Raw genomic sequence first — 922746 nt, forward strand, 5'->3', positions numbered from 1 at the left:
CGAAATCGAGTTCAAATTGTTTATCGGTCAGCGGACTGGTGACATCCATACCAGTGTCAGAATTAGAGTAAAAACCACCTACTGCTATCTTGAAACGGCTATCATCGGCAACAACTACAGGTGATAAAGCAAGGGTCCCGACAACCAACAAGGGCATCCATGTCTGATTGAATTTCGTGTTGAGCGCCATATCCTCACCTCTCAATTTTCCTTAAAAATGTCCAATTTCTGCTTTCAAGAAAAAAAGAAGCAAAAACCATGTAGAGACCAACCATCATCAGCTGCAAGATCCGCATATAGAAGTTTTCAGCCACGCCCTTGTCAGTCGAAGACGCCGTAGAGCCTACAACGACAATCAAGGCAGAGAAAATACCGGCATACAAGGGCGCCTTTGTCGGATCTTCATATATCTTTTTCGCAAATAGTATCGCCGCTAAGCTGGCTAAAATGACATAAAAAGACAGCTCAGGAACCGTCACTAATAAATTATAGAAAACAATAGCCAGTAATCCACCTATACCATTGGTTAATAATAAAAACAGACTGACTTTAACGCTCTTCTCCCCTGCAGCTTGCAAGGATAAGATAGCGATAAAAATCATGGTAAGAAGCGCACCGGATATCTCAAGCAGATAGAAGAAACAGATAACAGGAAAGGCTAAGAGCAACGCCCGAAACGACTCATAGGCCCTATCTTCAGAAGATTGAGCCGGCATAGGATGTTGTTCTCTTTTCTCAGAAAGGTCTGGATACAGGGCGTGCATCAAGGCGAAGATGGCCACAGAGACCACACCTGAAAAACTCAGACCAACCCCGACCATAAGGGCGGCTCCCGGCTGTTGCAGCCCCAAATATGGCAACAACAAAATAGCGATAATGAGGACAGTGGCAAAGAAATTCCATTTAGGATCGCTAAATAGGTAATAGGCCCACATCATCACCATAGCAATTAAAGGTAACAGTACCAATGGATATTGAGTTGGCCCGAAACTCACCACCCAAGCGATAAATATGGTACAGATCATAGCAAGAAGTAATTCATACACTGTCTGTTTCGTTGGCTCCTGCCTATCGACAAAAAACTTGGCCACAAATACTGGTACAATAAACGCCAGTGGCCATGCAAAAGCCGCCGAGATAGCAATAGACAGGGCTATCCCTAAGGTAAAACGTAGCACCTTTCTGGTATAGACTTGCTCTTGGGTTGCGATAGCTTGACTATCGGACATAAGAGAACCAGCTAACTAAACGGATCCACGTCTTGCCAAACAAATTAAACAGGCCAGCGTCGGAAGTGTACACTAACACATCGGCTTGGCCGCCCACCCGTCTAAGGCCTTTAGTTTCTTCACCTGACATAATGATGGTGACCGGAAAACGCTGAGATTGGCGCAGCCAGCCACTCTGTCCCGAGACCTGAGCAAGTTTACCCGTCTGCTCACTCTGCCCCCAATCGACACCATAATCTATGTTACCCACTTTACCTTTAAATACCTTGCCAGGGGCATAGTCCAAAGCAAATTCGACCTCATCACCAGGCTTAATATTGCCAAGGCTGTTCTCTCTAAAGTAGGCTTCAATCCACACATCTTCCGATGAAATAAAAGTCATCAAGGGTTGACCAGCACTGGCGAATACGCCTTCCTTAAGACGAAAATTGGATGCACCACCATCGGTTGGTGCGCGGATTTCAGTTCTCTGTAAATTCAATTCAGCTTGTTGCAAAGCCAGTAATGCAGATTTCACATTGGTATTATTGTCACCTTCAGCACCTAGGCGTTCTTCTGCTTTAGCGAGATCGGCTTTTGCAGCGGCAACCCCAGTCTCAGCACTCGTTAGCTCAGCACGGGCATTATCGGCATCAGCCTGAGACATCACAGCCTTTTCGACCATAGCAAAGATTCGTTTTGACTGAACCTGAGCATTCTTGTAGTTAGCGATGGCGTTAGTCACCTTGGCTTGAGCCGCTGCAACATTGGCAGTTTGCGCCCCCATATTTTGCCCTGCTTGCTTAAGCTTTTGCTGTGCGGTTTCCAGGGCAATCTCATAATCAAGAGGATCAATCTTGGCAAGCAGAGCCCCTGCTTTCACTAAAGTATTGGGGGTGACCACAATATCAATAATCTCGCCAGAGACTTGAGGGCTAATCGGCACAACAAAGGCCCTGACACGGCCGAGATCTGTTGAAGGAATAAAGCGGTCGGCAATCAAGTGAAAAACAAACATCACCGTCGCCACTCCCAAAATGATGTTAGTCGCCTTGCGGATCTTATTCGTCTTAGCTCGACTGGCATCGACATTAGTATCTATTGAAGTCTGTGTGGGCTCTACTAGTTCTGGTGCAATATCAGTATCATTGCCTTCACGTTTCTCACTCATTTGTCTTACCTACCCATTCATCGACACATGTAAACAACTAGCCAAAAACTTAGCTTTAAATTTGTTTTTAATACTAAAAAACCAAAAATAACTCTAACAACCTTTTAACCTTAAAGACACAAAATTAATGTCGATGAGCAGTCTAACCTGCTCTATAACCGCCACTAAAACAGGATATGATTATCGATAGCAATTAGTTACCAGTTGATGCCAATTTATACCCATAGATATAAAGGTATGAGATAGATTTTTAACCAAAATCATCAATAAAAAAGCATTACGTTGAAATCAATTGAATGGTACTGATCAGTAAGAAGGGAATGAGAAAAGAAAAGCGGAAGCTATCAGCCTGGGAACTGCTTGGCTGATAACTTCCTAAAATTTCGGCCTTGGTGAGAGAACCGAAACAGACATAAGGCATGTCTGTCACAAACAAAAACTCTTGGGTAAGCATTAATATGCATTACCCATATACCTTTAACTAATTAATTTTATTTAACAAATCCTTGTTCATTTTAATGATTAGTGACTTAAATTAGTTATTATTTATGTCATCAGCCATAGATTTAGGCAGTATTGGTAACGCCTTAAGTGGCCGTATTGGCTCTTTGACCAGCTCATCTTTAAGGTAAGAAATAGCCTTCTCAAGTTGAGCATCATGCCCGGTAAAGGTGACATAGGGTAAGTTATCCACTTCGATATCCGGGCTCACTCCACGCCCTTCCAGTACCCAACGACCGTCCATGGCATATTGAGGATACTCGGCGACGCGCGCCATGCCCTTGTCCGTCAGAGAATTACGTCCCGACAGCCAAACACCGGCTCCCGCGGTCTGCTTACCGATAAGTGGCGCTATACCTAAGGCCTTAATACCTGCAGAGAAGGTTTCACCGTCTGAATAGGTCAGCTCATCGGTCAGTACCACTAAATGACCACGGAACGTCTGTTGCATATTCGCATTTGGGGTGCCACGTGTAGGCTGCCAAAATGCCCAGGTACGACGCAGTAGTTTTTCGATGATCCAGCTATCAATATTACCGCCGCGATTACGACGCACATCGATGATCAAACCTTCTTTCTCATAGTTGGCGTAAAACTCACGAGCGAAGCTGGCAATATCACCACTGCCCATGGCATACAGGTGTAAGTAACCAATCTTTCCTTCACTACTGTCACTCACCTTAGTGCCGTTATGGTTGACCCAGTCCAAATACCTGAGCTTGGTATCACTGCGAGTCGTCACGGGTTTCACTATGGTTTTATGTTGTTTATTGCCTCGTTTGAGCTGGAGCAACACCTGCTTCTTCGCCTGATTTCTTAAAAAACGAGTCACATCGGCAACATTGGTTACTCTCTTGCCGTTTATGGAAATGATGATATCTCCTACCTCAGCATCGACACTCACCTTAGCCAATGGCGCCGCCTGAGTAGGCAATTCAGGATCATTTTGATAGATGTGAGCAATCTTAACCCCAGCTTTGGTCTGCTCCAGACGCGCACCTAAACTGGCCGCTTTAGCCATCTGCTTATCTTTATCCAGATCGCCACCGCGAACCTGAGAATGAAGGGAATCGAGCTCTCCCATCATCTGCTTAAACAGATCGTTGAGTTCATGCCTGTCTGTGAGCCTGTCTACCAGAGGTTGGTATTTAGCCTTAGTCGCCTGCCAATCCAGGCCGCGCATCTTCTTATCATAGAAAGAATCCCTGTGCATCAACCAGGCATCTTCAAACATTTGTTGCCACTCAAGCTTTGGCTCAATGGCGAGCTGCCATTGCTGTATCTGCACCTTGGCATTGGTCAGTTCTTTAGGCAATTTATCACCGGCATCGACAATAAGCATATCTTTGCCGCCATGATTAGACTTGCGAATAAACAACTTCTCACCGTCCGCCGATAGGCTGTAACTGGCGACACCTTTAGCGAAGGTCTCCACGTTAGGGCTTAGAGGATCAAACTTCACCAGCTTAAGGCTCGGTTTACTGCCACGAGCGGCAGCGCGATCGAGGAAATAGAGCCCCTCCTTGTTCGCCGTCAATGCAGAATAGTTACCGGAAGCCACCGGAACCTGCCATAGCCTCTGGTTTAAACCATCCCAATCGACACTGACTTTGTCTGATTGTTTCTTGTCTTTCTCGTCGGGTTCGGGCTTAAGCAACTCATTGGGTTTTTGAAAGGCAAACCTGGCATCTTTGTTTAATGCTAAGGCAAAAATTTGGGTGCGCTTATCAAACATGGGCCCTAAGTTTCGATCACCCCAGGGCGAGGTTGGCGTCGAATTAAACTGCCTGTCGGAGAGGAAATAGAGCCAGTTACCATCCGTGCTAAATACCGGGGAGTATGATTCATACTTGTCTGTGGTCAATGTTTCTGCACGCTGCTTACTCAGAGAATAGAGCACGATTTGCGGTCTGGGCTTGCCAATTTCTGACTTAGTGACGGCGATAAACTGACTGTCACCCGACCAGGCGATATCGGCATAGGGGCCAAGCCCTTCTCCCTGAGTAATAATCTTCTTGTGCCTATTCTTCTTAAGGTCCAGCAGCCACAAGTTACCTTCATAATCATCACTGGCAATGTATCTTCCATCCGGTGACACACTGAGCGACATACGCAGGGTCTGACCATTATCGGTTAACTGTTTAGCGCCATTGCCACCATCGGCGGGGAAGCGCCAGATCTCTTGCTCACCGGACGCATCGCTGATGCCATAGACCCACTTCCCATCAGGGCTCATCACAGCATTGCGAATGCGGCTATTGCCAGGAAGTGCTATTTCAACTAGACGGGAACCATCTGTGGCCGCAACGGCCACATGACTTCTTGCCGTTATCACCACCTTGCTTGCAGAAGGTGAAAGACGAGTCGATGTCGCGTACTTCATCGGATCGTTAACCCAATGCTCACGGCGCTGCGGAAAATCTGACACTAAATTAATATCTAATACACGGGTGCTATTGGCAGCAATATCATAGAGCTTGATATCGGCCCCCTGCTGGAACACGATGCGGCCATTATCGATGCGTGCACCGCGTACCTGCCAATCGGTAAACTGAGTATGTTGCTTAAAGTCTTTTCCATCGGGTGTCATCGACCAGATGTTGTCATTGCCATCACTGTCGCTAATAAAGTAAAGGCGGTTATCCCACAGCATAGGTTGACGCACTGAACCAATGTGGTCAGATGTTAACTGCTCGGCTTCAATCTTTGAGCCCAATTTGAAGCGCCACAGCTCACCTTTAGCGCCGCCGCGATAAACCTTGGCATTGTCACCGGTAGTCTGTAGGCCAAAGCGTGTGAAATACAGATACTCGCCTTGCTCATCGATCGTCCCTTCTATGGCATCGGCCAAAGGCAAGTCTTGGGTCTCTAAGGTCTCAGGATTAACGCTCCTTAGCACCCAATAATTGGCCGGACCAAATGCATTATCAGTGGCATACAAAACCTGGCCATCGGCTGTCCAGCCCTGTACTCGCACACGGCTATTTTCGAAACTAATCCGCTTCGCCTGGCCACCTTTAATGGGGATAACATACACTTCGCTGCTACCTTCGTAGTTAGCCACATAGGCTACCCACTTTCCATCATTCGATATTGTTGCCCCTAACTCCTCTGCCGGCAAACTGGTCAGTCTCTGTGCCAGGCTCTGATCTAGACTCTTGGCCCAGAGATCGCCCTCGGCGGTAAACACTAAGGTATTGTCACTCAGTGCTGGGGCGCGAAAATAACCAGGATGAATAGCATCTGCTGAAAAAGCTGACGAAGAACTTAGGCTGCCAAGCGCTAGCAAGGTACAGGCAACAGAAAGACGAAGTTTCATGATGAGCTCGTTATTTATTATTGATATAATTTTTTCAAGGCCAACAAGGTAGCAAACTTTCATTAAACCAACAGTAAAATTTAATACATAAATCATTAGCAAATGTGTACAAAGTAAAAAGCAGCTATCATATCGATAACTGCTTTTATTCTTTTAAATAACAGGGAAATGGAATATGGCCAGCAGAAATTAGTCAGCTAGTGCGCTGTTATTTCTGCCTGCAATTCGTTCCACCTTTTATATTGCGGATGCTCCGACTCTTTGAGATTTGGATACTGCTTAGCTATCTTCTTAGCGAGCTTATCAGCCTCACCCCATTGCTTCGAATTTATCAAGTTTTGCAAATGGTTCAATGCCTGCTTGGCACTCACCACAGCCTCACGTTGCGGCATACTCTTGGTCGGTAAATCATGACTTGATAGCGCATCTTTCGATGATGCCTGACTCGGCAGCGTCTGGTTACTCGGTGCCTCAGCCCCCAGTTTTGCCCTGTCATCAGAGCCATAGGCTTCACCCATCTGTTTCATTTTCGGCTCTGCAGCCCCGCCAAACTGCTGCTCCGATGCAGATATGGCGCTCGGCGCCCTCGGTGCTTGCCTGAGCTCACTCTTAATATTGGCACTGTTAGTTTTGGGATTGTTAGCTTCAAAGTTAGCAGCTTCTGTAACATCTGCTTGTAACGACTCACGCCGCACACCGGTACTTTTTGCTTCGAAACTAGCCCCTTTAACAACATCCGCGTGCATTGATTCGAGCTGCTCATCTTGCGGCTCGCTCATCTGCATCATCATGGGCATGGCATCATCGGATAGGATATCTTGAGGGCTCTGAGGATTTAACATGATCACAGTAACCACCAGCATCACGGAAGCGGCCGACGATAATGCCCATCGATTCTGTCGCCAAAAACTGTTCTCGACCCGCACCACATTATCTGTGCGCTTATCGCTATCCAAAGTAGCCTTATGCTGACTGCTATCATCAGCCGATACGCCGTTATTCAAAGCGCTCGCCTCTGTGGCCATTTTTATGATGGCATCATCGAGTTCATCGCTTGGGTTTTCTTGCGCCTGCAGCTTATACCAGGTTTGCAGGTCGCTATCGAATTCCTCAGCTTGCTCAGTAGCAGGCTTATTGCTTTTATCATCTTTCATTTTGAACCTCCTGCCACTTATTCATCACACAAGCTTTCAGACCTTGGTTGGCATATCGAATCCGACTCTTGGTGGCTTCGAGTGTTACACCGACGATATCTGCGATAGCCCCGGCGGTAAAGCCCGCCTCCATATTGAGTAACAAGGCTTCTTTCTGCACCGTTGGCAATAATGCGATGCAACGTTTAAGCAGGCTAGCCTTGAAACTATCTTCCATCGCCCTGTCCGGTGACATAACATCACTGGGCAAAAATGCTTCGCCGTCTTGCTCTTCGGTAAAGGCCTCACTAAACAGGTCTACAGGTTTTACCGCCCTGACATGGTCGATAAGCAAGTTATGGGCAATTTTATAAAGCCAAGTAGTAAATTTGGCATCGGCCTGATAACTGGATGCTGATTTGATGATCCGCCCCCACGTCTCCTGGTAAAGGTCTTCCGCCAGCTGTTTATCCCCGAGTTGGCGGACAAAATAGCGATACAGGCCACCCTTATGTTTTTGATAGAGAGTTTCAAATGCCGAGGTGTCTCCACTGGCATAGTTCAGCATTAAGCGCTGATCTATCTCCGCCTCTGTCGATTTATCTTGCCCTAACGCTTGTGCCACACACCTCTCCTGATGAAACGCCTCTCCTTGCGACCAAAAAGCTATCGAAGGAGAGACTATAGATAGACTAGTCATGGAAAGTTTGCACGCCCTGAACACCTTTGTCTATCTCAAGCTGGTATTCTGGCGATTTTATATGGGGCGCTATGTACTTAGGTTTAGGCATAGGTTTTATGGGGGGAATGATACTCGACACATTGCCTCCCTCAACCACAGCCTCTTGATCAGCCAATAGACGCGCTGTCTTCGCTAGCTGCACAAACTCATGACGATAGCCAAATGCATCTTGACCCATTGCAGATTGAGCCAGGTCGATCACCTTGGCATAACTCAAATCATGGGTATAGAGGCTATGATTAATCAATTGCCCGAGCCCTGCAACCGCGGCGGAGAATCGATAATCATCACTGGCCTGGGCTAAGCTCTTGACCCCTGAGTCCCTACGAATCGCATATGAGATCAATCGGCTGGTATCTTCTCCAATAGGTTTATATCTCAACTTGAGGAAGGCTATCTCATCCCGGCTATATTTCTCCACGCCTGTGGCATCATCATAACCATATCTCAGCTTGTCATTGGCCTGATTGGGGCTATCGACATAACTTACCTCATAGAGCGCAGTGACTCGATGACCCGCCCCGATCTCGCCGGCATCGACTTTGTCATTATTAAAATCTTCACGATTGAGGGCGCGGTTTTCATAACCTATCAAGCGATACTCTGAGACGATTGCCGGATTGAACTCCACTTGAATCTTCACATCTTTGGCTATGGTCAGCAGGGTCGAACTCAACTCATCTACCAGCACCTTACGCGCCTCATTAAGGGTATCTATGTAGGCGTAATGGCCGTTGCCCTTATCGGCAAGTTGTTCCATCAGGTGATCATTATAATTTCCCTGACCAAAACCTAAGGTCGTTAATGCTATGCCCTTATCACGTTTGGCTTCTATCAGATCCATCAAGGCCTGATGATCTGTGGTGCCCACATTGAAATCACCATCGGTAGCCAAGATGACCCGATTAACACCCCCTTGAATGAAATGTTTCTGCGCCAGTCCGTAGGCCTGCTGGATCCCGGCGCCTCCATTGGTCGAACCACCGGCCTTAAGGTTATTCAATGCCTGAATGATAGCCTGAGTATCATTGCCTTTTACCCCGTCGAGCACCACGCCCGAAGCCCCGGCATAGACAACAATGGAGACTTGATCTTGCTCACTCAATTGCTGAGATAACATCTTCAACGATGTCTTTAGCAGCGGCAGTTTATCTTGGGAGTTCATGGAGCCGGAGACATCGAGCAAAAAGACTAAGTTGCTCGCCCCAAGCTGGGACTTATCTAACTCGTAGCCCTTAAGGCCGATGCTGAGCAACATTTTATTGTCATTAAAAGGAGACGGCGCCAGCTCGGTATTGACACTGAATGCCTGCTCCAGTGCTGAGGGAGTGGCATACTGATAATTAAAATAATTAATCATCTCCTCGACTCGAACAGTGCCCTTTTGTGGCAGGCGTCCCTGATTTATCCAGCGTCTCAGTGTCGAATAACTGCCGGTATCGGTATCGATCGAGAAGGTAGATACCGGAATCTCTCCCGCCACCATGATGCCATTGGCAGTGTGCCTCGAAAAATTATCTCTATTGATCGATTCTCTAAACGCTGGCACGCCGGGGGCACTCATCTGCCCCATAATATGAGTACGGCTTAGGGATTTCATCTTCACCATACGCTCGCTGGCCTGTTTGCCTGCGGCATAAACATCGGCTGACTTTTCCTCAGATAACTCAACTTGTGATACTAAGGGATGATCTAGCCCATCGTTTTGAGCTTGTACCTTATTAGCTGCGGCGACTTGATGATCTTGGTCTGGCTTTTTAACCTGTTCAACTTGCTGGCTTTGATTTAGATTTTTCTCAGCTTTTTCTGATTTATCTTCTGCTTGCTCACCGCTACATGCCGACAAAGCCATAAATAATGACACTGAGATAAGTGATAATCGATAGCCTTTATTCACTCTACCCGTAGAATGAATGCTATCAATAGAATGGTTATTGAACTGACCCATGAACTTCCCCTTTCACCTGTTGTTTCTCTTATTAACGAGAACTCATGCTAAAAGGGTTATTTTTTTACTAGGAACACAGCGGTCAATTAGCGAACAATGACTCTAACTTGGGTTTTAAGATTTCAGCCTCAACTTGACCAAAATGATTAAGATGCATCTCTATATATTGCTGGCTGAAGCCAGATGTGGCGTAACTTGAATCTATCACGTCAATTATAGCTAGCCCCTTAGTGGTTTTAGAGCAAGCCATATAGCCAATCATCAACGCAGCATTGTTCTCGATGGGTAAGGCGATAATCTTGTCATCTAGTCCTTCATCTTGTAGATAATCTTCAACTGAAAGCGTGTACTCAAGAATGCCATCGACCCTACCCACCAGCAACATATCGACCAATTTATCCGATGAATCTACGCCACCACGAGTAAAAACTTGGGCCGCATGCTTAACGATTTGGTTATCGAGCTCCACGCCATAGGTTCGGGATTTAACAACGCCCAGCTTTAGATCAGGGTTATTTTCGAGTTGTTGAAATGAAAATGGTGATGTGAACCGACTTTTGTTACTGGCAAGAGTGATCAATCTAACTGGAGGAAACACAGAAAGGGGGTAATGGCTATACTCGGCGATCGCTAACCTGTCTGCAGTGATCAGCTTATTCATCACACACGCATTATCGAGACGAATCAGCTCAGACCAAGAACGGCTCATGCTCACCTGTTGATAGTCTATGATCAACTGAGTTTGGCTTTTGGCTTTTGGCTTTTGGCTTTTGGCTTTTGGCTTTTGGCTTTTGGCAAGGATCATATTCCAAACACTCACAATTATATTATCTTCACCATCATTAGCGCCGCTGTAAGTGTCATTTTCGCCTAATATGACCATCTCTAACGTCTTGTCTTTTGCTGAGGTTGCAAATGGAATAATTAAGCCGAAAATCAAGACTAAGATAATCCTCAATACTCTCATTGGCAGTCCTCAATATAGACAAAATGGGTTTAAAAAATGTCACTCTTCCTTTCCTTACGGTTGCAGCGCCTTACTCAGCTAAGTATGGCTCATAAACAAAAACGCCACCTAACCCTAAGGTCAAGTGGCGCTTTATCAATAAACAGATTTTTCAGTTATGCGTTCGCTAGCTTAGCTTGCAGCTTAGCATCTTTAGCTTCAACAGCAGCGGCAGATCTTGCACGCTCCTCTTTTACCGCAACAGCCAAAGCATCATCACCAACAGCTAACATTTGCGCGGCTAAGTAACCCGCGTTTTTAGCTCCAGCACTACCAATTGCTACCGTAGCAACAGGGACGCCGCCAGGCATCATCACAGTAGAAAGCAAAGCATCATGGCCTTGTAATGGACCACAGTCCACGGGGACGCCAATCACAGGACGAGTCGTGATACCTGCAACTGCGCCCGCTAAGTGAGCAGCCAGACCGGCCGCACAGATGAAGACCTTACAACCACGCGCTTCTGCATCATGCACATAAGCATGAGTCGCAGCAGGCGTACGGTGAGCCGAAGTCACCTTAGCTTCAAATCGAATATCGAACGTCTTAAGCACATCTAGGGTAGCTTGCATAGTTGGTAAATCAGAATCAGATCCCATCAACACTGCAACGAATGGTTTGCTCATTTTTAATCCTTATTGTAGGGTATTGCTTAGAATTACTTATAATTTGTGGCGCATTCTATTAAAAACACAGCCTTGAGTAAACGGCTCCCCCAAGCCAGAGCCCAATTATCGCCTAGCTAGATTCACACTGCAAATAACTAATGCCTACAGACTAATAACAAAAACACCTTTTCCCATAGCAAACGATACTTGTCGGATAACAAGTTGCAAGTATCTTTTTTTGGGTTGGGTTCATTGGGCTGGTTTGGCGTTTGGCTAACTTCATGAATGCCATAAGTTCACTCTAATCTATAGCCTGCGGCTTGCTTAGCATGTAAACACTTCCCTGTGGGCTCTGCCACGGATAGTGGAAATGCCGAAAAATGTAGGGAACATTTTCGGCCATGCTTCGGAAGCTCGCAGCCACGTTCACACCTGATTATTTATCTCTTCGAACTAGAGTTATTTGGTTATAACTCACTTTTGGACAAAACATGCTGACTTGTCGGATCACAAGTTACTCAAGTATCTTTTGAGCTGGGTTCATTGGCCTGGTTTGATACTTGGATTAGCCTGCTGAGTACCAAAGCTTCATTGTTATCTATTGCCTGCGGCAAGCTCACATGTAGATACCTCTGTGGAACGCAGCAAGTACAGTCCCTGTAAGCTCTACCAAAACATCCATGTTTTGGAAGCCCACAGCCGTATCTACATCGGATTATTCATCTCTTCGATTGGAGCTTAAAGGTACTATCTAAACACGTTTTTGGACAAAACCTACTTAGATCTATGCTCTAATTCTGGTTTGTTACATGAAGTAAAGTAACTGAAACCATCAAGTACCATCTCACATCTACCGACATTGTTACGTTCACAAACGAGAAACACCAAGTACTGTGTGCATATACAGCAATTATAGTTTTTAGTATGATAGTTACATAAGGGTATTGAACTAATGCTCTATTTGACTATTTGGAGTCGTAAAGTGAGTCAGCACTATTTAGATAATGGTATCAGTCAACTTGTAAGTTCCTTCATTGAAGCAGGCTGCCCCTCTGTTAAAGTACAAACTATAGAAGAACGTCGTCAAGGTTATCGAAATAGCGTTCAACTTGCCGGAGGAAAAGAATCTGTTAATCAAATCGTTGATAAAGAGATCAATGGAGCAACATTAAGAATTTTTAAATCATCTGATGATAGCAACTTACCTGTTGTGATTTATTTTCATGGTGGTTGTTTTATCAGTGGTGATTTTGAAACTCATGACCAGCAATTAAGAAAGTTAGCTAATCTATCTGGTTCAATAATTGTTGCTGTAAAATACCGACTAGCCCCTGAGCATACATTTCCAGCAGCACACGACGATGCATTTCATGCATCTCAAGTGATTTACGAGCACTGTAAAGAGTGGGGGGGGAACCCTGAGAATATCATTCTCGTTGGTGATAGTGCAGGTGGTCACATATGCTTAATCACATCTTTACGATTAAGGGAAAAAGCAGCTTGGCTACCTACCAAGCAAGTACTTATTTATCCAATGTTAGATGCCACGGCAGCAAGTCAGAGCTATGTCAATAATGGTGAGGAATACATAATTACTCGTGATACCTTGCTTACTGGTTTTGATATGTATTTAGGTGACTTACCGCGTAAACATCCTGAAGCCAGCCCTCTTTTTCGAAGTGACCTATCAGGTCTTCCTGAAACTCATATATTAACAGCCGAATTTGACCCATTAGTAGATGAAGGTGAACAGCTTTATCGGAACTTAATTAGTGCAGGTGTTAAGACACAATGTCGAAGATATTTAGGTGTTATACATGGCTTTCTCCAGCTTTCAGGCGTAAGCCAAACAGCTCGAGAATCAATTAAACATGTAGCAGATATTATCGCTTCTAAATGATTATAGGGATAGACCAATTTTTTATCTGAGGTGATCCTGTTCCATAATATGGGCGATACTCAACGATAACCTCAAGTATGGCAAAATATCATGAACAGGATGTGAATGAGCAACTGCTCTAAATCATAACGGGGCAAAAGTGAGTTACTAAATACTAGCCATAAGCCACAATCGAAGAGATAAATCCCCCTGTGTAGATGCAGCTGCGAGCTTCCAAATCAGGGATGATTTGGCAGAGCTTCCATGGATGGACTTGCAGCGTCTGCACATCCCCCCGCTGGGAAGCGATAGATTACCATGAAGGTTCGACCTTCAAACCCACTTCCAAATATAAAACTAGCCAAATGAAGCAAGATAAAATGTAATCAGCCTTCATTCGAAGGCTAGCAAGTTTTGGGGCATATCCGTGTTAGCGAACTAACAAATATCCTAAAATCGAAGAGAAAAATAACCCTGTGTAGATACGGATGCGAACTTCGATTTCAGGGTGAGGTATCGCGAAGTGATACTCTTCGAACGAGAGGAGGGGATGTCGGACAGGCAGTTCAACATGGAAGTTATTGGAAATCCCAGAGCGTGCCATTAACCATGCCTGTCCTTATTTATTACTCAGCTATTCTTTGGTTGAAAATAATTCAAAGCATGCTCTCACCCTGCCCTGATATATAGCCAATTCATAATTAGCATAAATAAAATTTAATTAAAGTATAAATTAATTCAAATATTTATAATGTTGATACAAGTATACTATTTATGCCTTTGATACAGTAAGTAAAAGGCTAAAAATGAAAGGGAAACATATATCATGCGCAGTTAATAACGTGGATGCACTATCTCACTTACCAGTACACTCTCAAAAAGTGGCATTAGTGACTGAAGGGGGAGGGCAACGTGGTATTTTTACTGCGGGGGTTCTAGATGCGTTCTTGGAGGCAAAGTTTTGCCCCTTTTCGCTAATGATAGGAACATCAGCAGGTTCACTCAATTTGGCGTCATATCTGAGCGGTCAAAGTAAGCATGCTTATGATGTAATCACTAAAGCGACCACTACTAATCATTTTTTTGATTTAACTAGATTTTTATCAGGTAAAGAAGGTTTAGATCTAGACTGGTTATTAAAAGAGATGCAAACAAAAATACCTCTGAATTGGCTGCAGGCTCGTGAAAGAATGCGCTCATGTACAGTGCTTGCTTGCGCTAGCCATGTAGATACTCATAGGCCATTTTATTTTGATCTATACGATGATAATTGGCAAACATCTTTACAAGCATCATGTTCAATTCCAGCATTACGAAGACAGCCAGTTCTAAACCAAAAACAGTATTGGATAGATGGTGGCTTAGGGGCACCTATTCCAGTTCAAGAGGCCTATAAGCGCGGATATAAGCATATTGTGGTGATCCGTACTGTTCCGATCACAACAAAGTTCAATCATTGCTGGATGTCAATTTTAACCAAATCTCTCGGTAGAAGTAAGCTTTCAAATTTAATTAGTTTGCTACTTGAACATGAAGAGAATTATCGGCGAACTCAATCCTTTCTAAACTCTCCACCAAGTGATGTAACTATTTATGAGATCTACCCCAAAAATGACCTACGATCTAAATTAATTGGCAGTAGTAAGCATTCACTGGAAAGTGATTATGAACTCGGCTATCGTTCAGGCCGCTACTTTAAGGAAACTCTAGGTAAAAACTTTTCAAGCTAAAGTACCAATAAACAACCAATAAACAACCAGCAAACAACAAACAACCAATAAATAACAAGATATACATAAAATAATAAATAGCGTTATAACTTGCTAATCATCACCCTAAACTTAGTACAGCATAATGGTTGAACTTAAGGAAATAAATATAAGAAAGTAGCTTGAAAAGATTACATTTCACATAAAGTCAATTTATAAGAATGCTGCGACATTCCATCTTAACCAACCAAACAAAAGTCAGTTATAACAAACGCATAGATTAAACCTATGGGTTAGAAATAATCTTCAGGGTAGATTTAATGTAACGGTAACACTTTCAATAATTAAGGCGTAGCGATGAAGATAGAAACAGAACTGTTAGATAGAGCTGAAGAACTTATAAAAAAATACGGCGCGTTAAATCTTAGCATGACAGAGGTACATCATGGTGTGTGTTCATCAAGCCACATGTTCAGATTTTTTAAAAGCAAGAATTCATTACTTGCAAGACTTTGTGTAAGAGAGATGATGAGCAATGTCGAAAAATTAAAGTCTGACACTCCTGACTATATGAGTAGACATTTCAAGATTGTAACAGACCCTTTTATTTACGATTACTTATCCACACAAGACAAATATATGGTTAAGTATTATTTAGACATTTTCCTATCTAAACTAAGAAAAAGCAACTTAGCTGGAATAATAGGTTTCAAGCAAGCTTATGACGTCAAATAGTTTTATATAGCGTTGTTCATACGCACTCCATAATAGTTATATAAAATATCCCCTTAGATTTATAAAAAAATAACTTCAGTGGATACAATCTAAATTAAATTTAGTGATACCTATTCATAAATTCGCACACCCTATTAAACATATCTAATTGAGGTTTATTCATGTCAATAATTACCAGTTTAATGGCTGCTAGAGTCTATTCTGATTGCAGAATTCACGCCCTTAGTGAACAACAAGCATCATTAGTTGCTAGCATAATAATAGCTCAAAGACACAACAATGGTATAAAAGATGTACCGAATTCTCTATCAAATTTAAATGAAGATGAACTTTTTTTAGTTCAATTACAAGTTTGTAAATTCTTCAAATCTAATTGCCATGTTGAAGCTTATGATAATATTAAAGACCCAAGTCATATTGAAATTGCAGCCGAACTACTAGTTGAGTCAATTTCAATGTCCATTTTATACACATAAAACTCCAAACGAAGAAGTAAATAATCCAGTGTAGTTGAATCCGCTCAGACTGTTCTGAAACCTGCACTTTGAAGTAGAATGGGTATCGTTCATTTGTTAGAATCCCCCTAATTTTTATGGCAACAATCCTGACACAGGGGCTTGCTGCCATACTCTGCTTGATACTGACGGTTTCGTCACCGTTCATTTTCACACAGAGTATTCAGATTTTACGATTTAAAGGCAGGTTATGACCGTTCTTCTAATGACTCCACCTATGACCCAGCTGAATACGCCCTACCCGGCAACAGCGTATTTAACTGGTTTTTTACGCTCTCGAGGCTATGAGGCGGTTCAACGAGATCCTGCTATTGAGCTTTTCCTAGAAATGATGACAGCGCCTGCGCTAGAGATTATTCGTCAGCATGTGGAAGAAAACTTCGAGCACTTTGAAGACAATGAGCTGCCTGATGTGATCTTTAATTTTCTGGCTGAATTTGATCGTTACCAGCAGACAGTTGAGAGCGCAATTCGCTTTTTACAGGGCAAAGATCCAAGCCTTGCACTGCGCATTAACTCCCGTCGTTTTTTACCAGAAGGCCCAGCGTTTGACACTATTGCTCAGATGGAAGCGGTCTCCGGCGATGTGTTGCAGGCAGCCTTTGGCAATCTAGGCGTACAAGATAAAGCCAAATATCTAGCAACCCTGTTTATTAATGATCTATCGAACGTCATCACTCAGGGGGTTGACCCCTACTTTGAAGTCAGCCGTTATGGCGAGAAGTTAGCTGCGGCCAACCCAAGCTTTGACAATCTCTACGATACCTTGATGGACGAACCTAGCTTCAGCTCAGAAATTTTGGAACAATTAGTCGAGCAGTACCTGGAAGAAACTCAGCCTAGCGTAGTCGCGTTAACCGTGCCTTTCCCGGGCAATATGCTAGGCGCCCTACGTATTGCGCAAACCTGTAAAGCGATCAATCCTGATATTCCCATCGTAATGGGCGGTGGCTTTATCAATACCGAGCTGCGCGCGCTCAAAGACCCTAGAGTATTTGAGTTTGTCGACTTTATCTGTCTAGACGACGGCGAGCGTCCTTTTATCACGCTACTAGAGTTCTTTGAGGGAAAGCGTGAAATAGACTCCCTGATGCGAACTTACTTCCTCGCTGAAGATGAAACAGGCCAACCCTACGTACACTTCAATGAAAATGCAGAGCTCCACGATATCCCACAGACCGATGTCGGTGCACCGATATACGATGGCCTGCCATTGGGGGAATACCTATCTTTGTGTGAAATGCTCAATCCTATGCACCGTATTTGGAGCGATGGACGCTGGAATAAACTGACCATAGCTCATGGATGTTACTGGCGTAAGTGCAGCTTTTGCGATGTCAGTCTGGACTATATCGACCGTTTTGATGCCGCTGGAGCCGATGTTTTAGTGGATAGGATCGAGGAACTCATCGAAGAAACCGGACAGACAGGTTTCCACTTCGTCGATGAAGCCCTACCGCCAAAGCTTTTGTTTCAGCTTGCAAAACGCCTCATTGAACGCAATGTGGTGATCAGTTGGTGGGGCAATATCCGTTTTGAGAGGACGTTTAGCCAAGCCCGTTGCCAGTTGCTGGCAGATTCCGGTTGTATCGCTGTCAGCGGCGGCCTTGAGGTGGCGTCAGATCGTCTCTTGAAACTGATGAAAAAAGGCGTGAGTGTTGAGCGGGTCGCTCAGGTAACCAAGGCCTTCAGTGATGCGGGTATATTGGTTCACGCCTATTTGATGTATGGCTTTCCAACACAAACCGAGCAGGAAACCATAGATTCGCTCGAGATGGTACGTCAGATGATGGAGCAAGCTTGTTTCCAGTCCGCCTACTGGCACCGATTTGTAGCCACGATCCACAGTCCTATTGGCATCAACCCTGAGAAATTTGGTGTCACGCTTGCTGAGCGCCCTGAGATCTTATTCGCTGAAAACGATGTGGACTTCACCGATCCAACCGGCGTGGATCATGACATGCTTGGGGTCGGGCTTCGTAAGGCTATCTACAATTATATGCACGGTATTGGCTTTGAACAGCCAATAAGCTTCTGGTTTGAACAGACCGTTGTACGTACTGAAATGAAAAAAGACCTGATATCAAAAGCGATTAACAATCTAATCACCAGCGGTTAGGAACCTTCAGCTGCAAAGAGCCATTAGCAGTAAAGAGTCCAGAGTTGGCGAAATCATGAGCCAACTCACTTTGGTGCATTTCTTTGATCAATATTTAGGGAAATGAGGTTAATAAAATGACTTTTGCAACCAAATTGCAAAAGCCATTTTTATGTCAGACTGTATTTTCCAAGCTGTATTTTCCATAGATAGGCATCATTATGCCTATCTATGGGTTCAGCAACTGTGTTATCCAAAAAATAGACGCCATAACCAGGAAGAGTCGAGATCTTCCTTACAGGTCTTATATTGCGCGGCGTAGCGCTTAGATCTGGCATCGACCCTAGCAGCAACCTTGATCAACCAAGCTTTCTGGTTGTAAGTTTTGCGCTTATACCCGCCCCACCCTTCGTGGTAGTTCAAATACTGATTTCTCGCATCCCACTTAGAGACACCGTTAATCTTATGGGTCTTATAAATAAACCAGCCCATGAAATCCATGGCATCATCAAAATTACTGCGGCTGGACCAGGAGTTGCCCGTCTCCTTAACATAATCATCCCAGGTCATGGTCTTAGCCTGAGCATAACCATAGGCATCACTGGCACGTCCAATGGGAATAAAGCCGAGAAAGTATTCCATAGGTGGCGCAGCATTATGCTTAAAGGAGCTTTCCTGATACATCATGGCTAGGGGGACATGAACTGGCACGCCCCATTTCTCTTGAGTTTTCTGCGCGGCACTATACCAGTCGCGGTTTTCCTGATAGATGGAGCATAGGTTTTCAGGATTCTCCGGCGGAGCCGTGGCACAACCTGAGAGTAATAATGCCAAAAAAGCTGCTGTTAAAACCGAAAAGCCTTTCATATGTGCGGATACCATGTGTAATGCTAAATAAGTCATGAAACGAATCAAAACTTTAGTGTCACACCCTTAGGTAAAAGAAGCAATTAACCTTGCTTAAAAGTATCGAGTATTAACTTTATGTCACATCTTATTTCACGGGTAATTCACACTCATGCTCTTCTTCAAGCCAGATCACTGGCTGCCAAAAACCTGAGTCATTGCCTCTGTATCGTTTATCGGTATTAAATTTAGCCGCAAAATGATATCTGCGGTTGGCTTCGACGCTGATCACTAAGTCTTTAGGCACTCTGGCGGCTAACTTCACCTTCAGCGATGGCGCACTGATCAATTCGGCAAAGGTAAAGGTATATTCTCCGGGTGAGAGACGATAATTGGGTTTAGAGATAACAGGTTTGCCATCTAAGTGAGTAACAATGGCTCTATAGAGATCTTGACTCAAATCGGGGTTGAGGTAGCCTGAGACGACACCACATCTATGACTATCATCTGGCTGTGAAGCACAGCCAGAAAGAAACATCAGCACGGAAAATAGAACGAGTAATGGTTTCAAATCTTCTCTCTCAACGAAAAGTTGTATCTAATCCATTTTTACAATATGGACGGACAAGCTCAAACCACAGGCTAATCGCTTAGCCTGTGGTTTGAGTTCTATGAAGAGATAGCGGCCTTTGGTATAGGCTTACTTGATGCTTCATCTCGAAAGTAATCTTCCAGAAATGCCTCAAAACTTTGGCTAGAGTCGGCTTCCATCTTAGCTTGCTTAGACAATGAATCTAATGCCGCTTGTCGATATCGAGCGACAACTTGATCAGGCAACTGATATTCACTCAAATCTTTATGGTACTGCTTAGCTAAACTCTTAACCCAGTAACCATGATCAATCTGGCTTTGCAACAGGTGTGACATGACTTTGCCTGAAAGGGTTAAATCTGGGTCATTGACCGCTGCTAACCAAGTATCTAGCGTCTGACGGTAATGATTTTCTCCTTCACTGTCTAATAGCTCGGCAATCGAGCTCAAAGATGAAAACATCTGCTTCATCCAATCGGTGAGAGTAACAGACGTGCCATTATTGCTTAGCTCCAGACCCGGCTTACGCCCTTCTAGAATTACTCGATTCAGGTTACTGGCTATTTCGGCTTCCTGATCTTCATCCGATAACGGTGAATCACTTAATAAACAATAGAGAAGGAACATATCTAAGAAACGCACTTGAGACGCTTCTATGCCTATCGCGCTGTACGGGTTGACGTCCAGAGCCCGAACTTCGATATATTCAACTCCAGCTCGCGCCAATGCCTGGGATGGTTTTTCACCATCGAGAGCCACTCGCTTAGCTCGAATTGGCGAATAAAATTCATTCTCGATCTGCAGCACATTGGCATTAAGTTGCCTAAATTCACCATCGACTTTAACACCAATCTTCTCAAAATTAGACGAAGGCATGTTGATGGCATTCTGCATGCCTTCTAGAAACTTATCCAGAGAGTCATAGCTGATACTTAATCTGTCTTGCTCTTTATTTGTGTAACCAAGATCACTCATTCTCAATGAAGTCGCATAGGGAAGGTAAAGCGTTCCCTTGCCCATCTTCTCAAATTCAATATCTGTCTGCTGATCTTTAATGAACGAACTACACAGGGCCGGCGAGGCGCCAAAAAGATAAGGCAATACCCAAACCATGCGTCGATAATTACGAATCAGTCCTAGATAAGACTCTGAAATAAAGTCAGTCTTAGAGCCTTGTTGATCGCTTAAGAGGTACAACTTGTCCCAAAGCGGCTGAGATACAGAGAAGTTAAAATGAACGCCGGAGATTATCTGCATCTGAGCGCCGTACCGGTAAGTTAACCCCTTACGATATAAGCGCTTCATCTGCCCTGAATTTGAACTACCGTATTGTGCAATCGGGATATCGTTCACATCACCGACATAACAGGGCATGCTCACTGGCCATAATCCCTGTTGTTCCAGGTTTTGCACCGTGAATGCGTGGGTATAGGTCAGATCTTCAAGCAAGGCATCGATATCACTGAAAACAGGAGTGATGAATTCGAGCAGAGATTCACTATAATCTGTGGTGATCCTGGAATGAGTGAGCGCGGCACCAAGTTCTCTAGGATGAGCATCTGTGGCCAGCTGGCCTGAGTCACTGATTCTTAATGCTTCGCGTTCGATACCGCGTTGCATTCCCTGTAGTGCAGCACGCCCCTCTGAGTCAGAGAGTTGTTCGATCAATGTATTGAAAGAGTTCAATATTTTATTCTCTAATTTTTGTCATCATTTAGGCTTGTCAGGATCAGACCCGTTAACTGTGCATTTTCTTTCATTCGCACAATCGACGGTATATAGCTCCCTCAGGCAAGTCATCTTTACTGAGCCATGAAGCGCAGCATCCGCTCTAACAAGATGCCGCAACTTACTACCATTAGATATATGGCCTAATTCAGCGATTACAACTCTAAATTTTCCACCGGGTAACCGAGTGCTTTAATATCCGCCTCGATTGACGCCTTATCACCCACAATCAATACCACCATGCTCTTAAGGTCTAACTGTTGACTTGCCAGTTTGTTCAACTCATCTTTGCTGATTGAATTGGTGATCTTAGTCTGTTGCTCGGTGAAGTCTGTATCGAGTTGATAACGCTGTATCCGGCGCATAAAACCCGCTTTTTGATAGGGGGTTTCATAATCCAGTGCATTTCCCTGAGAAATTGAGGCTCGCATAAATGCCAACTCTTCATCAGTCATTCCCGACGTCTTGTACTTGTTTATCTCATTAAAAAACTCCACTAGGGCCAGAGATGTCACATCGGTTCGCACACTTGCCTGAGCTTCATAAACCCCCAGCTCAATGCCACCGGCAAAGTAACTACTAGCTCCATAGGTATAACCTTTATCTTCACGTAAGTTAAGGTTTATACGACTATTGAATGCACCGCCTAAGGGATAATTCATCAGGTAAGATTTAAAATACTCTCCCGTTGCATCATAGGGGAGTGCACGCTTGCCAATTTTAATCACAGATTGAGCGGCGCCAGGTTTATCTAAAATGTAGATTTTACCCCCTTGGAGTTTAGGTAAACCAGCCAATGTTGGCAGTGGAGTCGCCTCACCTTGCCACTGGCTAAAACCTGCTAACTTGCCAAGAATTTGGGATTCACTCAAATTACTCACTGTAATAATTTGCGCATTACCGGCACGATACTGCTTTTGATAGAAGGCTTTAACATCATCTAAGGTCAATGAAGAGACAGACTCTAAAGTGCCGCTACTGCTCACACCCAAGGGACTATCGCTACCATACATCAAACCATCGAAGGCAGTATTAGCCAAGAAATTAGGATCAGACATCATGTGCTGCAAGCTCTGCAACTGCTGCTGCTTCAGTCGATCGAAATCTTCGGCCTTAAACGCCGGTTCAAATAATCGCTCCTGGACGATGGCCAGTGTCTCATCGAGTCTTGAGGTTAAACTCGAGACCTTAATATAGCTCTGATAGGCACTTGAACCGAAAGTAACACCACTGCCTAGCATCTCTAATGCTTGAGCAAGCTCTTCTGAGCTGCGTTTCATACTCGATTCATTGAGCATAGCCGCGGTTAAGCCTGCAAGACCCGCCTCCTCCACTGGCACTAATCTATGGCCGCCATTCAGATAGATGATAAGTTCGACCGTGGGTGTCTCTTCACTCTCGGTGCCCATTACCTGGATATTATTAGCCAGCTTACCTGTCCACAGTTGGGGAACTTGAAGCACAGGTGCTGGTCCCGCCGCCGGCATTATGGTGCGATCGAAAGCTGATACAATTTGTTTATGATCTGCCACCGCTTCTACCGCTTCGCTGGACACTGTTAGCACTGGAGGCGTAAAAGTATCTTCATGAGCGATAAGTTGCTCTTGTCCCTCGGGAACCACGCTCATAACCACCATAGGTTTATTCTTAATATACTTCTCAAATACCCTCATCACATCGGCCTTAGTCACATTGGCATAACGCTTAAGATCAGATGAGATCATGTCGGGGTTACCAGAAAACGTCTGGTTAAAAGCTAAGGTAGAGACCTTGCCCGATACACTCTGTAAGCCGAAAATAGTCCCGGCTTCAAACTGTACTTTGACCTTTTCCAAGTCGTCATCGGTAACACCGCGCTGCTCAAACTCGGCAATTGACTCATTCATTCGCTTCTCTATGTCGGCTAAATTGCCTCCTTTGGCAGGGTTAGCCAAGGCGTACATAGAGAACTGACAAGCCAGCTCCTGACAAGGGTGACTCACGCCAGCTTGAACCGCATAGCCATCTTTGACGAGATTCTTATAAAAGATTGAAGTCTTGCCGCCACCTAAGATATTAGATAACAGGTCTAAGGCTGCCTCGTCTTGATGACGGGCGTAGACCGTTGGAAAAGCGATACGCAGCAAGGGAAGATGAACCTTATCTTCCATTGAGATATAGCGGGTCTTATCTAATGTGACTAAAGTCTTCTCGTCAGCCGAAACTTTCGGTCCTGCTGGTATTTCACCAAAATATTTATTCACCCAAGCTAATGTCTGAAACTCATCGAAATCGCCACCTATTGTAAGGGTGGCATTGTTGGGGCCATACCAGCGCTGGAAGAAGTGTTTCACATCATCGAGATTAGCTCGTTCCAGATCATCCGGCCAACCTATAACGGGCCAGGAATATTGATGACCTTGAGAATAGAAAGCTTGATTAAACTTCTCACCCATACGGCCGTATGGCTGATTATCGATGCGCTGTGCTCTCTCGTTCTTAACGGTTTCACGCTGAACTTCAAACTTCTCTTCAGTCAAAGCTGGTAAGAAAAATCCCATGCGATCGGACTCGAGCCACAGCATCTTTTCTAGCTGGTTACTCGGCACAGTCTCGAAATAGTTTGTTCTGTCGGTATTGGTTGTACCATTAAGCGTACCACCTGCCTCAGTGACCGTTTTAAAATGTTGCTCGTCACCAACATGCTGTGAGCCCTGAAACATCATGTGCTCAAAAAGGTGAGCAAAACCTGAACGGCCTTCAACTTCCCTGGCGGAGCCCACATGATAAGTCACATCCACATGAACTAAAGGATCTGAGCTGTCCTGATGGAGAATGACGGTTAGCCCATTAGCAAGCTGATACTTCTTGTAAGGGATCCCTATCCCTGACTCGGCAACCTTAACCGTTTCTAATAGCGTCACTCCCACAGGAAGATTGACTGGTGACTCCTGACTAGCACACCCCGCTAATGCAGCGGAGATGGCTGCAGCTAATATCCATTTTTTCACTTTCAAATCCTTAATATCAAATTACCTGAAGTAACATTAACCCAATCTTGGGCAATCGCCGCGACTAATAATAGGAGAAACACTTTGACTGGTTCATAGCCAATAGGAGTGTTAATCCGGCGACGAATAAAAATTAACCCACTCTGATTACTGGGTTACAATAAATGCAGTACGACCCCTGCAACTAGTAAAAAAATTAACGCGCATTTCTAATGGGTTACAACCAGTGCAGTGCAAATCCTGCGACTAAAAAATAACGCACACTTTTGCCTATTAATATCATCAGACTCGATCTGAGCAAGGGAAGTTTCATCCACCCCGCTAATAAACACAATACATCGCCAATGACTGGTGTCCAAGCTAACAACAAGGCCCAATAGCCATATTTCTCGATGAGAGCGATAGAACGCTTGTATTTTCCTTTAGCCATCTCCTCCGGGCTTCGAGCGAAACGACCTAAAGTGCCTAGATAATAACTTGTTATCGATCCTAAAGTATTACCTACGCTGGCAAGAATAACTAAGGCCAGCCAGTTCGAAGTGTCATCATTTAACAAGGCGACAAGTAAAACTTCTGATCCACCCGGCAACAAGGTTGCAGCAAGGAACGCCGCACTAAACATCAACCATAACTCTGTCATAAATGCTTACCTAATGAAAAAACGTAATTTTTTGTTATAAAAAAAGCAGAAATAGACATGTTATCCAATAGTTAAATATTAAAGTTATTAAAACAAACTCTATTATCACAATAAGTTATAACGAAATCGGTTTGTTTTGCAAGTCACTCTATCTATACAATGAAAAAATCGGATAATAACCTTATCTACTCGGGTGCTTGAACAGTCTCACAATACCGCTCAACGCTTTTTTAAATATTAATAATAAAAAATCATTTGGAAACAGAAAACATGTGGCAAACCATTAAACAGATCCCCTTTTGGCAAAAAGTCCTCGCGGGCTTTTTTTTCGGGGCAATGATAGGTGTGATCTTTGGCGAATCCGCCACTGTACTTAAACCTTTAGGCGACCTCTTTATTGGTGCCATCAAGATGCTCGTCGCACCTTTGGTATTTTGTGCCATCGTTGTCAGCATCACAGCGCTCGGCTCACAGGTGAGCTTAAAGCGCTTAAGTTTTAAAACATTAGCCATGTTTATGTTTACCGGTACCATAGCTTCCTTGATAGGCTTGACCGTAGGTTCGCTTATCGACATGGGCGGCAGTATGGATCTGGTCGCCACCGAAGTCAGAGAACGCCACGTTCCGGGCTTTGCTCAAGTGCTACTCGATATGATCCCGGTCAACCCATTTGCTTCTTTAGCCGAAGGGAAAGTCCTGCAGATTATCGTATTTGCAGCGCTCATAGGCATTGCAATCAACAAGGTTGGTGAGAAAGCCGAGCCATTGAAACGCACCTTCGAAGCAGGTGCTGAAGTGATGTTTCAACTGACTCGCATGGTCCTACAGTTGACTCCTATCGGTGTCTTTGGTTTGATGGCCTGGGTCGTAGGTGAATATGGCCTATCTACCTTACTCCCCTTAGGTAAATTTATCGCAGCCATCTATATAGCGGCCACGATTCATATCATCTTCGTCTATGGTGGCTTGATTAAGTTTGTCGCTAAACTTAGTCCACTCCAGTTTTTCCGTAAAGCCATGCCAGCACAAATTGTTGCATTTACCACAGCTTCCAGCTTCGGTACTCTACCCGCCAGCACACGCTGCACTGAATCTATGGGCGTCTCGAAACAATACGGCTCCTTCGTATTACCCCTTGGCGCGACCATGAATATGGATGGTTGTGGCGGTATTTATCCTGCAATTGCAGCCATATTTATCGCACAAATCTACGGTATTCCATTAGACATGACTGACTACATGCTGATTGCCGTAACTGCAACAGTCGCCTCTGTTGGCACAGCAGGCGTACCAGGTAGTGCCATGGTGATGTTATCTGTGACTCTTGGCGTCGTCGGCTTGCCATTAGAAGGCATCGCCTTTATCGCTGCCATCGATCGTATTATCGATATGATTAGAACCAGTACTAACGTGACTGGTGATATGATGACCGCTGTGGTGATAGGTAAATCTGAAGGTCAATTAGATGAAGAGCAGTTCTACGCCACAGAAGATGAGCCCCTAAAGCAAGAAGCTAACACCTGCTAACCCTCTGTGTTAAAACAAGCCGCTATCGCGGCTTGTTTTCGAATAGCCTGTTCAAAATCAGTGGTATAGTATTATACTTACCCCAACCTGATACTTAGATTATCTTGATAACCTGACTTCAACACCGAAGGATACACAATGGCAAAAGTCTTTCTGCTCCCTATTTTCCTTTGTCTTTTATGGACACTGTTTTTGCATTTCAACGGCGTCCCCATTAAGCAAGGAAAAAAAGGTTTCATCTATATCATAGCCATTAGCGCAACGGTGATCCTCTCCTTGGGGCTGTTACTCTGGGTTACTGCCGAGCAAAATATTCGCAATTAACTCTCAGCTCCACACACATAGCCATGTCCCATAAGTGCAGCCTTTGCCGCCTCTAAACTTCCAATAATCGCTATAGCATAGGGATTCATTGGAAATGTTGCTGCATTTATAGTATAAGCTCCCACAAATCTGCTTTATCGTTAACTCTGGAACAAATCATGTCAGATAAGTTTTTCTTCAAGGGGCGTAAAACGCCAAAACCTAAACACGAAAGCTACGGCTTTAACACTAAGCGCAGCCAGAAATCTGGCACCGATCAACACCCACTGAACTTATCCGTGGTTTCAGATGAGCGTAAGGCAGAGATAGAGGCCATTCTTGAGCAGCATGAGCTAGTAGCAAACATAGAAGTCAATGCCGATACTCTTGAAAATATCATCGAACTAGATGGCATCTTGAACAAGCCTATCACGACTCGATTCGAGAAGACTCCTAACAGGAATGACCCTTGCTCCTGTGGTAGCGGTAAGAAATACAAGAAGTGTTGTGGTTAGATTATTCCATATTAACCATCACGTAATAAAATAAAGCCACTGAACTCTCTGAGACAGTGGCTTTATTTTTATCCAATTTTTCTTTTAGTCATTGCACAAGTTTTCTGAGATATTATTTAAGTGCATCTCTAGCTCACCTTCCGTTGTAGGCATAGCGTCTAATTCAAATGATAACGGACTGCTACCATTAAACATGAATACTGACATTTCTCCATGATCATAGTGAAACCACTTACCGTTAATACACAAATCTGTATAGCAATGGGGTAATAATGCTGATGGGTTTAAATTCATGGATGCGCCTCTTTTGTTTTACGACATCTGATGCCGTCAGGTTATCATTCTTAGTCACTTAATTTCAGTTACCGTGACTTGGATCACCTTTATAAAACCTTATATCGCTAAGAGGCGTATTGATCTGAATCAAGCTAGCTTGACTCAAGGAGCCATGCTTATGCTTCGATACAGGTCGGCATTACTGCTGCGGTGAAGGTTAAACAGGAATTTCTTAATCAAGTCCTGTCCATGCCCTAAACATGTAAACTTTGCCGCAAAGATATGACTATCTACTCTCACAGGCTCTAATTCCAGCTCCACTCGGGTCTTATTCGGCAGACGCAAATTTAGCACTTTGCCAAATAGCTTCTCTCTGGAATAACTGACATCTTGCATGCTCACAGTTAAACCCGTCGAAGAAAGAGATAGGATATCCCCGAGTAAATTATCAGCTTAATCCCACAGAGACACATCTAGGGGTGTTTTTACCCGCCAGCTTCTATCACAGCCATTAATATCAATCACCTCCGGCGTACCTAAGTTAGGTTTAAACTCGCCAAATTCATCTAATTCAAGGTGTAATGGGATCCATAGCTTATACCCCACCCCTTCCGCTAACAGGGTTAAACTTGATTGATTGAGAATCGCAGCTAAACCAGCTGGAATTTGGGTTTTCACAGTGATCGTATGCCGCTTTACCGGCTCCGGTTCCGATGGTCTTTCAGAAAATAGTTTCTTGAAAAAATCCACTTCATCTGTTGAGAAATCCATATCTTCTTCGATGTAAAAAATGGTATTTTGATTATAAAGCCATCAATATTTTGCTTCAATCTCACCATAGCTTTAGCAGAGCTAATTTTATCTGAGTTAATATTTATGTGACCAATATCACCTAATAGCAGGAACGTTCTCATGCTTTAGTTTACGTCAGACAGAATATAAAACTGATAGAAAATACCTAGCCAAAGATATTTCCACATAAAAAATAATATCAATGCATCAATCTAAAACAGATTTTTTTAATCAGTTGATCGAAATCGAAGGGTTTAAGCATCACCTCATCCATGCCTGCTAACTTACACGTCTGAGTGACCTCCTCAGAGACACTCGCCGTAACTGCAAAGATAGGAACCCGATTGCCATTAACTTCCATTTTGCGTATTGCTTTTGTCGCATCGAAGCCATCCATGACAGGCATAAGACAGTCCATCAGAATCAAATCAATGTCGTGCTTTTTGAAAAGTTCTACCGCTTGAACCCCATTTTCTGCTAGATATAATTGCGTATCTAACTCTTCGAGCGGCATTCTGATTATTTCTCTATTTAGCGCAATATCATCCACTATCAGAATACGCTTCCCCTTAATGATAGAAACATCATGGCTGCATTTTTTTTCTAGACTGTGCCCCTCGCTAACAATAATGTCATGACTTATATCCAAAGATAAATTGATCATAAACTGACTGCCTACATTAGGCTGACTTGTTACATTAATCGTTCCCCCCATCTTATCTACCAACTGTTTACAAATCGATAAACCAAGGCCTGTTCCACCGTACTCTCGGGTTGTAGAAAATGAGTGCTGAATAAATGGATCAAAAATATATTCAATTCTCTCCTCGGAGATACCGATACCTGTATCAACCACTTTAAATGTCAGCTCACAAGACTTACTTGTCGTTGATCTTAATTCCAAGATAAGAGAAACCTGTCCCCGATGCGTAAATTTAAGGGCGTTGTTAACTAAGTTGATTAAGATTTGTTTTAACCTTATATCATCCACCATAACCAAAGGGATATCAGGACTAATTTGGGTATGGATCTCAACATTATTATCAGATAAAAGCTGATCACTACAAATTTTCGACACTTGAGTCATGATAGATGCCAGATCAGTGACAACCGAATGTAAAACTAACTCAGACGATTCTATTTTTGAATAATCCAGCACCTGATTTATCACTGCCAATAATTGCTGTCCTGAACAGTTTATAGTCTCCAAATAATGACCTTGAGAATTTGTTAAGCATGATTTTCCGAGTTGCTGCACCATACCTAATATGCCGTTCAACGGGGTTCTTAATTCATGGCTCATTGCAGCAAGAAACAGATCTTTAGCACGACTTGCCGCTTCAGCCTTTAACTTTTGCTCTAAGAGTAACTGGTTGTTTTTCTCTAATAAAATGGCATGATTTTTAACTAATGCCTTTAGGTACTTATCAGAGTTATTGACTGAGGCCTGGATAAGCAAGAACTCTTGGTTATCAGAAAGCAAAATGGTGCTGCAAATAAATTCTATTGTGTCCTCACGAGAATGAATTAAATACGTTTGGCAAAAACGGTATTTACGTTTTTTTTCAATCGAACGCTTAATGCGAACCAAGTCCTCAGCATTAATGAGATCACTTAAATAGTTTTCGTCCGGCCCTAAGCCCAACCAAGCAATCAGAGCTGAATTAGCCTCCAAGACCTCAAGAGTGTCCACAGAACACAAGCCGACGCCGTTATCCATAAGGTCAAATAGCTCAAGCGTTAATGGCCGCATATACTCATCCTAAGTTCAGTGCGATTATCTATGTTTGCATTACAATTTGATCTTGTAAGCTGCCTACTAACTGAATAATAGCCTCGACATCCACATCTTCAACGCCAGCCTCTTCAAGTGACTCTTCGAGCAACTCTGCAACCTCCAGAAAATCAGGCAAGCTAATATCAAGGTTAATATGGGCTTGGCGAAGATCGCGTCCTTCATAAGCATCGGGGCCACCTAAGGCTTTTGCAATGAAATTAGTTTGGTGAGCCATCAAATTATCCATATTAACGTTTCTAAAATAATGCTCCAGCTCATCACTATCTAGCACTTTTTGATAAAAACTACTCACGACGAGGGTAAACGTGTCGAATCCCCCATATTTGTCGAACAGAGATTCAGCCATAGTAAAGTCCTTTTAATTGAAATAGTTTTGAAGCCGCCATCTACTGAGAATAGAAGATATACAAACAGAGTCAAACTGATATACCTAAAGGTAAAATGATAAGAATCAAACGAAAAGCGGGCAGAAAATAAAAAGCCCATCGGATGATGGGCTCTATGTCATAGGGCGCTAAGGGTTAACCCAACACTGCAATCAACACCCCAGCGGCTACGGCCGAGCCGAGTACACCAGCTACATTAGGCCCCATGGCGTGCATCAACAGATAGTTATGCTGATTCGATTCTAGTCCCACCTTGTTAACCACTCTAGCGGCCATAGGCACAGCAGAGACCCCTGCGGCACCAATCAGCGGGTTAATCTTACCACCAGAGAGCTTACTCATTAACTTAGCCATCAAGACGCCAGTAGCCGTACCGATGGCGAACGCTATCGCGCCCAACACTAAGATCCCTAAGGTCTCAAGTTGAAGGAATTTATCGGCAGATAATTTAGAACCGACAGCTAAGCCAAGGAAGATAGTCACTATATTAATAAGCTCATTCTGAGCTGTGTTGGACAATCTATCTACCACACCGGATTCCCGCATCAGGTTGCCCAGACAGAACATACCTACCAGAGGCGTAGCTGCTGGTAGGAACAAGATGGTTAGTCCCAGCACCATCAAAGGAAAGATGATCTTCTCTTTTTTGCTCACTTCACGCAACTGCTCCATCTTTATCTGACGCTCAGACTCAGTAGTTAACAGCCTCATTATAGGAGGCTGGATCAGAGGAACCAGAGCCATATAAGAATATGCTGCTACTGCAATGGCCCCCAAGAGTTCCGGAGCGAGTTTAGAGGCTAAAAAGATGGCTGTAGGGCCATCGGCACCACCTATGATAGCGATGGCTCCAGCATCTTTCATGGTGAACTCGAAACCAGGTACCCAGTTAAGCGCTATTGCTCCGATTAAGGTTGCGAAAATACCGAACTGAGCCGCTGCGCCTAACAATAACATCTTAGGGTTGGCGATTAAGGCACCAAAATCGGTTAATGCCCCTACTCCCATGAAAATTAATAGGGGAAACACCCCGGTTTCTATGCCCACATGATAGGCAAGAAAGAGCAAACCACCTTCATCGGTGAAGCCACCATTAGGTATATTGGCCAAGATAGCCCCGAACCCTATAGGTAACAGTAACAGGGGCTCAAACCCTTTCACTATCGCCAGAAAAAGTAGCAAAGCACCCACAGCCATCATAAGTAGCTGGCCGCCTGTAAAATTTGCTATGCCTGACTCAGACCAAAATGCAATTAATCCGTCCATTGTGACTCCTAAGCTATGCCGAGTAATTGATGACCAACGGCAACAGAATCACCCTCTTTGACCCAGACCTTACTGATCACCCCATCGGTTTCGGCGCGCACTTCTGTTTCCATCTTCATCGCCTCCAAGATGATCACCACATCTCCCTCTCGAACCGTATCACCTAAAGCAACATTCACTTTAAAAATATTGCCTGACAGAGGAGCATTCATCTCAAGCTTTATTTCTGCTGCAGCTTGAGGAACTGCTTGAGTTAGATTTGGAGCCACAAAAGGAACCACATTCTCACTGGAGACTATTTGGTTGATGTCACCGCCCGGTGAGACCTCTACCACATAAGTCTGTCCCTGAACATTCACAGTATAAGTCTCTGAACTTCGCTCCGATACTGGTTTTGCCGGCTTAGCGGGAGTGGCTACCCCCTCTCCAGGCTTAGGTTCGAATGCGTCTGGATTATTGCGATTTTTGATAAACTTAAGGCCAATTTGCGGAAATAACGCATAGGTCAGGACATCATCAACCGACTCATCGGCGAGCTCAAGCCCTTCTGCATCAGCTTTCTGGAATAATTCGGCGGTGAGTCTATCCAACTCAGGTACCAATAAATCTGCTGGACGACAGGTTACAGCTTCCCCTCCCTTCAGCACGCGTGCTTGTAGCTCGGCATTAACCGGGGCTGGTGTAGCACCGTACTCCCCTTTTAAGACACCTTCGGTCTCTTTGGTCATCGATTTATAACGTTCACCAGTCAATATGTTAATCACGGATTGTGTACCGACAATTTGCGATGTCGGTGTCACTAAAGGTAAGAAACCGAGATCTTCACGCACCCTTGGAATTTCCTCGAGTACAAGATCTAACTTGTCTGCAGCGCCCTGCTCTTTGAGTTGACTCTCCATGTTCGTTAGCATGCCACCAGGCACTTGAGCCCTGAGGATCCGAGAGTCGATGCCTTTAAGCTCACCTTCAAATTGCGCATACTTCTTACGTATAACTCTGAAATAGGCGGCAATCTCTTCAAGCAAGGCCATATCGTACCCAGTTGCCCTGTCAGTACCTTCTAGCATGGCAACTAAAGTTTCGGTCGCACTATGACCATAGGTCTGACTCATGGATGACACTGCGGTGTCGAGAACATCGATACCGGCTTCAATGGCTTTAAGATAAGTTGCTGTACTGAGTCCGGTTGTAGCATGACACTGCATCGAGACCAGCAAACCAGTCTCAGATTTTATTTGGCTAATTAAATCGAAGGCATCATAAGGTTTTAACAGACCAGCCATGTCTTTAATACACAGAGAATGACAACCCATGTCTTCCAGACGTTTTGCCATATCGACCCAAGTATCTAAGGTATGCACGGGGCTGGTAGTATAAGAAATGGTTCCCTGAGCGTGCCCACCGACTTCGACTACAGCCTTGACTGATGTTTCCAGGTTACGTACGTCATTCATAGCATCGAAAATTCGAAACACATCGACGCCATTTGTATGTGCTCTTTCAACAAACTTATATACCAAATCATCGGCATAATGGCGGTAACCTAATAGATTTTGCCCCCTTAACAACATCTGCTGAGCTGTATTTGGCATCGCCTTCTTTAGCTCACGCAATCGTTCCCATGGGTCTTCCCCAAGATATCGGATACAGGAGTCAAACGTCGCTCCACCCCATGACTCCAATGACCAGAAACCAACTTTATCGAGTTTGGATGCGATGGGGAGCATATCCTCGAGACGAAGACGTGTTGCGAGGATTGATTGATGTGCATCTCTTAAAACCACATCAGTTAATGCAAGTGGATTGCTCATAGAAACTCCCTATTAATATTATTATGCTTTAGCGCGATATTGATGGATGGCCGAAGTTATCACGGCGACAATTTTAGGATCCACTCCTCCTGGCTGAGTACTTTTATTCTCTGTAATCCTTGTTTCTTTCTCTTGGGGCAAAGGGGCAAATTTCATCGCCACCAATTTAATGCACAAAATAAGTATTGTCAGAAATACAAAGACCAGACCCATGCCTAAAAACATGATGCCCACGGCTTGCACAATTTGCTCAGATATCGAGTTCATATCATCCTCAGTATTAACAGAAGCTAGTTAGCGTCGCTTGAACTCTCTGCACAAGTACCCAAAATTGAATACAAACAGAACAATTCCAGCTATTTATTCACTTATGACCTATTTATCATGCCTAAAAAATTAAAAAATGCTCGCCTAAAGAAGCATTAAGTGGCTATCACTAGAAAAACAATAACCAATCTATAACAAAATAGCGAGGTGTTTGTAAATTGGTCATACCAAGATTAATGAAATCAAACGCGCACTAATGAGATTTCAATAATAAATTATAGGATTCATCAAGAATTCATCAATTAATAGACAGTGAAATGGAAAGAATGATTAAAGATCAGAATAATGACCGGAAAGTGAATTCAGCTGAACGAACAGAAATAGCTATAAATGAAAATTTATGCAGTTTTGAGATGAAATTGAAGTTGAAGTTGAGATAAAGATAAGTAAAAGGAGAAGTATCACTGAGACTAGAGTAATAAAACTAAGCCAGACTTTAATACGTTAATTTATATTGAACGGTACGGATGGGAGGATTGGAAGCTCTAAACATCGGATTCGTAGCCAGCGACGACATTCAGCTGAACCAGACATATTTTTATACGTTAATTTATATTGAATGGTGCGGATGGGGGGATTGGAAGCTCTAAACATCGGATTCGTAGCCAGCGACGACATTCAGCTGAACCAGACATATTTTTATATACGTTAATTTATATTGAATGGTGCGGATGGGAGGATTGGAAGCTCTAAACATCGGATTCGTAGCCAGCGACGACATTCAGCTGAACCAGACATATTTTTATATACGTTAATTTATATTGAATGGTGCGGATGGGAGGAGTCGAACCTCCGACCGCCTGGTTCGTAGCCAGGTACTCTATCCAGCTGAGCTACATCCGCAACGCTGTTCAATACTATAACTTAACTTTATACAAAATGGTGCGCGTGGGAGGAGTCGAACCTCCGACCGCCTGGTTCGTAGCCAGGTACTCTATCCAGCTGAGCTACACGCGCAAATCTCGTCTTTTTATTATCTAGATCAGATAACAATTATTCCCAGTAAACTTCATACGTGAAAATAAAATATGGTGCGGATGGGAGGAGTCGAACCTCCGACCGCCTGGTTCGTAGCCAGGTACTCTATCCAGCTGAGCTACATCCGCAAATTTCATACCCATGTTATCTATAGTAGATAACAATACCCCTACTTAGCTAGTATCGAGTCGATATTAGCTAAGGGACAAAAAAACCCGTAGACATATAGTCAACGGGTTTATTTGTAATGGCGGAGAGGGAGGGATTCGAACCCTCGATGGGATTTAAAGCCCATACTCCCTTAGCAGGGGAGCGCCTTCGGCCACTCGGCCACCTCTCCAAACTTACTCACAAACAGCAAATGGTGCGCGTGGGAGGAGTCGAACCTCCGACCGCCTGGTTCGTAGCCAGGTACTCTATCCAGCTGAGCTACACGCGCAAATCTCGTCATTTCATTATCTTTATCTTTATAAGATAACGATATTTCTAGTTAACTTTATATTAACTAGAAATGGAATATGGTGCGGATGGGAGGAGTCGAACCTCCGACCGCCTGGTTCGTAGCCAGGTACTCTATCCAGCTGAGCTACATCCGCACAAATAAAACATTACTCTTTTACTACACTTATTGAATGGTGCGGATGGGAGGATTCGAACCTCCGACCGCCTGGTTCGTAGCCAGGTACTCTATCCAGCTGAGCTACATCCGCAACGCGTTCAATAATTCCCGTCAACTTACAAAAATGGTGCGGATGGGAGGAGTCGAACCTCCGACCGCCTGGTTCGTAGCCAGGTACTCTATCCAGCTGAGCTACATCCGCAACGTATTTGCAAGTAAGAAATGGCGGAGAGGGAGGGATTCGAACCCTCGATGGGATTTAAAGCCCATACTCCCTTAGCAGGGGAGCGCCTTCGGCCACTCGGCCACCTCTCCGTTTCTTGGCGCACATATTACTGTTTGACGAAAATAAGTCAAACCATTTCTTAGAAAGGATTTCTGTTTGGCCTGTTTTTAAACAGATTAGTCAGATATCAATCAAACTCGGCATAAAAAACCGTATTTATGTAATACCAAGCCTATTTAATATGTGATCTTTCAGCGGGGAGTTCAACGCGCTGTAGGCAAGAGTTATAAGTTGTTCCAGCAATAGCTATGACTGAGAAGAAAAACTAAAAGCCAGAAAACAAAAAAGCCAGTTAAAAACTGACTCTTCTATTTCAAGAGATAACTCTTAAGACATTTAAGACTAGAAATTTCCGCCTTCAGATGCATTACCTGCTTTTTCAGACTGAATACGCTGGTAAATCTCTTCACGATGCACAGATACTTCTTTAGGTGCGTTAACACCAATGCGTACTTGATTACCCTTAACGCCCAAAACAGTGACAGTCACTTCATCACCAATCATCAGTGTTTCACCAACACGACGAGTCAATATCAGCATTCGTTTGCTCCTTTAATTCCAAATTTAGCTTTATACGATACTATTCCGTTATATGCTCATTATAAGGTTAGCTTAGTACAAATTAATAGTACCCTAGTGGAAAACCACCATTAAAATACACCTTATTTAAGTCAAAAGCGTGATCTAGTCCTCGAACAGTACTCTCATAATGCCAGTTCCTCGAGCCCGCCGGATAACTATTATCAAACCCAGGGATTAAACTAGCATTAAAACCTAGTCCCACCAAGGGTAAAAGCGGCATTCAAGCACAACACGTTAAACACTGATCATTTAAATTAACAATATCAACATAATCAACCCAGTAGAACTCACAACCAGCCAGAATCTGTCACCTCACCTTGCTTACAGCCAGTGATTACTCAATGGACCTTTTTACACATCCCTCTCAAGAATACATATCTTTCATCACCTCGGTATAGAGAATACACCAGCTAGATGGGTGGATTAGTACTTATACTGCCAATAAAAAAGGCACTATATAAACATAGTGCCTTCTTAATTACATTTGATAAAAGCTTGTAAATACTATCTAGTCACATGCAGATTATTAACTTCGGCGTAGACCTTTACTTAACCCAAGCGCTCTTTTAACCAGGATGACACTTGAGTAAGAGCGGCATCTAAGTTCTCAGGCTGACTTCCGCCAGCCTGAGCCATATCAGGACGACCGCCACCTTTACCACCCACCTGAGATGCGATATTAGCAACCAATTCACCAGCCTTCACTTTAGAGGTCAGATCTTTGGTTACACCCACAATCAAGTTAACCTTAGCGTCACCAGCGATACCCAGTACTACTATACCTGAGCCTAGCTTTTGCTTTAACTCGTCTTGCAAGCCTCTTAACGCGCCTGGCTCGACGCCTTCAAGCTTCTTAATCAAGACTTTAACGCCATTTATCTCTTGAGCTTCACCGGCTAAGTCAGCACTTGTCGCAGCAGCAAGCTTATCCTTTAGCTGAGATAGCTCTTTCTCAAGTTGTTTAGTACGATCTAGCTGTGCTTTAAGTTTAGTCACAACAGAGTGACTATCGGCCTTAAGCAACTTTGCCGCTTGATCTAACTCAGCCTTTTGGCCTGTCACATAAGCCATTGCTGCGGCGCCAGTTACAGCTTCGATGCGACGTATCCCAGCGGCAATACCACCTTCTGAGGTTATCTTAAACAAGCCTATATCACCGGTACGTCCCACATGGGTTCCACCACAGAGCTCAATGGAGAAGTCTCCCATGGTAACGACACGTACTTCATCAGCATATTTCTCGCCGAACAGCGCCATAGCGCCCTTCTCCTTTGCCGCATCGATAGACATGACTTGAGCCGTCAATTCATGATTACAGCGAATTTGTGTGTTCACTAAATCTTCAACGGCTTGTAACTCTTCTGGCTTAACCCCTTCAAAGTGGGAGAAATCGAAACGCAAACGCTCAGGATCTACCAATGAACCTTTCTGACTCACATGTGTGCCGAGTAACTGACGTAGCGCCGCATGGAGCAAGTGAGTGACAGAGTGATTAAGCTCGGTGCGGTGACGAAGCGTCTTATCAACACTAGCCACTAAGGATTGTCCAACGGCTAGGCTTCCCGCCTTCAAGTTACCAATATGACCAACGGCTTGACCGTACTTCTGTGTATCCTTAACGATAAACTCGATACCATCTGTACTTAGCGTACCGCTATCTCCACATTGACCACCAGATTCACCGTAAAAAGGTGTGGTATCTAAAATAATGACAGCATCTTCACCTGCCCCCATTTCATTGACAGACTCGCCCGCCTTGTAGATAGCAGTGATTTTACCGTTAGCAAGCAGATCGATATAACCAGAGAACTCAGTTTCTTCATCTATCTTCAATGATTCATTATAATCAGTCTCAAACTGGCCTGCCGCTTGAGCACGTTTCCTTTGTTCAGCCATGGCTGACTCGAAACCGGCCTCATCTACCGTAATATCACGTTCACGACAAACATCAGCAGTCAGATCGACCGGGAAACCATAGGTATCGTACAACTTAAAAGCTGTCTCACCATCTAAAACGTTACCGCTAAGTCCATTGAGTGCGCCATCTAAGATCCCTAAACCACGCTCAAGAGTACGAGCAAACTGCTCCTCTTCGGCCTTTAACGACTTAACCACTATGTCCTGAGTGGCGACTAAGCCTTTAGCCGCATCCCCCATCACATCGATAAGTGTTGGTACTAACTTGTAGAAGAAAGAATCTGTCGCGCCTAACTTATTACCATGACGCACCGCACGACGTATAATACGACGTAGTACATAACCACGCCCTTCATTGGATGGCATAACACCATCGGCAATTAAGAATGCACATGAACGGATGTGATCAGAAATAACTCTTAATGATTTATTTTCAAAATCATTAACGCCCAATATCTCGGCAGTCTTCTTGATCAACGCCTGAAAGATATCAATTTCGTAGTTAGAGTGAACCCCCTGCATGATGGCTGCAATGCGTTCAATCCCCATACCGGTATCAACAGAAGGCTTAGGAAGCGCGAGCATTTCACCATTTGACTGACGGTTGTACTGCATGAAGACGATGTTCCAGATCTCGATGAATCTGTCTCCATCCTCTTCTGGAGTACCGGGTCGTCCACCCCAGATGTGATCGCCATGATCATAAAAAATCTCAGAACATGGACCACAAGGACCCGTGTCACCCATCTGCCAGAAATTGTCAGACGCGTAAGGGGCACCTTTATTATCACCGATACGGATCAAGTTTTCGGCGGGAACACCTATCTCTTTAGTCCAAATATCATAGGCTTCATCATCTGTCTCATAGATGGTGACACACAGACGCTCTTTAGGAATTTTTAACTCTTGAGTCAGGAAGTTCCATGCAAATGCAATCGCTTCACGCTTAAAATAATCACCGAAGCTAAAGTTACCTAACATCTCGAAGAAAGTGTGATGACGTGCGGTATAGCCTACATTGTCTAAATCATTATGCTTACCGCCGGCACGGACACAACGCTGAGACGAAGTTGCACGGGTGTAATTACGTTTGTCTTCACCCAGAAATACGTCTTTAAACTGGTTCATACCCGCATTGGTAAAGAGTAAAGTAGGATCGTTAACAGGGACCAGTGAACTGCTGTCCACAACCTGATGACCATTTTTGCGGAAATACTCCAAGAAAGCAGTTCTTAGCGCTGCAGTGGTTTGATACATGAAATCACCCTGAATTAAGATTACTTAAATTATTGGCACAGTGTTGGCGATTAATCTATCAAGTCGACCATCGCTATTCAAAACACACTTGCGCTATTTTGAGCCGTATTATAAGCAGTCTAAAGAATAACAACCAGAGTTTTAGGGAGGGTATTGAGCGAAATGAAGCTAGAGTGTGAAAAATACGGCTTAATATAAGAGGAACTGAGGGCTAATCGTCAAAACGTTCCTATTCCATACACAGTCAATTTGGTCACAAGTGACACTTTGACCTAACAGATAGCAAATCCGTTTTGCCTTATCTTTATGCTTTTCGATTGGGAAGTTGACAGGTTTTCAAACACTTCTTGCTTAAATTCGGTTTGTGAAGAATCGCGGCTCACACGTTGCTAAACCGCGACATTAGTGGGCCGGATGGCCCACCGAGTGACTCATGTGCTATTGCTTAAAATAAGCATATTTTTAGAATACTTCACCAGTTTCAAGATCAACATTCTCATCGCCAGACGCCGACTCAGCCGCATCAGGGGACTGCAGTAGCATACCACGTAGTGCAGTTTCAATTTCAGCTGCAATTTCTGGGTTTTCAGTTAGGTACTTACCCGCATTTGCACGACCCTGACCAATTTTACTGCCTTTATAGCTATACCAAGCACCCGCTTTCTCGACTAATTTATGTACCACACCTAGGTCGACTAATTCACCCGTACGGTTGATGCCTTGTCCATAAAGAATTTGGAATTCAGCCTGTCTAAATGGCGCTGCAATCTTGTTTTTAACGACTTTTACACGGGTCTCGTTACCGATAACTTCATCACGATCTTTGATTGCACCTGTACGGCGAATATCCAGACGAACAGAGGCGTAAAACTTAAGCGCATTACCACCAGTAGTAGTTTCTGGGTTACCGAACATGACACCAATCTTCATACGGATCTGGTTAATGAAGATAAGCATGGTATTGGTCTGCTTCAGGTTACCGGCAAGCTTACGCATTGCCTGACTCATCATACGGGCTGCGAGTCCCATATGTGAATCACCAATTTCACCTTCGATCTCTGCTTTCGGCGTTAAGGCCGCAACCGAATCGACTACGATGACATCGACGGCACCAGAGCGGGTCAATGCATCACAGATCTCCAATGCTTGTTCGCCTGTATCAGGTTGAGAACAAAGCAGGTTGTCGATATCGACACCTAATTTCTGTGCATAGATAGGATCTAAGGCATGCTCAGCATCGATAAAGGCACATACTCTACCTTCACGTTGTGCGGCGGCAATAACTTCGAGTGTCAGTGTTGTTTTACCTGAAGATTCTGGTCCGTAAATCTCAACGATACGTCCTAATGGAAGTCCACCGGCACCGAGTGCGACATCTAAAGAGAGAGATCCCGTAGAGATTGTCTCAACATCCATTGAGCGGTTCTCGCCCAGTTTCATGATAGAGCCCTTACCGAACTGCTTCTCTATCTGGCCTAAAACGGCATTCAGTGCTTTCTCTTTGTTCGCATCAATCTTCATTCCGATATCCTCTTCGCGCTTAATCTAAATCACGGCAACAATGCCGATATAAACTGGTGACGACGCCGATATTTGAGCTAAAGCAAGTTTATCTAGCTCAAATAGGGGTCTCAATATGCAAACTAGTATACTGTACAATCATACAGTATCAAGTACTGATCATGATTATTTTTTCCTATCCCTGCTTGCTCAATTAGAAGCCCCTGTTGTGGAAGAAAAATTCAATCTCACTATTTATTCTTTAAGGACGCAACGGACTCAAAAAATTGCTAATATTGGCATCATATTTTTAAGGCTGCTCCAAAGGAGCATGCTGCCTGTTCAATATTTTCATAGAAGAAACGAGCTGTAGATGAATGCATTCGATACCCAAAACTTAGAAAAACACACCCCTATGATGCGTCAATACCTGACGCTCAAGGCCGAAAACCCTGAAATGTTGCTATTTTATCGTATGGGTGACTTCTACGAGCTCTTCTACGACGATGCCAAGAGAGCATCCGAACTTTTAGGCATTTCACTCACCGCACGTGGTAAGAGTGGTGGTGATCCTATCCCAATGGCGGGTCTGCCCTATCACGCCGTCGAAGGTTATCTTGCTAAACTCGTCCAACTTAGGGTCTCAGTCGCCATTTGTGAGCAGGTCGGCGATCCAGCCACTTCTAAGGGACCGGTTGAGCGAAAAGTCGTTCGCCTTGTCACACCCGGTACCTTAACCGATGAGGCTTTACTCCAAGAAAGACAAGATAACCTACTTGCTGCCGTATATCATGGCAAAGCCGGATTCGGTTATGCCACCTTAGACTTAAGCTCCGGCCGTTTCGTGGTCAGTGAACTCGAAACAAGGGAAGGGTTAGAAGCAGAGTTACAGCGAACCAATCCAGCTGAGCTGCTCTATAGCGAAGATTTCAGTGAGATGTCCCTCATCACCGGATTCAATGGCAAGCGTAGACGCCCGGAATGGGAGTTTGACTTCGACACCTCCCGCAAGCTTCTCTTGGACCAATTTAAGACTAAAGATCTTCGGGGGTTCGGTCTGGATAACGCACGTTTATCACTACAAGCAGCCGGTTGCCTGATGCAGTATGTCAAGGATACCCAGAGAACCGCACTGCCCCACATCAATTCTATTGTGCTTTTTAATCAAGATGACAGTATCGTGTTAGATGCTGCCACAAGAAGAAATTTAGAACTGACAATCAATCTACAAGGTGGGCGTGAAAATACCTTATCAGCGATATTAGACAACACAACTACCCCTATGGGCAGTCGCATGTTACAGCGTTGGATCCACGAACCTCTTAGAAACCGCCAACAGATAGAGTCTCGCCTAGGAGCCCTAACTGAATTACTCGACAGCGGCCTATTTGACACTCTAATCCCACATTTAAAAGCCTTGGGCGACATAGAAAGAATTACGGCCAGACTCGCACTTAGGAGTGCCAGACCCAGAGATTTTTCTCGCCTGAAGCAGGCTTTATCGGTCTTGCCAGAGATCCAGCAGCTACTCGCCGATAGCCAGTCACCACACCTCAAACGTTTAGCCACTATTATCAGTGAATTCCCTGATGAACTCGCGCTACTCGACAGGGCGATCATAGACAATCCACCTATGCTGATCCGCGATGGTGGGGTCCTGAGAGATGGCTACAACGAAGAGCTAGATCAATGGCGTGCCTTAAGCCAAGGGGCAACGGATTACCTCACTGAATTGGAAACGCGCGAGAAAGAGTCGACCGGTATCTCTACTCTTAAAGTCGGCTACAACCGAGTTCATGGCTACTATATCGAAGTCAGCCGTAGAGAGTCCGATCTTGTCCCTCTCAGCTACCAGCGTAGACAAACTCTGAAAAATACCGAACGTTACATCATTGCAGAATTAAAAGAGCACGAAGAGAAGGTGCTATCCAGTCAAGGCAAAGCACTAGCACTCGAGAAGCAACTCTGGGAGCAATTATTCGATCTTATCTTGCCTAAACTCCATGAATTACAACAATTCGCTCAGGGTGCGGCAGAGCTTGATGTCATTAGTAATTTTGCCGAACGTGCCGAGACACTAAACTATCGATGCCCAACACTCACCGAAACTCCAGGGATACATATAGAGTCGGGCAGACATCCAGTGGTCGAGCAGGTCAGTCAAAGTCCTTTCATCGCAAATCCTGTAACCCTGAATTCGACGCGTAAGATGTTGATAGTCACGGGGCCAAATATGGGGGGTAAGTCAACCTATATGAGACAAGTCGCATTGATCACACTCATGGCACATATAGGCTCCTATGTTCCGGCACAAGATGCAATCATAGGTCCGGTGGATCGTATTTTTACTCGCATAGGAGCATCGGATGATCTTGCTTCTGGTCGCTCAACCTTCATGGTAGAAATGACGGAAACAGCAAATATACTTCATAATGCGACGACCCAGAGTCTGGTATTAATGGATGAAATAGGTCGTGGAACATCGACCTACGATGGACTATCTCTAGCCTGGTCCGCTGCCGAATATCTGGCAGAGAAAATAGAAGCCATGACACTATTTGCAACTCACTATTTCGAGTTAACCCAGCTGCCTGATCTCATTGAGAATGTTGAAAACGTCCATCTCGATGCCATAGAACATGGAGACACCATAGTCTTCATGCATGCGGTACAAGAAGGGGCAGCGAGTAAAAGTTATGGCCTGCAGGTTGCTGCTTTAGCAGGTGTGCCCACCAGAGTCATCTCAGCAGCTAAACATAAACTTCACCATTTAGAGAGCCGCGATAGCAAGCATGCCAATCAGGAGCCATCACAACAGGCTATGGTCTTTCCAGAGCCACAAAAGTCACCAGTTGAAGATGCTTTACAAAATATTAATCCCGATGAACTCAGCCCTAAACAGGCCTTAGAGGTTCTTTATAGGTTAAAGCAGCTAGCTTAGAAAATGCCAGCCTCCAGGAAGAAGTTTTGCAGAGCTTGTGCTGTACAGAGTGACATAACTTTTTACAACAGATGCTAGACACAAGGTCTATTTCTTGTCGTCCCTGACAAATAGACATAAGTGTTCCAGACACAAAAAGCGCACTAAAAAGTGCGCTTTTTTTGTAGTGATACTGATGTGTGATACCTACAACTGTCTGTTAAGGCGGTCGGCTAACCCTATTTACTAAGCCTGCTAAGTCCATTTACTAATGCTATTTACTTAGTCTAGTTTCAGAGCCTTAACTTTAAAAAATCTAATCACGAATGCATCAATAATAACTGTCATCTTAAAAGATAAGCAGGCTTCCTCAAAAGAAAAGTACTCTAATAATACGTGAGGTTAACCTTTAACTTGACTCTAGGAGCCTCAACTCAAAATCAAGCTAAACAAACAACAGTTTACAATTAAATCTTAAAAATGGCCTCTACCGATAAGCCCTGGGCACCGAGTAAGTCTTTAAGACGTTTCAGAGCTTCGACTTGAATTTGGCGTACGCGCTCTCGTGTTAGACCTATCTCTTTACCAACATTCTCCAGTGTAGATGGTTCATACCCCAACAAGCCAAAACGGCGCGCTAACACCTCTCTTTGTTTTGTGTTGAGTTCATCGAGCCATTTAACCACAGACTTTGACATATCTTCGTCTTGTACCTTGTAATCTGGACCTACATTATCATCAGCGGCAAGCACATCGAGTAGGGCTTTATCATTGTCTCCACCCAAAGGCGTATCGACCGAAGTGATCCTTTCATTAAGCTTCAACATACGGCTGACATCAGAACTAGGAAGATCCAGTTTAGCTGCGATTTCTTCGGCGGTGGGTTCATGATCTAACTTGTGTGCTAACTCTCTTGCTGTACGAAGATATACATTGAGTTCTTTAACCACATGGATAGGTAGGCGAATCGTTCTGGTCTGATTCATAATGGCGCGTTCGATGGTCTGTCTGATCCACCAAGTCGCATAGGTAGAAAATCTAAACCCTCTTTCAGGGTCAAATTTTTCAACCGCTCGGATCAGGCCTAAATTACCCTCTTCGATAAGATCTAATAACGCGAGTCCACGGTTGTTATAACGACGGGCTATCTTAACGACAAGTCTAAGGTTACTTTCAATCATGCGATTACGTGACTTACCACAACCTTTTAACGCTTTACGAGAGAAATACACTTCCTCTTCCGCGCTCAGTAAAGGGGAAAAACCAATCTCGCCCAAATACAATTGAGTTGCATCCAGATTTTTCTGCAGATCATCTTGAACCTGTTGTTCAAGTTCTGTCTCTTGTGACTTCTTTCCTTTTTTTGTTTCTACTTCAGACTCGTTTTTTGACAAGTCCACCAACGGCTCCGCTACTGCGGTACTAATTCTACGACCCATAAAATGATCTCCCAAATTTTCAATTTAAACTACTGCACTTTACTATCCTCCAATGCCAAACTGGCTCCTAAACCACTATTGTTTAGGTAAATATTTAAGTGGGTCAACAGACTTCCCGTGGTATCGAATCTCAAAATGTAACATGACCCGATCGGTACCCGTATTACCCATTTTTGCAAGTGTTTGTCCCACTGAGACAAACTGTTTTTCTTTAACTAAGATCTTATCGGCATGCGCATAAGCACTTAAGTAATCGTCACTGTGTTTAATAATGACTAAATTTCCATACCCTCTAAGGGCACTGCCTGCATAAACCACACGGCCATCGGCTGCAGACTTGATAATGTCGCCCCGGTTACCAGCAATCTTAATCCCTTTATTCCCTTGCTCACTCGCAGAGAATTTACCAATCAACTTACCTCTCACAGGCCAGAACCACTTACTTACTTTAGTTGGAAGCTGAGTCGTCTGCCTGTGGATAGACTTGTTAATATCTTGTTGACCAGTCGTTACAGAATACGCAGACTCTTTGACCGGATCAAGTGGTTTATTTTTAGGCGGTTTTTGGTTGTTCCTGACCACAACAACAGGTGTATCCGTTTGTTTTTTAGTCGCTTTAGTCTTGGTTGATACTACTTTAGGGGGATTATTTGGCACCGTTTTAGCCTTTTGGCTATTTGTAACAGTAGATGTCAAATTAAGGTTTAGCTTCTGTCCAGGGTAGATAGTATATGGCTTTTTAAGCTTATTTTTCCTAGCTAAATCAATGAAATCATTGTTAGATACCCAGGCAATGGAATAGAGAGTGTCACCTTTCTTAACGAGATAAGAATCAGATTTTAATGAGCCTTTATTATAAGTAGCCATCACTGGAGTCGTGACATTTACCACAGGAGCGGGTCTATCTGACCGAAAACTACAACCTACTAAGCCGATAAATACCGCTAATAGAAGTAGGTTATTACAATTCACCTTTAACCCTGTAATCAAGAATGCCCCCAACAATGAACAGCCAAGCTGCTGTAAACCAAATAAACATCTAAAAAACATCCGAAACTTAACAACAAGCCTAGGCTACTTAAGCCAGCTCCCCGTTAATCAGAGGAACAAAGCGGACCATTTCAATCACTTCTGAAGAAAAGGTCTCTCCAACACGTACAACTTTCAGCAGCTGCTGTGACTCCTCTCCCACAGGAATAACCAGTACCCCTCCATCGACTAACTGAGTCAATAAGGCTTCTGGAACGCTACTAGCCGCAGCCGTGACCATAATGGCATCGAATGGCCCTTTATTGGGCCAACCTTTCCAACCATCTCCATATTTGAATGATATATTGTGGAGATCGATTTTTTTTAACCTCTGACGAGCCTGGATCTGTAGACTCTTAATCCGCTCGACAGTGCATAGCTCAGGTACAAGTTGAGCCAATATGGCAGCCTGATACCCAGAGCCAGTACCGATTTCTAACACCTTAGATGGACTATGTTCCAAAAGAAGTTCGGTCATTCTTGCAACGATATATGGCTGTGAAATTGTTTGCCCCTGACCAATAGGCAAAGCCGTATTTTCATAGGCTTTATGTCCCAAAGCAGCATCAAGGAAGAGTTCTCTGGGTGTATTAGCTAACGCCTGCAACACCCTCTCACTCTCTATACCCGACGCATGTAAACTTCTGGCTAAATTTAATGCAGAGGTCGTCGCAACACCGTTCATATATTATCTATCCATTCTTGCAGTGGTGTGATCCTTTCGAAAGCGGTCAAGTCTACAGTTAAAGGCGTCACTGATACATAACCATTATTCACGGCATAAAAGTCAGTCCCTTCGCTGGCATCCTGCTCATCTCCAGGAGGGCCCAACCAATAGATGTCTCTTCCGCCGGGATCTTGAGCTTTAATCATCCCTTCGGCTCTGTGCCTTGCTCCCAAACGAGTAACCTTGATCCCTTTAATTTTATCGATAGGTAGATCGGGAACATTGATATTTAAAATCTGATCCTGAGCAATAGGCCTCTTAAGCAAACCTGCAATGATTCGACATGCGAAATGTGCTGCCGTGTCAAAATGCGCCAATTTAGAACCCACGAGTGAAACGGCAACCGCAGGCAAACCAAGGAAGCGTCCCTCCATTGCTGCCGCTACGGTACCAGAATACAAGGTATCATCGCCTAAATTGGCACCGGCATTGATCCCCGCCACCACCATATCGGGCTCTTCTGAATACAACTCACGTATAGCAAGATGAACACTATCGGTCGGTGTACCACTGACAGAGACAAAACCATTGCTTAACGTATTAATTCGTAAAGGGTTAGTCAAAGTTAATGAATTACTCGCCCCCGAGCAGTTACGATCTGGCCCCACAGTCATGACCTGATAGGACACTGATAATGCATCGGATAATGCCTTAATTCCCGGCGCGGTAACGCCGTCATCGTTACTGACTAAGATCTTTATCATTATTGACCCGCTCTTTAATGATTAATATTAACTGATTCGAATACACGCTAAACGATTGAATTAGCCTGTTCTTGCTCACGCCGCTCTAATTGACGTTGGCGAAATTCCCGTTCTCTGACATCTTCATAATCAAATAGTTCTCGCAGCACGGAAGTTGCGAAACTTCCCGAAGGCAGTGCAAATTTAATGATAATCACATCGTCTCCTTCAACCTCATAGGATAAATGTTGAGGTTCTAACAACAGCGGGCGGCGCTCTTGCTCTAATCCCGCATGTTCTAATCCATCACGGTCCGCATCAAACTCAGCCAACGCCTTAGCCTCAAAATCTGCCGCCTCACCTTGGGGCAATGCCGCTCCTCTGCCCCACATAGGTGCCGACAGTTGGATATCTTTTTCATTAAGACGCTTAAGTAACGCATCATCCCATAGCTCGGCAACAAAATAGCTTCGACTGCCCGCTAACATGACACTGTCACCGTTGAGCTTTTCAAGGCCATATTCGGCCAATCTAGAGGAAGTGACGAAATTGAACAGATAAGATCGAACAGCAGATAGATACATGCTGCGCTTCTTCCTGTCTTTCACCTTACGACCAGTAAACATCTGTCGACCGAAGACTAGGTTCTTGCCATCATGACCAAACCTTTGCTCACCGAAATAATTAGGCACCCCAGTCTCTTTTACTAGCGCTAATCTAGCAAGCACATCTTGCATATCGGTAATATTACGCAAAGTTAAACAGAAGCGGTTACCCGCTAAGGCACCTATTCTCAGCTTTTTACTGTGACGATGACTAGACAAGATAGTCAACTCATCACAATTTAAGCTGGCCCATTCCGGGGTCTCTTTACCGGGAATACGTACGCCAAACCACTGCTCAGTGATCGCATTCTTATCCTTCTGACCCGCATAGGTCACCTCTTTAGGATGAACATGGGCAAAACCAGATAATATCTTAGCCACATCGGCGGTATTGAGCCCCTCTTTACGGATATGAAGAAGGTGATGTTCTCCCTCCCCCGTCGGACCGAAAGGCAAAATTTCCTGAACAATGAAATCGCTATTTTGTGTACGAAGGTCGGCCTTCGATGCTGGTTTCCCGTGCAAATAATGCAGTTCTATCATGGTCACACTTATTCTCTATTTAGGTCAATCGAGTCTGTTTAACGAGCTTATGCCGTTATCTTAGTTACCAGAACGACGGCTTCAACGGCAATGCCTTCTTTACGACCGGTAAAACCTAGCTTCTCGGTTGTAGTCGCCTTAACATTGATATTATCTATACACGTTTCTAGATCTTGGCTTAGCACTTCACGAATGGCTTCTATATGGGGCGCCATTTTTGGGGCCTGAGCGATAATGGTGACATCCAAGTTACCAAGTTCAAAGCCTTTTGCCCTCGCCAACTTGTAGCAATGACGCAGAAGATGGCGACTGTCGGCTCCCTTAAACTCTTCATCAGTATCGGGAAAATGTTTTCCGATATCCCCTAGTGCAACAGAACCTAAGATAGCATCAGATATTGCATGTAACACAACATCGCCGTCTGAGTGCGCAATCAAACCAAATTCATAGGGGACATGCACACCGCCTAACAGTAAGGGAGCATTACCACCAAATTTATGTACATCAAAACCATGGCCTATGCGTATATTCATTGTTTATTCCATTTAGAGTCGGTTAATTTCGATGGTGCCCACTTAGCAATCTTAGCTATTCGGTTCGCCATGGCTTAGAAACAGTTCAGCCAAACGAAGATCGTCCGGATGAGTGATCTTAATATTATCGGCTCTACCTGTCACGAGTCCCGGCGCGACTCCGGCCCACTCCATGGCAGACGCTTCGTCGGTGATGTTTACCTTTAACATTAAGGCTTTCGCTAAATTATCTCTCAAGGACGTAACTGGAAACAACTGTGGAGTAAGGGCATGCCATAACTGTTCACGACATACAGTCTGCTCAATTCTTCCCTGTTTATCCCCTCTCTTCATGGTATCTCGAACCGGGGAGGCTAATATCGCTCCTTGGGGAAACAAGGCTAAAGAATCGATGAGCTTATCTATATCGTTATGAGTTAAACAGGGACGAGCCGCATCATGGACCATGGCCCAATAGTCGTCATCGACTCGATTCAGACATGCCAGAACAGAATCAGCTCGTTCATCACCACCGATAACGCTCTCTAATTTAGGGTGACTAGCCTCAGCGAGAGAGGAGAAATAACTATCTTGGGGGTGAAGTGCCACAATCACACGTTCGACTCTAGGGTGAGTCAACAAGAGGTGTAAGGTTAAAGATAAAATGGGTTTATCCGCTATTTTCAGATACTGCTTAGGAAGCTCGGCTCCCATACGACTACCTATGCCGGCAGCAGGGACGATGGCGACGATTTTTTTTCGGGAATCATTCATGGATCAAATTTCTGCTTTTTAAGATTAGGAGCACTATCAGTTCGCAGGGTTTAGGCTGCCACCTACTACACGAAAAAATGTTTCACCTTTTTTTACCATACCCAGTTCATTTCGAGCACGCTCTTCTAATGCTTCGGTGCCACTGCGAAGATCGATTATCTCTTCTCGCAATACTTGATTGCGTGCGACCAACTTGGCATTCCCCTCTCGCTGAAGCGCTATCTGCTCGCGAAGTTTAACAGATCCAGGCAGACTGTTTACCCCGAACCATAACTGGTACTGGAGTACGCCTAGCAAGCCTATCAATACAAATAGAAAACGTTTCATTGCAATACCAATTATTCGACACTTCAGCCGAGATAATACAACAAAAAAGGCCACCCAGTGGTGACCTTTTCATTAATAGCGACAATTTAGCCTTGCTTACCGACTCATTTTATCGAGAGCATATCTCTAATCAAGAATAAATCAGCGAGCCGACTATTATTGACCCTTAATTTCGCTACGACCAAGGTAAGGCGCTTTCTCACCTAGCTGCTCTTCGATACGAAGAAGCTGGTTGTACTTGGCGATACGATCTGAACGGCTCAGAGAACCCGTCTTAATCTGACCGGCACAAGTCGCGACAGCAAGATCTGCGATAGTCGAATCTTCGGTCTCACCACTACGGTGCGAGATAACCACTGTATAACCGGCTTCTTTCGCCATACGGATAGCCGCAAGGGTCTCAGTAAGCGTCCCGATCTGGTTGAACTTGATCAAGATAGAGTTACCTATCTTGTTATCGATACCACGCTTGAGGATCTTAGTGTTAGTCACAAACAGATCGTCGCCCACTAACTGGATCTTATCACCTAAAATCTGAGTCTGATATGCCCAACCATCCCAATCTGACTCGTCTAAGCCATCTTCGATAGACAAGATAGGGTATTGTTCAGTTAACTCCTTTAGGAAGTCAGAAAAACCATTGGCGCTGAAGACTTTACCTTCACCAGCAAGATCATATTGACCGTCTTTATAGAATTCTGAGGCTGCACAATCTAGCGCAAGTGTCACATCTTCACCTAGCTTGTAGCCAGCTTTCTCGACAGCAACCTTGATCACAGCCAGAGCATCAGCATTTGAAGCTAAATCAGGAGCGAAACCACCTTCATCACCTACTGCTGTGTTTAGACCCTTTTCCTGAAGTACTTTCTTCAAGTTATGAAAAATTTCAGCACCCATACGTAAGGCTTCACGGAAGTTCTTAGCACCGACAGGCTGAACCATGAACTCCTGAATGTCGACGTTATTATCGGCATGCTCACCACCATTGATGATATTCATCATAGGTACAGGCATAGTGTATTGGCCCGGAGTACCATTTAAGTCGGCAATGTGTGCGTATAAAGGTACACCTTTAAATGCAGCGGCGGCTTTGGCCGCAGCTAAAGATACAGCCAAGATAGCGTTAGCACCTAGCTTATCTTTGTTTTCGGTACCGTCGACATCGATCATGATCTGATCAAGATCTGCCTGGGCCGTGGCGTCTTTACCTAGTAGTGCATCGCGAATAGGGCCGTTAATGTTGGCAACGGCTTTCAGTACGCCCTTACCCATGTAGCGACTCTTGTCAGCATCACGTAGCTCTAACGCTTCGCGACTACCTGTAGATGCCCCAGACGGTGCAGCCGCCATACCATGAAAGCCACCTTCTAAGTGAACTTCGGCTTCTACAGTTGGGTTACCGCGAGAATCCATGATTTCGCGACCAATGACATTAATAATTTTAGCCATAATTTCCTCGGTTTAAGTTTAAAAATAAAATCAAAAATAAAGTAAAACTAAAATTTGTTCATCCAAATTTACATCATCAGAAAACAAAAAAGCCGCTTCCAAACTTTGGAAGCGGCTTAACGTTTCTGATTTAGCCTAAGTCGCGTTTCTGGTACGCATAGGCTGCAGCAATAAAGCCTTTAAATAATGGCTGACCGTCACGAGGGGTCGATGTAAATTCAGGGTGGAATTGACCGGCGACAAACCAAGGGTGATTTGGAAGCTCAATCATTTCAACAAGCTGGCGATCAGAGGAAAGACCACTGAATATTAGGCCTGCTTGCTCTAAACGTTCTTTATAGTTGTTGTTCACTTCGAAACGATGGCGATGGCGCTCGACACAAGAATTGCCTTCGTAAGCTTCGGCAGCCTTACTTCCCTCAGAGAGATGACAAAGCTGCGCCCCAAGACGCATGGTTCCGCCAAGATCTGATGATTCGTGACGTTCTTCGACTGCACCGTCTTCATTGAGCCACTCGGTGATCAAACCAACGACAGGATGCGGCGACTCTTTGTTAAATTCGGTAGAGTGAGCATCTTCTAAGCCAGCTACGTTTCGCGCAAACTCAATTAACGCGACCTGCATACCCAGGCAAATACCGAAATATGGCACATTATTTTCACGGGCATATCTAGCAGCCATGATCTTACCTTCAACGCCACGTTCTCCGAAACCACCAGGAACGAGTATACCGTCAAGGTCTTCTAGATCTTCAATACCCTTAGCTTCAAGAGTCTGAGAGTCAACATACTTGATATTCACCGATACTCGGTTAAACAGACCCGCATGCTTCAAGGCTTCGTTGACAGACTTATAGGCATCTGGCAGTTCAATATATTTACCTACCATTCCAATAGTGATTTCACCGGTAGGATTGGCTTCTTGATAGATCACTTGCTCCCACTCATGCAGGTCGGCTTCTTTACATTCTATGCCGAAGCGCTTGACCACGATCTCATCTAGGCTTTGAGCCTTAAGTAGAGCCGGGATCTTGTAGATGCTATCTACATCTTTGAGTGAGATGACAGCACGTTCTTCAACATTACAGAAGAGTGAAATTTTCGCTCTCTCATTGGCAGGAACCACACGATCACCACGACAGATAAGAATATCCGGAGCGATACCGATAGAGCGCAACTCTTTCACCGAGTGTTGTGTTGGCTTAGTCTTAACCTCACCTGCGGCGCCTAAGAAAGGCACCAGAGTCAGATGCATAAACAGGGTGCGATCACGACCGAGTTCAACACCTAACTGGCGAATAGATTCTAAAAATGGCAATGACTCGATATCACCGACCGTGCCGCCAATCTCGACGATAGCAACATCATGACCTTCACCACCTGCAAGCACTCTGTCTTTGATGGCGTTAGTGATATGAGGAATGACCTGAATGGTCGCACCTAAATAGTCACCACGACGCTCTTTACGAAGTACTTCTTCATAGATACGACCTGTGGTGAAGTTATTGCGACGGTTCATCTTGGTACGAATGAAACGCTCATAATGACCTAGATCAAGATCTGTCTCTGCTCCGTCCTCGGTAACAAAAACCTCTCCGTGCTGAGTCGGGCTCATGGTGCCTGGATCCACGTTAATATATGGATCTAGCTTCATAATGGTTACGTTTAGGCCTCTAGCCTCCAAAATTGCCGCTAACGATGCTGCTGCAATGCCTTTACCTAGTGATGAAACCACGCCACCAGTAACGAAGATATACCTTGTTGTCATTATGAACCTGAGAAAATGAGTTGGAAATATGTGCTTGTAAGAAAGCACTAGGACGGGGCGCAATTGTAGCAAAACTCCAGCGATACGACAAACAAGTTCAGCGATAATTTTTATCTATTTGTGCACTTCATTACGCTTTACTTTGTCCCAGTAGCCATCTAGCTCGATTAAGCTGTGCTCCTCTATCGGCTTACCGCTCTCGTCTGCTAAGGCTTCGACGCCTCTGAAACGTCGTTCAAATTTTGTATTTGCCTGACGCAGGGCCTGCTCAGGTTCAATGCCTAAATGACGCGCCAGATTGGTCACGGCAAACAGCAGATCACCCATCTCATCCTGTATCTTGTCTTTTATCGGTAGCTCTTGCTTTACTTCATGCAAGACTTCGTCAATCTCCTCATGGATTTTATCCACCACTGGGCCTAGTTCATCCCAGTCGAACCCCACCCGGGCGACACGCTGCTGAATTTTGACCGAACGTGACAGTGCCGGTAAGGCGAGTGGAATATTATCCAATACCGAATGAAGAGATTTATCTTTGCGCTCCTTGGCCTTTATGGTTTCCCAGGTTTGCTTCACTTGCTCGGCGCTCGCCTCTTTGAGGGAGCCAAATACATGGGGGTGCCTCGAAGTAAGCTTATTACATATTTTATCTACCACATCCCCAAAATCGAACAGACCTTGCTCTTTACCCAACTGACAGTAGAACACCACCTGAAACAGTAGGTCCCCAAGCTCATCGGGAAGCTCGTCTAAAGCCATACGCTCTATAGTATCGGCAACTTCATAGGCCTCTTCTAAGGTAAAGGGCACTATGGTGTTAAATGATTGGGCGAGATCCCAAGGACAACCCGATTGAGGGTCTCTGAGCCTTACCATCACATCCAGTAGAGGTTGAATTTCACTATGTTTCATCTTAATCCCGTATAAAACTAAATGCATTAAGGCGGCAAAAGCCACCTTAATGAGTCATGAATCCAAAATTAAACTTCCTCAGGATTATAAACGTCTGGCTTCACTCACACCTTCAACCTGATTAATTTTCGCCAGCACTTTAGAAAGGCCGTCAAGATTATACAATTCCAGCTCGAGTTCGATAGCAGCAGTCTGTGTCTTTACATCTGATGATGTGCTCATCGCCATTACATGGGTTTTCTCGGCGGCGAGTACAGAGGTCAAATCTCGCAGTAACCCCGAACGATCATTGGCTATAATACGCAATCTAATTTTATAGCCGCCGGAGTAGTTCTCCCCCCACACCACATCCACGGTACGCTCAGGATGGGCACGTATTAGCTCTTTGACCTGATCACAATCGGCTCTGTGTACCGAAATTCCACGTCCCTTTGTGATGAAACCGAAAATTTCATCGCCGGGTACAGGCTGGCAACAACGAGCGATATGACTCATCAAATTACCCACACCACTAACTTCAACCTGGCCCTTACCTTTCCTTCCCACCTTACTCTGGCTCTTCTTAACCAGATCTTCGACCGCTTCCTCATCGGATAACTCATGCTTACGCATTTGGCTCTGCACATGATTCACGACCTGGTTGAGCCTCACATCTCCGCCACCGATCGCGGCTAGCAGGTCATCCATGCTCACCATGTTAAATCGCTCGACCGCACTTTGAGCATCTTTGAGTTTGAGTCCCACACGTGAGAGCTCAGTTTCAAGCATCTCACGGCCAGCGACGCTATTCTTGTCTCTGTCTTGCTGTTTAAACCAGTGCTGAATCTTAGAACGTGCTCGGGATGAACGAATATAACCTAAATGTGGATTAAGCCAGTCACGCTTAGGGTTAGGCTGCTTAGAGGTGATGATCTCGATGCGTTGACCCGTTTCCACCTGATAAGTAAAAGGCACTATTCGGCCATCGACTTTTGCCCCTATGCACTTATGTCCAACATGGGAATGGATATAATAGGCGAAATCTAGCACAGTCGATCCAAGCGGCAAGTCAACCACTTCACCGCTAGGGGTAAACACATAGACTCTGTCTTCGAAGACTTGACTGCGTACCTCTTCGACTAAGTTTCCACTCTCGGCCACATCTTCTTGCCACTGCAAGATCTTACGCAGCCAGTTAATCTTCTCTTCATAGCCACTCTGCTTAGTGCCACTTGTGCCCTCTTTATATTTCCAGTGAGCGGCAACCCCGAGCTCGGCATCTTCATGCATCTGCTCGGTGCGGATTTGAATCTCGACGGTTTTCCCCTCGGGACCCACAACTATGGTATGTATGGACTGATAACCGTTAGGCTTTGGGTTCGCCACATAATCGTCGAACTCCCGGGGAATATGATGCCAAAGCGTGTGTACCACACCTAAAGCCCCATAACAGTCCTGAAGTCTATCAGTGACAATCCGCACGGCGCGGACATCAAACAGCTCATCAAATTTAAGATCTTTACCTTTCATCTTCTTCCAGATGCTATAGATATGCTTAGGGCGGCCATAAACCTTGGCCCTAATGTGATCTTTATCTAACCTAGCTTGCAGTTTACCGACAAAATTATCGATGAATGTCTCACGATCCAGTCGCTTACCATCTAGCTGTTTGGCAATCTCTTTATACGTTTCAGGATGAAGATAACGAAATGAAATATCTTCCAGCTCCCACTTTAATTGACCTATTCCTAGTCTGTTGGCCAAGGGCGCATAGATATCTGCAATTTCACGGGCCAAGAGGACTCGCGTCTCTTCATCGGCATTCTTCACCTCTCTAAGTAGGCAAATACGCTCGGCTAGCTTGATCACGACGGCGCGAACATCTTCCACCATAGCCAGCAACATACGGCGAATGTTGTCTATCTGAGGCTCTGCAGCGCGGGACTGGTCATTGATTTTCAATGCGCCGATGGCATTCATGGTTTCAACGCTTCGGACTAAGGTGGCGAGCCCTTTACCGAAGGACTCTTCGAGAGACTCTTTAGATAAAATACCAGCATCATAAACCACAAAGAGCACGGACGCCTGTAGCGTTTCTATGTCCATGTTAAGAGGCGCGAGAATTTCTATCAACTCTCTGGCACGCTGGATCAGATTAATATCATTACCATGCTGCGACACCATGGTCTCAATCTGACGCAGCAGTTCGAGTAAAGATAGGGCCTCATCGGTGTCACTGATGTAACGATTGACCCACTCTTCTAACTGAAAATCCGGATCACTAAAATGTGCTTCTCGAACAGATACCATCTCAATAACATCCTTAACTTTAAATCTTAAAGTACGCTCAGGAACTTAATCCCTTCTCGCCGAATGCCTATCTTGAGCATTCCGCTTCCAATGTCAATTAACAAACCTTGACTCAAGCGTTAATTAGTTACTAATTATACAATTAACTCAATTCAAACAATGCCATGGCTTCGATGTGATGAGTTTGAGGAAACATATCGATCAAACCCAATTTAGTTAACTTGTAACCATGTTTTAACAGATACTCACTGTCTCGTGCCAGACTCGCCGGATCACATGAAACATAAACAATGGATTTAGGTTTCATTTTCTTCAGCCATTGCAGACTCTCGAAAGCCCCGGCTCTGGCCGGATCTAGAAGCAATTTATCCACCTTACCGAGCCAGGAAGCCTTTGAGAGATCGGCGCTGAGATCGGTATGGAAAAAAGACACATTATTAACCCCATTCAGCTTGGCATTGATGCTGGCTTGTTGCACCATTTCAGGCACACCTTCAACGCCTATCACCTCGGCGCCTTTCTTGGCCAATGGCAGGCTAAAATTCCCAACGCCGCAGAAGAGGTCTAGCACCCGCTCATTGGTTTCAACGGATAACCAGTCCACGGCTTGGTTCACCATGGCATTATTGATTTCGGCATTGACCTGAACAAAATTACCCGGAGTAAAACTTAACTTTATTTCATTATCCAGTTCATAATAGGGCAGCTCACTTGAGCCAATGGCCAAGGTGTGTGGATCATCACAGATCAAGGTTAAGTCAGATTCATTACCTTGTACTATCAAGTTCACTTTGTGACTGTCGGAAAATTCTCGTAACTTTTCGGTGTCTTTTTCCGACATGGATTTTGTCGTCCTGATAACGACAAAATGACCATTACTGGCTTCGATTAGTTCCACGTGACCCAAGGCCTTCTTACTCGAGAGTCGATTTAACACACGAGATAAAGGCAAGATTAAATCTGACAGGGGGGCCGCAAGCACAGGACAATGCTCGATGTTAATGACTTGCTTACTCGCCTGAGCCCTGAAACCTAAAGTGGTGTGTTTAGTATTTCTATCATAAAAAGTAGCGAGTCTGGCCCGGCGTCGATAATCCCATTCCTTACCAAACAGTACTGGTGCTATCGTCTCTGCTTCAGCCTGACCTAGCTTAGCCATAAGACTGACCAAACTATCTTGTTTATGGCTACGCTGTTTATCGATAGCTAGATGTTGTAAATCACAACCACCACACTGGTAATAATGGGCACATTTGGGCGTGACTCGATCTTGGGATGCTCTGACAATCTCTTGCAATTTAGCACGAGCGTGACGCTTCTTCTGCTCGGTCAATTGCCCTCTTACACTTTCTCCCGGTAAAGCCCCCGGTACAAAGACAATTTTGCCATCATGATGAGCAATTCCCGCACCTAAATGATCGAGCTGGGTGATCTCTAAGCTCATTCTGGCTGATACTTGCTTAGATCTATTTGGTTTTGCTTTAAAAAACTGTGCCATTGAGGCCTCTAAATCGATAATAATACTGGCCAAGACAGGCCATTCTCTGGCAGTCTAGTGAAACGTTTGTCAACAAACTGGTAGATTAGCCAACTTAATGAATAACGCCGATAACATGACGAAATACAGCCTCCGCTCTTGGGTGCTTGTACTTGCGTTAGCGCCAACTATTCTTGTCGGTGTTCTACTAGGCAGCTATTTTACCATAAATCGTTTCTATGAACTCGAACAAACTCTCATAGAACAGGGCAGCAATATTATCGAGCCACTGGCGATTGCTGCGGCCATCGGCCTAGAGAGAAATGACTTCGAAAGTACCAAAAAACTGATCACTGCAATCCAGTTAAACAAAGCCTCTTTAGTACAGTTCATCGCTATTTTTGATACCAATAATCGTGTCATAGTCACTTCACATCATTATAAAAATCATGAAATGATGCGTTACGATCAACCTTTTAACAGCCTGCTCAATACTCAACTCGAACAAGTTGGCGACAGCATCATACTGCGCACGCCTATTTTCTCAACCGACAATGAACTTAACCTTAATACCGATGAAAACAATGATACTGAACGCCTAATCGCGACTAAGCTCGGCTACATAGCAGTATTAGTGAATAAAGAAAATGCGTTACTGGAGCAACATAGAGCTGCCGTTGCCGCCTTTATTATCGTCTTGATCGGTGTTCAGCTAAATTTACTTTTCACCTTCAGACTGGTGAAAAACGTCACTCAACCCATCACCGAAATGGTGCGAGTTGTGGCTAAGATCCGTGAAGGAAAGCTTGATACCCGAGTCGATGGCAACTTGATTGGCGAGCTGGATCTGCTCAAACGTGGTATTAATGCCATGGCAGGCTCTCTGTCGGAATATCACGATGAGATGCAGCAAAATATCGATCAGGCAACATCGGATTTAAGGGAAACCTTAGAGCAGATCGAGATCCAGAACGTTGAGCTTGATCTCGCTAAGAAACGTGCACTAGAGGCCAGTCGGATAAAATCAGAATTTCTGGCCAACATGTCCCATGAATTAAGGACTCCGCTCAACGGCGTCATAGGCTTTGCGAAACAACTCCTCAAGACGCCACTACATTCGAGTCAACAGGACTATGTTAAAACCATAGAAAAAAGCGCGACTAACCTGCTAGGGATCATTAACGATATCTTAGATTTCTCAAAACTCGAAGCGGGGAAAATGGTATTGGAAAACATGCCATTCGCACTAAGAGAGACCTTAGACGATACTATTACCTTGTTATCTAATAGCGCCCGTGAAAAAGATATTGAGTTAGTGGTAGATATCGACCAGTCGATACCTGAAGACCTCTCCGGTGATGCCATGCGCTTTAGCCAAATCATCACCAACTTGGTGGGAAATGCCATCAAATTTACCGATATCGGTAGCGTGCATTTAAAACTACAGCTAACAGAATCGACCAACGACAAGATCAATTTAAGATTTGAAGTAATAGATACCGGAATTGGTATCGATGAGGAGCAACAAGAACTGCTTTTTCAGGCTTTTGGCCAGGCAGATTCATCCATTTCCCGTCGCTTTGGCGGAACGGGTCTTGGGCTTATCATCACAAAGCGACTGATCAACCGTATGGGCGGGCAGGTTGGCTGTCACTCCAAACCGAATACGGGATCAACCTTCTGGTTCACTCTTCCTCTAAGCACCAGCTTATATCCAATAGGCCAAATCCAGTCAGTGGATAAGCTCCTCAATAAATCTATTTTATTGCTTGAACCCAGAGAGCTGTCGAACAACACCTTAGATCGCCAAGTAAGGCATTGGGGAATGCGGCTCACCAATATTCGCTCCGGTGAGCAGCTAGCTCATTACTTTAGTCAGCATGATGTTTATTATGATTATGCCCTGATCAGCAATAAGGGCATGGACAAAGACATTGATATCTCCTTACAACTTGAAAAAATTAAAGCTAGATGTCGCTACCTCATCTTCATCGGCGGAGATCAGGAATATGAACTCCACAGCATCTTACCCTTTGCCGACAAGGTCATGTCGGCGCCAATTGGCGAAAAAGTACTAGCACAAACCTTAATCGATCCTCAGCCTAACTCTGAGAATCTACAGCTACTCAAAGAATTTACGCCTCCAGAGACTATTTCAAGGGAGCCTATGAGTGTACTGGCTGTGGATGATAATCCGGCAAACCTAAAGTTAATCGATACCTTACTCAAAGAGATAGTCAGCCAAGTCTCGGTTGTTAGCAGTGGCGATGGCGCCATCAAACAGGCTAAGGAGCGTAGTTTTGATCTTATATTTATGGATATCCAGATGCCTGGTACAGATGGCATCAGCGCCACAAAACAGATACGGCAACACTCCCTCAATCGTAATACTCCTATCATAGCAGTGACGGCCCATACCATCGCCGAAGAGAGAGAGCGAATCGAGCAGAGTGGTATGGATGGCTACTTACCTAAACCCATAGATGAAGCCTCACTAAAAAGCGTGATCAGTCGCTGGAAGACCCGGCCCAGATTCACCCATTTCGATCAGTTCACCCTTAATTGGGATCTGTGTTTAACCCAGGCAAATAATAAGACAGACTTAGCTCTGGATATGCTGAAAATGTTGGTAGATTCATTACCTGAGACCACAGACCAGCTACAAGACTCCTTAGATAACCTCGATGAGAAACAGATGCTCAGCACAGTGCATAAGCTACATGGCGCGAGTTGCTACTGCGGCGTACCGACGACACAGAAACTTTGCCATGAGATAGAGTCTAGATTAAAACTAGGAATAGGTATCACCGAGGTGGAACCTGAAATACTTGAGTTACTTGATGAACTAACTAAGGTAGAATCGGCTGCAAATCAAGTGTTATCACAGTTATCAACGGATGTATTAGATGACAAACAAGCTCGGCTTCTTTAAACGCGTAAAAGCGTTAGACTTACAACAGAAAAAAGTATTCGCCATCGCATTGTGCCAACGTATGCTGCCTAATTATCAACTTTTTTCAGAGGTGTGTGAGTTTGGTGATCCACAAGTGCTCGATACTGCACTTAGCCTACTATGGCAATCTATCTATGATAAAAAGTTAAAGCTAAACATAGATATCTACCTGGAAAGGTTAGAGCTAAACACGCCAGAACCAGCCGACTTCGATGTCTATGGTGTCTATCCAGCCATGGATGCAAGCACTGCAATCATAGCCTTATTGAGTGCCATTCAGAGTAAAGTCGAAGAAGATATTGTCAATATCAGTAAGCTCTCTTCGAGCACTGTAGCCAATTACATAGAAGCGATTTCCGATGTCGAGCTTGACGAAGACGCATTCGACGACTACATCTTTAATCATGAGGTCATGGTTGAAGAGAAAGAGCTGCAAAGCACACTACTTCAACTGATTGAAGACAATCCTAAATTAAATGCAGACTTTGTGAAGTCACTGCGAAAAGAGATCATTCAATCCGGCGTATCTAACATAGGTATCGGACTGCCTGAGAGCTAAAGTTATAGCTATCAATGAGAAAATTGATTTACGAAGGCTATATCCTGACTAATTCAGAGGGCCTAACAGACACTTGGAAACTCATCATAGGTGAGCAGACTAGAGTGGGCTCTCTGTTTGAATTAAGAAGACAAATCAACTTTTTCCAGGAGCTCGGCGTTCTTCCGCCAATAAAAGGCCCCCTTCCAACCCAAGAGCCAAAAACAAAGCTCTCTAATAAACGCCTCCACAAAGCAAAACCGAAACTTCCCCTAAGACCTTAGCTTAATAGCATCCCAACGAAAAACTGTGTTACTTTGATAAAAAAAATATAATAAAAACACGACTCAAATTAGGGATGGTATTGATGTCACCTATCTTAACCCCATTGTTTGCCGTACTTGGGATCATGTTGCTGGGCTCGCTTATCCAGAGAAGCAGAATCCTGTCACCCGATACAGACCAGGTATTAAACCAATATGTTTACTACATAGCTTTCCCGGCTATCATGCTGATTGCCTTGGCTGAAACCCCTATCGAAGGTATTTTGCAATGGGGATTTATTGCCGGTTATAGCTTAGCTATGGTATTGACCTACATATTGGTGATGCTGGTGTCCTGCGTAACCAATAAAGGCCGCACTGATATAGCCGCACTCAGGGCGCTAAACACCACATTCGGTAACTGTGCTTTTATCGGCATGCCCTTACTCACCATGCTGTTTCCCGACAATGGCAACGCATTAACCGCAGCCGCCATTACGACACTTTTATCCGTCATCATTTTTGCCTTGGTCTTAGTTACCGTCGAGTTGTACCAAGGGCAGAAGCAAGTATCCCCTCTTGTCGTTATTTTTCAGTCTCTGATACAGAATCCAATTGTCATTGGCAGCACTATAGGCATGGTTATTTCGGCTCTTAATATTCACGTCAACGAATCAATATCAATCATGCTACGCCAGATAGGCATGACCTCTAGCCCTTGTGCACTTTTTGCAATCGGCATGGTACTCGCCAAGGCTACTGGCGGCCAGGAACTCCCTCTATCCTCAGCTATACCCCATGACACTCGTCAATTAACGGTTAGAGAAAAGACTTTCCATCATTTCGCCGAATTGACCTGGATTAATGTGTGCAAATTATTCATACAACCCGCGCTGGCTTATATACTCTTAATAGCCTTTGGCGTCGAGGGAGATTTGCTGATCATGGGGGTGCTGCTAGCTTCCTTACCCACGGCTGCCAGTGTGTTCTTGTTAGCACAAAGATATCGGATAAAGTCAGCAATCAGCGCTCAAACGATCATGTTAGGTACAGTGCTGAGTATCCTGACCTTGCCAAGCATAGATTATTTACTTCGTAGCTAGCATGCTCAGCAACTAGTGACTAAGTTCGATGAAGTTTCGTATTGAGTCAGAATAATATTGAACACTATTCACTCAAAGCTTTACTGTATATAAAATCAGTATATACTGTTTAAAAACACAGTACATTAAAGGGATGTCATTATGCTTTGCCAACTCAGCATCAATAATTTCGCCATAGTTCGCTTCCTTGAGCTGGACTTCAGGCCCGGAATGACCAGCATTACCGGTGAAACCGGGGCGGGTAAATCGATTGCAATTGACGCCTTAGGCCTGTGTTTAGGTAACAGAGCCGATGCCAGTACGGTAAGGCCTGGCGCGGATAAAGCTGAAGTGAGTGCCAGATTCTCCTTGAGTGATATCCCTGTTGCCAAACGTTGGCTCGAAGATAACGATCTTGACCATGATAATGACTGCATACTCAGGCGCACAGTTAATAGTGATGGACGCTCCAGGGCATACATCAATGGTAATCCTGTCCCCTTATCACAAGCCAAAAATCTAGGCCAACTGCTTATTGGTATCCACGGTCAACATGCGCACCATGCCATGCTAAAGAGTGAACATCAGCTTACCTTATTAGACAGTTACGCCAATCATAAAATGCTACTCGACTCTGTCACTGCTGGTTATCAACGCTGTAAATTGATAGAGAAAGAACTTAAAGCCTTAACGCTATCACAACATGAACGTATCTCTCGAAAACAGCTACTCCAATATCAAGTCGAAGAACTCGATGAATTCAACCTATCTCCAGGAGAATTTGAAGAGATAGAGGCAGAGCATAAGAAACTTGCCAATGGCACTGCTCTGGTCGAAGCCTGTAAAAATGAGCTGTTCATCTTACAGGAGAATGATCAGGGCAACGTCGAGTCCATGATCAATGCAGGCATCACTCAAGCCCAAGAACTGGAGTCATATGACCCTCTACTAACGAGTGTGGTCAGTATGCTAAACGAAGCCCTCATTCAAGTTCAGGAAAGCAGTAGCGAACTTGAGGCTTACCTAGCAGGGTTAGAGCTTGATCCTGAACATTTCGCACATTTAGAGCAGAGATTATCCAAGACCATGCAGCTGGCTCGTAAGCACCACGTCAGCCCGAGCGGACTAGCCGCTCACCACCTCATGCTAAAAGCTGAGCTTATCTCCCTCGACTCTGACGAAGAAGCTTTGGACGATCTCAGGCTACAGGTAGCCGCCAGTCGAGAAAGCTATCTGGTACATGCCAAGAAACTCAACCAGAGCCGCTGTCGTTATGCCAAAGAGCTAGACAAGCAGGTCACTCAATCTATCCATGAATTGAGTATGCCTAAAGGGAAATTTTCAATCTCAATCGCATTCAATGAAGAACTCAGCTCCCCTAATGGCTGCGACACCATAGAGTTTCTCGTCACTACTAATCCTGGCCAGCCTCTTCAGCCACTATCTAAAGTAGCATCGGGTGGCGAGCTGTCCAGAATAGGCCTGGGGATCCAAGTCATTACAGCCAAAAAAGTATCGACCCCGACGCTCATTTTTGATGAGGTCGATGTGGGGATTTCAGGACCAACGGCAGCAGTTGTTGGACGAATGCTGAGAAAGTTAGGTGATTCTACTCAAGTCTTGTGTGTGACCCACCTGCCTCAAGTTGCCGGTAACGGACACCAACACATGTTTGTCGACAAGAAGAGCAAAGCAGGAAAGACTGAAACATCCATGACACCATTGGACAAGAATCAGCGCATCGAAGAGCTCGCCCGTTTACTGGGTGGCGACGAAATAACCAACAACACATTAGCAAACGCGAAGGAACTATTACGAGTGTAGATTCTTTATACCACCTCACTAAATATTGGATATAGCGCTTCCCTTGGTCTATATTTTCCTTAAAGTCATTAGTCAAATGACTTTAAGGAATGAGCTAATCGGTAATAAGGCAAGGGATATGAATTATTTACTGGACACATGGAAAAGTGCAACCCAAGACTCTCTCATCATCGTCACTAAGGCGCTTCATTTACTCCCTTATCTACTCCTTCTTTTCACTCTTCCTAGCCTGGCTGATGGCAGCTATTATGGCCATGCGAGCGTCACCACAGATCATAGAGCCTATGGAGTCTCTTTGACTCAGACAGACCCTGCCGTTCAGGTACTCGCCGGATACGATGTCGGTAATGGATTTTATCTGGGTACTTTCGTATCGACATTCAATTTCATCGATGATGCTAGCCCCTATGAAGCAGGTGAAAATCTGGAAACCGATGTGTATGTCGGCTATCGTCACCTGTTCAACGAAGAAGTGTACTTATCTGTCACCCTGTATCAATACCTTATTCAGGGCTCAAACTCAGCAGACATCAGCCTGGACTTTACCGAACTCATGTTTGACCTGTACACCCCCTACGGACAATTCTCTTTTAGCCATACCTTAAATGATATCTTAGGAGACTTAAGTGTCGATAAAGCTTATCGAGTGGAATACAACAAGTCGCAATCACTGTGGGAGTCAGGCCTTAGTCTTGATATGCAACTAGGCTGGTGGAATACGAAAGATGCCCTAGGTGACGACTACGTATATTACAACTTAGGTTTGAGCTACCCCATTGGTCCGGTAACAGCTTGCTTTACCTACAATGGTACGGATAACGCAGGGCAAGACCTGTTTGGGCATATCGCCGATCCCACCTTTTTCGCCAAAGCCACCTGGACGTTTTAGTCCTAACACCTAGTCCCTCAAGTTATAAGCTTACAGAGCCAAATAGCCACCATCGACATTGTAATAAGCCCCGTTGATAAAAGTCGCTCTGTCGCTCGCCAGAAATACCACGAGTTCACTTATCTCACTTGGCAGACCAATACGTCCGATAGGATGCGCCGCTAAAATCGCTTCGACTTTATCTTCATCGACCTCAGACACCATAGGTGTAGCAATCACGCCGGGGGCAACCATATTGATACGGATCCCCGCCGATGCGTAATCGATGGCATAGGCCTTAGTTAGTCCAACAACAGCATGTTTCGAAGTGATGTAAGGTGCCGAGTTAGCCATAGCAATCTTACCCGCTACCGATGCAGTGTTGATAATTGCCGGACTCTTGTGGCCCGATGATTGAAAGAACTTAATCTGAGCATTCATAGCAAGGGCTACACCACGAACATTAACATTCATCACTTTATCGAATGATTCCATGGTTTGTTCGGCACCAGGAGTTTCTGTATCACCTATGATTCCTGCATTATTGAAACAGATATCAAGACCACCAAAAGATGAAACAGCCAACTCAATCAACTTATTATGGTCATCTTTAACCGTGACATCGACCAAGTGAAACACTAAGCGCTCATCTTTTTCTACTAACTCAGATAGTGCCATAGAACTCATAATGTCGCCTGCAACAACGTTCGCGCCTTCTTCGAGAAATAGTTTAACGGTTTCAAGACCAATACCAGATGCAGCACCAGTAATAATGGCAATTTTATTTTTCAAGAGCATGGCTTATTCCTTTCAATTGAGACTGTAAGTAATACCAATCAGTATAAAGATGTGATCGCTCAGCGAGAGTTTACCGCTTCAGAGGCAAGGCAACGAGTGAAGAGCATAGTTATTCTACGTTCTAGCTCGTTAACACAGTATATAAAGCGCTAAAACTCGCCTTTCAGGAGTGCTTTTGACCGCCTACTTCTTCGTTGAATAGCTTCACAAGGGAATAACCATTCCATCAGCTATACGCCTTGAATTAATTGCCAAAAATCACTCTGAGTAGATCACTTTCTTATACTGATTGGTATAACACCTTATGCTGTCATCATCCCTCCTGTTTATCGAGGCCAAAAATTGAAACCTCAGGTTGCCAAAAGTGAGCTTGATAAAAGTTATCAATCGATATAAGCACAAGAAGTTGAGAGAAAGTATTGAGAGAAAGGAAGATTAGAAAGAAATAAAATGAAAGCAATGAGGCAGGATTAATCCATACCTCAAATAACCAGACGGAACTTGCTAAGCGAAATAGTAAGCTAATACTTGCAGACAAATCAGCGAGAAAATTCCCGCAAGCACATCGTCTATCATGATACCGAAGCCGCCTTCGACTTTGGCATCGAGCCAACGGATGGGCCAAGGTTTCAATATATCGAAGAAGCGAAACAAGGCGAAGCCTATGACTAACCAGAGCCAACCCGCAGGCGCGGCTATCATGGTGATGAGTAATCCGGCAATTTCATCCCACACAATTGCCCCATGATCGTGAACCCCCATGTCTTTCGCGGCCTTATCACAGATATAAAAACCGGCAAGTACACTCAACAAGGTAAGTCCCAGATACCAAGGCAGGCTCAGAGGGGCCATCAAGAGAAATAGCGGAATAGCGGCTAAGGTGCCAAAGGTTCCCGGCGCTTTTGCAGCTAAGCCTGAGCCAAACCCAAGGGCTAAAAAGTGAATGGGATTCTTCAGAGAGAGATGAGTTAACGCTTTATCTTTAGATAATATGTTCATTAAGAGAAATGCTCGAAACTTATGTTAGTAAGATTAAATGGCTCTCCATTGCGTATTAATCTCAATTGTTTATCAGATGTCACCTGCCCCACCTGGGTAAATTCGACACAGGCATGGGCTAGTGCCGTCTCTAAGGCACCTTTTTGCGCCTCTGGAACGGTAAACAGTAGCTCATAGTCCTCACCACCAGATAAGGCGTAGCTTAACGCTTCTTGCTCGGGGACTGAGTCTTTTACGGCCTGGGATAGCGGCAATAGCTCCACATCGATAACCGCACCGACTTCTGAACGCTTCAGGACATGTAAAATATCCGATGCCAGACCGTCAGATAAATCGATGGCACTCGAGGCCAGGTTTCGCAACGATTGCCCCGCCAATACTCTTGGTGTCGGGTAATAATGCCGATTAATCAGATACTCATTATATTCAGTATCGACTTGCCTGTTACCTCGTATCACATCCAGGCCCAATGCCGAGTCACCTAAAGTGCCGGTGACATAGATCCAATCACCATTCTTGGCACCACCTCGAGTTAATGCCGTTCCCGCCGGCACTAATCCGTTGATGGTAATGCTGATCGAACGCGGGCCACGCGTCGTATCTCCACCTATGAGCGACACACCATAATACTCGGCAGCATCGAACAAACCGGCACTAAACTGCTCTAACCAGGTCTCATCCACATCCGGCAAGGTTAATGCCAGTGTCATCCATGCAGGTTCGGCCCCCATGGAAGCGAGGTCGGATAGGTTAACGGCTAAGGATTTATAGCCCAAGGCCTGAGGCGGAATATCGGGATAAAAATGGACATTTTCGACTAAGGTGTCACAGGAGATGGCGATGGATTTATTCGGGGCGACTTGTACCAGAGCACAATCGTCACCTATACCTAACTCGACATCGCGGCGTGTTTGAGCACGGCGATTAAAGAAGTGTTCGATTAATTGAAATTCTTTCAAGGATTAGTCTGCCCGTATCTGAGTAAGATAAGTACATCTGTTTTTATGATAAGCACTAGCTTCGCGAGGCAAAAAAAATGGCATCCTAAGATGCCGTTTTTTCGTATTACTTACGACCCACTATCTTGTCGAGAATACCGTTGACAAACTTATGGCCATCTTCTGCACCAAAAGTCTTTGCCAGCTCGATAGCTTCGTTAATCGCAACCTTATAGGGTACATCCTTGCGGAATGTAAGCTCATAGGTCGCCATTCTCAGTACCGCTTTTTCGATAGGCGAAACTTCGTCAAATGGACGCTCAACATGAGGAATAATTAGTTCATCTATTTGAGCGAGTTTCGTTGCCGTTCCCGTGAGTAACTCACGGAAGTATGCGACATCGATACCATCGATTTTTTGCTCTGTAAGAAACTCATGCTCCACATCGGCAATATTATTTCCGCTTAACTGCCAAGAATAAATGGCTTGTACGGCTAAACGGCGGGCCTTGCGGCGCTCAGAAGGTTTCATCTTTATTCCTAATCTTGCAACTGCTGTTCTAGTTCTTGCAGCACGTTAATCATTTCAATCAGGCTAAGTGCAGCTTCGCCACCCTTATTACCCGCTTTAATACCTGAGCGCTCAATCGCTTGCTCTGTGGTATCGGTAGTCAACACACCGAATGCAACAGGAACATCGTACTCAAGTGCAACTTGACCTAATCCCTTATTACATACATCTGCAACTAAATCAAAGTGTGGCGTACCGCCACGGATAATTGCACCGAGGGCAATAATGCCGTCAAACTTACCACTAGCGGCAACACGACGTGCAGCTAAAGGCAGCTCTACGGCTCCGGGGACTCGTACAACAGTGATGTTATCATCAGCGACTTGACCGAAACGCTTCAGTGTATCGACCGCGCCGTCGAGTAAGCTCTCAACAAGAAAACTGTTGAAGCGTGATACTACGATAGCAACCTTGGCGTTTTTCGACTCGATATTACCTTGAACTATGTTCATTTATCTTACCTAAATTAGCTGATTTAACCGGCTCGGGCACGGAAGAGGCGGTATGATATCACAGCCCCCTACGTTGTTCTCCATGCAAATCACAAGAATTTATTTAATTTGAATAGATTTTATTTATTCACTTATATACTCAGTCACTTCTAAGCCAAAGCCTGAAAGTGAATGATATCGTTTAGGTGAGCTAAGTAGACGCATCTTAGTCACACCGACATTGGCTAAAATTTGAGAACCGACACCCACTTGACGAGACGTGCCTTGCCACTTGGCCGGAGTAGACACCTGACCACTGTCTTCGAGCTCAAATGCTTTAACTTTTGCAAGAATATCACTGCTGTGTTCCTGGTTACCCAAGAGAACCAGTACTCCACCTTCATCGGCAATACGTTGCATCGCCTTTTCTAGCGGCCAGCTACGCTTCTGATCACGCTCCGAGTGCAGCAGGTCATTGAAGGTGTTTTGCAGATGTACACGCACTAGCACTTCTTCTTTAACTTCACCCTTAATCAACACATAGTGCAGCTGATTATCGATAGTGTCTCTAAAAGTCAGCATATCGAACTCGCCGAAACGTGTGGGCAATTTACACTTAGCCTCACGCACTACATTGCTCTCTTTGGTATTGCGATATTCGATAAGGTCGGCGATGGTGCCCATCTTAAGACCGTGTTTTTCGGCAAATACTTCAAGATCCGGACGGCGTGCCATAGTGCCATCATCATTTAATATTTCGACAATGACCGATGATGCTTCAAAACCTGCCAGCCTGGCTAAATCACAACCCGCTTCGGTATGACCCGCACGAATAAGTACCCCACCTTCTTTCGCCATCAAAGGAAAGATATGACCTGGCTGAACGATATCACTGGGCTTCGCTTCTTTTGCGACTGCGGCTTTCACCGTTACCGCTCTGTCTTGAGCCGAAATGCCGGTCGTCACGCCTTCTGCGGCCTCGATAGACATAGTGAAATTAGTCGAGAACTGAGCATTGTTATTGGTCACCATCAGCGGCAAGTTCAGCTGCTGACAACGCGCTTTCGTCAATGTCTGACAGATTAAACCACGGCCAAAGGTCGCCATAAAATTAACTGCTTCCGCTGTGACCATGTCTGCTGCCATGATCAAATCACCTTCATTCTCACGATCTTCATCGTCCATCAAGATAACCATTTTACCGAGACGAATATCTTCGATGATCTCTTCTATACTGTGTAACGACATTGTAAGGCCTTAAATTTTTATAGTTTCGAGTATCTGGTTTAGGCAAAACAGCCAGTGAACCGATATTTTTTATCAATTTAATCTTCTATTCACAGATTTTGCTAGTCTCTAGCGCAAAAAACCTGAGCGAGCTAACAGATCCATGGTCACATTTGACTCAGGCTGCGAAGCCTCTTTATTGGTGTATGTCATTAAACGTTCTAAATGACGAGCAATCAAATCGACTTCTATATTCACTTTGTCACCCGCCTTGAGGCTCTCAAGGGTCGTCTCTCCGGCGGTATGAGGCACAATCGTCAATCTAAATCGATTGTCTTGCACTTCATTAACGGTCAGGCTGACCCCATCTATGGTGATCGAACCTTTGTGGGCGATATAACGGGCCAGCTCAACAGGTGCACTCAACCAAAACTCGATGGCCTTGCCTCGGTATTGCCTGTCATCAACTGTCGCAACGCCATCTACATGGCCGCTCACCATATGACCACCTAATCGAGTGGTTGGGGTCACGGCTTTTTCAAGGTTAACTTTAGTACCGACCTGGTATTTGGCAAACCCGGTCAAACTCACGGTTTCGGCAGAAATGTCAGCAACATAGCCGTCGCCGAGACACTCGACTACCGTCAAACAGACACCATTGGTAGCTATGCTATCCCCTAGGCGTACATCAGACAGGTCGAGTTTATTACTCGCCACACTGAGGCGAATATCATCACCTCGTCGCTCTATCTTTCTTAAGGTACCCACTGACTCTATGATCCCGGTAAACATGAATTATGACCTTATTTTTAACGTCAAACGGGTATCATCACCCAATTTACGTTCATCGATTAATTTAACGGTTGGAATATCTGCCATAGCGATATAGTCAGGCAGAGAGATTAAATTTCGTCCATTGGAGCCAAGTAGCTTCATCGCCTGATAGAGGATGAGTTCATCGCCATGATTCTGGCTCATAACACTGCCGGCTAATGTTGCCCCCGCCTCGATTAACACTGAATTACAGGTTTTACCTAAGTGCGCAAACAGCGCCGCCAACTCGACTCTGCCTTCATGATCAGCTGCCAATATGAGTCCAGAGACATGCTCAGGCCAAGTGTCTTTTTCAATCTGAGGATAATCGACGCAAGAGACCAACAAGATGGGGCTGGTAATAGCAAACAGCTTAGCCGTCGATGTGAGTCTGGCGCGGCTGTCGAGTATGACCCTAAGTGGTTGGTGCAATGAGTCTGCATCGAGTTGCTGAGATAACAAGCCAAGCTCACCGTGACGCACATTGAGAGATGGATCATCGACTAACACGGTTTCTATGCCAGTCATCAAGGCGCAATGGCGTGCTCTTAGGCGTTGCACATCGCGGCGAGATTCGAGGCCGGTGATCCATTTAGACTCACCATTACTTAGGGCTGTTTTACCATCTAAACTAGCGGCAAGTTTTACCGTCACCCAAGGAAGGGAACTCTCCATGCGTTTCATAAAACCAGGATTGATTTGAGCGGCCTCATCGCTGAGCAGACCAACATCGACCTCAATACCGGCATCCCTGAGCATCTTAATGCCCCGGCCAGACACTTGGGGATTGGGGTCTTCTACGGCGACGACCACACGGGATATGCCGTGTTTAATCAGAGCCTCTGCGCAGGGAGGCGTGCGACCATAATGGCTACAAGGTTCCAGAGTCACATAGGCTGTCGCGCCCTTCAGATCGATTTGGCCACCGACGCGCTCTTTTGCCATGGCTAAAGCATGGACCTCTGCATGGGGGCCGCCGGCTCGAATATGAAAACCTTCGCCGATGATCTTATCGTCTAAACTGATGACACAACCAACGCAGGGGTTTGGACGAGTGGTATATAAACCTCGACGCGCAAGTTTAATTGCACGGCTCATAAATTCAGTATCTTCTATTGACCACATAAGTTCACAGACCAGACAAGTTTAATAAATCCCACATGGATGGGGTTGATAATGGTTTGGTTTACTTCTGCAGCTTGGCGATAGCATCACCAAACTCGGAAACATCTTCAAATGCTCGATAGACCGACGCGAAGCGGATATAAGCGACTTTATCCAGTCCCACCAGCTGATCCATCATTAAGTTTCCAATAAGCTCAGACTTGACCTCACGCTCACCAGTTCCCCTCAAGGTCGACTTAATCTTAGTCAGAGCCTGTTCAATTTGATCCATAGACACAGGGCGTTTCTCTACCGCACGAAGCATGCCGCCCCTAAGTTTGTCTTCATCGAAGGGTTGACGGCTTCCGTCTTGCTTGATTATTCGTGGCATCACCAGTTCGGCGCCTTCGAAGGTGGTGTATCTCTCATGGCATTGGACGCACTCACGGCGGCGTCTGACTTGATGGCCGTCGGCCACTAAACGGGAATCGATTACCTTGGTATCGGTTGCGCTACAAAAAGGACAATGCATCGAGCCTCCTGAATAAGTGAGAAAATAGCCTAATGACGTTTTTACTCTAACGAAATCACCAACAAAAATGGCCGCTAAATAGCGGCCATCGAAGTTTACCTGAATTAACCGTAAAGGTTAACCGTAAACAGGGAACTTAGCACACAGATCCAGAACCTGATTTTTAACACGTTCGATAGTGCCTTCATTAGTGATGTCATCCAGCACATCACACATCCAGTTAGTTAGCTCAACCGATTGCGCTTCTTTGAAGCCACGGCGAGTGATGGCCGGAGAACCTATACGCAGACCTGAAGTCACAAATGGTGAGCGTGGGTCATTCGGTACCGAGTTCTTGTTCACTGTGATGTTAGCAAGACCCAGTGCAGCGTCGGCATCTTTACCTGTCATATCTTTGCTGATCAAGTCCAGCAAGAATAGATGGTTATCAGTACCACCAGAAACCACATCATAGCCACGCTCGATGAAAGTTTTAGCCATAGCCTTTGCGTTAACAACAACTTGCTTCTGATAAACTGTGAATTCAGGCTCTAGTGCTTCTTTAAATGCAACCGCTTTAGCAGCGATAACGTGCATCAAAGGACCACCTTGACCACCTGGGAATACCGCAGAGTTTAGCTTCTTATAGATAGCTTCATCATCGATAGCCGAAAGAATCAAACCACCACGTGGGCCAGCTAGAGTCTTATGGGTCGTTGTAGTTACAACGTGGGCATGTGGAAGTGGATTCGGGTAGATGCCCGCAGCGATAAGACCGGCAACGTGTGCCATATCGACGAACAGGTAAGCACCGACTTTATCGGCAATCTCACGGAACTTGCTCCAATCGATGATGCCTGAATAAGCACTGAAACCTGCGATGATCATCTTAGGCTTGTGCTCAATGGCAAGGCGCTCAACTTCGGCGTAATCTATCTTACCCGTAGTCTCATCGATTCCGTACTGAACCGCATTATAAAGCTTACCGGAGAAGCTAACGTGTGAACCGTGAGTCAGATGACCACCGTGAGCCAGGCTCATGCCCAGCACTGTGTCGCCGCCTTGAAGCAGAGCCATAAATACTGCAGCATTTGCCTGTGAACCAGAATGTGGCTGCACGTTGGCATAAGTCGCACCAAACAGTTCTTTAGCACGAGAGATAGCCAAGTCTTCTGCGATATCTACATACTCACAACCACCATAGTAACGCTTACCAGGGTAACCTTCGGCGTACTTGTTGGTTAGCTGAGAACCTTGTGCTTCAAGAACACGAGGACTGGTGTAGTTTTCTGAAGCGATAAGTTCGATATGCTCTTCCTGGCGGCGAGTCTCATCTTCAATCGCTTTAAACAGTTGTGGATCGAAGTCCGCGATATTCATATCTTTTTTCAGCATTAGTCACTCCAGCTGTCATTTCTTATAAGTAGGGTTGCGCGGTATTCTACTCTGCTATCGATCACAATCCCAGCATTTACAACATGAAATTCCTTGGCTTTACTCATTAGTTATACTCATTACGCCCGCACCAGGCAGCGATGTTAGTATGATGTTTATGCCATCTAGCAGGCTTGAAATAGTCACTTTTAACAACACGAACCTAGCTCCCGATACAATAAGACCCGACCATTGACTGCTTTACAACTTGAGGCTAGAAACTGATCTTATAAACTAGGTCTAAAAACCCTAGCTGAAACCTAGCATGCCTCTAACTCCGTAGTATTCCACCTGTAACTGGCTGGCGAGCCTTGTTTGTACATGGGGTTAGCGGCTCATAGGTTAAATTATTCACCTCCACTAACATGAGCCTAAAAACCGTAACTGAAACCTAGCATGCCTCTAACTCCATAATATTCCACCTGTAACGGCCTGGCTGGCGAACCTTGTTTGTACATAGGGTTAGCGGCTCATAGGTTAAATTATTCATCTCCACTAACATGAGCCTAAAAACATGAGTCTAAAAACCGTAGCTGAAACCTAGCATGCCTCTAACTCCGTAGTATTCCACCTGTAACGCCCTGGCTGGCGAACCTTGATAATAAGTTAGCGGCTCATCGGTTAAATTATTCATCTCCAAATAGACCGAAGCACGCTTGCTCAGGCTATAGGAGGCCGACATATCCAGACTTCGATAGGCACCATAATAACGGTCCGAGTCCGCTGTTCTCCCGTGAGACTCGATATATTCTCCCTTATAATTCATCGCAACCCGCATTGAAAAGGTGTCGTCGTCATAATAGACGGTCAAGTTATATAACCTATCAGCCTGACGGGGGATCTTGGTTTGCTCTTCCCGGCCCGGTACCGTCATCTCTGAATCCATCAGGGTATAATTGGCCAAGATGCCGACACTTTCCAATGAGTCAGAGATAAAATCTAGGCTCTGGCTGAGGGATAACTCCGCGCCATACAAGCGAGCATCATCACCGTTTTCCGGACGGTTAATAAGCACGCCTGATTTTCCCTTATATTCACCTATACTGGTATGTTCGAAAATGGGATCTTGAATATCTTTGTAGAACAGCCCCGCCGAGAGCATACCCACATTATCGAAATAATATTCCGCCATTAGATCCAGGTTATTGGAATAGGTAGGTTCGAGTTCCGGATTGCCGGTATTAAGCTCATTGTCAGCCTCAAAATAGGTCGACCCAGGAGATAAGGCGCCAAAATCGGGACGACTAAAGCCTCGGGTCAAGGCGAGACGATAATTGGTCATCTCATCCGGCGAATATTTCACATGCAAAGAGGGCAACACAGACAAATAATCTTTCCCTCCTTTAGAAGGCATCAGGGCATCCTCATCGGCAATATAGGTGTAACCCTTCACCTCTGTTTCGGTCTGAGTCAGACGTAAGCCCCCCATCACGAACCAGAGTTCACTGAGTTCATAATCAGCCATAGCGTAGGCAGACATATGAGTCTCATCCACATCAAAATGTCGTCCCAGTGCGCCGCCATTGGAGACCAGCAGAGACTCACTCTCATCTAAGATAAAATTATCCCGGTTCTGAGTCCAAAAATTAGCCAGATCCGACAATGAGGCCACCGGAGAGAATTGCTCATGATAATCACCATTAAGCGCCCCTAGATAATCGGAGCCACCGGGCTGTTGTGACAAGGTAAAGTCACTCAGTGTCGGTACGGGACCGGCACTGGGATCCCAGGAGTAAAACTCATCGGAGAATCGTGCATTACGCTCCATGTTGCGATACTTAGCCCCCAGTTTCAGGTTCAGCTCATAGCTGATGTCCTGATTGAAATTTACCTGAGCGACTATCTTGTCCTTCTCTTTGACATTGACCTTATATAGCTCGACCCAGGACAGCATGGCCTTAGTGGGGTCCATGATAAAATTATCTGGCAAATGGGTATCTGGCATATTGGCGCTATCTTGGCCCCCATCAATCTGGTTGTAGGCATTATAACCCTCGCCGCGATCTTCCAGTCCGGTGTAGCCTACGTCTTGTTGATCGAAGCGCATCACGAAGTAACTAGCATCATCGCCATTTGGTGTATCACCATAACGAAACTCGTTGGTATAGCTGGCTAATTGCCAATCTATACTCGATGCCTCACCGATAAAATGTTCACCACCAAGCTCGAACCCCGTCATTTCAGTGATCAATTCATTGCTGATATGCTGCACTTCTACCCTGTCTTTATCGAAACGGTATCTGTGCTTGTAATGCAATTCATCATCTATCAAGGAGCCATAAATCATGCTGGCATAGAGTCGACCATCATCGAGCAGATACTCCAGCGCCCCATTGAGACCATAGGTCTCCCGAGTGCCCGTGTAATCTCTCAGCTCGAGTCGATAAATCCCACCATCCTGATCTCGTCTGGGCTCATAATTATCCGTGGCCCAGTCTCTCGACCAAACATTGGCATTGATGATAAAGCCAAATTTATCGTCTGCACTGCGATCGCCGTAGAGCAGATTGGCAGTGTAATCTAGGCCGTCATCGGCCTGAGCATGTTGCCCAACTCCGGCTGAGAGGTTAAAGGTCTGCTCCTTGGCTGCCTTACGGGTGATAAAGTTGACGCTGCCACCTATGGCATCTCCCTCTATGTCGGGAGTCAGAGCCTTAGTCACCTCTATGTATTCGATCATTTCCGCTGGAAAGAAATCAAATGCTGTCGAGCGCCCCGTGGTTTCCTCTTCGGCGGTGGGGATACGATTGCCATTGATGGTGGCACTATTCCACTGAGATGGCAGCCCGCGTACGGCAACGAAACGCCCCTCTCCTTGATCTCGCTCTATGGATACACCTGGGATGCGCTGCACCGCTTCGGCTGCATTTCTATCGGGTAACTTACTGATCTCACTGGCCGAAATAACATTGATGATGGTATTGGAGTTTTTCTGGGTGTTGAGTGCCAGCATCTCACCGCGCTGAATCGCTCCCCGCACCTGAATGACCTCTAAGGTGTTACTGTCCAGATTAAGTACTAACTCGCCTAACTCCAGACGTTCATCCCCGTCTATCTTCAGTACCTGTTGGTATTTTTGATAACCCAGATAGGAGATCTCCAACTGATACTCTCCTTCATCCAGCTGATTAAGGCTAAATTCACCGTTATAATCTGTCACGACTCTGATCCCGGTGCCGAGCACCACCACAGTCGCTCCTGCTAGAGCCGACTGATTGTCCTTTACAGTTCCCGTCACCAGATGAGTTTGCGCCACTACCTGAGGTGAATGGGACAAGATGATGGCCACGACTAATGCTTTGAGCTTCATTGTTATTACTTCCTTTAACCATTACTGGTCTAGTCCAACCGGATTAGATAAATCTTAAGCAACATTTCTTACAAGGAGATGAAACAAATGTTAAGCCTTGTGACAAATAGGATGTGACCAAGTTAAATTTCGTGCTCAAAGGCAGGTTTAACAGAAATGAAATATTGTGGACTAGACCAGATGCTATATTAAGCATAACTATTAGTCTGTCAGGTCTTAACAATGCAACAAAATGAAGCATATCTATTACTCACACCGGGTCCGCTGACCACCTCTAATCGAGTCAAAGCCACCATGCTAAAAGATTGGTGTACCTGGGATGATGAATATAACGCCGGGGTCGTGCAGGATATTCGTCAGCGTCTGGTTGCCATCGCCACCAAAGAAAAACACCAACATCACTATACCTGCGTACTCATGCAGGGCAGCGGAACGGCCAGTGTTGAATCTGTGATAGGTACAGTGCTGGGCAACGAGGAGAAACTACTGGTCATCAATAACGGTGCCTATGGCGCCAGAATGACTGAGATAGCCGACTATCTGGCCATAGATAACACTAGCCTAAATTATATAGAGACTCAGATGCCGACGACGGTCGAACTGGAGCAAGTCTTATCATCGGATCCAGACATCACCCATGTGGCTCTAGTACATTGTGAAACCACAACCGGCATGCTAAATCCAGTCGAAGCATTAGCTAAAGTTATAAAAAAACACAATAAAGTCCTTATCCTAGATGCCATGAGCAGCTTCGGTGGCCTAGCACTGGATGTCGCCGAGCTGGGTGTCGACTTTTTAATAAGCTCGGCAAACAAGTGCATTCAGGGGGTGCCGGGATTTGGATTTATCATAGCCAAGACCCATCAACTTGCAGCCTGTGAAGGCCGTGCCCGTTCGCTGAGTCTGGATCTCTATGCTCAGTGGCGCTGTATGGAAGACAATAACGGCAAATGGCGTTTCACTTCGCCAACGCACACGGTGAGAGCCTTTCAACAGGCCTTAAATGAACTGGATGAGGAAGGTGGCGTCCCTGCCCGAGCCAAACGTTACCGTGAAAACCAATCACTTCTGATCTCGGGCATGGAGAGATTGGGCTTTAAGCCACTACTGCCCACCGGACAACAATCTCCCATCATCAGCTCGTTTCACTCCCCCACACATCCGGGATATTGTTTCAGTGATTTCTATGAGCGCTTAAAGCATCAGGGCTTCGTCATCTATCCAGGCAAGGTGTCCAATGCTGATTGTTTTCGCATCGGCAATATAGGGCATATTTTCATTGAAGATATCGAGCGTCTACTGGAAGCGATTAAAGTCAGTATGCCGGAACAGGCGAATGCCTAAATAGGTAAAGGTATAAATAGGCGAACTCAGCTCATAACTTAGCGCAGGAGTCATAGTTTGCCTATGGTTGCTGCGCTAAGGTCTGATAGCAGATTAATGGCTAGTCACCACCATCTCTATGGCACCGTGTAACCAATACTCGACATTAAGATCGATCAGGACGCCCTGTGCATCATAGCGGCGGCGAATAATTTTCAAGCAAGCGGCGCCATTGCCAGTTTCTAGGCTATCGGCAAAGGCATCCGGCAGAGCCGTCACCGAAACCAAGCTGGTTTCAGATCTCACATGGATGTGATAGTCACTGGCCATGATCTCTGTGATGGAAGCGTCTAACGCTTTTTTCTCTATGGCGGGAAACATCTCAGTAGCAAAATGGATCTCCTCCAACATCACAGGCCTGCCATCTAAAAACCGGCTGCGTACCAGCTTAGTCAGAGACTGTTCACCAAACTCCTGTCTATCTATACTCGAATCGGCATCATCAGTAAACGGCCCGATAAACAGCACCTGAGTTTTGGGTTCGAAGCCCTGCTCCCGCGCCAGCCCATAAAAATTGACCTTAGTCACAGGGTTCCACTTCAAACGCTTGGGAGACACGAACCAGCCCTTACGTTGCCTACGATAAATAAGTCCCTCGGACTCCAACCTCAAGAGCGCATCACGTACTGTGATCCGCGATGAGGAAAAGACCTCCACCAGCTCCCGCTCTGAGGGGAGCTTGCCGCCGTCACCGAAACTGCCGGCTTGAATCAAGTCCTGAATATATTTGGCTATCTTTTGATACAAGAGCATGGCGAGTCACCTCCTTAGGTCATGGCCCCACGTTGCAAACATGTAGGCATATAGATACAGACGAAGCGCCATAAGCGCTTCGTTAAAAACCAGTAGATTATGCAAGTCTGTGGAGACAAATTCAATTCTGCATATCTAGCCGACTCAAGCCTAGGCAATGCGGTACCGATTCAATGATCGGCCTTACCTGCCGAAGCGGCCAGACTAGCCACTGCGGTGACCAAACCTGACACAGATAAATCTTGATCCTGACGGCGCTCCTGATATCGAATCGCGTTACGAACCAAATTGGCTCCCAGATAACGAAACGGCTCAACGGGGAATAACCCCCTTGGTCCAGTCACTAAGCCGGATCGCGTCCATGGATTATCCAACCCCAGTACCAGAGAAGATAAGATATCGCCCCCAAGATAACTCTGCACCACGCCATTGCCCGAATAGCCTAGGCCATAGAAGACATTATTATGGCCAGTCAAATGACCAAAGAAAGGCATGCCTGTCACAGAGCGATCCGATGCGCCGGTCCAGCTGCGCGCCAGCGGCAGACGAATACCGGGGAACATCCAGGCCAGTTTATCGGACAATTGTGACGAATATACACTCGGTTCATCAAAAAAGTTTCTGACCCTATTCCCGAATGAGAAGGTGTTGCCTCCCTTACCTAACATCAGTCGACCATCGGGAGTGCTGCGATAATAGTGCACAAAAGTGCGCGAATCTATCACTGCGGCTCCGTGGTTCAGACCAATTGAGGCCAATGACTCGGGCACAGGTTCGGTGATCACCATATCCGAGGAGACTAAGATGATACTGCGGCGAAGCTCAGGAACCAGCTCAGGCATCCAGGCATTAGTGGCCAAGACTAATGACTTGCAGATAAGCTCCCCCTCGTCGAAATTGAGTCTATTACTCGTGCCATAATCAATGCTATTAACCGAGCTTAGTTCATGGATCTCGATTCCAAGTTTGAGTGCGATCCGTCGCAAACCCCTTACCAATTTTCCCGGATGTAAACTACCGGCTGCGCCAGAGAAGTGTCCCTCCAGATGAACCTCAGAACCCGTTTTCTGCTTGAGTTCCTCCGGCGAACACCTATGCCATGAATTAAGCTCATGCCGGCTCAATGCCTGTAACATTGAGCTCATGCCGCCTAGCTGAGACGGATTAGTGGCGGTATAGAATGCACCATCGACCCTAATATCTGCCTCGAGACCGTGAGAGAGACAAAAATCCCTGATCTCACCAACGCCAGCTTCCGATGCCTTAACTAAACGAATAGCCTCTTCCAGACCATAGAGACGACATAAGCTGGGAAACTTACTTGACCAGGTCAACATGGCGCCGCCATTACGACCCGAGGCGCCACTGCCACACAAGTTTTTCTCCACTATGGTCACCCGTAAATCAGGCCGGGCTAACTTCAGCTTAATCCCCGTCCATAACCCCGTGAACCCGCCACCGACGATAGCCACATCCGAACAGTTCTTCCCCTTCAGCGCTGTGGCGGAAGCCTTATCGTCCGTCATGGCATCATCAAACCAGAATGCTTGATGACTCATCTAAGGTCGCTCTCCCCTCGCCAATCTGGAGTTAATCAATTGCATGACAGGCACTATGTCGGCTAAGGCATCGACTACATAATGAGCGCCAGCCTCATACAAGGCGTCATAGGCTGCTTCAGTCAACAGCTTACGCTGCTGATCATCGCAGGCCTGCCACTCGGATTCTGTCATGCCTACGCCATTCCCCGTGACAGCGATACCGACAGACCACATACCTGCGTTCAGCCCCTCTTCTATGCCGGGCACTGAGTCATCGACCTTAACGCAAGCCGCCACGGATTTAATTCCTAAGCGATTGACATTTTCCAGCGCCATCCAGGGGCCCGGACGCGATCCGGCCGCGAGTTCATCGCTGGCCACCACACAATCCGGCGCATAACCTAAATCGGCGGCAACGGGAACTAACACATCCATAACGGCCTTGGGGTAACCTGAGCAGCTGCCAATCTTAATATCCTTGCTTTTCATCCAGGCAATGGCTGTCAATGCGCCTTTTATGGGCGCGGCATGTTCGACAACTTTAGCCTGTTGCAGGGGCATAAATGTCCGGTAGATGAGATCCACGTTCTCATTGCTCATAGGCTGACCGAATTGCTCCACCCAGCGAGTATTAACGCTATCCAGTTTTCCCAAGGCGCGAATGTGATCCCACTTCCCCATCCCCATGGGCACTCTGGCCTCGGCCAGAGTGATAGGGAAATCGAAGGCTTGAGAGAAGGCCTCGACGAAAATAGTCGTGGGAGCAACAGAGCCATAATCGACGACTGTTCCAGCCCAATCCAAAATAACTGCATCTATTTTATTCATATAAAATCCTATGTTGAGAGTAGTAAAGTTTAATTTAAGAGACTGATTGCTAGACAAATGTGCTAGCCAGTCTTAATCGGCTCTGGCACAGTACATTGTCCCCGTAACAAGCCAGAGAAATAAGCCAATGAGCCCAGTACCAGCGTCCCGGCCACGATGGCGACCAGATAAGTGGTATCGATAAAAAATGTCAGCCAGCTCAATTCAGGTGATCCGAAGGTCCGGTAGAGTAATATTCCCACGCTGCCCAGGTAACCAGCCGAGTCTGATATATAGATAAGAAATCCGGCGTTGGCACTCACTCCGAGCGCGGAGATCATGCGATCGAACAAGAAGCAGTTATAGGGAATATAGGCAATATAGACACCAGCGCCTAAGGCCACCATCCAGGTCTTACCTTGGATCATGCCCGCTTCAAACATCAGGGTAGACAGGCCGAACAAGCAGATCCCCAGCAGAATAACCAGATGGTTGGCGTAGAAAGCCTTCACATTATTCTTAATCAGCACCATGGCTCCGAGCGCCAACAAGACGATGAAGGCGATACGAATTCCCGTATAGGCAAATATGTTCGCCTCCTGGCCGTAGCCCAATGCTGTCCAGATCTCGGCTTCGAAATTATCTCTGAAATCCCTCAAGCCGGTTAGCATCATAAAACTCAGTACCAGAAACGTGATCCCAGGGGCGAAACTGCAGAAGAAACGCCACCTTTCCTTACCATTCATAGGCAATCTTTTCTGCCTCTGGGCAATATCAGCCGCCGAAGGAGGGGGAAGCTGACTCAGGGCCACCACAGATACCAACAAGGGCAAGATAAAGATGCCTCCGGTAAATGCTGGCATCCAGAGTTCGGGCACTCCCATATCGACAATAAGCCACTTGCCTATGGTACGAACCCAACCTGAGGCCACGATAAAGGTCACACTCAGCGCCGCGCCTAAGATCTCCGAGACCCGTCGCCCTTCTAAATAACTAAATACTAAACCCCAGATCATTCCTAGAGGTAAGCCGTTGAGGAAGAGCAAGATAAGGTTATAGGGGGCGGGCACTAAGGGGAAAATGATCAGGGCAAGCTGAGCAAACATCACCAAGGCAAAGATGCAATAAGCCCGCTGGGACGCCTTCATCTCGGACACCACCTTGATGCCGATAATTTTAGATAACAGATAGCCAAAGACCTGAGCCAATACTAGGGCGACTTTAAAGTCTATCTGAAAATCCCAGCCCGTGACCGTCTCATAAGTAGCTGCGGTGAAAGGTTTACGAAAAGCGTACATACAAAAATAGGTCATAAAGGCGGCTGAGGAGGCATACACGATCAGCCAAAATTGAGATTGATGTAATTTTTCTGTTAGCTTAAACACAACTCACTCCAAGTAGTCGACAACTGGTCTAGTCCAATGCTTAGAGATTAAATGAAGTGTGTGACGCTAATATGTCAGAAGTAAGACAATACGATTGATGAAATAATTCTCCATGAACCTCAGTGCATCTGGCGAGTGTTGAGCCAATTTAGTACACTGCCTGCAATTTCCGCTTCGCAGAGAACCATTATGGCTCAGTTCGTATATAGCATGCTTAGGGTCGGCAAGATTGTGCCGCCGAAAAAGCAAATTCTTAAAGATATTTCTCTTAGCTTCTTTCCCGGTGCCAAAATTGGTGTTTTAGGCCTCAACGGCTCGGGTAAGTCCACCCTACTTCGCATCATGGCCGGTATCGACACTGAGATTGAGGGCGAAGCACGCCCAATGCAGGACTTGAAAATTGGTTATTTGCCTCAGGAGCCTAAGCTCGATGAGTCACAAACCGTACGTGAAGCGGTTGAAGAAGCCGTATCAGAAGCAAAAAATGCATTAACGCGCTTAGATGAAGTCTACGCCTTATACGCTGAGCCTGATGCTGACTTTGATGCGCTGGCAAAAGAGCAAGGTCAACTTGAAGCCATTATCGCCTCACAAGATGCCCATAATCTGGATAACATCTTAGAGCGTGCGGCCAATGCACTACGTCTTCCTGATTGGGATGAGAAAATTGAAGTGCTATCCGGTGGTGAACGTCGCCGTGTTGCTATCTGTCGTCTGCTTCTTGAAAAACCAGACATGCTACTTCTCGATGAGCCAACTAACCACCTGGACGCCGAATCTGTCGCCTGGCTGGAACGTTTCCTTCAAGACTACACAGGTACCGTTGTAGCCATCACCCACGATAGATATTTCCTCGATAATGCTGCCGGCTGGATCTTAGAGCTTGACCGTGGTGAAGGTATTCCATGGGAAGGTAACTACTCCTCTTGGCTCGAGCAAAAAGATGCCCGCCTACAGCAAGAATCAGCGACACAAAGTGCACGCCAAAAGACTATCGCAAAAGAACTCGAATGGGTGCGCCAAGGTGCCAAAGGACGTCAGTCTAAAGGTAAGGCGCGTATGGCCCGCTTTGAGGAGCTTAATACCAACGATTACCAGAAGCGTAACGAGACCAATGAGCTGTTCATTCCGCCTGGACCTCGCCTAGGTGACAAGGTCATCGAAGTGAAGAACCTGACCAAGTCCTATGGCGATCGCGTACTTATCGACAACCTGAGTTTCTCGGTACCTAAGGGCGCAATCGTCGGTATTATCGGCGCCAACGGTGCGGGTAAATCAACCTTGTTTAAGATGATATCAGGCGCAGAGCAGCCAGACAGTGGCACAGTGGAAATTGGCGAGAGTGTGCAACTTGCCTCGGTAGATCAGTTCCGTGACTCCATGGATGATAAGAACACGGTATGGCAGGAGATTTCTGGCGGCCATGACATCATGCGCATCAACAACACTGAGATCCCAAGCCGCGCCTATGTGGGCCGCTTCAACTTCCGTGGTGGCGATCAGCAGAAGATCATCGGCACCCTATCTGGTGGTGAACGTAACCGTGTGCATTTGGCGAAACTTATCCAGTCAGGCGGCAACGTCTTGTTACTCGATGAGCCCACCAACGATCTCGATGTAGAGACCCTACGAGCCTTGGAAGAAGCGATACTCGAGTTCCCGGGTTGTGCCATGGTCATATCTCACGATCGCTGGTTCCTCGATCGCGTCGCCACCCATATCTTAGATTACCGCGACGAAGGTCAGGTTAACTTCTACGAAGGTAACTACACCGAGTATTCTACTTGGTTGAAAGAGACTATGGGTACTGACGTGGTTGAGCCTCATCGCCTCAAGTACAAGCGTATGAGTTAAAGTAGCTCGTAGCTCGTAGCTCGTAGCTCGTAGCTCAGCATAATAACTAGCCACCCTTTTGGGTGGCTTTTTGTTTTTACCAATCGAGTTGTTTACTTGTCGGATAACAAGTTACTTAAATATCTATTTGTGATTGGGTTCATTGGGCGGGTTTGATATTTGGTTAGGTTATTTGGCACCAAAGCTTCATTGGTGTTTATTGCCTGCAGCAAGCTTAAATGCAAACACTTCTGCGACTCGCTGTGAATATGTCCCTATACGCTCTGCGGTTTCATCCTTGAAACCGAAGGTCACAGCCGCGTTCACACCTGAGTGTTTATCTCTTCGATTGTGACGTTACTATAGCCAAGATACTATAGCCAAGACATCCAGAATTATTCTCTGTTAGATATCCTGTACCGACTAGAGCCTGATTGCCAGATAAGTTCATTGCTGTATCAATCCATCCTCCTGCTACCCCAAACCTATACTCAAATATTCTGTTATGAGTGAAATTTCGACTATCTCTTTGAAAATAAGACATCAGAAGAACCAAACAGCCATTTGGTAATGCTTGAATACAATAATTTGAAATGGGCATATCTGGTTCTTGATTAAGCGCTATCTAGCCATCGATGACAGTTGGCTGCACCTTGCCGGCGCTTGCGCTCAAGATGTTCACAATAGGCCGTTAACTCTTGAGTGTTACCCACGGGCCCTTTGAAAATCTTGGTAAACTCTGTGGCCAGTTTTATCCAGTTTTCTTGCGGGATATTAAGTCTATTTAAAATAGTAGCCGACTCTTGACTCATATACCCTCGCTTGTCAGCTCTGACTATTCGTCCAGTATCATCAACAAGTTGCAGATAATCTTTAGCGCTGAACATGACTCCTTTAGCTATGCCTTTGCTCTCATTACCAACAAAGGGCAGCAGTGATGTTGGCTGCTCACCTTTCATGGCAGCTTGGATGCGTTTTTGAATACTAGTGAAGTCTGAGGTTTCCGGTGTAGCGGCCATCTTGACACGGATAGGATTCAAATCTACATAGGCCATACAGGCAAGTACTGCTGCTTCATCAAGCAGAGCCTGGGACTTAAACCTTCCCTCCCAGAAACGGCCTTTACACTTGTCCTCTGCATTAGCTCTACGAGCGATAGGTTCGTTGAGTGCCCGCATAAACCAAGAGATGTCCATCAGCCTTAAGCGGTACTCTTTTACTCGTTTATTGATAATGTTTTGTTGATAGGATTCAAGTGGTTCACCTTTAACAAAATCATGATTTAGGCTATCCCCTTTAAACAGCTTTTGCCATTGGGTGACCACCTCTACATCTGACCAATGCTTAGCTAACTCCACATCAATACGTAACACGAGATGTAAATGATTACTCATGACTACATAAGCACAAATATCAATGGCAAACACAGATGAAAGTTCCAGTAGGCGACTTTCAACCCAATCCCGTCTATGCTCATAGGATTGACCTGTATAATTATCGACTCCACACAAAAAAGCCTTTCTAACACAACGAGATATGCAGTGGTAGAATAATGTATCCTCCAAACTTACTAATGATTTTCTTGATGTCGGCATAACAAATCCCCTCAACAGCTCTCACGTAAGCTTAGTCAAGGGATCTTCATCAGACAATCTTGGGTGTCTTGGTTATTGTTATTATTGTTATTGGTTGGGAGATAAATTAACCCACCGATGTGATCGCCATGGTTATGGCTTAAAATGACATCTTCTACATCGGACAGATCAACATCCAAATCTTTGGCATTTTGCAGCACAGTCTCAGGACGGTTACCGGTATCAAGCAAGATCTTCTTACCATCAACTTCAATCAGCGCAGCATATCCCCACTCACCTATGCCACGACTAGCAAGCATTGTTGATAACGTCGTGACTTTAAGCGAACTGACTTGAGTAAAATCCTTAGCTTGAACCTCCAATGGCTGGAATATATAACTAACGATTATCAGCAAAAAATATGCACATTTATTCATGTATCTTCCTTAATTATTTCTATCGATTAGTAAATAGCCACTTTACATTCATCCCTAAAACACTTTAAGTTGAATTAAGAGTTAAGGAAAGACTCATCATCTAAGTGAATTTACCCTATCACTTCGAAATAAGAATAAACGGACAGTTGGATAAATAATCAGAGTAACGCATACGACATGGCTGTTGGCCTTTGGCTACATTTCGTGATGAAAACAAAAACAACATCAGGAATGCATTATGAAAAACCACATATCACCCCTGGGCGCTTTTCGCCTAAAACCCCTTCTATATCGCAGTATAATCGCATCGAGCTTGTTACTTCCCGGCATCAGCCAGGCAGTAGATTGTAATAGCTTAGTCCTTTGGAGTGGCGATCAGGCCTATAATGGCGACGCTCAAGTTCAACATCTGGATATCGCCTATGCGGCAAATTGGTGGACCAAGGGCAACGACCCTGAAACACGTTCCGGCCCCTATCAAGAATGGAGCAGTTTAGGTACTTGTGATGGCGGCCCTACAAACACTCCGCCTCAGGTAGCACTTACCTCCCCCTTAAATAACGCTTCTTTCAGCGAGAATGACAACGCTGTCATTAACGTTAATGCCAATGACAGCGACGGCACAATTGTCAGTGTCGAGTATTTGGTAGATGGCGTCTCCATTGGCACGAGTAACCAGACTCCCTATAGCCAAAATTGGGCTGCGACCATTGGCAATCATGAGATTAAAACCATAGCCACAGACAATCTTGGTGCCAGTGCGTCCGCCATCGTCAATATCAGTGTCGCCTCAGTGGGCGGCAATATTCCGCCAAGTGCCACACAAACCAGTCCCACAGCCGATTCGCAAATAACCGCCGGTGATATTACTCTATTAACCGCAGATGCCTCAGACAGTGACGGCGCGATCACACAGGTCGATTTTTATCTGGACGATGCCCTACTTGCAACTATTGCCAGCGCACCATTTGAACATAGTTGGACCGCAACTGAAGGACTCCACAGCTTCAAGATCAAGGCCACTGACAATGACGGCGCAGTAACATTCAGCCCAGCTGTTCAACTCAATATAAGTAGCGGTCAAGTGGGTGGTGGCTGTGCTGGCGTGCCTGCATTTGTCGCGGGCACTAGCTATCAGAGCGGTAATGAAGTCGAAAACATCAATCATAAGTATCGTTGTGATGTGGCTGGTTGGTGTTCATCTAATGCCGCTTGGGCCTATGAGCCAGGTGTCGGTAATCACTGGAGTGATGCCTGGAGCGATCTCGGTGTCTGTGCCATTGTCCCTGAAGTGACTATCACTTCACCTGCGGGCAATACAGTGGTACTGGCCAATACCAGTGTCGATTTCAAGGTCGATGCCAGCGATAGTGATGGCAATGTGACACAGGTAGAGTTCTTTGCTGCTGGAGTGAGTCTAGGTATCGATTCAACCGCTCCCTACTCGACCAGCTGGACAGCAACAAACACAGGTGACATTCAACTCAAGGCAGTTGCCACAGACAACGAAGCGAATACGGCCGAAGACACCTTGTTAGTCACAGTAAGTAACCAGCCCATTGTCGCCAGTATCAGCGCAACGAACACTAATGGTACAGTTACCTTAGGCAAGACAGTTAACTTGAGTGCTACCGCCTCTTCAGTGGTGGGGGAGATCACAGGTATCGAATTTATGGTTAACGGCGCAGCACTTTCCAGTGATAGCAGCGAGCCTTACACTGCAAGCTGGACGCCGGGCTCAATTGGCAATTACACCATTACTGCCAAGGCCACAGACTCTCAAGGTAACAATGTCACCAGCCCGGCACTCAGCATCAATGTCGTCAGTGCCCCTGTGGGTCAGACTCATAAGTTGATCGGCTACTGGCACGATTTTGTTAACCCGGCAGGCTGCCCTATGCCACTCAAAGAGATCTCATCGAAATGGGATGTTATCGATATCGCCTTTGCCGATAACGATAGAAACTCCAACGGCACAGTGCACTTTAATCTGTACAGCGGCGATATTCACTCTAGTTGTCCTGCGCTTGATGCCAGTGAATTTAAGCAGGATATGGCGGCGCTTCAGGCGCAAGGTAAGATAATCGTGCTCTCTTTAGGTGGCGCTGAAGGGAATATTACCCTCAATACCGATTCTGATGAAGCTAACTTTGTGTCCAGTCTGACTGCGATTATTGCCGAATGGGGATTCGATGGTTTAGATATCGATCTCGAGAGTGGTTCTAACCTGCTCCACGGCACCCAGATCCAGGCCAGATTACCAAGGGCGCTGAAGCAGATTGAAACCAATATGGGCGGTGATATGTATCTCACTATGGCACCCGAGCATCCCTATGTTCAGGGTGGTATGGTTGCCTACTCAGGAATTTGGGGCGCTTATATCCCACTCATTAATGAGTTAAGAGATACCTTAGACCTGCTCCATGTTCAGCTCTATAACAATGGTGGACTCTCTAACCCGTACACCAACGGCGCAGCACCTGAAGGCTCAGTAGACATGATGGTGGCTTCGGTCAAGATGTTAGTTGAAGGGTTCGAGCTTGCTGATGGTTCTCAATTCTTGCCATTAAGGGACGATCAGGTTGCCATAGGTTTACCGTCCGGCCCAGCTTCGGCTAACTCAGGACAAGCGCCGACACAAAACATCATAGATGCACTGGACTGTATCACCAAGGGCGTCGCTTGTAGCAGCGTAGTACCGAGTCAACACTTTCCCAATTTTGGCGGTGTAATGACCTGGTCAATCAACTGGGATAAGTTTGATGGCTATAATTTCTCAGGTCCCATAGGCGATAAAATAGATGCCATGAACGCGGAGAATTAATAATTCAGCGATAAAATAGATTCTGGGACGTAAAACGGTCAGTCTGTAACGGGGAAAGTTGCAGACTGGCTATTTAATCAGGCCTATCCACGCACAAAAAACAATCCTGATTATTAATATATGACAAACCAAAAATCAGTAATCTCATTTCTATCTCATTTCTATCTCTATTCTATATCTATTCTCTATCCCTTCTATATCTCTTCTCTATGTTTGGCCTCTTCATGCCTAGATGCCCTGTTAAAGATAATGCTAGTATCTTGCTTGGCTGTAAATAGACACTAAACATCAAATAAGAAAAATAAGAGTGAGAGTCCATTGAATAAAATCTTAACTTTAGCCGCATTAACCTTGCTGCTTTCTAGTCAGATAAGCTTTGCTGATACAAGTGAAAAAAAAGATAAACCATCACAAATGCAAGGTGCCATCTTCGATGGCCCTTACCTGTTCGATCAGAGTAAAAATGAAAAAGCACACATGGCATATTGGATCTGTGCCAATAAGTTATTAACGACCCCCGTTACTAACAGCCAACTGAGTCGCCCGAACAGCTGTGGTCAGTTACCCGAGCCAACACTCAACCCAAAAGCTAAAGAGATTGCAGCCAACGCATATACCGGTGTCAGCAAGATTGTCGCTCTAAGTGATATCCATGGCCAGTTTGATGTGCTTATTACCCTGCTTAAAAACCAGAACATTGTCGATAAAAACAATGACTGGGCCTTCGGCAACGGTCATATGGTCATGACCGGCGATATGTTCGACCGAGGCCATCAAGTCAACGAAGTGCTCTGGTTTATGTATAAATTAGATAAACAGGCCCAAGATGCTGGCGGCAAGCTACATCTGCTGATGGGTAACCATGAGCAGATGGTAATGCGTGGTGACTTACGCTATGTAAACGAGCGCTATAAAGTTGCTGAGAAACTACTGCAACGTAACTACGATGAGCTCTATGACGATAGCAGCGAAATCGGCCAGTGGCTGCGTAGTAAGCACACCATAGTAAAAATCAACGACAGCTTGTTTCTTCATGGCGGGATCAGCGGTGAATGGGTCGACAGAAAACTCACCTTAGATAAAGCTAACCAAGTGTATCGCGACAATATAGATAAGAGTAAGCCAGAGTTAAAAAGTGATGACCTACTGAACTTTTTGTTTTTAGGCAACGGTCCAACCTGGTTCAGAGGCTACTTTGAAGATGATTATAACGAGGATGAGATCGACCGAGTGCTTGCCTATTTCGATGTGAAACATATCGTCGTCGGCCACACATCACAAACTCAGGTTTTAGGTCTGTTTAACAACAAGGTCTTAGCGGTCGATTCGAGCATCAAGAATGGCGAGTCAGGTGAGCTGTTGTTAATCACACCAAATGAAGGCCAAGACACTTTAACCCGTGGTCTATACGATGGTAGTCGTGTGACTCTATAAGGAGCCTACATAATAAGGGGCCTACATACCATGAGCTCGCAAGATGCAGGCTCATACTCCCCAACCCAGAGTTAAAAATGAAGTAATATTGAAGTCTGCATCTTCTTAGTCATCTTAGCCACCACCAGCTGAAATGAGTTATCGATCATCCGCTCGAGCTCCCCTCGGGGGATTGAGCCATCGAGAATAATGGTATTCCACAGCGCCTTGTTCATGTGATAGCCAGGTATAACCGAAGGGAATATATCCCGCAAAATAGCCGCTTCATCGGGGTCACACTTGAGGTTCATCCACCAATGCTTATTGCCTGGCTCATTACTAGAGTCATTATTAGAGCCATCACCTTTACCCATCTTGCCTATGGCCAAAGTAGCGAACATTTTTCCTTTGACCTTGAACACATAGACATCGGCACCGAAGGGGAAGTCCAATACAGTTTCAGGTTTGTTTAACAGGTATTTTTTTGCAGTTTCAAAATCCATTTAGGCCCATCCCATGGTACAAAAATCACTTTCAGCTTACGTTCATCTTCGCCTCTTTATAATCGATACACAATCAAAAATAAGTGTTTGGAGACGATATGAAGATGCACACTCGACAGAATCGAACTGGGGGGATCATGGCCCTGTGTATGATCCTCACTCTTACACTATTTGTCCCCCTTTCAAAAGCACAAGCTGAGACCCGTTTTAGTGAAGCCGAGCTGGCGCAGATGCTCGCGCCTATCGCCCTGTATCCGGATAGCCTGTTGACTCATATCCTTATCGCATCGACCTACCCACTGGAAATCGTTCAGGCTAAGCGCTTACAGGGGAAAAACAAACTCCTCCCCACAGAGCAGCTAATGGAGAAGGCCGAAGATGAAGAGTGGGATCCCAGTGTTACCGCCCTGCTTGCCTTCCCTACCGTGCTCGACAAGCTCAGTGAAGACTTAAAGTGGACACAAGACTTGGGCGATGCTTTTTTGCAAGACGAAGAGAGGATGCTCGCTAGCATTCAGATACTAAGACATCAGGCCGATAAAGCCGATAGCTTAGCCGAAATGGAAAATATGGCAGTCAGCCGGGTCGAAAATCAGATTATCATAGAGCCGGTTCAAAAAGAGATAGTCTATGTCCCTTATTATGATCCGAGAGTCGTCTACGGTCATTGGGCTTGGTATAACTACCCGCCGATATATTGGGCACCCTACCCTTATTATGTACGCCCACCTTATGGACATTTTTACTGGCACCGTGGCGTTCATATCTCTTTTAATTACTACTTCAGCGCCTTTCATTGGAACAAGCGTCATGTGGTTGTCGTTCACCATAACAATGCCCGTCACTATCGTCACCATGGCCGTATAGTAACCAGCCATGGTGCACAGAGATGGCATCATAAACCTGTGCATCGTCGCGGCGTCGCCTATCGCAGCCCTGCTGTGAAACATAGATACAAGAGCCATCGCCCGAGTTCCTTACATACTAAGCAAGTTCGCAAAGCTCAGTACAGTACCGTTTCACGTGCCAACACTCATAACAAGGTTCATACCAATACACAGGCCAAACTCAATAGAAAACCTAGCCACACGAGTAATTTAAGTCATTACAATAAACAAGTGGCTAAACAAAGGGAGCAGAAATTTTCCAACCAGATGCACCACAAGAGAAATGTGCAGGTCGGTGACCGCTCAGTGAATAAGCACAAGGTAAATAACCAGAAGCGCCATATTCAAACCCAGCAAAAGTTTAAGCAGTCATCAACTAAACCATCACAATACAGACAGGCGCAGCAAAGCAAGGCATCGAATGTGAAAAGCCAGCAAGTCAGGACGCAGGCAACAAGGCAACCGAGTCACTCGGCTCAAATGAGAAGCCCAGGTCATATAAAGACCAGTGGCCAGACACATTCTAAGGCGCAGCATCAAAGAAGTAGTAATCAAAAGAATCATAATCAAAAAGGTAATAGCCGCTCTAAACTGAGAGATTAGCAGTTAAAGGCACTGATCTCATCAGCTGTCAGATATCGCCACTCACTGAGCTCTACGTCTAGGCTCAGTTCACCCACTTGCTGTCTATGTAAACCGACCACACGATTTCCCACAGTAAAGAACATACGTTTTACCTGGTGATAGCGTCCCTCGCTGAGAGTTAACAACACCTGATGGGGAGTAATAACCTCGAGCTTAGCCGGTAGCGTTAAGGACTTTTCTCCCTGTAGCTGTAACCCCAGTTCAAAACGAGACACCAATTCATCTATGTCCCCCTTGTCTATCGGATCCCGCAGCGTCACCCGATAGGTTTTCTCACAGTGGAATTTAGGGTTGATGATGTTAAACGACCAACGGCCATCATCAGTGAGCAACAAGAGGCCGGTAGTATCGGCATCTAGCCTGCCAGTGATATGCAGATCCTCGGCTCTGTCCACATTGATGTAATTCATTACCGAAGGATAGTCGCCATCGACGTTGGAACACAGAGTATCGAGTGGCTTATGCAACATGATATAACGCGAAGGCCTGGCAACCAGACGATGCCCGGCTAACATGATGCTGTTGTTCTCATGCACTTGTGTCTGAGGCGTGACAATAACGAGTCCGTTAACCCGCACCTGCCCAGACTCAATTAAGCCTATTGATTCGGCACGGGTATTATCTGTACTCTTGCAGAGGAATTTGTCGAGGCGCATTTTCGGTAACGTTTTTAAGCTGACACAAGGTGCATCATTATCGCTATTCATCGACCAGGATCAAGCTTGTGCATTAATTATCCACAACTTGAGCATTTACCAAGCATATAGAAGAGCTAACAGTATATTTATACTTTTAGGGGGTAGTCATGACATTAACTGAACAGTATAGCTAGAACATATGCCAATTAAGTATGCGCTAATATCCAATCTACGGTATCTTCTCCACACCTTGATTCGCTATTATCTTCTTTCAGTCGCAACTTACTGTGACAATTCTCTTTTCATGGGTTTTCGGAGACACAATGATCAGATTTATATGCTGTTTAATACTCTTAAGTAGCTCCACACTCGTCTCTGCGAAAAACTGGCTGCTACACGCAGATATCAGACATAGACCCCCTGAGATGATAATTGAAGATAATCGGGCAACGGGACCATTGAAAGATGTGTTGGATGAGGCTGCCAACATGATTGGCTACAAGATAGAATGGCGTATCGCCCCTTTCGCCCGTAGTTTAAAGGGACTAGAAAATGGCAAGGTCGATCTGGTCCCGAGAGTAATAAAAACCAAAGAACGAGAGGCATTTATCGATTTTCTCGGCCCTATTGGACACAGGCAAAAAGATATCGTCTTTCTCGTCAGAAAAGGCAAAGAGAAGCTGATTAATGACTACGATGACTTGTATAACTTTGAAATAGGCATTAAACGCGATACCGCTTATTTTTCCAGGTTCGATGATGACCAAAAACTAGATAAAAAATTACTGCTCGATGACAGAAACATGTCCAGCATGTTTGCGGCCCATCGCTTCGACGTCATGATTGTACTCGACAAGGACTCCATCGAATCAGCCTTCAAGCAGATACACTTTACTGATTACGCCTACGCCGATTATAAATTTAAGCAAAATATCGGTATTTTTTACGGCCTATCTAAGCAATCAGCTAACACTAAGGTCAGCTCTGAATTAAGTCGGGTACTGCTTGATATGTTTCAATCGGGTAGGGTTGCTCAGATTTATCAAAATTATAAGCTAGAGCCCCCTCTCAGACTGTTTTAATCCGCCAGCTATATCTCTTACTCTTTGGCACGCTGGAGGTATGCCTCCATTTCATCATCAGGCACCATACCGCCACCCGTGGCCCACACCAAATGAGTCGCATCTTCCAGCTTGTCTTCGAGTCCAATTCGGCTCAGGTAGTCACGATTGCGCATCACCTGTACCATCCCCGGCATGCCCGCTAGCGCCGATGGCTCAAGCTTAATCGATTGAGAATCGTAAAGCAGGCCTAATAGCCCATACATCTCATCATCTGTGATCGTGATATAGCCATCGATCATCCGCGCCATAGCCTTTCCCACAAAACCTGACGCTCGCCCAACCGCCAGACCATCGGCGGCGGTGATATTGTCTATCCCCAGCTCTTGCACCGATATCTCATCATGAAGCCCGGTATGTACGCCCATAAGCATACAGGGAGAGTGCGTTGGCTCGGCAAAGATACAATGCACATGATCGCCAAACGCCAGTTTGAGGCCAAAGGCAACGCCCCCCGGACCGCCACCCACACCACAAGGCAGATAAACAAACAGAGGGTGAGCCTCATCGACTAAAACCCCTTGTTCATCAAACTGTTTCTTGAGGCGATCGGCTGCCACGGCATAACCCAGAAACAATGAGGTAGAGTTTTCATCATCGACAAAGTGGCAGTAAGGATCTTTTAGTGCTTCTTCCCTACCTCGTTCGACCGCCACACTGTAGTCAGACGCATACTCAACCACTTTGACCCCATGGCTGCGCAAACGATCTTTCTTCCACTGACGAGCATCGGCAGACATATGTACGCTCACTTTTAATCCTAAGGTCGCACTCATGATACCTATAGACAGACCCAGGTTTCCGGTGGAGCCCACCGCTATCTTATATTGGCCGAAGAAGTCTCTGAATTCATCTGAGTCCAGCTTGGCGTAGTCATCATCTAGCTTGAGTATTCCAGCCTCGAGGGCCAAGCTTTCCGCATGGTGCAACACCTCATGAATGCCGCCCCTTGCCTTAATCGATCCGGAGATAGGTAGTTGAGAGTCGAGTTTCACCATCAAGTCACCAGGCAGTTGAGTCTGATAACGAACGCTCAAGGCGGCCTTCATCTCAGGTATTGCCTGAAGTGGTGACTCTATGATGCCGGCGCTGATTTGGGTCTCAGGAAAGACACGCTCGATAAAAGACGCAAATCGCAGCAAGCGCTCACTGGCCAGCTTCACATCGGCCGCCGTTAACCCCACATAGGGCAAAGCCTCTTCGAAACTAGTGATTTCAGGATTAAACCAGCTCAAAGGTTTAAGACTGATCAAATCAGCCAGTAGAGGAAATTGATTGACCAGAAGTTCAACTTGTAACTTATTCATAATCGACTCTATATAAACAATAAACGCTATTTCTGAGAATTATAAATAACAGGCTTATCTAAGCGCGGCAAGTTAACTTAATATCATGATGAGTGTTCATTCAACTCGCCGTCACTCGAGTTGAAACAACCACTGATGATACAGCCTAGAACGGTAAGCGAGAGATGAAACACTTGTGACACATTTCACAACTCAATCAATAACCTTCAAACAAGTTGCATCTTTACACTGCAGGACTTGATAGTGAGACTGATTAGCATTAACATCCGCAAAATCAATCTTACAATCACATAAACATCTCATTACTGCGCGTAAAACTTGATACGGCCATCACATATTAATCCCAAATGCTTAAGGAAAAGCACCGCACACTTTGAGTCATTTAGGTTTACTCTATGAAGACCCAAGTTAAACTAATCTCTGCCGTTATCGCTGTTATTCTTCACTCGAGTGCATTTGCAGCTTCTCAAACCAATGATATTTCTCTCCAGAGCGCCACTCAAGATATTGAAGTGATCACAGTTGTTGGTCGCCAGTTGCATTACAAAACAGATCAGGCTCATGCCGCCATGCGCTCAGATGTGTCTCTGCTTGACACCCCTCAATCGGTGACGGTGATCCCAACAGAGGTCATGGATGACCAGATGATCTTGACCCTAGGCGATGCACTAAGGAATGACGCCAGTGTATCCATCGGCCGAGTCACTACCGACAGAGAGAGGTTTAGCCTACGAGGTTTTAGCTTAGATGAGAGCACTAACCTGCTTAAAGATGGCCACCAGCATTTCTCTAAGTACCGTTTACCTATGGCGCTAGTAGATAATATCGAAATTCTCAAAGGCCCCTCTAGTCTACTTTACGGTCAGTCTACGCCCGGCGGCTTAGTCAATCTGGTCACCAAGAAACCCACCTATGATTCATTTTTAGAAGTTGGCGTTAAAGGTGATGACAATGGTTCCTTGCGAGGCATGCTCGATGCCGGCGGCAGCTTAAATGAAGCAGAAACGATACGCTACCGCGCTATTGTCGAGAAACAAGACAATAAGAACAGGCGCGAATACCAAGATGGCAGCGTACAGGAGAGTGATTTCTTTGTGGGCAGCCTGATGACAGACTTCGATATCGGCGATGACCTCACGGTGTCACTACACTATGACACATCAAATGAAGTGGCAGGCCAGGACAGCGGTTCTCTTGTCGATGACCAAGGCAATGTCATCGGCGGTAATGACACCATTTGGGACATGCCCTGGACCCAAATAGATGCACAAAGCGAGAATTATGGCGCCGATATCAGTTACCAGTTAACTAACGACTGGAATATAGATGCGGGCTATAACAAGCAACATAACGAGCGTGAGCGCTGGGAAAGCAAGCCCCAAACAGGCAGTTATGACCCTGATACCGGAAGCTACAAGAACAAACCCTATAACAAGCTGGAAGATTGGAAGCAGCAATCCTTCTATTTTGACTTAGTCGGCACAGTTGAAGTTGGCGGCCTGCAACACGACCTGTTGTTCGGTGGTAACTATCTCAAGCACGAGTACAGCTCACTGAAAGTCAAAGGTAAGATGGACTCTGGCAATATCGATACTGGCATCATAGTGCCTCAGCCCGATCTGGACTACGCCAACGGCAAGTCAGAAACAGAGCATTACAAGTACTATGGCATATTCGCCCAAGACCTTATCACTTTCAACGAGCAATGGCAGCTACTCCTAGGTGTGCGTTACGACAAGCAGGAAAAAACCGATGCAGATAGTCAGTCTGTGCTACCAAAACTTGGGGTCATCTACCACCCTACAGATTATGCTTCTGTCTACGCTAATTACAGTGAGAGTTTCGAGCCACAGGGCCGAGTGCTGGATGATGAAGATGGTAACTTCGGCACCGAACTCGACCCAATCAAGGGCGAGATGTATGAGCTTGGTACTAAGTGGGAGCTGCTCTCGGGTAGGCTGCGTCTTAACGCCGCGCTATTTGACATCAAGCGCAGCAACATCATAGTCAACCAAGGTACACCCGACGACCCTATCACCACTCAAGGCGGCGTGCAGCGTCACAAGGGCTTCGAATTAGGCGCTATCGGCCAGATCAACGATGACTTATCATTGATCACCTCACTCATGTATCTTGATGCAGAATATGAGACCCAAAATGAGTTTCAGGGCAACCGCCCCGAAGATGTCCCCGAGTGGACGGCCTCTATCTGGGCCAAATACTCGATAACAGATCGCGCCGCCTTCAACTTAGGTGCCTTCTACGAAGGAGCCCGTTTCGGCGATGCCGATAACACCTTCGAAAAATCCGCCTACACCCGTATCGACACAGGCATCAGCTACATATTGCCAGTAGCCGGCAATGACCTGCAGCTAAGACTCAAGGTCGAGAATCTGTTCGATACCGATTACTTAGGTGGCGGCGAAAACGGTGAAGTGAATGTCGGCAAACCAAGAAGCCTGAAGTTTGGGGTTAGTTATAAGATCTAACCAAATGACAAGTCATCACATAGCTTAAAATTAAACAGCAATGGTCTGCTCTTGCGGGCCATATGTTGATTGAAACGTCACACATCATGACTCTCAACCAGACTTAAAAAATTATCCATAAACAATACCTGTTTACAGTTATCTATCATCATAATCTTCTCTATTGTGTAAATAGTATCTTTTTACCCACTTTATATACACTATGCGGACTTTTGTCCTAATAGTCTTTTCCTCACAGTCTTACTATCGATAAAACAAAGCTCTTGTGACTCTTTTAATCTAAAGATGCTTTCACTTTCAAACTGAGCGACTCCACTAAGTTGCAATAAGAGAGATTAGTATGACTGCACATATCAGCGGTAACAAAGGCGATTTTGCCGAGACCATTATCATGCCCGGCGATCCCCTTCGAGCAAAATATATTGCCGAGACCTTCCTCGATGATGCCGTAGAAGTCACCAATATTCGTAATATGCTGGGCTACACAGGCTTTTATAAGGGCCAACGAATCTCAGTCATGGGTCACGGCATGGGGATTCCCTCCATGGTACTTTACGCCCATGAGCTAATTAATGATTTTGACGTCAAGCGTATCATACGTGTAGGTAGCCTTGGCGCGACCCAGAAAGATGTGAAACTGCACGATGTGATTCTGGCTCAAGCGGCGGGCACCGACTCTCCCACCAATGCTAAACGTAGCAGTGGCTATCAGATGGCCACTTCGGCCACCTTCGACTTGCTTCATAAAGCCTATATGGCGGCAGTGGATAAAAACATCAGCGTCAAGGTCGGCAATATCTTCAGTGGCGATATGTACTATGACCCGGATGAAGATATGATCCCGGCCTTAGAGCGCTTCGGCGTCCTTGGTGTCGATATGGAAGTGGCAGGTCTTTACGGGCTAGCTCATCAACAAGGTATCGAGTCTTTAGCCATTTTAACGGTTTCAGACCACTGCTTAACCGGCGAGGAAACAACGGCAGAGGAGCGTCAACTATCATTTAATCAGATGATTGAATTGGCGCTAGAGACAGCTTGTAGCTAGTAAGCACATACAAACAGTGCACTCTTTCTCAGCTTATGCTCGCAGTAAACCGATATCATGACTGGCAGTTTTATTTTTAAGCTAGCCAATAAAAAAACAAATAATGAATCCACTGCGAGTCTTTAAAACGATAACTAGGTATAGATGATGAAAAACAAAGTTTCCTTAACGATTTTAAGCTTCCTCGCTAACTTTATTATGGCTGGTTTCGCCACTCAGTTTGGCATGCTGATTGAACCCATTGCCAGCAAGTTTGCAGCAAACGTCAACGAAGTGGCTTCAATTTTTTCTTTATTAAACGGAGGGGCGCTAGCCGGAACCATAGCCGCCTTCTTCTTGATTGAGAAGATAGGCGTCAAGCGCATGACCTTACTCAGTTATCTGAGTATTGCCCTAAGTGCTGCCGCACTCCACTTCACCTCATCGCTCAATGTGGTGATGATTGCCATGACCATTATCGGTCTCTGTGGCGGTGTTGGTTTATGTATTGCTGGTACTATCGTGGTGTCGGTGTGGAAAGACAAAATACAGAGCACCATGTTAGTGGTACAAGATGCGACGTTCAATGTGGCTGGCGTGGTCTTTCCGCTCATTACCACTTATGCACTTAGCCATGCATTGTCATGGAGTTACAGTTACCTCGCAGTCGGATTAGTTGCCCTAGGTACGGCTATGATGGCCATGATGACTAATTTTGACTTATGCGAAAGTAACAACTCCAATGAAACAGATTCAAGCAGTGAAAAATCAGAATGGAACTTCTCTATCATCAGTGCAGGTATTGGTTTATTCCTGGGTATGTTAGCACTTTATACTTTCCTGACTTGGGCACCTATGTTCGTCAAAGAGAAGTTTAGTATTCCCTTCGAAGAAGCTGGCAACATCATCACTCAATACTGGTCTGCAGCCCTTGTCGGTGCGCTCATTTCTACGCTTATTGTGTCTCGAGTGAAGATCCAGCACTTCCTCATGGGCATGATGACCTTAGCCTTAATCATCACTAGCCTGATTGTGACAACAGATAAACTGGAATGGATGGGCTACCTGACTTATGGTTATGGTTTTGCCTGCGCCGCCCTTTACAACGCCTTTATCGCTTATGGTGTGTCATTTGTGAAGCAAGCCAGCAGTAAAAATGTGTCTTATATTTTAATCAGCGGTAGTGCAGGTGCTATGTTCAGTCCAGCCATCAGCTCGATGTTTGAATCTATCATCGGCTTGCAAACTGTGATGTACGCCATACCCGTCATTTATGCCATCATTTTAGGCATGCTAGTTATTTCTCGTCGCCAAGCTGCAGAAAACAGTTTAGCTACGGCTTAATATCGACATAAAAAAAGCGTATAATTAGGGCAACTTTAATTCCGACATTGACAGATAAGCTAACTGCCATGCGTAAACCAAGAACGATTAGAGTTAAGACCAGAGTACGAAAAATCAGGATGAGACGAGCGAAAAGACTCAGTTTGTTGATGATGAAAGCTAGTCAGCAAGATGAAAAACAGCGTAGTCTCAACCTGCAAAAAAGGTAATTAATTTACCCCTCAAAATTACATAAAGCCCTGGTAGTTTGACTACCGGGGCTTTATTTTTTCTTTTATAAGTCAAAGAATCGCTTACTCAATATAAGCTTTTAAGCCTTCAAGATCGCAGATCACTATCCCCTCTTCCTTATCCTTTTGAATTAAGCCCAACTCCTCGAGCTTCTTGACCGCTCTACGATACACACGGTCTGTGGTCGCAAAGCGTTCTGCTTCCAAATAACATTTAGTGAAGCCATCGATAGGCAAATCATTCAGGTATTGGTGATACAGGTCGTAAGCTATGTTATAGGCAATGGGATAAAGCATTCTGCGAGTTAAGATATCGACAGTATCTTGGTAATCGACGGCGATGGCACTGGCGAAAAACAGCGCGAACATAGGTTTTTTGGTCAGTGCTTGTTGTAGCTTATCACCACAGATCACTTCTACCTCAACTGAATCTTCAGCAATAATATCCAGCTGACACCGATAATCACTGAAAAACTCCATCTCACCAAAAAGCTGCGAGTCACACATCATGGTGCCTAACTGAAAACAGCGACCATTGCGGGCCGTATACCCCATAGAGACTCGTCCTTGTTTGACTAAAATGAGCTCATCAACTTTTTGCCCCTGCTGCATCAGTTTTTTCTGGGCTGGTACCAGTTTAGTTTCACTGATGCACTCGAGCATAATCTGCTCAATTTCATCATGTTCCTGCTCCCAAAGAGATTGAAAGCGGCCTTTAGATAAGGGTTTTAGTTGCATCAAGTAAGCTCAATATCGACGTTCTAAGAACAATTATAATACCATTCCATATAAAGGAGTTTCGCTTCACCCCGATCAATCTTTAATAAACCGGCTCGGCGTCTCCCCCATATGTTGCCTAAAAAAGCTAATAAAGGCGCTATCGCTGGAAAAATCCAGAGAAAAAGCCACTTCCGAGATACTTCCGCCCTCGGCGAGTCGCACTATTGCCCCGTGTAGGCGCCACTGCTGACGCCAGGCCTGGTAAGGCATCCCAGTTTGCCTGATGAAGATACGTGAAATAGTTTTCTCGCTAGCCCCTATCATTTTGGCCATTTGATTCAGTGGCTGAGGCAAAGTATCTCCAGACATAACTAGTGCTAACCAAGGTTTCAAACGGGGATCATCAGGAATAGGCAGTGGTAACATCTCTTCCGGCGCTACCAGTAACTCCTCGATAAACAGAGCTAATACGTGCTTTTGTTGCTCGGCTGGCATATCCCATTCCCACAGAGACATACGCTCAATAAGCTGCTTAAACAGATCGTTAACACCAATAATTTTTATCTTGTCAGGCAAGCCGGTAAAGGAGTTTGTATCGAAGTACAGGGAGCGACATGTCACCACATCACGCATCTGCATTTTGGCACAATGCACTATCCCCTCTGGGATCCAGGCGGCTTTGGTCGGTGGCAAGACATATTGCATCTGCTCTAACCTGATCGTGATACAACCCGACGGGGCATACAGCAGCTGTGATTTCTTATGGCTGTGAACACCTGAATCATAAGACCCTATCCCGGAAGCGATACCGACCACCTGAGCATCAAAGTCATCTAAGCTCGCTAACATCTCTTCTGCACAATCTGAGTTTATAATCGCCATAAGTCTTAATTTTGATATTAAATGCCTCTATCATTGTAATCAGACATCTCGTTGATTGCTATAGTTTCCGACAGCAGATTTATTATCTGCTGCCACAGAGTAAGCTCCCACAAGAATAAGAGCCTATTGCTATTGCAGATAAATCTGCAACTAAGTGAAAGTAAGAAGACTTAAATAAGAAACAGCGAAGAAGAAGGAGAAAACTCACGACTCAGAGATTATCGACATCAGAAGTAACTTGCTTCCCGGCAATCCCGATCCCATTGCGGATCGGGCTTACTTCTAGCCACAATAACACCTACAGCCTTAACTTTGCCCAACGCTCCAGAGTCTCTCGACACCTTAGACTAGAGAACACCAACTCTCCTTGTTACGTGATAATCCGCAGTTAGATCTCTGGTGGGCAAGCAGAAATCCTGAGTCTTACTCGCATTGCTCAACTATGTCCTTAAGTTACCATTTAATGTCCAAATCCTAATATTGGATCACCAATGTACGCTTTATACTGTTCATTGTTTATTGCCCTTGTTTATTTATGAGGTACCGCGAGTTCAAGTTTTACACCAATATTTATGTTTCCAAATAGACCTCAAATAGTAGTTATTACTGTTCGAACCTCTCTATTTGGTTTTGTTTCTATGATAGGAGTTCTTATGTGGCAAATAGTGAAAATTGCCTCTTTTATTAGCATGGCGTTATGGATAGCAGCCTGTGGGAAAAATAATAATGCAGAGAAGAGCCATGATCCTGAAAATACGGAAGTCAGTGTTATTAAAGTTAAGAGTCAAGTTCTGGATATTCAAGTCGAATTGCCAGGCCGTAGTAAGGCTTTCCTTGAGGCTGAAGTCAAACCTCAAGCCTCGGGTATTATCATTCAGCGTAGCTTCATCGAAGGCAGTAATGTTAAGAAGGGTCAGTCTCTATATCAAATAGATTCGGCCACATATAAAGCTAGATTACTCAGCGTTGAAGCAGAACTGGCCAGTGCCAAAGCGAATCTGATTTTAGCGAAAGCGACTGTGACTCGTTATAAGGTGCTGATTAAAACTAATGTCGAGAGTCTAGAAAAGTTAGATGAGAAAATTGCGGCTTATAAAGTAGCGCTGGCAAAAGTTGTAGTGGCTAAAGCAGCTGTTAATACAGCCAAAATTAATTTGGTCTATTCAGAAGTGAAGGCACCTATCTCAGGTAGGATCGGTAAATCGAATGTCACAGTGGGGGCGTTGGTCTCAGCTGATAATCCAAAAAACCTAGCAAGGATTCAACAGTTAGACCCCATCAATGTGGATATAGCACAATCCAGTGCGCAGTTATTGCGTCTAAAAGCCAAGCTTAAACAAGGTCAATTACAGGCAACCAATAATGCCAATGTGCAGCTGATTCTTGAAGATGGTACAGCCTATGGTTATTCAGGTGTATTGCAATTTTCCGAGGTGAGTGTCGATGAGAATACCGGCTCAGTTACCTTAAGAGCCAAATTCCCCAACCCCAATGGTTTATTATTGCCGGGTATGTACGTGCGTGCAGTTCTCAATGCCGGTACCGATCTACAAGCGATTCTGATCCCCCAGGAAGCCCTCACTCGCAACACCAAGGGCCAGGCCGTCGTTATGTTAGTCGATAGTGAAAGCAGGGTCGAATCTCGAGTTGTGACCACAGCTGAGGTGATCGATCATCAATGGCGTATCACACATGGTCTTAACGTCGGGGACACCCTTATCGTCGAAGGATTGCAAATGATTCATCCCGGCGATCCAGTTAAGCCTATAGCAGCCTCTTCTGATCAATCCGCAAATATACTCGCCAGTCAATCGGCTAACCAGTAATAACAATTAAAGGTAGAGTTATGTCACGTTTCTTTATTGATCGCCCTATTTTTGCATGGGTGATCGCCATTATAGTAATGCTGGCTGGGGTCTTGTCGATATTCAAGCTCCCGGTATCTCAGTATCCAAGCATTGCACCGCCAACCGTAGTGATCTGGGCTATGTACCCAGGTGCTTCTGCTAAGACCATGGAAGATTCGGTTACTCAAGTCATCGAACAACGCATGACAGGTATCGACAACCTACGCTACATATCTTCTACCAGTGATAGCTTCGGCAATGCAGAAATCACCTTAACCTTCAATGCCGAGGCCGATCCAGATATTGCTCAGGTACAGGTGCAAAATAAGCTTCAATTGGCAATGCCACAGCTACCATTAGAAGTTCAGCAACAAGGTGTTAAGGTCACTAAGTCTAGCGAAGGTTTTTTGATGATTGTCGGCTTCGTATCTGAAGATGACTCACTGGATAAGAATGATATCTCTGACTATGTGGCATCTAATATCCAAGATCCCTTGAGCCGTGTACCTGGTGTAGGAAATATCGAGTTATTTGGTGCTCAATATGCGATGCGTATCTGGCTAGATCCTCTAAAGCTGACCGAATATAATCTGACCAGTATCGATATTATAAAGTCGATTCGTGAGCAAAATGCACAGATTTCTGCGGGTCAATTGGGTGCATCACCAGCCCTTCCAGGACAAGTGCTGAGCGCTACAGTATCGGCTCAAAGTCGTTTACAAACCCCAGAGCAATTTAAGAAAATCATTATTAAAGCTGATTCTTCAGGTGCGAAAGTGTTATTGAAGGATGTGGCTCGTGTTGAATTAGGCGGTGAAAGCTATACGGTAAACTCCTTCTACAACGGTAAGCCTACCGTCGGTATAGCTATACATTTAGCAACGGGTGCTAATGCGATAGCCACTGCTAACGCTGTTCGGCAAGCCATTGATGAGATGGAGCCATTCTTCCCTAAAGGTGTAAAGGTAGTTTCCCCCTATGACACAACACCATTCGTTGAGAGGTCCATTGAAGGCGTAGTGCACACCTTGCTCGAGGCGGTGGTCTTAGTATTCCTCATCATGTATCTGTTCCTGCAGAACTTACGTGCGACACTTATTCCGACCATCGCTGTACCAGTGGTGTTATTGGGGACTTTCGCCATTTTATCAGCCGCTGGCTTCTCGATTAATACCTTGACCATGTTTGCTATGGTTCTGGCGATTGGCCTACTGGTTGATGATGCTATCGTGGTGGTGGAAAATGTCGAACGTGTGATGCACGAAGAGGGACTTAGTCCCGTAGAAGCCACCAAGAAGTCCATGGGACAGATCACCGGAGCCCTAGTGGGTATCGGTCTGACTTTGGCTGCGGTATTCGTTCCCATGGCATTTATGTCCGGCTCCACTGGGGTTATTTACCGTCAGTTTTCAGTCACAATAATCTCAGCCATGGGACTCTCGGTGATGGTAGCCTTAATTCTGACTCCCGCTCTGTGTGCCACAATGCTTAAACCGATCAAGAAAGATAAGAGTCATATCCAGACAGGTTTCTTCGGCTGGTTTAACCGTAGCTTCGATAAGCTGACATCTGGTTATACAAATAGTGTTACCGTCATGCTCAAGCGTACAGGTCGTGTCATGTTGATCTATCTGGGGCTGGTTATTGCTATGGCTTGGATCTTCATCCATATGCCAACGGCCTTCTTACCCGATGAAGATCAAGGGATCATGTTTAATCAAGCTGTCTTGCCGGTAAACTCGAGTCTTGAAAGTACCGAGAAGGTGATGAGAAAAGTCACTGACTACTATCTCAATGATGAAAGTGAAAATGTTAACTCGGTATTCAGTGTCTCAGGCTTCAGCTTTGCGGGACGCGGCCAGAATATGGGGGTCAACTTCGTCAGCATGAAAGATTGGAGTGAACGAGGAGGTGCCGGACAAGGTATTAAGTCAGTTGCAGAACGTGCTATGGCTAAGTTTAAGCAGATAAAAGATGCTTCTGTCGTTGCATTCGTGCCTCCAGCGGTGATCGAGTTAGGGACGGCAAATGGTTTTGATTTTTATCTGCAAGACAGGAATGGCCAAGGTCACGAAAAACTTGTGGAAGCGAGAAACATGCTGCTGAACATGGCAAAGAAAAATCCCAATCTGATAAATGTACGTCCGAACGGTCCGGAAGATGCCCCTATCTATCAGATCAATATAGATCAGGCTAAGATCAGAGCACTAGATATCGATATTGACTCGGTAAACCGTGTACTGGGTACCGCCTGGGGGGGAGCATACGTGAATGATTTCATCGATCGCGGCCGAATTAAGAAGGTATTCGTACAAGGTGATGCGAACTACCGCATGAAGCCTGGAGATCTCGATAGCTGGTACGTGAAAAATAATAAGGGGGAGATGGTACCTTTCTCAGAATTTGCAACAGGTGGCTGGGAAAAGTCTTCGCCTCTTCTAGCACGTTTTAATAGCTTACCAGCAATGAATATTTTGGGTGAAACAATACCTGGTTATAGCTCCGGTGCCGCCATGTTGGATCTCGAAGAGATGGTGAAAAAATTACCACCTGGATTTGGTATCGAGTGGAATGGTCTATCCTATGAGGAACGTCTCTCGGGTGATCAGGCTCCTGCTCTGTATGCCCTATCTATTATAGTGGTATTTCTGGTTCTGGCTGCCCTCTATGAAAGTTGGTCTGTGCCCTTCTCGGTTATATTAGTGGTGCCATTAGGGGTTATTGGTGCACTTATTACCATGAATGCTCGCGGATTACCTAATGATGTCTTCTTTCAGGTCGCCCTGTTAACCACAGTAGGACTGGCGACTAAGAACGCTATTCTGATCGTGGAATTTGCCAAGGAATACTACGAGAAAGGGACCCCCCTTGTCGATGCGACGCTACATGCGGTACGTGTGCGTCTGCGTCCAATCTTGATGACCTCGTTGGCCTTCGGCTTGGGCGTATTACCCCTAGCTATCAGTAGTGGTGTAGGCTCAGGGAGTCAGAACGCCATAGGTACTGGCGTACTGGGTGGCATGATGAGCTCGACCTTCATGGGGATATTTTTCATCCCAATATTCTTCGTGGTGGTTGAGCGTATCTTCAACAAAAGAAAACAGCAGAAGATGCTCAATTCCGAGGAAAGAGCACCTCAATAAGAGGCCATAATGTCGATTTCATTGTATCGTTATAAACGATACTAGCAGGCATTTTCCCATTTTATTCAGTGGCTGGCCAAGGTCTCTACAGACATAACTTGTGCCAGCCGAGGCTCACCAACATCTCTTCTACACAGAAGAGTTTATAAAACCCACATGTCCCTATTTTGACATAATCTGCCCTTATTGTTGTGATTGGACGAGTGGTTGATCGCTATAATTCTCGGCATCAGATTTATTAGTTAATGCCACGGAGTAACATCCCATGAAAACAATGCCAAATCTCTGGCTTATATTGGCTTTAGTGATGTTTCCACAAGTTGTCGAAACCATCTATAGTCCAGCCTTACCCCACATATCACACGCGTTCGGGGTGACAGCCCAAACAGCCTCACAGACTATATCTGTGTATTTTATCGCTTTCGCCTTCGGAGTCCTTGCCTGGGGAAGGTTGAGTGACACCATAGGGCGTAGAAATGCCATGGTCCTTGGATTAGTCACCTATGGCGTTGGTGCCACAATGGCTATTTTAGCAAGCAACTTTGAGATGCTTATGCTGGCAAGGATCATATCGGCTTTCGGTGCAGCCACAGGCTCAGTCGTGACCCAAGCTATGCTAAGAGATTGCTACCAAGGATCCGAATTGACCAAGGTATTCTCGGTGATCACCATGGGTGTTTCCATCAGCCCGGTTATTGGATTATTGAGTGGCGGCATCATAGTGACTCATTTCGGCTATAGCGGAATATTCTGCAGCTTACTGATGCTAGCCATCGCACTCTGGTTACTGGCTATTATCACTCTGCCTGAAACCAACCCCGAAATGACGACTAATGCCGAGTCAGTAAAAGGCCCCGAAATTGGCATTCTGCAGCTAGCCAAACAGATGAGTCGAGACGTTAATTTATGGTGCAACGCAGGCCTGATAGCAAGCTTTAACATCATGCTATATAGCTATTACTCACTGGGCCCCTTTATCTTTCATAATTTAGGCATGACATCCACTGATTTTGGCTATAGCGGCATCTTGTTACCCATAGGTACAATAATGGGCAGTCTGCTCAGTAAACGGTTAGTATCGAAAGGCTGGCAGTCACATCAATTGATCTCTGCCGCCTCAGTTCTGGCCTTAATTTGTGCCTTTGGTGTCTGGTTACTCAGATCTGATCTGCTGTTCCTAATACCCATGATAGGCATGTTACTTTGTAGTGGCATGGCCTTACCCAATATCATGAGTAAGGCGTTAGAAAATTATCGACACGCTGTTGGCACAGCTGGCGCCCTGTTTGGCTTAACTTACTACTTGTTATTCGGAGCTGGTCTAGTACTCACCGGAATATTACAAGATCTGGGAATAGCACTTATCTTGAGTGCAGGCATATCTTGTTTACTCAGCGTAAAACTAAAACTTGGTACTCTCGCCAATAAACTGTGCCAAGATAGTTAACCCAGCTCGAACGTAGTGATGCCAAATATCTTTTCATTATCGATATTTGGCATCCCTCTTTGATACATACGCGCTGTTGCAAATACCACTTGCATATCTTCACCTTCAGCCAAGGCAACCGCTGCGGGATTACTCTCAGGCACATCCAAGATAATGGTTACGCCCTCGATACCTGACTGAGCTTGATTGAACAACAAGCTGGTAATGTCGATGTTATCCGCAAACAAGGGTCCCACCTTATAGCCTTCTACACAGCGACGTCTGACGAGATACCCAAGCACTTTACCTTCTTGACGATACACTAGAGTCAATCCATCATTCTGAGTCATCCAAGCCTGTAGAAAGGCCTCGCGGCTGGCAGGGAAGCATTGGCGGTCATAGAGGTTTATGGCATCTAACTCGGCAGTGCTAACCTTGCTATCTATATCGGTAATAGCTGCAATTGACTGAGAGCGATATGCTGCTGATTTTTGATATCTACGATTCTGATAATAAGCTCGGTAACCGATGCGCTGATAAATATCGACATTTTCGAGCACACCATCGATACCTACATTACGGTCACCACAATAGGCTAACCTATGCTCAGTGAGTGCCAAACCATAGCCTTTTCCTCTATGTTCAGGCGCGACAATATAGAGACCACAAAAAGCAAAATGGTCACCATAGGTCACCGCGCTGCCGACCGCGACAATCTCCCCCGCTAACTCACCAACAAAGAAACCATTAGGATCCGCCAGATAAAACAGCGCCGCATCATTAATCCCTGGATTCCAGCCCTCAATTTGGGCCCAGTTCACCGCTAAAAGTAACTCATCGGTAGTCATGTTCCGTATCACAAGCTTTGCTTCTGTCATCTTGTCTCTCCCTTTACATTTAATGACGTCCTATGTGTTGACTAGATTAACGGTGGCAAACCAATCCAAGTTATCCCGTCTACTCATGCTTCCAACAGAGTGTTTCATACTAAGTACTAGAGCTATGTCCTAGAGCTAAGCCAGAGAGCTAAGCCAGAAAACCAAGCTCTCAAACTCGTATAAGCTTATGTATAAAGTACCGTTTACAAGGCTACTTTACTATCACTAAAACCCGCCAGCTCTATTACGGTAACCCGGTTTATCCCATCTCTGTTATCGACCATATCAGAGATAAGCGTCGAGCCATCGGCTTGCTTATCTATGGTATATTCCGATGAGTTGCCGCTAAAGAATACGATATTAGTTGCCGTATTTCCCGTGATGCTGTTATCGAAACCATTAACGATGACATTAGTATTTTTATCACCGGTTAAGGTCACATCTTTAAGATACTGAGCATGATGTGTATAACCTAAACTCGAATTAAACTTGAGGCTAAAATCTCCCTCGAAACTCGCATCGATACGAGCATCGTAGGTCAGATAAGGATGGAAGAATTTGTTATCCATCAGCTTAGCGCCCAATGGGTCTTCATTTAAGATTTCAGATCTTGTTTTCGCCACATAGCCTCCCCACATACCATGGGTTGCACTCTCTGACCAGGCGCCCCATAGACCATAATAACTATCAACAACTGAGGCTAAATACTCCTGAGTTAAACTGTTCTCCGGTGTAAGCTCGGCAATCCAATCAGGCATGCCAATGCCCCATAACTTATCATTAAGCGCGGTTATCTGAGCGCTGCGAATTTCAGCCTGATAATCGGCCAATGCACCAATAAATTCAGGGTTTTGGTCGACGCCAATACCGTAGTCATGGAGCAAGTGTAGGATCTCTTCGAAGCTGGCGTCACGATGACCGCCATAGGTTTGATTGATATACCAGCTGCCTCCCTCGACCTGAATTTCATTCTGATACAGCGGCTGTCCACCTAGATTTGTCGCCGGATTGGTACCATCATCCTGACCATTGAGCAGTAACAAAATGGCCCCATTATCCGCCATTTTATTCGCCACTGCCGACTTGTCGCTGCCATATTCAGAACCAGGATAATTGGTAAGATAGTGAATTAAGATAGAACGTGCTCGGACAATTTGATTATCAGACAATTTATCCTGGGCAATAAGATGTATCGGCTTACCATTGGGCGCCAGCACTAAGGTATAACGGTTGAATTTAAGCGCTGAGCTGTATGTTGCCGACAAAGACTCAGGCACATTGCTAATGTTCAAGGCTAAGGTGTCAGCAGAAAGGTCACTTCCTGAACCACAGCCTGTCGAACCTGTGCCAGCTCCTGTCGTCTCAGGTACTGTTTTAGTACTTGAAGAATCTGAGTTACACGCCGCAACAGTTACTAAACTTGTTACTAGCAGGCTTGCCAATAGTACTTTATTCATAATATTTCCCCGAAATCATCTGTATCAACAAAATTATCATGGGTAAGGAGAATAAAAAGTAAGCCGCTGTAAGCTAGGCTATGACCAATGTAAGCAGGTGTAAGCGCGCTATCATTAACGGTGAGAGTCTGTAAAAATAAGCGCTTCTAGCTGATAACCTCAACATAAAATTAGGCATTAGGAGTTCCTGTGGTAAAAGCGCGCATACTCATCATAGAAGATGATTTAGAGATCTCACGCTTGACCGCCATGTATCTGGAAGCGGAAGATTATGAGACTAAGATTATCAATGATGGCCTGCTAGGTATTGATGCCATTAGTGTCTATAAACCAGACCTGATCATTCTCGACCTGATGTTACCCGGTTTAGATGGTATTGAGATCTGCAAACAGTCCCGTCATTTCTATTTTGGCCCGATACTGGTACTAACCGCCTGCGCCGATGATATGAGCGAAGTCAGCCTGTTAAAACTGGGAGCAGATGATTATCTGACAAAACCCATACGCCCTCATGTGATGGTGGCGCGCATTGACGCCCTCCTTAGACGCGCCAGTAACCAGCCACCGAAGACGGAAGTGATAGCGATAGGACAGCTAAGGCTTGATACCGCCACCAGAGAGGTCAATTTAGGCGAGATCAAACCTGTGCTCACCGAAGCGGAATATGACATCTTACTTTTGTTGGCCTCAAACCCTGGCATTATCGTCTCCAGAGATGACTGCTGCCGCTCTTTGCGCGGTATAGAACATGACGCCAATGACAGATCTGTGGATATGCGAATTTCGGGTTTAAGAAAGAAACTTGGCGATATCACCGCACCTTATCACCTTATTTTAACCGTACGTAACAAGGGGTATATGTTAGTCAATGGCTAAACTTATTCCGCCACTATTTACCCGTCTCTACTTGGGGATCATACTGGCCTTGTTCGGCAGCATTATGATGACGCTATATTTCAGCGAAGAATCTATCACTAAGAGTGCCATGGTGGATTTTCATGCCGATACCCGTTACATCTTCGATGAGATCTCGTCCTCTATAAAACACAATGGCGCGGAGCCAGAAGCTTACATTCAATCCCTGCCCAAAAAACTACTGGTTTTCGATATCCGGTGGCTGAAAATATGGAACGGATCTCTAAAATGTGAAAACTGTAAATACTTATATACCTTAGATAACAACCTTATCTATGAACGTGATGATGAAAACCTGTTAGCGGTTTTCCCTCTGGCCAATAGCCGAGGTGCGATACTTATTGGTGACTTAAGTCACCACTCAGATTGGCCTGATAATCAGACCATTGATGAATTCAATATGGATAATTTGGCCAATATATGGCAAGAAACTCCAGAAGACTTACTGCCCTTGTTAATGCTATTGGTAGCCATCTTGGCCATAAGTGCTCCCCTCTATTTTCCTATTCGCCAGTTACAAAAGCAGATAAACCAACTTATCGACACTAACGAGCGATTTGGTCACGGCGAGCTTACGGTGCGCGCCTCTCACAATTTATCAGAGCCGGTGAGCTCCCTGGCAACGAGCTTTAACCAGATGGCCAACTCAATTACTGAAACCGTGACAGAAAACCAGATATTCGCCCAGGCCGTCCCCCATGAGATGCGCACTCCTCTAAGCCGTATACAACTTGCCACAGGTCTATTACGAAAGAGCTGTACAGAGCCACAACAAGTTGCCTTGCTAGATAATATCGATACCTACATAGATGATATTGATGAGCTCACCAAGCAAGTACTGACTTTTTCTAAACTCAATGCCATCACCAGTGAAGGTAATGCCGCCAGCAAGAAGCTCATTGAACTCGAGCCATATTTAGATGAGCGCATAATTCAACTGAATCAAGAACAAACCAAGCAAGTGATCCTCTATTGTCATCAACAGCAATTGGAGTGCGATCCAGTTTGTCTGCGCTTAATGTTTGATAACTTAGTTAAGAATGCCATCAGATACGCCAAATCCACCGTCATCATCTCTGTTGAAATGAAGCAAGACTTAGATGCCAGTCACGCCTCGAAAAAGAAAAGTTCAAGGTCAAAAATGAGCAGAAGAGCGAATCAAGCCAATGCGCAGCTAATCATCACTGTTGCAGATGATGGACCGGGAATAGCGAAGGAAGATTTCGACACCATATTTATCCCCTTCTCCCGTTTAGACAAGAGCCGTAATCAACAAACAGGTGGTTTAGGGCTGGGACTCGCCATCGCTAAATCTGCAACTAAACGCATGTCTGGTGAGTTAAGCGTGAGCCGAAACCCCGAAGGCGGTGCCAGGTTTTGCTGCCGTTTACCAAGTGGTCATTAACTCGAAGGCATTAGCAGAGGCCATTTAGCTCGTCTTCGTCTGAGGACTGGACTTCTTCACCAGTTCGGCGAGTTGAATCGTTAATTGGGCTACTTGTAGCTTGAGGTCCTTGCTCTTTTCTTTACCTGAATCACTCCTGTCACTAACAGATCTCTTCAACAATTCCTTGGTCACCTTCAATTTTTTCTGCAAACGTTCCAGCTGTTGTCCGCTTGACGACTTGGAGCGACTCGATTCAGCCACACCTGTGTTGCTCTTACCTTTTGCAGTTTGACCATGAAGTTGACTTCCCAGCGCCTTTGACAATGCGGTCTGACCCTCCTTAGATATCGAAACATGATCACTCGCAGAGTCCTTATTAACCGCTGAAGAAGTAACAGCAGTGATACTCTCCTCTACTTGCTGGCCATTGCTTGCACTATCAACATGACTCGCTCTAGCCTTAACCGATACATTTGATAAACTTACTTCAACCTCAGATCTATGATTCCCCATTTTGGCAACATTCATACCATTCCCTTTGTTTAAAAAGTGGCTATTTACGATAAAAATCCAACCAGCTCTGACCTGCACTTGCGAAGACAGCTTGATTACTTGGATCCCAACTCGATCTATGACTAGCTTCTCAATTCTGAGATAAGTATTCAGTAAGCGTATGTAAGCAAGGAAATAACCAGGTTATAATTTCAAAGTAAATTCAAACTCTGCACTGTTTTCCATAGCAAGTTATGGCATAAAAGCAATGATCTGATCAGAATGCTTTATAACAGATGAATTAAATACAACTAGATAAGGGAGTCGTGGCCTCTTTTAAAGTCACTCAGCACAAAGGTAAACAACAAAAAGCACTCCCAAAAAGTGTATTTTACCTATTTTAAAACTCCGCTATTGATTGCCATCGACACGCCTAGACACAGATGTAACTATTCCGTTGATATGCTAGAATATTGTAAATAATAGCGGCTTCATTGTGAATGATGTGCTTTATGTTATTGAGTGTACTTCAGAGTTGAAATTACCAACGTAATCGTTTGATTTAGATTACTTTTAAAATAAAAACCAGCAATAAAACGTACACCTATTCATTGGTTGTAAAAACATTATCTTGCCCCTCTTAAACTTGGGCGCTAACAGCTAAGGCTATTGGAAGAAGATGGGGTACTCAACAATCACAATTAGAAGAACGAAAAGAGCAATAATGTGAAAAAAATGAGCATGGGTATTATTCGGACCATTCTGTTGTCCTTGATGATGACTCCTGGAATTGCAGCAGCATCCGACATTGCCAGCAGTGTCGGCAGTGGCGTAGAAAATCGCCTCGCCGATGGCGGCTACTTTGAACTCGGTGCCAGTGTTTATGGCGTTAATAAGATTGATGTACGCCAAACCAATCACGAATCAGTGCAACCTTCGCTATTGATCAGTGGTATGTACCAATACAAAGGATTATTTGTGGAGATGATCCACCAATCTCAGGATGGAGTTAATCTGGGATATAACTTCTGGAACTCGGAAAACTGGTCCTTAGATCTACTGCTAGCCAATCTGCAAACCTCCTGGAGCCGCCCCGAAGATATAGATCCCAGCATGCTTGATGAAGCCGGCCGCAACGCCTACCTGATGTCGGAGGAATCCCTCTACATAGGAGCAGGTTTTCGCGCCACCCGCTATTGGGGTGACCGCTATGTTTTCCAATACAGATTAGTGAGTGATTACTACGATGGTCAGGGGATCATGAGTACCGCCCGGCTGGGTGCATCCTGGCAGGTTCGTAACTGGAATTTCCACGCCTTGGGCAGCATAGAATACTCATCAGCCACATTGAACCGTTACCTTTTTGGCGTCAGCAACGAGGAAGCGACTGAGCAGTTCCCCGAATATCAGCCAGGCAGCTCCTTTAATTACGGCGTGGAGTTGGGAGTAGCGTACCCTCTGAGTGAGAGTTTCGTATTCCGTGCCATGTATCGCCTCAACGTGCTGTCTGATGAAGTGACTGACAGCCCCTTTAACCAGACTGATTATGTGTCGTTTTTTAACGCCTCCATCAGTTATGTGTTTTAGGCGGGCGAGATGAATAAATTCAATCAATGGTTGGCTTTGGCGTTGCTGGGAGTCCCCATAACAGCCTGGAGTCAGGACAATACAATTGCCTTTACCGCCACTCCCAAGCGATGCATCGCCTTGCACAAAGGCCAGACTTGCTATCAGGATGTGCTGTTCCGTTGGCAGACACCACAGAGTGGTCAATATTGTCTGGTACAGAGCAAAGATCAACGCAAGCTTACATGTTGGAATGGCAAAGCTATTCAGCAGTATCAGTACAGTTTTGAAGGGGATAAGACCACCACATTCAGTCTGATCCACATTGATGAAACACGACCGCTGGCACAATTAAAAGTGGTAGTGACCTGGGTTTATAAGGCCCCTAAACAGAGTGGATCCGGTTGGAGATTATTTTAAGCATGCCAGTTGCAAAGCAGATATTGGTGGTAGAAGACGATGCCTCACTCGCGGAGTGGATTTGTGACTATTTACTGGATCATGGCTACGGAGTAACACTGGCGAGCCAAGGTGATTATGCGCTGGAGATGATCGCCGAAGAGCAACCTGATTTGGTGTTGCTGGACGTAATGATACCGGTTAAAAACGGCTTCGATGTGTGCAAGGAAGCGAGGGAATTTTATTCCAAACCTATCCTGTTTATGACAGCCTGCAGCGAAGACGGGGACGAGATTCAGGGACTGGATGTTGGGGCCGATGATTACCTCACTAAGCCAATCCGTCCGAAGGTACTGCTGGCACGTATCAAGGCATTATTACGCCGTACCAGCGATGAGGAGGTTAAACAGCAATTGGTGTTTGGTTCCTTGGTGCTGAACGCGACAGCCAAATCGGTCACCATTGAGCAGCAGCCAGTGGGCCTAAACGCCAATGAATTCGATGTACTGTGGCAATTGGCATTGAAGGCCGGCACCATAGTCAGTCGCATCGAACTGGTGTCCCATCTGAGGGGAATTGAATACGACGGTCTGGATCGCTCAATAGACATCCGCATTTCCCGCTTGCGTAAGAAACTGCAAGAAGCCCAGCAGCAACCCTATAAAGTCAAAACTGTTCGCGGCAAGGGGTACCTTTTCTGTCGCGATGACAGTGAGCCAACGTCATGAAAAAATTGATAGCCTCTCTGGTGTTAGTGGTGCTGACCACCATCGCCAGCCTAGGCTGGTCAATCAGCGAATTTGCAGCCCTTCAGAACCCTGATACCGATAATCCCAGTGTCACTAACCGTCTTACTGCACTGAAACTCATGGGCAGCACGCTGGCACAGAGCCTAGATAACGACACCGCCCACATAGATCTATTTATTGATAACTGGAATCAGCACAATTCCGAGCAGTTATCCTTGGTAACCGAAGCGGAGTTCGGCTTGCCGGCCCCCTTGAAGGCACAATTCGATAAAGAGGCAGCCCTGCTACTCGAATCTGACGAAGGGATTTCACTGCATTACCGAATGCCCAACACAGGTCAAATACTGAACATCAATACCGAGCTGATGACACCAATAGATGCCAATTGGGGCCTGAATAAACTGTATACCATGCTGTTCTATATTGGCGTGGTGGTGATTCTGCTGGTATGGGTATCCCCACTTATCCGGCGACTGGTGAACCTAAGTAAGGCGACACAGGCATTTGGCATGGGTGAATTACAGCAACGAATTACGGTGAGCAAAACATCTTATATTGGCTCCATTGAAACCGAATTTAACCGCATGGCGGATCGTATTCAGCAATTGCTGGATGACAACAAACTGCTCAGCCGAGCGGTATCCCACGACCTGAAAACCCCCATTGCCCGCCTAAGATTTGGCATCGAAGCGCTGGAAGAAACTCAAAATGAACAGCTACGAGTCAAGTACTTCCAACGGCTAAACCGGAATCTTGACACCATGGAAGAGTTGGTAATGACACTACTCAGTTATGCCCGCCTGGATCAAGGCAACATTCAGCCGGACTGGCAGCCCATTGAACTCAATACCTGGTTGCAGGAAAAACTGACTGGCCAGACCGTCCAAGAACACCCAGTCGACTTCGTGCCCTATGGGAAACCACTGACTGTCAGCACAGATCCTAAATACCTATCGATGCAGGTGAATAACCTCCTCAGCAATGCTCAACGTTTTGGGCATTCACAGATTAGGCTAACAGTGGCTATTGAAGAGGACGTACTATGGGTACATATCGACGACGATGGCCAAGGCATCGATGCTCAGGAAGCAGACCAAGTGATAAAACCCTTTGTGCGAGGCCAGCAAAGCCGAGAGAATGCCGGTCACGGTATGGGCCTGGCCATAGTCGATCGTATCGGCTCTTGGATGGGGTCAACACTGTGTATTGGTAGAGCACCCGAATTGGGTGGAGCCCGCATGTCGTTACGGTTTGAGTCATTCTCGTAAGCGGCTAACTTAAATAAAAATAGTCTAAAATTTAAGATAGCCCCACAAATATCCAGATAAATTCTAGTCAGGCAAGATAATTCCTACAGTGAACAAATCACTGTTTGGTTATGTTCCAATGTCTTCCATTGGTATCTTGAAATTTATCAAGAGAGGTAAATATCCCTCGTTTAACCTCTCTGTAATTAATCAAAAAGAGCTATTTACCAGTCAACTTTTAAACCCTATACCGTTAAAGGTTAAGCCGTTTGGATTATGTCGCAAACGGATACCTAACCTTAAATATGAGACAGCCTACTCCCGCGATCTATTTTTAACCTATTATTTTTAACCTATATAGCCTTAGAGATCCCCTCATTTTTCAATTTTAAATAATCCCGAAAATTGAACGGTAAATAGGCTGGTTTTTAAGGTAACGATAAAAATTATCCATTAGAGGTTCTGCCCACTCTTCTCGCATCGTGGGTAACAGTTCATAGTAAATACAACCTTGGCGAAACAGAGAGTATGAGCGAGTTTTACTGGTATTTGCCTTTATTGTCTTTTCCAAGTCAGCATCCTCGCCCGCTTTTCCTAGTAGCGTCAGCAAGCCTATCGCCAAGGCGCTTAGCAAAAACAACCGGTCTCTACGTACCGGGGAACGCGTGTAGGTGGCACTCATCCCCATGCCAAAACGATAGTCTTTAATGTCACGAAAAGTCGTCTCTATCCCCCAACGTTTCCCATATAAAGTCAACATCTTGCTACTCACTAGGTCACGTCGACTTGATGCTAAATACCAAGCTTCTTTCATGCCTTTTTTCTTGGTGCAAATGACCCGAGCGACTGCTTGCTTATTACCCGTTATTTGAACGTCCTTAAGGGTTCTTGTTATGCCGCTGGGTAATAGCCAGTCCTTTACTGGAAACAGCTCTCCTACCGCATCGGTGACTTTGATATTAGCCTTAATTCTAATGATGAAGTCAAAACCCAGCTCATGTTCAATGAAGTTAAATAGTGCCGTATCACTAAAGCCTCTATCAGCAACAATTGTCACTTTAACATCCTCTGCAACGATCGACCTTAACTTAACCAACAACTCATCTTCATGGTTGTTTCTATTACCTTTTAAAGCATGTTTACGATGGGTTTTCCATAGCAGTGGCGTGTTACGTCCATGGGTTGTTTGCATACTCAGTACGATGGTTGAATGGTCGTCTGAATCAAATTCAGTCCAATCGAGAGAGACCACTATCTCTTTGCGTGCACCGATAATATAAGGCCCCCAGGAGTCCAGTAATTGCCAGACGTTTAACTTTGTATTACTGAGTAATCGGTCTACTTGTTTAATAGCAGACTTACGCTTAAGTTTATTGGCTTGGGCTAAGCCAGCGCCAATGGCATGAATAGCGAGTGACCCCTTTTCAATCACTCCGTGAGCGGCATTAGCAAGTGAGGTGACCCTTTTAGCATGCATGTCATGGCCAAAGAGTTCATCGATGTGATTATGAATAAGGGCTTTATTTATCATGTTATAAATTTTAGAACATAGAGTGATTTGGCTTATTATACTCTGGAAGCCTTGCTGCCTCTGGTTATTATGAGGGGATGCTTAAGCTATATAGCACAAATTTTTTAATTTACTTCCGCGAAACCAAATTGTCTAAATTCCTCACAGGTCATCCAATGCTCCCCCTCAGCCGGAGCAGCGTTTAGTGTAAATAAATAAAATGGAATACCTTTCTTACCTAACATTTTATTGAAGTAAGACCCTTGTTTATGATGACTTTCATTGGAAAATGGAATCTCTAACGCAACTTTTCCGTCACCGGCCCAACTATGAACTCCAACCTGTTTATGCAAACTAATTTCAATATCACTATTTTTACTGTTAACGACTCTCTCAACGCCTGCAGAGAATAAATCGGTCCCTCCTGAAAATACAGAACCATTAACACTAACTATAGTGTTCATTCGTCGTTCCCTAATCAGCAGGCCTGTATACATGTTAATATCATCATCACTGGAACCATCAATGATACTGTCAAAGACGAGTGTCATTTTTAAAGCTGGATCTAAACTATTAACCAAGTGTTCTAATTTAAGATAGCTTGAAAATCCGAGATCAGAACTCTCGTCAAACTTAGGGAAAACATTAACAGTTTTTAAAGTAACGCTACTATCAGTCGACTCTAGAACCTCAAAAGAAGTAGAGCCCATCACATTTACATATTCTGAAAACTCTAATCTCACATCATTCCCATTTAGAGTTGATTGAATCAATATTAAATCTTCATTTTCACTTCGCTTATCGGCCGAGCAGCTAAATAACTTACTTTCCGTTTGGAAAAACAATACACAAGACTGAGCTTTCTTCGTATTCTCTAAGGAGGGGATAAACATATCTATTTTATCTCCTGCATCGTTCTTTATTTTAAGTAAATCAAAAACATTAACTTTTCCTGTTTCATCCTTAAAACGAATTGTTTTTCCATATAATAAAGAAAAAGAATCGTCACCTACCGATAATTTAAATGAACTTAAAATATTCTGACGTTCTGAAATTATGTTATCTTTATCTGTTGTGAAGTCATAATCGATTTTAGGCTCTTTTAAAGGTGCTGACCCTGAGTCTCCGCAAGCCGATAACAATATAATACTTAAGCTAAAAGTCGCTATTTTTTTGATCATTTCTATTGCCTTATAACAAGTACCCATCAAATAGCAGACGTGAGTGTCGACTCTACTTATTCTCAAGATTTCCATCCTAAACATTGATGCACCTTTCCTTTCTATTCACGTAGGTTTCATCCTTTTACTATGAGCCTGAAACTCTACGCTTTCCCTCTGAATCTGGAATCGAGTAGCGGTGCATACTGATAACTCAAAGGTTCAAGCTGAGTAGTCAATATGGATATTACGCTCAGTAAATATCTCGGTAGCACGAGCAAGGATAGAGTAGAGAGCGCCTGTCAACAGTGGCAGGCGCGGATTGATGCAGTAAGTTACCCTTCGACACTCACATGACTAAGGATGTAATTAGTGTCGTATACACGTGAAGTGGCATTGTCAGGTTTGCTATTCAGCCCGGTCACTTCGACCACTACCGAGGTCTCTTTGTTCGTTGTCGAGCTGCCCCACAGCAGACTACTGCTGCTGTCCGCCACGCCGAACTGGCCCACTGAGTCGCGATCGGTTTGCTCACGAGTGAAAGTAAAGTAAGAGTAGCCTGCCTGTTGGCACAGCTCCGCCGATTTACGCATGATGTACTTGCGCGCTAATGCCCGATCTGTGTTGGTGTTACCCACAAAGCTTATCTGCCAACCGTCAGGTGCAATCTGTACGGTTTCAAATCCTTTGCCGAAAGACCAAAAGTCCTTTTCGGTATCATAGGGAGTCGCACAAGCTGACAGCAATAGCGCCAGTCCAGCACACAGCCATAAGTGTTTAAATGATTTCATATTTTGACCCTATTAGAAGCTGTAGCTCACGCCTAGCGTTGTTACCCACTGGTTACTGCTGTCCACCAAAGGGGAATCTGCCATATTGGATGCCAGATGCGAGTATCCAGTAGATTGGGTGATGTCTAAGTGTTTCGTGACCGGGATGACCATGGCATAACCCACATTGTAGGCTAAGCTACCGCTGCTCTGATAAGCCGTACGCTGCGGGGTAACTTCCGAGCGAGACACGCCTGTGTAATAGTTTACGTAGTCTTTGCTGAAGTAATGCACACCAGCGTAAGGTACGATATTGGCGAAGCCCAGATCCATTGGGTGGTAATAGGTCATATCAGCCTGATAGCCTTTATAAACACCGGTGACATCGTGCTGAAATTTAGTCGATAAGGTGCCTTTTCCCAGATGGATATCGGCGTTTAAACCCAGATCACCGCTAATCTTGCGATCCTTCATTCCTATTAAAATATCGGCATCGTCGGAGTCGAAACCAGGATTGGCAACCAAAAAGGCGCTGAAATTGACTAAACTGTCGTTGTCGCCGAAAAAACGATAGTTAATACCGGTCAGATCGATGTTGAAGTCTTCACCGTGGTAACCTCCGTTCAGGTAGGCACCAGTCTTGTGGTCCTGATCTTTATAGAACTCGCTACCAGTAGCAACGCCAGCACCAGCGAAAAACTGCCCCTGATGGCTGTAAATGTTACCGTTGCGTATGTAGGTATTGCTTTCAGCCATGGCGTGGCTAGACATCAAAGTGACTGAGATAATTAAGCATAACTTTTTCATTTTTTGATCCTGTTTACATCTGTCGAATGACTGTGGGGGCACTATATTCCACTTGCAGACAGCACTCTGTATCCAAATGTAACCTGAGATCGTTTGAGGTCAGTAGCCACCACTCATAATGTTATATCTGCCAGCTCTCTATAAATAACTGTACTTCTAGCCACTTAGTTATCCTGTTTCACCTTGATGCTCCCCACGTGAAACTCAAAACCCACTCGATTTTCACAACCCTACAACTCAAATTATTTCAATATGTTAACAGTATATTGAATGTCAATCCCATGGAGCCTAAAGCAAAAGTGATAATTTACCCCTTGTCTTTCTTATACGAGTTTTGCTATAACAATAGGGACGAATCAATTCCCTCGAGGAAAGGTAATGAAACGATTAATTGCAGTTGAGATAACCACCACCACATCAACCTAGAGTTGTTGTGTTGGCATTGTAATTACCGATTTATTACGCAAAAAATGGCTAACATGATTTCATGTTAGCCATTTTAGTTTTACCGCGCTTATTTTGATTTCATGTTGGTCTCCACTTAAGTAACGGAGATAAACAAGATGAAAAACGAACACAGAAAAATAGGCAGTGAACTTGAGCTATTTAGCCTCTCGGACTATGCGTCCGGCATGGTGTTTTGGTACCCCAAAGGTTATGCAATCTACCGTAAAGTAGAGGCCTACCTCAGAGATATTCAAGAACAATATCATTACCGTGAGATCCGCAGCCCCATCTTGGCCAACAGCCAATTATGGGATAAATCTGGCCACCTTGATAAGTTCAGAGACGACATGTTTCTGCTGCAAAGTGACGGGCAAGAACAGGCACTTAAGCCGATGAATTGCCCCTTTCACATAGAGATGTTCAATCAACTGTGTCAGTCTTATCGCCAGCTACCTCTCAGGCTTTCGGAATTTGGTCTGTGTCATCGCAATGAGGCATCTGGGGCGCTAAATGGCCTGTTAAGACTGAGAAGTTTTAATCAAGATGACGGTCATGTATTTTGCCGTGAACAGCAGATCCAATCTGAACTGATGTCCTTTGTCGAGATGCTCTATCGAGTCTATGACAAATTCGGTTTCGATGCCGATAGCATAGAAGTCAGCATCTCACTACGCGCTAGCAATAAGGCTGGCAGCGAAGATGCCTGGGATCGCGCCGAACAATACCTGCAAGATGGCCTCGAGCAGCTCAATATCCCCTTCCAACTCCAGCCCAATGAAGGTGCCTTCTACGCCCCTAAGGTCGAATTCGCCCTGAAGGACTCTCTGGGACGAAAATGGCAGTGCGGCACTTTCCAGTTAGACTTTGTATTGGCCGAAAGGATGGATGCTACATTTATCAACGAAGAAGGACAAGCTGAATACCCGGTCATACTCCACCGAGCGGTGTTGGGATCATTGGAGCGATTTATCGCCATCTTGCTGGAACATTATCAGGGCAAGCTGCCTCTGTGGTTAAATCCTAATGCCATTTCGGTATTACCTATCTCCGATAGCCATATTGCTCAAGCAGATATTGTCTATGACAGGCTTAAAAGCTTAGGTTACCAAGTCTGCATTGATAAGAGCCAAGACTCGGTAGGCTATAAATTAAGGCAACATTTCAAGCAAAAAGGCCTCTACTGTCTCATCATAGGCGATGAAGAGATAGAACAAGGTAAGGTCACAGTCAGGCAGAAGAAATCTAATGCCAAGATGAGTCTGCAAGACTTCATCGATAGTTTGGAGGCCGCCTAATACCACCACAAGTCAGCGACTCAGTTATCTGAGTCCAGTTCAAGGAGCTGGGTATACTGAGAGTTTAACCCTTAGCAAAAAATTAACGGCAGCGGCGTCATATCCACCCGCTGCCTTCTTACAAAGCTCTCCCCCATAATGCTTCCTCTCAAATCAGCACTCTAAGCCCAACATTCTAAACCCAACGAATTCAAAACAATCGGTATAACGTCATAAATCCTTAGTCATAATTTGATATTCTCCTCCTAAGTTGACTGAAAATAGAAGGGAGCGACATATCAGCTCCTTCCCCATGGATTGCCTCTAAAAATAACGGATGTACGTATGAAAAAATATGACTTCAGGCCCTATGCGCTGCTACTGACGCTCGCAACAAGCTTGTTACTGACGGCCTGTAATAACGACAAGGATAATGACGACCCTCAAGCAAAGGTTGCAGCACAGGTCGGGCCCAGACCTCTGTTTCTTGTGCGTCAGATGCAAGACAGTGAGCTCAAGACACAACTGGAACAATGCACCAGTGACAATTTCTACCGCAGTGACTTCTCCATAGGTCACCGCGGCGCGCCGATGCAGTTCCCCGAGCACACCAGAGAATCCTACCAGGCGGCCATCGACTCGGGCGCGGGCATAGTAGAATGCGATGTCACCTTCACCTCCGATAAGGCCTTAGTGTGCCGTCACTCCCAGTGCGATCTGGCGACGACCACCAATATATTGGCCATCCCAGAGCTTGCCAGTCAGTGCACTAGCTCTTTTACCCCCGCCGATCCTATCAATGGCGTAACAGCGAGTGCACAGTGCTGCACCAGTGATATCACCTTGGCCGAATTTAAGACGCTAAGAGGCAAGATGGATGGTGCGAATCCCAATGCCACCAGCGTCGAGGAATATATGGCAGGCACAGCTAACTGGCGAACGGATCTCTATTCCGGCAACGGTACCCTGATGACTCACCTCGAGAGTATCGAGATGTTCGACAAAGCCGGCATTAAGATGACCCCGGAGCTGAAAGAGGCCATGGTGCAGATGCCCTTCGATGGTTTTAGCCAGCAAGACTACGCCCAGAAGATGCTCGACGAATACACAGCCGCTGGGATAGATCCCGCTCGTGTCTACCCTCAATCTTTTCATCTCGAAGACATACAATATTGGATAGCCAGCGCACCAGAATTTGCTAGCCAAGCCGTGTTTCTCGATGACAGATACGATGATGCAGGTTTCGATCCCCAAAGCGAGACCAGTTGGGCCCCCTCCATGCCTGACTTGAAGGCTCAAGGCGTGGAAATAATCGCTCCGCCCCTATGGGTATTGGTCACGCTAGATAACGAAGGCAAACTCATTCCTTCTGAGTATGCCAATGCCGCCAACGACGCCGGACTGAAGATTATCGCTTGGTCACTGGAACGCTCCGGCTTGCTGGCCGACGGCGGTGGCTGGTACTACCAAAGCATCTCGGATGCCATAGACAATGAAGGCGATGTGTTCGAGTTACTGGACGTATTGGCTAAAGATATTGGTGTGATGGGGGTCTTCTCCGATTGGCCGTCGACCGTCACTTACTACGCCAACTGCACAAGTAAATAAACCAACAAAACGGGGCACTGGTTACTTCTGTGCCCCGCTCTCTTATCCCCAGCCACTGCTAGGCTCTAAGCTCCCACAGGTTTAATGCTAAGATTTATCACCCAATCCAAGCTATCTGTGGCCAGATACAGACGAGTGCTCGAGAGAAAATGTGTCATCTTTGAATACCTTTGAACCAATACCATCTGCCTCATATTGATCTTGATGAAAGCCAAATGGTGTTAAGAGAAATAAGGATAATTTAGGGTAATCAAACTGAGGCGGAGAAACTGTGGTATCGACGGGGAATTGATGATTAACTATTGATATTTACTCGTTTTGTCGATGGGCGCACATTATTAAAATGCTATGACTCTCGGTAACGGCATCCGGCAAGGATTAATCTACACAGGCATTAATATTTAACCGTTAATAAACAATCCATAATAATCCCCATATATATCATTATAAATAACCAGTCACTTTATTAAAGATTCATTTAAAAACTTATTTAAACGCGGAAGTTATAAAATAAGTAATTAGACTTAGCACTTTGGTTTCACTTACTCTATCGACAACCCATGTTTAGCCTGCAAATAAAGAGTAACAAGTTGATATCATGTGTATGCCCATATAGAAAAATAGTAGCATATCGAACATAAGCACTTAAATATCAAAGATAAAATCAACAACAAAAAGTAAAATGAACGAGTAATGAACAAGCCTAATTCATGACAAGCACAACCAACTAAATATACTAGCTCTCTTCTAATACCAAAATTATTACTCAATCTAGACCGTAAAACTAAAAACAAATAAAACAGAGACTTACCAATTATATATAAATAAATCTGGAATGTGACTTTTAAGTAACCACAAACTTAACAACTTGACAGATTTTATTCTAGATACTTAACTTCTCAAGCTGTTTAAATCCAGTAAACAAAATACATTTAACTTTTAAACTCATGAATAAGGATATTTATATGTTAGCTCCAATTACAGTCAAGGTCGGCGAACCAATAGTTATCACACTCGAGGATAACCCTTCTACGGGTTTTAATGTGTGTCTCACTGAATTACCTAGCTGCATCGCGCTAATAAGCGATGACTACATTCATGGTTCCAACCCCTTAGGCATGGTGGGAGTACCCGGCTCTCGCCGATTCACTTTCATTGCCACTAAGGCGGGTGAAGGTGCACTCAAGTTTAATAAAATTAAATTTACCCATCCAGAACTGACTATCTTAGATGCCGACCCCATGGAAAATCGCTTCGTGAGTGTCGAAGGCTAGCCATGTCATTGAGAATGCCGTTCACCTCTGTTGAACGGCATTCTTTATCAAATTGTTATACCTATGGGTATTGGTAACCTCTCTGGGTTATTGGCGACCAGTTTTTTTCAACTTCCTCTTTAAGAAACGCCTGCTTCTCTTTCGTCAGAGCTTCAACTGAGATCCCAATGGCTTGATGTGCCTTCTCCTTGGTGCTGATGTCGGGATAGTAAACATCCTTCACCTTCAGCACACGCAATATCTCTTTCAGCTTTTCACGGGAAAAGGTTGCCTGCTCAGTGGCCTTAGCCAGCAGTACCTTGCCCTCTTGTGGGTTATGAGCATAGAGACCATGAGAAGCCATGGCAAAATCCCAGCGCCACTGAGCATGACGAATGGCCATGATAGCATCGTTCATAGTTGGCCAACTTGCGCCAGCTACCCAGGCGGCTTTGGCTTCATAGTGCGCCTTTACCAGTAAGCTCTCTACATGTCGTGCGGCCTTATCTATGGCTTTCTTGTCTCTGTCTAACACCTTCTCAATCTTACTTTGACTGCCATGACAGCTGCTACAGGCTTTATCGAATTGCGCTAGTGCACTCCCCACCTTGTGGTTAGTATATTCCGTGCCATTTTTATCGGTCGCTGCCGGCATATGACAGGTAATACAGGTGACACCACGCTTAGCATGTTTACTGCGACTCCAATGTTCAAATTCCGGGTGGCGAGCCTTGAGGATGGGGGTCTTAGAGATAGGATGGATCCACTCATAGAAACGACGAGTGTCGTAATATTTTTCAATCGAATCGGCGTCATTACCAAATATCCAGGGGATGTTGACCTTGTTACTGCTCTCTGGCTGAAAGTAATAGCTCACATGGCATTGACCACAGACCTGAGCGCCTTGCATGCTAGTGTCTTGTTTATCGAACGGCAGATGAATCTTGGTCATGGCATCTTGTGCATGAGGCCTTGGCAGGGCTAACTCTTCAGACCCTTTAACGTGACAGTCGGTGCAGTAGACTACACTCTTTATCTCATGACCGAGATCGGTAAAGTTTTTCCCCGAAAAGCCCTGCACCCCAAGCTCATTCATTAACCTGGGCGCATCGGGGGTTTTACAGGTCCAGCAGCTGGCCGACAGGCCTTTAGTGCCTGATTCAGGTGTCACACCAGTTCTTAAAGTATGGGTTACATCGGCTACCGCAAATTGATGGCCTCTTGGGCTGTGATATTCCTTGGCAAATGAAGAGCCTGCCCACAAAATGATATTGGCCGGATAGTTGGCGAGCAAATCTTCGCGCTCGGCTTGCTCCTCTGTGGCTGCCCAGCTGTTGTACTGAGCAGGAAACTGAGCCTTATCCGCTGACTGCAGCAAATCGATTTCAGTATCAGCCAAAGATTGACCTGAGAACATCACACTCACCAAGAGAGTCACGTTTAATGCAGTCCGAGAAAGCCGTCTTATCATAAGATTGAATTACCTTAATTTTATCTACTGAAAATAGTCTAGATGAAAGGAAGAAAAGAAGATTCGAGCACAGGTTAAAAATGATAACCGGCGCTACTTTTTATCTAAAAAGAAGTATGTAAAGGCTATATCACCCAGGCCTTCCGTCGACGCGAGGGCGAGATAACACAGGTGTGTAATGCCAGACAAACAGGCCAAAGGCGATAAACCAAAGACCACCGGAGATCCACAGCCAAGTCTGATAATAAGCTGGCATTAAAGTTGGCATCAATGCTCTAAATATTGCCGCAAGCGCGATACTGGCAAAGGCTAGCGACATCTTTGGACCTGCATAAGTATTACGTCCGGTGTGACCCAGAGAAACCCGGGAGATCATCGACAGACAGATACCCGCCAAGGTACCGATAGCAAACAGATGCAGCAGATTACGATAGGCCAACAAATTATCTATGTTCCAGGCAGGCGCTATCAAGGTCACTGGCAGTAATAGATAACCTATATGTAGCGACCAAAGCATGGGCTCTTTCAGTGTCTTGTGTGGATTCCAGCGAGCCCACCTTATTAGATGAAGTACGCCAGCCACCACTAATAACCACAGCTCTACAGTCTTAGGAAAAAACTGGCCTATGGCTTGGATCACTAGCAGTAACATCACAGAGATTAGGAGATTCTCTAACAAAGGAATAGACGTGGGCTTCTCCTGCTTAATTCTAATCGCGGTAAAGAAAGGTATGACCCGCCCACCTACGATAGTGATGAGCAGTGCCATCCACCAGATCATCGCCTGCCAGATATGATTTGAAAGAATAAAGTCTCTCTCATTCAGAGCGTAGTAACTCAGTAAGTTAATGCATAAGGCCAGAAACAACATGATAGGAAAGCCTATATTGTGCCACTGTTTAACTTTATAGATGCTTGTCCAGAGTTTGAATGCGGTTAAGCCTAAGAAGAGTGAATCAAATAGAGCGGGGACTAATAGAGGAATATCGAAAGGAAGTAATAGCAAAACACGGGCGGTAAGCCAGCAAAAGAAAGTCACCCCTAAGCCAATTCCCGTCAAGCCGGGTTGATTGGTCCAGTTCTTCACCGCAGTTAGCAAGAAACCGGCGACTATCGCCATGGCGAAACCAAACAGCATCTCATGGGGGTGCCACCACAGTGGCACTACCTGGCTCCAGAACTCAGTCTGGAACAAGCTGTATTGCGGCATAAACCAGGTGACTAACCAGAGTGGGATATACAAGGCAGCTAAAATAGCGCCTCCTAAGAAGAAAGGCCTGAAAGCCAATCGCCAAATAGCCGGCGTCTTTTCTGTCACGGTAGGATCATCAATATTGAGCATCTGGGTCACCCCGCATTATAACAATCATTATTTTTACATCTTTATATTTTGACCCATTTTATGCCCGTGCTATGCACATGACAATCGATATAGGCCTGAATAACCCCCTTGATTGTTAAATCTGTGACATGTCCTCTTAATGGTTTAAATCTCAGGTTCTAATCTTAGTACGCGCCCCACTGACTTCATGCAATCTAATCTATGTCGACATTTTTTTCACTAAAAAGCCAATAGACTCCCATCTAGATAACCAAGCTCTCAGAACATAACGAGCCTTATCAAACTTAGATTGATGTATAAGAGCGAGCATAGCAATGATCCCAGCGACGACTAACCCCAAACATTTCTCTATCAGCAAGCACCTTACTTATCCCTTAATAACGTTTTTGTTAGTCGCTAGCTTGTTCGAATACTTTCAATTCGATCTATCAATAGCTCAGTTCATCTTCAATATTCAGGGAGGAGTCGATTATTGGCCATTAAGAGATCATTGGCTGACTGAAAATCTGCTCCATGAAGGCGGACGAAACTTTGTGATTCTGTTAGGTGTGCTATTGCTTTGCATGATAGGTACCAGTTTTAGACGCTCAACCTGGAGTAAATATAGACGTAGCCTGATCTGCCTGTTTATCAGCGCGCTAACCAGTATTTTACTGGTTAAATTTATCAAAGACTTCACCCATGTCAGCTGCCCTTGGGATGTCATTCAGTTTGGCGGAAGCGTCCCATACGTGCCCATCTTCAACGCCTTGCCCGAAGGAGAAAAATTGGGTCAATGTTTCCCCGGAGGTCATTCCAGCGGCGGTTATGCCTGGGTAGCCCTGTACTATTTCTTCCTCCAGGAAAAACCTCAATATCGTAAGCTAGGTTTAGCTATTGGACTCGGATTAGGCGGACTTTTTAGCCTGACTCAGCAATTTAGAGGAGCACATTTCTTCTCCCATGGGATCTGGAGCCTAGCCATATCCTGGTTTGTTGCTACAGCCTATTATTACCTATTATTTGTTCGCAATAAGGTTGAGAGTCAGCCAGTAAGAGAGCAGCAACTTGCTTAAAACCAATCAATATAAGATCAAAAAGGCGCAACCATGTGGCTGCGCCTTTTACGATTATCTCAATATTGATAACTTTATCTTCAACAGTCCATGCATTAACAAAGACGAGTTATAGACTAGAAATCAAGATTAGAAACGGCCAACCACACCTAAACCTAGGCCAACACCATCGGCATCTGAATCTAATACCTTAGAAATAGCGAAGTTAGCCGAGAAGCTATCTGAGAGGCGTAACCAATAAGCGGTACGAATGTCGAACGCATCGTCATCATCAGTATTGGTATAACCAGCACCTACAGACCAAGAGTTATTCACGTACCAATCGGCACCAAGATTGAACATGTCGTCTGAATCGCTGTGTGTCCAATTAGCCTGAAGATCGACACCCGCTGTAGATTGAAGCGCGATATAGCTACGTAATTTTAATCCGTAGCTCTCTTCGACATTGCTATCACCATCTTGGTAGAAAGCAGAAACGGCAGAAGAATCATTGAAGTAATAACCGACTTCAGCACCATAGGTATCGAAGTCGAAGTTACCAATTTCAAATCTTTGGTAATTAGCCGATACAAACCAGTTTGAATCGAAGACAAACGTGCCATCGACTCCCATAGTATCCGTATCCAGAACATCAACATTACTGTAATTAGCGCCAACATTAGACTCTTGAGCCAGGAAGCCATTTAACGCATATGGGCTCTTGCTCTGATCAACACCTTCGAAATAATAACGGTAATAGGCATTCCAGATGCCATCACTGACTTCTTCAGAATTAGTACCGTAATTAAGGCCTGCTTCGCAGGGTCAGATCGTGAACGTTATTTGAGCCGTTTCAGCAAAATATTGACCTGATCAAGTGCTTGTGATCTTATACTCCTTTTTAAGGAGTCTCATTATGTATATTGAATCATTCAAAGAGCATTTTGGCGCGATTGACGACCACCGCCAAAGTGCAAAAATCACCTATCCATTGTTCGATATATTGTTCGGTTCTCTTTGCGCTGTTATTGCAGGTTCGAATGGTTGGTTCGATATCCGAGAATACATTCTTGGTCACCACCATTGGTTCAAAACGCAAAAAATGTTTACAGGCGGGATCCCTACTGACGATACAATTGCTAGAACAATTTCTGTGATTAATCCTGATAGTTTTAACGAGTGTTTTCTAGCATGGATGCAATCGGTTCACCAGCTAACTAATGGGGAAGTCATTGCGATTGATGGAAAAACGCTACGCGGCTCATATAATCGTGATGACCGAAACAGCACTATTCATATGATAAGTGCTTATGCTTCAGCAAATAAGCTGGTACTTGGTCAATTAAAATCAGACCAAAAAAGTAATGAAATTACGGCAATCCCAGAGCTTTTAAAAATGCTAGATCTACGCGGAGCGCTAGTGACAATCGATGCTATGGGCTGTCAAACGGCTATTGCTAAAGCGATCATCGACAAAGGTGGTGATTACCTACTGGCTGTAAAAAGCAATCAAGGCCACTTAGCTAAAGCGGTAAATCAAGCTTTTAGTCAGCATCGTTCAGCAGGCTTAAGTAATGATGATTTCAATATAGAAACAGGCCATGGTCGTATTGAAAATCGAACGTGCTATGTTTTAAATTCGGCTGAACTCGAAGGTGATTTCTCACGCTGGGAAGCACTCAAATGCATTGTTATGGTTGAAAGTTTTAGGGCGGTTAAAGGTAAGGCGATAAGCCTTGAATATCGTTACTATATTAGTTCGAAAGAGTTATCAGCAGAGCAAGCCTTAAGTGCTACTCGTGAACATTGGGGTATCGAGTCAATGCACTGGGTCTTGGATGTCAACATGAACGAAGATACATGCCAGATATACAAAAATAACGGCGCTGAAAATCTAGCTTACTTGAGGCATATGGCTCTCAACATGCTTAGAAAAGAACCGACCAAACTCAGCATCGTTGGTAAACAAAAGCGCTGCTTAATGAATCCTCAACATCTAGAGAAAGTTTTACTCGCTGGATTATGTAGCTCGACTAAAAAATAAACACTCATGCGGTCGCCCTGTCCTGCTTCGTGTTGAAAATCTTTATCTTGTGCAGCAACGGCACTCATACTAGAAAGGCTAAGTAGGATGGCTAGCGCCGTAGTCGTGTGTTTCATCAATTTATTCCCTTATATTGTAGTGCTAGGAGAAAAAATAGATGTATAGAGATAATATATGATTAAAAAGATAGGTTTTATCAATCCTTGATATTATCCAGTGCCTAATTTAGTTACATCAGACCCAGTGCTCTCCTAGCGGCGAACACAATAATCTAAACCATAAAAAAGTCAAAACGAAAAAACCACCAAAAGCGAAATATCTTAACTAAACAAGCAACTTTTACACAAAAGACCAAAACGAAAAACAATAAACAAACAAATAAAAAACCAAAGGGAAACAAGTGACGCATTATTTAAACCTGAATATTTAGTCTCAGATTCAAATAACCAATATAAATGAATACAACTCGCTAAGTGCGCTCGACGGAAAATAGGACTAGTATCGAAAGGTGACCCATTTTCGTCTGATATAAACTCATTGAGTAACATGACTTAACATAAACTCGATAGAGAATTAATCAATTCCCACAGGAGTGACTATGCATTTGATAATGAAGAGCCAGTTCGATGACTTAAGACTAAACGATGATCACGAATACAGCGCCGATGATAAAGGCGGCAAGAAGGTGGTAAAAATCTTCAAGGACGGCCAGCTGATCGCTAAGAAGATAGTGGTTAAACGTTCGGTACAGTACTTCGGTGTCACGGGCGTCGAAGAACTTTTTACTCACTAAAAAACAGCCAGAGCTGTTTTTTAGTGTTTATCTGATGCTTATACCAATTGGTATTACCGTTAACGCTTCTTATCCGTTCGACGGCTAGCATAGCTCGACTTAGCGCCATCGGCGTTGCTCTTAGGTTTGCCCTTATGTTTATTGGCAGGCTTTCCTTTACGTCGTTCAAATTTCTTCTTGGTCGTAGTCAGATCTTGGTTCTCACGATATCGAGCCGGCAAAGGCGCGCCAAGTTCGTACCCAGGCAGAACGATGCGTGGCAACTTAAGCTCAATCAAACTCTCAATCTCATCGAGCATCTCCTCATCGGATGGACAGACAAAGGAGATAGCCCGCCCGGTTAAGCCTGCGCGACCAGTACGACCTACCCGGTGAATATAATCCTCGGCTCCATAAGGTAGTTCGAGATTGATCACCAGAGGCAAGGCTTGGATATCTATGCCTCGCGCCGCCACATCAGTAGCCACCATGACCCGCAGCTTACCCGACTTAAATTCCTCTAGAGTACGATTTCTCGCCCCTTGAGTTCTGTCACCATGAAACACGCCGCACTTGATACCGTCTAGGGTCAACTCATTCTTAAGATGCTCGGCGCTCTCCTTGGTTGTCGCAAAGACTAATACCTGCTGCCAGTTGTTACGGCCTATTAATTCAGAGAGTAGCTCGGCTTTACGACGCTTATCGACCAGGTAGATCTCCTGCTCAACGCTAGCGGCAGAGCGTGTCTGAGCGACATTAATCCATTGGGGAGCGGTCAGCATCTTCTCGGCTAACAGCTTGACTTCGTCACTATAAGTCGCCGAGAAAAAATGAGTTAAATGCTCTGGTGCTACCAGAGACTTGACTCTCTCGATATCGCGGACAAAACCCATGTCCAACATTCTATCAGCTTCATCTATGATAAGGCTGGTAACATCAGATAAATCGAGTCCGTGCTGCCCAACAAAATCGAACAATCGACCCGGTGTTGCCACTAGAATATCGACCCCTGCATTCAATGCCTTACGCTGAGGATTCATATTAGCCCCACCATAAACGGCTAATGTCTTTAGACTGGTAAACTGACCATAGCGAGTGATATTCTCGGCCACTTGAATAGCCAACTCTCGGGTAGGTGTCAGGATCAGCCCACGTAGACGAGGAGACTCATTTTCTTCTTTGAGTAGACGTTCTAACAGAGGCAAGGCAAATGAAGCCGTCTTACCTGTTCCGGTTTCGGCACACGCCATAAGATCGGCGCCAGATAAGGCAACCGGTATAACCTCAGACTGAACCTGTGTGAGTTGCTGATAACCACATTTATCGATGGCATCTATCAATAAGGGGTTCAAGTCGAGGGCGTCAAATTTCATGGAAAGCTCACATGGGGTAATAAATGAGCGCGGAGTCTATCAAAAACCGACTTCACTGGCTACGACGATACCTTCTCATGTCCCATCTCTGCGATTGCCCGGATATATTTATCTTCAAAATCGGCTGCAGGAATAGGTCTGGAAAAAAGGTAACCTTGACCATAGTCACATCCGGCCTTAGATAAGATATCTCTCTGATACTCAGTTTCGACCCCTTCGGCTATGACCATCATTCCTAGCTTATGCGCCATGACAATAATAGCCTCACATAGGGTCACATCATCGGTATCCGATTCTAGATTACGGGTGAAAGACTGATCAATTTTGAGATAATCTATATCAAATTTTTTCAAGTAGGCCAGTGAAGAATACCCAGTGCCAAAATCATCCAATGAAACTTGTATTCCAGCATCGCGATAGGCTAATAACTTCTCCGATACCCCCATGCTCGCGTCAAGTAATAGGCCTTCGGTGATCTCGACGCAGATACTGTTACTAGCAAGGTTTAACTCCTTTAGCTGCATAATCCAATCTTCAAAACTGTCTCCCTCGTCTCTAAACTGTATCGGGGACTTGTTGATACTGATCTGGATCTCGACGCCGTACTTTTCACGCCATAGTGCACTCTGTTTTGCCGCTTGTGCAAACACCCAGTTACCGATCTCTATGATAAGCCCAGTGTCTTCGGCGACAGGGATAAACTCGCTAGGAGATACCATGCCTCTTTCAGGATGATGCCAACGAATAAGCGCTTCCGCTTTATGTACCTCCCTGGTAGTGAGGTCGATAATAGGCTGATAAAAGATCTCAAACTCTTTCTTATTCACAGCCTCACGTAAATCACGGATCAATATCATCCGATAACGAGCGTCAGCCTGCATCGAAGCAGTAAAATAGTGGAAACGATTTCTCCCCATATCTTTAGCCGCGTACATAGCCTGATCGGCATGTTTAAGCAGACTATCTATGGTTGACGCATCATCGGGATAGAGGGTAATACCGATACTCCCACTAATATAGGCTGTGTCATTCCCCAGATTAAAGGGTTCAGATAGACGGGATAGAATATTATCAGCAACCCTATCGACACCTTTATTATCTTCGATGGCCGAAAGCACTAAAGTAAACTCATCTCCTCCCAATCTGGCGACGACATCGGATTCACGGATACAGCTTTTCAGCCTCTTAGCAGTTTCAACTAATAGCTGATCACCCACATCATGGCCTAAGGTATCGTTAACCTCTTTAAAGTAATCTAAATCTAAAAACATCAAGGCAAAGTGTTGCTTGTTACGGTCAGATTTTAATAACTCGGTACCCAAATATTCCAGCAACATGCGACGATTAGGCAGTCCCGTCAGAGGGTCATAGTTAGCCTGTTTCCAGATGATCTGTTCAGCCTGCTTTTTTTCAGTAATATCGGAGAAGAGCGCGACACGTCGATAGACTTCGCCTCGGCTATCATAGATGGTATTGATGGTTAACCAGACGATATATTCCGTTGCATTCTTATGCTTTAGCCAGAGTTCACCTTGCCACTTCCCAGTGTCCATAATTTGAAAAATCATCTGCTCAAACTGAGATTTATTGGTTCTTTCGCATCGCAAGATTTCAATATGTTGGTCAATAACCTCATCTTCCCGATAACCTGTTATTTCAGAAAATGCCGAGTTGATGGTAATAATCTTTCCCTCACTGTCTTGCACACTCATGGCTTCGCTGGAGTTATTGTAAACAGAAGCCGCTAGTTTTAATGATTCCTCAACCCTTTTTCTATCGGTAATGTCTGTGTGTGTGCCACACATACGCAGGGGAACACCTTTGCCATCTCTACTGACGACCTTACCACTGTCTAAAATCCAACGAGTTTCCCCCGAGAGCGACACGAGTCGGTACTCCATACTATGCTGGACACTTTCCCCTTTTAGATGGGCATCGATAGAACGCAGCACCGCCACTCTATCCTGGGGATGTATGCCGTTTATCCACAGCCTCTCATTGCGTTTAAGCTCATCGACACTGCAACCTAGTAGCTCAGAACATCGCTCATTCCGATCGACTCTATTGGTTTTTATATCCCAATCCCATATGCCAAGTTCACTACTAGTGAGTACAAGGGCGAGCTGCTCTTGACTCGAACGCATAGCCGATTCGGCTTGCTTCTGGGAGGTGATATCCAGCAAGCCTGAAATAACCAACTGCACCTTATCGTTTACTCTTTGGCAAGCGACAGTCAGATGGGTATAAACGATGTTTCCATCCTTAGCAACAAAACGTTTGTCCATCTCGTACTCGTCGATCTCACCTCTGAGCATGCGTTCAAACTGAAGCATATCTGTTTGAAGATCTTCAAAATAAGTCATCTCAACCCAGGTTTTAGTTAATAACTCGGCCTCGGTATATTTCAGCATCTGACATACCCTAGGGTTCACCTTTACCCAATGCTGATCCACGGTAGAGATGCCTATACCAATATTGCCTATATTAAATTGCGAACGAAACATGAAGTCATCTTGTAGCTGTATCTTGGCATCACGCTCAATCTCCAGTCTTCTGGACAGGAGTAAACCCAGTAAAGTGGTGGCCACGGGAAAAATCAGTAATACAGAAAAGCTCAACTGCATCAGAATATTGATAGCCATATCAAAGGGCAGCACAAACATCCAACTTAAGCTAAGTAGATGAAGAATAAAACCAAACAGATAGAGCTCTTTATAATTAAGATCAGCGATCACCGACTTACGCTTATAACGCCATAGACTGCCAAACAGACCCGAAGAAATAATCACTCCAACCCCGGCCCAAACGGCAGTGCCTCCCTCCATGATGCGATAGGTAGCAGCAATACAAACGGCAATAAAAGTAGGAAGCCCACCAAAGAAGAGACCAGAAATACCTAAGATCACAGAACGAGTATCAAAGAAAATACCGCTTTGATACTCCCACGGCGTCATCATAGTCGTGATGGTGATCCCACCTATGATGGCGCCAAGGGATATTCGCCATATGATAAAATATTCACTCTGCTGCTTTCTAGGCACGGCATCATAGACAAACACCATAGCTAACAGTAACGCGGCATTCTGAACTAGGGAAAAAATTACTTCTGAATCCATGAGTCGCAGTTTTCTCTCAGCATAATTGGAAGTTTAGAGCTTTGAGTGTAGCAGAAGCATACCATTAATGAGACGGTCAAATTAAGCTCAAAATAGATGACAAACATAAACTTGGAGTATGTAATTTTCGTCACAGGTTTCTAATATAGAGTAAAAAAACATAAACAAAAAAACGTATAAATAAAAGTCATCTTTAATCAAAAATGGATTAAGATGGCACTGCAATTTACATGGATATTCAGGGTAAACGGACTAATGCCAGGACCACACATCGCCTTTTTGAAGGCTTTTATATTGACTAGCTCAACCTTGCTTGGCCTATGTGGCTATGCCCATGGGGATGATACTAGCCAACAACCCACACAAGTCATCAAGCTTGCCGCTGAAGATAACTGGGCGCCATTTGCCAATGCCTCCGGTACTGGCATCTCCCATACCATTATCAATTCGGCTTTCTCTCGGGTGGGCGTTGAAGTCGAGAGTATAGTGGTGCCCTATTCTCGGGCTGTCGTCATGGCGAAGAAGGGACTCGTCGAAGGAGTCTTCAATCTAGTGAAGGAAAAAAGCACCGAAGATCATTTTGTCTTCGGCGAGCAGGCGCTATTCTCTGCAACGGCCTCTTTCTATCAGAATGCTAAAATGCCAATCCAAGCCGTGGATAAATGGAAGCTACCGCCAAATACCAAGGTGGGGATTATCGAAGGCTATGAATATGGTGATGAGCTTAATTTGCTGCCAAATGTTCAAATATTTGAGCTTTCCAATCATAACCAGTTGATCAACTTGTTGCTTCTGGACAGAATTGATCTTGCAATTATGTATGATCTAGTCGCCGATCAATATATTCAACGCATGGGTGTCACAGCTGATATCAAGCAGACCTTCACCAATCACACAGGCCAAGTCTACCTGGCTTTTTCTAAGGACAATCCACAGGCTGAAAACCTGGCAAAACTACTGGATACAGGCCTTAGTTCACTCAAAAAAGATGGCAGTTACCAAAAAATAATGGCATCGATCGAATCGACTAATTAATGAGGTAAAACCTCTTATTTTTGTCTCTGTGCTAGACTAGCGCCAATTCTCAGAGGTATTGGCGCAATACAATTATTATGCATAAGACAGTTCAAAGCGGTAAAGAGATGAATTTCAGCTCTACATTCCATTTTCCGGTTCAGATCTATTATGAAGATACAGATTTTTCCGGCGTAGTTTACCACCCTAATTTTCTAAAATACTTTGAACGTGCCAGAGAACATGTCATCGGGGCTAATATTTTAGCCACACTTTGGGATGAGCAAGGCTTAGGTTTTGCTGTCTATCGCAGTGATATGTTATGTCATGACGGCGTTGAATTCGCCGACATCATAGACATCAGGACTCGTTTCTATTTCGAGAGTAAATACAGGACAGTCTGGCATCAGGAAATTTGGCGACCCAATGCGAAAAAACCCGCCGTCACCGCCAATATCGAAATGGTGTGCATGAATAAGGCAAGGCAACTGACCCCCATGTCGGCAGATTTATTGGCACATTTAAGTCAGTCATTTACCGAAAACAACAAGAGTGTGTCGGCTCTGTGAGCACTGAATGACTCCGAATAGATAACTATCTAATAATACCGACAAGTATTAGCCTGGCCGTATCTGCTGTGCTTCGATCTCTTTAGCTGTCATGGGTTTAGCAAAGAGATCGCCCTGAATTTTGTCGATCCCCATCTCAATCAAAGCCAAACTAACCACTTGGGTTTCAACCCCTTCCACTGTGGTACTAAAGCCCAGACCTCTCGCAAGGTCTATACTCATTCGCATTATGTGTGCGGCACGTTTATCTGTCAAAAGGTCATCGAGAAAAGCCTTATCAATTTTAACTTCATCGACGGGAAAATTTTTAAGGTAAGCCAATGAAGAATGACCGGTACCAAAATCATCTATGGCGACACCTACACCTATCTCTTTTAGTTTCTCTATGGTGGTGATAGCCAACTCCATATCATCCATAAGCTGACTCTCGGTGATCTCGATAGAAAGGGAACCTGCAGACACACTATAGCCGCCCAGCTTAGTCTGAATATCATCACACAGGGTCGTGCTGATTATATCTTGGGTCGAAAGATTCACCGCGACCTGAAGATGAATACCCATGGCTTGCCACTTTGCCTGTTGACAGATCACTTGCTCCAGAGCCCACTGACTGAGTAACTCAATCATGCCACCATACTCCGCCAAGGGAATAAATTCTGCGGGGGAAATATAGCCTAATTCACTGTGCTTCCATCTCATTAAGGCTTCTACTTGGGCATATGTTCCTGTGGCCACATCTAACTTGGGCTGATAAACCAGATAAAGCTGACCTTGTTGGAGTGCTTTAGGAAGGTCATGAATAATGCTCAGTTCACGCTGATGACTCAAATCATCTCCCTGGGCATAACAGGCGAAAAAAGGTTTACCTGATTTGGCTTTGATTAGGGCTAGATCGAGACGCCTCAACAGGGCGCTAACATGGGTATGATGCTGATGGAGATCGACAACCCCCATCTGAATTTGTACCGAAATAGTACTTCCCTCTATCTCATAGAGGGCTTGAAGCTGTTCTCGCAATGCCAACAAGATGGTTTCACTCTGTTGCGCCTCAAAGTAAAGCAGAAACTCATCTTCATTCATTCTCGCCACATATGCAGCCTGAAGAGCAGGCCCTAAAAGCCGTTTCGACACTTGCCGGAGCAATTCATCTCCAACGGAGAAACCTAACAAGTCGTTAACAAACCTAAATCGATAGATATCGATTAAAACTAAACTACCTTTCTCCATGGTGCTCAATCCCGTTAAATAAGATTTCACCCCCAGACGATTAGGCAGACCGGTCAGCTTATCTTTATCGCTTGGGCCGGGCAGCTCAAAGATGAATTTTTGCAGCTCATGATATAACCGGGCATATTTTTTAGGAATGTTATCAGATGAAATGACAGGCCCTTGGCTGTCATTCAAAGGCTTGTTGCTGCGTTGGTCGAGGAAGTTTATCAGCTGTTGAAGAAAAACAGTTTCATGCTTTTTATACCGGTACCAAATGATGATACCAGCGATACACATTAACAATAACACCCAATAGGGCCAGCCACTTTCCACGCGAGTAATTTAACTCCTCAGAGAAGATTTACTTAATGATTGAACTCGTTGGCCAAATGTTCTGACTGAATACATGACTCGTAACTAATACTAACAGTTACTCATAGCTCAGCTTAATCGAATGATACTTATCGAGGAAATCATCGCTGGCTAATTCATCTGGAGTCACAGGTAAACCACGCTGCACAAATACATCTAACCTCTCTTCTAATTCGGCTCCAGATCTGAGCTCTCCGGTGTAGAAAGCTGCGGCACGAACAAAATCCATATAAGAGACATTGTCAGGCAGATAAGAAAGATCTGACCACCGCTCGACAACTTCCATCACTTCAGGAGCAAAGTCCCAGCTCTTCAACACGGCGCGGCCTATAGGCCCCTGCATCTTTCGCACTAACGCCCTTAACTGCTCGATACTAGTAAAGAGTTCAGGCTGAGCCTCGGCTTCCGTTAACACAGGCAGAGCGCCGATATTATGCACCAGTCCCGCCAGAGTCAGAGTATCGAAACTCAGCCCACTGCCTTTATGAGACTGATTATAGATCTGTAACATGGCGCAAGCCGCAGAAGTGACCTCGATAGAGGCACACCATACTTCATCCATCACCTCCCATACCATCTCGTTTGTCGAGATAAACAACTGCTCCATAGCTACTGAGGTAGCAATGGCTTTTATCTGAGTCAAGCCGATACGGGTAACTGCACTATTGACGTTTTCGGCTTTAACCCCGCGGCTATACAAGGCACTGTTAGCCACTTTAATCATCCTTGCAGAGATAGCAACATCTTGGCCTATAATCTCGGCGACCTGTTTAGGACTCGAATCGGGCCTAGCTACTACCTCCTGAACTTTCATTGCAACTTCCGGCAATGTTGGCAAAACTAAGGCGTCAGCCTTCAACTTCTTTAAAAGCCTGACCAATAGTTCATGTTCAGTAGACATTTTTGCTCCCATAATCTTTTTAGCAACTAGACTCAAGTCGATGAGTTTATAGAGTATATCAGCGCTCCCGTTAACTCGAGGTTTAAAAAGTATCCATACAGTTAACATCTTGTTTAGATTCTAGCTAATTTTAAGATTATTAGGGAGTAAATTTCTGTTAAAGCTAGAACTAAAGTGCTCACTCGATCCCGATACTTGATTTAGATCAAGTTAATGTGAGCTCTATTTGATTAACAATACAGGCTGCGAGTAAAATGCCCGCCCGCTTGTTGCGCCTTTAACTGTTAATAGAGAATCATTATGTTTAAACCTGAACTACTGTCTCCCGCTGGGACACTGAAAAACATGCGTTATGCATTTGCCTATGGCGCAGATGCAGTCTACGCAGGCCAGCCAAGATACAGCCTCAGGGTGAGAAATAATGACTTCAAGATGGAAAACTTGGCCACAGGTATCCAAGAAGCCCATAGCCTAGGCAAGAAACTCTATGTGGTGAGTAATATCGCCCCACACAATACTAAGCTAAAAACTTATATCAGGGATATGGAGCCAGTGGTCGCCATGAAGCCCAATGCCTTGATCATGTCTGATCCAGGTTTGATTATGATGGTCAGAGAAGCCTTCCCAGAACAGGTAGTCCACCTATCGGTTCAAGCTAATGCCATTAACTGGGCCTCGGTAAAATTTTGGCAGCAACAGGGCATTAAACGAGTCATTTTATCCCGTGAACTGTCACTGGATGAAATTGAAGAGATACGTCAACGTTGCCCGGATATCGAACTGGAAGTCTTCGTTCATGGTGCTCTGTGTATGGCATACTCGGGGCGCTGCTTACTGTCTGGCTATATAAACAAGCGCGATCCTAACCAGGGCACCTGCACCAACTCATGTCGCTGGAAGTACGATGTCCATGAAGCTAAACAGACAGAGACCGGTGACATAGTTGCCGTAAACCCTCAAGGCCTTGTGGATCAAAATGGTGTTCAAATTGAAAAGCCAACCTTAGGCGAAGGACAGCCCACCGACCAAGTCGTATTACTGCAGGAAGCTGGCAGACCCGGCGAGTATATGCCAGCATTTGAAGATGAACATGGCACTTACATCATGAACTCCAAAGATCTGCGCGCCATTCAACACGTCGATCGCCTGACTAAAATGGGCATAGATTCATTGAAAATCGAAGGGCGGACTAAGTCTTTCTACTATGTTGCACGTACAGCTCAGCTATATCGTCAGGCAATCGAAGATGCGGCATCGGGCAAAGACTTCGATCGCGCCTTAATGCATAACCTAGAAGGCTTGGCACACCGTGGCTATACCGAAGGCTTCCTACGTCGCCATGTCCATGACGAATACCAGAACTATGATTATGGTTACTCGATCAGCGACACCCAGCAATTCGTCGGCGAGTTCACAGGCAAGCGTAACGACGCTGGTATGGCTGAGATTGACGTTAAGAATAAGTTCTCCGTCGGTGACAGTGTCGAGGTGATGACCCCTCAGGGAAATCTTACCCTAAAGATTGAGCAGCTGATTAACCGCAAAAGCGAAAACGTCGAGGCAGCATTAGGATCGGGACATTTCGTCTTCCTGGCACTGCCCGATGGCGTAGACATAGATAAGGCGGTGCTACTGCGTAACTTGCCTCAAGGTCAAGATACCCGTAATCCACACGCCTAAGAACACTAGGTTTTAGGCAAAGATAAAACAGGTAAAACAGGTAAAACAGGTAAAACAGGTAAAACAGGTAAAACAGGTAAAACAGGTAAAACAGGTAAAACAGGTAAAATTGAAGCATGGCTTTATTAATCGACGCCACAGATATATCAGGTATCAACTGCGGCAGTTGATACCTAAGACTAAACATTTATGTATGTACAACAGGTAAAATTGAAGCATGGCTTTATTAATCGACGACAGCTGTATCAACTGCGATATGTGTGAGCCCGAATGTCCAAATCAGGCAATCACTATGGGCGAAGAGATCTATGAAATAGATGCAGATCTTTGTACTGAATGCGTCGGTCACTACGACAAGCCGACCTGTATTTCGGTATGTCCTATCGACTGTATCGATCCGGACCCTGACAATAAAGAAACTGACGATGAACTGCTGGTTAAATATCACCTAATCACTGGCAAACCAGTCAGCTAGCTGATTCGATATTAAAAAGGGCTTCAATTAAGCCCTTTCGCTTATCCCTTCTCTCTTTAATACTCGCCAACACAATCAATTCAACATTTTGTAGTGAATTAGATAAATTATTTCCAGATTAAATTTATTATTTTCCCAAACCGAGCACAGATACACATGCTGCAAGTTAGTGATACGCAGACGCCAGAATTCATCTAAACATGTTAACGGCCAAGTCACACAATTGACTTAAGTATCAGTAAAAGCACTCGCGCCCCAAGATTGGAAGTTTAATCAGAGTGAAAGTCGGTCTATATAGGTGCACCTAGCACTTTCCTCCCTAACTGCGCACACATATTCATCACAACAATCAGCCTACACTTGAATCAAACGCTGCAACGGCCAACTCGGTAAAGCGCTTACAAAATAGGATTGACAGCAATATAAATGACATAAAAGTGACACTTATTCTGGGTAGTCTCCCTGCCGAATTTATAAAAATTAAATCATCGGGAGCGCTTCAAATGAATCCATATAAACTGTCCGCAGTTTCACTGCTAATAGTCGCCGCAATATCGGGCTGTAACTCAAGCTCAAATGACGACAATGTAACCCCGGAACCTGAGGCTAATATCCGTATCGCCTTTATGCCTGATATTCATTTTCATGATGTCTATGGTGAGTTTTCCGATGGCGCCTTTGCAGGTTTGCCAAATAGCCATAGTGACCAAGGCGCAACCATCAGAACCATGCAATCTCAGATGGAGTCCACCAGACTATTTAATGAGAACTATTTTGCCATGATAGCGGCTCTTGATGATGTCGTAGCCAAAGGTATTAAATATGTTGCCCTTCCTGGCGATTTTAGCGATGACGGACAACCCCTTCACATGCGTGGATTAGTGAAAATATTTGACCGCTACAGTGAAGAGCATGGCTTAGAGTTCTTTGCCGCACCGGGAAACCACGATCCTAACCGTCCCTTTACCCAAGCAGCAGGTAAAAGTGATTATTTAGGAGTTGAAGGTAAGCAGCAGCGCATTTTCAGTAAAGGCAAGAATGAATGTGTCGATTATGAAGGTGACACAGCAATCATAGATGCGGGTCACGAACTTCTCACCATCTGTAGTGAAGAAGTTATCGAATGGGGCTATAAAGAGATCATGGCAATTTTAGGACCCCATGGTTTCGAGCCACAAAAACAGCACTTTTATTTTGAAACCCCTTATAGCAGCGATGATGCCCGTACAAATTACACCTATGAGAAAGCGACATCAGAGGCTCAATATGAAAACCGCCAATTCGAGATCTGCTACGAAGGCACCGGAGGAAAATATAAACAAGCAGATTACACCCAATGCTCAGTCGTACCAGACTCAAGCTATGTGGTAGAACCTGTAGAAGGGCTGTGGTTATTGGCAATCGATGCCAATGTCTATCGCCCTGATAAGCTCATTACAGATAAATATGATGGCTCGTCAAGCGCCGGGTACAACATGATGTTGACCCATAAACAGCAAGTCATTGACTGGATAAGTGATGTGGTCAAATCGGCAAAAGAGCAAGATAAAACCTTAATCTCCTTTAGCCATTTTCCCATGACTGATTTCTACAATGGTGCCTCGGAAGAGATTGAAGATATTTTTGGAGAAGGTAATTTCCAGCTGGCTCGAGAGCCAGAAGATGACACCAGTAAGGCGCTTGCAGCAACCGGCTTGAGTGTCCATGTCGGTGGCCATATGCATTTTAATGATACCGGCATGAAGAGCTACAATATCGACGGTGAGCAATATACCTTGTTCAACATACAAGCTCCCTCTCTTGCTGGTTATATTCCCGCTTATAAAGTGCTAAATGTTCTGCCTCACAGCCAAATTGAGGTAGAAACAGTGATACTCGAAGAGGTGCCTAGATTTAACGAATTATTTGAACACTATGCTCTGGAGCATGAACACCTTACAGAGAAAGGCTATGAAGGGATATGGAACAAGGCAATCTTAAATTCTGACAGCTACTATCAACTCACTGAGTGGCATATCACTGAGTTGACTCGCCTACGCTTCTTACCCAATGAGTGGCCGGAAGATATCAAGACCATGCTGTTCAATATGGATGGTAAACAGATGATGACCCTGTCTCAAATTGAAACAGATATCACAGTTTGCCAACTTAAAGCAGCTTTGGAGTTAGATTTAGCTGGCTGCCCTGAACCTAAAAATGACACTGTGCTGCTGCAGTTCTTGAAAGATTGGAAGTCAGCCATGGACAAAGCCGAAGCACTCACAATAGATAATGGCCTTGAACTGCGTGACTTTGCTCAATGGAATGGCACCGAATTAGCTCTGGACTTTTATCGCTTAAGAAACGCCGATGAACTGGCCTTCCGTGATATCGATGAAACGCGTCTGCCTCAATACAAGTTGCTGAGTGAGGAGCTATCCCAATTCGATCAAGAGATCACTTCACTAACACTGGATCAGGCTGAGGATGCCAGCGTCGGCGATTTATTTAAATCTCGCTTCGGCACACTGTTTTATATTCTGGAGAGGTTCGCTACAGGAGAGGCAAGTGATCATTTTTTAATTGATACAGAAAATGGCAGTTTAACCGACCTTAAAACAGTCACCGACAGAGCAGCCCTGCTATAGGAGCTGTTATAGGTGTTAGTAGTTAAAGCTAGTAGAGACGCTTAATGAACAACGAGCATACCAAGTCTTAACTAACCAATTGTAGAAAACCAGAGCCAAAGGCTTTGGTTTTCTACAAAATATATTGACTTGTAGCCGAGTCCTGAGACTAAGATTAAATTAGTGGTGATCAGTGTACTCTAGGGGATGTCGGCAATGATGCAATCTAGCTTCTTCAAACAGGTACTAATCTCGATATTCTTCGGGCTGCTAAGTGCTATTGCTATTGCCCCTGCACAAGCCAGTACAGAAGACGCCAGCATAGATAGGCTTAAGATACAGGTAAAAGGCATTGTCTGTTCATTCTGCGCTTATGGCGTCGAAAAAAATCTCGCCAAACTCCCCTTCTTAGACAAAACACAATTTGGTCAAAACGGGGTATTGATAGACATCAATACCCAAGAAATCACCTTAGCCTTGCTAGCCAATAGGCCCGTAGCTTATGCCAATATAGCCACTGCCATCACTAAGGGAGGTTATGACCCAGTCTCATATCGTGGCGCTATCGAAGGTACTATCCAAAACAATCACGGCAGATTGTATCTTGTCGACCAAGATAAGGAGCAAGTCTACAACTTACCTCAAACAACCGAGTTAACCAATATCATCGGAAAACGAGTATTACTCGACATCAGCCTCACCGCAGCTCAGGCTCAGGCCAGCAATGCCGAAGAAGTTCTAGTCTCTGCATTTCGAGTATCCCATGTCTATGAGTCCAGTGAACCAACTGCGCCGCATCGAGAGGCTAAGTTCAGGCCGGGCCATGATTTATAAAAATCCGATTTATAAATATTCGATTTATAACATTCGATTTATAAGTATCCGATTCAAGTATATTCGACTGCCATGCCTACTATTTCTCACTTTCACTCTCGCCCTGATTGTTACTTCCATGCCAGCACTCCCCCATCAGCCCGTGATGGATATGGCACCCCGTTGGCAAGGCGGCTGGGGCTTTCAGCTACGCCGACAAAGTATTAGCTCAGACACCTTGCTCGACGATACAACACAAATAACCAATGAATCCGGGCTCAGTAGGCGTGTAGACACACTCTGGCTCGAAGGCATTTATACCTTTAAACGTGAAATCAGGCTCAGCTTCAAACTTCCCTACATTGTGCAGAGCCGCACTGTGATGAAAGATACAGAGCCTGTAAATGAAACGGGATCGGGCATAGGCGATTTGATCATAGGTCTGCCACTGAAACGATATTGGAATGAGACTGATTCGACAGGAAATATTGCCATCACTCCCAGTATTCGCCTGCCTACCGGCGGTACTGGTGCAAGCTTTCCGGTGGGAGATGGCAGTACTGACTTGGGCTTAAGTCTCTCTGTCAGCTTCGAGGGAGCTAAATTGTATCAGTACTACGACCTCTTCTACTGGGTAAATAACAAGGGCGATATGGGAATAAATAAAGGTGATGAGTTCGGCCTGGACATTAATATCGGCTGGCACCTTTATCACGATAACCTCAGTAACACTGGTATATTCCTGATGTTGGATATCAGCGCCGCACTGGAGCAAGAAGGCCGAGACTCGGCAGGAATTACTGGGGGAAAGCGGTTATATTCCGGTCCTGTATTCGTCTGGTATCGCGCCGGAGTTATGTTTCGCGCCGAATATAAGTTCCCCCTTTATGAAGATGTGGAAGGCATTCAAATATCACATGGCGATGAGTTTACTCTTGGTATTGGGTTTGTATTTTAATTAGATCGTTAAATATTAATTTTAAAGGGAGCAAGAGATTGTAGAACGTTAATTTATAGAGAAAAACAGGACTAATTTTATATGCTTAATCGAGACAAGCTCACCACTAATGCCTCCTTACTTGGGGGCTTAGGTCTAGCCCTGATTGGCACTACCTGCTGTGCTCTGCCGATATTATTAGTGGCTCTGGGCATGGGTAGTGCCGTCGCAGCTATGGTCTCGGCCATGCCCTGGTTAGTAATGGTTTCTCAATATAAACACATCACCTTCACCCTCACGGCTATCATACTGGCTTACAGTTTCTGGAGGCTCACCAGAATGACGGCATGTGAGCCAGGTTCACAAAACACATTGAAATGGCAACGACGAGCACTATGGTTCAGTAGTGTGATTTTGATCCTTTCTATGTTTACCGCCTATCTGTTGCTTCCCTTAAGCCTATGGCTGGATGCTTAATTAATAGTGAATAGTTAAGGGTTAGTAGTTAATTCCAAAGGAAAAGTTAAACGCCGCAACAAGCCCCCTTGCCTTTCTGAGCTGGTGCCAACTGGATCGGTGGACAGGGCACTGAGCCGTAGGAGCAATAAACGCAGCAGTCTCCTGCCTTAGGTTTTAACAGGCTATGGCATTGCTCGCATTCATAGAACCATTGGCAGGCATTGGTAGGCATGGTCTCCATCTTACTATTACCACACTCAGGACAAGTTAATACCGACTCTAAGATCACCTTATCAGTCATCATTCATTCCCTTTATTACTGTTTTTCAGCTTATTAGGTTCAACGCCTTCAGAGGGGTAACCAGCTTCTTTGGTCGCCTGCATCAGGCGCTCCACACTCACCTTGTCATCATCGAAGATAACCTTGGCAGTCTTATCATTAAAATCAACCTTAGCCTGCTCCACACCATCGAGATTCTCCAATGCCTTACGCACAGTAATGAGACACATGCCGCAATCCATCGTTGGCACCATTAAGTTAACGCTGCGACTCTCGGCCGACGCCACTGTAGGCATGATGCCGAGAACAGGGGCTAGCAGGACGAGGGATATGGCAGTCGTAATAGTGCTCTTTTTGCTCACCAATATTCGTACTTTCATCTCTAGCTCCAGATAATTAGTAATACTATGCCATCATCCAGACCAACCAATAGGGGCTAGTGGCCAACATGGCGGCAATAAGGCTCGTCAGCCAGAACAGAATTCTAAAACGGCGGCGATTATCAGCTACCGCACAGATCCTGTCAGCACTACACTGGCCTAGCGGACGGTACACTTTCCAGCCCGCCCATAAGAACAAGCCGACGACAAGGACAATAAAGTAGGGTCTTAATGGATAAAATGCCCCTAAGGTGCTGATCCATGAGCCGCTGATCCCTAACATTAGCAACACGAATGGACCTGCGCAGCAAAGGCTAGCACCGATAGCAGCCAACACTCCACCTACCATAGACCAGGCGGGTGAGTCTGTTTTCAAGGTTTTATCATCAGGAACAGTATTCATAGCCTCTAGTCATCAAGTCTATCCATAAAGGATATGTAATTATGACTAGATCTTAACGCCCGTACCTAGATACGGAGTCAATAGACGAGACTTATATTAAGAGATGCTATAGCGAGTTTTAGAAGTGCTACAGCTAATGTTAAGCGTGCTCGGGAACTAAAGAGGTGATGATGGGACAGCAGGCTTCATCAGGATTATGGCGACATTGATCCACCAGATGAGTCAGACTGTGTTCCAGTCGTTGCAGATCGTCTATCTTAATCCGTACCGTTAATAGCTTCTTCTCGGCCAGTAGCTGAATATCACTGCAGTGTCCCACACTCAAAGAGATAAGCGAGGCTATTTCATGGAGAGTAAAACCCAGTCCTTGGGCACGGCGGATAAACATGAGCCTGAGCAAGGTATCTTGAGGGTATCGTCGATATCCCTGAACAGGCTTAGGTGGCTGCTTGATTAAGCCTTGCCTCTCATAATAGCGCACCGTTTCAACATTGACCTCGACGGCTTTAGCGAGTTGTCCGATAGTAAACATATTGCCTCAAGGGAACGTCAGTGGTTATCTCTATAATACTCAGCTCCCTAGATCTCAGCAATACGCTTCAAATCTATTCCATCTATGCCATCTCAGGCTCGGCTTTAAGTTGCAGCTGACGGATAACCAGTGCTAGCTTCTCTATACTGTGCCTGATAGGCGATGGCATGGTATCGAACTCGACGCTGAGTAACAGATTTTTCACCTCTAATCCCAGCTCGGTGTCACCTTCGATGGACAATTTACGCTGGAAAAAAAGCGTGTCGGGATCTTCTTTTCCCGCCGCGACCAGAAGCAGCTCCTTTGAGTGTCCCGAGAACACCACTTGTGCATCGCTTCTTGGGCGTACTAGCCAACACGAGTTATAACTGACTTCAAACTCTAGCCCCATGTCCTCGACATTAATGGCCACCCAACGTCCAGACAGGAAATCTAGCTCTTCATCCTCGGCCTGCTGCTTGAGCATTAACCCTAACAGACGGACTAACACATCGGCCTTCAACCTGAATGGCACCAGAGCCAGTGGTTGACGAATAAGCTTAGGACCGAAGGTGAGGAGTTGCTTGGCGATATTGCCAGAAAGTGGTAACTGCATATTAATCTCGTATCCAATAGCCTATATAACTCTCTGCCTACAGCAGGAGAGTCGAAAAGAAAACGATTTTACCCATATTTTATGATCACAAACCTGTTTTACATCAAGTATTGGATAGCCAATCCCTTTTACACTCACTTTTCGATTTTTGGGAGCATCTTGGAGTAAAATATGGAACTGCTGTGTCCGGCAGGTAATTTGGCGTCACTGAAAACTGCACTCAACGCAGGAGCCGATGCCGTCTACCTAGGCTTAAAGAACGACACCAATGCCAGATCATTCGCGGGCCTCAACTTTACCCCGAAAAAACTTCAGCAGGCAGCCGAATACACTAAGAAGCAAGGGAAAAAGATCTTCCTAACCATCAATACTTTTCCTAAGCCCGGAGAGGAGAAGCGTTGGTACGAAGCCGTTGATATTGCTGCCAATACTGGTATCGACGCCTTGATCATGGCCGATCTTTCATTGCTGGACTATGCCCACAGCCACTACCCTCACCTGCCACTGCATCTGTCGGTGCAGGCCAGTGCCACCAATTTAGGAGCGCTAAAACTCTATAAAGAGGAGTTTAATATCGAACGCGCCGTATTGCCTCGGGTGTTATCCATGAAGCAGGTGAGAGATCTCTCTAAGGTCACTCCGGTGGATCTGGAAGTCTTTGCATTTGGCAGCCTCTGCATCATGGCCGAAGGCCGCTGCCACCTCTCCTCTTATGTGACCGGCCAGTCACCCAATACCGGTGGCTCCTGCTCGCCTGCTAAACACGTTCGCTGGCAGGAAAAAGAGGGAACCCGATTGACGCGCCTCAACGAGGTTCTTATCGATAAGTCCTCCATAAACGAACAAATGGGCTATCCCGTCGTCTGTAAGGGCCGATACACCACCCAAGATAACAGCGAGCCGACACACCTGCTCGAATCCCCCACAAGCTTAAATACCTTAAGCCTGCTCCCTGAACTTGCCAAAGCAAAAGTGGTGTCTTTAAAAATTGAGGGCCGACAACGTAGCCCAGCTTATGTAGAGCAAGTGACCTCAGTGTGGCGACGCGCCATCGATACCTATCTCAATAACCCAACGCAGTATCGAACCCGAGATGAATGGAACAGGGCATTATCGAAAGTCTCAGAGGGGCAAACCACCACATTGGGCGCCTATGAACGAATCTGGCAGTAACTTTAGTTATTAGCTCCGCGCTGAGCATTTAAGCATTCAATAAAAGAACATGCGATGAAACTGCAGGCTCCATGGCCAGACCATGAGCACTGGAGGCTATAAGACTGAATATCAGGCAGCCCGTCAGGTGTTATACCCCATAGGAAAAACATAGGAAAACAGATGAAAGTATCACTCGGGCCACTATTATATTGCTGGCCGAAAGAGAAGGTTATCGAATTTTATCAAGCCGTTGCCAATAGTCAGCTCCCGCTGGTGTATCTGGGAGAGACCATATGCAGTCGCCGCCGCGAACTTAAGTTTACTGACTATATGGACTTGGCTCATATGCTCAGGGCCTCGGGCAAAGAGGTGGTAATCTCGACTCTGGCATTACTGGAAGCCCCATCAGAATATACCGAGCTAAAGAAACAAGTCGACAATGGTGAATTTACCATCGAAGCCAACGACATCGGCGCTGTACAGGCAGCTAAAGAGCTGGGCCTGCCCTTTATTTGCGGCCCCACAGTCAATAATTACAACTTAGCCAGCTTGAAGAAGCTACACAGCTGGGGTATGCAACGTTTCGTCATGCCAGTTGAGCTTTCTAAACATTGGCTCGACAAGGTCATATCAACCGAAACGCCCGCGTTCGAAGTCGAAGTCTTTGGTCATGGATTTATGCCCTTAGCCCTCTCGGCACGCTGCTTTACCGCCAGACACAAGGGACTGACCAAAGACAAGTGCCAGACCATCTGCATCTCAAATTCTAAGGGATTGTTAGCCCAGACTCAGGAATCAGAGCCCCTACTACGGCTTAATGGCATACAGACTCAGTCGGCAGCCAGCATCGACCTCTCGTCGGAGAAAGCCGATATGGAGAGAATGGGCGTAGATTATTTCAGGGTATCTCCCTCTAGCCTGAGGAGCGTCGAGCTTGCGGATACATTATTTGATGGCGAGCATCAGCGGCAAGTAAAACAAGAAAAGCGCGAATCTGAGCTCAGTTGCAATGGCTACTGGCATCAGCAAGCGGGCTTCAGTACGCTTTAAAACTAGTTCAGGATGACTAAAAATGATAAATACGCTCAATTCCCCCTCAACGGGCTTGCTATCGTGAGTACTTGAATCATCCTCTGGACTTTAAACTACTGACTAAGCCTAAAGTCCAGAGCATAAATAGCCCCATACAGATCCACTCCAACGTCGCAGGCCACCAGATATCCGGTCTGGGCAAGCTCATCACCATCTCCTGATAGAAGGGTCTTCCTGCGCTAGTTAACCCCAAAGACTGATGGGAAAACAAGAGAAAGCTTAAGAAACTGATGAAGGTCAACATGCCTGTGAATGTATTCCAGCGAGAATAGAACAACCTACCTCTCATCAAAATGTAGATAAGGTAGAGGAATGAGCTAACTCCCCCGCCATAGAAAAAGTATTTCAATGCCGCAGTGTGCAGGTGATAAACATTAACAGGAAATAACCCCGCTGCCGCCAATGATATAAAGGTACAAACGAGTGCGATTAATAACGGGTAGAGGGCTCTGTTATCCATCAGCTGAATTGAAAACAGGCAAAACATAATAAAACTTAAGCTACCAAAAAATAGCCCGCCATTGATCACCACGGCAAACTTAGAATGACCATAATGGCCCAGCTCACTGAGGGTATGATTAAGAAAATTAAAGCCGTGTCCCTCGAAATCTTGAAAGCCAATCACAGATAACACAGTGCCGATAATTAAACCGACACTCCCGAGTACACCAAACTTAAACGCTAAGCTGGATAGCTTTCTGCTCTTTTCTACCATTTTTCCTTAATTCACTCATCGCACACTCCCTTAACATACATGGAAGCAGAATTGATTAAAGAGGTCTAGCACCTATTTTTTACATTTCTAATCGAGAACGGTCGCTTTACTTACAAGATAAAGTTATAACTCCTTAAATATCATAGTCTAAATTAAATCAACCGTCCGACAGATCATCTTTATTACACTATGGTTTTAGGCGATCATTTCGTTTTGGCCACACAGTTCAGACTTATCGCCCAAATACATACACTGGCGATACACAGTTAAAGTACAAATAAAACAGCTACATAAGTGATACAATCAGTCTAAATAACAAATAACTGACACAGAATCTGATAGGGATGTCGCAGTTTTGAACGGGAAGTAGCATGACAAGTCAGCACAACACATCCACTGGCCGGGAGATAAAACTCACAGCCGGTGAAGAACTGATCTCAAATACGGACAAACGTGGGGTCATTACCTACGTAAACCAAACCTTTATCGATATTTCCGGATTCAGTGGATCTGATCTCATTGGACATAACCATAGTCTAGTCAGACACCCGGACATGCCAGCTGCCGCATTTAAAGAACTCTGGAATAAGCTCAAGTCGGGCCAGTCTTGGCGTGGAGTGGTCAAGAACCGCTGTAAAGATGGTTCCTATTACTGGGTCGATGCTTTCGTCTCTCCTCTGTTTGAGAAAGGTGAGATAATAGGTTATCAATCGGTTCGCATCAAAGCCTCCGACAAGCTGATCACCAGAGCCAAACAGATCTACAAGCGACTCAATCAGGGAAAAAACGTCTCAGATCCCTTGAGCTTAAATCAGAAACGCGTCTTATCGGCCATTTGTGCCACCTCAGGACTGGTATTGGCTGGTTTCATCTGGGGTTGGGGCATCATTCTAGCTGGTGCGCTGCTTATGGGGATAAACTTGACCATCTTCTATGACGAAGCCTTCAGAATTCCAGCTAAATTAATGAACATGAAGCAAGATTATGACTCGGTAAGTCGATTCATTTATTGTGGCCGCGATACCTCCTCCCTACTCGACTTCCAAATGCTGATGCAAAAGGCCAAGCTCCAGGGGGTATTGGGACGTTCTCAGGATAATGCCAAGCATATCGACGAAATAGCCGATGAACTCATCGTTGCCGCTAATCAGACCCATGCAGGTTTAGAACATGAAAGTCTGCAAGTGGAACAGATAGCCAGTGCCATGGAGGAGATGGCCTCAACCATAGGCGAAGTAGCCGTTAATATCCAATCGACCTCAAGCAATATCGACGAAACCTACCAGCTATGCCATGACAGCCGCATCAGAATGCAATCGAGCACCAGTAACATCGCCTCACTCACCCAAGCGGTAACAGAAGCGGCTGCCAACGCACACCAGCTCAACAAGGAAGCCGAGCAAGTCGCCTCTGCCATGTCTGAGATTGATGCTATTGCCGAGCAGACAAACTTGCTAGCACTCAATGCCGCCATCGAAGCCGCCCGCGCAGGCGAACAAGGACGAGGCTTTGCCGTGGTAGCCGATGAGGTCAGAGCCTTGTCTAAGCGCACACAAGAATCCACTAATAGCATCTCTCAAAGCGTCGATAAGATGTTCGCCATGATAACCAGCTGGGCTGGACAGATGGATTTAAGCCGAGTTCAAGCCGAAGTGTGTGCTACCGATACCCATGCATCGGCGGAAAAGATAGACACCATCTTTCAGGCCATCAGCACCATACACTCACTGGCTCAGCAAAACTCAGTTGCCGCAGATCAGCAAAAGCAGGTGGTCGATGAGATCAATCAAAATATTGCCGCAATCAGCCTGGCTAGCAATGATAACTTACGCGCCGTGCAAACCGTCGAAGCGTCGGTACTTGAGCTTAAGATAAATGCCGATAAAGCCAAAAGCATGAGAGATACCTTTGGTTAGTGTGTTTATGTAATGTATAGGGGGCGAGAAAAACCTTTTATAGTTCGCCCTTTTTATGAGCTTATTATGATCAGCTCACTTGGTTAACTACCTGATTAAATTTATGATTAATTGCCTGATTTATAGCTTAGGTGAGGGTGATAGGATTCGATGATCCTATTAAGGCTACCGTCCTGTTTCATTGAGTTCATAGCCTCATCGAACCTGTCACGAATGTCGGTAAGTTGATTTTGTTTGGAAAATGCCAAATAAGCCAGTCTTGCATCTATAGCTGGGGTTAACGCGATTATTTTTTTACAGCGTTTCAACTGTGAGTAGGTTTCCTTGATTAGCTGGTTAAACATATACTCACTATTACGCCTCTCCCCAACCATAATATCGGTGACTCCTGTACATAGCTTCACCAGTAGCTGTGGTATATCTACATCTTCGATGAGTTTAGTCAGCTTCTTCTGGGCGACTAAGTCATCAAAGTAAGGTCCGTAGCTAAAGTCTTTTTTTACCCCGAAGCGAAAATCACTGAGCTTAGTCAGATCTTCATCATATTCAATATCTGAGCCCTCAGTAACAAAAAGGTGTATCTGTGCCTTCGACAATGGAACCTTACTGTAGTCAATATACTCCTGTCGCTCAGGGCGAATAAATACCCCAACCATGCCATCAACCTTCCCTAACCTCAGCCAGTTCAATGCACGACTCCAGGGAATAGCATTGAACTCAATAGGGGTATCGATTCGCCTAAAGGCCTCCTCTATGATGCGAATCGATATCCCTTCAACATTATTACCAGAGGTAAAATGATAAGGGGGATACTCAACAAAGGCGATGGATAAAGCTTGCTCAGCACTATACAGATATGAAGGAGTAAGTAAGGTTATAAGCGCTAGAATCCTAAGCTTGAGTTTCATCTGATCCTCTCCCAATGCAAAAATGTACAGGTGATGGCTAAAACTTTCTATCTATAAAGCTTAGCCATCACAGGCAATAATGCCTTACAGCTAACGGCATCAAATCAAGTCCCCTTCCTTCGCCAGCCCCCAATCTATCCTCTTTCGAGTTATCTACGACTTCAAACTTCATCGGTTAACCTTGCCATCCACATTCAGCGAGTCTTGCACTTCTACTTTGAACAAGGGCGCTTTCCAATCAAGCTTAAAGGCTGGATACACTGAGAGCACACAGTGATTTTTATTTTGCTTATGATTTGAGCGATCTCATTTATAAATACTAATCAGGACAAGATGACTATGACCCCTTCAACGGCCTCCCCATTATTTGCCATCACAGATGAAGCAGGTGAGATAGGTGAAGAACAAAAAGCAGATGAAAGACGCCAAGCATCTGAGGCTAACACTAAAACCTGGACGAGGGTCATGACGAGGACTGTGAAAAAGACAAAGACAAAGACAAAAGCCAGCGAAAATATCAAGGAACAGCTGGAGCGCATAGAGCGCAGAGAGCTTTTGAAAGACCTAGGATTGACTGAAGAGGATGTTTACACCTTATAAAAGCAGAAAAGATAAGAATATATGCGCCAATCTCTCCCCTATTTCCAGCGGTGTTTATAGTGCCATTAAATGAGTGGTTCACTTCTACTTTAAACAAGGGAAAGGGAGCTGACTCATACAATTATGGGTGTCTTAGTTATTTTGTTAGTTATTTTGTCTGGCTTATAAACTCAGTTATCATGACCTTGAAGAGATGTTCGCTAAGCGAAATATCCAGTTTTATCACTCAACCCTAATTGTTATATTTTATATATAAGGTTTTAATGATGAATATCAATAACTTTCTTAGTTTTACTGTGTTAATTGCAACCATCACAGCATGTTCTCCCCAGACTCCTGAATGGGTGCTATATGGCAACATTAATGGTTTAAATCGTCAAGAGTGGTCAGGTGCAACAAATGAACAACAATTAGGTACTGCTGCATATTGGTTATTGTCGTTTGAGCGTAAAGGTTGGCTTGATGACCCTAGATTAATAAAAAATGATAACTTCAAGCCTACAGCTGCAACATTGAGAAACTGTATAAATGATTATCTTTCCTTTAGTGATGAAGAAACAAACGCTATAGTCGATAAATGTGTTCAAATAAACAGATGGTCACACTTGAGCAAGTAATGTTTAGAGGGTCGGTGTTTTATGCATCAAAGCTCAATCTCCGGGCCCTTCCATCTGCTTATCAAATTAACCCAAGCAATTAACCCAAGCCACCCATTTTAATTTCTCCAACTCGAAGCGCCACGTTCAACCTAAAGTTCCAGCCCCTACCTCACTAATTCAACATGATTTACGCTTCATGAGCTCCTAGCGGGTAGTTAATAGCTCTGGATGTCTAAATATCGGCTCAAAAACCGAGAAACAAGCAGCAAGAATAACGAACTTAAGTTCGGCTAGCCATTTTATTAAAATGGGTGCGTAATTAGGCGCTATCTAGCCATCAATGACAGTTAGCCGCCCCTTGCCTGCGTTTTCTATCTAAGTGTTCACAATAGGCATCTAACTCTTGAAGTGTTCCCACAGGGCCTTTAAATAATCGACTAAACTCAGTAGTCAGTTTCAGCCAGTTTTCTTGAGGAATGTTGAGTCTGTCGAGTAGCTGTTGGGATGTTTGACTAATGGCACTACGCTTGTCATCTCTAATAATACGCCCTGTATCATCAACTAGTTGTAAGTAATCTTTAGCACTGAACATCAGTCCTTTTGGCATATCCTTACGCTCTTTGCCCACAAATGGCAGCAGTGACTTAGGTTTCTCTCCGTTACAAGCCGCTGTAATACGTCGTTGAATACTAGTGAAGTCTGAGGTTTCCGGTGTAGCGGCCATCTTGGCGAAAATAACAACCATGGGTGTACCTGCCCATCAACAAACTCAACAACTAATCCTAAACAGCAACATACAAGAGTGTATTATCGCCACCGATTAATACTTCTTCACAGTCAATGTTTTAATGGCAAACCCCATCAAATACAAACCAAAAGCAACAAGTTCAACCATTTGTTTTTACTTTAATTTAACCAAGATGCATGGCATGAGCATCATGTTTAATAAGCTAGAAAATAAATACTCAAAAAGGTGTAATAACTATGCTTTATCTGTGATTAATCTCATCAAGCCAGAGAATCGTTTTACATACTGGATTTAAGGGGGTAATCTTGCCCCCCTCGATTTGAATGGATATTCAAAATTAATTTCAAATTGGACGAAATGTTAACTTATTGCAATTGTGCCAAAACGGTAATTTAGGGTAAAAAAAGTGGCTGAAAAACAAACCCATAACATAAAAACGATACTGACGTTTATCATTCCGTCATTGATAGGTCTGCTGCTGTTTATGACGCCTATCAGCTATAACGATGCTATCACTATCCCGATCGCTATTGTCTCTAAGGGGCTACAGAGCCTACTTGGTGACACTATCACTGCTATTGTTACCGCGATCATCGTGATAACGACCGCGGCGAGTTTGATAACTAAGTTGTTTAAGCCTGCAATGATCATCAATCATGCATTCTTCAACGCACTGCTCAATGTCACGCCAGCTTGGCTGGTTGTTCGCATACTTGGCGCCATCTTCGTGGTGATGACTTTCTTCGGTGTTGGCCCTGAAGCGATTACCTCTGGTGATACTGGTGCGTTGATCTTAAATGACCTCTTACCATCGCTATTTAGTGTCTTCATCTTCGCCGGCATGTTACTGCCGTTACTGATGAACTTTGGCTTACTCGAGTTTATCGGTACGCTGTTAACTAAAATCATGCGTCCGGTTTTTAACTTGCCAGGACGTAGCGCAGTAGACTGTATGGCTTCTTGGTTAGGTGATGGTAGTGTCGCCATCTTGATGACCAGCAAGCAATATGAGAAGCGTTTATATACCCAAAGAGAAGCGGCTGTTATCGGTACCACTTTTTCTGCCGTATCTATTACCTTCTCTCTGGTGGTTATCTCTCAGGTCAAACTCGAGCATATGTTTGTGCCTTTCTATTTAACCGTGTGTTTAGCGGGTATATTGGCTGCTGTTATCGTACCTAAACTCCCTCCACTGCGTTGGAAGAAAGATAACTATATCGATAGCACTCCAAGACATCCTGACGATGAAGTAATCCCACAGGGACACGGAGTATTTTCTTGGGGCCTAGATCAGGCACTGGCTAAAGCAGGACAAGCTAACGGTATCAAGCAGACATTTAACGACGGCATAAAGAATGTCATCGACATGGTATTTGGCGTTATTCCAGTTGTCATGGGGATTGGTACTATTGCCTTGATTATCGCTGAATATACACCGGTATTTGAATATTTAGGCATGCCGTTTATTCCGCTTTTAGAGCTATTACAGGTGCCTGAAGCGGCTGAAGCATCCAGAACCATAGTGGTCGGTTTTGCCGATATGTTTATTCCTTCGATTCTTGCCAGCTCAATCGAATCGGATATGACACGTTTCATCATTGCCGCCTTATCTGTAACTCAGCTTATCTACATGAGTGAAGTCGGCGCGCTATTGATGGGAAGCAAGATCCCGGTCAATATCTTCGAGCTTTTCGTGATTTTTATCCTTCGTACTCTAGTTACTTTGCCTATCATTGCTGGTGCGGCACATCTGATTTTCTAAGTTAATCTCCTCGAAAAAAAGAGTGGCTTTGCCACTCTTTTTTTTGTCTATAAATTCTTATACTTGATATGTGCACTTTTATTGTTAGCTTCTAAACTTAAAGACTAAATCACTTACTAGAACCTTAGACTCATTGTAATGAGAAGTCTTGCCTTTATATTGCTCTTACTCGTGACGGATTCTGTCTGGGCCAGCCCAGTCAAATTCGACTTTTTTGATGCCAAGCATGGCTTGTCCATGAATACCGTCACAGATATCGTCACAGATGATGCTGGATACCTGTGGGTGGCGACTCAAGACGGGTTGAATCGGTTTGATGGAGAACACTTTAAAATATATCGGGTGACCGGCGATAATCGCAGTCCAACTGAGCAACATATCAAAAAACTCTTCTACGGAAGAAAAAAGCAGCTTTGGTTGCTCACCAGAAGTGACGGATTAAACCTTTATCAATCGTCAACTGACACCTTTAAATCTTACAACAGCTCAAATACCCCACTTCCCAAAGCAATATATACCGACATAGGTCAAGACGGCCAAGGAAACTTATGGCTAGCAACAAACTCGATGGGTTTAATTCGATATTCTCCAACAAACAATGAAATCATCAAACATTATCGCCAGGCAAGCGGTCAGCTCAACAGTAATCACGTGGACCAAGTCTTCGTCGATAAGTTTGACCGGCTATGGATAATCACAGATAAGGGCCTATCCCAGATAAATAGCAAGCGTGAAGTGATTCACTACCCCAATATTCAAACTGCCATCATGGGTAACATTACCAGTCTCGAAGTAGGGCACAGCAATACCCTTTGGATTGGAACGAAAAACAAAGGATTGTTCTTATTCGATATCTATAAAGGCTCACTAAAAGAGATCACAGCCGCAACTAGCCTCAAAGGAAGAAAAATTACTAATATACAACAAGGCAGATTCGGTAAACTTTGGCTTGGAGTGGAATCCGTCGGATTAGCCAGATACTCCCCTCAGAATGAAACAATTCAATTTTTTATCAGCGACCCAGATGATGCTTATAGTTTGAGTAGCCCTATCGTGACAGCGTTAAACTTAGATAGTGAAAACCAGCTCTGGATTGGTACTCAAGGAGGGGGGCTCAATAAGATCTATCTCGAAGCCGCAACCTTCGGCCATATCCATCCCTTCAGCTTTACCAAACATAATATTAACAACGGTAATATCAGGAGTATCTATAGGGACTGGCATCAACAACTCTGGGTAGGCACTTCAATGGGGCTCTATCGTGCAAAGGAAAATGAGCACAAGCAGATCACGAGCTTCGAACTATTCGAAGTGCCGGGTTCTAAGCTCTCCCAGAGTTTTATCAGTTTTATTAAGGAAGATAAACAAAGAAGGTTTTGGGTCGGTACCCGAGGAGAGGGCTTGTTCATCTTCACCCCAGATAAGCAAAGTTATGTTCATTATAAACATGAGCCTAACAATCCTAATGGCCTGCCTAGCGATCTGGTGTTGAGTATTTACTTCGATCATCAAGACAATGCTTGGCTCACAACCAGGAATGCGGGAGTCGCTAAGTATATCGATGAAGACCGTGGGTTTATCCAGTATAAACATAATAGGAATGACGCAAACTCCTTAGCCAGTGACGAAGTTAATGCGGTTTTACAAGATAAAGAGAATAATTATTGGTTTGCTTCATATACTGCAGGTTTGAGTAAACTATCCCCGGAAGGTATATTCACTCATTTTAGCACTGACACTGAGATCCCCATCCCAAGCAGGCACTTACTAACTCTGTTTGAAAGCGATATGGGTCTACTTTGGGTTGGCTCTACCGAAGGGGTTTTCTCTTTCGATCCTATTACCCATAAGAGCCAAGTGTTCAATACTGATAATGGTCTCATAGGCAATACCGCCTACCTCACCATCTTAGATAAACAACAACGACTCTGGATTGGTACTTCATCAGGATTGAGCCAATTAAACACCCACAATTTCAGTATAAAAAACTACACCATGATTGATGGTCTGCAAGATAATGAATTTAATTATGGAGCTGGTTTTATCGACGATGACAACCGTGTTTATTTAGGTGGGATCAATGGATTCAACTATTTCTTTGCCTCTCAACTGCCTAAATTATCGGCGCCAAGAAAACCTGTGATTAGTCGTCTCTCAGTAAAAAACTCAGCAGATCCGGCTAGCATACAACATAAACCTTTAGCCCAAAAAACTAAGTTAACGTTAACCCATAAAGATGACCTATTCTCATTTCACTTTCATAGTCCAGAGCTTCACCGAGCACCCAGGTTAAGCTATGAATATAGGATGATAGGCCTACATGACAAATGGTTAGCCACCAATAAAGATCAATCGGTTCATTTCACAGATTTAGCCGCTGGCGCCTATATCTTCCTCTTGAAAGCTAAAGACATTAACGGCCAATTTAGTCCTGTCAGACGAGTAAACGTAAAAATAAAGCCCTCCCCTTGGCGATCTTGGTGGGCCTATGCGCTATATTCGCTGGCACTGATCGTAATATTTTCAATTACCTTTTACTCGAGAGTGAATAAATTCAATCAGCAGGCTCGTTTACTGCGAGATAAAGAAGAGAGTGAACAGAGGCTACAACTCTCATTATGGGGCAGCGGAGACGAATTTTGGGATTGGGATGTGAAAAATAGCAAGGTAGTACGCACCAATACTTTTCTCAATTATCCAAGCAATGAAACTCGTCTGCAAGAAACGATGCAAACCTGCATTCATCCTGATGATTTAGCCGATATAAAACCAAGAATTGATTCATGCATACATCAAGGTATAGATAAGTTCGAAATGATCTACCGTGGAAAAATGATGGATGGTAATTGGCTATGGGTTCAAAATCGTGGTCAAGTCATCGACAGGGATAATCAGGGCGCACCGACCAGGTTAGCCGGAACCATTAAAAATATTCAATCGCAGAAGGAGACAGAAGCTGAATTAATCTCATTAAATCAAGGTCTAGAAAAAAGAGTTCTGGATAGGACGATTCAATTTCAGCAGAGCAATGATGAGCTTAAACAAGCCTTAGATAAGCTAGAGTTTACTCAGAGTGAACTCATTAACAAAGAGAAGATGGCCACATTAGGCGGGCTCGTAGCCAGTATCACCCATGAGATAAATACACCTATAGGCATCAGTGTCACTGCAGCATCTCATCTACAGGAAAGCGTAAAAATATTTAATAAGAAGTATGGAGAAGGCGATGTATCCCATGAAGACTTCGAACAATATCAAAACGAAGTCTATGAAGCCTCGACACTATTACTGTCCAATTTAGACCGCGCAGCTAAGCTAATTAAGAGTTTTAAACAGGTCTCAGTAGATCAATCCCATGAAGATATCCAGGAATTCAACTTAAAAGTCTATCTGGATGAGATCTTCCTCGCGCTCAACCCTTTGTTGTCGAGAACCGGCCATGAGTACTCCTATCAATGTCCCGATGACCTCATGATTCAAAGTCGTCCAGGTGTTTTCTATCAAATTATCAGTAACCTATTTAATAACTCGGTCGTGCATGGCTTTCCTGACGGCCAGTCCGGAAAGTTAACCCTCAACATCATCAAAGTCGAGAATGGCATCGAGATGATCTACCAAGATAATGGCTGTGGCATGCCTGCATCTATTCAAGATCAGATATTTGATCCCTTCTTTACAACCAAACGCGGTAAGGGTGGCAGTGGTTTAGGCATGAATATCGTTTTTAACTTAGTGACTCAGGAGCTCAAGGGGGAAATACGGCTTCACTCGGAACAAGGTGCCGGCAGTACATTTAATATCTCACTTCCTATCAGTGCATTGGCAGACTAATACCAATCGGTATAAGAAAGTGGTCCACTCAGAGTTATTTTTGGCTGCATAATTCAAGGCGGATGAGTGAGGGAATGGTGATCCATTTTGAACTAATTCAACACAGAAGTAGGCTGCCAAAAACACTCCTGACAGGCGAGTTTTAGCACTTCCGATACGGCGTTAACGAGCTTAAACGTAGAATAACTATGTTCCTCACTCGTTGCCTTGCCTCACAAGCGCTAAACTCTCGCTGAGTGACCACACCTTTATATCGATTGGTATAATTCAATCGAATATTCACTTCACTCTCACTTAGGTTGCTGTTATAAATATGTAAACGCTCTGATTTTGTGAAGGGAGGCTTATATGGATTTAAAGCTTGATATAAAAGCATCGGAGATAATGAGTACCCGAATCGTCACCATAGAGATGGACGATAGACTCACGGTGGCCAAAGAGATATTTGATAATGCTCCCTTCCATCATCTGCTCGTTATCGAACACGATGAACTGCAGGGAGTACTGTCGGAACGTGACTTTCTACGAGCCCTGAGTCCTAATATAGGCAATATCAACGAAACTGAGCGTGACACAGAAACCCTACAAAGAAGAGCTCACCAGGTGATGACAAGAAACCCTGTCACTATTAGCCCAAATCACACCATCAAGCAGGCCAGTGAGCTACTGCTCGAGCATGGTATTGGTTCATTACCCGTTTTAGATAGAAAAAAGCTTGTTGGCATCATCACCTGGAAAGATCTGTTAAAAGCTTTTTCGAGCTAAAAAATAGATCCTAGGAACTTGCTCCTAGGATCTATATTCCATTATATCGCCCAACCACCCATGTAGAAGATAACCAGACCTAAGGTGATGGCTATTACACCAGGTTTTAGCGCGCGCCATTCACCACTACAAATTCGACCAATCACCAGAGTGACAAACCCCAGCATAATACCTGTGACAATATTAGAGCTTAGGATAATGAAGATGGCACAGGTCAGTCCTGCCATTGCATCGACCTTGTCATTAAAGTCTAACTTAGTGACATTGCTCAGCATCAACAGACCCACATACATAAGCGCCGGCGCCGTTGCGTAAGCAGGCACCAGATAACTCAGCGGCGCGAGAAACATCATCAACAAAAATAGTAAGCCGACTATAGTGGCTGTCAGTCCTGTCTTACCACCCGCTGCGGTACCTGCCGCTGACTCTATATACACGGCAGCAGGGGCTCCGCCGACAGCACCAGCAACAATACTACTGACAGAGTCAGAAGTTAGTGCCCTGCCTCCACCAATTATTTTATCATCTTTATCCAGCAACTCGGCTTGACCAGCAACGGCGCGGATCGTGCCTGTTGCATCGAATATTGCCGTCATTACCAAGGCTAATACGATTGGTAGAACCACAGGATTCAAGGCGCCCATGATATCCAGCTGACCAATTAAAGACTGATCAGACATGAGATCTGGCCAGGCAAACAGACCTTGATATTTAACTGCAGGATCAAATATCAGACCAAAAACTGACAAGGCAACGATCACGATAAGGATGCCGCCGGGTATACCGCGACGCTCGAAACCTATGGTGGCTGCCAGGCCAACAATAGCGGCTATCACAGGCAAGCTAGTTATATCACCGAGTTTGACTGGCAGCCCAGCATCGCTGCCGACGATGAGCAGTACGCTGTTAGTGGCAATCAATAGCAGGAACAGTCCGATACCTATACCTGTTCCATGGGCTATACCCTTTGGCAGGTTAGTTAGTATCCACTGACGTAGTCCGGTAACACTCACAAATGTGAATATCACTCCCATCAAGAAGATCGCCCCTAAAGTCACGGGAATTGAGATCCCCTGACCCAAGACCATACTAAAAGCAGTAAAAGCCGTTAACGAGATGGCGCAACCTATAGCCATGGGTAAGTTAGCCCACAAGCCCATCAATAAAGAGCCGAATGCGGCAATCAGACAGGTAGAGATAAACACAGCACCGGGATCGAAGCCCGCAGCCCCTAACATGTTTGGCACCACGATCACCGAGTAGACCATAGCCAGGAATGTCGTTAACCCCGCGATGAGTTCACGTTTTAGGGTACTGCCACGTTGAGTAATACTGAAGTAGCGATCCAGGAAAGAACCAGAATCAACCTGTGTATGTATTGATGTTTCTTGTGTAGAGCTCGTCTGTTCAGACTGCATAATTTTATACCTTTGATCTCTTAAATTTATAAGGCTGTGGCAGGTAAGAGCCCCGTTAATCAACGGGTGAGAGATCCACTAATACTTGATTGTATTTTATTGTGACCTGCGAATAATCAACTTTGTAGTTAGCTATCATCAGCGTTAAACACGCTAAAGCACAACCTTTGTCGACGCATGAGTTTACAGTACCTAGTACTTTAGAACTAGAAAATGAACGGCTAAATTTACAATTGTTCTAAAAATAGAACGAGTGCGATAATTCTGTTATGGATTTTCTTGAACCTAAGCTTACATCTCTTCATCATATATATCAGATAATGAACTTCCTTGAACTCGGCATCTCAAACAAGGTTGAAGTATCCCATCTAGCAGGCTCCAGCCTGAAAGAATAACCAACAAACCTTTGTTTATTATATTGATTACAGATTTAAAGGATGAGTAGATGTCATTTTTCATCTCCCATAAAAAAGAAACAAAATGCAGGTCGATTCGAAGAGAGCTAGTTCATAAAACAGTAACTACTCCAGTATTTTCTGCCCTAGGCACTCTGTTATTGACCTTTTCGCCGAGTCCCGAGGCAAGTATGCTCGATGAATTGTTCGATCCTAAAGATGGCCAGTTAGATGCAAGCAGCTATATTCTCAACAATGCACATGGATTTATGCCGGTTCCGTTTCTGATCACCGAACCTGCCGTAGGCACTGGCGGCGGCGTGGCCTTACTCTTCTTCCATGAGACCCATGAACAAAAGACATTACGACTTGACAACCCTGACAAAGTCTCAGGTATTCCTCCAAGTGTCACAGGCGTAGTAGGTGGCTCAACAAGTAATGGCAGTAAGCTTGCGGGGGTATTTCACTCCGGCAATTGGAAGCAGGACAAGATCCGTTATTTGGGTGGTTTATTCGGTGGATCCTTTAACTTAAAATACTATGCTGACACGGCTAATATCGCTAACAACTTTACTATCGAAGGCCTGTATTTCTTGCAAGATATTGACTTTCGTTTGGGGGAGTCAAATTTTTTCTTAGGTGCCAACTATGTCAATATGGGCTCAAATTCCAGTTTCAATTTTTCAGATTCAATGCCAGATATCGACCCCATCGAACTCGACAGTAAGGATGCTTCAGTCGCCCTAAAAATCACCTATGACAGTCGAGACAATCATTTCTCCCCCCGTAGCGGAGTAAAAGCCGGGATCAAAGCCAGTTTTCACGATGAAAGGCTGGGCGGAGATTTTGATTATCATGAATATTCTGCTTTCGTGCAGAGTTACTCCCGAATAGCCCCTAAATGGGGACTCGGGATCAGGGGGGATATCAAATCTGTTTCAGACCAGGTCCCTTTTTACGCCAAACCATTTCTCGATATGCGTGGCATCCCCGCCATGCGTTATCAAGGCGATAGCACAGTCTTAGCCGAAGTGGAGCTTAGCTATGATATCGATGATCGCTGGGCTGTTTTAGGCTTTGCCGGCACAGGTAAAGCTGTCGATGATGACATAAGCTTCTCAGATACTGACTGGCAAACCTCAAAAGGGGCAGGATTCAGGTACCTCATCGCCAGGCAGCTGGGACTCAGAACAGGTATCGATATCGCTAAAGGGCCTGAAGAGTGGACTATGTATCTTCAATTTGGAGGATCGTGGAAATAAGTCTCAAAAAATAACTGGGAAATACCCCTCAGAGCGGAGGTAGTAAACCTAGAATTTAGGTTCTAGGGAGTCACATCAACATCAGGGACTAATTCACTCGTCCCGAGAGCAAGTACTTTACTTGCTCCTCTGTCAGGCCTGTGATCATCATTTTTGCGCCTAATTTCGACTGAACAGTCGCAACGTTTACTGCTTTTCCATCGAGTAACACCGCCATCTGCTTACCAAGGTTATTTGCCGTCGCACTAGATAACTTATCGGCGCCCTCCTGAGTTAACTCTATATTCACAGCGTTAGCTGAATGAGCTCCAAGGGTTAATATGTCTTGCTCCCCGATAATTTCACTTCCAAGAAAACCATAATGCTCGCCACGATACGCTATAACGCTTTTAAGGTCATTTTCCCCTTCCTCATAGCTCACTGCATCTTTTGCTATCAGGGCCACCCAAATGAAACTCAGCTTTGCCCCACTGACTTGCTCTGAGTTTTTATCATTATCACTTAAGCTTGCATCGTGACTTGAAGCCCCAAAAGAGAATACACACAGCAGCAAAATGGCTCTATAAGAAGAAAAAAGTTTCATCGGTAAAAACACCTAATTAAAAGCGGCTAAAAGAGTACTGAATACTATCCCAGCCTCACTAATTTCGGTAGTTATTTCAGTGTCCTGAATAAGGTATTGTCAGCGGGAGTTAAGGTGTTTCTACTTTTGTTCATATATTTTCACATTCTGTCAAAACTCATTCATTCCATGTATTACTTCTGTTCATATTCCTGCTCTATATTAGTGTCATCACAGATAAGATCACTAAAGAGAGTTCCCTATGACACAGCAAGCGTCATCAGAATCAGCCAAACAAGTTAAAACTAAGGAGCTTAAAGCCCTAGGTTTTATTATCTTCCTCTTGTTTCCCATCGTCACCATCACAGGCATCAGTGCCTATGGCTTCATTATCTGGATGATCCAGGCATTTGGCGGAGTTGTCGGCCACTAAATAGTGACTTAACAATACGTAAACACACAGAAACGACGAAACAAATTAAAAGATTTAAAGGATGCTGTTATGAAGTGGTTTATTAACATTTGGCGCACACTGACCAAGCCTGCCAAGTACCTAACCTTAGGTACCGTCAGTCTCTCGGCCTTTCTCATGGGTGTCATCTTCTGGGGCGGCTTTAACACGGCTCTTGAGATGACCAATACCGAAGAGTTCTGTATCAGCTGCCACAGTATGGAAAGCATGCCGTACAAAGAGCTCCAGGAAACCGTCCACTGGTCTAATCATTCTGGCGTGCGAGCCACTTGCCCCGACTGCCACGTGCCCCATAACTGGAGCCGTAAGATAGCCCGTAAAATTGAAGCCTCTCACGACATGTGGGGCTGGATGCTTCAGACGGTAAATACACCGGAGAAGTTTGAAGATAAACGTCTTGAGATGGCTAGTCGTGAGTGGAAACGATTCGACCGTGATAATTCACTGGCCTGTAAAAACTGTCATAACTACGACTCGATGAAGTGGGAAGACATGTCAAAGCTGGCCTAGAAGCAGATGAAGCGCGCCGCCGAGCTTGACCAAAGCTGTATCGATTGCCATAAGGGGATCGCACACAAGCTACCGGATATGGGGACCTCTCGTGCACCCGAGCTTATTGCCCAAGTCGGCTCAGGTGAAAGCTCACTACTGGACGAGCAAACCTATTTCACCGCCTTAACTAAGCCATTATTTTACAACGAGAAGACTGACGTTGAAGCGGGTACCCTGAACATAGCGACCAAAGTCAAAGTACTGGAAACCAAAGGTAATCGCGTCAAGGTAGGTATTGATGGATGGCGTAAGAAGATAGGTGCGGGTCGCGTTATCTATTATGATTTCGGTCTCAACATTCTATCGGCACAGCTAACCAAAGATGCGGCGCTCGAAGAAGGCGTGATGCAGGTCTTCGAAGAGAAGGAAGACCCTATGACAGGTTTAATGTGGCAACGCGTCGAGGCTAAGATCTGGACAGAAAAAGACTACCTGGTCTCAGATCTACAACCCTTGTGGGACTATGCTCGCTCTACATATTCCACCAGCTGTAGTGTGTGTCATACGCAACCCGACGAGAATCACTTCGATGCCAATAGCTGGCCGGGTATGTTCCAGGGCATGATCGCCTTCGTCAACATGGATCAAGATACTCAAGCCTTAGTACAAAAGTACCTGCAAGAGCATTCATCAACATTCGACAAGTCGGCACATTAATAATAGGGACTGTGTTATGAATATAAAAATACAAGTAAACAGTCTGAATGCAGCGTATTCATCCCCAAATTTCGACAAGTCGGCACATTAATAATAGGGACTGGGTTATGAATATCAAATTACAAGTAAACAGTCTGAATGCAGCGCATTCATACCCAAATTTCGACAAGTCGGCACATTAATAATAGGGACTGGATTATGAATATCAAAATACAAGTAAACAGTCTGAATGCAGCGTATTCACACCCCAATTTCGACAAGTCAGCGTATTAATTTAGGACAAAAGACATGAACAGAAGACACTTTTTAAAAGGACTTGTATCGACATCTTATGTGGTCCTAAGCGGCGCATCGGTACTGGCACCTCTTAATGCCTTAGCCGCTTCGGGTGCTAAATCGAAAGATGGTTGGTTAACCACGGGCACTCACTTTGGCGCGTTTAAGATAAAACGTAAGAACGGCGTTATCGATCAGGTTAAGCCATTCGACTTAGACAAGTACCCTACAGATATGATTAACGGTATCAAGGGACTGGTCTATAACCCATCACGAGTGCGCTACCCTATGGTGCGTCTCGACTTCCTGCTCAAAGGACATAAGAGTGACACCACACAACGCGGCGATTTTCGCTTTGTCCGTGTCACCTGGGACAAGGCGCTTAACCTGCTTAAAGACTCACTAGATGAAGTCCAAACCAAGTATGGTCCATCAGGACTGCATGCTGGCCAGACCGGTTGGCGTGCCACAGGTCAACTGCATTCGAGCACCAGTCATATGCAACGCGCCATCGGAATGCACGGCAACTTCGTTAAGAAGATTGGCGACTACTCCACCGGTGCCGGCCAGACCATCATGCCTTACATCTTAGGCTCCACTGAAGTCTATGCTCAGGGCACTTCCTGGCCGTTGATCCTTGAAGAATCTAAGACCATCATCTTGTGGTCCAACGATCCTTACAAGAACCTACAGGTAGGCTGGAACGCCGAAACCCACGAGTCCTTCGCTTACCTTGCTCAGCTCAAAGAGAAAGTTAAGCAAGGCAAGATCCGCGTGATCAGCATCGATCCTGTAGTCACTAAGACCCAGAAATACTTAGGCTGTGAACAGCTCTACGTCAATCCACAGACTGATGTGGCACTCATGCTAGGTATCGCCCATGAGATGGTGACTAAGGGCTTGCACGATAAGAAGTTTATCAACGGTTACAGCCTAGGTTTCGACAGATTCACGCCATACCTACTCGGTGAGAGCGATGGCGTAGCCAAGACACCAGAATGGGCGAGTTATATCTCAGGGGTAAGCCCAGAGATCATTCGTGACCTTGCCAAGGTCATGACAAAAGATCGTACTCAGTTGATGATGGGCTGGTGTATTCAGCGCCAGCAACACGGTGAGCAGCCTTACTGGATGGCGGCAGTTCTGGCCACCATGATAGGCCAGATAGGCCTGCCTGGCGGCGGTATTAGCTATGGACACCATTACTCGAGTATCGGTGTGCCATCATCGGGCGCTGCAGCACCCGGGGCATTCCCGCGTAATCTGGATGAAGATCAGAAACCGCTATTCGATAGCAATGATTTTAAGGGCGCCAGCAGCACCATTCCGGTTGCCCGCTGGATCGACGCGATTATGGAGCCAGGTAAGATTATCGATGCCAACGGCTCTAAGGTCACCTTCCCTGATATCAAGATGATGGTGTTCTCGGGCAACAATCCCTGGAACCATCATCAAGACAGAAACAAGATGAAGCAAGCGTTCCATAAGCTTGAATGTGTGGTCACTATCGACATGAACTGGACGGCTACCTGCCGCTTCTCAGACATAGTCCTGCCGGCCTGTACCACTCTTGAACGTAACGATATCGATGTGTACGGCAGCTACGCCAACCGTGGCATACTTGCGATGCAGAAGATGGTCGAACCTCTGTTCGAGAGTCTGTCTGACTTCGAGATATTCACTCGTTTCGCCGCAGTTATGGGCAAGGAGAAAGAATACACTCGAGACATGAGCGAACAGGACTGGCTGAAGAAGCTTTACAACGATTGTAAAGGGGCTAATGACGGAAAATTTGATATGCCGGACTTCGATACCTTCTGGAAAGACGGTTATGTTCACTTCGGTGAAGGCAAGCCCTGGACCCGTCATGCTGATTTCAGAGAAGATCCTGAGATCAACCCGCTTGGCACTCCATCGGGTCTAATCGAGATTTTCAGCCGCAAGATAGCTCAATTTGGCTATGATGACTGCCCAGGTCATCCAACTTGGATGGAAAAGACTGAACGAAGCCATGGCGGCCCTGGTTCAAACAAGTTCCCGGTTTGGATGCAATCGTGTCATCCGGATAAGCGTCTTCACTCGCAGATGTGTGAGTCGAAAGAGTACCGTGAAACCTATACGGTTCAAGGTCGTGAACCAGTTTATTTGAGCCCCGAAGATGCCAAGACTCGTGGTATCAAGGATGGTGACATCGTCCGCGTATTTAATGATCGTGGTCAGTTACTTGCAGGTGCAGTAGTATCAGACAGCTTCCCGAAAGGCATCATACGAATCCATGAAGGCGCTTGGTATGGCCCGGTTGGTGAAGATGGCAGCAAGGAAGGCGGAGCCGAGATTGGCGCCTTGTGTAGCTATGGTGATCCAAACACACTCACCCAAGATATCGGCACTTCTAAGCTAGCTCAAGCCTGCGCCGCTTATACCTGCCTGGTTCAGTTTGAGAAGTTCCGTGGCAAGGTCCCTCAGGTCAGCTCATTCGATGGCCCGGTTGAAACCTTGATTTAATGGAATTGGTATAACTAGCAAAGGATAGCGATAATATGGAAAACAGCATGAGTAACCCGGCAATATCAGAGGATGAGATGAATAATACAGACATGAACAAAGCACGCGCCATGATCTATCGACTGCTGTCCTCTTTGTTTGCTAAAGAGATCGATCATCAACTACTCCATGAACTGACCAGTGAACAAGCTAAGGCATTCTGGACTCAACTCGCCAGTGAGCCAAGCTTTAAGCGGGATGTAGATGCCATGGTTACCGTGCTAGAAAGTTTATCATCAGATAAGGCCTTACTGGAACTCGCTGCCGATTATTGTGGCTTGTTCCTGGTAGGCACCAAACACAGCGCCTCACCTTATGCCAGCCTCTACCTCCAGGATGAAAGCAAGAGTGCTCCAGATACTGAGGGCACTAAGAGTGGCGATCAGCCCTTGTTGTTTGGTGAGCAGCATCAAATGATGGTGCAGTTTCTAAAACAGAGCCAACTGCAGGTACAAACCAGCTTCCCAGAGCCTGCTGATCACTTAGCGGTGATCTTGGCCTATGTTGAGCACTTGTGCTTATCGGCCGGTAATGAGGAACAGCTTAGCTTTATCGAGTCATACCTCAACAGCTGGCTAGGTCAGTTTGCCGCTAAAGTGACTCTGTGTGACAGTGGCGATTTTTACTGCGCATTAGCCCGCTTAACGCAATCTTGGGTCAACTCAGACTTAACAGGATTAAGAGAAGAAAGTTAAATATGATTCCTAGAACTTAGATCCTAGGCTCTAGGTTCTAAGTTCTAAGTACATTAAATCATTTTCAACTTGCCCTTGACGGCCGCTATGCTTGAATACTGCTTAGCCGCCATTATGCAGCCCAGCTCCTTAGCAATCCTATCGAAACACTCAACCCCTTCCTTCTCGAAACAAGTCGCAACTTGCACAGCTGAGGCGCCAGCCAGCAGATACTCGAAGGCATCGGTACCTGTTTTGATTCCGCCGACTCCTATGATGTCTATGCTCGAAGGCAGGAGCTGGCTAAATGCCCTGACATTAGCCAGACCTATGGGCTTAATGTAATCACCGCACAAGCCGCCAAATCCACCTTTGGGTTTGATGATGGCACTCTCAGTTTCTGGGTCAATAACTAAGGTATTACCCACAGAGTTGATACAGGTGATAAAACTCACTGGAAACTTCTTGATGATATTTGCCATGGTGATGAAATGAGAAAAATCAAAATATGGAGGCAGTTTTAAACCAATAGGCTTACTGCCTAACTGACATATCGCTTCGAGTGCACGCTCTGTCTGTTCAAAATCGTATCCCACCTGAGGTTTGCCCTCGATATTAGGACAAGAGAAATTCACTTCGATAAGATCGGCGCTGCTCGCTTGAAACGCCTGAACCATAGTCACATTATCGCTAATTGAAAAACCTGACACACTCACTACTATCGGCTTGCCCCTACGGGAAGAGCGGGCTTGCTTTAACCTAGGCAGCATCTCAAGATAGGCTTCATAACCGAGATTGGGTAATCCCATAGACTGTATTGAACCCAGGGGTAAAGCCTGAAATCTCGGCTCGGCATTGCCCTCTCGCGGCAGCATAGTACAAGACTTAGTCATGATGGCTGCCGAGGCTGAGCCCGCTAATCTGTTTAACTCCTCCTCAGTAGTGCAACGTGGGCCGGAGGCATTAAAAAGATAGCTATCGAGTGGTAACTTAGCGATATGGGTCTTTAAGCTGGGCAGAGCTGAAATTGATGGCGAAAAATTATCAGTATGAGTAGGGCTAGGCATTGATCTTGGCTCCGAATGCGGCGCTATATATTGCGCTAATTAAGTGGTCACAAACGGGAAAATAGATTAGCAGTTATCCTGAAATAAAAATTTGATCTTAAGCGAATTTCAAACAAGTTTAATCAAAAGATTGTGATACAGGATTTGAAACCTGAGGTTCCATTTTTCGCTGTTAATCACCCAAGGAGTTTTGGTTATCATTTCGGAGTAACAGAAATAATGCACCAAAGACAAAGATGAAAAGCGTCGTCGCAACACTATAACTCCTATCCACTCCCATTTTGGCTGAAGAAAATACTGATATTGAGGCCTCAGCCTCCTCCCATTCAACAATGCCTGAGCCCAGAGAGCCAGTTATCGATATGAGCGACCCTACGGCGGTATATTCGTCAATTGGCGTCAAGGCTGACAGTTCAGGAACGCTAGATGCCAGCACAGGCTTTGCCTGGGGAAGTAACCAACTTTTAGTTGAGAGTAAAGGTGGTGCAGAATCACTGAGTCTCACCTATGCCAATATGAGTCAGGGATCAGGCTTTTATGGCGAGGCAAGTGGAAATTCAGCTCAGCGTTCAGCCTCAATAGGCTATGTCACCACGTTAATGCTATCCGAGAAGCTCAAGATCTATCCGGTAATTATGGCTGGCTATATCAATGACGAAATAATGGACCGTGTTACCGGTATAGCCACTGCAGGTTTCTATACCCGATATAACCTAGGTTCAGGTTTTCATCTCGGACTGGATCCTTGCTTCACCTTCGGTCAAGATGGTTATCAAGTCAATACATTTGATGCCTTTGTCGGCTATCAGCATAAAACCCATAGGCTGAGATTAGGTGTCAACGAAGATAGAGAGAGCAGCCTACAATACAATATGGCCTTTATCTAGCCAGCTTGTCGTCCCCGTCTTTAAAAGCAGCGATTACCTTCTAGACTTTCCGCTTGAATAAACGCGTTTCTTGGCTCGCTGCTTATGGGCATTTCGCCCCCCTTTTCTTGGGCTATCTACACTCTTAGTCAGATCAGGCTCAAAGCCTGCTAACCATTGCTGAGGAAGTCGCTTATCGAGCACGACTTCAACCTCTTCTAGCAGATGCTCATCTTCACGACAAAGTAAGGTGATTGCTACCCCCTTATTACCGGCACGGCCCGTGCGGCCGATACGATGAACATAGTCTTCGGCTTTATAAGGCAGTTCATAGTTGACCACATAGTTAAGGTCGATAATATCGATCCCCCTTGCAGCAACATCGGTTGCCACCAACACGCGAACCTCACCATCCTTAAAGCCTTGCAGCACTTTTTCCCGTGCACCTTGAGAGAGATCGCCATGAAAAGCCTGAGCAGAAATTCCCGCCTTGCATAAGTTAGCGGCCAGCTTGTCGGCGGCCACCTTCTTGCGGCTAAAAATAAGTACCTGTTGTAACTCACCAGACTCGATAAGATGAGTAACTAAGGCGAGTTTTCTGTCACTGTCGACGGCATAAACACGCTGCTCAATCTCGACAGCCGCGGCATTTCGCTCGCCCACCTCAATAAGTTTAGGGTCACGTAACAATGATTGGCTTAAACCATAGAGTGATTCATCGAATGTGGCTGAAAACAACAAGGTTTGCCGTGTCTTAGGTAGCTGTTTAACTATGGCGTCTATCTCATCTTTAAAGCCCATATCCAACATACGGTCGGCTTCATCGAATACCAAAAACTCAAGTAAACTAAGGCTCATAGAACCACGCCTTAAGTGATCCAGCAAACGCCCAGGTGTTGCCACTAATATATCGACCCCGGACGCTAAGATCTGCGCCTGAGCATCTATACTGACACCGCCATACACCAGAGCTGATTTGAGCTGAGTCTGCTTAGCGTATTTTACAAAGCTGCCATGGACCTGAAGGGCAAGTTCACGGGTTGGCGTTAACACTAAAGCGCGAATAGCAGATTTGTCTGCAGAACTTTGCGTCTCAAGCTTCTGATCACTTTGCTCCTGTAAACAGAGCTTATGCAGAATTAGCTTATGTAAAATGGGCAGCGCAAAAGCGGCAGTTTTTCCCGAGCCTGTTTGGGCACCTGCCATGATATCTTCACCGGCTAAAATTGCTGGGATCGCTTGGATCTGAATAGGTGTCGGCTGGCTATAGCCTAAATCAATCAAAACCTGCAGCAATTCAGATCTTAAGGATAAGGCTGAAAATCCTTGATTAGCAGCAGAGTTGGCGCGCTCAGACATAGGGGAAATACCTAGATTAAAACAGGAAAGAAACTCGCGCGAATTGTACCACTGTTTTATCTAGAATAAAGATTCAAACTACACCGACTCTAAACAGAGTTATTTTTCAGTAAGTATTTTTTTCTTTTCCGTTTCAAATTCTTGCTGTGTTAACACACCTTTATCTAAAAGATATTTAATTTTAGTAAGGCGATCATATTTATCCGTAGAAGCTATACTTGTTTGAGCATTTTTTCTATCAACACAAACAAATATGATTTCTATACGAGGAAAGTTCCCTAAAATATATGGTGGTGAAGCAGTATGTTCTGAAACCGTTAGCATCATTTTATTAAGATCGATTTTTTGACAAAAACTATTAGCTCTTTGTGTCGCACTTCTTCTTATTCCTGATGTGCCACTAAAGCCTGTTGACGCTTGATGAAATACTCGATACCTCTCCCCTAATATTTCAGCTTCTGAAATATAAAAATCCTTTCCTTCAAATACAGCATCTTTAAAATGTGACTCACTTTCACTTTCTTTTTCTATCGGCGACATACTTGAACAAGCTGTTAGCAATAAGAATAGAGGAACCAAAAACTTAAACGTTGTCATAAATACCTTATTAGATAGAGCGGAGCCATTAAACAATTTATTACCAAGTATTCTATCTTATTTTCAACATCCGCAAAGATCAAACCACAATAAAACCAAATAAATAAAAGACTTAACTACATATTCATTCACCTTCAAGTATTAACTCGTTGTCTCCAAAGTCACCACTCAGCAAACGACTTATTTTGCTTTCAGGTAAGCTCGAAGCGCTTCCACTGAATGTGTTAAAGTGCTGACCATTTGTTCATGTTGATTGGCTTGATATGGGGTTTTCTCCAGTGACTTACAAAGTTGAGACAGGGCTAACAGCCCCATGCTTGCGCTACTGCCCTTAAGGGCATGGAGCAACCTCGGGGTGTCTGCTGTGAGGGTTTGCAGTTCAGAGACTTGAGCCTGACTCGAGTCAATAAACAGAGCTAGCATCTCAATCACAGCCTCTTGTCCCAGATATTCGATATCTTGATCGATCTGAGTCAGATCCAGCAGCTGAGATGTCTCAGCTATTGTTTCTACTTTATCTTCATCTTTGATTTCAGTGAACGTCTCTTCGACACTGTCTTCGTCTTGGTCTTGGTCTTCGTCTTGGTCTTGGTCTTCAATAGCAGCCTCGCTCGCTAGGCCTATCCAAGCTGCTAAAGATTGCATATTGAGAGGCTTGCCTAACACGATATCAAAGCCTGCCTGCTGATAATGGGAGATATCATCGGCTTGAAGCTGTGCGGTAAATGCGGCAATAGGCACTCGATAATCGGCCCTGAGATTCGCTTTATACTTAACCGCTCTTAAATCACTGACGAGCTCGAAACCCGAGCCATCCCCCAATTGAATATCCAACATAATGGCATCAAATTCGCCAGCACTATCAACATTGTAAATTCGGCGTGCCTGTTCGCAGCTGCTCGCCAAAACAGACTCGTGACCTAAGTGGGCAAGAAATCCTTGAGCAACCATGGCATTGACCTTATTATCCTCAACAACTAAGACCCGTTTCTTCGCCACATTTTCCAGATCCTGAGCCCCACTATCACTGACTCTCTGACACTCTATCAATGGCAAACTAAAGCCAAAACGGCTGCCACGGCCCGGCTGACTCTTAACCCAGAGAGAATCCATTTGGGCTTGAACAGCCCTCTCTTGTGGACTCTTTTGTGACTTATCTTGTAACGCATCATTTGAAACTTCATATGAAGTAGACGTTTGTTTCATCAAGTCCACCAGCTCTTTACTGATAGCCAGCCCCAAACCGGTTCCTCTGGAACGCCCTTTATTGAGCTGAGCGCTATAGGCCTTAAACAAGTGCGGCATGGCATCAGCGCCGATGCCTAACCCCGTATCAATCACCTCGAAATGCAGCTCGGCTTCATCGAATGAGACTTTCAGTCTCACCTCTCCCTCAGGGGTAAACTTGATGCCATTACCAATAAGATTAAACAGCACTTGGCGAAGTTTGGGGCCATCTAAGCTGACCCATGCGGGTAAGTGCGGGCTCTCAAGTACTAGCTGCAAACCAGCGATACCAGCACCTGCGAGCATGATAGCGACCACCTCATCGACAAGTTCATTGATAGCCACAGGTCTGGTTTCGTTGGTGAGTTTACCTTGCTCTAATCTGGAAAAATCTAAGATATCGTTAAGTACGGTTTGCAACAGGGTGCCACTGTACTGGGACAAAGCCAACATCTGCTTCTGGGCAAGGGGCAGATTTGAGTGGCCGAGTAAGGTCAAGGTGCCCAGCAAGCCATTGAGGGGCGTGCGGATTTCATGGCTCATGGTGGCTAAAAACAGTGACTTGGCCTGACTCGCCTGCTCTGCCATCTCTCTGGCTTGAGCGTGGCCTCTAGCCTCTGCATCCAATTGCCTATTGGCGATGGCCAGCTCCTTAGTTCTCGCCTCGACGGTATTTTCCAACTCGGCCTTGTGCTGAGTGAGCTCGGCTGCAGTATCGAGCAACTGCACCTGCAGCTTTTGGTTGTGAGCCGTCTTCTGCTTAAATGCTTGAATCGCATTGGCCATGGCAGCTAACTCATCATCACCATGAGAATTGAGACTCACATCTGTATCTCCCAAACTCAATCTGGATAGAGCATGAGTTGCCTCATTCAGCCGGACGGCGATACCTTTATAGATGACCCGATACATGACAAATAGAATCACCAATAACATCAAGACTCCCGTAGTCCAAAGACCGGTTTTTGCCCAGAAGAGCTGCTGTAGGTAATCTCCCCGAGCCAATTCGGCTTTGGTCTGTTGGCTGGCCATGGCAGCGTCTAAGGTTCGGTTCAAACCGCTTAATTTATCCGAGAGTAACCTCAGTTGCTTATCCTGAGCTCGTAGTAAGTGAACGTACTGTCTCTGAGCCGCCAAACCTTCCGCTACCCGGCGTAGTACCACTAGCTCCGCGTTTAGCTCATCTTCCCTAACGGGATCTCTTATCAAGCCCTTGAGTAACTCAAGCGCCATCAGATCTATTTGGGATCCACTCTTATTCAGATCCGGCAAGTTAACATGACCAGGAGGGTGACTCATTACCTGATAAGTTGACGGCAAGCTGATGGAGGGTTGTTGTGACATAGAGCTGAGTAGAGTAGCCAAGGCTGTCTCATACTCAGGCGATTGCAGCAACTGCCCCACCAGAGCAATATTATGTATCACCTTGAGAGCACGATTGAGGCGCTCTTGAATATCTAAATCTTGCTCAATCACGGCGTCCAGCAGATGGGCACTTTTTACTTGGCCAGCAATTTGTGGATAGGCCAGACTCAACTTGGCCAAAATAGCCGAATTGACAACGGCCAGCTCGGCTTCAAGTAGTTCAGTGCTGTGACTAGCTGACTCAACCAAGGCCGTACCCACTCTGGATAAGTGCCCCGCCACTTCTAAACGCTTACCTACATGCTTACCTAAGCGGGAAAGTTCATGAATTATCTCTGATGCTGATAGCTCTAACCTGTGATCTTTCTGCACCCCGAGAGATTTAAGACTGGCAATGGAACCGAGTAAATGACTGCTATTAATCGACAGCATCCGACCAATAAACTGTCTTTGCGCCTCCTCCTCGACATTGCCTAGCGCCAATGCATTTTCAGCTAGTGCATTAGAAGATTGCACTAAGTTACGTGCAGCCTGTGATGCGGGAAGCGCTTCATCGTAGAGAAATTTATCCGCCAACTACACCCAGTAGAGACTCAAGCTGCCCACAGATACGAGTAACATAAGCAAGAAGGCTAGCAAGCAGAAGGACAACATAAGACGTCCAACTAAACTCTTTCCCGATAGCGTGAAAGGCATCTTTTTCCTTAACCTGATACAATAAATTTAGACATTTTACTTTCGATGATGGCCTGGCAATAATGCTGCAACACGGCACGACTCTTATAGAGACTCAACTCACAATGACCAGACTTCCAGCAACCAAAGCCAGAGTTGCCAGCCTCATAGCAACTAGAATATCAAACAAAAGAAGCAACAGATGTGTGGCCACTCTAACAGGACTCATATTCTCCATTATGCTCTTCAGTTTGAGCGGCAATTTAGCCCACGCCAGCACAAAGTTTACACCATGGTCATTAGAGCAGCGTAGCCCCTTCAATGTCAAAGTCCAACAGGCTAAAACACAAATATACCATCCTCTCAAGCACGCCAAACAAGCCTGGAAAATATGTACTCTGGTACCCCATCTCAAAGACGCCTACTGGATAGGCATAGATTATGGTCTGGTGCAGCATGCCAGAGCACTGAATATAACATTAGAACTCTTTGAGGCTGGCAGTTATTACGAAAAAGATAAGCAGCTCAGCCAGCTTTCCTACTGCATGAATGGCGATTATGATGCCATATTGCTCGGCACTGTTGATCCTAAACTTCTCGCCTCTTTTCACCAGCCCCTCACTAAGCCCGTTATCGCTCTGGTTAACAGAATAGACAACCACAAGGTGACGACCCGCATCGGTGTCAACTGGTACCAGATGGGCTGGTTTGCTGGCAATTTTATCAAGCAAGATGTTAATCAGGCTAAAGCTCAACAGGTAAGCGTTGCTTTGTTGACCGGGCCGGAAAAGCAAGGAGGTAGCGACTGGGTCGAGGAAGGGATCATGGCGGCTCTGCAACCAGCATCTGTACCTAACTCGAAAAACAACAAGATCACCATATCCTCCATCCGTCATGCTGATAACAACCGTAACCTCTATCGAGATCAGCTTTACCACCTGCTAAAAGACCAGACACCGGATTATATCTTAGGGAGTGCAGTCGCTATCGAGGCGGCCGTTGGAGAGTTAGCCATCAAGCAGGCGCGCCATGACTCGAAGCTCTCTTCGCACTCAAAGCAAGAGCCTCTGCCAGCTTCTAAAATTAAACTAGTAAGCAGTTATCTGTCCCCCGCCGTACTCAGGGGCCTATTCAGAGGTCGAGTCGCGTTTAGCTCAGATGACTCAGTAGTGCTACAGGGTAAACTCGCAATAGATGTCGTCGTTCGAGAGCTTGAAGGCGCTAAGCCCTTTGGCGATATAGGTCCGGCGATTCAAGGCTTAGAGGGTAATGTGCTAAAGAAGCATAAGCTCGAAAATAGCCTAGCACCAGCAGAGTTTTATCCGAGATATAGGGTAGCGAGTGAAAAGAAGCTATAAGCCTTAAGATCAAGATAGAGCAAAGAAATCCACGAAATGCGAGCCCAAGATTAAGAGCATAAGACCTCAAGCTACTGTTTAGCTTTCGACTTAAAACCTATCACTTTCCACTGTTCTTAGATTAAACATTTTAATCTTCTACTTTCGCCGAGAACAAATAACCTTCGCCATGGATAGTGGTAAACAATTCAGGATTGAGTTTATTTCTCAATCTTCTGATGATCACATCTATGGTTCTGTCGTTGACATCTTGGTTTCTGTGACTGGTATTCTGCATCAGACGTTCACGTGACAATACTTGCTGAGGATGTAATGCAAACGCGGCTAACAGTTCAAATTCTGCCTTGGTGAGTTTGATTATCTCGTCACCATGCTTAAGCTTGCGGCTGTTGAGTTCAAGAATATATCCATCGAAGGCAATCACATCATCGTTCTCATCAAGCTGCTCTATGACTGCTTGTTCAGCCTTCTTAACCAGGGATATCCGCCAGAGTAGATTCTTGACCCTGACTAACAACTCACGCAGTTCAAATGGCTTAGTCACGTAATCATCGGCGCCCATCTCTAAGCCAATTATCTTATCTATGGCCTCATCACGACCCGTCACTAATATAATACCAACATCTGAGCGACTACGTAGCTCTCTCGCCAGACTTAGCCCATCGACACCGGGAAGGTTGATATCTAACATCACCAGATCTACGTGTTGGCGACCAAACTGGTACCACATCTGCTCACCATCTTCGGCTTCGAGTACACGGTAGCCCTCTTTCTCGAAGTATCCTTTAAGACGGGCTCTGATAACGGCTTCGTCATCGACAACTAATACGGTATGAGGTGTAGAGTGTGCAATTGAATTAGCCATTATATCTAGAGCCGAAGGCTCACTCCTGATAAAAAAGTGGGTCTTGAAAGCAAATTAACATTACTCACCTTACATTATTCACATTTTTTCATAATTGCATATAAGCAAAAGTGAAAATAGAGACTTGAGTATTAGTTTCTTTGGTTCACTTGCTAATAAGCTCCTTATTTCTAATAACCCCCCGAGAACTTGTACACTCAATGTAAGTTGGCATATGCTTATACTAATGCCATGCTATAGCTGAACTAGAGCTAAAGTATTTATGCTTAAAGGTTAAAAAAGGAAGCGTTATGGATGAGAAACGTAAATTTTCAAGGATCTTATTTGCCACAGGTGCTCAGCTGACTCAGGCAGATAAGGCCTGGACGACCAAGATTCTCGATCTTAGTCTCAATGGTGCACTCGTTGATGAACCCGACTCCTTTACTGTAGATAGTTCGCCCATCATTCTCAGCTTCACGCTTCAGGGATCGGATATCGAGGTACAGATGGAAACCCGCCTTATCCATCAAAAGTCTGGCCATCTCGGCCTCAGGTGTGAGCATATTGATGTGGATAGCATCAGTCACCTTCGCCGCATGATAGAACTCAATACCGGTGATTCATCTATGCTAAATCGTGAACTTGAGCTATTTATTGCAGAACATGAAAGCTCCTAACTGCTAGTTGTAGCCATGTTATGTTAAGGGTTCACCTGATAAACAATATGGCTGCCGGACGAAGTCGGCAGCACATTTAAATATCTGATGTTAGCCTTTAATTGCCGTCTCTAACGCCAAGGTCAGCATCTGATTAATGCTGGTTTGTCGCTCTAAAGTACTCATTTCACTGCCCTTAACCACCAGCCCCTGCCAATTTAATATTCAAGCCTGTGAACTCGTCGAAGCCAAAGTCCTCCCTATCAAGGTGATGACAGCAATACTGCAGCTAGACGCTAAAGTCGGCATATGGATGAGCCAATCCCTCTCTAGCCGTTACCAGACTTGCATGACAATGAACCACTTCCTGCCCCCACTTATCTACAACATAGTCTGTGATTGCAGCAACGCTGTATCGGTGCAAAACCCGCTGTTAGCTTCTCCCAGGTCTACAAAGAAGCCGAACGCTTCGGCTGTTCGGAGCGAGTCTACAGCCGAGTAGTGAATCAACTTATGGACATGGATCTTATCGAGAAACGAGATAACCAACTTCACGTGAAAGATATGGAAAAACTAGCCCAATTTCTTGAAATAAATTAGACCTTAAGCTCCTGCTCAATTGAAGATTGAACACCATCTTCTTTCTATTTGATAATACAAGTTGCAGAGGCACTTGCTCAACCCCGCCCTCAGTGAATAAGCTTCAGCTATACTTGTAGCAAGGTTTCTTGCTATCAGGTTTGTACTGTCTAAGATGAGCCCAGTGCGCTGTATAATTTACTGTATATTCTATTGCTTACTGTTAAGTCTGTCTTTTACAGCTATAGCTGAAAATCTTAGATTTGCTTTGATCCCCAAGGAAATCAATAATCCATTTTTTGTAGCCACAGGCGAAGGCTGCAGAGTGGCAGCGGCCAAACTCGGTAATGTCGAATGCATATTTCGTGGTAGCAGCAACATAGATGTCAGAGCTCAGGATAAAATCATTTCAGATCTGATTGAGGAGGGAGTTGATGGCATTGCAGTTTCTGTATCTCAGTCTGAGTTTCTAGCCAGTCATAGTATCCAAAAAGCGATAAAACGAGGCATCCCCATTATTACCTATGATGCTGACTTTGATCGTGAAACCTTAAACAAATATCAAAATCTACGACTTGCCTACGTGGGTTCAAACGATTTTGAACTCGGTAAAGCCCTGGGCAAGCAGTTAATGCTGCACCGCCCTGATGGCGGCTCGGTAATAATACAAAGTGGACGACCAGACTCACCAAACCTCAAGCTCCGTGTAATGGGAGTACGCTCGGCGCTTTCAGGGAAATCATATATCCTCCCACCCGGTGAACGTTTAACAGGTGAAAATGGTTGGACAGAATTTAGCGAGCCGCTGTATAACCTAGGTCAATTCGATAACGCCTTAAGAGATCTAAAAACGGTCCTAGGCTCATACAAAAGTAGGCAAATAGACGCATTTATCGCCGTTGGCGGCTGGCCTCAGTTTATCGATGGCTACAGGGAGTTGGTGGAGCCATACAAGATGAGTCTCGAAAAAAAGGAGATAATTCTTCTCATAGCCGATACTGCCAAGATACAACTTGAATATCTACGAGAAAACCTTGCCCATGGAAACATAGGACAAAATCCGTTCGAGATGGGTAAACAAGCCATTTTTACCTTGCACAAAATAGTCACCAAGCAGGAGTACAAAAAGGAAATAAACATTCCACTCACCTACTGCACACCAGAAAACTACTCAACCTGTGTTAAGGAGTAGCTTCAGGTGAAGATTAGCTACGAGCCCTTTATTACCTATTAGCTACAATCCTGTTATTAAATTGGGCTCTGTATTGAATAATGCCAACCCGAGAAGTTATCAGCCATAAATCTAAATAATGAAAGGTATTGAAAGTGCATAAACTGTCACCTTTAATTTACGACAGCAGCGATAAACTCTACAGCTTACATCTCATCTGTCACTATACAAAAGCCAGTAACAGCCTCTTCGCCATAAACTTGTACTGTAGCAACCAACTTGTGGTCAGCTAAAGGATATTGATTGTATGAAAGATAGGTAGGCGTTGCGCTAATGTCTTGACCATCAACTCCATCAATTCGATAAATATTACTCAGTATCGGTGACTTGTACCCACCATCAATCTTAACTATCGACTCATTCGAACGCAGAATATTAATATTAGTCATAGTGATATCATCACCTTTTCCCTTACACGTTAGGTCACTTGCCTGCGCCCCCCCTGTCACAGCAGCGATACTTAAGGTTGAGGCTAGGAGTGCTTTATTAAATATATTCATTGAGTGTCATCTCATTATATATGAATGGTTAGTGTGTGCTTGCACTGGTTAACTCGTTTCTACCATGGATTTAAAGTCATGAAAAAATACCAGCTATGACCCTGCAGATGTTAAACAGTGATCTCTAAGAATGCACTTAATATGGCATAAAACTCTCGCGCTATATGTTAGGTAGATCAACATTCTCTGCAAATTCATGCCTTACTTGGCTTAAATCAAGTTACTCGTACCCAGTCTAATCTCCTCTAAAAAAATCAGCCTCGCCATACGCGAACTCATACACAACCCCATACACAAAAGCCCACAGAACTGAAAGTAAACTTAAGTAAATCAGTAGCTACAGTAAAGATACAAACTGCTATAGCATCGAAAATCCCAATAGCGCAGAATAAGTGAACAGGTAAGTGTGTGGCGAAGATAAATTCCAGCAAGCGGTTTATGCCTTGAAAGCCAGACAATGCAATAAGTGTTAGATGTTAGGAGGATGGAGTATGGTTGGGGTATATAAAAGTAAGGACAAGCTTGTCATAAGAAAAATATCCATTCGGTTCTACTTATTGATTTTTATATTGTTTGTTATTGGAATCATAGGCTCGAGTTTACTGGTAAACCTTAGTTATCATATCGATGATTACGTTATTATTGACAAGGCGACAACCGCTTTAGATAAGGCAAGGTTAAATGAACTGGTTTACGCCAGAGATGGAAGCTTACTCTCTTCTGATGAAATTAAGTTCAACATGGATGTGTTGGTTAAGAGTATTTCTGGAAAAGAATTGTTTGAATATTTTAATGATTACCCAAATAAAGAAAAAAAATTCACCAGGGCGCTAGAAAGCTATAAAGAACAATTTAACATTTTCATAGAACACCAACGAATGTTCAACGAAGATAAGAAATCAATTATATTATCCGCTAAAAACTTAACATCCAGCTTACTCACATTAACTCAATACAAGAAAGATGAAACAAGAAAAAACCTTATAAAAATAGATGCCTTATCATCGAATGCAGACACTGCACACAATGTGGTAAGAACCACTGCAGACGTTAGAATTAAAACACAAGGGATAATGAATATATTAAGAACTTATGCAGGTAGTGACCTTGATAAAAAAACCATGATTTCTCAAACAAGTTCAATAATTAAAATATTATCTAAAACAAACCAAGAACCATTTTTAATCACAATCGACAAGGCTAACAATTTATTATCCTTGTTATTGGATAAATCAACTAAAACAGAGTTGCAAGTTGCAGGTGTACAACTTATAGATGCCGTAAATATACTAGATAACTTACAACACGAAATGTTAAATGCCGCTGAGCATCGAGTTTTTAATGCAGAAAAATTGATGTTAAATGAAGTCAGTTCGCTAAAGGAGATAAATCTTCTCACTTTAGATATTACCGAATTAAGATTGCATGAAGATGAGTTCTACGCATCTATGAGTGAAAATACTTATTTTAACAAGGACATACTACTAAAGCATCTCAAACATACGCAAGAACAAGCAAGTTTAGTTGCTAACAAAGATCTTGGCGATAAAGAAACTGAATTACTAATCGTAATAACCCGCTCATTGAATCAATATAGGAAAAACTTTGAATCATCTATTAATAAATCAATTGAAATAGCAGGAATAAAAGCTAACATGCGTGCTTCAGCTATCACTGCCGACAGTTACCTGGTTGATATGCAAAATAAAGAATCCCAAGGTATTAAGCAAGCAAATCAGATCACCCAAAATATCTGGTGGCTTGCAGGCCTGTTTTTTATGTCTCTTACTGCGTTATTAATGTCGGTTCGCCGCTCTCATAATGAAGTTGTTGATCTCACCCAAAATTTAAATCAAGCCATCACCGACGCAGAGCGGGCAAAAGAAGCAAAATCATTTTTTCTGGCGAATATGAGCCATGAGATCCGTACCCCCATGAATGCCATTATTGGCATGACAGCCCTAGCACTTCAAAATGATATTGACTCTGAAACAAGTTCTTATATTCATGATGCTAATCACTCCGCCAAACTATTATTAGGGATCATTGATGACATTCTGGACTTTTCTAAAATTGAAGCCGAGAAGTTAACCCTAGAAGAAGTCGATTTTGATTTCAGAAAGGTCATCAATGATTTTGAGACTATTATCCGTAACAGAGCCCAGGAATCAAGTGTGGCCTTAAGAGTTAACATAGATGATAAGGTCCCACAGATTTTAAGGGGAGATCCATTACGTTTGTATCAAGTACTACTCAACCTTGGCAGTAATGCGGTGAAATTTACCCATCAAGGCTGCGTTTGCTTATCAGTAAGTAATTTGAGTGATACAAGCCACCCTACTCGTTTAGGGCTACTTATCGAAGTCCAAGATACAGGTATTGGCATGACCCAAGAGGAAACAGAGCATTTATTCCAGTCTTTCACTCAGGCAGACTCATCCACCTCACGTCACTTTGGTGGAACGGGGCTAGGTTTAGCGATCACCAAACAGTTAGTCGAGTCCATGGAAGGCAATATTCGCATCGAGAGTGAAAAAGGCGTGGGCACTAAATTTCTGATTAGCGTCTATTTTAAACAGCCTATTTCTACACTTCTTGCCGATGGCCTTGCTGATACAACGAAAGAGGCTATGCCTGACAATATCGCCGCTATTCGCGGCAAAAACATCTTACTCGCCGAAGATAATGAAACAAACCAGAGATTGATATACGCATTATTTCAGAAGAAAGGGCTCAATATTACCATTGTAAATAATGGACTTGAGGCAGTTCAAATTTTAGAGAAAAAGCCGTTTGATTTAGTCTTAATGGATTGTCAAATGCCTGTGTTAGATGGTTATCATGCAACCCAAAGGATAAGGAGTGAACTCAACTTACATGAACTACCTATCATCGCCCTCACAGCCAACATCATGTACGAAGACAAACAGAGAGCATTTGCGTCTGGTATGAATGATGTCATAGGAAAACCCATCAATTTCGGAATACTGCTCTCCTCAATGGCTAAGTATTTTACTAAGGATGATATTTCTTTGGTTCAGAGCCATGATGCTGTTCTGCCGATGAGTATCGAAATAGAAGATGTCAGCAGCAAAGATAAACTTATCTTAGATTTGGATGCAGGATTAAAGATAACAGATAACGATGAAGAGCTATATGCAGAACTGCTGGCCTATTTTATTGAAAGCTATTCTGACTTAGATATAGCCTCTAATTATAACACTAACAGTGAAATTAATAGCTTACTACATGAACTAAAAGGTGTTGCATCCAACATAGGAGCAACGGCATTAGCTGACCTTAGTTCAAAATATGAGATTGAATCTAAATCAGTAGCCTTGAATAACCAGCAAATTTTGTCTCTCAGCAGTTTGCTGAACCAAACCAATAGAGAGATTAGCGAGTATTTATCTCCTAGCCAAGCATAATAGATTCAGCTTTCAACTTGGTTGTATCCATCAGCAACAAGTCGTGAAAAACATGTAGGGCGGATAGCCCTATCAGTTTAGAAACCGATTCACAGTCCATTCAAACGAATCTAGCTTTAAATGCTGATGGACTTAACCCTATAATCTTTATAAACACTTTACGAAAACTATTTACGTCATCATAACCAATATTCAGGGCTATTCTCTCAAAGCTCTGAGGAGTAGTTTCTAGTAATTCACAGGCTTTTTGAACCCTAACCTTTTGAATATACTGTATGGGCTTCAAGCTTGTAGCATTGGTAAATTGACGTAAAAATGTTCGCTCACTCATACAGGCTAATGTTGCTAACACGGAAACATTCAGTGTTTTACTGTAATTTGCTTGGATGTAGTGCTGAGCTTGCAATATTTGTTTATTGCCGTGATTAAATTTTGGCGTAAAACTGCCATAGTAACGTTGCTCTCTTTTACCAGTATCAACGATAAGAAATTTTCCAAGTGTACGCATAATGTGTGGCTTGGCGAAAAGAGCAACTAATTCTAGCCCTAAATCAATCCATGACATTAGGCCTCCGGCACTAATTATATCTCCATCATTGACAAGCAAACAGTCAATTTCAAGCGATACTTTGGGAAATAGTTCATTAAAGTCATCAGCTAATTGCCAGTGTGTTGTAGCCACTCGGTTGTCTAATAAGCCCGTTTTGGCAAGTATAAATGCCCCCGCGCAGGCAGAGCATAATATTGCCCCCTTTTGATGTGCATCATTGAGGTATTGCAATAAACCTGGTTGAGGACTGAGGTAATAATGACCATCTAAGTTCGGCGGGAGAATAACAATATCATGCCGACTCATTCCATCTAAGTCTTTGTCAGGTTGAATGAGCTTGACGGTAAACTGAATTTCAAGCTGATTGTCTTTAATGACCTTATTGGCTAATAAAAACAGCTCTCTGAAACCCTGTACTGCACTTTGCAGGGCATTAGGGTAGTCGATAATTACGATATGAATAAACTTTGTCATTTTTAGACTGATTTATGGCGATTTCGCCATCGGTACAATTGATTGGTATTTTGCATAATAGCCTCAACAAACAACCTGAACAACACAAGAGAGATTATTATGTCTAATACCGCTTTGTTACTTATTGATTTTCAAAATGACTATTACCCATCATATGCAGGGGCTAAATGGGCTTTATCAGGCACAGAAGCAGCTGCATCAAATGCAGCAAGGCTATTAACAGCGTTTCGTAAGCAAGGCTTACCTGTAATACATGTTCGTCATGAGTTTCCTTCGTCTGACGCGCCGTTTTTTTTGCCTGAATCTGAAGGTGCACAAATTCACAACAGCGTAGCCCCCCTTGAGGGTGAACCCGTTATCTTGAAACATCAGATTAATAGCTTTCGAGATACAGGGTTACAAAATATCCTTGATGAATTAAATGTAGATAAATTAGTTATCCTTGGTGCAATGAGTCATATGTGTATTGACGCTGTTACTCGTGCAGCAATTGATTTTGGCTATGAATGCAACGTAGCTCACGATGCATGCGCAACATTGGATCTCGAGTTTAATGGCGTCACAGTACCAGCCAGTCATGTGCATCATGCTTTTATGGCGGCATTAAGTTTTGGTTATTGCAATGTAGACAGTACCGATAAATTATTAGCCTTAGTTAGTTAGCAACCCTAACCACTGACAGTATTCAGAGTACAAGGAAAGCTATACTTCCTTGTCTTAATACCGATTGGTATAAGTTAATTAAATTAATATTGATAGTTAAGAGAATAAACAATGCAAAAAATGACAACATTTGAATTTCAGGCAAAAGAAGGACAATCAGAAGCGTTACTGTCTTTCTTTAAAAAAATACTACCTGCAACAAGGAGTTTTCCAGGCAATAAAGGAGTTGAAACTTCACGTTTATCTGAAAATGAATTCATTATCATTGCTTATTGGGAGCTTGAAGGTCACTTAGGAAAATATCTTGATTGGAGAGAGAAAAGCGGTGATTTTTCAATTCTACTTAGTTTCCTTGTCCAAGCGCCTAAAATAATAACTTATGACGTACTTGAAGGGGTTTAGCTTAGCTAAAAACCACATTGAATAACCTTGTTATGATCTGTTTTTATTTGAGAGTCATATGATGTCTACCGAAAAGAAGATAATAAGATATTAGGAGCGGCCATCTATCGGGTTATGCTATTGACTCTCAATACTGTTTCCCAAGCGATTTCACCTCTTTCGGCGTTGGGAGGGGGAAATCACCAGGGTGTGTTTTAGGTAACGAACACGGCTAATGTCAAAATGCTTCAATGGTTACGGCAGTAGCACGACCCGATTCTGGACGGGGCTGACTTATAACCAGCCTCTTTCAGAAAAGAAGGCTTTAAAACTTTAATCGAAGAGATGAATAATGAGGTGTAAAGCGGCTGTGTTCTTCTACAGTGGGAAACTACCATAGAGGCTGACAGCGTTCCGCAGCAGTATCTACATGTGAGGTAACTCATTCACATCTGACCCATAAGGATATGGGAAATGTCTTGAGATGCAGGGAACATCTCTGACCTTGTGATCGCGACACTCGTAAATCCATTTACAGCACCTGCGGCAAGCAACAGACAACAATGAAGTGATGGTATCCAGTAAACTAACCAAATACCACCCAGCCCAATGAGTCCAATAACAAAATTTGTAGCGTTAATTTATTAACTCAAGAAAATCATGAATAGTCTTCACCGGATTGATCTTAGCCCCTAGCCCTTCCATCGACTTATGATAGTTACGATAGGGAATAAAAATCTCAGTAAAACCATGCTGAACCGCTTCTTTCACTCTAGGTACACCGCTATCTATGGGACGCACATCTCCATTTAAGCTAAGTTCTCCCATGATGCAGGTCGTTCTGGGCACCACAAAATCATTCAAGCTGCTCAGTAATGCAGTGACTAATGCTAAGTCGATACAGGTTTCTGATTCGTCGATCTTCAGGCCACCGACTAAGTTGAAATAGGTATCATGAAAAATCTTAGTCCGCGTATGTTTACGCAATATGCCAGTCAGCATCTTAATGCGGTTCATATTAAGGCCAACACAGACTCGCTGCGGAAACTCACCTTCTGTTTCCGTGGTTAAGCACTGGATCTCGAGCAATAAATTACGGTTACCTTTACGGATGCAGGTGATCGCCGCTCCAGGAGATTCTGTCGTCGATCCCGATAGGAAGATTTCGCTGGGGTTATCAACACTGAGCATGCCCCGTTCGGTCATCTTGAAGATACCTACGGTATCTACATCACCGAAACGGTTCTTATTGGCTCTAAGGGTACGAATTTGACCATCGTTACATTCGAGATGCGTGAGACAATCTACGATATGGATCAGTGTCTGGGGCCCGGCAGTTTCATTATTTTTATTTACGTGGGCCACGAGGAACATGGTGACGTTATTTTGCTTACAGTATTGTGTCAGGGCCTGAGCACTACTCTTTACCTGAGAGGGGGAGCCGGGACTACCGTTGGCTAAATCTGTGACAACCGCTTGAATCGAGTCGATGACAGCAAACTTAATCTGCTTAGCATCGAGCTCAGCAATGATGGCTTCAACGCTGGTTTCCGCCATCAGGTACAGATTGTCTTCATGACAGCTTAACTTGAGACGATTCACACGATTCTTAAACTGTGACAACGACTCTTCGGCGGTACAGTATAGCGACGGCATCAGCTGAGACATACGGGACACCAAGTCTGATAACAAGGTTGTCTTGCCCGCTCCGGGATCGCCAGAAATAATATTCACAGAGCCTGTGGTTAAACCACCACACAGAACGCGGTCTAGCTCTCCAATGCCTGTAAGCATCTTCTCGGCTTCGACTTCTCTTATTTCTTTGAGCTTCTTTGAGCCGCCGCCAACAGAACCCGCATAGCCAGATACGGAAGACCCCGCCGACTTACTTGCCCCTAAGCGAACTTCTGTAATGGTATTCCACTCATTACAGGCGCTACACTGTCCCTGCCAACGTGGAAAGTCTTGACCACACTCATTACATACAAATGCTGTTTTATTTTTAGCCATAGCTCTTTAATTACATAAATTGAAAAATAGAGTTAATCTAACAATGAATCCATAGGTTCAAAAAGAATAACGTACAACGAAAGCCAATAATGGCTTAAGATAATTTAAGTGAACCCATGTCCCTTGAAATTTAAGTGGACGAAACTCGTTATTGGATATCACAGATAATGAGTGTTCATCAGTAATAATAATGACTTAAATATGATAACTAGCCTTATTAAGTATCAAGTAATTTCAGATTTTGCCGACATGATACTATTAACCGCCTTAGTTTTCAGCCCACAAGACGATCTGATACGATTACATAAGCCCTCTTAGAAGAAGCGAGTAGATGAGTTTAGACGAACATAGTGCCCTGATTGAACAGCTCAAGCCCCTGCTAATGGAACCCGATTTCCACGAGCTATTTGAAAGGCTGACAACAGAAGAATCGAATTCCACGCGTTTCTTGCTCAAGATGGAGCTCAATCGCATCTCATCCCCCTGTACTCGTATCATAGATTTAAGAGATAAATCTGAATTACCCTGTGCAGAGCTTATCCATGGCAAGCAGCAACACTTCTTAGATGACCCAGCTAAAGAGAGCTTCCTCGAGACGGTGGCGCTCTACCGTAATCATTATACCTTAGGTGTTTATGAGAAGGTCATCGAAGCCCATAAACTCAGGAAGCAAAAACTAAGAGACGGAGGACATTCCCAAGATGAGCTTCCATTCGCTCCATACTTAGCACAAGGAGTTGTCCTAGGCAGTTATTTCAACCGTAGTGAAGAGAGAATGAACTACAGCATACGTATCTCGGTACTTCAGCCTAATCGAACCGAGATACAGGGCATTACGGTAGACTTGTCTGTCGGCGGAGCCAGAATTCGACTTCCCCTTAAGCATAATTTCGAGCTGGATAAACCCATTAGAGTTAAGCTACTCGAATTAGGTGAAGAATATTATTATGAAGATCTGCAACAAGGGGTCGACTATGAAGTAGTCGACACACAGGTCAACAATGAATATTGTTGGATGCGACTCAAGCGTGTTGGCGGCTCCGATGCCTTATCGGAAATGCTATCTAACCTGATCAGGGGCTATAAATTCAGATACAAGGTCGATATCAACGATGTTTTAGTGGCCGCTACCGGTTTGGGTTTCGAGAGACACTATCTGCCTCACTTGCCTCATCTTCCTCTGTATCTTGAATCCATTGAAGGCAAGTATCAGATCACCCATAAACTGCTCAGTCGAGATAACCAACAGCTGCAATATTATTTTCAAGACGAACATGATGTCAGCCAGCTAACAGGAATGCTATCCGATAGACGTTTGAAAAACCTGATTAATGAGCCGGAAAATAAAGACCACCAACTATTTTTCTGCTTTACCTTCCATACTCAAGGTCACATCTACTTCTATTCGGCAACATTGGCCGAGCTTAAACAAAAAGATTTACTGGCACTCTTCTTTAGTTTCGGTGCCAGTAAGCCTTCCTGGAAAGTGTTTAAACTTGCCCATCATAAAATAGATCATGGCAAGTCATACAAGGCCTCCATGCTTCCCGGTGACGAAACCAATTACAACGCCCTAACTGAATCCCAGTTGAAATGCTTTACCCATGTGCTTCAGCTTATGGACCTCACGACTGATGAATCCCAACAAGATTACCTATCTTGGGGCGACAGATGTACAAGCAAAGCCAATGAATTAAAAGTTTTCGGACAACAAAAAGTCAAAAGTAATCCTATAAAACTACTTTCGCTCCAATTCAGTGAACGCCGAAATGAGGCGCGATACTCTTTCAAGACTCAAGTGAAGTTAAGCCAAGGTAAGCTGTCAATCACCGCCTCGACCCACGATATATCGAGCAAGGGACTGCAGTTAACCTTGGATGAAGCCACCCAATTTGATAAAACGGCTCCGATACATCTTGGGTTTCCTAAGCTGCAGCAGATATCAGGCAAGGTTCAACTCAGCAATCTTTCATATCGACTAGTCAAAACCCGAAAAAAAGGCGGCATTGTTCATCTGGCTGCAGTCATGGGACATAGCCCCCATGTCGGCGTCGAGTTTATCAATAAGCTCATCATTCATAACAGAGACAAGTTAGAGAAAATCACCGAGGCCAACAGTGAGAAAAAAGAGCTGGCCGATGGCTTAAAAAACTTATTGATGCGTCACCTGGACTCAGTTCCCTATTTTGTAGAAAAAACACCAAAATCAGCAAAACTATCCATACTTGGCGTCGGTACTCATAAAAATGTCATCACGGATATTTTTGCCGCCTCGGCGAGCCAATCATTGGAATACAACTTAGAGTCATTGCTGAAAGACGGTCGCTTGAAGACAGACTTTATCGAGCCAATCCGAGCACTTAAGCCCCAAGATGGTCTGGAACATTTTGAGATTTACCTCCAGGTTTCCAGACAATCTCAAGGACAAGTCAGAGTCAAGTGTATTCCACCCAATGAGATAGGCGATCTCAATGCCAGACAGCACTTCATCCATCAAAGTAATAATTTAGGCCGTTTTATGGCCCTCAGGATCTACCGAGGTGCAACTGGAAAGCCCGATCTCAACTATATTCGACGTGAAATGGAATATATCGGCATTCACGCTCATCACAAGTCCAAGAAACTAGAAGAGCTAATGTGGCAGATAATAGGTGTCGGGGAATTGTTGGATATCACAGAAGAAGTATTACTAAGATATCCTCAGCTTCATGAGACAGAATCGATAGTTAAGGCTGATGCGAGTTAAGTTCTTAGTTCCTAGAATCTAGGAACTTGTTCCCCCTTCAATCTGTTCATACCACACCTTTACCTGAGCAAAATGATCACCCGCAGCATCTCTGTGAGTCAGCATATCGGCATGACCGTAGTCATGACGATAACCTTCAGCCTTAGATAACAAGGTATAGCGAACATCGGAAAACTGGCATTCCTGAATCATTCTTAGCACATCTTCAGGGTGTCCCAAGACCTCATCCCCAAGCCCGGCGATAAACCAGGCTTTGGGCCACTTGCCTTGATTAGCCGTGTTAATGGCAGCTTTAGCATAATCGAAGCCATCATCATGATCTATCCATTCACCGCGAACCCAATCGATACTCTGAGCCAGAGAGGAACGGCTCTCATTATCCATGCCCATGCGCCACCGATCTGCAGCAAGATAACCGTGAGACCATGCTATTAACGGTGCCAGCTTGTTCCAGCCGATATCGACCATCATCCATTTTTTCAGGGATTTTATCTTGATACTACGCTTAGTACCGAAGGTGACTAGGGAGGCTATGCTCTCTTGAAACAGCGGATACCTGGATATCGCACTGGCCATCAAGACGCCACCCCATGAATGGCCACACCAGTGAATTTGTGGATTATTCCGATGCAGGGAAACAATATAGTGATGTATTAAGGGTAACTGGTCTCGAATGATCTGACCTTGACCGGGTTTAGACCCCCGATGTAACTTAGGCGTACTCAGCCCACGCCCATATGTATCGAGCACATATACCACGAAGCCCGATTCAGCTAGAAAGCAGGCCAGCCCCTTACCTGAGTCACTGTAAAATACTCGCCCGTTAGACATTGCACCATGGAGCATAAATATTGGTGGTTTACTCATGTCCGCATCCATAGGTTTTATCTGCCTGAGGTGCAGTTTTCCATCCAGATAGGGAATAAATAACGAGTGCTGTTCAATGACCACGGCATACAACTTATTTTAAATAATGATTAATTTAGCTAATAAATTACTGAGTCAACAGACAAAAAACAAGAGTAATGACCTTGTCAACTTCAAGTCAAACAAGCGACTAAGCTAAACCTATGTGGTCAAAGGTGATCAAAGGCTGTTTTAAACGAAAATAAAACGCAAAACTTTCACGTAAGCTAAATACATAAGCTAAAATATGAGGCAGAAATAAAGTCATCCTTCCTGCCTAGCAACAGCTGACAAATGTGACTAGCTAACTTAGCAGTAACAGGTACGGTAGTGCCTTTAGGTTAAGCTTACTGATGGCGACATCCGCCGCCTTCTCGAGTTTGGGCTTAGCATGATAAGCAATACCATAATCAGCAGTCTTTATCATGGGAATATCATTAGCACCATCGCCGATGGCCAATCTTTGACCCTCGGGGATTTGCCACAACTCGGCGCAGCGAAGCACAGTATCGGCCTTAAATTGCGCATCAACAACTTGGCCGATAACGGTTCCAGCAAGTTTACCTTGTTCAATTACCAGCTCGTTTGCGTATGCGGCATCTAAACCTAGAAGCTGTTTCAAGTGCCCAACGAAAGGGGTGAAACCACCAGAAGCCACCACGAGTTTCCAGCCATAAGACTGCAACTCTTTAACTGATTCCACTAGCCCAGGCATCAGGGGCAGTTCATCGCACAAGTCTTGAATGATCTTCTCATCGGCACCTTCGAGTTGAGCCACACGTGCACGCAAACTCTCTTCGAAATCCAACTCACCTTGCATGGCACGCTCTGTGATTTTGGCTACTGCTTCACCGACCCCAGCCATCACGGCCAGCTCATCGATACACTCAATCTCAATCGCCGTCGAGTCCATGTCCATCACTAGCAAGCCAGGCTGATTTAGCTTCGCTTGCTCATCTGAAATAGGAAAGCTTTCAACCCCTTGGATAGAGGAGATCACTTGCATCTGTGTCAGGTTTAGTGGCTCATAGACACAAATTTCGATACAAAGGAGTCCAGTAGTTCGCTCGATAATCGCTAAACTCAAATCTTGCTGCAGCTGACCTATAGCCGCTGCGAGTGCAGGTTCATCTAAGCTATTCTCATAAACACAACGAATTCTCATCTCGCAAAGCGGAGCATTGGCCTCCATATGCTTGGCCAAAGTCTGACTCTGATATTGAAAACGGTTATTTTCTCCACTCGATAACCAAGAAAACAGCAAGGTATGACTCAGACTTTCCATTAGTAATGCTTCTCCAACTACCGGGCAAGGCCATAATCTATTATGATTAGCTAAACCCTTCAAAAATACAGGTATATAGTGTTTTTTCTTAAAGGTCTGAAAAAGAGCCATAGAATTAGCAGGCTAATACAGATGGCAATTGCCATCACCTTAGCCGTGGGTCTTATCCAGTTATGGGAAACTAGCCTACTACAAGGACAACAGCTTCTAAAGTCCCAAACACAAAAGATGGCCAGATTACTGGTCCAACAAACGGCTTATGGTGCCGCTCCAGCGTTGCAACTGCAAAACGATGAACAGCTTCAATGGTTAGCCAGTGCACTGGTTTTAGACCCTAAGGTGATGTCTGCCAGTATTTTCAGTGAGGATGGACAGAGGCTATCATTTGCCCAGAGCGTTACCGATGAAGAGTTAGAGCCAGACTCGGAGGAATTAAGCCAGCTACTGGAACGTTATCCACCCTATGTCGAAGCCGTCACTCAAGATGGTAATAATTTAGGCTTTATCGAAGTAAGACTAGAGCCTAGACTCTTCTTCAATGAGATTAAAGAAGCCCATCAGATCCATATGGAACAGCAACAGATGATGCTGATAATAGCTGGCCTGATAGGTATGCTATTGTCACGGTCCCTATCATTTAAACGTGCCGATTTCGATAGACGTAAGACTCGTGCGAAATTAAGAAAGAAGCCGAAAAAATTAAAGAAGAACAAAGTTAAAAAGGAAGAAGTTAAAAAGGAAGAAGTTAACAAGGAAGAAGGGACGAGTTCCTAGGAACCTAGTACCTAGAATCTCGGGACACAAAAAAGGGCTCTAACGGGCCCTTTTTTTATATGGACCTCTCTAAAATAAGAGTATCCCCGCTTGCAATTTATCTGACATTGCAGGCTTCTTCAGTACTTTCAACATCCCTCCCACTAATAAAAGTGGAGGGGATGATGAACAACTTAAAGCAAAATTACAGAGTAATAGCCGCTTCTAGTGTCATTTCAATCATTTCGTTAAAGGTAGTCTGACGCTCATCAGCAGAAGTCTTCTCACCAGTACGGATATGGTCAGATACAGTCACTACACATAAAGCTTTAGCACCGAACTCTTTCGCTACGCCATAAAGACCAGCAGCTTCCATTTCGACACCTAAAACGTCCATCTTTTCCATCACATCAAACATCTCTGGATCTGGTGTGTAGAAAAGATCTGCTGAGAACAAGTTACCTACGCGGTACTTAGTCTCTTTAGCATCGGCAGCTTTAACCACTGCACTAAGTAGACCATAATCTGCGATAGCAGCGAAATCTTGGCCCTTGAAACGTAAACGGTTAGCTTGTGAATCAGTACATGCACCCATACCGATCAATACGTCACGAACTTTTACGTCTGTGCTAACAGCGCCACAAGTTCCAACACGGATAAGGTTCTTAACGCCATAATCTCTGATAAGTTCTGTTGCGTAGATAGAAGCAGAAGGAATGCCCATGCCTGAACCCATAACAGAGATACGAACGCCTTTGTATGTACCAGTAAAACCAAACATGTTACGCACATCGGTAACTTGCTCAACATTCTCTAGGAACGTCTCCGCTATGTACTTAGCACGAAGTGGATCGCCTGGAAATAGCACTGTATCTGCGAATGCACCGTCAACAGCATTAATATGTGGTGTAGCCATCTATATAACCCCTTATATATTTACAACTTAAATCAGTAGCTAAATTATCATATAATATTAGTTACTTAAGCCTTATTTATGGCGGCCATCATCTAAACCGCCAAACTAAAAAAATGGTCTAAGCTAATCGATATCAGCTTAGTACTAAAATGTATTACTTAACGAAAGACTCGCCATATTCCATCGGCTCTAGCGTAAAGTAGCTAGCGATAGATTGACCTATGTCGGCAAAGCTCTTACGACGTCCCAAAGATCCTGCTTCGAGCCCAGCACCTAATGCCAATACAGGTACACGTTCACGAGTATGATCAGTGCCTTTCCAGCTTGGATCACAGCCGTGATCGGCGGTTAATATCAACAAATCATCTTCATTGAGCAGTTCGAGCATCTCAGGCATACGGGAATCGAAATATTCCAATGCCTTGGCATAACCAGCTATATCGCGGCGATGACCATAGTGAGAGTCGAAATCGACAAAGTTAGTAAAAACTATGGTTCTGTCGCCCGCTTGTTTAACTTGCTCAAGCGTTGCATCAAACAGGGCTTCGAGCCCCGTCGCCTTCACCTTTTTAGTGATGCCACAATGAGCGTAAATATCGGCAATCTTACCGACACTGACCACTTCACCGCCGGCGGCAGCCAGTTTGTCTAGCACAGTTTTCGCAGGCGGCTCTACTGCATAATCACGACGATTACCGGTACGCTCGAAATTACTGGCATCAGTCCCTACAAAGGCACGGGCGATCACGCGGCCAATATTATAAGGCTCAAGCTCTTCACGAGCAATTTGGCATAGAGTGTAAAGATTATCTAAACCAAATGACTCTTCATGACAGGCGATCTGGAAAACCGAATCAGCCGAAGTATAGAAGATAGGCTGACCGCTGCGCATATGCTCTTCACCCAGCTCCTCTAAAATCGCCGTACCCGACGCATGGCAGTTACCCAGGTAACTATCTAGGCCGGCACGAGCCAGAATCTTATCAGTCAGCTCCTTCGGAAAAGAGTTTGTCAGATCTGAAAAGTATCCCCACTCATATAAGACTGGCACGCCAGCCATTTCCCAATGCCCACTCGGCGTGTCTTTACCAGTGCTGAGTTCATCTGCATGACCATAAGCACCAATCACTTCAACATTGTCACTAAAACCTGCGGCAAACTCACCAGTACTCTCTTTACCCGCCATGGCTAAACCAAGACGAGAAAGGTGAGGTAATTTAAGTGGTCCTTGACGGCCTATATCGGCTTTACCTTCTGCACATGCTTTGGCTATGCTGCCGAAAGTGTCAGAGCCTACATCGCCGAAAGACTCTGCATCAGTTGCTGCACCTACACCAAATGAGTCCATCATCATGATGATTGTTCTTTTCATAAAAACCTCTTACGCAATCTATTTACAGATCTTCTGCGCGAATATAACGATAAATTTCAGGTGTCTTCTCTACTCGAGTTTCAGCAATCTCAATTGCGCCTCTTACGGCCGCCGCCGCTTCTTCAAATTCTGTCTCGGTCTGAGCGTGGATCATGGCAATCGGCTTGTCCTTGGTGATCTCATCGCCTAAGGCACAAACCTGAGTCAGGCCAACACTGTAGTCCAGTGAATCACCAGGCTTACGACGTCCACCACCTAAAGTCACCACAGCTAGACCTAGCTCTCGAGTATCCATAGCAGAGGCGAAACCTGTTTGCTCAGCATAAACCGGCCGCACAATTTTAGACTCAGGCAAATACAAACCTGGATTTTCAATAAAATCTGCCGGACCACCAAGTCCCGAGATCATCCGGCCAAATATTTCAGCAGCCTTGCCGTTATCTAATACGGTATTTAGCTTGTCTCGCGCTTCAGCTTCATTCGCGGCTAAGCCTCCGAGTTGCAGCATTTCGGCACATAAACCCATGGTGACTTCGTACAAACGTGGGTTACGATATTTGCCCGTAAGAAAATCTACAGCCTCTTTCACTTCCACCGCGTTACCGGCACATGATGCCAAGACCTGATTCATGTCGGTAAGTAGTGCTGTTGTCTTAGTCCCTGCACCATTGGCCACGGCGGTAATACTGCGAGCAAGCTCTTCAGAAGCTTCATAGGTAGGCATAAATGCGCCGCTACCTACCTTGACGTCCATAGCCAGAGCGTCGAGCCCTGCTGCCAGTTTCTTGGACAAAATTGAAGCAGTAATTAACGAGATTGATTCGACGGTGGCGGTATTGTCACGGATGGAATAGAAACGTTTATCAGCAGGAACTAAATCGCCGGTTTGACCTATAATGGCCACGCCCGCCTCTTTAACGACTTTTCTGAACAAGGCACTATCTGGCTCGGTTTGATAACCAGGGATGGCATCAAATTTGTCTAAGGTGCCACCGGTATGACCTAAGCCACGGCCCGATATCATAGGCACATAACCACCACAAGCGGCGGCCATAGGGCCAAGCATCAAGCTGATAACGTCGCCGACGCCACCTGTGCTGTGTTTATCGATAATAGGACCGTTAAGATCCAGACTCTGCCAGTCGAGTACTGTGCCAGAATCACGCATGCATGTGGTTAGCGCGATGCGCTCATCCATGTTCATATCGTTGAAGTAAACTGCCATACCAAAGGCCGCAATTTGGCCTTCTGAAACGGTATTGTCGGTGATGCCTTTAACAAAGAACTGGATCTCTTCTTTAGACAAGCCTTCTGCGTTGCGTTTTTTACGAATTATCTCTTGTGCTAGAAACATGGTACTGCCTCCAAGTCTGTAACTAAAATTCAGTTTTAAGCCACAAACTCTTTTATAAAACACTAAAACTGTAACTTTGCTACATTCGATATTAGCCGAGTTTCAGTGTCTTCAATTAGATTTAGATCACACTTAACTAAAAAGATTAGCCTTACACTTCACATTAAAAGAATAAGGCTCTTATGACTTAGTGCTTGTAAATTAGTAGCCCTGTTTGCCTTTAGCAGCTTCACCAAGCTCTAAAGTATGCAACAGGTTAACTAACAGGCTAGAAGCACCAAAACGGAAGGTACGTGGAGTTGCCCAGTCATCGCCAAGAAGACGAGCTGCGACACCTAAAAATTCTTGTGCTGCGGCAGCATCACGAACGCCACCTGCAGGCTTGAAACCCACTTTAGTGTTCTTCTCACTGATCACAGTCATCATGACCTCAGCCGCTTCTAGCGTGGCATTAACGGCAACTTTACCGGTAGATGTCTTGATAAAGTCGGCACCAGCATCGATACAAAGCTCAGAGGCTTTACGGATAAGTGCAGGATCTTGAAGCACACCTGATTCGATGATGACTTTTAGCAGAACATCTTCACCACAGGCTTCTTTACAGGCTTTAACTAGCTCGAAACCAACGGTCTCGTTACCAGCCATCAATGCGCGGTATGGAAAAACCACATCGACTTCGTCAGCGCCATAAGCAACGGCCGCACGAGTCTCTAATACTGCGATAGCTATGTCGTCATTGCCGTGTGGGAAGTTAGTCACTGTCGCGATACGTACGTTTTCAGCGCCCATTTCATTCAGTGTCTTACGGGCAATAGGAATAAAGCGTGGATAGATACAGATAGCGGCAGTGTTACCTGCCGGAGTCTGAGCCTTATGACATAGCTCGATCACTTTCTGATCGGTATCGTCGTCATTAAGGGTAGTCAGATCCATTAGCTCAATGGCTTTTTGTGCAGCTTGTTTTAAATCGCTCATAATAGTTCTCCGAAACAAATTCAAATGTATAAAAGTTCAAATAGTAAAATTGAAATCTACTTATGACAGTGCCATTAGGGGGCATTTTGATTATTGTTATGGCCGGGCCTTCGGGCAATGCCTAAGATATCGAAATTCGATATCTGTTAATTCAGGTATTCAGCGCTGCTAGCGACTTATAGTAATAATCGATAACAACAATCCTGACACTAGGTCACGACTTGAATCCTTGAAGACCGGGAAGGGGAACTGAGTCATTACAACTATAGAGCAAGGTTCCTGCCTTTCCGCGAAAAATCCATTTTAGCGCGTAAAACGTGTTTAACATTTACATAAATATGCCATTAAACCTTGCATGCTTAAGTAAATATTAACACTCAATACCAAATTCGATTCCGGTTATTGAGTGTTAAAAAGAGCCACCAACTAGTGGCTCTTACTGCTTACTAATCTCTAAGAAAGAGACTAAGAATAATCTTTAAGATTAAGTCTTAGAACTTGTAAGTAGCTGAGAAGTAATGTGCGAAACCTGTAGACTTAAAGCCATCAGTATCTTTAATTAAGTAAACATCACTAAATGCCTTTAAACCATAACCAAGTGCAAACTGGTCAGAATGCCAATAGATACCATTAAACATCACACCACCAGAAGAAGCTTGAGTAGTAGAATAGTCATCGTCACTTGCAAACTGATAATCTAAGTAACCTTGGTAAGAGATAAAGCTACCGTTATCGAAGTTAATGAAAGGTTTGAACCAGTTCATAGAGAACTGATAACCGTTCCAAGATTTAGCTTGAATTTCATAGTACTTATATAGGTTCATGCTTACTTTGCCGAACCAAGGCACCATAACATCAGCACCAATACCGATTGAAGCATTGTTTACATCACCAGCACCAGGTCCATAAAGGTCTGCGTCTCCGCCACCCCAGTTAAATAATGTTGTTAGATAAACTTCTTGAATTGGACCAACAGATAAGTCCATACCTGTGATCGCATCGATAGAGAAGCGCGGTGCGAACTTCAGGAACATTTTTGGAGAACCAGACTTATCACTATCTGGACGCTCACTTGGGTTAAAAATATCTAAATAACCATATAAATCTACAACACCTGAACGGCCACCGAATTCCAACTCAAGATAGTCATGGCTGCTTCCACCAGGAAGTTCATTAACGGCATACATGTAGTTCATCTGCATCCAGTTGTAATCACCCGCGTGGATATCATCGCCGCGTTCCGCTGCGAATGTTGGTGCAGACATTGCTGCTGTTGCAGCTAGTGCTGTAGCGAGTGCTATAGTTTTAACGTTTTTCATCATCAACCCCATTTATTTTATGGTATGCCGCTCTTTTCGAGTCAGCGTTCTTTTCTTATGGCGCCGCATTTTACCCAAATTATCGTAAAGCACAATATAATTTGTGTGAAAATGCGAACACAAAATTCTAACAAATGAACAAACTTCTGATTCTTCATGCTATTTAGTCATAGCTATTGCGAAAAACCCGAATTTAAACAGTGTTTGTCCGAAACAGCACTCTCTGGTATTTGTAGAGAACTGCTGATTTTATGCTTATATTACTGTGAAAAATGGTTGAGCTAACTTGGACCCTACCCCCATGAACAGAGCCCAATTGTGGGGTTCCCCACAGGATTTACCTTAGACATAAACAAGGCAGCTCAATATGAGCTGCCTAAGGATTATAATGCTAAGAATAGACCCGCTAGTGTCGCACTCATTAGGTTCGCTAGCGATGCTGCGATAACGGCACGTACACCTAGCTTAGCAAGGTCATGACGTCGGCTTGGAGCCATGGCGCCTAGACCACCAAGTAGAATTGCGATTGAAGATAGGTTAGCAAATCCACATAATGCGAATGAGATGATAGCTTTAGTTCTATCTGTCATAGCAAGACCAGTTTCAGCAACAACCATACCGCCATCGGCAATATCTTTAAGGTAAGGAGCGAAGTTCAGGTAAGCAACGAATTCGTTTACGATGATCTTCTGACCGATGAATGAACCAGCAACCATTGCTTCGTTCCAAGGTACACCGATAAGGAATGCAAGAGGCATGAAGATGTAACCTAGGATAAGTTCCAGAGTTAGGTTCTCGATACCAACAAGACCACCTAGACCACCGATCATGCCGTTAAGCATGGCGATAAGACCTACGAAGGCTAGTAGCATAGCACCAACGTTAAGTGCTAAGTGCATACCAGATGCGGCGCCAGAAGCAGCAGCATCGATAACGTTAGCTGGCTTGTCTGCATCTTCAGGCAAGTCGCCCATCTCGTTGTTAGTTTCTTCGGTCTCTGGGTGCATAAGCTTGGCCATCATAAGACCACCAGGAGCCGCCATAAATGAAGCTGCAACCAGATACTCAATCTTAACGCCCATACCTGCGTAACCAGCAAGTACCGCACCAGCTATAGAAGCCAGACCACCAACCATAATGGCGAACAACTCTGAGTTAGTCATAGTCGCGATAAACGGACGTACAACTAGTGGAGCTTCAGTCTGACCGACGAAGATGTTTGCCGTAGCAGACATTGACTCAGTACGGCTAGTACCTAGTGCTTTTTGCAATCCACCACCGATGAACTTGATGACCATCTGCATGATGCCAAGGTAGTAAAGTACAGCGATTAAAGAAGAGAAGAAGATAATGACAGGAAGAACGCGGATTGCGAAGACGAAGCCAACACCGTTTGCGAACATAGCGTCAGTACCAAGACCACCAAATAGGAAGTCGATACCCGCTTGAGAGTAACCGATAACACTGGCTACACCCATTGAAACACCACCAAGAACCTCTTGGCCTACTGGAACATAAAGAACGAAACCACCAAAGGCAGCTTGAATTGCTAACGCACCACCAACGGTACGGTAGTTTATTGACTTCTTACCATTTGAAAGTAAAAAAGCAATTGTAAGTAAGGTGACCACCCCTACTAGACTCATTAAAATATCCATTAACCATCACCCTATTGTTAATACTTTTTAATTATGTTGTTAACCAACCTTTTTCGTGGACGATTATACCCGAGCAATAGCTTAAAAGCGTCGTTTCGATCAAGTTTTTGAAGTTTAATTTCAGTATCTTAGTCACAACTTATGGTGCGATACACATCTGTTTAAATTAAAATTAATTTAAGGTCAAAGAGTTGCACCGAATTTCGAAACGCGTGTTCTGAAATAAGAACACTGGATTTTTTCTGTAAATTGGCTATTTCTGTGATGATTGACTGCAAAATAAGGGGAGTATTACGTGGATCTGCTGCATTTTGAGGTGTCATAGCAGGAGAATCTGTCTCAATTAAGAAACTATCCAGGGGAAGTTTAGCGACACAGGTTTTCAATTTTCTAGCATTAGTCTTTAAAATTAAGCCACCGATCCCCAGCTTAAAACCCAGTTTAATGTACTCGCTGGCTATTTCTGAGCTGCCGTAAAAGCCATGGATCACTCCGCCCCTGGGGAGAGAGTAGCGTTTTAAAATACTGAGCATGTCGTTGTGTGCCTTAACGACATGCAAGATGACTGGCAAATTTAGCTGCTGGGCCATAGTAAGCTGGGCCTCGAGAGCTATGATTTGTCCATCCCAATTATCCTTACGTATCTTATCCAGACCACACTCACCGATAGCGACCAAGTATGGATCTTCTATAGCGCTATTGAGTTTATCTGTTAATTGCACCAAGGCTCTTTCAGGATTGTCTTCACAAAACCAAGGGTGAATGCCTAGCCCATAGGGACACGCATACTGTTTAGCCACATCGAGTTGCTTGGTCCAATGCTCGGGGCTAACTCCAGGAATGATAGCCGTCTCTATACCTGATTGGGCCATAGACTCGAAAAGTTCGTCACGGTCAATATCGAACAAAGCATCGTCTAGGTGTGCATGGCTGTCGAGTATTCGCATTATCCGCTCATTTATTTAATTTAACAAATATCAAATCGGCTTTATTTTTGGGACTGTTAACAAGATGTCCCAACACACTTTCACAACAAAACTGATACATATATAGATGATGATAAACGATTCAATAAAAAAGCCCCAACCTTTCGAATGGGGCTTAGCTTGAATGCTTATTGGCTCACTTATAGAACTAGGACTAAACGTTAGTACTAAATGTGAACCCTAGACTTTGGACAAAATATTAGTTCTCACGAGTCTTGGCAAAATGAACGTCCGGATAACGCTCCATAGACAGGTTGAGGTTAACCATAGTCGGGGCGATATAGGTCAGGTTATTGCCACCATCCAGCGCTAAGTTAGGACTGCACTTACGTCTGAACTCATCCAGCTTCCTCTCATCGTCACAATAAACCCAACGGGCAGTTGCGACATTAATGGCTTCATAGATGGCTTCGACTTTATATTCACTCTTTAAGCGGCCAACAACCACTTCAAACTGAAGTACACCAACAGCGCCAACGATAAGATCGTTCGAATCTATGGGTCTAAATACCTGTACGGCACCCTCTTCGGCTAACTGGACTAAGCCCTTAAGTAGTTGCTTCTGTTTCAATGGATCTCTTAAACGGATACGACGGAACATCTCAGGCGCAAAGTTAGGTATACCGGTGAAACGCAGCTTCTCACCTTGAGTAAAGGTGTCGCCGATACGCATGGTGCCATGATTATGCAGACCGATAATATCGCCTGGGTATGCCACCGCAGCGCGATTACGATCCCCAGCCATAAAGGTCAAGGCATCACTGACATTGACATCTTTACCTAACCGAACATGATGCATCTTCATACCTTGCTCGTACTTACCCGAACAGATCCGCATAAACGCGACTCTATCTCTGTGTCTTGGATCCATATTTGCTTGGATCTTAAATACGAAGCCAGAGAACTTATCCTCTTCCGGCTGAACATCTCTCACCTCAGTTTCACGAGGTTGTGGGGTAGGAGCCCATTCGACCATGCCGTCGAGAATATGATCGACACCAAAGTTACCTAATGCGGTACCGAAAAATACTGGCGTTAGCTCACCTTTGAGGAACAGCTCGAGATCAAACTCAGTCGATGCGCCAAGAACCAACTCTAACTCTTCGCGTACGTCATCGGCATAAGCGCCTATGGCTTCATCAAGCTCTGGGTTATCTAGCCCCTTGATGATGCGAGAGTTCTGGATGGTATGACCTTGACCACTCTGGTATAAGATCACCTCATCACGTAACAGGTGATATACACCCTTAAACTCTTTACCTGAAGAAATAGGCCAAGTAATAGGTGCGCAGACAATGTTTAAGACATTCTCGACCTCATCCATCAGTTCTAATGGATCACGAATATCACGATCGAGCTTGTTCATGAAAGTCACGATAGGCGTATCACGCAGGCGCGTAACTTCCATTAACTTAATCGTTCTCTGCTCAACACCTTTTGCCGAGTCGATCACCATTAGACAGGAATCGACGGCGGTCAGGGTACGATAAGTATCCTCCGAGAAGTCTTCGTGACCCGGGGTATCGAGAAGATTGACTAGGGCATCGTTATAGGGAAACTGCATCACAGATGTGGTGATCGAGATACCACGCTCTTTCTCCATCTCCATCCAATCAGACTTAGCATGTTGGCCTGACTTCTTACCTTTGACGGTTCCGGCCTTCTGTAAGGCGTTTCCGAACAATAGAACTTTTTCGGTAATGGTGGTTTTACCCGCATCCGGGTGAGAGATGATGGCGAAAGTACGACGCTTGTCGACCTCAACTTTATTGCCTGACATGGTTACCTGCAGAATCGTGATGTACTAAAAGCCGGCAATTATAGCGCCTAGCGTGCAAATTAGCTAGATGACTAAAGGCGCTAATCACAGAGCCTCAACTGCACAAATAAATTTAAAGTGTATAGGCATAAAAAATGCCACCCTCTCAGGATGGCATTAAGCTGTTAATAACAAGATTGTTGAGCTGAATTATTGACTCTGTTGCTCTTGATACATCAGCATATTTAGCTTGGCCAACTCGATTCGCGCATATCTATGCTCGACAAAATCATAGATGTTCGTTGCCAGTGCTAGCCTGAAATAATTTGCCGCATCACTGTACTGACCTTGCTCTTGGGCTATTTTAGCTATGTAGAAATAAGCTTCACATAAACGTTCTGCATATTCATTGGGGTGAGAAAGCCCTAATTTAGCTGCGGAAAATACCGCTTCTCTGGAATTCTTACCAAGGTAGTAATCCACCAGTACACTCGACCAGGCGTTGGGTGCAAGCTGTGCCCGATTTATTTCCAAATTAGCCTTTGCTTGCTCGGTGCCTTGGGCACTTTCCGTCAAATATAACCATAGGGCACGGTAGCCATCTTTAGGATCCAATGAATAGAATGACTGCATATCGGCGATGGCTAATTCGTAACGCTCGCCATAATAGAGAGCGATGCCACGGTTTAAGTATGCGTAATCATATTCAGGTGAAAGCTCAAGCACTGCGTCGAATGCTTCATATGAACTCTCGAATTCACCTTCCTGAGTGTAGTAAATCCCAATGAAGTTATAGGCATCGGCAAGGTTAGGTTGGAGTTTCAACGCCTGATGGAAATCGATTCTGCTCAAAATCCGTAAACCTACGCTGTCATAAATGACGCCGCGGTCATAATGAAAACGTGCTCTTTGCTCTTGAGTTAAATCGGCTGAGGATAAAATTTCATTCAACTTAGCCAGGGTTATTTCCAGCTTATAATCGGGCATGACAGGCTCAACCATTAGCTTGCCTTGCTCACTGCTACCTGACTGAGTCGATACACATCCGGTCAGAAAAATACTCATACCAGCCAAAACAGCAATTGCGGTAGTCCGCATTTTTTGATTCATCCATTTAACCCTTTGAGTTCAACTATGAAGCTAATCATAGCAATCCCCTATCACTACTGCTATCAGGGATTTAATTTTTTCTCAATTCATTCAGCTTATTGCTAGAAAACCGCAAAGCTTTACATTTATCACAGTAAAAAATCGAGAAAAGTCAGTAATAATACCAATAGGTATAAGAAAATAGTCAACTCAGAGTTATTTTTGGCAGAATAAATCAAGGTGGATGAGTGAGGGAATGGTGATCCCTTTTGAACTCACTCAACTCAGAAGTAGGCAGCCAAAAACACTCCTGAAAAGCGAGTTTTAGCACTTCCAATACGGCGTTAACGAGCTTAAACGTAGAATAACTATGTTTTTCACCCGTTGTCTTGTCTCACAAGCGCTAAACTCTCGCTGAGTAACCACACCTTTATACCGATTGGTACTCCTCACTGAATTGGACTAATAATTAATCACCAGACACAAAAAAGGAGACCCTTAGGTCTCCTTTTTAATTTACTAGCTAGTGATTACTCAGCAGCAGGTGCCGACTCAGCTTTAGGTTGTGCTTCTTTCATAGAAAGACGTACACGACCCTGACGATCGACTTCCATCACCTTAACTTTGACTTCTTGACCAGTCTCTAGGTAATCAGAAACATTAGCAACACGCTCTTCAGCAATCTGAGAGATATGAACTAAGCCATCTTTACCTGGAAGAATTGTCACGAATGCACCGAAATCTACGATTCGTACAACTTTACCGTTGTAGATAGTACCCACTTCGACTTCAGCAGTGATTTCTTCGATACGACGGATAGCTTCTTTAGTCGCTTCACCGTTAGACGATGCGATCTTAACTGTACCGTCATCATCTAGCTCGATAGTCGTACCAGTTTCTTCAGTCAGTGCACGAATTGTAGCGCCACCTTTACCAATCACATCACGGATCTTCTCAGGGTTGATCTTGATAGTGGTAATACGTGGAGCGTGATCTGAGATATCGTCACGATGAGAACCAATAGCCTGATCCATCACATTAAGGATATGAACTCGAGCGCCATAAGCTTGCTGAAGTGCGATCTGCATAATCTCTTGCGTGATACCTTCGATCTTGATATCCATTTGCAATGCAGTGATACCATCACGCGTACCGGCAACTTTGAAGTCCATATCACCTAAGTGATCTTCATCACCTAGAATGTCAGAAAGAACGACGAAATCATCACCCTCTTTAACTAGGCCCATAGCGATACCGGCAACAGAAGTCTTGATTGGTACACCCGCATCCATAAGAGCAAGAGAAGTACCACACACAGAAGCCATAGAGCTTGAACCGTTTGATTCAGTGATCTCTGAAACTACACGGACGCTGTATGGGAATTCTTCAGCAGAAGGCATAACTGCGTTAATACCACGCCAAGCTAGTTTACCGTGACCAATTTCACGACGCTTAGGTGAACCAACAAAACCTGTCTCGCCCACACAGTAAGGAGGGAAGTTATAATGAAGCATAAAGCGGTTAGTGTACTCGCCCATGATGCTGTCAACTTTCTGTGCATCGCGCTCGGTACCAAGAGTACAAGTCACTAGTGCTTGAGTCTCTCCACGAGTAAATATTGCGCTACCGTGAGTACGTGGAAGTACACCGGCCATCACATTAAGACCACGAACCATATCTGGCTCACGACCATCGATACGTGGGTTTCCAGCGATAATACGGCTACGTACTACTTGCTTCTCAACACTACCCAAAATCTTACCGACTTCACGTAGATCTACATCTGCATTGTTAGCAACTAGCTGGGCGATGGCGTCAGCTTTAAGTGCAGTAACGGCATCACGACGTTCAGTCTTATCAGCAATTTGATAAGCTGCAGAGAATTTTTCTTCTGCAATCGCTTTTACGCTAGTAACAAGATCAGCATCAGATACAGGTGCAGTCCAATCCCAAGCAGGCTTACCCGCCTCAGCTTTAAGTTCACTAATAGCTGCAATAACAACTTGCTGCTGCTCATGACCATAAGCAACACTGCCTAGCATTACTTCTTCTGGCAATGAGGCGGCTTCAGACTCAACCATCAATACAGCGCCTTCAGTACCAGCGACGATTAGGTCTAGGTCACTCTCGGCTAACTGACTAACTTCAGGGTTAAGTATATATTCGCCGTTGATGTAACCAACGCGTGCCACACCTAGTGGACCGTTGAATGGCAGACCAGAGATAGCTAGGGCTGCAGAAGTACCTATCATAGAGATGACATCAGGGTTGATTTCAGGATCCACAGAAACCACTGTGATAATTACCTGAACTTCATTTTTGAAGCCATTAGGGAATAATGGACGAATAGGACGATCAATAAGACGTGCAATCAGCGTTTCACTCTCAGATGGACGACCTTCACGCTTGAAGAAACCACCTGGGATCTTACCCGCTGCGTAAGTTCTTTCCTGATAATTCACGGTAAGAGGGAAAAAGTCGCGGCCCGGCTCTTCATCTTTCTTTCCTACAACAGTAACCAATACTGTTGTATCGCCCATGCTTGCTAAAACGGCAGCGTCTGCTTGACGTGCAATAACCCCAGTCTCTAATGTGACTGTGTGCTGACCATATTCAAAACTCTTTACGATTGGATTCACGTGAACCATTCCTTAAATTTAATTATCTTAATTACGCGCGTAAGTATACTTCATCTCTATTCAAGAGATAAAGGGCACAGATTGATGACAAAGCCGAAACTTTTCTCTAAAGTGAATAATATCAGGATTATTTTGTTATGGAATGCCTAAATAGTTCCGTATTCTAAATATCAGTTCACTGATTTAATGGATGAGTTAATGACTGCTAGTTTTAAATCACTTACATGGAAGCAAACCAGCCTTGTCGTTTTTTCGGCACTCTTCTTCGCGATTGCCATTTTTATCGTCGAAATTGCCTTAGTCGGTGTAACAACCAGAGATGAACTTAAAGCATCTCAGAAAGAGTTATTAGACTCGGTAGAGCAACCCGCTTCGAATGCAGTCTGGGCATTGGACGATAACTTAGCCAAACAAACCATAGAGGGTGTGTTAAAAGTCGCCCATGTTGGTTCGGCTGTTATTGAACTCGATGACGGCTCCATGTTTGTCTCAGTCGCCTCACCTATCTCCCCGCCTAATCTATTCGATCAATTAAGCAAAAAACTCTTTGGTGATCTCAGAGAGATCTCGCGTACCCTTTATCGGCCTTTTGATTTTAAAGACAGTGAGAAAAATCAACTCATTGGTACTTTGACTATCTTTTATGACACCCAAGAACTCACAGATTCACTTTTTTCACAGCTTAGATTCAGCTTGGTCGCAACTTTGATCCGAGCGCTGCTTATTACTCTGTTACTTTCGATTGTTTTTCATCGTTTCTTAACCAAGCCCATAGCAGAGATCAGTGAGGCAATTGACAAGATAGATCCTGAATCACCCGATGAGAACTTACTGCCAGTGTCCAAGGCTCACATGGACGATGAACTTGGTCTGGTTACATCAAAATTTAACCAGATCCTTATTCAGTTCGGCCAGACTCAAAGTAAACTGAGGAAAATGGCGACGAGAGACCCGCTGACAGGCTTACCGAACCGCACACTATTGTTAGAAACCATAGCGGTTACTATTCAAAGAGCCCGTGTACATAAACACCAATTTTGCATGTTATTTATCGATCTAGACCGATTTAAGAACGTCAACGACTCCTTAGGTCATGCAATAGGCGATCAATTCCTTGCCCGAATAGCTCAAGTTCTCGAACGTGTCGTTGCAGATAAAGGGACTGTGGCTCGCTTAGGTGGAGATGAATTCGTGATATTAGCCGATGAAATTCGTAGCCCAGATCAGGCTGCTGACTTTGTCGAGCATCTGCTGTTTCAATTGAACACACCGATGCAACTCAATGAGCACACGATTCATCCGGCTGCATCAGTCGGGATCTCTATCTATCCAGATGACGGTATGAGCGCAGAAGATCTAATCCGCCATTCAGATATCGCCATGTATAGCGCAAAGGCTGCGGGTTCCAATCAATGGGCCTTCTTCAAGCAACAAATGACAGAGCGTGCGGCTGTTAGGTTACGTACAGAAGCCTCCTTACACGATGCACTTAAAAACAATGAGTTTGTCCTACATTTTCAGCCCAAACTCGATATCAAGTCTGGAAAAGTCGTCGCTTGTGAGGCACTGATTAGGTGGCAGAAAGATGGACGCTTGATTAGTCCCATGTCCTTTATCCCAGTAGCCGAAGAAACCGGAATCATTATCCCCATAGGTCGCTGGGTCATAGAGCAGACATGTAAGACTATCAAAGAGTGGCAAAAGAAATATAATTTTGCGCTACCTATTGCAGTTAATGTGGCTTCACAGCAATTTGAAGATCCGAGCTTGGTTCCAGATATAAAACAACTCTCCCTGAGATACCAAATACGACCTGAGCTGTTAGAGATAGAGATCACAGAAACTTCCTTGATGAATGACGTAGAAAAAGCCATTACCAAGTTAGAGCAACTAAAATCGGCAGGATTCGGTATTGCCGTGGACGATTTCGGTACTGGCTACTCTTCCTTATCCTATCTACGCCACCTCCCCATAACAACCATGAAAATCGATCGCTGTTTTGTTACCGATCTCCCCCAAGAGAGCGCTATAGCCTCGACAATCTTAATGTTAGGCAAGCAACTTGAGCTCAATATAGTAGCGGAAGGCATAGAAACTCAGGCGCAATTGGATTGGCTTAACGACAATGATTGTCAGATGGGGCAAGGCTTTTTCTTCAGCAAACCTCTGTCTCAGCATGATTTTGAAGAAAAATACATCAAACCTCATACGGCGACTATCAGTCAGATTTAATCACAAGTTCCTAGACTCTAAGTTTAGTTTTCTCGGCGCGGCTTGTTCTAGCGGTAAGCGGTAAGTGACTTTAGAACGAGATGGGCTAACAGTAAATCAAAATTATCACGTTAAACATTAAATCACAGAGTTCTCAATCCACCTTTCAAATCGAAGCTATTTTTGCTTAATCTTAAGGCTTACAACTTTCTCAGCCTTTTCTTATACCTTAATACTTTGTTTTACAGGCAATAAAAAAGGAGGCCTAAGCCTCCTTTTCCAGGTTTAATCGTTAAAATTAACGACGTAGACCTAGCTTCTTGATTAGTTCCTGGTAACGAACATTTTCAGTACGCTTTAGGTATGCAAGAAGTTTACGACGTGTGCTAACCATACGTAGTAGACCACGACGAGAGTGATGATCGTGGATGTGCTGCTTGAAATGGCCCTGTAGATGGTTAATCTGAGCAGTTAAAAGAGCAACCTGAACTTCAGAAGAACCAGTATCGTTTTCACAACGACCGAATTCAGCCAGGATTTTTGCAGTTTGTTCAGCATTTAGTGACATTTTGTCTCTCCAAATAATGCGTTAAAAGTCTTTAGCCAATCACTAACTCAGCTAAAGGAGCGCGGCATCTTACCTATTCCAGGTGATATACGCAACAGGAAAAGTAAAATAACCGCTAAGATATGGGCTCTAAGCGGTTTCTAAGGGTTCTCTAAGAACGATGAGTCGCTTAGGTGCCAGCAGACCGTCATCATTGATTGCACCTATACCAACAAACTTGTGTTCTTCGCCAATAGTGATCCGTACCAGCTCTCCATCAGCTAGCTCACAGCTACCTGGGTTTTGAACTGGATTACCGTTCATTAGATAAGGTGCAACTGTGTCAGCTAAGTTAATTTCTTGAAACTTACTGACAGCTGTATCCATAGGCAGCAATAGCTCATCTAGAATAGCTTTCGCATCTAGATCTTGGGCTTCAGCTTTTTCAACCATCTCATTTAACTGAGTTAAACTTACAATGCGATCATAAGGGTAGTCAGCGACTTGAGTGCGTCTGAGCATGATCACATGAGCACCACACCCCAACATTTCACCGAGATCATCTGTAATGGTACGAATGTAGGTTCCCTTAGAACAATGTATGTCTAAGGTCAGCTCATCCCCTTCTAAAGAGATAAAATTCAGTTCGAATACCGTGATAGGTCTAGCTTCTCTGGGTACTTCGATGCCTTCTCGGGCATATTTGTACAGGGGCTGTCCCTTATGCTTTAGCGCCGAATACATCGAAGGCACCTGCATGGTATCGCCACGAAAATACTCCAAAGACTCCATCAGTAAGTCTTGGGTAAAATCCAGAGGGCGGGTCTGTACCACTTCACCATCAGAATCACTTGTATCGGTGCGCACACCAAGTTTAGCCGTGACCAAATAGCGCTTATCAGCATCGAGAAGATGCTGAGAAAACTTGGTAGCTTCACCTAGGCATATGGGTAACATACCTGTGGCTAAAGGATCTAAGGCGCCAGTATGGCCCGCTTTATTGGCATCGAAAAGTCGCTTAACCCTTTGCAGAGCAAAGTTCGAACTCATCCCAGTCTCTTTGTCCAAGAGCAGGATCCCATCGATGAAGCGACCGCGCTGACGACGTCCCATTAATCCTCACCTTGCTGATTTTTATTTTCATCTTCTTCACTACGATTAGCATCTTTCTGCTTAGCTTCATCATCATGAATAATGCGCGTCACAAGGTTTGACATGCGCATGCCTTCAACCAAAGATGCATCATAGATAAATCTAAGTTCAGGCATAACACGCAGCTTCATACGTCCCGCAACAAGTGAACGTATGTAACCCGCAGCACTACTAAGCGCTTCAAGTTTCTCTTCTACGATTTTCTCATCTTCTTCGAAGAAGGTGACGAATACCTTAGCGTAACTGAGGTCTCGAGACACTTCCACATCATTGACCGTTACCATGCCTACGCGAGGGTCTTTGATATCACGTTGCAGTACTTGGGCTAACTCTTGTTGTAATTGTTGACCGATGCGGCGTGTACGACTAAATTCTTTTGCCATAATAATTGGCCTTAATATTTTATTCTGCAGTTCGCAGCTATAAACAAAAAGGGCGGCTTGCGCCGCCCTATTAACTTTACGCTTCTAAGGAGCGAGCAATCTCTATGGTTTCGAAGACCTCTATTTGATCGCCAACTCTGACGTCATTATAGTTCTTCACACCGATACCACATTCCATGCCGTTACGGACATCGCTTACATCGTCTTTGAAACGACGCAGTGATTCTAGCTCACCTTCGTAAATAACGATGTTCTCACGTAGTACGCGGATTGGAGCACTCTTCTTGATAGTACCTTCAGTAACCATACAACCGGCAATCGCGCCTATCTTAGGAGACTTAAATACATCACGAACTTCAGCAAGACCGATTATCACTTGCTTGAACTCTGGAGCCAGTAGGCCGCTCATCGCGTCTCTAACTTCATCGATCAAGTTGTAGATAACGCTGTAGTAGCGTAGGTCGACGCTTTCGCTCTCGATAACCTTACGCGCCTGAGCATCTGCACGAATATTGAAACCAATCATGATAGCGTTAGAAGCTGCGGCTAATGTCGCATCCGTTTCGGTTAATCCACCGACACCGCGTGCAATGATGTTAACCTTAACTTCATCGGTAGACAGCTTGTTCAGTGAGTCAGCAATCGCTTCTAAAGAACCTTGTACATCGGCCTTAAGCACGATATTCAATTCCTGAACTTCACCTTCTGTCATGTTCGCAAACATGTTCTCAAGCTTAGCCTTCTGTTGACGTGCTAGCTTAACATCGCGGAACTTACCCTGACGATACAAAGCAACTTCACGAGCCTTACGCTCATCACGTACGACAGTAGCTTCATCACCTGCAGAGGGAACACCAGAGAGACCTAGAATCTCTACAGGGAACGATGGACCCGCTTCCTTGATGGTTCTACCATTTTCATCGCGCATGGCACGGATTTTACCGTACTCAAGACCACAAAGAACGATATCGCCTTGCTTGAGTGTACCTTCCTGTACTAGGACGGTAGCAACCGGGCCGCGGCCCTTGTCTAGCTTAGATTCGATGACAACACCAGCAGCCATACCTTCTTTGATAGCTTTAAGCTCTAAGACTTCGGCTTCAAGCAGAATGCCTTCCAGCAGTTCGTCGATACCTAGACCTGTCTTAGCCGAAACGTTAACAAACATGTTGTTCCCGCCCCAGTCTTCAGACATGATTCCATGCTGAGATAGCTCGCTCTTAACACGCTCAGGATCAGCTTCTGGCTTATCCATCTTGTTAACGGCAACAATCAGAGGCACATTACCAGCCTTAGCATGCTGAATCGCTTCGATAGTCTGCGGCATAACACCATCATCGGCAGCAACGACTAAGATAACGATATCGGTCGCCTTAGCACCACGAGCACGCATAGACGTAAACGCCGCGTGACCAGGAGTATCTAAGAAGGTGATCATGCCATTGTCAGTTTCAACGTGGTAAGCACCGATATGCTGAGTAATACCACCGGCTTCGCCAGAGGCGACTTTAGCGGTACGAATATAATCGAGCAGTGATGTCTTACCATGATCGACGTGACCCATGATAGTCACAACTGGCGCACGAGATTCGGCTTCGATGTTACCATCACGATCCGCAAGAACCTGATGCTCTAGCTCGTTTTCACGAGTCAGTATGACCTTGTGACCCATCTCTTCAGCAACCAACTGAGCAGTTTCCTGATCAAGTACCTGGTTGATAGTAACCATAGAGCCCATCTTCATCATAGCTTTGATGATTTCAGTCGACTTGATCGCCATCTTCTGAGCTAACTCAGATACAGAAACCGTCTCACCGATGCTGACATCGGCTTTAACTACGACTGCAGGCTTAGTGAATGCGTGGTCCATAGACTCAGGCGCTACACTACGAGCATTACGCGAGTTACGACCGCCACGAGCGTTGCGTGAGTTACGGTTGTCTCTACCACCGCGACGCTTGCCTTTGCCTGTTGTAGCAGGAACTGGAGTCGGAGCTTTACGAGGACGACGATCGCGTTTTTCAGCGTTAGCATCTGCTGTATCTTCCGCAGCACGAGCCTCGGTAGAAGTGGTGATATGGTGATCGCCCGTCTTCTCAGCCTCTTTACGAGACTTCTCTTCTTCTGCCCAACGCGCCGAGTTTTCTTCAGCGAGCTTACGCGCAGTTTCAGCTGCCGCATTCGCTTCTTCATCGGCCTTAGATTTAGCCACTTGCTCTTGAGCTGCTTGCAGCTTATCGGCTTCGATTCTTGCGGCTTTTTCTTCTGCCGTCTCGACTACAGGCTTAGCTTTTTCTGCCGCTGCAGTTTTCGCTTTTTCTTTCGCTTCTTCGGCCACTTTTGATTTCTCTTGGGCTAGTGTATCGGCTGCCGACTTAGCATCTGCATCGGCTTTAGCCTTAGCTTCCGCATCTGCAGCAGCTTGCGCTTCTTGTTCTGCATTCGCCGCTGCTTCTGCTGCTGGATCGCGCTTCACAAAAGTACGCTTCTTACGTACTTCAACTTTAACGTCTTTAGTGTCACGGCCAGAGCCGACACTTAATGTCGAAACAGATTTACGCTGCAGCGTCATCTTAGTTGGAGCTGCATCGCCGCCATGTTGTTTCTTTAAAAAGTCCAGCAACTGCTGCTTCTCAGACTCAGAAACTGTGTCTAATTTACTTTTTTTAATTCCAGCATCAGAAAGCTGCTCAACTAATCTATCTGCAGTCTTTCCTATTTCGCCGGCCAGTTTTTCTACTGTTGTATCTGCCATATGTTCAATCCCCTCTGTTGAGCGAGTTATTCTTCGTCGCCAAACCAACAGATATTGCGGGCTGCCATGATGAGCTCACCAGCCTTTTCTTCTGTCAATTCTTCAATATCGATCAAGTCATCAATGCCTTGTTCGGCTAAATCTTCAAGTGTGATAACACCTTTGCTTGCAAAAACGAAAGCCAGATGTTTTTCCAGCCCTTCCAGTGCAAGAAGATCTTCACTTGGTTCTGCACCGTCCAGTGCTTCTTCTGTTGCCAATGCGCGAGTCGAGATTGCCGCTTTGGCACGTTCTCTCAATGCTTCGACGGTATCTTCATCGAAACCATCGATTTCCATCAGTTCGGCAGCCGGTACATAGGCAACCTCTTCCAATGAAGTGAATCCTTCATCTGCAAGTATCTGAGCAAAATCTTCATCTACATCTAATGATGCGACGAATAGGCTCACAACTTTAGCACTTTCAGCCTGATGTTTTACCTGTAGATCTTCCACAGTCATAACATTCAACTCCCAACCAGAAAGTTGAGTAGCTAAACGCACGTTCTGGCCATTACGACCAATGGCCTGAGCTAAGTTGTCAGCTTCTACTGCGATATCCATGGAATTGGAATCTTCGTCAACGACAATTGAAGCCACTTCCGCTGGCGCCATTGCGTTGATCACAAACTGTGCAGGATTGTCATCCCAAAGCACGATATCTACACGTTCACCATTAAGCTCGTTTGATACCGCTTGAACTCGAGCACCACGCATACCTACACAGGCACCGATTGGATCGATTCTACGGTCATTTGACTTAACAGCAATCTTAGCTCGAGAGCCTGGATCACGAGCAGCACCCATGATTTCAATCATCTCATCGGCAATTTCCGGTACTTCGACACGAAAAAGTTCGATAAGCATATCCGGCTTAGTGCGAGTCAAGAACAATTGCGCGCCGCGAGCTTCTGGGCGAACCGAGAAGAGTAAGGCACGAATACGGTCACCTGGACGGAAGTTTTCACGTGAAATAAGATCTTCTTTGAACAGTACTGCGTCGGCATTACCACCAAGATCGACAACCACACTCTCGCGGTTACTCTTCTTCACGACACCAGTGATCAACTCACCTTCACGGTCTTGAAACTGTTCAACGACTTGAGCACGCTCAGCTTCACGTACTTTCTGCACGATAACCTGCTTAGCGGTCTGCGTCGTGATACGATCGAACGTGACAGACTCGATATCATCTTCGACAAAATCACCAAGTTGGATTTCAGGGTCCTCAAACTGAGCCGCTTCTAGTGTTATTTCACTATAAGGGTTCTCCAGTGGCTCACCTGTATCTTCGACAACTTGCCAACGGCGGAAAGTTTCATAACCACCTGTCTTACGATCGATTTCAACACGAACTTCGATCTCACCTTCGTGCTTCTTTTTTGTTGCTGTGGCTAAAGCTATTTCCAACGCTTCGAAGATCTTCTCGCGAGGAACACCTTTCTCATTTGAAACCGCCTCAGCGACTAGCAGAATCTCTTTATTCATCCTCTTGCCTCGTTGATTTTTGAATCCATCAAAACTTAGCGATTAGGTTGCCTCTACGGATATTATCCAAGGCAATAATCAGTTCGTTACCATCTACAGAAAGCGTGAGCGTCTGCCCCTCAACCCCAATAACGGTACCCTTTAAATTACGACTACCCGCAACAGGCATAGTCAGTTGAATTTTTACAGTCTCATCGATGTAGCTTGCATACTGCTCAGCACTGAACAGGGGTCTATCTACACCGGGAGAAGAAACTTCTAATGTATATTCGGTTGAAATAGGATCCTCAACATCGAGCACAGCACTTATCTGGCGACTGGTTTCGGCGCAATCTTCGATAAAAATACCCTTATCATTATCGATATACACTCTAAGTGTTGAATGCTTGCCCGCTTGGATATACTCCAAGCCCCAAAGTCTATGCCCCAATGCTTCAACTGGAGATTTGAGCATCTCTTCCAGTTTTTTTTCTATAGTAGCCAAGGTTACCCCCCGAAAAACAAAAAAGGGCTAAATAGCCCCGGTACAACACTGCAAAAGCAGCATTTTATAAGTTACAGATAACAAAAAACCCCGTAATAACGAGGTCGTTGAGTTTAAAACCTGTAACCAATATTAGACTAGTTTAGCCTGATATTGGGAAGCTGGTTGCGGGGACCGGATTTGAACCGATGACCTTCGGGTTATGAGCCCGACGAGCTACCAAACTGCTCCACCCCGCGTCAACTGCTGCAAGTATATTGAGTTATCTCACTACTTGCAATAATAAAGCGAATAAGCTCTCGCTTTATTACTCTCGACTTCAAAAAGAAATCAAAAGTTGGTGCGGATGGGGGGACTTGAACCCCCACGAGCTTGCGCTCACCAGCCCCTCAAGCTGGCGTGTCTACCAATTCCACCACATCCGCATGTGACTAACCGTTTTACATCTAGGTTTAGATGTTCATCACAAACTGGCGTGTCTAACTATTATCAAGACACCACCACATCCGCATGTGACTAACCTATATTTTATATCCTAGTCAGGATAACGAATCTCAAATCCGTAAGTAACTCTTGCATCGACAATCTACATTTATTTGACTAGTTGAGATTAGTCAAAGATTGTCTTAATCAGGAATTTTATCTTCCGTCACTTCAGTCTTTTGAACTTCTTCAGTAACTTGGTCAACTACTTGTGCTGCACCATTACTTAAGTCATTCCATGCATCTTCTGACTTAGTATGATTGGCACTTAAATTACCAATAATCAAACTAAGAGCGAAGAAACCAATCGCTAAGACAGCTGTAGAACGAGTTAAAAAGTTACCCGCACCAGACGACCCAAATAGAGTAGCTGAAGCACCGGCGCCAAAAGAGGCTCCCATGTCAGCACCTTTACCCTGCTGAATCAAAATCAGTCCAACTAGACCAATCGCAACCAACAAGTAAACAACCATTAGAACTTCATACATATTATGCGCTCATCGCTATGGAACATAAACTTAAAAACTCGGTTGAATTTAAGCTCACGCCGCCAATCAATCCACCATCTACATCAGGTTGAGCAAAAAGATCTGCTGCATTACTCGGTGTTACGCTACCACCGTACAAAATCCTGATATTTTCTCCAATAAATGGAGACACTTCAGACAGACGCTTGCGTATAAACGCATGAACTTCTTGCGCCTGTTCTGGCGTAGCACTCTTACCTGTCCCTACGGCCCATAATGGTTCGTAAGCGATAATTGCATTATCAAAAGCCATGGTGCCATTTTTTTCAATGACTATATCAAGCTCTTCGGCGATAACTTCAAAAGTTCTTCTCGCTTCTCTAGCTGGACCAGACTCACCGACACATAATATCGGAGTCAAACCATGCTTTTGAGCCGCAGCAAATTTCTCTGCCACTATATCACTCGTCTCTCCGTACATACGGCGACGCTCGGAATGGCCGATAATGACATATCGACATCCTGAATCTTTCAACATCTGCCCAGACACTTCACCAGTATAAGCACCGAAGTCATGTTGACTCAGGTTTTGTGCGCCCATTCTGACTAAACAACCGTTTAAGGCTTCTTTGTTCATGTCTAGCTGTTGTCGTACGCTTTCGAGATAAATGCTCGGTGGACACAAAACCACTTCAGCTGAATCATCTTGAAGCTTGGTAGCAAATTTAGTGAAAAGCTCTTGTGCAAGTTGAGCACTGCCATTCATTTTCCAGTTACCAGCAACCATCGGACGTCTTAATGCCATTACCATCTCCTCTGAAAGCGGCGTGAATAATAGCGAACCACTTCTTAACTTACAATAGCTAAATCGCTAATTTTTTAGATTAATGGTCAGAGCGTTGCTTTTTCCGCCGCCCCAAGCTAATTATTCATCGTTGTGAGTATAAATAGCACTACATAGGGGTGACCATCATGGATGTCACCTCTACTATTTAGCAGTAACCTAAACTAAATTTCTGACTTTATCGGCTATAAAGTTTGCATGCATGAGCACATCGGCTTCAATATCACCTTCTACCATGACTCGAATTAAGGGTTCGGTGCCCGATTTCCTCAATAAAACTCTGCCGCGCTCACCCAATTTAGTCTCAACCTCTAATTTAGCCTCGAGCACTTCGTCTGACTCTAACGGGTTATGATCGCCTTCAAAACGAACATTAACTAAGACTTGAGGTAGCATCTTGATATTCTCTGTTAGCTCTTCAAGGGTTGCATTACGTCTTCTCATCGCCGCAAGAACCAATATCCCCGCGACAATACCATCGCCTGTGGTGCCATGATCTAAGTTCAAGATATGGCCTGAATTCTCACCACCAATGCGCCAATCATTCTCTTTCAGGAGCTCCATTACGTAACGATCACCCACTTTAGAGCGGAGGAAGGGTATATCCAGTTCACTTAACGCCAGTTCGAGCCCAAGATTAGACATCAAGGTACCGACCACCCCGCCGTGAAGCACGCCTCTGAATTTAGCATCGCATGCCAAGATATAGAGTATTTCATCACCATCTATGACTCGTCCATGGCTATTAACCATCATGATACGGTCGCCGTCACCATCTAAGGCAATACCAAGATCGGCCCCTTCGGATATCACAGTTTCACGAATTTTTGCCATAGAAGTAGCGCCGACTTCATGGTTAATGTTCAAGCCATCAGGTTTATCACCTATGGCTATAACATCGGCACCTAATTCACGAAAGACATTAGGCGCAATATGATAGGTAGCGCCATTGGCACAATCCACCACAATTTTTAAACCATGAAGTGTCTGATCGGCAGGAAAATTACCTTTACAATATTCGATATAGCGACCAGGAGCATCATCAATACGGGAGACTTTTCCTAACAGATGAGACTCGACGCAGACCAAAGGTTTCTCTAGTTCACGTTCAATCTCTAGCTCTATCTCATCACCGAGTTTACTGCCATCTGTGGAGAAAAACTTGATGCCATTATCATAGTAAGGGTTATGGGATGCGCTAATAACCACCCCAGCTTCGGCTCTAAAAGTCCGAGTTAAATAAGCAACCGCAGGCGTTGGCATCGGCCCCATCAACATCACATTCAATCCTGCCGCCGATAAACCGGCCTCCATTGCAGATTCGAACAAATATCCTGAGATACGTGTATCTTTACCTATAATGACTTTATTAGTACCACTTCTAGACAGCACTCGACCTGCAGCCCACCCGAGTTTCAATGCCAATTCAGGTGTCATTTTTCCAGCGCCGACCTTGCCACGAATTCCATCTGTTCCAAAAAACTTTTTCACTTTACTACCCCGTTTGTCATCCCTTTTCCAGGATGAAATTTGTTCTAGTTTACAGTCCATTTGCTGACTCAGGCTGAATGATGATGAAAAGAGAGAGCTCTAATCAGATTAACCAAAGTCGCTTAGAGTCAAATCAAGCCTTGGTAATGATTAGTGGCTTGTAACACTTGTAGGCAATCTAATGTCTCCGCCACATCATGTACTCTTAAAATATTGGCGCCTCTCTGAGCCGCTATCAAGCCGCCAGCCAGACTGCCAGCTAATCGCTCTTTAGGCTCGCGATTAAGCAGATTACCCAGCATCGATTTTCTTGACAAGCCGATCAGCAATGGTAACTCTAGCGCCTTAAACGCATCTAACCGATTAAGTAACTCATAGTTATGGGATAAGGTTTTACCAAACCCAAAACCGGGATCCAATAATATTTGGTGGCGTTCAATTCCCGCCTTAATGCATGCATCGATTCTTTGCTCAAAGAAGTCGATGACATCTTCAACGATATCTCGATAATCGGGAGCATCTTGCATGGTGTCTGGTTGTCCCTGCATATGCATTAAACAAACGGGGACATTAAGCTCGGCCACGGCCTCTAGGGCGCCTGGTGCCTGTAGGGCTCGAACATCATTTATTAAGTGTGCACCAGCTTTAACCGCTTGCTCCATGACCTCTGGTTTACTGGTATCTATGGAGATCCAAACGTCATGATTCTTAGCGACATACTCGACTAAGGGCAGTACCCTGTTTAGCTCTTCATCCAAACCGACCTCAGCAGCCCCTGGACGAGTAGATTCACCGCCTATATCAATGATCTTGGCGCCCTGTGAAACCATGGCATCCGCTTGGCGACAGGCTAATTCAAAAGAGGAAAAGTCACCGCCATCAGAAAATGAATCAGGCGTGACATTTAAAATCCCCATGACCAAGGTTTTATCTAAGGCTAATGCGTGTTCGCCGCTTTCAATTTGAAACACATAAACTCCATTAAACACATATGACTTGTGTGTTATAAGACTCAAGAAAAACTACAAACACCAAAAACAAGAAAACCCCATTACGGGGTTCTCTTTAATCAATAGTGATAGCTACTTAACTGTAGACTCATCAGCATCTTTGATATCCGGTGTTGCTTCAGATTCGGCTTTCACTTCACTCTCAGAGGACTTAGCCTCCTCAGCTTTTTCTGAATTCCCACCCATGTCATCGTTGCTAGAACCATTATCATCCATATTCCACTCTGCTGGAGCACGAACTTCACGACGTTCCATCAAGTCTTCGATCATGTTTGCATCTATGGTTTCATATTTCATCAATGCATCTTTCATCGCATGAAGAATATCCATATTGTCATCTAGATATGTCTTGGCACGATTAAAGTTATTATCGATAAGCGTTTTCACTTCGGCATCGATCAGACTAGCAGTTTCATCGGACATGTGCTGAGTCTTGCCCATGCTACGTCCTAAGAAAACTTCATTTTCATCTTCAGCATAAAGCACAGGACCAAGCTTCTCTGAGAAGCCCCACTGAGTCACCATGTTTCGGGCAATCGATGTGGCATACTTAATGTCCTGAGAAGCACCAGTCGACACTCGCTCACTACCGTAAATAATCTCTTCTGCAAGACGTCCACCATAAGCAACTGAGATTTGACTCTCTAGCTTACGTCGACTCTGACTGATTGCATCAGCTTCAGGCAAGAAGAAAGTCACACCTAAGGCACGGCCACGAGGAATAATTGTTACCTTATGCACAGGATCATGCTCAGGCACAAGACAGCCAACAATGGCATGTCCAGCTTCATGATAAGCCGTCATCTCTTTATCTTCTTCCGACATCACCATGGTACGGCGTTCAGCACCCATCATGATCTTATCTTTTGCACTCTCAAACTCTTCCATTCCAACGATGCGGCGACTACCGCGAGCGGCAAATAAGGCTGCCTCATTGACCAAGTTAGCGAGATCTGCACCAGAGAAACCTGGAGTACCACGAGCGATAACACTCGCCTTAACATCGTCGGCCAGAGGTACTTTACGCATATGCACTTTAAGTATCTGCTCACGACCACGGACATCTGGAAGACCAACCACGACCTGACGGTCGAAACGACCAGGACGTAGCAATGCAGCATCGAGTACATCGGGACGGTTAGTCGCGGCAATAACGATAACGCCTTCATTACCTTCAAAGCCATCCATCTCCACTAGCATCTGGTTCAATGTCTGCTCACGCTCATCGTGACCACCACCAACACCTGCGCCGCGTTGACGGCCTACGGCATCAATCTCATCAATGAAAATGATACAAGGAGCAGACTTCTTGGCTTGCTCGAACATGTCACGTACTCGGGAAGCACCGACACCGACAAACATCTCGACAAAATCTGAACCTGAGATGGTAAAGAAAGGCACTTTTGCTTCACCGGCGATAGCCTTAGCCAGCAAGGTTTTACCCGTACCTGGAGGACCGACGAGAAGTATACCTGTGGGTATACGCCCACCTAACTTCTGGAACTTAGTAGGTTCTTTGAGGTAATCAACCAGCTCTTTGACGTCTTCTTTTGCTTCGTCACAACCAGCAACATCACCAAAAGTTGTCTTTATCTGATCTTCACTCATCAATTTGGCTTTACTCTTACCAAACGACATGGCGCCTTTTCCACCCCCGCCCTGCATCTGACGCATGAAGAATATCCATACACCAATAAGCAATAGCATTGGGAACCAGGAAATGAAGATCTGAGTCAGGAACCCTGATTCTTCGGCTTCTTGCCCTTTCATGCTCACGCCTTTACGATCGAGATCGTTAATCAAGTCCTGATCATACATAGGCATGATAGTAGTGAACTTTTCTCCAGTACGTTTAGTTCCTTCTATCGTACGTTGATCGCTCTTGATTTCGACCGTGTTTATCTGACCACTACGAACATCATCTAAAAAAGCGGAATAATCCATCTTCGACGCGGTGGTAGAAGAGGGGGAATAGCCCTGAAATACAGACATCAGCACAACAGCGATGACTACCCAGAGAATTAAATTTTTTGCCATATCACTCAAAATTACTAGACCTCATACAGTCTTGCGATAACTGACGCTAGGGTACTACAACTTGTACCCTGTCGCCACAAGATAGACTTCTCGCGAGCGTGCTCGCGAAGAATCTGGCTTACGTGTTTTAACCGTTTTAAATGCGGCTCTCACCGACTTCATGTACTCTTCAAAGCCCTCCCCCTGAAAGACTTTGACTGCGAAACAGCCATTTGGGGCCATAACTTGATGACACATATCTAAAGCTAATTCCACCAGATACATGGCCCTAGGCTGATCGACACCACCAGAACCACTCATGTTCGGTGCCATGTCAGACAAGACCACATCCACTTTCCCATCTCCGACTCGGGTAAGCAAGGCATCGAGTACCTTTTCTTCCCTAAAATCTCCCTGAAGAAAATCAACACCAACGATGGGATCCATCGATAAAATATCGCAAGCAATAACCTTACCACTGTCTCCTGCCAGTTTCACAGCGACTTGAGACCAACCACCAGGAGCAGCCCCTAAATCCACCACTGTCATACCAGGACGAATCAATTTATCTTTCTCCTGGATCTCCTCTAATTTAAACGCGGCGCGTGAGCGCAATCCCCTTTTTTGAGCTAATTTGACATAGTGATCATCAAAATGTTCCTGCATCCAACGGGAGGAACTCGCAGTTCTTTTTTTACCTGACATTCAACATCCGCAACAAATGAGAGTTACATAAAGTGTATATAAGGGTAGAATAGCGGTTTTTCAACAGTAACTCAGCATAAAGTTGGTATAAATGAACTTAACAACCAAACAAAAACAGCACTTGAAAGGTTTAGCGCATGATTTGAAGCCTGTAGTGATGCTTGGTTCCAATGGTCTGACTGAAGGTGTACTGGCGGAAATTGATAATGCACTCACTCACCACGAACTGATCAAGGTGAAAGTTGCCTCGGGCGACAGAGAGTTAAAAAATGCAATTGTTGACGCCATCGTTCGTGAGACTCAAGCCGTTAAAGTACAGCTTATCGGTCACGTACTAGTACTTTTCCGTCAGTCTGAAGAGATGAAAATAGCCGTTCCTAAGGCAAAGTAAGCACCCTCCTATCAAAAAACGGAGTCAAGCTGATACTTGACTCCGTTTTTTTTATGCCTATTTTACAACCAACTGATATTTATGGCGTGTCGGAAATGGGCACGAGACGATAGTGCTCCGAGTTCAGTTTGAACAACTCAGGTAAGCAGGTTCCCACAGATATCGACGACCAGGTTCCGGTCAAAATACCAATGAACATAGCGATAGAAAAACTTTCCAACGGCCCACCTCCCATCACCCATAGCGCGATGACGGTCAGCAAGGTGGTACCACTAGTCACCATAGTGCGGGAAAACGTCGCCCTCACAGCCCTGTCATTAATTTCCGCTATGGGCAAGCCAGATTCCGTTCGCAATCCCTCTCTGATCCTGTCTGCTATGATAATCGAATCATTGAGTGAATAGCCTAATATGGCTAGTACCGCTGCCAGTACGGTCAGGTTAAACTCCGTCTGAGTAAGGGAAAAGAAAGCCAGCACGAAAATCACATCATGAAACAAAGCGAGCAAGGAACCACTGGCCAGACGCCACTCGAATCGGTAGCTCAGATAAGCCATGATACATAACATGGCAACTAATAAGGCCAAGCCACCTTGCTCTGCCAACTCCTGGCCAATCTGCGGTCCGACTATGCTGCTGTTGAGTACCTCTATGTCACTATTGAGGGGCTTTAACAGTTGATCGATATCTATTGCCTGGTGACTGACATCATTCTGAGCCGATGGCAGACTATATCTTAGTACCCAACGTCCAGGCTCTCCTGCAGAGATAACACTCACCTCCTGCTCCGACGCTAAGCTCAATAAACCAGATATATCTTTACTGGTCACCTTGCTATCAAGTTTCACCTCGGTAACGACTCCGCCAGTGAAATCCAACCCCCAATTGAATCCCTTAACCGCAATCACAGACAGGGACAATACCATTAAGCTAAGTGATATCAGACTACTGACATAACGTAATTTAGTTAACGTTTTCATTTCGGTAAACTTGGTGTTAACCAACTTAAAATTAAATAAACTCATCATTACACCCTCACATCACGGTTAAAGTTACGTCCATATGCCCAGTTTATAAGGGCACGAGAGGCAAAAATGCCGGTAAACATACTCGTTAATAGTCCCAGACCCAGTGTCAAGGCAAAGCCCTGGATCGGACCATTTCCGATCGAATAGAGCACAACTGCGGTGATCATGGTGGTGAAATTAGCATCTAAAATGGTGCCAAAAGCGCTATCAAAGCCCCTATCTATGGCGTGGGCGAAATCTCTTCCCAGCTTCAGATTATCTTTTATTCTCTCGAAAATAAGCACATTGGTATCCACTGCCATGCCAACAGTCAGCACTAGGCCAGCGATACCAGGCAAGGTCAATACAGCTCCAGGGATCAGGGCCAGCAGCCCAAATAGAATCACCATGTTAGCAATAAGCGCCACATTGGCCACCCAGCCCAAACGACGATACCAGAAGCCCATAAACAGCAAGGTCATCGCCATGCCTAAGGCTAACGCTGCAAAACCATTGACGATATTCTCGGCGCCAAGACTTGGACCTATGGTTCTCTCTTCGACTATTGTGACTGGGGCCGTCATCGATCCCGCACGTAATAGCAATGCCAGCTGCTGAGCTTCTTGGTAATCTCCGGCCCCAGTAATACTGAAACGATTGCCTAATTGGCTCTGTATAGTGGCAACACTGATCACTCGCGTCTGCTGGGTAACCTCACCTTGAGTATTCCGGCTGTATTCACTATAAGACGTGGCCATGGGCTGACCTATGTTGTCTCTGGAGAAATTAGACATCAGTTTACCGCCGGCGCTATCTAAGCTGATATTCACTTCTGCGCCCCCCATCTCACCGATACCAGCTCTGGCATCGACAATATGCTCACCTCCCAACACAGGTTTGCGAGATACATACACTGGGGTCTGGGAGTCATCCCGCAAGATTTTCGCGTTAACAGAACCTGGTTTTTTTACTTCATAAAAAGCCAGGCTGGCAGTTGCACCTATGACATTTTTAGCTGCGGCGGGGTCTTGAACGCCAGGTAGTTCAATACGAATTCGATGCTCTCCCTGGCGCTGTACTAAGGCCTCGGTTATCCCAAGTTGAGATATGCGACTGCGCATGATCTGTAAATTTTGTTTAACGGTGAGATCCCGCAGCAGGGCTTTTTCAGTTTCCTTTAAACTGACCGTCAAGACGCCATCCCCCTTCTGTTTTATTTGCCAGCTAGGATGTTGGCTACGGATAAATTGTTGATATTGACTAGCGTTTTCCGAGTTAGCCAAGACTAAGATGATACTAGTATCATCCTCCTGTCTTACATTAGTGCCCATCAACTTATGTTCACGGGAAAACAGTCTGATTGAATCGACCAAGCTTTCACCATGAACCCTGTACACAGGCTTCATATCCACATCCAACAAAAACTGCACGCCGCCTCTCAGATCTAAACCCAATTTTATGGGTTCAGCTCCAAGACTGAGCAACCAGGACGGCGCCGCCGGAGCGAGTGCCAGAGTGAGATGTTCCGGTTTAGCCACCAATTTAGCCAGCAGTTGCTTTGCTTGGGTTTGTTGAGCTTGCTCAGCGAGTACTATGAGTGTTTGGCCACCGGCCTGTTCGATACGTTTAGTATCAATTCCGGCCTGCTCAAATTGCTTATGCAGATCTATCAAGGAAACTGATAAACCAGCCTTATCACTCACCTCAATAGCCGCATCTTCACCGAACAGAGACGGCAGCGCACTCAATAGCATGACGATAATAGTGACGATTAACACCCCATATTTCCATGGAGAGTTGTGATTGAGTATTTTTTTGCTAGTTTGTTTTTTCATAGCGTAATTTGCCCAGAAGGCACCCTGCTTTCTAACGAGTATTCCGCTCTCTATCAAGATTCACCAGTCATACCGATAGGTATAATTCACCCTAGGACGCACAGCCCAAAATGATGGTAAATAGTAGGTGTTTCTTGAGAAAGAGATGTAGCCAGCAATCGTTTGATGCCAGCGGATATCTGGTTAGCTAACGGATTTTTGCTGAGAAAAGCGGTAAAGCAGATTTGATTCCTTCCAGCCCGAAAGCTTGGAAGGCTTTTCATTAGCATGAAGTGACCAATCAAGCGTCTGGGTAAAGTCTATTCGATACCCGATGGAGAAAGAGGGACTTGGAGGTGAAACAAACTCATAGGCCAACAGATAGCTTGGCCTTACCTGATGTAGATCGTGTTGAGAAAAACTTAACAGGCGCATCGAAATAAGAGGAACAAACTCTTGCTCACTTGGGTCATGATGTTCAAGCCCTGTGTGAGTGCTTGGTGTATCTTGATGCCCAACGTGAGGGTTCATCGACACCCAAGAGATCGTTTTAAGTGCATCCACAGCACTTGAATCCAGACACACGCTTTGAATCGACTGAATATGGTTATCCTTTTTCATATACTCAGAAGCATACGCATTCGTACCAGAGAGAAATATTCCCCCCAGCAAGATAAGCATTAGCCCTACACGAAAAAGTCCCGACACATTTAGCCCCATAATATTCAATTTTTTGATTCTAACCAAAAAAACTGAAAAAACAAATTAACAATTAAACATCTACTGGCTTAAAGGAGAATAAACAAATCAGATATCTAATGAATTTGGTATTAAACGACAACAAAATTAGCCAATAAAAAAGCCGCTATTAGCGGCTTTTTACATCTAGCAGTATTACACAAGGGTATTCCATCATTAACAATGAATGGCTAGGTATAAGATCTGCTTAGATATACTCTACTGCGATTATTTCATACTCGGTGATACCACCGGGAGTTTGAATATTCACTTCATCATCAAGATTCTTACCAATCAAACCACGTGCGATAGGTGAAGTCACAGAGATTAAATTCTCTTTGATATTCGCCTCATCTTCACCCACGATCCGGTAAGTCGCTTCTTCTTCGGTATCGATATTTAGAACAGTAACAGTAGTACCGAAAATAATACGCCCGGTATTTTCCATCTTTGTCACATCGATGATCTGCACATTAGACAGTTTACCTTCGATATCACGAATTCGAGCTTCACAAATACCTTGCTCTTCGCGCGCAGCATGATACTCAGCATTCTCTTTAAGATCGCCAAGCTCTCTGGCAGTACCGATCGCCTGAGTAATACTGGGGCGCTGCTCAAATTTCAGATGTGTTAACTCGTCTCGCAGCTGCTCGGCGCCGACAACCGTCATAGGAACCTTATTCATAATCCTCTTTCGTCTCCTTAAAACAAAAGCAGTCTCTATCGGCACATGCTTGGCCAATAAAGTAAAGTATCTCGGGAATAAGCTTATTCTATACGTTCATCCGCTCAGATGCTATCCCACTTTCTCACTTAAACATTTGGTACAGCCAAAGTCCCAAGCTTGCAAAGATCTGCATGATTGCAATATATGGCAGATGAGTGCCTAAGCTTCTTAAAATAAAAGGATTAATTTCACTGAAAGATGTCTCACCATCTTGGTGCAATTATAATACTCGTTAATTAGCAATAAGTTAAAACTGCACTACACTTCAATTGATCTACCCAGCTTGTACTTAGCTTTCAAAGATAATCAACTCACTTTTTCACCCCAGCTCAACTGATGAAGTAGGGTTAAGCTTATTAACAACAATAAGCAATAATGACAAATAGGGAATGAATATGAAACATTACATTGGATATGCAGTCGCATTGTGCTGCACACTCACATTAGCCCCCCCGACATTAGCCACAGAAGGCTTGTCGGCCAATATAAGCGTCACTAATAATTACATATGGCGAGGTGTTACTCAGACCGATGATAAACCTGCCGTATCTGGCGGAATAGATTACGCGATGGAATCAGGTATCTATATCGGCACCTGGGCATCTAACGTCGATTTTGGTGAAGATGATGATGCCACCACTGAGGTAGATCTCTATCTAGGCTTTGGTAATGAATTTGGTGAGTTCAACTATGATTTTGGCTATGTCTATTACGGCTATCCCGATGGCGATGACCTTAACTTCGGTGAGGTTTATGGCTCAATCGGCTGGAGCGTACTCTCAATAGGTATTTCTACCACCGCCCATTCTGACTGGTCATCGGACTTTGGTGACGATATTTATTTCGAAGCCAACGTAGCATTTGAGATCCTTGGCGACGCCGAACTCGGGCTACACTTCGGTAGTTATGACTTCGATGATGGTCTAGATTATCAAGACTACAACGTCAGCATAAGCAAGAGTGGCTTTAGCTTCTTAGTTAGTCAGGTCAGCGAAGATGAGATAGATGACGATTATAAGGTTATTGTTTCTTATACCTATGACATAGACCTATGACCGATATTGGTAAGCAAAAAAGAGGCCTGAACAGGCCTCTTTTTTAGTTCATCACTTGTCTCAACTAAAGCTTAAACTCACTCATTTTCTCTTCTAAGTCAGTCACTAACCCACTCAGTTTTTCCACATCATCCTTACTCAGTTCTGCCTTGGTCGATATTCTCTGGGAAGTATCGGCAATCTCTGTAATATTCTGATTGATATCACCAACTACAGCACTCTGCTGTTCGGAGGCCGTTGCAATCTGCATATTCATATCACTGAGCTGAGAGACAAGCACCACGACTTCGGACAATATTTTCCTGTTTTCTTCACAGGTACCGATACTCGCATTGGCCATCTCGTTAGACGAGGTCACCATTTTGACGGTTATTTCAGTTTCATGTTGCAGTGAGTTAATCTTTTCTCGAATATCTTCGGTAGATTGCTGAGTTCGAGATGCTAATGTCCTCACTTCATCGGCAACAACCGCAAACCCCCTTCCCTGCTCACCGGCCCTGGCCGCTTCGATAGCCGCATTGAGTGCTAATAAATTAGTCTGTTCAGCGATGGCTTGAATCACATCGAGTACCGAGCCAATAGATTCACTTTCCTGAGCCAATTTCTCGATGGATTGTGACGCCGAAGCCATTTGTGCATTTAACTCCTCCATATCATGCTCCAGACGCTCAGCTCCTTGGGTACTTTCCAAACATTTATCATTAGTTTCACGCACAGAGTCGGCGGCGCCAGCAGCATTACGTGCCACCTCCTGGATTGTCGCTAACAACTGATTCGTCGCCACTGCCACACTGTCAGCACTGTTGGATTGCTGCATGGTTTGGTCAGTAGTTTCCTGAATGTCAGACATCATCTTGCTCGTGGATTGCAGTAGAGTCGCCGCCAACTCCTCGACACTATTAAGAATACTCTGTAACTCCTGAAGCAGCTGATTGAATGAGCTAGCCAAAGAAAACAGCTCGTCTTTACCTTGGTAATCTATCCTGGTGGTGAGGTCTTTATTCTGAGTGACTCGATTGACCTGAGCAATGAAATCATTGATTGGATTAGATATTCCTCGACCAACCATAAAGCCTGCAATAAGAGTAATAGGAATTAAGATCAACATGATGACACTGATAGTCAACCAAATAGCCGAGAGCATATCCTTTTTGTCCTGCATCGCCTCGGTGACATCTATCTCACTCAATATGGCCCATTTAACCCCAGGAATTTCCAATGGCGCGAATGCTGACAACACCTCTACATTACGATAATCCATGATGGTTTTAATTCCAGACTGACCAGATAATGCCAGTCGAGCCCCCTCACTATCGACCGTTTGATAACCGATAGCCGAGCCACTGGCCTCAATCTTGTCCACCACACTAGCGTTCATACCCGAAGCTCTGAGCGCCTTAATATAGCCTTCCTTATCATCATGTAAGAATCGATTCTGACTACGAAGCAAGTGATCATCCCCCACCAGATAAGTTTCTCCCGAAGTCCCCAGCCCAACCTTGCCCCACTCCTGCTCATAGGTCATTAAACTATTAATCTCATCGATTGGCATCTGAAACACTAACACGCCCAACTTTTCCCCGTCATCTGAGAATACAGGGGAAGAAATAAATGCTGCTGCGGCTTCATAGGATGGAAAGTAGGGCTTGAAATCAACCAAGAATGTTGCATTCCTATCTGTGGTTTGATTGGCCATCCTAAATGCTTCGGCAAGCCCAGTATCTTTATAAGGGCCATCTAATAGCGATGTCCCATAATCTAGCTCTTTAAATACCGAATAAACCACGAAACCAGATTCAGGCTCGACGAGGAAAATATCATAAAATCCAAATGCTTCGAGATATTGATTAAAATGTGGATGATACTTTTTATGAGTCTTACTATAGGAAGTCCCATCATTAGCAAACTCTAATGCATTTTTACTGCCTAAAGGATGAGAGTTACCACTTATATAAGCATGTTGAATGGCTTTAGTATTTCGATTTAGCATCGAGAGTTTACTGGTTGCGCTGCCCATGGCCGATGGATTCTGATTACGGTATTCCTCATCGAATTCATTGGTGTAATAACGCTTCAAGGCTGAGTCGTCTCTCATGCTACTCTGCTGAGCATAATCAAAAAACTCTTGAGGCAGATGAAGCATCACATCGCTAACCATCTCACCGTTAGACAGGGTGATCATCTCTTTCTCAATCGTTGAGAAATATCTTTCGACTTGAGACTTTTGAATTTCTCGAATAGCAACAAGTTGCTCAAACGCCCGCTTCTCTAATGCAACCGATGCAATAGAAGAAGACTTCCAGCCAACCAGCGATCCTGCTGTAAAAATACCAATCCCTGATAACAACACCGAAGCCAACACGATTTTGCTGGAGATTTTCATGAGCCGTTTTCCACCTAAACTAGATTAGTCTTTAAAGTTTAGTAGAAATGAAAAAACTCGCTGAAAAGTGCGGGTTTACGATTTTTAATCAATAAAAAAGGCCGCGAATGCGGCCTTTCATCTTAAACATCGAATCTTACTTGATGCGTTTATGCAACTCTTGTATCGAAGTCACAGTACTTCTGTCATCGGCAGCATGTGCCATACATGTCGCAAAAGCAGCATTCAGAGTCGTGGTGTAATCCACCTTGTATCGCAATGCACCACGTCTAAGCTGGCGAGAATCTTCAATCGCTTGACGCCCTTCGGTAGTGTTAACGATATAGGTATATTCACCATTCTTGATACGGTCAAGAATATGCGGACGCCCTTCATGTACCTTGTTGACCAGACGTGGATTAATCCCCGCCTCGCCTAAGATAATTGCTGTACCATGGGTAGCATCGATTTCATATCCCAGAGCAATAAGGTTCGAAGCCAGATCTGCAACTCTTTGCTTATCGCTGTTACGAACCGATAGCAAGGCACGACCGGATTTAGGCACGGCAGCCGTGGCACCAAGTTGCGCTTTGGCGTACGCTTCGGCGAAAGTATCACCTATGCCCATCACTTCACCGGTAGAACGCATCTCAGGGCCAAGCAAAGGATCGACACCCGGGAACTTGTTAAACGGCAACACGACCTCTTTCACCGAGAAGAAAGGTGGAATCACTTCCTCGGTAAAATTTTGCGACTTGAGGCTTTGACCCGCCATAACACGGGCGGCTATCTTAGCTAAAGGTACACCGGTCGCCTTAGACACAAATGGCACTGTACGTGCGGCGCGAGGGTTAACTTCGATCATATAGATCTCATCATCCTTCACGGCAAACTGTACATTCATCAAGCCAATAACCCCAAGCTCCATGGCCAACTTGCCAACCTGTTCACGCATGCGGTTCTGCACATCTTCACTAAGACTATAGGGAGGCAATGAACAACCTGAGTCACCTGAGTGTACGCCGGCTTGCTCGATATGCTCCATGATAGAGCCGATAACCACAGTCTCACCATCACAGATAGCATCGATATCGATCTCAATGGCATTATCTAAGAAACGGTCAAGCAAGACAGGAGATGAGTTTGACACGCTCACAGCTTCATTAAAATAGCGACGCAGGTCTTGCTCATCATAGACGATTTCCATCGCACGACCACCGAGTACATAAGACGGACGTACAACTAACGGATAACCGATACGCTCAGCCGAGATAATGGCACTTTCCACTGTAGTCACGGTATCATTTTCAGGCTGCTTCATCTCCAGACGCTGAATCGCCTGCTGGAAACGCTCTCTGTCTTCGGCGCGGTCAATCGCATCAGGGCTTGTACCTATAATAGGTACACCGGCTGCTTCGAGCTCACGAGCTAACTTAAGCGGTGTTTGACCACCATATTGCACGATAACGCCCTTAGGCTTCTCGATGCGAACAATCTCCAGCACATCTTCCAGAGTTACAGATTCGAAATAGAGTCTGTCGGACGTATCGTAATCAGTTGATACAGTCTCAGGGTTACAGTTGACCATGATGGTCTCATAACCGTCTTCACGTAATGCGAGAGCCGCATGAACACAACAATAATCGAACTCGATCCCCTGGCCAATTCTGTTAGGTCCGCCGCCTAAGATCATGATCTTGTCACGATCTGATGGGTTCGCCTCACACTCTTCCTCATAGGTAGAGTACATGTAAGCGGTGTCCGTTGAGAACTCGGCGGCGCAAGTATCGACGCGCTTATAGACAGGATAAATCCCATGCTTATGACGCAGTTTGCGAAGTTCTGACTCACTGACACCAAGCAAATCTGACAGACGTAAATCGGAGAAGCCTTTACGCTTAAGTTGGCGCAAGAAGACCTCATTCAGGCCCGACATGCCAGTGTCTTTAACCTGAGTCTCAAAATTAATCAGATCTTGTATCTGTACCAGGAACCAAGGATCAACATTAGTCAGCTCGAAGATATCATCGAGAGAGAGGCCGGCACGGAAGGCATCGGCAATATACCAAATTCTGTCTGCGCCAGGTTCTTTGAGTTCATGGCGAATTCGCTGCATCGCATCGGCGTCTTCGATATCGATAATGGGATCTAGACCATTCTTACCAACTTCCAGACCACGTAAGGCCTTTTGCAGTGATTCCTGGAACGTACGGCCAATGGACATCACTTCACCAACCGACTTCATCTGAGTCGTTAGACGGTCATTTGCACCGGCAAACTTTTCGAAGTTGAAGCGCGGCATCTTGGTAACCACATAATCGATAGCTGGCTCGAACGAAGCGGGTGTATTACCACCAGTAATATCGTTTTTAAGCTCATCGAGAGTGAAACCTACAGCAAGTTTTGCTGCAATTTTCGCAATAGGGAAACCTGTTGCCTTAGACGCTAATGCCGAAGATCGAGAAACACGTGGGTTCATCTCGATAATAACCATACGTCCATCTTTTGGATTGATACCGAACTGTACGTTAGAACCACCAGTCTCGACACCAATCTCACGCAGAACCGCCAGTGATGCATTACGCATCAACTGATACTCTTTATCTGTCAGAGTCTGCGCAGGAGCCACAGTGATCGAGTCACCGGTATGAACACCCATGGCGTCGAAGTTTTCGATAGCGCAGACTATGATGCAGTTATCGTTGCGATCACGTACCACTTCCATCTCATACTCTTTCCAACCGATAAGAGACTCATCGATTAGCAACTCACTGGTCGGAGAAAGGTCTAGACCCAATGTACAGATCTCGACGAACTCCTCCCTGTTATAAGCGATACCACCGCCACTACCGCCCATGGTAAACGATGGGCGAATAATACAAGGAAAACCAACTTCAGCTTGAACCGCATGAGCTTCTTCCATCGTGTGAGCGATGCCCGCACGTGGACACTCAAGACCAATGGCCTTCATCGCCTTATCAAAACGGCTACGGTCTTCGGCTTTATCGATAGCATCGGCAGTAGCACCGATCATATCGACATTAAATTCTTTCAATACGCCTTTGCTTTCCAGCTCCAGAGCACAGTTAAGCGCCGTCTGGCCACCCATAGTAGGTAGAATCGCATCGGGGCGTTCTTTAGCGATAATGTTACGAACAACTTCCCAATGAATAGGCTCGATATATGTTGCATCGGCCATCTCGGGATCTGTCATGATCGTGGCAGGGTTAGAGTTAACAAGAATAACTCGATAACCTTCTTCACGTAGCGCCTTACACGCCTGGGCACCGGAGTAATCAAACTCACATGCCTGACCGATAACGATCGGACCCGCACCCAGAATAAGAATACTTTTTATATCTGTACGTTTTGGCATTGCTTAAACCTTCTCCTGACTACTTGGCGTTTTGACGATATAGCTCGATAAGTTCAATGAAGTGATTGAACAAAGGCGCTGCATCATGTGGACCTGGACTCGCTTCAGGATGTCCCTGAAAGCTAAATGCAGGTTTGTCTGTCAAATGTATACCTTGCAATGAGCCATCAAACAGTGACTTATGAGTCACCTTGATGTTGGCTGGTAAGCTTGCTTCATCAGCAGCAAAACCGTGGTTTTGGCTGGTGATCATCACATTACCTTGCTCAAGGTTGCTCACTGGGTGATTGGCACCATGATGACCAAACTTCATTTTAAGGGTTTTAGCACCGGAGGCGAGAGCCAACAGCTGATGACCGAGACAGATACCAAAAACAGGGATCTCTGTCTTGAGGATCTCTTGAATTGCTGCAATGGCATAATCACATGGCTCTGGATCACCTGGGCCATTAGACAAAAATACGCCATCGGGCTTCATCGCCAGCACTTCAGCTGCTGGTGTCTGAGCAGGCACTACGGTGACATCACAACCACGGTCAACCAGCATACGTAATATATTACGCTTCACCCCATAGTCGTAGGCAACGACCTTGTATTTGAGTTCTGATTCTGGCTTATCTTCGGGTAGACCACCGACTAAACGCCAGCTACCGTTACGCCATTGATACGCTTTATCAGTGGTCACTTCTTTGGCTAAATCCATGCCTTTTAAACCAGGGAACGCTTTCGCTTCGGCTAGTGCCTTAGCAATATCATCCTCACCGACTAATATACAGCCCGCTTGCGCACCTTTTTCTCGTAAAATACGAGTCAATTTTCGAGTATCAATATCTGCGATACCAACAATATTGTTAGCTTGTAGATATTCACTCAGAGCTTGCTGGTTACGAAAGTTACTGGCGAGAAGAGGAAGATCTCTGATGATCAGACCACGAGCATGGACTGCATCAGATTCAGTATCTTCATCATTGGTACCTGTGTTACCAATATGAGGATAAGTAAGAGTTACGATCTGGCGAGAATAAGAAGGATCTGTAAGGATCTCTTGGTAGCCAGTCATTGAAGTGTTAAAAACCACTTCACCAACAGCATGTCCATCGGCACCAATTGCTGTGCCAGAGAATACAGTTCCATCTTCGAGTACAAGTAAGGCAGACTTTGTCAACGCGACCTCCATAAAAGAGCCAAGCCACTGAAATATAATGTTTTGTTTGTTTTTAAAATACCAACTTTCGCAAGAATACGAAATTTTGACAAATTCGGACAACTATATACGTGTTTATTAAGCTTGTCTACATATTAAAAATTTAAATTATCAACACATTTTGATAATACATAACTCCCCTTCTGACACCAGCTTGGTATCCGGGGATAACTCTTACAAAAACAATTCCATGTATAAACCCCCTCATACACCATGACCTACAAGGATGTAGGGATTGCCTAGAAATGTCAGGAACATTTCAGGTACCATGGTGTTCGGGGATAAATACTTCCGTGTATAAACCCCCTCATACACCATCCATGGTGTTCGGGGATAAATACTTCCGTGTATAAAAAAACCGCCTAATTGGCGGTTTTAAAAAATAGTAATTATTTGAGACCTAATACCTGCTGCATATCATAGAGTCCGGCATCTTGATTGACTAACCATACCGATGCTCTCATAGCACCATTAGCAAAGGTCATACGACTCGATGCCTTATGGGTGATCTCCAGTCTCTCACCGATATCGGCAAACATAGCAGTATGCTCACCAACAAGATCCCCAGCACGTATGGTAGAAAAGCCTATGGTTTCGCGATCTCGCTCACCGGTTATACCCTCACGACCATACACTGCACATTTTTTAAGATCACGACCCAGAGTCTCGGCAATCACTTCGCCCATCTTGAGTGCCGTACCTGAAGGAGCATCTTTCTTATATCTGTGATGACCTTCAATAATCTCTATATCAGTGTAATCACCCATGACTTCGGCCGCTAACTCGAGCAATTTCCACATCAAGTTCACTCCGACAGCCATATTAGGCGCCATAACGACTGGAGTCTTAGCTGCTGAAGCAGAGATCAACTCTTTTTGAGCATCATTAAAACCTGTTGTGCCAATCACTATGGCTTTACCATGTCTGGCACACCAATCAGCATGAGCAACACTCGCTTCAGGGGAGGTAAAATCAATCAACACATCGAAATCATCGACGGCCTTATCCAGTGAATCTGTGATGGGTACGTTCATCGAGCCCACGCCAGCAAGCTCACCGGCATCGACGCCTATCAAGGTAGAGCCAGCTCTTTCGATCGCAGCACCTAAATAGATAGCAGGCTGAATTCGCGCAGCTTCAATAAGAGTACGCCCCATACGACCACTGCCGCCTGTAATAGCCACTCTTACTTGTTCACTCATCGTCTACTTCCTTTAATGCTATCTAGATAAATTATATAACGTGCAGCCTGCCTCTTTATAGTCATAAAAGAGGAACTGACAATTCTTATTCTAAAAAAATGCCTAAGGGTTAACTTAGGCATTTGATTGATACTGAATTAAAGAATGTCGAGTAATTCGACTTCAAATACCAATGCGGAGTATGGCGGGATAGAAGCGCCTGCGCCGCGCTCACCGTATGCCAGGTGATGAGGAACATAAAGCTTCCACTTTGAACCGACGGGCATAAGTTGTAGTGCTTCAGTCCAACCAGCAATAACGCCAGAGACTGGGAATTCAGCAGGCTGATCACGTACGACTGAACTATCGAAAACATCACCAGAGATGAAAGTACCGTGATAATGAGTACGAACCGTCGAATCTTGACTAGGCGTTTCGCCTTGACCTTCGTTAAGAATCTCATATTGAAGGCCAGACTCAAGAGTCACGATACCGTCACGCTTAGCGTTCTCCCCTAGGAAAGTTTCGCCTTCAGCAGATGCAGCTTCTGCAGCCGCTTCTTGAACTTTCTGAATACGCTGACTGATCTCTGTAAATGCAACTTGAAGATCTTGCATAGCGACTTGGCTCTCTTTACCTTCGAAAGCATCAGATAGACCTAGCTGAACAGCTGAGATATCGATACCTTCAAATGAATTAGCAGCCAACTGCTCGCCAAGCTGACGACCTACGCCATAACTTGCTTGGGCTTCAATACTAGTGAACTTGTCAGACATAATGATTTTACTCTCAGTAATTCAATTTAATTTCGCGCGATAGTTTACCATAGTTAAAAACTGTGATCTTAATTACATTAAATTTATTTCGTAATTTGACATCGATTTTGGTCTTTATCTTTGTTTGCCAGATAAAGTGGCATTACTTGAGCTTGCATTTGAGCTAAATCATCGATTCTATGGCTATGAGATGGGTGAGTAGATAGCAACTCAGGTCCTGACTCCCCTCCCACTTTGGCCATGTTCAGCCAAAGGGCCATACTTTGGCTCGGATCGAACCCAGCTCGTGCCATCAACTCCACTCCCATGATATCGGCCTCACTCTCCTGTTCACGGCCATAGGGTAATATAAAGCCAACTTGAGTACCTAAGCCAAGCGCTGCCATATACAGGTCTTTATTACTCACACCGCCTACACCGAGTGCCGCATCGGCCATTTGCATGCCGATTCCAGTCATTTGCCCGCGGGATACCTGCTCATTGCTGTGATTAGCCAACACATGTGCCACCTCATGTCCGATAACCGTCGCCAGCTGGTCTTCATTTTCGGCCACATTTAATAAGCCGGTATAAACCCCGATATGACCACCAGGCAGGGCAAACGCGTTTACTTGCTTAGACTCGAATACCACCACATCCCATTTCATTGATTTATTGGGTAAAACTCGAGTCACTCGATTAGCAACGCAATCAACATAATTCACCAGCTTGCTATCCTTACTTACTTTCTCCTGCTTCTTAATCTGCTCAAATGATTGATCTCCCATCTGGTTTATTTCTTGAGATGAAAACAGCAAGGTCTGCCCACGCCCGGTAGGTGATTGATGGGTGGCACAGCCTGATAAAATCATGGCTGAAAGAAATAATACAGGTATGGATTTCATCTGTGGTGAGTCCTTTGTTTTTAGAAGTAACTAGGTAAAGAGGTTCTAGTGGCTAGGATGTAGAGTCTATCAAATTTCAGCAACATTATTATCATGAATAAGTCACTACATTGTTACCCTCGTGTTCATTTTAATCCAGAAGGTAGAAGGATGGAGCAAATGCCGAAAAATGCCTGGAACATTTTTGGCCTCGTGAAAACCCCCTCCATCGCAGCCCCTGCGATCGGGGATAACTCTTGTTAAAGGGAGGTTCATATACAAATCCCCTCTTGCACCATCCATGGCGCCCGGGGATAACTATATCCATATACAAAAAAGCCCCGCTTGCTTATTCGCAATGCGGGGCTTTATTCACTAATTAAATTTCAGCGATAGCGCTATGAAATTAAATTAGGTGTTCAAGTCTTGAAAGAACTTCTTCACACCGTCGAAGAAACCTTCGGCTTTCGGGCTATGCTTCTTGGAAGCATCCGAAAGAGTCTCATCGAATTCGCGCAACAACTCTTTTTGACGTTCGTTAAGTTTGACTGGAGTTTCCATGACAACCTTACACAACAAGTCACCCACAGCATGACTGCGTACAGACTTAACGCCTTTACCACGCATGCGGAACATACGACCAGTTTGCGTCTCTGAAGGTATCTTAAGGTTCACCTTACCATCGAGAGTAGGCACTTCAATCTCACCACCTAATGCGGCTTTACCGAATGAAATCGGTACTTCACAATAGAGGTTATTACCGTCACGAACGAATATTGAGTGCTCACGAACGCTCACCTGTACGTAAAGGTCGCCAGGAGGTGCACCATATTCACCGGCTTCACCTTCGCCAGATAAACGAATACGATCGCCGTTGTCGACTCCCGCAGGAATCTTAACTGACAAGGTCTTGCTCTTCTCAACACGACCTTCGCCATGACACTTATTACAAGGATCTTTAATGATCTTACCGCGTCCATGACAGGTAGGACAGGCTTGCTGCACCGCGAAAAAACCTTGGCGCATCTGTACTTGGCCTTGACCATGACAGGTACCACAGGTTGTTGGCGAAGTGCCCTTCTTAGCACCACTACCATCACAGCTATCACAGGTAGTCAGCTTGGGAATACGTAACTCTTTAGTCAGACCTTTAACCGCTTCTTCCAAAGACAGCTCTAGGTTATAACGTAGATCACTACCACGAGCAGCCTGACGTTGACCACCACGACGGCCACCACCGAAGATATCACCAAATACATCACCGAAAACATCACCAAAATCGGCATTGCCACCGAAACCACCACCGCCACGATTAGGATCGACACCTGCATGACCAAACTGGTCATAAGCCGCCTTTTTATCGCTATCGGTAAGGATTTCGTAAGCTTCCTTTACCTCTTTGAAGCTGGCTTCGGCAGTTTTATCGTCTGGATTGCGATCCGGATGAAACTTCATGGCCAAACGTTTATAAGCCTTTTTAATTTCACGCTCGCTGGCATCGCGGCCGACGCTTAATACTTCGTAATAATCTCGCTTTGACATATTCTCACGCTTTCTTTGCTGATGTGGTAGCTGTAGTCGCTAATCTTGTAGCTCAAATCACAACTACGGGCGTTAGAGTTTCCCCTAACGCCCGTATTCAATAACTCAGGGGTTAGCCTATATTATTTCTTGTCATCTTTCACTTCTTCAAACTCTGCATCAACAACATCTTCGTCTGGCTTAGCAGCTTGTGCTTCGCCTTCTGGAGCCTGCTGACCTTGCTCAGCTTGAGCCTTAGCTTGAGCAATTTCCATCAACTTCGAAGATGCTTCCATCAGCTCTTGAGTTGCTTTGTCAATTGCTTCCTTGTCTTTACCCTGAACCGCAGTTTCGACAGCAGTAATGGCAGTTTCAATCTTTTCTTTTTCGTCGCTTGGCAAGGCTTCACCAGCTTCTTCAATCTGCTTCTTAGTTGCGTGAACCATGCCATCAGCCTGGTTACGAGCCGTTACCAACTCTTCGAACTTAGCATCTTCATCAGCATGGGCTTCAGCATCACGTACCATAGCTTCTACTTCTTCATCACTTAGACCTGAAGAGGCTTTAATAGTGATTTTCTGTTCTTTACCTGTCTTCTTATCCGTTGCTGATACATGCAAGATACCATCGGCATCGATATCAAAAGCAACTTCAATTTGTGGCATACCACGTGGAGCAGCCTCAATACCTTCCAGGTTGAATTGACCCAAAGACTTGTTACCGCTCGATTGCTTACGCTCACCCTGAAGTACGTGAATAGTCACAGCACTCTGGTTATCATCAGCAGTAGAGAATGTTTGGCCAGCCTTAGTCGGGATAGTTGTGTTCTTCTCGATAAGCTTAGTCATCACGCTACCCATGGTCTCAATACCTAGAGACAGAGGTGTAACGTCAAGTAGCAATACATCTTTCACTTCACCAGAAAGTACACCAGCCTGAACAGCTGCACCTATGGCAACGGCTTCATCTGGGTTAACGTCTTGACGAAGTTCTTTACCGAAAAACTCAGAAACCTCGGCGCGAACCTTAGGCATACGAGTCTGGCCACCAACAAGAATCACTTCGTTAATATCAGAAACGCTAAGGTCTGCATCTGCAAGAGCAACTTTCAACGGCTCTAGAGTACGAGTGATCAGGTCGTCAACCAGAGACTCAAGTTTAGCACGAGTGATCTTAACCACTAAGTGCTTAGGACCTGTCGCATCGGCAGTGATGTAAGGCAGGTTAACTTCTGTCTGTGATGCACTAGAAAGCTCAATTTTTGCTTTCTCTGCAGCTTCTTTAAGACGCTGCATAGCCAATGGATCGTTACGTAGATCGAGACTTTGCTCTTTCTGGAACTCATCGGCAAGATACTTAATCAAACGGTTATCGAAATCTTCGCCACCTAAGTGAGTATCACCGTTAGTCGCAAGTACTTCGAATGTCTGCTCACCATCGACACTATCAATTTCGATGATAGAGATATCGAAAGTACCGCCACCTAAGTCGTATACAGCAACGATGTTATCGCCTTGCTTCTTATCGATACCGTAAGCCAGTGCAGCAGCAGTTGGCTCGTTGATAATACGCTTAACTTCAAGACCCGCGATACGGCCGGCATCTTTAGTTGCTTGACGCTGTGAATCGTTGAAGTATGCAGGAACGGTAATAACCGCTTCTGTTACTTCTTCACCTAAGAAATCTTCGGCAGTCTTCTTCATCTTCTTCAAAGTTTCTGCAGAAACCTGAGGTGGAGCCATCTTCTTATCGTGAGCTTCAACCCATGCATCACCATTATCTGCAGCGATGATCTTGAACGGCATAATGTCGACATCACGCTGAACTTCGTCATCTTTAAAACGACGACCGATAAGACGCTTAATGGCGTAAAAAGTATTAGTTGGGTTTGTCACAGCCTGGCGCTTTGCAGGTTGACCAACCAAAATCTCATCGCCTGTGTAAGCGATGATTGAAGGGGTAGTACGATCGCCTTCGGCATTCTCCAATACGCGTGGTGTGTCGCCGTCTAATACAGCTACGCAAGAGTTTGTTGTGCCTAAATCGATACCAATAATTTTACCCATGGGGTGCTCCTGAAATCTTTTCTTTAATAATGCTAAATTTGTTATCTGATGGAGATATGGGGTTAACTAAAAACAATTTCAAGCCTGAAATAAAGTTAGTAAGAAATAGTTCTTAAGAATTTTGTTTCAACGAACGACTCGTTATATCAAGTTTTACTTTGGCCTAAACCGACCCCATAATCTTGCCTTAACCTCTATATTGGGTCGTTTACATTGATTACAAGTGTAAAGAGATAAAAATTGCACACTTGAGCATTTTTTTGATCTTAGACTCAAAATCACCATAAAAAATACCGTATAATGCATGCAATCCAAGAGTGCGTTATATTCGGCTTAATGAAATAGCTGGTAAATCGTGTCGTAGTCTCTGCTGTAGTTAAGAGTAAAATCATTGAAACAATCAAATCAGGCCTATCTGTATGGCATTGGCGCCATCTGTCTTTGGTCAACGGTCGCCACCGCCTTTAAACTAGCACTCGCACATTTCAGCCCACTGCAGTTGGTATTTGTCGCTACCGTCACATCTATTTTTGCCCTGAGCTTTATTTTACTGATCCAAAAAAAGCTACACCTGATAAAAGCACAATTTAAGTCGAAGCCACTATTTTACCTGCAGGCAGGCTTACTTAACCCTTTCCTTTATTACCTAGTGCTTTTCAAAGCTTATGATCTGCTACCGGCTCAACAGGCGTTGTCCCTAAACTATACTTGGGCCATCTTGCTGCCTCTATTGTCTGTACCACTCCTTTCCCAAAAACTGAGAAAGAGTGATATGACAGCTGCTATCGTCGCCTACTTTGGTGTTTTTGTTATCGCGACTCAAGGCAACCTCACGAATTTCTCCTTCGAGAGTGGTACAGGTGTCATCCTTGCGCTAACAAGTACATTACTTTGGTCTCTTTACTGGATAATCAACACCAAAGACAAGGGAGATCCAGTCGTGAGTCTACTGCTCAGCTTTTTGGTAGGTTTCCCTTTCATTTTAGTCACCTTGTTATGGACTCAAGAACTACCCAGTTGGAATACACAAGCGTTCGCAGCTGGGATCTATGTAGGCTTATTTGAGATGGGAGTCACCTTCGTACTCTGGTTGGTGGCACTGAAAAAAGCGGAAAGAACGGCGAGTATCAGCACCTTAGTCTTCATGTCCCCAGTCATGTCTATCGGTTTTATCGCCTGGATTTTGCAAGAACAGATAGCCAGCTCGACTTATATAGGTCTAGCGTTAATTTTAACCGCACTGGCTCTGCAACAACTACTGCCTCACCTAAATAAACTAAAAAGAAGCGACCCCAGAGAGTCGGCTTAAAACAGAGACTAAGATCCATTTAAAAGCCCACCTTTAGATAAAAGCGGTGGGCTTTTTGTTCTGTTATTAATATTGCTACTAGCGACTACTTAATATAGGTACGGCTGTAGCACTAGTCTAATTTCTGAAAAAGCTGATTCTTTAACTCAAAGCTTATGATGTACATCTATTTGACCGACTCCCACATTCACATTCAATCGACCAAAGCCTGTTTCATCTTCTCTTTCATACGTCTGCATAACAAAGTTTCTATCCACGTCAACCTGCTGCCCTTGTAGATTAACTGATACTTCACCAACACCCGACTCTAACGAAACCGAGCTAAACAAAATCTCATGATTCACTTCCGCATGACCGACACCTAAGTCGATATCTATGCTGTTTTCCATGTTATTGACCTCAACTTGACCAATTCCCATGTTAAGATTTATCGCGGCATGACGAGGTAGGTAGACAATCCACTCCTGCTTAACATCATCTTGCTCGGTTAACTTAAGTTCAATTTCTTTAGACGCCTCTACAACATCGAGTTCAACGTCACTGATATCTAAGCTACTCCAAAGGGAAAACCAATTGCTCTCGCTAGGAGTGACCAAGACCTCAACATGAATATCTTGCTCATCGGTAGCAATAAACTTAACTGAACCAATATCCATATCCAGCAATACTTTCTGACCATCATAAGCATAAGTCTGACTCAGTGACTTAGCGCTATCAGCCGACGCAGAGGTCACAGCTAAAGAAGAAAATGCGGCAGAAACAACCATGACACTGCTCAAAGTTGCTGTAAGAAGTTTTTCCATTAGCTTGTTCATGTTCGCCATCCTGATATTGAAATCCCTAGGGGTATACATAGACAAGGCAAAATTTAAGCCAAACTTATTTTTTAATTGTATTTCAAACAATTAACTAAGTTGAGTCTAATTGAGTCGGCGGGGTTATTGTCGTTTATTAGTGGGTTGGGCTAATGGTTGGTGATTTTTACTATAGATTTGAGAACTTGTCGGATAACAAGTTTTAAGTCTCTTTTTAGATTCGGTTCATTTGGCTGGTTTTGTATTTGGGTGTCATCTGGTAAGCATGGCTTCGTTGGTACCTATCACCTGACGTGGGTTTAAGTGCAAACACTTCTGCGACATGGCGCCCCATCTATTAAAGGAATGGGTTCCTATAGTCTCCTTAATGTCGAAGGTCACAGACGCATTCACACCATGTTATTAATCTCTTCGATTTGGCTTTTCTCGACATGACAAACAAGCTTTTGGACAAAATCAGGTTAGAGCATGAGGTCTAGTTAATCTGACATTGATTAGACAAAGTACATTGATTTATCCGAAAGCCCTAATTCGCTCAGCCCCTTTATCTTTTTTATTTAAAATAAATTGATCAAAATAATAAAAATTTACACCCATATCTGATATCCCATTACACCTTCACATCTTAAAATCCTCTAAACGTCAAATAGTAATACCAATCAGTCAATTTAAGGTAAAAAATAGAAAATAATGGATATCTACCAAGAGAGTATCAGTTTTTTAGGTGACAGCGTCGACTTTGATGAAAACGATCTATTTCAATGCGAATTAGTATCAGAAACAAACGAACATGATGATGCCCTTTTCCTCACTATTTTTAAGAACGAAACAACCATTAATCTGCATATTTCGGTAACAAGCCCTGTTGAATTACCAACGCCGCTACCTGATGCATTAGCTGTCGCAATCGGTGAACATGCGCTAGAACCGTTTAGAGGCGGTTTTGGCGTCGGTTTGATGCCAGATAGCCGTCGACTATCGATTTATAAGGTAATTTCCCTATCGAACAAACCTCAAGGTTACGTTCAAAACACCTTTCAGCAACTGTTAGAAAAAGTTGAGCAGTGGCACCTTTTTATCGAACAAATGGATAACGCAGAAACGGTATCTGAAAAACCGCCTGTCGGTATTTTCATTTAATTCATCCCGTTATTGAGCATATTAAGAAGTGAGGTTAGTTCATGTCAACAATTCAAATTAATAGCCAGCACCGAGGTAACTTAGACCTCGCGAATATTCAAAACATTAAAGCCAACGCGAAAGAAGGTGACACCCTTAAGTTTGGTTCTGTGTTTGGTAAAGAATACAGCGTCACTAAAAATAGCGATGGTGAGATTAGCCTAAAACAGAAAGAAAACCGAAGCTTTTTCAACCGCTTTTTTAGCAAAACAGATTCAGCAAAAAATAGTGATTTAAAACTGAATGTGATGAACCAGCAGCTGCACAAAAAAGAGAGCAGCAGCAACGTAAAGGTCTTAACGTTAACCTACAACCAGGCTAACCAAAAGATGCCCGAAGAGACAAAGAGCTATTTCCAAAATCTCATCCAAAAGGGTGACTATGATGTGGTCTTGTTTGCCGAGCAAGAATCCAAACTGCTCGCCAGTGATCTAGAGCTAGATAGCATGAACATGCTTAGCCAAAACAAAATGAAGGTAATGACGAAAGGTCTTGGTGAAGGCGTCAGTTATACATCGATGTCAGTTTTTGCCAAAGATGGCGTCGATATTAACGTGAAAAAAGAATCTGAGTATCGTCACGGTATTGGTGGACGAAACATGGAGTTCTTCATGGGTATCACGGGTAACAAAGGCGGCGTGAAAACCGCTCTAGAGATCAATGGCCAAGATTTAACCGCCATTTCTGCACACTTAGATTCCAACAAAGAGGCGAAGCGTGAATTGGAAGGAAACAAGTTGATGGAAGGAATCAAACCGAATGAAGAGGTTCTGATCACCGGAGACCTAAACGAGCGTGAGAAGCGAGTTGCCGAAGGTTCTGACGTAATGTACGACCCTGTTGCACACGATGATACGCACCTAGCCAAGCATGGCTTCAAGTTCAAACCACTCGATAGCCATACCTACATGCAGCTTGATTCAAGCGGTAAAATTAAGCAGAAAGAAGGTCGAGATCGCCCAGATTTTGGTGAGTTAGACAACACGGGGCTGACCAACAAAACCGGTAACTTTCAGAACCTAGAAACTACGGTACTTGCTGATGGCTTTGACAATGCCAGTGACCACAAGCCGGTACAGTCTACATTTGAAGTGAAAAGCCAGTCTTAATTACAGCCTCTTCCTTTTGGGTATTTTTCTTAACAGCGTTATCTACGCCTTCAGGTCTCCTGAAGGCGTTTGGGATTAACTAGTATCGAATAATCCACCCAAACTCGAAGTATAAGATCACAAAAACGGGGTTGTTGCAAAAACTGAATCAAGTAACTTCCCCTTGATTATTTAACACCGGATTAAGCACCAACCGCCTCAATATCGAATAACAGATTCATGAAGGCAGATCTCTCCCTCACGCGCAACTTTTCATCGTAACCGCGTAACCAAAAATAAAATTGTCCCTTGTTGAGCATCCGTAATGTCTCAAGCCCGCTTTCGTATCTTGAAACCACCCGTGGCGACAATCAGCTTCTTAATCGGAGCGTGATCCTACTCAATCCCGTTATTTAGATACTTTACTTATCGATGCTCGACATACTTCCGAGGCGGCCTTCTTGTTTAAGCGTGCAATCGCATTGTCGTAAGAAGAGTGCTTGTCCGTGTTCAGTACTTTAGGGGAGGGGAATTCCATTAAGCTACCCGAGAATCTTCGTAGGTCGAAAATAATAATGGGGCAAAGGCGAGTTATAGAACACTAGTAATAAACCACAATCGAAGAAGTAAATAACCAAGTGTAGATGCGGCTGCGAGCTTCGGCAGCATGGCAGTTCTCTGACATCCATGTCACCACTGCATTTGTAAATCTGACCTATAGGGATATAGGAAATGTCTTATGTATGTCTGGAACATACAAGACCATTCACATCAGACGCAGCTACAGAGACTACAGGGGCGGACTCTTATGAAATCAAGAACCAGCGTCTCGCTGAAGTATCTACATATAATCCCGCTGCAACTGGTAGATTGCAATCAAGGTACAACCTTCAACAAATTACCCAATATATAATCAGCCAGAAGCTAAAACAGAAAATGTCAGCTAGCTTCATTTGAAGCTAGCGATAACTCAAGTAGAATAAAATTATTGATAATTTTTTATCATAAAATGTCTAGCTGGACTGCCAGGAAAAGCAGGCACCGTTCCTACAATTTCAAAACCCAACTTTTGGTAGAAGTCAGGGGCTTGATAAGACAATGTATCAAGCTGGGCAACGAGGCAGCCTCGTTTCTTTGCCTCAGCTTCTGCTAGCTCCATTAATCTGCGCCCAAGCCCTGTGTCTCTGGTTTTCTTGTCTACCCACATCACGTCAATTAAAAAATTCCTATAAATAGTCTGTCCAGAGACACCACCAATGACTTTACCATCTTCATCACGAGCAACCACTGAAAGAGGCAGAGTCTCTTCCGGTCCCATATTTTCATATTTATGCTGTCGAACACCTGCAACCAGCTCATCAAAGACTGCACGATCTTTTTCATTAATCACTTCAATTTTTACTTCAACTTCCACTGCAAGGCCTCCAAGCCAAAATCCACAACAAACAGAAGCCTATTAACTTGTTAGCACAATGTAAAGAGCACTAACCTATCAAGTCTAAATAATAAAAAGAGGTTTATTGCGAATAACGAGTGTGGACACGGCTGTGACCTTCCGTGACAGGGAGCTCACGTCAGAGCTCACAGGGATGTGCTTGCAGCGTGTCACTGAAGTGTTTACACATGCGCCTGCTGCAAGCAATAGATAACCATGAAGGTACAATCTAAAATCCGCTACCAAATACCAATATAACTTCGCCCCTACAACAAAATGAAACCTAATTTCATTTCAAGCTAGCAAACTCCTTGGTGATCGCCATCGTATGATCAATTATCGCTGAACCTTCGACTCCATCTCCATGGCCAGGAAATACCAGTTTCGCATCAGCATACTTGGCTTTCACATTACTCGCAGAGTGGTACCAGTTTGCTAAGTCAGCATCTCCAGTCCAACCTAAACTGTTTGAGCTATTAGACTTTAAAAAGCAACCGCCAATCAATATCTGCTCTCCCGGTAGCCAGACAACCAGATTATCCATGCTATGACCTGCACCAGGAAAAAACGCCTCTATACTGCCTTTAACAAATTCGAATTTCCCACTTAAAAAAGTATGATTCGCGATAGGCTTATCTTCCTTTTTTAATAATGCATTGGTCATGTCTGATGCATAAGTATCAAAGCCAGCTTTATCTAGATAACCTAACCCAGCAGCGCTATCGGCGTGATAATGTGTAACTAACGCCCCTTTTAGTGATAAGCCTTTAATTTGCAGCCAGCTCATAAGATCGGGCATATCGGAGACGTTCCATGGCGTGTCGATAAGATAAGCATCCTGGTTATCTATATAGATAAAAGAGTTGGCATCCATCTTAACAGCCGGCTTGTCAGCAGAAAGCTGCACCTCTTGATGGGACCGAACCAAATAAAGTGTCGGTAACACCATCTCTATCTCAATAACTTCTGAAGACCAATCAGCTTGATTAGATATCTTATCCAGAGCAGCCTGACTTGAACTTATACTCATTATAAATAGCAGAATAGACGTAGGAATAATGAATGTACCTAAAGAGGAAAGTACGAAATGGTACATTGAAACTAGCAAGCCTAGACATTTTGACATAACAAAACCTTATCGGTAAATATGCCCTTAATATATCGATCAATTGTGGCGAAATTATAGCGCGATAATGGCAATCTGCTGTTTTGAGTACTCAGCCGCCATATAGCCCTAAAATGTTTCATATTGAAGACATTCAATAACCTTACTTCATTCTTACAAGTTCAACCTACAACCTCAGCTGTAAAAGCTAAACTCCGACTATAATTATGATCCCGATCCAAGCAACAAACAGATCCTTAATGGAGGATTCAAGATGTTATTTCTTATCTATTGGGAGTTAAACGAAGAAACGGATGCTCTGGCCAGATTGCAGGCGGCAGAGAAGCTAACCGCAGCTGAGCTATTTCCACCTCAAAACGTAGAAGTGATCCGATTTGATGCCTCACCAGATCTATGGGGAGTAACCATAGTAGAGGCCAACGATGTTGAAAGTATTGCTAATGTCATCAACTCATGGCGCATCGCCTGTCCGGGAATATTTAAATCCACAAAAATATCCCCCGCACGCCCAGTACAAGAAGCCATGGCCTCTGCTGCAGAAATGATTAAGAAATTAAGCTGATGCCGTAGAAGAGGTAAAAGTCCACTGGATCCCCGCTCAAAATCATTGCGGGAATGACGAGCTATAAAAACCAGTGATTAAACTCTCTTGCCTGAAGCTGAAAAAATATGCTCGAAGAGGCACCCTGATTTTGAATAGTTCAGTGTCGGTACTGCTGCGAGCTTCCATTACCAGAAAATCGAGGATGGAAGGTTTGAGTTTAAACAAACCTTCCAATACAACTAATGGCAAATGAACCGAAATAAAATGTACGCCCGCTTGATTCGAAGCGACTTCTCACTAGGAAATTAGCTCCGAGATGTATATTCACCGACTCCGATCCACTTATAGGTGGTCAAGGCTTCCAGCCCCATGGGACCACGAGCGTGAAGTTTCTGGGTACTCACTGCTACCTCGGCGCCTAGACCAAACTGGCCACCATCGGTAAAGCGGGTACTGGCATTGATGTAAACAGCCGCCGAATCCACTTGATTGATAAACGCTGCCGATGCATGAATATTGTCGGTTAAAATCCCTTCCGAGTGTCCACTGGAATAGGTTCTGATATGACTTATTGCCCCATCCATATCATCGACAATCTTGATGCCTAATGTTAGTGATAACCACTCTTGAGCATAGGTTTCTTCGGTTGCAGTCTCAATTGCCAACCCTTGCTTTTCTGCAATAGCGATTGACTTGCCGCAACCATAAAAACTCACACCTAATGCAGTAAGTGCCTGGTATAGCTTAGGTAACATAACATCAGCGATATCTCGATGGATTAATGCCGTATCCAGCGCATTACACACTGTCGGACGCTGCACCTTAGCGTTGGCGATGACTTGGATAGATTTCTCTATATCAGCATCTTTATCGGCGTAGAGATGACAAATACCTACACCGCCCAAAATAACTGGTATCGTCGCCTGCTCGGCGCATAAACGCTGAAGGTTAGGACCACCGCGAGGCACTATCATGTCGACATATTGATCGAGTTTAAGCAGAGCCGATACAAGGCTACGGTCCGGACTTTGAATAAGCTGCACCGCATCGGCGGGTAACCCCTGCTCTACTACAGCCTCACGGATCGCTTCGCTCAAGGCTAAATTAGACTGCAAGGTTTCCTTGCCACCACGCAATATCACGGCATTACCAGTCTTGAGCGCTAAGACGGCGATATCCACTGTCACATTAGGGCGCGCTTCATAGATAACGCCGATGACTCCAAGGGGAACCCGACGACGGGACAGACGCAGACCATTATCTAATAGCTGGCTCTCAAGCTCAGTGCCGACAGGATCACTCAGGTTTATCACGTTATCGATATCTGCAATCACAGCCATGAGGCGTGACTCATCCAGTAACAGACGATCGACCATAGCATCATTGAGGCCGTTCTCTTTCGCAGACGCCACATCTTTTGCATTAGCAGCGACAATGACATCACTCTTTTCATTTAACTTAGTCGCAATGGCTTCAAGCAAAGCCTTTTTTTGCAAGCCATTTAGACCCGCAAGGGCATAACTTGCCTGTTTAGCTTGCTGACCGAGTGCCTGTATATATACTGCGTTATTCTCTATCACGTCTCTTCATCCTAAATTTTTAGAAGGATCCGCAACCTAAGATCCATTCATCTTCGTTTTAAAGAACGACCATATCGTTGCGATGAACGATGGCATCACCATAGTCATACCCGAGCAGAGACTCAATATTATCTGAATGCTCCCCCGCTATCTTAATCAGGTCTTTGGCGCTATAACGGCTCATGCCTCTCGCATATTCTTTACCGTCACTGTCAATAAGTTGCAGCGTCGCCCCACGGTCGAACTCTCCCAACACCTGAATGATACCTTTAGAGAGTAAGCTTCGTCCTTTCTGAGTCACTGCCAATACAGCACCTTGGTCGAGCACGAGTTTACCTTTGGTCGCCTGGCCCGCTAAGATCCATTGCTTACGGCTCTCCAGAGGATTTTCCAGCGCGGTGAAATGAGTGCCTACAGGCTCCTTACAGACAGATTTCTGTATCACCTGTGGATGATGACCCGAAGCGATAACCACCTCGACACCTGCTCGTCGGGCAATATCAGCCGCTTCGAGTTTTGTTGCCATTCCGCCAGTTCCCAGACCGGAGACGGCACCACCAGCAAGTAATCTCAAGCTATCGTCTATATTGACCACTTGTTTGATCAGTTTGGCATCGGGGTTTGAACGAGGATCGGCATCGAATAAGCCCTGCTGATCCGTTAACAAGATAAGCAGATCAGCATCACAAAGCAGCGCCGCTCGGGCGGAAAGATTGTCGTTATCACCCACTTTTATCTCATTGGTCGCTACCGCATCATTCTCATTGATGATGGGAATGATGCCCTGAGCAAGCAGAGCATTGAGTGAATCTCTGGCGTTAAGGTAACGCTCCCTATCATGAAGGTCGGCGCGCGTAAGTAAAAGTTGGCCAACATGGAGGCCATAGATACTGAAAAGTTGTGACCAGGCTAAAATAAGCTGACTCTGACCAACGGCGGCTAGAAGTTGTTTATTGGCTACCGTATCGGGGAGTTTGGGGTAGCCTAAATGCTCGCGACCTGCCGCGATCGCCCCCGAAGTACACAAGACGACTTCCACACCCGCTTTCATCAGCGCCGCCATCTGCCTTGCCAACTCAACCATGTGTGCCTTATCCAGCTGTTTACTGCCGGAAGTCAGCACACTAGTTCCCAATTTCACCACTATGCGGCGATAACCAATCTCACTTAAATTCATTGTCATTATAAAAAAAGAGCCGAACTTAGCGTTATACCCAATCCTGAGGCTAAATGGTAGTCAACTGGCTAAAAGAAGCATTAAATCCATTAAGTTGTGAATAAAAACCATAAAATAAGGCCATACACTGTATGACCTTATATTTTATGTAGTAATCCCACGTTAATAGTATGCAATATTCACTTTATCACTTAACTCATTAACCGTAGATAAACTTAGCAATAAAGAGTACGGCCAACACCACCACACCGACACTCAGATCTTTATAACGGCCGCTCATCAACTTGATCACCGCATAAGATATAAAGCCCATGGCGATCCCGGTAGCAATTGAAAATGTCAGTGGCATCAAGATACACACAACAACTACTGGTGCCGCTTCAGTCAAGTCTTCCCACTCAACATGAACCAGACCTGACATCATCAAAATTGCCACATAGAACAGCGTACCTGCTGTAGCGTAGGCAGGTACCATGCTGGCAAGTGGCGAAATGAATAACGAGAGTAAGAAAAGGAGTCCAACCACCACAGCAGTTAACCCAGTTCGGCCACCTGCACTGACCCCGGCAGTAGACTCAATATAACTTGTGGTCGTCGAGGTGCCCAACATAGCGCCAGCAATAGTCGCTGTACTATCGGCAGTTAATGCGCGTTTCAGCCTGGGCAGGCGCCCCTTATCATCCAGAAATCCGCCACGCTGAGCCACGGCGACTAAGGTGCCAGAGGTGTCAAATAAGTCGACAAATAAGAAGGCGAATACGACCGATATCATGCTGATCTCCAACACACTGGCCAGATCCATCTTCATAAAAGTCGGCATGATAGAAGGAGGCATAGAAACTACCCCAGTATATTGTACATCACCAAACACCAAGCCAAGCAGGGTAATAGAAAGAATGCTCACCACCACTGCCGATTTCATGCCCCGTTGCACCATGGCAATTATCAAGAAAAATCCCACTGCCGCCATAACGGCAGGAAATGCGGTGATATCTCCCATAGTCACCAGAGTCACAGGACTCGCTACCACTATCCCTGCGCTCTTCAAGCCAATCAGCGCGAGGAATAAGCCAATACCCGCGGCGATCCCAAGCCTCAAGGACATGGGAATGCTGTTAACGATCCACTCTCTTATTCTCACCAAAGAAAGAACCAGAAAACAAATTCCTGATAAGAATACAGCCCCAAGCGCCGTCTCCCAGGTGTAACCCATCTCGCCAACCACGGTATAAGTGAAAAAAGCATTGAGGCCCATGCCTGGTGCTAAGGCAATTGGATAATTAGCCACAATTCCCATGACCAAACAGCCAATAGCCGCAGCCAGACAGGTTGCCACAAACACGGCGCCATGATCCATGCCTGCATCAGCAAGCATCATAGGGTTAACGAAAATGATGTATGCCATAGTTAGAAATGTGGTTAACCCAGCCACCGCCTCCTGCTTCAACGATGTATGGTTCTCTTTGAGTTTAAATAGTTTTTCTAACATGACGCTCAATCCCTGAATATGATTATGTTGGAACATGTGATCCGAATGGGCCTATAGTCAGTGAAATCTAGCTAAATAACAAACACTGAAAGGCAAACACTGGAAGGCTATAGATGTAAAAACTGGATTAGACTCGCGATCTTGCACAATACATATCTCAAACTTCGAAATAAAGGCAAAAAAAAGCCTGCTCAATGAGCAGGCCAAGACTAATTCAAGTGTTCCAAATGGAAAGAGTTTCTGCGCTAACAGTTACACTGGTATATCGACTCGCTCAAAACGATCATCAATATACAACTCGAGTCATAATATCCCAAAAGGGAAAAGGGTTGATAGATGGTAACTAGCTTGCTATCACAAGGGGTTAACTTAGATGATAGAAGGGACAGTCAGCCCTTTTGTTCTCTACAGATCTACTTCTAAGGAAGGTTAGTCCTTGAAGGTCAACGGGTATAATCCGCCACGTAAAGTATCGGTACAAAACCAAGTGCTATGCCAATAAACGTACTGCATTCCGGTATAAGACATAATCAATACTCCTAAACAAAGTTGTAAAACTTACTCTAGTCAAACTTGGTACTGCGTTAATCTAAACGCGATACCTCAGAGTCAACTTGTCGCTCGATTCCTTGGAGAATTATCCATCCTGGATAGACTTAGAGGTGGAAGGCATCATTGCCTAACCAACGAGAGAGATTATATTCATTTCGTAATTAAATTACAAGATTTAATTCTAATTAACGTAAACAAAGCAAAAAACAGTCACATTTAGTAATTAAAGCACAAAGAGAGTTATTAGAGGCTGGCATAAAAGACTGGTATAGAGGGAGCATTGAGCATTGAATAATACACAAAAGGAGCTCACTTAAAATAATCGAAAAAAAGCCTGCTCAATGAGCAGGCAACGACTAATTTCAAGCGTTCCGAAAGGAAAGAGTTTCCGCGCTAACAGTTACACTGGCTTATCATTCAGATATCCAACATTAAATTGAATAACTTAACAACAAACCTCTTGAGTCTAAAGATCCCAAAAGGGATTAAGGTTGATGGATGGTAACTAGATGGTTATCACTCAATATTCAAAATAGTGAAGTAAATAACAGGGTAGTCAACCCTTGAAACTAAAACCACAAGAAGGGTTAGTCCTTGAAGTTCATTGGGTACAAGCCGCCACGCAAAGCCTCAGTACAGAACCAAGAATTTTGCCAATAAACGTACTGCATTCCAGTATAAGACATAGTCAATACTCCTAACAAAGTTGTAATTAAATTACCCTTGTCATTCATGCTTATTGTCAGCGGGTTAAGCCTTAAAAAGCAGAAAAAACACGATAGAGTCAACTTGTCGCTCGATTCCTTGGAGAATTATCCTTCCTAGATAGACTTTATTGAAAGAGGCTGCTTGCCTAATCAATGGAGCCATTATAAATAAATGTAGTTTTATTACAAGCTTTATTTGATCTAGATTAATAAAACTTAATTATTACCCAGATATGACGCAACAATGCGTAATTTTACAACAGGAAAAACGTTTTTAGGTTATACACCTACTTATTCAAACAAAATGAAATTTTATAACAAGAATGGAGCCTATAGACACTCAGACCTGATGCTGCAGATAAAAAGGCCCATAGAGACAGATCTCCATGGGCACTCAAGCCCGATGCTTCTAACAGATACGCTGCCGGATACTGATGACCTCGAGCCGTTACCGATAGTAGATACCCATTAACTCTTAATCACTTACTTATAAGAGTCATGTACTTATATAAGCCGACCAGTGGGGTGGCCGTCGGGCTGCCGTAAAGCGGATGGCCTTCGGTGGCACTGCCAGCGATATCCACATGAGTGAACGCCATAGGCTTATTAGAATGAAGGCCATGGGCACTCAAGCCGGATGCTTCTAACAGAAACGCTGCCGGATACTGATGACCTCGAGCCGTTACCGATGATGGTCCATTATTGGATGAGAGAATATCCGCCGCGCCTGATGGGTCAACTATCTTGGCAAAATCTTCGCGGCGCAGCACTGACTGCTCGATAGGCTCACCCCAAACCTGACCTAAATGAGCCATATTGGCAGCCACACCCGCCTGCTTCGCCACAGCATTTTCCACGGTAGCGGTATATCCGCCGAAACAACGCACCACATGGCCGGTTAATGTCGCCACCGAAAATAGCTCAGGCTTAACAGATTTTTCAGCTTTAATTCGCAAATGAGAAAGCAAGTCCGCCAGCACGAGTCGGCCTTCCGCATCGGTATTGCCAATTCTGACTCGAACGCCGGCATGGCTGGTGATGATTTCATCAGTAACGAAGGCTTCACTGCCTATGCTGTTACGCACTAAGCCAAGCTCGGCAACGACACGAATCCCCTTAGGCTTAAGCATAGATAGTGTCTTCATCAGGCCAGCAACTGCCGCCGCCCCACCTTTGTCTCGGCTCATACCTGCCATGCCACCAGCTACCTTGATATCGGCGCCGCCGGTATCATAGATAACGCCTTTTCCCGCATAGAAGTAAGTATGCTCTATCTCACCTTCGCCGACATACTCAAGCTTTACTACACGGGGCTGATGCCTTGAAACCGCAAATGAAGAACGGCCTACCGCACTGAGCAGAGGATAATCCCGCTCCAATACATCTCTGTCTTCTACCACACACATCGTCAAGCCGGAATCTTGATAGGCGGCAACACAGTAATCGGCAAAAGCTGGCGCCGACATACGCTCAGGCTCTGTGCCACACAGATCTCTGGCTAGATTTCTACCGGCTTCTATGGCGTTCAGGCTCTGACTAGCTTGAGTAGAATTAAACAGACCAATAGCCTCGAATGCTGGCGTATCGCCACTGGCTTCACGTCGCTCAAGTGCTCGCCATAGCTCCTGTCCACATGCTAATGCGGCAACTTGAGTCGAAAATTGATAACGCTCCTCACGGTTTATTGCCACAACTAACAAAGGACGAATAGCACCGGCATCTTTGGCCAATTTAATTCCAGACCTGGCCGCATCGGCAAAGATACGCACATCTTCAAAATCATCTTGGCTGTTTTTCACCGGTGAGATAATCAAGCGGCCACCAGCGAGTCCTGGGGCAAACAACAGGGTCGGCGATAGACCTACGCGCTTGTCGACCTTAGCACCGTGCTCCGCCAGCAAGGTCACCTCATCGAAACCAGATTTACTGATATCGGTAGTCACCACAACTAAAGCATCCCAACCACTGCCTTCGAAGATTGCATTATCATCGAGTACATCAACAAAATTAACCTGAGCCATGAACCATCCTTCTGCTTGTGAGATCGTGTCATTGAATTCTATAAATCACAGATAAAACCTTGTTTTAAATGCGTCATTACAGAACACATATTCTTATAGCTATTAGCAACTAGCGTGCATTTATTGCTTGGTATTATTAACCTAAGTGGTGCCCATGCCAAGTGCTTATAAAATATTGCTGGAAACTTTGTATGACAGCCTTTACATAGACAAAATACGGGCCTGATAAACTTGGGGGGGAGCTGTGATAGAATGCGGTTAAATTTAGCCTCAAAGTCGTATTTTCTAGGGGAGTTATCCGTGACAGCAATAAGCCAACTACAACCTCAAGCACTCTGGCAGTGGTTCGAACAGATCTGTGCGATCCCGCATCCTTCCAAGCATGAGCAAGCGCTCAGCGAACATATTCAAGCTTGGGCTAGAGATAAACAACTTGAAATTGTTGAAGATAAAGTCGGTAACCTCATCATCAAGAAACCAGCCACTCCTGGCATGGAAAACCGTAAGACTGTTGCCCTGCAGGCCCATATCGATATGGTTCCCCAGAAGAACTCAGATAAGGTTCATGATTTTGAGAAAGACCCTATCATTCCTTACGTGGATGGTGACTGGGTTAAGGCTCAGGGCACGACTTTAGGTTCGGACAATGGCATAGGCATGGCATCGGCATTAGCCGTTTTAGGCTCAGATGATATCGCCCATGGCCCATTAGAAGTTCTGTTAACTATCGATGAAGAGGCGGGCATGACAGGCGCGTTTGGCCTCGAAGCGGGTTATCTGGATGCCGAGATCCTGATCAACACAGATTCTGAGCAAGAAGGCGAGATCTACATGGGTTGTGCCGGTGGTGTCGACGCCCAGATCAGTGTGCCTATGGTGTGGCAAGCTCCAGAGTCGAGTAACTCGACATACACCTTGACCCTATCGGGTTTAAAAGGTGGCCATTCTGGTGTGAACATACATCTTGGACGCGGTAATGCCAACAAGTTGCTGGCACGTTTCCTGTTTAATCATGCCGATGACTTGGCGCTGGAATTAACTGACTTTACCGGTGGTTCTCTGCGTAACGCCATCCCCCGCGAAGCCAGTGCAAGCTTTATGTTACCTACTGAAAACATTGCTGAACTTGAGACTCAGGCAACAAAATTTCAAGCCCTGATAAGGGAAGAGCTAGCCATTGCCGATCCCGATATGTTACTCGAACTAACCCAAGTATCGGCCGCCAAGCAAGTCATGAGCGAAGATACTCAGAACATGCTTATTGACCTACTCAATGCCTGTCCAAATGGCGTGATCCGTATGAGTGATGAGGTTGAAGGCGTTACTGAGACTTCATTAAACGTCGGCGTCATCAGCACCGAAACAGAGAGCGTTGAAATTCTCTGCTTAATTCGTTCTCTGATCGATTCAGGTCGAGATGAAATTGAAAGTGTATTAACGTCGCTGACAAACTTAGCCGGTGTCGGGATAGAGTTTAGCGGTGCTTACTCAGGATGGAAGCCCGACAACAGCTCACCCGTGATGGCCTTAGTGCGTGAAACCTATGACAGTATCTACAACAAAGAGCCTGTGATCATGGTTATTCATGCGGGTCTTGAATGCGGACTGTTTAAGAAGCCTTACCCTGAGATGGACATGGTATCGATTGGCCCGACTATCCGCTATCCACATAGCCCCGATGAGAAGGTACTCATTGAGACCGTAGGCCAGTACTACAAGCTGCTGTTAGCCGTTCTGGAACGTATTCCAGAGAAAGGATAAACAAGGTTTCTAGAACCTAAGATCTCGTTCCTAGGTTCTAGTTATTTCTTTAAATCCTACTTCTTAAAATCCTAAGTCCATCTGTGACTCTCTCACTTCATTCTCAGCCTCTTTGGTATTTACCGACGACTGACTCGCTAAGCCGACCGATACACCTAATAAGCGAATGCCTCTCCCTTGCTGACGCTCCAGCGCTTGTGTGAGCAGATCATAAAATAGTTTCACCGACATCTCATCGGCTCTATGCTCTATGGTAGTCTGTTTAAAATCACTGAATTTAAGCTTAACCACCTGCTTATTGATGATGCGATCTTTTGCGCTACGCGTCACCCGTACAGCCAACTCCTGAATCAGCTGAGGCATCACACCATGACATTGGTCTAAGGTATAGATATCCTTTGCTAACGTCGTCTCCACCCCCACAGATTTACGCTCTCTATGTGGAGAGATACTGCGCTCATCTATACCTTGAGCCCGCTCAATCAAGACTGCGCCAAATTTTCCGAATCGCTCAATCAAGGCACTTTGCGGATAGTCTTGAAGATCGCCGCAGGTTTTGAGGCCAATATCTTCAAGTTTCTTGCCTGTCACCTTCCCAACACCAGGGATTTTAGTCAAAGGTAAGGTTTTCACGAAGGGTGAGATCATATCCGGGGTTATCACATATTGTCCGTTAGGCTTATTCAGATCTGAAGCGACCTTAGCAAGAAATTTCACCGGCGCGATGCCAGCCGAAGCCGTGAGGCCAGTGATCTCAAAGATCTCCAGCCTGATGGCTTCTGCAATCAAGGTAGCCGAGCCCTGACATAAAGTGCAGTCGGTGACATCCAGATAAGCTTCATCAAGAGAGAGGGGCTCAATTAAGTCGGTATAGCGAGCAAAAACTTCGCGGATCTGCACCGAAACCTCTTTGTACACCGACATGCGACCAGGTACGAGTACGAGATCGGGACACAGTTTTAATGCATAGCCCGAGGCCATGGCCGAACGAACGCCGAAGGCCCGTGCCTCATAGTTACAAGTGCTTATCACCCCACGGCGATCACTGCGACCACCAACAGCTATGGGCTTGCCCCTCAATTCGGGAAAGTCGCGCATCTCGACTGCGGCAAAATAGCAGTCCATATCGATATGAATAATTTTCTGAAAATTAGTTTTCAAAGCAATTTCACAGCACTCTTCTAAACACTTCTCTGAACAAGAAGCCTCTCACACCACTATACTGTATATAAATACAGTAACCAATAAAAATGAGACTAAAGGGGAATATTTGAACGAGGAATGAACAATTGATGGGCTAGGGACAAACAAAAATGCCATTGAGTCGTTAACCCAATGGCATTATCGAAGCAAAAATCGCTTAGCTTCAGCTGACACTAAGATGCGAGCCATGGAATCTCAGATGCTGCTCTATGAAGCTGGCAATGAAAAAGTAACTATGGTCGTAACCTTCATGACTTTCCAGGGCTAAAGGATAACCACTGTTTTTGGCCGCGGCTTCTAATACCTCAGGTTTCAACTGCTCAGCTAAGAAGTCATCCGCTTCTCCTTGACTGACCAGAGCTGGAACAAATGATTTACCATTTTCCGCAGAGGCATTACGCATTAAGGTACTTGCATCATAGTCAGACCAAGTCGTCATGTCCCGGCCTAAGTAAGCCGTAAAGGCTTTCTTACCCCATGGGCAATTTATCGGATTACTGATAGGGCTAAAAGCCGAAACTGACTGATAGGCATCACTGTTTCTTAAGGCAATAACTAAGGCGCCATGCCCACCCATTGAGTGGCCAGCAATGGAACGCTTGTCAGTCACTGGAAACATGGACTCAACTAGAGCCGGCAACTCATCGACGATGTAATCATACATCTGGTAATGCTTGTTCCAAGGGGCTTGAGTAGCGTTGACATAGAAGCCTGCACCTTGGCCTAAGTCATAGCCCTCATCGTCGGCAACATCGCTGCCACGGGGACTGGTATCCGGCGCAACAATGGCGATACCAAGCTCAGAAGCAATACGATGAGCGCCCGCTTTATGCATGAAGTTTTCATCGCTACAGGTCAAGCCTGATAACCAATAAAGAACTGGCACTTTCTGACCATTCGAAGCTTGAGGTGGCAGATAAATAGCGAAGCGCATCGCACAATTTAAGGTCTTAGACTGGTGGCTATATTGCTTGTTCCAGCCTCCAAAGGTTTTATTACTACTGAGATTTTCTACTGTCATTATTCCGCTATCCTCACTACTACCTAGACATCACTCAAGCACCAATAAAGTGCTAACTAAACAGAACTGACGACATGAACCATCAGTTCTGCATACTTCTATTAAGAGCCATCACATGAATATGGCGACGCTCTATCTGCTATCAGCTTACTTATTTGTCGAAATGAATCACGGTACGAATGCTCTTACCTTCATGCATAAGATCGAATGCCTCATTAACTTGCTCAAGACCCATGGTATGAGTGATAAAGTCACTTAACTTAAACTCACCAGCCATGTAGCGCTCAACATAGTCAGGCAGCTCAGAGCGACCTTTAACACCACCAAATGCAGAGCCTTTCCACACTCGGCCAGTTACCAGCTGGAATGGACGCGTTGAGATCTCTTGTCCGGCACCGGCGACACCGATAACCACAGATTCACCCCAACCTTTATGACAACACTCAAGTGCCGAGCGCATCACATTGACGTTACCGATACATTCGAAAGAATAATCGACGCCACCATCTGTGAGTTCTACGATGACATCCTGAATAGGCTTGTCATAATTTTTTGGGTTGATGAAATCGGTTGCACCCAGTTTACGGGCCAGATCAAACTTACTCTCGTTAATATCGATAACGATAATACGAGCGGCTTTTGCCATAGCCGCACCTATGACTGCAGATAAACCAATACCGCCCATACCGAAGATAGCAACTGTAGCCCCCTCTTCCACTTTAGCTGTATTCATTACCGCGCCCATACCGGTTGTGACACCGCAACCTAATAAGCACACTTCTTCTAACCGCGCTTCAGGGTTGACCTTAGCTAATGAGATTTCAGGCAATACCGTGTACTCGGAAAACGTTGAGCAGCCCATGTAATGAAAGATATCTTTACCATCTTTAGAGAAACGAGTGGTACCGTCTGGCATCAAGCCTTTACCTTGTGTCTCACGAATTTTTTGACACAGGTTAGTCTTACCGGATTTACAGAACTTACACTCACCACACTCAGGGGTGTAAAGCGGAATAACATGATCGCCAACCCGAACGCTAGTCACGCCTTCACCGATAGACTCGACAATTCCGCCACCTTCGTGACCAAGAATACATGGGAATATACCTTCAGGATCATCACCAGAAAGTGTGAAAGCGTCGGTATGACATACGCCGGTAGCGATAATCTTGATGCGCACTTCACCTTTTTGCGGTGGCATTACATCGACGATTTCCATAGACAGAGGTTGACCAACGGCCCAAGCTACGGCGGCTTTTGATTTGATTGTTTGTGCTGTCATTTTAGCTCCAAAATATAATGGTTGAATCATGGGAGCGCTCCCAGAAAAAGATACTAGACCCAATTTCTGAAATCGTGCCGCTTTAAATATGGGATAAGTATATCCCTCAAAATTAAAATGATAATCCTATTTATAAGTAAATTACCTTTACCATATGGTAATAATAGACTTGTGGAATCACCTTAGCTGACTGTCTTTACTACCACGCCGGTTATAACCAGCCTGTTTACGTTGTAGATTATCTTGTTCTGTCTGGCAACTGACGCATAAACGGACCCCAGATAGTGCATCTCGACGTGCCATGGGGATTTCGATGCCACACTCTTCACAATGAGTCAGACCCGAGCCAGCATTTAATTTGTCTCTGGCCTGTGCAACCGCATCATTCACACTACTGTCTATTTGCTCTTGTACCGCGCCATCTCTTGACCAACCTCCAGCCATGGGCTCCTCCTATTTATTTCTAAGAATCTGTCAAAACTTCTTTCTGTTTAAACGCGATTAACCAATAAGTCACACCGAGGGCGAGGATCACGGCGGCAGAAGCCAGACATATTCAGCATCAACCTCTTTAAAATCCAGTACTATGATCTTGCGTGATATGGCCATCAATGCTGTCGCTATGACTATCTGCACATCTATCACACTCCATAAGATGACCAGTGTCATTAGCACTGCCAGTCCTCTTACAGCATAGTGCACCGCTTGACCCAGTTTATTGATAATAGGTTCGTTATCTATTTTTTCAATTTAAACTCCTAAAAGGTAAAAACACAGAGCAGCAACATCAGTACTATCAGCCTCTAAACATAAGAATGTACTTTCCGGCTCACGTAAAATTAACAGCGATGCCGGCGAATTGGGTGTATTATATTCCCAACTTAAATAATGATAATCCACCAAATTATAAAATCACTTTTACTAGGAGGTAACAATGTTTAACTGGGAAGGTGTCAGTGAATTCGTCTCCGTAGCAGAAACCGAAAGCTTTACTCAGGCAGCAAAACGTCTGGGTATATCCACGGCACAGGTCAGCAGGCAAGTCAGCGCTTTAGAGACCAGATTAGCCACAAAGCTCTTCCACCGCACCACACGTAAGGTCTCGGTAACTGAAGCAGGACAAATCTACTTTCAGCATTGCAGGCAAGTACTCGATGGGCTCGATGAAGCCGAAAGGGCAATCACCAACCTGCAAAGCACACCAAGAGGACGGCTTAAAATCACCGCTCCGGTGACCTATGGCGAGAGAACGCTAGCTCCTTTGATTAATGACTTTATCGCCAAGTACCCTGAACTCGACGTTAAGCTCAACTTGACTAACCTCAAGGTGGATATGATAGATGAAGGCTATGATCTGGCTATTCGCCTGGGTCAACTGGAAGATTCGAGCATGATGGCTAAGAAGCTGGGAAAACGAACCCATTATGTCTGCGCCGCACCGGATTACCTTTCAACCTATGGTATTCCTCACTCTTTATCTGAGCTGGATCAACATAACTGCCTGTTAGGTACATTAGATTACTGGCGCTTTCAAGAAGGCGGAAAGACGAGAAGTATCAGAGTTAGCGGGAGTCTGAGCTGTAACAGTGGCAGAGCTCTGGTCGATGCTGCGGTGAAAGCCATAGGGATCACTCAGTTGCCTGACTATTATGTCTTACCTTATCTTGAGAACGGTAAACTCGTATCAATCCTCGAGCAACATAGACCCTCTGATGATGGGATCTGGGCAATTTATCCACAAAACAGGCACCTCTCGCCTAAGGTGCGTATGCTGATCGATCACCTGACAGAAGAATTAAAATAAAAATACCAGTCAATATATGACTGGCATTAGGATTATTGGCACCCAGCTAAGTCCTGCCGCTAGATCTTAAACTGCTGTATATTCTTCGACAAATCTTCGGTCACATGCTGAAACTCGGCCAGACTCGCCGATAAGGCTTCGCTCGATGCCAATGAATCATCGGACAGGCCTCGGACATTCTCCACATTACAAGCCACTTCTTCGGTAACCACTGCCTGCTGACCTATAGCTGAGGTGATCTCAATAGTCTGCTGCTGAATAGCCGAAATAGCACTGGTGATGCCAGTTAGCGCCTCTTCGACTTTTATAGTCAGATCCTGACCCACATTAGCCTGCTCGACTCCTTCTTCCATCACTTGTTCCGCCTGCAGCGCATTTTGTTGCAGAGTCTGAATGATCTCTTGAATATTGGCGGTCGAGTCTTGTGTTCTTGAAGCTAAGGTTCTCACCTCATCCGCCACCACGGCGAAGCCCCTCCCCTGTTCACCGGCGCGTGCAGCCTCAATGGCGGCGTTAAGTGCTAATAAGTTAGTTTGCTCAGCAATACCACGAATGACGCTCAGTACCTCGCCAATCTGCTCTGAGCTGGTTCTCAGGTGTCGGACCACCTTAGCAGCCTCGATGACCTGAGAGGAAAGTGACTGCATGCCTTGAGTGGCCTTAGCAACAATCTTCATACCATCACGGGACTCCTGTTGAGCTTTCTCGGCAAACTCACTGGCTCGCTGAGCACTATTTGCCATCTCCTGAGAGGTATGGGCCATTTCAGTTGCAGCAGTAGCCACACTGGATATCTCCTGCTTCTGCTGAGAAACCGAATGCAATGCCTCATTACATATAGCAACTGCACCACTGACCCCAGAATCGACCCTCTGTGTCAGTTCACGGGTCTGCTCCAGCATCCCTTGTACCTTAGCCGCAAAACGGTTAAATGCATCACCGAGTTTGCCTAGTTCATCTTCTCTGTCCATATTGATGCGCTTAGAAAGGTCGCTATCACCTTGGGCAATATCTTCCATCGCCTCGAGTAAGCGATTTATCTGACGTCTAAATGGTAACAGCATCATCCAGACTGTAGCGCCTACCAAGAGCATGATGACCACAGCAAGCAAGCTTGCGTTAACTATAGCCTCATTAACTGGTGCCTCAATCACATCTTTAGGCAGCATAAAGGCAAGATGCCACTTCTGTTGAGGAAAACTGCCACCTACGCTGACATAGCTGACCCTTTGTTCTACGCCCTTGAAAGTCACCTTGGCAACGCCCTGCTCCTTTGAATTCATCAAGCGGGTCAGTTGTCCAAAACCTTGGGTCTCATTAAAATAGCTATCGACCTTACTGGCTTGAGAGCCTGGCTGGAACTCCTGAGTAAATCCAGGGAAATACACCAGCTGCCCGCTTTGAGTCATCAAAAATGCCTGACCCTGACCATGATATTTCATCCTGGCTAGCAACTCAGTACCTATGGTATCAATCAAGATATCCATGCCACCTATGCCGATGAACTCACCATTAGCATTCTTAATTACGGACTTAACCGTAGCCGAAATAGAACCATCGTTAGCATCTACCGCAGGATCGGTTACATACATGCCATTTTTATTGATACCTTCCTGCCACCAGGGACGCTTATTAGTGTAGTAGTCCGCATCATCGTATCTGCCATTGAGATCGAAATACTCGAAAGTATTCGCCGATCCAAAGAATACAGACTTGATATCACTGTCTGTGTCTGAGAAATGTTTGAAGTATTGAATGACATTTTGATACTCAGCATCGCGATCTAAGTTACTGAGTCGCTTATTGTACTGAGTGAACCAGTCCAATAATTGAGGCGAGGCAAACACAGAATCGATCACTTTTGCCTTCTCAACGAAGTAGCCAGTCACCTCATTAGATTTAAACTGTACCAAGGCGGAGAGATCGGCATCGATCTGTTTGCGTGTTCTGTCACTTTCGCCGTTAACGAGGAAGGCTGAAACGATGACGAGTAAAATAGCTAATGCGCCGACAATGGCAAAGACAAGTTGGAGACTGAGGGAGCTTTTTAGCTGCTTCATGCTAGTACCTTTTACTTATTTTTATTATTAGCCCATCAATCTAGCAGAACTACGCCGAGAGTGAAGGCTTAACAAGGATAAAATAGTGAAAAGTGTTTTTTACATGTTACAAATCAAGAACTGAAGTGGCAAAGCATGTTAACGACTAAGAAAGCGGTAGGACTAGAGAAATTTAAATTATTGGGATTATCTGAACCGAGCGGACATTTATGAGACTGATATTAGAACAGCTCATTGAGCATCTTTCGCTCTTCATCGCTGAGTAAAGAGACAGTGCCTAATTGAGGAAGCTCTGATTTGGCCTGTGAGAGTTGCTGCTCCAGACTGGCAATCTTGAGTAATAGTGAGTTAACGACCACAGGAAACAATTCCCTTAACTGGCTATTATCTGGATCTACCGCAAAATTGATATCTCTATGCATGGTCATTTTATCCCCTCCGAATCATTCTCATCAGGATAACTAACTTTACTGAATACAAGCTGTACGAAAGGATAGAAGATAAAAACTAAAAAGACACTCAAGTTTCGCAACCTGAGTGCCTAATACTAGTGATAATCCGAGACTCTTCACTTCAAAGCAGTCAACTGCAATGCAGTGGACTTTAGAGTGAAACCCAGATTACATCATAGATTGAAGATAGTTTTGCAAACCGACCCGACCGATAAGGCCAAGCTGTTTCTCTATCCAATGCATATGATCCGATTCAGTCTCCTCTAACAGAACCGCTAAGATTTCACGAGTCTGATAGTCTTGCTTCTGTTCACATAAAGCTATCGCCTTACGCAAATTATCGGCAACTTGATATTCATAATTGAGATCATTTTGTAGCATCTCCTGAGTGTTCTTACCAATATTGAGTGCTTCGCGACTGGCAACATCGGGAGTCCCCTCTAGAAATAAAATACGCTGCACTAACTTAGCGGCGTGGCCTCTCTCATCATCGGACTCATGGGATATTCGCGTATGAAGCTCATTCAGTCCCCAATCTTCATACATCAAACCATGAACAAAATACTGATCCATTGCCGATAGCTCACCAGTCAGCAGCTGGTTGAGTGTATCGATAACCTCTTGGTTGCCTTTCATCTGATAGCCTCTTATTTATTGATTTTTGATTGAAGAAAATTCTGCATGCCGGTTAATGAGATCAGCTCTTGCTGGGATTCAATCCAGTCGAGGTGCTCCTCTTCATCTTCGAGCAGATCAGCCAGTAGATCACGACTGACATAATCTCTTAGCGACTCACAAACCTCGATGGCAGCTCTCAATTCTAAGATTTGCTTCTCGACCATGGTCTTATCACAAGTGAGCATCTCTTCGCAATGCTCACCGATCCTCAGTTTTTGCAGTTGTTGCAGATTAGGCAAGCCTTCGAGAAACAGTACACGCTCAATGAGCTTGTCCGCATGTTTCATATCCTGAATGGATTTTTTATAAGACTTATGATTCAGCTCTTCGAAGCCCCAGTTCTTATACATACGGGCATGGAGAAAATACTGATTGATGGCAGTCAGTTCGAAAGTGAGAATATTATTGAGCTGACCGAGTACCTGAGGTTGACCTTTCATCTCTGCGTCCCTTAATTGTGAAACTTGATTCAAATCAAGTCACAGAGACTATTACAGAAAAGATTAAAATGCAATTACCGTTACATTTCAACAACTTAGAAATGAAAAGCATTCTTATTTGCATTCTTTTTAACGACAGTTTTTAGGAACTATTAGCGTGTTAGGGAAAGTTCATGAGAAACAGTTTTTGAATTCAGTGTCAGGATGTAAAATATGATGGCTAGATGCAAGTTAGTCTGATTTGCACTCAGTTAAAAAATCTCGATATCATCATCAAACTTCTTCTCGCTAAGGGCGCCACGCGAGACCAAATCTTCATAAACCTCGATACGATTCCGCCCCGTCTCCTTGATGTAATACAGGGCTTGATCGGCCTGAATCAACAAAGTATTGGCCTGCTTGTCAGAGCAAATCTGGGTTATCCCCATAGATACAGTGAGCCGAACCTTTTCACCGTGAAAACGATAGAGGCTATCACTAAATTTTTGACACTTGGTCAACATCTGATGTTTAGTAGACGGGGCAATTAACAATACAAACTCATCACCACCAAATCTGAACATGGCATCCTCTTCATCAAATACCGAGCGCATGACCCTAACAAGATCTAACAAAATCTCATCACCATAAAGGTGACCGAAGCTATCATTAATCAATTTAAATTTATCGATATCGAATATACACAGCCAGTGATGCTTTAGCTGCTTGATTTTGGCCTGTTCGATGGACACAAGATTAGTATTGGCCGCTCTCAGCCTGGAGCCGAATGCCTTACGGTTGAGTAAGCCTGTGAGCTCATCAGTTTCACATTCGATGACGATGGCAAGAAAGTTCTCAAACACTTTAGCCAGCCCCTTCAACAGGCCTAAGTTGTGCTCAGTTATGCACTCAAGTTTAACCCAAAGTACTTTCACCACGCATGAATTTAGCTTGATTGGAATCGCTATCAGAGCCGGTATAAGATCATTGCTATAGCAGGTCGATTGACTGCTTACACACTTGGTAAAACAAGCGGCAGCTTCCTCGCATACACTGTCATCGTTGCTGTTACCATAGGGGTTGTGACTAAGAGAAAAATATTCAGGTAACGCCACCTCCTCCAGCTCACTCGATGAGATATGAATATCAAAAATCTGTACATCTAACGGGGTGACAAACTGCTGTACGGTTGATACTAAACTCTTAGTCAGTGAATCTAGCTGACGCTGCTCCGTCAGCCTAACCAGTGAATCTAAGATAACTTTGAGGTCCGTTCTCATCAATTGCCCATATTGATTAAAAGCAAGATATGGGAAGTATAGTCAAAATGTAAACGAAGAGATGACAGGCATAAAAAAAGGTATCTTGGGATCAAGATACCTTTCAATGGTACAACTGCTACTAAATGATACGATTCTTGGCGAGCTTTTCACGCCTCTCATCTTCTTCGGCAGCCATTTTTTCTTTACGATTGTCACAAGGGTCATCGCAATCGCATGCTTTATCTATGCCTAATGCCCCTAGACCACCACAACTACCCGCTACTGCGGTTCGCTTAACGATATAGCCAATAGACATCAAAAGAAAAAACAGCAATAAAACAACAAATGCCGCGATAAATGTACTCATCAAATACTCCAAGTGTAGCGAGAGGCGATTATATCATCAGATCCCTTGTCAAACCTAAGGGTATAACGCGAGATCTGATCTAACACCTACAATAGTCTTTAAACCTAAACCAGAAGATGTAACAGCTCACTGATTTGAATAAGGTTTAAAAGCATCACTATAAAAAACTTTAAAGCCGCTATCTTGCTTCTCAATCAACATGATGGCTAAATTTTCCTGCTTAGCAAGCGCTAATGACTTCTCGGTTCCCAGTACCATCATGGCAGTGGCATAACCATCGGCAACCATAGACTGCTTATGAAGTACAGTCACAGAAGCTAATCTATGATCGATTGGGTAGCCATCTCGTGGATCGATAAGATGAGAAAACTGTCGGCCATCTTCTTCATAGTAATTACGATAATCACCGGAAGTAGCAACCGCCATGTCACCAGGAGCAATCACTTGTTGAATTTCTCGGTCGTCAACATCAGGCTGCTCAATAGCAACGCGCCAAGGTGAGCCATCGACCTTATTGCCAAATACACTGAGCTCACCACCAATCTCAACTAAATAACCAGAGACATGATATTTATCCAGTATGGCCGCAACGATATCGACACCAAACCCCTTGGCGATCGATGAAAGATCCACGTATAAATCAGGGTTAGTCTTAGTCAACTTAGTGCCATCTAACTGGAGGTATTGCATGCCAGTTTTTGCCTTGGCTGCAGCGATAACATCTTCAGATGGTATGCTCGTTGGTCGCTTATCGGGTCCAAATCCCCATAAGTTCACTAGAGGCCCTAAGGTAATATCCAGTGCGCCATCGGTGACATCATAAAGATGTATCCCCTCGGCGATAACAAAAGCCGTGTCCTTCGAAACTGTAATTGTCTCTTCATGACTCATGGAGTTAAAGCGTGACAGTTCAGAGGTGGGCCGATAGGTAGACATCTGATCATTGACCTTCTCTAGTGCGAGATCAATTTCAGCTTGAAGTAGGTTTGCTTCCGGAAGCTGCTCACTCGGTACCACTTTAATGTGATATGTCGTGCCCATGGTGTTGCCGGAAAGTGAAATTATTTGTGCAGGTTTACTACACCCAGAAACAAAAAAGGCCAGCCATACAAGGGCTAACCAGTTTACTAAGGTCTTTTTCATTTTGACCTAAATCCTTATCACTATAAAAACTGATGATCTATTCGAAACTTGATTAAAGACAGTGAGGCGATTTTCCTCACTGTCTGTTTCAAACTCGAATGACAACTATCTCAAGATTCAAGCGTTTAATACCAATCGGTATTAGTGTGATTAGCCGCCGAAATCATCCAGAAGGATGTTTTCATCTTCGACACCAAGATCTTTCAGCATACCGATAACAGCCGCATTCATCATTGGAGGACCACACATGTAGAATTCACAATCTTCCGGCGCATCATGGTCACGCAAGTAGCTTTCATAAAGTACATTATGAATGAAACCAGTCTTGCCTTCCCAGTTATCCTCAGGCTGAGGATCTGATAGCGCAACATGCCAATCAAAGTTTTCGTTATCTGACGATAAACCATCGAAATCTTCGACATAGAACATTTCACGCTTAGAGCGCGCGCCATACCAGAAGCTTATCTTACGATCTGTCTTAAGACGCTTAAGCTGATCGAAGATATGAGAACGCATAGGCGCCATACCTGCACCACCACCGACAAAGATCATCTCATTGTCAGTTTCTTTAGCAAAGAACTCACCAAACGGACCAGAGATTGTGACCTTATCACCCTCTTTCAAGCTGAAGATGTACGAAGACATCTTACCGCAAGGCAGAGTTAGGTTACGTGGCGGAGGTGTTGCAATACGCACGTTCAACATGATGATACCAGCCTCTTCAGGATAGTTCGCCATAGAGTATGCACGGATGGTTTCATCTTCTACTTGAGACTCTAGCTTGAAGAAGCCAAAGTGCTCCCAGTCACCACGGTATTCAGCAGGAATATCAAAATCTGCATATTTAACATGGTGTACAGGCGCTTCAATTTGAATATAACCACCGGCGCGGAACGGAACTGAATCGCCACCTGGAATTTGAAGCTTAAGCTCTTTAATGAAAGTGGCCTTGTTATCGTTAGAGATAACGGTACATTCCCACTTCTTAACACCGAAGATCTCATCTTCGAGCTCAATTTCCATATCGGTTTTAACGCTTACCTGGCAAGATAAACGACAGCCCTCACGAGCCTCACCTTTACTGATATGATCCAGCTCAGTTGGCAAAATATCACCGCCACCCGATTTAATATGTACTTTACACTGACCACAAGTACCACCACCACCACATGCACTAGAGACGAAAATACCGCTCTCAGCCAATGCACCTAGTAGCTTGCCACCTGCAGGCAGTTTGATGCCTTTCTCAGGATCATCATTGATACCAATTGTAATGTCACCACTGTTGACCAACTTTGACTTGGCAAACAAGATGATTAGTACCAAACCTAAGACGATAGCAGTAAACATACTCACACCGAGGTAAACCTCGAGTGGAGTAGATTTAAGAATATCCATTAACTTATCCTTAAAAGTCCGAAACAGGAACCCGATGGGTCCCGATTATAGGGACACACCAGAAAACGACATGAATCCAAGCGCCATTAGACCTGCGGTCACGAAGGTAATACCTAAGCCACGCAGTCCATCAGGCACATCAGCATATTTCAGCTTTTCACGGATACCTGCTAACAAGACGATAGCTAAGGCGAAGCCCACTCCTGAACCCACACCAAACACCATACTTTCAACTAGGTTGTAGTCACGCTCAACCATGAAAGAGACTGCACCAAAGATGGCACAGTTTACGGTGATGAGTGGCAGGAAGATCCCCAGAGCGTTATATAGCGGTGGGAAGAACTTATCCAACACCATCTCAAGGATCTGTACTAACGCTGCGATAACACCGATGAAGGTGATGAACTTCAGGAAGCTCAAATCAGCATCCGGTGCTCCAGCCCAAGCCAAAGCACCTGGAGCTAACAGCCCTTGATAGATGATTTGGTTAACAGGGACTGAAATAGCCAGTACCACAACAACCGCAATACCTAGTCCCATCGCTGTGGTCACTTTCTTCGATACCGCCAGGAATGTACACATCCCCAGGAAGAAAGACAGTGCCATGTTCTCGATAAAAATAGAGCGAATTAGCAAACTAATATAATGTTCCATCGCGCTTACCCTTTTGCTTCTACTTGCTCTGGCTTAACCGTACGGATGATCCAGATCAAAGTACCGATTAAGAAGAACGCACTTGGTGGTAGCAACAACAGACCGTTTGGCTGATACCAGCCACCGTCTGAAACCTTGCTTAAAATCTCAACACCAAATAACGAACCATTACCAAAGAGTTCACGGACAAAACCAACTGATAGCAAGATAGCACCATAGCCTAAGCCATTACCGATACCATCCATAAAACTCATCATTGGCGGTGTTTTCATCGCATAAGCTTCGGCACGGCCCATCACAATACAGTTGGTAATAATCAAGCCAACAAATACCGAAAGCTGCTTAGCGACATCGTAGGCATATGCCTGTAATACCTGATCAACCACGATGACCAAAGATGCAATGATAGTCATCTGAACGATGATACGTACACTACTTGGAATATGGTTACGCAACATAGAGATGAACAAGTTTGAACACGCTGTTACAGCGGTCAAAGCAATGGTCATTACCAGTGCAGTTTCCATTTTACTGGTTACTGCCAGTGCACTACATACACCTAGTACTTGCAGAGCAATCGGGTTATTACTAACAATCGGTCCCGATAGAACCTGCTTAAGTTCTTTAGCGTTAGCCATTAGCTCAGTCCTCCATTACGAACTTTTTCGATGAAGTGAGCAAAGCCTTCCTCACCTAACCAAAATTCTAGTGAGTTTTGAACACCGTTACCCGTCAAGGTAGCACCTGATAACGCATCGACACCGTGCTCGCTTGCGGCAACAGCTGGATTCTTAGTGACGCTAATCGCTAAGTTACCTTGTGCATCATAGAGCTTCTTACCATGCCACTTCGCCATCCAGATAGGATTTTGAACTTCACCACCAAGACCAGGAGTTTCACCCGAACCGGTAAATGCATAGTAAACCAGACTCTGAATGGTATTCATGTCAGGCTCAACGGCTAAGAATGCATACATAGTTGACCAAAGACCGTAACCTTTAATAGGTAAAATAACCGTCTGTGGTTGACCCTGATCATCATTCACAATATAGACAACTGCAGTGTTAGCTACACGCTTTACTGAAGCGATATCATTCTTAGGCTTAAATGAATTAGCCACATCACGAGAAGCCTTATCCGCATCGAATGAATCTGCATCACCTTCAACCCAATCACCCGTCTTAAGGTCAATTAGCTTAGCCACAACATACTTGTTGTATGTGGTAAGCACATCGGCTTTAGTCAGAGGTGCATCAGTATCTTTAGTGAGACCAGCAGCTTCAAGAATGTACTTTTGCTTATCGAGCAGTTTATTCTCAATCTGGATTGGTCTTAACATCACAGCTGCAGTCGATACGAAGATCGAACAGATGAAACATAAACCAACAACCACAAAGAGGGTTCTGCCAAAGGAATCTTTGTTACTAGCCACGTGCAATCCTCCGCTTGATATTTGCCTGAACGACAAAATGGTCAAATAGTGGAGCAAACAAGTTGGCGAATAAAATGGCCAACATCATGCCTTCAGGGAACGCTGGGTTAATGACACGAATAAACACCGCCATAGCACCGATCAAGATCCCGTAACCCCATTTTGCTGAGTTAGTGAACGAAGCCGATACAGGGTCAGTCGCCATGAACATCATACCGAAGGCAAAACCACCTAAAACAAGGTGCCAGTACCAAGGCATAGCGAACATTGGATTAGTATCACTACCGATGAAGTTCAACAGGTATGAAACAGCAATCATGCCCACCATTACACCGGCAACGATGCGCCATGATGCAATACGAGCGTACACGATAACCGCGCCACCAATTAAGATAGCTAAAGTAGACACTTCACCCACAGAACCAGGAATGAAACCTAGGAAGGCATCCCACCAGTCTTGGCTAAATCCGTATTCAAGTGTGCCTTGGGCCGCTTGACTCAGTGCAGTAGCACCAGAGTAACCATCAGCTGCAACCCAAGAGGTGTCACCTGACATGCTTAGCGGGTAAGCGAAGAATAGGAAAGCACGACCAGCTAGTGCAGGGTTAAGGAAGTTACGCCCCGTACCACCGAAGATCTCTTTGGCTACAACCACACCGAAAGTGATACCCAATGCAACCATCCATAAAGGAATGGTAGCTGGTAGAGTCAATGCAAATAGCACCGAAGTGACGAAGAAGCCTTCGTTAACTTCATGTCCGCGGACCGATGCAAACAAGACTTCCCAGATACCACCGACGGCGAATGTCACCGCATAGATAGGCACAAAGAAACAGGCGCCGTACCACAAAAGGGCAGCAATACCTGAATTGGCAGTCAGCTCAGTACCAAACATGCCGAACAGGCTAACCTGCCAAACATCTGGTGTAGCAAAACCGGCAACAAGCGCATCTTGAGCTTGCAAACCAACGTTATACATACCGACGAACATGGCAGGGAACGTACATGCCCACACCAAGATCATCATACGCTTCAGGTCTAAATTATCACGAACATGGGTTGCGCCCTTGTTCACATGACCTGGGGTGTAAAAAACCGTATATGCAGCTTCGAAAATGGCGTAAAACTTTTCGTATTTACCGCCCTTCTCAAACTGAGGCTCTACACTCTTAAATAACTCTTTCAAGCCCATTAGCCTTCCCTCACGATCGTATCTAGACAGTCACGTAGGTAAGTAGCATAGTCATACTTACCCGGACATACGACAGTACACAATGCCAAATCTTCTTCATCTAATTCCAAGGCACCTAAGGTAACAGCACCATCGGTATCGCCTGACACTAGGTCACGCAATAACATAGTAGGAAGAATATCCAGAGGCATCACACGCTCATAGTTACCGATAGGTACCATAGCTCGATCTGAACCACCTGTACTCGTCGTCATATTAAACAGACGCGAAGGTGATAGATGACCTAAGAAAGCGCGAGTGATAGAAAACTTATCACTGCCAGGCATAGCCCAACCGATAAACTCCTGCTCTCGACCTTCTTCAAGCAGTGTGAACTGCTGATGGAAACGACCAAGGTAAGCATGAGGTCCAGTGGCGGTACGTCCGCTCAAGACCGAGCCAGAAACGACACGAACTTCACCGTCTAAGCTTTCATTTGCAGTCAATTCTACAGACGAAGCACCTAGCTGAGTGCGAACAAGTCTTGGCTTACTCGCCTTAGGACCCGCTATAGCTACCACGCGTTGAGTGTTTAACTCACCGGTTGTAAATAGCTGACCAATGGCAATGACATCTTGGTAACCCACATGCCAAACCGTTCTCTTAACCGATGCAGACAATAGGAAGTGTATATGTGTACCGACCAGACCTGCAGGGTGTTTACCTGCAAACTCTTCGACTTGAGCATTGGCAGCTGGAATATCGGCTCCAGGTGCTTTACACAAGAATACTTTACCTTGAGTCAATCTTGATAGAACCTTAAGTCCATTCTCAAAATCAGCTTTTTTCGTGCCGATAACCACTTCAGGGTCGGCAGCAAGAGGTTGAGTATCTATCGCGGTAACGAAGATGCCGGCAGCGGTAGAGTCTACTGCTGGGGCTTTACTGAAAGGACGAGTTCGCAATGCCGTCCACAACCCTGATTCAATAAGGTTGTCTCGAACTAGCTGCGAATCCAACGACTCTAATTCTGCTGCACCATATTTAGCAAAGGAAACACTCTCTTCCCCTTCGATATCTATGACGACTGACTGCAGAACACGTTGTGCGCCCCGGTTGACTTCTGAAATTGTGCCACTAGCTAAAGCCGTATATTTAACACCAAGGTTCTTTTTATCTTCAAAGATAACCTGACCTTTTTTAACTTTATCACCCACTTTGATTTTCATCGTGGGGCGTAAGCCAATATACTCTTCACCCAAAGTAGCTACACGTTTAATGGCTGGGCCATCATGGACTACTTGCTCTGGCCCGCCTGCTATAGGCAGGTCCAATCCTTTCTTTATTGTAATCATATCCACAAGCACTACGTTATGAAGGAAAGATAATGCGCCGCGTTCCTGCTTAATACGACAGGTTTAAAACAAAGCTCACCTCAATGAGCTAGCGCAGATTTATCACGGAAATGCGATCGCAATCACGCTGTTCGCGCGCATTTTACAGTAAATATCACTGTATCGCCATGAAAAAAGTGGGTGTTTTAAAATGATTGTGAATTTTTCAAAGTCGGCTGTAGCTCACATTTTAGCGGATTATTTTGAATCAGCGCTTACTAATTCAAATAAGACCTTTACCTAGCAAGGATACCGTCTTTATCAAATAGTCAAATGAAGCCTAATTAATATTTATTTGACCAAGTCTTAGCCCAATTCAACCGCTGTTTATTTGAACGAAAGCTTTAAAGTTAACGAGTTAACATCAGTCAATAAAAATAATAGCAGGCATAAAAAAAGCGGCTTAGCCGCTTTTTTATGCCTGCATCTGAATCACAAACCTTTCAAAATGTCATCGCTGAGCTTTAGCTCGTCATTCTTATTAACGCTTATCCCAGAAGCAATTATCGACCGTGCAATCCCCTTAGCTTGCTCCAAAGAATGCATGTCATAAGTGCCACATTGGTATTCATTGAGCTCGGGGATCTCAGATTGCTCGGCGACTTTCAGTACATCATTCATTGCCGCTAACCAAGCCTCGGCCACTTCCGCCTCGCTAGGCGTACCTATCAGGCTCATATAGAAGCCAGTACGACAGCCCATGGGAGAGATATCGATGATTTCAACAGACTCGCCATTGAGGTGGTCACGCATAAAGCCAGCGTAAAGGTGCTCTAAGGTATGTATGCCCCGCTCACTTAAGATATCTTGATTCGGCACACAGAAACGCAGATCAAATACTGTGATTGAATCACCGTTAGGCGTCTTCATGGTTTTCGCCACACGAACCGCAGGGGCCTGCATGCGAGTATGATCGACGGTAAAGCTATCTAATAATGGCATATCTACTCTCCAAATTTGTAGGGCATAGGTAAGGCTTAACAGCTTAAAAGCATTCGCCTTATTTTGTTTTTTGGCATTCTAGCATAAGGCTATGACACTATGAGCAGTCTCGATAGTACGAAAAAACATATATGAGTCTGAACAAGACTAGTGTGTTGATAATTCTCTTCTCCTAAATTAGAACTACTGCCTTAATCTACTATAAGCATCTTCCGAGATCAGGTGATATTTTCTTACCCCGGCTTGATACTCCATATAAGCATCATAAACTTTTTTCATGGTGTCATCTTGCTGGGACTGCTCTTTTATTACCACCTTAGATACCTTAGCTAACGCTTTCATCACTTCATCTGGAAATTGTTTAATGATGACATCATGTTCATTGATGAGTGACTCCAGTGCTATCACATGCTTGCTGGTATATTCATCGAGCATATCTTGGTTAATCGCCCGAGAGGCAACCCTGACGATAGCCTGTAGATCCCCAGACAAGTTGGCGAATGCCTGCTTATTGATAATAAACTCAAGGGTGGTGCCAGGTTCGTGCCATCCAGGATAATAGTAGAACTTAGCGGCCTTATGTAAGCCGAAGGCAAGATCGTTAAATGGCCCCACCCATTCGGTTGCATCAATGGCCCCAGTTTGTAATGCGGTATATAGCTCACGACCTGGTAATGTGACGGGCACACCACCAACTCGCTTAAGTACTTCTCCCCCAAGTCCTGGCAGGCGCATCTTAAGTCCTTTGAGATCTGCCATAGAGTTAATCTCTTTATTAAACCAGCCCCCCATCTGTACCCCGGTATTGCCACCAGCTAAGGGTAAGATCCCAAAAGGCTCATAAACTTCCTCCCAAAGCTCCATGCCACCGCCGTAATGCAGCCAGCCATTCATCTCCTGAGCATTTAACCCAAAGGGGATCGAAGTGAAAAACTGCGCCGCAGGCGTCTTGCCCTTCCAATAATAAGCCGCACTATGCCCCATCTGCACTGTACCTTGACTGACGGCGTCGAACACCTCGAAAGCAGGCATAAGCTCACCGGCACCATAAACCTTAATCTTGAGCCTGCCATTGGACATTTCATCCACCAGCAGTGCAAATCGCTCTGGCCCCATGCCAAGCCCCGGAAAGTTCTTAGGCCAGGAAGTCACCAATTTCCATTCGATAGCTTCAGCCTTAGCAGTATCGGTAACACTTACCAGCTTGCTCTCCCCGCCACAAGCATTGAGAAGCAAGCCCGTCATTACAATCAAGACTAACCTTAATTTGCTCATATTTTATTCCTTTTATCTGACAATCCATAAACACTCATCGATATATGACACTAGGTAGCCAAGTAACTACCCCTGGCCACACACTCAAAATCAGCATTAACAGCAGCTGTATAATCACGAAGGGGATTACTCCCCGATAGATTTGACCACTGGTTACCAAGTCTTTTGTCACGCCTCTTAAATAAAACAAGGCGAAACCGAAAGGAGGTGTTAAAAAAGAGGTCTGTAAATTCACTGCGATCATGATCCCAAGCCAAATAGGGTCTAATCCCATACTCAGTAAAATAGGGGCTACCAGAGGCACGACAACGAAGGTGATCTCGATGAAATCCAGAATAAATCCAAGCAAGAAAATCACCAACATAACCAAGATAGTGGCACCGATAACGCCTCCGGGCATACTGCTAAACACTTGGTGTATGAGCTCCTCTCCCCCCAGTCCACGAAAGACCAGAGAAAAGATAGATGCGCCGATTAAAATCAAGAACACCATAGAAGTAACTTTAGTGGTGCTTAACATCACCTCTTTAAGTATCGAAACAGACATCTGCCGTTTCATTAATGCGATAATCAGAGCACCGAATGCGCCGACAGAGGCGGCCTCTGTCGGTGTAGCGATTCCAAACAAAATCGAACCCAATACCATAAAGATGAGTAATAAAGGTGGGACCAGCGCTCCGAAGGTTTGCAATATAAAGGCAAGATCTACTCGCTTGGGCTCTATTGGCTCGGGAAACTGTTCAGGCTTAAAACGGATCAGCAATAAGGTATAGAGACAATACAGGGCGAGTAATAGTAGCCCCGGCAGTAAAGCCCCGGCAAAGAGATCGCCAACCGACACAGATTTCGGGCTAAAAATCCCCATCTGCAATTGTGCCTGTTGATAGGCATTAGAGAGCACATCACCGAGTAAGACTAACGCGATAGAAGGCGGAATTATCTGACCTAATGTGCCAGTGGCACAAATAGCACCGGCGCTAAAGGCGGGATCGTAGCCACGCTTTAATAAGCTGGGCAGCGACATCAGCCCCATGGTAACCACTGTCGCGCCGACAATTCCGGTGCTGGCAGCCAACAACATGCCGACAAAGAAGACACTAAAAATAAGTCCGCCACGAAACCGGCCAAATAACTCGGCCATGCTAGTCAGAAGCTGTTCGGCAACTTTTGATTTTTCAAGCACTACGCCCATAAACACAAATAGAGGTACTGCCATCAAGATGGGATTATTTATCACGCCATACAGCCTATTAGGCAAAATGCCTAATAGGCTAGTGTCGAAGATGCCAAACAGGGAACTTACCCCAGCGAAGAGTAATGCGACCCCGGCTAAGGTCAGTGCCACCGGGTAGCCAAGCATCAAGACCAAGCAAACGACAATAAAGAGTACAATGGCCACTATTGCTCTCCCCCGCGCTTGCCGTCTTTCCCATTAGCTAAATCACTGTCACCCCCCTTAAACAGCGCTAAACCATGGCGAACCAGCTCAACAGTCCCCTGAAGTAATAAACTAACGACCAATAACAGCAACAGACTCTTCTGCAGATACACATAGGCTAAGCCACCCGCTTCCACTGAGCTTTCCCCGACTCTCCAGGATGCTAAGACATAATCGAAACTTGAGTAAAGGATGAAGAGACATACAGGCAGCAACAGAAATAACGTCCCGAGAAAGTCCACCCAATGACGGGTGCGAACGCTAAAATTACGGTAAAAGATATCAACCCTGACATGGCCATCATGTTTCAATGTATAGCCAGCGGCTAAGGTAAACACGGCCCCATGCAGGTACAAGGCCGACTCTTGCAACGCCGTAGCGCCTGTATTGAAGGCATAGCGCAATATCACTACCGCGAGTGTCATCAATACAATAAATAAGGTACACCAGCTCACCCCTCGGCCAATCAGCTCGGTTATCTTCTCTAGTTGATTCATCCCTTCTCAACACTAAAAATACATCTAACACATTGATAACAGAATTGTTGCGATAGATAAACAAAAGCTTGTGATGAGATAAAGGGATACGGGAGGAGGCAAGGGTCTAGGCAGGTAAGTGGTAAGTGGTAAGTGGTAAGTGGTAAGAATGATATGATCGCAATAAGTGGACAGGGGTTAATTTATTATTTCAAAGCTTATGGGACTCATTTATAAATCAGAGTCCCAAATTTAGCTGCCAGGCTTCGTCATCTGGAGCTTTGCTTTTAGCCTCTGCACTTTGGAGAGTCGGGGACATTTGACTCTGCAAGCCACTCTTCGGGCGTAAACGTGTGCATAGATAAGGCATGTAAGCCATTAGCGAACTCATCGGCTAGTGCTTCATTAACAGCTCTGTGTCGGCCAAGTAGGCGTTTACCCTCGAAGGCCGCGCTCGTAATTATTACCTTAAAATGCGTCTCTGAATTTGGAGGAACATGGTGATTGTTACTCTCGTTGATCACTTCCAGGTGACTCGGCGATAAAGCCTGAGTGAGTTTTTCGGTAATGAGTTGCTCTACTGACATAGGGATATTCTCAAACATGCAAAATGCGATGGCGGCAGGTTAATACCTTAGCCACGAAAGATCAATGTTTGCCACACATTTCAACCCTTTCTTAATAACCGCCTAACCCTCTATAACCTCCAATAAAGCTCTAAGCCGAATAAGCGTTAGTCAAAATAACCAGATATCACTCGCCTGAAGGTATAATTAATCCTAGACTCAGTGACTTTCATGCGCTTGGGTAAGGCATGATCCCACCTGTCTTGCATCGGCCAATGCATCAACAAGAGATCACCCGATTGCAGTGCAAAGGTGTGCTTATTAAGAGTGACCTTATCTCTGATGATAAAGTCTCGGGTCGCACCCAATGTAATAGAAGCGATATCACTACCAGCTGAAAATTCCGGTTCATTATCACAATGCCAGCCCATGGACTCCTTGCCATCGACGTAGCGGTTAACCAAGACGCCGTTGGACTCTAGATTAAAGTCACGCTTGAGTTTCAATCTTAACCTGTCCGCATACTTAGGCCAGGGAAGCGCCTTAACCATTAAGCCAGAATACTTGGTATCGCAGCCCATATCTCCGAACCAGGCTTGAGATCTGGGTATCCGATGCCGTTTACCATATACCTCGATTTCCGGTGATTCGAACGGATAGCCCTGCGCCTCTTTGAGTAAAGCATTTTGCTGTTCAAGATTAAGATAGCCCTTGATTAGCGTCACAGGAGCTGCAAGCCTATGAGCATCAGGCAGTTTATTATCTACCTCAGTATTTATTTCAGCAGGCTTATCTGCATTGCTAAAGCTCTGTTGTTTCATCGTCTATTTTCCAGACTTGGAAACGGCTGACATCTAAGTCTAGACTCCTTGAACGTTAAATCTGCAATAGCTTGGCGCCGACACTCATTGATCATATATACCTCAAACGTTAAATCTGCGATAATGCGCGCCCTCATTTTATTGGTACAGTTTGACTTATGACAACTCAATTTTCAGTAGCGGATATCGAACTTGAATTACATCGTTATCCAAGTGAACAGGAATCTAACCTACAGGCATGGGATGCTGCGGATGAACACCTGATCAAGCATCTGACGGAAATTGAGCAGACAGCTGTAACCACGGCTATCATCAATGATAACTTTGGTGCACTAACGGCTAGCCTTCGCGCTATCGACAGCCAGTGGCCACTGTTATTAGAAACTGACGCCAAAACCAGTCAATTAGGTACCCAGCAAAATTTAGCCAAGAATAAGCTCAGTAGTGAGAATATTCAGTGGATGAATAGTCGCGAAGCACTACCAAGTTCAGTTGAACTGGTATTAATGAAGTTACCTAAAAACCTGACCTATTTCGCGCACCAGCTTAACCGATTATCTCAGGTTTTACCTCAGGGAACACAGATACTCATTGGCGCAAAAGCAAAATCTATCAACAAGTCACTACTTGAAGTATTTGCCAAAAACTTAGGCACGGCAACAGCTAGCCTTACCTGGAAAAAAACCCGAGTAATAACCTGTATCAGCGATGGCAAGATTCGCTCCCTTCCACACGGCGTCAATTGGTTGATTCCTGAGTTGAAACTAGAGCTCAGTAACCTAAGCAATGTCTTCGCCGCCAACAAGCTGGATATCGGCGCTCGCATCATGTTGGATAACATGCCTAAGGGGGACTTCACCTCTATCATAGATTTAGGTTGTGGCAATGGTGTACTGGGTCTGCATGCTAAACAAATCTTCCCTAAAGCTTATATTCATTTTATAGATGACTCAGAGATGGCTGTCGAGTCGGCAAGACAGAACTGGGTCCTCAACAACTTAGATACTGAAGGTCTAGCGGGAGAACAAGCCACCTTCGGCTGGGATGACTGTTTAACCCACCTAAACGAAGGCGTGCGCCCGGACTTAATTCTGTGCAACCCACCTTTCCATCAAGGCGAAGCCATTACCGACCACATCGCCTGGCAGATGTTTCTTCAATCTTGGCGCGCACTGAAAAATGGCGGCATATTGCATGTCGTTGGCAACCGTCATCTGGCTTATCACGTCAAACTGCAACGTATCTTTAAGAACTGCACCACTGTTGAGTCCAACGGTAAGTTTGTTATCTTGCAGGCGCAGAAGATCAGCAAGAAAGCCGAGACTTTTGAGACAGAAGGATCTGAAACTAGAAGTGAGTCCAGTGACTCTCAACCGAGCGAACCACACCCACAGAGTGGGCTTTATGGTGAAAAGAAGTAACTTGTCCAATAACAAGTTTTAAGTATCTTTTGGTTTCATTAAGCTGAGTTGGTATTTGGTTTTATGCTGAATACCATAGCTGCATTTTTATCTATAGCCTGCCGTGGGTGCTGTACAGGATGTACCAATGTCATGATCACATGGATGTGAATGAACGACCTTAAGGGCAAACACTTCTGCGACACGCCGCTCTCTCTATCAACGGAAAGGTCCCTGACAGCATCCATGCTGTCGAAGGTCACAGCCGCGTTTACACCTGAGTATTTATCTTCGATTTGAGTTTATTTTTCTAAGAGAAGCCTGTGGGAATCTAACTCGTTTGTGTCGGATAGGCGGCACTTGTTACCAAGAACCGGACGTGCAACTTTCACTGCATACGGCTCAAGCCTCCACTAAGGCGTATTCTGTTACCCAGCACCTTACATAGCAGCCAAAACAGGATCAAACCAAGAGTTTCTGCCTTCCTTTGCCCGTTTCCGCTTACTTAAGTAAGCTTCGTATTCGGGGTCGTAAGGTATGGCTGCGCTCCTGATTTTCACATGTCTCTTTATCGGCGTTTGAGCTATCTGAACCAGATTAAAATGGCAGTCCATGTTGGCAATCTTCTGCCAGCCGTGGAATTGCCACCCACCTATGCGATTCATGTAGTATTTTCGACGTACCCAGTCTTTGCTTTTCGTTGGGTGACGCCTTACCGCCCATCGCCATAACAGCCAGAAAAGTTGATGCCCTACATAACCGAAAACTTGCTTTGCAACACAGTGGCGATAATAGTTCGCCCATCCTCTCAGTTTCGGATTCAATATTTTGATTAAATCGTTAACGGGGATTGTTGGATGTTTTCTGATGAATTCACGTAGATTACTCAAAAATGATAGAACGTTGCTCTTGCTCGGTTTAATGAGCAGTTTGCCTTTGTACTTTCTAAGATTGAATCCCAGAAAGTCAAAACCATCATCGATATGAGTTATGTGCGTTTTCTCATCAGAGAGTGTTAAGCCTCTTTCCTGTAGAAAACCAATTAGCTGCGGCTTGATTTCATTAACGAGCACTTCCTTCGAAGAACCTGTGATAACAAAATCGTCTGCATATCCGACAAAGTTGACTCTATTCCCTGCTTTACAGGCAATAGACTTAACCAACCGCTCTAATCCAGCCAGCGTGAGCAACATCAGCGTTGGCGAGATTATCCCGCCTTGCGGTGTTCCTTCTGCTGTTTTGTAGAACAATCCTTTATCAACATAACCACATCCAAGCCATTGTTTCAGCATTCGTTTATCTAATTGAATGTTATCGATGAGCCATTGATGACCTATCTTATCGAAACAAGCTTTGATGTCACCCTCAAGAACCCATTGGCTAGAGCGCTTCATACATAAACATTTGAAGCACTGTGCAATTGCATCTGCTGCGCTTCGGTTAGGTCGAAAGCCATAGCTATTGAGGTCGGCTACCGTTTCAGAAATAGGCTCCAAGGCGAGAAGATGAAGCGCTTGTTGCGCTCTGTCTATCATGCAGGGAATGCCTAAAGGTCTGAGCTGGCCGTTTTTCTTGGGGGTGTAGATACGCCTGAGCGGTTTGGCATGATAGCCTTTTCGGCTCAGTTGATTGACCGCACCTAAACAACGAGCATCACTGTTCCAAATGATCCCGTCAACGCCTGGTGTTTTGCTGCCTTTATTTTGAGAAACTCTTTTAACAGCAAGCAATTTTGCTGATTTAGAGTGGGGAAGTATCCACTGCAAGGATTTCGCTCTGCCGCGTTTACCTTCTCGGGTGGCTTTTGCAATGCGCATTTGAAGCTTTAATACATGTTGCTTAACCACTTTCCAGTTAATGGATTGCCATTGAGCATTGTCAGGGGATGCACTAACTTCGATTGAAGCCATCATTTGCGTTTCTCCTTGAATAAAGTTCTTCAAATCATCTTGCAACGGGAGACCAGCTCGAAGTGGGCCCACTTTCGTGCCAGACATAAGTCTGTATCCGTATCATTACAATGCGGCATTCGCTTTTTCTAGCCTCCTTTACCTGCATTACTATCGGCAGCCTTCGCAGGCCACTTTCCCTAAAGGGAGCAATACAGGCTTACCCTGTTCCGTATGTCGCGCAATGTCAGGGTAGATGCCCACTATAGTGCGGAGAGTTATTTGATCACGAAAGAGCACTGTCCAATCTCTTTCCAACTCTCGTGCCTTTTGGCCACAGCGTATTAACCACTTCCGCTGTTTCTCATATAACGCACCTTAAATGGATTCACTTACGTTCATCATACTGACACCCTAGCACTTACCCGATTGTGATTATCAGGAAGAACGTCCTCTCACGATTCAGTTCCCATTCGGCATAAGCCAAATATCGTTACATTGTCAGACTCGCTTATGTAGACTCCCCACTGTCAACAACAAAATGTGTTATCGATGAATTAATGCGTGCTTATGTACGAGCTCTAATAGGGTAGCGAACCCAGGCTCTATGATATTTACGCGGACCAGTAAACAAATCTACTTTACGAGCTTAATGCTCTTTGCGAGTCACTGTTTTTACTGGTTGATTTTCATCTTCGATTAAGCATTTTATTGTTTGAACGCGTTAAGAGGTCAATATAATATTGGCTTTGTATTCAGTGCCTTGAGTTAACATTGCAAAAGCGGTTCTTACGGTTTTATTAGCCAAGGTCACGGCGGCGCACTTTATGCCACGCCTATCGACTAAGTCTTGTATCCATTTTTCTTTACAAGTTTAGCTTCCCGTTTATTAACGTGCCTAACACTCGCTGCCGCGCCAGTGATTAGCTGACTTCGTATCACAGTGTTTTTAACATGTTTACCTATCGAGCCTAACTTGCTTTTACCTCCGCTAGAATGTTGCAGAGGGGTTAACCCTATACAAGCGGAAACATCTTTTCCTCTAGTAAAACAACCTAATTCTGCACAGCCCAAAGCAATATACAAATTGATAGCATTTATTGGCCCAACACCTTCTAGTTTCAGTAACTTTTTGCATTCAGGATGGGTTTCAATTGATGCTTCTAGGCATTCATCATAGGTTACAAGTGTTTCTGCGACCGTTAAATACAGTTTCCAGGCCTCATCTAGTGCTTTTCTAAATTCATGTGAGAAACCATTGCCAGCATCTTCAAGGGTCGATTCTATCGCGCCCCGTAAACCACCGTTACGATTGCTTGAGTTGATATTAAACTCGGCTAATAATGCAATAAGTTGGTTGCTGAGCGCTGTTTTTGCTTACTGCAAAGCTCTCTTAAACGCATCGTCGACTGAAGTTGTTGCTGCTCGATTGATTTCCCTGAAATGAAATTAACATCGGGCAGCAAAGCAGTTTGAACAATCGCTAAAGCATCATTCTTGTCCGTTTTTTGGGATTGCCTCACTGAGGCGACGAGTTTGGCAGAAATAAGCTTGGCGTCGTGCCCGTAAAGTAAGGCTTGCTGTTTCCAATAACTTGATGTTTCGCAAGCTTCAAATACCACCGTCATAGGCTTTGAGTTAGCAAGGAATAAGATAAATTCATCAGGTGTCATTTCTTCATTAGAACGCACTGTACGGTTTGTAGTTTTACAAACTTGAATTACTTTCTTCGCTAAATCGACACCAACAATCGTATTTTTCATAATGGACTCCAACATGTGATGATACAAATGTAAGGTACACCACAGGGTTAAGTGTGGGGAGTCTAATTATCTACTTTATTCAGAGCCATAGGGTCATCTGGTGATACAGATGGTTCACTCTTATTCGCGGTGAACTGCGCTTCATACGACCTCAGGTCGCACGGACAAAAGTAAGTTAGTGTATTCGGTCTAATTAAGCTGACATTGATTAGAAAAAGTAATTTAGTTTATTCGAAAGCCCTAATTCACTCCAAACTGTTTACCCTTTCCGGTTAAATTTCACTCTGGCTCGATTTATTTGTTATGTGATTACGCAAGCGAACCTCAAACAACAATACAGCTTATCCGACATATTGATTGGTTATGTTATTTTCACAATAAACTTTTATTCTGTTGTAAGCTCGTATTCTTTACCGAATAGAAATATGAATGAAAGATAACAACAAAGATGACAGCATGGCACTTTCAGATGAGCAAGAACATCACCTCAGCCGCCGCAGTTTCCTCACTGGCGTGGCCGCAATAGGTGCTGGTGCATCACTGAGTGCATATGGCATGAATGTTGGTGATAACGTCAAACTTAATAAACGTCAGTTATCACCATCTGAACTAGATAAAGCCTTGGAAAAACACGTTAAAAACATTGTAGTCATCTATGCGGAGAACCGAAGTTTTAATAATCTTTTTAGTGATTTTCCTGGTCTTGAAAACCCCTTGTCATCATTTAAACCTGAGAATTCACGGCAACGAGATCGAAACGGAAGTCTACTTAACAAGTTACCACCTGTTTGGGGAGGAGTTTTGCAGATGGGGCCACAAACCCTTGACGGGGTCACTTACCCTAATGCAACCCAGTTTCAAACTGATTTAGCCAATGCACCTTTCGCTCTAAAAGGCCCCTGTGGAGAGGATTTGCCTTTTGGTTTAGTGACAAGAGATTTATGCCATGTGTTTTATCAAAATCAGATGCAAATCAATGATGGAAAAAATGACCACTTTGTCGCATGGGCAGATTCTGGAGCGTTAACTATGGGTCATTATAGTCAAAGTCGCTATTCACTACGCTTATGGGATGTCGCTAAAGAATATGTATTGTGTGATAATTTTTTTCAGGGGGCATTTGGCGGATCTTTTCTTAACCACCAATACCTAGTCAGTGCAGCAGTGCCCTTTTACCCAGATGTTCATAACTCTGTTGCAAAAACACAAATAGCAACACTGCAAAGTGATGACCCCCTCGATACTCGCCTTAAACCGTTACTCAAATCACCCGCTAGCGCAATGGATGGAGCACCTCAGTTTGGTCCCAGCGCTTTAACTCCTGATGGCTATGCGGTCAATACCATGGCCCCCCCTTATTGGCCAACTTGGATGCGTGATCCGAAACTTCCTGATTATGCTAAACCTGATAATCCTAATACACTGGTTGCACAGTCCCATGAACACATAGGTGATAAGCTATCAAAAGAAAATATAGAATGGGCTTGGTATGCTGGAGCTTGGCAGGCAACACTCGATCAATTTAAAGGCTCTAAAGGCATTCCTAAAATCCCAAACTTTCAATATCATCATCAGCCATTTAATTACTTTAAAGCACAAGGTCCCGCACATCCTATTGAGCGAAAAAAGCGCTTACGCGATGCTGGTTTGGGCAATGACTCTAGTAGTAACAAATTTTTCAAAGACGCAGAAGCTGGTGAATTACCAACGGTTACTTTTTATAAACCCCAGGGGAACTTGAATATGCATGCCGGCTACACTGATGTAGCTTCTGGTGATCGACATATTGACCGTGCACTAAAAGTATTACAAGAGAGTCCCCAATGGGAAAATATGATAGTGATAGTCACGACCGATGAAAATGGTGGTTGGTGGGATCATGTTGCACCGCCAAAAGGTGACCGTTGGGGACCAGGCACTCGCATTCCGGCCTTGGTTGTGTCGCCTTTTTCTCGTAAGGGAACGGTGGACCATACACTTTACGATACCGGATCTATTCTTCGCTTGATTACTCGAGTGTTCAAATTGGAGACACTTGATGGTATCAAACAACGTGACGATAAAATGATTGCTCGTGGTCAGGAACCATTCGGGGACTTAACCAACGCGCTGCACTTTCCGATTTGATTCATACAGTGTTTTCGAGTAAGTGTTCAATATAAGACGGACCTTGCCGGTCGCGATAAAACCTGCATCAAGTTCAGCCCTACAGAACAGATGAGTAGTGATCCATAGGTATCACTACTCATCGTACGCTCTAAGTGACTGGTGTCGATAAGCACAGCTGAATGAGGAGCAAAGAAGTCGTAGCTAATTAGGTAGTCCTCATGTTTTAAATTGTTTACTGGGAAGGTTAAATAACCTTTTTTTGAAGAACTCAGTGTAGATAAGGCTGTGAGCTTCCAAAACAGGGCCAATTTTGTTCCATACAAAATTTGGCACTTCCTCCGCTGACCCATAAGGATATGGGAAATGTCTTAAAAGCGTCTGGAACACTTAAGACCATGGAGGTCAGAAGTACTCTTATAGAATCAAGAGCCGACGTTTCGCAGAAACTTCTCAAAATAAAATGCACATAAGTGCGCCACAGGCGATAGATAACAAGAAAGGTATGACTTTCATCACACCTCCCCAATGTCAACTCATCCAGAAGCTAAACCACAACAATGTCACCTAGCTTCATTCGAAGGTTAAATTAGAATTGATAACTCATGCCGATACTGAAATTTTGTACGATGAGCTCTTGGATTGGCACATACTGGTATTCCAGGTTAAGGCCCAGTCCAGATTGAAAACGTATTCCCCAGCCTACTGCACCATAGAAATCGGTTCCGTCTGTTTCAATACTCTTTGTGGTGCCACTCCCGAAAATACCTGTAACATCATAATTAAGCTGGTTGGCACTGGCACCTAACTTGGCATAGAGGCTATTACTTTCAGACAGCGGGACTTGACCATAAATGGCCGCGCGCACACCTTTATAACTGATATTATTGACCGTAGTGAGTATGTCCGTAAATGCGCTTGCTATACCACCACTACCACTGAATACACTCCCCTCTATACCAAAGTTATCATTGAGCATATATCTGTAATAAACATCGATGCCAACACTGTCTCCGCCGCCGTACTTTTCACCACTGTCGGCCTCAAAGTCTTGGCTACCATAGCCAATATTCCCGCCAATAATATGGTTAGACTCACCAGCCACCGCACCAAAACTCAAAATAGATACAATCACTATAGATAACAATTTCATACAAATCCTTTTCCCTAAAAATGGTCATAAACGCCACAAAAGTGGCAAAAACCAAACAAAAACAAACCAACAACACTGGTTTAACAGCCGATATACTAGGCGTCTAAACTGTACCTAAGCTGAACAAAGGGATAATAACTCATACATCTGTTAAAGATTGGTATAAAAAGCTAACTTTACCTTTTGTATTCGTTAAATAAACATCTTGTGTAAATTTGGCGTTGGACTTATATCGGTTGGTATTAGCTGTATATTTAGAAGCTGTGTATTAGAGGCTGTGTTGTTGCGGCAGTTTTGAGGAAAGCCATTGAGTGGAGGTCAATGGCTTGTAACAACTAATGATTAAGGCTCATCATTGCCCTGTGGCGGCAGTAACAGATGACCCAAGCGCGCCTTCAATGACAGTCCAGGCGAGAACGCTTCAGTGAACATAGACTTCCATTCACTGAAAGTGACCACTAGCGGGTTAAAGCTATTAATGGGCTTAGTGATGCCATACTCTACCGTCTCTTCCTCTTTGGCATAAGTGCCAAACATGCGATCCCAGATGATCAGCACGCCAGCATAGTTCTTATCTATATATTGAGGATTACGACCATGGTGCACTCTATGATGCGACGGTGTATTGAATATCCACTCGAATGGGCCTAAGGTTTTGACCGCTTGGGTATGGACGAAAAACTGTAAGCCCAAATTGAGCAAGACCACAAACACCACCCAATTAGGATCGAAGCCCACCACCACTAACGGCAGCCAGAATACCCACATTCCGGCTAGTGGATACATCAGAGATTGTCTGAATGCGGTGCTGAAATTCATATTTTCCGAGCTATGGTGGGCAACATGGGCAGCCCACATCCAACGAACCCTGTGACTGGCACGATGGAACCAGTAGTAACAGAAATCCTGGGCTATCATGAGTAGCACAAAATTGATGGCATTCATCTCGATATCAAACAAGCGCCAGCCAAAAAATATCAGATAGAGTTTAGCTATCAATAATCCCGTTAAAATATCCGCCCCTTGATGCATCCCGGCCAGACCGAAGTTACACAATACTTCAGGGAGATGATAGCGGGCAGTATGGGGGAGCTTCCTTCGCCTATCACCCAGATACCATTCCAGTAAGATGCAGATAAAAAAGATAGGTGCCAGCACGATAAGCAACATCTCAGGGTGGGCGATAAGTGTACTAAATTCCATCAGAATTCCTTTCTGTTATTTTTATTCTTATTTTCTTTAAAACGGATTAAATCAAAGCTCCGGCATCCAAATACCAGGGCAATCAGTGATGTTACCTAAACACCGTACTACCAACGGGCAAAATGGTCTTCAGTAAGACCCAATACATTGTGCAAGGTATGCTTGTTACCTAAGTTATCTATTATGTGGCCTGAATAATGGCCAACATACTGCCTGAAATTACTTTTTAGCAGCCAGAGGTTGAGTTTCTCTGAGCGGCAATTTTGGGGCTGAAAACTCAGCGCTATTTGACCATTATCGGAATAGATACGCCAACTCGCTGCTGGCTTAGATTCAGCACTGCCCCCATCTCGTGTAAATTTGAAATGTACCGCACCTAGCAGGTGTCGTTCGCCATTGACCCAAAATACATTTTCGCAGGCGCCGGTCTCATTCACACCGGCGGCCAGATTCAAGCCAATGATCCCATCTTGTGTATGGGCATTGATGCTCGCCCAGCGCCAGCTCGTCTCTCGGCGCATATATCCGGCGGAAAAATCGTATCCCGCTAATGCTTGATTCAGTGGCTGAGGCTCATCGTGAACCGTCAGTTTTCCCTTTGCTTTTAAACCGTTATGTTTCTGGGTATAGGTCCAACCGCTGTATCCTGTTGGAGTACAGAGTGAGATGGGCAGACTCAAGGGAGGTGATTCGAGTTCGAGTTCGGCCTCGATAGATTTCGTTGAGATAGCCAGATGCCACACCCCCTTGCGTAAGCTAAACTCGATATTTCCCTTTGCGCTGCTTATCTTGGCATCCCCTGACATAGGAGAAGGCTCCATCTGATAGCCCATTCCCGGAGGTTTGAGCCAAGATGTTTCCGTTATTTGATTCTTACTAATGTCATAGAGATAGCAAAAAGCGCTGCCAATATAGCGAATGTCGGCGATGGCAACACCTATGAGGTACCTCGGCGTGACTAGGCTGACAAATTGAAACTGTTTAAAATGAAAGTGTTTTTTCAAGGATGAAACAGGCTTATCCATCTCATTGAAATAAGCGAACTTATCTAATGCTAAGTCTGATACTGGTCCGTCAAAATAACCGATAATGGGCTTACCTTGGCCATCCATGAGCTCCTTAGGTGCCGCCACTGTCAATATTGTATTAGCTTGCCGATTGGAGCTAGTCTGCCCTAAACCCATTAAGTACTTCCTGTATAGAATTTGAACTTTTACTCTAACCTGATGGGGTTCATGATTAAAGTCAAATCTTCAATTGATTTAAACATGATTTATAGACTGAGTTTTTAGACCAGATTTATGAATTGAGTTTATGAGCGGGCAATCTCATCGGTAATATTTGCAAAAAGTGGCTAGAGTATTGAACCAGTACAGATTATTTTGAAAATGAACAGCTTATTCGCTGTTCTTTGGGAGTAACTACAAATTCACAGATAACAAACTGTCATAGAAAGCCGAGTTTGAACAAGTGGTTAATAACGATTGGTATCATTAAAAAGCGTAATTAGCTCCGACATTATAGCTTCTTAGGGTCAAATTACTCATAGGCACATGTTGATATTCGGCATTTAATCCAAGTCCGTTACGGAACCTAAACTCCCAGCCTATGGCACCATAAAAACCATTGTCTGTTTCACTCACACTCACCCTATCTTTGTCCTGAGTAATATTATAATCAATCCATTGATAGGCGGCTCCAGCTTTTGCATAGAAGCTATTACTGACACTAAGAGGGAGTTTACCGTAAAAACTGGTCCTCAAGCCCCGATAACTTAGACTTTTGACGTCATTCCAAATATCAGAAAAAACACTAAAGGCGCCGCCAGAACCAGACATTCCGCCGACTTCGATACCGAAGTTTTCATTAATCATATATCGGTAATAAATATCCGCGGTAATACTGTCACTGAAGCTCGCCGTGCCATAGTCTTTAGTTTCAAAATCATGGAAACCATAACCTAATGTCCCGCCAATATAGTGCTTAGATTCATCGGCATTCACACCTTGGCTCAAAATTAAAAATGGAGCAGCAAGTGTTAACGATATACACAGTGGCTTTATCATCTAAGGGGTCCTAAGGCATGAGTTTCTGGCGCATTATGATGCATATTCTAACAAGGCTTGCTGTATTCAATCTTAATCAAAGCTTGGACTGACTAGCTGTGGAAACCAAAATGAATTCTGGTATGCTGATGCCACCTAGTTTTTGATATTACTAAATAAGAAAATCAGAAAATGAAACGTCTCATTCTATTGCTCACCACATCAGTTTTGCTCTCAGCCTGTGCCAATCAAACTCCGAGTCATATAGCCTTAAACCCACAAGTGCCTGAGGTACAAAAACAAACTAGCTCACATCAGACACTTGCCATCGATACAATAGACACTCGTTCGGCCAATTTCATCGTGAGATTTAACAATGACGATAATGCAGCCAAATTAGTCAGTCCCTCTGAGGCTCCCAGAAAACAGATAGATTCGCTCTTTCGTGAAGGCTTCACCAATGCGGGTTATCAAATAGGCTCAAGCTCAGCCAAACATATGCAGATACAGTTAGAGCAGCTGCTCACCGATGTGACTGAATCCACGTTTGGTTTCGAGGCTAAGAGCAATATCATCATTAATGTCATAGCAAAAAATAGTAGCCAAGAATTAACTAAACGTTACTCGGCTAGAGGCACACTATCGGGCCCTTTTAGTGCAGACTTCGCCACTTTAGAGCTTGAGATGAATAAATTACTCGGCCAACTCAGTGGCGACATACTCAACGACCCTGAGCTCAATCAATTTATTCAACAATAATCGCTGACAAGCCCACTCCAGAACAATATTGAATTAACAGGGAAGCCCAATGTTTCGTAGAATGTGCACCTTTTCGATGCTCTGCTTGAGCATGAGTTTAAGCACTATGGCCTGGGCCATAGATATTCAATCCAATACTCTATACCCCAGAGTCGAGCTCGACACTAGCATGGGAAAGATTGTGGTGGAGCTAGACAGAACCCGAGCCCCTATTACAGTTGATAACTTTCTCACCTATGTGGTTAAAGGTCATTACGACAACACCCTCTTCCATCGTGTCATCGCCGACTTTGTGGTTCAAGGCGGTGGACTCGACCTTAAACAGGAAGAAAAACCTTATGATGCCCCTATCGTTAACGAGTCTGGTAATGGGCTGTCGAACAGTTTCGGCACTATCGCCATGGCAAGGGATAATGACCCTCATTCGGCCACCAGCCAATTTTATTTCAATGTTGCAGATAATGAGCGCTTAGACCCGTCATCGAGACGCTGGGGATATGCCGTGTTCGGTGAAGTCACCCAAGGTGAAGAGGTACTTGCCGCTATGGTTGCCGTGGCCACAGAACATAACCGTAAGCTCGACTGGCCTGACTTTCCAGTCGAGGACATCATTTTAAAGAAAGCCACACTTTTACCCAGAAAATAGACATAAGCTGGAAAATATTTAAGTCTGCGGTGTTAAAACTAAGTGGCTAAAAAACATGTAAAAAGAGTGTTTCGATTCAAATTTGTTCAATATTATTCACAATTTTTAATCGCATGTTTATATTTAGTCCTATACTGATTAGGTTGTAATAAGGAGGCGGCTTGATGACCCCAAATGAGTTCATCGATACTAAAGCGCCCCAACTGGCCCAATATGGAAAAGCGTTTCTGAGAGATCAGCTCGATTTTAATGAGGTCCAGTTATACCTATGGGACACCCTAGAAGAATGGCAACAGTTCAATCATCAGGGTGACGCGCAGTCAGATATGGAGAGAGTGTTCTGGCATCTACTACATGCCTTTGACAAGTGGCCCGACTGGATGATCCGTGGCAATCAATACTTGCGTACGCAAGTTGACGAATGTTGTGATTATCTCAATCTTGGTGGCCAAGTGCCAAATAACTGCATTGGTATCAGACCGAACTCCTAAGCTCTTTATCTTTAATTTAAGAGCAATGTAAACGTAAACCCAAAGCCCAAACCATTGTGTTTGGGCTTTTTTCGTGCAGCTATGGTGCAGCTTAAGCTAGTCATTTGAACTAATAGGTATTAAGCTAGGTCGATTAATATCTCTTAAGTCTCCTTATGTTATCAGCAGCCTCTTCCAAGCTTGACCAAGTCAAAGACGCCTTCTCTATTTATTGCCACAAACGTGTTTTAGTCCTGCTGCTACTCGGCTTTTCCGCCGGTCTACCGCTGATGTTGGTGTTCTCGACACTTTCATTCTGGTTAAGGGAATCAGGCATAGACAGGACGGCCATCGGATATTTCAGCTGGATTGCCCTCGCCTATGGGTTCAAGTGGGCCTGGTCCCCTTTGGTCGACAGGCTCTCTCTGCCCATCTTCACTAGGCTACTGGGACGTAGACGAGGCTGGATGCTATTTGCTCAAATACTTCTGGTGGGAGCCATTTTAGGCATGTCTTTCAGCGATCCCGTCAAAGATCTTGAAAGACTGGCACTGTTTGCACTTATGGTCGCCTTTGCTTCCGCTACCCAAGATATCGTTATTGATGCTTTTAGAATTGAGTCAGCTCCGGAGAAGATGCAGGCCGCTCTCGCGGCGGCATATCAAGTGGGCTATCGCAGTGCAATGATCATTGCCACCGCAGGTGCATTAACCATTGCAGCCTGGGTCACCCCTGGCAACGATGAATATAACCTATTGTCCTGGCAGATGGCTTATATGGTCATGGCTGGTCTCATGTCCATAGGTATTTTGACCACGCTATTTTGTAAAGAGCCAGATGTAGAGATTAAGCAAGCCGACGAGCAAGAACAGCTCATTGTGCAAGAGTTGAAGCAACGCTACCCTAAGGTCATTGCCAATACTTTATCTTGGCTATACACGGCCAGCGTGTTGCCATTTATGGACTTCTTCAAACGCTACGGACGCAACGCCATACTGATCTTATTGCTGATATCCTGTTATCGCATCTCAGATATCGTCATGGGGATCATGGCAAATGTATTTTATGTCGATATGGGCTTCACTAAAACAGAGATAGCGACAATCAGTAAAATTTATGGCCTGATCATGACACTTGTCGGCGCAGGTTTTGGCGGGTTATTGATAGCAAGATATGGCACCATGAAGATACTCTTCATCGGCGCGTTATTAGTTGCCGTGACCAACCTACTCTTCGCTTGGCAAGCAGTAATAGGCTACAACGTGCCATTTTTAACCTTGGCAATTTCCATCGATAATTTCAGTGCAGGCATAGCCACTGCCGCATTTATCGCTTACTTATCCAGCTTAACGAGCGCAGGATATAGCGCGACCCAATACGCTCTACTCTCATCCATCATGTTACTTTTCCCTAAGTTTATCGCCGGATTCTCCGGAGCTTATGTGGATAGCTTCGGTTATGTGAACTTCTTCATCGCCGCCAGCGCCATAGGTTTGCCTGTGCTATGGCTAGTGATGCTTGTGGATAAACGTACCCGCCATGAACATAAAGATGAACAAACAGACTCGACCTGCGAGGCTTCAAAAACAGAAATTTAATACTTTCAGTTTTCTTTTAAGATGAAAAAAGGCGCTTAAAGAGTTTTCTTTAAGCGCCTTTTTAAACTTTCTCTCATAGAGAAAGTTAATCTCTGAAGTTATTGAACTGGAAAGGCTGGCCTAAATCGGCTTCGCGAGCAAGCGCCATAACGGCCTGCAGATCGTCACGCTTCTTGCCAGTAACACGAACCGAATCGCCTTGAATTGAAGATTGAACCTTAAGCTTGCTGTCCTTTATCTTCTTGACTAATTTCTTAGCAATTAAGGTTTCAATTCCCTCTTTGAATCTCACTTTCAAAGAGAAGGTTTTTCCACTATGAACCGCTTTCTCATCGACATCCATGGATGCAGGGTCAACTTTACGCTTGCTCATTTGCATGCGCAGAATATCGATCAATTGTTGGCACTGAAAGTCATCTTCTGCGGATAGCGTCACCACATGATCTTTATATTCGATGCCCGCTTCTTTTCCACGAAAATCGAAGCGACTCTTAAGTTCACGTACCGAGTTATCGACCGCATTACGTAGTTCAACTTCGTCGACTTCAGAAACTATATCCATTGACGGCATTTCAAGTGTCCTATTAGCATATTTTAGTGGCACTAGTTTAACGTATTTAAATTATATAAGTTATTTAAACAGGCAGACTTCTTCCGTCAGCATATTAATTGTGCTTAATAACACGTTAGAAACGAGAGTTTAATCGTGACAATCGCTCGCCATTTTTTTATGATAAAAAAAACAACGAGACACATATAAAATTTTGATATCTAAACGACATATTTTTAAGCTTGCCCTGGTCATAGCTGTAATAGTCATCAGCTACTTGGTATTTTCCAGGCCACATTATCCTCAACTTTTTTCTAATATGGATAAAGTAGGTCATCTTGGTAGCTTCTTCTGTTTGTCTCTATTGACCTATTTAGCATTCAGGCCTAAGTGGTACCTGCTGACCGCAATCCTGTCGATTTATGCCATCTTCATAGAACTCGTTCAGGCCAGACTGCCCTATCGCAGCGCCTCTTTGGCCGACTTTGTCGCCGACATGGCCGGTATTTTGCTTTTCTATTTTTGTCTTTGGAGTTATCAGCGCTACTTTCGTGCGGCTAAGCTCACCGAATCACCTTAACTTAGAAAAGCTGTTAACCTAAAATAATAGCTAGCCTTTAATAAGAGCAAATCATGGCCCTAAACTTGGCAAGAACACCTATTGATAGCCCATTGATTGCCATCCTTGGCGCTGGCGCCATCGGACAACTGCTTTATCATCAACTGGTAGAGGCCAAGGTAACCCCCTACTTTATTACACGGGGAAAGGCCCAAGACCAACAAATGCTCACCTTGACCCATCTAGATGGTCATAAGACACAATCAAAGGCCCATACTCTCGGCATTAAATCCTCGGAGATACACGAAAGTGAGTGCCCACTATTAAGCAAGACTCAGTTACTCATCGTCTGTGTAAAATCCTATCAGGTCACAGAGGCATTAATGCCCGTCTTATCTAAGCTAGCTAAAAACTGCCACATACTTCTTCTTCACAACGGCTTAGGCCCTCACCTTGAAATAGAGCCCTTGCTCCAAGGCAGAGGTTTGAGTCTAGGAACAACCTCTCAGGGCGCCTTCAGGCAAGGCACTTGGCAGCTCAAACAAACCGGCACAGGAGTAACCCAAATAGGTCATCTTTGTGGCCCATCTATGACATCGGGTTTGAAGCAGGTATTGCTAACCGAGCTCCCAAACTGTGAGTGGTGCGATCCTATTTTGCCATTTCTCTGGCAGAAACTTGCTATCAATGCGGCAATTAATCCACTTACAACAATAGAAAACTGTGCGAATGGTACCCTCTCATCACCTAAATACGAACAAGAGATCTACGACATAGTCACTGAGCTTGTGGATGTCGCTATGGCCACAGGCATAACACTGGACAAGTTAGCACTCACCAACCGAGTTTACAGTGTTATCGAGCTTACCAGCGCTAACTTCTCCTCTATGCATCAAGACGTAGCAAACAAGCGACGAACTGAGATCCACAGCATCAATGGCTACATAGTCGAAAGAGCCAAGGAGCATGGATTAACAGCTAAGGTCAATCTTGCACTCTTTAACCGCATAAAAGCAATCGAAGCTGACTACCTCGCTTAATGGCATATTTCGGAAAATGACTTTTCCTTCTGAGCCAGTGAAAAACTAAAAACAGATTAAATCTTTCAAAAGGCAGCAATTCATTTTTAAGTCTACTATTAGGTCATCGAGCTGTAGACTGAAAACAATGGATTAGTTTATGCAAAGAGAGCAGTGGAATACGCGAATTGGATTTATTCTCGCCGCTGTGGGCTCCGCCATCGGCCTTGGAAATATATGGCGATTTCCCTATATGGCCTATGAGAATGGCGGTGGCGCGTTCTTCATCCCCTACCTGTTCGCTATGATCTCCGCTGGTATCCCCTTTATGATCATGGAGTTTAGCCTTGGGCATAAGCTTAGAGGAGCTGCCCCTAAGGTGTTTGCTAAGCTTGGGCAGAATTATGGGTTAAGACTAGAATGGCTAGGCTGGTTTCAGGTTTTTATTGCCGCCATTATCGCCGTTTATTATGTCGCGATTATCGGCTGGGCGATCTCATTTCTGAGTTTCTCCTTCACTCAGAGTTGGGGAACCGACACCAATGCCTTCTTCTTCAAAGAATATTTACAGCTAGGAGACAACACCCCCAGCAAACTAGGTCAGTTTCAGCTGCATATCGCCATCCCTATGGCCATTGCTTGGTCTATTACCTCACTCGCCATTTTCACTGGGGTCAGGAGGGGCATTGAACGAGCTAGTAAAATCATGATGCCGCTACTTTTCATCATGGTTCTGGCACTCATAGGACGAATCATCTTTCTCCCTGGTGCTCTGGAAGGCCTGAACTACTTGTTTGAACCTGATTTCAGTAAAATTTTCGATGCTAAGGTTTGGTCTGCCGCCTACGGGCAGATATTTTTCACTCTCAGCGTCGGTTTTGCCATCATGCTCGCTTACTCTAGCTACCTGCCTAAAAAGTCAGACATTAGCAACAATGCCTTCATGACAGTTTTAATTAATTGTGGCTTCTCCATCATGGCTGGGATCATGATTTTTGGTGTCTTGGGTTATATGGCACAGGAGCAAGGCAAGGCGCTGACCGAAGTCGTCTCCTCTGGTGTGGGGCTAGCCTTTGTCACCATTCCTGCTGCCATCAATCTACTGCCCGCCCCCTACATACTGGGGCCACTTTTTTTCCTTGCCTTGGTGGTTGCCGGCTTTAGCTCTCACATATCTATCATCGAAGCCGTCACATCAGCAGTGATGGACAAGTTAAATTTTCCCCGCAAAAAAGCAGCATTCTTGGTCTGTGGTACTGGTTTCCTTGCCTCTATGGCTTTTGCTACCAATGGCGGTTTACTGCTTCTCGACCTTATTGATTACTTCATTAATAATGTCGCCCTGCTCTTGAGCTGCTTTATCGAACTCATCATATTGGCTTGGCTATTTAAGATCTCTGACATCAGAGATTATGCCAATCGTATATCAGAATTTACTGTGGGTCGTTGGTTCGATTTGTGCCTGCGATTTATCAGCCCCGCCATGCTCGCAATCATCTTGGTGAAAAACCTCATCAATACAATCACCGAGGGTTATGGCGATTACCCAATCCAAGATCAGATCATCTTAGGTTGGGGGCTCATCGCTGTCATGTTGCTACTCTCACTAATCATCAACTTGGTCACATCTGACAAGGAGGACTCTTTATGACAACAGGCGCCATTATCATGATGACTCTTGCTCTCTGTCTCACTTGGGGTGGGGCCGCCTTGTGCATTGCCATCGCGATGAAAAAGAAGAAAAAGTCTTGAACATGACGAGAACTTAGCCGCCTATGGCTAACCTTGTGGCAGCATCTCTTGCAGCAAGCCTTCAATCTTAGCAATAGCCTCTAGCGAGACTGAATCTTTGCGATAATTAATGAATATAGGTCGCAACCATAACTCGGCACCTTCAACTCTATAAAGCTGTGTTGATGCTAATAATGGCGACACCATAGATACGGGTAAATATGCCGCCCCTGTTTTATCTAAGATAAAATCTAAGGCGATTCTTCCTGTCGATGTTCTTAAGTAAGGAGGCGGTATCTGCTGATGACGCAAGGCATGCTCGGATGCGAACCGTGTTCCCCAATCAATATATACATACTGATTCGATAGCGCAGAGGTCACATCACACCTTTGTGTGGACACCAGTGCCAGTGTCATTCTAGCGATCTCTTTACTCATCAACTCATCTGACTTTAGCGGATCGAATGAAAACGCGATATCTAAGGTGCGTTCGAGTAAGTTTCGATTTAGTTGAGCCCGACTCACGGCTTCAGCCTGAAAGCCATAGCCAGAAAAAGCACTGGTGATCTGGCTCAAACTCGTCTGCAAGTAAGCATCCCAGATATTTGGAGTTCCAGCCAAACTCAACTGCAGGGTCTTATTATCCCCTAATGCCAGTTCATTCTTAGCTTGCTCTAGTGTACTCACCATCACTTCGGCATAGGCAATCAAACGCTCTCCAGCACTGGTCAACTTAATATTATTGCGATCCCGAATAAACAGTCTGGTATCGAAATAAGACTCAAGCTGCTTGATCCTTGCACTAGTGGCGGCTTGAGTAATATATAAATTCTCGGCTGCTCGACCAAAATGGCGAGTTTGTGCCACCTCTAAAAAGGTCTTGAATACTTTAACATCCATCTTCTGCTCTCTTATCTTCGGCTGGAGAATAGCAAGGATTGATTATGGTGACGACAAAAAACATTTGTTTCTCTTTTAGTCCAAAAACGCCTAATTTCACAGCTAACTAGTCTCTCCCACGTTCAATCAAATAGGTCTATAGAGGTTGTTATGTCTGAAGAATATTTTCGCTTTGGTCAAAAGTCATTTATTGATGATGTAAATTTTCCTAGAGGTTTTAGAAAGTCCGGTGATTTCACCCTGTTAGAAGCTGAAACCTTGAGTCTTTACGGTGATACTATGGGGGCACTGGAGTCAGGAGTATTAGAACCATTGACCCTAGAAGAAAACAACTTTGTGAAGATGCTTAAGCATCCACACAAAGCAAAAACTAAGTTAGAGTTGGTATGGATGAAATACATTAAGCTGAGCCGAGAACCCCGGCGTTTTCACAGCCTCAATAGTAGTAGCCATAAACGCCCTATTGAAGATTTCCCCCCAGTCATATCTATACCTACAGAAACTCCTCAGCTAGCCCCAGCTTAATCAGCGCGGTTCTGAGTACCAGCCCCAGAGAGAGGTCATCTCTCTGGGTAAACATCTATTGGTATTTGCTGTATAAAAGAGTAAATTAGCAATCAATCACTTAATTAACTCCCAACTTTAACTAACAAAATGAAAAACATATCACATTCACAACCGAATCACTTAATCCGTTCGGCGATCGCCTATGGCTTTATGCTGGCTTTAATTATTATCAGTGTTAACTTCTGGGATCGGCCCATTGCTGACGCCATGCATGCCCATGGCTATTCGGGCACATTTCTTAAGCTACTGAGCCAAATTCCGGCTCTACTCGAGGTAATCGCAGCAGTTTTTGTTGCAGGAATCTTCTTTAAGCGTAGCCGTGAACGTTTTAGCTTACTCACCATAAATCTCATTGCCACTTTCGCTTTAGCCGTGATAGTGAGAATATTCGCCAAGATGGCTTTCGGCCGAACCTGGCCTAAGACTTGGGTCGATGGCAATCCTTCATGGATCAATGATGGCATTGAAGCATTTCATCCCTTTGCACAAGGGATTGCCTATAACTCATTCCCATCGGGCCACGCCCTATTCACCTTCTCTTTAGCAACAGTATTTTGGTATCATTTCCCACGCCTTCGACTATTTTGGTTAGCCTGTATGCTAGGTGTATTTATAGGACAGCTTGGTCAAAATTATCACTTTCTTGGGGATTTACTTGCCGGTGCCACACTCGGTACGCTCATCGCCCATATCGTTATCCTAGCAAGTAACAAAGCGAGACAAGGCTTTCATAGCCAAAAGCATAAACAAACCCAATAGAAAGTAATTATTTAGACGCCGTCTTAGCCCCACATCACTAAGACGGCAGCCAGTGCAATAAGTACCAATGCCAGCATATCCTTTATTTTTACTTTCTGTTTGAGCCAGAACATAGCAATGAACAAGGTAAAGAAGACTTCAATCTGGCCCAAGGTCTTTACATAAGGTACGGCTTGAAGTGACATGGCACTGAACCAACCAATAGAACCTAAGCAACTCGTGGTGCTGGTGAGCAAGGTAAGCCTAGGACGCTCAATCACAGCCGCTAATGTCTGCTTATCAGTAATAAGCAGATAGGCGAGCAAGACCAGTGTTTGAATCGTGATGACGAAGAGTAAAACCCAGGCTGCGCTATGAGGAAAAGGTAGATCCAATATTAAACTTGCCTGGCGAACCCAAAGCGAGGTCAATGCAAATCCAGTACCGCAGGCTAGACCTATCGATGCAGTCTTAAATGAAAGTTCTCTGAGTCCCTTAGCACTACTCATCATAAAGACCGCTACCCCACCAATAAGCACCCCAACCCAGCCCAAACCGGTAAGCTGAGTACCAAAAAACAGCACGCCTAATATGGCTGCAACAAGCGCCTCACTCTTGGCAAGCCCTGCTCCTACTGCGAAATTTTTAAGTTTAAACAAGTTAACCAATAATACCGTTGCCAATATCTGTGTAGCAGAGGCCCCAAGCACATACAGGCCGAACTCAAACGATATATCCGGCAAACCTACCGGACGCCAAATGTACAGACAGCCGAGATATAAGGCTGCTATCGGTCCTGCCCACAGGAAACGGGCTAAGGTCACACCAGCGACCTTAACCTCTTTGCTAAGTTGGCTCTGAAATGCGTTACGCCAAGCCTGCATAAAGGCGGCAAGAAAGGTAAAGAAAATCCACATAGGCTACGACTACTTCTTAAAAACAATCGAAAAGGGACTAAGCATATCCCATAGATGAACCACAGGCGATATCAGTGGGCTAAAGGTTAAATATATTCATTATGAATACAATGAACACAATGAATAACCTGCATAAAAAAGCCCCGAAAAGTTCGAGGCTTAATGTGATCACTAGCTTATCAGAGAATGCACAGCTTAATAGGTATAGCTGGCTCCTAGGCCTAGCGGCATGCCAATTGACCAGTAAATCAATAACCAGCTACTCCACAGCGCCAGTAAACATAGGCTAAAAGGCAACATCATAGATATTAAGGTACCTATTCCTATGTTTTTCACATAACGCTGACAATAAACGACCACCAACGGGAAATAAGGCATTAATGGAGTAATAATATTTGAGCTGGAATCCCCAACACGGTAAGCCGCTTGGGAGAGATCTGGGCTAATATTTAGCTGCATCAACATAGGCACTAAGACCGGACCGATCAAGGCCCATTTAGCCGATGAAGACCCTACAAACAAGTTCACAAACGCCACTAACATGATCATGCCTACGACGGTCACCTCAGCAGGCAAGTTCATCGCTTGTAGTCCACTTGCCCCTTCTACCGCAATCAAGGCTCCAAGATTGGATGCAGAAAACGCCGCAACAAACTGAGCACAGAAAAATGCCATCACTATGTAGTGAGCCATACCGCTCATGGATTTGGACATAGCTTGAACCACATCATTGGAGTTTTTAAAGGTACCAGTCATATAACCATATACCACACCAGGAATAACAAAGAAGATGAAAATCAATGGCACGATTGACTGCATCAAGGGGGCACTGAAACTGGTTAACGAGCCATTGGCATCTCTCAGTGTTGAAGTTTCAGAAATGGTAAGAGAGAAAAAACCAATCATCGCTGCTAACATGACTAAACTTGCTACACGAAACGCTTTCTCCTCTTTAGGCGTACTTTCTTCCATAGAAGGCACATCGACCTCTTCAGTATTCACCTTGTGTGTGCGGTTCAGCCTTGGCTCTAACACCTTATCGGTTAAGTACCAGATCACTAAGACAATAGGAATACATGAGGAAGCCGCGAAGAACCAGTTATTCAACGGATTAATTTGAATATCAGGATCGACTATTTGCGCAGCCGATTGCGTAAAACTTTGTAGCAGTGGGTCGATACCTGACGGAATAAAGTTTGCGCAAAAACCGCCTGAAACACCGGCGAACGCCGCCGCAATACCCGCTAGTGGATGACGACCAACGGTAAAGAAAATCACCCCAGCCAGTGGGATCACCACCACATAACCTGCATCGGTTGCGGTATGAGAAATAATTCCTACCAAAACCACAGCAGGAGTTAGGAACTTAAGCGGTGTAACTTTAAGCATCTTTTTAAGCGCAGTATTGATAAAACCTGAATTCTCAGCGACTCCCACACCTAACATAGCAACCAGCACAACCCCCAAGGGTGCAAAGGCGGTAAATGTGGTTACCATGCTAGTTAAAAAATGAGTTAACGCATCTGCACTAAGTAGGTTTTTGACTTCTATCGGTGAGCTGGTTCTAGGATCTATTGCCTCGAAACTCACTCCTGACAGAAGCGCAGATAATCCCCATACCGTAAAAAGTAAAATAAGAAATAACATGGCCGGATCTGGTAGTTTATTACCGACCCTTTCGATACCATCTAAAATCCGCCCAAGCTTACCCGAGGCAACCTGTTCATTTGCCATAGTTCATCATCCTCTGCTTTGTTATTGGCGCGCTCTGGCTCTTTGCAATAAAAGGCAGACGCGACATTTTTAATATAGCAGTAGGATACAGACACTATCTGTAATCAAGCTTAATCCCGAGTAAAAACTGTGTCCCGTCCTGAAATAGGTTGACGGTTTTATTAGACCAGTAGCACATGCTTCTGGTCTTTTTTATGCACTTGATTTGGGGTTTTCATTCCCAAGCTTAAGTGCGGCCTCATTTCATTGTATATATAAACTGACTCTTCAACGAGCCGTTTTAGCTCATCAATGTTACTGCATGGGTATAATAAAAATTCCTGCTTCAATATACCGTTAATTCTCTCTGCCAGTGCATTTTGATAGCAGTCATATCCATCTGTCATTGACGGTCTGATATCACTTGCTTTTAACGCTGATTGATAGACTCCAGAGCAATACTGTAACCCTCTATCTGAGTGGTGAATTGCTTGACTCGGATATTGACGATTGTTGACTGTCATATCGAGCGCTTTAACCACATCTGTTGCTTTCATCTCATCACTAAGCTCATAGCCCATGATTTTTCGGCTATATGCATCAGTCACCAGCGATAAGTAGTGAACACCTTCTTCTGTTTGAACATAGCTTATGTCACTAACAAACACCTCCTCTGGTGCCGCAGGTTTAAACTCCTTAAGTAAGTTGGGATGCTTCTTCATCCAATGCTTGCTGTTCGTTGTTTTTGTATAGCTACGTTTAGCTTTAACCAGCAAGCCCTCTGATTTCAAATGAGCAAAGAAGTTATCTCTTCCAAGCTTAATCCCTTGCTCGATAAGTTTTGGTTTGAGTAAAAAGTACAGCTTTCTACCGCCTATTCGCGGCATAAATCGGCGTAAATCTAAAACCATTGCCTTTACCGGAGCGAGTTCAACAGCACGATAGTTCGCCCTAGATTCTTTTTGATAGATACCTTGCCTTGATATGCCAAGTAGCTCGCAAGCACGACTTAAGCTTGCTACTTTCTGTTTTTGAAGGCTTCTCGCTCCTTGGCTAAGTACTTTTTTCTCAGGCCTGCTCCGTACTCTGCATCTATGATATCAACAGCCTCATTGAGTAGTAGGTTACGTAAGTGCTCATCTTCCTACTGCTTTTCAAGACGTTTAATTGTCTGGGCAGGTGTTTCTTTGGCTTTTAGAGTTTTAGGCATGGTCATCCTCGGTGGTTGAGTCCAATTCATCTTACCGTGTTTTCTGAGCCAGGTAAGTACAGTTGAACGGCCTTGGATACCATAGATGCTTTGGGCTTGCTTATAGGTCATGTCGCCTTTTTCAACAGCGGCAACAACCTGCAATTTAAAGCCTAACGAATAATCTCGCTGTGTACGCTTACGATGTGTAGATACTGGAGTTGTCATAATTAAGTCCTAAATGTGTAAACACATTTCAGGACAAGACACTGCTTACAAAAAAGCCCCGGAATAACCGAGGCTTTACGCTAACCCGTTAGCCAGTGCTATTTACTGGTATCAATCGCATCGAAAGACTTAACGAGGTCATCCACAGCCTTCATCTGAGTCAGGTAGTTTTCTAGTTGATTCAGCGGTAATGCACATGGTCCATCACATTTAGCATTATCAGGATCCGGGTGTGCTTCAATAAACAAACCAGCTAAACCTAATGCCATACCACTACGTGCAAGCTCGGTTGCTTGAGCACGGCGTCCACCAGCCGAATCAGTGCGGCCACCGGGACGTTGAAGCGCATGGGTGGCATCGAAAATAACAGGGTAACCCGTTTGCTTCATCTCATCCATGCCAAGCATATCGACAACTAGGTTGTTATAACCGAAACTTGAGCCACGTTCACACAAGATAAGTTCATCGTTACCGGCTTCATTGAATTTAGTGATGATATGACGCATCTCATGAGGAGCTAAAAACTGAGGCTTCTTCACATTGATGATGGCGCCCGTTTTTGCCATGGCGACCACAAGATCAGTTTGACGAGCCAAAAATGCGGGGAGCTGAATGATATCGACCACTTCAGCCACTGGTGCACACTGGTGTATCTCATGCACATCTGTGATCAGAGGTAGATTAAAGGTTTGCTTAATTTCCTGGAAGATCTTAAGCCCCTCTTCCATACCCGGACCACGATATGAATTCACCGACGAGCGATTAGCCTTATCAAATGAAGCTTTAAAAACATAAGGAATACCTAACTTCTGCGTCACTTCGGCATATTTTTCAGCAATTTTCATCGCCAAATCACGAGACTCGAGCACATTCATGCCACCAAATAACACAAAAGGTTTATCGTTGGCGATCTCGATATCACCTAGACCTATGACTTTATTACTCATCAATACTTCTCTCTAAAAGGCCAAGGCAATTGCCTAAGCGTTAACCAAAATAAGTTCAGCAGCTATCCACACATCTAGGCTATATAACCCTTCACCCAGTTCACAGCCCTACTCTTAACCTACAGGCCTTGAGATGCAATTATCTGTAATAGCTGTCCACACATCCATGCCATATATGTTCCAACAGCATAGCCCAATACCGCGAGTAGCACACCCACAGGTGCCAATGCGGGATGGAATGCTGCGGCGACTACTGGCGCAGAGGCCGCGCCCCCCACATTAGCCTGACTTCCCACCGCCATATAAAACAGTGGTGCTTTAATCAGCTTCGCCACAATAAGCATAAAGCTGGCATGCACTAACATCCAGATGATGCCAATGGCGAAATACCATAAATTATCAGGATCTGCCAACTTGGAAACATCCATATGCAAGCCGATAGTTGCAACCAGAATATACAGGAAGACCGAAGCAACTTTTGAAGCCCCAGCCGCCTCTAAATGGCGTACAGGACTGAATGACATGGCCAAACCAATCGTCGTAACAGTGACTATTAACCAGAAGAACTTAGAGGTCAGACTATAATCTCGAGTCCATGGATAGTTAGCCTCGAAGAATGGCCCTAGGAAATCGGCAAACACGTGAGCAAGGCCTGTGACACCAAAACCAACAGCAACAATCAACATCAGGTCATTCAGGCTAGGAATACGTGAGTTTTCAGCATGGTACTTTTCTACCTTGTCTTTCAAATCTTCGATAGCCCTGGTATCAGCCCCAGTCCAGGCATCAATTTTCTTAGCCTTAGAAGCCATAAACAACAATACGGCCATCCAGATATTGGCGACAATCACATCAACAGTCACCATGATAGAGAAGATATCACCGCCAGCCTCATAGATCTCTTTCATCGCGGCCTGATTCGCGCCGCCACCGATCCAGCTTCCGGCTAAGGTCGTCATGCCACGCCAAACCGCTTCGGGCCCGGTTACACCTAGAATCTCCGGATGTATGGCTGAAATAATAAGCAGGGCGATAGGTCCACCGATCACTATTCCCACGGTACCAGTCAGGAACATGATAATGGCCTTAGGACCTAGGGAAAAGATAGCTTTTAGATCGACGCTTAAGATCAGTAGGACTAAACAAGCTGGGAGTAGGTATCTCGATGCCACGAAGTAAAGCTGCGAGGTGTGGCCATCGATAATATTGAAGGTGTTAAGTAATGAGGGAAGAAAGTAGCACATCAGCAGTGCTGGAATAAAGGTGTAAAACTTGGTCCAGAAAGGATGTTTACTGTTACTGGTATAAAAAACGAACCCTAAAACCACCGCCAACAGACCCAAGGCTGTGGCATCATTTGTCACTATGGCTGTGCTACTCATGCTGTGTTATCTCCCCTACGATAGCAATATTCTTATTATGTTTTTGTTGTTTAGCTTTGGTATTTCTTACATCTTGATTAGTTTAACGGCACGATACAGGCGAATATCGCAAAAAACACGAGTGACAGAGGTTTCGTCTGCCACTCTGTGGTTAATGATAAACTTCTTGTTTACCCTTGAGTTCTTTAAGCTGCATCTTAACCAGTTCAATCACTGGATCGTGTGGGCTGTTATCGACAAAGTGTTTAAGATCTGCAGCGGCAACACTGATACAGCCTAACTGTTGCGCGATAAAGGCCCGTTCACGATTGAGATTCAGATCATCCGAGTGCCATTGAAGCAGCAAATTACAACACTCCATAGCTGGCTCAAACTGGTGCGAGACGATACTGCCAGCCTTAAGCTCGTGGATCATTCTCGAAAGCAGACGCTTCATACTTACAGGCTTAAGGTAGCTAGATTTAAACCCAACGCCATTCCCCAGCTCTCCCCGCACTAACACGTGAAGTTCATGACGTGTTAAGTCATCACCGGTTAGCGGGTCTATATAGCGGATCTTGTCATCGATTCGACTACACAGCACAGTTGTTCCCGGCAGTAACAGAGGTTCTAATTTTAAATCTAGTTGCTTTGCAAGCAACATCAACACTGTGGCTAATGTCGTACTATTACCTTGGCGAGTGGTGATACAAGAAGCAAGATCGGCAGCCTCTACGCTAAAATAGGACTCCCGAGCACAAAAACCTAAGTCTTGATAAAACCAATGTAAAAGACCATCTAACCTCTTATGACGGTCCACTACATAGTGACTCAAGACTGAGCCCGCAATCTCTAACCAAGCCCACTTGGCAGGTTCGAGTTTTGAGAAGCCCAGATGCTGTGAAATTTCAAATGCCATATCCGGCAATTGAATACTGTCTTTCAGAGTCAGAGTTGTCATTAGCCCATTAGCACCGCTTGTTTAAAGATGGCTATCTTAGCGGCATATACAACCCAAGCAATCGCGCCGAAAGCTGCAAACACCTTGAATAGTTTGCCTTTATTAGCCTTTAAAGAGATAGTAGCCAAGAGGATATATGCCACAACAGCGCCTAATTTCTCGGTGATCCAAGGGTCTACGAAAGGATACTGCTGAATGATGAAACACAAGGTCAAACCAGATAATAAGAGTAATGTATCGATGACATGGGGAGCGATTTTAACCAGCTTCTTATCCATGATGGGAGATTGGCGCATATGAAGCACAAAACGGACTAAGAAAAACAATACACTCGCGGCTACGAAGGTCAAATGAACGTGCTTAATAGCAGGATAAAGACTGTTTAGGGTTTCCATTTAAAACTCTTATTAGGCTGACAAAGGCGGTAGTGTACCCGATCCCCTTCACCATCACCAATGCCACTCGCTATTACAGGCCGTATTTTAAACATAAATTTTGAACTTTCTCTGCTGTAGTTTTTCATGCTGTAAATTTCGCCAGTTCTAGCTGGCAGACATTAGCAAGGTTAACTTGGATTAGCATATATAAGTGCATGGTTTAAGCTGATACTTTGGCATAGCAATCTTCCTCGATAACTTTATTTAAGTTCAATGAGGTAAGTTGTTTATCACAATACTAATGTATTAGCTATTCACTCAGCTTTAACACGAAAAGAGATTAAAGATAGTGTCAGCGTGGAACCACTGACACCTTGATAGACATAACCAAGTTATGTTCTGTTTATTCACCTTTAGAAAAACTGAGCCTTACATTTGCTTAATAATCAGGAAATATGATTGCACGCTGCTCAGGGTCTAATGAATGACTCATAGCAGGTACATCAGAACGACTTTGGATGTCTTTAACTGTGTCTACAATCCATTTGATAATTCCTGGGCGCGTGAAACCAGCATAATATGTAGCTACGTTATGTATTTGGCTATAACTATCTGTTCCAGAGCTGGCAACACCGTAGATCTTGCCCTCGAAAATCAGCGGACCACCACTGTCTCCTCTGAAAGTAGAGTACTTCGTTTCTACAGTACCAAGCTCATTCATTGACCATCTCGTATCTGACGGGTCCAGAGGAGGGTTTTCTATGGTTATAGAGTGTTGATTGGGTATATAAGTACCAGACTCTACAAATTTTTCATGGGATGTCTCTCGCCAACTACAATTTGACACGCTAGAGAACGGATACTCTTGTGTAAAATACTCACGAGAGAAATATATAGAATCTGGACAAAAACGCATAAATGCTTCTCTTTCATAGTCCGGAGAATGCGCCTTTGCAGCAACTCGTGCAGGTATAGGCATACGCTTTAAATTTGATGTTGAATATCCGATGGGATAAACCTCTGCTTCTAGTGGAATTGGGTTCGCAGCAACGGGTAACCAAGTTACGCCTTCTGGCATATTTTCCAGCTCTAAAATCGCAATGTCATCAAATTTACTCCTGTCAAACTCTCCATTAATGCGATAAATATGGGTAGCCGTATAATCCTTAACCACCTTCACTCGAACGCCATTATGTGAAAAATCCACACCTCTTGAATGCAATAAATACACGTAACTCCCTACCGTTACCTGAGATACACAGTGTGACGCTGTTAACACCGTCTTGGGTGCGATAATCGTTCCACTACAGTGAGCATCTTTCAAATAAACCATAAAAGGTGCATCATTGGCCGCTACGTCGTTACCTTCAACCGCGAGAGACTGAGACGAATAAATTCCGCTCAATGCTGAAAATAAAGCAAGCGAGGGTAAGCCAATATTTGTTTTTCTCATAACATTTCCTTTTAAAATAACAACCATGCGCACAGTGTAAATACATACGATTAAATACAATTCGAAATTCGATGATGTTTATACAATCATGTGAAGAACTTTAGATTGGAATTACTCATTTTCCATTGTATAGTTCAAATCATAAACAACACCCGTTGGTAGAGCTAGCTCTAGCGTTAGACCATCAGGTAGAAGATCCCCATCATTATTTTGATATGAGTATTTATAGTAGGTAACTTGATCTTCTACCGTTTGTGTTAATGTTTTTATTGGATAGAAAGAAAGTCCGAAAAAGTCCATGTCAACTTTCCATTCTTTGACTGGGTCAGCATAGTACACACCATAGATAAGTGAACCATCATCGATATATTCCATCTCAATGGTTTTGGTTCCTTTCCCGAAGATAGTCTGTGTGGCTTTTTTTATTTCACCATTATTATGGTATTGAAATAACAATGTGCTTATCTCTCTTGGTCTTATTTTTTTGATTTCTTTTATTTTTCTTAATTTACCATCATCGTGATACGTATAATGAAACTCAAGATTCCCGAAACCCTCACCACTTCTAAGGATTTGAGTTCTTTTAATTAATATCCCATGTTCATCGTAGATGTATTTTATTCGATAAGTTGAGATAGGGACACCAACCAAATTAGACGAGAACTTATTGAAAACCTTCTTATTTTCTCGAATTACCATTCCTTGATCATTATAAATATACTCAGAAATAAAGTTTATTTCTGTATGGCGAACATAACTATTTATTACACCATGCTTCATTAAAGCACTAGCGGTTATTAATAAACCATCCGAGTTATAGACATAATCGAACCGACTATCTGCATAATCTCTAAGGATAACCCTTCCATTTTGATCATAACGGTAATCACCAGCTACCGATATGTTACCAGCAACATTTTTTCTTACTTTTGTCAAACGCTCTACGTTAGAAGAAACCGTATTTATGTCAATATTATCTTGGAACACAGCATATTTTTCATAAGCAGTAGCGTTGAAAGTAGTTAATAGCACTAGAGCTGTAAAACTCATTTTAAAATTCATTACCTATTAATCCGTTCATTATTAACATCAAAAATAGTACCCCCTACCTTATGATGAGTTAAACTTTATAAATCTAACTATAAAAACCTTACAGCATTAATATTCAGGGGCAACATAAAGCTATCAATCATGTTATTACCAACAACTTTAAAATCACTTTTACAATATACCCATGGTGAACTTCAAGATACTTTACAAATCTTACTAAAAATAAAACAACATTAAATTACCACCCATACATTATATTGGTAATATCGCACAACAATATAACCAAGGCTTAACCTACCATTATTTTACATATTAAATAAACATTCCACTTAATTTACTTATAATAATTAATTGTGGCAGCACAGATAGGCAATTGTTTAGTATTTATACGCTGCACTTTTTTCATTGAAAAAATGGCTTGTTGAACTCAGCCCACCAGACAATAATTTTTATATTGTCGTTCTACAAACAAAAATCCCATCAGTATATAAATACCAATGGCATTAAAATTCAGCTTATCCAGAACTCGCTCAAGGCTACAAACTCAGCCTACTAGAAGAAACAGATGCTCAGCGGTATTCTGTATTTAAAGGTAAACAAAGGGGTCGGAACGAATAAGGTTAAATGTTCTTGTAAATCATCAAGTGTAGATGCAGCTATGACCGTCCGTGACATGACCGTTCTATGACATCCGTCACCACGCATTTGTGAATCCATTCACGTCAGATGTCACGGACGAGGCTATAGGGGTATATTCACGCCGTGTCATAGAACATTCTCAAAGTAAAGAGCGCACATCCCCCGCAGGGAAGCGTTAGGTAACCATGAAGATAAAAATTAAAACACACTACCCAATACCAACCTAGCTAGAAGCTAAACCAGAATGTACTCAGGCTTCACTCGAAGATTGGCAAGTTTTGTTAAACAAACAAAAATGCCATCAGTATATTGATACCAATGGCATTAAAATTCAGCTTATTCAGAACACTCTCAAGGCTGCAAACTCAGCCTACGAGAAAAACAGATGTTCAGTATTTAAAGAGGCTAACGAGGGAAGCGGCCCAAGGTACATCTGTCATTACTACCAAAATCTCTAACCGTAGCGACATTCTCATAGCCTAGCTCAATCATCTTTTTCCTGAGCGGAATAGCTTGCTGGTAGCCATGTTCAAGTAGAAGATAGCCGCCAGGGGCTAGATAGTCTCGAGCACTCGAGGCAATATGATAGAGATCGGCAAAGCCCGCTTCTCCTGCAGTCAGTGCACTCTGAGGCTCAAACCTGACATCACCTTGATCCAGATGCGCATCAGTCTCATCGATATAAGGCGGATTAGAGACGATGAGATTAAAGTCATAGCAGGTTACCGAGTCAAACCAGTCACTCTGGATAATCTCAACCTGCTGTAGCTTGAGATGTTCCCGGTTGGCTTTTGCCAGTGCCACAGCCTCAATGATTTTATCTACAGCGGTTATCTGCCATAGGCTCTTCTCATAGGCCAGAGAGAGGGCGATAGCCCCTGTTCCTGTACCTAAATCCAACACAGTAGCATTTTCTGCCAGTGGAAGGTTTAACGCAGTTTCGACTAATATCTCAGTGTCTGGACGCGGGATTAGCGTCGTAGGATTAACCATGAAAGGCAGAGACCAAAACTCTCTTTCGCCAACGATATGTGCAATAGGTGTACCCAGCACACGACGATGGACCATCTTTGTGTACTCGACAACCTGCTCCGATGTTAAACGTTCATCGGGCCAAGTATACAAGTAACCACGCTGTTTATGAATGATGTGTAGTAACATCACCTCGGCATCAAGCTTAGGTGTATCTGAGACATCGACCAATTGGGGTGAAGCCCAATCTAGGGCTCCAGCTAAAGTCTGCTGCAAGGGATTTCCTTAGTTTGATGCTTAATTCAAGCGCATTAGGTGGAAGGAGATCTCAATGATCACCCTTCAGACAAGGCCGCTAACATATCGGCTTGGTTTTCTTGCATCAAGGGAACAATCAACGCATCCAATTCACCTTCCATCACCTCATTGAGACGATAGAGAGTCAGGTTGATTCGATGATCACTGACGCGTCCCTGTGGGAAGTTATAGGTACGAATACGCTCGGAGCGGTCGCCACTACCCACTAAGTTACGGCGGGTTGTCTCTTCGGCACTACGACGCTTCTCATCTTCAACCGCTTGAATACGGGCAGAGAGCACGCTCATGGCCTGAGCACGGTTCTTATGTTGTGAGCGTTGATCTTGGCATTCAACCACAATACCCGAAGGTATGTGAGTAATACGGATTGCAGAGTCTGTTTTGTTGACGTGCTGGCCACCAGCGCCCGATGCGCGGAACGTATCGACCTTTAAGTCAGCCGGGTTTATCTTAATCGCTTCTGCTTCTGGCACTTCGGCAAGAACTGCAACAGTACAAGCAGAAGTATGAACTCGGCCTTGAGATTCAGTCTCAGGAACACGCTGAACTCTATGTCCACCGGATTCAAACTTGAGTCTACCGAAAACACCTTCACCAGAAACTTTAATGATGATCTCTTTAAAGCCACCATGTTCACCTTCGTTAGCGTTCATGATCTCAGTCTGCCAACGATTAGATTCGAAATATCTGCTGTACATGCGATATAGATCACCAGCAAAAATAGCGGCTTCATCGCCACCAGCGCCAGCTCGAATTTCAACGAAAGCATTATTGTCATCGTTAGGGTCTTTTGGAAGAAGTAAGATCTGCAGCTCATCTTCAAGCTTCTCAATGATCGATTTAGCTTCCTTCATCTCCTCCTGAGCCATCTCTTTGATCTCAGGATCATTCTCGTTAAGCATCTCTTTCGCGGCATTTAGATCTTCAGTCGCTTGCTGAAAAGCTTTGAATGCGGAAATGACATCTTCAAGCTGCGAATACTCTTTCGAGAGTGCACGAAAACGCTCCTGATCTGAAATAACCCCAGGGTCGCTCAACAGAGCCAATACTTCTTCATTACGCTCAAGCAAGCCTTCAAGCTTGCGGATAACACTGTCCTTCATTAAAACATTAACCTTAGTTCTTATCTAATCCGAGCGCACTTCTGAGTTGGCCAATGCTATTTAGATCACCTTGGCGGCTAGCAGCAGTCAAGGCTTGAGTTGGTGCATGGATCAATTTATTGGTTAGCTTATTGGCAAGTTCGAGTAGCAGTTGTTCGCTATCGCCACCTTGGGCTAACTTATTGATCGCTCGCTCAACTAACTCATCTTTTATCGCCATACTTTGGCTGCGATACTCACGAATACTGTCTACCGACTCTAGTGAGCGGATCCACTCCATGAAAAGATGTGACTCTTCTTCTGCAATTATCTCAGCTTGCTCGGCAGCCTCTCTTCTTGAGGCCATATTCTGTTCTATGATGCTTTGCAGGTCATCCACTGTGTAGAGGAAAGCATCGTCTAGCTCGGCCACCTCGGCTTCAATATCACGAGGAACTGCTATATCAACCAATAACATAGGTTGGTGACGACGCTGCTTCAGCGCTTTTTCTACCATGCCTTTACCGAGTATCGGTAATGGGCTCGCGGTAGATGATATCACGATATCGGCCTGAGAGAGAAAATCTGGGATCTGCTCGAGTGTAATTGCTGTCGCACCGAACTCCTCACACATGCCTTCGGCACGTGAAAGTGTACGGTTAGCAACAACCATAGAGTCGACACCATTATCTTTTAAGTGCCTGGCAACAAGTTCAATTGTCTCCCCAGCACCGATTAGCAAGACTTTAGTTGCACTCAATGCGGAGAAGATATGCTTAGCCATGCTAACTGCTGCAAATGCAACAGACACCGCGGCGGCACCAATCTCAGTTTCAGTTCTGACTCTCTTGGCTACCGAGAACGTATTTTGAAACATGCGATCCATGGTGATGGCCACGGTTCCGGCTTCTCTTGCCTTAACAAAAGACTGTTTTACCTGACCTAAGATTTGCGGCTCACCAAGGATTAGTGAATCTAACCCAGATGAAACACGCATCAAGTGCTGCACCACGGCTTGACCTTGATATTTATACAGGCAAGACTCAACCTCATCATGGGATAATTGATGATACTCTTCCAGCCAACGTACGACTTCCGCTTCATCGGCGGTATTGGTATACAACTCAGTACGATTGCAGGTTGAAATGATCACAGCTTCGCCGGTTTGGGTATGGCTCGCCAGACTCTTCATGGCATCATGAATTTTATCTGGTGAAAACGCGACCTTTTCACGCAGGTCAACCGTGGCTGTTTTATGATTAATACCGATTGCTACAAGGCTCATCTGACTCGTTCTGGTCTCTTGGCATCTCATTTATTGTCGGACATTCTACTTAATTGAATGAACTAAAAACAGAATATGCTTAACAAAACCGAATAATAATCTCAGTTCTTATCCATTTATCCAATTTAAGATCACTGTTTTTCCCTGCAATGAATAATTGTTAGCTTAGCTTAATACCTAAGTGCGACTAGACATGCAGCGAATTTCGCATTTAGGGCTGGTATTCTTAACGAGCCTTCGTATCATAGGGAACCTCACTATCAGCTATAGATGAATAATTTGAGCCATATCACAAAAATACCTCTCTTATTAATGCTCCTGAGCCTAAGTTTGCTATCGGCATGTACCACGACTCCAACAAACTTGGTCCCTATACAAGTCAAAAAAGTATCTCAAGCCAACGCTTGGGAGATGCGAGGCAAGCTTGCAGTCAAAACCCCCGAGGATAATTTCAGCACTAATTTATACTGGCTACACACCCAAGCAAAAAATGAACTAAAACTCACCACTATGCTTGGCACGACCCTTCTCTCTTTAACCACCGAGCATGGCATGGCACGCCTTGAGGTTGATGGAAAAACATATGAGCACCATGATGCTCAGCAGCTATTAACCAATGTCACAGGTTGGTCAATCCCGGTCAACGCCTTACCTTTATGGATAACGGGGCAAGTATCGCCAGATGATGAAGTCAGTTCATTTGATGAAAAGAATAGGCCAGTAAGCTTGTTTACGCCATCAGAGACCCCTCCATGGCAGGTAGACTTCCTTAAGTGGCAACATCAAAGTGGTGCTCAAATACCTAGGTTACTGCAATTAAAGAGAGTTGACCTACGACTAAAAATACAGGTAAATGAATGGCAAGCACTCGCTAATAGTGAATTATCCCCCTCAAAAAATCAGATTAAAAACAATACACAAATGAATGCGAGCACACGCTAGATGAAAGACACGAATTTATCACTAGGTTGGCCAGCACCTGCAAAACTCAACCTATTTTTACACATAAATAATCAGCGTGATGATGGCTATCATGAATTACAAACTTTGTTTCAATTTGTGGATTATTGTGACTATTTAGACTTTAGAGTCACCCAATCATCTGAGCTAAAGTTACACTCAAATATGAATAACGCTGTCGCAGATTGCGATAACTTAATTCTCCTAGCCGCAAAATCATTACAGGAATTTTGTAACTACGAAAAAGGTGCAGAGATTTGGCTGGATAAACGCTTGCCTATGGGAGGCGGGATCGGTGGAGGCTCGTCCGATGCCGCCACCACTTTAGTGGCATTGAATGCACTGTGGGATACCCAGTTATCTAAGGAGCAACTGATGATTATAGGCTTAAAGCTTGGTGCCGATGTCCCTGTTTTTATTAATGGTTTATCTGCATTCGCCGAAGGTGTCGGTGAAAAACTAATTCCTGTTTCGCCGAAAGAATATTGGTATCTGATTCTAGTACCCGATGTACATGTTTCCACCGCAGTAGTATTCCAAGATCCACAACTCACCCGCGACACCCCTAAGTTAGACATTGACTCCTTGATGAGTGCTCCATGGAAAAATGATTGCCAAGATTTCGTCGTTAAACGCTACCCTCAAGTTGCCAACACCTTGGACTGGCTGATAGAATATGCGCCGTCTAGAATGACTGGAACCGGAGCTTGTATTTTCGGTCAGTTCGAACTGCAGCATCAAGCCTTAGAGATCCTGGCTAAGTTACCGAAGGACATGCAAGGCTTTGTCGCTAAAGGGACAAATATATCTCCCCTAGAGTCGCATTTAACTCGACTATAGAGGTTAAACTCTGGAGTAAGCCTAATCTTACTTCAGCCACTAAAAATGAAGCATACGCCTGAGGTTCATACAGTGCCTGACATTAAACTTTTTGCTGGTAACGCAACACCTGCTCTCGCTAAGAAGATAGCCGATCGTCTATTCTGCAAACTCGGAGACGCAGCAGTAGGCGTGTTCAGCGACGGGGAAATCAGTGTCCAGATAAACGAAAATGTACGTGGTGCGGATGTCTTTATCATTCAATCTACATGTGCTCCAACCAACGATAACTTGATGGAACTTATCGTAATGGTTGATGCATTACGTCGTGCATCGGCCGGACGTATTACCGCAGTGATCCCTTACTTCGGTTACGCTCGTCAAGATAGACGCGTACGTAGCGCTCGAGTACCTATCACAGCCAAAGTGGTCGCAGACTTCCTATCAAGTGTAGGTGTTGACCGTGTCTTGACTTGTGACCTGCATGCTGAACAGATCCAGGGCTTCTTCGATGTTCCTGTCGATAACGTATTTGGTAGCCCTGTGTTACTAGAAGATATGCTATCGAAGAATCTTGATAACCCAGTAGTTGTTTCTCCGGATATCGGTGGTGTCGTTCGTGCCCGCGCAGTTGCTAAATTACTAGATGATTCTGATCTTGCTATTATCGATAAACGCCGTCCACAGGCTAACGTAGCTCAGGTAATGCACATTATTGGTGACGTTCAAGGTCGTGACTGTATCATTGTTGATGACATGATCGACACTGGCGGAACTCTGTGTAAGGCAGCCGAAGCCCTAAAAGAGCATGGCGCTAACCGTGTATTTGCTTACGCCACTCACCCTGTATTTTCGGGTAATGCGGCTAAGAATATCGCCGAGTCTGTCATCGATGAAGTTATCGTTACCGATACAATTCCCTTAAACAAGGATATTAAGGCACTGGATAAAGTTACTCAATTATCTATGTCTACGGTTATGGCCGAGGCTATCCGTCGTGTTAGTAATGAAGAGTCAATCTCTGCGATGTTTAAGCACTAGTTCGTATTTGGCTGTAAATAATTAAAGGCACTCAATGAGTGCCTTTTTTGTACCTAACAGTTGAAAGTATTAGAGCGAGATCTGCTTCAGGGCATCTTCTCTGAGTACTTTAGTCACAGCAAGTGCTATATGCCTGCGCATACCGACTAACCAGCCGTCGACTTTATCCTGATCTATACTGCACTTTCTTTTACACTCTGGACGAACTACCGAAAGCGGAACAATGGATACCCCACCTTTTTCAACAAGCAGCTCAACTTCGATGCGATAGGACTTATAATCTAAATAAGCATAGCGTCTGCCTTCCTCGACACGATACGTCCAATGATTATGACTTACAGCAGACTCAAGTAATCCATCGATATCTTCAACATATGGGGAAAATGGCACAGGGTTAGCGTAAAATTTAAGCTCATATGCTTGAGAAGAGATACTGAACAATAAAATGAGAATGATCGATATTTTAACCTTCATCGCTTACCCCTTAGCCAGTTCACGCTTAATGCTATTTCGTAGATTTTTTATATAGTTATAATAACCACGGCTGTTCTTATAACAGATATCGTCTAGGTTATTCTCACAAATATAATCCCCCAATGCAGCATGATATTTAAGCTGAACAAACTTGTCATCGTATTCGATACGCATCACATTGGTGTCGCCTCTATAATCGAACCTAGCTAAAATATAGCCATCCCCATCCCCCTCGAAGACCCAGGCAATGCCTTTTGTGTTTAGCATGCCTTCAATTATCGCAAAGCGGGTGAGTTTGATGTTTTTAGATGCTGGAATTTCTTTATGAACCGCTCGAATATAGCGCTCATATGATTTAGGTTTTACCTTCGAGTCGATAACTAACTCGCTTGGTGCTGCATATGAATAAGCAGACGTTCCCATTAAACAGAGAAAAACAATAAATATCCCTTTCAAAATAACCTCCTATTTAGTTTCAATGAGATTGTGCCATAAAAGATATACTCTTACATCTTATTAACCTTCTGTATGTATCGATAGAAGTATGAGGCGGGCAGATCCAATAGACTCTAGGATTATCGATTTATATCGGCATTGTAGGGCTCACAATCCCTGTTTGTGACCTTTTTATACAGTAACAGTGCAGAAGCTAAGTCTGACGTACTTACCGCCTCTATAAGACAATCACCTTTAAACCTAAGCATTTTTAAGTGAGAGCATCTTTAAACCAGAGCACATCTTAAGCTAATGTCTGTAAACCTAGAGGCGCTATATCAGCAGTCTCCCCAACTATATCTTGATATCGATATCAAGCAGCAAGTGATGCGATAAGGTTATCAGTAAATTTCAGACACAAAAAAGCCTGTCGTAAAGACAGGCTTTTTCATTTTAATAAATGGTACGGGAAGAGAGACTTGAACTCTCACACCTTACGGCACCAGAACCTAAATCTGGCGTGTCTACCAATTCCACCACTCCCGCACTGCATCAGTTTTGCATCCTGATTAAGATGATATGCCAAGAATTAAATCTGGCGTGTCTAATATCAACACCACCACTCCCGCACTGCTTCAAGTTTACATCTAGAAGAGATGATTCTAGTTTTACATCTTATTAGGATGAAAACAGAGAACATATCTGTTTTAAAATGGTACGGGAAGAGAGACTTGAACTCTCACACCTTACGGCACCAGAACCTAAATCTGGCGTGTCTACCAATTCCACCACTCCCGCACTGCATCAGTAAAACAAATGATTATAATTAAATATAACACTTGCTTAGTACTGCCTCTAGTTTTTCATCTTGAGCAGATGTAAAAAGTGGCTGGGGTACCAGGATTCGAACCTGGGGATGCCGAGATCAAAACCCGGTGCCTTACCGCTTGGCGATACCCCAACAAATTTCTTGCTAAGTTACCGACTCAGTCAAACTAAGCCTGTATCTTTATAAATGGTACGGGAAGAGAGACTTGAACTCTCACACCTTACGGCACCAGAACCTAAATCTGGCGTGTCTACCAATTCCACCACTCCCGCACTGCCTCAAGTTTTACATCTAGAGAAAGATGGTAGTGAATAATGAGACTTGAACCTAAGCTCCTAGAATCTACAATTCACAACCTCAAATTTTACATCTAGAGAAAGATGGTAGCAATAGCGGGACTTGAACCTGCGACCCCAGCATTATGAATGCTGTGCTCTAACCAGCTGAGCTATATTGCCACATAAACCAATCAATACGTTATCAACGTAATAAAAATGGCTGGGGTACCAGGATTCGAACCTGGGGATGCCGAGATCAAAACCCGGTGCCTTACCGCTTGGCGATACCCCAATAATCTTTTAGATTATTGAAACGAGAAAAAATGGCTGGGGTACCAGGATTCGAACCTGGGAATGCCGAGATCAAAACCCGGTGCCTTACCGCTTGGCGATACCCCAATCAAAACTCGTTTCGAATAACAGGAAACCCTATTATTCAATATAAATGGTACGGGAAGAGAGACTTGAACTCTCACACCTTACGGCACCAGAACCTAAATCTGGCGTGTCTACCAATTCCACCACTCCCGCACTGCATCTAGATTTACATCCTGATTAAGGATGATGTAGAAAGTAAAGATGCGCGCCTAATATCAACAGCACTCCACCACTCTCGCACATGCTCCAATTTTACATCCTGAAAAGATGGTAGCAATAGCGGGACTTGAACCTGCGACCCCAGCATTATGAATGCTGTGCTCTAACCAGCTGAGCTATATTGCCACTGTATACCTGCTCCTCTTGGTGAGGAACGGGGCGTATTATGCTTATTCAGCGTATTGAGGTCAACCGCTTTTTTCGCTAATTTAAACTAATTCTACTGTTCGGCTATTACTTCACCAAACTGAGCGCCAGATGCACAAATATAACCTCTTAAACGCAATCGGGATAGCGAACAGCCCCTAAATTCTGCTTCTTTCAAAGTGCAAAAAGGCTCAATTCATACCATTGAGCCTTTATTACATCACCAACTAGACCATGAAATTAAGTTTCATCCCCCAAATATGGCAATGAACATTTGCTTCAAACGCTTATACGTTAAAGAGGAAATGCATTACATCGCCATCTTTCACTATGTATGATTTTCCTTCAACCTTTAGCTTACCCGCTTCTTTAGCACCGGCCTCACCTTTATAGGTGATGAAGTCGTCATAGGCCATGACTTGAGCCCTAATGAAACCACGTTCAAAATCGGTATGAATCACACCTGCTGCTTGTGGTGCCGTCGCACCTATGGCTACAGTCCAGGCACGAACCTCTTTAACACCTGCGGTAAAATAAGTTTGTAGCGTTAGTAAATCGTAACCGGCACGAATAACGCGGTCTAATCCAGGCTCTTCCAGACCAAGATCTGCCATGAACTCTGCGCGATCTTCAGCTTCCATCTCTCCCAGCTCTGATTCAATCGCGGCACATACAGCAACGACAACAGCATTCTCTTTCGATGCTATTTCACGCACGGTATCCAGATGCGGATTGTTTTCAAAACCATCATCGGCCACGTTCGCAATATACATGGTAGGCTTTAACGTCAAGAAATTCAGGTAAGCAACAGCGGCTTTCTCTTCGACCGATAAATCTAAAGAACGTAGCATTAACCCTTCGTTTAAAGGGGCAAGCATCTTCTCTAGCACAGAGACTTCAAACTTAGCCTCTTGATCACCACCTTTAGCACGCTTCGCCTGACGGTGAATTGCACGCTCACATGAATCAAGATCCGCCAAAGCAAGTTCAGTGTTGATCACTTCGATATCTTCAGCTGGTGAGATTTTATTAGCCACATGCACTATATTCTCATCTTCGAAACAACGCACAACGTGACCAATGGCATCTGTTTCACGAATATTAGCCAGGAATTTATTTCCCAACCCTTCACCTTTAGATGCACCAGCAACCAGACCTGCAATATCTACAAACTCCATCGTTGTCGGTATTACACGCTCAGGATTAACGATCTCGGCCAAGGCATCGAGACGAGCATCGGGTACAGGCACAACACCTGTATTGGGTTCAATCGTACAAAACGGAAAGTTGGACGCTTCGATGCCCGCTTTAGTTAACGCATTAAATAACGTTGATTTACCTACGTTTGGCAGGCCTACGATGCCACATTTAAAACCCATATCTTTACCTTTAATATCAATAGTAAACTAACAGTCATACTGCCAGTTAAGTTCTTAAGAAGTCACCAAGCGTCACTTCATCAAATTTTTTGCTATAAACCAATGCGGTTTAAGACTTAAACAAATACACCTTCTATGCTTTAAAGGTGTGTAACCTATTCATGGCTTTAGCCATGTCTTCAGTAAACAATAACTCGGTGGAACGTACAGCCTCATCGATCACGGTTTCAATCTGAGTCTGCTCAACTGCCGGAGCCTTGCCCAATACATAATTACTGACTTGGTTTCTATCACCTGGATGACCTATGCCTATTCGTAATCGATAGAAACCTTTATCATTCCCAAGACTGGCGATGATGTCTTTTAAACCGTTATGGCCACCATGTCCGCCACCCAGTTTAAACTTGGCAACTCCAGGCTGCATATCGAGTTCATCATGAGCTACTAAGATCTCATCGGCTTGGATACGAAAGAAATTCGCCATTGCACCGACAGACTTACCACTGAGATTCATAAACGTACTCGGGATCAATAAACGAACATCTTTACCATGCAGGTTAACTCTTGCAGTTAAACCATAATACTTGCTATCGGCGTTCAGAGTCGCACCGCATATTCTAGCGAGTTCTTGTACGTACCAAGCCCCAGTATTATGTCGGGTCTGTGCATACTTTTCACCAGGATTAGCGAGCCCTACAATTAGTTTTATGTTACTCATTTAGCCCATTCTTTAATACGAGGCGCACATCCGCCGTACAATAGATGCCAGCCAAACGTCACGCGTAAATAAAAACGCGGCATTTTAACACTCAATCCACGGCGCAACAAATTATAAGCAAAATTGATTTAGTTGAGAAACTTGCAGATGTGCCAAACGGGCGCTAAGGCCCGAGGATAAATAGAGTCAAGTCTTAAAACTTAGTTACAACCCCATGGCATATTTGAGCACTTGCTTCTTAATTGGCGAGTCTATGTCCGCAAGCTTAAGCGCAGCATTTCGCAGTACTTTTAGTGGTAGTAACTCATTGCTGAATCCAGCATAAAACAGATCCATCGCCGACATCATCAGTTGATTATCTCGGTAACGGCGAGATTGGTACTCACTCAATGCAGTAGTCCCCCACCAAGACTCTTGTCGACTCAGCTTATCCGAAATCACCGAGATCAATGCATCGACATCTTTGAAGCCAATATTGACCCCTTGTCCTGCCAGGGGGTTTATGGTGTGAGCGGCATCACCTAATATAACCAAATTATCAGCAAAATAAGATTGGGCATGGCGTCGGGTCAACTTAAAACTGCCTTTATTCAATACTTTAAACTGCCTGTCCAACCGCTCAGGAAAATGCATCTTAATCTGCTGAGCTAACGCTGTATTACTCAATTGTGATAGCTGAGCTATTCGACTCGCATCATCATACCAGACTAAAGAAGCATTATTGCCCGGCAGTGGTAACAGAGATCTGGGCCCTTGGGGCGTAAACTGTTGCCAAGTAACATCTTGCTGTGCCGTCGCCGTCTCGATATTAATCAACATAGCCGACTGAGCATAATCCCAGCCTGTTAAGCCGATCCCGGCCCAAGTTCGAACCTGTGAGTTGGCTCCATCAGCGCCAACTAAAAGCTTAGTTTCCAGCCGCAGACCATCGTCTAAAGTCACACAAACACCATGCTTAGATCGACTAAAGCTATCGACACTTCTTGGGCAAACTAGCTCAAGGTTATCGAAGGACTCGAACTGTTCCCACAAGGCCAGCTGTATCAAACGGTTCTCGACAATATGCCCTAGATGAGAAGCACCGACGCAATCGGCATGAAAACGTGTGATACATCCCTCTATCTCCCAGGTTTCTAGGCCTAAATATGGCGCTCTTCGCATCTGAGCCAAACTTTCCAGTGCACCAAGACGATCCAGCAAGGTCTCAGTTGCGACACTGACGGCGGAGACTCTCAAATCTATTGCCTGCTCACTGCTATAGGTCTCAGGTCGGAACGCTTCAATCACGGTCACACTCAAGCCTAGCTGAGCTAAACCTATGGCCGTTGCAGCACCGATCATGCCTCCACCTAGGATAACGACATCCATTGTTGTAATTTCAGTTTGAGATTGACTCACCAAGACTCCTACACATCAAATAACGACGTTCTATTAATTCATTCTAATTTACTGCCAACAGATAACCCATAATCATTTCAAAATTCTCAGATGAGTATGCAAATGTTGCTATAGGCGAACTACTCACACCTGCTTACAAACCGTACGCTTATCACACGAACTCCTGTCTTACACTCAGTCTTGAAAACTAAGCCAATGGATTGAGTGAGAATATTATGAAATTTATCACAGCCTTTATAACTGCTTCTATATTTGTCAGTACTAGCCTGTTACCAAACATGGCGATAGCTGCGCCGTCGACCCCAGCTATAAATAACGGCACAATAGAAGTCATCACTGTAACCTATCGTGCACCTATGGATTATGCCCTATATCAATATACGACGGAACTGCTGGCATATTTCAGAGTGCAGATCCAGGCCGACATTTACACTCAGGCTCGGGCAGGTTCACTGCAGATGGCTCAGTCAATACAAAGACAAATGCAGGCAGATAGCTCCGCTTGGAAAGCAACAAATACACACAATACCTGGCAAGATAAAACTTACAGTCCACAGTATTTTTGAATAAACATGACCAAAAGCTAGCCAGTGACGTGCTCAAGAGGTAAAATGTCGCGCTGTTTTTCCCGTGGTTCCAAGAGTGACATAAACTGATGAGCAAGAAACTCCATATAAAAACCTGGGGCTGTCAGATGAATGAGTATGACTCATCCAAGATGGCCGACCTAATGGACGAATATAAGGGTTACACCCTGACAGACGACGCTGAAGAAGCCGATGTACTGTTACTAAATACCTGTTCGATCCGTGAAAAGGCTCAGGAAAAAGTGTTCCATCAACTTGGGCGCTGGAAAAAATTAAAAGATAAAAACCCGGATCTCATCATAGGCGTCGGCGGTTGCGTTGCCTCCCAGGAGGGCAAGGTGATTAAGGAACGTGCTCAATGCGTCGATATCATCTTTGGCCCACAGACCCTGCATCGTTTGCCTGAGATGGTCGATCAGGTCAAACAAGGTGGCAAGGCAGTTATCGATATCAGTTTCCCAGAAATCGAAAAATTCGATCGACTACCAGAGCCTAGAGCCGATGGTCCGACGGCTTTCGTTTCGATAATGGAAGGCTGTAGTAAGTATTGCTCTTTCTGCGTGGTGCCGTACACACGTGGTGAAGAGGTGAGCCGTCCCGTCGATGACGTCATCTTAGAAGTCGCTCAGCTTGCCGAACAAGGTGTTCGTGAAGTCAATTTACTGGGCCAAAACGTTAATGCTTTTCGTGGTGCAACCCATGATGATGACATCTGTACCTTTGCCGAACTCCTGCGTTATATCGCCGCTATCGATGGTATCGACAGGCTGAGATTTACCACTAGCCACCCTATTGAATTCTCTCAAGACATCATAGATGTTTATGAAGATACACCGGAACTGGTTAGCTTCCTGCACCTGCCGGTTCAATCGGGTTCAGATCATATTCTAACCCAGATGAAACGTGGTCACATGGCTATAGAATATAAGTCGATTATTCGTCGTCTGCGTAAGGCGCGCCCGGATATACAGATCAGCTCAGACTTTATCATAGGTTTCCCGGGTGAATCTAAGCAAGATTTTTCCGACACAATGAAGTTGATTGAAGATGTCGCCTTCGATCATAGCTTTAGCTTTATCTATAGTGCCCGTCCAGGCACACCCGCTGCAGATTTACCAGACGATGTGACTCTGGCAGAGAAGAAAGAACGCTTGGCTATCTTGCAGGAGCGTATCACTCAGCAGGCAATGCGTTATAGTCGTCAGATGCTAGGCACAGTTCAGCGCATCTTGGTCGAAGGCCCTTCGGTCAAAAATCCAATGGAGCTCAGAGGGCGCACCGAAACCAGTCGGGTGGTTAACTTCGAGGCCGACCCCAAGCATATAGGCAGCTTCGTCGATGTCGAAATTGTCGATGTCTACACAAACTCACTGCGTGGTACCTTTATTCGCGGTGAAGACGAGATGGATCTGCGCCGTTCATTAAGGCCTTCCGATATCCTTTTAAAACATAAGAAAGACGATGCCTTAGGTGTGACACAGTACATACCTTAAAATAACAAGTTAAACCACTAAGGCGGCTTCATTGCCGCCTTTTTTATTTGCTTAAATACCATTAGCATTTCTTGTTCTGTACTCGTAAAATGAAAGAATAGTGACACCCAAACCATTGCCAATTGGAGCCATTCTTGTCTAACAAGTTAACGACGCTTAACCTCTATCTCGAGCCATCTGATACTCGCCGATTGGCATCATTATGTGGACCCTTCGATGACAACATCAAACAACTCGAACGTCGAGTCGGCGTTGAGATAAGTTATAGAAACAACCACTTTCAGATTATGGGTCAAGCGAGAAACTGTCTGACTATTAACAATCTTCTGAAAACTCTCTATGTTGAGACTCAGCCCATAAGAGGCAGCACGCCGGATCTGGAGCCTGATACGGTACATCTGGCAATACAGGAAGCTGTAGCTCTGGAGGCTGAGGCTCCCAGAGATGATGCTGAGTTCTATATCAAGACTAAGCGTGGTGTGGTCAAGCCCCGCAACCCGAATCAGAGTGACTATGTCGCCAACATAATGCGTCACGATATCACCTTCGGCGTCGGTCCTGCCGGTACAGGTAAAACCTATCTGGCTGTGGCAGCTGCTGTGGATGCCTTAGAACGACAAGAAGTTCGGCGTATTCTACTTACCCGTCCCGCCGTAGAGGCTGGCGAAAAGTTAGGTTTCCTACCAGGAGATCTGAGCCAGAAGGTGGATCCTTACTTGCGTCCTCTCTACGATGCCCTATTCGAGATGATGGGATTCGAGAAAGTCGAACGCCTGATAGAAAAAAATATTATCGAGGTCGCCCCACTCGCCTACATGCGTGGTCGCACTCTGAATGATGCCTTCATCATCTTAGATGAGAGTCAAAATACCACCTTAGAGCAGATGAAAATGTTCTTGACCCGTATCGGATTCAACTCACGAGCGGTTATCACAGGCGACATCACTCAGATTGATCTACCTAAGAGCCAAAAATCAGGTTTGCGCCATGCTATCGAGGTCCTCAGTAAGGTTGAGGAGGTTAGTTTCAACTTCTTTCAGGCTAAGGATGTGGTTCGCCACCCTGTTGTGGCTCGAATAGTCGAAGCTTACGAAGATCATGAGCAGCAAGTTCAACAAGCTAAAGCAAAACACGATAATCAATATAAGCTTCAGGAAACCACGGTCAATGAGTCTTAATCATAAAAAACTCGAGTTAGATCTCGATCTGCAAATCGCCATAGATAATGAATCATTACCATCTCAAGAAGATTTTGAACTTTGGGTTCGCTATGCACTCAGAGAGATCATGACTCAAGCCGAGTTAACCATTAGAATAGTCGACGAAGCAGAGAGTCAGGAGCTCAATAGCACTTACAGAGGAAAAAATAAGCCTACTAATGTGCTCTCTTTTCCTTTTGAGGCACCGCCCGAGATAGACATACCTCTACTAGGCGATCTCATTATCTGTGCCCCTGTGGTAGAACTCGAGGCGAAGCAGCAAAACAAAAGCTTACAAGCCCACTGGGCTCACATGGTTGTACATGGTTGTCTGCATCTGCTAGGGTATGATCATATTCATGATGCCGAAGCTGAAGAAATGGAGTCATTAGAGACTCAACTAGTTGAAAAATTAGGTTTTAATAATCCATACAAGGAGCAATAATTGGTCTATTTACCCATCGTGTTTGATAGGGTATCTGGCTAGGAAAATACTATGAGTGACGATATCCCCCCGAGTACCAACGCCCAAAAGAAGGGCTGGTTAGAGAAAGTAAGTCAGTTATTCCAGGGCGAGCCCCAGAGTCGCGATGATCTTGTTGATGTAATTCACGATGCTGAGCAACGTGAGGTTATCTCTGAAGACACACGCGAAATGATCAAAGGTGTATTAGAAGTCTCAGATCTAAGGGTTCGGGATATCATGATGCCCAGAGCTCAAATAGTCGCACTGCAGATCGATAATACAGTAGAAGAGCTACTTTCTACGGTTATTAGTTCCGCACATTCACGCTTCCCCGTCGTAAATGAAGATAAAGATCATATTGAAGGCATCTTGCTAGCAAAAGATCTACTCAAATACGGCTTTAAAAACAATGATGAGCCTTTCACTCTAAGCCAGGTTATTCGCCCTGCTGTCGTTGTTCCCGAAAGCAAACGTGTCGATGTACTCCTCAAAGAATTCCGCTCCCAACGTTATCATATGGCCATAGTGGTCGATGAATATGGTGGAGTATCGGGTCTGGTCACCATCGAAGATATTCTCGAAGAGATAGTCGGTGAAATCGAAGATGAATTCGACCACGACTCTGCCGAAGATACAGAAATCCGTAAGGTGGGCAAACAGGTCTATATGATCAAGGCGCTGACCCCGATTGAAGACTTCAATGATGAGTTTAAGACTCAATTCAGTGATGAAGAGTTTGATACCGTTGGTGGTCTGGTCTCACATGCGTTTGGTCACCTGCCTGAACGTAATGAGAAGGTCATCATAGATGGCATAGAGTTTAAGGTTATCAGCGCCGATACGCGCCGATTACTTCAGCTAAGAGTCAAACTTCCCGATCCCAATGCCGAAGAGCAGATAGCTTAGAACAAGGGCTATCACCTCAAAACACGGTCGTTTTATATGATGAGGCTTAAATGCTGAATAAACTTCGGGCATTTGCCCATCATTCAAAAATACGTCTGGTACTGGCATATCTTGCCGGTGCCAGTACCGCACTCGCCTTTGCTCCCTATGGCTTATGGCCGATCTACCTTATCGCTACAGTGTTCGCACTACATCAAAGCAGCGGCTTATCTGCCCGAGCTGGATTAACATACTGGTTAAGCTTCGGCTTTGGCTGTTTCTCCGTCGGCATTAGTTGGGTACATGTCAGCATGTCCACTTATGGCGGTATACCACTTATCGCTTCCATGGCCTTAATGGCAATACTCGCCTTGTATCTTGCACTCTACCCGGCACTAACAGGTTATCTGCTACAGAAATTATCACCCAATACTTCCATAATGAGAAACCTCATCTTGTTTCCTGCATTATGGACTATAACGGAATGGCTAAGAGGCTGGGTGTTGACCGGCTTCCCTTGGCTCTGGGCTGGCTATTCTCAAACCGAGGGACCGATTAAAGCACTAGCCAGCGTCATAGGCGCTCTCGGCTTAAGCTTTGTATTGGCATTAATTGCCGGTGTATTAGCTCTGTGTTTGCAAAAACGTTGGCGACCAGCTGCTATTATTTTACCCTTGCTGGGATTAACTACTTACTTCTCGCCCATGCTTTCTAACGTCGAGCCCGATGGCAAAACGGTCAAGGTGGCCCTGATACAGGGAAATATTCCCCAAAGCATGAAATGGGAACCCGAGGCACTCTGGCCGACCATGAGCAAGTACATGGATCTTTCTCGTCCATTATTAGATGCGGATATCATCATCTGGCCCGAAGCCGCAATCCCAGCCCCTGAGTATATGGTGTCTGAATTTCTCGATAATGCCAATAAAGTCGCTAATCTCAATAATAGCGCCATCATCACAGGCATTATCAGCCACCAGCAAGATAACTTCTACAATTCACTGATCGTGCTCGGCAACCACAACAGTGAGCACCAGAGCCAGGCAGATTACATAGGAGACGGCAGCAACGAATTTAAGAAACATCACCTATTGCCAATTGGTGAGTTCGTTCCTATGGAGTCTCTGTTAAGACCCCTAGCACCTCTTTTTAACTTGCCTATGTCTTCGTTTAATCGAGGAGCGTATCAGCAGCCAAACCTCAACGCACTTGGTCATCAAATAGCGCCTGCCATCTGCTACGAGATAGCCTTTCCTGAACAGTTAAGAGCCAACGTAAATGAAGGAACAGAGCTTCTACTAACTGTGTCTAACGATGCCTGGTTCGGCAGTTCTAACGGGCCATTGCAGCATATGGAAATTGCTCAGATGCGCTCAATCGAACTTGGCCGCCCGCTAGTAAGAGCAACCAACAATGGTGTCACCGCCGTTGTCGATGAGTTGGGTAATATTACTCACCAATTACCTCAATTTGAAACAGGGGTGCTGGTCGCCGATATCCCCCTGGTCAAGGGTCAAACCTGGTTCTCTAAATGGGGGCAATTGCCGATCATCATATTCTCAGCCCTGTTAGTAGGACTGGTGATTATTCGTCAACGCTGGCCTTCAACCAACTAAGTCTAGGTTAAGAGCACACATAAAAATACCCGCTAAAAGCGGGTATTTTTATGTGTGCTAGCTTGAATCAAGTTAAAGGATATCTAGACGATAAATTGATTCAACAACTGTTCCTGCCTCTTAACTTGCTCCAACTGGTTGCTCATAGCCCCATTAGCTTGCTCCGAGTTATTAGCGACCTGCGTCGACAGATCTCGAATATTAGAAGTATTACGATTCATCTCTTCGGCAACTTGACTCTGCTCTTCAGCGGCACTGGCTATTTGCAAATTCATGTCGGTGATCTCTTCGATACTATTGCGGATCTTATTCAAAGTTTCATTCGCCACCTGTGCTTTCTCAACAGTTATTACCGTTGTCTCTCGACTGTCTTCCATCACACTTACCACTGTAGCCACACCGACTTGTAGTTTCTCTATTTTCTCTTTAATTTCTGATGTTGATTCCTGAGTCCGCGCAGCCAGAGTACGCACTTCATCAGCGACAACGGCGAAACCTCTGCCCGACTCCCCCGCCCTAGCAGCTTCTATTGCAGCGTTGAGCGCTAAAAGATTCGTTTGACCCGCTATTGCATTAATCACACCTAAGATAGACTCAATACTCACGGTATCGGCTTCAAGCTCTTTAACTGCATTAGCCGCATCATCTATCTGACCAGATAGATGCTCGATAGACTCTGTGGTTTGCACAACGGCAGTCACTCCTTCACTTACCGCATTATCGGCTTGCTGGACTGCATAGGCCGCGCTTTGCGCGTTATTGGCGACATCTGAAGCCGTAACCGACATCTCATGCATTGCCGTAGCAAGTTGCTCAACCTCTTGTGTCTGCTGCCCCATGGCTTCCAAGGCTTCACTGGCTCCTCTGGCGGTCGCTTGAGTACCTTGACTAACTTCACTGCCAATGGACTTCACCTGCTGAATCAAATCTTGCAATTTGATCACAAAATTATTGAAGTTACCGGCCAAAGTCGCGAACTCAACATCTGAATCGGTAGTCAACCTACGAGTCAAATCCCCTTCACCCGTAGACACATCTCGCATGGCTTCATTCAATATATCCAAAGGCTTCATTAATTGGCGAATGATGCCACTCATAAGAAGAATCGCCGCAATTAATGCCAGCAGTGAATACAAGATTGCATCACGGCGAAGATCATCGGCAGCTGCAAATATCACCCCTTCATCCAGTACTATTCCCAGGCTCCAATCCAGTCCAGATAGAGGTCTGAAAATAACCAAGTTCATTTTGTCATCGATCTCCAGTTGTGAACTCGCCACAGTCGTATCCAACTGACTCCCGAAAACCTGGCTCATTGGACGTCCATTTTTACTCGAGTCCGGATACGCAATAAACTCACCTTTCTTGCCAACGATAAATGCATATCCAGCGCCGAAGAGATTAGCTCTGTTACTGATGTCCGCCAAACTCTTGAGACTGACATCCGTGAATAAGGCCCCCTTAAACACACCATTTTCAGATAAGGGCATAGCCGCTGAGACTAATATCTCACCACTTGCAGCATCGGCATAGGGCGCCGTAAACAAGAACTTACCTTGCTTTTTTGCCTCCTGGTACCACATGCGTTGCCTTGGGTCATAGCTCGAACCAGGATTCCAGGTCGGATCATTGCCGACGAAATGCCCGCTTTCCAGCCCCATACCCGATAAGGGAAAGTGCTGTTTGATAATTGGCTGATCCAGAACTTCAAGAAAGTGCTCATCAGATAAGTCTGTTTCCAGAAGAGACGCTGCATATTGAGTAATACTCTTTTTTTCAGCCATAACAGCTTCTATATTATTACTCATGGAGCTAGCCAGCTCATCAACACTGCCCGATACCTGTTGGTAAATTTGCTGCTTCACCTGAAAATATTGATAACTGGACAAACATGCCAGTGACAACATCAAAATGAGACTCGCAGCCATAACAATTTTATGCACAAACTTCATATACATCCTCACAGATACCGCTAGTGATTTTAAAAGCTGTTTTCTAGTTTCAGCACAAGAAAAACTTTCCTGACTTCCATTGTCACAGCTTCCTTTAAATTAACCACTACCTTTGTAGAACAATATGTAAAAAATTAATACATATTTCACATAGGAATTGATAGAAACATGTGAATAACTGTAGCAGACAGCTTGTTTAATTGCCTACCTTGAACAGGTTCATCTATGTAGCGAAGTTACCAAGGTTTTAGCTGTAAGACATTGACGTACAATCTGCGCACTTAATTAAGCACTGAGATAGAAGGTAATAATTGATTATAATCAAATACCAGCAAGGTTCTCTTGAACGACAAACCTTGCTGTAATAGATGAAAATCATGAAGAAAAGAGTAGAACAGTCATCTGCTTGTTAGCAACGAGCTAGAATAAGTCTAATATCGATCGATATATAATCAGCCTGACTTTAAGGTGCTAATGACTCCCGGGTAAAGTCGCTCTTATCACATTGAGGACAATCAGGAATAACCCCTGGGAATTCGATTCTCATCTCGTGACCACAATGAGTACACACCATATTACCTTGATTGACGATTTCACCGCTTTGATAATGGCCTTGATGTTTGAAATCTTGCAAGACTTCATGCCACTCGATCTGGCTTCTGTCTGTGATATTGCTCAACCAATGCCAAAGTGTATTCTCTACTGTGATCATAGTGGGACTATGACTCAGATCTAAATCATTTTTCTCATGCAAGAAATTCGCTATATCACGTTTTAAAAATTGTTCGACTAATGCCAGCTCATTATCCTTAGCCCTGTCTTTGATAGACAAGAACTCTTTACTATCAGTAACGATGCTAAATAACTCTTTTATAGTTATAGAGTTATCTTCAGAATAATCAGATTTAACTTGCGCTAATAGCGCCTCATAAAGCGATAGCAACTCAGTACTTCTCTTACTCATCTTAAATACTCCTCATCCGAACCTTTTTAATGACTCACTTCTAGTTTATTCTATGCAGATCTAACTCGCGTATAAAGTGCGCGAGATCAAATAATGGGCCCCATGGCCGGGAAATATTGATGCAAGAGCAATATCAACCTTCAGAAATTGAAGCTAAGGTGCAGCAGCACTGGAAGGACAAGAAAACATTCGAAGTCACAGAAGATGAGAACAAAGAGAAATTTTATTGTCTCGCTATGTTCCCTTACCCTTCTGGCCGGCTGCACATGGGTCATGTACGTAACTACACAATAGGCGACGTAATAGCCCGTTACCAGCGATTACAGGGAAAAAATGTATTACAGCCTATCGGTTGGGACTCATTTGGCCTCCCAGCTGAAAATGCGGCTATCAAAAATAAGACTGCTCCGGCCCCTTGGACTTACGAAAATATCGATTACATGAAGAACCAGCTGAAGATGCTGGGATTCGGTTACGACTGGAGCCGTGAAATTGCGACTTGTACACCCGAGTACTACCGTTGGGAGCAGTGGTTCTTTACCAAGTTATTTGAAAAAGGCCTGGTCTATAAGAAAACCGCTTCGGTCAACTGGTGTCCTAACGATGAAACCGTTCTAGCTAACGAGCAAGTTATCGATGGCTGTTGCTGGCGCTGTGACACAGTTGTTGAGCAAAAAGAGATCCCTCAATGGTTTATCAAGATCACCGAATATGCCGATGAACTACTAACCGATCTTGACCAACTCGATGAGTGGCCTGAGCAGGTTAAGACCATGCAACGCAATTGGATCGGTCGCAGTGAAGGCATAGAGATGACCTTCAAGGTTGTCGATAGCGAAGAGAGCTTCGATATTTATACCACCCGCCCCGATACTGTTATGGGTGTAACTTATGTTGCGATCGCGGCAGGCCACCCTCTGGCAGAGAAAGCTGCAGCCAATAATCCTGAACTTGCCGCATTCATTGAAGAGTGTAAAAACGCAGACACAACGGAAGCCGCCATGGCGGCCATGGAAAAGAAAGGTGTCGCGACAGGGCTTTACGCCACTCACCCTCTTACAGGTAAGCAAGTACCAATCTGGGCAGCCAATTTCGTGCTGATGAATTACGGCACTGGTGCCGTCATGTCGGTACCGGCTCATGACCAACGTGATTATGAGTTTGCCATTAAATACGGATTAGCCATAGAAGGCGTGATTAAGCCAAGTGATAGCGAACTCGATATCAGTGAAGTTGCCTACACAGAAAAAGGTGTGCTGTTTAATTCTGGAGACTCATTTCCTGAACTAGACGGACTGGATTTCCAAGGCGCGTTCGATGCCATCGATGCCAGATTAACAGCTGAAGGCAAAGGTAAGCGTCAGGTTAACTTCCGTCTACGTGACTGGGGTGTATCCCGTCAACGCTATTGGGGTGCTCCTATCCCTATGGTGACACTTGCCGATGGCACTGTGGTACCTACACCGGAAGATCAACTCCCGGTCATCTTACCGGAAGATGTGGTCATGGATGGGATTCAAAGCCCAATCAAAGCCGACAAAGAGTGGGCCAAGACGACATACAATGGTGAAGAAGCCTTCAAAGAGACTGATACCTTCGACACCTTCATGGAGTCATCTTGGTACTATGCTCGCTACTGTAGCCCACATGCAGATCAGATGTTAGATCCAGCTAAGGCTAACTACTGGCTACCCGTTGATCAGTATATCGGCGGTATTGAGCATGCGTGTATGCATTTGCTCTACTTCCGTTTCTTCCACAAGTTACTAAGAGATATCGGCTTAGTCGATTCTGATGAACCCGCAAAACGTCTACTCACTCAAGGTATGGTGTTGGCTGATGCCTTCTACTATAACAATGAGAAAGGCGCACGCGTCTGGGTTGCACCATCTGATGTTACCGTTCAGGAAACTGACGATAAAGGCCGTATCCTTAAAGCTATAGACAGCGATGGCAACGAGCTTGTCTATACCGGCATGAGCAAAATGTCTAAGTCTAAGAATAACGGTATCGATCCTCAAGAGATGGTCGATAAATTTGGTGCAGATACCGTTCGTTTATTCATGATGTTTGCTGCGCCACCTGAGTTGACTCTCGAATGGCAAGAGTCTAGTGTCGAAGGCGCGCATCGTTTCATCAAGCGTCTTTGGAAACTGGCTCACGACCATATCGCTAATGGGCCTACAGTCGCTCTTGATGTCAAGTCTCTCGATACTAAGCAGAAAGAGCTCCGTCGAGAATTGCACAAGACAATAGTCAAGGTTACCGACGATATTGAGCGTCGTCAGATGTTCAACACAGCCATTGCCTCTATCATGGAGCTAATGAACCGTTTACTGAAGGCACCTCAGGAGTCAGAGCAAGATCGTGCTTTGTTAAATGAAGCACTCTCGGCCGTGGTTCGCCTGTTATACCCAATCATTCCTCACACCAGCTTCAGCTTATGGAATGAGTTAGGTAATACAGAAGCAATCGAAGATGTCTTGTGGCCAAAAGCCGATGAGTCAGCACTTGTCGAAGACAGCAAGCTGATCATAGTACAGGTCAACGGTAAGCTTCGTGCAAAAATAACGGTTCCAGCCGATGCAACGAAGGAAGCGGTTGAAGAGCAAGGTCTTGCAGAAGAAGGAGTGCTAAAACACACCGAAGGTAAAACCATCCGCAAAGTCATCTATGTACCGGGCAAATTGCTCAACATAGTGGCTAACTAAGCCATCTACCACAAGGAAATACTGCCTAGCTTATGCTTATTAAACGCATATGTTTCGCAATAGCAGCACTGAGCATCATGCTCAGTGCTGGTTGCGGCTTTAAACTCCAGGGCAACTACTCGATACCTGAGCAGTTACAGACCCTACACCTCACGAGTCAAGATGAGTACAGTGAGCTGACTCGGCTGGTTCGCGAGCGTCTACGTCTGCACAGCATTTCTTTAGTTGATGCTAGCGATGACACGCCCACCTTACATATTTTACATGACTCATTAGACAGAACGACACTCTCCCTTTATCCAACTGGTAATGTGGCTGAGTATGAGCTGACTTATCATGTGACCTTTGCCGTGCGTCTACCTCAAAGTGAAGCACAAGAGTTTGACGTGGATATTCATCGGGATTATCTCGACGATCCCAGAACCGCATTAGCCAAGAGCCGTGAAATGGAACTCTTGCTAAAAGAGATGCGTAATCAGGCTGCGGATCAGATGATTCAGACCCTTGCTTCCCTCGAGGTAAAATGATGCTGACTTCAGCATCATTGCTGTACCCAAGTTTAATCTATCACTTGACTAATCTTGAGGTGTTTTGATGCGGGTCTATCCAGATCAACTTCTGCGTAACCTCTCCCCTCTGAAACAATGTTATCTCATCTTCGGTGATGATCCTTGGCTATGCGAAACCAGTCGTAGCCAGATCTATCATCAAGCCAAGAACCAAGGCTTCGAGGAGAAGATCCAACTTACTCAGGAAAGCGGCTTTAACTGGAATGAGTTAATAGAACAATGGCAAGCCATGAGTCTATTTTCCAGCCGCAGAGTGATCGAATTAACTTTGCCCCAGGCCAAGCCAGGAGCCGAGGGCGGCGCGATATTTCAAAGCTTGATGCAGATGGCTAACCCCGATGTGCTATTAATTATCACCGGACCTAAACTCGCAGCGGAACAAACTAAGAGTAAATGGTTTAAAACCTTAGATAGCCAAGGTATATATGTTCCCTGCATGACCCCCGAAGGTGCACAATTTCAGCGTTGGCTAGATAGTCGAATCCAACACTTTGCTCTAAGTCTAACTCGTGATGCCAAAGAGATGCTATTTAGTCTCTACGAGGGAAATTTGCTCGCAGCCGACCAATCCTTGCAGCTGCTGCAGTTATTGAGCCCAAATGATAAAATAGATAGCCCAGAGTTAACCCGTTACTTTGAAGACCAATCTCGATTTACTGTATTTCAGCTCACTGATGCTATGCTCAATAATCATCAAGACAAGGCTCAACATATTCTCTCTCAGCTCAAGGCTGAAGGCGTGGCCATGCCGATTATTCTCTGGGGTATTTTCAAGGACTTAACCATTCTATTACAGTTGAAGTCAGCACAAGAGCTACAACAACCTTTGCAACCTCTCTGGGGTAAGCTACGCATATGGGATAAACGAAAATCTTTATATCTCACAGCCCTGAGTAGACTCTCACTCTTGCAGATCGAAGCCTTACTCGCCAGCGCTTCAGATATCGAGTTAAAACTTAAGCAACAAGGTATAGAAGATTGGACAGGTGTGAGCCATCTGAGCTTATTGTTCGACCCTAAAGCCCATGCGGCTTTGTCTCATATTCAACTAAACGATTGGGGCTAAGCTGACGATGCGGATCGGGATATTGGGTGGCACATTTGATCCTATTCATTTTGGGCATATTCGTCCCGCACTCGAGATCAAGTCACTGCTTGGTCTCGATAGCATCTGGCTCATGCCTAATCATATTCCTCCCCATAAAGCTTCGCCTCTGGTAAACACTAAGCAGCGACTCGCCATGGTCGAATTGGTCTGCCAAGAGTATAAAGAATTTAAGTTATGTGATATTGAAGCCCGCCGTAGTGGCCCCTCTTACCTTTTCACAACACTAGAAGAGCTTAATAAGATATATCCGGAGCACGAGTTTTTTTTCTTGATAGGCACTGATTCTTTAGTTTCATTGCCCTCTTGGTATCATTGGCAGTCCCTATTTAACTTATGCCACTTTGTTGTATCAACCCGAAAAGGCTGGCGACTCACTTCAGACATGCCAATCTTTAAGGAATATGAACAAAGATTAACAACCCTTGGCCAATTTAAATCACAGAAATCCGGCCTGATATTCCAGGTAGATATTACCCCGCAAGCATACTCTTCGACCCAAATAAGACAGCAAGTGTCACAAGGGTTAAGCCCGTCTGATGCAGTCCCCAGACAAGTACTTAAATTTATCGCTGAAAAAAACCTGTATCAAACACCAGCTTAATCCCCTACCTCGACTCTGGCCTCAGGATAATTGCCCCAGTGCATCCTCAATCCTCAGATAACCTGTTATACTACTGCGCTGTCAAAATTTATTAAGGAATTACGCGTGGAAAGCGCCGAGCTAAAGCAATTTGTGATCGACAAGATCGAAGATTTGAAAGCCAAAGATATAGTCACCCTAGCAGTAGCTGAGCAGTCAAACATGACTGATTACATGGTGGTTTGTTCTGGTACGTCTAAGACTCACGTTAAGGCAATTGCCGAAAATGTTGTAGTTGAATGTAAGCGAGCAGGCTTAAGCATAATCGGTGTCGAAGGCCGTGAAGGCAGTGAGTGGGTACTTGTAGATCTTGGTGATGTGATACTTCACGTCATGCAAGATAAGACTCGCGACTTCTATGAGCTTGAAAAACTCTGGTCAGCTAAACCAGCTTAATGAAATTACAGTTAATCGCCGTTGGTACGCGAATGCCAGCTTGGGTCACATCTGGCTTTCAGGAATACCAACGTAGATTTCCCAGAGACATGGCACTCGAACTGGTAGAAATCCCGGCTGGGAAAAGAGGTAAGAATGCCGATATAGCTCGTATTCTCCATAAAGAAGGCGAGCAGATGTTGGCTGTTATCCCCAAGAGTAACCACATAGTCAGCTTAGATCTACCGGGGAAGACCTGGACAACACCGGATCTAGCCTCGCAGCTTAGTCGCTGGCAGCTCGATGGAAGAGATGTGAGCTTACTCATTGGCGGACCCGAAGGTCTAGCTCCAGCTTGTAAGCAAGCAGCGTCACAAAGCTGGTGCTTATCCGCTTTGACTCTGCCACATCCGTTAGTGCGAATTGTGGTCGCCGAGAGTCTGTATCGAGCTTGGAGCGTAAATAATAATCACCCTTATCACAGGGAATAATTAAAGTTCGGTAAACCGGGCTTTTTTTCGCTAAGGACTAGGCTATATGCCAATTGTTAAGCCGGAGACAGTGTAAGTGGCGCCAAGAAAGCGAATTACGATGCATGACCACGCAGCTGAAGCATCGCTTTTTAAACGAAGAGCCTTGTTTACTTTTGTTTGTGTAGTCATCTTATTAAGCATACTGGTGGCAAACTTATATCACCTACAAATCCTCTCATATAAAGATTACGCAACTCGCTCGAACGATAACCGTATCAGGGTAGTCCCAGTAGCCCCGAGTCGTGGTTTGATTTATGACCGTCATGGCAAGCTATTAGCAGAAAACCAACCATTTTACTCTTTAGAGCTCATCCCTGAAAAAATAAAAGATGTCCCTGAGGTACTCAGAGAATTAAGCCTAGTTATCCCTATCTCAGCCGATGAGCAGGAAGATTTCCTTGTGTCTTTGAAGCACCACAGACGCTTTAAGCCGCTCACGTTAAAGAACCGTTTAACCGAAGAACAAGTCGCACTTTTTAGTGTTAACCAACATAAATTCCCGGGTATTTCTGTGGTTGCTGGTCTCAAGCGACATTACCCATATAATTCCTTGATGACCCATGCACTAGGCTATGTTGGCCGCATCAACGATCGTGATCAAGCGGCATTGCGCCGAAGTGAACAATGGAAAAACTACGCCGCAACCAAAGATATAGGTAAGCTAGGCATAGAGAAATTCTATGAGAGCCTACTTCATGGTAAACCAGGTCATTTAGAGGAAGAAGTCAATAACCGTGGGCGTACCATACGCACGCTTAAATCTGTGGCTCCACAACCAGGCCAGGACATCTACCTCACATTAGATTTAAAGTTACAGCAAAAAGCCATGGAGCTACTCGATGGTCGCAGGGGCTCTGTGGTGGCCATAGACCCGCGAGATGGCGGTATACTGGCTTTGTTATCTAGCCCCAGCTACGATCCAAACTTGTTCGTTCACGGGATCAGCAGTAAGGCCTACAACAAACTGCTTAGCTCAAAATCCAAACCTCTGATTAACCGAGCAACCCAAGGGCAATACGCACCTGCATCGACAGTTAAACCTCACTTAGCCTTATTGGGGCTAGAGGCCAAAACTGTCACACCTAAGACTCGCATCTGGGATCCGGGTTTTTGGCAGATCCCTGGTGTAGATAGAAAATATCGTGACTGGAAGCGATGGGGCCATGGCTGGGTTGATGTTACCAGCGCTTTGATTCACTCCTGCGATACCTACTTCTATGATCTGGCCTATAAAACAGGTGTAGATAAGATAGCCGAATTTATGGGTCCCTTCGGCTTCGGCGAGCGCACTGGGGTAGATATCTTCGAGGAGTCGGCAGGTATCATGCCGTCTAAAGAGTGGAAGCGTCTTCGCTACAACCAGCCTTGGTATATTGGCGACACCATTTCGGTGGGCATAGGACAAGGTTACTGGACTACGACCCCACTTCAACTCGCCAATGCAGCTGCAATTATGGCCAATAAGGGACGCCGATTCACACCACACTTGCTTAAATCGATTAAAGACAACACTTCTAAAATCGATACTCCAATCGACGAGTTAGCACCAATTGTGCTAAAAAACCCTGAGAACTGGGATATCGTCAATAAGGCAATGCAAGACACAGCGCAAAAGAAGCGCTTTAAAAATGCTGGTTACACCGCAGCCATGAAAACTGGTACGGCTCAGGTCATTAGTGTTGCCGAAGATGCCAAATATGATGCAGATGCTATAGCAGAGCATTTTCGGGATAACGCACTCGTTATAGCCTACGCTCCTTATGAAAATCCCACTATAGTCCTCGCCGTGGTATTAGAAAATGCCGGTTGGGGTGGCGCCAATGCAGGCCCAGTAGCAAAAGCCTTGCTCGATGAATATATGTTAAGAGATACCTTGGAGCCCCTTCAATGAGTTCGCAAAACCATAACCCCAATATTTGGCAACGCTTACACATAGACTTGCCATTATTACTCGGTATTTTGAGCTTGATGCTGTTCGGCTTATTCGTCATCTATTCTGCCGGTGGTGAAGATTTAGCCCTGATGGAAAGACAACTAGTCAGAATGGGGTTATCCCTGGCAATAATGTTTATCGTGGCACAGATAAATCCCGAAGTATTCAGGCGTTGGGCCTTCCCAATCTATCTTGCAGGAATAGCCTTATTACTTGGGGTCCACTTCTTCGGTGAAATAAATAAGGGGGCACAGCGTTGGCTCAACCTAGGTTTCATGGAGTTCCAGCCCTCAGAGCTGATGAAACTAGCCTTCCCCATCACCATGGCTTGGTATATCAGTAAATATCCGCTACCACCAAAGAAAAGATACTTAGTCGGAGCCGGAGTTATCTTACTGGTTCCTACCTTGTTAATCGCAAAACAGCCTGATCTGGGTACTTCAATTCTTGTGGCCGCATCTGGCATTTTTGTGCTATTTCTATCTGGCATGAGCTGGGCAATTGTCGGGACTTTTGTCGGCGGGATATTAGCCATGCTGCCTGTGCTCTGGTTTTTCCTGATGCATGACTATCAGAGAACTCGCGTGCTTACCTTACTCGATCCTGAGAAAGATCCTCTAGGCGCTGGTTATCACATCATTCAATCTAAAATTGCCATAGGCTCAGGTGGCCCCTGGGGCAAAGGCTGGTTAGATGGCACCCAATCACAATTGGAATTTTTACCCGAACGTCACACCGACTTTATCTTTGCCGTCATAGGGGAAGAGTTTGGCCTGATAGGCAGCGTGCTCTTACTGATAATGTACCTCTATGTCATTGGTAGAGGACTCGTGATTGCATCCCGGGCACAAACCAGTTTCGCCCGCCTCTTGGCTGGCAGTATCACTTTAACCTTCTTCGTCTACATTTTTGTTAATATTGGCATGGTATCAGGCCTCTTACCCGTAGTTGGTGTTCCTCTTCCGCTAATTAGCTATGGTGGCACCTCTATGCTCACACTGATGACAGGTTTTGGCATTCTGATGAGTATTCATACCCACAGACGATTCATCGATAGGTAAATCGACACAGCTAAACCATTACAACAATACGTAATGACTAGTAAGGCAGCTTATAGGCTTTCTCTCTACAAACATGTAGGCTGCAACTTTCTTAATAAATTAAGACAGAATTAAAGAAACTAACGTATGTTACTCGCTCGTCTATGCGACATTACCCAAAGCATTATCCAGATACAGGGAACAGTTTCAGTGAATATAAAACAAAAGTTACTTGCTACTTTACTTTTAACATCATTCTCCATCTCAGCAACGGCAAGTACGTCTACAGTCCCTGACGATTCCAGTGTTGCACCATTAAAAACTGAATTTATGCAGACCCAAAAAGACTTGGGCTTCACAGAGAAAGAAGTTCAGCAGTTTCTCGCGACGGCTAAATACGATCAAGGGGTCATAGACGCAATGACTAAGCCATGGGAAGCTAAGCCTTGGCATAAGTATTACCCCATATTTCTCACTGAAAAACGACTAGATGCAGGCATCACCTTTTGGAAGAAACATAAAGAAACGGTGAGTCGAGCAGCTAAAGAGTTTGATGTAGATCCAGAAATCATCATCGCCATCATAGGCATTGAAACATTCTACGGCGGCTACATGGGCAACTATCCTGTCGTTGACGCCCTCTATACCTTAGGCTTCTATTACCCACCAAGAGCCACGTTTTTCAGAAAAGAGTTAAGTAATCTGCAAACCCTGATCAAAGATGAAAAGCTCGATATTAATAACCTCAAGGGGTCTTACGCTGGCGCTATGGGTTTCGGACAATTTATACCTTCTAGCTATCGCCATTATGCTGTCGATTTTGACAATGATGGACGTAGGGACCTGCTAAATAATCCAGTTGATGCCATCGGCAGTGTAGCTAACTATTTTCATCAACACGGCTGGCAGTCAGGTTCACCCGTTGTACTGCCTTTATCTGTCGACAATAAGCTGCCTTCCAAGCTTAAAGTCTGGGCTGGTGAGAAGATGACCTATACCGCTGCCGACATTTTATCACCCAGCGTAGCCCTAGCAAAAGCTATCGATATCGATGTATCCCAACCAGCTTTGATCGTCAAACTGGAACAAGAACAAGATAATGAATATTGGATGGGTTTAAAAAACTTTTATGTGATCACACGTTATAATCGCAGCCCTTTATACGCTATGGCGGTCTATAAATTTAGCCAAGAACTGAAACAAGCCGCCTCTCTATAAGGAAAGCGATTAGTTTATGACTTCTTTACTAACACAAATAGCCATGACCACTAATGACTTCGGTAGGAAGCTGAAACTTTTATGACATTTAAAATAAAAATCACACAAATACTGGCTCTTTTAGCCATATTAGCGCTATCAGCCTGCTCTAGTTCAGAGACCACCAACAGTGGACGATATGAACTGGCCAATGATAAGGCTCCGAGCAGCACTCCTGATGTCTCTAAAGTAGAAGACGCTCATCCAAAATATGAAGCTTATAGTCGAGGTGGTAACAAGAGCAACTACACTGTACTCGGAAAAACTTACCAAGTTTTAGACTCGGGCAAAGGCTTTCAACAAACTGGTTTAGCATCTTGGTACGGTTCAAAATTTCATGGTCACCTGACATCCAACGGTGAAACTTATGATATGTATTCCATGTCGGCAGCCCACAAGTCATTACCTCTGCCAAGCTATGTCAGAGTCATCAACACTAAGAATAATAAACAGGTCATTGTTAGGGTTAATGACAGAGGTCCTTTCCACGAGAATCGAATCATAGATCTATCCTACGCTGCAGCGCATAGGCTAGATATGCTTAAAACAGGTACAGCCAGCGTAAAAATTGAAGTGATATACATTGCAAGCCCTGAGTCGATTGCCTTAGCCGAACTAAAAGAAACTAAGCTTCACTATATTCAGGTTTTGGCATCCTCAGACAAGGCTAAGCTAAATACGATTTCAAGAGAGTTAGAAAGCAAGTACCAACTCAAGACCAGAATATTGCCTGCCAATAAATTATATAAGTTGCAATTAGGCCCCATAGGGCAACGGAAAATAGCGACTAAGTTAAACCAAGAGTTGAAGAGCGACGGCTACCCTCAAAGCTACCTAGTAACAGAATAGAATGTGGCGAACAAACTCTACTAATAGCATGAGTGGATGATTAATCCTATTTACAAAAGATTAATGAACCTTCACTGAATTATAGAGTCGACTAGTGGTATACTGCGACCAATTTCGCTTTCCGATTTTAACCAAATAAGACGTGCCTTGTTGATATGAAATTTTTAAATAGCCCTTTAAAAACGCTTATTCTTGCGACCTCGTTCGCGTGCTCATACACCTATGCAGCACCAGTAGTTACTCCTAATGCACCAACTGTTGCGGCGAAAGCCTATGTCTTAATGGACTACAATACAGGACAAATCATTGCGGAAGAAAATGCTTACGAGAGCTTAAACCCAGCAAGTCTGACTAAGATGATGACCAGTTATGTTATTGGCCATGAAATCAAGGTCGGTAATATCTCACCTGAAGACGAAGTCACCATCAGCAAAAAGGCTTGGTCAAAGAACTTTCCTGACTCTTCGAAGATGTTCATTGAAGTTGGTAAGAAAGTCACGGTCGATGACTTAAATCACGGTATCATCATTCAGTCCGGTAACGATGCTTGTGTTGCTATGGCTGAGTACATTGCCGGCACAGAGGATGGCTTTGTCGATCTGATGAATTCCTGGGCAACACAGCTGGGAATGAAAGATAGTTATTTTGAGAATTCACATGGCCTAGACGCTGAAAACCATAAGTCGACGGCCTATGATATGGCACTCTTAGGCGCAGCGCTTATCCGTGATGTGCCAGATGAATATGCTGTCTACAAACAAAAGTCATTTACCTATAACGGTATTAAGCAGTATAACCGTAACGGTCTCCTATGGGACAAGAGCATGAGTGTCGACGGTATAAAAACAGGACACACGTCAGGCGCTGGGTATAACTTAGTTACATCAGCAACAAAAGATGGCATGCGTTTAGTTTCAGTCGTTATGGGCACCAGAAGTGAAAGTGCACGTAAGGCCGAAAGTAAAAAGCTGCTCAACTATGGTTTCCGTTTCTTCGAAACAATTACTCCATACAAGGCGGGTGATAGCTTTGTCTCACAGCAGATTTGGTTTGGCGACAAAGAGTCCGTTGATCTAGGCGTTATAACCGACACACCTATCACTATCAGCCGTGGCCAAGCTAAAAACTTGCAGGCCAACTTCGAGTTAACCAAAGAGCTAACGGCGCCTTTAGCAAAGGGCGAGACTGTGGGTCGTATCTACTTCCAACTTAATGGCAAAGATATCGCTCAATTCCCACTGGTCACCCTGCAAGAAATCAACGAAGGTAGCTGGTTCAGCAAACTTATGGATTACTTTAAGCAGATGTTTGCAGGCTGGTTTAGCTAGAGTTTCTTTTACAAGCATAATTTGAAGCCACCTTAGGGTGGCTTCTTTGTTTCAAGTCTCCCTTGAAAAACGTATAATGAGCTCCATATAGAGCCTATTACATCGGCAAGAGATTATAGATATGTTAGATACAAAATTTGATGAAGTGATGGAATTCCCAGCCTCATTTCCATTTAAAGTCGTTGGAGAAGCCAGCGACACCTTGGCCGACAGAGTCGTTGCAGTTGTTCAACAACACGTTCCAGGTGATTATGTTCCAAGCACAAAGGTGTCCAGTAAAGGCACTTATAATTCGATCACCATTCGTGTTACGGTTCAAAGTAAAGCACAGGTAGAGACACTCTACATAGAGCTTGCGGCTATTGAAGGTGTGAAGCGCGTCTTATAATAGCTATAAACTTAGTCGCTATGAACTGTGATTTTCAAATTATGCTTAGCTAATGACACTTAAATATCAGCCACCTGCCAATTGCTTCAATAATCCTCATCACCGATAAATGTGATCTAGCTTACAATTATCGGTTAGAGGAGTATAATGCTGCCATTATTGTTTAAGGGGAGAGGTAGCCCTTGTCTCAGAGCACGTTACACGTTAGATATCTTGGTCAGCAAGATTACGAATCGGTATGGCACGCGATGCAAGACTATACCGACAACCGGAATGAATCTAGCCCAGATCAACTTTGGATTGTAGAGCACCCGCCTGTGTTTACCCAAGGTCAAGCAGGTAAGAGTGAACATATACTCAATCCGGGTGATATACCTGTTATACAAGTTGATCGAGGTGGTCAAGTGACATATCACGGACCAGGTCAGCTTGTGGCTTATCCTCTTATCAATATAAAAAGGCACAAGATCGGTGTACGTCAGCTCGTCACCGATATTGAAAATAGCATAGTGCAGATGCTTGAGAGCTATCAAGTTAAAGCCTATGCAAAAGCCGATGCTCCAGGCGTTTATGTCGATGAACGTAAAATTGCATCGCTAGGATTAAGGATCCGTAGGGGCTGTTCTTTTCATGGTTTAGCCCTTAATGTCGATATGGATATGAGCCCATTTCAACGAATTAACCCATGTGGATATGCCGGTTTAGAAATGGCGCAATGCAAGTCGTTAGGCGGACCTCAGACTGTCGAAGAGGCAGGAGAGCAACTCGTTAAAACATTTAGCCAGAACTTAGGCTATCAGAATCTAGTTCATCATCAAGGATTGTCAGAGTCATGAGTAGGCCAGAAAGATTACAACCTGGAGTTAAACTAAGAGATGAAGCTAAGCTCTCTCGAATTCCTATAAAAATCGTTCCTTCCGAGCGTGCAACTATGCTACGTAAACCCGATTGGTTGCGGGTAAAACTGCCGGCATCGAACCAACGGATCACTGAAATAAAGCAAGCTTTACGCAAGAATGGCCTTCACTCTGTATGTGAAGAGGCATCTTGCCCCAACCTTGCTGAATGTTTTAACCATGGTACAGCCACCTTTATGATTTTGGGTGCCATCTGTACCCGTCGTTGCCCATTCTGTGATGTTGCCCACGGCCGTCCACTAAAGCCTGATGCCGAAGAGCCCAAAAAACTAGCTCAAACCATCAAGGATATGAAACTTAAGTATGTGGTCATCACCTCTGTTGATCGTGACGATCTCCGTGATGGTGGTGCTCAACATTTTGCAGATTGTATCCGTGAAATACGCTTACTCAACCCAGAGATAAAGATAGAAACCTTAGTCCCAGACTTCCGTGGACGTATCGACGCAGCTTTGGAAATTTTGGCAACCGAACCACCAGATGTGTTCAATCACAATCTTGAGACTGCACCGATGCACTACCGTAAGGCTAGGCCAGGTGCTAACTATCAATGGTCTCTGGATCTGTTGAAAAAGTTTAAAGAGCGTCATCCACACATCCCGACTAAGTCAGGACTGATGATGGGCTTAGGTGAAACCAACGAAGAGATTGCTCAGGTATTACGCGATCTGCGTACTCATAATGTTGAGATGCTGACTCTAGGCCAATACTTGCAGCCATCTAAATTCCACTTGCCGGTGGAACGTTACGTGCCCCCTGCAGAATTTGATGAACTAAGGATCTTTGCCGAAGAGATAGGCTTTACTCATGCAGCTTGTGGACCTATGGTTCGCTCTAGCTATCATGCAGATTTACAAGCTCAAGGTAAGGAAGTCAAATAGCTCTTGGAATGAACATTTAGAAAAAAATAGCGTCGCTAATTAGCCGACGCTATTTTTTAACTTAACTTGAAGTTAGGCCTTAATATCGAGTTCCATCAAAATAGCGTCCTCATTGCCATTCTCAGTCTTATAATAACCCTTACGTATACCTGACTCTTTGAAACCATGTTTCAAGTATAAATGCCTAGCCGCCATGCTTGATGCCCTCACTTCCAGGAACAATGTCTCAGCTTTTGATTGAACGGCATTAGCTATCACTGCCTGCAATAGATTTTGACCATATCCTTTTCCCTGCTCAGAAGGATCGACACAAATATCTATCAAAGTCGCATCTTCAAATATTTGATGAAGAATGGCGCAACCAACTAACCGTCTTTCAACCAGTATCCCGAGTGACGAGTACAAGCTGCCAAAACAGGTCTCTATGGTGCCAAGGCTCATTGGATGCGAATGTGCAAGTGCAACAAGTCTGAACATCTCTGCTGCATCTGTGGGGCTTAACCAGTGTACTTGGTGTGACGAACCCATAGTTATCCTACCTCTGACTCTTTGTTATGAGCAACAATGAGATTCCACAGGTCACGTTTAGCCCCAGCCTTTATTATAAGCTCAGCTAGTGGTTCGGAACTCAGTACTGAATTAGACTTGGGCATTTTGAGACGTCGCATATCCCAAATAACATCGGCTCCTTTACTCACCTGTTCAGAAAACGAACAGCTAGTTATTGGACACTCTATGAGTGACAAGACAGAATTAATCACAGGATGATGCTCAATGCCTGATTCAACTTTATCTACTAAGATGAAATAAGTCTTAGCAGCATTGCTGCTCTGTACCCATCTCTTGATCCCCATCGCATCTAAATATGCCGCTTTTTCCACTGTGATTAATGCCCTTCATTCTTTGGTAATTGATAGGATACCAGCTTATAAAGCAAGGCTGAACAAAATCACAAAACCGATTAGAACAATCACTTCTTACCACTTTATAAGAACTAACAAGGGGAGATAAAATACATCTACAAACTCAGGAGAAAATTCATGATAAATATCGGCATTAAAGAGCAAGATAGGAAAGAGATAACAGCAGGCCTAAATCAAGTCTTAGCTGACACTTATAGTTTATACCTCAAGACTCACAGCTTTCATTGGAATGTCACTGGACCTATGTTCACCAGCCTTCACCAATTGTTTGAAGAGCAATACACTGAATTAGCCACAGCCGTTGATCTGATTGCTGAAAGAGTTAGAGCATTGGGAGCACGAGCATTGGGCTCATACAGCGCCTATGCGGCGTTAACCGGCATCAAAGAAGATCACGGCATTACTGATGCCAATGAGATGCTAAGGGAGCTGTTGAAAGGTCAGGAAGTGATAATACGTAATATCAGATCGCTCTACCCTTTGATAAACCATGCAAATGATGAGGCAACCGCAGACCTACTTACACAAAGAATCCAGACCCATGAAAAAACGGCATGGATGTTAAGGAGTCTATTAGCAGTTTAGCGAATAGCCTGCAAAGACCATTAAACGCACTGGAGCAAACGACTGAATAGTATTAGGCGAATCCCAGATGCAAAAAAGCCGAGCTATTGCTCGGCTTTTTCTAAATGTGGCAGGGGTAGCAAGACTCGAACTCGCAACCATCGGTTTTGGAGACCGCTGTTCTACCAATTGGAACTATACCCCTGTTGACGAGACGCATTATGCTTAAACTCCCCTAAAAGGTAAAGTACTTTTTATTATAAAACCGCTTAACTGCGGCATTTTCAAGCAAGAACGATAATAAGAACAATTTTATCCATTATCGACATAGGATGTAGATTAGATATCAGACAATCCAATCTACAAGAAACATATCCTAGAATATTTACAAGGGCTCAAACTTAGAACTATAAGCCACAAGGCGAAGTCAAAGCTGGTGATAATACAGGAACGCTATCTAAATTATTAACCTTCCTCTCTCTGAATTTAGTGACATAAGACTTCACTTCGGCAGTTTAGAATAATGCCCCCTTGACATGAAATACCCAATCTATGTCTTGTTAATACTCACGTACCTCATCGGAATCTACCGGACAGATAGAACCATCGGCTCCTTTTGGCATAAACCACAAATTGAAATTGATCGACATAGCTTGCTCTGGTGCAACATTGTCGCTGTAAGTACAGATCAGTTGACCATCGACATAGTAATTCACTTGGTCGGCTTCGGCTGTCATAAGCAAGGTTTTCCGGACGCGTCCCTTTTCGCGCCCACAGCGTGTTGTACTATTTTGTGGGCCAGAAAAAGCACGCGTCCAAGAGCTGTGCGTCAGCAGCAATTTGAATATGTCCATTTCTTTGGTGCTGTTTGCCCACAAACAGGAGAGACTGAAGCGATAATTACGCCATACCTAAGTAATACCAATCAGTAATGAGTTGTGATCTAATATAGGTATCGCAAATAACCCGTATCTCCGTTTGAAAAACTATACCGCTGAAGAGATTTTAATCTTATCTAGAGCAGAAAAAGAGCCGCGTAAACGGATCCGATTACTGGCAGTAGCCTTATTCCTAGAGGGGCATAGCCGAACAGATGTCGCCGAGAGACTAAAAGTAGCCCGTGGCAGTGTTAACGCCTGGGTAGCAAAATATCTTGCGAGCGGCCCCAAAGGATTAGATGCCAAAAAGAATAAGGGCCGTGATAGCTACCTCACCTCAAGCCAAAAGCAGCAACTAAGTGCATATATAGAAGAACAAAGCATAAGTTCCTCTGGAGGCAGACTGACAGGTGACGCTATCCTAAAATATATTCAGCTACGCTTTAATGTCGACTACCACCCGAATGCGATTTACAAACTACTGGAACAGTTAAGTTTTAGCTGGATAACTAGTCGTTCTAAGCATCCAAAGCAATCACCTGAAGCCCAAATGGCTTTTAAAAAAGTTCCAACTGGAAACGATCCTTAACATCCCTGGTAGTGTGGCGCTTGAACGGGTAGATATTTGGTTTCAGGATGAGGCTCGATTTGGTCAACAAAATAGTACGACACGCTTGTGGGCGAGAAAAGGGACGCGTCCAAGAGCTGTGCGTCAGCAGCAATTTGAATATGTCCATTTCTTTGGTGCTGTTTGCCCACAAACAGGAGAGACTGAAGCGATAATTACGCCATACCTAAGTAAGGACATTATGCGTCAACATCTATCACTGATATCCCAAAGAACAAAGGCTGGTCGACATGCTGTTGTTGTGATGGATGGTGCAGGTTGGCATACCGATGATATAGCGGATGAATTTAATAATCTAAGTATCATCAAGTTACCTCCGTACTCACCAGAGCTAAACCCAATAGAACAAGTATGGAGTTGGTTACGACAACATCACCTTGCTAATCGCAGTTTCAAAGGTTACGAGGATATAGTGGATGCCTGTTCGATTGCTTGGAACTGTTTCATTAGTGATACAAAAAGAGTGGTGTCACTATGCCGAAGGGACTGGGCAATAATGACTTAATGTTAAGATGGAATGGTATAAATCATCAAACAAAAGATGCAAGGCCCATTTAATCCCTTCTTCCCGGCTAAAGCCGGCCCTACACAATAGAACAATGCTCATCCCCAACGTAGGAGCGTGCTTTAGCCGCGAAGTTTGCATCATCCTTGGCAACTTTAGATCAAGGCAGTTGGTAGTCCTAAACATCAGATGTATGGAGCACGTAATGAAGTAGTCATGAAACTGGGGGCCAAGCTACATGTATGTGGTGAATGTCAGAAATGCATGGATGCAATTAACCGCCATACTGCGTTAGCAGCTTTGGGCTGCATGTGAAGTAGATATTTTCGCGGAGCGTGTATACGAAAAAAGCCCGTTGCGTTAGCAACGGGCTCTATCGACTCTCTTTACGAGAAATTAGGCACCTGGAAATGACCTACTCGATCCACGAAGTGGGCACATGGGGGTGAAATTACGACGCTTTGAATACGCAGTATTCAGCCCTAATTGAACGCGGAGAAACTTCGTTTCGTAGCGGGAGAGCCCGCTCAGCGACGCGGCGACATCGGGAGTCGCCATTGCACGTACGTGCTTAAGTGGATAAGCCACCTGTTATCAGCACAGGTAAATTCGAGGCGTAAAGTTAATAATTTAACAAAGCCCCAGACGCAAAAAAGCCACCTTATTCAGGTGGCTTCTCTACTTAATTAGGCGCCTGGAAATGACCTACTCTCACATGGGGAGACCCCACACTACCATCGGCGCAATTGTGTTTCACTTCTGAGTTCGAGATGGGGTCAGGTGGGGCCACAATGCTATGGTTTCCAGACTAATTTGGCGATTACTTTCAGCTTTTAAAAAAAGCTAAAGGTAAAAGAATTTAGAAAGCTGGCTATTCAGAAATCATCTAAATAGCGTTAAATAATTGGGTCTAGTACACGGATGTACTCTATGTCATAAATACAGAAGCATTTTATGACCAACTTAAATCAAGTTCGTATTCTTTTGTGCTTGTAAAGTAATCAACATTAACGCTACAAACCCATCTGGGTTGTATGGTTAAGCCTCACGAGTCATTAGTACAGGTTAGCTCAACGCCTCACAACGCTTACACACCCTGCCTATCAACGTCCTAGTCTCGAACGGCTCTTTAGAGGAATTAAATTCCTAGGGATGACTCATCTTAGGACTCGCTTCCCGCTTAGATGCTTTCAGCGGTTATCGATTCCGAACGTAGCTACCGGGCAATGCTATTGGCATAACAACCCGAACACCAGCGGTTCGTCCACTCCGGTCCTCTCGTACTAGGAGCAGCTTCCTTCAATCATCCAACGCCCACGGCAGATAGGGACCGAACTGTCTCACGACGTTCTGAACCCAGCTCGCGTACCACTTTAAATGGCGAACAGCCATACCCTTGGGACCGACTTCAGCCCCAGGATGTGATGAGCCGACATCGAGGTGCCAAACACCGCCGTCGATATGAACTCTTGGGCGGTATCAGCCTGTTATCCCCGGCGTACCTTTTATCCGTTGAGCGATGGCCCTTCCATACAGAACCACCGGATCACTATGACCTACTTTCGTACCTGCTCGACGTGTATGTCTCGCAGTTAAGCTGGCTTATGCCATTGCACTAACCGTACGATGTCCGACCGTACTTAGCCAACCTTCGTGCTCCTCCGTTACTCTTTGGGAGGAGACCGCCCCAGTCAAACTACCCACCAGGCACTGTCCTCAACCCCGATTCAGGGGCCAGAGTTAGAACATCAAAACTACAAGGGTGGTATTTCAAGGTTGACTCCATCAGAACTAGCGTCCCAACTTCAAAGTCTCCCACCTATCCTACACATGTAGGTTCAATGTTCAGTGCCAAGCTATAGTAAAGGTGCACGGGGTCTTTCCGTCTAGCCGCGGGTATACGGCATCTTCACCGCAATTTCAACTTCACTGAGTCTCGGCTGGAGACAGCGTGGCCATCATTACGCCATTCGTGCAGGTCGGAACTTACCCGACAAGGAATTTCGCTACCTTAGGACCGTTATAGTTACGGCCGCCGTTTACCGGGGCTTCGATCATGAGCTTCTCCGAAGATAACCCAATCAATTAACCTTCCGGCACCGGGCAGGCGTCATACCGTATACTTCCTCTTGCGAGTTTGCACAGTACTGTGTTTTTGATAAACAGTTGCAGCCACCTGGTATCTGCGACTGCCAGCAGCTTAAGGAGCAAGTCCCATCACCGCCGGCAGCGTACCTTCTCCCGAAGTTACGGTACCATTTTGCCTAGTTCCTTCAGCCGAGTTCTCTCAAGCGCCTTGGTATTCTCTACCCAACCACCTGTGTCGGTTTGGGGTACGATTCCTACTAACCTGAAGCTTAGAAGATTTTCCTGGAAGCATGGCATCAACTACTTCAACCCCTTAGGGTCTCGTCATCAGTCCTCAGTCTTGCAATTTAATGCGTATTCCCGGATTTGCCTAAGAATACAACCTACAACCTTAAACGCGGACAACCAACGCCGCGCTAGCCTAGCCTTCTCCGTCTCTCCATCGCAGTTAGCAGAAGTACAGGAATATTAACCTGTTTCCCATCGATTACGCCTTTCGGCCTCACCTTAGGGGTCGACTTACCCTGCCCTGATTAACATTGGACAGGAAACCTTGGTCTTTCGGCGAGGGAGTTTTTCACTCCCTTTATCGTTACTCATGTCAGCATTCGCACTTCTGATACCTCCAGCGTGGGTTACCCCTTCGCCTTCAACGGCTTACAGAACGCTCCTCTACCGCACTAGTGCAAGCACTAGTACCCATAGCTTCGGTGTATTGCTTAGCCCCGTTAAATCTTCCGCGCAGGCCGACTCGACTAGTGAGCTATTACGCTTTCTTTAAAAGATGGCTGCTTCTAAGCCAACTTCCTAGCTGTCTAAGCCTTCCCACATCGTTTCCCACTTAGCAATAACTTTGGGACCTTAGCTGATGGTCTGGGTTGTTTCCCTTTTCACGACGGACGTTAGCACCCGCCGTGTGTCTCCCGAGTAGTACTCATTGGTATTCGGAGTTTGCAAAGGGTTGGTAAGTCGGGATGACCCCCTAGCCTTAACAGTGCTCTACCCCCAATGGTATTCGCTCGAGGCGCTACCTAAATAGCTTTCGAGGAGAACCAGATATCTCCCGGTTTGATTGGCCTTTCACCCCCATCCACAAGTCATCCGCTCATTTTTCAACATAAGTCGGTTCGGTCCTCCAGTTGATGTTACTCAACCTTCAACCTGCCCATGGATAGATCACCGGGTTTCGGGTCTACACCTTGCAACTAAACGCGCAGTTAACACTCGGTTTCCCTACGGCTCCGCTATTCGCTTAACCTCGCTACAAAATGTAAGTCGCTGACCCATTATACAAAAGGTACGCAGTCACGGTCTCAAGAACCGCTCCCACTGCTTGTACGTATACGGTTTCAGGTTCTATTTCACTCCCCTCACAGGGGTTCTTTTCGCCTTTCCCTCACGGTACTGGTTCACTATCGGTCAGTCAGGAGTATTTAGCCTTGGAGGATGGTCCCCCCATGTTCAGACAAGATGTCACGTGTCCCGTCCTACTCGTTTTCATCTATAGTTAGTTTTCATGTACGGGGCTATCACCCTGTGCCGCTGAGCTTTCCAACTCATTCCACTAACACCCTATAGACTTAAGGGCTAATCCCCGTTCGCTCGCCGCTACTAGGGGAATCTCGGTTGATTTCTTTTCCTCCGGGTACTTAGATGTTTCAGTTCCCCGGGTTTGCCTCACATACCTATGTATTCAGTATGTGATACTCACTTATGTGAGTGGGTTTCCCCATTCGGACATCGTTAGCTCAAATGCTTGTTACTAGCTCGCCAACGCTTTTCGCAAGTTACTACGTCCTTCATCGCCTCTGACTGCCAAGGCATCCACCGTATACGCTTAGTCACTTAACCATACAACCCACATAGGACTGTATCGCAACTAATGGTGTTTACTTTCGCCAAAAGAATACTCATGACTCAATCGTTAAAGAAATAAATCTATAATGAATGAGTCGGACACTTGATTTAAGTGTTTGAGAACTCAATTATTTATTTTTCGCGCTAATGCTATTAACCACTGCTATCACTTCATCTTACGACGTCGCTTTCACAATAGTCCCTTTCGCATTAACACTATCAGCTTTCCAAATTTTTAAAGAACAAACTACACCGTAAAGGTGTGTTTCTCGCTCTAACAAGAACAAGTTATCTGTGTGAACACTCAACAAATATTAAGTTAGTCGTATAGGTAAGGAGGTGATCCAGCCCCAGGTTCCCCTAGGGCTACCTTGTTACGACTTCACCCCAGTCATGAACCACACCGTGGTAAACGCCCTCCCCGAAAGGTTAAGCTATCTACTTCTGGTGCAGCCCACTCCCATGGTGTGACGGGCGGTGTGTACAAGGCCCGGGAACGTATTCACCGTAGCATTCTGATCTACGATTACTAGCGATTCCGACTTCACGGAGTCGAGTTGCAGACTCCGATCCGGACTACGACCGGCTTTGTGGGATTAGCTTGACCTCGCGGCTTTGCGACCCTCTGTACCGACCATTGTAGCACGTGTGTAGCCCTACTCGTAAGGGCCATGATGACTTGACGTCGTCCCCACCTTCCTCCGGTTTATCACCGGCAGTCTCCCTAAAGTTCCCACCATTACGTGCTGGCAAATAAGGATAAGGGTTGCGCTCGTTGCGGGACTTAACCCAACATTTCACAACACGAGCTGACGACAGCCATGCAGCACCTGTCTCACAGTTCCCGAAGGCACCAATCCATCTCTGGAAAGTTCTGTGGATGTCAAGAGTAGGTAAGGTTCTTCGCGTTGCATCGAATTAAACCACATGCTCCACCGCTTGTGCGGGCCCCCGTCAATTCATTTGAGTTTTAACCTTGCGGCCGTACTCCCCAGGCGGTCTACTTAATGCGTTAGCTTGAGAACCCAGTGTTCAAGACACCAAATTCCGAGTAGACATCGTTTACGGCGTGGACTACCAGGGTATCTAATCCTGTTTGCTCCCCACGCTTTCGTACCTGAGCGTCAGTCTTTGTCCAGGGGGCCGCCTTCGCCACCGGTATTCCTTCAGATCTCTACGCATTTCACCGCTACACCTGAAATTCTACCCCCCTCTACAAGACTCTAGTTTGCCAGTTCAAAATGCAATTCCCAGGTTGAGCCCGGGGCTTTCACATCTTGCTTAACAAACCGCCTGCGTACGCTTTACGCCCAGTAATTCCGATTAACGCTTGCACCCCTCGTATTACCGCGGCTGCTGGCACGAAGTTAGCCGGTGCTTCTTCTGCGAGTAACGTCACAGCTATAGTTTATTAAACTACAACCTTTCCTCCTCGCTGAAAGTGCTTTACAACCCGAAGGCCTTCTTCACACACGCGGCATGGCTGCATCAGGCTTTCGCCCATTGTGCAATATTCCCCACTGCTGCCTCCCGTAGGAGTCTGGACCGTGTCTCAGTTCCAGTGTGGCTGATCATCCTCTCAGACCAGCTAGGGATCGTTGCCTTGGTAAGCCATTACCTTACCAACTAGCTAATCCCACCTAGGTACATCCAATCGCGAAAGGCCCGAAGGTCCCCTCCTTTCCCCCGTAGGGCGTATGCGGTATTAGCAGTCGTTTCCAACTGTTATCCCCCTCGACTGGGCAGTTCCCTAGGCATTACTCACCCGTCCGCCGCTCGACAGCAAAGGTGCAAGCACCTTCCTGTTTCCGCTCGACTTGCATGTGTTAGGCCTGCCGCCAGCGTTCAATCTGAGCCATGATCAAACTCTTCAATTAAAGTTTTTTGATGCACTTCCTTTCGAAAATGACATCGGCTCAACGAATTATACTGTTTTTCATTAACCACTCTCTATAAAGAGAATGTCAATGAAGCTTACATATTTTGCTTCTTTGAATTTACTTTGCTTGCTCGTGAGAGTAAGAAAGTAGAAATCAAAGTTGCTATGGTCACTCAGTGGTTCATTGAGAAAATTTGTTGCCACTTACAAAGTAAGATGGCTTCGAATAACTCAACACCTGTGAGTGCCCACACAGATTTCTTGTTTTGAATTGTTAAAGAACGTGGTGCTAAGTAGCACCGCCGTTGACGCTAGGTCGAAGGCTTTTACTTACTGGCCAAGGCTATTCGTCTTGGCTAGGGAGGCGTATTCTACACTCCCCGTGGTTGGCGTCAAGGGCTTTTAAAAATTAAATTCTTAAGCGCTTACTTGTTGCCCTGACTCGCTCTTGTCTTAGTTAGCTTACTGCTTAATAAGACTGGGTTGCCGTGTCAGTGGATGCGCATTATAGGGATATCAGCCTAAAGCACAAGGGCTTATTTCAAAAAAGCAAACAAGCGTGCACTTATCAACCAAAGAGTCCACATAACACTTACCTAGAAGGGCACTATTTATCTAAACATCCTCACAGGGAGATTAAGTCTGGCACACTTTTAGGAGTCTGCATGAAATTTTTAACTTTTATAAATGTTCCTATAGATATCTTTTATAGATAAACTCAACTCCCCTCCGGCATTGATACTTGGTGCTTTAAAAGCGGAAAGTTCTTAGCTTCTGCTTATATTTGTCTAAAATATCTGCCGCTAGTTCTTTGGCTTGTCCTCATTAACCTGCTTTTTGTTCTGACTATCCCCTTCATTCGCTGAAGCTTCTTTTTGTATAGCCGAATTTGGCGATATTTTTAGCTTTCGAATGCCATAGATAGTCATCACAGGGCCTGATAAGGCATAAAGGTAAAAAATAAAGCAGAGTATTAGTGCAGGCTCTAGAGACACAAAAACAAATATACCCACGAGTAATAAGATAACGAGGAAGTTAACTCGACTCCGCCAGTCGATATCTTTAAAGGATAGATATCGAAAATTACTCACCATTAGTAAACCTAGTGTAATTGTAATAAGTGCAACGACCCAACTTACATTGTGACCATTGAGTGCGTTCTGGCTTCCCAGCCAAATGCTAGCAGCGATCACAGCTGCCGCTGCTGGGCTAGCCAGCCCTTGAAAATACCTTTTATCGGCAACCCCTACTTGAGTATTAAAGCGAGCTAAACGCAGTGCTGCACCGGCACAATAGATAAAAGCTGCAAGCCAACCTAATTTCCCAAGTTCAGACAAGCCCCAGTTATAGGCGATCAAAGCGGGAGCAACACCAAATGAAACCATGTCAGCCATGCTATCGTATTCGGCTCCAAATTGACTCTGGGTATTGGTCATTCTTGCTACGCGGCCATCGAGGCCATCAAATATCATAGCGACAAACACAGCAATAGCAGCAGACTCATATAAGCCATTCATAGATGCTATAACCGCATAGAAGCCAGAGAACAGCCCTGCCGTTGTAAACAAGTTTGGGAGTAGATAGATACCTTTACGTTTTACCGAATCTTTATCAAAGTTTTTCATATCATTCAAAGATGAGTATCTTGTATGAAAAATATACCATACTTTAACTGTTCTACACTTTAATCCTTTATCAGTTATCGACTTAAGCTCATGATACCCTTTGAGCAAGTTCATCTTAATCATGATTGGAAGCCATTATGTACCTCAAATTATTAGCTCTCACCCTACCTTTACTATTTATGACATCTGTTTCTGCCACAGTCATATATAAGTGGGTAGATGAAAATGGAGTCACTCACTACAGTCAGCAGATCCCTGAGAGTACAGATGAACAATCAAAATCCAAGAAACTATATAGTGAGGATATTGAACCTAAAGCCATAGGAACAGTTGCTCCAACGGCTCGCAAAGAAGAGTCAAAAGAGTTAAGCCAAGCCCAAGAGGATGCTGCTGCTATCAATGAACACGATAAAGAACAAGCAATAGAAATCTGTAAGAACGCTAAATACAACCTTGATATCCTGATGACCCACACCAAGCTAAACAGTAAAAACCAACAAACTGGTGAAGTAGTCGCAGTAACTGAAGAGCAACGTCAGGATAAGATTAAAACGCAGAAAGAGAGAGTAACGCTATTTTGTAAATAGCCATAAACATAAGTAGCAGAACAAGATCTGCACGTACCCTAGGCAATTATTAGCTAGAAATAACTTAACTAATCCCCAATAAAAATAGACTCGATTGAGTCTATTTTTATTGGGGATTACTACCATTTTTGCTTTAAGGTTTGGTGACCGTATACATGGAACGACTCATTCCATCTTGACATGCCTGAGTACCAGCATTCCAGCCTTCATCAAATGAATCTAACCCATCTAATGTAGTATCTTTAAACGCGGCTAATTCACCACCATCAACTTTAACTGTTATTGCACTCTTGCAGCCTTGATCATAACCAAAATGATATTGGCTATCATACTCGACATTACCTACGCCAATATACGCTTCAACATCTTGAGTTGGTTTAGGCTCTAGAGTCATCGAACTACAACCTAAGACCGATAATGACACCAATCCGATAAGTGCTAATTTTGATTTCATGATTCATACTCCTTGTTAGGCTAAAAGTAGCAAACATATGGCAAATAGCACACCAGAATAGTCCCCAGCTCTATGTCTAAGTCAATTCCATATTGTTATATCTAAACAACTGACTATAAGTGATAAAAGTCAATCTATACTAGTTGAGCCTAAAATTAAAGCATAAGGCAAGCTAACAGGCTGGTATACTACCAGCCTTAGGCCTCAGACGTTCTTCTATTGCAAGAAAGCTAACTCATTTCCTGAACACTCAAGTTTAATAGGCTTACCAGGCACTAAGCTGCCGCTTAAGATCCGTTGAGCGAGTGGATTTTCAACTTCCTGCTGCAGTGCCCTCTTCAAAGGTCTGGCTCCATAGATAGGATCGAAGCCAGCCTTGGCAATCAAGGCTAATGCATCTTCACTAATGATTAGCTCATAATCTTTTTCTGCAAGCCTTTGCTGCAAGGCCTGCATTTGAATGTTGGCTATATATTCAATATGTTTTTCATCCAGAGGATGAAATACAACGGTCTCATCGATTCTATTTAAGAATTCAGGCCTAAAACTATGAACCACAACATTCATCACCTCGGCCTTCATCTCACTGTATGTCAGGGTTTGACATCTATCTTGGATAATATCAGACCCTAGATTTGACGTCATGATGATAACTGTGTTCCTAAAGTCGACAGTACGGCCTTGACCATCGGTCAATCTGCCATCGTCTAGCACCTGCAACAAAATGTTAAACACGTCAGGATGGGCTTTTTCAACTTCATCGAGAAGAATAACCGAATAGGGCTTTCTTCTTATCGCTTCCGTTAAGTAGCCACCTTCTTCATAGCCCACATAACCGGGAGGGGCACCGAGTAAGCGTGCAACAGAATGCTTCTCCATAAACTCAGACATATCGATGCGCACCATGGCCGCTTCGGTATCAAATAAAAATTTAGCCAGTGACTTACACAGCTCAGTTTTACCTACACCTGTAGGCCCCAAAAACAGAAATGAACCGATGGGACGCTCGGGGTCGGCAAGACCAGCTCGGCTACGCCGTATCGCGTTTGAAACTGCATCTACCGCTTCATTCTGTCCAATTACCCTTTCATGTAGCGCCTTTTCCATATGCAACAGTTTCTCTTTCTCCCCTTCCAACATCTTAGCGACGGGGATCCCTGTTGCCCTCGATAGCACCTCTGCAATCTCAACGTCTGTTACCTTATGTCTCAATAAGGTCATGTCTTGCATCTCAGCTTGCGCCGCAAGATCCAGCTGTTTTTCTAGCGCTGGGATACGGCCATATTGCAACTCAGACATACGAGTCAAATCACTGGCACGCCTTGCAACATCAAGATCTAGCCTCGCCTGCTCTAAATCCGCCTTTATATGTTGAGTTCCTGCGAGGGCCGCTTTTTCTGTGTGCCAGATTTCATTAAGTTCACCCGCTTTAGCATCGACATCTTTCAACTCTTTTCGTAATGAATATAAGCGGCGGATGCTTGCTTCATCGGTTTCTTTAGCTAATGCCTGCTCCTCAATCTTAAGCTGGATACTTCTACGTTCTAACTTGTCTAGCACTTCAGGTTTAGAATCGATTTGAATTCTGATACTCGATGCTGCTTCATCGATAAGATCGATGGCTTTATCGGGTAACTTACGATCTGAGACATATCGATTTGACATACTTGCCGCCGCTACAATTGCAGGATCGGTGATCTCAACATGATGATGTAATTCGTAGCGTTCCTTGAGTCCACGTAAGATGGCAATCGTGTCTTCTACATTAGGCTCTTCTACCAACACCTTCTGAAAACGGCGCTCTAAAGCGGCATCTTTTTCTATGTATTTTCGATACTCATCTAAAGTCGTCGCCCCGACACAATGAAGATCTCCCCTTGCGAGAGCAGGTTTAAGCATATTGCCCGCATCCATGGCACCATCACCTTTACCAGCACCAACCATGGTATGCAATTCATCGATGAAGAGGATGACTTGCCCCTCCTCTTGATAGAGTTCATTGAGAACGGCTTTTAAACGTTCTTCGAATTCACCACGATACTTAGCTCCAGCCACTAATGACCCCATATCTAATGAGAGCACGCGTTTATTCTTGATACCTTCAGGCACTTCACCGTTAACGATTCTTTGAGCCAAGCCTTCAACAATCGCGGTTTTACCCACGCCAGGCTCTCCGATCAAAACAGGGTTGTTTTTACTGCGCCGCTGCAATACCTGAATCGTACGACGGATCTCATCATCTCGACCAATAACTGGGTCGAGTTTGCCTTGCTCTGCACGCTCAGTCAGATCGACGGTAAACTTTTTTAGCGCTTGACGTTGATCTTCCGCATTCGGATCGTCGACAGTTTTCCCCGCTCTGATCTGTTTGATGGTCTGCTCCATCAAATCTTTCGTCGCACCAGCCTTCTTCAGACTCTGGGCGAGAGGATCATTACCTTCCAATGCTGCCAGAATGAATAATTCACTGGAGATAAACTTGTCTTTTCGCTTCTGGGAGAGCTTGTCGCAGAAATTGAGCAGACGTATCAAAGCCTGTGATAGCTGAATATCACCGCCAGTTCCCTCAACCTGAGGCAAACGCTCTAGCTCTTGGCTTAACATTGAACGAAGTGAGCTAACCTGAATACCAGCCTGAGTAAGCAAAGGATGAATTGAACCATTATCTTGATTCAGAAGCGCCATCATCAAATGAATAGGTTCAATAAACTGATGATCGCGTCCTAATGCCAGTGATTGTGCATCAGAAATCGCGGTTTGGAATTTATTGGTCATACGATCGAGTCGCATACAGCCTCCAAAATAAAAACTAAAACTTACTTATATAGTTAAAATATGGGGGTTTTTTGAGTTTTTTCAAGGTTTAAACTTCAAGACTGAGCTGTATATCGTAAATTAGCTAATTTAAGTTAACCAGATAAATGACGCCATGCGTCCAGTGATACCGTCACGGCGATAAGAGAAGTAATCCGCTTCATTTTTATAGGTACAGACATTGCTCTGATATACCTGGTTCACTCCAGCCAGCTGGAGGCGATATTTCGCCAAACCCTGCAGATCGGCTAAGAACTTACCATCAGACTCTGTTGAATTAAAAAAGGCCGAAGTATCAGGATGCAATAACATAAACATCTCCCTAACTTCCTCCCCTACCTCAAATGCCTCAGGGCCAATGGCAGGCCCCAAATAAGCAATCAAATCTGAACGTTTTGCAGCGAATTTATTCAGTGTTGTCTCTATAATCCCGTCGCACAGCCCACGCCAGCCAGCATGAATCGCAGCAACTTGCTCGCCTTTTTTATCACAAACAAGCACAGGCAGGCAATCAGCAGTCATCACAACACAAACTTGTTGCTTTTGTCTGGTGTAACTTGCATCAGCACAAGCTAAGCTTTGATTATCAGCCTCAACGACTTTAATACTGTGGATCTGATCTAACCAAGCTGGGAGAGAGGGTAAATTCAAGCGCTCACTGATGAGCGCTCTATTTTCCAGCACATCTGCCCGTACGTCACCCACGTGTAGTCCTAAATTAAGACTTTTATAGGGGGCTTTACTCACACCTGTTTGACGGGTTGAAAAAGCAATTTTGACACCTTTAGGGATATGCCAGTGTGTAGTCATCTACTAAACCCGTCTATTTATAAAATTGATGACGGGTTGTCTTCGGTATCTTTTCTTAACGCCTTAGTTAAGGTAACCATATCCTCAGGAACCGGAGCCTGCCAGCTCATGATTTCACAGGTATATGGGTGAGCAAGTTCAAGCCTGATCGCATGTAGCGCCTGACGCTTGAAACTCATATAAATGTCAAAAAAATCAGGGGCCACAGCTTTTGGCGGTCTTGGACGTCCACCGTAAACGGGGTCACCGACTAATGTATGGCCAAGATGAGCCATATGCACTCGGATTTGGTGAGTTCTTCCAGATTCCAGGCGCAATCTTAAACGCGTATGAGCTCTGAACTTTTCTGCGACACGAAAGTGAGTCATCGCAGGTTTTCCCCCATGAACCACAGCCATATGGGTACGTTTCGTCGGATGACGATCGATAGGTTCATCGATTGTGCCACCAGAAATAAGCGACCCCATGACTATGGCTTCATATTCACGAGTGATCTCACGGGCCTGCAACGCAGAAACTAGGTGTGTTTGTGCTTCGACAGTCTTAGCTACAACCATGAGGCCAGTAGTGTCTTTATCCAGACGATGCACGATACCGGCACGGGGCACGAGCTCAATTCCCGGACAATGGTGAAGCAAGGCATTCATAAGCGTGCCATCTTGATTGCCTGCACCAGGGTGCACCACAAGACCAGCTTGCTTATTAATGACTAAGATATGATCGTCTTCGTAAACAATATCTAAGTCGATTTCTTGAGCTTTAGCCGTTGTTTCTTCAACTAAAGTTGCGCCAACTTCAATTTCCTGACCTTCGAGTACTTTCTCTCTCGGCTTATTTGAAACATTGCCATCAATAGTCACTGAACCATCTAAGATCCATTCTTTGATGCGTGTACGTGAGTAATCAGGGAACAACTCGGCCAAAGTTTGATCTAATCTTTGTCCAGTTTGTATTGCTGTTATCTCGCTTTTTAGATTAATATCTTGTGTCATAGGAACCGTACCCGATTTTCGGGGTCAAAAAAATGTGAGCGATCTGTTACAATCGAATTGTTTCTATTTTATATCGAAATGGAAAAAATCTTAACTACAACTTTAAAAGAATCGAAATTAAGTATGCATAAATTTGCTAAAGGTGCTGTATTAGCCCTATTTTCAATAGCCATTACGGCTTGTAGTAGTAGCCCGGATGAAGAACTTAAGGCCAACAAGACATCACCTGATGTACTGTACTCCCAAGCGAGAACCTCTATGGAGCTTGGTAATTACAGTAAAGCAGTTCGTTCTCTTGAAGCATTAGACTCGCGCTACCCATTCGGGCCGCACAAGACCCAAGTGCAATTAGATCTCATTTACGCCTATTATAAACTAGATGACCCCGCTTCGGGAATCGCAAACATAGATCGTTTTATCAGACTCAACCCCACCCATAAAGATATAGATTATGTCTATTATATGCGCGGACTGGTTAATATGCAGTCTGATAGCTATATGTTCCATGATATGCTCAATATTGATAGAACGGATCGAGATCCAAAAGTTGCTCAAGATGCATTTAAAGATTTCGATCGTCTGATCAAATCTTACCCAAACAGTAAATATGCTCCCGATGCCGCTCAGCGCATGCAATCTCTTAAAAACAGACTGGCTAAATACTCAATTAATGTTGCCGAGTATTACATGAAGATGAACGCCTGGAGTGCTGCGGCTATCAGAGCTCAATCTGTGATGGAAACCTATCCTGGCACCCCATCTACAGAGCGTGCTTTAGAGATAATGGCCGATGCTTACAGTGAGCTAGGACAAGAAAAGCTGAAAGATAATGTGCTTACTGTGATGAAGGCTAACTATCCAGATAATAAGAAACTGACCAACTGATCACTTCAAAGACCTGTCACTTAAAATATAAAGGCTCCCGCTTAATCTAAGTCGGGAGCTTTTTTGTATCTAGCACACTGCGACTTCAAAGAAGATGAAGCGATAAACCCAATAGGGGCTCCCCCTCGTTAATCTCTAGCTAAAAGGCTAATATCGCCGTATATAGCACAAAAGATCCCCAAACAATCCATTAAAACCAAGAAAATAGCGAAAGTTGTTGACTCAAATCCTCAAAAGCTTTCTAATGACGCCCGTTGCCCGAATAGCTCAGTCGGTAGAGCAGAGGATTGAAAATCCTCGTGTCCCTGGTTCGATTCCGGGTTCGGGCACCATATTTCATTTAGGCGCTCTTTGCGACTAAAACAAAAAACCTCGCCAAGCGAGGTTTTTTTGTATCTGAAGCATATGTTTTTAAAGCTAGAGTTCTGAGCTCTATATTCCAGAGAATAAAGGCCTCACTTCCCAATCCTTCTTAATCAAAGCAGAGCAATAGTCCTAAGCTATCACTCTTCGATGCTATATCTATATCTATATCTATATCTATATCTTAAACAAACTCACAGCTTGTTGTAGTGATTCCGCCCGCGACTTAACTTCATCAGAAGCACGGGCATTCTCGTCGGCTGCTGTCGCCGAATCCTGGGCAATATCTCTGATAATTACCACATTCTTATTCACTTCAGAAGCAACCATACTCTGCTCTTCAATTGCGGCGGCAATCTGAGTACTCATATCCATGATATTAGTGACATCTAAGTTTATCTGTTGCAAAAGAGTTCCTGCAGAGGCAGCCTGTTCGGCACTCTCTCCGCCTTGCTTTTGCGTCGCTTCCATCAACTGCACAATTGAGCGAGTTCTAGCTTGCAGCGTCTGAATTATTCCGGCAATCTCTTCAGTCGACTCTTGTGTTCTCATGGCTAGACTTCTGACCTCGTCCGCTACCACGGCAAATCCTCGACCCTGTTCCCCGGCTCTAGCAGCCTCGATGGCAGCATTTAGTGCCAACAAGTTAGTCTGCTCGGCAATACCTCTAATGACATCTAATACGCTACCTATGGTCTCACTGTCTTTCTCCAAATCTGAAACCACCTGAGCCGAACCATTTAACTGCTCGGCTAATGATTGAATTTTCTCGATGGTTTGCTCTACACCCAATTGTCCCTTCTGAGCATTATCATGGGTGTTACTGGCTCTATCAGCTGCAAGTTCAGTATTTTTAGCTATCTCATCGATAGTCGCCCCCATCTCAGTGATAGCTGTCGCCACCATATCTGTCTCATTAAGTTGCTGGCCAACGCCTTCAGATGCCTTTGCCGCATTCATGGATAGCTCTCCACATGAATGATTCATGATCTGCACAGACTCATTCACCTCTTCAATCAAACACTGGAAACTCTCAACCATACTATTGAAGTGTTTAGCAATCTGACCTAACTCATCTTCAGCTGTAGCATCACAGCGTATAGTCAAATCCTTATCTTTCTCTATATTCGAAATGGCCTTAGTGATCCGATCGACCGGATCCATGATGCTGCGAATAATAAAGAAGGTGAAACCACATAAGATGATGGCAATCAGAATAAATATTGTGATGCCCAGAACAAATGCTGACTCTTCGGCATCACGGATGGCAGCTAACGCCTGCTTTTTCAGGCTAGTTGAATCAGCTTCAGCTGTGTTTATAGCATCTCGTAGCGCTGCCATTTGTCCATCATCTTTGGTTAATCCCAAGGACTGCTCTTTACTGACTAAAGTTGCGAAATCTTTCTGATAACTAGACATAAGAGAGGAAATCTGACTTTTTGAACTCGCGTCTAGTGGTGACGATAATAAAAGCTGTTGGAACTTATTAATATTACCGTCAAACTTTTCGATATAGCTCATTTTACGCCGTAGCATAAAATCCTTTTCATTACGTCTGAGCTGTAACATCACCACCATCAAGTTAGGTTGATCATGCTGTTTAACTAAGGTCTCAACATCCCGAACTGCCTGGCGTAAAGTACCATATAGACCGGTTTTAGGTGTCAAACCTATCTCTTGTTGTAGTTGCACTACAGTTTCGAAAGACTGCTTATAATACTGTATACTTTTATTGAAGCTATCCAGAGAATCAGTAGGAATGTCATACATGACAAACTCCTTCCTGAGAGTGTTCATCACAGCGTTCATATCATTCGAATTCGCCTTATGCTTCTCTAAATATTCCATGTCTAACCGAGCGAAAAAATCCTTTTCATCTTTCCTCAAGCTGAGTACTTCATTTTCTAATTCGATAACACTTTGAGCAGCTATCGATAAATCAGCCTGAACTGAGCTGGAATAGCGCTGTAAACCAAACATCGCGATTAATGAAAGGATTGAAACGGCAGCACTTAATAGCAATTTATGACGAATGAGCATATTGGGGTCCCTTAAAACAAGCACTCTTTTAAAAATAGTCGTAAATCTATATAAAAGGTAAATAAAAATCAGTCTGTAACAAAATCATCACAACATATTTAACTACTATTATCCACACTGCTGGACATATCAACTAATTTTTATAGACAAAAACTAAATAAACCATCGACATGCCGCACTCGGAGATAAAAAACCAAACAGAAATTAAAACTGGTACTTTATATTACCACGACCAAGATATACAATATCCCAAAATATAAAGGAGGTAGTATGCAGGTAATCGATGCTGACACAGTTAATCAAACATTAAACTTTCCAAAACTTATCTCAGAGCTTAGAGACACATTTTCCAAACCTGCTGGCATGCCCCAGCGTCAGGTATTCAGCCTTGATGAAGCTTCCTCCCATAGCGATGCATTCGCGGTTCTCCCCTCATGGAATGAAAAAACCATAGCAGTTAAAGCATTTACCTACTTTCCTGACAATCCAGCTAAGAGTAGTGAACTAGAAAGCCTCTATTCCAAGATCATGATATTCGATCGTAAGACCGGAGTCCCCCAGGCGCTAGTAGACGGAACCAGTGTTACCTACTGGAGAACAGCCGCCATTTCGGCTTTAGGTACGGACTTCTTAGCAAAGAAAGATGCCAGTAAGCTGCTGATTATGGGCACAGGACGCCTCGCCTCATTTATGGCCCTCGCCCATGCTAGTATCCGCCCTATCAGTGAAATATACGTCTGGGGCAGAAATCCTAATAAGGCGCAAAGCATCGTCAAAGCAGTTAGCCAGGCCAGACCGGATATTAAAGTATCTGTTTGTGATGATATCGAACAGTCTGTCAGAGCGGCAGATATTATCAGCTGTGCAACAGGCTCATCCACACCACTATTTAACGGTGACTGGGTACAAGCCGGCACTCATACAGATTTTGTGGGTAATCATAATCATGATAGACGCGAGTGCGATACAGGGCTCATCTTGAAGTCATCAGTTTATGTAGATTCAAAAATTAACGTGTTTGCGGAAGCGGGTGAGCTACTTATCCCGGTCAAAGAAGGTGTTTATAGCCTTGATTCAGTCGTGGGTGAACTTGCTCAACTCTGTAAAGGCCAAGTGTCTGGCAGGACAAATGACCAAGAGATAACACTATTTAAGACCGTTGGCACGGCTCTGGCCGATCTCGTCGGTGCCCAGCTCGTCTATTCTCAGTTACATTCTGAAATATAGCGATATTCTTCCATAGAATTATCTGTCATTTTTTAGAGGGAAGCTTCTCTTCCCTCTCCTTTTCATTTTGACTCCAGTCTACTCTTCTCAAGCCTGCTCTGGCTTATCTTCACTTCCGCATTCTCGAGTCACATCTAGAGTGTCACTTCACTAAAATAACTAAGTGTTATACATTTGTATAAATTATTTACGCCCATCCAAACCTTTTACTCACTTGCCTGTGTCTAATTAGGTATCAATAAATTTTCGTTATTGTATAGCACAGGGAATATTCAGTGAGTGTACAGATACAATTCATCGAAGAGAGAGAGCCTTCAGAAATTGAGCTGATTGAAAAAGCTAAACAAGGTGATAAATCGGCATTCAAGCAGATTTATCAATTGCATCATAAACGCGTCTATGGACTCTGTTTTAGGCTATCGGGTCAAATAGATCTCGCAGAAGAAGCAACCCAAGATACCTTTGTGCGTTTATGGCAAAAGCTGCCCCAATTCAAAGGAGACAGTCAGTTTAGCACTTGGCTACATAGGCTTACGGTAAACCAGGCATTAACTAGCATAAAGAAGCATAAGAGCTTTTGGGCCAGGTTCCTGCCGATATCGGATGCTATAGAGCAGGGTCAAGAAACCCTCGAATATGAATTATTAGATAAGCTGCTACTTAAACTGCCAGAGCGATCTAGGCTCGTATTTGTCTTATTTGAAGTCGAAGGTTACAAACATGACGAGATTGCCAACCTATTAGGGATAGCCACCGGAACCAGTAAGGCCCAGCTTCATCGAGCCAAAAAACTACTGCAGGAGATGTTGTGATGAAACCCAGTGAAAAACAACTAAGTAATATGGTTTCTACCCTCCCTCAGGAGCTTTCTCCACAAGAGGAGCTCTGGGGAAAGATTGAAGGACGTTTAAACGCCCCCCTTACAGAAACCAAGCATAAATGGCAGCACAAGCATTGGTCACTCCTAGCCATCGCAAGTGTCATGGTGTTCGCAGTGTTAATAGGGACTCGACTCTCCGCACTATCGGTGACAGAAGTAAACATCTCCCTGCTAGACACTTTAACTAAGATTCACCTCGATCATGAAAAACAACTCGCTCACCTCGAGCAAGTAAATCGACTTGTTAACTGGCAAAGCAGCCCGTATAGCTCACCGGTAGAAACTGGGATCGAGCAGTTAAGGCAAGCTGCAAAACAGATTTATCAGACCCTGAGGCAAAACCCAAGGGATAAACAATTGTGGCAACTTTGGCTTTGGACACAACACAGAGAAATTGAACTATTAAAGCAGGGGCAAAAACTCCCTGTCTCACAAAATTCATCAGGAGAGATCATATGATAAAGGCAAAACTCACTCACTATTTACTCATTCCCTTATTGCTTATGAGTAATTTAGTGCAGGCCGCGCAGACTATCGACAAACAAATCAAGGTAACCGATGACCTTAGACTCAATATCAAAGTGTTGAGAGGCGATGTCAAAATTAAAAGTTGGGATAAACAAGAAATCAATGTCCGAGGTACCCTAGATGAGCTCAGCCAAGGATTCATCTTAGAGCAGCAAGGTAACTCAGTCACACTAGAAGATAAAATGCCACGACAATTTAGTGGCAAAAATAACAGTGGCTCATCATTAATTATCACAGTCCCCAAAAAACTAAACTTATACGCCGAAGGCATTTCATCTAGCTATAATTTATCCAACCTTGTGGGCGATATCAGCATTAACACAGTCAGTGGTGATATCAAGGCTACCCAGCTCTCCAGTGAGGTACTGATCCACACCATTTCCGGCGATATCGTTTCCGATGGCTTAAAGGGAAATATCAAACTAGATACCGTATCTGGCACTATTAAAGATAAAAACAGTGGTGGTGAGATCAGTTATAAATCTGTCAGTGGAAAGCTAAACGCCAATTCTCTGGCTACTAAGGTGTCAATCGAGCAAGTGTCAGGTGACGGCAAGGTTATGCTACAGAAAGTCGACAAGCTCCAGGTTCGAAGTGTCAGTGGTGATATTGTGCTCTCTTTCTTGGCTCTCGAATCTACCGCTAGCTTAGAGACTGTTAGCGGAGATATTCAACTCGAATTGCCTCAGTTCATCAATGCCAGATTCAACCTAAATGGTGGCCCAGGAGGTAAGATCTACAATCGTTATAGCGATGATAAACCGACCAAAGAAAAGTACTCACCCACTTCATATCTAAAATTTAAAAGCGGTGAACCTACTGCAGATATAAAGATCAATACAATTAGCGGAGACGTTGAGCTGAGTAAAAGGATGTAGCCAACAGACTCCCATAAAGACTTGAGCCAAAGGGCCTTATTTTCAGGGCCCTTCTCACTTCTCTCAAAGCTATGAATAAACTAGACCGAGGCTACCTCTTCATCGGTCAGGAAACGCCACTCGCCAGGTGCTAAGTCATCGTCTAGCACTATTTTACCGACGCTTTCTCTATGTAGACCGACGACTTTATTGCCTACGGCGGCAAACATACGCTTCACCTGATGGTATTTACCTTCGGTGATGGTCAAACGCGCTGTATGAGTATCGATAATCTCAAGCACTGCGGGTTTAGTTAGACCATCTTCATTTCTCAGCTCTACGCCTTGAGCGAACGTCTCGATTAATGAGACTTGGAGTTCATCGACCAATGTGACCAAATAACACTTACCGCAATCTTTCTTTGGCGAGGTGATCTTATGTGACCATTGCCCATCGGTAGTGATCAACACGAGTCCTGTGGTATCAATATCTAATCTACCGGCAATATGCAGAGTATTTGCTTTCTCAATATCGAGCAGGTCAATAACTGTTGGGTGCACCTCATCAAACGTGGCACAGATAGTATCGACGGGCTTATTAAGCATCAAAAACCTTGGACCAACCACAGAAATAACCTCGCCATCTAAACAGATAGTCTGCCCAACTTCTACTTTAAAACCTGAATTTTTAACCACTTCGCCATTGCAAGTCACATCACCACGATGTAATGCTTTCTTAGCTAATGAGCGAGTGAGCTCAGTCGATTCACAGATAAATTTGTCTAAACGCACTTAAATTTCTCAAGTTTCAAATAAAAAGTGGCGCCATTATGAAGGGCTATCCCCTAAAGGGCAAAACTTTAACAAGCTAGGCATGCTGCCACCTCAGTCAATTGAGTTTCAGCAGCGATGAATTTTCTGACCAAATTCATCGCTAACGTGAAAGGAAACCTTTACTTACACATGTTGCCTCTACATCTAGTTCGCTCTAGACTTTACACCTTGTTTATATTCCCCAATTCGACTTAACATGTGTGCCAGTATGTCGTTTAATATCACATATTTGAGCATTGGGTATTTAGCCGTCAAGTAGTAACATTTCACTCGGTTATCAAAGTAAACAAGCGCTCAGCAAAGCGACACACGAATTATACCTATTAGTATTAAGTGACATAAATATAAATGACCCAATAAATGGGCAATAAAGGATACAGCATGAAGAAAGTACTCGTTGGAGGCTTATGTGCCTCACTGATTGTAGGCCTGGCGGCATGCAACAATAAGGAAGCTGAAGTTAAAGCCCCTGAAACAAGCAAAACAGAAACGGCTGCAGCGGTTGAAATGGCGTTAACGTCAGGAATCGACTTCGCTAACTTCGATAAGTCTATTCGTCCTCAAGATGACTTCTACGGCTACGTTAACGGTACTTGGCTCAAGAATACCGAGATTCCCAGTGACAGAACCAGCACTGGTGCTTTTTATGATCTCCGTGAAAAGTCACGTGACGATGTTAAAGCCATCATAGAAGAAGTCGCCGCAACGCCTAATCTTATTGCCGGAAGCGATGAACAGAAAGTAGCCGATCTTTATCGTTCATTTATGGACACAGACACACTCAACCAACTCGGCACTGCACCAATTCAAGCCGAACTGGATAAAATTGCCGCCCTTAAGACCAAAGCCGATCTAGTTAGCTATTTCGCCCATAGTCAAATCATAGGCAGCGGTACCCCATTTGCCTTCTATATCGATGTAGATGCTAAAGACTCAAGCCGCTACGCCACACACATATGGCAATATGGTCTCAGCCTGCCTGAGAAGGATTACTATTTCAACGAAGGCGAACGTTTCGTTAATATTCGTAAAGCCTTCGTCGAGCATATAGAAAAAATGTTTACCATAGCAGGTTTTAAAGATCCTAAGGCCAGCGCAGAGCAGGTGTTAGCACTGGAAACTGCCATAGCTAGCAGACATTGGGATGTAGTAGAAACCCGTGATAGTACTAAGACCTATAACCTTTATCAGGTTAAGGATCTCGCTAAACTTGCACCAGATATCGACTGGACTGGATACCTGACGACCTTAGGCGTCCAAGATCAAAAAGATATCATCATCAACCAGCCTAGCTTTATCGAAGGATTCAATGAAGTCCTTAAAGCCAATGAGTTGTCGACCTGGCAGACCTACATGAAGTGGCAATTACTGACTCATTTCGCTGGTGAAATGACGGGTAAGTTAGATCATGAAAACTTCGAGTTCTTCTCTAAAACATTGAATGGCCAAGCCGAGCAGCAACCTCGCTGGAAGCGTGGTGTGAGCACGGTCAACAACCTACTAGGTGAAGTCGTTGGTAAAGTTTACGTTAAGCGTCACTTTGCTCCAGCCGCGAAAGAGCGCATGCAAGTGCTAGTTGAAAACTTACGTGGCGCTTACGGCACCAGTATCGACAACCTAGAATGGATGAGTGCCGGCACTAAAGTCGCCGCCAAAGACAAGTTAGCAAAGTTTGATCCTAAGATAGGTTACCCAGACAGATGGGAAGACTATTCTAAGCTGACTATCAAGGCAGACGATCTCATCGGTAACAACATTCGCGCCAATGAGCTTGGACACGAGAAAGAGCTTGAAAAACTGGCAGGCCCAATCCGTAAATGGGAATGGCATATGACGCCTCAAACGGTCAATGCTTACTATAATCCAACCATGAACGAAATTGTATTCCCTGCGGCCATCCTTCAGCCACCTTTCTTCAACATGCAAGCCGATGATGCGGTTAACTATGGTGGTATCGGCGCGGTGATCGGCCACGAGATGGGTCACGGCTTCGATGACCAAGGCGCTAAATTTGATGGTGAAGGCAACATGCGTGACTGGTGGACTGAGCAAGATCTCTCAGAGTTCGCCATTCGCGGCAAAGCACTCGTCGCACAATATAATGGCTACGCTGTATTTGACGATCTCAACGTAAACGGTGAGCTAACCCTTGGTGAGAACATAGGTGACTTATCCGGTGTGACTATCGCTTATAAGGCATACAAGAAATCACTTAACGGTAAAGAAGCACCAGTTATCGATGGACTGACCGGAGATGAGCGTTTCTTCATCGGTTTCACTCAGATCTGGCGCGCTAAGATCAAAGAAGAGTCTATGCGTAACCGTGTAGCAACCGATCCACATTCACCGGCTAAGTTCCGCTCACTGGGCGCACTATCCAACATGCCCCAGTTCTACACCACCTTTGACGTGAAAGAAGGCGATGCTATGTACATAGCTCCCGAAAATCGTGTAAAGATTTGGTAATTGATAAATAACTATTTATATTTAAAAAGAGTGCCTTAGGCGCTCTTTTTTTATGCCTCAAACATTATGAATAGATAATGAACAAAAGTTAATTTGCCGTTCAGCATAGATTAAGCACTTGAGGCATAGATTAGATGCATCGTTTAGTTTTACTTCGTTTTTCTTTCAGGTAATGAGGCTAATTTGATGTTGATAAATAGTATGAATCGCTTGTTCCGCACCTTCTTTATTTTCCTTCTCCTTCTGTCCACCCGGCCAGGATTCGCTGCCACAAACGAATTTCAATCTAATATAAAAGAGAAAAGTGATAGCTATGCCGTCAGGCAAGCAATCAGTAAAGATCTCTCTGGACTCACATCGATATCAAGCCTTGAATACCATCCACCTAGGCAGACCAGCACAGATCTAGACTCCCTCTACTCCCAAGCGCAAACAGCCCAAGATGAATTGACACAAATTTTAAAACAGATTTCCACAGCGAATCAGATTGAAACACAAGTTCCCGCAATTAAAAGTTATTCCAGAGCCAGCGAGAAGGTCAGTAGTAAACATGCTGGTGATGCGAGCCTACTCACCGACCTTGCCAGAGCCAGCATAGTAACCAACAATATCCACGACTTGGTGACCGCCTATGAGGCCTTAACCAGTCAAACTCAGATCATCAAGGTAAAAAACCGTTTCGCTTCACCTAAAGACTCGGGATACCGGGATCTTAATGTGCTCATCAGGCTACCTAAGTCTCAGATGATTGCCGAAGTGCAACTGCACTTGAGTGAGATAGCTAACATCAAAAATGGTGCCGAGCACCAAGTTTATGAAGATGTGCAAACCATCGAAACTCTAGCCGTGAATCAAGGCCGAGCATTGAACGACATTGAGCAGGCCCAAATAACACGTCTTCGCCAAGTGTCTCATAAGCAATATCACAAAGCTTGGCTACAATATAAACGCATCGATGCTGCAAGCTTGATCACGGCATCAGCAGCCTAAGCGCTAACAAAAACCATTCAGACCATATATAATGCGTCTATAAATAAATAATCAGCGAAGAGACAATGCACGAGATCATAGAGCAACTTCAGGAACTGAGTGAAACCGTTCCTATCCCTTTAGAACTCCCTACATTTGAACAAATTGTAGTGGTCGAAGAGGAAATTTTAATGCCTCTTCCTGCCGAGCTAAAGGAATATCTACTCTATGCCAGTAATGTCATTTACGGGACACTAGAGCCGGTAACCGCCAGCGACCCCTATTCCCACACTTACCTTGCCGAAGTCACAGCCTATGCTTGGTCAATCGGCATGTCACGTGAGTACGTAGCCATATGTCAGCAGGGGAATAGTTTTTATTGTATCGATCAGGAAGGTCAGGTCATGCTCTGGAGCGAAGATGAACTCGAAAGCGAAACTTGGGAATCTTTCTGGCAATGGGCCGAAGAAGTCTGGTTACAGAGTTAAATATCAATAACTAGATTCTAAGTTCTAAGTTCTAAGTTCTAACGCAGCGTATTTATCTATCCGAACACGGCTTGCACTTGCACTATATAGTGTGAATAAGGCCTCGGATAGACACTCAAATTTATGGAAAAAACATGTCAAAGAATGCCGGTCTAAATGCCATCGAAATTACGTTCCTGCGTCTATCTCTGGGTCTGACACAGGCTCAAGTAGCCGAGCTAAGTAAAGCCAGCGAAAACGATGTCATCGCCTGGGAAGCAGGTGAAAAGCCCGTATCAGGACTTGCAGAAAAGAAGCTATTAGAGATCGATGAGATCATCGAAATGCAGGTGCTCAACACCTGTGATGGCATCGAAGAGTTATTCAAGCAAGAGCCTAAGCGTCGCCTAAGCTTTGTCGTCTATCCGACTCAAGCTGTCTACGCCCAATATAACCCTGAATTCTTAGGCTCATTGCCACTGACCGAACTTTATAGCACATCAGCTTGGCGCATCAAGAAAGAGTGTAAGCTGGTGCTTGAAGTGGAAGTAACGCTAGTAGCACTCGATGTAGAAGCTTATAAAGCTTACCGCGAGAAGGAAGGTTTGAAAGAAAGCCGTGAGATCAGAGCTAAGTGGGCTGCGACACAGATATAGCTGCCAGGTTCGAGGTTCGAAAGCATAAATGAAAAAAAGCATCTGAATAGATGCTTTTTTTACGCCTACTCTTTCAAAAGGCCGCTCAAAAGACCGTTTTATACCATTCCATCTTAACATTAAGTCATTATTGCCCAGTCCCTTCGGCATAGTGACACCACTCTTTTTGTATCACTAATGAAACAGTTCCAAGCAATCGAACAGGCATCCACTATATCCTCGTAACCTTTGAAACTGCGATTAGCAAGGTGATGTTGTCGTAACCAACTCCATACTTGTTCTATTGGGTTTAGCTCTGGTGAGTACGGAGGTAACTTGATGATACTTAGATTATTAAATTCATCCGCTATATCATCGGTATGCCAACCTGCACCATCCATCACAACAACAGCATGTCGACCAGCCTTTGTTCTTTGGGATATCAGTGATAGATGTTGACGCATAATGTCCTTACTTAGGTATGGCGTAATTATCGCTTCAGTCTCTCCTGTTTGTGGGCAAACAGCACCAAAGAAATGGACATATTCAAATTGCTGCTGACGCACAGCTCTTGGACGCGTCCCTTTTCTCGCCCACAAGCGTGTCGTACTATTTTGTTGACCAAATCGAGCCTCATCCTGAAACCAAATATCTACCCGTTCAAGCGCCACACTACCAGGGATGTTAAGGATCGTTTCCAGTTGGAACTTTTTTAAAAGCCATTTGGGCTTCAGGTGATTGCTTTGGATGCTTAGAACGACTAGTTATCCAGCTAAAACTTAACTGTTCCAGTAGTTTGTAAATCGCATTCGGGTGGTAGTCGACATTAAAGCGTAGCTGAATATATTTTAGGATAGCGTCACCTGTCAGTCTGCCTCCAGAGGAACTTATGCTTTGTTCTTCTATATATGCACTTAGTTGCTGCTTTTGGCTTGAGGTGAGGTAGCTATCACGGCCCTTATTCTTTTTGGCATCTAATCCTTTGGGGCCGCTCGCAAGATATTTTGCTACCCAGGCGTTAACACTGCCACGGGCTACTTTTAGTCTCTCGGCGACATCTGTTCGGCTATGCCCCTCTAGGAATAAGGCTACTGCCAGTAATCGGATCCGTTTACGCGGCTCTTTTTCTGCTCTAGATAAGATTAAAATCTCTTCAGCGGTATAGTTTTTCAAACGGAGATACGGGTTATTTGCGATACCTATATTAGATCACAACTCATTACTGATTGGTATTAAAATATCATACCAATCGGTATAAGCTATTCGGCACCCGCCATCTCTTTCTCTAGCGCTTTCGCCATGGCTGGTCTCGCCGCGATTCTATCACGATATGCAGCAAGCTTAGGCGGAATAGTTTGCTCGAATCGAGTCGCCCAAACTAAGGTGTGCGCCAGTAAAATATCCGCGACACTCAACTCATCGCCTAACAGAAAATCAGATTCTGGCAGCCAATTTTCGGCAATGCCAGCCGCCTTATCAAACTCCCACTTAGCCACAGCAAACATACTCTCTTGGCGTATTTCTTCAGGCAAAGCAAACTTATGCTTTCCTATCGTCCATAACGGCTGCTCAAGTTCAGTGGTGATAAAACTTATCCACTTATGATGCAAAGCTGAGGCATCGCTGCCAAGCTGGGGTAACAGCTTTCTGTCGCCATATTTCTCGGCTAAGAAGAGAACAATAGCAGCGGACTCGGTCACAACTAACTCATCATCGACTAATGCGGGCACTTTACCGCAAGGGTTCACAGCAAGAAAATCTGGGCTGCGACTATCGCCTTTAGCAAAGTTAATATAGTGATACTGCCAATCTAGCCCCAACTCTTCTAACGTCCATGACACACGTAGTGAACGACTTCGGGGTACTCCATATAACTTGATCATTCTCACTCCCATTAATGACGTACTAATAAAAAGGCTACACCTAATAGCAATAACTATAAGTTGTAGCCTGTAACAATATACTCAAGTTCACTTAATTTGAAAGGTTAAAAATTCATCGTCAGCTTAGTATAAACATATCGACCCAAGGGGTTATGAACCGCCATCGCATAACCATAGAGATCGGCATCGCCATCACCTATGGCGAAAGGTGGCTCTTCGTCGAACACGTTATTCACGCCGACACTTAATTTAAACATCTCGCTGAAGCGATATGAGCCCGACATATCCACCAATAACTGAGACTCGACGGTACGCGTCTTATTGAAATCATCAAACTCACCTATGTAACTCAGGTTAACATTGGCGGCAAAATCATCCACCATCCAGTTTGTCGTCGCCAACCAACGGTTCTCGGGATACTCATAACCACCGGTATAATCGACGGACTCTCCGCCGATCTCTTTCTCGAAGTTATGCATATAACTCCACTCTAAGCCAAACTTAATGTCCCCATAGCTATCCAGCCCCAGTCTATAATGGGCTGAAACATCCATGCCCTGCACTTCTTGGGAACCTAAGTTAACGAAACTTGAGTGAATAACATCGATTGGCCCTAAACTCTGACCAGGCTGAGCGGCTGAACGTTCACACACACTGCTATTTTGATCGTTACAATTAGCGTCATAAATATCGCTCAGCTGTAACTTGTCTATCTTGTTATCCTGGACAATGCTGAAAATATCGAAGCCCAGATCAAATTGCTGACTAGGTGCCCAGATCATGCCGACGTTCCAGGTTTCAGACTCTTCAGCTTCCAGATCAGGGTTACCAGCAAATTCCGTGTTGTAGTCCAAAAGTTCACAATCCACACCATCGGCTGCACAGCGATATTTATCGATAAAGAAGTTACTTTCCTCAGACGGGCCTAAACCTATCTGAGCTAAAGAAGGTGCCCTAAAACCTGTAGACCAAGAAGCACGAGCGGTAAGATCTTCCGTCATTCCCCATTGGAACGCGACCTTAGGATTAGTGGTCGAGCCAAAATCACTGTAATGATCGTAACGACCTGCTAGTTGTAATTCGAAGTTATCGGTTAAGGGAATCGAAAATTCCACATAGGCCGCATATTGATCTCGAGCAGCCTGGGCAGAAACCGCTTCAGTACCGAAAATCAGACCTCTTCGAAACTGCTCATCGGGTATATCACTGACATCTTCCTCACGATATTCCGCGCCCGCTGCCATCATGATGTCACGCCCCCCTAAGGTGAATGCCTGACCAGTAATGCTGGCATCATATGAGGTGATATTAGATTCACCTTGGCGTACTAAGCTAGTGGTGATGCGATCTATGACTTCTTGAGAGTTATACGTGCCACCGAAGGGGTTATAGTTGCCCGCATCGATCTCTGCTTGCAGATAATCGGTTCTGACCCAGCCCTGAGACCTATCCCCCGTCTGAGTCGATTCGCTGCGGCCTCTTTGAGCAGATACTTCCCAGTCCCAGTCATCGATCATGCCGCGAAGTCCTACCACTAAACGCATAGAGTCAGACTCGATATCCCAGCGACGGGCACCGGCATCGACGGTACGATAGCGACCTATTTCAATGCCCTGTCCCCAAGGGTTATCCGGATGAGTGCTAGGAACGGTAAGCCCTGCATCTTCATCGAGAGGGGTTGGAGCCCCCCCTGCTTCAGAGGTGTTGTGCTGTACCGCAAATTCAAGAAACGCTGTTAATTCATCATTAAAATCATAATCAAATTGCCCGATAGCACCTACACGCTCAGATTTGGGAATAGTGAGGTTGTATGGGCCATAATCAAACAAACAACTGCCGCTTGCAGTTGCTGAATCAGCAGGACAATCAGGGTCGATAGTCTTGACGCCGTTGACATAAAAATAGCCGGGGAAACCACGAGAAGAGCGATAATCTTCGCCACCATAAGGACTCTGATTCGCCGTACCGAAACGGCCCATCTCACTGGCAGCCAGTGTATCGTTCTTGAAATAATCCAAAATTATCGACGCACTGCCCTGTTCAGACTTTATCCCCCACACTAAACTAGCAGTCTGCTCACCATAATCAGTACCAGTGGCATCGCCTAAGCCCAGATTGATTTCTATCCCCTCGATATCTTTCCTTAACACGATATTGACCACACCAGCGATAGCGTCAGAACCATAGATAGCGGACGCGCCATCTTTAAGAATATCGATACGCTCGATAGCAGATACAGGTATGTTGTTAATATCGACGAACGAATTGGTAATCCCCTCGGCAAAGGCCGAAGCAGCTACGCGGCGTCCGTTAATCAAGACGAGTGTTGCATCAGGGCCCAATCCTCGCAGACTGATAGACGCTCCGCCGTTCGCTGTAGAATCCTGACTGTTACCACGAGTTGAAAATGCACCTGCACCGTTGGCAGGCATACGTTCAAGTAATTGCTGCAGGTTATCGAACCCCATATTAGCAATATCTTCCTTACTGATGGATTGAATAGGCGACGGACCTTCGATATCGGTACGTTTGATACGCGATCCGGTCACTTCGATTCGTTCGACGGTTTCAGCTGCCGCATATAGATCATTAGCAAACAGTGAGGTGATAGCCAGGGCGCACAGGCTTGGTGTTATTACTTGCTTCATTGTTATCATCCTTTGATATTATTATTTTTCAATCACTTGACTACAACAAAATTCAGTCAGACGTCTGATTACTCGTGCAAGTATTAACCTATCGCCTAAATTAGAAAAGTCAAATAAAGCAGACTCTTAGAAATAAAGAGTTACAAACTCTATTTATAGGGTCTATAAAAGCAGAGATGACTATGATGCAGATAAAGGCGCGCGCCTCACTTGAAGCGCAAAGATGATAACCCAATGAAATAACTCTATAAGAATGAAGGTACTTAAAGGAAACTACTCAAATGAAGATATAACGACGTTCTGGACGACCCACGGTGCCATATTCGATATCGGCTTTCACCCTTTCTACGGATAATAGATATTCCAGATAACGCCTGGCAGTCGTTCGACTGATCCCAATACGGTCAGCCATGACTTCCGCCGTATATGCGGTGGCAGGCTCGCGCTTAAATGCACTAATAATCTTCTCTAGGGTCAGGCTATCGACTCCCTTCGGCAGAGGCGCATGTTCGCTTTTTTCTAAACCCGTTCCAGGTTCTTCATCATGTTGAAGACCAAAGAAAAGATCCACATCTTCCTGCTCGAATGCCTGCCTGGTCTCGAGTTTCTCTGAATAATCCGCGAAGCGTTGCAGGGTCTGATTCAAGCGTGAAAAAGAGATAGGCTTAAGAATATAATCGAATACACCTGAGGCCACAGATTTTTGGATAACCTCCACATCTTTGGCGGCCGTTAACATCACTACTGTCGGCGCATTCTCCTGTATCTCCTGACGAATATATTTAATCACATCCAAGCCGCTACTCGAATCTAGGCTGATGTCCAAGAATACGAGATCCGGTGCGAAGCAATCTATGACATCTATCGCCTCTGTCACGTTCGAGGCAACACCTATGACCTCATACTCTTCTCGTTTGTCGATGGTTTTAGCTAAGATAGCGGCAATCCTGGCATCATCCTCAACTATCAGTACGTTTTTCATCTTCATCAGAATACCTTGCTCTTGTTCTATTCATTATTGGTTCTGCTTGCTTATGATCTTTTTGCCAGCTGCTTGGGGATATACACAGTCATGATGGTACCGCCAGCCCTAGCATTAGATATCGATATCGACCCGCCTAACTGAGCGAGGGCATTTTTTACTAGGTACATACCGATCCCATGCCCCATCTCTGCCTTAGTGGTTTCACCTAGTGCAAAAATATTCTCTTTCAAGTCGCTACCTATACCGCCGCCTGAGTCTACAACCTCAAATATCAGGTCATTACCTATATCTGTCATATGCAAATTAACCATATGAATTTTATCTCTGTTTTTAAGACTGGCATCGAAGGCATTATCTATAATATTTCCCAGAATAGTGACCAGTTTTTCTCGCGGTATATTCACAGGAATATCATTGAGACTACTATCGGGCTCTATGATAAACTCGATATTACGCTCTCGGGCTTGATTGTATTTACCCAGAAAGAATCCCGCCATCACAGGATCTTTTATGGTCGCAATCAAGAACTCTATCATCTCCTGATATCCCGAGCTTTCACTGGTGATCAACTCCAGCGCCTCATCGACGGAGCCAATCTGGATAAGGCCTCCTATGGTGTTAAGCTTGTTTGAGTACTCATGGGTCTGCACCTGTAACATGGTAGAGAATTGCTGCACCTGAGACAGTTTTCTACTCAGTACCACTATGTCATCCTTAAGCCTGAAACTGAGCACAGCTCCCTTGTTCTCGCCGTTAATCAACAATGGGGTCTTAGTTAAGATCATCAACTGATCGTTAATATCCACTTCAATATCCCGCCAGGATAATCCGGCATTGTCGGCGCTAAGTATAGGAGAGAGTGATAGCAGGCCATCGATAGCCTTACCTACAACCTTGTCTCTGTCCGCTTTGCCGATAAGCTTCAAAGCAACCGGGTTGACACTGGTTATGATCCCCGCTTCGTTAATCACTATGATGGCTTCAAGAATGGAGGCCAGCACGGCCTTACGCTCAGTATAGGTTCGGGCGATCTCTTCGGGTTCCAGCCCGAAAATGTCATCACGATAACGTTTAGAGATATAGATGGTTATCCCCACTCCCGCCAAGAGTATTAAGCCAAAAAAGAAGTGAAAATTACGCTTAAACTTACCGACGACTTTATCGATATCTTCTTCGAGAAAGCCCACCGATACCAGACCAATAATCTCACCATCGGGAGAAAAAACAGGACTCTTACCGCGAACTGATATGCCTAAAGATCCCATTGCCTTTGAAATATAGGACTCACCGGAAATTAAGGCCTGACTGTTATCTCCACCCACCATTTTCTTACCTAGCTTACTCGTATTTGGGTGGGAATAACGCACCCCGTCAACATCACCGACGACAATGAACCTGGCTTCAGTGTTATGGCGAATAATCTCCGCGAAGGCTTGTACCGAGGCGCTGTCTTTATTGATAAGCCCTTGAATAATTATGGGATGATGAACTAATGATTTGGACAGGGCTAAAGCACGTTTTCCAATCTGCTCTTCTAGATTGGTTTGTAGACTATAAGTTGCAACGACCCCTAAACCGAATGTTTGTATTATGATCAGACTCAAGGAGAAGAAGGCCAGACGATTGTGTAAACCTAAATTTTTAAACGTTGAGACGATAGAGATCATAATTTTATCCTGATCGAAAACTCCTTTCTCGAATTGGTGTTGTGGATACAAAATACGATAATAAGTTTTCTGTTAACGGTTTGTCAAAAAAGTAACGTAAGAATAAAGGAGTGTAAGCCGCACCCTACTGCACTTCTTACGTTACAAAACTTGATTGGAACTCTTTAGTTAATTCACTTCTGCAGGCTTGTTTCTCCCCCTGCGTACAAACTCAGATAGCTTAGGCAGCAACAAGATCAAGGCCGCAACGATAAGAATCGTCAATGTGATGGGCCTGTCCCAAAGGAATGAGATAGAACCGTCGTAAAGCGTCAAAGAACGACGCAGGTTCTGCTCTAACATGCCACCTAAAATGAAACCCAGAATCAAGGGGGACATGCCAAAGTTGAGTAACCTGAGGCCGATAGCAATCACAGAAAACCCCGCCATCATAAAGATATCGAAGGCGTTGAACGACACCAGATACACACCTATTAAAGAGAAGAATAAGATCAACACAGTAAGCAGTTGCTTAGGCAAGGTTAGTGCCTTGGCTATGTAAGGGATCAGCGGCAGGTTGATAAATAGCAGCACAATATTGCCCAGATACATAGACACGATAACCGACCAAAACACTTCAGGATTATCGAGAAACAACCTAGGGCCAGGCTGGATGCCATAGGCCATCAAGGCACCCAACATAACAGCAGTCGTCCCCGAACCTGGAATACCTAAGGTTAACAGTGGCACGAAGGAGCCACTGCAGGCAGCATTATTGGCCGTCTCGGGAGCCGCCAATCCACGTAGACTTCCCTTGCCGAACTTTAACTTCTCTTTAGCCGATGCCAAATTACGCTCCAGTCCATAGGCCAGAAATGATGCAATGGTCGCCCCAGCTCCCGGTAGCACACCGACGAAGAACCCCAGTACGGATGAGCGCGCCACAGTAGGGGCTACCTCTTTAATCTCTGCCTTGGTAATTTTCAAGCTACCGACCTTAGTCGAAGCAGCTTGCTCTGCCGACGCTAGCTCACCTTCCTTAGCCTTACTCTTGGCTATGATAGACATCAAAGCTTCCGAGAGGGCAAACATCGACATCGCAATCAAGAGAAAGCTGATCCCGTCCAGTAAATCTATCTGGCCGAAAGTAAAACGCTCGACACCGGAAGCCTGATCCGTGCCTACAGTCGCCAACATCAAACCCAAAAGAGTCATCATGATGGATTTGAGGAACTGGCCCTTATTGGAGAATGCCGCTATCGCAGTGAGTCCCAACACCAATAAAGCAAAATAGTCCGGCGACTGAAAACTCAGTGATACCTTAGATAACATGGGCGCCGCCACCAGCAGGAAAACCGCGGCGATAGTTCCACCACAAAAAGAAGAATAAGCCGCTAACGCCAGTGCCTTACCCGCTTGACCTTGCCTGGCTAAAGGATAGCCATCGAACGAGGTCGCAACCGTTCCGGCCACTCCCGGGGCATTGATCAGAATTGATGAAGTAGAGCCGCCAAATATAGCGCCATAATAGACACCAGCCATCAAGATCATCCCAGATGATGGGTCAATTCCATAGGTTATAGGGATCATCAACGCGATGGCAGTGATCGGTCCAAGGCCTGGAAGCATGCCGATAAATGTACCAACGAAGCAACCAAAGATAACAAATAGGATGTTCTGCATCGAAAACGCAGTCTCAAATCCCAATAATATTCCATCATGCATAGTCTTAGCTCCAGATATCGCCGGTTGAAAGATAGATACCGAGTAACTGAGTCATGATTGCCCAAAAGACAATCACCACGGGCACCGAGGCGAGAAACAGTATTTTGGGACGACGCTCACCTAAGATGAGATAACCTATGTTCAAGAAGACGATAGTAGACAGGATGAAGCCCAGGGCTTCGATGGTTGCGCCGTAAAAAAACATTAAACCAATAAGTGCACCACACTGGCTCCAGCCCTTACGGTCAAAATAGGGCTTATCTTTATTTTCCGTCTTTAAAGATACCGACCTTCTTTCTTCAATTATTGCTAGGAATAACGCCAGAGCCGACACCAACATGGCACTGACAGCATAGATTTTTGGCATCGTCTGGGAGGTAAAGACATCGTATTCTTCACCTGGATATAGGGGTATTTGAGTAGCGTAGTAGCCATAACAGACGCTAAATATGAAAAAAAACAGCGCACCAAGCTTGTCTTTACTGATATTCATAATATTCACCATTTATAGTATTTTTTAGTTAGGTGTTTCCCTGCCCGTATCCATACAAATAAGATGCAGGCAGAGAGTCATGCTTTGTGTATTTTGGTTAAACGATTACCTTAAGAAACCTAGCTCCTTCATCAGGCCACCAATCACTTGCTCCTGGTGCTCCAGAAACTGGTAGAACTCGCTATCCGGGTTATAAAGATTCACCCAACCATTACGATCCTTGATCTCATTCCACTCAGGAGTTCCCTGAACGCCACCAAGAAGCTTGGCATAGGCTGCCACTTTCTTATCTGACATAGAGGGAGCCGCAAAGAAGCCACGCCAATTAGCGAAGACGACGTCATAACCCAGCTCAGTCAAAGTTGGCACATTAGGGACTGCCTCGACACGCTTTGGCGATGTAATGGCCAGAATTCTCACCTCACCACTCTGAGCCATGTTCAATGCCTCACCGACACCCGTCGACAAAATTGCCGTTTCACCCGATAACAAACCTGCCATCGCCTTACCACCAGCATCGTAAGCCACATAAACCAAACGCTTCACATCAACATCGCCCGCTTGCATCGCCATAGCTGCAACCAAGTGGTCTAAGCTACCTCGAGCCGAACCGCCGGAGAACTTCACCTTTCTCGGGTTAAGCTTAAAATCGGCAACCACTTCATCCCAATTCTGATATTTTGAGTTTGCCCGAACCACGAAGGCACCATAATCGGCAATGGTTCCTGCCACAGGTTTGAGATCCCTAAAGGACTGCGGAAACACCTTAGTCAGTGAACGAACAACAATAGGTGTCGAGTTGACCATCAAGGTATCGGTTTGCTTAGCCGCGGTTTCAATCATGTAAGCGATGGCTTTACCACCACCGCCACCAGACATGTTCTGGTAAGAGGCATTGTCTATCATGCCGGATTTGAGCAAGGCCTCGCCTGTACCTCTGGCGGTGCCATCCCAACCACCACCGGGGCCTCCCGGAATTAAAAAGTGGATCTTGCTTGTATCGATACTCTCGGCCGCGCTAACCGCGCCCATTCCCATGGCTAATATTACAGCGGCTATAGCACTAGAGGTAAATTTGGTCAGTTTCATGACTTTCTCCAAAAATTATATTGATGACTTTTCTAAAAATAAGCTGAGCTTGGTGCGAGCCTTAGTGTTCGCACCTATGTACATAAGCACTTATTTAGAAAAGGTATTGCGCTCTTAGTGTCATGGCATTACCGCTGTCATAATCTCCAACTAACGCTTGAGTCCCCGGACCGCTAACATCAGACATCAAATAGTTAGCCATAAACTTAATCTTCTTATTGAGGTAGTAGTTCACACCTATGGTAGCCACATCAGCCTCTGTACCTTGGGTCTCAGAGGTGGCATCGAAGTTACTCATACGCGCAAAGACTTCCCAGGCGCCATTGGTAGAAAGTGGAGTCGGTGAGCTAAAGACGCCGCGTTTGGCATATTTACGGCTTTCACCTGTGATGAAGTAACTGGCTGTCACATAATAACCATCGAAGGAATCATCGTTGACCGAGTCGACCGCCTCTACGTCTCGTACAGCGTATTCAGCCTGCAAAGATACCGGGCCATATACCCCGGCAAACTCTAGTCCCCACTGCTGCAAATTATCCACTGCATAGGTATCCCCGCCTGCCGCATAGTTCACCAGACGTACATTGGTTTCCCGTACCTCACCACGAGCGAATTTGGCTGACAGATCATTGCCGCCCATATCACGATGAGATCCCCACAAGCCGAAGTGCAATACTTCACCTTCATTATGAACCGGAGACCAGGTCAAACGACCTGTGTAAGAAAGTGCTAACTTATCGTTTTCATCTTTACCAGTTGCGCCAAATGAGCCGCCCTTGTATGCACCTATGGCGTAGCGTAAACCTGAATCTTTGAAATATTGATACGCCGCCACACCATATTTAAAATAAGGAGACATGGTATTTGACAACATAGAGCGTGAGATCCCCGTAATATGCTTACTGCTGGTAAGCGCTTCCATGCTGATATCTTCACGGATCTTACCTAGCTTAATCACAGGCCCCCCCTTAAAGCCCTTGTATCGCAGGCGCGCCATGGTGATCTCGGCGCCTTCGGAAAAATCGAGCAATAACTTATAATCCCAGTTATCTGCTTGGCCTTCTACAAAGGTTCTTACGCGCCTGGGAAACAGATCTGAGCCCGTTTCACCGCCATTATCGGCATTGTAAACGCCATCAAATGCGTTGTAATCAAGCTGGAAACGTCCACCCATTTCGAAACTGTATTTGCCATCTTTACTGACAACTTCTAAGCCACCGCCAGAGGTCGATATTTCACTGACGGATAGCTCATCTAATTTTTCACTTAAATTTGCGACTTGCTGTTTTAAATCTTCTATTTCACTATTATCATTCGCTAATACCGATGTTGGTATGGCAAAGACACTTGCGGTAAATATTGCCGATTTTGTTAATTTTCCTAATCTACCTTTAATAGAGCGAGTGTGGCTCAACTTACTGTTTTGATAGGCCATGAGGGTCCCTTCCACTTGTTGAATTGTTTTTATTTTCAATCGCTTGCTATATTCGCCGATTTAAAACCAGAGTCATCACTGCGCAAGACTTGATAGGTTGCTAGTGGAGGGGTGTTATGTAAATGTTTAATAAATAATGGCTTTTAAATTCATAAAAACAATTAACAACATAAAGCTCACAAAATCAAAACAAGTGTAAGTAGGTTACTGAAGGGACTTTAAACAGCTGCTGGTCGATCACCTGCCTAAATAGCCTTACCAGCAAAAATAAGGCTTATCTAATAAACTCTTCACCTTCTGTCCAAAAACTTCTTTTAATATTCATACTAGGCGTGTCATATTCGACGGCCCTATATATTAAGATAAAAATAACCAATAAGACGTTATGGAGCCGACACAAGAACATGAATGCAATGGATAAACCGCAAAATGACCCGAGTTTAAATACTCCCCCAAACACAGGGACTCAATTGTCTAAAGTCAAATACCTACTCAGCGCATTAGGGCCAGGCTTACTGATGGCCGCAGCAGCTATTGGCGCCTCTCATCTTGTTGCCTCCACTCGTGCAGGCGCTGAGTTTGGCTGGCAACTAGCCTGGGTTATCTTAGCGGTTAACTTGCTAAAATATCCTTTCTTCGCCGCCGGCGCTCGCTACACAGCATCGACTGGAGAGAGCTTACTCCACGGGTATCTTAAGCAAGGAAGAGGCTACCTCTTACTTTTTACGGGTCTCAACACCATAGCCGCCGTAGCAAGTACGGCCGGAGTGGCCATGCTAACAGCCGCCATGCTGACCCTCTTCGTTCCCCTCTCCATCGATCTGCTGGCGCTCATTGTACTGCTATCGAGTCTGGCTCTACTTATCTTTGGTCATTACGCTCTGCTCGATAAGCTCACTAAAGTGATCATGCTGTGCCTGACTATCTCAACCCTCATTGCCGTCGCTCTGGCCTTCAACGCTCCCTCGGTCATCAGCCCAGACTTTGTCTCACAGTCACCTTGGCAGTGGGGCTATATCGGTTTCCTCGTCGCCATGATGGGTTGGATGCCAGCCCCGATAGAGGTCAGTGCCTGGAACTCGCTATGGCTATTAGAGAAAAAGAAAACGACTCCAATAACCAAAGAGCAAGCCATCTTCGACTTTAACTTTGGTTACCTGACAACTGCAATTCTCGCTATCGTCTTTCTCGCCCTTGGCTCATTAGTTATGCATGGCAGTGGCGAGCAGTTTTCCGCATCAGGGGCTAAATTTGCCAGCCAACTCATAGACCTATACAGCCAGGTTTTAGGCAGCGAATCACGTTATCTTATTGGCACTGTCGCCCTACTGTGTATCTTCAGTACCACAGTGACTGTCATCGACGGCTACAGTCGCACCCTGAATATGGGCTTACGTTTACTGACTAAAACCCAAAACACTGAAAAAGGCTTAACCAGAGTCATGCTAAGCATCAGTGCAATTGGCTTAGGTATCATATTGTTTTTTAAGGGAGCCCTACTGCCGCTATTAGAATTTGTAATGATTTTAGCTTTTATGACCACTGTCATTTTTGCTTGGCTAAACTATAAATTAATGACCAGTTCTGCTCTGGCTGAATCAGACCGCTACGGCTGGAAAATGAAATCTCTGTCTATGTTAGGCATGACCTACCTGGTTGGTTTTGCCCTGCTGTTTATCTACTGGATGGCTACTAAATAAGTGAGTATGAAATGCAGTTAAGGACAAGGATGCGCTTACAAAACACTCTACTAAGCAGTGTAGTACTGAGTGCATTAGCGCTGAGCCCCACCAGTTATGCCGATTTCCCATCACTTAAAAATGGTAAAAAACAGGCAGAGAATTCGGATGGCCAAACTAAAAATGAGCCAGTGGCAGCACCACAAAGCATCGAAATATCCATAAAACAGGCTATCGACACCTCTCAGCAGCCATTCAGTGGTAGCCTACTTCTGCTAAAAGATGGCAAACCTCTCCTCACTGTAAACAAGGGCAGAGGGATCACCCGAAATTCAAGCTTCGTTATTGCCTCCTTATCTAAGCAGATAACGGCAACCTTGATACTGCAAGCCGTCGATGCAGATAAACTCGATCTGAGACGCTCCATCAATAGCTATCTCATTGATGGTGTGGACTTAGATGCTGATGAGATTCAAGGGGGGAATAGTGACGCTTATTCAGACACAAACCCTGAGCAAGATGAGGGATTCAGTGCAAAATTTGAGACCGCCCCGGAGCCAGCTATTGAAGCAGATGCAATTCTTGAACCAGGAAAAGCCCTTGAATCTGGAATAGCACTCGACGATAACAGCGAACTCGGAGCAACAGAAAATACCGACTCAGCACTCTCGCTTCAGCGAGCCAGTTCGCCACAAGATACAAGTTCATCGCAACAAGCAATCTCGTCTAAAACAGTAGATTCGCCTACTATCATTTACGGCATCGATGTCGAATCGGCACGAAATAAATCCAGTTTCGACCCACATAGATACAATGAAAACATCACTCTGCATCACCTGCTAAGTCACACTTCCGGCGTCTCAAAATTAGGTAAACCAAACCGCTTCGAGCCTGGTAGCCAATTTCAATATTCCAATTTTGGTTACTCCCTATTAGGAGAGATTCTTGAGCAGGTAAACCAACAGACTTTAGCTCAACAGATTGCCGATTTTAAGCTAAACAACCAACTCGGTGGCCTTTATGCAGAAGTCGGCACCATAGATGACATACGCCAGCGGGCCCCCTCTCTCACCATAGGGCTCACTGAATCTGGAGGTGGATTAACTCCCTCGGGGATCGAGATAACCGAATCTTTGCTCCCTGCCGGAGGATTGATTGCCACGACTAAAGCCTTTGCCGCATTTCAGCGCAAATTACACTCGGGTAGACTCATCAGCCCCCAAAGCTACCAGCTGATGACAAGCTCACATACAGACATTGAGTTTCTATGGCCAGATATGAGTTACGGTTACGGCCTTAGGATTAACCGAGAAGATGGCATAACAGAGTACAGCCATACTGGCTACCTAGCAGGGTACATGTCGATGACGCTACACTACCCTGAGTTTAATTTGGATCTGGTGATGCTGGAGAATATCTCATTAAACGTCAATGACCTCGACCGGGTATTTGAACTGCATAACCAAATACGAGCGAATATCAGAGAATCACTTATTTATAGTAATAGCCATGAAAATAAAAAACTCATGAGCAAAAAAGATAAATAGACAGTACAAATAAATCCGAGACTCAGGACTAAAGTCGGCTATAATTGCCGCCACAAGATCCCGCAGCCGCGGAATCAACTAATGAAAGATAAAGACTTATGATTAACAACGATATTTTACGCCGACTACGCTTCGTGTTCGATTACCAAAATGCCAAGATGATCAAAATCTTCGCCAAGGTTAATCAAGAAGTGTCACAAGAGCTTCTTCTTAACATGCTAAAGAAAGAGGAAGAAGAAGGTTACCAACCTTGTAATGATAAGACCATGTGTCAGTTCCTTGATGGCCTTATCATAGAGAAGCGTGGCCTGAGAGAAGGCGCAGAGATCCCAGAGCCAGTATCACAGATCAACAACAATCTTACCTTCAAGAAACTAAGGGTTGCTCTGGAGATGCGCGAAGATGACATCATCAGCACATTAGCTCTGGCCGATTTCAATATGTCTAAATCTGAACTGGGGGCGCTATTTAGAAAACCAGGCCATAAGCATTTTAAAGAGTGTGGCGATCAGGTTTTACGTAATTTTCTTGCTGGTTTGTCTATCAAGCATCGCGGTAAATAACAGGTACTTTTAACTAAGTTGCCCAGCCATAAAAACACAGCCTAGGCTGTGTTTTTTGTTTTAAACGCTTCCACATTGTGAAATGAAAAAAAGAGATAAAAAAGAGCTAAAAAACGCCTGCTAAACAGAACAAAGATCACATTTCGTGATAATCTTGCCAGACTGACAGCATCCATAATTAAAATTATCATAAGGTTTCCAATGGACGATCATAAACGCCCCCTCTACCTTCCTTTTGCAGGACCTGCGATTCTTGAAGCCCCCCTTATCAACAAGGGCAGCGCATTCACCGATGAAGAGCGTGTCTTCTTTAACCTAGAAGGCCTGCTGCCTCATGTTATCGAAACCATCGAAGAGCAGGCATCTCGTGCTTATGATCAGTACACCAACTTTACCAATGATCTCGATAGACACATCTATCTGAGAAATATTCAAGATACCAACGAGACACTCTATTACCGTTTGGTTCAAAACCACATCACTGAGATGATGCCTATCATCTACACACCGACTGTTGGTATGGCTTGTGAGCGTTTCTCGAAGAACTACCGCCGCAACCGTGGGCTGTTTATCTCATACCCACATAAAGACCGCATCGATGACATTCTCAACAACTCGACGCGCCAGAAGGTGAAGATCATCGTTGTTACCGACGGTGAACGTATTCTGGGTCTAGGGGATCAGGGAATTGGCGGCATGGGGATCCCCATTGGTAAGCTGTCTCTGTACACAAGTTGTGGCGGGATCAGTCCGGCATATACCTTACCGATCACCTTAGATGTGGGTACCGATAACCCGCACCTACTTGAAGACCCTATGTATATGGGCTGGCGTCATCAGCGCATCGGCGGTGAAGAATATACCGAATTTGTTGAAGCCTTTATGCAAGCTGTCAGCCGCCGCTGGCCTGATGCCTTGATCCAATTCGAAGATTTCGCTCAGAAAAATGCCATGCCACTGCTTGAGCGTTACAAAGATCAATACTGCTGCTTCAACGATGATATCCAAGGCACTGCAGCCGTGACCGTTGGCTCACTGCTGGCTGCTTGTAAAGCCGCTAAGAGTCAATTACGCGATCAACGAGTCGCCTTCCTAGGTGCTGGCTCTGCGGGTTGTGGTATTGCCGAAGCTATCGTGGCACAGATGGTATCGGAAGGTATCGATGAAGCCAAAGCTCGCAGCCAAGTCTTTATGGTCGATCGTTGGGGACTCCTGCAAGACAACATGCCTAATCTGCTTAATTTCCAGCAAAAACTTGCTCAAAAATCAGAGTCGATTGAAAGCTGGCAGACAGAGAATGGCAATGTCAGCTTGCTAGATGTGATGAATAATGGCAAGCCAACTGTACTAATTGGCGTTTCCGGTGCACCTGGCCTATTCAGCGAAGAGATCATCAAGGCGATGCATAAGCACTGTCCTCGTCCGATTGTCTTCCCACTGTCTAACCCAACCAGTCGCGTCGAAGCCACACCAAAAGATGTGCTTCACTGGACCAATGGCCAAGCACTTGTCGCGACAGGTAGTCCGTTTGAGCCTGTGGTCATCGATGGTAAAACCTTCGAAATTGCTCAGTGTAATAACAGCTACATCTTCCCAGGCATAGGCCTAGGTGTACTGGCCGTTGGAGCTAAGCGTGTCAGCGATGAGATGCTAATGGCATCGAGCCGCGCACTCGCTGAATGTTCACCATTAGCAATTAATGGTGAAGGACCGCTATTGCCACCGCTTGAAGATATTCAGCGCGTAAGTAAGCATATCGCTAATGCCGTGGGTAAAGTTGCTGTCGAGCAAGGCCATGCCCTGCCATGTACCGATGAGTTGCTAGAGCAATCTATCGAAGCAAACTTCTGGACAGCAGAGTATCGACGTTACAAGAGAACGTCTTTCTAACTCTTCTCTAGCTCGTCATCCTGAACTTGATTCAAGATCCAAGCTAGAGATTCGAGAATAGATTAAAGCTACCAGCTGATACTGGTAGCTTTTTTATTACCTTGAAATTGGATCCTTCAAATGAAGGCAAGTTACATTTTCTGTTTTAGCTTCTGGCGGAGTTGGTATTGAGTGCTGTGTTTGAAGGTCTAACCTTCATTGTGATCAAACGCTTCCCAGCGGGGGATGTGCAGATACTTCTACGAGACGCCGCAAGCACATCCATGTGGGCTCTACCAAAACATCCATGTTTTGGAAGCTCGTTGCTGCATCTACACTGAGTCATTAACAAGAAAGTTATCTCTTCAATTGGGATAAGATAATCAGTTTTAAGAATCAAAGCAGCCTATAAATAATGCTAAGCATCAAAAGAGGTTGCAAGCTCAATCCAATTTTTATAATCACTTTTTGATTGTTCTAAACTAGCAAGTTCCACTCCAACAAAATTAGCTATAGGGGCTGACGGATTACCACTCCTAGATACCAAGTTTGCGATCTCGTCATAATAGTTTTTACGACTGACTGAATGTAGGCTTTCAAGCTGAGTCGATAATAACTGAGAATAGTTTACAGAGAATGTGCCATTCTCAATGCCAATGAGGTGACTCCGATTTCCTTTGGTTGCATATCCATAATCAAAAAATGTGTAAGGAGTCAGTTTCAATTCAATTAATTCTCCAAAATTCTCCTTATGTAAAATTTCCTGAATAGTTCTAGGCACATGGTAATTATCATTCATACCTTTAGGGCGCTTTTCGTCCATAATATTTTGATAGAAATCAAAATACCTGTCGTGAATAATCATTAAGGAGCAGAGGAGCAAGATATCGACTTTTTGGGTTTCAATGCTAAACAACACAGCTTTCAGTTTATCGACGAGCAGCTCGGTTTCACGTAGAGGTAAAGAAAAAACATCGGTGATTGAGCCAATTAAATATGATAGGTACTCGACGTCGTTATCAATCTCTGGCCAAACTAATCCACTAACCTTCTGCAGTTGTTCTTCAGTTAAATTAATTAGTTTATTCTGGATGAAGTCTAACCTTGGCTGCTCTTGCAAAGTACAACGCCTTTGGAAAAATCGACTCAAATATACGTTTGCATTAAAGTCATTCCCATAGACAGCTTTAACTGCATGCTGAAGCTGTTCAGTATCGGTGGCAACAACAAAAACAACATTGGGCATATCAAAAAAGTGTTTAATCACTTCTAACATTTCTACGGCATAAGATGGACGACACCTGTCGAGTTCATCAATAAATATAAATGTCGGATTATTTTTTCTGTACAGCTAAGTGTGTCACTGATAAATGCAGTTATCGCTTTTTTAAATTCTTCGATGCTTTTTAATTTTGAATCGTGATCCTTGATAATGGCCGCAACTAATTTTCCTGAAGCATCAGCAAAGTCTTTACTCTCAAAAGGGTTAGCCTCCTCACTTCCATTAGCCTGCTGCAGGCAATAAATACCATTGAAACGATGGTATTTAGCAAACCTTCAAGTGCCAAATCTGCTATATGAAACTAGCCCAAACAACATTTAAAGCTTGCTAGTTGGCAAGTAATAAATGGTGTGTCACTGAAGTGTTTGCATGAAAGAAAATTCCTAGGCATCCTGCCTTCACGACATTCGGATACCTCGACTTTTCCTCCAAAGTAGATAATTTATTAAAGTAAACAATTGAAAATCAGCGAACTTAACTGATACTAATAAAGCTCGATGAAGCACAAAAAAAACACTTAGAAACTTGTTATTAGACAAGAGATGAATTAATGAATTTACTACACCTTCAAGCCTTGTTACTGGCAATTGAGACAGGCTCTATTTCTGCGGCAGCGCGGCAGCTGGGTAAACGCCAGTCTCAGGTTAGCCAATGGATTTCCGATTTAGAGATTGATTTGGGAGTGAGCTTTTTTGATCGCTCGGGCAATAAGACTAGTTTAAGTCAGGATGGTGAAAAGTTATTGCCCTACCTCACCCACAGCTTGAGCCAGCTGGATAAGTTTGTCCAAAGTGCCCAGGTTCTCGCAGAAAGTGAACCAAGCACACTAAGGATCGGCATGGAAAACTACATTCCTGATATCGCTTTTTCTCCTGCTCTGGCGTCTTTATTCGAGATGCCAAACCTGAGCATTGAGGTGTACCGAGAAGAGGTCAGCCAACTAGAACAAGATCTATGTGAAGGACGTACTGATATCATTCTGACTCACGAATCTGACACTATACATCACACTCAATTTGACTACTGCCGTTTAGGTTATTATCACGAAGAGCTGGTTTGTAGCCCTCTGCACCCATTGGCAGAACTCTCTAACATAAGCTTGCAAGACTTAAGTCAACACTGTGAATTAGTTTGGGGGGATATTGGTCATAGTGATGAAAACGGATTCAGCCCCCACTACGGTCTATTCTCTGATATCAACACCCTCATCGCTATGCTTAAGCGAGGCAAAGGCTTCGCGTTTCTCCCCCATGAATATGTGAGTTCGATGATTTCAGATAAACAACTCCTCCCCCTAGATTGCGATTTTGAACCCGTAGGAATCAAGCGTAAAGTCGAGATCTGCTGGCGCAATGGCTTAACCTTGTCCAGCAAGGGAGCCAAAGCTATTGATGCTTTCAAACAGAAACACCTATTAATCTAATGTCAGTTAAAAACACTCATCGCTGGTATAATCCAATGAGAACTCTGCCAGCGATAACAGTCATCTAGGCACTTTATTGATCGTTATGCAGGTTAGTGGTCCCCAGCATCGAACACTGTTTTACCTTGCAACAGCGTCATGATGACCTCAGCGTAAACAATTTCTTCAACTGGCAATTGAGTGATATCACTGTCAATAATCGCAAGATCGGCAGACTTACCTACTTCAATAGAACCCGTTATGTCACTAATCCCAAGACTAGCGGCGGCATTGATGGTGTAAGCATCGATAGCTGTATCTATGTCAGGTAGCCCTGTGGCCCCCATCTTAATACTGTTGGCAATGCCGACCAAAGGGTTGATGTCGTGTACATTCCAGTCGCTGCTTAGTGTCACATTCGCGCCAGTATCAAAAATAGCCTTTAGGTTCATCAACAGACTACTACGCTTTTCACCAAGAAATGGTTCTGCCCAGCTATGATCGTGATGGGCGACATAATCCGAGCCCACTTGGAAGTCTGCGGTCACGTCTAACTTAGCAAAACGCGGCACATCTTGAGGGTTGACCAGTTCAACATGAGTTAAGGTATAGGGTCTATTAACCCCCTTACTACGCACATATTCAACCGCATTAAGTGACTCCCTGATCGCCCCATCACCGATAGCATGAATATGGGCACCGAAGCCTATTTGATTCAGTTTATCCAACCAGCTTGGCATCTGTTGCGGTGCAATATAGTTAATGCCCAAAGGCTCATCTGCAATATAAGTGTCTATATAGGGCTTGAGTAATTTTGCCGTACCGTTAATAAAAATGCCATCGCTGTACATCTTCACCTGATCGACGAGAAGCAAACCGGACTTATTACCTGAATGAATTGTCTTGAGGTATTTCAACTGAGCATCCATTGAATCGGTGGGATAGATCCAGGGTCGAAGCGATACTCTTGCGGTTAACTCATCATTTTTCTCCGCCGCTCGCCATACCTCATACCAGCCTCGTTTCCAGTACAGTCGGCCATCACCTATGGTGGTAATACCATGAGCCGCGGCCTCTTCCAAACCAGACATAAGGCCGATATAGCTAGTATCAAACTGGTTTTCTAAGCTGTTCCATGCCATCTCCATCACCAGATCGCCGGCATTATCAAATAAAATGCCATTGAGCTCGCCGGTTTCCTCGTCTTTCAAAATTTTACCACCTTGTGGTTCAATCGAATTTTTGGTGATCCCTGCAAGCCTAAGTGCTTGTGAGTTCACCCACATCGAATGTGACGTTTGCTCCATAATGACAACGGGATGGTCGGGGAATATACGGTCTATCACTTCAAGGGGAGTACTCTCGTTCTGTTCATTTAGCACAGCATCAATAGAGAAACCGTAGCCCATCAACCATTCATTATCATTAGCTTGTTTACGGCAGGCTTTCAGGTAGGGAACTTGCTCTGCCAGCGAGGCATCCATATTCAGCTCGCAGTTACCCCCCCCTGATGATGCGGCTTCAAACACATGATTGTGATTATCGATAAAACCCGGCATCACAAATGCGTGCTCTAAATCCATCACCAGAGTTTGACCATTACGATAGCTATTCACACCATTTTCATTGCCTATATAAACAATATTGCCATCATAGACTGCCAGCGTATCGGCACTCTTATGGCCATAAATCACCGCATTGGTGATGATCAAATCTGCCAGTTCAGTTGGCTCAGTAGACTCGGCTTTACAACTTGTAGTACCCATAGTTAAGCTCGCGATCAGTGCCAGTGAATACACTCTATTCATAAGTTCATCCTATTTACCCCAACTCTAAGTGAGTATAGGGAATCTTCAGTTCAATTTCAGACAGGCTAGCCCGAAAGAAGAAATAGAGAAAAGTACTCACTATCTGAAATTTGAGATAGCAATCGAATGCACAAGCCAGAAAATCTGGCCACCCATTGTTAATGGCACATGTTTGTACTTCTTACTAAGCTTTAATAATCAGCTTAACCCTGAGGTTGTTATGCCCCGTCCCCGAAGTACACAAATAAGTCTCGAAGACACGCCCTACTATCACTGCTGTAGTCGTGTTGTTCGTCACGCCCATCTCTGTGGAAACGACAAAAATACAGGAAAAAACTATGACCATCGTCGAGCTTGGATAGAAGCCCGAATGCTCAAACTCACTGAGGCATTTGCTATTGATATAGCAGCCTATGCCGTCATGAGTAACCATCTTCATCTGGTGCTGTATATCGATTTAGATACAGCCAATACCTGGTCAGATAGGAAGGTGGTTGAACAGTGGCATACCTGTTTTAAGGGGACTGAGCTTACACAAAAATTTGCAAAAGGAGAGGTCATTGATGGGCATCAAGTGGCTAAATTAAAACATCTTATAGCGACTTATCGTTCACGCCTCTGTGATATTAGTTGGTTTATGCGTTGCCTCAATGAGCCCATAGCCAGACAAGCTAACCATGAAGATAACTGCACCGGGCATTTCTGGGAGGGGCGTTTTAAAAGCCAAGCTTTACTGGATGAAGCAGCTGTTTTAGCCTGTATGGCTTATGTTGAATTGAACCCAATTCGGGCGAAGATGGCCAAAACACCAGCAAGTTCTAACTACACCAGCCTCCAGCTAAGAATTAAAGCAGCCTTGAAAGGTGCGCAACCGATAAGACTACTGCCTTTTATTGGCAATGAGCAAACACACCAACCTAAAGGTATCAGCTTTAGCCTTAAAGATTACTTAGAGCTGGTTGATGAAACCGGTCGTATACTTCGTGATGATAAGCGAGGGGTAATCTCGGCCAATGCAGCAAAGATACTGATTAGGCTAAATATCCCTTGTGATAACTGGATAAAACTCACCGCTAACTTTGGTAAGCTCTTTCATGGGCCTGTAGGTACCTTGCAAGAATTAACAAACTATTGTGAACACTTAGAGAAGCGGCGACGGCATTTCTCCCAATGCTGCCAGTATTTACAAACAAGCTGATACGTTCAATCATTTCTGTTCCCAACTAATCGATTTATTAATGGGTTTAACTTATCCTGCCTGAAATTCACAATTCTCCTCTTTAAACGACCAATATCCATAGATAGTTAGATCAGAATCGTCAGATTACTGGTCAAGCTAACTCTGTAATTAGGTTGAGTCTTGATAACTTGGTAACTTTGAACAAGGGACTAGGTATATTGTTGATTTATAATGGGTGACTTTGTTTTTGGGCTTTATGACAACATAAGAAATGGTAGTTAAAGCTTGTTATCCGACATGTCTCGACTAAAAAAGACACAAAAAAGACCATGCTTTTCCATGGCCTTCGCAAATATTTCTTTTACTCAACCCACTCAATATTCAGTGCCTAGCAATTAGAAATAGGATTAATGTTTTATCCTTAGGAGACGATTATTTTCCGTCAATAACAGCCTTGATGCTGTTAAGTAAAGCTCTGTCTGTGCGGGCTTTCTTTAACTTCTTAGCACTTTCTTTCAAAGAATCGTCAGAGATACGAGTGAAGATACCGCTGTACTCTTTCTCGTCGATAGCTTCATCACTCTCGGCAGCTTCTGAGATATCTTGTGCCACGCGGCTCAGTTGTAGCCAGGCATTGGCGATATAGAAGCCATGAAAATCCGCTTGTGGCAGCTGAGCTTTAGCGCTGCTTGGCAATGCGTGCCAGCCCCTGATGAACTTCTCATCTGTGTCTTCGAGCAACTCGTTGCAGAGGTTAGCGTAGGCTTCCATCAGATTCTCAGGAATCTTATCCATGGGAATAACCACATTACATACATTGAGTGAAACTTGTTCGACACGCGCTTTGTATTCTGGAGTAATTTCTATCATGGTTTTGCTCTATAAACTTTCAATTAATAAATGGGGGTAGATTCAATAATGACTAATGTTTGGTCTTAGCGCTGAACTTGAACTTATCGCTGGCCTTTATACCTCCCCCCCTGCATAAAAGCAAAATAAGTGGCAAGTGGTTAACTTGCATCTTCATTTGTAACATCAGGAGATACAATATCTTATGTCAATTTTTTGCATATAAAATATATGATGATGGGATAATATCGGCTAAGATTTGTGTATGCTGTATACCTTGAGCCAAATAAGAGGAAGCATTAGCCCATAATGATTTATCGGCTCTTACCACATCGAATTATACCCAAGCTTGCATTAATATGTCAGGCTCTAGTTTGCCTAACGCCCATACAAAGAGGAGCAGGCAAGCTCACCTTGTCTTGGCTATTGTTCATCTTGCTCTCACCTCTCGTCTCGGCCGATGAGCCAAATAATCTTAATACCACCTTCGAAGAGTTAGAAAGCGGTGTCACTTTATCCAGTGACGATCTTAAGGCTAAACTTGAGTACCTCAAAGCTAACATCACCTTAGCCGATCTTAAAGACTACCTCAGATTACAACGAGTGCTATGTTGGAGCACAGATGCCTATGACAATAATGAGAGAGCGAAGGGATTAGCCCTTGCCCAAAAACAACTCAATGCTGAAGTTATCAAGCAATCCCCTGAAACCCTTGCCGATATAAAACTGTGCCGAGCCTGGTTTTATCAAGTCGGAGGACAAGTCGATCTCGCCTTAAAAGAATACAATCAAGTCATAGCCCAAGCCTATCAACTCGAATCCCCAAGGCTTATCGCCGATGCCCGTGGACTTCGAGGCGCTATCTACTCATTCCAAGGAAATTATGCCTTAGCGCTGGAAGACCTATACAGTGCTCAACACCTCTACGACGGCTTAAACCTGGCATTCTGGAGTCGATATAACTTAGCCGAAATAGCCACTAGCTACCGTCGATTTGGCGATCCTCAAACAGCTTATGAATATTACGCAAAACTCGAAGCCAAGTTCATTGAAAGCGGCGATCTCGAGTCCGCTAACGGCATGGTAACAGAGATGGCCATTGCCCTTGAAGAACTAGGCGAGAATGAAGCTGCCTTGGAAAAATATCAGCAAAGCTATCGCTACTGGCAGCTAGAAAAAGATGAACTAGCCCAAAGTTTTGTCGGCATTAACTTAGCAGGTACCCTCATCAAGTTGGGCCGCTTAGATGAGGCGCTGAAATACCTTGAGGCCTCACATAATCATGTTATGCCTACAGATGAAGCCTTCTATAGTTTTATGATGCTATTTCGCGCCAAGATAGAGATGCTACGAGGCAGGCCTAACGCGGCTATTCCCCTTATCGAAGAGGCAAAATCTGCTTTTCTACGAGTAAAAAATTCCCGTGGACTCATTCAACTTTATACTCTGGAAAGTCAAATATTCGCAGAACTCTCCCAGTGGGAACAAGCATACCGTTCACTGGAACATTATAATCGACTCCATAGCGAACTGGATATCAAGCTACAGACTCATAGAACCACAGAGATGCAGACTCGATTCAATACTAAACAAGTTGAATCTGAAAACCTCTTGCTGCTAGAGACACAGCAAATAAAGGAGCATGAGTTACAAATTTTACAGCAAAATCGATACTTACAATTTACCGTCATCTTTCTCGCCATCATAGTCATTATAATCATCTCTTTCTTTGCCTATAAACAAGCACAGAAGTCTAAATTATTGAGTGTTTTAGCCCTGACAGATCACCTGACCCAACTGGCAAATCGCAGACACGCCTATACCGTTGGCGAACAATCATTCTCTGATAATCATGATGTAATGGCCTTAATCTTGTTCGACGCCGATCATTTCAAGAAGATTAACGACAACTTTGGCCACGACCTCGGTGATAAAGTGCTGACTTCACTTGCTAATATCTCCAGCAGCCTGATGCGAAAGTCTGATCTGGTAGGTCGGGTCGGAGGCGAAGAATTCTTAGTCATACTGCCTCACACTAACTTAGAACAAGCCACAGAGATTGCCGAGCGTTTAGTAGACTCTATAGCCATGGCTGACTTGAGTGGTACAGCTCAAGATTTAACCATAACGATCAGCGCAGGTGTCGCTGCCAGGGAGCAAGATAAAAGTTTCTCCGAATTGCTTCAGCGTGCCGATAAAGGGCTATACCTGGCTAAATCCAGTGGCAGAAACTGTGTCAAGATAGGATAAAACCGATAACGCTTAGCCGAATCAATGCCATTATCTATCACGCCAGATAATGTCTACCTGTTCAGACACTGGCAGGTCATCAAAATATTCATGGTGAAGTAAAGCAAAACGCCCCGATGCTTTAAACGCGGTTAACGCCTCAGCCCAAACTCTAATGACCTTCTGAGGGGTACCTTTAGAAAAGGCCAGATAGAGGTCGATATCGGCAATCACGAGTACCGGCTTAACCTTGCTTCTGTCGACATTAATTTTTGCTAGCAGACTCTCCACTGCGAGCTCCGCCTGACACCATAATCGAATACGCCCCCGCATCAATTGCTTCGCTGAATGCTCGGGAAAGCTGGCCACCAGAAGATCTGTAACCCCGGCTCGTTTGAGTAAACTCTCGCCTATGGTTCCCCGGTAGACACCTATCGCCCCAAACTCACTGATGCCTTCTATACTTTTGATTTCTAGAGCATCATCACTGCGGGCGAACAGAGAAATACGACTAGTTAAAATAGGGCCAACAAAATCAAACTGCTTCTTCCTCTCCTCATTAATGGAAGTAGCAAACAAAAGCACATTTGGTGTCGCCTCAGCAATAGAAAGCGCTCTGGCCCAGGGGAGTACCTCGGGTTTAACATGGGTTCCGATAAAAAACTGTAGCTGATTTACAAGCTCGACAGAATACCCTTTGGCCACACCCGCCTCCTCAAATGAAACAGGCACCCAAGACTCTGTCAATAAACGCAGCTTAGTCTTTTCTTCGTCATGCTCCGCCCTCACTTGCTGAATAAAACCGATTAGCACAACAGACATCACGATCAGCAGATTCAGAAAAATAACTCTCTCAGGGAAACGGGGTCTCATATTACCTCTATATGCCTTATGCCTAAAAAATTGGAAGGGCATAAATCGAGCGATATCACTCTCTCATCCATTACAGGCTTAACACACGTCCTATGCGACCTAGACGCTCAATGCATTTCTAATAATAAGCATATACCAATATAGCGATAGCAATAATCACATATAGTGAGGTCACTGCACCCAACTTTCGCTCTCACTTCATAACACTTTAGTATTATTACTCTAGGTTTTCATCTCAAATTTAGCTACCTCGCCCATCCGACCACGAAAACAATCAACCCAAGTAAAAACAAAAGCTTAATCTAATTACACGAATTTATTAATAGTATAAAAGTATTAGTATCCAGTCTAATTACCTTCTTTCTACCTAGAGCCTTTAATACTCAAGACTGATGTTACTCAGTCGTTAACTCATCATAATTGTCGTCAATAAATTGACATGATAAAACCTAGGTATGAAGAAAGGGCTAAATGTACTAAGTCAATTCTCAGTGACATAGGTTTTACGTCATTCAAAAGATGGAAGCTAGCCATAGTATGGTAACCATTAGCACAAACGAAAATGATTTTAATCTTGGTCCAGCAGCAAGGATCTTGCCTGTTTAATTTTGAGTCGATGACCAAAGTATTTAACTTCTCAAATTAAGCAACTAACTAGTAAATAAGGGAATAACCAAATGAAACATTCTAAGATTGCTATGCTGATATCGGCGGCTTTACTCGCCTCTTCGGGAGCTTCAGCTGCCAGCATTGATAACAATGCGACTGTGACACAAGATGGAAATAATAACGCCGTAACCGTTAACCAAGTTATCGAAAGCAATAATAACCAGGCATTGGTCGACCAAGATGGTAATCACAACGCGGCTCAAGTGGATCAAGTAAATTCAAACCTGAATATTGCCGATGTCCAGCAATCAGGCAACCGTAATTCTGCTACAGTCAGTCAAGTCGACGTGACTTCGGCCTCATCAAGCATCACTCAAACCGGTAATGGTGATACAGCACTCATAGAAAACACAGACTCAGATAGTGCATTCGCCACCGTCACTCAACATGTGGGCCAAGGCAATGATGCCTATATAGATCAAACAAATTCAGACGCAGCCCTCGCTAACTTGACTCAGTCAGGCTCAGGGAACGACGCCGATATCATGCAGTCGACAGCTAGCAATGGCGCCGATACTACGGTTGCGACTCTGATGCAAACGGGTAACGATAACGTCGCACTCATCAGCCAGACCGCTCAGCAAAATACGGCGATATCGACACAAACCGGTAATAGAAACGACTCGACCATCTATCAAAATGGTGATAACGGCGTAGGGCAAAACCTAGCAACAGTCACTCAAACCGGTAACGCTAACGGCTCTTACGTCGAACAGCTGGAAATGAACAGTGCAACGGTTACGCAGATGGGTAATGGTAACTACTCTGAAGTGCTCCAGGCAGAAAACAACACAGCGATAATCAGCCAAACGGGTAACAACAACGAATCATATGTCGATCAAGCTGACCGCTCAGGGGATGAAGATAACCTGGCGATAGTCACTCAGCTAAATGGTAACGGCAACGTATCAGATGTTATCCAGGAAGATAGAAACCAAGCCTTTATCACTCAGGAAAATGGTAACGGTAACGAGTCTTACCTAAATTCAGATGACGATAACATCACTTACGTCACCCAGAAAAATGGTAACGGCAACTTCTCTGATATTGAACAGGATGATGATAACTCATTACATGTCTATCAGGGCGGAGGTAACAACAACGAGTCTTGGGTAGATCAAGATGATGACAACACAGTTAGCGTTACCCAGACTGGCGGTAATGGTAATTTCTCTGATATCGATCAAGATGACGACAACTCAGTGACTATAGTCCAAGACAATGGTAATCGTAATAGCTCTTGGATAGAGCAAGACGATGACAACACGGCTACAGTGATCCAAGTTAACGGCAACGGTAACGAGTCATGGATTGAGCAGGAAGATGACAATAGGGTATTCGTGGCACAAGACGGTGGTAATAATAACTACACCAATATAGTGCAAGACCAAGCTAACGATGCGTTTGTATTACAGCTTGACGGCAATGGTAACGAATCTAACATAGATCAAGACTCGGCTAACCAAGCTGACGTTATTCAAGTCAATGGTAAAAACAACTATGCAGAGGTCTCACAGGGGCTCTCTAACACAGTATTTTCATTGCAAATTAACGGTAATGGCAATGAGTCAAGCATACAGCAAGGCTCATTAAACGCTGCCGATGTCATACAAGATGGTAATAACAACAGTTCATCTGTTACTCAGGACGATCAACAAACGGTTCATCTTGTTCAAACGGGTAACGGTAATGACACGACTGTCAACCAAGTGAGTACTGATGCGGCTCTAGTGTCTAATAACGCCGATATCTATCAAGACGGTAACCGCGATACTGTAGCCGTGAATCAAAATGGCTTAGGTAATGATGTGCTGGTTATGCAAGACGCTACGAGTTTTGGCAACAGCATCACTATCGACCAAACGGGTCTTGGTAACTATGCTGGTGCAGGTACCTTCTCAGGTGCTGGCAGCGAGATATTCATTACTCAGGCAGGTAATAATAACCGCGTATCGAACTCAGATACAGACCGTGATATAGGCGCAACTTCAACAGGTTCTGATAACACCATGTATATCGACCAGATTGGTAACGGTAACTTAGTCTCGGCAGAGTCTTCACATAACGGTTCACTGGTTGATATCGACCAAAATGGCGACCTTAACTTCGCCGATGTAGATTCGACTTGGGGTGCTGAAAACCAACTACTGGTATCTCAGACGGGCAACAGCCATATTGCTTACGTTACGGCTACTGGCGGTACTATGAACTACACCAATATCACTCAGACTGATATGTCTAACACTGCAGCAGTGACTCAGGTGGGTTCGAATAACTCAGTGATGATCAATCAGGGTGCTATGTAAAATCAAAGCACTATGAAAATCAGATTACTATGTAAAAATAAAGCCCAGCTATGATGTCAATCACATCTTAGATTGAGCTAAATCCAAGGGGGCGTATGCCCCCTTTTGCTGTGTGATACCCGACTCACAAAGCTGCAGTCACCCATAAATGTTCAACAGGTCACAACCAGACATAAAATAGATCCATTACATCGAGTCACTGGCTCAAGCCAAAGCTAATGAATCAGAGCAAATTAGCAAGCACTAAACCCAAGCGTTGCAGTCACTTATCGCTAATGCTATAGTCCAAAAAAACGCTTCGTATAATCCCGATGATATGGTTTGGGAGTTTCTACCAAGAGCCTTAAATTCTTGATTATGAAGTCTGTAACTTTATGCACCATCTCCAATATGGACTATCTGTTAATAGGTAAGATCTGCGTCCAAAAACGCCATAGTTCCCTTTTAACCGGTATTCATATAGGTACTATCCAATAAAGGTAGAGACTCATGAATTATTCAAGCTTACCCAAGATCGATCTACATTGTCACTTAGACGGCAGTGTTCGCCCACAAACGATTATCGATCTTGCTAACCAGCAAAACATCTCCATTCCTAGCCAAGACATCAATGAAATCCGTTCATTAATGATCGCCCCCGAGACATGTCAGAATCTCGAAGAGTATCTGATGCGTTTCGACCTGCCTCTGTCTGTGATGCAGACCCAAGCGGGGATCGAGCGTATATCATTTGAACTATTCGAGGATGCGGCTAAAGAAAACGTCAAGTATTTCGAAGTCAGATTCGGCCCACAGCTGCATCAGTTACAAGGTCTAAACTTCGATCAGATCATAGGCTCAGTGGTCAAAGGCATGCAGCGCGCCGAAGCCATGTATGATATCAAGGGCAACTATATCCTCTCAATCTTGAGAACCTTCCCCAAGGATAACATCAGAGATGTTATCGATGCGGGCGCTGCTTATCTGAATAAGGGCGTGGTTGCCTTCGATCTGGCTGGCGCCGAGCTACCAGGCTTTTGCAGTGAGTTTATTCCCTATGTGGAATACGCCGTCGAGAAAGGTTATCGCATCACCATACACGCCGGAGAACAAGGCGTTGGCCAGAATGTATTCGATGCCGTTTCTATGTTAAATGCCGAACGTGTGGGCCATGGGATTCATATTACGGGCCACCAGGCCGCCTATGATTTAGTGAAACAACTGAACATAGGCTTGGAAACTTGCCCCAGCAGTAATATCCAGACAAAAGCGGTAGATAAGCTTAGTGAACATCCACTGAAAGCCTTCTATGAAGATGCTCTGCCCATCACAATCAACACAGATAACCGCACTGTGTCTAACACCACAATGACTGACGAAGTGCGCAAAGTAATGGAAGAGTTCAACCTGAGCCGTGAAGATTATTTCAACATCTATAAGATCAGCGTCGAGCAAGCCTTCGCTTCAGATGAAGTGAAGCAACATTTGATGAGCTTCATCGACTAGATTTGTCTAAGATAAAGAATAAAAAGCCAGCTTATACATTAGTTTAGGCTGGCTTTTTTCATACTTGTTTCTTCCTATCACCCAGTCCAGAAATAAGCCATCGACTCAGGCTCTCAACGGTTATATACCAATCGGTATAAGGTATTAGATAGCAAATTTCTGCACCTCTTTCTCCAGGTTCATAGTCAACAGCTGAATTTGGGCGCTGGTTGCATGGGACGAATGAGACACAGATGCCGTGTTTTCGGCTGTTTCGGAGATATTGACGATTCGTATAGCCGAGTCCTCCCCCGCCGTTAACTGCTCCGATGCGGCCTCCGAGATCTGATGGCTCATCAAGGAAATTTCAGATAACGAGATAGCGATATTTTTAAGCTCTTCAGACACCTGATGTGACTTAGCCACCGTCTCTTCACTGTAACCGATCAATATAGGACGGTATTGCAGGAGATTAAGAAGTCTGCATCAAATCTGATGTGAGTGGGTTGTCGGCAAATTTCGTCTTCCACACTCGCGGCGTGAGTTCTTCAACTTTCGAAGCTGGCTGCTGGCTGACGCGTTGCAGGACATCGACGAGGTAAGTGTAAGGATTAATCCCTTGCAGACGGCAGGTAACCAGTAAACTTTGCAGCATCCCCAACTGCTCCGCCCCCAGTTCGGTCCAGCAAAATAGATAATTTTTCCTTCCCATGGGTATGACTCGTAAAGCTCGCTCCAAGTGATTGGTATCGATAGGCACAGCTGGGTAACTCAAGAAGACCTTAAGTTCTGTTTTTCTATCAAGTGCATAACTAAGGGCCTTGCTTAACGGGTTGCTCGGTAAAATCTCTGGGCGTTGCCGTTGGTCATAGAGCCATTTGAAGAAGCTATCGACGATGGGCTCACTCCACTTTTGCCGATAAGCGAGGATTTCATCGCTGTAGGTCAGGTTATCGCGGATGTGTTTTTCGATTTTGTAGAGCTCGGCGATTTGCTTTAAGGCCTCTTTAGCCAATTCCGGCTCCATGAGTAAAGATTTATCGAAGTAGCGCCTAGTATGAGCCCAACAGGTGGCATGGATGATGTTCGCTTCGTTATCACGATTAAGTGCTTTTATCACATTGGTATAAGCCTGGTAACCATCACTGAGCAGTACACCGGTAAAACCTGTTAACTGTTCCTTGGCGTGCTTAGCTCCACGGCTTGATGACCAGGTGAAGGCGACTTCATCATCTTCACCGTAGATGGGCCAAAAGTAAGTCTGTTTCATCCTACCTTTCGCTTTACGCCCTGCTTTCATCGGTACTTCATCCATGGCCAGTGTAGAGCTGGTGAGGATATGCTGTAGCTGAGCTCGGTAGATAGGCGTTAACAGTTCGATGCCCCGTTTTACCCAGTTAATGAGAGTAGCCCGGCTGACCTGAACGCCGCTATCAAGCATTCTTTGGTGCTGGCGATACAAGGGTAAATGATAGACTCCCTTGTCGACCATGATGCCGGCGATAACAGAGACATCAGCAAAACACCCGTCGAGCACGTTATCGGGTGCAGGTTGTACGCTAAGGCAATGCTCAGTTTTGTGACGGACGACGGAACGCTTGTAGATAAGAATGGTGTAGCTGCCCGGCTGTTGAGCCAAGCGATGAGTCTCTTTATAACCGATAACCTCATACTGCTCAGCATCGTCACCTTCTAGCTCTGGCGCCTTAAGTTCAATAACCTTAGTAGGTACCGTGTCATCAAAGCGCAAGCCGGTGTCATTCACTTCATTGCCGGTGCGTTTTTTTGCTGAGCGGGTATAGGATATCTGTTGCTTGTCTTCAGGCTCTTGCTCCCCAGACTCAAGGCGGTCAAATAAGACTTCTTGATTGGGATTATCCTCTAACAGCTTTTCAGACTTGCGGCCAAATAACTGGCGCTTAAACCAGTCGAGTTGCTGTTGCAGCGTGAGCACTTTTTCAGACAGCTCAGAATTTTGAGCGTTTAGCTGCTCAATTTCTTGTGATAACGAAGCTGTCTGGATAGTTGTTTTCATGGCTGATATTATATCAAAAACAGCCAGTTATAACGAACTAAACCGTTTGTTTTTCACTTGTTTTTGCCAATTAATGCCTTCGATGAGGCACTGTAGTTGAGTCCAGGTGAGATTGATTTTATCCCCGTTACCCTCAACGTGATGAAAGCGGCCTAACTCAAGCCGCTTACTCCACAAACAGTATCCTCCGCGACTGAAATACAGCACCTTCATCATGGTCTGCTTGCGATTAATGAACACAAACAGCTCACCACTCATGGGAGAAGCGTGGAGTTGGTGCTTAGCTAATACGATTAAGCCATCAAACTGCTTGCGCATGTCCACGGGTTTGGCATACAACCATATGCGTAAATCCGGACTGGGCAATAACATCAGTATCGTAGTCGTAAAATGACATCACCAGGGAGCACAAGCTCAATGTTCCAGTTTGGTTTTGGGTCAGGTAACACGGGAAGCTTATCTTGCTTAGCGGGCTCAAGCGCTATCCAGTCGGCTTCGGTAGCCTGGATTTCTGGAGGAACCGTTAACTGCTGGCGCCAACGATTGAAAGAAGAAGTTGAAATGTTCTCCTGATGACAGAAGTCCTGCATAGATAAAGGCGTTGTGCACCACTTGTCCAGGAGGGTAGATTTTTGAGCGTCGGTGAGATGAGGTTTAGCCATGAGCATTCTCAGTATTAGGTTTACCCTGAGAGTAGCCACATCAAATGATCTTAGGAAGACGTCCTATATTGATCGGTTACTCTTCACTGGTCGTCATGCTTTGAGTAACTGAGGTTTTCGCATCCTTGGCGGCCGTCTGTAACTTAACAATCATATTGTGGATCTCACCCGTGCTGCTCTGCGTCCTCTGAGCCAATTGACGCACTTCATCGGCAACAACGGCGAAACCACGCCCCTGTTCTCCGGCGCGCGCCGCTTCGATAGCCGCGTTGAGCGCCAGCAGGTTAGTCTGCTCGGCAATACCCTGAATAACGGATAGCACGTTGGCAATATTATTGACCTCATCATCGAGAATTTGAATATTCCCCCCCGCACTCTCTATCTGAGTCTCAAGTAGCGCTATGGTTTTAGACGCCTCCTCAGTCAAGAGGTGAGCATTCTGTCCCTGCTTTTCCGCAGCGGCCACAGAGTCGGCGGTCTGTTTTGCATGGTCAGCAACGGTACCCGATGAGGCAGTAAGCTCGGTGACAGCCGAGGCCACCATCTGGGTTTCCTCATTCATAGTCCTGGTTAAATTATCTAATTCTGTGGCGCGACTCTCTGATTCCACCATCTGTTCATTAAGGGTGTAGGCGACATTTTTTATCTCTTTTACAACACCTTGCAATCCTTCCTGCATATAGTTTATCGCACCGACAACGCTGTCATTACTGGCGTATTTAAAATCAGGGTTTTGCTTCAAGTCGCCCCGAGATACTTTAATCACAATATTGCGCACATCTTCAATTTCGGCGCCTAATGCATTACGCATGCTAAATCCGAAACGATAAAGTGAAAAAGACAGCACCACAGCAATGATGATAGAGAGGGTCAGCAACCACTTGGCCACAGACCAGTAGCGTTCATTTGCTTCGGCAGAACTGATACCAGTCCCCACATACCAGCCCCAGCGACTGGTTTTCTGCACCACAGAGGTGAGATCAACAACGGCGCCGTCACGCTCCGAATTCCAATGATAGGTGATGATCTGCTGAGTCTTGTTACCTACTAAGCGCTCCACCATCTGGCCAATACTCTTACCGCTGGCATCCTTGAAATCATTGAAGCTGGTACCGTGAAGCTGGGGATCGTGAGCGGTGGCTAAGAAATCTAATTTATCATCGACCACATAGACATATTCCGAGTCGTGATATTTATTCTCTCTGAGCATCTGAGCGGCATATTGTTTAGCCTTGGCCTCACTGAGTTCACCTGATGCGGCTAATTGCTCAAACTGCTCGACAATATTGACCGTACTCTTCATCAGCTGATTAATTCGGGCAATATTGTCACTTTCACTGGCTTTAGATAAGGCCTGCAGACCTAAGACTGCAATACTTATCAAGGCGATAAAAAGTACGCCCACAAATGTCATTATCTTGCTATTAAGCGTCATATAAGAAACCTTAGCGAATTGTTATTTTTATGTACAGCCTTATATAACTAACACTGAAACTGGAATGAAACTAGCCTTACCACTTATTAAATATGTATTAGAAATGAATAACTATTATCTTGATGGAAAACAATTGTAACTGAGCCTCGTGATTTTCCAGATCAGCCATAACTAAAACGAATCAGTGTTTGAATTGCCAGTAAGGTTAATATCCATTTCAAGGCCTTCATAAACTTCTCGTTATCAATAGAGCCCCTCAGCTTAGTGCCTATCAGAGATCCTAAAGAAGCCCCTAAGATAGCCGAGAGTATTTGCGGCAAATAGTCGGCAAAAATAAATCCTAATCCCGCATAAATCACCACCTTAGAAATATTACTCAACCCCATCAACAGTGCTGCCGTGGCAATTATCTGGTCTTTATCTGTCAGACGCTTCATCAAAAGATTCATGGTCAGGGGACCGGGTGCACCAACCACTAGGCCCAGACCAGTCTGCGCCGCGCCAACCAGATAAAAATTTTCCAATTTGCCGAGTAATCGTTCAATAGGTTTTACCCAGAGACTGAGCAGTAAATAAAGCGAGATATACAAGGGAATAAACTCTGTCGACAGGTTTATCAGGAAGAAGCCGAACAATGCAATCCCCGCCAAGGAGCCCAACACAAAGGGCCCTACCACCGGCCAGTATATGTGCCTAAAGGCAAACCCGAGACGGGAGAAATTACTCGCTAATTGTGTGGTGCCATGAATAGGAATAACCGCGGCGGCAGGCACGAACCAGGGCAAGGTCACGGCTAAGATAAGTCCCCCGCCTAAACCACATATGCCAGCTACCGTGGAGGTAAAGGTGGTCAACAAAAAAGGGAAATGATAAGCGTATAATCCATGTTTTACTTCTTATTTTCTCTATCTATAAGTTTCTAGCTCTAAATAATATGATGTAAATGCCAGTTCAGATACTATCCATTAGTATCTGAACTGACAACAAATGGAATACTAGATAAAAAGTCCCAAGATTCACATCCAGTGGAAACGGAAACTAAGCCCAAGGGGCAGGCTTAATCAAATCTGCAGCTAAGGCCGCTGATTACTGTTATCATATTGAGGTATTTCATTGCCTATTTAACCCTATGTCTGACACAGCTCTACCTCCAATCAATTCCCACCCCTTCTCAGCCACAGAACTAAGAGAGCTCACAGCAAAAATAAAACTGTGGGGAAATGAGCTAGGCTTCGCTCAAATAGGCATATGTGACACAGACTTAACCAGTGAAGAGGTCAAATTACAGCAGTGGCTGGACAAGGGCTATCACGGCGATATGGCGTATATGGAAGCCCATGGAATGATGCGTGCCCGTCCACATGAGCTGCACCCAGGAACCATCAGGGTCATCTCTGCCAGAATGAACTACTTACCACCAGAGGCTGGGTTTGCGACAAATCTCCAAGACCCCAACCTAGCCTATATCTCCCGTTATGCCGGCGGGCGTGACTATCACAAGTTAATCCGTAATCGTCTCAAGAAACTAGGCCAGATGATCCAGGCTGAGCTCGATACCATCAACGCAGGCAAGACCAACTTCCGCCCTTTTGTAGACTCGGCGCCGATACTCGAAAGGCCTCTGGCCGAGAAAGCAGGCCTAGGCTGGACGGGTAAGCACAGTCTCTTGCTCAATGAAGAGGTAGGTAGCTGGTTTTTTCTCGGAGAGTTATTGATCGACCTGCCCCTGCCCGTGGATATTCCCGTCAGTGAGGGTTGTAATACCTGCGTAGCCTGCATCAAGTCGTGCCCGACCAATGCCATAGTCGAACCCTATATCGTCGACGGCAGGCGTTGCATTTCTTATCTGACGATAGAGCTGCAAGGAGCTATTCCAGAGGAATTTCGCCCCCTCATAGGTAATCGCATCTACGGCTGTGATGACTGCCAGCTGGTGTGCCCGGTCAATAGCAAGGCGCCGCTCACCCTAGAGACTGACTTTCACACTAGGGACCCACTCAAGCAACCTCAATTACTTACCCTCTTTAGCTGGACTGAGGCCGAGTTTCTCAAGATCACCGAAGGAAGTCCCATTCGCCGTATCGGACATAAGCGCTGGCTAAGAAATATCGCCGTCGCTCTGGGCAATGCCCCAGCTTCAGAAAAGATAATTCAAGGACTCGAGCAGAGAAAAGCCTCCGAAGAGGCCGATGAGATGGTCATAGAACATATCGATTGGGCATTAGCTCAGCAACACACCAAACTAGCATCAATCCTGAGCCTGGAAACACAGAGCCTAGAAAAAAAAGGCCAGGTAATAACAACCCTGAGCCAGTCAGATAGAGTCCAGAACGCCTCCCCCCTCAGCCGCAAAACATTAAGAGTGATCCGCAGCGTCGAGAAAGGCCTGCCAAGGGATGCTTAAAGAAATACTAAGCCCAAGACAATGCACAGAAAGCTGTAAGGTTAAAGATACCCTTCCTTTAACACTATTCTCTCTTGTTTTACTTTCACTTACAGCTTAAAACTCAGAACTTATTACCTAAGACTCTATCGTAAACCCAACCTTGATGGTCACCTGCCAGTGAGCAATCAAACCCGCCTCCAAATGTCCCCGAGTCTCAATCACCTCAAACCACCTAAGATGCTTCAAGGTCTGCCCCGCAGAAGTGACGGCATTTTTTATCGCTTCATCCGAACTGATAGGTGAAGATCCCACTAGTTCAATAACTTTATAAGTATGGCTCATGGCTGGCTCCGGATAATCCAGTGATTGCGCGAATACGGGTGATAGTGACTGAGCAAGAGTAAAACAAAACTCTGTCCAATTCAGTATAGGAGAGCTATCAGAACCTAGCTTTTTACCCCTTCAGAATGACGGTGACAACAGGGAAAGCATTCAAGCTGGATCCTGAAACAAGTTCAGGATGACGACTAAGACACAAAGCACAAAGCACAGAAACAAAAACTGAAACGTCATGTCATTCCGGCACGTTTGTGGCCGGAATCCAGCCCCTTCAGATACAAAACGAAATATTCTCTTTCATAAAGCATTCCCTTAGTAAAAAGCCTAAGTAAATATTGCCTTATCATTCCTTTAGCTGTTGATAAATCAATCACCCCCCGCTAAGTTCACTATACTTTTACCAATGATTTCAATCAGATTTTCGCTCTCTGTTATAAAAGGAATTTGTAATGAATAGATCTAAGCTTGCGCTGCTAGTGGCATTGTCTCTGGTTTTACCTCACTCGAGTATTGCTGAAACTCAGTCAAAACCCGCCACAAAATATACCAAGGAAGCCAATACCGCGGTACTTAAAGCCCTTCCCTTCAATGACAGACAAGATTTTGAAAATGCTCAGCGAGGCTTTATCGCCAAACCTGATACTGTCACCATCAAGAATGCTCAAGGAAATGTAGTCTGGGATCTGGAGCAGTACAAGACCTACATCAGTATCGATAAGGATGCGCCTGATACTGTTAATCCTAGCCTGTGGCGAAACGCCCAACTTGTAATACAGCATGGTCTATTTAAGGTCACCGACAACATCTATCAAATTCGTGGCTTCGATCTATCCAACATTACCTTCATAAAAGGTAAAACAGGCTGGATTGTCTTCGACCCACTGATCTCCCCCGAGACAGCAAAGGCTGCGTTGGACTTTATCAATGCACAGTTAGGCGAGCGCCCCGTAGTGGCCATTATCTACAGCCATAGCCACATAGATCATTATGGCGGCGCAACAGGAATCGCTACCCCTGAGCAAGTTGCGTCAGGAAAAGTACAAATTATCTCACCCGAACACTTTACCGAACATGCAGTATCAGAAAATGTGATCGCCGGTAACGCCATGGGGCGCCGCGCCATATACATGTACGGCGCCATGCTCCCCCGTAATGCCAAAGGCGGCGTCAATGGTGGCTTGGGGATGACAGTGTCAACTGGGCTCGCAGGTCTAATACTTCCTAGCCACGAGATAACTAAAACGGGCGAAAAACTCAATATTGATGGGGTAAATATGGAGTTTCAGCTGACCCCAGGCAGTGAAGCCCCTGCAGAGATGAATACCTGGTTCCCTGACTTTAAAGCACTTTGGATGGCAGAGAACGCCACCAATACCATGCATAACATCTTGACCCTGCGCGGCGCTCAGGTACGAGATGCACTGATTTGGGCCAGTTTTCTCGACGAAACCATCGATACATGGGGTAGTCAGGCTAAAGTAAAATTTCAAAGCCATCACTGGCCAGTGTGGGACACTGAAAATATCATCCCTTACTTTAAAAAACAGCGTGATATCTATAAGTTTACCCATGACCAATCGGTTCGCCTCATGAATCAAGGGTATACGGGGGAAGAGATCTCCGAGATGATCACTTTACCTGCCGAGCTTGAACAAAACTGGCCCACTCGCGGTTACTACGGCACCCTTCGCCACAACAGCCGCGCCGTGTATCAAAGATATATGGGCTGGTATGACGGTAATCCCTCAAACCTAAACAATCTGCCACCTGAGATGGTCGCTAAAAAGTACATGGAGTTTATGGGCGGTGAAGCGGCTGTACTTAAAAAGTCTCAGGCTTCATTTGATAAAGGAGAGTATCGCTGGGTTGCTGAAGTGATGAAACATGCCGTGTTTGCTAACCCTAAGAGTCTACCAGCTAAAGAGTTGCTGGCCGATGCTTTCGAGCAACTTGGCTATCAAGCTGAATCTGGCCCATGGCGCTCAGTGTACCTGCAAGGTGCCTATGAACTGAGAAATGGTGTGCCTACAGCGGGAGGCACCCAAACGGCAACGCCTGATACCATTCGCGCCATGACACCGGATATGCTGTTTGATTTCTTAGCGGTCAGGCTCAACTCGGCAAAAGCCGCGGGCAAAGTGTTTGATATCAATATCGACTTTACCGATCTTAAGAGTAAGTACACCTTAACGGTCGAGAATGCCGTTCTCCACCATAGCCAAAACCAAGTAAAGAAACCAGATGTCGCTTTAGTGATGTCGATGAAAACCATGAACAGTATTCAGCTAAAAGAGTTCAGCTTCGATGAGGCCATCAAAAATGGCACAGTGAAGATCAGTGGTGATAAGAAACAGTTCAAGGAGTTTCTCGGTATGCTGGACGACTTCAACTTCTGGTTTAATGTCGTGACACCATAATAACAACTGAGCTCCTAGGATCTAAATCCTAGGAGCTTTCGATAATGCACGAAGATACTTGGAATATCATCGGCCTCTAGAAGATTATCTCTCACCCCCCACTCCCTCAAACATTCAAGCTGGATCCTGAAACCTATTCAGGATAACGACTCAAACACTAGCCGCCCACAACCACAGTCATTGCATATTCCTTTAGCCAAAATCCTGCCTTATAGATCTAAAGAGCCATTGTGAGCAGCCTAAAAATTCAGCATCTTGAACACATAAGATTTAACAGGGGCTTAACAATGCTTTTTTTAATCTCTTGCTGGTCACGATTGAAACCAGCTACAGCTAACAAAAGATATGGAACATACAGAACCATCAGCCTGAGATGTTTCTCTGAGCAGTTGCTGATGCCGTTTCTGCTACTACTCTTGCTGATATGGACTAGCACTGCACACGCAAGCGCACCTTTCACTCCTCTGATGCAATTCGGTGACAACCCAGGAGAATTAACGGTGAGCTACTTCAGCCCAGTAGCCAGCAGTGACAAGCTGGTTGTTCTGCTTCATGGTTGCGAGCAAAGCGGCGAGATCTTGGCTGAGCAGAGTGGCTTGATAGCGCTGGCTAAGGAACACAAATTTAGTCTACTCATTCCCCAGCAAAGTTATGACAACAACATCAAGAAGTGTTTCAACTGGTTTTCCCAGCAAGACACCAACCAGGATTCAGGCGAGATGCTCTCCATTAAGAACATGGTTCTGACCTTCCAAAAGCGACTCAAGGCAAAAAAAATCTATATCTTGGGGTTATCGGCTGGTGGCGCCATGACCAGCGCCTTACTCGTCAATTATCCGGATATGTTTACCGCAGGCGCCGTAGTAGCAGGCCTGCCCTTTCCCTGCGCCGACAGCTTGATCAAGGCAATATCCTGCATGCGAAAGGGGCCACCACAGCCAGCCTCAGAGTTATCCAATTTAGTTACGCAGGCTAAACCTCACCAGAAATTCTGGCCCCTATTAACCGTATGGACGGGAGGCGAAGACAAGGTAGTTAACCCGGTCAACGCCCAGAGACTCGCAGAACAATGGGTCTCGCTAAAGCAGATAGACAGCCCACCTAAGATCATTAAACACCTTGGGTATCAGACGACCCAATGGCAAGACCAAAGCCAAAACATCGCCGTTGAGCTGGTACAAATTGACAATATCGGCCATGGACTGACCGTTAGTCCCAAGCAGAAAAATGGTGGAGTAGAAGCGCCATTCTTGCTGGCATCGCCAGTAAGCGGTGCTATCGAGATCATCAAGTTTTGGAAGATTTAGGCTCAAGCCAACAAAACCCAATCAAATCATTAACAAACGTATACTACTATAGTACCGATTAAATTTTTAACTCGTTGCTATAGAGTCATTACCAATAAAAATAATAACAAGTACCTAGCCAGTTAAGTACTAAACAGGGAATCTCTATGGAACTCAATACTATCAAGCTAAGCTGCCTTGCCTTAGCCATATCGACAGCACTCACGAGTCAGCTTACTCTTGCTGCCGAAGAAGAAAACCCAGCAGAGCAGCAACCTATTCTCGAACGTATCCAGGTCACCGCCCGTAAGACGGTAGAGAGTCTACAGAACGTACCTATCGCAGTGACCTCGGTCAGCGCCGAGCAGTTGTCCGAGAATGGCATCAGCGTGGTCACCGAAGTGCAGCAGTTCTCGCCTAACACAACCTTGCAGCGCAGTCGGGGCACCAACTCAACCCTCACCGCCTTCATTCGTGGCGTGGGTCAGGATGATCCACTCTGGGGCTATGAGCCTGGCGTCGGCATCTATATTGACGATGTCTACATGGCCCGCCCTCAAGGCGCAGTGCTGGATATTCTCGATGTCGAGCGAATCGAAGTATTACGCGGACCTCAGGGAACCCTTTACGGTAAAAATACCATAGGTGGTGCGATAAAATATGTCACCAAGAAGATGTCCGACGACGCCGAGCTTAACCTTAATGCCACGCTGGGCAACTATGCTCATCAGGATTTCAAAATTGCCGGCCAATATCCTCTGGTAGATGACAAGCTCTACTTAGGCTTCGCCTTTTCCAGCCTGCAACGTGACGGCTATGGTGAGTTCATAACCTCGGCTATCCCAGATCAGGATAAAGAAAACTACAACAAAGATGTGATGGCCGGTCGCCTGACCTTGGAGTACACACCCACAAACGATCTGTTTATGCGTCTGAACTATGACAAGACACAGGATGAGTCCAACGCCAAAGGGGGTTATCGCCTACTGCCTAGTATTCTTACCGATGCTCCGGTGCCTGACAGCGTCTACGACTCCTATACTAGCTTGCCAACCTGGAACAAGGTCGAGACCGAAGGATTAAGCTTCACGTTAGAGTATTTCATCAACGATGAATGGACTTTCAAGTCGGTCACCGCATCCCGTGAAAGCTACTCGCCCACGAACATAGATTTTGATAATACCAGCTTACGTATCTTCGACGTGCCCGCCATCTATGATGACGAGCAATTCTCTCAGGAATTTCAGGTCAACTATGACACCGAAGATCTCACCATCGCCTCTGGCCTTTACTACTTCAAGGGTGACTCCTGTGGGCATTTTGATGCCATCTTAGAAGAAGCCTTTATGGCCTATGGCGGCCTGACCCGTGAAGTACGCGGCTGTAACGACAGCGAAAGCTATGCCGCCTATGTGCAAGGCTCATACAACTTAACCGATCAATGGTCACTGACCTTAGGTGCCCGTTACACCGAAGAAACCAAAGATGCCACTGTGTATAACGGCGTCATCTTCGACAGCATCTACCCCGAGACCGGTTGGGTTCCAGGATTTGAACGAGATGAAGACCTTATCGATGCCAGTATTCCTCTGGTGCTCGATGACAGCGAAACCTGGTCACGCTTCACCCCAAGAGTCGGCATCGAATATCAGTACAACGATACCATGATGATGTTCGCCAGCTACTCACAGGGCTTCAAGTCCGGTACTTTCAATCCAAGAGCCACAGGGCCAGAGCCTGCGGTAAACCCAGAGATAGTCGACTCCTACGAGATGGGGATCAAGAGTGAGTGGAATGGCAACCTCAGGGTCAATGCCACGGTATTCTACCTGGATCATAAAGACAGACAGTTCGTAACAGTGCTCCCCGGCGAAGATGCTGCGGACTTAAATCAGCGCCTAGGCAACATAGGAACCTCGACCGCAAGCGGTCTGGAACTCGAGATCCAATACGCGGCAACTGAATCACTTAACCTGTTCGGTACCCTTGGCTTAATCGACTCATCATTCGACGAAGTCATCTCCTATGATGAAGATGGCAATAAAATCGACTTCAGCGACACCTATACCGTAGCGAACACTCCGGACACCACGGCCAACGCCGGCTTTACCTATGACTTTACCACTGCCATAGGCGACTTCGTACTCAATGGTAATTATTACTACCGCGGCGAATATGATCTCACCGTTGTCGACAATCTGCTCAGTCAGGATGCTTATGGTCTGCTTAACTTCGGTCTCAACTGGTATGGTAACGAAGGTAACTGGACTGCCGGTTTACACCTAAAGAATGTCACAGATGAAGAATATCTGGTCGGCACCTACGCCTTCGTCACGCCTACCGATGATGGTGGCTACCTGCCGGGTCTAGGCGGCGACAATACCTTAATCGGCTATTACGGCGACCCACGGACCATCTCGCTCACAGTGGGGTACAGCTTCTAAGATGAAGAAGCACATGTCCTTATTATTAAATTGCTTACAGTTGAGAAAATATAAACATACCGTTAGTGTGTTATTGCATTACTTTATTACTCTGATAAAGAGTAGAAGACACCAAGGGAGTTGAATATGTCACAGGCAAGAGTCGCCATCGCAGATGACCACCCGCTGTTTCGCGCAGCACTGAAACAGGCTGTGGTTGAGAGTGTCGACAAGGCCGATATTTTGGAGGCTGAGAACTTTCAGGATCTACTAGTTATAGTAGAGCAGACCCCCTCGCTGGAAATAGTCTTCCTGGATCTGCATATGCCAGGTAACGATGGCTTCACTGGCCTGACCCTCTTACAAAACCACTTCCCGGATCTAGTCGTCATTATGGTGTCATCGGACGATCAACCAGAGATCATGCGCAAAGCCATCGATTTTGGCGCCAGCGCCTTCATCCCTAAATCCGCCAACCTGACCCTTATAGGCCAAGCCATAGAACAGGTACTCGACGGCGAAGTCTGGCTACCAGAACACACCTCAATCAACGCCGATCAGGAAACCGCCGCCGAGCATCAGCGCTTAGCCAAGCAACTGGCTCAACTCACGCCACAGCAATACACGGTACTTTCCTGTATCGCAGCGGGTCAGCTCAACAAACAGATAGGCTATGATCTCGACATCAAGGAAACCACAGTCAAGAAGCATGTGTCGGCCATATTGCTCAAACTTGAGGTGTATAACCTCACTCAGGCTGGGCTGGTTTATCAGCAGTTAATGATCACCCCACCGGAGAATGACGTTATTGTGGCGTAATTACAGTTAACGCTGGTTTAGGGTTCATCGGGCTTAGTATGTTTTTTGAGTAGTGTGTTATTGGGTAGTATGTTTGTTGAGTAGCACTTAGTGATACCTCACCCTGAAACCGAAGCCCTCGAGCTCACTTGCACCCGAGGTTTGTCTCTTCGACTTTTATTCATAACCTAGACCGTGACATCTGATGTGAATGGATTCACAAATGTCTTAGGGACATGGCTGTTACGAAACGGCCATGTCACGGACACTCATAGCCGTACTTACACCTGAGTATTAATCTCTTCGATTCGGGGTTGTTGGTTTACATAAATCAAATTAACTCCAATCTTTAACGACTAGTTAAGAGATTTCAATAATGACTAGGCTAAAGATTACTTGGTTAAGCTAAAACTGAAAAACTGGCTAGTGCCATCATCGTTATCGCTGACAAGGAAGCCCTGCACACCATCTTGATTGGACTTATCGATGGCCACTGACTCAATCTTAGTGATCAAAGGTCTCTGCTGTGAAGTCACTCTTTTTGCAGTATGAGTAAGGTCAAGCTTAGTTGTATTCATAGCAAGCTTCTCGATGGGTAGCACTCCAATAAAGCTACCCAGTACCTCGCCATCACCCACCGCGGTGTCAGTGCCTTCAACAGAAGCTGAATACACTAAGCTCTGGCCTTCAGGCCAATAATCAGCACCGGATAAGGTTGCCTCGAAGCCTCCAATAGAAGGAAGCGCGATATCTACTGCTTTAAGCGAACTCAAACTTTGATTCTTGCCAGTAATGAAGTCCATCATCTGATCTAACTTCAATGAAAAAACGATATTTTTACCTTCATTGCCTCGATTAAAGATATAAGCCATATCATCACTCGTCGCCAAACCTTCGATATTAATCTTTTGCTTTCCGCTCATACCAGATGCTGCATATAAAGATTTATACAAGGGACTCAAAGAGAAAATTTGCTTACTGTGATCATCGGCAGACATCAAGACCCCATGCTCACGCTTAACTTTCTTACTACCAGAACCAAATGCTAAATAGTAAAGTTTGCCTTGATAATTGAGCTTAGTCATAGACTCATAATCAGGCTTATTGTTTTTCTCAATCCGCCCCTTCGGAGCCATTTTACTGTCCGACAAAGAATAATTATCTATAATCTGATAACCCTTATTGACTACAAATAACCACTGCATATCATCGCCAACGACATAGATATCGCCATCGTTAACAACAGCACCGGAACCGGAAGACAGCTGGGTATTAGTATATGGCTGGCTGACCTGCAGATTCATTCCCTCGGCATTGGCTCCGAAGGCTGTAACCATCATGAAAAACAAACTAGTCTGGCAATACTTCATTTATATCTCCCCGAAAAATATCTTAAAGTTAGCAGCTAATATGACGTAAGCAAAGCACTAAACACAAGACACGCAAACACCAAATAAGAACAAGATTATAGCTTTTTACATGTCAGTAAGATGTCGCCAGTATTAAGATAGATTTAGATTAAATGACTTTAGTCAACAACCCTCTGCGTTATTGCGGCGTAATAACGGCTAACGCTTTTGGTTTCATTGGGCTGGTGTTGTCGTAATTTGGATTATTTGTTGAGCGGTTCGAATCGCCTGCAGTGGTGCTGTAAATGGATTTACGAATGTCACGATCACCTGGATGTGAATGAGTGACTTTATATGAAGATGCTTCTGCGAGTCGCCGCGAGTACATCTGACTTCCAAGGATGGAGGGAATGCCAAATTTTATATGGAACAAAATTGGCCATGTCGGCTCTGCGATTTCCAATAACTTCCATGTTTAACTGCCAGTTCGCCATCCCTTCCTCTTGTTCGAAGCGTATCACTTCGTGATATCTCACCCTGAAATCGAAGCTCGCAGCTGCATCTACACAGGGTTATTTTTCTCTTCGATTTAAGGATATTTGTTAGTTCGCTAACACGGATATGCCCCAAAACTTGCTAGCCTTCGAATGAAGGCTGATTACATTTTCTCTTGCTTCATTTGGCTAGTTTTATATTTGGAAGTGGGTTTGAAGGTCGAACCTTCATGGTAATCTATCGCTTCCCAGCGGGGGATGTGCAGCTACTTCTGCGAGACACCGTGAACACGTCCGTGTGGGCTCTAGCAAAACATCCCTGTTTTGGAAGCTCGCAGCCGCATCTACACAGGGGGATTTCTCTCTTCGATTGTGGCTTATGGCTAGTATTTAGTAACTCACTTTTGCCCCATTCCTTGTTAGCTTAGTTAGTGAACTCATCTTTATTACACCACTTTTGCCATAGATTTGTTAATGTATGCCAAAAGTTTAAAAGGATACTTTAGATGGATCTAGACAAGGTATTTATGCTTAAAGCATTGCAGATATCTCAGGCTGCTTTACCTGAATGCCAACCAAATCCTCCTGTAGGTTGCGTTCTCGTTCTAGGCGGGCAAGTCATTGCTGAAGGATGCACACAAAAAATTGGTGGCAATCATGCTGAGATTGAAGCTATTAGTGCTTATGATGGTCCTATGGAAGAAGTGACTGCATATGTCACTCTTGAGCCATGTTCATTTGTTGGAAGAACTCCTGCATGTTCTTCTGCAATCATTAAATCAGGAATAAAGAGAGTTGTAGTTGCTCTTCTAGATCCTGATGAAAGGAACAATGGAAAGGGTATTTATGCTCTAGAGAAAGAGGGCATAAAAGTTGATATTGGTGTCGCTTCAAGAGAAGTTAGTGAATTTTTGTATCCTTATCTTGGAAAATCATAATTAACCTCACATCAAGTTCTAAGCGATAACGGTAGTTTATCACACGATTTTGCCCCCATTGCCTTACGCTAGCTACTTACATCACCTAACTTTTAAACACAAAAAGGACGCAATGAAGAGTTATTTTGTATCTCAATTCGATTACGCTAGCTGTAATCTAGTATCCTTTTTTAGATACGGAAATCCATTTTTTGTATCTGTTTTAGGATGCGTCAACCCATCATTTGTACCTGAAATCAAATACACAAAGCAAAATTCGTATCTTGATTAACATACATCTACTATTAAGGTGTAATTAAAATTTAGTACAATAACACCAGATTCGTATCCATAATTCGATACATAAAATACATTTACGTCATCATATTTGAATACGTAAAGGTGGGAAGTGTATCTAATTTCGAGTACACTTAAGGTATAAATAATGGAAGGCGAGGTTACTATGTACTCTTTTCAAAGCAATCCGCACAAGCAACAACCCGTTAAGAAAACGGTTTTAAGACAGTACAGAGAACTGGTTGATGCAGTGAAGGGAACGCTATTCCCCTCAACACCTAAAGAGGGCTGGATTAGGACAGTAAGAAAAGCTCTTGATATGTCAGGCGCCCAGCTAGGAGATAGAGCTGGTTTGACAAGAAATAGAATTTCAGTCCTTGAAAGGCGCGAAGTTGATGGCGACATAACTCTAAATCAGTTAAAGCAACTAGCTGAAGCTCTAGACTGTGACTTCTCATACACTCTAAAGCCTAAAAAGGCTATATCTGACACAATGCAAGAGCGTGCGCTTAAGGTTGCGAAAGTAGAGGTAAAAAAAGCATCTAAAAATATGTTTCTAGAGGCGCAATCAGTTAGCAAAGAGAAAGAAAATATCTTAATAAGTGAACTAGCCGAAGAAATTATGCGTGCCGGTGGGCGTAAGCTATGGGGTAAAAATAAGGAAGACAAAGTATTTTGATCATTGATGAGCCAGAAGGTACTACACCGCTTGATCCTGATGATATGGAAGGATTGAAACACCCACACGTAACAACAAGAGAACAACTTAATGAACTTGAACAATCCAATATACTAGCAGGCCAGCAATGGGTTAGCGGTATCTCTGGCCTAACGCTGGATTCTATTTTCTCAGCTGAGTTTGTTCTTGCCCTCCATCAAAACCTATTTGGTGATGTCTGGACCTGGGCCGGGACCACTCGAAACAAAGAGTTAAGCATAGGCTGCGATCCCTTCCAAATCAGGCCCAAGCTCCACAACTTTTTAGAAGATGCTAAGTGCTGGGTAGAGTTCAAACACTTCTCAAATCTAGAGCTCAGCGCTCGCATACAGCACAAGCTTGTTGAGATTCATCCTTTCCCAAATGGTAATGGCAGGCACTCGCGTATATTTACCGATGTAGTTCGCATAGTTCTACTAGAAGAGCCACCAATTAACTGGGCAGAGGGCAACCTAGAGAAAGTGAGCGAAGAGCGCAAAGCTTATATCTCTTGCCTTAAGGAAGCAGACAAAGGTGATTTTACTGCGTTCGTAAAATACCTAGAGAATCTTGGTAACTAACATAAGCAACAGTAGTGGATAGTGTGGTTCTGACCACTTGAGTATAGGCTTTTCCATACTTCAAGTATTCCGTCTAAAAGCTAATTTAGCAAAATCGCTAACTAACTATTGTCCGACCCTGTGTTTTAGCCTCTTTTTTTAAATTAGACGAAGAGAAGTCGGGACAGCCAAATCTTTTGTGCTTTAGCTTATTCCTCTACTAGGCTTTAAGTTACCTCAACTTAGTTTTGTTCAGGATAACGATTATGACTTCAGCTCGAAGAATCCTTATCGATGCAGAATCGACTCCGTTTTACCACATAATAAATCGTTGTGTTAGAAGGGCTTTTTTGTGCGGAGAGGATAAACTCACAGGTAAAAGCTACGAGCATAGACGCGGCTGGATTGTCGATAAAGTTAAGGCTCTATCTGCTATTTTTTGTATTGATGTCTGTGCCTATGCGGTGATGAATAATCACTATCATTTAGTCCTTAAAATCGATACCGACAAAGCCAAGTCATTGAGTAACCGTGAGGTTATTAGTCGATGGTGTAAGGTGACAAAAGGGCATGATGTAGCGACTAAATTTATGAATGGAGAGACCTTAAGAGACCTTAATCGAGGGGGAGCGTTTACTACTTGATGGGTTATTGGCTGAGTGGCACGAACGTCTATCCAGCATCTCTTGGTTTATGAGGTGCCTCAATGAAGAGATAGCGCGTAGAGCCAATCGTGAGGATGGATGTAAAGGGGCTTTCTGGGAGGGGCGCTTTAAGTCACAAGCTCTACTTGATGAACAAGCACTATTAGCCTGCATGATGTATGTTGATTTAAACCCTATTAGAGCAGGGATTGCTAACACACTTCAAGCTTCTGATTATACGTCTATTCAGGAGCGCATTAACGAGCTAAATACACCTGATAAAGACACTAAACCAAATGATGAATCAGAACTAACCTCGAGTGAGCGACTCAAACCCCTTGCCCAATTTGATGGTGCAGCTCATTTAGCGACTCAATCAAGTGTCCCATTTCATTTCTGTGATTATTTACAACTTATCGATTGGACTGGCAGAGCCATTAGGCCAGACAAAAAAGGTTTCATCGACTCAAGTCGTCCTAAATTACTTGATGAACTTGGTATCTCATCCGATGCCTGGATAACCTCAGCAAAAGAGTTTCGCCGCCAATACAGTGGTATTAGTGGTCGTTGGGATGCTATGTGTGCCTTCAAAAGACAGCATCACTGTGGTCAATGGTGCAAAGGTAAGGCCAGTAGCGATGCACTTCACCCCTCGCCTTAATCGTATATAAATCATCGACAAAGGCTTGGAGATAATTAGGGGGGTCAAATAAACCAAGATACTTTTTCTAATCAATGTCAGTTTAATTAAACTCGATGCTGTCGCTGAGGCTATAGGGACCCATTCCTTTAATAGATAGCGCGCCGTGTCACAGAAGTGTTTGCACTAAGCCCACGGCAGGTGATAGATAAACATGAAGCTATGGTATTTGGTTCGCTAGCAAGTACAAAATTAGCCCAATGAACCCAGCTCAAAAGATACTTGAGTAACTTGTGATCCGACAAGTCAGCATGTTTTGTCCATAAACGTGCTTAGCTGACACATTAATACTAATCGAAGAGATTAATCATCCGATGTAGATGCGGCTGTGGGCTTCGGTTTCAAGGATGAAACCGCAGAGCGTATAGGGACAACTCTTATGAAATTAAGAGCCGGCGTCCCACAGAAGTATCTAGATATCTGCCTGCTGCAAGCAATAGATAACAATGAAGTCATGCTTACCAGATAATAACCAAATACCGAATTAGCCCAATGAACCCACAACAGATATTTCAGTAACTTGTTATTAGACAAGTCAGCTACCTGACTATCAAACCATAAGAATTTGAACCTTGGTTCTTGCCAAGGTTATGGCAACTTCTTAATCATGCGCTTCAAAGCAATGGCTTTCACCGGTTTGCGCACGAAGGCAAAACCGCCCGAACTTGTGTGTTGGCGAACTTGCTCCGAGGGATCAGCCGAGCAGATAACGCAGCTGGGTGGACTTTTGGTTAATCCGGCGTGACTGCCCAGTAGGCGTTGGGTTAAGTCGACGCCGTTTTGATCTTCGTCGAGGTGATAATCAGCGATGATAAGCTTAGGCATTTGACTACGAGCTTCGCTCTGACGCGACAGAAGTTGTCGCGCACTGGCTTCATCCTTTGCAGATAAAACATCACAGCCCCACTCGGTGAGTTGAGACGAGATGGCCTTGAGCATCAGCTCATCGTTGTCTATCACCAACACAGCGATGTTAAATTGTGTCTTAGTCGTTTGACCCTCACCAGCTGGAAAGCTAACAATATTGCTACGACGCTTATGTTTGTCGATTCTAGGGATCTGAATAGCAAAACAAGTACCTCGGCCTAACTCAGAGTGTAGGCTGATCTTAAGATCAAGCAGCTTAGCGATACGGTCGGAAATGGCTAACCCCAAACCCAGTCCGGGGATCTCCCGAGTCTGGTCTAAACGCTCAAACTCACCAAAAATCGCCTGCTGTTTATCGTCAGGAATACCCGGGCCATTATCCCATATCTGAATCGAGACATGCTCTTTGAAGCGTCTCACTCCCAGCACTACTCTGGGCTCAAAATCGGTTGCCACTGTGAGTGTTTCACCTGCCTGTGAGCTGGCAGACACTGGGCCTATAACCCCACCTACTGGTGAGTAGTGAAATGCATTGGAGAGGAAGTTTTGAATAATGCGCCTCAGCATTCGCTGATCAGTTTCTACGAAGCAGCTGGAAAACCCGTAACTGAAATTGATGCCCTCTTGCCTGGACTGGGCGCTGAACTCGTTAGTTAACGTCGATAACAGGTCATCGATGGCAAAATGACTCAGTTCCACTTTTTGCGAGCTGCCATCGAGGCGGGATATTTCAACTAAGTCAGACAGCAGGTTCTCCACAACATTGAGTGAGTCTTCGATATGAGCGGCAAGGTCCACCAGCTCGGTGGACTTGACCTTTTGCTTAAGCATATCGGTAAACAGCGTCAGAGCATTGAAAGGTTGCATCAAATCATGGCTGGCGGCGGCAAGAAAACGGGTCTTAGAGCTGTTCGCCGCTTCCGCCTCGGCCTTGGCCTTTGCTAGCTCGTGGGTGCGACTCGCTACACGCTTCTCTAAGGTTTCGTTAGCCAGCTGCAGCGCTTTCTCGGCCTGAATATGGGCTGTAATGTCTGAGAATGTGCTGACAAAACCGCCGCCAGGCATAGCTTGCCCACGGATCTCCAGCACTACCCCGCTTGGTAAGGTTCGTTGAAAATAGTGGCCGTTACCCGAACGCATATGCTCTAGGCGTCGCTGAATTAAGCTATTGGTCTCATCGCCGGTGATCACCCCATGTTCGATATTGAAGCGGATCAAATCCTCGATGGGGATCCCCGCCTTAACAAAGTCATCTGGATACCCCAATAGCTCGATATACCTCTGATTCCAGGCCACCAGACGCATGTCGGCGTCGACCACGCTGATCCCCTGCTCGATATTCTCCACTCCGGACTGCAATAGCTCACGATTAAACTCGAAGATTTGGCTGGCCTCATCGACGATACTAACCACATCTTCTAGGGGTACCTCTTGAGAAAATGACGCCGCCTTCATCACCATGCGGGTAGATGCTGAGCCCAAAATCCCAGAGAGCTTAAGCCGGGTATATTCCACTAGCTGATCGCTGTTTTTATCACGCTTACTCTCTCGCCGACTCTCTAATTTATGCTCTCCTTTACTGTCATTGAAGGACGCATCTGTAAGCTCTTGTTGCTTAGCGTACGCTAGCAGGTTACCGGCTTCTTCTTTATCTATAAATCGATGCAACAAGCTATATAAATCATCCACCGACAGGTGACGTTCGAACTGACTCTGTCTACGATTCAAAAACAGCTCGGCCTGTATGGTCTCCCCCACGCTTCGGCGAGATAACAGTGAGATGATGAGATAACTGCTCAAGTTCGCCAACAGGCTATAGAACACCCCATGAGTGATAGGATCTAGCCAAGTTAAGCCAAACAGAGATGTCGGTGTCAGCCAACTTATACCCAAGGGGCCCAAAATAACCCAACTGGCCTCGGGAAAAATGACCGGCAACAAGAGGCTGTAAAGCCAGACACAGCTGCCAACTATTAGGCCGATGAAGGCGCCTTTAGATGTTGCCTGTCGCCAAAACAGTGCGCCTACCGCCGCCGGAGCAAATTGAGATAATAAGACAAATGAAAGCAGACCGATCCCCGCCAGATGATTCTGCTGGTCAATAAATCGCTCGAAAGCAAAGGCGAACAGTAAAATAGCCCCAATGGATACCCGTCTCAGGTTAAGCAGTACACCTGCTAACTGTGGCGTCTGCTCGGCATTAAACTTGGGATGGCGTAGCAGCAAGGGAGTTAAGATCTCGGTGGAGATCATGGTGCTGAGCACAATCGCAGCCACAATCACCATGCTGGTCGCTGCGGCCAGACCGCCCACATAAACCAGAACGCCCAGCCAGGCCTGCTGATAAAAAAGCGGAATAGTGAGCACATAAGTATCCGCATCGACGCTGCCACCGGGGAAGGTCAGCTGACCCGCTATGGCGATGGGCAACACGAACACATTGATCAAAATAAGATACAGAGGAAACAGCCAACGCGCCGCCTTCAGCTCATGCTCATGATGATTTTCGATCATCATCATGTGAAATTCTTGGGGCAAGATAAAGATGGTTATCGCGCCAAGAATGATCTGTATCGCCACGAAATAGAGTGAGCCACTGTCAGGAAGCTGTTTTAGGCTCGCCTGTTGGGTCAGTAGCTCGCCGAAGCCATCGAAGATAAAGAAGGTAGCAAAAATACCCACTGTAGTCAGGGCAAACAACTTAACCACAGAGCTAAAGGCGATGGCCAGTACCAACCCCTGATTTTGCTTGCTAGCGGCTATCTGGCGGGTACCGAAAAGAATGCTAAATACGATCAACACCAGAGTCACCACGAAGGCTGTGCTTATTCCCGACTGAAAGGTGCCGGTGAGCAAGTCGAAGCTGGTGCTGATTGCCCGCAGCTGTAGCGCGATATAAGGAATGGTACCTAGCAAGGAAACGATGGCGATTGTGGCTGCTATCTTAGGCGAGCGGTCGTAGCGACAGGCGATGAAATCGGCGATAGAGGTCAGGTTCTCCGCCTTGATGATCTTCAACATTCGCATCAACATGGGCCAGGCAAGTACCAAGCAAAGGATGGAACCTATGTAGATGGGAGCCAGCCAGGCCCCAGTGGTCGCCGCTTGCCCAACTGTGCCGTAAAACGCCCAGGAGGTGCAACTCACCCCCAGAGAGAGGCTGTAAACCCAAGGTCTGCTGGCCCACTTAGCTTTAGCTTGCCCCTGGCCCCATTGAGCGACCACAAACAACAGACCCAAATAGGCAATAGAGATAAAAGAGATCAACCAGGTATCTAGAGACAGCCAAGCTAGCAAGGGTTTACTCCCGGAAAATAAATAAGGTTAACCAAGCCAGAAATCTGCCAGCCAAAACACGATGTTAACCATTTGATAAATCCAGCATAACATGATGGATGACTCTATGTAGTGAACTAAGGTAGTACTTATTTATCCAGGTTCATCGGATAACCTGAGTCTCAGTATCCACATAAGATTTGAAGCTAGACTCTATGAAAATAACTAACAAATATCTGGTCGAATCCCTGATTTTTCTTAGCTATGTGCTATTTGCCATGGCCTGGGTTGGGTTGGCGGCACTGCCAGCATGGATCAGATAATGGCTTCCATGCATATAAACAGCCTGGCTTCTGCCAGTTTTATCAGCGGCGCCGTGACTCTGGCAAAGATAGTCGGCACCTTCGGTGCGGCCTTAATTACGATTAAATTCGGGGTCAAATATGCCTTCTTGATCGCCAGTCTCTTGATTGTCTCCGGCCTAATGACCCCCTACGCGCCTAACTATGAGTTCTTGCTTTTAAGTCGCTTCTTGATGGGGCTCGGCGGCGCATTTATGATCGTCTACTTCAACCCCATAGTGATGCATTGGTTTAGCCCAGAAGAGCGTCCTGTGGTGAACGGCATCAATGCGGTGGCCTTTAATGTGGGGACTGCCATCATCTTGTGGTCCATGGCTGATATCAATGCCCTCACCGGCAGCTGGCAGAACAGCTTGATACTCTTCTCTGTCTCCAGCTTACTGCTCGCTGCAGCCTGGTTGCTGGTAAAATTCGAAACCGATCCCCACAAGGACACAAGTCATGCCTCAGCCGAGACACATTACAGCTACATGGATGGCCTCAAAGATAAGTTTAACTGGGCTTACGGCTTCACTTATTCTGGCCTGTTATCATTCTATATCTGCTTGTTTACCTTCTATCCCAAGGCAGGAATAAGCCAGAGTAAGTGGGTGATAGGTTTTGGTATCCTTGGCACCATAGCCGGAATACTCTATAGCAGGCGTAAGCCACTGCGCCTGCCGATAATCCGCCTGTCGGGCATTATAATCACTTTGTCCATATTCGGCCTGTCATTTAGCGGCGACCTATGGGTACAAACCCTGTCGGCCATCACTCTGGGCTTTTTCATCTTCTTCCCGGTCACGGCTCTGGTCTCTATCCCCCATGAGTTACCGGGCATGACGGGACAAAGAATTACAGTGGTATTCAGTCTTTTCTATTCCATCAGTTACCTGTTATCTACTATCATCTTGTGGCTCTTTGGCAAGTTAGTCGATATCAACGATGGAGACTATAGCGCCTCGTTTATTCTGATAACCTTGCTCAGCAGCACTTTCTTTATCGGCAGCTATCTACTACCGGAAACAGGAAAAGTTAAGGAGTTAACCCCATGCGAGGCATAATATCACCGAAGCTAGAAGGTTTTCTTGAGCAGGCCAATGTAGCCATAGCCGAGGGGAAACGCAATCAAGTTGAATTTACCCCCAGCCTAATACGCGGCAACCTGAATAAGCTGGCCGCCTTTATGACCAGCTCTCCTGAAATCGCATTTATCGAAGACAGGTTTCTGAAATTTGAAGGGCGAGAACTAAAGGTACGTGTCTATAGCCCTGCACCGAACGAGAAATTGCCGATTATCCTGCATTTTCATGGTGGCGGCCACATGTGCGGTAGTGTCGAGCTATACGATCCCATCAGCAGAAATCTGGCAGCAGCGGCGCACAGCGTAGTGATCTGCGTCGAATATCGATTAGCCCCTGAGCATCCTTATCCGGCGGCAATACATGACTGTCAGCATGCCTTGATCAACTATAAGCAAGTGCTGGGTAACGTGTGTCATAACAATATAGTTGCCATTGTCGGCGACAGTGCAGGCGGCGCCATCTGCACAACTTTGGCCATGAACGGCTTGAAGAACAGCGCCATCAAGATAGACAAGCAGATCCTTATCTACCCAAGCGTCGACTACACCATGAGTTGCCCATCGGTGCAGAGTAATGGCAAGGGTTTCTTGCTGGAACAAGACAAGATGCGTTGGTACTTTCAGCAGTATTTTCAGCAGAGCTTTGGCGGAAATTCAGCTCAAAGCCTTAAAGGGAGTATTGAAAAATGTGTTGAGCAGGACATTAGGGCAAGTGTTGAGAGAAGCGATGGCCATAGCTTTGGGGAAAGTGCTAACCATAATCTTAGATCGAGCTGGGACGATCATCCGAATCTGAATTTTGATGAGCACTCGGGCCGAGCCGTTCAACATGAAGAGCTAATCAAAAAAGCCTCACCACTCTACGGCCCCTTTTCCAAAGCGATGCCAGAGACGCTCATCATCACAGCAGGCTGCGACCCATTACGGGACGAAGGGCAAGCATACGCCAACGCCTTAAGCGATGCAGGCATTCAGGTACAACATCACCAATTCGATGGCATGATCCACGCCTACATGCTGCTACATGAACTCGTCAAAGATGAATGTAACCACACCTACCACCTCATCGCAAAATTCATGAACTAACCCTCGCCAATCAACCGAGTCCCCCTCTACTCTTGAGGAGTTCTGATTTTAGGTAAAAGAAAGAAATATGAATTTCACCAAAGAAGAGAAGAAGCATCAGATATAAAGAGCCATGTACTACAACTAGTAAAACGATGGTTTAGTGCCCAAAAAAATCCCGTTAAGGAGTGAACTTAACGGGCAAAAGGGTTGATGATACTGTTTTAATGCTTGTAGTTTACAACAGAGGTTCGAGTTTTCTCTTTAAGTAACACTCGATTTTATGGCGCTCATCCTTGAGTGCCTATTGGGGATCTTACTGTTAAATCATAGGATTAAATGCTGACTCCATTTAATCCTAATTTAATGAAATTTCACCTGTTGGTGTTATGGCCAATGCGTGCATGCCTTTAGGACCAGCTTCAACCATATATTCGACGGTTTGACCCGCCGCAAGAGTCCGGTAACCTTCCATCTGTATGGCAGAATAGTGGGCAAAAACATCTTCACCACCGGCACCTGGACAGATAAATCCAAAACCTTTGGTGTTATTAAACCACTTAACCGTTCCTTTCATCATGCTTAGAATCCTTCCATCTTAATTCGTCGACCTGGATAGAGAACTTGAATCGCTATCTAATCCTTCCAATCTTGTTACTTCAATTTCGAGAAATTAGTAACGAACAAAATGTCATCGACTTGTTAAATCATTGGAATGATAATACGTTATCTTCAAATATCACGGCACTGTTCAAAGGGGCAGTATCTCAACTGAAAAAGATAAATATCTTCTAAGCCATCGAACATCATATGCTCCTGAGGCTCGCCATGGTCCATACGATAGTCCCTTCTCGCGGCGTTGTTGATCAAATCCTCGCTATAGATGCAGCTACTCCAAGGGTTTGAGCTAACTAGGCAGCCTGTTTCCTAACTGGCATTCCTAGTCTTATGACTTTGTTCATTGCCTTTACACCTGCCAGCGCTTCACCTACTTGAGCATTATAATCTCGTAGGCTAAGTTTCGGACTAATTAGTTGCTTATATCGGTACATTGCTGTTTCAGATAGTGACCGTAAGTGATAGTCATTTTCCTTCTTCCATTGCGCTAACTCATTATTTTTGAGGGCTCTCACAGCCTCGTTTCGAGGATGCCCATCCTCCCAAAACCCAGCACTGCTTCTTGGTGGGATAGTGGGTTTGCAACCTTTACGCTGAAGTAGTTTGTGACACGCTTTGGTGTCGTATGCTCCATCAGCAGAAACTTGTTTAATCTGTCTTCTTAACGGCTTGATTAATGTGGGTAACACTTCATTATCAGCAACGTTAACCAGAGTGACTTCTGCTGCTACGACTTCATGCGTATTAGCATCTACTGCGAGGTGTAACTTACGCCAGGTACGACGCTTTTCTTTACCATGCTTTCGAGTCTTCCATTCTCCCTCGCCGTAAACTTTGAGGCCCGTTGAATCAATCACTACATGTGCCACAGAGCCACGACTCGGTGAGCGATATTTGATATTTACGGTCTTGGCACGTTTGCTAATGCAGCTATAGCTTGGTGAGGTTAGTGGCACATTCATAAGCTGGAAAACCGAGGTAGTGAAACCTTCTAGTGCTCTCAGTGATAAGTTGAATACACCTTTAACAACCAATGCAGTTTCAATAGCAACATCAGAGTAAATATACCCACGGCCACGGCGGCCGTGATGTTCAGAGCAACACCAAGAGCTAATGGCGTGCTCATCAATCCAAAAGGTCAAGGACCCTCGATTAATCAATGCCTTGTTGTACTGAGACCAATTGGTCATTTTACGCTTAGCTTTACCCATCTTGATGTTTCCAATAACCACATTGGAAGATCAGATCACATAAGCTGCAAAAGGTTCAATCGATTTAGGAAACAAGGCCCCTTCTCGCCTTAGCTAGCAGATAGGGGGCATTGGACACGCTCTCCATGCCTCCTGCAACAGCCAATTTCAGTCTGCCGAAATTTATTCCACCACTGGCAAACATCACCGCCTTAATAATGCATGAGAGTAAAGCTTATTGCGCCGTCCAGGCTCCGTCCATGGGGATGGAAGAACCGGTGATCCCTCTGGCGGCATCACTACAAAGAAACAGCACCAACTCCCCTATCTGTCTTGGGTCTAGCATCTCAGGGAGAGGTTGCTTCGCCTTCACCAGCTGATATTTTGCCTCATCGAAGCTGGTTTGATTTTGAGTCGCGATATCGGATATCTGATTATTGATAAGTGGTGTATCAACCCAACCCGGACAGATTGCATTAGCTGTGATCCCCTGCTCAGCACACTCCAGTGCCACCACCTTAGTCAGACCGACGATGCCGTGCTTAGCCGCGCAGTAAGCCGACTTATTTAACGATGCCACCAAGCCATGTACCGAGGCAATATTGATGATGCGCCCCCAACGTTTCTCCCGCATGCCCGGTAGAAATTTTTTAATGGTATGAAAGGCAGAAGAGAGATTGATAGCGATAATATCGTTCCACTTGGCCACCGGAAAGCTGGCCACACCTTCAGTATGTTGAATGCCCGCATTATTGATTAAGATATCGATTGAACCCATCTTATTCAGAGCCCTGCTCATAAACTCATCTATGGTATCGCCATCACGCAAATCGGCATTATCAAACAGCGTCTGTATCTGATAACGTTCAGAAAATTCAGCCGCCAAGGCTTGCCCTTCAATATCGGTCATCAAGCCATGGAGAACGAGGTCTATGCCCTTCTCGGCTAATACATGGGCTGTGGCTAATCCTATTCCGCTGGTTGAACCTGTAATGAGGGCGACTTTTCCACTTAACATACTGACTCCTTATGAGCAGCTTTCAGCCGCTGGCAAACTGATTTGAATTGAATATAATCACCCCTCCAGATTACTGCAATCAAACCTAAATTCCTTTGGCACCTTAGTACCATATGAGTGCACTCCTTTTTGAGTAATAGTGAAAAAGAGCATCATATTGAGCTGCTCGTCATTTATCGAAAACCAATAATGAGGAGTTAACCATGTCAGGTTTTAACAAGGTGGTAAGCAGCTACGTCGAAGCGATGGCGGGCCTGGAAGATGGCATGACGGTCATTGCCGGAGGCTTTGGTCTGTGTGGGATCCCAGAAAACTTAATCAAACAGATAAAAACCATGAGGACACGAGAGCTCACAGTGATTTCCAACAACTGCGGCACCACAGAACACGGACTGGGGATCTTGCTATTGGATAAACAGATTAAAAAGATGATCGCCTCCTACGTAGGAGAAAACGCCAATTTCGAGGCTCAGATGATGTCCGGCGAGCTGGATGTCGAGCTCACGCCCCAAGGAACACTCGCCGAGAAGATGCGCGCCGCGGGTGCCAGCATCCAGCATTTTACACCGCCACAGGAGTCGGTACTCGGGTGGCCGATGGCAAAGATTTACGTGAGTTTAGTGGCCGGGAATACATACTGGAAGAATCGATAAAGGGTGACTTTGCCATAGTTAAAGCTTGGAAAGCCGATACCTTAGGTAACCTTGTTTATCGTAAAACGGCGCGCAACTTTAATCCCTTGGCCGCCACAGCAGGCAAAATAACTGTGGTGGAAGTAGAAGAGATAGTTAAACCCAGTGAACTCGACCCAGATGAAATACACACACCGGGGATCTATGTCGATCGACTCATTCTGGGCAGATTCGAAAAAATGATAGAGCAGAAAAGCATTCGCCCCTCGTCAACATCTGAGTCAATAGGAGCCTAAAAATGGCACTTTCAAGAGAACAATTAGCCCAACGTGTCGCTCAGGAATTACAAGATGGCTACTACGTCAATCTAGGCATAGGCATTCCGACCTTAGTGGCTAACTATATTCCACACGGCATAGAGGTGATGCTTCAGTCAGAAAATGGTTTGCTGGGCATGGGGCAGTTTCCCACCGAGGAGGAAATAGATGCCGATCTTATCAACGCCGGCAAGCAGACAGTCACTATGGCTACCGGAGCCGCAATATTCGATTCGGCCGAATCTTTTGCCATGATCCGTGGCGGCCATGTAGATCTCACGGTACTAGGGGCATTTGAGGTCGATACCCAAGGTAATATCGCTTCCTATATGATCCCCGGAAAACTCATTAAGGGCATGGGCGGCGCCATGGACTTAGTCGCGGGCGCCGACAATATCATAGTGACCATGACACATGCCTCTAAACACGGTGTATCTAAGCTACTCACTAAGTGCACCCTGCCTTTAACAGGCAAGGCCTGTATCAAACGGGTGCTCACCGACCTGGCACTTATGGAAATAAAACAGGACAAGTTCCACCTTATTGAGCGCGCACCAGGCGTCAGCATCGAGGAGATAATCACGCTCACGGCAGGTGAGATAGTCGTGCCAGAACATGTACCCGAGATGTTCTTTCAGACATAGATACACAAAAAAAAGCCCGTTCAAGGGGGAACGGGCAAAGATTGGTTTTAAATAAGAGAGTGACCGAGTGAATAACAAGCAATCAAATATACATCATCCAATTAAAAGTAATTCAATCTGAATTTAACTTATTCTGAGTAACTAATAATAACCTGCGAGCCTAAATAGGAAGACAAAAGCAAATATATTATGAGTTCATTATCCTGTATAACTTATATGTTAATAACTGTTCTCTCAGACAGCTAGAATATAATAAGTTAACCGTTTTTCGTACCATATAAGTCTACAGCCCAATAGTTATAGATTATTAGAGACCCCCTCTTCTATTTAGCCCAAGCAATATTTACATTTTAAATATTAATATTATAAACCTCAAATAATACATGAGTACAATTTAAACACTTAACGTACGACATTTAAACATTCATTATTTAAACACTTTAAAGTGATATTAAATAATAATGGCCTAATCTGCTATATTAACCCTTGCCTAATTGCACAAACTATCGCTTGAGCCCTATTTTGTACATTGAGTTTTTTATAAATGTTTTTCAGATGAAACTTTACCGTTCTCTCCGTAATAGAACAGATCATGCCAATTTCCCAAGATGACTTGCCTTCAGAAGACCAGGCCAGTATCTCTCGCTCCCTCTTAGTCAACTCTTCCACCGGGTGCATAAGACGGGTCATAGCCTGAGCCGAAACCGCATTAATCAGTTCTAAGGTCGCAAGCTGCTCCGAATTGAGTGAGCAACCACATACAGAGGTAATATTCAGCTCTTTGTAGATATGTCTGGAAGAGAAAGAGCCTATACTAGCTCCCTCCTTCAAACCCATTTCCTGTGCTCTCTCCAGAAAGTTGAATTGGTTCTCAGACAGCGACATCATCGAAGGGACAGAAGTCCAATTGAAAGAGTTCCTGAATGACTTGGAGCAGCTCACTATCGGATCGATATATTGAAATTTTTTCTTCTGATATATGTTGTCCCACTCTGCACTCTTGGCTGCAAAACCAAATCCGGAACTGACGACCCTCTCGATATTAATACTGTGATCCGGACGGATCATCAGAGTTATGAGAGCGACGCCATCAACTTCCAGCAAATTCTGTAGTGTCTTAGCACATTGCATTATCTCATCACATGATGATGAGGCACTAAACATTTGATACACATCTGAAACTTGCTTTATATTAAGCGAGATATTATCCCCTTCCAGCAATCTCATAATTCATCATCCTTCAATTGAATGTTTCGTTAGCCAGGTCACTGCAATAACAAAACATAAAATACAATTAAAGTATCACCCTAGCGGTAGATCTCCCTACCGATACTCGCCTAAGCCATAAATTTAATATCAATCAAACCAAGATGCAAAGTAAACTGCGTAAATTTTTTTAACAATTTTATTACAGTCATCAAAATCGACGGCGACACAGATAAATTTTCATCAGAAAACACCCACGACTCAGGCTTGGTAAGATACTTAATTAACAGCGGATCTCATCGATTCTAACTTGCTCCGTTTGTGTATTTTACACCTGAATCCATGTGGTGACATAGTAAAAGCAAACTGTTCTTTCACTTCGCTGCTCGCCTGCATAGGCTGTAGACTGAAGTCTCTAAACAGAGCGCTGAATGCCAGCTTAATCTCCATCATGGCCAGCATTCTACCGGGGCACAACCTAGCTCCGCCCCCAAAAGGTTGAAGTGAAGAAAATGAGGCCTGCTCTTTGTCCAGCCAACGATCAGGGCTGAAGCTGCCAGGATCACTGAACAAGTCAGGGTTGAAACCATTGGCGTGTAAAATTAAAAATATCGGTGTTCCCTTATCGACACTATAGTCACCCACTTGGGTATCTTGTGTGGGCTCAAGGTAAAGTAGCGGCGTCACAGGTTTCAATCGCATCGCCTCATAGGTGATGGCGTTAAGAAAAGGTAACCTGGGAAGCGGCCAGCCTAAGACGCCATTATCATTCGACTCCAATAGTTCTTGATTTAAGCGCTCCTCCGCCTCCTCATCATTTGATAATAAGAATGCCATCCAGGTGAGCGTATTAGCAGTGGTATCCTCTCCCGCTAACAGGAAAGTGACCGCATTGGCTATGATATCTTCATCGGAAAGAGATGGGTCTCCTTGTTGCACAGTCAGCATGACCTGCAACATGTTTTCCGGTTTCACAGCCAACTCAGGGTTGTCTGCTATTTTTTTCTTTTGGTTACCGATAAACCCCTTTACCAGCGTCTTGACCTCCTCCAGTGAAGCATCGAAGGCCTTATCTGCTTTCGATGGAAAAAAGCGCCAGATAGGAAGAGGGGATGTGATCCGTTTGTTCATGGTTGGGAACACTGTTTTCAGGCAAGCTTCTAATCTGGATGAGCTATTTTCCAAAGAATTGAAGTCTTCGCCGAATGCCAGCCAAGTCGTTACGTCGACGCTATAACGCTTAAATTCATCTAAAAGATCGAACTCTTGCCCCGAAGCGGCTAAGTGTTCGAATCGGTTCTCCAGTCTCTTAGTGATGACCTGTAACAGGGGGAAGAAATGCTTAAGGTGACTAGGCTGAAAACTAGGTTCTGTGAGCTTTCTGTGGGTTTTCCACTTCTCACCCTCCGCTGAAAATATGCCATTGAGCCCGGCCTCATCAAAAACCGATTCAACGCTCTTAATTCTTCTGAATTGCTCAGGGCGACTACGTAACAAGGCCTTAATCAATTTTGGCTCGGCCACTATCATCACAGGCTTAACCCCTAACCTTAGCCGAAATATATCTCCATACTGCTTAATCCATTCCAACATCTGGAGGTGGATATCCGTTTGCTTAAATGCACTTACATGTCCGAGAATACTCGTTGCCGGAGGCCCGGATAATTGAGAGAGTGATTTCATTTTTATCCCTGAAAGTAAACTTAAATTTAATTATTGCCGACAGAGCGAGTCTGTTATCTATAGTTTCCTGTATAAACTTAATGAACACAAATACTATTTTACCTATAAACCTTGTTTACAAGCGTAATATCAATTTAATAAAACTAACTTTTCAAATTAATTGCAAAAATATTAGTTGAACATGATTTCATCCAAAACAAAAACGCGAACAATAATGAAACATTAGACTCTTATAATATTAACTTTAGCATTAAGTTAAATTTCTCTTAGGCTAAACTCAAGGGTTCAATTAGCCCCCGATAATCAGCTATCACTTCAATGCCCCAACAAGTCAGCAGTTACAACGTTTACAACTTGCAACTGTCCTATAGGGCGGTACCTAAGGATCTGTTATCGCGGTGTAATTCACCCTTGAAATTTGCCCAAATTAGTAGAACCCTATGCTGGAATCAAATCAGGCTCCATTAACAAATCAGGCTCCATTAACAAATCATCACACCAGTGATAATGCCCATCGCTTTGCAGTTAATCCCCCTCAATACCTTGTCACCCATAGCCCGAATCAGGAACAGATGGACAAATTATATCGACTACGTGCCGAAGTATTTTGCCGTGAACTTGCCTGGGTCGGAAGCCCGGAGGATGAAAAGGAGTATGACAATTTCGATAATACTTCGACCCACTTAGGGCTATTTATCGATGGACAAGCAACTGGATACCTAAGAGTGCATCATCACAATACTCCCTGGATGATCAATACCATTTTCAGCCGTTCTCTGCTGAATTCTAAGCCTACGACGCAACTCGCTAACTCTTGTGAAGTATCCCGCTTATTAATCAAATCTACTCACAGAGGCAAGACTAAGGTGAGTAATCACCCTCCCCTAAACCTGCTGCTGTCACACTTACAAAACTATTGTCGCAACAGAAACATCAGGTATGTTTATATGGTAGTGACACCTGCGACACGAATCGTTTTTGCCCGAATAGGATTTACATCTACTCCGTTATCCAAACCGGTCAAGATGGAGGATGGTTGCTATGCCATGGCGGCGGTACTGGATTTTGGACAAGTTGAGACACTGATCCCTTCGAAGGAAACGCTTTCCTCCTAGTCATTTGATTTAAATGAAAGCGGCTAGATGACGATATCATCTAGCCGCTCCAATATCTTATCCACCACCCATATATGCCATAAAGCTGCTTTAAATTAACTGTCTTTAACTTCTTCAAATCGCTCTAGCCTTTCCAGTATCTTATCCGCCACCCGAAACGCATTGGCGTAAATGGTAAATGTAGGAGTAACACTGCCTCCATATATGTCATAAAACTTATTTTTGTAGCTGAACTATAATCTTATCCGCCACCCGAAACGCATTGGCGTAGATGGTAAATGTAGGCGTTACCGAACCGCCATTAGGCATAAAGCTCCCATCAGTCACATAGAGGTTGCTACAGTCATGTACTCGGCAATTTTTGTCTAACACCGAGGTTTTTACATCATTGCCGAAACGGCAGCCACCAGCGACTAAGTTAGAGGTTGGCTGAGTAAACACATTACCCCAGGCTTGATGAGCCCCCATGGCTTTCATCACCTCTACGCCGCGCTCCACCAGATACTGAGCCACCTTCTCATCATGGGGATGAAAGCCTGCCTTAACTTTGGCAACACTCTGCCCCCACCTGTCTTTCTCTATTGGATCCAGACTGACATAACAATCATCATTAGTAAGCCAGTCACAAAACACCTCGAATTTAAAGTCTTTCGACTTGGTGAAGTGAGATTTTATCTTCTGTTTCAGCGGTGTGCCCCAGAGTAGTTTTTCCCCCTGCCACTTAAGGCTGGCAGTTTCACCTGTGGGCAATGGTGGATCGAAGACAAAATCCAGTGTGCCGCCTTTTATTGGTTTAGATGAAACCGCTTTATCGTCGATCTCATACCAATCCTGCAGGGCACGATTGAAAAAGGGACCACGAATTCTAAGCTGCTTGGCCTCAAACTCTTTGAGTTTATCCATCTCAAACACGCCATGACCTGTACCTCCTGCGCAGCAGTGCAGATTTTTCCCCACCTGCTGATATCGGTTACCTATGCCATTTGGATGCTTATCACCAGTGCTATTGAGTAATAAGCGGGCACTCTCAATGGAGTAACAAGCCACCACAAACACGTTAGCGAAGACACGTTTTGAGCTATCTTCATTTGCCAAATCAAAATAATCTGCCGAGATGGCTTTTCCCGACTCATCCGAATTGAGCCTGTATACCTTAGCCTGTGTGACTATTTCACAATTACCAGTTTTAACCGCCTCATCGAGCAAGGCTGCACGAGAGCTTGCTTTGGCACCTGAGTGGCAACCATAACTACCGCAATATCCAGAGTATTCACAGCTTAATCGACCATTAAAGGGAATAGAGAGAATACCGCGAGCCATAGGTAGTGGATGTAGCTTAAGACTCTTGCACGCGGCATCGAAGTGCTGGGCGACGGGATGCTCAGCAGTTGGAGGGAAAGGAAAGTCTTTGGTGGAACGTGGCTCTTGTTGGGGGTGTTTCACGACCCTCCCTGATACGCCAATCACTTGCTCTACCTTGGTATAGTAAGGCTCAAGATCGTCATAACTGATGGGCCAGTCGACATTATTTGCCCCCTCGATGTCACCATACTCAGAGACCAGTCTGAAATCCTGAGGTTTGAGACGATGAAAATAGGCACTCATAAAGTTAATAGCACCACCCACAATATTGCCGCCCCAGAACTGAGCCGTGAGATCCGATGACCAAGTGCCGTCACCATTAGGTTCCTCTAAGGCGTGTCGTTCATCTTTAAATTGTGATCGAAACACGCTGTGGCGTCCCAGTTGTTCATCTTTAAAAAAGTCATTTTCTTTAAACCACTTGCCCTTTTCCAACACTCCGACCTTGTAGCCAGCCTTTGCTAACTCATAGGCGATGGGGCCAGCACCAGCACCGCTGCCAACGATACAGATATCAAACTGTTTACTATTTTTCATCGAATACTCACCAAGTAATGCAGCCTAACTAAAATCCAAATAGGTTTTACCCTGAACAGGACGAGGGAAGCCAGCTTGATGACCAAGCCATTGCCAGCCCATGCCATCGGTATTGCCGCCGTAAATGGGATCTAAGGTCAGCGACTCAAGTAAGTAGTAGAGCAGTAGTGAGAGCCAATTTTCACCGGCACGACTCTGAGATATCTTTTTCAGCACCGCATCTTGCTCGCTGGAATCAAGTTTGATGAAGCTCGCCCCTTGAGTAGATTTAGCCAACTCTTCTAGCCAACCGACTCCCCTTAAAATAAACGTTTTATCCCATCAGCCTTGTTCTCAGGATCTTCAAGGGCCCAGCTAAGATATCTAAATGCATTAAGATCTATAGCCGATGGGCCGTCGCCATCATTGGGAAATAACTGTAACAGCACCGCCTCTATCACTGCTTGTTCATGGGAGTTAAAGCCTTGGTTATCGCCTCTCTCCTCGGTATTCTCGCTACTATCATCACTATTGGCATCACTATAAATATCATCCGTGGCAGCAAGCACCGAGGGCTTAGTGCCAATCAAACCAAGCACAATGGCTGCCGCACCTGTTTGTCTCAAAAAGGCTCTGCGATTAAGCCCACTGGTATAAGCACTCACAACCTCAGGCTTAGTTGACCCAGCCTTTAGTTTATTCGCATTTAACATACGCTCTCCTTGCTACAGCTTTTACTTGCCATGAATTCTTGCCCCGTTTGAGGTGTTACTTGATTCCACTGAGATATATTGACACTCAAGGTATCGCTAATGCCATCAACCTGCCTGATAACACCATTGATATCCACTAAGAAACTAGTTGGTGTACCCATTACGCCGTAGAGATGGGTCACCTCGGCAGCATGATCCAAGGCAATGGAATAGTTAGTCGAGAAGTGAGATTGAAAACGGGGAATTTCAGATAAAGAGTCACTCCAACCTGTGTTGATGGCTAATAACTTCACTTGCTCAGCATATAAACTCTGTATCTCAACCAATTTAGGGGCTTTCTTCATACAGGGGCCACACCAGGTATTCCAGAAAATGAGGTAAATCGAACGCTCACCTCGGTAATGACTTAAGTTAAACTCGCTGCCATCGAGCTGATTGAGCGCAAAATCGGGGGCTATCTCACCCACAGATAAAGGTGCAGCTATCACCCTGAAACCAACAAACAATGACATAACGGCCACCGCTATTATCCCTTTCACTATCCTTCTCCTCATCACACAGGCCTAAATATCGTCCAATAAAACATCGATTACGAATACCAATCGGTATATCAGCAGACCGCAAGCACCAATAAAACAATTCAAGTTAAAAAAGTTTTGCACCTTTTATTGATTTAGAACAATTTTTAACGAGCATCACAGACTCCCCCATCGAGTAATGAGCACTTTCTGACACTTTTTGGAAGTTTTAAGCATTAAATTAAGCTCGAAATTTAGGTAGTTATAACGTTTTGCTACACTAGGAAATTTACGCTAACCTGATGTTGTCAAAGAATCAGGACCACCCATTTTTCAAGGCCACTATTGCAGAATATGAAACGAAGATTAGGGTTAATTTTTTGTTTAATGATCATCATGAGCGGTATTGCTTACCACTTCTTGTCGCCAAAAATTTTAGTCCACAACCAATCCGACCGAAGCTTTTATCAGGTTAATTTCCAGCTCCCGACTAACAAGATATCCTTTGAACCCATTAAGAGTAAGAGTCGTCAAATCATCTATTTTTCCCCACAAGAGAAAACAGGCATAGTGACCTACCAACTTATTGCAATAAATGGAGCTCAGGTAGCGCAAGGTCATATAGAATATCAATTTGACGATAACAATTTTTCTCAATTCGGAACTAAGCTCAGCTTCATCATAGATGCGCAATATCGAGTCAGCTTTAGTAATAACGCCGACTAAATCGATAGGAATAATAGACATAAAAAAGCCGATACCTTAATGGGTACCGGCCATTATTAGCTCAGATAAACATACAGGTCTAAGACAAGAGCATGCGCCACCACATTCCAGGCAGGCTAGTAAAACCTGTAGTGTAATGTTTCAACTCACCATCTTTAAACACCATTAAGGTAGGCGTCAACTGCACCGACCAATCTCTGGCAATGTCATTATTGCTGTCGTTTATGGTCTCAAACTCATAGCCCTTATACTGAAGATACTTGGCCATCTTGTCATCGGGACCCGAGTTCATTGCCACAGTAACCACAGGATACATGCTGGCCATGGTATCCACAGCCGGACTCACAAAATTACACACCGGACACCAGGTGCCCCAAAAATACACCAACACAGCCTGATCTTGACTCAATGCATCGATATCAATGTCAGTGCCGGCCAAGGTCACACCTTTGATATCCGGTAAGTTATCCCTTGGAATATCCTTGCCACGCCAAATGTCCATTACCCCAGTGACCACAATAGCAAACAGTAAAAACAAGGCTATTTGCTTAAGCCAGCCAAGGGCCCTTTTTAAAGGAGTAATCCTAAGGGTATCAAGCTTATTCTTATCCACATCACTCATTAGCCTTTAGCCTCTATCACTTCTTCAAGCTGCTCCTTAAGCACATCATAAGGTACAAGACCCGGAATCACCTTGTCGCCAAAAATCATGCTTGGTGTACCGCCTATGCCTAAGTTTCTCATCAAGGTGATATTTTCATGTACCATCTTAGCCACACGCTCATCGGGTTTCCCCAACCATTTTTCGGTATCGGTTAACTTAGCGACTTTAGCTATAGATGCTGAATCGAGTCTGCGAGGGCTAGACATCAACATGTCTTTCAATTTGATATATTTCTCAGGCTCGTTGAGCCAAACCGTTTGTGCCAGCTCAACCGCCATTTCAGAACCTTCTCCCTGCAGCGGCACCATCTTGATAATGATCTTAAGCTGAGGAAAATCTTCGATAAGCTTATTGAGCGACGGCTCTATTTTCTTACAATATGGGCAGTTAAAGTCGGTGAAATACACCATAGTGATCTCAGGGTTTTCCGCCCCTTTCCAAGGATCACTCTTAGTTTCATACATGGCACTATAGTTATCATCCAAAGCCGTCTGCTTGGCAGAGTTTGCCCCCATCTGCTCACGAGTCTGCAAAGCGATGATGGCTTCCTTCAAGAGCTCAGGGTCATTAATCAAGGCATCCTTAATAATGGCTCTGACATCTTGCTCTTGCTGAGCAGTTAAGCTTGTCACCTCAGCGTGCACGGGAGAGATAAATGATAACTGTGAAGCGATAAAGAGTGCTGAGGCTGTGATGCCTGACATGGCAATAAACTGCAGCTTTCTTGATTGCATCAAGTTTAACGGGCTAAATTTTTGCGATTTAGACTCGATGGATTGACTGTCTAACTTAGATACTGATTTCATCTTAAATTCCTAATATTTTGACGAGCTCAAGGTAATAGGCTCACCTTGAGCGATAAATGTGTTTACTTCGTCAGTGTTTGCTTCATATAAAACACTCACTGACTCTATGACTTACTGCTTAATTTTCTGTTCGGCTGACGCCGTTGGTGCAGCCGATGCACGTTCAATCGCCGCTAGCACCCCTTGTGTAGATAAGATCACGGGTAACTCGATGCCATTAGGTGCCCCCGGGCCATAGACCACGTTAAATGGCACCCCGAAACGATTATGGCTCTGCAGATAGTTAGTGATGTACTCAGATGGCTTAGTCCAATCACCTTTCATTGTCATAAGGTTGTCTTGCTTAAGCCGACTATAGACAGGGTCTTGCAATATGACTCCCACCTTATTGGCCTTACAGCTGATACACCAATCGGCAGTTACATCGACAAAAATCGTCTTCCCCTCGGCCACTTGCTCGGCTATCACCTCTTCATTTAGCGGAGTCCACACCAGATCTGTGGGCAACGGCTTTGCCCATTGTTCAGATGTCATAAAGGCACCTATAGCAGCGAATACTAGCGTGATGCTAAAGGTCGCCACCACAGCGGCTGCACCTATCGTTTTTGCCATAAAGATGAAGAAAGTCACCAACAAGAGAGCCGCAGCGGCAAACAGATAGCTAGTAGGTAAAAAGCTACTCAGTAAACTGATGAGCCACAAGCTTGTGATCAGCAATAGCACCGAGAAGATGATTTTAACCACACTCATCCAGCGACCGGGTTTAGGGAAGTAATTCGCAATCTGAGGGAACGCTGCCACCAGCAACCAAGGTAGTGCCATACCAAAAGCCAACGCCGTGAAGATCACAAACAAGCTGAGGGTATCTGCGCCAAGCGCAAAAGCTACCGCGGTACCTAAGAATGGCGCGCTGCAAGGCGTCGCCAACAAGGTCGCAAACATGCCCTGAAGGAAGTGCCCCTTGCTATTATTGCCCCCCGTTGTCGCCAGTTTTGTTTGTAGACTCGAAGGCAGGTTAATCTCGAATGCACCAAGCATATTAATGGCAAAAACTGAGGTCACTAGAGCCATAAAGCCGATAAACCAAGGGTTTTGGAACTGAACCCCCCAACCTATCGCCTGGCCGGTAAACTTAAGCATCAGAATAAAGCCTGCCAGTAGCCAGAAAGACACCAAGATCCCCAGCGCAGAGGCAATAAACTGCTGACGAATTTGATTACGCTCGAGATCCGGCGCGGCGACCACTGAGCTTAACTTCATGCCCAATACAGGTAGCACACAGGGCATCACATTGAGGATCAAACCACCTATCAAGGCAATCAGCATCATTTTGAGCAAAGATGAGCCTTGGGCAATGATTTGGGTTGGCTTCACCTCAGATGAATATTCCAACGCACGTTGATCGTCGACCACAGTGACATTCAGTTTTTTACCGAGTAACTCAGGCTCACCCAACCAGCTTTCACCATCGAAGATGGCGACTATTTTATCTGCATCCCCGCTATCAGTAGCTTCTCTCTTATTGACACTTACTAGCTTAAAAACAGTGTCAGGCTCGCCATCTATGATCAGTTCAGGCTGACGCCAGTTCGTGCCATCGAGTACCACTTCCAGCTGCGACTTTCCGCTATCCCAACCCAGCTTAATAGCAGATTCAGCATCCTGATCAGTCACCTTTAATGGCACAGTAGAAACCGCCTTGTTAAAGGCGAACATGGCATTGGTATCCGCTATGAGACCACTGGGATTAATATCTAAGTTAATCTCATAATCTGTGAGCACACAGATGGTTGTACACGAAGATAAGGTAAACTTGCCATGTAACTGAGTGTCCGCATTAATATCATCTAAGGTCAGCAATAGTGGGAAAATCACTTCGCCTTGATAACCAAAGGTCTGCATCCCAAGTAAGGAAAATTTATCCGGTGCTGGCCATGACCAATCTACGTCCTGCAGATTAGTCGACTTGTCCCATTTTATACTCGGGGCAATCCCTCCCTCCCCCGGACTTCGCCAGTAAGTTTTCCAGTCCCCATCAAGCTTAACCTCGATTACGGCAGGTATGACTTTAGTGACAGGATCCAGTTCCCCAGTCAACATCATACGTACCTTCACTGGTGGATGATTGGGGTTAGTTAACCAGCCAGTCGATGCGGCAACAGCCATCTGGCTGGCACTTAAAAATATTAAGGCGCACAAAGCCAAGAACATTGATTTTATAGACTTCAATTGACTCTCCTTTTAAACGTTAGTTGCTGATAGTTAGATTCAAATTTATTGCTCAATTTCATATTCAATTTATTACTTAACTTAATAGTCATAGCCAGTTTCACTTAAAAAATCTTTCCATAAAACGCTCCTTGGATGCTTGAATAAGCGCGTAATAGCCAGGTACGAAGAAGGAACCAATGAGTAATACACTCAATAAGCCACCCACTAAAGTAAACCCGATATTCTGTAGGCCCACCGCGCCAGCACCGGAGGCAAATAGCAACGGCAGGATCCCTAAAATGAACGACCACGAGGTCATGTTCACCGCCCTAAATCTCAATTCACCGCCTTGTTTTGCGGCCTCGATAATTGATAAGCCTGCTTCTCGTTTCAATTTGGAAAACTCAACAATCAAGATGGCATTCTTTGCCGCCATGGCGATAAGCAAAACCAAGCCAATCTGGGCATACAAGCTAAGAGAAAAACCACCCAGTTTGAGCGCCAGCATGCCGCCTAAAATAGCCGTAGGTACCACCAGAATAATGGCAAAGGGCAGCGTCCAGCTCTCATACTGAGCCACCAGCAAGAGGTAAATAAATATCAGTGCCAAACCGAAGGCATAAATGGCCATATTGCCAGCAAGTTTCTCTTGATACGAAAGGCCACTCCACTCGTAGGTATAACCCTGGGGCAGAACTTCTGCAGCAACTCGCTCCATGGCAACCATGGCATCCCCCGTAGAAAAGCCCGGAGCGGCCTGGCCCTGAATGATGCTTGCGCCGTACTTGTTATAGCGCCAGATAATATCAGGCGCTAATGTCGGCTTAACTGACACCAGCGTGCTTAAAGGAATCATTTCATAGCTCTGGCTTCTCACCTGATACCTGGCAATGTCTTTTACCGACTCTCTAAATGCCCCATCGGCCTGTAATGTCACTTTGAAAGACTTACCGAACTGAGTAAAATCATTGATATACAAGGATCCCAGATTTATCTGCAAGGTTAAGAACACCTCAGATAATGGCACTCCAAGTTGCTTGGCTTTCAACCTGTCTATGTCCAGATAATAGTGCGGTACATTAGCCCTGAACGCGCTGAATACGCCCTGGAGTTCCGGCTCTTGATTCGCGCGATAGATAAGGTCTTGCATCACATCACTAAGTTCTGCCTTGTCTCTACCTAAGGTATCTTGCAGCACAAACTCAAACCCAGTGCCAGAGCCAATACCCGGAATGGTTGGTGGCCCAAAGCTAATGACCTTCGCCTCAGGTAACTCCGCTTCGGCCCACTTGTCTACTCTGGCGATAATATCCTCGACGCCATGGCCGCCATCCATTGCAAAACGTTCATCCCAATGGGTTAAGCTGACAAACATTCTGGCAGCATTGGATTGCATTGAACCGGATAAACCTGAATAGCCCGACGCTGAAGCAACATTAGCGACGCCAGGCTCAGACTTGAGAAAGTCTTCAACTTTTGTGATCGCTTGCTCTGTGCGACTCAAACTCGCGCCGTCGGGCAAGATAAGATTAACAAAAAAGACCCCTTTATCCTCTTTGGGTACAAAACTGGTGGACGTCGATTGAACCAGATAACCCAGTGCCACAAATGTCCCCAGCGAAAGTATCACTAACACCACACTCTTTCTGATCAATACCGAGGTGGCCCGACTGTAATTTGCGGTGACATTGTCAAAAAATCGATTAAAGCAGATATACCACTTAGGATAATCTTGTACGCCAGGCTTTAATAACAAGGAACACAAGACAGGACTTAAACTCAAGGCAACCACAGCCGACAAGATCAGTGAAAATATCAAGGTCATGGCAAACTGCTGATACATGATTCCGGTAACCCCGGGCAATAGAGTCACAGGAATAAACACGGCTAACAAGACGAGTGTAGAGGTGATAATCGGGCCTGTGACCTGCTTCATCGCCTGCTCTGTGGCCACTTTAGCGCTAAGAGAAGGATCTCGAGCTAAGTTGGCTTCAACATTCTCAATCACCAAAATGGCATTATCCACCACAATTCCTATGGCCAATATTAAGCCGAATAAGGTCACGGTATTAATGCCAAAGCCAGCAGCTAACATTAAGGCAAAGCTGCCGACTATCGAGATAGGAATAGCGATTAGCGGCACTAAGGTGGCTCTTACAGACCCAAGAAATAAATAGGTCACTAGCACCACCAGAATGACCGCCATGACGAGCGTCCACAGCATGCCCTTAATCGACTCTGTCACAAATAATGTGGTATCAACTTGGGTGTTATAGAGCATCCCCTCAGGCATCTGGGGTTCCATCTCTTTGAGTACAGATTTTACCGCGTCGGCAACCTCAATGGCGTTAGCTCCCGGCAGCGTGGTTACCTGAATTTGCGCCGATGGCTTACCATCACTGATCCCCGCGCCAACATAGTCTTCCTGGCCCAACTCCACAGATGCAACATCTTTGAGATAAACGGTATGGCCCGACTTGTCGGCACGCAGTATGACATTCTCAAACTCCTCAACCGTAGAAAGGCGACCTTGAGTCAGCAACGAATACTGTAGCTCAAGGGGTTTATCGCTAGGTCTCGCGCCAACACTACCTAATGGAACCTGAATGTTTTGCTCAAGCAGCGCCTGCTGCACATCAGAAGCGGTAATATTCAGGTGCGCCATCCTATCTGGATTAAGCCACATTCGCATACTGAGAAAGCGATTACCGTAAAGTACCGACTCAGATATTCCCTTAATTCTGGTCAACTTATCTGTGACCTGTAGCGCCACAAAGCTAGACAGCACTCGTTCACTTATCTGGCCATCTGTTGAGGTAAAATCGATCATCATAAGAATATCAGGCGAGTATTTTTTCACGCTTAAGCCATTCCCCAACACCTCAGCAGGAAGCATGGGCTCAGCTAATGCCAGACGATTTTGTAAATTGACCTGAGCAATATTTGGATCTGTGCCCACCTCAAAGGTCACAGATAGACGATAAGTGCCATCGTTGCTACTTTTAGAACTCATATAGATCATATCTTCAACGCCATTGATGGCATCTTCAATAGGCCTAGCTATGGTCTCTTCAACCACAGATGCACTCGCCCCGCGCATCGATGCTGTCACCTGCACTTGAGGCGGTGTAATAACGGGAAATTGCGACACGGCCAGGTTAGGTATCGCGATGATCCCAGCCAAGGTAATAATCAAAGACAAAACGATGGCAAACTTAGGCCTGTCGAGAAAGAACTTACTAATCATGCGCCGGCCACCTGCATTTGAGAGTTGGCGACATCGACCAGTTTGGCCTTAACCAGCGAGCCCGTTTTTACCTGCTGCAGACCATGAGTTATCACCAAGTCATCAGCCATCACACCTGCATTAACGATGACCTGATTACCCACTTGCTCGCCGATCTGTATGTCTCTACGTTCAACCCGCTCATTGGCATTCACAACAAAGACATAGAAACCCATTAAATCTTGCAATAAGGCTCGCTGCGGCAGTAATAGCACTGATTCAGCCAGGCTATCTGTAACGGTTAACTCCACATATTGCCCGGGTAATAAAAGCTGATCAGGGTTATTAAACTCGGCGCGAACATCGACGGTTCCCGTTGCTTTATCGACACGGTTGCCCAAATAAGTGATCTCACCTATTTCAGAAAATGCTTCACCGGAGGTAAAAAACAGAGAGATGGAGGGCAAATCGGCCCCCGTGGCTTGCAACTTTTTTTGAGTCTGATGGAAAACGGTTTCACTCACCTGAAAACTGACATCGATTGGCGACACTGTCACAAGATCAGCCAACGCTTCACTCGATGGGGAGAGCAGTTCACCCAGCGCCACCTTGCTGTTACTGATCCGTCCTGAAAAAGGCGCCCGAATTTGGGTGTAATCCAGTTCAGTTTCAGCTAATTGAATTTGCGCTTTTGCCGATTTAACTTGCGCCTGAGCCAGCTGTTTTTCAGCCAAGAAACGGTCAACTTCCGCTTCACTTATCGAGGAGTTTGGCAATAAAGATACACCACGTTTATAGTCGAGCTGAGCCACATTCAAATTAGCCTCGGCGCTCGCTAACTGAGATTTAGCCTGAGACAATTTTGCCTGATAGCGGCTATTATCGAGTAAAAAAAGCAGATCACCCTCAGCGACAATATCGCCCTCTTTAAAATGCTTAGACACCAGATAACCTGTGGCCTGAGCTTGCAGAGCAACGTCTTCTTTCGCCGCGACTCGCCCTTTAATCTTAAAATTATGCTGGTATTCATGTGCGGTGACTCTGGCCGCCTTCACCGCTATTGCAACCTTCTGTTCACCTGCACTCCCATCAGCGTAAACCTTATCAGGGAGCACTAAGATCCCTACAACCACAGGTGCAATAATGCATGTGCTAGCGAACCAAACTTTATCTAATTTCAAAACAACCTCAACTACCGTCAATGACGAGTATGCCTGATAAGGTCTCACCTGGAGTGATGACACTTATGCAGCAAATATCTACATGGTGGAAAAATACCCTGAGAGGGCAACACATGCCGAGATAAGTCGTTTGGGATATTAGGCTTTTTCAAATTAGTCAGCTAAACCTTTGGCTGCCATTGGCCAAGACTCTTGGCCAATGGATAAGCCTACGCCTCAGATACAGCAATGCCGAAAGATGAACTAAGTTAACCTAAGAACCCGTAAGTCGCGTAATTAAAATGACTTATCTCTTAGTAGTACAGATGAGTTTTTATTCTTGAAAGCGGCACAGTGAGAGATGTATTCGCCTGGGTTTAGCATGATAGCTAGGCGTAGGAGATCGTGTTACAACACGATAAACGAGGGGAAGAAGGGGGAGTAAAAAAAGTAGCACCAAAAAAGGTAAGCTACTTGGTGCATCCATACATACACGCATGGATTTTTCTGATAATTCACACTTTTTGAATTCGAATGCTTTAAGTTCAGCACCTTGAGCCAACTCTTTTGCATTGGCACTCACATTTGAACTGACATTAGCCTCACTATTTGCAGAGAGTGAGGTAGCCGATATCGCCTGCACACTCTGTTGATTGAGTAGCAGGTTAAGAATTCCACTATTTTGGGTCAAACAGAAAAGTGTCAGTATGGTAAAAACCAGTACAGCCCAACGATTTCCAGTTTGATTAGCAAAAAACTTATTGATGAAAATGTCCTTTCTGAAACATAAACTTTACTTCGGGCTAGCAAGAAAAAACAAACTTACAAGCAGGCCGGATAATGAGAGCTGACAATGGAGATCAGACCCACGTGAAAGATAAGACCGGACATATGAGAAAATAGTTCATAAAAAATTAAATAAAATTTCCTTAAGCGATTTTCATTCTCATTAACTGAATAAAAAACAATCTATTGCATAACACACAAGCTTATCTTAAGTTATCTTTACAAGGTCAATTAACCATCAAAAAAACACGCGTCATTAGCCGATAACCCCGGATAGGCTGTCATCATTAGCCATTTATAAGCCAGTAACAACACAGGGGCACTCGGCAAACCAGATTATAATATCCAAGGAGAAAGTATGAGCCCCCTACATTCTACTGATGCAAAGCCAATTATTTCGGACAATAAGCCTAAGAAAGTCGAACTAACCAAAGGGCAGGAATATTATTTCTGTGCCTGTGGCCAATCTAAAAAGCAGCCATTCTGTGATGGTTCTCATGCAGGCACATCATTCAAACCTAAGGCCTTTACCGCAGAACAAGATGGCGATGCCTTTTTATGCGCCTGTAAGCACACGGCTAATGCGCCTTTCTGTGACGGCACCCATAAGCAGTTCACCGCTAAACAAGTCGGCAAAGAGGGTCCCGGTCTCTCTAAAAGCAACAAACCGGAAGACATGCCCTCGGCCAAGGCAACCCTCGAGGAGCCCACTGTAGAGTTTATCCACCAACTCGCCCGAGAAGGCCTGTCTAAACTTGGTCACCACGGCCCCATGACTTCTATGGGCGTGCCACGGCATCAGCTTCCCCACTGGGATGACATTCAAATCATGACGGCCCAGATGGCCACTAAACCTTTACTGGAAGATCAGGCCGTATCCACAGAATTGATCATAGGTCCCGAAGCCCGTAAACCACTAAAACTCAAGATCCCACTTTTTGTATCAGACATGAGTTTTGGCGCACTCTCCGAAGAAGCTAAAACAGCCCTGGCGATGGGGGCTGAAATCGCCGGCACAGGCATATGTTCCGGCGAAGGTGGCATGCTCCCCGAAGAGCAGGCACAAAACTCCCGCTACTTTTACGAACTCGCCAGTGCTCAATTTGGTTATAAAGAGGAGCTACTACACTCGATACAGGCCTTTCACTTCAAAGGTGGACAAGGGGCAAAAACAGGCACTGGCGGACACCTGCCTGGAATAAAAAACCGAGGGAAGATTTCACAGGTCAGGGGCATCCCAGAAGGTCAGCCAGCCATATCTCCGCCTACCTTCAAAGATCTCAATAATTCATGTGATTTTAAGCGCTTCGCCGATCGCGTGCGTGAGATCAGTGGCGGTGTTCCCGTTGGTTTTAAACTCAGCGCCAACCATATCGAACGTGACATCCAATTTGCTCTGGATGCTACCGCCGATTACATCATATTAGATGGCCGTGGTGGTGGAACTGGTGCGGCACCAGAGATGTTCCGCGACCATATCAGCGTACCAACGATTCCTGCCTTGGCTCGTGCCCGTCGATTTTTAGATGAAAAAGGGGCCAGTGGCAAGGTTACTTTGATCATCACAGGTGGAATTCGTGTCCCCATGGATTTTGTTAAAGCCATGGCCTTAGGCGCCGACGGCGTCGCTATTTCAAACAGTGCCATGCAAGCCATCGGTTGTGTCGCCGCCCGTATGTGCAACACCAACAACTGTCCTTCTGGCATAGCCACACAGAATCCTGAACTCAGAAAGAAGCTCAATGCCGACAAGGCATCACAGCAGCTTGCCAACTTCTTCAATGCATCGGTTGAACTGATGCAGGTGATGGCTCGCGCCTGTGGTCATCATAGTTTGAGTGATTTTAACAAGGATGACTTAGCCACCTGGCACAGAGAGATGGCACACCTTTCAGGAATACATTACGCAGGATTCACGCCATTAGATTAGTAGAACGCCATAGTGGCTAAGAGTTCCTAGGATCTAGATCCTAGGAACTCGGCACTTCTTAGTTTTAGCTTGTACTTAAAGCTGACAACTATCTTAGTTCCGTCTTGAACTCGAAGCTCGCCACTTTTCAGTCTTACCCCAACCTTCTTCTTAATACCTTAGTCGCTTGCACTAAGTTCTTAAGGGCTGGCTCGACTTCATCCCATGTTCTTGTCTTCAAACCACAATCCGGGTTAACCCACAGTTGGCGTACAGCAATCTTGTCTGCCGCTTTCTCAATAAGTTCAACGATTTCATCCACCGTTGGCGTGTTAGGAGTGTGAATATCGTAAACACCAGGACCTATCTCATTCGGGTATTCGAAATCTTCGAAGGCCGTGAGTAACTCCATACGAGAACGTGAAGTCTCGATGGTGATCACATCGGCGTCCATGGCCGCTATCGCAGCGATAGTTTCATTGAACTCGCTGTAACACATGTGAGTGTGTATTTGCGTCTCATCAGTAACACCTGCGGCGCTCAATTTAAAAGCATCCACGGCCCACTTGAGGTAAGCATCCCAATCACTCTTCTTCAAAGGCAGACCTTCACGGAAGGCTGGCTCATCGATTTGAATGATGCCGATTCCTGCATTTTGCAAATCGACCACTTCATCACGAATGGCCAAACCGATTTGAGTCGCTATCTCCTCACGGCTGATATCTTCACGAGCAAACGACCAATGCAAAATAGTCACCGGACCCGTTAGCATACCTTTAACGGGCTTATCAGTTAGGCTCTGTGCATACTCAGCCCACTCAACAGTCATAGGCGTTGGACGCGATACATCACCATAAATAAGTGGCGGCTTAACACAACGTGAGCCATAACTCTGAACCCAACCAAACTTAGTGAAGGCGAAACCTTGTAACTGCTCACCAAAATACTCCACCATGTCATTACGCTCAGCTTCACCGTGAACTAATACATCGATACCTAGCTTAAGCTGACGCTCAATCGTATCTCTAGTCACCTGACGTAGTTGGTCGTTATAAAACTCTTCAGTGATCTCCTCTTTACGCCAGCGGCTACGCAGGCCACGAATTGCAGGAGTCTGAGGGAATGAACCAATAGTCGTCGTAGGTAACAGAGGTAACTGGTATTTCTGCTGCTGTATGGTTTGGCGGTTAGCAAATTTAGTATCACGCTCATAGTCATCGCTATTAAGCGCAGCAACTCTATCGATAACTTGTTTATCTGCTGCAGCCTCTCGTGCATCTCTGCGCGCTACACACGTCACCAGAATAGCATCGACTTCAGCTTTAGCTGGGCTGTCGGCAGACTGATTTTGAGAATGAGTGAGTAGCGCTTTAAGTTGGGTCAACTCAGACAGCTTCTGCTTAGCGAATGATAATTGTTGCTTCAAAGCCGGAGCCAACTCAGTTTCAACATCGAGATCCACTGGGCTATGGAGCAATGAACAAGAGGGCGCGATCCAGACTCGTCCCTTAAGATCGTTAGCCACAGAGGCGATACGCTCGGCAATCAAATCAATATCTGCCGCCCATACATTACGACCGTTGATCACTCCTAAAGAGATCACTTGCTCAGGCTGTAGGTTTTCCGCAAACAGTGCAAGCTGCTCGGGAGCCGTAACGAGATCAAGATGCAAACCGGCAACTGGCAAGGCTGACACCAATGCTTGATGATGAGCAATGGTGCCATAGTAGCTGGCAAGTAAAACCTTAATCTGAGTATCTTTTAGCGTGTCATAGCTTGTTGCAATAGCGGTTTGCCAATCGGCATCAAGCTCAAGGGCTAGAATAGGCTCTTCGAGTTGCACCCACTCAACACCTTGATCACTGAACCGAGCCAAGATATCTGCATAAGTTTTAATGAGCTTAGGCAGTAGTGAAAGTTTATCGAAATCGCTGCCAACAGCCTTAGATAGAAACAGGTAAGACACCGGGCCTAGCAATACAGGTTTGGCGGCATGGCCTAATGCTTTTGCTTCTTCAACTTCATCGAAAAACTGCTCATAGGCCACACTGAATTCTTGATCAACGGTCAGCTCAGGTACTATGTAGTGATAATTAGTATTGAAGTACTTAGTCATTTCACCGGCTGGTGCATCTTTACCCGATGGAGCGCGACCTCGAGCGACTCGGAACAAGGTATCGAGATCTACGTTAGCATCGTCTTGGTTTCTGTGACGCTCAGGGATCGCGTTTAACGTCGCGCTTAATGCCAAAACCTGATCATAGAAGGCAAAATCACCAACAGGTAACAAAGAAACACCAGCCTGTGCCTGCCATTCCCAGTGAGTTCGACGCAACTCTTTAGCCACCTGCTTAAGCTCTGCCTGACTAATCTCACCACGCCAGTATTTCTCCTGAGCAAATTTAAGCTCGCGCTGACGACCAATTCTTGGAAAACCTAAGTTCGCTATCTGTATCGCTTGTGAAGTTTGCATATTGTATACCTTTTTGCTTTAATATGAGCAGAATTCAGAGTAAACGCGCAAAGAGTGTTATCTGCGAGTCATTGTGATTTAACATCTTTCGATGTAAACACACATTTGGGCGTCTGGACGTCTAGAAGTTTATTGTGATAGTCTATCTTCTGACAAACGAATTGATTTCAAGCGCAACATGAGCAAAATTCATGTTGAGACAAAGTGGGTATATTATGATTGAGCTTAGACACTTACGAACACTTCTAGCCTTAAAAGAGACGGGAAGTCTTGCTGGTGCAGCCAAAAAACGCTTCGTCACTCAGTCAGCGCTTTCTCATCAGATTAAGGAGTTAGAGACCCGAATTAACTCATCAATCTTTATCAGAAAGAGTAAACCTCTGTCTTTCACCCAAGAAGGTGCCCGGCTACTCAATCTTGCCGAAGAGATTTTACCTAAGGTGGTCGAAACCGAATATGACCTCAAGCAGGGGCTCAATGACGAACTTAACCAGCTCGGTGTAGGTATCGAATGCCATAGCTGCTTTCGTTGGTTGATGCCTGTGATGGAACAGTTTAGGACGGTTTATCCAAATGTGAATTTAGACCTTTCCAGCCGACACTTGTTTGATTCACTCAACGCGCTGGAGAGCGGCGATCTCGATGTGGTGCTTACCTCAGATCCTGTTCCGGGGCAATCCATTGCCTATCAGCATCTGTTCGATTTTGAAGTTCAGCTGGTTGTTGCCAACGACCACCTTTTGGCTAAACAAGAATATGTGACGCCAAAGCAACTCGAAAAGCTGGCTATCATCAGCTATCCAGTGCCGTTGCAACGTCTGGATCTCTACCGTCACTTTCTGGAGCCTGCAGGAGTAGAAGCCGGTGAGCAAATCAGTTGCGATCTCACCATGATGCTACTACAGCGTATCGCCTGCAAAGATGGCGTAGCGGCCTTGCCGACCTGGTCAATCAGTGAGTCTTACGGGCTGAACCTAACCGCAATCAAGCTAGGTCCAGAAGGATTAAAGCGCCCACTCTTCGGCGCCTATCGAAAAGACAGCTCCAGCGCACGAATGGCGCAACAGTGGTTAAAGCTGGTAGCCAAAGAAGGACTAGCGAAACAGCATAAGTTGAATTAAAAGCGAGTGGTAAGTGGTAAGTGGTAAGTGGTAAGTGGTAAGTGGTAAGTGGTAAGTGGTAAGTGGTAAGTAAAATCTAAATTAAAAAACTAAAAAAGCTAGACTCTAAAATTAGACTCTAGCTTTTCTTTTATTTACAGCTCTAAACTTACAGCTTAAAACTTTTTACAAGGGCTTCAACAGCTGATTTCTCATCGAAAGCACACGTCTGAGCACTAAACCTGGCGAGTTAGCATCGCGAGTCTGACGCAAATTATGGGCAACCATAAACTCATCTTTAAGCTCTTCATCTAAACCCAAAGATTCAAACGCTTCTATGGTCAAGGTCTGTTTCTGATTATCGATAAGCGACTTGATGATGCTCAAAGGGAACGACTCTTCTGACTCGGCATTTAAGAAGGCAAATGCAGTCAAGGCAATGATCTCACCGAACACGCTAAATAGCGCTAAAGTCTGTACTTCATCCGGGTTGATATCCACCCCTTCCATATGGTGCAAACTATCAACGGCATCGGTAGCAATGCTTTCAGTCAATGACCAATAACCTTGCACTAGCTTTTTGTATGGCTGAGGCAATTCATCGAGACGCTCCTTCAAGTAGAAGGTGAAGGCATATCGATAAATATTCACCTGGCCTAATCGAACTAGGGCATCTTTCAGTGAGCGGTTCTTAGTCGTAACACCTGCACCACTAATCGCCGAATTGCTGCGCCAAAGCATATGAGCTGCTAAAGCAGGATCTGAAGAGACAATGTCGATGACATTGCGGATATCACCATCGGCGATAATCGCTTTCTTTAATGGGATCAATATTCCGCGGCGACCAATCACCTGCTCTTCATTACTAATAATTGCGCGTACTTGAGTGAATACCTGATGCTCAAGATCTGTCATGGGGAGTTTTAACCTACATTATTATTTTGGCGCGACACCAATTGTTATCAGGGAATTTACCCATAAAAAGACCACTAGGGTCAAGTTGATTTCACCTAAATGAATACTTTAACTGTAATTATCTGCCCAAGGTCTGATAACCGAGAGAAAATCACTAAGTTCAAGCTCTATCAGAGCGTTATCAACCATTTCATAAATAAGCCAAATTCCACCTAAAGCCTGAAGTTATCGATCTCTTTATTACACATTTCATAACTTCATTACCTTGATTGCACATATTAATAGCACATATTCGATGCATTATATCGCGCCGGCCTTTTCTAGTCGCTGATAAATCGTTTCAGCTAAAGCGCGGTAGCCAGCATCATTAAGATGAATCGTATCAGATTTCATTGACCGAGTTTTAAGCAAATCCGTTAACGCCTCTTCGATAAGCATAACATCATATGTCTCGGCTAACTCCGAATAGAGGGCTGCCGATGACAAAAAAATCCCCTTCTGAGGCACTGCAATTAACACTACCGGAATCGACTTAGCTTGAGCTAGCTCGATCATCTGCGCCAAGTTAGCTTTGGTCTTGGCTGTAGCTTGATTACGCAGAAAGTCGTTGCCACCTTCGAGTAAAATCAATAAGTCAGGCGTCTCTCGAACAAGTAGCTCTCCTAGCCTGTTCAAGCCTTGTGAGGTCGTCTCTCCTGAAACACCGGCATTGCTCACCCTCAGGCCAGTCAGTTCCGCCAGTACCGCTGGATAATCACCACCATCACTCGCTCCCTTGCCATAGGTAAGACTATCGCCAAAGGCCATAATTTCGGCACTCGCCGCAAGCGGTTCAAGTTTAGGGCCTGAACAAGCAGATATGAACACACATAATACAAATACAATGAAGCGGATAATCATGCTCTTAGCCATCAGAAGACAGAATTAATTGATTCAGCTTAGCATGGGGCATAAAAAAGCTAGGCACAAGAGATAAGGGATAGGAATGTAGCGAGCTTAAGAAAGCTAAGCAAAGCATCAAGTTGCGAGAAACTAGGTTCGAGAATAGAAAGAAAGGAAAATGGAACAGGGAACGAGTAATCAGCAACGCGCAATTGCCCCTAGCTGATTACTCCTTGATGCTTTGTCTTAAGGACTTGATCCTAGGCACTTATTCCTAGGTGTTGGCTCCTAATAACTAGCCCCTTCATTAAAACCTATAGCTTCCAGTGAGGCGAAGTGCGCGGCCTGTACCGGCATAATAACCGTTGTAACTAACACCGGCAGAATTGCTGTAATAACCAGCACTGACATACTGTTCATCAAACAAGTTATCGACGCGAAAGCTAGCAAGCCAAGCATCCTTAGTATAGTTAACTGCCAGGTTAGTCAGCCAGTATGCCTCCAACTTCTCATCGGTATTACTATTATCACCTTCGATAAAACGCTCACCGGTATAAACCACTTCGGTAAATACCTGCCAGTTTTGGTTAGCATCGATACTAAAGTAGCCACGCCCAGTGTGTTCGGCCACCCAAGATAGTTGCTTACCTTCGTTGAGGCCATCGGTAAATTCGGCATCGATATAGTTATATTCGGCCCCCAATTGTACCTTATCGGTTAACTGCCAGTCCCAGTCGGCACTCACACCGTAGCGGCGTGACGCATCGGCATTGACGTTTGCACCTGGAAAGCTTCCACCTGTAGGGGTATCGGCACTTGGATCGAATACGATTTCATCTTCAAGATCTAAGCGGTAAGCACTCAAACGTAATGTGTGCGACTCAGGTGCCCAGTCCCAACCGGCTTCGTATGAACGCCCCGTCTGAGGCTTAAGCCCAATAACATTGGCAGGTGTATAAGCTTGCTCATCGACCTTAGCGAAACGAAAGTTATCATCTGCACGAACATACAGTCTCTGTGTCGCTGTTGGACGATAATTCAACCCTAACTCGAAGGCATGGGCATCTTGATCTAGCTTTATTCCTTCTGGATATGCATTAGGATCAACCAGTTCATCATTCGCTTCAGCATAGCGACCACCGACCACATAACTAAAGCTTTCCGACAAAGGGACTGTCGCTTGCACATAGGCACTGGCCTGCTTCTGCACATTACCACGCCCGCTACCAAATTCTGATTCGCCGCGACTCAGATCGATACCGGTAATGATTTTCAAATCCCCCTTATCTGTTGTAATATTCGCCACAGCCTTAGGTGTAAACTCTAATAGTGAACGTGTGTCTTTTCTCGATGACCCCCACTCATTTAAACCTGTGATAAGGGTGTCTGAATAATTAACATCAGCACCGAGAGACCATTCATCATTTAACTGATACGTATATCCACTACGTGCAGCCGTTGTCATCTCATGCATATAAGCATCATATGCACCCGGCTGTGTTGCATTAGATTGACGTGGGTTTTCTTTAATTTGATCTTTAGTCAATGCCCCTGCTAACTCACGATCGTTATCGTAGTAGCTGGCTTCAACGAAAAAGTCTTGTGGCCCATCTTCATATTGCAGACGGCCTAAAACAGATGAGGTCTTATTGGCATTATGGTCACGATAGTTATCACCTTGATTATAACTCGCAGCCGCGTAGTAACGCCATGTATCATTAATTGCACCAGAGACATCGGCCTTACCTTCATAGGTATTGAAACTGCCACCAGATAACTGAATGCCGCCACCCGAACCCGTTGGTGCCTTAGTGATAATGTTAATCACACCACCGACAGCTTGATCGCCGTACAGTACGCCTGCACTACCGGATAAAATCTCAACGCGATCGATCTGATTGAGTGGAATAGCATTGATGCTAGGCGCCGCTATATCGATATTATTCAAACGGCGACCATCTACCAAGATCAACGTGTTGTTAGCAGCCTGGCTTCCAGAAAAGCCACGCATGGCGAATACAGCATTAGAATTTGAATCTGAAATTTGAATGCCGCTCTGACCACGTAACACTTCAGTTAGCGTGGTCGCGCCGCTCATCTCTATCTGAGCAGAATCGATAATATTCACATTGGCCGCGATATTCAGAGGGGTGTTTTCGCTACGGCCAATCACAGTGATCACTTCATCGACACTGTTTGCCTGGCTTTCACCAGTATTAGCAGCTTCGGCCGCCATAGCGCTCGATGAGACAACTGACAGAGTAAGTACACTGCTGATTAGCATGGCTATTTTTGAAAGTTTGTTTGAATCATTATATGACTCTTTATATGAGAATATACCCATTTTACCTTTAACTCCTAAAAGGAAAACGGGGCAAAAATGTCACGACATAATTAGGCAGTTCGGCTTTAATCCCATAGGGCATAAGCTGCAGTGCATAAGCCGCATCTTGAGATCTGCCCGCCGAAATCTCAAAATCATCTAATGGGCCGGTCTCCGGACTTAGGCTCTGCTATGACGTTTCAAAAACGACATTGCGCGAATTCAGGATATTTTTACGCTCCCTTCTGTCTCTCCATACCGCTAGAGAGTTAGATAGACGCGCCTGACTCTTACCTTTTACCGTTGCGGGGGCAGTGTCAGATTCTCACTGACTTCCCGATTATCCCTTACCTTGAGTGTCGAAAGCCTCAGCAAACAGCTAGGTTTCAACGCATTTAAATAGGTTTAGGCACCACAAAAGATTGACTAAAATATTGTTAATTCGTTCCAAGAACGCACTCAGTTTTTGTAGCCAGTTCTGTACCTAGTTTAACTACCGAGTATTGGTTCCCTGTTCAGCACCGAGTTACGATCCGCCGCATTATAGACGTCTATACGTATAAATGTCTAACTTTTGGATGACATTCTGCTTACCTAAAAGTCTAATTTTATTCTCTTGGCTTTTACTCCGGAAAATTTGGAATAAAACGATTTGTTTAAAAATAATGCAAGCTTATGATTGGCAATCAAAGAAATCTAGCCAACATCCACACAAAACAAATTCACAACCTTTGCATCAATTAATCAACAAAATGACTTGCCAAGTAAGATTACAAGTGTAATCTTACTTCTAGTGATTACATTTGTAATCCATAAAATACATTCAATAAAAAGTAATAAGTACACACTTTGACAATGGGAATAGCCGATGAAAGAGATCAGTAATTCAGAACTTGCCGTACTCAATATCCTATGGGAGTCGTCCCCCATAAGCTCCAATGAAGTGGTGGATAAATTAGCAGTTTCTAACGAATGGCACGAAAAAACAGTCAAAACCCTGCTAAACCGATTAGTAAAAAAACAGGCGATCGGGTTTCAAAAAAAGGGCCGCAGCTATCTCTACTCACCATTAATCAATCAAAGTGAATATCAGATTAAAGAGAGTCAGTCTTTCGTAGAAAGAATGTTTTCTGGTCGTGTAGCCCCTCTGGTTGCCGGCTTTGCCAAAGAGAATAAGCTCAGTGCTGAAGATGTTGCAGAGTTGAGAGCCTTGATAGACAACTGGCAAGAAGAGGACCCGAAAGAGAACAGTTTGAACAAAGATAAATTAAGTAGCGACTCTCAAACAAGCAGTCCTCAAACAAAGGAAACTAATCATGATTAACTGGCTCATACAGCAGAGCATACTCATAAGCTTAGTCTGCGCGTTCATTCTGCTTTTTCATAAGCCACTGCTGAAGCAGCTCGGTGCTCACCACATGTATAGTTTATGGCTGGCTATCCCATTAATGCTGCTTGGCTCTCTAATATTGCAATTTGTGCCTAACTTGTTGGCAGAATCTAAGCTGGACACTTTTGAACACTACAGAGTGCTGGCCTCACTCGCAGTTAAAAACAGTGAAAGCCTTATTCCGATTCCTTTAGTCGCCGCTTTGTGGTTGTCTGGAATGACTGTGATGGCAGCGCTATTACTACTGCAACGACGTTACTTAAATAAGTTGCTGAGCAAGAGTAAACCTTATGCTCACACCCAGAATTGCGATTTAAAAAATCATACGCCGATTTTAGCCGACACTTTACCCATCTTACAGAGCCCAGAAATCACCTCCCCCATGCTAACAGGCGTGATTAAGCCGATGATCATAGTACCGGCTGATTTCCATAAGCTCACCGCCAAGCAACAGCAAGCCGTGTTGGATCACGAGCAGTTTCATCATGAACGCGGGGACATCATCACTAATTTGCTTGCTTATGGTCTGCTCGCCATCTTCTGGTTCAATCCACTTTGCTGGCTAGCCTATCGCCGCTTTCGTGACGATCAAGAACTCGCCTGTGATGCTCAAATCACCTCATCGATGAATACCGATGAAAAAATTGCCTATAGCCATGCGCTATTGGCCTACTCTCAGCACGCTCAAATGGGCATGCTACATACGCACTATGGAAATAAAAACATCTTAAAGGAAAGGATCATACAAATGAAAAAACAACATGGAAAGAGCACCATAGCCATAATAGCAATGACACTTGGACTAGGCCTTGCCAGCTTAATGCTCAACCAGCAAGTACTGGCAGGCGATCATCAAAGCTCTTCGAAAGAATCAGCGAAAGAGTCGTCGGAAAAATCAACCAAAGCCATTAAGAGTCAGGCACACAGTATTCATCCACTGACTCGTGTCGAGCCCAAATATCCAAAAGAAGCAGCTGAAGCGAATCAAAATGGTTATGTTCAGCTCAAGTTCGATATCAGCAAGTCAGGTATGGTCTCTAACGTTAAAGTGATTAAGTCATCACCCAAAGGTGTATTCGATAAATCAGCAGTAAAAGCCCTAAAGCAGTGGGTGTATAAAAAGTCTAAGAAAGGGGCTAAAGGTTCTAAGGTTCAGCTGGATTTTGTTATTGATGAACCCGCTGCCAATGTTGAGCGCATCAAGGTCACAGCGAATTAATAACAGCTGTAGTTCAAAGCAATAAATCAACTTACTCGGACATTCAGCTTGGGCTGATGGGTGAAGTGTTCAAAAGGGGCCGCGCAGCTCTTTTTCTGTATCTGGAGCAAACCGACGAGAAAGGAAAAGTTATTAACTATAAGTGAATCGCAGATCAAATCCCTCTTTCGCTATCCCTGCAATCATGGATAAATACCTCCATGTTAAACAAGGAGGCCTTGGCCCCCATGCTTTTACTCATCGATTAAGCTTCTACAGCCTTAGGATTAGCACCGTATTCATTCTCGCCTATGCTGTCCTGTACATAAAAGATCAACAAAACGATGGCACCAATAAGCGGTACTAGACCGATTAGCTGCCACCAACCTGAACGTCCGGTATCATGTAGGCGACGAGCCGATATGGCGATCGTCGGTATCAACAAACCTAATGCCAGCACAGTTGAAAATATCATAGTGCCTAACGTGATATCGATAACCGCCGCAAGGGTATAGAAAATAAAATAAAACAGCATGTACATCCAAAATTCTTTGCGACGAGCTCGACCTGTAAAATCTGCATATTTCTTTAATGCACCAATAAAATATTCCATATCTTTCCTTGTATTTTTAATCCGTTATTTACATTGCGCGTTTAAAACATTTATAACAATAAAACATTTTTTATTAAAAAGATGCCACCAAGCGAATATTTATCGCCATTCAATTGTAAATTTTCTAAAACAGACCTCTTCACAAACATCCACATAAGCCATTAATATTTATTAGATTTAGCCTTTATTTAATTGATAGACATGACTTCGATATCACTAACAAGCCATGATACAAAACCAATAACGATTCTCATTAACATTCATTTTTATTAAGATAGCGCCGCGGCCAATACCGATTGGTATGGCACACTAATAATCAAAATAAGGATTTCAAATGAAAATCTCAATGAATCGCCTTAAGGCGATAAGCGCAGTGGGTTTACTCGGTTTCAGTGCACTATTCAGTATGTCGTTTAGTGCTATGGCCAATGCCAATGAATGTGAACTTAAGATTAGCGCTAACGACGCGATGCAATTCGACACCAAAGAGCTAAGCGTTCCGGCAAGCTGTAAAGAAGTTACCCTGACACTGACTCACTCAGGTCAGCTACCCAAAGCGGCCATGGGCCACAACTGGGTGCTAACCAAGGCTGCAGATATGCAAGCGGTAGCCAACGATGGCATGGGCGCAGGCGTAGATAAAAACTATGTTAAAGACGGCGACACTCGTGTTATCGCTCACACTGATGTTGTTGGCGGCGGTAGCTCAAGCAGCGTCACCTTCAGCACCGAAGGCATGAGTGCTTCTGAAGCCTACAAATTTTTCTGCTCATTCCCAGGACACTGGGCAATCATGCAGGGCAGCTTTATTATTAAATAATAAGCTGTAAGCTGTAAGCTGTAAGTCTGTATTAGCCCTCCGCTTTTACTTATCACTTACAGCTTACCACTCTTCTTTTTAACTGCCTGCAAGCTCTGTTATTACCTCCAAAAGCTCATTTCAACAAACCGCTGAAGGTTCTTATTTATTCTTATAAACCTTACCGCCTTTCATCACAAAATCCACATCCAATAGCGCTTCTATCTGTTTCAGCAGGCTGGTATCTGTGGCGATAATATCGGCATACTTACCCACCTCAAGCGTGCCTAGCTTATCTGACATATCTATCAAGTCCACGCCATTGACCGTGGCCGATTTTAATATATCAGCATTGCTCATACCCGCCTGATGCATCAATACTGCTTCACGGGCATTGGTGCCATGTTGGGATACGCGCTGTCCGTGCCATAGGCAATTATCACCCCAGCTTTATACACGGCCTTGAAATTATCGGTCATATCCACGCCCCAGCCTTTTGCTATGCCATCACGCAGGGCGTATATCAGCTCAGGCTTAGCGCCTAAATCCCGCACTGTGTAAAAGCTGCCAATAGCGTTAACTTGCCAAAGTGAGCACTGCGTATCGCCACATCGGCATCTGACATACGCAACTTTTCAGTGTCATTCTTAGACCAAAGCTCACCTTGAAGATGCACATGCATATCCATCATTCCCGGCATCACGAAGCAATTTTTCAGCTCGATATAATCCACACCGCTGCCAAATGATTTAAGATCAAGATAGCCCTTTTTTACTTGGCTTATCTTACCGTCTTCAGCGATCACCAGCGTCTGCTCTTTCAATGGCTTATTATCAGGAACGATTAACAGCTCTCCGGCATAGATAACCGTAAAAGATGCCGCCAATAACGGTGCACCAAGTAATAAAGCATAAACTGTAATTATTTTTTAGTAGCATCTATAAATGTAATGTTTGCGGTAATATGACTAAATTGAAAAATAGTCAGATTTTAGAAAAGAGAGCCTATCGAATTTGTACTTCAATAGGCATTTTTCTATTCGTTTTAAAACGCTGAACAGCTATTTACCGTTATAAATTGTTGGTATAACGCTTGTACTTCAGTGGGATTAAAGGCTTCGGTATAAGTCAGTTGGCTTAATCGATGAGTGATGTTTTGTAAATCGTGTGAACGCTGTTGTGCTCGCTGTTGATAACGTTGTAGTGCATTTGGAATGTGATTAAAGTTAGCAGCAAGGCTCTGCGCAAGAATATAAGCATTTTCAATGCCTAAGCTAAAACCTATGCCCATGGTCGGTAACACCGCACAACATGAATCGCCGAGTAGTACAGCATTGTCTCGGCTCCATTGTGAAAAAGGTGCAACATCCGCTAAAGGTGATGGCAAGATCTGTGACTCTGGCGTATTTTTTATCATCTTAAGTAGAAATGGTGAATAGTGCGCAAACTTGTCCAAGATACTATTTTTATCTAGTGTTTCACCTTCAGCAACAGGACATGCTGCAAACCAGTATTTAGAATGATTATCGCGGTCATAAGTATAAGTCACGATGCGTGATTGCATGCCTGCAAAGACATAACATTCATCATCACTGATTTCTGGTGTATCAAAATCAACAGTCCCACGGCAGCAATAAACACCCGGTTGGCGAATATTCACTTCTGGCGCGACAAATTGGCGTACTTGCGAGAATAACCCGTCAGCACCAACGATCACATCTGCAATCAATGGTTCACCATTCATCATGATCACACTGTTGTCGACATTACAGTGTTGACCCGTTTGAATATTGTCTTCACCGTAAGCATCTAATAAAAGTTGATAGAGTTCGCGTCGGTGAAATAGACCGATAGGTGCATTCACTGTAGCGTCTGCCGCTTGTATTGACAGTTGATTAATCATGTCTGATGTTGCTGTTAATGTGGTAACAATATCAACACTGTTACCCGCCTGTTTTATTTTTTCGGCGTCGGTGAGTGCAGCTAAAATTTGCATGCCTTCTGGCCACATGATAATACCAGTCCCATCGGCTCTCGGTTTGTCCGCTTGTTCATAAACAGTGGCTTCAATGCCAAACATTCTTAAGGATAAAGCAAGCGCAAGCCCATTAAGTCCCGCACCTACAACCGCTACCTTTAGATCTTTTTTTCCCATTACCCTTTCCTTTTACTTTAACCCAATTGATTGCATTAGATATTATTCACTGACTGTGTCAAAAATTAACATGATAATATGTTAATTTTAATCATTTGTAATTTTTATGATTCTTTAAAGCAGCTACTATATCGATCACAATTAAAATCAACCTTAATTTAAACGGCTGATTAAAAGGATTTTTTATGAAGTGAGGGTTAACAATTAATGCGCAGCCCATTCCCAGACCGAGTTTTTTCTTGTTGTTATGAGTCATCGATACTTCCTTAAATATGGATATGAATGTGAATCGCTTTTCACTGTTTAAGAATAATCATTCTTCAGTGTATTTAAACAGCCAAAAATCATCACGAACTACAAGCTAGCAGCATGAATGAGTCCATTCAAATAGGCCTTAAAAGCCTGCAAGTATAAATATTTGCAGGCGATAACCATAAAGCAAACTTGCAACTGCCTTGCCGGCATCTGCTCAACGACAGCTCGCCAAAGCGGAATAAAAACCAATTGCTAATGAAGTACTTATGCTTTAAACATATTAAAGCATGCCTCTATCACCAGCCTTTTTAGCCCATGATTGAGTCTGAGGTAAACAGCTGAAAACTAAAAAATTAAGAGTAACTGTAGCTTTAACTTTAAGAATAATTATAACAATAATCAGGGAAGCACCATGAGCACTGACGTTCAACAAGACTACTCAAAACAAAAACCACAAAACAGCTTGAATCAAAAACAGCAGAACACTCCAGAATCAGTTCAATCTCGTACCCTCAAAGTGCCGATTACGAATGTATACGCCATGGGTGGCTACTCTGCTCAGCTACGCATCGGCGCGAATAAAGAGCCCGTGAACCTTATCCTCGATACTGGCAGCAGCACCTTAGTGATAAGTAGCAGTGATTATGTGGAGGAAGATGATTCAGCCCTGATCGCCACCAGCTTTGCTCAAGAGGTCCTCTATGGCGCTGGAGGTTGGGATGGTCCTGTCATACGTACCCGAGTGAGTATTCGTGAAGATGCCATCGACTTTTCTCTTGCTGAGGGCTCTTTATCCGCTGAGGGCTCTTCACTTGATACAGAAACCGATAATGGTAGCCAGCTAGCAACACTTGCCACATCAAATCAGCCTATCATACTCGACAGCTGCCCCGTTGCCATTGTCTCCTCTATCGCTCAGGAAGGAACATTTCTTAACGCCGATGGCATATTAGGCTTGGCATACCATCAACTCAATAAGAGTTACGATCTCAAGGGTTATTTTGAACAGAACAATATCAATCCCGCCCTCACCTACCCTTGGCCCTTCGATGATGAGATCAGCATCTGTGAAACCAGTTATCAACCCAGTGTCCACACTAATACCAAACAAGCCTTAAGCGGCTCTAATAAAAAAAACCTGAGCGTCTCTGATGAAGCAGGCTCTTGTAAATCACACTTTACCAGCCACGATTTACGCAAATTCAAGAAGTTCCTCAAACAGCAGCCAACCCAAGATATCGTGCCCTACTTTACCGATCTAACTCAGCATGGCCTCACCGCCAACAAATTTTCCTTTTACAGTCGCCGATCCAGTGTGCATGTCGCCAGCTCTACTGTTGAAGATCAAAAGAATGCTAACGGTGACAGTCAAGAGAGAAAAACAGAGCTGAAAAACAAGTTCAAACAACTAGCCCAAGACCCGCTAAATCAGGGGTGGTTGATTATCGGTGGTGGCGAAGAACATACCGAGCTATATCAGGGAGAGTTTCAAACCATCTCTGTAGTCGAAAACAAGTACTACAACGTTAACCTTATCTCCATCCAGATCGGCGACCAGCTCGAGATCGACAGTCAGCTCACCGACGAGCTTGAACAGGAACTAGAACAATACAGCCTTGATCCTTCTTTAAATGAAGACAGCCCTGAGCGTATTGAAAGTGCCTACAGCGAAAAAGAAGACAGCCCTGAGAGTATAGGAAATCCTGAGCGTAATAAAGAGCTTGCCCTACTCGCCGCTATCGGCCTAAACAAGGAGATGCGCGGCCGCAGCAACGCCATTGTCGATACCGGCGTATCGGGTATCGTATTTACCAAATATCTCTACAAAGCCATGATTGAAAGCTTCACCGCTATCAACCCCAAGTTTGCCGAATTAATCGCACCATTTAAAGAGATAGCCCATCAATATCAGGGCATAGACCAGAGCCAACTTAACCTCAGCGAATGGCCCACACTCACCCTCAGCTTCCTCGGCGAAGCCCATCACAATCCCGACTCAAACAAAGAGCCAGCCTTGAGCGTCTCTAATAAAGAACTGAGCGGCTCCAGTTTAGAGAAAAGCGCCTGCGGCGGCTCAGATGAAACAGCCCTGAGCGGCTCTTTGCAAAAAATAGATATCACCATCAAGCCCGAGCACTACTGGCAAACCAACACTCCAAGCGAAGGCAAAGCCTGCTTTAAAATTCTCTCCCAGCTCCCAGGTTGGCCTAATCAGTCGCTGCTAGGTTTGCCGCTAATGAATGATTACTACCTCATCTTCGACCGCTCCGCCCATGAAACTGGGGTGATTCGCTTTGCCAAGCGAAAGTAGAAGCTGTTGCGAGTTACGAGTTACGAGTTACGAACAAGATAGAAGAACAAAAAAGAAAGGGAAGAAAAATGCACAAGTTTGAAACTGAGCGCTTATCAATGCGACTTCTCGATGGACAAGATAAGTGCCTATATTGCCAGATCTATTCAGATGAAAAAATGATGAGACGTATCGGTAAGGCTATGACCTATGAAAACGCCGAAAAGAGTTTTCATATTGCTTTGAAAAAAAATCGAGTAGAACAGTCACCGTTTATCACTTGGGTTATTTGCAATAAGCAGACTGGTCAAGCGCTTGGGATTCAAGGCCTAATGCAGCAAAAGCAAAGCCCATTTTATGCTGATGTGGGCATTATGCTACTGCGGATATCACATGGTAAACAGATCCCTGAAGAGGCCGTAACCGGGCTTTTAGCCTATGGATTTTCACAGCTGAACTACCAACGTGTTTATGCTAGTTATTCTAATAAAAACTATGCAACTGTACGTGTAACTAAGAAAATGGGGTTTATTCCAGAAGAAACTAACGCTACAGGCAGCAGTTCATGCTATTTAACAGCAGAAACTCTGAAGTCAGAAATCTCTTATGAAAGCCGAGTAGATTGATAAATAAAGAGATTACCAACCATTTACAATTCCAAAACAATTCAATAACTGTTATCTTCGTGAATAATCGCTCGGGCCCATTTAAAACTCAATTTACTTTTTCTTAAGTTCATAAATAAGCCAGACAATGTCCAATAAAAATAAAAGAAAGGACTCAAGATGCCAGGTAGTTTAGCTTGTGTAGGTATAGGGATGACATTGGGGGCACATATCTGCCCGCTCGCTAAGAGCTATATCGAACAAGCCGATGTGGTCTTTTCAGGTGTCTCAAATGGTATTGTCGAGCTGTGGCTACAGGAGATGCACAGCGATGTACGCTCACTGCAGGTCTACTACAAAGAGGGCAAATCCCGCCATATCACTTACCGTGAGATGGTTGATGCCATCTTAACCGAAGTTCGCGCAGGCAAAAAAGTGGTCGGCGCATTTTATGGTCATCCGGGGGTATTCGCCCACGCACCGCACAAATCGATAGAACTTGCTAAAGCTGAAGGTTTTGATGCCGTCATGGTTCCAGGCATTTCGGCTGAAGATTGTTTGATCGCCGATCTCGCTATCGATCCTGGAAAATTTGGTTGTCAGCAATTTGAAGCCAGCCAGTTTATGTTTTATAAGCGCCGCTTCGATCCATCGAGTTATCTAGTGCTGTGGCAGATTGGGCTAGCAGGCGATAAGAGTATGGCTAAGTTTGCCACCGGCGCCGCTCACCGTCAGGTATTAATAGAGCTGCTATCAACTGAATACCCGCTCGATCATCAAGTGATCTTATATGAAGCGGCGGTACTGCCAATAGACACAGTACGTAAACAAACACTGACACTGGCCGAACTGGCCGATGCTGACATTTACATGCATACCACCTTGGTTATTCCACCAAGCCAGAAAATGCAGCCTAATCAAGCCGTATTGGATAGATTGGCACAGATAGAGAAAGAAGCTGAAAGAGAGCTGTAAATAGCCCTGAGCACTAAGTTATAAGTGGTAAGTAGAGAAAGATCAAAAGCAGTACAAGCTCCGCTTTACTTAAAACTTAAAACTTAAAACTTCCATTAAATGGACTTTAATCAAAACAACAAGGAACCCTTATGAAGGAACACGTTATGAAAGAAGCAAAAACGTCAAACATTATTCAGCAGCTAGAACGTATGGGACAAGATGCCAGCCTGCAGGCAACTGCCGAATTTGAGCAGATCGTTAATGACTCAACTTTAGACAATGAGCTCAAGCAGAGCCTACTCAATAAAGACGTTATCTCACTCGAGAAGCAGTTAGATGTATGCCCGGATATAGTCTGCGTCTTGGTTGCGCACGAAGAAGATGAAGATGACAGCATAGATGTAGAGAGCAGCCCCTTGAGCATAGTGGCCTAACAGCCTTGAGTTTATAAAAAGCCAGCCCTGAGCGTAATAAAGATAAAGCACTGGATACTGAAACAAGTTCAGCATGACGGTTCAGTGTACAAAATGTAGAATTTGTAGCTAAAAATCAACAATAAAAAAGGAACCAGAAAATGTCGAACATTATTCAACTGCTAGAGCGTATGGGACAAGATTCAGAACTGCAAACAGAGCAGAGCTTTGAGCAAGCGATTCAAGACTCCGCACTCACCAATGAGCTAAAACAGTCTCTACTAAACCGAGATAATATCAGCCTTAAGCGTCAGCTCGATGTTTGTCCTGATGTAGTTTGCATTCTACTACCAAGTGAAGATGAAGATAAATCTGACGAAAAAGATGAAACCGAAGACAAGCAAAATGATATTCGCACATTAAAAGTTGGTTAAACCGTAGTGAGCTTTCTAATAAAAAAACCAAGCATATTGATCATAACCTTAATATGTTTGAGTTTTTTTTCTTTCAACCTAAAAGCCGTACAGGATATAAGTTTCGATAAACAACTAAAAAATGCTGATAGGATAAGAAGTAGCAACCCAAATAAGTTTAATGAGATAGTTACTAGCCTTTTACAGCAAAAAAGCTCTCTTACGCATGATCAAATTCTTCATCTATCCTATCTAAATGCATATAGGTTGACATATAAAGGGCAATTTGATGACGGAATCCTGCTTTTTTTAAAAATAGCAGACTCCGATGCCAGCAGCTTACTAAAAATAAGAGCAAACATATCACTAGTCAATATTTATGCTATATCAAAAAAGTGGACTAAAGGACTATCGTCTTTATCTAAAACGATAGAGCTAATTCCTAGCATTGAGAGTCAAGAAATAAGACAGCTTGCTATTGCTTCTGCTGTATTATTTTATAACCAGCTTGGTCAATATGAGCTTGGTCTATCTTTCGCAAATAAACTTCTGCATGAACCTATTGAAGGTCGAACACTTTGTGTAGCCCACAACCTAAAACTAGAATCTCAATTCGAGCTTGGGCTACTCAAAGAAGGTGATCCGCAGATCCTTGAGGGGATTGAAGCCTGCCAGCAGAGCAATGAAGTGGTTATGGAGAGCGCCATCTATAGTTATCTGGCCGAGCTGCATCTGAAGAATACGAATCCTCAGAAAGCAATTTTAGCCCTCGAAGAGAACTTACAGGCCATTGAGCAAAGTCGTTACGCACCAATAGTCGCACTCTACTACTCCTTGTTAGCCAAGTCATACTTTCAAATAGAATCAGATGCTATAGCGGAAGATTACGCACAAAAAACCATTCAGCAAACAAAGAATATCGCGAATTCTAAACCTGAAGTTTCATCCTACAAGGTCCTCTACCAAATAGCCGAATCCCGTGGTGAACATCAGCAGGCACTTGAATATCATAAGAAGTATGCCGAGGCCGATAGAGCTTATCTGGATGATATCAAGACTAAGCATTTAGCCTTCCAGTTAGCTGAGCATCAGACCACAGAGCAGAAAAGCCGCATCGAGTTGCTAGATAAACAGAACAACTTGCTAACCATTGAGCAGAAACTATCTGCGATCAAAGCGGAAAACAACCGACTGTTTATCGCCATGTTGATTGCGATTATTACCTTACTGGTGTTTTGGGCCTATAAGTCCTGGATGACACAGAAACGCCTTAAACAGTTGGCCGAATATGACGCGCTAACAGGCATTTTAAACCGTGGCCACTTTACACAAGTCGCCCAGAGCGCACTTAAATATTGTGCCAATACGGATATGTACCTGAGCTGCATCTTGTTTGATCTCGATAAGTTCAAGAATATTAACGATAGCTATGGTCACGCTTGTGGGGATTGGGTATTAAAGAAAGTCGCTAAGGTATGTCAAGCTCAGGGGCGTAAGAATGATATCTTTGCCCGTCTCGGCGGTGAAGAGTTCTGTATCGTACTGCCAAGCTGTGATCTCGTTACCGCGACTAAGCTTGCCGAAGAATATCGCAAAGTCATCGAGCGAATCGATTCAGCGGATTCTGGATTCGACTTTACTGTTAGTGCCAGCTTTGGTGTGACTGATACCCTACGTTCGGGACATGCATTAGAGAAGCTCATCGCCGATGCTGACGAAGCTATGTATGAATCGAAACATAATGGCCGTAACCGGATCACGGTTTATTCCGTACCAACCGAAGATGCAGACTCTGATAAAAATACAGCTGCCAATTCAGGAGGTGCTCAAGCTGACCAGCCTTTGTTCACGGGGAGCTAAAGACTTAGAGAAGTTTCAAGCTATAAGTGCTAAGTTTTAAACTAGTTATTTAGCGTTTAGTACCTAGATTCTAGGTTCTGGAAACTTCCCTAAAAATAAAAGGAATTTCTATGCAAAGCTTGTGGCATGCTGAAACAGCCAGTCAATTCGTTACCCCTCTCGAATTAAGAGTCTATACCTCACGTCTGTTAGGCCAAGAGCCATCATTAGTGCTACATGGCGGTGGCAATACCTCAGTTAAGACCCAAGTCAAAAACCTGTTTGATGAGACCGAAGAGATACTCTTTGTTAAAGGCAGCAGCTGGGACTTAGAGACCATTGAGGCCGAGGGTTTTGCGCCTGTTAAAATGGACGTGTTACTGAATATGGCCAAGCTGCCAGAGCTGACCGACAGTGACATGGTCAAGTATCAACGCGCCGCCATGATAGACCCAAACGCGCCTAACCCGTCAGTCGAAGCCATACTGCACGCCATTATCCCCTTTGCTTTTGTGGATCATACTCACGCTGATGCCGTTGTGACCCTGACCAATACAGGCTCTAGTTCAAGCTCGAAGGGCTCCGTCTATATCGAACAACTTTTTGGTAAACGTGTACTGGTTATCCCCTATGTGATGCCAGGCTTTGCCCTGGCTAAACTGGTTTATGAGATGACTCAGAACATCGACTGGCAGTCGATAGAGGGGCTAGTGCTAATGAACCACGGCCTGTTTACCTTTAGTGACGATGCCAGAACAGCTTACGAGAACACCATAAAGTTGGTGACGGAAGCCGAAAATTTTATCGAAGCGAATCTTTGCATCAATGCCGAAGAACGAGAAGAGGCGGATGAAAAGAGCCTTGAGTACTGTGACGAGAACATACATATTGATCTGGTGGAGCTCGCAAAAATCCGCAACTTGGTATCGGCGCAAAAAGGCGCACCGCAAGTAGCGCTACTAAATAGCAGCAAGGGCTCATGTCATATCGCCTCACACCCAGAGCTTAAAAGCATCGCCAGCCGCGGCCCACTTACGCCGGACCATGTCATTCGTACTAAGCGCATTCCAGCTATTTTGAATGACGATTTCGAAGCCGACCTTAGTGATTATGCCCAAGACTATATCGAATATTTTGACCGCTATCAGAGCGGCCAAACCATGCTTAACTACGCTCCGAACTTTGCTATCTGGCAAGGTAAAGCCGCTATATCTTTCGGCAAGACAGTCAATCAGGCCTTAATCATCGAAGACATCACCAGCCATACCTTCGAGGCCATATTAACTGCCGAAGCTCTTGGTGGTTATCAGGCTCTGAGTCCAGCTGATATTTTTGCAGTGGAGTACTGGGAACTTGAACAGGCTAAACTGAAAAAGGGCGCGAGCTCAAACAACAAACCTTTATTAGGCAAGGTCGCCATGGTAACCACGGCCGCAACACAAGTAGGTCAAGCGATTGTGACTCATATGGAAGCTTTAGGTGCTAACGTGGTCGAACTTGGTGAACATCTTGAGTTTGATACCTTAGACAAGTGTCAGGAAGCGGCTGAAATCGCCATCATAGATTTTGGCGGATTAGACATAGTTATCTGCCTTGGGGATGACCCATCTAACCTAATGTTACTCAAAGCCTGTGAAACCTTTTTAGAACATGGGATCAATCCCACGGTATTGTGCGTCAACCACGGCGCCCTGCCAGTCATGAGCAATAACATCATTCAGGTACTACACCTCGCCTGCTCAGAAAGTCCGACGTTAACCTCACAGGATAATTCTAAAATATTAGTGCGTAAGACCAATGGCGAACATCCACAAAGCGGCGTATTTAATCTACTCAGTGCAATAACCATGATGTTGTCGAATGATTACATGCCTCACGAGGAGGGGGTAGTGGTTTAAAGCTGAGAAGTAGTTTTAAGTGGTAAGTCGTAAGAACAAGCAATGATCCGCGCCAGCTCTTACTTATCCCTTACAGCTTAGCGCTTACATCTAAAAGAAAGCTCAAACGCAGCATAAGGAAATGAACATGGAAAACTATCTGTTAGCCATAGATGCGGGGACGGGCAGCGGCCGTGCCGTGCTGTTTGATTTGCAGGGACGCCAAATCTCCGTGGGGCAAGAGGAGTGGCAGCACTTAGCCGAAGCTGGTGTCGATAACTCCATGGGCTTCGATTTCGATAATGACTGGCCGCTGCTGTGTCGCTGTATCAAGCAAGCCATCCACAACGCTAATATCTCACCCCGGCAGATCATCGCCATTTCCGCTACAAGTATGCGCGAAGGCATAGTGGTGTTTGATGAAGATGGCACAGAAATCTGGGCCGTCGCTAACGTCGATGCCAGAGCCTCTCAGCAAGTGATGGCATTGAAAGAGTCCTCACCGGATATTGAATATCGTGATTATCAGCAGTCCGGGCAAACCTTCGCTCTTGGCGCCCTGCCCCGCTTACTCTGGCTCAAAGAGCATCATCCGGAGCTGTATGACAAAGCTGATTCTGTTGCCATGCTTAGCGACTGGGTGTTAGCCAAGCTAAGCGGCATAATCGCGACCGACCCATCCAATGCGGGCACCACAGGAATTTTCTCCCTCTCCTCTCGTAACTGGGTGCCAGAAATGGCAGAGGAAGTTGGCCTAAACCCTGCGATATTTCCACCAGTGGTCGAGACTGGCACCCAGATAGGTAAAGTCACCGCACAAGCCGCCAGTGAGTCAGGGCTCAGTGCTGGTACAGCTGTGGTGATGGGCGGCGGGGATGTTCAGCTTGGCGCTGCAGGTCTGGGAGTCGTCAACCTCGGTGATATCGCGGTGCTGGGCGGCAGTTTCTGGCAGCAGGTGGTAAACATTGATTCCAAGATGCCGCCACCGGAAGATATGTCCATTAGGGTTAATCCTCATGTGATCACCGGACTCTCTCAGGCCGAGGGGATCACGTTTTTTAGCGGCTTAGTGATGCACTGGTTTGTGGATGCCTTCTGTCATTTAGAGAAACAGCTAGCCGAAGAGCGCGGCATAAATATCTATGCCTATATGGAAGAGTTAGCCCAGCAAGTGCCTGTGGGCAGCTATGATATCTTGCCGATTTTCTCCGATGCTATGCATTACGATCACTGGTATCACGCCGCACCTTCATTTATCAATCTTTCACTGGATGCGGGCAAGAGCAACCCGGCTTGCCTGTTTCGCAGCCTGCAGGAAAATGCCTGTATCGTCTCGGCCATTAATCTCGAGAATATCCAAGTATTTAGTAAACCCAACACAAATACAGCAGGCTTTGCCGATGCTCGTAAACAAAGCGAAGCAGAACAGGCGATAGTATTTGCAGGTGGTGCCAGTAAAGGCTTCTTATGGCCGCAAATTCTCGCCGATGTCACCGGCAAGAAAGTCAAAATACCTCAAGTTAAGGAAGCCACATCTCTGGGCTGCGCCATGGCCGCCGGCGTTGGTGTGGGCATCTATGCCAGCATCAAAGCAGCGGCAGACTCGATAGTTAGCTGGGAGAAAGAATACCAGCCCAACATGGAAAACCATGTGAAATACCAAGTTTTAAAAGAGAAGTGGATTCAAGTGTATGAGCAGCAATTAAAACTGGTCGATAAAGGCCTAACCAATTCAATGTGGCAAGCGCCGGGGCTTTAAAACTTGTAGGACCGGCTTTAGCCGGGAGAGATTAAATAAAGCATCGCAGCTAAAGCAGCTCCTACATACGAGCCCGTAGCCAACAATAAAGAAATTAGGAACCGCTATGTACTTAACTAATGAATCAGAGCATAACTATCGCTTCGGCGAGTATGGACCTAAATACTTAACCAATGGGCCGAGAGTTCACTTCGGCATTGTGGTGATCACTCCCGGTGAAGCCCATCCTTGCCATAAGCATAAGACTCAGGAGGAATCCTTCTTGGTGCTCAAAGGAGAATGTGCGGTTTATGTGGATGGTGAACGTGTGCTAATTAAGCAAGGCGACTATCTGCGCTGCGAGCCAGGAGAGTCTCATTTATTCAGGAACGAGAGCGATAAGGACTTTAAATCTGTCTTCGTCAAAGCACCCTATAGTGCAGAGAAAGACAGCGTCTACATCGACTGGCAACCAGGCCAGCCCTTCTTAAAAGAAGAATAAAGCTGCTCCTAATGTCTAGGAGCTAGGTCTAGTCTAGTCTACATCTAGCTTCTAAAGCCTAAAGCCTAAAGTATGATCAACGCTTAACTTGTTTAAGGTTTAGCTGCTTCATTTTATGCTTTAGCTGCTTGAGCTGTGATTTTTGCTCAGTACTTAGTTTAGTCGCTTTGGCTTGAAACTCAGATTTTGCAGGTATACCAGGTAACGGATAAATTTTTACATTACCGTCTTTATCGACGTTGACTCTACGTCCATTACGGCCCTGAAAGGTATATGAACCATCTTTGTTTTTATCAGCCTGTGCAATTTTTTCCTCAGTTTCGGCATGATAGATGTAGATAGTGCTCTCAAAGGGTGGTGACCAAGCAATTCTGTAGCCTTGTACAGCAAATGAGAAATCACCGGATTTGAAGGTAATATATCCACCGCTATCTACCTGAACCGTCAAGTCACGGCCTTGGATATCTGCACCCGGCAGTAAAGGTCTGCCGTTATCTGGAATCACTAAGCTACCGTCACTGTCTATCACTATGCTGCGACCAAGATAAGTAGTCACCACAATCCGGCCACTGTCATCTTTAGTGCCGCTGGCGACAGTCACACCGTTACGGTCGGTAATGGTCACTGAACCATTTTCATGATCGTGAAAGCGATAGACAGTCACAAAGTCATGCATCATAGCATCTGAGCTTATAACTATAGCGCCATTGCCATTGATGCTAAACGTCACATCTAATGGTGTGCTAGTCGCCACATCATCGGTTGGGCCATGACCAAAGTCAGGATCCACATGTTCAAAATCAGGATCTGTTTGATCCGGCTTCACCCCAAAGTCAGGATCGACTCCATCGGGATCGAGTCCAAATTCAGGATCGACAATTTCAGGGGCATATCCAGGGTCAAACTCGAAGCCTGGATCGCCATCAAATTCAGGCGTACTTGACCCCGAAGAGCCACTCGATGCACAGCCCACCATTGTTATGCTGGCGAGTAGTAATGCGATTAATGATTTTTTCATATATGTTTCCTCTCCCATCTAGGAAACATATGTTAAATAACTTCAGCCTGACTATAAATGCAGCTAGATAGCGCCAACACATTCAGCTTATGAATGTGTGCGTACGACCTTGAGCATTCCGTCCATGTTTACTATTTACTGATGCAACTTAAATACAGCCTCTGTTAGCGCACTTTTAAGCTCATCATTTTTAAGCTCACCTTTTTCCATATCGAAGTTATCGAAGAAGCTAGGGATAGATAAGCTGGCTTTCACATCGGCAGCAAAATAGGGGGCGGAACCAGAGGCAGCCGCTAATACAGATTTAGCGCCACCAGGTCCAGGAGAAGTCGCTAGCAAGACCATAGGCTTATTCTGGAACACCTTCATATCTATGCGTGACGTCCAATCGAACAGGTTCTTATAAGCTGCTGTGTATGAACCGTTATGCTCGGCAAATGAGATGATGATGCCATCAGCTTCGCCAAGTTTGGCAAAGAACTTCTGCGCCAGCTCAGGCTGACCTAGCTCCTCTTCCCTGTCTTGGCTAAAGATAGGCATTTCATAATCATTGATATCGAGTATCTCAACGTCGGCACCTTCCACTATTGATGCGGCGTAAGTGGCGAGTTGCTTGTTGATGGATTTAGAACTGTTGCTGGCTGCGAATGCTAATAATTTCATAATAATTCCTCTTTAACTTTTAATTTAGTAAAAATGCTCAGGGCTGATTTTTAAGAGCCGATCAAGACTGCTTTAATTTAGTAAAACCGCTTCTTCACAAGCCGCTCAGGGCTATAGTGACCTACAAGGCTCTGTGGCATTGGTTTCGGTCGAAAATTCTGATTCATCGCTACAAGAGCGGGTATATAAATAGGTGCTACACATTGCCGCGCTGGCGCAGGCTAATCCCATAAATGACAACAATACCGCAGGAGACTGTGCGTGAGACAAACTGATCCCACCGCTAAAGACCGCGCCTAAGGCAAATTGACAGAGTCCAAATACACCCGAAATAGCCCCACCTTGAGTCGGATAGAATGACATGGCTGCTGAAATCGCATTAGCCGAAATCATCCCGAGCAAGATATTGAACATAAATACACTGATAACAATTGCCGTTAACGGTGCCTGCATCTGCGCTAATACAAAGAATAAGAAACTCAAAGGTCCTAATAACAAACCTGCAATAATAGCTTTCTTGTTTGGTGTGACCTTGGCGAATACCTTAGCACTTAACAAGCTACCAGATATCATAGCTAGGGCATTTAAACCTAATAAGTAGCTGTAGCTTTCAGCACTGACCTTAAAGAAATGAACATAAACGTAGGCAGAGCCTGCAACAAATGAGAACAATGCAGCAAAACCAAAGCCACCAAGAAAGATAAAGGCAATGGGTAATGGCTGTTTAAATATATCAATAAAGTCGGCGAGTGATGAGCTGGCTACGTGTCCCGCCTCTTCGTTTCCTGCACTCTTGTTCAGTGCTTTGCCATTCATTACTTTGCTATCCACAACTGCCAGCTTTTCGCTGTGGGTAAATAAGCTCAACACAAAGGCAAATACGCCCACACCAGCAAGTGCATAGAAGATCTCTTCCCAGCTGCCATGCTTAAGTATTTGACCACCTATCATAGGTGCGACTAACGCCGCGATAACCACAGTCGCCATCACATAAGTGATTATCTGAGAGCCTTTCTGAATATCGAATTTTTGCTGGATCATAGCAAAACATACCACTGAGCTTGCGCCGCCAATGGCCTGAAACATACGCGCCAGATACAGGCCCTCAGCAGTTTCAACCATAGGCACAGCTAAACTTGAAAGAGTGAATATCACCAAACCCGACAGCAATAAATTTAGCTTATTAAACCTGTCGGCGAGTAAACCAAACACAGGCTGAGCCAATGCAAAGGCTAGCAGAAATACCGCCACAGACATCTCCATATCGTTGATTGAAACCGACAGTGAGCTCGCCATCGAAGGTAATGCTGGCAAATACATATCAATGGCTAATGGAGATAGTCCAAATAATAGGGCGGTGACTAGAATGTAGAGTTTTATGTTGTGCTGCATAGCATCTCCTTATGCCCTTTCGCTTAACAGAACTAAAAAGTTCTAAATCCAGCCTCAGACACGAATCACAATGGTTTGTCACAAGCATTAATTGCAAAGCTTGTTACATTCAATATTGATAAGTGTATATTGATAGTTATTCAGGATTAATAACCTTAATTGATAAAGACTGTTTCCATATGACTATGAATAAGCTTTTTGATGGTGTCATGGTATTCACTCAGGTGGTGAAAACCGGTGGTTTCTCGGCTGCGGCCGAGCTGATGGGACATTCAACGTCTTATATCAGTAAGGAAGTCAATAAGCTCGAAGAGCGGCTTGGTGTGCGTTTACTCAATCGCACCACCCGATCCATCGGCCTGACCCCCGAAGGAAAGGCCTATTATCAAGAATGCCAACAGTTAGTCGCCGATGCAGAACAAGCAGTGAATATGCTGACCCTGCACGAGGTTGCGCCTAAAGGCACGCTGAGACTAAGCACCCCGGTCGGCTTTGGCAATAACTACCTGCAGCCCATCTTAGCCGAATATATGCGCCTGTATCCCAATGTGTCATTAGATCTCGACCTCAATGACCGTAAGGTCGATGTGGTGGCAGAAGGCTACGATCTGGCCATACGAGCCTCGCTACAGCTTGAGGAGTCTAGCCTCATTTGCCGTAAGATATTTAGCTGTAAAGGTTATATTGTTGCCAGCCCTGGATATCTATCTAAACATGGTCGCCCCCACCATCCTCAAGAATTAAGCCGTCATAACTGCTTCTGCTATAGCAATCATAAATCACCGAACAAATGGCAATTTAATGATAAAGAGGGCAAACCTTATTCCGTAGAGGTAAGGCAAAAATTGGTCTGTAACAGTGCCGAAATGGAGCTTGCACTGGTTTTAGATGACCTAGGGATCTGTCGATTACCTATGTTCTATATGGAGGAAGAAATAAAATCAGGAAAGCTTGAGATCCTGTTTGAAGACCTCCCTGCACCAGAGATCGATGTGTTTGTGGTCTACCCGAGCCGCAAACATCTGTCGCCGAAAGTGAGGGCATTTATCGATTTAACAGTTGATTACCTTTCCAGCAGATGAAGTCTGACTGATATTCGCCTTTTGTATACAAAGCAAACTCCAGTCACTTTCCCCGCTAAAACTAAGTCAACTCAAACAAGTTCATACTAAAAAACGTCTAAACACATGTTAGAATATTGAGCTAATTCTCTGTGTTAATGTTAATTCTTCATTCTGTTACGTTCACTTTTTCAACAAGTTTGAATAGGCGAACGTATCTGAAAGTTCTGTATATGGATGTCATTCGTGGTTAAAAAAATATTTTCTATGGCCAGCTCTACTCAGATGTTGATTGCCATGTTTGTCGGCTTCGGTGTGGGGCTTTTTTTCGGTGAGTCCGTCGGTTGGCTCAGCACCATAGGTAATGCGGTTATCTTGCTGATGCAGATGACGGTTTTACCTTATATTTTAGTTTCCTTAATCGGCGGTATTGGCAAGCTACAAAAGAGCACGGCGACCCTTATTTTTAGCCGGGCGGGCATGATAATGCTCTTGCTCTGGTTGCTTGCACTGGCTGTGATCGCCTTAATGCCCTTGTCATTTCCCTTTGTAGAGTCGGCTTCATTTTTTAGCACCAGCAGCATAGAACCCACCGCGGCCATAGACTATTTCAAGCTGTATATTCCCTCTAACCCATTCGAGTCGATGGCAGCGGGCTATGTTCCCGCCATGGTAGTATTTAGTATCGCTATGGGCTTAGCGCTTATCGGTATGGAGGGGGATCATAAACAGCAAATATTGACCTTTATGCACACCACCAGCGAGATCTTCTCTCGTATCACCCGCGGTCTGATAAAGATATTGCCTATCGGTATTTTTGCTATGTCAGCCTCAGCGGCAGGCACCATGGGAGTGGATGAGTTTGCCAGTATGCAGGTCTATCTCATCAGCTACTTTGTACTCTGTCTCTTACTGACCTTCTGGATCTTACCCTGGATTGTTGCCTCACTGACGCCAATAACCTTTCATCAAGCCTTGAGTATCAGTAAGGCCAGCCTGATCACCGCTTTCGCTACCGGTAATATCTTCATCGTGATCCCTGTGATTATCGAAGAGTGTAAGCAGATCATGAAGCAGCATGACAAGCTCACCGAAGATGGCGCCACCTTGATTGAAATCTTAGTGCCTATCGCCTTTACCTTCCCTAACATAGGTAAGTTAACGGTGATTCTGTTTGTATTCTTCGCAGGCTGGTTTAATGGCACGCCAGTAGATTTAAGTGCTATTCCATCCCTGTCTATCAGTGGCCTGTTATCCCTGTTTGGCAGTGTCTATGTGGCTATTCCTTTCATGTTAGATCTGGTACATCTGCCATCTGATCTGTTCCAGCTATTCGTGATGTCAGGCTTTATTACCGGCAAATTTAACTCCATTGCCGCAGTAATGAATCTGTTTGTGTTAACCATTTTAACTGCGGCCCTGTTTCACAAATGCCTAAAACTCAGTCCCCCTAGGCTTATCAAGATGAGTGTCGGCATAGGCATCGGTATCGTGCTGACCATAGTGAGCTTACGCATCGGCATGGGCATGTTTATCCATAGCCCAGAGATCACCAGCGGTGTCATCGCCAACATGCAGGTCGCCGATAAGGTGCCGACTAAGGTAAAAAGACAGTTCCCAGAACTTGGCAAGACACCGAGTAATCCGATAGCTAACCTTGAAGCGATTAGGACCAGAGGCACACTCAAAGTCGGTTATATCCCCAGTAATGTGCCCTTCAGCTACTACAATAATGTCGGCCAGCTAGTGGGCTTCGACAGCGCAATGGCGTCTAAGCTTGCCGAAGATTTAGACGTGAAAATTGAATTTATCCCCTTCAAGAAAGACAAGCTAGCCGCGTCTCTGGATGCTGGCTTCTTCGATATTGCCATGTCGGGACTCGCCATGGATATCACCCAAATGGACAAGTTAAGTTATGCTGAGCCGGTGCTGGAGCTTAATCTTGCTATCGCCACTCGCGATCATATCGTGAACAAGTTTAAGAATAATGAAGACATTTTAGAGATGGAAAATATCACCATAGCCTATGTGGAACATGGCGATATTATCGAAGAGGCGAAGAAGAGGTACCCTAATCTCAAATTTGTGAAAATCTCAGGTTACAAAAACTTCTTCAGGCAAAAAGAGGCTGAGTTCGATGCAGTCATTATCAGTGCTCAGGCTGGCTCAGCCTGGACCTTATTCTTCCCGGGTTACGGTATTGCCATCCCTGAAATCACCTCTCGTTATCCGGTAGCTTACGCGGTAGCTCAGAAGAACCAATCGCTGCTAAACTACGTCAATAACTGGCAGAAACTGCGTAAGGTCGATGGTCATCAAGACAGGATTTACAATTATTGGATGCTGGGCCAAGGCGCTACAGAAGTTAAACCTCGCTGGTCTATCATCAGAGATGTGCTGCACTGGGTGGATTGATATTACAGTTCGATATAGTAATGCCAGAATGCTCCGATTCAGTATCGAGATCGCTCGTATAGGTTCGATACTGGGTCTTAAATTTAAGGCTAGTTAGCGGCGTCTTAGGGTTAGCAAGTTCTCTGACAAGCTCAGCACTAGACTAACCTCCGTAATCACCAGCGAGTAAGTGACTATTTACTCACGACCTTCAGAGCTGAAAATTATTTACTATTTCAATGCTTGTTATCGCGTTATTCATTTCTGATAACTACAGGGAAGTAGCTTATTAGAGTAATGCAGGAGCAATTACCTTATAGCAACTGGGCTAAAAATCGTTTAAATGATTCTTAGGTTTTGTTATGGGCCAGAATTAGAGTTTTTCTCTTACAAAAAACTTAATCAGGATCTTTACGAACATAACCATTTAATAAGCTCACTACATTAATGACATCCCCATTTAAGGTATTCGATTTCGTATTTGCATTTAAGTATGAATTAACCAAAACAGCAGTACTGGTAGAAATGAGCTGACTAACCTGAGAATCGCGATCAAAAGCGGCCAATGCGGTACCATACTTTTTCACAATGTTGATCCCGTCCTTTTTCAATGCCTTATTAGGATCTGTATTCCAATCCTTTGCTGAAACAGCGTATAAAGTTTCTAGAACCGCAGCAAGTAGTCCAACTTCTGTATTTTTGGGCGATAAATTCTTTACGCCACCGTCTTCAAATTCATTTCCAGTGGAAAACCCTAGATTTCCTTGAACCGTTATACCATCCACATTATAGGTACTAGCTAAACTCGTCTTTATATCTGTCATCAAAGAAGGCTTAGCTGTAACAAAGGTTTCCCCCCAAAATCCTCTTTCTGTCTTACGACTTAATGATGACATACAAGCTTCTATTTTTACCGTACCAATCGTCTTATTCTTACCGGATAAACCAGTCTTGAGGTTATTAATAATACTAGCAACATGAGAGCCAGACAGAGTCCCCCCATTCCCGTCTTGTAATATAGCGGGTTCACTACCCAATGGGGCACGACCATGGGCTACGATATACACCTTCTCATTGTCCCCCATTGCATCGTACACATTTTCAGGCACCGCCCCCGGAATAGTTTGTACAGCAATATCCTCTCCTCTTGTTCCATTTTGGCCATCGGCAATTTTTTGCGCATCTTGAGGGATCGGCGCACTATTACCATATTTCATAGCCAAACGCTGCGTAACATCACCTCCAATACTCACACTTTTTATTTGATTGTGTTGATGATCGCTTATCATTCCCTGCAATTGAGCAGCTTGTTTACCTTCAGGTCGATTATCCATAAACCCAAAATTTTGCTTCCCGTTATGTTTCTTCTGAGCAACGGATTTAGCAACCGACCGACTTTTATTCTCTTTGGGGCTTTCTATCTTTTCGTACATATCTTAAATCCTTTTAAGTTAGTTTTACCGATCGCTACAAGGATGTAGCTTATTAGAGTAATGCAGGAGCAATTACCGATCGCTACAGGGATCTAGTTTTAAGAGGTCATTTAGGGAGTTATGACCTTAACATTAAGGCTAAAAGACCTTTCATGGCTCTTAGGTTTTGTTATGGGCTGCCTGAGATCAATTATTAGTAAATAACGGCCTTAGTTTTCTAACTTACTTAAAGTTTTTCTAACGATGAATTAATTTGCTGAATATTCACTATCTGACCATTTGATTTTGGATACATTACGTTCCTCAGTAACACCGGTTCTTGGTTCTTCAGTAGGTGTAATATCTTTTACTTTTTCTCCCGGAACTAATGAAACGATTCCCAACTTACCCGTCTCGTACTGCTTCATTTCAGCTAAAAATTCATCTCTATCTGTTAAAGTAAAAGTAGCTCCCTTTGTTCCTGCATGCGGTCCTTTGGGGTTCAACATACTTTTTACATGTGCGGTTCCAACTTTCCATGCCCCTGTAAAACCGTTCTCTACAGCTTTATTTGCTGCACCAACCATAGCGACTTCTCGCGATACATTTACTATCTCATCCTGCTCATCTGCCTTATCAACGTTGTAGAGGACCCCCCCAAGGGTTTGGTCTACTTGATGTAATAATTTCCGAACTTCCAAAACATGATTTCGCTGATTTTTCTGATTCTTTAATTTTGTCCACTCAAACCATTTTCCTCCCTCATCTGTTTTTAACGTTCTAAGTTTTGTAATGGCACTGTCAGCCTTCTCAAAATCCTTCCATGCCTTTGTAAGCCTTGCTTTATCTGCATCATCTACTGCATAATTTTCGTCCTGGTGTTTCTTTCCTGCTTCTGACATATCAGGGTGAAATAAATACAAAAAACTTCCATATGTACTTTTCCAATAAAACTCGATACCTTTAATTACCTTCTCCGAAACTCCATCATTCAATAAAGTTGCGTCTGAATATTCGGCTTTAATAGCTGAAATTAAACCGAGTAACTGTACTCTGCAATGGTCTATTATAGGGTCAGCTCTCTTTGATTTACCCTCTTTTGTTTGCTCTACACCTTTAAAATCATGTTCTTGCCAATAGTTTTTGTCGGGTATACTGTACCAATCCTTGAGCATATCTTTTTCATCATTTCGACCATTCTTATAATCACTGTGCTTTTCTCCTATTACATTCAATCGACCGGACACCACCTTTCTTTGTACCGGTTTCTCATTTGTGGGAGTATCAGAATAATCACTAGTACTATCTTTTATCGTTTCACTCCGAAAAAGTTCTGGATTTGTTTTTTCCGGGATAACCTGTTTTTGAATCAGATTATTTGTTGTCGCTTGCAGTTTTCTTTGCGCAATAACTTCAGGCCGATTATCTACAAATCCACAACCTTGCTTCAAATTGTTTTTTTTCTGAGTAACCGAATTAGCAACCGCCCTACTTTTATTCTCTTTCGACTTATCTGCTTGTACATACATATCTCAATCCTTTTTAAATTAGACCATCTCTTTATCTCTCCTCTTACCTCTTAAACACCACGAAGTGCTCTATCCCCCATCACAGTGGCTTCATTCTCTAAACTGCTACTGTCATTCACTGGCATCCCGTTTACTGAGGTAGTCGGTTTCACCCGTCCCTGTGCCTGCTGCACCACGTGTCCGAGTTCATGGGGCAGATGTTTCTCTTGACCACTGCCAACATGGATATCACTGCCTTGGGCAAAAGCATGAGCCTGCACCGCAGCAGGTTGGGGCGAGTTGTAGTGCACTTTCACATGATTGAGGCTCATGCCAGATAAGTTTTCCATGCCCGATTTAAGATTATCGGGTAAGCCAGTATTATTCTTGGCTTGCAGCGTCGTCTCAGCATTTTTTACAGGACTATTTACAGGGCTGCTGGCATTACGATTTGCATTGATAGGATGGGAGGCTGTTACCGATTTATGTTGGGATAACTTCTCCTCATCAAGCGCGGCTTTCAGCTGCTTTATTTGATGACTAGTGTCGCGGTTATCCTGCATAGTCAGCCGAGTTTTTGCTTGTAAAGTCCGATTACTGTCCACTTGCTGATGGGACACTTTTTTAGCTTGTGCAGTTTGCTCCTGCTCTATCACTTGCTTTACTGACATAAAAACTCCCTCTCTTAATCATTCGGTTTACAGGTAATCTAGCTACCTATTGCATTAAAACGGCCTACCTATGATTCAATACACTTAATATAACTATGGCAAGTTGCTACGATTATTTTTTTCTCTCTGCCTAATAACATTTGCCGCGAAGACGATTAATACAAAAATAAAAATAAACAGCTGCTGCTGCTCCTTCCAATAGGGATCACAGCTAAACACCAACATGATGAACATTGCACTGGCTAACATAAATAATAGGAAGTACCAGCGACTAAACAGTTGTCTTAACCTAAATGCCCAGATAGACGCTACCGCGTAAATAAGCACTAATCCGATAAGACAATAAATAACCACTCGCAATTGCCATCGTAATGGACAAAGGGTGTTACACACTTTTGTGGCAAGCGTTACCGCAGGAACCAGTGCTGAGAACTCAACCTCTTCAGAGACAAAGTAAGTGCTGTTGATCAATTCAGACACCTCAGATGAGAGTGGGTAAGACCAAAATGCGGCGCCTAAATAGCTCCATTTACTGTAATTTAAAACTTGCTCTAACTCCTGAAACTTATCGTCGACATTAATCAACGGGATCGTTTTATTGAATATTTTTCCTGCTATATCAGAGTATTGCTTATCACCTAACTGAGTTCTTAGCTCTTTCAACAAGCTGACTTTATAGGTTGTCGAGCTTGAAACCTGCTCATTGCTATTAACGGAACCAGATTCTGCCGCCAGCTCACTAACCCCATGATTATCAATAACTTGTTCATTAATAGATTGCTGTTCACTTATGGATAAGGAGTCGAAATTCATGATAAACAGATTGATATAAGGCTCAATACGATTAAGATTATCGATCGTGTAAAAGCTAGAACTGTTATCGATGAGGTCGTAGGCTGGCACCAATATGTTGAGATAGTAAGGATCTTCAATCCCTGCCATATCTGTCTTTTCAGATAGATATAACTGCTGCTTTAACTTTTTAATAAAGCGGATAAACATCTCAAAATCGGCCACGGTTTTAAGTGACCTCAGATCTAGATTCAAGGTTACACCGTCAGCCATGGTTCTTTTGGGACTTGTCCCTAAACTCATGATGGGTTTAAACTTATTGATGGCATAACCCCTTAACGGAGTTTTCACCGTCGTGACAATCTGGTCGATAAGATCATCATTAAAAAGTATCGATACCTCCTCCCCTGATGACTGTAATTGACCATTTGAGAACACCAGATCAACCTTCACTCTATGGTTATGAGCATTCACAATAAACTGCGAATTGGGCTTATCGGCTTGCCAATTTGGCGGAGTCGTCACCTTGTTACCCTGAATCGATGCCGAAAAGTAGGCTAGGCGTGTCAACTTGCTGTAATCGATAGTCAGCTCATTTTCTTGCCAGTATTGATAGAACCCGTAATAGAAACGGGTATTGAGCCCCTCTAATGCGATATTGTCTGCACAACCACAATCAGGTGTAGCATTCCATTGCAGTGGGTTGTTGACCTCAGTTGGCACCTTCCCCTGCTTTTTAGCGACTTGATAGAGGTCGATAAGCCCTTGGCTTTTGAGCTGGGTACTGGCTGAATTTGCTAGTAAAAGATCCTTTAACGCAACTTGAAACAGATAAAGGTTGGCAAAGCTTTGATCAGCCAGCGGCGTCAGTAACTTAAGCTGGTCAGACGAAAGGCTAACAATTGAGTAGCGCTGATAAAGCTGGGTAATGGCTTCACTGTTCACGGCATAGCTAGCAGGTTTCACAAGCTGCTTAGTTGTAACGCTAGCAGGCTGCACCGACGACTCAGCAGAACTTTTATCCGCAACTTTAGTTTCAACTTGGTTTTCTACAGACTTAGTATCTGTTGCCTTAGTGTCTGCTGCACTATCTGCTGTACTATCTTTTGCTTTAGCGGTGTCCTCTGTGATCGTCGTGCTATTGTCATGCATGGCTGTACTATCATCAGCGGTACTGTCTTTTGTTTTAGTTGAGGTCTTAGTAGCAGACTCTTCTGTGCTCTTGGGGATAGCCGTATTAGCTTTAACTGCGGCACTACTGTCTTTTGTTTTAGTCACTTTATACTGAGCAGGAGTCACAGTGATCAATTTAGTTAACTCACTCTCCATCTTGTCACTAGCAAGCTCGCCAATTAAACCCGTTAAGATAGGAGAAAGTACAGCCCCTATCTCAGTATCAGTCTTAAAGGTTTTTGTGGTCGCGGCCTGTAATAGGCTCCCTTGTTTACTCCAAGTGGTTAAAGTTTCAATATCATTACTTTCCAATAGATAATAATTGTCCACAATCTTTACCGGTGGAGTGTAGTAACGAGGATCGGCTACAACTTGTTCCTGCTCCTGTAGATAATATTTATCGAAAATGCTGTGCAACTGAATCGGTGTACCGTAGCAAGCTGGCAAGCCAGAACAGGTCGGCTCACTGATAAGTTTGAGTTTGATCTGCTGTGAGAGCCATAACTGAAACTCATCACTGGCTAACGCTTGCCGCCATAACGGGTAATTATCGGTGAGCTGCGCCACAGTCACTAACGAACTTAGCATGTTAGCGACAAAGTCACTGTTACTACTCTCCTTGCTGGCTTGATTAAACTCATCACAGAAATATCCAAGCCACTTATCGGTTATTCGCCCGACTTTACCGTCAGAGAGTAGTTCGCCTGGGCTCTTAAAATCAGCTTGGTAGGAGGCATTATCTTTATAGATAACCGCTAAGTTACTCTGCACCAGATCGCCGAATATTCTGCTTTTTAATATAGGGTCATGTTTCGTTTTATCTATCTGCGACTGACATAATTGACTCGACGGTGAAGCCTGACTCAGCCCACAGAACAGCAGTGAAATCATGACTAGAGGGAGCAAGCGTAATCCATTAAGCCTATAAAGAAAGCGACCAATATTCATCAAATTGTCCTTCCCTCTTTGCGTAACTCCTTGGCAATGCCTATGCAAACATCGTGGTGATCGATTTTTTCATAGCCAGACTGAACTGCCGAAATCGCTGCATAACGGATCACATTGGCTATCGCACCTCCTGCAAGTTCATGCTTTTCTGCTATATCACGTAATGAATCGGTCTCCCCCTCTGGATAGTGTCCATTAAGCATATTGAGCCATAGCTGATAACGTTGTTCAGCATCTGGCATAGGAAAATAAATCAATGATTGAAAACGTCTTGAAAAGGCATCATCAATATTCGCTCTCAGGTTAGTTGCCAGAATCACAATGCCGGGAAAATCTTCAATACGTTGCAGTAAATATGCTATCTCTTGATTAGCGTGACGCTCATTGGCGCCTCCCGACTGAGTTCTCGATCCAAACAGGGCGTCCGCTTCATCAAAGAATAGGATCCAACGCTTATTGCATGCTTGATCAAACAAGTTTGCCAAATTTTTCTCTGTTTCCCCTATATATTTAGAGACCATAGAAGAGAGATCGATACGATATACATCCAAGCCCAATTCGGCACCTATCAAGGTTGCCGTCAGTGTTTTACCTGTACCTGGAGGTCCATAAAACAAACTACGATAGCCAGGCTTTAATGATTTAGATAAGCCCCACTCATCTAAGATTTGAGCTGAATGTTTAATCCAAGTTCTGATCTTGTCTATCTCCGACATGACTTCATGCGCTAATACCAGATCGCTCCAATCTAGCTTACTGGTGATCAATTTGGCTGGAAACTGATTGGAGTAATCGAGTTTCTCCGTCACCCCTGTGGTGAACAGGTTTAGATACTCGACCTGTATTGAGAAAGCACTACTAAAGAATGGCTCCCCTTCGCTAGGGGTGTTAAGGCTGAGCACATTTTGAGTTAGAAATGGATGTGGTACTTCGAACAGGGCAGCTATGTTTAATCGACTCGTCAAATCCTCGCCAGAAACGACAAATGCGGCGGTCTCACAGGTAGGGAGAAAACCGCTGTGGGTTTGCCCCTGCTTGCCGCCAAACTCGGTATAAGCACGATCAAAATTACTATTACGGATAAAAAACGTATCGAACAGCTGCGGCTTGATATGGGGGATCATTGCCATAACCAACACCAGACGCTCTTCCATTGTTGTTAGATGCTTCTTAACCCATAGCGCATAGTGAGAATGATCGAAACAAAGTTCAGGGATCAATACTTGCTCAATACTCGTTAGCTCACTCTCTTGCTGAAAATAGAGCTTAACTCTTAAATCCAATACCTGAGAAAACCAATCCAGTTCCCGCAGCAAAGTCGCCGCATTGGCCTCGATGTGACTCGAGGTGCTTGAAGCTTGATCTTCAGCTTCACTGGTCGTCACAACCTGTAATCCTTTCATCCTTTCATCCTTTTCATTACACTCAGGTTTTAGCAATGAACTCATCGCCATTCAACATGTAACACTCGTTCCATCCAGGGAAACTTGATCACCGAAAAACTCCATGGCAAGCTATCAAGTAACATGTCAAACGCATTAGTTTGGATCTGTAATTTCCACGCCTCTTTCTCTCGATAAAGCACGCCATCTCGCTGTAAAAATGTCTCTCTTAATCCCTCTGGTGTCGTTTGACCTAATGTTTTCCAGTTATCGATGATCCCGACCAGTAAACCATCTGCGGTCTCTTTCTCTTTATCTGACAGCTCAATACTATAACGAAGGGGTTTTGCTGTTTTTATGCCACACAACAGCTTGTTAAGCGTCAACTGATACTCCCCGGCTTCACTCTGGCCTGAAACCATATACTGCAATAACAGTACGCCACGCTCCTGTGCTTGTTCATCAATAAATTGACCCGACTCGGTATAAGCTAACATGCTAAAAAGTCTGGATATGTATGGCGAAGCAAGCACGACACCCGCATTACCAATATGAATTTTATCGCCTTCGTTCTCTAAATCTTCTGCTGTGTTTTGTGCTGGTAATCCATAGATAAGGCGCTCTAATTCGACTAAGCTGAGCTCTCTTTTCGTCTTACCGGATAAAGGTTTGCTCTGGTTTTTATTGGTTACCACTGGCTGGCTTGGCTTTGAGACAGGAGCTTGTTTAGCGCTCTGGTTTTCAATTATTTTGATGCATTTCTTTATTTGAGCGGGAGCTAAATTGGTACTAGTTACAGCTTTAAGCTCCCTAACAAGCTGCGCAAAAAACAGTTCTCTAGAGTTAAACCGATTGTTAGCACTAAAAATGATCGAAGCGGAGACGGCACTGTCATACAGCTTAGTGAGGTAGGCAGTCACAAAATCACTCAGTTCAATCTGACGATGACGCAATAAATAATCAATCATAAACAAGCACTGAGGTAGCGGGGCAAGGGTCGCAGCTCTAACGCTACCGCTGACTAGGGCCAATAGGTCGATAATCTTCTGTAATGAGAGATATCGCGTTGAAAACAGTAGGATCAGCAGCTCATGACACTCAGTAGCGGGACGATGCTTAAATAACACCTTAGCCACCTCATTTGAGGAGAGATAGTTAAGCAAGAGAATTTTCAGCCTTGCGGCATCTGAGCTCATCAAGGCTTTCAGACAATAGTTGAAACGAGCTAACAAACTTGCAGAAATATTTTGGGAGTTGGCTTGGGATAACTTGACCAATAGCGACTCAAACTCAGTGCTCAAAACCTCTATCGCTTGTTCAGCAGTCACGGATTTACCTACCTCGGGTACAGCGAGTTTGGGGGGTGATTGATGAGAGGCTATGACTGACAGCTTCATTCTAGCCGAATCTCTCTCGGCCTGATTAGAAATAGCTGCCACTTTATCTTCTGTCGTCTGGGGTATGATACTCTTGGCCACATACTTAGTATTAGATGCAGGCCCTACCTGCTCTTTGGTATTTCGACTCAAATAACAGGGAAAGTCATTCACCTGTAAAACACCATTAGCTAGTGTCACAGGCAGATGATGTGACCGCTCAGATTGCTGGGTTAACGTGTAACTAAAACGATAAACTTGATTAAAGCCAACTGAGAGACCAATGCGCTGCCGCAGTTCAGAAGTGAGCATATTCAAGCTCGTCACAGGCAGGATTTGTCTCAAGCTATCAATTAACTCGTCAAGGTGAATATCAGCCAAAGTACGCCAAATATGCAACCACTGAAATGAGCCAAACATAACCCGTTTCAGCCAACTCAATGCCGCGACGGGCTCTTGTCGAAATAACTCCGCCAACCAATATATAACTTGCTGAAGTTTAACTTTCATCTCATGTTCTGGCATCTGTTTAGCATTATTAACAGCACAGAAAACATGCTGACTGACAAGCGTTAAATCCGCAGTGATCCTTTGATAATGCTCCAACTTCTGTAGCTGAGATTCAGCGCTTAGCTCATCGACATCGAGATGGCTGTCAATTTCAATATTGCTACTCGCTTGTTTATATCGCTGCTGAATACCCGCTCTTGTGTCATTGTCCTTTAAGGTTAATTTGAGCTGCCGGGTCACGAGTTCAGAGAGACATCCGCCAACGCCGTGGATCTGATACTCCAGTTCAATGGCCTGTAATAATGCAGTTAGCGTACAGTTTCTAAATTCCGCTACACGGGAGAAAACCCGCATAATGAGCTGCTCAGAAAGCTCAGAAATCTCAGTTCCTGAAGCGGCTTCTTCTTTTATTGAGTGCCCTACCGATTGCCAAATCTCACGCCAAATGTAACCTTGCAGTTGTTTTGAGAATATCATCACTCGTCGCAGTGACATTGAGCTTATAAGTGGCTGTAAAGATGGCTTTCCCTCTGCCCTATCGAATACCCTGAATGTATTGAGCGAAGGCAGCCCAACACATAAAATAGAGTGGGAGTTTATTAAGGCTCCAAGCCATTGCTGGCTCTTCGGGTATAACAACTGCAGCAGTGCAGTTAGTGTTGATTCCGGCAATGCTAACAGGTAGCGACCGATTGCATCTTGCGCACTAGTCATTAAGCCTTGAGATGAAGTATAACGATTAGCTGGTTTCAAAAAGTAATGCAAGACACGGATCACGAATGCGCGATCACTATTATCTAAATCTTTAATGACCTGTTCTATGCAAGTTGCGTCCCCAGCGGTTAGGGCCAGTATAAACTGACGATACTGCTGACGGGTTTTGTCTGTTATGTTAACCGGCGCTTGAGCAAGCTCTACAGGCGATAAAGAGGACTCTGTTTGTTTTAGGTTTATTACAGGTTCCAGTAATAATTCAGCTAATAACAGTAGCAGCTGCTTTTGCATCTCAGAAGGCGCTTCTAACGAGTAAAAAGCACTGGCAAGATGATGAACAAAATCTTGATGATCTAGGTTGTTATGCGCAGCTATTTTGTGAGTGATATAGCCCAAATAACTTAAATTATTAAAGTTGGAGCCCCTTTCAACCAGTAAGTAACTAAAGGTGAATTCCCAAAGCTGCTTAGTTAATTCCCGTTGCTCTATTGGCTTAGCCATCTCTACTTGCTTTAGCTGCAAGGGAGTTTGCTCTATTAGAGGCTGGATAAATTGCCGTTCTTTAGGTGCCAGCAATCCAAGCGTGTCTCTGAGCATGGTAAGGGTAAAATGAGTCACGATTGCAGTCACACAGATGGGTTGATGGCCGTAGAGATACAAACTGGTGATCAGCGCATCAGGATAAGCAGACACATAATGGCTCCAATGCAATTTAAGCCGATCGTAGCGCCCTAAATTCAAAGCGGTCGCGATATCTTCAAGTGCGATTTGTTCCGCAGTAAGCTTAACCTCATAACTTGCAATTTTTAGCTTTTCATCAAGATTATGATCTGCCAACTCACCCTGTAATTGACTCAACAGAACATGCATATTGCGCTTAAGCGCAGACTCCATTGGAAGTGACTCAAGAGTTTGAAGCAATAATTGATGCAGTTGCATCTGGTTGATATTGTGATGAGATGCATTTTGACGGAGCATGCTTTGCAGGTAGGATTTACGATTAAACTGACTGCCTCGCTCAACCAGCAAGTAGGTTAACGTAAACAACCAAAATTGCTGCTTACTCTGAGTGTCGCTCAATGTTTTAACTGATGCTGATGACATATCCACAGCACGCTCTTTAGCAGGCTTGAACAATAAAGAGATCCTGCGGATAAAGTCGCTTTCTGTAGGTTCAATGAGCTCCAATAGCTGCTGCCACATCGACTCACTTAAGGCTTTTGATAAACGATATCTAACCTCGGCCTGCTGACCTAGATGTGTAACTAGTTTGAGAAATTCTGGGCGGTATTCCCCTATCGCTAAGTGCCATACTGATTGAAGCTGATCAATATCGCCACTGATAATAGCCTTGATAAGAAGTGCAGAAACGAGCAAGGTTCGACTGCTCTTTTCCTGCTGTTCTTGATGCTTAACATCATTAAAGTGTGCAAAAAACTCAGGTTTAAGCTCATCAGAAAGATAGCATTGACCAATATCCACTAATTCAGGAAACCACTCATTGATGGGCTCTACAGCATCCGCAGACTGCCTAGTACTTCCCGCCAATAGCGCTTTAAACAATGCGCGAATAAAAAATAACTTCTCATTATTCGTTGCCGAATTTAATAAGGCCCCGTTGGCATAAAGTCGTTTTTCTAATGCAGAACTTGCGGCATCATCGCCATAGTTGAACATTAATTTGAATAGATAACGTACCTGCTTGATTCGCGATGGTTGAGCAAGCTTTAAAATCAACTCGATACTCTTTTCAATCGATAATTGCAAAACCAAGCGACTGAGTAAGTTGTCTAAATAGGGAGAACGATTCAACAGAGCAATGAGCGGCTTAATGTTTCTAAATAATGTAGCCACTAGCCAATCTTGCCACCCATGTGATGTGAGTTTCCCCGTCGCAAATGGACTACTCCAAGGAAGTTGACCACGATTCAAAAAATAGCATAATTGCTGCCAATCGCTCTCTTCTGAGCTCAACTTGCGAAAGCTAATATCCTTAATTATGCCGTCTGGCTGCTCACTCAAGGTGACCACTGTCAAACCAGAACTACTACTATTGAGCTCCATCATTTTATCTGACAATGCGGTAACTAATTTCGTTTCTAGTTGGCTAAGATAATCACGGCCATCGAGCTCGCCAAGATCAATCTCCAACCTATCGATACAGATCTCCCAACCTTGTTGCTGATGCTGCTCAAACACACGATTTATAGCGGGAAGCAAAGTATGCAGTACATAACTATGTGCTTGTTGCTGAAATCCATCGGCCATAGACTGCCCATCAAAAGACAGATCCAGCACGGCATTTTCAATACGGTGCTTTTTGGCGAGATAGGGCATCGCTATTTGAGTATTATCCATGACCTCATCCCGGTTCATTGTCACGATAAGCTTGCAGTAAACTCAATAACGCCTCGGCACTACGCTGACACTCGTCAGTAGGGTGGTAGGCATCTCGCCTTAACTCTAACCACTGCATATAACACTGCTCAAATTCACAAAGCTGACCGAAATCAAGCCAAAAGCACTCTGCATAGATATGAGCAGGACATTGCTGTTGCACAACATTCTGTGCTCGTTGGCGATATCCAAGATCGGCACAACGAGCAGTAAAACCAGGGAAGATAATCGAGATTTGACATGAAATAGAATCATCATGTGATTCACTCTTATCCGCCACGCTCACAGTCATTGGCCGCAGTAATAGATGCTCAACCACATAGACACCCTCGCAGCTCCGATTCAGGTAGGCCAAATGTTCACACAGGATATTAGCCAGGCGGTTGACCTTGTTGGTGTTACAACTTGTGCCAATAAAGATAGGCTGCACCGAATCTTGCAGTTGCTCCGCGGTTAAGTCACAACGCTTTTGCTGCGTTAGATAAAGATCGTAGACAGATGTTCGCTCTCTTTTTATCAACTTATAGTTGTTGATATCGACGCCTTTTCTAAAAAAAGATTCGCCGATTACACCTTGCAACAAGGGCTGTAATCGCAACACCATCTTAGAGACTTTGTTTCTATCAACCGCCTGTCCAGTCTTCATTAAAGGAATCGACAGCAGTTGTTTCTCCATCGCATCATTGAGAATAACCTGATTGTGTAAGGGATAATTAGCCCGTTCAAACTCACTGTCACTGACAATTTCTAATGGCTCGCGTTTCACTAGGCTTGTGTAAGGCCATCGATTGATAGGCATGCCTAAGTGGTAGCTTAATCTATGTTGAAATCCACCAATATTACTGTCAAAAGTACGATAGCAGCGGTAATCAAATGCCCCTCCCCTGTCACGCCCCATCGCCACCACATCATTGAGATAGTGATACTTGCTCTCTAAAACCAACGCTTCTAAGGCATTAGGGCTGTCATAAAAATTAAACTGTCTTAAAATAGATTGATCTAACTCTTCACCATAAAGAGCTAGTAGGTAATCCAATACCCGCCCCTTTCTATCGTAGAAATGGTCGAACTCGGCCAAGATCGCATCAAATTTCTGTTGTTCTTTGGCTGGATAAATATCCTCTATTCCATGAAATGCATGTGAATCTAAGGTGTAAAACTGATAGCTGGAATTGCAATTCAGATCAATAGAGAATAACGATTTAATACTGCCGATATTCTTTGAAAAATTTGCCATAAACTGCTCGAACATCAGTAGATAGCCGCGTAGTTGATTCGCATTAGCTTTATCTTTTATGGCGGAAAACGCGCCAATACCATTCACACTTAAATTGTAACGACTAGGGAAATGTTGCTGGATGGATTGGTAGTCTTGTGTTTGGCGAAATTGTCCACGCGTCACTTGATATAAACTGCTAATTTCTTGGCGGGTATGACGCATCGAATATTGCTTAAACTGCCGATGCTCAAGATGTGTTGTAAACGTTTCAAAGTGCACATTGATTGATTGATGGTGCCGCGTTAAATTCACTAGCAACTCATCTTCAACACTAGGCATCTGTAACCAGGTTTTATCTCTTATCACCTGTTCTACGGACATCTCAGCTGACACACTACCACCAACATCGACTAATTTAAGCAGATCAATAGCCTCAATCTCTTTGATATTCCTCAATTCTGAGTAGAGTGATGCTAATGTCCTTTGTGCCTTATTTCCATCAAGAGTATCGAGCTGATAGCGACCATGCAATGCAATGGGTCCGGTTAAGATCTGCTCAATGCTTCGCCCCCCATTGAGCTGCTCTTCATAACTTTCAATCTTAAGTTCCCCCATGACCCAGCGATGACAAACTGAATAGATCTGCGCCAGCACAAATTCTGCTTCGCAATGATCCACCAATTGAATATCTGCGATGAGTTGATAGCCCTTGTCTTTGACGATCTCTATCTTGGCAACATCCTCAGCCAGGTTGCGGTTTTTGCTAAAAATGTGGGAAGCTTTATCAATGATTTTATTGGCCAAAGAGGGGCGAGACAGACATTTATGCTGCATCAAAGGTGTCAGCTGTAATTCAATGTTGTAAAGGCCGATGTAACCTGAACTAACGGGGCTTATCCACACCCTATCGACTTCATCAATCGAATCTAAAAGCAACTGTTGATAGTCTTCAATAGTGCATGCTCTAGCGGGCAGCACTTGTTCGGGCAACGCTAACGCTAACTGTTTAAAATTGAGTGAACCATCGACTTGGGCCAACATGTCTTCAGCAGAAAAATCAGTTTGATAATTAAGTTCTGTTAGCCCATAACAGAGCTGCTCAAGAATAGTCACTCCAGGATCATGTGCGTTATAATCAGTCCAGATCTCTCCTGAATACTTTTGCGCATACTCCATCGCTTCACGTCTTAAGCTATAAAAACTTAAGGGATCCTCGTTGGCTACATGTCTCGAAATACTTGCACTACTGCTCATGACTCACCTCTGCTTGGGCTTCATGGCATTCTTGCATATATTCGTCAGCCCACAGCTTGGTGATGTGGAAACATATATTCACCCCTCCCCCGTAATCTGTGTTTGACTTCACCTGCAGATAGTAGGGGCGATAGGCCGAACTGCCTTCTTTACTTTGTGGTGCATTAACCCAACGTATTGCCAGCTTATCTGACGAAGAAGAGTAGTAGGCGTGTTGGCACTTAATCGGCTTTTTGAAGGTAAACCAATTAAATAGATCGAACCATAATCGAGAGGGGTTGCAGGTGTTCATCGCAATCGCTCGCAACATGGCGTATCGACCAGTACGTTTAATCCCCACACCAGCCGTCACTTCAAAAGCCTGTACTCCCTCTAATACAGGAGTAATATTGTGCCATTGTCCATCGGCCTTCACTGTTCCAGGCCCATTTTGCTCCTCAAACGCATTACCGAGTCTGCCAGATGCCTGAATCATGCCGTTGACATCTAAAGCATGCATCGGCTTATCTTGATTAATGCCTAGCCGTCCATGGGGTGATATACAAAGTGCGCTAGGGGCTGGTTTACCCGAGACTTGTCCACTTGCTAGTGTCTGTTTCTCAGGGGCTTTAAACAGTAAACTATCTATCTCCTGATCGAATTTAATACTCCACAACACTTGCTCTGGTTCGCTGTCACGATAAAAGCTTAAAAGGTTAGCATTTTCCTCTAATGATGAAATTTTAAAACCTTCGTTAACCGATTTATCAAACCCCTTCTCCAAGGTATTTAAACAAGAATCAATCAAGTCAGAGAAATGCTCAGTTTGAGGTAACGCACCTTTTCTGAAGTAGTTTTTAAGGGTGCTCCTGTTACGTTTAGCCATCTTGTTGAGTTCCTTCTACACTCTGCTCTGTGCCCTCTTCACCACCGATAATGAAGTTCCCCCCCACTTCTAAATCATCAATCCCTGTTTGTTTGGCTTTAAGATCGATCTCTTCACTTATCAACTCGATGACTTGATGGCCATAAGGCATCAGCAGACACCAAGGCGAGCTAGGGGCTATATCTGTATTACTGGGGTCAATAGCATGTGCAGTAACGCTATCAGTCAGCTGAAAATAGGGCAGCGGCTGCTGTGTCCTCTTGATAATGTGTAAAGCTGACACCTCTGTGACAAATTTAATATAACTAAGCTGGCGTATATAAGAGTCAATATCTTTGGTTATCAACTGCCAACCAAAGCCACTATTGTTGGCAGACTCTCCCCAAGGACAGAGAAAATCACAGATATCTTTGTTTAATTGAGTGAGCATCTGGCCTGTATGCATCCCCGATAAAAACTTCACTGCACAGCGTACTTGAACACTCTCATATACCGGTCCCCTGACATCTATTTTGACAAATTGAGACGCATGTAATGAAATAAATGCCTGCACTCGGTTAAGCAAGTTTTGACTGATATTAAAGTCATCACACAACTGATGTTGGCAACCAATAACCTTAGGGCGAACGACAATTAATAAATGTCCAGGCTGCTTGCCCTGTTGGTTAAATATGCAGTTTGAAATACATTTAACTCGATCAATTTCAGCAAACTCTTGCAAAATTAAGTGCTCGTAATCCCAGCAACTCACCGCCCGATTTTTATGCCTAAGGCGCTCACTGACTCGCTGCTTAAAATCACGCTCATTCTCTTGAGCCTTACCACCAAAATGAGTCGCAACTTGTGTCACCTTTTCGAGTCCTGCCACCGAGTGCAGCGTTTTCCATTTAGCATTGCCTTGCTGAGCAATGCTTTGCTGTCCCCCTGAAAGTTGTCGTGTTGCTTTACCAGCGTGTGTTGTTATCGATAAACAACGCCCATAGCTAGACAGTGACTGGTTTGCACTCGCTCTTAGCCAAAACAATCCGGTGGGCATTACACTATTTTCAACATTTATCCCTTCAGGCAAAACAAATGTCATGATCCCTGAAGTCGTTAAACCAAATGTCGTATCAGACAGAATTTGTCGCTTTGATAAAGGTAACCAATTGTTATCAAATAGGTAAAACCACTGAACATCACTTTCTTTTTCACTTGAGTTTAGGCTGGCCTTTTCATCGAAATGGAAAAATAGTGTCAATACTTCAGTCAGTTTTAATGACTCAATACCAATAAATAAGTTGCCATCGAAAGCATATCGAGGAAACAAGTACTTAAGTTCAGGTTGCTGCTTATGTTTAGTAATTGGGTAGATTTGCTGGAAACCAAAGGGATGAATATGGGTCACACTATGCTGAGGAAGATTCTTTTTCTGATTTTGCGGATGAAGATGTATCACAGTATTAGCACGATAATTAACAGATAAACGACTCAACGAGGGAGTATAGGGCAGGTTTGGTAATGGTTTTGGCTTTTTGCTACGAGCATTTGCAACGAGAATATTTGTCAACAAAGTTGAGTATTGTTGATGCCCGAAAGCAATATCAGGCTCAGAAAGCTGGAGCTTAATAAAACCATTTCTACTCTTAAGGTTATAGTCAAATGCTTGCTTTTTAAGACTCGATCCAACAGGTTTAAAGGCATTAGCAACATTCGAACTAAGCACTTTAAAACTTTTTAGCCTATTGGTTTCGGTATTTTCATCAAAAAGTGTGATCGATTGCTGCGGATTAACTTTCAGCCAGCTACCATCCCTTAAGACCTCTAATTCCCCTTTAAAAGTGTCGTTACAAAATGGGAAGTCATAACCTGCATAGTAAGTTTTAAAACCATCGAGTTCGGAAGGTAAGTCACTCCAATTAAGATTGATTTCCAACTCAACAATTTGCTTTTGTGCCATCTCTTCACTGCCTAAAACCAGATAGCTAAATCGTGAAGGTTGCGCACCAAAGGGAACAAAGGTTTTCGCAGGGTCCACCCTCCCATGATTGTTATAGGCCACCAAATCTGTGATCCCTTTTACATCAACGTCGATTTCGATAGCACTTAAGATAAGACCGCGAAAAATAGAATAGGGAAAGAAGGTTGCTAGTGGTTTAATACCAAACTGAATCATCCCCTCATCACAGTGCCATTGATTGCCGTGAACCTCTGCATTAACAGAGGTTATAGGGGGTAAGTCTGGTGTTAAAGTAATAATAAATTGGAAACCATATGCACCATGTTCATCACCATCCACCTTCTGATTAAGAGGCTGAATACGGTAGCTTTTAGACTTCAACCATCCCTCTTCAGTAGAAAGCTTAATATCAAACATCTTCTCATACAGTTCATAAAAAGTGCGTAGCTGATCCTGACTCAACAAGCGTAATAACCTTTTAAGCCCAGAGGTTTCAGTAAACTGTTGTGATTTAACGTTTATTTGTTGGATATCAGCTTTACTCAACCAAGCGTTACGCTGATGCCGTCCAGATCGATTAAGGGTATGCCGGCTAAATAACCGCCCTAAGAGTCGATAAAAAAGTGCTTCATCTTGAGCCTCAACAAGCAATGATAATAGGTAGTTTTTATGGATTAAACTCTGCTGCTCTTCAGCACTAAGAAACATCTCTTTTTGCTGGTCTTCTGATAGGTTTTTTACTAAGTTATCTGTCGCTTTCTCACCATGATATAAACTGGGCTCTGCTTCGAGTAGATGGGCAAACATAGTCAGGATACAATCTAGTTTTTCAACATCTGTAGCGGCTGTATTTAACAGATAAAGTGAGTGTGATGGAATGGCGTGAGGCTCAGCTAATGCTATGGTTATACATAACTCTCTATGCCCCTCTTGCAAATTGAGTATCGGTGCTGCGACGGCAAAGCCTAACGCGGCTAGCGATGCACTCTTGCTACCAAATCGCCCATTAGCACCAAAAGTCGTAAAGTCACAATTAGCGTTATCTTCAAACTTGAGTTGGTTTTGAGTCACCTGAGTCACGTAGTGCAACTCGTTTTCTGGAGAAATAAGTGAGTCACGGTGTAGGTAAAGGTTGAATACCGATTTAACTTGAGCATCGCTAAGCGAAAGATCATCATCTAAGTGGAAAATAACATCATGCTGATTACTGTCTTTGCCGTAGCTAAACTCAGTCCCCTTTTTAATCTGTACTGCCCGTCTAAGCCCTTTTGTCGGAGTAAACAGTAAATATGCTGATTCTGGCGAACTCGGGGCTGGCTCAAATTTTAATATTTTTCGATAATAAAGATCCAAATGTCGCATCGTGAATCGGTTTAAGTGTTGTTGGCTATGACGATATATCTGCAAAAATGCCATAAACAGACCCATAGATGGATCATGATCCGAACGTTTCTCTAGCGCTAGGGTATAGACTCCGACCCCCATCTGTAGATAGCGAACCACATTAATGACGTTAGAAAAGTTTTGTTGTAGCTGCGGGATCACTTGGTTCGTATCCAGCTGAGAATTATTTGGTCGCCATTGAGAAACAATCTCTCCCCATATGTGATCAAACAGCCTGATTTTTTGCTCTGTCAGCAGTTGCTGTTCTGGTGTTAAAAACGCTACAAGCCCTTGCAACTGCTGTAGACATGACTGTAATTTCTTATCTACTGCTGCTGATATCTTTAAGCAGAACTCAAAAGCAGCTTCACTGTCTGACAGTTTTAGCTGTTGATACCAAAGATTAATGTTAGAAAGCAAACTTAGAATCGTCATTACAGCAGTTTGTGGGTCTTGTTTTAAATTCTCTTCAAACTCTATAGATATTCGATCGCACTCCATGTTTTTCAACATGGCCATCATTGCCAACTCACTGGCACAAAACATGGGCTCCCACGTACCAGCTTGATTATTTTGGTGATCATAAAAATGCAACTGAGAAGCCAGTTTCTTAGCAAACACTAGCAGGGTTTCAAACGACATCTCATCAACATTAAAATGCCCAGCGACCAGTGCATCAGCCAAGCGTAATGCCTGTTTGCTTTCAGGCAATAAGCGCGTCATTTCATTCCCCATAGTGAGTTTCCAAACGGCACTGAAGAGGGTGACCTTTACTACATTGCATCCTAGCAGATTTAAAGATCAACTAAAGTTCCCTCCAAAATATAGAATGGATAAACCATATTACGCCTGGCATTCGTCGTGATCACCGTGAAACTCAAGTCAATATCAAGGCGCCCTTCCAAAGCATTGTCTGTGCCTATTTCAATCAGTTCTACATTAATTCTGGGCTCAAAATACAGCAGTGAACGGCTTATTAAGTGCACTAGTTTGGCAATTGTGGCCTGATTGATTTCCTCAAAAACCATTTTTTTGATACCACAACCAAACAAAGGATCCATCACTCGCTCTCCCGGTGAGGTAGACAAAATGATGTGTATGCTTTGTTCAATATCTTCTTCAGCAGAAACCATCTCAACCGATCTTTCAGTTGCCATAAACTTGGGTGGAAAGCACCATCCTGTGCCTAAAAATGATCGTTCTACACTCATCATTACTCTCCTTTGTTCGCTATCCACCTATCATTACCGTCAATGCACCTAGAACAATACTGCCTCCATGTACTGTGGTATCTCCCATTCTGGCTGCGGGTTTTCCACTGATCATCACAGTTGCCGACCCTTTTGCCACAGTGTCTGGCGGTCCCACACAGACACAACTATCACCAACTACACTAGCTGGCAGTTTTTGTATCAATACTGTTGGAACACCGGGTCCAATAACTGGACCACCGACATGAGGGATCGGCGGCAGTCCTGGTGTCACCATAGGACAAACATGCATATCAGTAATCCTTGCTGCAGGTGGCATCTATGACTCCTTAGTTAATCATCACCATGGCACCCTTGATTGTGGTCTGCCCAGACGCAGACAACTCTGCAGACGCACTCCCTTGTGCCACAAACCCAACTTGAGCGGTTTGATTAATGTTTAAACCCGCCAGTTTTAAATCTGCATTTGAACTTAAACTCATCTCCCCTACCGCACTTAATGTCATCTTGCCCTTAGCACTGATGCTGATATCTTTGGGGCTGTCTAACGTGATACCGCTGCTGTTCAACTCAAGCTTATTACTGTTTTGGTCTTCTAAAATGATCGACTTATCTTTATCGCTTATCACCACCTTATTCTCGCCAGGTGTGATAATGGTGATCACTTTATCTTCTTCATTAAACTCAATTTTCAGCTTACTTTTAGTGATAATAGCCTTAGTATTATTTTCAGCAGTAAGATCGTAAGCAGGCTTACGCTTGCTGCTATATAAACTGCCTAATATCACTGGCTCACTGGGATTATTGTTGAAATAACCTAGAGCCACTTCATCACCAATTTCTGGTATAAAAAAATTGCCAATGTCCTCTGATGCATAAAAGGTTGCAAGCCGAGCCCACACTCCTTCTGTAGATGCTTGTAAGACAGGCACTTGTACCTGTATTCGGTTTTGACCACTTGGATCACCGTCTAATTTCATCACCACACCAATCTGAAGCCCTTCAACAGCGGGTAATAATCCACTTGCGGGCGGTGCCGATATATCACGATGCTCGCTAGACCAATGTGGTGACATACCAAAATCTATATCAGTTAACCACTGTCCATTAACCAGTTCATGATGAACGCGGCTAACGTAGACTAAGCCGTTAAAACGACTCCCCACTCCCGCAATCTCAATCAAACTGCCAATTTTGGCTGTTGCACTCCCTTGAAACTTCATTTTTCCCTGGATGCGCGCGAGTGCTGACTTTACCTGCTGACCTTTGGCCCAAGCTTTTAAGGATGCTGAATCTAAAGTATTGGAGGTTTGTAGGCGAAAATTATTAATTGAAAGCGTGGCAGCGAGATCGCTACTGGATAGATCCCCCTGCTTGTTTAAAGTTTGTGGCTCTACCTGCTCCTGCTGGATCTTTTGTGTGGCGGGATCCCAGCATACTCCGTTAACTGAACTGAGCTGATATCTAGCATCGAGATTAGCCGAAAAATCGATAAGATCTTCTCCGTAAGTTACCGTTAACTCACCATTCCCTGTCACTTGAGGTTCACCGATTGTCAGCTTTCCAGCATCGACACAGATAACATAGCCATTGGCTTCTGCCCTTGAGAGTACAAAGTCCCAGTCGGTACAATTAAACTGAACAAGTTCATTATATTGTGATGATGTAGTACTGACCGACTTATCGAGCCCAGAGTAGGTACCGATAATATCCTCAATGATCTGACTATCAGTTTTACTCGTGTAATTTGCGCTAGTGCGTGCGATGGTCATAGCCACACACTTATCTTTGCACTCGATCACCAATGACGAGTCATTGTTCATGCCAATAGATATCCCTATCCCAATCACTATTCCACTAAAAATTAGGGTTTCACTGCTGGCATATCCCGCCTTAATTTCAATACTGGTTCCAGGTTTAAAACATGACTCTGTACTTAGTGGAAAATCTTTGCCTGGCATATCTCCATCGCTGACGATAATGCGTGCAGATGGCACTCGATTTACTTCAGATATCACCTCTATCAGCAACACATTAACGCTATCTTTTAACGCTGTGCCGTCAGCGGTAATACTGTATTTGATCACGCCATCGCTGTTGCTTAAAGGAGATGCTGCCATATACCTATGCCCCGTCGACTACAGTTAATTTAATGGAGGAAATAGTAATTTAGTCCCAGGCTTGATGACCCTAAAACTGTCTAAATTGTTAAACCTTGCAACTTGCATATAATAAGAGCCGTCTTCATAGACCTGCTGACATAACAAAGGCAGAGTGTCACCCGATTTAAATTCAATCACATGAGTCAAATCTGGAGATGACCGTTTTGACTGTAATGCCTCCTCTTTATTGGTCATAAAACCTGAAAATGCCAGGCTTATCTTTGCTCTTAGCGGTGTTCCATCCGGCTTAAAAAGTACATATTCCACTTTAAAACTGGTCAATCGGCACACGAAATAAAGGGTGCCCCAGATAACATTTACAACATTAGGCTCATGCTTTTTACCGATGTAGTCATAGACGATTTTCTTAAGGTCACTGACCTGCTTACTGACATCGATAGCCTTTGTGGTTTTAATGACTCCTGTACCATCGAGCACAGTAGTAAAATCAATAGATTCAGCCTCATAGCCTGCAAACTTACTTTCGCTCGAAAATATTCCTAACGCCTTGCTTTTCTTATCATCATATTTAATCGTGTAATTATGATTAAAGTTTGAAGGATTCAACATCACCTCAAACTTGGTCGATCCATCTTCGGTTTCAATAGTGAGTTTTTTAGCCATGGTTCTCCCTAACGCTCGCGAGTTTCACTACGATTACGTTTGATCATCCCCAAGCAACTTTTTAGCAATTGCTCTTTATGCTGGCATAATTCAGATTCATCAATCAGCTCCAGCTGCTCACTTTTATCGCTGCTGACTACATGTGACTTAATCACTAGTTGCTTAACTTCTACTGACATAAACTACATCACCCTATTTGAATACTGATAACACAACTCTATCTCTTCAATTGCCACCTCATTCTTAGTTGAATGAAAACTGTCGACCTTCCAATTTACAGGGTAGGCTTGAAAAAAATTCCAGCTGCGGATCACAGTGCCCTTTTCTCCTAAGAGATGAACCGATAGATCTTTAGGTTCGAGAGCTTGCTTGAAATCACCATCAAAAAATGTTTTACACCACTTAATCAAGAATGAATCAAGCTTGGTAAGACCGCGTTTCAGAGTTAAATTACTGTGCTTTACTGATTTAGGTAGATGATAAACAAAGCGGTTCTCGCCCCCTTCTACATAATCCTCAGTCTCGACTTGAGAGCCAATACCACCAATCTCCTGAAACGAAGTATCAGAACTGTTTTTAGCACCGTGAAATGCGACCTTAAAATAGAACGCAGGTACAGGCCAAATAGCACTATCTTGCTTTGAGCCGTCTGACATAGCCTTCTCTTAATTACCTATGTTTAAAACAACCAGCACGCGATATGTATATCGTGTGCTGGGTTAACCAAACTTACTTATTCGCTATTGCTAACCCTTCATGAGCAAGTTCGATGGTTTCAACAGCAACTTCATTACCATCAGACTTAAGATCAGTACCTGTGATCTTTGTTGGCCAGGCATTGGACAGAGTCCACACCATAGTCGGAGCACCAGTTTCATCCAACAGACTGATAGTTACAGCCGTACGTGCAACTGTGTTCATCTTGATCTTTGCGTACCAGTCATAGAATTTATTATCTTTAGCAAAAACCCCCTTCTTGAGAGTGACATTGCTCGACTTAACTATTCCCGGCATCTTGATGGTTGAAAAAACCTTATTATCACCAGCACGATACTCAATCACCTGGGCTTCAACATCTAACCCTGAAACTTCTTGAAAAGATGAAACCATCCCTTCGCCCGCTCCACCTGCCCACTTAACTTCAAAATAAAACTTGGACATTGGCCATACATTGGCCGACTGTTTTGAACCGTCATCTGACATTGCGTTCTCCTTAACTTTTCATCTTTAATTGGAAGCTATTTACGGCGACTATGACTTCTGCATCTGTTGCTGGAAGGTGATTTCAATAAATTCAGCAGGGCGAGTCACGGCCACTAACACAGTGATTCTGAGTATCCCCTCTAAAATATCTTCACTCGTCATGGTACTTCCTAATCCAACACTGACATTGAACGCGTCGGCTGGAGAAGCACCAGCCAAGCCTCCTCGCTTCCAAATGCCAGTTAGAAAGTTAGTGATCATGCTATCCATAGTGACCCATGTGTTGGCCGTATTGGGCTCGAATACATACGCTTTAGAAGCAAGACGAATCGACTCTTCCAGCATGATTAGCGTTCTTCTCACACTGACATAGCGCCAATCTAGACTATTCCCATCTAAAGTTCTGGCGCCCCAAACTAAAGTACCTTCTCCAGTAAATGTGCGTATCGCATTGATAGATTTACCTTGGGTGGTGACGTTGAGATCTTCTTGCTCATCGTGAGAAATGTTCACTGCGGGTGAAATCACGGCGTTGAGACTGACATTGGCAGGGGCTTTCCATACACCACGAGCGTTATCAACCATGGTGTATATCCCCGCCATCGCAGACGAAGGAGGAAGTAGGTTCAATTTACCTTTGATATCTAACAGAATATTGCCATACATCAGGCTCATTGATGTCAGCGTTTTATGCAGCAGATGCTTTTGTGCATCTCCATCAACGGTAGCAATGGTTTCAACCTCTGCTAGCATTTGATCTCTCTTTGCCGCTCTTAATTTATTACCAGGCGTGGCAAGATCATCATCACTCAATCCATCAAGGTCAGTGAAACCTGTAGCAACTTCTTGTTTTAACAGATCTGTCAGTACATCAATGTTTGAAATGTTTGCATAGCTGAGGTCACTATCTTGAACGATAGTTGTATTTAACCAAGGGTAGTAAGCGGCCGAATAATCAAGATAGTTGATACCTAATTTAGACAGGGTCAGATCGTGAACGTTATTTGAGCCGTTTCAGCAAAATATTGACCTGATCAAGTGCTTGTGATCTTATACTCCTTTTTAAGGAGTCTCATTATGTATATTGAATCATTCAAAGAGCATTTTGGCGCGATTGACGACCACCGCCAAAGTGCAAAAATCACCTATCCATTGTTCGATATATTGTTCGGTTCTCTTTGCGCTGTTATTGCAGGTTCGAATGGTTGGTTCGATATCCGAGAATACATTCTTGGTCACCACCATTGGTTCAAAACGCAAAAAATGTTTACAGGCGGGATCCCTACTGACGATACAATTGCTAGAACAATTTCTGTGATTAATCCTGATAGTTTTAACGAGTGTTTTCTAGCATGGATGCAATCGGTTCACCAGCTAACTAATGGGGAAGTCATTGCGATTGATGGAAAAACGCTACGCGGCTCATATAATCGTGATGACCGAAACAGCACTATTCATATGATAAGTGCTTATGCTTCAGCAAATAAGCTGGTACTTGGTCAATTAAAATCAGACCAAAAAAGTAATGAAATTACGGCAATCCCAGAGCTTTTAAAAATGCTAGATCTACGCGGAGCGCTAGTGACAATCGATGCTATGGGCTGTCAAACGGCTATTGCTAAAGCGATCATCGACAAAGGTGGTGATTACCTACTGGCTGTAAAAAGCAATCAAGGCCACTTAGCTAAAGCGGTAAATCAAGCTTTTAGTCAGCATCGTTCAGCAGGCTTAAGTAATGATGATTTCAATATAGAAACAGGCCATGGTCGTATTGAAAATCGAACGTGCTATGTTTTAAATTCGGCTGAACTCGAAGGTGATTTCTCACGCTGGGAAGCACTCAAATGCATTGTTATGGTTGAAAGTTTTAGGGCGGTTAAAGGTAAGGCGATAAGCCTTGAATATCGTTACTATATTAGTTCGAAAGAGTTATCAGCAGAGCAAGCCTTAAGTGCTACTCGTGAACATTGGGGTATCGAGTCAATGCACTGGGTCTTGGATGTCAACATGAACGAAGATACATGCCAGATATACAAAAATAACGGCGCTGAAAATCTAGCTTACTTGAGGCATATGGCTCTCAACATGCTTAGAAAAGAACCGACCAAACTCAGCATCGTTGGTAAACAAAAGCGCTGCTTAATGAATCCTCAACATCTAGAGAAAGTTTTACTCGCTGGATTATGTAGCTCGACTAAAAAATAAACACTCATGCGGTCGCCCTGCTAATTTAGAGCGGAAGTTATCAATACAATCACCATCAGGGTCTTGCCTATCTTTAAAGCCATTCCATACATCTAAGATAGTGACACGATTTCTCATAACTCCGCCGCAGTGGGCTAAAGCAGCTTGCTGAACACTAATGCAGTCATCTTCAGCTAACAACATCGCCTCAGGAATCACTACCATAGTGGGTTCTTGCTCCTTGATTAAAGGAGTTATTCCAGCCGATAGTTTAGCGGCCTCAACATCATTATTGTACTTACCGACAGAGACGATATAACAAGGTCCGCCACCATTTTGAAAAAACAACATCATGCTGAAATAGAGTAGATATTTAGTGTTAGATTGATCCGCGGTGTACTCTTTCCCACCGATAATAAATGCCGCATCTTCGGTAGAGTCTTCTGCTTTTTCTGCGATCTCAAATTCTGGTATCGGTGCATCGCCATAATAACTACGAAACTCGGCCATAGAAGTGATTCTCCACGGCTTGTTTAGTAAGCTTTTTCCACCATTTTCAGCCTTCTCGGTATAACCGATAAAGGCTGGTACAGCGGTGGCTACCTCAACCACTGAGTTTGGAAATGCATTTTTCTCAACTATATACACACCAGGTGTTTTCATCACGCCCATAATCTATTCCTTTAAAGCTTAGAGATCCCCTCATTTTTCAATTTTAAATAATCCCGAAAATTGAACGGTAAATAGGCTGGTTTTTAAGGTAACGATAAAAATTATCCATTAGAGGTTCTGCCCACTCTTCTCGCATCGTGGGTAACAGTTCATAGTAAATACAACCTTGGCGAAACAGAGAGTATGAGCGAGTTTTACTGGTATTTGCCTTTATTGTCTTTTCCAAGTCAGCATCCTCGCCCGCTTTTCCTAGTAGCGTCAGCAAGCCTATCGCCAAGGCGCTTAGCAAAAACAACCGGTCTCTACGTACCGGGGAACGCGTGTAGGTGGCACTCATCCCCATGCCAAAACGATAGTCTTTAATGTCACGAAAAGTCGTCTCTATCCCCCAACGTTTCCCATATAAAGTCAACATCTTGCTACTCACTAGGTCACGTCGACTTGATGCTAAATACCAAGCTTCTTTCATGCCTTTTTTCTTGGTGCAAATGACCCGAGCGACTGCTTGCTTATTACCCGTTATTTGAACGTCCTTAAGGGTTCTTGTTATGCCGCTGGGTAATAGCCAGTCCTTTACTGGAAACAGCTCTCCTACCGCATCGGTGACTTTGATATTAGCCTTAATTCTAATGATGAAGTCAAAACCCAGCTCATGTTCAATGAAGTTAAATAGTGCCGTATCACTAAAGCCTCTATCAGCAACAATTGTCACTTTAACATCCTCTGCAACGATCGACCTTAACTTAACCAACAACTCATCTTCATGGTTGTTTCTATTACCTTTTAAAGCATGTTTACGATGGGTTTTCCATAGCAGTGGCGTGTTACGTCCATGGGTTGTTTGCATACTCAGTACGATGGTTGAATGGTCGTCTGAATCAAATTCAGTCCAATCGAGAGAGACCACTATCTCTTTGCGTGCACCGATAATATAAGGCCCCCAGGAGTCCAGTAATTGCCAGACGTTTAACTTTGTATTACTGAGTAATCGGTCTACTTGTTTAATAGCAGACTTACGCTTAAGTTTATTGGCTTGGGCTAAGCCAGCGCCAATGGCATGAATAGCGAGTGACCCCTTTTCAATCACTCCGTGAGCGGCATTAGCAAGTGAGGTGACCCTTTTAGCATGCATGTCATGGCCAAAGAGTTCATCGATGTGATTATGAATAAGGGCTTTATTTATCATGTTATAAATTTTAGAACATAGAGTGATTTGGCTTATTATACTCTGGAAGCCTTGCTGCCTCTGGTTATTATGAGGGGATGCTTAAGCCTTTAAAGTTAAAAATTGACAAAAATTTCAGAAATTTGCGCCAATTTAGTGTCTACAACCTCTTGGTACCCATGGTTAAAATGAGCCACTGGTAACCGCTTGATTAACACTCGGTGCCCATTGGTTCGCTTATCGATAAGTTGAAAATAACATTCACTAAATTCTTTTAATTTTATTTCTTTACTACTTCTAAACACAGTAATATTACGGCCATCATTCAACAGTTCATTGCTGATAAAATTAAATTCTATGTCTTTATCTCGATCACTAATTTCTAGGCTGCTTTTTATATTCTTGCCATGCAATCTATACTCCCAAAAAGAGCTTTTATTATTTACAGCGGCGTAGAAAACAACAAAACCTGAAGAATCGATATCGTTAGCAGTGAGTGAATTTAAGTCCTGTTCATTAAGTTTGATCGAGATGAACATAAATGTCTTAGCAGAAAAATCAAGTGTTTCACGTTCAAAGTAATCAGAAACTTTATCCTTTGAATAATAATCATCATCAGATATCCAGCCCGAGCTGTGCAGTTGATATTTATCAATACCATTAAGTGCATTACCACCTTGATTCAGATCATGCTTCAACCACAACATTTGTTTATCTTTCATCAAGGCTATAGAAGAGTAATTACTCAAATAAGGATCGCTACTCGTTATATAAAAATCAAATGCTAAACCTTCATCTTCAATATAAAGCTGTAGTATGGGAATTTTTTCCGCATCACATAACACCAATAAACCACCTAAACATGGTTTAAATATGATCCCACTATTCTTAGCTTGAGCAAGCGTTGCTCGGCTTGGCTCTACATTAATGTCATTACAGAATCCTGACTCAAAAAAATCATGATGGATGACCACAGAAAACAGCACTCGAAACCCTGTCACTGCGAATCACTCTCTGATTTTACAGATACGTTTACCGACGATGTCTTAGATACTCTGGAAATGACCGCCTTATTATCAATAGTTATCATTCTGACTTTATACAGAATTGAAGGTAAGTATTTAGCCCCAAACATCCCCCACATGTTACTTAAGTCATGATTTTTAACATTTTCTATATCGAGAACAATTTTTTCTATGTCTCTGTCAAGATCAGGAGAGTTTTGATGATTAAACACAGGCTGCTGTTGAAAATAGCCGACAACACTGGAGATGAATTTCAACGATTCATTGTAATTAGCGCCACTGAAATTGGCACAAACCATCAAGTATAAATTGAGATGTACTGGTTGATGCTGTGTAAAGTCACCACCTACACCTGACGACATATAGTGAGTTTTTGCGGCTGTTTCACGCTCAATATTGGTCAAAAAAATAACCACACGATTATTTACATTGGCTGATATTGCGCCGTCATGGTCAACAAGATTAGACACAACGACTACATCTTCGACTAACTCAAACTGATTTTTAAGAAACTGATTTAACTTTAAAGATATATGATTCATGACAGAAAGTATCATTTCACTCTCCTAGCCCTGTAGCATAAACTCAACCACAAGTTCTAATTTAAATAAATACTTTTGCCACGGAAACAAATATTAAAGAGCAATTATAAAGCTATGACAAGTGGCAAATGCAGAATAAAAATCTAGCACAAACACGTTTAAAAACAACATAGTCTATAAGTTTATCGGTAAAATCATTTTTCCATCACCTTCCCATCATTAATTTGTAGGTTTTATTGCCAATCAATATAACCTTAAGCCCCACGGCCCCGCCGTTATAATTATTACCAGCGTAAAAAGGCGGTAATACCAATTGCATCAGGGCTAATGATGACTGATTTCCCATCATCTTTATCGATGTCGAACCCATACATTTTTATTTAGTTTTTTACAATTAGATATAAAATTTTATAAAGGAAACGTGATATGAGTCTTTTGGAGGAGTCTGAAGTGATTGAAGCGAACCAACTTAAGTATGATACGGACATTTATATTCAAGCCACTAATCTAAGAAGCTTACAACATTAACAACATTTTTATTTTTTCATCATTGCTATTCCTAGCGGTTCAAAATAAGCCATTAACGCATTGAAAATTTGCTGGCGATGCTCAAGCTCCGGATAACCGCCAGCCGTTGCAAGTTGCGACTTCAAGGTCTCATCGACTAAATAAGGGTTACTGATCTCCGGATAGGACTCGATACAGGCTTCAAATGCCCTCGCCATAAGCTCCGTAGGCTTAGAGAAATACTGCCGACCATATTGATTATCTAACGCAACCGCGCGGTCGACATACTCATGACTGTCCAGACCATCATGGCTCAGAAAAGTCGTCGCAAATACCTGCTCGAGCCGCTGATTTAACGGATGTTTTATCGAAGCGACATCGGCGAGCCAACAACTGCTAGCGAAAGAAGTACCACGAGCGCCTCTATGAGGATTAACCCTAAACGCTTTAGCTGCTATGTAATGATCATATGCATGCCAAAACTCATGAGCTAACGCCCCAGCCCCAGCATTTTTAGCCAGTGCCAATTCACGCCCTGCGGGCATATAATGAGCCTGAACACCCTGCTGACCACCACTACCAAATGCGAGGTTGAGGGTTTGTCTGAGCCCGATAGCAATTGGCGGCAGTTTCAGAATAAAAGCCAGATCGGCTAAAGAGTCGAAGATAAGGTTAGCCGCCTTGTGCTTCTCCTCTTCCTCGACCCAGCTACCTATGCGTATATGGTTCAAGCCGAAAGTCTCTTTGATATCGTGAAAGGTCACCTGTTCGTCGAAACGATAATCAGGACCAACTCGATTGTAGGTTTTATTCTTCAACACATTAACCAACTTAGATCATATCTGTGCATTATAAGCCTACAAACTCTCAAGCAAAAACTTATTAGGATGGGGCCAAACTTCCTCTTCCGGTTTATCAAACTGAAGAAACTCGATGAAATAGTAACGTCTGAAAATTGGCAGCTTTACTTTTATCGTCTGTCATTCTGGCTCTAGGCATAAAATATCGACAGCTAATATAACAAAAATAGCGATAGTAAATATATGGCCAATGGTGACTCTAACTTATGAATAAATCGGTACGGCGTTCAGTAAAGGTTCAGCCCCTGTAAGCTATTCTAGATATGAACTTTAAGACACTGATAATTAAGGTAGATATAGCAATGAGACTGGTAATTTTGTGGGCGGCAATACTTGTAATGAGCACAGTAATCGTAGCGCTATCCGGGACTATTCACTGGCCTATGATGGGGACGATGTTTGCGGCAATGACAGTTGGATTACTTATCATGGTCAACGTAGGCAAGCTCGCCGATAAACACTTTGTCAGTTTTTGCTCCGGACTCGTCGGTAAGGCTAGAGCCGAGTATTAGCTCATCGACCTATGATGGGCATCTATTTTTATGGCCATGACCATTGGATTACTTATCATGGCCAACGTGGGTAAGCTCGCCGATAAACACTTTGCCAGTTTCTGTTCCGGACTCGTCGGTAAGGCTAGAGCCGAGTATTAGCTCATCGACCTATGATGGGCATCTATTTTTATGGCCATGACCATTGGATTACTTATCATGGCCAACGTGGGTAAGCTCGCCGATAAACACTTTGTCAGTTTTTGCTCCGGACTAGTCAGTAAAGCCAAAGCAGACTCTTAACACCTAGCTCGGAGTCATTTAGCCTTTTCATTACTCGCCTTGCGCCACTGTAACGGCGAGCTATTCATTCTGTTTCTAAATGACTTTGAAAACGCGCTGACATCACCAAAACCTAGCACCTCAGACAACAAGGTGATATCGATATTACTGGATTCCAGATGCCAACATGCCGTGCTAATACGCACATCAATAAGCAGCTGCTTAAATGTCAGCCCCTTATCCTTTAACCTTCTCTGCACCGTTCGTTTATTCATGTTTAGCAGCTGGGCGATATCCTCGATGTTTGCCTCCCTGATCCCCATGGTTTGTAGTATCAAGGTTTTGATTTTTCGCTCGATATCATCGCCAAACTGATCGATAAGAGACTTGAGGTACACCTCAATCAGATATTTATCTTCTTGAGAGATGAGTTGAATATCTTGCGATAGATAAGCGCTATCTAAGATCAGCCGATCATTTTCCTGATTAAAAACCACTTGGCACTCGAAGTACTTTCGGTAAACCCCATTATCAGAGATAGGCGCGTGAGCAAACTCCAAGCGCTCAACCTTAGTCTGACTACCTATAAGCGCCTTAATTAGACGTAAACAAACACCGAAGGACAGCTCCTTATATTGCTTAGCATGGCTTATGTCTTGAAAGACTTGATAGCGCTCGATCAACGCGCTCTGATTAATCTCCCTGACCATCCAATACTCACCATGACTGTGCACCGCCATATATCTCTGAGCATTGGCTAGTGCCTCACGAACGGTTTGGCTGCTCAACATCAGCATCCCCACCGGGCCTAACACTTCGACGCCCTGCATAGCGGCTAACCTCAAACCAAAATCCTTACAGTCGAGCTGCTCGGCGCCCAGTTCGAGTAAGTTAATCATGTCGGCGAAGGCGATCATATTATCTGGATTACTAAAATCATCTCTGGACAAACCACATTGAGATAACAGGTCTTCGCTGTTGCCCCCCAACTCAGAAACCAGATCGTCGAAGCCTGACAGGGAGCCACTGCGAATCAAATAGTGTTGTTTCATAACAAGCTTCTCTATTCAAGGTTTCAACTCAAAGCATCAGCACAAAGTAGCTGCGATTAAATAATGACTAATTTGTCACCAAATAACAAGAATGAAAATTAGACAAGCCTTAACCTGATTGAATCGATTTGATAACAATAATTAATAACATCGGAGTTACGCATGTCAGCATACGATACGATTATCAAGGGTGGCCGATATTTTGATGGAACCGGCGCATCATCTTCTATTCAAAATATCGCAATCAAACAGGGCAAGATAGCTCTAGTCTCTAGTTCGCCAATAGACGAAACAGATTGCAAACACATCATAGACGCTAAAGAAAAATGGGTTATGCCTGGCTTTATCGATACACACACCCATTATGATGCCGAGCTAATCGTCAGCCCTAGCCTCTCGGAGTCAGTTCGTCACGGCGTGACCACAGTCTTAGTGGGTAGCTGCTCATTGAGCATGATCTGCAGCGAATATGAAGACGCCTCCGATATCTTCACCCGAGTCGAGACCGTGCCCCGTGAGAAGGTGCTGCCAATCCTCAAGAAGCACAAGACCTGGAGTACGCCTAAGCAATGGGTCGAATACATCAAGACCCATCCCTTGGGGCCAAACGTCGTTAGCATGCTAGGCCACAGCGACATGCGCGTAGGTGTGATGGGCTTAAGCCGCTCCACCGATATTCGTGTGGTGCCCACCGAAGCCGAGATGATTAAGATGGAGAGCCTGTTGCAGGAGTCTCTAGAGGTAGGCTTTCTTGGCCTGTCCACCATGTGCTTAAAGTGGGACAAACTGGATGGCAACCGTGAGTGGTCCAAGAGTCTACCCAGCACCTATTCGAAATGGAAAGAGGTCTCTCGTCTCAACAAGCTAGTGCGCAAGTACGACCGCGTGCATCAGGGCGCTCCCAATGCCGCAGCCATCTTGCAGATAAACCAGTACATGCGTGAGTGTATGGGTATTTTTCAAAAGCGCCTCAAGACCACATTAATCAGCCGCATGGATCTTAAGGGCAGTGTGTATCTGAGCAAGATCACTAATCTCGCCGCCCGCGTCACCAACTTCTTCAACGGCGATTTTCGCTGGCAGGTTCTGCCCACCCCGTTCACCGTTTATGCCGACGGCATAGATGTGGTGTTTTTCGAGGAATTCGGTGCCGGCGAGCTGGCGCTAGATCTGAAAGATAAGCTAGAGCGAAACAAGCTGCTACAAGATGAGAAGTACCGTCGGGATTTTAGAAAGTTCTACGGCGAGAAACTCAGCCCCAGAGTATGGCAGAGAGACTTTGGCGATGCCGTTATCCTCGCCTGCCCCGACGAGTCCATCGTCGGTAAAAACTTTGCCGATGTCGCTAACCACAGAAGCATACATGTGGTGGATCTCTTCTTAGACTTGGTTGTCCAGTACGGCACTGACTTGCGCTGGTACACCACAGTCGCCAACCACAGAAAACATGTGCTGAAGAAGATGGTAAAAGATAAAAAATCCCTTATCACCTTCAGCGATGCCGGGGCACATATCCGCAATATGGCCTTCTATAACCTGCCACTTCGCATGCTCAAGTTAGTGAGTGAGTCCATTGACGAAGGCGATGCCATGATGACGATGGAGAAAGCCGTCTGGCGCATGACAGGGGATCAGGCTGAGTGGTTCAGCATAGATGCGGGCAGAATTCAGCAAGGGGATCGCGCCGATGTTGTCATCATCAACCCAGAAGAATTTAAACAAAACCTAGAGCAAGTCAGCTGGGCCGAAATGGAGAACTTCGATTTACAACGTCTGGTCAACCGCAACCCAGGTTTGGTTGAGCAGGTATTTATCAACGGCAAGCTTGCCTTCGAGAATGATGAAATCGTCCCAGCACTAGGCAAGGAAATGGGCTACGGCACTTATATACCGGCTCATTAGCCCTCGACTTTAAATGGACATAATAATGATAAAAATAATAAACAGACTCCTAGCTAGCCTCGCCCTGCTCAACTGCGGACTCGTATTCGCGGCCGAACAGCCCAACATAGTCGTTATCTTCGGTGACGATATCGGCTATGGCAACATCTCAGCCTACAATAATGGCATGCTGGGCTACCAGACGCCGAATATCGACAGCATAGCCAATGAGGGCGCCCTGCTGACCTCTTACTATGCCGAGCAATCCTGTACAGCTGGACGCTCGGTGTTTATCACAGGACAGATGCCGGTACGAACCGGACTGAGTAAGGTCGGCCTTCCCGGCGCGCCACAAGGTATTCAACCCCAAGACATCACCATGGCTCAGGCCCTGAAAGATCTCGGCTACGCCACCGGCCAATTTGGTAAAAACCACCTGGGAGATAGGGATACCATGTTGCCAACAGAACATGGATTCGATGAGTTTCTGGGCAACCTTTATCATCTTAACGCCGAAGAGGAACCCGAAAACCCGGATTATCCCAAGAGTGCGGCGTTTAAGCAGCGCTTCGGCCCCAGAGGTGTCATCAAGTCCACAGCCGATACCAGCCGAGAAAGCTCGGGACTGCTGTCATCTAAACAAGGGGCACGCGTCGAAGACACTGGCGCCTTAACCAGCAAGCGCATGGAGACCATAGACGATGAAACCTTAGACGCCGCCAATGACTTTATGACGCGAAAAGTTGCCGAAGAGAAACCCTTCTTCCTCTGGTACAACACCACCCGCATGCACAACTATACCCATGTTAGTAAGGAGCATTCCGGTGTCACAGGTCTAGGGGATTACGCCGACGGCATGGTGGAACATGATAATCACATAGGAAACCTACTGGACAAGCTTAAGCAGCTGGATATCGATGACAATACTATCGTCATCTACACCACAGATAATGGCCCGATGAATGCCACCTGGCCCGACGCGGCCACCAGCCCTTTCCGCGGTGAGAAAGCCACTGCATGGGAAGGCGGATTCCGGGTACCCGCGTTGATAAAATGGCCTGACCATATAAAGCCTGGCTCTAAGTTCAACGGCATAGTCTCGTCGGCTGACTGGTTCCCTACCTTAGTCAGTATCGCGGGCAACAATAAGATCAAAAAAGAGCTATTAACCGGATATAAGTCCAGTAATGGCAGGAGTTATCGCAATCATCTAGATGGTTATAATCAAGTGGATTATCTGACGAAACAATCAGATAAGAGTGCCCGTAATTCATTCTTCTATTGGTCTGATGACGGCGAGTTGCTGGCGATGCGCGACGGTCGTTGGAAGTTTCATTTCAAAATACAGGAGAACAAGGGCATAGCGGTGTGGACCCAAGCACAAACGACGCTGCGGGTGCCTAAACTTTTCGACTTAGCGGTCGATCCCTATGAGAAAGGTGACCAAGGTTTCGGTTACGACAACTGGTGGTACAAGCGAGCCTTCCTGGTGATACCGGCACAAATAAAGGTGAAGCAGATGATGGCCAGCTTTAAAGATTTCCCGCCACGTCAGGTCGTCGGCAGCTTTACCGTAGATATCGACATGGAAGATATTTTAAAAGTATCCAAGCAGGGGAAGCAGTAATACTAGTGAGTCAGGCACGCTCATAAGCCTAAGCGAAAACAAGCAGTGGCCCGTAGTCACCCGATTGCTCCGCTGTTTGTTTTAAATCGAGCGCATCTCAACTGTAAAGAAGGGGCAAAATATGGCATAATATTGCGCAGAAAAAAGCCCGTAAATGCTTGTCGCAACGCTTAGGAACCCCATAATGACGCAGATCACCCTACTTACACCCGATGATTGGCACCTTCACTTCCGTGATGGAGATATGTTGCAAGAAACCGTCCCGGCTACCGCCAGACTTTTCCAACGTGCCATCGTCATGCCAAATCTACTGCCACCGGTAACAGATGCCAAACTGGTCAATGCCTACCGTGAGCGCATTTTGGCGGCGCGTCCACAAGGTTCAAGCTTCGAACCTCTTATGACCATATTCCTGACCAATGACACCACAAAGCAAGACATCATAGATGCTAAAGCGGCTGGCGTTGTGGCAGCTAAACTGTATCCGGCAGGTGCAACCACCAACTCAGATGCTGCTGTAAAGGCACTCGATAGCCTCTTCCCTATCTTTGAAAAAATGGCAGAAATCGGCATGTTGCTGCTGGTTCACGGTGAAGTGACAGAATCCCATATCGATATCTTCGACCGTGAAGCGATATTTATCGAACGCAACCTGACTCGTATCGTCGATGCCTTCCCAAGCCTTAAAGTGGTATTCGAACACATCACCACTAAAGAAGCCGCCGAGTTTGTTACAAGCGCCTCAAGCAATGTAGCCGCGACTATCACGCCACAGCACTTACTGCTAAACCGTAACGATCTATTAGTCGGCGGTGTACGTCCACACAACTTCTGTCTGCCAGTGCTTAAGCGCAATATTCACCAAGAAGCATTGCGTGCTGCAGTGGCTACTGGTTCTAGCAAGTTCTTCTTAGGCACGGACTCTGCGCCACACGAGAAGCATCGCAAAGAATCTGCTTGTGGTTGCGCCGGCTGCTACAGCGCCTGGAGTGCACTCGAGCTTTACGCTCAGGTATTTGATGACTTAGGTGTGATTGACAAGCTTGAAGGTTTTGCCAGTACTCACGGCCCAGACTTCTACGGCCTACCAAGAAACACCGGCACTGTGACATTAGTGAAAGAAACCTGGACGGTACCGAGCGAGATTATCTTGCCAAATGGCAGTCCAATCGTGCCTTTCTTCGCTGGTGAAGAAGTGAATTGGAAAGTGAAAGCTTAACCGACTCGTTTACCTTGTTGACATAAAGTAGCTAGATAACCGATATAAATAACGCCGCTCACTTAGCGTGAGCGGCGTTATTTTATAAAATGATGACGAATAAGCCCTAGAAATGGCCCTATGAAAGCCTAGCCTTCCCGCGCCTTGGCCTTGCATTCCAATAATATATTCTGAAAATGTCCACCTAGGTCTTGGCCAGCAAATTCTTTTCCGGTCTGCGCCATCTGCTGTAGACTCTCTAAACCTTTATCCAGTCCCTGCTGATCGATTAGTGTTTTTGCATAAGCCGCGGCATCGGCGCCCTTTTGCAATAAACTACTTACCTGCTCAAAGCTAAACTCTTGCTCCATCAGTGACTCAATACTGGCTAACAATTCTGAGACCTTGGCTGATTCAACTAAAGCCCCTTCTACCTGTACCAAATCGGCAAATGGGTCATCGCTTAACTGCTGCGCTACACAGCGCCGAAACACTACCAACTTGTGCACTCGCCGCAACCGCATCGACACCTTGAGTCCGTATCTGTTCTATAACTTCTGCAAGTTGTTGATCTTTAGCAAGCCATGCCTGTTCCAGCTGCTGCTTATCATCTGACTCAAAGAAACCACATCCTGATAGGCTAGTCACAAGCCCAAGAGTTCCAAGATAATGCGCAGTTTTCATCTGTTAACTTCCTTAATAAATGGCGTTCATGGCCCCTAATAATACCAAGGATATCAATTGAGCCTTAAGTGAAATTTAATTCACTTAAGGGGATGAAGATGGGGAGGAGAAGGTGGCGAAGAGCGAGGAAGAAGGGATAAGGAGGAGTGAAAAGTAATAAGCAGAAAGCTGGGGGCCGGCCTAAAAGCACACCGGAATGACAGAAGTAGGTAACGTTAAATTAGTTTCAGTATTCAAGTGTTAGCTAAACCGGATTCCGGCCAACAAACATGCCGGAATGACAGAAGTAGGTCATATTAAATTAGTTTCAATATTCAAGTGTTAGCTAAACCGGATTCCGGCCAACAAACATTCCGGAATGACAGAAGTAGGTCATGCTCAACTCGTTTAAGCTCGTAACTCGTAACTCGAAGCTCGAAGCTCGAAAATGACTTCCCTTCAACAACTTAAATTAATTCGATTTCTGCCATCTGCTTTGGCGCGGTAAAGTGCTGTATCGGCTGCACATAGCAAGGCTGTTCCCATTCTGAACTGGCCATCAACTTCCGCTGCGATTCCCTGGCTCACACTGACAGTGACACTTTCATCTAGGCCAAAATCGGTATATTTAAGGCTATTGATTTCTAACTGAATATACTCGGCCATCAACTGAGCTTGCTTGGCATCAAAACCCGGAAGAATGAGCGCAAACTCCTCGCCGCCGTATCTTGCTGCGATACAGTCATCCGATGGCAGTGAGTTAGCAATCACCAAAATAAAATGTGCTAAAACTCATTCTTCTTTCTTCCAATCAAGAGAACGTAAACTAACTAATATCTGTGGGTCTTGTTCGTGTGTTCACACTTCCATAGCAGAACAGCTGTATCCGATGTCGGCTCTTAGCAGTCAGAATTGAAGCCAAACTCACAAAAATTTTACATTAGTGCATAACTTATCAGGACGGGAGAAAAATGCTACTTTTTTACTACGACTTTAGGTGTGTATTCTTTTATGAATCAAAAAATTAGATTGTATCGATTGCCTTGCTCTTGAGAGGACGTTAGCTGGTCACATCAAGTTTAAAAGAATAGAGAAAGTCTTAGACCCGCTAAAGCAGATCTAAGACTTGGTATTAATTGTTACGACTAATGTTTGTGGCTAAGGGCTCTTTCTAAGCCCTTTTACTGCAACAAGCAACTTAAGCAAAGATAAAGCTGTAGAGGTAACCAGCGCCAATCGCCATGCCCAATATCACAGCCAGGAAGGCGGCAATCATCTGGTTCTTGAATATCGACTTAAGCAGAATCACTTCGGTCAGACTCGCGCCAGCACTACCGATAATCAATGCCATCACAGAGCCTAGAGCCATGCCTTTCTGCACCAGTGCGGCGCTTAAAGGGATCACTGCTTCGGCGCGAATATAGAGCGGAATACCGATAATCGCAGCGACAGGAATCGCATACCACATACCCTCACCTGCATACTTAGCAATCAGCTCAGTCGGGATGAAACCATAGATGAAAGAACCCAGTGTGATACCCAGTAGCAAGTAAGGCAGGACCTGTTTAAAGTCCTTCCAGGTCGAGCGCCAGATCCGCATCCAACGACTCTCTGCTTTTGCTATTTGTCCTGCACTTTCTGTATTTCCGGCATTAGCACTTTCAGTTCCACATGATGAACTCGTACTGCATGAAGAGGTTGCCGCCACACTTATTGTAGCCGCTCCGCAACCACTGGCTTCCATGGCTAATACAGGAGCCGATTGAGCTGCTACTCCGCATGCTTTCACAGGCTCAACAGCAGACTGTTTCTCGGCAGCACTGTTTTTAGAGTCGCCGCAGGATGTGCCACAGCTTGATGCTTCTGCCGCTTCATAGGCTTCGGGTCGCACATAACGTTCAAAACCTAATTTTTCCAACACAAAACCTGCCGTAACAGCAACCACTAGCGCCACAGTAAAGTAGAACACAGCCACTTTAATGCCGAAGGTCACTACAAACAGGCCGATAATAATCGGGTTTAACAGTGGGCTCGAGAAGAGGAACACCATCATGGGGCCAAAACCCGCTCTGGCTCTAAGCAGCCCCTTCAAAAACGGGATGGTCGAGCATGAGCAGAATGGTGTGATAGCGCCCAAGAGTGCGGCAATCACGTAGCCTTTACCGTTACGTGAACTCAATATCGATTGGATCTTCTCAGGGGTAATAAACTCCTGCAGTACACCAACCAAGTAACTGATCACCAGAAACAGGATAATTAGTTCGGTTGCCAAGAAGGCGAACATGTTTGCGGCCTCTCGGGCCATGGCTAAAATTTCAGGACTCATAATAATTTCCACAATACTTAAAATATGAAATCGTTTTGAAATTTTCGAAGCTACCGACACTCATATTCAGCATCTGCTTTGAAAAAAAACATTTCGAGGAATATGGAAATAATATACTTATAAAAAACCATGTCAACTATATTTCTAGAACATTCGAAATGAAATTTATGAATACCAGGTTTTAGAAGTGAAACCTAGCGCCAATCAAGCACTAACGCTGAACTAAAAAATATGATGCTTATGGCTTTTGAATCGACGCTTGTTGACTAGGCTGTTTTTTGGCCAGTTACTTTTGAGTCGAAAGCTTAGGCGCACACTCTTCTTCGATGCAGCATTCATCTTGCAGAAAGCCGATAACACCCTCGAGCTTAGCGAACTCAGCAACACAAAATAGGGTACGACCTTCACGCCTTTGTGACAGTAAGCCTGCAGAAACCAAACTGGAAATATGATGGGAGAGTGTTGAGCCAGGGATCTGCAGTTGTTCTTGCAAGCTACCAACCGCTACGCCTTGAAATCCGGCGCGCACCACACGCTTAAAAATGGTTAAACGCGTTGTATGACCTAACTCTTTAAGCGCCTTAGCGACCACTTCAATATCCATCATATTTCTACTCCCTCACCCTGCTAACTTTAATCAAATCACAACTAAACAAAAATATTTCGATTTTAGCAGAAATATTAATGACAAAACAAGACTAGCGTTAGTAGTGACAGATATGAAAAAGCCCACTTATCTCAAAGTGGGCTTTATTGAATTTAATGTCTTGTCCTGAAATGTGTTTACACATTTAGGACTTAATTATGACAACTCCAGTATCTACACATCGTAAGCGTACACAGCGAGATTATTCGTTAGGCTTTAAATTGCAGGTTGTTGCCGCTGTTGAAAAAGGCGACATGACCTATAAGCAAGCCCAAAGCATCTATGGTATCCAAGGCCGTTCAACTGTACTTACCTGGCTCAGAAAACACGGTAAGATGAATTGGACTCAACCACCGAGGATGACCATGCCTAAAACTCTAAAAGCCAAAGAAACACCTGCCCAGACAATTAAACGTCTTGAAAAGCAGTAGGAAGATGAGCACTTACGTAACCTACTACTCAATGAGGCTGTTGATATCATAGATGCAGAGTACGGAGCAGGCCTGAGAAAAAAGTACTTAGCCAAGGAGCGAGAAGCCTTCAAAAACAGAAAGTAGCAAGCTTAAGTCGTGCTTGCGAGCTACTTGGCATATCAAGGCAAGGTATCTATCAAAAAGAATCTAGGGCGAACTATCGTGCTGTTGAACTCGCTCCGGTAAAGGCAATGGTTTTAGATTTACGCCGATTTATGCCGCGAATAGGCGGTAGAAAGCTGTACTTTTTACTCAAACCAAAACTTATCGAGCAAGGGATTAAGCTTGGAAGAGATAACTTCTTTGCTCATTTGAAATCAGAGGGCTTGCTGGTTAAAGCTAAACGTAGCTATACAAAAACAACGAACAGCAAGCATTGGATGAAGAAGCATCCCAACTTACTTAAGGAGTTTAAACCTGCGGCACCAGAGGAGGTGTTTGTTAGTGACATAAGCTATGTTCAAACAGAAGAAGGTGTTCACTACTTATCGCTGGTGACTGATGCATATAGCCGAAAAATCATGGGCTATGAGCTTAGTGATGAGATGAAAGCAACAGATGTGGTTAAAGCGCTCGATATGACAGTCAACAATCGTCAATATCCGAGTCAAGCAATTCACCACTCAGATAGAGGGTTACAGTATTGCTCTGGAGTCTATCAATCAGCGTTAAAAGCAAGTGATATCAGACCGTCAATGACAGATGGATATGACTGCTATCAAAATGCACTGGCAGAGAGAATTAACGGTATATTGAAGCAGGAATTTTTATTATACCCATGCAGTAACATTGATGAGCTAAAACGGCTCGTTGAAGAGTCAGTTTATATATACAATGAAATGAGGCCGCACTTAAGCTTGGGAATGAAAACCCCAAATCAAGTGCATAAAAAAGACCAGAAGCATGTGCTACTGGTCTAATAAAACCGTCAACCTATTTCAGGACGGGACAATAACGGTTAGCCAAGGCTACTAGCAGCAAGTCGCCTTGACAGAGTCATCCTTACAGCAAGCGTCATCTTTGTGGCTAGTACAATAGCAGGTGCAGCCATCCGAATCACAACAGTCACATACGCAGGTACAGCAAGTACTCTCTGTAACACAGCACACGTTTTCGCTGTTAACACAACATGGTTGAGTTTTATCGCTCATACATTCTCCAGGTAAAATAGTCGGTGCAACAGGCACCTTTATGACTCATATACCTGAAAAGACGAATGCTCTAAAAAAAGGATGCAAAAACTTTAACTATTTTAAGAGAAAATGATAAAAAGTTAGATACAGACCAGCTTGCTACTAGCATTCAAACTAACACTTACCGCAGCGATTTTTAGGGGATAGAAAGTCATCAACTTTGCCCTTTGCGTTAAGCACAGGTGCACAACAACTTACTAAGCTAGCAGCCAACAGCTCCCTCCCTCTTAATACTCGGGATTTAACTGCAGACAGACTCAAGTTAAGTCGTTCGGCTACGACCTTTTGTTTCATGGCCTCAATATCACTGAGTAAAAGCACATCTCGATACTTCTCATCTAACGCCATCACCATAGGTTTCATACAGACACTCATTTCTGAGAATGCGCTTTCTTCCTTTGACTCTGCCACGAGATCTTGAGGCAATTCATCATTAGGTCGACGGGTTCGGTAATAATCTATGATGGTATTTTTAGTGACTTGGTAGAGCCATGCAATGGGGGAGTCTGGCGCATCGCTCTGCTGCAATAATTTAACGAAAACCGCACTAAGAATATCTTGAGCATCCTCTTTATGACTGACTTTACGACCGATAAAAGCCAGTAACTCACTCTGGTATTGCGAAAATGCTTTCGCCGCAACTTGTTGCATAAAAACTCCTAACTCCTGACTACGACATAAACTGAGACTAAGGCTCAGTGCTTAGACGAACGAGAATTGAAAAGGATGCAAAATATTTATAAAAAGAACACTAATCATCACTAACTTTCTTAAAGTTAACTCGCTTACCAATTAGGCGTACTTTCTTGAGCCTAGCTTCTTGAACATGGCTTCTTGAAAATAGCTTAATGAAAATCTCCATGTCGCCACGAAAACATGGGTTCTTGCTGCCAGACTCAGTATAATCAGCATTAGAACGTTAATGTAATGACAAAGTTGAGAACGACATGGCAAAAACTGCTGCTGCGCTGCACATATTAGTTAAACATAAAGAGCAAGCTGAAGACATCATCAAGCAACTAAAAAAAGGCACTAAATTCGATGTGTTAGCCAAGAAACATTCGACTTGCCCATCGGGTAAGAAAGGCGGCAGCTTAGGTGAATTCAAGAAAGGTCAGATGGTGCCTCAATTTGATAAGGTCTGTTTCACAGGTGAGCTTATTACTCCGCATCTGGTCAAAACAAAATTCGGCTGGCATGTGATAAAAATACTTTATCGGACTTAATTAAAACCGCTGAATCGATAAAAAAGATCAGATGGGTTATACCTCCCATTCGATAAGGTCTGTTTCACAGGTGAGCTTATTACTCCTCATCTGGTCAAAACAAAGTTCGGCTGGCATGTGATAAAAATACTTTATCGGACTTAATTAAAACCGCTGAATCGATAAAAAAGATCAGATGGGTTATACCTCCCATTCGATAAGGTCTGTTTCACAGGTGAGCCTATTACTCCGCATCTGGTCAAAACAAAGTTCGGCTGGCATGTGATAAAAATACTTTATCGGACTTAATTAAAACCGCTGAATCGATAAAAAAGATCAGATGGGTTATACCTCCCATTCGATAAGGTCTGTTTCACAGGTGAGCTTATTACTCCGCATCTGGTCAAAACAAAGTTCGGCTGGCATGTGATAAAAATACTTTATCGGACTTAATTAAAACCGCTGAATCGATAAAAAAGATCAGATGGGTTATACCTCCCATTCGATAAGGTCTGTTTTACAGGTGAGCTTATTACTCCGCATCTGGTCAAAACAAAGTTCGGCTGGCATGTGATAAAAATACTTTATCGGACTTAATGAACGTCGCTTAGCGACAGCGAGAACAACCTTCGGTCTGCGAGTCCGTGACTTCGTCACTACGAGTACGGCCAGCGGCCTCCGAGAACAAGCTTTTTCTCTTTTCTCACAGCCAACTTGTTGGCGCTCTCGTAGCTAAGCAAGCTGATTTGCAAACTAAGGAATTAACATGAAGAAACTGATACTGTTATTAATATTCACCTCTATATTCCTTGGTTCTCAGTATGCCCAGGCGGAAACAATTTCCCGTACTCAGGCCGACTCTTTAATGACAGAATGCAAAATATTTCGTCAGCAAAGAATTGAGCCTCTAAGGGTGATTGAAATCGATAAATGTATCAATGAAGATGGTAAAGAAGCAGCATACTGTACGCGATACTTCAGTGATTATGGTGAGACCTATACTCATAAAAATGGCACGCTTCAGATTGGGATATTTTGGGGCTCGCCAATCTGTGATAAGGCATTGAAATCTGAGAAGTACTTTAAGTTATATCCAAGTAGCGATAAGTATAATTTTTAAAGATACAGAGAGAAATCCCGAACATGTTTACCCTTCTCTCACGGCCAACTCTTTGGTGATCTCGAAGGGAACTTGTTCCCGCTCTCGTAACTCGTAACTCGTAATTCACAACTCGGATCGAACACGAAGCGCTCTGCCTTTATCTCGCCATCCCCAATAGCAAGCGCAATAAAGGTTCAGGCTTATCTAAGCTAACGTCATGGCCACAATCATCCAGATATATTGCTTGTGTATCATAGAAATCGGCTAAGGCTTGTCCACAACTTGGGTGAGCCAGTCTGTCTCGATTAGCGACGATTACATTCACTGAACTCTTTACAAAAGCATTTACAGGACTATTTATAAGGTCATTTGCATTAGCATGGTCAATATCCGGGGCATCAAACGAGGCGCATGCGACTAGCTGCCTAAAGCCATTAATTATAGAAGTATGCCCTTGCTGGCGATAATGACTCCAGTCTTGTATCAGCTTAATATCATCCCCACGGCATTCACTGGTAAGCTGGATAACTGTAGCCTCGAGTAAGCTGATACCTGAAAGCTCCCCGTTGAGCCGACGCCTGCCTATTTCCCAAGCTGATTTGACCAGAGAACTTAGCTGAAAACGGCAATACCAAGGCGATAGATTGGCGGCACTACTGTTGATTAACACCACTTTTTTTACTCGGTTTGGCTTATGCTTTGCCATTTCCAGCGCCAACATCCCCCCCATAGAGAGTCCTATCAGGTAGACAGACTCGAGCACTTCCTTCGTCGAACCCTCACTTAACACCTCATCTATCTGCGCCCAAACATAGTCGGCATAGTCAGGGATACTCAAGGGACTGTTAATTTCAGCTAGGGTACCATTTCCGGGTAAATCTGGTGTGATAACCTGGGCTCCAGTCGCCTCGAGCCGCCGAGCAAATCCATACCAGTGACGGCGGTCTCGCATCAAGCCCCTGAGTAGTACGAATGTCATGGACTTCCCCTATAAAAATCTGATAAACCGTTAACATCAAACGGCTTTACTTAAACCAGAAACGTTCTGCATCATGGGTCAGAAGCGTAAGTTGTGCTGGTGATACCTGCTCTAATACTTGCCCATAGGCCGAGTCCATAAGAAATTGCATCAAGATAAAATGGCGCCGCAATATCCTGTGATGTCTGTGAGGCTTCTGCGGGTTGAAGTAGCCCGAGAAACTCAATACCTGCCTGGGGTTCTTTCGCAACCAGGCCCATGAGCCCATCTCTAATGTTAGAGGAATAAAGGGAGCCGTTCCTGTATTACTCACCACTAAATAGTCCCAGATATCACCATGGGTGCGATAAAAATGACTCTGGGGCGCGAGCCGATAATGACCATGGTGGGAATAACCTGTCTCAAACAACCGCTTAAGATGATAAATATAGCCCATACCGTAGAAAGGCTTATCGGTATGAGCATAGGGAAACCAGATATGGTCATTTAAACCAAAACCCGAGTGAGCATCCAAACACACCAAGCTGGTGCTCTCGAGTTGCAATCGCTTCACATACTTAACTAAAGCCGAGGTCTCCGCCTCCATTTCACCCGAGCCTCGATACCAGGGCAGTCTCTGAGATAGTGTTTGCCCACCCACCATAAAGGTCACCTCGTCACTCGCCTCTATGGGCGCATTGCGCATCAAGTCGACGTTATTACCGTTGCCACGACTGCCACGGAGAAATCCCACCGGATTAACCACGGGAACGAAGGCTAAGCGCATCTCTTTGAGCAAAGCTTGCAGATGAGTATCCCAAGGTAAACGATTGAGCAGACTGGCGAGAAAAGCCAGCACCACCTGAGCACCGATCCGCTCGACACCGTGTACCCCGCCGACAAACAAGACAGTAGGGCAAGGCTTGTCTTGCTGACCCAGCTCAATAGCTGTAACGGCAAGGGACTCTCCACGATAGCTAAGATCGACTAAAGATTGATGACGGAACCTATCTTGATGCTGTGCCACAAGGCGTTTGAGGGTATCGATTTCGAAAGCATGTTCGAATGAAAATTTTGCCATTAGCCAACTAAGTAATAAAAGGTGATACAAGCAGACTAGCCAGAGAATAAGACAAGAGGATGACAAATTCCCTATTCGCTATCCCTGAGATCACAGATAAATAGCTCCATGAACAAAAAAGGGCGGCACACAGACAGTGCCACCCTCATTCTTCAAATTAAACCGTTAAATCAAGACTCGATTTAAGCCTCTGATTTTACTCCCGGCTTACGCTTCTGGTGCACTAAGATAAGTGCGATCAGAGATACGGCACCTACGGCAATACCCGTGGGCTGACTGAACGACTGAGGTAAGCCCAGTCCTATGCCAGCGGTCATAATGTAGGACACGGTCACACTCGTTCCACCAATAGCAGGTAAGCTCACTATCCAATGGAAAGCGCCTCTGTCGAACAGATACTTAGTGGCGAGCCAGAGTACGCTGGTCGACAGCAGCATGTTCGAGAAGGCGAAGTATCGCCAGATAAGCGTGAAATCGATCTTAGTCATAAAGTAGGCTATGACCAGAATAGGCACAGCAACCAAGAGACGATTACGAATGTTTTGAGGGATTCTAAAGGCATCGATTATGGTCAATCGCAGAGATCTAAACGCCGTATCCCCGGAAGTGATCGGGAAAACAGCCACAGCGATAATCGCCATTATGCCACCAGCAACACCAAGGTAGGTTGTCGCCACTTGGTTAACCACCATTCCCGGACCACCTAGGTCCAGTACAGATTTAAGCTCCACGTAACCGCCTGGGAATGCTGCGATACCGGCCAGTGCCCATACACAAGCAACAATGCCTTCACACATCATGGCGCCATAGTAGACTGGACGGACATATTTTTCATTGGTCAGACAGCGAGCCATTATCGGCGCCTGAGTCGAGTGGAAACCACTTATAGCACCACAGGTAATGGTCACAAATAGCAGAGGCCAAACCGGCAGTCCATCGGGATTTGGTTCCAACAGATCATTGTTATAATGGCTATGATCGAAGTAGGCGAAGATGTCTCCCACCTCAGGTAGCTGAGGGGCACTAATCAATAACGCCACACCGATAGACACAGTCATGACTATCATCAAGAGACCAAATATCGGGTAAAGCTTAGTGATGATCTTATCGATAGGCAGCATGGTTGCCAGGAAATAATAGGCCAGAATTAATAATACCCAGAAGGTGTTGTTCGCGAGAATAGTTCCTTTGAAGTAATCTAAGTTACTCAGTAATCCCGCGGGGCTCATGATGAAGACTACGCCAACGAAGAACAGCAGCATGGCGGTAAAGATAAGCATCACGCCTTTAGCGTACACATTGAAATAGCGTCCGGCTATCTCGGGAAGACTCTTCCCATCCTCTTTGATGCTGAGCACACCAGAGAAATAATCATGGACCGCACCGCCTATGATGTTACCTAAAACGATCCACACCAGAGCGATTGGACCATAAATAGCACCTAAGATGGGGCCGAAAATCGGGCCAACACCGGCAATATTGAGGAACTGAATTAAAAAGGCTTTCACCGGATGGACTTCGACATAGTCGACGCCATCGGCAAAGCGAGTTTGAGGGGTCTTCGCATTCTTGTCGATCCCGGCCTGACGTTCTACAAACGGACTGTAGAACTTATAAGCGAGTAGCAACAAGGCAATGCAGATAATGAATATAAGCATTTTTTATCATCCATACTTTTTATAGGGTACATTTACCGCTACGAGTGTCTGCCAGTTGGGACATGAGGTCAAGTAACAAGATGTTATACCAAGGTCTAACTTGATCAAGCTCAAAGCTTGATATAGCGGGCTTTTAAGGCCTCAGCATAGTAGAAGAAATGGGATGATATGAAACGCTAAGCAAACGTGAAGCTGAAATAACAAAGAAAATCACAAGCCTCTGGTACTTAACCTTAAATAATACCAAACAATCCATTTTTTGGACTCAAAAAAAGTAATAATGAGGCCCATAAATCGATACAAACCTCACCCTTAGCTTATTGCGTTTATCTCGGTTTACTGCATTTTTACTCGCTTATTAAGCTTATATTTATTTACTGCGTCAGCGAAGAAATACTGCCGATAGCTCGAATAAATCGGCTTTCTACCGCTGGTGAATGGTCGAACTGCTCGAACCCACTAGCCATAACACCATCTAACCGAGAGAGTCGGTCATCCAACGACGGGTGTGTCTTAAACATCATCGCCATGCCTGCATCGTCTGGATTTATCATCTGCAACGAGTGTAATACGGCGGGTAAACCATAGGGATCATAACCGGCTCTCGCGGCTAACACGACGCCCATGGCATCGGATTCAAATTCATCTTCTTTATCTAAGCCTCGAATGTATATTTCTGTGCCCGCGGTAACTAGCTTAAGGGACTGAGTATCTTCCTCTTTGGCCGTTAATATCACACTGGTGATGTCTGTCAATGCACTCATGCCACTACTTTTCTTCAAGGCATTTAGATGATGACGACGCAGCACATGAGATATCTCATGGCCAAGCACACCCGCCAATTCAGCCTCATTATTGAGTCTGAGCAATAAGCCTTTAGTGATCACTATGTAGCCACCTGGCGCAGCGAAGGCATTGATACTCATGTCATCCATCACGGCAAAGCTCCAGGGCAAATCCGGCCGTTCCGAATGCATACTTACCCAGCGACCCACCTTGTTGACATAGCTCTGCACATCTTGGTTTGGTAGTAAGGGAGCAACACCGAGCAAGTTAGTGGCAATCTCTTGTCCTAGAAGGATTTCGGCTTCCTCATCCACATTCGTCAATGCATCAGAGGTATGCCCTATGGCAGAAAGGCTCTTACCTATATCGATATTATTAATCACTAAGCCCTGAGTCGAGCAAGCACTGCAAACGACTGTCGTCATCAACAATATGAAAGTTAGCCTTAGTGTTTTCATGACTTATCTCCCAAGGTTTCCTCAGAAACGTTGTCGGAGCTAGGTGCAGACACTTCGGCTGAAACAGTCACATAATCTTGCTGCTGCTCATTGAGACTCTCATCCCTAGCAAAAGATTGTGCATCCTCCCCTGATACAGCGAAGGATTGCATGGTCTTGAATGCATAAGGGTTAGGACTTGGTTCGGAAAACTTATTTTCGTCGAGTCCGCGAGAGGCTGTAGTGACAGTGCTGCCGCTGCTTCCCGTAGTCACTAGGTTAAATACCTGCTTGGTACCAGAAAAAGAGTCCGAAGATGGTACCGACTGAAGGTCATAACGCACACTGAACATCTTTACCCAACCAGTCATTGCTTCGGCCTGAATCTCCAACCAACTGGATTGCCTAGACAGCACATCGACAGGTAATGCCTCGGCCAATACCTTAAGCGTGTTCGCATCGCTATAGGGCTTAGCTTTTAGCTCTGTATCACGCACTAAGCTGGCTTTATCCCCACTGGTTATCTCCTGGCTAGCCAGCTTTTGACTGAAGATGCTGCTGGTCATCGCCATTAGGGGCAATACCAGCAAAAATGATATTCGTTTTTGCTTCATTAAAGATTTTTTCATTAGACTCTCTCCCTATTTACAGGGCATTCCAAATCAGAAAAATCATCAGCCTCTGTTGGTGCAAACAACTCAACATCTTGTGCCCGACCTTTAACTTTATAAAAACCGAATGGTTCGAAATCAAAATGCTCGCCACAAAGTGTCTTGGTGTCACTGGACACCAAGATCCTAGAGACCCCCTTGGTCAATCCTTCGATCCTACTCGCCAAATTAACCGTATCGCCAATGGCGGTATATTCCTTACGTTGGTCTGAGCCAATAAGCCCGACAACGGCCGGGCCAGAGTGTATGCCAATGCCAACGTCAAAATTGGCATCTTGCTCACCCAACTCTTGTTTAAACTGCTGCAGCACCTCAGCCATTTCGAGGGCGGCTTTTACGGCATTAACCGCATGTTGCTGGTCATCTAACGGTGCCCCCCAAAATGCCATGATGCAGTCGCCGATAAACTTGTCCAATGACCCACCATGTTTGAAAACGACCGCTACCTGCAAGGTAAAGTAACGGTTCAACAGGCTAACCACTTCCTGGGGTGAGCGATTTTCAGACAGGCTGGTAAAGCCACGAATATCGGAAAAAAGGACAGATATCTCCCTACTCTCTCCCTCACGACTGAGGCCCTCACTGGACACCAGCTCTTTCACTACCAGCGGGTTAACGAAGCGACTGAAAAGCCTGATAGCCTTCATCCTAGATTGACGTTCGAGCAAATATTCCCGTAGCGCCAAAGAGAAGTAATACAGCCACACCAACACCAGCGGCGTCAGTAAATGCAGTAAAAGTAACTGACTCAGAAATAGATAGCTGACCAATAACGCCAGCACACTAGCACTCAGAAGTGATACCCCAACAGAAATGGCGTTGACTCTAAGCAGGAAGCAAATATACACAGACACAATCGAACCCAGAGATATCAGCAGATAACTCCACATCGGTAGGAGAGTCATATAGCGCTGATTTTTGAGGTTATCAATGGCGGTAGCGAGAATATCTAAACCGGAATACAGGCTATCTATAGGCGTGACTCGAATATCATGCAACGCCGAGGCGTCTGCACCTATGATGACGATCTTCCCCGCTAATTCACCTGGATCCCGCAGCGGCATTTCTCGGTTAAAATCATCATAGAGGTCGGCATAGGAAAATCGTCGATAGGGATTCTTAGTACCACTCCATGACAATACAATATGTTCAAGTTCTGGTACCTCATAACCGAGTGAACTGACCACCTTTGCCGGGAGCGAAGGCATCAACCAGCCATATAGGTTCTGGTAGACATCATATCTGCGCCCCACGCCATCACTGTCGTTAAGAAAGTTAACCGTGCCCAGACGCCAATACTGAGTTGATACCGCAAGAGGAGGCATGAGGGCCGCTCTAGCATTTGGGAGCGCCAATTCCGTTTTGACCAAACCGACCTGCTGGGCAATTTGTGACAATTGTGGGCCATTTTTATCTTGTTCAGAGGAGAGCCTGACTAGGGCGAAGAAGATGTTTTCCTTACCCGCTAATGCCTGATTAAACATGGCATCGCTTTCGGTCCGGTAGAGATCCCGTTCGACGAAAGAGAGATCGAACACTATAGCTGCAGGGTTTTGTTTACTGATCCCCTCTATCATCTCGCCATGCACAGAGCGCGGCCAAAACCAGCTACCAACCTTATCTTCCATACGAGCCAAGCTGGCATCATCGATGTTGACTATCACAACATCGGGATCAGGCTCTGTACTCCTGGCATGTATCTTTACTAGAAAATCAGAGACCCCGAACTCCAATGGGTGTAACGCCTGCAGCCAGAGTGTCTCGATACAAACCAAGAATAAGACAAATACAGTGAACACATTGAGGAAGCTACCGCTGTTAGTCATCTCTTCGCTTATCGCTAAGTTAAGTAACCAGGGATCTTAGATTCATCTACCTCATCAATCTGCACATCATCCATATACTCATTGGCATATTGCAGATAGACTTTTTTACCCACAAAGATGCGGAACAAGTCTGGGTCTATATGGCCATTGAGACTAAACTTTCCAAGAATAAACAAGGACTCGGATAAGGTTTTACCTGCCTTATAGGGCCTATCTTTCGCGGTTAGGGCTTCAAAAATATCGGCAATAGCCATGATTCTGGCCTGTACCGACATATCTTCGCCACGCAGGCCTCTTGGATAACCTTTCCCGTCCATGCGCTCATGATGCCCGCCGGCATATTCTGGAATATCTTGTAGATGGGACGGCCAAGGCAGAGTTTCCAGCATACGTATGGTGACCGAAATATGGTTATTGATAATTTTACGCTCATCCCCCGTCAGGGTGCCGCCGCGGATCTGCAGGTTTTCGACCTCGTTGTCTGTCAGCAAAGTCTGTGTGACCCCCTTATAATCGACCCAAGTCCCACTGGCTATCGACAAGACCCGCTCCAGATCTTCATCTTTCATACGTTCACAGCCGATATTGGCATGGGCTAAGAAGTCCCGGTCGCTTCTAAGTGACTCCAGCTCATGGTGTAACTCTTGAGTCAGTTGTGATGACATGGTCTCTTGGACAAGTTGCTTTAAATAGCGGATCTCGGCATCGCGGCCCATAATTTCAAAACGCGCATCGATCAAGTCAATACGATCGAAGATAGTCTGTAGCTTGGTCGCTTTCTCTATGACGTGCACCGGGGTGGTGATCTTGCCGCAGTCGTGCAACATACCCGCTAACCAGAGTTCATACCTTTCATTTTCTGACATGGAGAAATCTTTAAGCGGTCCCTCCTCGATGCCTTGTACTGCATCGGCCAACATCATGGTTAACTTAGGGACTTGCTGACAATGTCTGCCAGTATTTGCGGATTTTTCATCTATCCCTATGTTGATTAAGTTAACCAATGACTCGAGTAGATCCTCCAATTGCAAAATCAGATCTTGATTGGTAATGGCTATGGCAGCCTGGGAGGAGAGTGCTTCGATAAATATCTGATCAGTCTCTGAAAACGTTTGAATTGTATCTGTATTGCAATCAACAGAGTTGATCAATTGCAACACCCCTACTAGCTCTGAATTATGATCTAGCATGGGTACGGCTAGTAGAGACTGGCAGTGATAATCATAGACTTCATCGAATCGTCGCATGCCAGAGAAGTTAAAGATGGGCGTGTCATAAACATGTTCGATATTGACCGACTCTTTACGATTAGCAGCGTAAGCAACAACCGCCTCTAAATTTGCCTCGCCGTTATCCAGGGAAAGCGGGATAGCTCGCATCTTATCTGACTTCTCTTGGCTGCCGCCAAAATGCAGATCCAAAGAGCTGTTTATCAGGATATCGAACTCGAGAAATTTTTTATCCCCGCTGACACGGTAAAGCGTACCGCCATCGGCATTGGTGATCTTCTTCGCCGTTTGTAAAATTCTCTCTAGCAAGAGTTTTACATTCTTGATGTCGTTGAGCGCGATACTTAAGGTCGTAAGATGCTGTAACCTTTCTTCAATTTGTTTATTACTGAGTTCAGACATGTTGAAAACCACATACAATAAGAAAATCGGAAGTGAAACCTAGCCCTATTCCAACGCACTTTTCTTATTCCCCACCTTACTCATATAGTCGCAAAGCCAGGTACAGTCAAACTCCCGAGCCCTAGAAAACCAGTGAAATGAGCACTCTATTGTTAGGCAATATGTTAAGTAGGAAAAATCAGGAGGGAGGAATAAAAAGATGAATAGCAAAAGAGAAAGTTTTGCCTCTTATACCGATTGGTATCAACCAGAGAAAGAGGCTTAATTAAAACTCAAACAAAGAATTGAATTTCTCACCATTCCCAGAGAAATTAGGTGTTCAGCACGGGTTATAACGAATTGATTCCCACAGTTCGCGCATCAACTAATTGCGCCTTTAGCCTTGCATTAGCCTTTTCTAGTAATGTGTTATCCGCTTTCATATCGTCTAATTCGGCTTGAAGGCTTAGCAGCTTGCTTATGGTGGTATTTTTTTCCTTTATCACCTTCTCTTCTTTCTCTTTAGAGTTTGCCAACTTAACTTTAAGTTCGCTGATCATAGTCATCAATCTTTGGATATCTGCAGATTTAGCTATGCCTTGATCACTACCGACCTCTGTCTCTGTCGATTTCCCCTCTTCCATCAAGTCATCGGCTTTTTCCTTCAGAAAATGATAGCCAATCCTCACTCCGAAGAAGAGGCAAGTGAAAAAGAACACCAGAATATATTGATTATCAGCAACAGAAGCTAACGCCGCATTGGCTCTCGCCAAAAAGTCGCCATCGCTAGTGAAGAAAGTGGTGAATAACTGGTTATGCCAGAATAACCAGATCAAGACATAGGTAAGCAAGAATCTAGGAGCGATTTTTTGATTTTCATTAAAAACCAACACTGATTTTATTATTTTAACAGACATAAAAATTCCTTTTTTTGAATAATGCCAGCTTTACACATCCCTTTCAAGAAGACTTAATTAACAATTACTTGCAAGACGTTACTTAGTTCAATTTTGAGTCAATGAACATAAGAATAGCCAAGATAAGCACAAGCTCATATAGTATGAAGACCTAAATAAAATCCCCAAAGGAAATAACATGCAACTCTATATCGGCAATAAAAACTACTCTAGTTGGTCACTACGTGCTTGGTTGATGGCTGCTAAATCCGGTATAGATTTCGAAGAGGTCATGTTAAAACTCGATACCCCCAGCTTCTATCAACAATTAAAAGGGATATCACCAACCTTAAGGGTGCCAACCTTAGTAGACGGCGATGTCACAGTCTGGGACTCATTAGCCATCTGTGAATATCTCAATGATACTTACCTAGCGGGTGAGGCATGGCCTAGTGATCCTAAGCAAAAAGCTAAAGCCCGTTCGATAGCCAATGAAATGCATTCGGGCTTTAACGCTGTGCGTAATGAGCTGCCAATGAATATTCGAGCCACACGTTGCCTTCAACTTAGTGACACGGCGAAACAAGACATTAAACGTATAGATGCTATTTGGTCACAGCAAATGCTGGAATGTAATACTGCCGATACGGGTGGCTGGTTGTTCGGTAATTGGTCAATCGCCGACATGATGTTCGCCCCTGTGGTTATGCGTTTTCGCACCTACGGCATCATAGTCTCTGATGCCTCCCGCCGATATATGGCACATGTCGCTGAGTGCCCGACAATGCAGCGCTGGATGGCCGACGCCTTAAAAGAAACCGATATCGTCGATGCCGACGAAGCAGGCGTTGAGCTTTGATTTATCCCGATAGGTATTCGACATAGCAAACAGATAGACTAAGCCATGAGTGGGGCCGTAAACAGGCCTCATTTTTTAGGTCTAAACAGCCAGAATTAACCAGCAATCACTGCTCCCATTAGCAAAATTAAAAACAACTTCCCTTCAAATCCCCCAATCTGAGCTAACTTTAATTAATATTAACCAGTAGTTGAATCAATCTTAGAAATAAAATAAGTAATCAGAATTTCATCATAGGCCACTGATTTATGAACAAAACATTTCCCATGATAATTATTTTTATACTCTTAGTACTTTTGTCATCTAACTGCTTCCCATACTCAGGCATTACTTTTACTCAAGGGGAAATCAAACCAAGATGGGATGGCTGGGAAGAACCGCACTCAGGAACTGCTTATCGTCTGGCATATGTCTACAATTTTGAGATGGATGAGAACGTATTAACCAGACACAATATCGACTTTAATTTGGAGTTTGCCTATCACCACTGGGAAGATTTTCTCTATTCAGATAAAAACGGTGGTTCGGTCACTCCTACACTCAAATACCAGCTCTATTTCGACTTCGTCACTCTTTACTTAGAGGCAGGCATAGGTATCACTTACATCAACGACCAAATCTATGCAGACAGAGACATGGGCTCAAACTGGCAATTTGAAGACAAACTAGGCTTGGGGGTTATCTTGTTCGAACATCACCAAATTGGTTTCTCTTTTATCCATTACTCCAATGCTAACTTCTCCAATACCAATGATGGCTTAAACGCCATTGGCTTTAGCTACGGCTACTTCTGGTAAGCATCAGTCATTGAACATTAGTCTTTAAAATAGGTTTTATCGGAGAAGTCATAGAGCCATTGGGGTCGATAAACCACCAGCAAGGTAACGGCCATGCCGTTGAGTAACGCTTCCGGGAAACCAAGCAAGGGGATCAGTAATAGGTAGTTATCGCTTAGAAAGGCCCAATCATAATCAGTGCTTACCCAAAGCCAAGTCGACCAAGATAAGATATGAAACACTATCGACAAGAAGGCGTTAATGAATGCACAGCAGAAGATATAAACCAGAAAATGATGGGGCAGATATTTAAATACTTGGCTATAAACCGAAAAACATAAGAATAGAGGTAAAGCGATAGCCAGCAGGCCATATATGCCAAACTCAAACGGCTGCTTAAGTATGAAGGTAGAAAAAAATAACACAGGTAAAATCGCGATCACCGTCGCCATGCGCCAGCCGTACATCAGCATCAACACCACAAGCCCAAGAAAATGTACATGTATGCCCTGAACTAGGCTGGCATTGATAAGCCATAAACTATTTAGCGCAATAGCGGCAATCAATACCTGCGTTTGCTTCTGTTTATCGCGTATCAGGGCGTTGAATTCATCTCTGGGCCAGATTAACCAAAGCCAAAAAATTAGCCCGACTATCGACACTGATTGCTCCGGGCTATAACTCCAGTCAACCTGACTAACACGCTGTATCAAAAAGTCCTTCATCGACACGTTCACTCTTAATACCCGAAGTTATATGTAGGAATCAGCATAAAATTAACTCACAGCTATCCAATACAAATGAAGTTAATACCAATAAAGCACAGATTGAAAGCTAGAGGCTCGATTCAGCTGGTATTCAACTAGTTTTGTTATCATCTCTGGCGGATAACTTCTTTTAAAGCAGACTATGAGTAGCCAATGGAAACATTTTTGGTGGTTTTTTTGATGATGTACTTCGGCGAGCACAAGCTCAACCAAGAAGAGGTTACGCTCGAATCTAAAGCGGCTCAGATTGAACAAGTTCAACCTGCTAATTGAGATAGATTGACAGTCTCACCCAATTAGCCCAAATGATAACTCTAGTGAATCAGCACGAGTCACTTTAGATTACTTACCCCAAGGGTTAGCAGGATCTTGAGAAGGTGCTGGTCTATTAGTGTTAGTACGCTTATTTTGCGCATAACCATCTTGAGCCTTTGGCTTATCCTTACCGTAGCGAGGACGCCCCTGGCCATCATTACGCTTCATCGCCTCATAATCGGCTGTCGCCTTGGCTCGCATCTCATCAACAAGCTCGACAGTTAGCTCTTCCGGCTTACGGGGCACAATACCATCGGCAAAACCACGCTCCCGTGGCTTAAGTTCGAATTGTACAGAACTTCCCTTAGGCATACGTTTGAAGCGATAAAGATAGAAGCTCTCGACCCGCTCTCGCGCCCACTCTGTTTTTTTAAGGAACTTAAGGCATGCGGCCATATTCGGGTTACTGTTGAAACACTCTAAACGCAGCGCTGCGTATAAAATCTTCCAGTCGTAAAATGCCACCAACTCGGTGACCAAAGTTTCTAAGCCTAAACCATGTAATGGGTTGTTCTGTTGCTGTTCAATCATGGGGTATCCAACTTACGCAATTTGGGTGTCTAAGCTCTAACTAGTCACTCTATATCTCATTCACAGAGATAAACATTCATATCTAGAGCCATTCAATAGCCTAATAATAACAAGAAACTCAGCCAGACACGTATAACTAAGTGCCTTTCTTGCCATTATTAGCATTGAGGACATTAGCGCACTAGGAGTTAGGTTACTTGCTGATAGCCAGATATGACCCCGCAGCAATCATGATACTGCCGGCACCTTGATTGAGCCGCTTATGGGCAAGTGGTGTCTTCAACGTTTTAGCCAATTTAGCCGCACCAAATGCAATGAGCATCAAGCCACTTATCAAGGCTGAGCAAGAAAGTACTGAAACAAGCACTATGTCTTGAGTTTTCAATACCGTGAGGTCGATGAACGTCGGCAAGAAAGAGATATAGAACAGAATCACTTTAGGGTTAGAGGTTGAAATCAAGAAACCTTGCGCGAAACTCGCCATTGGGCGACTTTTTTTCAACTCTTTTACTTGGCTACTAACCTCTTCGCCAACCTGTGGCAGGGCTTTAAACATCTTGTAGCCTAAATAGATTAAGTAAGCTGCGCCGAGATAACGAATGACAACAAACACTTCAGACCAATTCTCGGCTATGGTAGCCAGGCCGAAACAGGCAAAAATAAGATATATGAGATCGCTGGTGACCATACCTGCTGCAAGGGATATACATTTTTTGGGGCCTTGTACCATGGCGCGCGCCAAGATAGCAAACACACCAGGACCAGGGGTAATACCAAAAATAAACATAGCGATAAAAAATGTAATCGCACTCTCTAGGGACATCTATTCACACCTTTAAACGATAGTATTAATCTTATCTGAGCCCTGCTATACATGACTGTAAACCAGAACCTACTTCAATAATGGATGTACTATAATGTCCGGAAAAGCACGCCTACAAGCTTTTATTGATAAAATAAGAAGATTCTGGTATTCACAACAATAATCAAATAGAAATGATCAATTTTTATAACCTTATTTTCTGAAGACTCAAGGCGGCATGAATATTATGCTCATTGATGACCACCAAGCCAGGGTCAGATCGTGAACGTTATTTGAGCCGTTTCAGCAAAATATTGACCTGATCAAGTGCTTGTGATCTTATACTCCTTTTTAAGGAGTCTCATTATGTATATTGAATCATTCAAAGAGCATTTTGGCGCGATTGACGACCACCGCCAAAGTGCAAAAATCACCTATCCATTGTTCGATATATTGTTCGGTTCTCTTTGCGCTGTTATTGCAGGTTCGAATGGTTGGTTCGATATCCGAGAATACATTCTTGGTCACCACCATTGGTTCAAAACGCAAAAAATGTTTACAGGCGGGATCCCTACTGACGATACAATTGCTAGAACAATTTCTGTGATTAATCCTGATAGTTTTAACGAGTGTTTTCTAGCATGGATGCAATCGGTTCACCAGCTAACTAATGGGGAAGTCATTGCGATTGATGGAAAAACGCTACGCGGCTCATATAATCGTGATGACCGAAACAGCACTATTCATATGATAAGTGCTTATGCTTCAGCAAATAAGCTGGTACTTGGTCAATTAAAATCAGACCAAAAAAGTAATGAAATTACGGCAATCCCAGAGCTTTTAAAAATGCTAGATCTACGCGGAGCGCTAGTGACAATCGATGCTATGGGCTGTCAAACGGCTATTGCTAAAGCGATCATCGACAAAGGTGGTGATTACCTACTGGCTGTAAAAAGCAATCAAGGCCACTTAGCTAAAGCGGTAAATCAAGCTTTTAGTCAGCATCGTTCAGCAGGCTTAAGTAATGATGATTTCAATATAGAAACAGGCCATGGTCGTATTGAAAATCGAACGTGCTATGTTTTAAATTCGGCTGAACTCGAAGGTGATTTCTCACGCTGGGAAGCACTCAAATGCATTGTTATGGTTGAAAGTTTTAGGGCGGTTAAAGGTAAGGCGATAAGCCTTGAATATCGTTACTATATTAGTTCGAAAGAGTTATCAGCAGAGCAAGCCTTAAGTGCTACTCGTGAACATTGGGGTATCGAGTCAATGCACTGGGTCTTGGATGTCAACATGAACGAAGATACATGCCAGATATACAAAAATAACGGCGCTGAAAATCTAGCTTACTTGAGGCATATGGCTCTCAACATGCTTAGAAAAGAACCGACCAAACTCAGCATCGTTGGTAAACAAAAGCGCTGCTTAATGAATCCTCAACATCTAGAGAAAGTTTTACTCGCTGGATTATGTAGCTCGACTAAAAAATAAACACTCATGCGGTCGCCCTGACCACCAAGCCCTTACATACGCTTACCCAAAACAGCCTAAAACTCCTAGATAATAAAACACGAGTAAGCAATAAAACCTGGGGGGTAACACATTACAACGACGACCCCCATCAGCCCGGAATATACTCGTCACAGTTGTATTTCGATATTGCTTCAATTAAGTAAGTCCAGCTTTGAGAAAGTGAGAACTTTTACTGCTCCGCCATGTCAGATAATGATAAGCGAGCCAAGCTGGCTTTAAACACTGACTTTCAAAACTGATATCTTTAATAAAAATTAAAGGCGAAGAAAGTCTTCCTGAACAATACCGAATTCCAAGACATGAAATGACGCCCATGAACATTACATTACGCAGAGTACTTATCACACTCTTATTGACCTCAATCGGCTACTTAGTCACCCATGTTCCTCCCTTTTCGCGGAGCATTGTTACTGAAGGTCTACAAGCCAAAGAGCCCGTTACCACTGAGAGTACATTGGGATATGAATGACACAAAAAACTCGAACAAAAGCTCTCTTAAACGTAATCAATCCTTTTAATAGGTAAGATCGAAACAATATTTTAAAATGAAAAGTTTTGAAATGAAAAGTTTTGAAATGAAAACGACCTGCCACTAGGTATGGGATAGTCATATTGCTAATTATCGATATAGATACTTCAGCCTCTAAAAACCACCTAAATAGCGAGTGAAGCTAAGTAAGTAGGAGCCATTAAATCCCACTTACTGCGCAAACTTAATCAGAGAACCTGTATAACCTCTTCCATGGCCAAGCGAGACTTAGGTAAGGCAGCGTTATAGTCCTCTTCAGAGTGATGATAGCCGATAGCCAGCGCCACTTCACTCACGTAGCCATCAAGCTCATCGCTAAATATTTCACCAATTAACTCACTGTCTATACCTTCCATCGTTGTCGAGTCAATCCCTAGACGCGCTAAGGTATGCAGGGTGTTCCCCAAGGCCAAATAGGTTTGCGATTTAGTCCAGGAGTCAGTAATTCCATTTTCATCGGTATTTAGCTCAGCAAATGCAAAACCGCCAAAGGCTTGCTCTCTTTCCTCAGCTTTAGTGCGACCATCCACAATGCCTTTGTCGACAACCTTAGCGTAATCTGCACGGGTATAACGTGGATTATGAGCAAACAAGATAATATGTGATGCAGACTTTACGTGTGGCTGATTAAATTGAAACTTGTTGGCAAAAGTATCGTGCATACGCTGCTTAGCTTCATCGCTCTCAATCACGATAAACTTCCAAGGCTGTGAATTGATTGAAGATGCCGATAAACGCATTGCTTCGTATATCACATCTAAATCAGCTGGTGAGACCCGTTTAGTAGAGTCATACCTTTTCGCTGTGTAACGGTTTTCTAAATCAGTAATAATTGGATTAGTCATAATTGTCTCTACATTCTTTGGAGCAGCTTTTATAAGCTACCCCAAGTTAATTTAGTCTCTATAAACTGGTTGTTACCCTTAAGCGATTTTTGTCATTTCGTTAAGAGTAAACTTATCGACACAAGCTTCAGTTGCCGCAATATAATCAGCTAAATGTTGGTTACCCATGTGTACTTGCCATAGCTCTCGTGAGGCCCAATTTTCATAAAAGGTAAAATGCGCTGGATTCTCGTTATCTTGATGAAGGACATAATCGATACAACCCTCCTCTAAACGCGTTATATCAATTAGCTTCAGTAATTCAGCTTTCACGAGTTCAACTTTATCTGCTTTGGCAATAATGTTAGCCAGGATGGTGAGCTGAGCCATGTGCTTTCCTCGAGTTTAAGTTTAAGTTTAACCTGTTGAGAGGAATAATAAACTCACCTTACCAAAAGATAAACCAGGCAATCATTGAATCATTACCAATTTTTTTTTGTTAATAATTTAAAGTATATAATCCCTTTCAGAACCAATAACCCTTATCCCCCAGTGCTCTGATACAAGCATCTAAGTGATTTTTCTCTTCTACTCAAATTTCAGCTCATTTAGCCCAGCCAATCATCTCAGTAGGAGACGTAAACCTCTCTTCTCTCTTTAAGGCATCGAGCATCCATTGAGCCACATCACTTTTTGAAATTTGAGAAGAAGCGGTAAAGCGTTCGACAATTTGCGCATCTTGACTTGGCTCGGCTTCGACTAAACCAACTGGGCGCAGTGACAAACTATCTATATCACTACGCGCTAATAGAGATTCCATCTTATCCAGATCATCATAGGTCACTTTAATCTTGCTCGACCCAACCATAAACTTCATAAAACCGCTGATATCTTTCCAGCTATCACCGACTCCCGCCGAGCTCACCACAATCAAGCGTGTCACCTTAGCTTGCTCCATGGTCGGCACCAGTAACTTGGCGACACGTTCAGTTAAATCTTTTGGTGAGACCACTGCAGACCAAGGATTTGCTTGATTCTTACGCCTAAGCCCTAAACTGGAAAGCACAGCATCTTGCCCTTCAACGGCCTGTGCAATCACTTGAGCATTCATCACATCACCTTCGATTATGTTAATAGCTGCCACCGCTTCAGATTTTAAAGCAATAAAGTCATGCAAGGATTGAATGAACCTTACTTTAGAGCGAACCACCACAGTCAGGGTATATCCACGCGTTAGCGCCATTTTTACCAGCCAGAGTCCGATAGCACCAGATGCCCCTAAGATTAATAGATTTTTGTATTTCATAAACACTCCATTGAAGAGTTAATAGTTAACATTGAATAGGGCTAAACCGATTACTATTAAATCGCATCGCCAAAACTTACTTGCATGTAGGTAAGTACTTGAGGTAAAAAAACAGCCTAGCTAAGACTGTTTGCCCAATCCACAAGTAGACCGCTAAGTTGCTGCTTGGCTTGCCCTAAATCGGGAGAGTGTTGAGCTGCAGAAATGATCCCCATCATTAGCACATGTACCCTCGCCGCCTCTCTAACCACATCAACATCATCCCGTATCTGCTTGCTATCCACCCCGTGTTGAATCGCATCAATAATCAGACACTCTATATCCTGATACAGCTTTTGAGTCAGGGTCAGAATCATCTTTGGGATCTCAGGATCAGCCGCAAGTATATTGCACATAACCGATAAATTATCATCAAACCAAAAAGCATCGTCTATAGCGGTAAACAGACCGATAAAATCTCCATTAAAAGACAAACACAGCGCCTTAAACTCTTCACTGTGTCGCTCTGCGTATTGGCGAGTCACTTCAACCGCTAAGGACTCTTTATTCTTAAAGTGATAATGGATATTCGCACGAGTTGTATTCAGATCATTAGCGATCGTGGCGAAGTTAAGCTTGTCATAGCCCCCCAGCATCAACTGCTGCTCGGCTTTATTTAATATTGTTTGTTTCATGCTCACAGCTTACTTACATACATGTAAGTAAGCAAATAAAATAACGTTCCAGGGATCTTGCCATCGATGACCAAGACGCAAAGTCTGATGCATCTGTCCAGTTAGTTACTGCATTATTCCTTAAAAGACAACCTAACAACAAAGTGTTATATCGAAATAATGGATTTGAGGTTTTAAATAGTAAAGTAGCCCCGATATCTATATTAATACCAGTTCCATTAAGTAATTGGTCATTCAGCGGGAGTTAAAAACGCTGTAAGCAAGTAAGGGGATTGAAGCTAATAGTTATTCTATATCCAGAGCCACTTACGCAGCATAAAGTGTTTTTAAACCCGCACTACGTAAGCTTCTCAGGACTTCCACTTCTGCGTTGCATTACCTTAAAAGGGATTAACCATTTCTTCAACAATGCGCCTTGAATTTAAAGCCTGAGAAAGCTCTGAATTGCTCATAAATTTAATGGAATTGGTATAATACCTACTAACAGATAGGAAACTGTATGACTAACGAATATACACCAGCGAAAGTTTGGGTCATGGATAATGAAAATGGCGGCGAATGGGCCAGCATCAATCGCCCCGATTCAGGCGCCAGACATCAGCAAGTACTGCCTGTCGGTAAGCAGCCAATACAGCTGCATTCATTGGCAACACCCAATGGCCAAAAAGTCACAATAATGCTTGAAGAGTTACTCGCTAAGGGGGTAACAGAAGCCGAGTACGATGCTTATCTGATAAATATTGGTGAAGGCGAACAGTTCTCCTCAGGCTTTGTCGATATCAATCCCAACTCTAAGATCCCTGCACTCACAGATAACTCGACATCAGACTCAATTAGAGTGTTTGAATCTGGCAATATTTTGTTGTACCTTGCCGAAAAGTTTGGTTATTTTCTACCAAAGAATATCGCTGAGCGCACCGAGGTGATGAATTGGCTTTTCTGGCTACAGGGCTCAGCGCCTTATCTTGGTGGTGGTTTTGGCCATTTTTATGCTTACGCACCAGAAAAAATCGAATATCCCATCAACCGCTTTACCATGGAAACCAAACGCCAACTCGATGTTCTCGATAAGCAGCTAGCAAACAATGAGTTTATCGGCGGTGACACCTACAGTATTGCGGATATGGCGATTTGGCCTTGGTACGGTAATTTAGTACTGGGCAAAACCTATAATGCCGCCGAGTTTCTTGATGTGGCGAGCTATACTCACCTGCAACGCTGGGCAAAACAGATTGACGAACGCAGCGCTGTACAACGCGGAAAAATCGTCAACCGAACTTGGGGCGAAGAGTGGGAGCAGTTGCCCGAGCGTCATAGCGCATCAGACATAGATGCAGTACTAAAGAAACGGCCTTAAAAACTAGCTGTTGGCGTCGGATACTACGGGTAAAAGCAAAGATTAATGCTTGGCTTTTACCCCGTTACGAACCATATCTTTTCCGGTGTCGAAGATTTCCTGAGCGATCCAACGTGCATGAAGCAATTTGTTATTGTCATCGAATACGGCAACGAAGTGGCGACCATCGGTATTATTGGTTGCCATACCGACACCCGCAACACCTTCCAGCCCCAGACCACCATTTTCTACCGACAATAAAAAGCGTTCTAGTTCTGCTAAGTTATCGATGATATCAAGTTCGTTATTCATCTGTTCATACTCTCAATTCTTTATGTGACTGCTAACAACACAATCTAAGTGTTAATTTGTGACGTACTTTACAGACGATAGTAAAAAATTGAAACTCGCACTTTTAGGAATAGCTCTGCGCAACTTAAAACATATTATTAAGCGCGATACCTAAACCAACACGAGTTTGACTGTGATTATAATCAATCAGGCTATCGCCATAGCCGTTAAAGAAGGTCACATAGCCTTTTAACTTGCCATACAACGGGGTTGTGAGGTTAACTTGCACCGCACCATTACTGGTTGAAAAATTTTGGCGTAATTTCACACTCAACTCATAATCGCCGAAATCGTAACCCATGCCATATTCGGCATGCCCCATGTAATCAGCAATATCAGGGTTATCATCTCCACCGGATTCTAACGGGTCAGTTTTAGCATCCTCAGGCAAGCGATACCAAGGTCTGATGTACCAGACCCAATCCTCTTTCTCAAAAATTAATTCAGCGAAAATCCGATTCCATGAACGTGAAAGTGGCACTGAGCGGCCATTCGATTGGTGCTCTATACCAAACATGAAGCCTGTATTACTCTCATAAGGATGCCAATCTAACGGCATCACATAGAACAGCTCAGGATTGTAATTAGTTTCTCTAAATGGACTAGAAATATCGTCGGCATACACCTGCCACCAAGCCTCAATAGTAAATGCACCATAAATCCTATCTCCTTCAACAAATAATGAGTTGTAAGTTAAAGGGAATTTAAGACTCAATTGAAATTTAGCCTCAACATTCTTCAGACCATCCTCAAAAGGTTGATCACTGCTATACGCATTGGGATTAATTTCATTAGTAGAATAAATCGGTAAAATATAATTCATTCTATGGGGCGTAAGCACAAACTCTGACTGTTCACTTTGTCTTTCTTGAATAATTCGCTTCGTGAGTACACCAGCTTTAGTTTCTTTACCAAATAAAGTAATAGTGTCATCGTGGGCTATAGATGCCTGTGCCTCACAAATTCCCCTAATCTCACCGAGCGTCATTTCATCGGTACCAATTTCCACTTGTTTAGCAATACAGTCACTCATTGGTGAGGCTTGAACCTGACTAATGCTGCTCAGTAATAGAGATGCTATACCTAAAGACTTGTAATTTAAACGTACCAAAATAAATTCCATATCATTGTTGATGACTGCACTTAATTTTGTGCAGCCCCATCGGCAAAGGGGATAAAGCGCCTTAATTCATCCTAGAAATAAGGCATTAAAAGATAAAAAATACGCTACCGCTATAGTGTGCATAGTAAATCAAGTTGTTATGTATTCCAACAAAGCAGTAAAAACCTTAACCTAACACCATCTAGATCAACAAGATATTCTCAAGTGTCTTGCTTCAATCAGTACAGGTTTAGTATCGCGAACTTGTTATACCTCAGTTTAAGTATCCTTGGTCTAAACAGATTAAGCTAAAACCCTTTACCAGCCGCCTTTATTGGCTAAATTAAATCCGATCTCTTTATCGATATAGCAAAGCTCTATCTTGCCCTGTATCATACGCGGCAGACTTTTTATGATTAAGACCGACAAGATGAGCAATGCCAACAAGCCAGCCACCAATGCGCTGCTAAAACAGGCCCACAACAACATGCCTATGGGTGTGGCCGATAGTTACCGTTACTGGGGTGAAGAAAACACAGTATTCGTTAAAAGCAGTTTGGGCTGTACCATTACCGATGCAGACGATCAGCAGTTTATCGATTTCCGTCTCGCTTATGGACCTATTATCTTGGGCTATCGCGATAGCAGAGTCGACCAAGAAGTCGTTGCAGCCATCACAGAGCGCGGCACCATTTCAGGTTTCTCCACCGAGTTAGATTCTGAAGTGATCGAACTGATTAAGCAGATGTGTCCCAACATTCAAAAGATGCGCTTTGCCAACTCAGGTACAGAAGCCGTGATTGGTGCAGTTCGTACTGCCCGTGGTTTTACTGGTCGCAATAAGATTGTTGTAGTCGAAGGCGGTTTTCATGGTCTGTACGACGAGATGATGTGGAAATCTGATGTAGACAATTGGGACAGCGAAACTGAAGCGGCGCCTAAGATTGCCGCTTTTGGTGGCGGCATTCCAGAAGCGAGTCGTGAGCACCTGGAAACGGTGCCGCTCAATGACTTTACAGCCATTGATGACGTATTTGCTCGTGTCGGCGATGATATCGCGGCCATAGTAATAGAGCCGATTTTAGGCAATTGTGGCAGCATCGCATCGACCCAAGAATACATGCAGAAATTACGTGATATCTGTGATGCTAATGGCACATTGCTTATCATGGATGAAGTTAAAACGGGTTTCCGCGTAGCTAAAGGTGGCGCACAGGAGCTTTATGGTATTCATGCTGATCTCACCACCTATGCCAAAGCCATGGGCAATGGCTATCCGGTAGCCGCCTTCGGTGGTCGCAAGGAAGTCATGGACGTGATCAGCTTTGGAAAAAATGGCGTAACTCATGGTGGCACTTATACCGCCAACATGATCGCCTTAAGTGCCGCTAAGGCGACCTTGACGATCTTGAATGAAACCAATGCCTACGACTCCATCAATAAAGCTGGCGCCGATATCCAACAGGTGTTGTCACGAGTATTTACCAAACATGGTATCGAACATAAGTTTGCCGGCCCGGATGCTATGTTCGGCATTCACTTTGGCAACCAGGTGCCTCATAATTATCGTGATTGGAAGAAAACCGACAGCGCGCTGTATACCGAGTTTGCCCATAACTTGATTAATAGCGGCATCATGCTTGAGCCTGATTCCCGCGAGCCTTGGTTTATCTGTGAATCTCACAAGGACATAGACCTTGCCAAGCTGGAAGAAATTGCCGATGCGGCCATGGCAAAAGCCATAGCCGATCGCCTGTAAGGCCCAAAGCCTTTAGCTCAACAGAAACTCAATAAAAATTCAAAGGTGCGTTCCATGGTTAATGGCTCGCACCTTTTTTGTATCTAACTTAGCCCCCTATTAGCTAGCAATACTCGCTTTATTGCGCCTTGCCTGAAAGCGTGTCGACAGATAGAAATCATTAAACACTTGCTCAAAATCACCTGAGACTGATTGCTTTGCGATATCCAGAGATAACAGGGTCTTTTGCCATTGCTTAACTGATGGGTAATTAGCAAAGAAATCGAAGCCCACCCCATCTTCGACTAATCTGGCACGATACAAAATAGGTAACCAGGCAATATCGACACGGCTTATCTCTTCGCCCATAAAATAGCTGTGCTTGCCTAGTTGCCGCTCCATATTAGCAATGGCCTTTTCAAACACGTCAAGATAAGCCTCGAACTCAGGTTGAGTTTCACTCCTCATGGTGCTGCACTGTGGCACATAATTTTTAGACCCATAATTTGCCCACGCTTCTATTAAGGCCGCTTCCTCATTCGTCTTCGCCTGATATAGTCTTCCATGTAGGGACTCCAGATAACTCACTATTGCATCAGCATCAAACAAGGCCTCTCCAGACTCGGTGATTAACACAGGCGCTTTGCCATTTGGAGATATATCGAACAAACAATTGTCAAAGTCGGCATATTCGACTTCATAAGGCAGCTTAATTGCCTCAAGCATGGAAGTTACATACTGAAAAAATGGGCAAACCTTAAAACTAATGATGTTAATCATAATCAAATCCTAGGGGCCTAATTCCGCCCAAAGCACAAAAAATATCGAATCGATAAGAATAGAATAGAGATGAATAGTGCAGTGCTTACTGGCTAACATTTATCAATGCAGCAGGTACATATAAATCTCAGCTGACCCTCGCTAACCGCAGCAAGCACTTGAGCCACAAGTGTCCCCCAGCGGTACATCCTGCCCATCACCTAAGTAAGTATTAGTAAGATAAAAGTTCTTAAAGAGCGGCTCGAAATCTTCCGAAACCGTATTTTCTATTGCTAAGCTCCCTAACACATTCTTTTGCCAAGCCTGAGCCTTGGGTAAACCACAGAGAAAATCATAATCAGTATATTTTTTAACTATCGCAGCACGATGCAACAATGGCACCCAGGCAATATCGACATTACTTAGCTCATCAGACTTAAAGAATTGCGTCTTGCCGGACAGCTGGGCTTCAACCTTAGCAAAGGCCGCAACCAATTTTTCTGAGCGCTTGATAAAGGTCTCTCTGTCTTTGCTGCTCATGGTGCCACATTGAACCAGGTAGTGTTTAGAGCCTAAGTAGCTCCAGGCTCTATCCTGAGCACGCTGTTCATTGCTCACCTTGTCCTCCAATGGACCGTATTCATCTCGGATATACTCAATAATGGCATCAGACTCAAACAGTGCCGTCCCAGCTTCGGTAACCATCACAGGCACCTGACCGTTCGGTGCTAAGTCTAAAAACCACTGTGGTTTGTCTTTGAGATTAATGTATTCAACCTCGAAAGGGATTTTCTTAACTTCTAATGCAGCTGTGACTCGCTGAACAAAAGGACAAATTTTAAAGCTAATTAGTTTGATCATATTCTTGTCTCTCGCCTATTAATTTCAAATGGGTTTTGTATCTACATTTAATAAGACGAGATTAATTCGAAAAGGATGGAAATAATTTAATGTTTTCTTGGCAGCTTTATATAAGGATAAAAAATGCCGCTAAGTTTAACTTAGCGGCATTTAGGCTGGAAATGCACTTTTCGATTAAAGCGCTTTCGATAAGAGTACTTTCTAGTAAAACTCTTTCAATTCTGTTGAACTGGTGACAGTTAAACCCCTGCCTTACTTTCCATAAAGTCCAATGATGGAGCGAAGAATGAAGAGCCTGTCAGCGCCTGAGTGAAGTGCAGCAGATGATCATGATTTCCATTGCCATCACCGTGAACCATACTCTCAAGCATCTTCTCAAAGTTATCCGAGTTACGACAGTTTGAGATAAACATCAAACCTTGCTCTTTAACCGAGCCATAAGGCATGCTTTGCCTGAGGATCTCCATTGACTTACCATCACTGTCTTTAAGATTAACGCGCTTGATATGGCTGGTAAGCGGCTTATCGGCAGATTCGTATTCGATATTATCTTGCTTGGTTCTGCCCATAATATCTTCCTGCTTTTTCTGGGGCAGGCGATTCCACTTACTCAGGTTATGGGCAAACTTCTGAACATGAATATAACTGCCCGATTTAAAAGCTGCATCTTCATCACCGATTAAGGCTACTTCCTGACGGCTACGCCCCTTAGGGTTTTCAGTTCCATCGACGAAGCCAGTGAGATCCCGATTGTCCATGAAACGAAATCCTCGTTCCTCATCGACCAACTCGACTAACCCCTCGAACATCTGACAGATTTCATTAGCCACAAGATGCAAGATATCGAAACGATCACAGCGGATATGAACAAACAGATCGTACTCGAGAGCCGGTGCATCTCGATTACCGGCATTCATGGCTGGAAACGGCTTGAGCTGAGCCGGGCGAGCAGAAGGATACAGACTATCCCAATAGTTAGCTCCCACAGCCAGAAAGCCGTTGAATGCACTATCGGCATATTGATCGGTCAATTCATAAATATATTGAGCCACGTTAGCGATACAAGGACGCAGATCTGTCTCTACACTCTCATTGGCATTAAACATCAAATAAATACTGTGCAAATTTCCTTCCGCACACACACCTAACTGTTCACGAGGCATAACCTGATTATCCATCTCTCTAATTACCTTCTGCACTAATTCAATTTCGGCATTATTATCCATAACTTTAGGGAATAATGACATTAACTAACGCACATTTAAGCACTTTGACGTAAACAATCAAGTTAACACAGTAGACAGATGGGATCTTCAGAATACGACTAAAGAGTGAGCCTGTGCTTGAAGATGTACCTTTTGACCAGGCATAAGCTGATTGAGTTGACTCTTTACCTCATAGAAATGCTGCGCCACCTGAACCTGATAATGGCAAATATTACCTAGGAAACGACGCTCAATGATCACTCCATGCCCTTGCTCATCGGCGGTGATTTCCAGCTGCTGGGGCCTGATAAGAATCTCGCCTTGATAGCTAACCGGATGTGATAACTCCGTGGTACTGGTGAGCAAACCGATTGGTGTATCGACCACAAAATTGTCTTTCACTGATGCAGGAATGTAATTGCCACGGCCTAAAAAGTCCGCCACATACCGCTCACGAGGTGAGGTATATAGCTCTTCTGCGGTGCCATACTGAACGATATACCCCTCCTTAAACAGAGCTAATTTATCAGCGAAAACAAAGGCTTCATCTTTACTGTGTGTCACAAACACCGCACTGACATTTCTTTGCTTCAGGATATTGCGGATCTCTAACATCATCTCGCCCCGGACTTTGGCATCGATATTAGAGAAAGGCTCATCTAGCAACAATAGCTCTGGCTCATAAGCTAAGGCTCTGGCTATTGAGACTCTCTGTTGCTGGCCACCCGATAGCTCATGGGGATAACGCTGAGCGAGCCCTTCGAGTTTAACAAGTTCCAGCATCTCATCCAGCCTGGCTAACCTTTCAGCCTTATCTAAGCCTTTAACCCCGAATAGAATATTTTCGGCAACGTTAAGGTGTGGAAACAATGCATAATCTTGGAAGATCATCCCGACACCTCTTTGTTCACTAGGGATAAATACATGAGGCCCGGTCAAAAATTCGCCATTAATGCTAATTTCACCTTGGCTCACGCCTTGTAACCCGGCGATGGCCCTAAGTAAGGTCGTCTTACCACAACCACTGGGGCCCAAAAGCGCAGCTATCTCCCCTTTTTCGAGCGTTAGATCTAACCCCTTCAATACCTGCTGACCTTGATAGTCACTGTGCACGCCTCGAATACTTAATGTGGACATATTTTTTTGCTCCAGCACCCAAAAAGAATAACTTTTGGATTAATCGTTAGTTTTCTTGCTCTAAAGAGCGATTTAAATAGATAAGCGGCACCAGGCCAACCAGCACAATCACAATCGCAGCCAGTGCACCATGTTCGAGTTGCTCATCGGAGACAAATTGAAATACATAGGTCGCTAAGTTTTCGAAACCCACCGGACGTAATAACAAGGCTGCGGGCAGCTCCTTCATACACTCGATAAATACCAGTAATAATCCCGCAAATATGCCCTTCCTCAGTAGCGGCATATGCACTCGCCACAGCAAGGCCTTAGGCTTAAGTCCCATGGTGATCGCAGCCATATCCAGTGAAGGAGAGATTCGTTTGTAACTATTCTCAACACTGCCGATAGCGATGGCAGAAAATCGAATACAGAAAGCAAAAATAATGATAAATACGCTACCGGTAAAGACTAGACCCGGTCCAGCCTGTCCGAAATATTCATAGAGATCATTGACGGCAAAATCCAACATGGTGAAGGGAACCAAGATACCGATAGCTAAAACCGTCCCGGGGAGTGCGTAACCTGTCGATGCGAGCCGAGAAGGTAAGATATCTGACACTCTAGGACTAATTCTCTGAATAAAGATCAGGAGCACGCCAATACAAACAGCAATAACACTGACAATCGCGGCGATATATAGACTGTTGAAGCTGTATTCCCAAAAAGCCGCATTCCAGCTTTCATCGAAATAATCCCAGGCATATTGCAATAAGATAACGAATGGCAGCAGGAATGAAAACAATAGCAAGAGGCTACAATAAGCCGTAGCGAGTACCGCATTTAAGCCCGTAAGCTTAGAAACAGAGGTTTCATTTGGGCCCGATTGCTTCTGAAACAATTGCTGCTTTCTTCGGGCAAAGCGCTCGAAGCCTATCATTGAAAATATCACCAATAACATGATAGCCGACAGTTTGGCCGCAGCCGATAAACTACCATAACCAAGCCAAGTATCGTAAACCGCTGTCGTTAGTGTTGGCACTGCAAAATAGCTTACTGTCGCGAAGTCCGCCGCCGTTTCCATCGCCACCAATGACGCCCCGACAGCCAATGCCGGTCTGGCCATAGGCAAACTCAGACGCCAAAAGCTCTGCCATGGACCACAGCCCATGACTCTTGAAGCATGTTGCAGACTAGATGATTGCTCCATAAATGCCGTTCTGGCAAGAAGATAAATATAAGGAAATAATACCAGCGCAAGCACCACTGAGGCCCCTGCTAAGCTTCTGATCTCAGGAAAGTAATAATCACCCGGAGCTTGCCAGTCAAACCAGAAACGCAGCGTTTTTTGCACCGGTCCCGCATAGTCCAATAAATCCGTATAAACATATGCCACTACATAAGCAGGCATAGCTAAGGGGAGAAGCAATGCCCACTGAAAGGCTTTCCGACCAGGAAAATGACATTTAGCCACCAGCCAGGCGGCAGGTGTCGCTATCAGCAAGGCACAGATACAGACACCGAGCATAAGTAAAATAGTATTGCTGATATAAGTGGGCAGAACGGTATTAAAAAGATGACCAAACACATCTTCATCTGGAACGAAGGCCTGAGCTATGATAGCCAGCAGTGGCAGTATGATTATTGCCGCGATGAGATAGCCGACAAGAGACCAAGTTCTGGATAAACCTAAAATCATTGATGGGTCCACTTTGATTGACGAGATATTATCCCCGACAAACCTAAATCTAAGCTTAAATGAGAAAGATTATAACTTACAAAAATATTAAGCATGGCTCAAAAACAAAAATAGCCTTCAATTGAAGGCTATTTCATATTGGCTTACTTTTTTATAGATCGAACTTAACTTCGTCCAATAATTTAACTGCCGCATTATGATACTCAGCAAGCTTAAATATTGGCAGCTCATCGGCCTTAAACTCGCCCCATGAAGCCACTAAGTCAGACGGTTTAACGTCGGCTTTCACCGGGTACTCCATATTAATCTCGGCATAATCCTTCTGAGCGGCTGTACTCGAAAGGTACTCCATCAATTTAATCGCATTATCTTGATGCTTAGAATGCTTAGCCAGAGCCATGCCGGACACATTGATATGTGAACCTCGATTATCTTGATTCGGGAAGTTTATCTCTACTGCTTCGGCCCAAGGCACTTGTTTAGGATCTTGCAGCATCTTACCTAAGTAATAGCTATTGCCTATGGCGATATCACATAATCCCTCTTTTACCGCTTTAACTTGAGCGCGGTCATTGCCTTGAGGCTTACGCGCTAAGTTTGCTTTCCATCCCTCGAGCCAAGTCTTAGCTTCTGCTTCACCATGGTGAGCAATCATAGAGGCTACAAGCGAGATATTGTAAGGATGTTTACCACTGCGAGTACAAATTTTGCCTTTGTACTTAGGATCCGCAAGATCTTCATAATTGATATCCAATTTACCCAATCTATCTTTCGATGAGTAAATATTACGGACTCTCATGGTCAAGGCGTACCAATTGTCTTGTGGCGAGCGGTACTTAGCTGGAATATTGGTTTTTAACGCTTCACTATCCACAGGGATAACCAGATCTTTGTCCACAAGTTCCATCAAACGGGAGAAATCAGAGGTCAGTACGATATCGGCTGGCGATAAGCGACCTTCACGCATCATACGCTCAGCTATCCCTTTCTTGGAGAAAACCACATCGACGTCAATACCCGTTTCTTTAGTGAAATTAGCTAAGATAGGCTCAACCAGGAATGCCTGACGATAGGAGTAAACGGTCAGTTTCTCAGCCGCATTCGCTACCGAAGCGAAACAAACCAGGCCTAAAATGGCCATACTTCTTGCTATTTTCATCTAAAAATCTCCCTCTGCAACATGCCGATGCGCAATAGTTTAATGATAATTATTATCAATCGCAGTGAGGATAATGAATCCTGATGATTTCAGCAAGTGATATAAGGGATAATGTGTCTTAAATGAGATATTTATCAATTTATTATGTCTGATGCTCACCAGCTTAAAATTAACTTAAACCAAGCTGAATAACGACAAGGGCAGAACATTAGAATGTTAAAAACTCTAGATTAAAATCTAGTGAAAAAGTGGGTAATAGGAGCCAGATAGCATTAGCTCGGTCTAGTTGCCTTCATCGCCGGAAGGTGCTCAAAGTCAGATAACCAGACGGCTAAAGCGGGTGCCACCTTTCTCCATTCAAGCTCCCCGTGTCTAAAATCTATGTACCCTAATAAACACCCGAGGCAAATCTGATGAATGGTCAGCCCAGGACTCACGGCTAAACCAGTCTGCTCAATATGCTGTAATCCCCTAAGCAAAGCTTGCTCGAATCGCCCAGTCCAAAATGGAGAGCGCTTACCCTCTTCCTCTCTCATCTGCTCTTGACTCAATGAAACGGCACTGTCTATCAACCCCTTAATCAAGGAAAAATGACTCTCAGCTATCCAGTTATGCCCCCTAAAGCCAAACAGCTGGTCTTCACCAAACTCGCTATCTAAATAACGTAAAATCACCTCACTATCGAATAGCGGCGCACCATCATTGAGCTGTAGACACGGGATCTTTCCCAGAGGATTGATTTCCAGTAAGTCTTCACCATTATCCATAGGGTTGGTCATGATTTCATCAACCCCAGAGATACCTAGATGTCGAATAACAAGCCTCACGCAACGAGAATAAGGTGAAGCATCTGAATAGAAGAGTTTCATTTGATTTCCATTTCTTGTGCTTAGGTATTTATGGGATTGGTGATAATCGAGCCCATTACCAATATTTCTCTACCGTTATCTGACCCGGTGCACGTCTCAGGTTCTTTGCCAAGCCCATATCGAGCAAGATTTTATTGGTATCTGATATCATATCCGGATTACCGCAAAGCATCACTTGTGAATTCTGAGGCGTGATCTCGACTCCGGCTAACTTCTGTATCTCTCCCGATTGAATCCCAGTGGAAATACGACTCTGAATTGCTTCAGGCAAGGTTTCCCTTGTAACAGAAAAGACGAGTTTGAATTGATTAGGATAACGCCGCTCAAGCTGTAAGAGCTGCTCTTTATAAGCCAGATCTTCCGCTAACCTTACCCCATAGACCAAGACCACAGTTTCAAACCTGCACCAAGGTTCATCGGTTTCCAACATAGAAATAAAGGGACCCACAGCCGTTCCTGTGGCTAATAACCACAGCTGTTTACCAGAGAAAGAGGTCTCGGGGATCTCCTCCAAGGTCATAAAACCTGAGGCTTTAGGAGAAACATCGAGCTTATCACCCACCTTGAGTTGTTGCAGATTAGGAGAGAGTTGCCCCTCTTCGACTGACACTGCCAATACCTCTATGAGGTCGCCACCTGGCGCATTAACAATTGAGTAGGCCCTAGCCACACGTTTATCGTTTATAACCTGACTAAGTTTGATAAATTGACCAGCGATAAAAGGCTGAATATCGGCTCTTATCTGCAAAGAAAACAGTTTATCATTCCAATCCACACGCCCTACGACTTCACCTTCGATCCACATGCATAGCTCCAGCTAAAAATTCAACTATTTGATCTTTAGCATAAAGCTTAACGCTTATCTAATGAATTAAAGATAATATCTCGATCGGCCTAATCAACAGCTAAATCCTTCGAGCCTAAATTCATTGATTAAGCCTCTTCAGTTTCATCATCAGTCTGGTAAAAGCTGTCTCTGAATTCCTGAAGACCTTCTTGAACTAATGAATAGGTCTTGTCTACGCCTTCGGCAATATCACCTTCAAGCACCTGAAGCCCATCTAAGATCTCTCTAGCCTCACCAAACCCTTGATCTATTGCACCGCCAATAATCTCCATAAAAGAATCAAGCTGTTCATCAAAGTCCATATTAGAATTCTGCCCCTGATGGATACTAAAGAACTGAGTCGCAAAACTCACAATTCTTTCTGCCGTGGCTTCAGGCGAGGTATCGACACCACTATCATAAATTCTCTGTGTGGCATTAGGCCCCATGGTAGGCGCTAGCTCTTCATTTATCGCTTCTATCGCCGCTCGGTACAGTAATATCATGGGCTCATCACTGGACCTCAGATTAACCTCCTGCTGCGCCGAAATGATCGCCATGTTCATCAACTGCTTACTGGCCGCATATGCCGAGTTATTGCTCGTTACTTCAGATATAGATTTACTCTGTTCTTCTGACTTATTAGTCGCAACTTCAGACACGTTTTTGCCATGATTTTCTGTCGAATCAGATGTATCGCGGGCGACGCGCGACACCTCTGTCCCCTGAGTGTGGATTTCCATAACTGCCTCTCAAAATGATAACTCTACCTAACCATTATCGGCTATTTTTCAACCAGCTTTAGCATTAATCCATCCGAGTGCTGTTTTATTGTTATACATTTCGCTAATGTGGCTGTAAACCTTCAATAAATAGCATCATGATGAAATTAATAATCGTAATAATGGCCCTCAGCCTGACATTGTCCCTTAACGCCAATGGAACAGAAATACGCAGCCAAGACCAGTTAGAAGTAAGTAAAACGCTTGTGTTAATCAGGCATGGGGAAAAGTCTGCTGGTAAAAATAAAGATCCAGATCTTAGCCAACCTGGCAAACGAAGGGCTGAGCAACTGATCCACAAACTAAAAAACTACCAATTCAGTCAATTACTCGCCACGCCCTTTAAACGTACTCAGGAAACCTTACTCCCCATAAGTAAAGCTCTGGACCTTCCTATCACTATTATTGATGTTAAATCCGGACTAGAGGCCCATATAGCCGCGACGGTTAAGGCTGTGGAATCACAATCTGGCGATGTACTCATTGCCGGACACTCAAACACCTTGCCTATGATAATTACAGCTTTTGGCGGGCCCAAAATTGATGATTTAAATGAAGATGAGTACTCGAATATCTATGAGCTTAAGATATACCGTTCAGGAGAGGTTGCGTTTACACAAGTAGAATAGAGCCGAAAAATGGGACATGCTGTGGGAAAGCAGAGGGATAGCAGAGGGATAGCAGAGGGATAGCAGAGGGATAGCAGAGGGATAGCAGAGGGATAGCAGAGGGATAGCAGAGGGATAGCAGGTTAATGATAAGTATAATTGCTCTAATTCGCGATAAATATAATAATCAACACTGGATATTTATCGATTCTTACTGCAGAATCCCGTTTTGCGAAATGATCCACAACAAAAAAGCACAGGGGGAGTTAAGTTGAATTCAGGATATGTGACCCAAAAGCCTTCAACGAAGCAACGTGCACTCAATTGCAATAACTGCGATCGTTTGACCGAAATAGAGGGGGAGTCTGTATGCTTTCGTCAGGGAGAGGTCATCAGTCTCAGTCTATGTGACCCACTCACTGAAGCTAATCAAAACTTGCCTCATATCTCTTGTTATGGCTGGAAAGCGGGTTAAACTAGCACGCTCTCCATTTTCAGAGTCGACAATAAAAAAGCATCGAGTTAGTTACCCGGCCATCATTCCCGCATAATCATTGTCAGAGAATTTAGTTTCTCTAATCAAACCATGAATTTCCATACTAGGATTCAATTTACCAAGACTGAGACCACGCGTCGTTACTCTCATTCCTGATGTTAGCTCAAGATATAGACCCATCAATTCATCTTGCTCTAAACCACGCTTCTTAAGCGTCGCCATTATCGCTAACCAATCGGTATCAACGAAACTGTCTTGACCTTCAATGTTTACCTGTAAAGGAATATTCTTCATCGTTATCATCTCACCGTAATTATTTCTAGTTTCTGTGGTCAGTATACAAGCTGAACCTGAACTTATGCTGAACTATTAACCAAGCGAATGCATTAATATTGACTAGTATTGAATATTCTACAGTATTCTCCCGTAAGCCTGTAGATTTATATTCATAATATCAATTCCTATAGCATTTAGTTTTGAATGTTCCATAATCTGGAATATAGGCCATTTTGGCCTAAAAGTGACTCATGATCACCGGTTTCAACGATTTGCCCTTGGCTCAGCACCAGAATTTGATCTGCATCGACAACGGTGGAGAGTCTATGGGCAATCACTAAACTTGTGTGCCCCTTGGCCACCTCTTTCAGTGCATTTAATATGGCCTGCTCTGATTGGCTATCCAATGAAGATGTCGCCTCATCGAACACCAAGAGAGGTGATCCCTTTAGAATCGCCCTAGCGATAGCGACTCGCTGTTTCTCACCACCTGATAACTTCAATCCCCTTTCCCCCACAGGAGTATTCCAACCTTCGGGTAAGGCCTCAATGAAGTGAGAGAGATGCGCCATGTTTATGGCCTGAAAGATCTCCTCGTCGCTGGCATTGGGACGACCATAGCGAATATTCTCTAATAATGAGTCATTGAACAGCACGGTATCTTGGGGAACGATGGCAATAGCTTGACGAAGTGCATCTTGAGTCAAATTATTAATATTAACGCCATCTAAGCTAATACAACCTTTCTCTACATCATAGAAACGAAAAAGCAATTTAACGATAGTAGACTTGCCGGCACCGCTATCTCCGACAATAGCCACTTTCTGACCGGGCAAGATGGTAAAACTCACATCTTTCAGAATCTGACGCGTATTATAGCTAAAGCTAACAGACTCAAACTTCAACTCTCCAGAGCCCTGGCAGACCTCTTTGGCATTGTCTTTATCTTGAATAAGAGGCACCCGCTTTAATAGGCCGAACATTCTTTCTATATTAGCTAAAGCGCCGCGAATTTCCCGGTACACGAAACCCAAGAAATTGAGTGGGATAAAAAGCTGCATCATAAAGGCATTAACCAGCACGAAATCACCTATGGTCATCGTGCCTTGGGCCACGTTTTGGGCGGCAAGTCCCAACATCAAAGTCATTGCCACCGAAATAATTAGCGCTTGCCCCGCATTGAGGGCGAACAGTGACAGACGGTTTTTCCGCTTTGCTTGCTCCCACTCTTCTAACGCTTCATCGTAGCGTCTCGCCTCATAAGCTTCATTATTAAAATACTTCACCGTTTCATAATTCAGCAGGCTATCTATGGCTCGGGTATTGGAATGTGAATCTGCCTTTGCTGCTTCTCGCACATACTCGGTACGCCATTCTGTTGCGAGTACAGAAAACAGCCCATAGGCCAAGACAGCTCCTAAGGTGATTGCCGCAAATTCGATCCCGTAATTATAAAAGAAGATACCGACCACGAGGGCAATTTCTAAAATTGTTGGGACGATATTAAACACCATGAAACGCATCAGGAAATTAATGCCGCTGGTACCTCTTTCTATATCCCGGGACAAACCTCCGGTTCTTCGCTCCAGATGAAATTCTAAATCCAGACGGTGAAGATGCTCAAAAACATTAAGCCCCAGCCTTCTGATAGCACGCTCGGTAACACGGCCAAACAAGGTATCCCTAACCTCTGAAATTAAGGTGTTAAGCAGTCTGAGTCCACCATAGGCAACAACTAAAGCAATTGGAACGCTGAGCATTTGCTCAGGTGATGCGGCGCCTAAACCATCCACCAGAGACTTTAATATAAAGGGAAGTGAGACACTGGCGACTTTGGCGATAATCAAGCATAACAAGGCCAAAATTACCCTTTGTTTAAACTCTAATAAATAAGGCCAGATCAGCTTCAACACATGAAAATTCAACTTATCTATAGGTCCATCGAAATAGAGGGAGGGTCGCATTTATTATCAATCCTAATACAAGTAAGAGCATTACTGGGAGTCCAAAGCCATTCCCATTATGTTCAAGGCCATATATTTAACCAGAACAATCTACATTTTAAAGCATAACCCGCTACCATTTGTTAGATTTTACATATAAACATCACTTATTTCAGTTTAATGTAACGCCTATTTTCTGATGTGTTCGACCAGACAAGCTTTAATCATTTGGCACCTTGTCATCACCACGTAATGCGTTAGACTTATCGACTGTCATTTTTAATGATACAAAAGAACTATCTAAACCAATTATTTTTGTAAAAACGTTAAATGATAGCGTTTCTTGTTAAACAGAATAAAATAATTTGATACTCTTTTTTGACGCAGACCAAGTAAGGGAAACGACCAACCCTTATAAGCGCTTTTAAAGGAAACAAACATGCTGGATTCACCTAAAGTTCAATATCCGCCGTTGCCACTCATCCAGACCTGGATTTGGATGATGACCCAATCCGGAGATACAGACATTCAACAAAAAGGCCAAAATAATCTTATCGCTTCATTTGGAAGCTTAGCTAAAGCCAATGAATATCTGGTCAACCATAACCAAGGTTAATCCTAATCTTACTCTATGTCTCGTTTAGCTTGTGAAGACATCTATCTTCCTACTAAACGCATAAATCCCCTCTTTCGCTAGCCCTGCGCTCACGGATAAATACTTCCATGTACAAAAAGGAGACCTAGGTCTCCTTTTTGTCTCTATCTCTATCAAACAATCAAGTTGAACGGCGGGCAATAATACTCTCATTAAGAGTAGCTAAGATTGATTCAGTATCATCCCAGCCTATGCAGGCATCAGTAATACTCTGGCCATAGCACAAAGCCTGACCTTCAACATAGTCCTGACGACCTTCAATAAGATTGCTCTCGATCATGACACCAAAGATTCCTTGATTACCTTTAGAGACTTGAGCAGCTACATCTTCCCCTACAAGCATTTGGCGCTTGAACTGCTTGGAGCTGTTTGCATGACTGAAATCAATCATAATATTAATGTCTAATCCGGCATTTTCAAGCTGCTTGCTAATATCACTCACATGCTCACTGCTATAATTTGGCTCTTTACCACCCCGCAGGATGATATGGCAGTCCGAATTACCTTTGGTCTCGACAATGGCCGAGTGACCAAACTTAGTGACAGATAAGAAGTGATGGGGTGCACTCGCTGCTCCTATAGCGTCAATAGCTACCTTGATGGTGCCATCTGTACCGTTCTTGAAGCCTACCGGCGAGGAGAGACCCGAAGCCAATTCACGGTGTACTTGAGACTCTGTGGTTCTCGCGCCAATCGCTCCCCAACACATCAGATCGGCAACATATTGTGGGGTGATCATATCGAGAAATTCACCCGCGGTTGGTATGCCAAGATCGTTAAGATCCAACAATAATTTACGCGCGGTTCTCAGTCCATCATTAAGCCTGAAACTGTTATCCATGTATGGATCGTTAATCAATCCCTTCCAGCCCACTGTGGTGCGGGGTTTTTCGAAATAGACCCGCATAACAATCTCTAACTGATCCTTGTATTGCTCACGCAATTTCACTAAACGCTCACCATACTCTAGCGCAGCCTTAGGATCATGAATTGAGCATGGACCAATGACAACCAATAGGCGATCATCATTTTTCTTTAAGATCTGGTGTATATTTTCGCGTGCATTAAATACGGTAGCCGATGCGTTCTCAGTCGCCGGAAATCGCTCAAAAATTGCGATTGGTGGCAGTAATTCTTTGATATTGTTGATTCTAACGTCATCATTTTTGTAATACATGGTAATAAACTCACTCCGGCTATCGTTAAAACAGATTTAATCTCAATTGCGCTACTAAGTTCAATTTATCCAGTATTCCCCCTTAATGCAACAAGATATATCCACGAACAAGAAATAATAACCAACCAATTGTTATTTAAAGAAAAAAAATAAATGTCATTTCAATTAAATAAGAGGATACCCGGCAGAAACAATGAGTTAACTAAAACAAACCCATAAGTTTTATTGCATTTAAGAATCATTCAAGCGCAAGCAAACATATATCTAAGCTTACTTAGTGAAAGCTAAGCTATAGGCTGAGATCTATTGAGTGAGAAAATGAGATTAGCAGTAAGTACTTAAAACATAATCACCCGCTGACAATATTAACTGGTACTAATGTACTGCCATTTCCTCTTGATTGTTTAATTATCAGCCACTAGGTTGACCGGAGAGGTCAGACATCTGACCTCGTACCTGAGTAACATAACTAAAAAAGAGATAACCCAATGAAAAATTATTATAAGCAAATACTCTTGGGCCTATTTATATCCAGCCCACTAATATTTACTCCATTGAGCTATGGTGCCAGTGGCATAGTGTTTATCCATGGAACAGGCAATCAAACCGATTCTGCAAATGATTATTGGTCACGAGAATTTATCGACTCCGTTAGGCAAGGCATACCCGAGCCAGCTAACTACCAAGTGATCAACTGTGATTTCGACCAGTATATGTGGGATGAGGCCGCTGCAGGTTGTTTGGCAAATCAGCTACACACATTTATACAGAGTAAGAATATCGATGATCTAGTCATGATCACTCACTCCAATGGCGGAAATATTGTCAGATGGATATTATCTAACCCCACCTGGGACGGCCGCTATATCGATATTATCAATGCCACCAGCCGAGTCATAGCTCTGGCTCCCTCTAGTGGCGGTACCCCATTAGCAGATGCAGTGAATCAAGGTAGCGTTTTTGAAAGCACCTTGGGCTGGCTTCTGGGTTATGACAGCGACGCAGTCAAACAACAAGTGAGCTGGATGAGCTATTACAACAGCACTTGGCTTAACGGGACTCAAAACCGCCCGAGTTTAGGCAAGCCATTTGAAGTCGTCGTGGGCTCGGATGTGGATTCGGCCATCTGGGACGGTGACAGCTACTGTGGAGGCTACCAATACCAAGTCGCACTCGAGACCACACAGAACTGGCTAGATGATTGCTCCGACGGATTCTTAGAATGCAGCTCACAGACTGCTGCCGGCACGGTCTGGTTTACCGATAAACAAAAAACAGCAGGAAGTGAACCCCTGAGTCACCAACAAAGCAGACTAGCTTGCTTCAATCTCGATAGCTTGATCCGCAACCATATATAGGAGCTCAACATGAAACATTTTAAATTGATGCTGGTGACACTATCGATATCTGCCCTGCTTACTGCCTGTCAGGATGAAACCACTACAGCACCTCAGGATACTCAAGTTCAGAGCTTCACACAGGCATCATTATCGGTGCCTCAACAGGGGGACTTTAGCGTGACAGAAGTCACCGACCCACAACTGCCGCCGATTAACAGTAGCAAAGAACCCTTAAGCTTTATCAGTGTGCCAGCAAAGACATTTACCATAAGCCCACCACCCAGTTCTCATTCGAGCACCAGTGATGAATATTGGACCACAGTCACTGGCACCGAGTTAAATCAGGGCATTAGCCTCTCCATCAGTCAAGCCTCTAGCGTTATCCGTATTTCACCAAGAGCAGACATGAGTTCAGGCTCCTTGATGCATAGTAAGGCTATCTCTCCCGAAAAGATCCAACTGCTCAATCTAGATAACAAATCGGGTGCCAGCAAGTCTTCATCAAATATTCATTCAATGGCTGACCCACAAGCCTTAGCTACAGCAGGGCTCACAGATGATTCTAGCGCCCTCACCATGTCTTCCAGCGCTAAGCCTGGGAAATACCAACTCAAGGTTTCCGAGCCTTTAGAGTCTACATCGAGTTATCTGGTTAATGTGAAAGAGAAGCACTCCCCCTACCAGCTTAAGCTCACAAGTAAGATCAGAGTCTCCAGTCAATCCCGGACTCTAGACTTTAAGCTTGCCCTGACTAATAGCCATCAACAATTCAAGCCCACGGCGAGTTTAAAGCACTCAGATGGTAGCTATCAGGCTCTCAATCTTATGCCTAATAATGGCCAGTGGCAGGTACAACTGCCTGAAACCTTAGCCATGCCAAACAGCAATCAGGGATTAAGTGAGATACAGATAGACATGCAGACTAATGTTAATGGCACCCAAGTCATCAGAACCGTGAAAACCGCCTTCAAGCAATTCGTGCCTTCGGCCAAACTCCAGCAACAAGTAAACACTCGCTGGCTTGAAGGTATTCCTGCTAGCATCGACTTTAGCTTAGACATTGCCGATGAGGGTCGCTTCGCCCTCTCAGCTTACCTGACGGGAACCAATTCTTCAGGTCAAGATCAGATGATTTTAAAAACAGAGTCAGCAAACTGGCTTACCTTAGATAATTCAACCATTCAGCTGAAATTAGACTCGAAATTAATCCAAAGTTCCGGGCTTGGCGATCCCTTCAAGTTAGTGGGCTTAGAGCTAAAAGATCAGGGACAGATGAGCAGACTGAGTTATCAGCAAGAGGCTCTGATACTCAAACAAAAATAGCTTAGTAATATTTTCAATATGATAACCATAGAAAGCACTCTTTTGCGTGCTTTCTATGGTCTGAATTAATGGCTTTTCATCGCGTGTAGTTTAGCTTGATACCTGATCTTATTATCCTCGTCGCGAGTAAGACTCAAGGCTTTCTCCATATTCTTCTTCGCCAGACGTTCATTCCCTGTGGCCCAATAAGCCCGAGACAAACCAAAGTAAAATTCATGACGATAATCAGCCTTATCTACCGCCCTCTTATACCAGAGTAATGCATCTTGATATTCTCTATCGAAATAAGCCTGTTGCGCCATATCATAGTAGTAATAGGGATTCGCAATTCGATCTAGCTCGAGTACTTTATGAATTTTAGCCCATTCATCTAACCGGTCTTGGGAACCCAATAAGATGGCATAATTATATAGCGCATTCATATTGTGCTCGCTGACACTTAACGCCAATTTATACAAGGTTTCCGCTTGCTGATCTAAGCCTTTGTAGCGATAAAGCACGGCTAAGGTATTCAAGGCAGGCACATAATCGGATTTCTGTTGCAGGCCTAACTTTAACAGACCATAGGCTTTATCATAATCCCCTATCACCAGAGACTCGGCCGCGACATTATTATAAAACATGGCAAGCACAGTCTGCTTGTCGACTCTTGTCTTGCTATATGCCCTTACGGCTCTCTCAGGCAGAAAATCTATCTGTATCGCCCTTGTGGAGACAAATATTCTATCAGAGGTTTTTCTGGGTATTAAACGTAAATTCACATGACCGTTGATCAGATAAAAATTACCTTGCTTGTCCCACACTGGTGGCACTTCAATGTCCTGAAACTCTACATCCACTCCGACGACATCGGCTAATGCTGCCGTAAGTAACACCAAAGACATGCAATTTCCGGCACGATCTCCATAGGTTTCGCCTGCCGTTCGCGTTCTGTAGTCGCGATACTCGAACCCTCCATTTTCGGCATCGATATAATTGGCTAACCACTCATGGGGTAAGATGTCCTTATTGCTGAGTGTTGTAGCACGCCTAAATTGCTGGTACACCTCTCTCTTTGCCGAATCTCTCAGGAGTAACAGATTTTCGGCAGGAGGTAATCCGGTGACAATACCGAAGTGTTCATCATAGAAATATTGACTAATATTATTGACTTGTTTCGACTCAGACGTTGCACTGCAAGCCTGGAGCAGGAGAAGAAAGAGCACACCAATTGCGGATGGGATTTTCACCATAGGTCTCAAGCCTTAAGTTTCGATATCCTTGGTGTAGCTTACGCCATGATTAAAATTTACGCAGATAATAAAAGTTACAAAAGATTAACAATGTAATTTCTTGATAATTGGATCACTTGATAGCTTGCTCAGCCTGATCGCCAACTGCATCCACCTGAATATAGACATCGCGCTTCTGATACTGATAAGGCCTATAAAACAAGCCATGGCATGAATAATATGCGTAGGGTCTGGAAAGCAAAATACAGCCAGCAGGAAGGGCTTGTAAGATCTGTATCTGTTGTTGCATTCTCAAGGCTTCTTGCCATTCATGATCCCGTAAAACCTGATCTCTCACGGCAAAGGCATCGAAAGGTTCGCTGGACTTGCGCACCACGACTTGTCCGGCATGACTAAACGCTGACAGGGATAGTACGCCTAAAATGAAGAAAGCTAAACTAGTCTTGCCTTGACTCTTAATAATTGACATTGCTTACTCCCCATTCATGTTCAAAGCACATCTGTCTTCTATGTATCATACAAAAAAACAGGGCATTATGCCCTGTTTGATTTGTGTCGAGTCGAAGCCTACGAGTGTAGGCTCTTTTCTAGTTTAACGGGCACTCTTGACTGAAACGAATTCAGGGTAAGCATCAATACCACAATCTGAAGCATCCATCCCCTTATACTCATCTTCCTCGGTAACACGGATCCCCATAGTCACCTTAAGTATGTACCAGGCCACAAATGAGGCTGAGAATACCCAGGCAAAGATTACGCCTGCACCATAAAGTTGGCCTAGGACCGTTGCATCTGCATTCGACAAAGGCACTAGCATCAGACCGAAGAAACCAGCTACACCATGAACTGAGATAGCACCGACGGGATCATCAATCTTAACCCTATCCAATGCCACAATGGAGAAAATAACCAGACCACCAGCAATCAGGCCTATCACGGCAGCAAAGGCAATTGAAGGTGATAATGGATCGGCAGTAATCGCCACCAATCCAGCTAATGCGCCATTGAGTATCATGGTCAGATCCGCTTTTCCCCACACCATCTTGCATACAACCAGTGCCGATACCGCACCAAACGCCGCCGCAGAATTGGTATTAAGGAAAATTTTAGCCACCGCAGTTGCATTTTCAGCATCGGATAGCAGTAACTGTGAACCACCGTTAAAGCCAAACCATCCCATCCACAAAATAAACATACCTAGTGTAGCCATAGGTAAGTTTGAACCCGGAATTGGATTAATTTGTCCATTAGAACCATATTTTCCCTTGCGGGCACCTAGTAAAAGAACGCCGGCAATCGCTGCAGCCGCACCAGCCATATGAACGATACCACTACCGGCGAAATCGACAAATCCAGCTTCAGATAGAAAGCCACCTCCCCAGGTCCAATAACCCTCAACTGGATAAATAAAGGCTGTCATGACGACAGAAAAAGCTAAGAAAGCCCATAGTTTCATGCGCTCGGCTACTGCACCCGAAACGATAGACATAGCGGTAGCGACAAACACCACCTGAAAAAAGAAATCTGACTCGAGCGCATGATCCGCACCGTCGGCCTGGCTTCCAATAAATGTACCTATAGAAGGTAACCAACCGCCTTCCCCATTATCGACATACATGATGTTATACCCCACGATCAGATACATCACACAGGCTATCGAATACAGACACACGTTTTTGGTTAAAATTTCTGTGGTGTTCTTAGAGCGAACGAGCCCTGCTTCCAGCATGGCAAAACCTGCCGCCATCCACATGACTAATGCACCAGAAATCAAGAAATAAAAGGTGTCCAGTGCAAACCTTAATTCAGAAACTGTTACCCCTAATTTAGCTAAATCTTCCATCACGCTTCTCCCTTATAGTGCTTCGCTATCGGTCTCGCCCGTACGAATACGGATAACCTGTTCTAGGTCGGTGACAAAAATTTTGCCATCTCCAATCTTGCCTGTACGGGCTGCATTGGTAATCGATTCAATCAGCAGCTCCAGATTTTCGGCCTTAGTCGCAATGTCTAATTTAACCTTAGGAAGGAAGTCCACCTGATACTCGGCGCCTCGATACAGCTCGGTATGCCCTTTCTGACGACCGAAACCTTTAACTTCAGTTACTGTCATCCCCTCTATACCCACTCCAGCTATAGCTTCGCGGACATCGTCCAATTTGAACGGTTTAATGATAGCGCTGACCAGTTTCATTCTGACCTCCAAGGTATTTTGGTTATTTATTTCTAATTCTAACTATTCAATCATCAGGCCAACTCAACAAACCATTAACTTTTAATGAGTTAATAAAATAATGGTAAATACCACCGAATATAAATGCACCAAATAAGTGCGAATATTCACGGCTCGCACAGATATAGCGCACACTAACTTTTGGATTAGTTATGGCTTTAGCCAGCCTATAGGGGGAGTTAAATAAAATGAGTCAGAAAGCAGAAGAGCATTAAATGAATAGATGGGTAAGATAAGGATATAATTCGGAGAGTTTCTGATTCTTTGATTTTCAAATTGTGAAATAGAGGTTTTACGCGATGTTATTCCAATGACACCTTACCGCTTATCACAAGGTGTCATTTTTTTATAGGGCGTTCTCTTGTAGCTAACAACCTATAGCTTAAGACTATTCTTGTATTTATTTCCTAATAAAATAGATCGCTACGCCACTGAATATCAGTGCAGGCATCATGGCTCCGAGGAAAGCTGGTAGTCCATAAACCAGAGTCAGCGGCCCGAATATTTCACTGCTGATATAGAAGGTGAAACCAGCTATCACACCTAGCAATACACGTGCCCCCATGGTCACGGTTCTCAACGGACCAAACACGAATGAGAGCGCCACCAACATCATCACCGCAACTGTGACTGGCTGCATAATTTTACGCCATAGCGCCAGCTCATAACGGCCAGAATCTTGGTTGTTCACCTTGAGATAATCTAAGTAGCCCATCAAACCTTGAATAGAAAGTGATTCGGGCTTGACCGAGACGACACTCAATTTATCTGGGGTCAGAGTCGATTCCCAGCGATACAGAGTCAGATCTGTCAATGTCACCTTATCCTTGGTCAAATCTGTTTGCCTGACATCGATAAGACGCCAATGATCGTTAGAATATATGCCCCGCTCGGCATGTATAGTCTTCACTAAGGTCAAGGTAGTATCGAATTCATACAAGGTAATATTACGTAGACTGTTAATATTTTCCACTTCGCCAATATTGACGAACAGATCGCCATCTTTTGCCCAGATCCCACGACTAGATTTGATCAGGCTACCACCAGATACCTTGAATGCTTGCAGTTCATTAGCACGTCTTTCCGCCGCTGGTGCCCCCCACTCACCGAGCGCCATAATAATCAACATCAAGGGGACTGCAGTTTTCATTGCCGACAGAGTGATTTGAAAACGAGACAAACCAGAAGACTGCATCACGACGAGTTCCGAGCTCGATGCCAACATTCCCATGCCGATCAAAGCACCAAGCAATACCGCCATAGGGAAGAACATCTCAATATCCCGGGGAATAAGAAACAGTACATAGATGCCAGCATCGAGCATGGTATAGCTACCACGCCCTACAACACGAAGTTGATCAACCCATTTTATGATGCCAGACAAACCGGTGAGGATAAGCAGACACAGTGCCGATGTACTCATTAAAGTTCTGGCAATATATAAGTCTAATATCTTCACGCATCAGCCCTCTTACGCTTAAATATCCCGCTCAGTTTAGCACCGGAAGGACGCTCTTTACCTAAGAGTAATATGCCTAAGAAGAGGGCGGATGCATGTATCCACCACATACCCAGATACTCAGGTATCACACCATCTTCTAACGCTTTACGTCCGGCAATCATCAGACCAAAATACCCCAGATAGAGTAGTATCGCCGGGAACATCTTGGCGAATTTTCCTTGGCGTACATTAACTCTGGCCATTGGTACGGCAATGAGGGTCATTAAAGGAATAGCTAAGGGAATGGCCAGTCGCCAATGGAATTCAGCCGTTGCAGCGGGTCCCTCTAGATCCATCAGCTCATTGATAGGCATGGCAGAGAGCTTACGGCGGCGTTCATCGACCGCTTGCTCCTTGATTTGCATCTGATAGCTACCAAATTCGATGATCTGAAAATCGACTTGTTTAGGCGTCGCCTGGTATTGCACACCGTCACTTAATTGCAGTCTCTGGCTTCCGGTTTCGTCCTCGATGACCTTACCACCTTCGGCAACCACAATATTACTGATACCAGATTCATCATCCGGATCAGGTAGTTGTGCTACGAACACCTTGTCTAGCTCATTATTTCGGCCAATTCGTTCGACAAATAGCACGGCTCTACCATTGGGACTGGTCTGAAAACGTCCCTGAGTAATAGCAGCCAGCCCCGCTTCAGACTGAGCATGCTCGAGCACCTGGTTCTGCTTCTCTTCGGCCCAAGGCGTAACATAAACCGACAACATACTGGTAAAAATCATATTACCCACGGCCAATAATAGGGTCACTCGAGTGATATACCACTCGCTCACCCCTACACCGTGAAGAATAACCATCTCACTGTCGGCATACATTCGGCCATGAGCCATTAAAATACCGAGGAATAAACTCAACGGTATAACCAGAACAGCCAGATAAGGTAAATTAAGACCTAATAGGGTCAAGACTAACGAAGCTGGAAATTCTCCATCAGATGCATCTGCGAGTACACGAACAAAATGTTGGCTTATAAAAATAGCTAAAAGTACTAAAAGAACGGCTATTTGTGCCTTTAAAACTTCTCGAATCAAATATCTAAATACAATCACAGGCTGGATCCGGTCCCTAAACTTATAATTATGCTGGTATCAGGTCAACTTTCATGTAGACTGTCTACTTTTGGTAGTTTTGTAACCAGCTATTAACTAAATATGGTATAAAAACACCTAAAAAAACAAACTTTGATGTACCAAATTTAGGCCCGTTTTGGGCACAAGCAGACATTATCTAATAAATAATAAAATTTGTCTTTAAGAATCTAGGAGAGCTCATGGAGTTTAGCGTTAAGAGCGGCAGTCCGGAAAAACAGCGTTCGGCCTGCATAGTGGTTGGCGTCTATGAACCAAGACGACTATCGGGTATTGCTGAGCAGCTTGATAAAATTAGTGAAGGCTATATTAGCAACTTGCTTCGTCGTGGTGATCTCGAAGGCAAACCAGGACAGATGCTTCTTTTACATCATGTGCCTAACGTGCTCAGTGAACGTGTGCTTTTGGTTGGTTGTGGTAAAGAGCGCGAACTCGATGAGCGTCAATACAAACAGATAATCAACAAAACCATCACTACGCTTAACGAAACGGGTTCAATGGAAGCCGTTTGCTTCCTGACTGAACTGCACGTGAAGGGCCGTGACACTTACTGGAAAGTTCGTGAAGCTGTTGAAACGACTCAGAACAGCCTATACAACTTCGATGCACTGAAAACTAACAAGGGTGAGACTCGCCGTCCACTACGTAAGTTAGTCTTCAATGTTCCAACCCGCCGTGAACTGGCCGTGGGTGAGCGCGCTATCGAACACGGTATGGCCGTCTCTGCCGGTATGCATCTTTGTCGAGATGTTGCCAACATGCCGCCAAACATCTGTAATCCAGCCTATCTGGCATCACAAGCTCGCCAAATGGGTGAGATATGTGAAACGCTAACAGTGACAACTGTAGGCGAAGAGCAAATGGCCAAATTGGGCATGAACTCATACCTTGCTGTGGGCCGTGGCAGTGTCAACGAATCAATCATGACAGTTATGGAGTACAAGGGCGCAGTCGATAGCACTCAGAAGCCTATTGTCCTTGTCGGTAAAGGTCTGACATTCGACTCAGGTGGTATCTCTCTCAAGCCAGGCGAAGGCATGGATGAGATGAAATACGACATGGGTGGTGCAGCTGGCGTTATCGGTGCGATGAAAGCCCTTTGTGATCTCAATCTTAAAATCAATGTGGTCGGTATTCTTGCTGGTTGTGAAAACATGCCATCGAGCAATGCTTACCGTCCAGGTGACATACTCACCACTATGTCGGGCCAAACTGTCGAAGTGTTAAACACAGATGCAGAAGGTCGCCTAGTATTATGTGATGTATTGACCTACGTTGACCGTTTCGACCCTGAATTAGTTGTTGATACTGCGACTCTGACTGGTGCCTGTGTTATCGCACTGGGTAAGCACGCTTCGGGTTTGTTCTCTGGTCATAATCCACTGGCACACGAGCTATTAAATGCCGGTGAGCAGAGTGGAGATCGCGCATGGCGCATGCCATTGTGGGATGAATATCAAGAGCATCTTGAAAGCCCGTTTGCCGATATGACTAACCTTGGTGGTCGTCCCGCTGGTGCTATCACGGCGGCTTGCTTCCTTTCGCGCTTCACCAAGAAGTACAACTGGGCGCATTTAGATGTTGCTGGTACCGCTTGGAACAGTGGCGCAAACAAGGGATCAACTGGACGTCCGGTGCCATTATTGACTCAGTTCCTGATCAACCGTGCGGGTGTTCCTCAAGGGGAATAACACACATTTGAAAAGTTAAGCCGAAAGGGCGAAGAGTTATCTCTTCGCCCTTTTTATTTGGCTCTGTCCCGCCCTGATATAGTGAGATGAGTATAAATCCTCAGCTCCCTGTTTCACTCGTTTTATACCAGTTCAGATTCTTGTAGCCTATGATCTAGACTAAATCGACCCGATCCTAATACCCAGAGAAAAAGGAAGCCCAAGACCGCTGATTAGTTCGAATTAGTCTTCACTACAATTTTCCCGATTGCTTTATTTTCGTCCATTAAGGTATGGGCTTGGCGAATATCATCGAAATCGAAGACCTCCGATGTGATATTGGGCATACTCCCCTGTGCCACTTGCTCAGCGATCCAATTCAATGGTGATGCATTCAGAGGCAGAGCCTCGCTCCCCAACATACCACTCTGGAAGAAACTCAGTTTTATCGAGCTGGGTAAATCACTCATCAAACCAAAGCTCTCAATTACAGGTGCGCCTCCCAGTAAACCCACAACAGTCACTTCTCCCCAGGGCCTCAATGCCTTCATGCTATCGATGACGGTCGATGCCCCAACCACTTCTAAGGCCTTATCCACTCCCTTAGGATAAAGAGTCCGCACTGCTGCTGAAACCTCTCCATCATCGATCAGCACATGATCTGCCCCCAGTGATTTCAGACGTTCGACATTGCTCTCCTGCCTCGTGGTCGCTATCACGCTCAAGCCTCGCGCCTTGGCATAGGTTAATCCGGCAAGCCCAAGAGAAGATGTCGCCCCACGTATAAGCAAGGTTTCACCCGTTCGTATATTCAAAGTTCTATCCAGCGCTCCCCACACTGTTAAATAGGCTTGTGGCAACGCCGCCAGTAACACAAAGTCCACATCACTATTGATGACTTGCACATTGCTTTTATTCACTGTGATGATTTCGGCATACCCACCGTGGCGGGCAAACATCATTCCGCCCATGGCAGTTACCACTTTATCACCTATTCTGAAGGTATTACTTGGGTCCTCCAACACCACTCCAGCGGCCTCGATACCTAGAGAAAATTCTGGGTTGATGGTGCCAAATGCTCCGTTACGATAATAGGTTTCCGCCTTATTCAATCCAAATGCTTTCACTCGTATTTTAACTTCACCTTGGGCAGTCACGGGCTCACTCATCTCACGAATTTCTAGCACTTCTGGACCACCGGCTTGCGTTGCTATAATTGCTTTCATAATCATTTCCTATGGAGTTAATGTTTGTTGATAGGACAACTATAACGAGTCGATTAACCTAAAATTAGAGACCATTTCATGAATTACTTTTCCATTTATATTGGTAATCTAGAAACTATTATCAGATTAACCTTATTTAACAGCCAAATATCAAGGTGCTAATCAGTCATGGATCTCAACTCATTGAACATTTTCGTACATGTGGTTCAGCAAGGCAGCTTCTCAGGGGCCTCAAGGGCAATGAATATTCCGGTTGCAACGATCAGCCGTCGAGTCAGTGAGCTCGAGGCACAATTGCAGCAAAGTCTACTCGTTCGCACGACGCGAAAATTGACCTTGACCCCATCAGGTAAAGTTCTTTATCAAAGAGCCTGCGTGGGGCTAGATGAAATTTTTGCAGCTAAACAAGCCATGAATGAGCAACAGGAAGAATACAAAGGAAAGCTGAGGATCTCGATTCCTCCGGCGCTCTACGTACTAGATGACATGTTTCATGCCTTCAATGAAGCCTATCCCGACATACAGCTAGAAGTGTTCAGCTCAGTGAAGAAAGTCGATTTTATCGAAGATGATATCGATATTCTGATCAGGATTGGTAAGCTTAATTATGAGTCCGCAATAGCTAGGCATTTGGGACAATTTAGGCATGTAATTGTCAGTAGCCAAAAGTTTATCAATCGCTACGGTATGCCTAAGCATCCATCAGAATTGGCTACTCTTCCTATTGCTGCCTGGATATCTCGAGACAGTGAAGTGATATGGCAACTGGGCGAGCACTGTCAGTCGATTAAGCCTAAGTTTTTGTCCAATGATTATGCCCATATTCTTTCGTCCATCCGCACGGGCAACATGCTGGGTGAGCTCCCCCCTATGTTGGCAAATTCTTTGATCGATTCCGGGGAGCTGGTAGAGGTGTTGACCGACTTTCCCTTGCCTCTTGTCGATCTACACTTACTCTACCCAAGCCGTAAACACCTATCTCGCCTAAGCAAGGCCTTCATCGATGACTTTATCGCATTTTGTCAACAACACAGCCATGACGGAACTCTGTTTAACCGTAGCTAGGGACGATTGCTCCTTCGAGCTTTAATTTTGTACAAATTTGAAAAATATATATACACACGCTAAAAATACAGGTAAAAGATGCAAACCTAATATGGGTTAAATTTAGATGAGCAATTCAAGGAGTACATATGGAATTAAGCACAATCTTAATGTTTGTCATTGCATCTCTATCCATCAATCTGATCCCCGGGCCTGATGTGGTGTACATAGTATCTAATACCATGAAGGGTAAATTAAAATCGGGGATTGCGGCATCTCTAGGGCTAGGTGCTGGCTATTTGTTACATACTTTAGCCGCGGTATTTGGCTTATCTGCGCTAATACTAAGCTCTGCCTTCCTGTTCAGTGTGGTTAAGTACTTAGGCGCAGCCTATCTGCTATATTTGGGAATCACCTCGCTAATAAACTGTTACAAAGGTCAATCTAAACTGGTTGCCAATAATGACACTGAGTCTCGAGTTACGAGTGTTAAAAATGTGTTTACTCAAGGGGTTGTCGTTAGCATACTAAACCCTAAAGTGGCCATGTTTTACCTGGCTTTCTTACCACAATTTATTGATATATCTTCTCAATCAGCCACTAAAGAGTTGATGATTTTAGGGCTATTGTTCAGCGCTCTGGCTACAGGCTGTAATTTAGTCTATTCCTTCTTAGGCAGCATACTATTTAGTAGCCCAAAAGCTGCAAAGTATTCCAGAGGTATAGAGGGAGGCTCAGGTCTTATACTCGTGGGTTTAAGTGCCAAAATTGCCTTGAGTGAAAGTCAGTAAATTTATGCACAAGATGTGAGAGTGGCCTCATGGAGCGACTCTCACTTGATGAGTTCTGGGGCTCCAGGCCCCAGTGGCTGACCGTAGCTGAACTCGATAAAGTTGCCATCGGGATCTTTGACTCCGCAATAATATCCCGCAGGGTATTTATCGTTCCGAACCCCCCAAACCAAAATCCCCTCTTCCTCGGCGCGTTTGGCCAACCTATCCACGGCTTCTTTACTCTCCAGAGCAAAACCTAAGTGGGAAAAGTCGTTCATCTGCTGTTTATGGCCACATCCTCCGGGAAGCACCACAATAATAAACTGCGGCTCTTGCCCCGGCTCGCTGAGCCAGACGATACGATTTTCTCCGCTTGGCCGCTCATGAATAATATGCATTCCAGCGTAGGAAGAGTAAAAGTCGACACAAGCGGAAACATCCGCAACGTGTATAGCGATATGAGTCAGTGCAATCGTCATCTATAACCTCCCTTCACACTTAAGTCGCTTGTAAACCGCTCTGCGATACAAGCTTGATAATAACGGGCGCACTAACTTTAGCCCCATTAACCAAGACAATGGTTTAAGTAAAGGTACCCTTCGCATCAAGACTATATAGGCATCTAGCTCTGATACGACTCTAGGCTTGTCTACATGCTCATACTCACCGATGATCACATGCAGTTTGATTAGCGCTTTATCTGGCTCTATCCCCCAAACCTTTAACTGATCATCCTGATCTGTGATATCGAACCAGCTCACCCCATCGGCGTAACGTCCCGCGATACGTAAATAGTTATCCCTATCCTTAATACATCGAGGACAAGCACCATCGTAGAGGACGTAGATATTAATAGCAGTTTTCTTCATCTATAAAGTTTAGTCGATGTGCATTACCCACTTGGAAGGAATCAGGTCATAACCTAATCACCCATTATTAATGGCACATCAGCATGTTCAAATGGCTTCGTAGATAAGTAGAGTCTTGATAACCAGCAATGCATTATGTATGTTGTTGATTGATAATGGGTGGCTTTGGTTATTTATGTATATTGAAACACAAGAACAACTCAGAGAACTTTATGCTCCAGCTAAAGGTCGTAGCAAGGATAAGCAACTTGATGCATTAGAGAAGCACTCCATCAACTTTATTGAGCACTCACCCTTTCTCGCTATTTCTACCTATGGAAAACCAGGCGCACTCGACTGCTCTCCCCGAGGCGGTAAACCAGGGTTTATCAAGATACTCAATGATACATGCCTACTCATTCCCGATGCCAAGGGAAACAATCGTCTCGATAGCTTGCTCAATATCATAGAGACTGGCAGCATCGGCTGCCTATTTCTGATCCCGGGCGTAGATGAAACCTTAAGGGTCAACGGCACTGCTCGAATCTCCACATCTAAAGAACATTTGGCTCTGTTCTCAGATGAAGCAAATCCACCTAAAACCTGTATTGAGATAACCATCACCGAAGTCTTCTTGCACTGCGCTAAAGCACTCATGCGATCCAAACTCTGGTCAGCAGAAACCCGAATTGAGCGTTCATCATTCCCCACCATAGGCTTGATGATAAATGAACAGCTAGCTGTGGAGGAAACACCAGAGAATCAAGAAGAGATGGTCATGCGCTACCTGAATGATTTATAAAATAGATACTAGGCGACAAGTATCGAAGGGCTCATTGGCTGTGCATAATTCTTAACGGCTAGCCATTTCTAACAGCTTAATTCAGCAAAAGGCTAGCATTAGCCCACTTTTCAGTGAAAATACTTAGGGTAAAAGTGATCAGAATGTCCTATCTTTAAATTCTGGCTTTATAAAAGATTCAACCTAGAGCCAGCTCAGCTGTAATCAAGACCTATCAATATCGAACCTTCATAATTAATCCTTATGTTATGCCTTCTAAAGATTAAAAGGTTCATTGCTCCACTTCGATATCTTCAAGATTGTTATGCATTCATTTACTGTGACAAGGCCCTTGATAAAAGGGTGAATAGGAGAAGTCTTATGGAAAAACTGAGAAAAGGTCCAATGACCATTGAGTTAGGCGGCAAGAAATACCCCGAATGGGTGGAAAACTCAGAAGGCTACTGGGACTTCCACCGCGCTTTTACCAACAACAGATATACTGAATCACCCAACAGCCAAGTAGGACAAGATGAATGTGTCCTCTCTGAAGCCGGGATATATCGATTAAGGATAATCCATTGACCTTTCTTTATATAAGAAGCTCTAGCTTGGAATGAAAGGACCTAACCAAGTACATAATGAAAAAGCCAGTAGCGTTTAGCTACTGGCTTTTAGAAAAATCATCAATATATTTTAGCATGTGACACTTATCACTAAGCATCCACAAAAATAACTTCACCAGTCAGAAACCCATCGACAGAACGTTCGAATGCTTTACCTACTCGCTTCCCTGGGACTGGCTCAAACCCTGGCATCATCTCACCATAAACATCCCAGGCCTCTTCGAGTACAGTAGGATTAACGACATTGATTCGGGTGCTTCTTGGCATTTCAAGCGCAACGCATTTTACAAAAGTGTCAATCGCACCACTGGTTGTCGCATCAGCAATGGCGTATGGAATAGGCTTAACGTTTAAAATACCGCTGATTAAAGTAAATGAACCAGCATCTGCAATGTACTTCTGACCAATACGAACTAAGTTAATTTGCCCCATCATTTTACTCATGACAGTTGTCATCCACTGCGCTTCTGTCATCTCAGTAAAATTGGCATATTCACAAAAACCAACGGTATTAACCACAGAGTCGAAGTGCCCCACTTTTTGATAGAGCGCTTCAATAGATTGCTCATCGGTAATATCGACTAGATGATCGACATCCCCTGAGCGGCCAGCCGTAATAACCTTGTGCCTACCTAGCCCTGTTAACGCGGCCTGACCCATTTTACCTAGTGCACCAATTAAAATTACTGTCTTCATTTTTATCTCCAATTGTTGAATTAACTTGATGCAATAACTCTAACAATCGCAACTAACAAATAGAAACAAAGCTTATTTGTTAGTGATACAAGATTTTATGGTTATGAGTTACATTAAGTAAGAAACTGATGCATTGGGAGAATCATTGTGAGTAAGCTAGACAGATTAGACATCAAGCAGTTGAGGGTTTTTCAAGCCTTAATACGCGAAGAAAATGCCTCTAAAGCTGCACATCAACTGGGTTTAACTCAGCAAGCGGTAAGTGAGCATTTAAAAAAACTACGAGATGTATTTGATGACAGGTTATTTGTTAGAAAAACCAATGGTTTTGTGCCTACTCCATTTGCTAAAGAGTTGTCGTTAGGCGTCGACAAACTGCTGATTGATTTCAAATTACTCTTAGCACCAAACATCTTCTCCCCTGAAAAAACCAGTGGCACTTTTGTTATCTCAGCTACCGACTATGCACAACAAATAGTGCTACCAGCATTAATTGCAAAACTAAGAAAACAAGCACCAAAATTGAAATTGATCGTCAGAGATTTCGAAATCGATAAGCTGCATGAATTAATGGTAAGTGGTAAAGTGAACTTGGCTATCGCTTGCCCCGAACACATCCCAGATAGCTACCCCATGGCCAAACTGTTTGAAGAGCATCATGTTTGTGTGGCTTCAGCGAGCTCAACTATCTCACAAACGATTTCACAAACAGCTCCAACTTTAGCCGAAATCGCATGCTACCCAACGATAATCGCTTCGCCATCACGGCCAAATTTTAAAGGCTCAATTGATGATTGGTTTTCGCAATTTGGTTTAAAGAGAAATATTGTCGTATCAGCCCCCTGCTTCTCTATTGTTCCTATGTATCTTGAAACAACCGACTCCATCGCCTTTTTACCTTCAAGGGCAATCAAGGGCCTAGATATAGTGACCATTCCTTTAGAGCAATCACCTGATAGTTTTGATGTTATTGCAGCTTGGCACCCTCGCTACAATGATGACCCATTGCAAAAGTGGATTATTTCCTTACTTGAGGTCGAGTAATTTCAGAATTATTCAGAGTGAATAATGAGGTTTTCTGCGAATGAAGTCTGGTTACATTGTCTATGTAGGTTGTTGGTGCTTGGCTGTGTGATTATATTTCACCTTCATTGCAATCTAATGCCTACCCAGCGATGGTTATATACCATTTCCTTTGACAATTTGACAATATTCGCTCTGTTCGATTCTTTATGACCTATGCCAGTTTCAGTCTATCTCGTTTAGTCAGTCTTCTTGGGAAATAAGTGTTAGTGCTTCGACATAAACTATTACTCAGGGGGGGACAAAATTGAACGACTTTGAACAAGCCCACAAATCTAAAATCTGCGCCGTGTCAGGAGTCATTACGGCTAAGTGTTAGAGCATCCCCACTGGAACTATTTGCTATATGGTTCCTCCTGCATGTACTAGGCTTCAGTATACACTGACCCTATTTGCTGCAATAAATTATTGTAGCTAGGTGATTCTCATGAAAAAAAACATTCTATTCCTACTTATTTTTTTCTTATTTTTCACAGGGATTAGTGTCGCTGAAGATGAAACCTATACGATTGGAACATTTCCAATCCCATTAATGGTAGAAGATAAAAACACTGGGATATTTATTGAGTTAACTAAAGAAATTGCCAAACGTAGTAAAATAAAAATCGCTATAAAAGTATTACCACCTAAAAGAATCACCACTTATTTCGCTGAAAATAAACTCCATGGTTTTTTTCCAGCTCTGGATGTCATGGTTACCCATAAAATATCCAAATCAGAACCAATTTATATCAAAACAGATTTTGGTTTTACTAAACAGGGTCAACCTCTAGTCAAATCGATTGCTGACCTTACCGGGAAACATATTGGGATGACTCTAGGATACCCATACTCAAAAGAGATAACTGCAAATTTATCTTTCACCACTAGTACGGCCCCAAGTGATATTAATAACATACTAATGCTAGATGCAGGCCATATTGATGTTTTTGTCGTTGAGGAAAAATCTGGGATCAAAGCAATAGAACAAAGCGGCAAAAGCAATATCTGTTACGATTCTGGACAACCACTGTCCCGCCAAAATGTCTATTACGCATTTCAATCAGATAAAACGGGTCAACAGCTAGCCTTACTCTTCTCAAAAGCCCTGGTTGAAATGAAAAGCGACGGCACATTTGAAAATATAATGTCCAAAGTGGATGAATAACCATTTAACTCAAAACTTAATCCCACTCAAAGTTGTTGCCAGACCACTAGCGGCTTCACTTTGTCGTTACTGCACATCAGCCCCAGTAAGGATATGGTGCGGTATTGATATGATCGTAGTTAAAATCGACAAAAAAGAGGCTGAACACCAACCTCCACTCTGGTTTAAAGCATAGGTTTTGGTGTAAAATCCCTCCCTTCGACAGTAAAAACGCCTATTCACTAAAACTGAAAACTAAGACTAAACCCAACTATGCCAAATGCCCTATTTTACGTGATGCCCGCTGAGGCTAATAGCTCTACTGAGGCTACTGAACAAGTCCACAGATTAGCCTGTGAACTGGCACAAAATGCATTTGTTAATCAGCAACTGGTTTATGTCCATACTCGAGATAGAGAACAGGCTTATGCTGTCGATGAATTATTATGGCAATTTGAACCCAATTCTTTTGTGCCCCATAACCTCAAAGGTGAAGGTCCGGTCACGGGTGCGCCTGTGGAAATCGGCTTCGATACCTTGGGTCCCAATAAAAATCGTCATCTTCTGATTAATCTTGCAGACCAAGTGCCCTCATTTGCGGTAAACTTTGGCCAGATTATCGACTTCGTTGCCAATGATGCTGGCTTCAAGGCGATCGCGCGCGATCGCTACCGTCAGTATAAGAGTCTTGGAGTGGCTTTAAACACTCAAGACTTAGCGACACAACCACTTAATTTTGTTTGAGAAATACTAGCTCCCATGGAAAAAACATATAACCCGCAGTCTATAGAACAGTCTCTTTACCAAAGCTGGGAAGAGAAAGGTTACTTCAAGCCACATGGCGACGAGTCCAAAGGCAACTATTGCATCATGATCCCGCCACCGAATGTGACGGGTAGTCTGCACATGGGTCATGCCTTCCAAGATACCATAATGGATACTCTGACTCGTTATCAGCGTATGAAGGGTAAAAACACCCTTTGGCAGGTTGGTACAGATCACGCAGGAATTGCTACTCAGATGCTAGTTGAGCGCAAAGTGGCTGCCGAAGAAGGCAAGACACGCCACGATCTTGGCCGCGATAAGTTTATCGATAAGATCTGGGACTGGAAGAACGAATCCGGTGGTACCATCACTAAGCAACTACGTCGTCTCGGCGCGTCGGTTGATTGGGATCGCGAACGTTTCACCATGGACGAAGGCATGTCTGAAGCGGTTCAGGAAGTATTTGTGCGCTTGTATGAAGATGACCTAATCTATCGTGGTAAGCGTCTGGTGAACTGGGACCCTGCACTTCACACCGCTATTTCAGACTTAGAAGTTGAGAACAAAGAGAAGCAAGGCAGCATGTGGCATTTCCGTTACCCGCTCGCCGATGGTGCTTTGACTAACGATGGCAAAGACTATTTAGAAGTTGCGACGACTCGTCCTGAAACCATGCTAGGTGACAGCGCCGTTGCGGTTCACCCGGATGATGAGCGTTACGCATCACTTATTGGTAAGTTTATCTTGCTGCCAATCGTTAACCGCCTTATCCCAATCGTTGCCGATGATTATGTCGACATTGAATTCGGTACAGGTTGTGTAAAAATCACTCCAGCACACGACTTTAACGATTACGAAGTCGGTAAGCGTCACGAACTACCTATGTTCAATATCTTAACGTTCGATGCCGCTATTCGTAGCTTGGCCGAAGTGGTTAACACTGATGGCACCAGCAATACCGAATTAGATAATAGCCTACCTGAACGTTATGCCGGTCTTGAACGCTTTGCCGCGCGTAAAGCCATTGTTGCTGAGTTCGATACACTTGGACTATTAGGTAAAATTGATCCACACGGACTGAAAGTGCCTTACGGCGATCGCTCTGGCGTGGTTATCGAGCCACTGCTTACCGATCAATGGTATGTCTCTGTTGCACCTATGGCGAAAACAGCCATGGAAGCAGTAGATAACGGTGATATCAAATTTGTACCTCAGCAGTATGAGAACATGTACAACTCTTGGATGCGCGACATTAACGATTGGTGTATCTCACGTCAGCTCTGGTGGGGACACAGAATTCCGGCCTGGTATGACGAAGCGGGTAAAGTCTACGTTGGCCGCGATGAAACTGAAGTTCGTGCAAAGCATAAGCTTGACGATTCGGTCGTGTTACACCAAGACAATGATGTACTCGATACCTGGTTTAGCTCGGCGCTTTGGACCTTCTCGACCCTTGGCTGGCCAAAGAACACCGAAGAGCTTAAAGCATTCCACCCAACCGATGTGTTGGTAACTGGTTTTGATATTATCTTCTTCTGGGTTGCCCGCATGATCATGATGACCATGCACTTCATCAAAGATGAGAACGGCAAACCACAGGTACCCTTTAAAACCGTTTACGTGACCGGACTTATCCGTGACGAAGTCGGCAATAAGATGTCTAAGTCTAAGGGTAACGTACTCGATCCACTGGACATGATTGATGGTATCGATCTCGAGTCACTGGTGACTAAGCGCACCGGTAACATGATGCAGCCTAAACTAGCTGCAAAAATCGAGAAGAGTACACGTAAAGAATTTGCCGGTGGCATAGAAGCACACGGTACAGACGCCCTGCGTTTCACCTTAGCGTCTATGGCTTCAACTGGCCGTGATATCAACTGGGACATGAAGCGTCTCGACGGTTACCGTAGTTTCTGTAACAAGATCTGGAACGCCTCACGCTATGTATTGATGAACACCGAAGTGCAAACTGAAGGTGCTTCTGATGATGCAATCGGCGAAGCATTAGATTGTGGTCAGCTTTTAGTTGACGGCAAGCCGGGCGACATGGAACTGTCCCTTGCGGATCGCTGGATCATCAGTCTCTTTAACGAAACCGTTAAAGCTTATGACGAGCACATGGAAAACTACCGCTTCGACCTAGCCGCCAATACTATCTATGAATTCACCTGGAATCAGTTCTGTGACTGGTATTTAGAGCTAACTAAACCTGTGATGCAAAGTGGCAGTGAAGCTCAGCTTCGCGGCACACGTCACACCTTAGTGGCTGTACTCGAGCAGATGCAGCGCCTAATGCACCCAATGATGCCTTACCTAACAGAGACTATCTGGAAGCGTGTGCAGCCTCTTGCCGGTGTTGAAGGTGATACGCTGATGTTGGCGCAGTTCCCTGAATATCAAGCCGAGAAAGTTGATACTCAGGCCATGGAAGATATTGAGTGGGTTAAGCAAGTGATCACTGCGGTACGTAACATTCGCGCCGAACTGAACATTGCCCCTTCTAAGCCACTTAATGCCCTACTACGCGGTGTGAGTGAGCAAGATAAGGCACGTCTTGATGCGAACCAAACCTTCTTCAAGACGCTAGCTAAACTTGAGAGCATGACAATACTTGCTGAAGATGAAACTGCACCTATGTCGACCACTCAGCTGATTGGCGATATGGAGCTTCTTATCCCAATGGCGGGTCTTATCGATGTGGCTAAAGAAGTTGCTCGTATCGACAAGCTTCTCGACAAAGCGGCTGGTGAGTTTAAGCGTATCGAAGGTAAGCTCTCTAACCAAGGCTTCGTGGCTAAAGCCCCTGCTGCCGTGATTGAAAAAGAGCGTGCTAAGCAAGCCGAATATCAACGTGATATCGAGAAACTAACCGAGCAGAAAGCTGAGCTTGCAAAGCTAGAAGCGGAAGGTTAAAGCAGCTTTAAGTTCAAGACAGAGCTAAGAAAGCCACAAACAGTTTTGAGTCACGAGCAAGGTTTGTGACTCAAAGCCAAAGAAAGGCAGTCATTAGACTGCCTTTTTATTGTCTCTTTTTTGGCTATCCATCATTTATCTTGCTGTTTCAGAAACTGCTATTCGCTCGTAGCTTATAGTTGGTCTAAATTCGCAACTCGCAACTTATAGCTTGTAGTTTGATCTTTGCTTTTATCCTATCAAAATAGGGATTCTATTCCTGCCGAAATGCTCACAGGGTCCATCGAAACGTCCGGGGATTTGCGTACCGCAATGCTGGCACTTGCCGCTGTGATTGAGGTGATATTCGCCTAACTCATACCAGTCTCGCTTGATGACTAACCTGTGACATGAAGGACAGTAGCTACTGCCTCCTTCGCTGTCATGAATATTACCGGTATAGACATAATTGAGCCCCTGAGCCATAGCAATTTCTCTGGCACGCATAAGTGTCGATGACGGAGTTCTGGGTTTATCCAGCATATGAAAGTCTGGGTGAAATGCGCTAAAGTGCAGTGGAATATCGGACCCTAAGTTATCGGCTATCCACTTGGTTTGTTGCTCCAGCTCTTTAACTGAGTCATTTTCGCCGGGGATCAAGAGTGTGGTTATCTCGAACCAGACTCGAGTCTCGTGGCGAAGATAGAGCAAGGTATCGAGTACATCGCTGAGATTTCCGCTACAGATCTTATGATAGAAGTCTTGAGTGAACCCCTTAAGATCCACATTGGCCGCATCCATAAAACGATAGAACTCGACTCTAGGCTCGGGGCAGATATAGCCAGCGGTGACCGCCACCGAGTTGATCCCCTGTTCATGACAAGCCTGAGCCACATCAACGGCATACTCGAGAAAGATAACCGGGTCGTTATAAGTAAAGGCGATACTCCTGCAGCCCATGCGTTTTGCCGTTGCAGCCAATGATTCGGGACTTGCTTTAGAACCTAAAGTATCAAACTCTCGTGACTTACTGATATCCCAATTTTGGCAGAATTTACAACAGAGATTACAGCCGGCGGTACCAAATGACAGCACAGAGCTACCGGGATAGAAATGATTCAAAGGCTTCTTCTCTATAGGATCGATGCAGAAACCACTAGAACGACCATAGCTAGTGAGCTTTATCTCATTATCAATATTTTGCCGCACGAAACAGACCCCACGCTTGCCCTCTCGCAGCTGACAGTGGCGAGGGCAAAGATCACATTGCACCCTACCGTCGTCCAGTTGATGCCAGTACTTAGTCTCTACAGTGCTGGATTCTATAGCATTAGTATCTCTAATATGGCTGTTAACAAGATGAGTTTCACCTATGTTTGTACTCGATTTAGACAGCATCAGCATGTGTCCGCCTTGGCCTATACTTAAAGCCTAGTTTAAAAAGACTGGCCAGGTAACAGATGCTAAGTTCTATCCGCCCTCCCGCCGTCGCAGGACTGTTTTATCCAGCAGACCCTATGGCGCTATCCGCTGAGCTATCCAGTTATATGAGTCAGGCGTCACTTCATAAAATGCCAAATTCGACAGCTAAAATGACACCTAAGGCGATAATCGTGCCCCATGCGGGTTATATCTATTCAGGGCTCGTGGCAGCCCATGGTTTCTCCTGCATTAGTGCCATCGCAGATAAGATTAAGCGTGTAGTTTTACTCGGCCCCGCCCATACGGTTTACCTGCAAGGCTGCGCCTTACCCGAAAGTACCCACTTCTCTACGCCACTAGGTAACTTGACCATAGACAGATCCAGCACTGCCAAATTGGCTACATACGATGCCGTGACCATCTCCAATATCCCGCATAAAAATGAACACAGCCTAGAAGTCGAGCTGCCCTTCCTACAGCACTGTCTGAATGAATTTGAGCTCCTCCCCATAGTCGTGGGTGACATAGCCCCTGAAGCGATGGCCGATCTATTGGAATTAGTCTGGGGGGGAGACGAAACCTTGATTGTCGTCAGTTCAGATTTGAGCCATTTTCATCCCTATGATGAAGCTAAACGTTTAGACTTGGAAACTTGCCAGAAAATTCAGGCCAAAAAAAGTGACATATCATCCGATCAAGCCTGCGGATGCCGTTCGCTCAATGCGCTCTCCCTCCAGCTTATACGCCATAACCTCTGCATAACGCAGCTGAGTTATCAAAATTCGGGTGACAGTGAAATTAGCAGTGCAGATGATAAAAATCGGGTAGTCGGCTATGCCAGCTTTATCATCAATTAACCTCACCGAGTCCGGGAAGTGCCAATTATTAGCTCTGGCTCGTAGCGCCTTGGTTAACTCATTCATATCCGAACCGTCGGCCTATTCCTCCGCCACTTCTCACCATGCCCTCCCCAATGAGCCCCTAATCGAGTCGAAACTGGGCTGTTTCGTTACTTTGACACTCGATGGTGAGCTCAAGGGCTGTATGGGCTGCATTGAAGGTGATCGCCCTCTGGCAAAAAGTATCCCGGATCTGGCCACCAGCAGCGCATTCTACGATCGCCGCTTCTCTCCTCTGCTTGAGACTCAACTAGAGCGAGTCTCGATAGAGATATCCCTGCTATCTCCTCTTTCGCCATTAAACGTCAGAAACCAGCGTCAACTCGAGGAGTACTTAACACAAGAGCAGTACGGTGTAGTGCTTAAAGAGGATGGATTAAGAGCCGTATTCCTTCCTCAGGTTTGGGAGCACTTTTCTGATCCCAAAGCCTTTATCGATGCCCTAAAAGTTAAGGGCGGCTGGCCCCAAGACTATTGGTCACAGAAGATAAAAGTTGAGCTATTTCAGGTTATTCACTTCAGCGAAAACAGGTAAAATGTCTCTTCTTATAAATATTTATTGAACAGTCAATATCTCGCCCTCTTAGGCTTATTGCTTGTAATCCCATGAGCACCCCTCCCCAAATAATACCAATTTTCTTAACACGACTTCACCCTTATCAATACAAAGCCTAGAGCCGATCTCCTCTCTATATTCTGTGACTATAATTGAAGAGCGTAAACTCGTATTACGGCAATTTTCTTGATGTCTTATTTAAGGAAGAATATGCTCACCGATTTTAAAATCACTCATAAGTTTCCAATAGTCATGATATCTCTGGCATTAGTTTCCGCTATTGCCACTGGATTTATCGCCTTTACCATAGCCAAGAATGAGATGGCTAAATCGGCCGAAAACTCGCTATTCGCCTTGTTAGAATCAAGGAAGTCATCATTAAATTCATACTTCTCCGTGATAGAGAAAGATCTTATTTTCCATGCTCAAAGCCCTCTCGTTATCGATGCTATCAAGCAGTTTTCCTTGGCTTGGGATGCCTTAGGAGACCAACAAACAGTTTACTTGCAAGATGCCTATATTCACCTTAACCCCTATTCTAATAAACAGAAAGACTCATTGTTACAGGCTGAAAGTGGCGCACTGTATAACCAGTATCATAGCGTTTATCACCCCGAGTTTAAAAACTTAGTCACCACCAGAGAATTTCATGACTTATTCCTATTCAATACTAAGGGCGATTTGATCTATACGGTAAAAAAAGAGGTCGATTTCGCCACCAATATCTTTACAGGCCCCTGGAGTGAGACCCACCTCAGCCAGATCGTTCGTGAAATAGACCCGAAACCGAGTATTGATCAACATGTATTTGCTGACTTCTTTACCTATGAACCCAGTGACAACCAACCAGCGAGCTTTATCGCCTCCCCCGTATTCGATAGCAATAAACAATTTATAGGTATCATCGCCTTTCAGATGCCCATAGGTCCTCTCAACGATGTCATGCATGTCACTGCCGGTATGGGTGAAACTGGTGAGACCTATCTGGTTGGACCCGATCTCTTGATGCGCAGCGACTCTCGCTTCTTTCATGGCCGAAGCATATTAAAAACCAGAGTTGACACTCTTTCTGTACGTAAGGCACTGCAAGGAGAGTCGGGAAACGATACAATACTGGATTACCGCCACATTCCGGTATTTTCAGCCTATGCACCGGTGGACTTCCTCGGAACCCGCTGGGCCATCATAGCCGAAATAGACAGGAAGGAAATACTCGAACCTGTCTATACCATGAGCCACTTCCTGCTCCTCAGTGGCTGCATACTTGCCATAGCTATTTTCTTTCTAGGCTATCTTCTGGCATCGGATATCTCAAACCCCATTGTGGCAATGACACGCATGATGTCACGTCTGGCACGTAACGATCTCAGTATTAATATTTCGGTATCCGAGCGCAAAGATGAAGTGGGTAAAATGGCTGAAGCCATGGAGGTATTCAAGCGAAATGCTATCGAGAGAGATCTGTTACAGCGTAAGCTCAATCATATGGCGCATCATGATACCTTGACCGGCCTACCCACACGCGAATTCGCCACTGAGCAGTTCGATGCACTCCTGCAGCAAAGCAAGCTATCGGGGCAAAAGCTGGTAGTGATGTTTGCCGATCTGGATAATTTCAAATGGGTCAACGATACATTAGGTCATCAGGCCGGTGATCGACTACTGAAAGAAACGGCCATCAGGTTATCTGATTCCATCCGCGAGGGGGATATCGTTGCCAGAGTCGGTGGCGATGAATTCCTGATTATTTTGCCTGATGCAGGTGATGCCTCCTCCATCTCCCTGATAGCGAAAAAGATGATCGATTCTGTGGCGATTAACTTCATGATGCAGGAACAACACTGTGCCATCACCTTGAGTATAGGCGTAGCAAGTTATCCCGAAGATGGTGAAGAATATAGCATCTTGATCAACAAAGCAGACAAGGCTATGTATCTTGCTAAGAAAAAAGGCAAAAACAATTTTGTCTTTGCCAGTGAAATAGACAATAAACCACTTCAGAGCCCGTCGCTTAAGACCAATGGAGGCTAAACAGCCTTTAAGACTCCAGGAGACTGAGTCTTAAATCTCTGAATTAAATTGAGCAGACTCAAGGCTTGGTGCTTAACGTCTCCCACATTTTGATTGAGATTCTCTAGCATAGTCGCACTCTGTTGGATTGTGCTGTCGACATTTTCCATGGCCTCAGAGACATAAACAACCTGACTCTGCTGCTCTTTCATGGCTAACGTCACTTCATCAACATTGTTTTTCACCCCTTCACTCGAGACTGTTATCTCCTTAAGAAGCTGCCCTGATTCAGTTACCAGTCCGGCTCCTGCATTCACTTTGTCTACTGAGTCATTGATAAGATGAGATATCTCCTTGGCAGCATTAGCACTGCGCTGGGCAAGGTTTCTGACCTCTCCAGCAACAACGGCGAAACCTCTGCCTTGCTCTCCAGCCCTTGCAGCCTCGACCGCAGCATTGAGCGCGAGTAAGTTAGTTTGAAACGCAATTTCATCTATAACGCCTATGATATTTGACATCTTAGCGCTCGATTGAGAAATCCCATTCATAGCCAGAATCACATTATCGACCACACGCTCACCTTCGATGGCATATTTGTGGGCTTGTACAGACATGCTTGCCGATTGGTGAGCCTTATCTAAGGTGTTACTGATAGATGCCTGCATCTGAGACATAGCACTGGTAATGCTCTCCACACTGGCCACTTGCTCGTCTATCTGCTGGTTGAGGCCGAACGTCTCATCTGACGCTTCCTGAGTTTTGTGATTGACGACATTGGCTGCAGTGCGGATCTCATCGATCATAGCAACAAGGTTATCGACGGTGCGGTTGATACTCAGCTTCAAGGCTGCATATTCGCCTTCTACTGCCATGCTAAAGGATTCAGACAAGTTACCTTGCGCTACCGCTTCCATCACCTCTTTCGACTCATTGAGCGTTGCTTCTATTGCATCACAGGTTTGATTAACAGCACCAGAGAGTTTATTGAAGTCCCCAAAGGTTTGAATGGTGACCCTTTGGTCAAGCCGTCCATGGGCTAATGACTCCATGACCTGAGAAATGGCTTTCACCACTTGGTCGCATGAGTTTGCCGCCGCATTGACCCCTAATTTTAAATCTAATAGCTGGCCCTTAGCATCGGCTATCACTTGCTGGTCAAACTCGCCTCTGGCCACTTTCTTCATCACCTGAATGATATTATTAATCACATCTTTTGTTCCTGATGCAGCCAGATTAATACTCTGTTTAAGTCTAGCTAAGTCACCTTTAGCATCAACTGAGACCTGATGACTAAAATCCCCTTGTGCGAGTGACTCCATCACTTGAATAATTTCACGAACGATATCATCGGTGATTTTGGAGGCCGCATTGACGCTGTCTTTTATCTGAGCAAGTTGGCCCTTAGCATCACACTCCACTTGCTTGCCATAAACGCCTTGCTGAATTTGCTGCATCACGGCACCGATCTCAGATATCACAACTTGAGTATTCATGATGTTTTGATTGATAGCCTCTTTGAAAGTAGTCAGCTCACCTGCAGCGTTAACAGAGACTCTGACACTATAGTCTCCGCCTTCTAGCCTCTGCATTACACAGGTCGCATCCTTGATAAATGAAGCCATCGACTCAGCAGTCTTATTGACCGTCATTTTCAAAGTATTTAGCTGTCCCAGAGCAGACACTTGCACTACTTGAGAGAAATCTCCTTGCTGAATAGAGTGCATCACAGCACCAATATCATCGATAACCAGCTCGGTATTTTCAATATTTTGATTAATTGCTTGCTTGAAGCTTGCTAGCTCTCCGGCAACATCGACGCTCACTCTGACACTATAGTTACCGGCCTCCAGCTGCTGCATCACAGATGTAGCCTCTTGAATAAAGCTAGCCATCCCCTCAGCCGTCTGGTTAATGGTCACCTTTAAGGTATCTAACTGCCCTTGTGCGGGTACATTGACTAATTGAGTAAAATCTCCCTGCTGAATAGCATGCATCACTTGCCCGATATCGTTGATGACCAGCTCGGTATTTTTAATATTCTGGTTGATGGCTCGCTTAAAAGTCGTTAGCTCTCCGGCCGTATTAACCGCGACTCTGACACTATAATCGCCTCCTTCTAATCTCTGCATCACACTGGTTGCATCCTTGATAAAGCCAGCCATAGATACAGCAGTCTCATTGACATTCACCTTAAGGATGTTTAATTGCCCTTGAGCGGCAACTTTTACCCGCTGAGAAAAGTCACCTTTTTGAATAGACTGCATCACTTCACCAATATTATCGATGACCAACTCGGTGTTTTTGATATTTTGATTGATGGCATGCTTAAAGGTATCCAGCTCTCCGGCAACATCCACCATCACTCTGACGCTGTAATCCCCAGCCTCCAGCTGCTGCATAACCCCGGTGGCATCTTGAATAAAGCAAGCCATACCTTGGGCCGTCTGATTAACGGTCATTTTTAAGGTATCTAATTGACCCTGCGCAGGTACATTGACCAGCTGAGTGAAGTCGCCTTGTTGAATAGACTGCATCACCCGGCCTATATCTTCGATAACCAACTCAGTATTTTGAATATTTTGATTAATAGCATGTTTAAAAGTATCTAACTCACCATTGGCACTAACAGATACTCTGACACTGTAATCCCCGGCCTCAGCACTTTGCATCACACCAACTGCATCTTCAATAAACATAGCGGTACTCTGCGCGGTGGTATTGACCATAGTTTTAAGCTCGAGTAATTGCCCTTGAGCATTAACTTCCACCCTTTGGGTAAAGTCTCCTACCTCTAGCGCCTTCATCACTCGACCAATATCGTCGATAGACTCAGTAATCGCTCTAGCCGAATCATTGATAGTGCACTTCAGCTCGTCCAGATCTCCCGCCATATCAATCTTAACCCTTTGCTTAAAATTCCCCTTAGCTAACTCTTCGACTGTGCCATTGATGTCCTGCACCGCCGAATCTAGGGAGCTAAGCATCTCATTAAGTGCCTTTGCCGCCTGGCCAGTTTCATCAGTACTACTAACCTTAGTGCGCATTGAAAATCGCCACTGGGCCTTTAAATCAAGAATAAATGCTGACAGATCTTGTATGGGCGATGCGATGGAGCGGCCGAACTTTATGGCAATCAACACAGTCATTATCAATAAACCCAACATCATCACGATAAATAGCAATCTCAAAGAGGAGATGGCGGCATATGCTTCGCCCGTGCTTTGCTCAACCACTAAAGCCCATCGACTCCCCATCACGACTAAGGGAGCATAGGCTGCAACAACTTGATGACCTTGGTAGTTCTGACTCTCCATAAAACCAGACCTATTGTTTAAGGCGTTACCTACCTGAGGAGTACTGATCTGAATATTACTGCGGGAGTTAAAGGATTCTTTAACTGAATATTTAGGATCGAAAAAGCTATCTGAACGCATTTTCTTATCACTGCCCACAAGGTATGACTCGCCAGTTTCACCTAAACCAAAGGTCGAGCTCATCACCTGAGATACCTGATCCAGAGGCAGCTGAAAAATCAACACCCCAAGAAGCTGTTCCCCTTCAAGAATCGGGGTGGCAATAAAACTCGCAGGGGCTTCATAGGAAGGTGTATAGGGTGCGTAATCGACAAAAACCGTGGCTTTATTGAGGACAGCATCTCGATATGCTGCAGCCAGCCCACTGGTTTTATAGGGGCCAGACTCTAGGTTAGTCGCGTAATCTAACTCTTTATAGACTGAATAAACCACTTCATGGCTGCTTGCATCGATAAGAAAAATATCATAATAGCCAAACTCAGACACATAACTGTTGAAGTCTTGATGATACTGGCTATGAGTACGGTCATAAAGGGTAGAGCCACCGCTATCAACCAGTTTGTCTTTTTCCCCGAGCGGATAAGGATTCAAGCTGATATAGCTGGTTTGCAATGCTTTGGCAATCTCGGAAAGCGATGATACTAGACCTGCATCATCAATTTCACCTGCGGTATCCGCTAAATACTTAACGCCAAACTCGTCACGGTAGTACAGATTTAATGTACTGGTATCGACCTCTTGATGCTCATCTAAATAGCGATGAAAACCGTTCGAAAAGCCACTAAGTGCATGACGTGCCAGCCCGCTGCGACTCAAGTTCTCTAGTTGTGACTGGGCTGTATTGAAATATTGACTAATAATACTCGTCTTCAGCTCCGCCACCGCAGTTAGCGCCGAGGATTTATCATTTGATAAGGCCTGAGAGCTGTTAAAAAGTGCGATTGAAGCGATAATAATTGCGGGGACGAGTCCAACAACAGAGAGAACAAAGGTTAATTTTCTCGCCAGCGGCATATTATTGAAATAGTGACTCATGTCCTGCCTCCTTTCGTGACACAGATAGTCGAAAGCCCCATATTCCTTGGGGCTTGTCGTTTTGACACATATCCGGTTAACTATAGTTCAAGAGGCTTGCGTAAAAATGTAAATAATCTAAAAGAGACACCTAACCCTGTATTGCGTGTTTACACGTGCAATCAAAATTGTTTTATTTCAGTTAGCTACACCCACCTATAACATTTAACACTATATAAGTGACGATCCATTATTGGACAATAGCAATTGGCATAAGGGCAAGTTACAGCTTCAGGCTCATATTAACGTATGAGTAAGAGCTGCCATCTATCCTGAACATATCCTCTATTTCGCCATTTTTGATGAAATTTGTTTTTTGATACAAAGAAATAGCCGGTACGTTATTGGACATAACCCAGAGATCGATCCATTGCAGATCTGTTTCTTCTTTAGCCCATTCAGCTACAGTTTCAATCAGTTTTTTACCTAAGCCTGTTCGTCTGGCATCGCTATGGACGCCCATGCCCAACAAGGCTCTATGATCTGTGTGGGGTTCCGCCAGAGGTCTGAGATCGATATGACCGCAGATCTGCTCTTGTTCATCGATTGCAATCCAAAGTTTCCGCCAAGATTCATCACTAAAAGTACGTGTTATCCCATCTGAAAACCTTTGTTTCATCTGCTCAGACATAGCTGAAAACTTACGTGACATGGGCTGAAACAAGGGAACATCGCCCTGACCGTTTTCCGCAACCTGTTCATTTAAATAGGCAAAAAATCGACTCAATTCATTCTCTTTAATGAGTCTTATCTCTTTGGTAATTCTTCGCGTCTTCTCAAGTGTCACGCTCAAGCTCCTTACTCTAAAGTAGCCAGAAAAATCTGACTCATAGGAAAAATACACACATCAGATTAACAAGATTAACGTTAGCAAAACCAGTGATAATGCACTTTTGTGAAGTTTATTAGATTGGTTTTGGTGTTTTGCAGTAAATTAGGTAAAGTGTCGACTGCTATCACAAGCGAACAACCTAAAAACAGACAAGATGTGCGTTTAAAACATAAAAATCAACATGAACACATCTTTAGTTGCAAGCAGGCTTAAGAACAAACTAATAATTATAATATTTGAAGGAAGAAAATGAGCAATTCCAAAGATGCTTATGCAGACAATGATCTGCGGGAAGTGAAACAGCTAGGCATGTGGGCTTCCATAGCCAGCTTAAGTTATATTTTCTGGATAGTGGGTGGCATGGAGCTCGTTGAGCGCATTGCCTACTATGGTGTTAAAGCCAGTGCGGGTCTTTATGCCAAAGCACCAGTCTCTGAAGGCGGCCTCGGTATCAGCCTCAGCGACTATGGCGTGATTATCGGTATCTGGGCAATGATGCAGACATTTATCCCGGTATTTACTGGCGGGATTTCTGACCGAGTCGGCTACAAGGAAACCATTTTTGCCTCAACCATAATCAAGATTTGCGGTTATTTAGTGATGGCCTTTTTCCCGAGTTTTTATGGTTTCCTCTTCGGCGCTATATTACTCGCCGCCGGTACTGGGGTCTTTAAACCTGGGATCCAGGGCACCTTGGTCCTCTCAACGGGGAGGCAGAACACCTCTATGGCCTGGGGTATATTCTATCAGGTAGTGAATATTGGCGGCTTCTTAGGACCTCTGGTTGCCGTGCATATGCGTCAGCTATCCTGGGATAATGTATTTTACGCCTGTGCCGCTATTATCTCCCTTAACTTCCTATTTTTACTTGCTTACAAAGAGCCAGGAAAAGAGGCGCGATTAGAGCGCAACCGTAAGATTAAATCCGGTGAAATCCACCAAGTAGCGCTCTGGAGAGATGCCCTCCACGAACTTAAGAAACCTATTGTCATCTACTACATGCTGGTATTTGCGGGGTTTTGGTTCCTATTTAACTCACTGTTTGATGTTCTGCCAATCCATATTGCCGAGTGGGTAGATACTAGCGTTATCGTGACCTCATTATTTGGCCCCGATGGGACATCAAACGGAATACTGCAATTCTGGCTTGGACTCGATAACACCGGGACTAAGGTCATGCCAGAAGGCATGCTCAACCTTAATGCAGGCATGATAATGACCTCATGTTTCCTAGTTGCCGCCCTCACGGCTAAATATCGTATTACCACAGCAATGTTGGCAGGGTGCTTATTAAGTATCTTAGCTTTCGTCGTTATTGGCGCCACTAACGCCGCCTGGATGATGGTATTGGCCATCGTCATGTTCTCGTTTGGTGAGATGATGATCAGCCCGAAGAAGAATGAGTTTATGGGTAACATAGCCCCAGAAGGCAAGAAGGCCATGTATCTGGGCTTTGTGATGCTGCCCCAAGGTATAGGCTGGACACTGGAAGGTTTCTTCGGCCCTAAACTCTATGAGATGTATGCATCGAAAGAGATCTTCTCATTAGACCTACTCAAAGAGCGCGGCATGAGTGCTAGTGATGTTAGTGCGATCCCACAGGGTGAAGCCTTTACAACACTCGTAGCCTACACTGGAGAGCCAGCTCAAGAGCTAACGACTCTGCTCTACAATACCCACAATATCGGCATGGCCTGGTATATCATAGCTGCCATAGGCACCATTTCCGCCGTGGGTATCTTCCTCTACGGCAAATGGTTATTGAAATTACAGAGAAGCTAAGCAGCAAGGCTAAGAAGATTGACGACAAAGGGGCTAACACCCCTTTCACTTTTACAGCTAAAAATAACAAGCTATGAAGTTTTCTTGATCTCACCTACAGGTAAAATAGTACGACCGTACTCGGCATTAAGTACCTGAGCCATTGCAAAATAGATAGCACTCGCGCCACAGAAGATCCCTTCTATGCCAGCTATGGTTCCAATTAACTCACTACCAGTAAAATCTCTTGCAGCTAACAAGCCGAACAAAATAGTGAGCGATCCAAATACCACTTGTTTAGCTCTAGGGTAGCGCAGTGAACCGATAAACATGAAAGCGGTAAAGCCCCCCCAAAGTAGTAGGTACCAGGCCATAAATCCGGCAGGGCTAGGCTCAGCCAGACCAAACTTGGGCATGATCAATAGACCGACTAACGTTAACCAGAACATGCCATAGGAGGTGAACGCTGTCGTGCCGAATGTGTCACCACGTTTGAAACACATCATCCCTGCGATAACCTGAGCTATTCCTCCATAGAAAATACCCATGGCCAATATCATAGAGTCGATCGGAAAGAAGCCTGCGTTATGGATATTTAATAAGACGGTAGTCATACCGAACCCCATCAAACCTAAAGGTGCTGGGTTAGCAAGTTTTGTCGACATCGAGTTCCCCTAAGGAGTATTGCAACGATTTATGATGCCAACGTAAGTTGCCATCATAAATGAAATTTAATTTGAATTTGCGCGGCGCATCTTAGAAGATGGAAAAATTCATATCAAACAGGCGTAATCAGCAATTAAGCTAAAAATCACTTGGAATAAACCCAGTACAATTAACAGGCAGAAGAAGATATAGTCTTTAAATTTCAAAAGAATAGAAAGTGGTAAACTCAATATCCCTCAAGAATTGATTTCATCGGATAAATAACTAACTCTTTTAATTTCAATTCGATAGCGTATTTCATCTAGATAAATATAAGGCAGCAAATCGCACTCACGAGATCTTGATCACGAAAAGCCAACCAAGGGCGACATCCCTCACATCTTTAGCGTGTTTAAGTAAATGATAAACTAGTTCATTTGCTAGCAGAACGACCTTTAAGTGATCTGAATCTCAAATAAAAAAAGAGTGTGATCGAGTAATCAAAAACAGTAATCACTTCATCTATCTATACAAAAAAGGCCAAAAAATTTATCAATAAGCCTTCGGGAGCTAAATCAAACAAGGTTAACCAAATATACCGTCCACCTCTGCGGCAGTAAGATTTCGGCTCGATCCCTCGTGAAGGTCAGGGTCTAATAGCAGCTTGCCAACTGAACAGCGATGTAGCCCGATGACAGGATTACGAAAACGGCCAAACATACGTTTAATTTGATGATATTTACCTTCTGTCAGAATCACTTCGGCGACGTACTCACTGATAATTTCAAGCTTGGCCGCCTGAGTAGTAATATCTTCAAATTCAAAGTAGAAGCCCTTGGCGAAGGCATGAATATAGTCATCACTAAGGGGGTTTTGCAGTGTCACCCGATAACGCTTGTCCACTTTAGCCTCTGGAGACATCAGTTTTCTGGACCAACGACCATCATTGGTCAATAACACCAATCCAGAGGTGTTTAAGTCGAGCCTACCGACAATATGCAGCTCAGATTTAACAGGATGTGCTAACAGATCGATCACTGTCTTGTGTTTAGCATCCCTTGTCGCACTCACCACACCCACAGGTTTATTGAGCATCACATAACTGGGTGTATTACTCTTGAGGATCCTGTCATCGAGAGACACGTGAGAAAACTCATCCACCAGCTGCTGTATATCTTTGGCCACGGTGCCGTCTACTCTGACCCTGCTCTGGGCGAGCATCAAGCGTACATCTTTACGATTGATCTTAAGCTCACTGCTGAGGAACCTGTCTAATCTGGCTCGTTTGGATTCCATAACCTCTAAACCTCAGCCTATTGAATCGAAGATTTAACTGCAGATAAAGGAGTCACTTTGTAGGCGCAGCGCCTCGCTCCCTCGATGATATGCTCTTCGCGGCTGACGGTGGCCTCATCATTTAAAATTGTTTGAAACAGGTTAAGCTCAGAACGACAGAAATTAAGGCATTTACTGGCAGCAGCGCAGATTGGACAATGATTTTCCATTAGCCAAAAACATGACTCGTCTTCAACTATTGTGGCCATATAACCTTCGCGGCTTCTCAGCTCGGCTAAGGCATTAAGCTTATCAATAAGACTGTGTTTACCTGACATACTCTGTTGATAGAGTGAGAGTGAGGCTTGCTCTCTGTGTGTAATTAGCTTTTCTAGTCCACTATCCCCAAATACTGTGATAACTGAATCTATCAACTGAACCGAGAGTTCTTCATGGCGATCAGAAAAATGGCTATTACTCTTAGAAGTCAGAGACCAAAATCGAGTCGGGCGTCCACGAGCCGCCTTCTTATCTTCAAAGCTCACATCGCCATCATCTTCTAAACCTTGCATATGCTGACGCACACCCATGGTCGTCAGTGATAATTCACTGGCTAAAACTTTAGCAGTGAGGGGACCTTGAGTCTTAAGCAGTTGAATAATTTTTTCGCTGGTTTTCATGATGCCTCTCTACGCCTTTTTTCACACTTACATTATTACCTATCCAGACATTAAGTAAACATTTTTATTTACTTTAGCCTTTACAAGCTTATGTAAAGCATTTACATTACAAAACAATTAATAAAGGAAAAGGTTTATTAAATGAAGTTGCTCATCGTCAGTGGTAGCCAGAGAACAGAATCACAAAGTGCTAAGGTCGCACATTATTTAGCCAAACAATCTATAGAATTTGAAGAAGTGAGCCATATAGAGCTTTGCCGTTACGACCTACCGTTCTGGGACGGCGAGCAGGAGAGTAAATATGCAGAAGCCAGTCCCTGGACCATGATTGGTCACAAGGTCAAAAAAGCCGATGCGTTGATTTTAATCACTCCGGAATGGGGGGGAATGGCCTCACCACTACTCAAAAATTTCCTGCTGATGTGTGATAACCAAGACACAGCCCATAAACCGGCACTGTTAGTCTCTGTCGTCAGTGGAATAAGTGGTGCCTACCCCATCGCAGAACTCAGAATGAATGCGCTGAAAAATAACAAATTGGTTGCCCTACCCGACCATTTAATCATTCGCAATGTCACCGAAGTACTCAATCATTCACATGAACCTGTATTAGCACAAGACGAGCGAGAGAGGGATCTCAGACAACGAATAGATTACAGCCTGCATATGCTGCACCAATACAGCCAAGCCTTGGCTACAATCAGGCATAGGCATGAACATGAGCCATACCCTAAACAGCAGGAATACTGTTACGGCATGTAAGGCTAGAAGTGAAAGATTAGGAGCTAGGAAAGCATCAAATTATAAAGCGAAAATAAGGAGCAAGTTATGCTACATCTGGAACATTTAAATTTAGTCGTTGAAGATATCCCAACGACACTCAAATTCTATCGAGCAGCCTTTCCCCACTGGTCAGTACGTGGTGGCGGAGAAGGTACATGGCATGGAAAGCCCAGAAACTGGGTACATTTTGGTGATGATTACCAATATCTCACCTTCAATGATGATGGTGTTGGTCAAAACCGAGATCTCACGGGTCACCAGGTCGGCTTGGCTCACTTTGCCTTCGTAACCGATAATATTGATGCCGTGATCGAACGTCTGGCTCTGGCAGGATTTTTGGCTGATAAGGATGGCGCGATCGATGAATTTAAAAGAAATGTCTATTACCTAGATCCAAACGGCTATGAAGTAGAATTAGTGCAGTACCTAAGTGATATACCTTCACAAAGAAATCGATATGACGAAGCTTAGTAGCTGGAAATAGCGAGTAGAATTGTGGCCATATCCGATTAAAAAAGATACGGCCCCAATTAGGCGTTTGCCTGAGGAGGCTTACCTAGATATCACTTTAACCAGATAATTAATGCCAGTAAAACTAAGTAGAAGAAAAAACCTGAGATATAGGCAGAGAAAAAATCATTCCTCGCTAACCTTTTTTCATTACTGAACACACCAGGGACGAAAATAGGCTTCTGAATTCGTCCAAACGACACGACTCTTAACACCACGGCACCTGTCGTGTATAAAACGAAAGAAAGTAAAAAATCCCAGAAAAACCAGAAGAATAGTTCGGCTATGCTACCCATTAACATATCTTCTCCTTAATCCATTATCGACGAATATCCAATGTACCCGCTCTCCCTGTGAATGTCATGTTAAGATTTGTTAACTGAAGGTTTCCTAGCCAAATTAAACTGATTAAGACACTAAATAAAGCATAAGAGCTAAAAATAGACAGAAGCTATAACTGCTTCTACTTAGTATAGAAGGTCACTTCAAACTGAGTATCATCCGTTAAAGGTTCAATTTTGTGCCAATAATTAGGATGAGAAATAGCTGTTTCATCGGCTTTAATCAAAACCTCTTTTTCTGCTTGTAAAGGATTACCTTGGTAGCCGTAAAACCTCACCTTGCCCTGTAAAACATGGATCTGTTCGTAGATCCCAGTCTTAGTAAAATGGGGCTGTGCAAGACTTTCTGGGATAGAGCCTCTGGTAAAAACGCCACTCGACTTGTAACTCTTATAACCTTTAGGAACACACGACATTTTATGCCTCACCAGAAAAGAGCTTCACTCAGCTTACTTATTACATTAAGTCTAGCTTCATATATAGGGATCACCACAGATAGACCAAGAGATTTGAGCCGAGATACGGTAAACTCAGATTAAATTTGATAATAGCTTACTCCCATGAACTCCCCTTTCAGTTACACGACTCAGTATATTCTCGATAAACCCCATTTCAGTGAGTGTTTCGATGAGTCAGTCACAATAGACACCTCATGGCGCGCATACACCAAAGCAATTGGCTTCTTTTTCATCGGGATAGCCCTGTTGCTGACAGGCATGAATGCTTATGCTTCCTGGTTTGTTATCGGGCTGGGTGTATTGGAAGGCGGAAATGTGAAGTTTAAAAAGACATGGTGGTTGTGGCGGCAGATGATGAGCAAAGCAGCCGGAAATGAAGTGATGCTAACCATAGATGAGCAAGGAGTCAGCAGCCACTCTTTCTATGTTAAGAGTCAGATATTATGGACTGATGTCTCTGAAATAGTGACCACAGACAGGGGCTTCCTCATTAAGCATCCAACTGGCACCAGCTATGTCTCTAAACAAGTACTCGACGAGGCTGCATTAGCCTTTATATGCAGTAAAGCTTTATGATTCTTTTACATTTGCCATGATAAAGGCGTCAACATATTCTCCGCCTCTAAAGGCGTAATCTCTGGCTTCTCCCTCTATAATAAAGCCGTTACGCTTATAGAGAGCAATGGCTGCATGGTTATCGGTATAGACTTCAAGCTCGATTCTTCTTATCGCAAGCCAATTATGCGCGAGCTCCACCATGGCCTTAACCAGAGCTTCTCCTACTCCCAGCCCCTGATACTTCTCATCTACCGCCATTCCTATGTTGGCAACATGTTTACGCCTAGGATTTGACATCACTTCCATGCCTATTTGTCCCGCCACCACTCCATCAATAATTGCAACCAAGCTGTGAAAATTTTCCGGAAGATCACTGAGTCGTTTCTGCCAACGCTGCAAAGAGGGAAAAGGGTGTTGTAAGGTTCCGCTATAACATGAAGGTTGAGAATAGATATTCTTAATCGCTATTATGTCATCAATATCACTATGACGAATTTCACTGATATTACTTTTTCGTATATCCACCTTTGCCCCTTCAACTACCATCTAGTCATAAACTTCTACTCCATCTAATTTACACTGTTACTGCAATATTTAAATACGTTTTTAAGTCTCGCTTTGAAAAAGTGAGACTTATTGTTAATAGTTAATCTCATCTCTTACTCGGTGAGGCGAAAATATCTAAAAGTGCTACGCTTAATTCTATGGATAAAGTGCAGAAAGAGTACAAAAGGATATGTACCAACAACCTCCCGTGAATCTCATCCCTTTCCCTATTCTTGTTTGTAACAAACTGGGAGGAGTAATGGGGACAAATCGATGTTTTAGGCATACTTTTCAAGTTTCATCGAACAACTTCAATGAGATGATGGCTCACACTCTTTTTAACTTTTTTGATATAGGTCTCACCTCCTGCCAGCCACGTTTTTTGGAGCACCTCAATAACAGAGATAACTTTTTATCTTACCTAGTGATTAATACCAAAAAGTTCAGTGTTAGCGTCAATATTAACCTCAATCCTGAAAATCCAAACGAATTTTGGCTATTAGTTAATCCATGTTGTGAATCTCAGTTACGAACCAATTTAATAAAAAACAAATTACACAGATTAAATCACGCAATAAAGGGAGCGGATATAGGTACTTGGGAATATACACCTGAAACAGAGCTAAGTTACTTCTCTCTAAAACTAAAAGAACTTGTCGGCATAAAATCTGAAACTCAGCTTAGCTGGTGTCAATTTAAGGCCCTGGTAATAGAAGAAGACAGAGCAAACTTTGAGCAACTCAATAAACAGGAATATAAACCCGGCACTCGCCTCAACTTTGAATTTCGTATCTATAAAGCAGGTAAAACTTGCTGGTTCAAACTTAATAGCGAAGCATTTCTATCCGACGGAGAAAAATTCACCATCACAGGCTCTGTAATTGATTGCAGCGAAGAGAAAGAGAACATACTCGCCTTACGAAATGCCATAGAGTCTAAAAACTTAGCTCTGGAAGCTGGCAATATTGGCAACTGGCGAGCAGAGTTAGATGAAAATCAAGAATGGGCATGGGATTGGGACGAGAGGGCAAACGATATGTTTGCTCTACAAGCTTCAGATATAGGCCACCTTCAGAGGTGGGTTGATAGGCTTCACCCTGAAGATGCTAGTGCAGTGCTAGAGGCTGTACAACACTCTCTAAATACTGGAGAGAGTTTTAGCATGCAATACCGCACTATTTTACCCTCAGGTGAAATAAAATACATATTAGGAAAGGGCAAAGTCGGCCGAGATAAAATAAATAAAATATCTCGTATTGATGGAGTCTGCATCGATCAATCCCCCATATTCAAAGCACAAGAAGAGCTACAAGAAATCAATGATGAACTCGAAGCCAGAGTGAATTTACGTACCTTAGAGCTACAACAAGCAAAAGAGAGGGCCGAACAAGCTAACCAAACTAAAAGTGAGTTTCTTTCCATGATGAGTCATGAACTCAGAACCCCCATGAATGCGGTCATAGGCTCTTTAGACCTTTTAACTATCTCTAAGCAAAGTCCTGAGTCCACAGAGCTAATTGAAACAGCAGCGACATCGGCCAGCAATTTAATCACTATCTTAAATGACATTCTTGATATCACTAAAATTGAATCTGGTAAGTTGCAACTCGAAGAAAGAGATTATTCAATAGCCGATACCATAGATAATGTCGTAAAAATATTTCAGCCTGTGGCGATCAAGAAAGGAGTGATTCTTGTTGTTGAAGAAGATCCATCTATTCCACGATTTGTAGAAGGAGATGCACTAAGAGTTCGGCAGGTGCTATTTAACTTACTCGGTAATGCCATAAAATTTACCTCGAGTCTTGATGACACTATGGGAATGGTAAAATTAAAGTCAGAAATTATTGAACACAATAATATTGTGTTCCGCATTGCCTTTACCATTACCGATAATGGGATAGGAATAGATAAAGATACTCAAAAAAAGCTATTCACACCATTCACCCAAGCTCAGCGCTCTACGACCCGTAAATACGGTGGAACCGGATTAGGTCTGGCCATTTGCGGAAAACTGATTAACTTAATGGGCGGATTAATTGAGTTGTCCAGCACTCCTGGTGAAGGTTCATCTTTTAGAGTTGAGATCCCCTTCTGGCACTCTAAAAAAGCAGATGATAACTATCAATTATCAAGTTCTAAACTCGCACTCATTCAGCTTTGTGATCACGTAGAGCAGCGATCTAAAAATATAAGTAAGCACTTAATCGCTGAAAAAAGCAGAGTGGCTCACTATGACATTGCAGATATTAATTTAGCAATCAAAGAAAATGATGCTGTACTATTACTATGTTGTAATTTGGATGACTACCAACAGACCCTCCTCAATATATACCAAGACCATCAATTCGCTTCAAACTTAATCATAGGTGTTATGTCTTCACAAATAAGTCAGACCAGAAGACTTATGCCACAAAGTTTATTGGTATCAATCGATCCTATGACTCGCAGCCAGTTAGTCGCATCAATTAAAAAAGTCATAGATCAAGAAATATGCCTAGATCTTGATGAAATAGAAACCGATAACTTAATGGCGAGAATCAATAGTCCCACAAACAAAAATAAGCATGCAGATATCTTAGTTGTGGAAGATAACCCTTTGAATCAAAGATTGATCGCCAAACAATTAGCCGCTTTAGGTTACCTATGTGATCTGGCTGACGATGGTCTTCATGGCATAGAAAAATGGCAAGCCATAGACTATAAAATCATACTTACCGATTGCCATATGCCTAACCTAGACGGCTATCATATGACTAAGAAAATCAGAGATATTGAACAGCAACAACAAAAAAAAGCCATTCCGATCGTTGCGATAACAGGTGCCGCCATGAGTGGAGATGCTGAATATTGCTATTCTACTGGCATGAATGACTTTGTCAGTAAACCTATAATATTAAATGATTTAAAGAAAGTTATGAAGAAGTGGTACTTAGAAAACCAACAAGAATGAAGTTAACTATGAGCTTGCATTTTGTCCAAAGAATATTTTAAACATTGAAAATATGTAAGGAGCTTTAACTATGAACGAAGGGACTCGTCATATCTTAAATAGGAATATCATGATTGATCTCATTGGAGATGAGCCAGATCTCATTAAACAGTTTGAAATCGATTTTTTAAACCAAGCTAAAATCTCATTACAGAACATTGCCGATATGTATAACACGAGTCGATTGCATGAAATTAAAGAAGAGGCTCACTTTCTTAAGACCTCAGCCAAAGCCGTTGGCGCAGAACAAATATCTCATTTACTACAGGCATTAGAAGTATCAGGTTCAGAACACAATAAACCTGAATGCCGAGAACTTATTCTAAAAACGAAAGTAGCTCTGCAACAAATATATGGAGTGATAAGTAATGACAAATAAGGCCAAACTAGCCTGTCGCCAGCCTAAGGTGATCATGATTTATGAAAATGAAGATGACATTCTTGGGGCTGCAAGCATCATTGCCGATCAAGTCGATGAATATAGAACCGTAATGCTCAACAGCGAGATTGGCGATAAAATACAAATCATCAAGCCTTCGGTTCTCTTATTCGCTCTTGCCAACGTTCAACGCAGCATTGAACTCTATACTAAACTCATCAATGATCTGCATGTAGATTACCCTCACTACGGTATTTTGCTGTGTAAGAATCGAGAGTCTGGAGTCGCATTTCGATGCTGCATCAAGGGGTTGTTTGACAACTATTTCGTTTACCAACCTTTATACGAAAAGTTCCGATTAAAAATGATTGTCCATAACGGATTGCAAATCAGTCAGTCTGTAGAACAATATAAAGGATTCAATGAAGAACAATTTGAATTTATCGGAGAAGAATTAACCGCGTTAATCGATGCGGGTGGAGAATGTAAACAATCACTGCTGGACTCAATATCCAAATGTAAGCAACAGATGAAAAAGGCCGAAGCAAGCCTAATTGAAGAGAATAAACGAGCAAATATTTCCTCCAAAGCCCTAATAGAAAAAATGAATAAAACTCACATTGAGCCTTTACTTGCAGAACTAGAAAGCAATATCAAGATAGGCTTAGACGGTATGCTACAACAATTGCTGGCAAAACAGCTTGGGCTTAAAGACTTGGAAAATAGATCTTTAGAGATGAGCAGTATCAAAGCTTTGGATCCACAAATGATCTTAGAGGCTTTATCTCCAGAGGCCAGTCTCTCTGAAGAAACCATAGAGATTACTGATAACGCTAAACGTATTTTAGTTGTAGAAGACAACCAAATTTATCGAGAAATGCTTGTAAAAGTGCTGACTAAAGAAGCCTATCGAGTCGACGAGGCCGCCGATGGCTTGAGCGCGTTAACAAAGATTAGAAATAACCAATACTCACTCATCTTAATGGATCTTTTCATGCCTAATTTAGATGGCATTAATACCACAAAGCAGATTAAGACCATTAATGGTGGAGAAGAGGTCCCTGTTATAGCACTGACAGGAAACAAGAACAAAGAACTCATAAAAAAATGGGCTGAACAGGGATTGCAAGGCTATATTTTAAAACCTTCATCTAAGCACGAAATATTAGATGCCGTCAGTCGAACGGCAATTTAATACCAATCGATATAAATGTAAAATAACCCCTCGAGTTAACCACTTATTATTCGAGGGGCTAAGCTCATCTATTTAGCCGTGCATAAACTTCGCTGCTCATCATTCCCCATAGCCAGCATCTTAGGCGATGCTTGCTGATCTGCTGAGAACTCAACTTTATTCGACCAGCCGAACCAGTTTAAATCGATTAGCGCTTGCGCTGTCGGCCCACCTAAGGTGTTACCAGGGCCAAGCACAATAACCTTATCCGGGGCAAATTCTTTCACCGCCACCTGCACTGCCTTGGAAAAATCATAGGGCTTAGTAACCTGATCCCCTAAGGTGTATTCTCTTAGTTTCGAACAATCTGTGCCATAGGGCGTCCATATTCTGCCTTCTCCATCGATCAAAGGGATCTTTGGCTTAGAGAATAGATACTCAGCCAGTGAGGCAAAGCCTTTCTCAGACACTTGCTCTAACAAGGGAGAATGAAAAGCACCATGATTATATAAACGCATAGGATAGCGCTCTTCTATCTGGGGCAGCATCTCCTCGGCTCGTTTCAGCCCTGCTTCATTCCCCGCAAGTACCCGATAGCCACCTAGGTAAATAGAGGTGAAAAGTTCACAGCCATCTTCATCACAGATAGTCTCGATAATCCTGTCGATAAGAGAAGATATCTCAGTATCATGCCTCCACTGACTATCTATCTCGGGATAGATGAGTTGACCACCAATTAAGCCACCTTGCATCATAGATCCCATGGTATTAATCACATCGATGGCGGCATCGCCATCCAAAGCGCTGGCGCAGGCCAAAGCAATATACCAGCCCATGGAATTCCCGGTTACTGCAACCACTTCATAACGCTCGGTATCGATATCCATAAAGTCACATACTGAACAGGCATAGATGAGGGCAGAGGCATTTTCCCCTGGGGTATGCTGTTTAAAGGAGTACTTAGCCGCACCATCGATTTTAGCTATCCCCGTTTGCTTTAGATCCTCTCGGTATTGATCTATACCAGCAATAAATGCTTGTTTATCTGAGTGGAAACGTTTCAGATACCCTAACTCATCCTTGTTATAACAGCCGCGGCCAGGCGCAACGACCACGACTCTCTCCCTAGGCTTATTAACCACCTGATCGGCTTGATCGTTTGCCGCTGCTTGATTTTCCATATTCATAGTCATGTTACAAAGCCTCTTTAAGCAACTGATGATTGAGTTCTTTGCCAATCAAAGCCAAAGCCGCCTCTACGATGCTGTCTCTACTAGGTAGGGGCAAAGTTGCCGCATCGGCCAGTGGGATAAAACAATCTTCAGCTGTTAATCTGGCCAGTGGTGGGCATTCATTGCCTAGCGCTTCATGGAAACCTGAAATTATCGCCTCACTGATGGAGCCAGTTTTTCTACACTCATCGACAATCAGAATGTGATGACACTCCTTAGCACTGTTGATGATGGCTTGCATATTCAGCGGCGCTAACCAACGGATATCGAGTACACGCACATTGAGGCCCGTAGCCGCTAGCACTTTCTCAGCCTGACGGCTCAGATAGTAACCATTGGCATAACTGATAATGCACAGATCCATCCCCTCGCCATACTGAGCAATTTCTCCTAACGCGACAGGCTTAGCCTCTTGTTCCGGCAGATAATGGCTGGACCAGAGGCCATCATCCTTTTTGTGCAGATCTTTAGTCATATACAAGGCAATCGGTTCGAGGAAGATCACTACCCTCTGCTCTTCTCGGGCTAAGCGAACGCATTCTCTGAGCATCTCTACGGCATCATGACCGTTTGACGGACACGCAATGATGAGGCCGGGTATATCCCTGAAAACCGCGAAGGAGTTATCATTATGAAAATGGCCACCGAAGCCTTTCTGATAGGCCAGCCCCGCTATTCTAATCACCATAGGGTTGGTAAATTGCCCATCGGAGAAGAAAGGCAAGGTCGCCGCCTCACCTCTTATCTGATCTTCGGCATTGTGTACATAGGCCAAAAATTGGATCTCTGGGATTGGCAAAATACCGTTATGAGCCATGCCGATGGCGAGACCTAAAATAGAGGTTTCATCCAACAAGGTATTGATAACTCGGTTTGGGCTGAAGCGCTCAACCAGGCGTGAAGTCACATGATACACGCCCCCTTTTTTACCCACATCCTCACCGCACACGACAATATTGCTGTATCTGGCCATCAATTCTGTCAACGCTAGGTTGATCATCTTGCCCATATGTAGAGGTTTGATTAGGGATTGCTTATCCGCCTTTAACAAGATGCTTCTGCGCTCCTCCTCCAAGTAGGGTATAGACTCTAGCCTGCATTTAGGTGGAACAATAGCTTTCATAGCCTGGTTAACATCTCTGAGCTTAGGCCGTGTCACGGCGATGCGCGAAATGGCCTCGATACGCGCCTTGAGACTGAGATAGAGAGAGATTATCTGCTCGCTATTCATCACTCCCGCTTCAATGAGTTGCTGAGCCGATACCAATAAGGGGTCTTGAGATTCATTATCGAAGATCTGCTGTTTCTTCATATAAGCTATCTCGGCATCACTGCCGGCATGCCCCATTAGGCGGACAGCGCGAACGTGTAAAAACACAGGTTTACGATGAACACGAGCGAAGTCGGCCGCCTCCTTACTGATTTTATAACAGTCCAGAATATCCCTGCCGTCACAACAAAAATATTTAAGACCTGGCCTCTGGCTAAAATTAGCTGAGATCCAGCCCTTAGGAGTAGGCGTCGATATGCCGATACCATTGTCTTCACAGATAAAAACCAGAGGCATGGGCACTTGTTGGTACGCGGCCCAACAAGCCGAGTTAATCGCACTCTGGGCACTGGCATGATTTGCCGAAGCATCACCAAAATTACACAGCACTACGCTGTCAGTCGGCATATTCGATGCCAATGACAGGCGGTCGGTTAACGGAATACTTAAGGCTGCCCCTACGGCTTTGGGAAGATGAGAGGCTATGGTCGAGGTTTGCGGCGGAATATTGAGACGCTTACTGCCCAATACCTTATGACGGCCACCCGAGGTAGGATCGTCGCTGGATGCGGCAAATGAGAGCAAGATGTCGTATAGCAAGGTTTCCCCCGGGACTTGCCTGCCTCGCTCTAACATGAAGGCACAGCTGCGATAATGCAGGAACGCCATATCTGTAGGTCTAAAAGCCAGTCCATAGGCGGCATTTCCCTCATGGCCTGAGCTGCCTATGGTATAGAAGCCCTGATTGCGGCCCTTCATTTTCCTCGACTCCAAGTCCAATAAACGGCTCTTAAGCTGGGATTCGAACAAGCCAATAAAATCACTGTCAGTTAACCCTATCCTTTGATGGTTCCAACCTTCACCGATATCGCTAAATTCGAGCTTCTGCACACGCTCAAGGAAACGGCGATCCAATACCAGGGCTCTATCTTCCATAATCTACCTATAATCAAAGTTCCAAAGACAAAAAAGGAGCCTTAGGCTCCTTTTTATTTCTACTTATCCAAATGCCTGAATGCCTGTTTGCGCTCGACCTAAGATAAGTGCATGGATATCGTGAGTGCCCTCGTAGGTATTCACCGCCTCCAGATTCATAACATGACGTATGATATGGAACTCATCTGAGATGCCATTGCCACCATGCATATCCCGAGACATACGAGCTATATCTAACGCCTTGCCACAGGAATTTCGCTTTATCAGCGAGATAGCTTCAACAGGTAAGGCATCTTGATCCATCAGACGCCCCGCCTGTAAGCAGGCAAACAAGCCTAAGGTTATCTCAGTCTGCATATCGGCTAGTTTCTTTTGGATCAGCTGATTGGCAGCTAATGGACGATTAAACTGAATTCTGTCTAATGTATATTGACGTGCACCATGCCAACAGAACTCGGCGGCACCCAGCGCTCCCCAGGCGATTCCGTAGCGTGCCTTGTTCAGACAACCAAAAGGCCCCTTTAGCCCTTCGACATTAGGCATTAAAGCAGATTCAGGCACCTCAACATTGTCCATGACAATTTCGCCAGTGATGGAGGCTCTAAGTGAGAACTTGCCCTCAATCTTAGGCGCGCTTAACCCCTTCATGCCTTTTTCTAAGATGAAGCCCCTGATTTTTCCTTCTAGCTTAGCCCAGACAATAAACACATCGGCAATTGGGGAGTTAGTGATCCACATCTTGGCACCATTGAGACGATAGCCTCCATCGATACGTTCGGCGCGGGTCTTCATTCCTCCTGGATCGGAACCAACATCGGGCTCAGTCAGACCGAAACAGCCAATCCACTCCCCCTTTGCCAATTTAGGTAAATACTTGAGTCTCTGCTCTTCACTACCGTAAGCGTAGATAGGATGCATGACTAAGGAAGACTGCACACTCATGGCTGAACGATAACCACTGTCGACCCGTTCAATCTCACGAGCCACCAAACCATAGCTGACATAATTAACATTGGAGCAGTCATACTTTTCAGGCAAAGTTGCTCCCAGTAAACCTAGCTCTCCTAACTCATTCATGATCTCCCGATCGAAGTGCTCGTTTCGGTTGGCCATCAGCACCCTAGGCATAAGTTTTTCCTGGGCATAATCGTGAACACTGTCACGGATCATGCGTTCCTCTTCCGAGAGTAGGGCGTTAAACTGCAGGGGATCGGTCCAATCGAAATGCACTCTTGCCATGATATTATCCTTTGGGTTGTTACTGATTGCTGAAAATGGGTACTAGAGTCTACAAAATAACCATTTCCTAATTTTTCTAGCATAGGCATAATTAACCATTAGGAGAAATATTCTTTTTCTTTAGCATCTATAGGAAATACCTATATCTGACCTAGAGGTTAACGTGAATCTAAGATCGCTCAATTATTTTGTCGCCGTGGTAGAGAGAGGCAGTATTAGTGGTGCCGCCAAAGAGTGTTTTATCGCCCAACCCTCTATCTCGGCTGCGATATCGCAATTAGAGACCCAACTAGATACACAACTTTTCCATCGCCATGGAAAAGGTGTCAGTCCAACAGATTCGGGGCTTAGGCTTTATCCTCTGGCGCAGAAACTACTCAATGAATCTCAGGCCATCGAATCTCTATTCAAACAACCTCAACAACAGACTCCCTTTAGACTGGGGTTAATCCGCTCGTTAGGGGTTCATAGGATGAGTGAACTGCTGAAGGATTTTACCAATACCTGTGCCGATATGGAGTTAACACTTGTCGAAGCCAATGAAGATGCCGAAGCGAGAATTATAACCACCAGTGATTTGACCACAGGGGAAAACTTTTATCCTATCTGGCATGATGACTACCTGCTGGCTATCCCTTCCTCATTCAGCTTGAGTCTACAGACACAAATACGCCTACAGGATTTAGATCAGCAAGCCTTTATTCACCGTGCTCCCTGTGAGGCGTTGTCGAGTCTGCAACAATTAATGGATCTGGAAGGTATACAAGTACAGGTCAGAGCCAGAATTCAGACCGTCGAATACGCAGTTGGCTTAGTCGCTGCAGGCCTAGGTATCGCCTTAATACCGGCTCTCCCCGCGTTACTTGAGCAGCGAAATATTACCTTCAGACCACTTCAGGATATCGAACTGAAGCGAACTGTCGGATTAGCCCTACCTAGAGATGCCAGCTTAAATGAACAACAAATTCAATTACTAAAAATATGCGAACAGCCCAGACATTAAGCTAAAACACAAAACAAGAACACCTCAGCAACACTTAAATACCACGCAACACACAATCAAAAACAGAAAGACTACCCAGAGGAAACAATAGCATCCCGACTGTATCACTTTGCATCAAATGAAGTGAAAAACCTACCTAAAGCTAGCACAGGTGATACTCTGTTACTTAATATGTTAATTCTGTGATGAGTATATAAACGAGCAAGATGAAAAACCTAACAGTGCTCCTGCTAACTTGTATTTTGTTCCCTATTTCGTCATGGGCCGATACCGTTGACTCCTGCGGAAGTGAATACGAGTGTATCGAAATAGGCAGATGGGATATTGGCCTGGCACTAGGTTACGGCTCTCGCAGTAATCCTCTTAAAGATTATGATGATATACCTATCTATTTAGTACCCACTTTCGCTTATTACGGTGATTCCTGGTACTTCGATAATGGTAATATTGGTTATACATTAAGCGAAGATGAAAAGTACACCATCAATCTGACGACAAGTTTCAGTACAGATAGCGCCTTCTTTCATCGTTGGGATCCTTCTAACATCTTTCTTACAGGTACCAATAGATTCGAACCAAGTCCATTCTCTACACGAAATCAGCCGATGCTAATGAGTAATGAGCAAGGTGGACCAATACTCAATGAACTTGAGAGCCGCAATTTTACCTATCTCGGGGGAATTGAAGCCTACCTTTATACTCGGGCTGGCGTATTAAACTTCGAAGTAACCCATGATTTGCTGAATGTCCACCAAGGTACTGAGGCCAAGCTACAATGGCTGTACAACATAGCAGTAAAGGAATGGAGTTTTGAATTAGCGCTTGAATTTGATTGGAAGAGTAAAGAAGTTGTCGATTATTACTACGGTATCAGACCCTCAGAAAGTGTATTTTGGAGCGAAAACTATAAAGCTGAGTCTGCAATTAATACTAGTTTAAAGTTTACCAGTCATTATGTACTAACAGAGCATTGGAAATTGTTATTTCTAGCGCGATATACCCAGATTGCTGATGAAATAGTTGCAAGCCCTCTGCTTAATGAAGATTATACCAGTACCTTTTTTGTCGGCACTGCCTATAGGTTTTAATGCGAGTGTTAAATCAGGTATTAGTGTCATTATTTAGATTGTTACCCTTTGGAATACTCATACTCTCACTGTTGAGTGGCTTTGCCGTCGCAGAAGAAGAGGATGAAGATCAGGGTTCCATACTCAAACTTTCCCCAGAGTTTTGCATCACATCTGAAGATGAAAATGTATGCAAGCTCACTCTGGTGCTAGAATGGGAAAACGAATTTTTTAGACCCATCTGTATTTTGTCTGACTACAAAGAGATGGCAAAGTGGTGTGCCGAGTCAGCGGACACTCATTCATTAACATTAAACATCAGTGCAACTGATGATATTCAATTTGTTATGATTGATAAAGAAACACACCAAACATTAGCCGGAGTCAAACTAAAAGTCACACCGGCCGCTGAGCCTAAAGTACGACGACGCTACCGCAACCCATGGAGTTTATTCTAATGACCGACCCCCAATCTACCCATAGAGTATTACTGGTAGAGGATGATATTCGTCTTGCCAATTTGATTGTGGATTATTTAAAGTCGCATGGAATGCACGTTGAAGTCGAACGCCGAGGAGATACTGTATTAACTCGGTTGATCAACTACAAACCCGATATCATCTTGCTAGATATCATGTTGCCAGGGATGGACGGGCTTACACTGTGTGAAAAGCTACCCGATTACTTTGCAGGTCCTATCTTACTGATGAGTGCTCTTGGCTCTAACGAAGATCAGATCAAAGGTTTAGAGCTCGGCGCCGATGATTACGTGGTGAAACCTGTGGATCCGGCTCTGCTTATAGCCAGAATTAACAATTTATTGCGCCGCACGGCTAAGCCACCTAAAGTAGAGTCTCACTGTTTGAGTTTTGGCAAACTTAGCATCGACCCACACACTCAGGCTATTCGTCTGGGCGATATTGAGGTCGACTTAACTAGCCATGAATTTGAACTATTATGGTTGCTAGCCTCCCAAGCAGGTCAAGTATTAAGCCGCCAATATATCTACCAGTACCTACTCAATATCGATTTTGATGGTAAAGACAGAAAAATTGATGTGCGTATCTCCCGCTTAAGAAAGAAATTAGGAGATAATATTGAGACACCATTTAGAATCAAGACAGTTTGGGGCCAAGGCTATTTGTTTGCACCAGAAGCTTGGACTAGCTAAGTCTCTGCTAGCCGACAACTAATTTTACGGAACTAAAAGTTGAAACGACTTTTTATCAGCCTCTACCTATTGGTAAGCCTTAGCTTTTTAGGTATAGGCTGGACCCTAGACAGTATATGGCAAAATAGTGTCGAAGATAGCGGGGCAATGGATGCGCCGCTTATCGCTTTAGCACAACTTCTTGCTAAACTCCCAAATCAAGACCGTAAAGAATACCTGGAACAAATCGATCTCAATCCTGACTACCCGCTTAAACTTGTCGATGCGAGTCAAATCGCCATAGCTAAGTCAAGCCAGTTAACTTCCGATAGCATACTCGTCACTTCACAGGGCGATAATCACGAACTCCATTTTGTTAAAGTCGGGCAACAAATTTTGATTGCCGGCCCCATTGAGATAGATCCTAGGGCTCGCCTCAGGGGCTTGTTCACGCTATTTTTCTACCTATCTTTAGCCTTCGTCGCCTTGATATGGGTCTGGCCCCTGTCGAGAGATCTCAAGACTCTAAAGAGTGCTACCCGTGAGTTTGGTCAAGCAAAGTGGGATACGCAGATAGAGCTTTCACCTCGCTCTCAGGTATTACCCCTAGCGATAACCTTTAATGAAATGTCACAAAAGATCAGCACGCTCATCGAAAATCAAAAGCATTTATCCAATGCTGTCTCCCACGAGATACGCACCCCTCTGGCCAGGCTTAAATTTGCTTTAGCGCTAATGCCACAGTATTGCCAACCCGACTCTAGCGCAGAACGTAGAGATGAGTTTCTCGATGAGATGCAGCAAGATGTCAAAGAGATGGAGAACTTACTTCAAGAGCTACTCACCTATGCAAGCCTGGAGTCCAAACAGAAAGACATTCAGTTTGAGCAATGCGATCTCGAAGTACTCACAGAGCACACCATAGAAAAACTCACCAATTCCATCAGCGCCCCAATCGAATTTATCCAACCAACAAACAAACCAGTTTATATAATTGGCGATCCCCTTCTGATAGAAAGAGCCATACAAAACTTGATCACCAACGCACAACGATTTGGCCGTAAATCAATCAAGGTCAAAATTGAGCAAAGTGAGAAACAAGTAACTCTGTCAATCACAGATGATGGTCAAGGGATCCCTGTTGAAGATCAAGCTAAAATATTTGAACCTTTCTACCGCAGTCAATCGGTACAGAATGGGAATAAAGGCCACGGCCTAGGATTAGCGATAATCAAACGTATCATGGACAGACACGAAGGTAAGGTGACACTTGAAAGCACAGATGGCCATACCTGTTTTACCTTGTTCTGGCCGACGGCTGAATCAACAGGAAACATTCAATAGTATGTGTTCATCACTCTAGTGAAAAATCATCGAGATCGAACTTAGGTTCAGCTTCTTCATTGCTCCCAAAGTCTAGCATAGGGTTTATTTGGGCCTGCTCCTGAGTAAGCTGAGCTTTTTTTGCTTTGAGAATGGCAAGCTTTCTGCGACGTATACGCTGCTTACACAGACGTATCACATCAGTCTTCTTGGTATCAGAAAACTCAAGCCAATTAAAGCGCTCGTCTCGACTACGTAAACAGCCTTTACAGTATCCTCTGGCATCGGTTTGGCACACACCGATACAAGGACTTGGGATCTCAAAAAACTCTAGTTGTTCCATCATTGCGCTTATCGAGTGACACCTGCTAACAAGAGGGTTAGTTTAAACATAACTTATTTCCCCTAAGCAGGCTAATTTTCACACTAACGCCAATTAACATAAAATAAAATACCTTGCTTATAGAGCCGGTTAGTCTCAAATTGGAATAATTGTTTTTAGGAGAAGAAAAATGAAAATCCCAGCCCTCATCCTTGTTCTTATTTCTTGCTTGATGCTAAATGCCTGTACCAGTAAACCTAAGAGTGACTATGATATCGAATATGATTTTAGCCAGCTCAAGAGTTTCGAGACCTTTTCACCCTCCCAAACCGATGACCCATTAAGTTCATCACGCATCGAGGATTCAATCGCAGTTGCACTGACCAAGCAAGGGTTTGTGATGGCCCAACAGCAACCTGACTTTAAAATTACTTATTCCTTCAAGGTGGAAGATAAGCCAAAGGAATCCGGCCTATCTATAGGCTTAGGTACTGGCACTTGGGGCAGTAGCGGTGGGGTGAGTGTCGGCACGAGTGTTGGCGTCCCTATCGGAAGTGATACAGCTAGGATTCAAACCATACAAATAGATATTATCAATCCACAAACCAATAAGTTAATCTGGCGTGGAACAGATAAATTTAACTTCGATGCTGGCGGTGAAGAGAAGCTATCAGCAACTCAAGTCACAGTGACTAAGATTCTGTCTCAATTCCCGCCGCAAAAGCAGTAAACATCTGGGAATTAACTCAGCGCTCTGGAGGCAAGTTAAAACTCAGCGATACTGCATCACATGGCAACATCTCTCCCAGATAAACCCAGGTCGATAGGGCTGCAATGCCCGCTTGATCAAACACGCCTGTAGGAGATGATTCTAGCAGGGTTATATTGATAGGCTTTCCATCAGCAGATAGATCAAACTCCATTGATACATGCCCCTCCACTCCAAGCTTTTTAGCGTTAGCGGGATAAACGGGCTCGTGAACGATTTTTTTCCGTGCGATACGGTGATTATATGTGTAATGCTCAAATTGAGCCTAATAAAGAAAATCGATAAAAAACGAGCAAGAAGATACATTAAATAGAGGTTGGATATTCGAGTCAGAATCCGTGATATTTGAGTATTTGAGCTAACTCACCAGAATCAGATAACTGCTTTAATCCAGAGTTAAAGTCGGCAAGTAATTTGTGAGCTCCGGCTGCTTTTTTAGAAATCATTAAATATTGGTTTAGCACTTCGATAGGAGGTTCTACCCACTCGATTTCCCCCAGAAGCTCTTCCGTCATAAAGTGCCTCCCCAGGGCTTTATCAGTCAGAGCCAAATCGATACGCTTATATAGGAGCATGCGCAGGTTCTGTATGTCGGTATCCACCACAGACAGCTTTAAGTTAGCTTCACTAAAACCTGAGGGGTACCCATATCCTCGTACGACACCTATCTGATAGGGTTTGAGGTCATCGAAAGACTGTATACTAATGTCTTCCCCCTTACGTTTGTAGAAACCTATCTCATTGGGGGGAAGAGAGTCTGAAAACAGAAACCATTGCTCCCTTTCTTTTCTATGCCAGGCAGTAAACACTCCATCATAGATCCCCAATTTTGCATCTCTAAAAGCCCTAACCCAAGGCACCAACTCTAGTGTTACTTGATATCCGATTTTCTCATAAGACTTAGCGACTATTTCAGCCACTGGGCCACCATTTTCCAGCTCTGCGCCAATATAAGGTGGGTACTCGACATAAGCTAAGGTAACAGCCAGCTCGTCGGCAAAGCAAAGAGACAGGTGGCTGTACATAAGTAGTAAGGTGATTTTCAGGAGATATCGCATACTGACTTATACCACCTTAGATTCATAATATTACCGCCTGTCATTGAGCATCCCACATAGATAAAGTTTCAGAGAAAAAACCTGAGATCATCCTTACATCTACTTAAGTGTAGCCTACCTCATATTGGGAGCTTAATATGCCAAGCCACTACTTATGAGCATTGACGGTTCTCCCCGAAGCCCAATCTCTTAGTGCCTGTAACTTCTCACGCATCACCACAGATAATGGCCGGGTCTTCATTAATTCCTGGATCAAGAGTGCCTGATCGACCTCTGTCTCGATCGCTTTGCCACTATAAATTGCGGAGATAACAGCTTGTTCGATCTCGGCGCCAGAAAAGCCCTGGCTCGCTTTGGATAACTGTGCGAGATCTAATCTTGTAACATCCAGCCCACGACGCTTTGCATGGATAAGGAATATAGCCTGGCGCACCTCATCGTCAGGAAGATCAACGAAGAAAATCTCATCCATACGCCCCTTTCGCATCAACTCTGGAGGCAGTGCCGAAATATCATTCGCGGTTGCCACTAAGAAGACATCGGACTTTCTCTCCGCCATCCAGGTCAGGATAGTACCCAATATCCGTTTTGAGGTGCCATCGTCGCTACTGCCACTGCTGAGCCCTTTCTCAATCTCATCTATCCACAGTACGCAGGGAGACATCAAGTCCGCAAGTTCCAAGGCTGTACGCAGGTTCTTCTCTGTCTCACCTATGTACTTGTTATAAAGGGCTGACATATCCATCCTAAGCAAGGGCCTTTGCCACATTCCGGCCACAGCCTTTGCTGCCAAGCTCTTGCCACTCCCTTGCACACCGAGCAATAGAATACCCTTAGGCTGATCTTCCAAGGAGCTAGTCAGTGTCGTTGGTGCCCGCTGATTAAGCCACCCCTTAAGATTATGCAGGCCAGCTACCTGAGAGAAATCACTGGTGTCGTATTCAAATTGCAGCACACCTTCCATATCCAGTAGTTTGAACTTACCACGATTAACCATCTCCACATCAGAATGAGTAATGGCCCCATCATCCACTATAGCCTTATGGGCCAAACGTTTTGCATCATCGAAGGTGAGGCCGCGTAGATTCTTCGCCAACTGCGTAACCGCCGTATCATCGACAGTCAATATCATGCCTTCACTCTTTACTTGCTCCACCTGTTCATAGATCAAGTTTTGTAACTGCTCATTGTTAGGCAATGAGAGTCTGAAATGTGCGCAATACCTTTGGATCTCAGGTGGGATCTCGAAAGCATGACTCACCAAGACAATAGTATGCTTAAGCGATGCATACTCGAGCGCTATCTCTTTGAGTAAGCGTACATTTTTTGGAGCATTATCGACAAAAGGGTGAAAATCGCATAAGACATAAATACCTTGCTGTGATGTAGACTTTATCTGTCCTAAAATATCGGTAGGATCGCTGTTGAATTTCTGAGTGCCCATGGCACGATCGACCCGAGTCAAACCTTGAGTGATACTCCAGGTAAACAATGGCTGATAGAGGACTGCCGATACCCTTTTAAGCAAGTCTATAACGCGATATTCCTCATAGGTTTCGATGATTACTATGGGGGTGTTGGATCTTAATACTCCTGTCAGATCCCTGATATCTTGCATACTAACTCCTTCTTATTACGGCTAAACCTTAGGGAAAATGAAGTGAATAAAAAAGGGACACCCAGTCCCTTTTTTCACTCAAACTATTATTTATTCTTCAGTGCTTAATGGAACACGTAGTTCAGCCACCCCTGCATCCTCAATAACACCTTACGCATAATAGCCACATGGGAGAAGTGATCGGTATAGATAGCCGCTTGTCCCGCAACCCCCGCGGGGAAGCGATCCCTTACCTCATGGTCGTCTAGCTCTATCAAGACGATGACACGGCCACGCTGCATCAGGTGACGCGAAGAGATCAGCGCACCTGAAGACTGAATTTCACCTTCTGCCATTGCGGGTAAAATCTTAGAAACTTTGCCCTTAAATATTTGCCCAGGCGCACCGTCTAAAATAACCTCAGCCTCATCACCCTCTTTGAGTCTCAAGAGTGAATTTTGCCAAAAAGCACCGGCAAACAACTTCTGTTCATCGGGAATAAAACTCATCAAGGGGCGAAGTGGCATGGGCACAGCAACGATACCTGGGCGTAAAGCCATTTGTGTCACTATGCCATCGGCTGGCGCCCTGACTACTGTCATATCGAGGTCAAACTGAGCCTTCTCCAACTCTCCTTGGATGCCTGCAACCTTAGTATTAACACCATCGATATTTGATTCGAAGGCGAGACGTACTCTCAGCTCATCGGCTCTGACTGCGCTTAGCTGAGCCTCAGAAGAAAGATAAAGTTGACGCTTGTTATCCAGCTCAAGTTCGGTAAATGGCGAGTTTGCACCGCCCCTCTTCTTGCCCTTGGCATAACGATCATAGGCCGATTTAGTCCTATCCTTATCCGCTACGGCGCGTTCTACGCTGGCTGTTGCGGCTTTCCAGGCTGCTTCTAATTGTGGCACTTCCTGCTCAGCGGCAAGCAATGCGGCACGTTTCTGTTTAACAATAGCAGCAAAGGGAGTCGGATCTATTCTAAATAGCACCTCGCCTTTCTTAATCGGTGTATTAGGTTTGACCTCAACACTGGTTACTACACCTTTAACCGCGGGGTTTATTGGTGTCGTCACGAAGTATTCTTTCGCAAAAGGTGTATAAGGATGGTTATAGTTCATCAAGAGCACGAGCGCCCCAACGATGAAAATACCGCCAAGAATAGCCGTAGGCACGGTCCACTTATTGAGTGGGATTTTGAAAATTTTAAATATAGCTATACAGATAGCGGTATAAGTAAGAATGAGTAACAGATCCATCTTATGCCTCCTTGCCATTAGTTGAAGCTGCAACAGCTTGTTCATTGGGCTTAATTGAGCCTTGCTCTATGGACTGCAATCGGATCTCTAATTGAGCAACTGTCTTATTAAGCTGCTTCACTTCATCCTCTAATGCTAACTCTCGCTGCATCACATTATTAAATCCCCAGCCCCTGTCCTCCCGATATAAGGTTGCCCAAATCCACAAAAATGGCCAGATGGCATGTAAGGTAAACAAGCTTACCCAACCAGCAATATGCAGTGCATCTTGTTGTGGATGATTACGCTCTTTGGCAATCTCATAGGGAATATCATGAATGACTATGATTCCGTAAAACAGAAAAATAGCGACGAAGAAGATCACGCCCAAAGCAAAATAGTCTAAAAACACCTTAGCTCCTTATATCTAATTATTACCCTTAATAAAGTAATGTTTAGATCGTTATTTTTATTAGTTAAAGCCCAACACACGCAAAAAACATTCTCTCAACATTCCCTTATCAATACCAGCTTATTTTACCGCTTCATTTTTGTTGACTTTTTCTCGACACGCTGGATATATCCTAGCTCTCGCATCATCAGCCATAGCTGTAATATGCTCTAAAAATGACAGTAAGATGTTAAGAATAATGTACCTGATGTCTTAAAATGATGATGAAACTTAAATGCCCACAATGAGAGGCATACCAGACTAGAACGGTGCACGATAAGCCTCCAAACTGCCGACTTAAATCAGGACGGGACTGACACAATAAAAAGGCCTGAAAGCTTTCACTTTCAGGCCTTATGGCACTATAAAATACCAATCGGTATAAGCATTAATTTCCCGCAGAGCTTTTTCAGCTTCGCCTACTACAATGAGTTTTCCGGTTTTGTCATCAAGATTATTAAAGAGCCATAAGAAACATAAATTTGAGATTAAATAGATCTCGCTATTATCTTTAGCTCACTTGGTTTTCGAACTTACCAAGCTCACTTTGCTCACCAGATAAAAAATGACTCAGGTTATTGGTGGCAATATCAAGTAACTTCTGCCTAGCTTCTATGGTTGCCCAGGAATTATGGGGGCTAATTGAAATATTCTTTGCGCTGAGTAAAGGATTAGTTGGCATTGGCGGCTCACTCGAGAGTACATCGACCCCAGCGGCAGTAATCCTTCCCTCTTCTAAAGCCTGTGCAAGGGCAGTTTCATCAATGAGTCCACCGCGAGCCGTGTTGATTAATATGGCACTCGGTTTCATCTGCTGTAGCGTTTTATCATTAATCAGCTTGTCGGTGCTTCCAGATAAGGGACAGTGTAATGACACAATATCGGCCATAGTAAACAGCGGCTCTCGCTCACACCATTCTACTCCTACAGGCAGACTAGCATTTTGAGAACGGGTATTGACCAGAACCGTCATGCCAAAAGCTAATCCAATATTCGCCACTTGTTGGCCAATAGCGCCATAACCTATCAAACCTAAGATTTTACCCTTGAGTGATTGCAGTGGAGACAGGGTGAAACAAAAATCATCACACTTAGACCAAGCTCCATCTACTACCGCGTTATGGTGGCTACTGACTTTTTGGGTATGATGCAAGATATGAGCAAATACCATCTGGGCAACTGCATCAGGGGCATAGGCTGGCACATTGGTCACCACTATGCCTTGCTGACTTGCTGCATCGAGATCAACAACATTCGTCCCGGTTGCCAATACCCCGATATATTTAAGCTTGGGCAGCGAGGCCAGTACATTGCTATCGAGCACAGTCTTGTTAGTAAATAGGATCTCGGCATCTGCTGCTCGAGAAATGACTAACTCGTCATCAGTTCTGTCATAACAATCTAATTCACCAAATTGCTCAAGGCCTTCCCAACTAAGATCACCTGGATTAAGGGTAAAACTGTCCAGTACGACAAGCTTCATAGCACACTCCGAACTAATAAAAACGATTGATTAGAAAGTTAACTTTACACCTGCGTTAACTTGTCCTTGCCACATAATATCGGCATGAATATTCCATATGCACTGGCCACCATTACAAAACAGGGCGTTATCACTACTGATGAACGTGGCATATCCCCTAGCATCGGCAAACAGTGAAACAGCGGGAGTCACTTCGTACTCGAGTCCGGCACCAAACCCCATGGAAAAGCGTGACTCATTGGAATAGTCACCACTGGGCCTCATATTAGTCATCCCCACACTCGCGGTAACATAAGGCTTTAAGTTACCGTTAGGAAAGAATAGCGATCCACCGATATGGAAGTAATCGACAGTCAAATCGGTTATTGAGTCCGGGCTAAAATTACCACCAGTTCGCAGATCTGTACTCTGACTACTATAGAGAAAATAGATATTACCGGGATCTTTGGTGGTGACTCCAAACATCACACCGTAGTTAGCGGATTCGGCAATTTTGACACTCCCCTGTTCACTAGTATCTGTCTTAGTCACATCAAATTCGCTAGCTGCAAAGTTATAACCAGCAAAAGGGGCGACAAAAACTTCGGCCGATGCAGATACAGTAAACAAGGCACTTGTGCCGACCCAAGCCGTGAGCAGTAACTGAGTATACTTTTTCATCTTCATTCCCTTTTGTTGTTATTTTCTCATCACACCATAAATCCATTTAACCCAAACCGAAACTAGCGCATACCCCTGTCAGATTTAACTCGATCGTACGCTGCCTGTATATCTTGAGCCTTTCGGTTGGCCAGTTCCATCATCTCTTCAGGGAGACCTTTAGCCACTAGTTTGTCTGGGTGATGTTCGTTCATCAGTTTACGATAAGCCCGTTTTACTTCTTGATCCGACGATGACTCGGCCATACCCAAGAGATCATAAGCATCTTCGATACTCGTTTGGCTACCGCCTCCCTTGTGAAAGTTAAACTCAGCTTGCCAACGCTTAAGTAACTCGTCTAACTGGCTGCGGCTATACCCTAGCTCTTGGGCAATGGTAAGTAGAATAGCATGTTCCTTAGGATCGAGCTCGGCATCAGACAGAGCTGTCTGGATCTGGATTTCCAGAAACATCTGCAACAACTCTTTACGACCCATGGAGATGATTCTAAAGGTTTTTAAGCAGGCCTTGATATCGAAATCAATAGCCTTGCCTTCGCTAAACGCTTTCTGAGCTTCTTTCCTCGCCTCACCTTTAAGCTGCATCTGATCCATCAACATGGTCGCGATACGAATATCGTTCTCAGTAACCTGGCCCGATGCTTTCGCTACATGACCCATCACAGCAAAAGTCGTATTAAAGAAAAGCGTCTGTCTATTGGCCCCCTTACCTATAATCCCACTCAGCTGGGCACTTTTTTTATCATATAAATGGCCTAACCAGAGGCCAATCAGGCCTCCAATGAATCGCCCAAACATAAAACCTATGGCGAAACCAAAAAACTTACCCCAAATACGCATTAAAAAACCCTATATATCAATGATTCAATTGTCACAGTTACAAATATAAAATACAAAAATTTACACTAGCCGACTTGAAGTCTATGCTCCAAAGCTTCGAGTCGCTCTATGGTGCCAACATCACACCAATAACCTGAATAGTGACTGCCAGATACCAGATCCGATGGCATCTTCTGCCGCAATAATGGCGCTAACGGGAAACCTTCTTCGGGTGTGTCATCAAATAACGAAGGATGATAGAGACCCAATCCAGAGAAAGTCAGTGCCGGCTCTTCACCTATTTTCTGGGCAGCTACTAGGCCAGCATGCAGCGGAAAATCACCATTAGGATGCTGAATAGGATTATCCACTAACCAGAGGTGAGCCATTTTGCCAGCATTAATCTGCGCCAATCCGATATCGATATCTTGAGGCAGATCATCCATAAACACATCGCCATTTATTACCAAAAATGCTTCATCGCCCAATAGTGGCAAAGCACGCTTAATACCTCCACCTGTCTCTAAAGCACTCTGCTCCTCACTATAATGCAATTGAATGCCCCAGCGACTGCCATCACCAAGTTGCTCTACTAGCTTCTCTCCAAGCCAGGCATGGTTGATCACTATCTCATCGAAACCGGCAGCTGCGAGTCGCTCTATATGATAAACGATCAAAGGTTTGCCTGAAACGCACACTAAGGGTTTAGGAAGAGAGTCGGTTAACGGTCTCAGCCTTTCACCTCTTCCGGCCGCTAGAATCATCGCCTTCATCGTTTGCCCTCAAATGCGGGCACTAAGGTGTTAGCTACCCAAGCACTAAATCGCTCAAGTTCAGGGTAACGTGCTGAAATATCACAGATATAGATCAGTGTCATAGGAATATCCGCCATGTAGGCAGACTTACTATCTCTATAGTTTAAGCGAGAAAAAATACCTGCCGCCTTTATATGTCTCTGTATTCCCATCAGATCGAACCATCTTCGGTACGTCTCTAAGCTTACCGAACTACCGACCAGACCAGCTTGTTTCTGATTTAAATAATGCTTCTCCATCAAGGTCTCTACCAGCGAATCTGGCCAACGAATATAGCAATCTCGTAATAACGACACTGCATCATATGTCACAGGGCCTATTACGGCATCTTGAAAATCAATCACACTAAGTTGCTCGGTGCCAAACTCATCGGCAGTGAGCATCAAGTTACGGCTGTGATAATCTCTATGCATACCGACTTTTGATTGTTCTTCTGCATTTGTCACTAACAAACCAAAGGCATGATCGAGCATCTTTTGGGTATCGGTATCGATAACTAACTTAAGATGATGCTTTATCAACCAGTCGGTAAAAATATCTAACTCTTTGCGAACGAAGGCCGAATCATATAGAGGTAAGCCTATTTCGCCATTTCCGGTAAAAGCGGCGAACTTGTCCAAAAGGGTTAATGCCTGCGAGTAATATGCTTCGACACTCTCATCGTTGAGCCGTGAAAAAAGCTGTATATCACCTAAATCGCTCAAGAGTAAAAAACCATCTTCAACATTAGATTCAATAACTTGAGGAACATTAACGCCAAGTCCACCATAGGCTTTAGATAATTTTATAAAAGGAGTCACAGGGATCAACTCAGGTGGCGAATCCATGATGATGTAACTATTCTCATCTTTAAACACTCTATAATAGCGTCTAAAACTCGCATCTCCAGAGATAAGAGATGGGTGTAGTTGAGTGCCAAAAACTTGGTTTAACCATGTATTTAACTGAAGAAATCTAAGATCTGACAAGGGCGCCTCATGGCTCTTACGTAAAAATTGCTTTATTATAAAGCAAAATGGAATTAGCTAAAAAGCTCATTGTTGATATTTAGCTGAGTTGCCTGATAAAAGTGCAACTTTTCTCACCGATATTTGTCCAGACTAAGAAATCATAATAAACGACTTAAGATGCATATCCGATATTTTTTGGCATTAAGCCTACTTCCCCAATTAGTCTTGGCTGAAGAAACCACGCCCGAGCCCGATGCCAGCATACAATGCTTGGTAGAGCCCCCAGTGCCTAGAATGGCAGTCGTCGATCCTGAAGCCTCTGAAACAGACCTTCAAGAGATACGTATACTCTCAGATCGCTCGGAAGCTCAGATGGGTAAACAAGCCAAATTTAATGGCAACGTCTCTTTTAGCCAAGGTGGCCGTCATATAGCGGCAGATGAAGCCATACTCAATCAGCAGAGTGAACGTCTGGATGCGAATGGAAATTTAGTCTTCCAAGATCAGATGTTCACCATCACCGCTGACTCTCTCGTGGCCCAGATGCGAGATAATAGTGCCACTCTTTCGGGCGCCCAATACTGGCTTCATGGTCAACAGATCCACGGTGACGCCGAAAAACTCGAAATAACACCCGATAACAACTTGCATCTCACCAAGACAAATTTCACCACTTGTCCCCCGGGAGATTCATCTTGGTTGCTCGAAGCAGACAAAATAAAGATAGACAGTACAGAGGAATGGGGCGAACTTTGGGATGCCAAGCTAAAGATTGGCGGTGTACCTATCTTGTATATCCCTTACATGACGATCCCGGTATCGGATAAACGTAAGTCTGGATTTCTGTTTCCAACATTTAGTACCAGCACCACCAATGGTGTCGAGGTTGCCACCCCTTATTACTGGAACATAGCACCTGAGTACGATCTGACATTTACTCCCAATTACATGTCGGCTCGAGGCTTATTTCTAAAAACTGACTTCAGATATTTAGCCGGTGAATCACAGCAAGGTCAGCTCAACGTTGAATATTTGGGTAACGATAACATGCTGAGTAACAACGCAGACCGTTACCTGTATCATTGGGAGCACAAGGGCGCGATCGATAAAAATTGGCGAGTATTAGCCAACTTCACCCAAGTATCCGATAATAACTATTTCAACGACATGGACTCGGATGTCCAATCAGCAACTGATAACCAGTTATCACGCTTAGGTGAGGTCAGCTATTTCGAAAGAAATTGGGACTTTAGCGCTAGAGTACAAGATATCAAGGTACTGGGAGAAGATGAGGTTCCTTATCAGGTGATGCCTCAGCTCAACTTTAACTATCGTGCACCATCGCTTTGGAACGGCTTGGATTTTGACTTAATGAGTGAAGTCAGCAACTTTAAGCACCAAGATAATGAATTTTCCACCGCCACTCGTCTCCATGTAGAACCGAGTATTTCATTTCCAATACAAGGTCCGGCAGGCTCCTTAACCAGTGAAGTTAAACTGCTGCAAACCTATTATTGGCAAGATGATCAGGGCAACCCCAAAAACAGTGAGTTAGACGATCAAGTTAGCCGTACTCTGCCCCAGGTGCGTATCCATGGGCAGGTTAACTTTGAGCGTTATACAGACTATTTTAATGAAAATTATCGCCAAACCTTAGAGCCACAGTTTCAATATCTCTACGTGGGTTATGAAGATCAATCTAATATCGGCATCTATGATACAGCCCAACTTCAGGAAGATTATTTCGGCCTGTTCAGAGAAAGGCGTTTCTCTGGGTTAGATCGAATCGCCGATGCAAACCAGATGACTTTAGGTTTAACAACCCGCTTATTTGACGAAAATAATATCGAGAAGTTCAAATTCAGTCTGGGACAGATATTCTACTTCCAAGATAGCCGTGTCGGCATCAACGATCCACAAATTCCGACTCAGACCTACACTCAGGAAAATACTTCTAACTCAGTCTTAGCGGCAGAGTTGAGTACTCAAATATACAAAGACTGGTATATGAGTGGAGCAATTCAGTATGATACTAAGCAGAGTGAAAACAAGAAGAGTGAAGTGACTTTAGATTTTCGTCCTGGGGCGAATAAGTTACTGCAATTTAGCTATCGCTATGTGCCCGACTTGCTTAACACCAACACTAATGAGTCTGTCAACATATCCCAGGCTGGCATGCGAGGTGCTTGGCCTGTTAGCGATAGCCTATACCTAGTTGGAAACTGGTATTATGACCTCAATGAAAGCCGTGCAGTAGAAACCTATGCAGGCTTTCAATATGAATCGTGTTGCTGGGCTCTACGTTTAAGTTATCATTACCGCATCAAAACCAATTACGAAGACGATAATAATTCAACTTTGGATAATCGTGAACTCTTCGAAAGCGGAGTGTATCTAAACTTCGTCATTAAGGGACTCGGTGGTTCCGGCCCATTAGGTGTGACAGATATGCTCAATGATGGATTGTTTAACTATAGAAAACCTTTATACCTTAAAAACTAGTTAAACAATTAATTGATATTGTTATGAACCATGAGAAAGACTTATAGTCCAATCATGAAATAGATTCTCCAGTCAGCATTATTTAATGCTGCAGCTGATATTAATACGCCAAGGATTTTTGTGGATGAAACCCTGTAAACATTTGATTATTGCTATTCTGAGCTTGGCCATGAGTCACACAGTTCAAGCCGAAAATAAATCTTTAGACCGGGTATCGGTGCAGATTAATGAAGGTATAGTACTTGAAAGCGAAATAACCAATATGGTGAAAACTGTTAAGGCTAATGCCACAGCAGCAGGCCAATCTTTACCTTCAGATCAGGCTTTAAGAACCCAAGTTATCGAACGCTTGATCATGACACGTCTGCAAATGCAGATGGCCGATAGAATCGGTTTGCATATTGGTGACCTACAGTTAGATCAAACCATAGGTAACATCGCCAAAGAACAGAAGCTCACCGTCGATCAGATGAGACAAAAAATTACTAGTGAAGGTATGAGTTGGGGTCAATATCGTGAACAACTAAGAGAAGAGATCACTTTAGGTGAAATTCAGCGAATTCAGGTACAGCGCCGTATTCAGGTATCACCACAAGAGATCAACAATCTGGTTAGCATGATAGAAGAGCAAGGTCTTAAACAGATTGAGTTCCAAATCGGTCATATATTGATTGAGATCCCAAGCAACCCGACCAGTGAACAACTTGAACAAGCAAGCAACCGTGCCAATAAAGTATTGGAACGTGTCAAAGATGGTGGAGATTTTCGCCGCACGGCTATCGCAGCATCGGCCGGCCCTAAAGCTCTCGAGGGGGGTATCTGGGATTATATGAATATCAACGAGATGCCGACTCTTTTCGCTGAAGTGTTATCCGATGCAAAAAAAGGCGATATAATTGGACCCATTAGAAGTGGTGCAGGCTTCCATATAATCAAGGTGATGGATGCTCGTGGTCTGCAGACCAAAGAGGTTAACGAAGTTCGCTCTCGTCATATCCTAATCAAGCCTTCACCTATTCTTTCAGAAGAGCGGGCTAAGGCCATGCTGGATAAGTTTGTTAAGCAAATCCGCGCAGGTGATGCTGATTTTGCAGCTCTTGCTCGCCAGTATTCTGAAGATCCAGGTTCAGGGGCCAAAGGCGGTGAGCTAGGTTGGGCCGATCCAACAGTTTATGTACCGGCGTTTTCTCAGACCCTGAAAGAACTTAAGGTCAATGAAATCAGTGAGCCTTTCCGCTCTAGCCATGGCTGGCATATAGTCCAGTTGGAAGAGCGTCGTAAGACAGATGCGACAGATCAATTTAATACCAATAAAGCACATCAACTCATCTTCCGTCGTAAATTTAACGAAGAGTTACAGACTTGGTTAGACGAGATGAGAGCAGAAGCTTATATCGAAGTTTTTGAAGCTGATTTCAATAGAGGTTAAACGTATTGACGACTAAACGTATTGCCATAACTGCGGGTGAGCCCGCAGGTATCGGTCCAGATTTAGTTATTCAACTAGCTCAGCAGGCTTGGCCTGCTGAGCTAGTTGTTTGTGCTGATCCTGAATTATTAACATCAAGAGCCAAGAAACTCGGTCTGCCACTTCTACTGCGGCCCTATCAGCCAAATCAAGCACCTAAGGCACAGGAAGTCGGCACCTTGACGATAGCCCCCTTCTCCCTAGCTGTTGCGAGTTCATGTGGCCAACTCGATGACCAAAATAGCGCCTATGTCGTCGACACATTACGCTATGCTGGCGAAAAAAATATGAATGGCGAGTTCGATGCTGTGGTTACGGGTCCTGTACATAAAGGGATCATAAACCAAGCAGGGCTCCCATTCAGTGGCCATACTGAATTTTTTGCCAACCAGGCAAATTGCCAAGATGTGGTCATGATGCTATCGGCTCCTGGATTGCATGTGGCTCTCGTGACGACACATATTCCCTTGGCTTATGTGTCTAAAGCGATCACTCGTGATCGTCTGCATCAAATAATTAAAATATTGCATACGGATCTCGTCGACAAGTTTGCAATAGAGCAACCCAAGATATATGTATGTGGGCTTAACCCCCATGCAGGAGAAGATGGTCATCTGGGCCGTGAAGAACTCGATACCATCATCCCGGCACTCGAAGAGTTACGTGAGCTAGGGATGAGTATTGTAGGCCCACTGCCAGCAGACACCATTTTCCAACCTAAGTATCTCGAAGATGCAGATGTGATACTCGCCATGTATCACGATCAAGGCCTTCCTGTACTTAAATCTCAGGGGTTTGGTAGTTCGGTTAACATTACCTTAGGACTCCCCTACATTCGTACCTCCGTCGACCATGGCACAGCGCTAGATCTCGCCGGAACAGGTACTGCAGACATAGGAAGCTTCGTCTGCGCACTAAACAAAGCCATAGATTTGGCAGTAAAAGCTGGATAATAGAATAGCAGATGAGTAATAGAGTACATTTAGGCCATACAGCCAGAAAACGTTTCGGGCAGAACTTCCTGACTGATCATAATGTCATTAACCGTATTGTCGGCGCTATAGCACCGGACAATGATCATGTCATGGTCGAAATCGGCCCTGGTCTAGGCGCGCTAACAGAGCCGGTTGCAAGTTCCATTGATAAGTTGACAGTTGTTGAGCTGGATAAAGATCTGGTTGAGCGACTAAAAGAGCACCCGACGCTAAAAGATAAGTTAGAAATCCATCAGGGTGATGCCCTGAATTTCGATTTCACTCAGCTTATAGAAGAAGACAAAGAACTTAAAGTTTTCGGTAACTTACCTTATAACATCTCTACTCCCTTGATGTTTCATCTGTTCGAGTTTGCCGAACACATCAAGAACATGCATTTTATGCTACAAAAAGAGGTCGTATTAAGACTGTCTGCAACACCTGGCACTAAAGCCTATGGTCGCTTGACTGTTATGGCTCAATATCACTGCCAGGTAATGCCTGTACTCGAAGTGCCACCAGGATGCTTTACACCTGCCCCTAAAGTTGACTCGGCAGTAGTGCGATTAGTCCCTTACAAGCAGAAGCCTTGGCCATGTAAAGATGTAGATTTTCTTAGGCACCTGACGACGACGGCTTTCAACATGCGTCGCAAGACTTTACGTAACAACTTGAAGCAGATGATTTCAGATGAAGAGTTCCAGCAACTCAACATAGATTCATCATTGAGACCCGAACAGATCTCTGTTGAACAATACGTTGCAATGGCTAACCTGGTCCTAGATAGGAAGGCTGCCGAGCAAACATAATTCATTATCTCGGAACTCTTCATAGTGAATTAACACAAGAATACAAAATAGAATCGGAGGGCTTGCCCTCCTTTCTTTTGTCATAAAGGTAGCTTATGTCAGAGCTTGGGTCGACCATCAAGGTAGAAGTAAAAACTGAATATATTGAAGAACAGTCATCTCCCAAAGAGGAGAGATACCTTTTCAGATATACCATCACCATCATCAACCTGGGACAAACAGCTGTCACGCTAGAAAGTCGCCACTGGCGTATTACCGACTCTAATGATCATAAGAGTGAGGTCCAAGGTGCGGGTGTGGTCGGTGAAACACCAAGAATAGAGCCCGACACAGCATATCAATATACCAGTGGAACGGTTTTAGAAACGCCACTTGGCGTCATGCAAGGCACATACACTATGGTGACTGATGACGGTGAACAATTCCAAGCGATCATTCATCCATTTAGGTTATCCGTTCCAGGTTTACTTCATTAATTTAAAGGCGTAGTACTAGATGGCTAACTACTTTGTTGGAGATATTCAGGGTTGTTTTGAAGAGCTAGAACTACTGCTTACCAAAGTTGACTTCAACCCTTCCAGAGACGTGCTGTGGGCCGTAGGCGATCTCATTGCCAGAGGACAGGGGTCGCTTCCTACCCTAAGGTACTTTAAGCAGCTTGATGGTTCCGCTAAAGTAGTATTAGGTAACCATGATCTCCATTTGATGGCGGTAGCGGCAAAGATTAAGCGTGTAAACCCTAAAGACAAGCTTGATGCATTACTGGATGCGAACGATTTAGGATCTTTAATTGGCTGGCTTAGATTACAACCACTCATACAGGAACTTCCCGAGCAGAATATTATTATGAGCCATGCGGGCGTCCCACCCCAATGGGATATTCAAACCTTAAGAGCCCAGTCTCAACTCGTCAGCAATGCCTTAGTATCCCAAGACTATATTCCATCGCTAATTTCAAAAATGTACACCAATAAAGTCGATGTATGGGAGCCTGATGCCTCAGAACTACAAAGAAATATATATTGCATCAATGCCCTCACTCGCATGCGTTTTCAGCACCTTGACGGCCGTTTGGACTTCGATTGCAAGCTATCTCCGAGTGACTGCTCCGATCCAGACCTAATACCTTGGTTTAACTGTAATGGCTTAATCAATAAGACACACACCTTAGTCTTCGGCCATTGGGCCACCGTGATGGGTGAAGTGGAAAATCCAAATATTCATGCTCTGGATACAGGCTGTTGCTGGGGGGAACATATGACGTTATGGCATATGGAGTCAGATCAAAAAATTACCCAAAAAAAGTTAAAAAAGAGTTAAACTAGCCCATAAGTTGGCCGATATAACATGAACGGAAGCGCTTATTTTCTGCCAACCCTTGAATTTTAAAGACCTTTTTACTAGGGAATCGTAACTTAATTGTTACAAGAAAATATAATAATAATCGGAGTACCCTATGAAAATGAATGTCGCCACCAGAGTCATTGGCGGGTTTAGTATCGTGACCTTATTGTTAGTTGGATTAGGCGCAGCCTCTCTCTTGACGAATAGTAAGTTAAAAACCAGCACTCAGGTATTACAAGAAGTCAGTATTCCAGCACTGGAATCTAGCGGTAACCTCTTACATAGCATAGCTCAACAAGAGAAACAGATACTGGTTGCATACCATACTAATCAGTCTAAAGATCTTCCCAAAATATCAAATCAATTCTCAAATTTAGATCAAGAATTTAGTTCCGAACTCGCTCAACTCTCCATAATTGTCGGCAAACAAGATCAAGCTGATTTTTCGAGTACGATTTCAAATTTACGCCAGAGTTACCAAAACTTCATCTCTAATGGCGAAAAAATGATTAAGACCCGTGAAAACTCACTCGTTACTCAGGAAAAGCTGGTCATTAAGTTAGAAGACCTGGAACTTGCAGCAGATGACACGGCTTCTTTACTACTCGATCTTATCGATCTTGAGATGAGTGAAGATCCTACTGAACAAGAAATTGCAGCCACGGCTGGCAATATTGATAACAGTTTTAGCGGCATAGTCAGCACTAGCTACGACCTGATTAATAGTGAAACTAAACAAGAGCACCAAACCATATCCAAAGAACTGGATTACATCGTCAGTGAGGCCAGAAGCAAACTCGAATATGTCACCCGTCACTGGGAGGGTGTTATCGACGCAGATCTATTAAACAACATCAATGAAGAAGCCAGTAAAGTATTTAGCATGCTCGAAGGCAATGGCTCTATTCAAACCATGAAGGGGCGTCAGCTTAGTTTTCATGCATCCGCATTTCAGATGTTGGCTCAAGTCGATAAAGATGTGCAAGGCGTCAATGAGAGCATGACGGGCTTGACCGATAAAGTAGAATCAGTCTCCAGTAGCGTGAGTCAAAGTGCTATCGATGATATCGATAGTGCGAGTTTAAACACCCTTATACTGATCATCATAGCCATCGTCGTTGCCATCGTTATCAGTATCGCAGTGATCACGCCTTTAAAGCGCTCACTGGATAAAGTAAACAACGCACTCAAGATTTTAGCTTCCGGCGATCTGACTCACAAGTTAGATGATTCGGGCCATGATGAGTTTGCCGAACTATCTCGTAACTGTAATCGTCTGGTGGATAGCTTAAGAGACTTGATTCAGGGCATTCTGGATCGCTCGAATCAACTGGCAGCTGCCGCAGAAGAAACCTCAGCAATAACCGCCCAAACCACAGCTGGTATTCAGGAGCAGAAGAGCCAAGTTGATCAAGTTGCCACCGCAACGACTCAGCTAAGCTCAAGTGCCGAGCAGGTCACTAGTAGCGCCGATGATGCCCTAATTCAAATCAAGCAGGCCGATGACGAAGCGCTACATATGCGTACTATTGCCGATGAGAATAAACAGACAATCTTAGCTTTGGCCGATGAAGTCGCAAAAGCGGGCACAGTTATCAATAAATTACATTCCGATAGTGCTTCTATTGGCTCTATTCTCGATGTGATCCGTGGCATAGCCGAACAAACCAATTTATTAGCCCTCAATGCGGCCATCGAGGCAGCACGGGCAGGTGAGCAAGGTCGAGGCTTTGCAGTTGTTGCCGATGAAGTTCGCAGTCTTGCTTCGAGAACACAGGATTCGACCCAAGAGATTCAGCAGATGATTCAAGTCCTGCAAGAAGGCGCCCAAGAGGCTGTTGCCGTCATGGAGCTAGGACGTGCGCAAGCGAGTTCCTGTGTAGAGAAAACTGAGCAGGCTAACCTAGCTTTAGAAAGTATCAGCGAAGCCGTTCACAAGGCTCATGACTCGGGTACTCATATTGCTAATGCAGCTCAAGAACAGAACTTAGTGAGCCAACAAGTTTCGGAGAAACTTGAGCATATCGCCGCCATCTCAGAAGAGACATCGACGGGTGCAGAACAGACAGCTCAATCCAGTCATCAAGTCGCACAACTTGCCGAAGAATTACAAGCATCGGTAAGAGAATTTAGAGTCTAGGTCTCGCACTATTGGACTGGCCCAAAAACTCAAGACTGGGTCAGTCCAAATAGCTTATATAAGGTGTCCACTTTTAGTGGTTCATATCACAATCAGTGAACTTGCAAACGTCGGCTCCAATTCCCTTCGTCTTGTTTGCTGCATTTCTCCTCGGTATCAAAACTAACCCTGCTATTTAAATCACTGATCTTAATCGGCACCTTAGCGAGTTCCTGTTGAATAAGCCCTATGAGAAAATCATCCTGCTTATTGGCAATAGCAACAGATAGCTCAGCATTGGTATTAAATACACAAACTATTCTTAATGACTGAGGAAACTTGTCATAATTAACTAAGTGAGTGATCCACTCGAAGCCCACTACTTGCTCCAATGCCAGTTCACAAACTTGTGTCAGTGATTGCCTTAAGTTATTTTCGATCTTCTTATCAGACTTTCTCATTTCAATCCCACTTTACTCATTTCAATCTCACTGTGAGCACTAGCCATTATACAATCGCTTAAGTCTACATGAACTAAGATCAAATCGGTTAAAGCATTAAATCTAACGCTAGAGAAGGGAATGGGAGATGGGAGAGGACAAAAAAGATAAGAAGTCTACAAATGAAGAGCCTACAAAAAAGTACTAACCTGCCAATCGATCAAGGTGGCATTGCCATCATTATCACAAAGCCAAATTCTGGCTCTGGTCATTGGCTTAAGTAGGCCTATTTCCGACTCGACTTTAGACCAATCCCCATAGGTGAAATGCTCACCATTGATCAATAACTTATCCATACTATAAGGCGTGATCAAAGACTCTTGCGTGCCATCATCTGTGTCTATGGTGAAACCCAACTGGGACTCATCTCGCCAATAAAAGACTAAAACCCCAGTCCAGGAAGTCATATGATTAGGATCACAAGTAAAATCAGCAGGAGGGCGAAGACGCCCTGCTGCTTCTACCGAAAGCGAAATACATAACCCGAGTAGTAAAATAACTATTTGAATAAAAGACATTGTCCATTTCAAAAAAGTCATAAGCTAAATACTCTTCATTCAGGTGTGCGATATAAAGTACTCATTTCATCCATACGTTCACCCTGCCATGGAGTAAATTCATCCATACAATTATCATCAGTATAATCCATAAAATTAGTGACTGGATCGCTACCTGACTGTCTTTTACAGGAGTTTCTATTCGTTGGGCAACCATACGCTGGAGAACGCTCTGCCGGAGTATCTATAACATCATCACCAATACCATTACAGCCACCTTGGAAGGTATGGTAAAGGCCGAACCAGTGTCCTACCTCATGGGTTAATGTATCGCCTTCATTGTATGGAGCAGCACTCCCATTCGGTAAGGAAGAGTAGAGTATAACCACACCATCATTGTCAGGGTTCCCGACATAATCACTGGGAAAGGTCGCCCAGCCTAACAGACCCCCACCAGGATTATTTGAATAAACATTAAGAGTATCGACATCACCGACTCTCAATGCCTTTTTCATGTTTTTCTCAGCAAGAGAGCCATAACCCCCATTGAACCACGAAGCGTTATTGGTAGAAGTAGTCCCAGCTAAAACAAAGCTTATTCCGGTATCATTGGTATTGGAACCCGAAGAAAATGCCGCATTCAAAACATTCATCTGATCTGTAATATCTGCAGAGGAGAGCGAACCATTTTCACCATCAGTTATCACATGAAAGTGCACATTAATGGTTCTCATTGTCGGAACGGGTGGCGTATCATTATTCTCTTCTCCTCCGCCTCCATTTCCGTTTCCACCGCCATTACCATTACCTGCACCGTCAGGTTTTTTCATCGTATTAAGGCGTTTATTAATCCTATGAACTTCTACTTCCGTAGGCGTTCTTGTGCCACAACGTTTAAAAGCTGCATTATGATTGGAGTTATCCCAACCGTTACCATCAGGGTTAGGTCCAGCAGCCATCGACTGGGACATGGTTAAGACTAGTAACCATGCTAAAAATAAAAGTAACCTAAACATCGAAAACCTCCTGGAAGCTGTTTAGCCTCCGAATAATTCATGTGAATAATTGGTAACCGATCAATATAGGACGTCTTCCTAAGATCATTTGATGTGGCTACTCTCAGGGTAAACCTAATACTGAGAATGCTCATGGCTAAACCTCATCTCACCGACGCTCAAAAATCTACCCTCCTGGACAAGTGGTGCACAACGCCTTTATCTATGCAGGACTTCTGTCATCAGGAGAACATTTCAACTTCTTCTTTCAATCGTTGGCGCCAGCAGTTAACGGTTCCTCCAGAAATCCAGGCTACCGAAGCCGACTGGATAGCGCTTGAGCCCGCTAAGCAAGATAAGCTTCCCGTGTTACCTGACCCAAAACCAAACTGGAACATTGAGCTTGTGCTCCCTGGTGATGTCATTTTACGACTACGATACTGATGTTATTGCCCAGTCCGGATTTACGCATATGGTTGTATGCCAAACCCGTGGACATGCGCAAGCAGTTTGATGGCTTAATCGTATTAGCTAAGCACCAACTCCACGCTTCTCCCATGAGTGGTGAGCTGTTTGTGTTCATTAATCGCAAGCAGACCATGATGAAGGTGCTGTATTTCAGTCGCGGAGGATACTGTTTGTGGAGTAAGCGGCTTGAGTTAGGCCGCTTTCATCACGTTGAGGGTAACGGGGATAAAATCAATCTCACCTGGACTCAACTACAGTGCCTCATCGAAGGCATTAATTGGCAAAAACAAGTGAAAAACAAACGGTTTAGTTCGTTATAACTGGCTGTTTTTGATATAATATCAGCCATGAAAACAACTATCCAGACAGCTTCGTTATCACAAGAAATTGAGCAGCTAAACGCTCAAAATTCTGAGCTGTCTGAAAAAGTGCTCACGCTGCAACAGCAACTCGACTGGTTTAAGCGCCAGTTATTTGGCCGCAAGTCTGAAAAGCTGTTAGAGGATAATCCCAATCAAGAAGTCTTATTTGACCGCCTTGAGTCTGGGGAGCAAGAGCCTGAAGACAAGCAACAGATATCCTATACCCGCTCAGCAAAAAAACGCACCGGCAATGAAGTGAATGACACCGGCTTGCGCTTTGATGACACGGTACCTACTAAGGTTATTGAACTTAAGGCGCCAGAGCTAGAAGGTGACGATGCTGAGCAGTATGAGGTTATCGGTTATAAAGAGACTCATCGCTTGGCTCAACAGCCGGGCAGCTACACCATTCTTATCTACAAGCGTTCCGTCGTCCGTCACAAAACTGAGCATTGCCTTAGCGTACAACCTGCACCCGATAACGTGCTCGACGGGTGTTTTGCTGATGTCTCTGTTATCGCCGGCATCATGGTCGACAAGGGAGTCTATCATTTACCCTTGTATCGCCAGCACCAAAGAATGCTTGATAGCGGCGTTCAGGTCAGCCGGGCTACTCTCATTAACTGGGTAAAACGGGGCATCGAACTGTTAACGCCTATCTACCGAGCTCAGCTACAGCATATCCTCACCAGCTCTACACTGGCCATGGATGAAGTACCGATGAAAGCAGGGCGTAAAGCGAAAGGTAGGATGAAACAGACTTACTTTTGGCCCATCTACGGTGAAGATGATGAAGTCGCCTTCACCTGGTCATCAAGCCGTGGAGCTAAGCACGCCAAGGAACAGTTAACAGGTTTTACCGGTGTACTGCTCAGTGATGGTTACCAGGCTTATACCAATGTGATAAAAGCACTTAATCGTGATAACGAAGCGAACATCATCCATGCCACCTGTTGGGCTCATACTAGGCGCTACTTCGATAAATCTTTACTCATGGAGCCGGAATTGGCTAAAGAGGCCTTAAAGCAAATCGCCGAGCTCTACAAAATCGAAAAACACATCCGCGATAACCTGACCTACAGCGATGAAATCCTCGCTTATCGGCAAAAGTGGAGTGAGCCCATCGTCGATAGCTTCTTCAAATGGCTCTATGACCAACGGCAACGCCCAGAGATTTTACCGAGCAACCCGTTAAGCAAGGCCCTTAGTTATGCACTTGATAGAAAAACAGAACTTAAGGTCTTCTTGAGTTACCCAGCTGTGCCTATCGATACCAATCACTTGGAGCGAGCTTTACGAGTCATACCCATGGGAAGGAAAAATTATCTATTTTGCTGGACCGAACTGGGGGCGGAGCAGTTGGGGATGCTGCAAAGTTTACTGGTTACCTGCCGTCTGCAAGGGATTAATCCTTACACTTACCTCGTCGATGTCCTGCAACGCGTCAGCCAGCAGCCAGCTTCGAAAGTTGAAGAACTCACGCCGCGAGTGTGGAAGACGAAATTTGCCGACAACCCACTCACATCAGATTTGATGCAGACTTCTTAATCTCCTGCAATACCGTCCTATATTGATCGGTTACGCTTGTTGCAACAAAAACAAGTTCGAGTTAGCCCTCCACCTTCAATGTATATCATTAATGATATACATAACTCATTGCAACCAAGATTAGTTCGAGTTAGACTCTAATCAATCAATGTATAACATTAATGATATACATAGCAAAAAAGGAGCGATTATGACTCGTATCTGTATGATTGGATGTAGAAAAGGTGGCGTAACAAAAACCACTACCACGGTAAACCTTGCCTTTGAGCTAAGCAAACAAAACAAGAAAGTGCTTGTTATAGACTTTGATGGACAAGGAGATACCACAAAATTTTACGGTCGAGATGATGCTGAATTTTACATTGGTGATGCATTACTAGATCGGAAGTTCGATTTAAAAAAAGCAATATACCCTGCTCTAGTTAAAGGGATTGAACAAGAAAAACTACATATCATTCCAGGCAAGCGAGGGGATATTATGACTAAATTAGACATGGATATGATCTCACTTCCAAGAAGAGAAGAGCGGTTAAAAATTCATTTGGAAAAAATATCCACTGAATATGACTTCATTATTATCGACACTACACCTGGAACCTCAGTTCTTGGCTTGAACGCTGTAATGGCAGCAACAGAATATGTATTTCCAACAGAATTCAAAGAACATTCTCTTGATGGCGTTGAAACCTTACTTGAGCATATACAAGATGTACGATTTATCGATGAAGAAGAAATCAAATTTTTAGTTGTCCCTTCTAAAATTTCAAGAACAGCTAGAAGAGCCTTATCTTACGGTAAAGAGTACCTAGCAGGACGATGGCCGGACAATACTTCAAAGACAGTTATATGGGAGCGGAGTTTATTCACCGAAGCTGAATTTGAACACGAACCAGTATCAGCACTAAAGGCTGGCCACGTAGCCTCAAGCTACTATAAAGACTTAGCAAAAGAGTTAATAAATAATGGATAACCAACAATTAGACGAACTTTTGGAAAAGAAAAAATCAGGAACACTTAAACCTGCCGAGAGAGCTCAACTCAAGAACCTGGAACGAAAGTTAAAATCCGAAGAAAAAAGCCAAGTTAGTAGCCAGGTAAAAACGAATCTATTTGGTCAAATTGCGACCACTAAAGTTCATCCTAAACCCATAAGGTTTCTAGAACATGAAATTACAGGCCTAGCGACACGGAGAGATTCACTAAAAACAAATCACCCAGAAATGATCATAGAAGAGCTAGGTAGTTTAAGAGAAATTAATGATACAAAGCTGATCAGAGCAGCTGTATTATTGTTGGCAGATGTTAGCGATGAAGACCTAATTAAAGCAATTAAACAAGTTCAACTCAATATGGTAAGAACGCAATAACCATGTATAACATCAATGATATACATGGTTATTGCGTTAAAATATAGGGATTTAGAACCTTCATTCTTATCCATAATCTTACCAAACCAATAGAATGGTTATACCTTTCTATTGGTTTGGTAAGAAGGGTTTTGTGCCATTTCATCGAAAAGTCCATAGTTAGTCTGCAGGCCTTAATACAATGGGCCTACTGCGGGGTAGTTCGTGTTTATCTTTTCTCCTTCACCAATCCTTCAAGCACTGCCACATATTTTTCTAGCTCCTCTACGCGGATCTGTACTTCGTGATCATATGAAGTAGCTTGTCGTAATTCACTACTAAGCTCAGCCACTTTCACTTGTAACTTACTCAGCTCGATTTGATTGCCATTGAGTGTCGTGCCTACCCAAAATAGTAGCGCAATAGTAATTGCTGATATAATACTAAGATGCATCTGGTCTAAATTGTTCACACGTACTTCTTTATCTTCTGTTTTACCCATACCATTCCCTAAAATGATTAATACAAAAACAGAAAACATACCGTAATACTAGCTGTCCTTAATAAGGGTTCTTTGACTAAAAGAACGGTTTGTCACCACGCTCCTCTGTAGCCTTTGCTATCACTAGGCTGTAGCCAAAAAATCGATTTTGAAAACACCCGCCAAACAATAGTTAACCGACTGAATTAATTGTAAATATTGAGTATCAGCAAATTCATATTTTTATTCCTCCTAGAAATCTCCTCTTGGAAGACTTGGTGTAACTGAGTTTAAGATTTTGATTAGTTTTTTGGCTGGAGATATTAAGTTAATTGTTCTTCCTCCTAGGAATTTCCTCTTGGAAAACCTGATATAGCTAGGTTTCAAGCATTTCATTGTTAAATCAATATTCACTCCGTAATTTAGGACAGCTATTTAAATGTTCAGTTTTGCGACATCCTAGATTTTCAGGGTAGGTTATCGCTATTTTATCCTCACCTACCGTTCCATTTATAACTTGTATTAGCGCAACAATAAATAACATAAGATCTGATTATTAGAAAATAATCAACGTATTAGCTTGCTTAGTCAGTTTTGCGTCTCATGTGGCGGAGGGGCTAATATTGCAGGGCGAGATCGCGAACGTTTTTTAGCCAGACAAGTGAGTAAGGCTTTCCAATTTGACGGAGTTGTGATCTTATACTCTCTTTTGCTGAGCCCCTATCATGAGCCTTCTTACTCTTACTAAGTACTTTGAAATTATTGAAGATCATCGTCAAGCCACTAAAGTTACTTATCCCTTGTTCGATGTATTGTTTTTAACCATGGTAGCGGTTATTGGGGGCTGCGAGGGTTGGGAAGATATTGAAGATTTTGGCCATTGTCACTTAGAGTTACTCAAAAAGTACGGGGATTTTAGCGCAGGGATCCCAGTCCATGACACCATTGCTAGAATTATTTGCAAAGTCGACCCAGAAGCCCTGCAACAAGCGTTTATCTCATGGATGCAGGCAACCGAGCAACTGTCTCAAGGTCAAGTTATTGCCATTGATGGCAAGACTTTGCGTGGCTCTTATAATAGAGATGATCGTCAATCCGCCATTCATATGGTGAATGCTTTCTCTGTCGCCAATGGTGTCGTGATGGGACAACTTAAAACAGATTCGAAGTCCAATGAGATCACTGCTATTCCTGAATTATTAGCCCTATTAGATATTCAAGGAGCATTGGTAACCATCGATGCTATGGGGACTCAAGCCAATATTGCACATACCATCATAGACAAGGGAGCAGACTTCCTGTTAGCAGTCAAAGGCAATCAAAATTCTTTACATCAGCTAGTAAAAGAAACCTTCGCAGATCAGCTTGATTATGCTGAAAATATCACTCAAATTGAGGCGCAGCATGGCAGGAAAGAATTTAGGGAATACCAAACTATTGAGGCACCTAAGGAGCTGATTGACGCCAAATGGCCAACAATACAAACCTTTGGAAAAGTAATTACCTATCGAATAGGCCTTGTTTCCTAAATCGATTGAACCTTTTGCAGCTTATGTGATCTGATCTTCCAATGTGGTTATTGGAAACATCAAGATGGGTAAAGCTAAGCGTAAAATGACCAATTGGTCTCAGTACAATAAGGCATTGATTAATCGAGGGTCCTTGACCTTTTGGATTGATGAGCACGCCATTAGCTCTTGGTGTTGCTCTGAACATCACGGCCGCCGTGGCCGTGGGTATATTTACTCTGATGTTGCTATTGAAACTGCATTGGTTGTTAAAGGTGTATTCAACTTATCACTGAGAGCACTAGAAGGTTTCACTACCTCGGTTTTCCAGCTTATGGATGTGCCACTAACCTCACCAAGCTATAGCTGCATTAGCAAACGTGCCAAGACCGTAAATATCAAATATCGCTCACCGAGTCGTGGCTCTGTGGCACATGTAGTGATTGATTCAACGGGCCTCAAAGTTTACGGCGAGGGAGAATGGAAGACTCGAAAGCATGGTAAAGAAAAGCGTCGTACCTGGCGTAAGTTACACCTCGCAGTAGATGCGAATACGCATGAAGTCGTAGCAGCAGAAGTCACTCTGGTTAACGTTGCTGATAATGAAGTGTTACCCACATTAATCAAGCCGTTAAGAAGACAAATTAAACAAGTTTCTGCTGATGGAGCATACGACACCAAAGCGTGTCACAAACTACTTCAGCGTAAAGGTTGCAAACCAACTATCCCACCAAGAAGCAGTGCTGGGTTTTGGGAGGATGGGCATCCTCGAAACGAGGCAGTGAGAGCCCTCAAAAATAATGAGTTAGCGCAATGGAAGAAGGAAAATGACTATCACTTACGGTCGCTATCTGAAACAGCAATGTACCGATATAAGCAACTAATTAGTCCGAAACTTAGCCTACGAGATTATAATGCTCAAGTAGGTGAAGCGCTGGCAGGTGTAAAGGCAATGAACAAAGTCATAAGACTAGGAATGCCAGTTAGGAAACAGCCTGCCTAGTTAGCTCAAACCCTTGGAGTAGCTGCATCTATAGCGAGGATTTGATCAACAACGCCTATCGAATATACAAAGGAAAAGAAGCGTTTCAGACTCGCTATTACATAAGTTCCGCCATTTTATCTCCTGACGAATTAGCCTATGCAGCTCGTGGGCATTGGGCTGTTGAAAATCAGCTTCATTGGGTGTTGGACGTGACTATGAATGAGGACGCCTGTCAGATATCCAAAGGCGATGGAGCTGAAAACCTCTCAAGGTTACGGCAAGCTACTGTTAATATTCTCAAAAAAGAACCGAGCAAATTAAGTCTTCGCCGAAAGAGACGCAGAGCATCAATGGATTCTGCATATTTAGATAAGGTCATAAATGCTTAAAAAACATTCACGCTCTTGCCCTGGCTAATATTGCCCTCACTACCCATATATCCATAATCAAGCTGTTCCTTATCGGGTGGTTAGGTGTCTCCTTAATTACCTGGTTAATAGTAAAGCAAGCCATACGGCCTAAATATAGATACCTCTAAGTACCTTAAAACATCGAGTGCAAAATATATAATATGAAGAATTTTTTTTATTTATTTCTTGTTTTAGTGGCCTCTTGCCACGTACAAGCTAACCCTCTTTCTGACAATTTTAGACAATATATATTAACCAGCGAGCTGGCTTCCTATCATTCTAGTTTAACAGCTGAAGAGTCGGATGAGTTAATAGTGACTCAGCTACAAGTCGCAACCGAATGCCTGATAAGTGAAGGAAACTGTGAGCATGTTTTATATTCATTGCGTATTACCTCACAAATCCAAGTTAGACAGACTGATTCCCAGCTTCATCAACAGAAATTGCTATATCTTCAAGATTCCTATACTGAATTAGAGCAAGGTCAAAGTCCGATTTATGCGCTATCTATTCCAGTAGAGTTTGTTCAATCACGTATCGATGTAATGCGTCAACGCCTATTACGAGAAGTTTTAGCTCGTAATACGCAAGCCACGCCAATAGATTTTGTTGGCTCATACCAAATGTTACGTCAATCTGTGCAAAAAAGTGATCCTAGCGTCCTGTATCTTGAGGACTTCGATGAATCGTTGGATCTAGACAACCCTATTACCCACGCCTATATGAGTTTATTGGACTCCGTATTGGTAAACCATTCTGAAAAAAGTCCTTTCGGTACGCAAATGTCAGGGTTAATGAGTTATGAGTTTAAAAGTCTGGTCAATAGGGAGTTTCGGCCTCAGCGGTGCGTCCAGTGTACCACCACTATTATTGTTGAATACTATAGTGATACAACGACAGAGAAAAGGTATGAGGAAGTTGATGTAATAGATTTTATGGCAAGGCGAATGCCGAGAATTGCGGGATGGGAAAAACATAGAATCGCTTTTCCATATTATTACCTTAAGGATGTTGTTCCCTTGCTTTTGTCCTATAAAGTATTTTTTCATGAAAATGCAGCTCACTTTGATTTATATAATGGGGATTTAGATACATTAAACTACGAGGAAATACAGCTGGTTAGTAACGATATAAAAAATAAAATAGAGAAGATGGGTCTCGCGGTAAACTTTGCGAGCATTATGGAGATGACGTTTAGGTGGTTAACGGCAACAGGGCAGGTCGAGTCTTTAGCGTCATCAGGTATAGCATTAAATGGGCTGCGATCAAATCAGTTTAACGCTGGAAGTCACAATAAGATTTTTGCGGCAAGCATCTTTGCCAATGTTGTGTTGGCGAAAATACCTAGGGTCCTGGAAGGTGAAGTTATGAGGTATGGTTGTGGGCTAGAACAATGGAGCTTACCACCGATTCTTTATATTCTACTAGAAGATAAGTGTGTGTTTACTCCTTCTTTTAATTCAGGTTCACTTTCCATTACTGCATCGACAACGTTTGATGTTCAAGATCAATATGGTTATAACATTTCTGTTTACCATAAGCCAACCAACTCAACGTTATTAACGAGAACCATTTCAAATAAGGAACAAATCACTATTAATCGTGTGGCACTTGGCGCGTTTAATCTGAATGACATGGTGTTATATATTGATAATACTAACCCTGCTGTGAAATCGGCTGTCGCGGCTATTCAGGTGACTAGCAAACTATTTGAGTACGATTATGGAGGGGTGGTTAAAAACAATAGTTTTTATTTTGTACAAAGATTACCATATCCAGAGTTCAATAAATTTCGTGGCGAAGAATTTGGTTGCACATTAGTCGATCGAAGTGAGTCACAACAAATTAATTGCTTGGAGAGAAAGCTTAATAGCTACAACAACCTTCCCGGTTATTTCTATAAAAACATGGAGCCGGTGGCGTTCTTGAACCCATACATGCCAATTTCGCTTGATCAAATTCTGATACAACAAGAGGCTGAGCGAATTGTGCGCGAGCGTGAAGAAGCAGAGAAGATTGAGCGGGCACGCCAAAAATCGGAGCGTACAGGTAGGAGGGTATGTACCAATCCTATGGGAATTTGTTGATATGAGGAATGACCAATTAGTCACTATAGTGCGTCTATTAGATTGGCCGATCCAGCGACAATTAGCTTGGCCGGTTGAAGTCCTGTTTAAGGCCCAAAGAAACACTACCCGTTAACCGTTGATAAATGGTTGCTTCAATTTGTCAGCTTATGGTTATATTTTATAGCTGCTTTAATGTTGTTCTTCTACCTAGGAATTTCCTGTGCGACGTGAGGTCGTATGAAGCGTTGTTCACCACATATAGAGTGAACCATCTGTATCACCAGATGCCCTAGGAGCCTGAATAAAGTAGCGGATCTGACAATGTAACGAAGTCCATTGGACGGGAACAGAATCGTGAGAGGACGTTCCTCCTGATAACCACAAATCGGGTGAGTGCTAGGAAGTCAGTATGATGAACATATGTGAATCCACGTAAGATGCGTGACACTAGAAGCAGCGGAAGTGGTTTATACGCTGTGGCCAAACGGCAACGAGAGTAGGAAAGAAGTTAGGAAATGTTCTTTCGTGATCAACATACTCTCCGCACTAGAGTGGGCATCTTACCTGACATTGCGTGACGTACGGAACACGGTAAGCCTGTATCACTCCCACTGGGAAAGTTATCTGTGAAGATAGCCGATAGTGGTGCAGGTAAAGGAGGCTTGAGAAAGCTAATGCTGCATTGTAATGATGCAGATACAGACCTTGTGTCTGGCACGAAAGTGAGCCCACTTCCAGCTGGTCTCCCGTTGCAAGAAAGTTTGAAGAACTTTGTTAATGGAGAAACGCAAATGATGACTTCAACTGAAGTTAGTGCCTCTCCTTACTATGCTCCACGATTATCCATTTATTGGAAAGTCATAGAGCAGAAAGTATCAAAGCTTCAAGTTAGTATTGCAAAGGTACCCCTTGTGGTTACCGGGTAAAATAGTACGCCTTTGTGGAGGCTTGAGCCTAGTGCAGTGAAAGTTGCACGCTGGGTTCTTAGGAGAGCGGCACTTGGTAACAGGTGCCGCTTATCCGACCTTGGAAGCCTCGGTATAGCTCGGTTTCAGCTTTCTCTTAAGATATTGCATGGTTTACCTGCAGCTATTTAAAGGACTGGCTGATGGTTCCGTGTTCGTTAAAGACAGTAATGGCTATCGAGCACTTGAAGATGAATTAATCGACATCGAATATTGGACTAATCACAAGCATAGACTGCTCGCTGAACTTAATATGCCACTTCTCTCCATGAGTATCACCACATTATTAAGCAGACTTGAGGCCAGTCTCGAACAGAAATATATCGATGTTAATCAGCGGATCGAAACAGGGGAAAACGCCGCGCTGAAGCTGCGATATAACAAGCGAAAAGAGTTGGTAAAGTGGACATTGCCTTATGTACGGCTTGATGACGGGATCAATAATCCTTTCTATGAGAAATTACCTGTATCGGGGATCGGAGATGTGCTTCGATTTGTCGATGAACAAACCGACTTTTTGGCGGCGTTTACTCACCTGCAGCCTAAATACGCGAAAAGTATTCCAGAAGCAGAGGTGCTGAACGCCTGCATACTTGCCAATGCTACCGGTTTAGAAACTAAAAAAATGAAGGACATTAGTGATATAAAGGAAAAGGATCTCGATAACGTTAATAAAAACTTTCAACGTAGCCAAACACTCAGTGCAGCCAGTGATGTGATCATGAATCACACCGCCAAACTGCCAATATTTAATCAATATAATTTATCAGACTACGGGGTACACGCGAGTGTTGACGGGCAGAAATTCACGACCCGATACAATACGATAAAATCCCGTTACTCGAAAAAATACTTTGGCACGATGCGGGGTCTGGTCATGTACACTCTTAGTGCCAACCATATGCCTTTATGCTTAAAAGTGATTGGCGCTAACGAGCATGAATCTCACTTCTTACTCGATATAGTAGAAAGTAACACCTCAGATGTAGAGGTGACAGCGGTTTCAGGTGATATGCATAGCATTAATCGAGTGAACTTTGCTCTGATGAACTTGTTTGGCTATAAATTTATGCCTCGATTTACCCAAATAGCAGAAACGGCAAATAACAGGTTAGTTGGCTTTAATAACGTATCGAGTTACGAGAAATATATACTCAAACCGAGCAAACAAGTGGATAAGGCCCTGATCATTAAAGAGTGGGATAACATCCTGCGGATCTTAGTGTCTCTGGCTTTAAAGCAAACCACGCAAAGTCAGGTTGTGCGTAAATTATCATCGTTTAAAACCAATGCAACACTTAAGGCCCTCATCGCTTTAGATCAAATAATGATGTCTGATTATTTGCTGGACTACATTGATAGCCAAGAGATGCGCTCGGTGGTGCAAGCTTCTCTATGCCGCGGTGAATCCTATCACCAGTTAAGTGGCACAATAGCCAAGGTCAGTGGTGGAAAATCCCTTAGAGGTAAGAATGAAATAGAATTGGATATTGCAGCAGAGTCGATCCGGTTAATCGCCAATGCGGTCATTTTCTATAATGCGACGTTACTGGCTTACCTTTATCAATTTTATCTTAAAGCAGAACCAGATAAAGCGAATAAAATCAGCCGATTATCACCAGTAGCATGGCAGCACATCAGCTTCATTGGAAAATATGAATTTTACAATCGAAGGGTTTCTATTAATATTCAAGAGGTTATCGATTATTTCATGAGTGATTCTGAAATCAATTTTTTGGCTGCAGCCTAGTGATATCAAGGGTTACAGAGGAGCGTGGTGACAAACCGTTCTTTTAGTCAGAGAACCCTTTTATCACAACGATTCAACGTTGAGTGGTCAAAGTGGATATTACGCTCAGCAAATATCTCTTCGATCTCACGATAACTGAGTTTATAAGCCAAGTAATAGCGAAGCGCCTGCATGATGATATCAGCTGGATAATGTCTTCCCGAGAAGTTAAGTGTCATGCTGTAGATGTTCCAAATTAATGTTTTAACATTATCAACACCTTAGTTGGCTTCGTCAACTTTGCGACAGAACCCATTTTGCTGCTTACCCATAACGACCTTGGGAGATCTGATCGCGCTAACGGAAAAAGGTTCATTCGATTTAGGAAACAAGGCATCGATGAAATATTGTTATTGCTTTGAGCTCAATATTTCACCGCTTAAATTCCTTTTCCTATCTCATTATTTCTGCTTATCTTTTTGTGGGGATTCGCCGCTCTGATCCCTTTACGCTTCATTTTTCATAGAGCCAATTTACAATAATGCACCTAGAAAAATGCCAATAGCAAAGCCAATAAGCAACCCTGAAACAAATGACCTCTTGTCATTTATTGTTGAATGCCAACCCTTCCCATTTGAGTTCCAACCATTTTTATGTTTTTCCATAAATGCTCCTAACTCAGAAGAAGTTATCTTCTGAGCTTTTAGGTTTATTATTCAGACTATTCAGAAGATAAGAAGAGGTTTGAATAAGTAATTGAAATACTTGCTCCAATCATTCCGGCTGAAAACCATACTGGAGCAGTCGCTCCGGCAACCATAATGCCAACACCAATAGCGACAATTCCCAATTGAGAGCTAATAGCAGTACCTTGATCAACACCTCCATTAACCAACTCAATTTCTTTCATTGTTAGTTCTTGCATAATATCTTCCTTAATTTAAACTATTTAACGTTATGTTTGCCTAAGTGTTTAGGGGGGTATTTGACTACCCCAGCCTTAAGCGATTGACCAAAGGCGCGGTTTTCCTCTAAAGTAGCCGCGCTCTTGTTTTTAACCAATGAAATATTGTCGTTACTTTGAACTCAATACTTCACCGTTAAAATTCCTTTTACGATGCTCCTTTTTACTCATACATCACCTTATTTATTCCGTTCCTGTTAATTGCTGCATCTCTTCTGGTGTGTAGACTTTGCCTTGGTACATCACTAATACCCGCTGCGCTTGCTTGATGGTTTCAGGTCTGTGAGCAATAATAATTCGGGTCATTTCAAGATGCTTTATCTGTTCACTAATCTTGGCTTCGTTGTCGATATCAAGATGGCTGGTCGCTTCATCCATAAACAGTAAACTGGGTTGCTGGTATAAAGCTCTTGCCAGTAATAGTCGTTGAACCTGTCCACCAGAAAACTGACTGCCCATATCACCGACCAGCGTATTATACCCCATGGTCATCTTATGAATATCGGTGTCTATCTCAGCCATTTGCGCACATTGCTGCATGCGTAAATAATTGGGCTCAGGCTCAAAGAAGGTCAGGTTGTCGGCGATTGAACCGGATAATAAAGTGTCATCTTGCATGACGGCTGCAATTTGCTGCCGATATTGAGTCAGGCCAATTTGGGTAATGTCTTGGCCATCCAATAAAATACGACCTTGAGTTGGCGTTAATAGACCAAGCATCAGCTTTACCAGGGTAGTCTTGCCACAGCCTGACTCGCCCACTATTGCTACTGACTCATGTGCATTAATAGTCAGTGATACGTCGTCAATGACATCTGGTTCATTATCGCCATAACAAAAACTGACATGCTCAAGGGTAAGTTGCCCAGTCACTTTATTCAGCGGAATAATACTTTCACGACTCGCCTCTTGTTCATGAAGAGCAATATCCGAAATACGGTCAAGGTGTAGGCGCAGCATACGAAATAAAATAAGCTGCTCTATTAAGCTCGCGAAACGTTCAGTTAATTGGTTTTTATAAGCAATAAACGCCAGTACCATACCGATGGTTAAGCCACCAGTCATGACTATCGTTGCCGCAAGGTAAATAACAATAATGTTCTCAAGACCAAATAGGAGTTTGTTAACCGCTTCAAAACTAATTTTTAGTTTACCTAGGCGAATGTCTGCATTAATCACTTCGCTATAGCGGTTTTGCCAAATACTTTGCCTTTGTGGCTCACACGTAAATAACTTGATGGTTTGAATGCCGCGAATGTTTTCAAGAAAATTAGTTTGCTCTTTTGCGCTGGCTTGAATGGACTCTTCCGTTGCTCGGTGCAAAGGACGGTAAAGCGCTAAACGCAACAGTGCATAAATTAGAATTGCCGCGACGACAACCAATGTCAGTTTAACGCTATACATTAGCATCATCACCAATACCGCAATCGACATAACACCATCAACGACTGTTTCAACGAGCCCAGTTGTGAGTCGTTCGCGTACTTGCGCAAGAGAGCCAAAACGAGAAACTAAATCACCAATATGGCGCTTCTCGAAGTAACTCATGGGCAATCTAAGCAAGTGACGCAGCAAATTAACACCCATCTGCATATTAAGTAGACTCGATACCCTGAGTACCAACCAACTACGCACACCTGTTGTTATCACATTAATAATGGCAAGCAGACCAAAACCTAATGCGAGCACAATTAACAAAGGTTTATCCTGGCTAATCAGCACTTCATCTACCACCCACTGCATGTAGTAAGGTGTTACCAGCGCAAAAACTTGAAGCAATATAGATAGAACGAACAAAGTGGTTAAGGCTTTACCTAACCCTGTCATCTTGCTCCAGAGCTGGGACAAACGCATTTGTTGACGCTCATCCTGCTGCTCAAACCCCTTTGTAGGGGTCAATTCTAATGCGATACCAGTAAAGTGCTCTGCAAACTCTTTAAGGGGAAGGTGCCTCTTACCCAGCCCTGGGTCATTAATACTCACACCCGATTTTGTTACACCAGTGAGTACCACAAAGTGATTCATGTCCCAATGCAAGACACAGGGCAAAGCTAACTTACCAACCTCTTCTATCGGGCATCTAAGCGCTCGACTCGCGAGCCCCATGCTGTCACTTAATCCAATAAGTTGCTGTAAGTTCATCCCCTTAAGGTCAGCACTATAGCGTTTCCTTAATGCTGCCATATCAAGCTTATGGCCATGAAAACTAGCAATCATTGCGACACAAGCAAGGCCACACTCCGCCATCTCTGCCTGCAAGGTGAGCGGCACGCGTTTCTTACCTGAAAATACTAACAACTCAACGGGATTGCCAGGTTGGTTTAATGACATATCACCCATTAACCTACTCTCCCTTGTAAGCTGTAAATTGGGTCCAGTAACCAGTCAAGCAGACTACGTCTATCGAGTACAATGTCAGCTTCAAGTAACATGCCACTCTTCAATGGAAACTTGTCACCATAAGCCAGCATATCTTGTTTTGATAATTGTGTTCTAATACGGTAAACGGGTTCTGACAAAGTAACAGGCACCCTGGCTTCGCCATCGAGTAGTAGCGCTTTATCAATCCGAGAGACGTGGCTTTCTAGGAAGCCAAACCGTTGGTATGGAAATGCATCAAACCGCAATCTGGCCTCATCCCCCGATTTAACAAAACCCGCGCTGCGAGTTGGGAGTAGCAGCTCCGCGACCAGTTGTGCGCCTTTCGGAATTAAACTCATTAGTGGGCGACTGTTGACGACAAACTCACCCTCTACGATTTGTATCGATGCAACGGTCCCCGCTTCTGTTGCTCGAATAACGTAGCGGTAATTATTTTCAGTTTCATCAATTTGACGCTTAAGCTCTGAACGCCGCCTTGCTAGGTCGCCGTCTTTAAGTGTGTATTGGCTGGGTAAGACATCCAGCTCTGCTGACGCTGAATTAAGTTGGCTTTGAATTTGTACTTGGTTGGATGTTAAGTTTTCAATTTCTTGTCTGACAGCAATGAACTTCTCTTGCTGAGATTGGTAATCTAACGTAGATAAGAAGCCGTCTTTAAACAGCTTTTTATGCTGAACCTGTTGCGCCATTTGCAGCGCTAACTTTTCTGTTAGCAGTGCTTCGAGCTTAGTCAGTACCGCAAGAGATGCGCGACTATCCGCCATTGATGTTTTTAACCGCGCGGTCTCTTTCACTTCCATGGTGCTATTAACACTCTGCTCAGTTTGAAGCAGCGTAAATTGCAGCCTCAACTCATCAATCAGTGACTCACTTAATTCTTCACCTGAGAGCATACTGCGTCTTAATACTATCGTCGCTAAAGGCGAGCCCTTTTTAACGATGTCACCTTCAGATACATGCAATACTTCGACGTTACCACTGCGGTTGGCGTAGGTTTTAATTAAGCCTTTGTCCGGCACTAAATAACCACGAACCGTTTCTTTGCGGGCATAGTGAGAAAAAGAGAGGAATAGAACGAGTGCGATGATAATACAAAGCAAAATGATCGCGGCTAAATAAATTGAAATAGGTTGTGCTAATGACACATCACCATGTAGTTTTTGTTTTTGCGCCTCAACGGCCTGTTGACGAAATAATGCTGACATACCACTTCCATATTCTCAAATACATGCCAAATTCTTTTGGCATTGAGCTACTAACATGAATTACAACTTGTTACACATGTCACAATTCAGCTTCAATGAGACACCAATTTAAAACAACTTGCAATATAAATAATAAGAGTGAAAATAACTTTTACTAAATAATGACCTCGAGCTTGCACCTGATAGATTGTTGGATAATTGTTATGGTGAATATCCACATATAGGAGAGTCGCCATATTTCACAGTGAACGCTGGCAACATAAAAGCAACACGACATGTATTTAGGGAGGTATAAAAGCAAAATAAAATTATTAAATATTTATTGATTATTTTTATTGAAGAGCAATATTCTGGTCAAGCACAACTGGACACCTGACTTTGTAACTTTTCATAGTTGCTCGGTGTTAAATCACCTAGCGTAGTATGTAACCGCTCATGGTTGTAATACCTAATATATTCCTCAACATCTTGCTTCATTGACTCTCGTGTTAAATGAACTACATTCAACAGCCATTCGTGCTTTAAACTACCAAAAAATCGTTCAACGACAGCATTATCTAGGCAAGCGCCAACACTGCTCATAGAAGGTGTCATTCCGCTCTTTGTTAGCAAGCTTTGGAATTGCTTACTCGTATACTGCGAGCCTCTGTCACTGTGAAATAAAACACCGCAGCCTGGTTGACGAAGTGTTATAGCCACCTGTAATGCACGTTCAACCAAGCTGACGGTCATTCGTTTCGAGATACTCCAGCCAATGATTCGTCTAGAGTGTAAATCCATAACAATAGCTAAATACATCCAGCCTTCGTTAGTTCTCAGATAGGTGACATCACCTGCCCAAGCTTGGTTAGGTTCAGCAGGGTTAAAGTTCTGGCTCAGCACGTTATCTGCAACACTATCACTGTGTTTTCGCTTAGTCGTTACTGTATAGGCTTGGCGCTGAGTCACCACTAAGCCAAGCTTTCGCATGATAGAGCGAGTGCGATAACGGCCGATGATATAGCCTTCTTCACATAGTTTTTTGGATAACTGACGTGAGCCTAAGCTGTTACGACTGCGCTTGAAAAGGCGCTTTGCCGTACGATACAGTTTTAGCTCATTTTCGCTAATAATCTTAGCGGGCCTAGATAGCCAATCATAGAAGGCACTACGGCTAACGTTCAGCACCTTACAAACTGTTTTTATTTCGAATTGAGAGCGGTTGTCTCGAATATACCGAAACTTTACTTCATTTCTTTCGCGAAGAAGGCACTGGCCTTTTTTAATATTTCTTTCTCTACGCGAAGCTGCTTAACCTCTTTTCTTAGGGCTAAAAGCTCGGCTCTCTCATCTGAAGTTACGTTAGAACTCTCTAGCTCTTCAGCCTTCTGTTTCCAGGTATAGAGCAGGTTGGATGAGACACCAAGCGCGTCTGCGGCTTGTGGAACGCTATAGCCTTGTTCGGTTATTAAGCATAAAGCTTCTTCTTTAAACTCTTTGGTATAAGTTCGGTACTGTCTTTTCGTATTCATGCTCACCTCGATTGATAGTTCTATTATCCACAATCATTGTGTCCAGATCGATTAGACCAGAATAGTGATGGTTTTGCTCCATTTGAAGTAACAAGTGGCTGGCCCGAAGAAAAACCTGATGTAGACATAATCATTGTAGACATGACCCCAAGCACAACAGATGTCCCACAAGGAACAGTAGTACTACCTTATCAGCCGACTAGATTATCATATGGTGTGGTACCTAAGCATTTACCTAAGCTAGAAAAAGAAAACTTAAAAATTGTCCAAGTAGTAAGCATGGTAGATAGACGAAAAGAAGAACATAGAACTTTTACTTTAGACAAAGTAAAAAATGAAAATGCCAAGGTAATCGCTCAACGTTCGATTTATGAGAGAGTAGCAGGTTTAGGACGAACAGTGTTTGATCCTGCATTAAAAGGTATGTATGGCATAAGAGAAGCAAAAAAAGAAATGACAGAATTATTTTTAGAGGCATCCAAATGAGTAAAGCGCCTAATTGGTTAGATAAAGCCGAAACTAATACCTCTGGCAATACAGTAGGAGATGATTCTACTTTAATTTTAAGTAAAAAATTAAAACCTGGTCGTAAACCTTCTTTAATAAAACGTAAGGTTGTAGGTATAAGTATTAGTGACAAGCAAAAAGAAATACTAGATGATCTAGAATTTCAATTGAAAGTAAATGGAATAAACTTAACTAGAGGAAAAAGTGAAAGTGCAGAACTGGCAATTAATTTATTATGTATGATTTTAAAAAATCATCCTGAAGGAACAGACAGGTGGGTAACTAAATACCTCAGAGATATGCAAAAAGAAGGTATATGATTTAAGTGATTTAAGTGATTTAAGTGATTTAAGTGATTTAAGTGATTTAAGTGATTTAAGTGATTTAAGTGATTTAAGTGATTTAAGTGATTTAAGTGATTTAAGTGATTTAAGTGATTTAAGTGATTTAAGTCTATAATACTTCCATCTGTATGAATTTATAGAAAAAATAGCTAATAATTATAACTTCAATACGTTCATTCTAGATGGGGGACCTCGCGATAAACGACACAGCGGGAGTAAAAAATCACTTACTAAAAAACAATAACATCAGTTAACTAATGTTAGATGCTGAAATGTTATTATTTCCTAATGACCTTTTAGTATCTCCAAATCTCCTCGCTGAATCCCTTCGGCCATGGCTTCTAACAATGAGGCCATACGATAAAAGCCAGGGAACTGGGCATAAAGGTAATCCCCGTCCGCCACATGAAATGCAACACTCATGGAACTCTTTGATTTATAATCACTAGAGCATATTTATTCATGCATTTCACATAATAAGATAGGGTTATGGGCGCGAAACATTTAACGACTGAAGATCGCTTTTATATCGAAAAGCGGCGGACTGACAATACATCGATACGTAGCATCGCTAAAGAACTGGATCGCAGCCCTAGCACCATCTCAAGAGAGGTTAGACGTAACACTCCAAGTGACTTTCAGGGCTTATATTCACATCGTGCAGCGACTAACTAATCAAAGGCTCGGCGTACTAAAGCCAGTAAAGGCAAAGCTTTCAAAGGTGTTGATACGTTTATAGATTCATATATCCGAGAACGCTTAAGCACACATACCTCTCCTGATGTCATAAGTGGAGAGTTACGGGTGAAGCATCAGAGGTTTATCAGTGAGAATACAATCTATCGCTACATAAGCCACCTAGAGATCAACGGAGAGCCGCTTAGAGCGCAACTTCCGCATCGAGGTAAGGCTTATAAACGTTCAGGAACGGTTCGCTCAACGATTAAGAATCGTGTCGATATCAGCGAACGGCCTAAGATTGCTGATGAAAAAACAGAAATAGGCCACGTAGAGATAGACACGGTGGTAGGTAAAGACCATAAGTCTAACTTACTGACGATAGTGGATAAAGCCTCAAAGGTAGTGACGATAAGAAAGATAAAGAATAAGAGTGCAGATGCCGTTATCAAAGGCTTTGAAGACGTTTACGGCTCAACATTTTATGATTTTAAAACCATCACAGCAGATAACGGGACCGAGTTTGCAGGGCATGAAACGATAGCCGAGATGATGGATGCAGACTTTTACTTCGCTAAGCCATACAGCTCCTGGGAGCGAGGGCTAAACGAGCATACCAATGGGTTGATTAGGCGATTTTTACCGAAAGGAACGGATTTTAATTTGGTAACAGAAGAAGAAATAGCGAAAATAGAGCATATATTGAACACGAGAGGGAGGGCTTCCCTCGGATATTATTCACCTTATGACATATTTATGCAGCATTTGAATGCGGCGTAGGGTATAAAGTGTTGCGTCTCATGTGGCGGAGGGGCTTACTATCAGGATATTTATTGACGTATTCATCAATATTCTTGGCTATTTGCTTGTATTCACTACTAATTTCCAATATCGCTTTCCTTCTCCAGTAACAGATCTTTTTAAAATAAATGAATAAACTAACAGCGAAGTAGTAAAATTAATCATTTTCACGAGGATATCAGCATACTCAACTCGTGTTTACCTTTTTAGCTATAGAATGGTTACACCATTCTATAGCTAACGTTCTTGATTGCTACTTAAGCCTTTCAACAAAACTAGCTAAACATAGATAGAACAAAGGATAAATAGTTATTTTAAATTACTATGTTCTATTTTTTGCATCTATTCTCACTTCCAGCGTTTAACTTTCAAAATCCTGTCTATTTTTCTGAACACTTTCAGATTTCGATTTGGCTTTTCTCCTCTGCCAGACATTCGCGTTAGCGAAAAGCCCCGCAGGGTTATTAACCTGCAATTTTATAAGGAGTTCGAAGGCCGGAGGCAAAACGAACCCTCCGGGTTGTGCTTGTATATTTTGAGAAAGTGCCTGGTTTACCAGGCTTTCATTAATGTCTTTTTATCTTATCCCCGTTATTCACAGATTTTGGCTTATAGAATAATAAAGATCTTTTTAGAGAATATAGATCTTTAAGTTAGTTTTGCGGATAAATCTAACTCTATTATAGATAACATCACTACCTACTTTGCAGATAACGGTGGATAACCATAAATACCGGCTCTGTTATCTACAGGTTCGTATTCATCAGAAAATATTGAGGGATAATACTAATAAAAAGAAGGGCTAAAAGAGCCTCACAACCTCTCAGACACGAGAAAGTCCAGACGAGCGCCTAGGATTAGATAAATGATTAATTATTGAAGAGAGGAGGGTGGGTGAGCTACACCTAAGCCGAGTGAATGAAGTTCTTTCCACACACGCTCACTAAATTGGGCGCTACTGAGCTCTTTCAGCTCGCTAGCGGGTAATGATTTGTTTAGTTCTTTGGCGATCTCATGTTTACGCTCATCAACAGTCATCCCAGCCAACCGATTACGCTTACGCTGAGAGACAGAATTACTTTTACGTAACTCCCACGATTTTCTGAAAATTTGCTGTCTCATACGCTTACGCGCTTCTCTAACAGTTATGATCTCGTCTTCGCTACTAAGCCCTTGATTACGAAAGATCAGCTGCTGCTCACGTTGTGCATTAAGCCTCTCTAGATCGGCACCGGCAATACGATAGAAATCATCAGTTAACACCAGGACTTTAGGAAACCATTGTCGATGGACCTTATCCCACACCATGCCGTGATTTGGATCAGCTTCATCACCATCAGACTGAACAAATGCCAAGCCAAATGGGATAATAACTTCATTGATCAAACGACTAATCCGGCTCACGGTCATCACTTCTTCAACCACAATCCAATCACATGTATCAGGATCTCGCATTTTAGTCTTTGACAGCTCTATGGCCATAGCGTCCAAGTTGAGATCAATAATCCCCTCTACCAGGCTATGACGAGATATACACATCTGAAAAAACGCATTGAGTAAATGCCTTCGGATTTGTTTGAAGTGGCGCTGACGACCTACAGTTTCTTTTAAATGGACAAAATGCGGATCGCAAGATACATCACGCTTACAGCAAAACTTAAAGGTTTTACCCAATTCACCTGGCAGGGGATTCCAATGGGCGGCACGTTCATACACGGGCTTAGGATTCAAGCAACGTGTGCTGTGATGCCCGCGTTGACGTTTGCTAGAGGTTTGCATCAGACACATTCTCAATAGCCATGTGAGATCGGATTAGGATCGCAATGTCATATTGAATGTATCTGGATTGGGATTTGTGCTGCATGACGCAGCCATAGCGCTGTAATTTTTTCATTTTTAGATTCCACATGTTTTAGGATCGTTTGGGTTACTAAGCCAAACATTAGAAGTTAATGTAATTGAAAAATTCGTAAAAATCAAATACTTCAATCACATTGAATTTTAGACACAAAAAAACCGACCCATGTGGTAAGTCGGTTCTTTTGTCGAATGCTATATAGTTAGATTAGTGGTCTAACACATTCTCATTCTTATCATAAAAGAATACACCACATAAAATCTACGTGGTGATAGCAAGCTATGTGCTGCACTCTCAATAAGAACTTAGGTTATTTTAGTGAAGTCTTAAAAATATATCAAGTGTAAAACAAACAATTACTTAGATGACTTTTAGTGGGTTTCTCACTTTTAGTGTGCAATAAAAAACAAACATGTTAATATTACCCCCATTAGAAGCGAAAGGAAATCAACTTGATAAACACGAATATGCAACACGGATACATGCAGACTTATACAGTAGCAACCAAAATAGACCTATTAACAGGCGGAGAAAAACCACCACCAAATAATCTTGAGCAGAATATGGATATAAAAAATACTGAAGGCATAATTAAAGACAACGCTTCAATAAATGTGAAAGTTTAATGTAAAGAGATTGTTCATGTTGGAATTTATAGGAGAGATTTTTAATAACGAGAGTCAAATCATTCTTAACAACTTTTTTGTTTTTTTACTAATCATAATTTCAATTAGAACAGTGAAGAACACAAATTTATTACAAGTAGTCGGTATATTACTATTGTCAAGAATAGTAATCAATACATATATAGGGCCGTATCTACTCGATTATTTTAGTGGGAGCTCTTTATCAAACTCAATATTTTTCATAATCTATTTCATTTTAGATCTATTTACGATAACACTCATAGTATTCAGATTGAATACCTACATATTCCTATCAGAAGTATATTTAAAAACATACAAAACCATCACTGGAGACAAAAACAAAACAGTAACATTTATGTACTTTAGAACTATTTTAGAGATAAAAATCATTCTTATCTATACGGCTTACTGCCTTATAAATATACTTATGGCTACTGAGTATCTTGTTAGGTATTCCTTCTGGGATAGGGCACTTGTAGTATATTACTCTTACACACCAGTAAAGATTATGATTAATTTTTACGAATTATTCATAATTTTCAAATTTGTCGATTTAAACACAAGAAAATTAAAACCTAGCCGGATCCATATTTCAGGATGAACTTTATGGTTAAAAGACAGGCAGTAAAAACATGAGAAAACCACTAGCTCTCGAACTATTTGAATTATCAGGAATGTCAAAATCTGAATTCTGCAAAGAAATAAATATCTCCCCTGAGACACTGGCAGCATGGTCTGTCGATGACCACCCCGGAATAATTAACCTGTGCAAAGCCATGGCTTTAGCCTTAAACAAACACAAATTCATGACAAGAAAGGACCATATTGACAAAAAAATCACACAAGCTAAATCTATTTTAATCTGCGTGGGTGAATCAGAAGAGTTAGAGCAGCATCATAAAGTGGCATTAGAATTAACTAAAGACATAATCTCCAACTTAAACACCCTAGATAATTAAGGTAAAAGACTTACATAAAGCCCCTCCACCACACGAACCTTACCTATTTTTTATCCAACGCCCAACCCAAGCGACCCTACCTAATATTTGAATATTATCCAACTCAACTTTACTCAACAACTGATCAGAAGAATGCAACCGATCATTCGCATACAATCTGTACTGACCACCAACTTCTTTTCTAATCCACCGAAACCAAATCGAGCCTTCATCAAAAATAGCATAAATGTCGACCCTGTGAAAACTTGAGATTTTAAAATCTAATAAAACCGTATCGTTCATACAAAGCTCTGGTGCCATAGAATCATCTACAACACTCAAAAAAGTAAAGTTCTGAACTCCATGATTGTCTAACAAACTTGAATGTATAGAAATTAACTCACTTGACTGCTCAACTACACTACCAGATTTAGTATGGATCGTCTCACCACTTAAAAACCCAGTGTTATTTATCCCATCATTTTCTACATCAGACTCTCCCAATAAATATGATGTAGTTACACAAAGCCCCTTCGCTATACCGCAAATCCCCTGCTCACCATAAAGACGTGGAGACCTCTCCCCTTTCTCCCACATCCCCCACGCATTTGGCTTAGCACCAATTAGATTTGCAGCTTCCGATTGAGTCAACCCTTTTGAATGACGCGCTTTCTTTATTCTCTCACCTATTAACTTCTTATGACGCTCATCAATTAAAAACCCCATATTATTTTGCCTATCCATTTTTACTATTCAAATAACTCACTTTTAGCGTGACCAAGCACACTTACAGTGGTATATTCTGCATTGTACTGATGCAAGCACACTATAAGTGTGGCACGCGTCAGCGTGGTCAAGTTATGATACCACTAGGAGGGGAAAATTTCTTTCTATCCAAAACTGTATAGATAACAACTAGGCGCTGGCCGCCGACGCTCTTTACCAGAATAGAACCTGTGATCTTGCTGTGCAGTAAATAACAGCAGGAAACCTATACCTAACTGTGGATGCAACTAATGCAGCTCTGCGGTTAGACATAGTACGAATTGCTTTAAATGATGAGCACACTTGTTTGGTGCTCATTTTTAAACCAATTCTTGCAGGAGTTTAACTATGGTAAATCCCAAAGTTCGCCAGGGAGAGCAAAACGTTCCCGTGCTCTATAAACGCGGGGATGGCTACTATTCAAACACACGTCTACTTTCTCAACCAGCACACTCAACACCTAAACCTACCAACATCTGTGATCTTAATCCTCGCTCACTCGCCCGAGTGGTTTGGGTTTGCAGTGATATTCACATGCCTATTATTCGACAAGGAAAAATAACAAGAGAGGAGGACGTTCGACGCCCTTCCTCCTACCAAGAGGAACACTCTATGCACACATGACTCCCAAGCGGGCGGGTTACACCACTCTGACAGGCAAAGTAGTGTGTAACGGAAACCAAAACCCATCTCCGGCACACATCTGTATAGGACAGTGGATGTTGCGCTTGTATCCTGAGCTAACTCACTGCATAGAGAACCATTAGCGGCGGTTGCGCCTTGTCTTATCGCTACTGGTTTTCGCAATAAAGGGACTTATTGATGCTGACCCTCACACATATCCTATCGTTAGCCCTCGCGCAGTTCATCGTACTGTTACTGCTATTTATTCACTCAACGTCGAGAACACAAGATGATTGACTCACGCATATCAAGTCTCATCGCTCATATTGGCCCCGCTATTATGAGTAAACTCGATGACCCTAACGTCATGGAGATACTGCTCAACCCGGACGGCAATTTATGGGTAGAGGAATTTGGCCAACCCATGACACTATTTGGCACTCTGTCATCAGTAAAATCGAACTTGGTACTCAAGTCGATTGCAGGGTTTCACGACACTGTAGTGAATGCAGACCATCCTATACTCGAATGTGAACTCCCAATAGATGGCAGTCGATTTGAGGGCATTATCCCACCGGTGACTGCCGCACCTACATTTACCATCCGTAAAAAAGCCGTCAAGGTTTTCACCCTGCATGAGTATATAGGCAGCGGAACACTGACACAGGCTCAATATGAGTGCCTGATAAAAGCCATTGCTTCACATAAAAACATTTTGATTGTGGGCGGCACCGGCTCTGGTAAAACCACCTTCGCTAACGCCCTGATTGACGCCATGGTCAAACATGATGAAAACGACCGCATCATCATTATTGAAGATACTAATGAAATTCAGTGCAGTGCGCCAAATTTCGTCGCGCTGCGAGCCAACACGAATACCACGATGAACCAGTTGCTTCGTGCAACGCTCCGATTACGACCAGACCGTATTTTGATTGGTGAAGTTCGAGGTGGTGAAGCGTTAGCATTACTTAAGGCATGGAACACTGGCCACCCTGGTGGCATAGCGACGATTCACGCTGACAGTGCCGTCATGGGATTATCTCGCCTGGAGGACTGTATCAGCGAAGCGACTGCCACCATCAACAAAACCCTCATCGCCAATGCCATCAACGTGATTGTCTTCATCAAAAAGACCCGTGAAGGGCGCCGCATAGAAGAAATCATTGAAGTCACAGGCTTTGAAGCAGGGCAGTACCATACCCAATCAGCCTAATACACAAGTAAGGAAATAGGAAACTGACTATGCTTATGAATATTTTAAGTGTTTTTCATATAGTTTTTTTTGCAGGCTTACTCAGTGAGGCGTGGAACGGAAAGCAAAAACTTTTCGCGAGAGTTGCAATCGTACCGTGGCTTGGAGCATGTGTGCTGGCTCTATTTGAACTAGATATCGTTGTATTGAAGATTTCATTGTATTTCATTAGCCTAGGTCTTGGGCTTTGGATGTACGGTATCAAACTTAAATATGTAATATCAAAGGAATAGGACCCATTTATGGAAATCAAAAAAGGATATTTCAAACAGATAATGCTTTATATGGTATCTATGAGACTCTTAATGGGGCTCTTTGAATTTACAGCCTTCACCTTGGCCATATTAACTTTTGTTCCTTTTTTTGCTGACGTTAATATATTGATAGCCAGCGCTCTTTTCACTTCAGCGCGCACTATGGAAGACCTCGGGGTTACACCAAATGGCATGGGAGTTACGTCATTGACAGCGTATCACCTTCTTCTAAAAAAGGACTTTCCATTACCTGTACCTATTTTTGGACTGACATATTTTTACTTTCTCCACTTGTCATTATATTTAACACTTCTCGCCTACATGTCTAAAATATTGTTTACTCGTGTCATTATTATGGTAAACCAAGAAAAACATTAAATCCTAGCTACACCAAGGCTTTCAAGAGAAAGATCCTAGCTTGATATTGTGTCCGTACCATCTATTTTCGTTTTTCTCATAGCACCATCACAAGCCAGTGTCTGGCTTGACCCTTTAATTCCATTAAAGGGCGATAGGTTGCACCTTTTTTTTACCCAACTGTTAACCACAAGGAAAACACCATGCTTAATCACTCACCCCCTCCCTATCGTTCACTGTCGATAACTCGACCCACTTTACGGCTTTTCCAACTACTCACAGAGCACCCTCTGGCACTACTGGGCGTGTTATTACTGCTGTCGTTACTGATGCCTGAGCTGGCCCACGCTTCAAGTAGCAGTAGCGGTGTTCCTTGGGAGGACCCATTAAGTAAATTCGTCGCCTCAATTACGGGGCCAGTGGCCTTTGGTATTTCCGTGTTAGCCATTGTAGCCGCAGGGGTAACCTTAATCTTTGGCGGAGAAATATCAGGCTTTATTAAAACTGTGATTTACATTGCACTAGTCGTGGCGTTGATTGTAGGTGCGACCAACGTGCTCAGCAGCTTATTTGGTGTGTCATCAACCTTAGTTCGATAGGAGGACAAATGAGCCAATTACGCCGCTCTCCTGTATTTAAATTTAATCGTGCCAATCTGGTGCTTGGGGCAGAGCGGGAATTGGCTTACCTGCTTGGCTTACTCACGTTAATGCTCATCGTCATACTGCAGAACATGTTTACGTTCGTGTTAGGCGTAGTGCTTTGGGTGGGGCTGATGCCGCTCCTGCGCATGATGGGGGACGCCGACCCGCAAATGTCGAAAACCTTTACCCGCTATACGCGATATCAAAAATACTATCCAGCCCACAGCCCTAAAAACTATTCACGTAAACAATAAACGTAAGAGGAGGTCAACCATGCTTGAACCCTGTCGTAGTCACGCCACAAATAACTCACCAGCACTGAAACAGCATAATGAGGAGACAGTAATGCGAAGCCCTAATCCTTTTATGCCGAACTTAGGTAATACACTGACCCTTGCGTCCATAGGTCGTGGCAAATCAACCCTAATAGCGAGCTTGCTCATTAATAAGGAGGTCAACCATGTTTAAACTCGCCCCTTATCGTAAACACATCAAAGGCATGCCTGATTTACTCAACTACGGCGCACTGGTTGATGATGGTGTGATGGTCAATAAAGATGGCTCGCTCATGGCGGGCTTTGTATTTCGTGGCGTGGATATCTCCAGCTCCACGGTTGATGACCGCAACAGATTAACCTCACGCATTAGTGATTTACTTTGTTCGTTTGGGACTGGCTGGATGGTGCATGTAGAAGCCGCCCGTAAAGCGTCTCCTGAATACCTTAATGGGGAACCATCCACTTTTACTCACCCAGTATTTGCCATGATTGATGAGGAGCGGAAACAATATTTTAGCGAGGTGGCTGAACGCTACGAGAGTGACTACTTTATGTTTGTCACCTACATGCCCCCAAGCAAAGGCAAAGCCAAAATCAAACAATGGATGTTTGAAACTGCCCATCAGCCTCAATCCCTGTTTTCCGGTCATTTAGCTCACTTTAATAAAAAATTACGTGATGTTGAGAGCCGGCTTAAATCCTATATCTCGATTAGGCCACTGCGCGCGTACTCAGCCACAGAAGACGACGGGCAAGGTGATACTCACAAGGTCTATTACTGCGAGTTACTGCAAAAACTCAATTATTTTATCAGCGGTAAAGACCACCCGATACGCTTACCGTTTTGCCCCATGGGCGTTGATGCCATCATTGGCGGCCATGAACTCTGGACTGGCATTACCCCTAACATCAACGGCAAACACATTGCCGTGGTCAGTATTGATGACTTTCCCGACAACAGTAGTCCGAACATTCTAAACCACCTGGATAAACTGGGCTTATCTTACCGCTGGTCTACTCGGTATAGTTTTTTCGACTTATTTGATGCAGAAAAAGCCCTGGAGGGAGAGCGCAAAAAGTGGAAACAACGCATCGTCTCATTTAAAGACCAGCTCATGAAGAATCCCGCCCCTCAAATCAATGAGGATGCGGCGCAGATGGTGTCTCAATACGAACAAGCCCTCAATGCAGCCAGAAGTGGCAGGCTCAAATACGGTCATTACACCTCAAGCGTGATATTGATGGATGAAAACCCACATCAGTTAAGTAATGGCATGGAGCAAGTTGTTAAGCGCATTGAACACCTGGGGTTTAAATGCCGGGTAGAAACCGTCAATACGGTTGAAGCGTTTTTAGGCGCTTTGCCCGGAGACAGCATTCACAACATCAGGCGTCCCCTGGTGAGCACCGTCAACCTCGCCGATATGCTGCCCATGTCGTCAATTTGGTCCGGCAGTAAAACGAACCCTTGCCCTTATTACCCTAAGAATTCACCCGCGTTGATGCAATGCAGCGCCGAAGGAGAAGCACCATTCAGGCTCAATTTACATGTGGGGGATTTGGGCCACTCTCTCATTTTTGGCCCCACTGGGAGCGGTAAATCAACACTGCTTGCCATGTTAGCGGCACAAGCTAATCGTTACGCCTCAAACATGGTTATTTTTGACAAAAAGCGCAGTGCTTACGCCATCAGCCAATGCGGGGGAACCCATTATGATATTGGGGTAGATGCAGAGGTCACGTTCGCCCCGCTGTCACAACTGAGAGAAGATTTCGCCTGGTGCGTGAATTACGTGATCCAATTGCTGGAGCTACAAGGACTAGCCGTTACCGCCAAACAGCGAAACGACATTGAACAAGGACTTAAGGAACTTTCACTATCATCGCTTGAACACATCACACTTGGTGAGTTTGTCAATATTGCCAACGATAGTGACATCATTGAAGCACTCACCTACTACACCAGTGGTATTGGAGGAGATCTACTCAACTCTCCCTCGGACAGTTTCACCGCAGGTGGCTTGCAGGTTTTCGAAATTGAAGAGCTTGAGCGCATGGGAGATAAGGCCATGCTGCCCGTGTTGCTCTACATTTTCAGGCGTATCGAGCGCTCACTTGATGGAAGCCCTTCATTCATCTTTATTGATGAAGCCTGGATAGCACTCGGCCACCCTGTCTTTAGAGAGAAAATCCGAGAATGGCTTAAGGTGTTACGTGACGCCAACTGTGTTGTCGCGCTGTTTACTCAAAACCTCAGTGAAGCGGTGAATTCAGGCATGTTAGATGTGCTTGTTGAATCGTGCCCGACCAAGATATTTCTCCCCAATAAAAATGCACCGCAATTTAGCGAGATGTACCAAAAGTTTGGCTTAAATCACCGACAAATCAACATAATCAAAGAAGCCGAACCCAAACTTGAGTATTACATCACCTCTCCAGACGGTAACCGCCTGTTCAACCTGAACCTGGGGGAGCTCGCCTTAAGTTTTGTCGGCGCCAGCGGTAAAAAGAATGTGGCAGCGATCAAGCAACACGTAAAGACTCATGGCGGCAACTGGTATCAACACTGGCTGGTGACTCGTGGCGTCATTGATGAACAGACCCGTTTAAGTATCGTAACCGATCAATATAGGACGTCTTCCTAAGATCATTTGATGTGGCTACTCTCAGGGTAAACCTAATACTGAGAATGCTCATGGCTAAACCTCATCTCACCGACGCTCAAAAATCTACCCTCCTGGACAAGTGGTGCACAACGCCTTTATCTATGCAGGACTTCTGTCATCAGGAGAACATTTCAACTTCTTCTTTCAATCGTTGGCGCCAGCAGTTAACGGTTCCTCCAGAAATCCAGGCTACCGAAGCCGACTGGATAGCGCTTGAGCCCGCTAAGCAAGATAAGCTTCCCGTGTTACCTGACCCAAAACCAAACTGGAACATTGAGCTTGTGCTCCCTGGTGATGTCATTTTACGACTACGATACTGATGTTATTGCCCAGTCCGGATTTACGCATATGGTTGTATGCCAAACCCGTGGACATGCGCAAGCAGTTTGATGGCTTAATCGTATTAGCTAAGCACCAACTCCACGCTTCTCCCATGAGTGGTGAGCTGTTTGTGTTCATTAATCGCAAGCAGACCATGATGAAGGTGCTGTATTTCAGTCGCGGAGGATACTGTTTGTGGAGTAAGCGGCTTGAGTTAGGCCGCTTTCATCACGTTGAGGGTAACGGGGATAAAATCAATCTCACCTGGACTCAACTACAGTGCCTCATCGAAGGCATTAATTGGCAAAAACAAGTGAAAAACAAACGGTTTAGTTCGTTATAACTGGCTGTTTTTGATATAATATCAGCCATGAAAACAACTATCCAGACAGCTTCGTTATCACAAGAAATTGAGCAGCTAAACGCTCAAAATTCTGAGCTGTCTGAAAAAGTGCTCACGCTGCAACAGCAACTCGACTGGTTTAAGCGCCAGTTATTTGGCCGCAAGTCTGAAAAGCTGTTAGAGGATAATCCCAATCAAGAAGTCTTATTTGACCGCCTTGAGTCTGGGGAGCAAGAGCCTGAAGACAAGCAACAGATATCCTATACCCGCTCAGCAAAAAAACGCACCGGCAATGAAGTGAATGACACCGGCTTGCGCTTTGATGACACGGTACCTACTAAGGTTATTGAACTTAAGGCGCCAGAGCTAGAAGGTGACGATGCTGAGCAGTATGAGGTTATCGGTTATAAAGAGACTCATCGCTTGGCTCAACAGCCGGGCAGCTACACCATTCTTATCTACAAGCGTTCCGTCGTCCGTCACAAAACTGAGCATTGCCTTAGCGTACAACCTGCACCCGATAACGTGCTCGACGGGTGTTTTGCTGATGTCTCTGTTATCGCCGGCATCATGGTCGACAAGGGAGTCTATCATTTACCCTTGTATCGCCAGCACCAAAGAATGCTTGATAGCGGCGTTCAGGTCAGCCGGGCTACTCTCATTAACTGGGTAAAACGGGGCATCGAACTGTTAACGCCTATCTACCGAGCTCAGCTACAGCATATCCTCACCAGCTCTACACTGGCCATGGATGAAGTACCGATGAAAGCAGGGCGTAAAGCGAAAGGTAGGATGAAACAGACTTACTTTTGGCCCATCTACGGTGAAGATGATGAAGTCGCCTTCACCTGGTCATCAAGCCGTGGAGCTAAGCACGCCAAGGAACAGTTAACAGGTTTTACCGGTGTACTGCTCAGTGATGGTTACCAGGCTTATACCAATGTGATAAAAGCACTTAATCGTGATAACGAAGCGAACATCATCCATGCCACCTGTTGGGCTCATACTAGGCGCTACTTCGATAAATCTTTACTCATGGAGCCGGAATTGGCTAAAGAGGCCTTAAAGCAAATCGCCGAGCTCTACAAAATCGAAAAACACATCCGCGATAACCTGACCTACAGCGATGAAATCCTCGCTTATCGGCAAAAGTGGAGTGAGCCCATCGTCGATAGCTTCTTCAAATGGCTCTATGACCAACGGCAACGCCCAGAGATTTTACCGAGCAACCCGTTAAGCAAGGCCCTTAGTTATGCACTTGATAGAAAAACAGAACTTAAGGTCTTCTTGAGTTACCCAGCTGTGCCTATCGATACCAATCACTTGGAGCGAGCTTTACGAGTCATACCCATGGGAAGGAAAAATTATCTATTTTGCTGGACCGAACTGGGGGCGGAGCAGTTGGGGATGCTGCAAAGTTTACTGGTTACCTGCCGTCTGCAAGGGATTAATCCTTACACTTACCTCGTCGATGTCCTGCAACGCGTCAGCCAGCAGCCAGCTTCGAAAGTTGAAGAACTCACGCCGCGAGTGTGGAAGACGAAATTTGCCGACAACCCACTCACATCAGATTTGATGCAGACTTCTTAATCTCCTGCAATGGCTCTGTTGCAAAGATCGTCGAATCAGCTAAGCTCCTCTTTTGTTTTAGGCTGGCGATCTCATGACCCTCTTTAAGTATCGACAATTTTCCCATGACATTATCATTTGGGCTGTACGTTGGTATTGTAAATACGGGATCAGCTATCGAGAACTCGAAGAGATGCTCAGTGAGCGTGGTATCAATGTTGATCACAGTACGATTTATCGCTGGGTTCAGCGTTATGCGCCAGAAATAGAAAAACGATTAAGGTGGTATTGGAAGCCCAAAGCAGGATTAAGCTGGAAGGTCGATGAAACCTACATCAAAGTGAAAGGTAAATGGGTGTATCTGTATCGGGCTGTCGATAAACAAGGCCATACCGTCGACTTTTATTTATCGTCCAGACGTAATGCTAAGGCGGCTAAACGGTTTTTGAGTAAAGCTTTGAAAGGGCTCAAATGCTGGGAATGTCCCTCCGCCATCAATACCGACAAGGCGGCTTCCTACGCTGTAGCCATTACGGAATTAAAGCAAGAAGGCAAATGTCCTGAAGCGCTTGAACATCGGCAAATTAAATACCTAAACAATGCGGTAGAAGCTGATCATGGAAAACTGAAAAGGCTCATCAATCCAGTACGAGGATTCAAATCGATGAAGACGGCTTATGCCACTATCAAAGGGTTTGAAGTGATGCACATGTTTAAAAAAGGGCAGTTCAATATCTGGTTATCCGGTCAAGGAATAGCAGGAGAGATCCGTCTAATCACCGATGCACTGGTAAACTATTAATAATCATCCAGATAACCGGAGCACTTTCGGGCTAGGCTCAATCTTTGCAACAGAGCCACTTCGAGTTGCGGCGCATATTTGATCACCCAACGGTTCAGGGTTGAGTGGTCAAAATGGATATTCCGCTCAGCGAACATCTCTTCAATTTCACGGTAACTGAGTTTATAAGCCAGGTAATAGCGAAGCGCCTGCATGATGATATCTGATGGATAATGTCGGCCAGAGAAATTGAGGGTCATGCAGTAGAGACTCCAAGTTAATGTTTGAATATCATCAACTCCTTAGCTTGCGTCGTCAACTTTGCGACAGAACCGGTGAGTAAAACAGTGGTCAAGCTTTTGGCCACTGTTGGCTCAGAAGCCAGCACGACTACATGCAAGGTAAAACGCCAGCTGAAGTTTTGAGTAGCTCACGCCATCTTTGAACCATGCCAAATTTTGATCTTACTCTGTAAGCCCTCAAAAGTGGAACTCTGCTGACGTCATACTTCTAATATCTCCTACGATAAATTGGATACCTTCACGTATAGGCATAACCTGTCCAGTTTCTGCTTTATTCCTATAATTTTCATTTTTTAGACTGAATACTTTCCAAGACGAAAACTTTCCAGCAACTGGTCGAGGCACCGTACCACCTGAACATTTGGCCTTAAATTTATTGTATTTATCTTCCGATACATACACATAATAAAAATATTTGCTCTCCGAATTTATATTATGCTGCATCAAAGGAGCATTATAGGTAATTTTTTCACTTGGATATTCCAAGCTATCATCATAATTATTATGACAAAATACATTAAAGTGCTCAGCAAACACAGAAGAGGAACAGAGTGACAAAATAGTACAATAAAAAAAACTACTCATTTTCATAACTTTAATCTCGATAGAATCCTCTCTCTTACATTAACGGCGAATGGTTATCGTATAGTAGGGCGGAATTAAGGAGTTAAACATGAAAAGCAAAGCTAGAATAACAGCCCATTCGGACAGCTAGTTAAAATAAAAGTCTTGAAATACAGTGACGCAAATAAATACAAAGGGCTCTGTTGCAAAGCTCGTCGAATCAGCTAAGCTCCTCTTTTGTTTTAGGCCTGCTATTCTCATGACACTCTTTAAGTATCGACAATTTTCCCATAACATTATAATTTGGGCTGTACGTTGGTATTGTAAATACGGGATCAGCTATCGAGAACTCGAAGAGATGCTCAGTGAGCGTGGTATCAATGTTGATCACAGTACCATTTATCGCTGGGTTCAGCGTTATGCGTCAGAAATAGAAAAACGATTAAGGTGGTATTGGAAGCCCAAAGCAGGATTAAGCTGGAAGGTTGATGAAACCAACATCAAAGTGAAAGGAAAGTGGGTGTATCTGTATCGGGCTGTCGATAAACAAGGTCATACCGTCGACTTTTATTTAAACGGTAAGGAATTTGAAAGTTTTCTCTAAACAGCAGCCCCTTGACGGTAAGGAATTTGAAAGTTTTCTCTAAACAGCAGCCCCTTGAAACGGTAAGGAATTTGAAAGTTTTCTCTAAACAGCAGCCCCTTGCGATAGCAAAGATAAAATGTAAACCGTAAGGAATTTGAAAGTTTTCTCTAAACAGCAGCCCCTTGCGATAGCAAAGATAAAATGTACGATCACCACAAGTTAAAATCAGGGCAAGGGCGTTTTCTATGCTCCGTGGTCAATTATTGCGCTAAAACCCAAATTACAGGCCCACTAACCCCCTAAATAACCACCCGTTTTAAATTCGCCAGCGTGTTTACCTCCGAAATCAGCTTCCCTAACGGGGCACCGTGCTCAAATCGATTAAATATCATCCTCCCACCGCATAAAATACACTTAAACGGGTCGACCTTTACATACCCCATCAGCATGGCCGCATAGCTTGGACCTTCCGTTATCTCTACTTCTTGCTCTAATTTGTCGTAAATTATCGGCAACAACCGTCCCCGTAGTCGGTTCGACAAGAAACCGTAGTACCTAATCATCTTAAAATGCTTCTCCGGTACATGACTCAAGATTCTCGCGATAAGCTCAAATTGCGACAAATTTAGGTCGCTGAGCTTTTTCGTCCGATGGTCTAAATATTCTATCTCTACCGACTCATCAACATAATGTTTCAGTCGGGCGCCGGCTATTGGCGGTTTCTTCAGATAACGGCCTAAGTACTGAGTAGTGTGGGCTTTGTGGCTGGTTTTTTTGGCTATATTAACCTGCCAGGTCTTTTGATATTGCTTATCCAGCAGGTCCCGCCAATCTTTCTCATCTTTGATGCGTTCAGCTAGCTGGGCGGGGAGAGTTAATTCATGGAAGTGCTTGCGCAGTAAGCTTATCACCCCATAACGCCATTGTTTTTTTAGCGCTTTAAATGGAAAATGGAACAGCCTTATTTCGCCTTTGTCGGTCACTCCTATCGCTGCAACTGAAAGGTGGATATGGCAATTGAAGTTAAGTCGTCTCCCGTAGGTGTGTAGCGCACTAAATATACCCAGCGTCAGCTTCTTTAATCGCCCAAACTGTTGCAAAGTATCACTGGCAATCGTAAATAGTTTACCCAGTAACCATCGGTTTGCCTTAAACACATCCCAAAATACATCCGGCATCGTGTACGTGATATGTCGCCACTCACAATCTGGTAGTGTCTCACCCTGCGTCATCATCCACCGCTCTGTCGCCTTCTGACCACATGAGTGACACAACTTAGATTTGCAACTCGTCTTTATCACTTTAGAGTGTGAGCAACCCGGTGTACTGCAATCATAGTGAAGACTCCCAAGCATTGTCGTGCCACACGCTAACATCTTCGCTACACTCTCTAATTCCACCCGCCTGAACTCGTGTCCAGACTCAACCATGCGATTAAACGCATTATTTGTCGTGAAAAGCTTCTTTAGCGGGCGTAAAACGATGACCAATACTCAAACAATAGGGTAAGATAACTCACTGTATCAATACAGATTAATTCTTTCAAACTCAAAGGCTATTATGAACAAGGTCATTATCGGTTTTTTTGCTCAGTCTGGTGACGCAGCACTCTGCGAAGGCAATAGCCTTCTGGTTATGAATAAGAAAAAACGACTGAAAAACTACCTCGTTGGCATGCCAAACTCGCAGATGTCTAAAGTTTCACTTCACGAACTGCTCGCAGGTCTGGACTCCGGCGGTGAATATTGCCTAGACGAACCCGCTTTCCAGCTCTTTGAAGAGTATGCCAACCTCCATTATTTCAATATCTCTTCCCATACCGACCAAAAAGGGATCGAGTTATATACCATCTCACTCGGAGAAATGATGCTCTTTAGCTCTTAAAAGTCTCAGCCGCAGGCTGATTTGCTTGAAAGATCATCGACAAGCACATGAAGATTTCTCGGAAATATTTCACAAGGATAATGTTCATTACTGTAATAACGTTGCTTCTGCTATATCTCTAATTGATGATGAATTTCTAGATGAAGTTCAGTTTGAGTATGACTTTACAGAGGAAACTCGGGGCCTAAGTGAAATTCTCAATGCAATGGATGAGTTTGTGGATAAAATTTGGTTTAACCGACATTGTAATCGTGCTTACCACATTGAAAATGGCAAGATAGAAATTATTCCAGACGGTACAGAAAGGTATGGTAATGATGTCATACATGAAGGCATATGGGCTGGAGCAATAAAGTCGGCACAACGCGTAACCGAAAAATATGATGATACAGGCCCATGGGATGATTTCGAATGGGGAATGTTAAATGGCAAGCTATCAGCACTTCGCTGGGTTCTAGGTGATGATTGGGATATGCTTGATACATAGAAAAATTAACAAGCAGCTGCAATCTGACTCCGCAAACTGTCACGCTTTTTGTTCCAAAAAGCCCGCCAGCTTGCTACGCAGTTGAGCTGGGCGTTATGTTTCACACAAGGATCGGTGTATGAAAAACTCTGATAGAACCCGTAAAGCGCAAGAGGTTCACGCAGAACAGTTACTCAAATTAAGTACGAGTCTAATGACCGCATTTTTTGTTGTTATTTTAATTGTTCCTATCAGCTCGGTAGTTGCCGCTTCATTTAATAATCTACCTGATACAAACCCAATTGATTTTTTCTTTAAATTATTTGGGTCTTGGTATGCAGCTGTATTCATATTGGCTGAGCTGGGTTTACTCTATATAGTTGGTAAAACTAGAGATAATGCACTTTCAATCTATGACGAACTATACCCTGACGAGGCTAGTGAAACATAACAAATAAGGATAGGCCGCGCGAAGCCGCGTCCTTATCCCAAGTGTTGAACAAGCCCGAGGTCAGGGTTAACTTTATATGATTACCTACATTTCCTAATCGCACGACCCACCATTAGACCTTTGCTCTAACCCATTTCTGTCCAAAAAAAGCTAAGCAAGCCCTTTACCACCTATCTCAGAGCTATGGTCAAATCTGGTGATACAGATGGTTCACTCAACAGCGGTGAACAGCGCTTCATACGACCTCACGTCGCACGCCCCAAAATGAGTTACAGGCAATATGTGGCACAGATAAGTAACAGGTCAGTTGGCCTACTTTTTCTCATCTATAATGGCACTTAATGATTTTTTCGTCAGCCACAAAAATCAATGCTTACTTTCATTATTCTGTGTGCTCGTTTTTTCAATGCGGCTCTGATAGAGTACCTGTCAATCAATGGCTTAGATAAAACGAAGCTTAAATAATAGGTTTATTAAATGTGCATGCGCGTTTTGCTAAATATACGCGCATGCGCACTATACAACAATAGAAGGATAGCCATGTACGACTTGGCAATTAGAGCGAAGAACTATAAGTGTTTTAAGGAAGAAACTGGCTTTGACTCCATTCGCCGAGTTAACTTAATCATAGGAAGAAATAATGCAGGAAAATCGTCATTATTAGATTTGATTGAAATAGTCGTTACTAAAAAATATGAAGTTGAAAGATCGACTTGGAGAGACAATCAGCGTCCACAAATAATATTTGAAGCTGAAATTTCTGAGAGTGTTATAAACCAAGTATTTCGTTCAAATACAAGCGGCGGCGGCGCGATCAGCGGAAATCATGGCACCTACGGGCAAAACTACGTAGGTAAAACTCTAAAATGGACTAAGAGCGGTAACGAAAATAATAACGCAGCGTTATTAGATTGTAATGATGAAGAGATTAGTCCTCCTTTAAGAAATTCCGGTGACTATGCACGATCACTACCAAACAGTATGCCTATTCCTCTCGAAGGTAAAACGTTTAGGCGTCTTCTATCTGAACGAGATATCCTTCCAGAGTTGGCTGAACCACAAAACATCACTATAGGAAACAATGGCAGCGGCTTAACAAACGCAATTCAGAACTTTATAAACAGATCTAACTTACCTAGTGATTTAGTTGAAACCTCGATCCTCGATGCTCTCAATTCAATATTTGCTCACGACGCAGTATTTACTGACATAGTTTGCCAGATGCATGAGGACAATAATTGGGAAATATATTTAGAGGAAGAATTTAAAGGGCGCATAGCACTTTCGCAATCAGGCAGCGGATTGAAAACTGTAATGTCTGTTCTTGCATGCCTGATATTAGTTCCTCACCTAGAAGAGAAGCCATTAAGTCAGTATGTATTCGGTTTTGAAGAATTAGAAAACAATATTCACCCTGCGTTATTAAGGCGACTAAATGACTATATTTATAAGGCTGCAATAGAGCATGATTTTTTGTATTTCCTAACGACTCACTCGAATGTTTTAATTGACCAATTTAGTAAGCAAAGTGACGCACAAATAATTCATGTTACGCATGTCGATTCTGTAGCGACCTGCACTACAGCTAACACCTATATCGAAAATAATGGGATTCTCGATGACCTAGACGTTAGAGCTAGTGATCTATTGCAGGCAAACGGTATTATTTGGGTTGAAGGACCGTCGGACCGAATTTATTTGAACAAGTGGATTAGCTTATGGAGTGACGGAGAGCTGAAGGAAGGCACCCATTACCAGATAATATTCTATGGGGGGAGATTGCTTTCCCACCTTAATGCAGAAGCACCTGAAGATGTTGAATCTGGTATATCTATTCTCAACACTAATCGAAATGCGATAATGCTTATAGATAGCGATAAACGAACACAGCAAACTCCAATAAATAAAACGAAACAAAGAATTAAAGATGAGTTCGCGGCAATGGAAGCTCACTGCTGGATAACAAAGGGAAAGGAAATTGAAAACTATATCCCAGCAATTGTGGTGGATGCGTTTTGGAGTGTTGAAGACTCCGATCAAGTCGATAGATATGAGTCATTTTTTGAATATTTAGATAATATAGTCACGGGAGAAGGCATAAAATATAATGTTAAAAAGCCTCTACTGGCAGAGAAACTGGCCCCTCATATGACAATAGAAAATTTAACAGAAGTATTAGATTTAAATGAAAACATGAGTTTGGTTTGTGATGCCATTAGATCATGGAACAGTTGAAATGTAACAAGTCAAAGCACTCGGACGCAGTAAACTGCGCCGGTGTTTGAGGCGTTATTGCGCATCCGATAGGCATACTTTTTCTAATTAAAACTTCATAGTTTAGAGTCAAGACTCTAGCTTATTTCTGTCCAAAAGTGAGCTTGACCACTGGTGAGCAGCCTTGTGATCACAACTTATAATCAGTCAGCATGTATCAAGTCATCTATGAGTAAATTGCGTTACCTGTAGAAAAATATATACTGTAATGACAATGGTAATTACAGAGGTGTCTATGGGAACAATTAATATTAGGGTTGATGATGGACTTAAAGCTCGTTCTTATGCTGCTTTAGAGAAACTGGGTGTCACGCCTTCTGAATTGTTACGTCAAACACTTGAGTATGTTGCTCAAAGAGGGACGCTCCCTTTTAAGCCTGTACTGTTAACTGATGAGGATGAAGCGTTGATCTCATTAGCTAAAGCTCGACTTGCAGAACCCTTACCTGGTGTAAAGGTTTCTTTGGATGATTTATGAATTAGAGTTTGATCCTCGTGCCCTGAAAGAGTGGCGAAAACTAGGTAATACGGTTCGCAAGCAGTTTAAGAATAAGCTAACGGAAGTTTTAAAGCATCCGCACATAGAGGCTAATCGTTTAAGAGAGCTACCCTGCTGTTATAAAATTAAACTGCGTAGTGCTGGATATCGATTAATCTACCAGGTTCAAGATGAAAAGGTCACCGTGTTTGTTATTGCTGTTGGTAAAAGAGAAAGTGATCGCGTTTATAAAGTAGCAAACAAGCGGGCTTAAAACTTGATAAAGTTACATTATCAACTGATTGAAAATTAAGCCCTCATGTGGAAAAGCTGGGACAGCAAGCTGCCCCAGAGCTTTACACACAATCAGCCTAGCCGACCGATATGTTAACGGGAGGGTTGCGCTCCGCGCCCAATCAATTTTTGTTTGTTTTTCTGACAAGCGACAAGAATAGACAATTTGACTAAAAGCGGGGGTATTTACCATAAGCAGAAATTGTGCGCAGCGCGCATGTGACGTTGGTTTGAAATGTCACCTGGACACCTTAAAAATAACGGTTTTCTCTCCGAAAACCAAGCAAAACTTCACTCTCAGTAATTAGTCAATTTCACCACTATCGCACCTGAGTCAAGAATAGTGTTCTACGGCTCAAAATGATAAAATTTAGCCTGATTTCTACTCTCACTGTTTAGGTATTTATTTGAACGAACTTCCTTACCAGGGCGTAATGAAAAGCCTGGTCGATAACTCACTGCTGCATCTCTATTTCACCGTTGTTGAAACGCCTCGCATTGTGCCGGTTCATAAGCGTAATGAGATCTTGGTACGTTATTTAAAGCCAAAGCTTAAAGATAACCATTATCGGCAGATCAAAAGGGAGCTGAGAAATATGCTCTCTATTGGCCGTAATGCTAAGAGAGATCTAGAAGCTAAGCTTGTAGAGCTTCGTAAACTGCATCAACGTCTTGAGGAAAGCCTCACTGACGCGCAGAAATTGTTTGATTTACTTGAAATATTGCGGTGTGAACAGGGCTTAGAGAGTCGGTTTATTAATGAAAATGAGAGAAGAGTGCCAGGCTTCATCTATATGCTACAAGAACATGGTTTTAATCAGGCTGGTGAGCAGGTTTCACCTGTGTCGTTGTTTTTAGAGTCGGATAAGGTCTATGGACTGGTAGAAGCGATTGAGCTGACGGGGTTGTTTGGTGCAGAGCTGCAACAGCTCAATCAAGATAAGCTGCAAGGGCATATCTTGTTGCACCCGATAAATGCTTAGATTAGTTGTTAGTATTTTATCAATTGGGGTGAACTAGTAAACATGGGTTAACCAATGTTTATAGTGAGTTATGTATAGATTGCTGTAAGGGCAAGAGTCTGAACAAAAAATAGATCTCTTATTGGAATTTACGCGTATCGATAGCGTGAATAAAGTGCACGCGCTAAAGCTACACCTCGTCAAAGGGTATCCCGCTACAGCGGCTTATGGATTATGCGATGTGAAGCTGCAACATTTTCACTCTACGCTTGAGGCTTTAAATAAGGTCTATGATATTCACGAACGTTTAAATGGACTATGAGTACGTCCAATTTTGGAGGAATATGATATGCTTTCATCTACAGATTTTCGTGTCGCCGTGATCATTTTTCTGTACTCCCGTGTACACCTTTATGTGTTCTAAGTTGTTGTCAAGGTCACGATATTATGATGGGTAATCGTGGTTTCGATGCCAAGGAGTAGCGCTTGTTTCATGTGTAGTTCTTCTGAAGATGCTAACTAGCTAGATACAAAACCTATTGCCCAGATCGTTTGTCTTGCTTGGCTTTCTGAATTTTATCCATGATAGCAAGAACCATCTTAGTGCCTTTCGCTTCAAGATTATCTTTGTACCACATATTTTGCTTTGTTTGATAAGACTTCTTGTCGCTCATTAGCTCAGTCAGATTGTTGATTTGAGAAATGATAACACAGTTGATCAAACTCATAATTGTACTGAAACGGGTTAGAACTAAGACTCTAAAAGTAACTATTGGGATTAGGAAATGGGGTCTTCTCCGCTTACATGAGCTTGATATTTGGATAAAAGGTATAAACAGGTGCTTATGGTTGTATTTTTATCAGGTGGATGCTGAATATGTGATCTGTATTCAATAGTGTTCTCGCCCTGGGGATCGGCAGGGTGAGATCGTGAACGTTTTTAAACTAGTTTAGAGTGATAGTTAATCGAAAGTAGCTCCATTTATGTTCAAATATCTCGCTCAGCATAAGAAAGTAGAGTGCTTAGTGAACATTTCGTATCTAATTTACACACTCACGCTCTCGCCCTGTGGGGATAGGCATTCTCAGCCGTAGGCTGGTTTGTGTTCATTTTTCAACTAAGATCATGTTAGTATAGGCATTCTTGCAACTGTTCAATGTGAGAATTATATGTAATTTAGGTGGATATATGACAATCTTATTCAGGTTGCTTTTAACGGGTAGTTCGCTCTTGTTATCTATATTTGTTTTCATGATAGCTAAAGGGAAATCAATATCGGATTTAAATATAGACTTTCTTAGTAGCGTAACAATCATCCCATCAATGTTTATATATTTTTTAATTGTTGCAGCCATTAGCTTCGCTACTATTAAAATCACTTTTTTTATTCATGATGAAATATTCTATCGCGATACATTTTCAGGTGTAGAGATTGCTAATGACTCTTTCCTACCTTAAGCATCCCCTCATAATAACCAGAGGCAGCAAGGCTTCCAGAGTATAATAAGCCAAATCACTCTATGTTCTAAAATTTATAACATGATAAATAAAGCCCTTATTCATAATCACATCGATGAACTCTTTGGCCATGACATGCATGCTAAAAGGGTCACCTCACTTGCTAATGCCGCTCACGGAGTGATTGAAAAGGGGTCACTCGCTATTCATGCCATTGGCGCTGGCTTAGCCCAAGCCAATAAACTTAAGCGTAAGTCTGCTATTAAACAAGTAGACCGATTACTCAGTAATACAAAGTTAAACGTCTGGCAATTACTGGACTCCTGGGGGCCTTATATTATCGGTGCACGCAAAGAGATAGTGGTCTCTCTCGATTGGACTGAATTTGATTCAGACGACCATTCAACCATCGTACTGAGTATGCAAACAACCCATGGACGTAACACGCCACTGCTATGGAAAACCCATCGTAAACATGCTTTAAAAGGTAATAGAAACAACCATGAAGATGAGTTGTTGGTTAAGTTAAGGTCGATCGTTGCAGAGGATGTTAAAGTGACAATTGTTGCTGATAGAGGCTTTAGTGATACGGCACTATTTAACTTCATTGAACATGAGCTGGGTTTTGACTTCATCATTAGAATTAAGGCTAATATCAAAGTCACCGATGCGGTAGGAGAGCTGTTTCCAGTAAAGGACTGGCTATTACCCAGCGGCATAACAAGAACCCTTAAGGACGTTCAAATAACGGGTAATAAGCAAGCAGTCGCTCGGGTCATTTGCACCAAGAAAAAAGGCATGAAAGAAGCTTGGTATTTAGCATCAAGTCGACGTGACCTAGTGAGTAGCAAGATGTTGACTTTATATGGGAAACGTTGGGGGATAGAGACGACTTTTCGTGACATTAAAGACTATCGTTTTGGCATGGGGATGAGTGCCACCTACACGCGTTCCCCGGTACGTAGAGACCGGTTGTTTTTGCTAAGCGCCTTGGCGATAGGCTTGCTGACGCTACTAGGAAAAGCGGGCGAGGATGCTGACTTGGAAAAGACAATAAAGGCAAATACCAGTAAAACTCGCTCATACTCTCTGTTTCGCCAAGGTTGTATTTACTATGAACTGTTACCCACGATGCGAGAAGAGTGGGCAGAACCTCTAATGGATAATTTTTATCGTTACCTTAAAAACCAGCCTATTTACCGTTCAATTTTCGGGATTATTTAAAATTGAAAAATGAGGGGATCTCTAAGCTTTCCTACCTAGTTATCTTGGGTATTTTTTTGTTTCTCTAAGTGCAGCGTCTTTACCATCAACTTCTAGCGTTTCGTTTGTGTTTGTGTTTGTTTTAATCGCTGTTTTCTTGTTCTTTTCTAGGGTCTCTTTTTTTAACCCGATGTTTCTACTTATGCAGTATAATTTCTTTTATTCTACCTAGGAATTTCCTCTTGGAAGGCTTGGTGTAGCTCGGTTTAAGCTTTTTCTAGGCTTTTGTGGCTATAGATATTAGTCTACAGACCAAATAAAGATATTATTCAGTGTAGTGGTATGAATTTTAAGGGAATTAAAAACAAGTTATTACGGTTTAAGTCCATTTTTGTTACCCATTGGATAAGCTTTACAATTAAACATCCCAGATACAATAAACCGTATTATCATTCAGAAATTAAAAAGATGATGGATTGTGGGAGTGAAGCATTGGGTTTTGCTACCTTTCAGTGTTTATCATGTGGTAAAGGTGAGCATACAGTGAACTTTAGCTGCAAAGCCTGCCCGCAGTGCGGTAAGCGCTATTCACGTGAAAGTATGGAAAAAATAGCCAGCCGGTTATTACCTGGAGTTAGCTATAGACAGGTAGTGTTAACGTTACCCAGTGAATTCAGGAATATTTTCTATAATCATCCACAACAAGGGGCATTGTATTCAGAGTTAATGAGTGTGGGCCATGCGTGCTTAGAGGCGCTCATTCAGGATTTACTCCGCTGTAATACGCTTAAAATCGCCAGTATCGTGTTTATCCATACTCATGGACGGAATGGGAGCTATAACCCCCATCTTCATATCTTATTAGGAGAAGGAGGGTTGAATCCAGAGACCAATCAATGGCTTCCAATAAGCTACTTACCTTTAAGCCGCTTACGGCTGAAGTGGCAAGCGCATTTACTTCACTTCATGGCGGCTCGTATTGGAGACTTAAACGGTATCCTTAAGGCTCTGTGGGATAAGCATCCTGATGGATTCTACGCACATCCCGGAAATGGTAAAAAAGTCCCGACGAAGCATTATCGAGGGTTACTCAAATATCTGACTAAGTACTTAGCTTCCCCACCAATAGGAGTATCGAGGATAACCTGTGTTTCTGATGGATATGTTAGTTATTATTATCAATCACATAAAAGTAAGCAACGAGAATATGAGCGGGTAGAAGCAGAGGTGTTTATTGGGCGCATGGTACAACATATCCTCCCTAAAGGATTCCAGCGAATTCGTTATTATGGGTTACAAGCGACAGCGAGCTTTAAGAAATGGGTTGAAATCATTGCTAAGACAGCTGGAGATTTAGTTGATGGTATGATTAGCTAGGTTAGTCGTCTGAAATATCGTTATTTGTTTAGAAGGTAGCAGGTAGAAATCCACTTATTTGTGCATTTTGTGGTGATAATATGCAATTAGTTTGGCTATATCATCCTGATAGAGGGATTTTCTATGATATATTTTCCCTTTGATTTGTTCACTTGTTCACTTGTTGCAGTATACTTCGAATTCAGTTCCTCGCTCTTTACCAGACAAACTCGGTTACCTTGCTGTGCAGTAATAACATCAAGATAACCAAACAAACCATAACAGCGCCAGTTGTTATGGTGTTTTTTGTGTTTTATTAATAAAAACAGGCTAAGTATTAAGTTTGTTTGTGAATTTATCAATGCAAAGTTTTGCAATCAATTCAGTCAATAATAACTGAATTGATTGCCTATAAAAATCCCTTTATTCCCCACCAATTCGCAATAGCTAATTTAGCTTTTGCGAAGAGACCTTGATCTATTTTTTCACTTAATTATTTTGGTTCACCATGTCTGTAGGAATCCCTCCACTAAATCAGGTTACCTGATTTAGTGGAGGGAGGATTTCAACAATGCTTTTTAACAAATTGAAAAGCACTGGTCGTACGCACCTTTATCTGATGACCGGTGTAATTGACGCTATCAATAGCAATAACATCAGCGCCTGTTGTGTTAATTAATGAAGAAATCCAGCTTTGAAAAGCGCCTTCAATTTCATCGGATTTTAAACGACAAACAACTCGTGCAATAGTGTCATGCCTAGGAATGACGCTCTCAAACAGCCGGTACTGCCTAAGCCATTCTAATTTTGAATGTCCTGCCTTTTTTCTTGGTGCAAATGACCCGAGCGACTGCTTGTTTATTACCCGTTATTTGAACGTCATTAAGGGACCTTATCCTTGATGGTAATGTATGTTACAACTTATAAATCAATAGTTTGGAGTTAATTATGTTTGCATTTCAACGAAACAAAGAAAGAGAAAATGTTGTTTCCAGTCAGGAACAAGTTGAAACATACGGAAATAGGACAGTTGCTGCGCCTCTTCCTAGTTTAAAAGGAGGCGGGCGCAAGCGACCGGGCTTGAAAGTGGTGATCGGCCCACAAAACAAAATTCCCACTTCAACTGTCGGGCTGAGTTTAGATACCGATAAAATAACCACTACCGGGGCCGGAGCTGAATTTTTTCATGGCAGCAGATCATCAAGTTTACTCGCATTTTCTGATTCTGCGGGTGATTTTAAAGGACAAATATTGCCCATGGGTACGTTGATGTCCGAAGGGTTATACCCATTTTCTGGCGAGGCTGGAAACTCTCTGGCTGCGAACGCGGCGAATACGACTGCCGTGTCAGTGGTGAGAGCAGAAAACGTAGGGGCTGCCTATGATTATGCCACGCAAGAATTGCGGGCGCCAAGATTTGATTTAGCGCGGTCTGAGACTGAAGTGGCAACTGCAGAGAAAGAACTCGTTGAGAAGGATGGTGTGTCTGCTGATGTCGTTGAAAAACTCCGCCTTGGCACCGATGATGGCTTCAGTTTTTCTGATTTCGCAACCACGATGAAGGCAAGAAGATTAATACTTAATAGCGGTCGTCTTCGACGCTGGTCAGGTTTATCCACGGTAGAACGCGACTTTGTCAGCGAGGATTTTCCACTTTTGTATGGTTTTACTGAGAAAAACAATGACTTAGTTGTCCCAATCCACTCAGATATACCGGGAGAGTTTGGCATTACCGGCGGCGTTAAAAGTGATGGGGTAAAAGTTATTTACACGGAAGAAGCTCAAGTACAACGTGTTTTGAATTACCTTCATGCCAAAGGATTTAATTCTATTGCTGTAAGGTCATTCAAAGACATCCTGTACGTTCCAGCAACGAGGGTTTGATCTGCATCGGTGTTGGTAACTCGCCTGAACACAACTCATGACATATGGCCCTGAACAGTGCTGACTTCAGGGCCATACTTATACTTAAGCATCAGTGTGTCATGTCCCGACCTTGCAGCGAGAAAAAGACCAGGTCAGAGCCAACCCTGAACGTTACCTCCCCTGGAACTATCTAGACCCACCTTGCTCATCGGCAAACTAACTTAACCTAAAAATAATCAGTCAGGGCTCACCCGCCCTGGCGAGTCATGCCTGAAGAAAAGTGCAATGTCACGCTATGCTCTCGTAAGCTCACATCAGGATGGTGACCAAATAGTCCCACTGTCTTTATTCTTGGAATCGAATAAGATCAATGCTGTTTTAGGGGGCATTGAGAAAACTGGGTTATTTAGTGCAGAAATACAACCTATGCTAGAAGATACGGGGCAAGGGCATATCTTGTTGTTTAGTCCGTCAAAGTTACATACGTACAAGAAGGCTTAAGATCATAATTGATATCCCCAAAATTAGCGGGATGTTATCCTGCTGCTTCAATGTAGGTCACACACTCAACATTGAGTAAGATGCTTCGATTGATTTCCTTATCCCTTTAGAAGCGTCAACTACCTTGAAAAACACCGTTAATTTCACTCATTCTTATGCAGAAATCCTATGACAAAATTAAAAACATTACTTGTTTTTAAGGAAAATATAAGCTCAGTAATAACACTTTTTTACCGGATAGGGCTTTTCCCTTGGGGAAACCCCTTCCATTGAAACCCTTTACAATTCCCCTTTTGCTACAACACTCAACAACTCAATAAAAAAGTCCCATTAAGAGACCTTTCCAAATTAAGTGAAAAATTGGATTTCCTTGTAAGATATGTCTACATCACACTCATTTTGAATGGCGGTAACGATTGCCTCAATGTCGTCCGTAGTGATTAACGACGACCAGCTACAATCTTGTTGTGACTCTGTTTGTAGTAATTCTTCAAAAGTGTCAGCGTTACCGTTGTGTGAGGCCACTTTTGCAGGATTCCACAATAAATATCTCTTCATGGTGTCACCAATACGTTAAAAGTGTGTGTAAAGCCCTGTGAGGCGCTCAAATGATGCTGTTAAGCCATCACAATAGATGTCTGATTCAAAACCAATAACTTTGACTGTTCCAAATCTGGCATTAACCTTTAGCGCTTCCACCGTGTAAGTATCATTAAGATCGAGTAATACTCGTATTTTGTTGATCCCCTCCTTCGCTAATCTAGCGGGTAACGCAAACATTAAGCCGTTCTCTATTGCGACAAACTGCTTTGATCCCGTAAAAATAATAAAACATTGACCCCCTAGCTGCTGCAAAATGGTCTCCGCTCTTAATTGTCGTTCAGTTATTGCTGTCATCATGTAATTCCTTAAATTAAAAAGGAAATAACACCCCTTGGGGAGTTATTCCCCAAGGGTAGATGCTTACTTGTTACCGTTGAAACGGCAATAAATAAGTGTCGTGTCTATGCGCTTGGCACCGAACCATAAAAGCTTCTTGTGTTAGTGCATATGTTTCTGGTTTATCCGTCAGCTCAACCTCTATACTCACGTAAGGATGATCGAGTTCGTTGTCAAATGACTCGCCGGTTAACGGGTTAAAACTATAGCAATCTGGCAATCCTAACAACTCAGGAATGGCCCATTCATCAAGGTTATGCTGTTCAATTAATGCCTTAATCTCATTAATCAAGTTGCTTCCTTTAATGACTACATCGTTACAGGTTTTGTAGTTGCCACCGCAGCGATACATCAAGCTAATTCGAATGTTTTTCATTGAATTTGCACTCTTGAAGGTTTGTATACAAAATTATCTTGTGCATCACCATCAAACTCAATGCACTGAGCACCTTGTTTGATCGCTTCTGCGATAACCTCTTTGACAGCCTTTGAAAGTCGAAGATAAAAATCCTGACTCTCTTTGGCATTTTCAAGCGTCTCCCACAGTTTTAGAAAATACCCAGCACCTCGTTTTGCAATACGACTGTGTGTATTGTTAAGTTCCTCTGTAAATGTCATCTCATCATAACGGTTTAAATGCGTTGTACTCACCACTACGGTTAAGTAGCGCTCAGTAAAAGGCTGATTAGAATAATACTGCGGCAATAACCGTGTTAAGGCGGCTAAAGCGGTTGCTGAATCAACTCTTTCTTCATTATCAAAATGAATCGTTGACTCCGTAGTCACGTTATCTTCAAGCCACAAGATTAATTGCTCTACGACATCAATATTACGTTGTACAGTCATGTTGTCTCTCTTATAAAAAAGGGACAACGACCCAATGGGAGGTTGTCCCATTGGGGTTAAGTTTATTGATTAGGCGTTCAGTAACTTCTTCGCTAACGCGACCTCGATGCTGTCACCATCTGAGTTAAGGGCGTCCAAGCCGTTATCAGGCATATCACCAGAGGTTGATTGCGTCACCGCTATCTTATGACAACTAAAAAAGGAGTCAAGATAATACTAATTACCAGAAAAAGTATAAAAAACCCTGCTGACTTTAGTTCTAAAAAGGTAAAAAGAATAAATGACTACACTTTTATTGATATGGAATAGTAATACATGAGCATGTTATTAGTAAAACCTAACCATAAGCATGACCCGCTTCATATAGCAATTAGTCATGAAAATGATATCTATGCAATGCCCGACCTTACGGATGTTATCGATTACACTCCTACACATAAGCTTGAGATTAATGAATGGTTCAAAATCAATTGTTTTTTAGATAAAGGGTTCCATAATGATTTTATCTGTGAAGAACGCATAAATCCTGCGGATTATCTTAGGTTAGATGCAAATAAATTTGCTAAATCTAAATATATCTGTGTTGAAGAAAAAGGATTTAAATTCTTTCAAAAGTTAGTAACTTCTAATTTTATTTGTAAAAAAATGTTCGATTTCAACAACGCATCATTTGTGGAGAATGGAAACTATATAGCTATAAATAAACTTCCCGATGCAGCGTATGACATTGATAATGATACTCTTTACTTCAAAGACTTATCTAGAATTAATTCTCTGTTTGATAATATAGATTCATTATATCGAGATGCGACCACTGAAGAAGTAGATACTTTTTTAAACAGTGATCTTATATGCCCTAATGCTGCTAAAGATTTTAACGTTGGAATTCCTAATCGAAAGAAAATTGCATTAGCACTAGAGAAGTTAGAACGTTTCACTGTGGAAGATAAAAAAGTAATTAACCGTTATATAAAACAATACTATCCTCAGATACCTCATGAAAACAATAAGTTCGTTATATCTACAGATGTTCATTTGAAATATTTTATCTATGGTGTGGAAGAGAGGTTTTACACTACTTTTATTGGGCAGGAGCAGATGGTCGCTAGTTCAGTTATAAGCCTTAGGCAATAATCGTGACACTATAAATTTACTCTCGGTAAAATTCGTCATGGTTAGGAGTTGGGTTTCATATTATCTTGGTACGGACAAAAAGGTGCTTAGTTCATTTGATAGGATGAGGTCATGAACAAAATCACGTCACATTTTAATGGGTAAAAGGCCGTTTGCAGTCTATAAATGGGTGTTTTTGGTTGTATTTTAATCTGATTCATGTGAATGTGTGATCTGTATTTGTTCGTGCTCTTACTCTTGCCCGACACTCCTTTATACCAAAGTAGCTACACTCTTAATTATTATTGAATATCCATATTTACTATTTATTCCTATAAAAGAAAAATAAGAGCCCTAGGGGAAGTATGGCAATTAGATATGTGTTAACGCCACCAATACTAGAAATGTAGGAGCGTCAGCGAGTAAATTCCCCGCGTGCTTGGCCCCTGACCTTGTTAGTCACTCTTATCGCAATAACCTTAATTACTATAGCTCTACAATGACCATTTCGGTTTGAGTCAAAAAAATGATAATCGAGAATTTTGACCTTTTACATAACTAGAAGCAAAAATAGCCAGTGGCAAGCATTCAATTATATCTATATAAGCATCCAGTCATGCGAATGATGAGCAAAATCTCAGAATTGATTAGAAAATGTTGGACTATGCAAGCTAAATAGAGATGGCTATACTTCTCCTGCTAGCACGCTTTGGGGCTGAAACGAGTTTGTACCTCTCCACTGACTAGCACCTAAACCGGTCAAAGTCGTCATTGTTCAGATTTTATTGTCTGCCGATAGGAATGGTTTAGGACTGATCATAATCGATTTAATGTAGTAAGAGCTCAACAGTAGGTTTGACTATATAATACTTTTTTTTATCCACACCATCTGTCGTTGGAGTTATATTTACATCCCTTTTTCTCAGAAATTTTGATAATTTCAAATATGTCTCTGCATCCAGGAATAACCCCTCATTGCCCGCAAAGATCATTTCGATAAAATCAAACCCAAGACCATGAAGCCCAACCTCGTGTTCTTTAACCGATAAGGCAGCAATAAATTGAAATAATTTATCCTGGTCAGAGAAAAAAATCAGGTGACCTTGCCTCATAGCCATAACTCTACCATCTATCTTAGCTGCATAGCCCACGATACTTTCATCACTCAAAATAAAACCTCTTGTTTACTAATGCTGGCATCTATATTTAGGTGTTACCTATTATAAATGGAGAGGGGAATAAATATAACGGCCCCAGCTCCTGCTAAATTCCCACCAAAAGCAGATATTAAACCTAGATAAAAATATCGACCGAAAACTTGTTTCGTGGCCTGATGCCATACCTTAAACTCTGCTTGCTTGACATGGTGTCCATAGCGTAAAAATAGGTATGGAAGCCATAAATATAATCCATAAGCAGCAAATACCCAGGACATATTTGCATCAATAGCAAAGCGGATCTTATCTTTAAGTCGATCTGGCACTGAATCAATAATCGTCTCTGTTATGGAGCTTCTTTTTTTTCTTAATTTTATCGATAAATAAATATTCGGTATAAACATAATGATGCCGCCGAGCACCGACAGTACAGCCGTATATTTCATTATTTCGTGTATTATTGTTTCCATTAGTCAAATATAACCTCTTCAATAAATGAGCCGACGTCATTTGATAGAACACCGCCATTCATCCCCCAAAGTAACGCTCCACCACCAACGAGAATTATAGATAAGCCCCCAGTAACTGGAGCGAAAGCTAAACCAACGCCTAAATAATACCCAATAACGCCATTGAAAACTCCAGAGGAAATATTCCTGACAGTCGATCTCCCACAAGCCTCGCTCATCAGCCCGTTTATGTCACAGGTTTGATAGATATCTGCTGCATTGCCGTATAAACCCAAGCCAGTCATAATCCAGCCACCGGCTTTGATCTGCTTACTGAACGACATGGCTTGCTTGTAAAGCCGCGTCATATCGATACCGCCTACTGCCTTGGCAAAGTCTTTTGAGCGATAGATTTGTCTTTTATTGATGTTTAACAAGTGACCAATATTATTCGCTTGCAGACCTTTGATGTATCCGGGCTTACCCATCTGTCCCAATAATGATTTCATCTCAGTGCGAAATGCGCGCTCTCGTGTTCGCCAGGCTTTGTAATCAGAGTTGGAGTAGAGGGCTTGTCCCTTTAAGCCTTCCGTTTTAGAAGAGATGTAATTGGAGTAATCTGCAAACGCTTTCATTTTCTGGCTGATATGGCCACCTTGAGTGCCTGCACCGGCTATCACGGCTCCCATACTGGCTATCATGGTGTTGAGGCTTATATTTTTTGTCTCACCAGTGTCTGGATTGACTTCCTGACTGTCCATGCCGCCTTCAGCAGCAGTCGCCAATACTTCGGTGACAACATCATGGTTATCAGCAAACCATTGTCGCTCATCGGTGCTCAGCGTGAGATATTGAGTCATTAACGCTTCTGCTTGCGCGATAGCGTTGTCTTCTTCCTCATGCTTTGTTTTCCACGGCGATACCACTAATGGCATCCCTTCATGAATTTGACTGAAGCTCTTCTTCAGTTGAGGGTTGCTATTCATTACATGGTCAATAATCGTTTTATCACGGCTGCCATAAACTTCATCAGCAAACTCGTATAAGTCCATTTTCTTATCTGAGAAAAACAGGTATACATCATCGATATCTAACCCAGATTCTACCTGGCCTAAGTTAAGTACCGCCACATCTTTGAGTACCGATTGCTTAGTGATACCTATAACGCCTGGTGCCAGCTCTGGTGTTGAAGATTGGTAGTAGATATTGTCTGCTCGGCTTACCGCTTGCGGGGCTTGGGGTGGCTGAGTATCGACTTTCGGCTTATCTTGAGTCGCTTCTGATTTGGCAATGATTAAGATATCGCCGGCTTTAAGTTTCATCGGGTCTTGCTGGAAAGTGGGGTTGAGTGCCAGTAATTCATTGGGCGTCAGTCCGTATTGTTTAGCAATATCAGGCCAGCTTTCACGACCGGGACCATCATGACTGGGGAGTACCGCATGGTTTTGTGGCTTAGCCGGTTGTTTGTCTTGTTGGTTTGTTTGTTCTTCTGCTCTTTCCAGCACCGCATCTTGGCTCGCAGCTAATATAGCTTGCAGGTCAACCGTGAAGGCATGGGTGTTTAGCCAAGTGGCATCGATGCCCTGAAACTCTTCCGTGGTTAACTTTTGCTTGCTGTAGACAATATGCTGAGGGGCGGCCAGTTGGCCATTGATTTTCCAGGGCAGAAAGATGCATCCTCTTAATGCCGGTATGTTGACCTCATCGGATAACGCATTCGCTGTCGAGTGAGTGATATTGAAATATCCCTTGGCGTCCTCGACTATCGCGTACTCATGTACCAGTTGACCTTGCTTGAAATGATAGAAGACCCCTTGAGTCGGGTAGCCTAATCTTTCGCCTACCTGAACCGTAAGTTGCACCGGTACAAAGGACTCATAGACCTGTTGAGAACCTAAGGGGACCATCTTTACCGGTTTAACGGATAACTGACTGCTCTTGCCTGTGGCCAGCATATGCCAAAGCTGTTTTGGCTCTTCAAACTTACCTAGCGTGGTGAGCAGGGTATGCTTGCCTAACGGCTTGACCGTAGATAATGTCAGGTCAGATTCATTCTTGGTTTTAGCCAGCATGAAATAGCCATAGTTCAAAGTCTCTAAGCAAGGAGGCGAACAGGCAACCTCGACATTGTACTGGCAGGAGATAGGAACAACCTGTTCCTTTACCTTAGACGTATCTGGCGTGTAATTTAAAGGCGGAGAGGGGTGCAGTGATTCATAGGGCGCACGCTCAAAGGTTGTGCTGCTTCCTGCAGTGCTAAACCGTTGGGTGATGGCGGTCACTGCACAACTTGGAAAAGCAGAGCTTGCACTCACAGACTTTATCCACTCGCCTTGAGAGAAGGTAAACAAGGGACTTCTGGGGCTGTCACTCAACACCACCGACTCGCCGGACTCAAGCTGGCTTTCAATTTTGTTTAAAGAGCTACCGGTAGGCAACATCTCTTTCCAATCATTATCGCTTATCCAGGAAGTATCTGATTCGATACAACTGGCATCAGCGAGCATTAAGGTGTCGACGTTGACTATTTTAGTTGAGCGCATGTATTCATCCATTGAATGCGGGAAAGATTACCCCAAAAGTGATCCATTACTGTTTTGCTGGTTGAGCTGTAATTTTTGAGAGCCAATAATATCATCAATAGCGGGAGTGTTGAACAGGATTTTTTTGCAATTTTGTATACACAACCTTGAAATTAAACATATTTTCAACAATTTTAAGGGGAGTAAATATGTCCTAAGAGGGCTGATGAAAGTATCAGTGTTTCATAGAGCAAGTTATTGAACAAAAGTTATATCTGTTGGTATTAAGGAAGGTATAGCGATGGTGGTTATTCGTACCTCGTCAATTTCCTAATACTCAGAACCTTCACGCCAATCTTTAAACTCACCAATTGCATCGGAAGTGCTTTTAAAGGCTATTTGATGCGTTGTTCCCTTACCATAGATGCCGCAATCCTGGCATTCACATAGATAAAATTTATCACTGATTTTATATGTATTTAATTCATTTAATCCGCATTGCGGACAGCCCTCAGTAACTAAAAGCGATCGTGCTTTAGTGTCGCTCTTAGCTTTGGTTATCATTGCATTTAATTCAGCATTGGCGGCTTTATTGGCGTCGGCTTGCTTATGTTCTTGAGCGCTAATTCGTGCGGCTAGCCTAGGATTGAAGGTTCCGTCGATATAGTTAGAAGGATTCTCCTCCGGAAAGTCCTCAAAATATTCTGACCACTCACCCATATTTTATTCTCCTACTTAACCTGTAAGGCTCCGGTCTGTTTTTCAATGACAGATGGAAACCGATAGTGCATGTCTGGTAACTCGGTATGTTATTAAGTTGGCATCGATGAAATAGTCGCTTTAGAGGAATGCCCTACATCCACTACAACTAACGCCATGTGCTAAGTAAAGAAGCCCTCTTAAGGCTTGAGTTTAAGAGGACTTACGCGACTGTGTTTGTATACCAAAGTGCGTTTACGGCCGTGGCCGCTCTGATAGATTACCATAACTGCTTTTAAAACATTAACTTGTTTCACAGGGTGTCAGCCTTGAACTGTTGTAGCACTTTCGTCATCAGTTCTTCGTTTCCACTGACGGAGCATTTTTTCGTAACACTTATCAACCCCCGTCATAATAGTGCCAATGATATTCACGAACGTCTAAAGGGGTTATGAGTACGTCAAAATTTAATATCTGATCGCTTTTGGGTTTTCCGAGCTAAACTTGTTTATTGAATATAGCCAGTTGGCATAATCGAGCTGTATATCACTTGAATGATTTTTAATCACTGGCTTCAAAGCTCTGATTATCCTTCTAGCTCGTAAACCACCATTCTTTCTGATCTGAATAAGCACATCATTCGAAGGCAACTTTTGAAGACTCTGTACCCAAAGCAATTCACATGCAACTTTATATACGTAGAGCTCTAACAAACGACCTTCACCTTTCTGTATATATTTTAATTCAAGTTCACCTTTTGACTTGCCAGTCATTATAGCTTTACATGCCAAGATTAACTTGTGCACCTCATCATCATAATCAACATTAAAATCAAAATCGTTTGTTACTGCTAACTGGATTAATGGGTATTTTTGCGACATAACATCTACATAAAGAGCTTCTTCATACTCAAACATCATATTCTGAAGAACATCTAATTCTTCAGGTAGGTCGTATTTCTCACAATCGTTGACCAAACGCTTAAACTTTATCCCTGTAGTACTATTGCTGATGGGTAACTCCGTGAGACCATTCTGTTCTAACCCTGTTTTGAACAGATATAATTCACGGTTAACCCTCTCAATATTTTCATAAATTAGTTCCTTCCCACGCTCCTTATATGAAGCCTGTAGAGCATGATACTGTTCATTCAATCCCGAAACTTCACCTTGAAGGGCTCTCGCCAACCGAAGTAGCCTAGGGCTTTGTTCTCCAATATCACGGACTAATCCACTTATATATTTAGCGAGTACACGTAAGTCATGACTTTCTGGTACGGCTAACTCTCTATAGGTCTTATACTGCTTCTTTAGATATCTAATCTGTTTAGCCGTCTCTTTGCGTTCTTTTTGTTTTAATATTTGGGTCTCAACAATATTGTACATAGCCATTATTTTTAGTGTGAACCTATATCTATCAGGCAACTGTAAGATTAAATCTCGATTCAAATAACCCTGTGACTCAATTACAGTACAATTCCGACCACTTTTGGCCCAATAATAATTTGAACGGATCTGTTTAATCGCGATTGCCATAGAATCACGTACAGCTTGCTTTTTTGAATGGGAATATTGATTGTACAAGCTCGCTCTGAGAGACAAAGCTCGGGAGGACAATTTGAAACCTGTTGGAATTAAAGCATCAAAAGATCGTAACGTTTCTATCGAGAAATCCAAAGACCATGCTTGTAAGTCAGAGGCAGACCTCATGCGGTAATACTCATAACGCAACGATTTTAATAGATCTGCGAACTTAGACCTATTATATCTACGGGCATCTTCTTTTGCTTCCAACAGGGAGTCATAGGTGTTCACAGCGTAAGGTAAGTGGTGTTCAGGACTCGTCACAAGGTCATTTAGACTAGCAAGATCCGTCTTGAAGTTTGCTTCAATGAGATTATCAGCCTCAGAGAAATGATAAACAGGATACTCAACTTCAAATGACAACTGGTTCAATCGTTCGCTTACCAGCATTGCTTGATCACTAATAGTAAAAGCATTGCACTGGGCTCTTGGAGCATTGATGGTATCAACAATATTTTGCTCATCAGTAATATTAGAGCCGAACATGATTTGTTCCCAGGTCGACCGATTTCTGATTTTACAATCAGGACTAAATAACCATAATAAGTTGATTTTTTTCTTGCGGTAGAATGCTTCTCTTTGCTCTATTGTAAGTGGGTTCATCCACCATCTGGTAAGCTCTAATGCCCAGAGTTTACCTACGTTGTCCTCAAATTGGATATCTGGGCGTCGTCGTACATTTACATCATGACTATCATCAAAAATATACTTTTCAACAAATACTGAGCTAGGTTTTACTGTGTTTGAATTATCGAGAAGTAAAGCTAACTTTTGCTTTGTCTCTAGGTGCCATTTGCCTTCACCTTTGTAAATATTGCTAAGTAAAGCAGAATTAGCCTTAGAATAGAACTGACAAAGTTTAAATTTTTCTTCGTCAATCACATGATGGAATGAATGAAAAAAATGATCTGTACTATTAATTCCACCTTTACGAAAAATGAGTGGGTTCCCACATTCTGCGCATGCCAAAAAGGGATAATTAGGAGTGTCAGCCAGTGACTGAGCTATTTTGGCTTTTATTAACGGAGAGTCATGGGCTTGTACGTTGTCGCCACAAACTTTAAGAACATCCGTAGCCAAAACCGGTCGCTGATGTCCTTTAATCAACACTTCCCAAAAACTATGACGCTCAAATGTATCCATTTACACCATGCCGATTTAACAATCCTAATTAGAATAAGATTGTAGCAAGGGCGGCAGGTAATGTTAATTATAGATATTGGAGATGAAAACAAATAAATATTATTTATCGATCTGATATTGAATGAAGCGTGGTTTACTAAGTTGTTTCGACAATATTCATAGGTAACTAGTCGTTGCCTATGCAGTAGGTTTGTTTAATTAAAACTAAAGTGTTAAGTGTTATACCTACTGTCTTGCTTATCTCGTTCTGAGTCTTTTAAATTTCGCTTTTAACGAAGTGAAGGCTGCTTCGATCTTTGTTGATGCGATATGCAGATAAAGGATCTGGGAATAAATGTTGTGAATTCATCTGTTTATTTTGGTTTTGTTCTATCAATCTCAAAGTTAATTTTGTTTACATCGTTAGCCTTTCTGGTTTGACGTATGTTTAGAATGTCTTTCTTAGAACTGTGGTTTACTGGAGTGTGTATATATCAACTGTACGGTTGGATAGGTGTTCTCATTTATTTTAAAAATTAAAATTTTGTTTTGATGAGCTTATCAATCTACGCAAGTATAAAATATAGGGCGGAACAATGAAGAAAATAATGTTGGGGATTATTATGGGGATAGCCTTAAGTGGCTGCGCTAGTGCTGATAAGGTGGTAAATGAAAAGCCGCATTTCTTTGTTAAATATGATGAGCCATGGGCTCACGGCGTGACTTGGGCACAAGAAATGAGATTTGAAGTGACACATGACGATTCACAACCTAATGACATGCAGCCATATATGGAAAATACTGTTGCTAACAGTCGGGTTAATGAGTGTAACGAACAGCTTGAATGTAAAATAATACCTTTACATATATATTTAAAATATAAAATAAAAGAGACGCCTGAGGGTTACTATATTAACGGTTCATTCATTACAGAGGCGACATCAAAAGGTGATAATAAATTGTTTTATCCGATATCAGTACCTTTCGAACTAAACACTACAGTAAAGAGTAGTGAAATGCTTAATAATAAGCTCGGGGCTACACTCTCTATGAAGTTGACATCGGAAGCTATCCAGTAGGGTGGGGGAGAACTTTTAGCGGGATTGGCATTTATACCAAGTCGTGCAGGTAAAGCCCCACCATAATGTCCAATAGTGGGGTGTATATCACTACCTATGGCTTGATTAGGAAATCGTTCATCTCGAAGCCATCATCGAGTTCTTTTTTAAACACTGTAGGCATGCGGCCTTGGCCTGTCCAGGTGATGGTTTCGCCATTCACTTCAATGCTGTATTTCGCTGGGCGAGGGTCGCGTTTCTTCTTTGGTGCTTTGACCGCTTCAATATCATCTGCACTTAATCCAAGCTCTGCCATCTGTTTACGGATAGCATCAATTTGTGCGTTTCGCTCAGCGTTTATCTCTAAGTCGGCTGCTATTTGTGCTTCGCGGTCATCGATAAGCTTGTTGAGCTTATCCTGGAACAATTTAAGTTCTTCAACTGGAAGGTCTGTTACTGCCGCTTTAAATCTGCGGCCATGAGTGAGTGTCGCTAAAAATTCTGACATTTAATACTGGTCCTTTAAATTGAGTCTTTTTATCGAGAGCATTATTCAAAAAATAAGCGTTAAAATCAAGCTAACAAAGGACAGGTGGGCGATTAGCGGGCTTTTCGGAGCAAGCTTCTCCTATCGCTAACTTGCGCCACTAAGCCAAGCAAGCTTGCCGTGACCCTAAGTTCCAGATAGACAATCCTTCCCTGCAGCTATCGCAAATCCACATCAAAAACCAATCAACAACCAAGCACTGCATCAAGACCCAAGCACTGTCATTCACCGTGAGGCCCAAGTGTCCGTAACGTGTGTGCGGCGTCTTCGCTTGTCATCAACCTCCAGTAGTCATCTCATTTTTGACTTCGCTCTGACTTCTTATCTGTCTCACCCCATAACCCGCCAGGCAAGGGAAGCTACGCCGCGTTGCGCCCTTGCCTGTCAGAACATGGGGTGAGGCCAGGAAGACAGGCGAACACAAAAAACGATACATTAATCCACTGGAGATTTACCCATGACAAACTCAACCGCAGCACACACGACTTCCACTACGGCTCTCACCGCAATTGCCAGCCACAAGACACAAGCAGGCTCCTCCAAATCCGATATCCTCAACAAGCCAACAGCCACTAAAGATAAGGCGGTGGTGAAATTGGTGACTGGCGAAAGCTCTCTTGACGCAGGAGGGTTACAACAGTTATCGATTACTCAGTTGGTTGATTGTGACTTGAACGTGCGTAAGGGCAAGGTGAGTAAGGCCGATGATGATGCCTTGTACGCCTCCATTAAGGCGCATGGCTTATTGCAAAACTTGTTGGTGTTACCTGCCGATGAGCAAGGGGGTTATGCGGTGATTGGTGGCGGCAGACGCTTGAAGCAGCTTAGGCGGTTAGTTAAGGATGGTAAGTTAACCGTTGCTGATAAAGTCCCAGTAAAAGTGCTCACGGCCAGCGAGGCTGAGCAGTTTGCGTCTGAGCTGTCACTGAGTGAGAATTTCGTTCGCGCCAACATGCACCCCGCCGATGAGTTCAGTGCCTTTGCTGAATTGGTTAATCAAGGTTCGAGCTTTGCCCAAGTGGCCGAGCGGTTCGGTGTGACGCAAAAATTTGTTAAGCAGCGCATGAAATTGAGTTCGGTCGCGCCTGTGATTTTGGATGCCTACCGAAATGGCGAGACCACGCTTGATATCGTGATGTGTTACAGCATTGCCGATACTGAGCAGCAACTCTCTGTCTGGGCAGAATGCAAAGACCGTGATTTTTATAATTTGTCAGCACTGCGCAACATGTTGACGCCACAAGCGCTTGAAGGGGATAACTATCTGGTGGAGTTTGTCGGCAAAGCCGCCTATAAAAAAGCGGGAGGAGTGACAACAACAGATTTGTTTGAAGATACCGTGTATTTCGATGATAGCGAGTTAGTCAGAACGCTAGCAACGGCCAAGCTTGAAAAGCAAGCCGAGCAGCTTACACAGGACGGCTGGAAATGGACAAAGGTATTGCTGCAAGGGGGTTACTGTGACACGGAAGGCTATGACAAGCTTGAGGTGGTAAAAGAGGGTGACGAGGAAACCTATAACGCGGATGAAATGGCACTGGCAGGTTGTGTGGTGAGTCTGCGTCAATATGGTGGTGAGGTGGTCATTCATAAAGGCTTGGTGGCCAAGGAAGACAAAAAAGCTTGGGCGTTAGTGCAAGAAAGCGGCAAACCAGCACAAGCAGAATCTGCCACAGCGCCCGAGGATAAATCAGGTTACTCCAATGCCCTTAAAGACGATTTAATCGCCCAGCGTCTTATCATTTCAAAGTACGCTTTGATGAATAACCCCACCGTGGCCATCGATGCGCTGCATTTCTCCATGTGCCTGAGCGCTTTTAGTGCTAATCATCAATATGAGTTTACGCCTTTATACATCAAGCACAGTGAAACCAAGCATATACCCGCGAAGGGCGCATTGTCTGACAACAAAGCGCTTGAGCTTATCGAGCAAACCAAGGCCGAGTTTGATATTGCATGGTTCTCGCTCCCTACGGTCACAGAGCGCTTTGATGCTTTTTGCCAGCTAGATACGGTAGAGAAGCACAAGCAAGTCGCTTATGCCGCCGCACTGAGCCTTGAGCCATCATTGCTTGGGAGTAGAGAGCATGTGGAATGCGTCATCAATAAATTGGCTATCACACCCTCTGATTTCTGGCGTCCAACCAAGGAAACCTTCTTTAAGCGCATAAGCCAAGGTGAACTAATTGATATCGCTAAGCCTGTGATGTCTGAGTTGTGGGCGCAGCAAGCGACCTCATTGAAGAAAAAAGAGGTGGTGATTCAAGTTGATGAGCTGGTTAATGGCAAGGGTGAACAACTGACTGAGAAACAGCAAGACTACTTTAACACATGGATGCCGACTGGATTCTAACGATGAGCGGGGCAAGCCCCGCTTTTTACTGGATGGATTAATCGTACCGAATGAACACCGTTCGTTCGGTTGAGGTGTTCGTGCTGCTTTGTCTGTAAACTTGATTTTAAGAGAGGCGTAAAAAAAGGCCGCTTAATAGTTGGGGATCGATAAGCGGCCAGATTGGATGTTAAGAGGTTAACTGATTAAGTTTAGCGCATTCGAGGGGGGGTGATTAATTGAGCGTTATTGCGAGGTGTTAACTCTGGTTTGCCATTGGGTTTACCACTTTTAACGCTCTGCAGGGCAGGCGGGCTGTGAGACTGGTCAATATTGGCGGTTAAATGGTGTTTTCGGTTGGCAATGTTTACCAGCACCGGCTTGTTTGGGGATATTCGTTTATCGTAATGGTGACCATTTGCTTTGGTATAGGCTCGAAAATCCAAATCACACCAACAGAATAGTTACAGTGTAATTATTCTATTGGTTCAAACTCACTTAAATCCGCATTCAATATCAAATAATCAATGATCTCTTTTTTTGTTTTGCCTGATATTTTGGCTATTTGACTTAATCGGCGTCGACTCGCATCTGTTATCTCAACTTGCAGCAGGTCTTTACCACTACGTTTCTTGTGAACGCGTAAAGTCGTGACCAACTTCTTGATCCCCTGCTCAGATAAATGAACACTGATGTAATGTTCCAGATCTGCTTCGCGGATAACCAAGCCGCTGTCTAATTTATCCCACGCACGCAAAGCCACCTCAGAGTTAAGGAAGTTCTTTCCAGTGCTAAAGTTTATTTTGCTAATCTGATTTTTAAGCCAGATTTGCTGAACCATGTGCTCAGTTTTTAATAATTCTGCTTTTTTCATCATTCCGCCCTCGAACCTAATAGTTACACTGTAACTATTGATTGAGGTGAACACCAGTAGTTACACTGTAATTATTTATCTCTTGCTTGGATAACTTGGAGCCAACCTAAAATAAGAGTTACATTGTAATTATAAAAAAATCCATGATTTAGCCCAACGCAGACACGATAGACACAGCATCGAATGGATAACCAAATAGTTACACTGTAATTATTTGTGCAGCAAGATATTAAGGTTTAATTGGGCTGGGTAGGAAGTGCCGAGCCTAAACAGCTTGCAAGGACAGCGCCTGCGGCGCCGTTGTCGCCTTTTTTGTTTCAGCTCTCATTACTGTTATTCACTAAAAAACCGATTTTTACCACTCTGAGCTGATGGCCTGAACTGAATCAGGCTGTTTTTGCCTGTTTTTTGTTAAATCGTGTCCTTGATAGCCAATGTCTGACTTGGGCGATTATCGGGCTTTTCGGAGCAAGCTCCTCCTATCGCTAACTTGCGCCACCCTAGGCAAGCAAGCTTGCCGTGGCCCTAAGTTCCAGATAGCCAATCCTTCCCTGCGGCGATCGCAAATCAACATCAACATCAACAACCAATCTACAGCCAAGCACTGCATCAAGATTAAAACTTAAGCACAAGGCACAGGCTTTCACCTCTGTCAGCTAAGTGCGGCTAAGGCTGCCTTTTCCTTTCATGTGTCATGGCTTCCCTTGTCGTTGTTATTTTTCTCGTTTCGCTTACTTCCTTAAACCGTCAACTACCAGAACCTGAATGGCAAGGGAGGCTTCGCCGCTGTGCGCCCTTGCCAATCAGAACCATGGCAGGTGGCCGGACAGTCAGGCGAGAACGGGAAAAATAACTAACAACGAAAAGGAAAAGCAGCCATGACACATTCCACTCAGAGTCAACCAAGCCTTACTAACCAGACCGAGGCGACCAACGTATCCCCGTTGGATGAGTCAGGCTCCTCCAAGAAAAATGTCATTTTAAGCAGCTTTACATCGGGTAAATTGCGTAAGAATGCTAAGCAAAAAATAGCCTCTTTATTGTCTGTGGCGACGGGTATTAAATATTGCTCTCAATCTATGGGAATGGATGATTGTTATCGTAGTAATGCGCCTGTGACTGTTGACGCTGATTACTTTTGGACGTGGTACGAGAAAGAATATAGCGAACTGACTATTTACTTAACGGTTCTTGATGGTGTGCTGACTCAAGCGGTATTCTCTGATTGTATGTATCACTTCTCAGACGACATTATTTTAACGTTTGATGAGTGTGAAGCGGTAGCGGTTGAAAGTGAGCGAGAAGCCGCTCAAGTGCCTGAGCCTGTGGTGTTGGCGGATATTGCTGAGTATCAATTAACGGATGCTGAAACCGTAGTGATTCAATCAATAGAAATTGATTGGAGTGAAAGTAATCTTTTTACTGATGGTGAAGTGCTTACCTTGTCGCAGTACAACGACAAAGCCACGGCAGAGGCGCTGGAAATAGGCCGAGGTGAGGGCTACGCTAAAACAAAAATTAACGTTCTGTTTGATACTGGCGAAGTTGAAACACGCCGCCATGATATTGATGCAGATTATCCCACGTTAACGATTCTTTTTGCGCAATACGGCATTAAAGCGGTAGCGGTGACGGCTAAAGAATTAGTGACTTATGACCGAGTTAAGGCCGCATTGGTACAGGGTTATCTCTCACCGCTCAACCATGACCGCAAGCAGCCTGAGCCTACCCCACCCAGCAATACCAGAAAGGTAGTGAGTCTGGGCGACTATCAAGCGCGTATCGACGCTAAAAAAGACAGGTTCGAAGCCAGAGCAAGCAAGGCCAACGAACAATCAAACTTGTTTTATCAAGCCTCAAGAGACAGAGCCAGTCATATTCCTTTCGGGCAACCTATTTTAGTCGGGCATCATTCCGAAGGGCGAGCCAGACGAGACGCGGACAGAATCTGGAATGACATGGGCAAATCAGTCCAGGCACAACAGAAAGCCGAGTACCTGGAAGGGAGGGCTGAGAGTGTCGGGACGTCTGGGATTGCCTCAGACGATATTGATGCCATCGAAAAATTAAACAGCAAGCTTGAAGGGCTTGAGCAGTCTCAAGCGACCATGAAAGCGATTAATAAAGTGGTGCGCTCTAAGCATATGAGCGATACGGACAAAATCGAGTACATGGCTAATACCCACAAATTGACTGAGGTACAGGCCAAAGAAATATTAGCGCCAGATTTTGCTGGTCGAGTGGGTTTTGCTCATTATCAGCTTACTAACAACGGCGCGACCATCAGAGCGACTAAGCAGCGTATCGATGAGCTTAAGCGCTTGCACGAACAAGCGCCGCTCAGTGACTCTGGGAGTGTTGACGGTCAGAGCTGGACATTGTTTGAGGAGGAAGGGCGGATTAAATTTAAGTTTGACGGGATACCAAGCGAAGCGGTACGTAACACTCTCAAATCAAACGGGTTTAAGTGGTCGCGCTATAGCATGGCGTGGGTTCGGAAAATAACAGCCAATGCGACCGCAGCCACTCAGAGACTCGTTAATACATGGGGTTAACCCTCTTCGCAGGACAGGCGATTACCGCCTGTCCCAAGTGCAGATTAAGCTCTAACTAATGACTCTGGAAATGTTGATTGTGTAACGATATCAAGTGAGGTTGAGGCTACGTTGTTTCTCTTCTCAACCCCATTTGGCCAGCCCTTGGTTTCACACGCGCCCCCGCGAGGCGGTGCCTCTTGTCTTGCTAATGAAACTGACCGGAGCAAGATAAGGCACTTCTGACGAAGTGCGCTATCTCATGGCTCTACGCGTCTTTGCGTGGAATGATTAATTTCTGTAAACTTCAGTGGCTTTCTATTATTACTCAAAAAAGGTATTTTTCATGTTCGGTACTCCCTCTGGCTCACTCAATATTACTGCGGAATTATTAGGGTTGTCAGATGTGAAAGTGCTCGATGTCCGTACTAATCTATCGGCTCGTGAGATCACCATAGCAGTTGAAAGTACACGAAAACACATCCTCTGTCGCAAGTGTGGTGAGCCGACTAAACCCCATGGTTTGGGTCGTAAATTACGACTGCGACATTTGCCTATGTTTGGCAAAGAAACGATCATTGAAATCATTCCTCGCAGAGGTCGATGTGAACATTGTGATGGGGGCTCTACCACCACAGAAATACTGGATTGGTATGATGCTAAAGGCAAGTTAACCAAACCACTAGAGCATCATTTGCTGTTTGAATTGGTCAATTCGACCGTAGCGGATGTCAGTCGTAAAGCAGATGATAGATTATCATACTGTTGATGCTTTAATTGATCGCTATATTGAAACTGACATCGATTTTTCGACAATAAAAACATTGGGGGTTTTAGGGCTCGATGAGATCAGCATGAAGAAAGGTTATCGAGATTTTGTCACACTTATCACCTACCGAGTGGATGATAAGGTTAACATACTAGGTGTCGTCAATGGGCGTGAAATGTCCAACGTTATCCTGTTCTTGCGTACAATCCCGATTTCATTACGAAACAGTATCAGAGCTGTATGTTGTGATTTATACGATGGTTATATGAATGCTTGTAAAGCTGTCTTCAAAAAGACTATTCCCATTGTCGCTGATCGTTTTCATGTCCGTAAATTGTATCGAAACAGTCTCATTAGTTTACGAAAGTCCGAGCTGAAACGATTAAGAAAAGAACTCACGGCGGAAGAATATGCAGAGCTCAAATCAGCCATATCCCTGCTGAGGAAACAAAAAGATCATTTCACTGATGAAGAGAAGATTGTGATTGAGTCGTTGTTTTCAGTCTCACCAAAATTGAAACAAGGCTATCAGTTTAGTCGTCAACTCAGTGGGATATTCGACAGTCATATTTCCCCTGAGGTCGCCAAGGAAAAGATGACCGAATGGGTGAATAGCGTGACCACTTCAGAGCTCACTTGTTTTAATCGATTTATTCAAACCTTGGTGAATTATCAGGAGCAAATTACTAACTATTTCATCGCGCGTCATAGCAGCGGATTTGTTGAAGGATTCAATAATCGAGTGAAAGTGTTGAAGCGACGATGCTATGGTTTATCAGAGCCCACTAAGCTATTTCAACGATTGCTCGTGGATACCACTGGTATTACTAGATTCGCTCCTGGAGTGGCTACTTTTTAAGCATTCCACGCAAAGACGCGTAGAGCCTCTATTTTTAGTAAAACAGAGTGCGTCTACATTTCTGCGATAAAACAAAGTCACAAATTACAAAATTATGACTAATTTTTATATATTGCAAGTTGTCTTTCTTGATACTTTTTAGGCATGTCATGGAATAAGAATATGAAAAGGTAGTGGTTTGTCTATTAACTGTCATAAAACGATATAAATGGCACTGTTTAAGTGCTATGTTTTTACGTCTATATTATAGTGATATATCAGATAGTTATTGCTTAACTTACAAAACCTGACCATTGGACTCCCCCCCCCCTACAATGGAAAATTAATATGTTAAAATATCTTCTCTTCGTTGCAATCTTCTTTCAATTGCTCCTAAACTTAAGGTATGCGATCGCTGACAATGGGGCACCGGATAACGGCAGCGATGAGTATGCAGAGTTCGTTGTATCTAAAGGTGCACAACATAAGTTGACACATACACAAATGGTTGCACTATCCTCTGCAATATCACGCTCAGTTGTATCTAGTTATGGAAGAATAATAGATCGCCATACTGCTGCATCAATAGAATACACATTGATAGATGCATTGTTTCTTTCACCAACATTTCAAAGTTCTGTTTCATTCGGAATACATAATGGTCAAGAAAATATTGGTCAAATCCACTTTTCTAACGAGTATGAAATTAACGAAGAACAGAATTCGTTCTCAGATGTAGATGAAGTAGAAGTCTGCGATATCGAAGATTCGAATGCAGTTACTTCCCCGGTAATTGCCAGTCATGAGGCAAGAGAAGATGACAATGGTAATCCAATTGTAAATATTGGTGTAGCCCCTAGCATACATTCAAGTGAATACCCTTGGTGGCAAGAAGCCTTGATTCATGAAGTGATTCACCATATTACAGGTTCTTCTGATCCTAACTCAGAAGTGAGGCATGGCCCAACTGAAATTCTTGCTCAAAGAATCGCAAATGAAAATAACTGGGTAATACCAAATTTCAGAGGGTATGGAGACACGGAAAGAGTAAAAGGTATAGAGCAGCGTAATTTTAATTCGCTAATTCAAGCCACTGAAAGGCATCCTTTTGAAGCAACCGAGTTAATGGGTAGAATGTCGACTATTTCAGCAGGTTTGCAGGCATCGACTAGATTTGATTTGCTTACATCTTTCTGTTCGTCTAACAAAATCGATTGGCCTCCATTACCAGATTTTGATGACGACGATTTCAGTATGGGATCTGCCTTTTTCACTGGTGCTAGCGCTAGTAATTTGGTTGATCAATGCAGTATTGATGTAACCAAGCGAGTCGATACAGTGAGTGAGGCAATCGAATTCGAAGGAGGGCAATTGCTTATTCAGAGAGACTTTAAAAACCTAAATTTATTAGTTGCAAAATCGGCCTTCTTGAGGGCCAAAAATGGTGATGGGTTTTACAGTAAAAATTGGGACTCTTGGAAGGCTTGGTATAAAGCCTCGTCATGGAAACATCTCCTGGGCTATGGTTTGTATGGATATGGCTTAGAGCAGGCTAAGGGAAATGACTTTTATAATCCATATGGTTTATTTTTTAACGATGGTTCATTTTCTGTTGGTGTAATAGGTACAGATGTTAAGAAAAGCACTAAAAATGATAACTTTACGACATTAGCCGGCACAAATTGGCATACCATACAGTATGCAGGTCAGATGTTTTTTGACAAAAACGGTAGACCCATTGCACTCGTAATGACTGATATGATAACGGGGGCTGTAGGTTCTGGTTGGTCATTCATTTACAACCATGGAAAGTGGCTATATGAACCTAAGGATGATTGGGATGAGCGTTTTTTTTCCAATTCAACCTTATCACTTGACTCTAATGCTCCACAATTCAATAGAACAAATCGACATTAATAATTACAAGCCGCGGCCCACCTTTTAACAATACAGTGAGCTTACGAGAGCATAGCGTGACATTGCACTTTTCTTCAGGCATGACTCGCCAGGGCGATGAGCCCTGACTGATGATTTTAGATTAAGTTAGTTTACGAGTGAGCCCGGCTGGTCCAGATAGTTCCAGGGGAGGTAATGTTCTGGGTTGGCTCTAACCTGCACCTTTTCTCGCTGCAAGGTCGTGAAATATTCAAATACATTGATGCCCGCCTCACTGGCGCTGGCTATCATTGACGTAATGATGTCTCCGATGGTCGCCCCGTGTAAGGTTTTATGGAACATCGCATTCTTCCTGTCCCACACAATGATTTTTAGCATCGCTTCGATAAGGTTATTGTCCAGCTTGACCCCATCAACGGTACAAAAACAGCTCAAGCCCTCATAGTGCTTGATAAAATAGCGCAGGGCACAGCCCAAGCTGCTATTCGATTCTACCTTACCAGAGCTTAAGTGCTCCTCCCCCCACAGCTTGATTTCTTCCATGATGGGCAAGGAGTGCTGCTGATGGTAAGCCTGCCTGGCGTTAGGTAACATCTGCTGTTCCAGGGCGTGTGCATCATTGACCCAAATCTCAGCATAGCGTGTCAGGATATGTTCAACTTCGTCAGGGAAATGGGTTATCACATCCACAAATTGCCGTCTGGCATGGCTGTTACACAGTAACCGATCAATATAGGACGTCTTCCTAAGATCATTTGATGTGGCTAATCTCAGGGTAAACCTAATACTGAGAATGCTCATGGCTAAACCTCATCTCACCGATGCTCAAAAATCGGCTCTACGCGTCTTTGCGTGGAATCACTAATTTCTGTAAACTTCAGTGGCTTTCAACAATGACTTAAAAAAGGGATTTTCATGTTCGGTTCTCGCTCAGATTCACTTAATATTACAGCAGAGTTATTAGGTTTATCAGATGTAAAAGTGAACGATGTTCGTACCAATTTATCTGCGCGTGAAATCACGATATCAGTTGAAAGAACAAGAAAAAATATCCCCTGCCGCCAATGTGGTGAGCCCACCAAGCCCCATGATATGGGCCGTAAATTACGATTACGACATTTGCCTATGTTTGGCAAAGAAACAATCATTGAAATCATTCCTCGCAGGGGGCGATGTGAGCATTGTGACGGTGGCTCTACAACCACTGAAACACTCAATTGGTATGACGCTAATAGGAAGTTAACTAAGCCCTTAGAGCATCACTTACTGTTTGAACTGGTCAACTCGACTGTAGCGGATGTGAGTCGTAAAGCCGATGTTGATTATCACACCGTTGATGCGCTAATTAATCGCTATATTGAAACAGAGATTGATTTTTCAACGATTAAAGCATTGGGGGTTTTGGGGCTCGATGAGATAAGTATGAAAAAAGGTTATCGAGATTTCGTAACCCTGATAACCTATCGAATTGATGATAAGGTTAGCATTCTTGGTGTGGTAGAAGGACGTGAAAAGTCCAATGTTATCCAGTTCTTGCGTAGAATACCTCACCACTTGCAAAAGACTATCAGTGCAGTATGTTGTGATTTATATGATGGTTACATGAATGCTTGCAAAGAGGTCTTCGATAAGACTATCCCAATCATCGCTGACCGCTTCCATGTGCGTCGATTATATCGAAAAAGTCTCGTTAATTTACGAAAATCTGAGCTCAAGAAACTGAAGGCAGCGCTCACAGCACAAGAGTATAGCGACCTAAAACCGGCAATTGCTCTATTAAGAAAACAAAAAGATCACTTTACAGATGAAGAGAAATCAGTGGTTGAGCCGCTGTTTTCACTCTCACCCAAATTGAAGCAAGGTTATCAATTTAGTCGTGAGCTAAGTGGGATATTCGACAGTCATATTACCCCTGAGGTAGCCAAAGAAAAGATGACTAAATGGATAAATAATGTGAGTGCACCTGAGCTCAATTGCTTTAACCAATTCATTAAAACGCTAGTGAGTTATCAGGAGCAAATCACCAATTATTTCATTGCTCGCAATACCAGTGGATTTGTAGAAGGCTTTAATAACAGAGTCAAAGTATTGAAGCGCCGATGCTATGGATTATCGAATACGACCAAGCTGTTTCAACGATTACTCGTGGATACCATGGGCATGGTTCGATTCGCTCCTGGGGTGACGGCTTTTTAAGCATTCCACGCAAAGACGCGTAGAGCCGAAATATTCACAATAAAACATTATATATACAGTAAGATGTATGGCATTTATTTCAAAAAAAACTGATCTTTAGTGAACACTTTCCAAACCTAGAAAACTGCTGTGACGGTTGCATCACATAGGTTTAGAAGTCTTTCTCGAATTTAAAAGTGCTCACTTGATTTGAACCATGATAAATAAGGTATCTGTATTTTTTCGTATCTTATTAGCCCTTAACCCAATAAGTTAATATATGAATTTTATGAAACACAGTCTATTAGTCTTGATCCCCTTAGTGTTCGCGAGTAATGCGCTGGCCACAAATTATACTGAAGAAATCGAAAGGATTACAGTCTTGGGTGTTAAAGAGCCAATGTTGGATAGCATACAACTCGATGACGTGACAAATAAGGCTGCAGGCGATCTTGGTGAACAGCTCAGAGAATTCAACGGAGTGTCTTCAGGACGACAAGGGGGAAGAGGTTTTTCTCCTGTGATCCGAGGTCAGCAAAATTCACAGTTGAATGTGTTGTTAGACGGTGGAATAATCAGTGGAGCTTGTCCCTCAGGCATGGACCATTCAACCAGTTATGCCACCGTAGGCTACGACAAAATAACGGTAATAAAAGGCAACCAGTCAGTGTTATACGGTGCAGGAGGCAGCGGAGGCAGCATATTTATTGAACGAGAAAGACCTGAATTGATGGAGTCAGGATTAACGGGAAAAATTGATATGACTGCGACCAGTAACAGTGGTCGTAGAAAGCTCTCTGCTGATGTTGCTACTGGTAACGATAGCGGTTATATAAGGATCTTTGGTAGTACTGAACAACAGAATGATTATTATCAAGATGGCGATGGTAATGACTTCAGCTCCGGATATAACGGTAAGAACGGCGGAATTGTAATGGGATTTGATTTAACCCCTGACACCAACGTAGAGCTGAGTTACGAGGGAGTCAGGGATAGAGATATTTTCTATACTATAAAGCATGCTATGGACACCCCTAGGGCTGACAGTGACAGCTGGCGTTTTAAACTGACACAGTCTATCAATTCCGGGCCTTTTCATACCCTTGAACTTAATGCTTATAGCAGTGATGTCGAGCATCTCATGGACGATTATTCAGTGCGTGACAGGTGGAAGTACATGAGGATGAAAGGGCTCTCTATGTCGAACACCTCTGGAGGAAAAATTCAGGGGATCGCGACCCTTGGCAATGCAGAAGTTACACTTGGGATGGAATACCTGAATAACTACAGTGATGGTACTCATCTTATGGATAACGGCTCAGAAGAGCTGGATGAGAGTAATTTTCGTCTTTATGCCTTGGAGTGGCCTGGAGTTCGGCAAGAAGAATATGGCACCTTCGGTGAAGCGGATATAACCTTAGATAATAAGAATAGCATGAGGTTAGGTTTAAGGATTGATCGTAACTTTGTAGAGGCAACTAAAGCCGATGGTGAAATTATCGCGTACAAGAAGCCTATTTATCTTTATAACAAGTATTATAACTCTGATACTACAAAAGTTGACGAAACCAATATAGGCGCTGTTTTAGGCTTTAATCATCAACTGGATGCAGATCAAGCCTTGAATATGTATATCACTCGCTCAGTGGTTTCAGCTGACGCGGGTCAACGTTTTCGAGCCATTAGTATGCATGGAAGTAATTGGATTGGTAACCCAGATCTTAAAGCTGAAACTCATAATCAACTAGAGCTGGGCTGGCAACAAGGTAATGCAGAGCAAAATATGGCAGTTAGCGTGTTCTATGATAAGGTCGCTGATTATATTTTACAATATAGACTGGAAAGCTCACAGCCTCATTCTATTCGCCACGCGGTGTTGCAAAAAAATGTCGACGCAACCCTGTATGGTATGGAGGCAGAATTGACTCAACCGCTCTTTGAAAATTGGCGTTTTCGCAGCTCGCTATCACTGACCATAGGACGTTATAACAGCAAAGGCGATGATTATCTGCCCCAGATCGCCCCAATAAGTAGCGTTAACACACTGGATTGGCATACTGATAACTGGTCGGCCGGTATGAGCTGGGAGCTAGCAGCAAAGCAAAGCAGGGCAAATACGGATAGTGGGCTAGATGCTGGCAAAACGGCGGGTTATGGTCTCATTAACCTATTCGGTAGTTATAATGCCAGTAAAGCTCTTGCCTTTGGTGGTGGCATAAATAACTTGCTTGATAAAACCTATGCCCTGCACCTAAATAAAGCATCAGATAGCTATCTTACCGAAGCAGAGCAAGTGAATGAACCCGGACGAGAATTTTGGGTGAATGCAAACTGGAAATTTTAGCAAAAGGTAATTAAGCCAACCTTTGTAAAGATATGGCCCAATAATGTAGGGGCCATATTCAGTGAGGGAAGTGTAATTGATTTGTATGCTTATGCTGCTGTTTTCAACATTGCTTCACCGACATAGCGTTCCCAATGTTCTTGCCAGCTATTACTGGATATTGAAGCTCTTACCTGAAGCAGAGAGTGTAGACCTTTACGTGACCACCTCATATGTTGCTGCCGTTTACAGCGCTGGTTGATCAAACTTTCTACGGTCGATTCTGCTAACTGGCTAGTGAAAATCAACCCATTCTTTTGGCGCTGTCGGTAATCAATAATACACTCGATGTTATTAGCTATGTAGTTCATCAGCTTAGTGAGTTTGCGCTGTTCCTTTTTTTCTTGGAGGTTATTTTTTATCTCCTCAAGCCGGATTATTGCCCTGTCTGGATATCCCCGCCACAAATGCCATTTAGCACGTTTTGCTTTTTCTCGTAGTGTTTGATTTTTTAGTGAAAGATTCTCAAATTTCATGGCAATATGAAACCAGTCCAGTATTCGTGTTATATCATGGCAATGGGGCGCTATCGCATTTATCACATTCCAGCAATTATCAGCGCCGTCACATATCGCTGTCATTGAGGTATCTTTGGTCATGTCTTGCTTGATGGCAGATTCAAGAGCTGCCTGTTTAAGGTATGATTGTTCGTCGACCAATGCCGAAGCGGCGCAGTGTTTGCTGGTTAATTTTCCCCTTAAGGTCGAAACCGCACCATCCTGTTTTAACTGTCCCCCGTGGTAATCAATCTGTTCAGGGTCAAAGATGACAGCCGTCATGACTTCAAAGCGCTTTTATCAGCTTCAACAGTATTGACGTAACCTCCATCGACCTGAATACATAGCCTATCAGCGGCTTGGGTCTCGATGGAGCTATCATTGCCTGGCGATAGACTAAGATATTCACCGACGCATTCTGTGGTTTTCTTTACCCGCTCATGGTTATTAATACTCCGCTTCTTTGACGAGAGTAAAGTCAGTATATTCTCCGCATCCCGGTAACTGTGTTTAGCGCCCATTTCAGTTTGAATCCTTGCAAGATCAGGGTGAATAGCGCTACCAAAAAGTGAATTGATACTGGGTATACTTTTCCATTTACATTTGAGGCAGATTTGCTTTCTGGTGGAAACTTTGTGGTCAGTGTAGACGCCATGAAAATTGGATTTCACGTAACCATTACGGGTGATTTTGTTATTACATCGAGGGCACCTTGGGGTATCCTCTTGCAGAAAACAAGATTGTTCATCAAGGAGTGCTTGTTGAATATGTTGAAGCATCTCGACCTGCTCAGTTTGTCGGTATCCTAGATCTGCTAAAGAGCAAGGCGAAGTCACCGACTTGATACTAATGACCGAGTGAGATTTTACTTCACCAGCTTCATTTACGGTTTCAACAATGACACGTACGCTAAGATTCATATTAGGCTCGCTTATCCAGTTCCCTTAATCAAAGCATAGCCTATTTAGCATACAAATCAATTACACTTCCTGATAAGGTTAACATACTAGGTGTCGTCAATGGGCGTGAAATGTCCAACGTTATCCTGTTCTTGCGTACAATCCCGATTTCATTACGAAACAGTATCAGAGCTGTATGTTGTGATTTATACGATGGTTATATGAATGCTTGTAAAGCTGTCTTCAAAAAGACTATTCCCATTGTCGCTGATCGTTTTCATGTCCGTAAATTGTATCGAAACAGTCTCATTAGTTTACGAAAGTCCGAGCTGAAACGATTAAGAAAAGAACTCACGGCGGAAGAATATGCAGAGCTCAAATCAGCCATATCCCTGCTGAGGAAACAAAAAGATCATTTCACTGATGAAGAGAAGATTGTGATTGAGTCGTTGTTTTCAGTCTCACCAAAATTGAAACAAGGCTATCAGTTTAGTCGTCAACTCAGTGGGATATTCGACAGTCATATTTCCCCTGAGGTCGCCAAGGAAAAGATGACCGAATGGGTGAATAGCGTGACCACTTCAGAGCTCACTTGTTTTAATCGATTTATTCAAACCTTGGTGAATTATCAGGAGCAAATTACTAACTATTTCATCGCGCGTCATAGCAGCGGATTTGTTGAAGGATTCAATAATCGAGTGAAAGTGTTGAAGCGACGATGCTATGGTTTATCAGAGCCCACTAAGCTATTTCAACGATTGCTCGTGGATACCACTGGTATTACTAGATTCGCTCCTGGAGTGGCTACTTTTTAAGCATTCCACGCAAAGACGCGTAGAGCCTATTTTTTCTTGTACTTTCAACTGATATCGTGATTTCACGCGCAGATAAATTGGTACGAATATCGTTCACTTTTACATCTGATAAACCTAATAACTCTGCTGTAATATTAAGTGAATCTGAGCGAGAACCGAACATGAAAATCCCTTTTTTAAGTCATTGTTGAAAGCCACTGAAGTTTACAGAAATTAGTGATTCCACGCAAAGACGCGTAGAGCCCGTTTTTCTTATAGCTGTCCGAGTGATCAGCTTTCCTACTCATCCTTAGGTGAGTAAAGTGAGCGCCACTTTTATTTTAAGATCTTGCCATCATGACGCTCACGTTAATTTAGCAAGTATTTCGATAGATTAAAGTTGATACATCTCAGTAGACTCTTTATTTTACATTTGAAGAGCCAAGGTAATCATCAGATTAGGAAACAATTACTAAATGACTCGATTTCTTTATGTTTTAATACTTACTCTGGTTAGCATCCCTAGTTATTCAGCTATTTCAGTAACAGATTACAATAAAGTAGATTCATTCACAGTGGGAAAAGATGGAAGTATCTTTGTACTGTCGTATTCAGGATGGGGATTAAGTGGGTGTCAATCTAATACGCTACTTAAAATACCAGGAGATCACCCTCAAAAAAAAGATTTTTTCGATATTTTGAAACTAGCTATAAAAAATTCAGACCTTGAAGTCAGAGCAAATGCAAACTGTAGTTATGCTGCCAATATGATTGACATGGCTGTTTTTTTAGAAATACAAAAAAACAAATGATAAAAGTAATTGATCTGTTTCTGGATTTAACCCTCCTTACTCTAACATATATGAATACGGGGGGTTGTATCCAGGAGAAGAAGGCTTATTATATATTCTCAACAGAAGATAGTATAAGATCACAACATCATTAATTTAAAGCCCCTCCCTTATTTCAGTAACTAAAATTCATTCGAGACCTTACCAGCCTTTAATTTACAATTGAGTTAAAACTAACACATTAATTAAATGTCTGCTTTTGTTTTCATAAAGCGCAGAATAAATCAGGGGCTGTTCATACTCGATCTTTTCTTATGTGTCTCCTTTATAAACAAAGAGATAAAGATTAACTTGATTGATCTCGTCACATGATCAAATGCCCCTCCGCCACATGAGACGCAACACTTTATACCCAACGCCGCATTCAAATGCTGCATAAATATGTCGTAAGGTGAATAATACCCGAGGGAAGCCCTCCCTCTCGTGTTTAATATATGCTCTATTTTCGCTATTTCTTCTTCTGTTACCAAATTAAAATCCGTTCCTTTCGGTAAAAATCGCCTAATCAACCCATTGGTATGCTCGTTTAGCCCTCGCTCCCAGGAGCTGTATGGCTTAGCGAGGCTTTGTTGCAACGCTAAAGCATCAGGTCTTTTGATGATTATTAGGCGACTCTGTAACTTTTAGGCATACCTAGCCCGGTGAAACGATTTAATACACCGCAAGCGATCATTGTTTCCATTTTCTGGTTAGCCAACTCTCGAGCGTGGAGTCGGTTACCAAATGTGCGTTTATAACGTTGCATAGCCATCTCCGATACATTACGTTTTCCGTATTGATGCGACCGTTGCCAGGCTATCTGTCCTTTAGCAGCTATCTCTATCTGATTACGGCAACGGATGGGGTGATGAGATTCATCATAGTACAACCCTTCTCGTATCGGGATGACGACATCAGCCTCCGGAAAGTGGTTTTCCAGCGTCTCGTAGACCAGATTATCGTCGTACATTTTGTCTGCACTGACGTGGTTAACGTCTACCTGTATCTGTTCACATAGAGGCTTGACTACCCTGTCGTCCATGGTGTTTTTATCTGTTAATAAAGAGGCGTAAATATAGTGGTCATCACCCACTCCCAAATGCAGCTTTCGCCAACTTGTCTTGCTGGCAACTTGGTGTTTTTCCTGATGCCACTCATCTCGCCCATAGCGCTTGAGGCCAGTAGAATCAATAGCAATAGCCACGGTGTCATCTTCAGAATTAGAACGCTTCAGGTAACATGGCGACTTAATATCGAGTTGGGCTAGGCGTTTAGAGAGTAAGCTATAATGAGGACATATCAGTGGAAGCTCGGCCATTTCGAACAGAGAGTTGATAAACCCTTCTGTCTGCCTAAGAGGGAGTCTAAAAGTCACTCTTATCTCATGACAAATAAGAATAGCATCATCAGTATACATTTGACTGGAGCCTGTTCCATCGAAGACCCTGTCAGGATGATACCAACTCTTCTCTATATCATTTATCCAAAAATCGATACGTCCACGCTGCCTTAAAGCGTTATTATATTCGTGCCAATTACTCACTTTATAGCACTGCTTGGGAATGTGGTGACGCTTAGATGAATTATATTTATTGGGCATGAGGCAACAAGATTGACAGTAATAGACTCATGATAAACAGCTTATTGCCAGATGCAAATACCATGCAGCATCTGGCTGAAATCTGAGCGGTTCAACAACGCCGTTCATCAGTGCTATTTAAAAAAGAGAGGTTAAATTCAGTTGGTGAGAGAATAAAAATGGCTATTCATAGCCGTGGTAAAACACCATCTGACATTGAAAGAGAGACAGGGATATCTAAAAGTTACATCTCTAGAGTAATAAACAATAAAATAACAAGCCCAAAAAAACTTATTAAAACAATATCTAACCATTTACAAATATCAGAAGAGTGGATTGAAAATGGTACGGGTAATATTGATATAGATTCTAATAGCCAAATACCAATTTTTGATGTGGATAAAACAGAGTATGAAGGTTATATGTATATAAATAATATGTCTGGGTTTAATGGGGAAATTAAGTCATGGAAAGGATTTGATTATCAACCATTTAATAAAGATTCTATTGTAATAACCACATCGACACTTACAAACTCAAATGGTGATTATTTAATAAGAAGTTCACAAGATTGTACAATATCAATAGTGATAAGGGTTAATGAGGAATACAAATCTAAATGGTTTTTAAAAGAAAATGTTACGGAGATTGGAGATATTGAAAAGTATGTCATTATAGGTGAAGTTATATCTTATATATTTAGCGATAGAATAAACTTACTGGAAGTGTCTATATGATGTTCAATCTATACAAGATAAATAAAGAGACTGTAGAATACACTGATTGCAAAGGTAATGAATTTACTTCTATACTATCTAGTTTAGTTGAAACGCAGATGATAGAGTACTTTGGAAATGAGGATAAGATAAAAATATGTGAGAAGTACAGAGAGGTATATAGATCGGAACTTGTTATTGAAACTGGGCTGTGGGGATCGGTATCTGTATATAAATTATCAAATACATCTTACTTGAGTTTACTTCGATGTATGTTTTTTATGTGTATGATACTATCAGTGTTGCTTGCTCCAAGAGAAGTGGATTTGCTAAATCTAAAGCAACCAGGAGGTATCTTATTATTTTGTTTATCTTTTTTATTTATAGATACAATATGTCAATCTTATGGATATGAATCAGCAAGAAAGACACTCGTTATAAATGCTTTTTTAATGTTTTTCTCCGGTTTCATGATTTACATTTCATCACTGCTCCCTGCTTTATCTGACGATGTTTCCTATCAAGATGTTGTGTTCTCTGGTATGGTGACGCTATGTTTTATAAATGGTTTTGCTTCATTAGTTGCCGATCAAATAAATGCGATTGTTTTTAGAAGAGTAAAATTTATAACAAAAAACAAAGGTTTGTGGTTCAGATCAATATTATCAACCACTGTTAGCCAGTTTTTCTTCACCATACTATGGATCTCATTCTTTAAGTATAGCAGCCTACTTGACTTTAAAACATATATCTTTATTTTGTCAAATTTCAAAATAAAGATAATATTTGCTATCATAATGTTACCAGCCCTCTATGTTATTACTAGGTATCTATCTAAAAGGTTAAAGTATTAAATTGTTTTTTGATAGAATAGTAAATACTCTTGGCATTGATATTGTTATTGTCTTTTCTTCACTTTTGTAATTATTAACAAATTCAATCATTTTTTCATTAAAATCATTTGGTAGATGAGTAGAGAAGCACTCCTGGTTACCATATGCCTTTAATGCACCTGATTTAAAAACACTGACAAACTGATTTCTGTTTAACTCATAAGTAAATGTCTTAGAATATATTTCCTCAACATTGAAATCATTTGTCTCAAATAAATAAATATATTCTTTAATTGTTTCTAAGTGCATACATGGGAATTTAAACTCTTTTCTCAGTTTTGGGAAGGCCTCTTCAAAAAATAAATCCATCATGTTATTTATTTCTGGACACCATCTAATTTTGTATGGTGTCTGAATGTATAGCCTACCATCATATCTTAACGCTTCCCTTATAGCACCTAAAGATTTTTCATGATCACTAAACCATTGAAATGAAGAGTTTGACACTATGACATCAAACTCTTCAAAGAAATTTATATCAACAACATCTGAGCATTTGAATTCAATGTTTTTTAACGGGTAGTTCTTTAAGGCCTCGGATATCATATCTTTTGATTTATCAATTGCTATCATTCTTTTTGGGGTGGTATTCTGATAAATAATATCAGACACTCGTCCCGAACCACATCCAATATCAAGAATGTCAATTGATTTGTTCGGCAACAAATCAATCAATTCTTTTGCTGCATCAAACTGAACAATTCCATTAATGTAATAATCTTTTTCATAGTCTTTCAAAATTTAAATGTCCTTCAAAATAAGTAATGATCATATCGAAAAGTTCGATAAAAATTAGGATATACTGGGCTTATGAAATAAATGTCACTTAATTCAGTCTTGATTGTAAATAAACCCAAATAATTTATCTTTTCAATAGCAATTTATTACTATTAACTTACTCATCTTTCAGGATTTTTGCTACTATTTATTATATCTGTGCGGGTAATTTCTCATCGCTCGCTACGTTGAAGGATCTTGACACCTTCGTTCTACTACGGACCTTGCATTGCTGGTCTCTAGTTTTTTATGTTTTCTTTGGAGGGGAGCTTGAATTCACAAAATATTTTTTCTATAATGAAACCAGTTTGAAGTAAAAGTGCATTACATAGCACGCTACTACATAGTTTTTTATGTAGTGTATTTTTCAAATAAGAGTGTGTTGAAACTGACCTTTCGACGTTAAAGCATTCGACAAACAAGCCGACTACTCTCAAGGGGTCGGCTTTTTTGTGCTTGAAATTCAATAAGTAAGTATTGTTTGATCTTTGCGATCGGATCAATTACATTAGACATCAATGTTCGAATTAGTCACTTGAGCATACCTAAAAACCTTGAGAATCTAATAATGAAAACATTACAGCGCTATGGCTGCGTCAGGCAGCACAAATTCCAATTTAGACACTTTCAACATGACATTGCGATCTTAATTCGATCACATGTGCTTGTCGAGATAGTGTCTGATGCACGCCTCTAGTTCTTCTCCCGATCAACCTAAACAATATTCACCGGCAGAGCTGGCGATTAAGCTATTGCGTGAGAAATCACGTGAGAAGCGGCGTCATCTGCGTGAAAAACGCCGTGAGGCTGCGGACTGGGTGACTCAAATTAAGAAGGCGGTAGGGACGGCAGATTATAAGGCCACTGATAAAGGCTTTATCAAACAGCATAAGCTACCAGCTCACTTTAAACCGCTGATAAATGGTCTTCGTCAGTGGGTATATACTCAATTTCAATATATCGATAAAAAGGGCGTGGTGCGTTCACTGTCGGCGCGAGGTAAGCGTAAGCTGTTTGAAGTGTTGATTGTATTGATTACTTCATGTGACTTTATGTCTGGTCAGCTTGGTAAGCCGATGAAAGGGCATATGGATACGACTAAGCATGATGCATTCATGTTGGAACATGCCAGGCGTTTTGGGTATTCGATGTCGAGCAGTACCTGGTATCGATATATTGATATGCTCAAGTCGATGAATATTTTCAGTGGCCGTGAGATTAAGCTGCATGGTGATGATGGCGTGACAGTACGCTCAGAGGCATCCTATAAGTGGTTGTCTAAAGGTTTCTTACGTAATATAGGTGTCTACAAAGATGCTATTATGGCGAGCATTAAGCTAGCCTATCAAAAGGCGCTCGATAAGGGCCGTAGCTTTGTCTGGCGCCAACATAATGCCCCTGTGGGATATTGCCCTTCTCAAGACCTGTTCACCGCTTACAACCCTTCTACAGCACCACCACAATAACCTTGGTTTAGACTGACCGCTTTGATTAGCGGGACTCGATTGTGTCTGTGTGGAAATTGAAGACATAATATGTCGTTTTTTAGATGGTTCAGATCTAATCAGCTTCTTTTTTGCTGCATGGCCATGTGTTTGATGTCCGATATCACCGTTTTTTACTCAATATCTCAGTGCTTGTGGATAAGCCATGTATTACCTATATCAAGTGGGAGTAAAGAAACGGAGTTAAAACTTGGAGTCCTTCTTTTAAGCTCTTCGAGCTATAAGAGAATAAGTATTAAAAAAGAATATTATTAGAAGGAGAAAAATCAGGGGATAAGAATGCAATGTCCAATGCCTGGCAAACGCTTACGCGCCAGGGGACATGATTAAGAGCACAACCGGGAGGGTTCGTTTTGCCTACGGCCTTCAAACTACTAATCAACTTGCAGGTCCATCTCCCTACGGGGTTTTTCGCTTACGCGAATGTCTAGCAGGAGAAAAAAGCCAAATCGAAGCCTTAAAGCGTGTTCAGAAAAACATACAGAATTTTAAAAACTAAGCGCTGGAAGTGAGAATAGATGCAAAAAATAGAACATAGTAATTTAAAATAACTATTTATCCTTTGCTCTATCTATGTTTAGCTAGGAATAAGTTTCAATCAAGAAAGTTAGCTATAAAATGGTGTAACCATTCTATAAGGGTTCTCTGACTAAAAGAACGGTTTGTCACTACGTTCCCCTGTAACCCTTGCTACCATTAGGCTGTAGCCAAAAAATCGATTTTAAAAACGCCTACATTAAAATAGCTAACCAACTGAATTAACAACAAATATTTAGTTCCTGCAAATTCATATTTTCTATTGCCCTAGAAATCATGTAAACCGTTCTCACAAACGAGCGTTTGTGAGAATTTAAATAAAGTCTAAAAAATCACCACATTTTGTAGGTTTCAGGTTATCAAAAACCACTCTTAAAACTAAACTCTCAATTGAAGTCGATTTAACGAGTTTCGATAACCACTTACATCAACGCCTGTCTGCAATAGGCATATTCAAACGAATAACTAAGAACTGTTTATTGCTTACATTCGAGATAGACTATTTGAGTAAATAGCATTAAATCAGCTGCTTACGTTGGCGTATGCTTATACGCCAACGTATTGGGTAAATATGAAATCAACTACCACGTTAATTTACTTAAATATCAAATGGTTAGCAAGTAAGGCATTACCAGTTTCTAAATTGATATTTTCGCTGTAGAGCTTTGATACCAAGGGATACGGAGGATCGTGGTGACAAACCGTTCTTTTAGTCAAAGAACCCTAGGAAGACCTAGCTGTCAAAATTTGTCACTTAACCCGTTATTTAATTTAAGGTATGCAAAGGGTGAATCAGGAACATAATGTGACAGAAATTCCGAAGGGATCCCATTTCTGACAAATATCTTGCGTAACTCCTCCAGATCTTGTCGTCCATAGGATGCCTTATCAGACAAAGTGGCTACCCCTAGCTCGGTGATTAGCGGTGTATCAGACTCCATTCCCAGACCTCGATTCGGTGCACTCGAGTATTAAGCATAGTTGAGGTTGGTGCAGATGACTTCTGACCTTTTACAGTCAAAAGGCGTCTGCACACTAGGCGCTACAGCCAGTCAACTGGTGCAGTAGTCTTCTGAAAATGACAGTTGCGAACAGAGACACGATAGTTCACAAAAACGTAACCGATCAATATAGGACGGTATTGCAGGGGCTCTGTTGCAAAGATTGAGCCTAGCCCGAAAGTGCTCCGGTTATCTGGATGATTATTAATAGTTTACCAGTGCATCGGTGATTAGACGGATCTCTCCTGCTATTCCTTGACCGGATAACCAGATATTGAACTGCCCTTTTTTAAACATGTGCATCACTTCAAACCCTTTGATAGTGGCATAAGCCGTCTTCATCGATTTGAATCCTCGTACTGGATTGATGAGCCTTTTCAGTTTTCCATGATCAGCTTCTACCGCATTGTTTAGGTATTTAATTTGCCGATGTTCAAGCGCTTCAGGACATTTGCCTTCTTGCTTTAATTCCGTAATGGCTACAGCGTAGGAAGCCGCCTTGTCGGTATTGATGGCGGAGGGACATTCCCAGCATTTGAGCCCTTTCAAAGCTTTACTCAAAAACCGTTTAGCCGCCTTAGCATTACGTCTGGACGATAAATAAAAGTCGACGGTATGGCCTTGTTTATCGACAGCCCGATACAGATACACCCATTTACCTTTCACTTTGATGTAGGTTTCATCGACCTTCCAGCTTAATCCTGCTTTGGGCTTCCAATACCACCTTAATCGTTTTTCTATTTCTGGCGCATAACGCTGAACCCAGCGATAAATCGTACTGTGATCAACATTGATACCACGCTCACTGAGCATCTCTTCGAGTTCTCGATAGCTGATCCCGTATTTACAATACCAACGTACAGCCCAAATGATAATGTCATGGGAAAATTGTCGATACTTAAAGAGGGTCATGAGATCGCCAGCCTAAAACAAAAGAGGAGCTTAGCTGATTCGACGATCTTTGCAACAGAGCCGTAATGAGTTTGGTAACTTGCAATCAACCAGTGCAAATAAAGTATACCTATAATGGACCTTCTCAAATACAGCACGCCGTAAAATGCGCTGATTAAAACAGTGAGTCCTCAAGACAAGCTTTATGCTGTGTTGTCTTTTTTCATGTCATCAATAATTTTATAGACTGTTGACCGCGCAATTTTTAATTGATTAGCTATCTCCGTAGCACCAATATCCTGGCTATACATAGATAGAACTAGGCTTCTGTCGATCGTGCGTTTCCTACCGAACCTGATACCTTTTAACTTAGCTTCCTGCCGTCCTTCATTTGTTCGTTCCAAAATGCGATGACGTTCTGCTTGGGCTACTGCGGATAAAATAGTGACAACCATTTTCCCCATCTCCCCCTCAGTACTGATGCCGTCATCTAGGAATTTCACTGCAACACCTTGTTCTTCAAATTCCTTTATTAAATGAATCATGTCAGCCGTATCGCGCCCAAGACGATCCAATTTTTTAACTAAGATGACATCGCCATCCTCTACTTTGATCCGTAACAGTTCAAGACCCTTTCGATTAGTATTACTGCCAGAGCCTTTGTCGCTAAAAATACGACTGACTTTAACACCGGCATCTTTGAGAGTCTTAAGTTGAATATCGAGAGATTGCTGACTGGTCGATACTCTTGCGTAGCCAAAAAGCCGCATGAAACGTCTCCTAAATCGATTGTCGGACAGTGGATATCTATTATCTCAAAATATCGATTTAATAGACACCTTAATGGAACTGTTTTATCGCGTCCTATAACTTATGAATTATCGGACGCAAAAACCTTAGCGTACGAAAACGTACCGTTGGACTTCAACCCCCTACAACGACACCTTCGGGCAAACTGGTGTTTGGAATTTAAACTATTTAAACCATTTAAACTATTTAAACTATTTAAACCATTTAAACTATTTTGACTAATTAATAAAAATAGTATATTGTTTGTTTCAACTTAATATCTATGAAGGAAAGGTGATGACAATACTTTTAATTGGAGCCCAGAAAGGAGGGGTAGGAAAGAGTACCATTGCAGCATCAGTGGCAGTAAAACTTGCACATATGAATAAAGATGTGTGTATCGTAGATGCTGATAAGCAACAGTCATTATCAAAATGGCATCAATACCGATCGGAAATAAATGATATTCCACGTGTAAACTGCGTCTCAGCAACAGGAAATATCACAGCAACCCTTAAAGACTTAAATGAAAGATATGATGTTTTAATCGTTGATGTGGCAGGACGAGACTCTATAGAAATGCGCTCAGCGATGATCATTGCCGATGTTTTAATATCACCTTTAAGACCTTCCCAAGCAGATCTTGACACAGTCCCACACCTTCTAGAAATTTTTGAACAAGCATCAATAATGAATCCAAAGTTAAAAGGGTTCTTAGTACAAAATATGTGTCCAACTCTTCCTAGTGTAAAAGATGCTGATAAAGCAGCCGAAGTCTTAGGAGACACCAAATTAATGAAGTTATCAGAAATAAGACTTTGCGATAGAAAAGGTCATAGGGATGGGTTTGGATACGGTTATGGAGTAGAGGAATGGAAGAAAGAGACAGGTAAAAATTCAGATGCTAAAGCAGCGGAAGAAATTTCTTGGTTAATATCGGAGGTATTGGAAAATGCGTAGACCCACATCTACACCAAGTAATAAAGAAACTAACGCCTTTATCAATGCAGCTGAAGAAGGAGAACAATTAAAACGTGGCCGCCCAAAATCTGGAGTAAAAACTAAAGCAGTGACAATTAGTTGCACTAAAGATGATTTAAAAGCTATGGATGACGTTATTGAACTAGCATTAAATGTAAAAGATCCAGATGGAAAACGAATAAAAATCAGCCAATCCGAATCAGTTCGTCTTGGATTTGAAGCAGTAAAAATCATTTCAAAAGAAAGTCCTGAAATGTTCCAGGCTCTATTAGATATGGTAAAAACAGGCAGATAACTAAATTTAAGGTATTTAAGGTATTTAAGGTATTTAAGGTATTTAAGGTATTTAAGGTATTTAAGGTATTTAAGGTATTTAAGCGCTAACATTAGTTAACTAATGTTATAAGAAAAGGAATTAATAATGACTTTTTAGTGTCTCCAAATCACCACGCTGAATCCCTTCGGCCATGGCTTCTAACAATGATTAAACGATATACCTTAAGGTGTTGAATTTTATATTATTTTAAAAGTTCAAAATATAAAATTAAAACTATGCTGTTTATTATCAATAACTTAACCATCACGAGTTGTCGTTTTTTACCGCTTTTGTACTTAGCTAATTCAAGATAAAGTTGTATCAATAAAGATAAACTTGCTGCTTCAATATTGCATAGATTAAAATAGCGAGTTTATTGGCAGTTTTCCGGCGCGAAAACATAGAAATAACAGGAACCAGAAAAACGAGGTTTTTTTACTCTATGAACATATTGTTTTTATGCAAAGTATCAGAAACAGATTTACTGATAGAATCTCCGCTAATTTTATGCTGTATTGCAGCATCTACTGCTAGTTTTGTGAAAAACATGCCTAAGCTTCCTGCTGATCCACCTTCACTCGTATCATAAGCTAACGTAGGAAGCTTCCTTGAATAACAACCTGAAGTTACTTCATCCATGAAAAATATACCAATTTCACTACTTCTAAGAACTGACAACCCTTTAAGGTAAGTTGAGATATCTTTGCTATAATCCATTTTATTCATATATATAACAGCATCCTCTGGCCCAGAACCAATAGTAATGGGGGGCATTAACTTAGCATGAGATACTCCATCTTTCTGTTCAAGGACAAATTTTGTTAAAGCTTGGAATACCTCAAAATAGCATTCCGGTTTGATTTTCAATGATAGCCTTCCTTCTTGGGTATTAGATATCCCATCTTCTAGCCTTGTTAATACGAGAGAGTGTTCAGGAGCAACACATTTATAAAGGCTATTGTTTGTTAGGGCAGTATCTAGGTACTGAATCTCAACACTAAGTTTATTAGGAACTCTATTGACTATATCTTTCAACAAACCGTAATGTCTGTCTTGGTCAACACTCTTAACATCTTCATCTACAGCTTCTCTATATTGCTGATAAGCCCAAGCTTGTAATCGGTACAAAAGCCCTTTACCTCTGCGAGACTCAAAATCCATATTCTTAACACTAGTTATCGATGGATGATCCATTAGTTCCTCGCAAAATAATTCCAAATCATCAGCTACTTGCTGAGACGTTTTAATTTTATTATTTGGTGTCTGAGAAGACTCTAAAGAGATGGACATATTGGGAAGAGAACTCACTCTTCGTATATTATTGCTCATAAAAGGTAATAGAGCACCTTGACGAGATGATGTGTGTGAATCTGTATTATTTTGACAGTAGCTAGTTGATGCTCTGCGAGCTTGCGTATTTTTCTGTTTGGTCAGTATTTTATACATCGTAACTGTTGCCTTTTTATACTATAAAAAATAACTAATGTGTCGTAAGTACGGTAAACTTGTGACAAAACGCAATGTATACATTACTAAAATTCAAGTTCCTTGTAAGCTTAAATTTACTGTATTTACTGCATCATTTCTCACTAGAACTTAGCAATAATATCTTTTACTGATAACAGTCTCAGCATGTCAGTCTGCGATAATTATTAGGATAAATAATGTGGTTTTTCCCGTTGTTTGGCAACACATTAACTTACTTGGAAATTTTGAGTTTCGCCAAACAGGTAATATTATTAGTATTCAGTATGTTGCAGATTCTTTTGGTGAGAAAAATCTTAGTGCTAAATTAACTGTTCCCTTGTTGTATAAAGGCTGTAGCCCATCATGAATACAAACCAGTGCTATGTGGAATTAACCCCAATTAGTGATATTTTACAAACATCTATTTTTGATTCGATTGCACATTATGTGCCTATATAGGGTAGTGTGCCAGAGAGTAGTGCAACGTTCATCCTTATCTACAGGTGGTACTGGAATTTCTTATCGTACGTTTTCGTTCCATTGGACTTAAAAGGTCATAACAACTTATGTCTATTATGCCTAATCCAATGACAGCCATTGGGATTGATATCAATCGATAGTTCATAAAAACGACCGTTTTTGTGTAACCGATCAATATAGGACGTCTTCCTAAGATCATTTGATGTGGCTACTCTCAGGGTAAACCTAATACTGAGAATGCTCATGGCTAAACCTCATCTCACCGACGCTCAAAAATCTACCCTCCTGGACAAGTGGTGCACAACGCCTTTATCTATGCAGGACTTCTGTCATCAGGAGAACATTTCAACTTCTTCTTTCAATCGTTGGCGCCAGCAGTTAACGGTTCCTCCAGAAATCCAGGCTACCGAAGCCGACTGGATAGCGCTTGAGCCCGCTAAGCAAGATAAGCTTCCCGTGTTACCTGACCCAAAACCAAACTGGAACATTGAGCTTGTGCTCCCTGGTGATGTCATTTTACGACTACGATACTGATGTTATTGCCCAGTCCGGATTTACGCATATGGTTGTATGCCAAACCCGTGGACATGCGCAAGCAGTTTGATGGCTTAATCGTATTAGCTAAGCACCAACTCCACGCTTCTCCCATGAGTGGTGAGCTGTTTGTGTTCATTAATCGCAAGCAGACCATGATGAAGGTGCTGTATTTCAGTCGCGGAGGATACTGTTTGTGGAGTAAGCGGCTTGAGTTAGGCCGCTTTCATCACGTTGAGGGTAACGGGGATAAAATCAATCTCACCTGGACTCAACTACAGTGCCTCATCGAAGGCATTAATTGGCAAAAACAAGTGAAAAACAAACGGTTTAGTTCGTTATAACTGGCTGTTTTTGATATAATATCAGCCATGAAAACAACTATCCAGACAGCTTCGTTATCACAAGAAATTGAGCAGCTAAACGCTCAAAATTCTGAGCTGTCTGAAAAAGTGCTCACGCTGCAACAGCAACTCGACTGGTTTAAGCGCCAGTTATTTGGCCGCAAGTCTGAAAAGCTGTTAGAGGATAATCCCAATCAAGAAGTCTTATTTGACCGCCTTGAGTCTGGGGAGCAAGAGCCTGAAGACAAGCAACAGATATCCTATACCCGCTCAGCAAAAAAACGCACCGGCAATGAAGTGAATGACACCGGCTTGCGCTTTGATGACACGGTACCTACTAAGGTTATTGAACTTAAGGCGCCAGAGCTAGAAGGTGACGATGCTGAGCAGTATGAGGTTATCGGTTATAAAGAGACTCATCGCTTGGCTCAACAGCCGGGCAGCTACACCATTCTTATCTACAAGCGTTCCGTCGTCCGTCACAAAACTGAGCATTGCCTTAGCGTACAACCTGCACCCGATAACGTGCTCGACGGGTGTTTTGCTGATGTCTCTGTTATCGCCGGCATCATGGTCGACAAGGGAGTCTATCATTTACCCTTGTATCGCCAGCACCAAAGAATGCTTGATAGCGGCGTTCAGGTCAGCCGGGCTACTCTCATTAACTGGGTAAAACGGGGCATCGAACTGTTAACGCCTATCTACCGAGCTCAGCTACAGCATATCCTCACCAGCTCTACACTGGCCATGGATGAAGTACCGATGAAAGCAGGGCGTAAAGCGAAAGGTAGGATGAAACAGACTTACTTTTGGCCCATCTACGGTGAAGATGATGAAGTCGCCTTCACCTGGTCATCAAGCCGTGGAGCTAAGCACGCCAAGGAACAGTTAACAGGTTTTACCGGTGTACTGCTCAGTGATGGTTACCAGGCTTATACCAATGTGATAAAAGCACTTAATCGTGATAACGAAGCGAACATCATCCATGCCACCTGTTGGGCTCATACTAGGCGCTACTTCGATAAATCTTTACTCATGGAGCCGGAATTGGCTAAAGAGGCCTTAAAGCAAATCGCCGAGCTCTACAAAATCGAAAAACACATCCGCGATAACCTGACCTACAGCGATGAAATCCTCGCTTATCGGCAAAAGTGGAGTGAGCCCATCGTCGATAGCTTCTTCAAATGGCTCTATGACCAACGGCAACGCCCAGAGATTTTACCGAGCAACCCGTTAAGCAAGGCCCTTAGTTATGCACTTGATAGAAAAACAGAACTTAAGGTCTTCTTGAGTTACCCAGCTGTGCCTATCGATACCAATCACTTGGAGCGAGCTTTACGAGTCATACCCATGGGAAGGAAAAATTATCTATTTTGCTGGACCGAACTGGGGGCGGAGCAGTTGGGGATGCTGCAAAGTTTACTGGTTACCTGCCGTCTGCAAGGGATTAATCCTTACACTTACCTCGTCGATGTCCTGCAACGCGTCAGCCAGCAGCCAGCTTCGAAAGTTGAAGAACTCACGCCGCGAGTGTGGAAGACGAAATTTGCCGACAACCCACTCACATCAGATTTGATGCAGACTTCTTAATCTCCTGCAATACCGTCCTATATTGATCGGTTACAATAATTGCTTACACTGTTAACTTGTCATGTCTAAATTATAACCTACTAAAAAGTGACTGAAGCTCAGATAAACTCACGACTTAGCTCATTTTTGAATCAGAAAATGTCCATCTAGATAAAAAGATTATTTAGTATTTATGCTTCTTTCCCTGCTCAATCAAAAGCAGAAGAGTTACCCATGCTATTAAACATCTGCAACACGCATTTTTCTCTCTAGTAGACTTACAATCTGTACTGTGAGTAACATGATCTGCTCCTGAATAATCTTTCTTTCTAACTTGGCGTTCTCTGTGTTTTCTCCGCTAATGGCCCTCAACTCCTCCTTTAATTTCTGTAACTGTTTTTGTATTCTTTTTATCTGTTTATCTATCATTGATAGCCCTTCATCTTCATCCTTAACCCGTGTGTCTTTTAACTTATTAGCATTTAACTCATATAGCTGCTCCGCCATGTAAGCACCTATCGCTCTGCTGTTTGTAGACCCATTCATTTGCTGTATGCCCTTATCAAAAGCGCTTTCTCCATTAAGGAACTTGCTTGCTAAATCAGAAATTGAAACACTATCTTCAGAGAGACTGCTTGTAGATGACGAGACAGATGAAGACGCCGCTAAAAGGGCTGCATATTGGGAAGAAGACACAGGAAAGGTGTGACCTAAACGATTAGGTTGAACATGGTTCAGATATAGGCTTTGCAACCCGATTACCTTCACATAAACCTCTAACCATATTTTGCTCTGATAGTCAGGGTATCGGCTGAACTAGATAGGTGCTATTAGAGCATTATCATATATAAAAATTGCTAATAGTTTGTCTTGTTATGACACTTAACTTTTGAGACATTTCAAAATAAAACCAGTCAAACAAAAAGCCCCTTTATGAATAAACACAAAGAGGCTATGTTATTGAAGTTATTTACCAGACTTTAGCCATTAGCCAAAGCGCTCACTTACTTAACTAGCTCAAAGTCGCTTGGCTGCCAGGTCTTATCAAACCATGGCTGAAGTGGACCATAGAGGCGTAACATGGCAAACCAAGCTTTGCCCGGTGTGGTTTCTGTCCAGTTGGACTCAAGCCCTTTTGGTGCATCAGGTCCAAAGTACAAGGTCACCGAACCATCCTTGTTGTAGATAAGCTTATCACGTTTGTTATTCTTACTTGGGTAAGCAGAACCACCCGGTACCTGCAGCTCTGAACGTGTTTGCGGATCATAAGCGACCATAGACCAGAAGTCTTTCGCTGGCGCATCGGCAGGCAATGTTACCTTATAGTTCTTCTCACCATAAAGAATCTCCCCCTTGTTATCACCAGTCGTCATCGCATAGTTTGACCCTACCCCCGGAACTTGTAGTGCCATAGCTGGAGTATTTACCGTCGCCAGATAAAAGAACAAGGTGCGGGCATCCATGTTACGCCCGCCGTTCCCGCCATCTTTTAACCAGCGATAATCTCGGCCGATAAAGCCTGTAAACCACTGCTTACCTTCAAACATATAAGCGCTCTTATCACGAGTCTTAAAGGCGATACTACGTGCGGTGGCATTACCGACAGCTACAGCATCTTTTAAGATGGCCTTCATGCGGGCATCAGGCTCAAATGGCTTACCCTTCTCTATACCGATAGCCGCCGCTTGACCACGAAGCTCAGGGTCAATAAATGACACAGGCTCTTTTTGGATCACATGCCAAAGCTCCTCATAGAACTTGTAGTCATTAGCATGAACCGTATTGAAGTACTTGCCCGAACCATTGATAAACTTCATCTTCTTCGGGTTTTTAGCATCGGCGAGGGGATAGATTTTAAGGCCTGTGCGCCACATATTCGAGGCGTGTTCAGGCTTACCATCTTTCAGAAATCCACGTAGGATTAGCCAGTTGTTATAACTCTTAGATTGAGCTATCCACACCTTCTGTTTTTTATCACCCACCATGATGGTAGCGCGAGTCTCCCAGTCACGATCTGCCATGCCATTTTTTGTTGGCTTAAGAGCACCTTTATAGTCCGGTGGAAGAATAACGTAAGTGCCACCTTTTTTAGCGTCAGGCCCTGGTGCGCCCATATCGACAACGAAGCGGAAGAAGGCATCATTTACAGTACCAGGACCTGCTCCGGCAGGGATCTCAACCACAGTGACGCCATCTTTCTCAAGGTCTAACATGGCACCAGCATAGACGGTGTCCGTGTTTCCCGTTAAGAAGAGCGGGTTTGAGTCCATAAGGTTATCAAACACGAGCACTTCATTAGAATCAGCAACACCGAGTGATTTAAATCCGAGGCGAATACCTTCTATCGATGTGGCAGGAATAAAGTTAAGGAAAACATCAATACCACGAACAAAATCCAGATTATCGTAAACCTTAGTTAAGGTCTCATCGGTTGGGATACCATCATAGAAGTTAAGCTCGCCGATGCGTGTCTCAACCTTATTTGGTGTCATGATCTCTGCAGGGATCTTCTGGTTAAAACCAGGGGTAACATCTTTACCAGCAGAACCAGCAACTGCCATACCTGACAGGGAAGATACGACACAGCTAGTTAGTAGCGCGGCTTTAACAAGTAGTTTAGGGCTATTAGCACATAGTTTAGGACTATTTTTCATCGACTATCTCCGTTCACTTACGGTAAAGATCATAAGAGCAAATAAATTATTCTCTGTAGTTTATTAAAAATAAAAACACTTAAAAATATCAACTAACGAAACTTATTGTTCCTAATTATGGAACCCGCTAATTGCATGGTTAAGTAACCGACAGTAAAATGTTAATGAATTGATTCAAAAATACTAACTAACATCAAAAATTAATTCCAGATAATACGCTGAAAAATAAGAGTTTATCCGTGATTAGTTTGAACCATATCTGAAAGTGGCTTGTGACTAATTTGGAAGAGTCGAGATAAAAAACAAAATATCAGCGATTTAGTATCATCACTGATAGCTATTAGGCTGACGAAGTGACCCTGTAGCAGATTCTGTGTAACTACCTAAATTATATATAGTCTGCTATTCGATCTTCAAATTCAATAATAAAACGATTGAGTGCTGGTTTCCAGTTTCTTATCGGCATGGTCCACTTCTTCGAAGCTTGCATAATCGCCAAGTAAACGACTTTCTTCGCTGAGTCATCATTTGGGAAGAGCTTACGATTCTTGATTGCTTTCCTAATCACACTGTTTAATGACTCGATAGCATTAGTTGTATAGATGGCTTTCCGGATGTCTTGAGGGTAATTAAATAGCGTATTAAGATTAGTCCAGTGCCTGTGCCAGGATGCTGAGATACTAGGATATTTAGCGTCCCATTGCTCGCCAAAACGTTCCAAATTAAGCAACGCTTCCTCTTCGGTCACTGACTGGTAAATCCTCTTTAAATCAGCTGTCACCGCCTTGTAATCTTTGTACGGCACAAACTTCATCGAGTTTCGAACCATATGGACGATGCAGAGCTGGATTTGAGTGTTTGGGAACACGGTATTTATGGCATCAGGAAAACCTTTTAGACCGTCAATGCAGGCGATGAGGATATCTTTGAGTCCACGATTTTGAAGCTCTGTCAGTACATTTAACCAAAACTTAGCGCCCTCGTTCTCTGCTATCCACATGCCAAGTAACTCTTTATGGCCTTCGAGGTTAACGCCAAGCGCGAGGAAAATAGCTTTGTTGATGACCTTACTGTTCTCCCTGATTTTAACCACAATACAGTCAAGGTAAACGATAGGATACACGGGTTCTAGCGGACGAGATTGCCATTCGACGACACGCTCAAGGACTGAGTTAGTGACGCGAGAAATTAGCGTTGGTGATATCTCTGCGCCATACATCTCATCAAAGGTATCGACAATATCTCGTGTCGTCATTCCTTTCGCATAAAGATGTAAAATTTTGTCATCCATCGAGGTGAAGCGGCTTTGGTTCTTTTTAACAATCTCAGGCTCAAAGCTACCATTTCGGTCACGGGGAGTGTCTAACTCGAAGCATCCATCTTCGGTCTTTATTTGTTTGTGGGAGTAGCCATTGCGGTTATTACCAGCCGCGACCTTCTCGTTTTTTTGATAGCCTAAGTGATAATCGAGTTCAGCATTTAATGCGGCCTCAACAGTGACTTTGGTTAACATAGCCCTGAAGTCATTTAAATCGGCTTCGGTTTTAATGCCTTTAGCGGCTTGTTTAGCGAATGCTTCTAGTTCTTTTTTATTCATACTCTACCTTCCATTGACCCACATAGGGTACTGATTGAAAGGTAGTTACACAAAATTATTTACAGGCTCTGACGAAGACTTTGCATCACGGGCTTTCTTCTCAATTAACTCCACCAAGATACCAGTGAGTGCTAAAATCTGATCTTGTATGAGTTTACGCTCGTTTTCAGCAGCCTCAGAGCTGTCTCCCTCTAACTCTTTCAAGCGCTCTTGCAACTCTTCTATCTGCTCTTTGACTCGTTGGATCTGCTTATCGATAGGAGACATCGCCTTCTCTTCTTCCATTTCTTTTGCTTTCTTAACGGATTCAGAATGATGACCATGCAAAGTACTGCCCATATTTGAGCTTAGTGTATTTCCTGTATCTGTAGCTTTGCCACTCTGTGCTTTATCTGCACTAAGGGCCTCTTTCCCCTCCTCGGAAATACTGACCTTATCACTTGATTGAGTCGAACTTGCATCACTAGGCACTGAGGATATAGATGTTGCTACTTGTGGTGCCGATCCTGTAGAAATCTGGACATCTAAGGGTCTCTTACCCGCAATAATATTGAGTGTTAATCCATTAATATTCACCGTTTACTCCTGTTACTTATCGCTTCTGATCTTAACATTACGTGAGATCCTGCTCCCTTAAAGGGAACTAGGCATCAGATGTACTTAACTAAGCATACAGATTATCGACACAGATAAGATTAACTAAAGGCTTGTTTTCAGTGTTTTACTCTGAAAATATAAATTAGTTCAGTTAAAACCTGAGGCCTTATTAAATTAACGAGGATTCACAAGTCTTAACCCGATTTAGTGGCAGTAAAGCAAAGAGGCGTATCCTATGGATACGCCTCTTATTGGCTTATGTAACTCAACCTAAATACCAATCGGTATAAGCTCTCTAGCCTTTGATAGTGTAATCCCCTGTTGTTGATAGGGTCACCGTAATTGGAGAATCTGTTTTGTTTTTCCAATACCAGCCATGTGCACCAGCGAATGGCGTAGTTAGCGAGCCTTTCACCTTATCTGATGTAGTAATAGAGAAACTCTCGAAATAACCTGTGGTATCCCCCTTGGGCTCTCCGTGGAAATCAAAGTACAGCTCCTCACCACCAGTGCTCCACTCATACTTTAAGTGAACAAACTCATCCATCAGTAACTTATACTCTAGGCCTTTACCCGCAGGGATATTGATTTTAACAGTATCGCTTCTCACCCCAGGAGTTTGGCGAGCTTGAGCTATCTCGCCAACACTCGGGGCATTAGCAATTTCTTTACTATTAACAGGCGCAGTTTGTCCAAAAGCAAAAACAGTCTCGCTACCGCTCACCTCGACATCAGGAATCACACTTGCTGCTTCAGCTATCTGAGTTAATCCCAACGCCTTACCTATGCCAGTTGGATCGATATTGTATTCGGCAGGTAAGATAGCAGTAATTAAGACAATAGCTGCAATCGCTGAAGCTGCGACACTGGCTTTGATTAAGGTGGCTGTAGAGTGCACCGGAATGCTATTAAATTGGGTTTCGTTCTGATTTATTGAGTTTGGTTTATCATTGGTTTTCATAAATATTCCTTAAGCTTATATCTGTTTATGATGTTTAATTGAGTCTGTTAGCTAACAAAAAATCCCGTTAACTGAAAGCCAACTAACATCAGGCCACCACTCATCAACAAGGTATTAGCTGCTGTTGAAAATTGCAGGTAACTCCCGTGTCGCCGCCAGAAACTCATCAAGATAAGTACCACTCCCAGAGCTAGGAACTGACCTATCTCCACCCCAACATTGAAAGCCAGGATATTGGGAACCAGGCCTTCCTGTGGCAGATTAAACTCCTGAATTTTGGTGGCTAAGCCAAAACCATGGAATAAGCCGAAGATCATCACTGCAGCCTTAGTATTGGGCTGAAAACCAAAAAACCGCTTAAAACCTCCCAAGTTATCGAACCCTTTATAGACGATAGAGAAACCAATAATGGCATCGATAAGATAGGCATTAACTCTAATGTCACTCAGTACACCAAACAACAAGGTGATACTGTGGCCCAAGGTAAACAGGCTGACATAGAGCAACACATCTTTACTTCTAAACAGGAAGAAAATCACCCCGACAAGAAACAAAAGATGATCGTAACCGGTAACCATATGTTTGGCACCGATATAGATGAAGGGCAGAATCGAAACCCCTTCATTTTGAGTTAAAAATTGCTTGGTATCTTCATCAACCCCGTGGGCCGATAATGAAAAGGAAGCAAACACCCCTAAGAAAACCACGAATAAGGTCATAACGTTAGTCATAGTACCAGTCATGGTTTTGGCCAAATGATGGCTCATTACACATACTCCAAAATAATATTTAAATCAGTTGAATAGCACTCAGCCCTGGATTGTAGAATCCTAAATTTTGAAGCAGCATGAGTGCCTAAACAAATTTGAATTAACGTTTTTACTCGCAAAAATAGCGAGGTATCACGCTAAGAACATGAAAAAACTAGGTATGTGGAGGGGGAATTGGCGGCGCGTAGCGACAATTAAGGTATGAGATATCATCATCGATAAGGATCTCAGATTCAAAAAAACTCGAAATCAATATTGGTTCTTCAGGCGGATGAGACGGAGTATGTGAATGATTGGCATGCTCATGCTCTGCTTCCGCATTAACTGCCAACTCTCCATCTAAAATAGTGAGTACATTACTCACAAAATCAAAAGGTACAGGCTCTGTGGCATTAAACGCTATAGGCCCATGATGATGGGCGTCTTGGTCATTTGAAGTGTAAGAAGCTCGTCTATTAGGGGATTCACTATGACTGTGATGATGGCTGACATTTTTCCCCATAGGATGCTCGCCACTGGGGTATTGCACAGAGAAAGCCGAACCGATTGCGAAAAATTGACACAGTAAAACCACCAGCACGATAGCCAATGTTAATTTTGAATGCCCCTTAACGGGCGATATTTGAGTGTGCAATAACATCTTAATATTAAGCAGGAACGACTCCAATACGCTTATTCATATCATATCTGTGTAAAGCTGTAGCATTAAATCAGATCCCCGTACAAACATCCAGCCGAAGGCATTTACTCAATGGTGCCTGATTCGCTTAAATACTCTCTGGTAGTCGACAAGTTACCAGCTGTCAACTGTTCCTAGTAGACAGTTATTTTAAGTAGCCGCTTCCCTTATGTTAACGAGATGTTTCAACCCAAGCTTTCAAAATCACGATATAAACAGTCGATTAATGAAAGAGATCACAAGAATCATTAACCGAAACCCGCCAGTAAAAGTGCTTATCACTAGAAGTTAAGCGCTTTCGCTGACGATGGGGTTCGGGCAATAACACGTGTGTTAACCAAGGAGAATTTATGAGTAATGTAGATCTTGAATATGGCCGCTTGATAAGCCAGAGCCATGAGCAGGAAATACCGCTAACAGTGGCCGAGTTTTGGTCCGGATTTGACGATTATCTAGCCCTGCAAAAAGCCTTAGGTGGGCATGAGGATACCAAGCTACTGACCGGAGGCGGACGCCCTAATAATGGCGTCAATGCCGAAGTCGCCTTTGCCTTTGCCGGCGGAGAAACCCGTGAAGTCCTTTGGCAAAAGGATGATACCAACCACATTTGGGTCATGGGACTCCCACAGCCTAATGTGATGTTTTCATATTATCGCGCCACAGTGTCTGTCTGGCAGGCAGAACAAACCACAAAGGCAAGGCTGACCATTGACGGTGTTTTGGTTAGTGAAAAAGAAAAAGAACGTCAGATCACCTTAGATACCTTAGCCAAATTCCTACCGACCCGTATCAATGAAATCAGTGATCTGGTCTTGCAGCGAGATGGCCTGCGTATGTCTTTAAAGTTAAAACTCAATTATTCCATTGATGATTTTTGGAAAATTGTCAGCAACTGGAACGATATCTCCTGGGTCATGGGGGCAACCTCGATGGAAGATCTGGGTAATGACATTCGCCAGGTTCACTTTGGAGACGTAGCGTTGGAAGAGAAACTTGATTCGGCAACAGAAGAGACTCACACCTTGGTCTATTCAGTGCTGAAATCAGCCATGCCAGTCAGCATGTATCAGGGGACTCTACGCCTTAAATGTAAGGGAGATAATAAGCTAGTACTTTACTACGACTCAGTCTTCTTACCTCGTGAGGGCCTAGATCGAAAAACAGTAAAAAATGCCATAGAGCAAGGCTTCTCACAAAGATTAGAGTGGATGAAAAACAAATTTAACTAATAAGAATCATGGAAGAGGAATGTAAAATGACCGATAAGACTGAGCAACCTACGGTTCAAGTAAAAGGAATAGTAAACGCCGCCATCGAAGATGTCTGGAAACTTTATCGCCCCTTCGGTGAAATGACCCAGTGGTGGCATATTTATAAGACCATGGAGTTAGCTCCGCCTGCTAAGGACGAAATTGGTGCAATTCGAACCTTTAGCTTTAAAAATAGAAATATGACCATAAGTGAACAACTGATCTCTCGTGATGATAAGACTCACACCCTGCAATATAAGTTGGTCAAAATGGAACCAGCTATGCCTGGTCTCGACAGCATTACGACTCAGGTACAGATGCGATCCATCTCGGCTGTTCAAACCGAGATTATCTGGTGCAATTGGGTGATGGCCCCAGACGTCGTCAGCAGCATAATAAAAGGCCCTCAAGCCCAAGGCTACCATGATGGAATCGCAGCCTTAAATCAGTATTTCAATCCCTCTTTGGGCAAGGTCACTGTCACCTTAGGCAGTATTAAAGATCTCCCCCAATCATTCCCGCCGGTTAATCCCTATGTCATCGTTGAACTGGACGGAGAGCATCATCAAACGGCCAAACCTAACTTCCCCTACAGCTCAACGTTCAATGACACCTTCGAATTTGAATTGCTGAGCAAGAAAGGTAGTTTAGGTTTTGGCGTCATGGACTCATGTTTAGGAAGCGATACGCTGATTGGCACCGCCTCTCTGGATTTACATGATTTTGAGAATGATAAGCCTAAGACCCTTGAGCTAGAACTCGACGAGGGCGCCTCTGTGTCAGTGACCATAGAGATGGAACTCAATAATGATGTCGATGCTTTACCACTAACGGATAAACAGCAGCAGTTTGTCAGCCTTAAGGAGATGTCAGATACCATCAATGGCATCAAAGATAAGCTGCAAAAAATCGTCTTAAACCTGCTGGTCGAAGAGAAACCACGCTGGGAGTATGACTCTTATCCGGTGCATCCTATGCCTAAAATGGTCAAAGGTCTTCCCAGAAGCCAGGCTCTCTCCCCCCATAAATTGAGTCGCATGGCCGAGCGCATACTCGAGTTTTCATTCTCGGAATTAGAGCTAAAGCAACGCTTAGCACAATACCCTTCGGGCTCGCTCAAAGCCTATGGCGCTTTTTTTGGTGGCTACCTGCCGATCCCGGAACTGCTGGAATCCTGGCAGGATGACAGTGAATTCTGCCGCCAACTGCTGCAAGGGTTAAACCCCTTAATGATCGAGGTAGTTAACAGCATAGAGCAAGTACCTGAAGCGATGCGAGAGCTAAAAGCGCAAGACAAGGGCATGTCGGAACTCATTGCCGATAAACGCCTCTTCCTAGTTGATTACAAAGAACTTGTACCATTCAAGTGTGAAGATGGTAAATACTTCTACGCCCCCTATCTCTTGGTTTATAAGCAGCAGCTTGAAAATAATGACAGCCGTCTGAATATCGTCGCCATACAGTTAGAGCGTAACGAGGGCATAAACCCTGTCTACACGCCAGACTCGAATCAGCCAAACCGATTTATGTTTGCCAAAATTCATGCGCAATGTGCCGATAATCAGATCCATCAGTTTCTCTATCATCTGGGACTAGCCCATTTGGCCATAGAAGCTATGGCCATAGCGACCCATAACAGCTTACCCAAAGAGCATATTGTCTCTAAGCTGTTAACCCCGCACTTCCATGACACCATAGGCATCAACTTCCTGGCTCGACAGACCTTGGTTGCTGAGCAAGGCGCCATCACCCAAAGCACGTTTGCTTTGGGTACAGCTCAAGGTGTTCAAATGGTGTCTAACGGTTGGAAAAGCTATGACTTCTTCAAGTCCAGTTTTCCGGAGCAATTAAAGGCACGGGGCTTCGATGAAGAGATGAGTGATGGCTTACAAGGATATTATTACCGTGAAGATGGATTCCTCATCTGGAACGCCATAGGTAACTACACCTCAAATGTCGTGAAATTTGCCTATAGTGATGACGCAGCAGTGCAAGCCGATCCTGCACTACAGGCTTGGGCTAAAGAGCTGGCCGATCCAGAACTGGGCGCCATGCCTGGCTTCCCTGCTGAGATAACCGATTTGGCACTCCTGAGTCACACATTACAGACGATTATCTGGATGGGCAGCGCCTTCCATTCTGCAATAAACTTCCCGCAATTTCCTTACACAGCATTGGCACCGAATCGACCCGCTACGCTAGCGAAACAGATGCCAGAAGGAGAGCAGGACATTAGCGCCGAGTATATTGCAGCGGCGTTACCCAACCAGAAAAACTCCGCCTTCCAGTGCCTGCTATCCTGGATGTTGGCAATGCCCTCGGAAACCTCTCTTGCTAGCCTAGATCCCCTGCAAAAGGATCACCCAGAAATAAGCCAAGCATTTACTGCTGAGATGATACAAATCAGCGAGAAAATCCAGGCCCGCAACAAGCAGTTAGCTGCCGCGGATAAACCTGAATATGGCTACCTGTTACCGGAGAATATTGCCGCCAGTATCGATATCTGATGATTGAAGGATAAATCAAACCTGTATTCAGCGACTAATGGGCGAGTCAAGCTCACCATTTGTCCGCTGATATTTAGCTGATATGGCTAAGTTTATAGCGATTGGTATTCATCCTGTACGAGCAAATATTCTATAAATCACTCACGTGTACATATACGAAAAGGAACAGATAAATGTCAAAATTGATTTTGTCTCTCGATGGCGGTGGAATACGAGGGGTAGCCATCACTCAATTTCTCAGTATGGTCGAACAGCAATTACAGCAAAACCATGATAAATCGATTCGCGATTGTGTCGATCTATACGCAGGAACCAGTACCGGAAGTATCATCGCCTTAGCCTTGGCGACTACTGACATGACTTTAGCTCAAATCGATGAGCTTTATAATTATGAAAATGGCCAACGGATTTTTACTGAGCATAAAGGCTTGCTCGATATAGACGGTATCAATGCTCCGAAATATGAGGCAAGTGGTAAAACGAGTCTGTTACAGGAGAATTTTAATCAAGCTAAGATTGGTGATGTACCTGAAGGTAAACATGTCTTAGCCGTTTCCTACGACATTGAAAAACGTAAGCCCGTTATCATCAAGTCAACCAAACCTGACTATCTTGAACTTCTGTCATCAGAAGCTGCAGATGCAACCAGCGCAGCGCCAACATTCTTTCCCACTAAGGGTCTGGAATCTCCCGACACGAGCGAAGAATCTTGGTTGATAGATGGCGGCGTAATCGCGAACAATCCCACCATGTGTGCCATTGCCGAAGCCAGAAATGTATGGCCCCATTACTCACTCAGCGATATGCGGGTGTTATCCATAGGCACAGGTTTTTTAACCAGAAAGATCAACGGTGCCAGCTCCAGAAAATGGGGCGCCTTACAATGGATGACAGAAGGTAAACTCATGGAAGTGTTGAGCGATGAACGTATCGTTTCTTACCAGAGCTTAACCATCATGGATCGGGGCAACTATATCCGTGTAAACGCCAAACTGAAACCCCAACCCGGATTACCCAATCCACCCGATGATGCAATGGATGATCTGACCAAAAGCAACATCAATAGACTCAGAGAATTAGGTAAGTTCTGGTTTAGTGAATATGGCGAAGCCGTGGTTCAGTTATTGTTGAACACCTATCAAGGCCCTTCACTCGATCGCATAGACCCCAAAACGGGTCACCCCATCGCTTAACGACCATTGCGCGTCATGAAAAAGCCAGTCAAAATATCGACTGGCTTAACACAACTAAATACTCAATAAAGAATGACCATTACACTAAGCTGGTCAACATTTCATCTGAATATTCCACTAGTGCTTTACCGTCACGCACTAACTCCACGTAATCCGGATTAGCGATAAAGGGTCTGCCTATGGCCAACAAGTCGAACTTATCTTCAGCAATGGCGCTACTGCCTGTCTCGGCGGTAAAGCTACCTACTCCCACCAATGTCTTGTTATAAATACTGCGTACATAGCTTGATGCACGACCATCTAGATAATCGAACTCCATAGCATCATCGAAGATACCTATGTGCAAGAAGGCCAAATCGCGCTTCTCAAGCTCAGGAATAAGATAATCGAACACTGCACGATCTCGGTTATCACCCGCCATGTTGAAATATGCACCGGGGGACACGCGTAGTGCAGTTCTGTCATTGCCGATACGTGCAGCAATGGCATCGACCACTTCGAGAGCGAAACGCGACATATTTTCAGGTGCCTGGCCATACTCATCTGTGCGGCGGTTACTGTCGTGATGTAGGAACTGATCGATAAGATAACCATTAGCACCATGGATCTCGACACCATCGAACCCAGCATCGATAGCATTAGCTGCCGCCTGGGCATAATCCTGTACCAGCTGGGCTATCTCTTCAATAGATACAGCTTTAGGCACTTGATAAGTCAATTCTCGCATTCTGGGTACGCTACCTTCGACACCAGCTGCTGAAGGCGCCATCACATCACTGCTGCCAGTGCTTTGATAGAAATGAGGATGAGCGACGCGACCAGTATGCCAAAGCTGAGCGAAAATCTTACCGTCAGCCTTATGTACGGCATCTGTCACCACACGCCAGCCATCAATCTGCGCCGGAGTAAATAGACCCGGAGTATTGGGATAACCTTGACCGTCCGGACGAATAATAGTTGCCTCAGAGATGATAAGGCCTGACTCGGCACGGCGTGCATAATAATCTGCCATGGCCTGAGTCGGCACGAGTTCATCATCAGCCATACAACGAGTCAGTGGCGCCATGAGGATGCGATTTTTAAGAGATAATGTGCCATTAAGCGCATAAGTTTGAAAAAGGTTATCAGTCATAGCGACCTCTGATTCTTGAATGAGCATTCAAGATATGCTTTTTTGAACAAGCATTCAAGATCTTTTTTGAATAAACGTTCAAGATTGATTACAATGAATTTGAACTGCACAATAAAGCGCTAAGATGACCCTCACATGTGAGAGCCAAATACGATAGCCACATACAAGAGTCAATTGATAACCCATGCGAAATGCCGAATTTGATAGAGAGAAAGTACTGAGATCAGCCATGACAGCGTTTATGGACAAAGGCTATGGCAAGACCAGTATGCAAGATCTAAAAAAAGCCACGGGCCTACACCCGGGGTCTATCTATTGTGCATTCGAAAATAAACGTGGTCTATTATTAGCGGCTCTAGAACAGTACAGATTAGACAGAAATACCGAGTTTGAGGGGTTCTTTGCCGGAAAACATCCAGTTCTTGTGGAGCTTAAAACCTATCTTGATCATATCGTGCACGAATGTCAGAGCTGTGATGCCGCCCAAGCCTGCCTACTCACTAAGGCGCTCAACGAGATGGCAGAGCAAGATTCAGAGGTGCAAGCCATCATCACTGGCAACTTAGCTAACTGGCAACAGGCACTGACTCAAGTTTTCGAACTCGCCCAAGCCAAAGATGAGCTTACAACTGAGCGCAATGCAGATCATCTGGCACGCTACTTCATGCTGGGAGTGTATGGCCTGAGGACTTTCGCTCACACCCATCCCGAAGGCGATACTATACAAGAACTAGCAGACCAGCTTTACCAGGATGTTTGTCGACAAGAGATTTAGAAGATAGAGCCGCCAAGCTGGGTTCCGGCCACAAGCATGCCGGAATGACCTATATTCTTGTAGCCTCGGAACTTTCTTAGCTCTGCCTTTAACTCGCAACTCGCCACTTTCTTCGCTGTATCTTAAAACTTAAAGCTTACAACTCGAGACTTTCTCCGCTCTGTCTTGAACTCGAAACTCGCTACTTTCTTAGCTTTTTCACTTAACCACTAACACAGGGCACTTTGCTTGATTCGCGACAGCTTCTGCTACATTCGGGCTTAGCATGTGTGAGATCCCCGTATGACCATGACTGGCCATTACTATCATACCCACTTCACGTTCTTCAGCTTCTTCCAATATTTGAGCTAATACCCCTCCGCTGCGAACATTGGTGTGTACGAACAAACCACTGGGCATTTGCTCGCGCACTTCTGACACCATTTTCTTCATCTTCTCATTGGCGTAGGCTTCTTGATCTTGCAGTAGCTCGGCAGGACTATCGACAACAATGCCATAATCTGGTGCACCGTAGGGCAGACTAATCACATTGAGCAGCCTAATATCAACCGCATATAGATTTGCCATCTCGACGGCATAACCTAAGGCATGAGATGCCGTTTCCGAAAAGTCGGTCGGGCACAGTATATGACGTGTACGCATAACTTTCTCCTAATGAATCAGCTCCTGTGATCAGATCCTAATGAACCAGATCTCAATAAGCTTCCTAGGTTCTAGGAGCGAGAAACTTGGACCTAATCCTCACAACTCAAACCTCACAAGCTTACTTAACGACTAAGACTGGGCACTTGGCCTCATTGGCCACAGCCTCAGCCACATTAGCATGGAGAAAATGGGTTAAGCCTGTGTGACCATGACTGGCTAAGACAATCATTCCGGCATTTATCATATTAGCCGATGCCAAGATTTCCTCTGCTGGTGAGCCATGACGAATAACCCCCTCTACCAACAAACCTGACTCTAAGGTTGCAATAAGTTTACGCATCTTTTCTGCAGCCTCCCCCTCCATGCGACTAGCAAGTTCCTCAGGGGTCACAGCTAACACGCGAGTATATTTGTCGCCAAATGGCTTATCGACCACATGCAGTAAACGAATGCCGACGCTATAGAAGTTGGCCATCTCAAATGCGTAGCTCATTGCATGGGAGGCTGTCTCAGAAAAATCTGTGGGACAGAGTATTTGACGAGTTCGCATAACCTTCTCCTAATAGCTAAACTTTGATTCCTAACTCTTAACTTCTCAAGGCGAGATCCAGAACTTTATCTGAAAATAAGTGGCATAGCCCCAGTTAACTGCCTATAGGTCGCTGATGACATAAATGCCACGAGCAGCGCCATACTTAACCCAATATGGCTATTGCCAAAACGAGTGCTTACTGTTTGTCAAAAAGCCATTTGCAATACAAGCAGCAAATTTCAATAACTGACTCTTTAAATATAGGCTATTACATCAAGCGAGCAAACATTCACCGAACATCAGGCTCGGCCATATCAAGGCATTCACTTAACCACTAACACAGGACATTTAGCTCCGCTTGCTACCCCTTCGGCAACATTAGTATGCAGAAAATGGGAAAGCCCTGTTCGACCATGACTGGCGATAACTATCATGCCGACATGATGTTGCTCGGCATCTTCTAATATTTGCTCTATAGCGGAGCCGCGCCTAATCACAGTCTCAACGGCGTGCTGACAGTTGAACTCACTGAGCAAGAGTTTCATTTTCTCAGCAGCCGCTTGCTCCATTCCTTCTGCTACTTCTTCAGGAGTAATGGCTAGAATTTGATAATTTTCATTACCCATAGGTTGATCAACAACATGCATTAACCTAATGCCCACATGATAAAAAGCAGCCATCTCTAAGGCGTATCTCACCGCGTGAGATGCCGTTTCAGAAAAGTCCGTTGGACAGAGTATTTGTCGAGTTCTCATGAGCTTCTCCTTATAGAACACTAAAGCCTTGCTAACACTTTTCAAGATTTGATAAAAATCCAATAAAACATGACATATATAGGTCTAAATCTACTGACTCAAAACCAGTTTAAATAACATACTGGGTCACATTTTGATCTCGATCACCTCTCAGGATGATCCCATAAAAAAATAGCTTAAACTTTATAAAAAAGTGTATCAATTTTAAACAAGTGTAGATTTCAAACCCATAGTGACTTAATATACAAACAACAGACCGACCAATCAGTCGGTCTGTGAGTTAATTTAGCAATACAGCAATCTATAATCGACTAGACTGGATACAGATCAGGAGCTACGAGCAGATGAATATGCCTATTGAGACAGAGAACAAATCAGCGATGCAATCACAACTCGATGAGTTACTCAGACTACAAAGAACCAGCTATCGCTCGGAGCCTGCTCCAACTTATGCAGTCAGAGTCCAGCAACTCAAAGAACTCAAGCAAGCCTTGCTGACTTTTCAGCAGCCATTAGCCGATGCACTCAACAGAGATTATGGCACCCGCTCGGTCGATGACACGCTAATCTCAGATATCATGCCTTGTATCAATAACATCAACTACAGTCTTAAGAATCTGAAGAAATGGATGAAACCCAGTTCTCGCCACGCTGGATTGCTATTGGCTCCAGCTAAGGTAAAAGTACATTATCAACCAGTCGGTGTAGTCGGCATCATAGTGCCATGGAACTTCCCTGTCATGCTCTCAATAGGCCCCTTGATCACCGCTTTAAGCGCGGGAAATCGCGCTATGCTCAAGCTCTCAGAATTCACACCAGAGACAAACAAGGTCTTAGCCCAGATGCTGTCTAGTGTCTTCGACGAATCGTTAGTTGCCGTAGTAGAAGGTGAGGTCGATGTCGCCGCAGCTTTCTCGGGACTGGCATTCGATCACTTGCTGTTTACTGGCTCCACCACAGTTGGAAAACACGTGATGCGCGCCGCGGCCGCTAACTTAACGCCAGTGACCTTAGAACTGGGCGGAAAATCTCCTGTAGTCATCGCCCCTGATATGCCTATAGACACAGCCGTAGAGCGGATGATCTATGGAAAATGTTTAAACTCGGGCCAGATCTGTGTCGCACCAGATTACGTCTTAGTGCCTAAAGAGAAGCAAGCTGAATTTATCACAGCTTATCAGAAGAAATTCAGCACCATGTACGGTAAAGTAAGTGACAACAAGGATTACGGCGCCATTATCAACCAGCGTCAGTTTGACCGCTTAACCTCGGTTCTCGAAGATGCCAAAAGCAGAGGCGCAACGGTGGTCTCGGCCAATGATGAGTCTATCGATACTGCTAAGCGTAAAATACCAACGCAACTGATCACTAATGTGGACGATGAGATGATCTTAATGCAAGACGAGATCTTTGGTCCCTTGCTGCCTATCGTAGGATACGAGACTCTGAATGATTCGATAAAGTATATCAATGCCCGCCCCCGTCCATTGGCACTTTATATCATGAGCTTCGATGCACAGTCTCAAGCCAACATACTCAACAACACCCACTCAGGAGGCGTCTGTATCAACGAAACTGTCTTCCATGTCGCAGCAGACGATGCGCCATTCGGCGGTATAGGTCCCTCGGGAATGGGCCACTATCACGGCAAGGAAGGCTTCTTGACCTTAAGTCATGCCAAGACGGTATTGAGCCGCGGTAAACTTAACACAGGCAAGTTTGTTCACCCGCCCTATGGCACAGGCATTCAAGCCATGTTATATAAGCTATTCCTGCGCTAACAGCCCTAGGAGCTGCTTTAGCTGCGAGTTTCGAAACGCTAAGAGAATAAGTTGTAGATGAGTAAATTAGATAAGAAGCAAGCCATACTAGATACCGCGCTGACCCTGTTTGTTAGCCAAGGTTTCTATGCCACCTCTACCGCTTCCATAGCCAAGCAAGCTGGGGTGGCTACTGGCACCCTGTTCCATCATTTCCCATCGAAAGATGAGCTGATGAATCATCTATTTCTCAATATTAAGCAAGAATTTGCCGATGCTATTCTTGCATCGGTGAAAGACAGTGGCGACTTAAAAAAGGATGCCAATTACCTTTGGACCAGTGCCATACAATGGGCCATGGATCATCCGCTAAAGCAGGAGTTTTTCCAGCAATACTCCATGTCCCCATCCATAGCCACGGAAGTCAGAGAACAAGCCATGAACTCGATACTCGGTTTTATGGGTGCCCTGATGCAGAAAGGCCAGGCACTAGGCGTGCTGGCCAATTACCCCATTTCCCTGATGCAAGATAACAGTCACGGCCAATTTCTAGCCGCCACCCGTTTCTTTCTGGATAACCCCGACAAATGGCAAGACCCACAACACCAAGAAGCCAGCTTCCTGCTGTTTTGGAATGCGATGGTGAAGTAGCCAACATGCTTCGATTGCTCTCATAAGACTTCAGTCTGAGCTATCCTGCTACACCATATACTTAATTGGGATTGACCTATTCCTTCGCTTTCATACCTTCAGACTTAACTTTTTGTAAATCAAATCCATCCAATAACAAAAGGACGTCAGCAATAGCCGATTTAAGCTTGGTCGCAGATGGTTCAAGCTTTCTTCCTTGATCTAAAGATTCTCTTTTTGTCACTGTATCGAGTAGCGAAGCCAGACTATCTTGAGACCCAATCTCTAATTCTGGTAAATCCGTAATTGCAGCCTTGTTGTAAGTGTCGTACTCATTTTCAAGCCTCGTTTGTCCTTCATTTATTCTTTTCATAGCCCTACCTCATGTTAAGATCACTTCTTCTAATAGAAAACTAGTGTTAAAATAAAACTAATAAAAAGCAAATGATTAAACCAGATTATTAACTAGCTGATTAATGTGTTTTCGTTCTCCTACACTATAAACAACCAAATGATAAAAATAGATCATACCTAATATCAGGTTAAAACCACCAACAAGCACCAAGAATTTACCAAACATTCCTTGGCTAATTCCTAAACATACCATTAATCGAAAAATCCCCATAATGAGAATTTAATATGTAACCTTCTATTTCTTGTGGTGTACCTCTCTATTTCATCTTCAACCTTTTTCTCTAGTTCATCCAGTTTCACCATTTCATATGATGCTCTCCTTAAACTGGTCTCCCTTTATCTGATTATAGATAACTCTAATCGCTGACCCTTATGAGCTTTACGCCATCAACTGTCATCAGCCAAACACCATCGACTTCATGAGGCGATTCTGAAACCACGAAAGTTGTTGCCATGAAAAGGAAACCCACTACGAAATCATCACCAACAAACTCTTTTAGCGGGCCATTAACAGATGTTGTTGCCCCGCCTTTTAAGCGCTTATAGGCAACAGTTCCATCCGCAAGAATCAGCAATCCCATTTCCTTACTTTGCCACTCTCCAACATAGCTAAGCTTGTCTTCCGGTAATGGATCTGCACAGCCTGACAGCAACAATAACAAAGCAATTACCGATATATATTTTTTCAATGATCTTTTCCCTAAGATTTATAATGCGAGTTAAAGACAGCCAACTCCAAGAAACTCTAACATGATAGAATTAGCATCTTTTTTGTTTGTTCTTCACTTGGATAGTCACAGCTTGTATACATAAAAGTGTTTCCACAAGATATATTTAAGTAAGAAGTGATGAGTAATTAAAAAAGTGTGTCCAACTAGGCTTACAAATACAGTGTTAATTATCACTAAGATCCAATCGGAGAAAGACCTTTCTTGTAATTCAACTTGTGTAGATACATCTATAGGCTTCTTTTACAAAGTGGTTTTCTTCAAAAAGTAGTGCGACCCCTTATCTATTGAGAAAATTAAGAAGCTAGGTAAGAAACAAAAATGTTACATTTCGTCCTTTCTTTTGGCGTAAAGTCTCCACATCACTAGCCAAGGACAACCTTATTATGACGATAATAACTACCGAGCCCCTATGCTCCACTTTTAACAAAAAAGCTAAGTCTAAAAGAGAGGCTCAACTAAAAATAAATCAGGCTAAGAGCAATATTGAGGAGCGTATGCAGTTAATGCAGGAGTTAGGGCTAACAGAGAATAATATAGTCGCATTCAATGGTGTTAACACCTCAATTATAACCCACATTATTGAGGATATATGAGCCTAATAACGGGATAATATTAAGTGCTTGGTGACATGCAGACTTCTGTCCAAAGCCTACAAAAAAGGAAAGTACCTAGGAAGGAAACTCCTAGTGTAGAACAAGAAAAGCGAGTCGAGGCGAGCTTGGAAAATTTTAATTTATCAACTTATTAGGTATTCTCTACTGCCATAGCATACACATAGGTCAGATAGCCCATCGCTAAAATATAAGACAATGAAATAAGAGAGTTAGCCCCCCATAATCCAAACCAAAACTTACCATAAAAGTAACTAGCACTTCGAACTCGCGTACTAATCAAAGCAATTGAAGATGGTATCAAGAGTAATGCAGAACAGCCTAGTAACGGAACAACTATCAACATTAATCCAAAGCCAACACCGCTAGTTGCTGATTCTGTTGTTTCTGAATCTACAGGTGCTAACAGTAAATAACCCAATATCAATCCTGCAAGTGTAAAGGTAAATCCTAAAAACTGAATAGTACGCATAAATTCCTTCTATATACCATCCTGCTTCTCGTAGTTAGCTTGAAGCTATGTTTCACTCACCGTCCCGCAGAACCTTCTCAAAATAAAGGGTGCACATTCACCGCTGGAAGCAATAGATTATAATTAAACAAAACCTACAAACACACTTCCAAATACTCACCAACAAAGGCGCCGGAGCGAATAAGGTCAAACTTTCTTGTAAATCCCCAAGTGTAGATACGGCTGCGAGCTTCCAAAACAGGGATGTTTTGGCAGAGTCCACATGGATGTGCTTGCGGCGTTTCGCTGAAGTTTCTGCATAAAAGCCCGCTACAAGCGATAGATTACAATTGAACCCAAATACTCAAACACACCTCCCAATACCAATTCAGCCAGAAGCTAAACTAGAAAATGTCACCAGCTTCATTCGAAGCAGCTAACTTATTGCGGTAACCACAGCTTCACACAGAGTCCCGCTTCTTCCCGGTTATGCAGACTGATACGACCATCGTGAGCCTCTAAGATTTCCCGGCACAGAGGCAAGCCCAATCCGGTACCCGATTGTTTGGTGGAGTAAAAAGGCAATAATGCCTGCTTGAGCACCTCGGCTGACATGCCGCTGCCTGCATCACAGATGCTGATAAAGACCCCCTTATTTCCACTAGTGTCATCGACACCATGGCTAGGATTGTCCTGTGAGATACTCATGGTGATCTTATCGACTGCAGATCCCGACTCATGAGCATTTTTTAACAGGTTCAGTAGCACTTGTTCCATTTGAATAAGGTCAAAGTAACCATCACTCCCTGGTAAATCACCATCTAGAGTGAACTTATAATGATGACTTAAGTGCTCGGTCATCTTCAGCCAGTTAACCATAGACTTGTTAGGCAGAGGCAGTTTGGCGAATCTGGCGTAATTAAAGATAAATTGGCTCAAATGTTGAGTGCGATCATCTATGGTGTCGAAGATCATCTTAAGCTTGGGATCATTAAGCTCTTTGGTGATCATGCGCCCCGAGTTAACCATGGAAGCTATTGGGGCCACCGAGTTGTTGAGCTCATGACTTATGATGCGGATCACCTTCTTCCACACCGCAACCTCTTGTCGATTGAGCTCATGGGTCATCTGTTTCAGCAAGAGCAGATGATGAAACTGTCCATTAAGTTTGAAGCGTCCACGGGACAGATGCCAGGTCTCATCTTCATTCATGGACTCATCTCTCGTATCACCTTGGCTATCTATGCCAAATTGCTCCTTGGCCGCTAGGGTAAACAGGCCATCTTTGGGATTATTTAGCGCCGTGATAAGTTCGGGGGAACTGCCTTCCAGCAACTCATTCAGATTTAGGCCTTCGATACGAACACCTTGATTAAACAGGTGCCTGGCGGCACCATTAGCGTAAATGACTCTCTGCTCATCATCGAGCAGTATCATCACGTTGGGGGAACTTTGGATCACTTTATCAAGTAACAACTCGCGCTGGTAGATAAATTGCCGCTCCCGTCTCAGGGTATGTGCCGATTCATTGAACAATCGAGCTAGGACACGTAGCTGCTCATCACCTTTAACCGGAATACTGATACTGAAATCATTATCCTTAAAATTGAGCAGGCCCACCTCCAATGCCATCAAGCAGTCCGCCAGACTACGGGTCATGTGATGGCTCATCGCCCACACTAGCACCAGTGATAACAGGGCGATCGGCATCAGGTAGTCCTGACCCAACCAGCTAAACAACAAACCAGCCGAAACCAAACCCAAAAAACAGGCTAAAACTGAAGCCAGAATCAGCTTAGATCTCAGCGTTATCCCAAATTTATCCATCATAACTGCACATATTAAAATCCATGTTTAATCAACTTAGACAATATCCGTCATCCAAAATACCGAGATGTTAGAGTCCTAGCTACTTATTGATACCAAACTTTTCCATGCGGCGATACAAGGCCTGTCTGCTGAGTCCAAGAGACTTTGCCACACGAGCTATGACGCCTTTATGCCTGTCTAACTCGGCTTGTATGCTCGCCTTGTCGATAACGCTTATGCTAGCACCTGAATTGGCAGTAACATTAGCCGAGTCTGGCAATTCTGATGTGTCGGCTAACGGGCCAGTTTCAGGCTCTGGTTTAGGTTTTAGCTCTGACTCAGGCTTAAACTTAGACTTAGACTTAGAGCCTGACTCTAATTCAGGCTCACATACGGAAACTAACGCAGATTTTAGCTCTGTAGGTTCAGATGGTAAAAGCTCCGCACTCAGACCGAAATCCAATGCGCTCAGAATCTTGGACGGTGCCAGTATCACGGCACGCTTACAGGCATTTTCCAGCTCCCTGACATTGCCGGGCCACCCATGGGCCAGCAAGGCTTTCTGAGTCTGTTTATTAAGAGAGAAGTCCGATCCAATAAAGTGACTCACCAGAGGCAAAATATCATCTTGGCGTTGATTGAGAGGAGAAAGCTCCAGCTCGATAACATTGAGACGATAGAAGAGATCCTCACGGAAACGTCCCTCCTGAATGTCGAGAGCAAGCTCGGCATTGGTGGCGCTGAGCACGCGTACATTGACTTTACGGGTCTGATGACTGCCCAAGCGTTCAAATTCACCGGTTTGTAGCACTCGCAGCAGTTTAATCTGACCCGATAAGGACAAGTTACCTATCTCGTCTAGGAAAAGTGTACCGCCATCGGCCGCCTCGAAGCGGCCTATGCGCGTCTTGTTAGCGCCTGTAAAAGCACCGGCTTCTGCGCCGAACAGCTCGGCCTCCAGCAAATCCATAGGCAAGGCGCCAATATTCACCTTGATAAAAGGTTTGTTCTTCAGAGGAGAGTTAGCATGAATAATATCGGCAAGCTTATCTTTACCCGCGCCATTGGGGCCAGTGATCAGCACAGACACATCTGAACGTGCTATCTGCAACGCAAGGTCGACACTACGCTGCATCGAACCACTAGCGAACACTATTCCACACAAATCTGCATCTTTGATAGCCACCATACGTTGGCTATCGACACGCTGTAACTGGGAGTTTTCCCGAGATAGGGTATGTAGCGAAATAAGGTTAGTCACACTGTTAAGTAGCTTGGCATCGTCCCAAGGTTTACCCATATAATCCGCGGCGCCCTCTTTGACCAGCTCGACGGCAATATCCAGCTGAGTCCAGGCGGTGATCAACACGATAGGGAGTTGAGGCTGCAATAGACGCAGATCATAGAAAAGTGATTTCCCTTCTTCACCCGAGGTGGTGTCCTGAGTAAAGTTCATATCCTGGATCACTAAGGCAATATCATGGATTTTAACCAATTTCAGAGCCACTTCAGGGGATAAACAGGTGTGGGTCTGATACCCGTGAAGTTCCAACATCAGTGCCAATGCATCACACACGGCCTGGTTATCATCGACGATGAGAATCGTATCCATACTTCTTTTATCGTTCTTCTTTTAGTAGTTTAAAATCGTTTTCGACAAGCATTTTAGCTCAACAAGTTAGGGTTAAAACTAACTGAAAGCGAAAGAGAATTAAAGGCAAATCCTCTTCCACCTATTTCAGCACTCCCCGAACAGAGAGGCTGATGCTTAAGATCTTGCTAAATCGACGCTAGAACAAATGACCGCTTTTCTCGCCGGTAATACAGATCAAGTTACAGACTATACGCTCCGGGTTGCTGTAGCAGGCGATATGCTGGCTGCTTTTCTCGCCGGTAAGATAACCGCTACGGTAGTGAGTACCATCAAGCCGACGACCGTCATTATCGGGTAGATAAGCTCAAGTTTAGGTAAACTATAGAAGGTCATCAATTGCTGGCCTAGCTGCACAGCCACCAGCCCACCTATGATGCCGCCCACGATACAGATGATGTAGTTCTCCACTAAAAACAGGCTCAATATGTCCCTTCGCCTAGCCCCAAGCGCACGTCTGGTGCCTATCTGCTTAGTGCGTCGCTCGATATTAAACATCACCATACCGGCTAAACCCAGAGAAGTGATAAGTAGCAGCAGTACCACCATCATAGACAGTACTGTCGCCATCAACTCATGATTACGGTACACCCTTTTTCTATGCTCGCTAATTAAGGTAAAACCTTCAATAACACGATTTGGTTGATCTTTATGTAACACTGCCGGAATCGCCTGTTTGAGCTGAGTTAAGGTGCCGACTTCGGCGCGGACTAGAACCTTAGTGAACACGTTCACCAGTCTCACATTCAGTATCACACTGTTATCCAGATATGAGCTATTGACCCAGGCTCCCTGAAGTTTATCCACCACGCCTATGACCTGCAACGGCTGACTACCGAAATCTCCCGCATACATGATCTTGCCAATAGCAGGCTCATCTCCCCAGGTCGCCTTAGCAAATGCCTTAGACACTATGGCATGAGTCGCCAAATCTGGGCTGCCGGTGACGATTTCCGTCTCGTAGAAGTTACGTCCTTCGATCAGATCCACACCTAAAGTATTGACCATATGATCATCGCCATAATAGATGGCGGCACTCTCGGTATCCTTAGCCGTTTCCTCACTGTTACCTATGGTATAGCCGGAGGACCAGCCTCCACCGCTCAGAGGTACCATACTTGTGGTAGTTGCATCGATCACCCCAGGTAGGTCTCGAATGGCTCGCATATCGCGCTGACTCTGAGACTCAATATCGATATCAGAATCGAAGGCATAGAGGCGAAAATCGAATACCTCCTCTTCCGCTGTCCCTGAGTCGCGATCCATCAAGGCAATTCGCTCGCTGATGATAAAGCTGGCATTCGCCACAATCGCAACAGAAAGAATGATCTGTATCAGCAATAAAATCGGGCCGCTCTTACTGCGCATCAATGTATTGATGATAGGTTTAATTTGTAACATGTAAAATTCCTTTTGCTGACTTCACGGGCAGCCTTTTACTGACTCTTAAGATGAACGCTTGGATTCGTAGAGCAGATACGCCAGGCCGGATAAGTGCCGGCAACTAAGGCCGCGCAGATCGCAATAGCTGGTGCGATTATCCACATGCTTGGATCCAGATTAGTCAGAGAGTTTTCCAGATCGAAGCGTGCCGACAACATAGACAATGACATCCATGCCCAGATTAAGCCCAATACACCACCACAGAAGCCTATCAACCCCACTTCAACCATGTGCTGAGCAAATATTTGACGGCGGCTTGCTCCTATGGCGCGACGAACGCCGACTTCCGGCGCTCGCTTAAGAAACTTAGCCAGCAATAGTCCCAACATGTTCACCAGACAGACCAACAAGAAGAGCGCGCTAAGACCAACCAATATCTTATTGTCTTCGGGAACCACTTCATTCAGTTCCAGCCACTGAGCAACATTTGAAAGCTGAGCCGCGGCCTCAGGGCTATCGAATCGACCCAATAGCTGCTGCTGTTCTACATAACGCGTCAGCCACTGTGCATATTCATCACGCTGTTTATCATCAGTTAACTCGACCCAATATTGTATCCAGTGCATCTCTGAATTAAGGCGATCACTATAGGTATTGATAGAATCCCGCTTCCAACTTTGATTATTACCCCAACTCTGAAACTCCTCGATAGGTGCAAGAGAGAAAGGTACAAACAGCTGTGCGCTATCTGTGAATGCCCCTGTGGTCACATCGTAATACTGAGGACTGGGATTCCAGATCTTGATCACTCCAACAACCTGATAAGGCTTACTGTCTAAGAACAGAGTCTTACCAATACTGTTTTCCCCTGAGAATAACTTTCTATTCATTTCTTCATTAATCACCACCTGATAAGCCGCTTCGGTATCGACACTCTTATCCCAGGCTCTACCATAGAGGAAAGGCACAGAAAACATCTCGAAAAAATCGCTATCAGTCACCCGTACAGTTTCTAATAGAGGTGATAAATCAGCATCTTCTGTCTGTATCGCCAATCCAGTGACGAACATAGCCGTTTGGCGTACAGGCAGATCACTCTTACGTAAGTTAAATGCATCCTGATAGGTCACTTGGGCATTAAACTCTTTCCAGGCATCCTTACCCTGACTCCAGAGCTGGACAGCAATAAGCTTGTCTGAACGCTCTCCTGCCGGATTAACAGACATGAGCTGATAAACGTTAAGGGTGGTGATGGTAATACTGATACCTATTGAGATAGCGAGTACCATCAATAATGACAACAGAGGCGTCTTCTTAATACTGCGCCAGGCTAAATCGAGATAATAAAAAAACATGGTCGCTCTCCTTAGCTAGCAACTTGTTGAGTCTGCTTTGACTCATCAGTATCTTTGTCTAAATCGGAAGATCCACCAGTAACCAGGTGCGGCTTTTCAGTTCCTGCACCGCCTTGATACATGGTAAAGTCACAAACTTGGCCATCGACAATCTGAATGTTACGTTGAGCTCGACGTGCAAGCTCAGGATCATGAGTCACCATGATGATGGTCGTGCCAGCTTTATTGATATCTTCCAACAACTCCATCACCTGACGTGCCATCATGCTATCTAAGTTACCTGTTGGCTCATCGGCAAGCAGGAATCTTGGCTCACCAGCAAGGGCGCGGGCAATAGCCACACGTTGCTGCTGACCACCGGACAGTTGTGATGGCAGGTGCTTCATACGTGCCGCCAGACCCACTTGCTCTAATGCATGTTGCACACGGCGCTTACGTTCTTTAGCGTTGAAACCACGATAACGCAGAGGCACCTCAACATTTTCAGCTAAGTTAAGGTCAGGGATTAAATTAAAACCTTGAAAGATAAAGCCTATTTTCTCGTTACGAATAGCTGCACTCTTGTTGTCACTCAAATTGGAGATATTGACGCCATCGAGGAAGTAGTCCCCGTGGGTGAAGCCTTCCAGCAGACCAGCAATATTAAGGAAAGTAGTTTTACCTGAACCCGATGGTCCTGTGACCGCTACAAACTCACCTTCTTTTACTTCGAGATTAAAATCTCGCAGTGCATGAGTCTCTACTAAGTCCGTTTTAAATACTTTACTGATGCTTTTCATCGATAACATTTTAATATTCCCTGTTTTATCGTTTAATTCTTTATGAGCTTTAAGCTACGGGCTTCGAGCGTCGAAACTTTCTCTGCCAAGTCTGGTACTCGTGACTCGCTGCTTTATTGTCTGCTTTCAATTGTAGGAGCGGCTTTAGCCGCGATGCTACCGGTTATGTGAGCTTTCCCAGCTAAAGCCAGCCCTTGAGATTTAATCTAAGGCGCACTCGATAATTCCTATGATTAACTTCTGCGTAAAAATGCCTATGTCTGTCAAGAAGTTCCCTGTGTCTAAATCAGTGACTAAGCCAGTATTTACACCTGTGCCTAAGCCAGAAACTATGCCTGTGCCCATATCTAAATTTAAGTCTGTCGCAACATGAGAAACTTCAGTTAACACTGGGGTTGCTGGCGTCGTCATCTCTAACACGTTAAGGCCGAATACATACCAGTCGGCGATGCTCTGAGTCGATACCTGAACAGCAGCCAGCAGAAGCAATAATGCCGACACTGTGATGACTCTCTGTATGTTTAAGGCTGCTAATAAGCTGATGGCTCTACTCCCACTAAGGGCTTTCCGTGCGCTAAAGGCGCTTTGTAAATCACTAGTTTCAATTAATTTGTTCATCTTGCTCTCCCTAGCGTACTAACACTTGCTCAGCTTTGTTGAATGGCTGAATACTGGAAATCACCCAGACATCCCCCGCCTTGCCACCTTGCAACACTTCGATATGGCTCATGCTACGAGCCCCCAACTGAATATCAGTCTGCTCTGCAATATCACCATTCATGGCATAGACTTCTCTGCCACCACCGGTTGAAACAAATGCACCGCGCTTCACCATCAAGACATTGGGTCTGTTTTCCAGTAGCACCCTGGCAGACAAACGCTGGTTCTGACGAAGATGTAAACGATCATCTTGCTCAAACCTGACACGAGCCGTAACTTCACGGTTTCTCACCTCGGGTGAGATTGATGACAGCTCGCCAATCAGAGTCAACTCGCCGAAACTCAACTCAACGTGCATGCCCAAACCTAATTCGTCTGCATATGATTCAGGCACGGCTAGCTCTGCTTCAAAGGCACTCAAATCAACCACTGTGAGTATGGGTTGGCTTTGACCGATACGGGCTTTCTGCTCCGTTAACCAATTACCTATAATGCCGCCCACTGGCGCCTTGATATTTAAGGCAGCTACCTGACGTTCCAGCTCACTGACCACTAATTTCTGGCGATTCACTTCCGACGCCTTATTCTTTATTTCGAAGGTTAAGGTGTCTCGCATCAGCTCGGCTTCCTGCTTAGCATGGGCGGACAATAACTTGGCCTTATGCAAGTCATCTTTACCCTTCTCGAAATCAATTTTAGAGATAAGTTTATTTTCGATAAGCTCATCACCGCGGCGGCTTTCCCTGTCTGCAGCCTCAAGGTCGACCTTGGCCATATCTAAAGTTTGCTGTGCCTTAAGTTGCTCACGACGGGCATCGAGGCGTGCTCGTTCCAATGCGCTCAGCATGCCTTCTAACAAAGCTTCTTGCTGCTTAAGGCTGTTGGTCAACTTGTGACTCTCGATTGTGGCCACCACATCACCTAATTCGACGCGGTCGCCAGGCTTAGCCAGTAGTGTCACAGTGCCTTGGTCTGTGCTGTATAGGATGGGGGCGTTAGCCGCGACAATTTTACCAGTAGTGGCTATGTCTCTGGTCAGAGTGCCTTGCTCTAAGGTGGCAAATCTAAGCTCACTGCGCTTAATCGACTCACTGATCTGACTGCCGCCGACACTTGACCAAACCAGACCGGAAACTAAAAGCACTGCCGCCCCGGCCACTAAAGGCCACTTTAATTTCTTGCTCATATTTGGCTGAACCACAGTGTCCTGTCCGCTGGTATCCTGAATCATCATCTTATCCCTGTCCGCTTAGTGAGTGCTGTATCACTATCTTTCAATTAATCAATCTTGCGATGATATATACAAGGAGTGTGCCAAAAGAAAATATCCACTACCATTCAATGATTTATGATTGAAATTAAAAGTCGGACACAAAAAGTGTCCGCGGACACATGGAATAAGTGTCCGTTCATTTGCTCATTTGAGCAAAAATGTGTCCGATCATTTACTTAAATGGTCATTACTTGTGTCCGGCTTGTTATCGGACACATAAACACCTTGTCCGTTAACTAGCTCAGTGAAGGGCTTCTGGCTATTCATTACCAAGCACACCGAACAGTCCATCACATTTATCTAATAAACTGATTGCAAGCCCGTAAATAGTCCATTAGAATTTTCTCATGAACTTTTATCCATCAGTTTTGGGTACTCGATATGTCCACCAGCTCTCATCAATTCAGCCTAAGTACGGCAGTGTTTATTATCGATGACCCGATATTTAATGGCCTAGCCATCAGTTTGATATTCGGCATCATGATATCCACCCTATTAACTCTGGTGGTGATCCCTGTACTCTATTATGCAGTGATGAAAAACAGACTCAGCTAACCCAAACGCCCTAAACTCATAGAAGGAAAGCCAAGATGCTAAAAACAATCGCCGAACTTATCGCTGAAGCCCAAAGCACTGTCAATGGTATTAATGCACAGGAAGCCTCCATGAAGTGCAGTGAGCTCAATGGCATATTAATCGATGTGCGTGAAACATCCGAGAGTGCCCAACAAGAGGTAAAAGGGGCTATTCCTATTCCCCGTGGCGTACTAGAGATGAAAATGCTCAACCTCTATCCTGACGAGAAACAGGCCATCTTCGTTCATTGTGCATCAGGAGTCAGAGCATGCCTGGCAGCAGAGCAGTTAGTGAGACTAGGATATGAGAATGTGTGGGCCATCACCTGCAAAATAGATGCTGTGCGCGCAGCCAATCATCACTAATCGCTTCTGTCTGAGCCTAAGTACCATCTATAGACTTCATCATGCTCACTAACGCTGCTTTTATAGTTAAACTAGTGAGCCATGAATAAGATAGTGCTTATGGATACTGTTATTAATAAAAACCCTCTTGAAGAAACAACGATTAATTCGATGAACTCTAATTAAGCATACTTTAGCTCTTACTATAAAACCGGACATAGCTATACAAGTAAAAAAGCGAAAACCTTGAATAAACTATCACAAGTCAAAAAAATAACTAGTGCCGAAATATCAACGAAAAAATCGATTAATGATGCTTATAATTATCTTAAAAATAATAAAACCACTTATATCGCCTTAAACAATCAAGATAAATAACATTCTCAAACTGAATAAAAAACAACAAAAACCAACTAATGTAACAAGCGCTAATTTAGAGTATTTATTCAGATGAAACATATTGTAACGAGAGTAACAAAATAGCTTTAATTATTTAAATTTAAACTGTAGTTTCCCGCTTGCAATCAATCGTACGGTAAAGAAACACAAGCCCTGCGATATAAGAATGCAAATATTAGTCACTTGGCAAACTAGTTGAAAAACTAGGACGCAAAGCTTCCGATCTAAAGATATTAGTCAGTTAACTAATGTCCAAGATAGCGGGGTTGCAACTCACTGAAGTCATCGCTTCAGGCCAAACTGACTGTTCACAAATCTATCATTTAAATGGAAGAATTTATGACAGTAAATCAAAATCTCATTCGACTCGTTACCGTAAGTTCCCTGCTTGCCAGCACAGGCGTTATGGCTCATGCCTATATTTCAACTCCGGGTGCCGAAGCGCGCGGGTACATGTGTCAACTGGGTAAGAATAGCGACTGTGGTCCAGTTCAATATGAACCCCAGAGCCTTGAGGCACCCAAAGGCTTCCCTCAATTAGGTCCTGTCGATGGCAAGATAGCCAGTGCAGCACAGGGGAACTTCAGCGAACTAGATGAACAGACACCACTTCGCTGGACCAAAAATAAAATGGAAGCAGGCCCTATGACCATGACTTGGCATTATAAGGCTAAGCATAAAAATCAGGGGTTCGAGTATTACATGACCAAGCAAAGTTGGGACCCCTCTAAGCCATTAACCAGAGACAGTTTCGACCTGACACCTTTTTGCAGCATTGCAGGTGATGGTCAATTGACTCAAGACGACATGAGTCATGAATGTACCGTTCCTGAGCGTAGCGGCTATCAGATCATATTAGGGATCTGGAGTGTGGCCGATACAGCCAATGCCTTCTATAACGTAGTGGACGTCACTTTCGATGATGCAACACCAGCTGACTGGTCTCAAGCCGGCACCATATATCCTTCAAGAGATCTAAAAGTTGGTGATGCCGTGATGACTCGAGTATTCGATGAGCAGGGAGAGCGTGACGATCTGCAAACTCGAATAGAGATCACCAATGACTCCCAAAGTCAGACCAATGTTTGGTCATATGCCCTTGCCAACAAGATAAACGCCGAACACACAGATATTCAAGCAGGTCAGGTCAATGCCAATGGTCAGTTTATCCCTGTATATGGCACAAATCAGGTCTACGTCAAAAAGAGCAGTAATTTGACTAGTGTGCAGATCCAGATAGATCAATTGGTTCCCGACCTTGAGGTGAATATCACAGGTGTAGAAAGCAGCTATGACATTATAGACAAAGCTGTAAATATAAACTTCGATGCAGCCGTCTTCGGCGATACCATGGTCGTAAACGCAACCTTAACCAACCATGCTGGTACACCACTGGCCTATGTCCATGAGATCATCGAAGATAATGCCAGCCACAGTTTCGCTATGCCGATAGCAAACGCTGAGGTCGGCCATCATATCCTTAAGATCATCGCCAGCCCTAAAAATGGTGGTGAATATGTGCGTGAAAACTTAGACATCATGTTTAAAGAGCCAAGCTCTGGGGAATATGACTATAGCTTCCCTGAAGGATTAGGCTCTTATGTTGAAGGCACTAAAGTGTTTCAACCCAAAAATAATCAGATCTATCAATGTAAAGGCTTTCCATATAGCGGCTGGTGTAACATCTGGAATGAGAACGCTTCACAGTATGAACCTGGCGTAGGTAGTAACTCTACCGATGCTTGGGATCAAACGAACTAGCTTTAAATTTAAGATGTGAAATGCCCATAAAAAGCGATCATTAAGATCGCTTTTTTCATGCCTAATGAACAAATATCTAGACTAATACCAATCGATATAAAACGAATGCACAATTCAAAACTTCGAAGATAGTGCTGAGGGCGGCATAGCCTTCAGTTATAAATCGGAGACGTTCACATCTATTTCGTACTCTTATCTAATTTAAGGAAATAGCGATGACACATTCATCATTAAAAAACAAACAGACTCATTTTGATTTATTAACTCGATTTTTTCACTGGGTAGTTGCGCTTACCATTATTTATAATACGATTGCTGGATATACCATGTTCTTACTCGAAGATGCCTATCCTAACGTGTATCACTTCATTGGAGATATCAACGTATCCCTAGCCAGGGTAGTCGCAATAATATTTATATTTCGCTGGATATGGTCACACTTCAGATATGAGCCAACTTCAAACTGTGATCTTCCATTACTACAACAAAAAATAGCCAAACTTGTTCATTCAATTTTATATTTAAACATGCTTATCGTTTATTTATCAGGTTTTCTAATGCTAGAAAGTAGCTTTAAAATATTTTGGTTACTTGAATTACAAAATCCTGTGAAAACACCTGAAATAAACCATTTATTTTTTATGGTTCACCGATACAGCTGCATCTGTTTAGCTTTATTTGTGCTAGTTCATATCGCTGCGGCGCTTAAGCATCACTTAGTAGAGAAAAATAATGTACTCATCCGCATGCTAGGACCTAAATTTACACTTCGTGAAACCATTTAAATTAGTTTCACTTACATATAAATATTTAAGTCGACAAGATAGATAGATCCTGATGTTGTGCTGGCGTAATTAGCCTAGTACAACCCAAATAAAAGCGATCATTAAGATCGCTTTTCTCTCTATTTAAGAGCCCACTGACAATGCCATTAGACTCACTCAGCTTTACCAAGAGTGATTAAAATGCCTGAAAAAATATACCGAATGAGCAAACCACAGCCACAAACCAAGCCAGAGAACGTAACGTCCCTTTATCGAGCAGATACAGTAGCTGATAGGCAACACGGGCTATCACATGCACTATGGCCAAAGTTACAACGGTGTCGTTAACATTATCCGTGGCTATCACAGTCATTACCGCTGCTCCAAAAATCAATAGAGACTCGAAGGCATTTTGATGCCCCGCCACTGCGCGAGCACCGAAACCAGTTAGCTTAGCCTGTTGTGCTCTAGGGTGTGCGTTATCATAGCCACCCGCTTTAGCCATAGCCCAGGCCACCGGCCCTTTAGCCAAATAAGGCAACAACATGGCAATAAACATACAAATAAGTAAAGTAGTCATAGGGAACAAAGTCCTTTTAGTTTTAAGTTTTAAGTCCAAGGTTAAAGCAAAGAAAATTGTAAGCTATAAGTTCAAAGCAGACTCGAGTCTCGAGTTCAAAACTAATCTAAAAGATTCTCTTACTTACGACTTAAAACTTACAACTTTCAGTTACTATCTCGCTTTATCTAACGCATCACACAGCGCTTGCACGCCTTGGAGTGCACGCGGTGCGGCTCTGTGTAACAGATCTGCATTGAGCTGATATATATGCTGGTTCTTAACTGCTGGGATCTCCTGCCACTCACTCCAGTCGACACCTAAGACATTGCCTTCATCCTGACTCTGCAGAATAACTTCTGGCATTTTCAGCAATACGCTCTCCAGGCTCACCTGAGGATAATCACTGGCCGCATCCAGATAGACATTGTCGCCATGACAGACGCCGATAATCTGCTGGATCCAGCTATTTTTAGCCACAGTCATCAAGGGAGTTGACCAGAGTTGATAGAAGACTTTTACCTCAGACTTGGCCAGATTATCTTTGCGCAGAGCCTCGAGCCCAGTAAGGTAATCATCTGCAACCTTGTTTGCCTCGGCTTGATGACCTGTTAGCTCTCCCAATTCCTTCAGCTCATCGGCAACGGCTTCCAGCGTCTTAGGATCGCTGTTATACACATTAAGCCCCAGATCCTTTAATCGCTGTAGATCCTCGGCCTTATTACCACTTCCCCAGACCACGACTAAGTCAGGTTCCAGCTCAAGCACCCGCTCTATCTGAATGCCATGGTAGCCGCCGATTCTCGGAATATCTAGAGCCGATTTTGGAAAGTCGGCATGATCTGTGGTCGCGAGTATTGAGTCTCCCGCGCCTATGGCATACAGCATCTCGACCGAGTGTGGCGATAACGCAATGACACGTTTAGCGGGCGCGGCCATAATTGAAAACACTGGCAGACACACAGCCAATAACAAGACGATTCTTTTGATAGCTTTCATTACCTTCTCTTATAAAAATACACATAGCAAAATCATTCAATAACAGACCAACATCTATTAAGCTGAGATTGATTGACAGCAATAACATAGAGCAGTACTATCAGACTTGCAAGCAGTTGAAAAATAGATGTATTAATCAGGTATTTTCAACTCGTAGCAATGCAGATGTGGTGGAATTGGTAGACACGCTAGCTTCAGGTGCTAGTGCCCGTAAGGGCGTGAGAGTTCAAGTCTCTCCATCTGTACCAAACTTATCTTAATATCCAAGTGCTTATCTCGTTTCATTCTAAAAATCATCCCCAAATCGACCTAGATTTATCTAAGTATTCACCAAGATTCTCTCTAAGAATCCGAACCAGTACTTTCACAGAGAACCTCTTAAACAGTCAACTAAAGTACTAGCCCCTGAGCATTTGACTATTCGCTTAGAGACCTTGAGGTCTCTTTATTAGAGACGTTGAAAACTCTTTATTAGAAACGTTGAAGACTCTTTATTAGAGCAGATGACGGCCCCCTACCCAAAAGCCGCCGAAGGCTCTACGTGGTGGATTGCAAAAATGAAAACAATAACGCCACAGAAGCTAGCATAGCTGTAGCTGTAGCTGTAGCTGTAAGCATAAATCGACATAGGCCGATTCAAACCTTCAATGACTTAACTGAAAAATACAACCATAGATTGACATAAAATATAACCATATAATGACAAATTGCTTTGTCATTATATGATTCAAACTACTGATATAACAGTGTTTAACAAAAGGTTTGCGTAGAACAAACCTAGCCTTCCGAATGCAATAAATAATGATATTTATCAACCGCATAGGGAGTGTTTATGTCAAGGTGTGCTTATTTTATGTCAGCTTATGCTTTCAGCGACAATAGCCATTTTTAGTAGTCGAAGCCGGGTTGAGCTTTTACTCCATTATCAAACGCATGCTTAATCGGCTGCACTTCGCTCACTGTATCTGCCAGCTCGATAATCGCTCTATGACATGCTCTACCCGTTACGATCACGTGCTGCATCTTAGGTCTGTTCTTCAGCGCCGTAATGACTCGCTCAACATCTAAGTAGTGGTAGCTCACCATATAAGTCAGCTCATCTAACATAAGACAATCTATGCTCTCATCTTTCAATAAAGCCTCGGCAGCTTCCCAGGCACTTTCTGCGGCTTGAGTATCTTTGTCTCTATCTTGGGTTTCCCAGGTAAAGCCAGTCCCCATTACATGAAACTCGACCCCGGCTCCTTCGAGTAAGCTGCGCTCACCGCATTCCCAGTTGCCCTTGATAAACTGCACCACCGCAGATTTCTTGCCATGACCGACACTGCGCGCAATAGTACCAAACCCTGAGGTAGACTTGCCTTTACCATTGCCTGTCAGCACTAAGAGTATGCCCTTCTCCTCTTGAGCCGCCGCAATCTTGGCATCGACAGTCTCCTTGACTCTCTGTTGTCTCTGCTTATGACGCTGGGCTTTTCTCTCTTCTTGGCTCATCTGTTTTTCTTCATTCGTTGAGTTTGTATTTTCGTTATTATCTGTCATTTTATTTCCATATTTCCATATTTCTATAAGTTTTAAGCTCAGGAGCAAGCCAAGAAAGCTGTAAGCTATAAGTTCAAGGCAGAGATAAAGCAGCTTCGAGTCTCGGGCTCAAAATAAGACTAAAAAGTTTCGAGTTTTAAAGCTCTTACTTACCACTTATGACTCCTAGGTTCTAATTCTTAGCTCCCTAAGATCTGCTCTATCTTTTCCATGTCTAAATCTTGTTCCAATTGATCGGCAAATCGATTCAACTGCTGATCACGAATTGCATCTATGTCGACGGGTTCCACATCCGACATACCGGCCCACTTAAGTAACAAGGCACAGGCATCCGGTGAGTCGAACAAGCCGTGCAGGTATGTCCCTAACACTTGACCATCTTCTGAGAGCATACCGTCACCGAACGAGTCAGTAACTGACTCACCTTCGGCTTTTGAATCCGTTGGAGAGATGTTCAAAGGCTGAACTTGGCTATCGATTTGTGTCTTGAGTATCAGAGATTGACCACAATGGATCTCATAACCTTTCACCTGAGCCAGCTCACCGAGTAACGAAAGTTCACCTGTCACCTGACGTAAGACTTTGTTGGGATTTAGCTCTGTAACCAGAGACAATAACTCGAGTCCTTCGGTCTCTCCAGCCTCACCTTCGACGCCAGTGGGATCATCAATAAGCAGGCCTAGCATCTGATAACCTCCACAGATCCCCAGCAACTTACCGCCGTATCTTAGGTGCTTCTTGATACCAGTATCCCAACCTTGTTGCCGTAGAAACTCCAGATCTGCACGGACGTTTTTACTGCCGGGCAATATGATGAGATCCGCTTGTGGCAGCACACCAAACTCAGATTGACTCTCTGCTTGGGTCTGCAGTGATACATAATTAAATTCAACATGAGGATTGAGCCGCAGAGGATCGAAATCAGTGTGATTGCTGATCCGCGGGAAGACGAGTACCAAGACCTTGATTCGAGTCTGAGCCGACTTACTTGGCGCCGGTGTCAGCGCATCCTCGGCGTCCAGGTGCAGATCATGCAGATAGGGGAGCACGCCGAGAACGGGCTTACTGGTGTAGGCTTCTAGCCAGTCTAGCCCCGATTGCAGCAGGGCTATATCGCCTCGAAAACGGTTAATGACGAAGCCTTTAATTCTGGCCTGCTCGGTATCAGATAATAACGCTAAGGTGCCCACCAAATGTGCAAATACGCCACCTTTATCGATATCGGCAATGATGATAACGGGACAATCTACCGCTTCGGCAAAACCCATGTTGGCAATATCACCTTCCCTCAAGTTAATCTCTGCCGGACTCCCCGCCCCTTCAACCATCACCAGCTCATAGGTATCGGTTAAACGTGAAAACGAATCTAACACGGCTGACATGGCTTTAACTCGATAACCTTGCTGGTGCTCATCCCCACTTCCATCATCTTGCTCTTTATACAAGCCGAAGAAGGTCTTAGCCTCCATCAGATCCAACGCCTGCCCCTGGACTATCACCTGAGCGCCAGTATCTGAGCTGGGTTTAAGCAAGATAGGATTGAAGTCTGTATGCAAGGGCAAACCACAGGCCACCGCCTGTAGCGCCTGGGCACGGCCAATCTCACCACCATCGGCTGTTACCGCGCTATTGAGTGCCATATTCTGTGGTTTAAAGGGAGCTACACGCCTGCCCTGGCGAGAGAATAAGCGACACAGGCCAGCGACTAAGGTGCTCTTACCCGCATCGGAAGTGGTTCCCTGCACCATAAGCACACGGGCTGCGCCCATCTTTGGATCAATAATGTTATTAGAGTTCATCTTATTCTTTATATTTCGTATGAAGTCACAGACTTTAAGGTTTTTAGAAGCAATGAATACTGAGAAGCATGAAGGATACTAGCCTTCTTAGCCTCTAACCTTGCTTGCTTTATCTTAATCTACTGGCTAACAGATTCGATTCCGGCCACAAGCATGCCGGAATGACGAATGAAGAGAGCCTTCAAGCTCTACTCTTAAAGCATATAGCTTTATTACACATTCTTGAGTCTTCAATCTTTCTTTTTAAGCTTAATGCTTATAGCTTTCATAGCACTTACTTAAGCTTCCTTAGCTTCTACCCCTTCAATCTCATGGGGATTCCAGCTATTACTTTAGTCACAGTATCCGCAATCGCTGCAATATCCTGATGCAGCCAGCCCGCTTCATCGACAAAGCGGCGATTAATCTCGCCAAGAGGTACTATGCCGCAACCGACTTCATTGCTGACTAGATAAATCTCACCGGGTAATTCGGTTAATGCCGAGAGTAAAGCTTGCTTCTCGGCGCTCCACTTGCGATCGCAATCGGTAAATACCGTCGGAGAGTCTTCGAGCATCAAATGATTAGTCAACCAGAGTGTCAAACAGTCGACCATGAGTACCCTATCCTTCCTGGCATATTCACTCAGGGTTTCCACCAGATTTAACGGAGTCTCGACGGTTACCCAATCCAGACTATCAGCCTCTCGGTCAGCTTTATGGCGAGTAATTCTGTCAGTCATCTCATCATCTAAGGCCTGAGCCGTCGCAATATAGACGCACTGATAACCATTTTCGCTGCATGTCTTTGCCGCCATAGCGGCATAACCCGTCTTACCACTGCGGGCCCCACCGAGTACCAGATGTATCATGTTATACCTCCTGAGATGCTTTTAGCTCCCATAACCGCGCATATAAAAACGCTTAGAGCAGACCAGATAAAATTCAGCTTTATCATGCCAGGCTGCCTAATAAGAGCATATAAAATACCAGCTCAGAGACTTGTTGAGCAGCCCCTAATGTGTCGCCGGTATATCCACCTATCTGCCTTCGAAAAAGTGTCACTAATATCCAGCGGAGCAGGAATAAACTTGCTGCTATCAGTATGGCTGACCCCAGGCCACTAAGCCATAAAGCCAGTACAGCTGTAACCAGTAATATGATCAGCTCATTAGCAGTTTGGTTTTGAGCCAATGGCTTGCTCTTGCTGCCCTCTCCTTCGCTAACATAAGTATCGGTGTAGATAATACTTGCGGCCAATACCCGGCTAAGACAGTGACCTAAAATCAGCGCAACAATGACAAATTCAGGATCATATAGCGCCAGTTCTAACAGCAACATGTACTTTAATATCATGGACAACAATAAGGTTACCGCACCATAGGTACCTATGCAGGAGTCTTTCATTATTTTCAGTTTATCGGCAACCCCCCAACCACCACCAAAACCATCGGCGGTATCGACCAGGCCGTCTTCATGAAAGGCCCCTGTCACGACGACACCCACTATCATAGCTAAAATGATGCTGATGGAAGTTGGCAGAACATGAAGACTGAGCTTATAGACCAATGCCGACATAGCCCCCACGAGTATCCCAATCAAACCGAAGTACCTACTGGCCTTATTAAGATTATCGGCATCAACCTTGACCCAAACTGGCATAGGGATACGGGTAAAGAAGCCCATAGCAATAAAAAACAGCGTCAGTTCTCTGCGTAACACATCCATAAATAATCCTTTAAAGAAACCTCAAAAAGCTAAGAAAGCTTTAAGCTGTCAGTCCCAAGACAGAGCTAAGAAAGTTTCGAGTTATAGCGCATAACTCATAGCCTGTAGCCTGTAGCCTGTAGCCTGTAGCCTGTAGCCTGTAGCTTAAAACTAAGACTCCTAGAAACTGAAACCTTGTTTTTAAATCTCTATTCCTGCATCGCTGAAGCTGGCCATCTCATTATAAAAACCAGCAGCGGCCTGGATCATCGTTAATGATAGGGCTGCACCAGTCCCTTCTCCCAACCTCATGCCTAACTTAAGTAAAGGCCGAGCCTGAAGATGGGACATCATCATGCAATGACCGCGTTCATCGGACTGATGACCGAAGATCATATAGTCACGCACATTTTCATTGATCTGCACCGCAACCATGGCAGCCGCAGTAGCGATGAAACCATCGACCACAATTAGCATTTTTCTTTCTGCGGCGGCTAACATGGCACCTGTCATCTGTACGATCTCAAAGCCACCTAAACAAGCCAGAATATTCATAGGGCTAGTCAATTCAGGCCTATGCAGACGCAGGGCTTGCTCAACCAAGAGCTGCTTTCTCTTGAGGGTGGCGGCATCTATACCTGTGCCCCGACCGACACACTCCCCCCCCTCCATATTCATGATGCTAGCCATGATTGCCGCCGCCGATGAAGTATTACCTATACCCATCTCGCCTAAGGCAATTAAATTTGTCCCCTGCTGGTGATGATATTCGATTCGCTCACGGGCCATCTCGAAGCCTTGCTTGACCGCACCTATGGTCATAGCTGGCTGTTTGTGAATTGGGTTTGTTCCCGCACCTAATCTCTGATCGATAATGCCCTCAACACCTTCGAGTGGTTGTAATATCCCACAGTCTATTACTTCTAACTCTAAACCTACCTGGCGACAGAAGACATTGATTGCGGCGCCACCTTTGATGAAGTTCATTACCATCTGAGTGGTCACATCGCTGGGGGCTATCGACACCCCGGATGCAGCTATGCCGTGATCGGCAGCAAAAACCAGTAATTTAGGCTTGATGATTTCAGGCTTATCTTTATCTAAAATTTGAGCCAACTGCATGGCAAGATTTTCCAGTTCACCCAGAGCACCTAGGGGTTTGGTCTTATTGTCGATCTTCTGCTGGATTTCTTCATCGAACTCATGACTCACCGGACTAATATCAAACATTATTTACACCCTGTTTATTTTTGTTTTTCTATATAAAACTAAGACAGCGTCGAGTTATAGCTCGTAGCTCGTAGCTCGTAGCTCGTAGCTCGTAGCTTGTAGCTTGTAGCTTGAAACCTTCGCGGCTAAAGCCGCTCCTACACAAAGAGTTTTATTTCCTACTTCCCAAGATAAACAGGAAGAAGATGCTGCCTATCACAGCTGTAATTATGCCAACGGGGAGTTCTTGATGACTCAACATGGTCCGTGCTAAGACATCTATCCACACCATAAACAGTCCACCGACTAAGGCCGTAGTGATGAGCGGAAACTGACCGGGAAACAGCATTCTCACGGTATGAGGCACCATTAAACCGATAAAACCGATACCACCACAATTGGCGACAAGAATCGCGGTAATGATTGAGCAGAGTAGCAACATCTGCAGCCGTAAACGGCTCACATTTATACCTAGAGTATGAGCAGTTTCATCACCGGCTCGCATGGCCATTATCTGCCTCTTAAACAGCAAGATGACAAGGGTACAGCCGGTTACGATAATTAAAGGCGCAATTAATCCGCTCCAGCTGGCTTTCGAGAAACTTCCCAGGCTCCAAAACAACACAGATGCGGCCGCCTGAGGATCGGAGAAGTAGAGTAACAAGCTGGTTAGCGCACCGAACATAAAGGATATCGCCACGCCCGACAGCAACATGCGCTCTATCTGGCTACTCATATGTCGTCCACACAAAGCCAGTACCATAGCTACCGACAAACCGGCCCCAATGAAAGCACCTAGTGGCAATGTCATCCAGCTAAACCTTTCAAAAAAGCCAGAACTGGCAAACAGCCCTGAGCTAGCAAAAAGTCCTGAGCCAGTAAAGAGCGTCAGCACAATAACCGCGCCAAAAGATGCCCCAGAAGAGATACCGAACAAGTAAGGGTCAGCCAATGGATTACGCGTGACAGTTTGCAGAACACTACCAGCGATAGAAAGGCCGGCTCCGGCAATAAATGCCAATATGACTCGCGGAAATCTCAGCTCCATCACTATGCGCTCGGTAATGCTTGGGACATCGCCAATCCCAAATGCCTGATGTAAGACTACATCTAAGGTGTCCATAAAGGAGATGTTTGCGGCACCAAAGCTAGCGGCGAACATCAGACTCAGCAGAGATAATAAACTCAGAGAAAATAAAATCCACTTATGAGCAAATAGCTCATGCCTCACCAAGTCGACTTCACCGGTTTTCATTTCTCTGGTTTTCATTGCAATTGAACCTGTTTCCGGCATTTCTATAGCACCCGGGAGCTTAATACTTCTAGTCATGAGCTCCGCCCTCCAGATAAGCTGTGCTACTTTTATTACCCTGACTCTGTTCACGGCTCTTCTCATGACTATTTTCATGGCCTGGCTCGTAACCCTTGGCGTAACTTTTCTCGTAACCATAGTAATAACAGATCTGTGGATTACCATGTTGAGGATGGAACGTGACATGAGAACAGACACCGAAGACTTCGCCTATCGCATGTTCTGTCAGCACCTCTTTTGGCGAACCGTAGCTAATACACTTTCCTTCTTCCAGCAGAAGTAACCTGTCACACATGGCGCTAGCGAGATTAAGATCATGAATAGAGGTGATCACAGTGATGCCGATTGAGCGCAGCAGCTCCATAATCTGGATCTGATAACGAATATCTAAATGATTGGTCGGCTCATCGAGGATAAGCAATTTAGGTTGTTGCACTATGGCGCGAGCTATCAAGGCTCTTTGCTTTTCTCCCCCAGAGAGATGCTCATAGCTCTGCTTAGACTTGTGAGTTAAGCCGACTTTTTCCAGAGCATCGGATACCAAGACCCGATCGGCAGAGTTAGTGAATTCGAACGGCCCCTTATGGGGCGTCAAACCGATAGCCACCAGCTGCGCTGTGGTCAACTCGAAGTGATGAGGAGTGTCCTGCAGCACTACAGCGACTTCCCTGGCGAAGGCTTTAGAGGAAAGATGAGTGATCTCTTGGCCAAACAGCCGAATTTGGCCACTGTCAGGCTTGATATATCGATAGATGCAACGAAGTAAAGTCGACTTTCCTGCACCGTTTGGGCCGATAATGCCAAGCATCTCACCGCGCTTTATGGAAAAATTGATCTGCGACAAAATTGAGCGTGACTCGACCTGCCAGCATAGATCGCTTACATCCAAGGCAAGGTCAGGTGTGCTCTGTGAGGTTAAGCCTGAAATTGATGACATCTATGGCCCCCCCGAGTTACCCGCTCGAGTATTATCGCGACAAAATGAGGCAGGTATCCTGACTGGTGCTTTAAAGAAAGGTCTAGTTCTTTGGCTCTAGGCCTAGGAGCTTCTTTAAAATCACTCACAGTTGCGGGCACAGTTTGGGCAATCGATATGCTAATGCTAATGCTATAAACTAAAGCAATAAATTAAAGCTACTACATAAGCGACGAGCTATCGTCCCAATTCCCTTTTAAGTTTGAGTTAGCCACCAAGTAGTCTAATAAAAGTTAAACACCTAGATTCACTCTCAACACCTCATTTTGCGAACTTGCTAACAGCATTTCTGTAAAAAGGAATGTCATAACAAGCTCTAATGGCCGCTATTATGCCGATTTTACCCGTGTTGGCAAACCGTACCAGTGAGTGATCTCAATGATTATGCTCATAGAGCCAAAGATAAGCCATTGAGACTGAGTAAAAACGATTAGTCATTGCCCCAATGCAGCTTAGTGAAATGCCCTTGTGAAGAGGTAAACACAGATATCTTAACCACAGATGCATAAGCCAATGACAGTTGAGTATAAAAACCGGCCACCCCACACACGCCAAGGGCATTGGCCATCAAGTGTCTCATCACCCCGGCATGGGTGATCAAGAGTAGTGTTTGCCCAGAATATTGCTGCAAAATTGATTGCCATAGGGCATCAACCCTGAATTCAAACTCAAGCATGCTCTCCCCATTAGGCGGCGTAACAGCCCAAGGATTCTTCCAATAGCTTTCTATCATCTGAGAAGAGTGCTGATACAGGCTTTCTAAGGTCTCGCCATCCCAATCACCAAAGTTAATCTCCTTTAACCCTTCCTCCAGTTTTAATGGCACCCCATTTTTCAGATAGAGATTGAGTGAAAACTCACTGCAGCGACGCAGGGGGGATGAGAATAATTGATCGAACTCCACATCGTGACGCTCAACGAGGCGATCGATAGCGGCGGTCATCGATGTACGTCCCGTCTGACTCACAGCTACATCTGTATGCCCCCTGAGTATCTCTCCACCTTCGCATTCGCCATGACGGAGAAGATAAAAGACAGTAGTGCACTCAGCCTTACTCTCAATGCAGCTTTTGTTATCAGTATTTTTCAAAATAATTGATTCTCGTTAGGCATATTGGCTCCTTTACTGATTTCCCGTGTCTAAGTTCTATTTGCTGCTTTTGCTTCCTAGCATCGAGATTCTAATTTCTAGTATCTCGTTCCTAGAAAGAAGTCTAATTTTCAATATTTTGCGGGAATTGAATATGGTAACAGAGTCCATTGCCTAGGGATGTTTTGACATCGACTCCACCCTTGAGTTTCTGGGTCACTAAGTTATACACCAGATGGGTTCCCAGCCCACTGCCCCCCTGATTACGCTTAGTGGTGTAAAAAGGATCGAATAGGTTCTTCTCGCCATCTTCATCTAAACCTACACCATCGTCGCTGTAATTCATGAGTATTTTCCCCTCACTGGCAGATACCTCTATGGTCACAACACCTATCTGTTCAGGCTTAAATGCATGTAGCAAACTATTCATTATCAGGTTAGTGACCACTTGAGATAGAACACCAGGAAAAGTATTACAGCTGAGTTTATCCGGACATATTACCTGTATTTTATGGGGTACTTTCTTTAATGCAGGGCGCAGCGACATTAAGATCTCCTCAAGATACTCTTTAAGCCCGAAATCTCTAACCTGCTCACTGGATTGATCTACTGCGACCCGTTTAAAGCTCTGAATCAATTTAGATGCCCTGGCATTGTTCTTGAGAATAATGTCCATCGCCTCGGTGCAGGTTTGCATGAAACTTTTAAACTCCTCTTCACTCAGGTCACCAGTACCGAACATCTTCTTCAGTGCGATAACCTCATCATGTAAATGCGATGCCGCAGTCACACAGACACCGATTGGCGTATTGATCTCATGGGCTATACCGGCCACCATTTTGCCAAGCGATGCTTGCTTTTCGGTTTCAACCAGATGAGCCTGAGCGCTCTTTAGTTTATCTAAGGTCTCTTGTAGCTCGCGTGTTCTGTCATCAACTATGCCCTCCATCTGCTCTGAGTATCGTTTAGCTAACAACTCTTTCTCTTTAGAATAGTTAAGTTGCTGCCTTAACTGAGCCGGACTTATTTTTAACTGTGCCAGTAACTGACCGTAATAGCGCTCTAAGGTGCGGATCTCTTGTTCGGAATAAAGGTTAGATTGAGTCACCACCATATGAGCCACAGCCGCTCCGGTGATACCACTCAACTGCCTCTCTGTGGTTCGCTCCAGGTTCGCCAGCTCCTGTACATTGATAATATGAGCCTCACCGAGCTCAGCTTCAATCAGACAAGCTGCCATTTTTGTCTCGGCGTATTCAGGAGTCAGATACTGACTGAATATGCCCTTGAGTAATTTAAGCTTGGGCTCAATTTCAATATCTCTGGGTAAGGTATCCATAATGGCTTCATCTTCTGCCACACGCTCGGCCATCACATCCATAAACTCCGCATTATAACGCTTCTCCTCCCCAGACATCTTAGAGTACAGACTGCCTAATACCAGCGCCGAAATGTTCGCAGCCATGGACCAGAAAGCCCCATGGCTGACCTTATGCATCTCGGTTCCCAATAGATGCTCAGGATGTAGCCAACCAATTCCGAAGGGACCCGTTAACAAAATATCCGCATTGATCCAGCCACTCTTCATAATCGCAGGTAAAAGCAGACAATAGGCCCAGATACCAAAGCCTGCACACAGACCGGCAAATGCCCCCTTTGATGTGACTTGAGGCCAATATAAACCGGCAATAACCAAGGGCAGAAACTGCAACACGGCGCAGAATGAGATCATGCCCATGTTCACCAACATGTAGGACTCGCCCAAGTAAAGGTAAAACATCTGCCCAGCCCCCAGCACGATAAAAACAGCCAACCAGCGAGATTGCAGCAAATACTTCTTCAAGCGGCTGTCCGGCCTAAACCACTGAATGAGAGGCAAAACCAAGTGGTTACTGAACATGGTCGATAAGGTCATTCCCGACACCATGAGCATAGCCATAGAAGCAGAAAAACCACCGATGAACACGAATATGGTCAATAGTTCTTGCCCGGCTAACATAGGAATAGACAACATATAACTGTCTGCAGTTTCAGGTCCTAGCAGCAGCAAGCCTGCCGCCGCAATCGGGGTGACAAACAGGGTCATCAGGATTAGATAGATAGGCAGCCACCACTGCACTTTTTTGACATGATTAGGATCCGGATTCTCCACCACCATCACATGAAACTGGCGCGGCAATAACATAAAGGCTGTTCCGGCTAATATGAGGTAACTAAACCAAGTGACAAATGCGGGCTTCGACGACATCTTAGCCGCAGCCTCAGGCATCTTCTGCTCCAATTGAGCAAAGATATCTAGGGGAGAGTCGAACATCACGAAACAGATAAATACCCCGACGGTCAACATGGCCGCTAGCTTAACAAGGCCTTCGACCGCCAAAGCCAACATCATGCCAGGGTGTCGCTCGGTTGGATCCAGATGACGGATACCGAACACTATGGTAAACAGGGCGACACCCAGCCAAACCAGCCAAGCGATGGAGAGTTTAGCCTCGACTTGCAAACCCAAAAGCAAGTCGATAGACGTATTTATCGCCTTAAGTTGCAGGGCTAAATAAGGCACTATTCCGATCATGGCAACTAACGCGGCGAGCCCAGCCAGCGACACACTACGATTAAATCTGGCCGAGAGAAAATCGGCGATACTGGTCACCCTGTAGATCTGCTTAATCAGCAAGATACGTTGCATCAAGGGCCAGATAACTATCATCAACAAGGTCGGCCCCAGGTAAATAGATAGCATCAATATACTGGATCGAGTGGCGATACCGACACTGCCAAAGAAGGTCCAGCTAGTACAATATATGGCTAAGGACAGAGCATAAACTGCGGCACTGGTGGTGAGTTTTTGTGCTCTCTCGCTACCGGATTCGGCCCAGGCAGCAATCACATACAGCAAGCCCACATAAGCCAATATGATCAACAGCAGACTCGTCGCACTAATCATACTGCCACCTCGACTTTGAAAGTGAGAGCAGTACACGAGTCACTACCGCATTCAGCACTCGTCGCAGGAACGGCAATCACATACAGCAAGCCCACATAAGCCAATATGATCAACAGCAGACTCGTCGCACTAATCATACTGCCACCTCGACTTTGAAAGTGAGAGCAGTACACGAGTCACTACCGCATTCAGCACTCGTCGCAGGAACGGCAATCACATACAGCAAGCCCACATAAGCCAAAATGATCAGCAGCAGACTCGTAGCGCTAATCATACTGCCACCTCGACTTTGAAAGTGAGAGCAGTACACGAGTCACTACCGGATTCAGCACTCGTCTCAGGAGCAGCAATCACATACAGCAAGCCCACATAAGCCAATATGATCAACAGCAGACTCATCGCACTAATCATGTCACTACCTTGGCTTTTACATAAACCCCTTTATCTTGGATAATTGAAGGGGTTAGACCACAAAGCACAGGCTTTACCAACTTAACGAGAGGTAGGAGATTTGATTGAGGCTCCAATACATGTCTACACATCATCGACTAACCTACTTAGTCAAAGCATATAAAAATAAAATTAAAGACAGCCAAATCAGTGTGATGCTCAGCAACATGCTAGATAGGCTGAATACAATGTTGCTGGCGGCTGGCCATGAGACAATAAAAAACCACATTATTAGGGCCAACAGTCTGAAGGCTGCTTGATTATTATTTTTCCTCCACACCACACTTCTCCTGTAAAGAGCCTGTTTAAAGCATAGTTCAGACCTTAAAAGAGTGGAAAAATCATTCACAAATAAGTCAATATACAAGGCGATAGAATACACAATATGGCGACTCGACACAGATACGTGTCTGGTTTAGTATAGACGTCTATACGTATAAACATCCAAACGACACCACGCAGTGGTTTCAATAGAGATGCAGCGCAGATCTATTAAGGCAGGTAGAATTTATGGCCAGTGTCACCCTCAGTACCCAGAAATTAACTAAAGAGAAAGGTCAACAGCTCACCTTAAAATTGACCCGACAACTCGAACAAGGGATCCTCATTCTCGATGGCGCCATGGGCACCATGATCCAGGACCTTAAGTTAGAAGAGGAAGATTTTCGCGGCGAACAGTTCAAAGACTGGCATAAAGATGTAAAAGGCAACAACGACATGTTGGTGCTCACCCAAGCCGAAGCTATCAAGGGTATTCATAAACAATACCTGCTGGCTGGCGCCGATATTATCGAGACCAACACCTTCAACGCGACGCCCATCGCCATGGCTGACTACGACATGCAGGCGTTCTCGGCTCAGATAAACCTTGAGGGGGCCCGACTCGCCCGCGCTGCTGCCGATGAAGTTGAGCAAGAGACTGGTCGCAGCTGTTATGTAGCCGGTGTACTCGGCCCAACTAACCGCACCTGTTCTATTAGCCCGGACGTGAACGACCCTGGATACCGAAATGTCACATTCGATGAGCTGGTCGAGGCTTATGTCGAGTCTATCAATGCCCTGATTGAGGGCGGTGCCGATATCATCATGGTAGAAACCATTTTCGATACCTTAAACGCCAAGGCCGCCCTGTTTGCCGTCGAGACTGTTTATGATGATCTGGGTGCACGCTTGCCTATCATGATATCCGGTACCATTACCGATGCATCTGGCCGCACCCTGACCGGGCAAACCACCGAAGCCTTCTACAACTCACTACGTCATGTTAAGCCGCTATCTATTGGCCTTAACTGCGCCCTGGGGCCTAAAGAGCTGCGCCCTTATGTGGAAGAGCTATCTAAAATTTCCGAGTGTTTCGTCTCGGCTCATCCAAATGCGGGCCTGCCCAATGAGTTTGGTGGCTATGATGAGACCCCCAAGCAGATGGCCGATATTATCGGTGAGTGGGCCGAGGAAGGCTTCCTTAATATAATCGGTGGCTGTTGTGGTACCACGCCGGATCATATCCGTGTCATCCGCGAAGCCGTAATCAAATACCCTGCCCGTCCGCTACCGGACATCCCGGTGGCCTGTCGCCTGTCTGGTCTTGAGCCGCTGACGATTGATGAGAACTCGCTGTTTCTTAACGTAGGTGAGCGTACCAACGTCACAGGTTCGGCCAAGTTTCTGCGCCTTATCAAGACAGGTGAATTCGAAGAAGCGCTATCGGTAGCCCGTGATCAAGTAGAAAACGGCGCGCAGATCATCGATATCAACATGGATGAGGGTATGCTCGACGGCGTCGAGATCATGCACAAGTTCCTCAACCTTATCGCCTCCGAGCCCGACATATCTCGTGTGCCGATTATGATCGACTCCTCTAAATGGGAAGTGATCGAAGCCGGTCTCAAGTGTATTCAGGGTAAAGGTATCGTTAACTCCATCTCGCTTAAAGAGGGAGAAGAGAAGTTTATCCAGCAGGCCACTTTAGTTAAGCGTTACGGCGCCGCAGCCATCATCATGGCGTTTGATGAACAGGGGCAGGCCGATACTAAGGCACGCAAGATAGAGATCTGTACCCGCGCTTATCGGGTATTGGTGGATAAGGTAGGCTTCCCGCCGGAAGATATTATCTTCGATCCCAATATTTTCGCCATCGCCACAGGTATCGAAGAGCACGACAATTATGCCGTCGACTTTATCGAGGCCACCCGCGAGATAAAACGCACCTTGCCCCACGCCATGATCTCGGGCGGTGTATCTAATGTTTCCTTCTCTTTCCGTGGTAACAACCCGGTGCGAGAGGCCATTCATGCTGTGTTCCTTTATCACGCGATTCAGGCTGGCATGGACATGGGTATCGTCAACGCTGGTCAATTAGCCATCTATGACGATATCGACCCAGAGCTAAAGAAAAGCGTCGAGGCCATAGTAGGGAATTTCCCTTGCACCGCTGTCGATAAGAATGGCGATGCAACCAATAACACCGAGCTGTTATTAGAAGTGGCGGAAAAATTCCGCGGTGACGGCAGTCAAACTGCCAAAAAAGAAGATCTAGAATGGCGCAGCTGGGAGGTCAATAAACGTCTGGCTCACGCCTTGGTTAAAGGCATCACAGATTATATCGACGAAGACACAGAGGAGGCGCGAGCGGCAGCAAGCCGTCCCCTGGATGTGATTGAAGGCGCCTTGATGGACGGCATGAATGTGGTTGGCGACCTATTTGGCTCGGGCAAGATGTTCCTGCCTCAGGTCGTTAAGTCTGCCCGTGTGATGAAAAAAGCCGTGGCTTATCTGAACCCTTATATCGAACTCGAAAAGACTCCGGGTCAGTCAAACGGCAAGATTTTAATGGTCACAGTAAAAGGTGACGTACACGATATCGGCAAGAACATCGTCGGCGTGGTGCTGGCCTGTAACGGCTATGATGTTATCGATCTTGGAGTCATGGTACCGGTGGAGAAAATCATCGAAGTGGCCATAGCCGAAAATGTCGACATAATAGGCATGTCTGGGCTTATCACCCCGAGTCTGGATGAGATGGTGCATAACGTTAAAAGCTTCCATAAGGCAGGTTTAACCATTCCATCTATTATCGGCGGCGCGACTTGCTCGAAAATTCACACCGCGGTGAAAATTGCCCCTCACTCGCCGACAGGTGCCATCTATATCGCCGACGCCTCCCGCGCCGTGCCTATGGTGTCAAAGCTGATTAATAACGCCACAAGGCAAGCTACGATAGATGAAGCTTATCAAGAATATGATGTGATGCGCGAGAAGCGCCTGTCGCAAACCAAACGTAAGATTATTACTTCTATCGAAGCAGCCCGAGAGAACCGCTGCAAGCACGACTGGGAGAACTACACCCCATTTGTGCCCAATCAGCTAGGCCGTCAGGTATTCGATGACTACCCATTGGAAGACTTAGTCGAGCGTATCGACTGGACGCCCTTCTTCCGCAGTTGGGAGTTACATGGACATTTCCCTAAAATCTTAACCGATAAAGTAGTCGGCGAAGAGGCGACTAAATTGTTCGCCGATGGTAAGGCTATGCTGAAGAAAATCATCGATGAGAAGTGGCTCACCGCCAAAGCGGTTATCGGTCTCTTCCCTGCCAATACCGTTAACCATGATGATATCGAACTGTACACAGATGAGTCCCGTACTGAGCTTGAGATGACTACCCATCACCTGCGAATGCAGATAGAGCGTGTCGGCAATGACAACTTCTGCTTAGCAGACTTTGTCGCGCCCAAGAACAGTGGCGTGGCCGATTACATGGGAGGTTTTGCCGTCACAGCTGGTCATGGCATCGACGAGCACATTGCACGCTTCGAGGCCGATCACGATGACTACAGCGCCATCATGCTCAAATGTTTGGCCGACCGATTGGCCGAAGCCTTCGCCGAGCGTATGCACGAACGTGTGCGTAAGGAGTTCTGGGGTTATGCCAGTGATGAAGTGTTAGATAACGAAGCGCTTATCCGTGAAAAGTACAAAGGCATACGTCCGGCACCTGGTTATCCAGCTTGCCCAGACCACACAGAGAAAGGGCTGCTTTGGGATCTATTAAAGCCTGATGAGACCATTGGTCTGAATATCACCGAAAGCTACGCCATGTTCCCAACGGCGGCAGTATCAGGTTGGTATTTCGCCCATCCTAAGTCTCGCTATTTTGGCGTGACCAATATCGGCAAAGATCAGGTCGAGGATTATGCGCAGCGTAAGGGCATAAGTCTGGCTGAAACTGAGCGATGGCTCGCTCCTGTTTTGGATTACGATCCTGAGTAGGGAGTGCTCCTAAGTGATCATGTTTACTCTTTAGAGTTGTCACCCCGGTAGCGCTTCTGAGCCGGGGCCCAGCTTTTACCTTTCCAAACTTCGTTTGGATTAACGTTGTGGAATTCTATTCCCTTCTCGCAATGAAAAGTAGGGCAAGGAGGACTGATCGTCCTATCAATAACAGCCAGTTCGGTATCCATACCTCTCGCTCAGAGAGGTTACTGTCGCAACCTTCGCCCTTGATTCTCTGTAAACCAAAGTACCATGACGCCCGCGAAGTTGTCTTCCTCATGCTTACTTGAAAATAGCTAACGTTTCCTATGATCCGAATTATATCCTTATAATTCCAGCCAGCTCGGCTATCCCTGCCCCGCGCTCATTAATAGGAAACTACGTTCCCATTCACCCAAGCCCCCCGAAAACTAGCCCCACATCTGATAGGCAGGATGCCTGAATGCCGTGGAATACATGGATGTATGTTAACGGCCATGTGGATCTTACGCGACTTTAGTTTATAAAAGCCTGCGACGCCCTTCGGCTACTTCCAACGGGGACTAGTTGTAACTTTAGGCAGCGCGTAAAGAAATGAATATTGAGGATACACAGAGGTGATTAGTACCACTACTTGACTATGATCCAGAGTAATCTAGTCGTTCCTATTATTTGATTGCCTCTGCTAGCTCAATAATGAACATAATATCGAGTGATATTAAATCCTAATAATTTGACGAATAGCGGAACTTATCGATCATAAAATCTAAGAATAATCGAATTCGTTTCGGTTGATACTGTTTACTAATGTACACCACGTTTAAGTCGGCACTCGATACTGAAGTCGATGCATTGAAATTTTTCATATAACCATTGAGCACTGTAACAAGTCGTAGATTATCAATATCATCCTGAATGTCTAAAACGGATTTAAGCGCAATGCCAGCCCCTTCTAAAGCCCAGCATCGAATGACTTCTCCATCATCAGAAAAACGCTTAGGGACAACCGTGATTGCATTTCTTTTATCTTGATCTTGAAAGTGCCAGGTCTTTAACTCCTCGTTACTACGAAGCATTGCTAGGCAATGATGATGCACTAAATCCTGTGGGGTTAATGGTGTGCCATATTGCTTCAAATATGCAGGTGAGGCGCATAGCACCCGTCTGCTAGCCGACAATCGCCGCGAGATCAAGTTACTATCAGCAAGCTCACCATAACGAATAACAATATCCATACCCGACTCGGCAATATTAGAGACATTGTCGTTCAAATATAAATAAGGCACAACATCAGGATATAGCTTACAAAACTCAGACACTATTGGAAGAATATATTGTTTACCGACATCCTTTGGCGCCGCGATTTTTAGTGAGCCTTTCACCTCTTTAACACCATTTTGAATCAGGTCTTCTGTTTCATTGACGTTATCTAAAATCTCAATACAGGCTTTGTGGTAAAGCGCTCCAGAATCTGTCAGTGATAGGTGTCTGGTACTGCGATTAAGTAACTTCACCGCATACCTTTGTTCAAGTGCCTGCAACCTTGCCGTCATTGTGGCAGGGGAAAGACCAAGTTCGCGCCCAGCAGCAGCTAATCCTTGATGTTTCACAATGCTGACAAACATTTCCATATCAGAAAACTTATCCACGCCCCCTCCCATTATTCACCTCATACGAATAATGACTTCGTATTTGCATCAATTATCAAATCTTACCGAACAAATATAATAGCAACTGTTATCAAGAGCAACAGCAAGGAACCAATTATGAACCAGAACCTAAATCAGAAAAAGACAACTTACGTGATCATTGGTGGTACATCAGGTATCGGTGAAGCAGTGGCAAAACATGTCAATAATGACAATACCATTATCCATGTTGCCAGCCGCATGACGGGATTAGACATCAGTGACGAGACAGCTGTACATCAGTACTTTGAGTCCATAGGCCCTTTTGAACACTTAGTCGTTACAGCGGGTTCATATGCTCCTGCTGGAAAAGTAGCGGATGTCACCATTGAAGAAGCAAAACACGCCTTTGATATTAAGTTTTGGGGGGCCATCAATGTGACTAAACATGCGGCAAGATACATGACTCCCAAAGGAACAATCACCCTGACCACTGGCATGCTGTCGCGCAAAATCGTTGCTAATACTTACGTAAAAACCGCTATCAATGCCGCGCTAGAGGCCGTGACAAAAGTGCTAGCTAAAGAGCTTGCGCCGATTAGAGTCAATGCGATTAGTCCAGGCTTAACCATGACCTCAGCATACAAAAATATGGATGCTAGCTCACGTAACGCCATGTACGAAAATGCTAAACGCAATTTACCCGCAGGTATCGCGGGGTCGGCTGAAGATATTGCGATGGCTTATGTCATGGCAATATCCAACCCCTATATGACGGGTTCGATCATCGATGTCGATGGCGGCGCACTCGTCAATTAGCACATCAACCTACCAGGTGTGCCAAGCCATGCCGAGCAAATCTTAACGTTAACCAAGGTGATTAATCATGAACAAAGCAAAGATGCCGTTTCAGGTATGGATACTCACACTCGCAGCCTTCGCTATTGGCACCGCTGAATTTGTTATTGCGGGTATTCTTCCGCAAATAGCCACATCACTATCGATTACAGAAGGCCAAGCAGGATACTTAATTAGCGCATACGCGCTAGCCATTGTGATTGGTGGCCCTATCTTAACCATCTATCTAGCCCGCTTTAATAAAAAATGGGTGCTCATTGGGCTCATGGCTTTATTCATTGTCGGCAATATAATGTCCGCATTAGCACCGACTTACAACTTGCTACTCTTAAGTCGCGTTATTGCCGGATTAGTTCAAGGACCTTTTTATGGGATTGGTGCTGTTGTAGCGACAAACCTAGTGTCGGAGAAAATGGCGGGTCGCGCCGTTGGTCAAATGTTTGCAGGTTTAACACTTGCCAATGTACTTGGGGTTCCCGCTGGCACTTGGATTAGCTTAAAGTTTGGCTGGCACAACACCTTCTTTATTGTGGCCGCTTTTGGTGCCATCGCTATGATTTCAATTTTAATATCTATCAAGTCGACTGGGCATGGGGAAGCAAAAAATATTAAGGCTCAGCTAAAGGCATTCAAAAACCCAATGCTGCTTATCAGCCTAGCAATCACTGCATTAGCCTGGTCAGGTTTCATGGCGTTATATGGATACATAGCACCAATAGCAACCCATATTACAGGCTATAGCGAAGATGCCGTCACTTGGATTTTAGTTATTGTCGGGCTTGGTCTCATCATTGGTAACACGCTTGGTGGACGCTCGTCAGACAAGGATCTAAGAAAAGCCTCTATGTTCTGGGCTATTGCAATGATTGTCTCATTGATTATTGTCGGTCTGGTAATTGATAATCCGATTCTACTTATTGTTGCCCTCTTTGTATTCGGTATCGCGTCATTTGCAAACGTCCCCGCGATGCAGCTTCGGGTGATGAACCATGGTGGTGAAGGTCAAGAACTAGCGGCAACTGCCAATATATCGGCATTTAACTTAGCCAATGCATTTGGTGGTTTCCTAGGAGGAATGGTACTCGATAGCCACTTAGGTGCGGGCATGATCCCTTACGCGGCCATTATAGTGCCAATTATTGGTGTGTTCTTTATCGCTAAAGCCAACCAGCGTGAAAGTCGCAATGATAAGTTAGACACCAACCTGGCAAGTGCTAATCACTAACCTTCACCTTAATAGCGAGCGAAAATAATAGCCCTAACTGAAATTCCCCGCTTATTCGATGAATAAGCGGGGAAATTTTCCAGCACTTGCCTCTCTGATAGTGAGTTAATTAAACAGGAGCCTGCACTTTATAAACCAAAGTAACATAAGCCCCACATAGACGTAGGGTCTAGGCCGAGCGTATGCGTAAGAAGTTCTGGGGTTATGCCTCTGATGAAGTATTAGATAATGAAGGACTTATTCTTAAATCTATTGCACTTATTCTATATACTCCAGCAATGGGATTAACCCACTCAAGATTAAAAATAAGTCGTGGCTAACGATATAAACTTAATAACTAATTAAACTCCTCCCCCTTACAACTAAAGAACTACAATCTACATATATAATTAAAAGTTCGCATGAGAGAGATGAATTTAATTCATCAAAAAATAAAGACTTACATTTTAACCCCCTAATATTCAATTGAACAAAATACTTAAGTATTGTACTTTGTTCGTCATTAATAATTACTTAGTAAGCCAGAACAATTAATAAACAAAGATAAATAAAGTTGAAACAATAAATAGTTACTCTACTACCAAACAAATAAGTTACATTTTTCAAGGAGTGAAAATGTCAAACATTGAATTATTCATAGCATGGTTTACTGTCATGTTCCCTTTAGTCATAAGTCCTGGCCCTGCAAATGTTGTGTTTGCGGCTTCGGGTGCATCAATGGGATTTAGACGATCTTTACCTTTAATAGCAGGAATCGATATTGTTTTTGTTTTTTACTCTCTGCTCATTGGGTTTGGATTTGGGGCCGTAATTCAAAGTAACACCACCCTTTTCAATACAGTTCAAATATTAGGCGCAATATATTTACTCTATTTATCGTACCGATTTATTTCGCCTAAGGTAAAACAAAACAACAATTCAGAAAGCGCTTCCAATGCTAACTTTACATTCTTAAATGGCGTTATAATTCAGCTACTTAACCCAAAGGGGTTAATCATGCTGATACTAATGTTTTCTCTATTTTCATCATCAGAACAGTCCTCATCAAACATACTCACATTATCTTTATGGTTATGTATATTAAACGTATCTTCGCACATGCTCTGGGTCGCATTCGGTTCCCATATTTTAAGAAAAATGAATTCTGGTAGAAGTGAAAAATTCCAAGCTGTTTTTTTTGCAACTTGTCTAGCGCTAGTTTCAATTTGGATAATAACTGAAATGGTTATTAATCTTTAATCTTTAATCTTTAATCTTTAATCTTTAAATTTCAAGGATGGAATTTATAATGCAGTATTATTCTACATGTATCATAGGACTAGGTCCTCGAGGGTTATCTGTATTACACAGAATACTTTGTCACGCAAAATCATCACCAAACATTAACATTTCTATTGCTATATTTGAACCAAATGAACCAGGTGTCGGTGTACACAGCACTGTTCAACCCGATTACCTACTGTTAAATACCGTTGCTGGACAGCTATCTATGTTTCCTCAGGATAATACCTTTGGTAGCCACCAGACTTGTAATGACAATATCTCCGGCCCGACATTCTATGAGTGGTGCCAAGATCTAAATATACAAATTGACATGAATAATCATGTCACAAATAAATTAGGGAGGAGTATTTCAAGTACAGACTATCTACCAAGACGTTTAGTCGGAGAGTATTTATCTTTCACATACAAAACCCTAATTGCCCATTGTCCGGCTAATGTAAATATTCAACGATATGCAGATACCGTGAATGAAGTCACTACTCATCAGCTAGCCGATAGCAGGTTAAGCTATAGTATTCATAGTGACGAGCACCAGATTAATTGCCACTCTTTGTTCCTAACCCTAGGCCATACAGGACAAAGCAAAGATATTACAGAAACTAAAACAAGTACAAGCTTGTACCCTATGCCAGCCGCATTTTCCCATATCAACCAAACAGATTTGGTTGGAATTGAAGGCTTAGGACTCGCAGCTATGGATGTATTATCCTGCTTAACCTTAGGTAGAGGTGGCAAGATAATACGAACGGAAAAAGGAAAGATCCCTCAATATATCCCTTCAGGAAAAGAGCCTAAAATTTGCTTATACTCACGCTCTGGAATGCCTTTTCGTGTTAGACCTGAAATAGCCGTAACCGACAAACGGCATCAAGCTATTTTACTTACTACTAAAAGATTGGAACAACTCACAGCTAATGGAGAGCAAAGCGTTGATTTTGAGAGAGACTTTATCCCTCTTCTCTTACTAGAAATGCGAGCCGTTTATGTTTTAACCCTGATGGACTTGCAGCTAAGAAGGAGAGTTGAACAAAGCCTTCGACAACACGCTAATATCAGTACCTCTTCATTTCTAGATATATTAATCCCTATAGAAAATGATTTAGGCTGTTTTGATCCATCTTTGTATGTACAAGACACTTTACCAGAATTTGTTACCCCTATTGATTATCAAGGGTGGTTTAAAGCATTTATAATAGAGGATTTATCCTCAAGTTTAGAAGGCATTTCATCTAATCCAGTAAAAGCCTCTTTAGAAGTATGGCGTGATCTGCGAGATACCATCAGAGCCATATCTGACTTTAATAAACTTACACCTAACTCTCACTCGCTGCTTTACTCTAAGTACTCAGGGATTGTAAATAGAGCAGTTGGAGGCCCTCAGAGAGAGCGCCATGAAGATTTAATCGCATTGATGGACGCTGGAATAGTTGAAGTGACTACAGTTCACGGTACTGAATACAATCAGGAAGAGAGCTCATATCAACTAAATTGTAAAGACGGCACTAACCGAAAAATGAACATCATCATTCCGGCTTATCTCGATAGTAGTGGGATCGAAAACAGCAATTCTTCAGTTTTAACCTCTTTAAAAAATAATGGTTTAATTTCAAAACAAAACAAAATATTAGGGTCGAACAGTGTCAACATAAATCCATTTCACCAAGCTATTTCCGAAAATGGTGAGGCAATAAGTAATATTTGGATACTGGGTCCTAATGTAGAAGGAACCACTTATTATAATCACTATATTCCGACATGTGGCGGTGTATCTAAAGCCTATGTAGATGCTGATATTGCAGTCATAAATTTCATGAAAAATATCTAGTGTAGCACTACAGATTTATAAATCAGTGTTTCTTAGTACTTACTCTCAGACACTAAAATTATCAATGTTAATTTAAAGATAAATGGAGTTTTCTTATATGAACATTAATGAATCTATAAACCAGGTATTTATAAAGCTGGTAAAAATATCAGATTTAAAACCTTCTGAAGAGTTTTGTGAAAAACATGTAGAATCTTTAGTACATAAGATTCAACATCAACAGCAATGGTCACATCCGATTTTAGTTGAGATAAATTCTAATGTTATATTAGACGGTCATCATAGATTTGCAGCGGCTAAAGCATTAAATTTTAGTCGCATTCCATGTTTACTTGTTGACTATAACAACCCAGAAATCCACGTTTCTTGTTGGAATACTGGTAACAAATTAAATAAATCAGAAATATTAAAAAAATCATCTCAGGGTATCTTGCTTGAAAAAAAATCAACTAGACATCATTTCAACATTAACATGCCTATTCTATCTTCTTTTGAAGTCAATGACTTAAAAGGACATTCCTCATGATTCACAAATCTGAATTAGACTTGGTATTTGATGATATTTTCCTTGAAAACCATAGCATTTTGGATAATTCAAAACTTTTTTTGAAACTAGAAGGCTTCAATATCGGCGGCTCAATAAAAATGAAACCCGCATTGAAAATGATAAACAAACTTGAGTTACAAAACAAAATAAATGCTAACACCGCGATAATTGAAAGCTCTTCTGGAAATTTAGGCGTGGCACTCAGTATTATTTGTGCTTCTCGAGGTTATCCTTTTATTTGTGTTGTTGATCCCAATGTACTCCCCGCCTCTGAAAATTTGATGCGATCCTACGGGACTGAAATGATTAAAGTCACAAACAAGGATAGTAATGGCGGTTTTTTAAACTCTCGGATAGATTTAATAAAAGAGATGTGTAGTAAGAATGAAAATTTAATCTGGCTCAACCAATATGAAAACATTGATAATATTGAAGCCCATTATTTAACAACAGCAAAAAGTATCTCACAAGAGTTTCCAGATTTAGATTATCTATTTATTGGTGCAGGAACTACTGGAACTTTGGGAGGGGTCAGTCAATATTTCAAAAAATATATGCCAAAGACAAAGTTGATCGCTGTTGACTCACAAGGTTCTATCACTTTCGGCGGTGTAGCTGGAAAACGTAAGATACCAGGATTAGGGTCAAGTAAAGTCCCTCCTATAAGTCAACACTCGTCATTTGATGAAATTATTCGGATCAGCGAGCAAAGCACCATTGAAATGTGTCACAGGATGGCAAAATCAGGCTTATTGTTTGGTGGTTCAACAGGAACGGTCTTAGCCGGGGTAGAAGTATATAAATCAACAATCCCGGCTAATAGTTCCGTTGTAGCCATCTCGCCAGACTTTGGCGAACGCTACCTCAGCACTATCTATAATCCGTCATGGGTGAATGAACACTTTAGTGAATAAAGATCAATGGAAAAATTTTATCCTAACCAACTCAACAAAGGAATGTATTGTGAATATGCCACCATTTAGCGTTATTGGCTCGACTGTTATTGAAAAGTGGTTAAGCGAAAACAGTAACACTATTATTGACCTCGTCGCTGAAAGCTACCAGTTGTTTGCTAAAGAACAAACTGTTTGCCCTGATAGCTATTTTTTACGCTATCCCAGTCAACCCCAAAATCGAATCATCGCATTACCCGCATCAATAGAATCAGGTAGCCCAGTTTCCGGTATAAAGTGGATTGCTAGCTTCCCTGAAAATTTAAATAATGGATTGGATAGGGCTTCTGCTGTACTCGTTTTGAATGATCGCCAAACAGGATACCCAATGGCTTGCCTTGAGGGTTCACAAATATCAGCCAGTCGAACTGCAGCATCCGCAGTATTAGGAGCTAAATATCTACACAAGACTCCAGGAAAAATAGAACGTCTGGCAATTGTTGGCAGTGGCCTAATCGCACAAACTACAGTGAACCTTTTCAAGCGACTTGATTGGGATATCTCTGAGCTGATCGTTATTGACCTGAATCCCAAAAGAGCTGAACAGTTTTGTGCACAGTTTCCAGACATTCAATCCCAAATAAGTAATGACATAGAAAGCATTAAACAAGCTGACATGGTGTTATTTACGACCTCAGCAATCACACCTCATGTAGAAAAAATGGATCTACTTGCCCATAACCCAACCATTTTACATATGTCACTGCGTGATATTTCAGCAGAAATTATTCTTAAAAGTCAAAATGTCGCTGATAATGTGGATCACGCAGTAAAAGCGAATACATCACTTCACCTTGCTGAGATCCACTCAGGGGATCGCCAATTTATGGCTGGTGATATTGTACAATTAATGAATGGAGAGTTTACAGCTGATTTTTCTGTTCCCAGAATCTATGCTCCCTTTGGAATGGGAATACTTGATATCATGATTGGATATCAAATACTCAAAGATAGTGATGCCAACCAAGTTACTAAATTGAATGACTTCTTCCCAACCCCTCTGTCATCCAAAGCCGTTTCATAACCAACAGTATCCCGCTAACTAAGGTATTATCTTACCTTAGTTAGCCTTTGACTCTTTACGAATCAACTGCTATTTGATGAGACTCATAGCCACTAAAAGCGGTTGTAATCATCTTGGAGTCCCTCTGCTGTGTTATGGTCGCACATAAACCTTAGCGAAAGCTTTATGGTGACCGTCTGCTCAATAACATTCATGTTTGCCTCACGTAATTTATTCCAACGCCCTTCTGCATGTAAATCCATTTACTTAGCCAGTTCGCTATCCCTAGCTCTCGCTCATGAGCTTATGGCTACGCCATATTCACCTTCCAACGGGAACAGACTGTAACTTTAGCCTTCATCTTGAATATTTAGGATATATTTACTATGACCCTACTTTCCATAACTCTACTGCCTTGTAAACAGAGGTTGGTTATTTATAAAAGTAACATTTTCCGCGGCATGGCAAGCCATGCAGGCAGCCTTGGCCTTAACTAAGCCTTGTTTGGCTTTAGTGAGATCTTTACTGGTGAAGTCATTTTTGACATCTGCCCAGGTATTATTGAGTAGAATAGCCTCGGCATTTTGACGTCTGGCAGGGCGTTTCATCAAGCCGTTCTCTATGGTGACCTTGATTTTATCCCAATGATAAGCCGCTAAATCAAAATTCTGATCTTTTATCGCTTGTACTATGCTGCCGTATCGCTCACCAACTTCCCACATAGGTTGATCGAAGCCACGTAAGTACTTCTCGATACGTTGATCTTTAACGCTGTCACTTGGTGCCTCTGTGATCCAATGCTTCGACTCATGTGTACTTTCCTCAGCCGCAACCGCTATACCAGAAACGCCTTGCGCCACTACAACGAATAGCCCAGTCATTAATAGTGAAGTAAATACTCCCCCTTTGAAATGGGTTTTAAGTACATCACGATCACTTCTAACTTTACAATTCATCACTCTTCCCCGCTCTCAAAGAGACCAACTCTAACAAAGTAACATCGAAAAATTCTCGAAAATGTGCAAAGAAACGTAAAGGGTAAAAGTGTCAATCAAGCCAACATATTTGCTTGTTTCAAATAGGCACAATACAAGTTGGGACGGGCATATTTTTCTAGACCTCCCCCTGCGAGACAACGAGTTATCTCAACTTGCATTTATTTCAGATGGTTTCAAGGTTTCAACTAAGAACTCTTTCAGTACAGCTAAATTGCCGTCATAACTTTTTCGATGTGCTACGACCATATTTAACGGCGACTTCTCTTTGCGATAATCTGGCAGTAGTGATACTAAACGCCCTGCGGTAATATCCTCACGCACATCTAGGCAGGTTTTATAGACTATGCCCGCCCCCTTAACAGCCAATAAACGTAGATAATCGCCATCGTCTGATAAATGATCACCACTTACTTTCACCGAAATAGTGCTCGTATCTTTAAAAAAACGCCAATGGCTGCTCAACATGTCGTCGCTGGTAAAGTGTAAACAGTTATGTTTTACCAAGTCTTCCGGCGTTTTCGGCGTGCCACAGCGGGCTAAATAATCAGGTGAAGCACATAATTCACGAACAGCATTACGCAGTATGGGCAAACACACTAAGGCCGAATCTTCGGGCTCACCGTAACGTAACGCCACATCTACCGTTTGCGAATAAAAGTCTGCGTATTTATCGCTTAATTTGACCTTCAAATTGATGTCAGGATGATGTTGCTGAAAATCCATCAAACAACCAAGCAAAGTGTTTCTTCCAAGGTCGGAAGGCACTGACAAGGTAATACTTCCTTTAAGCTTATCCCCTAAGATAGCCTGCTTCCCAATATCTAAATTTTCCAGTGACTTAAGTGCATATGGTAAAAAATCACTACCGCTTTTGGTCAGAGTTAAACTGCGTGTAGAGCGCTGTAATAATCGAGTATTTAACTCTGCTTCCAGCCGCTTTAATGCCGCACTAGTGGCGGCTGGAGTAATTGATAATTCACGAGCGACAGCGGAAAGATTCTTAAGTTCGCATGCTAGCACGAATATTTTAACGTCAAAAAATTTCATCATGATTTTCAATTTATAGTTGAAAGTACTTTCGATTTTAAAGCTATTATAAGAAAAAGCCATCTCCTTTATGCTGCACGAAACCACCAAAGGAGAGTTACACATGACATTATTTCGTTCCCTCAAACTGGCCACTGTTACCTTGGCAACTTCGTTAATATTAAGCCTTTCGGCTCACGCCAGTAATTTCGAAAAGATCCCATTCGAAAAGACACTATTTGACCAACTTCAATCTCAAGGCAATACCGTACTTATCGATGTATTTGCTCCTTGGTGCCCAACATGTAAGAAACAACAGGAGGTTATCGGCGACTATTTTGCAGCTCACCCCGATAGTGAGATAAAGGTGCTTGTGGTTGACTTTGATGAACAACCCCAATGGGTAAAGTTCTTTAAGGCACCACGCCAGTCAAGCCTGTATTTATACAAAAATGGCGAGCAGCTTTGGTTCAGTGTGGCCGAAACCCGTGAGCAAAAAATCTTTTCCGCTTTGAATTCAGTGAGTATGTAATATGGATACCTTTGCCATCCCACTGGCGTTTGCCGCAGGCATACTAAGCCTATTGTCGCCCTGTGTATTACCCATGATCCCAGTCGTTGCAAGCTCGGCAATGCGCAGTTCACGCAAGGGCATAATTACCTTAGCGTTAGGGCTAAGCCTGTCTTTTGCGTTTGCTGGAACGGTACTCACCTTCGCGCTGATTAGCTTAGGGCTATCGCCAGAGGTATTGCGTTACTTCTCGGCGACTTTACTCCTGTTAATTGCCGCAGCCATTTTAATCCCGAAAGCCGGAGGCTGGCTCACCCTAAAGCTGTCGATGCTCACCAGCCGACTGCCCAACCATCAAGCGGATGGCGAAGGTGTAATGACCCAGTTCGCCGTTGGCGCATCGCTCGGTCTAGTGTGGTTGCCCTGTGTTGGCCCAACGTTAGGGGCAGCTATCGCCCTTGCATCGACAGGACAAAGTATGGGCTCAGCTTTCATCATTATGCTGGCTTTTGGTATCGGTACCGCCATTCCCCTGATTGGTTTCAGCTTGTTAATGAAGAACTCACTGGGTAAATGGATCAGTGGTGGCGCAGTAGCCAAAAAAGTAATGGGGCTGTCTTTAATCATTTTGTCATTGACCATTTTCACAGGCTTTGACCGCACATTAGAAGCATTAGCACTCGAAATTATGCCCGAGTGGCTCTACAACATATAAGAGAATACGATATGAAACTTACTCGTTCCGCCATTATGCTCCTCGGCTTAACAACACTGCCCTCAATGGCTAGTACCACAGAGAAATCCATTAATACGCCTCAGGTTTTACCCAAAGTTATTTTCTTCGACGTTAACGAAACACTGCTGGATTTAGATAACGTGGCTAAGTCTGTCACCCAAGCATTAGAGGGCCGTGACGATTTGGTGAATAGCTGGTTTACTACTATGCTGCATTACTCCTTGGTGAGTAATGCTATTGGTGAATATCATCACTTCGGTGACATCGGCGTTGCAGCATTACAATTAGTCGCTAAGCAAAATGGCATAGCCTTATCTCAATCTGAAGCTAATCAAGCAATTCAAGCACCATTTCGCGACTTACAACCTCATCTTGATGTCATTAAAGGCCTTAAGCAGCTACAAGCTCAGGGCATCAAACTGGTTACCCTAACTAACTCTTCAGATGCAGGCATAGAGAGTCAATTGAAAAATGCCCATTTAACCCAGTACTTTGACGACTCACTAACTGTGCAACACCTTCAAGTGTTTAAGCCAGATTTACGCGTGTATCGGTGGGCGCTTGAACAGATGCAGGTCGAAGCAGATGAAGCTATGCTCATCGCCGCCCATACATGGGACATAGCCGGTGCGGCCAAAGTTGGTATGCAAACGGGCTTTATTCAGCGCCCAGGTCAATATCAGTTCGCGTTAGCAGAAAAAGCTGATTATGTGGCTGCAGATTTAATTAAGCTGTCGGAGCAAGTGTTAGCCAATCAGCCTTGACCTACATAGGTATTACAACAGCACAATATCAACGTCTCAGAGTGGGACGTTGATCCCTTCCCCGGATGTTAGAAGTAAGCAGTCCTAAATGAGTCATATATAGACTGGTTATCCCCGACGAGACGAACCTAACCTGCGCCTGGCATTTAGATGAAACCAGAGAAGTATGATCTGCCCCTTAGAGATCCCCTCATTTTTCAATTTTAAATAATCCCGAAAATTGAACGGTAAATAGGCTGGTTTTTAAGGTAACGATAAAAATTATCCATTAGAGGTTCTGCCCACTCTTCTCGCATCGTGGGTAACAGTTCATAGTAAATACAACCTTGGCGAAACAGAGAGTATGAGCGAGTTTTACTGGTATTTGCCTTTATTGTCTTTTCCAAGTCAGCATCCTCGCCCGCTTTTCCTAGTAGCGTCAGCAAGCCTATCGCCAAGGCGCTTAGCAAAAACAACCGGTCTCTACGTACCGGGGAACGCGTGTAGGTGGCACTCATCCCCATGCCAAAACGATAGTCTTTAATGTCACGAAAAGTCGTCTCTATCCCCCAACGTTTCCCATATAAAGTCAACATCTTGCTACTCACTAGGTCACGTCGACTTGATGCTAAATACCAAGCTTCTTTCATGCCTTTTTTCTTGGTGCAAATGACCCGAGCGACTGCTTGCTTATTACCCGTTATTTGAACGTCCTTAAGGGTTCTTGTTATGCCGCTGGGTAATAGCCAGTCCTTTACTGGAAACAGCTCTCCTACCGCATCGGTGACTTTGATATTAGCCTTAATTCTAATGATGAAGTCAAAACCCAGCTCATGTTCAATGAAGTTAAATAGTGCCGTATCACTAAAGCCTCTATCAGCAACAATTGTCACTTTAACATCCTCTGCAACGATCGACCTTAACTTAACCAACAACTCATCTTCATGGTTGTTTCTATTACCTTTTAAAGCATGTTTACGATGGGTTTTCCATAGCAGTGGCGTGTTACGTCCATGGGTTGTTTGCATACTCAGTACGATGGTTGAATGGTCGTCTGAATCAAATTCAGTCCAATCGAGAGAGACCACTATCTCTTTGCGTGCACCGATAATATAAGGCCCCCAGGAGTCCAGTAATTGCCAGACGTTTAACTTTGTATTACTGAGTAATCGGTCTACTTGTTTAATAGCAGACTTACGCTTAAGTTTATTGGCTTGGGCTAAGCCAGCGCCAATGGCATGAATAGCGAGTGACCCCTTTTCAATCACTCCGTGAGCGGCATTAGCAAGTGAGGTGACCCTTTTAGCATGCATGTCATGGCCAAAGAGTTCATCGATGTGATTATGAATAAGGGCTTTATTTATCATGTTATAAATTTTAGAACATAGAGTGATTTGGCTTATTATACTCTGGAAGCCTTGCTGCCTCTGGTTATTATGAGGGGATGCTTAAGGATCTGCCCCCACTTTTTATTAAACTTCATAGTGCTATAGTGGCTCTAGCTTTTAAATAAATTTCAAAAAATAGATTTCAGTTCACCATTCAGGGGTTACCTATGCTAAATGAGAATCACGCGCTTATTTTCGACTTCCCAGAATATAAACAAGACATTGTTTATTTGAATTATAAAGACGAAGCATTCACCAAATTATCCAAGCAATATCACCTCCTAGATTATGATATTCGTCAGCTAGAAATTGACGGTAGTCCAACCGATGACGAGCATATGCACCAGCTAAAATTACAACGAGCGAACTTAAAAGACGTCCTGTTCCAACAGTTGAAAGCTCACCACGACACCCCAGTTTCAACAAGCTAGTTCAACGCAATAACAGACAGGGCAGCCTTGAGCTGCCCTCTTTCATTCCGGCAATTCATCTAAACCCTGTCATTCCGGCAATTCATTTAAACCCTGTCATTCCGGCAATTCATTTAAACCCTGTCATTCCGGCAATTCATCTAAACCCTGTCACTCCGGCAATTCATTTAAACCCTTTCATTCCGGCAATTCATCTAAACCCTGTCATTCCGGCAATTCATTTAAACCCCTGTCATTCCGGCAATTCATTTAAACCCCTGTTATTCCGGCAATTCATCTAAACCCTGTCATTCCGGCAATTCATCTAAACCCTGTCATTCCGGCAATTCATTTAAACCCCTGTCATTCCGGCAATTCATTTAAACCCCTGTCATTCCGGCAATTCATTTAAACCCCTGTCATTCCGGCAATTCATTTAAACCCCTGTCATTCCGGCAATGCTTTTGAGCCGGAATCCATTGTTTCGTCCCGGTGTCCTTTAGATAGGAGTCTTGCTATTCAAAGTTCCGATGACGCCTCGGCTAAATTGCCGCATCTGGCTAAGTAAAATCCATTTCCTTTGTCAGTTCGCTACCCTAGCTCCCCTCATAACCTTATGACTACGCCACTTTTGTAACAGTCAGAAAGAGAAGGTTTAGGCTTTGACTGATGAAATATCAAAAGTTTACTGTGACACAACTTATTCAAATAAATAAACACTTGGCAAGGCTAAAATTGAACCTCAAGACTTAGCTGCTTGTACCTCTATCTCTACCTTCCAATCCTCTGAAAAAAGACCTGCCACAAACAGTAACGTCACCGGAAGTACCTGAGAGTGGCCATTAAAGAGCTGCTGCATTGCCGCTCGATACCCACTAAGATCCTCTCTATCAGTTAGATAGACCCTAACACTGACTATATCCTCCCGTGACATCTGGTTAGCTTGCAGCACCCCCTCTATATTTTGCCAGGCATACAGAACCTGTTGCTCTATCCCTTCCCCTAGCTGACCATCAAGATCGATCCCTAGCTGGCCTGCGATATGCAGCCAACTACAATTGGCAGGTACATGGGCACAGTGATGGTATCTTGCTGCGGGTGGTGCGATATTATCGGGGCTCCAAATTTTATTCATTTTAGTGAGTATCCTTGAGTTAACTTCTGTTGATACTCATCAGTTAATCTTATTAAGCTTTTTAGATAAACCGAAAGATCATGAACTCAAAGTTCAGATATCTTGAACAATTCCTAATGAGCCAGTTATCAGGAGAAATGATTGGAACTATCAGCAAACTTGAAAATACTGCCCCCAATAACACTGGTGTGGATATGCATTGTTACAACTTACTTTTTGGTCGATAACTGCTTTGCCCTGCAATATTGAGATAATGAAGAATATTCCCCCCGCCCTCTTTTAATCATGATTAAACAAGATACTTTTCATGTTCTGTATTCACTCAACATTACAGCTGAACTATTAGGATTTTCTGATTTAAAATAATCAATGTCTACACTAACTTGTTAAATCACTATAAGAGTTGAAAGTACGCTAAAACACATCCTCTGTCGTCAATGCGATGAGCAGACTAAATCCTATGTCTTAAATTGCGATTATCGGATTTCCCTATGCTTTGCAAGTAAACGGTCATTGAAGTCATTCCTCGTAGAGGTTGATGTAGTATTACGATGAGGGCTCCCAGCACGACCACAACTTAAAGAGAAACTAGGTACTTGTACCCGAACCTCTAATGCTTCAAGAACTAATCTTAGCAACAAAGTCACTATGGTTTGTATTCTTTTCAATCGTTTTTATTGCATCCGTTATTAAGTTACTAAGCCAAATATACATAGGACTGTTACATCCCTTCACTCTACTAATCATCGTTATTTCTTTATGTCGTTCATGAAAGCTTTTATCTATTTCGACAACACGAAAATCGTTATTTAATGTTTTACTCAGATACATAGAAGTAGGCAGAACCATATCGGTTTGAGAAAGGCTATGTAAAATCAAGCTTAAATGTGTACTTCGTAGTTGTATGTTTGGCTTAATTTTAAACTTTTTATAATATTCATCCATTAAAAGGGTTTTATCGTTGAAATCAATTATTTCATGGATAGCTAAGGGGTAAGTGGCTAAGTCATTTACTGTAAATGGAGTATCGCATTTAGGATGGTCATGCCTGCAAACACCTACAAAATATTCTGTTCCACATACCTTTTGTCTAAAATGTTTAGGGAGTTCTAAAGGAGAATAATTAAGACCCATGTGGACAGATCCTTCTTCAATTTCATTTTTAGATGTTTTGGTCCAATCCTTATATATAAATTTCATACCAGGTGCTTCTTTTGACAGAATCGGAGATAAAACGGGTATTAACCAATGAGCTATGTTAGAATTTAGGGATATCACTACTTTTTCTTTGCACTTCATTGGTACAAATAACTTCTCTTCATTTAGTAAGCTTTTCAACTCATTCATTAACGGTAATAATTTCTTTTCAAGATTATAGGCCTTTTCAGTAAGCTCTAGGCCATAGGATCCTTTGACTATTAACCGATCATTGAAATGCTCTTTCAATTTTTTCAGAGTGCGACTAACGTTTGGTTGGCTAGTGTTTAAATGTTCTGCAGTTAATGTGACACTTTTAACTTTCAAAAGAACAGTTAATGTTTTTAATAAATTTAGATCTAACGACATAATATTTCCCTAAATTATAGACAAAAATAAACGGTGAACTTACCAAGAGCAGATGAAATTAACAGAAACAAATACATTCACGAAAAGAGCCCTAAAGCCAATATAGTAAACATTCGATATTTATTGTGTTATTTTTGGGTATTCAGTGAGACAATAAGCTGGACTTCCTCATTTTCGATTGTATTGTTAAAGTAAAAACAAACACCACCTTGACGTACTCCAGCATCGTCTCTGAAATTCATTTAGCACTGCAATAGGACATTTTTATTTCAACCTAAATAGATGCAGAGCTAATTTCCGGCATACTTACCACAGAAAAATCAGCCAATAATTCCCCATCAGAATCGACACGAACAAAGATAGATGAACGCTCTTGTTAAGCCCATTGAAAGATCGTGATTCAGTGTTATTTACCTTTTTAAATTATCAACCCCATATATCAACAACAAATTAAACTTATTTAAATCAATGGCTTGCAACAGAGCTGAAAATCATGTTCGTTAAGGCTGCGAAAACGTCTTCATAATGTAACGACTGAAGTTGGACCAATTCAGGCTCAAACTTGCAACCTCTGGCTATTTTGACTAGAGACAACTGCCTTAAGTTGGAACAAGCTAGGTTACATCACCACCTAATTTTTTTAAGAAAATATAAATTTAGATTGAATCACTTCTAATATGGTCAACTTTTATTATTCTACTGTTCTTTAACAAAAAACAATCTTATCATGTCAAATAAAAAATCAATCTTAAATCGTCTCTACGCAGGTATTGAAAGAAATGCTTTCGAGCCTTACTTCCAACCAATCATTGACTGTCATTCTGGTAAAACCGTTGGTGTAGAGGTCTTAGTCAGGTTAAAGGAAAGTGAAAATATTATCAGTCCTGATGAATTTATTAAAACTGCTGAGACTAGTGGACTAATAATACCGATAACGGAACTTATTCTAGGAAAAGCGATAAGATTATTACACACTTGATACTAATATTTTTCTTAGTATCAATCTAGTCCCTTGCCATTTGATCAACCGCCAATTTTTCGACTTTATACAAATGCATATAAAAAACGGATTAATAAAGGCAAACACAATTAAATTTGAGATAACAGAAAGATTACCTATAAAAAACTTTATACTTACAAGTAAATATTTGGGTATGTTTTACGAATTGGGGGTCACCTCTGTTATTGATGACATTGGTACAGGTTACGGCACGTTTTTATATTTAAATGAACTAGGTGCCAGAGGCATAAAAATTGATAAATATTTTATTGACACCATCAATTCTAATGGGGGAACTAAAATTTTAGATGCGATAATAAATTTAGCTAATAATTTAGAACTAGAAATAATTGCAGAAGGCGTTGAAACTGACACACAACAGACTTATCTACTCAAACGCGGTGTGTACCTACAACAAGGTTACTTATTTAGCCAACCACTCAATGCCGAATCTTTTAGGCGAAAAATCGTAATATCTAATATCAAGAGAGACAATGTAGAAAACAACACAGCCAATAAAACTGTTACATTGAATTTATTAGGTAGTAAAACCAATACTCACAGTTTAGTATTATGACTGATTTTTTAAATTTGTTAACCCACGAGAATACGCTAAAGGATAATACAGAAAAACTATCTATTGACGAACTAAAAGTAGTAGCAAGTAGGCTTCAACTATTTATAGCTCATAGAGAAATGCAAAGTGTAGATGACAAGGTCGAACGTAATGCACACATAATGAGAATTAGGAAACAGATGTACAAGATCGGACTAAGAGTCAATGATGTAAGGTCTGCTATAAAAGCGCCAAGAAAATTAAAATAACCATCAATAGAAAATATAAAATGCACTAGCTAGACCTTGTTACATAAATCGAATGAACCTTTTGCGATTAGTGTGATCTGATCTCCCAAGATAGATAACGCGGAAGCATAAAAGTGGGAAAGTTTAAGCATAAAATATCCTACTGGTCTCAGTATAACAAAACACCCATCAACCGTGGTCTGGATTGATGAGCAAGCTATAAAGTCTTGGCGATGTACTGAGCACCATGGTCGTCGTGTTCGAGGGTATATTTATTCTGATGTCGCCATTGAAACTGCGCTTATTCTCAAAGGTGTTTTCAACTTGTCATTACGAGCACTTGAGGGCTTCACTAACTCAATTTGTTCAGCTCATGGACGTACCACTGAGCTCTCCGAGTTATTAGTAAGTGAGCAAAGACGGTTTAAATTAAGTATCGAGCAAGGAGTCGTGGTTCTGTGGCACATGTTGTGATTGATTCAAAAAGCCTCAAAGTTTACGGCAAAGGAGAATGGAAAACCTGTAAGCATGGTAAAGAGAAGCGCCGAACCTGGCGCAAACTACATCTTGCAATTGATAGTTATGCCCATAAAGTGGTGTCAGCTGAAATCACCTTAGTTAACGTCGCAGACAATGAAGTACTCCCCACATTACTCAACCCGTTAAGAAGGGCTATAAAACAAGCCTCAGCTGATGGTGCATATGACACTAAGGCATGTCATAAGCTACTTAAGCGTAAGAGTTGCAAGCCTACTATTCGACCAAGAAGTAATGCTGGATATTGGAATGATGGGCATGCACGTAACGAAGCAGTAAAAGCACTAAAGAGTAACCAGTTAGCACAATGGAAACAGGATAATGGCTACCACCTAAGATCACTCTCTGAGACAGAGATGTATCGATATAAGCTGTTGATTATCTACAAAATTAGTCTTCTGAACTATAACGTTCAGGTGGGCGAAGCTTTAGCTGGCGTAAAAGCAATGAAGAAAGTCATAGGACTAGGAATGCCAGCTGGGTACAGCTAGATCCGAAGAACGTATTTGCTCAACGACACCTACTATTGAGTTTACTATAGCTAATGTTTATTTTTCTAGCCTACGTGCTAAAATGTCAAGTTAGCATTAGTTTAAACAAACGGATTGTGGCTAGTAATCGCAATGAAAATACGGAAAAGTATGACAGACCTAGTACTCATGCGTATTCTCATGATGTTGATCACTCATTCTCATCGATGCTGATCACCCATTCTCATCGATGCTGATCACTCATTCTCACCCATGCTGATCACTTCCTCTTGCCATTTTGCGGCTCGGTCACAGTTTTAATTGATCACGCTAATTCAGTCAAGTCTGTTATCTTTTTTCGCATTGATTCTCCCTGTAGTTCAAACCGCAGAGAACAGTGTATTAACCTGTCCATAATCGCATCAGCATAGGTCGCTTCTCCGATTGATTCATGCCACTTACTCACAGGGAGCTGACTCATTATGAGCAAAGAGCCTTGTTGATGCCTCGCATCAATGATGTCGAGTAAATCGCTGCGATCCTGAGTCGTTAATATCTCCATTCCCCAATCATCTAAAATCAGGATGGGCGTTTTGTTTAATTGAGTGAGAAACCGTGGATAGCTGCCATCACCGTGAGCCTGACTAAGCATCTCCTGTAATCCTTTCATTCTAAAATAACGTACCGCGATGCCCTGCTGGCAAAAATAATGCCCTATGGCGCACCCTAAGTAGGTTTTTCCACACCCTGTCGCGCCAGTAAAGATGAGGTTCTGATGGTGTTTAAGCCAATGACCTTCAAGCAGACTACTGATGGTCGACTTTTCTATCCCACGACTGGCTCGGTAATCTATTTGAGTCGGGTGAGCTGCTAATCTCAGTTTTGCTTGCTTAACTAAACGGTCTATTTTTCGTTGTTCCCGGGTCGTTAACTCCTGTGCCAGCAAAAGTGATAACCGCTCATGGAAACTCAGTTCGTTATATAAGTGAGGCTGTGCTTCTTGAAGGGTTAAATTCTCTATCACTGCACTTAAGCGTAAGTCAGCAAGCTGTTGTATTAACACTGCATTCATAATACTTTCCTTGTTAATGGTAGTAACCTTGGCCACGGACATTGTCATGTTTAATGCCTGCAAGCCTATCGATGGGCTCTGCTTCGCAGACCGCTTTGTCTAGATTTTTCTTTAGGATTATTTTTATGTTTTCCAGCCGATAGCAACCGGTGTCTAAGGCCCGTTGACAAGCGGCATTGAGACGAGATTGGGGATAGTGTTTACTGAGACTGAGTAAGCCAAAGCAGACTTTGCCACTTTGTTGAGGATGAAGATGACTGGCTAGCTTGTGCTCTACCCATTGTAAGACAGCATCTCCTAGCTTACCTGCCCATTCCTTTAACCGCTCGGGTGTCCATGTTGCATAGTCTTGATGAGATTTAGGCATGTGCTCAACGAGAGTGCTGTACCCACCAATACGCTGAGCCCGCAGATGTTGAGCGACAAGTTGGTTCTGGTGGTACATCTTGACCATCTTGTCACTCACATGCGCCTCAATTTTCTGCCTAAGCAACCCATAGGGTACTGAGTAATAATGCTGATTAACTTCAACATGATAATCAACATTGACCCTCACCTTTTTGATAAATGTGTATTGGTAATCTATCAAAGGCAAAGGCCTCATGGCTGGTAGCTCATGGGTGTGATATTCACTCACTCTATTGCCTGGGAGTTTTTGAAACTTCTTGGTGTTCAGTCGTATCAATAACTCACTAATACGCAGATTCAATTGCATTAAACTGTAGAAAGTCTCATGACGTAATACCGCCATTATCCAGCGCTCGACAATCAGCACCCCATTTTCAGCTTTGGCTTTATCCTTTGGTCGCAAGGGCCTTGCTGGAATAATAGCCACGTTGTAATGCGCTGCAAGCTGCTGATAAGTGGGGTTAAGGTCTGGGTCATACTTACAAGCGCGGGTGGTGGCTGAGCGTAAGTTATCTGGCACGATAATATCAGGGACTGCACCGAAGAACTGAAAAGCTCGGACATGGCTCATTACCCAGTCTTCCAGTTTTTGAGAGGATGTGGCCTCCGCAAACGTATAATTTGACCCTCCCATTACCGCCACAAAGATTTGTGCCCCATGGCGCTCTCCTGTCTCTGGGTCAGTAATGGGGAGTGTTGGGCCACAATAGTCGATAAACAATTTCTCGCCATACTGATGAACTTGACGCATGGAAGGTTGTTGTCTTGACAACCAATCCTTGTAAATACGACACATCTGCGGATAGCTGTAATGATTATCAGGGTTTCGTTCGATGTATTCTTGCCACAATAGCTGCTTAGTGACGCCCTTTTTCTTCAACTGAGGGTGAAACATCAACCAATTGGGCAAAGGAATGGCCGTTCTAGGCTTAATTTTTGTTTGTATAAATTGTTTGTTGAGCTTGACGTCATCCCAGTGAGTAGGCAACGGCCAGCTTTCAATTCCCATCAACTTGGCGCGGTTAATATAGGTTGAGACCGTCCCAGGAGAGAGCGACAGGCTCACGCCAATCTTACGGTGAGATAATTCTGCTTGGTATTTTAGTCGAAGTATTTCTTTTAGTTTTCGCATTGAAATTGACTCAGTCGGCATCGTATTTACTCATAAAAAATAGAGCAAACATTATGCAGTTTTTAACAATGCAAAATGGCAGAACTGATGAGCTAATTTGAAGTTAAATTACTTAAAAAAGCGATCAGCTTCGATGAGAATAGGTGATCAGCATGAATGAGAATGACCGATCAGCTTCGATGAGAACAGGTGATCAGCTTGAATGAGAATGACCGATCAGCTTCGATGAGAACAGGTGATCAGCATGCATGAGAATATGCAACTCACAGCATCTAGCGATGTAATCTACGAAATAGATAATAGACTCATTTTTGACCCGGCAAACCAACAGCTAATTATTAAGGGGGTTAAAGTTGAGCTTGGCCACAATGAGACAGCATTATTCAGCCTGTTGATAGAAAGCCATTTCGAGATAGTTACGAGAGAAACCATTTTAGAAACAGTGTGGAAAGGACGAGGATTGGTCGTTGATGAGACCAGTGTAAGTCAAACAGTATCTCACCTGAGGAAACATTTAGCCGATGATGCAAAGGGACAACGGATAATAAAAACGGTTCCTAAAATTGGCTACTGTATAGCGAAAACCTGTCAAATAAAACAACAATCAAAATCTGATTTGAGTCAAAAAGACACTTTTAACAAAAGTACTCGTCAATATATAGCTAGTTTATTTTTTAGCATATCTTGTTTACTCGTAATATATTTTGTAGCAGCAAGCAAGGCTTCACTTCCACCTAAATTAATTGATAATAACTATTTTTCATCAAATAAAATTAAAGTTCAACAATCAGCAAGCTTGAAAATACCAAAAAAACTTGACCCCTTGATTACTAAATGTTTACTGAAATTAGAAGAAAAACAGAACTTTTCACAAGGCAGAGTAATAATAAATATTGTTAGAGAAAGTAGTGTTATCTCCTTCTCCTTGATGACAATAGATAGTTCACATACTTTCACTGTGGTAATTAACCCATCAATTAAACTAATCGAGAACATATGCACAGAAAAATAAAGAATATAGCACCATTATTTTCTATATTCCTAGTTACATTTCTACCTGGGTTTTACCTAATACACTCATTGTATACACCAAACTCGATTAAAAATACCCATTGGACTGGTAGTGGAGAGATGTATATCAATAATGGTAGAGATAAAAATGCATTAGTGAATATAGTTAATAGTGATATTATTATAAAAATAAAAACAGAAATCAACTTTATTTCAGACAACAGTTTTAATGCAACAGTTGCCTACACAGTAAAAAACCTCTCACCCAAGGCCCCCTCGCTTGATATTAACTTTGTAACAAGTGGCACATGGAAGGAGTTTGAGAATACTATTAAATTCTCTTTAATTGATATTACAGCTCTAGAGCCAAGCAAGCCATCAGCTGTGTACCTCCTCGAAAAAAATATGCTACGTCGATTTCTCATTCAACAGTTTACACATCAAAACTACACTAAGTACGAACTATCTTCAAATAGATTAATTTTAGAGAATGTGAATCACCAACTCTATATTTTGAATAAAATAGAATAGAATAGAAAATCCAAAGGGAACTATAGATTGTATTTAATAAAAAGTGACATAACTTAATTTATTTCACTTCCAGCTCTGACAATATCGAAATTAAATAAATAATTAATGAAAATAATTTAAACCTTTTAATTTAATTAGGAATTATTACTACCTGTATAATTAAGGTCAATCTAGTTTTTTTACTTTTAAGATTACTTCATTTATAAATTTTATGATTCAAGACAATGTCTGCATATATGTAGTCGTCAACCTTTTTTGGCCACGGTTTTATACGTAAGGCCTTAAGCATCCCCTCATAATAACCAGAGGCAGCAAGGCTTCCAGAGTATAATAAGCCAAATCACTCTATGTTCTAAAATTTATAACATGATAAATAAAGCCCTTATTCATAATCACATCGATGAACTCTTTGGCCATGACATGCATGCTAAAAGGGTCACCTCACTTGCTAATGCCGCTCACGGAGTGATTGAAAAGGGGTCACTCGCTATTCATGCCATTGGCGCTGGCTTAGCCCAAGCCAATAAACTTAAGCGTAAGTCTGCTATTAAACAAGTAGACCGATTACTCAGTAATACAAAGTTAAACGTCTGGCAATTACTGGACTCCTGGGGGCCTTATATTATCGGTGCACGCAAAGAGATAGTGGTCTCTCTCGATTGGACTGAATTTGATTCAGACGACCATTCAACCATCGTACTGAGTATGCAAACAACCCATGGACGTAACACGCCACTGCTATGGAAAACCCATCGTAAACATGCTTTAAAAGGTAATAGAAACAACCATGAAGATGAGTTGTTGGTTAAGTTAAGGTCGATCGTTGCAGAGGATGTTAAAGTGACAATTGTTGCTGATAGAGGCTTTAGTGATACGGCACTATTTAACTTCATTGAACATGAGCTGGGTTTTGACTTCATCATTAGAATTAAGGCTAATATCAAAGTCACCGATGCGGTAGGAGAGCTGTTTCCAGTAAAGGACTGGCTATTACCCAGCGGCATAACAAGAACCCTTAAGGACGTTCAAATAACGGGTAATAAGCAAGCAGTCGCTCGGGTCATTTGCACCAAGAAAAAAGGCATGAAAGAAGCTTGGTATTTAGCATCAAGTCGACGTGACCTAGTGAGTAGCAAGATGTTGACTTTATATGGGAAACGTTGGGGGATAGAGACGACTTTTCGTGACATTAAAGACTATCGTTTTGGCATGGGGATGAGTGCCACCTACACGCGTTCCCCGGTACGTAGAGACCGGTTGTTTTTGCTAAGCGCCTTGGCGATAGGCTTGCTGACGCTACTAGGAAAAGCGGGCGAGGATGCTGACTTGGAAAAGACAATAAAGGCAAATACCAGTAAAACTCGCTCATACTCTCTGTTTCGCCAAGGTTGTATTTACTATGAACTGTTACCCACGATGCGAGAAGAGTGGGCAGAACCTCTAATGGATAATTTTTATCGTTACCTTAAAAACCAGCCTATTTACCGTTCAATTTTCGGGATTATTTAAAATTGAAAAATGAGGGGATCTCTAAGACGTAAGGCAGAACCTTCTTTCTGATTCATTTGGTGTCAAGCCACCGTTATATTGATGTGGTCTGACTTGGCTATAGTATCCAACTATATAGTTAATGATTGATGCCTTGGCTTCAGTGAAGCTGCTGTAGCCCGTAGAGAGGACCCATTCAGTCTTTAAGCTTCTAAAGAATCGCTCCATAGGTGCATTGACGCTCCTATGTCAACACCCGTCGAGAATTCGCTAGATCTCGACATATAATCGGAAATAATTCTCTGACAATATATCGTTTCAAACATCGCTGAATTTCTTTAACCGTTAGCCCTTCTGTTGTTCTTTTCTCTGTATATTGTATCGTTCGAGCGTCACTTCTCATCCTAATCAACGCTACAGTCCATAGTGCATTATTGGCCTCTCGTGAGCCCCCTCGATTTAATCTATGGCGCTGTTTTTTACCTGAAGAAGCCTCTAAGGGATTAACACCACACAAGGCGGCAAAGGATGCTTCTTTTCTTAAGCGTTCGGGATTGCCTCCTGCGGTTACCAACAAAGTAGCCGCAACATAAGGGCCAACACCATATTGAGTAATCAAATTGCCTGCTGCTGATTTTGTTAGTTTTTTTAGCCGTTTGTCTATTAGTTTTAGCTCTTCACTTAAACTCAGCCATCGAGAGGCAAGCAGTTTCAACATCTGAGCCAGGGTTTGTAAAAGTACTGACTCACCAAGTGATATGATATTGCTGCACAGTGAAATACATTTATGAGTCGAAGGGACTAAATATCCCTCTCTAACATCGTGAGGAGCACTCACAAGCAATGCTCGTATTTGGTTAATCGATTGTGTTCTTGCTTTAATTGCACTTCGCCTAGCGACAAGCAGGTATCGGAGTGCTTCGACCAAACCATCGTGACTTTTAGGCACAGCTCTCGACTCCTGAGCCAAAACAGAGCGTGCAGCATTTTCAGCATCGGTTGGATCGGACTTCCCTATTAGCCGCCTTTTGGCACGATTAGGCCGATTAACTTCATATACTTCCACATTATTTTCAAGCAAATACTGGCATAAACCTGCACCATAAGTGCCTGTACCTTCTAAGCCTGCTGATACTAACTGACCAAAAGATAACGCCCATTTGAGCACAGATTTATAGCCGTCATGATTGACTGGAAACTCTTTAGTTGAAATAAGCCTTCCAACCCCATTGAGCAAGACAGCCACATGAATATCAAGATGAGTATCTACACCAAGCGTTAATTGATTGAGTAAATTATCAGGGTTCATAATTCTACCTCATGTTACCAGAGTAGGACTGGACACTGATGATGCAAAACAATGCTCTTATTAGGTCACTAACACTGGTGATAAATTAAACTGTTAGTTGTAGATGACAGGTCAATACAAAGGCGCTAAGCCAATCCCAGCATGAGTCAATCTATAACTACCAGTATTAGTTATAGTAAGCTCAGTATCCCAGCTGTTTCCTCGACGGCTTAAACTCTGTTTTATTTGGTATCGCCAAAATAGTTGACGATATTGTCGACTGGTATAGTGACAACCTTGGTCGCTATGAAACATCAGTGCCTGCGGTCTTCCTCTTGACTCAAAAGCCATTGATAACGCTTTTCCCGTTAAGGTACTATCTGGTGAAAATGACATTGACCAGCCAATTGGCTTTCGAGCAAACAAGTCAATAACCACTGCTAAGTAAGCCCATCGGTTACCTGTCCAGATATAAGTCACGTTGCCACACCACACTTGATTCGGCTCAGTGACTTGAAACTGACGCGACAAATGGTTGGGTATTTCAACATGCTCGCTGTCCGCTCTTTTATAGCTATGCTTAGGAAGTTGGCAACTCACTAACCCGAGCTGTTTCATTAGCTTACTCGCTCGATAACGGCTTAAGCTAGTGCCTTCTCAGCGATGCTCCTAGCGCCCGCAGAGCCGTTACTAGCAGCATGGGCTTCTCTCACTAGGCTGTATAATTTAACTCTTCCTGGTGAAATATTTTTCACGCGGCCACACCAATACTTATAGCTACTGCGATGAAGCCCGAACACTTCACAAATACGCTTTACTGTATGGCTCTGCTTGAGCTTCTCGACTAACGAGAACTATTCAGGGAGTCTGACATCAAGAGAGCTGTAGCCTTTTTTAAAATAGTATTGTGCTCCTCGAGGCGGTCAATTTTCTTCTTTAGCTCACGGATTTCAATCTGCTCGAGTGTCATTGGAGAGGCTTTAGGGGAGAGCCCTTTACGCTCCTGTTTAAGCTGTCTAACCCACTTATCCATTCCTGATTTGCTCACGCCCATGACCTTGGCCGCTTCAGTCACTGAATAGTTTTGGTCAACAACTAGCTGCGCTGCTTCAAGTCGAAACTCTGCGCTATATGTGGGTCTAGATTTCTTTGTCATTGTCTCACCTGCTTTAATAGTGAAGTGATGATATCACCTCTAATCAGGTGGCCAAATTTAGTGTGCCACTACAAATAGAACCATAATAATACTAACTAAGTAAATTATTTTTTAATGAAACTTTATGTAAATCTATCTATTAACTTAAGCGCTGTATGTTAGAGAGCATCGAATAACAGATTTGCTTCACTAGGTTAACAGTTAGGATTTAAGCAGCAATAAATTTATATATGGTCAGCCACAATGGGGGTTAAAGCTTATCTTGAATGGAAAGGAGTGGTTAAACCTAGACATCATCAGAAGAGATTAAAAAGTAATTTTGAACGTATTTCTAGTGAACATTGTGCAGACTACGATATTGCCACATCCATTCTGATTGAAGTATATAAAAATTGTTCATGTAAACGTTGACGCTCCTATGCGCCCTACAGAGAGTTGCTAGAACTCGGCAGGTAACTGGAAATAATTCCCTGATAATATATCATTTTAAACATCGCTGAATGACTCACGTTCATGAGTTCATGAGTTCATGAGCCTCCAGAATAATGTTACCTTGCTCCCCCACACCGAGTGTTCTATAAGCTAAATTCTCCTTATATTTTTATTTAGCATCTCCTGCTATGTTCACCTTTAATCCCCCCCTTACTACACACAAATAAACTGCATGTTCGCAACTAAATCTTATCAAACCTAGTTATTGTAACGGAAATGCAATTGATATTGTCGGTGAATACACCTTTTATCGGGTTACCTTTATCTTTTTGATAAAATGGAATTTCAGGCTTTAGTCTGCAAATCACCTCGGACCCCCCAGGTTTAGAATCATTCAACACACCTGAAAGAGTAATATAATCGTTATTTGAATCATTTGCAGTAATAGAGTCTACTGACCCCTCTATAGACTTAGTTGAATCATAATGTGACTTATCCTTAGCCCAAGCTTCACTGTCTACTTCAGAACTATTGATACTATTAACATGAACTTGTCCGAAGACTTCTCGGTCATGACTATGACCGCCACCTTCTCCACGTATAGAAATGGTGAAATCAATAAAATAACTTTTTTTTGTTGTACCATTTAAGATAGAAGAAGAATATATTTTATCTTCTCCTGCGTATGTAAATGATGAAGATAATGCAATAGCCATTATAAGAGCTGATTTATATATTTTCATTCTTAGTACCTCTATCAGATTAGTTTAAGCATAAAAAATGCCATTTTAATAAATATAAAATTCCATTGTCACGCAATATATTCATATCAAATCAAGGTAAATGTAATTCGATTACCTTTTTAAGTTCAAACGACACATTACACTATAAGGTGCAATCAATTCCGAATAAACATAGATCGATAAACTTAATTGATGCACAAAATGAAATAATAAAAACAAAAAGTTCAGCCATAATATACTTTAGGGGTATAGATAAATTACAATGCCTACACTTACCTTTAGATATAAAAAAACCAAAAATAGGTATCAAAAAAAATACATTTATTTTACTCTGACAGTTTTCACAATGCGAAGGTGTAAATAAAGCATCGAATAAATTAAAACCAGATTTCATTCTATAGAATAAAAGTTGGAAAAAGCTAATCAGACAGCTGGCAACCATGGCAATAACCATTGATATGGATACTTGAATTATCAATGTGCGCCCCCGATTGAACCACTTAGCATAAAAGTTGAACCAAATATCGCTAAAACAACACTTGCAAAAATGAGTAGTGATAACAGATTCAATAAACTAGCTAATTTTTCAATACTCTTTATGGTAGATTCATTAGATTTAATCGATATTTGGGTTAACATTTCCACAAATCCATTTAATGAACTGTATATAGTAATGGTAAAGATGTCTTCACTGGAAAAAAAACCCGTATTGAGTGCTTCCTTAAAAGGCAGCCCTATCGATAGATTGTGATACATTAACTCGTAATGATACTTTACCCACCCCTTAGACATCTCCGCCTTTTTTTCAATCGCATCAGCAATAGGCACACCAGATTTTATTAATATAGAAATATCCATCAAAAACTGAGATGACTGCAGCTTTTTATAGGTCTTAAACGGCTGAAGTTTATCGAGTACATTATTTCTAAATTTACCGGTAAATGAAGACATTAACTTAGTTAGAATCATAGATAGAACTAAAAATAGCACGAGCAAAATAATTAAGCCTGAGTGCATCAGCCACAACCCGGCACTATACATAGTAAATGACAAGTCAGGCCATTGATCTAATGGGAGAACGGATTCAAAGGCCGGAAAGACCTTTACGCTATACATGATCACCACTAAAATACAGGCAATAATTAATATGGCTGGAACCGCAAGCGCACTGGTTAATTTCGCAAATATTTTTTGTTTCACCATCACGGAGGTTATCACCGCTTCGAAACCTTCTATTAGGTCACCAGCAAGTTCCGATGAGGCTAATACGGATTGCTCTTCATCGGGAATAATCCCCGAAAAAGCACTAGCAATCGATGTAGAGCCATGTAACTGTTCGATGAGCAAATTTATTTTTTTCAAAAACGATGCTTTATATACCCCACTGCCTTCTTTCATTATGAGACTCAACGACTCAAATAAAGGCAGGCCATCCTTCATTAAATCTGCTAACATTTGATATAATTGTATACGGTCAACGATTGATAGTTTTCTCATGAATCTCTCTTAGAATAGTTTCGTCTATAGCCCCATAGAAATCGATGAACCACTGATAATCGACGTCCCCCTTCATAACTAAAATGAATATTTTTTCTTTCATCAGGTAACCTTGATTTAATTTCTTCTTGTCGTCATGTTTGTCACGCCAATGTTTGTAGACCTTAGTTGGGTTACCCGCCGCGATTTCCTGTAACATGTTCAGGTCTGGCACCAGCATTTCAAATACCGGTCTTCTCCCTGCAGTACCTGAACAGTTACACTTTTCACAGCCTCCAATATTCTTAGTAAATAGTCGATGTTCAAAATTATCAGTCCCCCAATAGACTTTACAATGACCACAAAGGATAGGAACCAGTGTTTGGGTGATAATGCCCGCGATAAATCCAGGCGAAGCTAAACGGTCTTTTTTTACCCCTAAGCTTTCTAGTCTCTGAATCGCTGTTGTGACTGAGCCCGCATGCACAGTTGTTACCGCATAATGTCCACTCTCGATCGCCCCAGTGAGCGCTGTGGCAGTTTGATCATCACGAGTCTCACCTATCATTAGCACATCTGGATCTCGTCTCATGGCGGATTTAAGTGCAGGCAGAAAAGGGTTGACCCCCTCTTTAAGGCGAACAACTGAGCTTTGTATAGCACCCATGATCCGATATTCCACAGGATCTTCAACGGTAACAAAGCAGGCATTACTGCCATATTTCTTATTATACATCCACTCAAGCACGTTTTTAATCGTGGTCGATTTACCTGAACCTGTGACACCTGTTATCAACAAGAGACCGTGGGGGCACTGCATCATAGCTTGTAAATCATGTTGTTCATCTGCTGTAAGCTTAAGCATTTCTAACGGATTCTTATTTTCAACAATATCAAAAATTTCACTCTCGGCCTTAATTATCCTTAATACAGCATGGTAACATCCACCTGAGCTACCAAATATTGGCATGTGCGCATACCTAAATCGATAGGAGCCCGAAGGCAATTCCCGCAATATATTCGCATCTTGAGGAATATTTCTATTTCAGGTGGACTCCTTGGTGGTAGCCAAGATATTATAAGAAACAAACATCATCTCATCGCAACTTTCTGAAGAGATAGTCTTCAGTTGTGTCAATGAGCCATTTGTCCTTAGAGATATAATGGCCACTTGATCGTTTCTGACAAAATGAATATCACTGGCACCTGCCGTTATGGCTGTTTCAAACAAAGCATCGATAGAATCTGCTAGATCGGTGCTTTGTTTCGACTCATTACCTGACATAGTGTCGAGCGCGGTAAACACACGATAAAAATCAGTATTCGAGATAATCGCGATCGTATTAAAGGTAGGTAAAGCGCCAAATTCATCATTAAAATTGTCCAGAATCAAGTAATCAAAAATAGCCTGTCGTCCACCACAATCATCAATTAAAAAATAATCATTACGGCTCGACAACCAACAGATCATCAGCCCTTTTTGATTCTGGACGATATGACTTTTTTCAAGATCGACATCACCAAATTCTGTCGTGATTATATCGTTCATAGGCTAATACCTGAACTTATAACTTTTCCGATGGTATTCAAAAACGACATATTCACCATCTATTGAAATATTAGCCCCTTTGAAGTCTTCGCCTGGTGCGCGGTTATACTTGCGACCATAAAAACTAAATACAGCCATCTCATTTGCGTTTTGCAAAGATGTCACAGACAAAAGCCTAATGCCATTTACATTAAATGGGCCATCTGCCGGATTTTGTTTTTTAACTTTACTTACTGGATCATACTTATCGATTTCTTTTTTCACCTCAATATTTTTTAACAATTCTTCATTTAAAGATTTATCTAGCTGTTCTTTTTCGAATTTAAGTTTCAATAAATTAATCTCATCCATTAAGTTTGCTGTTTCCAATACATCCCCTCTAACTTCCCGGCTCATGTCTTGTTTATTTACAGCATCATTTTGAGCTATTGCAGCCAATGTGTTAACAGAGAAAAACATAGATAACAAATACAGTACTTTAACTTTCATTTAATTCGCCTTACAATATATAGTTCCAGTCATGCTATAACCTAAATTACTCTCTTCATAAACTTTACGTATTGCCGACACTCCAACATTTTTATTATTAAATATATATCTAAATAAATAGTTAATTTTCATTTTATCAAACCCCTGTGCATTCCAATCAATTCCATATACATCAAGATAGTCAGCCTTTCCTTTAATTAACAATTTTTTTTCCTTAACTAACGAAACCGGTTGCTGAAAAGCAAAAGATGATGCGTTAGCGCTACCTCCACGGCTTAATGAAAAACCCGCAATATCAGTGAACTTTCTCATATCAGACAAAGAATCTGTACACAGAGGTAGTCCTTTGTAAGTAAGTTCATCAAGCCCGTTATCGATCGCTAGCAGGTTTATACCCTTTATCATCAGGTTGTTACCGGACATAACGATATTCAAATCTTGATATCCCATGGCAATATTTGGTATACCTACATAATGTTGGTTGTCGGTATTTAAGGTATAGTCACAGGTTGTTGTCTGACATTTTAACTCTACAGGATTCCAGCCTAGAAAATTAACGTTAGACAGTTCACTTTCCATTTTAATATAATCTAAAATTGGAAATGACAATTTCCCACCAATAGTTTCAATTAATGATAAATAATTTTTTTTGGCTGTATCAATTTTTCTCAGTTCTAATTGTCGAGCTTCTTTCTGGCTCGCTTTATCTTTATAAAGAAAGGCTCCTGCAGCCCCCCCCATCAGCACTGCAGAGATTGCAGCGACCAATACATACAGTTTGGCTTTACTTAATTTTATTTCCATGATTACTTATAGAAAAAGAAAGTAGCAGATGCCGCTGACGACAATATAAACATACCTAAAACGGTCATTATTACTACACTAGCTTTAACCATAACCTCTTTATTCCTGGTGATTTTAAGGAGACCTTGTTCTAGTGAGATGATCTTAGTATCATCGAGACTATAATATTTTTTTAGTCGATTAACGAGATCTTCACCACATACTCTGTCAGAAAAAGGATATATTACCCCCCCCTTATAAAAAACACTGTATTGTTTACCATTCGAATGGTCAACATAATAGTGAGCATCATCTTTAATACTTCCATTATCAATAAGAAACTTTGCCAACGGAATATTCTTCGACTCATCTTTCTTTTGTAAATCTATATTTATACATAAGTTTACTTTCCCTGAATCACTCCTATTAAATATGAGTTTGTATATATTTTTATTTTTTTCGAGGAAACTCAATTTTTCAGGGTGGCTACAGTACCAGATGGAATCAGTAATAATATTCATGTCTTAGTATCCACTCTCACGATTAACGCCGTCACGCTCTTAGAGTTAGAATCACTCATCGACTTACCTACAAGCCCGGTATAGTCAGCTTTTGATGTAAGATCCTCCTTAAATATAGCAACGACGGTTTCCTTGCCTACGCCTACGATAAGATTATTAATATTCTCATTGCGTGATATATTAGGCAGCTGCACTGAATCCCCTTCAGCACCAAATGAAACTAACTGGTTTAACCTCTTTCTTGAATACCCCATGGTGATATTCACTCTGCCATCGTTTAATACATCAGGAACAATCATAAACGACATACCAGTTTCTAACGTATCGGTTTCTATTGTCTCCGCTGCGTCTTCGTTCTCGCTACCCGGTTCTCGGGTAATGGTACTGACATAACCCACTTCATTGACAGCATTAATTGGGACAGGTTTACCGTTCAAACTCACAGCTACACCTTCATTCATTATGCGGGCGCCACTTTTTACTAATTGAGCCGTTAAGGAACCGCCAATTGTATCTGTACTTCCATCTACCGCAGCTCCCACTGATACAGAGCCCAGTTCTAACCCCCCATAGCCACTTGATGTCGAGCCATTGATTTGGAATGCTGAATCACCTCCTTGAAGATCTGCACCCAGTGCCTTAAGTGATTCTTGATTTATGCTGATAATTTTATAGGAGATTTTTATCTCAGTAGAGGCTAACTTATTATAATTATCGACAAATAACTCGACACGATCCAACTCTTTTTTGGAACCCGTAGCTACGATTTGAGAAAAATCTCTAAAAATAGAATAATTAAAAGACTCATTACTTTCTTTCATCGATGTCAGATATTCATTCGCCTCTCCCCATAAGTCTACCGCACCTCCAATTGCTATCTCGCCCGAAAATCCATTTGCTCCCCCTTTACTATCGACAATTGATGAGCCGAACGCATACTTTGATTCATTTTTTAAATAACGTGAATTATACAACTTAAAAACTTTTGTTTTATAATTTCTTTTTACTATTTTGTACTTATCCACATCGATAAACACATCATAAGCGTCTGCCAAATATTTAAGGTAATTATTCACAGAACCTTCAAATATGATCTTTCTTGTTTGTTCGCTATCATCACCTTTGTCAAAGTAAGATACATTCAGTTTTTGACCTAAACTCTTCAGAACCTCATCAATAGATACGGATTTGAAATAGGTAGTTTTTATATTTAATGCCCAGAATTTATTTGGGTATGAACTGTTATCTTGCAGCTCTAAAAAATTATCATCAGAGATTTTAAAGTCTGAAAATTGTTTTTCCATTTCAACTCTACGGCTCTCAATTTCATCTCCCCCTTGTGAAAAGGAAGACATCTCCGCACAACCCGATAACAACACCGTGGCAGCAAAAAACAATAGCAACTTATTCACTTTCATTTTCAATCACCAGTACCTTATTTTTGTAAATCGTGCCTTTTATTAACTTTCCGTTCGCACGCATATCACTGACAAATTGCTTTAAAATACCTATCGCCGTAGTGTCTTCGTAGCTCACGCTATAACCGGAGGTGATATCTTCAGTATCCCATTTTAATTTATAACCAAACCTCTGAACAAAGTCAGATAAACTGGACTCAACACTGTTGCCTTTTTTAATTACTAGGCTTATTTGAGCTTCTATATGACTGCTGTCATCACTCTTGACTACGTCACTGTCATTAGCCAATACCGTTTCAGGCACTATGCTCAGACTTAACGCAATTAATAATATTAATTTTACTTTCATCATTTTTTTTCCACTTCACACCAACGTAATGCCACTATTTGTAATGACTGCGGATTTTTTCCTTCATCGCCATCTTGATCATTTGAAGAACCCACAATGCCTGTAACCGACCAATATTCCGGATGATTGCTATCCTTCCACCTAAACAATAGCCCCGACACCATTTCTGCAGTATGATCATGATTTGAGACGCTGTTATCTCCGTAGTGATCATTATCTGCTTCAGGGAACTCACCAAAACCACTGTTCGAAAAAGAACTGCCAACCACAGCTAAATGAGGCAATAACTTATTTTCTTTAATCGTCGGGCACACAGGTTTTGCAATTTCAATATCCTGACCATTGAAAGCCGCTACGATTACTTCCACAGGGGTTCGATACACCTTAGTCGACGATTTTTGGTCCCCTGTTTGATAAAGTAAATTGCTATCTGATTGGATAAAACCAGATGTTCCCCCGCCACCAGTGCCTGATGAAATGGCCGATTGGCAAATAAAGCCATCTTCTTCACTCCCTACGCTGACATTCCAGCACAGTGACCTATTTTTTTGCATCGCCACCATGCCATCACTTCTTAATGCTTGGGTTCCCCCTAAATTAAAAATAATCGCCAGCCCCATGTTGGGATCTATCTGATAATTAGCGTCTAAAAGTGCTTTATAAGCTTCATCACCTGTATCATATTTAGCAGGTTCTTTACTGAAGTCTGCAATATGAATGGATGCATAAGCACTATTTTCTATGTCATCGATTTGTGACACTTGCTCACTCACCGCAAGTGCTAGATCATTCATTTCTTTAAGGCTTTTTCGATCACTTAGTCCATCAATAAATATGGTTATTACAGTTGGTTTAACATCACTAACATCTGAATTACCCACATGATTTATCGAGAAATATGATTGCTTTTCGCCATCTACTTTTATGCCTTTCACCTTGAAACTCTTGCTCAAGGTCAATTCGTCTTCAAGCCCGCTAGCACAATTGACGCGTTCATTTGTAACACCATTATTAACGGCACAACTATCTTTATCGGTATCGTAATTGATGCCGTTAAAAAAATTAGCGACTTTCATATTGCTTTTATTTTGTGCATCAAGATAAATATATCCACCATTCGTAAGTTTTTCTTTCAACCCATGAATGGTGTCATTGGTTTTCCAAGTTGAAATATCATCTGCTTTTGAGCTTTTTAGTTTCACCAAGGGATCAAACATGACCTGAGTACTCAATTGGTAAATATGAGCAACTTTAGCAGCAGCTAACGTTTTTACCTGTTCCCTCAACTGACCAGTTTGTAATTTCATAACCCCCAATGTAATCACTCCAAGAATTGAAACCGCAATCAACACCTCTAATAGTGCCAAGCCATGTTGTTTTTTCATAATAAGACATCCAAGGAATTCAAATTATTGGCTGACAATGTTCAACCGCTCAATATACTCGTTGAGCGGTTGTCATTTATTTAACGATATTATTTATAACCGATCACGATAAGATTTTGGTCTGTCGTACTAGGACATAATGCAAGCACAGCCGTAGGGTCGTATATATCTTGGTTAATGCCAGAGGTTGTATTTTTAATGTCAATAGTACCAGAGGTATCAAAAGCTTGATCAGCAATAGTCGTACCAGTTTCCATAACCGTAATGTAATCTGCATCATCAAGCAGTGGTCCTGTTATCAATGCATTACATGCGGTTTGATTTGCATTATCAATCCCAAGTACAAAACCAGTATTTAAGGTATCGGTAGTACGGACCTTAGCCACACTAAAGAGATAAGCCGAATTTGTCAGTGGGTTAATTGATACACTTGAATCGATTGCTTTTGAGTCTGCAAATTCTTGGACGGACTTAGACTTAGTATCAACATATTGTGCAGCGCGGCTATAGACTTGTTGAAGTGCAATAGAAACATCAGTCATATCCGTTTGAATATCTTTAAGATCTTGCTTTTCAAAAGTTCTAGCCGCTAAGGTGGCAACACCCGCTGCTATTAATCCTAAGATACCAATCGCAATCAAGATTTCGAGTAATGCCAATCCGCGTGCTTTTTTATGACCACGGTATTTTCTATTTGTGTTACAAAACATACTATATATTTCCTTTGGATAAATTTTATTCTTTCATGACAAGTAAGTTAATTAACAACAGCATATGAAAGAATTATTAATGCCTAATAGTTAGTATTATTTCTCTCTATCATTAGAATAAATAACTACCTTAAAGAATTACCTTAAAGCATTACCTTAAATTAAAAATATGGAGTATATAAAATCAAATAATAGACAAGGGGAGTATCCCCTACAGAAGTCGAGGCGTAATTTAAGTTTATTTTGAACGTATGTAAACATCATTTATAAACGCTATAAGTTCATTGATTGATTTCACTATCTAACATTAAATTTTACACTCAGAAAAACAAAGGAAATAAACCAGTACAAATCAATGACTTACAACACACTCACTATATTATAAACACCTAACACCCCATACCACATGTGTTATACACGACATATCAGCACTGTAATGACGTTATGAGGGGCTGCAACAAAGTCCCCTGTGAATAGTCATGATGACCACGCTAATTAATGGAATACTTAGAAAAATCAGTTAGTATTACAGGCGCTAAAATCACCGATACCAGCTAGACTTTGATAACGCTAATTTTCTAACTAACTTCGATATTAACTCGAAAAAAATCGAAATTAGCTACTGAATAAACAAATATTTAGATTAATTATGATCTTCCCAACAATAAGTATCACGAGATTTTTTATGAAATATCCTGTCAATTTCAGCTCTACACAAAATTAACTATTTTCGTCATGATTTTTGAGGTCTATAATGCTTGTTACATTAAATAGACTCGATATTTATCGCTGGCATCTTAAGCATCCCCTCATAATAACCAGAGGCAGCAAGGCTTCCAGAGTATAATAAGCCAAATCACTCTATGTTCTAAAATTTATAACATGATAAATAAAGCCCTTATTCATAATCACATCGATGAACTCTTTGGCCATGACATGCATGCTAAAAGGGTCACCTCACTTGCTAATGCCGCTCACGGAGTGATTGAAAAGGGGTCACTCGCTATTCATGCCATTGGCGCTGGCTTAGCCCAAGCCAATAAACTTAAGCGTAAGTCTGCTATTAAACAAGTAGACCGATTACTCAGTAATACAAAGTTAAACGTCTGGCAATTACTGGACTCCTGGGGGCCTTATATTATCGGTGCACGCAAAGAGATAGTGGTCTCTCTCGATTGGACTGAATTTGATTCAGACGACCATTCAACCATCGTACTGAGTATGCAAACAACCCATGGACGTAACACGCCACTGCTATGGAAAACCCATCGTAAACATGCTTTAAAAGGTAATAGAAACAACCATGAAGATGAGTTGTTGGTTAAGTTAAGGTCGATCGTTGCAGAGGATGTTAAAGTGACAATTGTTGCTGATAGAGGCTTTAGTGATACGGCACTATTTAACTTCATTGAACATGAGCTGGGTTTTGACTTCATCATTAGAATTAAGGCTAATATCAAAGTCACCGATGCGGTAGGAGAGCTGTTTCCAGTAAAGGACTGGCTATTACCCAGCGGCATAACAAGAACCCTTAAGGACGTTCAAATAACGGGTAATAAGCAAGCAGTCGCTCGGGTCATTTGCACCAAGAAAAAAGGCATGAAAGAAGCTTGGTATTTAGCATCAAGTCGACGTGACCTAGTGAGTAGCAAGATGTTGACTTTATATGGGAAACGTTGGGGGATAGAGACGACTTTTCGTGACATTAAAGACTATCGTTTTGGCATGGGGATGAGTGCCACCTACACGCGTTCCCCGGTACGTAGAGACCGGTTGTTTTTGCTAAGCGCCTTGGCGATAGGCTTGCTGACGCTACTAGGAAAAGCGGGCGAGGATGCTGACTTGGAAAAGACAATAAAGGCAAATACCAGTAAAACTCGCTCATACTCTCTGTTTCGCCAAGGTTGTATTTACTATGAACTGTTACCCACGATGCGAGAAGAGTGGGCAGAACCTCTAATGGATAATTTTTATCGTTACCTTAAAAACCAGCCTATTTACCGTTCAATTTTCGGGATTATTTAAAATTGAAAAATGAGGGGATCTCTAAGCGCTGGCATACAATTCACCTGTGCGGTGCGAATCCTCTGCCTATCGTGCTGGTTGACAGGGCTAATGTACGGGAAAAAATTCGTTAATGGCACTCAGTAACACTTTATGAACACACCTTCTTAATTGAAGACTATAAGCCCCTCGACGTCACAATGCATTCTTAGCAGAGCTCGCTCAAATTATCCCTCGACATTGCTGTCCTTTGATTGTTACTGATGCGGGCTATCACAATACCTGGTTCCAACAAGTCACCAGTTACGGTTGGTTTGACTCAGTAGAGTTCGTGGTGATGCGTGGTTCAGCGCCATGGCTAGGGCTTATGTCAATCAAATAAATCGCTTATCCAGCCACAAACAATAAAGGTAAGTATATAGTGCTGTCTATCTCGCTAAGAAAAGTCCATTAAGTTGCCATATCCATTTGTACAAGGAGAAGGAGAAACCGAAACATCGAACTGACAGTAAAGAGCCTTGGTTACTAACAACCAACTTGCCACCAGAAACGTTTACAGCTGCTAAACTAACTCACCTATATATGCCAGCGTATGCAGATAGAAGAGACATTTCGTGACTTGAAAAGTCCCCAATATGACATGGGGCTTAGACACTGCAAGAATCGATACCCTAGACGATTAGATGCTCTATGACTTATTGCTATGTTCACTGAAATTGTGCTTTGGCTCATCGGTATGATAGCTAATCACCTAGGCTGGGGAAGGAAGTTAGAAAGCGGAAAACTACAAGATCACCGAGAAAAATTTGCAATAAGAACTTGTATGAAACGGCAGAAACCATCATAAATTGTGAATTATGATAAATCAAAACTTATCATTTCACTTATTCAAGTTGATACGGTTAATATCAAGAGGGCCTTGTTTCCTAAATCGATTGAACCTTTTGCAGCTTATGTGATCTGATCTTCCAATGTGGTTATTGGAAACATCAAGATGGGTAAAGCTAAGCGTAAAATGACCAATTGGTCTCAGTACAATAAGGCATTGATTAATCGAGGGTCCTTGACCTTTTGGATTGATGAGCACGCCATTAGCTCTTGGTGTTGCTCTGAACATCACGGCCGCCGTGGCCGTGGGTATATTTACTCTGATGTTGCTATTGAAACTGCATTGGTTGTTAAAGGTGTATTCAACTTATCACTGAGAGCACTAGAAGGTTTCACTACCTCGGTTTTCCAGCTTATGGATGTGCCACTAACCTCACCAAGCTATAGCTGCATTAGCAAACGTGCCAAGACCGTAAATATCAAATATCGCTCACCGAGTCGTGGCTCTGTGGCACATGTAGTGATTGATTCAACGGGCCTCAAAGTTTACGGCGAGGGAGAATGGAAGACTCGAAAGCATGGTAAAGAAAAGCGTCGTACCTGGCGTAAGTTACACCTCGCAGTAGATGCGAATACGCATGAAGTCGTAGCAGCAGAAGTCACTCTGGTTAACGTTGCTGATAATGAAGTGTTACCCACATTAATCAAGCCGTTAAGAAGACAAATTAAACAAGTTTCTGCTGATGGAGCATACGACACCAAAGCGTGTCACAAACTACTTCAGCGTAAAGGTTGCAAACCAACTATCCCACCAAGAAGCAGTGCTGGGTTTTGGGAGGATGGGCATCCTCGAAACGAGGCAGTGAGAGCCCTCAAAAATAATGAGTTAGCGCAATGGAAGAAGGAAAATGACTATCACTTACGGTCGCTATCTGAAACAGCAATGTACCGATATAAGCAACTAATTAGTCCGAAACTTAGCCTACGAGATTATAATGCTCAAGTAGGTGAAGCGCTGGCAGGTGTAAAGGCAATGAACAAAGTCATAAGACTAGGAATGCCAGTTAGGAAACAGCCTGCCTAGTTAGCTCAAACCCTTGGAGTAGCTGCATCTATAGCGAGGATTTGATCAACAACGCCTATCAAGAGGGTAATGAATATTGCTGAGTTCATCTTAATGTGATCGTCTAATTATTATGCTGTAGCATGATTGATATATACTTGTCGAAACATACCGATAGCATCATAGATGCAAAGCCATCGTAAAGTGAAAAGGAGACGTATCAATGTCGGAAATAATACTTTCTGGACTAATTCTTATTGCTCATTTTATTTTTTGGCGGAAGAGGAAGAACTAGTACATTTATTTTATGTGGCACGGATAAAATATGCCAAAGGGAGAGTTTCAATTAATAAAGAAATTGTTAGGTTCGTTAATTTTATTTAGTGGAAAAGTAGCAGTAAACACAGTCACACCTAATATATTAAAGCTAATCGATTGGAATTATTTAAATGACATCAAAACATATAAATGAGATTTTATTACTAAGTATAGAAAGTAAATATTCTGACATTCATTTGTCTGCTAGTGAAAGGATTCATGCTCGACACAAAGGTTCTATTATAACAATTTCAGACTTTACTATTAATGATGACTACATTATTAACTTTGTAACAGAAACCTTTCCTGGTGACAGCCTAAATCTTACAAAAGATACTGATTACGCTTACAACTTCAACAAAGATACTGTGTTGAGAGTTAATTTGTTTAGGCATAATTTTGGTCTTGGACTTATTATTAGGATTCTAAATCAAAATATCATTGATTTAAATGATTACGATAATGGCGAAGTTTTGAAGAGAATCTCTGAGTATAAAAAAGGGTTGATATTATTAGCTGGTAGCACGAATACAGGTAAGTCAACGACTTTATCATCGATGGTTGATTATATAAACAAACGAAAGAATGTTCATATATTGACGATAGAAGAGCCAATAGAAACCATTTTTAAAAGAGGGAAAGCAATAATTAATCAAAGGGAAGTTGGAAAACATGTTTCTTCATTTGAAGATGCAATTTATTCAGCTCTTAGGGAAGATGTTGATGTTATTGTTGTTGGGGAAATAAGAAATAGAGAAACATTAAGAGCTTCACTGTTAGCGGCTGAAACCGGACATTTGGTGATAGCGACAATACATACATATTCTGCGATAAAAACTATTGATAGAATTATTAATTTTTTCCCAGGAGATGAACAACCTTTAGTCAGAGAAGTTTTATCTGAAACGCTAACAGCTATAATATCACAGGACTTAATTTTAGACAATGTCGGAAGTGTTATTCCGATTCAAGAAATAATAATAAACAACAATGCAGTGTCTAATTTAATTAGAACTAATAAATCATTGCAAATACCATCAATAATGCAATTAGATAATACTTTAGGTATGATAACTAGGAAAGACCATATAAGAAAACTAATTAACAATGGTACTCTTCCAGACTCATATCAGTAAATATGGGCTGATATAAAGTAAACCAGTGGAAAACAACATGTTTATTAGGCGTTATTGGTTAAACTCTCAATCTAGGCGTAGCGACTCCAAGGGGGGAATTAATTTTACAGCCTGTTTCCTAAGTGTCATTCCTAATCTTTTAAAAAGTATAGGTGGTGCACTTCTAGATTGAACGTGGCAGATCTCAAAACACGCTATTAATGATGGGTGTCTCGGTTCGAAGAAAGTTGATGAGGTACTGAAAAGATATGATTTTGTAGCAATACAAAAAATTATCTTATTGAGTCTTAACAACGGCCACTATTTAAGACACAATGAAGATTATATCCATCTAGACGGCTAAAACATGAAAAAATCATTAAAACAGCGTTCGTCCGATCATAACCGTGGGCTCTATTTTATTGGTACTACTCCACCAAAAATCGATACAGATTTTGAATCGGTCAGTACTATCGCTGATAAGTTGTTAGCCCGCCTTGATGAGATAAGTTTTGATGGTTTGATCATTTATGATATTCAGGACGAAACGAATCGCATTGATATTCCTAGGCCTTTTCCGTTTAAAGCTACCCATGACTCTGGCACCTACGCCCAGCTGATCAATCAAAAGTCAGGTAAGCCTGTTATCGCCTATAAAAGTGTTGCAGGTCTTGATGAGCAAGAGTTTAGTGAATGGTTGTCGCGTACTTGGTATCAAAATAATGTTAGAGACTTGGTATTAGTAGGTTCGCCATCGACTCAGGTTGCCAGCTCATTGCCTCTAAATGACGCTTACCGTGTGTTAGCCGCACACTCTCAGGAGTTCTACCTAGGTGGTGTGGCCATTGCTGAGCGCCATTTAAGTAAAAAGAATGAACATATTCGTCTGTTAGGTAAGTCGACTTTAGGTTGTGAGTACTACATTACTCAAGCGGTGTATAACGCTCAAGCAACTATCGATATGTTAACTAGTTATGCTCAGGAATGTGCGCTAAATAACATAAAGCCAAACCGAGTAATTCTGACATTCTCCCCCTGCGGTAGCGCTAAAACATTAGAGTTTATCAATTGGTTAGGTGTGTCTGTCCCCAAAGCTACCAGCGAACGTATTTTGTCTGCGGACGACCCTTTGTATGAGTCAATTAAGGTTAACCACAGTAATCTGCTGCAAATTTTAGCAACAGTTATTCCGCTTAATATTCCATTAGGCTTGAACATTGAAAGCTTAACTAACCGTAAAACTGAAATTGATGCGTCTATTTTGATGTACAAGCTACTTAAGGGCACCATGGATCAAGCCTTAGCCCAAAATCAAATTGATCAATTTGTACAAAACAAATAACCCACACTCACTGTAAAAAGCATGCCCCGTTGTGTTGATGCATCATGGGGCAAATCTCACCTCATTTCGGCGAATACTTAGTTAATAGTCGGCTAATAACCCCCAACTATCAAACCATAATCCGCTGTGTTAGAAGGTTTCTTAATTATCCTGTCCAGAGTAACTTTTCTATTCCAAAGCCAACAAACCATGCTTTAGTGCAATAGCATTGGCTACGGCTGTCAATCTGGCTTTTATCGCCTGCTCAATACCAACGCCACCCTGCACCAAATCATCAACCGCAATAAAAGCAATCGTCGTCAGGCAGCTGCTTTCATAATGATAAGCATAACCCGATTCTACCACCCAGCTCTCTACACTCACTTCTGTGATTTGTTGTATTTTTTCTTCCAATGACCTGACTAAGGTAAAATCAAAAGACAAAATAAGATCTTCATTACCATACCAATCCGCTTTTAACGCCTGAAAATTGATCCACATCTCCAGCTGAGCCAACAACGGCTTAAGCGAATCCGAAAATTGGCCATCCGCCACTATCGTAATGGGAAGTCCTTGCTGCAACTCTTCTATTGTTTGTTCTTTTTCTGTTGGCATAGGTAATGGCTCATTGAGCACTCTAGTGCTGATAGTAGTGATAATTCAGATGGTAACTCTGCTGATAACTTTAGATTTTGCTATCTAACGATCCCAGATGCAACCACAACAAATACAATTGAAATCAGAGTAAACTCATTCATCGCAGCCGTCAGCCAAAAAGCAAAAAAGACGAGACATATATTATGTACTCATAGCACTAGCATACGCGATAACACAAAAATGCGTTACTCTTCCAACAAATCTGTGACAGCATCGGCCAGCCACATTAGCGCTGGACCCCGAGCCTTTTGTTTTGCCATCACGCGATCAATCGGTACTCGCCATGGCTTATGGTCAAAGCTTAAGTTCATTAGCACCATGTCACCCTGACGCTCATATTGCTTCGCCATATGGCTGGGAATGTAGCCCCAGCCTAGGCCCTCTTTAACCATATGATTAACGGCATTGAAGCTATTGCCCCACCAGATATGTGAAGATATGCTCGGAAAATGCGGTAAGGGCTGATCTTCTAGACCACGGATCAAAAGTTGACGATGTGGGATTAAATCTGCGGCAGTGACGATAGCGACGCTGGCCAGCGGATGCATTGGGCTCACAACACCATTGAACGGCAAGCTCCCTACATAGCACAGATCCACCTCTTGCGGAAAACCACTATTAGCAAACATCAGTCCTAAGTCCGCTCGTCCACTATGCACCAAGGCTAATACATCCGGTGTTGCAACAGCGTAGAGCTCTAAGATGGTTGCAGGGAACTGTGATGCAAAGGTATTTAGCATACTCGTTAGCATGGGAAATAATGCGTCGTCCACCGCTATTTTTATCTGTGTTTCATGGGATAAGTTAAATGCGCCAGCAACAGAGTCAAGCTCGCGGGTTTGTTGCAAGATAGCTTGCGCAAACGGCAGCAGTCTTTCACCTTGTGGGGTTAATGAAGGTTTGCGTGTAGTACGATCAAACAAGGTGGTGTCGAGATCGATTTCAAGATTGGCAATTCCCTGACTGACTGCCGACTGCACCTTTCCCAACTGACGAGCACATGCCGAAAATGAACCAGATTGTGCCGTTTCAACAAACATTCTCAGCTGTTCTAGATTATACATATCACTTTTCCTGATAGTAACTAACTATCTTCTTACTTATTTAATGATGATTATAGCAACCAAGAACGACTGAACAACAGAGAAGAGATCTATCATGAAAACAAAAGAACGTATTTTTCACAGCGTACTATTTGAAGCTATTGCCTTAGTATTCGTCATCACCGCCGCCACACTATTTACTGACGCAGGGGCAAAATCGGCGACAGGTTTGGCTGTCGGCCTGTCTTTAATTGCCATGTGCTGGAATTATATTTATAACCTAGGTTTTGACCGTCTCTATGGCACTAACCGCATTGAACGTTCCATTAAAATGCGTTTAGGCCATGGGCTTGGTTTTGAGTTAGGTATGATTTTTGCGACATTACCCTTGATGATGTGGGTACTGCAGTTAGATTTCTGGACAGTATTTGTCATGGACATCGGCGTGGTCATTTTCTTCTTAATCTACGCGATTGTCTTCAACTGGGGTTATGACGTGATCCGTGCACGTCTGTTTAGTCACAAAGCAGAGAGCGACAAGGTTAATGAGCGCTCAGCCCCATCGATAAGTTAACTAACAGCGATAAAACCTGCTATTAAACTGCGAGTGTAGACTCGGCTATGACCTTAGAAAACAGGGATGTTTTCGCAGTGCTTACATCACCCACCGCAGGTGTTAGGTGACAAGAAGGCATAACTTACTAATTCATGACCCAGTAACAAAAACCTAAAGCTGGTCGATAATGTTCCATACATGATTCGACATTCCGTCCGTCCGAAGAGGTAAAATTCCGGCCAACAAGCATGCCGGAAAAACGGACCTAAAAGCCCTACCCGAATGACGATTGAAGCCAGTCATACTCCCTATAAAAGAACTGGCTGGAGTCGAGGCTCAACGCAGCAGTAGCGAGCCCAAGCAGCCAAATGACGTAACTGCCGACGATAAGACAAGGAAGCCGATGGTTTTCGCCGCAGAGTTGACTGATATCAATGAGCAGAGAAAACCGGAGGCTGAAGCCGTATTATCTAGGCCAAGTAGTCATTTATTCGTAATCAGCGATTGGTACACACGCACAGAACAAGTTTCTGTCGCCAAACACGTCATCGATACGATTAACCGTTGGCCAGAACTTGTTAAGCTTAACCGCTGCCGTTGGGAACACGGCTGTCTCACGGCTGTAAGGACGTGAGTCAAACTCAGGGTCCATGATGTCAGCCAATGTATGCGGTGCATTGCTCAGCGGGTTATTGTCTACTGGCCACTCGCCAGACTCGACACGGGCCGCTTCGCCGCGAATAGACACCATAGCTTCGATAAATCTATCCAGCTCAACCTTAGACTCAGACTCAGTCGGCTCAATCATCAAGGTTCCCGCTACCGGGAAGCTCATGGTTGGCGCGTGGAAACCGTAATCATTAAGGCGCTTGGCGATATCCATCTCAGTGACGCCAGAAGCTTCTTTAAGCGGACGCAGGTCGATGATGCATTCGTGCGCTACACGGTCATTTCGGCCGGTATAAAGCACAGGGTAATGCTCAGACAGCTTCTTCATCATGTAGTTAGCGTTAAGCAGTGCCATCTGAGTCGACTCACGCAGGCCTTGCTTACCGAGTAGCTTGATGTACATCCAAGTGATAGGCAGAATTCCCGCGCTACCGTATGGCGCCGCCGCTACTGCGCCGTTGTTGTCAGATTCTAGACCGTGCTTGACTACCGCGTGGCCAGATAGGAATGGCGCCAGGTGTTTCTTAACACCGATTGGGCCCATACCTGGTCCGCCGCCACCGTGTGGGATAGCGAAGGTCTTGTGCAGGTTAAGGTGAGACACATCGGCACCGATAGAACCTGGCGATGTTAGACCCACCTGTGCGTTCATGTTGGCACCATCTAGGTACACCTGACCGCCATGTTGATGGATCACTTCACAGATCTCGCCAATCGTTTCTTCGTACACGCCGTGAGTCGATGGGTAAGTGACCATGATGCAAGACAGATTATCGGCAACTTCTGCCGCTTTCGCCTTAAGGTCTTCCATGTCGATGTTGCCGTCTTTATCACAGGCGGTAACTACGATCTTCATGCCAGCAAGCTGAGCCGAAGCCGGGTTAGTACCGTGGGCTGACGATGGGATCAGACAGATGTTTCTGTGTGCGTCACCGCGAGACTCGTGATACTGCTTAATCGCAAGCAGACCGGCGTATTCGCCCTGTGCACCTGAGTTAGGCTGCAGTGATACAGTGTCGTAGCCTGTGATATCAATCAACCAATCAGACAGTTCACTTAGCAGCTGTGCGTAACCTTGTGCCTGATCTTGTGGGCAGAACGGGTGCATGTTACCGAACTCAGGCCAAGTGATAGGCATCATCTCGGTGGCTGCGTTAAGTTTCATGGTACATGAGCCCAATGAGATCATTGAATGGTTAAGGGCTAAATCCTTGTTCTCGAGACGCTTGATATAACGCATCATCTCGGTTTCGCTGTGGTAGCGATTGAACGTTGGATGAGTCAGAATCGCATCTTCACGGATAAGCGCTGCCGGAATAGATGCGCTGCCATTGGCAACAATATCGCTATCGAGCTTGGCTACGTCCAGGCCATGGCCTTCGCCAAGTAGGATGTCGAACAGCTGAGCCACGTCTTCACGAGTAGTGGTCTCGGCTAGGCTAACGCCTAAGATACCATCGCTATCTATACGCAGGTTAACGCCTTGAGCTTCAGAGCGCGTCTTGATAGCCCCAGCGTCTAAGCCTTTAACCGATAAGGTATCGAACCAAGTATTGTTAACCAGTTCTACGCCCTTGGCTGTTAAGCCAGTTGCGAGAATGTCGGTCAAACGATGAATACGCTCGGCAATCGTCTTAAGACCCTGTGGGCCGTGGAATACGGCGTAGAAAGACGCCATGTTCGCTAGCAATACTTGAGCGGTACAGATGTTTGAGTTAGCTTTCTCGCGGCGGATATGTTGCTCACGAGTCTGCATCGCCATACGTAGGGCGCGGTTACCGCGAGTATCTTGTGATACACCGATAATACGGCCAGGCAGTGAACGCTTATGTGCGTCACGAGTGACGAAGAAAGCGGCGTGTGGGCCACCGAATCCCATAGGGACACCAAAACGCTGCGAGTTACCAAATACCACATCGGCGCCCATTGAGCCCGGAGACTTAAGCATAACCAGCGACATGATATCGGCGGCAACTGAAACCACGGCCTTCTTAGCGTGTAGCGCTTCGAATAGCTCGGTGAAATCAGTGATCTGACCAAAACGGTTGGTGTACTGGAACAAGGCACCAAAGATGTCGTGGTTAGCGGCATCGGCTGCCGGGCCAACGATAATATCGAATCCGAAACACTCGGCGCGGGTCTTGATCACATCCAGCGTCTGTGTGAACACATCATCGGCAACGAAGAAGATGTTGGCTTTCTTGGCTTTTGAAACACGCTTAGACAGTGCCATAGCTTCAGCTGCTGCAGTCGCTTCATCAAGCAGTGATGAAGACGCTAAGTCCAGACCGGTAAGGTCCATAGACAACTGCTGGAAGTTAAGGATAGCTTCTAAACGCCCCTGAGCGATCTCTGGCTGGTATGGCGTGTAAGCCGTGTACCAACCTGGATTTTCGAGTACATTACGCTGGATAACTGAAGGGACTTGGGTACCATAGTAGCCCATGCCTATGTAGCTCTTACAGACCTTGTTTTTATCTGCAATGGTACGAATATAAGCCATGCCTTCGGCTTCGCTAACGTGATCGCCAACGGCTAGGTCACGATTCAGACGAATCGACTCAGGCACTATCTGCGCGGTAAGATCTTCTAAAGATTCTGCACCGACAAAATTCAGCATTTCTTGCTGCTGCGCGCTATCCGGGCCGATATGACGGCTGAGGAAGAGATCGTGCTGCTCAAGCGTAGTAAGCGTTTCAGTGGTCATGATAACCTAATTCCATATTTGCCAGTATCCGCCTGTAGGGGGCTAAGGTACCGGTCTAATTGTATTGTTTAAGAATAAATTGGTGTTTGGTACATATATATAGCTAAATAACTTCTGACGATTGATTTAAGCTTTAGTTGTCAGCTTTAAGCTGTAAGTACTGAGTTGTAAGCCTTAAGCTATGAACATCAACCGTCTTTAAAGTCACTTAGCTGTATAACGAACAAAGCCTCATTTTTGAAGAAATGAGGCTTTGTTTTCAACGAGGTTTTACTCTTCGTCGATAACTGCTTGATAGCCTTCGGCATCAAGCAGATTTTCAATGTCTGCGGTATCAGAAGGCATCACGCGGAAGAACCAACCGTCACCAAATGCATCGCTGTTAACCAACTCAGGAGAATCTTCAAGGGCTTCGTTAACTGCCAGTACTTCACCTGAGATAGGTGCGTAGATGTCAGAAGCAGCCTTTACAGACTCAGCAACGGCACAATCTTCACCAGCAGTTACAGTATCGCCAACTTCTGGAAGTTCAACGAATACCATATCACCCAAAAGCTCTTGGGCGTGCTCACTGATACCAACAGTATAGCTACCGTCTTCTTCTTTACGGATCCACTCGTGTGAAGAAGCGTATTTCAATTCAGTCGGGATATTGCTCATTGTTCTTGATCCTTATTTCTATTGTTCTAATTCTGTATTAAAAGGCTTGTTTACCATTGCGTACAAACGAAGGCTTGATCACTTTAACAGTGACGCGCTTCTTACGCATTTCGACTTCAGCAGTGTCACCGATACTTCTAGGGACACGCGCCATGGCAATAGAATAGCCTAATGTTGGCGAAAATGTACCACTGGTGATAGTGCCTTGTAGCTCATTGCCTTCACCGTCGGTGAAGAAGATAGACATACCCGGACGGATAACGCCTTTAGCTTCCATAATAAGGCCAACCATCTTCTCAGTACCAGCAGCCTTGATGGTTGTCAGTGCTTCGCGACCGTTGAAGTTACGATCTGTTGGTTCCCATGCAATGGTCCAGCCCATGTTAGCCGCTAACGGGTTTACCGTTTCGTCCATATCCAGGCCATAAAGGTTCATGCCAGCTTCGAGACGTAAGGTGTCACGTGCACCAAGACCACATGGCTTAACGCCTGCTTCTAACAATGCCTGCCACAGAGCTTCGGCTTCTGAATCTGGAACGATGATTTCGTAGCCAGTTTCACCGGTGTAACCTGTGGTAGCAATAAACAGTGAATCAGCTTGCACGCCGAAGAACGGCTTCATGCCTTCAACCGCTGCGTTTTGATCGGCGTTGAATACAGTCGCTGCTTTGGCTTTAGCATTCGGTCCCTGAACGGCAATCATCGCCAGCTCTGGACGTTCGGTGATCACTACGTCAAAACCTGCAACTTCTTGTGCTATCCAAGCCAGATCTTTTTCGCGAGTCGCAGAGTTAACTACGATGCGGTAATGAGTATCGGTGAGGTAATAGGTGATGAGATCGTCAATCACGCCAGCGTTATGATCTAACATACCGCCATAAAGCGCCTTACCAGGCACTTTAAGCTTAGCGACGTCGTTCGCTAATAATTTACGCAGGAAAGCACAGGCGTCTGTGCCAGTCACATCGACAACTGTCATGTGAGACACATCGAACATGCCTGCGTCTTGACGAACCGCATGATGTTCTTCGATTTGAGAACCGTAATTCAGTGGCATATCCCAACCGTGGAAATCTACCATCTTAGCGTCTGATTCTAAGTGCTTGTTAAAGAGTACAGTTTTATTAGCCATTATAATCTCGTTATTATGCCCTTTTCGGGTCTAACCTGGCGTAACTACACAGCTATCTGTTCGGCTTAACTTCTATATAAGAAGCAATGCAGAACAGAAACACCTAGCGTAGGGTACATACGGCCAAAGTGTGACTGCAAACATATTACCCCAGTCTCTATTTACTGTTTAAATAGTCGGTCGTAATACATGCATCAATTGCGTTAGATAAAATTGCAGCGATGAGTTTCCTTTAAGAAACAAAATTCATCGGTACTAAAATGCGGCGAAATTATACCTCGCGATACAGTTTTGTATACAAGAGAATTTTCTAATCCGAAGTCTTTTGTCATTACTTTTTCTCATGTTGAACATCTCGTTTTTTCACACATGAGTTTTGTTTACACATTCACAGAGAATAACCCACTGAAATCCTAGGCTTAATAACGATAGCTGACTCTAGTGTCTAGTCTTGTTTGCACAGCTTTGGCAGGCTGTTTTTGTTACCCATGGCCTGCTGTATAAACAGTGTTTTCACAGGAGAAAGGTTATCGACTAAATTTAAGCCAAAATCCCGTAACGCTTTCTTAACTGGGTTGCTACCTTCGAATAAACGCTTAAAGCCTTCCATCGCGGCTACCATCTCCAAAGCATCGGCCTTACGCCAGCGCTCAAGCGCACGTAAGTGACTGTAATCACCTATGTCTTTACCATCTAGCTTAAGCTCTGTGATGGTTTGTATTATCGCTGCTGCATCTAAGAAGCCCAGATTGACGCCCTGGCCGGCTAGCGGGTGTATAGTGTGGGCCGCGTCGCCTGCCAGTAACATACGATGGCGGGCAAAATGACGGGCATAACGCATACGCAGCGGAAAAGCCTGTGGCTCACACTCAAGGGAACACATGCCCATACGGCCATCGAATTCAGCGGTAAGGGTGCGCTCAAACTCCTGCTTGCTCGCTGCCAATAATTGCTGCGCCTTTGCTGGCGGCACCGACCAGACGATGGAACACAAGTTATTTTCATACAGGGGTAAAAAGGCCAAGGGGCCGTCTTTCAGAAACACCTGACGGGCGGTATCTTGATGTGGGATTTCGGTGCGAATGCTGGCAACCACGGCATGGTGACCATAATCCCAGAAAGTCATGGGGATCTTACACTGCTCACGCACCCAGGAATTAGCGCCATCGGCACCGATAACTAAGGCGGCGCTGATATTGTCGCCATTGCCTAAAGTCAGCCAGGCCTCACGTTCACCGAACGCGATTTTATCGAGCCTGTGATTCTCCAGATAGGTTATCTCGTCAAACTCCGCCGCCCGCTTTGACAAGGCAAAACGTATGTTATCGTTTTCGATAATACTGCCCAGATATTCTTCACTGAGGGAGTGAGCGTCGAAGCCAATCTTACCTAAACTGTCTTTGTCCCAGACTTCCATCTTCTGGTATGGGCTGACACGGGCATCGTCCAGATAACTCCAAGCTCCTAAGTTTTGTAGTAAGCGCTGACTCGCCTTGTTGATGGCACTGACTCTAAGTCTGGCTGCGCCGGAGACGGCTTGCGCCTCTCCTGCGTCGATAACCACCACGCGTAGTTCATCCATCGCCAGCCCGATAGCGGTTGCTAGCCCCACCATACCACCGCCGATAATTGCGACATCATAGGTTTGCATTGCACTTGAGTTTGTGTGCATCTCACTTCCTTCACTTAAGGTCTAGAGCGTTATATGTAAATTCGTATGGATCTTGTAAATAGCTGTAAGCATTAGCTTAGCGACTTCCAGCCCATTGCAGTTCTGGCAACCGGCGCTTTTAACGGCGGTACCCAGGAAAGCAACCTTAAGCCTAGGCTACGACCGGCCACTAGTGGCCAATAGTCATTAGAAAAGCCGCGCACTAAGAATTCGATATTGGTCATGGTGGTGTTTCTGTCTTTTTCACGGCTCTTAAGATAATTGTGAGTCACGTTTGCCGAGCCAAGATCTGCCACCTCTTTGCTCGAGCCTTCAGTAAGCAAGGTCTGCTTAATCACGTCAAGCAAGCTAACCAAATCCCGCAAACCTAAGTTAAATCCCTGTCCGGCAATGGGGTGCAGGGTCTGCGCCGCATTACCGATAAATACGGTTCGGTGATAAATGGGCCTGGGCATATGTGACAGCAACAAGGGATAGGAGAAGCGCTCACCCACATGGGTAAATCGTCCGGCGCGAAAACCAAAGGCCTTTTGTAATTCAGATAAAAAATCATCTTTGGCAGCCGACTGTAACCGCTTGGCTTCGCTGGGATTAAGTGCCCACACTAAGGAAACTCGTGAATTGCCCTTGAGTGGTGCCATAGGCAGAACAGCTAAGGGGCCTGTATTGGTGAAACGCTCGAAGGCCCAATTATCGTGAGGCTTATCGGTTTCAACATTAGCCACTAGCGCTACCTGTGCAAAATCCATCTGTTCTAAGGGTAAATTGAAGGCTTGCCTGACTCTGGAATTGACTCCGTCAGCGGCCACCAGCAAGGCCGTTTTGATCTGGGTACCATCATTGAGAGTAAGTAACTGGCAATCGGCTTGAGCCTCTACATGCGTGAGCCTCCCGGGGCAATGGAGTTGAATATCACTGGCTTCAAGCTGCTTAAATAGCACCTGACCGACCCGTTCTAGCTCCACTACCTGACCTAAGTTCTGTAGATGAAAGTCTTCGGCGTTAAGCTCTGTCATGCCAAAATGGCCGCGATCAGAGATATGTATATTCTCTATAGGCGTGCCCAGATGAGCAAGCTTAGACCAGAGTCCCAGGCGTTTAAGCTCGAAAATAGAACCGTGGGCGATGGCAATGGATCGCGCATCGAAACCTGGATGTTCACTGCCTGGTTTGTGTGCCTCTATAAGGGCAATCTTGAGTGGCCTTTTTAACTTCTCGCTCAGTGCCCTCAAGCCTAAGGCTAAAGTAGCACCGGCCATAGCACCGCCAACAATGGCAACATCCACCAAATTAGGTGCTTGAGTTTGCCGAGCCAGAGCGTCTGTTGTCATGTTGTTTGTTTTTGTATCAGCTGTCATTGGTCTTCTCTAATTTGCCACAACAAGTACTTAGTCGCGGCAAGTCTAGATACAATAATGAGGGACTAGTTTAATGAATTACGTTAGCTTCTTTTTGATTTGGATCAGTCAAATCCGGACCAAACTCAGAATAGCAGAGCAGCGCCGCCAACTTGGTAAATTCCATCAGCTCCATATAGGCCGCTTCGGACTCCTCATCTTCGACAACATCGAACTCGACCAGGGCTATATCCGCCAGATCTTTAATGACTTCTTGTACATCAGCCGAAGCCTTGTCGATTTTAGGCTGCACCATGGCAATACCCGTTAAGAAACTCTGTACCCATAACGTCAATGCCTCAACACGATTAGAAAGAGGCTCTTCCTCTTCAGGCAACATGGGCGAGAAACCAAAATCGATATCTGAGACTCTGGCTATGGTGTCTTGGTAAAGCTCCTCGATGAGCAGGCTCAGCGGATCTGGCAAAGACTGACCATCATTCATCAACTCAAGCAGAGGCTTGCTCCAGGCACCTTTAGCCTGCTCAACACCACCACAAATAATCCCTGTCAGGGCACCATGAACTTCGACCGGAGTCTGGCCAATTTCGGCCTCATTTAAGGCCGCTAATAAATTATCAATACGTAGAGAAGGAGGGGTTGCCATAACTGTTTCCACAGGCTGAAAATACTCAGTCCATGCTAGCAGAAGTGGGGCACACAGCCAAATTAAACAAGGTGCTAGAAGCGAGTTACGAGTTCCTAGGTTCTAGGAATGGTTCGAAAGTGATAAGTTTTAAGCGATAAGTGATAAATAAGGGCAAAGAGCCTGATACTGAAATCTAGATTCTAGGCACTAAAACTTAGAAACCAGAGCCTAGGAGGCTCAGAGCTTCAAAATATAACTAAATGTTTATAAATACAGCAAGTCTGTCTATCTAAACAACATTTAATCTAATATGACTCACCTTAGCGCTTACTCATGTTGCACTTTGCTATTTAGACCGATATAGTCCGCTCAAGAGCCAATAATTAGGACCCTTCGCGACATGAGCAGCCATGCTATTGAAATTAGCTTGCTAGGCCGTACATACTCCATCGCTTGCCCGAAAGGACAAGAGAGAGCATTGCAGCACGTGGCGCAGCAGCTCGAAGTACAGTTGATCTCGCTTAAAACACGAACCAACAATCTAAGTCGCGAAGAGATAGCCATCATGGCTGCATTAAATACCGGTTATGAATTGCTGGAAGAACAGCAAAAAAATAAAGATTATAATAAGCAGATGGATGAAAAAATCGGTCTGCTTCAGGCAACTTTAGAGAACGCACTCGTTGAGCGTTCGATAAAAGAAGATTAAACTGTACTTAGTTAGTCAGTACCCAATTAAGATCTGAAAGGCTTCTCATCGCGATAGCAGATGAAGATAAGTGTTTTGGATAACCAGTTTTGCTCCCTGGTATACGCGTCAGTCGGCAATGTCCCTGTGCCGATATTTACAAACCCAGGATGAATGCTTTAATGACATTGAGCAGGCTCGGCTCGTACCGAGAAGCCTTAGGAGTTAATCATTTACCCGCCTTGAACCTACGGTTCAAGGGCTACGCCGGCAACGGTATTTTGGGGAGCAATTTAATAAAAAGATCCTAGGATCTAGCTACGAGTCACGAGATTCGAGCAACTGATTAGCCACTGCTTATTCGTAGTGGCTTTTTTGTATCTGAAGATTATGAATACCGGCACCCTAGCCGCCTCTTTCATAAAAACCACGGTTCAAGGGACTCTTTATAAAAAGCATGGCGGCAAGGGTATTTTGGGGAGCAATTTAATAAAAAGATCCTAGGATCTAGCTACGAGTCACGAGATTCGAGCAACTGATTAGCCACTGCTTATTCGTAGTGGCTTTTTTGTATCTGAAGATTATGAATACCAGCACCCTAGCCGCCTCTTTCATAAAAACCACGGTTCAAGGGGCTCTTTATAAAAAACATGGCGGCAAGGGTATTTTGGGGAGCTATTTAATATAGAAGGTCCTAGGATCTAGCTAGGAGTCACGAGATTCGAGCAACAGGAAAACCATCGCTGAAAAGTGATGGTTTTTTGTGTCTGAATTTCCCGTCATTCCGGCATGCTTATGGCCGGAATCTAACTTTGGTTGAAAGGCTAGAAACAAGGTTAGTTCTGATTGGAGGACTGGCTTTAGCCGGGATAGATGGAACCTTTAAAAAATCGCAGCTAAAGCAGCTCCTACATACAAGCCAGAAAAACCTTACCCTTGAATAGATAGGAGTCTCGGCGGTACACTGAATCCGTCTGAGTAATAGCCGGAGCCAATATTGAAACAAGACTTCACACCTAGCCTAACTGCGCAGGTGAGCCATAAATCTACTCGCACTGAGATCCGGGCGCAGGTTAGAAGTGCCCGCCGGAGTATTAGTAGTAATGAGCAACAAGGCTTCGCAGCCAGTTCTGCGCAGCTGATGCTAGCTGAAATAATCAAGCTAGAGGCGAAACATGTGGCTCTTTATCTGACGAATGACGGTGAGCTGGATACTTGTGTCTTGATTAACGCTCTGTGGGATCTAGGGGTTCACGTTTATTTGCCACGTCTTCACCCTTTTAGCAAAGGCAACTTACTCTTTCTCGCTTACACTCCCACGACGCTGCTGATGCAAAACTCACTGAAGATATGGGAGCCTAAGCTGGATATTACGCAGATGATGTTGCCCCATCGGTTAGATGTGGTGGTGGCCCCGTTAGTGGCTTTTGATAAGCAAGGTAATCGTATGGGCATGGGCGGTGGTTTCTATGACAGAACCTTAGCCAACTGGACGGAACAAAGGAAACCCTTTCCTATCGGTTTTGCTCATGACTGCCAGCAGGTCGAAAATTTACCCTGTGAGCATTGGGATGTGCCTTTACCTATGTTGGTGACGCCAACACGGGTACTTGTATTTTGATTCTAAATTCTAAATAACTAGGTTCTACTTCCTAGGATCTTCTTTTAACTCTTTCTGCAACTCTTGCAGCCAGTACCCGTTATTCTCGAAGCCATGTTGCTTCAGGATACGCAGGACTGTACCGTCGAGTTTCATCTCATTTAATCCCTGATTGAAACGTGCAATGAGCGCCTTATGATCGCTCCGTGATTTAGAGATACCGAAGTGAAATAGCTCGACACTCAATGGTTTGCCTATCATCTCAAATGCATGATCATACTCTTCAGGCCCCTCAGTCATCAGGTATTCGGCGACATCCTGGCTTATCAACACCAGATCTGTTCTTCCAAGTAGTAACTTTTTCAGGTTTTCTGTATCAGAACTGCCCTCCTCTGTTTTTAAGCCAGCTTTCATAAAGGCCGGAGGATTGGCATAACCACGGCCAACACCTATGGTGAAGTCAGACAAATCGCTCAGTTGGGTATAACTTATATCGTTCTGTATTCGTTTGTACAGCACCACATTTACCGATAACAGAGGCGCAGAATATTCAACCCAAGTGGTCCTGGACTCCCTATACCAGATACCTATAATGCCATCGGCATAACCTCCCTTAGTCAGCAGGACAGCGCGTGAAAATGGGAAGAAATCATGAGTCAGTGTCAAATCAGCCCGCTTGAGTGCTTCGTGGGCCAGATGGGAAACAACACCGAATTGAGGAGAGAGCTTTGAATAAAAAGGCGGGTATTCGTTAGAGACTATTTTTAATTTATCGGGCTTAGCGTCAAGGGGAAATGACATAACCCAGGCTAAGGTAACAAGCAGACCCAAGAGAAGAGTGCTGGCAGTGCAAAACGTTTTAGCCATCCCTCCCCTCCAGTAAGACAATCTCAGGTCAAAGTATAGCTAACTATTTTTCAAAATTGATGTGTGCCTTTTTCTTAAATCTTGTGCTCATTTTCCTAACCCCATGTACTCAATGTGGCGACTTGCTGTTACCAAATCAAACAAGCCCCCATTAATTGATAGCAGGCCATTTACCCCTTGTTTACTTAGGCCTTAAGCATACTGAGTTGGCTCACATAATAAGGGTAAAGCTTGATACTGTGAGCTAAATTGAAAGATTATTATGCTAACCTTATTGGCTGCACTTCTTTAAAGACTCATAAGGATTATGATGAAACTACAACTCATTGCCGTCTCATTACTTGCCCTTGGCATTAGCGCTTGCTCAAAGCAAGAAACCCCAACACAAGAGAGCGCCCCAGCCTCTCAGGTTACTGAGCACGTCGATGCAGCACGAGACAGCGCTCAACAAACTAAAGAAACTTTACCACTCGGCGATACCAGCCGCACTTCACTAGACTGGAATGGAACCTATTCAGGTGTCACTCCCTGTGCCAGCTGCGAAGGCATAGACACGACTCTCACCCTAAAGCCTGATAATACCTATGTGTTAGAGACTCGCTATCTGGGTGATGAAACCGAAGCTAAAAAAATATTTACTGAAGCTGGTTCATTTGAGTGGAACCGTGAAGGCAACAGGATCAGCCTGATGGGCAATGCCAGCAGAAAAGAAAATCCACAGCAGTTCCTTGTGGGTGAGAATCAGCTGTTGATGCTGGACATGAAAGGCAATCAAATCACGAGCTCATTAGCCGAACTCTATCGTTTATCTAAGCAAGGCTAAGAATTAGCCCCTAATGATAGGCATAAAAAATGGAGCCACTTGGCTCTAATGCCGATCACTTAGTCACTATTTTGCATAGATAATCACTTTTTATTCACTTTCTGAATTAACGGAATTTGTGTAGCAATCATTGACTAACAGCAGAACGAGTAAGGGCTACAGCCAGATTTAGATTAAATCCCCTGTAGCCCTTATTTTATCAATATTTTTTCTTAACTTACCGGCATTAGCCACTTGGCTCCATTTTTTTAAACATCAGACTCATTGCCTTATGTTAGTTTTACTAGATTAATCTCATCACTCAGCCTTTAATCTTAGTCTTTAATCTTAGCCTTCAATCTCACCTTGCTAAAATTGCCATCTCTGGCTTTAAGCATGACGTAGTAGAAGTCTTCGCCTTCAGGCTGCTTGATAACAACGCGCTCACGGCCCAGATCTTTTGTATCAGCAAAGTCATAGTCTTGAGTCGTTGGAATCGCACCGAAACGTACATACATATCCGCTTCGCCTTTACCGCGAGACATGATGAATTTAACCTTCTTCATATCACCGGGGACAAAAATCTTGAAGTAAAGCGCATCATCACTGGCAAGCTGTTTAACGCGAACGCCTGACTGCAACTCTGTGACTTCAATAGGCTCAACCGGGTCGACAGGATCGGTTTCTACATTAAACTCGGCTAACAAGTTCAAACCATCGAACACATCAGTGCTATCGAGTGTCACGTAATAGTAATCACCGCCTACAACCTCAGTGACGAGCACAGACTCATCGTTACCTGCATTTTCTGATGCCTGATCGTAATCAGTGCTAGTCGCCCAAGCGCCAGCCTTAACATAGAGATCCGCATCACCATTTCCACCCGTAGAGCTGAACTGTATGTTCTCGGTTCCCTCAGGTACCCAGATGTAGTAATAAGCAGTACCGCCAGAAACGCCTATCTTAGCCACACCATCGACTAGATTAGAGTTTGTAGGGTCGCAAGCTTCATCAGTACACTCTTCTGGTGGACAAGAGTTTGTCTCTTCACAAGGCTCTACAGGACAGGTATTGGTTTCTTCGCATGGCACTGGAGGACAAGTATTTGTCTCCTCACATGGCGGCGGCAGACACTCATCACCTTCACAGTCAGCTAACGGCTCATCGTTACTGGTAACGGTCGACAACCAGGTATTCCACTCAGCATCATAGTTGGTGCCTATTTGAGTATCGATATAATCGAGCCAGCCACTAGCATCACCACCACGGGCGAGTACCAATAACTGATCCACATCGGCTCTGTGGTTTTCAAATAGGAAACGCACCCCTAAGTAACCCCAACGATAAACACGCTCGCTACCGCTGTCGTAGGTGTTAGACAAGATCTCACTAAGAGAGAAACTCTGACTACGGCCAATCTCGACGGCTTCGTCGTAGCGGTTTTGATGAGAGATATACTCGGCTAATCCTTCCGACCACCACACAGACTTGCCCGTGTCGATATCGAAATAGTTGAAGGCACCGTACTGATTAAAGCGGCCATCCAGATAGTGAACATACTCATGGCGTAGGTTCCACACTAGAATCTCATCAGTCCAGGTCGCTTCATGGGCGATGAATCTTGCCTGATTATCCACATCCGATGGTGTGCCTTCTAAATACATACCACCGTTATTAGTACCTATGCCGAAAATGATGCCTGCATATTGATCGTAGTCATCATAACTGTCGAAGATGTTCACTTCTAAATTAGTGTTGTAATCGTCGGCAACTGGCTGGTGAGCAGTTGCTAGCACTTGATGGAACAAGACCTCTTCGCCCCCCATCAGATCACATGATGCTTGAAGCTCTTCATTAGTTAACTGTTGTGCACGAATGTCTATGGTGTCACTACATGAGTAGTTTATTGAAAGTATTGTCGCTTCCAGCTCATCGGCCCAGCCACAAATTCCAAATTGTTCACACTCACCCGGGTTATACCAATCTAAATAACCTGCGGCGTCGGCCCACTCACTGGACATACGCTCGAAGTTATTCATGTATTCAACAACGCCATCGTTGAGGCGTGTCTTTAATGCATCCGATAGTCCCCAGTACTCCTGATACTCGTAAAACCGGCCAAATTCATGGAAGGCATCGGTCGATTCATAGCTATAATCTGAGTTATAGATGTATTCTGAAGTTGCTATCTTAAGTAGGCCATTTATTAATGCCGTATGCTCTTCTGCAGCACCTGTATAAGTTGCATCCCAGCTACCGTAATAAAGCGTAGTTAGTGCCTTGGTGAGTGCGTATCTATGATCGGAATTAGCCAGATGTTCTGGGCTAAAAGCTTCGAGATAGTTAGTGATGGCCTCGACACCTTCGTAATAGCTATCAGAACTATCCCAGGCAATGAAGAATTCAGCGAGTGTATTGCCCTGAGACGATGAAGTATCGGCAAAGTTAGGGTTCTTAGTGTACTCAACTAATAGATCGCGAACCCCATGACTGGCCGTATCATCGCCATAGGTTAGATCGTCATTGTAGTATTCAATATAAAAAGCGCCGCGAAGAAAGTAGAACAGGTTCAGCATCTCTGAGCCTGTAGTACTGTCGTAGCTAGCAGCCATTGTTTTCGCAAGATTAGCCACTTCGGCAACATTTGTTGCTTGGTATGCTGCCACGGCAGTGGCGTCATTTTCACGATAGAGATCTGAGATACAGTCAAAATCGGTAGTGCGAATAAAGTCGAACAGGTCTTGGCCAGTTAAAGAGGCGAACTGAGTATATTCAACACATGCCGCCGCTGCTGCGCCTTGATGACCTTCTGGGCCGACCATACCGGTCGCACCTTGAATTGCACTCTTGTTTATATTGCCTTGTTTAATCTGACTCAGGCTCATAGAAAGGAATGAACTTTCCGTTTTTCCAGGCAGACTTGCACTTGGCTTATTGGCTGTTTTCGCACTAGCACTAAGAGCGTTGGCTGCTAAAGTACTAGCGCTTAAGGTATTAGCACTTAAGGAATTAGCACTTAAAGTATCAGCACCTAAAGTATTAGCTGCGACAGTCGAAGTGAGAGCTTCAACTGGTAACTCTTGCTGCTCAGTGCTGGCATAGGCTGGCGCGATTGCTAAAGAGCAAGCCAGCATAATGAGGTTCTTCTTGAACATGTGTCTCTCCAATTTGTGTTAGCCGACAGCAAACTGGCTAAGCAGATAACATAAAATACCCATGTATTAACAAGTTAATTAGTTTATTTATTGTGATTTAAGCACTTTCATTCTGCTTGCCTAGTACCGGCTTGTACTAAAGGCAGCGCCGCTAAATGAGCCCTTGTTATAAACTTGTTACAACACAGTTATATTTTATACAATATTCAAGATCAAGTTAATTTTGCTCATTGTTAATTTTTTTCAACTGAAATTTTGGAATTTAAGCCTGTTTTGCAGACAAAGAGACTAGTAGGAAAGTATAAAATTAAGCGGTAAGTTTCGAAAAAAAGCGATAAAGATCAAGCTGGATTCCGGCCAAAGGCATGCCGGAATGACATATGTTTAGTCGTACTTCTACTTTATGATTTTCTTAGATCTATCTTGAGCCTTCTTGGCTCTATCTATACCTGCCAGTCTATTGGTTTTGTTCCAAGGGACGTTAGCAGTGCGTTGGTCTTAGAGAAGTGTTCGCAGCCAAAGAAGCCTCGGTATGCAGAGAGTGGTGATGGATGTGGGCCAGATAGAATATGGTGATGCAGTGATGTGATCACCTTGCCCTTCTTAATCGCATGGGCTCCCCAGAGAATGAATACTATGGGTGCTTCTTGCTCGTTTAATTGCTTAAGCGCGTTGGTGGTAAAGGTTTCCCAACCTGATTTTGCATGGGAATGCGCCTTACCCTGTTCGACGGTCAAAACCGTATTGAGCATCAATACCCCTTGGTCGGCCCAGCTGGAGAGATGGCCATGATCCGGTGTTTTAAAACCAGGAATATCAGTCACCAACTCCTTATACATGTTCACCAGAGAAGGCGGTATTTTCACACCATGCTTGACGGAAAAACACAGGCCGTGGGCTTGGCTGGGGCCGTGGTAAGGATCTTGGCCGATAATCACCACCCTCACCTTATCTAACGGCGTCCTCTCGAACGCGGTAAACACCTCTTCCCGAGGGGGGAATATCGCCTTGTCACTATTACGTTCATCCTGAACAAATTCTTGAAGTTTCTGGTAATACCCTAAGCGACTCTCGGCTTCAATGAAGGTGTTCCAATTTAAGTGTACTGTCATAGTGTCCTCATTACAGGTAATGCATATACCACTCAAAAACAGCCCTGAGCCTGCTGGTCAGTCTTAAGTCGCAATTTAAGCTAGATAAAAGTGTTACAATAAGAATATCGCACAAGATACGGTTTATATTTAAAAGATGTATCTCTTCTCCCACAAGATCCACACTCAGGCTATTTCTCTCAATAATAGAGCCGCAGGTTTCACCTTAATCGAGCTTGTGGTGGTGATCATTATACTTGGAATACTCGCTGTGGTCGCCCTGCCTAAATTTATCAACCTCTCTGTCGATGCCCATGTGTCTACGGTAAAGGGGACGGGGGGCGCATTCAAATCAGGGATTAATCTAGCAAGAAGTGTATGGGCCGTACGGGTTGGTTCTGGCCCCGCCGATGACCTACCCACCTTCGGCGAAGCTGAGTCGGGAGAGATGGATTTTAACGATAATGGCTGGCCCGCGCAGCATTGGAGCATACCAGATTCGGAGGGGGACTCTCCTCAACTGGATAACACAGATGACTGCATCTCGGTATGGGAGACTATTTTTGCGGGTGATGAACCCAGTATTTCTAACGATATCAGTAATGACACTGATTATGTAGCAACCTATAATTTTGATAACTCGTGTACCTATACATATTCAGCCAATACTAATCTCAGTATCACCTATAACTCACTGGATGGTAGCGTAGTTATAGATTCGGACCCACAAAGCTAGCAGGCAAAGAAAGCTTCTGGCTCAAAAAGATATTTTTGGTAAGATACAGTCAGAAATAAACAGGACCAGTAAGCACAATGAAAAGAGTCGTAGGCTTTACCCTTATCGAACTTGTTGTGGTGATTATCATCTTGGGGATCTTGGCCGTTATCGCGCTGCCAAAATTTATCAATATCAAGCAAGATGCTCAAGTCTCCACGGTTCAAGGCACTGGCGGCGCATTCGCTGCGGGAATTAAGCTTGCCAATTTAAAGTGGGCTTCTAAGGGACACTCGGGTCCCGTTGATAACCTTCAGGTTTATGAAGATGGCACTGCTGGCCAGTTGGATATCAATCTGTGGGGCTGGCCTGCCCAGAACTACCCACCATTCGAAGCTAGCCCGAGATTGAACAACACCAACGATTGTATGTCTGTGTGGCTAACGGTACTGCAAGATGCTCCAACCGTGTCAACGTCGAGCGATGCTGCCGATTCGGATTACCGCGTCACCTATATCGCCCCGGATCAATGCCAATTTTTCTTCAATGAGCTGCCGACTCTGTCTATCTATTACGATTCACGTGATGGTACAGTCACCACAGATTCAGATCCAATTGCATAGAAGTTTTAAGTTGTAAGGCCCAAGACAGGGCTAAGAAAGTATTAAGTCATGAGTAATACCAGCTATACGTAATATAAATGTGGCCTCCAGAGATAAACTCAAGGGCTAGCTTTTACAGATGCTGTTTAGCTCTTACTTATCACTTACAGCTGAGAACTTACCATTCGCACCTCGAAACTCCTCCCTTCAACCCTGACCCAGATCTCATATAAATGATAAGAGTGCTTCATTAATGGCTAATTTACGTTAGAATTCGGTCACTAAAATTACGATTAAATTCTTATTGAATCCTTATTAACTTCTTATTCGAGAGTGAGAGCACCATGTCAGAAGCAGAAAAAGAGACCACAATCTTTCAATTAGCCGATCAGTTTATTGCCCTTGCCAATGAGTTAAGCGCAAAAGAGCAAGATGTGAGTAAAGTAGGCACTGCAATGCGTTTTGCAGCATCTCGTTTCAATGCTTTCGAAGCATCTCTAAAATCTGCTGATCTGTCTGCAGAAAGGGATAATGCCATTGAATGGTTTACTAACGAATACAAAGAGATGCTCACAGACAACCTGAATGATCATATTAGTAATCCTCCTATATCTAAAGAGCAAGAGCCTAAAGATCAAGCGCCAGCTAAAGATGACGCTGTGCAGGTTTTTAATGGGTAGAGAAGTTTCGAGTTCGTAGCTCGTAGCTCGTAGCTCGTAGCTCGTAGAAAGAATAATGCCATCGTTCAGTGAATCACTGCGATGGCATTTTAATTTTTAAGAGCTAGTTCCTCGTAGCTCGTAGCTCGTAGCTCGTAGCTAAAAGCCTAAATCGTCACTAATACCCTCACCGCTAATAAGATCAATACGACTCCCGATAGCTTGTCTATCAAGGCCGCCTTCTCTCTGAGTCTGGGCAGCACTGACTTATGAGAAATCACCATGGCGATAATCGTGTACCAGAGGCCGTCGATAATCAGCGGCGTAAATACGATTAACGACTTTCCCCACAGGCTATCGGCAGCCATGACGAATTGACTAAACAACGCTAGAAAAAATAGTAAAATCTTAGGGTTAAACAAGGAGATAGCCAGGCCATCTCTAGCGGCTGTGAGTGCGTCCGTCGATTTCCCCGCCGCAAGTTTATCTGACATGCTCCCCTTAGAACGCAGCGCCTGAACACCCATCCAGGCAAGATATAAGGCGCCTATGATGGCAATACCGTTAAACACCATGGGCGCTTTTTTAAGTACTACGGCCAGACCTAACAGGGTCACTAATGCATAAACACCGATACCAACCGAATGAGCCCAGGCGCAGATAATTCCTTTGCCTCTGCCGCCACCTAAGGTGTGCCTGACCACCATGGCCAGACTCGGGCCTGGCGACATTGCACCTAAACAACAGATGGCCACTAAACTCAGCCAAGCAGTAAAACTCATACTATTTCCCTAATTATTTATGGTTGCTTCGGCTAACTCTTTAAAAGTTAACCCTTAGTGTCGTCACTCTTTCCATGATAGAAGTGACGAATATCTTTAGCCAGCTGTTTCAATGACTCAGGTTCGATATACATCATATGACCCGCCTTGTAATAAGTCATGGTCACACGAGCGTTATCTATGCCGTTATCGGCAAAGGTATTCTCGGTAGCAAAAAAAGGTGTAGCAAAATCGTAGTAGCCATTGGCCACAAAAATTCTAAAGTCCTTATTCTCACGCTGTGCCTTACCCAAATATGGCGCTACGTTCACATAGTGCATCTGTTTGCCACTGATATTCCAGTTCCAACCACGATTGACATCGATGGACAATACGTTAAATGGGCGGGTTATCTTAACATCGAGATCTTGATACAGATACTCGTGAATAGCCGTAGTATAAGCACCATCGATACCATAGCCAGATGGGTCATTATCGCTACGCTCACCACCACTGTCATAATCGACGCCGGTAAATCGGCTGTCGAGTCGTCCCACCGTCAAGTCCTGATTTCTGAGTAACTGCTTGGTATAACGGCTGCCACTCACGCGCAAATTCACTCTATCCAGATAGTTTTCAGTGAGGCCGGTAAAACGCGCCAACCTTTTACGGACACTGGCATAGGTCGACTCATCTAATCGACTACCTTGAAGCAGGGCTAAAGCATAATCGGTGATAGCAAAATCACGAGCCTGTTGCACAAACACTTCTAAACCTAGAGCCTTGTCTTGCTCACTCACTTTATTATGATAAAAAGCCGTAGCCGCCATAGTCGGTAAGAAACCGATATAAGGTTGGTTATTACCCGGCTGATAACGGGCATGGCTAAAGTCCAGAATCGATGAGATCAACATGACACCATTGATTGAGATATCGGTCCAGCCACCTTGCAGCTCATCGACCAGAGCCGCAGCCCTCGCGGTTCCATAACTTTCACCTGCAAGGTATTTAGGCGAGTTCCAGCGACCATGTTCAATCAACCAGCGGCGCATAAACTCGGCGATGGATTTAGCATCTTCTTTAACTCCCCAGAAATCTTCGCCCTTATTCTCACCCAGCGCACGGCTAAAACCAGTACCCACGGGATCGATAAACACCAGATCTGATTCATCGAGCATGGAGTATTCATTGGCAACTAAGCTGTATGGCGCCGCACCGTCATCACTTGCATCGCTAGGAAGTACCACTCTTTGAGGGCCAAATAATCCCATGTGTAACCACAAAGAAGCAGAGCCTGGGCCACCATTAAACACGAAAGTCACCGGGCGTTTACGCTTGTCTTTGACCTTAGTGCGTAAATAACTGATAGAGAAGATACTGGCTATGGGATCGCCCTTATCATCTTTTAAGATGGTTTCGCCGGCGATGGCTTTGTAACTGATTTTGTCACCATTGAGCTTAATACTGTGCTCTGTGATGACCACTTCGGCCTTAGGCGCAGATTTAGCTTCGGTTTTGTTATCATCACTCCCGTTGGCGGTAAATGAAGCCGGCAAACTAAAAACAGGTAATAACATCAGCGCGTATTTTGCTAACTTGAATTGATTCAATCCCATCATATTTCCTTTTTTATTCTTGTTCGTGGATTAGCCTCTAGTCACTCGAGCCCATGTCATCCAGCCCTAACGTTAGAAGCTCTGAATAAATCAGTCGAATAGCTTACAAATATTACCTTAAGCGCGCAAAGCTCAATTGCAACAAATCGTTATAGTCTATCTAGTCCCCATTACTCACCGATTGGTATTACCCCCTCAAGATTCGCGATGAGTTAGCGTGATAGAAGTTAACGCGAAAGACAGGCATAAAAAATGGCTGCATAAGCAGCCATTTTAATATTATGATGTACTAATAAACCTAACTAATCTAGCTCACCATTAGAAGATATAGTTAACTCGTCCGTAGTAGAAGCCACCGTTGTAATCAAATGGTCCACTTTCGTAATAAACGCCACCGAGCTCACCTAAAGTGCCATCTTTTAGCTTTTGAGCTTCTTGATCAAAGATATTGTTCGCACCAACTGAGAAAGTTAAACTTTCGAGAACGGCATAGCTAATTTCTAGATCTATGGTCACCGCAGCATCGGCGACTTCTGAGCCCCATTCAGTAGTATCATCAGCATGTGTAGCATAATATTCGCCGAAATAATTAGCTCTAAGTGTCGTGCTGAATCTTTCCCAAGACTGACCCCAAGTTAATGTCCCTCTATGAGCCGGAATACCATCTTCTAAACGACGAACCTTTCCTGCATCTGTCGTGTCAGGATCATACTTATCGACGCTGGTATCAGTCCAACCATAAGCCAAACTCAGATTTGCATCGCCACTCAAAAACTCCGTCTCATAAGAACCGACAATATCGATACCTTGGGTCGTCGTGTCAAAATCATTGGTATAGAAAGTTACCGCCGAAATAAGTTCAGGATGCTCAACACCCGCAGCCCTTAGATCATCATAATCTTCCTCTTCTACCGCTATCTGGCTCGACTGTGCGATGCGGCCCGTTACTTCAATATTGTAGTAATCGAGCGTCAGGAAGAAGTTTTCGTATTCAAATACAGTACCGAATGCATAGCTAACAGACTCCTCTGGATTTAACACTTCACCGCCATAGAATGCTGCAAGGGGGTTAGTTGGCGGAGCGATAAAGGTTTGGATCAAATCACCGTTCACAATCGACGTCTGCGTGTTAACAACGTTTTCTTGCCCTACTGTAGGAGCTCTAAAGCCCGTACTGTGAGATGCACGAAACGATAAGTAGTCGGTGGCAGAATATTGCGTCGAGATTTTATAATTGAGGGTGTCACCGAAAGTGGAGAAGTCTTCATAGCGCAACGCAGCCCCCAACAACCAATCGTCGCTCAGGTAGCCTTCAACATCAGCATAAATACCTATGTTATTACGGGAGTTCTTACCTGCAGCTTCTGGTCCAAAGCCTTTAAAGCCGTGAGAACCGATATTAAAGCCTTGATCAGCATAAGGTCCGGCAATCCAAGAGGATTCTTCACCTTGTGTGATCTCAAAAGACTCTTCTCGCCACTCAAAACCTGTCGCAAAGCTCAGATCTTCAAGCGCACCTATGGTAATGAAGCGTGAAAAGTCGATATTGACAGTTGTTTCTGACTGCTCATAAGCACCAGTTTCAAAATCTGTAGGAGTATCTAGACCAAGAGATGGGTTCAATGAGTTACGTAAACTGAATGTCGACTTATTATTACCCATTCCAGCACTGGCATCATAGCTCCACTCGCCGATATCGCCTTTGATACCGGCGAAGAATGAACTGTCTTCCACAGTACCAGCAAATTGCGGGGTATAACCGCCCGGTCTAATTTGGTTCATGGAAAAACAGTTAGGGTCTGCGAGCATATCCAGATATGGCTGACTCGTCAGCACATTGCCATCTACGATATTACCGTTTGCATCGGTAACTTTAGGAATAGGCACCACGTTACAGCTAGATTGATCACCGTTTAAGGCTCCAACAAGCAAGGTTTCGCCGTCATCAACTGAATATACGTTGCCACGGTTATGAGGATTACGATAATAGAAGCCCCCCACAACATCCCTTGATGACAAGTTACCAAACGCATAGAGCTGAGCACTCTCATTAATATCGAAGCCTGTATTTACAAATACGGTGTAATCATCTTTAATTTCAGGATTACCCCAGACTTGAGCAGGATCATTAACATCCGTATTTCCCTGTGCAATCAAGTTTGCCGCATCCGGGCGCTGCACACTTCTACTGGTAGCATCGGCAGTTTTATATTGCGCACTGATATTAACAAAACCACTATCGGTAAGAGGTAAACCGATATTTCCATCAATGGTGGTAGTTGCGCCATCACCCTTGTAATACTCCCCCTGACTGACAGTGATTGAGCCACCTTCTGCATCATCTTTTAATACAAAATTCATCACACCGGCAATCGCATCAGAACCATATTGGGCTGATGCACCATCTCTTAATACTTCAACTTGCTTTAAAGCGACACCAGGAATGACCGAAATATCGGGGCCCTGAGCACCATCGTTAATACCACCGCCTTGGAAAGCAATGACTGAAGCACGGTGACGACGCTTACCATTAACCAATACTAAGGTGCTATCTGAAGGTAATCCCCTAAGGTTAACTGGGCGAACCAGAGTAGCCGCATCACTAATAGGCTGAGCTCTGGAGTTAAAAGATGGCACAGAAGTCACCAACATATCAATCATGTCAGTCGAACCATTTTTTCTTAAATCTTCACTATCTATAATGTCGATTGGCACCGGAGACTCACCTACTGAGCGTGGCGCGGAGCGTGAGCCTATGACTGCAATCTTCTCTACATTTTCTAGTTTTTCTTGTTCCTCTGCAGCTAATACTTGTGTACTGGCAAAGGACCCTGCTAGCGCTATCGAGATGGCTAAGCTCAATGAGCTTATCCCGAATTTATTATTATTACTCATGGTCATTATTCTCATTTAATTATTATATTTTCACTGTTAATTTTTACTTCATACCCCTGTACAAATATCACTCTAATATGAAGCAAAAACTACATCCCCCAGTCAGAATGATAAACATCCCAGCACTTTTTTATAACAAATAAGAAACAATTTCCAATGTTAATTTATTAAACTCTAAAGTTAATCTTTGTGTTTATGCAAAAAATTCGCTAATTACGCGTTATTATCCGCATCTAAATGAATAAAAAATCTAAACTTAATTTCATACTTACGTTTTAAACATGAAAATAAAAAACAATTGATTAACAACCCCCACGTCGACACCATGTGATTTAGGCTGTGAGATTAAAGCCGAAAATCTTTCCAGATAAAGAGTCAATCTCTCGAATAGCCATAATCATGCTAATCGATCTATAATTACTTTGACGATATATCGCGCTTTTCAAATTTAACAATACAATGGTTCATAAATGACTAAATATGGCGATGAAATGCCTAGTTCTACTCAGCTTAGTATCGATAGCCATACAGATTTTTTGCCGGAAAATAAACTGCTGCTCAACGCAGTCGGTGAAGGCATATACGGTTTCGATCTTAAGGGAAATGCCGTGTTCATTAACCCTGCCGCCGAGAGAATGACTGGCTGGATGAATGAAGAGTTATTGGGACGTAATATCCATAATTGCCATCACCATAGTCATGCCGATGGCAGCGACTACCCTCAAGAAGATTGCCCTATTTACAATACCTTGCACGATGGTATCGCTCGAGAAACGAGCCAGGATGTGTTTTGGCGTAAAGATGGCAGCAGCTTTCCGGTTCATTACACCTCTACCCCAGTCTATAAAGATGGTGTGCTGATCGGTGTAGTCGCGATATTTCGTGACATTAGTATCCAGAAGCAAACTGAGCACTCTTTAAGGCAAGCCTTAGAGCAAGTTCAGGCTCTGTCGGAGAAACTCACCAATGAAAATCACTACCTGCTGGCCGAGCTTGCCGATAGAACCGGAGATGTCGGTATATCCGGAGAGAGCCAGATCATCCAACAGATGATCCGTCAGATCAAACTGGTCGCCAATACCAAGAGTACTGTGCTTATCTGTGGTGAAAATGGCACGGGTAAGGAGTTGGTAGCACGCAACCTGCATAGACTCAGCGATCGTAGTGACAAACCCATGGTGAGCGTTAACTGCGCCGCATTCTCGGCTTCACTGCTAGAAAGTGAGCTGTTTGGCCATGAAAAAGGAGCTTTCACCGGTGCAACCAGCCGTCGAAAGGGCCGTTTCGAACTCGCCAATAACGGCACCCTATTTCTCGATGAAGTCGCCGAATTGAGTCTGGAGGCTCAGTCTAAGTTACTCAGAGTCATACAAGAACAGGAATTTGAACGGGTTGGCAGCAGCGAAACCATCAAAGTCGACATCAGATTGGTCGCCGCCACACACCATGATCTGCTTAAACGTGTAGAGTCTGGCTTATTCAGAATGGATCTCTATTATCGTCTCAATGTCTTCCCCATTAAGGTTCCTCCTCTGAGAGAGCGTCCGGACGATATCCCACAGTTAATCAGTCATATCGTCACAGATTTGAATAGAAAACTCGGTAAAAAAATCAAAGGTGTCAGTAAACAAGGTCTCAAAAATCTGATGGCTTATTCTTGGCCAGGTAATGTCAGGGAATTACAGAACGTACTGGAGAGATTCAGTATTCTGAGCCACAGCCCGATTCTGCAGATCCCCAAGATAACCTCCCAAGAGCCTGAAAACCGAGTCAAATATGGTAAGACCTTAGATCAAGTCGAAGCCGAGCATATCAGGCTAACACTGCAACAGCTTAACTGGCGGATCTCCGGTCCCAAAGGCGCCGCGGCGGTACTGGGTCTGCCTCCGAGTACATTGAGATCCCGTATGCAGAAGCTCAGCATAATACGCGGAGCGGAGCAAAGCTAAATCTCTAGGGCTTACCTCAAAAGTACATTGAGAGCCAGCTCACATCGAATATCCAACTGTATTATTGTTCGATATATCGTGATAACGCGATATATCGTGATCCGGATAATTTATCAGTAAATATAAACAATTATTTTTCAGATACTTATAGACATTTATTTCTGGCCTTACTCTTGCTTTATCAACAGCACTTTATGTGAGAGTAAGTTGTCGGAACCAAACATGAAAAACAGTAATCATTCACCTTCTATAGATCCAATATCAATAAAGGCTGTAGCCGGAGTGCAAATATCTCCCTCCCCGGCTAAGACCAGCCAAAGCATCCCTATCAAACAGATCCCAGTGGGTCCAAAACCTGTAAATAATAAGATCCATATCAGGGAACAGAAAGGTTATTTTCAACGACTAAGAACTAGCCTAAATAGCCTGCTTATCGCCGCATTTTTCTTACTGCCTTTAATTCAGTACCAAGGCCGGCAAGCCGTGTTATTCGATCTCAATGAACAACAGTTTTACTTTTTTGGTACCACACTCTGGCCACAGGATTTTCCCCTTCTAGCCTGGATTTTCATAACGGCGGCATTTTTGCTGTTTTTTATCACCGCTTTTCTCGGGCGAGTCTGGTGTGGATATCTCTGCCCACAAACAGCCTGGACGTTTATCTTTGTGTGGATAGAAAACCGTATCGAAGGCGGTCACAATAAGCGCCGGATTTTGGACAAGAGCCCTTGGAACCGAGACAAGATAATCAAACGCACCAGTAAGCATTTGCTTTGGGGGCTGATAGCCCTGCTCACTGGCAGCGGTTTTATCGCTTATTTTGTCCCAGCCACCAGCGTCTACCCACAGATATTCGGCTTCACTGCCAGCCCCATGCTCACAGCCTGGGTATGGTTTTTTGCCATCTGTACCTACATTAATGCCGCCTGGATGCGAGAGATGGTGTGCCTGCACTTGTGCCCCTATGCCAGATTTCAATCGGCTATGTTTGACGCTAATACGATCACAGTAGCCTATGAACCCAGTCGCGGTGAGTCCCGTGGGCCGAGAAAGCGCAAACAAGCCACCGAGCTGGGTGATTGTGTCGACTGTAACTTGTGTGTCGATGTCTGCCCCACAGGAATAGACATACGTAACGGCCTGCAATATGAGTGCATCAACTGTGGCGCCTGTGTCGATGCCTGTAACCAGACCATGGACAAATTTGGCTATGCACCCAATCTCATCGGCTATCGCAGCGAAAATCATCTAAAAGGCCAGAGCAACAAGCCTCTGACTTCACTAAAATTTCTAGGCTATGGCATAGCGACCATGGTTATGCTCTCGGTAATTTGTATGGATATTTACCTGAAAAAAGATATTCAACTCAACGTGATTAGAGACAGGCAGAGCCTATACCGTGAAACACTCGATGATAAAATCGAAAACAGCTACACCCTCAAGGTCCGCAACAAGACCCAGAGTGAAAAACACTATCGTTTGTCTCTGTCAGGTGACAGACCTTACAGTCTGCAAAAAAACGTTGATCTCAAGATCAAGGCGGGTGAGCAACTCACCTATCCTATCACTGTGTATAGTCAGGCTAACGGAGCCATAGACAAGGGCACTCCTGATGTACATCAAGTGAAAGCCGGGATGGCCAGGATCGTGTTTCAACTCAGAGATACCCAAGATCCCAGCAATCAGATATCTCAGGATTCTAATTTCTTCACTCCATAAAACCAGTTAGAAACTTAACTAAAAGCCAAACTAACATTAACAAATCATCCGCTTGCCAAATATGCCAGCGGGTGCCTTCCCGCCTAAACCCCGCGCTATCAAACTAACATAGAGCTATAACTCTAAAGTTAACATGCTGTTAGACCAAGTTAGAAATGTGATCGGTTTCACATTTTTTGTTGACCTAATGCCATTTTTAGCACTAATCTAAACACCTGTTTGATTTTTGAAGCTGTCAGGGTTAACCCATCATACCCAGCAGCATTCGCTTAATTCATAAGGGCTCAACCTATGGCGTACGATTCAGATTCAGCACTCGACCTCACTCAATACTCATCACTTATCCATCTAATAGAGACGGCGGGTGAAAAACATGCAGATAAAATCGCCTATGCCTGTTTAGGTCATCATGCAACATTCAATGAGATTGAACGTGACTCTCGTTATTTTGCCGCCTACCTACAGAGTATTCCGGGCCTTAATCCTGGCGATCGTATTGCCATACAGCTGCCCAACATTATCCAATATGTTATCGCCGCCTACGGTGCCATTCGCGCCGGCATGGTGTTAGTAAACACTAACCCCTTGTATACAGAGCGCGAACTGACCCATCAATATAATGACTCAGGTGCCAAGGTCTTAGTGGTGCTGTCAGATTTACTACCAAGCCTAGATAATGTAGTTGCCAACACAAGAATAAACACTGTAATTTCGACGCATGCGGCGGATTTACTGGCACCTCAGGCACAACCTGAAGTTTCATTTACGACCCATAAATTATTAGATGTACTGACCCAGGGCAAAAGCTTGCCATTCGAGCGATTCAGTACAAGTTTAGACACCTTGGCCGCCCTACAATACACAGGTGGCACTACAGGTTTGTCAAAGGGTGCCATGCTTAGCCACAGCAATCTCATCGCCAATGCTATGCAGATCAAGTCTCGTTTAGGGGATAAGCTAGTGGAAGGCGAAGAAATATTTGTCGCCCCGCTTCCCGTCTATCATATCTATGCCTTCATGATAAATTTGGTGCTCTATTTTGAGCGCGGCTGCTGTTCGGTCTTAGTGCCTAACCCGAGAGATATCGCCTCCCTTATCAAGACACTATCTGGCTATAAATTTACCGGTTTTGCCGGACTCAATACCCTGTTTGTCGGCTTGTGTCATCAACCCGAATTTAAGGCGTTAGATTTCAGTCACCTCAAGGTCACCATCTCGGGCGGCACCGCCTTAACCCAAGCCGCAGCAGGCATGTGGAAAGAGACGACGAACTGCACCATATCTGAAGGCTACGGCTTATCTGAAACCTCGCCTGTTGTCTCACTCAATGCTCCGGGTCTCGAACAGCTGGGCACTATCGGTAAGCCAGTCATAGGCACTCTGGTCAAGATTCTCGATAACGATGATAACGAAGTGCCTCAGGGCGAGACTGGCGAACTGGCAGTAAAAGGCCCTCAAGTGATGAGTGGTTACTGGAACAAGTCGAAAGAAACCACCAAGGTGATGACAGAGGATGGGTATTTTAAGACCGGTGATATAGCGCTAGCCACCCAAGATGGTCTGCACAAGATAGTCGACCGAAAGAAAGATATGATTATCGTCTCAGGCTTCAACGTCTACCCTAATGAAGTGGAAGATGTACTGGCAAATCATGAAGCTGTGCTCGAGTGTGCCGTCATAGGCATAGCCGATGAACGAGCCGGCGAAGCAGTAAAAGCAGTTATCGTACTGGCGGATCAAAATAGTGACACCGAAGCCGCTAAAGCGACCATCATCTCCTATTGCCGCGAGCAATTAACCGCTTATAAGGTGCCGAGACAGATTGAGTTTATGTCTGCCCTGCCTAAATCCACGGTAGGTAAGATTTTAAGAAGAGAGTTAAGGAAAACTAAGTAGGACCGGCTTTAGCCGGGAGCAGAGCTAAAGACAAAGCAAAGAAAGCTATAAGTTCGAGACAAGACAAAATCAGGGGCAATCTAGCCCCTTTTTACTCGCTGGCCCCGAACATTTATCAAGTCTGTATGTTTAACTCACCACTTAGGACTTACCACTTAAAAATTCCAACTGGAAGCTGAAAACTGGCAACTAGAATCGGCTTTAGCCGAGAGCTGAGCGGCTAAAGCACAGAGGTAAGATGAATATCTAATATCGCAGCTAAAGCAGCTCCTACATATCAAAGCCTTCTTAGCCACTCCTCGATTACCGGTCTGACATCAGGGCTAACGACTATGCCCATATGGCTCAGTCCGAATAGTACCTTCACTTTTGCCTTTTCGTTATCCGGTAGCTTGCTTGAGATAAGCGCTTGGTATTTATCGGCGAACATAGTCTCATCAGCACTTCCAGCCAATACAAGTAATGGCTGAGTGATGGCGCCTAAATCTTTGGCATAATCCCGTGGGGCAAATGAGCTATTGAGGCGATAGGAATAAGCCAGCGTCTCGGTGCCGTTGCGGACCGCCTCGGGCATATTGAATTCGATGCTGGTAAGGTGATCTAAGCTATGAATGCCAATATTATTGAGCATACTCAGACCAATAATTCGCGCGGTATAGGGCTTAGCCCAACCACCAGCATTTGGCCTCGTCGTCGGCGCATTATAGTAGATGAACGGCGCCAGTAGCAGGTAAGCATCGACCTGATTTCCATATTCACCTCCGGCGAAGCGTATAGCTAAGCCGCCACCGGAAGAATGCCCCCCCATGATAATCGAACTGTTCTTAAAATCTTTTTGTAGCTGAGAGTCTTGCTTTAACTTGCCAATAAAATCCGCCAAATCGTCTTCGAACTGGCCGATATAATCAATATCACCGCGCCTCTGAGGATTAACGCCATGACCTCTGAGATCCGGCGTCACCACCTGAGCCAGCCCCTGCTCGCTGATATATTTGGCCAGAGGATAAAATTGCTGACTGTGCCAGCCCGAGCCGTGGAGCAGAACCAAGACCTTATTGGACCCACTGGGATAATAGCGATAATCCAATTGTGCCCCATCGCGAGCGGTATAGCTCTGAAGCGCTGGCATCTCGCTATAGTCGAGCTTCATCTCGGAAAAATCGATACCTTGCTCCACGGCGCCTCCTTGTTTTATAGAACCAGTTTCATTTATAACGGTACCCTTTATAACAGCGCCATTCAAAGCAGTCTTACCTTCGGTAGCATCAGACCCACCAAAATAGGCAAGCCCAGAGGCTATTCCCAGGTAGATGAGAACCGAGATACTCAGCGAAATAAAAATCCGTTTTAATATTTTCGACATGATTTTCTATCTATGAATTAACCGAAAGTCAGAGTGACTGTATACAGAGACATAATGTCGTCATAGCCTGACAAGTTCAATCTTTTCCTATGCATGTGGCATAATGGTATTCAGTAGATAACTAGATAACAGAGCAGTAACAATGGACAATCAAGAAGACAGCTACATGACTGAAGAGACATTAATTGAAACTGTCGAAAATCAGATCGCCGACGGTGAACCCAAAAAGGTAAAAGCAACCTTGATGCGCTTAGTCATGACAGGAACACCCCGTGAAGAAGCGATTCAATGGATGGCCTGCGCGCTGGGTGTCGAAGTATTCGATGTCATGAAAAATGGCGCTTCTTTTAATGCAAAGCGTTATGACCAACATTTAGATGAATTACCGAATATGGATTGGTTAGACGATTAAGCAGGCCTTCGAATGAAGGCTGGTTGCATTTTCTGATTTATATTCTGGCTTAGTTCATGTTGGGTTGTGTTTGAAAGTCGTACCTTTCATTGCAACCTAACGCTTCCCAGCGGGGGCTATGCAGAGGTTTCTGCGAAACGCCGCAAGCACTTCCTTGTGGGCTCGACGATGGCATCCCTGCCATCAACGTCCGCAGCTGCATCTACACTGGATGATTTACAAGATTAGTTCTTTCTTCGATTTGGATTTTATTGGTAAGTCTAAGCTTGAATTGGTAACACGTTTATGCCCCATTATCCGTTTCGCAGAGTAAAAGGTAAGCAAGCTGAATAATATTTCTTCCTTATAAAAACTAATGTGAAAGGAGTTTGTATAATCCTAAAGTTCTGCCTGTCTCATCTCTTTAACAGCAATATGCAAAGCTGGTTACGCAACAGCGGAACGCACTTGCTTTTTAGCTGTAATTTTAAAAAAATGAGAGTTGTAGACGATAAATGTCTGGTATTCGGTATGCGTGTGGTGATCTACACGTTGAGGTTAACGAAGGGAGTAAGGACTCGACTTCATTAGGAGCTATGGCAAGCTGAGTCAGGCAGTGGTTGATATAATCAAAGGGCATGAGTCCGTTAACCTTGGCTGTTTCGATAATACTGTAAAGCACGGCGCTAGCCTGAGCACCAGAGGCCTTATTGGAGAGCATCCAATTTTTTCTCCCCATCACAAAGGGTTTGACGGCCCGCTCTGCGCGGTTGTTATCGATAGAGAGTCGCCCCTCTTCGATATAGTGCATCAGTTTTGGCCACTGATTTAACGTGTAGCTAATGGCTTCACCCAGTTTGGTTTTGGGTGAGATACGCATGACCGCTTTATCCAGCCACTCCTTGAGAGTGTTGAGCAAAGGGGCTGCGACCTCTTGCCTTTGTTGATATTTTTCTGCCGCGGGTTTACCTTTAAGCTTTATCTCAAGGCGGTAGAGTTTCTTGATGTGGTTGATGGCCCAGTCACTGCTCCCGATTTTACCTTTCAGCTGGACTCGCTGCGCTTCCACGAACTTTCTTCTGGCATGTGCCCAGCAGCCGACCAAGGTCGCTTTGGTCTGGGCATAGCCCTGATAACCATCACAATGCAAGTAACCGTTGAAGCCATCGAGAAAATCAACGGCATGATAGCCGTGCCGGCTCACGCGGTAGTCATACTGCACGATATTAGGTTGTTCATGATTTCCAGGCGAGTCAGTGCCAGAGCTGTACACCCACATGTAACATTTAGCCCTGTCTTCACAGAGCACATTCAGCGTGGTCTCATCAGCATGCAGGACTTGCAGCCTGATAAGGATGGATTTAATTTTATCGTACAGCACTTGCAGTAATTGACTGCTTTTCATCATCCAGTCTGACATGGTGCGGCGGCTGAGGTGGATACCCCATTGCTTAAACTGAGTTTCCTGACGATAAAGCGGCATGTGATATTGATATTTAGCGGTAGAGTAAACTCGGCGTTGCGATACCCTTGGGGATAGGTGATGGTGGAACTGGTGCCTGCTTAATCGGGGTTATCGTGTTGTGAGTCTCACAATGGCGACAAGCATACTTTGGACGGACATGTTGTTGCACTTCCACTTTAGTTGGCACGAACTCCAGTTTTTCACTGATATCCTCACCGATTTTATGTAAGTCGTGGCCGCAGCACTCGCAAGTCTTATCTTCATCAGGGATGTCATGCACAATAACAGTACGAGGAAGTTCTGCAGGTAGCGGCTTACGCTTGGGTTTGTTACGGGTATAGGTGAGAGTCTCAACGTCTGCAGACTCATCCTTGTCGCATTCCTCTTCAGCCTCATTAAACAGCGAAGCTTGCTCTGGGCTCACTTCACTGCTTTTACCAAACCGGTGATGTTGAGCTAAACGAAACTGTTCGAGTAAACGTTGATATTTATTTTCCGTTACAGCTAAAAGCGCCTCAGTCTCTAGCAATTTAGCCAGAAGCTGTTGGGGTGATAACTTGGTTTCTACCGGTGCTTTATTCATGGCGTTATTATACCACGACACCCCATGAGCACGATGATTTACAGCTTATTTAGTTCGATTTATCTCCACATTTTCAATCGGTTACTGTACTGTTGATTGATAGTTCAGTTTTTGATGTCCCATCACCTCAAAACCTTGCAGTAGCCATTGCAACTGCTGATGAGAGAGGGTCAGAGTTTCAGATTCAATTCTCGAAGGCCATTTAAAGCGTTCCTAGTCGAGACGCTTATACCACAGTGCAAATCCTGTTCGGTCCCAGTATAAGATTTTAAGCTTGTCCCGGGCTTTGTTGGTAAAGACAAATAACGCATCTGAAAACGGTGATAGCTGCATATCTTGCTCGACGATAACGACCAGGCCGTTAATGGACTTGCGAAAGTCGACCACATCTCGATGCAAGTAGAGGGTCTCTATATCAGAGAACAGTGACATCTAGCGGCACTCCCTGAGTAGCTGGCCTAGCCAACGTGGGTCAGTATTGAGCGGAAGCGTCAATGACATCGCCCCCACGGCCAGATTAATCACCGCCACTTCTTGTGGTGGCTCTGTCGCTAATGCCTCTGCTTTGGGCGTGAGTTTTACAAAGGTTGAATGAAATGCTTCTTTAGCCTTCATCAACTCGCTTCTCTTGCGGCTAAAGGTTTTAACGACAAGGTGATGCTGGGAACAAAAATCAACAATCGTTAATTTGCTTTGTTTGTGCAGCTCTATGAGCTCAAGCCATTGTTCTAGTGTCTTATGTTTACGCGAGGCCATCTCAGTTACTCGAAAAGTATCGGTAACAAAGACTCTAGTCACTAACCCCTACAAGAGTTAGGTGTAGATCACCACCCGTTTACGGTATTCGGCGTAGGTTCGTAATACATGTAACCAGGTGTCACCTCACTATTTTTAGAAATAGCGAATTAAGGCACCATCTCAAAAAACTAACGTTTTTCGAGACTTACAAAAATAAGATTAAGACTCCCATAAATCTTGACTCTCTTTATCTCAAAACTCGTCTTAAAAATCAAAATCCCAAGAACTCATCTAACTATTGATTCTTAAGACATTATCACCCTCATAATTCAAAGTGACACCTGGTTACACGCATTACGAACGGGGGCCTGGCAGGCGTTGAACTTTGGTCCATGATTAAGCAGGGGCAAATGGACACCACTGAAATTATGACCCCATGGGAACAATTTTATTCTTTAGCGGCCTAGTTGTGTCTGAGGAAGTCCGTCCCCTCAATTTATAGCGGCCCGATCTCTGTTTGCGACAGAACCCAAATTACAACCCGAAAATTGCTAATCCCCCTCCGCAGGGCGTAGTTAAACCGCTCGCAATTTAACTTATGAACTTACTGACAAAATGCCCAATATTGCTAAAACTCGCAATGGCCATCACCAAGACAATAGCAATACCTATTACAGACAAATAAACTGGATGCTTATAATCACCTACGATATCCTTTCTACCTGTTGCCGCAAGCACAAATGCCAAAACTACAGGAAGAATGAGACTGTTTACCAAGCCTGCCAACATCAACAATAAGATAGGCATGTTCATCATCACCGTGCCTATGCTGGTAAGTACTATAAAACCCACACACCAAGCCTTCTCATTACGCGCAACTACTGGAAATAGCGTCTTAATGAATGAAATGGCCATATATGAATTACCGACTACTGAGGTAATCGAAGCAACAAACAGTACCAAGCCGAAGATATAGTAGCCCACTTCTCCTGCACCTTGATAAAATGCATTAGCAGCAGGATTAGCTGAGTCCAACACAGCACCTGTTGCTATCACACCGAATATGGCTAGGAAGAGTAAAATTCGAATAACAACGACAATCGTGATCCCAGCCCAGGCCGCAGTTTTAATGGTGCCAATATTCTCTTTTCCTTGCAGGCCAATATCAACCAAACGCTGTGCTCCTGTGTAATACCCTCCCACAGCCCCTCCCACAATTATCAAAGTGGGTAGCAATAAATCCCCTATGTCCGTTGGGGATATCGCGGAGGTTAGCGTTTCTCCCATAGGGGGAAGGCATGTCATGGCCACGTAGGCTATTAAGATAATCATAAAAATGCCTAAATATCGTGCCATTTGGTCCATGCGTGTTGATGCATTATGAACCACGAATAGTAAGCAACCGACAATCCCTGTGAACAATGTTCCCCATATGGTATCAACGCCCATTAATACGTTTATACCCAGCGCTGCGCCACTGATGTTACCGAAGTTAAATGCCACAGCACCCAGCGCAAGTAAAATACCAATGAAATAGCCTGCACCCGGTATAATTTTATTAGCTATATCTTGAATTCGAAGACCTGAAACCCCGATGATGCGCCATAAGTTCATCACTATACCAAAAGTGATAAAGATTGAGGCGAAGACAGGAAAGGCCATATCTATCTTATATATATTAGTAAATACGGCAGTTTGTGTAAGAAATCCTGGGCCGACCGAAGTCATAGCCATCAAAAAGGCCACACTAAAAATCGCTTTGTTCTGCCAAAACTTAGTCGATGAAGTGATGTTTGAGATGTTTGAGATGTTTGAAATGTTTGAAATGTTTGAAATTATCATTTTCTTGATCATGAGACTCTCAAAAAATAGTGGTTATACACTCAAGGAATAAAGGGACGAACGCAAGTGTAATTGATTTTTATGCTTACATCATAGTTTTTAAAGTTATGCTCCACAGAGGCTGAAAGCGATTCTTATTCTGGTCTAATCGATCTGGACACCATGATTGTGGATAATAGAACTATCAATCGAGGTGAGCATGAATACGAAAAGACAGTACCGAACTTATACCAAAGAGTTTAAAGAAGAAGCTTTATGCTTAATAACCGAACAAGGCTATAGCGTTCCACAAGCCGCAGACGCGCTTGGTGTCTCATCCAACCTGCTCTATACCTGGAAACAGAAGGCTGAAGAGCTAGAGAGTTCTAACGTAACTTCAGATGAGAGAGCCGAGCTTTTAGCCCTAAGAAAAGAGGTTAAGCAGCTTCGCGTAGAGAAAGAAATATTAAAAAAGGCCAGTGCCTTCTTCGCGAAAGAAATGAAGTAAAGTTTCGGTATATTCGAGACAACCGCTCTCAATTCGAAATAAAAACAGTTTGTAAGGTGCTGAACGTTAGCCGTAGTGCCTTCTATGATTGGCTATCTAGGCCCGCTAAGATTATTAGCGAAAATGAGCTAAAACTGTATCGTACGGCAAAGCGCCTTTTCAAGCGCAGTCGTAACAGCTTAGGCTCACGTCAGTTATCCAAAAAACTATGTGAAGAAGGCTATATCATCGGCCGTTATCGCACTCGCTCTATCATGCGAAAGCTTGGCTTAGTGGTGACTCAGCGCCAAGCCTATACAGTAACGACTAAGCGAAAACACAGTGATAGTGTTGCAGATAACGTGCTGAGCCAGAACTTTAACCCTGCTGAACCTAACCAAGCTTGGGCAGGTGATGTCACCTATCTGAGAACTAACGAAGGCTGGATGTATTTAGCTATTGTTATGGATTTACACTCTAGACGAATCATTGGCTGGAGTATCTCGAAACGAATGACCGTCAGCTTGGTTGAACGTGCATTACAGGTGGCTATAACACTTCGTCAACCAGGCTGCGGTGTTTTATTTCACAGTGACAGAGGCTCGCAGTATACGAGTAAGCAATTCCAAAGCTTGCTAACAAAGAGCGGAATGACACCTTCTATGAGCAGTGTTGGCGCTTGCCTAGATAATGCTGTCGTTGAACGATTTTTTGGTAGTTTAAAGCACGAATGGCTGTTGAATGTAGTTCATTTAACACGAGAGTCAATGAAGCAAGATGTTGAGGAATATATTAGGTATTACAACCATGAGCGGTTACATACTACGCTAGGTGATTTAACACCGAGCAACTATGAAAAGTTACAAAGTCAGGTGTCCAGTTGTGCTTGACCAGAATACCCCTTAATCAAATTCAAAATTATCTGTTCATTTAAAACAAACTCTAACACATCATTAGTGTGCCGCAACTTATTCCTGACTTTATTTTTATCTAGCAGCCCCCAGTCAGATATGTAGTAATATCCTGATTTTGTTGAGCCAGCTCTTAGACAGGTAATATCAACATCAGAAAGAGAATTTATAACCTCTTGTACCGTTCTACGGTTCATTCCTGTTGCATCAACCAGCATTGGAACGCTACCAATGTTCGAATCTATCAAGGTAGCAATCAGTAGCTTTCTATTAAATGCGAGCTTCGATTTGTTATAAGTCATATCACCCTATTCGCAAATAGTTCGTTCACGGTTTCTAGTTGGTTTAACCATTTATGCGTTTCATTGCAACGCATGGCAACTGTGGTAGATATCAAAGGGTAAACATCAGTAAGACTAGTTTGATTAAATATCGGCTCATGGTGCGCTATTCGATTCCGCAGTTTACGAATTATGAAACAAGCATCTTTTAACTGCATTCTGATTTGTTGAACAGTCAAGTGAGCAGCATTAGGGAAGATATTATTAATATATGGCTTCCAGATACGACCATCGTGCCTTCGTGTAAACATTTCCTCCCAGAAAAAAAGCTTAACTTCAGGTAGGAGCTTCCCTACACCTTGATATCCATGCTCTCTATACAATGAGGTAATAGCTCGTTTGTTCTTGTCTGTTAAGCTATTGAGAAAGAAATCATTTGTCGGCCAGTCAGCCCCGTACCTTTGGCTAATCGCATCGCTTATAGCGTTCCGTAATGTCACCTCATAAATGTGCAAAGGAACAAAGAAACCAGCGGCTAATTTTGCATTCCATTCATATAGACTTAGTGCTGTACGAACACAATCGTTTCCAGTGTGGTTTACAACGGCATTTCGATAGGTCGCAAAGCGACTGATAGATAACGTTTGCTCTATAGCTTGATATGGCATTAACTGTCCTTATGTCGATATATATATTGACGAAGCCGTCATTTTTGTTCTATTATTTGCTTGTAAGCTTTGGATATTCCTGCTTCGGCAGCCCACCAAAGATATAAGATCAAGATTAAACCCACGACTTTTGTTGTGGGTTTTTTCGTTTATATCATCCACTTTCTTCTTATTTTAAAGCTCTCAAGGCGTTTCTGCTTAGTCGCCTTGCGCTTAATAAACCATTCTGCAATAGGGCTATAAGCTGTGTAATCCATAGCTAGGATCTTACTGATAGAATCATCACTAAACCCCGTGGTAATCATAATGTCATTGGTACTCATGCCAGATCGGTATGACTCAATCACGCACGTTCTGACCAGTGAAAGCCGTCGAACTCCTGCATCCCAAAGCCCAGCATTTTTAATTAATTGGTCTAACAGCTTGTTCATTGCGTGCGGGCTAATGCTTTCCCCTCGATTTTGCACAGTGAACGGCTTTAAATTGTCATCGACAAATAAGGGAGCGTTTGGGTTTAGACTCAAATAGTGCTTGTTAGGCATAGTATTGATCCCAAACTCAATCAGCCATTTAATATACTTTTCGAATGCCCTTTTTAGTTCATCGTTAGCCAGTACAATAGGACGCTCTGCACCATCACGGGTGATCGTATCAGGTAATACCGCAAACTCGTTAAACGTGCCGTCAGGAGCAATAAAGACACTCACAGTTACCAGAGTTAGTTCAAGCTCTCTCAAGCCGAGAACGCCAGCCATTAGCAAGAGTAATTTATTTCGGTGTTTTAGTTCTGTTGTTCGGCCAAAGTTTCGGCTAATCAGTGGCTCATACAGTTCACCATTAACCAGTGGTCTACCATTCATAAACGCAGATATAGTTATCAATTTGCGTTTATACTGGGTGTTATTTTTCAAAATGGCAAGTGATAAAGCACCAAGGCCACATTATTAGCGGCCTTGGTGTGAGGTGATAGGAAACGAAGCATTAGTTTTATTTATCAATAGTCTAATGAAAATTTGTTTAACTAAGTTACATCATATAAAGTAAAATCGCCATCCAACAACTGCCTACTTCATGCTATGAATAACCTCGATATTAGTTTCCCCTCTTTATATATAGTTGCGGACTCAGCATCTAATACTGCTCAGAAAAGCTTTCTCAATCTTTCCAAGATCCATGCATTTATGCTCATTGCTGGAACAGTACTAGCAATATTTGTTATACCGAATGGGATCTACAGCACCATCATGGCATTGTTCTAAATTGGCGCTTTAAGTATTTCAATTTTTCTTGGTGTGAAAAAATACGAGAAAACCTGGTACAACGGAAGAGCAGTCGCAGAATCAATCAAAACTTCAACTTGGAGATATTCGATGAGAGCTACACCGTTTGAGGACGCTAGTAGGATTCAAATCCCCAAATCTGAATTTAGATCTATGCTGTCCAACATACTCAAAAATAATAGGGAACTAGGAGAATCAATTGGTGAGCATGAGGATACTGGTGATCAAATAACATCAGAAATGAATAGAATACGAATGCTTAGCACTAAAGAAAGGTTAGATTTTTATGTGGAACATCGAGTAGATGATCAACGCCTTTGGTACACAAAAAAAGCAGCTTATAATAAACGAATGCACAAAAGGTGGTTTATAGCGTTGATTGCTGCACAATTTTTAGCCTTAACAAGCGTTCTACTCAGAATAGCCTTCCCTGAATGGGAACTTTGGCCTACAGATGTCTTTGTAGTGATAGCTTCCTTTGCAATAGGTTGGATGCAGATTAAAAAATTCAGTGAATTAGCTTCTGCTTACTCTTTAACGGCTCAAGAAATAGGCATTATCCGCAATCAATCAGAAGATATCGAAACCGAATCAGCCCTATCTGAATATACTAATAATGCTGAATTAGCTTTTTCAAGAGAGCATACTCAGTGGGCAGCAAGACAACACACATAAAGAATGAGGCCATTAAGAATCATCACTTAATGGCCTTAACTGTATTAAAGGCTATTTCTGCGAATAGCCCCAACAATGCTTTCTGTGTTCCAATTAACATCTTCGATAGACCGATCTGTGACTGTATTAGAACTACGAGTTCTCCCCCATGGAATTACACCAATAACAGGTACGTTTATTGATAGAGCATAATCAAGCTCCCATTCCATCCAAGGGCTGTGGCTAGCGTAAATGCCTGCTAAGCCAATGACGATTCCTGAACTTTGTATTTTTTCCCTAAGTTTTGTTTTGATATAGGCTGCATTATCGGAGTTTATAGGCTCATACCTTGAAACTTCCTTAAACTCTACATTAAAATAACCTCTATCATTTAAGAGTCTTCTAAGGTTATCTAAGTCGTCGGTATGATCCCATGAGTGACTTATAAAAATAGTGTGATTCGTTGCCATTTTATCCCCTAATTTCTACACATTGTTGCCTAATAGAGTAATGGGGGCACATAGCCCAAAAATCAACCAAGGAAAGAACTAACTTTCCTCGATGAATATCACTAACCATTTATTAGCATTAGAAATTATAATGGATTGGAAAGAACCGAATCAGACCATGTAGGAAACGATAAAGTCTAACAAACTGAACAGCCTGTAAATTTAGTCTCAGCTGTTCTTCTACGTTTAAATGGGTTTTGTGTGAATCCATAGTCAGTTTGTGTCTATGCTAATTTTCCACATAAGATGCACTACTCATGACTTCGAACTTGCAGCTCTTATTCTCATAATGGTTTGCCTCGTAGTGCTATGCTGGCGAGCTACAGCACTAACATTTTCACCATTCTCCAAGCTTTGTCGTACTTCCATTTGTTGCTCTTCATTCAATGAAGGAGGCCTGCCAAACCGCTTCCCTTGTGCTTTTGCTCTCGCTATCCCCGCATGAGTCCTTTCTACTAATAAGTCCTTCTCAAATTCCGCAACTGCAGAGATCACCTGCATAGTCATTTTTCCAGCTGGACTAGTGAGATCTACACCACCTAACGCCAGACAATGTACGCGGATCCCAACGGCTTCTAATTGCTCAACCGTTTTACGGATATCCATCGCATTACGTCCAAGTCGATCAAGTTTAGTCACGACCAGGACGTCCCCAACCTCCATCCGATCTTGAAGCCTGATAAATTCAGGGCGTTCGCTTGCCGCGACTGAGCCGCTGATACTTTCTTCAAGAATACGATGGTTCTCAATACTGAATCCAGCCGCTTGAATTTCAATTCGTTGATTTTCGGTAGTCTGCTCTAAAGGGTCTAAGTACAAAAGCGGTATAAAACGTCAACTCACACAACTTAACTATATGATAAACATAAGTTAGTTGTTGAGGTTTTTAAAATATTTATTCAATAGTTCGTTTCGTCGAATGTACCGTAATTTCGATCGGAAGCAGAGTCTAATAAACGCATTAAAAATTAATAAACTGAACTATGTTTACTTAAACGTGTTTTATAGACCCAATTAATGAGGGATTTAGGCTAAAAGTTCTAGGAATACAAGAGTTCATAAAAACGACCGTTTTTTTAAACCTATAGCTCACCAGTATTCTTTATTGATCCACGATAATTGCTCAATTAATAGATCTTCAAAGGGGATAACATACAAATTATGGAAGATCGTTTTTGAACGACAAAACGTGACAAATAAATTGTTATTTATCAATGCTCTATATAGCCTGAATTGTCGTTTTTTACCGCTTTTGTACTTAGAGCCATCATTATTCCAGAGGTTAGTGTTGGATTTGCAGGGGTATAGAATGTTCGCATTTTAACCAACAAGAAACGCAGAAGAGCCCAAGCCGCTTAAAAACCAGCTGTTACCAAGCCAGATTATGCCCGATTGTTGGGTAGATTTCCGTTTGCCTAGTGTTCAGTAAAATGTGCCTTTTTTGAACCATGCCGATGTGAGCATAGTAAACCAGAAGTAAGAATCTGTCCTAATTAGCCTGAATGTGTTCAGTGAATTTGAACCATGCCAAAAGTTCAATCTCATTCGGATTTGTGTAGAAGAGTCAGCGTCTAGTACAACAAGAAAATTCACGCCCACTTTATTTTTGTTAGCGAAAGTAAAACCAATATTTATATTGTAACTATTGGTTTTTTGGTGGGCATAATAAAGTGAAGCAGAAATAGAACTGATATAAGAATCAATCTTCGTTAATAATCATCAGGACAGAGTCCAGTATATGACTAAATGTAGGAGTATATGAATCACATGTATCTGAATAAAGAGTGATAATTTCTGAAGGTATCGATTTTATTAATAATGATGAGTCAACACTTCTACGCTCTTGAGTAGTTCGGAGGCGGTATGAACTACCGTTCCCTCGCTCCCAATCACTAGGGTTTAGCTGATAAACAGTTCTACGCCTTGCTATTCTACTTAAATCAGCAGAAATTGAAGGTAATAAAGAATCATCATTATTATCTATAAAGAGCCCCATATTTCTATTGAGTCTCGATAGAATTTGAAAATTTGTTGTGCCAACAACTACCCCTACATTGCTTTCAAAAGCATTATTTGGATCATCTTCCCGATTATTAGGACCAATAAAAAGGTTTCCAGGAAGCCAGGCATAGAACTGATTGAAAGTATCAAAGCCTAATGCATATGTTTCCCCTCCTGGGGTTGCCGTACCATACCCCTGAGACATAGCCAAATTTCCAGCCTCCACTAAATCATTGCCTAAAGATTCGCAATCTACTCCACCATTCCCGGCAAAAAAGTGTAAGTTATTTGCATATGAGTTAAAAAAACCCTTTAGGTTCCGCAACCTATTCATTTCAGCAACTCTATTGTAAAATCCTCTCAACCGATTATAAGGAATAATATGATGCCGTGAAACGTCCACAGTATAAGTGGGACCACGCCCCTGTGTGGTTAAATCTGAATTATAATTTATCAAATTTTCATATGGTGCTGATGGTCTAGCACCCATAGAAAGCTCATACTGACCAAAAGGTAAATCATCAGATGGCGCAGTAAATCCATAACCAGAATAAAAAGATAGCAGTATTACACTGCATATATTTATTTTAGAACGCATGTCAACTTACCTCTATATGAATAATTTTTTTACTAAATCCAATAGCAATTGCTGTCAAATGACCATATATAGTCACCTCGGGTTTATCAAGGCTATTGAAGCACTTCCTCTCGACCAAGGTGGTGCTGGCAGGCATAGATGCTGCGGATGTGCCTACGAACTAGGCTATAACCTTGACTTGCAAAGAGAAGAACTATTAAGCATTGAAACTGATTTCGTTAATGATTATCTACCTACAGTTAGAAGAAAGGAAATGCTACAACAAATTAAGTGGCATCACAAAATGGAGATGAGGTCTATGTTGTTTCTACATTTTTATCACCTTACTTAGATGTGTGGTGTTCAGGCAAGGTATTTTACAAACCTCGAGAAGCACTATAGAAACACATCACATTAAGGATCTAGTAATTAACTTAGCCCCATCACCATAATTAATCCCTGATTAATTGAAGGGCTAAAAGTGTATGGTTACTCTCAGTTACACAAGCATTTACTTTTTGGTTAAGAAGAAAAGCACTCTGAACCGTTTTCGTTAGATCTTTATGTATTTCATTAACTCTATATCCACTAGGTTCTGACTGATTTATTATTGCAACAATGCCGCGTTCCCTAACGGTACTGTCTGGAAATCGGTGATCAACATGAGCATAAACACTTGAAATTCTTGTATCTGATATAAGTGTACCACCAAATTTAGCACAATCTTCAGTGAAAGAATAAGACCAAGCATTACTCGATATACATAACAAGACAACAGGCATAATAATTTTTTTCATATAGACATCCATTTTATGTTAACTAAAAGTTACGCTCTCGTACAGAGGAGCATGGTAAGAAATTTCATTTTACTAAAATAAGCCTATTAACGTAGATTTATCCAACAGTACTATATTTTAACTAATCTCGTTTATAAATTTGATTATACATACCATAGCGAGTTCCTATATCTGAAACTAATACGCGACACCGAATGAGTAATTAATTACCCATTCTATTAATATCTACTACTTATATTCAGATATAACAGGTCTTCTGCACAGGTTAATATTACTTGAAATAGTAAGTATACAGTAGGTGTATAATCATGTTCGAATTTAACACCTACTATTAAACACCTTTTAATAAAAGTGGATCGCATGGAATACACTATAAAAATAGTCTCACTTCAACATCATAATATAAAGTTATATTTAACAATTGATACAATTTGTAACCAATTAAGGAAAATATAGGCTCTACGCGTCTTTGCGTGGAATCACTAATTTCTGTAAACTTCAGTGGCTTTCAACAATTACTTAAAAAAGGGATTTTCATGTTCGGTTCTCGCTCAGATTCATTTAATATGTGGCCAAAGGAAAAACTAACCTCCATTCTTTATCCATAATCTTACCAAACCAATAGAATGGTTATACCATTCTATTGGTTTGGTAAGAAGGGTTTTGCGCCATTTCATCGAAAAGTCCATAGTTAGCCTGTAGACCTTGATACTATGGGTTACAGAGGAGCGTGGTGACAAACCGTTCTTTTAGTCAGAGAACCCTCAAAACTGAGTTTAGCCGATGCTCAAGACAAATATGATGAGGTGATGGATGACTTTCCTGTGTGATGTTTAGAATTTTTGCGTCAGAGCGCAATCTCCGGAACCGAAGGCCTAGAGCAGAATGAACATCCTCCCGTTATTGAATAACGGGAGGATGTTCCGCAGATAGGCTAGTTGAAAACTATGCCATCTATGAAATCTTGAACCAGTGCATTTCACGTATCAAATGACATGCACATTGCTCCTGCTTGGCTGGGCATTAACGCAGCTGTTCACCACGATTAAGCGCTATCAGCTTATCAAGAATATGCTTTTGTTATGACACAAAGGTTAGGTGTAGATAATCACCCGCTTACGTTAGGGGTGGCAAGATCCGTTCTCTTTAACAGTGTACGTTATGTAAGTATGTCCTGATGAGATAGACATCTCTGGACACGTCGACGCGCCAAAGTTACCTAAAACTGTAACACCCTTTAAAGTTCCGAATTGATGAAGGTAGATATATTTAGACGAATTAGCCGAAGCAATTATCTGAGGACCACTAATAAGATCGCCGTATTCGTTATAGAACTGCGACACCAGTTGCACATAGTCCGATGTATTGTTTATAAGTGTAACAGGGTAATTATTCTGATTTCTTTCGTACGACGGAACTCTAATTTCTTCGAGTTTATCAAGATCCGGATGAATTCCAGCAAAATCTTGTACATCGTTTCCAGCAAAATCTTGTACATCGTTTCCAGCAAAAGCAGAGCAAGAAACTACAAGGGATAGACCTAACGCGATACTAGTTAATTTTATTTTTAACATGAAAATTCCACTTATTAGTTAGTTAGATAGATAGTTAGATTAAAATTTAATGTGATTGAATCATCTCATCAAGTTAAATTCACATATTATCCACTCATGTAAAACCACACAAAATCACATGGCCTTACCTTCACCCTTAACATAAGGGGGTACAGTAATGGATACAATTAAGCGCGATAAAGCACCGCGCAAACAACAAAGGCGCAACAAACTTAACGTGTGTAATGGTCAAGTAAAACTGTCCAAGTAGACAGCCAGCTTAAATTTCCCCGCCCCGTCCTCCACATGAAATGCAACACTCATGGAACTCTTTGATTTATAATCACTAGAGCATATTTATTCATGCATTTCACATAATAAGATGGGGTTATGGGCGCAAAACATTTAACGACTGAAGATCGCTTTTATATCGAAAAGCGGCGGACTGACAATACATCGATACGTTGCATAGCTAAAGAACTGGCTCGCAGCCCTAGCACCATCTCAAGAGAGGTTAGACGTAACACTCCAAGTGACTTTCAGGGCTTATATTCACATCGTGCAGCGACTAACTTATCAAAGGCTCGGCGTACTAAAGCCAGTAAAGGCAAAGCTTTCAAAGGTGTTGATGCGTTTATAGATTCATATATCCGAGAACGCTTAAGCACACATACCTCTCCTGATGTCATAAGTGGAGAGTTACGGGTGAAGCATCAGAGGTTTATCAGTGAGAATACAATCTATCGCTACATAAGCCACCTAGAGGTCAACGGAGAGCCGCTTAGAGCGCAACTTCCACATCGAGGTAAGGCTTATAAACGTTCAGGAACGGTTCGCTTAACGATTAAAAATCGCGTAGATATCAGCGAAAGGCCTAAGATTGCTGATGAAAAGACAGAAATAGGTCACGTAGAGATAGACACGGTGGTAGGTAAAGACCATAAGTCTAACTTACTGACTATAGTCGATAAATCCTCAAAAGTAGTGACTATAAGAAAGATAAAGAATAAGAGTGCAGATGCCGTTATCAAAGGCTTTGAAGACGTTTACGGCTCAACATTTTATGATTTTAAAACCATCACAGCAGATAACGGGACCGAGTTTGCAGGACATGAAACCATAGCCGAGATGATGGATGCAGACTTTTACTTCGCTAAGCCATATAGCTCCTGCGAGCGAGGGCTAAACGAGCATACCAATGGGTTAATTAGGCGATTTTTACCTAAAGGAACGGATTTTAATTTGGTAACAGAAGAAGAAATAGCGAAAATAGAGCATATATTGAATACGAGAGGGAGGGCTTCCCTCGGATATTATTCACCTTACGACATATTTATGCAGCATTTGAATGCGGCGTAGGGTATAAAGTGTTGCGCTTCATGTGGCGGAGGGGCCTCACCGTGATGCACCCCAAGACTCATTATTTGTATCCGTTGCTGGTTGAATAGTGCTTGCATTAATCGTTGCTCTGACATTGGAATCCCTATTCTGGTCTAATCGATCTGGACACCATGATTGTGGATAATAGAACTATCAATCGAGGTGAGCATGAATACGAAAAGACAGTACCGAACTTATACCAAAGAGTTTAAAGAAGAAGCTTTATGCTTAATAACCGAACAAGGCTATAGCGTTCCACAAGCCGCAGACGCGCTTGGTGTCTCATCCAACCTGCTCTATACCTGGAAACAGAAGGCTGAAGAGCTAGAGAGTTCTAACGTAACTTCAGATGAGAGAGCCGAGCTTTTAGCCCTAAGAAAAGAGGTTAAGCAGCTTCGCGTAGAGAAAGAAATATTAAAAAAGGCCAGTGCCTTCTTCGCGAAAGAAATGAAGTAAAGTTTCGGTATATTCGAGACAACCGCTCTCAATTCGAAATAAAAACAGTTTGTAAGGTGCTGAACGTTAGCCGTAGTGCCTTCTATGATTGGCTATCTAGGCCCGCTAAGATTATTAGCGAAAATGAGCTAAAACTGTATCGTACGGCAAAGCGCCTTTTCAAGCGCAGTCGTAACAGCTTAGGCTCACGTCAGTTATCCAAAAAACTATGTGAAGAAGGCTATATCATCGGCCGTTATCGCACTCGCTCTATCATGCGAAAGCTTGGCTTAGTGGTGACTCAGCGCCAAGCCTATACAGTAACGACTAAGCGAAAACACAGTGATAGTGTTGCAGATAACGTGCTGAGCCAGAACTTTAACCCTGCTGAACCTAACCAAGCTTGGGCAGGTGATGTCACCTATCTGAGAACTAACGAAGGCTGGATGTATTTAGCTATTGTTATGGATTTACACTCTAGACGAATCATTGGCTGGAGTATCTCGAAACGAATGACCGTCAGCTTGGTTGAACGTGCATTACAGGTGGCTATAACACTTCGTCAACCAGGCTGCGGTGTTTTATTTCACAGTGACAGAGGCTCGCAGTATACGAGTAAGCAATTCCAAAGCTTGCTAACAAAGAGCGGAATGACACCTTCTATGAGCAGTGTTGGCGCTTGCCTAGATAATGCTGTCGTTGAACGATTTTTTGGTAGTTTAAAGCACGAATGGCTGTTGAATGTAGTTCATTTAACACGAGAGTCAATGAAGCAAGATGTTGAGGAATATATTAGGTATTACAACCATGAGCGGTTACATACTACGCTAGGTGATTTAACACCGAGCAACTATGAAAAGTTACAAAGTCAGGTGTCCAGTTGTGCTTGACCAGAATACTTCTAGCTGGTCTCCCGTTGCAAGATGATTTGAGGAACTTTATTCAAGGAGAAACGCAAATGGTAGCTTCAACAGAAGTTAGTGCCTCTCCTGACGAGGCTCAATGGCAAGCCATTAACTGGGCGGCGATTGGGCAGCACGTATTAAAGCTTCAAATGCGCATTGCAAAAGCAACCCGAGAAGGTAAACGCGGCAGAGCGAAAGCCTTGCAGTGGATACTAACTCACTCAAAAGCAGCAAAGCTTCTTGCTGTTAAACGAGTATCTCAAAACAAAGGCAGTAAAACGCCAGGAATAGACGGCATCATCTGGAATACCGATGTCCGTTGTATGGCGGCGGTCAATCAACTGAGCAGAAAAGGCTACCAAGCTAAACCGCTCAGGCGTATCTATATCCCCAAGAAAAACGGCAAACTCAGACCCCTAGGCATTCCTTGCATGATAGACAGGGCGCAACAAGCCCTCCACCTTCTTGCATTAGAGCCTATCTCTGAGACCATTGTCGACCCAAACAGTTATGGTTTTCGACCTAACCGAAGTACTGCCGATGCCATCGCGCAATGCTTCAAATGCTTGTGTCAGAAAAACTCTAGCCAATGGGTTCTTGAGGGAGACATCAAAGCCTGTTTCGATAAGATTGGTCATCAATGGCTTATCGATAACATTCAATTAGATAAACGAATGCTGAAACAATGGCTTGGGTGTGGTTTTGTTGACAAAGGATTGTTCTATAAAACAGCAGAAGGGACACCACAAGGTGGGATAATATCTCCTACTCTGATGCTGCTCACGCTTGCTGGGTTAGAACAATTGGTTAAGTCTATTGCTCGTAAAACAGGTGATAGGGTCAACTTCATCGGATACGCAGATGATTTTGTAATAACGGGGACTTCACAGCAGTTCCTACTTAACGAAATCAAACCGCAGCTAATTGGTTTTCTACAAGAAAGAGGCTTAACACTTTCTGAAGAGAAAACGCATGTCACTCATATTGATGATGGTTTTGACTTTCTGGGATTCAATCTTAGGAAGTACAAAGGCAAACTGCTTATTAAACCAAGTAAGAGCAATGTATTATCATTTTTGAGTAACTTACGCGAACTCGTCAAAAAGCACGCAACTATTCCAGTAAACGATCTCATTAAGATTTTGAATCCGAAGCTGAGAGGATGGGCGAATTATTATCGTCATTGTGTGGCAAAGCGAACTTTCGATTATGTAGGCCATCAACTTTTCTGGTTGTTATGGCGATGGGCGGTAAGGCGTCACCTAACGAAAAGCAAAGACTGGGTACGTCGAAAATACTACATGAATCGCATAGGTGGGTGGCAATTCCACGGCTGGCAGGAAATCGCCAACATGGACTGCCATTTTAATCTGGTTCAGATCGCTCAAACGCCGATAAAGAGACATGTGAAAATCAGGAGTGCTGCTACGCCATTCGATCCTCAATATCTAGCCTATTTGGTAAAGAGGAAACCGAAAAAGCAAAGTCGTAATTCTTGGTTCGAACCTGCTCTAGCTGCAATGTAATGTAGGTAGCTGGGTAACGTAACACGCCTTAGTGGAGGCTTGAGCCCAGTGCAGTGAAAGTTGCACGCTGGGTTCTTAGGAGGGCGGCACTTGGCAACAAGTGCCGCCTATCCGACAGGTTCGTGTCAGTTTTTCTCCTGGCACGTTTATGCCCCTTTCGAGTTACAGGCGATGAGCAGGACAGAATAGTGACGAGCCAATTGAACTACTTTGGTTAATCAATAAGTGACAGTTACTGGCTACTTTAGGCTAGACATCAATATTAATGCTCACTTTTCATTTTTTTGTGATCGTTTATTCAGTACAACTTTGTTAGAGTGTTTATAAATCAACACCTTCTCTAAGGTGAAGTTTAAATAATAGGTTTATGATATGAGCATGCGCACTATATAAATGCTAGCTGACTCAAGGGAAGTAAATGGAACTAACAACTACCACTCAGCCAAGGCAAGAAGACGACGAATTTGTTATCAAGGCCACAAGAGCATATAACTCTCAGTTTGTCAGCGAAGAGTGGTCACCCGTATCTGTTTACATCCGAAATGATAACGAGGAGATTATTGCCGGTTTAACGGGCAAAATCTTCGGGAATTGGCTTAATGTTGAGTTCTTATGGGTCAGCGAAGAGCACCGTGGTAGGGATTTAGGCTCCAAAGTGTTGTCTGCTGCTGAAAGCAAGGCAATTGATAAAGGGTGTGTTGCGTCCACCTTAGACACATTCAGTTTTCAAGCTCTGGGATTTTACAGAAAGCAGGGCTATGAAATTGTTGGGTCACTTGATGGTTATTACGAAAATCATCAGCGTCACTATCTTCAGAAAAAGCTGGTGTAATCGGAGCTCGTTAGCTAACCAGGCGCCCCAGTTCAGGGGCGTTATCGTATATCCGAACGCTATACTTTTTCTAATGCCACTACTCATTTCTAGATTTTTAACTCTGACAAGCTTTTGTCCAAAAACGTGTTTAGATAGTACCTTTAAGCTCCAATCGAAGAGATGAATAATCCGATGTAGATACGGCTGTGGGCTTCCAAAACATGGATGTTTTGGTAGAGCTTACAGGGACTGTACTTGCTGCGTTCCACAGAGGTATCTACATGTGAGCTTGCCGCAGGCAATAGATAACAATGAAGCTTTGGTACTCAGCAGGCTAATCCAAGTATCAAACCAGCCCAATGAACCCAGCTCAAAAGATACTTGAGTAACTTGTGATCCGACAAGTCAGCATGTTTTTGTCCAGAAACGTGTTTCTAGTCAGTAAAATTCAAAATAGAAGAAGCAACTTTCTCGAAACCAGAACAGGTGTGAACGCGGCTGTGACCTTCGACATCAGGGATGATGTCGCAGAGCCCACAGGGATTGTGCTTGCGGCGTGCCACAGAAGTGTTTGCACATTTAGCGAGCCGCAGGCTAAAGATAACCATGAAGATAAGGTATTCAGCAAACCAAGCAAATACCAAACCAGTCCAATGAACCCACTCTAAAGGATATTTGAAACTTGTTATCAGACAAGTTAAGTCTATTTGTTATCCGACAAGTTTTAAGTCTCTGTTATCAATTGCAAACTAGCAAATTCTCGATAAAGCTCGCTGCTTTGCATCAACTCTTGATGGGTACCGCTCGCCACTAACTGGCCTTTGTCCATCACCAGAATACGGTCGGCGTTGAGTACTGTCGCTAGTCTATGAGCAATGATCAAGGTCGTCTTACCCACCATTAAGCTGTCCAACGCCTGTTTGACTTTATGTTCACTGATAGCATCCAATGCACTGGTGGCTTCATCGAGTAAGAGTATCGGCCTGTCGGCCAAGATAGCTCTGGCGATGGCGATTCTCTGTTTCTGGCCACCGGATAACCTCACCCCGCGCTCGCCAAGGTAGGTTTGATAGCCATTGCTAAACTCACAGATAAATTCATGGGCTCGCGCGGCCTCACAGGCTTTAATCACCTCTTCCTCACTGGCATCTAATCTGCCGTAACGCACGTTTTCTAGCACACTGGTAGCAAAGATAACCGATTCCTGAGGCACCAGAGCATATTGCTGACGTAGTGTCTGGGGCTTAAGTTGCGCGATATCGATACCATCTAGCTCTATGGTGCCGCCATTTAAACAGTAGAAACGCTGTAGCAACTCGAACAAGGTGCTCTTACCCGCACCACTGGCACCAACCAGGGCGACTCTCTCACCTGGATGAATATGAATATCCAGACCTCTGATCACCTCCTCATCATTAGTAAGCGCTAACCTACCATCGATGTCTGTCTTCGCTTTTTGTTTAAGCTGGGAGTCCTGAATACTTTGATAACTAAAGCGCACCCCGTTAAGCTTGAGTTCACCTTGAACCCTTTCCGGAAGTTCCGCCGGATTATTTACGGTGGGAATATCTATAGGGGTCTCGATAAGCTCAATCAAACGCTCGGAAGCACCAGCGGCTCTTTGTATCTCGCCTATCACTTCACTGATGGTGGCTACTGAGCCGGCAACCATCACGGCATAAAACATAAATGCCGACAATTCACCGCCCGTCATGCCACCGGACATAACGTCATGGGCACCCACCCAAGTCACTAGGGCTATGGCAAAAATACTGAGGAACATCACCAGAGCGATGAGAACAGATCGATACCAGATCCGGCCCCTTGCCGCATCCATAACCGCTTCAACCCTGTTGCTAAACAAGGCCCTGTCCTGATCTTCGTGAGAATATGCCTGCACCGTGTGGATTTCGTGTAGCGTTTCATCGACATAGGCCCCAAGATCGCCGACTCTGTCCTGGCTCTTGCGGGATAACTCTCTGACCTTACGGCCAAAGAAGAAAATAGGCCCCAATACCAAAGGCACAGCCAACAAGACCAAACCCGTCATCTTGATGCTGGTGATCCCCATCATGACGATGCCGCCAATCACAGTCACACTGGCACGCAGCGCCATGGAAAGGCTGGAGCCCACCACAGACTGAAGCAGAGTTGAATCCGCGGTAAATCGAGAGATCACCTCACCAGTACGTAATTTGGCATAGAAGCCCGGTGACAGCTTGAGCAGATGGTCATATACCTTCAGACGAATATCTGCGCTGACCCGCTCCCCAAGCCAGGTCATCAGATAGAAACGGCAGAAGATAGCTGAACTACTCAAGGCAGTAATACCTATCACCAGTATGATGATCTCGTTGAGACGATTGCCATTTTCCTGTAAGAAGCCTTCATCCACCATAAGTCGAACACCTTGGCCTAATGAGAGCCAGGCTAAGGAACCAATAAACAGGAAGACGATAGCCGCGATGACTCTCGCCTTATAGGGTTTGAGAAAGGTCGCGATCCAGGGCAGCACTGAGCGCCGATGGACTTGGGACTTGGGACTCTTTGGCGCCGAAGCGGAAACAGAGTTAGCCGATTTGTTCGCCTCGGTATTTATGGTTGAGGCTGAAGAAGCATCTTGACTCAAGGGGAATCCTTACTGAAGAAGTAGTCTTAATGGAGAAGTTTTCTCAATGGAGAAGTAGTAACGGAAAATGAACTTCTTTTATTAATTTAGTAAAACAGAATAACAAAACCCGCGTTAAAACGCGGGTTTTGTTTGTATCAGAAGGTTTTTAAGTTACTTTTAAGCTGGCTCAGCGATCTCAGCTTCAACTTTTGGAGCGCCGCCGTGATGGCCGTCGCGCTTCCAATCCACATCGAGTAACTCAGAGCCTGTCAGGCTAAATGCCTGGCCGAAGCCTTTCACATAGAGGCCATGATGAGGCGTCAGCTTAAACAGGTTAAAATCTTTCAATACCGATAGATTATCGATCATCTCACCGAAACGAGCCGACAGCGCCGCAACACCTTTGGTAAATGTCTCAGTCTCTCTGTCTACGATGCTTGCATGGGCATCGAAGGTCAGACGTTTACGGGCGAAGATGGTTTTCGCTTCCGACTCATCTTCAACCAACATTACTGAGACTTCAGATGACTCTTTTAGGTTAGTGCCGTGTCTTGCAAGCTCACTGACCAAGATATAGAAACCATCATCGACAAGTGCGAATGGGGCATAACTGGCATTGGGCACACCCGCTGCATTTTTGGTTGCCAGCTGTAATGAGCTCCGGCTCGCCTTAAACTCTTCAATTTCTGGCAATAATTTTTCGCGTAATCTCAGCTCTTTGTCTACTGATGCTTTCTCTTGTGCTGCTTTTTGTTCTGACGCTTTTTGTTCTGACATAATGATTATCTCTACACTCAAATAGGGGAAAAGGCTTAGCGGTTTAATTTATTCCGCCTGAAACTTTCAATTCAGGCGGCAAACACTTGCTACGCCTTACTCTGTTCTTTTAATTGTTTAAATCGACTGACCTGCTCAGGAATAAGTACTCGCTTCTTGTCTCTTCCCAGATAAATCTTGAACACCACTTCGCCCTTGGCACCAAAAAAGTTAATCGCGTGGCTCTCTTGCCCTCTAAATGGACGACTGAGTAGTGCGATTGCACTAATATCATCTAGCTTGAGGTGACCATGGAGGCCATCACCCTTAGTGATCAGGTTGTAATAACCGTGGGCATATTTTCCCTTAGGGAAAGCACCTTTAAATTCGAAGATACTGCCTGAAACCGAGATAATCGTGGTCATCGGCCCCCAAGTAGGCAGCTCTTCCAATAAACTGTCTTTCTCACTCAATGACAAAAGGGCAAACTGCCCCTGTGGAAGCTGTGATACTACCTCCAATTCAGTGACTGCCAGCTCAGCTGCGATTTGGCCTGCCATCAATTCAGGTCTATCCTTTAGCATGGAGCGAATAGCAAGTTTGCTCTCTTCGGTAAGTTTCTCTTCGATTATTTTTTCCATTGGATGTCCTATCGATAAATGTATTCTTTTAGTTCCGAATGCTGTGAGTACAATTTAAGTAGTAAACTGACAACTGACACTCTTTCGAAACCCTCTTTGGTCGACCCACAAAAGGGATGTGTTGTACTAAGCCTCGCTTCACACAAGCACTTAGTTGACCCCAACACCTCCCCCTGTGAGCAAAAAATGTTTAAATCCATTTAAAAATAGTGTTTTACGCTTTGCTGCTAGCTATTTATTGCTAGCTATTATTTCAAGCAATCAAAATTAGAAATTGTATCTGGCCGACAGCTTGAAGTTGCGACCCTGCTCGTACAAGTTCTGCCACGCTTGGCGGTATTCTTCATCACCTATGTTTTCGATGGCAAAATCGACACGTAAACCTTCAAGCGACCCCATGGCTGGTTCCCATGCCACATACACATCCCAAAGCTTGTAGCTGTCATACACGTCATCATAAGATCCTGACGTCTGATCTTGATCTGCCACGTAGGTAATACGGGTACCAAATTTAAGATCCCCTTGCATTACCCCCTGAGACAGGTCGGCAACAAATTTCTTCGCTGGAATGTTAGTCAGGTACTCGCCGCTGTTTTTGTTTTTCCCTTCTGTCTGACCATAGTTGAGCATTAAGCGGGTCTGCTCATAGCGATAACGGGTACTGAACTCGAAACCAGTCAGCTTGGCTTCATCAACGTTGTCCCAAGAGGTTGTCATCTTAGGAGAACCATTCTCAAACGTTATGTCCGATACGTACTGTTCGATGAAGTCATCCACATCGTTACGGAACACGTTCAAGGTAATAGCTAACTCATCGTCACCCGCCAAGTTACTGAAACGCATGTCCGCCTTAATCTCTTTGTTCTGAGCGCTTTCCGCTTTCAGATCCGGATTAGGCTCGAAGGTGTTACACACAAAGCCAGGAATACAGAAGTGGGTACCGGTCGAATACATTTCCTCTATGCTCGGCGCTCTAAAGGCTTCATCGTATCTGGCACTCAGAGTCAGCCAGTTTGTGGTTTTCCAAACGAGACCCAGCGAAGGCGATAATGCATTATCGTCTGATGACTCACCTAAGTTAATACTCTCATTTTCGAAGGTGTCGTAGCGCGCCGCGACTTCCAAAGCTAGAGTCTCGGTAAGTCCTATATCAGCCTTAGCGAAAGCGCCCCAAACTGTGGTCTTGCCATCGATATCATCGGGGCGTTCCCCCGTTTGCTCCGGGTCGTCACGTACAGTCTTAATCTTGTCCTGATAGCCATCGATGCCGTATGTCAGGGTTGTGCCGCCAAAAATAGAGCTGTTATTAACACTAAAACCTAAGGTTTCATATTCGGTGCTATCCACCTGACCCATTGTGACCCTGTCTTCATCATAATCTGTACCGTTCCAGTAAAGAGTGGTCTTCAGATCTAGATAGTCATTCTTAGTCGGGTTTAAGCTGTAATCTAAGGTGAAGTTTTTATCTTTAGTCTTACGCTGAATCAGAGGAACTGAGCTACCAACTTCTGCTGCTGGGTTACTTGGTACCAATTCATCGGTATCGGAGAAACGACCCGAGAATTGCAGGCGCTGATCGTCCGTCGGCTCCCAGCCAAACTTTATTAAGCCACTGCTTCTTTGTGCTCCGCTGTTTGCCAGGGTTTGGTCGTTGCCTATCTTGATATTATTGCTGTCGTTGTAGCTACCGTTGATCAACCAGTCAAATTTATCGGCGACACCATAAATCGCGCCACTGGTCTTAATTTTATCACCGTTAGACTCAAAGCCCTGCTTAAGGTAGCCACCAAATGTGTCTCCCTCATCTAACATATCTTTAGCCGATTTAGTGTTCTGTGCGACCACACCACCGATTGCCCCACTTCCCCATAGGCTACTCGCCGGGCCACGTACCACTTCAACAGATTTAAGTAACTCCGGATCCATGAAATAAGTACCACGGTGACCTGAGTTCGCGTTTTGACGTGCACCATCTATGGTTTGCAGCACACGTTGGCCGCTCATGCCACGGATCTCAACACCTTGAGATGAGGCACGAGGGCCATTTGAAACATTAATATTGGCTTCGTTTTTCAGCGCTTGGGCAACCGATGCTGGTTGTCGCTCCTGCAGCTCCTCTTCATCAATAACGGCAACACTTCGGCTTGTATCCGATGCCTTTTCACTGATACGGGTAGCGGTAACCAACACTTCATCAAACTCAGCAACAGACTCTGCTTGTTGAGCAAAAGTCTTAGCTGATATGGCCGTAGAACTCAGTGCTATCGCCATAGCTATCACTAACGGCTTTTTTGTCATCGATCATTTCCTCAGGTCTTATTATTAATCTATTTCCAGCCCAAACCACCAACAGGATCTAAAGTATCGATCGTTAGCAGCTCAAAGTTTCAACAGTTTCAATGGGTATTTTTGGCACTTTACATGAGTAGAAGATTTAGATCAAATAGAAATCATTATCATTTGCGATCTCATTTATATTCGTATATCTTGTATGGGTAATATGGATTTACGTTAAGAGTTCAGGATTTAAAATTCTTTATCAACAGTTAGTTACACACGGTTAACAGGGTGACAACAGAGAGGAACTCATTGCCCCTAAGAGAAAGAGAAGCGTAAAGACAATGACACCTAAACGATATTTGGCATTCGGCTGCATCACCTTATTGATTCAGGGTGGGCTTATTGCTGCCCAGGATATACTGCCGAATGATATCGAAAAGTTCCAGATGAACACTGGCAGCGCCATGGGTCAAACTCAGGCGGTAAATATATCGATCGCAATGCGCTCCAGTGTCGAAGTAGAGGCTACACCGCAAAAAGAGAGCGAGCCAGAGAAAGAAATAGCGAAAGTTCAGAAACCAGTCCCCGTAGCTAAGCCCATCGAAACCGTCGCGAAACCAATATCTAAACCAATGGCCAAATCGAAGCCAAAGCCCTGCGAGCTTGCTAAATCAAATACTAAGAAGCAGGTTAAAGAGACTGCTCAAGAACCGATTAAAGAGACAGACAAGAAACCTGAACTCACAGCTCGAACCAATGTTCCTGTACAGACACAATCACAGAATCAAGCCGAAGTAACCGCCAAGCAAGGCGTCAGTCAAGCAGCCATGACTCTGAGTAGACCGACATTTTCATCTCCACCAGCCCAACCTAGATACCCTAAGCTAGCCCGTAAACGAGGCTTCGAAGGCACGGCAACAATAGAGGTGATGTTTAATCATATTGGCGAGCAGTTATCACTCACGCTCATTAATAGCTCAGGGTTTTCATTACTCGACAAAGCGGCAATCACTGCGGTTGAGCAGTGGCAATTTACCCCGCCTTCACCGCAAACAGCCTTCGCCTATACGGTTAAAGTACCGGTCAAGTTTGCCCTTAATTAACATTTAATTTTTCCTGAGAACGAAATGTGTCAACCAGCTTCAGCCAGTTAGGCCACTCCAATGAGTGATAGGTTTTCACCAATGCGTTTTCAACAATAAGGACCTCAGATGTCTGTTACTTTGTTTACCTCTTTAAACGAACAGCTTGGCCCCCTCACCTGGCCTATGTTGATCTGTGCTTTTATCGCCCTAATGATCATCTTAGAACGACTCGCATTGGTAATGTTCGAATTACCTAAACGCGATACCTGGTTAAGCGAACTTCGCAAACAGACCAGAACAGCTAACCCGGAACAACTCAAAAGCTTGATAACCCAGTTGAGTACTGGACGAAGCGTGTTGTCTAAAGGTACACACCTGCTGCTAACCCACGCAGGTCAAAACCGTGCCATGCGAGAGGAGATCATCAATCTTTGGTTAACTAAACAGAAGCAAAAGTTGAGAGCCGGCCTTAAGGTGTTACAAGTGATCGGCATTATCACCCCGCTATTAGGCCTATTGGGTACTGTACTAGGGTTAATCGAGATGTTTAATCAACTCGGCGCTTCCGATGGTCCTGTGACCCCATCTCAACTTGCATCCGGCTTAGGCTTGGCAATGAATACCACTGCAGCAGGCCTCATCATAGCTGTTCCCGCTATCACTATGGCCCATCTTTTCGGGATTTGGGCTGATCAACGTTGCAGCAAGATTGCCCATGCCCTCAATCAGATCAACTTATGGCTCGAAGGGTTAGAGCAAGCCATGACCTTAGGCAATGATTCACAGACCAGTGCCTTTAGCGCTCAGACGAATAAAGTCCAGACCAGAATGAGCCAGTCTAAAAAAGCGCAAGCTGCTGATGCTCAGGTTAAAACTCAGGCTAATGAAGCACTGGCGAATAACGCTCAGGTGAGCATATGATTGGAATAGAGCAAGATGATGCAGGCTCAGGCATAACCGGATTAGACCTGACACCTTTGATAGACATCATCTTCATCGTCTTAGTGTTTCTCTTGCTGACCGCTAATACTCAACTATTCAGCCTACCCATCGAAGTTCCGACGGAATCGACATCAGAATTACAGGCCTTATCTCAAGATAAGCACCTCACCATCAATGTGATGTCTTCACAGCCTTTTTGGGCACTAAATGGTGAAGAATATCAGGATTTCGCACAGTTTGAACAAGCCTTCATCAGCAGCTTTACTGCGGAACCAGACACAAAGGTGATTATTGCAGCCGATAAAGAGGCACAGGTTCAACCTTTGATGACCTTGCTTGCACTTATGCAGAGGCAGCAGATCAGCAATACCCAAATACTAATGGAGCCATAGACATTTATAGATAACAAGAATATTTATCCCATTACCCTATTTTCGGAGCCACACATGTTTAACCCATCACAGGTTTTTACTAAACAAATTATCTCGAAGAGCCTGCTGTTATCAGCCAGCCTTTTACTGACATTCAATGCTTTCGCCCATGAAGGTGTTCATGGCGAACAGGAAACACAACAAGCACGTCTTGTAAGTGCCGGCGCCGGAGTAACCGAGTTAGTGCTGGCACTGGAAGCCGGAGATGAGTTAGTGGCGGTAGACTCCACCAGCATACTGCCTTCATCAATGACAAAAATAGAGAAACTGGGCTATCACAGAATGCTCTCGGCAGAAGGCATTTTAGCCTTAACCCCTACTCTGGTTCTGGGCACCGATGCCATGGGGCCGGAAACGACCTTGGAGGTGCTCAGAAGTGCCGATGTCGAAGTAGTGAAACTGCCAACAGCAAATGATCAGCCTCAACTGCTGAGCAACATAGATGAGATCGGTAAGTTACTCAATCGTGAACCTCAAGCCAAACAGTTAAAGCTTGAGCTTAAAGCCTCATTAAATGCTATTGCAGCCAAGAAGAAGCAAATTGGCAGCGCTGAAAAAGCACCTAAGATCCTGTTTATGTTGTTGCAAGCCGACAGACCTGCACGGGTTGGCGGTGAAGGTACTGCAGCCGATATTATCATTAAGCTAGCTGGAGGTAACAACATCGCCGATTTCTCCGGCTATAAGAGTCTGTCTCAGGAGGGGATTTTATCACTACAACCGGATCTTATTCTGATCTCTAATCGCTCACATGATCAAGCCGAAACATCCATGAGTGATGCAGAAAAAGCCGCTAGCGATACCGCAAAAGTGCTAAAAGCCATGCCACTCCTTGAGCATACTCCGGCAGGTAAAAACAGCAAGATACAGTCAATCAAACCTCAAGCCTTGTTAGGCGGCCTCGGCTTAAGTGCCATCGAAGCGGCCGATAAACTTGCCACTGATCTGATTGAAATTAATCGATATTAACCCCATACCCAGACCTTGGATAATTTTATGAATAGCCAACGTTGGCTCTGGCCCGGACTCATCGCCTTACTGGTTATCACCAGCTTAATGTCGATCAGCACGGGACCACTGAATATCAGTCCGTCGACCAGCCTCAGTGCGGTGATCTCCTGGGCGACTCATTATCAAGTCGCCGATGTCGCTCCCCATGAACAATTGGTGATCAACAATGTTCGCCTGCCAAGAACCCTTCTGGCCATGGCCGTTGGCGCCATTTTGGCACAATGTGGTGCCGTGATGCAGGGGCTGTTTCGCAATCCCTTGGCCGATCCCGGTATTATCGGGGTTTCTTCCGGCGCTGCTCTGGGTGCAGCCATATGCATCGTCATGTTTCCGGCAGCTGCGGAATATTGGATCGCTTTTAGTGCGTTTATTGCAGGCTTAATCACGACCTTACTTGTGTACCGCTTAGCCACTAGCCCGACCGGAACTTCTGTGGTGTTACTGCTGCTTTCCGGCGTTGCGGTTGCAGCCTTAGCAGGAGCAGGCATAGGCCTGTTGACTTACATGGCCAACGATATGGCACTGAGGGATCTCACCCTGTGGCAGATGGGCTCCATTGCCGGTGCTCAATGGCAATATGTCATTCTCGCCTTAGTCGCACTTGTCCTGCTTAGCTGGCACTTCAATCGTAGCGCCAGGGCGCTGAATGCACTACTTCTGGGAGAATCTGAAGCCCGACACTTGGGCATAGACGTAGACAAACTTAAGTTTAGACTCATCTTGCTCTGTGCATTAGGTGTTGGGATCTCTGTCGCTGCAACTGGCATCATAGGCTTTATCGGTCTGGTAATTCCTCATCTAGTTCGTATTCTCATTGGCCCAGATCACAAGCAACTATTGCCTCTAAGTGCCCTACTCGGTGCGGTGATATTGGCCATGGCCGACATAGGAGCCCGCTCTTTGGTCGCACCATCAGAGCTCCCCGTTGGCTTAGTTACGGCACTGCTTGGCGCCCCATTCTTTATCTTCTTGCTGCTGAAGCAGCGGTCTAAATTTCTATAGGTGACTGACACATGATTGAAATTAAACATCTGTCGGTTCGCATAGGACACAAGCCGGTATTGACTGACATCAACCTCAACATAGCAGCCGGTAAGGTCACAGCCCTACTGGGACCCAATGGCGCGGGTAAGTCGACACTACTCAAGAGTCTCTGTCAGGAAACGGAAGTCGATTCCGGTGAGATCTTACTCGACAATCGCCCGCTACATGAATGGGATAGATTAGAGTTGGCTAAGACTCTGGCCGTTCTGCCACAACACGCCAGCCTTACCTTCCCCTTTAAGGTGAGCGAGGTCGTCGCTATGGGCTTATATCCTTTGAGTGTTAGCCGGAGTCAAGGGAGCGAAATTGTAGATCAACAACTACAAAGACTAGATCTGCTGTCACTTAAGTACCGCAGCTACCCGACCCTGTCCGGTGGAGAGAAGCAGCGAGTACAACTAGCGAGAGTACTGACCCAGTTACAGCAAGCGAGTCGCCCACCTATCTTACTCTTGGATGAACCAACCTCGGCGCTGGATCTCGCTCAACAACACAGGGTTTTATCTTTAGCTAAAACCTTAGCTCACGAGCACAACTATGCCGTCATCGTTGTGCTGCACGATCTCAATCAAGCCTCACGCTATGCCGACAATTTAGTGGTTTTGGAGCAAGGACAAATTGTCAGCCAGGGCACACCCAAAGAGGCTCTGTCACCCGAGACTATCCGTCAGGTGTGGAAATATGACCCACTAGTAGTCAAGGCTCCTGACAGTGAAATCCCCCTGCTTTTTTAACACTGTCCAAGTGCTTACTGCCTGGCAGCAATCGAGTCTGCTAGGCAACCTTTACAATTCACTTCATTTTATATTGATCGAAAGCAAGGAACCCAAAATCGATAGTGATTATCATTCTCACTAAGTAATCCTTGTCGAGTCGCTCTCAGCGAAAGCCTAGTGAAAAACACTCATATTTATTCAATAAATGAAGTAAACAGCCCTATTTTAACCCCCTTGATGACTGGAATATCCAGCCCTGATCCCCTTAAATTTGCCTTCGCAGTCAAGAGTGCCCCCCATGCCAGTCGAGGTGGCAGTCATCCACTAAATTTAACACCCCAGCAATGGCAAACCTGGTGGGCGAGTCCGACATCGGCAACACAAAGAGCCTTGTATATACACCTGCCCTTCTGCCGCAAACGCTGCAGTTTCTGTAACTTCTTCGAGAATGGCTCTAACCCGGCCCGCATTAGCCATTATGTAAAAAGTCTGTCTACACAGCTCAATATCGCGTCTAAAACCCCGTTCGTCCAAAGTGGAGAATTCGATACTATCTATGTGGGAGGTGGCACGCCCACAGATATGCAAGCCAGTGAAATAGCCATCATAGGCGAAACAATTCAAGCCTTCCCATTAGCTAAAAATGCTGAAATCACCTTAGAGGGGCGTATCAATGGCTTCACCAATGCTAAATTCGATGCGGCACTAGAGTCAGGCTTTAATCGTTTCTCCTTCGGAGTACAAAGCTTCAACACTCAGGTTCGACTCGCCGCAGGCCGCTTCGATAACAGGGAGACACTGATCGAACGTTTGCAAGAATTAAGTCAACACCCAAGTGCCTCCATCGTTGCCGACCTCATCTTTGGCCTTCCGGGCCAAACCATGGAAATATGGCAACAGGATTTACAAGATGTCATCCAATCCGGCGTCCACGGAGTGGATCTCTATCAGCTTATCGGGCTACAGGGCACAAGGTTGAGTAATCAAGCCCAAAAGGAAAAAGACCGAAACAAACCAACCCATAAAGAAACGAGCAAACAAACACTCACCCCCGCTGTCGACAGTCAGACTCGTGCCAGTATGTACGCCACTGGCGCTAGCCTACTAGAGTCATCAGACTGGCAGCGCCTATCCAGCTGTCATTGGAGCCGAGATAGCCGGGAACGTAGCATCTATAACTCCCTGGCTAAGAGTGGCATAGAGATTCTCCCTTTCGGCGCAGGCGCAGGTGGGAATATTCATGGTCACGGCATCATGAATGGTCGCGATCTGTCGCTTTGGCATCAAGCTCAGTCCCAAGTAACTGAATCAGGTACTGTGGCAGATACGCTTCCCTCGCAAGTGCCAGGCATGGTGATGTCACCTAACCCATCGGCGGCACTAGATAGCCAATTCAAGGCTGGATTAGATAGTGGCGCGTTAGATTTGTCTGAATTTAACACCGAACTGATCAATCACTTAATGCCCCTTTTTTACGCCTGGCAGACTCATGGCCTGGTCAAGCTTAGCCACACAATCATGACCCAAACATTGGCGGGACGCTTCTGGAATGTGAATCTGCAAACAGGACTGTTTGCCTACCTGAAACAGAACCCTTTCCAGCCGTGTGCTAACTGAATCACACATGATATAGTCGCAGCCAATAAAAACCTTGAGATTCTATAGATGGCTGCGGCGAAAAATGTCTCCGATGAAACAAAAAACGAAGCGATGAAGGTGGCAAAAGCCACCCAAAAGCCAGGGCAAACCAAAGATCAGACTAAATTGATTGCCGCAGGTATTGAGAAAGGCATCGCAGAATATAAGAAGCAAAACAAAAACAAAGCACGCGACCGAGACAGAGCCCGCAAGCAAGATATCAAGGTCAAGGCTAGAACTGCTAAGGCAGAAGAGAGTGAGACATCTGACCTAGAAAGTCAGTCTAATAACCACCTGCTGCCTTGGGGGTTACTCGTTATAAGCTGGATTGGATTTATCGGTTTCAGCTTGATGAAATAGAAAATTGCAAGCTATAAGTCACAAGTTAAAACCTTGATATTATTTGTTTTTACTTTACTTACAGCTTAACGCTTAGGACTCTAAGATTCGAGTTCATAGATCCTAGGAACTCGAATCTTTAGCTCACCTTCTGCGCCCCTTGCGCACTTTGAATCAGCATACCTTTTAGCTCGTTGATCTGAGCCTTTAGCTCCGCTACATCTGCTGCACTGGCAGGCTTATCATGATCTTTTGGCTCATCTAGTGACGCTAGATTGTTAGCCTCCTCGGATTCTTCATCGGCTCGCATCGCAGCCGTTTCCTGAGTCATAACATCTAATACCGCCCCCACCATCATATTGAGAAACACGAAAGCGGTCAGGAAGATAAAACTCAAGTAATAGATCCAGCTGAGCGGATAGACAACCATAGTTTCATACATTACGGATGTCCAAGATTCGAAGGTCGATACCCTAAATAAGGTCAACATGGCAACCGAGACATCTCCCCAGAGGAAGTCATTAATATGAGCAAATAACATGCTGCCGATAGCGCCATAAATATAGAAGATGACGAACATCAACAGCGCGATATAACCCATACGGGGAATGGCTTTGAGTAACGCATTCACCAACATGCGCAGCTCTGGGATCATGGAAACCAGTCGCAGCACTCTGAAAATCCGCAGCAGGCGAGCAATAAGAATCCCCGCTCCACCGGCCGGGATCAGGCTGCCTATCACGATCAGGGTATCGAAGATGTTCCAGCCATTACTGAAAAACTTCTTTGGCCCATCGCTGGCAAGGAAACGTATGACGATCTCCACGGCGAAGAAGACAGTAATACCCACATCAAGCGCGAGTAGGCTCTTCTCCATCCATGATGGCAAATGATAAGTGTGGGCTCCGATTGAAAGTGCCGAGACTATGATGACAAAAATCACAAAGCCCTGAAACGCTTTACTGTTATCAATAAGTTTAAGTTTGCTCTGTAAAACAGAAACATTCGCCAGCACGGCTTTCTCCTATATATGATCTGACTCTAGTCATTAGATGCAATAGCGATTAAATGTTGTAACTACAATGCGATTATAAAATGTGGATGTAGACTCGAGTGTTCTGGGGAACAAGAAGTAGAGGGAGTTTTTAGCCACAATCGCAGCCGACGAAGTATAACAGCACAAGCTTAATGATTTATTAATGCATCGCCAGAATTGTAGATAAAAAGAAGTGAGCTAGTAGCAAAAGCCTAGAGGACAACTGAAGTGCCCTCTATCGAACCCTGCTCTATGCTAGATCCAGAAGCGAGATTAGTTAAACGTGGCTACCTCAGCTAAAGCCTTCTTATTGGTTGCATGCTCAGGAATCGTCGCATCTTGATCCGGGTAGCCAACAACAATAAGCATGTAGGGACGGTCCACATCGTTATCTCGGCCGCACACCTTACTCAAGAAAGACATGGGTTTTGGGGTATGTGTCAGTGTGCCCAGACCTGCATGATGTAACGCTTGTAATAAAAATCCAGTGGCTATGCCAACCGATTCATGAACATAATAGTTTACCTTACTGCCATCATTCTCTATGCCACCACGTTTCTTCGAGAATACCGCAATAAGCCAGGGAGCACGCTCAAGATAAGACTTGTTGGCATCGGTTCCCAAAGGCTTTAGTGCATCGAGCCACTCCTCACCCGCTCGTCCCTCGTAGAATGAACGTTCTAGAGCCTCGGCTTCGTGGCGGATCTGCGCCTTCACTTCAGGATCGCTAATAGCCACGAAATGCCAAGGCTGATGGTTTGCGCCACTGGGAGCCGTTGCTGCAGCTTTAATACACTGCTCGATAACAGCCTGAGGAACGGCTCGGTCTGAAAATTGGCGAATACTGTGCCGTCTCTTAAGCTCTTGATAATAATTCTGCGCTCGCGCCAACATATCTTCTTCACTGTACTCAATGAAATCTGTCAGGGGAAAATGGGATTCAGTCTGTTTCATAGCTTCAATAAACTCCTTGTTTTTATTTTTGTCTAATGGTCAATTGGCTCAATAATGTCTGTATTTATGCTCTTATCTGATTCGAGTAATAATTTAAGCTTGTCTAATCCCTGGCTTAGGTCGTTCTCGATCAGGGTTTCAAAATCGATAAATAGAAACATCAGATTCATTGGGTATTTCAAATGCCCACGAAATCCCCAACTCACCTTAGTACTATCACTGCCCATCGCTTCTGTGGTCATGTAAGCAGGTTCTGTCGCTTCGAATGGTGAGATAAACCTCAGCTCAAAATCGACTCGCTTGCCTTCATCTATCTTGATGATCTCCTGCTCACCGACGCCCACTTGCTCATTATTACTTTTCCATGCAGAAACAAAGCCGACGGTCCCATCGACACCTTTATAGGTTTTCTCCATTGTCGGGTCCATTTGAGCCCAAACACTGAAATTATCCTGATTTTTAAGGTGCTTCACATATTCAAACACCTCATTCACAGGTCTGTTTATCTCCATAGAAGTGATGACCGAATATTCTTGTTTGATAAAAAGAGCAGCTATAAATGGAATGGCAATGATGACCGCAACGACAATCGAGAATTTTTTCAACATGGGCGTTCCTTTGCTATATCTAACTGCTTGCTTAAGCAACAAGCTATTTACCAAGCATACACATTAGATTAAAACTTAAGCAAGGTTTGTAGGAAAGGAATAGAGAAAACTAACAGGATGTGTACAGCACCTTACTATGAAAACAAAAGCGGAGCCTAAATCACATTTAGACTCCGCTTGGCATAGACACGTTTAAGCTATGGAGAGTTTAAAACTTATATTTCAAGTTTGCCGTGATGGTTCTGCGCTGACCGTAGAAGCAGTCACCGCGAGCCAGGCAGCTGGTGATCACAGTCTCATCAGCTAAATTATCAACGTTTAGGCTTAGGTCAAATTGGCTAAACTCATAGCCTATCATCATGTCGAACAGATGATATTTCTCAGTATTCAATGCCCTGTGCACTTGGGTTCCATCAGGCGTAAATACATCGACGCTACCATCAGAAGTTTCTCCTATATAACGGAAACCAACGCCCGCCTTGAATCCGTGCCAAAAAGACTGCGGGCGATAAGTCACCCAGGTCGACAGCATATGATCCGGCATCGCAGCCAGCTTAGCATCAACTTCGCCCACTTTATTGGTGTGCTTCTCTGAGTCCGTATAAGCATAGCTTGCGTAAACATCTATCTCTTCCCACTCAAGTTGAGCTTCTAGCTCAAGCCCCTGGATCTGAACTTCACCTAGCTGAAGGGTTAAATCAGGTCCTGCTGCTTGCTTGCGATTTTTATCACTGATATCAAAAATGGCCGCGGTAAACAGGTGCTCGCTACCGACAGGTTGATACTTAACACCTAACTCGTATTGCTCACCTTCTTGGGGCTTAAATGGTGTTCCAGCCTGGTTCGAACCATAGATAGGCTGAAAAGACTGGGCGTAGCTGACATAGGGAGCAATGCCTGAATCGAAGCTATACAACAGACCTAAACGGCCTGTTGTTGCACTCTGATCTTGTTTTCCATTCTTAACCGTTTCTGATTCAACCCAATCATGTCTAAGTGCACCACTGACAACAAACTTGCCAAATTTAATCGAGTCTTGCAGATAAATACCCAGCTGATTATTGTTCTCACCCGGCGTATCAGGAATATCAGTCCCCGTCGGTAATGGCTCAGTATTCATACCATATTGCGGGTTGTAGAGATCCAGCAGACCACCAGCGCCAGATATATAAAGGCGGTCGGTATCTGTATCAACATCCTGATAATCGATACCAAATGTGAGGTTATGCTCCACGGCTCCGGTATCAAACTCAGCTTGCAGACGTAAATCTGATGTCAGTGCCTCAGCTGTTGAGTCACTCATACTGATATTACGGAGAATTGAGCGACCATCTTCCTGAAACTTTGGCGGCCAGGCATACATGGTGCGATAGGTCGACTTACTATCCACATAGCGGCTATTCCAATACAATGACATATAGTCATTAAGCTCCTGCTCAAGCAAGAAAGTCACAGACTTTTGCTCTGTATCATATTGATCCCAGCCAGGCTCACTGATAAAGCGATTACTAGGGATCTGACCATTAGGTGCGGGTAATAATGTACCTTCATGGGGGAAGAACTGAGTGCTCGATCCCGATTCATTTTTTTGTAAGTTAGCCAGTAAAGTCAGCTTGGTGGTATCTGTTGCGTACCAGGTAATTGCTGGAGCAATGAAGTAGCTATTATCGTCGACATAATCAGTTTGAGTCTCACTGTCGCGATAAAGACCAGTGAGGCGGTAGAGCACAGATTCATCTTCATTCAGCGAACCGGTCACATCTGCAGCGAGTTGCTTACGATCATAGTTACCAACTTGCGCCCAGATCTCGCCTTTTTGCTCCGCTTCGGGACGTTTGGTCACCATATTTATGATGCCGCCCGTTGAGCCTTGGCCATAGAGCACCGAAGAAGGCCCTTTTAAAATCTCAATCTGTTGCAGCATATAAGGGTTAGTGCGCACGTTATTATAGTTGCCAAACATCATCTGCAAGCCATCTTGATACTGCAGCGGTGACACACCACGAATTTGCGCCCAATCGCCACGAGTATCGACACCGTAGGGACCGTTATATACGCCAGCCACATAGCCAATAGCGTCCTGCAAACTTTCAGCACCAAGATCGGTAATACGCTTTTCGGTTAACACAGAGATCGAAGAAGGCGTTTCAATAATTGGCATATTCGTTTTTGATGCCGAAGCACTCACATAAGAGATCAAGCCTCTGGAGCTAATGGTGATCACTTCCATTTCAGGCTCTTCGGCTTGCTCTTGCACAGTTTCAGCCTCTGCAGCCGATACTAAAGCGCTAGCCGATAGTGCGAAGCTAGTCGCCATCAATAAAACTGGATATTTCAATTTGAAAGTCTGGCCCATTTTCAACCCCGTAAATTATTAAAAAATAACTAAAAAAATGCGACAAGATCTTAATGAAAAAAACAATCATTCTCAACAAGATTTACAAAAGGGGTACAGGCTTATCAATTAGAGATATATGCCCTCTAACGGCATGGATGAGTAATAGCCGATAAAGATTAATAAATGACTCATCACTAAACATCATTATAAAGAGGGAGTAACCACAAAGGTGAGAGGCGAGTTTGATGTGAGTTTTGAAGCCCGTTCAAGAGACTTCAAAACGATTGTGAATAGTAAAGTAAAGCTGGAAAATGGATGGGATTACTTAGCTAATCGCTCTAGCAGCTTCTGATTTTCCGCTTCGATATGCTTATAGAAATCACGATCCGACAACTTAGAAGCTGCAGCCTCATCAATCACAAGAACGGCATTCTTGTGTAACTGTAATGCTGAAGCTGGGCATGATGCAGTGAGTGCACCTTCCACTGTTGCTAAAATGGCATCGGCCTTATTTTCACCCGTTGCCAGTAAAACCACTTTCTTAGCATCTAGAATGGTACCTATGCCCATAGTGATCGAAAGATGTGGCTGATATTCATCCTCACCAAAGAATCGAGCGTTATCATCGATAGTCGCCTTGGTTAAGGTCTTGACCCGTGTGCGTGACATCAAGCCAGAAGAAGGCTCATTAAAACCAATATGGCCATTACGTCCAATGCCTAAAAGCTGAATATCGATACCACCCGCCGCTTCAATCTGCTCTTCGTAACCAACACAAGCTTGAATTGGGTTTTCGGCATCTCCCGGTGGTACATGGGTATTGGCTTTGTTGATATCCACATGATCGAACAACTGCTCGTTCATAAAATATCGATAACTCTGAGGATGCGTGCCTTCTAAGCCAAGGTATTCATCCAGATTAAATGTTGTCACATTCTGAAATGAAATTTGCTCTTGTTTAGTCGCTGTAATCAAACCTTTATACAAAGAAAGGGGCGTCGACCCCGTTGCAAGGCCTAACACTGAGTCCGCTTTGTTTTGCAATTGCTTGATAAAGATATTCGCACCATATTCGGCAACTTCAGCACTATTTTTTAAGATGACAATTTGCATTATATAGACTCACTTTGACTTAGAGCTCGGCTCAATAAGGTTAAATAATCAATTTCAAGCCAGTTCAAACTCACATAGGGTATAGCTGTAGGCTTGTTCTAACGACCCTTCCAACTTGTGAGGCCGCTCAGCATAAACATATCTTGGCATTTTGTAACATTACTATAACGCCAAATGACAGCGCTGTCATTTATTATTGTGAGACAAGATTGAACAGCAAATATTGATACTCACACCTGAGTGCTTCTTTGCACTGGGTTACGCGCTATAATATCCTGCCTTTTTGACGAAATGATGACTCTATGCCTGATAAAGTAACCCTAGCTCAACCCCCAGTCTCCTCTTTAACTGAAGAGAGTCATCATCACTATAAGATATTTAAACCCCACGGTTTTCTCAGTCAGTTTGTTCCTGAAACCAGAAAAAGTAAGAAACTCCTAGGCGAACTCGCCGACTTCCCCTTAGGGACTATGGCCATTGGCCGCTTAGATCACGACTCTGAAGGCCTGTTATTACTGACAACCGACGGCATGGTTAGCCATCAGGTACGAAGTAAAAAAATCGAAAAAGAATACTATGTTCAAGTCGATGGCAATATTGATGATGAAGCGGTTACTCGACTTCAACAAGGCGTCGAGATAGGTATCAAGGGAGAGAAATACCTCACCTTGCCCTGCAAAGTTAATAAACTCGAGGGAGAACCAGAGCTTCCTGGAAACGGCAAAAAAGCACGAGACCCAAGACACGGCCCCATGAGTTGGATATCTATCACCATCAGCGAAGGCAAAAACCGCCAAATACGCAAGATGACAGCTGCAGTGGGCTTCCCCACAATGAGACTCGTCCGAGTACGTATTGGCAAGATACATTTATCAAACATGCAGCCGGGTGAAGTCATTGAGCTTAGCAACATTACTGCAGTGTTATAACTAGCGTTAGAGACCCGAGACATGGAGCCCTCACCATCAGCGAAGTCAAGAACTGTCAAATACGCAAGATGACAGCTGCAGCTAGCTTCCCACAATAAGCTAGTTATTGGGCGATTCAAGCGTTACCGGGAACTTAACAGTGAACTCAGTCCCCTCACCGGGCTCACTACGGCAAGTGATGGTGCCCCCTAAGGTTTGAGTCACCAGATTAAAGACGATATGCAATCCAAGCCCGCTGCCTCCCTTGCCTCGCTTGGTGGTATAAAATGGTTCAAAAATTCGCTGCAAGCTGTCTGAATCTATCCCTTGGCCGTCATCCCGATAAATCAGCTCAACCTCTCCCCCTATCAATCTCGCCTCTATGTGAACTTCACCTATGTCTCCTTGCTCAAATCCATGATGCAGGCTATTCATCAGGAAACAGGTTAAGATCTGCGCCAAGGCTCCGGGATGACTGAAAATAACGATTCCTTCAGGGCAGGAAACCTCGATACTGTGCTGGTTAGTTCGAAACTTAGGTTGAAGGCTAAAGAGTACTTCGTCTATATACTCCCTCAAATCGAACTCACGGCACTTCTCCGATGATTGATCCACGGCAACCATCTTGAAGCTTTTAATTAATTCAGTAGCCCGGGTTAAATTTATCAATATAATACCTGCGCCCTCGTTTGCTCCCTGAATAAATTTCTCTACATCTTCGCTAGTCAGCTCTCCCGACTTATATTGAGACTCTAAGAATCTAAGCTCTCGTTCCAGATAGGAAGTAGCAGTCACACTCACGCCCAGCGGAGTATTGATTTCATGGGCAATCCCTGCAACTAGCCCCCCCAGAGACGCCATCTTCTCAGACTCGACAAGTTGGGTTTGAGCTAACTGTAACTCTCTAAACGAGGCCATCAGCTCAGCATTGACCCTATTAGAATTTTCCATTTCACTGTGCGCCACAGCGAGGACCCGATTATATTCTCTGGCTATCTGCCCGACTTCGGTATGGGGCTCCTCATGAACACTCTTGCCGAAGTCGCTATCGTTTTTTTGCTTCTCCATTGCATGCAGTAAATCTAATACTTCTGTATGAGCATTATGCTCAGAAGTATTAAGTCCCCTTATCTCATCCTCGGCTTTAACTCTTAAGGGAATGAACTTTTGGATAAACTTTAAAAAAAGGTAAGTAGGGACAAATGCCCAAACAAAGCAGACGAGTATTCCTAGGAGCTGAATCGATAATTGGCCTGTAAAACTCAAGCCAGTGCCAAGTACCTCGGCACTGCCAAATAACGCAACACATAGGGTTCCCCATGCGCCGCAGACACCATGAACGGGAGCCGCTTTCACCACGTCATCTATCTTAAAGTGTTCCAATACCTTAGTACTACCAAGATAAATAGCACCGCCACATAATCCTATTAATACGGCCTGCTGAGGTAAAACGGCATTACAACTGGCTGTAATACTCACTAAACCAGCTAAGGCCCCATTGAGTACATGGGGCACATCGGGTTTTTGGTGTTTATACCAAGTCAATAACAGAACCGAAATGGCGCCAAAACTCGCGGCCAGATTGGTATTTAAGATAATAAT

At 44.0% G+C, this 922746-nt stretch carries 785 protein-coding genes, 23 tRNA genes, 3 rRNA genes, 1 other RNA gene, 28 pseudogenes and 4 riboswitches (2 of these 844 only partly in view); of the genes and pseudogenes, 344 read left to right on the top strand and 496 right to left on the bottom strand.

Annotated elements, in window-relative coordinates:
• The 9 genes from sps_RS19995 to purE all read right to left on the bottom strand — a co-directional run.
• Positions 1-190, bottom strand: the 5' end (the start) of a protein-coding gene (locus sps_RS19995; protein ID WP_077754105.1) for an outer membrane protein. Its footprint begins 686 nt before the window's first position; 190 of the gene's 876 nt are visible here — the first part of the coding sequence; it begins with the start codon at positions 188-190; its stop codon lies beyond the left edge, outside the window.
• Between the two features lie 4 nt (positions 191-194).
• Positions 195-1229, bottom strand: a complete 1035-nt coding sequence (locus sps_RS20000) for a DUF2955 domain-containing protein (protein ID WP_077754106.1) — start codon at positions 1227-1229, stop codon at positions 195-197.
• Positions 1219-2379, bottom strand: a complete 1161-nt coding sequence (locus tag sps_RS20005; RefSeq protein ID WP_077754107.1) for an HlyD family secretion protein — start codon at positions 2377-2379, stop codon at positions 1219-1221. The genes sps_RS20000 and sps_RS20005 overlap by 11 nt, the downstream gene beginning before the upstream one ends.
• Positions 2380-2914: 535 nt before the next feature.
• Positions 2915-6199, bottom strand: a complete 3285-nt coding sequence (locus sps_RS20010) for a S41 family peptidase (protein WP_077755783.1) — start codon at positions 6197-6199, stop codon at positions 2915-2917.
• Between the two features lie 197 nt (positions 6200-6396).
• Positions 6397-7353 carry a hypothetical protein gene (locus tag sps_RS20015; protein ID WP_077754108.1) on the bottom strand — a complete coding sequence of 319 codons (957 nt, stop codon included), beginning with the start codon at positions 7351-7353 and terminating at the stop codon, positions 6397-6399.
• Positions 7343-7900 carry a sigma-70 family RNA polymerase sigma factor gene (locus tag sps_RS20020; protein ID WP_179948425.1) on the bottom strand — a complete coding sequence of 186 codons (558 nt, stop codon included), beginning with the start codon at positions 7898-7900 and terminating at the stop codon, positions 7343-7345. The genes sps_RS20015 and sps_RS20020 overlap by 11 nt, the downstream gene beginning before the upstream one ends.
• 124 nt (positions 7901-8024) lie before the next feature.
• Positions 8025-9926: a vWA domain-containing protein gene (locus sps_RS20025; protein ID WP_418346771.1), complete on the bottom strand. Its 1902-nt coding sequence runs from the start codon at positions 9924-9926 to the stop codon at positions 8025-8027.
• Positions 9927-10104: 178 nt separating this feature from the next.
• Positions 10105-10989 carry a hypothetical protein gene (locus sps_RS20030; protein WP_169915859.1) on the bottom strand — a complete coding sequence of 295 codons (885 nt, stop codon included), beginning with the start codon at positions 10987-10989 and terminating at the stop codon, positions 10105-10107.
• A gap of 155 nt (positions 10990-11144) precedes the next feature.
• Positions 11145-11654: a 5-(carboxyamino)imidazole ribonucleotide mutase gene (purE, locus tag sps_RS20035; protein ID WP_077754112.1), complete on the bottom strand. Its 510-nt coding sequence runs from the start codon at positions 11652-11654 to the stop codon at positions 11145-11147.
• Positions 11655-12618: 964 nt separating this feature from the next.
• Here purE and sps_RS20040 point away from each other — a divergent pair.
• The 5 genes from sps_RS20040 to sps_RS20060 all read left to right on the top strand — a co-directional run bounded on the left by sps_RS20040 (position 12619) and on the right by sps_RS20060 (position 18593).
• A complete protein-coding gene (locus sps_RS20040) occupies positions 12619-13536 on the top strand; it encodes an alpha/beta hydrolase (RefSeq protein WP_077755784.1) in 918 nt (305 codons plus the stop codon).
• A 785-nt stretch (positions 13537-14321) separates the two neighbouring features.
• Positions 14322-15245: a patatin-like phospholipase family protein gene (locus tag sps_RS20045; protein WP_077754114.1), complete on the top strand. Its 924-nt coding sequence runs from the start codon at positions 14322-14324 to the stop codon at positions 15243-15245.
• A 336-nt stretch (positions 15246-15581) separates the two neighbouring features.
• Positions 15582-15959: a hypothetical protein gene (locus tag sps_RS20050; RefSeq protein ID WP_077754115.1), complete on the top strand. Its 378-nt coding sequence runs from the start codon at positions 15582-15584 to the stop codon at positions 15957-15959.
• A 161-nt stretch (positions 15960-16120) separates the two neighbouring features.
• Positions 16121-16435, top strand: coding sequence for a hypothetical protein (locus sps_RS20055; protein ID WP_077754116.1), 315 nt, complete (start codon positions 16121-16123; stop codon positions 16433-16435).
• 229 nt (positions 16436-16664) lie between these two features.
• Positions 16665-18593, top strand: coding sequence for a B12-binding domain-containing radical SAM protein (locus sps_RS20060; RefSeq protein WP_077754117.1), 1929 nt, complete (start codon positions 16665-16667; stop codon positions 18591-18593).
• A 228-nt stretch (positions 18594-18821) separates the two neighbouring features.
• Here the strand turns inward: sps_RS20060 and sps_RS20065 are convergent, their stop codons facing one another.
• The 5 genes from sps_RS20065 to sps_RS20085 all read right to left on the bottom strand — a co-directional run bounded on the left by sps_RS20065 (position 18822) and on the right by sps_RS20085 (position 25367).
• The gene (locus sps_RS20065; RefSeq protein WP_077754118.1) at positions 18822-19439 is read right to left on the bottom strand and encodes a transglycosylase SLT domain-containing protein; all 618 of its coding nucleotides are present in this window, start codon (positions 19437-19439) and stop codon (positions 18822-18824) included.
• Between the two features lie 127 nt (positions 19440-19566).
• Entirely contained in the window at positions 19567-19956 is a 390-nt protein-coding gene (locus tag sps_RS20070) for a hypothetical protein (RefSeq protein ID WP_077754119.1), read from the bottom strand.
• Positions 19957-20087: 131 nt separating this feature from the next.
• A complete protein-coding gene (gene gshA / locus sps_RS20075; protein WP_077754120.1) occupies positions 20088-21695 on the bottom strand; it encodes a glutamate--cysteine ligase in 1608 nt (535 codons plus the stop codon).
• Between the two features lie 197 nt (positions 21696-21892).
• Complete coding sequence (locus tag sps_RS20080) at positions 21893-24727, bottom strand: M16 family metallopeptidase (RefSeq protein ID WP_077754121.1); 2835 nt, start codon at positions 24725-24727, stop codon at positions 21893-21895.
• A 217-nt stretch (positions 24728-24944) separates the two neighbouring features.
• On the bottom strand, positions 24945-25367 hold the full coding sequence (locus sps_RS20085) for a YqaA family protein (protein ID WP_077754122.1): 423 nt from the start codon (positions 25365-25367) through the stop codon (positions 24945-24947).
• 270 nt (positions 25368-25637) lie between these two features.
• On the opposite strand from sps_RS20085, the gene sps_RS20090 reads away from it, so the two are divergent.
• The 3 genes from sps_RS20090 to sps_RS20100 all read left to right on the top strand — a co-directional run bounded on the left by sps_RS20090 (position 25638) and on the right by sps_RS20100 (position 27712).
• The gene (locus sps_RS20090; RefSeq protein ID WP_077754123.1) at positions 25638-26894 is read left to right on the top strand and encodes a dicarboxylate/amino acid:cation symporter; all 1257 of its coding nucleotides are present in this window, start codon (positions 25638-25640) and stop codon (positions 26892-26894) included.
• Between the two features lie 138 nt (positions 26895-27032).
• On the top strand, positions 27033-27218 hold the full coding sequence (locus tag sps_RS20095) for a hypothetical protein (protein WP_077754125.1): 186 nt from the start codon (positions 27033-27035) through the stop codon (positions 27216-27218).
• A 158-nt stretch (positions 27219-27376) separates the two neighbouring features.
• On the top strand, positions 27377-27712 hold the full coding sequence (locus tag sps_RS20100) for a PBPRA1643 family SWIM/SEC-C metal-binding motif protein (RefSeq protein WP_077754126.1): 336 nt from the start codon (positions 27377-27379) through the stop codon (positions 27710-27712).
• A gap of 84 nt (positions 27713-27796) precedes the next feature.
• Here the strand turns inward: sps_RS20100 and sps_RS20105 are convergent, their stop codons facing one another.
• The 20 genes from sps_RS20105 to recA form a co-directional block, all read right to left on the bottom strand.
• Positions 27797-28006 (bottom strand): hypothetical protein, encoded by a 210-nt coding sequence (locus tag sps_RS20105; protein WP_077754127.1) that lies wholly within the window; start codon positions 28004-28006, stop codon positions 27797-27799.
• 144 nt (positions 28007-28150) lie between these two features.
• Positions 28151-28390 (bottom strand): hypothetical protein, encoded by a 240-nt coding sequence (locus sps_RS28955; RefSeq protein WP_237157892.1) that lies wholly within the window; start codon positions 28388-28390, stop codon positions 28151-28153.
• A gap of 51 nt (positions 28391-28441) precedes the next feature.
• The gene (locus tag sps_RS28960; RefSeq protein ID WP_237157893.1) at positions 28442-28759 is read right to left on the bottom strand and encodes a hypothetical protein; all 318 of its coding nucleotides are present in this window, start codon (positions 28757-28759) and stop codon (positions 28442-28444) included.
• A gap of 220 nt (positions 28760-28979) precedes the next feature.
• Positions 28980-30533 (bottom strand): ATP-binding protein, encoded by a 1554-nt coding sequence (locus sps_RS20115; protein ID WP_077754128.1) that lies wholly within the window; start codon positions 30531-30533, stop codon positions 28980-28982.
• Between the two features lie 28 nt (positions 30534-30561).
• Positions 30562-30924, bottom strand: coding sequence for a group I truncated hemoglobin (locus tag sps_RS20120; protein ID WP_077754129.1), 363 nt, complete (start codon positions 30922-30924; stop codon positions 30562-30564).
• 175 nt (positions 30925-31099) lie between these two features.
• Positions 31100-32230, bottom strand: a complete 1131-nt coding sequence (locus tag sps_RS20125) for a sodium ion-translocating decarboxylase subunit beta (protein ID WP_077754131.1) — start codon at positions 32228-32230, stop codon at positions 31100-31102.
• Between the two features lie 8 nt (positions 32231-32238).
• Positions 32239-34041, bottom strand: coding sequence for a sodium-extruding oxaloacetate decarboxylase subunit alpha (gene oadA, locus sps_RS20130; RefSeq protein WP_077754132.1), 1803 nt, complete (start codon positions 34039-34041; stop codon positions 32239-32241).
• A gap of 21 nt (positions 34042-34062) precedes the next feature.
• Positions 34063-34308 carry an OadG family protein gene (locus sps_RS20135; RefSeq protein WP_077754133.1) on the bottom strand — a complete coding sequence of 82 codons (246 nt, stop codon included), beginning with the start codon at positions 34306-34308 and terminating at the stop codon, positions 34063-34065.
• An 826-nt stretch (positions 34309-35134) separates the two neighbouring features.
• Positions 35135-35211: transfer RNA gene (locus tag sps_RS20140), tRNA-Arg, on the bottom strand.
• Between the two features lie 37 nt (positions 35212-35248).
• Positions 35249-35325 (bottom strand) — tRNA-Arg (locus sps_RS20145).
• Positions 35326-35397: 72 nt separating this feature from the next.
• Positions 35398-35474: transfer RNA gene (locus tag sps_RS20150), tRNA-Arg, on the bottom strand.
• Positions 35475-35594: 120 nt separating this feature from the next.
• Positions 35595-35686 (bottom strand) — tRNA-Ser (locus sps_RS20155).
• 22 nt (positions 35687-35708) lie between these two features.
• Positions 35709-35785 (bottom strand) — tRNA-Arg (locus sps_RS20160).
• Positions 35786-35865: 80 nt separating this feature from the next.
• Positions 35866-35942 (bottom strand) — tRNA-Arg (locus sps_RS20165).
• A 37-nt stretch (positions 35943-35979) separates the two neighbouring features.
• Positions 35980-36056, bottom strand: a tRNA-Arg gene (locus sps_RS20170).
• Positions 36057-36090: 34 nt separating this feature from the next.
• Positions 36091-36167: transfer RNA gene (locus sps_RS20175), tRNA-Arg, on the bottom strand.
• Positions 36168-36188: 21 nt separating this feature from the next.
• Positions 36189-36280: transfer RNA gene (locus sps_RS20180), tRNA-Ser, on the bottom strand.
• Positions 36281-36593: 313 nt separating this feature from the next.
• The gene (csrA, locus tag sps_RS20185) at positions 36594-36791 is read right to left on the bottom strand and encodes a carbon storage regulator CsrA (RefSeq protein ID WP_076416871.1); all 198 of its coding nucleotides are present in this window, start codon (positions 36789-36791) and stop codon (positions 36594-36596) included.
• 591 nt (positions 36792-37382) lie between these two features.
• The gene (alaS, locus tag sps_RS20190) at positions 37383-40007 is read right to left on the bottom strand and encodes an alanine--tRNA ligase (RefSeq protein ID WP_077754134.1); all 2625 of its coding nucleotides are present in this window, start codon (positions 40005-40007) and stop codon (positions 37383-37385) included.
• Positions 40008-40469: 462 nt separating this feature from the next.
• Positions 40470-41528, bottom strand: a complete 1059-nt coding sequence (recA, locus tag sps_RS20195) for a recombinase RecA (protein ID WP_077754135.1) — start codon at positions 41526-41528, stop codon at positions 40470-40472.
• A gap of 352 nt (positions 41529-41880) precedes the next feature.
• Here recA and mutS point away from each other — a divergent pair, with 352 nt between their 5' ends.
• A complete protein-coding gene (gene mutS, locus sps_RS20205; protein ID WP_077754146.1) occupies positions 41881-44448 on the top strand; it encodes a DNA mismatch repair protein MutS in 2568 nt (855 codons plus the stop codon).
• A 446-nt stretch (positions 44449-44894) separates the two neighbouring features.
• Here the strand turns inward: mutS and rpoS are convergent, their stop codons facing one another.
• The 13 genes from rpoS to rlmD all read right to left on the bottom strand — a co-directional run bounded on the left by rpoS (position 44895) and on the right by rlmD (position 58982).
• Positions 44895-45866 carry an RNA polymerase sigma factor RpoS gene (gene rpoS / locus sps_RS20210; protein WP_077754148.1) on the bottom strand — a complete coding sequence of 324 codons (972 nt, stop codon included), beginning with the start codon at positions 45864-45866 and terminating at the stop codon, positions 44895-44897.
• 75 nt (positions 45867-45941) lie between these two features.
• Positions 45942-46733, bottom strand: a complete 792-nt coding sequence (locus sps_RS20215) for a peptidoglycan DD-metalloendopeptidase family protein (RefSeq protein WP_237157894.1) — start codon at positions 46731-46733, stop codon at positions 45942-45944.
• Between the two features lie 211 nt (positions 46734-46944).
• Entirely contained in the window at positions 46945-47580 is a 636-nt protein-coding gene (locus tag sps_RS20220) for a protein-L-isoaspartate(D-aspartate) O-methyltransferase (RefSeq protein WP_077754150.1), read from the bottom strand.
• Positions 47577-48326: a 5'/3'-nucleotidase SurE gene (gene surE / locus sps_RS20225; RefSeq protein ID WP_077754151.1), complete on the bottom strand. Its 750-nt coding sequence runs from the start codon at positions 48324-48326 to the stop codon at positions 47577-47579. Before surE ends, sps_RS20220 begins: the two co-directional genes overlap by 4 nt.
• Positions 48327-48373: 47 nt before the next feature.
• Positions 48374-49453: a tRNA pseudouridine(13) synthase TruD gene (gene truD / locus sps_RS20230; protein ID WP_077755785.1), complete on the bottom strand. Its 1080-nt coding sequence runs from the start codon at positions 49451-49453 to the stop codon at positions 48374-48376.
• 47 nt (positions 49454-49500) lie between these two features.
• Positions 49501-49986 (bottom strand): 2-C-methyl-D-erythritol 2,4-cyclodiphosphate synthase, encoded by a 486-nt coding sequence (ispF, locus tag sps_RS20235; RefSeq protein ID WP_077754153.1) that lies wholly within the window; start codon positions 49984-49986, stop codon positions 49501-49503.
• Positions 49987-50037: 51 nt separating this feature from the next.
• Positions 50038-50739, bottom strand: coding sequence for a 2-C-methyl-D-erythritol 4-phosphate cytidylyltransferase (gene ispD, locus sps_RS20240; RefSeq protein ID WP_077754154.1), 702 nt, complete (start codon positions 50737-50739; stop codon positions 50038-50040).
• A gap of 36 nt (positions 50740-50775) precedes the next feature.
• Positions 50776-51066: a cell division protein FtsB gene (gene ftsB / locus sps_RS20245; RefSeq protein WP_077754155.1), complete on the bottom strand. Its 291-nt coding sequence runs from the start codon at positions 51064-51066 to the stop codon at positions 50776-50778.
• Positions 51067-51222: 156 nt separating this feature from the next.
• A complete protein-coding gene (gene eno, locus sps_RS20250; protein WP_077754156.1) occupies positions 51223-52515 on the bottom strand; it encodes a phosphopyruvate hydratase in 1293 nt (430 codons plus the stop codon).
• Positions 52516-52645: 130 nt separating this feature from the next.
• Positions 52646-54283, bottom strand: coding sequence for a CTP synthase (locus sps_RS20255; protein ID WP_077754157.1), 1638 nt, complete (start codon positions 54281-54283; stop codon positions 52646-52648).
• 114 nt (positions 54284-54397) lie between these two features.
• Entirely contained in the window at positions 54398-55195 is a 798-nt protein-coding gene (gene mazG / locus sps_RS20260) for a nucleoside triphosphate pyrophosphohydrolase (RefSeq protein ID WP_149027319.1), read from the bottom strand.
• Between the two features lie 84 nt (positions 55196-55279).
• Positions 55280-57484, bottom strand: coding sequence for a GTP diphosphokinase (relA, locus tag sps_RS20265; RefSeq protein WP_077754159.1), 2205 nt, complete (start codon positions 57482-57484; stop codon positions 55280-55282).
• A 142-nt stretch (positions 57485-57626) separates the two neighbouring features.
• Positions 57627-58982 carry a 23S rRNA (uracil(1939)-C(5))-methyltransferase RlmD gene (gene rlmD, locus sps_RS20270; RefSeq protein ID WP_077754160.1) on the bottom strand — a complete coding sequence of 452 codons (1356 nt, stop codon included), beginning with the start codon at positions 58980-58982 and terminating at the stop codon, positions 57627-57629.
• Positions 58983-59079: 97 nt separating this feature from the next.
• Here rlmD and barA point away from each other — a divergent pair, with 97 nt between their 5' ends.
• The 6 genes from barA to sps_RS20300 all read left to right on the top strand — a co-directional run bounded on the left by barA (position 59080) and on the right by sps_RS20300 (position 66510).
• A complete protein-coding gene (barA, locus tag sps_RS20275; RefSeq protein WP_077754161.1) occupies positions 59080-61893 on the top strand; it encodes a two-component sensor histidine kinase BarA in 2814 nt (937 codons plus the stop codon).
• Positions 61868-62473, top strand: coding sequence for a YjaG family protein (locus sps_RS20280; protein ID WP_077754162.1), 606 nt, complete (start codon positions 61868-61870; stop codon positions 62471-62473). The genes barA and sps_RS20280 overlap by 26 nt, the downstream gene beginning before the upstream one ends.
• A 14-nt stretch (positions 62474-62487) precedes the next feature.
• Complete coding sequence (locus tag sps_RS29305; RefSeq protein WP_077754163.1) at positions 62488-62736, top strand: DUF3319 domain-containing protein; 249 nt, start codon at positions 62488-62490, stop codon at positions 62734-62736.
• Between the two features lie 83 nt (positions 62737-62819).
• Positions 62820-63818 (top strand): AEC family transporter, encoded by a 999-nt coding sequence (locus tag sps_RS20290; protein WP_077754164.1) that lies wholly within the window; start codon positions 62820-62822, stop codon positions 63816-63818.
• 141 nt (positions 63819-63959) lie between these two features.
• Positions 63960-65621: a DNA repair protein RecN gene (gene recN / locus sps_RS20295; protein WP_077754165.1), complete on the top strand. Its 1662-nt coding sequence runs from the start codon at positions 63960-63962 to the stop codon at positions 65619-65621.
• A gap of 118 nt (positions 65622-65739) precedes the next feature.
• Positions 65740-66510, top strand: coding sequence for a TorF family putative porin (locus tag sps_RS20300; RefSeq protein ID WP_077754166.1), 771 nt, complete (start codon positions 65740-65742; stop codon positions 66508-66510).
• A 30-nt stretch (positions 66511-66540) separates the two neighbouring features.
• On the opposite strand, the gene sps_RS20305 is transcribed toward sps_RS20300, so the two are convergent.
• From sps_RS20305 to sps_RS20355, 11 genes are all read right to left on the bottom strand, one after another.
• Positions 66541-67287 carry an SDR family NAD(P)-dependent oxidoreductase gene (locus tag sps_RS20305; RefSeq protein ID WP_077754167.1) on the bottom strand — a complete coding sequence of 249 codons (747 nt, stop codon included), beginning with the start codon at positions 67285-67287 and terminating at the stop codon, positions 66541-66543.
• 504 nt (positions 67288-67791) lie between these two features.
• Positions 67792-68286, bottom strand: coding sequence for a phosphatidylglycerophosphatase A family protein (locus sps_RS20310; protein ID WP_077754168.1), 495 nt, complete (start codon positions 68284-68286; stop codon positions 67792-67794).
• Positions 68286-69245 carry a thiamine-phosphate kinase gene (gene thiL, locus sps_RS20315; RefSeq protein WP_077754169.1) on the bottom strand — a complete coding sequence of 320 codons (960 nt, stop codon included), beginning with the start codon at positions 69243-69245 and terminating at the stop codon, positions 68286-68288. Before thiL ends, sps_RS20310 begins: the two co-directional genes overlap by 1 nt.
• A 106-nt stretch (positions 69246-69351) precedes the next feature.
• The gene (gene nusB / locus sps_RS20320; protein WP_077754170.1) at positions 69352-69756 is read right to left on the bottom strand and encodes a transcription antitermination factor NusB; all 405 of its coding nucleotides are present in this window, start codon (positions 69754-69756) and stop codon (positions 69352-69354) included.
• Positions 69757-69764: 8 nt separating this feature from the next.
• Complete coding sequence (ribH, locus tag sps_RS20325; RefSeq protein WP_077754171.1) at positions 69765-70247, bottom strand: 6,7-dimethyl-8-ribityllumazine synthase; 483 nt, start codon at positions 70245-70247, stop codon at positions 69765-69767.
• A 123-nt stretch (positions 70248-70370) separates the two neighbouring features.
• Positions 70371-71474 (bottom strand): bifunctional 3,4-dihydroxy-2-butanone-4-phosphate synthase/GTP cyclohydrolase II, encoded by a 1104-nt coding sequence (ribBA, locus tag sps_RS20330; protein WP_077754172.1) that lies wholly within the window; start codon positions 71472-71474, stop codon positions 70371-70373.
• 108 nt (positions 71475-71582) lie between these two features.
• Positions 71583-72245 (bottom strand): riboflavin synthase, encoded by a 663-nt coding sequence (locus tag sps_RS20335; RefSeq protein WP_077754173.1) that lies wholly within the window; start codon positions 72243-72245, stop codon positions 71583-71585.
• A gap of 3 nt (positions 72246-72248) precedes the next feature.
• Positions 72249-73391, bottom strand: a complete 1143-nt coding sequence (gene ribD, locus sps_RS20340; protein WP_077754174.1) for a bifunctional diaminohydroxyphosphoribosylaminopyrimidine deaminase/5-amino-6-(5-phosphoribosylamino)uracil reductase RibD — start codon at positions 73389-73391, stop codon at positions 72249-72251.
• Between the two features lie 61 nt (positions 73392-73452).
• Positions 73453-73902 (bottom strand): transcriptional regulator NrdR, encoded by a 450-nt coding sequence (gene nrdR, locus sps_RS20345; protein ID WP_077754175.1) that lies wholly within the window; start codon positions 73900-73902, stop codon positions 73453-73455.
• Positions 73903-74019: 117 nt separating this feature from the next.
• On the bottom strand, positions 74020-75276 hold the full coding sequence (gene glyA / locus sps_RS20350; protein WP_077754176.1) for a serine hydroxymethyltransferase: 1257 nt from the start codon (positions 75274-75276) through the stop codon (positions 74020-74022).
• Positions 75277-75835: 559 nt separating this feature from the next.
• The gene (locus sps_RS20355) at positions 75836-78625 is read right to left on the bottom strand and encodes a TonB-dependent receptor (RefSeq protein ID WP_077754177.1); all 2790 of its coding nucleotides are present in this window, start codon (positions 78623-78625) and stop codon (positions 75836-75838) included.
• 222 nt (positions 78626-78847) lie between these two features.
• On the opposite strand from sps_RS20355, the gene phnW reads away from it, so the two are divergent.
• The gene (gene phnW, locus sps_RS20360; protein ID WP_077754178.1) at positions 78848-79969 is read left to right on the top strand and encodes a 2-aminoethylphosphonate--pyruvate transaminase; all 1122 of its coding nucleotides are present in this window, start codon (positions 78848-78850) and stop codon (positions 79967-79969) included.
• A gap of 93 nt (positions 79970-80062) precedes the next feature.
• On the opposite strand, the gene sps_RS20365 is transcribed toward phnW, so the two are convergent.
• From sps_RS20365 to sps_RS20380, 4 genes are all read right to left on the bottom strand, one after another.
• Positions 80063-80761: a UTRA domain-containing protein gene (locus tag sps_RS20365; RefSeq protein ID WP_077754179.1), complete on the bottom strand. Its 699-nt coding sequence runs from the start codon at positions 80759-80761 to the stop codon at positions 80063-80065.
• 170 nt (positions 80762-80931) lie between these two features.
• Positions 80932-82320, bottom strand: coding sequence for an FAD-dependent oxidoreductase (locus sps_RS20370; protein WP_077754180.1), 1389 nt, complete (start codon positions 82318-82320; stop codon positions 80932-80934).
• Entirely contained in the window at positions 82321-83130 is an 810-nt protein-coding gene (phnX, locus tag sps_RS20375; RefSeq protein ID WP_077754181.1) for a phosphonoacetaldehyde hydrolase, read from the bottom strand.
• 62 nt (positions 83131-83192) lie between these two features.
• Positions 83193-84494, bottom strand: a complete 1302-nt coding sequence (locus tag sps_RS20380) for a DUF5690 family protein (RefSeq protein WP_077754182.1) — start codon at positions 84492-84494, stop codon at positions 83193-83195.
• Between the two features lie 189 nt (positions 84495-84683).
• Between sps_RS20380 and ettA the strand changes: the two genes are divergently transcribed.
• Positions 84684-86348, top strand: coding sequence for an energy-dependent translational throttle protein EttA (ettA, locus tag sps_RS20385; protein ID WP_077754183.1), 1665 nt, complete (start codon positions 84684-84686; stop codon positions 86346-86348).
• 593 nt (positions 86349-86941) lie between these two features.
• Here the strand turns inward: ettA and sps_RS20390 are convergent.
• Positions 86942-87922, bottom strand: coding sequence for a transposase (locus sps_RS20390; protein ID WP_077754184.1), 981 nt, complete (start codon positions 87920-87922; stop codon positions 86942-86944).
• 35 nt (positions 87923-87957) lie between these two features.
• Entirely contained in the window at positions 87958-88338 is a 381-nt protein-coding gene (locus sps_RS20395; protein WP_077754185.1) for an MBL fold metallo-hydrolase, read from the bottom strand.
• Between the two features lie 238 nt (positions 88339-88576).
• On the opposite strand from sps_RS20395, the gene sps_RS20400 reads away from it, so the two are divergent.
• Both sps_RS20400 and sps_RS20405 read left to right on the top strand, forming a co-directional pair.
• Positions 88577-91162, top strand: a complete 2586-nt coding sequence (locus sps_RS20400; protein WP_077754186.1) for an Ig-like domain-containing protein — start codon at positions 88577-88579, stop codon at positions 91160-91162.
• Positions 91163-91480: 318 nt separating this feature from the next.
• Positions 91481-92596 (top strand): metallophosphoesterase, encoded by a 1116-nt coding sequence (locus sps_RS20405; RefSeq protein ID WP_077754187.1) that lies wholly within the window; start codon positions 91481-91483, stop codon positions 92594-92596.
• Positions 92597-92667: 71 nt separating this feature from the next.
• Here sps_RS20405 and sps_RS20410 read toward each other — a convergent pair whose 3' ends face one another.
• Complete coding sequence (locus sps_RS20410; RefSeq protein WP_077754188.1) at positions 92668-93078, bottom strand: MmcQ/YjbR family DNA-binding protein; 411 nt, start codon at positions 93076-93078, stop codon at positions 92668-92670.
• A gap of 98 nt (positions 93079-93176) precedes the next feature.
• Here sps_RS20410 and sps_RS20415 point away from each other — a divergent pair, with 98 nt between their 5' ends.
• Positions 93177-94568, top strand: coding sequence for a DUF3300 domain-containing protein (locus tag sps_RS20415; RefSeq protein WP_418346678.1), 1392 nt, complete (start codon positions 93177-93179; stop codon positions 94566-94568).
• Here sps_RS20415 and sps_RS20420 read toward each other — a convergent pair.
• Complete coding sequence (locus sps_RS20420; RefSeq protein ID WP_077755786.1) at positions 94565-95266, bottom strand: pseudouridine synthase; 702 nt, start codon at positions 95264-95266, stop codon at positions 94565-94567. The genes sps_RS20415 and sps_RS20420 overlap by 4 nt on opposite strands.
• 305 nt (positions 95267-95571) lie before the next feature.
• Between sps_RS20420 and sps_RS20425 the strand changes: the two genes are divergently transcribed.
• Positions 95572-96330: a substrate-binding periplasmic protein gene (locus sps_RS20425; RefSeq protein ID WP_077754189.1), complete on the top strand. Its 759-nt coding sequence runs from the start codon at positions 95572-95574 to the stop codon at positions 96328-96330.
• Between the two features lie 17 nt (positions 96331-96347).
• Here sps_RS20425 and sps_RS20430 read toward each other — a convergent pair whose 3' ends face one another.
• The gene (locus sps_RS20430) at positions 96348-97676 is read right to left on the bottom strand and encodes a D-serine ammonia-lyase (protein WP_077754190.1); all 1329 of its coding nucleotides are present in this window, start codon (positions 97674-97676) and stop codon (positions 96348-96350) included.
• 395 nt (positions 97677-98071) lie between these two features.
• Here sps_RS20430 and sps_RS20435 point away from each other — a divergent pair, with 395 nt between their 5' ends.
• From sps_RS20435 to tsgA, 3 genes are all read left to right on the top strand, one after another.
• Positions 98072-100165, top strand: coding sequence for a TonB-dependent siderophore receptor (locus tag sps_RS20435; RefSeq protein ID WP_077754191.1), 2094 nt, complete (start codon positions 98072-98074; stop codon positions 100163-100165).
• Positions 100166-100505: 340 nt separating this feature from the next.
• A complete protein-coding gene (deoD, locus tag sps_RS20440; protein WP_077754192.1) occupies positions 100506-101210 on the top strand; it encodes a purine-nucleoside phosphorylase in 705 nt (234 codons plus the stop codon).
• 147 nt (positions 101211-101357) lie between these two features.
• Positions 101358-102533, top strand: a complete 1176-nt coding sequence (gene tsgA / locus sps_RS20445) for an MFS transporter TsgA (protein ID WP_149027434.1) — start codon at positions 101358-101360, stop codon at positions 102531-102533.
• A 293-nt stretch (positions 102534-102826) separates the two neighbouring features.
• Here tsgA and sps_RS20450 read toward each other — a convergent pair whose 3' ends face one another.
• Both sps_RS20450 and sps_RS20455 read right to left on the bottom strand, forming a co-directional pair.
• Entirely contained in the window at positions 102827-103501 is a 675-nt protein-coding gene (locus tag sps_RS20450; RefSeq protein ID WP_077754194.1) for a Crp/Fnr family transcriptional regulator, read from the bottom strand.
• A gap of 75 nt (positions 103502-103576) precedes the next feature.
• Entirely contained in the window at positions 103577-104365 is a 789-nt protein-coding gene (locus sps_RS20455; protein WP_077754195.1) for an AraC family transcriptional regulator, read from the bottom strand.
• A 653-nt stretch (positions 104366-105018) separates the two neighbouring features.
• Here sps_RS20455 and sps_RS20460 point away from each other — a divergent pair.
• From sps_RS20460 to sps_RS20470, 3 genes are all read left to right on the top strand, one after another.
• Positions 105019-106191 (top strand): efflux RND transporter periplasmic adaptor subunit, encoded by a 1173-nt coding sequence (locus sps_RS20460; RefSeq protein ID WP_077754196.1) that lies wholly within the window; start codon positions 105019-105021, stop codon positions 106189-106191.
• Between the two features lie 20 nt (positions 106192-106211).
• Entirely contained in the window at positions 106212-109355 is a 3144-nt protein-coding gene (locus tag sps_RS20465; RefSeq protein ID WP_077754197.1) for an efflux RND transporter permease subunit, read from the top strand.
• A gap of 265 nt (positions 109356-109620) precedes the next feature.
• The gene (locus sps_RS20470; RefSeq protein WP_077754198.1) at positions 109621-110802 is read left to right on the top strand and encodes a multidrug effflux MFS transporter; all 1182 of its coding nucleotides are present in this window, start codon (positions 109621-109623) and stop codon (positions 110800-110802) included.
• Here the strand turns inward: sps_RS20470 and sps_RS20475 are convergent.
• Both sps_RS20475 and sps_RS20480 read right to left on the bottom strand, forming a co-directional pair.
• Complete coding sequence (locus sps_RS20475) at positions 110799-111659, bottom strand: GNAT family N-acetyltransferase (RefSeq protein ID WP_077754199.1); 861 nt, start codon at positions 111657-111659, stop codon at positions 110799-110801. The genes sps_RS20470 and sps_RS20475 overlap by 4 nt on opposite strands.
• 203 nt (positions 111660-111862) lie before the next feature.
• Positions 111863-113116, bottom strand: coding sequence for a hypothetical protein (locus tag sps_RS20480; protein ID WP_077754200.1), 1254 nt, complete (start codon positions 113114-113116; stop codon positions 111863-111865).
• 189 nt (positions 113117-113305) lie between these two features.
• Here sps_RS20480 and sps_RS20485 point away from each other — a divergent pair, with 189 nt between their 5' ends.
• Both sps_RS20485 and sps_RS20490 read left to right on the top strand, forming a co-directional pair.
• On the top strand, positions 113306-113992 hold the full coding sequence (locus sps_RS20485) for a response regulator transcription factor (RefSeq protein WP_077754201.1): 687 nt from the start codon (positions 113306-113308) through the stop codon (positions 113990-113992).
• Positions 113985-115436, top strand: a complete 1452-nt coding sequence (locus tag sps_RS20490; protein ID WP_077754202.1) for an ATP-binding protein — start codon at positions 113985-113987, stop codon at positions 115434-115436. Before sps_RS20485 ends, sps_RS20490 begins: the two co-directional genes overlap by 8 nt.
• A gap of 24 nt (positions 115437-115460) precedes the next feature.
• Here the strand turns inward: sps_RS20490 and sps_RS20495 are convergent, their stop codons facing one another.
• Positions 115461-115946, bottom strand: coding sequence for a hypothetical protein (locus sps_RS20495; RefSeq protein WP_077754203.1), 486 nt, complete (start codon positions 115944-115946; stop codon positions 115461-115463).
• Positions 115947-116645: 699 nt separating this feature from the next.
• Between sps_RS20495 and sps_RS20500 the strand changes: the two genes are divergently transcribed.
• Genes sps_RS20500 through sps_RS20515 form a run of 4 tightly spaced genes read left to right on the top strand, consistent with a single transcriptional unit; the run spans position 116646 to position 119892 of the window.
• The gene (locus sps_RS20500; RefSeq protein ID WP_418346772.1) at positions 116646-117497 is read left to right on the top strand and encodes a MipA/OmpV family protein; all 852 of its coding nucleotides are present in this window, start codon (positions 116646-116648) and stop codon (positions 117495-117497) included.
• Between the two features lie 9 nt (positions 117498-117506).
• Complete coding sequence (locus tag sps_RS20505) at positions 117507-117896, top strand: DUF3019 domain-containing protein (protein WP_077754204.1); 390 nt, start codon at positions 117507-117509, stop codon at positions 117894-117896.
• Between the two features lie 2 nt (positions 117897-117898).
• Entirely contained in the window at positions 117899-118603 is a 705-nt protein-coding gene (locus tag sps_RS20510; protein ID WP_077754205.1) for a response regulator, read from the top strand.
• On the top strand, positions 118600-119892 hold the full coding sequence (locus sps_RS20515) for an ATP-binding protein (RefSeq protein ID WP_077754206.1): 1293 nt from the start codon (positions 118600-118602) through the stop codon (positions 119890-119892). The genes sps_RS20510 and sps_RS20515 overlap by 4 nt, the downstream gene beginning before the upstream one ends.
• 367 nt (positions 119893-120259) lie before the next feature.
• Here the strand turns inward: sps_RS20515 and sps_RS20520 are convergent, their stop codons facing one another.
• From sps_RS20520 to ompV, 4 genes are all read right to left on the bottom strand, one after another.
• On the bottom strand, positions 120260-121402 hold the full coding sequence (locus sps_RS20520) for an IS4 family transposase (protein ID WP_077751384.1): 1143 nt from the start codon (positions 121400-121402) through the stop codon (positions 120260-120262).
• Positions 121403-121506: 104 nt separating this feature from the next.
• Positions 121507-122562 (bottom strand): hypothetical protein, encoded by a 1056-nt coding sequence (locus sps_RS20525; protein WP_077754207.1) that lies wholly within the window; start codon positions 122560-122562, stop codon positions 121507-121509.
• Between the two features lie 314 nt (positions 122563-122876).
• Complete coding sequence (locus sps_RS20530) at positions 122877-123332, bottom strand: CC0125/CC1285 family lipoprotein (RefSeq protein WP_077754208.1); 456 nt, start codon at positions 123330-123332, stop codon at positions 122877-122879.
• Positions 123333-123344: 12 nt separating this feature from the next.
• Positions 123345-124118, bottom strand: coding sequence for an outer membrane protein OmpV (gene ompV, locus sps_RS20535; RefSeq protein ID WP_077754209.1), 774 nt, complete (start codon positions 124116-124118; stop codon positions 123345-123347).
• A gap of 563 nt (positions 124119-124681) precedes the next feature.
• Here ompV and thrS point away from each other — a divergent pair.
• The 3 genes from thrS (at position 124682) to sps_RS20550 (ending at position 128721) form a co-directional block, all read left to right on the top strand.
• Positions 124682-125860 carry a threonine--tRNA ligase gene (gene thrS / locus sps_RS20540; protein WP_077754210.1) on the top strand — a complete coding sequence of 393 codons (1179 nt, stop codon included), beginning with the start codon at positions 124682-124684 and terminating at the stop codon, positions 125858-125860.
• A 324-nt stretch (positions 125861-126184) separates the two neighbouring features.
• Positions 126185-127447, top strand: a complete 1263-nt coding sequence (locus sps_RS20545) for a glycerophosphodiester phosphodiesterase family protein (protein ID WP_077754211.1) — start codon at positions 126185-126187, stop codon at positions 127445-127447.
• A 965-nt stretch (positions 127448-128412) separates the two neighbouring features.
• Positions 128413-128721: a protease inhibitor I42 family protein gene (locus tag sps_RS20550; RefSeq protein WP_169915861.1), complete on the top strand. Its 309-nt coding sequence runs from the start codon at positions 128413-128415 to the stop codon at positions 128719-128721.
• Between the two features lie 61 nt (positions 128722-128782).
• Here the strand turns inward: sps_RS20550 and sps_RS20555 are convergent, their stop codons facing one another.
• Both sps_RS20555 and sps_RS20560 read right to left on the bottom strand, forming a co-directional pair.
• Positions 128783-130117, bottom strand: coding sequence for an ammonia-forming cytochrome c nitrite reductase subunit c552 (locus tag sps_RS20555; RefSeq protein ID WP_149027435.1), 1335 nt, complete (start codon positions 130115-130117; stop codon positions 128783-128785).
• Between the two features lie 184 nt (positions 130118-130301).
• A complete protein-coding gene (locus tag sps_RS20560; protein WP_077754214.1) occupies positions 130302-131513 on the bottom strand; it encodes an NnrS family protein in 1212 nt (403 codons plus the stop codon).
• Between the two features lie 314 nt (positions 131514-131827).
• Between sps_RS20560 and sps_RS20565 the strand changes: the two genes are divergently transcribed.
• Positions 131828-132568: a phosphatase PAP2 family protein gene (locus sps_RS20565; protein ID WP_169915863.1), complete on the top strand. Its 741-nt coding sequence runs from the start codon at positions 131828-131830 to the stop codon at positions 132566-132568.
• A gap of 129 nt (positions 132569-132697) precedes the next feature.
• Here the strand turns inward: sps_RS20565 and sps_RS20570 are convergent, their stop codons facing one another.
• A complete protein-coding gene (locus tag sps_RS20570) occupies positions 132698-133180 on the bottom strand; it encodes a hypothetical protein (protein ID WP_237157895.1) in 483 nt (160 codons plus the stop codon).
• Positions 133181-133463: 283 nt separating this feature from the next.
• On the opposite strand from sps_RS20570, the gene sps_RS20575 reads away from it, so the two are divergent.
• Positions 133464-134591, top strand: coding sequence for an ISAs1 family transposase (locus tag sps_RS20575; RefSeq protein ID WP_077751231.1), 1128 nt, complete (start codon positions 133464-133466; stop codon positions 134589-134591).
• Between the two features lie 598 nt (positions 134592-135189).
• Positions 135190-135384: a hypothetical protein gene (locus sps_RS20580; protein ID WP_077754216.1), complete on the top strand. Its 195-nt coding sequence runs from the start codon at positions 135190-135192 to the stop codon at positions 135382-135384.
• 59 nt (positions 135385-135443) lie between these two features.
• Here the strand turns inward: sps_RS20580 and sps_RS20585 are convergent, their stop codons facing one another.
• Both sps_RS20585 and sps_RS20590 read right to left on the bottom strand, forming a co-directional pair.
• Complete coding sequence (locus sps_RS20585; protein WP_077754217.1) at positions 135444-136736, bottom strand: DEAD/DEAH box helicase; 1293 nt, start codon at positions 136734-136736, stop codon at positions 135444-135446.
• 59 nt (positions 136737-136795) lie between these two features.
• Positions 136796-139852 (bottom strand): EAL domain-containing protein, encoded by a 3057-nt coding sequence (locus sps_RS20590; protein ID WP_077754218.1) that lies wholly within the window; start codon positions 139850-139852, stop codon positions 136796-136798.
• Between the two features lie 255 nt (positions 139853-140107).
• On the opposite strand from sps_RS20590, the gene sps_RS20595 reads away from it, so the two are divergent.
• Together sps_RS20595 and sps_RS20600 are read left to right on the top strand one after the other, a co-directional pair.
• The gene (locus tag sps_RS20595; RefSeq protein WP_077755790.1) at positions 140108-140887 is read left to right on the top strand and encodes a substrate-binding periplasmic protein; all 780 of its coding nucleotides are present in this window, start codon (positions 140108-140110) and stop codon (positions 140885-140887) included.
• A 77-nt stretch (positions 140888-140964) separates the two neighbouring features.
• Complete coding sequence (locus sps_RS20600; RefSeq protein ID WP_179948383.1) at positions 140965-141435, top strand: thioesterase family protein; 471 nt, start codon at positions 140965-140967, stop codon at positions 141433-141435.
• 48 nt (positions 141436-141483) lie between these two features.
• Here the strand turns inward: sps_RS20600 and sps_RS20605 are convergent, their stop codons facing one another.
• Both sps_RS20605 and sps_RS20610 read right to left on the bottom strand, forming a co-directional pair.
• Positions 141484-142977 carry a putative bifunctional diguanylate cyclase/phosphodiesterase gene (locus tag sps_RS20605; protein ID WP_077754219.1) on the bottom strand — a complete coding sequence of 498 codons (1494 nt, stop codon included), beginning with the start codon at positions 142975-142977 and terminating at the stop codon, positions 141484-141486.
• 97 nt (positions 142978-143074) lie between these two features.
• Positions 143075-143917 carry an HDOD domain-containing protein gene (locus sps_RS20610; RefSeq protein ID WP_077755792.1) on the bottom strand — a complete coding sequence of 281 codons (843 nt, stop codon included), beginning with the start codon at positions 143915-143917 and terminating at the stop codon, positions 143075-143077.
• 300 nt (positions 143918-144217) lie between these two features.
• Here sps_RS20610 and trhP point away from each other — a divergent pair, with 300 nt between their 5' ends.
• From trhP to sps_RS20640, 6 genes are all read left to right on the top strand, one after another.
• The gene (trhP, locus tag sps_RS20615) at positions 144218-145597 is read left to right on the top strand and encodes a prephenate-dependent tRNA uridine(34) hydroxylase TrhP (protein WP_077754220.1); all 1380 of its coding nucleotides are present in this window, start codon (positions 144218-144220) and stop codon (positions 145595-145597) included.
• Positions 145598-145814: 217 nt separating this feature from the next.
• On the top strand, positions 145815-146072 hold the full coding sequence (locus sps_RS20620; RefSeq protein ID WP_077754221.1) for a YfhL family 4Fe-4S dicluster ferredoxin: 258 nt from the start codon (positions 145815-145817) through the stop codon (positions 146070-146072).
• Between the two features lie 503 nt (positions 146073-146575).
• Positions 146576-148699 (top strand): metallophosphoesterase family protein, encoded by a 2124-nt coding sequence (locus sps_RS20625; RefSeq protein ID WP_077754222.1) that lies wholly within the window; start codon positions 146576-146578, stop codon positions 148697-148699.
• Positions 148700-148894: 195 nt separating this feature from the next.
• Positions 148895-149512 (top strand): heavy-metal-associated domain-containing protein, encoded by a 618-nt coding sequence (locus sps_RS20630; protein ID WP_237157896.1) that lies wholly within the window; start codon positions 148895-148897, stop codon positions 149510-149512.
• A gap of 118 nt (positions 149513-149630) precedes the next feature.
• On the top strand, positions 149631-150449 hold the full coding sequence (locus sps_RS20635; protein WP_237157897.1) for a transporter: 819 nt from the start codon (positions 149631-149633) through the stop codon (positions 150447-150449).
• 81 nt (positions 150450-150530) lie between these two features.
• Positions 150531-150905, top strand: coding sequence for a hypothetical protein (locus tag sps_RS20640; RefSeq protein WP_077754223.1), 375 nt, complete (start codon positions 150531-150533; stop codon positions 150903-150905).
• A gap of 46 nt (positions 150906-150951) precedes the next feature.
• Here the strand turns inward: sps_RS20640 and sps_RS20645 are convergent, their stop codons facing one another.
• The 5 genes from sps_RS20645 to ubiT all read right to left on the bottom strand — a co-directional run bounded on the left by sps_RS20645 (position 150952) and on the right by ubiT (position 153077).
• On the bottom strand, positions 150952-151191 hold the full coding sequence (locus sps_RS20645; RefSeq protein ID WP_472542345.1) for a GDCCVxC domain-containing (seleno)protein: 240 nt from the start codon (positions 151189-151191) through the stop codon (positions 150952-150954).
• Positions 151188-151547 carry a cation transporter gene (locus tag sps_RS20650; protein WP_077754225.1) on the bottom strand — a complete coding sequence of 120 codons (360 nt, stop codon included), beginning with the start codon at positions 151545-151547 and terminating at the stop codon, positions 151188-151190. Before sps_RS20650 ends, sps_RS20645 begins: the two co-directional genes overlap by 4 nt.
• Before the next feature lie 25 nt (positions 151548-151572).
• Positions 151573-151950 (bottom strand): mercuric transporter MerT family protein, encoded by a 378-nt coding sequence (locus sps_RS20655; RefSeq protein ID WP_077754226.1) that lies wholly within the window; start codon positions 151948-151950, stop codon positions 151573-151575.
• Between the two features lie 139 nt (positions 151951-152089).
• Entirely contained in the window at positions 152090-152482 is a 393-nt protein-coding gene (merR, locus tag sps_RS20660; RefSeq protein WP_077754227.1) for an Hg(II)-responsive transcriptional regulator, read from the bottom strand.
• A gap of 82 nt (positions 152483-152564) precedes the next feature.
• Positions 152565-153077 (bottom strand): ubiquinone anaerobic biosynthesis accessory factor UbiT, encoded by a 513-nt coding sequence (gene ubiT, locus sps_RS20665; protein ID WP_077754228.1) that lies wholly within the window; start codon positions 153075-153077, stop codon positions 152565-152567.
• 171 nt (positions 153078-153248) lie between these two features.
• Here ubiT and ubiU point away from each other — a divergent pair, with 171 nt between their 5' ends.
• Both ubiU and sps_RS20675 read left to right on the top strand, forming a co-directional pair.
• Positions 153249-154250: a ubiquinone anaerobic biosynthesis protein UbiU gene (gene ubiU, locus sps_RS20670; RefSeq protein ID WP_077754229.1), complete on the top strand. Its 1002-nt coding sequence runs from the start codon at positions 153249-153251 to the stop codon at positions 154248-154250.
• 162 nt (positions 154251-154412) lie between these two features.
• A complete protein-coding gene (locus tag sps_RS20675; protein WP_077754230.1) occupies positions 154413-155282 on the top strand; it encodes a U32 family peptidase in 870 nt (289 codons plus the stop codon).
• 76 nt (positions 155283-155358) lie between these two features.
• Here sps_RS20675 and sps_RS20680 read toward each other — a convergent pair whose 3' ends face one another.
• Positions 155359-156039, bottom strand: a complete 681-nt coding sequence (locus sps_RS20680) for a DUF998 domain-containing protein (protein ID WP_077754231.1) — start codon at positions 156037-156039, stop codon at positions 155359-155361.
• Positions 156040-156410: 371 nt separating this feature from the next.
• On the opposite strand from sps_RS20680, the gene sps_RS20685 reads away from it, so the two are divergent.
• A complete protein-coding gene (locus sps_RS20685; protein WP_077754232.1) occupies positions 156411-157955 on the top strand; it encodes a methyl-accepting chemotaxis protein in 1545 nt (514 codons plus the stop codon).
• Positions 157956-158062: 107 nt separating this feature from the next.
• On the opposite strand, the gene sps_RS20690 is transcribed toward sps_RS20685, so the two are convergent.
• Complete coding sequence (locus tag sps_RS20690; protein ID WP_077754233.1) at positions 158063-158863, bottom strand: substrate-binding periplasmic protein; 801 nt, start codon at positions 158861-158863, stop codon at positions 158063-158065.
• A gap of 339 nt (positions 158864-159202) precedes the next feature.
• Between sps_RS20690 and sps_RS20695 the strand changes: the two genes are divergently transcribed.
• Together sps_RS20695 and sps_RS20700 are read left to right on the top strand one after the other, a co-directional pair.
• Positions 159203-159463: a hypothetical protein gene (locus tag sps_RS20695; protein ID WP_077754234.1), complete on the top strand. Its 261-nt coding sequence runs from the start codon at positions 159203-159205 to the stop codon at positions 159461-159463.
• Between the two features lie 263 nt (positions 159464-159726).
• On the top strand, positions 159727-160080 hold the full coding sequence (locus sps_RS20700) for a hypothetical protein (RefSeq protein WP_149027321.1): 354 nt from the start codon (positions 159727-159729) through the stop codon (positions 160078-160080).
• A gap of 319 nt (positions 160081-160399) precedes the next feature.
• Here the strand turns inward: sps_RS20700 and sps_RS20705 are convergent.
• A pseudogene (locus sps_RS20705) lies at positions 160400-160798 on the bottom strand (transposase); the annotation flags it as partial.
• Between the two features lie 418 nt (positions 160799-161216).
• On the opposite strand from sps_RS20705, the gene sps_RS20710 reads away from it, so the two are divergent.
• The 3 genes from sps_RS20710 (at position 161217) to sps_RS20725 (ending at position 167168) form a co-directional block, all read left to right on the top strand.
• Positions 161217-162572 carry a YjiH family protein gene (locus sps_RS20710; RefSeq protein ID WP_077754237.1) on the top strand — a complete coding sequence of 452 codons (1356 nt, stop codon included), beginning with the start codon at positions 161217-161219 and terminating at the stop codon, positions 162570-162572.
• A 138-nt stretch (positions 162573-162710) separates the two neighbouring features.
• A complete protein-coding gene (locus sps_RS20715) occupies positions 162711-166403 on the top strand; it encodes an ATP-binding protein (protein WP_077754238.1) in 3693 nt (1230 codons plus the stop codon).
• Between the two features lie 348 nt (positions 166404-166751).
• Positions 166752-167168: a CBS domain-containing protein gene (locus tag sps_RS20725; protein ID WP_077754239.1), complete on the top strand. Its 417-nt coding sequence runs from the start codon at positions 166752-166754 to the stop codon at positions 167166-167168.
• 41 nt (positions 167169-167209) lie between these two features.
• Here sps_RS20725 and sps_RS20730 read toward each other — a convergent pair whose 3' ends face one another.
• Positions 167210-168586, bottom strand: a complete 1377-nt coding sequence (locus sps_RS20730) for an NCS2 family permease (RefSeq protein WP_077754240.1) — start codon at positions 168584-168586, stop codon at positions 167210-167212.
• Positions 168587-169031: 445 nt separating this feature from the next.
• Here sps_RS20730 and sps_RS20735 point away from each other — a divergent pair, with 445 nt between their 5' ends.
• Positions 169032-170243: a BamA/TamA family outer membrane protein gene (locus sps_RS20735; protein WP_218919601.1), complete on the top strand. Its 1212-nt coding sequence runs from the start codon at positions 169032-169034 to the stop codon at positions 170241-170243.
• An 88-nt stretch (positions 170244-170331) separates the two neighbouring features.
• Here sps_RS20735 and sps_RS20740 read toward each other — a convergent pair whose 3' ends face one another.
• Entirely contained in the window at positions 170332-170826 is a 495-nt protein-coding gene (locus sps_RS20740; RefSeq protein ID WP_077754241.1) for a SecDF P1 head subdomain-containing protein, read from the bottom strand.
• Positions 170827-171067: 241 nt separating this feature from the next.
• On the opposite strand from sps_RS20740, the gene torE reads away from it, so the two are divergent.
• The 4 genes and pseudogenes from torE (at position 171068) to torD (ending at position 176001) form a co-directional block, all read left to right on the top strand.
• Positions 171068-171238, top strand: coding sequence for a trimethylamine N-oxide reductase system protein TorE (torE, locus tag sps_RS20745; protein WP_077754242.1), 171 nt, complete (start codon positions 171068-171070; stop codon positions 171236-171238).
• A gap of 69 nt (positions 171239-171307) precedes the next feature.
• Positions 171308-172486, top strand: a pseudogene (torC, locus tag sps_RS20750) (pentaheme c-type cytochrome TorC).
• A gap of 288 nt (positions 172487-172774) precedes the next feature.
• Entirely contained in the window at positions 172775-175267 is a 2493-nt protein-coding gene (torA, locus tag sps_RS20755) for a trimethylamine-N-oxide reductase TorA (RefSeq protein ID WP_077754243.1), read from the top strand.
• 35 nt (positions 175268-175302) lie between these two features.
• A complete protein-coding gene (gene torD, locus sps_RS20760; RefSeq protein WP_077754244.1) occupies positions 175303-176001 on the top strand; it encodes a molecular chaperone TorD in 699 nt (232 codons plus the stop codon).
• 53 nt (positions 176002-176054) lie between these two features.
• Here torD and sps_RS20765 read toward each other — a convergent pair whose 3' ends face one another.
• The gene (locus sps_RS20765; protein WP_077754245.1) at positions 176055-177047 is read right to left on the bottom strand and encodes a dihydroorotate oxidase; all 993 of its coding nucleotides are present in this window, start codon (positions 177045-177047) and stop codon (positions 176055-176057) included.
• 281 nt (positions 177048-177328) lie between these two features.
• Between sps_RS20765 and sps_RS20770 the strand changes: the two genes are divergently transcribed.
• A complete protein-coding gene (locus sps_RS20770) occupies positions 177329-177934 on the top strand; it encodes a hypothetical protein (RefSeq protein ID WP_149027322.1) in 606 nt (201 codons plus the stop codon).
• A 33-nt stretch (positions 177935-177967) separates the two neighbouring features.
• Here the strand turns inward: sps_RS20770 and sps_RS20775 are convergent, their stop codons facing one another.
• The 3 genes and pseudogenes from sps_RS20775 to torS all read right to left on the bottom strand — a co-directional run bounded on the left by sps_RS20775 (position 177968) and on the right by torS (position 183157).
• Positions 177968-179272 carry a DEAD/DEAH box helicase gene (locus sps_RS20775; protein ID WP_077754247.1) on the bottom strand — a complete coding sequence of 435 codons (1305 nt, stop codon included), beginning with the start codon at positions 179270-179272 and terminating at the stop codon, positions 177968-177970.
• Positions 179273-179371: 99 nt separating this feature from the next.
• Entirely contained in the window at positions 179372-179869 is a 498-nt protein-coding gene (locus sps_RS20780) for an SHOCT domain-containing protein (RefSeq protein ID WP_077754248.1), read from the bottom strand.
• A 180-nt stretch (positions 179870-180049) separates the two neighbouring features.
• A pseudogene (torS, locus tag sps_RS20785) lies at positions 180050-183157 on the bottom strand (TMAO reductase system sensor histidine kinase/response regulator TorS).
• A gap of 218 nt (positions 183158-183375) precedes the next feature.
• Between torS and torT the strand changes: the two are divergent.
• Positions 183376-184494 carry a TMAO reductase system periplasmic protein TorT gene (torT, locus tag sps_RS20790; RefSeq protein ID WP_169916005.1) on the top strand — a complete coding sequence of 373 codons (1119 nt, stop codon included), beginning with the start codon at positions 183376-183378 and terminating at the stop codon, positions 184492-184494.
• Positions 184495-184624: 130 nt separating this feature from the next.
• Here the strand turns inward: torT and torR are convergent, their stop codons facing one another.
• Entirely contained in the window at positions 184625-185359 is a 735-nt protein-coding gene (gene torR / locus sps_RS20795; protein WP_077754249.1) for a two-component system response regulator TorR, read from the bottom strand.
• 290 nt (positions 185360-185649) lie between these two features.
• On the opposite strand from torR, the gene sps_RS20800 reads away from it, so the two are divergent.
• The 3 genes from sps_RS20800 (at position 185650) to sps_RS20810 (ending at position 187768) form a co-directional block, all read left to right on the top strand.
• Positions 185650-186018 (top strand): PilZ domain-containing protein, encoded by a 369-nt coding sequence (locus tag sps_RS20800; RefSeq protein WP_077754250.1) that lies wholly within the window; start codon positions 185650-185652, stop codon positions 186016-186018.
• 136 nt (positions 186019-186154) lie between these two features.
• A complete protein-coding gene (locus tag sps_RS28555) occupies positions 186155-186499 on the top strand; it encodes a hypothetical protein (protein WP_077754251.1) in 345 nt (114 codons plus the stop codon).
• A gap of 345 nt (positions 186500-186844) precedes the next feature.
• A complete protein-coding gene (locus sps_RS20810; protein WP_335695436.1) occupies positions 186845-187768 on the top strand; it encodes a substrate-binding domain-containing protein in 924 nt (307 codons plus the stop codon).
• 185 nt (positions 187769-187953) lie between these two features.
• On the opposite strand, the gene sps_RS20815 is transcribed toward sps_RS20810, so the two are convergent.
• Complete coding sequence (locus sps_RS20815; protein WP_077754253.1) at positions 187954-188307, bottom strand: hypothetical protein; 354 nt, start codon at positions 188305-188307, stop codon at positions 187954-187956.
• A gap of 491 nt (positions 188308-188798) precedes the next feature.
• Between sps_RS20815 and sps_RS20820 the strand changes: the two genes are divergently transcribed.
• Positions 188799-191735 carry an ATP-binding protein gene (locus sps_RS20820; protein WP_169915865.1) on the top strand — a complete coding sequence of 979 codons (2937 nt, stop codon included), beginning with the start codon at positions 188799-188801 and terminating at the stop codon, positions 191733-191735.
• Between the two features lie 100 nt (positions 191736-191835).
• Here sps_RS20820 and sps_RS20825 read toward each other — a convergent pair whose 3' ends face one another.
• Positions 191836-192759, bottom strand: coding sequence for a GlxA family transcriptional regulator (locus sps_RS20825; RefSeq protein ID WP_077754255.1), 924 nt, complete (start codon positions 192757-192759; stop codon positions 191836-191838).
• A gap of 99 nt (positions 192760-192858) precedes the next feature.
• Between sps_RS20825 and sps_RS20830 the strand changes: the two genes are divergently transcribed.
• Entirely contained in the window at positions 192859-193422 is a 564-nt protein-coding gene (locus tag sps_RS20830; protein ID WP_077754256.1) for a cysteine hydrolase family protein, read from the top strand.
• A 111-nt stretch (positions 193423-193533) separates the two neighbouring features.
• A complete protein-coding gene (locus sps_RS20835) occupies positions 193534-193824 on the top strand; it encodes a putative quinol monooxygenase (protein WP_218919602.1) in 291 nt (96 codons plus the stop codon).
• Positions 193825-194439: 615 nt separating this feature from the next.
• Here sps_RS20835 and radA read toward each other — a convergent pair.
• Entirely contained in the window at positions 194440-195813 is a 1374-nt protein-coding gene (gene radA / locus sps_RS20840) for a DNA repair protein RadA (RefSeq protein WP_077754257.1), read from the bottom strand.
• A gap of 331 nt (positions 195814-196144) precedes the next feature.
• Between radA and sps_RS20845 the strand changes: the two genes are divergently transcribed.
• The gene (locus tag sps_RS20845) at positions 196145-198559 is read left to right on the top strand and encodes a PilZ domain-containing protein (RefSeq protein WP_077754258.1); all 2415 of its coding nucleotides are present in this window, start codon (positions 196145-196147) and stop codon (positions 198557-198559) included.
• 18 nt (positions 198560-198577) lie between these two features.
• On the opposite strand, the gene sps_RS20850 is transcribed toward sps_RS20845, so the two are convergent.
• Both sps_RS20850 and serB read right to left on the bottom strand, forming a co-directional pair.
• Positions 198578-199510 (bottom strand): alpha/beta fold hydrolase, encoded by a 933-nt coding sequence (locus tag sps_RS20850; protein WP_077754259.1) that lies wholly within the window; start codon positions 199508-199510, stop codon positions 198578-198580.
• A 259-nt stretch (positions 199511-199769) separates the two neighbouring features.
• The gene (serB, locus tag sps_RS20855; RefSeq protein ID WP_077754260.1) at positions 199770-200750 is read right to left on the bottom strand and encodes a phosphoserine phosphatase SerB; all 981 of its coding nucleotides are present in this window, start codon (positions 200748-200750) and stop codon (positions 199770-199772) included.
• A 132-nt stretch (positions 200751-200882) separates the two neighbouring features.
• On the opposite strand from serB, the gene sps_RS20860 reads away from it, so the two are divergent.
• Positions 200883-201524, top strand: a complete 642-nt coding sequence (locus sps_RS20860) for an AhpA/YtjB family protein (RefSeq protein ID WP_237157898.1) — start codon at positions 200883-200885, stop codon at positions 201522-201524.
• Between the two features lie 184 nt (positions 201525-201708).
• Here the strand turns inward: sps_RS20860 and deoD (sps_RS20865) are convergent, their stop codons facing one another.
• From deoD (sps_RS20865) to pnp, 10 genes are all read right to left on the bottom strand, one after another.
• Positions 201709-202419 carry a purine-nucleoside phosphorylase gene (gene deoD / locus sps_RS20865; RefSeq protein WP_077754262.1) on the bottom strand — a complete coding sequence of 237 codons (711 nt, stop codon included), beginning with the start codon at positions 202417-202419 and terminating at the stop codon, positions 201709-201711.
• Positions 202420-202573: 154 nt separating this feature from the next.
• Positions 202574-203791, bottom strand: coding sequence for a phosphopentomutase (locus sps_RS20870; RefSeq protein ID WP_077754263.1), 1218 nt, complete (start codon positions 203789-203791; stop codon positions 202574-202576).
• A 22-nt stretch (positions 203792-203813) separates the two neighbouring features.
• On the bottom strand, positions 203814-205145 hold the full coding sequence (deoA, locus tag sps_RS20875; protein WP_077754264.1) for a thymidine phosphorylase: 1332 nt from the start codon (positions 205143-205145) through the stop codon (positions 203814-203816).
• A 201-nt stretch (positions 205146-205346) separates the two neighbouring features.
• The gene (gene deoC, locus sps_RS20880; RefSeq protein WP_077754265.1) at positions 205347-206120 is read right to left on the bottom strand and encodes a deoxyribose-phosphate aldolase; all 774 of its coding nucleotides are present in this window, start codon (positions 206118-206120) and stop codon (positions 205347-205349) included.
• Positions 206121-206611: 491 nt separating this feature from the next.
• Positions 206612-207439 (bottom strand): nucleoside-specific channel-forming Tsx family protein, encoded by an 828-nt coding sequence (locus sps_RS20885; RefSeq protein ID WP_149027436.1) that lies wholly within the window; start codon positions 207437-207439, stop codon positions 206612-206614.
• Between the two features lie 383 nt (positions 207440-207822).
• Positions 207823-209097 carry a NupC/NupG family nucleoside CNT transporter gene (locus sps_RS20890; RefSeq protein WP_077754266.1) on the bottom strand — a complete coding sequence of 425 codons (1275 nt, stop codon included), beginning with the start codon at positions 209095-209097 and terminating at the stop codon, positions 207823-207825.
• 161 nt (positions 209098-209258) lie between these two features.
• Positions 209259-210038 carry a TatD family hydrolase gene (locus tag sps_RS20895; protein ID WP_077755799.1) on the bottom strand — a complete coding sequence of 260 codons (780 nt, stop codon included), beginning with the start codon at positions 210036-210038 and terminating at the stop codon, positions 209259-209261.
• 244 nt (positions 210039-210282) lie between these two features.
• Positions 210283-211863 carry a peptide chain release factor 3 gene (gene prfC, locus sps_RS20900; RefSeq protein ID WP_077754267.1) on the bottom strand — a complete coding sequence of 527 codons (1581 nt, stop codon included), beginning with the start codon at positions 211861-211863 and terminating at the stop codon, positions 210283-210285.
• A 189-nt stretch (positions 211864-212052) separates the two neighbouring features.
• Positions 212053-212952 carry a lipoprotein NlpI gene (gene nlpI, locus sps_RS20905; protein ID WP_077754268.1) on the bottom strand — a complete coding sequence of 300 codons (900 nt, stop codon included), beginning with the start codon at positions 212950-212952 and terminating at the stop codon, positions 212053-212055.
• Positions 212953-213461: 509 nt separating this feature from the next.
• On the bottom strand, positions 213462-215570 hold the full coding sequence (gene pnp / locus sps_RS20915; RefSeq protein ID WP_077754269.1) for a polyribonucleotide nucleotidyltransferase: 2109 nt from the start codon (positions 215568-215570) through the stop codon (positions 213462-213464).
• A 198-nt stretch (positions 215571-215768) separates the two neighbouring features.
• On the opposite strand from pnp, the gene sps_RS20920 reads away from it, so the two are divergent.
• Positions 215769-217802: a putative bifunctional diguanylate cyclase/phosphodiesterase gene (locus tag sps_RS20920; protein WP_077754270.1), complete on the top strand. Its 2034-nt coding sequence runs from the start codon at positions 215769-215771 to the stop codon at positions 217800-217802.
• 277 nt (positions 217803-218079) lie between these two features.
• Here the strand turns inward: sps_RS20920 and rpsO are convergent, their stop codons facing one another.
• The 14 genes from rpsO to rlmE all read right to left on the bottom strand — a co-directional run bounded on the left by rpsO (position 218080) and on the right by rlmE (position 231644).
• Positions 218080-218349, bottom strand: coding sequence for a 30S ribosomal protein S15 (gene rpsO / locus sps_RS20925; protein ID WP_077754271.1), 270 nt, complete (start codon positions 218347-218349; stop codon positions 218080-218082).
• A 129-nt stretch (positions 218350-218478) separates the two neighbouring features.
• Complete coding sequence (truB, locus tag sps_RS20930) at positions 218479-219441, bottom strand: tRNA pseudouridine(55) synthase TruB (RefSeq protein WP_077754272.1); 963 nt, start codon at positions 219439-219441, stop codon at positions 218479-218481.
• Complete coding sequence (rbfA, locus tag sps_RS20935) at positions 219441-219863, bottom strand: 30S ribosome-binding factor RbfA (RefSeq protein WP_077754273.1); 423 nt, start codon at positions 219861-219863, stop codon at positions 219441-219443. Before rbfA ends, truB begins: the two co-directional genes overlap by 1 nt.
• A gap of 76 nt (positions 219864-219939) precedes the next feature.
• Positions 219940-222618: a translation initiation factor IF-2 gene (infB, locus tag sps_RS20940; protein WP_077754274.1), complete on the bottom strand. Its 2679-nt coding sequence runs from the start codon at positions 222616-222618 to the stop codon at positions 219940-219942.
• A gap of 26 nt (positions 222619-222644) precedes the next feature.
• On the bottom strand, positions 222645-224144 hold the full coding sequence (gene nusA / locus sps_RS20945; RefSeq protein WP_077754275.1) for a transcription termination factor NusA: 1500 nt from the start codon (positions 224142-224144) through the stop codon (positions 222645-222647).
• Between the two features lie 28 nt (positions 224145-224172).
• Complete coding sequence (gene rimP / locus sps_RS20950; RefSeq protein ID WP_077754276.1) at positions 224173-224628, bottom strand: ribosome maturation factor RimP; 456 nt, start codon at positions 224626-224628, stop codon at positions 224173-224175.
• A 162-nt stretch (positions 224629-224790) separates the two neighbouring features.
• Positions 224791-224867 (bottom strand) — tRNA-Met (locus sps_RS20955).
• A 99-nt stretch (positions 224868-224966) separates the two neighbouring features.
• Positions 224967-225053, bottom strand: a tRNA-Leu gene (locus tag sps_RS20960).
• Positions 225054-225254: 201 nt separating this feature from the next.
• Positions 225255-225599: a preprotein translocase subunit SecG gene (gene secG, locus sps_RS20965; RefSeq protein ID WP_077754277.1), complete on the bottom strand. Its 345-nt coding sequence runs from the start codon at positions 225597-225599 to the stop codon at positions 225255-225257.
• A gap of 1 nt (position 225600) precedes the next feature.
• Complete coding sequence (gene tpiA / locus sps_RS20970) at positions 225601-226383, bottom strand: triose-phosphate isomerase (protein ID WP_077754278.1); 783 nt, start codon at positions 226381-226383, stop codon at positions 225601-225603.
• 198 nt (positions 226384-226581) lie between these two features.
• Entirely contained in the window at positions 226582-227973 is a 1392-nt protein-coding gene (glmM, locus tag sps_RS20975; protein WP_418346679.1) for a phosphoglucosamine mutase, read from the bottom strand.
• Positions 227974-228041: 68 nt separating this feature from the next.
• A complete protein-coding gene (folP, locus tag sps_RS20980) occupies positions 228042-228830 on the bottom strand; it encodes a dihydropteroate synthase (RefSeq protein WP_418346773.1) in 789 nt (262 codons plus the stop codon).
• A 165-nt stretch (positions 228831-228995) separates the two neighbouring features.
• Positions 228996-230969: an ATP-dependent zinc metalloprotease FtsH gene (gene ftsH, locus sps_RS20985; RefSeq protein ID WP_149027325.1), complete on the bottom strand. Its 1974-nt coding sequence runs from the start codon at positions 230967-230969 to the stop codon at positions 228996-228998.
• A gap of 45 nt (positions 230970-231014) precedes the next feature.
• Entirely contained in the window at positions 231015-231644 is a 630-nt protein-coding gene (gene rlmE / locus sps_RS20990) for a 23S rRNA (uridine(2552)-2'-O)-methyltransferase RlmE (RefSeq protein ID WP_077754282.1), read from the bottom strand.
• 91 nt (positions 231645-231735) lie between these two features.
• Between rlmE and yhbY the strand changes: the two genes are divergently transcribed.
• Positions 231736-232035: a ribosome assembly RNA-binding protein YhbY gene (yhbY, locus tag sps_RS20995; RefSeq protein WP_077754283.1), complete on the top strand. Its 300-nt coding sequence runs from the start codon at positions 231736-231738 to the stop codon at positions 232033-232035.
• Positions 232036-232114: 79 nt separating this feature from the next.
• On the opposite strand, the gene secF is transcribed toward yhbY, so the two are convergent.
• The 4 genes from secF to greA form a co-directional block, all read right to left on the bottom strand.
• On the bottom strand, positions 232115-233062 hold the full coding sequence (secF, locus tag sps_RS21000) for a protein translocase subunit SecF (protein WP_418346680.1): 948 nt from the start codon (positions 233060-233062) through the stop codon (positions 232115-232117).
• Positions 233062-234876: a protein translocase subunit SecD gene (gene secD / locus sps_RS21005; protein WP_077754284.1), complete on the bottom strand. Its 1815-nt coding sequence runs from the start codon at positions 234874-234876 to the stop codon at positions 233062-233064. The genes secF and secD overlap by 1 nt, the downstream gene beginning before the upstream one ends.
• Before the next feature lie 183 nt (positions 234877-235059).
• On the bottom strand, positions 235060-235563 hold the full coding sequence (locus sps_RS21010) for a hypothetical protein (RefSeq protein ID WP_149027326.1): 504 nt from the start codon (positions 235561-235563) through the stop codon (positions 235060-235062).
• Positions 235564-235801: 238 nt separating this feature from the next.
• On the bottom strand, positions 235802-236278 hold the full coding sequence (gene greA, locus sps_RS21015) for a transcription elongation factor GreA (protein ID WP_077754286.1): 477 nt from the start codon (positions 236276-236278) through the stop codon (positions 235802-235804).
• A 437-nt stretch (positions 236279-236715) separates the two neighbouring features.
• Here greA and sps_RS21020 point away from each other — a divergent pair, with 437 nt between their 5' ends.
• Positions 236716-237375 (top strand): TorF family putative porin, encoded by a 660-nt coding sequence (locus tag sps_RS21020; protein ID WP_237157899.1) that lies wholly within the window; start codon positions 236716-236718, stop codon positions 237373-237375.
• Positions 237376-237439: 64 nt separating this feature from the next.
• Here the strand turns inward: sps_RS21020 and sps_RS21025 are convergent, their stop codons facing one another.
• The 8 genes from sps_RS21025 to dnaK form a co-directional block, all read right to left on the bottom strand.
• Positions 237440-239758, bottom strand: a complete 2319-nt coding sequence (locus sps_RS21025; protein WP_077754288.1) for a methyl-accepting chemotaxis protein — start codon at positions 239756-239758, stop codon at positions 237440-237442.
• 136 nt (positions 239759-239894) lie between these two features.
• Positions 239895-243113 carry a carbamoyl-phosphate synthase large subunit gene (carB, locus tag sps_RS21030; protein WP_077754289.1) on the bottom strand — a complete coding sequence of 1073 codons (3219 nt, stop codon included), beginning with the start codon at positions 243111-243113 and terminating at the stop codon, positions 239895-239897.
• Positions 243114-243132: 19 nt separating this feature from the next.
• On the bottom strand, positions 243133-244290 hold the full coding sequence (gene carA / locus sps_RS21035; protein ID WP_149027327.1) for a glutamine-hydrolyzing carbamoyl-phosphate synthase small subunit: 1158 nt from the start codon (positions 244288-244290) through the stop codon (positions 243133-243135).
• Positions 244291-244706: 416 nt separating this feature from the next.
• Positions 244707-245519: a 4-hydroxy-tetrahydrodipicolinate reductase gene (dapB, locus tag sps_RS21040; RefSeq protein ID WP_077754290.1), complete on the bottom strand. Its 813-nt coding sequence runs from the start codon at positions 245517-245519 to the stop codon at positions 244707-244709.
• 137 nt (positions 245520-245656) lie between these two features.
• The gene (locus sps_RS21045; RefSeq protein ID WP_077754291.1) at positions 245657-246274 is read right to left on the bottom strand and encodes an FKBP-type peptidyl-prolyl cis-trans isomerase; all 618 of its coding nucleotides are present in this window, start codon (positions 246272-246274) and stop codon (positions 245657-245659) included.
• Between the two features lie 83 nt (positions 246275-246357).
• Positions 246358-247158 (bottom strand): M48 family metallopeptidase, encoded by an 801-nt coding sequence (locus tag sps_RS21050; protein WP_077754292.1) that lies wholly within the window; start codon positions 247156-247158, stop codon positions 246358-246360.
• A 390-nt stretch (positions 247159-247548) separates the two neighbouring features.
• Positions 247549-248679 carry a molecular chaperone DnaJ gene (dnaJ, locus tag sps_RS21055; RefSeq protein WP_077754293.1) on the bottom strand — a complete coding sequence of 377 codons (1131 nt, stop codon included), beginning with the start codon at positions 248677-248679 and terminating at the stop codon, positions 247549-247551.
• 122 nt (positions 248680-248801) lie between these two features.
• The gene (dnaK, locus tag sps_RS21060) at positions 248802-250724 is read right to left on the bottom strand and encodes a molecular chaperone DnaK (RefSeq protein ID WP_077754294.1); all 1923 of its coding nucleotides are present in this window, start codon (positions 250722-250724) and stop codon (positions 248802-248804) included.
• A gap of 391 nt (positions 250725-251115) precedes the next feature.
• Between dnaK and sps_RS21065 the strand changes: the two genes are divergently transcribed.
• Entirely contained in the window at positions 251116-252033 is a 918-nt protein-coding gene (locus sps_RS21065) for a DMT family transporter (RefSeq protein WP_077754295.1), read from the top strand.
• A 146-nt stretch (positions 252034-252179) separates the two neighbouring features.
• Here the strand turns inward: sps_RS21065 and sps_RS21070 are convergent, their stop codons facing one another.
• Positions 252180-252848, bottom strand: coding sequence for a hypothetical protein (locus tag sps_RS21070; protein WP_077754296.1), 669 nt, complete (start codon positions 252846-252848; stop codon positions 252180-252182).
• A gap of 690 nt (positions 252849-253538) precedes the next feature.
• On the opposite strand from sps_RS21070, the gene ati1 reads away from it, so the two are divergent.
• Both ati1 and sps_RS21080 read left to right on the top strand, forming a co-directional pair.
• Positions 253539-253988, top strand: coding sequence for an Ati1 family type III secretion system chaperone (gene ati1, locus sps_RS21075; protein ID WP_077754297.1), 450 nt, complete (start codon positions 253539-253541; stop codon positions 253986-253988).
• Between the two features lie 41 nt (positions 253989-254029).
• Positions 254030-255133, top strand: a pseudogene (locus sps_RS21080) (VPA0450 family T3SS effector inositol phosphatase); the annotation flags it as partial.
• Between the two features lie 185 nt (positions 255134-255318).
• Here sps_RS21080 and sps_RS21085 read toward each other — a convergent pair.
• The 3 genes and pseudogenes from sps_RS21085 to bla form a co-directional block, all read right to left on the bottom strand.
• Positions 255319-255638 (bottom strand): annotated as a pseudogene (locus tag sps_RS21085) (DDE-type integrase/transposase/recombinase); the annotation flags it as partial.
• A 462-nt stretch (positions 255639-256100) separates the two neighbouring features.
• Positions 256101-256529 carry a GNAT family N-acetyltransferase gene (locus tag sps_RS21095; protein ID WP_237157900.1) on the bottom strand — a complete coding sequence of 143 codons (429 nt, stop codon included), beginning with the start codon at positions 256527-256529 and terminating at the stop codon, positions 256101-256103.
• A 310-nt stretch (positions 256530-256839) separates the two neighbouring features.
• A complete protein-coding gene (gene bla, locus sps_RS21100; RefSeq protein ID WP_237157901.1) occupies positions 256840-257580 on the bottom strand; it encodes a metallo-beta-lactamase in 741 nt (246 codons plus the stop codon).
• A 349-nt stretch (positions 257581-257929) separates the two neighbouring features.
• Here bla and sps_RS21105 point away from each other — a divergent pair, with 349 nt between their 5' ends.
• A complete protein-coding gene (locus sps_RS21105; protein ID WP_077754301.1) occupies positions 257930-258238 on the top strand; it encodes a DUF3303 domain-containing protein in 309 nt (102 codons plus the stop codon).
• Positions 258239-258525: 287 nt separating this feature from the next.
• On the opposite strand, the gene sps_RS21110 is transcribed toward sps_RS21105, so the two are convergent.
• The 4 genes from sps_RS21110 to sps_RS21125 all read right to left on the bottom strand — a co-directional run bounded on the left by sps_RS21110 (position 258526) and on the right by sps_RS21125 (position 265746).
• Entirely contained in the window at positions 258526-259800 is a 1275-nt protein-coding gene (locus sps_RS21110; RefSeq protein WP_077754302.1) for a glutamate-5-semialdehyde dehydrogenase, read from the bottom strand.
• Positions 259801-259858: 58 nt separating this feature from the next.
• The gene (gene proB, locus sps_RS21115) at positions 259859-260977 is read right to left on the bottom strand and encodes a glutamate 5-kinase (RefSeq protein WP_077755803.1); all 1119 of its coding nucleotides are present in this window, start codon (positions 260975-260977) and stop codon (positions 259859-259861) included.
• Positions 260978-261176: 199 nt separating this feature from the next.
• Entirely contained in the window at positions 261177-262466 is a 1290-nt protein-coding gene (locus sps_RS21120; RefSeq protein ID WP_077754303.1) for an NCS2 family permease, read from the bottom strand.
• 1738 nt (positions 262467-264204) lie between these two features.
• Positions 264205-265746, bottom strand: coding sequence for a M17 family metallopeptidase (locus sps_RS21125; RefSeq protein ID WP_077754304.1), 1542 nt, complete (start codon positions 265744-265746; stop codon positions 264205-264207).
• 300 nt (positions 265747-266046) lie between these two features.
• Here sps_RS21125 and sps_RS21130 point away from each other — a divergent pair, with 300 nt between their 5' ends.
• Positions 266047-267507 carry an aminoacyl-histidine dipeptidase gene (locus sps_RS21130; protein WP_077754305.1) on the top strand — a complete coding sequence of 487 codons (1461 nt, stop codon included), beginning with the start codon at positions 266047-266049 and terminating at the stop codon, positions 267505-267507.
• A 63-nt stretch (positions 267508-267570) separates the two neighbouring features.
• Here sps_RS21130 and dinB read toward each other — a convergent pair whose 3' ends face one another.
• The 5 genes from dinB to sps_RS28970 all read right to left on the bottom strand — a co-directional run bounded on the left by dinB (position 267571) and on the right by sps_RS28970 (position 271682).
• Positions 267571-268668, bottom strand: coding sequence for a DNA polymerase IV (gene dinB / locus sps_RS21135; RefSeq protein ID WP_077754306.1), 1098 nt, complete (start codon positions 268666-268668; stop codon positions 267571-267573).
• Between the two features lie 205 nt (positions 268669-268873).
• On the bottom strand, positions 268874-269731 hold the full coding sequence (gene fghA / locus sps_RS21140) for an S-formylglutathione hydrolase (protein ID WP_077754307.1): 858 nt from the start codon (positions 269729-269731) through the stop codon (positions 268874-268876).
• Positions 269732-269882: 151 nt separating this feature from the next.
• Positions 269883-271013 carry an S-(hydroxymethyl)glutathione dehydrogenase/class III alcohol dehydrogenase gene (locus sps_RS21145; protein ID WP_077755804.1) on the bottom strand — a complete coding sequence of 377 codons (1131 nt, stop codon included), beginning with the start codon at positions 271011-271013 and terminating at the stop codon, positions 269883-269885.
• Between the two features lie 177 nt (positions 271014-271190).
• Positions 271191-271457 (bottom strand): DksA/TraR family C4-type zinc finger protein, encoded by a 267-nt coding sequence (locus sps_RS21150; protein WP_077754308.1) that lies wholly within the window; start codon positions 271455-271457, stop codon positions 271191-271193.
• Between the two features lie 87 nt (positions 271458-271544).
• Positions 271545-271682 (bottom strand): phosphate-starvation-inducible PsiE family protein, encoded by a 138-nt coding sequence (locus sps_RS28970; RefSeq protein ID WP_237157902.1) that lies wholly within the window; start codon positions 271680-271682, stop codon positions 271545-271547.
• Positions 271683-271947: 265 nt separating this feature from the next.
• On the opposite strand from sps_RS28970, the gene sps_RS21160 reads away from it, so the two are divergent.
• A complete protein-coding gene (locus tag sps_RS21160) occupies positions 271948-272817 on the top strand; it encodes a LysR family transcriptional regulator (RefSeq protein ID WP_077754309.1) in 870 nt (289 codons plus the stop codon).
• 59 nt (positions 272818-272876) lie between these two features.
• Here sps_RS21160 and sps_RS21165 read toward each other — a convergent pair whose 3' ends face one another.
• From sps_RS21165 to sps_RS21255, 19 genes are all read right to left on the bottom strand, one after another.
• Positions 272877-274877 carry a methyl-accepting chemotaxis protein gene (locus sps_RS21165; RefSeq protein ID WP_077754310.1) on the bottom strand — a complete coding sequence of 667 codons (2001 nt, stop codon included), beginning with the start codon at positions 274875-274877 and terminating at the stop codon, positions 272877-272879.
• A 221-nt stretch (positions 274878-275098) separates the two neighbouring features.
• Positions 275099-275305, bottom strand: a complete 207-nt coding sequence (locus tag sps_RS21170) for a hypothetical protein (protein ID WP_077754311.1) — start codon at positions 275303-275305, stop codon at positions 275099-275101.
• A 192-nt stretch (positions 275306-275497) separates the two neighbouring features.
• A complete protein-coding gene (gene bfr, locus sps_RS21175; protein ID WP_077754312.1) occupies positions 275498-275965 on the bottom strand; it encodes a bacterioferritin in 468 nt (155 codons plus the stop codon).
• Positions 275966-275976: 11 nt separating this feature from the next.
• Positions 275977-276447, bottom strand: a complete 471-nt coding sequence (gene bfr, locus sps_RS21180; RefSeq protein WP_077754313.1) for a bacterioferritin — start codon at positions 276445-276447, stop codon at positions 275977-275979.
• Between the two features lie 251 nt (positions 276448-276698).
• Complete coding sequence (locus sps_RS21185) at positions 276699-277706, bottom strand: GGDEF domain-containing protein (protein ID WP_077754314.1); 1008 nt, start codon at positions 277704-277706, stop codon at positions 276699-276701.
• A 121-nt stretch (positions 277707-277827) separates the two neighbouring features.
• The gene (gene nqrM / locus sps_RS21190; RefSeq protein WP_077754315.1) at positions 277828-278055 is read right to left on the bottom strand and encodes a (Na+)-NQR maturation NqrM; all 228 of its coding nucleotides are present in this window, start codon (positions 278053-278055) and stop codon (positions 277828-277830) included.
• A 126-nt stretch (positions 278056-278181) separates the two neighbouring features.
• Complete coding sequence (locus tag sps_RS21195; protein WP_077754316.1) at positions 278182-279198, bottom strand: FAD:protein FMN transferase; 1017 nt, start codon at positions 279196-279198, stop codon at positions 278182-278184.
• 150 nt (positions 279199-279348) lie between these two features.
• On the bottom strand, positions 279349-280596 hold the full coding sequence (gene nqrF / locus sps_RS21200) for an NADH:ubiquinone reductase (Na(+)-transporting) subunit F (protein WP_077754317.1): 1248 nt from the start codon (positions 280594-280596) through the stop codon (positions 279349-279351).
• Between the two features lie 45 nt (positions 280597-280641).
• Positions 280642-281250 carry an NADH:ubiquinone reductase (Na(+)-transporting) subunit E gene (gene nqrE / locus sps_RS21205; RefSeq protein ID WP_077754318.1) on the bottom strand — a complete coding sequence of 203 codons (609 nt, stop codon included), beginning with the start codon at positions 281248-281250 and terminating at the stop codon, positions 280642-280644.
• Positions 281251-281255: 5 nt separating this feature from the next.
• Positions 281256-281888, bottom strand: a complete 633-nt coding sequence (locus sps_RS21210) for an NADH:ubiquinone reductase (Na(+)-transporting) subunit D (protein ID WP_077754319.1) — start codon at positions 281886-281888, stop codon at positions 281256-281258.
• Complete coding sequence (locus sps_RS21215) at positions 281888-282682, bottom strand: Na(+)-translocating NADH-quinone reductase subunit C (protein ID WP_077754320.1); 795 nt, start codon at positions 282680-282682, stop codon at positions 281888-281890. Before sps_RS21215 ends, sps_RS21210 begins: the two co-directional genes overlap by 1 nt.
• A complete protein-coding gene (locus sps_RS21220; protein ID WP_077754321.1) occupies positions 282675-283874 on the bottom strand; it encodes an NADH:ubiquinone reductase (Na(+)-transporting) subunit B in 1200 nt (399 codons plus the stop codon). Before sps_RS21220 ends, sps_RS21215 begins: the two co-directional genes overlap by 8 nt.
• Positions 283874-285208: a Na(+)-translocating NADH-quinone reductase subunit A gene (locus tag sps_RS21225; RefSeq protein ID WP_077755805.1), complete on the bottom strand. Its 1335-nt coding sequence runs from the start codon at positions 285206-285208 to the stop codon at positions 283874-283876. Before sps_RS21225 ends, sps_RS21220 begins: the two co-directional genes overlap by 1 nt.
• 471 nt (positions 285209-285679) lie before the next feature.
• Entirely contained in the window at positions 285680-286189 is a 510-nt protein-coding gene (luxS, locus tag sps_RS21230; RefSeq protein ID WP_077754322.1) for an S-ribosylhomocysteine lyase, read from the bottom strand.
• A 183-nt stretch (positions 286190-286372) separates the two neighbouring features.
• Positions 286373-287464, bottom strand: coding sequence for a TRAP transporter substrate-binding protein (locus tag sps_RS21235; RefSeq protein WP_077754323.1), 1092 nt, complete (start codon positions 287462-287464; stop codon positions 286373-286375).
• A gap of 34 nt (positions 287465-287498) precedes the next feature.
• Complete coding sequence (locus tag sps_RS21240) at positions 287499-288824, bottom strand: TRAP transporter large permease (protein ID WP_418346774.1); 1326 nt, start codon at positions 288822-288824, stop codon at positions 287499-287501.
• A gap of 38 nt (positions 288825-288862) precedes the next feature.
• On the bottom strand, positions 288863-289399 hold the full coding sequence (locus tag sps_RS21245; RefSeq protein WP_077754325.1) for a TRAP transporter small permease subunit: 537 nt from the start codon (positions 289397-289399) through the stop codon (positions 288863-288865).
• Between the two features lie 266 nt (positions 289400-289665).
• On the bottom strand, positions 289666-289965 hold the full coding sequence (locus sps_RS21250) for a BolA family protein (RefSeq protein WP_077755806.1): 300 nt from the start codon (positions 289963-289965) through the stop codon (positions 289666-289668).
• A gap of 146 nt (positions 289966-290111) precedes the next feature.
• A complete protein-coding gene (locus sps_RS21255; RefSeq protein WP_077754326.1) occupies positions 290112-290765 on the bottom strand; it encodes an alpha-ketoglutarate-dependent dioxygenase AlkB family protein in 654 nt (217 codons plus the stop codon).
• A 158-nt stretch (positions 290766-290923) separates the two neighbouring features.
• On the opposite strand from sps_RS21255, the gene sps_RS21260 reads away from it, so the two are divergent.
• A complete protein-coding gene (locus sps_RS21260; protein ID WP_077754327.1) occupies positions 290924-292186 on the top strand; it encodes a methyltransferase in 1263 nt (420 codons plus the stop codon).
• Between the two features lie 419 nt (positions 292187-292605).
• Here the strand turns inward: sps_RS21260 and ltrA (sps_RS21265) are convergent, their stop codons facing one another.
• Both ltrA (sps_RS21265) and sps_RS21270 read right to left on the bottom strand, forming a co-directional pair.
• Positions 292606-294078 carry a group II intron reverse transcriptase/maturase gene (gene ltrA / locus sps_RS21265; RefSeq protein WP_077754328.1) on the bottom strand — a complete coding sequence of 491 codons (1473 nt, stop codon included), beginning with the start codon at positions 294076-294078 and terminating at the stop codon, positions 292606-292608.
• Positions 294079-294778: 700 nt separating this feature from the next.
• A pseudogene (locus tag sps_RS21270) lies at positions 294779-295817 on the bottom strand (IS110 family RNA-guided transposase).
• Between the two features lie 429 nt (positions 295818-296246).
• On the opposite strand from sps_RS21270, the gene sps_RS21275 reads away from it, so the two are divergent.
• The gene (locus sps_RS21275) at positions 296247-297944 is read left to right on the top strand and encodes an acid phosphatase (protein WP_077754329.1); all 1698 of its coding nucleotides are present in this window, start codon (positions 296247-296249) and stop codon (positions 297942-297944) included.
• A 568-nt stretch (positions 297945-298512) separates the two neighbouring features.
• On the opposite strand, the gene sps_RS21285 is transcribed toward sps_RS21275, so the two are convergent.
• From sps_RS21285 to sps_RS21300, 4 genes are all read right to left on the bottom strand, one after another.
• Entirely contained in the window at positions 298513-299076 is a 564-nt protein-coding gene (locus tag sps_RS21285) for a porin family protein (protein ID WP_077754331.1), read from the bottom strand.
• Between the two features lie 342 nt (positions 299077-299418).
• On the bottom strand, positions 299419-300279 hold the full coding sequence (locus sps_RS21290; protein ID WP_077754332.1) for a sterol desaturase family protein: 861 nt from the start codon (positions 300277-300279) through the stop codon (positions 299419-299421).
• Positions 300280-300386: 107 nt separating this feature from the next.
• Entirely contained in the window at positions 300387-301463 is a 1077-nt protein-coding gene (locus sps_RS21295) for a DUF2804 domain-containing protein (RefSeq protein ID WP_077754333.1), read from the bottom strand.
• A 309-nt stretch (positions 301464-301772) separates the two neighbouring features.
• Entirely contained in the window at positions 301773-302345 is a 573-nt protein-coding gene (locus sps_RS21300; protein WP_077754334.1) for a porin family protein, read from the bottom strand.
• A gap of 171 nt (positions 302346-302516) precedes the next feature.
• On the opposite strand from sps_RS21300, the gene sps_RS21305 reads away from it, so the two are divergent.
• The 4 genes from sps_RS21305 to sps_RS21320 all read left to right on the top strand — a co-directional run bounded on the left by sps_RS21305 (position 302517) and on the right by sps_RS21320 (position 305797).
• The gene (locus sps_RS21305) at positions 302517-303083 is read left to right on the top strand and encodes a YajG family lipoprotein (protein WP_077754335.1); all 567 of its coding nucleotides are present in this window, start codon (positions 302517-302519) and stop codon (positions 303081-303083) included.
• Positions 303084-303159: 76 nt separating this feature from the next.
• Positions 303160-303729, top strand: coding sequence for a peptidylprolyl isomerase (locus tag sps_RS21310; RefSeq protein ID WP_149027437.1), 570 nt, complete (start codon positions 303160-303162; stop codon positions 303727-303729).
• A gap of 164 nt (positions 303730-303893) precedes the next feature.
• A complete protein-coding gene (locus sps_RS21315; RefSeq protein ID WP_077754337.1) occupies positions 303894-304220 on the top strand; it encodes a hypothetical protein in 327 nt (108 codons plus the stop codon).
• 155 nt (positions 304221-304375) lie between these two features.
• The gene (locus sps_RS21320; RefSeq protein WP_077754338.1) at positions 304376-305797 is read left to right on the top strand and encodes an AmpG family muropeptide MFS transporter; all 1422 of its coding nucleotides are present in this window, start codon (positions 304376-304378) and stop codon (positions 305795-305797) included.
• Positions 305798-305882: 85 nt separating this feature from the next.
• Here sps_RS21320 and sps_RS21325 read toward each other — a convergent pair whose 3' ends face one another.
• Complete coding sequence (locus tag sps_RS21325) at positions 305883-306368, bottom strand: YajQ family cyclic di-GMP-binding protein (protein WP_077754339.1); 486 nt, start codon at positions 306366-306368, stop codon at positions 305883-305885.
• Positions 306369-306561: 193 nt separating this feature from the next.
• Between sps_RS21325 and sps_RS21330 the strand changes: the two genes are divergently transcribed.
• The 4 genes from sps_RS21330 to sps_RS28275 all read left to right on the top strand — a co-directional run bounded on the left by sps_RS21330 (position 306562) and on the right by sps_RS28275 (position 309677).
• Entirely contained in the window at positions 306562-306927 is a 366-nt protein-coding gene (locus tag sps_RS21330) for a VanZ family protein (protein ID WP_077754340.1), read from the top strand.
• Between the two features lie 53 nt (positions 306928-306980).
• Positions 306981-307946: a ketopantoate reductase family protein gene (locus sps_RS21335; protein ID WP_169915869.1), complete on the top strand. Its 966-nt coding sequence runs from the start codon at positions 306981-306983 to the stop codon at positions 307944-307946.
• Positions 307947-308085: 139 nt separating this feature from the next.
• Positions 308086-309576 carry a sodium-dependent transporter gene (locus sps_RS21340; RefSeq protein ID WP_077754341.1) on the top strand — a complete coding sequence of 497 codons (1491 nt, stop codon included), beginning with the start codon at positions 308086-308088 and terminating at the stop codon, positions 309574-309576.
• Complete coding sequence (locus sps_RS28275; RefSeq protein WP_149027328.1) at positions 309573-309677, top strand: MetS family NSS transporter small subunit; 105 nt, start codon at positions 309573-309575, stop codon at positions 309675-309677. Before sps_RS21340 ends, sps_RS28275 begins: the two co-directional genes overlap by 4 nt.
• A 27-nt stretch (positions 309678-309704) precedes the next feature.
• Here the strand turns inward: sps_RS28275 and sps_RS21345 are convergent, their stop codons facing one another.
• On the bottom strand, positions 309705-310556 hold the full coding sequence (locus sps_RS21345; RefSeq protein WP_077754342.1) for a LysR family transcriptional regulator: 852 nt from the start codon (positions 310554-310556) through the stop codon (positions 309705-309707).
• A gap of 150 nt (positions 310557-310706) precedes the next feature.
• Here sps_RS21345 and sps_RS21350 point away from each other — a divergent pair, with 150 nt between their 5' ends.
• Together sps_RS21350 and sps_RS21355 are read left to right on the top strand one after the other, a co-directional pair.
• Positions 310707-311081: a MaoP family protein gene (locus sps_RS21350; RefSeq protein WP_077754343.1), complete on the top strand. Its 375-nt coding sequence runs from the start codon at positions 310707-310709 to the stop codon at positions 311079-311081.
• Positions 311082-311210: 129 nt separating this feature from the next.
• Positions 311211-311882, top strand: a complete 672-nt coding sequence (locus sps_RS21355) for a phosphatase PAP2 family protein (protein WP_077754344.1) — start codon at positions 311211-311213, stop codon at positions 311880-311882.
• A gap of 23 nt (positions 311883-311905) precedes the next feature.
• Here the strand turns inward: sps_RS21355 and sps_RS21360 are convergent, their stop codons facing one another.
• The 12 genes and pseudogenes from sps_RS21360 to hemA all read right to left on the bottom strand — a co-directional run bounded on the left by sps_RS21360 (position 311906) and on the right by hemA (position 326353).
• Positions 311906-312778 carry a DMT family transporter gene (locus tag sps_RS21360; protein WP_077754345.1) on the bottom strand — a complete coding sequence of 291 codons (873 nt, stop codon included), beginning with the start codon at positions 312776-312778 and terminating at the stop codon, positions 311906-311908.
• A 195-nt stretch (positions 312779-312973) separates the two neighbouring features.
• Positions 312974-314512 (bottom strand): AbgT family transporter, encoded by a 1539-nt coding sequence (locus sps_RS21365; protein WP_077754346.1) that lies wholly within the window; start codon positions 314510-314512, stop codon positions 312974-312976.
• A gap of 161 nt (positions 314513-314673) precedes the next feature.
• Positions 314674-315908: pseudogene (locus tag sps_RS21370) on the bottom strand (IS3 family transposase).
• Between the two features lie 98 nt (positions 315909-316006).
• Positions 316007-316855: a 3-deoxy-8-phosphooctulonate synthase gene (gene kdsA / locus sps_RS21375; RefSeq protein WP_077754347.1), complete on the bottom strand. Its 849-nt coding sequence runs from the start codon at positions 316853-316855 to the stop codon at positions 316007-316009.
• Positions 316856-316974: 119 nt separating this feature from the next.
• Positions 316975-318237, bottom strand: coding sequence for a DUF819 family protein (locus sps_RS21380; RefSeq protein WP_077754348.1), 1263 nt, complete (start codon positions 318235-318237; stop codon positions 316975-316977).
• 151 nt (positions 318238-318388) lie between these two features.
• Positions 318389-319177 (bottom strand): transglutaminase family protein, encoded by a 789-nt coding sequence (locus tag sps_RS21385; RefSeq protein ID WP_077754349.1) that lies wholly within the window; start codon positions 319175-319177, stop codon positions 318389-318391.
• A complete protein-coding gene (locus tag sps_RS21390) occupies positions 319177-319572 on the bottom strand; it encodes a SirB2 family protein (RefSeq protein ID WP_077754350.1) in 396 nt (131 codons plus the stop codon). The genes sps_RS21385 and sps_RS21390 overlap by 1 nt, the downstream gene beginning before the upstream one ends.
• Before the next feature lie 421 nt (positions 319573-319993).
• The gene (locus sps_RS21395; protein WP_077754351.1) at positions 319994-321007 is read right to left on the bottom strand and encodes a trypsin-like serine protease; all 1014 of its coding nucleotides are present in this window, start codon (positions 321005-321007) and stop codon (positions 319994-319996) included.
• Between the two features lie 111 nt (positions 321008-321118).
• Complete coding sequence (locus sps_RS21400; protein ID WP_077754352.1) at positions 321119-322069, bottom strand: hypothetical protein; 951 nt, start codon at positions 322067-322069, stop codon at positions 321119-321121.
• A 1032-nt stretch (positions 322070-323101) separates the two neighbouring features.
• Positions 323102-323944, bottom strand: a complete 843-nt coding sequence (gene prmC / locus sps_RS21405) for a peptide chain release factor N(5)-glutamine methyltransferase (RefSeq protein WP_077754353.1) — start codon at positions 323942-323944, stop codon at positions 323102-323104.
• A 59-nt stretch (positions 323945-324003) separates the two neighbouring features.
• Positions 324004-325089, bottom strand: coding sequence for a peptide chain release factor 1 (gene prfA, locus sps_RS21410; RefSeq protein ID WP_077754354.1), 1086 nt, complete (start codon positions 325087-325089; stop codon positions 324004-324006).
• 13 nt (positions 325090-325102) lie between these two features.
• Positions 325103-326353, bottom strand: a complete 1251-nt coding sequence (gene hemA, locus sps_RS21415) for a glutamyl-tRNA reductase (protein ID WP_077754355.1) — start codon at positions 326351-326353, stop codon at positions 325103-325105.
• A 270-nt stretch (positions 326354-326623) separates the two neighbouring features.
• Here hemA and lolB point away from each other — a divergent pair, with 270 nt between their 5' ends.
• From lolB to sps_RS21430, 3 genes are all read left to right on the top strand, one after another.
• Complete coding sequence (lolB, locus tag sps_RS21420) at positions 326624-327295, top strand: lipoprotein insertase outer membrane protein LolB (protein ID WP_077754356.1); 672 nt, start codon at positions 326624-326626, stop codon at positions 327293-327295.
• On the top strand, positions 327296-328153 hold the full coding sequence (gene ispE, locus sps_RS21425) for a 4-(cytidine 5'-diphospho)-2-C-methyl-D-erythritol kinase (protein ID WP_077754357.1): 858 nt from the start codon (positions 327296-327298) through the stop codon (positions 328151-328153). It begins immediately after the preceding gene.
• A 72-nt stretch (positions 328154-328225) separates the two neighbouring features.
• Entirely contained in the window at positions 328226-329173 is a 948-nt protein-coding gene (locus sps_RS21430; protein ID WP_077755808.1) for a ribose-phosphate pyrophosphokinase, read from the top strand.
• Positions 329174-329242: 69 nt separating this feature from the next.
• Here the strand turns inward: sps_RS21430 and sps_RS21435 are convergent, their stop codons facing one another.
• From sps_RS21435 to sps_RS21500, 14 genes are all read right to left on the bottom strand, one after another.
• Positions 329243-329647 (bottom strand): hypothetical protein, encoded by a 405-nt coding sequence (locus sps_RS21435; RefSeq protein WP_077754358.1) that lies wholly within the window; start codon positions 329645-329647, stop codon positions 329243-329245.
• Positions 329648-329650: 3 nt separating this feature from the next.
• Positions 329651-330103: a hypothetical protein gene (locus sps_RS21440; RefSeq protein WP_237157903.1), complete on the bottom strand. Its 453-nt coding sequence runs from the start codon at positions 330101-330103 to the stop codon at positions 329651-329653.
• Positions 330104-330543: 440 nt separating this feature from the next.
• Positions 330544-330628, bottom strand: a tRNA-Leu gene (locus tag sps_RS21445).
• Positions 330629-330795: 167 nt separating this feature from the next.
• Positions 330796-330880: transfer RNA gene (locus tag sps_RS21450), tRNA-Leu, on the bottom strand.
• Positions 330881-330968: 88 nt separating this feature from the next.
• Positions 330969-331043: transfer RNA gene (locus sps_RS21455), tRNA-Gln, on the bottom strand.
• Between the two features lie 55 nt (positions 331044-331098).
• Positions 331099-331183 (bottom strand) — tRNA-Leu (locus sps_RS21460).
• Positions 331184-331292: 109 nt separating this feature from the next.
• Positions 331293-331369, bottom strand: a tRNA-Met gene (locus tag sps_RS21465).
• Between the two features lie 37 nt (positions 331370-331406).
• Positions 331407-331481: transfer RNA gene (locus tag sps_RS21470), tRNA-Gln, on the bottom strand.
• Positions 331482-331513: 32 nt separating this feature from the next.
• Positions 331514-331588, bottom strand: a tRNA-Gln gene (locus tag sps_RS21475).
• A 47-nt stretch (positions 331589-331635) separates the two neighbouring features.
• A tRNA-Leu gene (locus tag sps_RS21480) sits at positions 331636-331720 on the bottom strand.
• Between the two features lie 115 nt (positions 331721-331835).
• Positions 331836-331912 (bottom strand) — tRNA-Met (locus sps_RS21485).
• A 308-nt stretch (positions 331913-332220) separates the two neighbouring features.
• Entirely contained in the window at positions 332221-333312 is a 1092-nt protein-coding gene (gene ychF, locus sps_RS21490; RefSeq protein WP_077754359.1) for a redox-regulated ATPase YchF, read from the bottom strand.
• A gap of 133 nt (positions 333313-333445) precedes the next feature.
• Positions 333446-334030 (bottom strand): aminoacyl-tRNA hydrolase, encoded by a 585-nt coding sequence (gene pth / locus sps_RS21495; protein WP_077754360.1) that lies wholly within the window; start codon positions 334028-334030, stop codon positions 333446-333448.
• Positions 334031-334234: 204 nt separating this feature from the next.
• A complete protein-coding gene (locus tag sps_RS21500) occupies positions 334235-335398 on the bottom strand; it encodes an FAD-dependent oxidoreductase (RefSeq protein ID WP_237158139.1) in 1164 nt (387 codons plus the stop codon).
• 245 nt (positions 335399-335643) lie between these two features.
• Here sps_RS21500 and sps_RS21505 point away from each other — a divergent pair, with 245 nt between their 5' ends.
• The 6 genes from sps_RS21505 to lnt all read left to right on the top strand — a co-directional run bounded on the left by sps_RS21505 (position 335644) and on the right by lnt (position 341674).
• Positions 335644-335994 (top strand): hypothetical protein, encoded by a 351-nt coding sequence (locus tag sps_RS21505; RefSeq protein WP_149027329.1) that lies wholly within the window; start codon positions 335644-335646, stop codon positions 335992-335994.
• Positions 335995-336083: 89 nt separating this feature from the next.
• The gene (gene miaB / locus sps_RS21510) at positions 336084-337508 is read left to right on the top strand and encodes a tRNA (N6-isopentenyl adenosine(37)-C2)-methylthiotransferase MiaB (RefSeq protein WP_077754362.1); all 1425 of its coding nucleotides are present in this window, start codon (positions 336084-336086) and stop codon (positions 337506-337508) included.
• 134 nt (positions 337509-337642) lie between these two features.
• A complete protein-coding gene (locus tag sps_RS21515) occupies positions 337643-338686 on the top strand; it encodes a PhoH family protein (protein ID WP_077754363.1) in 1044 nt (347 codons plus the stop codon).
• The gene (gene ybeY / locus sps_RS21520; RefSeq protein WP_077754364.1) at positions 338676-339152 is read left to right on the top strand and encodes an rRNA maturation RNase YbeY; all 477 of its coding nucleotides are present in this window, start codon (positions 338676-338678) and stop codon (positions 339150-339152) included. Before sps_RS21515 ends, ybeY begins: the two co-directional genes overlap by 11 nt.
• A 51-nt stretch (positions 339153-339203) precedes the next feature.
• Positions 339204-340079: a CNNM family magnesium/cobalt transport protein CorC gene (gene corC / locus sps_RS21525; RefSeq protein WP_077754365.1), complete on the top strand. Its 876-nt coding sequence runs from the start codon at positions 339204-339206 to the stop codon at positions 340077-340079.
• Between the two features lie 50 nt (positions 340080-340129).
• A complete protein-coding gene (gene lnt, locus sps_RS21530; protein ID WP_077754366.1) occupies positions 340130-341674 on the top strand; it encodes an apolipoprotein N-acyltransferase in 1545 nt (514 codons plus the stop codon).
• Between the two features lie 83 nt (positions 341675-341757).
• Here the strand turns inward: lnt and sps_RS21535 are convergent, their stop codons facing one another.
• Both sps_RS21535 and sps_RS21540 read right to left on the bottom strand, forming a co-directional pair.
• Complete coding sequence (locus sps_RS21535; RefSeq protein ID WP_077754367.1) at positions 341758-343626, bottom strand: methyl-accepting chemotaxis protein; 1869 nt, start codon at positions 343624-343626, stop codon at positions 341758-341760.
• A 463-nt stretch (positions 343627-344089) separates the two neighbouring features.
• Complete coding sequence (locus sps_RS21540) at positions 344090-344590, bottom strand: zinc ribbon-containing protein (protein WP_077754368.1); 501 nt, start codon at positions 344588-344590, stop codon at positions 344090-344092.
• A gap of 119 nt (positions 344591-344709) precedes the next feature.
• Between sps_RS21540 and leuS the strand changes: the two genes are divergently transcribed.
• The 14 genes from leuS to lipA all read left to right on the top strand — a co-directional run bounded on the left by leuS (position 344710) and on the right by lipA (position 359119).
• Positions 344710-347301 carry a leucine--tRNA ligase gene (leuS, locus tag sps_RS21545; protein WP_077754369.1) on the top strand — a complete coding sequence of 864 codons (2592 nt, stop codon included), beginning with the start codon at positions 344710-344712 and terminating at the stop codon, positions 347299-347301.
• A 32-nt stretch (positions 347302-347333) separates the two neighbouring features.
• Positions 347334-347828 carry an LPS-assembly lipoprotein LptE gene (locus sps_RS21550; protein WP_077754370.1) on the top strand — a complete coding sequence of 165 codons (495 nt, stop codon included), beginning with the start codon at positions 347334-347336 and terminating at the stop codon, positions 347826-347828.
• Between the two features lie 67 nt (positions 347829-347895).
• Positions 347896-348936 (top strand): DNA polymerase III subunit delta, encoded by a 1041-nt coding sequence (holA, locus tag sps_RS21555; protein ID WP_077754371.1) that lies wholly within the window; start codon positions 347896-347898, stop codon positions 348934-348936.
• Positions 348937-348943: 7 nt separating this feature from the next.
• On the top strand, positions 348944-349579 hold the full coding sequence (gene nadD, locus sps_RS21560) for a nicotinate-nucleotide adenylyltransferase (protein WP_077754372.1): 636 nt from the start codon (positions 348944-348946) through the stop codon (positions 349577-349579).
• A 105-nt stretch (positions 349580-349684) separates the two neighbouring features.
• Positions 349685-350014, top strand: coding sequence for a ribosome silencing factor (rsfS, locus tag sps_RS21565; RefSeq protein ID WP_077754373.1), 330 nt, complete (start codon positions 349685-349687; stop codon positions 350012-350014).
• On the top strand, positions 350014-350484 hold the full coding sequence (gene rlmH / locus sps_RS21570) for a 23S rRNA (pseudouridine(1915)-N(3))-methyltransferase RlmH (protein ID WP_077754374.1): 471 nt from the start codon (positions 350014-350016) through the stop codon (positions 350482-350484). The genes rsfS and rlmH overlap by 1 nt, the downstream gene beginning before the upstream one ends.
• 76 nt (positions 350485-350560) lie before the next feature.
• Positions 350561-352417, top strand: a complete 1857-nt coding sequence (mrdA, locus tag sps_RS21575; RefSeq protein WP_077754375.1) for a penicillin-binding protein 2 — start codon at positions 350561-350563, stop codon at positions 352415-352417.
• Positions 352414-353520 carry a rod shape-determining protein RodA gene (gene rodA, locus sps_RS21580; protein ID WP_077754376.1) on the top strand — a complete coding sequence of 369 codons (1107 nt, stop codon included), beginning with the start codon at positions 352414-352416 and terminating at the stop codon, positions 353518-353520. Before mrdA ends, rodA begins: the two co-directional genes overlap by 4 nt.
• A gap of 189 nt (positions 353521-353709) precedes the next feature.
• Entirely contained in the window at positions 353710-354717 is a 1008-nt protein-coding gene (gene mltB / locus sps_RS21585; RefSeq protein ID WP_149027330.1) for a lytic murein transglycosylase B, read from the top strand.
• Between the two features lie 81 nt (positions 354718-354798).
• Entirely contained in the window at positions 354799-355605 is an 807-nt protein-coding gene (locus sps_RS21590; RefSeq protein WP_077754378.1) for a septal ring lytic transglycosylase RlpA family protein, read from the top strand.
• A 155-nt stretch (positions 355606-355760) separates the two neighbouring features.
• Positions 355761-356933: a serine hydrolase gene (locus sps_RS21595; protein WP_077754379.1), complete on the top strand. Its 1173-nt coding sequence runs from the start codon at positions 355761-355763 to the stop codon at positions 356931-356933.
• A 121-nt stretch (positions 356934-357054) separates the two neighbouring features.
• Positions 357055-357321 carry a DUF493 family protein YbeD gene (ybeD, locus tag sps_RS21600; protein WP_077754380.1) on the top strand — a complete coding sequence of 89 codons (267 nt, stop codon included), beginning with the start codon at positions 357055-357057 and terminating at the stop codon, positions 357319-357321.
• A gap of 182 nt (positions 357322-357503) precedes the next feature.
• Positions 357504-358157 (top strand): lipoyl(octanoyl) transferase LipB, encoded by a 654-nt coding sequence (gene lipB / locus sps_RS21605; protein ID WP_077754381.1) that lies wholly within the window; start codon positions 357504-357506, stop codon positions 358155-358157.
• The gene (gene lipA, locus sps_RS21610) at positions 358154-359119 is read left to right on the top strand and encodes a lipoyl synthase (RefSeq protein ID WP_077754382.1); all 966 of its coding nucleotides are present in this window, start codon (positions 358154-358156) and stop codon (positions 359117-359119) included. The genes lipB and lipA overlap by 4 nt, the downstream gene beginning before the upstream one ends.
• A 72-nt stretch (positions 359120-359191) precedes the next feature.
• Here the strand turns inward: lipA and rimI are convergent, their stop codons facing one another.
• Complete coding sequence (gene rimI / locus sps_RS21615; RefSeq protein WP_237157904.1) at positions 359192-359647, bottom strand: ribosomal protein S18-alanine N-acetyltransferase; 456 nt, start codon at positions 359645-359647, stop codon at positions 359192-359194.
• A gap of 2 nt (positions 359648-359649) precedes the next feature.
• Positions 359650-360000, bottom strand: coding sequence for a hypothetical protein (locus sps_RS21620; RefSeq protein WP_077754383.1), 351 nt, complete (start codon positions 359998-360000; stop codon positions 359650-359652).
• Positions 360001-360159: 159 nt separating this feature from the next.
• Here sps_RS21620 and sps_RS21625 point away from each other — a divergent pair, with 159 nt between their 5' ends.
• The gene (locus tag sps_RS21625) at positions 360160-360627 is read left to right on the top strand and encodes a Dps family protein (RefSeq protein ID WP_077754384.1); all 468 of its coding nucleotides are present in this window, start codon (positions 360160-360162) and stop codon (positions 360625-360627) included.
• A 107-nt stretch (positions 360628-360734) separates the two neighbouring features.
• Here the strand turns inward: sps_RS21625 and sps_RS21630 are convergent.
• A tRNA-Trp gene (locus sps_RS21630) sits at positions 360735-360811 on the bottom strand.
• 355 nt (positions 360812-361166) lie between these two features.
• Positions 361167-361460 carry a hypothetical protein gene (locus sps_RS29255; RefSeq protein ID WP_179948384.1) on the bottom strand — a complete coding sequence of 98 codons (294 nt, stop codon included), beginning with the start codon at positions 361458-361460 and terminating at the stop codon, positions 361167-361169.
• 124 nt (positions 361461-361584) lie between these two features.
• Here sps_RS29255 and sps_RS21635 point away from each other — a divergent pair.
• Positions 361585-362617 (top strand): IS630 family transposase gene (locus sps_RS21635; protein WP_169915688.1). Its coding sequence is split into 2 segments (ribosomal slippage): positions 361585-362051 and positions 362050-362617, totalling 1035 coding nucleotides; the frame shifts between segments, so codons are not numbered across the junction.
• A gap of 692 nt (positions 362618-363309) precedes the next feature.
• Here sps_RS21635 and rrf read toward each other — a convergent pair.
• The 4 genes from rrf to pssA all read right to left on the bottom strand — a co-directional run bounded on the left by rrf (position 363310) and on the right by pssA (position 370066).
• Positions 363310-363425, bottom strand: a 5S ribosomal RNA gene (gene rrf, locus sps_RS21640).
• A 226-nt stretch (positions 363426-363651) separates the two neighbouring features.
• Positions 363652-366556: ribosomal RNA gene (locus sps_RS21645) — 23S ribosomal RNA — on the bottom strand.
• A 338-nt stretch (positions 366557-366894) separates the two neighbouring features.
• Positions 366895-368439: ribosomal RNA gene (locus tag sps_RS21650) — 16S ribosomal RNA — on the bottom strand.
• The 16S, 23S and 5S rRNA genes sit together here, the layout of an rRNA operon.
• 805 nt (positions 368440-369244) lie before the next feature.
• Positions 369245-370066 carry a CDP-diacylglycerol--serine O-phosphatidyltransferase gene (gene pssA, locus sps_RS21655; RefSeq protein ID WP_077755812.1) on the bottom strand — a complete coding sequence of 274 codons (822 nt, stop codon included), beginning with the start codon at positions 370064-370066 and terminating at the stop codon, positions 369245-369247.
• A 137-nt stretch (positions 370067-370203) separates the two neighbouring features.
• Between pssA and sps_RS21660 the strand changes: the two genes are divergently transcribed.
• A complete protein-coding gene (locus sps_RS21660; RefSeq protein ID WP_077754385.1) occupies positions 370204-370653 on the top strand; it encodes a DUF4124 domain-containing protein in 450 nt (149 codons plus the stop codon).
• A 133-nt stretch (positions 370654-370786) separates the two neighbouring features.
• On the opposite strand, the gene sps_RS21665 is transcribed toward sps_RS21660, so the two are convergent.
• The 4 genes from sps_RS21665 to rluD form a co-directional block, all read right to left on the bottom strand.
• On the bottom strand, positions 370787-371107 hold the full coding sequence (locus sps_RS21665; RefSeq protein ID WP_077754386.1) for a hypothetical protein: 321 nt from the start codon (positions 371105-371107) through the stop codon (positions 370787-370789).
• Positions 371108-371323: 216 nt separating this feature from the next.
• Complete coding sequence (gene clpB, locus sps_RS21670) at positions 371324-373897, bottom strand: ATP-dependent chaperone ClpB (protein WP_077754387.1); 2574 nt, start codon at positions 373895-373897, stop codon at positions 371324-371326.
• 114 nt (positions 373898-374011) lie between these two features.
• Complete coding sequence (gene pgeF / locus sps_RS21675) at positions 374012-374731, bottom strand: peptidoglycan editing factor PgeF (RefSeq protein ID WP_077754388.1); 720 nt, start codon at positions 374729-374731, stop codon at positions 374012-374014.
• A 17-nt stretch (positions 374732-374748) separates the two neighbouring features.
• Positions 374749-375723, bottom strand: a complete 975-nt coding sequence (gene rluD, locus sps_RS21680; RefSeq protein WP_077754389.1) for a 23S rRNA pseudouridine(1911/1915/1917) synthase RluD — start codon at positions 375721-375723, stop codon at positions 374749-374751.
• Positions 375724-375846: 123 nt separating this feature from the next.
• Here rluD and sps_RS21685 point away from each other — a divergent pair, with 123 nt between their 5' ends.
• Positions 375847-376608 (top strand): outer membrane protein assembly factor BamD, encoded by a 762-nt coding sequence (locus tag sps_RS21685; RefSeq protein ID WP_077754390.1) that lies wholly within the window; start codon positions 375847-375849, stop codon positions 376606-376608.
• Between the two features lie 256 nt (positions 376609-376864).
• Positions 376865-376940: transfer RNA gene (locus sps_RS21690), tRNA-Phe, on the top strand.
• Between the two features lie 208 nt (positions 376941-377148).
• Here the strand turns inward: sps_RS21690 and sps_RS21695 are convergent.
• Positions 377149-379011, bottom strand: coding sequence for a methyl-accepting chemotaxis protein (locus tag sps_RS21695; protein ID WP_077754391.1), 1863 nt, complete (start codon positions 379009-379011; stop codon positions 377149-377151).
• 270 nt (positions 379012-379281) lie between these two features.
• Between sps_RS21695 and lhpI the strand changes: the two genes are divergently transcribed.
• The 4 genes from lhpI to sps_RS21715 all read left to right on the top strand — a co-directional run bounded on the left by lhpI (position 379282) and on the right by sps_RS21715 (position 382524).
• A complete protein-coding gene (lhpI, locus tag sps_RS21700; RefSeq protein ID WP_077754392.1) occupies positions 379282-380238 on the top strand; it encodes a bifunctional Delta(1)-pyrroline-2-carboxylate/Delta(1)-piperideine-2-carboxylate reductase in 957 nt (318 codons plus the stop codon).
• A gap of 275 nt (positions 380239-380513) precedes the next feature.
• Complete coding sequence (locus tag sps_RS21705) at positions 380514-381050, top strand: RNA polymerase sigma factor (RefSeq protein ID WP_077754393.1); 537 nt, start codon at positions 380514-380516, stop codon at positions 381048-381050.
• Positions 381050-381577: a hypothetical protein gene (locus sps_RS21710; protein ID WP_077754394.1), complete on the top strand. Its 528-nt coding sequence runs from the start codon at positions 381050-381052 to the stop codon at positions 381575-381577. The genes sps_RS21705 and sps_RS21710 overlap by 1 nt, the downstream gene beginning before the upstream one ends.
• On the top strand, positions 381574-382524 hold the full coding sequence (locus sps_RS21715; protein ID WP_077754395.1) for a DUF4097 family beta strand repeat-containing protein: 951 nt from the start codon (positions 381574-381576) through the stop codon (positions 382522-382524). Before sps_RS21710 ends, sps_RS21715 begins: the two co-directional genes overlap by 4 nt.
• Before the next feature lie 80 nt (positions 382525-382604).
• Here the strand turns inward: sps_RS21715 and rsuA are convergent, their stop codons facing one another.
• Positions 382605-383294 (bottom strand): 16S rRNA pseudouridine(516) synthase RsuA, encoded by a 690-nt coding sequence (rsuA, locus tag sps_RS21720; RefSeq protein ID WP_077754396.1) that lies wholly within the window; start codon positions 383292-383294, stop codon positions 382605-382607.
• Positions 383295-383717: 423 nt separating this feature from the next.
• Here rsuA and sps_RS21725 point away from each other — a divergent pair, with 423 nt between their 5' ends.
• The 4 genes from sps_RS21725 to sps_RS21740 all read left to right on the top strand — a co-directional run bounded on the left by sps_RS21725 (position 383718) and on the right by sps_RS21740 (position 387894).
• The gene (locus sps_RS21725; protein WP_077754397.1) at positions 383718-385802 is read left to right on the top strand and encodes a M13 family metallopeptidase; all 2085 of its coding nucleotides are present in this window, start codon (positions 383718-383720) and stop codon (positions 385800-385802) included.
• A gap of 201 nt (positions 385803-386003) precedes the next feature.
• A complete protein-coding gene (locus sps_RS21730) occupies positions 386004-386792 on the top strand; it encodes a RelA/SpoT domain-containing protein (protein WP_077755813.1) in 789 nt (262 codons plus the stop codon).
• A 65-nt stretch (positions 386793-386857) separates the two neighbouring features.
• On the top strand, positions 386858-387259 hold the full coding sequence (locus tag sps_RS21735) for an SMI1/KNR4 family protein (RefSeq protein ID WP_077754398.1): 402 nt from the start codon (positions 386858-386860) through the stop codon (positions 387257-387259).
• A gap of 134 nt (positions 387260-387393) precedes the next feature.
• Positions 387394-387894: a DUF4447 family protein gene (locus tag sps_RS21740; RefSeq protein WP_077754399.1), complete on the top strand. Its 501-nt coding sequence runs from the start codon at positions 387394-387396 to the stop codon at positions 387892-387894.
• Between the two features lie 119 nt (positions 387895-388013).
• Here the strand turns inward: sps_RS21740 and sps_RS21745 are convergent.
• The 9 genes from sps_RS21745 to sps_RS21785 form a co-directional block, all read right to left on the bottom strand.
• Positions 388014-389046 (bottom strand): IS630 family transposase gene (locus tag sps_RS21745; RefSeq protein WP_169915688.1). Its coding sequence is split into 2 segments (ribosomal slippage): positions 388014-388581 and positions 388580-389046, totalling 1035 coding nucleotides; the frame shifts between segments, so codons are not numbered across the junction.
• Positions 389047-389132: 86 nt separating this feature from the next.
• Positions 389133-389756, bottom strand: a complete 624-nt coding sequence (locus tag sps_RS21750) for a glutathione S-transferase family protein (protein WP_077754400.1) — start codon at positions 389754-389756, stop codon at positions 389133-389135.
• Between the two features lie 104 nt (positions 389757-389860).
• Positions 389861-392404 (bottom strand): TonB-dependent receptor, encoded by a 2544-nt coding sequence (locus tag sps_RS21755; RefSeq protein WP_077754401.1) that lies wholly within the window; start codon positions 392402-392404, stop codon positions 389861-389863.
• 277 nt (positions 392405-392681) lie between these two features.
• Complete coding sequence (locus sps_RS21760; protein ID WP_077754402.1) at positions 392682-393392, bottom strand: response regulator; 711 nt, start codon at positions 393390-393392, stop codon at positions 392682-392684.
• Between the two features lie 44 nt (positions 393393-393436).
• A complete protein-coding gene (locus sps_RS21765) occupies positions 393437-395056 on the bottom strand; it encodes an ATP-binding protein (protein WP_077754403.1) in 1620 nt (539 codons plus the stop codon).
• A 168-nt stretch (positions 395057-395224) separates the two neighbouring features.
• On the bottom strand, positions 395225-396760 hold the full coding sequence (locus sps_RS21770; RefSeq protein ID WP_077754404.1) for a tripartite tricarboxylate transporter permease: 1536 nt from the start codon (positions 396758-396760) through the stop codon (positions 395225-395227).
• 4 nt (positions 396761-396764) lie between these two features.
• Positions 396765-397253, bottom strand: coding sequence for a tripartite tricarboxylate transporter TctB family protein (locus sps_RS21775; RefSeq protein ID WP_077754405.1), 489 nt, complete (start codon positions 397251-397253; stop codon positions 396765-396767).
• Between the two features lie 105 nt (positions 397254-397358).
• Complete coding sequence (locus sps_RS21780; RefSeq protein WP_077754406.1) at positions 397359-398342, bottom strand: tripartite tricarboxylate transporter substrate binding protein; 984 nt, start codon at positions 398340-398342, stop codon at positions 397359-397361.
• A 94-nt stretch (positions 398343-398436) separates the two neighbouring features.
• A complete protein-coding gene (locus tag sps_RS21785; protein WP_077754407.1) occupies positions 398437-399777 on the bottom strand; it encodes an OprO/OprP family phosphate-selective porin in 1341 nt (446 codons plus the stop codon).
• Between the two features lie 518 nt (positions 399778-400295).
• On the opposite strand from sps_RS21785, the gene sps_RS21790 reads away from it, so the two are divergent.
• The 4 genes from sps_RS21790 (at position 400296) to sps_RS21805 (ending at position 405456) form a co-directional block, all read left to right on the top strand.
• Positions 400296-401477, top strand: a complete 1182-nt coding sequence (locus sps_RS21790) for an NRAMP family divalent metal transporter (RefSeq protein ID WP_149027438.1) — start codon at positions 400296-400298, stop codon at positions 401475-401477.
• Between the two features lie 29 nt (positions 401478-401506).
• Positions 401507-403003, top strand: coding sequence for a serine hydrolase domain-containing protein (locus sps_RS21795; protein ID WP_237157906.1), 1497 nt, complete (start codon positions 401507-401509; stop codon positions 403001-403003).
• Between the two features lie 98 nt (positions 403004-403101).
• Entirely contained in the window at positions 403102-403566 is a 465-nt protein-coding gene (locus tag sps_RS21800) for a YehS family protein (RefSeq protein WP_077754409.1), read from the top strand.
• Positions 403567-403767: 201 nt separating this feature from the next.
• Entirely contained in the window at positions 403768-405456 is a 1689-nt protein-coding gene (locus sps_RS21805) for an NAD-dependent malic enzyme (protein WP_077754410.1), read from the top strand.
• A gap of 397 nt (positions 405457-405853) precedes the next feature.
• On the opposite strand, the gene sps_RS21810 is transcribed toward sps_RS21805, so the two are convergent.
• Entirely contained in the window at positions 405854-406786 is a 933-nt protein-coding gene (locus tag sps_RS21810) for a KAP family P-loop NTPase fold protein (RefSeq protein ID WP_077754411.1), read from the bottom strand.
• 481 nt (positions 406787-407267) lie between these two features.
• Here sps_RS21810 and sps_RS21815 point away from each other — a divergent pair, with 481 nt between their 5' ends.
• Complete coding sequence (locus sps_RS21815; RefSeq protein ID WP_077754412.1) at positions 407268-408140, top strand: LysR family transcriptional regulator; 873 nt, start codon at positions 407268-407270, stop codon at positions 408138-408140.
• A gap of 92 nt (positions 408141-408232) precedes the next feature.
• On the opposite strand, the gene sps_RS21820 is transcribed toward sps_RS21815, so the two are convergent.
• On the bottom strand, positions 408233-409927 hold the full coding sequence (locus sps_RS21820) for an amidohydrolase (protein ID WP_077754413.1): 1695 nt from the start codon (positions 409925-409927) through the stop codon (positions 408233-408235).
• A gap of 220 nt (positions 409928-410147) precedes the next feature.
• Between sps_RS21820 and sps_RS21825 the strand changes: the two genes are divergently transcribed.
• Positions 410148-411125, top strand: coding sequence for a transposase (locus tag sps_RS21825; protein WP_077755815.1), 978 nt, complete (start codon positions 410148-410150; stop codon positions 411123-411125).
• Between the two features lie 414 nt (positions 411126-411539).
• Here sps_RS21825 and sps_RS21830 read toward each other — a convergent pair whose 3' ends face one another.
• Entirely contained in the window at positions 411540-411977 is a 438-nt protein-coding gene (locus sps_RS21830) for a DUF3069 domain-containing protein (RefSeq protein WP_077754414.1), read from the bottom strand.
• A gap of 393 nt (positions 411978-412370) precedes the next feature.
• Between sps_RS21830 and sps_RS21835 the strand changes: the two genes are divergently transcribed.
• On the top strand, positions 412371-414206 hold the full coding sequence (locus tag sps_RS21835; RefSeq protein ID WP_237157907.1) for a GGDEF domain-containing protein: 1836 nt from the start codon (positions 412371-412373) through the stop codon (positions 414204-414206).
• Between the two features lie 30 nt (positions 414207-414236).
• Here sps_RS21835 and sps_RS21840 read toward each other — a convergent pair whose 3' ends face one another.
• A complete protein-coding gene (locus sps_RS21840) occupies positions 414237-415058 on the bottom strand; it encodes a substrate-binding periplasmic protein (protein WP_237157908.1) in 822 nt (273 codons plus the stop codon).
• 677 nt (positions 415059-415735) lie between these two features.
• Between sps_RS21840 and sps_RS21845 the strand changes: the two genes are divergently transcribed.
• The gene (locus sps_RS21845; RefSeq protein WP_077754417.1) at positions 415736-418033 is read left to right on the top strand and encodes a beta strand repeat-containing protein; all 2298 of its coding nucleotides are present in this window, start codon (positions 415736-415738) and stop codon (positions 418031-418033) included.
• A 278-nt stretch (positions 418034-418311) separates the two neighbouring features.
• Positions 418312-418411: riboswitch (purine riboswitch) on the top strand.
• 111 nt (positions 418412-418522) lie between these two features.
• Positions 418523-419518: an adenosine deaminase gene (add, locus tag sps_RS21850; protein ID WP_077754418.1), complete on the top strand. Its 996-nt coding sequence runs from the start codon at positions 418523-418525 to the stop codon at positions 419516-419518.
• A 144-nt stretch (positions 419519-419662) separates the two neighbouring features.
• Here add and sps_RS21855 read toward each other — a convergent pair whose 3' ends face one another.
• From sps_RS21855 to sps_RS21880, 6 genes and pseudogenes are all read right to left on the bottom strand, one after another.
• Positions 419663-419923: a hypothetical protein gene (locus sps_RS21855; protein WP_077754419.1), complete on the bottom strand. Its 261-nt coding sequence runs from the start codon at positions 419921-419923 to the stop codon at positions 419663-419665.
• 46 nt (positions 419924-419969) lie between these two features.
• Positions 419970-421532 (bottom strand): IS66 family transposase, encoded by a 1563-nt coding sequence (tnpC, locus tag sps_RS21860; protein ID WP_077751526.1) that lies wholly within the window; start codon positions 421530-421532, stop codon positions 419970-419972.
• 27 nt (positions 421533-421559) lie between these two features.
• Positions 421560-421904, bottom strand: a complete 345-nt coding sequence (tnpB, locus tag sps_RS21865) for an IS66 family insertion sequence element accessory protein TnpB (RefSeq protein WP_077751064.1) — start codon at positions 421902-421904, stop codon at positions 421560-421562.
• Positions 421904-422194 carry an IS66 family insertion sequence element accessory protein TnpA gene (gene tnpA / locus sps_RS21870; protein ID WP_077751527.1) on the bottom strand — a complete coding sequence of 97 codons (291 nt, stop codon included), beginning with the start codon at positions 422192-422194 and terminating at the stop codon, positions 421904-421906. Before tnpA (sps_RS21870) ends, tnpB (sps_RS21865) begins: the two co-directional genes overlap by 1 nt.
• Positions 422195-422273: 79 nt before the next feature.
• Positions 422274-423629, bottom strand: a pseudogene (locus tag sps_RS21875) (methyl-accepting chemotaxis protein); the annotation flags it as partial.
• Positions 423630-423790: 161 nt separating this feature from the next.
• On the bottom strand, positions 423791-424486 hold the full coding sequence (locus sps_RS21880) for a sulfite exporter TauE/SafE family protein (RefSeq protein WP_077754420.1): 696 nt from the start codon (positions 424484-424486) through the stop codon (positions 423791-423793).
• Between the two features lie 272 nt (positions 424487-424758).
• Between sps_RS21880 and queG the strand changes: the two genes are divergently transcribed.
• Complete coding sequence (gene queG, locus sps_RS21885) at positions 424759-426033, top strand: tRNA epoxyqueuosine(34) reductase QueG (RefSeq protein WP_077754421.1); 1275 nt, start codon at positions 424759-424761, stop codon at positions 426031-426033.
• A gap of 117 nt (positions 426034-426150) precedes the next feature.
• Here queG and sps_RS21890 read toward each other — a convergent pair whose 3' ends face one another.
• Positions 426151-426357, bottom strand: a complete 207-nt coding sequence (locus tag sps_RS21890) for a dodecin (protein WP_077754422.1) — start codon at positions 426355-426357, stop codon at positions 426151-426153.
• A gap of 446 nt (positions 426358-426803) precedes the next feature.
• Here sps_RS21890 and sps_RS21895 point away from each other — a divergent pair, with 446 nt between their 5' ends.
• The 4 genes from sps_RS21895 to sps_RS21910 all read left to right on the top strand — a co-directional run bounded on the left by sps_RS21895 (position 426804) and on the right by sps_RS21910 (position 433299).
• Positions 426804-428771: an alkyl/aryl-sulfatase gene (locus tag sps_RS21895; RefSeq protein ID WP_077754423.1), complete on the top strand. Its 1968-nt coding sequence runs from the start codon at positions 426804-426806 to the stop codon at positions 428769-428771.
• 395 nt (positions 428772-429166) lie between these two features.
• Positions 429167-430078, top strand: coding sequence for an extracellular catalytic domain type 1 short-chain-length polyhydroxyalkanoate depolymerase (locus sps_RS21900; RefSeq protein WP_077755816.1), 912 nt, complete (start codon positions 429167-429169; stop codon positions 430076-430078).
• Between the two features lie 146 nt (positions 430079-430224).
• Complete coding sequence (locus sps_RS21905; RefSeq protein WP_077754424.1) at positions 430225-432501, top strand: TonB-dependent receptor; 2277 nt, start codon at positions 430225-430227, stop codon at positions 432499-432501.
• A 126-nt stretch (positions 432502-432627) separates the two neighbouring features.
• Positions 432628-433299 carry a response regulator transcription factor gene (locus tag sps_RS21910; RefSeq protein ID WP_077754425.1) on the top strand — a complete coding sequence of 224 codons (672 nt, stop codon included), beginning with the start codon at positions 432628-432630 and terminating at the stop codon, positions 433297-433299.
• A 371-nt stretch (positions 433300-433670) separates the two neighbouring features.
• Here the strand turns inward: sps_RS21910 and sps_RS21915 are convergent, their stop codons facing one another.
• Complete coding sequence (locus tag sps_RS21915; RefSeq protein ID WP_077754426.1) at positions 433671-434648, bottom strand: DUF6929 family protein; 978 nt, start codon at positions 434646-434648, stop codon at positions 433671-433673.
• 178 nt (positions 434649-434826) lie between these two features.
• Positions 434827-435015, bottom strand: coding sequence for a hypothetical protein (locus sps_RS28285; protein WP_149027332.1), 189 nt, complete (start codon positions 435013-435015; stop codon positions 434827-434829).
• A 612-nt stretch (positions 435016-435627) separates the two neighbouring features.
• Here sps_RS28285 and sps_RS21920 point away from each other — a divergent pair.
• From sps_RS21920 to sps_RS21935, 4 genes and pseudogenes are all read left to right on the top strand, one after another.
• A complete protein-coding gene (locus sps_RS21920) occupies positions 435628-436059 on the top strand; it encodes a bifunctional diaminohydroxyphosphoribosylaminopyrimidine deaminase/5-amino-6-(5-phosphoribosylamino)uracil reductase RibD (RefSeq protein ID WP_077754427.1) in 432 nt (143 codons plus the stop codon).
• Between the two features lie 424 nt (positions 436060-436483).
• The gene (locus sps_RS21925; protein ID WP_237157909.1) at positions 436484-437014 is read left to right on the top strand and encodes a mobile mystery protein A; all 531 of its coding nucleotides are present in this window, start codon (positions 436484-436486) and stop codon (positions 437012-437014) included.
• A complete protein-coding gene (locus sps_RS21930; RefSeq protein WP_077754428.1) occupies positions 437011-437613 on the top strand; it encodes a mobile mystery protein B in 603 nt (200 codons plus the stop codon). The genes sps_RS21925 and sps_RS21930 overlap by 4 nt, the downstream gene beginning before the upstream one ends.
• 245 nt (positions 437614-437858) lie before the next feature.
• Positions 437859-438897, top strand: a pseudogene (locus tag sps_RS21935) (transposase).
• Positions 438898-439524: 627 nt separating this feature from the next.
• Here the strand turns inward: sps_RS21935 and sps_RS21940 are convergent.
• Positions 439525-443100 (bottom strand): PAS domain-containing hybrid sensor histidine kinase/response regulator, encoded by a 3576-nt coding sequence (locus sps_RS21940; RefSeq protein WP_077754429.1) that lies wholly within the window; start codon positions 443098-443100, stop codon positions 439525-439527.
• A 301-nt stretch (positions 443101-443401) separates the two neighbouring features.
• Between sps_RS21940 and sps_RS21945 the strand changes: the two genes are divergently transcribed.
• The gene (locus tag sps_RS21945) at positions 443402-444484 is read left to right on the top strand and encodes an MFS transporter (protein ID WP_237157910.1); all 1083 of its coding nucleotides are present in this window, start codon (positions 443402-443404) and stop codon (positions 444482-444484) included.
• On the top strand, positions 444472-445590 hold the full coding sequence (locus tag sps_RS28985; protein WP_077754430.1) for an alpha/beta hydrolase: 1119 nt from the start codon (positions 444472-444474) through the stop codon (positions 445588-445590). The genes sps_RS21945 and sps_RS28985 overlap by 13 nt, the downstream gene beginning before the upstream one ends.
• A 337-nt stretch (positions 445591-445927) precedes the next feature.
• Here the strand turns inward: sps_RS28985 and sps_RS21955 are convergent, their stop codons facing one another.
• From sps_RS21955 to sps_RS21965, 4 genes and pseudogenes are all read right to left on the bottom strand, one after another.
• A complete protein-coding gene (locus tag sps_RS21955; RefSeq protein WP_077754431.1) occupies positions 445928-446149 on the bottom strand; it encodes a cold shock domain-containing protein in 222 nt (73 codons plus the stop codon).
• 331 nt (positions 446150-446480) lie between these two features.
• Positions 446481-447398 carry an IS5 family transposase gene (locus sps_RS21960; RefSeq protein ID WP_077751229.1) on the bottom strand — a complete coding sequence of 306 codons (918 nt, stop codon included), beginning with the start codon at positions 447396-447398 and terminating at the stop codon, positions 446481-446483.
• 76 nt (positions 447399-447474) lie between these two features.
• A pseudogene (locus tag sps_RS29260) lies at positions 447475-447594 on the bottom strand (acetyl-CoA C-acetyltransferase); the annotation flags it as partial.
• Between the two features lie 18 nt (positions 447595-447612).
• Positions 447613-448395 (bottom strand): 3-hydroxybutyrate dehydrogenase, encoded by a 783-nt coding sequence (locus sps_RS21965; RefSeq protein ID WP_077754432.1) that lies wholly within the window; start codon positions 448393-448395, stop codon positions 447613-447615.
• A gap of 203 nt (positions 448396-448598) precedes the next feature.
• On the opposite strand from sps_RS21965, the pseudogene sps_RS21970 reads away from it, so the two are divergent.
• Both sps_RS21970 and sps_RS21975 read left to right on the top strand, forming a co-directional pair.
• Positions 448599-449323 (top strand): annotated as a pseudogene (locus sps_RS21970) (CoA transferase subunit A).
• A 2-nt stretch (positions 449324-449325) separates the two neighbouring features.
• Positions 449326-449988, top strand: a complete 663-nt coding sequence (locus tag sps_RS21975; protein ID WP_077754433.1) for a 3-oxoacid CoA-transferase subunit B — start codon at positions 449326-449328, stop codon at positions 449986-449988.
• 474 nt (positions 449989-450462) lie between these two features.
• Here the strand turns inward: sps_RS21975 and sps_RS21980 are convergent, their stop codons facing one another.
• Positions 450463-451215, bottom strand: a complete 753-nt coding sequence (locus sps_RS21980) for a helix-turn-helix transcriptional regulator (RefSeq protein ID WP_077754434.1) — start codon at positions 451213-451215, stop codon at positions 450463-450465.
• A 258-nt stretch (positions 451216-451473) separates the two neighbouring features.
• Positions 451474-452877 (bottom strand): cytochrome P450, encoded by a 1404-nt coding sequence (locus sps_RS21985; RefSeq protein WP_077754435.1) that lies wholly within the window; start codon positions 452875-452877, stop codon positions 451474-451476.
• A 440-nt stretch (positions 452878-453317) separates the two neighbouring features.
• Here sps_RS21985 and sps_RS21990 point away from each other — a divergent pair, with 440 nt between their 5' ends.
• Positions 453318-453992 carry an acyl-homoserine-lactone synthase gene (locus tag sps_RS21990; RefSeq protein ID WP_077754436.1) on the top strand — a complete coding sequence of 225 codons (675 nt, stop codon included), beginning with the start codon at positions 453318-453320 and terminating at the stop codon, positions 453990-453992.
• A gap of 216 nt (positions 453993-454208) precedes the next feature.
• Here the strand turns inward: sps_RS21990 and sps_RS21995 are convergent, their stop codons facing one another.
• The 4 genes from sps_RS21995 to sps_RS22005 are packed head-to-tail and all read right to left on the bottom strand — an operon-like array spanning position 454209 to position 457122.
• Entirely contained in the window at positions 454209-455891 is a 1683-nt protein-coding gene (locus sps_RS21995) for a GMC family oxidoreductase (RefSeq protein ID WP_077754437.1), read from the bottom strand.
• Between the two features lie 24 nt (positions 455892-455915).
• Entirely contained in the window at positions 455916-456167 is a 252-nt protein-coding gene (locus sps_RS28990) for a gluconate 2-dehydrogenase subunit 3 family protein (RefSeq protein WP_237157911.1), read from the bottom strand.
• A 23-nt stretch (positions 456168-456190) separates the two neighbouring features.
• Positions 456191-456583, bottom strand: a complete 393-nt coding sequence (locus tag sps_RS28995) for a twin-arginine translocation signal domain-containing protein (protein ID WP_237157912.1) — start codon at positions 456581-456583, stop codon at positions 456191-456193.
• Positions 456577-457122, bottom strand: a complete 546-nt coding sequence (locus sps_RS22005) for a peroxiredoxin family protein (protein WP_237157913.1) — start codon at positions 457120-457122, stop codon at positions 456577-456579. The genes sps_RS28995 and sps_RS22005 overlap by 7 nt, the downstream gene beginning before the upstream one ends.
• A 375-nt stretch (positions 457123-457497) precedes the next feature.
• On the opposite strand from sps_RS22005, the gene sps_RS22010 reads away from it, so the two are divergent.
• A complete protein-coding gene (locus sps_RS22010; RefSeq protein ID WP_237157914.1) occupies positions 457498-457827 on the top strand; it encodes a hypothetical protein in 330 nt (109 codons plus the stop codon).
• A gap of 79 nt (positions 457828-457906) precedes the next feature.
• On the opposite strand, the gene sps_RS22015 is transcribed toward sps_RS22010, so the two are convergent.
• The 6 genes from sps_RS22015 to sps_RS22040 form a co-directional block, all read right to left on the bottom strand.
• Positions 457907-458449, bottom strand: coding sequence for a protein disulfide oxidoreductase (locus sps_RS22015; protein ID WP_077754440.1), 543 nt, complete (start codon positions 458447-458449; stop codon positions 457907-457909).
• Positions 458449-459297, bottom strand: a complete 849-nt coding sequence (locus sps_RS22020; protein WP_077754441.1) for a DsbA family protein — start codon at positions 459295-459297, stop codon at positions 458449-458451. The genes sps_RS22015 and sps_RS22020 overlap by 1 nt, the downstream gene beginning before the upstream one ends.
• A gap of 111 nt (positions 459298-459408) precedes the next feature.
• Positions 459409-461526, bottom strand: a complete 2118-nt coding sequence (locus sps_RS22025) for a protein-disulfide reductase DsbD family protein (protein ID WP_418346686.1) — start codon at positions 461524-461526, stop codon at positions 459409-459411.
• A 100-nt stretch (positions 461527-461626) separates the two neighbouring features.
• Complete coding sequence (locus tag sps_RS22030; RefSeq protein ID WP_077754443.1) at positions 461627-464755, bottom strand: efflux RND transporter permease subunit; 3129 nt, start codon at positions 464753-464755, stop codon at positions 461627-461629.
• A complete protein-coding gene (locus tag sps_RS22035) occupies positions 464752-465915 on the bottom strand; it encodes an efflux RND transporter periplasmic adaptor subunit (protein WP_169915871.1) in 1164 nt (387 codons plus the stop codon). Before sps_RS22035 ends, sps_RS22030 begins: the two co-directional genes overlap by 4 nt.
• A 313-nt stretch (positions 465916-466228) precedes the next feature.
• Entirely contained in the window at positions 466229-466585 is a 357-nt protein-coding gene (locus tag sps_RS22040) for a hypothetical protein (RefSeq protein WP_237157915.1), read from the bottom strand.
• A gap of 453 nt (positions 466586-467038) precedes the next feature.
• Between sps_RS22040 and sps_RS22045 the strand changes: the two genes are divergently transcribed.
• Positions 467039-468610, top strand: coding sequence for a glutamate synthase-related protein (locus tag sps_RS22045; RefSeq protein ID WP_077754446.1), 1572 nt, complete (start codon positions 467039-467041; stop codon positions 468608-468610).
• Between the two features lie 133 nt (positions 468611-468743).
• On the opposite strand, the gene metE is transcribed toward sps_RS22045, so the two are convergent.
• Positions 468744-471044, bottom strand: a complete 2301-nt coding sequence (gene metE, locus sps_RS22050) for a 5-methyltetrahydropteroyltriglutamate--homocysteine S-methyltransferase (RefSeq protein ID WP_179948430.1) — start codon at positions 471042-471044, stop codon at positions 468744-468746.
• Positions 471045-471277: 233 nt separating this feature from the next.
• Between metE and sps_RS22055 the strand changes: the two genes are divergently transcribed.
• The gene (locus sps_RS22055) at positions 471278-472183 is read left to right on the top strand and encodes a LysR family transcriptional regulator (RefSeq protein WP_077754448.1); all 906 of its coding nucleotides are present in this window, start codon (positions 471278-471280) and stop codon (positions 472181-472183) included.
• Positions 472184-472348: 165 nt separating this feature from the next.
• Here the strand turns inward: sps_RS22055 and sps_RS22060 are convergent, their stop codons facing one another.
• The 3 genes from sps_RS22060 to sps_RS22070 form a co-directional block, all read right to left on the bottom strand.
• Positions 472349-473077 (bottom strand): HDOD domain-containing protein, encoded by a 729-nt coding sequence (locus tag sps_RS22060; protein ID WP_077754449.1) that lies wholly within the window; start codon positions 473075-473077, stop codon positions 472349-472351.
• 300 nt (positions 473078-473377) lie between these two features.
• Positions 473378-473989, bottom strand: a complete 612-nt coding sequence (locus sps_RS22065; RefSeq protein ID WP_077754450.1) for an arylesterase — start codon at positions 473987-473989, stop codon at positions 473378-473380.
• Positions 473990-474266: 277 nt separating this feature from the next.
• The gene (locus tag sps_RS22070; protein ID WP_077754451.1) at positions 474267-476303 is read right to left on the bottom strand and encodes a TonB-dependent receptor; all 2037 of its coding nucleotides are present in this window, start codon (positions 476301-476303) and stop codon (positions 474267-474269) included.
• Positions 476304-476430: 127 nt separating this feature from the next.
• Positions 476431-476669: riboswitch (cobalamin riboswitch) on the bottom strand.
• A gap of 481 nt (positions 476670-477150) precedes the next feature.
• Between sps_RS22070 and sps_RS22075 the strand changes: the two genes are divergently transcribed.
• Positions 477151-477606: a BlaI/MecI/CopY family transcriptional regulator gene (locus sps_RS22075; protein WP_077754452.1), complete on the top strand. Its 456-nt coding sequence runs from the start codon at positions 477151-477153 to the stop codon at positions 477604-477606.
• Positions 477599-478891: a M56 family metallopeptidase gene (locus sps_RS22080; protein WP_077754453.1), complete on the top strand. Its 1293-nt coding sequence runs from the start codon at positions 477599-477601 to the stop codon at positions 478889-478891. The genes sps_RS22075 and sps_RS22080 overlap by 8 nt, the downstream gene beginning before the upstream one ends.
• Positions 478892-479135: 244 nt before the next feature.
• Here the strand turns inward: sps_RS22080 and sps_RS22085 are convergent, their stop codons facing one another.
• Complete coding sequence (locus sps_RS22085) at positions 479136-479483, bottom strand: DUF805 domain-containing protein (RefSeq protein ID WP_077754454.1); 348 nt, start codon at positions 479481-479483, stop codon at positions 479136-479138.
• A gap of 406 nt (positions 479484-479889) precedes the next feature.
• Here sps_RS22085 and azu point away from each other — a divergent pair, with 406 nt between their 5' ends.
• Positions 479890-480303 carry an azurin gene (azu, locus tag sps_RS22090; RefSeq protein ID WP_237158142.1) on the top strand — a complete coding sequence of 138 codons (414 nt, stop codon included), beginning with the start codon at positions 479890-479892 and terminating at the stop codon, positions 480301-480303.
• A 141-nt stretch (positions 480304-480444) separates the two neighbouring features.
• On the opposite strand, the gene sps_RS29155 is transcribed toward azu, so the two are convergent.
• The 4 genes from sps_RS29155 to sps_RS22100 all read right to left on the bottom strand — a co-directional run bounded on the left by sps_RS29155 (position 480445) and on the right by sps_RS22100 (position 482436).
• Positions 480445-480657 carry an amidohydrolase family protein gene (locus sps_RS29155; RefSeq protein ID WP_335695437.1) on the bottom strand — a complete coding sequence of 71 codons (213 nt, stop codon included), beginning with the start codon at positions 480655-480657 and terminating at the stop codon, positions 480445-480447.
• Positions 480657-480836, bottom strand: coding sequence for a hypothetical protein (locus sps_RS29160; protein ID WP_335695438.1), 180 nt, complete (start codon positions 480834-480836; stop codon positions 480657-480659). Before sps_RS29160 ends, sps_RS29155 begins: the two co-directional genes overlap by 1 nt.
• Complete coding sequence (locus sps_RS29165) at positions 480824-481168, bottom strand: hypothetical protein (RefSeq protein ID WP_335695439.1); 345 nt, start codon at positions 481166-481168, stop codon at positions 480824-480826. Before sps_RS29165 ends, sps_RS29160 begins: the two co-directional genes overlap by 13 nt.
• A gap of 158 nt (positions 481169-481326) precedes the next feature.
• Positions 481327-482436, bottom strand: a complete 1110-nt coding sequence (locus sps_RS22100; RefSeq protein ID WP_077754456.1) for an FAD-dependent monooxygenase — start codon at positions 482434-482436, stop codon at positions 481327-481329.
• Positions 482437-483103: 667 nt separating this feature from the next.
• Between sps_RS22100 and sps_RS22105 the strand changes: the two genes are divergently transcribed.
• The 9 genes from sps_RS22105 (at position 483104) to sps_RS22145 (ending at position 493325) form a co-directional block, all read left to right on the top strand.
• Complete coding sequence (locus tag sps_RS22105) at positions 483104-485002, top strand: pepsin-like aspartyl protease (RefSeq protein WP_077754457.1); 1899 nt, start codon at positions 483104-483106, stop codon at positions 485000-485002.
• Between the two features lie 68 nt (positions 485003-485070).
• A complete protein-coding gene (locus tag sps_RS22110) occupies positions 485071-485607 on the top strand; it encodes a GNAT family N-acetyltransferase (RefSeq protein ID WP_077754458.1) in 537 nt (178 codons plus the stop codon).
• A gap of 159 nt (positions 485608-485766) precedes the next feature.
• A complete protein-coding gene (locus sps_RS22115; RefSeq protein WP_077754459.1) occupies positions 485767-486561 on the top strand; it encodes an SAM-dependent methyltransferase in 795 nt (264 codons plus the stop codon).
• Positions 486562-486707: 146 nt separating this feature from the next.
• Positions 486708-486977: a hypothetical protein gene (locus sps_RS22120; protein WP_077754460.1), complete on the top strand. Its 270-nt coding sequence runs from the start codon at positions 486708-486710 to the stop codon at positions 486975-486977.
• A gap of 140 nt (positions 486978-487117) precedes the next feature.
• Positions 487118-487390: a hypothetical protein gene (locus sps_RS22125; RefSeq protein WP_077754461.1), complete on the top strand. Its 273-nt coding sequence runs from the start codon at positions 487118-487120 to the stop codon at positions 487388-487390.
• A gap of 246 nt (positions 487391-487636) precedes the next feature.
• On the top strand, positions 487637-489229 hold the full coding sequence (locus tag sps_RS22130; RefSeq protein WP_237157916.1) for a tetratricopeptide repeat-containing diguanylate cyclase: 1593 nt from the start codon (positions 487637-487639) through the stop codon (positions 489227-489229).
• A 110-nt stretch (positions 489230-489339) separates the two neighbouring features.
• Positions 489340-491106, top strand: a complete 1767-nt coding sequence (locus sps_RS22135; protein ID WP_077754462.1) for a bifunctional aldolase/short-chain dehydrogenase — start codon at positions 489340-489342, stop codon at positions 491104-491106.
• 127 nt (positions 491107-491233) lie between these two features.
• A complete protein-coding gene (gene lsrK / locus sps_RS22140; RefSeq protein ID WP_077754463.1) occupies positions 491234-492844 on the top strand; it encodes an autoinducer-2 kinase in 1611 nt (536 codons plus the stop codon).
• 106 nt (positions 492845-492950) lie between these two features.
• Positions 492951-493325, top strand: coding sequence for a cupin domain-containing protein (locus sps_RS22145; protein ID WP_077754464.1), 375 nt, complete (start codon positions 492951-492953; stop codon positions 493323-493325).
• Positions 493326-493401: 76 nt separating this feature from the next.
• On the opposite strand, the gene sps_RS22150 is transcribed toward sps_RS22145, so the two are convergent.
• From sps_RS22150 to sps_RS22160, 3 genes are all read right to left on the bottom strand, one after another.
• Complete coding sequence (locus tag sps_RS22150; RefSeq protein ID WP_077754465.1) at positions 493402-494343, bottom strand: hypothetical protein; 942 nt, start codon at positions 494341-494343, stop codon at positions 493402-493404.
• Between the two features lie 135 nt (positions 494344-494478).
• A complete protein-coding gene (locus sps_RS22155; protein ID WP_077754466.1) occupies positions 494479-495006 on the bottom strand; it encodes an NADPH-dependent FMN reductase in 528 nt (175 codons plus the stop codon).
• Between the two features lie 111 nt (positions 495007-495117).
• Complete coding sequence (locus sps_RS22160; RefSeq protein WP_077754467.1) at positions 495118-496398, bottom strand: MFS transporter; 1281 nt, start codon at positions 496396-496398, stop codon at positions 495118-495120.
• Between the two features lie 179 nt (positions 496399-496577).
• Here sps_RS22160 and sps_RS22165 point away from each other — a divergent pair, with 179 nt between their 5' ends.
• On the top strand, positions 496578-497480 hold the full coding sequence (locus sps_RS22165) for a LysR family transcriptional regulator (protein WP_077754468.1): 903 nt from the start codon (positions 496578-496580) through the stop codon (positions 497478-497480).
• A gap of 216 nt (positions 497481-497696) precedes the next feature.
• A complete protein-coding gene (locus sps_RS22170; RefSeq protein ID WP_237157917.1) occupies positions 497697-499874 on the top strand; it encodes a cation:dicarboxylate symporter family transporter in 2178 nt (725 codons plus the stop codon).
• Positions 499875-500251: 377 nt separating this feature from the next.
• On the opposite strand, the gene sps_RS22175 is transcribed toward sps_RS22170, so the two are convergent.
• The 17 genes from sps_RS22175 to sps_RS22250 form a co-directional block, all read right to left on the bottom strand.
• Complete coding sequence (locus sps_RS22175; RefSeq protein WP_077754469.1) at positions 500252-501286, bottom strand: hypothetical protein; 1035 nt, start codon at positions 501284-501286, stop codon at positions 500252-500254.
• 248 nt (positions 501287-501534) lie between these two features.
• Positions 501535-502794, bottom strand: a complete 1260-nt coding sequence (locus tag sps_RS22180) for a hypothetical protein (protein ID WP_077754470.1) — start codon at positions 502792-502794, stop codon at positions 501535-501537.
• A gap of 50 nt (positions 502795-502844) precedes the next feature.
• Positions 502845-503444, bottom strand: a complete 600-nt coding sequence (locus sps_RS22185) for an eCIS core domain-containing protein (protein WP_237157918.1) — start codon at positions 503442-503444, stop codon at positions 502845-502847.
• A 93-nt stretch (positions 503445-503537) separates the two neighbouring features.
• Positions 503538-506357, bottom strand: coding sequence for a glycoside hydrolase family 18 protein (locus sps_RS22190; protein ID WP_077754471.1), 2820 nt, complete (start codon positions 506355-506357; stop codon positions 503538-503540).
• Complete coding sequence (locus sps_RS22195) at positions 506357-507760, bottom strand: ATP-binding protein (protein WP_077754472.1); 1404 nt, start codon at positions 507758-507760, stop codon at positions 506357-506359. The genes sps_RS22190 and sps_RS22195 overlap by 1 nt, the downstream gene beginning before the upstream one ends.
• A 41-nt stretch (positions 507761-507801) precedes the next feature.
• On the bottom strand, positions 507802-512697 hold the full coding sequence (locus tag sps_RS22200) for a contractile injection system tape measure protein (RefSeq protein WP_077754473.1): 4896 nt from the start codon (positions 512695-512697) through the stop codon (positions 507802-507804).
• Positions 512698-512701: 4 nt separating this feature from the next.
• Positions 512702-515209 (bottom strand): hypothetical protein, encoded by a 2508-nt coding sequence (locus tag sps_RS22205; RefSeq protein ID WP_077754474.1) that lies wholly within the window; start codon positions 515207-515209, stop codon positions 512702-512704.
• On the bottom strand, positions 515199-516074 hold the full coding sequence (locus sps_RS22210) for a hypothetical protein (RefSeq protein WP_077754475.1): 876 nt from the start codon (positions 516072-516074) through the stop codon (positions 515199-515201). The genes sps_RS22205 and sps_RS22210 overlap by 11 nt, the downstream gene beginning before the upstream one ends.
• Positions 516067-520119 (bottom strand): baseplate J/gp47 family protein, encoded by a 4053-nt coding sequence (locus tag sps_RS22215; RefSeq protein ID WP_169915873.1) that lies wholly within the window; start codon positions 520117-520119, stop codon positions 516067-516069. The genes sps_RS22210 and sps_RS22215 overlap by 8 nt, the downstream gene beginning before the upstream one ends.
• A 71-nt stretch (positions 520120-520190) precedes the next feature.
• Positions 520191-520610, bottom strand: coding sequence for a GPW/gp25 family protein (locus tag sps_RS22220; protein ID WP_218919604.1), 420 nt, complete (start codon positions 520608-520610; stop codon positions 520191-520193).
• Positions 520611-520626: 16 nt separating this feature from the next.
• Positions 520627-520926, bottom strand: coding sequence for a PAAR domain-containing protein (locus tag sps_RS22225; RefSeq protein ID WP_077754478.1), 300 nt, complete (start codon positions 520924-520926; stop codon positions 520627-520629).
• A 10-nt stretch (positions 520927-520936) separates the two neighbouring features.
• Positions 520937-522727: a type VI secretion system tip protein VgrG gene (vgrG, locus tag sps_RS22230; RefSeq protein WP_077754479.1), complete on the bottom strand. Its 1791-nt coding sequence runs from the start codon at positions 522725-522727 to the stop codon at positions 520937-520939.
• 24 nt (positions 522728-522751) lie between these two features.
• A complete protein-coding gene (locus sps_RS22235) occupies positions 522752-523393 on the bottom strand; it encodes a CIS tube protein (protein ID WP_077754480.1) in 642 nt (213 codons plus the stop codon).
• An 8-nt stretch (positions 523394-523401) separates the two neighbouring features.
• A complete protein-coding gene (locus sps_RS28565; RefSeq protein WP_169915875.1) occupies positions 523402-523572 on the bottom strand; it encodes a DUF5908 family protein in 171 nt (56 codons plus the stop codon).
• Between the two features lie 3 nt (positions 523573-523575).
• Positions 523576-524049 carry a phage tail protein gene (locus sps_RS22240; protein ID WP_077754481.1) on the bottom strand — a complete coding sequence of 158 codons (474 nt, stop codon included), beginning with the start codon at positions 524047-524049 and terminating at the stop codon, positions 523576-523578.
• Between the two features lie 73 nt (positions 524050-524122).
• Entirely contained in the window at positions 524123-524596 is a 474-nt protein-coding gene (locus sps_RS22245; RefSeq protein ID WP_077754482.1) for a phage tail protein, read from the bottom strand.
• 48 nt (positions 524597-524644) lie between these two features.
• A complete protein-coding gene (locus sps_RS22250) occupies positions 524645-525349 on the bottom strand; it encodes a phage tail sheath family protein (protein WP_237157919.1) in 705 nt (234 codons plus the stop codon).
• 324 nt (positions 525350-525673) lie between these two features.
• On the opposite strand from sps_RS22250, the gene sps_RS22255 reads away from it, so the two are divergent.
• On the top strand, positions 525674-526801 hold the full coding sequence (locus sps_RS22255; protein WP_077751231.1) for an ISAs1 family transposase: 1128 nt from the start codon (positions 525674-525676) through the stop codon (positions 526799-526801).
• On the opposite strand, the gene sps_RS22260 is transcribed toward sps_RS22255, so the two are convergent.
• From sps_RS22260 to sps_RS22280, 5 genes are all read right to left on the bottom strand, one after another.
• Positions 526778-527452, bottom strand: coding sequence for a hypothetical protein (locus tag sps_RS22260; protein WP_218919605.1), 675 nt, complete (start codon positions 527450-527452; stop codon positions 526778-526780). The genes sps_RS22255 and sps_RS22260 overlap by 24 nt on opposite strands.
• Before the next feature lie 43 nt (positions 527453-527495).
• The gene (locus sps_RS22265; RefSeq protein WP_077751384.1) at positions 527496-528638 is read right to left on the bottom strand and encodes an IS4 family transposase; all 1143 of its coding nucleotides are present in this window, start codon (positions 528636-528638) and stop codon (positions 527496-527498) included.
• Between the two features lie 95 nt (positions 528639-528733).
• The gene (locus sps_RS22270) at positions 528734-529618 is read right to left on the bottom strand and encodes a hypothetical protein (protein WP_077754483.1); all 885 of its coding nucleotides are present in this window, start codon (positions 529616-529618) and stop codon (positions 528734-528736) included.
• Positions 529615-530199 carry a Pvc16 family protein gene (locus sps_RS22275; protein WP_077754484.1) on the bottom strand — a complete coding sequence of 195 codons (585 nt, stop codon included), beginning with the start codon at positions 530197-530199 and terminating at the stop codon, positions 529615-529617. The genes sps_RS22270 and sps_RS22275 overlap by 4 nt, the downstream gene beginning before the upstream one ends.
• Before the next feature lie 521 nt (positions 530200-530720).
• Complete coding sequence (locus sps_RS22280; protein ID WP_077755821.1) at positions 530721-531512, bottom strand: CLCA_X family protein; 792 nt, start codon at positions 531510-531512, stop codon at positions 530721-530723.
• Positions 531513-531889: 377 nt separating this feature from the next.
• Here sps_RS22280 and sps_RS28570 point away from each other — a divergent pair, with 377 nt between their 5' ends.
• On the top strand, positions 531890-532063 hold the full coding sequence (locus sps_RS28570; RefSeq protein WP_169915877.1) for a hypothetical protein: 174 nt from the start codon (positions 531890-531892) through the stop codon (positions 532061-532063).
• A 296-nt stretch (positions 532064-532359) separates the two neighbouring features.
• Here sps_RS28570 and sps_RS22290 read toward each other — a convergent pair whose 3' ends face one another.
• The gene (locus sps_RS22290; RefSeq protein WP_077754486.1) at positions 532360-533376 is read right to left on the bottom strand and encodes an AraC family transcriptional regulator; all 1017 of its coding nucleotides are present in this window, start codon (positions 533374-533376) and stop codon (positions 532360-532362) included.
• Positions 533377-533538: 162 nt separating this feature from the next.
• Between sps_RS22290 and sps_RS22295 the strand changes: the two genes are divergently transcribed.
• The 3 genes from sps_RS22295 (at position 533539) to pyrC (ending at position 538103) form a co-directional block, all read left to right on the top strand.
• Positions 533539-535278 (top strand): N-acyl-D-amino-acid deacylase family protein, encoded by a 1740-nt coding sequence (locus sps_RS22295; RefSeq protein WP_077754487.1) that lies wholly within the window; start codon positions 533539-533541, stop codon positions 535276-535278.
• 25 nt (positions 535279-535303) lie between these two features.
• Complete coding sequence (locus tag sps_RS22300; protein ID WP_077754488.1) at positions 535304-536884, top strand: arylsulfatase; 1581 nt, start codon at positions 535304-535306, stop codon at positions 536882-536884.
• Between the two features lie 184 nt (positions 536885-537068).
• Positions 537069-538103: a dihydroorotase gene (pyrC, locus tag sps_RS22305; RefSeq protein ID WP_077754489.1), complete on the top strand. Its 1035-nt coding sequence runs from the start codon at positions 537069-537071 to the stop codon at positions 538101-538103.
• Positions 538104-538231: 128 nt separating this feature from the next.
• Here pyrC and sps_RS22310 read toward each other — a convergent pair.
• The 4 genes and pseudogenes from sps_RS22310 to sps_RS22325 form a co-directional block, all read right to left on the bottom strand.
• A pseudogene (locus sps_RS22310) lies at positions 538232-538766 on the bottom strand (hypothetical protein).
• A gap of 438 nt (positions 538767-539204) precedes the next feature.
• A pseudogene (locus sps_RS22315) lies at positions 539205-539525 on the bottom strand (GGDEF domain-containing protein); the annotation flags it as partial.
• Between the two features lie 418 nt (positions 539526-539943).
• Positions 539944-541071 carry a permease gene (locus tag sps_RS22320; protein WP_077754491.1) on the bottom strand — a complete coding sequence of 376 codons (1128 nt, stop codon included), beginning with the start codon at positions 541069-541071 and terminating at the stop codon, positions 539944-539946.
• A gap of 286 nt (positions 541072-541357) precedes the next feature.
• Positions 541358-541675 carry an ArsR/SmtB family transcription factor gene (locus tag sps_RS22325; RefSeq protein ID WP_077755822.1) on the bottom strand — a complete coding sequence of 106 codons (318 nt, stop codon included), beginning with the start codon at positions 541673-541675 and terminating at the stop codon, positions 541358-541360.
• A gap of 200 nt (positions 541676-541875) precedes the next feature.
• On the opposite strand from sps_RS22325, the pseudogene sps_RS22330 reads away from it, so the two are divergent.
• Positions 541876-543110 (top strand): annotated as a pseudogene (locus tag sps_RS22330) (IS3 family transposase).
• A 387-nt stretch (positions 543111-543497) separates the two neighbouring features.
• On the opposite strand, the gene sps_RS22335 reads toward sps_RS22330, so the two are convergent.
• On the bottom strand, positions 543498-544034 hold the full coding sequence (locus sps_RS22335) for a sigma-70 family RNA polymerase sigma factor (protein ID WP_077754492.1): 537 nt from the start codon (positions 544032-544034) through the stop codon (positions 543498-543500).
• Positions 544035-544330: 296 nt separating this feature from the next.
• On the opposite strand from sps_RS22335, the gene ppiC reads away from it, so the two are divergent.
• The 5 genes and pseudogenes from ppiC to sps_RS22365 all read left to right on the top strand — a co-directional run bounded on the left by ppiC (position 544331) and on the right by sps_RS22365 (position 545708).
• Positions 544331-544609 (top strand): peptidylprolyl isomerase PpiC, encoded by a 279-nt coding sequence (gene ppiC, locus sps_RS22340; RefSeq protein ID WP_077754493.1) that lies wholly within the window; start codon positions 544331-544333, stop codon positions 544607-544609.
• A 48-nt stretch (positions 544610-544657) separates the two neighbouring features.
• Positions 544658-544753: pseudogene (locus sps_RS22345) on the top strand (peptidylprolyl isomerase); the annotation flags it as partial.
• A 48-nt stretch (positions 544754-544801) separates the two neighbouring features.
• Positions 544802-544897, top strand: a pseudogene (locus tag sps_RS22350) (peptidylprolyl isomerase); the annotation flags it as partial.
• A gap of 48 nt (positions 544898-544945) precedes the next feature.
• Positions 544946-545041: pseudogene (locus sps_RS22355) on the top strand (peptidylprolyl isomerase); the annotation flags it as partial.
• Positions 545042-545354: 313 nt separating this feature from the next.
• Positions 545355-545708, top strand: a complete 354-nt coding sequence (locus sps_RS22365; RefSeq protein WP_077754494.1) for a hypothetical protein — start codon at positions 545355-545357, stop codon at positions 545706-545708.
• Positions 545709-545847: 139 nt separating this feature from the next.
• On the opposite strand, the gene sps_RS22370 is transcribed toward sps_RS22365, so the two are convergent.
• The 8 genes from sps_RS22370 to sps_RS22405 form a co-directional block, all read right to left on the bottom strand.
• Entirely contained in the window at positions 545848-546669 is an 822-nt protein-coding gene (locus sps_RS22370; protein ID WP_077754495.1) for an alpha/beta fold hydrolase, read from the bottom strand.
• A 46-nt stretch (positions 546670-546715) separates the two neighbouring features.
• A complete protein-coding gene (locus sps_RS22375; RefSeq protein ID WP_077754496.1) occupies positions 546716-547729 on the bottom strand; it encodes a DUF2817 domain-containing protein in 1014 nt (337 codons plus the stop codon).
• A gap of 182 nt (positions 547730-547911) precedes the next feature.
• Positions 547912-549387 carry a carbon starvation CstA family protein gene (locus sps_RS22380; protein ID WP_077754497.1) on the bottom strand — a complete coding sequence of 492 codons (1476 nt, stop codon included), beginning with the start codon at positions 549385-549387 and terminating at the stop codon, positions 547912-547914.
• A 374-nt stretch (positions 549388-549761) separates the two neighbouring features.
• Positions 549762-550631 (bottom strand): M48 family metalloprotease, encoded by an 870-nt coding sequence (locus sps_RS22385; protein ID WP_077754498.1) that lies wholly within the window; start codon positions 550629-550631, stop codon positions 549762-549764.
• Positions 550628-551239 (bottom strand): hypothetical protein, encoded by a 612-nt coding sequence (locus sps_RS22390; protein ID WP_077754499.1) that lies wholly within the window; start codon positions 551237-551239, stop codon positions 550628-550630. The genes sps_RS22385 and sps_RS22390 overlap by 4 nt, the downstream gene beginning before the upstream one ends.
• The gene (locus sps_RS22395; protein WP_077754500.1) at positions 551239-553107 is read right to left on the bottom strand and encodes an adenylate/guanylate cyclase domain-containing protein; all 1869 of its coding nucleotides are present in this window, start codon (positions 553105-553107) and stop codon (positions 551239-551241) included. Before sps_RS22395 ends, sps_RS22390 begins: the two co-directional genes overlap by 1 nt.
• A 14-nt stretch (positions 553108-553121) precedes the next feature.
• Complete coding sequence (locus sps_RS22400; protein ID WP_077754501.1) at positions 553122-554738, bottom strand: HD family phosphohydrolase; 1617 nt, start codon at positions 554736-554738, stop codon at positions 553122-553124.
• A gap of 329 nt (positions 554739-555067) precedes the next feature.
• On the bottom strand, positions 555068-555634 hold the full coding sequence (locus sps_RS22405; protein WP_077754502.1) for a hypothetical protein: 567 nt from the start codon (positions 555632-555634) through the stop codon (positions 555068-555070).
• A 178-nt stretch (positions 555635-555812) separates the two neighbouring features.
• Here sps_RS22405 and sps_RS22410 point away from each other — a divergent pair, with 178 nt between their 5' ends.
• Positions 555813-556472, top strand: a complete 660-nt coding sequence (locus sps_RS22410) for a glutathione S-transferase family protein (RefSeq protein ID WP_077754503.1) — start codon at positions 555813-555815, stop codon at positions 556470-556472.
• Positions 556473-556720: 248 nt separating this feature from the next.
• A complete protein-coding gene (locus sps_RS22415) occupies positions 556721-557269 on the top strand; it encodes an acyloxyacyl hydrolase (protein ID WP_077754504.1) in 549 nt (182 codons plus the stop codon).
• Positions 557270-557286: 17 nt separating this feature from the next.
• On the opposite strand, the gene sps_RS22420 is transcribed toward sps_RS22415, so the two are convergent.
• From sps_RS22420 to sps_RS22430, 3 genes are all read right to left on the bottom strand, one after another.
• The gene (locus tag sps_RS22420) at positions 557287-557973 is read right to left on the bottom strand and encodes an energy-coupling factor ABC transporter permease (protein WP_077754505.1); all 687 of its coding nucleotides are present in this window, start codon (positions 557971-557973) and stop codon (positions 557287-557289) included.
• 384 nt (positions 557974-558357) lie between these two features.
• Positions 558358-558861 (bottom strand): VF530 family protein, encoded by a 504-nt coding sequence (locus sps_RS22425; RefSeq protein ID WP_077754506.1) that lies wholly within the window; start codon positions 558859-558861, stop codon positions 558358-558360.
• A gap of 193 nt (positions 558862-559054) precedes the next feature.
• A complete protein-coding gene (locus sps_RS22430) occupies positions 559055-559684 on the bottom strand; it encodes a LysE family translocator (protein ID WP_077754507.1) in 630 nt (209 codons plus the stop codon).
• 345 nt (positions 559685-560029) lie between these two features.
• Between sps_RS22430 and sps_RS22435 the strand changes: the two genes are divergently transcribed.
• Complete coding sequence (locus sps_RS22435) at positions 560030-561157, top strand: ISAs1 family transposase (protein WP_077751231.1); 1128 nt, start codon at positions 560030-560032, stop codon at positions 561155-561157.
• 759 nt (positions 561158-561916) lie between these two features.
• On the opposite strand, the gene sps_RS22440 is transcribed toward sps_RS22435, so the two are convergent.
• The 4 genes from sps_RS22440 to sps_RS22455 all read right to left on the bottom strand — a co-directional run bounded on the left by sps_RS22440 (position 561917) and on the right by sps_RS22455 (position 564532).
• Positions 561917-562573, bottom strand: a complete 657-nt coding sequence (locus sps_RS22440; protein WP_077754508.1) for a nitroreductase family protein — start codon at positions 562571-562573, stop codon at positions 561917-561919.
• Positions 562574-562651: 78 nt separating this feature from the next.
• Complete coding sequence (locus sps_RS22445; protein WP_077754509.1) at positions 562652-562942, bottom strand: putative quinol monooxygenase; 291 nt, start codon at positions 562940-562942, stop codon at positions 562652-562654.
• Between the two features lie 214 nt (positions 562943-563156).
• Positions 563157-563858, bottom strand: a complete 702-nt coding sequence (locus sps_RS22450; RefSeq protein WP_077754510.1) for an NAD(P)-dependent oxidoreductase — start codon at positions 563856-563858, stop codon at positions 563157-563159.
• A gap of 116 nt (positions 563859-563974) precedes the next feature.
• Positions 563975-564532, bottom strand: coding sequence for a TetR/AcrR family transcriptional regulator (locus tag sps_RS22455; protein WP_077754511.1), 558 nt, complete (start codon positions 564530-564532; stop codon positions 563975-563977).
• Between the two features lie 499 nt (positions 564533-565031).
• Between sps_RS22455 and yghU the strand changes: the two genes are divergently transcribed.
• Entirely contained in the window at positions 565032-565889 is an 858-nt protein-coding gene (gene yghU, locus sps_RS22460; RefSeq protein WP_077754512.1) for a glutathione-dependent disulfide-bond oxidoreductase, read from the top strand.
• A 42-nt stretch (positions 565890-565931) separates the two neighbouring features.
• Here yghU and sps_RS22465 read toward each other — a convergent pair whose 3' ends face one another.
• Positions 565932-566180, bottom strand: coding sequence for a hypothetical protein (locus sps_RS22465; protein ID WP_077754513.1), 249 nt, complete (start codon positions 566178-566180; stop codon positions 565932-565934).
• A gap of 124 nt (positions 566181-566304) precedes the next feature.
• A complete protein-coding gene (locus sps_RS22470; protein WP_077754514.1) occupies positions 566305-567342 on the bottom strand; it encodes a phospholipase A in 1038 nt (345 codons plus the stop codon).
• 391 nt (positions 567343-567733) lie between these two features.
• Here sps_RS22470 and sps_RS22475 point away from each other — a divergent pair, with 391 nt between their 5' ends.
• The gene (locus sps_RS22475) at positions 567734-569080 is read left to right on the top strand and encodes an aspartate aminotransferase family protein (protein WP_237157920.1); all 1347 of its coding nucleotides are present in this window, start codon (positions 567734-567736) and stop codon (positions 569078-569080) included.
• Positions 569081-569179: 99 nt separating this feature from the next.
• Here the strand turns inward: sps_RS22475 and sps_RS22480 are convergent, their stop codons facing one another.
• From sps_RS22480 to sps_RS22520, 9 genes are all read right to left on the bottom strand, one after another.
• Complete coding sequence (locus sps_RS22480) at positions 569180-569839, bottom strand: glutathione S-transferase family protein (RefSeq protein WP_077754515.1); 660 nt, start codon at positions 569837-569839, stop codon at positions 569180-569182.
• Positions 569840-569980: 141 nt separating this feature from the next.
• Positions 569981-570679 carry a glutathione S-transferase family protein gene (locus sps_RS22485; protein WP_077754516.1) on the bottom strand — a complete coding sequence of 233 codons (699 nt, stop codon included), beginning with the start codon at positions 570677-570679 and terminating at the stop codon, positions 569981-569983.
• A gap of 239 nt (positions 570680-570918) precedes the next feature.
• Positions 570919-571857: a Dyp-type peroxidase gene (locus sps_RS22490; RefSeq protein ID WP_077755824.1), complete on the bottom strand. Its 939-nt coding sequence runs from the start codon at positions 571855-571857 to the stop codon at positions 570919-570921.
• A gap of 135 nt (positions 571858-571992) precedes the next feature.
• Complete coding sequence (locus sps_RS22495; protein ID WP_077754517.1) at positions 571993-573021, bottom strand: ABC transporter ATP-binding protein; 1029 nt, start codon at positions 573019-573021, stop codon at positions 571993-571995.
• A gap of 46 nt (positions 573022-573067) precedes the next feature.
• Positions 573068-574699 (bottom strand): ABC transporter permease, encoded by a 1632-nt coding sequence (locus sps_RS22500; protein ID WP_077754518.1) that lies wholly within the window; start codon positions 574697-574699, stop codon positions 573068-573070.
• A 151-nt stretch (positions 574700-574850) separates the two neighbouring features.
• Complete coding sequence (locus tag sps_RS22505) at positions 574851-575858, bottom strand: Fe(3+) ABC transporter substrate-binding protein (RefSeq protein ID WP_077754519.1); 1008 nt, start codon at positions 575856-575858, stop codon at positions 574851-574853.
• Positions 575859-576130: 272 nt separating this feature from the next.
• Entirely contained in the window at positions 576131-576727 is a 597-nt protein-coding gene (locus sps_RS22510) for a glutathione S-transferase (RefSeq protein WP_077754520.1), read from the bottom strand.
• Positions 576728-576782: 55 nt separating this feature from the next.
• Positions 576783-577532 (bottom strand): ferredoxin--NADP reductase, encoded by a 750-nt coding sequence (locus sps_RS22515; protein WP_077754521.1) that lies wholly within the window; start codon positions 577530-577532, stop codon positions 576783-576785.
• A gap of 128 nt (positions 577533-577660) precedes the next feature.
• Positions 577661-578296, bottom strand: coding sequence for a DUF5610 domain-containing protein (locus sps_RS22520; RefSeq protein WP_077754522.1), 636 nt, complete (start codon positions 578294-578296; stop codon positions 577661-577663).
• 137 nt (positions 578297-578433) lie between these two features.
• Between sps_RS22520 and sps_RS22525 the strand changes: the two genes are divergently transcribed.
• Both sps_RS22525 and sps_RS22530 read left to right on the top strand, forming a co-directional pair.
• A complete protein-coding gene (locus tag sps_RS22525) occupies positions 578434-578964 on the top strand; it encodes a histidine phosphatase family protein (protein ID WP_077754523.1) in 531 nt (176 codons plus the stop codon).
• Positions 578965-579214: 250 nt separating this feature from the next.
• A complete protein-coding gene (locus tag sps_RS22530) occupies positions 579215-579418 on the top strand; it encodes a hypothetical protein (protein WP_169915879.1) in 204 nt (67 codons plus the stop codon).
• Between the two features lie 51 nt (positions 579419-579469).
• On the opposite strand, the gene sps_RS22535 is transcribed toward sps_RS22530, so the two are convergent.
• Together sps_RS22535 and sps_RS22540 are read right to left on the bottom strand one after the other, a co-directional pair.
• Positions 579470-579733, bottom strand: coding sequence for a hypothetical protein (locus sps_RS22535; protein ID WP_077754524.1), 264 nt, complete (start codon positions 579731-579733; stop codon positions 579470-579472).
• A gap of 176 nt (positions 579734-579909) precedes the next feature.
• Positions 579910-581679 (bottom strand): ABCB family ABC transporter ATP-binding protein/permease, encoded by a 1770-nt coding sequence (locus tag sps_RS22540; RefSeq protein WP_077754525.1) that lies wholly within the window; start codon positions 581677-581679, stop codon positions 579910-579912.
• A gap of 418 nt (positions 581680-582097) precedes the next feature.
• Between sps_RS22540 and sps_RS28295 the strand changes: the two genes are divergently transcribed.
• A complete protein-coding gene (locus tag sps_RS28295) occupies positions 582098-582274 on the top strand; it encodes a hypothetical protein (RefSeq protein WP_149027335.1) in 177 nt (58 codons plus the stop codon).
• Positions 582275-582434: 160 nt separating this feature from the next.
• Here the strand turns inward: sps_RS28295 and aroG are convergent, their stop codons facing one another.
• Positions 582435-583490, bottom strand: coding sequence for a 3-deoxy-7-phosphoheptulonate synthase AroG (aroG, locus tag sps_RS22545; RefSeq protein ID WP_077754526.1), 1056 nt, complete (start codon positions 583488-583490; stop codon positions 582435-582437).
• A 488-nt stretch (positions 583491-583978) separates the two neighbouring features.
• On the opposite strand from aroG, the gene sps_RS22550 reads away from it, so the two are divergent.
• Together sps_RS22550 and sps_RS22555 are read left to right on the top strand one after the other, a co-directional pair.
• On the top strand, positions 583979-584848 hold the full coding sequence (locus sps_RS22550; RefSeq protein WP_077754527.1) for an esterase/lipase family protein: 870 nt from the start codon (positions 583979-583981) through the stop codon (positions 584846-584848).
• A gap of 9 nt (positions 584849-584857) precedes the next feature.
• The gene (locus tag sps_RS22555; RefSeq protein WP_077754528.1) at positions 584858-586153 is read left to right on the top strand and encodes a DUF4785 domain-containing protein; all 1296 of its coding nucleotides are present in this window, start codon (positions 584858-584860) and stop codon (positions 586151-586153) included.
• 65 nt (positions 586154-586218) lie between these two features.
• Here the strand turns inward: sps_RS22555 and sps_RS22560 are convergent, their stop codons facing one another.
• The 6 genes from sps_RS22560 to lptF form a co-directional block, all read right to left on the bottom strand.
• A complete protein-coding gene (locus tag sps_RS22560) occupies positions 586219-587385 on the bottom strand; it encodes a tetratricopeptide repeat protein (protein ID WP_077754529.1) in 1167 nt (388 codons plus the stop codon).
• 112 nt (positions 587386-587497) lie between these two features.
• Positions 587498-587854 (bottom strand): hypothetical protein, encoded by a 357-nt coding sequence (locus sps_RS22565; protein WP_077754530.1) that lies wholly within the window; start codon positions 587852-587854, stop codon positions 587498-587500.
• Positions 587855-587977: 123 nt separating this feature from the next.
• The gene (locus sps_RS22570; RefSeq protein WP_077754531.1) at positions 587978-589228 is read right to left on the bottom strand and encodes an ammonium transporter; all 1251 of its coding nucleotides are present in this window, start codon (positions 589226-589228) and stop codon (positions 587978-587980) included.
• Between the two features lie 12 nt (positions 589229-589240).
• Positions 589241-589579 (bottom strand): P-II family nitrogen regulator, encoded by a 339-nt coding sequence (locus tag sps_RS22575; RefSeq protein WP_041419646.1) that lies wholly within the window; start codon positions 589577-589579, stop codon positions 589241-589243.
• Positions 589580-590018: 439 nt separating this feature from the next.
• Entirely contained in the window at positions 590019-591077 is a 1059-nt protein-coding gene (lptG, locus tag sps_RS22580) for an LPS export ABC transporter permease LptG (protein ID WP_077754532.1), read from the bottom strand.
• A complete protein-coding gene (gene lptF, locus sps_RS22585; RefSeq protein WP_077754533.1) occupies positions 591074-592186 on the bottom strand; it encodes an LPS export ABC transporter permease LptF in 1113 nt (370 codons plus the stop codon). The genes lptG and lptF overlap by 4 nt, the downstream gene beginning before the upstream one ends.
• A 221-nt stretch (positions 592187-592407) precedes the next feature.
• Here lptF and pepA point away from each other — a divergent pair, with 221 nt between their 5' ends.
• Positions 592408-593916 carry a leucyl aminopeptidase gene (gene pepA, locus sps_RS22590; protein WP_077754534.1) on the top strand — a complete coding sequence of 503 codons (1509 nt, stop codon included), beginning with the start codon at positions 592408-592410 and terminating at the stop codon, positions 593914-593916.
• A gap of 212 nt (positions 593917-594128) precedes the next feature.
• Here pepA and sps_RS22595 read toward each other — a convergent pair whose 3' ends face one another.
• Complete coding sequence (locus sps_RS22595; RefSeq protein WP_077754535.1) at positions 594129-595121, bottom strand: zinc-binding dehydrogenase; 993 nt, start codon at positions 595119-595121, stop codon at positions 594129-594131.
• 168 nt (positions 595122-595289) lie between these two features.
• On the opposite strand from sps_RS22595, the gene sps_RS22600 reads away from it, so the two are divergent.
• Together sps_RS22600 and sps_RS22605 are read left to right on the top strand one after the other, a co-directional pair.
• Positions 595290-596186 (top strand): LysR family transcriptional regulator, encoded by an 897-nt coding sequence (locus sps_RS22600; RefSeq protein WP_077754536.1) that lies wholly within the window; start codon positions 595290-595292, stop codon positions 596184-596186.
• A 128-nt stretch (positions 596187-596314) separates the two neighbouring features.
• Complete coding sequence (locus sps_RS22605; RefSeq protein WP_077754537.1) at positions 596315-596956, top strand: LysE family translocator; 642 nt, start codon at positions 596315-596317, stop codon at positions 596954-596956.
• 41 nt (positions 596957-596997) lie between these two features.
• On the opposite strand, the gene sps_RS22610 is transcribed toward sps_RS22605, so the two are convergent.
• Positions 596998-597417: a VOC family protein gene (locus tag sps_RS22610; RefSeq protein ID WP_077754538.1), complete on the bottom strand. Its 420-nt coding sequence runs from the start codon at positions 597415-597417 to the stop codon at positions 596998-597000.
• Entirely contained in the window at positions 597418-597807 is a 390-nt protein-coding gene (locus sps_RS22615; RefSeq protein WP_077754539.1) for a DCC1-like thiol-disulfide oxidoreductase family protein, read from the bottom strand.
• 175 nt (positions 597808-597982) lie between these two features.
• Here sps_RS22615 and sps_RS22620 point away from each other — a divergent pair, with 175 nt between their 5' ends.
• Together sps_RS22620 and sps_RS22625 are read left to right on the top strand one after the other, a co-directional pair.
• A complete protein-coding gene (locus tag sps_RS22620) occupies positions 597983-598588 on the top strand; it encodes a pyridoxamine 5'-phosphate oxidase family protein (RefSeq protein ID WP_077755826.1) in 606 nt (201 codons plus the stop codon).
• A gap of 360 nt (positions 598589-598948) precedes the next feature.
• Positions 598949-599152, top strand: coding sequence for a hypothetical protein (locus tag sps_RS22625; protein ID WP_077754540.1), 204 nt, complete (start codon positions 598949-598951; stop codon positions 599150-599152).
• Between the two features lie 131 nt (positions 599153-599283).
• Here sps_RS22625 and sps_RS22630 read toward each other — a convergent pair whose 3' ends face one another.
• Positions 599284-599889: a short chain dehydrogenase gene (locus sps_RS22630; protein ID WP_077754541.1), complete on the bottom strand. Its 606-nt coding sequence runs from the start codon at positions 599887-599889 to the stop codon at positions 599284-599286.
• Between the two features lie 147 nt (positions 599890-600036).
• Here sps_RS22630 and sps_RS22635 point away from each other — a divergent pair, with 147 nt between their 5' ends.
• The 4 genes from sps_RS22635 (at position 600037) to sps_RS22650 (ending at position 605779) form a co-directional block, all read left to right on the top strand.
• Complete coding sequence (locus sps_RS22635) at positions 600037-600933, top strand: LysR family transcriptional regulator (protein ID WP_077754542.1); 897 nt, start codon at positions 600037-600039, stop codon at positions 600931-600933.
• Between the two features lie 466 nt (positions 600934-601399).
• Complete coding sequence (locus sps_RS22640) at positions 601400-602119, top strand: substrate-binding periplasmic protein (protein WP_077754543.1); 720 nt, start codon at positions 601400-601402, stop codon at positions 602117-602119.
• A 252-nt stretch (positions 602120-602371) separates the two neighbouring features.
• Positions 602372-602842 carry a DNA polymerase III subunit chi gene (locus sps_RS22645; protein ID WP_077754544.1) on the top strand — a complete coding sequence of 157 codons (471 nt, stop codon included), beginning with the start codon at positions 602372-602374 and terminating at the stop codon, positions 602840-602842.
• A gap of 15 nt (positions 602843-602857) precedes the next feature.
• Positions 602858-605779: a valine--tRNA ligase gene (locus sps_RS22650; RefSeq protein ID WP_077754545.1), complete on the top strand. Its 2922-nt coding sequence runs from the start codon at positions 602858-602860 to the stop codon at positions 605777-605779.
• A gap of 231 nt (positions 605780-606010) precedes the next feature.
• Here sps_RS22650 and amrS read toward each other — a convergent pair whose 3' ends face one another.
• Complete coding sequence (gene amrS, locus sps_RS22655; RefSeq protein WP_237157921.1) at positions 606011-607162, bottom strand: AmmeMemoRadiSam system radical SAM enzyme; 1152 nt, start codon at positions 607160-607162, stop codon at positions 606011-606013.
• Between the two features lie 56 nt (positions 607163-607218).
• On the opposite strand from amrS, the gene amrB reads away from it, so the two are divergent.
• The 3 genes from amrB (at position 607219) to sps_RS22670 (ending at position 610666) form a co-directional block, all read left to right on the top strand.
• A complete protein-coding gene (gene amrB, locus sps_RS22660; protein ID WP_077754546.1) occupies positions 607219-608037 on the top strand; it encodes an AmmeMemoRadiSam system protein B in 819 nt (272 codons plus the stop codon).
• Positions 608015-608614, top strand: coding sequence for an AmmeMemoRadiSam system protein A (gene amrA / locus sps_RS22665; protein ID WP_077754547.1), 600 nt, complete (start codon positions 608015-608017; stop codon positions 608612-608614). The genes amrB and amrA overlap by 23 nt, the downstream gene beginning before the upstream one ends.
• 231 nt (positions 608615-608845) lie before the next feature.
• Positions 608846-610666 (top strand): GGDEF domain-containing protein, encoded by a 1821-nt coding sequence (locus tag sps_RS22670; protein ID WP_077754548.1) that lies wholly within the window; start codon positions 608846-608848, stop codon positions 610664-610666.
• On the opposite strand, the gene sps_RS22675 is transcribed toward sps_RS22670, so the two are convergent.
• Together sps_RS22675 and sps_RS22680 are read right to left on the bottom strand one after the other, a co-directional pair.
• A complete protein-coding gene (locus sps_RS22675) occupies positions 610663-614994 on the bottom strand; it encodes a HAMP domain-containing protein (protein ID WP_077754549.1) in 4332 nt (1443 codons plus the stop codon). The genes sps_RS22670 and sps_RS22675 overlap by 4 nt on opposite strands.
• Positions 614995-615256: 262 nt before the next feature.
• Complete coding sequence (locus sps_RS22680; protein ID WP_077754550.1) at positions 615257-615820, bottom strand: GNAT family N-acetyltransferase; 564 nt, start codon at positions 615818-615820, stop codon at positions 615257-615259.
• A gap of 294 nt (positions 615821-616114) precedes the next feature.
• Here sps_RS22680 and sps_RS22685 point away from each other — a divergent pair, with 294 nt between their 5' ends.
• The gene (locus sps_RS22685; protein WP_077754551.1) at positions 616115-617647 is read left to right on the top strand and encodes an MFS transporter; all 1533 of its coding nucleotides are present in this window, start codon (positions 616115-616117) and stop codon (positions 617645-617647) included.
• Between the two features lie 71 nt (positions 617648-617718).
• Here the strand turns inward: sps_RS22685 and sps_RS22690 are convergent, their stop codons facing one another.
• The 3 genes from sps_RS22690 to sps_RS22700 form a co-directional block, all read right to left on the bottom strand.
• Entirely contained in the window at positions 617719-618291 is a 573-nt protein-coding gene (locus sps_RS22690) for an acetate uptake transporter (RefSeq protein WP_077754552.1), read from the bottom strand.
• A 565-nt stretch (positions 618292-618856) separates the two neighbouring features.
• Entirely contained in the window at positions 618857-619567 is a 711-nt protein-coding gene (locus sps_RS22695; RefSeq protein WP_077754553.1) for a pseudouridine synthase, read from the bottom strand.
• 17 nt (positions 619568-619584) lie between these two features.
• A complete protein-coding gene (locus sps_RS22700; protein WP_077754554.1) occupies positions 619585-620226 on the bottom strand; it encodes a helix-turn-helix transcriptional regulator in 642 nt (213 codons plus the stop codon).
• Positions 620227-620367: 141 nt separating this feature from the next.
• Between sps_RS22700 and sps_RS22705 the strand changes: the two genes are divergently transcribed.
• Complete coding sequence (locus sps_RS22705; RefSeq protein WP_077754555.1) at positions 620368-620988, top strand: NAD(P)H-dependent oxidoreductase; 621 nt, start codon at positions 620368-620370, stop codon at positions 620986-620988.
• Positions 620989-621054: 66 nt separating this feature from the next.
• Positions 621055-621480 carry a VOC family protein gene (locus tag sps_RS22710; protein WP_077754556.1) on the top strand — a complete coding sequence of 142 codons (426 nt, stop codon included), beginning with the start codon at positions 621055-621057 and terminating at the stop codon, positions 621478-621480.
• Between the two features lie 92 nt (positions 621481-621572).
• Here sps_RS22710 and sps_RS22715 read toward each other — a convergent pair whose 3' ends face one another.
• Both sps_RS22715 and sps_RS22720 read right to left on the bottom strand, forming a co-directional pair.
• Positions 621573-621821, bottom strand: coding sequence for a hypothetical protein (locus sps_RS22715; protein ID WP_077754557.1), 249 nt, complete (start codon positions 621819-621821; stop codon positions 621573-621575).
• A 161-nt stretch (positions 621822-621982) separates the two neighbouring features.
• Positions 621983-622276 (bottom strand): TehB-like domain-containing protein, encoded by a 294-nt coding sequence (locus sps_RS22720; RefSeq protein WP_077754558.1) that lies wholly within the window; start codon positions 622274-622276, stop codon positions 621983-621985.
• A 144-nt stretch (positions 622277-622420) separates the two neighbouring features.
• On the opposite strand from sps_RS22720, the gene sps_RS22725 reads away from it, so the two are divergent.
• Entirely contained in the window at positions 622421-622894 is a 474-nt protein-coding gene (locus sps_RS22725) for a YcxB family protein (protein ID WP_077754559.1), read from the top strand.
• Here sps_RS22725 and sps_RS22730 read toward each other — a convergent pair.
• Positions 622889-623401 carry a GNAT family N-acetyltransferase gene (locus tag sps_RS22730; protein WP_418346687.1) on the bottom strand — a complete coding sequence of 171 codons (513 nt, stop codon included), beginning with the start codon at positions 623399-623401 and terminating at the stop codon, positions 622889-622891. The two genes, sps_RS22725 and sps_RS22730, sit on opposite strands and share 6 nt — an antisense overlap.
• Positions 623402-623681: 280 nt before the next feature.
• Between sps_RS22730 and sps_RS22735 the strand changes: the two genes are divergently transcribed.
• The 3 genes from sps_RS22735 to sps_RS22745 all read left to right on the top strand — a co-directional run bounded on the left by sps_RS22735 (position 623682) and on the right by sps_RS22745 (position 627988).
• Positions 623682-626375, top strand: a complete 2694-nt coding sequence (locus sps_RS22735; protein WP_237157922.1) for a PAS domain-containing hybrid sensor histidine kinase/response regulator — start codon at positions 623682-623684, stop codon at positions 626373-626375.
• 70 nt (positions 626376-626445) lie between these two features.
• Positions 626446-626793 (top strand): Hpt domain-containing protein, encoded by a 348-nt coding sequence (locus sps_RS22740; protein WP_077754562.1) that lies wholly within the window; start codon positions 626446-626448, stop codon positions 626791-626793.
• On the top strand, positions 626783-627988 hold the full coding sequence (locus tag sps_RS22745; protein WP_077754563.1) for a response regulator: 1206 nt from the start codon (positions 626783-626785) through the stop codon (positions 627986-627988). Before sps_RS22740 ends, sps_RS22745 begins: the two co-directional genes overlap by 11 nt.
• A gap of 68 nt (positions 627989-628056) precedes the next feature.
• Here sps_RS22745 and sps_RS22750 read toward each other — a convergent pair whose 3' ends face one another.
• The 3 genes from sps_RS22750 to sps_RS22760 form a co-directional block, all read right to left on the bottom strand.
• The gene (locus tag sps_RS22750) at positions 628057-629160 is read right to left on the bottom strand and encodes an ACP S-malonyltransferase (protein ID WP_077754564.1); all 1104 of its coding nucleotides are present in this window, start codon (positions 629158-629160) and stop codon (positions 628057-628059) included.
• Position 629161: 1 nt separating this feature from the next.
• Positions 629162-631405, bottom strand: a complete 2244-nt coding sequence (locus sps_RS22755; RefSeq protein ID WP_077754565.1) for a thiamine pyrophosphate-dependent enzyme — start codon at positions 631403-631405, stop codon at positions 629162-629164.
• Positions 631406-631468: 63 nt separating this feature from the next.
• Positions 631469-632644, bottom strand: coding sequence for an acyl-CoA dehydrogenase (locus tag sps_RS22760; protein WP_077754566.1), 1176 nt, complete (start codon positions 632642-632644; stop codon positions 631469-631471).
• A 163-nt stretch (positions 632645-632807) separates the two neighbouring features.
• On the opposite strand from sps_RS22760, the gene sps_RS22765 reads away from it, so the two are divergent.
• The 5 genes from sps_RS22765 (at position 632808) to sps_RS22785 (ending at position 637208) form a co-directional block, all read left to right on the top strand.
• Positions 632808-633647: a LysR family transcriptional regulator gene (locus sps_RS22765; RefSeq protein ID WP_077754567.1), complete on the top strand. Its 840-nt coding sequence runs from the start codon at positions 632808-632810 to the stop codon at positions 633645-633647.
• Between the two features lie 206 nt (positions 633648-633853).
• Positions 633854-634735, top strand: a complete 882-nt coding sequence (locus tag sps_RS22770) for a MipA/OmpV family protein (RefSeq protein ID WP_077754568.1) — start codon at positions 633854-633856, stop codon at positions 634733-634735.
• Complete coding sequence (locus sps_RS22775; protein ID WP_077754569.1) at positions 634735-635172, top strand: DUF3019 domain-containing protein; 438 nt, start codon at positions 634735-634737, stop codon at positions 635170-635172. The genes sps_RS22770 and sps_RS22775 overlap by 1 nt, the downstream gene beginning before the upstream one ends.
• On the top strand, positions 635172-635885 hold the full coding sequence (locus sps_RS22780; RefSeq protein WP_077754570.1) for a response regulator: 714 nt from the start codon (positions 635172-635174) through the stop codon (positions 635883-635885). Before sps_RS22775 ends, sps_RS22780 begins: the two co-directional genes overlap by 1 nt.
• Before the next feature lie 39 nt (positions 635886-635924).
• Entirely contained in the window at positions 635925-637208 is a 1284-nt protein-coding gene (locus sps_RS22785) for an ATP-binding protein (protein ID WP_077754571.1), read from the top strand.
• A gap of 10 nt (positions 637209-637218) precedes the next feature.
• Here the strand turns inward: sps_RS22785 and sps_RS22790 are convergent, their stop codons facing one another.
• On the bottom strand, positions 637219-637530 hold the full coding sequence (locus sps_RS22790; protein WP_149027440.1) for a DUF1289 domain-containing protein: 312 nt from the start codon (positions 637528-637530) through the stop codon (positions 637219-637221).
• Positions 637531-637699: 169 nt separating this feature from the next.
• On the opposite strand from sps_RS22790, the gene sps_RS22795 reads away from it, so the two are divergent.
• Positions 637700-638239, top strand: coding sequence for a DUF4136 domain-containing protein (locus tag sps_RS22795; RefSeq protein ID WP_077754573.1), 540 nt, complete (start codon positions 637700-637702; stop codon positions 638237-638239).
• 16 nt (positions 638240-638255) lie between these two features.
• Here the strand turns inward: sps_RS22795 and sps_RS22800 are convergent, their stop codons facing one another.
• The 10 genes from sps_RS22800 to sps_RS22845 form a co-directional block, all read right to left on the bottom strand.
• Positions 638256-638510, bottom strand: coding sequence for an energy transducer TonB (locus sps_RS22800; RefSeq protein ID WP_077754574.1), 255 nt, complete (start codon positions 638508-638510; stop codon positions 638256-638258).
• A gap of 97 nt (positions 638511-638607) precedes the next feature.
• Positions 638608-639336 carry a substrate-binding periplasmic protein gene (locus sps_RS22805; RefSeq protein WP_218919607.1) on the bottom strand — a complete coding sequence of 243 codons (729 nt, stop codon included), beginning with the start codon at positions 639334-639336 and terminating at the stop codon, positions 638608-638610.
• Positions 639337-639484: 148 nt separating this feature from the next.
• Entirely contained in the window at positions 639485-640954 is a 1470-nt protein-coding gene (locus sps_RS22810; RefSeq protein WP_077754575.1) for an AAA family ATPase, read from the bottom strand.
• 104 nt (positions 640955-641058) lie between these two features.
• A complete protein-coding gene (locus tag sps_RS22815) occupies positions 641059-642195 on the bottom strand; it encodes an HlyD family secretion protein (protein WP_077754576.1) in 1137 nt (378 codons plus the stop codon).
• A 1-nt stretch (position 642196) separates the two neighbouring features.
• Entirely contained in the window at positions 642197-642586 is a 390-nt protein-coding gene (locus sps_RS22820) for a DUF3302 domain-containing protein (RefSeq protein WP_077754577.1), read from the bottom strand.
• Positions 642587-643136: 550 nt separating this feature from the next.
• Positions 643137-644108, bottom strand: coding sequence for a D-2-hydroxyacid dehydrogenase (locus sps_RS22825; protein WP_077754578.1), 972 nt, complete (start codon positions 644106-644108; stop codon positions 643137-643139).
• Between the two features lie 30 nt (positions 644109-644138).
• Positions 644139-644768, bottom strand: coding sequence for an outer membrane beta-barrel protein (locus tag sps_RS22830; protein WP_077754579.1), 630 nt, complete (start codon positions 644766-644768; stop codon positions 644139-644141).
• Between the two features lie 62 nt (positions 644769-644830).
• Positions 644831-645607 (bottom strand): co-chaperone DjlA, encoded by a 777-nt coding sequence (djlA, locus tag sps_RS22835; protein ID WP_077754580.1) that lies wholly within the window; start codon positions 645605-645607, stop codon positions 644831-644833.
• Positions 645608-645672: 65 nt separating this feature from the next.
• Positions 645673-646359 (bottom strand): N-acetylmuramate alpha-1-phosphate uridylyltransferase MurU, encoded by a 687-nt coding sequence (gene murU, locus sps_RS22840; protein WP_077754581.1) that lies wholly within the window; start codon positions 646357-646359, stop codon positions 645673-645675.
• Positions 646356-647369, bottom strand: coding sequence for an aminoglycoside phosphotransferase family protein (locus sps_RS22845; protein WP_077754582.1), 1014 nt, complete (start codon positions 647367-647369; stop codon positions 646356-646358). Before sps_RS22845 ends, murU begins: the two co-directional genes overlap by 4 nt.
• A 159-nt stretch (positions 647370-647528) precedes the next feature.
• Between sps_RS22845 and lptD the strand changes: the two genes are divergently transcribed.
• The 7 genes from lptD (at position 647529) to sps_RS22880 (ending at position 656588) form a co-directional block, all read left to right on the top strand.
• Positions 647529-649853: an LPS assembly protein LptD gene (gene lptD, locus sps_RS22850; RefSeq protein ID WP_077754583.1), complete on the top strand. Its 2325-nt coding sequence runs from the start codon at positions 647529-647531 to the stop codon at positions 649851-649853.
• A 124-nt stretch (positions 649854-649977) separates the two neighbouring features.
• Positions 649978-651282, top strand: a complete 1305-nt coding sequence (gene surA, locus sps_RS22855; RefSeq protein WP_077754584.1) for a peptidylprolyl isomerase SurA — start codon at positions 649978-649980, stop codon at positions 651280-651282.
• Between the two features lie 5 nt (positions 651283-651287).
• Complete coding sequence (gene pdxA, locus sps_RS22860; RefSeq protein ID WP_077754585.1) at positions 651288-652274, top strand: 4-hydroxythreonine-4-phosphate dehydrogenase PdxA; 987 nt, start codon at positions 651288-651290, stop codon at positions 652272-652274.
• A gap of 11 nt (positions 652275-652285) precedes the next feature.
• A complete protein-coding gene (gene rsmA / locus sps_RS22865; RefSeq protein WP_077754586.1) occupies positions 652286-653104 on the top strand; it encodes a 16S rRNA (adenine(1518)-N(6)/adenine(1519)-N(6))-dimethyltransferase RsmA in 819 nt (272 codons plus the stop codon).
• 95 nt (positions 653105-653199) lie between these two features.
• Positions 653200-653580: a Co2+/Mg2+ efflux protein ApaG gene (apaG, locus tag sps_RS22870; protein WP_077754587.1), complete on the top strand. Its 381-nt coding sequence runs from the start codon at positions 653200-653202 to the stop codon at positions 653578-653580.
• 19 nt (positions 653581-653599) lie between these two features.
• The gene (locus sps_RS22875) at positions 653600-654424 is read left to right on the top strand and encodes a symmetrical bis(5'-nucleosyl)-tetraphosphatase (RefSeq protein ID WP_077754588.1); all 825 of its coding nucleotides are present in this window, start codon (positions 653600-653602) and stop codon (positions 654422-654424) included.
• Between the two features lie 136 nt (positions 654425-654560).
• Positions 654561-656588: a methyl-accepting chemotaxis protein gene (locus tag sps_RS22880; protein ID WP_077754589.1), complete on the top strand. Its 2028-nt coding sequence runs from the start codon at positions 654561-654563 to the stop codon at positions 656586-656588.
• A gap of 92 nt (positions 656589-656680) precedes the next feature.
• Here sps_RS22880 and sps_RS22885 read toward each other — a convergent pair whose 3' ends face one another.
• From sps_RS22885 to sps_RS22895, 3 genes are all read right to left on the bottom strand, one after another.
• Positions 656681-657028: a Fis family transcriptional regulator gene (locus sps_RS22885; protein WP_077754590.1), complete on the bottom strand. Its 348-nt coding sequence runs from the start codon at positions 657026-657028 to the stop codon at positions 656681-656683.
• A 170-nt stretch (positions 657029-657198) separates the two neighbouring features.
• Complete coding sequence (locus sps_RS22890; RefSeq protein ID WP_077754591.1) at positions 657199-657585, bottom strand: hypothetical protein; 387 nt, start codon at positions 657583-657585, stop codon at positions 657199-657201.
• Positions 657586-657620: 35 nt separating this feature from the next.
• Positions 657621-658580 carry a zinc metalloprotease gene (locus sps_RS22895; protein ID WP_237157924.1) on the bottom strand — a complete coding sequence of 320 codons (960 nt, stop codon included), beginning with the start codon at positions 658578-658580 and terminating at the stop codon, positions 657621-657623.
• 132 nt (positions 658581-658712) lie between these two features.
• Between sps_RS22895 and tnpA (sps_RS22900) the strand changes: the two genes are divergently transcribed.
• From tnpA (sps_RS22900) to sps_RS22920, 5 genes are all read left to right on the top strand, one after another.
• Entirely contained in the window at positions 658713-659003 is a 291-nt protein-coding gene (tnpA, locus tag sps_RS22900; protein WP_077751527.1) for an IS66 family insertion sequence element accessory protein TnpA, read from the top strand.
• Entirely contained in the window at positions 659003-659347 is a 345-nt protein-coding gene (gene tnpB / locus sps_RS22905; protein ID WP_077751064.1) for an IS66 family insertion sequence element accessory protein TnpB, read from the top strand. The genes tnpA (sps_RS22900) and tnpB (sps_RS22905) overlap by 1 nt, the downstream gene beginning before the upstream one ends.
• Positions 659348-659374: 27 nt before the next feature.
• Positions 659375-660937, top strand: a complete 1563-nt coding sequence (gene tnpC, locus sps_RS22910) for an IS66 family transposase (RefSeq protein WP_077751526.1) — start codon at positions 659375-659377, stop codon at positions 660935-660937.
• 190 nt (positions 660938-661127) lie between these two features.
• Positions 661128-661907, top strand: coding sequence for a ParA family protein (locus sps_RS22915; RefSeq protein WP_077754592.1), 780 nt, complete (start codon positions 661128-661130; stop codon positions 661905-661907).
• On the top strand, positions 661900-662304 hold the full coding sequence (locus sps_RS22920; RefSeq protein ID WP_077754593.1) for a hypothetical protein: 405 nt from the start codon (positions 661900-661902) through the stop codon (positions 662302-662304). Before sps_RS22915 ends, sps_RS22920 begins: the two co-directional genes overlap by 8 nt.
• A gap of 208 nt (positions 662305-662512) precedes the next feature.
• On the opposite strand, the gene sps_RS22925 is transcribed toward sps_RS22920, so the two are convergent.
• Entirely contained in the window at positions 662513-662785 is a 273-nt protein-coding gene (locus sps_RS22925) for a hypothetical protein (RefSeq protein ID WP_077754594.1), read from the bottom strand.
• A gap of 704 nt (positions 662786-663489) precedes the next feature.
• Here sps_RS22925 and sps_RS22930 point away from each other — a divergent pair.
• The 6 genes from sps_RS22930 (at position 663490) to sps_RS22950 (ending at position 670451) form a co-directional block, all read left to right on the top strand.
• On the top strand, positions 663490-664293 hold the full coding sequence (locus sps_RS22930; protein WP_077754595.1) for an ISAs1 family transposase: 804 nt from the start codon (positions 663490-663492) through the stop codon (positions 664291-664293).
• A 64-nt stretch (positions 664294-664357) separates the two neighbouring features.
• The gene (locus tag sps_RS22935; RefSeq protein WP_077752481.1) at positions 664358-665275 is read left to right on the top strand and encodes an IS5 family transposase; all 918 of its coding nucleotides are present in this window, start codon (positions 664358-664360) and stop codon (positions 665273-665275) included.
• Between the two features lie 41 nt (positions 665276-665316).
• Entirely contained in the window at positions 665317-665646 is a 330-nt protein-coding gene (locus tag sps_RS22940; RefSeq protein ID WP_077754596.1) for an ISAs1 family transposase, read from the top strand.
• A gap of 182 nt (positions 665647-665828) precedes the next feature.
• Positions 665829-667754 (top strand): hypothetical protein, encoded by a 1926-nt coding sequence (locus sps_RS22945; RefSeq protein ID WP_077754597.1) that lies wholly within the window; start codon positions 665829-665831, stop codon positions 667752-667754.
• A gap of 608 nt (positions 667755-668362) precedes the next feature.
• Positions 668363-668662: a hypothetical protein gene (locus sps_RS28575; protein WP_169915629.1), complete on the top strand. Its 300-nt coding sequence runs from the start codon at positions 668363-668365 to the stop codon at positions 668660-668662.
• 148 nt (positions 668663-668810) lie between these two features.
• Positions 668811-670451, top strand: a complete 1641-nt coding sequence (locus sps_RS22950; protein ID WP_077754598.1) for a Tn3 family transposase — start codon at positions 668811-668813, stop codon at positions 670449-670451.
• Positions 670452-670519: 68 nt separating this feature from the next.
• Here the strand turns inward: sps_RS22950 and sps_RS28300 are convergent.
• From sps_RS28300 to sps_RS22970, 6 genes and pseudogenes are all read right to left on the bottom strand, one after another.
• Positions 670520-670669 (bottom strand): annotated as a pseudogene (locus tag sps_RS28300) (IS6 family transposase); the annotation flags it as partial.
• Between the two features lie 294 nt (positions 670670-670963).
• Positions 670964-671095, bottom strand: coding sequence for a hypothetical protein (locus sps_RS29110; RefSeq protein WP_257788638.1), 132 nt, complete (start codon positions 671093-671095; stop codon positions 670964-670966).
• A 56-nt stretch (positions 671096-671151) separates the two neighbouring features.
• Positions 671152-671355: a hypothetical protein gene (locus sps_RS22955; RefSeq protein ID WP_077754599.1), complete on the bottom strand. Its 204-nt coding sequence runs from the start codon at positions 671353-671355 to the stop codon at positions 671152-671154.
• A gap of 222 nt (positions 671356-671577) precedes the next feature.
• The gene (locus tag sps_RS22960; protein ID WP_077754600.1) at positions 671578-673734 is read right to left on the bottom strand and encodes a peptidase domain-containing ABC transporter; all 2157 of its coding nucleotides are present in this window, start codon (positions 673732-673734) and stop codon (positions 671578-671580) included.
• Positions 673734-674981 carry an HlyD family secretion protein gene (locus sps_RS22965; RefSeq protein ID WP_077754601.1) on the bottom strand — a complete coding sequence of 416 codons (1248 nt, stop codon included), beginning with the start codon at positions 674979-674981 and terminating at the stop codon, positions 673734-673736. The genes sps_RS22960 and sps_RS22965 overlap by 1 nt, the downstream gene beginning before the upstream one ends.
• A 354-nt stretch (positions 674982-675335) precedes the next feature.
• Positions 675336-676492 (bottom strand): IS3 family transposase gene (locus sps_RS22970; RefSeq protein WP_149027232.1). Its coding sequence is split into 2 segments (ribosomal slippage): positions 675336-676246 and positions 676246-676492, totalling 1158 coding nucleotides; the frame shifts between segments, so codons are not numbered across the junction.
• Between the two features lie 141 nt (positions 676493-676633).
• Between sps_RS22970 and sps_RS22975 the strand changes: the two genes are divergently transcribed.
• Positions 676634-676978, top strand: coding sequence for a hypothetical protein (locus sps_RS22975; RefSeq protein WP_149027337.1), 345 nt, complete (start codon positions 676634-676636; stop codon positions 676976-676978).
• Positions 676975-677319 carry a hypothetical protein gene (locus sps_RS22980; RefSeq protein ID WP_077754603.1) on the top strand — a complete coding sequence of 115 codons (345 nt, stop codon included), beginning with the start codon at positions 676975-676977 and terminating at the stop codon, positions 677317-677319. The genes sps_RS22975 and sps_RS22980 overlap by 4 nt, the downstream gene beginning before the upstream one ends.
• A gap of 309 nt (positions 677320-677628) precedes the next feature.
• On the opposite strand, the gene sps_RS28305 is transcribed toward sps_RS22980, so the two are convergent.
• Complete coding sequence (locus sps_RS28305; RefSeq protein WP_149027338.1) at positions 677629-677766, bottom strand: arylsulfatase; 138 nt, start codon at positions 677764-677766, stop codon at positions 677629-677631.
• Between the two features lie 66 nt (positions 677767-677832).
• On the opposite strand from sps_RS28305, the pseudogene sps_RS22990 reads away from it, so the two are divergent.
• Positions 677833-678801: pseudogene (locus sps_RS22990) on the top strand (IS30 family transposase).
• A gap of 894 nt (positions 678802-679695) precedes the next feature.
• Here the strand turns inward: sps_RS22990 and repA are convergent.
• A complete protein-coding gene (gene repA / locus sps_RS22995) occupies positions 679696-680601 on the bottom strand; it encodes a plasmid replication initiator RepA (RefSeq protein ID WP_218919609.1) in 906 nt (301 codons plus the stop codon).
• Positions 680602-681132: 531 nt separating this feature from the next.
• Between repA and sps_RS28580 the strand changes: the two genes are divergently transcribed.
• Both sps_RS28580 and sps_RS23005 read left to right on the top strand, forming a co-directional pair.
• A complete protein-coding gene (locus sps_RS28580; protein ID WP_169915883.1) occupies positions 681133-681306 on the top strand; it encodes a hypothetical protein in 174 nt (57 codons plus the stop codon).
• Positions 681307-681959: 653 nt separating this feature from the next.
• A complete protein-coding gene (locus sps_RS23005) occupies positions 681960-682286 on the top strand; it encodes a hypothetical protein (protein ID WP_077754608.1) in 327 nt (108 codons plus the stop codon).
• 39 nt (positions 682287-682325) lie between these two features.
• On the opposite strand, the gene sps_RS23010 is transcribed toward sps_RS23005, so the two are convergent.
• Positions 682326-682991, bottom strand: coding sequence for an XRE family transcriptional regulator (locus tag sps_RS23010; RefSeq protein WP_077754609.1), 666 nt, complete (start codon positions 682989-682991; stop codon positions 682326-682328).
• Positions 682992-683378: 387 nt separating this feature from the next.
• On the opposite strand from sps_RS23010, the gene sps_RS28310 reads away from it, so the two are divergent.
• The 11 genes from sps_RS28310 (at position 683379) to sps_RS23065 (ending at position 692143) form a co-directional block, all read left to right on the top strand.
• Positions 683379-683654 (top strand): hypothetical protein, encoded by a 276-nt coding sequence (locus tag sps_RS28310; RefSeq protein ID WP_149027340.1) that lies wholly within the window; start codon positions 683379-683381, stop codon positions 683652-683654.
• Positions 683655-683943: 289 nt separating this feature from the next.
• Entirely contained in the window at positions 683944-684870 is a 927-nt protein-coding gene (gene trbB, locus sps_RS23015; protein ID WP_077754610.1) for a P-type conjugative transfer ATPase TrbB, read from the top strand.
• A gap of 281 nt (positions 684871-685151) precedes the next feature.
• Positions 685152-685541, top strand: coding sequence for a hypothetical protein (locus sps_RS23025; protein ID WP_077754612.1), 390 nt, complete (start codon positions 685152-685154; stop codon positions 685539-685541).
• 182 nt (positions 685542-685723) lie between these two features.
• Positions 685724-686119 carry a TrbC/VirB2 family protein gene (locus sps_RS23030; protein ID WP_077754613.1) on the top strand — a complete coding sequence of 132 codons (396 nt, stop codon included), beginning with the start codon at positions 685724-685726 and terminating at the stop codon, positions 686117-686119.
• Positions 686120-686127: 8 nt separating this feature from the next.
• Positions 686128-686418 (top strand): conjugal transfer protein TrbD, encoded by a 291-nt coding sequence (trbD, locus tag sps_RS23035; RefSeq protein WP_077754614.1) that lies wholly within the window; start codon positions 686128-686130, stop codon positions 686416-686418.
• A 19-nt stretch (positions 686419-686437) separates the two neighbouring features.
• Positions 686438-686632: a hypothetical protein gene (locus tag sps_RS23040; protein ID WP_077754615.1), complete on the top strand. Its 195-nt coding sequence runs from the start codon at positions 686438-686440 to the stop codon at positions 686630-686632.
• Positions 686625-689087 (top strand): VirB4 family type IV secretion/conjugal transfer ATPase, encoded by a 2463-nt coding sequence (locus tag sps_RS23045; RefSeq protein WP_077754616.1) that lies wholly within the window; start codon positions 686625-686627, stop codon positions 689085-689087. The genes sps_RS23040 and sps_RS23045 overlap by 8 nt, the downstream gene beginning before the upstream one ends.
• A 50-nt stretch (positions 689088-689137) precedes the next feature.
• Positions 689138-689428, top strand: a complete 291-nt coding sequence (gene tnpA, locus sps_RS23050) for an IS66 family insertion sequence element accessory protein TnpA (RefSeq protein ID WP_077751527.1) — start codon at positions 689138-689140, stop codon at positions 689426-689428.
• Positions 689428-689772, top strand: coding sequence for an IS66 family insertion sequence element accessory protein TnpB (gene tnpB, locus sps_RS23055; protein ID WP_077751064.1), 345 nt, complete (start codon positions 689428-689430; stop codon positions 689770-689772). Before tnpA (sps_RS23050) ends, tnpB (sps_RS23055) begins: the two co-directional genes overlap by 1 nt.
• Positions 689773-689799: 27 nt before the next feature.
• A complete protein-coding gene (tnpC, locus tag sps_RS23060; RefSeq protein WP_077751526.1) occupies positions 689800-691362 on the top strand; it encodes an IS66 family transposase in 1563 nt (520 codons plus the stop codon).
• Positions 691363-691435: 73 nt separating this feature from the next.
• Positions 691436-692143, top strand: a complete 708-nt coding sequence (locus tag sps_RS23065; protein WP_077754617.1) for an IS6 family transposase — start codon at positions 691436-691438, stop codon at positions 692141-692143.
• Positions 692144-692202: 59 nt separating this feature from the next.
• On the opposite strand, the pseudogene sps_RS23070 reads toward sps_RS23065, so the two are convergent.
• Together sps_RS23070 and sps_RS23075 are read right to left on the bottom strand one after the other, a co-directional pair.
• Positions 692203-692382 (bottom strand): annotated as a pseudogene (locus sps_RS23070) (IS6 family transposase); the annotation flags it as partial.
• Positions 692383-692601: 219 nt separating this feature from the next.
• A complete protein-coding gene (locus sps_RS23075; protein WP_149027341.1) occupies positions 692602-693009 on the bottom strand; it encodes a hypothetical protein in 408 nt (135 codons plus the stop codon).
• A 238-nt stretch (positions 693010-693247) separates the two neighbouring features.
• On the opposite strand from sps_RS23075, the pseudogene sps_RS23080 reads away from it, so the two are divergent.
• Positions 693248-693565 (top strand): annotated as a pseudogene (locus tag sps_RS23080) (IS6 family transposase); the annotation flags it as partial.
• A 308-nt stretch (positions 693566-693873) separates the two neighbouring features.
• Here sps_RS23080 and sps_RS23085 read toward each other — a convergent pair.
• Entirely contained in the window at positions 693874-695064 is a 1191-nt protein-coding gene (locus sps_RS23085) for an IS91 family transposase (protein ID WP_149027342.1), read from the bottom strand.
• 70 nt (positions 695065-695134) lie between these two features.
• Here sps_RS23085 and sps_RS23090 point away from each other — a divergent pair, with 70 nt between their 5' ends.
• The 7 genes from sps_RS23090 (at position 695135) to sps_RS23120 (ending at position 700404) form a co-directional block, all read left to right on the top strand.
• A complete protein-coding gene (locus sps_RS23090; RefSeq protein WP_077754621.1) occupies positions 695135-695458 on the top strand; it encodes a hypothetical protein in 324 nt (107 codons plus the stop codon).
• A gap of 25 nt (positions 695459-695483) precedes the next feature.
• Entirely contained in the window at positions 695484-695945 is a 462-nt protein-coding gene (locus sps_RS23095; protein WP_179948385.1) for a hypothetical protein, read from the top strand.
• Positions 695946-696063: 118 nt separating this feature from the next.
• Positions 696064-696375 carry a hypothetical protein gene (locus sps_RS23100; protein ID WP_077754622.1) on the top strand — a complete coding sequence of 104 codons (312 nt, stop codon included), beginning with the start codon at positions 696064-696066 and terminating at the stop codon, positions 696373-696375.
• 540 nt (positions 696376-696915) lie between these two features.
• Positions 696916-698610 carry an ATP-dependent nuclease gene (locus tag sps_RS23105; protein WP_169915885.1) on the top strand — a complete coding sequence of 565 codons (1695 nt, stop codon included), beginning with the start codon at positions 696916-696918 and terminating at the stop codon, positions 698608-698610.
• Positions 698611-698884: 274 nt separating this feature from the next.
• Positions 698885-699127, top strand: coding sequence for a type II toxin-antitoxin system RelB/DinJ family antitoxin (locus sps_RS23110; protein WP_077754625.1), 243 nt, complete (start codon positions 698885-698887; stop codon positions 699125-699127).
• Entirely contained in the window at positions 699117-699401 is a 285-nt protein-coding gene (locus tag sps_RS23115; RefSeq protein ID WP_077754626.1) for a type II toxin-antitoxin system RelE family toxin, read from the top strand. The genes sps_RS23110 and sps_RS23115 overlap by 11 nt, the downstream gene beginning before the upstream one ends.
• 427 nt (positions 699402-699828) lie before the next feature.
• The gene (locus sps_RS23120) at positions 699829-700404 is read left to right on the top strand and encodes a DUF2913 family protein (protein WP_237157925.1); all 576 of its coding nucleotides are present in this window, start codon (positions 699829-699831) and stop codon (positions 700402-700404) included.
• A gap of 515 nt (positions 700405-700919) precedes the next feature.
• On the opposite strand, the gene sps_RS23125 is transcribed toward sps_RS23120, so the two are convergent.
• Positions 700920-701111 carry a hypothetical protein gene (locus tag sps_RS23125; protein WP_077754630.1) on the bottom strand — a complete coding sequence of 64 codons (192 nt, stop codon included), beginning with the start codon at positions 701109-701111 and terminating at the stop codon, positions 700920-700922.
• 812 nt (positions 701112-701923) lie between these two features.
• Between sps_RS23125 and sps_RS23135 the strand changes: the two genes are divergently transcribed.
• Together sps_RS23135 and sps_RS23140 are read left to right on the top strand one after the other, a co-directional pair.
• Positions 701924-703066 carry an IS4 family transposase gene (locus sps_RS23135; protein WP_077751384.1) on the top strand — a complete coding sequence of 381 codons (1143 nt, stop codon included), beginning with the start codon at positions 701924-701926 and terminating at the stop codon, positions 703064-703066.
• Positions 703067-703387: 321 nt separating this feature from the next.
• On the top strand, positions 703388-704422 hold the full coding sequence (locus sps_RS23140; protein WP_077754632.1) for an IS91 family transposase: 1035 nt from the start codon (positions 703388-703390) through the stop codon (positions 704420-704422).
• Between the two features lie 544 nt (positions 704423-704966).
• Here the strand turns inward: sps_RS23140 and sps_RS29265 are convergent.
• The gene (locus sps_RS29265) at positions 704967-705263 is read right to left on the bottom strand and encodes a transposase family protein (protein ID WP_418346775.1); all 297 of its coding nucleotides are present in this window, start codon (positions 705261-705263) and stop codon (positions 704967-704969) included.
• A gap of 86 nt (positions 705264-705349) precedes the next feature.
• Here sps_RS29265 and sps_RS23150 point away from each other — a divergent pair, with 86 nt between their 5' ends.
• Entirely contained in the window at positions 705350-706285 is a 936-nt protein-coding gene (locus tag sps_RS23150; protein WP_077754634.1) for a hypothetical protein, read from the top strand.
• A gap of 267 nt (positions 706286-706552) precedes the next feature.
• On the top strand, positions 706553-706768 hold the full coding sequence (locus sps_RS23155) for a hypothetical protein (RefSeq protein WP_077754636.1): 216 nt from the start codon (positions 706553-706555) through the stop codon (positions 706766-706768).
• 573 nt (positions 706769-707341) lie between these two features.
• On the opposite strand, the gene sps_RS23165 is transcribed toward sps_RS23155, so the two are convergent.
• The 3 genes from sps_RS23165 to sps_RS28585 all read right to left on the bottom strand — a co-directional run bounded on the left by sps_RS23165 (position 707342) and on the right by sps_RS28585 (position 708553).
• Entirely contained in the window at positions 707342-707668 is a 327-nt protein-coding gene (locus sps_RS23165; RefSeq protein ID WP_218919610.1) for a hypothetical protein, read from the bottom strand.
• 70 nt (positions 707669-707738) lie between these two features.
• Complete coding sequence (locus tag sps_RS23170) at positions 707739-708083, bottom strand: hypothetical protein (RefSeq protein WP_077754638.1); 345 nt, start codon at positions 708081-708083, stop codon at positions 707739-707741.
• Entirely contained in the window at positions 708080-708553 is a 474-nt protein-coding gene (locus sps_RS28585) for a DUF957 domain-containing protein (RefSeq protein WP_077754640.1), read from the bottom strand. The genes sps_RS23170 and sps_RS28585 overlap by 4 nt, the downstream gene beginning before the upstream one ends.
• A 315-nt stretch (positions 708554-708868) precedes the next feature.
• Between sps_RS28585 and sps_RS23185 the strand changes: the two genes are divergently transcribed.
• Positions 708869-709687 (top strand): hypothetical protein, encoded by an 819-nt coding sequence (locus tag sps_RS23185; protein ID WP_077754644.1) that lies wholly within the window; start codon positions 708869-708871, stop codon positions 709685-709687.
• Between the two features lie 806 nt (positions 709688-710493).
• On the opposite strand, the gene sps_RS23190 is transcribed toward sps_RS23185, so the two are convergent.
• The 5 genes from sps_RS23190 to sps_RS23210 all read right to left on the bottom strand — a co-directional run bounded on the left by sps_RS23190 (position 710494) and on the right by sps_RS23210 (position 717219).
• On the bottom strand, positions 710494-710835 hold the full coding sequence (locus tag sps_RS23190; protein ID WP_077754645.1) for a hypothetical protein: 342 nt from the start codon (positions 710833-710835) through the stop codon (positions 710494-710496).
• A gap of 44 nt (positions 710836-710879) precedes the next feature.
• Positions 710880-711293: a hypothetical protein gene (locus sps_RS23195; RefSeq protein ID WP_077754647.1), complete on the bottom strand. Its 414-nt coding sequence runs from the start codon at positions 711291-711293 to the stop codon at positions 710880-710882.
• The gene (locus tag sps_RS23200; RefSeq protein ID WP_077754649.1) at positions 711293-713815 is read right to left on the bottom strand and encodes an MIX and LysM peptidoglycan-binding domain-containing protein; all 2523 of its coding nucleotides are present in this window, start codon (positions 713813-713815) and stop codon (positions 711293-711295) included. The genes sps_RS23195 and sps_RS23200 overlap by 1 nt, the downstream gene beginning before the upstream one ends.
• Positions 713816-714124: 309 nt before the next feature.
• Positions 714125-714514, bottom strand: coding sequence for a hypothetical protein (locus sps_RS23205; protein WP_077754650.1), 390 nt, complete (start codon positions 714512-714514; stop codon positions 714125-714127).
• A 446-nt stretch (positions 714515-714960) separates the two neighbouring features.
• Entirely contained in the window at positions 714961-717219 is a 2259-nt protein-coding gene (locus tag sps_RS23210) for a DUF6035 family protein (protein ID WP_077754652.1), read from the bottom strand.
• A 575-nt stretch (positions 717220-717794) separates the two neighbouring features.
• Here sps_RS23210 and sps_RS23215 point away from each other — a divergent pair.
• Positions 717795-718277 carry a hypothetical protein gene (locus tag sps_RS23215; protein ID WP_077754653.1) on the top strand — a complete coding sequence of 161 codons (483 nt, stop codon included), beginning with the start codon at positions 717795-717797 and terminating at the stop codon, positions 718275-718277.
• Positions 718278-718371: 94 nt separating this feature from the next.
• Here sps_RS23215 and sps_RS23220 read toward each other — a convergent pair whose 3' ends face one another.
• Positions 718372-718764 (bottom strand): H-NS histone family protein, encoded by a 393-nt coding sequence (locus sps_RS23220; protein ID WP_077754656.1) that lies wholly within the window; start codon positions 718762-718764, stop codon positions 718372-718374.
• Positions 718765-719260: 496 nt separating this feature from the next.
• On the opposite strand from sps_RS23220, the gene sps_RS23225 reads away from it, so the two are divergent.
• Entirely contained in the window at positions 719261-721156 is a 1896-nt protein-coding gene (locus tag sps_RS23225; RefSeq protein ID WP_077754658.1) for a ParB/RepB/Spo0J family partition protein, read from the top strand.
• 454 nt (positions 721157-721610) lie between these two features.
• Here the strand turns inward: sps_RS23225 and sps_RS23230 are convergent, their stop codons facing one another.
• The gene (locus sps_RS23230) at positions 721611-722012 is read right to left on the bottom strand and encodes a hypothetical protein (RefSeq protein ID WP_149027343.1); all 402 of its coding nucleotides are present in this window, start codon (positions 722010-722012) and stop codon (positions 721611-721613) included.
• Positions 722013-722887: 875 nt separating this feature from the next.
• On the opposite strand from sps_RS23230, the gene sps_RS23235 reads away from it, so the two are divergent.
• The 4 genes from sps_RS23235 (at position 722888) to sps_RS23250 (ending at position 728067) form a co-directional block, all read left to right on the top strand.
• Positions 722888-724564 (top strand): DUF3560 domain-containing protein, encoded by a 1677-nt coding sequence (locus tag sps_RS23235; protein WP_077754662.1) that lies wholly within the window; start codon positions 722888-722890, stop codon positions 724562-724564.
• A gap of 325 nt (positions 724565-724889) precedes the next feature.
• Positions 724890-725312, top strand: coding sequence for a transposase family protein (locus sps_RS23240; protein WP_077754664.1), 423 nt, complete (start codon positions 724890-724892; stop codon positions 725310-725312).
• Positions 725290-726171: a transposase gene (locus tag sps_RS23245; protein WP_169915887.1), complete on the top strand. Its 882-nt coding sequence runs from the start codon at positions 725290-725292 to the stop codon at positions 726169-726171. Before sps_RS23240 ends, sps_RS23245 begins: the two co-directional genes overlap by 23 nt.
• A gap of 327 nt (positions 726172-726498) precedes the next feature.
• Positions 726499-728067: a M85 family metallopeptidase gene (locus tag sps_RS23250; protein WP_077754668.1), complete on the top strand. Its 1569-nt coding sequence runs from the start codon at positions 726499-726501 to the stop codon at positions 728065-728067.
• Positions 728068-728193: 126 nt separating this feature from the next.
• Here sps_RS23250 and sps_RS23255 read toward each other — a convergent pair whose 3' ends face one another.
• Positions 728194-728847, bottom strand: a complete 654-nt coding sequence (locus sps_RS23255; RefSeq protein WP_077754670.1) for an IS66 family transposase — start codon at positions 728845-728847, stop codon at positions 728194-728196.
• Positions 728848-728961: 114 nt separating this feature from the next.
• Between sps_RS23255 and sps_RS23260 the strand changes: the two genes are divergently transcribed.
• The gene (locus tag sps_RS23260; RefSeq protein WP_077754672.1) at positions 728962-730242 is read left to right on the top strand and encodes an ISL3 family transposase; all 1281 of its coding nucleotides are present in this window, start codon (positions 728962-728964) and stop codon (positions 730240-730242) included.
• 268 nt (positions 730243-730510) lie between these two features.
• Complete coding sequence (locus sps_RS23265) at positions 730511-732565, top strand: TonB-dependent receptor (RefSeq protein WP_169915889.1); 2055 nt, start codon at positions 730511-730513, stop codon at positions 732563-732565.
• A gap of 89 nt (positions 732566-732654) precedes the next feature.
• Here the strand turns inward: sps_RS23265 and sps_RS23270 are convergent, their stop codons facing one another.
• The gene (locus tag sps_RS23270) at positions 732655-733383 is read right to left on the bottom strand and encodes a UPF0236 family transposase-like protein (protein ID WP_077754676.1); all 729 of its coding nucleotides are present in this window, start codon (positions 733381-733383) and stop codon (positions 732655-732657) included.
• Positions 733380-734021 carry a hypothetical protein gene (locus sps_RS23275; RefSeq protein WP_077754678.1) on the bottom strand — a complete coding sequence of 214 codons (642 nt, stop codon included), beginning with the start codon at positions 734019-734021 and terminating at the stop codon, positions 733380-733382. The genes sps_RS23270 and sps_RS23275 overlap by 4 nt, the downstream gene beginning before the upstream one ends.
• A gap of 59 nt (positions 734022-734080) precedes the next feature.
• Between sps_RS23275 and sps_RS23280 the strand changes: the two genes are divergently transcribed.
• Both sps_RS23280 and sps_RS23285 read left to right on the top strand, forming a co-directional pair.
• Positions 734081-734815 (top strand): transposase, encoded by a 735-nt coding sequence (locus tag sps_RS23280; RefSeq protein ID WP_335695452.1) that lies wholly within the window; start codon positions 734081-734083, stop codon positions 734813-734815.
• A gap of 455 nt (positions 734816-735270) precedes the next feature.
• A complete protein-coding gene (locus sps_RS23285; RefSeq protein WP_077754682.1) occupies positions 735271-735606 on the top strand; it encodes a hypothetical protein in 336 nt (111 codons plus the stop codon).
• A 395-nt stretch (positions 735607-736001) separates the two neighbouring features.
• On the opposite strand, the pseudogene sps_RS29310 reads toward sps_RS23285, so the two are convergent.
• Together sps_RS29310 and sps_RS23295 are read right to left on the bottom strand one after the other, a co-directional pair.
• A pseudogene (locus sps_RS29310) lies at positions 736002-736205 on the bottom strand (transposase); the annotation flags it as partial.
• A 44-nt stretch (positions 736206-736249) separates the two neighbouring features.
• Positions 736250-737167, bottom strand: a complete 918-nt coding sequence (locus tag sps_RS23295; protein WP_218919611.1) for an IS5 family transposase — start codon at positions 737165-737167, stop codon at positions 736250-736252.
• Positions 737168-737382: 215 nt separating this feature from the next.
• Between sps_RS23295 and sps_RS23300 the strand changes: the two genes are divergently transcribed.
• Together sps_RS23300 and sps_RS23305 are read left to right on the top strand one after the other, a co-directional pair.
• Positions 737383-737940 carry a helix-turn-helix domain-containing protein gene (locus sps_RS23300; protein WP_077754685.1) on the top strand — a complete coding sequence of 186 codons (558 nt, stop codon included), beginning with the start codon at positions 737383-737385 and terminating at the stop codon, positions 737938-737940.
• Positions 737937-738773 (top strand): VUT family protein, encoded by an 837-nt coding sequence (locus tag sps_RS23305; RefSeq protein WP_077754686.1) that lies wholly within the window; start codon positions 737937-737939, stop codon positions 738771-738773. The genes sps_RS23300 and sps_RS23305 overlap by 4 nt, the downstream gene beginning before the upstream one ends.
• Here the strand turns inward: sps_RS23305 and sps_RS23310 are convergent.
• On the bottom strand, positions 738762-739550 hold the full coding sequence (locus tag sps_RS23310) for a class I SAM-dependent methyltransferase (protein ID WP_169915891.1): 789 nt from the start codon (positions 739548-739550) through the stop codon (positions 738762-738764). The two genes, sps_RS23305 and sps_RS23310, sit on opposite strands and share 12 nt — an antisense overlap.
• A gap of 722 nt (positions 739551-740272) precedes the next feature.
• Between sps_RS23310 and sps_RS23315 the strand changes: the two genes are divergently transcribed.
• Complete coding sequence (locus sps_RS23315; RefSeq protein ID WP_237157926.1) at positions 740273-741055, top strand: hypothetical protein; 783 nt, start codon at positions 740273-740275, stop codon at positions 741053-741055.
• A gap of 1316 nt (positions 741056-742371) precedes the next feature.
• Here the strand turns inward: sps_RS23315 and sps_RS23320 are convergent.
• From sps_RS23320 to sps_RS23330, 3 genes are all read right to left on the bottom strand, one after another.
• Positions 742372-742572 carry a hypothetical protein gene (locus sps_RS23320; RefSeq protein WP_218919612.1) on the bottom strand — a complete coding sequence of 67 codons (201 nt, stop codon included), beginning with the start codon at positions 742570-742572 and terminating at the stop codon, positions 742372-742374.
• A 264-nt stretch (positions 742573-742836) separates the two neighbouring features.
• Positions 742837-743544 carry an IS6 family transposase gene (locus tag sps_RS23325; RefSeq protein WP_077754617.1) on the bottom strand — a complete coding sequence of 236 codons (708 nt, stop codon included), beginning with the start codon at positions 743542-743544 and terminating at the stop codon, positions 742837-742839.
• 182 nt (positions 743545-743726) lie between these two features.
• Positions 743727-744293, bottom strand: coding sequence for a recombinase family protein (locus sps_RS23330; protein ID WP_077754690.1), 567 nt, complete (start codon positions 744291-744293; stop codon positions 743727-743729).
• A gap of 316 nt (positions 744294-744609) precedes the next feature.
• Between sps_RS23330 and sps_RS23335 the strand changes: the two genes are divergently transcribed.
• Entirely contained in the window at positions 744610-745272 is a 663-nt protein-coding gene (locus sps_RS23335) for a ParA family protein (RefSeq protein WP_077754691.1), read from the top strand.
• A complete protein-coding gene (locus sps_RS23340; protein WP_077754693.1) occupies positions 745265-745588 on the top strand; it encodes a hypothetical protein in 324 nt (107 codons plus the stop codon). Before sps_RS23335 ends, sps_RS23340 begins: the two co-directional genes overlap by 8 nt.
• Before the next feature lie 456 nt (positions 745589-746044).
• On the opposite strand, the gene sps_RS23345 is transcribed toward sps_RS23340, so the two are convergent.
• Positions 746045-747055 carry a hypothetical protein gene (locus tag sps_RS23345; protein WP_077751956.1) on the bottom strand — a complete coding sequence of 337 codons (1011 nt, stop codon included), beginning with the start codon at positions 747053-747055 and terminating at the stop codon, positions 746045-746047.
• Positions 747056-747799: 744 nt separating this feature from the next.
• Between sps_RS23345 and tnpA (sps_RS23350) the strand changes: the two genes are divergently transcribed.
• The 3 genes from tnpA (sps_RS23350) to tnpC (sps_RS23360) are packed head-to-tail and all read left to right on the top strand — an operon-like array spanning position 747800 to position 750024.
• Complete coding sequence (tnpA, locus tag sps_RS23350) at positions 747800-748090, top strand: IS66 family insertion sequence element accessory protein TnpA (protein WP_077751527.1); 291 nt, start codon at positions 747800-747802, stop codon at positions 748088-748090.
• Positions 748090-748434: an IS66 family insertion sequence element accessory protein TnpB gene (gene tnpB, locus sps_RS23355; RefSeq protein WP_077751064.1), complete on the top strand. Its 345-nt coding sequence runs from the start codon at positions 748090-748092 to the stop codon at positions 748432-748434. Before tnpA (sps_RS23350) ends, tnpB (sps_RS23355) begins: the two co-directional genes overlap by 1 nt.
• A gap of 27 nt (positions 748435-748461) precedes the next feature.
• On the top strand, positions 748462-750024 hold the full coding sequence (gene tnpC / locus sps_RS23360; RefSeq protein WP_077751526.1) for an IS66 family transposase: 1563 nt from the start codon (positions 748462-748464) through the stop codon (positions 750022-750024).
• 219 nt (positions 750025-750243) lie between these two features.
• Here the strand turns inward: tnpC (sps_RS23360) and sps_RS23365 are convergent, their stop codons facing one another.
• The 7 genes from sps_RS23365 to sps_RS23395 form a co-directional block, all read right to left on the bottom strand.
• Positions 750244-750756, bottom strand: coding sequence for a guided entry of tail-anchored proteins factor 1 (locus sps_RS23365; protein ID WP_149027344.1), 513 nt, complete (start codon positions 750754-750756; stop codon positions 750244-750246).
• Positions 750757-751007: 251 nt separating this feature from the next.
• A complete protein-coding gene (locus tag sps_RS23370; RefSeq protein ID WP_077754696.1) occupies positions 751008-752657 on the bottom strand; it encodes a DUF1254 domain-containing protein in 1650 nt (549 codons plus the stop codon).
• 388 nt (positions 752658-753045) lie between these two features.
• Positions 753046-754254: an IS256 family transposase gene (locus tag sps_RS23375; protein WP_077751464.1), complete on the bottom strand. Its 1209-nt coding sequence runs from the start codon at positions 754252-754254 to the stop codon at positions 753046-753048.
• A 45-nt stretch (positions 754255-754299) separates the two neighbouring features.
• The gene (locus tag sps_RS23380) at positions 754300-754830 is read right to left on the bottom strand and encodes a hypothetical protein (RefSeq protein ID WP_077754697.1); all 531 of its coding nucleotides are present in this window, start codon (positions 754828-754830) and stop codon (positions 754300-754302) included.
• 316 nt (positions 754831-755146) lie between these two features.
• Positions 755147-755812: a hypothetical protein gene (locus tag sps_RS23385; RefSeq protein ID WP_077754698.1), complete on the bottom strand. Its 666-nt coding sequence runs from the start codon at positions 755810-755812 to the stop codon at positions 755147-755149.
• 47 nt (positions 755813-755859) lie between these two features.
• Positions 755860-756555, bottom strand: coding sequence for a HupE/UreJ family protein (locus sps_RS23390; protein WP_077755831.1), 696 nt, complete (start codon positions 756553-756555; stop codon positions 755860-755862).
• Positions 756556-756736: 181 nt separating this feature from the next.
• Complete coding sequence (locus sps_RS23395; RefSeq protein ID WP_237157927.1) at positions 756737-757249, bottom strand: hypothetical protein; 513 nt, start codon at positions 757247-757249, stop codon at positions 756737-756739.
• A 362-nt stretch (positions 757250-757611) separates the two neighbouring features.
• On the opposite strand from sps_RS23395, the gene sps_RS23400 reads away from it, so the two are divergent.
• The 3 genes from sps_RS23400 to sps_RS23410 all read left to right on the top strand — a co-directional run bounded on the left by sps_RS23400 (position 757612) and on the right by sps_RS23410 (position 762211).
• Positions 757612-758490 (top strand): SRPBCC family protein, encoded by an 879-nt coding sequence (locus sps_RS23400; protein WP_077754699.1) that lies wholly within the window; start codon positions 757612-757614, stop codon positions 758488-758490.
• A 26-nt stretch (positions 758491-758516) separates the two neighbouring features.
• Positions 758517-761018, top strand: coding sequence for a lipoxygenase family protein (locus sps_RS23405; protein WP_169915893.1), 2502 nt, complete (start codon positions 758517-758519; stop codon positions 761016-761018).
• Positions 761019-761191: 173 nt separating this feature from the next.
• Positions 761192-762211 (top strand): patatin-like phospholipase family protein, encoded by a 1020-nt coding sequence (locus tag sps_RS23410; RefSeq protein ID WP_077754703.1) that lies wholly within the window; start codon positions 761192-761194, stop codon positions 762209-762211.
• A gap of 79 nt (positions 762212-762290) precedes the next feature.
• On the opposite strand, the gene sps_RS23415 is transcribed toward sps_RS23410, so the two are convergent.
• On the bottom strand, positions 762291-763343 hold the full coding sequence (locus sps_RS23415; RefSeq protein ID WP_077755833.1) for an alkene reductase: 1053 nt from the start codon (positions 763341-763343) through the stop codon (positions 762291-762293).
• 184 nt (positions 763344-763527) lie between these two features.
• Here sps_RS23415 and sps_RS23420 point away from each other — a divergent pair, with 184 nt between their 5' ends.
• Complete coding sequence (locus sps_RS23420) at positions 763528-764118, top strand: TetR/AcrR family transcriptional regulator (protein ID WP_077754704.1); 591 nt, start codon at positions 763528-763530, stop codon at positions 764116-764118.
• Positions 764119-764316: 198 nt separating this feature from the next.
• On the opposite strand, the gene sps_RS23425 is transcribed toward sps_RS23420, so the two are convergent.
• The 3 genes from sps_RS23425 to sps_RS23435 all read right to left on the bottom strand — a co-directional run bounded on the left by sps_RS23425 (position 764317) and on the right by sps_RS23435 (position 766050).
• Complete coding sequence (locus tag sps_RS23425; protein ID WP_077754705.1) at positions 764317-764760, bottom strand: universal stress protein; 444 nt, start codon at positions 764758-764760, stop codon at positions 764317-764319.
• A 121-nt stretch (positions 764761-764881) separates the two neighbouring features.
• Positions 764882-765313 (bottom strand): universal stress protein, encoded by a 432-nt coding sequence (locus sps_RS23430; protein WP_077754706.1) that lies wholly within the window; start codon positions 765311-765313, stop codon positions 764882-764884.
• A 305-nt stretch (positions 765314-765618) separates the two neighbouring features.
• Entirely contained in the window at positions 765619-766050 is a 432-nt protein-coding gene (locus sps_RS23435) for a universal stress protein (protein WP_077754707.1), read from the bottom strand.
• A 344-nt stretch (positions 766051-766394) separates the two neighbouring features.
• Between sps_RS23435 and sps_RS23440 the strand changes: the two genes are divergently transcribed.
• Together sps_RS23440 and sps_RS23445 are read left to right on the top strand one after the other, a co-directional pair.
• Entirely contained in the window at positions 766395-767831 is a 1437-nt protein-coding gene (locus sps_RS23440) for a coniferyl aldehyde dehydrogenase (protein ID WP_077754709.1), read from the top strand.
• A 57-nt stretch (positions 767832-767888) separates the two neighbouring features.
• Positions 767889-768461 carry a TetR/AcrR family transcriptional regulator gene (locus sps_RS23445; protein WP_077754711.1) on the top strand — a complete coding sequence of 191 codons (573 nt, stop codon included), beginning with the start codon at positions 767889-767891 and terminating at the stop codon, positions 768459-768461.
• A gap of 76 nt (positions 768462-768537) precedes the next feature.
• Here sps_RS23445 and sps_RS23450 read toward each other — a convergent pair whose 3' ends face one another.
• Together sps_RS23450 and sps_RS23455 are read right to left on the bottom strand one after the other, a co-directional pair.
• Positions 768538-768813 carry a hypothetical protein gene (locus sps_RS23450; protein ID WP_077754712.1) on the bottom strand — a complete coding sequence of 92 codons (276 nt, stop codon included), beginning with the start codon at positions 768811-768813 and terminating at the stop codon, positions 768538-768540.
• Positions 768814-769210: 397 nt separating this feature from the next.
• Positions 769211-769543 carry a putative periplasmic lipoprotein gene (locus sps_RS23455; RefSeq protein ID WP_077754713.1) on the bottom strand — a complete coding sequence of 111 codons (333 nt, stop codon included), beginning with the start codon at positions 769541-769543 and terminating at the stop codon, positions 769211-769213.
• A 425-nt stretch (positions 769544-769968) separates the two neighbouring features.
• Here sps_RS23455 and sps_RS23460 point away from each other — a divergent pair, with 425 nt between their 5' ends.
• Positions 769969-770178, top strand: a complete 210-nt coding sequence (locus sps_RS23460; RefSeq protein WP_077754715.1) for a hypothetical protein — start codon at positions 769969-769971, stop codon at positions 770176-770178.
• Between the two features lie 151 nt (positions 770179-770329).
• On the opposite strand, the gene sps_RS23465 is transcribed toward sps_RS23460, so the two are convergent.
• The 8 genes from sps_RS23465 to sps_RS23500 all read right to left on the bottom strand — a co-directional run bounded on the left by sps_RS23465 (position 770330) and on the right by sps_RS23500 (position 779515).
• Positions 770330-770668, bottom strand: a complete 339-nt coding sequence (locus sps_RS23465) for a carbon starvation protein CstA (RefSeq protein ID WP_077754716.1) — start codon at positions 770666-770668, stop codon at positions 770330-770332.
• Positions 770669-771088: 420 nt separating this feature from the next.
• The gene (locus sps_RS23470; RefSeq protein ID WP_077754718.1) at positions 771089-772477 is read right to left on the bottom strand and encodes a sensor histidine kinase; all 1389 of its coding nucleotides are present in this window, start codon (positions 772475-772477) and stop codon (positions 771089-771091) included.
• A gap of 79 nt (positions 772478-772556) precedes the next feature.
• Positions 772557-774068, bottom strand: a complete 1512-nt coding sequence (locus sps_RS23475) for a sigma-54-dependent transcriptional regulator (protein WP_077754719.1) — start codon at positions 774066-774068, stop codon at positions 772557-772559.
• A gap of 228 nt (positions 774069-774296) precedes the next feature.
• The gene (locus sps_RS23480) at positions 774297-775508 is read right to left on the bottom strand and encodes an FtsX-like permease family protein (RefSeq protein WP_077754721.1); all 1212 of its coding nucleotides are present in this window, start codon (positions 775506-775508) and stop codon (positions 774297-774299) included.
• Positions 775509-775543: 35 nt separating this feature from the next.
• Positions 775544-776845, bottom strand: coding sequence for an ABC transporter permease (locus sps_RS23485; RefSeq protein ID WP_077754723.1), 1302 nt, complete (start codon positions 776843-776845; stop codon positions 775544-775546).
• 11 nt (positions 776846-776856) lie between these two features.
• Positions 776857-777633, bottom strand: a complete 777-nt coding sequence (locus sps_RS23490; RefSeq protein ID WP_077754725.1) for an ABC transporter ATP-binding protein — start codon at positions 777631-777633, stop codon at positions 776857-776859.
• A 192-nt stretch (positions 777634-777825) separates the two neighbouring features.
• A complete protein-coding gene (locus sps_RS23495; RefSeq protein ID WP_077754727.1) occupies positions 777826-778242 on the bottom strand; it encodes a hypothetical protein in 417 nt (138 codons plus the stop codon).
• A gap of 10 nt (positions 778243-778252) precedes the next feature.
• A complete protein-coding gene (locus sps_RS23500; protein WP_077754729.1) occupies positions 778253-779515 on the bottom strand; it encodes an efflux RND transporter periplasmic adaptor subunit in 1263 nt (420 codons plus the stop codon).
• A gap of 423 nt (positions 779516-779938) precedes the next feature.
• Here sps_RS23500 and sps_RS28590 point away from each other — a divergent pair, with 423 nt between their 5' ends.
• The 4 genes from sps_RS28590 (at position 779939) to sps_RS23515 (ending at position 783422) form a co-directional block, all read left to right on the top strand.
• Positions 779939-780112 (top strand): hypothetical protein, encoded by a 174-nt coding sequence (locus sps_RS28590; protein WP_169915895.1) that lies wholly within the window; start codon positions 779939-779941, stop codon positions 780110-780112.
• Positions 780113-780147: 35 nt separating this feature from the next.
• Positions 780148-780498 carry a rhodanese-like domain-containing protein gene (locus sps_RS23505; RefSeq protein WP_077754731.1) on the top strand — a complete coding sequence of 117 codons (351 nt, stop codon included), beginning with the start codon at positions 780148-780150 and terminating at the stop codon, positions 780496-780498.
• Positions 780499-781051: 553 nt separating this feature from the next.
• Positions 781052-781150: riboswitch (cyclic di-GMP riboswitch) on the top strand.
• A 65-nt stretch (positions 781151-781215) separates the two neighbouring features.
• Positions 781216-782637 carry an N-acetylglucosamine-binding protein GbpA gene (gene gbpA / locus sps_RS23510; RefSeq protein ID WP_077754733.1) on the top strand — a complete coding sequence of 474 codons (1422 nt, stop codon included), beginning with the start codon at positions 781216-781218 and terminating at the stop codon, positions 782635-782637.
• Positions 782638-782852: 215 nt separating this feature from the next.
• Positions 782853-783422 carry a cytochrome b gene (locus sps_RS23515; protein WP_077754735.1) on the top strand — a complete coding sequence of 190 codons (570 nt, stop codon included), beginning with the start codon at positions 782853-782855 and terminating at the stop codon, positions 783420-783422.
• A 175-nt stretch (positions 783423-783597) separates the two neighbouring features.
• On the opposite strand, the gene sps_RS23520 is transcribed toward sps_RS23515, so the two are convergent.
• The gene (locus tag sps_RS23520; RefSeq protein ID WP_077754737.1) at positions 783598-783981 is read right to left on the bottom strand and encodes an MAPEG family protein; all 384 of its coding nucleotides are present in this window, start codon (positions 783979-783981) and stop codon (positions 783598-783600) included.
• Between the two features lie 153 nt (positions 783982-784134).
• A complete protein-coding gene (locus sps_RS23525) occupies positions 784135-784959 on the bottom strand; it encodes a cobalamin-binding protein (RefSeq protein WP_077754739.1) in 825 nt (274 codons plus the stop codon).
• 161 nt (positions 784960-785120) lie between these two features.
• On the opposite strand from sps_RS23525, the gene sps_RS23530 reads away from it, so the two are divergent.
• Positions 785121-785207, top strand: a tRNA-Leu gene (locus sps_RS23530).
• Positions 785208-785847: 640 nt separating this feature from the next.
• Here the strand turns inward: sps_RS23530 and cobO are convergent.
• The 12 genes from cobO to sps_RS28605 form a co-directional block, all read right to left on the bottom strand.
• Complete coding sequence (gene cobO / locus sps_RS23535) at positions 785848-786501, bottom strand: cob(I)yrinic acid a,c-diamide adenosyltransferase (RefSeq protein ID WP_077754741.1); 654 nt, start codon at positions 786499-786501, stop codon at positions 785848-785850.
• Between the two features lie 179 nt (positions 786502-786680).
• Positions 786681-788300, bottom strand: coding sequence for a cobyric acid synthase (locus sps_RS23540; RefSeq protein ID WP_077754743.1), 1620 nt, complete (start codon positions 788298-788300; stop codon positions 786681-786683).
• A gap of 295 nt (positions 788301-788595) precedes the next feature.
• The gene (cobU, locus tag sps_RS23545; protein WP_077754744.1) at positions 788596-789150 is read right to left on the bottom strand and encodes a bifunctional adenosylcobinamide kinase/adenosylcobinamide-phosphate guanylyltransferase; all 555 of its coding nucleotides are present in this window, start codon (positions 789148-789150) and stop codon (positions 788596-788598) included.
• An 82-nt stretch (positions 789151-789232) separates the two neighbouring features.
• Positions 789233-790006, bottom strand: a complete 774-nt coding sequence (locus sps_RS23550; protein WP_077754745.1) for an adenosylcobinamide-GDP ribazoletransferase — start codon at positions 790004-790006, stop codon at positions 789233-789235.
• Positions 790007-790186: 180 nt separating this feature from the next.
• The gene (gene cobT / locus sps_RS23555; protein ID WP_077754746.1) at positions 790187-791215 is read right to left on the bottom strand and encodes a nicotinate-nucleotide--dimethylbenzimidazole phosphoribosyltransferase; all 1029 of its coding nucleotides are present in this window, start codon (positions 791213-791215) and stop codon (positions 790187-790189) included.
• A 151-nt stretch (positions 791216-791366) separates the two neighbouring features.
• The gene (locus sps_RS23560) at positions 791367-792449 is read right to left on the bottom strand and encodes a FecCD family ABC transporter permease (protein WP_077755834.1); all 1083 of its coding nucleotides are present in this window, start codon (positions 792447-792449) and stop codon (positions 791367-791369) included.
• Positions 792450-792516: 67 nt separating this feature from the next.
• Positions 792517-793443: an ABC transporter ATP-binding protein gene (locus tag sps_RS23565; protein WP_077754747.1), complete on the bottom strand. Its 927-nt coding sequence runs from the start codon at positions 793441-793443 to the stop codon at positions 792517-792519.
• 31 nt (positions 793444-793474) lie between these two features.
• A riboswitch (cobalamin riboswitch) is annotated at positions 793475-793716 on the bottom strand.
• Between the two features lie 196 nt (positions 793717-793912).
• A complete protein-coding gene (locus sps_RS23570) occupies positions 793913-794572 on the bottom strand; it encodes a histidine phosphatase family protein (RefSeq protein WP_237157928.1) in 660 nt (219 codons plus the stop codon).
• 124 nt (positions 794573-794696) lie between these two features.
• The gene (locus sps_RS23575; RefSeq protein ID WP_077754748.1) at positions 794697-797519 is read right to left on the bottom strand and encodes a sodium:solute symporter family transporter; all 2823 of its coding nucleotides are present in this window, start codon (positions 797517-797519) and stop codon (positions 794697-794699) included.
• A complete protein-coding gene (locus sps_RS28595) occupies positions 797516-797656 on the bottom strand; it encodes a hypothetical protein (RefSeq protein WP_169915897.1) in 141 nt (46 codons plus the stop codon). The genes sps_RS23575 and sps_RS28595 overlap by 4 nt, the downstream gene beginning before the upstream one ends.
• Positions 797653-797793, bottom strand: coding sequence for a hypothetical protein (locus sps_RS28600; RefSeq protein WP_169915897.1), 141 nt, complete (start codon positions 797791-797793; stop codon positions 797653-797655). Before sps_RS28600 ends, sps_RS28595 begins: the two co-directional genes overlap by 4 nt.
• On the bottom strand, positions 797790-797930 hold the full coding sequence (locus sps_RS28605) for a hypothetical protein (protein WP_169915899.1): 141 nt from the start codon (positions 797928-797930) through the stop codon (positions 797790-797792). Before sps_RS28605 ends, sps_RS28600 begins: the two co-directional genes overlap by 4 nt.
• A 549-nt stretch (positions 797931-798479) precedes the next feature.
• On the opposite strand from sps_RS28605, the gene metH reads away from it, so the two are divergent.
• Positions 798480-802238: a methionine synthase gene (gene metH, locus sps_RS23585; RefSeq protein ID WP_077754750.1), complete on the top strand. Its 3759-nt coding sequence runs from the start codon at positions 798480-798482 to the stop codon at positions 802236-802238.
• A 707-nt stretch (positions 802239-802945) separates the two neighbouring features.
• On the opposite strand, the gene sps_RS23590 is transcribed toward metH, so the two are convergent.
• The gene (locus sps_RS23590; RefSeq protein ID WP_077755836.1) at positions 802946-803869 is read right to left on the bottom strand and encodes a LysR family transcriptional regulator; all 924 of its coding nucleotides are present in this window, start codon (positions 803867-803869) and stop codon (positions 802946-802948) included.
• Between the two features lie 117 nt (positions 803870-803986).
• On the opposite strand from sps_RS23590, the gene sps_RS23595 reads away from it, so the two are divergent.
• The 8 genes from sps_RS23595 (at position 803987) to sbnB (ending at position 811564) form a co-directional block, all read left to right on the top strand.
• Entirely contained in the window at positions 803987-804667 is a 681-nt protein-coding gene (locus sps_RS23595) for an SDR family oxidoreductase (RefSeq protein ID WP_077754751.1), read from the top strand.
• A 67-nt stretch (positions 804668-804734) separates the two neighbouring features.
• On the top strand, positions 804735-805931 hold the full coding sequence (locus tag sps_RS23600; RefSeq protein ID WP_077754752.1) for an MFS transporter: 1197 nt from the start codon (positions 804735-804737) through the stop codon (positions 805929-805931).
• 182 nt (positions 805932-806113) lie between these two features.
• On the top strand, positions 806114-806251 hold the full coding sequence (locus tag sps_RS28610) for a hypothetical protein (RefSeq protein WP_169915900.1): 138 nt from the start codon (positions 806114-806116) through the stop codon (positions 806249-806251).
• Between the two features lie 295 nt (positions 806252-806546).
• Positions 806547-807170, top strand: a complete 624-nt coding sequence (locus sps_RS23605; protein WP_218919613.1) for a LysE family translocator — start codon at positions 806547-806549, stop codon at positions 807168-807170.
• 49 nt (positions 807171-807219) lie between these two features.
• A complete protein-coding gene (locus tag sps_RS23610; protein WP_169915901.1) occupies positions 807220-809040 on the top strand; it encodes an FAD/NAD(P)-binding protein in 1821 nt (606 codons plus the stop codon).
• 97 nt (positions 809041-809137) lie between these two features.
• The gene (locus tag sps_RS23615; protein ID WP_169915903.1) at positions 809138-809566 is read left to right on the top strand and encodes a ParB N-terminal domain-containing protein; all 429 of its coding nucleotides are present in this window, start codon (positions 809138-809140) and stop codon (positions 809564-809566) included.
• Positions 809563-810501 (top strand): 2,3-diaminopropionate biosynthesis protein SbnA, encoded by a 939-nt coding sequence (sbnA, locus tag sps_RS23620; protein ID WP_077754755.1) that lies wholly within the window; start codon positions 809563-809565, stop codon positions 810499-810501. Before sps_RS23615 ends, sbnA begins: the two co-directional genes overlap by 4 nt.
• On the top strand, positions 810494-811564 hold the full coding sequence (gene sbnB / locus sps_RS23625; RefSeq protein WP_218919614.1) for a 2,3-diaminopropionate biosynthesis protein SbnB: 1071 nt from the start codon (positions 810494-810496) through the stop codon (positions 811562-811564). The genes sbnA and sbnB overlap by 8 nt, the downstream gene beginning before the upstream one ends.
• 92 nt (positions 811565-811656) lie before the next feature.
• Here sbnB and sps_RS28615 read toward each other — a convergent pair whose 3' ends face one another.
• The 3 genes from sps_RS28615 to sps_RS23635 all read right to left on the bottom strand — a co-directional run bounded on the left by sps_RS28615 (position 811657) and on the right by sps_RS23635 (position 813651).
• Entirely contained in the window at positions 811657-811806 is a 150-nt protein-coding gene (locus sps_RS28615) for a hypothetical protein (RefSeq protein ID WP_169915905.1), read from the bottom strand.
• Positions 811807-811950: 144 nt separating this feature from the next.
• Positions 811951-812499, bottom strand: a complete 549-nt coding sequence (locus sps_RS23630; RefSeq protein WP_077754756.1) for a hypothetical protein — start codon at positions 812497-812499, stop codon at positions 811951-811953.
• Positions 812500-812688: 189 nt separating this feature from the next.
• Positions 812689-813651 carry a LysR family transcriptional regulator gene (locus sps_RS23635; RefSeq protein ID WP_169915907.1) on the bottom strand — a complete coding sequence of 321 codons (963 nt, stop codon included), beginning with the start codon at positions 813649-813651 and terminating at the stop codon, positions 812689-812691.
• Between the two features lie 40 nt (positions 813652-813691).
• On the opposite strand from sps_RS23635, the gene sps_RS23640 reads away from it, so the two are divergent.
• From sps_RS23640 to sps_RS23650, 3 genes are read left to right on the top strand one after another with little or no spacing between them, the layout of a single operon-like run.
• Positions 813692-814099, top strand: a complete 408-nt coding sequence (locus sps_RS23640) for a thioredoxin family protein (protein WP_077754758.1) — start codon at positions 813692-813694, stop codon at positions 814097-814099.
• A 1-nt stretch (position 814100) separates the two neighbouring features.
• Complete coding sequence (locus sps_RS23645; RefSeq protein ID WP_077754759.1) at positions 814101-814793, top strand: cytochrome c biogenesis CcdA family protein; 693 nt, start codon at positions 814101-814103, stop codon at positions 814791-814793.
• A gap of 11 nt (positions 814794-814804) precedes the next feature.
• On the top strand, positions 814805-815578 hold the full coding sequence (locus sps_RS23650; RefSeq protein WP_237157929.1) for a haloacid dehalogenase type II: 774 nt from the start codon (positions 814805-814807) through the stop codon (positions 815576-815578).
• 203 nt (positions 815579-815781) lie between these two features.
• Here sps_RS23650 and sps_RS23655 read toward each other — a convergent pair whose 3' ends face one another.
• Positions 815782-816924: an IS4 family transposase gene (locus sps_RS23655; RefSeq protein WP_077751384.1), complete on the bottom strand. Its 1143-nt coding sequence runs from the start codon at positions 816922-816924 to the stop codon at positions 815782-815784.
• 188 nt (positions 816925-817112) lie between these two features.
• Here sps_RS23655 and sps_RS23660 point away from each other — a divergent pair, with 188 nt between their 5' ends.
• Entirely contained in the window at positions 817113-817376 is a 264-nt protein-coding gene (locus sps_RS23660; protein ID WP_077754760.1) for a YdcH family protein, read from the top strand.
• A 721-nt stretch (positions 817377-818097) separates the two neighbouring features.
• Here sps_RS23660 and sps_RS23665 read toward each other — a convergent pair.
• Both sps_RS23665 and sps_RS23670 read right to left on the bottom strand, forming a co-directional pair.
• Positions 818098-818490, bottom strand: a complete 393-nt coding sequence (locus sps_RS23665; RefSeq protein ID WP_077754761.1) for a RidA family protein — start codon at positions 818488-818490, stop codon at positions 818098-818100.
• Positions 818491-819108: 618 nt separating this feature from the next.
• The gene (locus sps_RS23670; protein WP_077754762.1) at positions 819109-820056 is read right to left on the bottom strand and encodes a LysR family transcriptional regulator; all 948 of its coding nucleotides are present in this window, start codon (positions 820054-820056) and stop codon (positions 819109-819111) included.
• Between the two features lie 727 nt (positions 820057-820783).
• Between sps_RS23670 and sps_RS29055 the strand changes: the two genes are divergently transcribed.
• The 4 genes and pseudogenes from sps_RS29055 (at position 820784) to sps_RS23690 (ending at position 822888) form a co-directional block, all read left to right on the top strand.
• Positions 820784-821035, top strand: a complete 252-nt coding sequence (locus sps_RS29055) for an EAL domain-containing protein (RefSeq protein ID WP_077754763.1) — start codon at positions 820784-820786, stop codon at positions 821033-821035.
• A gap of 19 nt (positions 821036-821054) precedes the next feature.
• Positions 821055-821633 (top strand): EAL domain-containing protein, encoded by a 579-nt coding sequence (locus tag sps_RS23680; protein ID WP_257788650.1) that lies wholly within the window; start codon positions 821055-821057, stop codon positions 821631-821633.
• Positions 821630-821881: an H-NS family histone-like protein gene (locus tag sps_RS29270; RefSeq protein ID WP_077754765.1), complete on the top strand. Its 252-nt coding sequence runs from the start codon at positions 821630-821632 to the stop codon at positions 821879-821881. Before sps_RS23680 ends, sps_RS29270 begins: the two co-directional genes overlap by 4 nt.
• A gap of 113 nt (positions 821882-821994) precedes the next feature.
• Positions 821995-822888, top strand: a pseudogene (locus sps_RS23690) (IS5 family transposase).
• Positions 822889-823192: 304 nt separating this feature from the next.
• Here sps_RS23690 and istB read toward each other — a convergent pair.
• Together istB and istA are read right to left on the bottom strand one after the other, a co-directional pair.
• Complete coding sequence (istB, locus tag sps_RS23695; RefSeq protein ID WP_077754766.1) at positions 823193-823939, bottom strand: IS21-like element helper ATPase IstB; 747 nt, start codon at positions 823937-823939, stop codon at positions 823193-823195.
• 13 nt (positions 823940-823952) lie between these two features.
• Entirely contained in the window at positions 823953-825500 is a 1548-nt protein-coding gene (istA, locus tag sps_RS23700) for an IS21 family transposase (protein WP_077754767.1), read from the bottom strand.
• 223 nt (positions 825501-825723) lie between these two features.
• On the opposite strand from istA, the gene sps_RS23705 reads away from it, so the two are divergent.
• The 3 genes from sps_RS23705 (at position 825724) to sps_RS23715 (ending at position 828530) form a co-directional block, all read left to right on the top strand.
• Positions 825724-826491: a winged helix-turn-helix domain-containing protein gene (locus tag sps_RS23705; RefSeq protein WP_077754768.1), complete on the top strand. Its 768-nt coding sequence runs from the start codon at positions 825724-825726 to the stop codon at positions 826489-826491.
• A 119-nt stretch (positions 826492-826610) separates the two neighbouring features.
• Positions 826611-827021 (top strand): hypothetical protein, encoded by a 411-nt coding sequence (locus tag sps_RS23710; protein ID WP_149027345.1) that lies wholly within the window; start codon positions 826611-826613, stop codon positions 827019-827021.
• Between the two features lie 366 nt (positions 827022-827387).
• Entirely contained in the window at positions 827388-828530 is a 1143-nt protein-coding gene (locus sps_RS23715) for an IS4 family transposase (RefSeq protein ID WP_077751384.1), read from the top strand.
• A gap of 21 nt (positions 828531-828551) precedes the next feature.
• Here the strand turns inward: sps_RS23715 and sps_RS23720 are convergent.
• The 15 genes and pseudogenes from sps_RS23720 to sps_RS23790 all read right to left on the bottom strand — a co-directional run.
• Positions 828552-828746: pseudogene (locus sps_RS23720) on the bottom strand (integrase core domain-containing protein); the annotation flags it as partial.
• 7 nt (positions 828747-828753) lie between these two features.
• Complete coding sequence (locus sps_RS23725; protein ID WP_077754771.1) at positions 828754-829818, bottom strand: IS110 family RNA-guided transposase; 1065 nt, start codon at positions 829816-829818, stop codon at positions 828754-828756.
• Between the two features lie 186 nt (positions 829819-830004).
• A pseudogene (locus tag sps_RS23730) lies at positions 830005-830953 on the bottom strand (IS3 family transposase); the annotation flags it as partial.
• 674 nt (positions 830954-831627) lie between these two features.
• The gene (locus sps_RS23735) at positions 831628-832128 is read right to left on the bottom strand and encodes a hypothetical protein (RefSeq protein WP_077754772.1); all 501 of its coding nucleotides are present in this window, start codon (positions 832126-832128) and stop codon (positions 831628-831630) included.
• Positions 832129-832270: 142 nt separating this feature from the next.
• Complete coding sequence (locus tag sps_RS29275) at positions 832271-832582, bottom strand: prepilin peptidase (protein WP_077754773.1); 312 nt, start codon at positions 832580-832582, stop codon at positions 832271-832273.
• Between the two features lie 20 nt (positions 832583-832602).
• The gene (locus sps_RS23745) at positions 832603-833625 is read right to left on the bottom strand and encodes a type II secretion system F family protein (RefSeq protein ID WP_077754774.1); all 1023 of its coding nucleotides are present in this window, start codon (positions 833623-833625) and stop codon (positions 832603-832605) included.
• Entirely contained in the window at positions 833603-834640 is a 1038-nt protein-coding gene (locus tag sps_RS23750) for a GspE/PulE family protein (RefSeq protein ID WP_077754775.1), read from the bottom strand. Before sps_RS23750 ends, sps_RS23745 begins: the two co-directional genes overlap by 23 nt.
• Before the next feature lie 9 nt (positions 834641-834649).
• A complete protein-coding gene (locus sps_RS23755; protein WP_077754776.1) occupies positions 834650-835153 on the bottom strand; it encodes a P-loop NTPase family protein in 504 nt (167 codons plus the stop codon).
• Between the two features lie 3 nt (positions 835154-835156).
• The gene (locus tag sps_RS23760; protein ID WP_077754777.1) at positions 835157-835642 is read right to left on the bottom strand and encodes a hypothetical protein; all 486 of its coding nucleotides are present in this window, start codon (positions 835640-835642) and stop codon (positions 835157-835159) included.
• On the bottom strand, positions 835643-836446 hold the full coding sequence (locus tag sps_RS23765) for a hypothetical protein (protein ID WP_077754778.1): 804 nt from the start codon (positions 836444-836446) through the stop codon (positions 835643-835645). It abuts the gene before it with no gap.
• A 2-nt stretch (positions 836447-836448) separates the two neighbouring features.
• Positions 836449-836946, bottom strand: coding sequence for a hypothetical protein (locus tag sps_RS23770; protein WP_077754779.1), 498 nt, complete (start codon positions 836944-836946; stop codon positions 836449-836451).
• On the bottom strand, positions 836943-838364 hold the full coding sequence (locus sps_RS23775; protein WP_077754780.1) for a hypothetical protein: 1422 nt from the start codon (positions 838362-838364) through the stop codon (positions 836943-836945). The genes sps_RS23770 and sps_RS23775 overlap by 4 nt, the downstream gene beginning before the upstream one ends.
• Positions 838351-838716: a TcpQ domain-containing protein gene (locus tag sps_RS23780; protein WP_077754781.1), complete on the bottom strand. Its 366-nt coding sequence runs from the start codon at positions 838714-838716 to the stop codon at positions 838351-838353. The genes sps_RS23775 and sps_RS23780 overlap by 14 nt, the downstream gene beginning before the upstream one ends.
• On the bottom strand, positions 838713-840098 hold the full coding sequence (locus sps_RS23785) for a type IV pilus modification PilV family protein (protein WP_077754782.1): 1386 nt from the start codon (positions 840096-840098) through the stop codon (positions 838713-838715). The genes sps_RS23780 and sps_RS23785 overlap by 4 nt, the downstream gene beginning before the upstream one ends.
• Before the next feature lie 89 nt (positions 840099-840187).
• Positions 840188-840808 carry a type II secretion system protein gene (locus sps_RS23790; RefSeq protein WP_077754783.1) on the bottom strand — a complete coding sequence of 207 codons (621 nt, stop codon included), beginning with the start codon at positions 840806-840808 and terminating at the stop codon, positions 840188-840190.
• Between the two features lie 882 nt (positions 840809-841690).
• Here sps_RS23790 and sps_RS23795 point away from each other — a divergent pair.
• From sps_RS23795 to sps_RS23810, 5 genes and pseudogenes are all read left to right on the top strand, one after another.
• Positions 841691-842833: an IS4 family transposase gene (locus tag sps_RS23795; protein ID WP_077751384.1), complete on the top strand. Its 1143-nt coding sequence runs from the start codon at positions 841691-841693 to the stop codon at positions 842831-842833.
• A 26-nt stretch (positions 842834-842859) separates the two neighbouring features.
• Positions 842860-843602, top strand: a pseudogene (locus sps_RS29280) (IS4 family transposase); the annotation flags it as partial.
• 204 nt (positions 843603-843806) lie between these two features.
• The gene (locus sps_RS23800; protein ID WP_077752481.1) at positions 843807-844724 is read left to right on the top strand and encodes an IS5 family transposase; all 918 of its coding nucleotides are present in this window, start codon (positions 843807-843809) and stop codon (positions 844722-844724) included.
• Between the two features lie 428 nt (positions 844725-845152).
• Entirely contained in the window at positions 845153-846157 is a 1005-nt protein-coding gene (locus sps_RS23805; RefSeq protein ID WP_077754784.1) for a type IV pilus twitching motility protein PilT, read from the top strand.
• 346 nt (positions 846158-846503) lie between these two features.
• Complete coding sequence (locus sps_RS23810) at positions 846504-847478, top strand: methylenetetrahydrofolate reductase (protein ID WP_077754785.1); 975 nt, start codon at positions 846504-846506, stop codon at positions 847476-847478.
• Positions 847479-847646: 168 nt separating this feature from the next.
• Here the strand turns inward: sps_RS23810 and sps_RS23815 are convergent, their stop codons facing one another.
• Positions 847647-848072: a hypothetical protein gene (locus sps_RS23815; protein WP_077754786.1), complete on the bottom strand. Its 426-nt coding sequence runs from the start codon at positions 848070-848072 to the stop codon at positions 847647-847649.
• A 227-nt stretch (positions 848073-848299) separates the two neighbouring features.
• Positions 848300-849178 carry a LysR family transcriptional regulator gene (locus tag sps_RS23820; RefSeq protein ID WP_077754787.1) on the bottom strand — a complete coding sequence of 293 codons (879 nt, stop codon included), beginning with the start codon at positions 849176-849178 and terminating at the stop codon, positions 848300-848302.
• Positions 849179-849272: 94 nt separating this feature from the next.
• Between sps_RS23820 and sps_RS23825 the strand changes: the two genes are divergently transcribed.
• Positions 849273-849731, top strand: a complete 459-nt coding sequence (locus tag sps_RS23825; protein WP_077754788.1) for a PACE efflux transporter — start codon at positions 849273-849275, stop codon at positions 849729-849731.
• A gap of 469 nt (positions 849732-850200) precedes the next feature.
• Here the strand turns inward: sps_RS23825 and gcvP are convergent, their stop codons facing one another.
• The 6 genes from gcvP to sps_RS23855 all read right to left on the bottom strand — a co-directional run bounded on the left by gcvP (position 850201) and on the right by sps_RS23855 (position 858557).
• Positions 850201-853089 carry an aminomethyl-transferring glycine dehydrogenase gene (gene gcvP, locus sps_RS23830; RefSeq protein ID WP_077754789.1) on the bottom strand — a complete coding sequence of 963 codons (2889 nt, stop codon included), beginning with the start codon at positions 853087-853089 and terminating at the stop codon, positions 850201-850203.
• 270 nt (positions 853090-853359) lie between these two features.
• Complete coding sequence (gene gcvH, locus sps_RS23835; RefSeq protein WP_077754790.1) at positions 853360-853749, bottom strand: glycine cleavage system protein GcvH; 390 nt, start codon at positions 853747-853749, stop codon at positions 853360-853362.
• Between the two features lie 37 nt (positions 853750-853786).
• Entirely contained in the window at positions 853787-854881 is a 1095-nt protein-coding gene (gene gcvT, locus sps_RS23840) for a glycine cleavage system aminomethyltransferase GcvT (RefSeq protein ID WP_077754791.1), read from the bottom strand.
• Between the two features lie 445 nt (positions 854882-855326).
• The gene (locus sps_RS23845; RefSeq protein ID WP_179948432.1) at positions 855327-856532 is read right to left on the bottom strand and encodes an FAD-dependent oxidoreductase; all 1206 of its coding nucleotides are present in this window, start codon (positions 856530-856532) and stop codon (positions 855327-855329) included.
• Between the two features lie 92 nt (positions 856533-856624).
• The gene (gene ubiH / locus sps_RS23850; RefSeq protein ID WP_077754793.1) at positions 856625-857911 is read right to left on the bottom strand and encodes a 2-octaprenyl-6-methoxyphenyl hydroxylase; all 1287 of its coding nucleotides are present in this window, start codon (positions 857909-857911) and stop codon (positions 856625-856627) included.
• A 70-nt stretch (positions 857912-857981) separates the two neighbouring features.
• Positions 857982-858557 carry a UPF0149 family protein gene (locus tag sps_RS23855; protein ID WP_077754794.1) on the bottom strand — a complete coding sequence of 192 codons (576 nt, stop codon included), beginning with the start codon at positions 858555-858557 and terminating at the stop codon, positions 857982-857984.
• Positions 858558-858939: 382 nt separating this feature from the next.
• On the opposite strand from sps_RS23855, the gene sps_RS23860 reads away from it, so the two are divergent.
• The 3 genes from sps_RS23860 to sps_RS23870 all read left to right on the top strand — a co-directional run bounded on the left by sps_RS23860 (position 858940) and on the right by sps_RS23870 (position 860848).
• Positions 858940-859248: a cell division protein ZapA gene (locus sps_RS23860; RefSeq protein ID WP_077754795.1), complete on the top strand. Its 309-nt coding sequence runs from the start codon at positions 858940-858942 to the stop codon at positions 859246-859248.
• A 90-nt stretch (positions 859249-859338) separates the two neighbouring features.
• A non-coding RNA gene (ssrS, locus tag sps_RS23865) (6S RNA) lies at positions 859339-859519 on the top strand.
• Positions 859520-860224: 705 nt separating this feature from the next.
• On the top strand, positions 860225-860848 hold the full coding sequence (locus tag sps_RS23870) for a 5-formyltetrahydrofolate cyclo-ligase (protein WP_077754796.1): 624 nt from the start codon (positions 860225-860227) through the stop codon (positions 860846-860848).
• 24 nt (positions 860849-860872) lie between these two features.
• Here the strand turns inward: sps_RS23870 and sps_RS23875 are convergent, their stop codons facing one another.
• A complete protein-coding gene (locus tag sps_RS23875; RefSeq protein WP_077754797.1) occupies positions 860873-861694 on the bottom strand; it encodes a substrate-binding periplasmic protein in 822 nt (273 codons plus the stop codon).
• Positions 861695-862001: 307 nt separating this feature from the next.
• Here sps_RS23875 and sps_RS23880 point away from each other — a divergent pair, with 307 nt between their 5' ends.
• Positions 862002-862517: a copper resistance protein NlpE gene (locus sps_RS23880; RefSeq protein ID WP_149027347.1), complete on the top strand. Its 516-nt coding sequence runs from the start codon at positions 862002-862004 to the stop codon at positions 862515-862517.
• A 314-nt stretch (positions 862518-862831) separates the two neighbouring features.
• On the opposite strand, the gene sps_RS23885 is transcribed toward sps_RS23880, so the two are convergent.
• Complete coding sequence (locus tag sps_RS23885) at positions 862832-865651, bottom strand: M9 family metallopeptidase (protein WP_077754799.1); 2820 nt, start codon at positions 865649-865651, stop codon at positions 862832-862834.
• A 443-nt stretch (positions 865652-866094) separates the two neighbouring features.
• Positions 866095-866763: a uracil-DNA glycosylase gene (gene ung, locus sps_RS23890; protein WP_077754800.1), complete on the bottom strand. Its 669-nt coding sequence runs from the start codon at positions 866761-866763 to the stop codon at positions 866095-866097.
• Positions 866764-866899: 136 nt separating this feature from the next.
• Between ung and sps_RS23895 the strand changes: the two genes are divergently transcribed.
• The 3 genes from sps_RS23895 to sps_RS23905 all read left to right on the top strand — a co-directional run bounded on the left by sps_RS23895 (position 866900) and on the right by sps_RS23905 (position 868739).
• Complete coding sequence (locus sps_RS23895; protein ID WP_077754801.1) at positions 866900-867478, top strand: pilus assembly FimT family protein; 579 nt, start codon at positions 866900-866902, stop codon at positions 867476-867478.
• Between the two features lie 77 nt (positions 867479-867555).
• Positions 867556-868080 carry a type II secretion system protein gene (locus sps_RS23900; RefSeq protein ID WP_077754802.1) on the top strand — a complete coding sequence of 175 codons (525 nt, stop codon included), beginning with the start codon at positions 867556-867558 and terminating at the stop codon, positions 868078-868080.
• Positions 868081-868403: 323 nt separating this feature from the next.
• Positions 868404-868739: a DUF3144 domain-containing protein gene (locus sps_RS23905; protein WP_077754803.1), complete on the top strand. Its 336-nt coding sequence runs from the start codon at positions 868404-868406 to the stop codon at positions 868737-868739.
• A 146-nt stretch (positions 868740-868885) separates the two neighbouring features.
• Here sps_RS23905 and sps_RS23910 read toward each other — a convergent pair whose 3' ends face one another.
• The 3 genes from sps_RS23910 to sps_RS23920 form a co-directional block, all read right to left on the bottom strand.
• On the bottom strand, positions 868886-869500 hold the full coding sequence (locus sps_RS23910) for a LysE family translocator (RefSeq protein WP_077754804.1): 615 nt from the start codon (positions 869498-869500) through the stop codon (positions 868886-868888).
• 47 nt (positions 869501-869547) lie between these two features.
• A complete protein-coding gene (locus sps_RS23915) occupies positions 869548-871098 on the bottom strand; it encodes a S10 family peptidase (protein WP_077754805.1) in 1551 nt (516 codons plus the stop codon).
• 315 nt (positions 871099-871413) lie between these two features.
• Positions 871414-873996 (bottom strand): TonB-dependent receptor plug domain-containing protein, encoded by a 2583-nt coding sequence (locus sps_RS23920; protein ID WP_077754806.1) that lies wholly within the window; start codon positions 873994-873996, stop codon positions 871414-871416.
• Positions 873997-874481: 485 nt separating this feature from the next.
• Between sps_RS23920 and sps_RS23925 the strand changes: the two genes are divergently transcribed.
• From sps_RS23925 to sps_RS23935, 3 genes are all read left to right on the top strand, one after another.
• A complete protein-coding gene (locus sps_RS23925; protein WP_418346777.1) occupies positions 874482-875939 on the top strand; it encodes a sigma-54 interaction domain-containing protein in 1458 nt (485 codons plus the stop codon).
• Between the two features lie 222 nt (positions 875940-876161).
• Complete coding sequence (gene ccoG / locus sps_RS23930; RefSeq protein WP_077754808.1) at positions 876162-877658, top strand: cytochrome c oxidase accessory protein CcoG; 1497 nt, start codon at positions 876162-876164, stop codon at positions 877656-877658.
• Between the two features lie 291 nt (positions 877659-877949).
• On the top strand, positions 877950-879554 hold the full coding sequence (locus sps_RS23935) for an AMP-binding protein (protein WP_077754809.1): 1605 nt from the start codon (positions 877950-877952) through the stop codon (positions 879552-879554).
• Between the two features lie 277 nt (positions 879555-879831).
• On the opposite strand, the gene sps_RS23940 is transcribed toward sps_RS23935, so the two are convergent.
• The gene (locus sps_RS23940) at positions 879832-880917 is read right to left on the bottom strand and encodes an alpha/beta hydrolase (protein ID WP_237157931.1); all 1086 of its coding nucleotides are present in this window, start codon (positions 880915-880917) and stop codon (positions 879832-879834) included.
• A 142-nt stretch (positions 880918-881059) separates the two neighbouring features.
• Here sps_RS23940 and sps_RS23945 point away from each other — a divergent pair, with 142 nt between their 5' ends.
• Positions 881060-881329, top strand: coding sequence for a hypothetical protein (locus sps_RS23945; RefSeq protein ID WP_077754810.1), 270 nt, complete (start codon positions 881060-881062; stop codon positions 881327-881329).
• A gap of 466 nt (positions 881330-881795) precedes the next feature.
• On the opposite strand, the pseudogene tnpC (sps_RS23950) reads toward sps_RS23945, so the two are convergent.
• The 3 genes and pseudogenes from tnpC (sps_RS23950) to tnpA (sps_RS23960) form a co-directional block, all read right to left on the bottom strand.
• Positions 881796-883356 (bottom strand): annotated as a pseudogene (tnpC, locus tag sps_RS23950) (IS66 family transposase).
• A 213-nt stretch (positions 883357-883569) separates the two neighbouring features.
• Positions 883570-883788, bottom strand: a complete 219-nt coding sequence (gene tnpB / locus sps_RS23955) for an IS66 family insertion sequence element accessory protein TnpB (RefSeq protein ID WP_077754811.1) — start codon at positions 883786-883788, stop codon at positions 883570-883572.
• Complete coding sequence (gene tnpA / locus sps_RS23960; protein ID WP_149027348.1) at positions 883789-884154, bottom strand: IS66 family insertion sequence element accessory protein TnpA; 366 nt, start codon at positions 884152-884154, stop codon at positions 883789-883791.
• Between the two features lie 308 nt (positions 884155-884462).
• On the opposite strand from tnpA (sps_RS23960), the pseudogene sps_RS29000 reads away from it, so the two are divergent.
• Positions 884463-884561, top strand: a pseudogene (locus sps_RS29000) (IS6 family transposase); the annotation flags it as partial.
• A 124-nt stretch (positions 884562-884685) separates the two neighbouring features.
• Here sps_RS29000 and sps_RS23965 read toward each other — a convergent pair.
• Positions 884686-885948: an NRAMP family divalent metal transporter gene (locus sps_RS23965; RefSeq protein WP_237157932.1), complete on the bottom strand. Its 1263-nt coding sequence runs from the start codon at positions 885946-885948 to the stop codon at positions 884686-884688.
• Positions 885949-886135: 187 nt separating this feature from the next.
• On the opposite strand from sps_RS23965, the gene sps_RS23970 reads away from it, so the two are divergent.
• Positions 886136-887292 (top strand): IS3 family transposase gene (locus tag sps_RS23970; protein WP_149027232.1). Its coding sequence is split into 2 segments (ribosomal slippage): positions 886136-886382 and positions 886382-887292, totalling 1158 coding nucleotides; the frame shifts between segments, so codons are not numbered across the junction.
• On the opposite strand, the gene sps_RS23975 is transcribed toward sps_RS23970, so the two are convergent.
• From sps_RS23975 to sps_RS23985, 3 genes are all read right to left on the bottom strand, one after another.
• Complete coding sequence (locus sps_RS23975) at positions 887271-887615, bottom strand: helix-turn-helix domain-containing protein (protein ID WP_077754813.1); 345 nt, start codon at positions 887613-887615, stop codon at positions 887271-887273. The genes sps_RS23970 and sps_RS23975 overlap by 22 nt on opposite strands.
• A complete protein-coding gene (locus sps_RS23980) occupies positions 887612-888262 on the bottom strand; it encodes an Abi family protein (protein ID WP_077754814.1) in 651 nt (216 codons plus the stop codon). The genes sps_RS23975 and sps_RS23980 overlap by 4 nt, the downstream gene beginning before the upstream one ends.
• 149 nt (positions 888263-888411) lie before the next feature.
• Positions 888412-889122, bottom strand: coding sequence for a site-specific integrase (locus sps_RS23985; RefSeq protein WP_077754815.1), 711 nt, complete (start codon positions 889120-889122; stop codon positions 888412-888414).
• 414 nt (positions 889123-889536) lie between these two features.
• Between sps_RS23985 and sps_RS23990 the strand changes: the two genes are divergently transcribed.
• Positions 889537-890217, top strand: a complete 681-nt coding sequence (locus sps_RS23990; RefSeq protein ID WP_257788651.1) for a DUF4231 domain-containing protein — start codon at positions 889537-889539, stop codon at positions 890215-890217.
• Positions 890218-890261: 44 nt separating this feature from the next.
• Here sps_RS23990 and sps_RS23995 read toward each other — a convergent pair whose 3' ends face one another.
• The 5 genes from sps_RS23995 to sps_RS24020 all read right to left on the bottom strand — a co-directional run bounded on the left by sps_RS23995 (position 890262) and on the right by sps_RS24020 (position 895654).
• Positions 890262-890666 carry a TIR domain-containing protein gene (locus tag sps_RS23995; RefSeq protein WP_077754817.1) on the bottom strand — a complete coding sequence of 135 codons (405 nt, stop codon included), beginning with the start codon at positions 890664-890666 and terminating at the stop codon, positions 890262-890264.
• A gap of 294 nt (positions 890667-890960) precedes the next feature.
• Positions 890961-891524, bottom strand: a complete 564-nt coding sequence (locus sps_RS24000) for a recombinase family protein (RefSeq protein WP_237157934.1) — start codon at positions 891522-891524, stop codon at positions 890961-890963.
• Between the two features lie 880 nt (positions 891525-892404).
• On the bottom strand, positions 892405-893304 hold the full coding sequence (locus sps_RS24005) for a hypothetical protein (RefSeq protein WP_077754819.1): 900 nt from the start codon (positions 893302-893304) through the stop codon (positions 892405-892407).
• A 431-nt stretch (positions 893305-893735) separates the two neighbouring features.
• Positions 893736-894080, bottom strand: a complete 345-nt coding sequence (locus sps_RS24015; protein ID WP_077754820.1) for a hypothetical protein — start codon at positions 894078-894080, stop codon at positions 893736-893738.
• A 1121-nt stretch (positions 894081-895201) separates the two neighbouring features.
• Positions 895202-895654, bottom strand: a complete 453-nt coding sequence (locus sps_RS24020) for a hypothetical protein (RefSeq protein ID WP_077754821.1) — start codon at positions 895652-895654, stop codon at positions 895202-895204.
• 369 nt (positions 895655-896023) lie between these two features.
• On the opposite strand from sps_RS24020, the gene sps_RS24025 reads away from it, so the two are divergent.
• From sps_RS24025 to sps_RS24045, 5 genes are all read left to right on the top strand, one after another.
• A complete protein-coding gene (locus sps_RS24025; RefSeq protein WP_077754822.1) occupies positions 896024-896992 on the top strand; it encodes an IS30 family transposase in 969 nt (322 codons plus the stop codon).
• 189 nt (positions 896993-897181) lie between these two features.
• Positions 897182-898338, top strand: a protein-coding gene (locus tag sps_RS24030; protein ID WP_149027232.1) for an IS3 family transposase whose coding sequence is annotated in 2 segments (ribosomal slippage) — positions 897182-897428 and positions 897428-898338 — 1158 coding nt in all. Because the reading frame shifts where the segments join, the coding sequence is not laid out codon by codon here.
• A gap of 68 nt (positions 898339-898406) precedes the next feature.
• Positions 898407-899879, top strand: a complete 1473-nt coding sequence (gene ltrA, locus sps_RS24035; protein ID WP_077754823.1) for a group II intron reverse transcriptase/maturase — start codon at positions 898407-898409, stop codon at positions 899877-899879.
• A 418-nt stretch (positions 899880-900297) separates the two neighbouring features.
• Positions 900298-900711, top strand: coding sequence for a GNAT family N-acetyltransferase (locus sps_RS24040; RefSeq protein ID WP_077754824.1), 414 nt, complete (start codon positions 900298-900300; stop codon positions 900709-900711).
• 374 nt (positions 900712-901085) lie between these two features.
• Positions 901086-901361: a hypothetical protein gene (locus tag sps_RS24045; RefSeq protein ID WP_237157935.1), complete on the top strand. Its 276-nt coding sequence runs from the start codon at positions 901086-901088 to the stop codon at positions 901359-901361.
• A 56-nt stretch (positions 901362-901417) separates the two neighbouring features.
• Here sps_RS24045 and sps_RS24050 read toward each other — a convergent pair whose 3' ends face one another.
• The 4 genes from sps_RS24050 to sps_RS24065 form a co-directional block, all read right to left on the bottom strand.
• Positions 901418-903322 carry an ABC transporter transmembrane domain-containing protein gene (locus sps_RS24050; protein ID WP_077754825.1) on the bottom strand — a complete coding sequence of 635 codons (1905 nt, stop codon included), beginning with the start codon at positions 903320-903322 and terminating at the stop codon, positions 901418-901420.
• A 159-nt stretch (positions 903323-903481) separates the two neighbouring features.
• The gene (hutZ, locus tag sps_RS24055) at positions 903482-904081 is read right to left on the bottom strand and encodes a heme utilization protein HutZ (RefSeq protein ID WP_077754826.1); all 600 of its coding nucleotides are present in this window, start codon (positions 904079-904081) and stop codon (positions 903482-903484) included.
• Between the two features lie 89 nt (positions 904082-904170).
• Positions 904171-904644, bottom strand: a complete 474-nt coding sequence (gene hutX / locus sps_RS24060; protein ID WP_418346778.1) for a heme utilization cystosolic carrier protein HutX — start codon at positions 904642-904644, stop codon at positions 904171-904173.
• A 324-nt stretch (positions 904645-904968) separates the two neighbouring features.
• Positions 904969-906999, bottom strand: a complete 2031-nt coding sequence (locus tag sps_RS24065) for a TonB-dependent hemoglobin/transferrin/lactoferrin family receptor (RefSeq protein ID WP_077754828.1) — start codon at positions 906997-906999, stop codon at positions 904969-904971.
• 323 nt (positions 907000-907322) lie between these two features.
• Here sps_RS24065 and sps_RS24070 point away from each other — a divergent pair, with 323 nt between their 5' ends.
• The 8 genes from sps_RS24070 to sps_RS24105 all read left to right on the top strand — a co-directional run bounded on the left by sps_RS24070 (position 907323) and on the right by sps_RS24105 (position 914208).
• Entirely contained in the window at positions 907323-908084 is a 762-nt protein-coding gene (locus tag sps_RS24070) for an energy transducer TonB (protein WP_077754829.1), read from the top strand.
• Positions 908085-908192: 108 nt separating this feature from the next.
• A complete protein-coding gene (locus tag sps_RS24075) occupies positions 908193-908987 on the top strand; it encodes a MotA/TolQ/ExbB proton channel family protein (protein WP_077754830.1) in 795 nt (264 codons plus the stop codon).
• Positions 908984-909400: an ExbD/TolR family protein gene (locus tag sps_RS24080; protein WP_077754831.1), complete on the top strand. Its 417-nt coding sequence runs from the start codon at positions 908984-908986 to the stop codon at positions 909398-909400. The genes sps_RS24075 and sps_RS24080 overlap by 4 nt, the downstream gene beginning before the upstream one ends.
• A gap of 54 nt (positions 909401-909454) precedes the next feature.
• The gene (locus sps_RS24085; protein WP_077754832.1) at positions 909455-910408 is read left to right on the top strand and encodes a heme/hemin ABC transporter substrate-binding protein; all 954 of its coding nucleotides are present in this window, start codon (positions 909455-909457) and stop codon (positions 910406-910408) included.
• A gap of 27 nt (positions 910409-910435) precedes the next feature.
• Positions 910436-911452: a FecCD family ABC transporter permease gene (locus sps_RS24090; protein ID WP_077754833.1), complete on the top strand. Its 1017-nt coding sequence runs from the start codon at positions 910436-910438 to the stop codon at positions 911450-911452.
• 11 nt (positions 911453-911463) lie between these two features.
• Positions 911464-912228: a heme ABC transporter ATP-binding protein gene (locus tag sps_RS24095; protein ID WP_077754834.1), complete on the top strand. Its 765-nt coding sequence runs from the start codon at positions 911464-911466 to the stop codon at positions 912226-912228.
• Between the two features lie 159 nt (positions 912229-912387).
• Positions 912388-913827, top strand: coding sequence for a heme anaerobic degradation radical SAM methyltransferase ChuW/HutW (gene hutW / locus sps_RS24100; RefSeq protein WP_237157937.1), 1440 nt, complete (start codon positions 912388-912390; stop codon positions 913825-913827).
• Positions 913828-913875: 48 nt separating this feature from the next.
• The gene (locus sps_RS24105; RefSeq protein ID WP_077754836.1) at positions 913876-914208 is read left to right on the top strand and encodes a DUF2956 domain-containing protein; all 333 of its coding nucleotides are present in this window, start codon (positions 913876-913878) and stop codon (positions 914206-914208) included.
• A 118-nt stretch (positions 914209-914326) separates the two neighbouring features.
• Here the strand turns inward: sps_RS24105 and sps_RS24110 are convergent, their stop codons facing one another.
• The 5 genes from sps_RS24110 to nagB form a co-directional block, all read right to left on the bottom strand.
• Entirely contained in the window at positions 914327-915202 is an 876-nt protein-coding gene (locus sps_RS24110) for an ion transporter (protein WP_077754837.1), read from the bottom strand.
• A gap of 294 nt (positions 915203-915496) precedes the next feature.
• Positions 915497-916177 carry a nitroreductase family protein gene (locus tag sps_RS24115; RefSeq protein ID WP_077754838.1) on the bottom strand — a complete coding sequence of 227 codons (681 nt, stop codon included), beginning with the start codon at positions 916175-916177 and terminating at the stop codon, positions 915497-915499.
• A gap of 32 nt (positions 916178-916209) precedes the next feature.
• Positions 916210-916785, bottom strand: a complete 576-nt coding sequence (locus tag sps_RS24120; protein WP_077754839.1) for an SRPBCC family protein — start codon at positions 916783-916785, stop codon at positions 916210-916212.
• Between the two features lie 208 nt (positions 916786-916993).
• Entirely contained in the window at positions 916994-919141 is a 2148-nt protein-coding gene (locus tag sps_RS24125; RefSeq protein WP_077754840.1) for a TonB-dependent siderophore receptor, read from the bottom strand.
• 303 nt (positions 919142-919444) lie between these two features.
• Positions 919445-920236, bottom strand: a complete 792-nt coding sequence (gene nagB / locus sps_RS24130) for a glucosamine-6-phosphate deaminase (protein ID WP_077754841.1) — start codon at positions 920234-920236, stop codon at positions 919445-919447.
• A 302-nt stretch (positions 920237-920538) separates the two neighbouring features.
• On the opposite strand from nagB, the gene sps_RS24135 reads away from it, so the two are divergent.
• Complete coding sequence (locus sps_RS24135) at positions 920539-921165, top strand: pseudouridine synthase (RefSeq protein ID WP_077754842.1); 627 nt, start codon at positions 920539-920541, stop codon at positions 921163-921165.
• 99 nt (positions 921166-921264) lie between these two features.
• Here the strand turns inward: sps_RS24135 and amt are convergent, their stop codons facing one another.
• Positions 921265-922746, bottom strand: partial view of an ammonium transporter gene (gene amt / locus sps_RS24140; protein WP_077754843.1) — the 3' portion only. Its footprint extends 702 nt past the window's final position; only the last 1482 of its 2184 coding nucleotides appear in the window; its start codon lies beyond the right edge, outside the window; the stop codon is at positions 921265-921267.

Origin of the sequence: Shewanella psychrophila, assembly GCF_002005305.1 — a bacterium.
Lineage (GTDB): Bacteria > Pseudomonadota > Gammaproteobacteria > Enterobacterales > Shewanellaceae > Shewanella > Shewanella psychrophila.

What these genes read in the sequence shown, in the direction of transcription:
- sps_RS22015 (WP_077754440.1), bottom strand. Translation starts at nt 458,449, where the DNA reads ATGAGTGATGTGGATAAGAATAAGCTTGATACCCTTAGGATTACTCCT.
- sps_RS28585 (WP_077754640.1), bottom strand. Translation starts at nt 708,553, where the DNA reads ATGACTGTACAACGTAATATTGATGTCGTAGAGCAATTAATCTTGTGG.
- sps_RS22435 (WP_077751231.1), top strand. Translation starts at nt 560,030, where the DNA reads ATGTATATTGAATCATTCAAAGAGCATTTTGGCGCGATTGACGACCAC.
- sps_RS22030 (WP_077754443.1), bottom strand. Translation starts at nt 464,755, where the DNA reads ATGATTAGTAAGTTCTTTCTCGACAGGCCTAAGTTTGCCATCGTTTTG.
- sps_RS22560 (WP_077754529.1), bottom strand. Translation starts at nt 587,385, where the DNA reads ATGGTGAAAATCCCATCCGCAATTGGTGTGCTCTTTCTTCTCCTGCTC.
- sps_RS23650 (WP_237157929.1), top strand. Translation starts at nt 814,805, where the DNA reads ATGAAACTTACTCGTTCCGCCATTATGCTCCTCGGCTTAACAACACTG.
- ubiU (WP_077754229.1), top strand. Translation starts at nt 153,249, where the DNA reads ATGGAACTGCTGTGTCCGGCAGGTAATTTGGCGTCACTGAAAACTGCA.
- istA (WP_077754767.1), bottom strand. Translation starts at nt 825,500, where the DNA reads ATGCCGACTGAGTCAATTTCAATGCGAAAACTAAAAGAAATACTTCGA.
- sps_RS20135 (WP_077754133.1), bottom strand. Translation starts at nt 34,308, where the DNA reads ATGAACTCGATATCTGAGCAAATTGTGCAAGCCGTGGGCATCATGTTT.
- sps_RS22325 (WP_077755822.1), bottom strand. Translation starts at nt 541,675, where the DNA reads ATGGATATTGAAGTGGTCGCTAAGGCGCTTAAAGAGTTAGGTCATACA.
- sps_RS23900 (WP_077754802.1), top strand. Translation starts at nt 867,556, where the DNA reads ATGAAAAGAGTCGTAGGCTTTACCCTTATCGAACTTGTTGTGGTGATT.
- sps_RS22410 (WP_077754503.1), top strand. Translation starts at nt 555,813, where the DNA reads ATGCAACTCTATATCGGCAATAAAAACTACTCTAGTTGGTCACTACGT.
- sps_RS20335 (WP_077754173.1), bottom strand. Translation starts at nt 72,245, where the DNA reads ATGTTTACCGGGATCATAGAGTCAGTGGGTACCTTAAGAAAGATAGAG.
- sps_RS21830 (WP_077754414.1), bottom strand. Translation starts at nt 411,977, where the DNA reads ATGATAGAAATTACTCCAGAATACAAAGCGCGTGTCGAACAAGTTTCA.
- hemA (WP_077754355.1), bottom strand. Translation starts at nt 326,353, where the DNA reads ATGAGCCTTGTAGCAATCGGTATTAATCATAAAACAGCCACGGTTGAC.
- sps_RS22115 (WP_077754459.1), top strand. Translation starts at nt 485,767, where the DNA reads ATGCCAGGTAGTTTAGCTTGTGTAGGTATAGGGATGACATTGGGGGCA.
- sps_RS21435 (WP_077754358.1), bottom strand. Translation starts at nt 329,647, where the DNA reads ATGAAGGTTAAAATATCGATCATTCTCATTTTATTGTTCAGTATCTCT.
- sps_RS22165 (WP_077754468.1), top strand. Translation starts at nt 496,578, where the DNA reads ATGACTATGAATAAGCTTTTTGATGGTGTCATGGTATTCACTCAGGTG.
- sps_RS22045 (WP_077754446.1), top strand. Translation starts at nt 467,039, where the DNA reads ATGAGCCCCCTACATTCTACTGATGCAAAGCCAATTATTTCGGACAAT.
- sps_RS21225 (WP_077755805.1), bottom strand. Translation starts at nt 285,208, where the DNA reads ATGATTACAATAAAGAAAGGATTGGACCTGCCTATAGCAGGCGGGCCA.
- cobT (WP_077754746.1), bottom strand. Translation starts at nt 791,215, where the DNA reads ATGTTTGATATTAGTCCGGTGAGTCATGAGTTCGATGAAGAAATCCAG.
- alaS (WP_077754134.1), bottom strand. Translation starts at nt 40,007, where the DNA reads ATGTATCAAACCACTGCAGCGCTAAGAACTGCTTTCTTGGAGTATTTC.
- sps_RS23615 (WP_169915903.1), top strand. Translation starts at nt 809,138, where the DNA reads ATGAACATTAATGAATCTATAAACCAGGTATTTATAAAGCTGGTAAAA.
- sps_RS23230 (WP_149027343.1), bottom strand. Translation starts at nt 722,012, where the DNA reads ATGATGAAAAAAGCAGAATTATTAAAAACTGAGCACATGGTTCAGCAA.
- sps_RS20830 (WP_077754256.1), top strand. Translation starts at nt 192,859, where the DNA reads ATGTCTAATACCGCTTTGTTACTTATTGATTTTCAAAATGACTATTAC.
- corC (WP_077754365.1), top strand. Translation starts at nt 339,204, where the DNA reads ATGAGTGACGATATCCCCCCGAGTACCAACGCCCAAAAGAAGGGCTGG.
- sps_RS22980 (WP_077754603.1), top strand. Translation starts at nt 676,975, where the DNA reads ATGAGTAAAGCGCCTAATTGGTTAGATAAAGCCGAAACTAATACCTCT.
- sps_RS21120 (WP_077754303.1), bottom strand. Translation starts at nt 262,466, where the DNA reads ATGTTAGAAAAACTATTTAAACTCAAAGAGAACCATACATCGTTGAAG.
- sps_RS22715 (WP_077754557.1), bottom strand. Translation starts at nt 621,821, where the DNA reads ATGTTAATGGGTAGCATAGCCGAACTATTCTTCTGGTTTTTCTGGGAT.
- sps_RS22495 (WP_077754517.1), bottom strand. Translation starts at nt 573,021, where the DNA reads ATGTCCACATTAAGTATTCGAGGCGTGCACAGTGACTATCAAGGTCAG.
- sps_RS21310 (WP_149027437.1), top strand. Translation starts at nt 303,160, where the DNA reads ATGCTCTGCTTGAGCATGAGTTTAAGCACTATGGCCTGGGCCATAGAT.
- sps_RS22405 (WP_077754502.1), bottom strand. Translation starts at nt 555,634, where the DNA reads ATGTCTGTTAAAATAATAAAATCAGTGTTGGTTTTTAATGAAAATCAA.
- sps_RS21335 (WP_169915869.1), top strand. Translation starts at nt 306,981, where the DNA reads ATGGCCCTAAACTTGGCAAGAACACCTATTGATAGCCCATTGATTGCC.
- sps_RS23265 (WP_169915889.1), top strand. Translation starts at nt 730,511, where the DNA reads ATGAAACACAGTCTATTAGTCTTGATCCCCTTAGTGTTCGCGAGTAAT.
- sps_RS22180 (WP_077754470.1), bottom strand. Translation starts at nt 502,794, where the DNA reads ATGTATGTACAAGCAGATAAGTCGAAAGAGAATAAAAGTAGGGCGGTT.
- sps_RS21380 (WP_077754348.1), bottom strand. Translation starts at nt 318,237, where the DNA reads ATGAGTAGCACAGCCATAGTGACAAATGATGCCACAGCCTTGGGTCTG.
- sps_RS29275 (WP_077754773.1), bottom strand. Translation starts at nt 832,582, where the DNA reads ATGGTTATTGCCATGGTTGCCAGCTGTCTGATTAGCTTTTTCCAACTT.
- sps_RS20120 (WP_077754129.1), bottom strand. Translation starts at nt 30,924, where the DNA reads ATGGCTGAATCTCTGTTCGACAAATATGGGGGATTCGACACGTTTACC.
- ispD (WP_077754154.1), bottom strand. Translation starts at nt 50,739, where the DNA reads ATGAATGATTCCCGAAAAAAAATCGTCGCCATCGTCCCTGCTGCCGGC.
- truD (WP_077755785.1), bottom strand. Translation starts at nt 49,453, where the DNA reads ATGATAGAACTGCATTATTTGCACGGGAAACCAGCATCGAAGGCCGAC.
- kdsA (WP_077754347.1), bottom strand. Translation starts at nt 316,855, where the DNA reads ATGAGTAATAAAGTCATAGGTCTAGGTGATATCGAGATCGCCAACGAT.
- csrA (WP_076416871.1), bottom strand. Translation starts at nt 36,791, where the DNA reads ATGCTGATATTGACTCGTCGTGTTGGTGAAACACTGATGATTGGTGAT.
- sps_RS23905 (WP_077754803.1), top strand. Translation starts at nt 868,404, where the DNA reads ATGTCAGAAGCAGAAAAAGAGACCACAATCTTTCAATTAGCCGATCAG.
- sps_RS21540 (WP_077754368.1), bottom strand. Translation starts at nt 344,590, where the DNA reads ATGAGTAAGAGAAGTACTGAGTTGCTATCGCTTTATGAGGCGCTATTA.
- dapB (WP_077754290.1), bottom strand. Translation starts at nt 245,519, where the DNA reads ATGAGTGAACAAGTAAGAGTGGCTATTACAGGCGGCAGTGGTCGTATG.
- sps_RS22060 (WP_077754449.1), bottom strand. Translation starts at nt 473,077, where the DNA reads ATGACAGATCTTGAGCATCAGGTATTCACTCAAGTACGCGCAATTATT.
- sps_RS28995 (WP_237157912.1), bottom strand. Translation starts at nt 456,583, where the DNA reads ATGTTAAATGCGAATAAACTAAAGGCTGGGTCAACTAAGCCTGAGGTT.
- sps_RS23940 (WP_237157931.1), bottom strand. Translation starts at nt 880,917, where the DNA reads ATGTCGAAAATATTAAAACGGATTTTTATTTCGCTGAGTATCTCGGTT.
- sps_RS22795 (WP_077754573.1), top strand. Translation starts at nt 637,700, where the DNA reads ATGAAAATCCCAGCCCTCATCCTTGTTCTTATTTCTTGCTTGATGCTA.
- sps_RS20370 (WP_077754180.1), bottom strand. Translation starts at nt 82,320, where the DNA reads ATGAGTCATCAAGCATTCTGGTTTGATGATGCCATGACGGACGATAAG.
- sps_RS23755 (WP_077754776.1), bottom strand. Translation starts at nt 835,153, where the DNA reads ATGAACGATATAATCACGACAGAATTTGGTGATGTCGATCTTGAAAAA.
- carA (WP_149027327.1), bottom strand. Translation starts at nt 244,290, where the DNA reads ATGGAGGTCGCGTTGACAAAGTCTGCCTTACTTGTACTCGAAGATGGA.
- pssA (WP_077755812.1), bottom strand. Translation starts at nt 370,066, where the DNA reads ATGAAAAACTTTGATAAAGATTCGGTAAAACGTAAAGGTATCTATCTA.
- sps_RS20575 (WP_077751231.1), top strand. Translation starts at nt 133,464, where the DNA reads ATGTATATTGAATCATTCAAAGAGCATTTTGGCGCGATTGACGACCAC.
- torA (WP_077754243.1), top strand. Translation starts at nt 172,775, where the DNA reads ATGAACAGAAGACACTTTTTAAAAGGACTTGTATCGACATCTTATGTG.
- sps_RS23045 (WP_077754616.1), top strand. Translation starts at nt 686,625, where the DNA reads ATGTTTAAACTCGCCCCTTATCGTAAACACATCAAAGGCATGCCTGAT.
- sps_RS28590 (WP_169915895.1), top strand. Translation starts at nt 779,939, where the DNA reads ATGTCCACCAGCTCTCATCAATTCAGCCTAAGTACGGCAGTGTTTATT.
- miaB (WP_077754362.1), top strand. Translation starts at nt 336,084, where the DNA reads ATGAGCAAGAAACTCCATATAAAAACCTGGGGCTGTCAGATGAATGAG.
- sps_RS20400 (WP_077754186.1), top strand. Translation starts at nt 88,577, where the DNA reads ATGAAAAACCACATATCACCCCTGGGCGCTTTTCGCCTAAAACCCCTT.
- sps_RS21710 (WP_077754394.1), top strand. Translation starts at nt 381,050, where the DNA reads ATGAAACCCAGTGAAAAACAACTAAGTAATATGGTTTCTACCCTCCCT.
- sps_RS21160 (WP_077754309.1), top strand. Translation starts at nt 271,948, where the DNA reads ATGTTTAACTGGGAAGGTGTCAGTGAATTCGTCTCCGTAGCAGAAACC.
- sps_RS23245 (WP_169915887.1), top strand. Translation starts at nt 725,290, where the DNA reads ATGATAGATTATCATACTGTTGATGCTTTAATTGATCGCTATATTGAA.
- sps_RS23490 (WP_077754725.1), bottom strand. Translation starts at nt 777,633, where the DNA reads ATGTTATCGATGAAAAGCATCAGTAAAGTATTTAAAACGGACTTAGTA.
- sps_RS23985 (WP_077754815.1), bottom strand. Translation starts at nt 889,122, where the DNA reads ATGAATGGTAGACCACTGGTTAATGGTGAACTGTATGAGCCACTGATT.
- nqrM (WP_077754315.1), bottom strand. Translation starts at nt 278,055, where the DNA reads ATGAGTACATTTATCGCGGCATTTGTTGTTTTATTGCTGTTTTTTCTT.
- sps_RS23760 (WP_077754777.1), bottom strand. Translation starts at nt 835,642, where the DNA reads ATGAAAGTTAAAGTACTGTATTTGTTATCTATGTTTTTCTCTGTTAAC.
- sps_RS23375 (WP_077751464.1), bottom strand. Translation starts at nt 754,254, where the DNA reads ATGAATAAAAAAGAACTAGAAGCATTCGCTAAACAAGCCGCTAAAGGC.
- sps_RS23495 (WP_077754727.1), bottom strand. Translation starts at nt 778,242, where the DNA reads ATGAACAAATTAATTGAAACTAGTGATTTACAAAGCGCCTTTAGCGCA.
- sps_RS20125 (WP_077754131.1), bottom strand. Translation starts at nt 32,230, where the DNA reads ATGGACGGATTAATTGCATTTTGGTCTGAGTCAGGCATAGCAAATTTT.
- sps_RS21250 (WP_077755806.1), bottom strand. Translation starts at nt 289,965, where the DNA reads ATGTCAGTAGAGCAACTCATTACCGAAAAACTCACTCAGGCTTTATCG.
- add (WP_077754418.1), top strand. Translation starts at nt 418,523, where the DNA reads ATGAATTATTCAAGCTTACCCAAGATCGATCTACATTGTCACTTAGAC.
- sps_RS22335 (WP_077754492.1), bottom strand. Translation starts at nt 544,034, where the DNA reads ATGCAACAAGTTGCGGCGAAAGCATTTTCGCAATACCAGAGTGAGTTA.
- sps_RS22400 (WP_077754501.1), bottom strand. Translation starts at nt 554,738, where the DNA reads ATGTCTGAACTCAGTAATAAACAAATTGAAGAAAGGTTACAGCATCTT.
- sps_RS20890 (WP_077754266.1), bottom strand. Translation starts at nt 209,097, where the DNA reads ATGGATATTTTAATGAGTCTAGTAGGGGTGGTCACCTTACTTACAATT.
- sps_RS20070 (WP_077754119.1), bottom strand. Translation starts at nt 19,956, where the DNA reads ATGTTTCTTTCTGGCTGTGCTTCACAGCCAGATGATAGTCATAGATGT.
- sps_RS22570 (WP_077754531.1), bottom strand. Translation starts at nt 589,228, where the DNA reads ATGGAAGATTTAGCTAAATTAGGGGTAACAGTTTCTGAATTAAGGTTT.
- sps_RS23655 (WP_077751384.1), bottom strand. Translation starts at nt 816,924, where the DNA reads ATGATAAATAAAGCCCTTATTCATAATCACATCGATGAACTCTTTGGC.
- sps_RS29110 (WP_257788638.1), bottom strand. Translation starts at nt 671,095, where the DNA reads ATGGAAAAACATAAAAATGGTTGGAACTCAAATGGGAAGGGTTGGCAT.
- sps_RS20065 (WP_077754118.1), bottom strand. Translation starts at nt 19,439, where the DNA reads ATGAAAGGCTTTTCGGTTTTAACAGCAGCTTTTTTGGCATTATTACTC.
- sps_RS23485 (WP_077754723.1), bottom strand. Translation starts at nt 776,845, where the DNA reads ATGTTTTTTTATTATCTCGATTTAGCCTGGCGCAGTATTAAGAAGACG.
- sps_RS22085 (WP_077754454.1), bottom strand. Translation starts at nt 479,483, where the DNA reads ATGGAATATTTTATTGGTGCATTAAAGAAATATGCAGATTTTACAGGT.
- amrA (WP_077754547.1), top strand. Translation starts at nt 608,015, where the DNA reads ATGCCAGCTTTATCATCAATTAACCTCACCGAGTCCGGGAAGTGCCAA.
- sps_RS22150 (WP_077754465.1), bottom strand. Translation starts at nt 494,343, where the DNA reads ATGAAAAAATCATTAATCGCATTACTACTCGCCAGCATAACAATGGTG.
- sps_RS23315 (WP_237157926.1), top strand. Translation starts at nt 740,273, where the DNA reads ATGCACGCCTCTAGTTCTTCTCCCGATCAACCTAAACAATATTCACCG.
- sps_RS23150 (WP_077754634.1), top strand. Translation starts at nt 705,350, where the DNA reads ATGTTTGCATTTCAACGAAACAAAGAAAGAGAAAATGTTGTTTCCAGT.
- sps_RS22950 (WP_077754598.1), top strand. Translation starts at nt 668,811, where the DNA reads ATGGTTTACCTGCAGCTATTTAAAGGACTGGCTGATGGTTCCGTGTTC.
- sps_RS22220 (WP_218919604.1), bottom strand. Translation starts at nt 520,610, where the DNA reads ATGATGAGTGTAGAACGATCATTTTTAGGCACAGGATGGTGCTTTCCA.
- sps_RS24135 (WP_077754842.1), top strand. Translation starts at nt 920,539, where the DNA reads ATGCCTGATAAAGTAACCCTAGCTCAACCCCCAGTCTCCTCTTTAACT.
- sps_RS23915 (WP_077754805.1), bottom strand. Translation starts at nt 871,098, where the DNA reads ATGATGGGATTGAATCAATTCAAGTTAGCAAAATACGCGCTGATGTTA.
- sps_RS23910 (WP_077754804.1), bottom strand. Translation starts at nt 869,500, where the DNA reads ATGAGTTTTACTGCTTGGCTGAGTTTAGTGGCCATCTGTTGTTTAGGT.
- sps_RS23445 (WP_077754711.1), top strand. Translation starts at nt 767,889, where the DNA reads ATGAGTAAATTAGATAAGAAGCAAGCCATACTAGATACCGCGCTGACC.
- secF (WP_418346680.1), bottom strand. Translation starts at nt 233,062, where the DNA reads ATGATGAGTTTATTTAATTTTAAGTTGGTTAACACCAAGTTTACCGAA.
- sps_RS22645 (WP_077754544.1), top strand. Translation starts at nt 602,372, where the DNA reads ATGCCAAATGCCCTATTTTACGTGATGCCCGCTGAGGCTAATAGCTCT.
- sps_RS28285 (WP_149027332.1), bottom strand. Translation starts at nt 435,015, where the DNA reads ATGTACTCGCGGCGACTCGCAGAAGCATCTTCATATAAAGTCACTCAT.
- sps_RS22470 (WP_077754514.1), bottom strand. Translation starts at nt 567,342, where the DNA reads ATGGAATTTATTTTGGTACGTTTAAATTACAAGTCTTTAGGTATAGCA.
- sps_RS28605 (WP_169915899.1), bottom strand. Translation starts at nt 797,930, where the DNA reads ATGATTAGTGCGATGAGTCTGCTGTTGATCATATTGGCTTATGTGGGC.
- sps_RS22105 (WP_077754457.1), top strand. Translation starts at nt 483,104, where the DNA reads ATGAGCACTGACGTTCAACAAGACTACTCAAAACAAAAACCACAAAAC.
- sps_RS22185 (WP_237157918.1), bottom strand. Translation starts at nt 503,444, where the DNA reads ATGTCAGTAAAGCAAGTGATAGAGCAGGAGCAAACTGCACAAGCTAAA.
- tnpB (WP_077751064.1), bottom strand. Translation starts at nt 421,904, where the DNA reads ATGTTATTGCCCAGTCCGGATTTACGCATATGGTTGTATGCCAAACCC.
- sps_RS23465 (WP_077754716.1), bottom strand. Translation starts at nt 770,668, where the DNA reads ATGCGTACTATTCAGTTTTTAGGATTTACCTTTACACTTGCAGGATTG.
- sps_RS23520 (WP_077754737.1), bottom strand. Translation starts at nt 783,981, where the DNA reads ATGACTACTTTACTTATTTGTATGTTTATTGCCATGTTGTTGCCTTAT.
- sps_RS22915 (WP_077754592.1), top strand. Translation starts at nt 661,128, where the DNA reads ATGACTCGTATCTGTATGATTGGATGTAGAAAAGGTGGCGTAACAAAA.
- sps_RS28555 (WP_077754251.1), top strand. Translation starts at nt 186,155, where the DNA reads ATGCTGGTTTGTCGCTCTAAAGTACTCATTTCACTGCCCTTAACCACC.
- sps_RS21595 (WP_077754379.1), top strand. Translation starts at nt 355,761, where the DNA reads ATGAAATTTTTAAATAGCCCTTTAAAAACGCTTATTCTTGCGACCTCG.
- tsgA (WP_149027434.1), top strand. Translation starts at nt 101,358, where the DNA reads ATGAAAAACAAAGTTTCCTTAACGATTTTAAGCTTCCTCGCTAACTTT.
- sps_RS20365 (WP_077754179.1), bottom strand. Translation starts at nt 80,761, where the DNA reads ATGCTCTTGTATCAAAAGATAGCCAAATATATTCAGGACTTGATTCAA.
- lipA (WP_077754382.1), top strand. Translation starts at nt 358,154, where the DNA reads ATGAGTAGGCCAGAAAGATTACAACCTGGAGTTAAACTAAGAGATGAA.
- sps_RS21770 (WP_077754404.1), bottom strand. Translation starts at nt 396,760, where the DNA reads ATGCATGATGGAATATTATTGGGATTTGAGACTGCGTTTTCGATGCAG.
- sps_RS20300 (WP_077754166.1), top strand. Translation starts at nt 65,740, where the DNA reads ATGAATTATTTACTGGACACATGGAAAAGTGCAACCCAAGACTCTCTC.
- sps_RS20005 (WP_077754107.1), bottom strand. Translation starts at nt 2,379, where the DNA reads ATGAGTGAGAAACGTGAAGGCAATGATACTGATATTGCACCAGAACTA.
- lolB (WP_077754356.1), top strand. Translation starts at nt 326,624, where the DNA reads ATGAATAATTTGAGCCATATCACAAAAATACCTCTCTTATTAATGCTC.
- sps_RS22770 (WP_077754568.1), top strand. Translation starts at nt 633,854, where the DNA reads ATGAAAAACCTAACAGTGCTCCTGCTAACTTGTATTTTGTTCCCTATT.
- sps_RS20835 (WP_218919602.1), top strand. Translation starts at nt 193,534, where the DNA reads ATGCAAAAAATGACAACATTTGAATTTCAGGCAAAAGAAGGACAATCA.
- sps_RS23340 (WP_077754693.1), top strand. Translation starts at nt 745,265, where the DNA reads ATGCGTAGACCCACATCTACACCAAGTAATAAAGAAACTAACGCCTTT.
- sps_RS21775 (WP_077754405.1), bottom strand. Translation starts at nt 397,253, where the DNA reads ATGAATATCAGTAAAGACAAGCTTGGTGCGCTGTTTTTTTTCATATTT.
- dnaK (WP_077754294.1), bottom strand. Translation starts at nt 250,724, where the DNA reads ATGGGTAAAATTATTGGTATCGATTTAGGCACAACAAACTCTTGCGTA.
- sps_RS20530 (WP_077754208.1), bottom strand. Translation starts at nt 123,332, where the DNA reads ATGAAATCATTTAAACACTTATGGCTGTGTGCTGGACTGGCGCTATTG.
- gcvP (WP_077754789.1), bottom strand. Translation starts at nt 853,089, where the DNA reads ATGACCACTGAAACGCTTACTACGCTTGAGCAGCACGATCTCTTCCTC.
- sps_RS20675 (WP_077754230.1), top strand. Translation starts at nt 154,413, where the DNA reads ATGAAAGTATCACTCGGGCCACTATTATATTGCTGGCCGAAAGAGAAG.
- sps_RS20525 (WP_077754207.1), bottom strand. Translation starts at nt 122,562, where the DNA reads ATGATCAAAAAAATAGCGACTTTTAGCTTAAGTATTATATTGTTATCG.
- pyrC (WP_077754489.1), top strand. Translation starts at nt 537,069, where the DNA reads ATGACGCAGATCACCCTACTTACACCCGATGATTGGCACCTTCACTTC.
- ribD (WP_077754174.1), bottom strand. Translation starts at nt 73,391, where the DNA reads ATGTGGTCAATAGAAGATACTGAATTTATGAGCCGTGCAATTAAACTT.
- glmM (WP_418346679.1), bottom strand. Translation starts at nt 227,973, where the DNA reads ATGGACTGTAAACTAGAACAAATTTCATCCTGGAAAAGGGATGACAAA.
- sps_RS21305 (WP_077754335.1), top strand. Translation starts at nt 302,517, where the DNA reads ATGAAACGTCTCATTCTATTGCTCACCACATCAGTTTTGCTCTCAGCC.
- sps_RS21185 (WP_077754314.1), bottom strand. Translation starts at nt 277,706, where the DNA reads ATGAGAACGGACCTCAAAGTTATCTTAGATTCACTGGTTAGGCTGACG.
- sps_RS22745 (WP_077754563.1), top strand. Translation starts at nt 626,783, where the DNA reads ATGACAAATAAGGCCAAACTAGCCTGTCGCCAGCCTAAGGTGATCATG.
- sps_RS23645 (WP_077754759.1), top strand. Translation starts at nt 814,101, where the DNA reads ATGGATACCTTTGCCATCCCACTGGCGTTTGCCGCAGGCATACTAAGC.
- sps_RS22675 (WP_077754549.1), bottom strand. Translation starts at nt 614,994, where the DNA reads ATGAGTCACTATTTCAATAATATGCCGCTGGCGAGAAAATTAACCTTT.
- sps_RS21715 (WP_077754395.1), top strand. Translation starts at nt 381,574, where the DNA reads ATGATAAAGGCAAAACTCACTCACTATTTACTCATTCCCTTATTGCTT.
- sbnA (WP_077754755.1), top strand. Translation starts at nt 809,563, where the DNA reads ATGATTCACAAATCTGAATTAGACTTGGTATTTGATGATATTTTCCTT.
- sps_RS22445 (WP_077754509.1), bottom strand. Translation starts at nt 562,942, where the DNA reads ATGGCTCAGCTCACCATCCTGGCTAACATTATTGCCAAAGCAGATAAA.
- yhbY (WP_077754283.1), top strand. Translation starts at nt 231,736, where the DNA reads ATGAACTTAACAACCAAACAAAAACAGCACTTGAAAGGTTTAGCGCAT.
- sps_RS20580 (WP_077754216.1), top strand. Translation starts at nt 135,190, where the DNA reads ATGCATTTGATAATGAAGAGCCAGTTCGATGACTTAAGACTAAACGAT.
- sps_RS23320 (WP_218919612.1), bottom strand. Translation starts at nt 742,572, where the DNA reads ATGGAGTCTGATACACCGCTAATCACCGAGCTAGGGGTAGCCACTTTG.
- sps_RS22420 (WP_077754505.1), bottom strand. Translation starts at nt 557,973, where the DNA reads ATGAAGGACTTTTTGATACAGCGTGTTAGTCAGGTTGACTGGAGTTAT.
- bla (WP_237157901.1), bottom strand. Translation starts at nt 257,580, where the DNA reads ATGAGTATAAGTTCAAGTCAGGCTGCTCTGGATAAGATATCTAATCAA.
- sps_RS23980 (WP_077754814.1), bottom strand. Translation starts at nt 888,262, where the DNA reads ATGCCATATCAAGCTATAGAGCAAACGTTATCTATCAGTCGCTTTGCG.
- sps_RS22500 (WP_077754518.1), bottom strand. Translation starts at nt 574,699, where the DNA reads ATGATTTTAGGTTTATCCAGAACTTGGTCTCTTGTCGGCTATCTCATC.
- sps_RS20015 (WP_077754108.1), bottom strand. Translation starts at nt 7,353, where the DNA reads ATGAAAGATGATAAAAGCAATAAGCCTGCTACTGAGCAAGCTGAGGAA.
- sps_RS20100 (WP_077754126.1), top strand. Translation starts at nt 27,377, where the DNA reads ATGTCAGATAAGTTTTTCTTCAAGGGGCGTAAAACGCCAAAACCTAAA.
- prfA (WP_077754354.1), bottom strand. Translation starts at nt 325,089, where the DNA reads ATGAAGGACAGTGTTATCCGCAAGCTTGAAGGCTTGCTTGAGCGTAAT.
- sps_RS21195 (WP_077754316.1), bottom strand. Translation starts at nt 279,198, where the DNA reads ATGAAAAAGACCTTAGTAAACTGGTTAGCCCTTGTATGGCTGGCCTTT.
- sps_RS20415 (WP_418346678.1), top strand. Translation starts at nt 93,177, where the DNA reads ATGAAGATGCACACTCGACAGAATCGAACTGGGGGGATCATGGCCCTG.
- sps_RS22650 (WP_077754545.1), top strand. Translation starts at nt 602,858, where the DNA reads ATGGAAAAAACATATAACCCGCAGTCTATAGAACAGTCTCTTTACCAA.
- sps_RS23540 (WP_077754743.1), bottom strand. Translation starts at nt 788,300, where the DNA reads ATGAACTCTAATAACATTATTGATCCAAAGATGGGCGCAGCCCGTGTG.
- sps_RS21105 (WP_077754301.1), top strand. Translation starts at nt 257,930, where the DNA reads ATGTTATTTCTTATCTATTGGGAGTTAAACGAAGAAACGGATGCTCTG.
- sps_RS21390 (WP_077754350.1), bottom strand. Translation starts at nt 319,572, where the DNA reads ATGGAAACCCTAAACAGTCTTTATCCTGCTATTAAGCACGTTCATTTG.
- sps_RS22450 (WP_077754510.1), bottom strand. Translation starts at nt 563,858, where the DNA reads ATGAAATACAAAAATCTATTAATCTTAGGGGCATCTGGTGCTATCGGA.
- sps_RS20020 (WP_179948425.1), bottom strand. Translation starts at nt 7,900, where the DNA reads ATGCTGAACTATGCCAGTGGAGACACCTCGGCATTTGAAACTCTCTAT.
- sps_RS20090 (WP_077754123.1), top strand. Translation starts at nt 25,638, where the DNA reads ATGTGGCAAACCATTAAACAGATCCCCTTTTGGCAAAAAGTCCTCGCG.
- relA (WP_077754159.1), bottom strand. Translation starts at nt 57,484, where the DNA reads ATGGTATCTGTTCGAGAAGCACATTTTAGTGATCCGGATTTTCAGTTA.
- sps_RS24075 (WP_077754830.1), top strand. Translation starts at nt 908,193, where the DNA reads ATGTCTGTTACTTTGTTTACCTCTTTAAACGAACAGCTTGGCCCCCTC.
- sps_RS23240 (WP_077754664.1), top strand. Translation starts at nt 724,890, where the DNA reads ATGTTCGGTACTCCCTCTGGCTCACTCAATATTACTGCGGAATTATTA.
- sps_RS20555 (WP_149027435.1), bottom strand. Translation starts at nt 130,117, where the DNA reads ATGTTCTCAGGTCAATCTTTGGCTGATACTGAAATCGATTTGCTGCAG.
- sps_RS22365 (WP_077754494.1), top strand. Translation starts at nt 545,355, where the DNA reads ATGAAGAAACTGATACTGTTATTAATATTCACCTCTATATTCCTTGGT.
- sps_RS20735 (WP_218919601.1), top strand. Translation starts at nt 169,032, where the DNA reads ATGTCATTTTTCATCTCCCATAAAAAAGAAACAAAATGCAGGTCGATT.
- lsrK (WP_077754463.1), top strand. Translation starts at nt 491,234, where the DNA reads ATGGAAAACTATCTGTTAGCCATAGATGCGGGGACGGGCAGCGGCCGT.
- deoA (WP_077754264.1), bottom strand. Translation starts at nt 205,145, where the DNA reads ATGTTTCTAGCACAAGAGATAATTCGTAAAAAACGCAACGCAGAAGGC.
- sps_RS20450 (WP_077754194.1), bottom strand. Translation starts at nt 103,501, where the DNA reads ATGCAACTAAAACCCTTATCTAAAGGCCGCTTTCAATCTCTTTGGGAG.
- sps_RS20390 (WP_077754184.1), bottom strand. Translation starts at nt 87,922, where the DNA reads ATGCCGACATCAAGAAAATCATTAGTAAGTTTGGAGGATACATTATTC.
- sps_RS28960 (WP_237157893.1), bottom strand. Translation starts at nt 28,759, where the DNA reads ATGGATTTCTCAACAGATGAAGTGGATTTTTTCAAGAAACTATTTTCT.
- sps_RS21695 (WP_077754391.1), bottom strand. Translation starts at nt 379,011, where the DNA reads ATGCTCATTCGTCATAAATTGCTATTAAGTGCTGCCGTTTCAATCCTT.
- sps_RS24115 (WP_077754838.1), bottom strand. Translation starts at nt 916,177, where the DNA reads ATGAAACAGACTGAATCCCATTTTCCCCTGACAGATTTCATTGAGTAC.
- secD (WP_077754284.1), bottom strand. Translation starts at nt 234,876, where the DNA reads ATGAAAAAACAAACTAGCAAAAAAATACTCAATCACAACTCTCCATGG.
- sps_RS20220 (WP_077754150.1), bottom strand. Translation starts at nt 47,580, where the DNA reads ATGAACGGTGTTGCGACGACCTCTGCATTAAATTTAGCCAGAAGTTTA.
- greA (WP_077754286.1), bottom strand. Translation starts at nt 236,278, where the DNA reads ATGAATAAGGTTCCTATGACGGTTGTCGGCGCCGAGCAGCTGCGAGAC.
- sps_RS21785 (WP_077754407.1), bottom strand. Translation starts at nt 399,777, where the DNA reads ATGGCCTATCAAAACAGTAAGTTGAGCCACACTCGCTCTATTAAAGGT.
- sps_RS20610 (WP_077755792.1), bottom strand. Translation starts at nt 143,917, where the DNA reads ATGTCTACTGAACATGAACTATTGGTCAGGCTTTTAAAGAAGTTGAAG.
- sps_RS24005 (WP_077754819.1), bottom strand. Translation starts at nt 893,304, where the DNA reads ATGCGTTCTAAAATAAATATATGCAGTGTAATACTGCTATCTTTTTAT.
- sps_RS24095 (WP_077754834.1), top strand. Translation starts at nt 911,464, where the DNA reads ATGATTGAAATTAAACATCTGTCGGTTCGCATAGGACACAAGCCGGTA.
- recA (WP_077754135.1), bottom strand. Translation starts at nt 41,528, where the DNA reads ATGAAGATTGATGCGAACAAAGAGAAAGCACTGAATGCCGTTTTAGGC.
- sps_RS21910 (WP_077754425.1), top strand. Translation starts at nt 432,628, where the DNA reads ATGTCACAGGCAAGAGTCGCCATCGCAGATGACCACCCGCTGTTTCGC.
- djlA (WP_077754580.1), bottom strand. Translation starts at nt 645,607, where the DNA reads ATGCGTATTTGGGGTAAGTTTTTTGGTTTCGCCATAGGTTTTATGTTT.
- sps_RS22225 (WP_077754478.1), bottom strand. Translation starts at nt 520,926, where the DNA reads ATGCCACCTGCAGCAAGGATTACTGATATGCATGTTTGTCCTATGGTG.
- sps_RS23325 (WP_077754617.1), bottom strand. Translation starts at nt 743,544, where the DNA reads ATGACCCTCTTTAAGTATCGACAATTTTCCCATGACATTATCATTTGG.
- sps_RS23600 (WP_077754752.1), top strand. Translation starts at nt 804,735, where the DNA reads ATGAACAAAGCAAAGATGCCGTTTCAGGTATGGATACTCACACTCGCA.
- amrB (WP_077754546.1), top strand. Translation starts at nt 607,219, where the DNA reads ATGCTAAGTTCTATCCGCCCTCCCGCCGTCGCAGGACTGTTTTATCCA.
- sps_RS23710 (WP_149027345.1), top strand. Translation starts at nt 826,611, where the DNA reads ATGTATATCAATAATGGTAGAGATAAAAATGCATTAGTGAATATAGTT.
- sps_RS20635 (WP_237157897.1), top strand. Translation starts at nt 149,631, where the DNA reads ATGCCAGCACTCCCCCATCAGCCCGTGATGGATATGGCACCCCGTTGG.
- sps_RS21145 (WP_077755804.1), bottom strand. Translation starts at nt 271,013, where the DNA reads ATGACAGCACAAACAATCAAATCAAAAGCCGCCGTAGCTTGGGCCGTT.
- sps_RS22595 (WP_077754535.1), bottom strand. Translation starts at nt 595,121, where the DNA reads ATGAAAGCAATTATAGCAACGCAAGCCGGTGGTCCAGAAGTGCTAGAA.
- phnW (WP_077754178.1), top strand. Translation starts at nt 78,848, where the DNA reads ATGCAACAAAATGAAGCATATCTATTACTCACACCGGGTCCGCTGACC.
- sps_RS20815 (WP_077754253.1), bottom strand. Translation starts at nt 188,307, where the DNA reads ATGAATATATTTAATAAAGCACTCCTAGCCTCAACCTTAAGTATCGCT.
- sps_RS22625 (WP_077754540.1), top strand. Translation starts at nt 598,949, where the DNA reads ATGGAAAAACTGAGAAAAGGTCCAATGACCATTGAGTTAGGCGGCAAG.
- sps_RS23405 (WP_169915893.1), top strand. Translation starts at nt 758,517, where the DNA reads ATGACCGATAAGACTGAGCAACCTACGGTTCAAGTAAAAGGAATAGTA.
- sps_RS21725 (WP_077754397.1), top strand. Translation starts at nt 383,718, where the DNA reads ATGAAGAAAGTACTCGTTGGAGGCTTATGTGCCTCACTGATTGTAGGC.
- sps_RS21890 (WP_077754422.1), bottom strand. Translation starts at nt 426,357, where the DNA reads ATGAGCCATACTTATAAAGTTATTGAACTAGTGGGATCTTCACCTATC.
- sps_RS23965 (WP_237157932.1), bottom strand. Translation starts at nt 885,948, where the DNA reads ATGATCAAGAAAATGATAATTTCAAACATTTCAAACATTTCAAACATC.
- sps_RS20550 (WP_169915861.1), top strand. Translation starts at nt 128,413, where the DNA reads ATGTTAGCTCCAATTACAGTCAAGGTCGGCGAACCAATAGTTATCACA.
- sps_RS22395 (WP_077754500.1), bottom strand. Translation starts at nt 553,107, where the DNA reads ATGACTAACAGCGGTAGCTTCCTCAATGTGTTCACTGTATTTGTCTTA.
- sps_RS20510 (WP_077754205.1), top strand. Translation starts at nt 117,899, where the DNA reads ATGCCAGTTGCAAAGCAGATATTGGTGGTAGAAGACGATGCCTCACTC.
- sps_RS22245 (WP_077754482.1), bottom strand. Translation starts at nt 524,596, where the DNA reads ATGTCAGATGACGGTTCAAAACAGTCGGCCAATGTATGGCCAATGTCC.
- ybeY (WP_077754364.1), top strand. Translation starts at nt 338,676, where the DNA reads ATGAGTCTTAATCATAAAAAACTCGAGTTAGATCTCGATCTGCAAATC.
- sps_RS21150 (WP_077754308.1), bottom strand. Translation starts at nt 271,457, where the DNA reads ATGGCTGGAGGTTGGTCAAGAGATGGCGCGGTACAAGAGCAAATAGAC.
- sps_RS21665 (WP_077754386.1), bottom strand. Translation starts at nt 371,107, where the DNA reads ATGAAATCAAAATTAGCACTTATCGGATTGGTGTCATTATCGGTCTTA.
- ubiH (WP_077754793.1), bottom strand. Translation starts at nt 857,911, where the DNA reads ATGACAGCTGATACAAAAACAAACAACATGACAACAGACGCTCTGGCT.
- queG (WP_077754421.1), top strand. Translation starts at nt 424,759, where the DNA reads ATGTCTGACACAGCTCTACCTCCAATCAATTCCCACCCCTTCTCAGCC.
- sps_RS21395 (WP_077754351.1), bottom strand. Translation starts at nt 321,007, where the DNA reads ATGAGAAAAACAAATATTGGCTTACCCTCGCTTGCTTTATTTTCAGCA.
- sps_RS20480 (WP_077754200.1), bottom strand. Translation starts at nt 113,116, where the DNA reads ATGAATAAAGTACTATTGGCAAGCCTGCTAGTAACAAGTTTAGTAACT.
- sps_RS21285 (WP_077754331.1), bottom strand. Translation starts at nt 299,076, where the DNA reads ATGAAATTGTTATCTATAGTGATTGTATCTATTTTGAGTTTTGGTGCG.
- sps_RS28305 (WP_149027338.1), bottom strand. Translation starts at nt 677,766, where the DNA reads ATGAGTGTTGCATTTCATGTGGCGGACGGGGATTACCTTTATGCCCAG.
- tnpC (WP_077751526.1), top strand. Translation starts at nt 748,462, where the DNA reads ATGAAAACAACTATCCAGACAGCTTCGTTATCACAAGAAATTGAGCAG.
- luxS (WP_077754322.1), bottom strand. Translation starts at nt 286,189, where the DNA reads ATGCCATTATTAGATAGCTTTACCGTCGATCATACTCGCATGCAGGCC.
- sps_RS22390 (WP_077754499.1), bottom strand. Translation starts at nt 551,239, where the DNA reads ATGAAAAAATCTTTAATGAAGCAAAAACGAATATCATTTTTGCTGGTA.
- sps_RS21025 (WP_077754288.1), bottom strand. Translation starts at nt 239,758, where the DNA reads ATGAAAATCTCCAGCAAAATCGTGTTGGCTTCGGTGTTGTTATCAGGG.
- sps_RS24105 (WP_077754836.1), top strand. Translation starts at nt 913,876, where the DNA reads ATGGCTGCGGCGAAAAATGTCTCCGATGAAACAAAAAACGAAGCGATG.
- sps_RS23110 (WP_077754625.1), top strand. Translation starts at nt 698,885, where the DNA reads ATGGGAACAATTAATATTAGGGTTGATGATGGACTTAAAGCTCGTTCT.
- holA (WP_077754371.1), top strand. Translation starts at nt 347,896, where the DNA reads ATGCGGGTCTATCCAGATCAACTTCTGCGTAACCTCTCCCCTCTGAAA.
- sps_RS20425 (WP_077754189.1), top strand. Translation starts at nt 95,572, where the DNA reads ATGATCAGATTTATATGCTGTTTAATACTCTTAAGTAGCTCCACACTC.
- sps_RS23330 (WP_077754690.1), bottom strand. Translation starts at nt 744,293, where the DNA reads ATGCGGCTTTTTGGCTACGCAAGAGTATCGACCAGTCAGCAATCTCTC.
- ftsB (WP_077754155.1), bottom strand. Translation starts at nt 51,066, where the DNA reads ATGAAACGTTTTCTATTTGTATTGATAGGCTTGCTAGGCGTACTCCAG.
- sps_RS22020 (WP_077754441.1), bottom strand. Translation starts at nt 459,297, where the DNA reads ATGAAATCAGTATCTAAGTTAGACAGTCAATCCATCGAGTCTAAATCG.
- sps_RS22480 (WP_077754515.1), bottom strand. Translation starts at nt 569,839, where the DNA reads ATGATTAACATCATTAGTTTTAAGGTTTGCCCATTTTTTCAGTATGTA.
- sps_RS20800 (WP_077754250.1), top strand. Translation starts at nt 185,650, where the DNA reads ATGGATGAGAAACGTAAATTTTCAAGGATCTTATTTGCCACAGGTGCT.
- sps_RS22700 (WP_077754554.1), bottom strand. Translation starts at nt 620,226, where the DNA reads ATGAAAACCAGCGAAAAAATTATTCAACTGCTTAAGACTCAAGGTCCC.
- rpoS (WP_077754148.1), bottom strand. Translation starts at nt 45,866, where the DNA reads ATGGGTCGTAGAATTAGTACCGCAGTAGCGGAGCCGTTGGTGGACTTG.
- sps_RS20290 (WP_077754164.1), top strand. Translation starts at nt 62,820, where the DNA reads ATGTCACCTATCTTAACCCCATTGTTTGCCGTACTTGGGATCATGTTG.
- sps_RS24085 (WP_077754832.1), top strand. Translation starts at nt 909,455, where the DNA reads ATGTTTAACCCATCACAGGTTTTTACTAAACAAATTATCTCGAAGAGC.
- sps_RS21845 (WP_077754417.1), top strand. Translation starts at nt 415,736, where the DNA reads ATGAAACATTCTAAGATTGCTATGCTGATATCGGCGGCTTTACTCGCC.
- ybeD (WP_077754380.1), top strand. Translation starts at nt 357,055, where the DNA reads ATGTTAGATACAAAATTTGATGAAGTGATGGAATTCCCAGCCTCATTT.
- sps_RS28295 (WP_149027335.1), top strand. Translation starts at nt 582,098, where the DNA reads ATGCTGGATTCACCTAAAGTTCAATATCCGCCGTTGCCACTCATCCAG.
- tnpB (WP_077751064.1), top strand. Translation starts at nt 748,090, where the DNA reads ATGTTATTGCCCAGTCCGGATTTACGCATATGGTTGTATGCCAAACCC.
- sps_RS22475 (WP_237157920.1), top strand. Translation starts at nt 567,734, where the DNA reads ATGATTAAGACCGACAAGATGAGCAATGCCAACAAGCCAGCCACCAAT.
- sps_RS23725 (WP_077754771.1), bottom strand. Translation starts at nt 829,818, where the DNA reads ATGAACCCTGATAATTTACTCAATCAATTAACGCTTGGTGTAGATACT.
- sps_RS23385 (WP_077754698.1), bottom strand. Translation starts at nt 755,812, where the DNA reads ATGAAAACCAATGATAAACCAAACTCAATAAATCAGAACGAAACCCAA.
- sps_RS20500 (WP_418346772.1), top strand. Translation starts at nt 116,646, where the DNA reads ATGAGCATGGGTATTATTCGGACCATTCTGTTGTCCTTGATGATGACT.
- sps_RS22370 (WP_077754495.1), bottom strand. Translation starts at nt 546,669, where the DNA reads ATGACATTCGTACTACTCAGGGGCTTGATGCGAGACCGCCGTCACTGG.
- sps_RS28610 (WP_169915900.1), top strand. Translation starts at nt 806,114, where the DNA reads ATGCGTAAGAAGTTCTGGGGTTATGCCTCTGATGAAGTATTAGATAAT.
- gcvH (WP_077754790.1), bottom strand. Translation starts at nt 853,749, where the DNA reads ATGAGCAATATCCCGACTGAATTGAAATACGCTTCTTCACACGAGTGG.
- sps_RS21355 (WP_077754344.1), top strand. Translation starts at nt 311,211, where the DNA reads ATGAAAAACATATCACATTCACAACCGAATCACTTAATCCGTTCGGCG.
- sps_RS23895 (WP_077754801.1), top strand. Translation starts at nt 866,900, where the DNA reads ATGTATCTCTTCTCCCACAAGATCCACACTCAGGCTATTTCTCTCAAT.
- sps_RS23415 (WP_077755833.1), bottom strand. Translation starts at nt 763,343, where the DNA reads ATGACTGATAACCTTTTTCAAACTTATGCGCTTAATGGCACATTATCT.
- sps_RS23975 (WP_077754813.1), bottom strand. Translation starts at nt 887,615, where the DNA reads ATGACTTATAACAAATCGAAGCTCGCATTTAATAGAAAGCTACTGATT.
- sps_RS20215 (WP_237157894.1), bottom strand. Translation starts at nt 46,733, where the DNA reads ATGGCTACTTATAATAAAGGCTCATTAAAATCTGATTCTTATCTCGTT.
- sps_RS22380 (WP_077754497.1), bottom strand. Translation starts at nt 549,387, where the DNA reads ATGCTTATATTCATTATCTGCATTGCCTTGTTGCTACTCGCTTATAAG.
- torR (WP_077754249.1), bottom strand. Translation starts at nt 185,359, where the DNA reads ATGGCTAATTCAATTGCACACTCTACACCTCATACCGTATTAGTTGTC.
- sps_RS22790 (WP_149027440.1), bottom strand. Translation starts at nt 637,530, where the DNA reads ATGGAACAACTAGAGTTTTTTGAGATCCCAAGTCCTTGTATCGGTGTG.
- sps_RS23195 (WP_077754647.1), bottom strand. Translation starts at nt 711,293, where the DNA reads ATGGAAACAATAATACACGAAATAATGAAATATACGGCTGTACTGTCG.
- metH (WP_077754750.1), top strand. Translation starts at nt 798,480, where the DNA reads ATGGCCAGTGTCACCCTCAGTACCCAGAAATTAACTAAAGAGAAAGGT.
- secG (WP_077754277.1), bottom strand. Translation starts at nt 225,599, where the DNA reads ATGTATGAAGTTCTAATGGTTGTTTACTTGTTGGTTGCGATTGGTCTA.
- sps_RS23275 (WP_077754678.1), bottom strand. Translation starts at nt 734,021, where the DNA reads ATGAATCTTAGCGTACGTGTCATTGTTGAAACCGTAAATGAAGCTGGT.
- sps_RS22750 (WP_077754564.1), bottom strand. Translation starts at nt 629,160, where the DNA reads ATGACTATGAATATGGAAAATCAAGCAGCGGCAAACGATCAAGCCGAT.
- sps_RS22670 (WP_077754548.1), top strand. Translation starts at nt 608,846, where the DNA reads ATGCTCACCGATTTTAAAATCACTCATAAGTTTCCAATAGTCATGATA.
- sps_RS23435 (WP_077754707.1), bottom strand. Translation starts at nt 766,050, where the DNA reads ATGAGAACTCGACAAATACTCTGTCCAACGGACTTTTCTGAAACGGCA.
- radA (WP_077754257.1), bottom strand. Translation starts at nt 195,813, where the DNA reads ATGGCTAAAAATAAAACAGCATTTGTATGTAATGAGTGTGGTCAAGAC.
- sps_RS22605 (WP_077754537.1), top strand. Translation starts at nt 596,315, where the DNA reads ATGGAATTAAGCACAATCTTAATGTTTGTCATTGCATCTCTATCCATC.
- sps_RS20700 (WP_149027321.1), top strand. Translation starts at nt 159,727, where the DNA reads ATGATGAATATCAATAACTTTCTTAGTTTTACTGTGTTAATTGCAACC.
- sps_RS23255 (WP_077754670.1), bottom strand. Translation starts at nt 728,847, where the DNA reads ATGAGCATTCTCAGTATTAGGTTTACCCTGAGATTAGCCACATCAAAT.
- sps_RS21925 (WP_237157909.1), top strand. Translation starts at nt 436,484, where the DNA reads ATGGAAGGCGAGGTTACTATGTACTCTTTTCAAAGCAATCCGCACAAG.
- sps_RS22265 (WP_077751384.1), bottom strand. Translation starts at nt 528,638, where the DNA reads ATGATAAATAAAGCCCTTATTCATAATCACATCGATGAACTCTTTGGC.
- sps_RS23140 (WP_077754632.1), top strand. Translation starts at nt 703,388, where the DNA reads ATGAATTTTAAGGGAATTAAAAACAAGTTATTACGGTTTAAGTCCATT.
- sps_RS21210 (WP_077754319.1), bottom strand. Translation starts at nt 281,888, where the DNA reads ATGGCTAACGCTAAAGAACTTAAGCAGGTTCTATCGGGACCGATTGTT.
- sps_RS22235 (WP_077754480.1), bottom strand. Translation starts at nt 523,393, where the DNA reads ATGGCTAAAAAACTCACTATTGAAACCGAAGATGGATCGACCAAGTTT.
- sps_RS21795 (WP_237157906.1), top strand. Translation starts at nt 401,507, where the DNA reads ATGCGCTTACAAAACACTCTACTAAGCAGTGTAGTACTGAGTGCATTA.
- sps_RS22830 (WP_077754579.1), bottom strand. Translation starts at nt 644,768, where the DNA reads ATGAAAAAGTATACTCAGTTACTGCTCACGGCTTGGGTCGGCACAAGT.
- rlmE (WP_077754282.1), bottom strand. Translation starts at nt 231,644, where the DNA reads ATGTCAGGTAAAAAAAGAACTGCGAGTTCCTCCCGTTGGATGCAGGAA.
- proB (WP_077755803.1), bottom strand. Translation starts at nt 260,977, where the DNA reads ATGAATTTAAGTGAGATTGGTTATCGCCGCATAGTGGTGAAATTGGGA.
- sps_RS20715 (WP_077754238.1), top strand. Translation starts at nt 162,711, where the DNA reads ATGAGAAGTCTTGCCTTTATATTGCTCTTACTCGTGACGGATTCTGTC.
- yghU (WP_077754512.1), top strand. Translation starts at nt 565,032, where the DNA reads ATGACTAACGAATATACACCAGCGAAAGTTTGGGTCATGGATAATGAA.
- rimI (WP_237157904.1), bottom strand. Translation starts at nt 359,647, where the DNA reads ATGGGTTCGTCACACCAAGTACACTGGTTAAGCCCCACAGATGCAGCA.
- sps_RS20030 (WP_169915859.1), bottom strand. Translation starts at nt 10,989, where the DNA reads ATGAGAGTATTGAGGATTATCTTAGTCTTGATTTTCGGCTTAATTATT.
- sps_RS22070 (WP_077754451.1), bottom strand. Translation starts at nt 476,303, where the DNA reads ATGGGTATATTCTCATATAAAGAGTCATATAATGATTCAAACAAACTT.
- sps_RS22620 (WP_077755826.1), top strand. Translation starts at nt 597,983, where the DNA reads ATGTATATTGAAACACAAGAACAACTCAGAGAACTTTATGCTCCAGCT.
- sps_RS28985 (WP_077754430.1), top strand. Translation starts at nt 444,472, where the DNA reads ATGCGAGGCATAATATCACCGAAGCTAGAAGGTTTTCTTGAGCAGGCC.
- sps_RS21755 (WP_077754401.1), bottom strand. Translation starts at nt 392,404, where the DNA reads ATGAAGCAAGTAATAACACCAAGCCTGTGCGCCCTGGCTATCACCTCA.
- sps_RS20435 (WP_077754191.1), top strand. Translation starts at nt 98,072, where the DNA reads ATGAAGACCCAAGTTAAACTAATCTCTGCCGTTATCGCTGTTATTCTT.
- sps_RS23815 (WP_077754786.1), bottom strand. Translation starts at nt 848,072, where the DNA reads ATGCCAACAGAAAAAGAACAAACAATAGAAGAGTTGCAGCAAGGACTT.
- sps_RS22955 (WP_077754599.1), bottom strand. Translation starts at nt 671,355, where the DNA reads ATGCAAGAACTAACAATGAAAGAAATTGAGTTGGTTAATGGAGGTGTT.
- sps_RS20025 (WP_418346771.1), bottom strand. Translation starts at nt 9,926, where the DNA reads ATGGCTTTGTCGGCATGTAGCGGTGAGCAAGCAGAAGATAAATCAGAA.
- sps_RS23125 (WP_077754630.1), bottom strand. Translation starts at nt 701,111, where the DNA reads ATGAGTTTGATCAACTGTGTTATCATTTCTCAAATCAACAATCTGACT.
- sps_RS23450 (WP_077754712.1), bottom strand. Translation starts at nt 768,813, where the DNA reads ATGAAAAGAATAAATGAAGGACAAACGAGGCTTGAAAATGAGTACGAC.
- sps_RS23200 (WP_077754649.1), bottom strand. Translation starts at nt 713,815, where the DNA reads ATGCGCTCAACTAAAATAGTCAACGTCGACACCTTAATGCTCGCTGAT.
- sps_RS23825 (WP_077754788.1), top strand. Translation starts at nt 849,273, where the DNA reads ATGAAAACAAAAGAACGTATTTTTCACAGCGTACTATTTGAAGCTATT.
- sps_RS23705 (WP_077754768.1), top strand. Translation starts at nt 825,724, where the DNA reads ATGCATGAGAATATGCAACTCACAGCATCTAGCGATGTAATCTACGAA.
- sps_RS23820 (WP_077754787.1), bottom strand. Translation starts at nt 849,178, where the DNA reads ATGTATAATCTAGAACAGCTGAGAATGTTTGTTGAAACGGCACAATCT.
- sps_RS23925 (WP_418346777.1), top strand. Translation starts at nt 874,482, where the DNA reads ATGCCTAGTTCTACTCAGCTTAGTATCGATAGCCATACAGATTTTTTG.
- glyA (WP_077754176.1), bottom strand. Translation starts at nt 75,276, where the DNA reads ATGCTGAAAAAAGATATGAATATCGCGGACTTCGATCCACAACTGTTT.
- sps_RS22775 (WP_077754569.1), top strand. Translation starts at nt 634,735, where the DNA reads ATGCGAGTGTTAAATCAGGTATTAGTGTCATTATTTAGATTGTTACCC.
- sps_RS23115 (WP_077754626.1), top strand. Translation starts at nt 699,117, where the DNA reads ATGATTTATGAATTAGAGTTTGATCCTCGTGCCCTGAAAGAGTGGCGA.
- lhpI (WP_077754392.1), top strand. Translation starts at nt 379,282, where the DNA reads ATGCAGGTAATCGATGCTGACACAGTTAATCAAACATTAAACTTTCCA.
- sps_RS23795 (WP_077751384.1), top strand. Translation starts at nt 841,691, where the DNA reads ATGATAAATAAAGCCCTTATTCATAATCACATCGATGAACTCTTTGGC.
- ung (WP_077754800.1), bottom strand. Translation starts at nt 866,763, where the DNA reads ATGACAGTACACTTAAATTGGAACACCTTCATTGAAGCCGAGAGTCGC.
- sps_RS24020 (WP_077754821.1), bottom strand. Translation starts at nt 895,654, where the DNA reads ATGTTAAAAATAAAATTAACTAGTATCGCGTTAGGTCTATCCCTTGTA.
- sps_RS22520 (WP_077754522.1), bottom strand. Translation starts at nt 578,296, where the DNA reads ATGGAAATCCACACTCAGGGGACAGAGGTGTCGCGCGTCGCCCGCGAT.
- sps_RS20495 (WP_077754203.1), bottom strand. Translation starts at nt 115,946, where the DNA reads ATGAATGTTGCCAAAATGGGGAATCATAGATCTGAGGTTGAAGTAAGT.
- sps_RS23420 (WP_077754704.1), top strand. Translation starts at nt 763,528, where the DNA reads ATGCGAAATGCCGAATTTGATAGAGAGAAAGTACTGAGATCAGCCATG.
- sps_RS23250 (WP_077754668.1), top strand. Translation starts at nt 726,499, where the DNA reads ATGTTAAAATATCTTCTCTTCGTTGCAATCTTCTTTCAATTGCTCCTA.
- sps_RS22600 (WP_077754536.1), top strand. Translation starts at nt 595,290, where the DNA reads ATGGATCTCAACTCATTGAACATTTTCGTACATGTGGTTCAGCAAGGC.
- sps_RS22240 (WP_077754481.1), bottom strand. Translation starts at nt 524,049, where the DNA reads ATGTCAGACGGCTCAAAGCAAGATAGTGCTATTTGGCCTGTACCTGCG.
- sps_RS22385 (WP_077754498.1), bottom strand. Translation starts at nt 550,631, where the DNA reads ATGAAAACACTAAGGCTAACTTTCATATTGTTGATGACGACAGTCGTT.
- sps_RS23800 (WP_077752481.1), top strand. Translation starts at nt 843,807, where the DNA reads ATGGGTAAAGCTAAGCGTAAAATGACCAATTGGTCTCAGTACAATAAG.
- ccoG (WP_077754808.1), top strand. Translation starts at nt 876,162, where the DNA reads ATGAAAAACAGTAATCATTCACCTTCTATAGATCCAATATCAATAAAG.
- sps_RS23500 (WP_077754729.1), bottom strand. Translation starts at nt 779,515, where the DNA reads ATGATTCAGGATACCAGCGGACAGGACACTGTGGTTCAGCCAAATATG.
- sps_RS22290 (WP_077754486.1), bottom strand. Translation starts at nt 533,376, where the DNA reads ATGAAACAACACTATTTGATTCGCAGTGGCTCCCTGTCAGGCTTCGAC.
- sps_RS23665 (WP_077754761.1), bottom strand. Translation starts at nt 818,490, where the DNA reads ATGAATAAAATTTGGAGCCCCGATAATATCGCACCACCCGCAGCAAGA.
- sps_RS22720 (WP_077754558.1), bottom strand. Translation starts at nt 622,276, where the DNA reads ATGTCGTGTGTTCCTAAAGGTTATAAGAGTTACAAGTCGAGTGGCGTT.
- sps_RS21730 (WP_077755813.1), top strand. Translation starts at nt 386,004, where the DNA reads ATGAATCGCTTGTTCCGCACCTTCTTTATTTTCCTTCTCCTTCTGTCC.
- tnpA (WP_077751527.1), bottom strand. Translation starts at nt 422,194, where the DNA reads ATGGCTAAACCTCATCTCACCGACGCTCAAAAATCTACCCTCCTGGAC.
- tnpB (WP_077754811.1), bottom strand. Translation starts at nt 883,788, where the DNA reads ATGTCACTGTTCTCTGATATAGAGACCCTCTACTTGCATCGAGATGTG.
- ispF (WP_077754153.1), bottom strand. Translation starts at nt 49,986, where the DNA reads ATGAATATACGCATAGGCCATGGTTTTGATGTACATAAATTTGGTGGT.
- sps_RS20545 (WP_077754211.1), top strand. Translation starts at nt 126,185, where the DNA reads ATGAAAAAATATGACTTCAGGCCCTATGCGCTGCTACTGACGCTCGCA.
- deoD (WP_077754262.1), bottom strand. Translation starts at nt 202,419, where the DNA reads ATGGCTACACCACATATTAATGCTGTTGACGGTGCATTCGCAGATACA.
- sps_RS20420 (WP_077755786.1), bottom strand. Translation starts at nt 95,266, where the DNA reads ATGCGCCTCGACAAATTCCTCTGCAAGAGTACAGATAATACCCGTGCC.
- sps_RS20820 (WP_169915865.1), top strand. Translation starts at nt 188,799, where the DNA reads ATGGTTGGGGTATATAAAAGTAAGGACAAGCTTGTCATAAGAAAAATA.
- gcvT (WP_077754791.1), bottom strand. Translation starts at nt 854,881, where the DNA reads ATGGCTAATAAAACTGTACTCTTTAACAAGCACTTAGAATCAGACGCT.
- sps_RS23430 (WP_077754706.1), bottom strand. Translation starts at nt 765,313, where the DNA reads ATGCGAACTCGTCAAATACTCTGTCCCACAGATTTTTCTGAGACAGCC.
- sps_RS23285 (WP_077754682.1), top strand. Translation starts at nt 735,271, where the DNA reads ATGACTCGATTTCTTTATGTTTTAATACTTACTCTGGTTAGCATCCCT.
- ppiC (WP_077754493.1), top strand. Translation starts at nt 544,331, where the DNA reads ATGGCAAAAACTGCTGCTGCGCTGCACATATTAGTTAAACATAAAGAG.
- nagB (WP_077754841.1), bottom strand. Translation starts at nt 920,236, where the DNA reads ATGCAAATTGTCATCTTAAAAAATAGTGCTGAAGTTGCCGAATATGGT.
- sps_RS20590 (WP_077754218.1), bottom strand. Translation starts at nt 139,852, where the DNA reads ATGGATTCAGAAGTAATTTTTTCCCTAGTTCAGAATGCCGCGTTACTG.
- sps_RS22630 (WP_077754541.1), bottom strand. Translation starts at nt 599,889, where the DNA reads ATGAAGACAGTAATTTTAATTGGTGCACTAGGTAAAATGGGTCAGGCC.
- sps_RS21800 (WP_077754409.1), top strand. Translation starts at nt 403,102, where the DNA reads ATGATTAACAACGATATTTTACGCCGACTACGCTTCGTGTTCGATTAC.
- sps_RS20600 (WP_179948383.1), top strand. Translation starts at nt 140,965, where the DNA reads ATGCATAAGACAGTTCAAAGCGGTAAAGAGATGAATTTCAGCTCTACA.
- sps_RS20570 (WP_237157895.1), bottom strand. Translation starts at nt 133,180, where the DNA reads ATGGGAGTCGATGGCACGTTTGTCTTCGATTCAAACTGGTTTGTATCG.
- sps_RS23305 (WP_077754686.1), top strand. Translation starts at nt 737,937, where the DNA reads ATGATGTTCAATCTATACAAGATAAATAAAGAGACTGTAGAATACACT.
- sps_RS20775 (WP_077754247.1), bottom strand. Translation starts at nt 179,272, where the DNA reads ATGTCTGAGCGCGCCAACTCTGCTGCTAATCAAGGATTTTCAGCCTTA.
- nadD (WP_077754372.1), top strand. Translation starts at nt 348,944, where the DNA reads ATGCGGATCGGGATATTGGGTGGCACATTTGATCCTATTCATTTTGGG.
- sps_RS21240 (WP_418346774.1), bottom strand. Translation starts at nt 288,824, where the DNA reads ATGCTTGGCTACCCGGTGGCACTGACCTTAGCCGGGGTCGCATTACTC.
- sps_RS22505 (WP_077754519.1), bottom strand. Translation starts at nt 575,858, where the DNA reads ATGAAAATAGCAAGAAGTATGGCCATTTTAGGCCTGGTTTGTTTCGCT.
- sps_RS28595 (WP_169915897.1), bottom strand. Translation starts at nt 797,656, where the DNA reads ATGATTAGTGCGACGAGTCTGCTGTTGATCATATTGGCTTATGTGGGC.
- sps_RS23010 (WP_077754609.1), bottom strand. Translation starts at nt 682,991, where the DNA reads ATGGGGTTTTTAATTGATGAGCGTCATAAGAAGTTAATAGGTGAGAGA.
- sps_RS24120 (WP_077754839.1), bottom strand. Translation starts at nt 916,785, where the DNA reads ATGTTGAAAAAATTCTCGATTGTCGTTGCGGTCATCATTGCCATTCCA.
- sps_RS22925 (WP_077754594.1), bottom strand. Translation starts at nt 662,785, where the DNA reads ATGGGTAAAACAGAAGATAAAGAAGTACGTGTGAACAATTTAGACCAG.
- nqrF (WP_077754317.1), bottom strand. Translation starts at nt 280,596, where the DNA reads ATGGATATTCTTAAATCTACTCCACTCGAGGTTTACCTCGGTGTGAGT.
- sps_RS23300 (WP_077754685.1), top strand. Translation starts at nt 737,383, where the DNA reads ATGGCTATTCATAGCCGTGGTAAAACACCATCTGACATTGAAAGAGAG.
- sps_RS22565 (WP_077754530.1), bottom strand. Translation starts at nt 587,854, where the DNA reads ATGTCAATTATTAAGAGTCAAGGCAAGACTAGTTTAGCTTTCTTCATT.
- sps_RS20870 (WP_077754263.1), bottom strand. Translation starts at nt 203,791, where the DNA reads ATGAAAAGAACAATCATCATGATGATGGACTCATTTGGTGTAGGTGCA.
- sps_RS20305 (WP_077754167.1), bottom strand. Translation starts at nt 67,287, where the DNA reads ATGCTCTTGAAAAATAAAATTGCCATTATTACTGGTGCTGCATCTGGT.
- sps_RS21955 (WP_077754431.1), bottom strand. Translation starts at nt 446,149, where the DNA reads ATGATGAAAGGAACGGTTAAGTGGTTTAATAACACCAAAGGTTTTGGA.
- sps_RS22535 (WP_077754524.1), bottom strand. Translation starts at nt 579,733, where the DNA reads ATGAAGAATATTCCTTTACAGGTAAACATTGAAGGTCAAGACAGTTTC.
- sps_RS23005 (WP_077754608.1), top strand. Translation starts at nt 681,960, where the DNA reads ATGAGAAAACCACTAGCTCTCGAACTATTTGAATTATCAGGAATGTCA.
- mazG (WP_149027319.1), bottom strand. Translation starts at nt 55,195, where the DNA reads ATGAAACATAGTGAAATTCAACCTCTACTGGATGTGATGGTAAGGCTC.
- sps_RS28970 (WP_237157902.1), bottom strand. Translation starts at nt 271,682, where the DNA reads ATGACACTGGTCATCTTATGGAGTGTGATAGATGTGCAGATAGTCATA.
- sps_RS23770 (WP_077754779.1), bottom strand. Translation starts at nt 836,946, where the DNA reads ATGAATATTATTACTGATTCCATCTGGTACTGTAGCCACCCTGAAAAA.
- sps_RS22465 (WP_077754513.1), bottom strand. Translation starts at nt 566,180, where the DNA reads ATGAATAACGAACTTGATATCATCGATAACTTAGCAGAACTAGAACGC.
- sps_RS23460 (WP_077754715.1), top strand. Translation starts at nt 769,969, where the DNA reads ATGACGATAATAACTACCGAGCCCCTATGCTCCACTTTTAACAAAAAA.
- sps_RS20645 (WP_472542345.1), bottom strand. Translation starts at nt 151,191, where the DNA reads ATGATGACTGATAAGGTGATCTTAGAGTCGGTATTAACTTGTCCTGAG.
- sps_RS22755 (WP_077754565.1), bottom strand. Translation starts at nt 631,405, where the DNA reads ATGGAAGATAGAGCCCTGGTATTGGATCGCCGTTTCCTTGAGCGTGTG.
- infB (WP_077754274.1), bottom strand. Translation starts at nt 222,618, where the DNA reads ATGGCAGATACAACAGTAGAAAAACTGGCCGGCGAAATAGGAAAGACT.
- sps_RS23505 (WP_077754731.1), top strand. Translation starts at nt 780,148, where the DNA reads ATGCTAAAAACAATCGCCGAACTTATCGCTGAAGCCCAAAGCACTGTC.
- sps_RS24015 (WP_077754820.1), bottom strand. Translation starts at nt 894,080, where the DNA reads ATGAAAAAAATTATTATGCCTGTTGTCTTGTTATGTATATCGAGTAAT.
- sps_RS21660 (WP_077754385.1), top strand. Translation starts at nt 370,204, where the DNA reads ATGTACCTCAAATTATTAGCTCTCACCCTACCTTTACTATTTATGACA.
- sps_RS21980 (WP_077754434.1), bottom strand. Translation starts at nt 451,215, where the DNA reads ATGAGATTGCTGGAAGGGGATAATATCTCGCTTAATATAAAGCAAGTT.
- sps_RS22945 (WP_077754597.1), top strand. Translation starts at nt 665,829, where the DNA reads ATGAAGAATTTTTTTTATTTATTTCTTGTTTTAGTGGCCTCTTGCCAC.
- sps_RS22200 (WP_077754473.1), bottom strand. Translation starts at nt 512,697, where the DNA reads ATGGATAATACTCAAATAGCGATGCCCTATCTCGCCAAAAAGCACCGT.
- sps_RS21590 (WP_077754378.1), top strand. Translation starts at nt 354,799, where the DNA reads ATGACATTTAAAATAAAAATCACACAAATACTGGCTCTTTTAGCCATA.
- ubiT (WP_077754228.1), bottom strand. Translation starts at nt 153,077, where the DNA reads ATGCAGTTACCACTTTCTGGCAATATCGCCAAGCAACTCCTCACCTTC.
- sps_RS20860 (WP_237157898.1), top strand. Translation starts at nt 200,883, where the DNA reads ATGGCAATTGCCATCACCTTAGCCGTGGGTCTTATCCAGTTATGGGAA.
- sps_RS23400 (WP_077754699.1), top strand. Translation starts at nt 757,612, where the DNA reads ATGAGTAATGTAGATCTTGAATATGGCCGCTTGATAAGCCAGAGCCAT.
- sps_RS21165 (WP_077754310.1), bottom strand. Translation starts at nt 274,877, where the DNA reads ATGAAGCAGCTAAAAAGCTCCCTCAGTCTCCAACTTGTCTTTGCCATT.
- sps_RS23515 (WP_077754735.1), top strand. Translation starts at nt 782,853, where the DNA reads ATGACACATTCATCATTAAAAAACAAACAGACTCATTTTGATTTATTA.
- sps_RS23550 (WP_077754745.1), bottom strand. Translation starts at nt 790,006, where the DNA reads ATGGATGTGTTACGCAGAGAACTGACGCTGTTTTTTATTGCTATGGGC.
- merR (WP_077754227.1), bottom strand. Translation starts at nt 152,482, where the DNA reads ATGTTTACTATCGGACAACTCGCTAAAGCCGTCGAGGTCAATGTTGAA.
- sps_RS28275 (WP_149027328.1), top strand. Translation starts at nt 309,573, where the DNA reads ATGACAACAGGCGCCATTATCATGATGACTCTTGCTCTCTGTCTCACT.
- sps_RS20505 (WP_077754204.1), top strand. Translation starts at nt 117,507, where the DNA reads ATGAATAAATTCAATCAATGGTTGGCTTTGGCGTTGCTGGGAGTCCCC.
- sps_RS20045 (WP_077754114.1), top strand. Translation starts at nt 14,322, where the DNA reads ATGAAAGGGAAACATATATCATGCGCAGTTAATAACGTGGATGCACTA.
- sps_RS22815 (WP_077754576.1), bottom strand. Translation starts at nt 642,195, where the DNA reads ATGGATCTGTTACTCATTCTTACTTATACCGCTATCTGTATAGCTATA.
- sps_RS22295 (WP_077754487.1), top strand. Translation starts at nt 533,539, where the DNA reads ATGTCAGCATACGATACGATTATCAAGGGTGGCCGATATTTTGATGGA.
- sps_RS21315 (WP_077754337.1), top strand. Translation starts at nt 303,894, where the DNA reads ATGACCCCAAATGAGTTCATCGATACTAAAGCGCCCCAACTGGCCCAA.
- sps_RS22145 (WP_077754464.1), top strand. Translation starts at nt 492,951, where the DNA reads ATGTACTTAACTAATGAATCAGAGCATAACTATCGCTTCGGCGAGTAT.
- nrdR (WP_077754175.1), bottom strand. Translation starts at nt 73,902, where the DNA reads ATGCATTGTCCTTTTTGTAGCGCAACCGATACCAAGGTAATCGATTCC.
- tnpC (WP_077751526.1), bottom strand. Translation starts at nt 421,532, where the DNA reads ATGAAAACAACTATCCAGACAGCTTCGTTATCACAAGAAATTGAGCAG.
- sps_RS22810 (WP_077754575.1), bottom strand. Translation starts at nt 640,954, where the DNA reads ATGCAAGATATCAGGGATCTGACAGGAGTATTAAGATCCAACACCCCC.
- sps_RS20395 (WP_077754185.1), bottom strand. Translation starts at nt 88,338, where the DNA reads ATGAATAAATGTGCATATTTTTTGCTGATAATCGTTAGTTATATATTC.
- sps_RS29255 (WP_179948384.1), bottom strand. Translation starts at nt 361,460, where the DNA reads ATGGACATATTCAAATTGCTGCTGACGCACAGCTCTTGGACGCGTGCT.
- sps_RS22975 (WP_149027337.1), top strand. Translation starts at nt 676,634, where the DNA reads ATGACCCCAAGCACAACAGATGTCCCACAAGGAACAGTAGTACTACCT.
- sps_RS23410 (WP_077754703.1), top strand. Translation starts at nt 761,192, where the DNA reads ATGTCAAAATTGATTTTGTCTCTCGATGGCGGTGGAATACGAGGGGTA.
- sps_RS22960 (WP_077754600.1), bottom strand. Translation starts at nt 673,734, where the DNA reads ATGGGTGATATGTCATTAAACCAACCTGGCAATCCCGTTGAGTTGTTA.
- sps_RS20010 (WP_077755783.1), bottom strand. Translation starts at nt 6,199, where the DNA reads ATGAAACTTCGTCTTTCTGTTGCCTGTACCTTGCTAGCGCTTGGCAGC.
- rluD (WP_077754389.1), bottom strand. Translation starts at nt 375,723, where the DNA reads ATGACACAAGATATTAATCTAAAAAGCGAGATAACAGCAATACAAACT.
- rlmD (WP_077754160.1), bottom strand. Translation starts at nt 58,982, where the DNA reads ATGGCACAGTTTTTTAAAGCAAAACCAAATAGATCTAAGCAAGTATCA.
- sps_RS21965 (WP_077754432.1), bottom strand. Translation starts at nt 448,395, where the DNA reads ATGTTAAGTGGAAAAGTCGCCCTCATTACAGGTTCAACCAGCGGAATA.
- sps_RS22705 (WP_077754555.1), top strand. Translation starts at nt 620,368, where the DNA reads ATGAAGTTGCTCATCGTCAGTGGTAGCCAGAGAACAGAATCACAAAGT.
- sps_RS22210 (WP_077754475.1), bottom strand. Translation starts at nt 516,074, where the DNA reads ATGGCTAAACGTAACAGGAGCACCCTTAAAAACTACTTCAGAAAAGGT.
- sps_RS21625 (WP_077754384.1), top strand. Translation starts at nt 360,160, where the DNA reads ATGATAAATATCGGCATTAAAGAGCAAGATAGGAAAGAGATAACAGCA.
- torE (WP_077754242.1), top strand. Translation starts at nt 171,068, where the DNA reads ATGACACAGCAAGCGTCATCAGAATCAGCCAAACAAGTTAAAACTAAG.
- sps_RS22695 (WP_077754553.1), bottom strand. Translation starts at nt 619,567, where the DNA reads ATGGAATCCAAACGAGCCAGATTAGACAGGTTCCTCAGCAGTGAGCTT.
- sps_RS22615 (WP_077754539.1), bottom strand. Translation starts at nt 597,807, where the DNA reads ATGAAGAAAACTGCTATTAATATCTACGTCCTCTACGATGGTGCTTGT.
- sps_RS21385 (WP_077754349.1), bottom strand. Translation starts at nt 319,177, where the DNA reads ATGACAACTCTGACTCTGAAAGACAGTATTCAATTGCCGGATATGGCA.
- sps_RS21500 (WP_237158139.1), bottom strand. Translation starts at nt 335,398, where the DNA reads ATGGATGTCGTTATCCTAGGTGGAGGCATGATCGGTGCTGCAACGGCC.
- nusB (WP_077754170.1), bottom strand. Translation starts at nt 69,756, where the DNA reads ATGAAACCTTCTGAGCGCCGCAAGGCCCGCCGTTTAGCCGTACAAGCC.
- lptD (WP_077754583.1), top strand. Translation starts at nt 647,529, where the DNA reads ATGCATATCCGATATTTTTTGGCATTAAGCCTACTTCCCCAATTAGTC.
- sps_RS21920 (WP_077754427.1), top strand. Translation starts at nt 435,628, where the DNA reads ATGGATCTAGACAAGGTATTTATGCTTAAAGCATTGCAGATATCTCAG.
- sps_RS21985 (WP_077754435.1), bottom strand. Translation starts at nt 452,877, where the DNA reads ATGAAATCACTCTCTCAATTATCCGGGCCTCCGGCAACGAGTATTCTC.
- sps_RS22875 (WP_077754588.1), top strand. Translation starts at nt 653,600, where the DNA reads ATGGCTAACTACTTTGTTGGAGATATTCAGGGTTGTTTTGAAGAGCTA.
- sps_RS22890 (WP_077754591.1), bottom strand. Translation starts at nt 657,585, where the DNA reads ATGTCTTTTATTCAAATAGTTATTTTACTACTCGGGTTATGTATTTCG.
- sps_RS22275 (WP_077754484.1), bottom strand. Translation starts at nt 530,199, where the DNA reads ATGATACTTTCTGTCATGAATCATATATCTTTAAAGTTAAATCAGTTT.
- folP (WP_418346773.1), bottom strand. Translation starts at nt 228,830, where the DNA reads ATGGGGATTTTAAATGTCACGCCTGATTCATTTTCTGATGGCGGTGAC.
- sps_RS22430 (WP_077754507.1), bottom strand. Translation starts at nt 559,684, where the DNA reads ATGTCCCTAGAGAGTGCGATTACATTTTTTATCGCTATGTTTATTTTT.
- eno (WP_077754156.1), bottom strand. Translation starts at nt 52,515, where the DNA reads ATGGCTAAAATTATTAATGTCATTGGTCGCGAAATCATGGATTCTCGC.
- sps_RS23335 (WP_077754691.1), top strand. Translation starts at nt 744,610, where the DNA reads ATGACAATACTTTTAATTGGAGCCCAGAAAGGAGGGGTAGGAAAGAGT.
- sps_RS21295 (WP_077754333.1), bottom strand. Translation starts at nt 301,463, where the DNA reads ATGGGTTTAGGGCAGACTAGCTCCAATCGGCAAGCTAATACAATATTG.
- trbB (WP_077754610.1), top strand. Translation starts at nt 683,944, where the DNA reads ATGATTGACTCACGCATATCAAGTCTCATCGCTCATATTGGCCCCGCT.
- sps_RS21170 (WP_077754311.1), bottom strand. Translation starts at nt 275,305, where the DNA reads ATGACCATGCATAGAGATATCAATTTTGCGGTAGATCCAGATAATAGC.
- sps_RS22010 (WP_237157914.1), top strand. Translation starts at nt 457,498, where the DNA reads ATGAGCGGTATTGCTTACCACTTCTTGTCGCCAAAAATTTTAGTCCAC.
- sps_RS21960 (WP_077751229.1), bottom strand. Translation starts at nt 447,398, where the DNA reads ATGGGTAAAGCTAAGCGTAAAATGACCAATTGGTCTCAGTACAACAAG.
- sps_RS23745 (WP_077754774.1), bottom strand. Translation starts at nt 833,625, where the DNA reads ATGAGAAAACTATCAATCGTTGACCGTATACAATTATATCAAATGTTA.
- sps_RS23935 (WP_077754809.1), top strand. Translation starts at nt 877,950, where the DNA reads ATGGCGTACGATTCAGATTCAGCACTCGACCTCACTCAATACTCATCA.
- sps_RS22255 (WP_077751231.1), top strand. Translation starts at nt 525,674, where the DNA reads ATGTATATTGAATCATTCAAAGAGCATTTTGGCGCGATTGACGACCAC.
- sps_RS22825 (WP_077754578.1), bottom strand. Translation starts at nt 644,108, where the DNA reads ATGAAGCTTGTCGTACTGGACAGTTTTACCCTTAATCCAGGTGATCTT.
- sps_RS21780 (WP_077754406.1), bottom strand. Translation starts at nt 398,342, where the DNA reads ATGAAACTGACCAAATTTACCTCTAGTGCTATAGCCGCTGTAATATTA.
- sps_RS23220 (WP_077754656.1), bottom strand. Translation starts at nt 718,764, where the DNA reads ATGTCAGAATTTTTAGCGACACTCACTCATGGCCGCAGATTTAAAGCG.
- sps_RS20255 (WP_077754157.1), bottom strand. Translation starts at nt 54,283, where the DNA reads ATGACAACAAGGTATATCTTCGTTACTGGTGGCGTGGTTTCATCACTA.
- sps_RS22375 (WP_077754496.1), bottom strand. Translation starts at nt 547,729, where the DNA reads ATGGCAAAATTTTCATTCGAACATGCTTTCGAAATCGATACCCTCAAA.
- sps_RS21050 (WP_077754292.1), bottom strand. Translation starts at nt 247,158, where the DNA reads ATGAAATCCATACCTGTATTATTTCTTTCAGCCATGATTTTATCAGGC.
- nqrE (WP_077754318.1), bottom strand. Translation starts at nt 281,250, where the DNA reads ATGGAACATTATATTAGTTTGCTAATTCGCTCTATTTTTATCGAGAAC.
- ompV (WP_077754209.1), bottom strand. Translation starts at nt 124,118, where the DNA reads ATGAAAAAGTTATGCTTAATTATCTCAGTCACTTTGATGTCTAGCCAC.
- sps_RS23945 (WP_077754810.1), top strand. Translation starts at nt 881,060, where the DNA reads ATGGACAATCAAGAAGACAGCTACATGACTGAAGAGACATTAATTGAA.
- sps_RS21325 (WP_077754339.1), bottom strand. Translation starts at nt 306,368, where the DNA reads ATGCCGTCAATGGATATAGTTTCTGAAGTCGACGAAGTTGAACTACGT.
- sps_RS21550 (WP_077754370.1), top strand. Translation starts at nt 347,334, where the DNA reads ATGCTTATTAAACGCATATGTTTCGCAATAGCAGCACTGAGCATCATG.
- sps_RS22075 (WP_077754452.1), top strand. Translation starts at nt 477,151, where the DNA reads ATGAAAGAGATCAGTAATTCAGAACTTGCCGTACTCAATATCCTATGG.
- sps_RS22455 (WP_077754511.1), bottom strand. Translation starts at nt 564,532, where the DNA reads ATGAAACAAACAATATTAAATAAAGCCGAGCAGCAGTTGATGCTGGGG.
- sps_RS23270 (WP_077754676.1), bottom strand. Translation starts at nt 733,383, where the DNA reads ATGACGGCTGTCATCTTTGACCCTGAACAGATTGATTACCACGGGGGA.
- sps_RS21765 (WP_077754403.1), bottom strand. Translation starts at nt 395,056, where the DNA reads ATGATCTCTATCGTCTCAACGTTTAAAAATTTAGGTTTACACAATCGT.
- sps_RS21750 (WP_077754400.1), bottom strand. Translation starts at nt 389,756, where the DNA reads ATGATCAAGTTATATGGAGTACCCCGAAGTCGTTCACTACGTGTGTCA.
- sps_RS23210 (WP_077754652.1), bottom strand. Translation starts at nt 717,219, where the DNA reads ATGGATACATTTGAGCGTCATAGTTTTTGGGAAGTGTTGATTAAAGGA.
- sps_RS22920 (WP_077754593.1), top strand. Translation starts at nt 661,900, where the DNA reads ATGGATAACCAACAATTAGACGAACTTTTGGAAAAGAAAAAATCAGGA.
- sps_RS21805 (WP_077754410.1), top strand. Translation starts at nt 403,768, where the DNA reads ATGGACGATCATAAACGCCCCCTCTACCTTCCTTTTGCAGGACCTGCG.
- sps_RS22880 (WP_077754589.1), top strand. Translation starts at nt 654,561, where the DNA reads ATGAAAATGAATGTCGCCACCAGAGTCATTGGCGGGTTTAGTATCGTG.
- sps_RS20690 (WP_077754233.1), bottom strand. Translation starts at nt 158,863, where the DNA reads ATGAAACTCAAGCTTAGGATTCTAGCGCTTATAACCTTACTTACTCCT.
- ati1 (WP_077754297.1), top strand. Translation starts at nt 253,539, where the DNA reads ATGGATATCTACCAAGAGAGTATCAGTTTTTTAGGTGACAGCGTCGAC.
- sps_RS23025 (WP_077754612.1), top strand. Translation starts at nt 685,152, where the DNA reads ATGGAAATCAAAAAAGGATATTTCAAACAGATAATGCTTTATATGGTA.
- sps_RS22160 (WP_077754467.1), bottom strand. Translation starts at nt 496,398, where the DNA reads ATGCAGCACAACATAAAACTCTACATTCTAGTCACCGCCCTATTATTT.
- sps_RS22550 (WP_077754527.1), top strand. Translation starts at nt 583,979, where the DNA reads ATGAAAAATTATTATAAGCAAATACTCTTGGGCCTATTTATATCCAGC.
- sps_RS21350 (WP_077754343.1), top strand. Translation starts at nt 310,707, where the DNA reads ATGTCTGAAGAATATTTTCGCTTTGGTCAAAAGTCATTTATTGATGAT.
- carB (WP_077754289.1), bottom strand. Translation starts at nt 243,113, where the DNA reads ATGCCAAAACGTACAGATATAAAAAGTATTCTTATTCTGGGTGCGGGT.
- sps_RS23170 (WP_077754638.1), bottom strand. Translation starts at nt 708,083, where the DNA reads ATGAAAAACATTCGAATTAGCTTGATGTATCGCTGCGGTGGCAACTAC.
- sps_RS22965 (WP_077754601.1), bottom strand. Translation starts at nt 674,981, where the DNA reads ATGTCAGCATTATTTCGTCAACAGGCCGTTGAGGCGCAAAAACAAAAA.
- ltrA (WP_077754328.1), bottom strand. Translation starts at nt 294,078, where the DNA reads ATGATGGCTTCAATCGAAGTTAGTGCATCCCCTGACAATGCTCAATGG.
- hutZ (WP_077754826.1), bottom strand. Translation starts at nt 904,081, where the DNA reads ATGTCAGAACAAAAAGCGTCAGAACAAAAAGCAGCACAAGAGAAAGCA.
- sps_RS22640 (WP_077754543.1), top strand. Translation starts at nt 601,400, where the DNA reads ATGAAAAAAAACATTCTATTCCTACTTATTTTTTTCTTATTTTTCACA.
- sps_RS21070 (WP_077754296.1), bottom strand. Translation starts at nt 252,848, where the DNA reads ATGAACAAGCTAATGGAAAAACTTCTTACAGCAACTTTGAGCAGTGTC.
- sps_RS23785 (WP_077754782.1), bottom strand. Translation starts at nt 840,098, where the DNA reads ATGAAAAAACAACATGGCTTGGCACTATTAGAGGTGTTGATTGCGGTT.
- tnpA (WP_077751527.1), top strand. Translation starts at nt 747,800, where the DNA reads ATGGCTAAACCTCATCTCACCGACGCTCAAAAATCTACCCTCCTGGAC.
- sps_RS21505 (WP_149027329.1), top strand. Translation starts at nt 335,644, where the DNA reads ATGAAATTTATCACAGCCTTTATAACTGCTTCTATATTTGTCAGTACT.
- sps_RS20000 (WP_077754106.1), bottom strand. Translation starts at nt 1,229, where the DNA reads ATGTCCGATAGTCAAGCTATCGCAACCCAAGAGCAAGTCTATACCAGA.
- sps_RS20730 (WP_077754240.1), bottom strand. Translation starts at nt 168,586, where the DNA reads ATGCAGTCTGAACAGACGAGCTCTACACAAGAAACATCAATACATACA.
- sps_RS20460 (WP_077754196.1), top strand. Translation starts at nt 105,019, where the DNA reads ATGTGGCAAATAGTGAAAATTGCCTCTTTTATTAGCATGGCGTTATGG.
- sps_RS20885 (WP_149027436.1), bottom strand. Translation starts at nt 207,439, where the DNA reads ATGAAAAACGTTAAAACTATAGCACTCGCTACAGCACTAGCTGCAACA.
- sps_RS23225 (WP_077754658.1), top strand. Translation starts at nt 719,261, where the DNA reads ATGACAAACTCAACCGCAGCACACACGACTTCCACTACGGCTCTCACC.
- sps_RS21320 (WP_077754338.1), top strand. Translation starts at nt 304,376, where the DNA reads ATGTTATCAGCAGCCTCTTCCAAGCTTGACCAAGTCAAAGACGCCTTC.
- sps_RS22195 (WP_077754472.1), bottom strand. Translation starts at nt 507,760, where the DNA reads ATGAAAGGATTACAGGTTGTGACGACCAGTGAAGCTGAAGATCAAGCT.
- sps_RS21245 (WP_077754325.1), bottom strand. Translation starts at nt 289,399, where the DNA reads ATGAATCAACTAGAGAAGATAACCGAGCTGATTGGCCGAGGGGTGAGC.
- sps_RS20455 (WP_077754195.1), bottom strand. Translation starts at nt 104,365, where the DNA reads ATGGCGATTATAAACTCAGATTGTGCAGAAGAGATGTTAGCGAGCTTA.
- murU (WP_077754581.1), bottom strand. Translation starts at nt 646,359, where the DNA reads ATGAAGGCGATGATTCTAGCGGCCGGAAGAGGTGAAAGGCTGAGACCG.
- sps_RS20655 (WP_077754226.1), bottom strand. Translation starts at nt 151,950, where the DNA reads ATGAATACTGTTCCTGATGATAAAACCTTGAAAACAGACTCACCCGCC.
- hutX (WP_418346778.1), bottom strand. Translation starts at nt 904,644, where the DNA reads ATGCTAAAGGATAGACCTGAATTGATGGCAGGCCAAATCGCAGCTGAG.
- sps_RS23040 (WP_077754615.1), top strand. Translation starts at nt 686,438, where the DNA reads ATGCTTGAACCCTGTCGTAGTCACGCCACAAATAACTCACCAGCACTG.
- barA (WP_077754161.1), top strand. Translation starts at nt 59,080, where the DNA reads ATGAATAACGCCGATAACATGACGAAATACAGCCTCCGCTCTTGGGTG.
- sps_RS22300 (WP_077754488.1), top strand. Translation starts at nt 535,304, where the DNA reads ATGATAAAAATAATAAACAGACTCCTAGCTAGCCTCGCCCTGCTCAAC.
- sps_RS23855 (WP_077754794.1), bottom strand. Translation starts at nt 858,557, where the DNA reads ATGGCAACCCCTCCTTCTCTACGTATTGATAATTTATTAGCGGCCTTA.
- surA (WP_077754584.1), top strand. Translation starts at nt 649,978, where the DNA reads ATGAAACCCTGTAAACATTTGATTATTGCTATTCTGAGCTTGGCCATG.
- sps_RS22735 (WP_237157922.1), top strand. Translation starts at nt 623,682, where the DNA reads ATGGGGACAAATCGATGTTTTAGGCATACTTTTCAAGTTTCATCGAAC.
- sps_RS21790 (WP_149027438.1), top strand. Translation starts at nt 400,296, where the DNA reads ATGGCCGCAGCAGCTATTGGCGCCTCTCATCTTGTTGCCTCCACTCGT.
- sps_RS23560 (WP_077755834.1), bottom strand. Translation starts at nt 792,449, where the DNA reads ATGAAAACCGGTGAAGTCGACTTGGTGAGGCATGAGCTATTTGCTCAT.
- sps_RS23660 (WP_077754760.1), top strand. Translation starts at nt 817,113, where the DNA reads ATGCTAAATGAGAATCACGCGCTTATTTTCGACTTCCCAGAATATAAA.
- trhP (WP_077754220.1), top strand. Translation starts at nt 144,218, where the DNA reads ATGTTTAAACCTGAACTACTGTCTCCCGCTGGGACACTGAAAAACATG.
- sps_RS28310 (WP_149027340.1), top strand. Translation starts at nt 683,379, where the DNA reads ATGGTAAATCCCAAAGTTCGCCAGGGAGAGCAAAACGTTCCCGTGCTC.
- sps_RS20740 (WP_077754241.1), bottom strand. Translation starts at nt 170,826, where the DNA reads ATGAAACTTTTTTCTTCTTATAGAGCCATTTTGCTGCTGTGTGTATTC.
- sps_RS23595 (WP_077754751.1), top strand. Translation starts at nt 803,987, where the DNA reads ATGAACCAGAACCTAAATCAGAAAAAGACAACTTACGTGATCATTGGT.
- sps_RS20430 (WP_077754190.1), bottom strand. Translation starts at nt 97,676, where the DNA reads ATGAATAAGTTACAAGTTGAACTTCTGGTCAATCAATTTCCTCTACTG.
- sps_RS21915 (WP_077754426.1), bottom strand. Translation starts at nt 434,648, where the DNA reads ATGAAGTATTGCCAGACTAGTTTGTTTTTCATGATGGTTACAGCCTTC.
- sps_RS23885 (WP_077754799.1), bottom strand. Translation starts at nt 865,651, where the DNA reads ATGTTCAAGAAGAACCTCATTATGCTGGCTTGCTCTTTAGCAATCGCG.
- sps_RS20765 (WP_077754245.1), bottom strand. Translation starts at nt 177,047, where the DNA reads ATGCCTAGCCCTACTCATACTGATAATTTTTCGCCATCAATTTCAGCT.
- tnpA (WP_077751527.1), top strand. Translation starts at nt 689,138, where the DNA reads ATGGCTAAACCTCATCTCACCGACGCTCAAAAATCTACCCTCCTGGAC.
- gbpA (WP_077754733.1), top strand. Translation starts at nt 781,216, where the DNA reads ATGACAGTAAATCAAAATCTCATTCGACTCGTTACCGTAAGTTCCCTG.
- sps_RS24040 (WP_077754824.1), top strand. Translation starts at nt 900,298, where the DNA reads ATGGAACTAACAACTACCACTCAGCCAAGGCAAGAAGACGACGAATTT.
- sps_RS22610 (WP_077754538.1), bottom strand. Translation starts at nt 597,417, where the DNA reads ATGACGATTGCACTGACTCATATCGCTATACACGTTGCGGATGTTTCC.
- sps_RS22780 (WP_077754570.1), top strand. Translation starts at nt 635,172, where the DNA reads ATGACCGACCCCCAATCTACCCATAGAGTATTACTGGTAGAGGATGAT.
- sps_RS23995 (WP_077754817.1), bottom strand. Translation starts at nt 890,666, where the DNA reads ATGGCAACGAATCACACTATTTTTATAAGTCACTCATGGGATCATACC.
- sps_RS23105 (WP_169915885.1), top strand. Translation starts at nt 696,916, where the DNA reads ATGTACGACTTGGCAATTAGAGCGAAGAACTATAAGTGTTTTAAGGAA.
- sps_RS21735 (WP_077754398.1), top strand. Translation starts at nt 386,858, where the DNA reads ATGCACGAGATCATAGAGCAACTTCAGGAACTGAGTGAAACCGTTCCT.
- sps_RS22440 (WP_077754508.1), bottom strand. Translation starts at nt 562,573, where the DNA reads ATGACTAATCCAATTATTACTGATTTAGAAAACCGTTACACAGCGAAA.
- sps_RS22135 (WP_077754462.1), top strand. Translation starts at nt 489,340, where the DNA reads ATGCAAAGCTTGTGGCATGCTGAAACAGCCAGTCAATTCGTTACCCCT.
- ettA (WP_077754183.1), top strand. Translation starts at nt 84,684, where the DNA reads ATGGCTCAGTTCGTATATAGCATGCTTAGGGTCGGCAAGATTGTGCCG.
- sps_RS21900 (WP_077755816.1), top strand. Translation starts at nt 429,167, where the DNA reads ATGCCGTTTCTGCTACTACTCTTGCTGATATGGACTAGCACTGCACAC.
- sps_RS21995 (WP_077754437.1), bottom strand. Translation starts at nt 455,891, where the DNA reads ATGAAAAATAGTAAACAGTTTGATATCTGTATCGTTGGCAGCGGTGCT.
- sps_RS21275 (WP_077754329.1), top strand. Translation starts at nt 296,247, where the DNA reads ATGAAAGATAACAACAAAGATGACAGCATGGCACTTTCAGATGAGCAA.
- dnaJ (WP_077754293.1), bottom strand. Translation starts at nt 248,679, where the DNA reads ATGTCAAAGCGAGATTATTACGAAGTATTAAGCGTCGGCCGCGATGCC.
- tnpB (WP_077751064.1), top strand. Translation starts at nt 659,003, where the DNA reads ATGTTATTGCCCAGTCCGGATTTACGCATATGGTTGTATGCCAAACCC.
- sps_RS22100 (WP_077754456.1), bottom strand. Translation starts at nt 482,436, where the DNA reads ATGGGAAAAAAAGATCTAAAGGTAGCGGTTGTAGGTGCGGGACTTAAT.
- sps_RS21905 (WP_077754424.1), top strand. Translation starts at nt 430,225, where the DNA reads ATGGAACTCAATACTATCAAGCTAAGCTGCCTTGCCTTAGCCATATCG.
- purE (WP_077754112.1), bottom strand. Translation starts at nt 11,654, where the DNA reads ATGAGCAAACCATTCGTTGCAGTGTTGATGGGATCTGATTCTGATTTA.
- cobO (WP_077754741.1), bottom strand. Translation starts at nt 786,501, where the DNA reads ATGACAGATAATAACGAAAATACAAACTCAACGAATGAAGAAAAACAG.
- sps_RS21045 (WP_077754291.1), bottom strand. Translation starts at nt 246,274, where the DNA reads ATGTCTGACAAGTTCACTAGTATTGAAGCCCAAGCAAGTTATGGCGTA.
- tnpC (WP_077751526.1), top strand. Translation starts at nt 659,375, where the DNA reads ATGAAAACAACTATCCAGACAGCTTCGTTATCACAAGAAATTGAGCAG.
- rpsO (WP_077754271.1), bottom strand. Translation starts at nt 218,349, where the DNA reads ATGTCACTAAATGCTGAACAAACTGCAAAAATCCTGGCTGAATTCGGT.
- sps_RS21825 (WP_077755815.1), top strand. Translation starts at nt 410,148, where the DNA reads ATGCCCCGTCCCCGAAGTACACAAATAAGTCTCGAAGACACGCCCTAC.
- oadA (WP_077754132.1), bottom strand. Translation starts at nt 34,041, where the DNA reads ATGAGCAATCCACTTGCATTAACTGATGTGGTTTTAAGAGATGCACAT.
- pgeF (WP_077754388.1), bottom strand. Translation starts at nt 374,731, where the DNA reads ATGACTACACACTGGCATATCCCTAAAGGTGTCAAAATTGCTTTTTCA.
- sps_RS23370 (WP_077754696.1), bottom strand. Translation starts at nt 752,657, where the DNA reads ATGAAAAATAGTCCTAAACTATGTGCTAATAGCCCTAAACTACTTGTT.
- mutS (WP_077754146.1), top strand. Translation starts at nt 41,881, where the DNA reads ATGAATGCATTCGATACCCAAAACTTAGAAAAACACACCCCTATGATG.
- sps_RS21300 (WP_077754334.1), bottom strand. Translation starts at nt 302,345, where the DNA reads ATGATAAAGCCACTGTGTATATCGTTAACACTTGCTGCTCCATTTTTA.
- sps_RS23470 (WP_077754718.1), bottom strand. Translation starts at nt 772,477, where the DNA reads ATGATGGATAAATTTGGGATAACGCTGAGATCTAAGCTGATTCTGGCT.
- sps_RS24065 (WP_077754828.1), bottom strand. Translation starts at nt 906,999, where the DNA reads ATGACAAAAAAGCCGTTAGTGATAGCTATGGCGATAGCACTGAGTTCT.
- sps_RS20845 (WP_077754258.1), top strand. Translation starts at nt 196,145, where the DNA reads ATGAGTTTAGACGAACATAGTGCCCTGATTGAACAGCTCAAGCCCCTG.
- sps_RS23875 (WP_077754797.1), bottom strand. Translation starts at nt 861,694, where the DNA reads ATGGCTAAAACGTTTTGCACTGCCAGCACTCTTCTCTTGGGTCTGCTT.
- sps_RS29155 (WP_335695437.1), bottom strand. Translation starts at nt 480,657, where the DNA reads ATGCATCAGGCGGGTATGAGCAATGCTGATATATTAAAATCGGCCACG.
- sps_RS23640 (WP_077754758.1), top strand. Translation starts at nt 813,692, where the DNA reads ATGACATTATTTCGTTCCCTCAAACTGGCCACTGTTACCTTGGCAACT.
- truB (WP_077754272.1), bottom strand. Translation starts at nt 219,441, where the DNA reads ATGGGACGTCGTCAGCGCGGTCGCTTCATCGATGGGATCCTGCTCTTG.
- phnX (WP_077754181.1), bottom strand. Translation starts at nt 83,130, where the DNA reads ATGAATAAAATAGATGCAGTTATTTTGGATTGGGCTGGAACAGTCGTC.
- sps_RS21685 (WP_077754390.1), top strand. Translation starts at nt 375,847, where the DNA reads ATGCATAAATTTGCTAAAGGTGCTGTATTAGCCCTATTTTCAATAGCC.
- sps_RS20470 (WP_077754198.1), top strand. Translation starts at nt 109,621, where the DNA reads ATGAAAACAATGCCAAATCTCTGGCTTATATTGGCTTTAGTGATGTTT.
- sps_RS22690 (WP_077754552.1), bottom strand. Translation starts at nt 618,291, where the DNA reads ATGTCGACAAAACTTGCTAACCCAGCACCTTTAGGTTTGATGGGGTTC.
- sps_RS23605 (WP_218919613.1), top strand. Translation starts at nt 806,547, where the DNA reads ATGTCAAACATTGAATTATTCATAGCATGGTTTACTGTCATGTTCCCT.
- trbD (WP_077754614.1), top strand. Translation starts at nt 686,128, where the DNA reads ATGAGCCAATTACGCCGCTCTCCTGTATTTAAATTTAATCGTGCCAAT.
- sps_RS21290 (WP_077754332.1), bottom strand. Translation starts at nt 300,279, where the DNA reads ATGGAATTTAGTACACTTATCGCCCACCCTGAGATGTTGCTTATCGTG.
- apaG (WP_077754587.1), top strand. Translation starts at nt 653,200, where the DNA reads ATGTCAGAGCTTGGGTCGACCATCAAGGTAGAAGTAAAAACTGAATAT.
- ribBA (WP_077754172.1), bottom strand. Translation starts at nt 71,474, where the DNA reads ATGTCGTTACACAGTATAGAAGAGATCATCGAAGATATTCGTCTCGGT.
- sps_RS21255 (WP_077754326.1), bottom strand. Translation starts at nt 290,765, where the DNA reads ATGAAACAACAGAGCTTTAGCAATGCAGATAAGCCTGCTGAAATAAAT.
- sps_RS22485 (WP_077754516.1), bottom strand. Translation starts at nt 570,679, where the DNA reads ATGATCAAACTAATTAGCTTTAAAATTTGTCCTTTTGTTCAGCGAGTC.
- sps_RS23165 (WP_218919610.1), bottom strand. Translation starts at nt 707,668, where the DNA reads ATGATGACAGCAATAACTGAACGACAATTAAGAGCGGAGACCATTTTG.
- sps_RS20725 (WP_077754239.1), top strand. Translation starts at nt 166,752, where the DNA reads ATGGATTTAAAGCTTGATATAAAAGCATCGGAGATAATGAGTACCCGA.
- ispE (WP_077754357.1), top strand. Translation starts at nt 327,296, where the DNA reads ATGAAAGACACGAATTTATCACTAGGTTGGCCAGCACCTGCAAAACTC.
- sps_RS24090 (WP_077754833.1), top strand. Translation starts at nt 910,436, where the DNA reads ATGAATAGCCAACGTTGGCTCTGGCCCGGACTCATCGCCTTACTGGTT.
- sps_RS22170 (WP_237157917.1), top strand. Translation starts at nt 497,697, where the DNA reads ATGTCATTCGTGGTTAAAAAAATATTTTCTATGGCCAGCTCTACTCAG.
- vgrG (WP_077754479.1), bottom strand. Translation starts at nt 522,727, where the DNA reads ATGGCAGCATCTCCTTTAAGCAACAGCGATGGCGTGATCAAATACAGT.
- sps_RS28615 (WP_169915905.1), bottom strand. Translation starts at nt 811,806, where the DNA reads ATGGATTTACATGCAGAAGGGCGTTGGAATAAATTACGTGAGGCAAAC.
- sps_RS20475 (WP_077754199.1), bottom strand. Translation starts at nt 111,659, where the DNA reads ATGACAGAAGCAAAGCTTGTGATACGGAACATGACTACCGATGAGTTA.
- sps_RS21020 (WP_237157899.1), top strand. Translation starts at nt 236,716, where the DNA reads ATGAAACATTACATTGGATATGCAGTCGCATTGTGCTGCACACTCACA.
- serB (WP_077754260.1), bottom strand. Translation starts at nt 200,750, where the DNA reads ATGGAAAGTCTGAGTCATACCTTGCTGTTTTCTTGGTTATCGAGTGGA.
- sps_RS23920 (WP_077754806.1), bottom strand. Translation starts at nt 873,996, where the DNA reads ATGACCATGAGTAATAATAATAAATTCGGGATAAGCTCATTGAGCTTA.
- sps_RS23185 (WP_077754644.1), top strand. Translation starts at nt 708,869, where the DNA reads ATGAGCATGTTATTAGTAAAACCTAACCATAAGCATGACCCGCTTCAT.
- deoC (WP_077754265.1), bottom strand. Translation starts at nt 206,120, where the DNA reads ATGAGCGATTTAAAACAAGCTGCACAAAAAGCCATTGAGCTAATGGAT.
- sps_RS20780 (WP_077754248.1), bottom strand. Translation starts at nt 179,869, where the DNA reads ATGACAACGTTTAAGTTTTTGGTTCCTCTATTCTTATTGCTAACAGCT.
- sps_RS21260 (WP_077754327.1), top strand. Translation starts at nt 290,924, where the DNA reads ATGACAACTCAATTTTCAGTAGCGGATATCGAACTTGAATTACATCGT.
- sps_RS22320 (WP_077754491.1), bottom strand. Translation starts at nt 541,071, where the DNA reads ATGAGTCCTGAAATTTTAGCCATGGCCCGAGAGGCCGCAAACATGTTC.
- sps_RS20640 (WP_077754223.1), top strand. Translation starts at nt 150,531, where the DNA reads ATGCTTAATCGAGACAAGCTCACCACTAATGCCTCCTTACTTGGGGGC.
- sps_RS20515 (WP_077754206.1), top strand. Translation starts at nt 118,600, where the DNA reads ATGAAAAAATTGATAGCCTCTCTGGTGTTAGTGGTGCTGACCACCATC.
- fghA (WP_077754307.1), bottom strand. Translation starts at nt 269,731, where the DNA reads ATGACAGTAGAAAATCTCAGTAGTAATAAAACCTTTGGAGGCTGGAAC.
- rbfA (WP_077754273.1), bottom strand. Translation starts at nt 219,863, where the DNA reads ATGGCAAAAGAATTTAGTCGTACACGCCGCATCGGTCAACAATTACAA.
- sps_RS21340 (WP_077754341.1), top strand. Translation starts at nt 308,086, where the DNA reads ATGCAAAGAGAGCAGTGGAATACGCGAATTGGATTTATTCTCGCCGCT.
- sps_RS23775 (WP_077754780.1), bottom strand. Translation starts at nt 838,364, where the DNA reads ATGAAAGTGAATAAGTTGCTATTGTTTTTTGCTGCCACGGTGTTGTTA.
- sps_RS21945 (WP_237157910.1), top strand. Translation starts at nt 443,402, where the DNA reads ATGGCTTCCATGCATATAAACAGCCTGGCTTCTGCCAGTTTTATCAGC.
- torT (WP_169916005.1), top strand. Translation starts at nt 183,376, where the DNA reads ATGCTCTTCAGTTTGAGCGGCAATTTAGCCCACGCCAGCACAAAGTTT.
- sps_RS20060 (WP_077754117.1), top strand. Translation starts at nt 16,665, where the DNA reads ATGACCGTTCTTCTAATGACTCCACCTATGACCCAGCTGAATACGCCC.
- sps_RS22935 (WP_077752481.1), top strand. Translation starts at nt 664,358, where the DNA reads ATGGGTAAAGCTAAGCGTAAAATGACCAATTGGTCTCAGTACAATAAG.
- sps_RS20565 (WP_169915863.1), top strand. Translation starts at nt 131,828, where the DNA reads ATGATCCCAGCGACGACTAACCCCAAACATTTCTCTATCAGCAAGCAC.
- clpB (WP_077754387.1), bottom strand. Translation starts at nt 373,897, where the DNA reads ATGCGACTCGATCGTATGACCAATAAATTCCAAACCGCGATTTCTGAT.
- sps_RS20085 (WP_077754122.1), bottom strand. Translation starts at nt 25,367, where the DNA reads ATGACAGAGTTATGGTTGATGTTTAGTGCGGCGTTCCTTGCTGCAACC.
- sps_RS23845 (WP_179948432.1), bottom strand. Translation starts at nt 856,532, where the DNA reads ATGCAAACCTATGATGTCGCAATTATCGGCGGTGGTATGGTGGGGCTA.
- sps_RS22250 (WP_237157919.1), bottom strand. Translation starts at nt 525,349, where the DNA reads ATGCTAGCAGAGGTTGAAACCATTGCTACCGTTGATGGAGATGCACAA.
- sps_RS20105 (WP_077754127.1), bottom strand. Translation starts at nt 28,006, where the DNA reads ATGAATTTAAACCCATCAGCATTATTACCCCATTGCTATACAGATTTG.
- repA (WP_218919609.1), bottom strand. Translation starts at nt 680,601, where the DNA reads ATGCAAACCTCTAGCAAACGTCAACGCGGGCATCACAGCACACGTTGC.
- sps_RS22575 (WP_041419646.1), bottom strand. Translation starts at nt 589,579, where the DNA reads ATGAAACTGGTCAGCGCTATCATTAAACCGTTCAAATTGGACGATGTC.
- sps_RS22425 (WP_077754506.1), bottom strand. Translation starts at nt 558,861, where the DNA reads ATGATTGAACAGCAACAGAACAACCCATTACATGGTTTAGGCTTAGAA.
- sps_RS23135 (WP_077751384.1), top strand. Translation starts at nt 701,924, where the DNA reads ATGATAAATAAAGCCCTTATTCATAATCACATCGATGAACTCTTTGGC.
- ychF (WP_077754359.1), bottom strand. Translation starts at nt 333,312, where the DNA reads ATGGGTTTTAAATGTGGCATCGTAGGCCTGCCAAACGTAGGTAAATCA.
- sps_RS22555 (WP_077754528.1), top strand. Translation starts at nt 584,858, where the DNA reads ATGAAACATTTTAAATTGATGCTGGTGACACTATCGATATCTGCCCTG.
- sps_RS21840 (WP_237157908.1), bottom strand. Translation starts at nt 415,058, where the DNA reads ATGAGACCCCGTTTCCCTGAGAGAGTTATTTTTCTGAATCTGCTGATC.
- sps_RS20355 (WP_077754177.1), bottom strand. Translation starts at nt 78,625, where the DNA reads ATGAAGCTCAAAGCATTAGTCGTGGCCATCATCTTGTCCCATTCACCT.
- sps_RS20465 (WP_077754197.1), top strand. Translation starts at nt 106,212, where the DNA reads ATGTCACGTTTCTTTATTGATCGCCCTATTTTTGCATGGGTGATCGCC.
- tnpB (WP_077751064.1), top strand. Translation starts at nt 689,428, where the DNA reads ATGTTATTGCCCAGTCCGGATTTACGCATATGGTTGTATGCCAAACCC.
- sps_RS20050 (WP_077754115.1), top strand. Translation starts at nt 15,582, where the DNA reads ATGAAGATAGAAACAGAACTGTTAGATAGAGCTGAAGAACTTATAAAA.
- sps_RS23715 (WP_077751384.1), top strand. Translation starts at nt 827,388, where the DNA reads ATGATAAATAAAGCCCTTATTCATAATCACATCGATGAACTCTTTGGC.
- azu (WP_237158142.1), top strand. Translation starts at nt 479,890, where the DNA reads ATGTCGTTTAGTGCTATGGCCAATGCCAATGAATGTGAACTTAAGATT.
- sps_RS23805 (WP_077754784.1), top strand. Translation starts at nt 845,153, where the DNA reads ATGACATCAAAACATATAAATGAGATTTTATTACTAAGTATAGAAAGT.
- sps_RS23345 (WP_077751956.1), bottom strand. Translation starts at nt 747,055, where the DNA reads ATGTATAAAATACTGACCAAACAGAAAAATACGCAAGCTCGCAGAGCA.
- sps_RS28570 (WP_169915877.1), top strand. Translation starts at nt 531,890, where the DNA reads ATGAGCACAGTAATCGTAGCGCTATCCGGGACTATTCACTGGCCTATG.
- sps_RS21740 (WP_077754399.1), top strand. Translation starts at nt 387,394, where the DNA reads ATGTCAAAGAATGCCGGTCTAAATGCCATCGAAATTACGTTCCTGCGT.
- sps_RS22415 (WP_077754504.1), top strand. Translation starts at nt 556,721, where the DNA reads ATGAACAAAACATTTCCCATGATAATTATTTTTATACTCTTAGTACTT.
- sps_RS23790 (WP_077754783.1), bottom strand. Translation starts at nt 840,808, where the DNA reads ATGTTTTGTAACACAAATAGAAAATACCGTGGTCATAAAAAAGCACGC.
- surE (WP_077754151.1), bottom strand. Translation starts at nt 48,326, where the DNA reads ATGATAAAGATCTTAGTCAGTAACGATGACGGCGTTACCGCGCCGGGA.
- sps_RS20280 (WP_077754162.1), top strand. Translation starts at nt 61,868, where the DNA reads ATGACAAACAAGCTCGGCTTCTTTAAACGCGTAAAAGCGTTAGACTTA.
- sps_RS23635 (WP_169915907.1), bottom strand. Translation starts at nt 813,651, where the DNA reads ATGGCTTTTTCTTATAATAGCTTTAAAATCGAAAGTACTTTCAACTAT.
- tpiA (WP_077754278.1), bottom strand. Translation starts at nt 226,383, where the DNA reads ATGGCATTAAGACGTCCGATGGTTGCTGGTAACTGGAAAATGAATGGC.
- cobU (WP_077754744.1), bottom strand. Translation starts at nt 789,150, where the DNA reads ATGATACATCTGGTACTCGGTGGGGCCCGCAGTGGTAAGACGGGTTAT.
- prfC (WP_077754267.1), bottom strand. Translation starts at nt 211,863, where the DNA reads ATGTCAGGCAATAAAGTTGAGGTCGACAAGCGTCGTACTTTCGCCATC.
- sps_RS23780 (WP_077754781.1), bottom strand. Translation starts at nt 838,716, where the DNA reads ATGATGAAAGTAAAATTAATATTATTAATTGCGTTAAGTCTGAGCATA.
- sps_RS22760 (WP_077754566.1), bottom strand. Translation starts at nt 632,644, where the DNA reads ATGGCAAGAGTGCATTTCGATTGGACCGATCCCCTGCAGTTTAACGCC.
- sps_RS23565 (WP_077754747.1), bottom strand. Translation starts at nt 793,443, where the DNA reads ATGTCATCAATTTCAGGCTTAACCTCACAGAGCACACCTGACCTTGCC.
- sps_RS20585 (WP_077754217.1), bottom strand. Translation starts at nt 136,736, where the DNA reads ATGAAATTTGACGCCCTCGACTTGAACCCCTTATTGATAGATGCCATC.
- lnt (WP_077754366.1), top strand. Translation starts at nt 340,130, where the DNA reads ATGCTGAATAAACTTCGGGCATTTGCCCATCATTCAAAAATACGTCTG.
- sps_RS21345 (WP_077754342.1), bottom strand. Translation starts at nt 310,556, where the DNA reads ATGGATGTTAAAGTATTCAAGACCTTTTTAGAGGTGGCACAAACTCGC.
- aroG (WP_077754526.1), bottom strand. Translation starts at nt 583,490, where the DNA reads ATGTATTACAAAAATGATGACGTTAGAATCAACAATATCAAAGAATTA.
- nusA (WP_077754275.1), bottom strand. Translation starts at nt 224,144, where the DNA reads ATGAATAAAGAGATTCTGCTAGTCGCTGAGGCGGTTTCAAATGAGAAA.
- sps_RS23090 (WP_077754621.1), top strand. Translation starts at nt 695,135, where the DNA reads ATGAACAAGGTCATTATCGGTTTTTTTGCTCAGTCTGGTGACGCAGCA.
- istB (WP_077754766.1), bottom strand. Translation starts at nt 823,939, where the DNA reads ATGAATGCAGTGTTAATACAACAGCTTGCTGACTTACGCTTAAGTGCA.
- leuS (WP_077754369.1), top strand. Translation starts at nt 344,710, where the DNA reads ATGCAAGAGCAATATCAACCTTCAGAAATTGAAGCTAAGGTGCAGCAG.
- sps_RS24080 (WP_077754831.1), top strand. Translation starts at nt 908,984, where the DNA reads ATGATTGGAATAGAGCAAGATGATGCAGGCTCAGGCATAACCGGATTA.
- tnpA (WP_077751527.1), top strand. Translation starts at nt 658,713, where the DNA reads ATGGCTAAACCTCATCTCACCGACGCTCAAAAATCTACCCTCCTGGAC.
- sps_RS20115 (WP_077754128.1), bottom strand. Translation starts at nt 30,533, where the DNA reads ATGCGGCCATTAACGCTTGAGCTATTTGACCTTATGGATAACGGCGTC.
- rodA (WP_077754376.1), top strand. Translation starts at nt 352,414, where the DNA reads ATGAGTTCGCAAAACCATAACCCCAATATTTGGCAACGCTTACACATA.
- sps_RS22540 (WP_077754525.1), bottom strand. Translation starts at nt 581,679, where the DNA reads ATGCGACCCTCCCTCTATTTCGATGGACCTATAGATAAGTTGAATTTT.
- sps_RS23525 (WP_077754739.1), bottom strand. Translation starts at nt 784,959, where the DNA reads ATGAAAGCTATCAAAAGAATCGTCTTGTTATTGGCTGTGTGTCTGCCA.
- sps_RS22710 (WP_077754556.1), top strand. Translation starts at nt 621,055, where the DNA reads ATGCTACATCTGGAACATTTAAATTTAGTCGTTGAAGATATCCCAACG.
- sps_RS22525 (WP_077754523.1), top strand. Translation starts at nt 578,434, where the DNA reads ATGATGAAATTAATAATCGTAATAATGGCCCTCAGCCTGACATTGTCC.
- sps_RS22205 (WP_077754474.1), bottom strand. Translation starts at nt 515,209, where the DNA reads ATGAGCAGTAGTGCAAGTATTTCGAGACATGTAGCCAACGAGGATCCC.
- bfr (WP_077754312.1), bottom strand. Translation starts at nt 275,965, where the DNA reads ATGAAAGGCAACCAAGAGGTTATCGATACACTCAACCAGCTGCTGACT.
- sps_RS22930 (WP_077754595.1), top strand. Translation starts at nt 663,490, where the DNA reads ATGAGCCTTCTTACTCTTACTAAGTACTTTGAAATTATTGAAGATCAT.
- nlpI (WP_077754268.1), bottom strand. Translation starts at nt 212,952, where the DNA reads ATGAATCAAAAAATGCGGACTACCGCAATTGCTGTTTTGGCTGGTATG.
- sps_RS23390 (WP_077755831.1), bottom strand. Translation starts at nt 756,555, where the DNA reads ATGACTGGTACTATGACTAACGTTATGACCTTATTCGTGGTTTTCTTA.
- sps_RS22725 (WP_077754559.1), top strand. Translation starts at nt 622,421, where the DNA reads ATGAACTCCCCTTTCAGTTACACGACTCAGTATATTCTCGATAAACCC.
- sps_RS22895 (WP_237157924.1), bottom strand. Translation starts at nt 658,580, where the DNA reads ATGTTTAGGTTACTTTTATTTTTAGCATGGTTACTAGTCTTAACCATG.
- sps_RS21975 (WP_077754433.1), top strand. Translation starts at nt 449,326, where the DNA reads ATGGCACTTTCAAGAGAACAATTAGCCCAACGTGTCGCTCAGGAATTA.
- sps_RS23765 (WP_077754778.1), bottom strand. Translation starts at nt 836,446, where the DNA reads ATGGAAATAAAATTAAGTAAAGCCAAACTGTATGTATTGGTCGCTGCA.
- sps_RS22080 (WP_077754453.1), top strand. Translation starts at nt 477,599, where the DNA reads ATGATTAACTGGCTCATACAGCAGAGCATACTCATAAGCTTAGTCTGC.
- sps_RS29305 (WP_077754163.1), top strand. Translation starts at nt 62,488, where the DNA reads ATGAGAAAATTGATTTACGAAGGCTATATCCTGACTAATTCAGAGGGC.
- sps_RS22490 (WP_077755824.1), bottom strand. Translation starts at nt 571,857, where the DNA reads ATGGATAATCAGGTTATGCCTCGTGAACAGTTAGGTGTGTGTGCGGAA.
- sps_RS23215 (WP_077754653.1), top strand. Translation starts at nt 717,795, where the DNA reads ATGAAGAAAATAATGTTGGGGATTATTATGGGGATAGCCTTAAGTGGC.
- sps_RS23670 (WP_077754762.1), bottom strand. Translation starts at nt 820,056, where the DNA reads ATGTCGTTAGATCTAAATTTATTAAAAACATTAACTGTTCTTTTGAAA.
- sps_RS21365 (WP_077754346.1), bottom strand. Translation starts at nt 314,512, where the DNA reads ATGGCAAATGAACAGGTTGCCTCGGGTAAGCTTGGGCGGATTTTAGAT.
- ribH (WP_077754171.1), bottom strand. Translation starts at nt 70,247, where the DNA reads ATGAACATAGTTCAAGGTAATATCGAGTCGAAAAACGCCAAGGTTGCT.
- sps_RS23860 (WP_077754795.1), top strand. Translation starts at nt 858,940, where the DNA reads ATGAGCAGCCATGCTATTGAAATTAGCTTGCTAGGCCGTACATACTCC.
- sps_RS28600 (WP_169915897.1), bottom strand. Translation starts at nt 797,793, where the DNA reads ATGATTAGCGCTACGAGTCTGCTGCTGATCATTTTGGCTTATGTGGGC.
- pth (WP_077754360.1), bottom strand. Translation starts at nt 334,030, where the DNA reads ATGAGTAACATAAAACTAATTGTAGGGCTCGCTAATCCTGGTGAAAAG.
- sps_RS23480 (WP_077754721.1), bottom strand. Translation starts at nt 775,508, where the DNA reads ATGTTACAAATTAAACCTATCATCAATACATTGATGCGCAGTAAGAGC.
- sps_RS23100 (WP_077754622.1), top strand. Translation starts at nt 696,064, where the DNA reads ATGAAAAACTCTGATAGAACCCGTAAAGCGCAAGAGGTTCACGCAGAA.
- sps_RS22125 (WP_077754461.1), top strand. Translation starts at nt 487,118, where the DNA reads ATGTCGAACATTATTCAACTGCTAGAGCGTATGGGACAAGATTCAGAA.
- sps_RS21360 (WP_077754345.1), bottom strand. Translation starts at nt 312,778, where the DNA reads ATGTGGATTTTCTTTACCTTTCTTGCCGCCTTTATGCAGGCTTGGCGT.
- sps_RS22120 (WP_077754460.1), top strand. Translation starts at nt 486,708, where the DNA reads ATGAAAGAAGCAAAAACGTCAAACATTATTCAGCAGCTAGAACGTATG.
- sps_RS20055 (WP_077754116.1), top strand. Translation starts at nt 16,121, where the DNA reads ATGTCAATAATTACCAGTTTAATGGCTGCTAGAGTCTATTCTGATTGC.
- sps_RS21400 (WP_077754352.1), bottom strand. Translation starts at nt 322,069, where the DNA reads ATGAATTTTAAAATGAGTTTTACAGCTCTAGTGCTATTAACTACTTTC.
- bfr (WP_077754313.1), bottom strand. Translation starts at nt 276,447, where the DNA reads ATGAAAGGTCAACCTCAGGTACTCGGTCAGCTCAATAATATTCTCACT.
- recN (WP_077754165.1), top strand. Translation starts at nt 63,960, where the DNA reads ATGCTTTGCCAACTCAGCATCAATAATTTCGCCATAGTTCGCTTCCTT.
- sps_RS23065 (WP_077754617.1), top strand. Translation starts at nt 691,436, where the DNA reads ATGACCCTCTTTAAGTATCGACAATTTTCCCATGACATTATCATTTGG.
- sps_RS21760 (WP_077754402.1), bottom strand. Translation starts at nt 393,392, where the DNA reads ATGAAGATGAAAAACGTACTGATAGTTGAGGATGATGCCAGGATTGCC.
- torD (WP_077754244.1), top strand. Translation starts at nt 175,303, where the DNA reads ATGGAAAACAGCATGAGTAACCCGGCAATATCAGAGGATGAGATGAAT.
- sps_RS22805 (WP_218919607.1), bottom strand. Translation starts at nt 639,336, where the DNA reads ATGCGATATCTCCTGAAAATCACCTTACTACTTATGTACAGCCACCTG.
- sps_RS20410 (WP_077754188.1), bottom strand. Translation starts at nt 93,078, where the DNA reads ATGGATTTTGAAACTGCAAAAAAATACCTGTTAAACAAACCTGAAACT.
- sps_RS22885 (WP_077754590.1), bottom strand. Translation starts at nt 657,028, where the DNA reads ATGAGAAAGTCTGATAAGAAGATCGAAAATAACTTAAGGCAATCACTG.
- sps_RS22065 (WP_077754450.1), bottom strand. Translation starts at nt 473,989, where the DNA reads ATGGCTAAGAGCATGATTATCCGCTTCATTGTATTTGTATTATGTGTG.
- sps_RS22260 (WP_218919605.1), bottom strand. Translation starts at nt 527,452, where the DNA reads ATGGGCGTGATGAAAACACCTGGTGTGTATATAGTTGAGAAAAATGCA.
- sps_RS24025 (WP_077754822.1), top strand. Translation starts at nt 896,024, where the DNA reads ATGGGCGCAAAACATTTAACGACTGAAGATCGCTTTTATATCGAAAAG.
- sps_RS23810 (WP_077754785.1), top strand. Translation starts at nt 846,504, where the DNA reads ATGAAAAAATCATTAAAACAGCGTTCGTCCGATCATAACCGTGGGCTC.
- sps_RS29270 (WP_077754765.1), top strand. Translation starts at nt 821,630, where the DNA reads ATGACTGATTTTTTAAATTTGTTAACCCACGAGAATACGCTAAAGGAT.
- sps_RS20630 (WP_237157896.1), top strand. Translation starts at nt 148,895, where the DNA reads ATGATGCAATCTAGCTTCTTCAAACAGGTACTAATCTCGATATTCTTC.
- sps_RS22515 (WP_077754521.1), bottom strand. Translation starts at nt 577,532, where the DNA reads ATGTGGATCGAAGGTGAAGTCGTAGGGCGTGTGGATTGGAATGATAAA.
- sps_RS23030 (WP_077754613.1), top strand. Translation starts at nt 685,724, where the DNA reads ATGCTTAATCACTCACCCCCTCCCTATCGTTCACTGTCGATAACTCGA.
- sps_RS22055 (WP_077754448.1), top strand. Translation starts at nt 471,278, where the DNA reads ATGATTGAGCTTAGACACTTACGAACACTTCTAGCCTTAAAAGAGACG.
- sps_RS21125 (WP_077754304.1), bottom strand. Translation starts at nt 265,746, where the DNA reads ATGGCTCAGGTTAATTTTGTTGATGTACTCGATGATAATGCAATCTTC.
- sps_RS20650 (WP_077754225.1), bottom strand. Translation starts at nt 151,547, where the DNA reads ATGAAAGTACGAATATTGGTGAGCAAAAAGAGCACTATTACGACTGCC.
- sps_RS20680 (WP_077754231.1), bottom strand. Translation starts at nt 156,039, where the DNA reads ATGGTAGAAAAGAGCAGAAAGCTATCCAGCTTAGCGTTTAAGTTTGGT.
- rsmA (WP_077754586.1), top strand. Translation starts at nt 652,286, where the DNA reads ATGAGTAATAGAGTACATTTAGGCCATACAGCCAGAAAACGTTTCGGG.
- sps_RS22510 (WP_077754520.1), bottom strand. Translation starts at nt 576,727, where the DNA reads ATGAAACTCTTCTATTCAGATGCTTCACCTTATTCTCGTTGCGTGAGG.
- sps_RS22155 (WP_077754466.1), bottom strand. Translation starts at nt 495,006, where the DNA reads ATGAAATTATTAGCATTCGCAGCCAGCAACAGTTCTAAATCCATCAAC.
- amrS (WP_237157921.1), bottom strand. Translation starts at nt 607,162, where the DNA reads ATGCTGATGCTGTCTAAATCGAGTACAAACATAGGTGAAACTCATCTT.
- sps_RS20625 (WP_077754222.1), top strand. Translation starts at nt 146,576, where the DNA reads ATGAATCCATATAAACTGTCCGCAGTTTCACTGCTAATAGTCGCCGCA.
- sps_RS24125 (WP_077754840.1), bottom strand. Translation starts at nt 919,141, where the DNA reads ATGGGCCAGACTTTCAAATTGAAATATCCAGTTTTATTGATGGCGACT.
- sps_RS20620 (WP_077754221.1), top strand. Translation starts at nt 145,815, where the DNA reads ATGGCTTTATTAATCGACGACAGCTGTATCAACTGCGATATGTGTGAG.
- sps_RS28565 (WP_169915875.1), bottom strand. Translation starts at nt 523,572, where the DNA reads ATGTCAGTAGAAGTTAAGCAACTAGTGATTAAGTCACATGTAGTCAGC.
- sps_RS22215 (WP_169915873.1), bottom strand. Translation starts at nt 520,119, where the DNA reads ATGACGCGCTTATTGCCTGAAAGCAAACAGGCATTACGCTTGGCTGAT.
- sps_RS22740 (WP_077754562.1), top strand. Translation starts at nt 626,446, where the DNA reads ATGAACGAAGGGACTCGTCATATCTTAAATAGGAATATCATGATTGAT.
- sps_RS22190 (WP_077754471.1), bottom strand. Translation starts at nt 506,357, where the DNA reads ATGAATATTGGTCGCTTTCTTTATAGGCTTAATGGATTACGCTTGCTC.
- sps_RS22685 (WP_077754551.1), top strand. Translation starts at nt 616,115, where the DNA reads ATGAGCAATTCCAAAGATGCTTATGCAGACAATGATCTGCGGGAAGTG.
- sps_RS23735 (WP_077754772.1), bottom strand. Translation starts at nt 832,128, where the DNA reads ATGAAAATATATAAATCAGCTCTTATAATGGCTATTGCATTATCTTCA.
- sps_RS23475 (WP_077754719.1), bottom strand. Translation starts at nt 774,068, where the DNA reads ATGGATACGATTCTCATCGTCGATGATAACCAGGCCGTGTGTGATGCA.
- sps_RS20520 (WP_077751384.1), bottom strand. Translation starts at nt 121,402, where the DNA reads ATGATAAATAAAGCCCTTATTCATAATCACATCGATGAACTCTTTGGC.
- sps_RS23575 (WP_077754748.1), bottom strand. Translation starts at nt 797,519, where the DNA reads ATGATTAGTGCGACGAGTCTGCTGTTGATCATATTGGCTTATGTGGGC.
- sps_RS23440 (WP_077754709.1), top strand. Translation starts at nt 766,395, where the DNA reads ATGAATATGCCTATTGAGACAGAGAACAAATCAGCGATGCAATCACAA.
- deoD (WP_077754192.1), top strand. Translation starts at nt 100,506, where the DNA reads ATGACTGCACATATCAGCGGTAACAAAGGCGATTTTGCCGAGACCATT.
- sps_RS23880 (WP_149027347.1), top strand. Translation starts at nt 862,002, where the DNA reads ATGATGAAACTACAACTCATTGCCGTCTCATTACTTGCCCTTGGCATT.
- sps_RS29055 (WP_077754763.1), top strand. Translation starts at nt 820,784, where the DNA reads ATGTCAAATAAAAAATCAATCTTAAATCGTCTCTACGCAGGTATTGAA.
- pepA (WP_077754534.1), top strand. Translation starts at nt 592,408, where the DNA reads ATGGAGTTTAGCGTTAAGAGCGGCAGTCCGGAAAAACAGCGTTCGGCC.
- sps_RS21220 (WP_077754321.1), bottom strand. Translation starts at nt 283,874, where the DNA reads ATGGGCTTGAAAGAGTTATTTAAGAGTGTAGAGCCTCAGTTTGAGAAG.
- thrS (WP_077754210.1), top strand. Translation starts at nt 124,682, where the DNA reads ATGAAAAACGAACACAGAAAAATAGGCAGTGAACTTGAGCTATTTAGC.
- sps_RS20595 (WP_077755790.1), top strand. Translation starts at nt 140,108, where the DNA reads ATGCCAGGACCACACATCGCCTTTTTGAAGGCTTTTATATTGACTAGC.
- sps_RS20490 (WP_077754202.1), top strand. Translation starts at nt 113,985, where the DNA reads ATGGCTAAACTTATTCCGCCACTATTTACCCGTCTCTACTTGGGGATC.
- sps_RS22110 (WP_077754458.1), top strand. Translation starts at nt 485,071, where the DNA reads ATGCACAAGTTTGAAACTGAGCGCTTATCAATGCGACTTCTCGATGGA.
- sps_RS20685 (WP_077754232.1), top strand. Translation starts at nt 156,411, where the DNA reads ATGACAAGTCAGCACAACACATCCACTGGCCGGGAGATAAAACTCACA.
- sps_RS20825 (WP_077754255.1), bottom strand. Translation starts at nt 192,759, where the DNA reads ATGACAAAGTTTATTCATATCGTAATTATCGACTACCCTAATGCCCTG.
- sps_RS20310 (WP_077754168.1), bottom strand. Translation starts at nt 68,286, where the DNA reads ATGAACATATTATCTAAAGATAAAGCGTTAACTCATCTCTCTCTGAAG.
- sps_RS21990 (WP_077754436.1), top strand. Translation starts at nt 453,318, where the DNA reads ATGCTGGAATCAAATCAGGCTCCATTAACAAATCAGGCTCCATTAACA.
- sps_RS21235 (WP_077754323.1), bottom strand. Translation starts at nt 287,464, where the DNA reads ATGAGCAAATTAAGGTTAGTCTTGATTGTAATGACGGGCTTGCTTCTC.
- sps_RS23630 (WP_077754756.1), bottom strand. Translation starts at nt 812,499, where the DNA reads ATGAATTGTAAAGTTAGAAGTGATCGTGATGTACTTAAAACCCATTTC.
- ltrA (WP_077754823.1), top strand. Translation starts at nt 898,407, where the DNA reads ATGGTAGCTTCAACAGAAGTTAGTGCCTCTCCTGACGAGGCTCAATGG.
- sps_RS23425 (WP_077754705.1), bottom strand. Translation starts at nt 764,760, where the DNA reads ATGCGTACACGTCATATACTGTGCCCGACCGACTTTTCGGAAACGGCA.
- sps_RS21895 (WP_077754423.1), top strand. Translation starts at nt 426,804, where the DNA reads ATGAATAGATCTAAGCTTGCGCTGCTAGTGGCATTGTCTCTGGTTTTA.
- sps_RS23205 (WP_077754650.1), bottom strand. Translation starts at nt 714,514, where the DNA reads ATGGGTGAGTGGTCAGAATATTTTGAGGACTTTCCGGAGGAGAATCCT.
- sps_RS20920 (WP_077754270.1), top strand. Translation starts at nt 215,769, where the DNA reads ATGACTGCTAGTTTTAAATCACTTACATGGAAGCAAACCAGCCTTGTC.
- sps_RS23155 (WP_077754636.1), top strand. Translation starts at nt 706,553, where the DNA reads ATGTCACGCTATGCTCTCGTAAGCTCACATCAGGATGGTGACCAAATA.
- sps_RS20095 (WP_077754125.1), top strand. Translation starts at nt 27,033, where the DNA reads ATGGCAAAAGTCTTTCTGCTCCCTATTTTCCTTTGTCTTTTATGGACA.
- sps_RS20560 (WP_077754214.1), bottom strand. Translation starts at nt 131,513, where the DNA reads ATGCTCAATATTGATGATCCTACCGTGACAGAAAAGACGCCGGCTATT.
- sps_RS23260 (WP_077754672.1), top strand. Translation starts at nt 728,962, where the DNA reads ATGTTCGGTTCTCGCTCAGATTCACTTAATATTACAGCAGAGTTATTA.
- rlmH (WP_077754374.1), top strand. Translation starts at nt 350,014, where the DNA reads ATGAAATTACAGTTAATCGCCGTTGGTACGCGAATGCCAGCTTGGGTC.
- sps_RS20695 (WP_077754234.1), top strand. Translation starts at nt 159,203, where the DNA reads ATGACCCCTTCAACGGCCTCCCCATTATTTGCCATCACAGATGAAGCA.
- sps_RS22175 (WP_077754469.1), bottom strand. Translation starts at nt 501,286, where the DNA reads ATGTACGAAAAGATAGAAAGCCCCAAAGAGAATAAAAGTCGGTCGGTT.
- sps_RS23075 (WP_149027341.1), bottom strand. Translation starts at nt 693,009, where the DNA reads ATGAGTAGTTTTTTTTATTGTACTATTTTGTCACTCTGTTCCTCTTCT.
- tnpC (WP_077751526.1), top strand. Translation starts at nt 689,800, where the DNA reads ATGAAAACAACTATCCAGACAGCTTCGTTATCACAAGAAATTGAGCAG.
- sps_RS23610 (WP_169915901.1), top strand. Translation starts at nt 807,220, where the DNA reads ATGCAGTATTATTCTACATGTATCATAGGACTAGGTCCTCGAGGGTTA.
- sps_RS23235 (WP_077754662.1), top strand. Translation starts at nt 722,888, where the DNA reads ATGACACATTCCACTCAGAGTCAACCAAGCCTTACTAACCAGACCGAG.
- sps_RS21815 (WP_077754412.1), top strand. Translation starts at nt 407,268, where the DNA reads ATGAATTTACTACACCTTCAAGCCTTGTTACTGGCAATTGAGACAGGC.
- sps_RS24070 (WP_077754829.1), top strand. Translation starts at nt 907,323, where the DNA reads ATGACACCTAAACGATATTTGGCATTCGGCTGCATCACCTTATTGATT.
- sps_RS21820 (WP_077754413.1), bottom strand. Translation starts at nt 409,927, where the DNA reads ATGAATAGAGTGTATTCACTGGCACTGATCGCGAGCTTAACTATGGGT.
- sps_RS21535 (WP_077754367.1), bottom strand. Translation starts at nt 343,626, where the DNA reads ATGAAGTTTGTGCATAAAATTGTTATGGCTGCGAGTCTCATTTTGATG.